The following is a 922,746-nucleotide window of genomic DNA, read 5'->3' as shown; positions in this document are numbered from 1 at the left end:
GACACCGATCGAACGCGAGCGCTGCAAGTGGTGGCTGACGCCATCGAACAGGGGCTGACTCCTGAAGATATTGTGTTTAAGGTTGTGATTCCGGGCATGGACTTGATGGTTAAGGCGCTGAGCGAAGGATTTGATACCAATCTGGCACAGCATTTTATGACATCGCAGATTGCGGCCGATGTGACCGAAAAAATGCTGCTGTTGTTCAAGGTTCCCCCGGAGATTACCGGTCGTGTCGTGATCGGTACGGCAGCGGGAGATTTGCATACGCTGGGTAAACGCATTGTGATCGGGTGTTTAAAAGCGCAGATGATCGAGGTGACCGATCTTGGCGTCAATGTGCCAGCAGAGCGTTTCGTGGATGAGGCCGTGGCGCGTGGCGCACAGGTCATCGGGGTATCGGCGATGATGGTGCATACGGCGCGCGGCGAGAACGGCGCGCTCAAAGTGCGCAAGATACTCAAGGCGCGCGGGCTGGAGCGCAAAATCAAGCTGGTGGTGGGAGGTGCGCCGTTCCGCTACGATGCTGACCTGTATAAACTGGTGCAGGCGGACGCTTGGGCTGAAAATGGCGTATCGGCCTTGAAAGTGATTATGGATTGCATTGCGGAGGTGAAGGCGATTACGAGTATGGACAGATTGCTTGCCGCTGCGAACGGCAAAATACTCGACCATATTCCGGTGTTCTGCAACCTGCTCGATCAGGGCGCACGTGAACTTGGCCTGTCCATCGAGGAATATTTCTCCAAAGGGGAACATGTCGCCGAAGCGCAGTTGAAAATGCTGGAAAAATTCGGACACGATAACGTCTGGAGTCTGTTTTACGTGGGGCGGGAAGCCGAACTTTTCGGTTGTAAAAAAATTCGCTACGCAACCGATGGCCCGCCTAATGTTGAGGATTACATCATCCAGTCGTACGAGGATATCGCCAATTTGCAGGTGCCTGACGACATCAGTACACACCCTGCATTTGCCGAGACGGCTAAGTGTCTGGAAATTTTAAAGCGCGAAGTCGGCGGTAAGGTGCCGATCTGCGCCTATCTGACCGCTTCGATGTCGCTTCCCGCCATTTTGATGAGCATGGAGAAATGGATGGAGTTGCTGATGATAGGCGACCCTGCCGTGCGCGACATGCTGCTGGAAAAATGTTCCGATTTTTTCCGTAAGGAAATCGAGGCCTATCGCCGGGCGGGTGCCGATGTGTTGGTGTATGCCGACCCTTATGGTTCGACCGACATTATTCCGATGAAGCTGTTCAAGGAACTCTCGCTCAAATGGATCAAGCGTGATCTGGAACCCGGCGGCTTGGATGGTGTGGTGTATTACGTGGGGGGCGCGCGGTTAAATTCCGTGGTGGATGAAGTCATTCGCGAAGTCGGTATCACGACTTATTATCCCGGTCCTCTGGATAATATTACCGATTCGATGCGTCTGATCGGTGACCGGGCACTTTGCGCTGGGGTGATCAATGATATCAAGTTGCTGGACTGGACGCCGGACGAGGTGCGAAGCGAGGTAAAGCGCATTGTGCAGGGCGGATTGGCGGAGGGGAAAAAATTATTCTTCGGCACGGTGGTGATGCCGTATGGTATCCCTGAGGAAAATATTAAAGCCATGATCGCGGCTGCCAAGGAATACGGGCGGATTTGATGTCGGATAAGGCTACGCCCGATTGCATGCTGCTGGGCTGTGGCATTTTGCAGGCTGAAGTGAGGTGGCTGATTAAAAAAAATGGCTGGCAGCTGGACACGGATTTTCTGGATTCGTCGCTGCATGTCAATTTCGAAAAATTAGCACATGCTTTGCAAAGCGGTATTTTGCGCAACAGAGGCCGCGATGTGATTGTTTTTTACGGATGTTGCCATCCCCGTATGGAAAAAATACTGGAAACGGCGCATATTTTTAGAACTGCAGGGCAAAACTGTGTGGAGATGTTACTGGGGCCGGAGCGATTTATGGCAGAACTGAGCGACGGCGCTTTTTTTCTGCTCGAAGACTGGGCCTTGCGCTGGGATGAGGCGATAGGCAAAACGTTCGGGGATAACCCCGATGTGACACGCGAGATATTTCAGTTGTCCAATAAATCGCTGCTGTGTCTGCGCACTCCCTGTTCAGGTGATTTTGAAGCCGAAGCAATCGCGATTGGCGAAAAAATCGGCTTGCCGCTGCGCTGGATGGATGTAGACCTGCAGCAACTTGATAGGGTGCTGCGCGAAGCGATGTCGCATCGGCAACTGATTGAGGATAGTAAAAATCAAGGGATGACAGCATGATCGACAATTTAACGCCAGCGGTTTCAATTGCACACGGTTCTTGGATATCGTGGCAGCCTGAATTGGCGACGGTGCTGATCATTGGTAATCTTCTGATTGCACTGTCTTGTTTTGCCGCTCCTCTGATGGTTCTAAAATTTATACGCGATCGCACCGATATCGATTTTAAATATCTGCATTGGCTGTTTGCCGGTTTTATTGTGACGTGCGGGTTCACGCATCTGTTGCATGTCATTGAGTTGTGGTACCCGGTGTACTACCTCGAAGTGTTGATGGACATGCTGACGGCATTTGTCATTATGCTGGCGCTCATTTTGTTGTGGAAATTAAAGCCTCTCGTCATGACTCTGCCAAGCAGAGCTCAGTTGCGAGCAGCCAGTGAAGCGCTTAAAAAACTCACCGACGACATCAAGGACAGGGAAATACAGTTGCTGAATCTGGGGAATAGTTTGCCCGACAGCTTTTTGTATCAGTACACTCTAAATGAGGGGTTTCCCGTATTCCTGTTTCTGAGTTCAGGGGTTGAGCGCACCAATGGCGTTAAGGTTGATCAGGTATTGCAGGATGCAATGGTTCTGTTGGCACAGATTGCGCCTGCACAGCGCGAGACTTACGCTGCGGCACAGGCGGTAAGTTTGCAGTGTTTGAACAATTTTTCGATGGAATTGCAAATGCAGCGACCTGATGGCGAGTGGCGCTGGCTGCAGTTTAAGTCTCATCCGCGCAAGAATAACGAAGGGTTAGTTGTTTGGGATGGTATTGCGACAGATATTACGGACCGGCACTTGTTCGAGATGGAAATCAATCGTCTGGCGCAGGCGATTGAGCAAAATCCGACCGGTGTTGTGATCACCGATACAAACGGCGTGCTCGAATATATGAATGCAGCGTGCAGTCGTATCAGTGGATATCAGTTTGCAGATTTTTATATCGAGCATCGTACCCCGCGTGAAATTATTTCTTCGGAATTGACAGAGGCTGAATATGGCGATGTGCAGAGCCAATTGATGGCAGGAAAGCTCTGGAGCGGCGTCATCCGCAATCGACATAAGAGCGGTAGATTGTACTGGGAGCAGATCAATGTTTCGCCTATTTACAACAATGAGGGGAAGGTGGCCAGCTATTTGTATCTGAGATCCGATGTCACGGAGCAGATCAATGCAGACACTGATCTTAAGTTGCGCAGCGCAGAGCTGGAGCGCGCGAATGCCGACCTGACGCGATTTTCCGATGTTTCCGCCCATCATTTTATGGAGCCGACGCGCCGACTGATCAGTTATGCGCAAAAATTGCGTACGCGGGTAAACGAAATGCCAGATACGTGTCAGGATCATGAGGTTATGGAGTCGCTGAACTACATCGAACGGGATGCTTTTCGTTTGCGTACCTTGATACGCGATGTGCAGCTTTTTCTCGCGGCAGGAATGCCGCGCGGTGAAATTCAGCTGGAAGATCCGAATGAATTGCTCGCTTCCCATCTGCACAAAATGCCACCTAATATGAAGGTGGAAATGACGACGTTGCCGCAGGTGATGCTCGATCGCGCGCGACTTAACGATCTATTCGGTGTGTTACTCGATAATGCGCTCAAGCACGGTCAGCCGGCAGATCCTGATGTGTTACCTGTTATTTGCATTAGCGGGGAGCGTGAAGGCGCATTGAGCCGATTTCGTATTAGCGATAACGGGTGCGGTATTCCAAGCGAATATCTGGAGCGCGTCTTTGAAATCTTTGAACGTTTAAGTCATGGAAGCGATGGGGGCGCGGGTATCGGTTTGTCTATCGCGCGCCGCATTGTCGAGAGCCGGCACGGGAAAATATGGATCGAGAATCTTCCCGCCGGGGGTGCGATGGTTGTATTTGAATTACCCGATGGAGTCGCGTCATGATGAACAATGCACCGTGCCGGATTTTGCTGGTGGAGGATGAAGAGAGCGATGCGAGCTTGTTGCGTCAGTCTATGAAGAGTGCGCCAACGTTCACGATAGACTGGGTGACCAGTATGGCCGAGGCACAGCTGTATTTGCAGAAAAATGTACCCGATGTGGTGTTGCTTGATTTGACCCTGCCTGATTCGAGTGGTCTTCAGACGGTGCAGGATGGACGGCGCGCGGCAGGTGCCTTGCCCTTGATCGTGCTGACCGGGCACAACGATCCGGAATTTGCCTTGCAGACGCTGGAATCAGGCGCGCAGGACTATCTGGTTAAAGGAGAATTTTGTGCCGACGATCTGATCCGTTCGATACGCTATGCAATGAGTCGCGCAAAACTTGAACAGCGTCTGATAGAAGCTGAGGAACGCTGGCGTTTCGCGCTGGAAGGGGCCGGTGACGGTGTCTGGGACTGGAACGTTCAGACCAATGAGGTCAAATTTTCTGTGCGACTTAAAGAGATGCTGGGATATGCCGACGACGAGATAGCGGATCATCTGGATGAATGGATGCGCCGTATTCATCCGGAAGATTTGCCAAAAGTGCAGGCGGATGTAGCGGCCTATTTTGCCGGTGCGTTGCCAGCCTATTTCAACGAGCATCGCTTGCTGTGTAAAGATGGCAGGTGGAAGTGGATACTCGATCGGGGGCGGGTGGTGAGTTTTGATGCGGCAGGCGAGCCGTTGCGCATGATCGGGACGCATACTGATATCGATATGCTCAAACAAGCGGAAGAAATGCTCAACCTGTCCAGTACGGTATTTAATACCGTAGATGAGGCCATACTGGTGTGCGATGCAGATAATCGTATCGTCATGGTCAATCCCGCGTTCACCCGGGTGACGGGGTATCAGGCTGAAGAGGTGATCGGAAAAAATCCTCATCTGTTGTCGAGCGGTAAGCACGATGCGGATTTTTACCGGCAGCTGTGGGCGCAATTAACCTGTACTGGGAGCTGGTGCGGTGAGCTATGGAATCGCCGGAAAAATGGCGAACTTTACGTCGAGTGGTCGACTATCAAGCAGGTGCGCGATCCGCATGGAAAACTGACGCATTACGTTGCCGCCTTCTCTGATATTACGCTGCGTAAGGCGGATGAGGAAAATATCCGTCATCAGGCGCAACACGATGCACTGACTGACTTGCCCAATCGCGTGTTGTTAATCGACCGTCTGCGTCAGGCGTTGTCTTTGGCAAAACGCGACAAAATGCACTTGGCGCTGATGTATCTTGATCTGGATCAGTTTAAACCTGTTAACGATACCTTGGGGCATGCGGTGGGAGATTTGCTGCTGCAGGAAGTTGCCGCTCGAATCAGGTCTTGTGTGCGTGAAGCCGATACGGTGGCACGAATGGGCGGTGACGAATTTGTCGTGTTGTTGACCAGCAGTGAGGATCAGCGTGATGCATTGACCGTGGCTGAGAAAATACGCATCGCACTCGAGCAGGTTTTTCAGATTAGCGGTGCACGTTTGCAAATTTCCAGCAGCCTTGGCGTTGCTGTTTATCCTGAGCACGGTGCGAGTGAGCATGAATTACTCGAGCATGCAGATATTGCGATGTACTACGCCAAACAGAGCGGACGTAATCAGGTCCGTTTGTATGAACCCGAGATGATGCCCGTGCAGGATAAATAAAATCGGATTGGTTTTAAACCAGATGAAATATCTATTTGGTGCGAAAGGAGAGACTCGAACTCTCACGCCGCGAGGCGCTGGAACCTAAATCCAGTGCGTCTACCAATTCCGCCACTTTCGCATAGCTGCGCATTATAGCATTGCTCAGCCCGGTATGTAGAATAATAATCTCGTGTGTCGAGAGGGCGCGTGCTGTGTCGGTGCGCTGGTATTCTGTTACAATCTGCCGGATGCGAGCAATGGACAGGTGTGATATCCGCAACATTAAATTGTGTTGTTGTTAATTTCAAATTGATTCAATTGCTTGTAAATTGGCTTTCACATTGCCCAGCATCCCATTTAAATTATTTCTAAGGAACACAGTATGCCAAGCGTAGAAACCGTGAGCGCGTTAGAACGTCGCCTGAACGCAACTATCCCCCAGCAAGCATTGCGCACTCAGGTAGCCAATCGCTTGAAGCACATCGGTCGTACGGCTAAGATCGCCGGCTTCCGTCCAGGCAAGATTCCAGCAAAAGTGCTCGAGCAGCATTATGGTATGGAAGCACGTCAGGAAGCGCTGGGACATGCTTTGCAACAGTCGTTTGCAACTGCGGTTGCTGCCGAAGCACTGCGCGTCGCAGGCGATCCTGAATTCACCGTCAAAACCAGCGACTGGAATGCTGAAGAAATCGAATACAGCGCAACGTTTGAAGTTTATCCCGAAGTTGTGCTGGGCGATGTGGCGGCTGAATCGGTTGAACGCGCAACGTACGAACTGAGCCAGGCTGATGTGGATAACACCATCGCAACGCTGCGTAAACAGCGCGCGACTTTCGAGTCCGTTGATCGTGCCGCAGCCAGTGATGACAAGGTGGTCATCGATTTCGTCGGTACCTTGGATGGCGTTGTGTTTCAGGGTGGTGAAGCGAAGGAATATCCGGTCGAGTTGGGTTCAGGACGCATGCTGCCTGAATTTGAAGCTGCGATCGCCGGTATGAAAGTCGGCGAGACAAAGTCTTTTGATATGACTTTCCCGGAAAATTACCACGGCAAGGATGTCGCAGGTAAACAGGTTACTTTCGCCATCACGCTAAATAGCGTTGAAGGTCGTGTATTGCCGGAAGTGAATGCCGAATTCGCGATGTCGGTCGGCATCGTAGATGGCGATGTTGCAAAGCTGGCTGACGAAATTCGCAGCAATCTGGATCGCGAAGTCACGCGCCGTCTCAAGGGACGCAACAAGGATGCGGCGATGGACGTGCTGGTTAAGGTCGCTCAGTTTGAGTTGCCGATTGCACTCGTGCAATGGGAGTCGCAGCGTTTGATGGAACAAACCGTGCAGGACATGGAAAAGCGCGGTATGGCCATGAAGGGCATGCAATTGCCGGCAGAATTGTTCAAGGAGCGTGCTGAAAAGCGCGTCAAGCTGGGCTTGATACTGGCGGATCTGGTTGAGAAATTCGATCTGAAGGCGCAGCCTGAAAAGGTTCGTACACTGGTTGAAGATTATGCGCAGAGCTTCGAGCATCCTGAAGAAGTTGTACGCTGGTACTATGCAGATCCAGCCCGTTTCCAGGAAATTGAAAATCTGGTTCTGGAAGAAAACGTGGTTGAGTGGGTCTTGTCCCGCGCCAAGGTTGCTGACAAAGCGATCGCGTTCGCTGAATTGATGGGGAACTAAGATGTTTAACCTGGAGCCGCAAAATATCGGCATGATTCCGATGGTTGTTGAAACCAGCGGGCGCGGTGAACGGGCCTATGATATTTACTCTCGCCTGCTCAAGGAACGCGTTGTGTTCCTGGTAGGGGAGGTGAACGATCACAGTGCGAATCTGATCGTCGCGCAGATGTTGTTTCTGGAATCTGAAAATCCTGACAAGGATATTCATTTCTATATCAATTCACCCGGCGGGTCGGTGACGGCCGGTATGGCGATCTACGACACGATGCAATTCATCAAACCTGCCGTGAGCACCCTGTGCATCGGTCAGGCGGCCAGCATGGGCGCCTTCTTGTTGACGGCCGGCGAAAAGGGCAAGCGTTTCGCTTTGCCGAACTCGCGGGTGATGATACATCAGCCCTTGGGCGGCTTCCGCGGTCAGGCGTCCGATATCGAAATTCATGCCCGCGAAATACTGTATTTGAAACAAAAGCTGAATCAAATGCTGGCGGATCACACCGGTCAGACGGTTGAGGCGATTGAGCGCGACACCGATCGCGACAACTTCCTCAGTGCGGCTGATGCAGTCGCTTACGGTCTGGTTGATCAGGTGCTGGAAAAGCGTGTTTAACGATAACAAAGGTTGCTAAAGATGGCTATCGATAAAAAGACAGGCGAAAAGTTGTTGTATTGTTCTTTTTGCGGCAAGAGTCAGCATGAAGTGAAAAAGCTGATCGCAGGACCTTCCGTGTTCGTATGCGATGAGTGCATCACCTTGTGTAATGACATCATGCGCGAAGAGATTCAGGGCGAAGCGGCTAAAGGTGATAAGACCGAACTGCCGGTGCCCAAGGATATTTGCGCAACACTGGATGAATACGTAATCGGACAGGAGCGCGCCAAGCGTATTTTGTCGGTTGCGGTATATAACCATTACAAGCGCCTCAAGTGCAATACCGACGACGGGGTGGAACTGGCCAAGAGCAATATTTTGCTGGTCGGGCCGACCGGTTCAGGTAAGACGCTGCTGGCTCAAACGCTTGCACGCATGCTGGATGTGCCGTTCGTGATGGCGGATGCGACGACATTAACCGAAGCCGGTTACGTTGGCGAGGACGTCGAGAACATCATTCAGAAGCTGTTGCAGGCGTGTGACTACAACGTCGAAAAGGCACAGCGCGGCATTATCTATGTGGATGAAATCGATAAGATTTCCAGAAAATCGGACAATCCGTCGATCACGCGTGACGTCTCAGGGGAAGGTGTGCAGCAGGCGTTATTGAAGCTGATTGAGGGCACTAAAGCCTCGATTCCACCGCAAGGCGGGCGTAAGCATCCTAACACTGAGTTCTTGCAAGTCGATACGACGAACATTTTGTTCATTTGCGGCGGCGCGTTTGACGGGCTGGAGAAGGTCATTCGCAATCGTTCCTCTAAAGCCAGTATCGGTTTTGGGGCCACGATCCGTTCGGTGGATGAGCGCAAGACCGGCGAAACTTTAAGGGATGTGGAGCCGGAAGATCTGGTCAAATTCGGTCTGATTCCTGAGTTTGTCGGTCGTTTGCCGGTGATTGCCACGCTTGAAGAACTGGATGAGGCTGCGATGAAGCAGATTCTCACTGAGCCTAAGAACGCACTGACCAAACAGTATAAGAAACTGTTTGAGATGGAAGGCGTTGAGCTTGAGTTCCGTGAAGATGCGTTGCTGGCAATCGCCAAAAAGGCATTGGCACGCAAGACCGGAGCGCGCGGTTTGCGCTCGATTCTGGAGCAGGCGTTATTGGATGTGATGTTTGATCTTCCCTCAATGGATAATGTCAGCAAAGTTGTGCTGGATGATTCGGGTGTCGAGGGTGAAATTAAACCTATTATTGTTTACGCCGATACGCCGATCGCGGCATAAACGCTTTTTGGTCATGCACGTCGACTCAAAAAACCGGTTTTTCCCGGTTTTTTGAGTTTTTCTTGTCCCCATAGGGATTGTATTCGCGTAAGCTATCCCCATTTAGCAATCCTGACAACGAATAGGTAATTGCCATGTCTGCACAAGATACCCCGATTGAACTTTACCCGCTATTGCCGCTACGAGACGTAGTGGTGTTTCCGCATATGGTGATTCCGCTGTTTGTCGGCCGTGCCAAGTCGATCAAAGCGCTGGAACTCGCCATGGAAGCCGGACGTCCTATCGTGCTGGTCGCACAGAAAGCGGCTTCTAAGGATGATCCGGGTACTGACGATCTGTTTTCGATAGGAAGCCTGGCGAATGTGCTGCAAATGCTCAAGCTGCCGGATGGTACCGTCAAAGTACTGGTGGAAGGAACTCAGCGCGTTAATGTGTTGAGCGTTCAGGATATCGATAGTCATTTTGTGGCGGAAGTCGATATTTTGCACTCCATCGAAGGTGACGGCAGCGAGACTGAGGCGATGCGTCGCGCACTGATCGCACAGTTTGAGCAGTTCGTTAAACTGAATAAAAAAATTCCGCCTGAAATTTTGTCCTCTCTGGCTGGTATAGATGATGCAGGCCGGTTGGCCGATATCGTCGCGGCCCATTTGCCGCTCAAGCTTGAACAGAAGCAGGAAGTGCTGGAAATTGAGGCTGTCAGACGGCGTCTGGAGCATTTGCTGGGATTACTCGAAGGTGAAATTGATATCCTGCAGGTTGAAAAACGCATCCGCGGCCGCGTCAAGCGGCAGATGGAGAAGAGTCAGCGCGAGTACTATCTGAACGAGCAAGTTAAAGCGATTCAGAAGGAATTGGGCGAAGAAGAAGACGGTGCTGACTTTGACGGGCTGGACAAGAAGATTAAGGCCGCCAGCATGCCTAAAGAGGCGCGCGTTAAGGCTGAAGCTGAATTGAAGAAGCTGCGCATGATGTCGCCCATGTCAGCGGAAGCGACTGTGGTGCGTAACTATATTGATGTGTTGATCGGACTGCCCTGGAAGAAGAAGACCAAGATCAGTGCTGATCTCAAACAGGCTGAAGTGGTGCTCGAAGAAGATCATTACGGTCTGGACAAAGTTAAAGAGCGCATTTTGGAATATCTGGCTGTGCAGCAGCGTGTCGATAAGCTTAAAGCGCCGATCCTTTGCCTGGTCGGTCCTCCAGGCGTGGGTAAGACGTCGCTCGGTCAGTCCATTGCGCGCGCCACGAATCGTAAGTTTGTGCGCATGTCGCTGGGCGGCGTACGCGATGAGTCTGAGATTCGCGGACACCGGCGCACCTATATCGGCTCTATGCCGGGTAAAATCTTGCAGAATATGAGCAAGGTCGCCGTGAAAAACCCGCTGTTTTTGCTCGATGAGGTCGACAAAATGGGGCAGGATATGCGGGGCGATCCGTCAGCGGCGTTGCTTGAAGTGCTCGATCCCGAACAAAATTCCACCTTCGTCGATCACTATGTCGAGGTGGAGTACGATCTGTCTGACGTGATGTTCGTGGCTACTGCGAACACCTTGAATATCCCTGATGCTTTGCTCGACCGCATGGAGATTATTCATGTCTCAAGTTACATGGAGGACGAGAAGATCAATATTGCGACCCGCTATCTGGTGCCTAAGGCGATCAAGAATAACGGTCTGAAGCCGGATGAAATCAGCATCGCAGAAACGGCCTTGCGCGATATCGTGCGTTATTACGTTCGTGAGGCGGGTGTGCGCGGTTTGGAGCGGGAAATTTCCAAAATTTGCCGCAAAGTCGTCAAGGCGTTGCTGCTTAAAACGCGCGACAGCAAAGTGACGGTGAATTCGCGCAATCTGGATAAATATCTGGGTGTGCGCCGTTATTCCTACGGTGTGGCTGAAAAGCATAATCAGGTAGGTCAGGTGACCGGGCTTGCCTGGACCGAAGTGGGCGGTGAGCTGCTGACCATAGAAACCGTGGTGTTGCCGGGTAAAGGCAAGACGACGACGACGGGTAAGTTGGGTGAAGTCATGCAAGAATCGATACAGGCCGCCTTGAGTGTGGTGCGCAGCCGTACCAAGCGCCTGGGGATTGATGATGATTTTTATCAGAAGACGGATTTGCATATCCACTTGCCCGAAGGCGCGATCCCCAAGGATGGCCCGAGTGCAGGCGTCGGCATGTGCACCGCGATGGTGTCGGCGCTCACCGGTATTCCTGTGCGAGCGGACGTTGCGATGACGGGCGAGATCACGTTGCGCGGCGAGGTGTTGCCGATCGGCGGTCTGAAGGAAAAATTGATTGCGGCGCAGCGAGGCGGTATCAAGACGGTGTTGATCCCTGAAGAAAACGTCAAGGATCTGGCTGAGATTTCAGATAATGTGAAAAACAAGCTCGATATTCATCCTGTTAAATGGATAGAGCAGGTGCTGGACATGGCGCTGGAACGCAAGCCGGTACCCCGTGAGGATGAAGTGCCGGCGGTCGAATTGGTTGCCGACACTGCACTGACTAAACCGGTTGCTGCGACTAAGCATTAAATTTTATCCGCTGTTGCGCATAATCTCTTGACCTGTGTATCGCGGGTTTGATATAAAGCGCAACTTAGTTGCTGTCAAAAATTTAATTACAATAACAGGGGATTAACGTGAACAAATCTGACTTAGTTGATGCAATTGCAACATCTGCTGATATTTCAAAGGCTGCCGCCGGGCGTGCACTTGACGGTGCGCTCAACGCGATTAAGACTGCGCTGAAAAATGGTGAGGAAGTCAGTTTGGTGGGTTTTGGCGCATTTACCGTGGGTGAACGCGCGGGTCGTGTGGGGCGCAATCCGCAAACGGGTGCAGCGATTACGATCAAAGCAGCGAAAGTTCCTAAATTTCGTGCTGGTAAAGGTTTGAAAGATGCTGTAAACTAGCGTTCTTTAGTCGGGTGCTTAGCTCAGCTGGTAGAGCACCGCCCTTACAAGGCGATTGTCGGCGGTTCGAACCCGTCAGCACCCACCAATTTGCAGTAAGTAACAATCAGTAGCGAGTGGTAAGTGACCTGTAGTACAAGTTTTGGAGTGGTAGTTCAGTTGGTTAGAATACCGGCCTGTCACGCCGGGGGTCGCGGGTTCGAGTCCCGTCCACTCCGCCAAATTAAGGCGAACGTAAAGTTCGCCTTTTTTCATATCTGTCGTTCATAAATTTCGCCTGGGGTTGCTATGTTTGATTTTGTTCATGAAAAAAGAAGGTTTGTGCAAATCGTCCTGCTATTGATTATTTTGCCATTTGCATTCTTTGGTGTGGATTCATACCGTCATTCAGGCGACACGGATGCGCCGGCTACGGTGAACGGTGAAAAAATCACCAAGCAAGAATTCGATACTGCGATGCGGCAGCAGCAAGACAAGATGCGTCAGGTGCTGGGGGAAAATTTCGATCCTGCTCTGTTCGAAAAAGCGGAGATGAAGCGCGCGATTCTGGATAATCTGGTTGCGCAGCGCTTACTGCTTGAGCGCGCTAAGGCGGCGGGACTCACGGTGACGGACGAGCAGATCGCCCAGGTGATCGGCGGGATTGATGCCTTTAAGGACGGCGGTAAATTCGACAAGGCGCGTTACACCAGCGCGTTGGCAGCGCAAAACATGACGCCTGCGATATTCGAGGCGCGCGTCAAGGATGAGTTAACCGGTCAGCAGATGCGCGATGCCTATACTCAGAATGGTTATGTATCGAACGCCGTTGCTGATAACATTATTGCAATCAATGAGCAGCAGCGCATCGTGAGTATTGCTCCGATTTTGAGCCGGTCATTTATGGCTCAGGCTAAGGTGGACGATGCAGCGATCAAGACGTATTTTGACGCTAATCAAAAAGAATTTCAGGTGCCGGAGCAGGTTAAAGTCGAATACGTTAAATTTTCGATTGCTGATCTGATTGCGAAAGCGGATATCAAGGCTGAAGAGGTGCGTCAATATTATGACGAACATCAGTCCGAATTTGCCAGTGCCGAGCAGCGTCAGGCCTCGCATATCCTGCTGGTGGTCGCAGCGACTGCACCGCAGGCTGAACAGGATGCGGTAAAAGCAAAGGCTGAAAAGCTGCTGGCGCAGGTGAAGCAGGAACCCGGTAAATTCGCCGATTTAGCACGCCAGAATTCTCAGGATCCGGGGTCGGCGGTTAACGGCGGCGACTTAGGAATGTTCGGGCGCGGTATGATGGTTAAGCCGTTTGACGAGGCGGTATTCTCGCTGAAGGCAGGTGAGATCAGCGGGCTGGTGAAATCTGATTTTGGTTATCACATTATTAAATTAACGGCGATCAAAGCGTCCCGCGCCACACCGTTCAATGAAGTTCAGGCAGAAATTGCCGGCAAACTGCGTCAGCAAAAGGCGGCAGATTCGTTCGCAGAGCTGGCTGATAAGTTCAGCAATACGGTGTATGAGCAAAGCGATACCCTGAAACCTGCGGCCGTACTGGCAGGGGTCAAAGTAGAGCAGAGCGGGTGGCTGTCCAAGGGGGCTGCTGCGGGCGAGATCTGGACGGCTAAGATGATGCAGGCGATTTTTAGCGATGATGTGATCAAGAATCATCGCAATACTGCGGCTGTCGAAGTTGCGGGCAGTACTTTGGTTGCGGCGCGCCTGTTGGAGCACAAGCCAGCGGCGGTTCGCGGGCTTGCTGACGTTGCTGATTCGATCAAACAGAAACTATTATTGAAAATAGCACTGGACATGTCTGTAAAACAAGGTACAATGCTGCTCGGTCAATTGCAGCAGGGTGGTAAAGCTGCTCTGGATTGGTCGGTTGCTCAGCCGGTTACTCATGGTCAGCATAGTGCACTCGATGCAGCAATGGTGCGTAAGTTGTTCCAGGCGGATGGCTCTAAACTGCCACAGTATGTGGGTTCGGAAACCGCTGATGGTTACACGATCGTTCGTATTGATGCGGTAAAAGAAGGTGCTAAGCCCGATGAGGTCAAGCGTAGCCGGTATGCACAGCAGTTGCGTCAGATGGCAGGTGATGAGCTGTTTCAGGCCTACATCGCTGATGCGAAGAAGGATGCAAAGATTAAGTTAAAGTTGCCGGAAGCGGCAGCTGAAACAGAAAAACCCTAGGGTTTTTGTAGTAGATACGGGTGCTTAGCTCAGCTGGTAGAGCACCGCCCTTACAAGGCGATTGTCGGCGGTTCGAACCCGTCAGCACCCACCAAATAGCTGCTGAAAAGTAGCAAGAAGTAAGTAGTCTGTCGTATTGGAGTGGTAGTTCAGTTGGTTAGAATACCGGCCTGTCACGCCGGGGGTCGCGGGTTCGAGTCCCGTCCACTCCGCCAACATTAAAAAGCCGCTGAGAAATCAGCGGCTTTTTTTATGCGTCTTGCAATCGTCGCCGCAATGGTGCGCTTCGGTGTAAGCCTGCATCGAAGCGCCAAATGACTGCGCAGCAGCTCAGAGCAGATTTATTTCGGATGCTAAGGAGCTGGTGGTGATTTTGAAGTCGCCCATGATTGTCTGCCAGTCGTAGCCGTGATGGGTGCCTATGTAGTCGAGGAATGATGCGTCAGGATCGTTGAGCAGGATAGCGATTGCGCAACCGTCAATATTGTCCTGAAGTTTCATTAGGACATCATATTTAGTGCTGCTCGCCAAAATATCGTCAACGACAACGGGCGCGTCATCAAAAAACAGGCGGGGAATTTCATGGCGCAGGCTTACGGTAAAATCTGACGGAATGGCTGATTTTGCTTCCGTGAACGTACGAAAATTTGAAAAATATCCGCAGGGCTGAATTTCGAAGAACTGCTGTACGGGGGGCATTTTCTCCTGTTCGAAGGTTAATTCGAAGGCGGTTTCAATTTCTGTTCGACTGCCCGCTTTTTTGCGTATCTGAATAATGAAGGCTTCGGTGATGCCGGCAAAGCCGTTCGCCTGGAAATGTTGGACGATGCGTTCGGCAGCCGCATCAGCCTGAAGTGAGGACCTGTTTTTCATTGCAACCAGCTTTCAAAAAAATGACGTAGTTTACCCAAATGAGGTGGGGTGTGCACCGCCTCTTTGCGCCACTACCGTGTATTCATCGCTTGACGATAAAACGCCGGATGAGTTCTACTTCCCATTCACTATAAAACAGTCTCATCTAACAGTGCAAAGCGATATCGATACCATTCAAATCTATCTGACCCATCCTCTGGGCTTGCTTATCGTGTTTGTTGCGGCAAGTTTTATGATGATTTGGCGTCTGCACGCGATGGAGAGCAAGGGCTTTGAAGGCACGGTGCTGGGTACGCTCATCATGCCTTACTGCTCTGGATTTGCCAATCTGGTGTTCGCCTATGTGATGAGCAAGTCGGCCGGTAATGGCGGGTTGGTCATCGAGAATTGCCTGGTCAACAATGCCACTAACCTTACTTTGCTGCTCGGCCTTTCCGCGCTGTTTGGCTCTGCTGCGGTGGTCAAAAAAAGTGCTGCAAAACGACATGCTGAATTTTTCCGTATCAACCGGCTGAATTTGCTGTTTACCCTGATCGCACTATTCCTGTTTACCGGTACGTTGTGGGCGCTGGCCCGTGATGGCGTACTCGATTTTTATGACGGGCTGGTATTGATTGGACTTTTTCTGTTCTGGCAGATCTTGCATGTTTTTGAAGTCTTGAAAGATAAAATCCGAAAGAATCAGGCGTTTCACTGGTCTATCGCAACCGATGTCATGCTGCTCGCTGCCAGCGCCTATTGCATCTATTTTGCCGTCGATCACCTTGTGACCTGGGTGAGCCATACCGAAAATCCGCTGTTCAGCTTTGCCAGGCTGGGGTGGTTTAGCGGCTTATTGATGGTGGTGCCTAATGCGTTTCTTGCCTTGTACTATACGCGTATCGGCCGGCAGGACATCGTGATGAGTTCGCAAATCGGTGACGGGCACATTTGCATTCCCATGTGCATCGGTCTGTTCTCGGTGTTCAATCCCATACAGGTGCCGGCTTTTTTGTCTATGGGGGTCTATGTCATCCTGAGTGCCGGGGTGGTCCACTTTCTGTCTATCGCGACTCTCGGGCGTGTTCCACGTGTATTGGGCGTTGGCCTGATCGGCGGGTATGCATTCTTCCTGTACCAGGGGCTTATTCCGTGATGTCGTGCTCGCTGAGCGTGATTCGATTGCGGCCGGCGGCTTTGGACTGATATAGCGCAGCGTCAGCCAGTGATAAGATCGCTTTGCCGTTTTTCAGCGGGTGTTGGTTTAGTCTTGCAACGCCAAAAGACAGGGTCACCTGTAACCATTCATCCTCCAGCGCATGACCTGTCGGCCCGATTTTTGCAAATCGATGCCCGGCAATGGTGAGTCTTAGGCGCTCAACGATCGCTAGCACCTGATTGATTTCGGTATCTTCGTAAATCAGCAAGAACTCTTCACCGCCATAGCGGCCTGCGACATCTAAATGCTTGCGTATCGCAGCATTAAAGAGTGCCCCCACTTCTTGCAGCACCGAGTCGCCTTGAATATGTCCGTATTCATCGTTTATTTTTTTGAAGAAATCGATGTCCGCGAGCACCACCGCACCGGATGTATGGCCTTTTCGCATTTGGCGCTGGACGGATTTTTCCAGTTCTTCCCGGATGGCGCGGCTGTTCATCAGACCGGTTAAGCTGTCATAGCTTGCCAGCGCTTCAAATTGGGTTTTCATCAGCACGGCGCTGAGCATATTGCACATGATTTCGCACATGCGTACTTCATGCTCTTTAATGTCGGACTCGTCGCCGAAAAAATCTCCCGCCAGCAAATAACCGTAGCCTAAATTTTCCGGCAGATAAATGCTGCCCACCATATCGCACCCCCAGCCGGGGATATTGATGGCCGAGACATTCCGGTTCTTGAAAGCCAATACTTCATTGGTAAATTCCAGCGGCGGGTGCTCAATATTAAGGCACAGCTTAGTGCCTTCGAGCAAATCGGGCCTGATGTGATCAGGATTGCAAACGGTCATTACTTCTAAAATCAGATCCTGTTCAATCACATTAGTGATTTTGTACAGCACACCGATATGAAATCCCAGTGTGTTATTGATGATTTGCAGCGGTTTCTCAAAATAACTACGATCACGATGAGGAACGTTGCTTAGGTGATAACTTAATTCGCCCAACTGATTCAGAAGATATTCTGCCGAATTGACAACTTTGCTCATACTAAGCATCCTTAAAAAATACTCAAGTGCGGGGGGGGGCTGCATCAGCGGCGTGCTATTTCGCCGGCTGGTGAAAGCGGTGGCAGCTGTCGCAACCGCTGGTCACCATCCCCTTTGCAGGTCGGTTACCGCTATGGCATTCGCGGCATTTTGTAATCGCAGGTATCGCGATGTCTGCGCTGAATTTTGAATTTAGCTTGTCGTGGCAATCCGTGCACTTCATCGTTTCGTGTTTGGCATGGTTAAACACAGCGCCGGGCTGCCAGTCACGATTGATGCGTACGGGCGTGACTTTCCACGGGACTTCCTTTTCGCCGCTGGGTTTGATTTCATGACATTCGCCGCATTCCAGCCGGTCCTTTTTGGAGACGGGGCGGGTTCTGAACAGGGTTGCGGCTGCATTTCTATCAGCCAGTTCATTTGCACAGGACAGCATCGATGGTGTGTCGGCGTTATTCTGACATGCAGACTGATTTTCAGGTGTGCTGGCCAGCCAGTTGATATAAAACTCGCGTAACCTGTCCATGACGGCATGTTCAGAGCCGTGCGGCGCCAATCCTTCCACAGGCTCTGTGAAATCAAGCGCATGACACCCCGATTGCTGGCAGGTGTTTTTCATCGTCATCGCCGAAAAATGTCGCCCGGACTCTTCCAGTTTGTGGCAATCCTGACAGCGCATCACGGTATCTCCCTCCGGCGTCGAAATGCCTTCCTTGGCCAGATGAACCTGATGTGAATATTTCAATCCGGATTGTTCGGTTAAGCCGGCTTTATTATCCTGACGCAGGCGGATTAGGCCGTCTCCCTTGAATAGGGACAGTCGAAAGGGCGGATGACCTGCTGCAAAATCGCTGACGTTGCCCAGTTGCGTGTCGGCAAGCTTGTGTTTGATATTATCGTGGCAGCTCACACACTTCGATGAGTCATGCAGCAGCAGGCGTTCGGCGCCTTTGTGGTCGATATGGCAATTGGTACAGCGCATCGTATGGAAGGTTTTATCCTGCAACGCTTCTTTTTCAAGGTGGCGACCTACTTGCGTGTGACACACGGTACAGGTTTCATCGGAAATCGCAGTGAACGGCTTTTGATGGCAGGACGAACATTGCGCATCCAGCATGCGGTGTCCGCCGGCGAGCGAACCCGGACTCCAGGCGCCCGTTAAGGTGAGGGGGAGACTTACCTGCCACTTGTCCAATGCGGCCGAAAAATGCGGCAGCATAGGCAAAAACAGGAACAAAAACAAAATGCCAGCGGCAAGGCTAAACCCGAACTTTCGTTTGCTCAACCCGAGTGCTGCAACGGTGAGCGGGGTGTCCGGTTTTGCTGCCTCGGTATGATTGAGCGGATGAATCAGTTCGATAGATAAAATCAGGTCATACCCGCCGGCTAGCGGTTCGACGATGAGCAAATAGGGGCCAATTTCTATCTGTGTTCCAGGTGTCAGTTCCGCGTGCTGAGCGATATAACCATTGATTTTCAGCGTGACATTTTTCTCGCCGTTGATGAACAGCGCGCCGTTTTCAGATCTGACGATGGATGCATGCAGCTGGTTGACGCGGTGATCGAGCAGGTGGATTTTGCATGCGGCTCCGCGGCCAATTTCGATCGTCGCACCCGAAATGAAGCTGTCCTTGCAAACAGGCAGTCCCTGCGGGTTACGCGAGACATGAATTAACAGGCAGGAAATCATTCTGGTTACCAGTAAAAAAAGATGGAAACGATGTGTGCCGTCAGTGCGGCCAGCAGGGCAATCCCTAGCGGTGCGTGCAGGTAGAGCCAGCATTCCATGCGTGCTTTGAGCATGACTTCCGTTCTTGCCCGCAAAACCATTTTTTCTTTACGCAGCAACAGAGAATAGAGATCCCGCATGATTTTTGGCTGCTCATCCCGATTGTATTTTTCGCTCAATATGCGCAGTTGTTCGACGCCCTGGCTCGTCGGGCAATTATATTGCTTGCCGCTCAATTGTTGTAAGAGCGTGCCGCCTATACGCGTTTCATTGCGCACTTTTGCAATCAGGGAATTGATTTCGTCGGGTAATCCCAGTGCGCGGGTACGGGCTAGTTCATCCAGTTCATTGATTTTTAGCATCAGATCTTCCAGCGTTTCCTCCCCCATGTTGAGAGTGATCAATCTGGGATAATTCAGGTAGACGGTCAGCCCGTATAAACCGCTGCTAATGACGAGCAGCATCAGCGCATAGGCCAGCGTATGCACATTCAGACCGAAATGAAATCCGGTATGCAGTGTGACCAGTACGACAAGCGATGCCCCTAGATAGACATGCGCCGAGAGCCATTCCTGAAGCGTGGCGCCGTTGCGCGATTTTGTCTGGGATCTGCGGCGCTCCTGACCTGAGGGCGCGGATTGCCGGCGAGCATCGCGTCTGTCCGGTGCGCCCGTGATGCGTCGTTTGGTCACGCCATACCACATCAGGAGCAGCATGATCAGGGTGGAGAGGGTCCCTAAGGTGTAGCCTAACCATGTGCCGCCGTAGGATTCGCCACCGGCGGGATTGATCAGCGCGTAGGCGGTGATGGCGACCAGTATCAATGCACTGGTGGCTTTGAGGTAGCGGAAATTCTTGTATTTGAGCAGCGTAGCGCCTTGCATCTTGTTCATTCTCGACTCCGGTAGTGTGCAGGCGATCTACTTGACATATTCCATGAAATTTTCCGGGCTGACGCGAAACGCAGCACCCGTTGGACAGGCCCGTACGCAGACGGGGCCGCCGATGATGTCTTTACACATATCGCATTTGACGGCGACTTTAGGCAGTGCATCGCTTGCTGCTGGTTTCGCCTGCGACGGGGAAATACCCAGCATGACTTGCCAGATGCTGCGCTTTTGATAATCCTGTTTTACCGCCATTTGAATCACGCCATAGGGGCAATTAGTCTGGCAGTTTCCGCAGCCTATGCAATTGTCGCTGATGAATACCTCGCCGTTGATCGAGCGGTGTATTGCGTCGGGCGGGCAGTCCTTCATGCAATGGGGATGCTCGCAGTGCCGGCAGGATGTGGGAACGTGAATTTGCGCAAAGGTTGAACCCGCTTCCCGGTCGAGACGGGAAGTGCCGTCATGCGCATCCGCACAGGAGGTTTCGCAGTTGTTGCAGCGTATGCAGCGTGCATAGTCGATCAGCAGCACATCGGTGGCTTCACCGACACCCTGACCCATCAGGAAATTGATCAGTTCGCTCGACTCGCTCGACAGCGCGTGTTCATCGGAGCGCATCTGTTCCATATAACGGCTGTCGACCTTACGGCGCATCGATGTGTTTCTGCCCAGCACTTCGGCGACGCGGACCGATTCTAATAAGACGATTTCGGTCGGGGAGGCTGCCCGTACCGTCGCTGAACGCGGCTGACTCGACATCAGCGCCATCTCTCCTACATAATTTCCCGCTGACACATAGGCTAGCACCACCTCTTTGCCCGCCACGATGCGCGATACGGTGACCGAGCCGCGCCGTATCATATACAGGCCGTCCGCCTTGTCCCCTTCTTTAAACAGCACATCCCCCACCGCATAGCGTCTGGGTTGCGCACCCTGCACCAGATAGCTGAGTTCACTTTCAGGCAGTGAGGTGTCAAGGCAGCTGCTCACGGCGCGTTTGAGGGATACCTCGTCGAGTTTGCGTTGAACACCGGCAGCAGAATAGAGTAGTTTGAGCATTGAGCGGCGCGGCGTTTCGACCAGTACGCAGTCTTCGCTGGCGACAACGGTGCCTGAGCGGCGGCGGCCGGACAACAGTCCCATTTCACCAAAGAAGTTGCCAGCTCCCAGGGCAAAAACGGCTTCGTTGCCGTTTTGGTCTTCCGTTTGCACCGCCACGCGGCCTTCCAGGATCGAAAAGAAGCTGTTGCTGTAATCGTTGCGGCTGAAAATAACCTCGCCGCGTGCCGGGATGCGCACGCTGCTGTCGAGCATGAATTCACGTAATTGCAAGGTCGTGAGCGGCGCGAGCAGGGGTTGGTTGATGCGCAGCAGCGCAATTCCCTCGCTGACCGTGTGTATGTCGGGTACGCCGGCAAATTTTTGTTTCAGCAGCGCTTCGTCGGCCGGTTCGACCGGATTGCCCAGAATATATTCGACGACCTCGTAGCCTTGATTCATCGCCTGCTTGATGAGCGGGTAACCTGCCAGCGCACCAACGATATATAAACCCGGCAGGTTTGATTCATATTGTTCGGTCAACTGGGGAACGGACGTCGAGTCGCTGTTCGGGAAGGTGACACCGAAACTTTCCACCAGTTGGCGGGGGGGCTTTGCCCCCAGACGCGCGATGACGCGGTGACATTCGATTTGCTCGTGACCTTCAGGCGTTTGCGCGAGATAGCTCAGCTTGAAATTGCCGGTGTTGGACGCTTCAATGCGTTCGGTCAGCGTGCTGACGCGGGTTTCGATTTTTCCCTGTGCAATAGCCGCCGTCAGCTGATCAAAGTTGGCCTCCTTGCAGTTGCTGAATTCTTCCTGACGGTTAATTAAAATCACGCGGTTTTGCGCAGACAGCGCCAGTGCATTTTCTACGCCGGCATCGCCGCCGCCAACGACGACTATGGTTTCATCGCGGAATGCTTCCGGGTCGTCCAGATGGTACTGCACCTCGGGCAGGTCTTCCCCCGGTACGGCCAGTTTGCGAATATTGCCCTGCACGCCGATGGCAAGCACGACGAATTCGGCGCTGAATGACTCGCCCGATGCCAGTGTGATTTCGAAGGCGCCCGCTTCTCCTGTAATGGCGGTAACGGCTGAACCGACACGAAAATTGACCCCAAGCCCGCCGAGTTCGTTGTGCCAGGTAGTTAGAATGTGTTCGCGTATGCCGGCGCCGAAGCTGATAGTACTGCGTAGCGGTAGCACGGAGGGTTCCGCCATTACCGACTTTCCTTTTTGAAAGTGGTGGATGGTATTGGCCAGCTGTGGTGCGGCTTCGAGCAGCAGGTGGCTGATGCCATGTTCCGCTGCGCGGGCAGCGGCTGACAGGCCGCCGGGCCCGGATCCAACGATTACTATTTTGAACTTTTCACTTGTCATTAGGGCCGTGCTCAAAATCGGTTAGCGTTGCCGCGATGTGTATTCACAATCCATTATTTTACATGGCAGGCAGGATGCAGACGGATATTTTAATCAGTTTGGAGCATAACAGCTTTGGCGGTAACTTTATAAGCGGATCGCTCGTCCATTTAAGCTTTGAGCCGGATTAAAGCTCGCTGTTAACAACGGATTCCGCCTCAGAATACAGTGTATTAAGCTGTGCCTCGTCAAGTTCTAAAATACGCAGGCTGACATCCCCCAGCTTGCTCCATTCGTGCGTCATGCTAAGGCCGAGCTGCTTTTGCACGATGTGCTCGGCCAGTTGTGCGGTGGCAATCAGTCTGCGGCTGAGTAGCGGGATTTGAGAACTCAGCGATTCTAACGCAGTGAGGTCATGGTGATTGCGTATCGCCAGACAAATCTCCTCAGGCAGCCACCAGCTTTGCGCGAGTATGCAACCGATCATCGCGTGGTTGGTGGACAGGCCGTTATTTTCGATTTCGGTAAAGCTTTGTTCCGTGCTTGCATTGGCTTCATTGAGAATTTTTTCATACTGCGGGAAACGTCCGAGCAACACCGGGATGCCGCAGTCGCGGAACAGGCCGAAGGTATAGGTGTCTTCAGCGCGCAGGCCGCGGATATTTAAGTGTTGGGCTAGCCAGCCTGACAAATATGCAATACGGGCGGAGGCGTCCCAGAAACGCTCCATATTCGGCACGTTAGGAAAAGCCTTGCGCAGAATAATGCCTGCTACCGCACGACTGGCTGGTTTGAGTCCCAGTATGGTGAGCGCTTCATTGACGGATCGCACGCGTTGACGCAAACCGAAGTAGGGCGAGTTGGCTGTTTTGATCAGTCCGGCTGACAGGCCGACATCGCTGCCGATAATACTGGCCAGCCGGTTAAAGTCAGGTTCCTCCAGACGCGCCTCATTCATAAAACGATCCAAGATCAGCGGGCAGGGGGGGATGCCGACGTCGAGTATGGAACGTTCGATCAGGTTGTCAACGGCTGACGGGGAGGTATCGTGCAGGGTTTGCGTCATTGTGTATTCCTGTTCTGAAGCCAGTGAAGCAGGGCTTCTTCGGGCATCGGTTTTGCGTAGAAAAATCCCTGGATTGCATCGACGCCTGCATCGAACAAGGCGTCGATTTCCTTCTGGTGTTCACAGCCTTCGGCGACCACCGTCATTCCCAGTTCGTGCCCGAGTTGCGTCATCGCACGGACCACGGCAAGGGCGCGGCGATCTTCCGGCAGTACCGTCACGAAAGCGCGATCGAGTTTGAGTTTTTTGGCCGGAATGTCTTTCAGGTTAGCCAGGCATGAATAGCCCGTGCCGAAATCGTCAATCGATAAACTCACGCCCGCAGCAATGGCATTTTTAAGATTGTTCTGCACCGTATCGGAGATGTCCATGAACAGCGATTCGGTCAGCTCCAGTTCGATCAATTCCGGTTTTACGTTGGAGCAGATCAGCGCCGCATGCAGCGCCTGCGTGAACTTGGAAGAAACGAGTTGAGCGCGTGAGACGTTGATGGCCACCTTGGTGTGATATCCGGCATCCTGAAGCTGGCGCGCTTGCAATGCGCCTTGCAATAAACTCCATTCGCCGAGTCGGACGATCAGTCCGGTCTTTTCGGCAACCGGGATAAATTTTCCCGGCGGCAGGTTGATGCCGTTAACGGTGCAGCGCATTAAAGCTTCGACGGCTTCAATTTTTCCATTGGCAAGAATGATAGGCTGATAGTGCAGGCACAGACCACCCGTTTCCAGCGCATCGTGCAGCATGCTTTCAATTGAAATTTCTTCTCGCGCCAGCGTGATGCCCAGTCTGCCCGGAATGGGTTCGTCGCCGGAAAAAACGATACAGTTTCCTCCTTTGTCCTTGGCCGCATACATGGCACGGTCTGCGCGCTCGAGTAAGGCGAGGGAGCTTTCATCCGTGTCGCAAATTGCGATGCCGATACTGGCGGTAGGGCAGAGTGTCAGATTGCCGATATTGATGATTTCACTGATGGTACTGGCAAGTTCACGGGCAAAATTTTCCGCGCTTGTCCGGTTGCAGCGAGGCACGAGGAAGACAAACTCATCTCCTCCCATGCGGGCAATTTCGGCGCGGCCGCTGGCACGATTGCGCAGCCGGACAGCGAGATCCTTGATCACTTCGTCGCCTCCGGGGTGTCCGAAGGATTCATTGATGCGTTTGAAACGGTCCAGATCAATCCAGATAGCCGCGTAAGGCTGGGATTGTGATGTCGCGGCAAATCGTCCTGCCGCCGCTAAGCAGCCGAAGCGCCCCAGAAGTCCTGTGAGTGGGTCTGTGCTATTCATAGGCTCAGCTGCTGCGATTGTCGGTTGGAAATAAGGCCATCTTCATCAAGGGCGGATAAATTGTCTGTGTAATTTCCTGTCACGCCTTTGCTCCCCTGAGTTGTTCATTGATTATTTGACATCTGTACGTGTCATTTTCTGAGCGCAAATTTACGCGCAACGGGGTTTAAACTCAAGTCCGTTCGGACATAATTAAACTAATTGCCTCAACGGCGCGCCTGCCCTGATGAGCGGTATTAATTCGGGTGTGAACGGTATATTTTGGCCTCGTTGCATGTAGCCTGTCTGTGCCCGTGTAGAAAATGTGCAGGGCGTGTTGAGCAAAGTCGCGGCTTTAGCTGTGCTGGCGCGCTTGTTTGTAGCGCAGGCATTTAATCCTGCAGGCATCAATTTACTTAAGCAGGGCGCATGCAAAGCTCGTAAAATGTGCCCCCTTTTGTTTAATTGTTAGGCCGTTATGACGACTCGTACCCGTTTTGCTCCCAGTCCAACCGGTTATCTGCATATAGGCGGCGCGCGCACCGCGCTGTTTTCATGGGCCTATGCCAGAAAGCTCGGCGGGACATTCATCTTGCGCATTGAAGATACGGATCTCGAGCGCTCGAGCCAGGCTTCGGTGCAGGCAATTCTGGACGGGATGTCGTGGCTGAACCTGGATTACGATGAGGGTCCTTTTTATCAGATGCAGCGCATGGACCGTTACAAGGAAGTGCTCGCCGGGCTGATCGCACAAGGCCATGCCTATTATTGTTACACCACGCCCGATGAACTCGAAGCCATGCGTGAAGCCATGCGTGCACGCGGCGAGAAGCCTCGCTATGACGGATGCTGGCGTCCTGAGGCGGGCAAGGTGCTGCCGGTGCCGCCGGAGGGTGTGAAGCCCGTGGTACGCTTTAAAAATCCGTTGACGGGCGTTGCCGCCTGGGACGACATGGTCAAGGGGCGGATTGTTTTCGAAAACAGCGAACTGGACGATCTGATCATTGCCCGTCCGGATGGCACGCCGACCTATAATTTCTGTGTGGTGGTAGATGATCTGGATATGGGGATCACGCAGGTAATACGCGGCGATGATCACGTCAATAACACGCCGCGTCAGATCAATATTTTGAAGGCGCTGGGCGCGACCCTGCCGCAGTATGCGCACGTGCCGATGATACTGGGCAGCGATGGCGAGCGGCTGTCGAAGCGCCACGGGGCGGTGAGTGTGATGCAATATGCCGAAGACGGCTTTCTGCCTGAGGCGCTGATCAATTACCTGACGCGTCTGGGCTGGTCGCATGGCGATGAAGAAGTCTTTTCGGTCGAACAATTCGTCGAATGGTTTGATCTGGAGCACATCAGCAAATCGGCGGCACAGTTCAATCCGGAAAAGCTGCGCTGGCTTAATCAGCATTACATCAAGCTGGCGGACAACACCCGTCTGGCGGAGCTGGTAGGCGGGCACCTGCTGGCGCGCGGCATTGTAGCGAGCAATGCGCCGAAACTGGAAGACGTGATCGCGCTCTATAAGGGGCGTGTTGCGACGCTGCTCGAACTGGCGGATGAGGCTGAAGTGTTTTATGCCGATGTGCATCCTGATCAGGCCCTGCTCGATGAACAATTGGTTGAGGAAGTAAAGCCTGCGTTGCGTGAACTGGCCGAACGGTTTGCCGATGTCGAGTGGCAGGCACCGGCGCTGGCGCTGCTGATCAAGGAATTGCTGGCTAAGCATACGCTTAAGATGCCTAAGCTTGCGATGCCTTTGCGCGTGATGCTGGTAGGTCAGACGCATACGCCATCGGTTGACGCCGTGCTGGCGTTGTTTCCGCGCGAGACCGTCTTGGTGCGTATGGCCCGTTATTTATAGAAAAAAGACTTTACAGATTCTGGGCATATCCCTATAATGCGCGCTCTTCGAAACGGGGGTATAGCTCAGCTGGGAGAGCGCTTGCATGGCATGCAAGAGGTCAGCAGTTCGATCCTGCTTATCTCCACCAAAGAAGAAAAGTTTTAGATTACGTCCCTATCGTCTAGAGGCCTAGGACATCGCCCTTTCACGGCGGTAACACGAGTTCGAATCTCGTTGGGGACGCCAGATTTGCAGTAGAAGTAAAAGTTTCAACGTCCCTATCGTCTAGAGGCCTAGGACATCGCCCTTTCACGGCGGTAACACGAGTTCGAATCTCGTTGGGGACGCCAGATTTTTTAAGAGGCAGCTTGATTATTCAAGCTGCCTTTTTTGCATTCTGTCCGCCAAAACCGGCTAGCTGCCGCTGCTGCGCGCCGTTTTAACCTCCACCACGATTTTATTCACCCGTGCTTGTGTGGCCAGTTCAGCGTTATCAACGCTTTCCTGAATTCCTGAACGTCCTTGTTCCAGCGATTCAATTTTGCGCAGCCGCGTTGCGATTGCTGTGCAGATTGTTGAGGCCGACTGAATAGTGACACAGCGATAACTACCAGATTGCCGCAGAATAATATTTGGCGATGTTTTGGTCTGCTGTGAGTAGGGGGGATTCGCGGTGTGCGGCTTGGGCGACGATGATCCGGTCAAACGGGTCCCGTGTCCAGTCGAGTTTAAGTGCTGCGCCGATCACGGCGGCAAAGGGTTGCTGGCAAGTTTGCAGGCCAATATCGCGCTGCAAACAGTCGAGAATTGTCGCTGCGGGGCAATTGATACGGGAGATTTCTTGCAGGTAGGCCAATTCCAGTTCTACCATGGGTGAAATGAGCAGTTGTTCTGCAAAATCAATCGCGCGGATTCCTTGTGGGGTCAGGCGCGCCCCGCCATCTTGATAAAGCCAGATCAGAATGTGGGTGTCGAGATAAAGCCGTTTCATAGTGTGGGTTTCCATTCCTGTTCCCAGGAAAGGCTGGCCAGATCATCGGCGTTGCCATTGATTATGCCGGGATGTGGTTTAAGCGCAGCGAGGCGCCGGGTTGACTGGTCGCGGACGATGCGCAGCGAACCGTTGGGTCGTTTGATTTGCACGGCTTCACCGGTGGCGAGAATGTTATCCAGTGTGCTGAAAAGCTCGGCGCGCAGGCGAGTGGCGGTAAGGCATGTTGGCATGGTTAGACTCCGTGTTTAGCATGTGTACAGGTTATACCAAAATATGTACCTATTCAATAGGGGAGCGACGATGTGAGTCACAGGCGCTTTTTTTCAAAAGTAATCCTGCTGCCGCTACCAGCGCTTAGAAACGGGGCTGCTACTTGACCTGTGCATACCGCGCGGGTAAATCATTCCAGCTCTTAGTAGTGAGTACATCGGCCGCACTGGTCAGCCTGAATTTGAAATGCGGGAACACAGGAAAAATTAAAGCTGTCGGCAGTGGCTGTGCATAGCCCAATTCAAACAGCCAATATTTAGTATTCTTCTCACTGTCCATCCTGCCGGTTTGTTCAATACTCAAATCACAGCGGTTTTTTAATTTCACCGATTTAACCGGATACAAATGTGTAATGTGTCTCCCGTCAGCATCGCCGTGCGCGATTGCGCAATAACGAACTTCACGCATTGCATTTCGTTCGACGGAGAACTTATTGGTTGTACTGAGAGGGATGTGATACCAGCGCGCACTTCCGTCACAATAGTGCTCTGAATAGACTTTGCTTCGATCCGGACCCAATGGCGCTGTCAAGGTCAAATCCGTGTAGCGGGAAAGAGAAGTGCCGGACTGTGCAATGCGCCCTGAGTCTTCCGCAAAAAACTGATCCGGATGAGGAATGAAATAGGTTAATTCCTTCGATGCATCATTTTCGTATTGTAAGATTCCAAAACAGTTGGTTAGGAATCCCTGCAACCATTTGTTATTTTGCCCCGGTAACAGTGGAAAGCCGCCAATTCCCACAGAGTCGATGGCATCCTTATACGGATTGGCACCTGCATCCTCCTCAAACCAGCCGGGATACAGCACAAAGGCCCCCAGAACCGGGCGGCTTTTCTCATGCCCGCCGTCATCGGCCTGATGAATATGTATCAGCGCATCACGATAGCGGTGCATTTGATTAATCGCATCGTCCGGTGCGCAATCTACGCCGTTTTTATCTTCTGCGATGCGGTATTTTGCATCGAATATCCACTGAATTTTTTCGCCGTTAGCAAACGTAGCTTCAAGAAAAATATCGGGTTTTTGTACCGTCGTCCAGGAATAAATTTTGCCGAAAGCGGGGTCTTTGCTGCGCGAAAATACGGGTTCGTGTGCCAGTCTGATTTTGATGCCGTCAGCTCTTGAGAAATGAAATGCTGCGCCCATACCATCGGTCAGCGTCTTCTCCAGACCTTTGTTATTGAGCAGTGCCCGGCTGGTTGCAGTCTCGACAAATCCTAGCGCAAGCAGCATTCCCCGTACTTCCAGTAAGCACCAGACTTCATACAGTTCCGCGACGGACTTCATAGAAACGGCTGCGTGCCGGCCGAACAAATCCAGGTAAAGTTTAAGTTCCTGCCAGATTCTATACACGGCGGCATAACCTGCGCGCTGCTGCAATACCAGTGACTCTGCGCTCATGCCTTCAAACGCGCCCACGTCAGCAAAGAAAGGGCGATTCAATAATTGTTCCAGCGGTTTTTTCCAGCCGCTTAATTCGTTCAAAAACGAGACGGAAATACGTCCCTGTTCAGGCACTTTATCTTCACGTTCAACGCGATCCTTAAAACGCATGAGTTCTAAAATACTTTTGTTCAGCACCATTTTCACAAACTGATTTTCCGGTGTATTCACCGAAAGACGCTTTGCATTGATTTGATAGCGGTGCTGATATTCACCGTTGCGTAAATCTCCGGTGACACGCTCTTCCAATTTAGCCGAAAGCCTTCCGCGTAACCGTTCCGCGCTGACATTTTTCGCATAAGGCATTAAACGGGTATGGGGCGTGCGGCAGATTTGTTGCACGCCGCTTTCCAATGCACTTCGTAACGACTCGAAATGCGCCAGCCATAACAACGGAAACCGTTCATGCGGCTTATTCGACTTTGCCAGCTCTTGATCGGTTTTTTGCGCCAGTGAGAAACGCCACAGCGGGTACAAGGCATCTACATCGCTGTGAATTTTTTCAAGGTCTTTTGCCATCGCCATCTTGGTCGGCAACACCTCAAAAGACAGGTACTGTTCGATCAGCGTCTCGTTCACGTAATAACGAACACCCAGCCGAAACCATCCGATATCGTTGCCGAAATTGACACTGCCACTCAACCTGCACGGCTTGTAATGAAAAACCTCTTCTATACCGCGCAAACGATGAATAATGACCGGTTCGATGCGAGTGCTTACCGCATCGCTGAAAATGAATTCAAAAGTATATTGTTTGTTTTCAAAGAATAAGGCTTCGGGCAAAACAAGCCCGGGTTGCGACTTCGCCAATTGCGCATCTTGCGGCTGTGTAAGCAGCAGGGCAGGACTAAAGCGTATCGAAGTAACTGGCAGGTCTGCATTTCGCGCATGGTGTGTTTTCTTCAGTAAGTCTTGCGCCTTGTCTATTTCCTTCGTCCAGACCGACAATTCAAAGTGCGAGGTTGAAAGTGTCAAGATTTCAGGCATGGTCTGTCCTTATAGGCATCCATACCGTCATTCCCGCGCAGGCGGGAATCCAGCCCGCCATGCAGTTCGACAGAAGATACGGGTTACGGGAACGCATTACGGCCAGAATGTCGTAAAACCATTTTCGTCTAAACGCTTTTGCATCCAAGACAACTTGGCAGATGCGCGCCAGGCCACGGTGCACTCGCCACCGGATTTTTCGCGCAGCAAATCAGGTCGATCAGCTTTCTTATCTTTGAATTGTGTGGAGATTTCATCCTGTAGTCGCGTGAGCAAACTGACCGTGCCGTTTGAATTTAATTTTTCCGCATCACCATCAATACGCGGCAACACCTTGCTCATCAAAAAATCATCCCACACCGCATACAACCCGGCATCATCTTTCGGGTTAAAGCACACCACCGCCAGCAGCAACTCGTTCAGCGCGCGATAGGCCAGCTCAAACGGCGAACCGCTTAATACCTTATTGATCGCAGCCAGAAATTGAATGCTGTTCTCACCGCCTTTATCCGCCTCAACCTCTGCCAAATCAGCCCGCGAGGCTTTTGATATCAGCGGAAAGCTCAGTGTTTTAGCCTGGCTGATTTTATCTTCGTCAAAAAACTCAGCAAAATCATTAGGATAGAAGACGCCAAAATCGATAGTAAAAGCGCGGTCGATCACCTTGCGCGAAAATCCGTGCGTGGTCTCATCCATGTTCACCGTACCGGCGACAATCAGATTGGGCGGTAACGGCACGCCCTTCTCAAGGAAGTATGCCCACAGCCCGTCATATTGCGGATCCTCTATATTCAATTCTTTGCGCAGTGCGCTGCGTCCGTCATCATCTAACTGTTTAATTGTCGCGCCCTTCAGCAGCGGATCACAGGTATAACATCCTGCATCCCACTTGCGCGTTTCCACCACCGACAAATAGTCGGCAAAATACTGCTCCACCGGAGCCAGGTTCATCTCATCCAGACACAACCAATATGGCGTCATCTCTTCCGGCGATATACACGGCAGCTTTGCATCAGAAGCATCCTCTAAGGCCACCGCATCCAGCCAGGCACGTACCACGAAGCGTAATAGCTCGGTTACCACATAACGTGCTGAACCATTTGAACCGATGCGCGACACATAGCCCAGCAAGTCTGAGGGCTCATGCCAGTCTGGACGCACGGAAATCAGACAGTAATTGGTCAAATTTCCATTACGGTGCACGGCTGCTTGTTCGCGCACAAAACGGGTTTTACCTGTGCCGGAGATACCCGCAAGGAGAAGAAAGGGCTTAGGGATTGGCGTTCCAATTTTTTTAAGTGCCAGAGTTGATGAATTCAATTCATCATGGTTTTGTGCTGCTCGCCAGATGGGTTCAATTTCATCGTAAAACTTCATAGAATCCAATAAATCAACTTTAAGTTCATCGTTAGATGGTAGGGAATTTAGCTTGTAAAAACGAGCAGCAATATTTGCCTTTTCATAAGATTTCCCCAGTGAAGTACTTGCACCTAGTTCAACTTGCTGTTGACCCCATTTGCTTAGTTCTGGCATTTTTTCTCTGATTTTGGATACGATCAAGTCGGCTTGCTTATCAGCTTGTACTTTTCCATATAGTTTTTGTGGGTTTGTAGATCCGCGCCCAATTGATAAATAAACACCTAATCCATCAGGACGAAACAAATACCCAGGATAAATTCCATCTTGTGTGGTTTTAGTAATTTCAGGATTCAGGATTGAAAGCCAAGGAACATTTGCCCAATTCCCTGCTCCAGCACTACCAGAAACAATATAATTTGGATATTTTTCATCAATAATTGAGATAACTTCATCTCGAAGTTCCTGACGAATCGCGTGAGCAAGTGGATGATTTGTAAAGGGCTCAGTTGTAGCTTTAGGCCATTCAGTCAATATACGTTTAAGGATTTCTCTAAGCATAACTTTTCCTAATTTGGCAATTACGAGTATTTGGTTTCTTGCGCTTGAGCGGCATTACAGAGGAATCCGTAAGTTGGCGCGTGAGTCTATAATCGACAATTACTACAAATCCATTCTTTAATGTGATTGTTTGAATTAAGCCTGATTATTCTCATCACGTTTAATCGTGTCTGTAAATTTCTTCACCCAAAACTCTGTACGACTTTTCGGTAATATTGCACCAGAACAATGAGGATGACTGTGCCAGAAACAATCATGCTCGAATATGACGGTTTTATCTTTCGGCGGAACAATGTCAGGCTTACCGGGCAATATGGTGTAACTGTAAACGAAATCTCTGCCTGTGCAACAGACTCAGCTCCGGCACGGTATTTTTACTGCGAACCCGGCTCATATTCCAGCTTCGCCGCTCCTTTGTCAGCTTATCTGCCATTCAATTTATTTAGCATTGCTCAGGATCCCCAGCGGGTACCCAGAAGAGCATACATTCGGCGAATTGTACGTCTCACACTGATCAGGCAAAGCAGGTCACGCGGTTTCTACCTTCTTGTTTTGCGTGATACATCGCCTGATCTGCATCGCGCTGGATATCCTCGATTGCATGATGGTGCGGCAGATTAGGTGCGACGCCGATGCTGGCAGTGATTTTCAGTTACGTTTCGCCGGTTGTGGGCATCAGGCTTTCAATGTCCAGACGCAGCTTTTCTGCCAGCGTCAATGCGCCTTGCAAATCCGTGTTGGGGAGGAACATGGAAAATTCCTCTCCGCCGATACGCCCCAGCGCGTCGCTTAGACGGGTATTGCGCAGCAGGCAGGCGGCGGTGTCACGCAAGACCGTATCCCCGGCTTCGTGTCCGTAGGTGTCATTCACGCGTTTGAAGTGGTCCAGGTCGATAAACAGCACGGCGAACGGAGCACCCGTGCGCAATGCGCCGCTGATCAGTTGCTCGCACGTAGCATAATAAGCGCGGGCATTCATCAGTCCCGTGAGTGGATCGGTTGCCGCTCGGATCGTCCGGCACCAGAATCAGTGCGGAAAGGTAGATCAGCAGGCTGGCCGTTTCGGTGAGTATCGCGATGACAAAAAAGCGCTCCTTGTGTCCGTATAGTGCCGCGGTCAGCACAATGCACGTGGCAAAATAGGCGATGTTGTTGCGCACATGCAGGCCGGAGAGGTGGTTCACTTGCAGGCGGTCAGCCAGAATGAACAGGCCTGAAAAGAAAATTCCCATCAGCAGCAGCGCATACAACAGGCGGAACTGGAAGCGCTGATATTCTTCGTCTTCCGGAAAATTGACGCCGCCAAAGAGGAGGGATTCGATATTAGTCATCAGCAGCTTCGCATTATTGAATGTCCTGAAGCCTATGACGATCGCCGGATTATTGCAAGCAATCCAGGCATGTTCGACGTTAACCTGCGCCCATGCTCTGAATTCATGTCCCATGGTGCTGCGATCAAAGCACTACGAGCAAACGGAAGTTTTTTGCAGTGCGGGAGCACGATAGAGCCTGTGCTACAGAAATCTGTCCAGCAGCTTTCGGCTATGCGCATCCAGATTTTCGGTATTGCGGATCAGGAATGACACGCCGTGACCATCGGTGATCAGCAGCGCACTGGCGGATAGCCGGCGGATATGATCTTCGGCTTTGAGCAACAGTTCCGTGTCGCCGCGATCCGTTTCAACCTGCCAGCTGCTTGGGGTGGCAAAGCTCGATACGCTGCAGATGCGGCGTATTACGGGCGTGAATTCCCGGTGCGCCAATTCCTCCCGTATCAAGGTTTGGATGTCGCCTGATACATCGGTGAGTTTTTCTATCCAGACGTGTTCATGGCCTTCTATGCCCATCAGCGAGATGCACTCGTCGGGGGCTGCGATGGGGAAGGCGCGTACGGGTACGACGCCAGCATGACTTTCGCCGTTCCGGGTGAGCACCAGCTGACCTGCTGCGTTGCGTATTAACTGGAAGCTGTTCATGCGCTCACCTTGTTGTCTGTCTGGATGGCGGGGACATCGTTTAAGTCCGTATCGACGTTGCGGGCCTGTGCCTGATACAGGCGGTAATAAGCCCCTTGAGTTGCCATCAGTTCGTCGTGGCTGCCGATTTCAACGACTTCGCCCTTGTCCAGTACCACCAGGCGGTTCGCCTTGTGCAGGGTGGAGAGGCGATGGGCGATGGCGATCGTGGTGCGGCCGTGCACCAGATTGTCCAGCGCCTTCTGGATTTCTTTTTCGGTTTCAGTATCGACCGATGCAGTTGCTTCATCGAGGATCAGAATGCGCGGGTCGATCAATAGCGCGCGGGCAATCGAGATGCGCTGGCGCTCACCGCCGGACAAGCCGTGACCGCGCTCACCGACCAGAGAGTCGTAGCCGTGCGGCAGGCGCAGTATGAATTCATGCGCATGAGCCGCGTGGGCTGCGGCAACGATTTCGGCGCGGGTTGCATCCGGTTTTCCGTAGGCGATGTTTTCGGCAATGGAGCCGAAGAACAGGAACGGGTCTTGCAATACCAGCCCGATATGGCGGCGATATTCGGAAACGGGCAGCGATTTGATGTTAACGCCGTCGATGCTGATGGAACCTTCCGAGACATCGTAGAAGCGGCACATCAGATTGACCAGCGTGCTCTTGCCCGAGCCGCTGTGGCCGACAAGCCCGATCATTTCGCCGGGTTGTATGGTCAGATTCAGGTCCTTGATCACGGCGCGGTTGCCATAGCGGAATCCGGCACCCTTGAGATCAATGCGGCCTTCAATCTGGCCCAGATGAACCGGATTCGCTGGTTCGGGTACGCTAGAGACATGGTCGAGGATGTCGAAGATGCGCTTGGCACCCGCTGCGGCCTTTTGCGTCACCGAGACGATGCGGCTCATCGAATCCAGTCGCGCATAAAAACGGCTGATGTAGGCTAAAAAGGCCGTCAGTACACCGACGGTGATTTCGTTGTTGGAGACCTGCCAGATGCCGAATGCCCAGACGACCAAGAGGCCGATTTCGGTCAGCAGCGAGACGCTCGGGGTAAACAGCGACCAGATTTTGTTGATGCGGTCGTTGACTTGCAGGTTGTGCGCGTTGGCGACGTGAAAGCGCTCGGCCTCGCGCTTTTCCTGAGCGAAGGCCTTGACCACGCGGATGCCGGGGATGGTGTCGGCCAGTACGTTGCTCACTTCAGACCAGACGCGATCAATTTTTTCAAAGCCGGTACGCAAGCGGTCGCGCACGTTGTGGATCATCCAGGCGATGAAGGGCAGCGGTACCAGCGTGACCAGTGCCAGCCACGGATTGATCGAGAACAGGATAGCCGCGGTCATCACGATCATCAGCACATCGGTTGCAAAGTCGAGCAGATGCAGCGATAAAAATACGCAGATACGATCCGATTCCGAACCGATGCGCGACATCAGATCCCCGGTGCGTTTGCCGCCGAAATATTCAAGTGAGAGGCGCAGCAGGTGTTCGTAAGTGATGGTGCGCAGATCGGCACCGATGCGCTCGCTCACCAGCGCCAGGATATAAGTCTTCGCCCAGCCCAGTCCCCATGCCAGCAAGGCCGAGCCTAAAAGCCCTGCCAGCAGCCAGCCGACGATGACGAAATCGATCGGCGTGCCGTTCTGGTACGGAATCAGTACCTTGTCCATCAGCGGCATGGTCAGATAAGGCGGCACCAGTGTGGCAGCGGTCGAGGCGAGCATCAGCAGGAATCCTGACAGCAGTTGCCACTGATAGGGTCTGGCAAAGCGCCACAGGCGCAGCAGCGTCCAGGCCCGTGGCGGCGCATTGAGAGTGATGCTGCAATGCGGGCATTCGCCCTGATCAAGCGGTGTCAGGCAATCCGGACAGAGTTCGGGTGCGTCAGGCGTGGCGGGTATGCCGGAGCACGCGCTGGTTTGTTGCTGCTTGTACTGTTTGATGAAGCGGACAGCCGATGCGTTGTGAGCCAGTGTGTAAAACCAGCAGACTAAACGAGTGGCGCCGTCGAACAGTTCGATGCGTCCGACGCCGCCGTGATCCCGGTGCTGCAGGGTCAGTGTGTCGCGATACGGGTAATCGCAATCTGAACCCAGATCGATCAGCCGGCAATCGGTGATGAGCAGCAGGTTGTGCGTAAAATTAAGCTGCGCATCGAGGTTGAGTTCCAGATGGCCGGTGATAGTTTCGCCGTCAGTCAAACATGACTGGGCTTTGATGCGCCATGCATCGGGTATAGATAGGGTCACGGGGAAGGGTGTTTGAGTATTCACTGGCTGCGATATTACTACAATAAAACGCACGGACAAACAGTTTTGCCGCGCCCTCTGGTAAACTTGTATTGCGGTCAGGTAAACCGATGTGGAGTGGTCTGCGTTAACCGCTTCGTGCCCTAATTTTACATTCGCCAGGAAAGTCTGATGGAGTTTCTCAAAATATTGTCTCTGCGTGGCCCGAACATCTGGACTTATCGCCCCGTACTAGAGGTGTGGCTGGATATCGGTGTATTGGAGGATTCCCCTTCCAATACCATTCCCGGTTTTTACGAACGACTGACTGCCTGGTTGCCGACGCTGATCGAGCACCGTTGCGGCATCGGTGAGCGAGGCGGTTTTCTGCAGCGTTTGCGTGAAGGTACCTGGCCCGGCCACATACTCGAACACGTCACCCTCGAATTGCAGAATCTGGCCGGTATGCAAAGTGGCTTTGGCAAGGCGCGCGAAACCTCCGTGCGCGGCGTCTACAAGGTTGTCGTGCGTTCGCGCAATGAGGCCGTTACACGTGCGGCGCTGGCAGCCGCCCGCGATCTGATTCTGGCTGCGATGCAGGACAAACCCTTTGAAGTGGCGCCCGTCGTTGCAAAACTCAACGACATGGTCGATTCCTTGTGTCTTGGGCCTAGCACCGCCTGTATCGTCGATGCGGCAAGCGACCGGGGCATTCCGTCTATCCGCCTGACGGAAGGAAATCTAGTGCAGCTGGGTTACGGCGTGAGCCAGCACCGCATCTGGACTGCCGAGACCGATCAGACCAGCGCGATTGCCGAGAGTATTTCCCGCGATAAAGATTTGACCAAGACCTTGTTGTCGGCTTGCGGCGTACCCGTTCCTGAAGGGCGCATCGTCGATAATCCGGCGGATGCATGGGAAGCTGCAGAAGATATCGGTTTGCCGGTGGTGGTAAAACCCACCGACGGCAATCACGGGCGTGGCGTTTCCACTGAACTGATGACGCAGGAAGAAGTCGAGGCCGCTTTTGTGCTGGCCGATGCCCAGGGCAGCGAAGTGATCGTCGAGCGTTATATTCGCGGCAATGAGCACCGTCTGCTGGTGGTCGGCGGGCGTCTGGCGGCAGCGGCACGCGGCGAGACGGTATCGCTGGTTGCGGACGGAAAATCCACGATCCGAAGCCTGATCGCAGAACAGATCAATACCGACCCGCGACGCGGGGAAGCCGAAGAATTTCCGATGGATAGGGTCGAGATCGATACCGATGCCGCCGCGCAGTTTGAACTCAAACGGCAGGGATATGCTGCTGATTCGGTGCCTGAAGCGGGCACTGAAGTGCTGATTCAGCGCAACGGCAATGTCGCCTTCGATGTCACGGATCTCGTGCATCCCGAGGTGGCTGCGACGGTTTCGCTGGCTGCGCGCATCGTGGGGCTTGATATCGCCGGCATCGATCTGGTCGCCGAAGATATTTCCCGGCCGCTTGCAGAACAGGGCGGGGCGATTGTCGAAATTAATGCGGGCCCGGGTCTTTTGATGCATTTGAAACCCGCCTCAGGCGAGCCGCGTCCTGTCGGGCGCGCAATCGTCGATAGTCTGTTTACAGCGGAGGAGACCGGGCGAATTCCGGTGGTGGGAATTTGCGGCACGCAAGGCAAGGCGCAGGTCGCCCGCATTGTGACCCGGTTGCTTAAACTCGCAGGCTATTACGTCGGGCTGGCAAGCCGGGACGGGCTGTCGTTTGATAAGCGCATTGTGGATAAAAGGGATAGTTCGAACTGGTCGTCTGCGCAAAAAGTGCTGCTGAATCGATCGGTTAACGCCGCTGTCATCGAAAACAGCATCGAAACGATTTTGTCCGAAGGCTTAGGCTACGACCGCTGTCAGGTGGGTATTATCACCAACCTGGAACCGGCGAAGCATTTCGGTGCGTATTACATCGAAACCGCTGAGCAGGTCTGTAATGTCGTGCGCACACAAATCGATGTCGTGCTCTCCAACGGTGTGGCGGTGCTCAATGGTGCCGATCCGCTGGTGGCAGCGATGGCTGACTATTGCGACGGTGAAGTGATTTATTTCGCACGCGAGGGCGAGTTGCCGGCTGTCACTGAACATTTGCAGGCAGGCGGGCGGGCCGTGCTGGTCAGAGGCGATAAAATTGTGTTTTGCACCGGATCAGATGAGGTCTTGCTGCTGACGCTGTGCGCGGTGCCGATGTCCGCTGATGAATGTAATTTGTCGCAACTGGAGAATGTGCTGGCCGCCGTCGCTGCAGCCTGGGCGTTGGGCGTTTCGCCTAGTTTGATTCGTGCCGGCATTGCTTCGTTTGAAGTAGCTGAAATTTCAGCCCGTTAAATAAAGGGAAGTTTTTAATGAAAGTGTCACGCATACGCGCCCTGCGCGGACCTAATCTCTGGAGTCGGCATACCGCCATTGAAGCCATCGTGTCCTGTACTGACACCGAGTGCGACATTGCTAAAATGAGTGGTTTCGAGGGGCGGCTTCGTGCACGCTTCCCGGAAATCGGCCTGTTGCGATTGCCGGGGCACGCGGAGGCAGTCACCATCGCCCATGTGCTCGAAGTCGCGGCCTTAGGATTGCAAGCGCAGGCCGGTTGTCCGGTTACTTTTTGCCGCACCTCGGCGACGATGGAAGCGGGCGTCTATCAAGTTGTCTTCGAGTACAGCGAAGAGGCGGTGGGGCGGTTAGCGTTTAAGCTGGCTCGCGACCTGTGTGCCTCGGCGCTGGAAGATACCCCGTTTGATCTGCCAGGTGCACTCGCGCAATTGCGTGAACTCGATGAGGATGTGCGCTTGGGGCCCAGTACGGGTTCGATCGTCGAGGCCGCTGTCAAACGCAATATCCCCTATCGTCGTCTGACTGAGGGTAGTCTGGTTCAATTCGGCTGGGGCAGTCGTCAGCGCCGCATTCAGGCTGCTGAAACGGATTTGTCCAGCGCAATCGGTGAAGCGATTGCACAAGATAAGGAGCTGACTAAAAAGCTGCTTGAAGCGGCCGGTGTGCCGGTGCCTCAGGGGCGACCCGTTGCGGATATCGAAGATGCGTGGGTGGCGATGTGCGAAATCGCAGGGCCGGTGGTGGTCAAACCGCTCGATGGCAATCAGGGCAAAGGCGTGACGGTCAATATTGTGACACGCGAGCATCTGGAAATTGCTTACGCCGCAGCGGCAAAAATCAGTTCTGAAGTTTTACTCGAACGCTTTATTCCCGGCAGCGATTTTCGCATGCTGGTGGTCGGTGACCAGCTGGTGGCGGCAGCGCGTCGCGAACCGCCGATGGTGATTGGCGATGGCGTGCATTCGGTGCGTGAACTGGTCGATCAGGTCAATAGCGATCCCCGGCGCGGCGACGGACATGCAACCTCACTGACGAAGATGCGTATCGACAGCATTGCGCTGGCGCGTCTCGAAGTGCAGGGGCTGACGGTGGATTCGATTCCCGATAAAGGGCGCTATGTGATATTGCGTAACAACGCCAATCTGAGTACCGGCGGGTCGGCTACCGATGTCACCGATGATGTGCATCCTGAGATGGCAGCCAGCGCGGTTGCGGCTGCGCAAATGGTGGGGCTCGATATCTGCGGCGTGGACGTGGTGTGCGATTCTGTATTGCGTCCGCTGGACGAGCAGGGCGGTGGCGTGGTCGAAGTGAATGCCGCACCCGGTTTGCGCATGCATTTGCAGCCTTCGTTCGGCAAGGGGCGTGCGGTGGGAGACGCCATCGTCTCGATGATGTTTGAGGCGGGTAACGACGGACGCATTCCGCTGGTCGCGGTGGCAGGAACCAATGGCAAAACCACCACGGTGCGGCTGATTTCTCATATTTTAGGCTGTCAGGGGTTGCGGGTCGGGATGACGAATTCCGATGGCGTGTATATTCAGGGCAAACGCATTGATACAGGCGATTGTAGCGGGCCTAAGAGTGCACGAAATGTGTTGTTGCATCCTGATGTCGACGCGGCGGTATTCGAGACTGCGCGCGGCGGCGTACTGCGTGAAGGGTTGGCCTTTGACCGCTGCAACGTGGCGGTTGTCACCAACATCGGCATGGGTGATCACTTAGGGCTCAATTACATCAGTACGGTCGAGGATTTGAGCGTCGTTAAACGCGTCGTGGTGCAGAACGTTGCACTCAGCGGTGTGGCGGTACTCAATGCGGCCGATCCGATGTCTGCTGCGATGGCCGATATCTGTCCGGGTTCAGTGACCTTTTTTGCACAAGATCGCTCCCATCCGGTGATGGCGGCGCATCGCGCGCAGGGCAAACGGGTGGTGTATGTCGAGGGTAATCAAGTCGTGGCCTGCGAGAACACATTCGAGCAGCGCGTCGAATTGAGCCATATTCCCATTACCCGCAACGGCGTCATCGGCTTCCAGATCGAAAATGCGATGGCATCCATCGCGGCAGTCTGGGCCCTCGGTGTCGACTGGGACACTATACGTCGCGGGCTGGCGTCCTTTGTCAACGATGCGGCCACGGCACCGGGGCGTTTCAACTTCTTTGACTATCGCGGTGCGTCCGTGATTGCCGATTACGGCCACAACCCTGACGCCATCCTGGCGCTCATTTCCGCTGTGCAAAATATGCCTGCCAAAAAGCGCATGGTAGTGATCAGCGGGGCCGGAGATCGCCGCGACGAAGACATTCGCCTGCAGACTGAAATATTGGGCGATGTTTTTGATGAGGTCATTCTGTATCAGGATCAGTGTCAGCGAGGCCGTGCGGACGGTGAAGTGTTGAGCCTGTTAAGAGCGGGACTGATCAATGCGAAGCGCGCGAAAATTACCGACGAGATCAACGGGGAGTTTCTCGCCATCGATACGGCTTTGGCGCGCCTGATGCCGGGTGATTTATGTCTGATACTGATCGATCAGGTTGATGAAGCGCTGGCTCATATCGAAAAAACGATAGCGCAATCCTGATTGCGCCTTAAAACAGGATAAGGTCGGGTGACATCAGACCTTATCTGCTTTGAGTTTAGCGTTAAACACCACGCATGTTGACTGACGGCACGCCGGGCGGCAATGCCCGTCAATCGCTATTCACCTTTAATGTTAGCGCGGAACATACATGAACTTTATCAGGGGCGGAGTCGAAGCAGGCGGCCATGCGGAGAAAATTATCTCAGGCATCGGTGGCTTTATCGGCATCTTGCTGGCCATGTGGGTTAGCCAGCATTATTTAGGCACACAGGGGGCGGCGCTGCTGGTTGCGTCCATGGGCGCATCCGCCGTGCTGCTGTTTGCCGTGCCCAATGGCGCATTATCGCAACCCTGGCCGCTGATGGGCGGACATGTGTTCTCCGCGTTGATCGGTGTTTCTTGTGCACAACTTGTTCCGGATATGCTGATCGCGGCGCCTCTGGCAGTAGCGCTGGCGATCGCGTTGATGTATTACCTGCGCTGCATTCATCCGCCCGGCGGTGCAACAGCCATTACTGCGGTGATTGGCGGTGCACAGGTGCATGATCTGGGGTTTCAATTTGTTCTCACGCCAGTGCTGATCAATGCGCTCATCCTGTTGCTTGCCGCCATTGCGGTGAACTATGCATTTCCGTGGCGTCGCTATCCTGCACGCTTGCAAAAGACCGTTAAAGCGGTGCAGAGCAACAGCAATGATCATCCTCTGGGGCAGGCCGATTTTAGGTATGCGCTCGATGAGATTGGCACTTATGTCGATATTCGCGAAGAAGATTTGCTCAGGCTATACCGGTTAGCCTGCAAGCATGCGTGGCAGTTGTCGGACCTGCCGGACGTAATTACGCCGGGTTTTTATTACAGCAACGGTGAGACGGGCGATAGTTTGTCTGTGCGTCGTGTCATCGAATGTTCAGGCACCGGCACTGATGCCCTCATCACTTTTACCGTGGTGGCAGGAGAAGGCGTGGGGGCGGTAAAAACGATGACCCTTGCAGAATTCACTGGCTGGCAGCGCTATGAAGTGATCTTCAAAAATGGCGAGTGGCACCGGATCAGGCAGGCCTCAATGCCTAATCTGCATTAGACTGTGTCGATGAAACTGACTCACTATTCAATCTGCATTAGAAGTTGCAAGTTAAGCAGCGCGCGGGCGGAACGGGTTGTAAGTGGTGGGACGAGCAAGCTCCGTTAAGATCGCATCCTTCAAGAGTAATCAATAAGCGTTTTACAAAGGTTTTAGATGGATTTTCTCCCCGTTTTTATGAAGGTTAAAGGGCGCACTTGTCTGGTGGTCGGTGCCGGTGAGGTCGCGTTGCGCAAGGCGTCGGTCCTGCTCAGTGCCGGTGCTTCGGTCAGGGTCGTGGCGCCGGCGTTCTGCGCTGAATTCGCCGCTCTGACGGGTGTTGAATGTATCCACGCACGTTTTGCAGCCGTGCACCTTGACGGCGTCGTGCTGGTGATTGCGGCGACGGATGACCGCGCGGTCAATTTTGACGTCTCGCAACAGGCACGCCTGCTGAACATTCCGGTGAATGTGGTCGATAGTCCGGAGCTGTGCAGTTTTATCATGCCCTCGATACTGGATCGCTCGCCGCTGGTGGTGGCTTTTTCCAGCGGCGGGGCATCCCCGGTGCTGGCTCGCATGTTGCGCGCGACGCTTGAGACGATGATCCCGGCGCGTTATGGCCATCTGGCTCAATTTTGCGCCGATATGCGCGACACCGTTAAGGCGCGTATCTCCACCGCTGCCAGTCGGCGTATCTTTTGGGAAAATGCGCTGGACGGCGTGATTGCTGAAAAGGTGCTGGCAGGTGATGCGGCCGGTGCAAAGGCTCAGTTGATGGCTCAACTGGAGGATGCGGGGTTGCGGCCGCAAGGTGAGGTCTATCTGGTGGGTGCCGGGCCGGGCGATCCTGATTTATTGACATTTCGCGCGCTGCGCCTGATGCAAAAGGCCGATGTGGTGGTGTACGACAATCTAGTGTCCGCGCAGATTCTGGATATGACGCGCCGCGATGCTGCGCGAATTTTTGTCGGCAAGCAGCGTGACAATCACACGCTGCCTCAGCAGGAGATCAATGCGCTGCTGGTTAAATTGGCCATGGAGGGCCGCCGCGTTGTGCGACTGAAGGGCGGCGATCCGTTTATCTTCGGGCGCGGTGGCGAAGAAATCGAAACACTCTCAGAACACGGCATTCCTTTTCAGGTGGTGCCCGGGATTACCGCTGCATCCGGTGTTTCAGCGTATGCCGGCATTCCGCTCACCCATCGAGACTATGCGCAGTCGGTAATTTTTACCACCGGACACCTCAAGGAAGGCGTGCTTGATCTGGACTGGGAGGCCTTGTGCAGGCCGGGACAGACGGTCGTTATCTACATGGGCTTGGGTGCGCTGGCCGAGATTTGCCGTCAAATGATGGCCCACGGTCTCATACCAGACTGGCCTGCTGCGGTTGTCATGAACGGCACCCAACCCGATCAGGTCGTGGTGGTGGGCACGTTGCAGACGCTGGCAGACAAGGTGGCTAGCGCGGGGCTGAAATCTCCCTGTCTGATTATCATCGGCGAAGTGGTCAAGCTGCGTGACACGCTGTCGTGGTGCTAGCGCTGCGTATCCCTGCTGTTGCTGCACGGACCCGGTGTATTACTCTCCCAGATTCAGGCGTCTGATGTAGTGGCAGGTGTAGCCGCCGGGGTGTTTGATTAGATATTGCTGGTGGTATTCCTCTGCCCGGTAAAATTCGCGGAACGGCACCACTTCGGTGACGATTTTACTTTTTAATTCGCCAGAGGCCTCTGCGGTTTTAATGACCTCCATCGCGGTATGCTGCTGCGCCTCATCCAGATAAAAAATGGCCGAGCGGTACTGGCTGCCGATGTCGTTTCCCTGCTGGTTGCGCGTGGTCGGGTTGTGCATGCGGAAAAACTCGAACAAAAGATGCCGGTAGCTGAGTTTTTCGGGATTAAAAACAATTTTGAGCGATTCGGCATGCCCGGTGCGTCCGGTCTTGACCTGTTCATACACGGCGTTGGGGGTTGTGCCGCCGGTATAGCCGACCTCGGTCGCAATCACCCCCGGCATTTGCCGGACCAGATCGGCCAGTCCCCAGAAGCAACCGCCGGCAAGATAAGCTGTTTGTGTGTTGTTAGTCATGGCAACTCCAGTCAGGGGTAGCAGGGTGGCAAGCATAAAAATGAATCGTTTCATCCGGCATGCTCCATAAATTCGTTAGCGCCGCTCTTTTTTCATCGCCTGAGCGACTTCGCGTTTTGAGTCTTTCTCTTTTTCCGTAGCGCGCTTGTCATGAAGCTTTTTGCCTTTGGCAAGGCCGATGGCCAGTTTGACGCGCCCGCCCTTGTAATGCATGTCCAGCGGCATCACGGTGTAACCCGCCCGCTGCACTTTGATCAGGATTTTTGAAATCTCTGCTGCATGCAGCAGCAGTTTTCGGGTGCGCACCGGATCAGGGTGGATGTGCGTGGAAGCATTGAGTAGCGGGCTGATATGCGAGCCGAACAGGTACAGCGCGCCGTCCTTTGCGGTGACGTAGGCTTCCTTCAATTGGGCGCGCCCGGCACGAATGGCTTTGACTTCCCATCCCTCCAGCATCAGCCCCGCCTCGTATTTGTCTTCGACGAAGTATTCGTGAAATGCTTTTTTATTCTGAATAATGCTCATGATAGGTGAATTTTGCTGTGTGTTCGGCTATTCTACCAGCCTTTGGAATTGTATCTAGATTGCTAATGGCGACGGTTGAGAAAACAGTATTGGTTGCACACAGTGCGGAACAGATGTTTCAGCTGGTGGATTGCGTCGAAGACTATCCCGATTTTCTGCCCTGGTGCGGCGGATCGAGCGTGGTAGATAAGTCGGATAATGTTGTTCACGCGACGGTGCATATAAATTATCATCATATTAAACAAAGTTTTACGACTGAAAACAACCGAACGCCGCCCAGTCAAATCGACATTACCTTGCAGGACGGGCCGTTCCGCCATTTGGATGGCTGCTGGCGATTTATTCCGCTCAACGATTCTGCCTGTAAAATAGAATTCCGTCTCCACTACGAGTTTTCCAGTAAATTGCTGGAAAAGCTGGTCGGGCCGGTGTTTCATTACATCGCCAACAGCTTCGTGGATGCCTTTATACACCGGGCCGAGAAAGTTTATCCGAACACATGACTGACAAAATAAATATCGAAATAGTGTATGCCCTGCGAGACGAACAAACGCTGCTAAAAAAAGCGGTTCCTGAGGGCACGACCGTGTTGGAGGGCATACAAGCCAGCGGCCTGTTGGAAAAGTATCCCGAACTCGATCTGGCCGCTCACAAGCTGGGAATTTTTGGCAAACTGACGAAAGCGGACGCCGTGCTGCGGGAAATGGATCGCATCGAGATTTATCGTCCGCTGATCGCAGACCCTAAAGAAGTGCGCCGTCGCCGTGCCGAAGAAGGCAAGGTCATGAAAAAAGGCGGTGGTGACGCGTGAGCGGTTTTGCTGAGCGCAGGAGGCGTGGGAATGCTTGATTACGACCTGCATTGCCACTCTAATATTTCCGACGGAACCTTGACGCCGACCGAAGTGGTCGAGCGCGCGTTCGGGCGCGGTGTCAAAATGCTGGCGCTGACCGATCACGACGATACGGATGGACTCGATGAGGCGCGCGCGGTAGCAAGCGGGCACGGCATGATCTTTATCAACGGCGTCGAAATTTCGGTGACCTGGCGTAAGCACACCTTGCACATCGTGGGGCTTGCCATTGATCCCGCTTTTCCTGCCTTGCAGGAGGGCTTGCGCAGCGTGCGCAGCGGACGGGGCGAGCGTGCCCGTAAAATGGGCGATGAACTGGCCCGCGCCGGTATCGGCGGGGTTTATCATGGCGCTCTGAAGTTTGCCAGTAACCCGAACATGATAGGCCGCACGCATTTCGCCCGCTATCTGGTCGAGGCCGGGCATTGCAAGGATGTTAAAAGCGTATTCAACCGTTACCTTGCGACCGGAAAACCGGGTTACGTGCCGCATCAGTGGGCTGAGTTGGGCGATGCGATCGCATGGATTAAGGGCAGCGGGGGAATTGCGGTGCTCGCGCACCCGGGCCGCTATATGGTGGGTCGTCACAGCATGGGGCGGCAAACCATGCACACGCTGCTCACTGAGTTTGCGGCGCTTGGCGGCGAGGCGCTGGAAGTCGTCACCGGCAGCCATACGCCAGAGCAATACGCCGAATTTTCACGTTATGCCGATGAATTCAAGCTGATGTCTTCATGCGGTTCCGATTTTCACGGGCCGGCTGAGAGCTATCGCGATCTGGGGCGTCTGCCTGATCTGCCGATGATCTGCCGTCCGGTCTGGGAAGCATTCCAGTAATTTAAATGGACACGACTATGTCACAGTTTTTTACCATCTATCCGAACAACATCAACATGCGCCTGATCAAACAGGCCGTGTCGATACTTAAAGACGGCGGTATCGTGGTCTATCCGACCGATTCCTGCTACGCATTAGGATGCCTGCTGGACGACAAGAACGCGGTAAGTCGCATACGCGAGATCCGTCAATTGGATGATGAGCATTACCTGACGCTGATGTGCCGGGATTTGTCGGAGATTTCCAATTATGCGCGGGTGGATAACGCGCAATTCAGGCTGCTCAAAGCGAATACGCCGGGCAGTTACACCTTTATTCTGGAAGCGACCCGCGAGGTGCCCAAGCGGCTGCAACATCCCAAACGCAGCACCATCGGTATCCGCATCCCTGATCATCCGGTGGCGCTGGCCTTGCTCGAAGAGCTGGGTGAGCCGATGTCCAGTTCCACATTGATTTTGCCTGACGAAGTCTGGCCTTTGAATGACGCCGAGCGGATACGCGAATTGCTGGAAAAGAAGGTGGATGCCGTGATCGACGGCGGCGCTGCCGGCGTGGATTTCACGACCGTGATTGACCTGACAGGAGAGCACCCTGTGCTGTTGCGGCAGGGGATAGGCGACATCGCGCCGTTCGGAATTACGCAATGATGCAAATCGATCAGCTAGTCCAGACGATCACGCTCGCCGCGATTCCTATTTTATTCGCCATTACGCTGCACGAAGCGGCGCACGGCTATGCGGCGCGACATTTTGGCGATAATACCGCCTATTTGCAGGGGCGCATCAGTCTAAATCCGCTGCGTCATATTGATCCGGTCGGTACTGTGCTCTTGCCGCTGTTGACGCTGGTGCTGGGCGGCGTGCTGTTCGGTTGGGCTAAACCCGTGCCGGTTAATTTTGGCGGGCTGCGCCATCCGAAAAAGGACATGCTGTGGGTGGCGCTTGCAGGCCCTCTATCTAATCTGGTCATGGCACTCGGCTGGGCACTGCTGTTCAAGTTTTCAGCGGCATTCCCTGAGAATTATTTTGCCGAGCCGTTGATGGGTATGGCCGGAATAGGTATCAAGATCAATGTCGTGCTGCTGGTGTTGAATTTGTTGCCGCTGCCGCCGCTCGACGGCGGGCGCGTTGCGGTGAGTCTGCTGCCGCATCGTGAGGCGTATCAGCTGAGCCGGATTGAGCCTTATGGCATGTTTATCCTGATTTTTATGGCAATGACGCCGGTGCTGAGCTGGGTGCTGTTTCCCCTGGTCAAGTTTGTTGAGAATCTTCTTTTTATTATGGTTGGAATTTAAATGTTTGCTGATCGCATCGTATCGGGAATGCGTCCCACGGGAAGTTTGCATCTGGGGCATTATCATGGCGTGTTAAAAAACTGGGTCAAGATGCAGCATGAGTTTGAATGCCTGTTTTTTGTTGCAGACTGGCATGCGCTGACCACGCATTATGAATCGCCGCAAGTGATCGAGCAGAGCGTCTGGGATATGGTGGTCGACTGGCTGGCGGCCGGCATCGATCCAGCTCACGCGACGCTGTTCATTCAGTCTAAAGTGCCGGAACACGCCGAGTTGCACTTGCTGTTGTCGATGATTACCCCGTTAGGTTGGCTCGAACGCATGCCGACCTATAAGGACCAGCAATTGCATCTGGCCGATAAGGACCTTTCTACCTACGGGTTTTTGGGCTATCCGCTGTTGATGAGTTCCGACATCTTGATTTACCGCGCCACGCAAGTGCCGGTCGGCGAAGATCAGGTGCCGCATGTTGAGTTCACGCGGGAAATTGCGCGCCGCTTCAATCACTTGTACGGGCGCGATCCGGGCTTTGCCGAAAAAGCTGAATCGGCCATCAAAAAACTGGGCAGCAAAAAAGCGCGTTTATACAATGAGCTGCGCAATCGGTTTCAGGAGCAGGGCGATGGAGATGCGCTCGAATCCGCCAAGGCGCTGCTCGATGAGCAACAGAGTCTGAGTCTGGGCGATCGCGAACGGCTGTTTGGTTATCTCGAGGGCGGCGGCAAGATGATTTTGTCAGAGCCGCAGGCGATGCTGACGGTTGCCTCGAAAATGCCGGGGCTGGACGGGCGCAAAATGTCCAAGTCCTACAACAACACGATCACCTTGCGCGAAGACGAGGCGACGGTCGCTAAAAAAATTCGCACCATGCCGACGGATCCGGCGCGTGCGCGGCGCACTGACCCGGGTGATCCAGAAAAATGTCCGGTCTGGCAGTTACATCTGGTGTATTCCAGCGAGCAAACGAAACAGGGCGTGATTCAGGGCTGTAAGAGCGCTGGCATCGGCTGTATCGAATGCAAACAGCCGGTGATCGACGCGGTGCTGCTCGAACAGCGTCCGATGAGAGAACGTGCGCAGCTGTACCTGGATGACCCGTCGCTGGTGCGCAACATCATCGCCGACGGCAACGAAAAGGCGCGCAAACTCGCCGGTGAGACCTTGCGCGATGTGAGAGAAGCGATGGGGCTCAGTTACTCCTGATCCATGGTTGAAGTTCAAATCCTGCCGGTCGCACGTCTGCATGGCGAGCCTATGCTGCAGCTGCCGCTGGATTTGTATATTCCGCCGGATGCGCTGGAACTGGTGCTGGAAAATTTCCAGGGGCCGCTGGATTTGCTGTTGTATTTGATCCGAAAGCATAATTTAGATGTGCTGGACATTCCGATGGCGGAGTTGACCCGGCAATATTTAAGCTATATCGAGTTGTTGAAGCAGCACAAGCTGGAACTGGCCGCCGAATATCTGTTGATGGCGGCCGTGCTGATCGAAATCAAGTCGCGCCTGTTGCTGCCAAAATCAGTCAGGGTCGCCGACGATGAGGCAGAAGACCCCCGTATCGAACTGATGCGTCGTCTCAAAGAATATGAGCAAATGAAACTGGCCGCACAAAAGCTTGATGAATTGCCGCAGGCCGGGCGGGATTTTGAGGTGGTTGCGGTGCTCATCGAGCGGACGGTGGAGGCGTGTCAGCCGGGAATCAGTGTGGAAGATCTGAAGCTGGCATGGATGGGCTTGCTGGCACGCGCCAGAGTGAATACGCATCATACCGTGCGTCGCGAACAACTCTCCGTCCGGGAACAGATGGCGCATATTCTGCGCTGTCTGAAAGGCGGCGAGTATGTCGCTTTCGACAGCTTTTTCGATCTGTCGGATGGCCGTGCAAGACTCGTGGTTACGTTTATCGCCATGCTGGAACTTGCTAAAGAATATCTGATTGAAATACAGCAGGTTGCAACGTTTGGAGTCATCTATGTCCGCAGCGCTCAAGCCTGAAAAAAAACGGTTTAATAATATTCACAGCGAACAAGGCGAGTGGTCGTTAAAACTTATCTTTGAAACCGCGTTGCTGACGAGTACTGAGCCTTTGCCTTTGAGTGAACTGAAACGGCTTGCGGATGTGCCGCTGAGTCATACCCAGATCGAGGCGATTTTAGAGGAGTTGGTGCAGGACTGGCAGGGGCGGGGTATTGAGCTGACCCGGGTGGCCAGCGGCTGGCGTTTTCGTGCCCGGCCTGCGATGCAGGTTTATCTGGATAGGCTCAATCCGCAAAAGCCGCCGCGTTATTCGCGTGCCGTGCTCGAGACGCTGGCGATCATCGCTTATCATCAGCCGGTAACCCGCGGCGACATCGAGGAGATACGCGGGGTTTCGGTCGCATCCGCTATTCTTAAAACGCTGGAGGCGCGCGGCTGGATTGAAGTGGTGGGGACGCGCGATACACCGGGCCGTCCTGAATTATTTGCCACAACCCGTCAGTTGCTGGACGACTTGAACCTGCGCACGCTGCAGGAGTTGCCCTCACTGCAGGAAATGGGGGCAATGCTGGATCAGGATACAGGCAGATAATGCACTGATTTTATTGACATGGTTGATGTATAGGCGTAGGTTTATACGAAATTCTCGTTGAGTTACGAGAGGGCGCAGTTACCGGGCGTGCAATCATGGAAATTTCTGCTGTCACATCGTCAACCAATCCGGTCAATAGCATTTTTGCGACGACCGGTTCGCAGCGCGTCGAATTTTCAATTGTTACGCCGGTCACGACAAGTTCGATCAGCGTCGATATCTCAACGCTAGGGCAGTTGCTCTCTGCCACTTCGATTCTGAATAATACGCTAGGTGCAAGCGGTTCTACCGTCAGTTTTGGTACGGTGGTGGCGGTCACGCAGCAGCTTGTCAATGCCTTCAATGATTTTTTGCAAAGCCAGCAAAGCACGTCAGGCGTCTCCATCGGTAGCCTGTTTGAGCAGATGCTCAACACGTCAGGGAACGCAGGAACCTCGATTTTCAGCAATTTGTCGGCTGTAGGTGTTAATTTTCAGGCCGCAACAAGCCAGGATGTGCCGGCACAGATGACGATTGATTTTCAACAGTTGCAATCCGCTTACACTGCCGATCAGGCGGGCACTGTCGCAACCTTGCTGGCCGCGAGCCAGTCTATCGGACAGTTTGCTGCACAGCTGGCGGGTGCAGTCACGCAAGCGGATATGCTGACGCAACTCGGTACGTTGCAGACTGAGGCGACCAATGCGGCGGGAGCTGTGTCGGGCACCGCTGCATCAGGTGCAGCGGTATCAGGTGCAACAGGTGCAACAGGTGCAACAGGTACAACGGGTACAACGGGTACAACAGGTACAACGGGTACAACAGGTACAACAGGTACAACAGGTACAACAGGTACAACAGGTACAACAGTTACAACAGGTACAACAGGTACAACAGGTACAACAGGTACAACAGGTACAACAGGTACAACAGGTACAACAGGTACAACAGGTACAACGGGTACGACAGGTACGACAGGTACGACAGGTACGACAGGTACAACAGGTACAACAGGTACAACAGGTACAACAGGTACAACAGGTACGACAACAGCTACAACAGGTACAACAGGTACAACAACAGGTACAACAGGTACAACAGGTACAACAGGTACAACAGGTACAACAGGTACAACAGGTACAACAGGTACAACAGGTACAACAGGTACAACGGGTACAACGGGTACAACAGCTACAACAGCTACAACAGCTACAACAGGGACAACAGGGACAACAGGGACAACAGGGACAATAGGTGCAATCGTGTCTGGTACGGCAGGGATTTCAGGTGCAGAGGCTGTTGTTGGTACAACGGTTTTGGGCACTACTGCGGCTGGCACCACTGTTTTGAGTGCTGCTGTTCCCGGCACAGTGGCAACTGCCACAAGCGCGACGCTTGATGCCGCACTCATTGCCGGCACGCTACCTGTTTTTCTGACTTCTCCGGCGCTAGCCGAAACGCCCGGCCTGCCGGCAGGTTCGGTGCTATCAGCAACACAAGCCGCGTTCGCGCAGTCAGCCGTGGCGAACATCGTACGCAATTCAGTCTTGATCAACCCGTTGATCGATTCGAGCAATCCGGCCATTGCCGCCGCCATCGCTGCTTATCATATGGTCGATGGCATTTTCGATACGGCCTGGCCGCACGATGGCGGTGCACCTCCTGAGATTGACTACAAGGAAATTCGGGCTATTTCCGGAATGGGGCGCATCAAACTGGATTTGACTGCATAAGCATTCTATTATTTTACATCCTTGGGTTCGGGGCGATCGTGTATGATACCGCTCGGGATTTTCTGAATTTCACTGAGAATCAGACATCCCTAAATTCAGGCGGGCTCCAGCGTTGAGCACCCCATATAGACTCAGGGAATAAGATGTTACACACGCGCAATCTATTAACAACATTGTTTTCTTGTCTGTTTTCGCAAGCGCTTTACGCGGAAAATTCTGCCAGTGAAACTGATTATTTTCAGGATTTTCCGGTAGTTTTGAGCGCCTCACGCCTGTCGCAGCCCTTATCTGAAGCACCCAATGCGATGTCGGTGATCGATCGTAAAATGATCACGGCGTCCGGATTCAGAAGTATCCCCGATTTGTTCAAGCTGGTGCCCGGTATGTATGTCAGCTACTACAAAGGCGGCCAGGCCATTGTTTCGTATCACGGCTCGTCTGACCAGTATGCACGGCGCATGCAGGTGTTGATCGACGGCCGCAGCGTCTATATGGCACCGGCCAGTACGGTGGATTGGGCTAATTTGCCGATCACCATCGATGATATCGAACGCATCGAAGTGATCCGCGGGCCGGCCGCTGCATCGCATGGCGCAAATTCAACGCAGGGCGTGATCAGTATCACCACGCGCGATGCAGGCGCGATTCACGGTCGTCAGCTCTCCCTTACGCGCGGTGCCAAAGGCATCAACGATGTCGCCGCCCGTTTTGGCCATCACGGTGAGCAGCTCGATTACCGTATGACTGTGGCGTACAGTGCGGACAACGGTTACGACAACCTGACTGCGCCGCCTAATAGTTTGACTCTCGCTCAGGCAACGGCAGGAGGTTTGCTCAACAACAGCAACGATAGTAATCAGGCGCGCATGCTCAATTACCGTGCGGATTACCATCCCAACGGTATTGATCGCTTCGATATTCAGTTCGGTTTTAATCGCGATGTGCAGACTGCCGGCTGGACTGACAGCTTTGGGAATCCTAATCATGATCTGATCTCGAATTCAAACTATGCGCAGCTGGGATGGATACGAGCGCTTGACAACAGCGACGAATTCAGTGCGCGCTACTACCATATGGGGCAGCAGCAATCAGAGCTATTCACTGTGCTAACGCCAGCCACAAATACCACTCAGACAAGTCGCGATGAAATCGAGTTACAGCACACGGTGCATCTGACCGAATCGAATCGTCTGGTGTATGGTGGCGCATGGCGGCGGGATCAGGTGGCCGGACAAGGCTATTCCCCCGCCTTGTTTTTTATTTACGGCGCATCGCCAACTTATTCGTCTTCATTAAGCACCAATGAATATCGATTGTTTGCCCACGATGAATGGCGTATCAATCAGCAACTGCTGCTCAATACCGGTGCGATGCTCGAGCGCGATGGCTTGGGCCATGAGAATTTGTCTCCGCGCGTTGCCGTCAATTATCACCTAACCCCGCAACACACTCTGCGTATGGGCGCGTCTGTTGCTTATCGCACACCCGCGCTTGCAGAGTTACACTACAGACAGCTCAATCCAGGTGTTTTGCTGGTGCCAAGTCAGACGATTACTTCACCCGGATTGGTGCCTGAAAAAGTATTGTCGCGGGAAATCGGTTATCTCGGAGAATTTTCGGCGCTGGCCACTTCACTCGATCTGCGTGTATTCAGTGATCAGTTGGGACAGGGGGTGTATGTTGGGGCGACAAAATTTGAGAATGGATATACAGCTGCCTATCAGGGTATTGAAGCGACTATCAAACACTCGATGGGTGACAACAGCGATCTGACAGCTAATTTTGCGCACGAATTGGCACATAGCAATGCGGCCGCACTGACGATAGGCCCCGGCTTGCTCTCAACGACGGATGTGCAGGCTACCAGTACGCCGAGAAACAGCGCAAGTTTGTTGTATTCGCGTCGTTTTTCTCATGATGTGAGCTTCAGCACTGCTTACTATTATCAAGATGCCTTGCAAGCTTATATGCGCAATACGGTCGATCATCAGTCGATGCAGCGGCGTACCGATATACGACTGGCAAAAGTCTTTAATCAGGGTAATGGCGTCAAAGGGGAGGTCGCCCTCGTGCTGCAAAATGTATTCGATATGAAGTACTCAGAATATGTCGCCAATAACGTTTTTAATCGCCGCAGCTATGTGACGCTGACGCTGAACTGGTAAATTCCTATGTCTGCAATAAAACCACCCGTGACGCCGCCTTATCTTACCGATGAAGAAATGGATGAGTTAGGCAATTTCCTGATTTCCGATGCAACCTCGGATGAAACCATGATGCTCGATCGTCTGGACGGTTTTTTGACCGCGCTCGCGAGTGGCCCCTTCATGCCGGCAAACAACGTCTGGTTGCCGCAAGTTTGGGGCCCCGCGGTGCAGGATGAGCCGACATTCGCAAGTTATGCGCAGATGGAGCGGATTACCGCGCTGATCATGAAAAATCGCAGCAGTATCGTGCTGCGTCTGCGCGAGAATCTGGATACGTTTGATCCTGTCTTTGACAGCGCAGTCTATCCTGACAGTGAGCGCGAGTTTGTCGATGGCGAAATGTGGGCTTACGGTTACATGACCGGGATCCATTTACAGCGCGAGGCGTGGCAGCGCTTTTTTGATGACTCGCAAAGCGCCGAATTGCTGCGTCCGATTTATCTGTTGGGCACCGAAGAATTAGATGCGGACGCCGAAGCGCTGGTTGAATCGCCCGCTCAGCGCGAAGCGTTATCCATGCAAATTCCCGAGAGCATTGCGGCAATCTACCGGTTCTGGCAGCCCTATCGCGTTGCAACCCCTGTGCCTGTCAGCCATTTTCAACGCGAACAACCCAAAATTGGCCGTAATGAAAAGTGCCCTTGCGGCAGCGGGAGAAAATTCAAAAAATGCTGTGGCGTCAGCAACGAGTCTGAATAACGCCATGCGTCCAGATCGCCTGTAGTTAACTGTAATCGCCGGGAGTCGTCATTTTGCGCCGAATATTTTTATCTTTTTTGCTGGCCGGGGCTGCGCAGGCCGATGAAATGGCGGCCCCGCCGCCCGTTGCGGCTCAGGATGCGCAAATAAAGGTTCAGGCTGCAACAAATCCTCCTGCGTCCTTGTTTGAAGCGGATACCTTGCGCAAACAACGTGCGCCGCTGGAAATAGCGCTGTTGCGCGCGATGGTGCGCGATTCGAAGGTGGAAAAGGGGTTTTTTAACAGCCTTTTTTCATCCAAGGTCAATCAGTCGGATATCGATTTGCTGACGGAGATGGATAGTTTCATCGATCGATTTGCAGAGCTTGCCGAGACGGCTGAAATTTATCAGTTGAAGTCGCAAATTAATTTGCGCATGAATGCCTATCCTCAGGCCGCCATTAACGAACTGATGCTGCTGGCCGCCTACCCTGATTCCTCTTTTGTCCTCGAGGCTCAAAAGGAATTGCATGCACTCTCCGATGACAAGCTGAAAAAGCATGAGTTGATACTCAAGGTAATGAGCGACACCGCAAAATCTCTGAGCGGCGATCAGGAGCAGCGGGTCGCGACCTATCTGATTTTTTTGGGCAGTTTGCGCGAAGCGGATTTCGCCGCAGCGATTGCCGCTGAATGCGCGTTGTTTTTGGCGCGCAATCAGACTTTTCTCGATGAAGATAAGATCGAACATGCGCTGGCGCATCAGAAGATGTTGTACAGCCCTGAAATGGCCGTCTTTCATTTTAAAAAATTGCTGGCACTCTATCCGGCAAGCCCCCTTCGGGCTGACAGCCAGTTATCTGTCGGGCTCATCGAGCGGGAAGCGCTGAAACGTTATGCGGAAGCCGTCGCGAGTTTTAAAACGGTGATAGCGGATTTTCCCGACGCGGACGAAGCGCGGCAGGCTCATGAGTCGCTCGCCAACACCTATGATGAGAACTTGCGCGATTACGTTAATGCGATTGCCGCCTATGAAGCGATTGCCTCCCGCTACAAAAATGACGCCGTGGTGCTGCGCAGTTTGCAGTCGCTTGCGCGCCTTTATCAGGATAAGACGCATCAGCCGGCACAGGCTTTAGCAACCTACCGGCGCGTGTATGATATTTTCAAAGGGCGCGAAGGATTGGCGGCACTGGTCAAGGCGCAAAAGATCGCGGTCAGTCATTTGAGTGATTGGAATCAAGCCATCGAGATCAACGATCTGATCATGCGCGCGTACCCTGATAGCGATGAAGCGGTCACGGCGCTGTACGGCAATGGCGTCATTTATGAAGAGAACAAGAAAGAGATTGAGCATGCCACGCGGCTCTATCAGGATCTGATCAACCGTTACCCGCAGCATGAACTGAGCAAGGATGCCAAGCGGCGCATCAATACGTTAACGCAAAAAAAGTAAGCCGGTATTGCGCCGGTTGCCGTGTCGTCAGATATTAAAGGGGCGTCACAAGGCTGTCCCAGACCGATATGTCGGGATTTATCAGCAATCTGCGGGTAAATTCAAGTGCTTCTGTGAGATTGCAAAGCGACTCAGCCGTGGGTGCTTCGCCCAATTCGAAGGCGTGGCCGCGTATGCATAAGATAAATGATGCGGGGGGCGCTTCGTTGTAGAACTGCCCGTAGACTTTGAGCAGTGCTTCGGGTGCCAGCGCGTGGCTATAGAGTACCGCGTCATTATTTTCATGCGCACGGCTAAAGCGGAAGGGCGCTGGCGTATCCATGCCGGCATCGATAAACAGTACGATTTTCCGATCCTTCATATCCATCGCGTGTTCAATCTGCAACTGAAAGTCTTCCAGACGTTCGATTTGCGCCGTGTCCTGTAGTTGACGCAACAGCAACGGGCCTAAGGCATCGTCGCCGCGCGACTCGTTGCCGACGGCAAAAATTAGAACGGGCGCGGTCATTATGCGCAAAAGCGCCCGTCGCCTGAACGCGACAGATAGGACAGGCGCGCACCCGACTCATCGAGCACTTCGATTTCCAGCGGCATTTTCCCCAGCGCGTGCGTTGCGCAGGACAGGCAAGGATCGAATGCGCGGATGGCCACTTCGATGTGATTGAGCAGCCCTTCGGTGATCTCGTGGCCGTGCAGATATTGCTGGGCCACCCGGCGCACCGCTTCATTCATCGCCTGATTGTTGTGGGTAGTGGAGACGATCAGGTTGCACATGGTGATCAGATCGTTTTCATCGACCCGGTAGTGATGGATCAGCGTGCCGCGCGGTGCCTCGATGACCCCCACGCCCTCGAAGCCACGCTCGCCGGTGACCATCAAATCGCTGCCGGTGATGTCATCGTCGTGCAGCAGATCCTTGATCATTTCGGCTGCATGCAGCATCTCGATCATGCGCGCCCAGTGGTAGCCTAACGGCGCATGCATCGGCATCACGCCGCTATAGGCCATGAACTCCCTGCGTTCTATTTCAGCCAGCGGCGTTGAAATAAAGTCGCAATTTTGCACGCGCGACAGCGGGCCTACCCTATACCAGCCTTTTTCAGCGCCCATTGATTTTAAGTAGGGGAACTTCATGTAGCTCCAGTTTTTCACCTCTTCGGCAATCAACTCGCTGTAGTGATTGTAGTCGACGCCATCAAACAAAATATTGCCGTTGTCGTCCCGCGCGCGCAGTCTGCCGTGATACAGATCCAGCGATCCGTCCATCCCGACCATGGACATATAGTTAGCGCGAAACGCCCCGAAACTGTTGTAGAGTTCGGGATTTTTATGGTGCAACTCCTTGACCAGATGAACCGCTTCGCGGCTCCACGACACCATCTGGTAGATGTCTTTGAGTAACTCATCCCGTTCGGCAATCGACAGCGATTTATTGACTCCGCCCGGTACTGAGCCCGTCCCGTGGATGCGTTTTCCCGCCGCGTGACGAATCACCTCCTGACCAAATTTGCGCAGCAGGATGCCGCGTTTTGCGGTCTCAGGATATTTTTCTGCAATGCCGAGGATGTTGCGTTTGGAGATGTCGCTGTCAAAACCGAACAACAGATCGGGTGAGCACAGATGGAAGAAGTGCAGGGCGTGAGATTGCAGTATCTGGCCGTAGTGCATCAGGCGGCGCATTTTTTCGGCTGTCGGTGTCGGATGTTTTGCGCCGACAATGGCGTCCAGCGCCTTGCTCGCCGCTAGTTGATGGCTGACCGGGCAGATGCCGCACAGCCTTTGCACCATTACCGGCACTTCCCAGTAGGGGCGACCCTGAATGAATTTTTCGAAGCCGCGAAACTCGACGATGTGCAGGCGAACCTGATGAATCTTGTTCTTGTCGTCGAGCAGGATGGTCACCTTGCCGTGGCCTTCGACGCGTGATACCGGATCGATGGCGATGCGGCGCAGATTTTCCGGATTTGCAGCAGTTTCTAAAGAAGTCATCGTGATTCCCTTAATCGTAATGAATCAGGCCATGGCCCAGTTCAGGCTCACGACCTGCCAGCAGGTCGGTCAGCACTTTCCAGATCGCATCTCCCGATGGCGGGCAGCCGGGAATGAAATAATCGATCTTGACCACCTCGTGTATCGGATGCACCTGATTGAGTGGCAGCGGAAGTTCCGGGTCGTTCGGGATGAATCCGTCCACCAGGCCATGCTGCGCGTGATAGACCTCTTCGAGGATGGTTGAGAGGGCAAGATGATTTCGCTGTGCCGGTAACCCCCCGTTAATGGCGCAGGCGCCCAGTGCTATCAGGGTGGTGCAGTTGGCGCGAAATTCGCGCAGCACGTGAACGTTTTCAGCATTGCACAGGCCGCCTTCAATAATGCCGATGTCGCACGGGCCGCAGGTCTTGATATCGGTCAGCGGGGAACGGTCAAATTCAATCAGCTCCACCAGATGCAGCAGGCGCTCGTCGATATCCAGAAAGGACATGTGGCAGCCGAAGCAGCCTGCCAAGGAAGTGGTGGCGACCCTTAATTTTTTTACCGGTGCACTCATTTTATTTCCCCTTAGGGTGTGGCGTTGCACTGATCGGCTGCTCGTCAAAACTGCGTTCGCCGATCGGGATTGCGAATCCCACCCGTTTTTTGAGGATGACGCCCACCGGACAGACCTTTGCCGCTTTGTCATTGCCGCTAAACTCGGTATCTGCCAGTTCCCCTGATTTCGAATTGACGATGAGATGGCTGTTGATGCCGCGTCCTGCCAGAGCGAACACGTTCTTGCCATCCACATCACGACTGGCGCTCACGCAAATCGAGCACAGAATGCAGCGGTTGAAGTCGAGCAGATAGTCCGGGTGTGAGGCGTCTATCGGCCGGTCCGGATAAAAATGATCGAAGTGTGACGACATCATATCCAGCTCGTAGGCAGTGGCCTGCAACTGACAGTCGCCGCTCTTCTCGCAAGACGGGCAAAAGTGATTACCTTCGACAAACAGCATTTGCAGCAGGCTGCGCCGCTCATCGTTCAATTCTTTGCAATCGCTTTCTACCACCATACCCGCTTGCGGCTTTTCGGTGCAGGACGCCACTTGCCGGCCCTTTATTTTCACGGTGCATAGTTTGCACGAGCCATGCGGCTTGAATTCCGGGTTGTAGCACAGATGGGGGATATACACGCCGGCGGCCATCGCAGCCTGAATGATGGTTTGTTCATTCGTGTAGGGTATCGTTGCGCCGTCCAGAATAAAGGTATTACTTTGCGTCATGATTTTTCTCCAGATGAGCGCCTGCATCGTCGCGCCCCGTCATTTGGCGCGCCTGCGACAGGGCGGTGTCCAGATCGAAAGCCGGCACAAATTCCTGATGGCTCAAACGACACTCGTAAGCCGGGCGGAATTTGGCAAGCGTATGCAGAACTGGGTTGCATGCGGTGCGACCTAGTCCGCAATGACTCGTCGATTGCAACAGCGAGTCGAGTTTCTCAATCTCGGCCAGATCATAGGGCGAGCCTTGTCCCTCATTGAGCTTATCCATCAGGTTGGAGAGCAAGGCGGTACCAACGCGGCAGGGTGTGCAGAAGCCGCAACTCTCATGGGCGAAGAAGTGCACGAAATTGCGCGCCACTTCGAACATATCGCGGCGCTGATCGAACACCATAAAAGCGCCGGCTGTCGGAATGTCGTCAAACGAGATGCGCCTGTCAAACTCATGGGCTGCGATGCACATCCCGGACGGCCCGCTAATCTGCACCGCCTGGGTGTTTTTCGCCCCGCAATCTGCCAGCACTTGAGCGACGGTTACGCCAAAGGGATATTCGTAAATACCCGGGTAGTCGCAGTCACCCGACACCGAGAATAGTTTGCTACCGCTGGAATTTTCAGCGCCTATCCCCGCGTACCAGGCGCCGCCGTGCAGCGAGATCAGACTGGTTGATGCAAACGTTTCAACGTTGCTCACGACAGTCGGCTGGTTCAAGTAGCCTGCGGTAACAGGGTAAGGAGGCCGGTTGCGCGGCGTACCGCGTTTTCCCTCCAGAGATTCGATCAGCGCAGATTCTTCGCCGCAGATATAGGCGCCGGCACCCAGATGAATCTCGATATCAAAGTCGAACGCGGCTTGACCCAAGATGCGGCTGCCCAACAGATTTTGTTCGCGACGCCGTTGTAACACCGCCTGTAAAGGTGCCAGCAGGTAGCGGTATTCACCGCGCAAATACAGGAAACCCTTTTTAGCGCCGATGACGTAGGCGCACAGCGTCATGCCTTCAAACACCAGGTCGGCATAACTGTTGAGCAGTACGCGATCTTTGAAGGTGCCAGGCTCGCCTTCATCGGCATTGCACACGACATAATGTGCATCCCCTTTTGCATTGCGGCAAAACTCCCACTTCATGCCGGTGGAAAAACCGGCACCGCCGCGTCCGCGCAATTTTGAAATTTTGATTTCCTGTAACGTGGCATCGGCCGCGCGGTCAAGACCCGCAGGATCAATCATGTGGGCAATATAGCCTTGAGAGGCCTGTGCCGTGGCGGCCTCTCCCCGGATCAGCGCGGCCTTGAGTGCCGAGCCTGCCTGAAAATTACTGTTAAGCAAAATGTCGCGGCGGCGGATGTTGTCTTCGATGGCAAAAAATTCTGCCGGCCAGTCCGATACGGGCACCCGCTCGCGTATCAGTTCGCAGATACGATCTACCTTGTCCTGTGTCAGGCGGTTGATGGCGATATTGTTGACCAGCATCGCCGGCCCCTGATCGCACATGCCCGTGCAAGACGTGGTATTGACCCAGAGCAGACCGTCTTCGGAGGCTTTGCCAGGTTCTACCCACAGCTGGCTGCACAGGCGCTGCATCAGATTCTGATTGCCCGCCATGCGATCGGTGATGTTGTCTGAGAACAGTACGCGGTATTCACCGTGCGGACTCAGATACAAAAAAGAATAGAAGCTGGCAACGCCTTCAATCATCGCGCGCGGCAATTTGAGTGCGGAGCTTAGATAATCGATGGCGTCCGCATGAATAAAACCATGGATTTCCTGAGCACCGATCAGTATTTGCAGCAGGCTGTTCGGGTTGTGACTGTGGTGTCGTAGTATCGGATCAAGATACTGTTCATGCATATTGAGTGAGCTGACCATGAGTTTGCTTCCTATGGTGACTAGCGGGTGAAAAATATTTTTCAGCACGGGCGATTTTACGCGCTTGAAAACTGATTTGATAGTGTCGATTTATCATCATACAATCACACGCTTCTGTTACCTCATTTTAAGGAACTGTCATGACACTATCGTTGCGTATGCAATCGATCATCTTTTTTCCGCTACTGCTGGTGATGCCTGAGTTAGCTCAGGCTCATACGGGTATTGGAGAATTTTCCGGTCTGGCACATGGCATGCTTCATCCATTTTTAGGTCTGGACCACCTCGTGGCGATGATGGCGGTCGGGTTGTGGGCAACGCAGTTAGGCGGGCGTGCACTCTGGTTAGCGCCGAGTGTTTTTGTGCTGGTCATGGCGCTGGGCGGGATGTTTGGGGTGGCCGTTAATCCGCCGCACTTGATTGAGGGTGGCATCCTGGCCTCTTTACTTGTACTGGGGGTACTGATCGCGGCATCAATCCGCTTGCCTTTGTACGCCAGTTTGGCATTAGTCGCCCTGTTTGCACTCTTTCACGGTTACGCGCATGGTGCTGAATTACCGCATAGCGTGTCAGCGATGAATTATGTGCTGGGTTTTATGTTGTCGACCGCCATACTGCATTTGTCAGGTATTTTAATGGCAACATGGCTGGTGAAAAACGGAGCTGCTTATTGGTTGCGACTGGCAGGGCTGTCGATTGCCGTGTTTGGCGGCGCACTGTGCATCGCAAATTAAGATGCACGAAATGTCGCTGGCAGAAAATGTGTTGCGACTGATTGAAGAGTCTGCGCGCACCCAGCAATTTAAACGCGTCCGTTCTGTGGTGCTGGAAATCGGGAAATTATCGTCTGTCGAACCCGATGCGATGCGCTTTTGTTTCGATGCGGTGGTCGCTGATAGCATCGCACAGGGGGCGAGGCTGGAGATTATCGAAACCCGGGGGGAGGGGTGGTGCACGTCGTGTGCATGTACTGTGCCGGTGGCGGCGCGCTATGAGCCTTGCCCCCTGTGCGGCGCCTATCAAATCAGTATCACACAAGGCGATGCGATGCGGGTTAAGGAACTGGAAGTCGAGTAGGGCAGGCTTGTAAGCCTGTTCGCGTTCACTTGGATGAATGGCGCCTAGGCCGGAATGCATAGATATTTAGGCATATTGTTATTAGGTATCAGAAGGATATAAAGTTAGACATCCGTTGCGGCAGGTAAGGCCTGCAAGATTTAAATGACGGGAAATGGTCTATATTTTAATTTATATCTGGAGATAGTCATGAAAACTTCAAATACCTTAAGACTGCTGACGGCGCTTGCATTAACCGTTGGTTTTACCACGGCGCAAGCGGCTACCCTCACCGCTACGCTGAACAATACCACCACAGTAAGCAGCAGTTGTGCCATGGCGTCAGGCGGTGGGCTGGCCTTTGGTGCCTATACCAGCAATCAGCTGACGCCCTTAAATGCGACGACGACGGTGACGGCCAATTGCTCGTTGAGTACCCCTTACAGCATCTCGATGGATGGGGGGTTGCATACGGGCACGGCATTTCCTAATGTACGCGCATTGACGAGCGGCGCACTGGCGCTGGCCTATTTTATTCGCATGGATAGTCAGGTCGGTACGTTATGGGGTAACAACGATGTTCACGGCGGGGTAAAGAGTGGTACCGGCACCGGTGTCGATCAGGCCTATACGGTGGCAGGCAGTATTTCAGCTTCACAGCCCGCCTCGTCAGGGACTTATACTGATACGGTGGTTGCTACAATAACTTATTGATATATGTAATATTTCCTATATATCATGAGATCTAATTTTGAACAGTACAATTCAGCGGCCAAGTTTGGAATTTTGGCCGCATTTTTTTTCTCCACCTGTGTTGAAGCTGCACAATTTAGTGTCAATCCGGTGCGCGTCTATCTGGACGGTAAGTCGAAATCAGGTTCTCTGGTTGTTGAAAATTCCAGCGATGAAGTGGTGACGATACAGGCGATGCTCAATTCCTGGTCCCAAGAGAATGGCCTCGATAAAATTCAGCCTACCGAGGACTTACTGGTTTCTCCGCCCATTTTTAAGGTTCAACCCAAGTCCAGGCAAGTGGTGCGAATCGGCTTTTTAAAAACGCCAGATGCGACCCGTGAGGGGAGCTATCGCCTGTTTCTTCAGGAAGTACCGCCACCCAGAAAACCCGACGAACAGGGGTTGGGTGTCTCGCTCAGGATGTCGTTGCCTATTTTTGTGGCGCCTCATGCGGGCAATCACCAGGCTGTGCTCAAATGGACGGCCCAACCCGTTGATGATCACAATCTCAAGCTCTCTTTAGCCAATTCGGGCAATGCACATATTCAAATCACAGCCATTAGCGTCAGCTTGCCGGACGGTTCCTATTTGGCAGGTAGCCCGTCGATGATGACTTATATTCTTCCCGGTCAATTTCATACTTGGGACTTTAAAACAGATAAGCCGTGGAAAACAGGTGCACTGCGTGTGATGGTGAAGTCAGATGCAGCAGCACCCGGGGTGGAGACAGAAGTAAAATCCGAGTGAACGTTTCATATGCTGCTGCTCCGTAGATCAGGCAGGGCATTTTGGTGTGGTATTTTTTTTTCGCTGCTCGGTGCAAGCTGTGCGATAGCTGATGAGTTTCCTTTCACGCTACAACTTTATTCAATTAAAGTTAACGGTCAAGACATGGGGATGGGAACGATCCTCTATTCGCAATCGGCTGGGTATTTTGCGCGGGCAGAGGTTCTTGAACAATGGGGATTGAATCCAGTTGATTCAACACCGGTCAAATCGATGAATGTAGATTATTACCCGCTAAGCTTCGCCCAAGGGTATCGATTTAAACTCGACGAGGCCAATCAGGAGCTGGCGCTTGAATTTGACCCTGCCGCATTTAAGCCCAACATCTTTGCGAGTCAGCAGGAGCGCACAGTGTCTAGCCTGCAGGAGACGGGTGGCTTTTTAAACTATGATTTTTATGGCACAAACAACCGTTCGAGTAACTTGAATCAAACGCAAATTAACGGTCAATTTGAACTGGGTCTGTTTAACCGTTGGGGCGCGGGGCTGAGTAATTTTGTCGGTCAGAATTTATACAGTAATTTGAATCAGGTAAATCTATCGCCTAGGCTAATCAGGCTCGAAACCAACTGGACCCGGGATTTTTCGGAAGAGCGCAGGAGTCTCGTGTTGGGCGATGCCAATGGCAGAAGCAGCATTTGGGGGCGGCCTGTCAAATTTGCCGGGATTCAGTTCGGCACCAATTTTGCAACACAACCGGGCTTTGTGACGATTCCGCTGCCGGCCTTTACAGGAGAGGCGGCGCTCCCTAGCATGGCCGAGGTGTATATCAACGGTAATCGTCAGATGAGTCAGGCCATCACCCCGGGCCCTTTTCAGATCAATAATTTTCCCGTTATCACAGGATCCGGTGAGGCAAAAATCGTCGTCAAAGATATGCTGGGGAAGGAGCAGGTGATTACTCAACCATTCTATCTGACACCTAATTTATTGCGTCCCGGCGTCGAGGATTACACGGTTGAACTGGGCTTAATACGCAATAACTTTGGACTCGAGAATGCGAATTATGGCAGGCCGATGCTAGTCGGAACGCAAAGGCGAGGGCTGAGCGATAAACTGACTACAGAGTGGCGCCTAGAAGTGTTGCCGGATCAAAAAACGGCGGGATTAGCGGCGACCTATATTCCCCCGGTATCGCTGGCGCTCACCGCCGCCGCCGCAGTCAGTAACAGCCAGATTGGCAATGGCAATTATTTTTTGCTGGGTGTGGATCATCAGGCGTTTGGCGGAATCAACTTTGGTGTGCGTGCGCAGTCAGCCAGTAATCACTTTACTCAGTTAGGTCTTAGCGTGCCGGGTCAGATGCAGCGACTGACGGCGAATATGGGGTTTTATACGGGACTAGGGTCCTTTGGTATTAGCTATACCTACCAGAAAACCGGCGTGTTGCCGATAGGCGAATACATAACGACGAGCTATTCAAAATCGATAGGTGGCAAGGCCTCCGTTTCGTTGTCCTTGTTTAGTGCGCTCAGCGGGCCTGCCAATCAAATGGTCAGCTTGTTTTTAGCGTATCCGCTGGATAATGGCATTTTTGCCAGCACTAACTTCATTTCGCAGCAGGGCGCGCAAAATACGACGGTGCAGATGCAAAAAAGTGCCCCCTTCGGTGCCGGTATCGGTTTTAGAGCACTGGCAGGCGGCGGTCAGGTCGAACGCGAGGAGGCCGGCATAACCCTGCAGACCGACTATGGTAGCTATATTTTTGATGTCGGGCGCATGGGGCGCCTGAACAGTTATCGCTTCACCGCTAACGGCAGCGTCACATTTTTGCAAGGGAATGTGTTGATGTCACGTCGGTCATACGATAGCTTTGTGTTAGCTCAAGTGCCGGGATTTGCAAACGTACCGGTTTATTTGAATGGACAACTTGCCGCGCACACCGATCGTGACGGGAATGCCATTTTGCCCGGACTGCCTTCCTATCAAAAAAGCAGGATTACCATCGACACGAAGGATTTGCCGATTGAGGCGCAAATCGAAACAAGCGAGGCGTACGCGACGCCGCATTACCGCAGCGGCGTCAGCCTGAAGTTTTCAGTCCAGCTCTCTATAGGCGCGCTGGTCAGATTCGTTGCCGAGAATGGTCAGCCCTTGCCCAATGGCACGGTCATCACCATAGAGGGCAGCACGGATGAATTTCAGGTCGCTTTACTGGGCGAGGCCTATCTGACCGGGTTGGCGAAGAAGAGTCGGATCAAGGCCAGTTGGAACAACCAGCAGTGCGACCTTGAAATCAATCTGCCGGAAAATCCGGGGCCCTTGCCGCATATCGGTCCCTTGTTATGTAAAGGAATACAGCCGTGAGATTCATTCTTTCTGTGTTGCTTGCGTGTACGTCCTGCGGTGCGGAAGCGGTCTGCAATATATCCGTCACCAATGTGGCTTACGGCGCTTATACCCCGGCGAGTTACGCACCCCTTGATGGGATGGGAAATATATCGGTCGCGTGCGATGCGGCGCAGGGGCAGGCTATTGCGTATACCATTGTGCTGAACAGCGGAAGCAGCGGCGCGTATGGCGCCCGGAAAATGGGCTATGTCGGGTATGTCATTAATTACAACAACTATCTTGATGCCGCGCGTACGAAAATTTGGGGCGATGGCAATGCGGGAAGTCATATTTTATCTGACAGTTACAGCGGGGTTGGCGGCCTGAATGTCAGAAACTATACGGTTTACGGGCGAATTTTTGGCAATCAGGCAATTCCTGCGGGAAACTATAGCGATTCGATCATCGTGACGCTGAGCTATTGAATTTTTCGCTGAATCATTTGCGAGTGGAGTACACTCAACAGCGCTCTTTTAGCGTCATTAAGCTGCAATGTGGCTAAGGTAGCTTCGGTTTACAAGTGTCCGGTGACAGAATTGCAAAGGAAAGTTTTTATGTGTGTAACGTGTGGTTGTGGCGTCGGTCAGACGCTGATTGGCGGTCATGTGCTTCGTCAGTCCAAAAAATCGGGCGCGACATTGAAATTTCGCGCGCCTCAGGCAATTGAACCTTTGCCGGCAGTTGAACCCGCAGAGATTCAACCCTCGCGCATGATTAAAATCGAGCGCGATATTCTTGCCAAGAACAACGATTATGCCGCTGAGAATCGGCGGATGTTGGCCGATCATGGCATCTTCGCACTCAATCTGGTATCGAGTCCCGGATCTGGCAAAACGACTCTGCTGGTTAAAAGCATTACGGCGCTCAATGGCGGGCTCCCCCTTGCCGTGATCGAGGGCGACCAGCAGACCGAAAATGATGCCGAGCGAATTCGTGCCGCAGGGGCGCCGGCGATTCAGATCAATACCGGACGCGGCTGTCACCTGGATGCACTGATGGTGGGGCAGGCGATGCATCAACTGAACCTGTCTGATAACAGTCTGCTGTTGATTGAAAATGTTGGGAATCTGGTGTGTCCTGCCAGTTTTGATCTGGGCGAGGCGCACAAAGTGGTGATCTTGTCGGTGACCGAAGGGGAAGACAAACCACTCAAGTATCCTGATATGTTTCGCGCTGCCGATCTGATGATCTTGAACAAGTGTGATTTGCTGCCCTACCTTGAGTTTGATGCGGATCTGGCCATCGACTATGCGCGTCGCATCAATCCTGAGTTGCACGTGATACGTCTGTCTGCAACTACTGGCGAGGGAATGGCTGAGTGGCTCGACTGGATCAGAGCCGGATGCAAAAGGATGAGCCGGCAGGCATGACGGTTTGCGCTAAAATTCGCGTGTCAGGTCAGGTGCAGGGCGTGGGTTTTCGCCCCTTTGTCTACCGTCTGGCGCATGAATTGGCGTTGGCAGGTTGGGTGCGCAATGACAGTTGCGGGGTTGAAATTTGCGTTGAAGGCGAACGAGAACGCATTTTAAACCTGATCGCGCGCCTGCAAAGTGAGCCACCTAAGCTTGCCCGCATCGAGCAGGTCAGCTACGAACTGACGCCACAGGTATTTGATGTGCAGGGCTTTAGCATTCTGGCCAGTCGGGGCGGAGTGATGCAAACCAGCATTGCGCCCGACATGGCGATTTGCCCTGATTGCCTCGCCGAATTATTCAATCCCGCCGACCGGCGTTACCGTCATGCGTTTATCAACTGCATTCATTGCGGGCCGCGCTACACGCTGACCCGGCGTATGCCCTATGACCGCGCCAACACCAGCATGGACAAATTCGTGCAGTGTCCGGCGTGTCAGCGCGAATATGATGATCCCGAAACGCGTCGCTTTCACGCGCAGCCTAATGCATGTCCTGCTTGCGGTCCTACGCTGCAATTGTACGATGCTGATTTTCAGCCGGTTGAGACGGCGGATCCGCTTGTCCAAACAGCAAGCTTGCTGCGCGCCGGGCAGATTGTCGCCCTCAAAGGGGTGGGCGGATTTCATCTGGTCTGTATGGCAGATAATCAGGCGGCGGTTAACCGGCTGCGCGCTTTAAAGCAGCGCGACGAAAAGCCGTTTGCGGTGATGGTGCTCAACACACGCTCGGCACAACACTATGGGGTGGTCTCGGCGGATGAGGCGTTCCTGCTCGAGACAGGGGAGCGTCCTATCGTGCTGCTCGGTAAACACCCCGCCTGCGATGAAGATTTGCCTTGTGTGGCGCCTGATTTGTCTCATATCGGACTGCTGTTGCCTTATACGCCGTTGCACTACCTGTTGTTTCATGAATTGCTGGGGCACCCCGACGGGATTAACTGGCTACAACAGGCTACGAAGATTGCGCTTGTGATGACCAGCGCCAATGCGGGCGGCGAGCCGCTGGTGATCAATGATGACGAGGCACGAGCCTCCCGTCTGGCGGACGGGTATCTGACCCATGATCGCGATATCCTGCATCGCTGCGACGACAGCGTGATGCGGGTGGTGCCACAGGCGCCAAAATTTCAATTCATTCGCCGGGCACGCGGTTATACGCCGCGCCGGATTCTGTTGCCCTTCGCGGCACCGTCCGTGCTGGCGCTGGGTGGCGGGCTTAAAAATACCGTCTGCGTGACACGGGGGAATGAAGCTTTTGTCTCGCAACACATCGGCGATCTGGATCATGCCGGTGCGCGCGCCATGCTGGATGAAACCGTCACGCACTTGTGCGACATCTTCGATGTTGAGCCACAGTGCGTGGCGCACGACCTGCATCCTGATTGCTATACCAGCCAATATGCGGCAAGGTTTGCCGCCGCGCGCGGTGTGCCGATGATTGCGGTGCAACATCATCATGCGCACATCAATGCGATCTGTGCCGAGTACGCTGTCACTCAGCCCGTCTTGGGATTGGCCTTGGATGGCGCGGGCTGGGGGACAGATGGGACATCTTGGGGCGGTGAGTTGCTGCGGGTATCGGGGGCCCAGTTTGAACGGTTGGGGCATCTGGCCGCTGTGGCGCTGCCGGGCGGGGATCGTGCCGCGTGCGAGCCTTGGCGCATGGCGTCAGCGGCGTTATTTGAGATGGGTAAGGGCGCGGAAATCCTTCAGCGTTTTTCGAATCAGCCGGCAGCCCCCACGGTTGCGGCGATGCTGGCTCGGGGGCTTCATTGTCCTCAAAGTTCCAGCATGGGGCGACTGTTCGATATCGCTGCCGGATTGCTCGGCGTGAGTCAGATTCAGCACTATGAGGGGCAGGCGGCGATGCATCTCGAAGCGCTGGCCGTCAGACAAGGCGAAGTTAAGCCTTTGGACGGCGGCTACAGGCTGGCAGAGAATGGGGTGCTGGATTTTCAGTCCCTCCTTCGCCAGCTCGCCAGCTGCAACGATCCGTCTTTCGGCGCGGCTTTGTTTCATGCGACTATCTCCGGCGGCCTAATCGCCTGGGTATCCGATGCGGCGCAAAAAACGGGTATCGGTTGCGTGGCGCTGGGCGGCGGCTGCTTGCTCAACAGCCTGTTGTCGGAAGCCTTGACAAGTGGTTTGTCGAAACAAGGCTTGCAGGTGTTGAGCGCGCAATTGCTGCCGCCTAATGACGGCGGAATTTCACTTGGACAGGCCTGGGTTGCGATCAATCAGCGCTAAGCCTGCGGAAATTAAGCGCTGTACAAGCGATTTTTTTACTCTGTCTTGTGTCAACGACGTTGACCTGACCGGGTTGATGGTTGATTATGGCGACTCAACATCAATTAAGAGTGCAAGTCGTGGCAAAATATATTGGAATTTTAACGGCTGGTGGCGACAGTCCCGGTCTGAACGCCGCAATCCGCGGTGTTGGCAAGGCCGCGCTTAATCATTACGGTATGCAAATGATTGGTTTTCGCGATGGCTTTCGCGGACTGATGGAAAACCGCACAATGCGGCTCGAAGCTGCTGATCTGTCTGATATTCTGACACGGGGTGGTACGTTGCTCGGCACCAGTCGTGATAAGCCCCACCGCATGCCAATCGGTGGAAAACAGATGGATATGACCGATGTGATCGTTGGAAATTACTACGACAACCATCTGGATGTGCTGGTTTGTCTGGGCGGTGGCGGCACACAGAAAAATGCCTTGCGTCTGAAAGAGCGCGGTCTGAACGTGATTACCCTGCCCAAGACCATAGACAACGATATCGCGATGACCGATATCACCTTTGGTTTTGACACGGCCTTGGGTATTGCCACCGATGCGATTGATCGCCTGCACAGTACGGCGCACAGCCATCACCGCATCATCGTGGTGGAAATCATGGGGCATCGTGCCGGCTGGCTCGCGCTGGGTGCCGGTATTGCCGGCGGTGCTGATGTGATCCTGATTCCGGAAGTCCCTTATGCTGTGGAAAGCGTGGCCGAAGCGATTCGTGAGCGCAGCCGTCGGGGAAAAAGCTTTAGTATCGTCGCGATTGCTGAAGGTGCGCTGTCTTTGCAGGAACATGCGACGCTGGCAGAGGTTGTGAAAAAGAGAAATGCCAGCAAACATAAAGAGGGCAAAAAAGCCGTCGTCGAGTCTGCGCCAGAACTGCAGTACGCGGAGAAAACGGTGCGTCTGGCCAAGCAACTCGAATTACTGACCGGACTCGAGTCAAGGATTACCATCCTGGGGCACTTGCAGCGTGGCGGTATTCCTTCTGCTGCAGATCGGTTGTTGTCGACGCGACTCGGAACTGCCTGTGCCGATCTGATTGATCAGGGACAATTCGGCGTGATGGTGGCGGCAAGGGGCGATGCGACGCAAGCTGTGCTGCTGGAGGAGGTGGCCGGAAAAGTTAAAACAGTGCCGCAAGATCACCCCTGGATACAGAGCGCCCGTCATTTAGGTATCAGCATGGGAGATTGATTTTAAACAATCGCTAGGAGAGTAAACATGACCATTCCACCCGATTCGATTACAGCCTTTAAGGCTCAGGCTTTAAGTTTCGTGATAAATTCCAGCGCGAGCGCACGGAATGATGGTGCATGGGATGGCTTGTTTCAGATGCTGGTTGCAGCTGGTAGCTCGGACGCGACCTTGTTGACGCCGTCAGTGGGGGCGAGTTCGAGTGTGGTGAATGTAAAAGGCTTATCCGCGACAGGGCGCAATACTGCGCTGGCTGACGCCGATTCTGCTTACAGAATGATGTCTACTATCAATAACATGGAGATTGTTTTTAAAGCACAGTATTGGGAGTTGAGCCAGATGAAAGCGGATGTCTCTCAGCTGCAGGACGCGGGTAAAAATCTGGCCGGCATTAGCAGTTCGACCGGCAATGACAGCACCAAGCTTCGTCTATTGGGTTTTGTCGGGCAATACAATAACTGGGTCAGGCGATTTGCTCCCGATACGCAGCAGGGCGGATTGCTTGCCGGCACGCAGGCGGCAGAGGCTTCCCAATATGAGCTGGAACAGAACCTCAAGAATCGATTTTTTGGCGCAGGCGATGGCGTGCAGGGGATGGGGGATCTGGGGTTGATGATAGATCCTGTGACGCATCTTGCATCGCTCGATACGGCCAGACTTGAATCCATGCAGGCTAGCAACCGGCAAGGGGTCGTGAATACGGTGCAAACGTTCGGTGAAAATTTTGCCAAGTCGGCCGGTTTGCTGGTATCCGACGGCAATTTTTTCTCAAAACAGCTAGGCAATCTGGACCGGGGTATTCATTACATCGAGGACAATACCGCCGCGTTGCAGCAGGAGTTTGGTACCGGTGATGCTGCCCATCCGGGCGGGCAGGTGGCCGCAGCATGGGCTGACTACAATCGCATGAAAAAGACCTGAGCCGCATTATAATTTTGCCCCGTATATTAAGGATAGACTATGTGTCTTGCCATACCCGCCCGCGTCGAACAACTCACCGCTGAGCACAGTGCCATCGTCAACCTGGGCGGGGTGCGCAAACAAATCTCACTGGCGCTGCTCGACGAGGTGGCGGTAGGCGACTATGTGATCGTGCATGTCGGCTACGCATTGCAAAGACTCGACGTTGAGGAAGCAGAACGCACGCTGGCGCTGTTCGCTGAATTTAATGCGATGACGGATGCGCCGGACTCATCGCTCGCATGAAATACATCGACGAATTTCGCGACGGCACCTTGGCCGGGCGTATTGCTGACAACATTGCGGCAACAGTGAACCCCGCGCGCGACTATCGCCTGATGGAGTTCTGCGGCGGACATACACATGCCATATCCCGTTATGGACTAGCGGATTTGCTGCCATCCTGTGTGCAACTGATCCATGGTCCCGGATGCCCTGTGTGCGTGTTGCCGATCGGTCGGGTGGATCAGGCGATCCGCTTGGCGTGCGAGGCGGGTGTCATCCTGTGCACTTACGCCGATCTGATGCGGGTACCTGCCTCAGATCATCTGACGCTGATGCGTGCCCGTGCTCAGGGCGCCGACGTGCGTATGATCTATTCGACTCAGGATGCACTTACGATTGCGCGCGAGCATCCGGATCGGGAAGTTGTGTTTCTGGCGATCGGTTTTGAGACCACCACGCCTGCGACTGCCGTTGCGATTGTTGAGGCGGCAGCTCAGAAGCTTAAAAATTTCAGTATTCTGTGCAATCATGTGTTGACCCCGGCGGCAATGCACGCGATTGTTGCGGGCGGCGTGGCGCTGGACGGTTTTATTGGCCCGGCACACGTATCCACCGTGATTGGCAGCCAGCCCTACGAGGTATTCGCCGATGTCTATGCCAAGCCTGTGGTGATCGCCGGATTCGAGCCGCTGGACGTAATGCAGGCCATTTTGATGCTGGTTCGTCAGATCAACGAAGGACGTGCCAGTGTTGAAAATGAATTTACCCGCGCGGTCAGCCGGGCAGGTAACCTGAAGGCGCAGGCGCTGGTGGCGCAGGTGTTCGAATTGCGCGATACGTTCGACTGGCGCGGTCTGGGGTCTTTGCCGCACAGCGCGTTAAAGCTGCGTGCGGAATTTTCGGCCTATGACGCGGAAGTGAAATTTTCCGCAGCCTATCGTCCCGTGTCAGATCATAAGGCCTGCGAATGCGCCGCCATTTTACGCGGTGAAAAAACGCCGTCGCAATGCCGGATTTTCGGCACGGTCTGTACGCCGGAAAATCCGGTCGGCTCATGCATGGTGTCCAGTGAAGGGGCGTGCGCGGCATATTATTCCTACGGGCGATTTCGCGGGGAGGCAACTTGAGCATCGCTAAACAGTATGCGCGACCGCTGGATTTGAAAAATGGCCGCATTGAAATGTCGCATGGCGCCGGCGGCCGTGCGATGGCGCACTTGATCGCGGAATTGATCGCTCCTGCGTTCGATAATGTCTTTCTTGCGCAAGGCAATGATGGTGCGGTGATGCCCGCCGTATCAGGGCGACTGGTGATGTCCACCGACAGCCATGTGGTCTCGCCGTTATTTTTTTCGGGGGGCGATATCGGCTGTCTGTCGGTACACGGCACGATCAATGACGTGGCGATGATGGGTGCGCAGCCTTTGTATCTGTCAGCGGCATTTATCCTCGAAGAAGGGCTGTTGCTTGCCGATTTGAAACGCATCGTCGATTCGATGGCGCAGGCGGCCATGCAGGCGGGCGTGCCCATTGTCACAGGTGACACCAAGGTGGTTGAGCGGGGCAAGGGGGATGGTATTTATATTACCACCACCGCGGTCGGTATCGTCAGAGACGGCATTAACCTGTCAGGCAACCTTGCGATTGCGGGCGACAAAATCCTACTGTCGGGCACGATAGGCGATCACGGCATGGCGGTGCTCTCGCAGCGCGAGAATTTGAGCTTTGATGCGCCCATCGTATCGGATACGGCGGCGTTGCATACGCTGGTTGAGACGATGCTGGCGTCGGGTGCAAACTTGCGCGTGCTGCGCGACCCGACCCGCGGCGGGTTGGCAACTACACTCAACGAGATTGCCGGTCAATCGGGCGTCGGCATGCTGATAGACGAAGCGTCGATCCCGGTCAATACAACGGTCGCGGCGGCCTGCGAATTTTTGGGCTTAGATCCTTTATACGTGGCGAACGAAGGGAAGCTGGTGGCGATTTGCGCGCCCGGGGATGCTGACAAGTTGCTCTCGGTGATGCGCGCGCACCCGCAGGCCCGTCAGGCTGCGATCATCGGGGAGGTGAGTGCGGAGCGATTTGTGCAGATGACAACGAAGCTGGGCGGTCGGCGCATCGTCGACTGGCTGGCAGGTGAACAGTTACCCAGAATTTGTTAGTGTTTTTTAAGTAAGGGCTCATAGCCCAGCACGACTTTTAATTTAACGGCCTGGTTTTTTGCCTCATTCAGGCTGAGATAGGGACCCAGCTGGGTGCGCACCCAACCATCGGTTGAGAAAATGCTGAGCGTATGTCCTGTTGGGTTTAATTGAGCCCTCATTTTTTCGATATATTTTTCAGCCTCTTTGTTTGATTTAAAGGCGGCAAGTTGCAGGTAATAATGCGTTAGATTATCTGTCTCGCCGCCTGCATCGATAGGGCGTTCGATGGATTTTTCAGACTTGAGCCGGTTGTTTAAATCCAGCATCAGCGCGCGGGCATTTTCATGGCCTTGCGCCGCCGCCCGTGAGGCCCAGCGGTTTGCCTCGGCATAATTTTTGTCCACGCCCTGACCATTGATGTACATCACGCCCAGATTGAACTGGGCTTGTGTCTCGCCCTTCTCAGCTGCAAGTCTTATCCAGCGGGCCGCTTCAGCCTCGTTACGTGCGACACCGAGCCCCGAGATATAGGCTACGCCCAGATTGGTTTGGGCTAGTACTAGGCCCTGTTCGGCCGCCATCCGGTACCATTTCACCGCTTCGGCTGGGTTTTGTGCAACGCCTTGCCCCACCGCATACATCATTCCCAGATTGAATTGGGCCTGCGGGAGTCCTTGTTGTGCGGCCAGACGAAACCACTTCGCGCCCTCTGCAAGATCCTGTTCTACTTCCTGGCCCTTGCAAAAGATCCCGCCCATATTTAATTGCGCTTCGGCATTTCCCGCCGCCGCGCGGGCATGTAGTTCACGCAACTGAGACAGGTTTTTTACATTGCCCGTATCAGACAGGTCGGCCTCAAAGTCCGCAAAGGAGACAGGCGGCCAGGCGGCAAGCAGAAAGGCGAAAATATAATGACTGATTTTGACCATACTGATGCGCCTTAGGCTCGCGAAGCTAGTCGTGTTTGCGCACTTTGGGCTGGTAGCCCAGTTTGACTTTGAGCGCATCGGCACTTTGTTGCGCTTCACTTTGGCTGGCGTAGGGGCCGACATGGATACGTTCCCAGCCCTCGTTGCTGAACAGACTGTAGGGTTTATCCAGTTCGCCTTGTTTGGCGCGCGTTTTTTCCATAAAGTCGGCAGCTTGTTTTTTGGACTTGAACGCGCCAATTTGTACGTAATAGTTAGCTGTTTCCGAAGACTGCGCGGATACAGCGGCTATTGCGACTGGTTTTACAGCTTCTTCGGCCGCAGGCTGTGTTGCGACTGGTTTTACAGCTTCTTCGACCGCAGGCTGTGTTGCAACGGGTTGCGTTGCAGCGGCTTGTTGGACAGGCGCAACTTCGCTTACTTCAGTGGCCTTGTTGTCTGCCTGTTGGGGGGGGCTTTGCTTTGATGCCTGCTGCGATTTTTCAGGGGTTACTACAGCCGGCTTCTTTTTGATCGGCTTGTTGGCACTGGCGATTTGTTTGGCCGTCATTTTTCGAGTGAGATCGCTAATCAACTGGTTGGCTGTCTCATGTCCCTGTGCCGCTGCGAGTTTCGACAGGCGATAGGATTCGATCAGGTTTTGCGCTGTCCCTTGCCCATTGGCGTACATCACGCCCAGATTGAACTGTGCCTGCGCATCGTTCTGCTCGGCTGCAAGACGAAACCATTTGACCGCCTCAGTATCATTTTTTTGTACGCCCTCGCCATTGGCATAAGCGACACCCAGATTAAGCTGTGCTAACACAAAGCCGCCTTCGGCGGATCGTTGGTACCATTTTGCAGCAGCGGCATAATCGACCGCGACACCCTGTCCTGAGCTATACATCATCGCAAGGTTATAGGCGGCAAGGACGTGGCCCTGTTCTGCCGCCAGTTGCATCCATTTAGCTGCTTCGACGTAATCCTGTTCTACTTGCTGCCCCTTGAAATACAGCGAACTCAGGTTGAACTGTGCTTCGGCATCGTTTTGGTCTGCGCGTATGCGCAGCTCGCGCAATGAGGCGTCCGTTTTTGCAGTGGCCGTCAGATCGCTTTCAAAGTCTGCAAAAGCCATGGGAGAGAGCTGAGTCATCAAGATAAACAGCAGGATTTTGATCATGTTAGCGCTCCATCAGTGAAAAAAATAATTCGTTTAATTAATACAGGGCAGAGTGTACCAATAAATGCAATCTGCTATCACTTTTCAGATTATTCGGTGACAATCCGTCTGTGCAATTTCGTTACAAAAAAATTATGTCGACATGCCTTTTAACACCCGATCAATTGCGTATATCCATTGATCCTGCAGACCTTGGGTTTGCAGATACAACCGAATTATTGGATTACTCATTGCCGTGGATAGGTCAGGAACGTGCAGAAGCTGCGGCCCGATTCGGTTTATCTATGGATCAGCCTGATTATAATTTATTCGTTCTGGGTGAGACAGGTAGCGGGCGTTCATCACTCCTTAAACAGGCGATGCATACCGTCGCATCGACCCGGAAGGTGCCTCCTGATTTATGTTATCTGCATAATTTTGATGTGCCTGAGCGTCCGCGTGCTTTGCGCCTGCCTGCCGGTTACGGGCGCGTGTTGCGCCAGTTCATGGTGCAACTGTGTAAAACACTGCAAACCGAAATTCCCCGGCGTCTGGGAGGTCAGGATTTTAAGTCTGAAAGCGCGCGGATTGAAAATATTTACAAGGCCGATGAGGCCAAAGCCTATGCGGAGCTGGATGCCTTTGCCGAGGCGCACCACTTTATTTTGCATCGGGAATCAGGTCATCTGGTGTTTACCCTGATGGGAGATAAGCGGCATGCCATCACCGAGCATGAGGTTTATGCTTTGCCAAAAGAGCGCAGGGCTGAAATCGATAAGGCTGAGCAGGCTTTGCGGGTGGAAATCGCGCGATTCCTCGAGAAGACGCGTCCCATGGAGCGTGCCATGAACGAGGCATTGGCCGCGTTGCGACGCCAACTGATCAAACCCCTGCTCGAACAGGAATTGCAGACAATCCGCCATCAGCTCAAGAAACAGATGGTTGACTCTATCAAACTCTCGAGCTTTTTCGAGCAGCTCTCGCAGGATGTGCTCGATAACATTGAGTTGTTTGAGGAGTCCGATAGCGACGACGAGATCAAGATGGCAGCTTTGTCGCGTACTTTGTCCCGCTATCGGGTCAATCTGGTGGTTGATAACGAGGGGCTGAAAGGGGCACCTGTGATCATTGATGATAATCCGCTGTTCCGTTCACTGTTCGGCAGCATCGAATATCAGGCCGAAAATGACGTACTGGCAACGGATTTTACCCGGATACGGGCAGGCACTTTGCTGCGGGCGCATGGCGGTTTTTTGATGTTGCATTTGCGCGACTTGCTGGCAGATGGGCTGGTGTGGGAAAAACTACAGCGCTTTTTGCGCAGCGGAAAGTTACAAATCGAGGAACCGGGGACGACTTTTGCACCGATTGCGGCGGTCTCGCTCGAGCCTGAAGCGGTCGATATTGAAGTCAAAATTATATTGGTAGCATCACGCGAACAGTACTACGAATTGCAGGAGGAGGATCCTGAGTTTGCACGCCGCTTCAGGGTCAAGGTGGATTTTGCCGAAAGCTTTTCAACGAATCAGGAAACGCGCCGCGCTTTTGCGATATTTGTCGCTCACAGCTGCAGAAAACTAGGCTTGCCGCATTTTTCACCCGCGGCGGTAGCCTTGCTGCTGGAAGATATGCACCGCGAAGTAGATGATCAGGCGCGTCAGAGTGCTAATTTTTCCAGAGCAGAGGCACAGGTAATGGAGAGTGCAGCACATTGCCTTGAGCGTGCAGCCTCGTTAGTTGAGCGCATTGACGTTGAAACGGCGCTAGCCTGCCGGATCCGCCGTCACGATTACCCGGCCCGACGCATGCAGGAATCAATCCGTGACGGCGAGGTGCTGATCAGTGTGCAGGGCGAGGCACTAGGGCAGATCAATGCTTTAACTGTGATGGATCTGGGGGACTACCGTTTCGGTTTTCCGGTCAGGGTAACTGCGCGCACGTTTGCCGGTAACGACGGTCTGCTCAATATCGAACGCGAAGTTGAGATGTCAGGTCCGATACACGATAAGGGGGTGTTCATATTGCACCATTATCTTTCGGCGCTCTTTGCGCATATTGCACCGCTGGCGCTTAACGCATCACTCGTATTTGAGCAGGAGTATTTTGGTGTCGAAGGCGATTCAGCTTCCTGTGCCGAACTGTATGCGCTGCTCTCCTCATTGTCGGGTGTGCCGCTCAAGCAGGGAATTGCCGTGACAGGTGCGATCAATCAGCATGGCGAAGTATTACCAGTAGGCGGGGTCAATGAAAAAATTGAAGGGTATTTCAATATTTGTGAAGCCTCGGGGCTGGATGGGCAGCAAGGCGTGCTGATTCCATCGCGTAATTGCCGTCACCTGATGGTGGCGCCGCGGGTCATCGAGGCGGTCCGGCAAGGTCTGTTTCATATTTATTCAGCCAGTCATGTCCGCGAGGGGATGGAGCGAGTGATGGGAGTGCCGGCCGGTGTCGCCGATAGCGAAGGAGATTATCCGCATGGCACCCTGCTTGGCCGTGCGCAGAGAAACTTGCAATCCTATCGTCGTGCCTGTCTTGCATCCGAGCATCCGAAAGCGGGTCGCAAGCATTTGCGTTAAACGTTATGATTACGCACTGCGGCATCTTGCCGGTTTATGTAACTCCTGTGCCTGAACGCTTTAAGCTGGCAGGGCAGGAAAAATGAAAAGAATACGATGCCCATTGAAACCGAAAAAGCCATCAAGCAACTGGTGATAAAAGGGATAAAACTCCCCCCTCAACCCAAAGTGTTAATTGCGCTTGACGCGGCCCTTTCATCGGGGAATTACAGCATGAAAACGCTGGCGAAGGTGATTTCGACCGATCCCGGAATTACCGCGATGCTGTTTAAAATCGTTGGCTCGCCGGTCTTTGGCAATAAAAAATTCGACTCGCTTGAACAGGTATTGATGCTCGTAGGTGTCAAGCAAACCTATAATCTGGTGCAGGCGATTTGTCTGTCTACCCATATTTCAGATTCGACGCGCAAGTCTTTCGAAATATTCTGGACTCGTTCAGATGAAATCGCCAAACTGGCCGCACTGATTGCCGGTGAACGCGTCTCCGTTTGCAATATTTTCCCCGATCAGGCCTACATGGCGGGTATCTTTCACGAATGCGGGGTGCCGGTGTTAATGCTGCGTTTCCCCGAGTACTGCAGCACGCTTAATCTGGATACGAATTTATGCGGGCCTAGTTTGAGTCTGGAGGATAAACATTTCAATGTGGATCATTGCAGTATCGGTTATTTGATCGCGCGCCATTGGAAATTGCCGGATTTTATTTGTAAGTCTATCCTGTATCACTATGAATTGCCGCGCGAAGAACCCGGGGTCGTGCGTACACTGGTGGCAATTTTGCAACTGGCGATCCATTTTCACCATCGTATTTCTCATAGCGAAAATCCGGTTTGGCGGCAGATAGGCGCTGAGGTGTTAGAGGAACTCGGGATTGCTTCGGACGGGGAGCAGGCATATTACGAAGAAATTTCTGAACATTTTCTGGCTTGATCGTGTCCGTTCAGTCGATGGGCGTGAATTGATGCGATTTGCGCGCGGTCATTTTGTGGCCTGAATGATTTAGCGGTTTGCGACATCCTCGATCACTTTCAAAAAATCATCGCCGTAGCGAGCAAGTTTACCCTGACCTATGCCGCTGATATGTCCCATGTCAGTCAGACTACCGGGGCGCTGATCGTGCATTTCCAGCAGCGTGCTGTCGTGAAAAATCACATAGGGCGGCACACCTTGTTCACGCGCCAGTTCCATGCGTTTTGCCTTGAGTGCGAGCCATAATCTATCCTCATTTGCGCCTGAAAACGGCTCGCGCGACTTACTCTCTGTCCCCGATTTAACCGATTTGCGTTTGGCAGGTTCCGTATCGCGGCGCAGCGATACGGGTTGTTCGCCTCTGAGTACGGGGCGGGCCGTTGCGGTCAGCATCAGTCCGCCATAGGCTTCGATATCCGCTTCGAGATATCCGCCTGCGATGAGCTGACGATACACGCTGCTCCATTGCTGGGCCGTGTGCTCTACACCGATGCCGAACGTGGACAGTTGCTTGTGGCCGAATTTGGTCACGCGCTCGGTCTCTTTGCCCAGCAGCACATCGACCAGATGGCCGACGCCGAAGCGTTGACCTGTGCGATATACGCAGGACAGCGCCATCTGCGCTTCGCGCGTTGCCTCCCACACTTGTACGGGATTCAGACAGTTATCGCACTCCTGACAATTTCCCGGATGCGACTCGCCGAAGTAGCGCAGCAGGGTCTGGTGGCGGCAGGCGGTCGATTCGCAAAAACCGAGCAGTGCGTCGAGCTTTTGCAGTTCCACCCGTTTTCGTTCTTCCGGTGCATCGCCCGATAACAGCATCTGCCGCATCGACACCACATCGCCCAGACCATAGGCCATCCATGCATCGGCGGGTAGGCCATCCCGGCCGGCACGGCCCGTTTCCTGATAATATCCCTCCATGCTCTTGGGCAGATCGATGTGGGCGACAAAGCGCACGTTAGGCTTGTCGATGCCCATGCCGAATGCAACGGTCGCCACCATGATCACGCCTTCTTCGCGCAGAAAGCGGCTCTGATTGGCGGCCCGCGTTGCCGCGTCCAGCCCTGCATGATAAGGCAGCGCATCCCAGCCTAGCGCTTTTAATTTTGCGGCGGTTTCATCTACTCGTCGACGCGACAGGCAGTATACGATGCCCGCCTCATCTGGATGCTCTTTGTTAATAAAGTATTGCAGCTGATTGATTACACTGTCTTTGTTTGTTATTTTGTAGCGGATATTCGGCCGGTCGAAGCTGGAGACAAACTCGCGTGCCTGTTCGAGCGAGAGCCGTTCTACGATTTCGCGCCGGGTAGGTGCATCGGCGGTCGCGGTCAGTGCGATGCGCGGCACAGCGGGGAAGCGATCCCGCAAAATCGTCAGTTCACGGTATTCAGGACGGAAGTCGTGCCCCCATTGCGAGACGCAATGCGCCTCGTCGATGGCAAACAGCGCAAGTCCATGTCTCGTCTGCACCTGTTCGAGCAGGCCCAGAAAATTCGCATTCATCAGCCGCTCAGGCGCGACGTACAACAGGTCGAGTTCGCCTCGCATCAACTGGCCTTGCACCTCGCGTGCGGTATCCGTCGACAGGCTGGAATTGAGATAGGCCGCTCTGACGCCCAGTTGTTGCAGTGCTTCAACCTGATCCTGCATCAGTGCGATCAGCGGTGAAATGACGATGCCCGTGCCGGCCCGCAGCAGCGAAGGAATCTGATAGCACAGCGATTTTCCACCGCCGGTCGGCATGAGTACCAGCGCGTCACCACCAGTGGCGATGTGTTCAACGATGGCCTGCTGTTCACCGCGAAAGGTGGTATATCCAAAAACGTCGAGAAGGATTTTTTGTGCAGGAATGGTCATGAAGGTCTTGTGAAAAAATGCCGGGCGATCAGGTCAGCGTCCGGCAGCGAATGATAGCATGACCGTTCAGCCAGGCCGCATCGTTCAACTAGGCATCATCGTTCAGCTAGGCATCACCCTGATGCGCTGACGGCCGAATGCCTGCGTATAGGCTTCATAATGTCCGGCAATCCGGGCGTGGCAGTCGGGGCAGTGTCCGTCTGGCGTGAGCCGGTATGCTTTGATTTCGTACCAGTCGCGTACGATCAGCGCAGCCCCGCAGGACGGGCAAAAGGTCGTATCCCCCGTCTGGTCATGCACATTGCCAATATAGACATAAGCTAATCCTGCCTCGATGGCGATTTTTCGCGCACGGGCGAGCGTCGCAGGCGGTGTTTCAGGGAGGTCGGTTAATTTGTAATCCGGATGAAACGCCGTGAAGTGCAGTGGCACGCCGGTGCCCAGATGTGCTGCGATCCAGTCGCACATTCGGGCGATTTCATCGTCGCTATCATTTAGTCCCGGAATCAGCAGCGTGGTCAGTTCAACCCAGACTTGCGTCTCGCGGCACAGGTAGGTGAGCGTGTCGAGTACGGGTTGCAGGCGAGCGCCGCATTGTTTGACATAAAACGCATCGGTAAAGGCCTTCAGGTCTACGTTGGCCGCATCCATTTTGGCAAAAAAATCCCTGCGGGCTTGCGTGTGGATATAGCCGGCTGTGACCGCCACGGTCTTGATGCCTCTTGCATGGCAGGCATCCGCCGTATCCATCGCGTATTCGGCGAAGATCACAGGATCGTTGTAGGTGAAGGCGACGCTCTTGCAACCCAGTTGCACGGCGCTATGAGCGATCGCCTCGGGGCTGGCCTGATCGGCTAGCTTATCGAAGCTGCGTGATTTGGAAATATCCCAGTTCTGGCAGAATTTGCAGGCCAGATTGCAGCCGGCGGTACCGAACGAGAGGATGCTGCTGCCCGGATAAAACTGGTTGAGCGGTTTTTTTTCAATCGGATCGACGCAAAAACCGGACGATCTGCCGTAGGTGGTGAGCACCATCTGATCGTTGACCCGTCCTCGCACGTAGCAGGCGCCGCGCTGACCTTCATGCAATTTGCAGTCACGCGGGCACAAATCGCACTGGATGCGCCCGTCAGGCAGAGCATGCCAGTATTTTGCAGGATAACGTTCTGTCGCGCTGATGGGCTCATCCATTTTAGGCCTCCTTGAATTTGCTGACCGAGTATCTGGACAGCTGGACGCCTTCATCCCAGAAATCTTCAGGCAGGCCAGCCTTGCGTTTGAGGTGCGAGAGAAAGCGCGCAGGTTGCGGCAGTTGTTCCCATACCTGAGGTAAAAACGTGCTGCGATAGCGGCCGTATTCGAAAATCACGCCATCGATGCCGGGGCGCAACTGGGACAAGGCATCTGCTTCATCGCGAAATTCCATCTTTTCGATGGGGGACAGCAAGGATATTTCGATACGCGTGCTGCTGAGTTCCTCCGCTGTCAGCGGCGTGAAACGCGGGTCATGCAAGGCTGCCGAGACGGCATTGCTTTTGAGGTCAGCCAGCAGCGATTGATAGGGGATGAGCGAGCCGATACAGCCGCGCAATTGTTTATCTTGGGTGAGGGTGACGAAACAGGCGCCGTAATCGGTGAGCCAGGGGGCGCTTTCATCGGCGATGCCCGGAATGTGCAGCGCGCGGGAAATTGCGGCGCGTGCGATCGCTAATAAAATAGAGCCTGTCTCAGTCACGGTTGCTATCCTCAGTGAATGCCAGTGCGGCATAACCTACAACCCGGTCGCGATCGCCTGCGGTGTCACCGGAATTTTTAAGTGCCAGCAAATGCGGCCTCAAATGATGGTGTGCCGCGGCGATAATCAGACCGCTGACCGGCGTGCCGCCGCATGCATGCTCATGTGCAATAGGTTGAGTCAGGTTCAGAATGGCTTGAACCGTCTCATAGTCTATGCGCTGCGCCGTTGCATAAGGCAGATAGTGTGACAGATCGGAGCTGATGACAATCAGGGTTTCCTCACCGTCCCATAGGCATTCGAGTACTTCGGCGACTTCTGCTGCGCTGGCGTTACCCACCGCCAGTGGCAGTACTGTGAAATCGGACAACACGCTTTGCAGGAACGGCAGCTGCACCTCGAGTGCGTGCTCCTGCGCGTGCGCGTGAGAGCTTGTGGTGACCTGCGCCAGATGTCTGATGGCGTCGGCCGCTGCCACATCAATCCGTATTCGTCCCAGCGGTGTTGCGAATGCGTCAACCCCGGGCAGGGCGATGCCGCGTATCGCGACGCGATGGGTGGGGCCTAGCAATATCACGCGGCGGATTTTTCGGGCGAGCTTGCGCAGCGTGGCATAGGCGGTTGCTGCGATCGCGCCGGAATAGATGTAGCCTGCGTGAGGAACGATCAGGGCTTTAGGGGATAGGTCGAAAGGCTGTGCAGCGGCGAGATATTCTTGCACTTCCTGTTTCAGCTCGCCGGCATCGGCCGGGTAGAACAGACCTGCGACAGCAGGCGGACGGATGACAGGCATGACGGTCTCCTTTTAATTACGCAAGTAATATGGGGGAGAGTTTGCACTAATCAATCCTGAAAGTCAGGATTTTTAATGCGTCGAGGCGGGAAGCCGTTGCTTTAATGCGGGATGGATATTCGTTTTGGATGAAGCCTTGCTTCATCCAAAACGGGGCGCGAAAATTATTTCGCCATTTGCTTTTCTCTGATTTCATCGAGAGATTTGCAGTCGATGCACTGGGTGGCTGTTGGACGCGCTTCTAAGCGACCGAGACCGATTTCAATCCCGCAGTTTTCGCAATAGCCATATTCGTCGGCATTGATTTTGTTAAGCATTTCATTGATTTTTTTGATCAGCTTGCGTTCGCGGTCGCGGTTACGCAGTTCCAGGCTGATGTCAGATTCTTGTGTCGCGCGGTCGTTAGGATCGGCAAATACGGTTGCTTCGTCCTGCATCGTATGCACAGTGCGATCTATGTCCTCGCCCAGACCCGATTTAATCTGTTGCAGAACATTGCGGAAATGCTCGCGCTGATTCTGATTCATGTAAGGCTCGCCTTCGGTTGCTTGATAGGGAGCGATGGGCTTTAGCGATAGTTGCGACATTGCACTTCTCCAACGTGAAAAAAATAAGTCCGCTTTAATACCAGAGATCAACTCTTCGTGCAATAAAAAATCGCTTTGAGAGTCATTTATTTGTTTGCGAGCAGTAAAAACAGACTGGGGCGCTTATTCAGTTGCGGGGCAGGCTGAGATTTCCATTGCTGTATGGTGCGCGTTTGTATTTGCTCTGACGCGAGGCTGACATCGGTTGCGACGCAGAGCAGGGTGCGCGGCTGACATTTCGCCAGCAGTGCTTGAAACAGCTTGTCGTTCCGATAGGGGGTTTCGATAAACAACTGCGTTTGCCGGCGACTGGCGGATTCAGCTTCCAGTTGCGCGATCGCTTTGCTCCGGTCTGCATCATTGATGGGCAAATAGCCGTGAAAGGCGAAGCACTGTCCATTCATGCCGGAGGCCATCAGGGCGAGCAGGATAGAAGAGGGGCCGACCAGCGGGATGACGCGTATGCCGTTTTTGTGAGCCAGCTCGACAAGGGCGGCACCCGGATCGGCAATGCCGGGGCAGCCCGCTTCAGAGATGATCCCAACGTCATGCCCGGCTAGCAGTGGTGAGAGCAGCGCTGAGAGTTCTGCGGGCGCCGTATGTTCGTTGAGCGTTTCAAAGTGCAGCGACTGAATGGGCTGTTCGTGCTTCAAAGCAGATAAGAACTGCCTTGCCGTTTTGAGTTGCTCTACAACATAGTATTGCAGGCTGCGCGCAACGTTGATGACGTGTTGGGGGAGAACCTGTTCGGCGGGGGTGTCGCCCAGCGTGCAGGGGATAAGAAAGAGTGTGCCCGGTGTAGGTGTCATATTAGAATGGCTTTATGTTTTCGCGGCGCAGCATGTCAAGCAGCAATATTAACGGCAGGCCAATCAGTGCATTGGGGTCATCGCCTCTCATGCTGCTCATCAGCGCGATGCCCAGCCCCTCTGATTTTGCGCTGCCGGCGCACTGATAGGGCTGCTCTTTTAGTAAATAGCCTTCAATTTCCTCGTCGCTTAAGTCGCGCAGCGTGACAAAATTTTCCGCAACGGCGGTCTGCATCTGTCCCGTGCGGCTGTTGAGCAGGGTGAGCGCAGTATAAAAGGTAGTGGTTTTACCGCTCATGCTGCGCAATTGTCGGGTTGCATTTTCGTGCGTGAGCGGTTTGCCGATTTGCCTGCCCTCCAGCAAGGCCACCTGATCCGAGCCGATGATGAGTGCATCAGGGTAATTGGCAGCTACCGCTTGAGCCTTCTCTTGTGAGAGTCGCTCTGAAGTGGCGCGCGCGGATTCCCCCTGTCGCGGTGTTTCATCGATATCCGGAGAGGCTGTGACGAAAGGGAGTTGCAGGCGCTTTAACAGTTCGCTGCGATAAGGCGAGGTGGAGGCTAGGACAAGCAAATCGATTCCTTGGAAAAAATAACGTAAATATTAGGTGCACGCAGGCCGAAAAATCCTGTGTCCGATTGAAAAGACAGCTATTTTCAATATTTTTGGCAGGATTTTTGACACAGAGGCCCGAAAAATATATCATGCGCGGCTCATGTACGCACGACCTTTTATCGATAGCTTGGATTTCGCCGAAAACGGCAAGCAAATAGACGCGCAAGTGCCTGTTGCTGAGTTGCCGCGTTTGCTCGATGTGCTGGATAATCCGCAAGGAACTTTGCATTTTATCCTGAAGGGCGGCGTAGATAGTCAGAGGCGTCCGATTTTGGATGTCAGTATCGAAGGCGGTTGTCAGTTGCGTTGCCAGCGTTGTCTGCATGGTCTTGATTATGCGGTGCAGCATGAAGCGCGCTTGTTGTTGTGCGATCAGGCTAGTCTGGATGAATTGGACGACGAGGAAGAAGAGTTTGAAGGTATTCTGGCAGAGGCGCATCTGGATGTGCTGGCGCTGCTGGAAGACGAGATTCTGTTAGGCTTGCCAATTGCACCGAGACACGAGCTTGGCGATTGTCAGATGGCAGAGGAAGAAGAAAAGCAAATGGATGAAACCCATCCTTTTGCAGCTTTAATGAAATTGAAACGTAAATAATCAGGTTTATCCAAGGAGTAATAGCATGGCAGTTCAGCAGAATAAAAAATCCCCATCCAAGCGTGGTATGCATCGCGCCCATGATTTTTTGACAACACCGGCGCTGGCAATTGAGCCTACCACCGGCGAAAATCATTTGCGTCACCACATCAGCCCGACTGGTTTTTATCGCGGCAGAAAAGTAGTAAAGACTAAGGCTGACTAAGTCCTAATGTCTACAGCGCAGCCGATTCGTCGGCTGCGTTTTCATTTCTATCGGATTTAGATTTGTCTGAATTCATCGCCAAGGACACTTTAGTGGATGTCACATTAGCTATAGATGCGATGGGGGGCGACCACGGTGCCTCAGTTACTATCCCAGCCGCCGTTAAATATCTGAAGCAGTATCCTCGCGATACCATCATTCTGGTAGGCAATCCCGACGCAATACATACCCAGTTGCAAGCTATCGGGGTCAAAACCGCTCAATTCGGCGATCGTCTGCGTGTACATGCAGCAACTCAGGTCGTCGGTATGGATGAGCAGCCGCAATCGGCGCTGCGCGGTAAAAAGGACTCGTCGATGCGCGTTGCCATTAATCTGGTCAAGGACGGAACGGCGTCCGCCTGCATTAGCGCCGGCAATACGGGGGCGCTGATGGCAACGGCACGCTATGTGCTCAAGACGATTCCCGGCATCGATCGTCCGGCGATCGCCTCCTATCTGCCGACTAAAAATGGTCAGGTCTGTATGCTTGATCTGGGTGCGAATACCGATTGCAGCGCGGAACATCTGCTGCAATTTGCCATGATGGGGGCAACCCTGGTCACCGCGCTCGAGCACAAACCCAATCCTACAGTCGGCCTGCTCAATATCGGTTCTGAAGATATCAAGGGTAACGAGATCGTCAAACAGGCGGCGTTGTTGCTGCGCGAGAGCGATCTTAACTTTTACGGTAACGTCGAAGGCAATGATATTTTCAACGGGGTGACGGATCTCGTTGTCTGCGATGGTTTCGTCGGCAATGTCGCCCTCAAAACGGCCGAAGGGGTCGCCAAGATGATGGGCGGTTTCCTCAAAGAAGGCTTTACCCAGAATCTTTATACCAAATTTGCCGCGCTGGTTTCCATGCCCGTACTCCGTGCTTTCAAGCACAGACTGGATCACCGGCGTTACAATGGCGCAAGTTTATTGGGCCTGCGCGGCATTGTGGTGAAGAGCCACGGTTCGGCGGATGTATTCGCCTTTGGCTGTGCGATTGAAAAAGCCGCTGAGGAAGCCCGCGAAAATATGTGGCAGCACATCAGCGAACATATCGAAAAGTGGCACAACCAGCGTCAAAATACCCCCCAGGGAGTGTCGTAATGCATGCAAAAATTATCGGTACCGGCAGTTACCTGCCAGTTAAAACGCTGAGCAATTTCGATCTGGAAAAGTTTGTCGATACGACGGATGAATGGATCGTTTCGCGTAGCGGCATTCATGAACGGCATATTGCGGCCGATGATGAGGTGACCAGCGATCTGGCCCTGCATGCGAGTCTGCGCGCGATTGAGATGGCGGGCATCGAGGCGTCAGACATCGATCTGATTATCGTGGCGACGACCTGTCCTGACAAAATTTTCCCCAGTACCGCCTGTATCCTGCAAGATAAGCTTGGCATCAAAAATGGTGGCGCGGCATTCGATATGCAGGCCGTCTGTGGCGGTTTCGTCTACGCACTCAATACCGCCGATCTGTATATCCGTGGCGGACAGGCCAAAACCGTGCTGGTGGTCGGCGCTGAAATCATGTCGCGGATTCTGGACTGGAAAGATCGTACGACCTGCGTTCTGTTCGGCGATGGCGCGGGCGCGGTAATTTTGCAGGCCAGCAGCGAGCCGGGAATTTTGGCCTCCAGACTGCATTCGGATGGTCAACATCACGCCTTGTTGCGCGTGGACGGCACGGTGTCCGATGGCGTAGTGCAAGGCGATCCGTTTATTCGCATGGAAGGGCAGGCGGTATTCAAATTTGCCGTGACTGTGTTGAGCCGTGTGGTTGACGAAGTGCTGACCATCGCGGGCTTAAAGGGCAGCGACATCGACTGGCTGGTGCCGCATCAGGCCAATATCCGCATCATCGAAGCGACCGCTAAAAAGCTGGGCTTGAGTCTCGATAATGTGGTGGTTACGGTGGCCAATCACGGCAATACCTCATCGGCCTCCATTCCGCTGGCACTCGATGCCGCGGTACGCGACGGGCGGATCAAGGCCGGACAACACGTATTGCTCGAAGCGATCGGCGGCGGATTTACCTGGGGTGCGGTTCTGCTCAAATGGTAGATAGATAGTTGGAAGTCGTCAGTTGTTAGTACAAAACAACTATCCACTTCCCACTTCCCACTTCCCACTTACGACTACTAACTTACGTCTATAAACTTACGACTGATTCTAAAATGACTAAATTCGCTTTCGTATTTCCCGGTCAGGGTTCTCAATCGCGCGGCATGATGAACGGCTATGCCGATTTTCCGGTCGTGCGCGACACGTTCGCTGAAGCTTCTGACGTTTTGCAGCAGGACCTTTGGCAGTTGATACAGGAAGGTACGGATGCCGAACTCAATTCGACCGTGAATACGCAGCCGCTGATGCTGACCGCAGGGGTCGCTGTTTATCGCGCCTGGCAGTCTCAGAACGGCGCGACGCCTGCCATGATGGCGGGACACAGTCTGGGCGAATACACCGCACTGGTTGCCGCAGGTGCGCTGAGCTTTGCCGATGCGCTGCCGCTGGTGCGTTACCGTGCAGAATGCATGCAGCACGCCGTGCCTGAAGGCGTGGGCGGTATTGCCGCGATCTTGGGGCTGGACGATGAAGCGGTGCGTGCCGTGTGCCTCGAAGGCGCGCAAGGTGAAGTACTCGAAGCCGTCAATTACAATTCTCCGGGGCAGGTGGTAATCGCGGGCAATCGCGCTGCGGTTGAGCGCGGCATGGAACTGGCCAAGGCGCGCGGCGCCAAACGCGCGATCATGCTGCCGATGAGCGTTCCATCGCATTGCAGTCTGTTGACGGGCGCTGCGAGTCAGTTGCGCGCCTATCTTGCTGACGTTGCGATCGTCTCTCCTGTCATTGCTGTGCTGCATAACGCCGATGTCGCCGCCTACAGCGATGCCGACAAGATCAAAGATGCGCTGGTGCGTCAGTTGTATTCACCGGTACGCTGGGTCGAAACCGTACTGGAATTCGGCAAGCTGGGTATCACACATAATGTCGAGTGCGCGCCGGGTAGGGTATTGGCAGGACTCAATAAGCGTATCGATACCAGTCAGCAGGCATTAGCCATCAACGACGGTGCCGCATTGACACTGGCGCTAACGACTCTCGCATAAAGGAATGAACATGACATTACAAGGACAAATCGCGCTGGTTACCGGTGCTTCTCGCGGCATCGGTCAGGCTATTGCGCTGGAATTGGGGCGTCAGGGTGCGATCGTGATTGGTACCGCCACCTCGGATAAGGGCGCGGCTTCAATCAGCGATTATCTGGCAGCTGCCGGGATTAAAGGTCAGGGCTATGCGCTGAACGTTAACGATGTACCTCAGACCGAGCAGGTTTTGGGTGAACTGCGCAAACAGTATGGTGAAATCTCCATACTGGTGAATAACGCCGGCATCACCCGCGACAATCTGCTCGCGCGCATGACCGATGACGAGTGGGATGATGTCATCGCGACCAACTTAAAGTCTGTCTTCCGTCTGTCACGTGCGGTGCTGCGCGCGATGATGAAGGCGCGGACAGGGCGCATCATCAGTATCTCGTCGGTAGTGGGCAGCATGGGTAATCCCGGACAGGCTAATTACGCAGCGTCCAAGGCCGGCATGATCGGCTTTACCAAGTCACTGGCGCAGGAAATCGGCAGCCGCAACATTACCGTGAATTGCGTCGCGCCGGGCTTTATCGATACCGATATGACGCATGCCTTGGGCGATGAGCAGCGCGCAAAGCTGGTCGAGCATGTGCCGTTGAAACGCCTGGGGCAGCCTGCCGATATTGCCGCCGCCGTTGGCTTTCTCGCAGGTCCCACAGCTGCTTACATTACCGGCGTCACGCTGCATGTAAACGGTGGTATGTACATGGAATAGGGTGTGCGTGGATTTTCAGGATTGCGCATCGATTTTAAATGCACTGAAATCGATGCGCAGTCGCTGGTTGGCCGAAATCGGCGCTTAAATTAATTCAAAAACTCACCTGTTATCATTCTGTTGCAAAAACAGAAGGCATATCCCAAATCCAGATAACGCTCTTAGCGAAAAACTAGCTTCACAAACGCCAAACTTATTTTGAATAACTTCTCCGTGCTGTCATGGTGAAGATTAAACGCATCCTCACTATCGTTCCTGCCCGCAACAATGATGCCGAAAGTTTCAGCATCGATTTTAAATCAGGATGGAAGCTGATATCCCTTCTCGCGTAGCATCTTTAGCAACGCGTCTACGACGGAAGCATCATATGAGGTTTCGCGATGGTCAAAGATTTCCTTAAGTGCCCATAGACCAACTCAAAATTGATCAGTCGTTCGTTCGCGACATCGAAACCGATAGTAGCGATCTGACTATCGTGCATACCATCATCGCGATGGCGCAAAGTCTGGGATTAGAGGTGATCGCGGAAGGCGTCGAAACGGAAAACCAGCACAGGTTGCTGCAGGACAAAGGTTGTATGCAATATCAGGGCTATCTGTTTGGCAAGCCCGTGCCGATTGAATTGTTCGAAATGCAATTGACGCAAGGCGGGTAGAATGAAAAACGGCAAGTGCTCCCGTTAATGTCGGCAAACCGCATCATGCCCGCCACTCGACTGAGCATTTTCACGGACCCGTAGTGGCCGGCCCCTCAATTTATCGTTGAACTTCCAGCATGTCTCGATTGCTCGCATTCACGAATAACTGGTTCGAAGTGGCCAAAATATTGGGCTGCGAAAAATCCGCTTACAGGCGGTGTATCAATGAAACCGTACTGCGACTGTATTAGTTTCAAGAAAACAGTTGTACGTGGCGTGTAATCATGTGATGTTTCCAATTTGTAGATTGTAATTACTCGCCACAAAACTGCCCATCATCTGTCTTCAAAATGGTGATGCAGCGTAATTTTTGAAATATTTTGGCTTAGCTCTGGAAAAATCCTTGTGGAAGGTTCAGAATAGAGTCGTTAAGGCAACGTTAGATTGTCTAGCGCACAGGGGAGAGGGTGATGAGAGCGTACCCATTTCTGGGGGTTTGTTTGTGTTCATTGTTTTTGGTGGCATGCGGTGAATCTACGCACTCGGTGACTAGTGTGGTGGCTACAGTGGATGCAGATAAACATACGCCTGCCAGTCCGTCGCAAATCCGTATCGCCTTGATCATGAAGACGCTGACCAATCCATTTTTTATCGAAATGGAAAAGGGTGCGCGCAAGGCGCAGCAGGAAACCGGCATTGATTTGCAAGTCATGACGGCGACTCAGGAAACCTCCATCGAGCAGCAAATCCAACTGGTTGAAAATCAGATTGAAGCTAAAGTTAACGCGATCGTGATCGCGCCGGGGGACTCTTTAAGGCTAGTAGCAGTTCTCAAAAAGGCTCAGGACGCTGGTATCAAAGTCGTCAATATCGATAATCGATTGCAACCCGATGCAGTCAAAGCGGCTGGCATGAAACCGATCCCCTTTATCAGTGTGGACAACGAGCAGGCGGCTTATCTCTCGGCCAAGTTTGTGGTGGATAAAATAACTCAGCCGATGGAAGTTGCAATCTTTGAAGGCATACGCACGGCGGACAATGCCAATCAGCGCAAGCGCGGTGCCGAGCGTGCATTCCGGGAAAATCCCAAGTTGCACATCGTCTCGCAGGAAACCGCGAACTGGAAAATCGATGAGGCTTATGAGGTGGCAAAGCATGTCTTTGCCGACCATCCGAATATAGGCGCGGTGTTTTGTGCCAACGACATGATGGCCATCGGGGTTGTCAAATACCTTCAGGAGAGCGGCAAGACTAAGGTTCTGGTCGCAGGGTTTGATGCGCTTGAGGAGGCCAAACTTGCGATTCATCAGGGCAAGATGACCTCGACGATGGATCAGCAGGCTGCGGAGCAGGGCTATCAGGGGGTTCAGACCGCTATCCGACTGGTGAACGCTGATGTCGTTCCAGAACAGGTGCTGGTTGATGCTAGGCTGATCACGGCAGAGATGTTGAAATAACGTTGCGTTGGTTGTAATGAAACCATTCAAGTCAAGTTTCGCATTGAAATTGACGGGCTTTATGCTCGCTATCAGTGTGTTGCCTCTGTTGGTATTCCAGCTGTTTTCGTATGGCTCGGTCAGGCACACGGTGTTTGATGAGGCTGTGCGCAACAATTTACTGTTGCTTTCAAACCAGAGGGACTATCTGAATCTGCAAATGGAGCAGATCAACGGACTGGCAACCAATCTGGGCTCGGTAGACGCGATCAATCAGGTTCTGTCCGCATCGGGCAATCAGTCTAGTTATGATCTGTTGGCGACCAAGGCGCGTATCGGGTATGTATTGAGCGGCTACAGCAACCTAAAAGGATTGGTTTCCATTGATCTGTTTACCCTCAACGGCACACAATACCATGTAGGAGATACACTCAATATCGACAGTGTGCGTTCTGAGTTGCGCGATCAGCTAATGCAAAAAACACTCGGCGCAACCCAGCAACTGATGTGGCATGGTGTTGAGGATAATGTGAACGCATCGTCCAGCAACAAAAAAGTGATTGTTGCAACCAAAACAATCAACCGCGCTGATGCCAGATCCGCTGAGCATGTAGGAATGCTGGTGATCAATTTTTCGACCGATTATCTGTATCGTCATTTCAGTCAGCTTGATCTGGGTAAAGGTGCCTATTTGATGGTCATCGATGCGCAGAACCGCTTAATTTACCATCCGACGAAAAACTTTATCGGTCAGTTTGTCGAAAAGGATTTAGGCAATTTTCTGAAGGGTGACACCGGATCGTTAGAAATGCGTCTGGATAATCGCGATGTGGTTTTCAGTTACAGTCACATTCCGGATAAAAACTGGTATGTCGTCAGTGTGGTTCCCTATGGTACGTTGATGAGCTCTATTCAATCCGTTGAACGGATTGGTATTGCGCTGCTAAGTCTAATTTTTTTGCTCATTGCACTGTTTATTCGCGCGTACTTGCAGCGTGTTGTTATGCCGATACGTGCAATTTCTGAGGGGTTCAGGCTGTTTCAGAGCAATGGTCTGGACGAACACTGGCGGCTCGGGAAATTCAGAACGCTGCAGGAAATAAGTGATCTGGTTAACTGGTTTAATTCATTTTTGGACATGATGGCCGTCCACCACAGGGCGCAGACCGATTTGCGAATTGCCGCCACAGCATTTGAATCTCAGGAAGGTATGCTGATCACCGACGCGGATTGTGTGATATTGCGCGTTAACCATGCCTTTTCCGCGATTACCGGCTATTCTGCGGAAGAGGTGGTCGGGAAAAAAGTCAGTATTCTCAAATCGGAACGTCACAACAGAGAATTCTATGCCGCGATATGGGAATCAATCAATCAGAATGGCGGATGGCAGGGCGAAATTTGGAACCGCCGCAAGAATGGCGAAATGTATCCAGAATGGCTGACCATCACGGCAGTCAAGGATAATGAGGGGGGTGTAACCCACTATGTCGGCACCAAGACCGACATATCGCCGCGCAAGGCTGCGGAGGAGGAGATCAGACACCTTGCTTTTTACGATACCCTCACCCATCTTCCCAACCGACGCCTGCTGCATGACCGCCTTCTTCGCACCATCGCATCAAATCATCGCAGCGGAAATTATAGTGCGCTGATGTTCTTGGATATGGACAACTTCAAGCCACTTAACGACCAGTACGGGCACGATGTTGGCGATCTGCTGCTGATTGAAGTCGCCCGGCGGATTGAGAGTTGCATACGCGATACGGACACAGTGGCGCGCTTTGGTGGAGACGAATTTGTGGTGATGATTGGCGAGCTTGTCGCAGAAAAGACTGCGGCTTTGATGCAAGTCGAAATCGTGGCGGAAAAGATACGCATCTCTCTGGCTGAAACGTATCGGCTGGGCCGTCCGGTGCAGGGGAGCGAAAATACGATAGTGGAGCATCACTGCTCCTCGAGTATCGGAGTGGTCCTGTTTCTTGACAACAGTCTGGATGAAATACTCAAGTGTGCAGATATTGCGATGTACCGAGCCAAGGACGCCGGGCGAAACATGATCAGTTATTACGATAAGGGGAATGAAAATGGCAATCTCATCATGGCTGAACCGCCTGTTATTGGTCCTGTTGCTGCCGAGTCTGTCGCCGGCTAATGCTGTCGAATTCGCCGGATTCGATATTACCGGTTACGGACGGGGTGGTGTGTATTCAAGCCCGGCTGGAACGCCGCGCGGTGCTTATACGTTGGGCGGCGACATGCAGAAATTTCGTCTGGGCAATGAGGGGGACAACGGAATCGAGGTGGGGATAGGCAAGTCACTGGAGGTCGGAAACAATTTCAAGTTGGGGCTGATGTATATGCCGGCAATGTGGAACGGGCAATCTTCCAATGCGCAGGGTTACACCTCCATATCCGGATTGTCACTGGCACCGGAGGCTAAATTCTGGGTCGGACAAAGGCGCTTGCGTATTCAAGACGTGCACATCGTCGACCGATTCCTAATGGATTATGGCGATAATATCGGCGCTGGCATGACCGATATGAGTCTTGGGTTCGCCAAACTGGGTATGGGGGTATTTTCCAGCAGTACGCTGGATAAAAGCAGTTCATCGCCCAATGGTGCCAGCCGCATCAATCTCGACCTGTCAGAGATAAGCGTCAATCAGGGTGGTGCGTTACGCCTGCTGGCAACCGCGGTGCGCGGCAATTTTCAGATGGGTTCGCAAGGTGTAGGACTTTCCCTGTTGCATAATCAGTCCGATTTTTTAACCGCAGGACTTAACAACAGTCTGTTTTTGCAGAGTTCGACTGGACACGCCGGACTGAGCGGGCAATTTCAAGGGCTGGGCGATGTGGCAACAGGCACTGCCGAGCAACCCGGTCAGCGCAGCATGCGCATTGCTGATGCACTCAATTGGCAGCGCGGAGCCTTTGGCGGGCAGGCGGTGGCAGCTTGGCAGACGGCCAAAACAGACGGCGGGGTTAACAACGGAAAAAGCACGCGGGATATCGCCATCGGTGCTCGTGTATCTTATGCATTCTCCGCGAACTTCAAGTTGCTGACCGAAGTTGGCAGTACGTCTCGCAGCATGGACGGACAAAACCGGCAGCAGTTGAATAAGATCACCATCGCGCCCACGCTGGCACTCGCTGCGGACTTCTGGTCGCGTCCTGAGTTGAGATTTTACGTCACGCATATCAGCTGGAATGCTGCCGCTGCTGCGGCGAATGCGGGTGGTTTCGGTGCCGGAGGGCGTATGGCGAATACCGTTGCCGGCGCGCAAGTAGAGGCTTGGTGGTAGGCTGCGGGGAGGATGAAATGAATACGATACGGATGTTGCGGGTACTGCTGCTGGCGTTCTGTCTGCCGGCTGTTGCCGCTGAAAACAAGGTTATTGCCTTTGCGCAGGACACCATGGCGAATGATTTTCGCCGGGCGCAGGTCTATGAAGTGCGCGACGAAGTGGCCAGATATCCGCAGCTGTCCTTTGTCTATTCTGATGCACAGGGGCAGACATCGCTGCTGATACGCCAGATTGAGCAGTTTATCGAGCAGAAGGTGGATTTGCTGGTGCTGGGTACCAACGATGAGCAGGCTGTCGTACCTGTTGTAACTAAGGCGTATCAGGCGGGCATTCCGGTGATCGTGCTCGATCGGGGTATCAACGGCAAGCAGTTCACGTCCTTTATCAACTCCGATAACATCAGGATAGGTGAAATCGGTGCCGAATACATCGCCAGCCGTTTGAATGGAAAAGGGCTGGTTCTTCTTTTTGAGGGTTTGCAAAAAGCCGATGTGACCCAGTTGCGCAGCAAGGGATTTCTGACTGAAATAGGTAAACACAGCGGCATCAGGGTCATCAGACGGACCGGTAACTATTTGCGTAAGGACGCGGTCGTTGAAATGGAGAAACTGGTGTCTGATGGGATTCGTGTGGATGCGATCTTCTCGGAGAGCGACAGCATGTTGAGCGGAGTACGCATGGTGCTGAGTAAAAGCAACATCGACCCCCGTTCAGTTGTGATGGTGGGTTGCGACTACACCAGTGAAGCCCGGCAGGCGATTCGCGACGGCACGCAGAGCGGTTCGGTGCTGTTCCCACTGGGCGGAAAAAAGGCGGTCGAAATCGCCCTGAAAATTTTTGCCGGAGAATCTGTTCCCAAACACATTTATAACCCGGTGAAGCTGGTGACCAAGGACAATGTAGAACAAGTACCACCAATTTTCTGAGGGTGCCATTAAGCTTCAATTCATGAATAAATACTTAAACTTATTGCGAAATGGCAGAAAATTCAACCTGCTGACCAAGCTGTCTTTGCTGGTGACTTCAGCCGTGTTACTTGTCGTGGTTGCTTTGGGATTTTATTTTAACGATTTTCTGAAGGATCGTTTTTTAGATGACACCCAGCAGCGCATGCAGCGCGGTTTTGTGCGGCTGGCATACAACCTCAAGGAAATCGAGCACGAACTGCGCGATGGAATCGCCTTCATCGGAAATGACGAGAAGACGATTGCCTCAGTCGATCTGATCAACAAATATCAGGACAAGAGCAATTACAATCTATTTCTGATCGACGAGGAGAAAAAGAGTGTCGTGTCGGAGTTGCTCAGCCGCGTCAAGCTCTCGTTTAACAGCGATATCTCCATTTATGACCAGAACGGCGAACTGATCGCTTTTGTATCCAAAGACGATGAGGGCTATCAGCTCAATTTTTTCTCGTATGAAGCTGGGCAAAGAAAGCTGTTCCGCCGTTATGAGCAACACGCCGTTTACAGTCCTGCGCAGGCGCTCCCTAAAGGGATTGCGTTCACTCACAAGGATTACTATACGGCAGAAGAACAGTTGCTGCACGGCAGCAGCATCACCTACCACAGGCAGGGTGACGATGTGGTCATCAGGTCGCATCAGAGCATTTTTCAGGGAGACACCGGAAAGGTTATCGCACACATCGAGATGTCGCGAATTCTGGATAAACAATACTTTGCAAATTTTTCTAGGGACATCGATCTGGATATCAGCTTGTCGTTTGATGTTATGAAGGCGAATGCGGTGCTGGGCGAAAATCTGAGTGTGCAACATATCGACATTACGCAAAGCGATCAGGAGTACTTGGGTGTTCTGAAAAAAGAGATTGTCTCGGGTGTCGTGTACTTCGTTGCCAGACTGGATAAGGCGGCACTGAATGCGATGCTGAATGCGAGTCGCAGCCAGTTTTTGCTGCTGCTGGTCGCCGTTGCTGTGACCACGCTGCTGCTGATGCGCTATTTGATCCGCCGCCGGCTGGAGCTCCCGTTAAATTCACTGATGGAGCAGATCAGGAAAATTGAGCGGCAGGATTATTCTGCGTCTGACGAAGTGCGCACCGGTGATGAACTTGAGGATATTTCAGCCAGCGTCAATCAGCTGGCGCTCGCCGTACATGACCGGGAGAGTCAGTTGCAGCAAGCCAGAAAAGAGCAGGAGTATCTCTCCGATCACGATGCCTTGACCGGCTTGCCAAATCGCCGCCATTTTTCCAAGCGTCTGGAACATGCGCTCGATTCGACAAGAGAGAATCGAGCCCAGTTCGCCGTGATGTTTCTAGATCTGGATCAATTCAAGCTGGTCAACGATACGTTGGGGCATCACATCGGCGATGAACTGCTGGTGCAGGTGGCAAACCGGCTGGTGCAGCAGCCGGGCTCAGGACAGACACTGGCTCGCATCGGCGGCGATGAATTCAATATTTTGATTGAAGGGGTGGGGGATATTCAGCAGCTCAAGGAAATAGTCGGCCAGTACCTGGCACAGTTTCACGAGCCATTTTTGTGCGCGGGCCTTGAGATCGACATCTCAGCCAGTATCGGCGTCGCAACTTTCCCGAGGGACGGCGAGGACAGCGTTTCGCTGATAAAACACGCTGATCTCGCGATGTATAAGTCGAAAGATAAAGGGCGCAACAACTACAGCTTTTATTCGGATGATCTGGCTGAATACGCACAGAAGCGCGCTGATATGACGGCTGCGCTGAAGCTGGCAATCGAGGCCGGCGATCAGTTCGAGCTATATTACCAGCCTAAAACTTCTGTTCTCACGCATAAGATCGATGCAGTTGAAGCACTGATACGTTGGCGCTCGCCAAACTTCGGCATGGTGCCGCCCGGTCAGTTTATTGCGCTGGCAGAGGAGACAGGCCTGATCGTGCCTATTGGACTGTGGGTTTTAAAGCAGGGACTGCGTGATTTTCTGGAATTGCAGCGCGAGGGCATACAGCTTGAACATATTAGTCTGAATGTATCCAACGTCCAGTTGCGCAATGACGAAACCGTGGCGGCTCTCAAGGACGTGATTGCCGCCAGCGGGGTGGCACCCGATCACATCGAACTTGAGATCACCGAGAGTTATATTGCCGACGACGTCAATCATGCGATCGGGGTATTGCAATCGTTCCGGGATATGGGCGTGGGTTTGGCAATCGATGATTTCGGAACGGGCTATTCGTCGATGAGTTATCTTAAAAAACTGCCTGTCACCCGCATCAAAATCGACAAGTCATTTGTGGACGGTTTGCCGGGCAGCGAGGACAGCATCACGTTGACGAATTCGGTGATTGCCTTGGCAAAGAATTTTGGCCTCGCGATCACCGCAGAAGGCGTGGAGCTCGAATCACAGCTGGTTTTCCTCGAGCAACAGTGCTGTGACCAGATTCAGGGTTACTACTTTTCAAAGCCGCTGCCCTTCAATGAACTGAAGGACTATTGCCGTTCTTCGCTGAAGCACTCGTCAAAAAACAGTAACGTCATCCAGTTGCAGTCAGTGAAATCGCAATAAATTTCTACCATTTATGCGTTCCGATAGTGAGCTTATCAGGTCAGGTAGCGAAGTTGAATGTCAGGTAGCGGCCGTTCGTGATCAGAATAGAGATACCAACGAGGATGAAATGCGAATATTGAATATCGGTTCAATCAACATTGACCACGTCTACAAGGTCGATCACTTTGTGCGTGCCGGTGAGACCATCGGCGGCCTGAGTTACAGTATCTTCGCAGGTGGTAAGGGATTCAATCAATCCATCGCGCTAGCCCGTGCAGGAGCGTCCACTCTTCATGCGGGAAGGGTTGGAGAGGGCGCCTCATGGTTGCTCCAGCGCCTTGCACAAGAAGGGGTTGATACGACCCATGTGACCGTGGGAGAAGCAGCGACAGGGCACGCCATCATTCAGGTCACTCCGGACGGGGAAAACGCAATTGTGCTGTATGGCGGAGCGAATCAACTACTCTCCGAAGTAGACGTCGAATCGGCTCTTTCATCCTGTTCTCCAGGAGACTACCTGCTGGTCCAGAACGAAACCAGTTGTGTGGCGCAAGCGATTCAAAAAGCCCACGATAATGGCTTGCGAATTGTATTCAATCCTGCCCCGATGACCGCCGATGTCCTTAGCTACCCGCTGGAATGTGTGGATATTTTCATCCTCAATGAGACTGAGGCAGAAGGACTTACCGGAAAAACCGATCTTGCGGATATCATCGCCAGTATGCGCGACCGATTTCCCAGTTCTGCAGCGGTACTAACGCTAGGAAGCAAAGGCGCAATCTATTTTGACGCCAGTTCGGTGCATCAGAAATCCGCTCTTCTCGTAGATGCAGTTGATACAACTGCGGCAGGCGACACGTTCATCGGTTTTTTTCTTGGCGAGCTGATGCTGACCGGTGATCCGGTTAAGGCACTCACTCAGGGCTGTCATGCCGCAGCAATCTGCGTTACCAGAGCCGGCGCATCGGATTCCATCCCACTACGAAAAGAGCTGGAAACCATTGCCGTCCACCAAGATAGCAAGGCGATTATAAGTGTCATCATCAATATGAACAGCAGTCCTAGTATTCATAGTATCGCCTAAGGAATGGGGACGTGCGGTCAACGGACATTCCTACATCTCTAGGTGAGGGAAGATATGCAGTGTTATGACTTCAGAAATCCGCTGCCAGCCTGACAGTTCAAGCAGTTCGTGAAACAAGAAATGGACGTTCCATCATTCGAAATGCAATGATTATTTTAGGTGGTCAGTTTCTGCTAAGGGGTGTTGTGAATGGTCAGGTTGATACCACCATAGCACTTGAATTACATGCCTGGTAGCAGTCACTCGCGACCGACCATCGTGTCTCGTAGGGACATTGCTGATTGGCGGCTATAGAGCAAGAAAAACCTGCTGACTGTATTTCAGCAGGTTCGATTTTCACCTCAGCCTGCATAACCCCTTACTTTCCCATTTTTGTAAAATTACCTAGGCCATCTGGTCTATAGGAATTTTTGCGATGCCTTTTATAATGCGCGTGCGTAAAACCACATCAACCATAGACACTTAATTCGAACAGCAAGCACCGGGGGGTGTCCGAATGACTCATTTTATTAATTTAACCGGAAGTTCAACGCTGCCCGTTGAATCATCCACTCGTATTTGTCCAAATTGCAAGTCCACTTACCTCAATCGCATGCAGCGTCGTCTAATCGACCGGGGCGTCAGTATTTTTATCCCGCTCAAGCGTTATTCCTGTGACTCATGCGGCTGGGTGGGAAATCTGAAATCAGATCGTAAGTAAAATTATTGTGCCGTGTATTTGCATCAGCCCTTTGTGATGTGAACGCGGGCGTGGCACAATTGCGTCCCGCACACGATCTAATCCGCTCTATGTTGAGTTACCGTCACGCCTTTCACGCCGGCAACCATGCCGATGTGCTCAAGCACTTTATCGAGGTGCAATTACTGACCTATCTGGCCCAAAAAGACAAACCTTTCTGGTATATCGATACGCATGCGGGGGCCGGGTGCTATTCCTTGGATCGCGGCTATGCGGTGCAGAATGCAGAGTATGAAAGCGGCATCGCCAGACTTTGGGATCGTGACGATTTGCCCGAAGCACTCGCAGGCTATGTGAATCTGGTCAAAGGAATTAATCCGGACGGACTGATGAAGCTCTATCCCGGCTCGCCGCTGGTTGCCGCCGAGCTGTTGCGCGACGGCGACAAGATGCGCCTGTTTGAATTGCACCCGTCCGATACCGAACTTCTGAAAGATAATTTTGCCGACTACCGATCCGATGTGCTGGTGCAGACATCGGATGGTTTCGGTGCGCTCAAAGCCTTGCTGCCGCCCCCGCCGCGTCGCGCGCTGATGTTGATCGATCCCCCTTATGAAGAGAAGCAGGATTATCAGCGTGTGGTGACCGCGCTCAATGAAGGTCTCAAGCGATTTGCCGGCGGTGTATATGCGGTGTGGTATCCCCAGTTGCAGCGTAACGATGCGCGTGAATTGCCTGAACAGCTCAAAAAGCTCCCGGTGAAGAGTTGGTTGCATGTCGCCCTGAGTGTAAAAGGTCCCGGTGAAGATGGTTTCGGTATGCACGGCAGCGGTATGTTCGTGCTCAATCCGCCTTGGAATCTGCACGGCACCCTTCAGCAGGTGATGCCGTATCTGGTCAGCGTGCTGGGGCAAGACAAGCTGGCATCCTATACACTGGAATACCGGGAAAATTAGCGTTATCCGGTTTGTATAACAAAAAATTAACGATGGAATAAACATGACTAAAGCTCATACATGGAATTTTTTTCGCGCAGGCGGTTTCGATCAGGTCAGGCTGGATACGGGTGCTGATCTGATCGCACTCAAGGATTTGGATCAAAAGCTTTGGGTGGCATTGAGTTGCCCGACGCGCGGCATCGAATTCGATACCCGCACGCTTGATTTGATCGACAGCGATGCGGATGGCCGTGTGCGAGCGAACGAAGTGCTGACCGCGATCGAATGGGCGGCAGCCTTACTGAAAAATCCGGATTTGCTGGTGTCAGGCACCGATGAGTTAGCGCTCACAGATATCGACGACAGCCGCGAAGAGGGGCAGCAGATTTTGCGTTCCGCGCAGCATATTCTGAAAAATATGGGCAGGCTGGAGGCGGGCGTCATTTGCATGTCGGATATGACCGATATCGCCCAACTGGTCGCAGGCTTGCAGTTTAACGGCGACGGCGTGATTACCTCTGCGCAGATCAGCGATGAAGGATTGCGCGCGACGATCGAAGATATCAGCAAATGTGCCGGGACGGTGGCTGACTTGAGCGGCGAGGCCGGTATCAATCAGGAAATTACCGAGCGGTTTTTTGCCGAAGCGACCGCCTTTTCGGGCTGGTACGCAAGGGGAGAGTCGGATGCAGAGATTTTGCCGCTGGGTGAGCAGACTCAGGCGGCGGCGTATGCTTTTCATGCGCTACGCGACAAGATCGACGATTACTTTACCCGCTGTCAGTTAGCCGCTTTTGATCCGCGTGCTGCGGCAGCTTTGAATCGATCAATAGAGGATTATCAGCAGATTTCCGTGCAGAGTCTGTCCTCACAAAGCGCGGATGTAGCGAGTTTCCCTTTGTCCGGTATCGCTGCGGGCAAGCCGTTGTCGCTGGTCGCTGGCATTAATCCGGCGTGGCAAGCCCGTGTGGCTGAACTGACGGCGCAGGTTGTTACCCCGATTCTGGGCGAACGGGGAGTATTGGATGCGGCTGAATGGGCACTGCTTTGCGGAAAGTTCGCCGCATTCGATGCCTGGCAGGCGGAAAAGCCGCTGTGCTGTGCCGAGTCGCTGGGTATGACACGCCTGCGCGAACTGATCGCGGGCGCACACAAGGCTCAGATTGATGCGTTGATTGCCGAGGACAAGGCGGTTGAAGCCGAGGTGAAAGCGATTCATGCTGTCGAACGCCTGTTGCGTTACAAGCGCGACCTGTTTGTTCTGGTGAATAATTTTGTCTCTTTCCGCAATTTTTATACCGGCCGCGAAAAAGCGATCTTTCAGGTCGGCACCCTGTATCTTGACGGGCGTAGTTGCGAGCTGACCGTCAAGGTGGACGATGTGGGCAAGCACGCCGTATCGGCGACCCTGAGCGGCGTATGTCTGGTGTATTGCGATTGTGTACGCGGATCGGAAAAAATGAGCATTGCCGCCGCCTTCACGGCCGGTGACTCGGACTTTTTGACGGTCGGCCGCAACGGTATTTTCTACGACAGGAAAGGGCGTGACTGGGATGCGACCATCGTGCGCATCATCGATCACCCCATCGGTATCCGGCAGGCCTTCTGGTCTCCCTATAAGAAACTATCCAAATCGATCAGCGAACAGTTGCAGAAAATAGCCAGTGCCAAGGCCAGCACCGCCGAGTCCGGCATGATCAAGGCTGTGGTCGATAACGGCAAGGCGGTCTCAGGCCCTGTTGTACCGAAACCCGCTTTCGATGTGGGCAAGTTTGCCGGTATTTTTGCGGCCATCGGTCTTGCGATCGGCGCGATCGGCGGAATACTCGCTCATATCGTCGGCGGCGTATTGGGTTTGAAGCTCTGGCAAATTCCGCTGGCGCTGGCAGGCTTGATGCTGGCAATCTCGGGTCCTGCGATGGTGTTGGCCTGGTTTAAACTCAAGCGCCGTAATCTGGCGCCCATTTTGGATGCGAATGGCTGGGCCGTGAATGCGCGTGCAAGAATCAATATTCCATTCGGCACATCGCTGACGGGTGTCGCAAGTCTGCCGTCGGGCGCAAACCGTTCGCTGTTTGATCCCTTCGCCGAGAAAAAATCCGTCTGGCCGTATTATGTGCTGCTGATCGCGCTAGTGGCGACGCTTGCCGCCTTATGGTATTTCGGCTTCTTCGGGCACCGCTAAGCGTCCTTTGGCTACGGAAAAATTTGATCCCAAGCCTATCCTGGCCAGCCTGCCGCTGCTGCCGGGCGTCTATCGCTATTACGATGACAAGGGTGCGCTGCTCTATGTTGGTAAGGCTGTTCAGCTGAAAAAACGCGTCTCATCGTATTTTCAGAAGACCAATGTGTCGCCGCGCATCCGTTTGATGGTCTCGCATATTGCGCGCATCGAAACCACGGTGACGCGCTCTGAAGCCGAGGCCTTGCTGCTTGAAAACAATCTGATCAAATCCCTAAAGCCGCGTTACAACATCCTGTTTCGCGATGACAAGTCCTATCCGTATATCGTACTGACGGGGGATGAGTTTCCCCGTTTGACCTATTATCGCGGCACGCCGAACAAGCAGCATCAGTATTTCGGCCCGTATCCGAATTCTTATGCCGCGCGCGAGACGATACAGTTGCTGCAACGGATATTTCGCATCCGCACCTGCGAGGACAGCGTGTATAACAATCGCACGCGTCCCTGTTTGCAGCATCAGATCAATCGCTGCACCGCGCCCTGTGTGAATCTGATCTCGGCACTAGACTATCAGGCCGATATACATCGTGCCGTACTACTGTTGCAGGGTAAACATCAGGAAGTCGAGCGCACTTTGCGCGATGCGATGGATCAGGCGGCTGAAAATCAGCATTACGAGCAGGCCGCCGTGCTGCGCGACCAGTTGCGTGCGCTGCATACCGTCCAGCAAAAACAATTCGTAGAGTCGACCGGCGGGACGACGGATGCCGATATCATCGCACTGGCGCAATCAGGCGGTTTGGTCTGCCTGAATCTTGCGATGGTGCGTGGCGGACGTCATCTGGGAGATAAGAGTTTTTTCCCTGAGCATGCGGAAGGTCTGGCCTCAGATGAAATTGTCGTAGCCTTTATCGCGCAGCATTATCTTGATCTCGCCGTGCCACCGATACTGTTGCTCGCGTCTGACTGCACCGATAAAACCCTGGCGCAACTGTTGAGCGAGCAGGCGGGACATGCAGTGAAAATTAGCACCGCTACGACAGGCGAGCGCCGGCAATGGCTTGAGATGGCGCAACGCAATGCCGAGTTGGCGCTGGGGCAGCGCGTGATGCAGCAAGGCGGGCAGCAACAGCGTCTGGACAGGTTGCGTGAATGGCTGGAAATGCCCACTGTGCAGCGCATCGAGTGTTTTGATATCAGTCATATCATGGGCGAGGCCACAGTCGCCTCCTGTGTGGTCTACGAAAATCTGGATATGCGTTCTTCGCAATACCGGCGCTACAACATCAGTGGCATTACGCCGGGGGATGACTATGCGGCGATGCGTCAGGCATTGACCCGTCGCTATCAGAAAATCCGCACGGGGGAGGGCGCACGGCCGGATCTGGTTTTGATCGACGGCGGTCTGGGGCAGTTGCATGTCGCGATGGAAGTCATGGCGGAGCTGGCGCTTGATCTGGCGCTGGTGGGGGTGGCGAAGGGCGTTGAGCGTAAGCCTGGCATGGAGCAGCTGATTTTCCCCGACGGTACGGCACGGCAGTTGCCAGCGGATGATCCCGCGCTGCATTTGATACAACAGATCCGTGACGAGGCGCACCGTTTTGCGGTAGCCGGCCACCGCGCACGGCGCGGCAAAACGCGCACCGCATCGAGTTTGGAGGAAATCGCGGGGGTTGGCGACAAACGCCGCCGCAGCCTGCTGACCCACTTTGGCGGGCTGCGTGAAGTCGCGCAGGCCTCCGTCGAGCAACTCTGTCAGGTTGAAGGAATCAGTAAATCGCTTGCCCAAGTGATTTACCAGCGGCTACACTAACGACCATGAATATAAACATCCCAAATCTGCTCACATGGCTGAGGATTCTGCTCATCCCTGTGTTTGTGACGGCTTTTTACCTGTCTGATACTACGCTAAGTCCGCATCTGAAGAATTTAATTGCGACTGGTGTTTTTTTGCTCGCTGCAGTGACAGACTGGTTGGACGGTTATCTCGCGCGTCGCCTGAATCAATCCTCTGCGTTTGGTGCCTTCCTCGATCCGGTCGCTGACAAGTTGATGGTCGCCGCCGCCTTAATTTTGCTGGTCAAGCTGGGACGCGCCGATGCAATTATTGCGTTTATCATCATCGGCCGCGAAATTACCATTTCCGCCTTGCGTGAATGGATGGCGAAAGTCGGTGAGAGTAAGAGTATGGCAGTTTCGATGCTGGGTAAAATTAAGACGACTTTTCAGATGGTTGCCATTGCGCTGCTGCTTTATCACGAGGAGTTTGCCGGATTGGATTGTCAGGTGCTAGGTTCAATGCTGCTTTATATGGCGGCGCTGCTGACCTTGTGGTCTATGGGCTATTACCTGATGATGGCGATGCAAAGATTGAAAGAAATTTGAATAACGCCGTTGCATTATCGGGGCGCGTCTGTATAATGCGCAGCCTTCGGGGTGTAGCGTAGCCTGGTAGCGCGCCTGGTTTGGGACCAGGATGTCGGGAGTTCGAATCTCTCCACCCCGACCAGGTTTTAGTTGATTTTTGTTGTAAGTTGCAATGCTTTTGCTGTATAATGCACGAAATTCGGGGTGTAGCGTAGCCTGGTAGCGCGCCTGGTTTGGGACCAGGATGTCGGGAGTTCGAATCTCTCCACCCCGACCATTTAAGTAGTGTTCTGATCTCTATAGATCGAACAAGAATTTGTGCCCATAGCTCAACCGGATAGAGCACCAGCCTTCTAAGCTGGGGGTTACAGGTTCGATTCCTGTTGGGCACACCAGTGTCTGTCGGGCGCCAAGACGGAAAGTCTGGCAAGTTTAATGGTGGCTGTAGCTCAGTTGGTAGAGTCCAGGATTGTGATTCCTGTTGTCGTGGGTTCGAGCCCCATCAGCCACCCCAAATTAAAGCCGCTAATTCAATGAGTTAGCGGCTTTTTTCTTTTGTTGGATTTAGTCTGGTTTAGCTGTATTTGGCGTTTCTACCACACCGACTGTGGTAGAAATGTGGTGGGAATAGGGAGCAAGTGTGGTAAAAAATAACCTATTACAGAATTAATTTTGCCAGGCTTGGTTTTATTTGGCTCCGTTTGGTGCTGTAGGCGTGGTAGACGTGTGGTGGGGATCATTTTCAATGTGGTAGAAAACTATAGGAATTGCGATATCCTTTTGCCCTATCATGTCGAAGTCCAGTTGTCGGCCTTAGTAGACGATTAGGGGCCGATTGCTTATCGGCACCAACGGCCCATAAGCCGACATTCAGGCCTGCTGAATCTTAAGATCACCGCTCAGGATTTATTCGACTGACTATTCAGTTACCCATCACCCAACTGCGAAAATGGGAAACTCACATTGTTATCCTGTTTATGTCAAAATCGCACAATGACTTAAATCTGTATTTGGAGTATGCATGACAACCAACATAGTCAACGAAATACAAACTGACGAGGAAGTGCAAAAAACCCTAGAGGGATATGAGCCCCCCGAGCCTGGTGGTTGGGAGGGCTATCCCCTAGACGAGCTGGCAATCCGGGATGAACGTCGAACAGCATCTGACGTGATTCGGCGGATTAGGAATGCTAGATTCGTCCTCGATCCAGATTTTCAGCGAGAGTTCGTTTGGGATAAGGATAAACAAAGCCGCTTGATCGAATCGATCCTTCTGCGAATACCATTGCCGGTATTCTATGTGGCGGAAGACAACGAAGGGCGGTTGATCGTAGTGGATGGGCGACAGCGTCTTACCACGCTCTTGCGTTTTCTAGACAACGACCTTGCCCTCCATCTCATTGATCGACCAGAACTTAACGGTAAGCGTTTCGATGGTTTGGACGTTCGCTTGCAGAATCGAGTGGAGGATTGCCAATTACTTTTCTACATCATTGATCGTTCAGTGCCCGAGCGAGCGCGCCTAGACATCTTTGAGCGTGTTAACGGTGGAGAAGTGCTGACCCGTCAGCAAATGCGCAATGCCATTTACAACGGCCCCGCAACTCAGTTCCTGCGTGATGAAGCCCTATCCCTGGCTTTCCAGAAAGCAACCGGCGGCAGCCTCAATGTCGGAAAAATGCAGGATCGCGAGATGATCAACCGATTCTGTTCTTTCCGGCTGATGGATATAGATGACTATCGTGGCGATATGGATGATTGGCTAGCCAAGGGATTGGAGGCGATAAACAAATCCAGCCTGGAAGAAATGGAACAGCTAAGTCATCGATTCCGGCGAGCCATGAATAACAACTTTATCGTATTCGGTCGGCAAGCATTCAGAAAGCATACTTTTTCAGAACAGAGGCGGAGTATCCTCAACGCCTCCTTGTTTGATGTCATGAGTACGGGACTTGCCCGGTATACCGAAGCTAGTGTGGAAGCGAACGCTAATCTGCTTCGGGAGAAATTTTACGCCTTGATGGAAGATGAGGATTTCATTCGCGCCATCACTTATGGATCCAATGCCACAAGGGCAGTTCGCACCCGCTTTCAGATTGCCAAGGCCATGTTCAACGAGGTGTTCAATGCTGCGTGAAATCCATCTTTCCAGTTTCAAATGTTTCGACACCCTGAACCTGCGGTTGGGGCCTCTGACCCTGCTAACGGGAGTGAATGGCGGCGGAAAGTCTTCGGTTATGCAGGCCCTAGTGCTGCTATCCCAGACTTTCAGACAGCAGGAATGGGGGCGCTCCTTGCTGCTCGAAGGCCCCGAATTGGCTTTAGGCAATGCTGCCGATGTACTCAACCAAGACTCGGCGCGACGTGATCTGGCTTTGGGTGTTACCACCGATGAACAGAAGGTTAAATGGTCGTTCAGAGCCGAGGACCGGAGGGCGTTATCCATCGAACTGGAACACGTAGAGCTAGACGGAATCCCTGTTCCCCTTGGAGTCTCCACACGCTGGCTGATGCCGCCCGCCTGTGCAGAGACCTCACAGGCGGTCACCGCTCTGCGAAATCTAAGCTGGATAACTGCTGAGCGTACCGGCCCCAGAGAATTGCTTCCCTTGCGCGTGGCGGATGGACATGCACGCGTTGGACATCACGGCGAAATGGCGGCGGGTCTGCTTTATTGGCGGGGCGAAGATGAAGTGAATCCGGCCTTATGTTTGCCAGACACCCCACCCACCTTGTTCCATCAAGTTCGGGGATATATGCAACGCTTTTTCCCCGGCTGCGACCTGCGGGTCTCGCCCATTGAGGGTGTAAGCGCTATTAGCCTGCGCCTGCGCTCCGATTCCCGGTCGGATTTTCAGCGACCGCAAAATGTTGGCTTTGGCCTGACACAGCTTTTTCCGATCATTGTTTCTTTGTTGGCTGCTCGCGTCGGAGATGTATTGCTTATCGAAAATCCCGAAGTTCATCTCCACCCGCGTGCGCAGCAAAACATCGGCATATTATTGGCGGAAACCGCTGCCACGGGTATACAAGTGGTTCTGGAAACCCATTCAGACCATGTTCTCAATGGTGTTCGGTTGGCCGTTAAGCAGAAAAAACTCCCCGCATCTGATGCCCTAATACACTTCTTCGCCCATCGCCCAGGTCAGGCTGCCGTCCCTGAATCCCCCACCATGGATGATGATGGGCGACTTAATTCATGGCCTGAAGGTTTTTTCGATCAATTGGATTTCGCACTTGCTGAATTAATGTAGCCCACCCATGGACGTGATCTTAGACGAATCCACTCTCGCGCCCTGTGGTAGCTGGAATCCTGCCCGACGAATTCTGGCACTAGCATCGACTATTAGCGCATTGGACGAGTTGGGATGTGCGCGGGTATTACGCTCCGTTCGCACCGCCGCCGATCAGGATATCGGTCAAGGGTGCGGCTTGCGCCGATGGTGTTTCGACCCCGGAACAAATCGTGACGCAGGAATACTCATCGCTCAGCGCCTAGGCAAACAGCCGTTCATTGATGGCGCTGAAGGATTGTTCGCCATGGTCGAAGGAGCACGTGCCATTGAAGGACACTTAGGCAATGTAAGCGTTATTGGTCTGGCATTCGCTGCGCTGACCAACCAGCCTGCCGTGGCACTGGGCAGCGCGAATTTTCACAATAGTACCGAGCTCGCCATTGACCTTGCCACACTAGATGGTGATGACGAGTTCTGGGAGACGATCCAAGTCTGCCGCTTGGTGACTAAAGAAGATGCCTGCCAACGAAGCGAATCCATCACGCGAGGCATTGAGGATTCCGTTGCGAACGGCAAGCAATTGATTGAACGCGCCAGCGATCTGTTTCCACAATTACGCTTCGGTCCAAGAGCCTTACAGCAAATTACTGGGCTCACTGGCAATGAACCCGTTTTCCATCAATTGTTCCGCCATCTTCGTGCCTTGGATCAAGGAGTGTCATCTTGGCAACCGGATACTCAATATTCCCCTGCCAGTGCAATCTCATGGAGCCGAGAATCCAATGCAACTCTACAGCATGCAAGCCATGGCCCATTGCGCGATTTCCCTATGCCCCAAGGCTTCACGTCGCGCCGCTGGAGCGATCACACAAAACCGAGTGGTGGAAATGGGGCTCGGCTCTATTTTCATGCAGAAAGGGCAGGAGACGAAGCCTTGGTTCTGATCGGTTACTTCGGCGAGCATCTGCCTACCGTCCGGTTTTGACTGGTGCCACGATTTGCTCATGGCAGTTTAAGAAATACAGTGGCAGAACTAGATATCAATGACTGTTTCGGGTTGGTAGCGGCCTTAGTTTGTGAATCAATCCAGCGACCGCAATGGCCGAAATGCAGGAATTGGCTGGAAGTATCACCTGGAACGAAAAAGATGTGAACGGTTATTGATATCTGCGTAAATCTGGCAGCAAAGCAGAATTTTGATTAAGCGAGGATGTCGATTCTTGACATTACAAATATAATGTCAATAATTTATATATATAAATCAATATGTTGTGATTATTATTTTGTTGATATTTTAAAAGGCATGGGTATAATCCCTGCATGGCAAATCAAAGCAAATACTGGCATGAGTTAAAGATTGGTACGGGGCCACTGCGTTTTGTGTTTGTTATTGTCTATTCCTTTGCAGCCAGTTTTCTTCTGTTGGTTACGGCTCTCGTGGTTATGCAGTTCATGCAGTTATCTGCTCATATGGTAGAAATTATCGGTATGTCGTTTGGCCTTATATTGGTCACAATGCCGGCCTGGGCAACTTCAATATTTGTGAAACTTGCTGATTTTGTCATTCCAAAATCTAAATCAATCATTATTACTTCGGCAATACCTCCAGTTACGCAGTTCGAAACCCAGATAACTATAAAACAGTTATCCGAACTCCCATATACCCCTCCGCGTCCACACCTGATTTGATGTTATTTCCATGCTGCCTCTTGGCGCGTGGTTCAAATTAGGTGGCCTCTGATTCATGCCACCCCATATAGTCTTTGTATCGGGAGTTGAAGCATGCAACAAAATAAATTATCCGCTGCCCTTCAAATTTCACCTTCTTTTGATGTTGTTGAAGCCTCACATAGTTTTGGTAACGCGTTTGTTAATATTGATCAGCTTGCGCGAATTATTTGTCGATCACCTGCAACGATTAGAACGCAGGTAACCCGAGAACCAAATAAGCTGCCACCGCGTGTGAAGTTTAAAGATGGCACCACGTCTGTAGTTTGGAGTTTGAAAACTGTCTGGAGTTGGCTTGATCAGCTAGAAAATAACGAAATCAACGTGTTATCCGATGCCGCGCCAGCATACCCAAAATCGAAAAGAGGCAAGCCAACTAACGTTGAGAAAAATGCTGCTCAATCGGTCGGTATGTCGGTAATCGAATACCGGAAATCGCTTTCAACTAAGACGGGGGTGTAACTATGTCACTTCCCTTTAATCCAAAAATTTCCATTGATACTGAGATCGATGCAATTGATTATTTACGTTTTCTGCTTACTTTTTTACGAAGACGGCACGGGCAAAAAAGGCATAACGAGATTGAGGTATTCGTCGAGTCAAAACTATTTTTATTCATATGTGAATTAACAGGTGCATGCCCTCATGTTATTCGAAATGCATTTCGCGGTCATATCAAATACGCGAAAGTTTATTTGATAAATAAAGGTAAAAATAAAGGAGAGTTGAAATGAAAAAATTTCATTCCTCAGCGTTACTTGCCAAACCGGCAAAGCCAATTAGTTATATCGTCGATAGGTTAATGCCAGCAGGGGGCATACTTGATGTTTCAGGACCACCAGGTGAAGGTAAAAGCACGATTATTTTATCGCTTGCATCGTCAATATCTACTGGATCAAGCTGGTTCGGTCTTGCGGTAAAAAAGTCCAAAGCAGCATGGATATCCGGAGAGTCAAGTGATGGTGATGCGATTAATCGCGACCTGACTAGACTAAATGTATCTGAAAAATCGGACATTACATTCTTTCTTCCTGAACGCGAACTTTTCAAATTCGATACGCGTAGTCAATGTTGGATAACGACGACTGAAGGGCGGGCGGTGCTGGATGAAGTAAAATCGGCAGGTATAGAGTTTCTTGTTTTTGATACTGTCGGTAGTGTAATTTCTGGGAGCAAAGAAATCGACAATGACCAACAGCGCCAGTTGGCTAGGCATATCCGTTCTGAGACTTTGGGAATAACAACGGCGACGCTCGGGCATACTAACCAAGCTTCGGCTAGAGAAGAAATCAACTTGCGACTTCACTATCTGTCAAAAGCAGGAGGGAGCGGTTTTCCAGGGGCTGTGCGATGGGCTTCTGGTGTCTCACAGGTGCAACATCAAGACGCAACTACGCTCGGAATTAGCGAAGAGGTTATAGGCACAAAGAAACTGGTTGGTTTTGGTGTCAGCAAGCACAACGAAATTCCATCACCCGTATGGACGAATCGGCGGCCAGCGGTGTTCGAAATAAAGCCTGATGGTGCATTAGTGCTTTTTAAAGATGGTCGCGAGATACAGCCTGTTAAAAAGTCCAAGGATATGAAATGTAAGGAGGTGCGCAGTGCTGCCTGCTCATTTTAATCAACGCGCAACAACCCCTACCAACCTCTGTCGAATCCCAATTTTTGCGCCAACAAGAAGGCCGCATGCTGTAACTGCCTGTCGTTTTGATACGCCCTGGGGTTGGGCTCAAATTACAGGAAGACTCGGACAACAACATCGAGATTTACACGATGCCGCAAGATTGGTCGCAGTAGCTGAAGAATGGACGTCTAATGGGTGTATGCATTTGAAAGTTGATCCTGCAAAACTGCGTGCGGCAATGGGCGGTGATACCGTGAACAACGCACTTATAACAAAGTGGATGAGAGATATGCGTGCGGCTGAAATCATAATATATGTAAAGGAGCTCGATAGAATCGTGACTGGCGGAATAATTAGCGAGTTTGATGAGTCTGCTGACAAGTCCAACCTCACTAGTAGGCCTGGAGCTTTTACAGGTGACAAGCCGCGCCGATTTATTCGTATTTCATTTTCATCCGGTTGGTCAAAATTAATCGAGTCTGATAGATCCACAAAATATTGCTTAGATCAAGTCGTGGCACTTAAGCATGGTTTCAGTCAAGCGGTAGCGAGGTTTTGCTTATCTCACGCGAATGTAAACGAAACTGTGATTGGGCTGATAAAAAAGCTAAATGCGGAAGGGCGGATGAGAGTCAGACGAGCTGATCTTGCAGAGGATGCGGAAAGATTGGCGCGAATGGGGATTTACGTCAACGGTGACCAAATAAAATACAGGTCGCCAGCAAAGTCCGGTAAAGCGCCAGCAAAATCCGGTGCCCGCCCGCCAAGTCCGGTCAAAACAGTGTTTTCTCAATAGATCAATAGATCAACGGCGGGGCATCTGACGATAGCCCGCCTACAGACCAAATTCAAAAACATGAAACCACACCCCCCATGGGGGGAAGAAGGAGAATGAAGATGAAACCCGAACAGCAGCGCCAGGCAATGCTTGATTGGCTGATGGCAACGTCACGGCTCGGCACTGATACCAGGTTTGATATTGGTATCGGCGATGCAAACAAAGCCTTGTATTTTCGTCGGAGCGGTTTGTCCAGGCTCCGCTCATTAGACCTGCAGATGCGTATTCCATTTTTCAAGGCCGCCAACATCTCAGGCGTAGGACAAGTTAGCCGACCACTTAATATATACGTTTGTGCCGCTGTGACCGAACCTCAGAGCTGGTTGATGATGGATGACTTAACGTTAAATCAAAGTAGGCGAGTGGCCGGTGAGCGTACACATATGATAATTCAAACTTCGCCGGGATTGCATCATCTGTGGCTTGCCACCTCACGATTAATTTCCATCGCTGAACGTAAAGCTTGCCAACAAGTTTTACAGCAGCGATATGGCGGCGATGCCGCAAGCGTCAGTGGTGATCACTTTGGTCGTTTGCCAGGCTTTAAAAACATCAAGCGGGGCAAGTGGGTGAATTTCGTTGACAGTAAAATCGTAGATCGGAGAGCTGACGTCGATGTGTTGCTTGAACTCGCTGAAAAGCAGGGATTTATTCTCCCCCCCTTGGGGGGTGTGGTCTCGGCCCAGCCGCAGGCGAATCTGCATAACGCATTCGCATCGAGAGTTAGATCCATCGCAAAGCCTTTCATTGCCACTGGACGCAATGAGTCAAGCTTTGAGTATGCTTATGCTCGAGCGCATTATGAAAAAAATCTTACCATCGAAGATGGCATTGCAAATCTTGCCCAGCGGGCGCTTGATCGAGGGAAGAGAAAAACTTATGCAGCAGCCGAAAATTATGCAAGACTGACTTTTGCACACGCCGCAACCAGGTGTTCAGTAAAAGTCAGTTAACGTGAACTTTTTGCTGATTGAATTGTGGCATATCGTGCGCTCGAACTTGCAGAAAACGAAAACTGTTGATTGCGGCGTACCAAACGGGCGCATTTCTTTTCTTTTGTACTCTCGTTTTGTTGTCTGTTTTTAAATCGTCCTTGCTTGTTTCAGGTATTGGAAAATGTGTCTCACATATCAGAATCCCATCGACATATTTGTGCTCATATGTCGGTTGCGTATGTGAAAGATTGCAATTAAATCAACGGTAATCCCTATGGGCGGGGGTGGGATTCCCCCCTTCTCACTGGCGTTCGACCCGGGCAAGTCAACTTCAGGCCAAGTCTTTCATCCTTGCAAGCAAGGAGTGAAGTTGTGAGTCGACGGTGAACACGTCTAAATTCATTGCTTCGCACTGTAATTTACTCACAACTTCACTCCTTGTCCGCCGAAGAGCTGGCAGCCAAGGGCTTCATATTTATCTGGACGATAATTATTTCGGGCCAGGATAAATCCCTGACCTTCAAGACTTGGCGGGCTGTGCCCCCACTTCTGTTTTTGGTCTCGGTGCGCCGGTAAAGCTGGCTTACTCAACGCAAAAACTGAAGCGGCTCCCCCGGGTATCTACGCTTGCGCTGCGATAGGTTTCGCTATTGCTCACCCCAAATATGACGATGTAACTGTCAGATTCGGCGCCCCTCCGTGAACAGTAAACTGTTCACTCCGCGCACGATAAGTCCGTGCTTGTCCTCCGATGCGATGAGTCTGCATCTGCGCATAAAATCAATCTCGCTTGATGGCGCGATTGATTTTATTTTGCCGGGGGTGGCGCAGAATACTAGCGCATTATCAAATCATAAAAGTCAATTTAAGCATATGTGCCATGCTCTTGTCGTTATCAATCCGGGGAGAAATATGCCATGTTAGTCTCGACTTTAAATTTATATATTCTTGCATTTTTGATGTACGTCGCTCATGCATTTTCTTTTGCAGGAGCAACATCTGCATTTGCAGTTTTTTGGTTGAATCGGAAATGTGCCGAAGATAAAGCAACAACTATGCGCGAGCGTATTTTTGCGATTTTGTCAGTGCCGGCGTTGATTATTTCACTTGTTTATATGCTGATTCCTGTAGTTTCAAAGATTGAATTCGGGGTTTTTATTACGCCATCTTTTTATGATCTTGCATGTTTCATCGGACCCTTACTCATTGGTGTGCTCACTGCAATTTTCATGTTGCGCTCTGGCGTGCAGATGCTTGAAAAAGCAAAGTCTAACCTGACAAAGAGTAGTGAGCTTGAACGAAATACTAAAACTGACGTTCGTGATTTATCAAAAAGTATCCCTGCAAAAGCGGTGAAATTCGATCCCTTGTCCTTCATCTTGAAGAAGGGTGATGGCGTGTTTTTAGGACTTGATGAAAAGTCACAGCCAGTTAACATTGAATTCGGTGGCGGCACTTCGGCTCCTCATGTTCAAGTAATTGGAACAACTGGGGCAGGGAAGGGGGTTTCAATCGGCCTGATGGCAAGTCAATTTTTGGAGCTTGGCGAAGCAGTTTTTTTCTGTGACCCAAAAAATGATGAGTGGGCGCCGAGTGTTTTATATGCGGCGGCTCAGCGTACCGGTAAACCATACTATTTTATTGACCTTAATCGACCAGCAGGACCTCAATTCAATATTTTTGAAGGCGCGACTGAGGTGGAGGCGTTTGAATTGTTCCAGGCCGGGTTCAATCTTGTAGAACGCGGTGATGCGAGTGATTTTTATGGTATCGCCGATAGGCGTGAGGCAGGTGTCGTTGCACGACTGATGTCTCGCGATAATGTCACAATTGCTGAAGCTTACGCTGCACAACAAGACGTAATTTTACAATCGGGTGCAGAAAAGTTCTACGGCAGGCTGCGCGAGATGGCTGAAACTCCATCCATCAATGCCAAGTCTGATGGCATTGATCTTGCTAAAGTGATTGAGGAGGGTGGCTGCGTTTATATTGTTGGTTCGATGCGTAGTGATATTGTCAAAACCGCTCAGAGAATGCTTCTGGTTAGGCTCATACAACTTGCCGAACGTCGCGACCGCATGCGTGCTGGAGAGTTACGCAAAATCTGTATTGTTCTTGATGAAGTTAAATATCACCTTTCGCGGCCCGCGCTTGAGGGGCTTGGCGCTGCACGCGACAAAGGTGTTCATTTCATCCTGGCTCACCAAAGCTTGGGAGATCTGAAGGACTGTACTAAAGACTTGAATCCTGATGCTGTGGTTGACGCAGTTGTTGAAAATTGTCGGTTAAAGCTGTGTTACAGGGTGCAGTCACCCGTGACTGCTCAGTGGCTGGCCAGTATGAGCGGTAAAGTGCAGGTCGACGACGAAGCGCGGACTGTTAAACGCAATGCGGTTTTGTCTGAAACGGTTCACGATCAGCGCACGATTCGTCAGACCGAAACATATTTTGTGGATGAAAATATGCTGCTGAATTTGCCTCCGCAGGTTGCGGTCCTTTACGGTGCAGGGCTGCCAAAATTTGTTTCAATTCAGCCTCTAAAAGTTCTTAAATCACCGGAGGCCATCAAAATCAAGATTGTTGCTGGCACTACCGTGCAATCCTCGATTGACATGCTTGATATCGCCTCGCCTGCGCGTGCTTCACACTCTGAGAACGGTGCACGCGAGAATTCACTGTTGTAAATTTTGGCATGGTAAGGCTTGCGGAGATGCAGATTTGCCACTGTCTGCGCAATAAAAGTCAATTTTTAGCGGTGTGCTAATGTGGTTTTATTGTATCCATAGGAGCGTATATATGCAGAACCCACTTCCCGTCATGAGCTACGTTCAACGACAAGCGCGTGCTGCTCAAAAGGCTGATATTCTGCTCAAATTTTTAGGGAGCGGTGATGTTTTTACAACATCGGATATTGCCGCTGAATTGCTCTGTATTGACCGTCGTCGCGCCAGCGCACTGCTCCAAAAGCTTGAGCAGAATGGTGCGCTTAAATCTGAGACGCATCTTGTTAGTCAGATTGAAAGTCGTGATTCAGCTAAAAAACTATCAGTTAAAGATGTTATGGCGCTGCTGAAACGCGCTGCCGGAGATCAAGCCGTTGCGCTTACTGCTCTTCAATCTATGAGTGAGAAACGTATTTCGACAGCGCGCACAGTTCGTATCTATGGCATTTCTCCTCATGGAATTGCACTGGCGGATTGCTATGGTAATCCTCATTTCGAACTGGGCAGGACAAATGCAGCCTGGATCAACCACCGACTGGACACACAGCGCATGCGCATTCGCGCTGCTGCTGCGGGCTGGACTGGTTGGACTCCTGAGCGCATTCTGCGCTTAACACCTGGCATGAAGAAAATTCCAGATGCAATTTCAATTAATAAATTAGGCCAGAGAATATCAATTGAGATCGAGCGATCATGCAAGACTTCAAAACGGTATAGCGAGTTAATCGTCATCTACTTGCAGGAAATTAAAGCTGGAAAAATTGATGAAGTTCATTATGTTTGTCCGGCTGGCGTATCAAAATTGGTAAAGAAATGCTTTGAAAGCATTGATACTGTGAAATTTCACGGTGACATTGTAAAGCTGGAACAGAAGCACCGTGACCGCTTCAAATTTTTTGATTTCGACGAATGGGCAAAGGATTAAAATGGCTAACCAACAAAATCATCAGGGCTCTTTTATATCGAGGATTTTAACTCGTGCAGTGCTTAGTTTCGCGTTGTGCTATGGCGTGGCGTGGGGGTGTGATCAATATTTACTGGCATCTCTGCCATATTCAATTCACCTGAAAATTGTTGGGGTTAGGGACACCGCGTACAATTACTTGGTGTCCACGTTAACGGTCAATGAAGCAAAGCTTTGGAAGTGAGTATTAAAGGTGTCCTTTAAGCCCACTGGAATTCCCATTTTGATTTGAGAATTCCAGTGGCTTGTAATTTAATCCACCAGCGCCTTCAACAACGCATCCTTGGCATCCTGATAAAACTCAATATCTAGCTTGGTGGCCATATCATCGGACAGGTCAAATAGCTGTCTGCGGCAAGCAACTGGAAGCAGCAACGACTTCGCTCCTTTTTCGACGGCCAGTTCTGCCAGGCTCACTGCATTATGAATAGGCTCTATCGTGCCGCCGAGTGTGACTTCTCCGACCACGATCAACCCGCCGCGTACAGACTTGCGGAGCAATGCGCTGCATAGCGCAATTAACGAAGCTACGCCGGTTTTGGCACCAGTTTTGGCTGAATCAAAGCCACGGAGTTGGGCTGAAAATTCATGAGAGCGTGGATCACGATCACCTACTAACTGTAATGCACGCGCATAGAGATTCTGTTCGGCACAGCGGATGGATTCCTGGAACGCTTGTGGTACTGGCTTGTTGAGAATGCGCACACCGCTGCCTGGGCCTTCAGTGACTTCCAGCCGGAATAACCCAGGATGCTCATCCTGACCACCAGGCGACAGCACCCAAATCTGCCCAGCCTCCAGTGGTTCATCACCAATCCCGTTCTGGCCTTGCAGTTCGGGCGTCGATACAAATTTTTCAACGCCTTCTGCACCAATCGTGTAGCCGAAATGCGTGTTGCGAAATTCGGCCGCGCCAATGCGTTTCTGCTGCTCTTTCACGCGGCGGCGAACTTCCAATCCCAGACGGACAGCCCACTCCAAATCTTCATCGCTGATTTCAGCATCCTGGTTTGGGGATATCAGTTTTAACAAGCCGCTGATGGTTTTATTAACGCCATTGATGTCGCGACCTGACAGAGCACCACCGAAGAATACGCGGTTTTGCAGTGTGGCTAAACGACTTTGAGACCGCAGTTGCGTCAAGCATTCAGAAAGAAAATCGCTAACTAAGCCAAAGTGATTCGTGAAAATATCCGGTTTTAGTTTTGGAACATCCCATCCTGGCAAGTAACAATGGATACGATCCATGAAAGCTGTGTCATCACGCATTTCTGGCGGCAGCGGTTGGAATAAATGACCGATGCGTTGTTGATGTTCCACATCCACATCAAAGTTGCCTACCATGACGATGGAACCATCGGCACGAATGCTCTCCTTGCCGCGTGAGAACTCCCCGGATTCCATGTAGCCCTTCATGATGTTCACGCCGTCCTTCTGATCGAAGGAAATGCCGGACACTTCATCAAAGCAAACCACATCGTACTGACATACCAAACCGCGCTGGCCATTGGCATTGTTCACAAACATGCGTGCCACAGTGGCTTTTCCGCCAGAAACTAGGTGTGCATAGGGTGACACCTGTTGGAATAGATGTGACTTGCCCGTTCCGCGAGGGCCAATCTCAACCATGTTGTAGTTGCGTTCCACGAAAGGCACCATGCGCAGCAGCATGGCATCCTTTGCTCGGTCGAGCATGCCCGCAGGTTCGATACCAATGGAGCGAAGCAGAAAATCTTTCCATTCCGCCGTGGTGAATTTAGCACGAGCCTGTGACAGCTTATCCAGTACGTCGCGCTGTGAAAGCTGAATCGCGCGCAATCCATCTACGGAAAATGGTCGTCCGCCTTTTTCCAACGCAATGCTCGCGTCGTATCCTAAAGTTACCTCGGCATAAAATCCACCGGTCAGCATGCGTTGGTGCTGATTAACCAGTTCGGAGGAAACACGCACGTCACGTAATTTGAGCGAAGGCAGTTCCACCAGGTATGAGTCTGTCTTGGCATCTAGGCGCGCCGCGATGATGTCGATAATGCGCACTTGCCCCTTTTCTTTGGCCGTGGACTTAATCAGTTCCTCGTTACCGGCACGCACAGTACGTTCGGAAAGTTGGCGCTGCACAATGCCCAAACCTTCCTGAATTTCATTTTCATCAATTGTCGCGCAATACCGTCCGAGCATGAATTCGACCACATAGGTTGGTACCGGAAATTGGCGCGAAAACTGCCGCACCAGGTCTTTGCGCACAATATAGCCATCAAAGGCATCAGCTGCCTTGCGATCCAAGTCATCAAGCTGCATGCCAAACCTCCCCAAAATTAAATTTTTCCTCACAAACCTTTTGTCCGTCGCGGCGTAAAACCAACGAAACTTGCTCGCCTAAGAGGTCATCCACTTCCTCGAATATCACACGTCCCTTGCCGTCTTTGTCGATGGCGTTACCTTCGCCAATAGGGAAGGCCAGTCGTTCCAAACTTAAGTCTAATTCAGCGGCATCGCTTGCTATCACCGAACAAATCGTTTTGCGGGAATTCCATGAAATGGAAGTAAGCTTTGGCTGACCTTCAACGGGGCCTGGTCGGCTCACTCGCAATAGCGGGATGATGGATTCCTGCGGACTCAATCCGCCGTGATCATATTCACGTCCGCTGGAAAATGCCGAAATGCCGCGCGCCAAAGCGATGCGAACTGTGGCGTCGTAGCTCCACGGCAGTACCAACCAGTCCTGGTCATCCACTGAGTCCTTCAATATCGCACAGCGTCCCCATTTTGTTTCGGCAATTTTGGCTGGTAGTTCTGCTTTGGGTAATCCGCCTGGCAACAATATCCATCCATGGTCGGTAACAACCCAGACCTCTTTCCATCCCGCAGCGAATAAGCGCCGAATGGTGCGTTTTAGATCGTCCAGATGCGCGGGTGCAGCACGAGCCAGACGTAACCCTTTTTTATGACCATCGCTGTCGATATCACCTGGGAACTCTCCCCAGCCTTGGCCGTTAGCAATGCTGGGGTTTTCAGTATCAACAATACAAAAGCCATTCGCTTCAATCGCCTTGCGCAGTTTTTCGGCGGTGTAATCGCCTTTTGGCAGCTTGGGATCGAATCCGCCAGAGGAGCCGCCTTCGGCTAGTTCGCCAACGGGTGAAACCCATACTTTTCCGCTGCTGGTCACTGACGGTATGCTGGTAAACCCATGTTCCAATTGTGCGGCAAGTCCCTCGTCAACCAGTTTTTCTTTTAATTCTCTGGCCAGGTCAAAACGCAGGCCATCGACGAACACCACCACCGTGCCATCGGGTACGTCAGGTAGGCTCCAATGTGGGTAGCCATCTCGTTGCACCAGCTGCTGGAATGACTCTGCTGCCTTTTCCAGCCAGCGGCGATAGAGGGTTTCCAGCACAGCATAGATCGGTTTTTCAAGGTCGGCAGTCTGAGCAATCGCAATAGATTCGCGCGCTGCTGCGTCAATGCGCCAGCCAGTTTCAGCATAATGCTGAGAAAAGTCAGCTACCGTTCCGCCATTCAGTGGTGACAAAAATGCTCGGGAAATTTCAGCCAAATACTGCATCGCAGTTGCCAGCGGTGCATGTTCCATTTGCGCCCACAATGTTTCACGCCGTGACTGATGTTTTTGCTCCAGCTCTAATACTTTGTTTGCGGCTGCATTGGGTTCTAAGGTAACGGCCTGCAACAGTGCGTCTGCCAATTTTCTTTCGTCGGCTTCATTTTCACTTGGATAGCGTTCCGCGCCTTGCAACAGATCCGGTGGTGATATGTGCTTAAACACCTCATAGATATCCGGGTAACTATGCCAATGTGCGCAGTACTTTTCCCACAAGGGATATGCGGCATCGCCGGTTTGGCAGGCTAGAATCTTCTGTGCTACTTCTACTGGCCCTTTGCTCATATCGACGCCAAAGCGTGTATGACTTGTTGCAACAAAGGTATCCCAGGCATTAGCTTTTTCTTGCTGTATCTCGTCCGGTGCAGTTAACCAGCGGAGTACATCTTCATCAGGGTTTGGATTCATCAACTGATCAAGGAATCTTTCGTCGATGTTCTGTCCGATCAATGCAGGTAAGTTTCGATTGAGTAATTTGCCGAATGCGGCAGCCAATGCCCTTGCGGTTTCGTGATTCCCCGCCACAGTGAGCCCCATCCCGTTGCGTTTGCTTTCCAGAAAAGCTCGTAGCGTCCAGTCCTTACTGTTTTCCTGTCGCCAGAACAAACCGCGAAATTGTAATTCAGCTAAAGGCGCGAGTTGTGGGTCTTCCTTCACTCCGCGTAAATCAGTGCGCAGGCTGCCGTTGCTGACCCCCGGCAAATACAGAATCGGTATTCCTTCTAACTTGCCAACTTGTCGGTCGGCCACCATGCGTAGCCACACCCCGGGGCCAATCCGTTGATCTGGCGCGTATGCGCCAAGCGAGAATAATTCGGGCAATTGCTGTTTGATTTGCGGCAGCACAGCTTCCCATTCTCGCTTTTCATCCGTCCAGAGAACGGCGATAGGGGCGGATTCCAAGGCGGGGTTATAGCGCTTGGCCTGCTCATGCAGTTTGCCTATTAGCGCTGCAAGCACTGTGGTCGGTATTGCTTTCATTTGCTCCCCGCTTTGTTTCTTGCCGCTTGCTTTTCAGTCAGCGTGGTGTGGTGATCGTTGATGCGGGTGCCTTCCGGCTCGCCGTATTGCGGGCCGAGTTTGTACCAGGGCGCACTGGGCACATCCTTGCCCCGGTCGGCTTCCCATTTGATGCCGAGTTTGGCGCGTGGGATACGTAATACTTCTGCTGCAACGAAGGGACGGATATTCATGCGCACACCGTCGTTGATATCTGGCTCCCAACCGAGTGGCAGTAGATGTTCCTGCTTCCAGCGCACGAAAATGTCATAAGGCGGTTCGCCGGTGAGGATGGCTTCCAGTTTCACTTTCAGCGCTTCGGCCTTTGCCAGCTTGAGCACGGCATCGGTAATCCCAGCATCAACGGCGCGTTTCTGCTGAGTGATCCAGTCGCCCAAGTAAAGGTGAATCAGCGTAGTGAGCTTTTCATGGGTGAGTTGGTGGTAATTGATCAGCGCCGAGAAACCTTCCTTGTGACCATCCCACACATGCCAGATGAACGGACGTTTGCCAAAACGGGCAATGTGCTGTTCAAAGTATTTATCGCGCAGCCATTGCACCAGCGGCATACCGTCGCATCCCGCATCCGTGAGCAATTGCGCTTCACGGGCGGCAGACCAGTCGGCACCGAAAGCACGGGCCAGCAAGGCGCGTAAGCGATCAATTGCCGCAGGCTCGCCACGCACGGCGGGTAGACAGACGATGCCATCATCGTCGGTGAGATCATAGAATTCGGCACAACGGCTAATCCAATTACGCGCTTCGTCCGAAAGTTCCATTTCAGCATCGAATTCTGCTGGCCAGCGATAACCGAGTAGACGGGCAATTGCGACTTGCAGCGGGGCAGTCGCGGGCTTGGGATGGCCGTGGAAAATCCACTGGGTTGGGTCGTCGGAATAAGGTTTAGGTAAGCCTTTTGGATAACGCTCGGCGGCGACTTTTTGCCAGTGGACGATGTCAAAGGGAACTTTTGCAAATGTGGCCGCTGTTACGTTGATCTTTTGGTCAATCTTCCTAACTTCAGTTGAAAATTGTGATGAAGAACAGAATGCCCAAATCGCAGCTAGGTGTGAGGGATTAGTTGGAGTAATTACGCCAACATTGTTATCGAACCTGTCGCCAGAATAAAGGGTGCATTCCAAGCTTCCCATTGAGCTTACGACAACCCCTTTTTTTCCCCATACCTGCTGACCACTTCTCCACCGCTGTACGGCCGTATTGAGATGCTTAACGCTGTCAGCATATTTGAATAGCTGTCCGGATCCGTTCTCCCATAAAACAACTTGCGACCGTCCGCCATGAGGTGTCGTTTTACTAACAGTGCTTTGCATTAATTCCCAATCTGGGTGGACGCTCTTTGGTTCCCAGAAATAACGACAGAAATAATTTCCGTCACCAGTGAGCATGCCAGCGTTGGATGAAGCTATCGTTTGTAGCAAATCACTATTCGCACTCGATCCGATTACTATTCGGAAATCTGGATTGTTAAATTGTGATTGCTGGTCAACAGATATACCTGTTGTGCTGATCAGCAATCCAGATTTATCTTCAGGCGTTTTCCCTTCGCTAGCATCCAGTCCATAAAAGGAATGGTTAGCGGGTGGCGTCGAGTGCGTTAGCGTAACCAACTGGACATTGAAATCCCACATCGGGGTATCAAAGCCCTTAGGGCCTAGCAAGGCAGCCATGTTCCAGGTTTCGAGTCTAAGTAGATACTCGCGTTGCGCCTTGTAGGTCTTGAGAAACAGCCAGTTTTGCGGCATGACGAATTGCACCACGCCACCGGGGAGGCAGAGCTTCAGGCAGCGGTCAAGAAACACATTGGCGAGATCGCCCTTGGCTGCTTTGTAGTGCTCCTCGCAAAAATCCTTGAGTACCGGCCCGTGCTGTCCCGATCCAAGATACGGCGGATTGGTAATGACCAGATGGTAGCGCCGACTGAGGATGCGGGTGGTGAACGCCATGCCTTGTGCGGCAACGCGGGCTTCAACTTCCGCTTCATCGCCGCTTGAGTTGGCAAGCGCTTTTTCCATCAAGACTTGCAGTTCATCCCAGTTGGCATCCACCAAATCTCCGCGTGTCACCGCCGAAGGATCGATCAGGCTGCCCAGTTCAGGCGCTTTTTGATACAGCGCATACAGCGCTTCCATGCCATGTTCGAGCTGCCTATCTCCATTGGCCAGCTTGAGCCACGTCGCTTTTGGTGTGCGTGGGGCAACACCGCAACAGGCAATATTGAGGCGCGGCAATGGTCGATGACCCAGCGGTTTGCCAGTTTCATCAGGGTAACGCCAGGCGGCCAGTGCCAGCGCGAAAGCGGCGATTTCTACACAACGGGCGTCAAGTTCCAGTCCGTGCAGATTGTCAGCTAGCACTTTGTCCACAGCATCACGCACACTGATTGTTTCGCTCGCCACGCGTAGTGGCACCAAGTAATACAGCGCCGAAACCGTAAAATGGCCGGAGCCGCAGCTTGGGTCAAGCAATTTAAAATCGGCCAGGGTGTCAGGCCATGCGGCGAACGTACCGGCAGCGGGAGTGCCATCTTCTATGGTGCGCAGGTAGGGCATTTCAATCGGCAGCGGTTTGCCGGGGTGCCGACCCCGCCACCAGCCGCCGAGGGAATTCTCCAGCAAAAAGGCCACCATGTACTGCTCGGTAAATAATTGGGTGACGGCGGGCAATTCATCCGCCCCAACCTTGGTGCCTGCCTGCTTCATTTGCCGCTGCACTTCTTCTTTTTTCGGCGCTTGCCAGAACTGGTAGCTCCAACCCAAGCTGTCATCGGCCTGGAATACGGTAGCGGGCAATTTGTTTAACAGTGCTTCCAGCGCCTGTTCGGTTTCCAAAGGAAGTTCCAGCGCCAGCGTAGGTGTATCAGGACGAAATACGTTGGGAAGCATGGCCGAGGCATAGCGACCGGCGACTTCCCATTCACTGCGTGCCGGTGGTTCCATGGTGGCCGCATCTTCCTTGCAATCTTGCAGGGAGACCGGATAGCCATGCGGGTGCATGAGCAAATTGCTCTCCGCCAGAAAGCGGGCGAACAGCATGCGGTGCCAGTGTTCGTAGGCAACTTCGGTGATGAGATGATCAACGGCTTGAGTGTCATCCGGGCGCAGCACATCGCCCAATTGCCGACCGTGCGCACGCAATCGCACACGTAACTTTTTCTGTGTATCAGTAAAATGCGATGGCACTTCCTTCGCACCGACCGCAAGCGCTTGTAGCGCTTTGATAGCACCTGACTCGGCAGCTACACGCGCCTGGCCGATCACGGTTTCCAATGTTTTACGGTGTTCGCGTGCGAGGGCTATTTTCATTGTTTAGATTCGATTTCAAATTAGTTCAAAGTCAGCAGCAATGGCGTTTGCAGTTGAGGTGTTCAAACCCGCTTCAATGGCAAATTTCTGCCAGCTATCCAGGGCTGCACGCACATCATTCAGCAAATCCTGAGCGCGACGGACACCAAAGCGTTCGGCTTCAATCAGCAAATCTGCGCGCGTAATCCCGCTAAATTTACCGTTGACACTCATCAGATGTTGGTAAGTCCATTCGCCATGTGGGTTGTAGGCATGGGTTACGTCGTAGGCCGGGGCAAGCTCCCATGATTCACCTTGCTTTAAGCGGAAAGCGAAATTTTTGGTGTGATCGTCGCAGTTTTTTGCCATCACGTTAAAGGCCATACGGCGGAAAGCCTGACGGATGGCTTCATCACCGAGCTTCAGTCTGGCGATGACCATGAATAGCTGTGCATATGCATGGGTGGCTCGTTGCTTGTAGTCGAGGTGATCCATGGCGCAGAGCGTCTGTATATGATGTTTGATGGTGCTGTTTTCATTTGCTTCCCGGTCGAAGCGGTGTGTCATGAAGTGAGCACGGCCATTTTCTTCCAATAACCGGCTGGGAGACATTGTGATGCCGGCAGCTTTCGCCATCAAATAGTAGGCGTATTCAATGCGTCCATAATCTGCGCTTCCACCCAGTTCAGAATCCTTGCCAATCCCATCAAATTTGAGCAGCCAGTGCTCGAAACCGGGAGCAGCATCAAACTGGCCGCTGCGAATTTGGTTGCTCTTCGGATTCCAGGTGACGACCGCTTTTGCGCGCGCGCCACCAGCAGAAGTACCAACCCGAATAATATTGGCAAGTGCGGCCTGTGCTTCTACGTCGCCTGATAGATCGCCATTTATGACCATGCGAGCTGCTTCCACCAGACTTTTCATCTCCAGGGGTTCAGCACTTTCGCGGTGAGCGCCGCGTGCAGGTTTGAATTCCAGTGCACCCATGCCACGCTTGCCCATATAGGCTAAACGGTCGAGCGTGGTGATGGCACGTTTTTCAATACCTTTGTTTGTCATCCATGCATCGATGAGTGCATTTCCGAAGTCATCAGGTAGTGCGTCAGCGAGCAATCCTGGGAGTCGCTTGTAGCTTGGTTCGGCGAGATTAGGGAATGCAAAAGTGGATTGAGTGTCCGCTAACGGCATGGTGATTGGCGCCAATTCGATTCCGCGACGTCGCCAGCTGGGGTCGTAAGCAAATACGTAGCAACCCAGGCGTGGGTCTGGTGCCACCGCGCCAACACGCTTGCCCCAAATACGTACTTCGATGACCGGGGTGCTCATTGACTTTCCTTCGGAGGCTTAATTGAACGCCGTGCACGTTGCGGCGCTTTGGGTTGGCGCAATAAGTCGAGGGGGTTGACGCTAATTTCAGGCGCGAGCATGTCAATTCCCTGAAGATATTCGAGCGCCTTCAATACACGCAACAAGGTGGCGACCGTTGAGCCGCGACCAGACTCAAGGTTGCGCAGGGCTTTTTCAGAGATCCCCGCCTTTTCAGCTGTGGTGCACTGATCCAGGTTACGATTAAGGCGTAACCGACGTAACCGTTCCCCAAGTACGATTTGGAGTTCTTCTGGTGTATTAAAGATTAGTTCGCTCATGCGGTCATTATGTACCAGTTAATTAGTCTTGATACCGTTAAGCGGTCATTATATGCCGAAACACTCTGTAGTGATAATTTATTGATTAATTAAGCGGCTATTTCGTGCTGGTTAATGTAATTAATCAATAGTAATCGGCAATTATGTGCTGGTTATATAATTAAATTTGAACAGGTCCACCCGGCAGCTTTTCCAGAACGCTTTTCCTTACTTCGGCCAGCCAGGTATCGAGATCTGCCTCGGAACGTAAGATTCGTCGAGGTGCTGCAATTGGCTGGACAGTGGGCTCCAGTTTTTGTGCTGCCAATGTTAGTGCGCGGCTCAGCTGACCACGCGAGGCATCTCGTCTTTCTGCCCAGCGTTGTGGAGAGCATTTATTGAGTGATTCCAAAAGTTCAAAAAGCGTACCGACTCTGGGTGCCTGTTCAGGTGTTGAAAGTTGAGCCTCGCGTAAAATTGCTGCACGGTCTTCGGGGGCCAATCTTGCCCACTCGGCTGCATTTTCAATTTCTTTGGTGCAGGCTGTATATTCGCTGTGATAAACAGCATAAGCAGTATTGAGTGCGCCTCGCAGCACATCAGCCGCACGATTAACTAAGGGTTCAACTTTATCTGGATCATCAAGTAGTAGGCGAGCATCTCGTATAGCATCGCGTTCAGTGGCAATCACGCTATGCTCTGGCATACCCGGCAGATGCCGGATTAAGTCATTAAGTTGCAGCCAGGCCGGTTCTCGCTTGGTGATTTTGGCGGCTTGAGCTTCAAGCGCATTAAGCAGTTCGGACGCTGCTGTTTCTTCTTCTGCGAGACGTTTGACGAGATCACGGCCCGAGATGGTGGAAAGCTCGTCGATGAGCGCATTGGGTTTTGCTTCCGGGCGAGGAGCGGCACCGGTGGCTCGAACCTGCGTATCTTTTAGCTTGCTGACAAATTCCGGTGCGCGTATCTCCGCCTCATCCGGCCTGCATTTCACCAGGCGGGCAATGGCACGTTTTTCTTCGTTGGAAATAGGCGCATTTTCACGCGAGAAATTGCTGGTGGAGACATCACGGCTAATAAACTTACCAGCAGGCCAAAGGGATCCTCCCGCATTTACGACTCTTAACTGGCCGCAGGCAAACAACACAGCCAATAGTGTATCCACAGCATCTTTTGACCAACCATAAGGAGCGCCCATAAATTCTGTACGAATTTTGCTGCCATTGAGAGTGGCGGAGCCAATTCGAGTCATAATTTCCTGTGCTGCGGGATGATTCTCCGCAGCACCAGAGTGACCGATACTTTCCAATGCGTTGACCAATCCTTTATCCGCTGCAATATAAGCTTTATCCCAGCCAGTAAAATCTGCCAGATTGAAGTTTCGATAGAGGCGTGCAGCACCGTCACTACCAGCTTTTCTCAGTCGATCATCTAGGCCAGCACCATCTTCGATAATTTGCCCGCCACCTTGAATGATTTGAGCTTGAGAAAGTGCTTCCTTAATCAGATCATTGACGCGACCATCGGCATCATTTTTTTGTTTCAACAGCGCATTACGGGCTTCTTGACCTTCTGGCGTCTGGGGTTCGCCAAAATGGCCCAGCGTGCGCTCGGCAGCTTCGCGACTGATGATGGCACGTACTAGCTCATCTTTTTTAGGTAACGCTACATGGCCAAACACGATGGCGGAGTCAAGGCCGGCGCGCGCAGCGTCCGTCAATACCTCCTTTGCCTGCGTGCCATCTAGGTCGGAACGTAACCAAACGGGAACGCCATCGTCTTCTTTGGGTGCGGTGATGGGATCGGTATGTAGTTTCAGGCGGCGGATTTCGCGGCTGACGCCTTGCGGAATGGGTTGCTTGCGAACTTGTTCGCTGGCTAGTTGCATTAATTGTTCGCGAATTTTACTTTCATATGCAGAAGGATCACTCCGCAATGCATCTTCTTCGCCGCGTTGATATGCAAACCAGTCTGCGCTCTCTTTTGTTTGCAGTCTGAATTCTTGAATTGCACCGGTAGATATGCGCATCAACAAGTGGTCTTTTTCAACTAGCTCATCAAGTGCCGTGCGAACGTCACTTCGTAATGTCGAACTGGGAGTGGTTAGGTTGTCGACCAATACGTCTGCAACGGTTTGAGCGTCGGTAAGAAGGCCTGTGTCTTGCGCGGAGTTGTTGGTAATTCGGGTCAGTAAAAAAACCGCTTTGAGCACGCGTGCTTTTAGCTTGGCGTGAGGGGCATTTTTTCCATCAAGGTTGTCGATTGCATTTGCAGTCTCAGTGCTGATTTGGCTGGATTGACGAAGCCTCATACGAATTTCGTCGTAAATAAAATCGCCGCCGACAATATGGCCCAGCGGCGCATCTTTACTTTTACGCACTGCATCAAATGCAAGACGCAGTTGTGATCTCAACTGCACGCCTGTTCCAGTGGTGTCAGTTGTGGCCAGCACCCTTTCCCACAAGCGCTGGCGGGTGGGGAGTAGGGGGTAGCTTGATGCGAGAATTGCTTCATCTTCTCGGCGATGCGCGAAGAGACTGCTGTGAAGATGTGCTGACACTTCGCCCAAGCAGCCGCCGGAGCTAAACAGTGCTGACAACGGAGCGCTTGCAGATGCCTTCTTTTTGAGAACCGTTTCACGCAGCACCTCTTCAACGTCGGAATCCGATAGTTGAACGGGAATTGGAAAACGTCCTAATAGCTTGGATAAAGTATTTAGGCCAGACAGAGCACTTTGTCCTGTTGCAATCACTAAGACACGGCCATTTACATTGGCCGATAGACTTTGCAAAACTTCCTGCACTCGTAATGCGCGATCATTACCTGCGGCATCCGTGCCGATATATTGCTGAAGTTCATCAAGAACTAGCAGAAATACTGGAAATTCGTCATTGCCACAAATTGCTTCACGGAAGTATTTGAGAAAGTGATTTTGGTCGATGTCTCCCTTGGAAGAAAACTGATTTTCTAGCTTGTCCCCTAAGTCAAAGGCGTCACGCGCCAAAGAAGGTTTCGCAGTCAGAATTGCATCATGCAGGTGTGATGAAACATAAAGGTCTTGAAGTTCTCGTTCCAGGCCACGGCCTTTGCCATGCAAAGTGTCACGCACTGCCTGCTCAATTCCTTCGTTTCGTAACCATAGTAGTGTGCGAGCCTCGTCATATTTTGCTGGCAGCCCCATGGCTTTGAACACAATTCCAAGTACGGCTTTTCGGATGCTATCGCCTTCACCTTGGCTCAAAGTGCCGGAAGCAGCACGCATGGTGGTTTTACGCTGACGCGCCAGCGTATCAAGCTCTTTGAGGGCATCGGCTACAGAAACCGGTAGATGGGCAATATCGCGCGGGGTGCGACCATCATCAAACGGTTCATTGGTCCATAAGGCACGGGCCATTTTGACTAGGTGCGATTTACCACTACCAAAGAAGCCAGATACCCACGCGGCAGGCGCTTCTTGCCCTTTGCGCAACGTTTCGACAAAGGACTCTAAGATGCGGCGCAGTCCTTCTTCGTAATGCCCCTTGCAAACAAATGTTTCTAACTCAAAGCGGAGTGTCTGGCGTTGCTGATCGTCTAACGCTTCATCAACTTTGGCAACGCCCTGGTTTTCCAGTGAAAAAGCATCAACATCCTTGTCGAAAATTTCGCGGTTTTTCATGTTATTCATGCATGTCCTCAGCAGGTAATGGGAACGGCAAGATAACCCCAGCCGTCTTTTGCTCCGAGGAGCCGGTAACTGTTATTTTTTGCATCATGCTCACCGGGGAAGAAAATCACCAAGCGACCAGGAATGTGGCTTTCAATTTGCTCAACCAAAGATGACACGCTAAATAATCCAAACAAACTGCCACCGCCGACTAGAGCCAGTACATCGTTGGAGGTCATCGCTTTGCATTTTTCGGCAACTTGGTGAATAAGGTGTTCTCTAAGGCCTCTAATGTTGCCTGAGTCATCCCAAAGTCTTTCTGGGCGCTGCAGATATCGTTCGGCATATTCACTTCCCGCCAGCCACTTGGAAAATTCTGGACCAAGGTCAAGCTCAGTCCACCCATGGTCGGTGGTGGCAATTTCCCTTGAAAATTCGCCAGACTCCAGTAAGCGTCTTAATTTTCGCTCATCGTTTGGCGGATATACAACCATCACAACTCGCTCACGAGCAGAGACATTCTGCGGCCAGGGAAGAGTAAGGTATTCCTTAAGTTTTTCTAAAATTGTCTGTGCCAAGCTCATAGGGCTAGTCTCGATTCTGAATTTTTCATAAAACCAGGAAAAGCTAAATCCAGCACGCTGCCTGAATAGGCTACTTTCAGTAATCCTTGCCGTCCGGCCGACTGCAACAATGCCAGGTGCTCATCAGTTGAAATGTTCAACGCCCTTGAGTACGTACCCTGTAGCAAGGCAATTCCGCTGCGGCCTTCCAGCCAATCAAGAAAAGCGGCGTAAGTCGCAGATGCTATACCAGAAACAGGCCGCACGCGCGTTCGTGCTTTGCCTATTGATTCGCCAAGATATCCAAATTGATAAAATGATGCATAAAGGTTATGGCTAAAGCTGACATACATTGATTCAGAATAGCGCCCCGGTACATGTGCTCTGATCCATTCCTCGAACTCAGGACGGCCCAGACTTTTTCCCACTGGCTGGGCTAATACCATCGTCAAACACTCTCGCAAAATTGACTCACGAGCCATTGATAATAGCCCCATGAGGAGCTTTTTATCAGTTCCCGCGTACTGTTTGAGTCGGCGCATTTCTCGAAACAAGCATACATCGGGATCAAGCGCGTAAAGGCTGCGTAGATATTTAAAAGTCTTTAGGCGGTTCGAGGCAGTAGATTTTTCAAGGACGTTATGTTCAAGAATCGCATGCCTGTAATTATCAGATGAGGCATTGATGGATTCCGATGCCAGCAATATAGAAAATTCGTCTTGCATCACGGTTCGCGAGCTAATCGCGCCACCAGCGGAAAATCCGAGTTGTGTCTGAGCTTTTGAGAGTTTGTCTTGCTGCATAACAATTTTAGGCCGCTGTGGTCGTGGCTTTTAATAAAATACAAGGACGGCGATGTTACTTCACAAGCATCAGTTTTGGCGAACAGTAGGCAAATAATGATTCAGTAACCAAAAATTCGCCAATCGCTTAGTTTTATTTTATTGAGTATTCTTGTCTGGTCAGTTATTGGGATGTAGTCTCAATAAATCAATAATATAGATATCACGGCGAGAACGGAAAACTAAATTTATACGGCATTGTCCGGCTTGTTGTTTGTCCCATGCAGGTTGCTTCACATTTCTTTCGTCGTTAATCAAAATGCAGAAGCCGCGTTAATTCACCTTTTTTCGTGCGTCACTTAATTCAAGCCGGCCTCCGGCTTCGGCAGCGAACCGTGGCAGTGCTCGCAAGCTCCGCGCTGACCGCACCACTTCTTGCCTTCGGGCTTTCCTTTCGATCCTTGCACTCAATCAGGACGCTGCGCGACGCGGCTCCAGATAGCATTTTTTAACAAACGACGAAAAGGAAAAATCATGAACGCAATCAGCACAAATAATCAATCCGTACAACAACAGCAAATCAACGGCGACGCTCACCAGACAGCATGTGAGAGCAGCCAAACCTACTATGCACAACCGTACAGTCTCGATGCAAGCGGCTTTTACTTTAGCAATTTTGACGACTACACAACTAAAGTTGAGGCGTTACGTGACTGTAACGGAAACCAAGTTGAAGAGTTTGAAATTCAATTTATCGACGGCAGTCATGCGGAATCTGATTTATTTCAGGCGGCAAATGTTAATCAGTGCAATTTAGGGCAGTTTCTCGCTATTGTCGATGAAGTGTCGGATTTTTCGTTGCCTGCTATATTTTACCTTCTCGATCAAGGTAGAACTATTGAAGATGCATTCAATAATTTTGACGAAGTATGCTTGTTTTCTGGGTGTTTGGAGGATGCCGCAGAAGAGTTATTTGACGAAATCTATGCACATGAAATACCTGAAAATTTGCGTATTTACATAGACTATTGCGCTTTTGCGCGAGATTGCCAATACGGTGGCGACATGGTGGAGTTTGAGTTCGGTGGCGAAACATACACATGTACCAATGCAAGTGGGCTGTGATTAAAATATAGATTAACGGTCGAAACCGACACGACCGTGAAATCCGGTCGTGTCGGTTTAATCCTGCTCTGTGTTCAGAATAGTGCGTGGCGCCCAGGCAGGGAAAGTCATTTGTTATTGAACCGGCTAATCGGATTAGTCATTTAAATCATGCTGCAATCGTATTGAGCTTATGGACTTCCGCCATCTTTGTCGCGATCAGCGCGACATCATCTTCATCTGGATTTACATATCGCATCAATGATCGAATATCTTTGTGACCTGTTACCATCTTAAGTTGCTTAATATCGAAATCCCGTGACCATCGGCTTGCTGCTTCATGTCTATTGTCATGGAATCTGAAGTCGACAAGAAAATCTGGATCCATGCCACCATCAACTTTGTACTGATCCTGTGCGCGTTTTTTGGCTCGCTGCCACGCTTGCTTGATGGCTGAATTCGTAGTTGGGAATACTTGCCCTCGTAACACTGGATTCAGCTTACGTGCCTGCTCAAGACATTCAATAGCGGCGGGGGATAGGGGGGCAAAACGATTCTCACCATTTTTTGTGTCAATGAATTTGACGATACACTTTTCAATATTCACGTTTTCCCAGATCAAGCCTGGCGTGGCTGTACTGATAACTACTTCGTCTTTATCAATGATTCGATCTTTTCCTATAATCTCAGAAATCCGAGCGGCCGTTTCAATTGCAAAACGTGTAACCAGTGGTATCCATTTGTTGGCACGTTTTGGATCAGAGCACTGAGTGTTGTCCAGCTGGGCCATTAAGTATTTTTGTTCAAGGGCTGATAGGCGGCGACTGCGTTTCGCAGCCAGAGCCAGCGTCTTGACTGTCTTTGCAGTTGGATTCGATACGCCATAATCGAAGTGTTTGAATATGGCAGCAATGACAGCTAGATCGTTTCGGATTGTTGCATCGCTAATGCCATCTGTGCGACGCTGATCCCGATATTCGTCAAAATCTTTTGAACGCAATGTTGAGATGGCGCGCTTGGCAAGCTTGCCGCGCTTCCATACCTCAATGCGCACTTTTTCCATTGAGTACCCCTTGTTTTTCTTTGCTACTTCTTCATAGCGGGTGAGGGCGTCAGATAGGGTTGTTTCCGAAGCTTCTTTGTCGTCGCGAAATACCGACCGGATCATTTCGGATTCAATCAGCGTTGCCCACTTCTCGGCATCGAATTTTGTCAGATGCATTTTGTACTGCGTCGGATAGCCCTTTTTCCTGACAATAGCCTGCCATTTTCCGCTGTCTTCATAATATTTGAATGACGCCATTATAAAACCTAAGTGTGGTAGAAGTGTGGTAGAGTCTACCATAATTTACTGATTAATTAGCTGCATGTACCATAAACACTGGGTTTTAATTGACCACAAATTTCGGATTGTGATTCCTGTTGTCGTGGGTTCGAGCCCCATCAGCCACCCCAAATTAAAGCCGCTAATTCAATGAGTTAGCGGCTTTTTTCTTTTGGTGTATTTTTCACTGTTGTCTAATAAAACACTACTTGTCTAATACTTTTTGCGAAGTGGTTCAACTTTGCTAGTGCCTCGCTCGTAGTGGCGTTTTGTAACAGCATCACTAGAGTGCCCAAGTATTTTGGTAGCGTTCTGTCCAAGCTCTCTGGCCTCGGTGGCTACTTTCGCACGCAAGTCGTTTTCCGCAAAAGTTTCGGTCAGGCTTCCAGCCTCTATTGCCCTTTTCATTGCACGAGCCCACGCGCTCTTGAATCCGCTGGTAGTGAGCTTGGTACCATCCCGATCTGAGTTGATTAGATGCAGGCTAGTAACGCGATGTCGAAGCGATTTGATTGTCTCGACGATGGTGCGTAGATTATCGCTCCAACTAAACAACAATTTCTTGCCCCGTTTCCAAGTTTGGACGAACAGACCATCTTCCCGCAACTGGTCAAGACGGATGCTGAGCATGTCACCCTGACGCAGGCCTGTGAGTAATTTCAGCCTTATATAAGCCTGCAGCCATTCGGGACAATGTGGTAAAAACGCCACAATCTCACTATCCAACACTTCTCTAGTGCGTGGATTTTCAACATTTCTACGCACTTGTTTGCAGGGGTTGGTGTTGATCAAACCCATTTTGATTGCTTGATTCATTACATTGCTTAATACAGCCACATCACGATTTGAACGCACTGGTGCGTTACGCATTCGCATAAATGCGTAAATGTTTTTGGGTTCTACGTCTTCAGGGAACATGTCTCCAAATACCGGGCGGAGGATGGCTAGGCTGGCAAGGTAGTCCGTCTGTGTTAACGGTTTTCGTAAAGGAAGTTCCTCCTTGATATAGGTATCCATGACTGAGGACAATCGTTGTTTTCCAATCACGGGTTGAAGCATCGCAGCCCATTTTTGCATGGCAATGCAGTACTCTTTTCCAAGCGGAATCCATTTATTGTCAGTGTTGACGAAGTAATACGCACAGTGCTTGAAATAAACACGCTGCGGTAAATCTTTACGAGTTTTTCTTGGTTTTCCCATGATTATGATGATACAGATTTCACTTTTTTTCCAAAGTACTAAAATCAGGTGAGGTTTTGGCTCGTGAAGATTTTTCTGTAATGCCATCCATCTGCTTCAGGTAGTGGCTTCTATCTACTCTTGCTCGACCATCCGCTGCCACCCTAAATATGAACCCTTGATGTCGTAACCACTCATTTTGCTTTTTGGGCTGTAAATACCCTGTGAGTTCTGTGAGTTCATTTGTTGTCAGAGTTATGCTCATGAATTTGATTGCTTTAAAAATGGAGGTTGTAAACAATTTCATGGCATGGAATATAAGGCTGTTTCAACGGTACGTTGACTTGAGAAAGGGTGTTTTTTCTTCTTCCTCGTACTTTATGGAGTTTTTAGTGTTGTCAGGGGTGTATGTCGTTGATCGAGTTTCCTTTCATATAAATTTTAGTATTGGATGGCTATATTAATTGGGGGGGGCTGCTAGCCTCTAACACTTGATATACAACAAATTTCTCAGAAAAATTGCACATATCGTCGGCAACGGGGTTTGTTATTCCCGATGAAGATGATCGAATCACTTTTAAGGACATCGATACCTATTTGTCCCTCTTCCGTAACACGCTTGTCCGCAACTCTGGCTCAACCCACGAACTTGCAATCGCGAAAAGGTTTGCCACCGATGATAAACGTTGCTGTTAAGTCGTGTCCAAAGGGAGGGCACAATCCCCATGGCTGTCGCATTAAAGTGGCTCACGACTTGAGTTGCATAAAACAAAAGATGGTGTCCAATCAAAGCCGTGCTGAACTCCGGTTTCGATCTTCGGCTAGCCGCCTTCGGCTCAAAGCTTTGTTTCCCCTCGAAAGGCTGCTGCTCACATAGAATGTAATAACAGGCTCGAGCCAGTTTATGCGCAACTGACTTGAGCGCTACGATGCGATTAGTACGATTAGCTAGAAATACAGAGTGGCCTAGTATATGAAGTACAAATAATTGAATTAACGGTCATTGCAAAATGACATAAAGGTTTTTCATGTTGTGCCGATTCGTAAAAATATGATCTGTCACTCCTTTGCCTAAGTTGCTTACGTATTTACCATGGCTCAAGCCTAAAAGAAACTCGCGACTTACATGAGGTCAGAATTTGGATGTTGACAAAATGGTGTGTGACTATTATTGTCATCACCCATGAAATCTTTTTGCCGAAATATGCGACGTATTGCCAGTGCCCGACACGAATCGGGTATGCCGTGCTGCGTTTGCGATATTTCAATTGAAAGACTGGTACAAATTCCAGACTGATACAGAATATTTCCCTGACAAGGCCACGGCTAACCCCCGTGGCCTTTTTGTTTTTATTTCACGAAAGAATCCTATGAATACTGAGCTTGCGCACACAAAAAACTACCTGATGACTACCACTTCTCGTCCGGATATTGCATTCGTGCGCGGGGAAGGTTCATATCTGTTCGATCAGAACAATCACCGCTATCTGGACTGGGTGCAGGGATGGGCGGTGAATTGTCTGGGTCATTCGCCAGATGTTGTCGTGCAGGCGCTTTGCAAGCAGGCTTCAAAGCTGATCAATCCGGGGCCGGCTTTTTACAATGGGCCGGCGCTCGAACTTGCAGGTCTTCTGACTTCGAACAGTTGCTTTGATCAGGTGTTCTTTGGCAGCTCCGGCGCAGAAGCCAACGAAGGCGCCATTAAGCTGGCGAGAAAGTGGGGGCAGAAATTCAAAAATGGCGCTTTCGAGATCATCACCTTCACCAACGGTTTTCATGGGAGAACCCTGGCGACCATGTCGGCAAGCGGTAAGGCTGGCTGGGATACGATTTTTTCACCTCAGGTGGATGGATTTCCAAAGGCGCTGTTGAATGATCTTGATTCTGTCCGGTCGCTTATCAGCACGAACACCGTAGCCATTATGCTGGAGCCAGTTCAGGGAGAGGCTGGTGTCATACCTGCGAGTCCAGACTTTCTTATGGGGCTTAGAACGCTTTGCGAAGAGAACGACCTGTTGCTGATTGCGGATGAAGTTCAGACGGGTTGCGGCCGGACAGGGACACTGTTTGCTTATGAACAATATGGCATTGAACCGGACATCATGACGCTCGGCAAAGGGCTGGGCGGCGGTGTGCCAATCTCGGCGCTTTTGGCCAAACAGTCTTGTGCCTGCTTTGAGTACGGTGATCAGGGGGGAACATTTTCTGGTACCCCGCTCATCACGGCCGCAGGTGTCGCCGTAATACAGGCTTTGCTGTCTGATGGTTTTTTACATGCTGCCCGTCAGGCAGGCTTGCAACTGGCAGAGGGGCTGTCTGCTATCTCATCGGAATTTAGTCTGGGTGAGGTTCGTGGGAAGGGCTTGCTGCTTGCATTGGAGCTGGGTAACAACACCGGGCCCGAGATCGTTTCTCTGGCGAGGGAGTACGGTTTGTTGCTGAATGCGCTACGGTCGCACTGTCTGCGTTTTATGCCGGCATTAAACAGCACTCCGGCAGAGATAGATGAAGGGTTGTCTTTGCTAAAACGGGTGCTGAGTGAGGTGAAATAATGGTTGTTGAAACAACGCAATTGAGCGTCGGGGCATTTTTGTCGGATAGCGAGTACATTGACTGGAAACATCCCTCGATCCTGAATAAGGCAGCAGAACTGGCTGTTGGCAACTCTGGCGATGAAGCTATCGCCAGGCGTTGCTTTGAGTTTGTTCGCGATACTGTCAAGCATAGCTGGGACTATCGGATGAATCCGGTTACTTGTAAGGCTTCTGATGTACTGATGTACAGCACCGGATATTGCTATGCGAAAAGTCATTTGCTGGCAGCACTGCTAAGAGCGAATGGTATTCCGGCCGGACTTTGTTATCAGCGACTTGCCGTTGGCACAGAGGGGCCGCCATTTTGTCTGCACGGTCTGAATGCGGTATACCTCGAACAGCATGGCTGGTACCGGATCGACGCGCGGGGTAATAAACCTGGCATGTCGGCTGAGTTTATTCCTCCGGTTGAGCAACTGGCATTTTCGCTCATATCCGCTTCGGAAATGGATATTCCCGGTATATGGCTTGATCCGTTACCCGAGGTCATTCATGCGCTGACTCAAAATTCCACCGTCGAGCAGGTTTATGTGAACCTGCCAGATATCAATGAAGTGCTGCAAGCTGGACTAACCGTGTCGCTCTGAAAGGATCAGAAAGATTATGTACATCCCAAAACAATTCGAAGAAACAGACGTTGATGTTTTACACGAGCTGATTCGGATAAAACCACTGGCAACACTTGTTACACTCAATGCCGGTGGTATCGACGCCAACCATATTCCGCTGATACTGTCGGCGGAAACTAAGCCTTATGGAACGCTAAGCGGGCACGTGGCGAGATCCAATCCGCTCTGGCAGAATCATCCTGCTGATACCGACGTGCTGGTAATTTTCCACGGCGCTGAAAGTTATATCACGCCTTCGTGGTACGCCTCCAAGGCGGAATCCGGCAAAGTGGTGCCTACCTGGAACTATGTGAGTGTGCAGGCCAAGGGCAGATTGCGCGTCATTCATGAGCCGGACTGGATACTGTCCCAGCTGGAGTCTCTCACGGCACATAATGAAGCTGGCTTTGAACATCCGTGGGCTGTGGCGGACGCACCACACGAATTCACCCGTAAACTGCTGGATGTGATTGTGGGGATTGAAATAGAGATCACAGAGCTTAAAGGTAAGTGGAAAGTCAGTCAGAATCGTTCGGATCAGGATCGCGCATCTGTCGTCAGCGGGCTGACCAACACAGGCCAGCCTGAAATGGCCGCGCTCGTTAAGCGCTGCGCAAAAGACGGTGCAATATGAAAATCAGACAATTTCAAGTGGATGCGTTTGCGGAGCGGGTTTTTGAGGGTAACCCGGCAGCGGTGTGTCCGCTCGATCACTGGCTTGAGGACAATTTGTTGCAATCCATCGCTGAGGAAAATAATCTGTCTGAAACGGCATTCTTCGTCCCTTCAGCAAAAGGCTACCAATTGCGATGGTTTACACCCGTTACGGAAGTTGATCTGTGTGGTCATGCAACGCTTGCAGCAGCTCATGTCTTATTTGAAGAGCTTGGTTACCCCAGACAGCGCATCACCTTTGAAACACGCAGCGGTGATCTGTTCGTAGAAAGGGATGGCATTCGCCTGAAGATGGATTTTCCTGCGTGCCCAGCCGTTCCGTGCGCAATGTCGGAGTTACTAACCAGGGGGCTGGGGCGACGTCCTGTTGAAGTACTGGCCGCAGACGACTACATGGCGGTATTCGAAAGTGAAGATATTGTGCGAGCCATCAGACCGGATCAGGCTTTACTGGCTCAGCTTGATTTACGCGGTGTCATCATTACAGCTCCCGGCGTTGAGGTGGATTTTGTCAGCAGGTTCTTTGCACCGAAGTTTGGCATACCGGAAGACCCTGTAACCGGGTCTGCTCACTGTGCGCTGACGCCGTACTGGGCGACAAAACTGGGGAAATCCCATTTGATAGCACGACAAGTTTCCAAGCGCGGAGGGCGCCTAAGCTGTGAGATAAATGATGGGCGAGTGATGCTTTCTGGAGGTGCAATTACTTTCATGAGTGCGAATATTACAGTTTGAGGTTGTTGCGATTTAAATTGTTCAAGCGTAAGTATTTAGTATCTATCTTGCTGCATAAAAAACGTTGGTAGCCTAAATCAAAAATTGAGAAAGAAGTAAAAACCGTCTTTCTTGGATGAAATGCCACTTTTAACATGTGTAGGATGACACTTGAAACGTGTGTTCAACTTTAAAGTGGGGTGGCAAGGTGGTGGATTCAAATTCTGAAAAAGACGATGAGAAAAGCGTATCCGGGGCGAATGCAAAAGTTAGTCAGAGGAAGCCTGGGCGCGTCGAGGGGAAGAACAGCCAGTATAAATCTGGCGGTGTATTTCTTTACAAAAAATTAGTATATGAGATAAACACTGTTCTTCAGGCTAACCGTGACAAGGGGGCTACCAAGGACAAAAAAGTAGGTTATGAGACTCAGGAAAAACGCAAAACTGTCGTGCTTGGTTTTTTTAGCGATCTATTTAAATTGAAATACAAAATTGAGAGTGTTCATAACCTTAGGCAAAAGCACTTGGTAGCGGTTTTTAATTACCTGGAAAAAATGAATCAGTCGCCCTCCACGATCCAAAATAAGATATCAATTATGCGTCTTTTTTGTAATTGGATTGGCAAAAATGGCATGGTCGGGGATTCGTCAAAATACGTGAGAAATAAGGCTTCCGTTCGCCGTTCGACGGTCGTGCAAGAAGATAAGTCTTGGGTCGGAAATGGCGTGTCTGTAAAGGATAAGATCGCAGAAGTTGCCGTCGAAGATCCGAAAATTTCCTTGCGCCTCGAGTTGTGCTTGGCATTTGGCTTACGCGTTAAGGAGGCTATGTCTCTTAGACCTGCATTGGCGACTGAAGAGAATTTTAAAGGTGCTGGCGTCCATATTCGCGAAGGGACGAAGGGGGGAAGGTCAAGAATTGTGCCTATTGAGAACGATGTTCAATTGGAGGTTTTGACAAGGGCGATAGCGGCTTCTGATAAAACCTCTGGTTTTTTGATGAGCACAGGCAGGGATGATGAGGCTCGAATACAGCATTTTTATTACGTGGTCCGTAAATGTGGTTTGTCTTTTGCTGACTCAGGGGTAACGGCTCACGGTTTGAGGCATCAGTATATGCATGAGTCGTTTAAGCGCTTGTTGGGAGTTGAACCTCCTGTGCGCGGTGGTGATCTGAGTGTTTTGGATAAGGATGAACTTCATTTGGCGAGTCAGAAGTTGATGGAACGGGCAGGGCACTCAAGGGTGAAGATTGGCTCAGCGTACTATGGCAGCCGGCGCATTCCTAAGCTACATTCTTCAAAGAGTTAGCCCCGGCTAAATGGGCTGATTGCTGTCTGTGATGTTGGTCTCCGGACGGATGAAATGGTGATCCCCCCTGAAATTAGTTGCTTCTAGTCGTGCTGGTCGTCGCGGATGTCCGCTTATCGGCCAAACCGGACCGTGACGGCTTGTCGAAAATGCGCTCAAATTTGCTTGCGGGAATGTCCGCTTCCGAAAATTTCGAATGTGTACTGTCGAGACTAAGGCGACGTTCAGGTAGCGCAGAGAATCATTTTTTTTGGGTCGGTGTCGTACCGCCTCTTTTAAGCATCATCGCGGCGACACGAAAAAGATCCGGTATATCAATACGGCTATCCGCGCGATATGAAAACAATCCAATCCGTTCCATCGCGGTTGCCAGCAACTCATCGTTGTCACCCTTAGATTGAGGTGGAAAGGGGGGTAAGAAAGCAGTATCCGGGCTGGCCGCAGCATCCATAATTAGTTTGATAGTGTTAGTTTCTGTCCATCTATCAGCAATTGCTTCCAAGGTGCACGGGACAGTCAGCCCAGCCAATGGTGCCAATGCCCGTTTTACCCATTGGTATTCGATGCCCAGTTGATCGACTCGAACTTTAGATGCTTCTCGCAGGCCTTGACGTATGCCTTCAGCCGAAATTACCTGCCCCACTGGAGCTTGCCTGAATTTGGCAGCCTCAACGAAAAGCTTGATAAAACTCCTGGGCGTAACCTTCCCGTTCGCATCTGCTAAATGCTTGTATGGCCAGTCATAAGTGCCGCCCTTCCTCTTGTTGCTCCCCATGTATGTGCCAGCCATGAGTATCATCGCATTTCTTTGTACATCTGAATCAACAACTAAAGACCATCTTCGAGGATTTGTAGCAAACTCAGCTGAAATGGGCGCACCTATTTGCGATGCAAAATTACTGAAACTTTGCACATCATTACCGGAAACTACTGAGAGACGCCGGAACAATAACCCATATAATTCTACTTGCGTCCAGTCAAGTTCGACACGACCGCTACGCAATTTTGGCAACTCGACAAAACGCAATGAATCGTCGCTCAACTGTTCAGGCCGAATAAAGATTTTTGCACGAATAGAGCGCCTCGCTCGTAGCGACCAGATGACTTCAAAGAGTGCGTCTAATAACAGGCCCGACCTTTTCCATTCGCGTGAGATCGTATCCAAGGCATCAAAGGTGATGAGGAGCGTTTTTCCGGTTTTTGTCAGTCTTTCATCAAGGGATTTTATTTCTTTGTACCAATCCTCTGGATCGGCATATTGCTCCATAAGCGCACGGATTGTTGATTTTTCATCGTTTGGGTTAAGTGCTGATTTGGTGGATCGCATGATAACGGCCAGCCAAAAATCAGAAGCTGTCTCGTTCTCTTTGCCTGCAGGAACACGGGCGTCGATTGTCTTAGATGTCACATCTCCATCAAATCCAGTATAGCCAGGTTGAACGATAAGACGATCCAAACCCAGATTGGGATATGCTAAAGCAGCTACTGCTCGTGTGTCATCATGCTCAAGCACCCCGGCCCAAAAACTCTTTCCTGTTCCGCGAGCACCAACAACTACCGGTGTATTAGGGTCCAAAGCATTTGCATGTTGTTCAGGCGTAAAAATTTCGTCAACAGTAGGTCTATTTTGGCCTGACGCATCGTGGTCTGATGGCAAAGCGGCGAGGTTTCTGCGAATAACGAGAAAATCAGACGGAATCATGGATTTAAACCTTTTACTACAGAAGCATCGACTATTTCTGTAGCTTCAACCAGAAAATCGCCGAAACAAGAAGAATATACTCGCTCTACTAGCGAATCGCGGTCAATCGATGGATCGAAAGAACTGAACCGATTGTTATCCAGGATTGCGATAATTGGCACTGGTTTATCATCGTCGTCCACAGGCACAATTTCAGATTGCGCATCTTCAATCCATTCAACCTCGAAGGTATCTTTAAGAGGCGTGAGATCAATCTGGTTGACGACTGAAGGAACGGAAGGCCAAAGATGCTTCCGCAAAAGCCCCCCCATCTCCTGAGAAAATTTATCGCGCATAGCAGGGCTTTCTGGTGCCTTTGCTTGGATAAACCGCAACCGGTTGCGCCAATCATCATTCGAGTCGACTGGAAGTGTAGCCAGGTGAGCAAATAACAGTTCATAACCGGCGAAGGTCTGCGGCTGATCTAAGCCAAAGAACAAAACTTCAGCACCCAAGCCTACAACTGCCGCAGCCGTCGTTTCATGCAGACCAGCCCTAGCATCTACCAATATTACGTCGTAGCGTAATGGGTCTGCGAGGCGGTCAATCAAAACCCGTATGTGATCCATAAAACTAGGTGGCTCCATGCTCCCCCCCCCGCCCGATTCGCCTCCGTCCAAATAGGCACGCGCGATTTTAGCAAGTACATTTGCAGGATTACTGAGGGAACACTGACCAATGGCAGGGATAACATCAACGCGCCCACGACCACCGCCCAGCCATGATGAGCCAACCATATCAGCGTAAAACTGGTCATCAAGGGGACCGAAACTCTGTTCCACAAGGTAATCGAGCAGTCCGAATGTTGGCAAAGTTCCTCCAGGTAGCAGCATATTACCGAGTCCCGGAGCCTCAAGATCCATATCGATTGCAAGTACTCTGCGACCCTGCGCGGCAAGATGTGCGGCTAAAACACACAATGCGGTTGAGCGGCCAACCCCGCCCTTGATGCTGGCAAAGACGAGGCGGAGCGGTGGCGCTGCAGTGGGTGCAACATCACGAAGCCAGTCAGCGCCAACCATTCGCCTATCAACAAGCAAGACTTCGCCTGAAAAAATACTACTGTTCAAGTGAATTTTTCGAGCCTTCGTTATGTTCTTCAGGCGATCATCGAACAGTTCATCAGGGGTGGCAACGGCAAATCCATCACCGTCAACATAGACACCAAGTGCTGCGGATGCCTTTGAGGCAAGAGTCGTTCGTGCCTCTGTCGAATAATTCTCATTAAGCACTACAAAGGTGAGCCGTCCGGTCACATCACGCAGGAAAATATTTTCAGCAATAGCCGCTCCCCCCCACTCGCGCTGTAGCAAAGCAGCAAAAGCTGGAAGTGCATCATCAAAGCGTATATACGTGTTCATTGGCGCACCTTAAGTCCAGCAGTTGCGAACAAGCGTTTTGCCACATCAAACCAAGCGTCAAGCTCGGTCAGTGTAGTGTTTCCTGTTTGGTAATAACGCCGGTTAACGTGCCACCCGCTGAAAGCATCTGCTTTTAGAATATTAAACATGCCGTTATAGTTTGCCCGTGAACCAAGGTGTTTGCGAGCGACAATAAGAAATTCGGGCAAATGACCATGGGGATTTGGTTGCCCCGGTTTAAGAGACAATATTTGATGTTTGATCGCACATTCCGCAGCAAAACCCACTAAGTGTCCTGCATTGTCTATTTTTCCAGCAGCCATTAATAACTGAGCATCTTCAAAATGACGAATTGCAGCACTATCGTACTTTTCCACTAAGGTGTTCTCCATCTGGATGTTAAGTCGCCGTTATTTCATTATATAAAACATGCTCTGGCAAGTGTCGGTAATTTAAGTGCTGAGTTGCATTACTCGATAATTATGGCAATGATTCATGCAACAGCGTTAACAATGTCAGTGACTTATCAATATTACAGGATAGCGCCATTGACCATTTTTGCTATGGTAGCTTTTACATTCCTCTGTCCAGCCTTCTGTTTAAGGAGCCAGCGCACCGCGACATCATACGAATGAAGAGGGGGGCGATCGACCGCAATTGGCACAGAGTGAACTCAGGCCCGTAGCGACTCACAGCGGACATCGACATGCTAGCTGAATTAACCATGTAATGCCTGCTAAATTTCAACTGCGGACGATTGTCTTGAAATAATTGTCAAAGGGACTCCTATAACTACATAAGGAGTCTGACATGAACAGCTCTCAACATCCAGAGCCTTGGAACAAGGGCAAACTGATTGGCCAGAAGTCACCGTTAAAATTAAAGGACATCTGGGCGATTCGCTTCCAGCTTCAGTTGGGCAAGCGCGTCAGAGACCTCGCGTTATTCAATCTAGCCATAGACAGTAAGCTACGCGGTTGCGATTTGGTTAGACTTCGCGTGCGCGATATCGCCCATGGCCACCAGATCATGTCCAGGGCAATTGTCATGCAGCAAAAAACTCATCGACCAGTCCAGTTCGAATTGACGGAGCAAACACGTGATGCAGTAGCGGCATGGATTGCAAAGGCCGGCCTAGGTTCTGAACAACATCTCTTTCAAAGCCGGCTGAAAAACTCACCCCATATCACCACTCGGCAGTACGCCAGAATCGTGCATCAGTGGGTTAGCGCTATCGGTCTTGACCCTGCTGCTTACGGTACCCACACGATGCGACGTACAAAAGCGACCTTGATATACCGAAGAACCAAGAATCTGCGGGCAGTCCAACTTTTGCTCGGTCACAGTCGTCTGGAGAGCACGGTTCGATATTTGGGAATTGAGGTCGACGATGCTTTGGAGATCTCTGAGCAGACTGAAATATAGCGGTTTTCAGAAGTTCGGCTAGCAACGCAGCTAGCCGAACTTTATCTTAAGTATGGAAATCAGTCTGCTGTAACCCATGAAGCGGGCATACATGGTATATTTAACCGGTGTTCTTATGTCCGCTGTGTGGTGCTGCGGTCTGGTGTTCACTCTGTGCCATTTGCCGACATTCGGGTGATGTGCTGAGTATACAGGATGGCTTGATGTATAAATCCATTGCTATCATTTAGAATCAACTGGTTATCCTATCTTGTGACATCTTATACAGAACCCATGACTTCCTTAATACAGAAGAAGTTCGGTACATTTTACGTTAGAGCCATCAGGAGAAATTATGGCATTCAAAGTTTTCGTCAGCTATTCATCACACGACTTGGAGCATGTTGAACAGCTTCAACAGCAACTATCGGACAGTCCCGTCGAAGTATTTGTCGCTGAAAACTCTGTAGCCCCAAGTCAAGAACTCGGCTCAACGATTTCCCAAGCTATCGAACAATGTGACCTATTCATTCTCGTTTGGAGCAAAAACGCACAAGAGTCTGCTTGGGTGTCGCAGGAAGTTGGTCGAGCTGGCGCGTTGAAGAAAAAAATCTTACCGTTGGTACTCACTGAAGGTATGCAGTTACCCGGATTCATCCAAAACCTAAAGTATTTGTCAGTGCATAAAGAGCCTGAAAAAGCTCTAGCTCAGGCGCGTCAAATAGTTGTTGGGGCATACGAGGAAAAGGTCAAATTGGAATCCGCTCATGCACAAGCAGAGAAAGACAAACTAGCTTTGCTTGCCATCGGAGCTTTACTGTTTTGGGCGTTCAGCAAATAATGGCTCTAACCTCACGTTTGAGCGGGACTGCCGCGAAGCAGCCCGCATCAGCCCCTCAACTTAACGTTAGGCAAATATGGCTACTGATCCCATTCTTATAAAGCTCGCTGAATCGTCCAAGGATTGGACCGATTACCTTGCGCTGACCGCAAACCTACTTGGCCCAATAATCACGGCCATATTGGGAATTTGGATACTTCGCATCACAAAGAAAATTGAGCACTCTCAATGGCGCAATCAGAAGCTCATCGAGAAACGTATTGCTGTATGGGATGAGGTTGCACCGAAAATTAATGATATTTTCTGCTACTGCACGCGAGTAGGTAACTGGAAGAACCAATCACCCAAAGATGTCATTGGTTGGAAACGTGAGGTTGATAAAAATATTCACACCTATCGCCCATACTTTTCTCCGGCATTCTTCAATCGCTTTATGGAACTCATGGATGTATGTTTTGCTACATATCAGGGGCATGGTGTTGATGCAAAGATCAAAACGCCGCTATCAGAACATGAGTCCGCACATAACAACTGGGAGCAGGAATGGGGCAACTACTTCTATGAAACGCCATCCTCAACCAAAGAAATCCGCGCTAAATATCTTGCTTTTCAGCAACAGCTATCTGCCGAATTGAATGTTGAACAAAAATAAAAAAACGCCTAACCCTACGGTCAAGCTCGCTCCGCTTCGCTGGGACTGCGATAAAGCGCAGCCCCTTACCTCCACGTTAGCAGGAGAAATAATGAACGAACAAAATGACAGCCACTGGTGGGAATTTTATGGTGTGCGATATGCTCAAGGCACAGTCGTAGGTGCCATGATTATCTTTTTTCTCTTCACTCAGAACGAAGCACTAAAAAAACTTCTTTTCATTCCACCAGAGCCAAAAGATTTTGGGATGCCTCACTTAATCCTTCTGGCGGTTTATGGTCTTGCTTATTGTTATATTGCTAGCGCACCCATCCTAATTATGCATGCAGGGCGAGGGCTAATGTTTAAAAGCCCAACGAATCCAAACCCTAATAGCGGAATGCTTTCCCGTATATTGTGGCTGCTCATCCCATCTTTTCTGACAACCGTAATCTATTTCCTTAACTCCAGCTCAGACAAAACAATGGGAAGTTTGGCCGTTTTTTTATTTTCATTTTTGCTCGCATTTCAAATTCAAATACTAGTATCAATATTCAAAACCTCTTGGCAGAAAACCATCGATTATTACTCCGCCATCGTCAAAAAACGCAAAGAACATGAGGGCTCTAGCTACATTGAGTCATACAAGCATATACGAGAGCACGGAAATTCATTTTTGATTGTAGCGTTTCAGTTCTTTCTAGCGATTCCTATTTTTGTATTTGTATCGCAGCCCACCATCACGAGCGATGATTCAATCAGGCATCTTCTGATTATTGTTCTTCTTTGGGTGCTTCCTGCAGCCACTATCTGGGCATTTGGCAACAAGTTAGAAAACAACCTGCAGTCAATGTAGCCATATGCTAACCCGACATTCAACCCGGACTCCGCAAAAGCGCGGAGCCGGTTAATTTCACGTTGAGCTTCCGGTTCGTCTCGGTAGTACACATCCAAAATTTCAAGAAGCGGACGCTCCAGCAAGCTGATTCGACCACTTTTTCAGCAAACCGCCTGCGTCCGGTCTGGCCGATAAGCGGACATCCGCGACGACCAGCACAACTAGAAGCAACTAATTTCAGGGGGGATTACCCCAGATCGACAAGGAAGAATATCGTATTCTGAGTATGCAATTGATGGAGAGGGCAGGGCATTCTCGGGTTTCAATCGGGTCTGCATACAACGGTAGTCGTCGTGTGACAAAGCCAAAATCTGAGTCGGAAAAATAGGCTGGTGAAACAGTCGGTAAAATGTGTTTTTTACCGACTGTCTAATTTCCATCCAACCTAACCGCGTGGCTTAAGTCAATTTTTTATAGCCCACCGACCACTTTTTCCAGGAAAGTTTTCGGCTACTCTTAACAGAGATGGCGGTCAAGTCACAGTAAAACGGAGTTTTTTGCGCCAGTATTACCATTGTCGCCTCCCACGCCTCAAAGTTAAATTTTTGAGGCGACGACTAGTCTGACACTGGGTGGCGTACAAGTGGCGTGTACCTTTGGCTGAATGCAACCCGATTTCCGTACAAATAGGTCGTGATAGTAAATCCTACCAAATCTTGAAATGCTACGTAGTCAGGTACGCCAAGTTTTCAGTTACGCTCGGTAACTGAGACACCGCAGCCAACGGAATCAGATAACTTGGCACCACCCGCTTTGTTCGACAACAAGGTCGTCAGGTTATCGGTTAATACTGACGATCAAGCACGTCTTTGCTCAATTATCTTTGAGCGACGGCTTAGGGGCTGGCAATTCGAGATGCAGGCCGAAACAATTGCCACCAATGGATGGTCACATGGAGTCGTTTGAGCGGCTAGTTTTTGTAGCGCAGCGGACGATGACGATTAGATTGCCTGCTAGGCAACAGTCGGTAAAATGAGTAAATTATCACATCGTTTTTTTGCCTGGTGCAACTTTGGGTATATGCCCAACCAATCGACAGGTGATCCCCTCAATTTTCTCACCCTCTACAAACCGGGTGATATGGCAGGACATTACTTTTCCGTTGGCGGTAAGCAATTTCAGATGTTGGTGCGCTATGCTCAGTGGTATCCCCACGGCGTGTGCAATTTCTGAATCGAGTCGTTCACCGTGTTTTGTCAGGTGCTGGATGATTTGATTTGTTGGCATATTTAGTGTGCAACTGCATTGGCAGTCGCATTGTTATTTGAATGCTTATTTTGAATCGTTGACGGCAGATTTGAGTGTTGCGCCAGGCTTGAATGCGGGTGATTTTGACGCTGCGATTTTTAGTTCAGCACCTGTTGCTGGATTGCGACCAGTGCGAGCAGCTCGTTCGCGCACTTCAAATGAGCCAAAGCCTACCAATGATATGTCATCGCCCGCAGTGAGTGTTTCTGTCACCACATCGATAAATGCTGCGAAATTTCGTGCAGCATCAGCCTTGGTGCTACCAGTTTTTGTCGCCAGTGCGTCGATCAGTTCTTTGCGGTTAATTTTTTAATCCTTGTTTGTATGGTTAAAAGCGGTGTTGATTGTTGCGGATATTGGCCTAAGTGGCAAGTGCTCTGTATTAACAAATTAAAAACTGACTTTTGAACTGCGGAAATATGATGAGCACACAGATGAAGTGGTGGTTGTAGAATGATCCGCTGTTCATCCGCAACTTATTGTACAAGTATTGCCGTCGGCGAATGGGGGAACAAACTGGATCGACTTAAGGAAGTTGTCGCCACCATGGGACGGATACTTGCCTACGACCAGTTGCGCGCCGCGGGGCGTTCGGGTGCGGCCAGTTCTGATGAACTGATTGACTTCGCTAGGCGTGATGATTGGCAGGCATGCTGGCAGCAATGAATACCACAATGAGGCTCAGCTTTCCTGTCCGGTTACGGGCAGTTTTGTCTCGACAGCGTTACTTGGTGAATAGCAGGTTTGGAGCAGGCTGAAAAATTGATAGTTCGGAAAGCGCCAATGGCAGGTTTCCGGCTTACAATATTGAACCGTCACGATCAGCAAGGCGCCAATTACGGAACTTCGAGGTTGTAAGATGGCGGCCAGAGGTGTTTCAATAAAAAAAAGAAAATAAGCTCGTCTCTAAGAATTTTCCAATATCTATGCTGATGGTTAACTGTTAATCTCTAGCAGATATTTTTCACAATATTGCGACAGTGAATCCCTGTTATGTCTCGGCAATAATCAGTCGCGACGATCAGCAATCAGCAGGCTAAATTTTGAACCGAGAAAAATTTTCAAGGGCAGGTTTCAGGCGCTGCTTTATCGAAGCCCTTCATCGGCTGAGTGCCATTTTCCGACATTCGGGTGTTGTGCTGAGTATGCGGGATAGCTTGATGTATAAATCCATTGCTATCATTTATAATCAATTGGTTATCCTAGATAGGGCATCTTATACAGAACCCACTAATTTCTTATACAGAAGAAGTTCGGTACATTTAACGTTAGGGTAGGTATCCCCATGAAGATTTTACTTACGTTGTTTATAGCGCTTTCTGTAATGTTGTCATCCCCGCGTGGAGCAATGGCGGAAGAGTTGAACTGCGACCAATTTTTAGAAGGTAGCACCCCATGGGCTTCCTGCAACAATTACAACGCATCAGTGGACGCCGACAAAGACTTGAATGATGCCTATCGAAATCTTATGACTGTAATGAACAAACCTGCTTGGCGAGAAGCCAAGAAGAAGCTAATTGCAGCTCAACGAGCGTGGATAATTTTTAGAGATAGGGAGTGTGAATTTTCGCAGGAACTTATTGGTGGCTCTAATCATGTAAATCAAAGCGAATGTATAGCGGATATGACAGAGAAGCGCGCTGAATATATCAAAAGCCTATATGAAAGTTATAAATAAGAACACCCTAACCCTGCGCTCAAGTTCGCTCCCTCCGGTCGCTGGGACGCGCCTTCGGCGCGCCCCTTAGCTTTACGTTAGGTGCTTAATACGCCCAGTACCTAGCGATACCACCAACTAGGGCGTGAAGGCAATTTTATGAAGACATTGATCGTTGCATTAACGCTGGTATTTGCTAGTAGCGTGGCACTTGCTCATGGTGGTGGTTGTCGTAAAAGCTCACCCCCTGGGCAGTGCTGCCATATGGATAACAGCACTGGTATTGTCCACTGTCATTAAACTTGAGTGAGAAAGTTCTCACCTAACATGGCGTTCGAGAGGGACGCGCCAAAAAGCGGCGCGCCCCTCAACTTTACGTTAGGAAGCAAACATGCCAATGCACGAAACATTCTTTGCAACCATCTTCGCCATCCTCGCTTGCATGGTGCTCGTCTGGTTTGTTCTCGTAAAAATACTGTTTAGCCGCCTTGAGTCATCTCACCCAGCAAAGTACGAAGCAATGGGAAGCCCCTCTCTTTTCCTGCGCAACAGCCCCGCAGGTACTTTTGCCTTGCTCAAGTTCCTTGTGGCTCGTGAGCACAAAATCCTCAACGATGGCTCTCTATCCAAGCTGTCCGATGCCATGCTTGCATTCCTTCTCATATATTTGGTGCTTTTCTTGGCGCTGTTTTTCAGCATTATTAGTCAGGTTGCTCCTCATGCTTCCTAACCCTGCGGTCAAGTTCGCCCTTCGGGCTGGGACTGCGCTAAAGCGCAGCCCCTTACCTTCACGTTAGGGCAAACCTCATGCATCTGGTGCTCCACGGATGATTGATCTCGGATCTACTGACTTCTTCATTGATGTTCCCAGTCTTCCTCGGGCCGAGTTCGAGGAGTATTCGACGCGACTTTTTGATGAGTGGGTTGCATACGTTGATAAGTACTTAGACTTCCCCGATTACTCGCTTTCCCTTGAGATCGAAGAAGGCTCGGTAAAAGGCAAGGGAAAAGTAGCGCTTCTTCTTGGCACCTTGTACTTTGGCATTGGAAATTACGGGGATTTTATCTCTGGACTTCAAACAATCAGAAGTCAAGTTGGTGCGGTTGGTGATTTCCTAGCAGCACAAGCAGTCAAACCATTTGAGTCGCAAGGCCATGCAGTAAAAGTAAAAAGGCATGGCGGAGCGCTAGGCCAGTTACAACGTCTGTTTAATAAAGTCCAAAGTCGAGAATTTACCGCGGAAGAAGCGATGCAAGAGGCAACACTACTGCTCGGAGAAGAGGCGAAAACCAATCCAGAGTTTATGCGCGAACTAGAAGAGGCATTGAGTAAAGCCCCAAAATTCCACGAACAATTGCCGCTGATAGATACAACTGAGCAAGATTCAGAATTACAACTTGATGAAAAGAAAGAGAAACCGAGTCGCTCACCACGCCCAATACCAATTGCCCCACCAAGGAATCAATTTCGCGTAGAGGTTTGGCGTGAATCAAAAAATAGTCAGAGGAAAATGCGCATTGTGCAACTATAGACCGGTTTGCCCTAACCTTTCAGTCAACCTGACTGCCCAAAGCTGCGCTTTGGATCCCCTCCGTTGCTGCGCAACTCCGGCAGCAGGTTACTTCCAACGTTAGCCCTAGAAGGAGTTCTGCCCTTGAGTAGCATATTTCTCAGTCATTCGCATGCCGATAAACCTTTCGCACGAAAGCTTGCTGCTGATCTACGCAAGGCTGGACACGCTGTGTGGATTGACGAGGCTGAAATAAATATCGGAGACTCTTTGATAGAGAAAATCCGCGATGGTCTTGATGAAGTAGATTATGTTGCGGCTATTCTCTCATCGGCCTCGATTGCAAGTCCGTGGATTACACGAGAACTCGATATTGCATCCAACCGAGAAATCGAAGAAAAGAGAGTTGTAGTGCTGCCACTTCTCTTGGAGCAAGTCGAACTACCCGGCTTTCTCAAAGGCAAGTTCTATGGTGACTTCACTGACTCTTCACGCTACGACGAAATGCTTGCATTACTTGTTCGGAAACTTGGGCCCGCGCCGGTGCCGTTTACGCCGTCGAGTGAAGAGTTAGCGCAGCTTCGTGCCCAACTGGCTGCGGCACAAGCATCCGCTGCGCTGCACGAAACTGCATTGCAAGCCCATCAAAAAATAGCACTTCGTGGCAAGAGTGCAAAGCTAGTTGAAGCAATAGTAGCAGCCAACAAAAAATTCCCGTCTCATGCTCCGATCAACACTACAAACGCTTTTGAGGTATGCAACACGCCAGTAACCCTTGACTACTTGCTGTGGGCAATTGCGAAAGCGGAACGACGAGGTGCGCATCCTCTTGAGGCACTTCTCAGCATGGATAACAAGTGGCCTGCCGTTAATGCGATGCTTAGCGCCTATGATGATTTACTTTCATCCACAAAGGGCTAACCTAACGTTCGAGCGGGACTGCCGCGAAGCAGCCCGCGTCAGCCCTTCAACTTAACGTTAGATTTTTCACTCACCTATATGAGCATTTACGACGACGCTAAAACACACCCCAGTCTTGTTGCTGCTGTTGCCATCGCATCCTTTAGCATTGCGTGGGCCGCATTCGAGGCTTATGGGAAGCTCTCGGGAATTGATCGTGTCTCGGCTAACACGTACGTACTCCTTAAAGATTTACGGGATACTCATGTACCTAGAACAGAGCATGACAAAGCAATTGAAGCGCTGCAAAACCAAGTCGCTGGCACAAGAGAATCGTCAACGCGGTTTGAACGCTGCTCCACAGATTTACAGAACTGGAAAACAGGGCTTGGGCAATGGAAGCAGGCGTCGGAGGACTGCCAGGCCACACTGGCGGCTACGATAGCTAACTGCTCAATTCTCCGCGAGGTAAGGCGCCTTGAGCAGCAAAAGGAATTCCTAGATCGGGATGCGGGGACATTGAGTTCTTCCGGTGTAAATGGAAACCCGAGCGATGGCATTTCGAAGAATAACCAGATCAAACTAGAAAATGTCCAGCAATCAATCCATGGCTTGGAGGCTCGAATTCTTGAAGTTACGAAACTCCTCTCTTGCGAACGAAAAATCTAACACTGCGGTCAAGGCCGCTCCCTCCGGTCGCTGGACGCTGCGCGATAAAGCTCCGCGCAGCGCCCCTTACCTACAACGTTAGGAACCCACAATGCATGCTCGCGTAGTCCTGTTGCTGATTGCAGTCATCTCCCCATGCAGCGCATTTGCGCAGGAGCAAGAAAGCGTAAAAATGGAGGCTCCATCCGCATGGGGAGGATGGAAAAAGGCAAAGGAACAAAAGGGAAGCGGAGTGGACTTTACAGCTTGGGTTCCTCTAGACCAGAAGGGGGCCGCATGGAAAGAATCGATCACAGTAGTTGTTCTGGAGCCGTCTCCTTCGGGAGATGCTGTAACGAATGCCATTCGCCTTACTCTTGCGTCACAAGCCAAGTCTTGTCCCAGCTCCAATGTTGTTCCGCCTAAACCGCGAAGTGAAGGAATCTTCAGCGTTGCCTATGCACAGTTTTACTGCGCTCGGTTGCAGGGGAGCGAGGTAGGTGAACTTACGTTCGTAAAAGCCATTTCTTCCGCTCGACGCACCTACGTCATATCAATGGCGAGAAGAATAAAGCCTTTTGAAATTCGTGCCCCCGGAGCTTTTGTTTTCTCTCCCGAGGAAGAAAAGGATCCAATTGACTGGCTTTCAGCGGCAGGAAAGTATCTTTCGGGTAGCGTTAACGTCTGTGTCGGTCCCGCAGAAAAGCCTGACGTATGTTCGCCCTAAAGTTCCTAACCCGGCAGTCCACACGGACGCTGCGCGATAAAGCCGCGCAGCGCCGGTGACTTCTACGTTAGAGGGCAATTCAACATGCGTGTAACACGGCTGACGCGCTGGAAAAAAATCTCATATTGATTGGCCCGGTCTTCGGCGAGACATTACAAGAGGAAATGGATTGGCATACTTTGTCTTGTTCATTATCGCTCTCGCATCAATGATTAGTTTTCCATTTACTGGGCTGGTCGTTCTATGTTGCGGGTACACCCACTTCGGTCCACGTGTTGTTCACACATTGGATGCTAATTTTTATTTGGCTTGCGCTACGGTCATTGGAATATTACTGAGTTCAGGGTGTCAGCTCTGGGTAATCTGTAAGCGTCACATTTGGCTACCACCGGCCCCATACACACGCGCAACGATTAGAAAATGATTTATAAAATATCGCCCTCTAACCTCACATTCGAGAGAGATAGGCAAGAAGCGGCCTGCCTCTCAATTTTACGTTAGGGCTTTCCCATGCGAACATTTTTAGTCGTGCTGTGTTTATCTTCTTTCCCTTTTCAATGCCATGCAGAAGCTTGGGTTTGTCCTCCTGACATCGCTTCTAGTGACAACGGTGATTTTTGTGGCGCAGCTCATGCCGAATTTAATGCCAATCAAGCTGACAAGCGCTTGAATGAGGTTTATCGGCAATTGCTCAGTGAGTTTCCAACAAAAGAGGAGCGCCAACCTTGGATAACCGCTCAGCGCGCTTGGCTAAAGTTCTCTGATGCTCATTGTGTTGCGGCATTAAGTAAATTCATTGGCGCGCCTTTTACAATGGCGGAAATGGAGCACTCTTGTCGCGCTGAACAAATTTTAAATCGCACGAAAGAATTGGAGCGTTACTGTGAGTCTTGCAGCAGCCATAAGCCCTAACCTTGCGCTCAAGTTCGCTCCCTCCGGTCGCTGGGACGCGCCTTCGGCGCGCCCCTTAGCTTTACGTTGGGCCTCATGAATAGCCGACACGCTGGCCCGCATCGGCGACAAGTGGACGGTGATGGTGGTGGCTGCTCTATCTTGCCGCCTGCGGCATGCACGCGATCGGTCACTCGCTTCCAGCCCTGTATTTGTTCATCCGAAAACAGGCCGGGCATGCGCGCATACCCCAAGCCGTTTGGCGAAGGCGAAGTCCCCTCGGCAATGATGAGTCCGGCTTCGGCGCGCAACGAATAATACTTTTCCATCAATTCGTTCGGCACATTACCGATTGCACGACAACGCGTTAACGGAGCCATGACAACGCGATTTTGCAGTTGCAGCTTGCCGAGTGTGGTCGGGGTGAATAGGGCTTGTGACATGCGGTATTCCTTAAATTGAAAATCAAAAACATAGTTAGCGTGAGTACGTTCTTGTACCCACGCTGAGTTCAAGCGAGCGCATTACAAGTTACAGTTTCACCGACTCAACCGGAATCGTCAGCGTCACTTCGTCACCCACGTAAGGTGCGTACTTGCCCATGTTGAAATCGGAGCGTTTAACTTGGGTTGTCGCGGTCACGCCGCAGGCCTCTTTCTTCACCATCGGATGCGGCATGCACAGGAAGGAATTGACAGTCAGTGTCACCGGCTTGGTGATGCCCTTAACCGTTAAGTCGCCCTCCACAGCTGCCACTTTATCGCCATCAAACTTCACCTTGCTCGACTTGAAAGTGATAGCGGGATATTTGGCGGTGTCGAAAAAATCTTCGCCCTGAATATGACTGTTAAACAAAGTCGAGCCTGTGTTCACTGACTTCGCATCGATCGTCACATCCACTGAGCCTGACTTTTCAGCGCGATCAATCGTGATTTTTCCGGTAATCGTATCAAAACGGCTGAGTTGCAAAGAATAGCCAAAGTGGCTGTATTCGAAGCGAGGCATGGAATGCGAAGAATCGATTACATAAGTTTCCGGGGCGGCATAAGCAGTGGAAGACAACAGGGAGGTGAGTGTCAGGGCAATGATTTTTTTCATGGTGTTCTCTTAGTGGTGGTTTAAAGAAAAATTACTTCTTGCTGAGTGCTGCATTTACGACAAGATGAAACTTGATTTGAATTTCGTTGGCGACCGTGCCGATATCCGTCCACTCGCCTTCGCCTATCGCAAAGTCGAGCCGCTTGAGGGTGAAGCTGCCGTCGAATGCGCCGCGATTACCCGCAGCTTGAAACGTGACGGGCGCCTTCATTTCCAACGTGCGGCCTTTGATACTGAGTTTACCCGTAGCCTCATAGCGGTTGCCGCCCAGGGCTTTCAGCCCGGTGGATACAAAGCTGGCCGCAGGGTATGTCTTGGCGTTAAACCATAACTTGCCCACTACTTCATCGTTAGCCTCCATCGAGCCGGTGTCGATACTGGCAACGTTGATGTCGATACGTGCCTGCGCAGCGGCAACCTTGGCGGGATCAAATGCAAGCTGTGCGGTAAACTTGTTGAACTTGCCCTCCATCGGCACGCCCATTTGCTTGTAGCTAAAGGTCACCGAGCTTTCGTTCGCCTGCACTTGCTTGAACTCAAGCGCAAGGACGTCGCTGCATGCCAGTATCAGCCCGCACACAGGGATGTATTTCAAAATATTCATTTACGGTCTCCTATTGGCAACATCCGGGTCATCACATCATCCCGGTCAATCAAACGATGCTTCAGCACGGCAGCAATATGTAACACCACCAGCGCCAGCAACAGATAATTCAAACTTGCATGCACGTTGCTGAGCAACTCGCCCAACGTCTTATTTTTACTGACCAGATCGGGCAGCTGCAATATGCCTAACCATACCGTCTTGTAGCCCTTGGCCGAACTCATTAACCAGCCGGACAGCGGTACCACAAAGAGCAGCACATACAAAAGTTGATGCGTGGCATGGCTGGCAATTTTCTGCCAGCGCGGCAAATTGTCCGGCAACGCTGGCGGCGTATGCGTAGCGCGCCATACCACCCGCTGCACCGCCAGCAGCAACACCGTGATGCCGATCCATTTGTGATAGCTATAAAGCTGCAACTTGGTCGGCGACAAAGACAATTCGTGCATATACACACCCAGTGGAAACGCCGCGAAAATCAGCAGCGCCACTAGCCAGTGCAAGGTGATGGCAGTGTTGTTATAGCGTGTTATGTTCGGTAAATTCATTCATAACTCCTTGTGCAGGAAAAACGTACGGCGCAAAAATAGTCCTGCGCCCGATGTGTCGGCGGCGTTCTTGCCGAGAAAAGTCGACAACAATGCGAAGATGCCGACGGTCAAAGGTCAGCTCATTTTTTAACCAACTCACGATGGGATCATTTTCAAGTGCGTTGAGATGACTGCTACTACACAGTCTTGCTAACAGCGGCTTGTTGCAAATGCATTCAGTGTCTGATCAGTTAATTTCGAAATCAGCACCCATGGCGCGGCCATCACCCTTGCGATGGCCACGCTTGTTACCGTTAGATTTTGACGAAATTGCTCATCGAGAGTGCGCCGAAAGGTAACTGCATTAATGGGCCGCCAACGTCGAGCGGGCCAAGGTCAACAGGGAAATACCCGATGGCTTCGAGTAACTTTCGAACGTCGGCTTTCGCGGCGGCATCGTCGCCAGAATAGAACATGGTGCGTTGCCCACCGGCAACTTCCGGCTGCGCCAGCACTCTGGCATCCGCATGGTTGAACGCCTTGACGACGCGTGCGCCCGGAACCAGATCTCGGAACACGGCGCTCGAATACTTGCCGCCAAGATCAATCGCCTTGATGCCGTAGGCAGCCAGCGGGTTGCTTGGATCCTTGGCATCCGGAGAATTCGGATCCAGGAAGAGCACAGGATTGGCACCGTCGATCACGATGCGATTATTCCAGGCAGGCAGGCTGCTCAGTAATTGCTGGAGGGCGACCCAAGGCACGGCAACCACCACGATGTCTGCACTTGCCGCCTGTTCGACCGTACCAGCAGTAATCGAAGCCCCCAATTCTGCGACCAGCGCCGACAGGGAGGCGGGCCCCTCTTTGTTGGCGATAGTTGCTGAAATGCCTTTGTTTGCAAGTGCGCGGGCAATGTTAGAACCAAGACCGCCAGAACCGATAATACCTATTTTCATGATGCTTCCTTTTAATGAGTTGGGAGATAAGTGTGTTGCTGGTTCGCATTTTAAGTGCCTCAAGCTTATAGCAGTAGTGGTGATCTGATAGAATCAGTTTCTATTATTAGTAGAAGGTGAAATAATGGAAACGCTCGCCAATCTGGAATCTTTTGTACGCAGCGCCGAGAGTGGTAGTTTTTCGGCAGCCGCGCGCCGACTGTCGCTGACACCGGGTGCAATCAGCCGCAATGTCGCATATCTGGAGCGCAACCTAGGTGTTCAGCTATTTCAGCGCAGCACGCGCGGACTGGCGTTAACAGAATCAGGCGAGCGTTTCTTGCAGTCAGTACAAGGCGGTCTCGACAGTATTCAAGGCGCAATTGCCGATGTCATGGTGAATGCCGGGCAACCAGCCGGGATGCTCAAAGTGAGCGCCCCTTTGAGCTTTGGGATGGAGTTTTTGTTGCCACTGATGCCGGCTTTTCTCGAACGTTATCCGGCGGTGACGACGGACTGGCATTTTGATAACCGTCCGGTGGACTTCATTGCCGACGGTTATGATGCGGCATTCGGTGCCGGTTTCGAACTCCCTCCCGGCATGAAGGCACGCGAGTTGGCGCGGGTACATCTGATTGCGGTGGCGACACCGGCCTTTTTGCACGGCAAGCGCCGCCCCAAGGATCCGTCAGAGCTTGCCGAACTTGCCGGCGTGGTGATGCGTTCGGCAGACAACAACCGCGCGATCACATGGGTCATGCGCAACCGTTCCGGCACCGAAGTAGCCGCCGTTCAGAAACCCGTAATGATCGTCAACGCCCCGGACGCGGTTTGCTGCGCAACACTTCAGGGACTTGGCGTAGGTCTGGTTGCCGTGCCGCATGCCGCCCCCCATTTGGAAAGCGGCGCGTTGGAGCGGTTGCTGCCGGACTGGCATAGTGATGTCGGGCCGATTTCGCTATACTTTTCCAGCCAGAAACTGCTACCGCCTAAAACACGCGCTTTTGTCGATTTTATTATCGAGGGGCTTCGCGCACAGAAGTTGGCGGAAGTCTTGGCTGTCAAGCAGAGTACAGACTGATGTTCGCATGAGGGCTCAGCAAAATTGCTGCGTATCACATGAAATTAACAAATCAATTTTTATCCCAATCCGGCACACCCGCGTAGCGTTGCACCAGAAAATCGATCAGGGTACGCAGCGTAGCGGGCATATGGCGGCGTGAAACGTACACGCCGCAGATACCCAGTTCCGGCGGCTCCCATTCCGGCAATACCGCCGATAACTGACCGCTGCGAATCAGTGGCCCGGCAAGATAGGTCGGCTGCAAAGCCAATCCCGCACCGGCCAACGCCGCCTGAGTCAACACGGTCGCCTCATTCGCACTCAGGTTGCCGCTCACCGGCACTTCGATTTCCTGCCCCGCGCGCGCAAAGCGCCATTGGCCTTTGCCAAAATTCGAATAGGTTAAACAGTTGTGCCGCGTCAGGTCAGCGGGCGATGCGGGCGTGCCGTAGCGACGCAAATAGTCAGGCGAGGCGCAGACCACCGAGCGGCACGGTGCAAGGCGTCTTGTCACCAGATTTGGATCCAGTTCGCCGGAAATCCGGATAGCCAGATCAATGCGTTCTTCGATCAGGTTCACACTGCGATCAACCATCAGCATATCTACCGATACTTGCGGATACAGTTTTAAATAATCCGTCACCGCCGCCGCCAGATGCGCCATGCCGAACGACATGCTGGTGGTTATCCGCAAAGGCCCTTTAGGGGCGGAGTTGTCCCGCCCCGAAACATCCGTCATCTCGCCGCTCAATTCCAGTATCTGCCTGCACTGGAGCAAGCAGCGCTCCCCCGCCTCGGTGAGCGAGAGACGACGGGTGGAGCGTTGCAGCAGACGCGCATTCAGCCACTGTTCCAGTTCGCTCACGTAGCGCGTTGCCATGGCGCGCGAAATATCCAGACTATCAGCGGCCGCCGTAAAGCTGCCCCGCTGTGCCACTTCAACAAACACCCGCATCGCCGTCAACCGGTCCATATGTTTACTCTACGCAACAAAGATGTGCAGATTAACGGGTTTGTCTGTACTGAACAAGCTGCTAAAGTCTGCAAACACCCATACACAAGGACACAACAATGAAACAGGCACTAGACCAACGATCGCTGGATCAACTTTTTTTCAACGCGCACAGCTACAACAGCTTCACCGATCAAGCGGTAAGTGAAGATACGATTCGCGAACTCTATGAAATGATGAAATGGACACCCACGTCGATGAATACACAGCCTGCACGCTTCGTGTTCATCCGCAACCCCGAAGCGCGTGAACGCCTATTGCCTGCCATGCTTGCTTCTAATGTGGAGAAAACGCGCCAGGCACCGCTGACCGTGATCATCGCCGCAGACAGCGCGTTCTACGAACATCTGCCAAGCCAGTTCAAAGCCTATGACGCGGCCCCGATGTTTGCCAACAATGCTGCGTTGGCTGAAAGCACCGCGTTCCGCAATTCCACATTGCAGGGGGCTTATCTGATTATGGCGGCACGTGCACTAGGACTGGATGCCGGGCCGATGAGCGGCTTCGATGCAGCCAAAGTGAACGCCGAGTTTTTCCCCGATGGGCGCTGGAGTGCTAACTTCATCGTCAATCTCGGTCATGGCGCAATGGAAGGCGGCCACTACCCGCGCGGCCCGCGTCTGGCATTTGAACAAGTCGCCCGCATCGAATAAGGAATGTTGAAATGACCACCCCTGTCTTACATTACATCTTCGATCCGTTCTGCGGCTGGTGTTATGCCGCGGCACCGCTGGTCGCTACAACCCGCAGCATCGAAGGCCTGCAACTGGTGTTGCATGGCGGCGGCTTGATGAGCGGCTCCGCCCGTCGCAAGGTTGCACCCGCTCTGCGCAGTCAGATTATGGGATATGATCGTCGCATCGCCGAAGTTAGTGGCCAGCCGTTCGGCGATGCCTATTTCAACGGACTGTTGTGCAATGAGGATGCCGTTATGGATTCCACACCTCCCATCGCCGCAATACTCGCCACAGAGGACTGCGGTCGATCCGGCCTCGACATGCTGACCGCCTTGCAACAAGCACACTACATAGAAGGCAAAGTGGTTTCAAACCTCGATTGTCTGCACTCGCTGGCAAGCACTCTGGGAATTGATGCAAAAGAATTTTCCGAAAAAATGGAACGACAACTTGGTGGTGCAGTGGATGATCACATCCAGACAAGCCGTCAGTTGATGCAGCGAATCGGCGGAAACGGTTTTCCAACGATGGTGCTGGAGACTGAAAAAGGATTCCAACGGCTCGATATCGGAAACTATTTCGGTCACCCAGAACAGTGGCGAGTTTTTTTGCAATCGCAATTGCCAGGATAAGCAGCAATAGTCGAGGACAGCTATTCAGATAACAAGTTTATACAAACCAGATGCGATTTACTAAATTCAAGGCAGTTCACGACCTTGTATTTTTGCTGACCTGAGTCAACAGGGCCAATACAGTAAATATAGCTTTGTAGCATGAAGTCGACTTTCGATAAGGTCGCGCCGACAGCTTTTTTTAAATACACCTCTGTTCGCTTAGACCAAAAAGTTGGCGTTCATGTCAATTTTTTGACCGCCCTATTTTGGACAGTGGTTCCTATCAGACACTCACCTTGCGACCATCCGCATTACCACCCATAACAGTCGCTCAAACTTTAATCTGTGAAGTGCAGGTAATGGCACGATGCGGATCATCACCATGCAATATATAACGTCATATAGCCGCCCTTCAGTATAAGAACTAACGCAGCGGTAACATCATGCGCTGATATTCATCGAGATTACTCTGACACACCGCACGCTGCGTTATTTTATATTCTGATGACCCTCAATGTATTTCAGGGCTTATGCTTGGGACTTACGAGCAGAATCCTCAATTCGCAAGCCAGTGCGCTTAATACGCGATATGGCCTTAATTACTTCAGAAACTGAAATTTCATTTTGCAAAGATGCATTTTCAATCGCTGAAATTGCTTCAGAAATACCTGGACTGTCCTTCGATATTTTTACTTCTTTCTGGGCCGTTGTACGTTCTTTTAGTTTAAGAATTTTTGCTTCCAACTCTTTTATTATTTCTTCTTTTGATCTACGAGGTGCCATTTTTTCTCCGTGTATAAAAATAATTTTTTAAATAAAGATTCCTCAAACTTACCGTCAATTATACCGATTTAACTAATTCTCTTCTAAAAATTTCATTTCAGAGTTGAGTTAGCATCACTATCTTTGACGAAGTTGATAAAACCCGGATTTTTCGAGTCTGCGGCCTCTGAGTAATTTCGTAACTTTTGGCCGGATCGTGCCGCATGCCGGGAAATTTCGTCCCCGCTTATAAATATAACATTTCGTCTGTTTTTTCAAGTAAAACTCGGGATGACAATGCCATGATGCAAAGTCCATTTCTTCCATATTAAAGGAAATAAATTGTCATCTTTTACACGAGAATTGTAGCCGTAGTGTTAATAACCCGTTTTCTTGAAGAACACTAAATTGAGGGCGTGCATCCGATGGTGAAAATCGGCCGTTGTGATATGCCCAAGTTGAAGCAGGGACAGCAGGATGCCGAAGGCAGTGTTCTGATAGCCAGAAAGCATGGCTGTTTCATCCTTTTTGTCACTAAATTCAAACTGGTCATCGTAATCATTAATGGCTTCCACAAGGTCGTCAAAATCTTCAAGCAGATGCTCGATCCGTTTGTCTTCGTACTTGAACTTCCTCATCAACTGATTGATTGAATTACTCATAATTTACTTCTCCTGATTTTATAAATTTATATTGAAATATTTGTTTGTGGTTTTAACCGCAGCAATCGATCTGATTGCCGATCTGATAGGGGGAGGGCATCCAAAATGGCCTGCTATGAACCCCAGTCATCTCGCTGGGATGAGCAACGCGGTATTAAATCCGCCGTGCCAAGCAGCATGCTCATGCCGGAAAGTAGAATGGCTTTCAGCATGGCAGGCTCCCTAATGACTTGCCCGTCTGGCGTACTACGCCTGTCAAACCGCCTCGCGAATCGTTTGTGTGAGCCACGCGTCTGTCCGCATCAGGTGGGTAGACTCATCTGATTGTCCACCACGCATCTCTTTCAATGCCTGCTGCAGTTGAGCCTCCATCTCCTGACCGGTTACCACTTCCGGCAACTTTCTGATTAAGTCGCGACCGAGTTTTGTCGAACGGAGGGTGCGCGCCTGCGTTGATGGCAGGCCCTCATGGTCTGTTTGCGGCGTGACATCAATGAGTTTTTCTTTGATTAGATTGGTAATGGCCGCGACCCGAGTGGATTCTGTACCGATCCCTTTTTCAGCCATCATCCGCAGCAGTGAAGACTCGGTAAAATACGTTGGCTTCCCGTAATTTTCGCGCGTCAGTCGAACCGTGACCGGAAACTCATCGCCCGTTTTGTAGATGGCCAGTTTTTTCTGGTTGGCCAGAATGTTTTGATTTTTCAGCAGAGCACGATCGGGTGAATCAAATGAAATGGTCTTCCACTCTTCACGTGAAGAAAAATATTCTCCACCGATCTCAATCGTTTGTGTGCGGTCAATGGTGATCAACTGATTTCTTTGATACAACTCGTTCAAACGAATCAACTCAAAGATGCGCGTGGCTTCCTCTGTCATGCCAGTGGGTAAATCATCCCTCATTGTGACGATAGCGTGATGTACGGCAAAGTCATCAGACGATGTGCCCGGCAGCTTTGTTGAGTTAGTACGGGGATAGCTGATTGCGCCGGACTCATAAAGCTTTTGAACCGCTTTGTAACCTTCATCCAGTGGGATCCCGATGTCTGCGGAGTCTGCGAGCAATGCAGTGAGTGTGTAGGGGAGAGGTCTGGGTGTCACTAGGGGGACTCCCATCTCATCGGTGTAGTTGCAACTTTTATCATTTCGATAAATTCCGCATTGCGCTCCTGCGAGTTTTTTGAAATTCACGATATGGTCACACGGCTGATCAGCTTGTATTAATTCCAGCAGGGTGTCACCCAGCATCACATAGGCCGTCTCATATCCGTCTTGTATAACATTTTCAGCTTGCTGGTCGTTGGTGACGATTTCATTAAGCAAGCGCGTTTTGACGCGACCGATGTTGGCCTTAGATTTGAGGAGGACGGAGAATGCACGGCTTAAATTCATACCAAACAGCCAGTCCATTTCATGGCGCACACGTCCAGCCTGGTAAAAATGATCGGTCTCTGACAGCGGACGCAAGTTTTGCAGGGATTTTTTAAGTGACTCTGTTTCCAGCGCAGACATCCACAGTCGCAAAACTTCTCCAGAATAATTATGGGCCTGTAATATCTGACGACCGATGACTTCGCCTTCCTCATCAGGATCGGTGGCGAGAACAACCAGATCGGCCTGACTCAGGTATTTGCCGAGATTGTCGAAATGCTCGCGATGTTCATCCTTGACCTGCCATAGCCAAGTTTTTGGCAGGATAGGCAGGTTGTCCAGGCACCATGGGCCAGTACCGATATATGTCTCCGGTTTTGCCAAGTTCAGCATGTGCCCATACGCATGTCCGATAACAACGCCTTCTGCGAAATGCATCTGGTCACGGCCTTTTTCAGCACCAAGCACCTTTGCCAGCGTACGTGCTTGCGATGGTTTTTCGCACAAATAAAAAGTGTTACGTGCGGAATGGTTTGTTGTGACTTTTACGGCTTGTTTCATTTTTGAAGCTCCTTTATGTGTAGGAGTTCATTCTGCCTAAGTCAAATATTTTCCAAAGCTAAATTTTTATGCAAAGAAAATTACGAGATTTTGGTGAATATAAAATGGTGATTTCGGCCGCGTATTGCTGTGGTGAGAAGTATCGAAAATCGTTAATCTGGATCAATTACGGAGAATTTAAATTTGAATCGCGATTTTTGTTCAATAGAGAGTGATTGAGCGATACTGCTGCGCAAAGGGTTTCTTGCTAAAATTCAAGAGTGATGTGGCAGAGAGCGGTACTTTAAAATTTTGCACAGAAGTTTTTTGAGTCGCCGTACTGTCTGGTTAAGACCTATATGATGGCTTGTGCTCAGGCATGAAATTCATCTGTACAGATTGAACAGCTCTCTACAATTTCACGCGCATTTTAAGGTGCATACATTCCGATTTTCAGTGATTGGCGAGCCGTTACTGATTCAGCACAAGCCTTGTGAATGTGGGGAGGGAAATATAGGCAGTCGGTAAAAGGGGCACAAACCGGAAAGTTCGATACCACCAGTAAAAAGGTCACTTTGAATGAAAACTGTTATTATCTGACAACCTCTTAATTTTGCGGATGAAAGGTGATAATCCTTCTGATGTACGTTAGGGAATTCAATATGTTAGGGATCTTTAATGGCAGAAAATACAAAACGTAACCCTCTGGCGGCGGATACTGAACCTACGGATGATGAGTTAGGTGATGTGATGCGTGAGGCGCGTGATTTAGCGATGCTGCGAAAAGGGCAATCGGATAGCTGGATGCGTAGCATGCTTGTGCAAGCAGTTGCGGATGCTCGTGCCAGAGATACGGTTGTTGTGCATGATGCAGCTTGAACAGCCTCGATTATTACTTGTCGCGGGGCCCAATGGGGCTGGCAAAACAACAGTGACCGAGCGCGGTCTGGCGCATGAATGGTTTTCCGGTTGCGAGTATATAAACCCGGATTTCATCGCTCGTGATCAGTTTGGCGACTGGAACTCTCAGTCTGCTGTAATACAGGCGGCTAATTTTGCCAGTGAACTGCGTGAAAACTGTCTTGCCTCGCAGCGTAGCATTGCTTTTGAAAGTGTATTCTCCGCGCCGGACAAGGTTGATTTTGTCCGACGGGCGAAAGCAGCCGGTTTTTTTACTCGTGTATTTTTCGTGGCTACAGGCGATCCTTCCATCAATGCCGCACGGGTTGCGCGTCGTGTGATGCAGGGCGGGCACGATGTGCCGATACAAAAAATCATCACGCGTTATTTCAGGTCTATCGCCAATTGTGCATTGGTGGCAAGGGAAGTGGATCGGCTTTACTTGTATGACAATTCTGTCGATGGCGAACAGGCCAAGCTGGTGTTGCGGGCAAGTAACGGCGTCATTATCAAACAGTATTGCACCGTGCCGGAGTGGATGGAGCCAATTGCCAGTCTTCTGGATCCAGCTGAGAATTAATCAGTGTTCGGCTGATCGGAATAGTCATATATTATCCTTCCTGTATTTTTCTTAGCTTAAACTTTCCAGATAAGGGCGTATGACATTGGCCACGCGGCATATTTTGGCATAGTGCCAAATTTCGTCACTGCTCATGCGTTTTTCATGCCATGCCTCTCGCAGTGCTTCGAGCGCCACATCAATGCCAATTTTATTGCGATACTTGAAACAGTCGGCCACCGTCTTTGCAACGCTGGTCACCCGTATCGTTACACCATCGACGACATGCTCTTCTACTCCATCGGTGAATGCCGTCCCGGAGAATCGGACAATGCGCAGTGGCGGGTAATCAAGCTTCGGTGCAACGGATTTGTTTTCAATTGCCAGCCATGCCTCAAATGGTGCCTGCGTTGTCAGACCATGAAAACGCAGTGCTGACAGTAGGCAAACTACCCCTTTCGGCACCCTGCATGCAACTTCTGCCAATGAACCGTGAGCAGATATGCTTCGTCCAGGAAGACCATATATCCCACGTCCGATGCGCTCAAGTTGTCCTTGACGGACGGCACGAGTCAGGGAAACGCGCGGAATCCCTTGCTGTGCCAGATCGCATGAGCGAATCAGCCCTTGGGATCGTGCGAAATCGATAAGCCTCTCAGCGTTGTTGTTCATCAAGGTTATGATGTTTCAAAACATCGGTAGATGTCAATATTTATTTGTTTGTTGAAACAAATAGTCGGCGTTGTGTCTTTTTATTCCGGAGGCGATTGTTTTTTTTATACATATCATCAATAGATTGGCATCACTAAAGTCAGGCATTTCTGAGTGATGTTGATTATGAAAAAATTGTTCTTTGGAAAGTTGCCCATTTCTGTAGATTAGAAATCCCTAACTACAAAAGGATAAATTATCATGGGTAATGGTTCTAAAATAATCGCTGATTATGTGGCCAAGCTATCGCCAGAGCAGCAAGTAGAGTTCAAAGAGCGTACTGCAAGAATGATCCGCGAAGGTCTGCCGAGACGTGACGGATTTGCACATTATGTGATGTATACCGATGATCAGGGCGAGACGGTGACGATCTGTCTTTATATCGGTATCGCTCGCAAGGATAATGTGGCGGCGGCCATTGCACACATTCGCAATGATCTTGATCTTTTTGCGACATATCCCCCGGAATCTGAGTGGCAACTTGAACCCGATGAAGCAACTCAGGAGCGTTGTATTGAGGAATGGAAACGGGCAAATCCCGACAAGGTTTGTCAGTTTGGTGTGATGGGGTTTATTTCGGCATGAGTCACGAAGTGATAAACGATGCGGAAATCCATGCCTTAGTAAAAAGGGCAGAGAAATGCCTATTACCTTTGGCGGCACACGTGAAATCATCGGGCTTCCTGCTTTTTATCAGGTTGCCCGATGGCCGGGATTTTGAATTGCACTTTCCACAGGAAGAGGAGGTGGATAGCACGCTATAGGAGGGGGCACGCCCGAACGTTCAAGTTCAGGTCCTTCCCTTCCAAAACGCATAGCGATACGCGCGCGACGCACAACTGGTAAACCAGCGCCAGTTGTGCTGCGGGCCCGTGATGCCGGCAATCACCGTGGAAACGGCTGATAAACCTGTTACGAATTATTTTTGCTGTGCCAATAGGCAATAAGATTTCAAATGTTAATTTCTGTGCACTTCATAACTAAATCAAGTTCAACGGGGGCCTTATCGGGATACTCCGGCTGATACGCGAATATATTAAATTCTACGGTTGGGCTCAGACGCATTGTCACTTGAAACTCATGGGTGATACGCAATGCGCCGATAATTTTAGTTTTTTCGAATCGATCGTCGTGCTAGTGAAATCCATCTAAAAAAATCTTGAGTAAGCTTGCGCTGATCAGGCCGTGTTGCACGACTATATCTAGCTTCATTTTTCCAAAATCGGCGGTCCAGTTTAGATGCATATTTCGACCGTCACCGGCCATGTGTTTAACGATCATTTTATTGTCCATCATGAACTCATTTATAAAATATTACGGGGGATAGGCTTAGCGCGTGACGACATAACGGTCGCCTTATTATTAATCACCCTTTCTGCTCTTTCCAATGCGGCCTGTACGACAAACTGATTCACGCTTGTGCCCGTTATCTCAGCGGCCATTGGTAACGTTTTATGTGCGTGGTCGGTGACTCGCGTGGTGAATCGATTTCTGGTATGTGCAGGCATGATTGCTCCTAAATTTGCATGAGTTAGTCGTTTAAGTGATGAGTTTGCGGTGAATGTTTTTGAACCATGGAACGAGATTTGAGAAGTGACGTAATAGATTTCATCTCACTGTAAATCTCAGTTTTCACGTCCTCCCCCGCCAAAACGCATAGCGATACACGACGCGCAGCTGTTGAAAATAGTGCCAGTTGCGTTTTTTACTCAACCTGCAGCCCGCAATGACCGGCGCAAAATAGGCAACAAAACTGCGGCGAATGAATCGCGGTCCAGTGATCGTCTGCATAAATCCAGCTCGAAGCTGCCCCATGCCTTCCGCTAACTGGCTGGCAATCCCGTCTGCCTTATTGTCCGATTTGTCCTTCATTCTCAACCTCCTGATATAATTAAACTTGTTAGATTCTATTTTCTGCCCGCGCAGTCACTCTAAAAAACCTTCATGACCCGATCAGAACTCATCGCGCAGCTCGCTGCAAAATTTCCACAGCTCACCAACAGCGATATCGATATGGCGGTGCGTACCATTCTGGATGAGATGTCACGCACACTCGCGCGGGGAAATCGCATCGAAATACGCGGTTTTGGCAGTTTCGGTCTCAATCACCGCCCACCGCGCAAAGGTCGCAACCCAAAGTCAGGTGTGAACGTGATGGTGCCCGCCAAATATGTGCCGCACTTCAAAACAGGTAAGGAACTCCGTGAGCGCGTTGATGCCACTGCGGGCTCAGTGTAGATAGCCTCGATTTGTCGCCGCGCCGCCCATCAGTTCTTTTACCGATTCGACCACCGCATTGAGCAAGTTAAAGAAATCGATCGCTACGGCATTGAGCTGACTGATCAGCAACGGTTTGAATTGAGCACCGCACTCGTAATTCACTTGGGCATTAGCTTCATCGATTGCCTTCAAGGCATTGTCTGAATCAACTTCTAAGCGGCAGTACTGATTGCTGTCTGTAAAACCGATTACTGAAAAGGCATTGCTGTTCCTGCGGGGGGTAGATGAACCCTTAGGTTTGGCTTGCACTGGGCGGGCTTCATCAACCAGTGCCGGATTCTGCATCATCAAGTTTTCGATGAAGATCACCGAGATGTCATGTGCCGAGGTAATCCAGTCGTAATTGAGCAGCTCGAGATATTCGGCTGCGATGCCACTCAAAAACGCATCGTGGTTATCCGCCAGAATCAGCGCATGGTGATACCGCTCGCCATACGCAGAGTCAATCCGGAAGCCGACAAAATAAAAATTCTCCCATGCAAGCTCCGCAGCACGATTACGGCGTGCGTCTCTGGGCATGTTCGATGTATTGCTGATGTGTTCAAAATGCAATTGCGGTGAGGTGTTCAATGCGGTGTTCACGTGGGTTCTCCTTGTTTGTGATTGGGGTGTTTGTCGACAGCCGATGTCTTACTCTTTGCAGTCTTGCTGGCAGGCAGCTCGGCCGGCGACATGAGCGCGTTGTATTGTTTGTAGAGGGCGTGCAGCGAGGCCATTTCAGCCTCGTCCGCTTCCGTGCTGGCTCTGGGGTGAATGATGATCCCGAGCATGCGCGATTCGATTGCCGTTCTGCCCACTTCGATGCACTTACACATTTTTTTATGGCTGATAAACATGTTCTGTCACGTCCTATATATATGTATCTGTCGTGGCGTGGCTTGAGGTGATCAGGCCGCCAACGCCTGAAACTGGCTTGTGGCTGGGTAGGTGGTCACCAGCCGTTTTCCCTCGCGCGGGTTGTCGGTGACAACCAGCACCAGATTGCGCTTGGCATTCAGAAAATATCGACCTTCCTGCCGACCTTCGCGCATATATTTGGCCGCATTCCACAGACTGTTGCGTACTACCTCACGTACCGATCCGTCGGCTGCGATCTGGTTGAGTTTTTTCCAGGCGGCTTGAGCTGCTTTATCAGGGGACGTGGCGGCAAGAAAGCGATCGGTGAAACGTGCCAGCACATGCTGCGTGATCTCGACCTCACCGACGCCCGCGATATTCAACGTTTCGCGCACCGGCCCGCTGACCAGCAGATCTTCAACTACTTCCTGCTGAGTGCCTGTAAACCAGCGGGTGTCTTTGTCTACCGTAAGAGCGCAGCCCGCAAAGCGCGTGGTTAAAAACTTGGCGTAGCAGGCCAGATGCGCTTTGTCTGATTGTGAGCGGTGCAATTTGCGAATGGCGCCAAGCGATACAATCAATTGCGTGCCGGCATTACCAATCAGCTTGTTGCCCAAGACGCCTTTGACTTCCAGCAGGTGCCGCATTGCGGCCAGCTCTGCGGCAATATGCTTATCTTCGATTGGTGCGTTGATACGAACTTTCAGGACGCCACCGACACGGTGGCTGCTGTTGCTCCAGTACACTCGATAAGTATCGGCTTGCGCTGTCGCGACAGTGTGGGTTTTAAGTATATTCATGATCTGGTCTCCTCTCTACAGTAAGCAAAAAATTGCCCAAGCGATCGCGGCAAAGAGCAACGCTGAGGTGACGCACAACCACACAATCATCCGTCTTTGTGAATCGCTATAAGGGAGGTTGTCGAGTTTTTCTGTTGCAACAATTTGATTCTCGGCAATCTTGAGTTCGCGGTCTTGCAATTTGAATATGCCGCCATTGCCGATCAGGTTGCTGCGAAACGAGGTGGTCGCAACACACATGCCGGTGGCCTCGTCATACGGTTGGGTAGCGATCTGTTGATGGTGCATGTAGGTACAGCCGTCTCTTTTTAAAATCACCCTTGTTGGCTTCATTTCTAGTGCCCGAGAATGTAAGAGCCGCTGGTCAACCACAGCATCAAGATGAAGGATAAAGACAGGGTGCTAATGGCCTGTGATTTGTACCAGGGGGTTGGATCAGTTGTGTCTTCATCGTCTTCTTCCCCATCAGCTTGTGATTCAGGGATAGGGTGTTCTCCGCCAAGTTGAAGGACGGCAGGGTTTACGGTTTCGGGTGTTGCTGGTGTTGGTGTGTTTTGCATGTTTATCTCCTTTTGTGTATGCAAATAGAATGATGCCTATCTCGACTATTTTCCAAAGAACAATTTTGTAATTAATTGAATAATCAATGTTTTGTTGGAATTAGAAATTCACGACCATAAAAATGAAGATGCCCAGATACACCAGCGTGCCGATCGCAACATAGGTGAAATCACGACGCCTTGCAGGGGGCCATGGGCGATCCGGCAGTGCCTCAACCGCCACAATCTGACTGCCATGTACAAACACGGTGCTTTCATCCTCAGCCCAAATAAGGCCGTTATCGCTAAATGGCAGGTACTTGAAAGGTACTTCTGCTACACAGGTGTTGGTAATGGGGTACGTGTGTGTTTGAAAGTGATGAATTTGCAGATAGGCGCAGCCTTCACTACGCAGGATGAGCCGCTTGGTTTCAAAATTGATCGTATTAAGTGTCCGCATTGAGCAGGCAAACCAGACTGCGATGGAGAACAGCATGATGCCAATCGAAAAGAGTGGGCTTTTGTACCAGGGAGTTGCTTTGTCGCGGACGAAATACTGTTTGCCGCCTTTTTTGCTTTGCATCTGAATCTCCTTTTTGTAATGGGAGATTTCATTCTGCCTATCTCGAAAATTTTCCAAAGAACAATTTTGTGATTTGCGCACTGCGCCTTGGACGCTTGATGTTCTTCGGAATTTACGGACAAAGAACGCCAGAAATAGGGCGCTTTGTCCGTTTATCCTTTTGTTCACCGGAAGGTTTAATCATTGAAAATTAGTGCTTTGGAAAAAAGTGTGATTCTGTAGAGTGAATGAACAGCTGAATGCGAACAGATTTTTTTGTCGTGTTCACGCGATTAATTTAAGGAGGAGTTCATCACAATGCATAACCGTAATAACGCGATTTCGTCATCGCCTGTTTTACCACCCGTCATGAGGAATTTGCCAACTTCAGGTTTGCGCACGGTTCCGCAGCGACTTAAAAACCTGGACTACCGCAGCCGTGAATATCTGACGGAACATGAAGTTGATCAGCTTATTTCCGCTGCCGGAAAAGTGGGGCGGCATGGACATCGCGATGCGACGTTGATCATGCTGACCTATCGTCACGGTCTGCGCGTCAGCGAATTGGTCAGTCTGCGCTGGGATCAGGTTGATCTGCGTCAGGGGTTGATGCACATCAACCGATTGAAGCAGGGCAATCCCAGTGTGCATCCAATACGCGGCCCAGAATTGCGCGCGTTGCGACGACTGCAGCGTGATTATCCGGTGCTGCCTTATATTTTCAGCAGCGAGCGGAAGGCGCCGCTTACTGATGATGCGATTCGGAAAATTGTTGGTCGGGCAGGGGTGGAGGCCCGCTTGCCGTTTACGGTTCATCCCCACATGTTGCGGCATGCCTGTGGCTATAAGCTTGCGCAGGCAGGTCAAGATACCCGTGCCATCCAGCATTATCTGGGGCACAGAAATATTCAGCACACCGTGCGATATACCCAGCTGTCATCAGACAGATTCAAAAATTTTTGGAAGGACTAAGAAAATGAAACTAGACGATAGAGAGGTGCTGAGGCGGATTGATACATTGCTCCCCCTGCGCGCCAGACTGGTGACGCGGCATAACGGTGATAAAGGGCGATTTGAACTGACTGATGTAAATGGCAAGGCGGTGCTGATCGAAGGCGTTTCGGCCTTAAGGATCATCGCATTGCTCAGGTTACACAATTACTCAGAGGCGTTTGAAGAAATAGCGGCTTTTGATGGCGAACTCGTATTCAGTAAACCCGTAACGCGTGCTGAGAGGTCAACCAAGCGACCTTACAATGAAATGGACGATCAGCCGCCATTTTCATATTTCTTTTGATCTGGTGTTTGTGGTCATGGGTATGTGTTCAGGCTGGGCTGCTTTTGGCGGCTCCCGCCAGGTGAGCGCACAATTGTTTCAGCGTATTCATTGCGAATTCCCGATCTTTCGGCGTCAGTTCGGACATCCATTCCTCAAGAATGAACGACTGGTCGTCATGTCTCGGAGAAGACGCTGCCACCAGTTTATACAATGGGATTTTTAGTGCCTCGGCCAGTTTTTCAAGTCGATGAAGTGAGGGAAGATTGCTGCCGCGTTCAAAACGCGAAACGGTTTCGGTATCTACGCCGATGCGTTCGGCAAGTTCGGCCTGCGTCCAGTTCAGTTTTTTGCGGCGTTCAGCAATGTTCGCGCCAAGTATCAAACCTAACGAACTTCCGAGAGTCTTGATTTCGCTTGTCATATATGTCGGATTAAAAAGTATCGACAAATATTGTTGTGCTTCTACAACTAATGAAGAATGATATTATTTGTTGTGACTCGTAGTTATATGTAGAATGTCGACCGAAAATGATGGGCGTGCCAACGCGCAGGCACAATTTATCCAAATAAATACTCAATATGAAATTAAAACCGATTCTGAGCGCAGCACTCATTGTTTGCGGGACCTACACGCCGTTGGCTTCAGCGGGTCTTTTCGATAGCATCACCAGCGGGATTGCCAATGCCTTTGATTTCTCAAAGCAAAAATTGGAGACATACAAACAAACCACCGACAAGCAACTGCTGGATCAATTTTATTACCTGTCGGAGGATGGTAAGGAAGAGGGATTGAGCAAGGAGCTAGCCGGAAAGACAAAATCGTTTGAGTTCCAGAAGCTCACGCCGTCTTCGCTCACCGTTCGGCAACTCATGTATCGGGAAGGAAACATGCAGTCCGTTATGCAGGCCATGAGCCGTTATACCTATTCGCCGATGAGCGACGAATATGGTCAGCGTTATGTTGCCTTTGCCCAGTCGCGTGGCAATGTAGTCAAGTTGTATAAGCCTGCGCTGGGTAGTCTGTTAAACCAGATGTTTGCTCAGAATTTCTATTTGCGACATGACGATAGAAATACGGCTGAATGGATTGGGGTGGATAACGCACTGGTAGAATATTCGCCATCTGGGCAGATTGTCTCGGTGATGACCCGCTCGCATCAGGCTACGATCAGTATTGGTGTTCAATCCTACCAATACATAAATCTCTATTTCGGCGCTGGCAACGCGCAGATTATTGAGAATCGAATTGCCAATCAAAATTTTGAAAATAATTTCATTCGTGTAATTGCCTCGCCCTCAATTCCTGCATTGGTTGCTCAAGAAACAAAATCTCCTGAATCCGCCAATCTTACGGCTTCTTCTGTTCGATCCGGCGTGGCGAAAATAGCTCCACTAACGTCTACCCCCTCTACGCCGCCAGCTACCTCACCAGAGCAGCGCATGCAAATGTTGAAAAATTTGGCTGAGTTAAAACAATCCGGGATTTTGACTGAACAGGAATTTCAGGCCGAAAAACGAAAAATACTGGCTAACTAAATATTACAGTTGTTACTCGGCTTGACCTAGGCATACATCTTTTGAGCAATTGCTAAAGACTTGAAGCATCCAAACTGAATTTAAGGGATTAAATAGTGAAAAAATTATGTTTCTTATTGGCGTTATTTCCAATGGTCGCATCAGCTTCGGACACGGGAAATAATCCTGAAGTCACCACAAAAAATAGATTGGAGTATTCCGTTTCTTCTGGAATTGGAAAAGAACCGCCATCGAAGCTATATTACTTGATAAAAACCGGCGATACATGGAAAGCATCAGAATCTGGCGATATAACACAGGATAACGTGGAGCGAGTCGGCGTTAACCTGAAGACTGGGGTGATTACTTTAGATGTCCTAAGAGGCTCCAGAGAAACTGGTACTGTCTCGGGGAGTGTTTATGAGTGGGAGTGCTTTCAGGGATTAGCTGGTTCAGGTTTTCGAAATGCCCAAAATTATTCGATATGTTCATCAAACTTAGCGAAAGGCGTTACAAGTCCAGGTCAGGCAGCACTCGGTTCTTTAAACTTATTATTCGGTAAAGTACGACGTATCATGGCTGTCGATCGGGAACAAATTCTATCCATCGCTGATACGAGCGGTCTTATCGATATGGTGGAGCAGGATAGGCAAGCTGCAATAGGAGAGGAATATCATGCTCATTTTGCTGGCGCCACAACGCCGAATTCGATAAAGAGTTTTGTTGCCACATATCAAGCCAATGATCCGGAAGGGCTTGTTCCGCAAGCGCTAGCTCGGATGCCTCAAGCTTTAGCTCGCGTCCAACAAGCTGAAATCGAGGAATGCCGGAGCAATTATCTCTCAGCGACAACACCGGCGAAACTTAATAGTTTTATTGCCAAATATCAGGGAAATGATCCGGAAAATATTGTACCTAGAGCCCGAAAACGCCTTCAGGATATGGAACAGGCAGCTGCTAAAAATGAGGCCGATCGGCTGCATCGTCTGGAAAACAAACAGATTGGCGATCAAGTGTGTTCATCTGGAGATGGTTCGGTAGATCAATCTACCGGAATTGCGGTGATGGGTGTGCTGCAATATCGAAAAATTACTGGACGAAACCGTGTTGTTGGATTTGTCGAAGGTACGTCAGGAAAAAAGGTTCAAATACGTATTTCTGGAATTAACTTTACGGGTGGTGGCATCAACCAGTCCTTAGATAGTCTGTCAGGTTGGAAAGGCGGTTCGACCTTGAAAATTAATAGCATTATTTGGGACAGCACATACGATTGGGAAGGGTGCTGATTTTGTCTTTAAATGTTGTCTTGCAAGGCCATTATTTCTTTGATGATTTCAATTATGTGCCAAGTGTACATAATTGACAGGAAGAAATAATGAAACTGATTCGCAGGTTTGTCCTTATTGCGGGTGTAGAGAAGATTAAGGGGTAATTGACCAGCTTTCAGGTGAAATTTAAACGAGTCTGTAATCCATCTTTTTACCAAATTTAGAGTATTTAGAACATCCAGTTTTATTGGGTGTTAGGGGGAAATATGTTCAGAAATATACTGTGTGTTCTATTGTTTTTTATGGCTATCCCAGCATTTGCTGGATTTGATGAAGGTCTTACTGCATATAACAAAAATGACTATTTGTCGGCGTTACAAGAATTTAAACCTCTTGCAGAGCAGGGTAGTGCGGACGCTCAAAATGCATTAGGGGTGATGTATGAAAAGGGCTTCGGTGTAGAGAAAAATGATGGGCAAGCTATTCGTTGGTATCGTCAGGCTGCGGAGCAGGGTAATGAAAATGCTCAGTTTAATTTAGGCGTTTTGTTTGATAATCGCCAAGACTATACGGAGGCGGTTCGGTGGTATCGCAAGGCTGCTGAACAGGGTAATAAAAGTGGACAGGCAAGATTAGGATCATTGTATGTCCTAGGTCAAGGCGTGGCTGCAGATAAAGTTCAGGCAATTCAGTGGTTCCGTAAAGCTGCCGAACAGGGGCAGGCAGGTGCTCAATATTTTTTAGGTTTTGCCTATTCAGGTGGCTACGGTCTGTCAAAAGATGAGGTGCAAGCCGTTTATTGGTACCGTAAGGCAGTAGAGCAGGGTCATGCAGATGCACAGTTTAACCTCGGCGTGATGTATGCCAGTGGGCTTGGTGTAACCAAGGATTTGGAAAAGGCTATGCAGCTTTATGCGCTCTCCGCTAAGCAAGGGAATGAGCCCGCCAAAAATAATTTGGCCGATTTGCAGAAAAAATTACTATGTTCACATAAAGCAAGCACTCTGTTATTTGGGGAGGCGCTGAACTGTACAGATAAAACTGCCATGCGACTGGCAGGAAAACAAGCCGGGGCTACTGCGACTCGTGAAGATAATGGCTATTGGTATGATCTGTACGACAGTAGTGCCTTGCTGGATGGTACAAGTGAACTCGCAATTGCTTACATCGGTGAAAAATTTGCTAAGGCTTACTACAAATTTGACGCCATGGTTGATGCACACAAGGTCGTAGAAGTACGCAATATGGTTGTCAGTAAATACGGCAAGCCAGCAACGAGCGAAGGTAATCCATCTCTTGGCCCGGTCAGCTACACATGGAAATTAAAAGATGGGATCAGGCTTGTGGTTAAGCGTGACTGGCCGGACACCACTGTATATTTGGAATACATACACCTAGCCAATTATGCGGCAATGGAGGCTGAGCAGGAGCGACAAAAACGAGTTGAAGAAGAAGGGAAACGCAGCAAGCAAAGTAAGGCGTTTTAAGTAAAACTTTTGATAATTTTGGGGAAATAAATGAGTTGGATGAATAAGGTATTGATTTTATCGCTGGCATTAATTGTGGTGGCTTGTGGGAAAACGACTGCAACTGAAAAGGGCGGTCAAATATCCTCTGATGGTACTGCTGGAAAGCCTGTTCAAACAGAGACGGCTGCAGGGCCTCGTCTTAGTCGTGACCCAGCTGTGAATGCTTCTCCGTTGGGGGTTGAAATTGGCTATGCGAATCTTTCCGGTGTTAAGCAAAAGCTGGGCAGCATGACTTCGCTTAGCGAGGCGGGTACAAGTGAGCATACGGGCGGCAAAATATTAATGTCTGATGGTCAAGGTTTAGGCGTGGATGGATTGACTAAATTCATTGCGGTTTTTGATAAATCTGAAACGCTTGTGGCCGTCATTATGACCATGCCAAAGAATGTAAATTCGACATATTCAAAACTGTCTGAAAAATACAAACCGGTCAGTAAGAATGTTGATGAGTTTATGGGTTTTGGCACCGCCAAGCTTGAAAAGGGTGACTCTTTCATCGTATTAGAAGCGCCTCACCTCTCTTTTGCAATGGATGTGGTGTATGCAACCAAAGAATTTATGGCAACGTCTGAGCGTAACGCGGCTGAAACTCGGGCCAAGAATGAACAAGAGCAGAAAGATAAGCTGTAATTGGCGGCGATGCGATGAAATACACATTCCAGAAGATCTTCATTGTTCTTTTTTGTTCGGTGTTCGTGATGATCGGTGCACCTTCACTGATTAATGCAATTCAAGGCGGTGGGAATTTGTTCGGTCTGGTTTGGGGTGGCATGTTTGTATTTATTCCACTCAGTATTGCGATTTTTTGGTTAAGGCAACTATCCAGATTCCAGAAGATGACGTACGTGTGGTACAAAACTGTTTATGCCGATAATGTGCAGGGTAATAAGGTCTCATGTTTCGTGTGCGGCAATGACAGCATTCACGTTCGGGCACTGATGAACAAAACTTTTCATCGTGAACATTTTTGTACTCAATGTGGCAAAACGCTTTATTACTCACCTGAGCAAGGCTGATTAATTACGTAAGAACCGTGAATCCCTTCCGCAGTAAAGTGAGCGTTAGTACTGTCTCTGTGCTGAGGCAGTACTATGGCGGGGGGCTCTAGCTGGATCGGTGTAGCGTTGTCCTAGTAAGCGCAATGTTACTCGGCGACTTATCAACCTAAACTGCCGCAGTCGGGAATCTCTGACGAAACATGAGGTTCAGCTTATTTTCACTGTCGGCGTAGTGGTGCAGCGATGGGCATCGCGATGCGACGTTGATCATGTTGACCTATCGTCATGGTCAGCGCGTCAGCGCATTGGTCAGTCTGCGCTGGGATCAGGTTGATCAGCGGCAGGGGGTGATGCACATCAACCGATTGAAGCAGGGTAACTCCAGTGTGCATCCGATACGTGGTTCAGAACTGCGCGCCACGCCGACTGCAGCGTGACTATCCGGTGCTACCTTATATTTTTAGCAGCGAGCGCAAGGCGCCGCTCACCGATGACGCCATCCAAAAACTTGTCGGCCGGGCAGGATACTTGTGCAATCCAGCATTATCTGGGGCATAGAAATATCCTGCACACGGTCCGTTATACTCAGTTGACGTCGGAGCGATTTAAAAATTTCTGGAACGATTAGGGGTAAATTGTTGGACGGGAAATTTGAGTTTACAGGCGAGGTGAGTGAATGAAAAATACAAAGCAGGAGCTATTACGACGTCTTCAGCGCCAATATCATCGGTACAATCCATGGCGTTTAGCGCGAGGGGGATTGTATATTCCGCATTCCTACGCTGAAACAAAGCCGGACAGTCTGTCATGGTGGGACGATGTGGGCTTTATTTTGAACGGTCGACGAGTCATTGTCTGGTGGCAGCATCCACGTCAGATATATGCAGACGCAATTGATGAGCAATCGTACCGGTCTGCGGGTGATGATCCGCAAGACGATTGGCTGACGCAAGGCAGTACCAAAAATTACCGGCAGGTAGGTGCATCACGCAAGAAGATTGTGAGCTACACCAGCCGCCAACCTTCTGAGGCGAAAAGATTGTATTACGAACGGCTGGAAGAGATCAAAAATCGTCTGACAAAGGAGGGCGTTGATGTCGAGGTTTCACTTTCATGGAAGCTGGAGCGTTTGACGTGGGCATTGGGCGTAAGTCTGATCGCGCCATTAGAGGTGCGCAACGAAAGTGAGGCGGCATCGTTGGCCCGACTGGCTCGTCGCTTGATTCTGGGTGAAACGGCGTTGGATATTGAATTTCCCGAGTATCGTTACAACCAAGCCGATTGGCTTCGTGAAAATTAGAAACCGCGAGCATTAATGTCTTTAAATCATAGGGGTTTTTCGTAACGGATAGATATCACCAGTCTCTTCATTTTCCATGATTTTGTGTTGCGTTTGTCGTGGCATATTGTGTTTTCGTGTTCATATCCGCTGCGGGTTTGAATGCGTTGCACTCGATATCGAGTAACTCCTGATGTCAGCGATCTGAAAATCAAGATTAAAAACACCTGTTAATTGCGCAAACCTTAAAGCGATATTAGACGCAATCTCAGCCCCTGCTTTCAATGAGCTTACTAACGCTTTACATTACTAACGCATAGGGATAGTATTCTGCGCATGATTACTGATTTCAAATGCAAAGAAACTGAGGCTCTGTTTCATGGGAAGCGGATAGCGCGGTTCGCCAACATATCCAGCGTGGCGATGCGCAAGTTGCAACAGGTCAACGCAGCCGTGGCCTTGGACTTTCTGCGCGTGCCGCCAGGTAATCGGCTGGAGTCATTGAGCGGAGATCGGGTTGGACAGCACAGCATCCGCATTAACGAACAATGGCGAATTTGTTTTATATGGCAGTCTGGTCATGCTGTCGCAGTTGAAATTGTGGACTACCACTAGGAGATAAAAATGAAACGTGAAATTCCATTAACGCACCCAGGTGTGATCTTGCTGGAAGATTTTTTAAAACCGATGGGCATTTCGCAATATCGCCTGGCAAAGGAAATTGGTGTACCCCAAAGACGAATCGGGCAGATTTGCAGTGGACAACGCGCGATTACGCCAGATACAGCGCTACGGCTAGGCGTGTTTTTTGGAGTGGAAGCGCAGAGCTGGGTTAATCTGCAAGCGCATTATGATATCGAACTGGCGCGGGAGGCCATGGTGGAGGTTTTGGCACAAATCCATCATTACGAGCCTATCGCTGCGTGATTCGTGAATTATCGCTAATGCGGCGCTATGGGATAAGCATGGATATCTTATTGGAGTCGTTAAGGTCAAGACTAGTCTAGATTACAGGCTGCATCTTGAGTTTGAGAACGGCGAAAATCGTATTTTTGACATGTCCCCATACTTGGAGAAAAAGCCTTTTTCTCCTTTGAAAGTGTTGTCGCTGTTCGCCATGGCTTCGGTTGATTACGGAACCGTAGTATGGCCTGGGAATATTGATATGGCTCCAGAAACGCTTTATGCTCGCTCTGTTCCGGCATAAATCATTCTGTTGCCTCCAGAGACTCTTTGATACCAGTGTTTTTTAATTTTGTGGCTAGCTTTATGGACGTAAATATTCTGAATCTGTCAGGATTTTAAGCAGACCAGCACCGAGTCCTGAGGATGTAATATGTCCGATGAGAGTAGGGATGTTTCGGGAATGGCTCGTCATACTTGGTTGAGGTGACTTTCAGCTATTCATCCGATACCAGATACTCGTATGACATGCACAAGGGCTTTTTGAACAGCAGTAAGGTGCAGTCGTTCTGGTGACTAATTTTAGATGAAATATTATTGTCTCAACGCGCTATTTCAGAAGACTAAATAGCCCTATAAGCTAATAGCATCCCTGCCTAAACAGACGTACCCTCTCAGCATCTATCAACATTCAGCATACTCCGAGCTAACGCCAGCCTGGCGCCAAAATTCGGCAGTCTCAATATGGCAAAACGACCTGGCTCAGGCCGAAAAGAATCGCTCATCACTACTGCTATTCGCGCTGAATGGCAGTTTTCGGCTGTCTTGTCGGTTTTATTTTTTGTAGTCACGTTCATTTTTTTGCCAGCCTTTAGCGACAACAACATGATTATCCGTTTGCTACTGCCAACGGTGAAACCATTTCTGTTTTTAATCGGTGCAGCTTTTGCACTGATTGCCGCAGTCAATTATTTTCGTAAATCCGCATTCGGTTCAGCCACTTCATTTCGATCCGGATCAAGCGTTGCCCGGGATACCCCTGTGGCGCCAGGAGGCAATGCTGCGCCAATTCGCGAGCATCAAGTCGTTTATGGCTGGTCCAAGGATAACGCTCAGTGGGGAAATCTCGGTGTGTACAGTCATAAATCTTCACCGCAGCGCCCTTCGTCGTGGTCGATCGAATTGCTGCGGGCAATCGAGTGGAAACTCTTTGAGGAGATCTGCGCCGCTTATTACAGGGAGAAGAGGATTCGTGCCGAACTCACTAAGCTAGGTGCAGACGGTGGTATCGATATCAAGTTGTTTCAGGACGAGTCAGGATTGGCCACGTCGCTGGTGCAATGCAAGGCTTGGAACAGTCAGTTAGTTGGAGTAAAGCCGATCCGTGAATTCCTTGGCGTCATGAGTCACGAGAAGATTTCGAAGGGATTTTTCATGGCATCCGGCGGATTTTCCAGCGATGCCATTGAAATTGCCAGAGCCAATGGAATTACGCTGATTGATGGAAAGTTGTTCTTAAGTATGATCCTGCGATTGCCTGCAGAAGCGCAGCAGCGCTTATTGAACATCGCGACAGCGGGTGAATATACAACCCCTTCGTGCTCGTCGTGCGGTATAAAAATGGTACGCAGGACTGGTAAACGGGGAGATTTCTGGGGTTGCGCTAATTTCCCTAAATGTCGGCAGATGTTAAATGTCACGCTGGCTCAGAGGCAGGGGATTTAATTGCTACTACGAAATCAGCGCATTGATCATCCAGACGTTTCGGGTATGGGTGCAAAGCCGCAAAAGAAGATACGGCGGGATAACGCAGACCAAGCGGAGTTTTTCAATATCCATGACCGGTATGAAAAATTGCTTGATGAAATATCGAGCGATCCCAATTCGGGTTGCAAGTATCGAGCCCAATATTTGCAGTATAAAAAATATCGTGGAAAGAAGGCCGAGCCGATGGCCTCTGCTACCGATGTGAGTCGAACCAATGTCGGCGGTGATTTTTGGCATTTCAAGAAATTATCGCCTATCCAGAAGTGTTTGCTCGTTTTTGCCTGCTTGTTTTTGGGCTACGCAACGATTAAATTGCTGATGACGTTAACATCGGCATGACAAAAAGTGGGCAAACCATTGGATTATGAAAGGCTGCGGTGATTTTATTCCTAATTCAAAACTGGGTCTGAATGCAATAGTAGTCGCGCGCTCATGTTGGTCAGACTCTACAAGAAAATGAGAAAACTCTGAGTTAATGGCCCACAGACATGCGTATCGGCTAGCTGCCTGTTGGGACCGATGGCAGTGTCTCGCTTGTGATCCTTCGTCACCGACTGGTTCGGAGTAGACCAAATAGTTGACTTGGAAAAATCACGACGTGCAGGTTTCATGCGGTGTATCATCGAATCCGTCCAGCGGTTTTGTGCCATCAGTCGACATTCGGGTAGTGCGCTCAATATGTAGGATGGTTTGATGTATAAAATCCTCTCAATAAAACGGTTACAATAGATCAGGCTAGGCTGCACTGCATATGTTTAAATAATTCTGTCTACTTCACGTCAGACATCGTCAACATGGAGCCATATTTCTTTCAGGGGGTTGTGCTGCCAGAACGAGCCAAACTATCGCTGCAATTTACGCTTGCCTTCTCCTCATTACAGCAGGTGGTGCAGGTATCGCAAAGGTTAGCGTTGTACTAAATCAAGTCGCCGTTTGGATAGAGAGCTCCTTCGATTCCCGCGTTCGCGGGAATGACGAAGTTTATTAATGTGCGCTAAGAATCAGCACATCTTCGGATTTATGCTGCTTCACGCAATTTGCCGAACAGCGCTGCGTGTGTTTGTTCACCGATATCGAAGTCCAGCGCCACAGCATTTTCAACGCCTATTTTTATGGATGGTCCAAAACGGGTAACTGCCAGACCTGCGCGCCGCATCATGCGTTCAATCGATGTGGTCGTTACAGTCACGAAGCGCTCAATGCCCATCTTGTCGCCGAATGCAACGATCTCGCGTGTTACATCCATGGTCAACTCGGAAAAACCGAATCCATATACGTCATCTACTTCAATGGCAAACCGGCTTAACTCCCAAACTTTTGGATCTGCCGGAGCCTGTTGACCGTGCAATAATTCAGGGAATGTGTCTTTGAGCATATATGGGCCTTCTGTCGGAAGCACTCTCATACAGCCACGCAGTCCTTTCTCATACTCACGAACCATCAGGTAATAAGGATCCAGCGCATCATAACCGTCGATTTCCATGCCGCTCATGATGGGAATTTCCCATCCCATCCTGTCGTTGAATACTTTTGCGCGCAACCGATGCATTTCCCATAAATCTTTGCTGGCGAACTCTTTTCGTGATGCAACTTTGATGTGATGTGACATATGCGACCCTCCAAGTGAATTGCCTGGAATACCCAGGACGCATATAAATTATGCTCAATGCATAAAGTTCGTAACTATCAACTCTGATAGGTGCGGAATTGCAAATTATGTTGCAAAATTGGCTACGCGCTGGAGTCGGGTGTGTTTTGGACGTTGATGTAAAACTATTTGGAGGATGTGAATGGGACAGGCTCAACAGATCACGCAACAGGATGCGTTAGCTCCTGATGTACTGCGTACGTTCCGGAAGAAACAGCGCGAAAGTCAGTCCCGTTTTTGGTCGCGCTTTGGGGTGACACAGTCGCGAGGAAGTCGTTTCGAAATGGGAACGGAGATGCCGCCCACAGTTGCCATCCTGATAAAACTCTATTTTGCAGGCGTGATCACCGATCGCGACCTGGGCGGTATTCACTGGCAGGTAATTCAGGGCGACTAATTTGGATGGATGAGACCAAGGCTGATTGCCTTGACGATCGCCTGCTGGCGGGAGGTGGTGCTGAATTTGCGACGAATGTTGCTGAAATGAAAATTAACCGTAGCCTCGGTGCAGTTCAGGATATGCCCAATCTCCCACGAACTTTTTCCGGATGCACTCCATTTGAGACATTCCAGTTCCCGATGCGTGACAGAAATGGGATTTTCTACCTGACGAGAGGGTTTCATAAACTGAAGCGAAGATTCCAAGATGAAATCGCGAAAACAAGCAAGTTCAGGGAGGTGGTGATTCGCATCCCGGTGAAATCGCTTGTCCGGTTTTGTATCGCTGACGAAACACACGATGCCCAATTCACCTTTTGCTCCATGAATGGGCAGGGTGACGCCCGATTTAACTCCATATCCGCAGGCCTCTTCATACATTTCTTTTTGCTTCTGTGCGGAAAATATCTTCGGCGACCAGATCAGGGGCGTTGATTTGCTGATGCAATGAGAAAAGGTCGGATCGACGTGATGCAGTTTCTCAGCGGTGTACTTGTTTAACCAATCCGCAGAATAGTTGCTCTGCTGAAAAGCATGCTCGGCCTCAATCGGCGCACGCGGGTCGGGAAGAATCGCCAACCGAGTCTGTTCATAACCAAGGTCGCATCCCAGTTTGAAAACCCGGTTACGCCAGATTTCCTGACTGCTGCAGCTGATGAGATCGGAAAAGCGTTCGATAAATTTCATGTGTAATGTAGGCAGCAGCTGAAAACGGAAACAATTTTTAATGTTCGGATTGGTTGCAATTGCATGCCTATGCTGCTTCTTGCGGTGAGCTTGGCGAAGTAGAACTCATTTGCTGCATCTGCGTCAAGCGACGGGCCATTTACGTAATTTTGGCTGGTTGAATACTGAAAAATAATTCTGGAAATCCGTCAATAACCTATCAGTTTGGATAGCTCCCCGTTTAAAAAAATTTTAGTAATATGATCGGAGTTGCTCGGTGTGGTCAAAACCGAGTGTAGTTGGGTAATTGGTCTAAAACAGCGCCACCTGGAGTGGTGGGGGCGAAAGGCATAGTTTGGTACATGCTGCATAGTCATAAAAATCGGTTAATTCGGTTATACACCGCCTGTGGTTGTGCGCTGATTTATCTAGTATTTATTCGGTGTTTTTTAGGCTGCAATCGTGCAAATATTCGTCTCAGCACCTGCGCCATGCTTACCCATAATTTACAACAAGGAGATGCTCATGGGCAATGACATGCCTCATTTGAAAAAAATTGAACAAGATGCACCGGATCACGTTATCGCCGAGCAAGCCAATCAGACGCTTGAATCTGCGCAGATAGCCCTTTCCAAATTGCCAATTTTGGGGCCGGTGTTATGGCTGTATGCCCGCGACCCGCTCAAGAAATTCACCTTCATCGCCGACCTCGACTGGGCGCTCTTGCCCGCCGTCATTCTCGATCAATGTCGCCTTTATACCAAAAATAATATTCCTTTTGCATTTTTTACCTGGGCCAAAGTTAATGACGAGATTGACCAGCGCCTGCGTTCAGGCGTGCTGCGCATCGCGCCGCACGAATGGCAAAGCGGTGAACACGTCTGGTTGATCGATGCAGTCGCGCCGTTCGGACAGATTGAGAAAATGCTGGAAGAATTGCGCAAGGAGCAGCTTGCCGGACAAAAAATCAGCGCACTGCTGCCCGACCCGCTGAACGCCAATCAGCTCAAATTGCATGAGTGGGCTGCACAGTGATCGTGTGACCCCGGTATTTACCCTCTGAATCCAGCGACCCAAACAAACTTATGAAAATTCGTTTTGCCACTTTGGACGATATTCCGTCCTTCGTAGAACTTGCGCGTACCTTTCAAGCACGTACGCGCTTCAAGGATTACGCTTTCAATGCGGAACGCGTCGCTGACAACCTGCGCGCCGCCGTCGAAAACCCGCGCGGCACGTATTGTTTTTTTGTTGCAGTGGATAGCAATGAACAATCCATAGGCTGCCTGATCGGGTGTGCAGAAAGGCACTTCTTCTCGGATCAGGTAGTCGCCAGCGTCATTCAGTACAACTTATTGCCAGACAAACGTATGAGTGGTGCTGGCCTCAAGCTGCTTACCGCTTTCAAAAAGTGGGCGGAGAACCGGGGGGCTTATGAGTTATCGGTCGGTATCAACAGCGGAACAGACCTTCAGCAAATGGACCGTTTTCTGCGCAAGCTCGGATTTCAGATAACAGGCGGAAATTACTCGATGATATTGGGAACGGCATGAACATGGGCAGGCAGGTTTCGCTTTGAATTTGAATAATCCGGCGTAGCCGCGAGCAAGTAGGGAGAGAGAGTAATGAAAATGGGAATTAGCCGGTTGAGACTGGCGCTTTGTGCATGTGCATTAATGCTGCCTTTGGCCGCGTGCGCCGGCGATGTGAATCTGGAAAAACCGGTGGAAATACAGCCCGGCAAAGGGGTGGCGGTTTTCTCGATCACCCTTCATGGCGCCATACAAACCTCATCGTCTGTCAAATGGCGCGAGATCAAGGATGACAAACGCATGCCCGTCAACTGGAACGGGAGCATCTCCTTGGCCCGAGGGAGCCTCTTCGGCACGGAAGAGTTGTCAAGGTCGCCTCGCCAAGTCTGGGGGCGGCTTGCCGCGCTGATGTTGCCGCCCGGAATTTACGAATTCTATGACTTCAATTCAGAACAACTGGAAGGGCAAGCTGGAGGGGGCCAGCGGTTGACGCTCTTCCATGCGAGGCGGCCATTTTCGCGGAAATTTAATGTGGAGGCTGGCAAAATACAGTATGTAGGCAACCTGGATATTCACGAGGGGCCAATCTTCTCCACGACGGGCGGCCTTATGGCCGGGGTGTTCTTGGGTATGTTCGGCGCTCAGGTCGAAGTCTTTCCATCCTTGCTCGACATGGGCGATGCCGACATCCCCTTGATCATAGCCAAGGGAAACGGCCTGAACGCTGCCGACATAGCACACAATGTTGCGGCCGATGAGGATGATCGGCATACGCAGGCCCTGTTCGACGACTTGCGAAACAAGGTCAAACAGGGAGATATCCATGCCCAGAGGCGATTGCTGCTTGGCTTGCAGAAAGGTCTGGTCATGACCGAATCGGGTGAAGAATTCAAGGTACATAAGGATAGGGAACTGCAACGCGAAATTGCCGGAAAACTGTCGGCGAAGCAGGTCAGCGGCGGGGACTATGCCTTGGCTATCCTGAAGGAACCCTTGCTGCTAAACGGCCAAATGGACACGCTGCCGACGGATGAGGACGGGCAGAAACTACTGGACGATGTGCTGGACGATGCGAGGCGCTATTACAGCCCAGCCATGTACCTAGCATCGAATATGTATGGCCGAGGCTTGCCCGGCGTGCAAGAAGACAGGAAGCAGTCATCACTATGGTGGGAACGCTATCGGTCGATGACCGAGAGGTCTTCCAATTTTGTGCCTTACCTCGACGAAGCGGGCAAGGCCGAATACAGGAAGTTCGATCGTGCTTCCAATCCCCGCTACTTCGCCCTGACCACCAGCGGAGCATACGGTCTGAGCACCGGGGAGGACGCTTCGGTCCAAGCGGCAATTGCCGCGTGCGAAGCGCGCAATGGCGGATCGGCGGAGCATTGCAGCCTGTATGCCAGAAACGGCCTGATGGAATGGGAAGCATGCCCTGCTGGTTACGAGGGCTCCATGGCCAACACCTTTCCCCCGGTAACCGGCATAGGTGATATCGACGATATTGCACACCTTCCACTGAGCGTGGGCGATAACGGAAAGACAGTCTACCGTGAATTCCTGAAGGCCATGATGCCGCGAGCGTTCGCGGTGGCAGACAGTGGTGAAACGGCGATGGCGAGCGGAGATTGCCATGCAGCCTATAAAGCGCTGCAAGCGTGCAGCGAACGCACAGGCAAGAACTGTAAGCTCTATGCGCTGGATGACCAGATTGTGCTGGGCGCGACGGACCCGAAACTGGCAGAACAGGAACAGCGGCTCACCTCACTGGTGGAACGTGTATCGCAAGGTAAAGCCAAATTGGCTAGTCACACTGTTCCCGTCGCCGAATCGGAGAAGAATTGAATTCCGTGGAAAACGAACCTGCGTTGAGTGAGGGAAACGAAATGCAAAAACATAAGGCGAAGCTAACCCCTTTGGTTATGAAAGAACTCCTGGTGTGGCAAGACGCCAACGGCGACGGCGTGGCCGACAACAACAACGGCAAATTCGACGCCATCGAACTCAAGACCCTCGCCCAGCTCGGCATCACCGAACTCAACTATGCCATGGGTAACGGCCAGCTAAAACAACTGGCTAGCCCCGACGTTGCTGCCGATACTCAGGGCACGCGCACCCATGTGGTTCCGGAAGGCATCATCCTCCAAAGCAGCAACGGCAGTACCAGCCTGCTGGTCACCCGTGTCGACGACAAGAGTCTGCTCGAAGCGAATCGCGATGGCGTGACCGGTTACGAGAATACCGAAACCCTTATCAGCGCCGCCGACCTGCTGGCCAACGATACATTGGCGGGGTTGTCCGAGCAGAACATCAGCATCACCGGCGTCTCCGGATTTACGCACGGCACAGGTTTTCTGGATGGAAACGGCTATATTCACTACACCCCGGAGGCTAATTACTTCGGGGCGGCTAGCTTCGACTACACCCTCAAGGCCAGCACTGGCACAGAGGGCAAAGACCTGCTGCTGGGCCACTACGGCAACACCATCATCAACGCGCTGGGCGACGATGACCTGCTTGCAGGCAGGGGCAATGCTGCTAATGAGGTGCGCGAGGAAAGGAGGGCAGCATGAGCACAAGAGTGAGATTCAACAGGGCATGGTGTACGTTGCTGGTGATGGGTACGTTAATATTGTCGGTGCATGCAGGGGCGGAAGAGCCTGCGGTTGTTGGGGCAAGCAATGTGGGTGCATCGAGCGCTGTAGTGCCTGCTCAACCGGCGGCATTTGAAATCATCCCAGAAGACCCGCTGGCGGCGAAACTCAGGATTTCCGACAAGACGAAAAGTTACAAGAAAACGTTTTATCTGCGGGGGTATTCTTTAAGCGAACCTGCATGGATGGACGAGCATCGATACATAGCAGAGATGCATGCGGGCGATGGGTTCGAGGCGAAATTTGGCGAGATCCCGCCTAAGGTGGTAATTGTCGATACTCTGACCGGGAAGGTCGAGGATACCGGAGTTGTAGGCGATCTAATGTGCTATAGCGAGGGCAGAATAGCTACAAGCGTACGAAATGGCCTTAGCTGGACTATGTACTTCGGAAAACTCGGCGAGCCATTGCAGGCCTATCCAAAGAATTTTCCGCAAGAGCTGGAGTTGAATGTTCAGTCTTGTCAACTCGTGCCCGTATGGAGACGTCCGAAAGCCGCGCCTGAGGAGCCTCAGTTTGTGGCGCGATTTCCGCTCAAGGTAGAGCACGGTACTATTTTCGAATGGAAACCTGCCAGTTATCCAGCGCTAAAAATTGGCAGGGACGAGTATGGTCGCCCCGGATTTTATCGCGACGGCCCGGCGGAGATGCCGCCGTTCCATGTGTATTGGGAGCAACCCTCCGGCAAGCGCATCGATATCCAATTTAATCCGGGAGAGAAAATATCTTACGTTTCGTATCTCCCATACGAGAAGGCCTATCTAATCTGGATAGATCTGAGTGGAACGCAACCCATTGAGGGGACGTCCCCACGCTTTGAGCGTTTGCTATATCTGGATGGCACGGTTAAACGATTTGGAGTTCCTCCCGTCATTATGGATTTGGTGCAGGTTCGTAAAGTCCACGGTCTTGCAAAATATTCCAAGAAAGGCTTTGAGTGGGGCGCGCATTGGAAGAGCCGCGAAACAGATAGTCAGCATATTGGCGGTTTTTATGAAGTGATGAATGGGGCGTTGGTAAAGATCGAATCACGGGGGGGAGGGACTGGGCCCGATGGTTGCAGGGAGTATGGGAAAGAACAGCAGCTTTTTTCGAAGCGCTTAGACTTTTTTTACATTGACGTTTGCAAAGGGGAATAAGGCATGGCTAATCTGAATCTGGACGCACAGCAACTGCAAAACAGCAATCTCGGCATCACTTTTTCCAATCTGGTCTATGACCTGAACAATGCCGCGCAGAAGAATATTCCCAGCGTCATTCAGGTGGGGCAGTTTTTGCCATCCGGTGTGACCGATGTGGCGGGTAGTCAAGCGGGTTATGTCCCGTTACCCAATATTAACCTGAGCAGCTTCGAAACAAGGCATGTATTGAATAGCCCAACAGGCCTGAACGCTTTCATCGCTCTGGATACTGCCAATAATACCGTTGGGCTTGGGGTTGCCGGCTTGAATGGCGCATTCGGCACCAATCCCGGCTCCGCCGCCGATACGACACAAGCCGCACAATTCATGCAGGATCAGTTCAAGGATTTTGTGCTGGACGGTGGCTTGCAGACATTGCGCGAAGCATTCCTGAACAATCCGACAATGAGCTTGACGGCAGGCGGCCAAAGCGCAGGGGCGGCGGTGTTGGATGCCATCATTGTGGCGGCGAAACACGGCGTGCCACAGGCGACCATCGACAGTTGGGCGAATGATCGGCGCTTAGCAGGTAAGTCACTTGACGACGTGAGGAGTCTGACCTCAGCTATCAGCGGGTTCGATTTGTCTAACCTGACCGCCACCAAGGTGAACGGCCTTAATTCTGAATATTTGCTGACAAAGCTAGGCTTTACCCCAGCAGATATTGCTGCTGTAAATCTATCCGGCGCAACGATTACAGCGATACGGATGGTCGATCCGTTGACCGGTTATGGCGATGTGGTGACCTATATTGGTGGTAAAACTTTAGGGACGATGTGTGAAATAGGGGTGAACTACGATCCCGCTGCGGGAAATGTTCCCGGCAACTATCTTGGTTGGTATCACAGGCTCGAAGGCGCGCTGGCAAAAGCATTGGCTACGAATGACCTGAATTCTTGCAGTATTATTGATCAGAACCCACTGCCTTTAAAAACTACGGAAGCTATTCTGTCGATTTTTGATGGGTTGTCTTTTGACGATAACGCTGCCTCTTACGGGGGGCTTGCTGCGATGGCCTTGTTTACCACTGCATTTTCTGCGCCTAGCGAGTCTGCTCAGTTCTTTGGGAAGTTGACTTCGTCGGTGATGGGAGGGGGAAACGAAGCCCTCTACAATATGGTCGGCGGCGTAATTGAAGGCGCAATCAAACTTGCGGCGTTAAGCAATCCAGTTGGTTTTATTATGAATGTTGGCACACTGCTGTTCGGCTCCAAGCTGCTAAATGCCGCAATTGGCGCATCCACATTACCCAATACTGATTTATTGCCATCGTTTGCATCTGGGGTGAACCCTATCATATACCCGAGTGCGACTAACCCGAGTGTTGCCGAACTCAAAGAGTATCGCTTTGCGGATCACACGGATTATTACCGTCCATCTGATGGCGTCAGTATGCGCATGTACAACAACGGCGACTACGGCGTGAGTTATGGAGATGGCACCGGTTTTGGTATGCGCACAGACGGTAGTGGGTATGTTAGTGTCGCTCAGGCTGGCAGCACACCCCTGTATGTTCCGTTCGTGAATGGCGATGCGATACGTCCTGGGCAGAATGGCGGGATTGATATTGTTAAATATTTGCCTGATGGCCTCGAACAAATCCGAACAGTCAATGCGGACGGCACGATTACATCATACAAAGCAAAGCCCGATGGTACGATGGAAGCAATGGTCGCACCGATACCACGTGACGGTGCCCAAACCCTCTACAACGCGCTTGCCGGTGTTGGAAATGCCGTCGCTACTTACGCTCCGCCATTGATCGATGCGCTGAGCCTCATCAAAGCTATCCAGACTGGTCAGCCGTTGCCGATTGTGGCTTCCGGACTGCGGATTGCCAACGACTTTACTTCGATCCGTGTGCCGGTTGACCCGAATAACCCCACCGGCGCCACCTACCTGAAACCCACCAACGCCAGCATCAACGGGGCATCCAACGTGGCGGGCGGCGTATTGAGCCTGATGAGTCTGGATGCGGCGTTGAAGCGCGGCGATTCCATGGCCGCGATCACGGCGGGCGCGCAGGCGATCAGCTACAGTGCCAGCGCATATGCCAGTTTTGGCGGTACTTTCAGTAGTACTACGGCTAGCAGCATCAACAGCTTGAACACGGCATTGCCTTACCTCAATATCGTCAACAGCATCGTCCACGGCGACGCCGTCGGTGCGGCGATGGGGGCGATCGCGATGACGCCGGCAGCGCCGGTCGCCTGGGCCTATTACGCCTTCAATATGATCGACTCCCTGTTCAGTAGCAGCGAGGCCCCGCCGGAAGCGTGGGGCAGCGCCCATGCACAGTGGAGCGGGTTCACCGCCACCAGCAGTGCGGTGGGCGAATTCGGCGGACTGGAAGCGGCTAACCAAACTTACGGCAGCATGTTGTCCTATCTGGATCAGCTGGCGGCACAGCAACAAACCCTCAACCCCGGCAGCAGCATCGGCGTGATCGCCAACCGCCTGCCGGGTTTGAGCTACCGTAACTACAGCGGCTACCAGATCACCGATATCGACCCGCTGACCGGCGTGCAAGTCAACCCGGACATCAAGTACGACCTGACCGGCCGCCCCTACAACGCTCCGGCAGGCTCGGTACAAGCCTCGCAGAGCCTGACCGAACGAATGATTCGCGTGGCATTGGCGCGCGGCGCGATTGCCCCGACCTGGGAAATTCAAACTGCGGCATTGCAAACACTGGCAGGCGACCCGATGGCCGGACTGACCGAGGAGGAACGGGCAGGACGGGCAGGACTGCTGGCATCCCAACTCGCAGCAGGTGCCAGTACACAAACCTTCCGGGCGGTGGCACTCGATCTGAACGGCGACGGCGTGCAGACCACCGGAGCCAATAAGACGGTCGCTTTCGATGTGGACAACAGCGGCTACCTCAAGAATACCGCCTGGCTTTCCAACGCCGACGGCTTCCTGTTCCTCGACCGCAACCTGAACGGCCAGATCGATGCGGGGAACGAACTGTTCAGTAACAGCGCCGTATCGCTCACTGCGCGCGGCTTGAACGGCATGCGCTGGGTGGACAGCAACTACGATGGCAAACTCAGTGCCCTCGACCCGGTGTGGAACGAACTCAAGGTGTGGCAGGACGCCAACGGCAACGGCGCAGCCGACGCAGGGGAAGTGCAGACGCTCGGCACACTGGGCATCAGCGCGCTCGACTATGCCATGGGTACTTTTACGCAGAACGGCCAGCTCAAACAACTGGCCAGCCCCGACCTGGCAGCCGACACCTCCGGCACGCGCACCCATGTCGTGCCGGAAGGCATCATCATCCAGAGCAGTCAGGGCCAAACCAGCCTGCTAGTCACCCGCGTTGACGACAAGAGCCTGCTCGAAGCCAACCGCGACGGCATCACCAGCTACGAGGACACCGAAACCCTCATCAGCGCCGCCGACCTGTTGGCCAACGATACATTGGCGGGGTTGTCCGGGCAGAACATCAGCCTCACCGGCGTCTCCGGATTTACGCACGGCACAGGTTTTCTGGATGGAAACGGCTATATTCACTACACCCCGGAGGCTAATTACTTCGGGGCGGCACAGTTCAATTACACCCTGCAGGCCGGCACCGGCCAGACAGCCACCGCCACGGTGAATATGAATATCCAGAATGTCAACGACGCGCCGACAGTGACGATAGATCAGCATGTGAGGGCGCTTTACGGATATGCATCACGAGCCTATGTTGTTGGAACGGGGTATATCCCGGCTAGTCCGCAATATGCACCGTATACTGGTTATAACTACACTCGTGTTACCGCACCGGTTTACGGAGTTCATAACACGATCCTGACTTATGTGGATACAGACGGGACGAATAATGCCACTCTCATCGTCAGCGATGTGGACAATGCGCCCGGAACCTTTACTTTTGATGTGGTAGCGCAGGCACAGAAAGGCCAGGGCAGCGTAGATGCCAGCGGAAATGTCGGTTATACCAACTGGGTCGGACCAAATACCCCGGGTGCTGCATACGATTCCTCGGTGCATGTGCCCGGTACTGATGGTGGAACTTTCATCCGTACATATACTACTCAAGCCGACCCGTTTACCGTTCGCGTGACCGACGCGGGTGGCGCCAGCGCCACGATCAGGGTTAATACTGTTCATTCAGGAGCGTATAACCCTGCCCTTGGCAGCGGTGGCGGCGGCGGTAAAAAACCGATTTCTATCGATCTTGGCAACGACGGTTTCGGCTTCACCAACGTCAACGACTCCAATATTTTCTTCGATATCAACAGCGATGGTTTCAAACACCGCACCGCTTGGCCCACTGCGGACGACGGTCTACTGGCGTTAGATGCCAACGGCAATGGCACAATCGACAACGGCAGCGAGATCAGTTTTGCCGCCTATCTGGACGGTGCGCAAACCGATCTGCAAGGGCTGGCTGCGTTCGACACCAACAACGACGGCGTATTCTCCGCACTGGATGCGAAGTGGAACCAATTCGGCGTATGGCAGGATGTGAACCAGAACGGCATTACCGATGCAGGCGAATTCAAATCGCTGGATCAAATGGGTATCTCCGCCGTAGGTCTTTCCAGTGATGGTCAGTTCTCCATCATCAACGGCCAGTCCGTACATGGAATGGGTCAAGTCACCAAAGTGGATGGCAGCACGCTCGCCTTGGCGGACGTGACACTGGCCTACAGCGAGGAAGTGCAAATCACCAATGCCGACGGCACAACCAGCGTCACCCTTAAATCGGCGTTCGCGCCTTCCGGCGAAACCGTCACCGGCACGGCGGACAAAGACCTGCTGCTGGGTAACAATGGCAACACCATTATCGAAGCTATGGCGGGCGACGATGTGGTGATGTCAGATATCGGCAATGACATGATCGATGGCGGCGCAGGCAGTGACTTGCTCTACGCCGGAGACGGCAACGACCTGGTGATCGGCGGCACGGGCGACGATGTGGTATTCGCCGGACTGGGCGACGATGTGGTGCTAGGCGGAGATGGCCACGATGCGTTGCTGGGCGAAGGCGGCAACGATGTGATGTTTGGCGGAGCGGGTAACGATATGCTATCCGGTGGCGATGGCAATAACGTCCTTTCCGGTGATGCCGGTGACGATCAGGTTTATGGCGGTACTGCCAATGACGCATTGTTTGGCGGCACAGGCACTGATGAATTGTCCGGCATGGAAGGCTATGACCGACTGGATGGCGGTGCGGGCAACGATCTGCTGGACGGCGGCGCACAGGATGACGCCCTATTTGGCGGGGCGGGCGACGACACGCTGATCGGTGGTGCTGGCAATGACACGCTGGATGGCGGTGCGGGCAACGACACCTACAGGGTGGATAGTCAGGGCGATGTTGTGACCGAGAATATCAACGAAGGCGTGGACACCGTGCAAAGCGTCATCAACTACACGCTGGGAGACAATATCGAGAATCTGACGCTGACGGATCCTTCCTCAGGTTCGGGACAGGCACTTGCCGACATCAATGGTACGGGCAATGCGCTGGATAACATCATCACGGGGAATTCCGGCAACAATCTGCTCAATGGCGGACGGGGTGCAGATACGCTGAACGGAGGTGCAGGCAACGATACCTATCTGTTCAATTTGGGTGACGGAGCCGATACGATTATAGACTCGGCCATGTCCGCAGCGGGGGCCGGGATCAATACCTTGGTGCTGGGGGCGGGCATTACTGCTGCCATGAGTACGCCGCTGGTCGGTCCGAACGGCGAAGTTACCCTCGACTTTGGCAGGGGTGATAGCATCCGCATCAACCAAGTGGGTAATCTTTCGGTGCAGAACATTCAGTATGCCGATGGCAGCATCGTCTCGGTGGAGTCATTGTTGAATGTCGCGCCAGTAGCTCATCCCGATGCGATCAGTATAAGCGAAGATAGCGCTCAAACCCGCATTGCGATCGCCTCGCTGCTGGCCAACGATACCGATGCCAATGCGCTCGATACCCTGAGCCTGACTGGTTTTGACGCTATTTCGGTTCAGGGAAACGCCGTTGCTCAGGATGTATCGGGTAATCTGGTTCTGAATATGGGGCTCCGTTATCAATCATTGGCTGCCGGGCAGACGGTGCTGGATACCTTCAGCTACACCATAGCCGACAGCGCGGGAGCGGCATCCGCTACAAGCGTTACTGCAACCATCGTCGGCGCAAACGATGCGCCGGTAGCGGCAAGTCCGATCGTCGATCAGGCAACATGGCAGGCGGCGGCGTTCGGCTTCACCGTCCCGGTCGGCACTTTCACTGACATCGACCAAGGCGACGTGTTGAACTATTCCGCAGTTCTATCCGATGGTTCAACGCTGCCGGGCTGGCTCAGCTTCGACGCTGTCAGATTAAGCTTTACGGGCTCACCGGGTAACGCGGATGTGGGCAGTCTCAGTATTGTGCTGACAGCCACCGATACTGGGGGACTGAGCGCATCCAGTGCGTTCCATCTCAACGTGGCGAACGTCAACGATGCACCGGTTGTTACCATGAAGATTGCAGATCAGCTTGTCGCGCAAGGCAAGGCCGTGAATCTTTCGTTGCCCGCAATCCTGTTTACCGATCTGGATTTTATCCACGGCGATCGTTTGACCTATAGCGCATCGCTTGCCGATGGTTCTGCGTTGCCTGCATGGCTGAGTATTGACCCGGCAACCGGCCGATTGAATGGCACTGCTGGTATGGGCGATTTGGGTGCGCTGGCGATCCGGCTGACGGCAACCGATACCGGCGGACTCTCGGCAACGACCGATTTCAACATGACCGTTGCCTCTATGATTACCGGCACGTCTGGCAATGACACGCTGTTTGGCAGTTATGGAGACGATGTCTATCTGTTTAGTGCAGGCTCAGGCCAGGACACGATTTACGACTTCGGCGGCATCGACACGATCAGGCTGGCGGGTCTGAATCCATCGCAGGTATCGTATGCGCGGGAACTCGGCAACAACGGCTGGCCGACCTACGATCTGGTCATCAAAGTCAACGGAACAAGTGATTCGTTGCGCATCGTCAACTACTACATCAATCCGGTGTTCCAGATTGAAAAGTTTGTATTCGATGACGGCACGGTGCTGGGCACTGCCGAGATGAATGTGTCCGTATTCAATTTGCGTGCATCGTCCAACGATTCGGTTGTTCGCGGCGGCAACAACGGCAATAGCAACGATACTTACTTGTTCGGTATAGGCTCAGGGCAGGACAAGATACTCGACTTCGACAACGGTATTGATACCGTAAAACTGGTCGGACTTAATCCGTCTCAGGTATCGTATGCGCGGGAACTCGACAATAACGGCTGGCCGACCTACGATCTGGTCATCAAAGTCAACGGAACAAGTGATTCGTTGCGCATCGTCAACTACTACATCAATCCGGTGTATCAAATCGAAAAGCTGGTGTTCGACGATGGCACGGTGCTGGGCACTGCCGAGATGAATGCGGCCGCGATTGACTTGCGCGGATCAGGCAATAGTTCCGTCCTGCGTGGTGGCGGGAACGGCAGCATCAACGATACCTATTTGTTCGGCATGGGTTCAGGTCAGGACAGGATACTTGACTTCGACAACGGTATCGATACCGTAAAACTGGTCGGACTTAATCCGTCTCAGGTATCGTATGCGCGGGAACTCGACAATAACGGCTGGCCGACCTACGATTTGGTCATCAAAGTCAACGGAACAAGTGATTCGTTGCGCATCGTCAACTACTACATCAATCCGGTGTATCAAATCGAGAAGCTGGTGTTCGACGACGGCACGGTGCTGGGTAGCTTTGCATTCGGTTATGCGGGCTACGATATTCTGCAAGGTGGCAACGGCAACGATGCGCTGACCGATAGCGGTGGGAACAATCTGCTGATTGGTGGAGCGGGGGCGGATACATTAACCGGCAGTACCGGCAACGAATTGTTCGCAGGCGGCGCGGGTAATGACACGATCACGACAGGTAGCGGGGCTGACGTCATCGCCTTCAACCGTGGCGACGGTATGGATGTAGTCAACGGCGGCGTCGGTACCGACAATGTCGTTAGTCTGGGACGTGGCATCAATTACGCCGATCTGGCGCTGTCCAAGGTCAGTAATAACTTGATTTTAGAAGTGGGCAACGGAGAGCAGATCACATTCGCGAACTGGTACGACACCACGGCCAATAACAAGAGCGTGCTCGATCTGCAAGTGATGGCGGATGCGATGGCGGGTTTCAATGCCACCTCGACCGACCCGTTGTTGAATCAGGCGGTGCAGAACTTCAATTTCACTGCGGTAGCCAATGCCTTCGATCAGGCTCGCGGGACCAGTGCGACCTTCATGCACTGGAGTGCGACCAACAGTTTGCTGGCGGCACGTTTGTCCGGTACTGATACGGCAGCCTTGGGCGGCGATCTTGCGCATCAGTACGGCACGAGCGGCAGTTTTACCGGCATGAATCTCACCGCCGCTCAAACCACACTGAACGACCCGTTGTTCGGTGCGCAGGCGCAAACCTTGCATGCTTTGCAGGGCTTGCAAGGCGGAGCGGTCGCGTTGCAATAAATGAGCGTAGCTCTCTTTAAGAGTACGGTGAACAGGTACTTTCTACTGGCCAAAGCAGTAGGATATTAACTATTTGTCCGTAATGGTGGCCGGTAAATCTTTGAATTATTGAGGTTTACCGGCCAACCTATTAGTTTTAACAGGTTTCAAGAAAAATCTGATCTGCCACAATAGAGTCAATACACATACAAAACCAGATGCAATATTTGGTTCGATGTTTGACGCTCGCAATAACAGCCAGTTTTAAATCAAAATTTAACTGAATAAATTTAAGTAAAGGGACGGATTGTGTAAAAGGTGGTGCATTGATTCGGGAGGCGGCATCAAAGGGTAGTCCGGTTTGTTCGAAGTTGAAGTTATAGCGCGTAATTCAAGAAAATTAAAAATATTGGGTGAGACACAATGAATCAAAGCCGCGTACTAATTCTTTTGGTCAGAGTTGGCATTGCATGCTTAGGCATTGCAACCCTGCTTTTCATTATTTTGCCGACAACCCTTAATTCACTTTCTGACACATTCACTCTGCGCCAAGTACTCATTAGCCAAATTGAGAACTATCCTGGTTACAGCCGGGATTGGGTGTCAGTCGCTAGCCTTATTACAGTATCGGTCTATCTATATTGCTATCTGGCTATAACGCTAGTTACAGCAAGTCTATTGCGTCAGTTCAATGCAGGGATATTTCATGGTGCAGAGGGGCGGGGCCAATGGAACCTATTGTCTTATGTGATTGTTGGGAGAGCTGATTCTGAATTGCAAATATCAAGAAGCGCGGATTATCGGAGCATAGCTTCTGTCATTCGCGATTACTCGAAGAGCCGTGAAGGTATAGGGTCGGTTGTACTTGATATGGTCTCTGTTATCGCGGTGTCTTACATAGGTTACACATCATTGCAAGAACTTCCATCTCATGGTGGTTTGGTTGTGCGAGTTATTGACGCTGCAATGATCTGGCTTTGGTGTCATTGTATTTTTTCGATTTTGATGTGGTTCATTTTTGTTTTGACAGCATGGTTCCAATCTCTTCGTCACGGCGTATAGAAAAGGGATTTTGGTTTGTTTGAAGTTGAAATTTTAGGAATCTAAATTCAAAGTTTGCTTGGTTAGATATGGCTCAAATTGGTTTATTGGCAAGAGGATAAGTAATGAGGGAGTTTTTCTATTTAGGCGGTGCCGCGGCAATTCTGTTGTTGCTACTACACATTTATCTGGATGTATGGATTTATAGGGAAACGAAAAGTGTAGATGCTGTATTGAGTGCGTGGGCCAGCAGATATTCCAAGAATAATGAGGAATTATCACAAGGGCAGTTGAAGCTTCAGAGGGGAATTATTTTTTTAGAAAAAGTGCTGGTTGTTTTTTGCATATTGCTGCTACTGAGGAAGATATTTTAAAACTGATTACTAAAGGAGACGGATATGAGCGCGGCAACTGAAGTCGGAGCTTGGGTGGGTCAAGGTATACAGGGCGTGCAAGGTTTAATTACATTGCCGCAGGATGCACGTTATCGGTCGCCAACCGCCCCCAATAAATCCCGATGGCAGCCCCCCTTTTTTTTCCTTGTTAAAAAAAGGACGCGATCCCAGCAGGCGACAAATGAAGGGGGGTTAGTAAAGCGGGGAATGGGATGCCGATAATTAAATATCTATTATGGGCATTCTTATTTGGCGTTTTTATTTGCTCGTGGATTGTGCCTGTTGTTTCGATGACATACCTTTACTTAAAAGAGGGGAGAATAAGTTATTTGAAATTAGTGTCTTGGAAGCAAGAGCAAGGTGTCTCTGAGTTGGAAAATAAATTGATCCGAATTTGCCATTTTTTCGAAGAAATTTCGAAATGGTGCATTGGGAGCTTGGCAATACTCGTTCTAATAATTGTGATCATGAAATTTTACTAAGTTAACAAGGAGAAGAAAATGCCTGGACCTTTAGAAACGCTGGAGACCCTTGTTGTAAATGTATTCACCCCTATAGATGGAATAAACCAAGCTCAAACCAGTGAAGAATTGAATTCGGCCATAATGCAAACTGTCGCAGGCATAGCGGCCATGGCGCTAAATCCACAAACTGCATTGCTGGCTGCTGGAACTAACCTAGAGGCAGCAGCTGTAACCGCTTTGAAAATTAAGGCTGATATTGAAAATGGTAAAAACCCGGACTTGGCAGATCTTGCATCAATAGCTGGAAACGCTGTGGTCGTCGCGGGCTCCTTAGCTTTAATGATTAGTCCTCAGTCTAAAGCGGTGCAAGTAGCTGCAAACATCTCCAGAGGGATTGGTTTACTTGGGACTGCATTAGCTATATCGAACAAAGGACTTGCGGAAGAATTTTCTTCTGACCTCGGCTCCAAGATAAACCAACTCGAATCTGCCCTCCAGAACAGCAGCACTTACCGAATCGTGTATTACTACTACGATCCCTTGGTGCTAGACCTCGACGGCGATGGTATCGAGACGGTGGCGGCGAGCGGTTCGAGTGGGGCCATGTTCGATCAGAACGGAGACGGCATCCGCACGGCCACCGGCTGGGTTAACCGCGACGACGGTCTGCTCGTGCGCGACATTGATGGCAACGGAACCATAGATAACGGCACCGAGCTATTCGGGGACAGCACCGCGTTGGGTGCCGGGGGCAAGGCCGCCAACGGCTTCGCGGCCTTGGCCGACATGGACAGCAACGGCGACGGGATTGTAGATGCTGCCGATGCCAACTTCGCCCAACTGCAAGTTTGGCGCGACCTCAACCAGAACGGCATTTCGGAAGCGGGCGAGCTTTTCTCTCTCGGGCAAACCGGTATTCAAAGTTTCAACACCGCAGTCAGCAATACCGCGTCCACTGTCGTCGCTGGCGGCACTCAAGCCGAAACCGGCAGTTACACACGTACCGATGGCACTGTCAGTACCATGGCGGATGTTAACTTCACCCAAGATACCTTCCACTCCAGTTACACAACACAGATAACTGTGCCAGTGGCGTTGCAAAGCCTGCCCGATGTAGGTGGGACAGGGCGGTTGAGAAATTTGCAGCAGGCGGCAGCGCTGTCGCCTGCTCTGGCGGAGGCGTTGGGACAATATTCCGCAGCGACGACTTTAACGGCGCGAAAGGCATTGCTTACCCAAGTACTGGTTGAGTGGTCCAAGACCGATCCGCTCTATAGTTCAAGCCCCGTATATCTCCATACTCACTATCAGACTTACAGCGCGAGTTCATCGAATGTCGTTTACGTGAGAGCCGGAAGTACTTTTACACTTTCAAGCGATGCTGGCGTCATGGCTAGCCAAGAGATTACCGATATGGTTCGGGTGCTTGATGCCATACGAGGGAGCACTCCGACCACTGACGTATTTGGCGGAACCGCTAATCCAGCGCAAGCCTATGTGGATGCATTCAATGCCGTTGCGGACTCGTTTTCCAATAGTTTGGAAAGCATCCGCCTGCAACCGTTGTTTGACCAGATTGGCATCAAAGTGGATAGCAACGGATTTACGTTTGATTTAAGCGCCGTGCAGACGGCTCTCAAGAGCAGGATTTTTCTGGATGCTGCGAGTGGACTCTCGGATCTGCTGAGCTTCAACAAAATTGCTGGGGAGCAGGGATGGTTGGCGGATACGGATTGGACATCGCGTTCGCTGAGATTATTTGAAGGTGCGGTTACGTCGGTTGCAATGACACCTGAATTATTGGCTGTGTTGAATGATTCGTACAGCAATGTTGTGGTAACGCAAAGTGGAGTTAATACAGCGGGAACTACGCAGACTGAATTGATTATCGGAACGGCTCAAAATGACGTTTTGAGTAGTGGAGGAGGGAATGACACGTTATTCGCAGGCGGAGGCGATGACACGATCAACGCGGGAACTGGGAATGACACGATCAACGGAGGTGACGGCAACGACACGATCACTGACACGGGCGGCACGAACGTGATTGATGCGGGCTCGGGCGATGACGTAGTGACGGCGAGCGGGAACAACACCATTTACGGAGGGGACGGAAACGACGCGGTGACGGTGAACTACGTGGGCGCGAACCGGCTGGAAGGTGGCGCGGGAGACGATCTTCTCAAGGTCACGCACAACGGCGCGAACGGCTACGACGCAGGCTACTACGGTGAGAGCACTACGTTTGTTGGCGGCGTTGGCAATGACCGGCTGGAAGGCTCATCGGGAGCGGACACCTACGTGTTCAACCGAGGCGATGGGTCGGACACCATTCTGGATATCGGCACCAATGCTTATTGGAGCTATCTGGTTAAAGCGGATACTGTGCAGTTTGGAGCGGGGATCAGTGCGTCGGACATTAGTGCGAGCCGGAGCGGGAACAACCTGCTGATTAAAATCAATGACCCGTTGAACCCGGCGGGTGGGGATCAGATCACCGTTGAGAACTGGTGGAGCAGCGACGCGTACCGCATCGAGACCTTCACGTTTTCGGACGGGACGAGCCTGAGCAAAGCGCAGATACACACGATGGCGCAAACGCTGAATGGTACGTCTGGAGCAGATGTCATTGCTGGCTGGGACGAGAATAACATCATCAATGCGGGATCGGGCAACGATACGATCAGCGACACGGGCGGCACGAACGTGATTGATGCGGGCTCGGGCGATGACGTAGTGACGGCGAGCGGGAACAACACCATTTACGGAGGGGACGGAAACGACGCGGTGACGGTGAACTACGTGGGCGCGAACCGGCTGGAAGGTGGCGCGGGAGACGATCTTCTCAAGGTCACGCACAACGGCGCGAACGGCTACGACGCAGGCTACTACGGTGAGAGCACTACGTTTGTTGGCGGCGTTGGCAATGACCGGCTGGAAGGCTCATCGGGAGCGGACACCTACGTGTTCAACCGAGGCGATGGGTCGGACACCATTCTGGATATCGGCACCAATGCTTATTGGAGCTATCTGGTTAAAGCGGATACTGTGCAGTTTGGAGCGGGGATCAGTGCGTCGGACATTAGTGCGAGCCGGAGCGGGAACAACCTGCTGATTAAAATCAATGACCCGTTGAACCCGGCGGGTGGGGATCAGATCACCGTTGAGAACTGGTGGAGCAGCGACGCGTACCGCATCGAGACCTTCACGTTTTCGGACGGGACGGGCCTGAGCAAAGCGCAGATACACACGATGGTTGGAACCGCAGGTGACGATAATCTTGTTGGAACGGTTTATAGCGACACATTGGCTGGTCTCGATGGTAATGATGTGTTGAATGGAAATTTGGGTAACGACATCCTGCAAGGCGGTGCTGGCAACGATACCCTCACCGATACTGCCGGGGCCAATTTGCTGGACGGTGGAGCGGGGGCGGATACATTAACCGGCAGTACCGGCAACGAATTGTTCGCAGGCGGCGTTGGTAATGACACGATCACGACAGGTAGCGGGGCTGACATCATCGCCTTCAACCGTGGCGACGGTATGGATGTAGTCAACGGCGGCGTCGGTACCGACAATGTCGTCAGTCTGGGGTGCGGCATCAATTACGCCGATCTGGCGCTGTCCAAGGTCAGTAATAACTTGATTTTAGAAGTGGGCAACGGAGAGCAGATCACATTCGCGAACTGGTACGACACCACGGCCAATAACAAGAGCGTGCTCGATCTGCAAGTGATGGCGGATGCGATGGCGGGTTTCAATGCCACCTCGACCGACCCGTTGTTGAATCAGGCGGTGCAGAACTTCAATTTCACTGCGGTAGCCAATGCCTTCGATCAGGCTCGCGGGACCAGTGCGACCTTCATGCACTGGAGTGCGACCAACAGTTTGCTGGCGGCACGCTTATCCGGCAGCGATACCGTGGCGCTGGGCGGCGATCTTGCGCATCAGTACGGCACGAGCGGCAGTTTTACCGGCATGAATCTCACCGCCGCTCAAACCACACTGAACGACCCGTTGTTCGGTGCGCAGGCGCAAACCTTGCATGCTTTGCAGGGATTGCAAGGCGGAGCGGTCGCGTTGCAATAAATGAGCGTAGCTCTCTTTAAGAGTACGGTGAACAGGTACTTTCTACTGGCCAAAGCAGTAGGATATTAACTATTTGTCCGTAATAGTGGCCGGTAAATCTTTGAATTATTGAGGTTTACCGGCCAACCTATTAGTTTTAATAGGTTTCAAGAAAAATCTGATCTGCCACAATAGAGTCAATACACATACAAAACCAGATGCAATATTTGGTTCGATGTTTGACGCTCGCAATAACAGCCAGTTTTAAATCAAAATTTAACTGAATAAATTTAAGTAAAGGGAAGTGATGCACTATTCAGGGCAAGACATGCTATGGCTGATCGGTAGCTTGTCTAACGTATTTCGTATTCCATTCGATGCGCATCTGGTTCGGCAGCAATTTCCGCCGCCATATTCGCGCACCACGTTGCTCAATGCCTTGCAGACACTGGATTTCAAGGTTGGCGAAATTAAGTTAGATGAACAGGGTATTGCTGCACTGGAGCGTATTCCCTTTCCTGTGGTCGCTTTTGTATGTGGACGTGATGATGAGTCGAAAATACTGACCGCCGCTGAGAAGATCCAAGAGGCGGAATCCCAAGCTATTTCATCTGTTGAAACTGGGGAGGTAGACGCAACGCCCCCACCCAAACCGGCTACCCCTGTGTTATTAATTAAAGCAGATGCTGAGCGCGTTATGTTCTTCCGGGCGGGTGCTCAACAACCGGAAACAATTTTACTGACAGAATTTAGCCAGCATTTCCGAAATGATATTTTATTGGTGGCGCGTGACACCACTAACTCGACGGCGGATTTAGAGGCCGAACAGTCCGCATCTAAAGAGTCAGCAGAAAAAAAGGCACATACGCCGTTCGGTTTTCGCTGGTTTATACCCGAGCTGCTGAAGCACAAACGCATTTGGCGCGACATTTTGATTGCATCGCTCGCCATTCAACTTGTCGGACTGATCACTCCGCTGTTCACACAAGTCATTATAGACAAAGTGATCGTCCACCAAACACAAAGCACACTGATTGCCGTCGCCGTCGGGCTGGTAATATTTATGCTGTTCAATAGTGCAATGACCTGGTTGCGTCAGTATTTTGTCCTGCACACCGGTAACCGGATCGATGCCGTGCTGGGCAGTCAGGTGTTTCGTCATTTGTTGCACTTGCCGTTACCCTATTTTGAACACCGTCCGACCGGCACGCTGGTGGCGAGATTACACGGGGTAGAAACCGTGCGTGAATTCATTTCTGGTGCGGCTGTCACGTTATTGCTTGACCTGCCATTTTTACTCATCTTCGTCGCAGTCATGTTCTGGTATAGCTGGCAACTGACTCTGGTGGCGCTTTTTTTGCTGTTGCTAATTACCGCATTAAGTTTTGCGGTCACTCCTGCTTTCCGCGAAAAACTCAATCACCAATTTTTGCTGGGTGCCAAAAATCAGGCCTTCGTGACCGAATACGTGGCGGGGATGGAAACTGTTAAGTCCTTGCAAATGGAACCGGTGCTGGAACAGAAATATGGCGAGTACCTTGCTCAATATTTGGCTGCCGGATTTGCCACGCGCCAACTATCCAATAGCTACAACGTTGCCGCCAATGCGCTCGAACAGATCATGACGCTGTCCATCCTCGTGGTAGGTGCAATTCTGGTCATGAAAAATGATGGCTTTACCATCGGGATGCTGGTCGCCTTTCAGATGTTCGCCGGACGCATGAGCCAACCTATGTTACGACTGGCCGGGCTATGGCAGGAATTTCAACAGGCCGATATTGCCGTCAAGCGTCTGGGGGACTTAATGGATACGCCTGCTGAGCCGCATGCGCTGGTACCCGCCCGTGCGCAGGGCGGGGCTGGTGGCAAGGTCGAATTGAGGGAAGTTAGCTTTCGCTATAACGATAAACTTCCCTACCTGTACCGAAATCTCAATCTGACGCTGCCGTCGGGAAAACTCACCGTACTGATGGGGCCATCCGGCTGCGGAAAGAGTACGCTGGCCAAGATGCTGCAAGGTTTTTACTGGCCGGATGACGGCAGCATCCTGCTTGACGGCTACGACATTCGTCATCTTGCGGCCAACGAACTGCGAGCTAACTTCGGCGTTGTTCCGCAAGAGACGCGTCTGTTCTCAGGTACGCTCTATGAGAATCTGCAATTGGCCAATCCTCATGCCAACTTTGAGGAAATTGTTAGCGCCTGCCAGATGGCGGAGATTCACGCCGTCATCGAGCAACTGCCGCAGGGTTATCAGACTGAAGTTGGCGAGAATGGTATCGGCCTGTCCGGCGGACAACGTCAACGTATTGCCATTGCGCGTGCGCTGCTCAAGCGCCCGCGTGTGCTGATCTTCGACGAGGCCGTCAGCAGTCTGGATCAGGCCACCGCCGAGCACTTCGCCGGCACCGTCAATAAGCTCAAAGGTCGTGTCACCATGTTGTTCATCACCCATCAGCTCCCGAAAGCGTTGCTGGTGGATGAAGTGTTGACTTTCGGTCAGCCTGAATCGGGCGCAACCCATTCGTGATCAATATGCCGAATAAGCCACAGACAAAACGCATCCGTCGGATGATAAAGTGTGCCTCACGTTTGTTGCTGCAGGGTTTCATCTGCGCTGCTGCATTGACTAATGCTACTCATGCACTGACGCTCAATGATGCCATCGAGCAGGCGTTGCACAACGATCCGATTTATCTTGCGGCAGAAGCCAATCTAGCGGTGAACCGGGCGCGCTCCTCGCAGGCATTCGCCAGACTGATGCCGCAACTCACTGCCAGCGCCAATACCAATGCCAATCGTCGCGATTATGCCATGCTGAACAATCGGGGCAACAGCATTCCCGAGCGCTACAACAGTCATGGGGTGCAAGTAAATCTGACCCAGCCGCTGTTGCACGCCGAGAAATACTTTGCACTCAATCAAGCGGTGTTGCTGGTGAATCAGGCCGACTACCAATTATTGGCCGCCGAACAGGAACTGCTGATACGGATGATTCAGGCCTGGCTGGACATCCGGCAAGGGCGTGACGCCGTTTTTGCAACTGACATCAAACTTGCGGCAGCTCAAAAGGAATTGGACTTGTCACAACGCGCGCTGGAAAAGGGCGTTATGTCCAGAACGGAGCTTGAAGCCGCGCAAGCCAGACGGGATCAGGCTCAATCCGAGCAAGTCACGGCGCAGACCGAATATAGCTTCAAACTGGCGGTGCTTGAGCAAATCATCGGTCAAGAGGTACTGCCGGCGGATATACCTGCAAACACCGTGCTGTCGGAGGGTTACGCGTCCCTTATTCCCGAGCAGAGCTCAGCCGAACTTTGGATTTCTCAGGCAGAAAACGGTAGTCCTACGATACTGGCAGCAAGCCGTGCACTGGAAGTAGCGAATGAAGAAGTGAGTAAACAGCGTGCCGGACATTTGCCCACGCTGGATATGGTGGCGTCATATAACAACGCGGTTCAGGGATCTGGATTGACGGGTGGTCAAGCCGGATTTCGCAACACCATCAACAGTCTAGGCCTGCAACTCAACGTGCCGCTGTTCAGTGGCGGCGAACAGAGTGCCAAAGTCGGTGAAGCACTTGCCATGCGGGACAAGGCCCGTTATGAGCTAGAAGCCGCACGGCGCAACACGCACCTCAAAATCAAGCAAGCATGGCTGGCCTGGAAATCCAGTTATACACGCCAACAGTTCGGTAAACAGGCGGTCAGATCAGCCACTATCGCCCTTAAATCAGCCGAATCGCAACGCGCGCACGGACTCAAGGCCGACCTCGATGTGTTGCAAGCCCGGCAACAGCGTGACGAAGTGATACGCGACCTGAACAAGGCGCACAACGATCTCATTCTAAATTACCTCAAGCTTAGCGCAGAAACCGGTCAGCTCTCAAAAAATGAGGTGTCAGGCGTGGAGCATAACGCGATTGGGTTACCCAAATGAAGGCTGTAAAAATGGATATACTGTCGAAGAAACAAAAAATTCCTCAAAATATTTCCGGCAAGAAACACTGGAAGCAACAGTTAACCGGCGTCGATCCGCTAGACTTCTCACCCGGGTTGTTGCGCATTCAGGCACAGCCGCCCCGGCCGTTCGCCCGCGCGGTATTGTATGGCCTGCTGATACTGTTTGGACTGCTGCTGATCTGGGCTGCTTTCGGTAAACTTGATGTGGTGGCCAGTGCCGAAGGCAAGCTGTTGCCGCAAAGTTATCTCAAAATCGTACAGCCCTCCGAGCAAGGCGTTATCCGTGAAATTCTGGTCAACGAGGGCCAGCATGTCCAGGCCGGGCAGACGCTGATGCGCATGGATACCACCTTGACGGATGCGGATGGTAGTGAAATCAAGTCTGACTATCTTGGTAAAAAAATTACCCTGCGGCGCATTGATGCGGAACTGACGAATCAGCTTTTTGAACGGCTGCCGAGCGAAGCGCTTGAACTGTTTAATCCTGTGCTTAACCAATATATCGCTAACCGAAAAGCGCTGGAAACGGCGTTGGCGGAAGAACATGCACTGCATGACAAAGCACAAAGCGAACTCGCTTCGGCACAAACAGTCAGCAGCAAACTGATGCAAGTTTTACCGCACTACCGTGCGCAGGACGATGCCTATCGTGATCTGGTCAAAGACGGCTATGTCAGCCAACTCTCTGCGACCGACAAAGCCCGCGAGCGTATTGAAAAGGAACAAGATCTCCAGTCGCAGCAACACATCATCACGGCTGCACGTGCCACGCTGCAACAAAGCCGAGAGCGTATCGGCAAGATCACCGCCGACTACCGTCGCCAGTTGCAAGCCGAACGTGCCGATATCAGCGACAAATTCGAGAAGCTGGAACAGGAACTGGCTAAGCAGCAATACCGGCGCGGTCTGCACGAACTCAAGGCGCCGCAGGATGGTGTAGTCAAAGACCTCGCCACGCATACCGCTGGCACGGTTATTAGTCCGGGTACGATTTTGATGACGTTGGTTCCTAATGAAGAAATTCTGCGGGCCGAAGTATGGGTTGCGAATCAGGACGTGGGTTTCATTCATACGGGCGAAAACGTCAAACTCAAACTGGCGTCGTACCAGTTTCAGAAATACGGCATGATTGACGGAAAAGTCGTCAATCTGAGTGCAGATGCCAGTGACACGCCGCAACAAAGTGCAGGACAAACCGGCACGCCAAACAATAAACCCGGCAATGGACAGCCTTCCAGTTATCGTGCGCTGATTGACCTCAAAACGCAGGAACTCGTTGTGGATGGCGTACGCCATAGCCTGACGCCGGGTATGCAAGTGACGGCAGAAATCCATCTGGGCAGACGTTCCATCTTTGAATATCTGCTGTCGCCTGTATTGGGCGCTTTTCAGGAGGCGGGGAGAGAGCGCTGAGGGGGATATTAATTTTGAGTCAGCGAAAGAGTAAATATGACTCTCTAAATCGTTGATCAAAACAGGATGCAAAAATAGGAACTGCAAAACATTATTGCTCTGGAATCGGTAGCAGAACGCCTAATACTGCACGGTGCATTACGGCTTACTGAGCTGCTATCTGTTTGAGTCTATTGGCAAGGTGCAGGGGTAAGCAACAACGTGGCTTTACAATCACGAACGCCCGCATATGGCGCTCGACGGGATAACCCCGAAACAGAAGCTGAATTGCTTAACCGACTCTACTTCTGACGCAAACTAGAGAAGGGGTATTGCCATGCAAACGATAGTGGTTGAGGAAATCGGATTTCATCCCAAGTCACTTTGTATTGATTTGGAAACATCGGTCGAGACAGAAGCCGTTATTTATAAAATTGCTGCCTGGAGGGCGGATACTGAGCAAAGTGAAGTATTCAAAGGACGGTTTCAAACTGCAGAGGTAACGCCTAAGCTAGATATGCTGACAGTTGGTGCATCGTTTCTGCTGGGACACAATGTAGTCGAGCATGACTTGCGTCTCTTGAAGCGAAATTATCCCGATTTGGCATTATTGACCCTGCCTGTCATTGATACGCTGCAATTATCTCCTATTGCCTTTCCGCAGAACCCATACCACAGCCTTATTAAGGATTATAAGCTGGTAAGAGATTCTATCAATGACCCATTAAAGGACGCACAGCTTTCCTTTAAGTTATTTAATGATCAGCGCGATGCACTTAATGCGCTCAATGTATCCGCGCCCGATGAACTGGTTTGCTATTATTTTTTGATGACGTCAGCTGAGGGCAATGGATTATCTAGCCTGTTCAGGAGTATTCTTCATGCGGCACGCCCGGAACTGGACTTGGTCAAAGAACTATACAAATCGGCGGTGCAGGGTAAGGTGTGTAACACACGGTTGGAAAAACTGGTTCAGGAGGACATAAATAACGTCACTCTGCACATGCCGCTAGCCTATGCACTCGCTTGGTTACGCGTGTCCGGTGGAAATTCCGTTCTCCCGCCCTGGGTCGGCATGCAGTTTCCCGAAACTAAAGTCCTGCTCAAGGAATTGCGTGACCAGCGGTGTAATCAGGCAGATTGCGCTTATTGCAACACAGTCCATGATCCTATCTCAGAGTTAAAACGCTATTTCGGTTTTGATGAGTTTAGGGCCGAGCCAGCTAATTTACAGGGCGGGTCGCTACAAGAAGATATTGTTTCAACTGGTATGCGTGCTGAACATCTGCTGGCTATATTGCCAACCGGCGGTGGAAAGTCTCTTTGTTATCAATTGCCTGCACTTAATCGCTATTGGCGTAATGGCAGTCTGACGGTAATTATTTCACCATTGCAGTCGTTGATGAAGGATCAGGTCGATAATCTTGTAAAACAAGGACTTTTCTGCGGGGCAGCGCTTAATGGCATGTTGAGTGTGCCTGAGAGACGCGATGTGCTTGAAAAAGTTAGGCTAGGAGATATTGGTATTTTATTGGTTTCACCTGAGCAACTACGCAATAAAAGCTTTATTGATGCGATTCGACATCGTGAAATCGGAGCTTGGGTATTTGATGAAGCACATTGCCTGTCAAAGTGGGGGCAGGATTTTCGGCCTGATTATATTTACGCCTCCAGATTTATTAAGGAACATATTCGTGATGAGTTGCCGCAAATCGCATGTTTTACGGCTACAGCCAAGGTCGAGGTGATTGAAGACTTACGCGCGCATTTTAAGGAGATTCTTGGGGTTGAACTGAAACTCTTTGCCGGTGGTCATGAGCGTAACAATCTTCACTATGAGGTAATAAACACGACGAGTCATGAAAAATTTGGCCTGATACATAAGATTCTCGGGGCAGAACTTAATGATTTTGAAGGTGGTGCGATTGTGTTCGCGGCAAAGCGCAAGAGCGCTGAAGATATTTCCGCTTTCCTGAAAGAGATGGGATGGAATTGCGCATTTTTTCATGCTGGCTTGCAGCCGGATGAGAAAAATGACGTGCAGCAAAACTTTATTAGCGGGGGGCTGCGCGTAATTGTTGCCACCAATGCTTTTGGCATGGGCGTGGACAAGCCTGATGTGCGCGCCGTGATTCACGCCGAGATTCCCGGATCACTTGAAAACTATCTTCAAGAAGCTGGACGGGCGGGGCGTGATCGTAACCAGTCGCGCTGCATATTGCTCTATGACGAAGAGGATGTAGAGGTTCAATTTGGTCTGGCGGCACGCTCTCGGCTCAGTCGTAAGGACATCGGAGAGATATTGCGGTCATTACGAAAACGATCGAATAAGGCCAAAGACAACAAAATTGTAATTACCTCAGGTGAAATATTGGCTGATGAGGATCAAGATTCAGAAATCGATGCTGAAAGCCGGGATGCAGAAACACGTGTCAAAACGGCTGTGTCATGGCTGGAGCGTGCTAGATTGTTGCAGCGCAATGAAAATGAAACCCGGGTGTTTCCTGCGAGCCTGAAGATTGGAAGTCTGCAGTTGGCAGGAGAGAAGTTGAAGGCGGCAAATTTAACCGTGGACAATCAAGCCAAATATTTGAAAATTGTCCAACTGCTGATTAATGCAGATGCAACAGACGGCATTAGTACGGATGAATTAATGCTGCAAACAGGTATGCATAGCGACGAGTGCATGCGAGTACTTCAACAAATGGAGTTGCTGGGAATTTTGAGTAATGACATCGGTATCACGGTGAGATTGCGTAAGGGGATTGCGAACTCATCACAGGATAGGTTTGTTCAGATTGCGACAATTGAGCAGGCCTTACTAGACTTGTTGGCAGAGCGTACCCCTGATTCTGAGGCCAACGAATGGCAAGAATTGAATCTTCGTAATCTTTGCCAAGGTGTCAAAGATCGCATTGGTGCCGAGGTGATCACAGATGACTTGTTGTCTTTGTTACGCGCTATGAGTCAGCCGTTCGGTAATACGCAGGCTGAACGTCCAAGTTTTGAGATCAAGAAGATTACGCGTGATCACTTCAGGGTTAAGTTGCGGCGCTCTTGGCAACAAATTAGAGAGATTAGTGACAAACGTCGCGCTATATCTCAAGTATTGCTGAGTTTCTTTTTGGGGAAATTACCTGCCGAAACGCGCGGTGCTGACCTGTTAGTGGAAAGCACTGCGGGCAAATTATGTGAAGTCCTGCGCGAAGACCTTGGCATGATTGGACAGATTCGGGATGAGGCAAAGGCACTTGAGCAGGGACTGATGTACCTTGATCGTATCAAGTCCATTCATTTGGATCGCGGACGTACAGTGTTCAGATCGGCCATGACGATTCATGTATTTGCTGATGAGGCCAAGCGTGGTTTCAGACAAAGCGATTATGTCGGTCTTCAAGAGTATTATGAGGAGCGAAATTTTCAGATTCATGTGGTGCAGGAGTACGCGCGTCTCGGGCTGGAGAAGCTCAATGATGCGATGGTTTTCATCGCTGCTTATTTTCGCTGGTCTAAAAGTGATTTCATTAAACGTTACTTTGCTAGTCGCAAAGAGTTGCTAGAGCTTGCAACAACGGGCGAGTCTTTAAATAGAATTGTTGATAATCTGAAACATCCATTACAACAGTCTTTAGTGGCCGACAAAAGTGATACGAACCGTTTGATTCTTGCGGGGCCTGGATCGGGTAAGACGCGTGTGATCGTACATCGCGTTGCATATTTACTGCGGGTTTTGCGTACGCCTGCGGATGGCATCATAGTGCTGACATTTAATCGTTTGGCTGCTTTTGAAGTGAGAAAACGGTTGATTGATTTGGTCGGGCAGGATGCTTATGGGGTTACTGTGCTGACTTACCATGCTATGGCTATGCGTCTCACGGGAACATCTTTGCGCGGTATGGCAGAGAAAAATGATACGCCTAATTTTGATGAGATCATTAGGAATGCAATAAATTTATTGCAGGGTAATGGACGACTGGGAGAAGATGACTCTGATGAGTTGAGAGATAAATTGCTGCAAGGTTACCGCTATATTCTGGTTGATGAGTATCAGGATATCGACGCAGATCAGTATGATTTAATTAGTGCGCTTACTGGCAGAGTACAGGCAGATCGTGATTCGAAGCTTACCATCATGGCGGTAGGGGACGATGACCAGAATATTTATGAATTTCGTAAGACCAGCAATGAATTCATCAAGCGTTTTCAAGAGGACTATCAGGCAAAAATTGAATATCTCATTGAAAATTACCGGTCAAGTTCACACATCATTGCGGCTGCGAATCAAATAATCTCGGATAACCCTGAGCGCCTTAAACAAGAACATCCAATTCGCATAAATTTTAGACGTCAAACTGATTTTTATGGTGGGCGATGGGAAAAGCTTGATAGCCTTGTCAAGGGCAGGGTGCACGTCGTTCGTTGTTCATCTGATGCCAACATTCAGGCGCAAATGGCGATGGCCGAGGTTCGCAGGCTTTTTGAGTTATTACCATCTGCTAATTGGGGGGATTTTGCGATACTTGCAAGGAGTCATAAGCTGCTTACCCCCATTCGTGCATATTGTGAGTTGAATGGTATTCCGTGCGTTCAAATTGAGAATGGTCGCACCGCTGAAAATCTTAAGCTGAATCAGCTAAGAGAAGGACAATTGTTGATTCGTCTGTTACTGAACTCAAGGCGAAAACTTGTTGCCAAGAGAACTCTGGTGCGCTGGATCAACAATCATGTCGCCAAACAACCTGCGAATCATTGGTTGAAATTGTTGCAGCAGTGTATCGAAGAATTTTGCGTTGCATGGAGTATGGATGAAATTCCGTCCAGCCAGTTGTTAGAGTGGATATTTGAGTTCAGTAATGAACAACGTAGTTCCATTGCAGGAAAACTGACTATTTCAACTGTCCATGCATCAAAAGGTCGTGAATTCAACCATGTCATTGTGCTCGACGGCGACTGGCTGTCGCAATCGACTCCAGAGGAAAGACGCTTGTATTACGTTGGAATGACGCGAGCCAAACAAACGCTGACATTGTTTGAGTTTTTCGATTCCCCCAATCCTTTTAGTATCACCATACGCAATCAGCGATATGCTCTATTAAGTGACTTAGGTTTTTATCCTCAGGCTGATCCAGCCCTAGACATAAAATTTATCGAATTGGGTTTGGCTGATGTGGATATGGATTTCGCAGGCCGCCTGCCTGCCGATGCTGCGATTCATCGCGCGATTGCCTCGCTGGTTGTAGGTGCTGAACTTCGACTGACAGGACGGGAACTTCAGACTATGGCGGGGATTGTTGTTGGGCGGTTGTCGAAAAACTGTAGCATTTCTGAGGTAGATGTTATTTCAATCAGCGTTTTTGCGATCGCATCACGTCATGAAGAGGCAGTTTCAGATGCGGGATGGCGCGATCGTCTTAAAGTGAAGTCATGGGAGACAATATTGTGCTTAATTAAGAAACGCTAAGCATGCTGGTGACTTGGTTGCGCTTAATTACAGACTGGGAGCTATTAGTTCTGATAGGTGTGCCATGCAATTATATCCGGCATAATAACAAATGTTTAAACGAAATCTATGGCTTACTAGGCGTTTTTTAAAGTACTTCGAGGGGAAAATTTATGAGCATGCGTCATAAGGTTTTTGTAAGTTACCACCACGCTAACGATCAGGTTGATCGAAACAAATTCGAAAATTTGTTTGCGGGAAAGCACGAAATAATGATTTCTAAATCAGTTCAGATTGGAGACATTGAACCCTCACTCGCAACTGAAACAATTCGCCAGAAGGTCCGTGACGAATATCTCAGGGAATCAACGGTGACCGTTGTGCTAATCGGTGCTCAGACTTGGCAACGAAAACACGTTGATTGGGAAATCGCATCCAGTATTCGAGATACAAAGCTAAACCCTCGGTCGGGATTGCTGGGTATATTCCTGCCTAGTTATCCTCTGTCTTCAGAGCATACCTATGACCCTCATACAATTCCGCCGCGTCTTTATGACAACGTTAATTGTGGCTTTGCTAGTCTTTATAAATGGAGTTCGAATCCTGACGATGTGCAGAAATGGATACATGACGCGTTTCTTCGGCGAAACAAGATAATTCCAGTCAATTCCTTCCCGAGTTTTGAGAGAAACCGCTCTGGCAACGGCTGGCAGCGCTAGAATCGCAGTGGCATCTTATTTTGAGCGGTATGTTGCTAAGGCGAGGGCTCGTAGCGCGTGGTTAATCACCAACACCCCTGATTGTCGTTTAGGGAATGCCTGATGCCAGATTTCACACGCCCACTTTTCGTTCTCTATGTTGCTTGGCACCCAGACTATCTTGAGGGTGCTGTTATTGCTGAAGCATTGCGTGAGCATTTCCGCCGTAAGCTTTATGAGAATATTGCCGGTGGCGCAGGTCTAAGTGTGATCTTTCGGTCGGTGCCTGCGACTGGCTCCACAACGCCCATGCTTATTGATCTCAAAGAGGCGGAAACAACCGCTGTTGTGGTACTTTTTGATCCAATGCTCGCAGCGGACCTTAGCTGGGCTGGATACGTTCGTGACCTCGTTGAGCGTACCGAAATTGATGGGCTAGGTACGCGTGTGTTTCCTGTCACTATCGATCAGTCAGCGTTGGCGCTAGGTATCGAAGAGCAGGCGCTTCGGTGGGACCACTGGACTGGCTCGCTGAAGGAGCGCAGTCGACAACTTATCAACGAACTCACCTATGAGTTCTGCCGGATGCTCAGACACTACCTTGAACACCTAAAGCACCCCGCCGAGGAAGATGCGGCCCTGGAGGCATATTTAAAGAAGGTTCAGATTTTCCTCAGTCACTCCAAGCATGATGAGGACGGTGAACGTATTGCTCGCCTGATACGCGACAGACTTAATGAAGGTCATGGGCTATCGAGCTTTTTCGATGTTCACGATATTCCACCGGCTCTTCGTTTTCACAAGGTTCTGCGCCTCCAAGTTAAAGTGAGCGCTATGGTTGCGATTCACACCGACTCATACTCTTCACGGGAGTGGTGCCGTCGCGAAATTATCGAGGCGAAGCGCTGGAGTGTGCCGCTCGTAGTGGCGAACTGCATAAGCGACATTGATGAACGCGGCTTCCCATATATGGGCAACGTTCCCGTTGTGCGCTTGGATTCGCAAGGTGCCGCAAACCGAATCGATTTTGTGATTGGTCGCTTGCTCGATGAAGTTCTTAAAGATTTTCTGTGGCGTTGTCGATTGGAACTGATTCGTGGTATGGCCGATCCTGCTGTGGTGTTTCTTCCTCGGCCCCCCGAGCTTATCTCGCTCGCATCTATTCCATTTACCGCAGATACTCCTGAACTGACTATTGTTTATCCTGATCCGCCGCTCAGTGCTGAAGAGGAATTGCTGTTCGCAGATGTGGCACCACGAGTGCGATTGCGGAGCGTCACCGTATGGTTGGCGGGAGGAGGGCGATGAGCTATCACGGGGTACTAGGTGCGCACGCTATTGCCATTTCGACATCTGAGAGTCCCGATATGCCAGTGCTGGGTTTGAGTAATGAGCACTTGCGCGATGCTATGGCAGAAATTGCGCGCCATATGCTTGCACTTGGTGCTCACCTTGTTTACGGGGGCGACTTGCGCGCTCATGGCTTCAGCGAGTTATTGTTCGAGTTAGTCGCCCGCCACTATCGTGATGCCGACGAGGGGGGTAATCGGACAGGAGTTGTCAACTATTTGGCTTGGCCTGTGCATATTCGAATGGACGTTGCCGACATTGCGAAAGCCTCATCCGATCTTAGCGGCGCAGCCGAACTCGTCTGCCTGACCATCGAAGGAGTACGTCAGACGACGGAAGAGCGGAGGCTGCTCGAACAGCAAGAGCCTACTGACGATGAGTGGTCGGCTGGCCTGACCACAATGCGACATGTAATTTTGTCGCAATCGCATGCTCGTATTGTCCTCGGCGGACGAGTCGACCAATACAAAGGGGTAATGCCTGGCATCGCGGAAGAGGCATTGTTATCGCTAAAAGCGCGACAACCACTGTTCCTTTTGGGCGGTTTTGGCGGGTGTGCACGTGACATAGCTGAGATGCTAGGCATAATTGAGCCATGGGCGGTATCTCGCTCAGGGTGGCCGGGGCGGAACGAGTTTAAGAACTTTACTGTGGCCGACCTTAATAATGGACTCACTCGGGAAGAGAACATGACGCTTGCCAGAACGCCGCACATTGATCAATCAATAGCTCTTATCATGCGCGGACTGCTGAATTCCAGTGGTACTGGTGCGTAAACAATAAATATTTTTTCGGGGTGCCATTTTATACTCGGAAAACTTTGCAATGACCTAGATGCACTTACAAAACGTTACTATCCCGACGGCAAGGCTATCACTTGCCGATTTGATATTAAGCGAGTAACTTAACTTCTTTGATGATAACTAGGAATTATGATTCATTCAAATACGGTATTCCCCTTTCGAGATGTCGTTCTTATTGCCGACAAACTAGGCGAGAGCGAAAAACTTACGCCAATTCATAAAAGACGTGATTTGGAAATGACGGACGCGCAGACGCTCGACACTTTGCGTTCCACGATCAATAGTCTCGGGTTGCGCGTCCATACATACAATGGACCGGATGATTTAGCCAAAAACGCCGCACTTCACAGTAACGATATCGTGTTATCCATTTACGGTGGGCGCGCATCCCGCAACCGAATGGCGCTTGTTCCTGCGATTTGTGAAACTTTTGGGCTGCGCTTTATCGGCCCAGATGTATATGGCAGAATCGTCGCTCAGGATAAAGAAGTCACCAAACGACTTGCATCCGATTGCGGCATCATCACGCCAGCGTGGCGCATCGTGCGCAGCGTCGAGGATCTAAGATATATCAGTGGTCTGCGCTTACCCGTAGTGATTAAGCCTTTAATGGAGGGGAGCTCTATAGGCATTGCCCAACGTAATCGCGTTGTCGATGTGGCCGACGTACTGCCGTTGGCAAAGGAATTACTCGAGACTTTCAATCAGCCGGTTCTGATCGAAGAATTTGTAGCCGGGCGTGAGGTTGCATATTCTAAAATTCAACATGCAGGTGCAGAATCCTGGGCTTTCAGTGAAGTTGTCATTGAAGGCAATGACGACTATTTTACAAACCACCTATTCGACGCCGATGAAAAATTGATACCAACAGTCGGGCGCACAATTCGCAATATCGATCATGAACTTCATGCCAATGACCGCGCGGCTATTGATACCTTTCTAACAATGTTTGGTGCATATGGTTATTGTCGCGTCGATGGGCGCTTGGCTGACGGAAACTTCCATTTTCTTGAGTTGACTCCAGATGCGTGGATAGCTCCCCGCGGACAATTCGCGCGAGGATTCACGGAAAAGGGGTGGAGCTACGCCGAAGTTATTGCAGCGGTTCTTGCTTCAGTAGACTAAGCCCGTCTGACTCAATCAGCCAAGTGCTAAGGTAGAGCGGATGATAGGGACGGCTGGCAAGAAAACAATATTGATTTTCTAACAAGACGTTTTCACCATAGCGAAAAGCCCAATATTCTTGATTCATTTTGGGCAGTTGCACTCGTTCGCTAGGCAGTTTCAGTAACTCCTGAGCCCGCGCGGGAAATCCCGCGTCTTTGATCACCAGCGCGGCATTAAAGCAGAGGGGCCAATAAATTTCTTGATCGGCGAAATCGTGATCGCCAAGGATTTGTAATATTTTTTCAACGCAATCCTGCGCTTGCTCAAACTCATTCGCCACCCAATGGGCCAGAGACAGATTCGATAGGATAGTGACTTCGCTAAAATCATCCCGTACGTAGCGTAATGCTTCACCCAGCAGTTGCTTGCAAGTATCAGGTTCCGGTTCGTCTGACAGCAGATCCACCGCAGCCATGTTGTTCAACAACAGATGACGGCTCGATGGCTTTGCTTCAAGAATCTGGGCTGCTTCTCCGATCATCAATCGTGCTTCTGCAATCTTGCCCATGCGTGCAGTCAGTACGGCCGTCGCAGCTTGTGATAAAGCTTTCGACCTTTGTAGGCCGAACTTGCCAAACCATGCAATACTTCGATTGAGATAGTCAATACAACCAGCATATCCCTCGATGGATTCGAAGAACCGGTATGCATAACCAAGAAGAGGGCTGTTTGCATAAGATGGATTATTGATAGCCGTTAAGAGACGAAAGCGCGCATGCTCTTGGTCACCGCGGCACCCTGCTATCAGCCCCTCGAGAAGATCCGCAACTAAACGTGTATCATCTTGAGTTGCACGCTGGCGCAGTTCTTCTGCGATCTGCAATGCTTGGTCATGCCCACCGGTTTCCGACAAGGCACAAGCGTGCATTGCAAGACTCATAGCGTCTGGAGAAAGCACTCGAGACAATAGTTTATCTGTCTGAACAAAGTTCCCCACGTCATATGCAAGCAACGCCGCCCATCGAAGTAATCCGTCATTACTCTCAGCGTAGAGGTTCGAATCAGCGATCACTGCAGAGCTGATAACTTCGACATACAAGCATGGATCTTGAGCACCCGCTATCTCCTTCGACAGCGCCTCAGTTGCGCGAAACAGGCCAACAACATCTTTAGTACGAGCGCATAAGCGAAAGAATTGACGTACCGCAGCAGCCATCCCAATACCTTCGAACTTGGAGTCAAATACGAGCTTAGAGTAATATTCGCGTAGCGCCTTCTCGGCAGCAGCGAGAAGCGGTTGAATCTCAGCTACTCCGTGTAATGCATCGGCTACTGTTTCGTTGTGGATTCTGTAAGTGCCATCTCGAACGATGATGAACCTATGCGTTTCTATCAACTCGCTTAGAGCTCTTTCCAAGAGTAGTGGTGAAGTCGCTGGCGAAATGGAAACTACCGTATCGACCAACACCGATCCGGCGATTGATTCGACGTGTGCTGAACAAGTCGCCAATATGATCCGAAGTAACGGCGACAATGAGGCAATATGTGTTTCGAGCGTCTTTGTCAGGTCACAAAGGACCTCCCCAACCTGCTGCGGACTTGCGATTTTGTGTCCGACCAAGACTTGGAACTGCATTTCTATAAGAGACCGCAAATTGCCGTTCCATGACATGTATGTCTTAGCTTCGATGGCAAAATCCGAACGCACGTTCATACGGATGAGGTGTTCCAGATGGCCCGCGTCCAAGCGTACTAAATCGAGCACGTAAAAATACCTACCCAAAGCCGTTAGTGGATAGAGTAGCTTCTGGTGCCCGTGCTCAAACTCGCAGTTATGGGAAGTATATTCGATCAGGAGATCAAGCCTGTGAACCGACTCCGTCCAACGAACCAAAGCACGTAAGCTACGATGGTCGCAGTATTGAGCCTCACGTATGACAAGTGCAATGGAATAAGACTCTAGAATTGACTCCGCATATTCCTCACAAATTCTGACTGCATCACTGCTGTCACTCGAAAGTAGTTTTTCAGATGAAAAATTTCCAAAAGAAAAGAGCCGAGATGCATAGTCGAGTGCGATCTTGTATACACTCCGCGGGCTCGGCAACTCGTCAATCAAGTCAGATCGCTTCTTTTCCCGTGCTGTCTTGAGCTTTCTTGATTTCAGGAATTTCTTTAACGTAGCCCACGGGACATCCGCAGAAGCTGCCATACTGTCCAGACGCTCCGCGCACCGTTGAATGAAGAAGCCGTCATGCAGACGCGCCGATCCGGTATTCCCTTGAATCTCCGGATCGACGATACAAAATGCCAAGTCAGCCACACCGGAACTAAGACTTAGTTGGTCGGTGAGGCGAGACTTCCCAACGCCGGGTGGAGAACGGATGATAATGGCAGCTGGCATTGCGCCACGTTCGCGCAGCAAATAGTTTTTGAGCAAGGCAAGCTCTGTGCCTCGATTGATGAATTCCAAGTCGTTTATCGAAATCATAATTCCTAGTTATCATCACCTAATCTCGGTATGTCCTTTTTAGTGCCGTGCGTAGACCATGATCTGTAACATGGGTGTAAATTTCTGTCGTCGAAATGCTTTGATGTCCCAGCAGTTTTTGTACGTAGCGGATGTCTAACCCCGCTTCTAACAACTGGGTTGCCGTTGTATGACGCAACATGTGTGGGGTGATGCGTCGCTCAATTCCCGCTTTGCTAGCGAGATCGCCAAGTAATATTCTCGTTTTTTGTGTGGTAAACGGGATTCCAGCTTCGGTAATGAATAGCTTTTTGGTTTCTGTGGCTCGGGTTAGGCGTATGGTAAGATACCGTGCTATGGCTTGATTCAGCTTAGGTTCAAACAAGTACACTAGTCGTTGTCTATTCCCCTTGCCTTGAATTTTTAGGCTGCAGTCTGGAAGGACAAGATCCTCAATATCAATTTTTACCAGCTCTCCGACGCGTATGCCTGTGGTCAGAAGTAATTTTGTTGCAATTCCAGTTACAAACTCTTGAAACTCTTTGTCGGTTGCTTCCAGATTAATCGCTCCTGTTAGTAGTTTTATTTCTTCGCTACCCAAAGCACGAGGTAAGCGTTTGGGAAGACGGATGCGTTCATTTAGGTTGTCGAACGGATTGATGGAAATCATGTTTTCTTGTTGCACCCAACGGAAAAGCAGCTTCAAACAGGCAATACGACGTTTGATAGTGATTTCCTTTAGTTTCCGCTCTTCACGTAGGTGTCGAATAAATTTTCGTAGATCGTCTTTATTGAGAAGTGATAGATTTGTTTCGTGCTGAGCATGATTTTGAAAATCTTCCAAATCAAAAGTGTAGGCTCTAAGTGTGTGTTCAGAGAGGCTGACGGCAGAGCGGCAGTGAGATAAGAAAGATTGGCAGGCATCTTGTAAGGTCACGGTATTTTCCTATGGGTTGTAAATTTGGTGAAAAACTATGATGGTATAGACGTGCGACCCGCTTGTGACTCCATGAGTCGCCATTTATGTTTCTCAAGTACCAAAAATACAGCCCAAATTCCCGGTTCCTTTGATTGTGGGGGAGGCGGATCAGGTACTCGGCAATCGCCACATTCTCGGCGGACAGATTCGGCTAGCGGTAAAAAGGTCTGGGTGAGTCACTAACTGTTTGAATCGATTCAGTTCGATTTGCAAGAAATATCCGCACAAGCCACCTGCCGAGATTCTGAATGATCTGGTGGTCAGTACGCTCGGTCGGGAAGGGAAGTGGTTTGCCGCTCGAAGATGTACGATATGGCGATAGAACTGGCAAAGCAATCTCTAGTGGATCATCGAACATTAAATCGTGCTGCGTAAGAATATATTGAGACCGCATTCGTAATGCAGGCGGAGTGTTTCTGTAATCTTGCTCATGGATAACCTGTTGTTGGCCATGTGGCTCCCCGGTAAAAATCGCCGAGGTTGCCACGGTTATCCCGCGTACCGCTACATCTCTATTTGATTGTCCAGTTTGCCGTGGAATCGCTGTCCAGTTTGCCGTGGAATGCGTGTCCAGGTTGCTCCGGAATTCGCACATAGTTCGCATCTACACATAGGTGCCAATTGCAGTCCGTCAAAGTGCGGAGCTTGTGCGACTGGTTTCTGTAGCACAGCAGACGTTCGTACTTAGAATGTTTGGCTTCTCCAAGTCGGCCATAGCCGACAAATAGTGCTGTACTGTTAAACGACCGCAATGGTGCACATTCCAGACTATTTGGCTGTAAAGTGTCCACTGAATTAGGGGGCTATTCAAAATACGAATGCTGGATATAACATCGCATGGACTTATAAGTGACAAAACAAAATCACGACTGGCCTCGTTTCTGGGTTCCTCTGGGAGCGCTTTTACCGCTTGATGATTCCGGTTTCCTGCATGACCCGGACGACAAGCATTCCTACTATTACTACTCTGGCTACCAGCCCAAGCGGCTCCAGCAACTGATTGAACTTCCGGTAGCTATTCTCTTGGGCGAGCCGGGTATTGGCAAATCTACCGCGTTGAAGGTCGAGTCGGATCGCTTGAAGGCTGAGGGCGAGGCATGCCTATACAGGGAATTGAACCAGTATCACACCGACACGCGTCTTATCAATGATCTTTTTGAATCGGCAGAGTTTCTGGCTTGGCAGCACGGCCATCATCATTTGACCTTGTTGCTGGACAGCTTGGACGAATGCAGCTTGACCATACCTGCCGTTGCCAGAATTCTGGCAGCGCAATTGGAGAGTATTCCAACACATCGCCTGTCCTTGCGATTGACCTGCCGCACCTTCGATTGGCCTGAGTATTTAACGAAAACATTGCGTAAGCTTTGGCCCGGCAAAGAGGGCGAGGCAGATCGCATGAGCGTATTCGAGTTGGCTCCGTTGCGCAAAATGGACATCCAAAAGGCCGCTGCCGACCGCGGTTTGAATGGAGATATATTTCTCGAAGAAGTCCTGTCCAAGGAAATTCAGCCTCTCGCTAGCCACCCAATCACATTGAATATGCTGCTCGGTTTATTTGGGCGGCCTAACGGCCTGCCGAAACAACGCGCCGAGTTGTATCGGCAGGGCTGCGAAACGCTTGCGGAAGAGCACAGCTCATTCCGAAATGATGCCGGTCATGCCGGTAAGCTCAACAAGCGTCAACGCATGGCGGTTGCTGGGCGCATTGCGGCACAAATGATATTCGGCCAGCGCTCATCAATCTGGCTGAGTAACGAATGGGAAGCCGATGTCGGCGACCTCATCGAAAGCGAAATGATCGGTGATGTTGAGCATGCAGACGGACATGACTTTCCCCTTGACTCTCGTACACTCAAGGAAACCGTCGAATGCACCGCCCTTTTTTCCGGACGTGGCGAAAACAGGACAGGCTTTGCCCACCAGTCCTATGTCGAGTTCCTGGCGGCCTGGCATCTGTACTCACGCGGATTGGATGCACGGCACACCCTGCCGTTGTTGCTTCACCCGGACGATAAACGCATCCCGCCGCAGCATACCGAAACGGCCATCTGGCTAGCGGCGCTTGATGGCGAGATTTTCGACGCCTTGGTGAAAAAAGAACCGCTGCTTTTATTGCGCACCGATTTATCAGACACGACGGATGTGCAGAAAGCTCTGTTGGCGGAAACTTTGCTGCAAGCCTACGCTGCCGGAGCCGAATTTGACCAAGATTGGGGGCTTCGCAAGCATTACCGAAAACTGAAGCACCCCGACTTGGCAGGGCAACTACGCCCCTATATTGCCGGGCTAGGGGTAAGTCTTGTCGCACGCAGGGCTGCCATGGAAATGGCTGCATCATGCGAAGCCAAGGAGCTGACTGAAGAATTGCTGTCTGTTGCCTTAAATCCTGATGAGCAGTCTCACTTTAGAGAAGAGGCTGCTTATGCGGCTATCAAGCTTGCTAACGACAATCAACTCGCGCGGCTGCGCCCCATTGCCTTGGGGGAGGCTGGCGACGATCCAGAGGATAGGCTCAAATCGGTTGTCATTCCCGCACTGTGGCCAGCACATGTTTCTGCTAGGGAAATCTTCGGTTTATTTATTAAAACGCGGAGTGAGCGCTGCTTGGGCGTTTTTCGCTACAAACCAGAAGAGTTTGTAGCGAAATTCACTAACAATGACTTGTTGGTAGCGTTGCAATGGATTGCTGATGATCAGTGGAATTACGAAGCTTTTTATGCCAATCGCCTTAAAGATGCCGTCATGAAGCAGGCGTGGAGCAAGTTTGATGACCCTCATGTACTTGAACTCTTTACCAACACCGCCTGGATTTGCATTGACCGTTATGAGAATTTGTTCAATCGGCGCGGCGAGCGCGAAGAAAGCTGGCTGGAGCAAGACGACCCAACAAGAAGAATAGCTATCATGGCCTTGCTGAATGCCGAAGCACGAGCAAACAACGAGCGCGATCCAGTAAACCTGATTTACGGGGAACGGAAAATCATCCTGCCCAAGGATGCTGGTTGGCTGTTGGAAACCTACAAACAGAACGAACATCCTGATTTGAGGGACAAACTGACAAAGTGTATTGATGCATTCATGCGGTGGGATTCCGATACATCGTGGCTTGATGCAGTTGTTTCTGCAGCTGCTGAAGATGTCTGTCAGCCTGAATCACCTCTGGCGGATATTGTCGCCAAGTATATGGAGCCAATATGGCTGGATTCAGAAGATGCGCGGGTATCTAAAGAGCTACACCTACGGAAAATTAATAGGAAGAGCAATATTCCATTGCCACTCGACCCTCCACCTCCTGTGCGCATTGAAGAAGCATTGCGGGAATTTGAGTCGGGCCGAAATGATTCATGGATGGAACTGTGGCAGGAGCTTTTTCTATCTGATGATGCAATCAATTATTCATGGGATTTTGACAATGTTTCGAAATCCCGAGGTTGGCAGCGTGCAACGTCACGAGATCGTTCACGTATTTTGGCCTGTGCAAAAGCATGGCTTGAAGATGAACGGATCACTTCGCAAGATATTTTCCCGCATGATCGTTCGGTCAATAATTTGTATGCTGCAACTTATCTGGCATTGCGACTGTTGTTCGATGAAAGTACCTCAACGCTCTTGAGTGCAACATCTGATGGTTGGAATCGGTGGGCAACTTTCCTGGTTGCATACCCGCTAGACCAAGATCGTGAACAGCGCGAAAAATTAATGCAATTGGCTTACATGAAAGCGCCAGAAGTCGTGCTGAAAACCTTTCGGAAATTAATCGATACGGAAATTACGGCTTCACAACCTCCGCATAGAGCTAGAGAGTTGGCATGTATATGGGCTGAGCCAGTGGCATCTATGATTGGTGAGTATCTGCTTGTGCCTGATTTGAAGTCTGAGCAAATCTCCACCTTACTAGAAATATTATTGGAGCATGGTGATGAAACCGCTTACGAGTTTGCGTGTGGCTTGGTCAGGGCGACCGATAAGCAGCCTATGGCGTTAACTGCTGCGAGGATACTGCTCGCTTATCAAACGCAGCGTTGCTGGAAACTGATTTGGGAAACCATGTCCAGAAACGCTTCATTTGGCGAAGAATTGATGATGGGGCTTGCCAACTACTCACATAGGAACGGCAGTATTTTGACTCGCCTCACAGAACCGGAAATTGCCGAACTGTATTTTTGGCTCGAAGAACATTTTCCTGCCGCGGGTGATACTCACTATCCCTCTGGAGAAGCTCACACGGTAACAGCTCGCGACCAAGTGGGGCGTATGCGCGACAACTGCCCGAGCTATTTATCCAGCTTGGGTACGACGGAGGCCATAGAGGCTTTGGATTTGATTTGTTCGCGCCTTCCTAAAATGGACTGGCTGAAATTCCAGCTTAACGAAGCCAGACGGGCATTGCGTAAGCAAACCCTGCAAGAGCTCACGCCCTCAGAATTGATTTCCTATACGCATCGCAGCGATGCACGGCTTGCCCGAAGCAGCGCCGAGCTCATGGATGCTGTGCTGATATCCTTGCAGCGATTACAGCAAAGGCTGCACGGGCAACCCCTTATGGCGCCTTTCTTGTGGAACCTGTCCGGAAACGGTGATGTTGGACGCCCCAAAACCGAAGATCGCATTACCGACTTTATTCAGGACCATCTGCAAAGAGATTTACCGACTTTCGTGATTGACCGCGAAGTCCAGGTCAGAAACCTCAAAGAGCGTGGTATAGGTGAACGCACCGATCTGAAGATAGAAACCAAAGATCAGGATGGACGATCCATCTCTGTCATTATCGAAAACAAGGGATGCTGGAACAAGGAGCTCATGACCGCGATGCAAAGCCAGCTCTATGACCGATATTTGAAGTTGGCCGGAGAGGCGTGTGGAATTTATCTGGTCGGGTGGTTTATGTGTGGCCGCTGGGATAGCAAAAGTGATTGCGTTTTCAAGGATACGAAAGAAGCGCTTCTTGCCGAACTCAATGAACAAGCCAACTCTATTTCTAGCGACAAAGAGCGGCTGACCGCTTTTGTGCTTGATGCCACCTACTAATAAATGACCAACTCCATCCGCTAAGCCACCATAGATTTCGTAGACACTTTTGAATGCATGCTCAGGGATAGCCTCAGGTCGGCTTTGTATCGGAAGCGGACTTAATCGACGGCGTGCGTCATCGGCAGCTATGGCCGATTGCCCGACGACCCATTTTCGGCCTTTGCTGACGTTCGACTTTATTAAAGACAGCGACCTCTTTGGGTATGCAAAGCAGTCCTCTGTGGTGTCCAAGAGGTTGGGGCGATTCATTGAATTGTCAGTCGTGGAGACCGATATCTAGCTTCGTTCAACAAGATCGATAAGGCGTAAATAGCGCGAATCTGATGTCAGGTCAGGTTCGGTTTCCGCAATCAGTGCTAGCACCTTCGGTAACTCATACGGCGGACGGGTGAGGACCTGAGGTGTAGTTCTGTTCATCAAATCCAGCGTCGCTTCAGGGAATAGAACAGTAATCGGCTTTTCATCATTGATCTCTCGGGTGAACCGGTAGAACGGGTGGTCATCTGTCTCCACCGGCACCAAGAACTTCTTCACTGTTTCGTAGACAGCCGGGAAGCTATCGCCGGTGTCATCAAGCAGACCGATCCACGCCCTTATCGATGCAGAGGTCCTGTATCGGCTTTCTCTCGGCCAGTCCTCGTTGATGATCGGGATGACGTGTTTGGCCCAGCCATTCTCGTTACTCTGTCCAACCTGGCACAACCAGAAAATGAACTGGTTCCGAGTCTCATCAGACATCGCTCGAAGAACCGAACGCATTTCACCTCGTGTAAGACCGCTTGGCTCATCCGGGTGAAACACTCGCATGAAGCCTAGCCATTGGGCGGCAACCTTTAAGAGGTCGTGATCCCAAGAATATCCTTCGATCCTTGGTAAGAGGTCAAGCAGATGCGGTTTGATGATCTCTGACAACGGCGGCCAAGGCACTCGCCCACAATGAAGAAACCCGTTCCATGCAGGTTCAGAAGCTGGATGCTCGAAGGTCAACATTGGAATAAGGCGTTCCTTAGTCCAGGCAGGATCGACGAACATGAGCCAGTTCAGCTTGCTGCTCGCTATCGACACGGCATGATCCGAACCCTCACCTGGTGCAGAAAATAGGCGCTCGACACGAGACTTGATGTGATCTGGGATTAGTGACTCCGCCTCCTGCTTCACTCCGGGTACTGCACGAAAAAGAGCCCCTGCACACATGCCGACGGGGCCGTTGATCGCATGATTGAGGGTGCGCCGGGACCGTTGAATGACTTTTTCACCTTGGCGGACCTCACCAATACCGCTCTTCGCGGCATCTGTTCCACCGTTCAGGATGCCATCGACGATGTGATCGTAGACCGTCCAACCGAGATCATTGTCAAACTCAAGTACCGCAGCCAAGTTCTGTTCGAGCCATCTGCCCAAGGTATGGCGCAGTTCGTCGATAACCGCATGTGGGAGTCGCGCTACTCGGTTCAGGAATACTCGTCTCAGCCTGGGCGTGATGTCTGCGGAAAGCTCATTGATCATGGATGTCCAGAACGCCTCTGGGTAGTCGTCAGCCCTTCCTGCAATCGTCAGCGCAGACAACGCCTTGCGCGGATTTGCTTTCACCAAGCCAGTGAAGGGGCGCTTCTCAGTGAGGCTGCCAAAATCCCGCTTGGACTCTTCCTTTGCCCTGGTGACTAACTCGTTTACGGGAAGACCCAGGATTGCATCCGGTTTTTCGTCCGTAACGATCATACCCCCGTACGACCCTGATTCGATCACCGTAGAGGTCGCCCAACTGTCGCTCCAACCAACAATACCTCTGATCATCGCGGCAAGCCAATCAGTGCAATCTGCCGACAGCTCACAACCCTGTAGTTCGAGATATCGGGCGTATCTGGTGGCGAACTCATCCCGCAGCCCTGAGAACTCCTCGTCAGTCCAGCGGGAAAGCTGATCGGGGCCTGTCAAGATGCGGTCGGTGAGTTGATTTCGTTTCTCCTGAGAGAACTCTCCCCATCGATCCACCAGTAGGAAAAGGAGCTCTCGGACCACATCGGTGTCCCAGAATATCTCCTGATCTAAGGACAAGACTTCTTCGGCAACATGGTTGGCCTCAAAGGCGTATTTCTTGTTGAACGCATACAGTTTGAGCTTCCGGAAGAAGAACGACTCTGTCGTAGACCAAGTCGTAGCATGTGCATTCGCCAGTTCTGGCCACTTGGCAGCTATTCGGTCAAAAAGTTGGACGAACCAAGTCACAACCTTCGCAGCTTCCGTGATGTACTCTTTCCCATCGACCTCACGGTCCGGATAACAGGTCGGTGTCTGGAAGTAGACGGTCTCGATATCCCCCAGCAGCCCTGAAGCGACGGTTAGCTGTTCCTCCAAGGCACCAAATACCTGCGGTAATAGATCGTCGGGGACGTCTAAGTCTTCGTTGTGCCGTTCGAGGAACACAACTTCCCACTGCCCTAGGTCGCCGAGATGAATTTTCTCCCAAGGCACACTCGGCGGTCTGGACTGCCCCAAGCCAAACGGTGGCTTGATCCCCAATCGCGGCGTCACAACCCTCCGGAATTCTCGTAGAGCACTGGCCGTCCAACCCTCCGCATTGATTCGTTTCTTCAAGTCGAACCATCCGCCATTCCATTGACGATTGCGAGGGTCTCGATGGTGTTCGAGGATGAGGCTCCAGATATGACGAGCACGCTCGTTAAGTGTCTTCGAATGCTCCACTTGCCACTCGAACTGTTGCAGCAGTCGCGGATGCAGTCCGTTCTGCCGAATGGCCCACCAGGCCAGCACAGGGCTGTCGATGGATTTGCTGATCCAGGTGATGAGATGGCCAAGCCTTATCGGGGTCGCCTCGAAGCCGTCGGCCTGTCGCCCACCCAACCGATGAAACTCATGTGGATTGTCGTCTTCGTCGCGCCAGGCAAGCAGGTCGTCATTGCTGACACCCTGTCTGCGATCATCCTCAGAGATATCTCTCAGATCGTCATCGAGTCCATAAGCGACCCCAGGATCGAATACTTCAGAATCGTCACCATAGCCGCTGTTCTGTTTGGCTGACCGGATATTTGCATCCATTACACACACCCATTCCGGATGAGGTGCCGGATCAGCCTCCGAGAATAATTTCGCCCCCTGCACTGTGCGAAGGACATGAGCAACTTGGCCACGCTCATGAGTGGCCAGACCCTTCGGGTCATGCTGGCTTTTTGCGATTATGGATGCACGCCACCTGCGCGGATCGTCGGCCCGGTCTGCCCAGGCTTCCATGCTCTTCCACAACACCGGATGATCGGAATAGGCTATGGCTGTGACGCCTCGGTCACGCCACTTGGCCTCGATCTCCTCAGGAAGCCCAAGGTCAAAGGCATAGAGTCTAGACCGGTCATACTGGCCGTCATGGTTGAGACCTTGAAGCAGATATTTGATTGGCGGGTCTTCCGCCTGATAGCCGACCAACACGACAGTATATCGTTCGAGGAGATGCCTGATGAAGTTGGTGGCCCATCCTTCTGAGAGGTAGGCACGTCCGAAGTCCGCGCTGCTCAGTACGTAGGAATGATTTTCAGAGGCGGCATCCACCAGTCGCCCGTGTAGATACGTGATCCCCTCTATCTTCGATCCGAAGTGCAGATCGGGAAAAGCAGGCGGCACGTGCTTGTCCAGATCCCCTCCCTTCGGCCCCACCTCGAACAACCGGTCGAAGTTGGTCGTGACAATCTGTGGTACGCCGCCCTGGCTCGAAGAAATTCGCTTGATCAGACCGTGCTCACGTCCAAAATTTGTAGTTTCTAGAGGAACATTCAGCCGCTCTGTGACCAGAGCGTTAACTTCATCCTTACCGTATTCAAGGTGGAGGAGGTTGAAGATTTGGTCGAGTGGGACATTCGCTGCAGATTGATCAACCAACCATGGCCGAAACGCGACCATAATTTCGGAATCGGCTGGCGGGTCAAAGAATTCTATTACGTACCGAGTGAGGTCGACAAAGTTCGGCATTCCAGAGGGCACGGAAACCCCGGCGCCGCACAAAAACACAACGCGACCAGCATCACAGCGATCTAGAAGAATATCTGGTATGGAAGGGCTATCGTGATGGAATCTCATGTGCTCAATATATCATCAATCCCGTAGCGACAAGGAGCATGAGAGCCATCAGCCAGTGCTGGATCAAACGCGGCAGAAGGTCGTACTGAAATACTGGCGAGACGCAGCTATGGGTCTAGTCCGGCTGTAACCTGTCCGACGAAGCTGCCATTGGGGACAATGACCGCTGACAGACACGTTGCAGCCGTTGGTGGCGGTATACCCAAATGGCTGCAAAGGCCGAACTAGAGTCATTCAATTTCACAAATTCGCATTAGGTTGACGGCCTGCTGTCAGCAGTAAAGCGGCCAATCAGTTGTTTGACCTTGATGGTCTGGTTAGTCTCTGGAACTGCACCTCACGCCACTTCGGGAAGAGTATCTGCTGTACTAAATATAGCAGATATTCAAGGAATGATGATTAAATTGGCCGAACAGTTTTCAGCCACTAATCGCGAGCTGGCTGCAGATGATTCTTATAGATCGAAAATGTTTGGTAAATCACGACCACCGTAAACTATGCGTTCAATCCTGATGACCTCTCCCATGAGACGGAAGAGAATGGCATAGTTTCCAACGGTTGCCATACGTGCTTCCTCGCCAATGTCGGGACGAAGCTGATAGATTAGCGGGTTACGCTGGATGTCGAAAAATTTCGCACGAATGTCCTGAATGAATGTAACGGCTCGACGTGGATTATCCTGGGCAATATAGTATGAGATGTTATCCAGATCACCTTCAATATAGCGTGATAGTTCCAGTTTCATCATTTTTCGATACTTGTACTCTCGGCGATAGCCTGATACTTGCATTCAAGGCGATCTAGCACGTCGTCCGGAGAAATGCCTGGAGTTTTGTCATTTACGGCTTCTTGCCAGACACGACGCAATTCGGTAACGCCTTGCTGGCGCAAGTTGCGTTTGTATGTCCAGTCGCGTAGCGCATCACGAATGACTTCGCTGCTTGATGCATATTCGCCGGTAGCAACGGCACCACGGACGATATGAACCATTTCAGGTGGCAAGGCAATACTGATTTTTTCGGCGGTAGCCATTGGTGTTCCTTTGAGCTTATGGTAGGAATAATTCATACCATAATAGCAAATCTGAAGAAGGTGACAATAGAAAACGTTACAAAGAATTTAGCTCATGTCACTAATCACTTGCCGGACTTTTGCCGGATTTGGTTATGCGTCGTTGTGCGATGTAGTGCATGGTTGTAACGGAAGACCGCAACGTATAACTAATTAAATCGACATGTTACAAATTGAATGCTATTTCGACATCCAAGGGGTAATCTGCTCGTTCCTTCAAAAAACAACGGGTTAGAGAAAAAATGTTCTAGTCCGTTTGTAATTTTGTGGTGGCCTTCAGGCGCTTTAAAGAGAATTTTTATTTGAAAGTCATCTTTTCAGTAAATAGAGAGTGATTGAGAGATATTGCGCGAAAAAGGATTCGTTGATGAAAAACAAGAGTGATATAGCAGAGACAGGTACTTGAAAATTTGACACCTCAAGTTTTTTCATGATTTAATTCGCGCACTTTCACTTAAGTGTGGAGTACGACTGGCCAACGGTAAATTGGCTGCGACGGCGTACTGTTGCCCTATTTAGGTTTAGGATAAGTGTACGAATCTCGACGTTTCACATTGGTTAGTCACCAATTCTCATGTAGCTTCTCGCTACAAATCCGTCCTGAATTCCTACGGGATTTATGGATATCACAACTAAAGTTAGTAGCGGACAACGTCCAGCGAACCCTTGATCTGCCTTTGTCTAGGCAGGACATTCAATCTGTAATAAATCAAAAGAAAGTAAAGCAATAAGTACCCTCGATGCGGGCGCACTACATCCAGAACCTACATGCACGAAGCCCGATGGGCTTTTTAGCAGTTGGGTTGGTGGCATGTTGGTCAGCGCTGTATTGCTGTTCGTCGTTCTGTCTGATCTATGGTCAGGACAAACAGACGTAGAGTGGGAAATTTGTATTGAAATCTGGAGGATGAAGTTACATGGATGTTCATTAGGACTAAGTAGTTTGTTGTATTGCAGTTGTTTCATGCTTCACGTTTCATAGCTTCACATGCACCCCTCTGTCACTTCAAAAGTGCCAGATTGTGCTCGAATATCATTAGCGGAGCCAGCAGAGCTGGTGAGGATGCGGTATCGGGATTGGGGAAAAAAGGGGGTCGTGATTTTATGCGATTGTGTTTAGTGGTGGTAGCTAGATGCACCAAGAGTGACCCGGCGTGTGTTGTAAAAGGTTGTTGAATTAACCCTTTGGGAAGGCCGTTCGTAGCGGCATAAGGTTTTAGTGATGATGTTTATCATGTTGTGCAGATTTGGCAGAAATGTGGTCTGTGCCATACCTACCCGAGTAACTTACGTACAAGCCAGGCTTATGCCAAACGAACTCTTAGTGATGACTACAATTTCATCCCGTGGCGATGCGGATATCGCTGCTGATTAGACTGATCGGCGAAAAAAACTTTGGTTGTACCGATTTGATACTTAGGCTATTGATTATCAAAAGGTGAGGTGAATAAATGAATGAGGAAAAGCTGTCCGCCGAAAATGTGGAGATTGCCGATCACCTGATTCGCCTCACCCATAATCAGCGCAACAGGGGATTCTGCCTGTGTTGTTTTTTATCTGCGCAACGTAAAAGCTAAGCACACCACTATTCTCCCCCCCCCGAATTTTTCCCCCATTTCGGCAACTCTCTTGGTTATTCCCAATTTAATGGCTTGTCATTTGGTAGCTTATAAGCTACATTTATTTCCATGATTGAAATTTTCCGATACAAAACTGAGGATGGTAAAGAGCCTTTAACCGAATGGCTTCAGTCGCTGCGCGACAAGCAGGCGCAAGCCAAGTTTCGAATGCGGCTTAAACGTCTGGAGTTGGGGAATTTCGGTGACTGCGACCCCGTTGGTGAAGGCGTACAGGAATTACGGGAACATCTTGGTGCGGGTTATCGGGTTTACTTTGGTCGTCATGGTCAGACGGTTGTTATTTTGCTGTGTGGAGGATCCAAGAAAACACAGCCAGCCGACATCAAGACTGCCAAGCTGTATTGGGAAGATTGGAAACGGAGACAAGAATGAGTAAAAAAATTAGCGCGGCGGTATCACATCATGAGCGCGAAATTGCAGAGTTGCGTGCGGATCGCGAACTGGCCGTCGAATACATGAAAGCCGCCATGGAGTCGCTCGATAATCCTGATGATCGCGCTGCCGGACTGCTTGCATTACGCACGGTCGCAGAAGCTTACGGCGGACTGGGTGCGGTTGCTGCTGAAGCAGGCATCAGCCGAGAGACGCTTTATCGCACGCTGTCAGCTAAAGGTAATCCGACCCTGAAAACATTGCTGGCTGTATTGAAGGCCGTCGGCATGAAACTTTCAGTTGAATCGGAACATCCTGCCACGGCATAAGTTACCCGCTATTTTCGCACTGGTGTAAATCAGCACATAACGACCGTAAAGGGGTGACAATTGTTTTCCTTTCAAGACAAGGAGAACGACCTGAACACCGATATCCACATCAACTCCCACCGCGTGCAGTGGAACAAAGGTAAGCAGGTTGGTCAGAAGATGTCGCTGAAGCTGAAGATGATATGGGCAATTCGCATCCGGCTTCAGTTGGCGCATCAGGTTCGGGAGCTTGCTCTATTCAATCTGGCCATTGACAGTAAATTGCGCGGCTGTGATTTGGTTTAGTTGCAAGTGCGTGACATTTCACAAGGCGGGCAGGTTTTACAACGCGCTATCGTCATGCAGCGAAAACGCATCGGCCTGTGTAGTTTAAAATATCCGAACAAAAACGCGATGCGGTCACCGCATGGATTGCCCAGGCGCAGCTTAAATCAGAACAGTTTTTGTTCCCAAGCCGCATATATGACTCGCCACACATTTCGACTCGGCAATATGCCATAATTGTTGAGCAGTGGGTGACTTCCATCGGCCTCGACCGCAATTCCTATCCGTCAGGAGATGTTGATCGCCTCAATTGAATTGGTTGATTTGTTACCGTTAGGACGTACTTGATTTGATTTAAGCAGCTGGTTTGATGGGCTGTAATTCGTCGATGTGGCGCATAGCTAAGACGGATATTTTTTCAGTGTATCTTTGAGTCAGTCGGCTGATTTGATGTCTAATACCGATTGTCGACTTGAGTATTTAAATGGGCTTTATTAACCTTGGTTCATGGATTTATTAGACAATTATTATATAATAAATTCTTATAAAACAACGCGCTAGGTTTGTTTGAATTTTGGATTGTGATTCCTGTTGTCGTGGGTTCGAGCCCCATCAGCCACCCCAAATTAAAGCCGCTAATTCAATGAGTTAGCGGCTTTTTTCTTGTGCAAATTTTTGCAAAATTGTCTAATTTATACCTAAATCAAATATCTCACTGCGATGGAATTGCTTGCCCTGTCGGATGCTGGCGGGGTCATTCTGAAGTTATTGGATGACTGTCGTGTTTTTGTGCGTGTTTCGCTTTATCATGCCGCACTCACAAACCATCCTATATGCCATGTCAGAAGAACAGCGCCGTCAGTTACAGCAACAGCTATGGAATATCGCCAATACCCTGCGCGGCAAGATGGGGGCAGATGAATTCAGGGATTACATTCTGGGCTTCATCTTCTACAAATACCTGTCCGAGAAAATCCAACGCTTTGCCGATGCCGAGCTGGCGCAGGAAAATCTGCACTTCGCTGCGCTCAAGGAATCCACCGAAGAAGGCCGTGCCTATATCGCCGCGCTGGAAGAAGCTGCTCTGGGTGAACTTGGGTATTTCCTGAAGCCATCCGAGCTGTTCCATGCCATCGCCATGAAGGGCAGCAATCAGGAAGATGAACACAAGCTGGGCGACAGTCACAATTTCATTCTCGCTGACCTGACCCGGATACTGAAGAACATCGAGCAAAGCACCTTGGGTACGGAGAGCGCCGACGACTTCGTGAACCTGTTTGAAGACTTGGATTTGACATCATCTAAGCTGGGTAACAGCGAGAAGGAGAAGAATGCGCTGGTCGCGAAGGTGCTGACCCATCTGGACAAGATCGACTTCAATCTGTCGGATTCAACTGCCGACGTGCTGGGCGATGCCTACGAATACCTGATCGGTGAGTTTGCCAGTGGCGCAGGTAAAAAGGCGGGGGAGTTCTACACCCCTCAGCCTGTTTCAACCTTGCTTGCCAAGCTGGTTACAGCACAAAAGCAAACGCTCAAGAGTGTGTACGACCCGACCTGTGGCAGCGGATCGCTGTTGCTGCGCGTCAAACGCGAGGCCAAGCAGGTCGATAAAATTTACGGCCAAGAGCTGAACCGCACCACCTACAACTTGGCGCGGATGAACATGATTCTGCATGATGTTCATTACGCTGATTTCGATATCAAGCAGGAAGACACGCTGGAGCGCCCTCAACATCGTGAGTTGCGCTTCGATGCCATCGTCGCTAATCCGCCGTTTTCCGCCCAGTGGAGCGCCAGCCAGTTGCACATGAGCGATGACCGCTTTTCGGTATATGGCAAACTCGCGCCTGCCAGCAAAGCCGATATGGCCTTTGTGCAGCACATGGTCTATCAACTGGCCGAAGAAGGCACGATGGCGGTGGTGTTGCCCCATGGCGTGCTGTTTCGTGGCGCTGCTGAAGGGCATATCCGCCAATACCTGATTGAGCAGTTGAACTGTCTCGATGCGGTGATTGGCCTGCCTGCCAATATCTTCTACGGCACATCCATTCCGACCTGCGTGCTGGTATTCAAGAAATGCCGCAAGAATCCTGACAACATTCTGTTCATTGATGCCAGCCAGCACTTTGACAAGGTCAAAACGACCAATGTGATGCGTCCTGAGCATATCCAAAAAATCGTTGATACTTACAAGGCGCGGAGCAACGAAGAGAAGTATAGTCATGTGGCGAGTATCGAGAGCATCAAGGCCAACGACTACAACCTGAACATTCCGCGTTATGTGGACACCTTCGAGGCAGAAGAAGCGATTGATCTGGCAGTTATCTCTGCCCAATTGATCGAACTAGACAAAGCCAGCCTGACGACCGATGCCACCATTGCAGCGTTCTGCAAAGAATTAGGCATTGCACCGCCTTTTGCTCAGGTTTAATCCGATGCCTAGCCAAGCCAATCAACAAAACCTCATCATTTACCACACCGCTGACGGTCAAGCGGCCGTCTCGCTGTATGCACGCGATGGCAATATATGGATGAACCAGAACCAGCTGGCAGAACTTTTTTCCACCTCTAAGCAAAATGTTAGCCTTCACATCAATAACATATTGAAAGAAAAGGAACTACAGTCAGATTCAGTTATCAAGGATTACTTGACAACTGCCGCCGATGGCAAGGATTACCGCGTCACCTTTTATGCGCTGGACATGATCCTGGCAATCGGTTTTAGAGTGCGCAGTCCACGCGGCACTGAATTCAGAAAATGGGCGAATGCCCATCTCAAGCAATACCTGATTAAAGGTTTTGTGATGGATGACGAACGGCTCAAGAATCCAGATGGCAGAGCCGACTACTTTGATGAGCTGCTCGAACGCATCCGCGAGATCCGCACCTCCGAACTGCGCTTCTACCAAAAGGTGCGTGACCTGCTCGCCTTATCCAGTGATTACGATGCCAGCGACAAAGCCACGCAGATGTTTTTTGCCGAAACGCAAAACAAACTGCTGTACGCCGTTACCCAACACACTGCCGCCGAGATCATCGTGCAGCGCGCCGATGCCAGCGCGCCCAATATGAACCTGCAATCATTCAAGGGGAGCGTAGTGCGCAAGGGCGACATCACCGTTGCCAAGAACTATCTGAATGCTGACGAGGTGGACAGTCTGAACCGGCTGACCGTCATCTTTCTGGAAACAGCAGAGCTGCGTGTGAAAGAGCGTAAAGACCTTACCTTGCCCTACTGGCGCGATAACGTAGATAAACTGCTCACCTTTAACGACAAACCTGTGCTATCCAGTGCAGGACGCATCAGCCACGCGCAAATGGAAAAACAGGTGAATAGCCAGTACGCGAAATTCGATGCACGACGCAAAACCGAACAAGCCCTTGCCGCTGACGCTCAAGAACTGGAAGAGTTGAATGCAGTGGCTGAAGTCGTGAAGAAGCGAGGTGGTAAATGAGTGCGCCAGCTTTGAGGTTTGATAAGGGACAAGCTGCATGGAGCGAAGAAAGTCTAATAAATCTAAGTGAGTCAGGCTTTACCAATGGCGTGTTTAATGACCCAAAGAAAACTGGGCGAGGCTACAAGCTAATCAATGTGCTGGATATGTACATCGAGACAACCATTGATGAAAATAGATTGTCTCTGGTCGAACTGAGTGATGCTGAATTCAAGAAAAACAAGGTTGAGCATGGTGAAATCTTTTTTACCCGTTCGTCGTTAGTTAAAGAGGGAATCGCATTCTCAAACATCTATCTCGGACACTCTCAAGATATAACCTTTGATGGGCATCTGATAAGGATGCGTCCAAGGAAGGACGTGCTAAATTCGGTATTCGCTAACTACCTATTACGCACATCGAAGGCAAGAAAACAGTTGGTAGCGAGAGGTAAAACTGCCACGATGACTACAATTGGTCAGGCAGACATCGCCGCTGTAATGGTTATGTTTCCGTCGCTTGCAGAGCAAACCAAAATCGCCAATTTCCTCACCGCTGTCGATCAAAAGCTTACCCAGCTCACCCGCAAGCACGACCTGCTTACCCAATACAAAAAAGGCGTGATGCAGCAGATTTTCAGCCAGGAGCTGAGATTTAAGGATGACGATGGGTGTGATTTTCCAGAGTGGGATGTGGTTGAGCTTGAGAAAATCGCAGCCAAGGTAAATAAGAAGAATAAAGACTCGGCAATCAACAATGTTTTGACCAATTCAGCTACGCAAGGGATTGTCAGTCAATCAGACTATTTTGAAAGAGACATTGCTAATCAAAACAACTTGGGTGGCTATTACATCGTTGAGATTGATGATTTTGTGTACAACCCAAGAATTTCTGCTAATGCTTTGGTCGGCCCAATCAAGAGGAATAACTTGGCTGTTGGTGTTATGTCACCTCTCTATAACGTATTCAGATTCAAAGCAGGAAATTTGAATTTTATAGAGCAATACTTTCACACAACCCATTGGCATGACTACATGAAGAGCGTTTCAAATTCTGGCGCTCGTCATGATCGTATGAATATCACAAACGAGAGCTTTTTAGGATTGCCTATTCCTTACCCATGTTTGAAAGAGCAAACTAAAATCGCCAATTTCCTGACCGCTATTGACGAGAAGATTACTACCGCTAAAACCCAGCTTGAAGCCGTGAAGCAGTACAAGCAAGGCTTATTACAGCAGATGTTCGTGTAGTTCAACAGAAAGGCAGATCACCTTGAGTACGCAATCCGAATACGCTTTAGAAGCCGCGCTGATCGCTCAACTCAAGGGCATGGAGTACGACAGCGTGACGCTGGACGATGAAACCGCGATGCTGGCGAACCTCAAGCAGCAGTTGCAGATCCACAACAAGGACATCCAGTTCACGCCGACCGAGTTTGACCGCATCCTCAATCACCTGAACACTGGCAGTGTATTTGAACGTGCCAAAATTCTGCGTGATAAGTTTGCCCTCAAGCGCGACAACGACGAGACCGCCTATATCAGTTTCCTGAATTGCGATGACTGGTGCATGAATGAGTTTCAGGTCACGAATCAGGTCTCGATGCAGGGCAAACGCAAGAACCGCTATGACGTCACGCTCATCATCAATGGCCTGCCGCTGGTGCAGATCGAGCTGAAACGCAGAGGCGCAGAACTCAAGGTCGCATTCCACCAGATCAACCGCTACCAGCATGATTCCTACGATGCAGGCTTTGGCTTGTTCCAGTACGTGCAACTGTTCATCATCAGCAACGGCGTAAATACCAAGTATTTCTCCAACAACAAACAGCAGTCATTCAAGCAAACCTTCTATTGGACGGATAAGGAAAACAAACGCCTGTCCGACCTGCTTGAGTTCAGCGCCGAATTCCTGAAGCCTTGCCACATCGCCAAGATGATGACGCACTACATGGTGATGACGGAGGAGCAGGTCATCAAGGTACTGCGTCCGTATCAGTTCTATGCCACGGAAGCCCTGGTGGATCGGGTGAAGAACAGCAACGAATTCGCCTCTCGCAGGCATTTGAGCGACGCTCAAAGCTCGCACAATGCCTATATTTGGCATACGACAGGTTCCGGTAAAACGCTCACCTCATTCAAGGCTGCCCAGATTATCCAGCGTATGCCCAAGGTGCATAAGGTCGTGTTCTGTGTGGATCGCAAAGACCTCGATTATCAGACTGCCAAGGAGTTTAACGGCTTCTGCAAAGGCAGCGTGGACGAAACCACCAATACGCATACGCTGGTCAAGCAACTGAATGATGACAGCACCAAGCTGATCCTCACCACCATCCAGAAGCTCAACAACGCCATCGTCAAAGAGCATTACCTGAGCCGCGTCACCCATCTGCAAGACAAGAAATTCGTGTTCATCTTCGACGAATGCCATCGCAGCCAGTTTGGCGACACCCACCAGAACATCAAACAGTTTTTCCGAAACGCGCAAATGTTCGGTTTTACCGGTACACCGATCTTTGCCGATAACGCGACCGGCAGTATCGGACAGCAGAAAACCACCAAGGATTTATTCGGTGAGTGCCTGCACAAATATGTCATCGTGGATGCCATCAAGGATGAGAACGTGCTGCGCTTTGCCGTCGAGTACGTGGGAAAATACAAACGTGTGGACAACGCCAACGAGATAGATATTGACGTTGAAGCCATAGACACCAAGGAATTGCTGGATAGTCCGATACGGCTTGGCAAGATTACCGATTACATCCTGGCCTATCATCCCCAGAAAACCAAGTCACCGGACTTCACCGCGATGTTCTGTGTGAGCAGCGTTGAAACACTCATCAAGTATTACGACCTGTTCAAACAGAAGCAGGTCGGCGCTGCCAAACCGCTCAAGATCGCCACCATCTTCAGCTATGCAGCCAACGAAGAAGACCCGAATGCCAACGGCCTGACCAGTGGACTGATCCCTGAAGAGAATCCCATACCGGAAGGAAAAATCAACCAGCGCAGCCGCGACAAACTGGATGAGTTCATCGAAGACTACAACGGGATGTTTGGCACGAAGTATTCCACTCGCGATAGCCAGTCCTACTACAACTATTATCAGGACATCGCCAAGCGCGTAAGAGCCGGACAGGTGGATATTCTGCTGGTCGTGAACATGTTCCTGACAGGCTTCGATAGCCCACGTCTGAATACGCTGTACGTGGACAAAAATCTCAAGTTTCACGGGCTGGTACAAGCATTCTCGCGCACCAATCGCATCCTCAACGACAAGAAATCGCAGGGAAACATCATCTGCTTCCGCAATTTGAAGGAAGCCACGGATGAAGCCATTGCGCTTTTCTCCAACAAGGATGCCAAGGAAACCGTACTGCTGGAGCCGTATGAGGATTACGTGACGCAGTTCAACGAGGCAACCGAAGCACTACTAGCGCTGACACCGACCGTCGCCAGTGTAGATGCATTGCCTGATGAAAAAGCCGAGCTGGAATTCGTCACCAAATTCCGCGCCCTCCTGCGCCTGAAAAACATTATCACCAGCTTTGCCGAATTCAGCGAGACTGACCTGGCAATGGCAGAACAGTTATTTGAGGATTTCAAGAGCAAATATCTCGACATCCACGACAAGGTGAAGAAGCAAACCGATCCTGAAAAGGTCTCTGTGCTGGAAGAGGTGGATTTTGAATTGAGCCTGATTCACCGTGATGAAATCAATGTGGCGTATATTCTGAATCTCTTGGTCAACCTGAAAAATCTGCCGCCCGAGGAGGCCAGGAAGCGACAGAAGGCGATTCTCGACATGCTGGCAGGCGAGGTGCAGCTGCGCAGCAAGCGCAAACTGATCGAAGCGTTCATCGAGGACAACCTGCCGAAACTTAAACCGGATGACAATGTGATTGCCGAGTTTGAAAGTTACTGGATGCGGCAAAGACAAAGCGCATTCGTGCAGCTATGTCGCGACGAGCAGATCGAACCTGCTCAATTTGAAAAGCTGCTACAGAACTATGTGTTTGCCAATCGCCTGCCCAGAGATCAGGAGATCGTGGAGTCGCTGAGTTTCAAGCCGAAGATACTGGAAAGGAAAAGCATTCTGGAGCGTATCGGGGACAAGATTCAGGAATTCATCCATACGTATGTTGAAGGCATGGGCGGGAGCGTTTAAGAGGCGTGTGTCATTCATCTGGTGGCAGTGCTTAGGTCACCTATATCTATCGCTATACCATGAGTTGCTGCTTGCATAAAATCAGGTGAAAGTAAGACGTGAAGAGCCGCCCAGACGCTACCTGCATCCGGGAAAACCAGATGCAAGTAGAGGCTTTACGGTACGGACTTATTAAGACCTAATCTTAGAAGATTACTCAAGATCGAAGCGGTCGAGGCTCATCACCTTGTGCCATGCCGCCACGAAGTCACGCACGAACCCTTGCTGCGAATCGCTGTACGCGTAGACTTCTGCGAGCGCACGGAGCTGGGAGTTTGAACCGAAAATCAGATCGACGCGGGTGCCGGTCCACTTCTTTTCGCCGGTCTTGCGATCGGTCCCTTCGAACAGTTCTTCATCCTGCGACACTGGCTTCCACACCGTGCCCATGTCGAGCAGGTTAACGAAGAAGTCGTTGGTGAGCGCTCCTGGCTGTTTGGTAAAGACACCATGCTGGGACTGTCCGACATTTGCATTTAGAGCACGCATGCCGCCCACCAGAACCGTCATCTCTGGCGCGGAGAGCTTCAGCAGCTGTGCCTTGTCGAGCAGCAGTTCTTCAGACAAGACAGCGTACTTGCCCTTCTGGTAGTTGCGGAATCCGTCGGCGATCGGTTCGAGCACGGAGAACGAGTCCACGTCGGTCTGTTCCTGCGAGGCATCCATGCGGCCCGGCGTGAACGGTACCGTCACAGCCTGACCAGCTTTGCTGGCAGCCTCTTCGACAGCGGTGCAGCCCGCCAGCACGATCAGATCGGCCATTGAGACCTTCTTGCCGCCGGCGTTGAACGCACTCTGGATGCCTTCGAGTTTGCCGAGCACTTTGGCCAGTTGCTGCGGCTGGTTGGCCTCCCAATCCTTCTGCGGCGCGAGGCGGATGCGCGCGCCGTTGGCGCCGCCGCGCTTGTCGGAGCCGCGGAACGTCGAGGCTGATGCCCAGGCAGTCAAGACCAGCTCGGCGACGCTTAGCCCGGACTCCAGTACTTTGGCCTTGAGGGCGGCAACGTCCTGATCGTCGATCAGGGGGTGATCGACGGCGGGGATGGGGTCTTGCCAGACCAGCGCTTCCTCGGGCACTTCGGGGCCAAGGTAGCGTGCGCGGGGGCCCATGTCGCGGTGGGTCAGCTTGAACCAGGCGCGGGCGAAGGCGTCGGCGAAGGCGTCAGGGTTGTCGCGGAAGCGCCGCGCAATCTTTTCATAGGCCGGGTCCATGCGCATCGCCATGTCGGCGGTAGTCATGATGATCGGTACCTTTTTCGCGGCATTGTGCGCCGCTGGTGCCATATTGCTGTCGGTCGCCTGTTTCGGCGTCCACTGCCAGGCGCCCGCCGGGCTCTTGGTCAGCACCCAGTCGTTGTCGAACAGCATGTTGAGATAGCTCATGTCCCACTTCGTCGGGGTCGGCGTCCAAGAGCCTTCCAGGCCGCTGCCGATCTGGTCGCCGCCCTTGCCGCTGCCGAAGCTGCTCTTCCAGCCTAGGCCCATCTGCTCGATGGGCGCGGCTTCGGGTTCCGGCCCCACATGTGTGGCCGGAGCGGCGCCGTGGCATTTGCCGAAGGTGTGCCCGCCGCAGGTAAGCGCCACCGTCTCTTTGTCGTTCATCGCCATGCGCGCGAAGGTTTCGCGCACGTCGCGTGCGGATGCGAGCGGATCCGGGTTGCCGCCCGGGCCTTCCGGGTTAACGTAGATCAGGCCCATCTGCACGGCGGCGAGTGGATTTTCGAGGTCGTGTTCGCCGGAATAGCGCGCCTTGTCGTCCAGCCACTTTTCTTCATTGCCCCAGTAGACGTCGATCTCCGGCGACCAGATGTCCTCGCGTCCGCCGCCGAATCCGAAGGTCTTGAACCCCATCGATTCCATGGCGACGTTGCCCGCGAGAATGATGAGGTCGGCCCAGGAAATTTTCCTGCCGTATTTCTGCTTGATCGGCCACAGCAGCCGGCGCGCCTTGTCGAGGTTGACGTTATCGGGCCAGCTGTTGAGGGGGGCGAAACGCTGGTTGCCCTGACCCGCGCCGCCGCGTCCATCGCCGGTACGATAGGTACCTGCACTGTGCCAGGCCATACGAATGAAGAAAGGGCCGTAGTGGCCGTAATCCGCGGGCCACCATGCTTGCGAGTCGGTCATCAGGGCGGTGAGGTCCTTCTTCACGGTCGCAAGGTCGAGCGTCTTGAATGCCTCGGCGTAGTTGAAATCCTCGCCCATCGGGCTGGACTCGGGGGTATGCTGGTGCAGGATTTCGAGGTGCAACTGATTCGGCCACCAGTCATGGTTTGACCTACTACTACCGGCTTTGTGTACAAACGGACATTTGCTCTCAGACATGGTTTATTACTCCTCGTGGTTATCAGTAAAGTGCACGGTCAGCATCGGGCGTGAATAGCGATTTGTACAATATATTTTTTACACTGCCGATGAATTGTATCCATCGCGCGGCTTCACCTTCTTGAACTCATCGTGGCGGCCCCACTACTTGTTGATAGCAGCAGCCAGTTCACCGGAAGGAGCACCGCAGCCGTTCGGCTTCATGCAGTTCCAGAAAAGGTGTGGCTCTACACTTGCGCGGAATTATTATAAATGCCGCCGGAAGATTTCCTGATAATGTCGTCCAGTGCAGCACGCTCGCATGATCAGATGATTGAGATTGGTCACGTGATGATGCTTGCCGTAGTGCTACTTGAACATTTCCTTGGATATGTGGGTTGCAGCGCGTCCATCGCATAAGGCAGCGGGGGCAGGGTATGCTTCATCTATTTTCTCCTCGGTAAAAACCTAAAGGGGGCGTGAAGTGCGGCCATATCTACAGTAGAACAGCCCCCTGTTTGTTAAGCGGCTATTGGCAGCCCGTGCGCTGATGCTCGAAGGCTAGGCCGCAACAAACGTCATGCATTTCCCATGATCTTGCTCAGAGCCAACCCGGATACTCTCCATACTACACTCAAGATTGTTGTTATGACGACATATAAAAACCTTGCACGCCCCAACCCCCGCTATGCTATTTAATTCGCCATGTCTTGACGACTTAAAGAAGGTGTCGCACATAGGGCGATTACCGTCGCCTATCGTTATAGCGATGGCATGGCAGGACTTGTTTGAGTTGTAAGCGCATTCGGCAATAGCGCATTCTGAAACGACAGGCATTTTAATCGTTTGCAACATATAAACCTCCATTGAGCTTATGAGAAAAGATATTTGCGCGACACGGCTACCTGTAGCGATTATCGCGATGTGATTTTGATGGGATGGCCGTTTTTAAACTATCGGTGTTTTGCTCGATATGCATTAAGTAAAATCAGTAAAAACCCATCGGTATTTGTCCTATATCATCAGAGCATAAAACGCTGTAGCCTTTAAGAGGCAATGAACAAAAAAACAGTGGCTGCTTTTAATTGCTCAACAGAAACGGATGAATAGAATTTTTAACGGTCCATCTGAGCCGCTGTAGTAATTTTTGTTAGCGAATACAAATAGATGGAATGCAATCAACATGTATCTCGAACCAACCTTTACTAGTTTAAGTGAGGACATCATGGACAACGTTTTCGACCTAACCCACAAGCAATGCAAGCCCTGCGAGGTCGGTACACCTCCGCTAACGCAGGATGAAATTATCACGCTGATGAAGCAACTCGACGACTGGGTTCAATATAACCAGCTGATCGGTAAAACTTTCGAATTCAAAAACTATTACCAGACCATGGCCTTCGTTAATGTGGTGGCCTGGATATCCCATCGAGAAGATCATCATCCCGATCTGAAGGTGAGTTACAACAGGTGCCAGATTGAATACTCCACTCATGCCATCAATGGCTTGTCAGAAAACGATTTCATTTGCGCCGCCAAGGTGGACGCATTCTTCAAGATTTGAATTTTGCAGTGAAGACAGGGGAATGATAAATGTATGTTCGTTATTATCCCAGAATGCATCTCATCAACCAGTACGTGGCGCAGACGCCCCTACGTGCCCGCTCACATTTTCTACAGTCGACACCAGCATTTGTACGCTACGCCGTGAAACTGACAAATGCCTCGGATCACCACATGCTTGTGGCGGAGTTCGAGTTTTTGGATTAAATCGTCAGACTAGGCTGAAGAACTGCACGCTATTGGCGCGCCGGCGAGATTGAATATTGACCTGTAAATTCAAAGTGCAGCTCAGTCTCGGGAACTGAATTTCAGGGCTTGGCAAGGTGAGTAGCGTATGACTATGTGTCATAACCAAAACTCTAGGTGCTTGATTAATTTATCGTAGATGTAAAGTTATATCCATAAATCTATTGTTTTGGTTGGCCACTGATACGCATATTCAATCATCCCGCAAAAATCCCTACGCCTGCCAGACCCCAAATCCTGCGCTACGCAAATCAATACCAATTTCGATTTCTGTGTCACACGCTTCCCCGTATCCCATCGGATTGAACCCTTCGTAAAGATCCGGTAGCAAACGCAGCCCGTATTGCTTCACGTACCTATTTGATTGAATGCCGGCCTTGTGCTTGTCAAAACGGACATCTGGATCAAGGCCTGTCATGCCGACATAGACACAGAGCTTGCCTGTGACGTAACCGGGATTGCATTTTTTAAATTTAGCCTCGAAGAGTACGTCTTTGGACAACTCTATGACGTAAACGTGGTAGTGATTTCGGAGAACCATAGTGCATCAAATCAAGGAATATTATTTGGGGGCAGTTTACATCAGCAGGCTCAGTTGTAAATCGGGGCAACCCCCTCATTTTTGTTGTGGCTAAAAGTAGTGTCGCGAATAAGCGCAGGGCTGTCTGAGCGCTAATCTGGGTTAAAATCGCGCCCATGAAAAAAGTACATCTGGTTATTACCGATTTATGCCTGCCTAAAGAGTTTGCCGCCGAGGTGTGTGCGGGACTGCAACTGCCAGCACTGGAAAAGCTGCTGGCGCGCGGGGTGTCCACGGGTCAACCGCGCGCAGATAGCTTATCACTGGACGCGTGTGTTTGCGGCTTGTTTTCCGTATCCTCTGGAATCGCATCGCTTTCTGCTGCATTCGACGGTTTGCCCGCGGGCGTCTGGCTGCGTGCGGATCCAGTCCATGTACGACTGCAGCGCGAGCAGGTGGTGTTGCTGCCCGATGTCGCTGTCAGTCCCGACGAGGCGATGCAATTTTGCATCAGTCTGAACGCCCATTTTTCAGAGCAGGGCGTGACATTTTTTGCGCCTCACCCCAATCGCTGGTATGTGTGTCTGAACGAACATCCTGATATTCAAACGATGCCGCTGTCACAGGCTGCCGGGCGCAATATTCACGGCAATCTGCCTGAAGGCACTGAAGCGCGCCGCTGGCATCAACTGTTCAATGAGATTCAGATGCTGTTGTTTGCTAATCCGCTCAACGCGGTACGGGAAGCACGCGGCGATGTCCCCGTCAACAGCGTGTGGTTCTGGGGGAATGGCCCCCAATCAGCGCCTGTGCAGGGCGAATATGATCATGTCAGCTCTGATGAGGTGTTGCTCGAAATGCTCGCATCTGCAGCGGACATCCCTTATTCGGCTTGGCCGTCCGAGTGGCAGGCAAGTGAGGACAGGCAGCTGCTGGTCTGGACAGGGTTGCGCCGTGCGTTACAGCGCGGCGATCTGGCCGGGTGGCGCGATGCGTTGCAGTCGTTTGAGACGGGATATGCAAAGCCTTTGTGGCAGGCCTTGCGCAGCGGGAAAATAGAGCAATTAACAGTCGATCTGGTGGGGGGGGGCAGCCTGCAACAGCTGAGTCTTACGCGCTTTGATACGTGGGCATTCTGGCGGCGCAGCAAAACGTTAGCCGGTTATTCTGAAGCATCGGCATCCTAATGAATAGCGGAGAAATCATGGTTTTTTGGCAGACGGCGATACAATATTTTTGGCGCGACGAATCGCTGGTCGTGTTTATATCGGTGCTACTGCTGTCATTCTGGTTGATTTATTTCATCAAGGATGATCGCAAGAGCGTCACCAATACGCTGATTTTCTTTGCGGCCTGTCAGGTGATCGCGCTATTGAGCGGGCTGGTCCACGCCATGAACTACACCTTCGCCGCAGCACTTTTTCATGAGGCGGCGGTGATTGGTTCCGGTATTGCGATCATCCGATTGTGCGGTTTAATGGCATTCCGCATTATATTGCCTTCGGTGAGGCTGCAACCGCCGCGCATCACCGAAGATATTTTTGTCATCATCGCTTATCTCGCCTGGTGTCTGGTCAGGTTGAGTTATGCAGGTCTCGATCTTGGCAGTATTGTCGCGACATCGGCCATGATCACGGCTGTGGTGGCTTTTTCCATGCAAGACACGCTAGGTAATATTTTAGGTGGTCTGGCGCTGCAACTAGATAACTCGATTGAGATCGGCGACTGGATCAAGGTGGATGATCTGGTCGGACGTGTGGTGGATATTCGCTGGCGCTCTACGCTGGTCGAGACGCGTAACTGGGAGACGGTGGTATTTCCCAATAGTCAGTTAATGAAAAATAAATTTCTGGTGCTGGGGCGGCGCAGCGGGCATCCGTCTCAGTGGCGCCGTTGTATCTGGTTTAATGTAGGCTTAAACACCACGCCGCGTCAGGTAACGCGTGCGGTTGAAGAAACCATTTCGCAGGCGGATATCAGCAATGTTGCCAAATCGCCAGCCCCTAATTGCGTGCTGATGGAAATTGACAAGGGGGTCGCGCGTTATGCATTGCGTTACTGGCTGACCGATATGGCGCTGGATGATCCGACCGATGCAGCGGTACGCTGGCATGTGTATACCTCGCTCGAACGTGCCGGCATACCGCTGGCAGTGGAAATGCAGAACATTCACTACGTTAAAGAAAACGAAAAATACGAAGGGGCAATCCATCAGCGGGAAGCCCAGCAACGCCTTAAAACGCTCAAGAATGTTGAGCTGTTCGCCAATATGACCAACGACGAATTGATTGCGCTGGCCGAGCGGCTTAAATACGCGCAGTTTGCCAAAGGCAACATTATTTCAAGGCAAGGTGCCGTTGCACACTGGTTATATATCATCATCAACGGCGAGGCCGAAGTGTATCTTGAAACACCCGATGGGGGGCGGCGCACAGTGAATGTGCTCGGGCGCGGCAGCTTTTTCGGCGAAATGGGGATGATGACCGGCGCACCGCGTTCAGCGTCTGTCATTGCGACGACCGATGTGGAATGCTACCGGCTCGATAAGGAGGCATTTGCAGGCATCATGCAGGCAAGACCCGGTTTGGCTGATGAAATCACCCATATTCTGATTGAACGGCGAGTGCAGTTAGATAGCGTGTTGCATCATCTGGATGAGCAAACCCGGCGGCAGGAAAAAAGCTCTCAACGCAACGAATTGCTGGTGAATATCAAACGTTTCTTCGGTTTGTAGTATCATCGCGCCGCAGCCGGTCGGGTTTACGCCGGAAGAATTAATCAAAAGCCACCGCGGGCCCTAAGTTGCCAGCGGCTGGATGTTAAGCTAAGAGCCTGGAACAATATGAAAATTACCTTTTTAGACTTTGAAAGCCCTATCGCGGAACTGGAAGATAAAATCGAGCAATTGCGCGATGTGCATGACGATACGGCGGCATTGGATATCACCGATGAGATCGATCAGTTATCGAAAAAAAGCGAAGCCTTGACCCGCGATATCTACGCAAAACTCACGCCTTGGCAAATATCCAAGGTGTCGCGTCATCCGCAGCGCCCGTATACGCTCGATTACATCGAGCATTTGTTTACCGATTTTGAGGAATTGCACGGCGACCGCAATTTCGCCGACGACCGTGCGATTGTCGGTGGATTAGCACGTTTCAACGGTCAGAGCGTCATGGTGATCGGTCATCAGAAGGGGCGCGATACCAAAGAAAAAATTGCGCGCAATTTCGGCATGCCGCGTCCTGAAGGCTATCGCAAGGCGATGCGCCTGATGCGTCTGGCTGAAAAATTCGGCATTCCCGTGATGACTTTTGTCGACACCCCGGGCGCCTACCCCGGCGTGAATGCGGAGGAGCGCGGTCAGTCTGAGGCGATCGGCCGTAATCTGTATGAAATGAGCGAATTGCGTGTACCGGTCATCTGCACCATCATCGGTGAAGGCGGTTCGGGCGGTGCGCTGGCGATTGCGGTAGGAGATGCGATGCTGATGCTGCAATACAGCACCTATTCTGTGATTTCTCCTGAAGGCTGTGCGTCTATTTTATGGAAGAGCGCTGACAAAGCCGAGGATGCAGCGGAAACGCTCGGTATCACGGCAACACGACTCAAATCGCTCGGCATCGTCGATAAAATCATCAGCGAACCACTGGGCGGCGCGCATCGCGATTATCCGGCGACTATGCAAAGCGTAAAAAAGGCGCTGCAAGATGCATTGAAAATCGCACAGGAAAAACCAACCAACGACTTGTTGCGTGACCGCTTCAATCGCCTGATGAGTTATGGCAAGTTCAAGGAAGTCGAGCTTACTTAATCTCACGGAGCGGCTGGCTATCAGTCTCGGGCCGCAGCTGCCCGAGGGTAGTTCCATCCTGCTTGGTCTGAGCGGCGGCGTAGATTCTGTCGTGCTGCTGCATCTGCTGCATCACCTCGCCCCGCGTTTCTCTTGGAAACTTTCCGCACTGCATGTTCATCACGGGATCAGCCGCAATGCAGATTCCTGGGCGGAGTTCTGTAGGCTGCTGTGCGAACGCCATCAGATTCCGCTCTGCATCGAACGGGTGGATATCGCCCCGTTACGCTCGCAGGGGATAGAAGCTGCCGCACGTCGTTTGCGCCATGCCGCGTTTGACGCGCAGCGCTGCGATTTTGTCGCACTGGCCCACCATGCGGATGATCAGGTTGAAACCCTGTTTTTGCAGCTGCTACGCGGTGCGGGCGTGAAGGGTGCAAGCGCAATGCCGGTCTTGAGTCAGCCCAAAAAAACGCAGCGGACTCACCGGCTGGTGCGTCCGCTGCTGCAGTTTACCCGTGATGAAATCTTAACTTATGCGGCTGAGCAGCGTCTGGAATGGGTAGAAGACGAAAGCAACGCGGATGAACGCTATCCACGCAATTTTTTGCGCCATCGCTTGCTGCCGGAACTCGCCACTCAATTTCCCTCCTACCGGGAGACCCTAACGCGCAGCACGAGTCATTTTGCAGAAGCCGCTAGCTTGCTCGACGAGCTGGCGCGTATCGATGCGGCCGGTGCGCTGATCGATGCGTGCCTGAGTGTCACGGCACTACAGGCGTTGAGTCATGCGCGGGCCAAAAATCTGCTGCGCTATTTTTTCGATCAGCAAGGTGCCCCCATGCCGCACGCGGCGAAACTCGATGACCTGTTGCAACAGCTCTGTTCCGCGCGTGAGGATGCCGCGCTCTGCATCGATTTTGGCGGCTGGCAGGTGCGGCGCCATCAGGGACGCGTCTATGTCTTGCAGGCTTTTGCTTCGTTTGACGGGGTGCTGCAGTGGCAGGGCGAGGCGATATTGCCATGGCCCGCATTAAACGCCTCAGTCGTATTTCAATACACCGAAGGGCAGGGTATCAGTCTTGCGACGTTACAGGGCGCTGAGGTGACGTTGCGGCAGCGTCAGGGCGGTGAGTCGTTGCGACCTCAAGCGGCAGGTTCAACGCGCACCTTGAAAAACTTGTTTCAGGAATGTGGCATCCCGCCCTGGCAGCGCGAGCGCTTACCCTTGCTGTACTGCGGTGACGACCTCGTTTGTGTGCCCGGTGTTGCAATTGCGGCGGCGTTTCAAGCGACAGGGATCGAGGCGGCTGTTTCGATCTCTTTGACGCCGCGCTAAGATCACACCTTACGGCGTGGCGGGTTTTTTGGACCATTCGATTTTTTTGACGGGTGTTTTGACAGGTTCGCCACCCTCCGCCTTTTGCGGTTCATGCACCCCTAATTCTTCGTCGGTCAGTTCAATTCTCGCAGGGTAGCGAGGCTTGGTTTTTACATCTGCTTTCTTAATGTTTTTAACAGGCGTGTCGCGCAACTTAGGCTCGGGTTTTTGTACTGCTGCTTGCGGAACAGGTTCCGCCTCGGCAGGTTTGCGGCTGGCGTCGCTTTGTGGTTCTGGCGTTGCCGCGTGTCTGGCGGGTTTTTTGGCCGCAGCCGCTTTAATGAGCGGCTTTTCCTCGTTCAATAGCGGGTGGTCCGGATCCTCATCTTTTTTGGCCGTCTTGCGTGTTGCCATGCTGTCGCTGGGCTTTTTGTGCCGGGCAATATCTTCTGCACGGTGTCTGGCCACTTCCGCGTTGATTTCGGCGCGGCGTTGATCTTCACGCGCCTTGATGCTGTTGGCGTAATTGTTTTTTTGATTCGCGCGTGCCGCATCGCGTTCAGCGCGGGCTTGCTGCAGCGCTTTAATTTTTTCAGCTTTGGCTTCCTGCTGAGCAAGCAGTTTGGCGGCTTTTTCTTCAGCTGCGGCTTGTTTATAGGCGGCAATTTGCACTTCTAACGCCGCGTCAGCGACGGCCTTCTGTCTTGCCTGTTCCGCCGCCTGTGCGATCGCCGCATTTTCGGCAGCAACCCGTTCAGCTTCAGCGCGAAGCGCTTCTGCTGCTTTGACGCGGTCTGCTTCTTCGCGTGCCAGTTTTTGTTCGATTGCCAGCTTACGGCTGTCAATCAACTGGGCGATTTCATCGCGGCGGGCAATATAGGCTTTGCGCTGGTTCATGTCCGGTGCGCTAGTGATGGCCGTGTTGAGCCAGTCAATCGCAACACGGCTGTTTTGCGCGCTGCCTAAGCCTTTTTCATAACACTCGGCTAATCTGGCATGGGCGACTGAGTCTCCCTGTTTTGCAGCTAACTGATACCATTTAAAGACTTCACGGTAATCCTGCGGCACGCCCTGTCCTTCGGCGTACATGTCGCCAATATGCAGTTGGGCTGTTGCATTGTCCTGTTTTGCCGACAATAAAAACCAGTTCATGGCCTTTTTGAAATCTTGCGCCACACCTTTGCCTGACACATAGAGTTCACCCAATTTGTTTTGCGCCTCAGGGTGGCCTTGTTCAGCCGCTGCCAGATACCACTGCAATGCAATCCGGTAATCTTGCAAAATGACCCGACCTTGCGCATACAGCAGCCCCAGATTGAACTGGGCGATGGCATCTCCCTTTTCTGCTAACGGCAAAAAAAGGGTCGCAGCCCGGGCATAATCCCCGGCTTCTTGAGCCCGTTGTGCCTCCGCGCGTTTCGCTAAGGCCGGATTGTCTGTTGCCGCCTGCGACGAGCAGGCAATCAGCAGCATCAATACAAACAAGATAGGCATAAGTGTGTGAGTTGAATTATGTAGTTAAGTATTCCGGTTGCCGCACTTCGATTTTACCGTCAGAACGAGGCAGGTGTTGCATTCATTGGCGATATTTATCGGTATTGCTAATAATATCGGCAGCAGTCGAACAAACTTTACTTCGTTCGGGGGAGTTCTCTGGCGCGTGCGGCGCTTAATCCCGGATGACGAGCGGCGCGGATAGCGGAGTTCGACGAGCGACAGCAGGGGCAAACTCTGCTAGAATGAGCGGTCGTAATTTTATCAATCCCAGTTTGGAGAATTTAGCATGGCTGTTGAACGTACTCTGTCAATTATCAAACCTGATGCTGTTGCAAAAAATGTAATCGGTCAAATCTACTCGCGTTTTGAAGGTGCGGGCCTCAAGGTTATCGCTGCACGCATGACGCAATTGTCTCGCAAAGAAGCTGAAGGCTTTTACGCTGTGCACGCTGCACGTCCTTTCTTCAATGATCTGGTTGAATTCATGATCTCAGGTCCTGTGATGATCCAGGCTTTGGAAGGCGAAGGCGCCATTTTGAAGAATCGTGACCTGATGGGCGCGACAGATCCTAAAAAGGCTGACAAAGGTACGATCCGTGCTGATTTCGCTGACAGTATCGATGCGAATGCGGTACACGGTTCTGATGCAGCTGAAACAGCCGCAGTTGAAATCGCGTATTTCTTCCCTGCATTGAACGTTTACTCGCGTTAATCGTTTTAAAGATGCAAAATCTCCTCGATCTGGATGCACATGCGCTGACCGCTTATTTCACGGAAATGGGCGAAAAGCCGTTTCGTGCCAAGCAGTTGCTGCGCTGGATTTATCAGGTCGGGGAGTCTGACTTTGCTGCGATGACGGATATCGCAGCTGTATTACGCAACAAGCTGGCGCAAAGCGCCTGTATTACCGTACCCGATATTGTTCGGGAAGAATTATCCGATGACGGCACACGTAAGTGGCTGCTGAGCGTCGGTAGCGGCAACGCGGTGGAGGCGGTGTATATCCCCGAATCCGCGCGTGGCACGCTGTGTATTTCATCTCAGGCTGGCTGTGCACTCGATTGCTCGTTTTGTTCGACCGGCAAACAGGGGTTTAACCGTAACCTGACGGTCGCAGAGATCATTGGTCAGCTTTGGTGGGCCAATCATCAGCTGGGCAAGAACAGTGAGGGTAACTGGCCGGTGAGCAATGTGGTGATGATGGGGATGGGCGAGCCGCTGCTCAATTTCGACAATACCGTGAGCGCGTTGCGACTGATGCTGGATGATCAGGCTTATGGCCTGTCACGCCGTCGTGTGACGGTTTCCACTTCAGGTATCGTGCCGGCCATGGACAGATTGCGCGAAGAATGTCCGGTCGCGCTGGCGGTCTCCTTGCATGCACCGAATGACGCCTTGCGCGATAAATTAGTGCCTGTCAATCAAAAATATCCGCTTAAAGAATTGCTGGGCGCCTGTCAGCGTTATCTGGAAAAAGCGCCGCGCGATTTCATCACCTTCGAATACGTCATGCTCGATGGCGTGAACGATACGGTGCAGCATGCACATGAGCTGGTGCGACTGGTGAAAGATACGCCGTGCAAATTTAACCTGATTCCGTTCAATCCGTTTCCGCTATCGCCCTATAAGCGTTCGAGACCGGACGCAATCCAGCGCTTTCGCGATGTGCTGATGCAGGCAGATATCATCACGACCACGCGCAAGACGCGCGGCGACGATATCGCTGCGGCCTGCGGCCAACTGGCCGGTCAAGTGCTGGACAAAACCCGTCGCACGGGGACGCGTCCGGTAGTATTTCATGAGGCAGCACGATGAAACGCCTCGCATTGGTACTGGCGTTGCTGCTGGCAGGCTGTGGCGGCGCTGCGGTAAAACAGCAAAGCAACGAGCGTGCGCAAAACAGCGCTAAGATCCACACTGAGCTGGCGGGTATGTATTTTGAGCGCATCCAGATGGGAATCGCGCTATCCGAAATCGATCTGGCGTTGCGGGCCGATCAAAATTATGCGCCAGCCTACAATGTGCGCGGGCTGATCCACATGTCGCTGCGCGAGGACACGGAGGCCGAGGCTGATTTTGTACAAAGCTTACGTCTGGATAAAACGGATTCAGAAGCGCACAACAATTACGGCTGGTTTTTATGCCAGCGCGGGCGTGAATCCGAATCGATCACACATTTTATGGCGGCGGTTAAAAATCCGTTGTATACCACCCCTGAGCGTGCTTATTTAAATGCGGGCCTGTGTTTTCAAAAAGCGGGCAAGACACAGGATGCTGAAGAATTTTTACAGCGCGCATTGCGCCTGCAGCCTGAATTGAATCAGGCGCTGCTGGCCATGGCAGAACTTAAATTTGCAGGTGGCGAGTATTCGTCCGCCAGCCAATATTTTGCCGGGCTTAAGAAAGAAAATTTGACGGCAGCACAGCTATTGCTTGCCGTACGTATCGAACGCCGTACCGGGAACGTCAATGCAGAGGCGAGTTATGCCATGCATTTGCGTCAACGTTACCCCGATTCGCGTGAAACTCAATTATTGATTCAGGGTGAATGATGGAACCGTTAGCAAAGAATGAACCCGAGCAGACCGGAGTCCCGGAACAAGCGCTGGCATCGGGCACAGAATCTCAAGAGGCCGCCGTTGTAGAACAGGCTTCACCATCCGTGGGCTGTATTTTGCGGACTGCGCGCGAAAGTATGGGGATGAGCATAGACGATGTCGTGGTCAAGATTAAGCTTGCACCGCGTCAAATCATTGCACTCGAAGCCGATGATTTTCAGGTGCTGCCGGAGACGGCTTTTTTGCGCGGATTTGTGCGTAGCTATGCCAAATTGTTACAACTGGACGCGCAGCCGCTGCTCGATGCACTGCCCGGTGCGGTCGTTGTTAACACAGTTCAGGCAAAAGTAGAAGAACCGCTTCCGACTGAAAAAACCAGTCGTCGTCAAAATATCAATTTGCTAAGTGCAGCTTTACTCGTTACGGTACTGATTGCAGTCTTCGCAGCTTGGCAAAACAGCACGCCCCAACAGCCGGTCGCAACGATTGATCTTGCCGCATCCGATGTCGCATCGCTGCCGATGCCGGATCAAGTTGAAATGCTGGTCGCCTCGGAAGTGTCGGAGGTTATCGATGTGGCGGCTTCGTCGCCTGTCGTCGCTCCTGTATCGATGGTCATGTCGGCGTCGACCGTAGCTGCTGCCAAAACAGTATCGGCGTTGCGTCTGGTTTTTGATAAGGAATCCTGGGCGGAAATCAAGGATCAATCCGGAAAAGTACTGGCCAGACAGGTCAATGCGCCCGGCAGTGAATTGCGGGTTGAAGGCGTTGCGCCCTATACCATGGTGATCGGCCATGCCTCAGCGGTACATTTGTTTTATGGCGAAAAACCGGTCGATCTGTCGTCCTATGTTAATGCCGGCAGCGATGTGGCGCGTGTGACGCTGGAGTAAGTGTATGAATGTCATTTTGCGTCGCCCGTCGCAACGGGTTGTGGTCGGAAGTGTGTTGCTGGGCGGCGGAGCGCCTATCGTGGTGCAATCCATGACCAACACCGACACTGCCGATATCGATGGTACGACTAAACAAGTTTTTGAGTTGGCCAAAGCGGGATCTGAACTGGTACGCATCACGGTTAATACGCCGGAAGCTGCCGCCGCGGTGGTGCATATTCGTCGCAGGCTGGATGCGCTGGGTTGTTTCGTACCCTTAGTGGGCGACTTTCACTACAACGGCCATCGTCTGCTGACAGAGTTTCCCGATTGCGCGCAATCGCTTGCTAAGTATCGTATCAATCCGGGCAATGTCGGACGCAATCGCGCTGAAGAAGATCCTTTTACCATCATGATTCAAACCGCGATCAAGTATGACAAGCCGGTGCGCATCGGGGTGAACTGGGGTAGCCTGGATCAAAAATTAGTGGTGCGCATGATGGATGAAAATGCGCGTCTGGCAGAACCAAAAGATGTAAAAGAAGTGACGCGCGCCGCGCTGATTGCGTCTGCTATCGAGAGTGCGCAGCGTGCCGAACAATTGGGCATGGCGCATAACCGTATTGTGCTGTCCTGTAAGGTCAGCGAAGTACAGGATTTAATTGCCGTTTATCGTTCCCTGACGCAGCAGTGCGACTACGCATTGCATCTGGGGTTGACCGAAGCCGGCATGGGTTCCAAAGGGATTGTGGCCTCGACCGCGGCTCTGGCCGTGCTGTTGCAAGAGGGCATAGGCGATACGATACGCATATCCTTAACGCCTGAACCGGGCGGTGATCGTACCAGGGAAGTGCTGGTAGGTCAGGAGATATTGCAGACCATGGGAATGCGCGCCTTCGCACCGATGGTGACAGCCTGTCCCGGTTGCGGACGCACCACCAGCAGCTTCTTTCAAGAGCTGGCGCAAAGCATACAATCCCATTTGCGCACGCAAATGCCGCTTTGGCGCGAACAGTATAACGGTGTCGAGAACATGACTGTCGCAGTCATGGGATGTGTGGTGAATGGTCCCGGCGAGAGCAAATTAGCGAATATCGGCATCAGCCTGCCGGGTACTGGTGAGACGCCGGCCGCACCGATTTATATCGATGGCGAAAAGGCAATGACGCTGCGTGGCGACAATATCGCCGAAGAATTCACCGCGATCGTGGATGAATATGTCGCTAGAAAATACATTAAACGGGAAGTGGAAAGTGAGAAGTAGTAAGTCGGGTTTTCCCACTTCCTACTTACTATTGCCTACTCGCCAGGATTGAACATGAGCAACGAAACATTACAAGCCGTACGCGGCATGAACGACATTCTGCCCGATGAGGCCGAACTCTGGTTGTGGTTTGAAGGCGTGGTGCGCGATTGGCTGGCAAGTTACGGTTATCGCAATATCCGCATGCCGCTGGTTGAACCCACGTCACTTTTCTGTCGTGCGATCGGCGAGGTCACCGATATCGTCGAAAAAGAGATGTACAGTTTCGAAGATAGCCTGAATGGCGATCAACTCACGCTGCGTCCTGAAGGCACTGCGTCCTGTGTACGTGCGGTCTTGCAGCACAATTTGCTGTATAACGCGCCGCAGCGTTTATATTACAGCGGGCCGATGTTCCGTCACGAACGCCCGCAAAAGGGGCGTTATCGTCAGTTCCATCAGGTAGGCGTGGAAGCGCTGGGTTTTGCGGGACCCGATATCGATGCCGAGCAGATTTTGATGTGCGCGAGACTTTGGAAGAAGCTGGGGCTGACCGATGTGACGCTGCAACTGAATACGCTGGGCGATGTCGAATCGCGTCAGCGCCATCGCGCCAAATTGATTGCCTATTTTGAACAGAACAAGGAATTGATGGACGCGGAAGCTGTGCGCCGTCTGCACAGCAATCCGTTGCGCATACTGGACAGTAAAAATCCTGCGATGCAGGAATTGATCGAGGCTGCGCCTCGCTTGATGGATGAACTCGATGAGGCGGCGCTTAGCCACTTTGCGGCCGTGCAGGCGATTTTGACGCAGCACGGCGTTGCTTTTGAGATCAACCCTCGCCTGGTGCGCGGGCTCGACTATTACAATCGCACTGTGTTCGAATGGGTGACGACGCGACTAGGCGCGCAGGGCACGATTTGCGCCGGTGGCCGTTACGATGGTTTAGTCGAACAAATCGGCGGTAAGCCTGCACCTGCGATGGGTTTTGCGATGGGCATCGAGCGCCTACTGGTGTTATTGCAGGAAGCGGGTATGGCGTTGCCCAAACCGCAAGTTGATGTGTATGTCGTGCATCAGGGCGAGTTGGCTGCGAGATTAGCCAGTAGCGTAGCGGAACAATTGCGCGATTACGGACTACGCGTTGTGATGCATTGCGGCGGAGGAAGCTTCAAGTCGCAAATGAAAAAGGCGGATGCCAGTGGTGCATGCGTTGCCGTGGTGATAGGCGACGATGAAGCGCAATCGAATGAGGTGAGTGTCAAACCCATGCAGGGCGGTGCGCAGGAGCGGGTGAGCGTACAAAATTTAGCCACCACCATTAACAAACTTATCAAGCAGGAGTAAAACATGGCAGCTTTGGATTTGCAGGAACAGGAACAGCTCGATACGCTCAAATCTTGGTGGAAAGACAACGGCAACTGGATAGTCGGCATTGTGCTGATTGCGACCCTCGCGATGGCAGGCGTGCGCGGCTATCATTATTACCAGAACAAGCAAACGACAGAGGCGGCAACGTTGTATCAGCAATTCACTGAACAATTGGCCAGCAATGACGTTAAGCGTGTCAATGATGCGGCCGCTGCGGTGATGGATAAATATGCCAGTACACCCTATGCTGCGCGCGCGGCCCTAATTGCAGCGCAGGTCAATGAATCAGGTAAAGAGCCGCTGCGTGCCAAGACGCAACTGCAATGGGTGATTGAACATGCGTCTGAAGACGGCCTAAAAAGCGTTGCCAGTCTGCGCATGGCGTCGCTATTGCTCGATGAAAAGAACTACGCCGGCGCACTCAAATTGCTCGAAGCGAAGCATGCAGCCTCATTCGATGCACTTTATGCCGATTTAAAAGGGGATGTGCTGACCGCGCAAGGCAAGCCTGGCGATGCCAAACAAGCTTATAAGCTCGCCTATGACAAGCTGGACGAGAAAAGCGCCTATCGCAACTTGGTACAAATGAAGCTCGATGCGGCAGGGGATGCAAAATGAAAAAACTACCGCTGTTAATACTGCTGGCTTTGGGCGGATGCGGTACGGTCGATACGGTCAAGGGCTGGATGGGTAAAACGCACGGTGTGGATGAACCTGCAGCCTTGGTCGCTTTCAACGAATCAGCCAAATTTACCGAACGCTGGCATGCAAGTGTCGGCGATCCCGGGCAAAATCCGTTACATGCAGCGCTAACCGCCGATGCCGTATACGGCGTCTCCGGCAAGGGGACGCTGACCCGTTTACAGCGCGATACCGGCCGTCAGGTCTGGAGCATAGAGAGCAAAATTCAAGTATCCGCCGGGGTCGGCGCGGGCGAGGGGCTGGTGCTGATCGGCAGTGACAAGGGCGAGCTGCATGCCTTTGGCGAAGATGGAAAACTGCGCTGGAAGCAGACGGTGTCAAGTGAAGTGTTAGGCGTGCCGCAGGCGAGTGAGGGCGTCGTCATCGTTCGCAGCGGCGATGGCCACATTGCGGGATTGAGTGTTGCCGACGGTCACCGTCTGTGGGTGTATGAGCGCAGCACACCCGCGCTGGTAGTCAGAAGCCATGCCAGCGTCACACTGCGTCGCGGCATTGCCTACGCGGGTTTTGCCGGCGGCAAGCTTGTTGCGATTAAAATTTCGGACGGCTCTCTGCTTTGGGAAAATAGCGTTTCGCAACCGCGCGGTAACACGGAACTGGAGCGCATCAGCGATATCACCAGCAATCCCGTCGTAAGCGATGCGCAAGTGTGCGCGATCGCCTTTCAGGGGCGTCTGGCCTGCTATGAAGCCGTGCAAGGGAATCCGCTGTGGAATCGTGAGATCAGCAGCGATAAGGGATTGTCAATTCTGCGCAAACAGCTTTATCTGAGCGATTCTACAGGCGGCGTCATGGCGCTTGATAAAGACAGCGGCAGTACCGTCTGGAAGAACGATCAGTTACAGCTCAGGGACACCTCGACCCCCTGCGCTCAGGATCAGTATGTCATCGTCGGTGATTATCAGGGGGTGCTGCATGCCCTGAGCCGTGAAGACGGCCGTTTTGCAGCACGCATCAAACTCGATGGCAGCCCGATTCAAACGCCTCCGGTTGAAATGGATAGCGGTTTTCTGGTCCAAACTCGCAGCGGCGGAATCTATTCGTTATCTATACACTAGATAACCGTTATCAATTATTCATTATTAATTATCAATAAAAAATGTTACCCACACTTGTATTAGTTGGTCGTCCGAATGTGGGTAAGTCCACTTTGTTCAATCGTCTCACCCGCAGTCGCGATGCACTGGTCGCCGATCAACCGGGGCTGACCCGTGATCGCCATTATGGCCGCGGTCGTGTCGGTGAACGCCCTTATCTGGTGGTCGACACCGGCGGTCTTGAGCCCGTTGCCAAAGACGGCATCATGTTTGAGATGGCAAGGCAGAGTCGTCAGGCCGTCGATGAAGCCGATGTGGTGTTGTTTCTGGTCGACGGACGCGCCGGATGCACGCCACAGGATCTGATTATCGCGACCCAGTTGCGCAAAACCGGCAAACCAATTCTGTTGCTGGTTAACAAGGCTGAGGGCATGGCGCGCGCGCGCGTGACCGCCGAGTTTTTTGAACTTGGCTTGGGAGAGCCGTATCCGATTTCCTCTGCACATGGCGACAATGTCGTCGAAGTCATTGAAATCGCACTGGAAAACTTCCCTGAAGAAATCGTTGAAGAGGATGCGGTTGTCGAGGATAAGCCGCCTAAACTGGCGATTGTGGGACGCCCCAACGTGGGTAAATCCACCCTGGTGAATGCCATTCTGGGCGAGCAGCGCGTGATTGCGTTCGACCAGCCTGGCACGACCCGCGACAGTATTTATATCGACTTCGAGCGCGATGGCAAGCAGTACACCATCATCGACACGGCCGGTGTGCGTCGCCGTGGCAAGGTCGAAGAAGCGATTGAAAAGTTCAGTGTAATCAAGACAATGCAGGCAATCGAAGACGCCAATGTAGTCGTGCTGGTCGTCGATGCGCGTGATCAGATCACCGAACAGGATGCGCATGTGGCCGATTTCGTCTTGCAGGCAGGGCGCGCACTGGTGCTGGCGGTCAATAAATGGGATGGTCTGGATAATCACCAGCGTGAGATGGTCAAGAGCGATATCGAGCGTAAATTGCATTTCTTAGGCTTTGCTAAGCGCCACTACATTTCTGCGCTGAACGGCAACGGTATCAGCAACGTGTTGAAATCTGCGGATGACGCGTATGCAGCGGCGATGTCGAAGATGTCTACGCCTAAGCTGACTCGTGCGCTGCTTGGCGCGACCGAAAAGCAAGCGCCGCCTAAGGTCGGGCGCTTCCTGCCCAAGATGCGTTACGCCCATCAAGGCGGCAGCAATCCGCCGCTGATCGTGATTCACGGCAGCGGTCTGGACAATATTCCTGCCAGCTATGCACGTTATCTGGAGCGCTCTTTTGCCGAAATTTTCAAGCTGGAAGGCACACCGTTAAAGATCCAGTTTAATTCCAGTAAAAATCCGTTCGAGGGCAAGAAGCCGCGTGCGTTAACGGAGGCCGAGCAGCGTTCGGCTCACCGTGCGCGTATTCGCGGGCGTAAAATGTACGGCAAACAGTAATTTTCCATGAAGTAATGGTGGCGGCGAGGGAGGAGGCGGAGGGTGTTTGGCTTTTCTCATAAAAAGGATAGTCCTGAGCTGCTGGCCGTCATTGACTATGCGGTAGACAAGGTCGAACCGCTGCTCAGGCAAACGTCAGGCTATCCGGGGGACTTTCGCATCCCGGTAGTCAATGCGCTGCAATATGCACAGGAACTGGCCTCGAAAGTCTCAGGTCCGGTCACCCTCAATCCCGATGCATATGCGATGGACGCTTACGTGCATGCCATTTTCCCCTCGCTTGATTACCTCGCTGAAGCACTCAAAAGTAGCCGCGCCATGCAGGACTATTTTCACAATGATTATTCGGGTCGTGACGTGTATGCGTTACTGGGCATGCGGCGCATGGAAAAAATCGGGCTGGGAATGGAGTTGTCCGGCCAGTTATTACAGCAGGATGTGATGCAAAAATTTGTGTATTTCAGCAGTCACACGCTGGAAAATCCGGCCTCTAGTGAGGCCTTGTCACGCAAAAAAATGGCATGGACTTTTTTGGATAGCTTGCTGGCCCGGGTTGAAAAACGCGTGTCGGTGCGCAAACAGAAAATTCAGGTCCAGCGACAAGAAAGGGATTTGCTGGTTGCGAAGTTGCGTGTCGCGGAGCATGATCAACGCGCAGGGCTCCAAGCCCAATTAGCGGCATTGATGGAGGACATGGAGGACACGGCGCGCTCGCTCGACCTGAGGAAGTATTCCGATGATTTTGAGGCTGTGCTGTGCAATCCGGAACAAGCTTTGCGCCTGACGCCGTCTGCTATAAAACTGGATAATATGGGCGTCGTGTTGCCCCTTGATGCTGCGATAGCCGGCAATACACTGGTCTTTGACGAATTAACCGGTTTTGACCGTCGCGACTGGACGGTTACCATGGTGCATTTTCACGCGGTACAAAGCGAAAAATTTGCCGCACGACTCGATGCCAGCTACCGGATGTTGACCTGTTAAAGCGGGTAGCTGCCCGCTGATTATCCTTTGATTTTGCCTAGTACCCGCTGCACAAGTTGCATCGCACGCGCTTCACTCCCGGCTTCACAGTAGCAGCGCAATTCAGGTGCATTGCCTGAGGGGCGCAGGTGCACGATCTCGCCGTTGTTAAAGCGTATGCGCAATCCGTCCGTGGTGTCGCAATCGACGGGCTGTGCATCCTCGGGTGCAAGATAGCGCAGCAGCGCTTCAGGATCGCTGGTGAGTGTCTCAATCAACTGGCGGCTACTTGCTACCGGGAATTCCTGCAGCCTGTCACTGGCGGTAAAACGCGCCGGCAGACCCTGCATTAAATCGGATACGCGGCCACTGCCTGCTGCAGCCAGCACAGTCAGTGCGGGCAAAATCGAATCCCGAGTCGGTAGCGGCGCCAGATAGCTCCCGTCACGCGAAAAACGGGAGCCGACTAAAAATCCGCCGTTGGCTTCGAAACCTACGATCGCATCGGCTTCACCGCTTGCAACCTGCTGCATCCCTGCGATCACATAAGGTGAACCAATTTTTGTGCGCAGCACCGTTGCAAATTCGCCGCACAACTCGATCGCGGTGTTGCAACTGACAGGTACTACGACCTTGTTGGCCTTCAGATAACGGGCGCAGATCAGCCCCACGATATCGCCGCGCAGCCAGTTTCCGGTTTCATCCGAGATCAGCGGACGGTCGCCGTCGCCGTCGGTCGAAATGATGGCATCGAAATGATATTGTTGAGACCAGTCTTTGCCGCGCTGAATATCGATCTCCGCCACAGCCTCGGTGTCGATCGGCACGAATTGCTCGGTCCGTCCTAGCGAGGTAACCTCGGCGCCTAAGCCCTCCAGTATGGTACGCAACACATCGCGTGCAACGCTCGAATGTTCATAGACGCCAAGACGCAGCCCCTTGAAAGCGTCTTTAGGGAAAAAGTCGAGATAGCGCTGCACGAACTGGTTGAGTGCAGCGGGATTCACCGCCGGTAAATCACCGCTCACTTGGCCGATTTGCACCACCGCTTCGCTAATGGCCAGTTCATCCGCCTTGGTGATTTCGCCGTCGGGCCGGTAGAATTTGATGCCGTTGCGATCAAAAGGAATGTGACTGCCGGTTACGACGATAGCAGCAATGCCTTCGTTCTGCGCATAAAGGGCGAGGGCCGGTGTGGGCAGCGCGCCGCAAAAATCAACCTGAACGCCCTGTTCTTTGAGTGCTGCGGCACAGGCGGCCACGATGCGCGGACTGCTGGGGCGCAGATCCATGCCAAGCGCAATGCGCGTCACCTTGAATGACGGCCTGATCACGTTGAGGAAAGCCGCCGCGTAGGCTGCGCAAACCTCATCTGTCATCGCACTGACCAGACCGCGCGCACCGCTGGTACCGAAGGTCACGCCGCTATGCTGCATTACATCAAGAATGACAACGGTTTTCAATTGCGAAACTCCTTATAAAAATTGGCAAATACCGCGAGCTGGCGTAGGTAGCTTATTCAGCGTCTGGGCTGCCGGATAAAATGATTCAGGCATTTTAACTTGCCTGAAAATTTCCTTGATCTTTTTTGAGTGCAACTGGCGGGGTAACGGGGGCCCGCCCCGGTCTGTACCGGGGCGGGTGATGCGGGTGATCAGTAGTCTGAATAGCCCTTTTCGCCCGGTGTGTAGAACGTGGAAAAATCAGCTGCGGTCAGCTCAGCACCGCTGCGCAGTTTTCCAACCAGATCCGGGTTCGAGATGAACGGACGACCGAAGGCCACCAGATCGCCGCGTCCCGCATCAAGATCGCTGTTCGCACGCGCCAGATCGTAGCCGCCAGACAAGATATAGCGTCCCTTAAAGTTTGCGCGTATCGCCGCTTTTAAAGACGGACTCACTTCCGGCGCGCCCATCGCGCTGTGATCGACGATGTGGATGTACACCAGACCGATTCGGTTCAATTCTTCAATCAGCGCAAGATACATCGCATCCATCTCAGCATCGGGGGCTGTGCCGTTGAATACGCCGTAGGGTGAGATGCGCATGCCGACGCGATCCGCGCCAATGGCGGCTGCCGTGCCTTTGGCGATTTCGACGGCGAAACGGATGCGGTTTGCGATGCTGCCCCCCCAGTTATCGGTACGCTGATTGGTTGCCGTATTTAAAAACTGGTCGATCATATAGCCGTTGGCCGCATGAATTTCTACGCCATCGAAGCCCGCTTCACGCGCATTTTTTGCGCCCTGCACATACTCTGCAATCGTCTGTTCGATTTCAGCTTCCGTCATGGCAGACGGGACAGGGTAGGGCTGCATGCCGCTGCTATCGGTCCACATTTCACCGGGGGCGGCGAGCGCTGAGGGTGCGAGTATTTTACTGCCGGACTGCATGTTGGCCGGATGGCTGACGCGACCGGTGTGCATCAGCTGAACGAAAATGTGGCCGCCCGCCTGATGTACGCCCTGATTGACGCGCTGCCAGCCTGAAATTTGTTCAGCGTTGAACAGGCCGGGTTGACGCGCGTAACCCAAACCGTTGACTGAGGGTGAAATTCCTTCGCTAATGAGAAGTCCGGCATCCGCACGATTGCGGTAATACGCTTCCATCAGCGCATTCGGTACCGAGCCGATGGCACGGCAGCGCGTCATCGGCGCCATCGCGATGCGATTGGGCAGTTGCAGCGGTCCCAGCGTGATCGGGGTGAATAGGGTGGTTGTCATTGTTTGCTCCAAAAAAGTTAACCCTCCGCGAGGCGGAGGGGATGATGCAAAAATTACTGTTTGATCGATTCGACCGGAATTGTCAGTGTGACCTCATCACCAACCAACGGGGCATATTTGCCCATGTTGAAATCAGAGCGCTTGATGTGCGCGGTTGCATCCGCACCGCAGGCATCCTTTTTCATCATCGGGTGGGGCATACACTTGAGCGCCGTCACCGTCAGGGTGACAGGTTTAGTCACGCCCTTGATGGTCAGATTGCCCTCGATGCTGACCAGTTTGTCGCCGTCAAACTTGAACTTATCAGACTGGTAGGTAATGGTCGGATATTTTTCAGTGTTGAAAAAATCTTCACCCTGAATGTGGGCATTGAACGGTGTCGAGCCGGTATTGACCGATTTGGCATCGATCGTGACATCGACTGAACCTGTGTGAGCGGCGCGATCGATGATGATTTTTCCGGTCACGGTGTCAAAGCGGCTTTGCTGGGTCGAGTAGCCCATGTGACTGTATTCGAAGCGCGGCTTAGTGTGGTTTTGCTCCAGCACATAGGTTTCAGGTGCGGCGTAGGCAGCTGTGGCGAAAGTAGTTGCGAGGGTCAATGCGATCAGTTTTTTCATGATGTATTTCCTTTTAAGTTGGATGAGTTGGGCTTACTTTTTTGCAGGTGAGGCTAAAACAACTAAGTGAAATTTGATCTGAATCTCGTCGGCGACGGTGCCTAAATCGGCCCATTCGTCGGTACCGATGCCATAGGCTAAGCGTTTAAGGGTGAAACTGCCGTCGAAGGCGCGACCATCAAAGGTGAGAGGCGCTGTCACATCCAGCGTTTTACCTTTAATGGTGAGTTTTCCCGTGGCCTGATAGCGATTTCCACCGATAGATTTGACGCCGCTGGAGACAAAACTGGCCAGCGGATACGTTTTGGCATTGAACCATTTTTTGCCGGCAACTTCCTCATCCGCGTCAGTGGAACCCGTGTCTATGCTGGCCAGATTCACATCAATGCTGGCGCGGGCGCTCGTCAATTTGGCCGGATCAAACGCGAGTTGTGCGGAAAACTTGGTAAATTTCCCCTCCATAGCAACGCCCATCTGCCGGTAGCCAAAGCTCAGGGCACTTTGGGCGGGTACCACTTGATTGTATTCGACGGCCTGTGCCGTGCTGACACTGAGCAGCAGGCCGATTACGGAAAATTTAGCGAGCTTCATTTTGCAATCCCTCCGGGTAACATGCGGGCCATGAGGCCGTCGCGGTCGATCAATTGATGTTTTAAGGCGGCCGCCACGTGCAGCAGTACCAGCACCAGCAGCAGATAATTGAGGTTTTCGTGTACCGAGGTGAACAGCACCCCCAGCGACTTATCTTTGCCGACCAAATCCGGCAGCGGCAAAACGCCGAACAGCACGGTCTGAAAACCCTTGGCCGAACTCATCAGCCAGCCGGTGAGCGGGATGGCGATGAACAGCACATACAGCATACCGTGGACGCTGCTACTTGCGCGTTGCTGCCAGCGCGGCAAGACAATTGCAGGCGGCCTGTGGGTGAGCCGCCAGAGCACACGAAATACCGCCAGTGCCAGCAGCGTGATGCCTATCCATTTATGGTAACTGTAGAGCTGCAACTTAGTAGGCGATAATTTCAAGTCGCTCATATAAAGCCCCAGCACAAACGTTCCCGTCAGCAGTAGCGCCATCAGCCAGTGCAGCACCATTGCGGTGGGGGTATAGCGTGTCGTCATGATATTCGTTCCCATAGCGCATTCAGGCAAAACGGCCGGAGCGAAAGTCATCCAGCGCCTGATGAATTTCTTCCTGCGTGTTCATCACGAACGGCCCGTATTGCACGATGGGTTCATTCAACGGTTTGCCGGCAATCAGTATCAGGCGCGTATCGCTTGCCGCATCCAGCGCCACGCCCTGACCGCTATTGTTCAATATCCCCATCCGCTGCGCTTTGATTTCGGTATCATTGACGCTCGCAGCCCCCCGGTAGACATAGACAAACGCGTTGTGCGTAACCGGAATCTCCGCCTCAAAACGGGCACCTGCCGGCAAATGGATATCCAGATACAAGGGCTCGGTGACTTCCCGACTGATAAGCCCCTGTGTGGTGCCGCTAAGCCCTGCAATCACGCGCACCGTCACGCCCTCAGCGGTCTGATATTCAGGAATTTGATGACTGGCATAGTCCTGATACCAGGGGGCAGCCATTTTTTGACCAGCGGGCAGGTTGAGCCATAACTGGAAGCCTTCCATGACACCGTCTTCCTGCTCGGGCATTTCCGAATGAATCACGCCGCGCCCGGCATTCATCCACTGCACGCCGCCGTTTTCCAGCAAGCCTTGATGACCTGCACTGTCACGGTGACGCATGCGACCTGACAACATATAGGTCACGGTTTCGAAGCCGCGATGCGGGTGATCGGGAAATCCTGCAATATAGTCGCCCGGGATGTCGCTGCCGAAGGCGTCCAGCATCAAAAAGGGATCGAGACGCCGCTGGAGTTTCCCGGTCAGCACGCGGGTGAGTTTGACGCCTGCGCCGTCCGAGGTTAATACGCCTTCGATGACTTGTTCTACGCTGCGCGATGTTAGGGTATTCATGATGGCCTCTGTTTGATAGTCATCGCATGATAGGGTAAGCAAAACGATAGATAAAGCCGTTAATTCGGGATAGACTATCCCGTAAATGAAACAACTCTCCGCTGATGACTATATTCTGTTCGCTACTATCGCTGAATTTCACAGCATGGTTCGTGCGGCAGAACACCTTGTTATGCCTAAGGCAACCGTTTCGCGCCGTCTGGCCAATATGGAGGCGGCCTTAGGTCAGCGCCTGCTCATCCGCACTACGCGTCGTTTAACCCTCACTGAGTTTGGACTTGAGTTTCTCGATCACTGCCGGCGGGTGAGCGATGAGGTTGCTGCTGTACAGGATTTTGTCCGCAGTCAGGATGCACAGCCGCATGGTCGTTTGCGGGTCTCGATGCCGGGTGATTATGCGCGGCATCATTTTTCGCGCGCGATTGCCACTTTTATCGACGCCTATGCCGAGATTCAACTCGATCTTGATTTGTCCTCAAGGCGCGTCGATCTGATTGGCGAGCGCTACGATCTGGCGATACGCATGGGAGATCTGACGGATGATGCGACGCTGGTGGCCAGAAAAATCGACGAACAGCATTTTGCGCTGTATGCGAGTCCGATCTATCTTGCGCTGCATCCGGCACCCAACCACCCCGATGAACTGGCGCAACATACGGCGGTGCGCCTGCTATCCGACCGGGGCAATGCCGTGCCGTGGAATTTACAGTCAGATAAAACGTTATGGGAGGCCATACCGCCCGGACGGCTGACGCTCAACTCACCTGACATGATTCAGCAATTGCTGTTGGATGGCGCAGGGATCGCCGCCTTGCCTTGCAGCTTTGCCCGGGCGGATTTACAGCAAGGGCGCCTGGTACAGGTGCTGCCTGACTGGTCGTTGCCGACCGTTCCCGCATGGGCGGTAATGCCGATGCGCCGCTATTTGCCGGCCAAGACGCGTGCCTTTATCAGTCATCTTGAACGGTATATGCAAAAGGGCTGACAGGCAGGCAAAAAAAGATGGAAGTATCGCTGCGCTGCGAGGATAATTAAGCCATTCATGCAACTGGCTAATCAGTTTGTAATATGTCTACCATAAAATGTCCTCTACGACCGTGCACACTTCCCGGTTCCTAATTCCAGAATTCAATTTATAAAAATTTAAATATCATGTCAAAACACTATCTTACATCACTTTTCTCACCTAGTTCCGTAGCTGTATTCGGCGCCAGCGATCGGGTCGACTCCGTCGGACAAATCGTCTTTCACAATATGCTTGAGGGGGGCTTTAAGGGCGGGCTCTATCCGATTAATTCGCGCGTTGCAGAAGTACAGGGTTGCAAAGCGTATGCTGCGATCAGCGAGATCGAAGCTGAGGTTGAACTGGTGGTGATCGCAACCCCGCCGAAAACAGTGCCGGACATCATCGAAGAGTGCGGAAAGCACGGGGTTAAAGCGGCAGTGATTATCACCGCAGGCTTTGGCGAAATCGGCGCGGAAGGACAGGAACTGGAGCGTCAGGTGCTGGTCAATGCAGCGCGCTACGGGATACGCTTAATCGGCCCTAATTGTCTTGGCGTCATGCGGCCATCGATTGGCCTGAATGCGACGTTCAACAACGGCGGGGCGAATGCCGGCAATCTGGCCTTAGTCTCTCAGTCGGGCGCGTTATGTACCGCGATTTTAGACTGGGCGCAGATCAACGATGTCGGTTTTTCCAGCGTCGTATCGATGGGTTCATCTGCCGACGTCGATTTTGGCGAGACGCTGGACTATCTGGTGTCCGATTCGAATACTCAGAGCATTTTGCTGTACATCGAAGGAATCAGGGAGTCGCGCCGTTTCATGAGTTCGTTGCGTGCCGCGGCGCGGGTCAAACCTGTGATTCTGATCAAGGTCGGTCGCCACGAGGCAGGTTCGAAAGCCGCGATGTCACATACCGCATCGCTGGTGGGTTCTGACGATGCGTTTGACGCCGCCGTGCGCCGTGCCGGTGTAGTGCGGGTTGAGACCGTCACGCAACTATTTTCAGCAGCTAAAGCGCTATCCTGCGGCTTTCATCCGTCCGGCAACCGCTTAGCGATCGTCACGAATGGCGGAGGGCCGGGTGTCATGGCGACCGATCGCGCATCCGATTTAGGACTCGTCATGGCTAACTTGTCGGACACGACGATCACGCGCCTCAATGAAGTGCTGCCGCCTAACTGGTCGCACGGCAATCCAGTGGATATCATAGGCGATGCGCAGGCCGATCGTTATCAGCATGCGGTGGCCGCCTGCCTGGAAGATCCCAATGTCGATGGCGTGCTGACCATCCTGACGCCGCAGGCGATGACCAAACCGTTGGAAGCGGCCCAGGTCGTGATTGAACTGGCCAATAAATACAGCAAGCCGCTCTTGACCTGCTGGATGGGCGAGACACAGGTGGCCGAATCGCGCAAGTTGTTCGCCCACTCGAAAAAACCTAACTTCCGCACCCCTGAGCCTGCGGTCGAAGTGTTCTCCTACCTGTCCGATTACTACAGCAACCAGAAGCTGCTGATGCAGATGCCAGAGCCTTTGTCACACCATGTCGCACCGGACGTCGAGGGCGCGCGCATGGTGATTGAAGGCGCGCTGATGGATAAGCGTAAGGTATTAAGCGAGATGGAATCCAAGGCCGTGCTGGCCGCGTTCCATATTCCGGTCGCTCAAACCATGGTTGCCCGTTCGCCGAATGAGGCTTTGCTGATCGCACAACAACTGGGTTTCCCGGTCGCAATGAAGGTCAATTCCCGTGACATCACGCATAAAAGCGATGCCGGCGGCGTCAAGCTCAATCTGGGCAACGCGCAGGCGGTGCGGGCGGCGTATCACGAGATCACTGAGAATATCAAGAAAAACCGTCCCGGCGCGCATATGGACGGCATTTCGATTCAACCGATGATCGTCAAGGCTAATGGTCGCGAACTGATGGTCGGCGTCATCTGCGACCCGGTGTTCGGTCCTGTGATTACCTTCGGCGCAGGAGGTACGATGGTCGAGGTGATGGGCGATGCACAAGTGACGCTGCCGCCTTTAAATTCCTTCTTAGCGCGCGATTTAATTAATCGCACCAATGTGTCGCGTTTGCTGGGCGCCTTCCGTCATATGCCGCCTGTGAACATGGAAGCGCTCGAATCGGTGCTGCTGCGCGTCTCCGAGATGGTGTGCGAGTTGCCGATGCTGACCGAAATGGACATCAATCCGTTGATTCTGGACGAGCACGGTGTACTGGCAGCCGATGCGCGCGTGGTGGTCGAATTTAAGCAACCGAGTGCGGATCGTTATTCGCATATGGCCATTTATCCGTACCCGACTCACCTGGTCAACCACTGGCAGTTGGCGGACGGCATGGACATCACCATCCGCCCGATTCGCCCCGAAGATGCAGAGCTGGTGCAGGAGTTCGTCCGCAACCTCTCCGAGCAATCGCGTTTCTTCCGTTTCATGAACAGCGTGCAGGAACTCAGTCAGGCGATGCTGGTGCGTTTCACGCAGATCGACTACAGCCGCGAAATGGCGCTGATTGCGGTGACCGAGATACAGGGTAAGGAAGTGGAGCTGGGGGTCGCGCGCTTCGCAATCAATCCCGATGGCGAGAGTTGCGAATTTGCGCTGGCGATCGCGGATAATATGCACGGCAAAGGATTAGGTCAGCGCCTGATGACAACCCTGATGGAGTCGGCCAAAGCCAAGGGCTTGAAGGTCATTGAAGGCGAAGTGCTCAAAAACAACACCGACATGTTGCATCTGATGGACAGAATGGGCTTTGATGTCTGCACCAGCGAAGACGATGACAGCATCAAGGCGGTAAGGAAGGTACTGTAAAAACAGGATGATTCAAAGCTAAAGAGAAAAAACACTTTAAATTTAATGAATTAGATCACAACCCTAATGTGTTAAATTGTTATTTAAAGGTTTTTTCTCCGCATTCTCTGCGTGAGAATATTTTTAGTGTGTTTTTAACTTCGCTATTTTTATTATGCAAACTGCCTATTTGACGCATCCGGTCTGCTTGAAACACGACATGGGAGCCGAACATCCGGAGTGTCCTGCACGCATCCACGCCATTGAGGATCAGTTGATCGCGTCAGGCTTGTTTCACTATCTGGCGCATTTTGATGCCCCCAAAGTGACCCGCGAGCAGTTGTTGCGGGTGCACCAGGCAAGTTACGTCGACAGCGTATTTGAACGCGCACCCGAAACGGGCCGCGTTGAGCTCGACGGCGATACGCTGATGAATCCCTATACACTGGATGCGGCACTGCATGCTGCGGGTGCAGCGGTGCGCGCGGTTGACCTTGTGATGAGCGGACAGGCAGAAAATGCCTTTTGCAATATTCGCCCGCCCGGCCATCATGCGGGACCCGCGAGTGCCGCAGGATTTTGCATCTTCAACAATGTCGCCATCGCGGCAGCCCATGCGCTCGAACAGCATGGGCTGCAACGCGTGGCGATCGTTGACTTCGATGTGCATCACGGCGACGGGACAGAAGCTATTTTTCGCAACGAGCCGCGCGTGATGCTGTGCTCGACGTTTCGTCACCCCTATTATCCCTATTGCGGTGCGGACAGCAGTAATTCGCACATCATCAACGTGCCGCTCGCAGCGGGCAGTTCGGGCGTTGATTTTCAAGCTGCGGTTACGCAACACTGGCTGCCGGCGCTCGCCGCCTTTTCGCCGCAACTGCTTATTATTTCGGCAGGATTTGACGCACACCGGGAAGACGATATGGGCGGACTGGCACTGCGCGAAGCCGATTACGCATGGGTTACCGGGCAGTTAAAAACGCTCGCAGAGCAACACGCCGCACAGCGCATCGTCTCGGTACTTGAAGGCGGCTATTCCTTGAGTGCGCTAGGACGCAGCGTTACCGCGCACATCAGAGAATTGAGTGGACTTTAAACCGGCGCGACATCTGCCGTCATTTTAATGGCGGGGTCGGATTATCTCAATTGAGAATGGGGATTGTCCGATGGACACAGGGCAACAACGGTTGTATCTTGCGATATTACTCAAATTTTTATTAAGGATATTGCGTGGACGCTGATCCAATTGAACCACCTGTTCCGGTGAGTCCGATCATCCCCTTTAATGTTGTAGGTATGGGGGCGTCAGCGGGTGGACTGGAAGCGTTCGAGGTGTTCTTTCACCATATGCCGCCGGACAGCGGTATGACGTTCGTCGTCATATCGCATTTATATCCGGGACACGCGAGCATCCTCACGGAAATTTTGCAGCGCACCACCTCCATGCGGGTCGTTGAAATTGAAGATCAGACTCAAGTTGAACCCAATACGGTTTACGTGATTCCTCCCAACCGGGATCTGGCCATTTTTCATGGTATCTTGCAGTTGTCCGTGCCGGTTCAGCCGCACGCACAGCGTTTGCCCATTGATACTTTTTTCCGCTCGCTGGCCGATGATATGGGCGCTCGGGCGGTCGGCATCATATTGTCCGGTACCGGCACGGATGGAACGCTGGGCCTACGCGCCATTCTGGGGGCGGGCGGCGTTTCACTGGTACAGGAACCGGCGTCTGCGAAATACGACGGTATGCCGCAGAGTGCAATTAAGTCAGGTTTCGCCAGCCGTGTACTGACGGTTGAGAGCATGCCGGCAGCGCTGATCAAAGGCATCAGTATCGGCACGGTAGTCGAACCTGTTGCGAGAACAGGTGAATTAAACCGCATCCTGATGCAGTTGCGCAGCGTCACCGGCCATGATTTCTCCCAGTATAAAAAAAGTACCATAGGACGACGCATCGAACGGCGTATGAGTATGCATGACATCGACAGCCTTGAAGTGTACGGACGCTATTTGAAGGAACATCCTGAAGAGACGGGCAAACTATTTAAGGAACTCCTGATCAACGTCACCAGTTTTTTCCGCGATGCAGAGGCGTTTGATGTGCTGCAAAATGAGGTACTGCCGCAGTTGCTGGTCGATAAGCCGGATGATTATGTACTTCGTATCTGGGTTGCCGGTTGTGCAACCGGTGAGGAAGCCTATTCCATCGCGATGCTGCTCAGCGAATATATGGAAAATTCGCACCAGGTGTTCAAAGTGCTTTTGTTTGCGACCGATCTGGACGACGATGCGATTGCCGTGGCACGCACGGGTTTGTATCCGCTTAATATCGCGCAAGATGTGAGTGCAGAACGCTTGCGTCGATTTTTCCTCAAGGAGGAGTCCGGCTTCCGGGTTAAAAAATCGATCCGCGAAATGGTGGTATTCGCAATTCAGAACGTGATTAAAGACCCGCCGTTTACACGACTAGACCTGCTCAGTTGCCGCAACCTGATGATCTATCTGGAAACGGAGGTGCAAAATCGTTTGATTCCTGCATTTCACTATGCTTTAAAGCCGGGCGGTGTGTTGTTCCTGTCCCCGTCGGAGAGCATAGGCAATTATCCTGAACTGTTTGCCCCGTTAAATCGCAAGTGGAAATTTTATCGCGCGAGCGGCATCGTGTCTTCAACCACGGCCGTGATGTCCGGCGGACTGGTCTGGGCACGCAATACCAATTTCAAAGAACCTGAAGAGATGATTATCAAACCGCGCGAAACTAATTTTTCTGAACTGACCCGCAGCATGCTGTTGCAATCGTACGCGCCGGCGTCTGTGGTGACAGATGAGAAAGGCACGATACTGTATGTGCACGGAGATACCGGACACTACTTGCGACCCGCACCCGGACAGGCCACATTGAATATCATCGAAATGGCACGCGATGGATTGCAAATGCACTTGCGCAATGCGCTCAGCGCAGCGGTCAGTCACGCTCAACTCACTTTGAATCATGAAGTGTCGATCAAGAGAGACGGTGAAATGCAGCACATGAATCTCAGTGTGCGCCAGATGCACGGCCCTAATCGAGAGCAAAGGCTGTTTCTGGTTAGTTTTCAGGATATTGCACCCCTAGCGGGAAAACGGCACAAGGGGGCGCAACCCGGCATGCTGGAACTTGCACGCGTCCACGAACTGGAACGAGAGTTAGCATATACCAAGGAAAATTTACAAGGGACGATCGAACAGCAGCAATCGTCAAATGAAGAACTAAAATCGACTAACGAAGAGTTACAGTCAACCAACGAGGAGTTGCAGTCAACCAACGAGGAGCTGGAAACTTCTAAGGAGGAGTTGCAGTCGGTCAACGAAGAGCTGGTCACCGTCAATGCCGAATTGCAGTCGAAAATAGAGCTGCTGGCCCTGATGCAGAATGACATGAAAAATCTGCTCGATAACATCAACATCGGTACGCTGTTTCTGGATAACCAGTTGCATATCAAACGCATCACCCGCGATGCGATGAAGCTGTTTCGTCTGGTATCCACCGATGTTGGCCGTCCGCTCTCAGACATTAAATCGAATATTCAGAATGTCGAATTGCTGACGGATGCCCAGAGTGTGCTGGATACGCTGGTGCCCTTCGAGCGTGAAGTGACCACGAACAACGGCGCCTGTTATCTGGCGCGCATACAGCCCTACCGTACGCTGGACAATGTGATCGACGGGGTGGTGTTAACTTTCACCGACATTACGCAGCGTAAACAGGTAGAACAGGCCGTTATCGAAGCACGTGAAATGGCGGAGGGTATCGTCAATACCATCCGAGAACCGTTGCTGGTGCTAGATAGCCAGTTGAACATCGTGTCGGCCAGTCGTTCTTTTTATCAATTTTTTCATACCACGGAAAAAGCTACCCTCGGCAGTTCGATTTATCTGCTGGGTAATAATCAATGGGATATTCCTGAACTGAGAAATCTGCTGGATACGCTCGTGTCAGGCAATCAGGTCATCGAGAATTTTGTTGTTGAGCATCAATTCCCCCTGATCGGTCAGCGCAAATTGTTGCTTAATGCCCGCAGCATCACCGATGGCAACAATACGAGGGGGTTGATCCTGCTGGCGATGGAGGAGGTCGCATGAGCGATCAGCCCAACGCTGAGCAACTTCGGCGCGCCGCGGAAGCTAAGCTGGCACGCAAGCCCCCTGCAGCCATTGAGATGCCACTTGAAACTTTGCTGCACGAACTTCAGGTGCATCAAATCGAGCTTGAAATGCAAAATGAAAATTTGCGTCAGTCGCAGTTTGAGCTGGAAAAGTCGCGTGACCGCTACATGGATTTTTATGACTTCGCGCCGGTAGGTTATCTCACCCTCAGCGAATCAGGGCTGATACTAGAAATCAATCTGACCGGTGCCGGTATGCTGGGGGTGGAACGCAGCAAATTGCGCTACCGCCGTCTGACCCCTTTTGTTTCGACCGACTATCACGACCGCTGGCTGCGCCATTTTATGACGGTGTTGGGCTCTCGTGAACCGCAAGCCTGTGATCTGGCGATGATGCATGACAACGGTTCAACTTTTTTTGCCCGCATGGATTGTATGCGCCAGCACAAGGCGGGCAGCGAGCCCGAAGTGCGCGTTGTGATGACCGATATCACCGACCGTATTCGCAATGAGGAAGAAATTCGCAAGCTGGCTTTTTACGATGCGCTCACTCAACTGCCTAACCGCCGCCTGCTCAATGACCGGCTGGATCAGGCCATGGCCGGCAGTCGCCGCAGCCTGCGCTTTGGCGCGCTGATGTTTATCGATCTGGATAATTTTAAACCGCTCAACGATCAATACGGTCACGATACCGGCGATTTACTGCTGATCGAGGTAGCGCGTCGTATTACGCGCTGTTTGCGGGAAATGGATACCGTGGCGCGTTTTGGCGGTGATGAATTCGTGGTGCTGCTCAATGAGCTCGATACCGGAAAAGAGGCCTCAGTCACACAGGCACGCCACATCGCCGAAAAAATCCGCTACGCGCTGGCCGAGCCCTACAAACTCAAATCGCACGAGAAACTGGAACTTGAATATCATTGCAGTTCGAGTATCGGCGTGGTGCTGTTTATCAATCATGAAACGCGGCCGGATGATATTTTAAAATGGGCTGATATGGCGATGTATCAGGCCAAGGCGGCCGGACGCAACCGGGTCATTTTTTTTGAGCAGGAAAAGCCATCCGGTTTACGCACGGCAAGCAGGGAGACACCGTGAGCGGTCAAGATCTGCGCGATAAAGCGGAAGCGCAGCTTAAGGGGATTAAATCCGATCAACCCCTTGATTCCTTGCTGCATGAATTACAGGTGTATCAGATTGAACTTGAAATGCAGAATGAAACCCTGCGCCAGAACCAGATTCAGCTTGAAGAATCGCGTGACCGCTATCTGGATTTGTATGATTTTGCCCCGGTCGCCTACCTGACAGTTAACGCAGTAGGCATGATTATTGAAATCAATCATACCGGCGCATTATTGCTTGGGATGGAACGAAAAAAAATCCTGCGGCGGCGTTTATCGCAATTTGTTACTGCGGAAGACAACGAACGCTGGTGCCGTTGTTTTTTAAAGATGATGAATCATGACAGCGCGTGTCACGATGAGTTTAGTTTCAAGCGTCTAAACGGCACGACCTTTTACGCCGGGGTGGACAGTCGTTTTATTCACGGCGTTGAGAAAACCGTGCGGATCACCCTGACCGATGTGACAGAACGACGTTTAGCGGAGCAGATGCTGCGGGTGAAAGAGCAAAAATTACACGGGCTGTTCGAGCTGTGCCCGCTGGGTATTGCGCTGACGGACATGACGGGCCGGTATATCTAATTTAATCAGTCCTTTGTAGATATCACCGGCTATTCTAAAGAGGCGCTGATGGCGCTCGATTACTGGGCACTGACGCCTGAACGCTATGCGGTACAGGAGGCTTGTCAGCTCGAGTCCCTGCAATCCACCGGACGATACGGTCCTTATGAAAAGGAATACATCCGCGAGGATGGCAGCCTGATTCCCATACGATTGAACGGCATGCTGATGACAGGAGCGGATGGCCAGCAATACATCTGGTCTATCGTGGAAGACATCTCAGCACAGATCGAAGCGGCGGCGGCATTGCGGATGAGCGAAGCGCGATTCCACGAGATGGCACAGGCCGTCGATGAGGTGTTCTGGATGATGCCGCCGGATGGTAAATCCATCCAGTACATCAGTCCGGCCTTTGAAAGCATCTGGGGGGTCCGCTGCGAGCAATTGTATGCTCAACCCGAACTTTGTACCCAGATGGCGCATCCGGATGACAGGGAGAGGGTCGGCCGTGCCATTGCCAATCTGGCCCTGGGTGTTAATTTCGACATCGAATATCGCATCATCAGACCCGATGGCGAATTGCGCTGGATCAGTGACCGCGGCTATGCAATCCGCGACGCGTCAGGGCAGGTCATCAACACCACGGGGGTTTCCTCAGACATTACGCAAAAAAAACTGATCGAGTCCAATCTAAAGATTGCAAATGAAAAATTTCGCAGCTCGGCTCAGATGCTCGAAGCGATCGTTGAACATATTCCCGTGATGGTGTTTGTCAAACGCGCCAGCGATTTGACTTTCGAGTTGTTCAATCGCGCAGGTGAAGCGTTGCTGGGCTATGAGCGCAGCGCGCTGTTAGGTCTGGGAGATCGTGATTTTTGGCCGCATGATCAGGCCGATGGCTTTATTGAGGCTGATCGTGAGGTGTTAGCTTCCAATCAAGTTAAGGAAATCGCCAAAGAGCAGATTACCGTCGCAGGGGGCGAAATACGCTATCTGCACACGTGGAAAATCGCCTTGCGCGACGAATGCGGACAAGCTACCCATTTACTGGGTATTTCAATGGATATCACCGAACGCGAACGTGCGGAAAAGCGGCTGCGCGAATCGGAAGAGAAAATGCGCGCCATTGTCGACGGGGCACTCGATGGCATCGTGCTGCTGGATCCGGAAACATTGCAGTTCGCCAGCGCCAATCCGGCATTTTGCACCATGACCGGATACACTCGGCAGGAAATTGACCGACTGAACGTGCATGATATACATCCCGCGGAGGGGTTTTCACGGGTAGCCGAGCAACTTGCCCTGCATATTCAGGGCGAGCAGTTTCTCAGCACCGATATTCCCGTCAAACGCTCGGATGGTTCGATCTTTTTTGTCGATATCAAATCGGCGCGGGTGATGTTGAGCGGCAAGCGCTATCTGGTCGGCATCTTCCGCGATATCACCCAGCGCCGTCTGGCCGATGCCCAGCTGAAAATGAGTGCGCGCCGCTATCAGTTGTTGTTCGACCATTCGCGCGATGCCTTGATGACGCTGTCCGTGCCCGCTTATCAGTTTACCAGCGCCAATGCGCAAACGCTGACCCTGTTTGCGGCTGACCGTCTGGCGGATTTTATTGCGCTAAGGCCCTGGGATGTCTCGCCGGAATGCCAACCGGACGGCACGCTGTCAAGCGAGAAGGCCTTGGACAACATACAGCAGGCGCTCGAATCGGGGCTGTGCAGCTTTGAATGGCAACACCGGCGGCTGGACGGCACGTTGTTTAGCGCCGATGTCTTGTTGACCCGTATGAAACTCGGCGATGAGTTGTTTTTGCAAGCCACCGTCAGAGATATCACACTGGCCAGATTGCGTGAACTTGAGCTGAAAGAATTCCAGCAACTGCTGCGCGATCTGGCAGCGCAGGGGGTCGCCTCGCGCGAAGCTGAACTCAAACATATCGCGCGTGAAGTGCACGATGAGCTCGGCCAGTTACTGACCGCATTGCGTATGGATATCTCGCTGCTACGTATTCAGTTCGCAAATCATATTCCACTTTTGATGCCAAAAATTAAGGATATGCTGACACTGGTTGACAAGGCGATACAGGGCGCACGCGATGTCACCCGTAATTTGCATCCACCCGCGCTCGATATGGGGATTGTGCCTGCGACAATCTGGCTTCAGGATGAGTTGACCTCGCGCAGCAACATCAAGTGCACTTTACATGTGATCAAAGAGCCGCCGGTTATTGAAGACGCGCTGACGCTGACACTATTCCGGATTTTGCAAGAATCAACGACCAACATCATGCGTCATGCCAACGCAAGCTGTATGGAAATTACGATAGATTGCAACCATGAATTCATTTTTCTCCGCGTTTCCGACAACGGCACAGGGTTTGATGAAACCCTGCTGCCGTCCAAAAAATCCTTTGGCCTGATGGGCATGAAGGAGCGTGCGCTGGCGGTCAGCGGCAAGGTTGAAATCAACAGTCAACCCGGACTGGGTACCGTTGTATCCGTTCATATTCCTTTATTTAAAACCCATACGCGGAGAAGAGAGAATGATTAGACTGTTAATTGCCGACGATCACGCCATCGTGCGCGAAGGCATCAAAAAAATACTGGCGCTGGCCCAAGACATTCAAGTCGAAGCGGAGGCTGTTGATGCCATTGAAGTGATGAAACACTTAGATGACGGCGTCACCTTCGATGTGCTGCTGCTCGATCTTAGTATGCCGGGCGTAACAGGAATGTCGTTGATTACGCAGATCAAGGCGCAATATCCGGCGTTCCCGATACTGATATTCAGTATGCACAACGAAGCTCAAATTGCCTCCCGTGCGATCAAAGCAGGTGCAGCGGGTTTTATCGCCAAGGACAGCGATCCGGAAATCCTGCTCGAAGCGATACGCAGGGTCGCGGCTGGCCGAAACTATATTGATCCGGCGCTGGCCGAACAGATGGCATTCGATGCCTTAATGCCACCCAAGTCTGCGCCGCACGCGATACTGTCTAGCCGGGAACTGGAAATTTTTGCGCTGCTGGTAGCGGGAAAACGCGTCAATGATATCGCCTATATCCTCAATATCAGCAACAAAACCGTCAGCACCCACAAACTGAATCTGATAACGAAAATGAAGCTGCACAGCACGGCCGATCTGGTTCACTATGCCCTAGAGCACAAGTTGTTTGCATAATTTTTACCTGCTTGCCGCGTACCCCCTGTCTTCTACCCCCTCTCCTAGTTAAATTCCACCCTATCCATAGGGATTTTCTGTCCCATTCTCAGGTTCATCGGATGCCAAAATCAGCATCGCCCGATGGTGGATGAGGGGGACACTGGGCATAATCCCCTCTGCCAAAACAGTCATATATCAGTTGGAGCAGCAATTGATCCGGGGGGACAGCTTGATGAAAAAATATAAAAGAACAAATACGACACTGTTTGTTTTGAAGGTCATGCGACGCATGAAACAGATGCAGTCGGAACTTGAAGAACACCGTTATTACTTAGAACGCAATGTTGATCTTAAAACCTTACATCTAACACGGCGTATCGATTTACTCGAATCTTGCAATACCAACTTGTGCGGGAAGCTTGCGATCACCAAGAAAGAATTGGCGGCGCTGACTGAGAAAGGGAGCCCGATCAAACTTCAGCTATTCAACAACGATGTGCAGCGCGTTGCCTGATGCGCTGCAAATTAACACCGGGGGGATGCGATGAAACTAGAAGAAATCCGCACGTTTGCAAAAGCACAGGGCCTATCGACCGCAAGGCGTTCAAAGAGCGCGCTGATTAAATCCATCCAATCTAACGAAGGCAATTTTTCCTGCTATGCAACGGCCACACGCGCTGTCTGCGATCAGGGAAACTGCCTGTGGCGTGACGACTGTTTTATCGACGCAGCTAAACTAGGAGAATGAAATGAATCTAGTCAAATGGAATCCGTTCAGAGAACTCGAAGACGTCAGCAACCGGCTCAATACGCTATTCGGCAGATTACCGTCTGAACAAGGACAGTTAACGCTGGCCGACTGGCAACCGGTCGTCGATATCAGCGAAACCGATAACGCCTACCTGATCAAGGCGGAAATTCCCGAGGTTGAAAAAAAGGATGTCAAAGTCTCACTTCATGGCGACATGCTCACGCTGTCCGGTGAACGGCATCAGGAAAAAGAAGAAACGAACAAGAAGTTCCATCGTATAGAACGCGCGTACGGCAGTTTTTCACGCAGTTTTCGGCTGCCGCCGGATACCGATGGCAGTACGATCAGCGCTGAATTTAAAAACGGCATGCTGAATCTCACGCTGCCTAAATCCAAGCAAATCGCGAGCCGTTCTATCGATATCAGCATCGCTTAGCGATACCTTGCCTCCTTCCGCTGCCGGGGGGCTGTGGAGGGGGGAGCATCAAGGTCCGTAGGTCGTAGTAACTTTCATTTTTTTAATCGCAATAGGAGCTGCAAATGGCAACAGGTACGGTGAAATGGTTTAACGACGAGAAGGGTTTTGGTTTTATTTCTCCTGATGATGGTGGCGACGATCTATTCGCGCATTTCTCTGCCATCAATATCAGCGGTTTTAAGTCGCTTAAAGAAGGACAAAAAATCAGCTTTGATGTGGCGCAGGGCCCAAAGGGACGCCAAGCGTCCAACATTCAAATCGTTCACTGATGAGATACTGATTTCCCCTGCATAATGCAGGGGGAAAAGCTACCATGATAGAAAGACAAGAACGTGCACTGGTCAGACGTCGAACCGATGGCGCTCTACTCGAACTGCGTGAGGAAAAAGCGCAGGCCGAGCGCGCCAATCATGAGAAAAGTCGCTTTTTAGCGGTAGCAAGTCACGACCTGCGCCAACCCATTCATGCACTCGGTCTGTATATAGACGAGCTGCGTCGCAAAATTTTGGATCAGGAGCAACAACAACTGGTCGGTAAAGTTGAACGCTCCATTGATTCCATCACTCAGCTGGTGAATTCCTTGCTGGATATCTCACGGCTAGATGCCGGTGTCGTCGTCGCTCAAAAACACCCCTGTAATCTAGCGGAACTGTTGACGCGCATCGCGGCGGGTTTTCAACAGGAGGCGGACTGCCGGAACATCCGTCTGGTAGTGCATCCTATCGAAGGCTATGTGAACAGCGATCCTGTGCTGCTCGACCGCATCATCACGAATCTACTGAGCAATGCGCTGCGCTACACGCCCGAAAATGGCACGGTGCTGCTTGCCTGCCGTCTGCGCGGCGGGCAGATTTTGCTCGAAATAAGGGATAACGGCATCGGTATCGACAAAGCATTCCAGTCAAAAATATTTCGTGAGTTCATACAGTTAAATCAGAATACTCAAGTAAACAAGCAAGGAATGGGGCTGGGATTGGCGATTGTTAAACGGTTGGCTGATTTACTGGAACACCCCTTGACGTTGCGTTCGGTTCGCAATCGGGGGGCGAATTTTAGCATCTTGTTGGAACGCGCCCATCGTCCTGAACAGGCTGCAGAGCCTGCACCGGGTCATCTGAATGGCAAGCGACTTTTGATTGTCGATCACGATGCGCAACTGCTGGCGAGTACCGAGATGATGCTTAAATCCTGGGGGGGGGAGGTGACCGCTGCATCCTCGATGAAAGCGGTGCAGCGCCATTTAATGGCCGGTTCGCGCTGGGATTTGGTGATCAGCGACGATCAGAGCGAAGGCAAGGGCGGCGGGCTCACTGTCATTCAAACTGTACGGCGTTATCAGGGGAAATCGACGCCGTACATCCGGATTAGCACCGATAGCCTCGAGCAGGATGAAGATACGCAGGTTTTACTCAAACCGGTCAAACCCGCGAAGCTCAGATCGCTGATACAGTTTTTGCTGCAGCGCGAGGCCGCGGCGCATACCGTCGCGAACAACCGCTAGCCAAATCACGGCCGCTTGTAGTACCCTTGAGACAAGTTTGGCCTGTTGCGCCGGACGTGTTTAATGAAGGGTAGAGATTGAAGCAAATATCGGAAAATCTGGTCGAAGTCAGCAATCTGCATTTCGCTTATGGCAACAACAAGGTGCTAAGAGGGATCAATCTTAATATTCATCGCGGTAAAGTGGTGGCTATCTTAGGCGTAAGCGGTTGCGGCAAGAGCACGCTGCTGCATCATTTCGGCGGGCAACTCAAACCCGACAGTGGCAGTGTTAAATTTCAGGGGCAGATCATCCACGAACTGGATAATACCGACCTGTATGCGGTACGCCGCGAGATGGGCATGATGTTTCAGGTCAGCGGCCTGTTCAGTGACTTGACGGTATATGACAATCTGGCATTTCCGATGCGCGAGCATACCGACCTGTCGGAGGAAATGATCCACGATCTGGTACTGATGAAGTTACAGGCGGTCGGATTGCGTAATGCGCATGGTCTGATGCCCAAGGATCTTTCCGGTGGCATGGAGCGGCGTGTGGCGCTCGCGCGGGCGATTGCACTCGATCCTACGCTGATTATTTACGATGAACCTTTTGCCGGCCTCGATCCGATCTCCCTCAGCACCATCGCCAATTTGATCCGTAAACTCAACGATGCGCTGGGGATCACCTCGGTGGTGGTCACCTACGATATGTCAGAATCCCTGAAAATTGCCGACTACGTGTACTTTATTCACGATGGCGTGGTGGTAGCAGAAGGGGAGGCGGCAGATATGCTGGCGTCAAATGATCCGATTGTTTATCAGTTCATCCATGCGAAGCCTGACGGCCCGGTCGCATTCCACTATCCGGCTCCCCCCTATGCGGAAGATTTTTTGTAAGAACAATTGATAATTGATCGTTATCAATTATCAATTATCAATCATTACCTATCTACCTGTTTTTACGATAGTATTCAATCAGGTGGCGCGTAGAATCATCGTGTTGCGTGCCGATTTTGCCATCTTGCAATTCAGGCAGAATTTTACTGGCTAGTTGTTTGCCCAGTTCCACACCCCACTGATCGAATGAGTTGATATTCCACACAATGCCCTGCACAAAGACCTTTTGCTCATAGAGTGCAATCAACATTCCCAGCGTGTGCGGATCAAGGCGATCAAACAGCAGGGTATTGGTCGGTTTGTTGCCGGAAAAAACCTTGTGCGGCAGTAACGCTTCAAGTTCAGCACCCGACAGTCCCTGCGCGACCAGTTCGGTGCGCGCCTCGTCTGACGTTTTGCCTATCATCAGCGCTTCGGTTTGCGCAAAGCAATTAGCCAGCAAGATCGCGTGATGCTCACCTAATGGATTCTGGCTGTGTACGGGCGCTAGAAAGTCTGCCGGGATCATGCGTGTTCCCTGATGGATCAGCTGGTAGAAGGCGTGCTGGCCATTGGTACCCGCCTCGCCCCATACTGCCATGCCGGTATCGTAATCGACTGGCTGCCCGTCGCGGTCTACGCCCTTGCCGTTGCTCTCCATGTCCAGTTGTTGCAAGTAGGCGGCAAAGCGATGCAAGTACTGATCGTAAGGCAGCACGGCATTTGAACTGGTCGCAAAAAAGTTGCCGTACCAGATACCTAACATCCCCATCAATACCGGCATGTTCTCTTCTAAAGGCGCGCTGCGGAAATGTTCATCCATCGCGTGCGCACCGGCCAGCAATTCTTCGAACCTGTCCATGCCGATAAACAGTGCGATGGGCAAACCGATCGCCGACCATAGTGAGTAACGTCCGCCCACCCAGTCCCAGAATTCGAACACGTTGTCCGGATTGATGCCAAACGAGGCGGTCGCCGCAAGATTGGTCGAGACAGCGGCAAAGTGGCTGGCAACGGCATCCTCCGAACCTAGTTTTTCAACCAGCCATGCGCGCGCAGAACGGGCGTTGGTCAGAGTCTCTTGAGTGGTAAAGGTTTTTGAACTGACAATGAATAGGGTGGTTTCGGCGTCTAGTTTTTTGAGCGTCTCGGTAAGTTGGCTGGCATCGACGTTAGAGACGAAATGCGCGCGCAGCGCAGGACTTGCGTAACACTTCAAGGCCTCGCAGACCATTAGCGGGCCCAAATCCGAGCCGCCGATGCCGATATTGACGATGTCGGTGATCGCGCGGCCTGTGTAACCGGTATGCGCACCACTGCGAACCTGGTCGGAAAATACCCGCATCAGCGAGAGCACTCGCCGCACGTCAGGCATCACATCGACCCCGTTGAACAGCACCGGACGATCTGAACGGTTGCGCAGTGCGGTGTGCAATACAGCGCGCTGTTCAGTGTTGTTAATTTTTTCGCCGTTAAACTGGCGTTCAATACTGGCGGGTAAGCCGGCGTGAACGGCCAGATCAATCAACAGTTTTCGGGTGTGTTCGGTGATGCGGTTTTTCGAGTAGTCCAGCAGTAAACTGCCAAATTTCAGCGACAAAGTGTCAAAGCGGGCTGGATCAGCGGCAAACAGCTCGCGCATGTGCAGCGGCTCAATTTCGGCGTAATGTGCACTCAGCGCTTGCCAGGCAGTGGAGAGGGTAAGTTTTGACATGGTAATGATCTTTGTTCAAAGTTCAACTAACGGACATATTAAGTGATGCCCCCTCCCGTATCGGGGAGAGGTAAGCACCTTATGCCTCGGGTACCAGAATCACACCGGCCAACGGTGGCAGGGAGATTTCCGCCGAATAAGGCAGCCCCATCCAGGGAATGGCCTCTGCCGTGATCAGGCCGGCATTGCCCAGATTGCTACCCGCATAATATGCGGAATCGCTGTTCAATACTTCGCGATACTCTACCAATGCCGGCAAACCGATACGATAGTGCTGGCGCGGCAACGGGGTCAGATTCAACGCAACGACGACGCTGGAACCATTGCGTGCACTGCGCTGGAACGACAGCACAGATTTTTCGGCATCGTTGCAGTCTATCCAGGAAAAACCCGCCGATTCGAAGTCCAGTTCATGCAGCGCGGGAAGTGAACTGTAGAGCTTGTTCAAATCGTGCGTCAGGTTCTGCATACCGCGATGCAACTCTTCGCCCAGCTGCCACCATTCGAGTTCCCATTTTGACTGCCATTCGCGTCCCTGAGCGATTTCATTGCCCATGAAGTTGAGTTTTTTACCGGGGCTGGTCATCTGGTAAGTCAGCAGCAGACGCAAGTTGGCGAATTTCTGCCACGCATCGCCCGGCATTTTGGAGAGCAACGAGCCTTTGCCGTGTACGACTTCATCGTGCGAGAAAGGCATGATAAAGTTTTCGCTGTAGGCGTAGATCTGGCCGAAGGTCAGCTGGTTGTGGTGGTATCTGCGATGCACCGATTCGTGTTCGAAATAGCCCAGCGTGTCGTTCATCCAGCCCATGTTCCACTTCATCGAGAAGCCTAAGCCGCCCAGATATACGGGGCGAGAGACGCCGGGCCATGCGGTGGATTCTTCAGCCATGGTCAGGGCGCCGGGGAATTCCTCGTGGACCATGATATTCATTTCGCGCAAAAACTCAACCGCATCAAGGTTTTCGCGGCCACCGTACTTATTCGGGATCCATTCGCCGGCTTTGCGCGAATAATCAAGGTACAGCATTGATGCGACCGCATCGACACGCAGGCCGTCGAAGTGGAATTCGGATAACCAGTAGTGCGCGCTGGAGAGCAAAAAGGTTTTAACTTCGTTACGGCCGAAATTGAATATATGGGTGCCCCAGTCCTGATGAAAACCCAGTCGCGGGTCTTCGTGCTCAAACAGGGCGGTGCCGTCAAAACGCGCCAGCGCCCAGCTGTCCTGCGGAAAGTGAGCAGGGACCCAGTCGAGGATCACGCCGATGTCAGCCTGATGGCATGCGTCGATCAACTGACGCAGTTCGTCAGGAGAACCGAAGCGGCTCGACGGTGCGAAATAGCCCGTGCACTGATAACCCCACGATTCATCGAGCGGATGCTCGGTGACCGGCATGAATTCGATGTGCGTGTAGCCCATGTTTTTAACATAAGGCACCAGATCGCGAGCCAGCTCGCTATAGCTGTAAAAGCGACCGTCCGGATGGCGCTTCCAGGATCCCGGATGCACTTCATAGATATTCACCGCAGCGTGCAACCAGTCCCACTGACCGCGCTTGGCCATCCATGCATCATCTTGCCAGCTATGTGAATTCGCAGGTGCGGCTAAGGCGGCCGTTCCCGGACGCAATTCGAAGCCTTGTGCATAGGGGTCGGTCTTGGTCAGGATATTGCCGGTATCACGATTGCGGATTTCATAGCGATACAGCGCGTGCTGCTTAATTTCCGGGATGAAAATTTCCCAAACGCCGGACGAGCCGTGCAGGCGCATCGGATACATGCGGCCATCCCAGTTATTAAATTCGCCGACAACGCTCACGCGTTCCGCGTTAGGGGCCCAGACGGCGAAACGCACGCCTGTGACACCGCTGATTTGCACCGGATGCGAGCCCAGCATGCGGTAGCCTTGACGCAGCTTGCCTTCACCGAATAAATGCAAGTCCTGTGCAGAGATGTCAGACGGGAACTGATAAGGATCGTAGATATCGCGGGACGTCAGCCCTTCGCTAACTTTCAAGCGGTAGGGGAGTTTAGGTTCACATAGGCCGCGCCATTCGAACAGGCCGTCGGAATGGATTTTGGTAAATTCTTCCTGAGTGTAGATCAGGGTGACTTGCGTGGCATGAGGTTCATAGTAGCGAATAACCCACTCAGCGCCATCGCGGTGCAGACCAAGTAAGGCAAAAGGATCGTGGAGGCGTGCTTGCAACAAAGATTCGATTAACATATTCACTATATTTCCTCATTAGTTCTTGTGTCGTGCGGTAATTGTAAACGATAATGCCTTGGTCAATTAAGGTAAATGTGACCATGAGGGGGTAAAGATGAATGTCGAGTTGGGTTATCTGAAAAAAAATTACCACGCAGCTTCTGGCGATCCTGAACCGCGTTTTGTTAGTCGTCTAACTAAAAACACTTATGCGATGGTTCTGGCAGGTGGCCGGGGCAGTCGCCTGCATGAACTGACCAACTGGCGAGCGAAGCCCGCCGTCCCTTTTGGCGGAAAATTCCGCATCATCGATTTTGTCCTCTCCAACTGTGTTAACTCTGGAATACGCCGTATCGGCGTCGCCACACAATACAAATCTCACAGCCTGATTCAGCATATTCAGCGCGGATGGTCATTCTTGAACGGTCAGTTCGGCGAATATCTCGATTTGCTGCCCGCACAACAGCGCATTAGTGAAGATCAGTGGTATCAAGGGACCGCCGATGCCGTGTTCCAGAATCTGGATATCATCCGCGCCTCAAAATGCGAATTTATCGTGATTCTGGCAGGCGATCATATCTACAAGATGGACTACGGCAAATTACTGGCCTTCCATGTCGAAAAGAAAGCCGATATGACGGTTGCCTGTCTGGAAGTGCCGATTGCTGAAGCGTTTGCGTTTGGCGTGATGGGCATCGATGAAAACTCCCGCGTGGTTGAGTTTGTCGAAAAGCCGGCAAATCCGCCTTCCATACCGGACAATCCGGAAAAATCGCTGGCCAGCATGGGTATCTATGTATTCAATACTCAGTTTCTGATCGAACAGTTGATCCGTGACGCCGACAGCCCGAATTCGTCACATGATTTCGGCAAAGATCTGATTCCGCACATGGTTGAGAAATACCGCGTTTTTGCGCAGAGTTTTGAGCAAAGCTGTGTCGGGATGGGCGATGACAATACGCCCTACTGGCGCGATGTAGGAACCATCGATTCCTACTGGGAAGCCAGCATGGAGATGACCAAGGTGATCCCCGATCTGAATATGTACGATCAGGAATGGCCAATCTGGACCTATCAGGAGCAATTACCGCCTGCCAAATTTGTTTTCGATGAAGAAGAGCGTCGCGGTTACGCGGTTGATTCGCTGGTATCAGGCGGTTGTATTGTCAGCGGTTCGACGGTTAAGCGCTCGCTGTTGTTTTCTGATGTGCGCGTAAACAGCTATTCTTCGATCGAAGATTCCGTATTGCTGCCGAATGTCGATGTCGGACGTCATGTGGTATTGAAGCGAGTCATCGTCGATAAAAACTGCAAGATTCCAGATGGAATGGAAGTGGGTGTCAATATCGAGGAAGATCGCAAGCGTTTCCATGTCAGCGAGAATGGTATCACCCTGATCACCCCCGAAATGCTGGGGCAGATCGTTCACAGTATCCGTTAAGATTAAACTCAATCACCCCGCTGCTAAACAGCGGGGCTTTTAGCTATGAAAAAATCCCTAGACTTAGTATTTCTCTGGCACATGCATCAGCCGGACTACCGTGATTATGCAAGCGGCGATTTCGTATTGCCGTGGGTCTATTTGCACGCCATCAAAGATTACACCGATATGGCCTATCATCTGGAGCGCCATCCCGGGATGCACGTGGTACTCAATTTTGTGCCGATCTTACTCGATCAACTGGAGGACTACACCGATCAGTTTGCTACTGGAAAAATTCGCGATCCACTGCTGCGCCTTCTGGTACACAAAGACACGTTATCCATTGCGGAACGTCAATTAGTGCTCGACTCGTGCTTCCGCAGCAGCCACACCAAGATGATTACACCGTACCCGGTTTATAAGCGTCTGTGGGATTTATTCCAGATGTTGCAAACCGAGGGTGAAAACGCGTTATCTTATCTGTCCGGTCAGTATATGGACGATCTGCTGGTCTGGTATCACTTAGCCTGGTGCGGTGAAAGCGTGCGTCGCGAGAACGAGCTGGTTGCGCAACTGATGACGAAAGCAGAGGGCTTTACGCTCAATGAACGAAAACAATTATTCGATCTGATTGGCGAACTAACCAGCGACATTATTCCTCGCTACCGCAAGCTTGCCGAATCCGGTCAGATCGAGATTTCGGCCACACCGCATTATCATCCGTTAGCGCCCCTGCTGATCGATTTTGCCAGTGCCAAGGAAGCGATGCCTGATGCACCGATGCCCAAAGCGCCGCATTATCCTAAGGGGCGTTTGCGCGTATCCAAGCATATTCAGCTGGCTAAAGCGAGCCACAAGGCACGTTTTGGTTCTGAGCCTGCCGGTATGTGGCCTGCGGAAGGCTCAATTTCTGTAGAAACGCTGGAAGTGTTTGCCGAAGAAGGCTGCGGCTGGGCTGCCAGCGGTGAAGGCGTACTGGTTAACAGCATACGCCGCTCGAATCAGTCCGTGCCTGAACGTAACCAGTATCTATATCGTCCCTATACGCTGGAAAAAGGTGCCGAAGGCGTACAGTGTTTCTTCCGCGACGATCATCTATCGGATCTGATCGGTTTCGAATACTCCCGCTGGCACGGCAAAGATGCGGCGACACATTTTATCGACCAGCTGGACAACATCTCGCGCCACGCACCTGAAGGCGAGACACCGGTCGTCAGCGTGATCCTCGATGGCGAAAATGCATGGGAATACTACCCGTACAACGGCTTTTACTTCCTTGACGAGCTATATGGGCTACTGGAAAATCATGCCAGAATTCGTACGACGACCTACGAAAACTTCATTAAGCTCAGTACGATACGCACCGATAGTGCACGCGCAGTCAGTTTGCCGACGATATCGGCAGGCAGCTGGGTGTACGGAAATTTCTCAACATGGATAGGCTGTGAAGACAAAAACCGTGCTTGGGATTTGCTGTGTGCTGCTAAACAAAGTTATGACATGGTCATGTCCAGCGGACGACTGAGTAAAGCAGAGCAGGCGGCCGCAGATAAGCAATTATGTTCTTGCGAGAGCTCGGACTGGTTCTGGTGGTTCGGCGACTACAATCCGGCCAACTCGGTTGCCAGTTTCGACCGTCTGTACCGTCACAATTTGACTGAATTGTATCGGCTGCTCAAATTACCGGCACCGCTGTCACTGGCAGATCCCGTCAGCCGAGGCTGCCTTGGGGAAACAGAAGTTGACGGAGCGATGCGCCGCGCAACTGAGTAGATGAAAATCAGCCTTTAGACTGTTTTTAGAGAATGAATCGCTTATGATAAAAGATCGAGCCAGCGGTATTCTGTTGCACCCAACCTCTTTACCGGGGCCATTTGGCGCCGGAGATCTGGGCGCGAATGCCTACCTTTTTGTTGACTGGCTAAAAGGGGCAGGGCAGACGTATTGGCAGGTCTTGCCGCTGGGAGAAATCGGGCCGGGCAATTCACCTTACATGAGCAGTTCCGCTTTTGCGGGCAACGTGCTGCTGATCGACCTGCAGGATCTGGCAACGCAAGGATGGCTGACAGCAGAAGACTTGATTCCCGATCCGGGATTTTGTGCAGATCGGGTCGATTTCTCCTTGCAAGCCCCTTTCAGGCTCGAGCGCTTGCGTCGTGCCGCCCGACAATTTTTTGCAAGCAGTCAGAGCAGCATGCACGAAGCCTATGCCGACTTTTGTCTGGCGGAGTGCGAATGGCTGGAAGACTATGCCCGTTTCATGACGATACTGGAACAACAAGAAGGTCGCGGGTGGAATGAATGGCCGGAAGTCTATGCGCGTCGCTCACCGCATGCCCTGGCGGTGCTGGACGAAGTTTCTCAGGTCAAGATCAGTTTCTGGAAATTCTGTCAGTGGTGTTTTTCGCGTCAGTGGGCTCAATTGAAAAGCTACGCGAACGGACGCGGCATTAAGCTGGTTGGTGATGTGCCCATTTTTGTGGCGTTTCAAAGTGCGGACGTATGGGCGCATCCTGAGTTATTCGAGCTCGATGAATCAGGCTGCCCCTCGGTTGTCGCGGGTGTACCACCGGATTATTTTAGCGAGACCGGGCAACTGTGGGGAAATCCGCTCTATCGATGGGACGTGCATGAACGTACCGGTTATGCCTGGTGGATCAAGCGCCTAGCATCTGCGTTGTCCAGTTTTGATCAGGTGCGTATCGATCACTTCAGGGGCTTTGCGGCCTACTGGGAAGTGCCAGCGAGTGAATCCACCGCAATTAATGGCCGGTGGGTGCAAGGTCCGGGCGCTAAACTGTTCGATGCCTTTGCCAAAGCCTTTACGGAATTGCCGATTATTGCTGAAGATCTGGGGGTAATTACACCGGATGTCGCCCAATTGCGCGACCAGTTTAATCTGCCCGGCATGCGCATTTTGCAATTCGCTTTTGGTGATGACAGCCGTAATGCGTTTTTGCCGCATAACTATATCGCCAACACGATTGCCTATACCGGCACGCATGACAATGACACGACCCTTGGGTGGTGGAATACCGCCTCGGCGCACGAGCGCCAATTCGCCCATGCCTATTTTGACAAAGCGTCGATTGATGTGCCGTGGGACATGATGAGTGCTCTGTCGGCATCGGTCGCCAATACGGTTATTTTTCCAATGCAGGATGTACTTTGCCTGTCAGGCGAACATCGCATGAACTATCCGGGACGTGCTGAGGGAAATTGGGAGTGGCGTTTTACCTGGGAGCAGGTACAGCCATGGCAGACGATCAGATTTGCAAATATAACGGCTTGCAACAAGCGGAATCCACCGTGTATTGATGCAGGTTGCGAGTGTCTTGAGACGTTAGGTTAAAACATACGCCAGTTCTCTGCGAGAACTGGCGTATAAAACGAATGCTTATTTGTTTACGGCTGACTTCAGTGTTGCACCTGGCTTGAAAGCAGGCACTTTGGACGCAGCGATTTTCAATTCAGCGCCAGTCTTTGGATTACGACCGGTGCGTGCAGCGCGCTCGCGCACTTCAAAAGTACCGAAACCGACCAGAGAAATGCTGTCGCCCTTAGCCAGTGTTTCACCAATCACTTCAATCAAGGCAGCGATGTTTTGTTCCGCAACAATTTTGGTGCTTCCGGTTTTAGTGGCCAAAGCATCGATAAGTTCTTTTCTGTTCATGTGTATCTCTCCGTGAGTAGCGTCGTGAATGTTAAGGGCTGCGCATTGCTGCGGACAAAGTCTAACACTCTCCCGAGACAAACTGAACATCTTGGCGTGATTCTGTTCAAATTTTCTTAAAATAAATTGTTTTTTTATCGCTCTGCAGTCATTTTTTGACGAGCAGAGACATTTTTTACTGAGTGGCAGTGGCATTTCGATGCAAATTTCGCCCGTTTTTTAATGATGGCTTAATCATTAAAAATGCCTTCCAACGCTAAAGTGCTGCAGGTGCTGACCAAGCAGATCGACTGGCTCATTTTCACCCCGAACAGTATGGCTGCCGGCTGTGTGTCGCACACATTGCCGCAAGGTCTCATTTATGATGCCAGATTAAAATATCAACCCGCTGGGGTCAGCTCCCCGTATCATCCTGCCGTTTTTGCGTACTGACTGCAAATATTAAACAAGGATCCCAAATGAAGTGGCTCGATTTTAAACGTGACTATCTGGTGCAATTCTGGTCGCCCATCCCCTCTGTCATTGCAGCGGGTGTACTCGCCGCCTATTATTTTGGCATTACCGGCACTTTTTGGGCTGTCACCGGTGAATTCACCCGCTGGGGAGGACATCTCCTGCAATGGTTCGGTTTTCATCCGGAAACATGGGGCTATTTTAAAGTGATTCATCTGGAAGGATCGCCCTTGAGCCGGGTGGATGGCGTGATGATTATCGGGATGTTTGCAGGTTGCCTGTCTGCCGCACTGTGGTCCAACAACGTCAGGCTGCGCCAGCCGCAACACCGTATCCGTATTTTCCAGGCGCTGGCCGGGGGAATTATCGCAGGCTTCGGCGCTCGTCTGGCAATGGGGTGTAATTTGGCGGCATTTTTTACCGGCATCCCGCAATTTTCTCTGCACGCCTGGTTTTTTGCCTTGTCGACGGTTGCAGGGACCTGGTTTGGCGCGCGGTTTGTCATGTTACCGATGTTCCGGGTTGCTGTGAAAATGCAAAAAGTCTCAGCTGCTCAATCGCTGGTTCAAACGCCAGAACGCGCAGCGCGCCGTTTTCGTCTGGGTATGCTCATATTTGCAGGATGTGTGCTGTGGGCGATTGCCAAAACATTCGATGCGCCAAAACTAGGGTTAGCTGCGCTGTTCGGGCTGGCTTTCGGTATCCTCATTGAACGCGGACAGGTGTGCTTTACCTCAGCATTCCGTGATCTGTGGCTCACCGGTCGCACCCAGATGGCCAAGGCGATCATCCTCGGCATGGCGGTTAGCACGATTGGTGTTTACAGTTATATTCAGCTCGGCGTACCGGCGAAAATCATGTGGGCCGGCCCCAATGCTGTAATTGGCGGGCTGCTGTTCGGCTTCGGTATCGTGCTGGCCGGCAGTTGCGAGACGGGCTGGATGTATCGCGCGGTCGAAGGTCAGGTGCATTACTGGTGGGTGGGACTGGGCAATATTATCGGTGCGACCTTGCTCGCACTGTGCTGGGATGACATCGCGCCTGTGCTGGCGACTCGTTACGATAAAGTCGATCTTCTGGTGGTGTTCGGCAAGACCGGCGGGCTGATGGTCACCTATGCCATGCTCGCGCTGGCTCTGCTTGCCGTATTGTGGTGGGAAAAACGCTTTTTCGCCGCTAAAACCGTCGCGCAGGAGGTTGTATGAGCGAACAGAACGATATCCCTGACTATCATCTGGATCTGATGGGCGAGACCTGTCCTTATGTTGCAATCGCAACGCTGGAGGCGATGGCGCAACTTCAACCCGGTGAGATTCTGGAGATCGTGACCCGTTGTTCGCAATCGATCAACAACGTCCCGCCGGATGCGGTGAATCACGGCTTTCAGGTGCTGGAAGTGCAGCAGGATGGACCCAATATCCGCTACCTGATTCGTCGCTGAGCGGCAGTTTGCATAAACAGAGTGCGGGAGCGGGGGCTTTTTTCGTTAGTTAAAATTTGTGCCGCTGATTGTGTTAGAATGCGCCCCCCTACATTTAGCAAGGCTGTATCCATGTCACGCCAACTTCGCAATATCGCCATTATCGCCCACGTCGATCACGGTAAAACTACTCTGGTTGATAAGCTGCTGTCACAGGCAGGTTCTTTCTCAGCTCACCAACACGTTGCCGAACGTGTTATGGACAACAACGATCTGGAAAAGGAACGCGGGATCACGATTCTGGCGAAGAATTGCGCGGTTGAATTCAAAGGCGTGCACATCAATATCGTCGACACACCGGGTCACGCCGACTTCGGCGGCGAAGTTGAACGCGTGCTGGGCATGGTCGACGGCGTGTTGCTGCTGGTTGATGCAGTTGACGGCCCGATGCCGCAAACGCGTTTCGTGACTAAAAAGGCGCTGGCATTAGGCCTGCGTCCTATCGTTGTGATCAACAAGGTGGACCGTCCGGGCGCGCGTCCTGACTGGGTTGTGGATCAAACTTTCGATCTGTTCGATAAGCTGGGTGCAACCGACGAACAGTTGGATTTCCCGGTTGTTTACGCCTCTGCACTGAACGGCTACGCGAAGACGGAACTGGAAGCGGTTACCGACAATATGTTTGCCCTGCTGGACGTGGTATTGAGCCACGTTCATGCACCGACTGTTGCTGCGACTGAAGAGCCGTTGCAATTGCAAATTTCTGCCCTTGATTATTCGAGCTTCGTCGGTCGTATCGGCGTAGGTCGTGTGACCCGCGGCAAGATCCGTCCTGGCCAGGAAGTCATGGTCATGAATGGCGATAAGTCATCCAAGCGTGCCCGTGTGAATCAAGTACTGGGTTTCCGTGGAATCGAGCGCGTGCTGCTCGAAGAAGCCATGGCCGGCGACATCGTGCTGATTAACGGTATCGACGAGATCGGTATCGGCGTAACCATCGCGGACATGAGCAAACCTGAAGCGCTGCCACTGCCTAAGATTGACGAACCTACCCTGAGCATGAACCTGATGGTGAATACTTCGCCACTGTGCGGACAGGAAGGCAAGCTGATCACCAGCCGTCAAATTCGCGATCGCCTGAACAAGGAATTGCTGGTCAACGTAGCGTTGCGCGTCGAAGAGACCGATAACACCGACGTGTTTCTGTTGTCAGGTCGCGGCGAATTGCATTTGACGATTTTGCTGGAAAACATGCGCCGTGAAGGTTTCGAGATGGGCGTGGGTAAGCCGCGTGTCGTGTACCGTGAAATCAACGGCGAAAAATGCGAACCGTTCGAAATGCTGACCGTGGACGTCGAAGACGCAAACCAAGGCGCTGTCATGGAAGAATTGGGACGTCGTCGTGGCGATCTGCAAGATATGCAACCGGATGGTCACGGCCGTGTACGTCTGGAATACCGTGTGCCTGCGCGCGGCCTGATCGGCTTCCAGTCTGAATTTATGACGCTGACACGCGGCACCGGTATCATGGCACACGTGTTTGATGATTACGCACCGGTTAAAGCCGATATGCCGGGTCGTCGTAACGGCGTGCTGATTTCATCCGAACAAGGCGATGCAGTTGCATACGCCTTGTGGAAGCTGGAAGATCGCGGTCGCATGATCGTGGTGCCAGGCGACAAGCTGTATGAAGGCATGATCATCGGTATTCACAGTCGCGATAACGATCTGATCGTCAATCCGATCAAGGGTAAACAATTGACCAACGTGCGCTCCTCGGGTACCGATGAAGCGGTTCGTCTGACACCGCCTGTACGCTTGACGCTGGAATCCGCCGTTGAGTTTATCGACGACGATGAACTGGTTGAAATCACACCGGTTTCGATTCGTGTTCGCAAACGCTTCCTGACTGAAAACGAACGCAAGCGTAACGTGCGCGGTCTGTAATTAGTCAGTATCGTTTGTAAAAAAGCCGCCAGATCATTCTGGCGGCTTTTTTATTGATTAAAATTGACAAGGCAGCGTAATTTTGCCAAGCTGCGCCCATGTCCTACCGCGCCCGAAAATTGATCGCTGTTTTGCTTGCCATCTGGTTGCCGCTATTTAGCGGCAGTGCGCTGGCCGCCAGCGTGATGATGCAACTGCCGTCCGATTCCTGTCAGGAGATGGAGATGGACGGGCACGACATGAAGCCTGCCTCTGCGCAGTGCGATACCTGTGATGTCTGCCATCTGGCCTGCGGCAGTTATCTCGCCGTACAAGCGATTTCTCATCCTGACGCACTGCCCGCGGTTGCGACAGTCACACCCTATTTGTTCTCGTTTAACTCCATCACCAGCCTTCCTCTGCTGCCTCCGCCCTTAGCGCTCGTCTGATACAGGACGAGTCCGCCTGTCGGTATCGATTTATCCCGTCCTGAAACAGGGTAGCGATTTAGCTATCTATCTGATTACACACGAGGATTGGCAACATGAAACGAATCATTTATATTTTTCTTGCTTGCTGGCTGCTGCCCGCCGCAGCTCAGCCTTTGGGCCATGATGTGACAAGCCTGCTCGCTTATGCGAAGAAACACAGTCAGGAACTGGCAGCGATGCGTTTTGACGCGGATGCGGCCTCCCAACGCGTGCAGCCGGCAGGCAGCCTGCCTGACCCTGTGCTGCGTACCGAACTGATGGACTTTACCAATCAGGGCAGCAACAGACCGGCCAGCCTGCTGCCGGGCAATACGGGCGCTACGCGATATTTACTCACGCAAAGCGTGCCCTGGTATGGCCGTCGCGAGTTGCAAAGCGATGTCGCCCGTGCGCAGGAGAGCAGCGCGCGCGGACAAACGGCGGCACTTTGGTCGGATTTGAGCAGCAAAATTAAATCGGCCTATGCGATGCATTACTTCCTGACCGTCAGCATCAGGCTCACGCGTGAGATGGCTGATCTGACGCAGCGCCTTGAGAAACTGACGAAAACCCGTTATGCCAACGGGCTGGGGACGCAGCAGGAAGTGATACGCGCACAACTGGAACAAACCGATTTGCAAAGCACACTGATCGCGTTGGAGAACGAACAACATCATGCGCATACCCAACTGAACAATCTGTTGTCGCGGCCATCCGAAGCACCGCTTGCCGATCCTGAAACGCTGCGCCCCCTGCCGGATGCGGCAAGGCTAGCGGCGCTGGATGCATTGGTGCGCACCAACAATCCCCAGTTGCAGATTGCAGCATCCGCTATGGATGAGGCAAGAATCAACCGTGAGCTGAGCTATAAAAATCGTTATCCTGGATTCACGCTGGGCATAGCCCCCACCCAGAGCGGCAACACGATCAAAAGCTGGGATCTGATGGTTGAATTCAATATCCCATTGCAGCAGGAGTCGCGCCGCTCGCAGGAACGCGAGGCGGAAGCCCGTGTTGCCGCCGCAACCGCCCGGCAGGAGGCGCTGCTCAATGGCGTCCTGTCAGCCTTAGCCCAGAGTGTGTCGGGGCTCACGAGCGCGCAGCGCACCGAAACGCTGATTGCAACGCAATTGCTGCCGCAGACGGCGCTGTCATTTGAATCGGCGCTGAACGGCTATGAGAATGGCAAAGTTGATTTTGCAACCTTGCTCGATGCGCAGCGATCCATTCTTAAAGCACGCTCGCAGCAGATCAAGGCGCAGTATGAGGCGCAACTGAGACTGGCTGAAATTGAACGCCTGACAGGAGAATAATCATGAATAAAATCAAATTAATAACACTGTTTGCTGTAGTAGTTTGTATCGTTGCATCAGGCGGATATTGGCTGGGTAGCCATGCCAGATCCAGAACTCAGGATTCAGGACTCGGGATGCAGGGGGCGGGTGCTAAACCTAGCGAGCCGCGAAAAATTTTGTATTACCGCAATCCGATGGGTTTGCCCGACACGTCCCCCACGCCTAAAAAAGACAGCATGGGCATGGACTACGTAGCAGTGTATCAAGGCGATGTGACTGAGGAAAATGCGGTCAGCATCAGCGTCGAAAAGGTGCAGAAATTAGGCGTCCAGCGCGAAGCGGCCACACCGCGCGATGTGAATAAAATGCTGCATGCCAGCGGGCGGATTGAAATCGATGAGCGTCGCACCTATGCGATTGCACCAAAATTTGAAGGCTGGATCGAGCATCTGTACGTCAGCAGCATAGGGCAGAGCGTGACGCGCGGCGAGCCTTTATTCGATGTGTACAGTCCGGAACTGGTATCCGCTCAGCGTGAATACCGTATTGCCAGACAAGGTGAGGAGACGTTAAAGAATGCAGGTTCCGAGGCCTCGCTCGGGATGCGCCAACTGGCTGAGGCGGCGAGCGCGCGGCTTAAAAATTGGGATATCGCTGCGAGTCAACTTAATCAATCGGGCAGTTCCCGCCGTACATTGACCTATTACGCACCGGCCAGTGGCATCGTGATGGAGAAAAAAGCCGTGCAGGGAATGCGCTTTTTACCCGGGGAGACGCTGTATCAGATCGCCGATTTATCAAAGGTGTGGGTGATTGCGGAGATTAATGAGCAGGATATCGGTCAGCTCAGCGTAGGGGGCGTGGCACAGATTCATATCGCGGCATATCCCGATCAAACTTTCGAGGGAAAAATCGCGTTTATCTATCCGATCCTCAATGCCGCGAGTCGCACGGTTCAGGTGCGTGTGGAACTGGACAATCAGGCAGGGCAACTCAAGCCCGCGATGTATGCCAGCGTCACCTTGCAGGCGGCTCACCATCCTGAGGTGCTGAGCGTGCCTGTGTCAGCCGTGATCGACAGCGGCAAGCGCACGATCGTGATCGTTGAACGCGCCCCAGGGCTGTTTGCGCCACGCACCGTGACCGTCGGCCAGCGCGGCGATGAGTATGTCGAGATACGGGCGGGGCTGACGAAGGGCGAACAGGTCGTCACCTCAGCGCTGTTCCTGATCGATGCGGAAAGCAATCTTAAAGCCGCACTGAGCGGACTCGGCGGGGTGGATCGCGCGATCCCTGTACCCGCCATTCCTGTATTAGCACCGGATACCGCCAAGCCGGTTGCGCCCGCCGCAGTTAAACGACCTGTTGCCAAGACGGTCGGTCATCAGGCGGTGGGTGTCTTTAATTCGATCAATCCGGATGGCTCGGTGAGCATCACTCACGAGGCGATTAAATCGTTGGGCTGGCCCGGTATGACGATGGATTTTACACTCGCGAATGCCTCCCTTTCATCTGGCATCAAGCAGGGGAGCGCAATTAGCTTCGAGATCGTCGAGCGAAAACCAGACGAATGGGTGATTACCCGTCTGCACGTCAAGGCTGACGTTTCCCACGAGGGGCACTGAGATGCTACAAAACATCATCGTCTGGTCGGCGCGCAACCGGTTTTTAGTGCTGCTGGCGACCTTATTCATCGTGCTGGCGGGCATTTATGCGATGTTCAAGACACCGCTGGATGCCTTGCCCGATTTATCCGACGTACAGGTGATTGTTTATACCGAATATTCAGGTCAGGCGCCGCAGGTAGTCGAGGATCAGGTGACCTATCCGCTCACCACGGCGATGCTGGCGGTGCCCAAATCCCGCGTAGTGCGGGGCTTTTCCTTCTTTGGCGCCTCTTTTGTGTATGTGATTTTCGAGGACGGGACCGACATCTACTGGGCCCGATCCCGCGTGCTGGAGTCGCTGGGCAGTATTGCCGGACGGATGCCGGCCGGCGTCTCGCCGCAACTGGGGCCGGATGCGACGGGTGTAGGCTGGGTGTACCAGTATGCAGTGCTGAGTGAAAATCACAACCTTGCCCAGTTGCGCACCATGCAGGACTGGTATTTGCGCTATCAGTTGACCAAGGCGCATGGCGTCTCGGAAGTCGCCTCGATAGGCGGCTTTGTGCAGCAGTATCAGGTGAGCGTTGATCCGGTCAAACTGCGCGCCTACGGCATTGCACTCAAGACTGTATCGCAGGTCATCCGGGATTCAAACCGCGATGTCGGCGGGCGTGTCGTAGAAATGGGCGAGACCGAATACATGGTCAGAGGGCGCGGCTATCTGCGCGGTAAAACGGATATCGAGACGCTGGTGGTGAAAGCGGATCGTGGCACGCCGGTGCTGCTGCGCGACATTGCGCGCGTCGACCTTGGGCCCGATGAGCGGCGCGGCCTCACCGAACTCGACGGAGAGGGCGAGGTTGTGGCGGGGATTGCGATGGCGCGGTTTGGTGAAAATGCGCTGGAGGTCATTGAAAACATCAAGCATAAGCTCACTGATGTCTCGGCAGGACTACCCGAGGGCGTAACGATCCGTGCCGTGTACGACCGCTCAGAACTGATCAAGCGTGCGATCGATACCCTCAAACACACCCTGTTCGAAGAAGGCGTGATCGTAGCCTTAGTTTGCATGGTGTTTTTGCTGCATGTCAGAAGCGCACTGGTGGCGATTTTAATGCTGCCGGCGGGTGTGCTGATTGCGTTTATCGCCATGCATGCCTTGGGGATGAACTCAAACATCATGAGTCTGGGCGGGATTGCCATTGCCATCGGTGCGATGGTGGATGCGGCGATCGTGATGATCGAAAATGCGCATAAACACATCGAACGACTGGGGGAGGGCGAGTCGCGCAGTGATGCGATTATTGCCGCCTGCCGCGAGGTCGGACCGTCGCTGTTTTTCTCCCTATTGATTATTACGGTGTCATTTTTGCCGGTATTCACGCTCGAGTCCCAAGAAGGGCGCCTGTTCTCGCCGCTTGCCTATACCAAGACGTTTTCGATGGCGGGCGCGGCGTTGCTGTCGGTGACGCTGGTGCCGGTGCTGATGCTGCTGTTTATTCGCGGGCCGATTAGGCCTGAGCAAAAAAATCCGCTCAATCGCTGGATGATCAGTCTCTACCGGCCCTTGATTGCCGCCGCTCTGTCGAGGAAGAAAACCACCGTTGCGATCGCGCTGCTGGTGCTGCTGATCTCTATTTATCCAGCGATGCGGCTGGGCAGCGAGTTCATGCCGACCTTGAATGAAGGCTCACTGCTGTATATGCCAGCCTCGCTGCCGGGCATGTCGGTCACCCGTGCGGCCGAGTTGCTGCAAACGCAGGACAAAATCATCAAGTCGTTTCCGGAAGTGGCTTCCGTCTTCGGTAAAGCGGGCAGGGCACAGACGGCAACTGATCCTGCGCCACTGGAAATGTTCGAGACGGTCATCAATCTCAAACCTCAGGATCAGTGGCGCGCCGGCATGACGACAGACAAGCTGATCGCCCAGATGGATCAGGCACTGCAATTTCCCGGTGTGGCCAATTCCTGGACGATGCCGATCAAAGCGCGCATCGATATGCTCTCGACTGGAATAAGAACACCGATAGGAATCAAGGTGTTCGGCAATAATCTTGAGGAAATGGAGCGGCTTGCCAAGCAGATCGAAAGCGTGGTGCGCGAGGTTCCGGGTACATCTAGCGCCTATGCGGAACGCTTGACGGGCGGCTCGTATCTCGATATCGAGCCCGATCGCATGTCGCTGGCGCGGTACGGCCTGACTGTCGGCGATGTACAGGACGTGATTGCGAGCGCCTTAGGCGGCGAGACGGTCACCACCACCGTGGAAGGACGGGAGCGCTTTGGTGTCAACGTGCGCTATCCGCGTGAGTTACGCGGCACGCCGGAGGATATTGCCCGCGAGGTGCTTATAGCGACTCAGGACGGCGCGATGATTCCGTTAGGGCAGGTGGCTCGCATCGTTATCCGTCGCGGCGCATCGTCGATCCGTACCGAAAACGCGCTGCTCTCGGCCTATATTTATGTGGATATCAGAGACCGCGACATCGGCTCATTTGTCGCTGATGCGCGCCGGGCGGTCAACGAACAGGTCAAATTTCCAGCGGGCTATTACGCGACCTGGAGCGGTCAGTTCGAATATATGGAACGCGCCTATGCGCGCATGAAGATCGTGATTCCGATCACCTTGCTGCTGATCCTCCTGCTGCTGTATCTGAATTTCAAACGCGTGACGGATACGCTAATCGTGATGCTGTCGGTGCCGTTCGCACTGGTTGGCGGTTTATGGCTACTGTGGCTGCTCGATTACAACGTATCGGTCGCCGTTGCGGTGGGGTTCATCGCGCTTTCAGGTGTGGCGGCTGAAACGGGTGTCGTGATGCTAATCTATCTGGAGCAGTCGTGGCAGGCGGTGCTGGCGCGCTGCAAGGATGAGGGCCGCGTTGTCACGACTGATGATCTGCACGCTGCCATCATGCATGGCGCAGTCGAGCGGGTACGCCCCAAGATGATGACGGTGGTCGCGATCATGGCAGGCCTGTTGCCGATTCTGTGGAGCACAGGTACGGGGTCTGAAGTGATGCGGCGCATCGCAGCACCGATGGTGGGCGGCATGGTTTCATCGGCTATTCTGACGCTGCTGGTCATTCCGGTGCTGTTTGCACTGGTTAAAGGGAAAAAATGACAGCCTTATTCGCACGTTGATCAATTAAACACATGGGCCTTAGACAGACCTGATAAATTCAGGGTTAACGCGATTAATTATGTGCGCCAGCGCACTGTTTTGTTTAGCTTCATCGTTCACCATTCCATCAGGTAATCCCATCGTTCAGCCGGATGAGGGCATACGATTCAGGATGAAGATAATTTTCGTTTTGCGTGTGTTTCCGGACGGCTATTCTTGTCCAGAAAAAATGACAGGCAATGCGATAGAGCTTGCTGAAATACAGGAGATGGATCATGAACATTGCAGACGAACTCGAGGCCACTATCGTGCAGATGGTGCCGGAAATTGAAGTATTGCTAGCATTACTTCCACCAAGAGCGGAACCTAAGCCAAGTCCGGCAACAATGACCGGGTAGGTAAAGTCATCATCACCGGTATGGGTGAGGGTGATCGGATTGGAGCCTGATGCAGTCACATTGACAGCCCCATTACCCGTGTTGTTTACCGTCACTGCAGCTGTCGCCGTGCTGTTAATCGTCATCAACCCGTTACCATTGTTAGTCGCCGTAACGCCCGCACCCGTATTGACAATAACAATCCCTGCCGGTGCCGTAACGGTTAACGGTGCAGCAATGGTCCCCAGAGAGGTTGTTACAGTCGCTGTATCAAACCCGGTGCCATTGTTCCGCAATAAAAAAACATCCGCTTTCTCAACGTTTGCAAAAGCTGCCGCCTGATAAACGAGAGTATTTTTTCAGGCGTTTCGAGGCATGCGGTGCATTTGATCGGTGCGCAGCATGAGGGTTTTGATTTTATGTTTTTTGATATCAGGGTGCGCAGCACCTCACGAGCATCAACATGCTTGGTGGTCTTGCACTGAGATTCATCACGTCAAAGATTGCTGATCTATATTTACCGATCGCATCTCTAGGGCGCGTCTTTATTGGTTTTACAAAAAAAAGAAGGGGGCTTTTGCCCCCTTTTTTTACTGGCCATTCGCGCTCGATCACGCTGTTGCATACCGCCTTACATCCAATTCAACACCATGCTGTGCTGCCTGATTTGCCTGCTCTAACAATGATCGGGTGATTTTCGCATCGTGGTAAGCCTCTCCGCAATTTTCGCAAACTTCTGCGGGTACGTTTTTAAACATCATTGTCGAGCTACCGCGCTCGAGCGTAATGCTTGCAACGCCTTGATGTGTGTTTCCGTGTTTGCAAATTGGGCATTTCATTTCTATCTCCTTGTTTTCAGGTCTTCGAACCAGATTTCTGGGTTTGGCTCGTACACCGTGATTATGATTCTGAGGTCTTCGTCGACGGAGTCGGCGTATACAACATGAACGGCCTTGTTACCTGCGTTTCCTAGTAATAGTGCGCTAGGGTAGGGCGTGTCATTCGGGTATGCCTCAATAATTGTCCCTGATTCTATTGCTTGTTCTACGTCAATTTCCGATATGCAACGCTCATGCATTCTCTTGATCGCGTGTTGTCTGTAAATTATCCGCATACTTTTCCTTCTGTTGATGGTCAAGACTAAATGATTTTCACTGCATTAGCAATTTAGTCGCCACTGCGGGCGCTCTTCTGGAGGTAAACAAGAATCTTTAAGATCCTATGCTCAGTCGTCCCGCTTTTTGCCCGATAGGGAAAAAGGGTTTCGGGCGGCGTTGATCTGCTGGATGCGGCCCGAAGCCCGTAGGGTTCGGCGGTCGTCCCGCCGAAGGTTATCCAGTCAGCGCTCAGGCCGTTTTTTAATCGCGGAGTGTTTCGCCTTTGTTTTGCGTGGTTGCGGTGTTATCCCAAAAAAATGATATTTCACGCATACCCGAATTGGTCAGGCCAGATTTTGAACTATTACTGGTCTCTTCGTTATTTCCGTTCGTTCAATGAGGCTCGTCGGAGTAAACAATACCGCCTGATTGCAGCTGAAAAAAAACGCCTGCATGAAGCAGGCGTTGATAGTGGGTTGGTGCGGTTGCTATGCCGGCATGCGGCAAACCTTCGGAATCCCCATGCTGAAAAGCGCTTTTGGGACGCTTTGCACAATCCTGCTCAGCCTTCTTAATTTGCTTATCAATTTGACATAATATACATTATGCGTATTTCAGAATAGGCCGACTCGGAACGGTTGGCGGCATAGTTTCGCCTTTTACTTACCCACTGTTCGGCGTTTTTGTGAGCTGACAAGGAAGACAGGCGCAGCCTGTTTCTTGTCGCGAACAATTTCGCGAATAAATAATTCTTTTTCTGGGGTAACACGTAGCCATTCAGTCTCAAATTGCGACTGTGGAACACTACGCCAAAACGGCGCAAACCCACGCCGCCTGTGGCTTACAGGCCGATCAACTGCGAAAAAAATACTGTTCCACCTTTTCAACTACACGGCAAAACACCCGCAAACCCTTACGGCTGTTGGGATTGAGCCGATTTTGGCTGGAGCTGTCGGCCAGCTCAACGGCGAAGTTGACCGCAGGTCAACCAGCCAGAGCGCAGCGGACACGGAATTGACCGTTTTTAACGTTCCGCTTGACCAGACTTCCCAAATATCTGGGGCGGCTTCGCGGCCGACCCGCGAAGGGTTTTCCGGCTCAGATTTTGGTCAGTGCGCGCTGAACGTCAAACCCGAAGGGATTCACCCTTCTGAAAAACCGCTTTTGACTTTGACGTTGACCGAAGAGCAGCTGAAGCACCTGGCGTTTGCGGTGTACTGCCAGACCGTTGAGCTTCAAGACAGCTTCGAGGCGAACGAGCCGGAAGTGATCGCAGCGATCGAAGCCCTGAACGAGATCTCACGGCTGTGCATCGAGTTGGAAAACGGGGCGCAATCATGAGCCGCCGCAAAGCTGCATACCGCTGGATCAATCCGCAGGACTTCGCCGATCTGCGCAAGCAAGCCAGCATGACCCGCAAGGAAGCCGCTCAGGCCTTGGACGTAACGGCACGGACGATTCAGAACTGGGAAACGGGCGGCGCTCGTATCCCTTGGATGGCCTACCGGATGCTGCGCATCCTGCGGGGTTATGCGTTGCCTGGTGTTGCTTGGCAAGGCTGGACGGTACGCAATCATGAGTTGTTCAACCCTGCGGGGCGGTCGTTCGATGCGGTCTGGTTGGAGAACACTGAGCACGTGTTCGCACAGGCTCGACTATGGCGGCAGATGTACGCCCGTTCGGGGATTCAGAAAACCGCGTCAACGGTGCTGCCGTTCCCTGATCGCAGCCGCAAACCAGTTGCAACCCCCCTGCCCCTTGAGGCTCAACCTAAACGAATTGGAGAAAGATCATGACAGGAAAACGCGGCACCTCGATAGCCAGAACGATACGGGAGAGCGTTGCAGTCCAGCTGCCTGAGTGCGCGACGACCGACACCCCGAAGGCGCTTAATCCTCGTCATTTCGTGCCTGTGTCGTTCGTGGCGAAGGATTGGGCTGTGACGCCTAGGCGGATTCGTTCTCTGCTGGCTGAAGAGCGTTTAGAGGGGCGCAGGCAGGACAACGGCTATTGGGAGGTCGCCTACCCCTACCACTTCATCATCGGGACGCGTGGGCCAGCCTTGAGGCGTTCCCAGCCGCCCAAACGAGGCCGACCAAAGCTGGTACGGGTGGCGGTATGAATCACAAATTAACTTTGACAGGACGGGAGAAAATCATGAACATGGCAAAACTCGGTACAGTTTCGGGCGCTGGAAACGAATTTAACGGACAAGAATTTTTAAGTAAAATCAATAGGATGCGTCAGCCATTTTATACATTATGCGTATTTTGTAATGGGTCGACTCGGAACGGTTGGCGGCATAGTTTCGCCTTTTACTTACCCACTGTTCGGTTTTCTATTGAATAAAGCAATTGCAGAATCACGAATGATAGTGAATCCCAACCCATTTTTTTCGGTTAGACTTATGCATGGTATTAATGCCGATTTAAAAAGGAATACATGTAATGAATACACCAAACCGGCGTGCGCTGTTTGAGCACTACTGCGCCTCGATGTCGTCATTTCATCACACCCCCACATTTGCGGACTATTCAGCAGGTATCGATGCCGGAATGGCCTATATGCAGGCTGAAATGGATGAACTCAAACGCCAGCTCGTGAGCTTAAGATATAGCCAGAAAACGAACGATGACGGCGGCAACAGACTGGCAACGCTGGAGGCTCTGAACAAGGCACTCATCCATACGCTCAGCGAGATCAACGTGGGAAAATAGACTGCGCTGCGCTATCTGGCCGTTGTCGTTACAGCCAGCCTGCACGCTTGAAACGGAAATACAGTAATCCGCAAACCGTAATGATCACCAGCAGCGCCAGCGGATAGCCATATTCCAGTTTCAGTTCCGGCATATGCTGAAAATTCATACCCCAGATGCCCACAAACGCCGTTGCAACGGCAAAAATCGCCGCCCATGCAGCCAGACGCTTGTTGACCTCATTCTGCTCGATCGATACGGTCGACTGGCTGACCAGAATCGCCGTGGTGATCGTGTCACGCATCATGTCTATCGTCGTATTGATGCGCGTTAAGTGATCGTACACATCGCGCAAATATTCCTGTGTGTTGACGCAAATCGGCGGCACGCGTCCACCGTAGAGTTTGCTGGTAGCCTCCATCAGCGGCATCACGGCATGTTTGAGCACGGAAATTTTTCGTTTCAGGCCGTAGAGCTGCGCGATGGTCGCGAGCGAATATCCCTTATCGAACAGATGTTCTTCAATTGCTTCCAACTGCAATTCAAGCTTATCGATCAGCGGAAAATAGCGATCGACAACCGCATCCATCAGCGCGTAAAGCACAAAGCCCGAGCCCAGTTTCAGCAGTTCCGGCTCCCGCTCGCAGCGCTCGCGTACCCCGAGCAAATTATGAGAACTTCGACTGCGTATCGAGAGGATGAAATTTCGCCCGACGAAGACATTGACCTCACCTACGGATAATTCAGCGTCGATATATTCCGGTAAATGCATCGCAACGAACAGCGTATCGCCATATTCCTCGACTTTGGGACGCTGATGGCCGTGACGCGCATCTTCAACTGCCAGATCGTGCAGGCCGAACTCCTCCTGCATGGTGTTGAGTTCGGCTTCAGTCGCATCGCGCATCGCGACCCAGACAAAGCAGTCAGTACGCGCCAGATAATCGCTGATTTCCTCCACGGTGGGTTCGGCGATTTTGACGCCATGTCGATATGCGACGCAATTGAGCAGCATGGCTGTTACAGGTCATCCGGGCGGCGTTTGATCTCTTCGATCGAGACCACTTTGCGGATCACTTCGCCCTCGATGATGTCGCCTGTAAATTCATCCGCATGAAAGGCTTCCGCATCGTTTGCCGCACTCGCTCTGAATTGCTTGTGTACACGCAACTGGCGGCGCAGTGCGCGGGTTTTCCACCAGATCCAGCCAAAGATAATCAGTCCCGCGCTCAGAAGAAACACCAGCAACACGGCGAAAAACATCCACCCGACGATAAGCAGCGTCGCGGTTGCGATCAGCGCGAAGAGTTTGCTTATCAGTGAGCCTTGTTTCAAGATTTAGACCGCCTGCCCTGCAGCGAAACCGGATGCCCAGGCCCACTGGAAGTTGTAACCGCCCAGTTGTCCTGTGACGTCCACGACTTCACCGATGAAATACAAGCCGGGGACGTCGTTGCATTCCATCGTCTTGGACGACAGCGCCTGTGTGTCGATGCCGCCGCAGGTGACTTCCGCCTTGGCATAGCCCTGTGTGCCTGAAGGCACCACCTGCCAGTCGTGCAACTGTTCGGCAATGACTTTGCGTTGTTTGTCATTATACTGATTCAAAGGCTTGTTTTCGAACGGCTTTTTATCTGAACACCATACATCTGAAAAACTCTTCGGGAACCATTGTGTCAGGAAATTGGCCAGCTGTTTCTTGCTGGTTTTATGTTCATCTAACACGCTTGCCATATCAAGATCAGGCAACAGGTTAATGTGCAATACTTCACCCGGCTGCCAGTAAGAGGAAGCCTGCAAAATGACCGGACCACTCAAACCGCGATGCGTGACCAGCAGATCTTCGCGGAATGACTGTTTCGCGGTGGTGACGATCGCCGGGAATGAGACGCCCGTCAGATCCGCATAAGGCTTCCATTCATCCGGCGCAAAGGTCAAAGGTACCAGCCCTGCCCTCAATTTAGTGATCGGCACGCCGAACTGCTCGGCGACGTGATAACCATAGGGCGTCGCACCCGTCTTAGGAATAGACAGACCGCCGGTGGCAATCACCAGCGAAACCGCTTCGAATTCGCCGCGCGAGGTCGACACATAGTATTTGGCCTTTTTGCCGATACCCGCATCCGCATCATAGGGCGTATGTTTGATCTCTTCGATTTCGCAGTTCATGAAGCGCTTGACGCCTGCCGCATCGCATTCCGTGCGCAGCATGGCGATGATGACTTCGGATTCGTCATCGCAAAACAGCTGGCCCAGCGTCTTTTCATGGAATTTGATATTGTGCTTTTGCAACAGCTCGATAAAGTCATTCGGCGTGTAGCGAGCCAGCGCGGAGCGGCAGAAATGCGGATTGCTGGAGATATAATTTTCAGGTTTCGCGTTGATATTGGTGAAGTTGCAATGCCCGCCGCCTGAAATGCGGATTTTTTCCGCCAGCTTCTTGGCGTGATCGAGCAATACCACGGAACGACCGCGCAGACCGGCTTGGAGTGCGCACATCAGGCCTGCTGCGCCTGAACCGATAATGATGACATCTGATTTCATATTTGTTCCGTAATCCCTGAAACGGGATTTTATAGTGTTGAGTTAGTGTGCCACGCCGCGTTTTATCTGGCGTAATGTGCGGATTATATGGTGTTTTTAATTAATGCGTATTTTTCCTGACGAAAGCGGTCACCGCATCGCGGTATTCTACCCAGCCTATCGTCCCGCTGTTGTTGTGTTCGCCGCCTTCGATCAGCAGCAATGACTTAGGCTCGCCTGCCGCCGCATACAACTGCTTAGCCATTTCAACCGGCACTTTTTTATCCCAGGTACCGTGAATAAACAGCACGGGAATTTTTAAAGCGGGCACTTTTTCAATCGAGGTAAAACGCTGATTCAGCAATAAGCCGATGGGCAGAAAACCATAATTGATTTGTCCCATCGCCTGCATCGAGGTAAACGTGCCCTCGGTGATCAGCCCCGCCGCCTCTGGATGGTGGACCGCCAGATCGATGGCAATCGCACCCCCCAGCGAATGACCGTAAATGACGGTTTGTGCAGGCCGTCGACCTCGCTGCCCGATGGCATATTGCCAAACGGCCTCGGCATCTTCAAAGACCTTGGCTTCGCTGGGCTTGCCGCCGCTGCTTTTGCCAAAACCCCGATAGTCCGCCAGCAGCACGTTGTAACCCAGTTGATGCAGGTGTCGGGTATGCGCAAGATTGTTGCCGATATTACGGTAATTGCCGTGAAAATAAACCAGCGTCGGCGCATCGGGCAGCTCACTTGGCACCCACCACGCGTCCAACTCTCCCTTATCGGCTCCCGAACCCACAGGGATGCGCAGCGCCTCATAGTTCATCCCCATGCGAGCCGGCGTCGTCTGCCACTCCATTGTCGGTTCGAAGACCTGTTGCATCTGGGTCGACCACATATAGAAGCAAGCTCCCATATACAGCACGGCTAACAACGCAGCAAACCCCGTCAAACGCCGCTTCATGCCGCACTCTCCAGCTTCGTCCAAAGGCAGGCGCCTTTGCTGGCTTTGTCGATGTCGAGCAGTTGCTGGGCATGGACAGCCAGCTCATCGGGGCTTGGCAACAGCACCCGTACGGTCGGCCGCGAGGCATCGGTACTTAACACGGCAATTTCTCGCGCAGCGGGCGGTTCATCCTCACCTAACAGGCTCTCCTGACCGCGCGTCATCGCGAAATACACTTCAGCCAGCAATTCCGTATCGAGCAACGCGCCGTGCAGGGTGCGATGGGTATTGTCGATCTCGTAGCGACTGCACAAGGCATCCAGACCGTTCTTCTTGCCCGGATGCATTTCGCGGGCCATTTTCAGGGTGTCGACAACCGGATTCTCAAGCGGCGGTAATCCCAGCAGTCGCAGCTCGTTGTTGATGAAGCTCATATCGAACGGTGCGTTATGCGCCATCAGTTCGGCGCCGTCCACAAATTCTAAAAAGCTGGTCGCGATGTCGGCAAATTTAGCGCGACCTTTGAGCATATCCCAGGTGAAGCCGTGCACGCGTGCCGCATCCTCGTCGACTTCGCGTTCAGGGTCCAGATAATGGTGAAAATGCCGCTTGGAGACTTTACGTCCTTCCAGAGCTATCGCTGCTATTTCTATGATTCTATGACCTTTTTTAGGATCAAGCCCCGTGGTCTCGGTATCCAGTACAATTTTTCGCATTAAAGCATTCCGTTCGCTTGTTCTTGTATCATCGCAACCCCGCGATTAGCCAGTTCATCCGCGTGTTCGTTCCCCGCATGACCGGAATGCCCTTTGACCCACACCCACTCGATCTCGTGCTGGATCACCAGCGCATCGAGGCGACGCCACAAATCTTCATTTTTGACAGGTTGCCGGCTGGAGGTCTTCCACCCTGCGCGCTTCCAGCCTGCCAGCCAGGTTGTAATGCCCTGCAGCACGTATTTGGAATCAGTATGCAATTTCACCTGACAGCGCCGCGTCAACGCTTCGAGCGCCGAGATGGCGCCCATCAATTCCATCCGGTTGTTCGTGGTATGGGCTTCGCCGCCAAACAGTTCGCGCTGCACGCCTTTGCTGCGCAGCAATGCGCCCCAGCCGCCGACGCCCGGATTCCCCTTGCAGGCCCCGTCGGTAAAAATTTCTACAATTTCACTATTCATGATCTAACCTGTTCACATTATTGTCGCAGCTGGCCGTGTCGCCGCGCTGCGGATTATTCAGTTTGGGTGCCACCGGCAGCAGTTTTTTAACCAATCCTGCATTCCAGCTAGGCTTGAGCAGACGCATGCCCGGTACGCGTTTGATGGCGTGCACAAAATACACCCCGCCGCTTGCCGGCCACCAGCGCTTGCCTGCCGACTCGATCAAATCCGTACGCGACAGCCATTGCTGAAACGGCGGCGCATACGCATCGAAGCTGATTTCTGCCACTTCAAAGCCCAGCAAAGACAGCCAGTCGCGTAGCCTGTGCAGCGCGATAAAATGGCCGCACCAAGGATAACCCTGACGCCTGACCATCGTGCGGTGCAGCCCCCATAAACTGTGCGGATTAAAACCACTGATAATCAGGCTGCCCTCGGCTCTGAGTACCCGCTCAACCTCGCGCAAAATGGCATGAGGCAGTGCTGAAAATTCCAGCAGGTGTGGCAGCAGCACCAGATCGAGACTCCCGCAGGCGATCGGTAATTCGTCTGCGCATAGCCTGAGGGCCGCGCCTGTTTTGTCTTCGCCGCTAAAGCGCAAAGGGATGCGACTATTGCGCAAAAAATCGTGTCCGGACAATCCCAGTTGCAGCGCGTTGTAGCCAAAGATATCGTTTACAGAACGGTCAAACCAGGCCTGTTCATAGTCGAGCACATAGCCGCCCGGCGTGGTGGCAAACCACTCGCTCAAACTTCGCGCAGTTGACTTACAATCTGTCATCTCTCAACTTTCAAATACCCATGTATAAAATCACCGCACTCCCCGCCTTTCAGGACAATTATATCTGGGCTATCCACAACGACAGCGAGGCGGTTGTGGTCGATCCCGGTGATGCCGTACCGGTACTGGCCTATTTAGCGGAAAACAATCTCAAGCTTACAGGCATTTTCTGCACCCATCGCCACCACGACCATGTCGGCGGGATCGAAAAATTGCGCGCAGTATACAACGTGGCGGTCTATGGTCGTCGACATGAAAAAAATCCTCATATCACCCACGCACTTCTGGAAGGGGAACAGGTCAGGCTGGATGCATTCGGTCTGGTGTTTGACATCATGGAAATCCCGGGCCACTTGGACGATCATATCGCTTTTTTTGCCCAAAACGCGGTGCCCCCCCTCCTGTTTTGTGGCGATGTCCTGTTCGGTGCTGGTTGCGGCAAGAGCTTCGAAGGCAGCGTTGCGCAACTTCACCATTCGCTGCAACGCATATCCATGCTGCCAGAGGCGACGCTTGCGTACTGTGCACACGAATACACCGCGTCCAATCTGCGCTTCGCCGCTGTTTGCGAGCCGGACAATGCCGCCTTAAAAATTCGCATCGCCGACACAGCGAGACTGCGTGCTGCGAACTTATCGACCGTGCCATCTACCCTCGCACTCGAAAAAGCCACCAATCCATTTTTGCGCTGCACGGAAACGGCCATCATACGATCACTGCAACAACGGGGGTTGACTGATACATCTGAAGCAGCCGTCTTCGCGGCGCTCAGGCAGTGGCGGGACAGTTTTTAAGCGGGCCCGCGCTGCGCTGGATGCGTTATTTCAAGGCATTCTAAAATTGAATCACCGTGCGCCCGACCCCTTTGCCTTGCAGCAAGGGATCAAAAGCCTCCGCTAAGCGCTCGAAGGGCAACGTGTGCGCCACTTGCGCGAGTTTTTTAGGATAAAGATCGCTTGCCAGACGCTGCCAGACACGCTGACGCAGTGGCATCGGGGTTGCGGCAGAATCGACACCGATCAGCGTAACGCCGCGCAAGATGAAGGGCAACACGGTGGTATGAAATTCAACCCCGCCGGCATTGCCGAAGCTTGCAATCACGCCGTTTTGCGCCATGGTGCGCGTGAGCCACGCGAGTGTTTCGCCGCCGACTGAATCGACAGCGCCCGCCCACAGGGCCTTTTCCATCGGACGCGTGCCCATCACCAGATCGTGACGCGAGATAATCTCACTCACCCCCAGCGAACTCAAATAGTCGTGCTCATTCGCCTTGCCGGTTAACGCTGTGACCGTATAGCCTAACTGCGAGAGCATCACGATGGACAGACTCGCCACCCCGCCTGTCGCACCTGTCACGATCACGCGCCCCTGCTCGGGGCTCAGGCCGTTTTGCTCCATCCTGTGGATCGCTAACGCGGCGGTATAGCCTGCCGTTCCCAGCGCCATCGCATCAAACAAACTCAGTCCCGCAGGCAGCGGCACGACCCAGTCAGCTGGTACGCGCACGGTTTCAGAAAAACCGCCGTCATGCGACACCCCGAGGTTGTAACCGGTCACCAGCACCTCGTCGCCTGCCTTAAAGCGTGCATCCGATGAGCTTTCGACCACACCCGATACATCGATACCGCCCACACAGGGAAAACGGCGTATGACTTTACCCGTACCGGTTGCCGCCAGTGCATCCTTGTAATTCACGCTGGAGTAATGCGAGCGGATCACCACGTCGCCGGAATCGAGATCATCCAGCGTCAAATCAACAAAGCGCCCCGCGGACGCGCCGTTTTCCTCAAAAATGCGATAGGCCTGAAAGGTCATTACAGATCCAGCAGCATGCGTTCAGGGGATTCGAGCGCTTCCTTGATGGCGACCAGAAACTGCACCGCCTCACGACCATCGATGATGCGATGATCGTAGGACACGGCCAGATAGTTGATCGGGCGGATCACGATCTGACCGTTTTCGACCACGGCACGGTCTTTGGTCGCGTGTATCCCCAAGATCGCTGCCTGCGGTGGATTGATGATCGGTGTGGACAGCATGGAACCGAAGGTGCCGCCGTTGGAAATGGAGAACGTGCCGCCGGTCAACTCTTCCATCGTGAGCTTACCCGTTTTAGCCCTTGCGCCGAAATCCACAATTTGCTTTTCGATATCGGCAAAACTCAGTTTGTCCACATCGCGCAGAATAGGCACCGTGAGTCCGCGCTCGCTGCCGATCGCGATGCCGATGTCGAAATAGCCGTGATAGATGATGTCGGTGCCATCCACCGACGCATTGACGATAGGGAACTTTTGCAGCGCATACACGGCCGCCTTAGCGAAGAAGCTCGAGAACCCGAGCTTTACACCGTGTTTCTTTTCGAACGCATCTTTGTATTTCGTACGCAGATCGATCACCGGCTGCATATTCACCTCATTAAAGGTGGTGAGGATGGCGGCCGTCTGTTGCGATTGCACCAGACGCTCGGCGATGCGCTGACGAATACGCGTCATCGGGACGCGCTGCTCGGGACGGCCGCCGGCTGGAGCTGCGGCTGACGGTAAAATGGGGGCTGCTTTCGGTGTTGCAGCACTCAGCACATCCTCTTTGGTCACGCGACCTGCGCGCCCGCTGCCCTCTAAGCTGGCCGCATCGATGTCGAGCTCATGCGCCAGTTTGCGTACCGAAGGCGGTACGGGTGCATCGATTTTTGCAGCGGCGGGCGCAGCCGTTGCGACCGCCGTCGTGTCGATCAGCGCAATCAGCTCTTCACTGCCGACCTTATCGCCGTCCGCCTTTATGATTTTTTTCAGCACGCCGCTCTTAGAAGCAGGCAGTTCCATCACCACTTTGTCGGTTTCAACGTCGATCAGATTTTCACCTTCGAGCACCGCATCGCCCACCTTTTTGTGCCAGGTCAGCAGCGTTGCTTCTGAAACGGATTCGGATAATTGCGGTACTTTAACTTCAATGATGCTCATGACCTGCTCCTGGAATATTCTTGATATCGAGATCGGGACGGAAGGCGGCTTCGATCACCGCTTTCTGCTGTTCGTTGTGTACCGCGAGATAACCTGCTGCCGGTGCTGCAGAGGACGGTCGCAGCGCGTATTCGAGTCGCATACCCTGACGTAAGTGGCGCGACAAATAGTGCTGAATGCGATGCCATGCACCTTGATTGCCCGGCTCTTCCTGACACCAGACCATTTCGGTTGCATTCGGGTAGGCTGCGACCTGTGCTGCAAACGCTTCATGCGGGAAGGGATAGAGCTGTTCAATACGGATGATCGCCATATCCTCTATACCCTTGGCGCGGCGTGCATTAAGCAGATCGTAGTAGACCTTGCCGCTACACGCGATAATGCGGCGCACCTTGTCAACGGCGAGCGCTTCGACTTCCCCGATGACGGCTCGGAAACTGCCGTCCGTGAAATCGGTCAAGGGAGATGCGGCGTCCTTGCTGCGCAGCAAACTCTTAGGCGTAAACACAATCAGCGGCCGGCGCGTTGGGCGCAACATCTGACGACGCAGAAGATGGAACATCTGCGCCGGTGTCGACGGTACGCACACCTGAATGTTGTAATCGGCACACAATTGCAAATAGCGTTCGATGCGGCCCGACGAGTGTTCGGCCCCCTGCCCTTCGTAGCCGTGCGGCAGCAGCATCACCAGTCCGCATAAACGGCCCCATTTGACTTCGCCTGAGGCGATAAACTGATCAATCACGACCTGAGCGCCGTTGGCAAAATCACCGAACTGCGCTTCCCACAACACGAGGGTGTTAGGCTCGGCCGTTGCATAGCCGTATTCAAAACCGAGTACCGCCTCTTCGGACAAGAGTGAATCGATCACAACGAAATCGGACTGATTCTGTGCCAGATGCTGCAACGGAATGTGTATGCCTTCGTGCCAGACCACGCGATTCTGGTCGTGCCAGGTCGCATGACGGTGGAAAAAGGTGCCGCGACCGGAATCCTGACCTGACAGACGCACCGGATACCCTTCGGTAAGCAAGGTCGCGTAAGCCAGATTTTCCGCCATACCCCAATCGAGCGACAATTCGCCGCGCGCCATGGCCGAGCGATCCTCAACGATTTTCTGTACCCGGGATTGCAGGATAAAGTTATCCGGTATGGTCGTCAGCACGCGCCCCAGTTGCTGCAGTCGCGCTAAGGATACGGTGGTATCGACCGGCGTATTCCACTTCGTGCCGGTTTTAAGACCGGACCAGCTGGAAACGGGTTTTTCAGCTTTTTCAATTGCCGGCTGGATCGAGTTGCGCCCTTCATCCATCGCCTGGCGGTAGCTTGCGATCATCGCCTCACCCTCGCCTGCCTCAATCACGCCTTCTTTAACCAGACGCTCGGCATATACCGCACGAGTGCCCGGATGCTGGCGGATAAATCGATACATAAAGGGCTGCGTGACTAACGGCTCGTCCTGCTCGTTGTGCCCCAGTTTACGGAAGCACACCATGTCGATCACTACATCGCGGCCAAATTGCATGCGGTAATCGAGTGCAATCTCGGTAATCAGCATCACCGCATCCGGATCGTCGCCGTTAACATGAAAAATCGGCGCATCGATCATCTTCGCCACATCGCTGCAATACTGGCTGGAACGCACATCGCGCGAGTCAGATGCCGTAAAACCGATCTGGTTGTTGATGATGATGTGTACGGTACCGCCAGTGCGATAGCCACGCGTCTGCGACATGGCCAGTGTTTCCATCACGACGCCTTGCCCCGCAAACGCCGCATCACCGTGCAACAGAATCGGGATAACCTTTTTGCCTTCGAGATCCTTTAAGCGATGCTGGCGGGCGCGGACCGAACCTTCTACGACCGGATTGACGATTTCAAGGTGCGACGGATTAAAGGCCAGCGCCACGTGCAACTTGCCACCTGCGGTTTCGATGTCGGCCGAAAATCCCTGATGGTATTTCACGTCACCTGAGGTCAGATGTTCGGCATGTATGCCCTCGAACTCAGCGAATAACATCGAGGGCTGCTTGCCCAGAATATTTACCAGCACATTCAGTCGTCCGCGATGCGCCATACCGATGACGGCTTCCTTAACACCCTGACCGCCGGCCCTCTGCAGCAGATGGTCGAGCAATGGCACCAGCGTATCGCCGCCTTCGAGCGAAAAGCGCTTTTGTCCGACAAATTTGGTGTGCAGATAGCGCTCCAGCGTCTCGGCGGCGGTAAGGCGCCCTAAGATTCGGCGGCGTTGTGCAGCATCATAACCCGCCAGTCCGCGTACGCCTTCCAGACGATTCTGTATCCAGCGCTTTTGCGGCACATCGCTGATATACATGTATTCTGCACCGATGCTGCCGCAGTATGTCTGACGCAGCAGCTGCAGGATTTCCCGCAACGTCAAACGTGCCGCTGCAACCAGCGAGCCCGTCTCAAAGATGGTATTCATGTCAGACTCGAGCAGTCCGTAATGCGCAGGGTCAAGCTCAGGCACGACAGGCTTGGCATGACGTGCAAGCGGATCCAGGTTGGCGACGCGCAGCCCCAAAAAACGATGCGCGTTGATCAGCTGCAGCACCTTAACCTGTTTGCGCTCATGCTCCATATCAGGCGCTGCGGCCACCGAGGCGTGCATCAGTTCAAACGCATTCTGAACCGGGCTGTGCGGCTGCTCACTCCCCGCTTTGTTCCAGGGCGGCAATGCGTCAAAGTAGCCGCGCCACTCGTCCGTCACGCTGTCAGGATCGATCAGATACTGTTCATACAATTCTTCGACGAAGGGCGCCGCAAACAGCAGCGAACTATCCTGCATCATCTGGTTAAAATGTGTGCTCACCGTTCATCCACAGGTAAAAAATCGCGCCGTGTCGCGCCGATATAGAGTTGACGGGGGCGGCCGATCTTGCGATCGCTGGCCGCCATCATTTCGTTCCACTGCGACACCCAGCCGATGGTTCTGCCTACTGCAAAAATAACGGTAAACATATTGGTCGGAATACCCAATGCGCGCAGCACGATGCCTGAATAAAAGTCGACGTTCGGATACAATTTTCGTTCGATAAAATACGGATCGCTCAGTGCAATTTTCTCAAGCTCCATCGCCAGCTTGAACAATTTGTCGTTTTCCAGCCCCTGCTCTTTTAACACCTCGTAGCAAGTTTCGCGCATCACCGAGGCGCGCGGGTCCATATTCTTGTAAACGCGATGACCAAAACCCATCAACAGGCGCTTTTTGTCTTTGACATCCTGCACGAACTGCGCAACCTTGGAGGTGTCGCCAATTTCTTCCAGCATGGTCAGTGCCGCTTCATTCGCCCCGCCGTGCGCCGGCCCCCAGAGTGCTGCAATACCCGAAGCCATACAGGCAAACGGATTGGCACCACTCGAACCTGCCAACCGTACGGTCGAGGTCGATGCGTTCTGTTCGTGATCCGCATGCAAAATGAAGATACGTTCGAGCGCTTTGACCAGTACGGGATTGGGCACATACTCTTCGGCAGGGGTCGCGAACATCATGTACAGAAAGTTTTCGACATAGCTGTACTTGTTCTTCGGGTACATAAACGGATAACCGTTATGATATTTGTACGCCATGGCCGCGATGGTCGGCACTTTGCCCAACAGGCGCATGGCGGCCAGATCCCGGTGTTCCGGATTATTGATATCGAGCGAATCGTGATAAAAAGCGGACAAGGCACCGACCACGCCGACCATCACCGCCATCGGGTGCGCATCGCGCCTGAAACCGTTGAAAAACTTCATCAATTGGTCATGCACAATGGTGTGCGTGGTGACCTTGTGTACAAATTCAGCTTTTTGCGTCGCATCGGGCAACGCCCCGTTGAGTAGCAGATAGCACACTTCGAGGAAGTCCGACTTTTCGGCCAGTTGCTCGATTGGATAACCACGGTAGTACAACAAGCCCGCATCACCATCAATATAGGTGATTTCCGAGGTACAACTCGCCGTGGAAAAAAAGGCCGGGTCGTAGGTAAAAATCCCCAATTTAACAAGATTGTGGATATCGATCACATCGGGTCCCAGCGTGCCAGACATCATAGGCAACTCAATCTGGCGGCCGTCATCCAGCGTTAGGGTTGCGACACGTTTTTTCATGCTAACTTCCTGGCCCAGTTCTTTTTCCATCCGATTTCCAATCTTAAAATTACACCGATTTAATTTTTGCAAGCAAGGCGGCTTGTGATTCCGTTTCAGTTTCTTTTCTTCCCGAGATCATATCCCATAGCGGATTGTCGGGCATGTCCAATAACTCATCAAATGTCTGCCGCTCGGATGCGGTTAATCCACTATAGTGCGTATCGACAAAGCGTCCGAATACGATATCGAGTTCTAGCAGGCCGCGGCGGCAGCGCCAGCGCACGCGCTGCAAAGCAGCAGGATCGAGCATGGAGGACTGAGGACTGAGCGAACTGATCTCTCCTCTTCCAGCATCTTGTACTTGATCCTCAATCCTCAATCCACGATCCTTAGTTCTCATACCATGCGCTTAATCATCAAGTCCTTGATATGACCGATGGCCTCAGTCGGGTTCAGTTCTTTGGGGCAAACGTCCACGCAATTCATGATGGTGTGGCAACGGAATAAACGGTAAGGATCTTCCAGATCATCCAGCCGTTCACTGGTCGCCTGATCGCGCGTGTCGGCGATGAAACGGTACGCCTGCAACAAGCCGGCCGGACCTACAAACTTATCCGGATTCCACCAGAACGACGGACACGCCGTGGTGCAGCAACCGCACAAGATACACTCATACAGCCCGTTCAGATGTTCACGCTGCGCCGGTGATTGCAGGCGTTCGGTTTCAGGCGGCGGGTCATTATTGATCAGATACGGCTTGATCGAATGATATTGTTTGAAAAACTGCGTCATATCGACGATCAGATCGCGGATCACCGGCAATCCGGGGAGCGGACGCAATTCCACCGGCTCTTTGAGCGAGGACAGCGGCGTGATACACGCCAGACCATTGCGGCCGTTGATGTTCATCGCATCCGAACCGCACACGCCTTCGCGGCAGGATTTGCGCAAAGATAAACTGTCGTCCTGCTCTTTTAACAGCACCAGCGCATCGAGCAGCATCTTGCCACCTGATTCAATGTTTAAATCATAGGTCTGCATGCGCGGCGCAGCATCCGTTTCAGGGTTGTAACGATAGATTCTGAATTTCATAACGTTCCTTAAGCGATGAGCTTAGTAAACTCTCGGTTTGAGCGGGAAAGAATCCACAGTCAGCGGTTTTAGGCGCACCGGCTTGTAATCGAGGCGGTTTCCTTCCGAAAAATACAGACTGTGTTTCAACCAGTTCACATCGTCCCGTTCCTGGAAGTCGTCGCGCGCATGCGCGCCGCGGCTCTCTTTACGAGCCTCTGCCGCGATCATCGTTGCCTGCGCCACTTCGATCAGGTTATCCAGTTCCAGCGCCTCGATACGCGCCGTATTGAATACGCGACTCTTATCGCCGATCTCGGTGTGCGCCACGCGCTCTGCGATTTCCTTGATATTGACCACACCCGCTTTGAGCAACTCAGGGAAACGGAACACACCGCAATGCTTTTGCATGTTTCTGCGCATCGCATCGCCTACTTCTGCAACGCGCTCGCCATTCTTTTGATTTTCCAGACGATCCAGGCGCGCCAACGGGCGATCTGCCGCGTCGCTTGGCAACGGTTTCGGATGCGGATTGCTCTTCAAATCTTCAATGATCTGACGACCGGCCTCACGACCGAACACCAGCAAATCGAGCAGCGAGTTGCAGCCCAAACGGTTTGCACCATGCACCGACACGCAGGCGCACTCACCCACCGCATACAGGCCGTGCACCACTTCATCAGGCCCCGTCTTGTAAGGTGCGACCACTTGCCCGTGATAATTGGTCGGAATGCCGCCCATCATATAGTGTGCGGTCGGCACAACAGGAATCGGGCTCTTGGCAGGATCGACGTGTGCGAATTTCAGTGCGATTTCGCGGATGCCCGGCAGGCGCTGACGGATCACGTCATCACCCAGATGGTCGAGCTTCAACATCACATGATCGCCGTGCGGGCCGCAGCCGCGCCCTTCGTTGATTTCGATGGTCATGGCGCGCGACACTACGTCGCGACTGGCCAGATCCTTAGCGTTCGGCGCATATTTTGGCATGAAGCGTTCGCCATCCTTGTTTACCAGATAACCGCCTTCGCCTCTGACGCCCTCAGTGATCAGCACCCCCGCGCCGTACACACCGGTCGGGTGAAACTGAAAGAATTCCATGTCTTCTAACGGGATGCCGGCGCGTGCTGCCATCCCTAAGCCATCGCCGGTATTGATAAAGGCGTTGGTGCTGGAATGAAAAATGCGCCCTGCCCCGCCCGTGGCAAACAAGGTCGCGCGCGCCTGAAACATCATCACGTCCCCGGTCTCGATTTCCATGGCCGTCACGCCCAGCACATCGCCGTCTTCGTCGCGGATTAAATCCAGCGCCATCCATTCGATGAAAAAGTTGGTGTTGGCTTTGACGTTTTGCTGATACAGGGTATGCAGCAGTGCGTGACCGGTACGATCGGCCGCAGCACAGGCGCGCTGCACCGGATTTTTACCGTAATCCTGCATATGTCCGCCGAAGGGGCGCTGATATATCTTGCCGCTATCCAAGCGGTCAAACGGCATGCCGTAATGTTCAAGTTCGTAAACGACTTCGGGCGCTGCGCGGCACATGAATTCGATCGCATCCTGATCCCCCAGATAGTCCGAACCCTTGACCGTGTCATACATATGCCAGTGCCAGTTGTCTTCATTGACGTTACCTAGGGAAGCCGCGATGCCGCCTTGCGCTGCAACCGTATGAGACCTCGTCGGAAACACCTTGGAGAGCACCGCAACTTTGAGTCCTGCCTGAGCCAGTTGCAAAGCGGCGCGCATTCCTGAACCCCCTGCACCGACCACCACCACATCAAACGTCCGTTTAGCAATTGCCATTTTTTACATACCCCACAAAATTTGCACGGACCAAATCGAATACATAATCAGCGCCAATACGACTAATATGTGTATCGCCAGTCGCACAGCGGCAGGCTTCACATAATCCATCACGATATCTCTGATACCGACCCAGGCATGGAAAAATAGACTGATCAAAAACAGCAGCGCAAAGGCCCGCACCGGTTGGCTGGAAAACAACCCCGTCCAACGATCATAGTCCATGTCCGATTGCCACAACAGATAAGCTGCCAGCGTTACGCTGCTGATCGCCATCACCACCGCTGTGACACGTTGAAACAGCCAGTCGCGCAGACCGTAGTGAGCGCCCACCACCACGCGATTTACCATAATTTCACCCCGATCAATACGGTTAACAGCAAACTTACTACCATCACGATCTTGCTGCTGCTGCGTGCCTCGGCAAGATTGCTGATGTAATGCAGATCAATCGCCAGATAACGAATGCCGGCACAAAAGTGATGCAAAAAAGACCACAACAAACCCAGTAATACGAGTTTGGCTAACGGATGTGATAACACGTCCATCAACGATGTATAAGTCTCAACAGAGCGTAAGCTGTATTGCAACATGAGCAGAAACAAGGGGAGTGCGAGAAAAAGTGCCAGACCGCTTATACGGTGAAGTATCGACACAAAGCCTGGAAGCGGTAATTTAATGAGATGCAGCGCAAGATGTTTCGGACGTTTTTTTAGCATTGCGAACCTTTTGCGTGATGAAAATTCCGGATGCAATGTTACACCTTTTGCATGGCATGAGAATACTAAAAGATCTATCATGTGCCCACTTCATCACACAAGGAGCAACTCCATGAAAGCACCTATCCGTGTCACTATCACCGGCGCCGCCGGACAAATCGGTTATGCCGCATTGTTTCGCATCGCAAACGGCGATATGCTGGGGCGTGAGCAACCGGTCATCCTGCAATTACTGGATCTTCCGCAGGCGCAAGGCGCACTGCGCGGGGTGATGATGGAACTGGAAGACTGTGCATTCCCGCTGTTGCAACAGGTCATCATCACCGATGATCCGAAGGTCGCTTTCAAAGATACCGAAATCGCACTGCTGATCGGCGCGCGTCCGCGCAGCAAAGGCATGGAGCGTAAAGATCTGCTCGAAGCGAACGGCGCGATTTTTTCAGCGCAGGGCAAATTGCTCAACGAATATGCAGCCCGTCACGTCAAGGTGCTGGTGGTCGGCAATCCTGCCAATACGAATGCGCTGATTGCGATGAAAAATGCGCCGGATCTCGATCCGCGCAACTTTTCCGCGATGATGCGGCTCGATCACAACCGCGCAATCGCTCAGATTGCACAGAAATTATTCCAGCCGATACGCGATATCAAAAAGATGATTATCTGGGGAAATCATTCCGGCACACAGTATCCTGATCTTGATCACGCCGAAATTCGCGGCCGTCTGGTACGCGATATTCTGCCGGATCAGGACTGGGTCGAAAACACGTTTATTCCTTCGGTGCAAAAACGCGGTGCGGCCGTCATTGAGGCGCGCGGACTGTCCAGCGCTGCGAGTGCGGCCAACGCGGCTGTCGGTCATATCCACGACTGGATGTTAAGCTCCCATCACAACGACTGGGTCACCATGAGCGTGCCCTCTGACGGTAGTTATGACATTCCCGAAGGCGTGCTGTATGGCTTTCCCGTCACCTGCAAGAACGGCCACTTCAAGATCGTACAGGATTTGCCCATCAGCGAATTAGGACGCAAACACATGCTGGACTCTCACCGTGAATTGATGGAAGAACGCGAACTGGTAAAACATTTATTTGCGTAAAGCGACTATCAGTCCCAGTGTTAAAAAATGAATTAAGCGCCCCGTTTCACTGCGGGGCGCTCTTTTTTATATCGAAAAATGGTCCGGCCTGACGCCGATCCAGATATTGTGCCGATTACCGCGTTTAGAGGCGTGAGAGCCGACACGCTGCTCGCTGACATTAAAACCTGTCTTGATCATCCGCTGAGTAAATGCTGGATCCGTGCTAGCTGACCAGACCGTGAATACACCACCGGGTTTTAACGCATCATAAATCAGCTTTAATCCGCGCAAACTGTAGAGCGCATCGTTGTCCTCATGGGTGAAGGAACTCGGGCCGTTATCGACATCGAGCATGATGGCGTCGAAACTGTTTTTGCCTTGCCGCATCACTTGCCCTACGTCGAGTTCCATCACATGGACACGTGCGTCTGCAAGCGGAGCGCCTGCCAGCTGCCCGATAAATTCGCGGTTCCAGCGCACCACGGCAGGAATCAGTTCGGCTACGGTCACGCGTGCCTCCGGCACCGTGTGGGATAACACCGCCGCCAGCGTAAATCCCATGCCCAGCCCTCCCACCAGCAGATGAGGTTTTTGACGATTCGCGATCATCCGGCACGCCACTTCTGCGAGCACCTCTTCTGAGTGATGTGCCCGGCTGTTCATCAGTTCGCCCGCCTTATCCACACGAATGGAAAATTCGTCACCCCGCTGATACAGCCGCAGAGCGACACCGGCCTCAAAGGCCGTGTCGACTAATTTGAAGGGGATCATTTTATCCTTGCCTCAATTCATACGCGGCAAGACGGATACGATAGACGACGGTCAAGTGCGACCCAGCACTTTCCGATAGACTGATTGGTATGATTTTGCGCTGGTCTGCCAGGTAAAGTCTTTGCTCATGCAGTTCTTACGCAGCGCTTTCCATTTTCGCTCATCGCGGTACACTTCAATCGCGCGTTGTATCGTGGCAAATAAGTTCTCAGTCGTCATTCCGCTGAACACAAAACCGCTGGCCGTACCGTCCCGCAAGGTATCGGCGTTGCAGTCGACCACCGAGTCGGCAAGCCCGCCTGTGCGATGGACTATCGGCGGCGTGCCATAGCGCTGACTGTAGAACTGATTCAATCCGCAAGGCTCAAAACGCGACGGCATCACAAACATATCGATCCCCGCCTCGATTTGATGAGACAGCGCCTCGTCAAACCCGATCATCACGGCAATTTTACCCGGGTAGCTTTGCGCCAGATCGCTGGCAATTTTTTGCATGGAAGCTTCGCCGCTGCCCAAGATCACCAGTTGTACCGGCAATTCGAGCAGACGCGGGGCAATCTCAAGCAGTAAATCCAGCCCCTTTTGATGTGTCAGGCGGCTAACCACCCCCAGCAGCGGCACATCAGAATTGACTTCCAGCCCCATGCGCCTTTGCAAGGCCTCCTTGTTTTGCCCCTTTCCCGCCATCCGCGCAACGCTAAAATGGCTGGGCAAATGCCGGTCCGTTTCGGGATTCCATTCGTCCGTATCTATGCCGTTGAGTATGCCGGTCACATCCTCGCTGCGTGAGCGCAACAGCCCTTGCAGACCGAAACCCAGTTCATCCCCTTGGATTTCCTGCGCATAATTCGGACTGACGGTCGTGATGTGATACGCGTAATACAAGCCGCCCTTGAGGAAGGACATATTGCCATACAGTTCAACCCCGTTGACATTAAAACAGGCCTCGGGCAAGTGCAGCAACTCTACCTTTTTGGGTCGGAAATTACCTTGAAACGCCAGATTGTGTATGGTGATGATATTGGGCACTGCCCCCGCAGCTTCGCTTAGATACACGCCGGTCAGCCCGGTTTGCCAGTCGTTGCCATGAACCAGATCAGGATGCCAGGACAGCGGGTTATCGTGGCTGCCCAACATCGCTGCAATTTTCGACAGCAGGCCGAAACGAATCGGATTGTCGATCCAGTCATGACCTGTTACAGGATCCATATAGGGCCCACCATCACGACGATACAATGCAGGGCAATCGAGCACCAGCAACGGAACACCGTTATTCATGACCGTAAACAACAGCCGCGAGGGCGGAAATCCCGGTAAATTATCGAACGTCGCGACCACTTCACTGGGGCCCATCTTTGCCATGACCTGAGGGTAGCCGGGCAGCAGCACACGCACATCTACATTTAATTCGCGCAGGGCTGCAGGCAGCGCTCCGCTGACGTCAGCCAAACCGCCCGTCTTGATTAATGGCGCCATCTCGGATGTTACGAATAAAACTTTAATATTAGCCATTTGAATCCCTTTTAAGCCCGAACAGTTCAAAATACGAATTACAGCCAGCGCATCATCCCTAACTCAAACGGATGCGTCAGCAACTCATGAAACGGATAAACGCGGATGCGGTATTCCAGATTGCCACATTGCTCCGGTTGCAACTCAGTGACAAACACGTGCTCGCCGGATTCATTGATCCGGTCGGTCGACTCAAATCGATAATGACGAACAGAAACCAGTTGATCGTTTTTAGTGTTGTAACCTAACAGAATTTCAACCACGACATCAACCGGGGTAAGCCGGTTCAAGTTTACCGCCACTTCAAAATAGAGACGATCGCCATAGTTAATCTGCGCAACCGGCAATTGCGTACGGTTCAGTGAAACCTCAGACCACGCAGCCTTGATACGCAATTTCCAATCGGCAAGAAGATGGGAATTTTCGTATTCATTTTGCGTATACAGCACATGCTGCCGGCTAGCCGGTAAATAGCACTTAGCCAGATACTCGCTGACCATGCGTTTTGAATTAAAGCGGGGAATAATGGAAGCCATCGAACGCTTGGCCATTTTTACCCAGGCAGGCGAAAATCCCATTTTTCCGTAAGCATAGTAGCTGGGTACCACCTGATCCTGTAATAACTCATAGAGCGTACGCGTTTCCTCGCGCGTTCGAATATCCTCGCTCAATGTTTCTGAGACCGGCTTGATTGCCCAACCGTTACGTCCGTCATAACTCTCCCCCCACCATCCATCCAGCACAGATAAATTAATGCAGCCATTCATACCCGCCTTCATGCCCGAGGTGCCGCTCGCCTCCAGCGGATACAGAGGATTATTCAGCCAGACGTCGACGCCTGACACCAGTTTGCGAGACAAGGCCAGATCATAACCTTCCACCAGCAAAATTTTACCGGTGAATTCGGTCATTTTAGAAATATGGGTGATGTGGCGAATCAGATCCTGTCCCGGAATATCGGCCGGATGCGCCTTGCCGGCAAAAATAAACACCACCGGACGGTCGGGGTTGTGAAGAATTTCGCGCAACCAGTCCAGATTACTGAACAGCATGGTAGCGCGCTTATAGGTGGCAAAACGTCGCGCAAAACCGACGGTCAGAATATTGGGGTTTTCCGGGTTAACGTATTTGAGCAGTCGGTCAAGATGCGCCTCTGAGCCGCGATTGCGAAAATGCTGCGCGGTGATGCGTTCGCTGACGGCATTGAGCATTTTAACTTTCAGGGTTTGATGCACGCTCCAGAAGACATGATCAGGAATGTCGTCCACCCCCTCCCACAATTTCAAATCATTCATGCGGGCATTCCATTCCGACCCCAGATAACGCTCCAGCACTTCTATCCATTCGGTTGCCAGAAAAGTCGGTGCATGAACGCCGTTGGTGACATAAGTCATCGGATTTTCAGCCGGTTCGATTTCAGGCCACATCTCGCGGCAAATCTCAGAGGACACGCTGCCGTGAATACGCGAGACACCGTTGTGAAAACGCGAGCCGCGCAGCGCCAGCGCAGTCATGTTGAAATCCGGGCTGCTACCGGTTCGCCCCAGCATCATAAATCTTGCGTGATTGAGTTTGAGTTCGGCGTAATAGTGCTCAAAGTAATGCTGTATCATCCCCTCGCTGAAATGATCGTGTCCTGCTGGCACCGGTGTATGGGTCGTGAAGATCGTATTAGCCGCCACCGCTTCGAGTGCGGTTTCAAAATAAAAACCTTCGGCACTGGTCTTCTGTCTGACGCGCTCCAGCATCATAAAGGCAGCATGACCTTCGTTGATATGCCAGACGGTGGGTTTCAGCCCCAACGCCTGCAACGCGCGCACGCCACCGATACCCAGCACGATTTCCTGCTCGATGCGCATCGCCGTGTCTCCGCCATACAAACGATGGGTGATATCCCGGTCGCGGGCGATATTACTGTCCAAATCGGTATCCAGCAGGTAGAGCGTGATATGACCGACACGGGCCTGCCATATCTTGATGTGCACGACGCTGCCGGGCAATTCGATTTGCGTATAGGCCTCCGAGCCGTCAGGGCGCAATGCGGGCGAGACGGGCAGATCATCGAAATTAGAATCGGTGTTGCTGGCAATCTGATTGCCTTCGCCGTCTATATTCTGGTGAAAATATCCCTGACGATATAAGAGTCCGACACCTGCAAAGGGCAGGCGCAGATCGCTGGCCGCCTTGCAGTGATCACCCGCCAGTATCCCTAAGCCACCGGAATAGATCGGAAAACTCTCATGCAAACCGAATTCAGCGCAAAAATAAGCGATCAGATCATCAGGGCCTAACCAGTCGGCACCACCGGACGGTAACCGGTGATCGTGATACGTATCGTAATCGGCCAGCACGCGGTTAAAGTTGCCGATGAAAACTTGATCTTCGGCCGCATCGAGCAGTAACTGTTCATCGACGCGCTTCAAAAAGGCTTTGGGGCTATGGCCGGTCGCCTTCCATAACCCCGGATGCAGCCTCGCGAACAGGCGACGCGTTGACCGATCCCATCCGTACCAAAGATTATTGGCTAACTCTTCCAGACGCGCCAGACGCGCCGGAACTTTAGGACGGACTTGCAGAAAATATGAAGTGCTCTTTTTCACCGTCAATTCCTCTGATGCATAAGAATGAGACTGAGTGTAACGGGTAGGATTATAGCGCAGCTATGTTGGGTAACGAACAGACTATCAACGGGTTTTTATGACAAAAAAATGGCCACCTTTGATTAAGGTGGCCATTAATCTAATACCGCGTTGAAATATCCGGTTTAGCTTTGCTTTAAGCTCTTCACATTCCAGACATTATCAGCATACTCCATGATCGTGCGATCGCTGGAAAACTTGCCCATATTAGCGACATTGAGAATGGCGCGACGCGTCCACTCTTCCTTGTCCTGATAGAGCAAACTGACCTTATCCTGCGTCGAAATGTAGCTTGCGTAATCGGCCAGCAACAGGTAGTGGTCGCCATGATGAGTCAGATTATCAAAAATCTGGCGGTAACGATCCGGCTCTTCAACAGAGAAGAAACCATTGCCTATCATGTCCAGCACTTGTCTTAACTCTTCATTGCCATAATAGTGATCCCACGCGCTGTAACCCTTGGTGCGCAGATCGGCTACTTGTGGCGTAGTCAGGCCGAAGATGAAGATATTGTTGTCGCCAACTTCCTCTAAGATTTCGACGTTAGCGCCATCGAGCGTACCGATAGTCAGCGCACCATTCAACGCCATCTTCATATTGCCGGTACCTGAAGCTTCAGTACCCGCGGTGGAAATCTGTTCGGACAGATCACTGGCCGGGAACAGCTTTTCAGCCGATGACACGTCGTAGTTTGGCAAAAACACCACTTTGAGCAGACCGTGTACGGCAGGATCCTCATTCACGATGCTGGCAACATCGTTGATCAGGCGAATAATCATCTTGGCAAGCTTGTAGCCGGGAGCCGCTTTACCTGCAAAAATGATGGTGCGCGGCGTAATCGTGTGTGCGTTGCCGCTGCGGATGCGGTTATACAGTGTAATCACATGCAGTACATTGAGCAGTTGACGTTTGTATTCGTGTATACGCTTGATCTGCACGTCAAACATCGAATTGATGTCGACGGTAATACCGACCTTTTCCTTGATGTACTCGGCCAGACGCGCCTTATTCTCCTGCTTGACGGCACGGAATTGCTTGCGGAATTCAGCATCTTCTGCATGCGGAATCAGCCCCTTGAGCTGATCGAGATTGCGCACGAAGCCATTGCCGATACGCGATGAAATCAGCTGAGCCAGATTGTGATTACACTGATTCAACCAGCGACGCGGCGTGATGCCATTGGTCACGTTAATGAATTTTTCCGGATAAATGCGATGGAAATCTGCAAACAGGGTCGTTTGCAGCAAGCCGCTATGAATTGCGGCCACGCCGTTGACGGTATGACTGCCCACCACAGCCAGATGCGCCATGCGCACGCGACGGCCATGACTTTCATTGATGATGGAAACACGACTGAGCAACTCGGTGTCGCCGGGGAACAAGTGGTTCACCTGGGCTAAGAATCGATGATTGATTTCGTAGATGATTTCCAGATGACGCGGCAATACGCGTTCAAACTTTTCCACCGCCCAAGTTTCCAGCGCTTCAGGCATCAGGGTATGGTTGGTGTAGGCAAAGATCTTGGTGACCAAACCCCAGGCATGATCCCATTTCAGACCATGCACATCGATCAATTGATACATCAGTTCGGCAACGCCAACCGCCGGATGTGTGTCATTGAGTTGAATCGCCACTTTTTCCGGCAGCTGATTCCAGTCGCTGTGCTTTTGCAAGAAGTGATACAAGATATCCTGTATGGAAGCTGAGACGAAGAAATACTCCTGTCTTAAGCGCAATTCCTTACCCACGGCAGAGCTGTCATTCGGGTACAGCACCTTAGAGAGGCTCTCGGAGATATTTTTGTCCTGAACCGCGCTGAGATAATCGCCGGCGTTGAACGATTCGAGATTGAATTCGCGCGCAGCTTTAGCCGCCCACAGACGCAGATTGTTTACCGTACCCGTGTTGTAACCCGGGATAGGCACATCGTAGGCCATCGCCATAACCGTATCCGAATCGACCCAGTGATGTTCGATACCGCCATCGCCATCGGAAAACTGCACAACGCGACCAAAGAACTTGACCGGATACATGCGTTCAGGACGTTGAAATTCCCAGGGGTTACCAAAACGCAGCCAGTTATCCGGACGCTCGACCTGCTGACCATTCTTGATGCGCTGATTAAACATGCCGTATTCGTAACGGATGCCGTAGCCCTGCCCCGGCAGATCCAACGTCGCCATGGAATCAAGGAAACACGCAGCCAGTCGGCCCAGACCGCCGTTACCCAGCGCAGCATCGATTTCTGTTTCTTCGACTTCTTCCAGATCATGGCCCAGCGCTTTCAGACTGTCGCGCAATGCAGGCTCAAGCCCCATATTGAGCGCCGCATTCGACAAGGTGCGACCGATCAAAAATTCCAAAGACAGATAATACAGCCGTTTAGGATCCTGATCCACGCAGGCCTCGGTGGTTTTCAGGTGTTTTTCGATCATCTGGTCGCGCACGGCATGGGCGGACGCCTCAAACCAGTCACGTTCAGTCGCCGTGGCAACGGACTTGCCTTCGGTATAAATTAAGTGATTCGACAACATCCTTTGCAACACTTCAGGATTTGATCTGTCAAGCTGAGCAGAATTTGGTTTTTTCGAAGAACTCATAACAACCACCTGTATTTAATAAAGAATTAGTTTTTGCGACACATATAAGGGATAACAAAACGTGTTTTTCACCGTATTCAATCGCACAATAGCGCGGCATTATAGCACTACCCCGTGTAATGGCTGATTTACGCCCTATCCGCGTGCACGGAAAAACGCTGCAAAAGTTTATTTTTTCGCTGCGGCGCGTAAAGCAGGTCCGTATAACGCAGCCCTGTCATTGAGTATTACTTTTACCGGCATGGCCTCCAGCAACGGGCGCATGCGGCCTTTATTCAACAAGGCTTCCATAAATTCACCGCTTTGCAGCAACGGCAATATTTTGGGTGCGATGCCGCCGCCGATATAGAGCCCGCCGCGACTCATGATTTTGAGCGCCAGATTACCGGCTTCAGCGCCGTACAGACGCACAAACAATTGCATGGTCTCGGCACAAATTTCATCACGCAAGGCCGCATTTGAAATTGCGGCCGCCGCATCTCCTGCCGCCATCTCGACCTGCAACCAGTCAGGTGCTGCGATACTCCGATACTGGCGCAAAAACGCATGCAGATCGACTATCCCCATCCCCGATACCACGCGCTCCCAGCTGACGTGCTGATACTGCTGCTGCAAAGTCCGCAGCAGCGCAAATTCCAGCGTGTTCGAAGGCGCGAAACTCGTGTGCCCGCCTTCGGTGGCGAACGGCTGATGCAGTTTGCCATTCCAGAATAAACCCGCCTCCCCTAAGCCCGTCCCCGCCGCGATCACCGCCCTGTTGCCCGCAGCATCCGGCGATCCGGCCTGCAAGGTCAGCAAGTCCTCATCGCCTAAGGCTGGCAAGCCGCAGGCAGTCGCCTCAAGATCGTTGAGCAAGGCGCAGTGCGTCAAGCCAAAACGGCGTTGCAGTGCGTCAGCATCGATAAACCAGGGCAGATTCGTCGTCTGCACAACCCGTCCCTGAACGGGGCCTGCGACACCGAAGGCCGAAAACTCCGGCACGTCTAAACCGGTTAAGAATTCGCCCAGCAGCGCGTCGAACGTGTCGTACGACTGACTGGGGAAACTCGCTTCATGCTCGATCTCTACCCGCGTGCCCGTTACGCTCGCAATCGCCAGTCGCGTCTTGGTGCCGCCGATATCCCCGCTCAATACTTTGATCATGATGTCCTGTCCTCAACTTCATCGAGTGCCGCATCAAGCAATTTCTGCGGCAATTGTTTGGTGGGTTTGACCCCAAGTTCTTTTAGCATCTGTGCCTGACGGATCACATTGCCGCGCCCGCCGGTAAATTTACTGTAGGCGCCGTCATAGGCTTTCTGTGCCTGTTGCAGTCTGGCACCTAAGCCATCTAAATCCTCCACAAAGCCCGCCAGTTTGTCGTACAGCTCAGCACCCCGACTGGCAATTTCCTGCGCGTTGCGGTTTTGCTGCTCCTGACGCCACAAATGCGCAACGGTACGCACGACAAACAACAAGGTGCTAGGACTGACCAGCAACACATTGCGCCGCCACGCTTCATGCCACAATTCGCTGTCATTGGCGATGGCCAGCATGAAGGCCGGTTCCACCGGAATGAACATCAGCACAAAATCGAGCGATTTCAAGCCGTATAGTTGCTGGTAATTTTTCTCGGACAATTCTTTGATGTGCGTCTTAACTGAATCCAGATGGCGCTTCATCGCCGCATCGCGCAGCAGTTCGGTCTCGGCATTGGCATATTCTTCATACGCGTTGAGCGATACTTTCGCATCGATAATCAGATGCTTGTCTTCCGGCAAATGCACAACCACATCCGGCTGCGCACGCGTGCCATCGCTGCGAGTATGACTCTCCTGCACATCATATTCATGACCCCGGCGCAAGCCTGAGGCCTCCAGTACCTTTTCGAGGATCAACTCCCCCCAGTTCCCCTGCGTCTTGGCCTGCCCCTTGAGCGCGGACGTCAGGTTATGCGCATCTTTGGATAACTGGTTATTGAGCGACATCAGTTGCTTGACTTGCTCTGCCAGCGCCGAGCGGTCCTTGCCCTCCTGAACATAGACCTGCTGCACCTGCCCTTGAAACTCGGTGATCTTGACCTTTAACGGTTCGAGCAACTGGTTCAGATTGGTCTGGTTCTGCTCGGTAAAGCGTTTAGTTTTATCCTCGAGTATCTCATTGGCCAGCAACTTGAACTGATTGGCAAGCTCCTCCCTTGCGCTGTTTAAGATCGCCAGATTCTCGCCTGCCTTCTCGCGTTCGGCGACGAGCTGGGTGTTAAGCTCAGTCACCTGATTGCTCAGACGCTGCTGCGCACCCGTCAATTGGTCGCGTAAATCGGCCAGCTCATCCTTCTCGCGCTGCAACGCGATCAGTTGATCCCGCTGACTGCTGACAGTGGCGTCTGACGCACCGGTTTTTTCGCGTAAATCGCCCAGTTCCTGCTCAAGTTTCTCATTGAGAACATCAGCACTGCCAGATGCCAATTTCAGCCGACTCATCTCCTCGTGCGCCGCACTTAAGCGTTCATTGAGTCTTGCTAATTCAAGCTGTGTTTCGCCATTGCAGCTTTGCCTGACTGCGGCAAGTTTTTCGCGAAACAGCAGCCAGATGAAAGCGACCCCGATCAAGAGCCCGGTTAAAAACGCCACTAAGAGATATGGTTGAAAATTCATGCTGTCCTTGGGTAAAAATACGACCGCTTGCTTCAATCGCTGAGTTTAACCTGCGTAATAAAGGTTTTTGCCTTCACAGGCAGCATACGGCCCATACGGGCGCGTTTACCGAAGTGCGTCAATAGTTCCGCTTCCGACAAACGAATCGCCTGTTCGCGACCACTAGCCGTTTGCGAGATGACCGTAATTTTTGACTTTTCCGCCACCATCAGCGAGGCCAGCACATCGCCCTCCTCAAGTCCCATCACAATCAGCCCGCGACCGCCTGAGCTGAGCCGTTTCATTTCAGGCAAAGCAAAAGACAGCAGCCGGCCTGAACGGCTCACTGAAATCACCTGCGCCTGCTCACTCGGGGTATACAGCACAGGCGGGAGTATCAGCTCGTCACCCTCAATGGTGATGAATTGCTTGCCGGCCTTATTGCGTCCGATCATATCGGATAATTGGCAGACGAAGCCGTAACTGGCCGAGGTCGCCAGCAGCACGTTTTGTTCTGCCGCACCGCAAAACACGCGGACGATTTTAGCGCCGGCGGCTAACTCAACCAGCGTGGTCAGCGGTACCCCGTCACCGCGCCCGCCCGGCAGCACAGAGACGGGTATGCTGCACACCCGGCCGTTGCTTGAAATAACGATGCACTGATCGGTGCTACGGCACTCGAATGCGGCGAGCAAACTGTCGCCTTCTTTGAAGGCCACCGCCGACAAATCCAGCCCATGACCGATACGAGTGCGCCCCCAGTACTTTTGGGATATCAACACCGTGACAGGTTCATCAACCACGGTAGCGGTGAGCGACACCCGTTCGGCCTGTTCAATCAGTGTGCGCCTGTCATCGCCATAGGCCTTGATATCTTCATCGATTTCACGGGCAACACGGCGGCGCAGCAGGGATTCTGAGGCGAGCATTTTGTTCAGATCTGCGCCTTCCTCCTGCAAGCCTTTGAGCTCACGTTCGATCTTAATGCCTTCCATTCGGGCCAGCTGGCGCAGACGAATTTCCAGAATGTCTTCGGCCTGACGGTCGGACAGCTCAAAGCGGGCAATCAGCGCCACCTTAGGATCATCCGATTCGCGGATGATACGAATGACCTCGTCCAGATTGAGAAACACCGTCATACGCCCTTCGAGCACATGGATGCGGTCGTTGATCTGTGACAATCGATAAGTACAGCGGCGATGCACCGTTGCAAGCCTGAATTGCGCCCATTCGCGAATGATGTCGGTGATGGCTTTTTGCTTGGGGCGGCCGTCGATCCCGATCATCACCATATTGATGGACAGGCCGCACTCTAAACTGGTGTGCGCCAGTAAAATCGCCATCAATTCCTCGACCGACTGGCGGCCTGATTTCGGTTCAAACACCAGACGCACCGCCTGATCTTTGTCCGATTCATCGGCGACTTTATCCAGCACAGACAGGATCAACTGTTTGTTGTGGATTTGTTCCGTGGTCAGGGTCTTTTTTCCCAGCCTGAATTTAGGATTGGTTAGTTCCTCAATTTCCTCCATGATTTTCTTGGAGGAAACGCCGTGCGGCAGTTCGAACACCGCCACACGCCACTGGCCGCGCGCCAGCTCTTCGACACTCCAGCGCGCGCGCATCTTCAAAGAACCACGTCCGGTACGGTAACACTCGCGAATTTCTGCAGGAGAAGAAATAATCTGCGCGCCACTGGGTAAGTCAGGGCCTGTAATCCCGCTTAATATTTCTTCATCGGAGCAGTCCGGATTGCGCACGCACAAGGCGGCAGCGCCGCCTATTTCGCGCAGATTATGCGACGGAATTTCGGTCGCCATGCCGACGGCAATGCCTGATGCGCCGTTGAGCAGCACCATCGGCAGCCGTGCCGGCAGCATGGCAGGCTCCTGAAAATGCCCGTCGTAATTGGGGATCAAATCGACCGTACCCATATCCAGTTCGGAGAGCAGCACCGCCGCGATCGGCGTTAAACGCGCTTCCGTATAGCGCATGGCGGCCGAGTTATCGCCGTCCCGCGAACCGAAATTGCCTTGCCCATCGACCAGCGGATAGCGCAAGGAGAAGTTTTGCGCCAAACGCACCATCGCATCATAGGCGGACGAATCGCCGTGCGGGTGAAATTTACCCAGCACCTCGCCGACCACGCGGGCGGATTTGACGAAGGTGCTGTTGTGCGTCAGTCCCATTTCGCGCATCGCATACAAGATGCGCCGCTGCACCGGTTTTTGTCCGTCGCACACATCTGGTAGCGCCCGCCCCTTGACGACCGAGACCGCATATTCCAGATAGGCGCGCTCGGCGTACTGCGCGAGTGGCACCGTATCGCCGTCCGGCAGTGCGGGCAGCGGAGAAAACTCGCGTGCCACTTTGACTGCAACGACCGGCAGTGTTTCTACCGGCATAACCGGTACCCCTGCATCAAATAACTCTTCCTGAATCTCAGACATCGCCCGTTACCTCATTGCCGTGATATTCCAGCCATTCACGTCTGGAACCGGATTCCTTTTTTGCCATCAGCATCGTCATGGTTTGCTCTGCCGAATCGAAGGATGCGGCATCCAGTTGCACGCATAGCGCCCGCCTCGTATCCGGGCACATGGTAGTCTCCCACAGCTGCAGCGGATTCATCTCCCCCAGTCCTTTGAAGCGCGAGATGCTCCATGAGCCTGCCCTGACTTTTTCCTTGCTCAGCCTATCCTCAATCGAAGTTAACTCATCGGCATTGAGCGCGTACAGTTTGCGCAGCGGCTTTTTACCCTGAGCCGGCACATCGATGCGGAATAACGGCGGTTGCGCCAGATAAATATGCCCGGCTGCAATCAGCTTCGGGAAGTGTCTGAAAAACAAGGTCAGCAGCAAGGTCGCGATGTGCGAGCCATCGACGTCCGCATCGGCCATGATGTAAATGCTGTGATAGCGTAGTCCTGACAGGTCGGCGTTGTCGTTCATGCTGTGCGGATCGACACCGATCGCCACCGCAATATCGTGTACTTCGGCGTTGGAGAACAGCCGGTCGCGATCGACTTCAAAGGTATTGAGCACCTTGCCGCGCAACGGCAAAATCGCCTGAAACTCCTTATTGCGCCCCTGTTTGGCCGAACCGCCCGCCGAATCGCCCTCGACCAGAAACAGTTCGTTGCGCGCCGGATTGTATTCGGCCGCATCCGTCAGTTTTCCGGGCAGTACCGCGACCGACGAGCCTTTTTTCTTTTCGATTTTCTGCGTCGATTTCATCCGGCTTTGCGCCTGCCGGATGGAAATTTCTGCAATTTTTTTTCCGTACTCGGTATGCTCGTTCAGCCACAGCAGCAAAGGGTCGCTGACCATGGTAGAGACCAGTTTTAGCGCGTTGCGCGACACCAGTTTTTCCTTGGTCTGCCCCTGAAAAGAGGGATCGAGCAGTTTGGCGGATAGAATAAAACTCACGCGGCAGAATACATCGTCGGAGGCGAGTTTAACGCCCTTGGGCAACATGCCGTGCAGGTCGATGAAACTTTTGACTGCGTTAAAGATGCCGTCGCGCATCCCCGCGTCATGCGTTCCACCCGACCAGGTCGGAATCAGATTGACATAGGATTCACGGGTGATCGTGCCTTCCTCGGCCCAGGCGAAAGCCCATGCAGCCCCCTCTCCTTCGACAAAAGCCTCATCTCCCTTTGCGATATAGCGCTCGCCGGTAAAAATGGGAGCGGCCAGTTCCACGTCCGCTAGCGCCTCCATCAAATAGCCGCGCAAACCGTCAGGATACGACCAGGATTTGCTCTCGCGCGTCTTTTCAATGGTAAGCGTGATCGTGACGCCCGGCAGCAAGACCGCCTTGGCGCGCAGCGCGCGTTCCAGTTGGGCGAGATTGACTAAAGGGCTGTCAAAATATTTAACATCCGGCCAGGCGCGCACCGTAGTGCCCGATTTGCGTTTGCCGCAGGTGGCAACTTGCGCCAGAGGCGATGTGGCGACACCGTTTTCAAAGCGCAGGCGATGCTCACCACCATCGCGAAACACCGTGACTTCAACCGCCGTTGAGAGCGCATTGGTGACCGCAACCCCTACGCCATGCAAACCGCCTGCGAAGCGGTAGGCACCGCCCCCCGATTCCTTGTCGAATTTACCGCCTGAATGCAGCACGGTAAACGCGACTTCGACGACAGATACCCCCTCTTCAGGGTGGATGCCGACCGGAATGCCGCGCCCCTCATCCTGCACCGATACCGAGCCATCACTGTGCGCGATCACGTTGATATTTTTGCTATAGCCTGCCAGCGCCTCATCGCATGCGTTATCCACCACTTCGGTGATGATGTGATTCGGGTTATCCAGCGTGGTGTACATGCCGGGGCGCTGCCGCACCGGCTCCAACCCCCGCAATACCTTGAATGACGACTCGTCGTACGTAGTACTCACTCGCACTTCTCCATTTTCAAACCGATTACTCAATCAACCTGACATGATAGCCTATTGCGCCGGCTACGCGCATCACTTAGCCCAGTGCGCGCGCCACAATCTCTAATACATCGCGGGACAGGCCCGCATGATCATGGATCATGTTAAGCGCTGCACGGGCATGAGCCTGACGCGCGGCGTCAAATTTACGCCAGCGGTCGAAACAGCGTGCAAGTCGCGAGGCAACCTGCGGATTGATTGCATCAAGTGCGCAGATTTGCGCGGCCAGGAAACGGTAACCGCTGCCGTCTGCGGCATGAAAACGCACGTGATTGCCGCCGAAAGCGCGCAGCAGCGCATACACCTTGTTCGGATTGCGCAACTCGAAGGCCGGATGACGGGTCAACGCCTCAACGCGCGCCAGCGTCTCGGCACACCGGCTGGCGGCCTGCACTTGCAGCCATTTGTCGACCACCAGCGGTTCATCGTGCCAGCGCCGGTAAAATTCCGCCAGTGCAAGACGAGATTCATCGCTCGATCCTTGCGCGAGCACGGCTAAAGCGGCAAATTGATCGGTCATGTTATCCGCGTGTTCAAACTGCTGCAAAGCGGCCGCGCGATATGACACCGTATCAATTTCACACAAGTATCCTAAACAGACCGTGCGCAGTGCACGACGGCCGGCAGAGGTTGAGTCGGGCGCATAAGCCCCCAGTGGCGCAAGTCTTTCGTAACAGGCGCGAAACTCCGCCTCCAGTTGACAGGCCAAATAGCGGCGCAGACTGTTGCGTGCCGCGTGCAGCGCATCCGGATCGACCACCTCCAGTTGCTCGGCCAGTGTCGCCTCGCCCGGCAAAGACAAGATCTCGGCGGCAAAAGCGGCCGTTTCATCAGAACAGGCGAGCATGCCCGATACAATGGCGACTAAACGCTCAGGCCAGACAGGTTCAAGACCTGCACTGATCGCTTCTGTTGCCTGAAGTATCAGGCGCCCTGCCAGACGCTGCCCCGCTTCCCATCGGTTAAAAGGATCGGTGTCATGCGCTAACAGGTGCGCTAACGCCTCATCGCTGTAATCGAACTCAAGCACGACAGGCGCTGAAAAGTCGCGCAACAGCGACGGGATGGGAGGAACTGCTATGTTTTCAAAGGTAAATTGTTGCGACGATTCAGACAGCGACAACACACACTGAGAGTCTATGGACCCCTCAAACGGCAAGGGCAGCCCGTCAGGGCCGATCAGCGCAACCGTCACGGGAATCAGCAAATTGCCGCATACACCGGCTGACTGGGCAAGTGTGAGCACATAGCGCTGGGCTGCCGGATCGTAAACGCCTGATGCCTTGACATGCGGCGTGCCGGATTGCTGATACCAGCGCATAAATTGTGTCAGATCATGGCCTGAGGCATCGGCCATCGCAGCGACAAATTCATCGCAGGTCACCGCCTGACCGTCGTGACGTTCGAAATACAGATCCATGCCGCGCCTGAACGCCGCGCGACCTATCAGCGTCTGGATCATGCGCACGACTTCCGCGCCCTTGTTATAGATGGTCGCCGTATAAAAGTTATTGATTTCAATATAGGACGCGGGGCGCACCGGATGCGCCATCGGGCCTGCATCCTCAGGGAACTGGCCGGCGCGCAGCCCCCTGACTTCGTGTATGCGGGCAACCTGCCGGTTGTGGACATCGGCGCCGAATTCCTGATCGCGAAATACCGTCAACCCTTCCTTCAGCGAGAGTTGAAACCAGTCACGACAGGTCACGCGATTACCGGTCCAGTTGTGAAAATACTCGTGCGCGACAACGCGGTCGATATTTTCAAAATCAAGATCAGTGGCAATATCCGCGCGGGCCAGCACATATTTGGTATTGAAGATGTTGAGGCCCTTGTTTTCCATCGCCCCCATGTTGAAGTCGCCCACCGCGACGATCATATAGTGATCCAGATCGCATTCCAGACCATAGGTCTGTTCATCCCAATGCATCGATTTTTTCAGTGCCGCCATCGCGTGATCGCATTGATCGAGCCTGCCGGGTTCAACGTAAATACCTAACTGCACCTCACGGCCCGACGTGGTGCGGTAGCTGTCACGCAATACATCGAGTTTAGCTGCGACCACAGCAAACAAATAGCATGGTTTGGGATGCGGATCCTGCCAGCTCGCCCAGTGGCGCCCGGCAGCCTCGACACCGCTCGCGACCGGATTGCCGTTGGATAGCAGACAAGGCAGCAACGCCTGATCCGCATGCAGCGTCACGCTGTAGCGGGACATCACGTCAGGACGATCGGTAAACCAGCTGATGCGGCGAAACCCTTCGGCTTCGCACTGGGTAAAGTAGCCGTTCGCCGAACGGTACAGGCCGGACAGGCGCGTATTGAGATCGGGGCGGATACGCACCACAGTGCTCAGACGAAACACATCGGGCACATGGCTCAATACAAGGGTATTTTCCCCCAGCGTGTAGCGATCGGTCACGACGCCATCGATACTGACCGACAGCAATTCCAGCTCCTCTCCGTCGAGTACCAGCGATGCCGCGGCCACGGCCGGATTGCGACGCACAGCCAGATGCGCGGTAACTTCGGCGTAATCCGGCTGAAAATTGATATCGACATCCACCGTGTCGATCAAAAACGCGGGCGGCGTGTAGTCGGCCAGATAGATTGTTTTCGGAGTAGATGTAGTCATGTTTAACCGATATCAGAAAAATTTTAGGAACGTGAACAACTGACACAAAAAATCAAAACAGCCGCTCCGGATTAAGGATACGGCTGTTTTTTTGCGCGTAAGACGTGGTAAGACTGCTTGTACCACAGCACTGCGACAGGTCTTATGCTTTCAAAGCAGCGAGTACTTCTTCCAGCATTTTCTTTGCATCGCCAAACAGCATGCGGTTGTTGTCTTTGTAGAACAAAGGATTGTCAACGCCGGCATAGCCTGACGCCATGCTGCGCTTCATCACGATAGAGGTCTTCGCACGCCAGACTTCCAGCACCGGCATGCCGGCAATGGGACTAGTCGGATCGTCCTGTGCTGCCGGATTGACGATGTCGTTGGCACCGATCACCATCGCCACATCCGTATCGGGGAAGTCTGCATTGAGCTCGTCCATTTCCATCACGATGTCGTAAGGCACACGGGCCTCGGCCAGCAGCACGTTCATGTGACCCGGCATCCGTCCGGCAACGGGATGAATACCGAAACGCACGTTAACGCCTTTTTCGCGCAGCAATTTGGTAATCTCATTCACCGTATGCTGCGCCTGCGCCACCGCCATGCCATATCCCGGCACGATGATCACACTCTTGGCGTCTTTGAGTAATTCAGCCGTCTCGACTGCACTGATGGAAACCACTTCGCCGGCAGGTTGCGCATCCCCCTCCGCCTTTTTGACAGGTTTACCGCCACCGAAACCCCCTGCGATCACGCTGATGAAGTTGCGGTTCATCGCGCGACACATGATGTAGGACAGAATCGCACCGGACGAGCCCACTAGGGCACCCACGACGATCAGCAGGTCGTTGTTCAACATAAAGCCGGTGGCCGCTGCCGCCCAGCCTGAGTAACTGTTGAGCATAGAGACCACCACCGGCATATCCGCGCCCCCGATGGCCATCACCATGTGAATGCCGAACAGCAGCGAGATGACGGTCATCACGGTCAAAGCGGTCATGCCTGAACTGATCGAATCGCTATGCATGAATTGCCAGCCAAACGCGATCACAACCAGCAGTCCCGCCAGATTCATGAAGTGACGGCCCGGCAGCAGCAGCGGCTTGCCGCCGATCTTGCCGGACAGTTTACCAAACGCAATCAGAGAACCGGCAAGGGTCACCGCACCGATCAAAATACCCAGATACACTTCGACTTCGTGGATGGCCTTTTCAGCACCGGACAGATTTAAGGCCGCCATCGGATCGATGTAATTGGCAAAACCCACCAGCATGGCAGCAAGACCGACCATGCTGTGCATCAATGCAACGAGTTCCGGCATCTGGGTCATTTGGACTTTGCGCGCAGCGTAAAGGCCGATACTCCCGCCCACCACCATTGCACCGATAATCCATGGCAGGCCAGCCATGGTGACGCGCGGGCCAAACACGGTAGCCAGCACGGCGATGGTCATGCCTATCATGCCGTAGAGATTACCGCGCCTTGATGACTCCGGATTGGACAGGCCGCCCAAACTCAAGATGAAGAGAATGATCGCACCAATATATGAAACGGTTGCCAAGCTTGCAGACATCATAATTTATCCTTATTTGCGGAACATCGCCAGCATGCGCCGGGTAACGGCAAAGCCGCCGAACATATTGACCGCCGTGAGTGCAATCCCCGCCACCGCCAGCGCGCGTATCCAGTCATCCGGGCGAGTCATATCCAACATCATTGGTGGTGAAACCTGCACCAGCGCACCGATTGCGATGATGCTGGAAATTGCGTTAGTCACGCTCATCAACGGCGTATGCAGGGCGGGCGTGACGTTCCACACCACCATGTAACCTACGAAACAGGCGAGCACGAATACGGTAAAGTGGCCTAAGAATGCGGGAGGCGCGTAAGCACCGATGAGCAGAAACAGCAATGCGGCGACAGCAAAAAATGCAGCCGTTTTTCCTGCCGAGGCCGGCGCACCGCTACTACCGTGCGCGGCAGGCGCAGGTTTGGCAGCAACGGCCGGTTTAGGTGGCGGCATTTTTATCGCGGGTGCAGGCCAGGTGATCTCGCCGTCCTTGATGACGGTCAGGCCGCGAATGGCATCGTCTTCCATGTTGACGTTGATAACGCCGTCTTTAGTCTTGCATAGTTCCTCAGTCAGACGGAACAGATTGGTTGCATACAGCGTGGAGGACTGGCGTGCCAAACGGCTGTTAAGATCGGTGTAACCTACGATGGTCACGCCGTGCTTCACCACGGCTTTTCCCGCTTCGGTCAATTCACAATTGCCACCGCGCTCGGCCGCCATATCGACGATGACACTGCCGGGGCGCATCGACTTCACCATCTCGGCGGTGATCAGCATGGGCGCAGGTCGTCCCGGGATCAGGGCCGTAGTGATAATGATGTCCACTTCACGCGCCTGTTTGGCGTACATTTCGCGTTGCGCCTGCAAGAAGCCTTCAGACATTACCTTGGCGTAACCACCGCCGCCACCGCCCTCTTCTTCATACTCGACTTTAACGAATTCACCGCCCAGCGATTTGACCTGATCGGCCACTTCTGCACGGGTATCATTGGCGCGCACCACAGCGCCTAAACCTGCCGCCGTGCCGATAGCCGCTAAGCCTGCGACGCCAGCACCGGCGATAAAGACTTTAGCAGGCGGCACTTTGCCGGCCGCCGTGATCTGGCCGTTAAAGAAGCGCCCGAATACATTAGCGGCCTCGATAACAGCCCGGTAACCGGCAACCCCAGCCTGGGAGGTCAGCGCGTCCATCTTTTGTGCGCGGGAGAGTTGGCGCGGCAGTGCGTCGATGGCCAGCACCGTCGCCTTTTTGGCGGCCAGTTGCTGCATCAGTTCGGGATTTTGCGCAGGCCAGATAAAGCCGATCAGGGTGATGCCTACCCGCATCAGGTTGACTTCGCTACTGGTCGGTACCGTTACCTTGAATACGATGTCGGATTCTGCCCACAGCGCAGCTTTATCATTCACGATTTCAGCACCCGCCGTGCGGTAAGCTTCATCGCTGAAATTCGCCCCGTCACCTGCACCCGATTCGACCGCGACATTGAAACCCTGCTTGATGAGTTTCTCGACGATCTCAGGTACTGTCGCGACGCGCTTCTCGCCTGCATGCGTTTCCGCAGGAATGCCTATACGCATCTGATTCTCCTCTGGTGTAAGTCGTGCATCTATGCACTTGTGATTAAGCCCGCGATTATACCGATTCTCGCGGAACATAAAACCCCACGTATAATCTCATCCTGTCGAATTAATTTCCGCGCCTATCTTTCATGCCTTCATACATCCGCGTATTGCCCGAACTCCTGATCAACCAGATCGCTGCAGGCGAGGTGATCGAACGTCCGGCGGCCGCACTCAAGGAACTGCTGGAAAACAGTCTGGATGCAGGCGCCACCGATATCACGGTCCAACTGGATAATGGCGGCATCAAACTGCTGCGTATACGCGACAACGGGCGCGGCATCGTGCGCGATGAACTCGCGCTCGCACTCATGCGCCATGCCACGAGCAAAATCGCGTCACTGGACGATCTGCAAAGCGTTGAAAGCATGGGCTTTCGCGGTGAGGCGCTGGCCAGTATGGCCGCTGTGGCACAGCTCACCTTATCGAGCCGCACTGCACATGACACTCACGGCTGGATGGTTGAGGCAATCGATGGACGTATCAGCGAGGCCGCGCCTGCAAGCCATCCGCCGGGCACCACGATCGAGTTGCGCGAGTTGTATTTCAACACCCCCGCGCGCCGTAAATTTTTAAAATCCGAGGCGACCGAATTCGCCCACTGCGAAGAAGCCTTCAAGCGCATCGCGCTCTCGCGTCCCGATGTCGGATTTTCGCTGCAACACAACGGCCGTACCGTCTGGCAACTCAATCCAGGATTGAGGATTGAGGATCGAGGATTGAGGGGCGAAGACGATGGCGGTTGGATGCAAAATGCCGCATTAAAGCGCGTTGCAGCGCTGCTCGGTGCTGAATTCGGCAATGCGGCCGTTCCCGTATCGGGCAGCGCGGCCAACCTGACCTTGCATGGACTTGCCGCCCTGCCCGCCTATTCGCGCGGCAATCGCGATGCACAATACTTTTTCGTTAACGGCCGCTTCGTGCGCGACAAAGTGGCCAGTCACGCGCTACGTCAGGCTTATCAGGACATCCTGCACCACCAGCGGCACCCCGCCTTTGTCTTGTTTCTTGAGCTACCGGCGGAGCAAGTGGACGTAAACGTGCATCCTGCTAAGTCTGAGGTGCGCTTTCGCGAGGGGCAAGGCATACACCAGTTCATTTTCCATACCCTGCAACAGGCACTCGCCGCCCCTGCCCTGTCGGGCGCTGCGACCCAGGAGAGGGCAATTCAGGCACCCATTCCGACTCAGCAACGCATACCGCTCGCTGCGGCGCAACTCAATGCAACCTATCAGGTGTGGGAAGCACAAACGGGGAGTGGAAAGTGGGGAGTAAAGAGTGGAGAAGCGGCAAGTGGTGAGTGGAAAGTGGAAAGCGGGCAAACTGCTCCCGCTGAGAGCTCCTCACTGCCCGCTATCCAATCACCAACGACTTCCCACTATCCACTCTCCACTGACCATCCTTTAGGTTTTGCCTTAGCCCAGTTGTCCGGCGTGTATATCCTCGCGCAAAATGAGCAGGGGCTGATCGTCGTGGACATGCACGCAGCTCACGAGCGTATCGTTTATGAAAAGCTCAAGGCTTCTATGGATCATGAAGCCATCGCCACGCAGCCTTTGCTGATTCCGGTGTGTTTTCAAACCGATGCGCACGATGTCGCAACGGTAGAAGCCGAGCAGGACGCACTGCATAAGCTGGGATTTGACATTAAACCGCTCTCGCCCACCCAGATTGCGATCCGTGCCATGCCGGTGCTGCTCAAACAGGCGGAAGCGGAAGCGGCTGCGCGCGACATCTTGAACGAGCTGCGCAAATACGGTGGCAGCAGGATGCTCACTGAGCGCCGCAATGAGCTGCTGGCAAGCTTAGCCTGCCATGGTGCGGTGCGTGCCAACCGGATTTTGAGCGTACCTGAGATGAACGCGCTGCTGCGCGAAATGGAACAGACCGAACGGTCAGGCCAGTGCAACCACGGTCGCCCGACCTGGTTTGCGCTGACGATGAACGAACTCGACAAGATGTTTATGCGCGGACAGTAATGATACAAACCTGCAAGCACGACAACTCATCACGTACAACTTAATGACGACTACTTATCCTTCCATCTTGCGTATCGCCTTTGCCAGTTTCATCGGCACCGCAATTGAATTCTACGACTTTTACATCTACGGTCTGGCTGTGGCGATGGTGATAGGTCCTGTGTTTTTCCCTGCCAGCGATCCTGCCACGCAAGCTCTGAATGCATTTTTAACCTTCGGTATCGCCTTTGTCGCACGCCCCATCGGCGCGCTGTTATTCGGCCATTTTGGCGACAAAATCGGCAGAAAAACCACGCTAGCCGCCTCCTTGCTGGTCATGGGCAGTTGCACCACGCTGATCGGTTTTCTGCCAGGCTACGCGCTGATTGGTTGGAGCGCGCCCGCCCTGCTCTGCCTGTTGCGCTTTGGTCAGGGAATCGGATTGGGAGGCGAATGGGGCGGTGCCGCACTGCTGGCTGCTGAACATGCGCCTAAGGGACGACGCGGCTGGTTTGGCATGTTCCCGCAACTTGGGCCGCCGGTCGGTTTTTTGCTGGCAGTCGGCAGTTTTTTGCTGCTCTCACAACTGCTAGATGACGCACAGTTTCGCGAGTGGGGATGGCGCATCCCGTTTCTCGCCAGCGCAATCCTGGTGATCATCGGTCTTTACGTGCGGCTCAAGCTGACCGAAACACCCGTGTTCGCGCAAAGCGCCCAACAGGCCGTCAAACTACCGGCCGCCGAATTGTTCCGTCATCATGCAAAGCCACTGGTACTGGGCGCGCTAGTGATGGTGGTGTGCTATGCCTTGTTTTATATCTCGACGGTGTTTAGCTTGAGTTACGGCACAACGACGCTTGGCATTCCCCGACCGCAATTTTTGCTGATGCTGTGCGTCGCCGTGCTATTTATGGCGGCCGCTACACCGCTCTCGGCATGGTTAGGGGACCGGTTCGGCCGCCGTCCTGTCCTCATCACGGCAGGCTTAGCGGCCCTACTGTCAGGATTTCTACTCGCCCCCGCACTCGAGAGCGGCTCACTTTTTCAAATTACAGGCTTTCTGTGTCTGGAATTATTTTTGATGGGGGCCACCTTCGCGCCTATGGGCGCCCTGCTGCCGGAGCTCTTTCCGACCCGAGTGCGCTATACCGGCGCGGGTGCGGCCTACAATCTGGGCGGCATTCTAGGCGCATCGCTTGCCCCCTATATCGCACAGCAATTGGTGCTGGCAGGGGGGCTCACCTGGGTGGGCGGCTATATTTCAGTGGCTGCCGCCATCAGCGTGAGCGCGGCGCTCTTCATCACGGATGCACGCGACAAGGAACTGACATGACCCAATCCACAATCCTCGATCCAGAATCCTCGCATCTGCCACCCGCCCTGTTTTTAATGGGCCCGACCGCCAGCGGCAAGACCGGCGTCGCGGTTGAACTGGCACAGACGCTGCCGGTTGAGCTCATCAGCGTGGATTCCGCGCTGGTGTATCGCGACATGGATATAGGCACGGCTAAACCCGATGCAGCAACACTTGCTCTGGCCCCTCATCACCTGATCAATGTGATCGATCCGACAGAAGCGTATTCCGCCGCGGCCTTCAGGCTAGCTGCACTGGCCCTGATGGCGGACATCACCGCGCGCGGGAAAATTCCGCTGCTCGTTGGCGGCACCATGCTGTATTTCAAAGCCTTGCGCGAGGGGCTGAGTGCATTACCGGTCGCGAACCCTTCGGTGCGAGCTGAACTTGACGCGGTGATTGCCCAACACGGCATTAGCCACCTGCATCAACAACTGGCCATCGTCGATCCCGAGACAGCGGCGCGCCTCTCGCCCAACGACACCCAGCGCATCCAGCGTGCGATGGAGATTTACCGGATCACAGGAACCGCGATGTCTGCGCTCTTCAAGCTTCAAACCGAAAACGCCGCGTTACCCTACCAGATCACCTCGATCGCGCTCGTTCCATCAGATCGCAGCGTGCTGCATCAGCGCATCGAAACGCGTTTTCATCAGATGATCGAACAGGGATTGCTAACAGAGTTGCAGGATTTGCGAAAGAAATACGCATTAGATCCCGAACTGCCATCGATGCGCTGCGTCGGCTACCGGCAGGCCTGGCAGTATAGTGAAGGGGAAATCACTCAAGCACAGTTTGTCGAGACCGGCATCATCGCCACACGCCAGCTCGCCAAACGCCAGTTAACCTGGCTGCGCTCCATGCCGGAAAATGTACAAATCGACTGTCTGACAGATAACCTAACTAACAAAGTGCGCGGCGCATTACGCTTTTAGCCTAGGTGTTCATAAACAGATTCCAAACCTGAACAAAATCTTCTAACGCTTCAGAGGGTGATTGACCTGCATTGAGCTTAGCCTCTAATGTGGCTATCACCGCACAAATCCGGTCAGCGCCGAGATTACCGGCCACGCCTTTGAGCGCGTGTAATTTACTTTTCGCCTCCTCCATTTGATTTGAATCGATCAACCGTGTGACCTGCTCGACGATTTCCGCGAACTCCAGACGCATGGAGGCAATCAATTCGAACAGCAAATCGTGATCGCCCAGCAAGGCAACGACCTCGGCGAGTCGCTCGTCATCAAAGCCCTCTATGTGCAACACGCCTGAATTGGATAAAACAGGGCTATCCGGCCGCAATGACTCCTTATCCACATCGACACACAGCTTAATGAGCATTTGAGTCAGCAGTTCCGAATCGATCGGCTTACCGATAAAATCAGTCATTCCGACTTCCGAACACTTCTCCTGCTCATCCAGCGTAACGCCGGCGCTCATCGCTACAATCGGCAGACTGGCAAAGCGGCTATCCTGACGAATCAAGCGGGTTGCCTCCAAGCCATCCATCACAGGCATCTGGATATCCATCAGCACCACGTCGTACTGCTGATGCTCAACACACTCAATGGCCTCTACACCGTGATTGGCAATATCGAGCAGCATCCCGAGCTTTTTAATGACGTGGGTCGCGAGCAACTGGTTCACCTTGTTGTCTTCCACCAGGAGCGCTCGCTTACCGTATAACGCCTGCGTCATATCCTGCACAGGTGGTACATCCTTGACATGCGATGCCAACTGCATTGCATTAGCTATTGGCAGCGTCACCTCAAAATGAAACTCACTGCCTGTACCCGCTACGCTGTCAACCCGGATATCACCATCCATCAATCGCGCCAGATTCCGGCTGATCGTCAATCCCAACCCCGTTCCGCCAAAACGGCGTGTGATTGAATTATCCGCCTGCACAAAGGGCTGAAACAGACTTGCCAACTGCGCTGCACTCATGCCAATACCACTGTCTTTAACGCAAAAATCGAGTGTGACATTCTCGCTATTCGTCTGAATTGCCCGCACATTAAGACTGACTGCCCCCTGGTTAGTGAATTTAATCGCATTCCCCAGCAGATTAGTCAAAATCTGTCTCAGACGCAGCGGGTCTCCTGTCAGTATATTCGGCACCCCAGCCTCTCTTGCCACAACAAGATCCAGCGTCCTTTCCTTAGCCTGCATGACAAACATACGGCGCACCTGGCCTAGCAACTCATCGAGATTGAGCACCTCCATCTCCAGCGTCATCTGCCGTGATTCAATCTTGGAGAAATCGAGGATATCGTTGAGTATGCCGAGCAAGGAGCGCGAAGACTCAATGATCTGTTGCAAATGCGCGCGCTGTGATACCGGATTAGGGTCATCAAGCGCAAGTTCCGAAAATCCGATCACCGCATTCATCGGTGTGCGGATTTCGTGAGACATATTGGCCAGAAAATCACTTTTGGCACGATTAGCCGACTCTGCCTTCTCACGCGCGGCCTCAAGTAATTTTGCCTGCTGTTTACGCTCGGTGATGTCTTTCACAAAACAGAACAGACGTCCGCCCGCAATCGGCGCGTAGGAGACGGCAACCGATACATCCCAGATTCGCCCCGCTTTGGTGCGGTGGCGCGACTCGAATTCATCACTTCCCTCACGCCTTATTTTCTCGATGCGCGTCTCTACATCGGCCTCCGAATCGATTACTTCAAGCTGACTGACTCGCATACTTAGCAACTCATCCCGCGTATAGCCTGATGCTTGCACATAGGCATCATTGACTTCAAGAAGATAGCCCTCCAGATCTACCGTCCAAAATCCATCGACCGATGTTTTAATGGCAGCGCTATAAACGGCATCCCTTTCTTGCATCTGCCGTTCCATGCGCTGACGCTCGGTGATATCTTCAAACACCACCACAGTACCTTCAATGCGGCCATCCCGATACATCGGATGTGTTGAATACTCGACAGCTATACTCGTACCATCGCGACGCCACAATACTTCGTTATTGATCTTACGAGGTATTCCGTCGAGGGACGTTGCATGCATCGGACATATCTCTGCCTCATAATGTGCACCATCCGGATAAGTATGGTGCACAAGGCTGTGCAGCGATTGGCCTAATAACTCATCCGGCTGATAACCCAGCATTTTCGCTCCAGCAGCATTGATAAAGGTGCAAATACCGCCATTGAGCGATTGCCCCCATATTCCGCCATTCACGGACTCTAACAACAAACGCAGGCGGGACTCACTCTCCTCCACGGTATGCTTTGCATCGCGCACCGATCGAAAATAATAAATCAAACCGCCACCGATCAAAATCAGCGTACAGCCTAACAAACTGATCAGAAAGAACATGTTACGCCGATCTCGCTCCAGCACCGCAATGCCCGGCAAATCACTTTCCGCATAGACAGTCATCCCGTATTCGGGCAGTGAGGTTGCTGCTAGCACATGTGGGAAATTTTCACCATTGATGCGTTTTAACCGGTCAGAACCTTTCCAAGACTCAATTTTTAGTGACGCAAATTCCGTACGCTGATAGAGTTGCTGCTTGTCCTGACGGCTCAATTTATTTACCGTGGCATCCGGAATCGTCAACATGACCATTTCAGGATCATGTGCCATGATGATAACGCCGTTGCTATCGACGATATAGGCATCCGCCCGTTGCGTTAAAAACCCCAGCGTAGGCAGATCAATCTTGGCCACTACCGCCCCCTGAAACTTACCGTCGAGCACGATAGGCGTGGAAAAATAGAGTCCGGGAACATGCGTAGTTTTACCCACAGCATATTGCATGCCGCGAAACCAGGTTTTCGCATCCTGAAACCACTGACGGTCAGAAAAGTTGGTACCGATGCTGACGCCAGGCTGGCCCCAGTTACTCGCCGAAATGCAGTCACCTGCGGCATTGACCAGAAAAACCAGATCAACCCCGAGCGAACGCTGGGTTAATTCAAAATATTTATTTATATCCTCCAGCACGGGATTAGCGGTCCATTTTTTTACCGCATCGGTTTTACTCAGCGTTGTCGGCTGAACATCAGGGGGAAATTCTCCCAGCGCTTTTCTGGCACGCATGGCATTTTGAAAAGTATCCGGTATCCCTGCGACAAAATGCAAACTGCGTTTAATGCTGTCTGCAACATCGGTCGACGTGGTTTCTGCACTGTGCTGCTCTCTCTCTACAAGCTCAAAAAGCTCACCGTCAAAATTCCGTGCCGCCATCACCCATGCCAGCATTACCCAACACAGCAGCAAAACGATGACCCATAGCACGAGATTGCGTTGCACTTTTTCTAACATATGCTGGATTTTCACTGTGTTCTTGCCTTCTTAACGGGATAGTTAAGCGCTCCCTTTTCTCCGAAAGAAAAAGCGCTCATTTCATAGGGCGGAAGACTACCAATAATCCCTCACTGTCACAATACGAATATTAAACAGGCGTTAATAATCTAGCCTTTTTTCTCCGTGCGAGCTAAGTGCGCCGCCGTAAAAAAACCCCGGGCATGCCCGGGGTTTTCTGGTGACTGAAATTCAGTTTATTTAAGCAGCTTTGGTGCATTGGTGCCCGTCACCCTGGCCTGCAATGCCTTAATAGAGCGGATAGTCTGGTTAGATAACTGGAAGAACTCACCGCCCAGTTTCTTAGTCGCTTCATCCAGTTGTTTGTCGTGCACACACTGCACAATTACGCCGACACTGCGATGAAATTCGGCGTGCGAATGCTTGAGATCCCTGTATTCCTGCATCTGCGCATAGGAGGTCGCCGGTCCATACAGCCATTTACCCAAATCACATTTATCGTCACAGGATACCTTGGCAACCTCCAGTTCTTCCTGACTGTTCCCCTTGATGTAATCGACCAATCGGGTTTTCCACTTGATGTGCGCGTTGATTCCATCACCAAAAGAGAAGGCTGACGGACTTACCAGACGCGGCGCAGAAGTCACTAAGGACTTTTTCGGATTGCCCAGTTTAAAGGTTGCCATCATGACCGTCAGTTGCTCGGCCTGTTCCTCCATGGATTCTGCAGCGGCCGCGGCCTGTTCTACCAGCGCGGCATTTTGCTGCGTCATATTATCCATCTGCGTGATCGCCAGATTAACCTGATCAATCCCGGTGCTCTGCTCGGCCGAGGCCGCACTGATTTCTGCCATGATGTCGGTGACCCGTTTAACGGCACCCTGCACTTCCTCCATCGTTTTACCTGCCTGATCGACAAGCTCAGTACCCGCCTGTACCTTATGCACCGAATCACCGATCAAATCCTTAATTTCTTTGGCGGCGACCGCGCTGCGTTTAGCCAGATTGCGCACCTCTGTTGCGACGACCGCAAAACCTCGTCCCTGCTCACCGGCACGCGCGGCTTCCACGGCGGCATTCAAGGCCAAAATATTGGTCTGAAAGGCGATACCATCGATCACGCTGATAATATCGACGATGCGCTTTGAACTCTCACTGATCGAACTCATCGTGTGCACGACCTGCCCCACCACCTCACCGCCGCGAACAGCGATGGCTGAAGCACCTACTGCCAGCTGATTTGCCTGACGCGCATTAGCGGCATTCTGCCTGACGGTCGAGGTCAACTCTTCCATACTGGAAGCCGTCTCCTGCAAACTGGATGCCTGCTCTTCAGTGCGCTGAGACAAATCGGTGTTACCAACCGCAATTTCACCTGCCGCCACGTTGATCGTTTCAGCGGCTTCCTTGATACGACTTATAATTTCGGTTAATTGACCGACTGTGGCATTAGAATCGTCCTTAAGCTGAGCAAAAGTACCCTGATAATCTCCGTCTATGGTTTCATTCAGATCGTACTGCGCTAATGCCCCCAACACGCGCACCACCTCATTCAAACCGACTTCACTGGTTTGCATCAGTCCATTGATGGATTCAGCCAGTTGCAAAAAGAAACCCACCTTTCCTTCGACAGTAATACGACCTGAGAAGTCGCCTTTAGCTGCTGCCTCGACGATAGCGGAGACTTCCACTTCGGCTTTGATCTGATCGGTCAGATCCAGCCACTGTCCCACCGTACCCAGACGTTCTCCATCGGAGGATACAACCGGCGTTGTCACCACATCATACTGCCGTCCGCCCAGCTTCAGACGTGTATGGACGGTGGATCTGAGATTTCGCAAACGCTCGATCGCAGCTTGCGGGTCAGCGTAAAACACGCCGATGCTGCCGCCTAATACCTTGTCGGCGATAAACGATGAGTTTTCCTGCTGGAACGCCTCTTCATAACGATGCAGCGTGTCATTGAGTGCGTTGTTGATATAAATCACCTTGCCGTCGTTGTCCGCCACGCGTACACACATGCTGACATTGTCAAGCGCACACTTGAGTCGCGACATCTCATGCGCACTGCGCTGCTCGGCTTCAAAGCGCTCGAGCAACTTAATTTGCATGGTACTGAGCGAGCGCAACAAGTCCGTAATTTCATCTTTGCCGTCCGCAATGATGCTATTGTCGTAACGGCCATGAGAGACTTCGTTGGCCAGCGCTGCCGCAATCGAAATACGCCGCGTGATATTGCGCGCCATCAGGCTTGATGCAGCGGTCATCGCGCCGCCAATCAAAAACACGATCAGCGCCAGTTGCCATGCATGCGTAGTCACGGCCGCATCAATGTCATCCACATATACGCCGGAACCGATCACCCAGTTCCAGGGCTGATAGCCTTTGACATAAGAAATCTTGGGGACAGGTTTTTCGCTGCCGGGACGCGGCCACTCGTAATTGACAAAACCCGCCCCATCCTTCTTGACCACCGAAATCATGTCCAGGAATAAAAATTTTCCGTTCGGATCCTTGGACGCAGATAAATCTTTACCATCGAGTTCGGGTTTAGTCGGATGCATCACCATGCGCGGTTGCATGTCGTTGACCCAGAAATATTCTTTCCCGTCATAACGCATCGCCTTTAGCTGGGCGATGGCGCGACTTTGTGCCTGCTCGATTGAAATTTCACCCGATGCAGCCGACTTCCCCAGCGTCTCGACCATTCCCCAGGCCGTTTCAACTGCGTAACGTGTGGCACGTTGTCGATCATCGGTGAGCGTATTTCGCTCTGAAAGCAGTGCTACCATTGCCACCAATAGCAAAGCCAATATGGCTAATCCGTTCATTAACCAAAGTTTTTTACTTACCGTCACCGTAGTTCCCCTTATACCCAATCGAAAGTTGCCACACTCAAAACGCCCGTCACATTGCTACACTCTAGATCACAATACCACCGGATTATCGGCCCCGCTCAGAATACAACCAGATTCTTTCAAATATATTTATGCCTGTCCAACAGTATCCCCTTTTATCAACAACTCAAATGCTTCGACGGGAACAGGTTTACTAAACAAATACCCCTGAAAACGCGAGCATCCGCACTGTTTAAGCAAGCCCAGTTGCACCTCCGATTCCACTCCCTCTGCAATCACGTCCATCTCGAAGTTAACCCCGAGATCAACGATCGTTTTCACCATCACCAGATCTGTTTTGTCGGTCGCGATATCGCGCACGAATGACTGGTCAATTTTGATCTGATCGAGCGGGAGCTGCTTCAAATAAGACAGAGAAGAGTAGCCTGTACCAAAGTCATCCATTGAAAAACTCACACCAAACGCTTTTAGCACCTTCATTTTGTCGATAGTGTCTTGTATATTATCAAGAACCAGACTTTCGGTCAGTTCCAGTTTAAGCAAGGCAGGTGAGACTTGATGACGCTGGATGATCTGTTGCACGAGTTCTACAAAATTACTCTGGCGAAATTGCTTGGCGCTGACGTTGACCGCGATCACCAAATTGCGCTGTTCACCTTGCCACTTGGCGATCTGCGCACAAACCGTATCGAGTACCCATTCGCCAATCGGCACAATCAGTCCGGTATCTTCGGCCAAGGGAATAAATTGTGCAGGAGACACCAGACCGCGCTGCGGGTGACGCCAGCGCAGCAAAACTTCAGCGCCTTCTGCACGCCCGTCCCTGTCCACCTGAATCTGGTAAAAAAGCTCGAATTGACGCTCTTCTAATGCCGTATGCAAATCGTTCTCAAGCGCAGCTCTATTTTCAATTGCGGTCTGCATGACAGGATCGAAAAAACGGATGACGTTGCGCCCGGCATCCTTAGCGTGATACATCGCCATGTCGGTCCATTTGAGCAACTGTTCAAGATTTTCTTCATGATCGCGAAACAGCGTCACACCGATACTGGATGAGCAGTGATGCGAGATCACTTCTTCACCGCGTTTAAGCAAATAAGGTGCGGCCAGTGCACAGCGAATTTTTTCCGCTACCGAGTCCGCCTGATTAACTGCATCGCTCAAATTTTCCGACAGATCCTCGATCATCACGACAAATTCATCTCCGCCAAAGCGTGCCGCACTGTCCTGTTCACGTATACAGCCCAAAATACGGTTTGCCACTTCGACCAAAAGCTGATCCCCGATATCGTGCCCATGCAAATCGTTGAGCACCTTGAAATGGTCCAGATCGAGAAACATCAACGCACTGTGATGCCGGCTGCGTGTGCCGGACAGTAGCGCCTTTTCCAGACGATCAAGCAACAAACGACGATTAGGGAGCTTAGTTAACAAATCATAAAATGCAAGATCGTGCATTTTTTCCTCGAGATGACGCCGCTCTGTGATGTCATGCACAATAAAAAACAACAGTGGACGGCTATCCACCTCAACGGGCGAAGAATGCACCTCAACCAACCTTACCTCGCCCGATGCCAGCTGATGGGAGAAAAAGAAGCAATTACCCTTAGTCTGCTGCGGACGGCAGTCTTCTTCGGTTTGTAAATTGATCTGTGCAATATTCATCGCCTGCATCTCAGCGATACGATAACCATAGAATTCCGCCGCCGCCTGATTGACATCCACAACCGCCCCGCCCAGCGGATCAATCAACATCATCGGGGACGCGTGGTGCTCGAACATCTGACGGAAACGCGCCTCACTAATCTGCAGTTCGCGGGTACGCGTAGCCACTTTCTCCTCTAGCGTGGCATTGGCGCTCTGTAACTGGTGATCGAGCCGTTCACGCTCACGATAACTGCTTTGCAAACGGCGGTTGTTTCGAGCCAAATAAATCGCTGCAGCAAGCAAAATCAGCAAAACCAGCAGACCGCCGCCCACTAGTTCCAGCACATATTTACGTGCAACGTCTCGCAGGCTGAATTCATGTGCTAATTCAGGATTTACTGCTAAACGCTGCATCATCGCTTCGACGGTTGCATAATTTCCCGGCGGAGAAAAGCCGAAATAATTACCCCTTTGAGCGGCAATATCCTGTGGCTGAATATTGAGCAGCGCTAATGTCACTTGCTTTAGCAATACATCCGGCACGTCAGGCATCGCGGCAAAGGGCCACTCGGGATAAAGATCGGTGGAGAGTAGCTGAGGGAATTTTCCAGACGGCTGACGATTAAGAACCTTAAACTGATCGGGGCGTATTTTCCCCTCGCGCTCCATACTCTCCAGTATCCCGGTACGCACAAACGCCGCATCAGCAGCGCCTGACGTCACTTCGAGCAAAGCCTTGTCATGCGGCATACCTGTAAAATGAACACGGGACACCTCACGGATACCTATCCCCTGTTTATATAAAGTCCAGCGCTGCATCAGATAGCCGCCCAGTGACTGCTCCGCAGGAGAGGCAATAATTTTTCCGCGCAAATCCTGCAGGGTGTTGATATCCGACCTGTCAGCCCGCGTCAAAATAACGCCGCCAAACATCGTGATCGGATGCCCTTCAACCATGGGCATGAGGGTAGCAATCGCTGACAATCCGTGATCACGACGAACCGACACATAATGTTCTGGATTGGTGACGATGAAGTCAAACTCGTGGCGATTGGCTGCCAGATCGAGATCATTGTAATACAGGGCTTTGATACTGAAGTGAAAGCCCGGCACATGATTATTAAGAAAATCAGCGGTGGGCTGCCATTGCATACGGGTCTGCTCCAGCGGCCGGAACGACAGTACGCCGATGCGCATTTCCTGATTATTCGCGTATGCACCGTGCGCGATCACCAGCAAGAGGGCTGTAATAAAAATACGAATCATGGCAGTCAGGGAGCTTCGCACCGGGATATCCCGTAGCAACGAATTAAATGATAGCGAACATCATACAACACTCAGCGTTCACGGCGTAGCCTGTCGAGGCGAGCTTTGAGCTCAGGCAGAATAACAGCGACTGCCTTTTCCCCTTCCAGAATCGCCAAATGACGGTCATCCAGATTGCCCTGAGCAATGTTCCGGGTAACCGGGCGTATCACCACGTCGGCATTGACCAGCTCATAACGATTGATGGTCTGGCTCATAATATCAAAAGTCTGCATCAGCACGTCGACAGTCGACTCTGTCTTATTATTCTGCGGCTGATTGGAGATATTCACCGCGATGACGAAATCTGCGCCCAACGCGCGGGCCTCAGCAGCGGGCACGGGCCTGACCAGCCCCCCATCGACATAGCTTCGTCCATTGATTACCACCGGCTGAAATACGCCCGGTACGGCGCAGGATGCACTAACGGCAACACCGGTATTTCCAGTACGAAAAACAACTTTCTCGCCCGTCGCCAAATCGGTCGCAACCACCGCAAAAGTGCGGCGCAGTTTCTCAAGCGGCACTTGTTTGATCGACTGATTGATGTAAGTCTGCAACGGTTTTCCGGTGAACAGGCCGCGATTAGGCCAGGACCAGTCAACCACCCGCTCCTCCTTCATCGGAATGGACATTTCCTGCAACTGAAAGCCGTTATAGCCTGCCGCATATAACGCGCCAATTGCAGAACCTACGCTGGTGCCCACAATAATGTCTGGAACAATACCCTGCGCTTCGAGCGCCTTGATCACGCCGACATGCGCAAAGCCGCGCGTCCCGCCACCGCCCAGCACCAGCGCGATTTTAGGTGCGGCACGAACTACAGCAGGTGCGACCGATTTTGGCTCAGACACCGTGCTGCAGGCAGACAACTGCAATCCACCTGCGGTCAGCGCAAGTGCCAAGATCAAACGTTGGAAATTAATCCTCCGCATCAACGGGCTTGCGTCGCATAAACAACGCAGGAATCTGCCCGGCCGGCCGGGCGGGTTGAATAGCGGGCGGCGCTTCAACCCGCTGGCTTAGCGAGGGTTCATAAGGTTTATTGAACCATGCATCGTGCACCGGTCGTTTAACCTGCGGCGTATGCGGCGCGCGAATATGCATATGATGCTCAGCGCGCGGCTCGTGCGCCGACTCCGCGCGTGGCGCGCGAGCAAGCGGTTTTTCACTGGCAGGAAGCTCGACACGCTGGATAGTGCACTTAATCAGCTTCTCAATTTCAAGCAGATATTTTTCTTCTTCGGGCGCCACCAACGAAATCGCGACCCCAAAGGCTCCTGCCCGTCCGGTACGGCCGATGCGATGCACATAATCCTCCGCCGCGGAGGGAATTTCATAGTTGATTACCACCGGTAACTGGTCAATATCAAGACCGCGGGCAGCAACGTCTGTTGCAATTAACACGGTGATCTTGCCTGACTTGAATGCATCGAGTGCCTGCATGCGTTCCAACTGGCTTTTATCTCCGTGTATCGCATCAGAGGCAAATCCTTCGCGCTGTAACTGACGTGCGATGCGGCTAGCCGTCAGCTTGGTTTTGGTAAACACCAGCGTCTGAACCGCCCCGGTACCCCGCAGCAAATGCGCCAGCAGCGCATGCTTTTCTTCATGGCCGACCAGATACACCTTTTGCGTGACATTTTCAGAGGTAGCATTACTGCGCGCCACTTCAATCAACTTAGGGTTAACCAAAAACTCGGCCGAGAGTTTCTTGATTTCGGCCGAAAACGTCGCCGAGAACATCAGATTTTGGCGCTGACGGGGCAATAGCGCCAAAATGCGTTTTAAATCAGGCATAAATCCCATATCCAGCATGCGATCTGCCTCATCGAGTACCAGCATTTGTACCTGATTGAGCTGCACGGATTTTTGCTCAATATGATCAAGCAGGCGTCCGGGTGTTGCGACCAAAATTTCAATCCCCGCTCTCAAATGCGGTGTTTGCGTCTTGATATCGACACCGCCGAACACAACCAGTGAACGTAAATGACTATATTTGGCGTATGCCTTAACACTGGCTTCGACTTGTATCGCCAGCTCACGCGTAGGCACCAGAATCAGCGCACGCACCGCATGGCGGGCAGGAGACGGACTGGAACTGGCAAAGGGCATCAGCTTTTGCAGCACCGGCAACGCGAAGGCTGCGGTTTTTCCCGTTCCGGTCTGTGCGCCGGCCATTAAATCACTCCCCTCGAGCACCAGAGGAATAGCCTGAGCCTGTATCGGTGTCGGCTTGGTATATCCGGATTCAATTAGCGCCCTTAAAATTTCAGGAGCCAGATTTAAGTCTGCGAAATTATTCAATATGTTATCTCTTTACATTGCCGGATACGGAAAATAGACCGCATTATACGCTGCCCCAAACAAACCTCACAGACATGCAGACATCGCAAGATCAGAATTAAGCCTTAAAGTGAAAGTCCTGTTCACGAAACACCCGTACGCAGGCATCGACCACCACTGCATCGAACAGGCTGCCCTTATTATTTTCAATTTCCGCAAGCGCCGCTTCCAGCCCAAGCCCCGCACGATAGGGGCGATGTGAAATCATCGATTCCACCACATCGGCCACCGTGACAATTCTCGACTCAAGTAAAATTTGTTCGCCAGACAAACCGCGCGGATAACCTGAGCCATTCATGCGCTCATGGTGCTGCAAAACGATTTGTGCAATCGACCAGGGAAATTCGATCGTTTTAAGAATTTCAAAACCATTCTGGGCATGCTCCTTGATCAATCCGAATTCAAGCTCAGTGAGTCTGCCGGGCTTGCTCAAAATTTCAGCCGGCACACGTATCTTGCCCACATCATGCACCACACTGGCCAGATGTATCCCTTCGATCATTTCATCAGACAACTTCATTTCACGGGCAATCGCAACGGCCAGTTCAGCTACCCGGCGATGCTTTCAAGCGCCGACAAACCTCAAAACCATCCATTTCCGGCATGCGAATATCGAGCAAAACCAACTCGGGCGGATTGAGTATCGCCGCACGCAGCGCCAGCTCGCCGCTGATGGCCGCACGCACCTCGTATCCTTCATCCTTGAGAATATCAGTGAGCAGCCTCAACGAGGCCGGCGTGTCATCGACTGCGAGTATTTTTCCAGTATTTCTCATGTCACTTTTCCATTGTGTCCGAGCGCAACGCCTTCAAAATAGCCGGATAATCAAAATTCTCCGCCAGTTGCCTCAGTGTAGTTTTCAGCTTTGCATCATGGACCTGACCTATCGCCGCATCAACCCGATCGATTTCGAGACTTTCCAGTGCCTCTTGCAACACGCGACGCAGTTCATCCGGGAGCGACGCGAGCATATTATCAGTCAATACTGCACCGGTTGCAGATTCTTCGTCAACAACGGTACTGGCATAGCGGTACTGCACCCCCAGCATTCGGGACAGACATTCGTAAATTTCATTGAACCGATAGGGTTTTCGAACAAATTCATCCATACCGGAATCCAACATTTCGGCACGCTGTTCCATAAAAGCCGATGCCGTCACGGCAACGATTTTTACCTCACGCCCCCCAGGCAACCCGCGTATCAGGCGAGTTGCCTCTATCCCATCCATAACCGGCATACGCCTATCCATCCAGATCAAATCCGGATGCCAGCGGCTAAATATTTCTACACCCAACCTGCCATTTTCGGCAACTCTGACTTCAAACCCCAACTGCTCCATCAGCCGGCTCATTAACAACTGATTTTCCAGCTGATCTTCAACGATCAAAATGCGGTACACGGGCTGACCTTCGAGTAAACCGATGATTTCGCCCTGTACTATTTTTTTTGTCTTTGCAACCTCTGCCGGGGATACCTTTTCAATGGGTAACTCGACGCTAAACACGGCACCGACACCGGGTGTACTTTCAAGCGTAATCACCCCTCCCATCAGTTGTACAAACTGACGGGTAATGGTCAACCCAAGGCCCGTACCCTTTTGTGCAGATAAATCGCCGATCTGCACAAAAGCATCAAAGATACGTTGCTGATCTTCAGGTTTAATACCGATACCCGAATCTTCCACCTCAATGAGCAATCTTTCAGGAAGTAAATTCGGCTTAATACCAAAACGCATGGTAATCCCGCCATGCTGGGTAAATTTCACAGCATTGCCGACCAGATTGATCAATACCTGCCGCAAGCGCGCCTCGTCCCCCATGATGTAGCGAGGAAAATCAGACGACTGGTCAACCAGCAACTGCAACCCCTTTTCCTGAGCGCGTACCGCCATCATGTCACTCACATCGCGTACCAGCGCCCCCAAATCAAAAGCTTCATGAAGCACCTGCACACGCCCTGCCTCTATCTTCGCCATTTCAAGCACATCGTTAATCAAGCTTAACAAGTGTTCGCCACTACGATTAATGATATTTAAGTTTTCACGCTGTATATGCGACAACATCGTATCGCGACTCATTAACGCGGAAAATCCTAGAATGGCATTCAGTGGTGTGCGCAGTTCATGGCTCATGCTCGACAAAAATACACTCTTGGCTCGATTGGCTGCTTCCGCAGCATCCCTTGCCAGCACCAGATCAGCGGTACGTTGCTGCACCTCCTCTTCCAGATGATCCTTGTAACGTTTGAGCTCATTTTCTGCCTGCTTTCGTTCGCTAAGATCAAGCACTGCACTGATTAAATACAGGGGATCACCGCGGCTGTCTCTTTGTAAATAAACAGAAAGGTTGACCCATACGAGCCCCCCATCCCTGCGAATATAACGCTTTTCCAGCATGTAGCTTTGTCTATCCCCTGCCAGAAGCTGCCGGATATACTCATGATCAACCGCGATATCATCTGGATGAGTGATACGTTCGAAAGTAAAGTTCTGAGACAAAATCTCTTCCTGCGTATAGCCGATGATCTTGCAAAATTCCTGATTGATCTGGATAAATTGTCCGGAAATTGCAATCTGCGCCAACCCGACCGCGGCATTATTGAATACCACGCTATAACGCGCTTCACTGTCCAGACGGCCTTTTTCCTCTTCGGCTTTTGCATCAAGCATTTTGTATATATGGCGTGCCAGAATACCCAACTCATCCTGTCGTTCACTGTCATCGCGTGCAAAACTGCGACCATGCTCCGCATTATCCGCAACGGCCGATAATCGCTGCAAACCACGTGTAAACCTGTCCGCCAGCCATGTAGCGATCAAAACGATCATCAGTACCAGTAACAATGTAATTGCAAACCCTGCTGCGGCAATTTTGCTCAGGTTGGCGTTCGCTCTGTCACGCGACATTTCAACCCGCACCCAGCCTATCAAGCGCGTTCCTGCCAGCACCGGCACCGCCACATCGATCAGCTCCTGATTGTTTTTCAGAATCTTTGTTTGAACGACTTTCCCAAGCATGCGCTGACTCACCGGATCGCTAAAATGCCGGTTAATGTATTCAGAGCGTGTAGAGGCCTGCACTTCACCGTCCGGTGAAATTACTGCTGCAAATTTAATATCGGTGACTTGAGCTGCCCCGCTGAGCACCTCCTGCAAACCTGCCAGATCGTTGGACAACACCCAGGAACTACTGCTAGACGACAAGGCCTGCGCCAGTTCAAGCGCACTTTGGGTGCCCAGATCGTATTGAAAATTCCGCTGATAGGCGTAAAGCAAATAACCAAAACTTAATGAAACCAGCAAAGAGGCCAAAGAAAATGACCAGATTAGCTGACGGCGAATGGACCGCCCCCATTCATGCTGCAGTTTATGTATAAAAGTCATGAACAAATTCATATTCACTCGACCTGTCTGACCGTGCTAGAAAATTTTTTCAAGAATTCACGTACCGGACGGTAGGTTTCGTCACTGGCCGGTTCAAAATTTGATATGGGTAATTTTGCCAGCATTGTCCTTCCCTGCTCGCTTTGATGCAGCGTGAAAAGCACCTGTGCAAAGTTGTCGGCCAGCGATTTTGGAAGATCCGTGCGCACAACCCAGCCATTATTTGGCAGACTTCCGGTTTCCCATTTTGACTCAAGTTGCATGGCTAAATCGGGATGTTCTGCGATGAAGGCACGCCAGGGAACAGGCCAGGTCGCGCCTGCAGCCACATCGCCACGCAATACATTCATGATCGAAGATTCCTGTGATCCGACATAACGATTTTCAATATCATGATTCACATTAATCCCGTGCGTATGCAGATAATATTGCGGCATCAGGGTCGCAGCCAGCGCCGTGGCGGCCGGGTAGGCGATAGCACGCCCTTTCAAATCCTTCACCACTTTAATACCGCTGTCACGACGAATTAAAATGATGCCGCGAAAATCGGCATCATCGCCCATTTTTCCGAAAATGCGATAACCATGCTCAACCGACTTAATAGTTTGATAGGGATTGGGCATGGCAAAAGCAAACTGTCCGGCATACAGCTTTTTCTCAAATTCTTCATAATTACGCGAGGCCTCAAGTTTAAAATGGGCCTCCGGTATGCTGCTATTCAAATAATCAACGATAGGTCCGTAGAGTTCCATCAGTCTCTGAGGATTGTGCAAGGGATGAATGCCGACGACATACTCTGTCAGAGGCTGCAGCGGCGGCGCACCCAGTTCCGGCTGATAGTTGCTATGCTCAGACGGACCACAACCGGCCAGCAGCATCAACAAACACAGCATTTGGCCTAGCCTGCTATTTAACAATGGCATCAAATCGCTCTCAATCCATCTTAAAATTGATCATTAGGATACAGCACGCCGCTCATCACATTCATTGCTAATTTAAATCCGGCCGCTCAGGTTGCACGGGCCGCTTACACAGCAGACGCTTGCAACAACTTTAATATCACAGGGTAATCGAAGTTAGCTACCAGCGCAGTGAGGGTTTCCCGTAATGCCTCGTCGGGTACTTGCAGGATCGCATGATTGATTCGATCAACCTCCAGACTTTCCAGCGCATCGTTCAACTCACTGCGCAACATCTCCGGCAGACCCATCAGCATCTCATCGGTCAAAACAACCTCACTGACACTTGCATCGGGCGTATCGGCATACACGTATTGCAAACCCAATTGCATGCTGAGGGCGTCATATATTTCGTTGAAACGATAGGGCTTGCGAACAAAATCATTCATTCCCGCTGCCAGCATTTCAGTACGCTGTTCCATAAAAGCTGACGCTGTCACGGCAATAATTTTTGTCGCCTCGCCACCGGGTAAAGCTCGAATGCGCCGGGCGGCCTCAATTCCATCCATCACCGGCATACGTCGATCCATCCAGATCAGATCAGGATGCCAGCTATTAAACAATTCAAGTGCCTCTACGCCATCACTGGCGACTTTGACAGGGAGCCCGAGCCGCTCCATCAATTGACGCAACAATAACTGGTTTTCCTGCTGGTCCTCCACAATCAGAATCCGGTATGCGGGCTGGCCGGGTTTGATGCCAATAATTTCGCCTTGTAGCGTGCTCTTCGCTTCTATCATATCCTGGGCTCTGACCATATTGATCGGCAGTTCAACCCTGAACAGCGATCCGCTGCCCGGCTTGCTGTTGAGCGTCACCGATCCGCCCATCAACTGAACAAACTGGCGGGTAATAGTCAGCCCTAAGCCGGTACCCTTTTGCATAGCGACTTCCCCCACCTGCACAAAGGGTTCAAATATTTTTTCCTGATCTTCAGCCGCAATACCGGATCCGGTGTCCTCAACTTCAATGAGCAAATGGGCCGGTGTCGTATTGGGCTTTAGACCAAAGCGCACCGTCACACCACCTTGCTGAGTGAACTTCACCGCATTGCCCACCAGATTGATCAGTATCTGGCGCAGACGAGCCTCATCGCCCCTTATATAGCGAGGAAACTCGGAAGACTGATCAATCAGCAACTGCAACCCCTTCTCTTGCGCCCTCACCTGCATCATATCGGTCACATCGCGCACCAGCATACCCAAATCAAGCGGCGCACTGTCCAACTGAACCCATCCCGCCTCAATCTTGGCCATTTCCAGTACATCATTGATCAACGCCAGCAGGTATTCTCCGCTGCGGTTGATGATATTAAGATTCGTGCGCTGCTCCTTCGATAAAAGCGGATCTTTACGTAAAAGGCTGGAAAAGCCCAGCACCGCATTCAGCGGCGTACGTAACTCATGGCTCATATTCGCTAAAAACACACTCTTAGCGAGATTGGCGGTTTCAGCCGCATTGCGTGCCAGTACCAGTTCGCTGGTGCGCGACTGCACTTCCTCTTCCAGATGATCCTTGTATTTACGTAACTCCTCTTCGATGCGTTTGAGGTCGGTGATATCAAAATTGGTACCTACCATACGAGTAGGACTTCCCGACTCATCACGGTAAACCTTGGCAAAAGCCTTGATTTTCCGGATTTCACCGTCAGGGCGAATCACGCGAAATTCAGGTGAAAACTCACGCTCGCCGCGCAATGCGGCCTGAATTTCCGCATCGCTAAGCGCGCGGTCATCAGGATGCAACGTACTGAGCCAGGCATCATAGGCACCGCCAAAATCCCCGGCACAAAGGCCGTAAAGCAAATACATGCTGTCATCCCAAGTCAGCACGTTGGCCGCGACATCCCAATCCCAGATACCAATTCCGCCCGCACGGGTGGCAAGCTTTAAGCGTTCCTCATTGACTCTCAATGCCTCCTCTATTCTTTTACGCTCGGTAATATCGACCGATATTCCGCACAAAGCGTAGATGCTGCCGTCTTCACGATACAGTGGCAACTTGGTCGACTGATAGTAGACCGTCTTACCTGTGGCAGCAATCGTATTGACTTCCTCACTGTGTAAGGTTTCCCCCCCTCTTAAAACACGGCTGTCAGTTTGCCTGAGCGTGACAACCGATTCGGCATTAAAAAACTTTTCATCGCCAAACCCGATTAAGTCATTCATCTCTACCTGCCACAACTCGCGTAGCGGCCGGTTGGCAAACAAATAATGCCCTTCAGTATCTTTCAGGTATATATAAGCATCCACTCCTTCGAGTATGCTGAGCATTTTTTGCTCGCTGGCACGCAAACTGGCTTCACGACTGGCGACGGCATCCGACATCGTTTTGAAACCGGAAATAATCGGCGCAAACTCCGTATAAGTTTGTGCCAGCGCGATAAGCGGATAGCGCCCCTCCACCACCTGCGCGATCGCCCCAACCAGATTATCAACCGGTTTTTTAAGCAAACGCGCCAGCATCCAGCGCATGGCCCCGAGCAAACTGATGATCAACAGGGCCGCAGTACCCAAACTGGTCAATAACAACCAATGGTTTTTTTCTTCAAAAGCGCGTAAAGACAAACTAATTTCAACCGATCCGATGTATTTTCCTTCGTGTTCGACAGAAAACTCACGAAGGATCAGCCGGCCATCCCGATGACGATGCTGATAAATCACGCGCTGTTGATCATCGCGTATCGTAAGTTCAGCAATTTCAGCATTGGCCACAAAAGCTCGGCCAATTTTACTGATCAGTTCATCATCGACATTCCAAAGTGGCCACTCCAGTGATTCACGTAAATTATCGGTATATGCGGATATTTTGCTTGCCAGCATCACATCGGCTTCACGAGAGGAATAGGCGTAATTAAGCAGACTGACGGCAATAGAGACCAATGAGACCAGCAGTGCCAGCGAAATCGTCAGTTCACGATAAAGCGATTTTTCATTCACGACAGGGTTATCGTTTTTCATCACTGACTCCAAGTGCCCGCGTAAAACTGGACAAAGCGATTCAGGTCGTCCGTGTTATATTCCATAATCATACTTTTGCCATAAAAATGCTCCAGTATGTCGCGGTATTTCTGGCTGCGCAGTGTCTTTTCCAATACGTTCCGGTAACGCTTTGCCATAATCTCGCCATCGCGAGTTTCAAGGTCTATCATGATGGCAATCGGGCGATTGAGTCCGGGTATCATTTGTTGCACAAAATGGTCCCGCTCATCAGGAAACAGTTGCTCGAGGGTGTATCTACCGGTGTCCGCTACCGTAATGCAAAAATCAATTCTGCCGCGTTTTAACTTTCTGAGTAACGACTCCACCGAATCGCTCTCCTCAACTCTGATGCCATTTTTGGCAAAGCGGCTCTTGTCTTCCAGCGTGCCCCGCAATACCCCCATCGAGTGCCCCTTCAAATCGTGCAAAGAACGATATTCGATTGCATCATGATTGGGTTTGTAATAAAAAAAAGCCGAGCGAAACACACCGATGGGAAAGATGGCGCGGCGCTTTTGATTGATCAGAATATCTGGGTCACCCACAATATACGGGGCATCCGACCTGCGATAGCGCGCTACCGGCAAATAGTCAATGGTGTAGGAGATACCCGCCGCTTCGGACACGAGCTTCAAAATAGCGCCTCCCACTCCGTTGTCTGGCAGTTCTGCAGACCAGTAGGGCGGCGTATCCGTTGACTGAAAGACAATCTGTTCCGCATAAGATGGCAGTACCCACAACGATACTCCCCAGATCAAAGCGCATCGAATCAGGGTGCAAGTTCTCATTTCCAGCCCGGATTCTGTCGTTTCAAGCGCAGGATAAAGCCAGCTGGCAGCTTGTCATGATATTTTTCAAAGAGCTGCTGGTATTTACCACTGCTGATAATTTTCTGCATTCCGTTCACGAAGGCTTTATGCAACGCTAAACCCCGCTGATTGCTAAATATCAGTGCAACGGGCTGCTCATCGACCCCAGCCAAATAGAAGGTCACCATGCGATACTGTTTCTTCACCTTGCCGGCCAAATCATCCTGATTGCCGATTAGCCCCGCGACATCATTGTTAAAAAATGTATACACGGCAAGTTGCTTAGAAGGAAGTACATCCACCACAGGCGATTTTCCCACGGCCTTAAAAGCCTCATTTACAATTTCCAGCACCAGAAGATTATCCGCGTGAGCCCCTGCCGGCTGATAGCTGACAATATCAGACTGTCTTTCCTCGCCAAACAATTGCGCGGTAATGCGCGGTGCGGTGGCATAAGCCGAAAATGAACAGCTCAACAGAAAAATGACTAAAAATTGCCGTATACAAGGGAAAAATAAATAATCACTATTTTTTTTCATGATGAACTCCGATCAGTCTGCAATGCTGGCACTTGACATGACCAGCAGCTTATCCCATAAGTCGAAATGATGATGAAATGGATGCGTTTGCGATAAAAATATCGTGATTTTCTCCTCTTTAGGGTTGACGCTAAATCGCGTCGAGTAAAGGCCCGCCCATTCGAAAGTACCGGCATCACCCGCATCCACATTGTGCTCACGATCAACTTGTATCCCGAGCCCTAAACCGAATTTCCATCCTTCGTCATGCAGGGTCGTTTCTGAAAGTTTGCCGATTTGATTACTGGTCATCAGTTCAACGCTTTTGCGGCTGATCAGCCGTACACCGTCCAGCGTCCCCTTGTTCAGCAACATCTGGGCAAAGCGAAAATAGTCGTAAGGGGTCGTGACTATGCCAACCCCGCCTGAGAGAAAAGTCTTAGGCCCCTGTGTCTGAAAGGTCGGCGAATACACATAATCACCTTCCCTGTGCGGGCCGGGCGTGACCTTGTCGAGCTGACCGTGCCAGTCGCTCTTCCAGACCGCTGAAAGCCTACCCTGCTTACTCTCAGGCACGAAGAAATAGGAGTCATTCATTTTTAACGGCGCGAATATATGGGTGCTGATGTAATCATCGAGCTTCTGTCCTGAAACAACCTCGACCAGATACCCTTGCACGTCTGCGGCCATGCCATAGATGAATGCATCCCCCGGCTGACTGGCGATCGGCAGACGGGCCAGTCGTTTGACCATATCCCCTATCGTGCCCTCCGTTTCATACATGCCGCTGCTAATTCCGGCCTCCTCGTACATGACATGCATCTGATGCAGCAAGCGGTCTTGCGGATACCACTCGGATGCAAAAGGATAAGGCATCCCTGCTGTGTGCGTGAGCAGATCCTTGATCGTAATATCCCGTTTGGCAGGAACCAGCCTGAAGGCAGGATTAGCGCCTTCGGGCAGCATTTCGATCACTTTGGTGTGGGAAAATTCGGGGATATATTTGGCAACAGGATCGGACAAGAGCAACTTGCCCTCTTCGTACAACTGAAGCACGGCCAACGTGACCACCGGCTTGGTCATCGAGCAGATGCGGAACATCGTGTCCCGCTGCATCGGCCTGTCCGTATCGGCGCGACCAAAGGTTTCGAAATAGGCAATTTTTCCGTGCCGCGCGACCAACACCACCGCGCCTGCCATTTTATTCTGGTCAATTTCGCCCTGTATCATACTGCTGATATTACCTAGGCGCGCCGATGACAAGCCGACCTCCTCGGGTTTGACCATTCGGATTTCTTCTGCTGGGGCGCTACTGACAAATATGGCAAGTATCAAAAAAATAAATTTCATGACCGCACTCCCTAAGATAAAGCAGAAATTGCACGCAGGCGCATATCGTATGCCCTTTTTTATTGACTGAATAGTCTGTTTCAAGGCGATGAACCGAAATGTCTACGCAGGATAATTTGGCGGTTGGTGGAAGTTTTGCTAGAGTCTCGCACTAGCCATCAAATACACACTCGCCATGAGCAACGCTGATCCTGTAGAAATCGAAAAATTCTCCCAAGTAGCCCACAAATGGTGGGATCCATTGAGCGAATTCAAACCCCTGCACGAAATCAATCCGCTGCGTCTGAACTACATCAACAGACATGCAAGTCTTGCCGGAAAATCCGTACTGGATGTCGGTTGCGGCGGCGGAATTTTGTCCGAGAGCATGGCAGCCTTAAATGCAAACGTGACCGGCATCGACCTGTCCGATAAAGCCTTGCAAGTTGCCAAACTGCATCTGCTGGAGAGCGGACGCCAGGTCACCTACCGTAAAATTGCCGTTGAAGACATGGCTGCCGAATGCCCCGACACCTTCGATATCGTCACCTGCATGGAGATGCTCGAACATGTGCCCGATCCGGACAGCGTGATCGCTTCCTGTGCGAAACTCGTCAAACCGGGGGGATGGGTATTTTTCTCGACGCTCAATCGCAATCCAAAATCCTATCTGTTGGCAATTTTGGGCGCGGAATATGTGCTTAACATGCTGCCGCGCGGCACCCATGACTACGCAAAGTTCCTGAAACCCTCCGAGCTTGCACAATCATGCCGCAATGCTAACCTGACAGTGTCTGATTTGTCCGGCATGAGCTATAACCCGTTCTCGAAGATATATTCACTGGGGACGGATACCAGCGTCAATTACCTGATTGCCTGCCGTCGTGATTGATCAGGATTTTGGATTCAGGACTGAGGATTGGGAAGCAGCTACAGTCAAAGCCGTTTTGTTCGACCTAGACGGTACCTTTGCGGACACCGCACCCGATCTTGCTGCCGCGTTGAATCAGGTACGCTTTACCCGCAACCTCACGCCCCTGCCTCTGGAAGTATTGCGCCCGCAGGCGTCCCACGGATCGGCAGGACTGCTCAAGGTCGGCATGAACGTTACGCCTGACTCGCCGGACTTTATTGAACTGCGCGATATCTTCCTGAATCACTATGCGAACAATATCTGCGTGCATACGGCGCTTTTCGAGGGCATGAGCGACCTGATCAATGAACTGGAATTGCGCAGCCTCCCCTGGGGTATCGTTACCAACAAGCCGCATATTTACACGCTGCCATTAATGCAAGCATTAGGTTATGCGGATCGCGCTGCGTGTCTCATCAGTGGCGACACCTGTTCCAACGCAAAACCGCACCCTGACCCAATGAACAAGGCCTGCGAGATCATCAATATTGCCCCCGAAAACTGCCTGTATCTGGGTGACGATGTACGCGACATGCAGGCTGCTAATGCGGTCAACATGCGCGGCGTCATCGCTCGCTACGGTTACATCAGCGCGGATGCTAAGCTGGAGAACTGGGCTGCACACGCAATGATCGACACCCCACTTGAACTTCTGAAACTGATTCCTCTCTGAGTCTGTTATAATCGCCAGCGTTTTGTATCAACAACGGGGACGACTTGGCTTCGACGTGGGTTGCAAAGCAGAGTAGGGCATACCGAGGACCCGCAACCTCGTAAATCAGCTGGAAAAAACTAGTCGCAAACGACGAAAACTACGCTTTAGCCGCTTAGTCGGCTAGACCTCACACCATGCTGTCTGTGGAGTGGCTCAAAGTCGCAAGACTGAGATGAGTGAGGTAAATTACACAGAATCGTGTCGTGCAGGGTTACTTTGTACGAAGCTAAAATTAAGGTAACTAGTCCCGTACCAGCCCGCCAGTTGGCGTGTCCGGGATTAAATTAAATAGCATGGCTAAGTATGTAGAACTGCCTGTAGAGTGCTTGCGGACGCGGGTTCAATTCCCGCCGTCTCCACCAATTTAAATGTCCAACTGTTTTCAGTTGGACATTTTTCTTTGTGCAAACCCCACACGTTCCCCTTTATTTTCAATATGTTGCGGACTTCTCAATTTCAGGCCATCGCGCTCATCGGCAGTATTTTTCTCTCTCACTGCCATTTTTCTCTCCTGCCCTGCCCCGTTTCATTTTTTGAAGTCCGCGAGATGAAAATTTTATTTCACATAAAATCAATAAATTACGCGCGGACTAATCAGCACGGTTTGATGAAAGAATTGGTAGGCAAGAGGGAACACCCCTAGTTCCAGCGAGTGGAGAATGCAGTAAAGACCCCGATAAACTGCGCTCACTCAACAAAATGTGACGGGCAATTTCAGTCAATTTTCGTCGCGACCGAACTTGAATATTAGTTACCTATACGTTACTATCTGCGCATGAAAATCAAGGTCGAAGAATATATTTGCCAGGATGGCTCGAACCCCTATAAAACGTGGTTCGACGACCTTGATCCGCAAGCCGCCGCTAAAATTGTTACTGCCAAGCTGCGCCTAGAGCTTGGCAACACATCCAGCGTTAAGTGGTTTGATGGGATTGGTGAATATGTTATCGACTGGGGTCCGGGTTACCGGGTTTACCTTGCCAAGGATGGTGACACACTCATTATTTTATTTGGCGGTGGCACTAAACGCGGTCAGCAGAAAGATATCGATAAGGCAAAAGCATTGCACCATGAATACAAGTTGCGAAAAAAAGCCAAGTCTGCCGCCAGCAAAACTGAGAAAACAAAGAGGTGATCACATGGCACTAACTCGAAATTTCAAGCAAACAGTCATCGAGCGCGTTGAACGCGATCCCGCATTTGCCAAAGCACTGCTTGATGAAGCAGCCACTTTATTTTTGAGTGACGAACCGGAAACGGCACGCCTGATTCTGCGTGACCTCGTGAATGCTACCGTGGGATTTGAGCAGTTGGCCGTGCTGACTGACAAACCCAGCAAGAGCCTACACCGCATGTTGTCGCCCAAAGGTAATCCAAGCATGGATAACCTCGCTGCTATTTTTGGTGCGGTTCGTGCGCGTCTGAAAGTTGGAATTGAAGTTCGCACGGTTGAATTAGCCTAGCGGGTTGGTTGGCGTTTGTTAGCAAAAATCCTCACGAACCCGAATCTTTCCTCACTTGTTAGCATCCTTGCGTACCTGTACTCAATTCCCCTGGTAATCTCCACCAATAAAATAAAAAGCTCACCCTTGCGGTGGGCTTTTTTTTTCTGCGTTACGACAAATTGAATCCACGTCCGGTACCATCTTCCTTAGCTCAAGGGGATACAGGTTCTGGCATCAGAATAGAAAGATCAATCCCCATATCACGACGGCATTCACAATGCTCATCAACACTGCCGCACTGGCAATGTCTTTCGCGCGCTTTGCCAACGGATTAAGTTCCAGAGAAGTGTGATCAACTGCGGCCTCCAGTGCCGAGTTAAGCAACTCCACGATCAGCACCAGAATAATACTGCTCACCAGCAACGCTTTGCCCACCACACTGGCACCTGACAACAGCGCGACCGGGATCGCGATCGCAGCTACTAGCACTTCCTGACGAAATGCATCTTCATACTGCCATGTGGCGCGCAGGCCTTGCAACGCAATGCCCATTGCACGCCATACATGCCCCAATCCGGGCTGATGTTTATGTGGATTTGTCATCACATACGCGGCCCGCGTTCAGGCCTTTGATCTTGCATTACAGCGGAAATACACAGCGAGCCGTTTGCTTCTTGTCGAGCGTGATTTGCTCCGCCATCACAATGCAGGTTTGTTTTGAGTCATTTCCGGCGTTCACCAAGATGCGCAACGTACCTGAATGCACCACGTAAGTCTTGATCGGCTGCCCCGCCAGCGCTGATTGCCAGGCGAGATTAATCTGCCTTGCGCAACTATTCCTTAGTTGGCACTGGCTGCAATTTTTACCGATTGCCCCGGCCACCTTGTTATTGGCATCGCGGCATTTTTGCTCACTTGTCCACGGCACATCGATAAAGACCAGTTCACTGTGATCCGGAAACGCGACATTGACCTGCGGATAATAACGCTCCGAGCCAATCCATAACATGGCTGCGCTGACGAGGATAAGAATAGCAACGGCTGAGACCAGGTAGATACGGTATCGATTCATTACCACACCCCGGGAATCAGACGCGCTTTACGACTGGCATAATCCCGGTATTCAGGGAAAGAAGCGGTGAGAATGCGCTCTTCGTTTAACATGCGGCGAACCTGGAAGAAAAAATGCACCAACAGTATCAGCGCCGCCTGCCACGACATAAATTGCAGGAAAATGCCGACGATCGCAACCTGTTCTGCCAGGTATAAGGGGTGGCGAATCAATCTGTATGGACCGCTTGTGACAAGCTTGCGCGCCTCCGCCATGATGCTGATCGAACGACCGAGATGCAGCAGCACCACCACGCATAAATAATTGCCCGCCAGCAGCAACGTGGTTGAAACAAGGTCCAGCATCGGCGACGGGGTTGAACGGTCCAGCAGCAACAGCACATTACCCAGAGTCAAACCCAGCAAGGCCGAAATCTTGGATTCCCAGCCGACGGCCTGATTGACCGGGCGCGAACGTATCGTGTGAAAGAAAATCAACAGGCCCAGAAAAACCAGCAAAGAAATACGCGCAGCGAGCGTACATATAAAGTTCCAGTCCAACCCCATCGGCGGGCGGGCCAGAAAATCATTCAGCCCGAGCAGCTCGCGGACGAAGAAAAAACTCGTGAATAACACGACAGGCAAACGCATCAGCCTGTCGTAAGTTACGGAATGCTCATTTTTACTGTTCATGCTTCTTACCAACCGATCGTTAATCCATTTTCCAGTAGGCAGCAACGCCATTCGGCGATATCTGCCATTCCATGCCCCGCTTTTCGGTATTTTTATGCGACTGATACACGAAGTCGCCTATCGCATAGCCGAACATCGAGCCTGCCACCGTGTCCGAGAACCAGTGGTTACGTCCGCCGATACGGGCCAGATTGGTCACCGCCGCCAGACCGTACAGCCACGGCGCATCGTACTCCTTGGCATAGGGTGTAATGGCCGCCCACATGATCGTGGTATGCCCTGACGGCATCGAGGCGTTTCCGTTGTTGGCGTTCATGAAGTTAAAGCTGGCAGGCCCCGTGCCGACCAGAGGCCGGTCGCGGCCGATCACGTATTTCATGCCCAAAGTGCTGACCAGCCCAATGCCGCCCGCTGCCAGCGAACTGTACGCCGTCGTGCTCAGCTTGCTGTCGGGCTCGCCGCCGAAGAAAGCCATGCCCGATGCGCCCAGCGCCAAGAAAGGCAGCATATTGCCGATTGATTCAAACGTCTTCGCAGCGGGTCGCGCGCCGTAGTTCACGGCCAGCCTGTCCGCCGGCTTGTCCGCGATCGATGAAGCCAGCGTGATGCCGCCCATCCACAACATCGACTCCCAGAATTGCGACGTCATCGTCAGCCTTCCGGCATTGACCAGATCGCCGGTCGCCATCGAGAAAACCGATTTTCGTCGCCCGACACCGGCACCTGTATCGGACGCATCGCCAAACTGTGACGTTCTTTCATCGCTCCACGGGCTCAGTTTGAGCAAATCGCCACCCTGCCCTTTGGTCAGATCGAACAGCTGGAATTCGCGGTTGAGCATCGCACCGCCGTCGCGGGTAAGCGGGTGCCACACAATACTTGCGATATTGGTGCTCGAGCGCGTGAGCAATGCATCGAACGGGATCGTCAGATAGACGCCCTTGTCGAAACTGCCTTCGCCGAACTGCACCGCAGAAACATTGGTCTTGGTGGCGAATGCACCCATCTTTACGCCGTTTTTAAACGAACGGGATAGGTCGAGTGTCGCCCCCACATCGCCGGCAAGATAACGTCCGGCATGCACGGTCGCGTTGATGTCCTGAAAGCCGGTATCCCAGTACAGGCTGGCGTGTCCGGTCAAGGTCTTGTAGGGCAGGAATGTGAAGTCCTGTCCGAAGCCGCGCTGCTGAACCGCATTCAGATCTAAACCCACCGCCACCGGGCTGTGCCAGGGACGGTACAGCCACTCGCCGCCGATACCGCCATACATGGTCTCCAGCATGCCGCCGTACAGGCTGAAAAAGTTTTCGCTACCCAGCTTACCTACATGTGTGAACTGGAATACCGGTATCGCCACCGGCGTTTTTACATAGCGCTGTATCTGTGTGCGCACCTGCGGCAATGTGCTCAGTGAGGCAGGATAGACGAACTTGTTATAGTTATCAATCAGTCCGTATTGGAGCGTGCCGGTCCACCAGGTGTCATCCCTGAAATTGTAATTGCCGCGCGCGCCCACTCCCATCTTGTACAGCAAGCCTTCCGGGCCGCCGAACGAATGATCCAGATAAATTCCGGCATTCCCAGAAAATCTGTCGGGCAATCTGTCCACCAGTGTCTCCGATTGAGGATAATCGAAGCCGTCGAAGGCGGCGCGCTCAAATACCGCGCTTTGCTTGCGGTGAGCCGGCACAAAGGCTGTTTTCGCGTTGACCCAGGCGCTGCGATCGACCTGGAATTCATGCATCCCCAGACCGTATTCGCTGGACTGGATGCGAAACACCAGCACTTTCTTGTTAGGCACATAGCGGTGTAACACCGATATCACGCGATCGACATAGCCGTTCCAGTTTTTGGCATCGGCGTTCTGGAACTTCACGATCACCTCGCTGCCCGCGCGCCTGATCTGCAACACATGCCAGGAAGTTTTCTCTTCCAGCGTCCGACTGACCCGATCCCAGTCAGGCTCCTGGTCGGGGTAAATTGCGCTGACCGGTTCGGTTTCCGGATCGCTGAGTTTGGGCATATAGAATTTGCTCAGATCGCCGTGAAAACTGAAATTCATCGCCAGCGTATTGCCCCGCTCCAGATTCAGCGCCAGATCGACACCCGGATTGACGCGATAGACGGCGCCGACATTGAACGGGCTGCGCTGTTTCAGCGGATTATTTAATGGCTCGTTCAGATAATTGTTGCCGTCGTATTCCAGTTTCAGAATCACAGAATCCCAAGGCGTCTGATACTGCACGCCGCCGAACAGCGATGTCTTGCCTCTGAAAATCGCCGAGCTGTTCACCGTACCGGTTGTGAAATTTCCAACTGGACGGGTACCTAATTGAGGGCTCAGAACCGACAGCGGATTGCCCAGATTGCCGCGCGCGCCCAGATAGCCCCAGCCCAGCCCGAGCGACCAATCCAGATTGCCGGTGCGCTTGCTCGACACCAGATACTCGCTGGAAAACAGCCCGGTTCCGCCCACGTCGAGCAGCCCCACCGCCAACTGGGGCAGCATAGCGGTCTCATCCAGCAGCTTCAGCTTGAAATCGACGCTTTTGTCCTTCGTCGCCTGACCACCCGAAAAATTGGCAGGCCCGTACAAGCGGTTGGAAATACTGGTCCAGCGCACCGCCAGTTCGAGCCAGTCCATCAGCTGCATGCTGCCGGTCATCCGCGTGTACGGATAGACGCGACTGGCGTTCAGCGCCGCATTACCCGCGCTCTGCATGCGCGCTGAGGGAGTCTGTATCAGCCCCGTCATCCCCCAGTCGTTGTAGGTCAGCGCAAGATCGCGTGGACGGGATCCGAAAAAACCATTATCAGGCGGTGATTCAACGCTAAACTCGCGCCGCGAATGGTATGCCCCCTCGCCCGCTGAGCGGGGATGAGCAGTTTTATCATCAGGCCTCTCGTCTTTCGCATACCCGTCCGCCGCCACACCTTGCGTAGCCAGCAATCTGGCAACTTGTGCAAGTATTTCGTCGGGCCAGGGAAGGTCAGCGTCGCTCACGACTATCCACGCACCGGGAGCCGGCGTGTTTTGTTCACTCTCGTTCCAGGCGGCCACACCGCCGCGCCTGATCAACCCGTCCGGCTGCACCACCCAGGCAACTTGCGGATCCCCTGCTGGGTTGCACTTACCAATATAATCTTTCGCATACAAACTAACCGAATGCGTCACCTGACAAGCGCTGCCATCCCCTTGTACCACCGTCACGGTAGTCGGTCGCGACGGGATAGATACTTTCTGGCCTTTTTTCAGTTGCGGGTCGTGCTGCGGATTGACTTCCAGCCAGCGCGGATCAGTTTTTTCGACGACTACACGGCCTGTCACAGGAAGCGACTCGACAAATCCGGCAAGGCCGCTTGCAGCCGTACGGGTAACTTCAGGAGCGATCTCCACAGAGCGGATCTGATCCAGCAACGCTGCCTTGATACGCTCCTGAACCTGCGCCTCTTCCGGCACCTGCCAGACCAGCCCTGGCAGATAGGCGGCTTGCGGCGTTTCGGTCAGCCACCGGCTCAGGCGCATTTGCGCCTCAACCTCAGCTGCCGCCGCCTGCGTGCCTGACAAGGTCGCCAGCAACAAAGAACTGAGCAGATTGCGTGAAAACCTGTGATGTGTCTTTGAACTCAATGCGTACCTTTGCTGGAATTCGGCCAATCTTGCCATGAAAAGCAATACTCACTGGACAGACACTGTTCCGCATAAATGACTCGTTGCGTACCCGGGCTAGCCAGCCTGACTGCGTAACGCGCCGGACGATCACTGCCACCCTGCACGGTTTCTTCAAACCAGACAAGTGAAGATGCAGAAATATTTTTCAGCTGCGTATCTGTAGGCGGCTCGATGAGGCGGATTAGCATCTTTTCATGGATGCCATATCGATAGCCGGGACTGACATCGCGAATACGTTCGAATTGCGCCTGATGACCTACCGCGTCCCAGCGCGGAAGATCCGAAAACGACACAGTAAGCCAGTTCGTACCCGTTTTCATGATCGCCCCCGCCACCCGCCCGTCGCGCAGACGCAACACATCGGCCTCGGCGCTGTACCAGACATCGACCGGTCCATCCGGCGTGGCGTCGATATAGCCCAAGGCCATGAACACCTCTCGCCCGCCTGTCTGCACGCGCAAATAGCTCAGCTTCGGATTCAGTTCGTGCTGCGCAGCTGATCCTTCGGAATGGATCAATCGATAGGCATCCACTACGGCCTGTGAAGCGGATTCGACCGCACAACCGCCCAACAGAGTGAACACGCCGAACAGGGCAGTCATTCTGAATATCGTGGATTCAATCATATTTGAGTTGCCATCGCCGATGAAATCACGGAAGCGAAACGAAGAGGGAAAACTTGGGAAGCTGCGAACGCCTCACAAAAGAAAAGTCCCCGAGGAGACTTTTCTTAAACCGACTGAACGACTGAAGTTACTGAGTAACGGTTACGACAGTTGTGTTGTTGTTGGTTGCGACCACAGCCACGGCAGCCACGGCAGCAACCGTACCGACAACAGCCATAGTGCTCAAGCCGGCAACCGCGCCTCCTACTGCTGCTGCGCCACCTGCTGCTGCACCTGCTGCACCTGCTGCACCTGCTGCACCTGCTGCACCTGCTGCACCTGCTGCACCTGCTGCACCTGCACCACCCGCGCCACCCGCTGCACCTGCGCCACCCGCTGCACCTGCGCCACCCGCTGCACCTGCGCCACCCGCTGCACCACCTGAAGCGCCACCACTTGCTGTTGCACCTGCTGCACCTGCTGCCGCGAATACATTACCGGAAACAGCCAATACCAACGCCAACGCCAACGCACTTAATTTATTCATTGTCATTCCCCTAATTAAAATTTTCGAAATTCGTTATTTAATATCTAAAGCTGTTCGCGATTATCCTGTTTTCTATAATATATGCAAACTATTTTCTGCCTGCACCGTAATAGTCCGTCATTGCGAGGAGGCGCAGCCGACGCGGCAATCCAGTTATTGCAAGGCGCAGCCTTTAGCCGCGACTGCGTATTCGGTCACGCAAACCGAAATACGCCAGTAACTCAGTGGCTGGTACCTTGCTCATGAATTCGTACTAATAAACATTCCTTCCGGTAAATCCACGCAGCACGGTCAGCAGCACGATCTTCAAATCAAGCCACAACGACCAAGTTTGAATGTATTCCAGGTCGCATTCCACTCGCGACTGCATCTTCTCTAAAGTGTCCGTCTCGCCGCGCCAGCCGTTTACTTGCGCCAGGCCGGTAATACCCGGCTTGACCTTGTGACGCAACATGTATCCCTTGATCAGCTTCCGGTACTGCTCGTTGTGCGCTACAGCATGGGGACGAGGACCAACCACAGACATTGTGCCCTGCAGCACATTGAAGAACTGCGGCAATTCATCCAGCGACGTCTTGCGCAGAAACGCCCCTAACGGCGTAATTCGCGCATCATCCTTCTTTGCCTGCACCACATGCGCACCATCATCGCTCGCCGTCATGGAGCGAAACTTCCATATCTCAACCCCGACCCCGTTTAAACCATAACGCTTTTGCCTGAATATAACAGAACCTTGCGAGGTAACCTTAATTGCCACCGCAATTCCCAACATCAAAGGCCAAATTATCATCAAAATCAGAGTAGCAAGAACAACATCTTCCAGCCGCTTCAGCCAGCCATGAAGGCCAAAAAAAGGCGTTTCATAAACACTCACTAGCGGCATACCACCAAAGTTTGTCCAGCGCGAATGCATCAACTCAGAAACGAATACGTCGGGCACAACATATACAGATGCAGTAGTATCAGCAAGCTGATTAACCAGATCCTCAATACGCCTTTCTTTTGTCAGCGGTAGAGCCACATAAACAGAATCAATTTCACCTGCCTTTACCAGGCGTAACAACTCACTCATGGTATCAAGAGTATAACTGGCATTCCCAATTACAATAGGTGCACTTTCTCGCTGACGATAATCGAAAAAACCCTTTACAACCAGTCCGACCCATGGCATTGCATTGACGTGCTGGACCAGTCGATGTCCAGCCGGAGTATTACCCACCACAGCGACAGTGCGTATATTAGCACCATGCCTGCGCACATACCTTAATGCCCAGCGCACAACCAATCGCACCGCCAACAGCCCCACTGGCACAGAAATAAACCAGCTCAACATAGCCGACCTGTAAAGCACGTCTAGCATATTGGTCATGAATGCCAATATGAGCAGTGCAGCTACAACCGTCAACCAAATGAGCAACAGTTCGCGAATCTCGTCACTCAACTGGCTGGTACGCCATGAATTATAAAATCCCCTCATCTCGGCGAAGATAGAAAACAACATTACTGCCAGCATTACGAGCAATACTCGCCTGGCATCCCAATGTGCATCGAAGCGAACCAAATCAACCCCGTAAATTGAGCATATCAGCACGGCATCCAGCAGGCGCTGAACAAACGAAATGCGTGAAGCATGCGGGCGCAGAAATCCACTATGCATGAAAAGCCCCGCCTCTCTCTTGTTCAATTTGTCTCAACACGCCCCCATTTTTTAATTTTATTTACTACAATCTACCTGCCATACCAAAATTCACTGACATATATCGCAATGCTCCCGGTCTAGAACAGGTAGTTTTCCTGCCATGGTAATTTTTATGCACTCGATGCGAAACCATCAGTCGGCGCGGCCCCTGCTGTAGTCAACAGCCCTGCTTTTCCCGGCATTCACCACTTTTTTCAGCTCCGCCTCAAACCTGCCCAGCACCGCATCTCGATCTAAATGCGCCACAGCGTAAGAACGCCCTGCGGCACCCAGGCGATCACGCAGCGCAGCATCACGAGCCAAAGTATTGATCGCATCGAAAAAAGCTTGCGGCTGCTCTGGTTCCACCACCAGCCCGCAACCTGCCACCACATTCGCCAGCTCTGCGTCCATATTTGCCGTTGCGACAACCGGACGCCCACTGGCCAGCATCCCGGTCAACTTGGACGGCATCACCAGATCCGCCGCATCGGCGCGTTGCGGCAATAAATGAATATCCGCAAAAGAAAGCAACTCACCTAGACGCTCCAGCGGCTGCAAATCCATGAAGCGCACATTCGGTAAACCTTTACACTGTAAAACCAAATCAGTCCGCCCCGCTCCGTTGCCGCAGAACACGAAAACGATATCAGGTGAAAATGACAAGTTGCAAGGTTCAGGGTTCAGGTTACAAGGTTCAAGTTCCGCGTCGGACGTCGTTTGACAACTCAATTCTCGCTCCTCGCCCCTCGATCCTAGCTCAGCCGCCTGCGCCAATATTTCCAGTCCTTGCTTGCCCCCCATATTCCCCGAATACAACGCCACCACAGCATCCGCCGCAATCCCCAATTCCACCCGGTAACCACTCAGTCCTGAATCCTCAGCCCTCACACCTGTTTTAATAAATCCTGAATCCTGAATTCTGAATCCTGACAAATCCACCCAATTTGGAAACAATACCGCTCGATCCGCAGCTACACCCTTCGCTAATGCGCGATCCAGCATGCGCGGCGAAATCGTCGAGACACGGTCAAAGCGGCGCATCAGCCATCGCTCGCCCATCGCCACCATACCGCGTAAGGCTGCACCTTTCAGCAAGCCCAGATCGAATGCCGCATCTACCTCATAATCTTGGATGTGCAACCAAGATTTCGCGCTGGATAATCGCGCTACCAGCCAGGCCTGCGGTGCACAAAACAACGGAGGCTCCACAACCCACACCACATCGGGCCGCCACAAAATTTGCCACAGCATGATCGGAAAGCTGGAAAGTGCAAAACTTGCCAAATGCAGCACACGCTTCAAACCAGAAGGTTTGGCAGGCACCCACAGCGGACACCGGTATACCGCCAAACTTCCACCCTTCACCTCGCAGCTTTTAGATTTATCCTCAGTCCTCACGTTGTCTTTACACCAACCATTCGGGTAACCATCGGCAATGCGCCACTGTGGATAATAAGGCGGTGCAGTAACAACCCTTACCTCATACCCGCGCGCGACCAGCCACTCCGCAATCTCGCCGGAATATTTACCGATGCCAGTCTGTTCTGGAAAAAAGTTGATACCGTGGATTAAAATTCTCATGAAAACTTATTTTACAAAAGGAGATTCCATCTCGCGTGTCTTCAGCACAATGAAGTACTCATAGATTGATTGCAGCATCGCATAGGTGAAACCAGCACGGCCATCCAAGAATCCACGCTTACCAACATACAAGATCAAAAATTTGATCAATGGTCGAAACGGCAACCGATAGAACAACTCCTTTTGATGAAAACGGCATTCATTAAAATCTTTTGCTGCGAAAGCCTTTTTAAAACTGAAAAACGCAAGCTTCTTTCTGTTCTCCACGATCTGTTGCGCCTCTGCTCGACTATAGGAGTTATGCCGCTCCACCCAAAAGCCAATACCCTTGCTGAAAGGAAAATGATCGAGAAAGCCCGAAACCAGCCCCACAGGACCATCCGCAATCGAAACCGGATTGATCAATCTATCGTACCGCAACTTCTGGTGCATGAACAAACGCATGTAGTACGGTGAAGCCTGAACATGCTTGAGCCAGGTTCCTAAGAAATAATCACGCCGCTGAATCCGAAACGCAACGAAACCCTTAGGCGCACACACTACCTCAGTCATCGCCGTAACCAAATCCTGCGTAGCGCGTTCATCCGCATCAATCACAAACACCCATTCATATTTGAACGGAATATTTTGCAGCCCCCAATTCCGGTGCGCAGACTCGTCCCCGCCAAACGACAACTTGCATGCGCCATAGTCACGCTGAGTTACGTGCGCACCAAAACCCTCAGCGATAGCAACAGTATCATCTGTACTCATCGAATCAAAGACGTGAATATCATCTGACCATGCAACACTTTCGAGGCACCCCGGCAGGTCTTGCTGTTCGTTTTTCGTAAGGATTAGTACCGAAATATTTGCCATAGAATTCGAGACCATCACATTGCCAGTGCAACCAGAATCATACTTTTCCAGAGATAAGGGAAGCGGCCCGCTCCATAAAACCCAACCACTTTGAAACCGTTCTCTTCCAATAATTGTGTCAAAGTATCCCGGCTCCAAAATTTAATATGGCCACCGTGCCAAAGCACAGTGTGGTGTTTATCCCATTTGTTAAAGATCGAAAGTGCAAGATTTTTCAGATAGCCGTGATAAGGCGTAGAAATAACGAGGTAACCATCTTTTTTCACAAGCCTACGTGCAAAATTTGGCAGCAGGTGGGGCGAAAAAAGATGCTCCACCACCTCTGTTGAAACTACAACATCAAACGGCTGCCCCTCGGAAACGAGCATTGAAGTTGGATCGTCCTGCACCCCCAAATTATAAAAAGTTATTCCGGGATAGTTCTTTTGTGAAAGCGCCACGCCTTGTTGATCATATTCAACGCCTGCGGCGTAATAACCTTCCTTCCGAAGCATGGCAGCCAGTGCGCCATTTCCAGAGCCCAAATCACAAACTCGCCTCACTTTTAGTCGGCCTAGTATTTTCAATATTTCTGGCGCAATATAGTCGCAGGATTCTGGGCCAGTTGCCGTTTTCCAACCATACGATTCAACAACATTTGTCATAATCAAACCTTTCTACTTTTCTAAATGCTTCCGTGTGGCAACTTGTCGGCAAGGATTGCCCGCATAAACCGCCCATGGCACAGATAAACTCTTCGAAACAACTGCCCGCGCACCAACAACAACACCCTCAGGAACCACGACACCGGGATGAATAAATGCTTCTGCGCATACCCATGCATGAATGCCAATCAGAATTGGCTTAGCGATCAACTGAAAATTTTCACTGTTGTAGTCATGCGTACCGCAACATAAATGGGCACCCTGCGAGATAACGGCAAAATCACCTACGCGGATTTTGTCCATGCAATAAAGAGTAACGCCATCAGCTATACCAACATGTTTGCCCAATGACAAATTCCAAGGTGCCCACACCTTCACGCTCGGATAGATATGACAACCCCGCCCGATTTTCGCGCCAAATGCCCGCAATAACAAAACACGCCAAGCATGAAATGTCCTCGGGCTAATTTTAAAAAGGAGTAAGTACACTATACCCCACAAAGCGCGAAGCACTCGATTGCCGAATGAAAACGAAGGGCCGCGATAAGGGTCATTGCCTTGCAGGATCATTTGCGCTCCTGAATGATTTGCAGCATCTGCTGCCGCACACAAAAGCGATTCGCATAATAGACTGTGAGTTGCGCTCTCATCACCTTAAACTCTTGCAGGCACATTGCTAGCCAACGCGCCCCTGCTTCTAATCATAGCAAGCAGTGGTACTTCCACATATTGATATAACAATGATCCGATGACAACGCTGGACAGCACCAATAAAACCAGATCTAACCAAAGCGGAAAATGCAAAGGTACCAGCAACTTCACTACTGCCGACAGCACTGCAAAATGAATCAGATAAATTGAATAAGAAGCTCTGCCTAAAAATGTCCCCATACCCACCCAATAATTTTTCAAATCTGCTTCCAAGCGGATCAAACCGCCAATCATTAGTACCGCACCCACACCATAAAGTAGGTGGTAATGCCCATGCTCAGGATAATTACCCACATGGATAAGCGATTCGTTTAATCCTGATGCAATAAAAATAGCCGCCCCACCAAGGAACAAGAATGAGGGTTTAATCAACAACACCTGATTGGATTTGGCATATTGAGCAATCCCAATCCCCAACAAAAACTCAAGATTGTGATCGTTAAAATATAACGAAGCGAAAGGTGAAGCAAAATCCAAAGAGAACAGGCCACACAATACGATGGCCACCCCCCACAATAAAAAATATACCCAAGCTAAAGTGACATTCAGGAAAAACAACATGAAGGAAACATAGAACAACATCTCATGCCGCAACGTCCATGCGACTGGTACAAACGGATAACCCTCGCGCGGCACCAGCAAAAAATCCATCACCGCATTCACTACGCCGACCCGATGCCCCATCAGATAAGTTAATGGCAGTAGTATAAAACCAACAACCCAATAAATCGGATAAATGCGAATCAGACGATGTTTGATATAAGAAAAAATCTCACTTGAATTAGCGTGATTTGTTGCGGTGCTGTAGAAAATAATAAAACCGCTCAATACAAAGAAAAAATCAACACCCGCATAGCCGAAAGAAAATAGTCCGCCCAAAGGAGCCATCCCAAAATACTTTGTCAATCCGCTAATGCCCGTAGCGTGAAAACAAACCACCAATAGCGCGGCAATGCCCCTGCTGATTTCTATATATTCAAAACGATTGCCAGTTGCACTCATTGACACGCCAAAAATGGTATTTTATTGATAATCATTTACTCTCCCGAATTATTTCCAGCAACCGTTCAGCCGCGCGCTGCACATGAAAGCGACTCGCAAAACACGTTGCGGTTCGTGCCGTCATGGTCTGAAACTCTGCCTGACTCATTGCCAGCCATCGCTCGAAATTAGTTACTGTACCCGCCAGCGTGTCATCCTCCACCAAGCCCGCGCCATCAGCTTCGATCTCGCGCCAGATATTCACCTTGTTACTAATCAACACCGGCTTACCGCAGGCCAACGCCTCAGCAACCACGATGCCAAAATTTTCATGATGCGAGGGCAAGCAAAAAACTTCCGTCGCATAAATGGCACCCCACTTCATATCGGCCTGCAACATGCCCGGCCAAGTGATGCGGTGCGCGAGCCCCGAAGATTCGGCTTGTGCTTTGAGTTTGGCCGCCCATCCAATTTGGTCCGGCCCGGCTATTAACAAATGCAGCTGCTCATCATGATGCGATATCTTGGCGAAGGCTTCGATCAAAAGATCGCACCCCTTCACTTCATGAATGCGCCCCAAAAATAAAATAATTCGCTTACCTCGCAGGTGCGGGTATCCCGCCAAGAACCGGGCTGCCAACTCTTCTCCATTCGCAGGTGGGTTCGCCACGCCAAATCCTGACACAGCCTCATTCACTTTGTATAACCAGAAAGATTCTCTGGCCAACAAACGCTCAGAATCACACGTGAAGATCACTTTCCGCGCATCGCGTAACACTCGATATTCCGCCCACGACCAATAAAACCATTTCTTGAAATGCTTGAGCGGATAAGTATGCTTGAACCAAGGACCAAGCATTCCGTGGGGGAATACAAAATATGGCGTTGAACTCTTCGCCAAAACTCTCCAAACGGCGAAGCCTACGTACTGCCACAGACCATTGACGATCACCGCATCATATTCGTGGGAATGCATTTTCAGCCAAGGCACCAAGCTACGGCTATACCAATAACTACCTACTGCGGGGCCAAGCGCATGTATTAGGGCTTGACTGTTACGCACGCACGCTGCATCCGGCGCGTCCAGGCTGCAAATTTCCACCTCGACACCCAAGTCACGACACACCACACTCAACTGGGTCACTCCCTCAATGGGGCCTCCATATTTTGGATCAACGCTGGGAATGACGTGAAGAATTTTCACAAGCACTCCATGACGAATAACTGTGGCCTAGCAATTTCTCTAATTCGAAAACATCCTCTCGGAACCAATCGCATAAAATATTCCTGTCCCCATCCAGCATTTTTTGTTTAACTCCTGATATGTAATAAGATTCCTTCAGTTTGTCTTTAAACTTACGAGGAAACCAATTGCCAAAGAAGCGCTTAATGGAATATCTGGTAAGCAGAAAATTAATTCTGGCAAATCTTGCTTCTTTTCCAGCGAATTCATGCGTGATATGAAAATCAATTTTTGGAATCCCCAGAAAAGTGCAAATAGCAGACATTGTGTCCTGATTTTTCCCTATCAAATCCTCGAAACGTATCACGAGAATTTGTTCTTTAGGAAATTCATCAAAATATCGTTTAAGCTGTTTACAATACAGGCCTCGCTCCAAGTAACCATTTGAATTGATGTTAACCATTGGTGAGTCTTCGGTCATCTCCTCACGAATCGCTGTGGAGAAATCTCGATTCTCAACTCCCATCATGACGGACATTGCATATTGCGAGTAAGCGCGATCCACAGGATTGCGTAATACAGCGATAATTCGAGCAGTAGGACACACCTTTTTTATCTCGGCTGCAGCTTTCTCTGAATATAAATAATTGACTGAAAAGTCACCCTTGAGCATGCCGGGCTTAGCTGCCATAAACAAATCCAAATACAAATCTTCACGCAACACATGTGCAGTCAAGACATCACATTTGAGCAAGGACTCAAGCTGTTTTTTATTTTCAACCACAGAAAACCTTGATTTGACTGTTGCAGAAAGTTTTAATACTTGCCGGCTGATATCTGAGCAAAAATAATTAGGCTCCTTAATAGGCGGCACAAACACGGCAGGATGCTGACTCAATGCCTGGTAGAGCGTCGTCGTAGCTGACTTCTGCGCACCAACAACAAAGAAATCGGGATAACCTACAGTTTTTGGTACCTCATTCATAGCCACAAACCACCATTTAAAATTGCAAATTAATCAGGCACTAGATCAAAAGATCAAAGTTCGCGTCCAACGGAGCAATGTCGTTTCTCAAACGCTACTTGCGGCATTGGCAATCCGATACTTACGCGCCTCTCTAAGCCGACTCACAACCTCGTCAATATTTCTCACATACAGCGTGTTTCCAGAATTACTTTTCTCCCCGTTCAGCGAAACAAGCTGGCGCTCAAATGGCGAATAGGTATAGCTCAAAAAACCAAACGACAGCATTTTTTCATGCAATGGGGCTTCATCAAACCCATACCGTTCTCCACTGCCGTTCAACTCCATAATCACGGCCAACAATGACGGCGTGGAAAATACCTTATCTGCACCAGCAATGACATTGGTCTCAAAACCTTCAACATCAATTTTTATAAGCAGCGGTTCCTGATTTTCAAGCAGATCATTCAAAGAGACGATGGGTACTTCGACAACGTCATCCACTTGCTCAGAGTCGGCCACCACATGATTCACCGTATCCAGCCCGGCAGTGAATCTGAGTACCCCTTTCTCTTTGCCTATACCCATGTTCAATGCTTGGACATTTTCTGACAACCGATTCAAATTGATATTTTCTTCAAGGAGATGAAAAGTACTTTTGATCGGCTCGACCGAAAAACATCGGGCACCCACCGCTCCACCCGCCAGGATGGTATAGGAACCGATATTCGCTCCGACATCGACGAATAGCTCATTCTCCCGTAGCAGATGTAACAAAAATGCCATGTCCTCAAATTCATGCAGCCCCGCGTAGATGTTGCCCGTTGCCCCCGTCATTCCCGTGCGAACGCGCAAAAAAGTTTTATCCACAAATGGAACCAGCACATCACCCGTAACCAGGCGAGAACCAAACTGCCAACGGAAATATCGCATCAACGCAGCCCATTTATTCGCTCGATTTAGTGGGTGAGCCAATAGGAATTGGAAGAATTTTATTTTTAGTATTAGTGATCGAAACATAATAATTTTGGCCTCTTGCCTGTCTGGTAAAAATAAAACCTCAGTACGTCATACATATACTTGGCCGCTACCTCAGGCTCGATCAGCACCCTGACCGTAGCGGCATTGTCACGCCACAAAGTTAACACATTCGGATCAGCGGATAGCTGCTGGAGTATTTTTTGCAATCCTGCTATATCCTCATTACGGAAGATCGCCCCCGCCCCGCTCGCCTCGACCAGACAGCGCGCACCCACATTTTCACTAGCTATAACCGGCACGCCTTGCAACAACGCCTCATTCACTACCACTCCCCAACCATCATGACGACTTGGTAAAATAAGCACATCGTATTTCGCAATGACTGCCTGTGCTTGACCAAAAGGAATCTTTCCTAGATAAGTCGTCCCTATTGTTTTATCAGTAATATATTTCGCTGCATCACCCGCACCATAAATAGCCAAAGTGACCGGTATGCTTTGCTCCTGACAGCGTGTAACCGCTGCAATTGCAACATCCAACCCCTTTCTTGGCAACAATGAGCCAACAAAGATCAGTCTAACTTCCTGCTCTGATATTTGACTCGGTTGGACTGCCACGGGGATAGGTGGAATAAAATATCCGAAAGGAAATACTTGGGAATTGCGCAATCCAGCTTGTTTGAATTGCTCAACGGCACGCATTGAAATCGCCAATAGTGCAGGCTTTGAACCACGTGCAGCTAACATCAACAAAACTGTAGCTGTGCGATATAGTAAAGGGCGCAAGGTCGCTTTAATTCTATTCAGTAGCCGCCCGCCTTCGACCAAATAGCCCACGCTTTCGCTTGAGAAAGACTCATTGATGATTAGCACTTTGGCCTTATGCCAAAGCGCATAAACAATCAGCGGAAAATAACGGCGCTCTGCCCAATAGCCACAAAAAACATGTACGGCTTCCGGGTTGGCACGAATAATTGCCACGCCACGCTGCCACCAATCCTTACCATCGAGATACACCACGTCGAGGCCTGATAAATCCGCACCTTTCCAACCTTGCTTGGCGCGTGTTTCACTGGCCGCCGTGCCAACAACATGAGTGATAGGTTCGATTATTAATGCTTGCAGAGCGCGCCATGTATATAGTTGGTGGTCGGTAAACAAGGGCTGCCAATTGACAATTTTCATTAAAATATCCCGACTCGCTTCATCAGCTTGCTAATCAAAGGTACGCGTCGGAGGAAGTACTTAGGATCGACCAAACCCTTCGCCACCCTGGCCGCAACATCCTGCACTGCATCAAAACAATTCCGCTGGCGACCTGCGGCCTTAATGAACAGCCGTGCCGTATCTTTGCGAAATTTATCTTCTAGCCTTCCGCTGCCTGTGATTCCACCTGCGTGCAGACGGAAGTGTGCGAGATCATCACCTATAGTTGCGAACCTCGCACCAGCAAGCGCCATGTCGAGAAACAATTCACCATCCCAACATGTTTTGTTCTCAATATTAAACCCACCAATCTCCCTAAATTTGGAAGCACGGAAGAAAGTCCCTTGTTGAAAAAGCGATACACCACCATGCACATAAAGCCATGGAGTAACCTTAGAAGACACAATGCGACGCAACTGGGCACCCTCACTATTTGTAAAATACCCGCAACCTGCGACTATATCCACCCTTGGGTTGGCATTAAAGAATGTCGCGATTTTAGACAGCGCATTGGGCAACAGTTCATCATCCGAGTTAAGAAAACCGAAAACGTCTCCTGTTGCATACGCGAAGCCCTTGTTTAATCCATCGGCAGCACCGGCATCTTTTTCCAGCACCAGCTTACTGATTCGATTTCGATACATTTCGATGATATCGCGACTACCATCCGTAGAGCCAGGATCAACCACGATGTATTCGATATTCGAGTAATCCTGATTGATGACAGAAAGAATGGCTTGCTCAAGGAATTGAGCTTGATTATATGAAATTGTTACAATTGAAACTTTCATGGTTTTGCTACCCCTGCATGCGTCACACTTTCTGACGCCTCCTTTGCCACCAAAATCACCACTAGCTTTATTGCCCAAATCAGCCTCATCGTCGCGCCAAAAGGGGAAAATAAAACATCCCAAATCGCTGAAATGCTGAAAAAAATAACGACCGTTTGCAATCCACTTGGATATTTAATCGCATGAAATAGCGACCCAATAATAAATTTAAGAATATAAAACCAAAATAACGCGCCCATAATACCGGCCCAAACCCATGCCTGCATTAAATGAGAATGTGCTGGAATCAGATCAGACTGATTTGCCCCAAACTCAAGTTCAGCCATTTCTCGCTCAGTACCAAACACATCGTTGACTTGAAGAAGTAACAATGAATATTTTCGATCCTCCGCCCAAGAACCATGTCCAATAATTGGAGAATCTAGGACAGCCTGTGCGGAAGCTAAAATTTCTATTCGACCTCCAAAAATTAAACCCAATAAACCCAAACTAGATGAACGCGTCTGTTCATATTTTTTCGTCACATTTTCAGGCAAAAAACCTGCCTCCATAATAGACTGATAACCAAGCAGCAATAAGCTGATCAAGACAAAACTTATTCCAGTTAAAAATAATTTTTTCCCCCAACCTACCCGCCCTTTAAAGATTGCATTAAGTCTTGGTTGGCGACACAAGTAAACGATTAAACCAGCAAGGATAGTCATCCCGCCCATTGAGCGGGCATTTAAGTATATGTCAATCATGCCTAGTATTACAAGCGTCAGCAATACGAGACCAGCTGACTTATTCTTAGCATCTAAAAAAAGTAAAACCAACAATGTGACAGGCCCAGCCAATGCCCATTTCCAAGGGTCGAATAAACCGAATTCTGTTGGCGCGACAAAAAATTGAAATATTCCACCCAACGCGAAACCAAGAACGGACATCTTAGCTCGTTTTACACTGTTTCCAACAATCAAATAAAGCGCAGCAAAATCGATGAGAAAGAAAATGATTGCAGCCCAACCCTTCATCAAATTCATCACAGGAGAAGCTTGCACTAAGTCAGTTAATATTTGTGAACACAACCACAAGAAGCCTAATATTAAAATCAGTTTTGGAGTTGACTCAAACAGTTTACCTCGCTTTTTAGCCAGCAAAATCAAGCTAAAACCAAGCACCAATTCCGAAATATAGAGTTCCCCAATCGCACTAATGTGGACAAAGGAAAAAAATGAAACAAGGAATGCTATAATCACGCTTTAATAACCTTTATTTGTAGCTAACTTCGATTGTAGAGGCGCATCAACTTTTCCCCTTTCAAACAAATCTTGGTATATACCCAATGTTTCCTGTGCGCATTTATCCCAAGAAAAAAAAGCCAGTCTCTCAGTACCTAGAGTCCTTAAGCACTCAACTCGACTTTCAGAATATACCACCGACTCGATGGCACGCCGCATGTCACTTTCATCGGATGGATCAAAAAACTCTGCGGCTTCACCAACAACCTCTGGTACGGAACTGACATTACTACAAGCCACTGGACAACCGAAGTTCATCGCTTCTAAGGGAGGGATACCGAAACCTTCATACATAGATGGATAGACAAAAATTGCCGCGCCTTTGTAGTACGCGCAAAGTTCCGCGTCATTACCTCCGACCTGATGTACATTGTTCTGTATACCCAACTTATCGAGCATTTGACGCTCACTTAAGGTAAATCCGCCCCCGCCAAAAGCCACAATATCAAAATCACTCATCAATTGCGCAGAGGTTGAATAGGCACGGCAAAAACCCATAAAATTTTTATAGTCCGGTTGGCGCATTCCAACATACAGCAAATACGGCTTACCAGACGCTAACCTGGCAACACGAATTCCAGAATCCGCACTCAAGCTATAGCCTAGATGCACTACGCTGGTTTTGTGCTCATCAACACCAAATATCCGTATCAAATCACGGCGCGTAGATTCCGAAATGCAAATAATGTGATCAGCCCGCGCTACCGCGGCACGTTTTATACTTGCGGCCTCGGATATTCCGATAAATTGCTCAGGGTACAGTTCGCTGATCATGTCATAAACTGTCAACACACGACAATTAGCACTTCCATAAGCCGTTTTTGAAAAATATGTTTCGTGAATAATATCAAAACGTTCTCCCACCCAATACGCGGGTAGCAGTAATTGATTGACAGTATTCACTGTCCGCCTAAATCCACGAAAGGCCCACGGAAACAATTTGCCATGAACAAAGGCGCTATTGCTCTTTGCAGATAGATATTGGTTTACATACAAAGGAGCTATAACCGAAACTTCACATTCTTTATGGTTATCCAGACGGCTAGCCAATTCGAAAAAATAACGAGAAATACCGCCATACTGTTGCGTGGCAAATATTTGATGGTCGTAAGCAAGTCGAATCATCTTAATCTATTCATTTCTGACACAATCATTTTTTGAATCAGACCGGTCATATCCGTCTCCGCTTTCCAGCCAAGCTGTTTAATTGCCTTGCTAACATCTCCTCGTCCCTCTTGAATATCAGTTGGTCGCAATAATGTTTGATCTATATCAGTATGCCGCAACCAATCCAACCCCAAAACGCCAAACGCAGTTTCAGCAAATTCAGCCAAAGAATGACTGACACCTGTAGCAATCACATAATCATCCGCATAATCGGACTGAAGCATCCGCCACATGGCATCAACATATTCCGGGGCCCAACCCCAATCGCGCTTGATAGCAGTATTGCCTAATCGCAACCACTCATTGCTTCCGTTGGCGATTCTGCAGGCTGACGCAATGATTTTTCGGGTGACGAACCGCTCCGGCCGCAACGGTGATTCATGATTAAACAAAATCCCCGTGCAAGCAAATAACTTATAGGCCTCACGATAGTTGGCGACTTGCCAGAATGCCGCCGACTTAGCGACTGCATAAGGACTGCGGGGACAAAAAGGAGTTAGCTCATTCGCAGCTAGTCCACCAGTGTCACCGAAACATTCGCTGGAACCCGCGTTATAAAAACGGATGGGTGCTTCCACAAAGCGGATAGCCTCCAGCAAATTGATTGTGCCAATGGCAATGCTTTCAAGTGTTTCAACCGGCTGATCAAACGACAAACCAACAGAACTCTGCCCTGCCAGATTGTAAATTTCGTCGGGAGCAATACGCTTGATCACCTGCAAAACACTGCGAAAATCATTCAGTGCCATTGATTCAAGGTGAACCTTGTCGCGAATCCCTAACCCCACCAATCCTGCAAAACTACCAACTTGTGCATCGCGTGACGTACCGACGACTTCATAGCCTTTTTGAAGCAGAAGCTGCGCAAGATAGGAACCGTCTTGACCGGAAATACCGCAGATGAGGGCTTTCATATAACTCGTACGTTGCAATAGGGCAAAGAAGAACAAAATGATTTAAAATTAAATGTGAAGTGCAATGCGTATGCCCCAGTTAATTTTTTTTCCATATCAAGCAGCTTGACTTAGCCTATCGTCCTTAAGAGCAGTTACAAAATATTCAACTTCCGACTCATAAAAATCAGCGACAAAGCTATCTCGCATTAGCAGAAAATCGTAGTAATAAGCCTTTTTGGTTAGCATGTAAAATAGCAGTTGTTTGATAATGGTTACGTCACTGGTCTGAAAAAGACCTATTAGACTTCCAAAATTATCATAAACAAATATTTTGCTGTATCCAACTTCTCGTAAATATGACAAAGTACTCAAACAGTCTTTAATAAAATTAGGATTTGAAAATGAATCAACTTCAAAATAAAGAAAAGGTAATGATTTTTTTATAAATCCTTTAGCGCCTGCAATAACTTCAAAATCATGCCCATCCGTATCTGTTTTTAGCAAATTAAAATCACCATGCGCAATGAACTGTTGGACTATTGAATCAATTGTCTTCTTCTCGAATATGTCTTGATCCTTTGAATCAACATGTTCTAGGGTTAAATTTGCTGTGCCATTCAATTCATTAATACTAGCCTTGGTTGCTCCATCTGTAGATGAGCAAATATACGGAAGAATGATGACACTTTTATCCCCCTTCCAATTTATACCCAAATATCTCCTGAACCTTGGGTTAGGTTCAACAGCCAAAAACGTATCTTCACTTGCATTTCTTTCAACACCAACAGACTCTTTAAAAGCAGCGATAGTATCTCCAACATTCGCGCCTACATCAATACACTTGATTGTTCCTAACTTGCACCGGATAAATTTGGATAAACGAGCTGGTAGTCGGTCATAAAACGGAAGATCATTTAAGTACATTGGCAAAGCATGAGACAACGGCATTCCCAATTCACGTCCATGCACCTGCATTACACATGGTGTATCTTCTTTCAAATTGATAACAATGCGTCGAACTATTCCCCATATTTTTTTTGTCAGGCGATTACCACCTAAAACTTGCCGATAAATAAAACTTGAAATCAAAATTGCTCTCCTAATAACCAAATTTGTTTAAATAAGTCAGGCTATATGCGCCCCCTCCACTCGGGAGAATACAGCTCACCACAATTTGCTAATGCCATGGTTTCCTTTCTTTCAATATTAAAAACCGGCAAGTGGCCTATAGACTCCGCACGCATTGAACCGCTAACTAATGTCAAGTTACCGTCTTGGTCGCGCGCTGAGCGAAAGCATGATGAATAAATTTTCACGTTATCTATTGCTTCCAGCACCACCCCCGCATAATCATCACGAACAAAAAAAGCATTGCAGCCATTCGAATTTGTTCCGACGAGTTGATAACCCTTTCTTTTACCGAGCTCAATGACAGCTTGAATGGAGGCTCCAAAATACAAATTGGTATAGTGTGCTTGTGTTACATAAAAGGCCGGATCGTATGGAATAGTAAGGGCGTTTAGATCACCGAACACAGCGTTGTATTCACAAACGACAATTGCCGGACTAACAGTATTTATCGCATCCCACACCCAATAATCGTTACCATCAATATCAACACTAAGAATACCAATCTCACCGTGCAAGCCAGTGGATGTGATTAAACTGTTAATATTATCCCGGTCAATAAAGGCACAAATAGATTGCAAGTCAAACCGCCATGAAACATCTTGCTTGCGAATGTCCTGAATATTATTTTCCGAGCCATCAATCACCACCCCTCGCCAATTTCTTAACCAAAGCAACAATCGCGTATTTGATTCTCGATAATTTTCAACTCCAAATTCAATGAATGAAGGTGAAATATTGGGAATTTTTCCAACCAGCCAATTCAAGATTCCATCCTCACCCCACTGAGAAAATCCTCGAAACTCTACTTCTGACAAATTTTTAATTCTCTTTAGCTCTTTGTTTGCACGAACATGGAGAAGACTTTGAGCAATAATCACTTTGTCGAGATTTACTTGGCTAGCAACTCTCAATGCAATTTTATCTACATATTTTTCTAACATTTTATTACCCATTGCCATCCTCATACTTTCAATGAACACTCAGTAAAAATCAACAAAATTCAGATAGTCAACGCATGACTTTTCGTAGGTATAGCCAGTATATGGGCACCACGCAAAAAACGTACGATATTAACGTCCCATAGACTGCGCCCTCTGCTCCCACATGCGGGATTAACCAAATTGTAAGTACAATATTGACAACCCCTGAAAGAAATGCAGCAATTATTTGAGGTGTCATTATCTGTAGTGCATTAACGACTACGGCGGCAGCACTTCCTAAAGACAAAGCAACCATCCAACACCCACAACCAATTAGCAAACCAGTTGATGGAACCACGCCATGGTTTACCCACAAGGCGATAATCTGACTACCGAATAGTACCAACAAAATGGCACTAGGGAGGCTGATCAATAGAGCTGCGCGCATAGATTTAATAAATATTTGTTTTACCCATTGCATGTCACCACTGCCAACGGCTTCACGATAAGCCGGCCAAAGCGGCGTTAGCATCAATCCGAACAGCATGGGGGGTATTAGAAATAATTTCATGCAAATTGAATAATCGGCTACGGCTGCCGGACCCAGCATGTTAGCAATGATAACGTTATCAGCTTGCCCCTGTAAGACACCGGCTATCTGCAGCACAAAGAACATCCCTCCCACGGCAAAGAGATTTTTTGCGATTACACGATCAAACCTGCCCAGCTGCGGGCGCAAATCTCTCCTGCGGATAAAATAATAGTGAATATTGCTGGTCATATACGCCAGCAAAGGGCCTACTAAAAAGGCAATGACAAATCCCAGCAAGCTGGCACTATTTTGAATAGCCACATAAACAAAGATCAGCGATAGTATTGATGCCAACGCAGCCCAAAAATTATCCAGACTCCCTTCTTGCAATCCTCTTTGTATTTTTCCGACCAAAGTGGTAAATATGCTGACAAAGAAGAAAATACCTACAATGATTACAACCGCATTCAGTTCTGTTAAAGGTGACGAATCAGGCACGCCAAGCAACCAGCCCCAAGACACAAAAGGGAATGCAGCGAGAAATAAAAGACAACCAATCAATGCCAACGCTGCCAAGCTAAAAAAAGCAGTGGAAATAATTTTGACGAGATTATTATCATTTGCACCAGCGGAATGAGCAATCAAATTGATGACAGCATTGCCGGCGCCACCATCCATAAAGCTCAGCATCGCCACCATTGATGAAACAGTCACCCACAAGCCATATTGCTCTTTACCCAGGTAGTAGACAGACAACGGCACCATTACCAACGACACAGATACCGTGATGATTTTCGCAGCAAGTCCTGACCATGCTGTTTTAATGATTTTTTGATTACGTTCTTGGGCGCGGATTTGCGATGTCATCAAACTCTGCTCAGCATATCTTCGTAGGCCAACGCGATGCCAGCTTCTAAAGCTATCTCCGGCTTCCATCCCAAGTTGCGCATTTTTGAAACATCCATGATCTTGCGCATTGTACCATCCGGCTTACTGGTGTCTTGCACAAATCCCCCCTGGTAGCCCACAACTTCGGAGACAGTTTCAGCTAGCTCCCGGATGTTCAAATCCTCCCCTGAGCCTACGTTAATCAACGGGCATTGTGCAGAATCGACAAGAATGTTGTAGCACTCATCTTCAAGAGTAGCCAAAAATACCAACGCATTCGCCAAATCATCCACATACAGAAATTCGCGGCGCGGCGTGCCAGAACCCCACAGAACAACTGGTGAGTGGTGAGTGGTGAGACCGCAAGGGTCTTCGCCTAAAAACATAGTCGCTCTTTGCGCTCCTTGTTTTGAGCGAAGTGGTGAGTTTTCAGCAGAAGCTATGAGAGATGCTTTTAAGTCTGCGGGAATAGAGCCGTGAGCGGCTTCGTCGAGATTGATACCCTCAATATCCCCGGCATGGGCAAGTTTCGCCAGATGAAGTTTGCGGATCAGCGCGGGCAGGACGTGGGAGTTGTTCAGGTCGTAGTTGTCGCCCGGACCGTACAGATTGGTCGGCATCGCGGCCAGCCACTTCGTGCCGTACTGCCGGTTGTACGCCCAGCACATCTCGACGCCAGCGATCTTAGCCAGTGCGTAAGGTCGATTGGTCGCCTCCAAAGGTCCGGTCAGCAAATATTCTTCCTTGATCGGCTGCGGACAGTCACGCGGATAGATGCAGGAGCTGCCCAGAAAAATCAGGCGCGCCACACCGTTCGCATGTGCCGCACGGCAGATGTTCGCTTCGATCAGCAGATTGCTCATCAAAAAATCGACCGGATACACGTTGTTGGCATGAATCCCGCCGACCCGAGCTGCGGCTAAAAATACCAGTTCCGGCTGCTCCTGTTCGAAGAACTGCTGCGTTGCAGCCGCATCTTCCAGATCCAGCTCGGCGTGCGTGCGCGTCACCAGATTACGGTAACCCCGGCGCTGCAGCTCGCGCACGATCGCACTGCCGGCAAGGCCGCGGTGACCGGCGACGTATATCTTAGATTCAAGGTTCAAGATGCAAGGGGCAAGGGTCATAAGTTAAAAGTTAAAAGTTAAAAGTTAAAAGTTAAAAGTTAAAAGTTAAAAGTTAAAAGTTAAAAGTTAAAAGTTAAAAGTTAAAAGTTAAAAGTTAAAAGTTAAAAGTTAAAACATCACTTGCTTGCAATTCCATTTTTACCTTACGAATTAATCCGTACAGCATTTTCGAAATTTCTTCGCACTCAAGCAACCAAGCATCTCCGACCGCACGTTCGATATAGCCGACTTCTATGCCTATATAAATCTGAGTTCTTAGCTCACCAGCAGATCCCTTGGCGTAATTCAAAAAATTAGCCAGCTCCTTGCTTGAATTTCTCTCATAACCTTCCGCAATATTGGAGGGTATTGAAAGGCCTGCCCTAGTAATTTGATCGCGAAAGCCAAAATCCTTGAGCCCAGCAAGCTCTTTATACAGATTAGCACTCAAGCTCACCGCTCTTTGCCAAACAACAAGGTCTTCGAATCTGGACATATATCAACAGTTACAAGTCTAAAGTTGCAAGTTAAAAGTCGAAAGCTACACCTTGCGTCTTGCGTCTTGTGCCTTTTAACTGTTTTTAACGTTCCGTACTGACCGGCAAGCCGTAGCCGTGTTTTTTGAGCAAGGCATGACGGCGCGCATCTTCCAGATCATGGGCGGCCATTTCAGCGCACATTTGCTGCACGGTGATTTCCGGCACCCAGCCCAGCTTTTCTTTCGCCTTGGTCGGATCGCCCAGCAGGGTTTCTACTTCGGCAGGGCGGAAGTAATGCGGATCGATGCGCATAATCACGTCGCCCGCCTTTAACGCCGGCGCTTTATCGCCTTCTATCGCGACCACCGTCGCCATCTCCTCGACACCTGTGCCGGTAAATGCGAGGGTAAGGCCCAACTCCGTGGCCGACCAGGTAATAAACTGGCGCACCGAATACTGCACGCCGGTCGCGATCACGAAGTCTTCCGGCGTCTCCTGCTGCAACATCATCCACTGCATGCGCACGTAATCCTTGGCGTGCCCCCAGTCGCGCAAGGAATCGATATTGCCCATGTAAAGGCAAGATTCCAGCCCCTGCGCAATATTCGCCAGACCGCGCGTGATTTTTCGCGTCACAAACGTTTCGCCACGGCGCGGCGATTCGTGGTTAAACAGAATGCCGTTACAGGCGTACATGCCATACGCTTCGCGGTAGTTCACCGTGATCCAGTAAGCATACAATTTCGCCACCGCATACGGGCTGCGCGGGTAAAACGGCGTGGTTTCCTTTTGCGGGATTTCCTGCACCAAACCGTACAATTCGGAGGTGGACGCCTGATAAAAACGCGTCTTCTTCTCCAGACCCAGCAGGCGGATCGCTTCCAGTATGCGCAAGGTGCCCATGCCATCGACATCGGCCGTGTATTCGGGAGACTCGAAACTCACCGCCACATGGGATTGCGCGCCCAGATTGTAAACCTCATCGGGCTGCACTTCCTGCAGGATGCGGGTGAGATTAGAGCTGTCGGAAAGATCCCCGTAATGCAATTTGAAGCGGGCGTTTTCGATATGAGGATCTTCGTAAATATGATCGACGCGCTGGGTGTTGAACGACGAGGCACGGCGCTTGATCCCGTGAACCTCGTAGCCTTTTTCAAGGAGAAATTCAGCCAGATACGATCCGTCCTGACCGGTAACCCCGGTAATCAATGCAACCTTAGCTGAAGCAGGACTGAGGGCTGAGGTATTGGAAGTGTGTGAGGTCATTTTTAGTCTTTTATAGTTCAAGTTACAGGTAACAGGTAACAAACAGGTACAAGCTTTATTTTTCAAGTTCTACGGCGACCACCTTGGCGAACTCTGAAAAATCCGCAAGGTGGAATTTCACAATACTATACACAATCTCCCAGTTGATGCTTTCATAGTTGTGCACCGCAATATTGCGAAAACCTACAGCCTTTCTAAGCCTACTTGCCAACGCGTTATTCAACACACCCGCTTGCGCCAACAAATCAAAAGTCTGCCCCATGGTATCGGGTGGAGGCACCTCCATACCAGCAATCAGATGCGCACCAATATCAACCGATATTTGCACCGCACGACTGAGGTTAAGCGAGATGATATCTTGAAGGTCAATGTCCGCCACTAAAGCGGCGGCATCGACCGGGCATTTTGAATGCATGCGCCGCAAGCAATGACGCAACGATTCCAGTTTTTGCTCGACTACTTCCCTATCCATGCCTTACGCCTTTCCGCAAGCAGCCTGGTCCGATACGGCATGAAGTCTGCCTGCTCAAACAAATGACGGCTAATCAGCTCACCATACAAAGTGTCGCTACCCAACACTCTTCTGCCATGACGCACTATTTGCCCCAGCAAAGGTTCTGATACGCCGTTCAAATCGATCAAATCGACGGGCCGTCCGGCAAGTTCAGCAAATGCGCCGATCAGCGCCATTTTTTCATGGGCAGCCAGCGCCTTTTTAGCGTAAACCGCTATATCCAAATCACTATCTGCACGCTGACGACCCGAAGCAACTGAACCAAACAACACCGCCAAAACGATATCAGGAAAGTACGCCAACACCTCCCTAAGCTGGGTATCAATAGTCGCCTGAAGTTGAATTACTGCTGCCATTACTTATCCCTGTCCAAATAACACATAAAGCATTACGAATTGAAATCAGCGCGCTACATTCAAGGGTACAAGAAATACCGAGAAGCCGATTATTTTACTTGAATAACAACCGTACTTCGTAAAGCTGCTATTTTTGCGTCCTGCCGTATATGTCTTCAAATCTGACAATGTCGTCCTCGCCGAGGTATTCGCCGCTCTGCACTTCGATCATCACTAATGTAAGGAGTCCGGGATTTTCCAGGCGGTGTTTGTGCCCTGCGGGGATGTAGGTCGATTCGTTGGTATTGACAAATAACTCATGCTCACCATTGACGACGCGCGCCATGCCGCTGACGACGATCCAGTGTTCACTGCGGTGATGGTGCATCTGCAAGCTGAGACTGGCTCCAGGTTTGACTTCGATGCGTTTGATCTTGAAGTGGGTCCCGCTTTCCAGCACAGTGTAAGTACCCCACGGGCGATGTACGGTGCTATGCAGACGATGTGCTTCGTGGCCATCGGCTTTGAGGCGGCTGTAGAGGTATTTGACGTCCTGGGCGCGGCTGCGGTCGGCGATCAACACCGCATCGGGGGTATCGATGATCACCAAGTCTTTGACGCCTACAGCACCGACGATGCGTTGCTTGCTCTGAATGTAGCAGTTACTGACATCATGCAAGATGACTTCGCCTTCGATACGGTTGCCTTGTGCATCCGGTGCGGCTAGGTCTCCCAGCGCAGTCCATGAACCGATGTCGCTCCAGCCTATGCAGCATGGCACGACAGCAACGTTACTGGACTTTTCCATGACAGCGTAGTCGATGGAGTCGTCCGGCACTAGCTCGAAAGTTGCGGCATCAAGATCGAGCTGACTAAACCCTTTACCTTCTGCGATGCGTGATTGCGCTATGCATGCTCGCGTTGCCTCTAGGATGGATGGGCAGTGCTGTTCCATTTCGCGCAGCATACTGCCGGCCTGAAAGCAGAACATGCCGGAATTCCATAAATACCGCCCTGACGCGAGGTATTCCTCAGCCTTTTCAAGGGTCGGCTTTTCAACAAACCGCAGAACAGGATACCCCCCCGTTTTCGTGAGATGGGAATCAATATCGGCTTCAATGTAGCCGTAGCCCGTTTCAGGCGCATCAGGTTTGATGCCGAAAGTCACCAGTTTCCCTTGCAAAGCCAGTTGAGTTGCCTGCTTCACAGCATGAGCGAAAGCAGGCTGATCGGCGATAAGATGGTCGGCAGCCAGCACCAGCATGCAGGCATCTTCGCCATAGCTTTCGGCGACGTGCAGTGCTGCGGCCGCGATGGCCGGAGCGGTATTGCGGCCAAACGGCTCAAGAATGAAATGATTGGTTCGATTTCCGGAAATAACGGACACTGCACGATATTCGTCTTCAGTTTTGAAGAGCAGTTCGCGGTTGGTGACGGTGAGCATCTCGGCAACATCCGGCAAAATTGCCCCGCGCAGCCACGCTTTTTGCAGCAGGCTTTGCCCGTCAGCGAGGCGAATGAACGGTTTGGGATGCAATTCACGAGAAACCGGCCAGAGCCGGGAACCTGCTCCGCCGCACAAAATAGTTGGAATCAATTTCATAAACTGCTAACTCATTCAGGCCGTAATGATTAATTCGGCGCGCAGTATACAAGGGGCAAGGGGCAAGGGGCAAGGCCGCAGGGGTCTTCCCCGCACAACTAAGGGACTAGGCCCAAGTTGTTGCGTGAAGGGGCAAGGTTCAAGGCGCTTGCTCAGTAAATTCATTTGAGACTTCTTCCCCTGCAAGATAAAGAGTGTCGGGAGACATATCGATTTCATCAGACCATGCAACCGTGCCGTTCGATACATGAGCAAGACCGAATTTGCCTGGCTGCGTCAAGCCTTGATAGGCAGGATAATGAAGATAAGGCAACATTGAGAAGCGGCGCTTGCCACCATCTGCAAAGGAAACCAGCAATTCGTAGCTTGCCAAGGTTTGAACATGAGTTACATCGGGTGTCATCATGAGGACACCTCAACGAAGTGGTTCGATTTTGTAGGGCGACTCACCGGATGAAGCAAGTTCCCAGTCGGCCATGAGTTCATCTGCATGCAAAACAATCCAAGCTTGGACAAGCTTCATCTGTTTGCTCGGCAGCGACCCTTCCAGAATTTCCCCGGACGGTATCTCGATTGAAACATTGAATTCCGTATAACGAACATGGATATGCGGTGAATGATGTTTTTTGTGTCGAGCAAATACATCGACACCAGAATCCCGTAAAACATACTTATGGTCGGCATAACTTGATCCAATAATTAACTTGCTGCATTTTACCCCAAGTGATTGCATTAACTGCAATTGCTTGACCTTGACCAAAAAAGCAGTACGAATTATCCATAGGCATGGAGATTGACCTCCTCAATGGGTAAATTCACACACGTAGCTGCAAGGGGCACCCGCCATACTCCCGCTGCTGTGCATCGACCACGGCGCGGAAAATAGGCAGGCTATGCGGTTCCAATAGCTGAAACACCGGTGCAACGTGCAAGTTAAAAGCAGAAGCGACTCACAAAATTCAGGTGCAAGCCAGATTCAGCTACAAGACTAAATACTCAAGTAAAACACTGCGACTCCCAGTTGTCACCTTGCACCTTGCCTCTATTACCTTGTACCTTATTTACCCTGCCTGAAATAACGGCGCAGCATATTCATGCGTTCGTTCTGCTCAGGGTTTTGTCCGGAACGCTCGCCGGCTTCCCGAACAAACGCCCAGATAATGCCGATAAAGAACGCCAGGATCGTCGCCAACATCACGATCATTGCACGCTTGGGTTTTGATTTCTTCTCAGGAACCAAAGCCTTGTCCAGTACCTGAAGGGTCGGCAAATTTTTCGCAGCATCGATGGTCGCAGAAGTGACCTGCTGAGCCATCGCAGCCAGCAACATCTCGTTGTATTTTACATCGCGTGCGATACGCACATATTCCAGTTCAGCCTTCGGTATACCGCCCGACGCGCCGAGCGCAACTCCCGCACCACCGCCCAGCTGAAACACCCTGTTCTGATCCTGAAACACTTTCATCTCAAGCTCGGCACGACCCAGACCCGCGCGAACATCGGCCAGCTGCTTCTCATAAAACTGTTTCCGGCCCAGCGCCTCTCTGGCAGCTTGAGTGCGCACCAGGCTATCGAGCTCTTCAACATACGCATTAGCAATCGCGGCCGCAAGCTTAGGATCTTTATCCGAATACTCGACGGTGATGAAGCCATCCTTGCCTGCCGCAACCACAGTTGAACCTTCCAAGGCAGCGCGAACAGGTTCCATCGTTTTCGCTTGATACAACTCCATCAGCTTGAAGCGCTTTATCAGTGCGTCCTCAATCATATGACTTTTCAGCATGCCGGCATACAGATCACTGGGATTTTTGACGCCCAGCGCGCCGCCTGCCATGCCCGCCAGGCCGCCCAACTGTCCGAGCAATACGCTGGTCGACGAAGAGGGTTGTTGTGGTGGCATGAGGACCGTCTTTGCCGTGTAAATATTCGGCTGCATCAGCGCATAAATCACCGCAAGCACCGCCGCACCCAGCGTCAACTTGATAATAAAACGGTTGTGTTTAGCGATGACCAGCAACAAGTCCATCAGATTGATTTCATCGTCCTGCACCGCTTGTTGTACGGCTGTTTGATTAGCTTGCATGCTCATTACCACATCTTGGCGGCTTTGCCGCCGGCCACACCCAGAGCAAATTGATAGAAAATCTGCGTCCAGTCTCTGATTTCTTTGGTGAAGTTAAAGCGCTCCAGCTTTTCTCCCACGACTATCGTGTCGCCCGGCATCGCCTCGCGACCCGCGAAACCGCTGAATATCGAGCCGCCCTGACGCTTGCTCAGCACCGAACCGTCGGCACGAATCAGATAAATATCATCTTCGTCGCCGTCGCGCGTCGGACCGCCCGATTTGCCCAGATAATCGCCGACACTCTGCCCCTGCCTGTAGAGAAACGAATTCTGGTTATAAACCATGCCCATCACGCTGACGGTTGAACTGGGCGCAGGTACATAAAAACGGTCGCCGTCTTCCAGCGCGATGTCCGGCAAATCCTTGACCCGGGAACTTTGCTCCGGAATTTCCATCACGATACGCCCGGTCGCCTTGACTTGTCGCATCTTGGCAATCAACGCCTGCTGCGATAACACCTTCACCTTAGCAGCCTCAACATCCTGAGCGGAAAGCGCACCAGAAACCGTCTTGCCGGCACTGCGCTGAACATTTTCTTCCATGCGATCGACCATTTCATTCAAACGCTTTTGCTGCATCTGGCGTGTAGCCTCACGCGTGAATTCACTGCTGAACAGATCGGCCTGCGCTGACACGCCACCCTCACGAGCTATCAATTGCCGCAATGTCTCGCCCGGCTGCACCTGATAAATACCGGGATTAGCCAACTCACCTTCCAGCACCACGTATTTCGTGCGCTTGGCTGTCGGCACCTGAATGTCATCCTTGGAAAAAATGGTGATCACATCGCCTGCCTGCAACAACAGATCCTGCGCCGGATCATGGTCGATGACGGCCTTACCAAGATTGAACGGGATAAGACTGGTGGTTAAGTCTTTCGTATTAAGCCGCTCGATTACCGCGTAATCCCAGTTAACCTCGGCTAGACTGTGTTTAACCTCATTACGCAATTTGTCTGCACCGCCCGTCTCCGAACGCGAGGTCTTATTTTTCTTTTCCCAGTAATTCTCGACGATCAGCGCGACCTTGTCGGGAATTATGTCGCTGATGCGCACCCCCTCTTTCCACTGATGACGTCCGGGACTGGCGATATTGCCGCGCAAAGTGACCGCATTATCGAAGCGCGACGAAATTGTGTCCACCTTCACTAGGTCGCCGTCATGCATAGCCTTTGCAAGACCGGCCTTGTCCAGCATGAACTCATCCACTTTACGCATTTCATGATCAAAAATGCGTTCTACAGCAACCTTTTTCCCTGCTGCAACATTGGTCAAACCACCCGCGAGTTCGAGCAGATCAGACAGGGATTCACCGCCCTTCAGTTCAAAAATTGCAGGCGTATTTACGCTGCCGGATACGGCTGCCATCGCTCCGACGGGAGGAATATAGATCACGTCGCCGGGCAACAATTTCACATCTCTGGATTTATCGCCATTGAGCAGAAGATCATACAGATCAAAATCGGTAATCACTTTATTCCCGCGCTTGAGTTGTATGTGTCGCATCGAGCCTTTTGCCGACGGACCGCCGGAAGCAAACACCGCATTTATCAAGGTACTCAATGAACTGACTGTGTAGTTACCCGGGCGCGCTGCCTGACCGACCACAAGAATCTGAATGGAACGCAACTTACCCATCGAAACATCGATTTCGAAATTACTGAATTTACGACTGATCGCATCCCCTATATGCTCGGAGAGTTTCTGGTAACTCACCCCGGCAACGCTGATCGAACCTATTTTTGGCAAGTTGATCAGCCCGTTGCGATCGACCAGCAGGCTTTGATTCGCTTCTACCTGCCCCCATACACGAACGATCAGCTCATCCCCGGGCCCCACTACATAGTCGGGCGTAACCGGAACATTATCAACAGGAGCAAAGGTGGTTGGTGCATTCTGGAACAAACCGAACCCGTACATCGGCAAGTTATTACCTACCGATTGCGCAACGAAAGCCTGAAATTCGCTTTTGTATACGGCGGGGTCAATTTTCGCCAGTTGCTCCCGGGTATCAGACTGATACTGATTCTTCGCATTATTTGCAATTTCGCCAGCCTGCTTCGCGTTGCTTTCGGACGAATTGACAGCAGCATCCGCGCGACCGTCACTTGCAAGCACAGGCGACGGCATCATCGAACCTAACATACCGGAATAATCAGATGCCACACCTGCAGCCGCGCCGATGCCCAATCCTACCGACCAAACATTCGAAAGACTTAATGACAACAAGAGACCAAATGCAAAACGCAATCCATTTTTACTGATGAACATTAAGAACCCTGTCTGACTATGAAATATACAGGGAGAAGTTTATCACAAGCATGCCCCCTATCCACTCAAATTTATCTTTCCAAACCCTAAGTTTTCAATCTACACGATTGGACTGCCGCATGCCTTTTCCGTTACTCTGCTGAAAGAACTTGGCGCAAACTTAAATTGACTCGGGGTTGCACCCCACCACCAACAAAAATAGTAACCGCCCCCGGTACGGGCGCGAAGCGCACCCGCCTCCCTAAATAAAAAACCCGCCGAAGCGGGTTTTTTATTTACATCAAATGGCTAATTACTCGGCAATCGAAGCACCGTTGGCGACAGGCGCATCCAGCAACGCCTTCATCGACAACTTCATACGACCGCGGTCATCCATTTCAAGCAGTTTGACGCGCACGACCTGACCTTCTTTGAGGTAATCACCCACGCTGTTGACGCGTTCGTGTGCGATTTGCGAGATGTGCAACAGACCATCCTTGCCCGGCAGAATGTTGATCAATGCACCGAAATCCAGCAACTTGACCACAGGGCCTTCGTAGATTTTGCCCACTTCAACGTCCATGGCGATGTCTTCGATGCGCTTCTTGGCCAACTCACCGGCTTCTCCGTTGACGCTGGAGATGGTGATATTACCTGCATCGTCGATATCGATGGTTGTGCCGGTTTCTTCAGTCAGCGCACGGATAACCGCACCGCCCTTACCGATCACATCACGAATTTTTTCAGGATTGATCTTCATCTTGATCATACGCGGTGCGAATTCAGACAACTCACTGCGCACGCCCGACATCGATTCCTTCATGATGCCCAAAATGTGCAAACGACCTTCCTTAGCCTGACTCAATGCAGCCTGCATGATTTCACGGGTAATGCCGTTAATCTTGATGTCCATCTGCAACGCGGTGATGCCGTTCTCAGAACCTGCCACCTTGAAGTCCATATCGCCCAGATGATCTTCATCACCCAGAATATCGCTCAACACGGCAAAGCGGTTACCTTCTTTAATCAGACCCATCGCGATACCTGCAACATGGGCTTTCAGAGGAACACCTGCATCGAGCATCGACAAGCAACCACCGCAAACCGACGCCATAGAGCTTGAACCGTTAGATTCAGTGATCTCTGACACAATACGAACGGCATAGCCGAAGTCTTCTTCGCTAGGCAACACGGCAACCAGTGCGCGCTTGGCCAGACGGCCGTGACCGATTTCACGACGCTTAGGCGAACCTACGCGGCCTGTTTCGCCGGTTGCGAACGGAGGGAAGTTGTAATGCAACATAAAACGGTCGGTAAACTCGCCTTGCAGCGCATCAACCTTCTGCGCATCGCGCATACTGCCCAAGGTTGCCACGACAACAGCCTGAGTCTCACCGCGGGTAAACAAGGCTGAACCATGGGTACGAGCCAATACGCCATTGCGGATTGTGATCTGACGCACGGTGCGGGTATCGCGACCGTCGATGCGAGGCTCACCGGAGAGAATCTGACCGCGAACGATCTTAGCTTCTAACGCGCCGAATAATTCGTTGACTGCATTCTTTTCCAGATCAGGCGAAACGGACGCCAATACTTTGGAATGAATCGCTGAAATTGCATCGGTACGTTCCTGCTTGGAGCGAATTGCGTAAGCCGCTTGCAGCTCGGCTTCAGCCAGTTCCGCAATCTGAGCGATCAGTGCTTCGTTCTTGGCAGGAGGCGTCCAGTCCCACATCGGCTTGCCGACGGCTTCAGCCATTTCGTTAATCGCATTGATCACGATCTGGAACTGCTCGTGACCGAACATCACCGCACCCAACATCACTTCTTCGGACAATTGTTGCGCTTCAGACTCGACCATCAGCACGGCACGGTCAGTCCCTGCGACAACCAGATCCATCTGGGACGTGACAAGCTCGGTCTTAGTCGGATTCAGTAGATACTGACCGTTAGCATAACCCACACGGGCAGCCGCAATCGGGCCTTCGAACGGAATACCGGAAATTGCCAAGGCAGCAGAGGCACCGATCAGCGATGGAATATCCGAATCGATCTCGCTATCGGACGACATCACGGTCGCGATGATCTGCACTTCGTTATAAAAACTTTCAGGAAACAGTGGACGCAACGGACGATCGATCAGGCGCGAGGTCAGAATTTCCTTTTCGCTGGCACGGCCTTCGCGCTTGAAGAAACTGCCGGGAATTTTCCCTGCCGCATAAGTCTTTTCCTGATAATCGACGGTCAACGGGAAAAAGTCCTGTTCAGGCTTGGCGTCTTTGCGGCCAACCACGGTGACCAGCACCACGGTATCATCGAGACTTACCAGAACGGCACCACTTGCCTGACGGGCGATTTCGCCGGTCTCGATGGTCAGCTGATGTTTACCGAACGCGATTGTTTTTTTGAAATGACTCAAGATAGACCTCTTATGGCATGCATGGCGCGCCATCGCGCCACGTTAAAATAGACGGGACTAAACGACACGGGCCGCAATTGCGACCCGCTTGTAAAACTACTTACGAATTGCCAAACGCTTAATCAGAATTTGGTAGCTCGCCTCATTCTTGCTTCTCAGGTAGTCGAGCAGCTTACGACGACGGCTAACCAGACGCAGCAGACCGCGACGGGAATGGTGATCCTTGGCATGATCCTTGAAGTGATCAGTCAGGTAAGTGATACGTGCAGTGATCAGAGCCACTTGCACTTCCGGGGATCCGGTATCGGCCGTTGCACGTTGAAAGTCTGTAACGATTTGCGCTTTTTGCGCGGCGGTAATTGCCATTGGTTTTGCTCTCCTAAAAAAAGTGCTACATTGTACTCTTGAATGCGGTTACTGCTCAACCACTTCCGTCAATTCCGTGCGCGCAGCCAATTTAGCCACGCCGGAAATCAAACGCAAGGGTGCGATACGACGTCCTTGTTTGATGCCAACCCCTACAAATCCACCCGTCCCGTACAGACTGACATTGCCATCGGCAAGATCACAGTCCAGCCCCAAACGTTGTCCTTGAGCCATCCGCCTGATCTGCACATCATCCAAAACCAGCTGCGGCATATCCGGCATCAAGGATACCAGCGGCAACACACAAGCATCGCGCTCAGCCTCGCTCATTTCACTCAACTGCGCCAGCGTATAGCCGTTACCGAGCTTAAAATGCGCAATCGCTGTACGCCGCAAGCCGATCAGGTGTGCGCCACACCCCAGCGCCTCACCAATATCCTCGGCCAGCGTGCGAACGTAAGTCCCCTTGCTGCAACGAACGGAAATTTCCATCTCCAAATCATGTCTGCGATTCACGACCAGTTCATGAATGATCACCTCCCGCACCGCGCGTTCTATGGTAATCCCTTCGCGAATATATTCGTAGAGCGGACGTCCCTGATGCTTCAACGCACTGTGCATCGGCGGCAACTGATTAATGGGGCCGCGAAACTGTTCCAAGACAGCGGCAAGCTCCGCATCAGTAAAGCACACCGGACGCTCGGCGAGAATTTCACCTTCCGCATCCCCCGTCGTCGTCGTCTGCCCGAGACGCAACAGCGCCGTATAAGACTTATCCGCGTCCAGCAAACAGTTCGAATACTTAGTCGCCTCACCGAAGCAAACCGGCAACAGCCCTGTCGCTAAGGGATCGAGCGTACCGGTGTGCCCCGCCTTTTCGGCCTGAAACAAACGGCGTATCTTCTGCAACGCATCGTTGGAACTCAACTCCAGCGGCTTATCGAACAGCAAAACGCCATCGATGGCACGCCATTTATTCCGAAATTGCGGCTTACGTGTTGTCGTCAAGATTAAAATCGCTGGCAACGGCTTTGTCGATGAGTTGCGACAGATGACTGCCCCGCTCTACCGATGAATCAAACACAAAATGCAACTGAGGCATGATGCGCAGCTTGATGCTGCGCGCCAGGCGGCTGCGTAAGAAACCGGCCGCGCGATCTAAGCCTTCCTGCGCCTCTGCCTGCTTGCCATCTAAGCGCGTAAAGAAGATTTTGGCGTGAGAATAATCACCCGCCACCTCAACACCGGTAATCGTCACCAGTTTTACGCGTGGGTCGTTGATTTCAAGGCGCACCAGTTGCGCGATTTCCCGCTGCATCTGCTGCCCGACCCGGTCTGTTCTCGCAAAATTAGCCATTACAGAGTACGCGCGACCTCAACGATTTCATAGACTTCCAGCTTATCGCCCACTTCCAGATCGTTGAACCCCTTGATCGACAAACCGCATTCAAAGTTAGCACGCACTTCCTTCGCATCATCCTTAAAGCGCTTCAACGAATCGAGCTCACCTTCATGAATCATCTCATTGCCACGCATTACACGAACACGGCAACCGCGTTTCACAACACCTTCGAGGACCATACAACCGGCGATCGTACCGATCTTGGATACAACGAAGACCTGACGCACTTCGACCATACCCAATATGCTTTCGCGCTTCTCAGGAGCCAACATGCCGGACAGCGCTGTCTTGATGTCATCCGCCATTGCATAGATGATGCTGTAATTGCGGATCTGAACGCCACAGGATTCGGCAAGTTTTCTAGCCGGTGCATCGGTGCGGGTGTTAAAGCCGATCAAAATTGCCTTAGAGGCCAGCGCCAGATTAATATCTGACTCATTGATCGAACCCACACCGCTGTGGATCAGGTTAACCTTAACTTCATCCGTCGAGAGCTTTTGCAGCGTCTGCGCGATCGCTTCGGCAGAACCCTGCACGTCTGACTTCACAATCAAAGACAGGGTACGAACTTCACCTTCAGCCATCTGTTCAAACATATTTTCAAGCTTGGCTGCCTGTTGCTGCGCCAATTTCACGCCGCGATACTTGCCCTGACGGAACAAGGCGATTTCACGGGCACGCTTCTCATCAGTCAGCACCATCAACGACTCGCCAGCATCAGGCACTTCGGACAGCCCTTGAATTTCCACCGGAATCGAAGGACCTGCCTCAGCAATGCTCTTGCCGTTTTCATCCAGCATCGCACGTACACGACCGAAAACAGAACCGATCAACACCGCGTCACCGCGCTTCATCGTACCCGACTGGATCAGTACCGTTGCAACCGGACCCTTGCCCTTATCCAGACGCGCTTCAATGACCAACCCCTTGGCATTGCAATCGCGAGGCGCCTTCAATTCCATCAACTCAGCCTGCAACAGAATGGATTCGAGCAACTGATCGATACCCAGACCTGATTTGGAAGATACTTCGACAAACATTGTATCGCCGCCCCAGTCTTCCGGCACGACGCCTTCAGCGACCAGCTCTTGCTTGACGCGCTCAATATTCGCATCGGTCTTATCGACCTTGGTGATCGCAACCACAATCGGCACACTGCCGGCCTTAGCATGGGCGATCGCTTCTTTAGTTTGCGGCATCACGCCGTCATCTGCGGCGACAACCAGAATAACGATATCGGTCGCCTTGGCACCACGGGCACGCATCGCGGTAAACGCTTCGTGACCCGGCGTATCCAGGAAAGAGACCATACCGCGCGGCGTTTCAACGTGATATGCGCCGATATGCTGCGTAATCCCGCCCGCTTCACCCGACACCACACGGGTGCGGCGAATATAATCGAGCAAGGAGGTCTTACCGTGATCGACGTGACCCATGACGGTGACAACCGGCGCACGCGGCAGTGATTCAACATCGTGATGCACTTCGTCATCCATCAAATAGGCATCCGGATCATCGAGTTTGGCAGCCTTAGCCACATGACCCAATTCTTCAACGACGATCATCGCCGTTTCCTGATCCAACACCTGATTGATCGTCACCATCATGCCCATCTTCATCAGCACTTTGATCACTTCTACCGCTTTGACGGACAACTTCTGTGCCAACTCGGCCACAACAATCGTTTCAGGAACAGCCACTTCGCGCACAACCGCTTCGGTCGGCAACGTAAAGGCATGAGCCGCTTCATCGACCACCTGTTTACCATGACGGCCATGCTTAGGCGCACGAACCGGCATCGCCCATGACTTTTCTTTAGTCGTCGTTTTCGGCGGCACACGCGTTGTCGTCTTGGCAGGCACACGCTTACCCGGCTTATCTTCGCGAGCGGCAGGTGCCGCAGCAGCCACTTCAACCTTAGGCTTTCTGTCCGGCCTGATCACCTTATCGCCGGGGCGCATGGTTGGTTTATGCAACGTGCCCTGTGCGACTTCAGCCGCTTGAGGCTTGATGGGCTGAGACGCAACCGGCTCGATGTCAGCGACCACCGCTGCGGGCACTTCCGCTGCGACGTCTTCTTTAACCGGAGCTTGCAAGGCAGCCTTTACAACGGGCGCTTCGACTTGCGCCAGTTTTTCAGCGCGACGCTTATTGAACGCCTGGCGCGCAATTAATTCCGCCTCCTGCCGTGCGGCTAGCTCCGCCTGTAACTTCGCTTCCTGTTCACGCGAATCGAGTTCAGCCGTGCCGAGCACTTTAATTTGCTCCGCGCTGGTTAGCACCACAGGTGCGGCAGCTTGTACGGACTCAATAGACATGGGCGCCACGATGCGGCGCTTGCGCACTTCTACCTGGATCGTACGTGCGCGTCCGGACTTATCCGAACTCTGAATTTCTGTCGTCTCACGGCGAGTCAGCGTGATCTTTTTGGCAGCATTGTCCGCACCATGTGCGTGACGAAGATGTTCGAGCAATTTAGCCTTATCTTGTTCAGAAACCAAATCCGCCGCATCCGATTGCTTGCCGCCTGCGGCATGCAACTGTTCCAACAACAAAGCCACCGGCAGACCCAGCTCAACCGCAAATTGTGTTACGTCTAATTTTCCCATTACCATCCTTTAAACCAACGGGCATCTCTGCCCCGGTGATGCAAACAATCCGTACATTAACCAGCAAAGTTATGCAAAAAACACAACATGCTGCGCGACGAAACTGTTCGCCGCACCTTTGAAACTTTAATTACGCGAACCAGGGCGCACGTGCCGCCATGATCAGCGCATTGGCAACATCCGCATCCAGACCGGACAACTCCACCAATTCATCCACATCCAGATCGGCCAACTGCTCCTGAGTCGTAACGCCCTTAACGGCCAATTCGCGCGCCAACTCATCGTTCATACCATCCAACTTGAGCAAACCGTCAATTCCGTGCTCTACCTTTTCTTCACTGACCAGCGCGGCATTCAACAGCGCATTGCGCGCACGACTGCGCAACTCGTTGACCGTATCTTCGTCAAAAGTCTCGATCTCCAGCATCTCTTCAACCGGCACATAAGCAACCTCTTCCAGGGTCGCAAAACCTTCCTGCACCAGAATATCGGCAACTTCCTCATCGACATCCAGCTTTTCCATGAAAATCGCACGTGTTTTGACAAATTCCTGATCGTGCTTTTCCTGAGCCTGCTCAACGGTCATAATATTGAGCTCCCAACCCGTCATCTCACTGGCCAGTCGAACATTCTGACCGCCACGACCGATCGCCTGCGCCAGATTTTCTTCTTCAACCACAACGTCCATACTATGACGGTCTTCATCGACGACGATGCTGGACACTTCAGCAGGTGCGAGCGAATTGATCACATAAGTTGCCGGATCTTCGGACCACAAGATGATATCGACGCGCTCACCCGCCAATTCATTGGTCACGCTTTGCACACGCGAGCCGCGCATACCGACACAGGTACCGATAGGATCGATGCGCTGATCATGCGATTGCACCGCAATCTTTGCGCGGGAACCCGGATCGCGGGCAGCACCGACGATTTCAAGCAAGTTTTCTTCGATTTCAGGCACTTCTAATTCGAACAGCTTGACCAGCAAATCCGTCGAAGTGCGCGACAGAATCACCTGAGGACCGCGCGGACCGCGATCAACGCGCAACAGATGCGCTCTGACGCGATCGCCGATGCGCATATTTTCCTTAGGAATCATCTGATCGCGTGGCAACAAGGCCTCGATTTTGCCAAATTCGACAATCGCACTGCCGCGTTCCAGACGCTTAACCGTGCCGGACACCAGATGTTCCTTACGATCCATAAAGTCAGCCAGAATCTGCTCACGCTCCGCATCGCGTATCTTCTGAAAAATCACTTGTTTGGCAGCCTGCGCACCGATACGGCCAAAATCAACCGACTCCAACGGCTCTTCAATAAAACCGCCCAGCGCAATAGCCGGGTCGCGCTTTAACGCCTCTTCGAGCTTGATATGCAGATCTGGCGTCTCAAACGTTTCATCGTCCATTACCTCCCAGCAACGGAAGGACTCGAATTCACCCGTATTGCGGTCGATTGCAACCCGCACATCGGCCTCATCTTCAAATCGCTTCTTGGTAGCGGACGCCAACGCTGATTCCAGCGCAGAAAAAACAACTTCCTTGTCCACGTTCTTTTCACGTGACAACGCATCTACCAGCAACAAAACTTCACGACTCATACCATCTCTCCGGCTATACGCTCAAGCTGCGAGCATTAAATTCTAAAATGTCGGCACTAAACGTGCCTTGTCTACATTGGTCAACTCGATTGCGACCGGAACACCCTCTACATCCAACTGCAACACACCGTCGTTAATCTCACCGATCACACCGATAAAGTTTTTGCGTGCTGCAATCGGCATACGCAACTTAATTTGCGCTTTTTGCCCGACAAAGCGAATAAAATCCGCCTCTTTTTTCAATGCACGATCAAGACCGGGCGAAGAGACTTCAAGCCGGTCGTAATCAATATTCTCAACCGTAAACAAGCGCGTCAACTGATTGCTGACGACCTGACAATCTTCCACAGCAATACCGTCAGGCTTGTCGATAAACACGCGCAACAAACCACGACCTGCGCGTTCAACATCGACCAACTCGTACCCCAAGCCACTTACCGTAACTTCTATTAGCTTCACAACATCCATGTTCGCAACCCACAAATAAAAAACGGGCACAAAGCCCATCAATAAACCGCGCGGATTATACCAAAAAATACCGCACAAAGGAACTACCATTCAGGCGTTTTTTTGTATCCATACCGCCGGTAGAAGTTTTACGGAAAAATCCCCTGCCAGCGGCGCACTGAACAACTCAGAATTGATCCTGATATCGCACCGTAATCGGGTAACGCCAGTCTTTTCCGTAGCCCCGCTCAGTAATTCTGACACCGGTAGCTGACTGACGACGCTTGTATTCGCTGCTTTGTATCAAACGCACAACCCGACGCACATCAGCCTCCTGATAACCCGCTGCGATCACCTCAGGAATGGAGAGATTTTTTTCAACATAGCATGCCATAATGCCATCCAGCACCTCATAAGGCGGCAAATTATCCTGATCTGTCTGATCGTGACGCAATTCGGCGCTAGGCGCCCGGGTAATAATGCGCTCGGGTATCACCTGCCCTTGCGTATTGCGATAGCGCGCCAGACGATACACCAGCAATTTACCCACATCCTTCAGCACCGAGAAACCACCGGCCATATCACCATACAGCGTCGCATAGCCCACACTCATCTCAGATTTATTACCTGTCGTCAGCACCAGAGCCCCCAGCTTATTGGACAAGGCCATCAGTAAATTGCCACGGATACGCGCCTGCAGATTCTCCTCAGTCGTATCCTCAGGCCGCCCCGCAAAACTCGCCCTAAGCACGGACAAATAACTTTCCATGACAGGCTCGATACTAAATTCGTCGTATCTGACACCCAGTATCCGGATCATTTCGCGCGAATCATCCAGGCTGATCTGCGCGGTATAGGGCGACGGCATCATTACCGCATGAACCCTATCCGCCCCCAAGGCATCGACTGCAACCGCCAGCGTCAATGCAGAATCGATACCGCCTGACAAGCCAAGCAACACGCCGGGAAAACGATTTTTTCCGACATAATCTCGCAAACCCAACACCATCGCCTGATAAACAGCCGCTTCCTGCATAGGCAATACCGCGATCTCACCGCTCGGGACACCATGCGCATCAAGAGACACATAAGACAGCGTCTCTTCGAAAATCGCGCTTTGCGCTATCAGACGCCCCGAACGGTCCATTGCAAAAGAGCCACCATCGAACACCAACTCATCCTGACCACCCACCATATTGGCATACACGACCGCCATATCCGTTTCAGCGACACGCTGCCGCACGACTTCATGACGCGACGCCAGCTTCTCAACAGAGTAAGGAGAGGCATTCAAAACCAGCAATACATCAGCGCCCGCTTGCGCGGCCACCCTCGCGGCCTCTGACCCCCATACATCCTCACAGATATTGACCCCGAAGTGAACCCCGCTCATTTCGAACACCATAGGCGCGTTCCCGCAGGAAAAATATCGCTCCTCATCGAACACGGCGTAATTGGGCAGAAAATGCTTAAAGTAGGTCGCTTCAACACGGCCGTCCCGCAACAGGGATGCCGCGTTGTAGCGCTTACCATCCTGCTCGTGCGGATGCCCGACGATCACGGCAATATCCGAAATATTCCGGGCAAGTTCTGACAAGCTGGCGGCACAAGACTTATAAAACCCATTGCGCAGCAACAAATCCTCCGGAGGATATCCGCACAAACTCAGTTCAGGTGTGAGCATCAATTGCGCACCTGCCTGACAGGCGCGCTGTGCCGCATGCAAAATTTTCGCGGAATTTCCCGCCAGATCACCTAAAACACAGTTGATTTGCGCAATAGCCAGTTTCATAACTTCTCAGTCATACATTAGGGGTTCACATCTTATTCCATTTGCCCGCCAAAAAGAACGCGGTTTACTAATCCAGAACGCAAAAAAGCGGGCTGTCACCAGCCCGCTTTTAACTTTAACTGAAAATATTACTCAGTTACGCGTACTTGCTTTGACTCTCTAACGACCGAGTTGATTTCAACACGGCGGTTCTGAGCGCGACCTGCTTTGGTCTTGTTGTCAGCAACAGGACGAGTTGAAGCTTCACCCTTAGTTGTGATACGAGCTGCAGAAACACCCTTCTTAACCAAATAAGCCTTAACTGATTCTGCGCGTGACAGAGACAGTTTTTGATTTAATTTTTCTGAACCACGGCTGTCTGTGTGGCCTGAAATAGCCAGATTCGACTCTTTGTACTTAGCTGCGAAATCAACCACTTCATTCAATTTCTTGTCAGCAGCAGGCTTAATCTTAGCAGAGCTGGTATCGAAATTCGCACCTTCGATCGTCACTGGCTTGTCGGTGAAAATGGTCTTTTCAACAATTTTTGGCGCAACAGCAACAGGCTTAGCCGCTTCCTTAACCAGTACTGGCGCGACGATCGCAGCAGCTACGGCAGCAGGCGCTACGCTGTCGAAGTAGTAATTCAAACCAATCGTGAAATTGTTGTTATTGAGTTTCTGTGTGTTATTGTTGAAGTTGTCAGATACGGTTGTGTACTCACCCGCAACACTCCAGTGAGGCGCAAACTTATATTCAACGCCCAGACCCAGATGTGCACCTGAACCGGTACCTGTCACAGCAACGCCTTTAGCGGCTACAGAAGCGTAACCCACTTTAGCGTACGGCAACCAGTTGCCTGATGGCAGACCCAGCTTCACATCCAGACCGAGCGCATCGCTACCGTAATTGCTAACAACACCAGGAGTTGCCGTTGCATGGTCAACTTTTTGGTTGAAGTCTGCAAAACCGTTTACACCCAACAACAAACCACCCATATCCCAGTTGTAACCACCTTCCAGACCGTATGTGCTAGCGTTCTTTGCAGATGCAGCAGCAACCAAAGAAGTGACATCAGAATTGTTGTTACCGGCTTTCAGGCCGATCCAGCCGCCGGTGAATTCACCCGCTTGTGCAACAGAAATACTCAACAGCGCAGCGGCCAGAGCAATACTCATTGTGCTTTTTTTCATTTTTTATCCTTCTGGTGTAATTAAAATTTTTAATCGGCATCTAACCGATACTGGTCGGCATTGTATCTCAACAACCCCTAAACTCGATGACTGTTGCATAAATACAACAGAGTATTTTGCTAAAGTTTAAGCCAACACCGACCGCTGCCGCCTTGCTTCAAACAGACAGATTCCAGTACTCACAGAGACATTCAGGCTTTCCACGCTACCCAGCATCGGGATGCGCACCAACTCGTCGCAGGTCTCCATCGTCAGACGCCGCAACCCTTCACCCTCCGCCCCCAGCACGATCGCAAGCGGCCCCGTATGTTTAAAACTGTGTAGATCCTGCTTGGCTTCCCCTGCCGCACCCACCACCCAGATTCCCTGATCTTTGAGTTCTCGCAAGGTACGAGCAAGATTGGTCACCGTGATATAAGGCACGGTTTCAGCAGCACCGCACGCCACTTTTTCCACCGTCGCCGTAATACCTACAGCACGGTCTTTGGGTGCAATCACCGCATGCACGCCAAACGCATCTGCACTGCGCAGACAAGCGCCCAGATTATGCGGATCCTGTATACCATCCAATACCAGCAACAAGGGTGGCTCAGTCAGTGTCTCCAGCACATCGGAGAGATGCTGTACGCGCCTGGCCGCATCAACCCTCGCGGCGACGCCCTGATGACGTGCACCACCCGCCATACCATCGAGTCGCGCGCTATCCACAGGAATCACCCGCACGCCGCTGAGTTCAGCCAGCGCGATCAAATCGCGCATACGCTGATCCTGACGCTGTGACTGCAAATAAATTTCCATCACCCCTTCCGGATTCTGACGAATCCGTGAAGTTACCGCGTGAAAACCGTATATCAATCTTAAATCAGCCATGCTTCTTTTTCCCTTTTGCTTTCTTTGCAGGTTTACCTGCCGCCGCATCCTCAGCTACCTCAGAGTGCAACACAAAGTCGATTTTGGTGCTTTCCATATCAACCTTGACCACACGCACTTCGACGCGATCGCCTAAACGATAGCTCTGACCGGTGCGCTCACCCAGCAAATGATGCTTGGCGGCATCAAAATGAAAATAGTCCTTACCCAACTCGGAGATGTGCACCAGACCTTCAACATACAAATCATCAAGCGATACAAACATACCGAAACTTGTCACCGAAGAAACCGTACCGGTGAAGACGCTGCCCAGATGATCGCGCATATAAAAACATTTGAGCCACGCTTCCACATCGCGCGTCGCATCATCGGCACGGCGTTCTGTCATCGAGCAATGGATCCCGAGCTCTGCCCATTTTTGCGCAGGCTTGTATTGTTTACCCTGCAATACCGCCTTGATGGCACGATGCACCAGCAAATCCGGATAACGGCGTATCGGAGAAGTAAAATGCGCATAGGCCTCATAACCCAGTCCGAAGTGACCAATATTTTCCGGCTCATACTTTGCCTGACGCAAGGAGCGCAACATCACGGTTTGCAGCAAAGCGGCATCCGGCCGACCCTTGATGCGCTTTAACAATTTTGAGTAGTCGGCCGCTTGCGGCTCGTCATCCCCGGTCAGACCAAGACCAAACTCCTTCATAAATTCGCGCAAAGCCTCCAGCTTTTCAGGTGTCGGTCCCTGATGGACGCGATACAGCACAGGATGCTGATGATCATGCAAGAATCCAGCCGCACACACGTTCGCCGCTAGCATGCACTCTTCAATCAGCTTATGCGCATCGTTGCGCACCACCGGCACGATGCGCTCGATCTTGCCCTGATCGGTAAAGATCATCTGCGTCTCAACCGTTTCGAAGTCGATCGCACCGCGTTTTTCGCGCGCTTTGAGCAGCTTTTGGAACAGTTCATACAAATGCTGCAGATGCGGCACGATCGCAGCGTTTTGCTTTGCCATCTCGCCATCGGGTTGCGCGAGCATCTCGGCGACCTGATTGTAGGTCAGACGCGCATTCGAATACATCACCGAAGGGTAGAAACGGTACTCGCCAATTTCCCCCTTAGCGCTGATATGCATGTCACACACCATGCACAGGCGATCAACCTGTGGATTCAAAGAACACAGACCGTTAGACAGCTCCTCGGGCAGCATCGGAATCACGCGGCGCGGAAAATACACCGAATTGCCGCGCAAAATCGCCTCACGATCGAGTGCATCATTGGTATTCACATAGTGACTGACGTCAGCGATGGCAACCACCAGACGGTAACCGCCTTTCTCGGGCGAGCAATACACCGCATCATCAAAATCCCGCGCCGTTTCTCCGTCGATCGTTACCAGCGGCAAATTGCGGATATCCTCGCGCCCCGCCCAGTCCTCAGCTGAAACCACAGGCGAAATCGCTTTGGCTTGACGTGCCGCATCCTGTGGAAACTCATAGGGCAGATCGTGCTTGCGCAATGCGATCTCAATTTCCATACCCGGATCAGCATAATTACCCAACACCTGCACGATGCGACCAATCGGCTGCGCATGCTTATCAGGATGTTTGATGATTTCAAGCACCACCACTTGCCCTGCACGAGCACCCGCCGTGCCGCCCGCCGCCACCAGAATATCCTGCGTAATACGGCGATTTTCTGCCACCACGAACTGGATGCCGTGCTCTTCATACAAGCGACCGACCAGCTTGTTGTTTGCGCGCTCTAGCACTTCGACGATTTTGGCTTCAGGCCGTCCGCGGCGATCAACACCTGCCTGACGCACCATCACCACATCCCCGTTGAGCACTTGATGCATTTCCTTCTCGGACAGGAACATATCAGCACTGCCGTCTTCAGGGATCAAGAAGCCAAAGCCGTCAGGATGGCCCTGCACACGCCCCTTGACCAGATCGAGCTTATCCATCACACAGATAGCGCGCTTGCGATTGCGCATGATCTGGCCGTCGCGTTCCATTGCGCGCAAACGACGCGAGAACAAGTCTTCTTCGTCGCGCTCAATGAGCAACAAATCGAGAAGATCGTCATCGTGCATCGGTGCACCATGCTCAGTCAAAATCTGCAAAATGAACTCGCGGCTCGGCAGCGGATGTTCGTATTGTTCGCGCTCGCGTTCTAAGAACGGATCCTGCAAACGTAAATTATTTTTCTTTTTCATTGACAAATTTTCCTTTAGCTATAAAATGCGCGCCTTCAGCAAGAAACATTGCTTGCCCAGATGGCGGAATTGGTAGACGCGCACGGTTCAGGTCCGTGTGCCGTAAGGTGTGGAGGTTCGAGTCCTCTTCTGGGCACCAGAAACTAGAAATAGTCAGCGAAAGCTGGCTATTTTTTTTCGTGCAGAATAAACACAACGACCAAAAAATACGCACTACGGTTACCCATAAAACAAAAACGTGGCGCACTCGCGCCACGTTTTTTTCGTTGCCTGTCAGACTTAGCTGTTTAACAGCCAAAGTCGGACGAGGCGTTAATCCGCGTAACGTGCTAACCAGACGACTCGCCGAGTCACACGCCTGCGGTAATACAAACTGCATCATTAAAAACGGATTATTCAAATGGATGACGCAGTACGATCGTTTCATCGCGATCAGGACCGGTTGATACCATGTCCACAGGGACGCCGCACACCTCTGCGATACGCGCCAGATAGTTGCGGGCTGCCACAGGCAATGCATCGTACTGCTGCACACCCAGCGTGCTCTCGCTCCAGCCCGGCATCTCCTCGTACACGACCTGACAGTCAAGCAAGGCATCCGCACCCACCGGCAGGATATCGCTATCGACGCCATTGATACGATAAGCCACGCCCAGACGCACCGTTTCCATGCCGTCCATCACATCGAGCTTAGTAATACACAAGCCCGACACACCGTTGATTTGAATCGAGCGTTTGAGGGCTGCCGCATCAAACCAACCGCAGCGGCGCGCACGGCCCGTTGTTGAACCAAATTCGTGTCCGCGACGCGCTAAGCCTTCACCGACCGGATCGCACTTATCGACCGCATCATACAATTCCGTCGGGAAAGGACCGGAACCCACGCGCGTGGTATAGGCCTTGGTAATCCCCAACACGTAGTTGAGCATCTGAGGTCCGACGCCAGCCCCGGCACAGGCAGCCCCTGAGACGCAGTTACTGCTGGTTACGAACGGATAAGTGCCGTGGTCAATATCCAGCAACGCGCCCTGCGCACCCTCAAACAACAATCCCTTGCCAGCCTTATTGGCTTCATAGAGCGCGCGCGGCACATCCATCACCAAGGGCTTGATGCGCTCGGCCAACGCCAGCGTATCGTCCAGCGTCTTCTGAAAATCGACCGTCGGCGCGTTGAAATAATTCTTCAGCACGAAGTTGTGATAATCGAGCACCTCGCCTAATTTCGCCGCAAAACGTTCGCGGTAAAAGATATCCTGCAATCGAATCGCGCGACGGGCGACCTTGTCTTCGTAGGCAGGACCGATGCCGCGACCGGTGGTACCGATCTTCGCATCGCCCTTGGCAAGCTCGCGCGCCTTATCGATCGCTTCGTGATATGGCAGGATCAAAGGGCAAGCTTCCGAGACTTTCAGACGCCCGTAAACATCGATACCCGCTGCCTGCAACTCGTCCATCTCTTTGAGCAAAGCCTGAGGCGAGAGCACCACACCATTGCCGATGTAGCACATCACATGATCTCGCAGAATACCGGAGGGAATCAGGTGCAGCACCGTTTTCTTGCCGTTGATGACCAGCGTATGTCCCGCGTTGTGGCCGCCCTGAAAACGCACGACACCCTGCGCGTGATCCGTCAGCCAGTCGACGATCTTACCCTTGCCTTCATCACCCCATTGGGTACCAATTACTACGACGTTATTAGCCATTACGAAGCTTTCAATAAAAATAATTCAAAATTGATAATTAATAACTGTTAATTGACCATCGTGACAACTTGCCAGCGAGTGCCTTGCAAAACAAGTTCACGATTGCACAACGACTCGTCCGGATAATCAACACTTCCGGGCAAACTGACGACAACTACCTCGCCCGCCGCACGCAATGTTGCAATCTCACACGCCAGATCGGCATCATCAAGATACGGCGCACGGATACCCGGCTGTGCCGCACATGCCGGCAGCAGGCGATACAGCAGACGCAAATCCATACTAAACCCGGTTGCCGCCCGCGCACGGCCAAAACTCTTGCCCAGATCGTCGTAACGTCCACCCAGCGCAATCGCATCGTGACTGCCCGCATGATAGGCCGCAAAAACCATACCGCTGTGATAATGATAACCGCGCAGATCAGCCAGATCGATGCCTACACTGGCAACGGCTCCGTGTAATTTAACCGATACCGTTTGCAAATCGCTGAGCGCAGCACACACCTCAGGATAATCCGGCAAGGACTTGCGCGCCCGCGCCAGCACCTCGTCGCAACTGCCGTAAAGCGTTGGCAACACTCGCAGCGCACTGCGCAACACACTGTCCAGTTGTTCCGTCAACGCCTGTAAACTGGTACTGTCCTTGCTCTGCAAAGCGGCGAACAACTCATTTTCGAGCGCTTTGCTCAACTGTGCGTGTTGAACCAGCGCACGGAACACGCCCACATGCCCGAGATCGAGATGCACCTGCTCAACACCGATCAGCGCTAACGCCTGCAACATCAGCTGCTGAATTTCCAGATCGCTCTCAATGCCGCCGTGACCATAAAGTTCGGCACCGATCTGCAACAATTCGCGGGTACGATTTAAACCCGCAGGAATGGTATGCAGCACACTGCCTGCATAGCACAGACGCGCCACGCCCTGACGATTGAGCAGATGCGCATCGATGCGCGCCACTTGCGGCGTGATATCGGCACGCAATGCCAGTGTACGACCGCTTAACTGATCCACCAGCTTGAATGTGCGCAGATCCATATCGGCGCTATCGGCAATCAATAGCGACTCTTCATATTCCAGCAAGGGCGGCGCCACCAGCTGATAACCTGATTTTTTCAGCAAATCAAGAACTTGCGCACGCATTTTTTCGACACGCCAGGCTTCGACCGGCAGCATGTCTTGTATATATTCAGGTAGTAACCAATTTTGCATTATTTAATAAACTCGCTATTTAATCTGATCCGATGCCAACACCGCAAACTTACTTTCCCGCTTTACCCGAACTCTTCAGGTACTTGAAAAATGCGGAACTCGGATCCATCACCATCACATCGCTCTTGTTCTTAAAGCTTTGCTTGTAGGCTTCTAGGCTGCGATAAAAAGAGTAGAACTCTGCATTCCGGCCAAAGGCCGCAGCGTAAATTGAAGAAGCCTTCGCATCGCCCTCACCCTTGGTGCTTTGCGCATCACGATACGCTTCAGCCAGAATCACTTCACGCTGCTTGTCCGCATCAGCCTTGATCTTTTCGCCATCAGCAGCACCGGAAGCGCGCAATTCATTGGCCACGCGCTTACGCTCGGCATCCATGCGGCGATACACGGAATCGCTGATTTCTGACGGAAAATCGACGCGTTTTAATCGCACATCGAGTACCTGAACACCGATTTTACGGGCATCAAGATCGGCCTTGGTGCGCAGCACGTTCATGATTTCCTCGCGCTCACCAGACACCACTTCGTGTATGGTGCGCTTACCGAATTCTTCACGCATACTCGAATTGACGGTCTGCTTCAAACGGGTATTGGCGCGCACTTCATCACCGCCCACGCTGATGTAGTACTGCTTCACATCGACAATGCGCCATTTGACGAATGAATCGACCATCACGTTTTTCTTTTCAGCCGTGATGAAACGCTCAGGCTCCCCCGTATCCAGCGTCAGGATGCGCGAATCGAAATAACGCACATTCTGTACCAGCGGAAGCTTGAAGTGCAGACCGGGTTCGGTCTTGACGCTGACCATTTCACCCAACTGGAACACGATGACCGTCTGGCGCTGATCGACGATAAACAGGCTCAGGCTCAATACGATCAGGACGAGTACCGCACCGATCAGGATATTAGCGACATTAGTTTTCATTAGCGGGCCTCCCGGTCGCGACTCAACAGAGAATCGCGTGCACGCTGTGCGGCATTGTTGTCATTTCCCTGCGATGTCACAGGATCAATCTTAGGTACAGCCGGCGCGTCGACGGCAGCCCCCGAAGTACGGCTCGATTCGATCAGCTTGTCGAGCGGCAGATACAGCAGACTATTGCCGTTCTTCTGGTCAACCATCACCTTACTGATATTGCCCATCACTTGCGACATCATGTCCAGATACATCCGGTCTCGTGTCACCGCCGGCGCTTTCTCGTATTCCACCAGAATCTGCTTGAAGCGACTCGCATCACCCTCGGCATTGGCAATCACGCTTTGCTTATAGCCTTCGGACTCCTGTATCAGACGCGCAGCCGTTCCTTTTGCACGCGGCACGACGTCATTGGCATAAGCCTGACCTTCATTTTTTTGCCGCTCGCGATCCTGGCCCGCTTTGACCGCATCATCGAAAGCCGCCTGCACTTGTTCGGGCGGCTGCGCATTTTGCATCGTCAGTTTACTGATCACGATACCCGACTTATAACGATCCAAAATTTCCTGAATCAGTTTAGTCGCGTTTGCCGCCACCGCCTCACGTCCTTCATACAAAACAAAGTCCATCTTGTTTTTGCCGACTACTTCGCGTATTGCCGTTTCTGCCGCCTGACGCACGTTTTCATCTGAGTTCCGGTTATTGAACAGATATTCGGCCGGATCACGCAGGAAATATTGCACCGCGAACTGAATGTCGATGATATTTTCATCATCGGTCAGCATCAGCGACTCTTTAGCAACCTTATTTTTGACGTTTTCGCGATAGCCGACTTCAACCGTACGCACCTGACTCAAATTGACCAGTTCGACCGTTTCTACCGGATACGGCATATGCCAGCGCGGGCCGGCCATCGTGACATCGACCTGCTTACCGAAGCGTAAGACAACGCCACGCTGACTCGCGTCCACGATGTAAAAGCCGCTACCCAGCCAGATCAGCACGGCAATCACAGCCAGCAGCCCTAGCCCCCCGCTCCCCAGCTTCGGCATATTACCGCCCCCGCCTTTATTGCCACCGCCCTTGTCGCCGAGCAAAATAGCAACCTGCGCTTTGAGCTTGCGCAACAACTCCTCAAGATCGGGAGGTCCGCTGTTGTTCTTATTGTTACCCCATTGCGGGTCATTCAATCCCATGGCAAATTTCTCGCTTGTCTAATTTGATTTTCATTTTGTTCCACAACCAGCTTCGCATCTTTGGCCGCCGTCAACGCAAGACGTAAATCGTCCATACCCGCGCCGCTTACCGCGCTCAGAAAAACGCGGGCGATTCTATCACAGTCGTCCCGTTCCGCACCCGCCGCCATCTCAGTTAGATCGACTTTGTTATACACCATCAACTGCGGAATATCCCCCGCATCGATTTCCTTCAGCACCTTGTTAACCTCGGCAATCTGATCGTCGCGGTTGGGATTGCTCGCATCAACCACATGCAGCAGCAAGTCGGCCTGTATCGTCTCCTCCAGCGTACTGCGAAACGCCGCCACCAGACCGTGCGGCAGATGCCTGATAAATCCGACCGTATCGGACACCACAATTTCGCCTGCGCCTTCGGAATACATGCGGCGTGAGGTGGTATCGAGCGTTGCAAACAACTGATTGGCCACATACACATTAGCCTTGGTCAGGCGATTAAACAACGTCGACTTGCCGGCATTGGTGTAGCCGACTATCGACACCGAAAATACGCCCGAGCGATTGCGCGAACGACGCATCACATCACGCTGGGCTTTGAGTTTTTCCAGCCGCTCTTTGAGCAGATGCACCCGTTTGTCGAGTTTACGTCTATCCAGCTCCAACTGAGTCTCACCGGGCCCGCGCGCGCCCACTGCAAATTTTTGCTGTCCCATGTCGGTGTTGAGTCCCACCAGACGGGTCGCCATGTATTTAAGTTGAGCCAGCTCCACCTGCACCTTGCCTTCATGGCTTTGCGCGCGCTGCGCAAAAATATCCAGAATCAGCATCGTGCGGTCAATCACACGCGTACCCAGCCTTGCGGTTAGATTACGCATTTGCGCAGGCGACAGGTCGTGATTGAAAATTACCAGCGGCACTTCTTTTAATTCCACCATCTCGGCGATTTCGGCCACTTTCCCGCTGCCGGCAAATAATGCAGCATCCGGACGCATGCGTTTAGCTTCAAACGTTGCCAGCGTGCGCACACCGGCCGTTTCGGCCAGGAGACGCAATTCCGCCAGACTTTCACGATAATCGGCGCCACCCAAGTCGATGCTGACCAGTATCGCCGCCTGGGTACCTTCAGATGTTTGCTGCATACTTACGCGTCAGTATCGTCAAAAGCGATATTCACTGAGCGTGCCGGCACGATCGTCGAGATAGCATGCTTATAGACCATCTGGACAACGGAGTTATTTTTAAGAAGCACCACGTATTGATCAAAGGACTCAACCTGACCTTGCAGCTTGATGCCGTTAACCAGATAAATTGCGACCTGTACGTGTTCGCGACGCAGGGCGTTAAGAAAGGGATCTTGCAACTGCTGGCCTTTTGCACTCATGTTATTGCTCTTTTTGTTAAGGTTAGGAACTGCACTTTACTGGATTCAGCCCCTGATGACCAGACGCACGTAAAAATTTGAAGTTTATCCGGCTAAACTAAATCCACCGGCAAGCAGCGGAATCTGGCAATTTCAACTTATTGCCCCATTAGCCACCTACACCAGAATGCTAAGAATTCGCCTAACCGCCCCCGCATCGAAACGGGCTATTCATCCTGAGGCCCTCCATCAACAACGACGCCTTTCATACTTCTGTCATATTTCTGGCCTAGGATGGAATTTATGACTCAGTTTGCAAACAGTGAACGAATGGTAATTTTTGACGCCGACGGCACGACTATCGACGCATTTCATGCTATTGAACTGGCTTTTTTACAGCACGGCATGGATATTGGCGACATCGACCGATTTCAAAAGCGTCGCAAATTGTTCAAATTCCTTGGCGGGTTGCGTGAGTTTCCCACCAATTTGCGTCAGCAGTTTGGCGAACAGAGTCGCAAACGATTGCTGGAGACACTGACCGACATCTACCGCAAGGAGGCGTGTTTATATCCGGGGATCGCCGCCCTGTTACGCACGCTGCTGGACAGATCCGATATTCGAGTGGGCTTGGTGACACGCAATGTAACGAATGAACCCGAACAAACACTGCGCTGCCTGTTCAATCGGCATGACATTGATATTGACGAGTTCGATTACTTCGCCTGCATCCCACTTAAAAAGGACAAAGCGGGCTATCTAAAACAGGCGAGACAGTCCTTTGCCATCAATCCCGCGCGTACATTTGCCTGCGGGGATGAGTATAGCGATTATCTGGCTGCCGTTGGTGCGGCAATGCACCCCTTTGTGGTGTCTTATGGTTTTGAGGACCATTCGCGTCTGAGCAAAAAGTTTGGCGTGCCGGAAGAAATTATTTCAAGCACTCCGGCTGAATTGATTGACCGCCTAGGACATGCACTGGATTTAAAGGGAACAAGGTAACTTAACAAAAAATTTCGGTTATTTTGAGAAATCAAATTACTATTTGAAAGGATTATCGTGGCTCATTACCTCACTCAGCCGGAAGAAATTGATCGTATTTTAAGTTCAATATGTCACGACGAAGTTGAGCTAACGAATCCTTATGGATATCAAACTGAGCAGAACAACCTGAATTCCTGGCAAGATAATTTCCCCCAACGCAGCGCAGAGATCGTCAGCAAGGATTTGAATGTCAACTGAACACGCAAACAACACCGCTGTGACGGTAGAATATCTGCTAAAAAACATTCCGGCAGTCAATGAGGACGCCAGCTGCATCAAGGTTTTGGAGTTATTTCACAGCGATAAAAAACTCTATGCACTCCCTGTCGTGAACGATAAGGACAGGCCCGTTGGTATTATTGTCCGGCAAAATCTTACCGAATTCTTCAGTAAACCCTACGTCAAAGAGCTAAAAGGCAAGAAACCCATTTCCACCTTGATGGATGAAAAGCCGATTATCGTCGACAGAAATACCAGCATTGATGATATCGCCCGCATCATTTTGGATGCCGGAATTGAGCACATGGTGAGTGGCTTTATCGTAACCCGTGAAAAAAAATATTTCGGCATGGCCAACGGCTATGACTTACTCAAGGAAATAACGCACCGCAGGCAAAAACATCTCTTTGGACTAGCGCATTTTGACCAACTGACAGGCCTGCCTAATCGAACGCTACTGCTGGATCGACTAAGTCAGGGGATTTCCGTCGCCAACCGGACTGAGCGAGCCATATCGTTGTTATTTATTGATTTGGATGGCTTCAAATACGTCAATGACAGCTATGGTCACGCCATCGGCGATTCCCTGTTGAAAGAAGTGGCAACAAGATTGCTCTCCTGCCTGAGAGAAGGGGATACCGCGGCGCGTATGGGAGGAGATGAATTCGTCGTGATTCTGCTTGAATCTAATATTGAGCGAGCTGTCAGTGTTGCGAACCGGATACTGAATATACTTCGCTCACACTATGAATTGGGTAAAAAAGATATCTCCTGTATTTCGGCCAGCATCGGTATCGCCGAACATCCTGATCATGCCGATGATGTGAATGCACTGTTAACCGCTGCTGACAAGGCGATGTATCAAGCGAAAAATAGCGGCAAGGATCAAATTTCCATTTATACGCCGCCCGATTAACAACTTATCGTAACCGCATCATTGTGTTCAGAAGAAATCGTATCGCCTTGCCTGCGGTGAGTAAGAAATTCAGCGCTAACGCGGGCTGGATAAAATCAAGACTGACCAGTCAGACAAGTTGAGCGCCGCTCATATTACAATAGCCTACGAAGATTCCGGCCATTAGAATTCGCCATTAAATCAATTAAGGTAATCAAAAAATGTTGTTTTTTGACTTGTTTCGTCATGACCCAGAGTTTATTGAAATTCAACAAGGTGGGGCACTGTTCAATGAAGGAGATCAAGGTCAGCAAATGTACGTGCTCATCGAAGGGAGAGCCCATATTTCAATCAAAGGCGTTCATTTCGAAGAGTGTAGAGCTGGAACTTTTGTGGGTGAAATGGCTGTTATTGATGGCTCACCACGTTATGCGACCGTCTCGGCTATTACCAATTGTAAGTTTGTCGTGATCGATGCTAAACGCTTTCATTACCTAGTTGATGAGTCACCCGGATTTGCAATCGATGTCATGAGAGTGATGGCGCAGCGCTTAAAAAATTGCGATCTGCGTATTATTGAGCAAGCACACTTGGGCTTGGGCGTTCAGGCCGCTCATTAAATCCGATACGTTTTAATTTTACAATGATTGATGCGGCGTGCAGCAAGCAGCGAAATATTAGGACTTGCTTAACAACCGAGGCTCGCAGCTAATCCACCCCTGCAGCCTTAAGCGCCCCGATCAGCCTGTTCGATTTAGACTGGAAATTTAGAGGATGCGACATATCCAGTACATTCGCATGCTGCCTGATGAAAGAGATGTCCGGCGGAAATACCCCATTTTTCACGGCAAGTACAATTTTATTAAACTCATCATCGGAATCAACCACCACGATGCGTCCCGCAAAACTGTTACTGATGCGCGCCAGATAGTCCTCGTAATGCGGGTATCCCCCCCACAGGTTCACCGCCAGAATACCGCTATCTGCTAAAGCGGCAAAGCAATCATCGTAAAAACGCTGGCTACTCAAGGCCGCAGGCAAACCCTCCATATCAAATCCATCGACAATCAACACCTCAGGCTGAAAGGTCGTATCCGCGACCCAGCGCGCCCCGTCATTCGCCAGCACACAAAATCGCGCATCATCCTCAGGAATAGCAAAGTCGTTGCGCAATGCGATCACGTCAGGACTGATTTCAATGACTTGGATTTCGGCAGAGGTCACATTTCGGTAGCAATATTTGGCAATAGAGCCGCCGCCCAGGCCTATCATCGCGATGCGTTCGGGCGCAGGATTGAGCAGCAGAAAACTCATCATCGCCCGGGTATACGAAATCACCAGTTCATCAGGCCGGTCGACATACATCTCGCTTTGCACCGACATGGCATCAAAATTAAGCGCAAGGACCCCGTCTCGCTCCGTCAAATAAGGCTTTGCCGCCCCCGCACAAAACCGGTCGAACTCGCGGCAAACGGTACGTGCAATATTTTTTACATGTTTATTTTTAAACTTCATGCCCGCACAGCTTAAAACTTGCGGCGTGCAGGCATAGGCTTGCGGCGCAATGGACGCTTGGCATCGACAACGGGCTTGGGCTTTGGAACCAGCAGATTTTTTCCTGTCAGCGCTTTAGACGCCTCATGTTCATGCATGGCAGCAGCCATCTGCTCATCTGTCAGCTGAATAACAGGATGATCGCTCTTCAGCTTGTATGCAGAAATGGCCGCTTTGAGGCCGTGCAGTCGCTCCTCGTTATCGGCTTTTTTACGCCCGGTTGACATCAGCGTCAGCCCGACCGGTGTCAGCGTATAGCCGTTATCCACCTGCACGATCAGACCATGCGAGGAAAGGTTTTTAAATCCCGCGGTCAATTCCGACTTTAAAGAAACAGAGCCGTGTATCAAATCGTTCGCAGCAATAATCTCTGCAAGTTCCGCCGGGCGTCTTTTTGAGGAGATCGCTATGGCAAGTAAAAGTAGTGCATCAACATCATGAACAGCGTACATCGAGTGACTTTCAAATAGTAAATTTTGGGAAAAAAAACAGGCCGCCGACAGTGTAATGGTTTATACCGAAAAACCAAAGAATTGAAACATACCGGAACGAATGGATGTGTAAAGAGTTCAATCATGCGGTGTTATGCACTCACGCTGACATGCTCAACCATATCGTCCTCGCGCAAATTTCGACAACGGCGGTGCACCCCGGAGCGAAAATCGACCAGCACGGGTTTGTGCAAAATCCGCTGACAAATTTTTCGCCTGTCGCCGGCGAGCGCTAGTCTGCCGTTCGCTTGAACCTCTGCGGTTCGTGTTTCGATTGACTTCGGAGTCACCTCAACAAAATGATTAGGGTATCGCTGCTGACGACCTAGTCTGACGTCTGCGGCCTCTTGCAAGCTCCGCTCGCCACTAAAGCGCAATTCACGCGGCAAATTCGACAAATAAGACATAGCTCCTCCTTAACAATACTCCTGATTGTTATCGGCTGAACCTGCTAAAAATGAAGTAGCAAAACCACGCGTATTGAATTGAGCGCCTCAAAGATTGTCTTTCGCCGCCTCCTGGGCATCTAATTTCGCAATAAAACTCGCCAGTTCCGGGGGCAGCGGCGCACTGATGTGCATAGGCTCCCCGGTCAGCGGATGCGAAAACGAAATGCTGTGCGCATGCAAAAACATGCGTTTTAGGCCCTGCTTCATTAGCTCGCGGTTGCGCGCGAAATCACCGTATTTATCGTCTCCTGCGATCGGAAACCCCAAATGCGACAGATGCACGCGAATCTGGTGGGTACGACCCGTCTTTAACTGCGCTTCTAACAGACTGTATCCCGGCCAGTTTTTTTGCAGGGAAAAAATGGTGTGCGATGCTTGTCCGCCCTCACGCACCATGACGCGCTTCTCCCCCTGAGGGGTATCGAACTTGAACAACGGCAATTTGACATGCTGACGGGCGTTATTCCACTGTCCCAGCACCAGCGTCAAATAACGCTTGTCGCTCACCCCTTCGCGCATAATTTCGTGCATCGCCGTCAAGGCTGAGCGTTTTTTCGCCAGCAGCAGGACGCCCGAGGTCTCCCGATCCAGACGGTGCACCAGTTCGAGAAATTTGGCCTGAGGGCGCGCACGGCGCATCTGTTCGATCACGCCGAAACTCACGCCACTGCCACCGTGTACGGCAAGCCCTGAGGGCTTATTGATGATCACCAGTGCATCGTCCTCATAAATGACCGGCAATTCCAGCGCAGGAATATAGACTTCATCGACTTCCTGTTTTTGCGCGACGCGCACTGGAGGAATGCGCAACAAGTCGCCCAGTTTGAGGCGATACGTCTGATCCACGCGTTTCTTGTTCACACGAACTTCACCGCGCAAAATGCGATAGACGTGGCTTTTCGGTACACCTTTTAAGTGACGAAACAGGAAGTTATCGATGCGCTGCTCTTCGCCGCTTTCGTCGATCGTGAGGAATGTGACAGATTCTTTGCTTAAACTATTCATTATGCTTATACTTCGCCGTTCGCGCGTTTTGGATCGGGTAAGTTTGGGATACATTCCCGCCGATAATTCCTGAATTTTTCCTGCGAAAAATATCAGATTGTTGGTACAGGCGCCCTGCGCCCCCCGCCAACCGCAACCCGGTTAATATCGCTCACCGGAACCAGCAGCGATAGTAATTGATTTACGCGCTCAAAGCACCTGTGAATTCCGCAACGGGGCAGACGAGTTGTAATACGTAGCTGGTTGAGCCAGATTTTGCAAGTGCCGCATGCCGCACTGCAACAGTCCAGGAATCCTCCCCAACGCGTTACAGCGAATGCCACGCGGCCCAAAACATTTTTGACCAAACTATTACAGAGAATCCATTTGACCCACCGTTTGTGTAACCAACGCCGTCAGCTGTTCCTCTCTCACGCTTAATTTGCGCGAGTTTGAGTCTTGCCCGTGTTCGAGCGCGGGAGAAAAATAAAAATGAAACGCATGTTATTCAATGCGACACAACCGGAAGAACTCCGTGTCGCCATTGTGGACGGTCAAAAGTTAATTGACCTCGACATTGAAATCGCCGGCAAAGAACAACGCAAGAGCAACATCTATCAAGCTGTTATCACCCGCATTGAGCCCAGTTTAGAGGCTTGCTTCGTCGAGTACGGCGGCAACCGTCACGGCTTTTTGCCTTTCAAAGAAGTCGCACCTCAATTCCACCAACCCGGATGCGGCCCCCGCCCTTCCATCAAGGAAGCGCTGCGCGAAGGCCAGGAATTACTGGTTCAGATTGAAAAAGATGAGCGCGGCAATAAGGGTGCAGCCCTGACCACCTACATCAGCTTGGCGGGTCGTTACATCGTTTTGATGCCTAACAATCCTAATGGCGGCGGCGTATCGCGCCGTATTGAAGGCGACGAGCGCGCCGAATTGCGTGAAGTGCTATCCAATCTGGAAGTACCGGATGGCATGAGCATCATCGCGCGCACCGCCGGCATCGGTCGCAACGAAGAAGAGCTGCAGTGGGACTTAAACTACTTAAATCAGCTGTGGACCGCGATTGCCGATGCGGCAAAATCTGAAAAAGCACCGTCACTGATTTATCTGGAAAGTTCTTTAGTCGTGCGCGCCATCCGCGACTACTTCAATCCGGAAATCGGCGAAATCCTGATCGACACCGACGAAGTGTATCAACAGGCACATGCCTTCATGAGCACCGTAATGCCGGACAACGTCAATCGCATCAAGCGCTATGTGGATGACGTGCCGCTGTTTTCACGCTTCCAGATCGAACATCAGATCGAGTCCGCCCATTCTCGCGAAGTGCGTCTACCCTCGGGCGGCGCGATCGTGATCGATCACACCGAAGCGCTCACCGCCATCGACATCAACTCCGCACGCGCAACCAAAGGGTCGGACATTGAAGCGACTGCGTTCAATACCAATCTGGAAGCGGCCGAAGAAATCGCCCGCCAGATGCGCCTGCGCGATTTGGGCGGTCTGATCGTGATCGACTTTATCGACATGGAAAACAGCAAGAATCAGCGCGACGTGGAAAACCGCCTGCGTGACTCGCTGCGCTTTGACCGTGCCCGCGTGCAGACAGCAAAAATCTCGCGCTTCGGCCTGCTGGAATTATCCCGTCAGCGCCTGCAACCCTCGCTTGGCGAGAGTAACTACATCACCTGTCCGCGTTGCAGCGGCATCGGCCATATCCGCGGCACCGAATCCTCCGCCTTGCACATCCTGCGCATCATTCAGGAAGAGGCGATGAAGGACAGCAGCGCGGCCATTCACGCTCAGGTACCGGTCGATGTGGCAACCTTCCTGCTCAATGAGAAGCGCGGCGACCTGCACCGCATCGAATCGCGCCTGCGCGTGCCGATCACGCTGATCCCGAATCCACACTTAGAAACGCCAAACTACACCATCAACCGTCTGCGTCAGGACGAATTGACGGGGGACGCGCAGCCTAGCTATACACTGGTCGAAAAACCGGAAGAAAACAAAGCTGATCAAGAACCGCAAAAAGGGGTACGCGTACAGGCCGCTGTCAAAGGCATCACGCCCGTCGCACCGGCGCCGACCGCACCTGTAAAAACGGAACCTGCAGCGACTCCCGGCCTGCTCAGCCAAATCGGCGGCTGGTTCAAATCACTGGTTGCAGCAGAACCTGAAAAAGAAACGCCAGCGGTGAGCCGTCCTCCGCGCGGCCGCAATGATAGACCTGAACGCTCTGAGCGCGGTGATCGCCCGGATCGCAACGAAGGCCGCAAGCGTCGCGACCGCAATCCTGAACGCAACGCAGCTCAGGCGATTGAAAAGTCGGCGGAAAAGTCGACAGAAAAATCGACGGTAACGGCGGAAGTCAGACAGCCTAGACCTCCGCGTCCACCACGTCCGCCCAAAGTTGCGAATGAACAGCGCCCAACAGAAGAAAAGCCGGTCATCGAATCCATCGCAGCTGAGGGTGAAACAGAAGCTGAGAAGACTGAGAAGAGCAGCGCCCGTCGCAGAGGACGTCGTGGCGGTCGTCGCGAACGTGAAAAACGTGAAGTGACACCCGGGTCTGAAAACGCGGGTGCTGCTGATAATCAGGAAAGCGCATCGACAGCCGTTCAGCCGCAGACCAAAGTCAAACCGACGGAATACATCGCGATGCCAAGCAATATGGCGGTCGCACCCGTCGCAACACCTGTCGTGACGGAAACAGTTGCAGCGTCTGTTGTAGCTGAAGTGGTTGCGCCAGTCGTAGCTGAAGCGGTTGCCGCACCTGTTGCAGCTGAAATGGTTGCGGCCCCCGTCGTCAATGTTGCCGTTGAAACCAAATCAGCAGGTCTGGTACAAATTGAAACCGCACCGAACAAGGTTTCAACTGAGACGCCCGTCGAACGTCCCCAGCCGGTAATTCGTCGCCGTGCTCGCCCGCTTGAAGTTTACGTTGAGAACGAACCACTGGTTCAAATCGAAACGCAAAACCCCAAGTCCTAAGCCGCACCCGTCAATAAAAAAGCCTCGCAATTGCGAGGCTTTTTTATTTTCAACGACAAAATCTAGGTCAGCTCATTCGATCGGATGTGCTGCAACAAGCCTTGTGCAGCATCCTCCACCATATCCAACACACACTCAAACCCCTGCGTGCCGCCGTAATAAGGATCAGGCACTTCACGTTCGCTGTGATAACGCGAAAATTCCAGGAACAAACCGACCTGTTTCTTGCATCCGCGCGGCGCCAGATAGTGCAGTATGGCAAGATTGGCTTTATCCATCGCCAGCACGTAATCAAAGCGCTCAAAATCAAGCGTTTCAACCTGCCGCCCGCGCAGTCCGCTCATGTCGTAGCCGCGCTGCTCTGCTGCCTGCTGTGAACGCTGATCGGGCGCATGACCGATATGGTAATCGTGCGTTCCTGCCGAATCGATCAGAATTGATTCCGACAGCCCGGCACTCTCAACGTAATGACGAAATACCGCCTCCGCGGTCGGAGATCGACAGATATTGCCCATGCAGACAAATAAAACGGATACTTGCTTGTTCATTTTTTCACGCTCAATTCTGACTCATAAAAAAACCGGCACAGGGCCGGCTTTTTTAATGTAAAAAATTAATTACAGACGGCCGATTTTCGGCAACTCACCCACCAGCGGCGCGACATAGTCGAGCCACGCCTGCGTCACGTCGTTGCCCGCAGCGTTGATGTACTCATCCTTCATTTCGGTCGCTTCACGCGCAACAGAGGACAGCGGCGTAATAAAGCATTCGCTCTGATACGGCACGCTCGACAAACGGCGTATCGACACGGAACCTGGAGCCCCCGTTGTCGCCGCATGGTTCACCGCGAAATCGCCGACCTGACGCGCCTCCTTAGCATCAATCGGTGAAATAATCGTCGGGAAAGAACGCTGTAAATACCCGAAGGTATCGGCACGTACGCGCACTTTTTCGCCCGGGAAAGCGGCTTTTACCAGGGCTGCCAGCGTATCGCCCAGTGCACCGCTGCCGGAGAGCTGGATATTGCCATGTGAATCGCGTTCGCCGCTCGTTGAAATCGGATTGCCATCCTTATCGGTGATCCCTTCGGACACCGCAATCACGCAACGGCCATATTTAGCCACCGCATCGCGCACGTCCTGCTGGAAGGATGCCACATTAAACACGCGTTCCGGCAGATAGATCAGATGCGGGCCATCGGTTTCAGACTGGCGCGCGAGCGCGGCGGCGGCGGTCAAGAATCCGGCGCTACGCCCCATCACCACGTTAACCTTGATACCGGGCAAGGCATTGTTGTCACGATCGTCACCCATGAAGGCCAGCGCAACAAAGCGCGCAGCTGACGCAAATCCCGGACAGTGATCGGTGACTTTCAGATCGTTATCGATAGTCTTGGGGATATGCACGGTACAAAAATCGTAATTCGCCTCTTTTGCCATCTCGGCGATGATATGGGCTGTCTCAGCCGAATCATTGCCGCCCACATAGAAAAAGTAACGCACGTCATGTTTTTTGAACACTTCAAAGACCTTTTCGCATTCGGCACGACCGGGTTTCAAGCGCACCGAACCCAATGCAGCCGCAGGCGTTGCCGCAACCAACTCTAATTGCTCAACGCTTTGCGTGGTCAGATCGATAAAATCTTCCTTCATGATACCGGCGATGCCATGGTGCGCACCGAGAATACCGGTAATACAAGCATGTTTTCGTGCCGCCAGAATCGCGCCTACCAGTGACTGATTGATCACTGCCGTAGGACCGCCTGATTGACCGATAACCATCTTGCCGATAAGTTGCTTAGCCATAACATCGTCTCCTTAGAATAATAGTGCCTGCATTTTAACCGAATACGACACGACTGCGCCGCATCGCTTATAATTGTGTCGTCTTTTCATTACAACTTACACCAAGGAGATGCCATGAGCTTGCTGAACGTCCGCCCCGGAAACAAATTACCCCACGAATGCAATGTCATCATTGAAATCCCGAAACACGCAGACCCTGTCAAATATGAAGTAGATAAGGCATCCGGCGTGCTGGTCGTCGATCGTTTCATCGGCTCCTTGATGCGCTATCCCTGTAACTACGGCTTCATCCCTGAAACCATCGCAGACGATGGCGATCCGGTCGATGTGCTGGTCATCACCCCGTTCCCTATCGTCCACGGCGCCATCATCCCCTGCCGCCCTGTTGGCGTATTGATGATGAGCGACGAAGGCGGCGACGATGCAAAGATTATCGCCGTCCCGACCGACAAACTGACTCCGCTGTATCACGAAATCAAGACCTACGAAGATCTGCCTAAGATCACGCTCGAACAGATCAAACACTTCTTCGAACTGTACAAGGCGCTCGAACCCGGCAAATGGGTCAAAATCCGCGGCTGGGAAGGCGTTGATGCCGCACACAATGAAATTTTGAACGGCTTGGCAGCCTACAAAAAAGAAGTTGCGGGCAAATAATGACAGCACAAATCATTGACGGCAAGGCCATTGCAGCTCAGGTGCGTGCCGAGTGGAAAGTCCGTGCGGACACCTTGATCGCACGCGGCATCACGCCCGGCATGGCGGTGATCATCGTAGGAAATGACCCGGCCTCCAAGGTATATGTCGCCAACAAAGTACGCGCCTGTGCAGAACTGGGACTTTATTCGATACACGTCGAACTGCCGGCCGACACGACCGAAGCAGCACTGCTTACCGAGGTCGAGAAGTTAAATCGCGATCCGCTGATACACGGCATTCTGGTGCAACTGCCGCTGCCTAAGCATCTGGATGCGCATAAAGTCATCGAAGCGATCAATCCCGACAAGGATGTAGACGGTTTCCATGAGAAAAATGTCGGCGCACTGGTGACCGGCGAGACGCCCTTCCCTTCCTGCACGCCTTATGGCGTAATGGTAATGTTGGAAAAAACCGGTATCAGTATCGAGGGCAAGCACGCGGTGATCGTCGGGCGCAGCAATATCGTCGGCAAGCCGATGGCGCTGCTATTGCTGCATAAAAATGCGACTGTCACCATCTGTACCTCAAAAACAGTTGATCTGGCCAAGCACACCCGGGATGCGGACATTCTGGTCGCTGCCGTCGGTCGCCCCAACTTCATCACAGGCGATATGGTAAAGCCGGGCGCTGTCGTCATTGACGTGGGCATCAACCGCAACGCCGAGGGTAAATTATGCGGCGACGTGGATTTTGCCAGCGTAAAACCCGTGGCAGGCTACATCACCCCGGTACCCGGCGGCGTGGGTCCGATGACCATCACGATGCTAGTTGCCAATACGGTTAGAGCTGCAGAAAGACTGTCGGCAGTGAGCAAGTAATGTTAAGAAATAATAAAGTTCTTTCCTAAGTAATAAAGTTCTTTCCTGGATAATAAAGTTCTTTCCTGAAAATAACTGATTATCAATTTAGACAGCCCGCCTTCGGACTTCTCCATTGTTAGTATGTAATTTTGACGATGAATGTTAGTGTGGCACGCTGAACTTTGTAGGACGTAAACTGATATATAAATACATCGGAATGCATATAGACTCAAAAAGGCCAATTACGTATTGGCCTTTTTTTCAGTTAATTTGGAGTGGTTTGTAGCGGGCGAAAGATACCGGCGACGATTTTCTTTCTAACATTCCAGCCTATTTTGAAAGCATTTCGACTCCGGCAGGTTTGGCACCCTTGACGCAGGTCGGCTAATGGGTACCCCGTTAGCATTTTCATCTAATTAGAGTTAGCCAGGCACCGTTCGGGTCATACGTATTAAGCTGTGCGTTGAGAGCAGCAAGTTCTTGTTCGTACTTGATCCTTTGGTCATCATTTACGACACCATTAAGAATTCCATCTATTGCATCACGACGCATTGCTAAATATATCTGTGATTTATTTCCGATATTTTCCAAGATAGACAACGCTCGCGGGAAGTGTTTGCGCTCAATTTCAATTCTGCACTCAAGACCAGCTCGAATGTCTGGTCGCTGATTGGAGTATATACGTGATAAGCGACTTAAAGTGTTCTCTGCTTCGGAATATTGTCCAGTGCGGGTGTAACAATTTATTAATTGCGCCAACATTCCAAACTTTGGTTTTTTATTTTCAGAATCCGCCAAATTTACAGAATCTATAGCGGCATTGAGCGCATTTTTTAGTGTGCCAAAGCTAAGCTCTATTGTTGATAATCTGTGTTTTACGAACGAAGGCGTATCGAACGCGGATAGTCTCTCAAGTAAAGTTCGAGCTGTCTGTTCATCTCCCTCTCGGACGGCGATTTGAATAGCAATATCTAGTACAAATCGGTTGTCACTATTCCTTGATAGAGCTTCATGCACATAACGCTTAGCCTCAGGAAGTTGATCGTTATGGAAATAGCAGCTTGCGATCTCTCGCTTAAGGGCTGCGCCTGTCCGACCCAGCTTTTCCGCCTTAAGAAAGTTATCAATGGCAGTAACAAAATTTCCTTTTTTTCGATTAAGAAAACCTGTTAGAAAATATATATCCCTGCTTTGGGAAAACTTTTCAAGATTTCTTATCTCGGTCTCTGCAGCCTGCCATTCTTCTTCTTGGACAAGACTGCGAATAAGGTAGTCATGGGCAGTAAAACTCTGTGCATCTTCATTAATGGCTAGCTTTGCAACTGCTATGCACGGCTTATATTCTCCAGCATGGTAATAATCTTCGACTAGTTTGATTAAATCATTTGTCATATGAAAGGCTGCGCCATCTTTGGCATTGCTTCGGATCGATGCCTTAAAGAAAAGCCTATACAAATCCAATCTAGGCAATTCCTGACTTTCATCTGACAATAGTGCCTTTAGTGATTCATAGACCTTTTTGTGGTCAACCTCAAAAGCTCTAAACTCGCTTGACACTGCATCAACAATTGGCCCGGCAATTGAGTAAAGACCAGTCTCATTTGGAATGACAAGTGAGTGGTCCACCAGTTGCATTATGTCTCCAGCAAGTTCTGAAGGACTGCGATTCTGCGTGTCTACCAAAATTTGCATTGGTATGGGGCTATATTGAGCCAGCATTACAAGTATGGATTTTTGGTGCTCAGTGAGCAGACGACTAGCTAAATATTTAACGAAGATTGTTGCTTTGAACTGTACAAGTCTATGCTTGTCTGCAAGAACGGCATTAATCCCATAAGCCTTTACAAGTTCAATCGCATAATATGCGGAGGGCGGGTAGCCGTTTACGTATTCGGCCAGCTCAGATATTTGTGGCGGTGTTAAAGATTGTGAGGCTGAGATTTGACCAATGAGCCTCTTTACATCATCAATTTCTAACGGTTTAAGTTGAAGGGATGGTAGAGTATCGACGGGCTTTCTTGTTGAAACTAAAAATGTATATAGGTCGTCTTGCCCTTTAATGGCGTCGATTATCGTCTTTGCTGTTTCGGTAAAATAACCTTCTTGCGTAAATACCCCACCGTCATCAATAAGAACCGGTATTTCCTTATTCGAAACCGCAACTCTCAAGTCAGATAACAATCTATTTACTAGTTGATCTTTAGATTCGGACCTAATGCGTGACACTATATTGTCAAAGCCCGCCTTGGTTGCGAAAGGTTCAAGAATATTTGCCGCTTTTATTGCGATATCTTGAAGCTTGTCACTTTCGCCTATCTGAATCGTGATTGCCCGATTAAACGAAAGCATCAATTGTGCTGCTTTTTTTATAAAAGTCTTTCTGCCAATACTAGGTAAACCATAAATGGCTAATACTCGCGGAGCTGGCTCGGCTATCGGGCGCATCAACTTTTGCAAACGACCAAGGTCTTCTGTGCGACCTTCAAAGTATGGATGTTGCTCAACTCTAAGCATCTCTTCTAGGTGCTGCCTGATCTCACGAGCGACTATCTTGGCAACATTCACTCTTGAAACCTTTGCTCTCTTTAGCCAAGGCGGGAGGTCATCGTGAGATATGGATGTGTCAGTTATGAACACCAGTGTTTGTGAAAGTCGACCTTCAAGTCGACGATACCACGCTTCTTCGATTTCAAAATCTACCCAGATGCTTTTCAATGAGGCCGTACTGGCGAACAAAACAAAAATTGAAGAATCGTCCAAGTGTTTTTCAATTGATTGTTTGAATGACTCGCCAGTATCAAAAACTTGCTCATCAAATAAGCAAAATTGCCGCCCCAAATCGAGGGCAACTGCACGAACAAACTCTTTGTCTAGGAATGAGTGGGAAAGAAAGGCTCTTTTCATGGTGGATCCTTAAGTTTCAACTAAATCAGCAGAAATATTTAACTTCAAAATATTAGTTGGTGCAATATACCGAAAAGCCGATTATGAGGGTGTAAATAGTTTTGTGTAAACGGTCATTTGGCAGGAAACTGCCAGCATAAAGGAGCAACAATGACCGAACCGAAACGTAACAAACGAGTTAAACCCGATCTTGAACTATTAAAACTGGCCGATGCGCTTCTGGCCAACTACCAGAAACCCGAAGACCTGATTGGTGAGAATGGCCTGCTCAAGCAGTTGACCAAGATGCTGGTTGAGCGGGCACTCGAAACCGAGATGACCGAACACCTCGGCCATGGTAGGAGCGGCGCTGTTAGCAACAGCACCGGCAACACCCGCAACGGTCACAGTGCCAAGACCTTGCAGGGCGATTTTGGTGAATTGCCACTGGATATTCCCCGCGACCGCCAAGGCGCATTCGAGCCGCAACTGGTTGCCAAGCATCAGACCCGATGGTCAGGTTTTGACGACAAGATCATCTCGCTGTACGCCCGAGGCCTGAGCGTGCGTGAGATCCAGGGTCACCTGAAAGAGATGTATGGCACCGAGGTATCACCAAGCCTCATCTCGGCGGTCACGGACGCCGTGAGCGAGGATTTGAAGGTCTGGCAGGCACGCCCGCTCGATCCGCTGTACCCGATTCTTTATCTGGACTGCATCCACGTCAAAGTGCGTGACGCCGGTGCGGTGCGGACCAAAGCAGTGTATTTGGCGATCGGTGTGAACATGGATGGGCACAAGGAAGTATTGGGGCTGTGGATCGCCCAAACCGAGGGTGCCAAGTTCTGGCTGCAGGTGGTCACTGAACTGAAGACGCGGGGCGTGCAAGACATTTTTATTGCCTGTGTCGATGGACTCAAAGGCTTCCCGGAAGCCATCGAGGCAGTCTATCCGAAAGCGGCGGTGCAACTGTGCATCGTGCACATGGTCCGCAACAGCCTGAACTTTGTGCCGTGGAAAATGCAGAAGGAAGTCGCCGCTGATCTGAAGTTGATTTACACCTCGTCGACCGTCGAACTCGCCGAACAAATGCTGACCGACTTCGAGAAAAAATGGGACAAGGATTACCAGTCTATTGGGCTGAGCTGGCGGCGGAACTGGGCACGGATCATCCCATTTTTTGACTATCCGCCTGAAATCAGAAAAGTAATCTATACGACAAACGCTATCGAATCGATTAACATGAGCCTGCGCAAAGTCATCAAAACTCGCAGTTCATTCCCGACCGACGAGGCTGTGACCAAGCTGTTTTACCTGGCGCTGAGAAACATCAGCAAGAAGTGGACAATGCCAATCCGGGACTGGAAAGCCGCTCTGAACCGCTTCTCCATCCAGTTTGAAGAACGGATTTTATCGAGTAATTGAAAACCCGTTTACACAAAATTCAGGACACCCCCCCGATTATCGTTTCCAATAGATATTCACTCCCCAACCACACTTCCGAAGTCAACGCTCTTTGTAGAGTAGGCAGTGTCACTTCCAGCCAAGCCATCGCACACTTTTCCTTCTCGCGCCACAACTCATCACCCAGTCCCTTCATCATCATCCGAATCGGAAAGATGCCCTTGACCATGCCATGCGACTTTGTTGCCTCCTTCCGCTGCCACGTATGCCTTCAGCCTCCCGCCATACGTGTGGTGAGAGGCGTTGTGAGCAGTTCTGCAAGTGAGTGAACTGTCATGAGCGCGGTGATGTATGTCAATACGCCGCTAACCCATGGAGCATGGCTAAATTATGTGTATTTTATGAATGGCACTTTGATGCACATAGCGACCTTCCCCTTAATCCTTGGATATTCTACACCCCTTGACCACATTTTCTATTTTGCCATCATAGGCATTTCGCTCTTCAATTCTTTATTTCACAAACTGTGGCATCATATTTCAAGGTGGGTCAACATTGGATTGCATAAATCAACATAATTCCAAAATACAGGCCTAACTACACTTCCTCAAAATTTACTTAGCCCAAAATTATCAATACAGTGCGATTATTACTTGCAAAATAACTCTAGCCAGCTAGAATACAGATATGAGTCAATATTTTTCATTATCAGAAACACAACAAGAACTGACCGCCATCCTACGTGGTGATTCCCGCACTTGGGCTGAAACTGCCCTCTTGTTGGATTCAGTAGAATTGCATGAAATATGGCGCGAGGACTCCGGATCGTTCACTGAATGGCTAAACCAGTGTGCAGCGCAACTAAAAAAGACAAAAAGTATTTTATGGCGCTACCTTACTGCAGGGCGCTACTACTCTGGTTTGCAGAAAAAAATGTTGGCACTCAATATTCAGTTACCTGATTTGAAAAATCTGCCCGATCAAATAAGTCCTGAGAATCTTGAGCTATTATCCAAAATTGAAAGAGTTGCGCCATATGAGATGGTACAAAATCTTTCTAAACGCGTAGTTTCAGGAGAAGCTACACGAGCGGAACTACGCGCCGCATGGACAATATTTAGACCCGTACTTGCTGGGCAAACAGCAAGAGGAAAACGGGATGCGCCCAAGTATGATTCCACAGTCCATTCCCAACGTCACACTTTAATGGAGGCGGAAATTTTTAGTGCGCTTTCCAATAAACGCGGAGATTTGATCCATTCCGGCACTAATGACTTCTATAAGGTTTTTACTCATTTTGAGCCGACCTTAAGAGGAAGCGGAAATAAGTTCGTTATGTTTGATGCAGTTGTTGCCACAGGTCATAAGCTAAAATCTCAACTTACATTACATGGCATAGTGGTCATTGGCACCCCCATGTATTCTCAAACTTGCGAAACGTTAGAAACACTCATGCAATATTGTGACTTTATGTGGGTTGTAACGCGTGATACGCTTTTAAATGAAGTTATCGCAAACATCCCTAAAGGAATAGGTGTTTCAGTCATACACAATTCGGCGTACCTCCAAGTAGTCTGCCCACCCAGCAGAAGTATCAATAGCGGGATTAAATGCTGCGAGCTTTACAAAAGTCTTTTATTAAAAGCATTGAATGAATGAATTTATTTTCTTTAACCGGCTTACTCTAGCCAGCTAGTCTACAAAAACAGGGAAGCATACGTGAAAATTACTGCCCTTCGGCTTTCTCATTTCAGCTTGATGATTCAGCCAGATTAGACGGGCTATACATAATTTATAGGGAAATACCTTTTCATGGCAAAGCGAAGATACGGCATTGATGAAGACAAAATTATCCGCTTTACAAAGGAAGGTCGCGGGCAAGGCTGCGGCCCGGAATACCGCCCATGGTTGACTGTTCAGGACGTATCCTCGCGCGGCAGATCTAGTCGTATTCATGGTGTTAAGACTGGACGAGAGCATCACTTGCTGTCGGATATGGAAACGGCAACGTTCTTGTTGCTTGACTGGTCGAACGCCGTCACAGACATCCGCGAACAGTTTCCACTGGAGAGAGATGTAACCCGGCGAATCGCGACAGAGATGGGAGTGCGTCATCCGATCGACTCGCAGAGTCAAACCGACGTTGTGATGACTACCGATTTTCTGGTTAATTTCCAAACAAGTAATGGCGCCTTACTGTTAGCGCGATCAGTAAAGCCATACGGGGAACTGGACAATGACCGCACTCTGGAAAAACAGGAAATAGAACGCCGCTACTGGGAAATTAAAAAAGTCGACTGGGGTTTGATCACTGAGAAAGACCTTCCGGCTCAACGCATCAAAAATCTTCACTGGCTACACGAGATGAATTCACTGGAGCATATGGTGGTTCCATACCCTGGATATTGGGAGGATCGGTGTACACGATTCGCCGCCTGCTGCAAGCAGGCTGGCGACATGACGATTAAACAATTCATTCATCAATTGGAAGGGACACAGGGGTTTTCAGTTGGAGAAGGGTTGATGGTGCTACGGCATTTAGTCGCAATCAAACATATCGTGATGAATCTCGATGCAAAATTCGACATGAACGCACCGCTCAACGTGCTCGACATAGTTACTTCGGCGGGTGTCGCTGATTCAGCTAGGAGGTTCGCCTAATGCTATTACAAAACGACATTCTGGATTACGCGGAGCCTGAAGCGAAGACAATCAGGATTTTATGGATACACCCAGAGATGCCTGTGGCATTCGTAATTGATGTGAATGCGAAGTATGCCGTACCAGAACTCATCCAGCAACAGGCGCTCGAAAGCGACCTTAATTCTGGCAGAGCCAGGGTATTTACTGCAGATCCTTATTTGTTAGTACTCGAAGAAAGTGCCATTCCGGAAAATCGTAAGCAAAGACGTGACCTTGCATGGAAAGCAATTGCTGACTTGGTTCGTGCCGAGCCGAGCATTTACTCCGCAACATATCGAGCAAAGCAGGTTGCTAAATGCGTCGCAGCGGGCTTGGCAACAAGACCGACTCTATATCTGTACCTGCGCCGATACTGGCAGCGGGGCCAGACACCTAATGCGCTGTTGCCGGACTATGCCAACTCTGGCGGCAAGGGTAAATCCCACCAATCCAAATCTGATGTAAAACGTGGACGTCCGCGCAAATTTGGCGATCAAATAGGTCTCAACATCACCGAAGAAATCCGAAAGGTGTTTCGTGTCGCTGTGGCACGCTATTACACAATAAATGCCAAATTTACCCTGCGAGGCTCGTACGATCAGATGATCAAGGAGTTCTTTTGTGAACGTTCAATAAACCCTGAAACCCTGTGTGTCACGCACAGCCCTAAGGCTAATATGGCTACGACAGGATTTCCAACATTCAACCAGTTCAATTACTGGCTGGAACAGGACAATGATCGTCTTGACATTAAACGCAAGCGACTGAAACCGAGAATCTACGACAAAGATCTGCGCGGTCTGCTGGGTACATCAACAGCGGAAGTATGGGGACCTGGCGCTCGGTATCAGATTGATGCAACGATTGCAGACGTGTACCTGGTTTCGCGAATGGATCGTCACAGAATCATTGGCAGACCAGTGTTGTATGTCGTCATCGACGTATTCAGCCGGATGATTACTGGCATTTACATCGGTCTGGAAGGACCGTCTTGGGTCGGCGCAATGATGGCACTAGCAAACACGGCGTCTGACAAACAAGCATTCTGTAAAAAATTCGGGCGCAGCATTGAACCCGATGAATGGCCGTGTCGCCATTTGCCAGCCAGCCTGTTAGGTGATCGTGGTGAAATCGAAAGCCGCATGATCGAAACACTGATCAACAACTTCAATGTCACTGTTGAAACGGCGGCGGCATTCCGGGCTGACTGGAAAGGTATCGTGGAGCAACGCTTTAAATTATTGCCCGCCAAGTTCAAACCCTATGTTCCAGGTTACATTGATGTTGATTTCCGTGCGCGTGGCGGCAAGGACTATCGGTTGGATGCCGTGCTTGATTTGGATCAGTTCACTCAAATCATCATCGAGGTCGTGCTGTATTACAACAACCACCACGAGCTAAAGCGCTATGACAAGGATCGCGATCTCGCCGCCGACAACATACCTGCCGTACCGATTGACTTGTGGGAATGGGGCATCGCCAATCGTAGCGGTAGCCTGCGCCAGTATCCGGAAAACTTGGTACGGTTTAGCCTTCTGCCGGTAGATGAGGCAACGGTTACGGTAAACGGTATCCGATTTCATGGTGATTTTTACACCTGCCAAAAAACGATTGAGGAGCGGTGGTTTGATCGCGCCCGTCAAAGAGGGAATTGGAAAGTGAAGATTTCCTACGATCCACGCAACATGGATGAAATCTATCTGCATGATAACCAAGTGTCGATGCAGTTTCAGACCTGCACAATGACAGAACGAAGCCGTGCGCACCAACAGATGTCGATTTGGGAAATAGCACAGCAGCAACAAGCCGAACAACAGGTGTCAGCTAAACGCCAGCCCCGGCAGCAACTTGCAGCAGTCGGCTTGTCCGCAGATATCGAAAATATTGTAGACGATGCGGTCAAGAAAAAAGGCGAGCCGAGCACCGCAAGTGCTGCCAGCCGCACTAAAAATATACATAAGCATCGTGCTGATGAGAAACAATCCAACCGTGGATCAGAAACATTCCGTTTCGATACTGATAAACCGGCACCAGCTAAGAGCGCCGATATTCTGTCGTTTCCCCGAGTAGTGACTGATGACTACAGCGAACCTGACATTATGGAAATAATGGGTGCTAAGGGGGATGACGATGCAAAGCGCTGATATTCCCGTGTTACGCGAATACCAAGACAATCCATTCATTGCCAAGTTACCGCCATTGTTATTGCAACGTGAAATGTTGATGGCACTTGCAAACCATCCAGAGTTCAATGAAAAGGAACGTACTTATCCAGCGCAGTTGCGCAAACACTGCATCATGCGATTGGGTCGATATTTCGAGCCACTAGAGCGACAACTTCAATTGGCTGAAAGGTTTGGCATGCTTTTGCGGCAAGGTTATGTCGGACGCAATCCACTAACTCACGATTACATTCGCCATTTGCAAAATGGTGCTGAGCGCATTGAAGCGAATTCGCTACACGTTGCGACGCTTCATCCTGTGGAGAACACTGCTGCCAGCTTCGCACTTGTAGGCTGTTCTGGTATTGGCAAGTCGAAGTCAATTGAGAAAGTCCTGCTTCAATATCCACAACGCATCCAACATTCTGCGCCTTTTACTCTGGTGCAGATCGTATGGCTAAAGCTCGACTGCCCACATCAGGGATCACCAAAACAGTTGTGCATCAACTTCTTTTCAGCCGTAGATCGGCTCGTCGGAACTAACTATTTCAACGCGTATGGTAGCCGGCGTGCCAGTGTAGACGAGATGATGGTACACATGGCGCATGTAGCCAACTTGCATGCACTTGGCGTGCTGGTAATTGATGAAATTCAGCACCTGAATAAAACCAAGATCGGGCCTGATGCGCTGCTGAATTTCTTAGTTACCCTGGTCAATACGATCAGTGTGCCGGTGATCCTCATCGGTACGCTTAGCGCGGTTCCAATGCTGCAGGAGAATTTCCGCCAAGCACGAAGAGCAAGCGGCCTAGGCTCATTGGTTTGGGATCGTATGCAGAAAAACAAAGCATGGGACTATTTTATCGAAAAACTATGGAAACATCAGTGGACTCGCGACCACACACCAATTAGTCAAGAAGTTCGTGATGTATTGTACGACGAAAGTCAAGGCATCTTGGATATTGTCGTCAAACTTTTCATGCTCGCTCAATTACGGGTAGTCGGTATAGGTGATGTGCGCGGCACACAGGAAATTCTGACACCACAACTTCTGCGCAAGGTTGCACGTGAAGACTTCCGTATCGTACGGCCAATGATTGACGCTCTTCGAATGAATGACAGCAATGCACTGCTAAAGTACGATGACCTGCTGCCCCTACAAGCGCATGTTGAGCAAATAATAGCAGATGCAATCCAATCGCAAGGCGCAGATGTTTTGCAACACTCCACTAAGGCGAATAAAGTACAGACACCTACACAAAATTCAGAGGATCTTGATCCAATCCTGGTGGCTTTACGCTCACTCAATGTCGCCGACGATGTTGCGAAAGTATTACTCAACGAAGCGCGGGCTCAACATTCCTCTGCCGATCCACTACTACTGATGGCAGCAATAGCGGAAAAGCTGGCTGCTAAGCCCATCAAAATAAAAAAACCTAAATCACCTAAAAAGGATGAGCTCCCAGCACAACCAGAGCATGACTTACGTCGCATAGTCACTCAAGGCAAACAAGCTGGACATTCTGGATACGAAGCGTTGCTTGTGGCTGGAATGGTCAAACCACCATTACTAGATATTGCGGCATAGGAATTAGTGATGTTGTCGTATTTTCCTGCTGTCTATCCTGGAGAGTTGTTATATAGCGTACTGGCACGCTATCACCGACACACGGGTTTGCCAGGATCAATGCACACGATGGAGACTCTTTTTGGCAAGCAGCAGGTAATTGCATCGATAGACCTACAGGGAAACCTCCAGGAATTGGCGGATCGTATTCCAACCGAACGAAACTTAACGGCTAATCATCTGATAGACACGCTAACGCTTTTTCCATATGTCGCTGCGTTCGAGCCACCATCGTTGCAAGCCAAGGTGCGGCAAGCAATGATGCGAGGAATAGTTAAAAACCTACACATTCGTTTGGGGTTAACTGCATCCAGAGTTGGGCGAATTGAGAGTTTTCGCTTCTGTTTGGAATGCACACAAAAAATGATCGCCAGCCACGGCGAAATGTATTGGCGCAGAGATCACCAATTGTCCAGCGTATTGGTTTGTCCAGAGCATGGATGCCTATTATTGGAAAGCAATCTTTCCTTCGTGCAGCACAGTCGGCATGAATTTATCGCGGCGACGCGCGCGAATTGTCCGCAACATGCGCGACCAGTTATCCCGATGGTGGATAATAAAACACTCTCTCACCTACAGAGTTTGGCGCGATTAAGCACCGAACTGCTAGAGAGTCCGCCGACGCCACGCACTTTCGCCGGTTGGACAGTTTTCTATCGTGACAGGATGATAGAAACTGGGTTGGCACTTTCCGATTGCCGAATGGACCAGCAGCGCTTCTCTCAAGAATTTAGGAATTTCTATGGACGCACTCTGGAGTTATTTAAAAATCTGTTGGATGGCAACGGATTTTCAGGGAACTGGCTCAAGATTATGGTGCGCAAGCATCGCAAGGCAAGCCACCCGATCTACCACCTGCTAGTGCAGAATTTTCTAGCACTACGCGAAAGGCATGTTTCTCGGTTTGGCACTGGGCCTTGGGCATGCCTTAACCCACTGGCTCAGCATCGAACCGCTACACCAATTAAAGAGGTTACAGAACATAACAATCACGGAAAAATTACTGGGGTGTTCACATGCAATTGTGGCTACGTTTATACACGCAGCTTCAATTCGGCAACAAGTGAAGTGGGTCCACCGCGTTTTCAGCAATACGGGCCACTGCTAAAACCAGCATTAAGAAAACTCATAGATGATGGCGTCAGCCGACGAAAAATTGGGCAGATTCTTCAACTCGACCCGAAGACAGTATTTCGCCTAACGCGCGCGTTGGATATTGAGAAACAATCCAAGCAGTGCAAGTCTCCATCAAAGGATGCCCCCCTAAAAATACCGGCGAAAAATACAAGTATTAAAAAACAATTAGCATCATCACCTGGAAAAAATATATCGGCTTCCTTCAGGCGTGATTGGGTTGAAGTAGACGAAGCCTGTATCGCCAAACTAAGCTCATTGCCAGCTCTTATTTATAAAGAATCCCCTCCTGTGCGCATAACGTTTGCAGAACTCAATCGCCGCATCGGAAAACGCGACTGGCTGCTCACGCACCAGCACCTTTTGCCCCAGACAAAAGCATTCCTTGATCGCACATTGGAAAATCTTGAGAACTTCCAGCTTCGTCGGATTCGCTGGGCGATTCAGGAACTAGAGTCAGCCGGCAGGCCTGTGAAAGCGTGGCAAGTATTGAGAAAAACAGGGCTACGCTCGACTGACTACCGTGAAAAAATCAATGTAGAGCTGGAATCAGCACCCGCCCTATGGCGCCATGCGGTATGAACACAGCAAGATTACTTGCTGCGGTGCTCAAATTAAACAGATTTATGTTATTGGCAGTGGAGACGAAATAATAATGTTTAAACCTATGTCGGACGAAATTGCTTTAGGACATGGTCACAGGATTGCAATATTCAATGGCCTTGGAAAATTTGACAAGCTAATAAAAAATTTGCGTACTAATCAGTTGCAGCAAGGAAAAAAAGTTCAGGACCTATCCACTCTGGATATCTTGGCCAAGGCAGCTAGAATTCCGACTCAAGACTATGCACTTAATCACTCGATGCTTCCAGTGATGCGAGTGGCCGCAAAATATGGAAATGAATTTGTACATGGCTCCCCTGAAGCTATGTCTATTAATCGGCGGCTAGGAATGCTCATCCCACGAAAATTCGCTTGTGTGTGTTTAAGCTGTATTCAAGAGGATTTTGATCAGCACGGCTTTAGTTATTTTAGGAGAAGCCATCATCTCAATGGAGTTGATTGGTGTCCAAATCATGGAGAAGTGTTAAATCGGGTTAATTCTGACAATCCATTTTCAAAACTGCCCCATTTTTGGCGTCAACAAAAAATGATTACACCCCTACCTTCCTTTTGTTTACATATCAATGAAACACCAGAATTCGTTCAAAAATATTCAGCTAATGCTATCGCGTTATTGAAACAAGCTAAACCACTGACGGTCGCTATCGTAAATGGCAGGATAAATTTACGAGTTAAAGCATTGTGTTTTCCTGTCGGAGAATATGGTCGGAAAATTCTGCTTTCTGACCATGTAATAAAAATGGCTCCAACTGACTGGTTCAACAACAGCGTCTATGCAAGTAGTAACCAGAAAAAGCATATAAATCAGAATTTTTTTTGTATCGATGGGATAGTAAAATCAATGGGGTATGTTGCTAGTTATGAGAGTTATTCATTGGTTTTGGCTGCAACGTACAATTCAACTGAAATCGCATTAGGTGCCTTTACCGCTCCGCCCATTGATCCAAGTAAAGAAAAGGCAAAGTATCCATCGCCAAAGCGCTTGGGCCAGAGCTTTTGGAATGGACATACTTTGTATTCCGCATACATTGAATGTCATGGAATTTATTCAGATGTTGCGGACAGATTTAATTTAGATCGAAAAAATACTCGCGAAAAAATGATAAGCATGGGGTTTCCAAGCTTGAAACATTACGAATCTAGTGCGTTGTTACACGCATTTAGGGATTTCAGCCAAGGTACAACTATTCTGGAGGCATGTTCACAACATGGCGTAATGGTTGCCGATCTTGAGGAGTTTTTAAGGATTTCATCATGTCGAATATCAAATGCAATAGATCATATCGAACAGCTAAAGCGCGCACATACATAATTCGGATACTTTTATTTTTCGTACCAACCAACCAACCAACAATCAATCGCTAATGCTACTCTGCACATAGCATAAACCGGTCAAACAGCGTACAACACCTTCCAGATTAAGGGTGGAAACAGCGTCCGATTGTTTCCACCTCAGCATGTATCTGGACGGTGACCTTATGACTGCAGCAATGCCCGACGCAGTGACGGCGATATCTGCCAAACCTGCGACTGACCCCCTATATATTTCGACATTTTGATGTGGTTGTTACTCTCCATGAGATTCAGCACAAAATCCACGAACCCGACCGGCCTGTCAATTCGAGACGCCAATTCTTCGTTCCGGCAGACGTTCTCGTTGACGAGTAGCGCAGCAATCCGGGCGACCACCTCGTTATAGTCTGGAACGTATGCCTCTGCAAACTGCTGAAAACCAAAATCCGTGAGCACAACGTGCGAGAGGGGCGCGCCAAGCACATAGGAGATTTTGATCAGATATTTCTGTCCGAGGATTTCCAGCGAATCAAGTAACTCCTGCTGAGGTACGTCCGAAAGTGCTGGCTCAGCACGGAGCTGATCAAACATCACCAGCCCATTGTTCTCCGTGATTTGTAGACGAGCGATCTCACGTAAGACCAAATCGTCGATGCGCGTCAAGCCAGAAATCAGGGGCTCCGCACCTGAAAATCGCGCGGGGGGATTACCGATAGGTGGCTTGTCGCTGACATCAAAAATCGCAGACAAGATGCGCTGCAGACTCTGACTGTAGTCGTCGAGGCAGTCCACTTTCTGCCAGACAGTAGATCGGAGGCTCTCTGGTACGTCACATTCGTCAATGACGACCGGGATCAGCTTTGTTCCACGACTGATCCGATTTACAACAGAAGCGTTCAGCTCCTCTCGTACCCACGACTTTTGAACGCTGGTGGTCGAGAGCACAATAATCACTGCGCTTGCCTCTTTCAGCCCCTCCTCGAATATCTTGTCCACCAAACTATCGCCCGGTTTCATCTCCCACTGGTCAAGCCAAACATCAACGCCGTTTTCCCGCAGCTGTCGCGCGAAATCCAGCACGAAGCGTTCTTTGTCTTCGCTTGCGTGGCTCAGAAATACTTTTGGTGAGGTCATGAGGACAGCTTAGTGACATCTACTAACTTGTACATGCTCACCAATTCATCTTGGATGGCGCGCATGATCGCTCGAACATCGCTCCATTGAGAAATCATGTCGTTTAGTTTCGGATATGCTTTTTGCCGCTCGAAAGGCGGTAGTGTCTTGTCACTGGTGCTCTCCCACCAGAACCGATAGTCGGCTTGCCAAGTCTCAAGAAATGGCCGGAGCACATCACGCATTGCGCGATGAATCAACGCACCCAGATGATTTTCTATACCCGCACCAGTACGAATTCCAAAAAGTTTTCTCGGCTTCACATAGGTCGAGCAGACTGGGAACTGGCGCATGATCTTTCTCGCCTCGCCGAAAAACGTGTGCAACGACGTAAGGCTTTCGGCATAGACCTCCCCTGAAAAATCCGTGCAGTCGCGATCTTTGGATTTTCCGGTAACTGCAATTCTCGTCGCCAGCTCGGTATACAGTTCCCACGCACATTGCCGGTCACTTTCCTCAAAATCGGCCCCCAGCTTGAGAAACCCAATATCTATCGAAAAGTTGCCCTTCTTCATTACGGCCATAGCTATCTCCTATCCGTTTCGCTGACGCATCGGTCGTGAGTTGTCGATCTGCCACTGCGGCTTCGCGATAGCGGTGTCGATCAATTGGGTCAATGATTGAGCCGTAAGTTCACTCCAGTGTGCCCAAGCCGCGTACCCGCTCTTGCAGTTATCAAGAAAGCGATCCGGCACAACGATCTCGCCAGCAGGGTTCTTGGTATGTGTGGGTAAAACGATCCCAATCAAGCCGTGGCATTTGTCTAGGGTAGCCTTGATCTCCCAATCCAGATACTTGCGCTGGTGGCTCTCCGCGCCAATCATAATAATGGTGCAGGATGTGCCGGCAATGTATTTCTCCCGGATCTGTTGCATCACGTACTCGGTGTTATCGCTCTGGATCATGCGCTCCAACGAGTTATCCCGAATCGCCTCATACTGATCGTGAAAGAAGCGAGAGAATTCGTCGTAATACGCTTGATCGCCACCGTGGTGATAACTGACGAACACCTTCCGCCGTGCTGGCTTCATCAGCGCAGCCAACAAGCCGTTCATATTCGGATCGCTGTAAAAACCGGTCATATCATTTCCCGAAGGCAACCAATCCAGCCACCAACAAGCCGAGAATGACCAACCCCTTTTGCTTTTCGGACTTAATGGTCTCCGCAATTCGACCAAATGCAGCCACTGCATCCTGCTGGCTGGCTCCAGCCAGATTTACAGCTTGGAATTGTTTCATCCATCCCGGGAGTGCTTCTGCAGGCTGGTCCCAAATAATCGGGATCAACTTCTTGTTTCCGACAATCGCCGCGCCCATTTCCTGCATCACCCAAGGTGACGCGCACGCCGTTCGGCTTGCGAGGCAGAGTACCCAAGTCGAACTTCGCAAACTTTCCATAATGTGCGGCATCCAGCGTTCACCTGGCTGCATCGATACCGAGGCCAAATAGACCTCCAAGCCTTCCTGCGTCAAGTGCCTGTGAAGGAATTCGGCAAGTGGTAAGTCAACCTGCGAGTGAGAAATGAATACATCAGCCATGGCCATCTCCTCTGCCAGGTCTCGGCATGCTCCACGTCGACGACAATGCCTCGGCCTGCTGCAGTACCGTTTGCACGGCCGCGTCCTGCAGATCAGGCGGGTAACCATACTTGCGCAGAATGCGCTTCACCAGCACTCGCATCCGTGCGCGGGCAGAATCACGATGCGCCCAATCCACAGATACGTTCTCGCGCAGGCTGACTAACAACTCGTGTGCGATAAGTTTCAGTTTGTCGTCACCCATCATTTGAATCGCGCTCTCGTTCTCGGCCAGCGCGTCGTAGAAAGCAATTTCATCCTCGGACAAACCTTGCTCTTCACCACGCTGACGAGCTGCCCGAATATCCTTAGCGAGATCAATCAACTCCTGCAAGACCTCAGCGGTGGTGATCGCATTGGCGTGATACCGCGCGACAGCATCTTCCAACCGCTCTGAGAAAGCCTTGGTCTGCACGACGTTGGATTTGCTGCGGGAGCGGATGCCATCGTTGATCAATTTCCGCAACGCTTCGAGAGCGAGGTTCTTGCGCTCCATCTGCTGAACTTCGGCCAGGAACTCGTCTGACAAGATCGAGATGTCCGGGCTCTTGATCCCGGCGGCAGCGAGGATGTCGACAATCTCGGTGGAAACTACGGCGCGACTCACGATCTGCTGGATTGCCAGTTCACGCTCTTGCTGAGTCACGCCCGACCCGGTACTGCTCTTTACCAGCGCCGCGCGAATTGCCTGGAAGAAGCCCACTTCCTCTCGGATTTCGCGGGCCTCGTCGGATGCCGATGCAAGGGAGAACGCCTTGGACAACGCAAGCACGGCATCCTGATAGCGGCGATGCGCATCCTTTTTGCCGTCCTTGGTTTTCTCCTTCGCCGCCAACTTTTGCTGCATGTCGAGAATCCACTCAATTGCACCGGCCATCATTGCCAAGCGTTCTTGAGGTGTTCCGCCCATTGCTGAGGCGTAGTCGAAGCCGTGGTACATGTCGCGCACGACTTCGTACTTTTCCATCAGCACGGCGATGGCCTGCGACTCGTCGACGCCGGTGTTTTCCTGGTCGTTCTTCGAGTATTGCTGAAGCGCCGATTTCAGGTTCTGGGCGATACCGATGTAGTCGACGATCAACCCGGCAGGCTTGTCGCGGAACACACGATTCACCCGCGCAATCGCCTGCATCAAGCCGTGCCCCTGCATCGGCTTGTCCACGTACATCGTGTGCATGCAGGGCGCATCAAACCCGGTAAGCCACATATCTCGCACGATCACCAGCTTGAGCGGGTCTTTGGCGTCGCGAGCGCGCTTGGCCAGCAGATCGCGGCGGGCCTTGTTGCCGATGTGCTGCTGCCAGTCTTCGGGGTCGCTGGCAGCGCCCGTCATCACAATTTTGACCGCCCCCGCGTTGTCATCGGCACTGTGCCAGTCTGGACGGAGCTTCACGATCTCGTCATACAGCTTCACGCAGATGCGACGGCTCATGCAAACAACCATCGCTTTTCCGTCCAGCGCAGCAACGCGATCCTCGAAGTGGGTAACCATGTCTTGCGCAACCAGCGCGAGGCGCTTATCGCTGCCCACCAAGGCTTCTACTGTTGACCATTTGCGCTTGAAGCGTTCTTGCTCAACCTCCGGATCGTCTTCTGTGAGTTCGTTGACCTCGGCATCGATCTTGGGTTTCTCGTCCTCATCAAGTTCAATGCGAGCGAGCCGCGACTCGTAGTAGATCGGCACTGTCGCGCCGTCCTCGACTGCTCGGCTGATATCGTAAACGTCGATGTAATTGCCGAACACCGCCGGGGTGTTCACATCGTCGGCCTCAATGGGCGTTCCGGTAAAACCAATGAACGACGCGTTGGGCAGCGCGTCGCGCAGGTACTTGGCGAACCCGTAGGAAATCTCACCCGTTTTGGCATCCACCTTGGCCCGAAAGCCATATTGGCTACGGTGCGCTTCATCAGCGATCACAACCACATTGCGACGGTCTGTCAGCGCCTGACTTGTCTCGCCAAACTTTTGCAAGGTTGTAAAAATCACGCCGCCAGATGCCCGCGCCAAAAGTTTAGTCAAGTCTTCGCGGCTGTCAGCCTGTACCGGTGTTTGCCGAATCAGGTCGCGGCACATCGAGAAGGTGGCGAACAACTGGTCATCGAGATCGTTACGGTCGGTCAGTACTACGAGCGTTGGATTGGCCATCGCCGGATGTTTGACCAGCTGCCCAGCGTAGAACGCCATCAACAGACTTTTGCCGGAGCCTTGTGTGTGCCAGATTACCCCAGCTCTTCTGTCACCTTTGGCTTGGGTCTTGACGCTGGGTAAGCCGTAGTCGCGCGGATCTTCTTGCACGCCCTGCCATTGGCTTGATGCGCGAAGGGTCGAATCGACCGCGCGGATGACTGCGTGAAACTGGTGATAGCCCGCGATGATCTTCGCCAAGCCCGAGCCCGTCTCACCGAAGACCGTAAAGTGGCACAGCATGTCGAGCAAGCGGCGCTGCTCGAAAACGCCTTCGATCAATGTCGAGAGTTCGGGCGCACCTTTCGGTGCAACGTCTTTGCCGTCGGTCGTGCGCCATGGCATGAACCGCTCCAGGTCGGCAGACAGCGAGCCGACGCGCGCGGTAATCCCATCCGATGTCACTAGCAGTGCGTTGGTATTGAATAGCGCCGGGATCTGCTTCTTGTAGGTCTGCAGCTGGTTGAAAGCCCCGACCAATGTTGCGTTCCCGCTGCCGGGAGCCTTCAGCTCGATCACGCCCAGCGGCAGGCCATTAACGAACACCACCACGTCTGGGCGGCGGTTGTATTGCCCGGCGATCACCACGAACTGGCTCACCACCAGCCAATCGTTCTGCTCTGGCCGCTCGAAGTTGATGAGGGAAACCTTGCCTGCGGTCAGTGTTCCGTCGTCGGCGTAATACTCGACGTCGACGCCCTCAGTCATCAGTTTGTGGATACGGCGGTTCTCTTCAAGCATTAATGGCAGCTCGGACTGCATCACCTTGCGGATCGCATCCTGACGCGCATCCAATGGCATTCCGGGATTGAGCAACGCAACGGCGTCCTCCAATCGCTTCTTCAGCACGACCACGTCGTGACTGTCACGCTCAGGGCGATGTCCATCTGGGCCGATGTTTTCTTCTTGCTCGATGCTGTAGCCCAGCCCTCGCAGTTGCTCTAGTAGTGCCAGCTCAACGGCTGCCTCCGACAAAAACGCCATCATTCTTCCCCTTGTAATTCGTCTTGCTCCACCACCGCAGCAGGAGCCCCTCGCGCAGCGTTCAACGCCTCGACAAAGGCGTCACGATCCAGTTGGTAAAGCAAGCGACTTGCTTCAACCCGCAAAGGCAAGACATCACCGGAAGGCAGGGTCACGTCTATCGTGAGAAAACCTTCTTCATCGACGTCTGCTTGCAATGAAACGTGCGCATCTATCAGCTCGTGCAGGTGGCCGAACCGCTCATAAGGTTCGCGTGTTCGCACCAAGTCCAGCTCCGCTTCCAGATAGGCCTGATGCAGGAAGGTGACGATGGCATCCGCCGACAACACCGCCGCGCGTCGATGATGAACCGACAGGCGTTGCAAGAACCCCTCACGCCCGTGGCTCGCCGTTCCAGCGTCGTTGCGCAGGTCGCCCAATGCGTCCGTGAGCTTCCTGTGCTGTGACACCAGCTTCTGGAAACCGTTATGCCTGATGTCCCCGAGCTTCAACGCCCGGACGGCTGCACTCATCCATGCACCAAAGGTCGGAAGTGCCTCGACTGGGCGCACTGGGTTTGACGGCGAGTCCAACTCCTGCAGGATGATCTGGCAAATCACCTCGACGATGGCCTTTGCTGAGTCGATGCAGGCGTCGTTATCTTCGGCCAGCGCCCGCTCTAATTCCTCGAAAGTCTGCTGCAGCATTGGCGCGTCGCGCCAGTGCGAGCAAGCCTCGCGGATGCCGGGGCACCAGTCGAAGTTCATGGGAGCACCCCAAGTAACTCGACCGAGCCCTTAAGCTGCAGATCACCCGCAATCAGCATTGGTAGTAGAAGATCACGAAGCTTGATGAGATCGCGCGACTCCTTTTCGTTTCTTTCGGCCATCTCCCAAAGTGGTCTTACGGTCGCTGTGAATTTTTCGACGATATCTTGAGGCGGCAGCGAGAACGTCGAGTCTTGCAGGCCACTGATTGCCAACATATTTACGGTCGAACCGTTGGTGGAGCCGATTATTTGATCTCTAACATGGCCTGCCATCAGTAGGTAATAGATAAATTCTCGGCCTAGGTAACTTGAATCCAACGGAACAATGCGATAGATGTGCTGCGAAAAAATCCCATTGTCCCCAAAGATTGATGGCACGACAGCGGGGAAACCGATCAAGCGATGTTCATGGCCTTGCTCGGTATTGGTCACGATAATGTCTCCAGGCTTCAAAACGTGGCGCTCCTTGAACTCGCCTTTGTAATATTTGATTCCTGGGTACTTGTATCCGCCGCCCTCATATACCGAGTTGAGGTTATGCATCGGAACTCCCTCTCCCGATTCGCAAAGCCCCGCTCCCTTGTAACTCAACCCTCGATGCGCTGTTAGGTGCTGATCAAGGCGTGCCGTTGGCCAGTCTTCGCTGTTCCCCGCACCAAACCACTCCCGGAAGAGGGTGCGCGCAAAGACATCAATATCCTCGCTGATCCGTCGAAGTAAATTTAATCGCTTGTCGATGGCGTACAGGAACGCAGACGCACTTTTCTGTGCGTCGCGCGAAATTAGTGGGATTTCAAGTTCTCCGAGCTTCGCTCTGGATAATTCTGTCTGTCCGGTGCTTCCCTCTCCTAGTCTCTCGATTTCGGGCTCATAGGCTTTCAGCACGTATCCGAGAAACAAGGGATCGACTTTTTGCGGGTCAGGTCGAACGATGGTCAGATGACTGTCTGCCGTCGCCGGCTCATCTAGCCCAAAGATCTGTCCAACTCGCCCTAGGGTGCCCACGCCTGTCGAATTGATAAGAACGTCAAACAGACGCAGTTCTTTATCCACTTGGCTAAGGCGTGCGCTGGCTTGCGTCCTACGGGACGGCCCGTCAGAAACTCGCTGACCGCGAATGCATTTCTGGTTGTAAACACGAATTCCACCGGTCTCAACGTACTTGGGTGCGACACCGCGATTCAGGTATGTCACGAGATCGCTTAACAGCGCCGTATCAGCACTCATAACCAATCTCCGTCAAGGCATTCTTAATCGCTTGCTCGAGTTGAGCATTCTCAGAAAAATGCGTGCGAAGCTGCGATGACAACCGAGAGAGCTTCTCTGACGTCGGTTCTTCATCGTCATCGGTTTCAGCTGCGCCAACGTAGCGACCAGGTGCGACAACGTGTCCCTGCTTGCGAATGTCGTCTAGAGATGCGGACTTGCAGAAGCCAGAAATGTCCTCGTATGCACCAGCGTTCGGCTCACCCCGCCACGCATGGTATGTGTCAGCGATTTTCTGGACATCCGCGTCGGACAACTCACGTCGCGTCCGATCAACGAGAACCCCAAGCTTGCGCGCATCAATGAAAAGCACCTCGCCGCGCCGGTCACGCCACCCGTTGCCCGGATTCTTGTTGCGGGCCAGGAACCACAGGCAAGCGGGGATCTGGGTCGAGTAGAAGAGCTGGCCCGGCAGGGCTACCATGCAATCCAAGATGTCTTTCTCGACCATCTCGCGGCGAATGTCACCCTCGCCGGACTGCGTCGAGGACATCGAGCCGTTGGCCAGCACCACGCCAGCCGTGCCATTCGGCGCAAGGTGATGAACGATGTGCTGCAGCCAGGCATAGTTGGCGTTGCCCACCGGGGGCGCGCCGAACTTCCAGCGCACGTCCTCCCGCAGACGGTCGCCACCCCAGTCCGAAATATTGAACGGTGGATTGGCGAGGATGTAGTCGGCCTTGAGGTCGCGCAGCTCGTCCTTGTGAAAACTACCTTCGTTATTCCAGCGAATATCCGAATCAATCCCGCGCACCGCAAGGTTCATCTTGGCTAGCCGCCAAGTGACATAGTTCGACTCCTGGCCGTAGATCGCGATGTCGCCAATACGGCCGCCGTGCTCTTGCACGAACTTCTCAGACTGAACGAACATCCCGCCCGAGCCACAGCACGGGTCGTAGATGCGTCCTTGGTACGGCTCCAGCATCTCTACGAGGACGCGCACAACGGAGCGCGGTGTGTAGAACTCGCCGCCGCGCTTGCCTTCGGCACCTGCGAACTGGCCAAGGAAGTATTCGTAGACGCGACCGAGGATGTCGCGGGAGGCGTGCCCCTCTTCATTGAGGGCAATGCCAGAAATCAAGTCGATCAACTCGCCGAGCATGACCTTGTTGAGCGCAGGTCGGGCGTAATCCTTCGGCAGCACGCCTTTCAGTGACTCGTTGTCCTTTTCGATGGCGCGCATTGCGTCATCGATCAGCGTGCCAATGGTGGGAAGCTTGGCGTTGGCTTGCAGGTGCGACCAACGCGCATCCTTCGGCACCCAGAAAACATTGTCGGCCAGGTATTCGTCCTTGTCCTCGGCCGCCTGTGGGTCTTCTTCCAGCAGCGCTTTGTGCCTCGCCTCGAAGGCATCCGAGATGTACTTAAGGAAGATGAGCCCGAGCGCGACGTGCTTATAGTCGGACGGCTCCATGTTGCCGCGCAGCTTGTCGGCAGCCTTAAACATCTCCGCCTCGAAGCCGAGGTTGCCGCCGTTCTTGTTCGTGTCGTTCTGTGCCATATTCTTATCCCTGTGCGCTTGCAGTAACGGCGGCTTGTAGGCTATCGGAATCAGCACCAGCAGCATCGAGCACCCAGTGCTTTTCAAGAACACCGACGAGTCGTTTCTGCCGATCGATAAGCATTGCAGGCATCCACGAATCTTCCGACCTGACTTCCTGTGTCAGGATGAAAGGCGATGCCGTCCCCTTACCCTTGAAGTAGACATTTTTCTTGGTAGCGAAATCGTAGTTGCTTGCAGCCGGATTTTTGCGGGCATGCAGGGGCACCAGATTGGCAAGCCGGTGTGTCCACGAGTCTCGCTCATCTTCGTCGGGGAACCATTTGATCCAGTCAGAAGCGGCCGGCGGGGTTTGTGGCAGAACGTGCTCCAGCGACAGGTGTTCAAACGCCTGCTTCTTGCTGCCGTCACTGACCAGGGCTTCGAGGCGCAGCATCAGCGCCATACGGGCTTTGGGCAGCCTGCGATAGATATCACCGTCGATCGCGGCGACGAACTCCCGCTTTTGCTTGTCAGTGAGATTGAGCGTATTCAACGCAGCCAACTCGCCATCAAAAGCATCCGGCTCGATCTCTTTGGTGAGGTCGGCGTAGGTCTCGATGCGTTCGTTGATGCCGACCTTCGTAACGAGCAGAAAGTAGGTCAAGCGTTCCAGCGACTTGAAAAAGTCGGCCAGCAACTGAGGCTGCTGGCGAAAGCGCTTGAAATAGACCAGCGCGGGCGGCACCCAATCTTTGAAGTCGACGCGATTGAGCCAGGATAAATAGTCATTGATCGTCTCGGCATGCTCGGTGGCTTCAAAGTCGGCCTCCCGCACAAAGTCCCAGACCTCGGCGTAAGGCTTGATGACCTTGTCGACTAGGTCAATCGGCATTTTGTATTCGGTGACGTAATCTTGGAACTCCTTAACCAGCGTCGCCCGCTGCTTCTGCTTGGCGTAAATAGTGCGGATGTGTACAAACAGGTCACCAAAGGCATCTCGCCCGAGTGCGCTTTCTATCCGGCTCCACTCCTTGGCATAAACACGGCTCTTCGCGTCGCCGGCAATGGTGCGGATCGAACCCAGCACTGCGGCCTTGATGATATCGATGGGGGCAAGGTCGAGCCCACGGTTGTTCAGAACAGAGAAGATGCGATATGCCGCCTCAAGGTCAGGCGTCGAGATGACGACCAGCGAGCAGTCGTTGGCCAGAAATTTCCATAGCGCTTCACGATCTGAGATCGAAAGTGCTCCAGCTTTCTCCAGCATCAGGGTAGCGTTTTCACGGAAGCGCAGTCGGCTATCTTCAAGCTTGTCGGTGCTAGCTACCAGCCGAGTAATGCCTCCTGGTTCTTGAATGTAAGTGCGGAAAAAATCGGCATCTTCCTCTCTGGCAATCAAACGGTATTCGTTAGTTTCGCCGAGGCTGATTTTTCCCTTCTTATAGAGGAAATCGGTAATGTCGTCGGCCGCATCTGGCATCATGGCACGCAGTACAGAGAACAGCATCGTGAGTGTGCTGAGTCGCTGTTGACCATCGACCACCGACGACTTCGGCTCCCTGTCATTCTTAATGAGAACGATGCTGCCAAGGAAGTATTGGCTTGACGCTCCGGACGTGCGCGCATCCTGCATCGCCGACACGAGATCGTTAAATAACTCCTCAGCCTGCTCCGTCGTCCACGCATAAGGGCGTTGGTAATCTGGGATTTCAAACTGATAGCTGCCCTCGAATATTTCGCGGATCAGCTTGTCGTGTGCCTCAAGTGTTTTTGCCATTATTCATTACTCTTTCAATTTATCCAGTTACTGAGTCGTTTGGATCACGATATCCAGGGGCTAGTAAAGCGTTTTTTACACCATACAGTGATAATGAATCACGAAGCCATAGCCGATATTCAGGGCCACGCAAGCTATGATCTGGCGAACAATCCACGCTCCATTTTCGGAGGATATAACCCGCTGTCGCGGCACGCAGATTTACTTTCAACACGCCTTGATCCATGTTGTAGTCCATCAATGTAATCTCTGGATACGGTTGGTCAGGATGTGGCACCAGCTCAAGCTCAACGATGCGTGTCCACTGGATATCCTGATCGCTTTTCTCATGCGGCAGCAGATCAGCATCTTTCATTACGACTGGATGTGTAATCCGTGTGATGACAAAGTCACGAAATTCTTGGCTTTTGCGATCGAATGCCCTGACGTGCCAGCGAAGGCCGTTGTCGATCAGCGCGAATGGAACGAGCTCACGCTCCGATTTACCACTCGAAATTGAGTGGTACTCAACTTTCAGAGGGCATTGTTGATGTATGGCCCGACTCACGCTTGCAAGCGTATCAAGTGCGGGCTGAGTCAAGCGGATGGGGATGTCACTGGTGATCCATGATTTAAGCTGTGATGGCTCCCCATCGCCAAATCCCTGCGACAACCAGGACAACACTCGCTCCGGAGGGAAATCGAACACCGGATGAAAATCGCTTCCAAATACATATGATTTTCCCTTGGAATCGTAATCAATGTTATTCGGGGCTAATTCCTTATAGAGTGCAAGGTCACGGGTGGCCGCTGCCGACTGAATGCCGAAACGCAACACTAAGTCATTACGACGGATCTCCCCAATGAAACGAACGCGCAACTCAATAAAAGCGAGTCTGTCACGCTGTGGCTGGGTCAGGTCTATAAGTTGTTCGTTTGACATTCTGTCCGGTTAATTAAAATCAATGATGGATTTTGAGTGTTGTTGCGCATAGTATATGCGTCGTAATAGAATGCCGCAATCATTCCAATATAATCCGACATCATAATCATATTGATGATGACAATAACTAAGGCAAGCATACTTTCGAGGCTTCGTACTCAATGAAAGCAGATAAGACCATCGCAACCTACCGCCGCATGCGGACGCAGCCGCTATGGCGATTGATTGCCTCGAATAATGGGCCGACCGTGATTGGTCTACTCCAATCACATCTGTACGAAAGTGACCGGAGCCTTCCCGCCTCAATATTCCACGAACGGATCGGGCGCGATCTGGAAGAACTTCGTGCCCAAGGCGAAGATTTCCCGCAAACAGCGCAGGCGTATGTGGCCAGTTGGTTAGCCGAGGGATATCTGGAGCGGCGGTTTCTTCCTGGCGCAAAAGAAGAGGAATATGAACTTTCCACCGCCGCTGTCGAGGCCATTCGATATGTATCCGGTCTGGCCAAACCCCACTCGGCCGCAACCGAAAGCCGATTAACACTGGTGATCGATGCCTTGGCACGACTTGCTGAGGATACCGATACCGACAAATTCCGCCGGATCGACCGACTGATGGCCGAGCAGGCGCGCATCGACAAGGAAATAGATGCTATCCAAAAAGGTCAGATGCGAGTGCTTCCCCATACGAAGGCATTGGAGCGCACACGGGAAATCATCTCCTTGGCAGATGATCTGGCGGGTGATTTTCGCCGCGTCCGCGATCAGTTCGACCAACTGAACCGGGATTTGAGAGAGCGGATCATGGACAACGACGGCAGTCGGGGCGACGTGCTGGATTCGCTCTTTGCCGGGATCGATCTCATTACGGAAAGCGAGGCAGGAAGGACGTTCTCGGCGTTCTGGCGTTTGCTGACCGATCCCGAGCAGGCTGCCACCCTGGATCAAGCACTGGACAGAGTCATGTCACGCGAGTTTGTGGCGCAACTGGATGCCAAAGACAGGCGTTTTCTCCTCCGACTGACACGAACACTGCTGGAACAGGGCGGGATGGTTCACGAGGTGTTGCAGTCGTTTGCGCGTAGCCTCAAGCATTTTGTTCAGAGCCGCGAATACCTTGAGCAACGGCGGCTCAACCAACTCCTCAAAGATGCACAACGCGCGGCACTCGTTCTGAAGGATGAAGTTAGGGCAACAGAAGCTCTCCAATACACGCTGGAGCTCACTAGCAGTCGCCTACAGTCGCTATCTCAATGGGTATTGCACGATCCATCGCTTCAGGCGTTGCCAAGCCAGATGACAGATGGAGATGCGGCACCGATTGACCTGGAATCGGTCGGTGAATTGGTCGCACAGTCGGAAATTGACTTCCGCAACTTGAAAGCCAACGTTCGCGCCATACTTGAACAACGATCACAAGCATCTATTGCCGATGTGCTGGATTTGTTCCCCGCCAAACAGGGGCTGGGCAGTGTTATAGGACTACTGGCATTGGGCAGTCGGCACGGCTTAAAGGTTGACCTCAATGAGACAGTTGCATGGGTTGGCGACGACGATCAGCGACGCAGTGCGAAAATTCCGAAAATCTTTTTCTTGAGGGAGCGAGCCAATGAGCTGGTCTGAAAACGCATCGGGACAGGAGATGGCCGCCTCGCCAACCGAAGTTGAGCTGCCTGTCACAGCAGAGATTCCTACAAATACACTGTTCATTGGAGATAGTGGCGAGTTGCAGCTGGACACTCGCCGTGCCTTGGTTCAACTTCTCCAGGGACCATCTCTGGATGGTCGACGCCACCCCAAACTATGGCCGATGCTGATACGCGACGAAGGAATAATACGTCGTCGCTTGGCCGAGTTATTTCTTGAATTGGTGATCGATCTGGATGTGCAGGTCGCCTTCACCCGTCAGGCAGAAACCGGGGACCTGGAAGTCCCATTGCTGTTGCGTCGTGCTCAACTGACTTTTATCGACTCGATTCTGCTGCTCCATCTTCGCCAACGATTAACCCAAGCCGATACGCAAGGAGAGCGTGCCGTCGTGTCCATCGAAGAGATTGTGGAATACCTTATTCCCTATGAACGCACAGCAAACACCGATCGGTCTGGTTTCACCAAACGCGTTCATGCATCAATTGAGAAAATCAAAAAACACAGCATCCTTCAGAAGATACGATCCAGCGACGACCGGCTCGAAATTTCGCCCACATTAAAACTACTTTTCTCGGCAGAGGAGATACAAGCGCTCACCCATCTATATCAGCGTATGGCAGCCGGTGAGACGCCTGCACCGGCAATCCAGTCCGAGCATGATGAAGAGGCAGAACAATGAATTCAGAATCTCAAACCGGTTTGCTATTCGCCCGAGAACAATTTCGAATGTCTCGGTTACAGGTGTTTAACTGGGGAACGTTCTCAGATCTGCATGACGTCCCGATTTCAGAACGCGGCTTCCTATTTGTCGGCCGATCTGGCGCTGGAAAGTCAACGTTGTTGGATGCATTCTCGGCATTATTGGTGCCACCACGCTGGGTAGATTTCAATGCGGCCGCACGCGAAGCGGATCGCAGTGGTCGCGACCGAAATGTTGTGAGCTACATACGCGGGGCATGGGCGGAACAGAAAGATGGCGAATCGGGCGAAATCGCGACACGCTATTTGCGTCCAGGAACGACTTGGTCGGCGCTGTCATTGAGTTATCAGAACTCCATTGGGGTGCATGTCACTCTTGTCCAGGTATTCTGGATACGGGGTAATGCAAACGGCAATACGGACGTCAAACGGCACTACCTGATCTTTGAACGAGCATTTGATCTGCGCGAACTTGAGGATTTTGGTCAATCCAATTTTGATATTCGGAAGCTCAAGCTGTCCTTCCCCGAGGCCTTTAGCCGCGATGAATTCAGACCGTACTGCGAGCGATTTAGTCGCTTGCTCGGCATTGAAAGTGAGATGGCGCTCCGTCTATTGCACAAGACTCAGTCAGCAAAAAACTTGGGGGATCTGAATACCTTTCTCCGAGATTTCATGCTCGACAAGCCAGAAACATTCGATGTCGCGGATCGGCTGGTTAGTGAATTTGGCGAGCTCAATGCCGCACATAAAGCGGTTGTCACAGCACGTGAACAAGTTCAGACCCTAGTTCCGGCACGTGAGCAACACCAACATATGCAATCTCTGCAACGCAAACGAAACGAACTCCAAGAGCTGCAGATGGGAGTTAATAGTTACCGTGATACCCGTCGCATTGCATTACTTAAGCAAAATATCTTTGACCTCGATATTTCGGCTAGTGGAGCTGCAGGTGAGATAGTCAAAAAGAAAGGAATTCGAGAAAATCATGCTGCCACGTTGCGCGATCTGGAAGGACAACACCGCGAAATGGGTGGCGATCAGATCGAGCAATGGGAAGCCGAAAAGAAAGGTCTGGAGACCCAACGTGATGAGCGCCTGCGCAAACGCTCCCAAGCAGAGGATGCCTGCAAAAAACTGGGCTGGGCACTATCTGACTCACCTCAAGGTTTTGCGGAACTGGTCGGAAGCGCCAGACAGGAAGTCGAGAACTGTGAGCAGCGTAATAACGAGACGCGCGAAAATCAGTTCAAGTTATCCAACAAGAAAAACACAACTGAGAGCGAATTTTCTCAAGCAGTGAGGGAGGTACAGGCGCTCCAGCGTCAGCCATCGAATATCCCTGCGAATATGCTCGAACTTCGCCGAAACATAGCCGACGCAATTGGGATATCCGAAGAGGCGTTACCATTTGTTGGTGAGCTAGTAGAAGTGAAGTCCGATGAGACTGAATGGCAAGGCCCTATCGAGCGCGTCTTGCATGGCTTTGCGCTATCACTGTTGGTGGATGAGCGCCACTATGCGGCACTGGCCAATCACATCAACGGCACCAATTTGGGACGGCGTCTGGTGTATTACCGAACCGGTCGAGCCGAATCCTCACAGGCTAAGCCCATCGGTGCCAATTCCCTCGTCCTTAAACTGAATGTTAAACAGTGCAATCACGCTGATTGGCTACAGGCTGAATTACGGCAACGATTCGATTATGCCTGCGTCGACTCTATTCAAACTCTCAGGAGCACAGATCGTGCGCTTACTAGAGAGGGGCAGGTCAAACACAACAAGAATCGCCACGAAAAAGATGATCGTAGTCGTGTCGATGATCGGCGGAATTGGGTGCTAGGCTTCGACAACCGCGAAAAACTTGCGATTTTCGAGAAGCAGGCACAAGACCTGGCAGAAGCAATTTCTCTTCTCACAGAAGAGTTAAAGACACTTTTAGATCAGGACAACAAGCGAGCTTCCAGAGCTATCCAATGCCAGACGCTGATCAACCTTCAGTGGCAAGAAATCGATGTCACCCCCTTGCTGGTACGCATTTCCAATATCGAACGGCAACTTAAAAAAGTTCGGGAAGGAAATACGGCATTACTACAGATTAGTGAACGTATTGAACATCAGACAGTTCAGGTTAAGGAGGCAGACGAAGCGCTTCGAAAAGCTGAGATCAGGCACGACAAAATTCTCGATCACATTCAAGAAAGCAATCAAAAACTCGAGTCTCTCCTACAAAACCTGACGATTATTCCTCTGACGCCATATCAGACTCAAGAACTTGATGAACGCTTTGCCAAGCTGCCAGATGCCGTTCATCTTGAAAATATTGATCGCCTCACCACCTCTGTCGTGCAGGCATTGAGCAAAGAAATCGAGGAACATAACCAGGGGATAAGCGGCTGCGAGAAAATTATTGAAAATCGATTCGCCGACTTCAAGCGGCAATGGCCAATGGATGCGGGCGATATGGACAGCAGCCTGTCCAGCGCATCAGATTTCTTTGCCAAGCTGGTTCGTTTGGAGGCGGATGGACTGCCAGCTTACGAGCAGCGATTCTTTGATCTTCTCCAGAATCAAAGCCACCAGAATCTTGCTGCACTATCAACCTATCTGAACGATGCCAGAAAGGCGATTCTGGAACGGATGGAGCTGGTCAATGACAGTTTAGGCCAGGTTCCATTCAATCAGAGTGCAAACCAACAAACTTATCTCCACATAGATGCCACCGACCGGCAATTGCCTGAGGTCAAAGAGTTCAAGCAGGATATTCAACAGGCGCTCAGCCATGCCTGGAGTGAGGACCGCGAATTCGCCGAGTCACGTTTTATTGCACTGCGTCGACTCGTCGAACGACTATCAAGCCAAGACCCGGAACTGAAACGCTGGCGCGACTCAGTGCTGGATGTGCGCCAGCATGTTGAATTCATCGGCTGCGAGATTGATGAGAGTGGCGTGGAAGTAGAGATTTATCGGAGTGGCGCAGGCAAGTCGGGAGGTCAACGGCAAAAATTGGCAACAACCTGCCTTGCTGCAGCCCTGCGGTATCAGTTGGGTGGTAATGAACATGGCGTCCCGATGTACGCGCCAGTTGTGCTTGATGAGGCTTTCGACAAAGCTGACAACGAATTCACTACCCTTGCCATGAACATCTTTACCAACTTTGGTTTCCAGATGATTGTTGCCACCCCACTGAAATCTGTGATGACCCTAGAGCCTTTCATCGGCGGAGCTTGTTTCGTCGATATCAGTGATCGTCGCGTTTCAGGTGTCTTGCTCATTGAGTATGACCATGATCGACAAAGGCTAAAACTTCCAGAGCATGCGCACGAGGGGTCAACAATTGAAGCTTCCTGACGAGGTCCGACAGGAGCTTATTCGCCGCTTCCAAAACAAGCACCGCGAATGGCTGGTTCCCGGTCCCTCCAATGAAACCGAGAACACACGTTGGCCATTGGAAATCAATCTCGGTATTCCAACTGAGGTGGCTGCCCTTAAGCAACCTGAAGGCGTGCGCGCTTGGGTCACTACATGGCAAAACTGGCGAGGTGTCGGCACGCTCATTTGGAATGATCGGCGTTGGCGTTCACTGGGCGCCCAACGTCTGCCCGATAAGCTAGTGTTGCAGGGACCTGCCGACGTAGCCTCGTGGACTGGTGAGACCGCGCGCTGGGAGTGCGCCTGCATTCGACACGCTGAAATCACGACACGCTGGCCATCACTGGCGTTAGGTATAACTCGATATTTTGATGTCCTTGCCGACTATAGCGATGCTGATTACAAGCGGATCTACGCAATGCTGGACTGGGTTATTGCCAATCCGAATTCCAATCTCTACCCACGCCAATTACCCATCGCCGGCCTTGACAGCAAATGGCTTGAGGGACGCAAGGGGCTATTGTCTGACCTCGTCGCCACGATCAAGGGATACACCAGTGAACGAGATTTCTTCCAGCTCTGCGGACTGAAACCTCTGCCATATCCAATACGAATGAGGGTTCTAGATCAGGAAATCAGAAATAAAATTGGTGGCCTCGGTGACCTCTCTGCCCCATTGGATGAACTTGCCGCCTTAAATCTTTCGGTATCCAGAGTTTTCATTGTCGAGAACCTTCAAACCGGATTGGCCTTTCCTGACATGCTCGGCACGGTCGTCATTATGCGACTGGGTTACAACGTCGATGTTCTCGCTCGATTGCCATGGATTGCTAAAGCAAGGTGCATCTACTGGGGAGATTTGGATACACACGGATTCGCAATTTTGAATCGCGCTAGGTCCTACTTGCCGAATCTTCAATCCGTACTCATGGACGAGGAAACATTACTCAGTCACAGAACATTGTGGGTCAAAGAAAAACAACAACATGCTGCAGAAGCGCATCCGCTCCTGACCGATGCCGAGCAAGCGGTGTACGGAGGCATAAAACAACATCAGTGGGGCCAGAACATTCGACTTGAGCAAGAGCGTATTGCATGGGACTACGTGTGGAATTCATTAATTACCTGACTAATACTTGCGACTACGGAAAATAGCGCAGCCCCTCACTTTTACTACAAGGAAACTCATGGAACTCGACAATAACGCTCTCATCGCAGCCTGCTATGAAGTGGCCCGCTCAATTCGTTGGAAAGACAATCAAGTTGATGAAGTCATCGCTAAAGCATATGTTGAGCTTTACTTTAAGGTGGCTATCCAACACGTGGAATTCCTCACCGGTCAAGGTCAAGATCCCAATATCATTGTTCGTGCAGTTCACTACATTGCGCACACGCATTCTATTCCACCAATGGAGGGTGATATTAAGGGGTTCTCTACCATGCTTGAGGTTCTGATAGAACTCGCTTGCCCAAACTCAGTTTTCTATCAAGACTATGAAAATTTCTTCAAGGACATTGAGGAAGGTATTCGAATAGCGCGGCGCGACTATGCCAACGAGTAAGGTTAGGTCATGATCGCGAAGTGAGCCTCGATCAGTACCGGTTGTTGGACGAGCCCGGCTATGCTGCTATGAATCTTGTTATGGAAATATCTCTCATAGCTTGGTGGCAAACCTAGCAGGCTGCTGAAAAACCCCGACGCTAGGCCGGTTTGGTAAAATAGCGCCATTGTGAAACGGGATGATGGCAATGCGTGTCACATTGTACTGCCCACCTCTAGGAAAGAACTTTATTATGTGTCTTTGTTGCATATCTCGTATTATTTCACGGCTCAGGAAAGAACTCTATTTTTTTGACCGTAAAGCCTGACAACTATTAATCAATCAGATACGCTCGTTTCAGGAAAGAACTTTATTATCAATCAACAAGTAATTCAACCCGACAGATGACAAAATGACCGCTTGCGGTCATTTTGTTTTTCATCCACAAAACGACACGATTGTTTCCAGCATAAAGCACGTGTAGAGTCCGGCATCATTCTTCCGCAGAGAAGAAAATTGGGGGGAGAAACTAATGAGTGCAACGAAACAAAAACTGCCTGCTTTGCTGCTGGGCGCAATCGGTGTGGTCTATGGCGACATCGGCACCAGTCCGCTGTATGCCTTAAAAGAGACCTTTTCAGGCCACCATGCGCTGCCGGTAATAGAAGTGAATATACTCGGCGTGCTGTCGGTCATGTTCTGGACCATCATGCTGCTGGTCTCGCTAAAATACGTGATCGTCATCATGCGCGCGGACAATCGCGGCGAAGGCGGATCTCTGGCCTTGCTGGCACTGGTCAGCGAACTCACCTCCAAACGACCTAAAACCCGTTGGACGATCACCGTACTCGGGGTATTTGCGGCCACTTTGTTTTATGGCGACAGCATGATCACCCCGGCCATCTCGGTCTTGTCCGCAGTGGAAGGTATGACGGTCATCTCGCCTCAGCTCACGACCTTCGTCCTGCCCATTACCCTGATTGTGTTGACGGCACTGTTCTTTATCCAGAAACACGGCACCGGCATCGTAGGTCTGGCCTTCGGCCCGATCATGATCTGCTGGTTCGCCTGTCTGGCGACCTTCGGCATCCACTCCATCGCGCAGACGCCCCATGTACTGTGGGCGCTCAACCCGGCCTATGCCTGGCATTTTTTAAGCATAGACCCCTGGGTATCCTTTCTGGCATTAGGTGCCATGGTACTCGCCGTCACCGGCGGCGAAGCGCTGTATACGGACATGGGACACTTCGGAAAATTCCCGATCCGGCTTACCTGGTTTTCCTTCGTCCTCCCGGCACTGGTGTTAAATTATTTTGGTCAGGGCGCACTGCTGCTGCAAAATCCGCACGCCATTGAAAATCCGTTCTATCTGTTAGCACCCGCCTGGGCACTGATACCGATGGTACTGCTTGCGACCGCCGCCACCGTGATTGCATCGCAGGCCGTTATTTCAGGCGCGTTTTCGGTGGCCAGCCAGTCGGTGCAAATGGGCTTTTTGCCCCGCATGGAGATCCGGCAAACCTCAGATAAAGCACAGGGTCAAATTTATGTCCCGCTGACCAACTGGACGCTGTATCTGTCGGTGGTATTTCTGGTTCTGACCTTCCAGAGCTCCAGTCATCTGGCAGCCGCTTACGGCATCGCCGTCACCGGCACGATGATGATCGACACCATACTGATCGCCTTCGTACTGGTCGCCTGGCGCTGGTCTCCACCGCTGGTGTTTATCTTGATCGGCACTTTTCTTTGCGTCGATATGGCCTATTTTGCCGCCAATGCGATAAAAATCCCACAAGGCGGCTGGTTTCCGCTAGGAATGGCAGTCATTTCCTTCACCGTACTCACGACCTGGAAGCGCGGACGCCAATTATTATTTGCTGAAATTGCCCGCAAAGCGGTTCCTATCCAAGTCGTGCTGGACAGCTCCGACTCCGTCAGCCGGGTGCACGGCACGGCGGTCTTCCTGACTGGCACCGGCGATGGCGCACCCTCCTCCTTGCTGCACAATCTCAAACACAATCAGGTGCTGCACGAACGCAACATCCTGCTGACCGTGATCGTCGAGGACAAGCCCTACGTCACAAAAGGCAACCGCATCCTGGTTAATGATTTGGGGCATAATTTTTACCGCGTGAGAGTCTTCTACGGTTTCATGGAAAGACCGGACCTGCCCGCCGCCCTTGAACTGTGTTCATCATGGGGACTGCCGTTCGACATGACGACGACCTCGTTCTTCATTTCCCGCGCGATGATCGTGTCCGCCCCCAACCCCGGCATGATGAAATGGCGTGAACGCTTATTCATGGCGCTGTCCAGAAATGCGATGAATGCGGCCGATTTCTTCAAAATTCCAACTAATCGTGTCATCGAGATGGGCACGCGTGTAGAAATCTGACCGATAGCCGCCTATAATCGCGCCAAGTTACTATTCGTTCACCTCAAAGGAGAAACATCATGGCTAAAGGTCAACAGCGCAAGAACAAGGAAGTAAAAAAACCCAAGAAGGAAGCGCCACCGGTCAAATAGCCCGGGTTTAACCCGGCGGCTAATTGCGCCGGCAAAAATTCAGTCTGCCTGCAATCTATAATCCCCACTTCATCTCGCGTATCCGGAGCCTTTGCCATGTCGCATAATTTGTTCAACACCCGAACTTCTTTCAACCTTGCCAGCGGTGCAACCGGCACGCTGTACTCGCTGCCCGCGCTGGAAGCGGCCGGCATCGGCAAAATATCACGCCTGCCGGTATCCATCCGCATCGTGTTAGAAGCGGTGCTGCGCAATTACGACGACAAGAAAATCGCTGAATCCCATATCCGCGAACTGGCTAACTGGCAGCCTAATGCCCCGCGCACGGAAGAAATCCCCTTCGTGGTCGCCCGTATCGTGCTGCAGGACTTCACCGGCGTGCCGCTGCTGGCCGATTTGGCCGCGATGCGCGATGCCGCCGCAGCCCAAGGATGTGACCCCAAGATCATCGAGCCGCTGGTTCCGGTCAATCTGGTCGTCGATCACTCGGTGCAAATTGACAGCTACAACAATCCGGATGCGCTCAAGATCAACATGGAGATGGAGTTCGAGCGTAACACCGAACGCTATAAATTCATGAAATGGGGTATGCAGGCATTCGATACCTTTAAGGTCGTGCCCCCGGGCATCGGCATCGTGCATCAGGTCAATCTCGAATATCTGGCGCGCGGCGTAATACAAAAAGATGGCGTAACGTATCCCGATACGCTGGTCGGCACGGATTCACACACGACCATGATCAACGGCATCGGCGTCGTCGGCTGGGGCGTGGGCGGCATCGAGGCGGAGGCCGGCATGCTGGGCCAACCGGTTTATTTCCTGACGCCTGACGTGGTCGGCGTAAACCTCACCAGCACTTTGCGCGAAGGCGTAACCGCGACCGATCTCGTGCTGACCGTCACCGAACTGCTGCGCAGCCAGAAGGTCGTCGGCAAGTTCGTCGAATTCTTCGGCACGGGCACAAAATCATTGACGCTGCCTGATCGCGCCACGATCGCTAACATGGCACCGGAATACGGCGCGACCATGGGCTTCTTCCCGGTCGATGACGTCACCGTTAATTTTATGCGCAACACAGGACGCACCGAAGCTGAACTCGACGCCTTCGAGTCCTACTTCAAGGCACAGGGCCTGTTCGGTATCCCAGAGGCGGGACAAATCGACTACAGCAACGTCGTCGAACTTGACCTGTCTACAATCTCGCCCTCGCTTGCAGGACCTAAACGCCCGCAAGATCGCATCGCACTGTCGTCCATGGCAGACACGTTCAACACGCTGTTTTCAAAACCGACCGCACAAAACGGCTTCAATCAGCCGGCTGAAAAACTGTCGCAACGCTTCGCCACCGGCCACGATGACATTGCCATTGGCAACGGCGACGTCTTGATCGCAGCGATCACGTCCTGCACCAACACCTCCAATCCGAGCGTGTTGTTAGCCGCAGGGTTGCTCGCGAAAAAAGCCGTTGAAAAGGGCTTGTCGGTCAAAAAGCATATCAAAACGACCTTAGCACCCGGTTCGCGCGTCGTGACGGCGTATCTGACCAATGCCGGCCTGCTGCCTTACCTGGAACAACTGGGTTTTAGCGTCGCAGCCTATGGCTGCACCACCTGCATCGGCAATTCAGGCCCGCTGGAGCCCCACATCGAAGAGACCATCGTCAAAAATGATCTGATCGCAGCGGCCGTGTTGTCGGGCAACCGCAATTTTGAGGCACGCATACACGCCAACATCAAGGCCAATTTCCTGGCCTCCCCGCCGCTGGTAGTCGCCTATGCGATCGCCGGAAAGATGAACATTGATCTCGATAGCGAAGCGCTGGGCACGGACAAAGATGGCCAGCCTGTCTTCTTGAAAGACATCTGGCCCACCAATGACGAAATTCAGGCCGTAAGCCACTTTGCCGCCGATCCTGCCGTCTACCGCGCACTGTATTCCGATCTGACCCGCGACCTGCCGCTGTGGAATGCGATTACCGCACCGACCGGAGAATTGTACCAATGGGATGATTCAACCTATATCGCCCGTCCGCCGTTCTTCGATGCCGCCGTACCGGTCGCCTCCGACATCACCGGCGCACGCGCACTGGCGATTTTCGGCGATTCGGTCACCACCGACCACATCAGCCCGGCGGGCAGTTTCAGGCCTTCGACGCCGGCCGGCAAATATTTGCAGGAACACGGCGTAAGCGTGCGGGACTTCAACAGCTATGGCTCACGACGCGGCAATCACGAGGTCATGATGCGCGGCACCTTCGCCAACGTGCGCGTCAAAAATCTGATGCTGCCGGCAAACAGCGACGGCAGCCGCATTGAGGGCGGCTATACTCTGTACGAGGGTCATCAGACCGCCATCTACGATGCGGCGATGAGCTACATCAACGAGGGTACGGCCACCGTGATCTTCGCCGGCGAAGAGTACGGCACGGGTTCTTCTCGCGACTGGGCGGCCAAAGGCACGCAACTCCTCGGGGTGAAGGCCGTGATTGCCAAATCCTACGAGCGCATCCACCGCAGCAATCTGGTCGGCATGGGCGTGTTGCCGCTGCAATTTAAGGGTGATGCCTCGGTTGCCAGTCTTGCACTGACAGGCGATGAATGTTTCGACATCAGCGGCATTGCAGGGGTGTTGCAACCACAACAGGACGTGACGCTGACCATTACCCGTAAAGATGGCACGACCCTGCAAGTCCCTTTGCTACTGCGTATCGATACACCGATCGAAGTCGACTACTACCGAGCCGGCGGCATCCTGCCGTTTGTTTTGAAAGAACTGGTAAGCCGTTAACGCTTGCATGACAGGGGCAGGTGCTATGCCTGCCCCGAATCCATTCCAGCGTAGAATGCGCGCTTAACAGGAGGCCTGCATTGGAAAATCTGTACAATATCCTAGGCGTATCACCAACCGCCTCAGGCGAGGAAATAAAGAAGGCTTATCGCTCGCTGGCCATGCGGCATCATCCGGACAGAAACGAACATCCGAATTCGGTAAATCGATTCAACGCCATTCAGGCCGCTTACGATTTGCTGTCAGATCCTGCCAAAAGAGCTGAATACAATCAGAGTATCAACAACAAAATTATCATTGACCCTGAGGAAGCGGCATCCGCTTTGTGGCATACGCTGTATCAACAAGCCGCCTCAGGATCAGCCAATTAAGTTTAAAAAATTATGAAAAAAATACACGCTGAATTCGCCTACCAGTCCCGGGAACTAGGCATACAAATCGAAGATACGCTGGGCGACCCGCCTGATCGGAAGACCTATGCCAAAGTCGTCAAGTCCCTGATCGACGAATTCGCCAACGGCTCGGAAATTGATGACGTGAATTTGCTGGCCTTTGCGCTGGTGGATCATCTGCGCTTTATCGATATCCCCGGCCTGTTCAGCCAATGCGAGCAATATGATCAGGGAGATACGGCTAAGGTGCTCAGCATGGTGGCCTGCAACGACGATGCAGCAGGTCGTGCTGTCATCGCGGTCGCTGCGAGCCGCCCCGAATTAGCACGCCGCGCGATTATCACGGCCTTTTTGTACAAGAACCCGAAACGCTGGAGCGAAGAAGACCATTCGTTAGAGTCGCTGCAAAAAAGTGACGAAGGCGACGATGAAGAGGAAGATCAACTCAGTTCAGGTCACGGTATCGACCATTTATTCGATGGAGAGCAAAATGCCGGATAAAATCAACTACCCGGCGCTTAGCCGACAAGTCACTGAAATGGTGCTCTCCGGTGCGACCGAGCACGCCGAAGAAGCCTTCAACGACACTGCCGAACAGTTTGGCGATCTGGCGGTGTCTGAAGTGCTCGAAGCCATGGCACCCGAAGTTGCATCGATGCACCTCGCAGCCTTCGATGGCGGAAAGTTGTCGCTGGCCACCTTGCTGATTTCGCCCAAAGCCTGGGCTCAGAGTCTGGCCTATTTCCCGGCGGTATGGAATATAGAGCAGATCGAAGATGAACCCGAAATGCTGGCGGAATCGCTGTTCGCGCATATTCACGGCGTCCTGTTCGCAAGCGACGATCTGGATCGCCGCACCGCACTGATCCATGAAGCACTCTCAACTGATTGGGGGACCACGGCCTTTGCCACCCTGCTCTCGACCGCCATCGATGACATCATCGAACTTGCCAACGATATCGAAGCACGCGGCCCGCATATGGCCGGACAAACCACCTCGGATCACGACATCATTCCGCTCGCGCAGGCCATCGCCAGAAGCGATACCGATGCCTGGGATCGCGTACTCTTTGAACTCTTCCCCGACTGGCAGCCCGGTGAAAACCAGTTACACGTACAACCTGACGAAGGTGATGACCCCTACGGCTACGGATATGGCTACGAATATGCAACACCGCGCAGCACACAAGCCCTGCTGATCCGCCTGCGCAAACAAGTTCCCGTTACAGGAAAACAACGCAACCGTCCGAGCATGGGCGAAGATATTTTTGCATAAGCGGATGCAACGCTGATGAAACTCGCAAGCTTCACCAAACGCCAGCCGAATTTACTGGCGGCCTTAGTAACCTTAGCGCAGCGGATACGTTCCGACGCACAAGCCGATGCACTTATCGAGGATTTATCCGGCATCACGGTACTGGTCGCTAAAAAATTCACCAATGAACGTACGGCGGAAGGACTGCAGGAGGCCTTATATTTAACGATGGGCTGTATTTCGCTGGGGCTCAGTCAGGCGGAGATTCCACACAATGCGGAATCGGAACTGAATTTCCTGCTGGAGCAGGGTGCAGAACAGGTGTTTCAGGCGGGATTCCGGCATATCAAAACGCTGGCGCTGATGCCCTCGCAGACCATGGTCACTGATTTTGACAACGATCCGTATATCCAGCAGCGCAACATCAAGGCACTGTTCTCGGAACTGTGCCGCGCAGAGCCCAATAGCCACTGGAGGGGCGATGAAGACTATCGCCGTGAGCTACAGGTAAGAAGCGAGAACCAAAGCATTATCGATTGCGCAAAATGGCTGCGTAAAAATCATTTCGCAGGCCCGGTCAAAGACCAGGAGCTCGATGCCAACGCCGTGATCTCCATTTCGGTCATTTTTGCCATCGCAGGGGATGGCCGGATAGTCGCGCGCACCGGACAAAAAGAGATCGAAAACCTGATCCAGCGCGCCCGAAAATCAATGCCTGATGTAAATGCCAACTGGGAGAAATTTTTGGAACAAATTCCGGTAGCGCATCAACCCTGGCTGTCTGCGCGCATGAACGAGTATCGCGATACCCTAGTCAAAAAAATTCTGTCGAAAACCCGAATCAAAACAATGGTCACCGAAATTCAAAACTATCATGCGGGTCTGGAGCAAGACGTCGATTACGACTGACACGCCTAAAAAATCATTCAGAACTTGCAGAAATTTCGCGGCTATATGGAAAAATCGCCCCGAATCAATTGCTCAAGCCGCGTGCGGCCTTGCGGCGTGGTCATCACCATCAACACATCCCCCTGTTGCAGATGGTAACTCGATGTAGGATTGTACTGCCAGACGCCGTTACGCTGAATGGCCAGCACCATGCAATCCTTATTTTCATGATACAAAACATGCAGAGTCTGATTTGCCAGATTCTCAGGAATCAGTATCTCCTCCATGCGTAACTTACTATCCGATTTGAACATATCGTCCAGAAAATTCATCACATTGGGTCGTACCATCGCAGAGACGAGGCTCAGTCCGCCGCTGTAATCCGGTGAGATAACTTCATCAGCGCCTACCCTGCGGGTCTTTTCCGCATTTTTCATGTCGTGGCAGCGCGCCACGACGCGCAAACCGGGGTTGAGCTGTTTAGCGCTCAAACTGATCACCAGATTCGCGCTATCATCGTGCGCCACGGCAAATACGCCTTTGGCATCCATCACGCCAGCCTCGAGCAGCACATCGTTGTCGGTCGCATCTCCTTGCAAATAGAGTTGTTCCGGGTGCGTATCCAGATAACGCTGGATCACTTTCATGTCACTTTCAATCACGACAAAAGGCCTGCCGGTCAGCTCAAGCTCATGCGCGACATTCCGCCCCACAAGACCTACACCGCAGACGATATAGTGATTCTTCAATTGTGCGATTTTTTTTTGCATCTTCTTTCTCCGCCAGGCAATATTAATATCACTTTCGAGCATAAAGGCCGTAAAAGTAGACAGCACGTAACCCAACACACCGATACCTGACATGCCGATCACTACGGTAAACAGCCGTCCGTAGTGGTATTGAGACACATCGACAATCTCACCGAAACCGATGGTTGAGATCGTGATAAAGGTCATATAAAAGCAATCCACCCAGGAGTGCTGCCAGCCACCCAGAATATGATAACCGACCGTACCGATCACAAACACCGCGACCAATAAAAGCAGTGCAATCAAAAGATTGTGAATCACACGGGATTGCTGATGTGCCACCATACTATTCGTCCTGCTGCAAAGAGTCGGGGAACAACACATCCTTATAGCCAAAGTGGCGCAGGTCAGTCATGCGCATCGGATATAAAACGCCATCGAGATGATCGCATTCGTGTTGAACCACCCGTGCGTGAAAACCGCTGACGCTGCGGTCTATCGGAGCGCCCTTCGCATCAACGCCCTGATAACGAATCGCGTGGTAGCGGGCAACACGACCTCTGAGCCCGGGTACACTCAAACAGCCTTCCCAGTCATCTTCCATCAGGTCATCGATCGGCGTCACAACGGGGTTAATCAACACAGTATAGGGTACCGATTCCGCATCCGGATAACGTGAATTTTCCTCAACACCGAAAATAACCACACGTAATCCCACCCCGATCTGTGGCGCGGCAAGTCCCGCCCCGTTCAAGGCATGCATGGTATCTTGCATGTCGTTTAACACATCCTGTAGTGCAGAAAAATCTGTCACCGGCTTTGCAACTTCCAGCAAACGCGCATCACCCATGCGTAATACAGGCTTAATCGCCATAACACCCCTCATCCGTACAAACGCGTTCCAAAATTGTGCGCACCCGCACCATTGCACTCCGGGCCGTCGCATTAACCGACTCCATATTAATCGCGAACTGACTGTCGCCCCGCCCTGCCGCATAATTGACGACCACCGCAATCGAGGCATAGGCCATATCAAGCTCCCTTGCCAGCGCAGCCTCTGGCATGCCGGTCATCCCGACCATATCGGCACCATCGCGCTCATAGCGATTCACCTCAGCAACACTATCCAGACGCGGCCCCTGCGTCGCGGCATAGGTACCGCCATCCAGACAAGGTTGTTGAACCTGCCGTGCACTGTGCAAAATGCGTGCACGCATCACCGCATCATAGGGTTGGGTAAAATCGATGTTCTTGTAACTGGTGTTACGGGAGTTGAAAAACGTGCAATCGCGTCCATGCGTGTAATCGATCACCTGATCCGGCACTACCAGCAATCCGGGAGTCAGATCGCCGCGAATACCGCCAACGGTCGTCACCGAAATCACTTCATTCACCCCCTGTTCGCGCAATGCCCACAGGTTAGCGCGGTAATTCACCAGATGCGGCGGGATGGTATAACCGTAACCGTGACGCGCGAGAAAAATCACCTCATGTTCATTGAGCGTACCGAACAAAAAGGCACAAGACGGCTCGCCAAACGGCGTGCGCATCACCTGCCGGTGGGTGATTTTCAGATTGGCCAGTTCCGTCAAGCCGCGACCACCTATGATTGCCAACATATAAACACCCTTTAGGATTTAGGATTCAGGATCTCATTCCTGACCGCATACACTGCAGGCAAATTTCGCCACAGCCCTTCAATGTCCATGCCATAACCGAATACAAAGCGATCTGGTAGCACAAGTCCTACAAAGTCAGCCGCGACGGGTTTAGGTCTGCCGTGTTGCTTATCGGCGAACACCGCGCTATAACAGGCCTTAGCCCCCAGCGCCATGACGCGTTCTTTCAAGGCGGCCAGAGTATGCCCCTCATCCAGAATATCGTCTACCAGCAAGACGACACGCCCCTTCACCGACTCATGCGGTGCCACCTTCCAGTGCATCGCGCCACCGGTCCGCGCATCCCCGTATCGGGACACGTGAACATAATCAAAATCAAGCGGAAAATTCAGCAGCGGCAATAACTGTCCGGAAAATACGACCGCCCCCCCCATCACCGACAACACCAGCGGAAAATGCCCTGCCAGCACCGCATTGATTTCCTGCGCGACCTTGTGCAGTGCAGCTTGCACTTGCGCTTCCGGACACAGCAGCTGAGCCTGCTGCAAAATTTCACGGGCACGCAAATCAAGCATCATTCAGGGTACTTTCAGATTTTTCAGATACTCGGCAAATTCTGCTTTTACTTCCGGATGTTCGAGTCCCATCGCGACAGTCGCCTGCAAAAATCCAATTTTCGAGCCACAATCGTAACGCGTACCCTTATAACGGTAGGCCAGAACACGTTCCTCCTCTATTAGCGCGGCGATACCATCGGTCAGCTGAATTTCGCCCCCCGTTCCTTTGCCAACTCTGTGCAAGTGATGAAAAATACGCGGCGTGAGCACATAGCGCCCCACCACCGCCAAGGTCGTCGGCGCATCCTCAGGGCGCGGTTTTTCGACGATCCCTGTCACTTGTTCGAGTTCATGATTCACACGTGCGCTGCTGACAATACCGTACTGGCGCGTCAATTCACGCGGCACATCCTGCACACCCAGTACCGAGCTGTGGTGGCGATCAAACACATCGACCATTTGACGCGTTACGGAGACATCGCTGACCATAAAGTCGTCCGCCAGAATCACCACAAACGGCTCGTTCTTGATGACCGGTTGCGCGCAGAGCACGGCGTGCCCCAACCCCAGAGGCTCTGACTGACGGATGTAAATACAATTAACGCCTTCGGGAATCACTTCCCGCGTCAGGCGCAGCAGTTCGAGCTTGCCCTTTTTCTCCAGCTCCGCTTCTAATTCATAAGCGGTATCAAAATGATCCTCGATCGAACGCTTACTGCGCCCGGTCACAAATATCATGTCCGTCACACCCGCGGCAACCGCCTCTTCAACGGCATATTGAATCAGTGGCTTATCCACAATCGCCATCATTTCCTTGGGGCTGGCCTTGGTCGCCGGCAAAAATCTCGTCCCCATACCTGCCACGGGAAAAACCGCCTTGCGGATGATTTTTAACGGTCTTGTCATTATTCCCCCTCGATCAATAATAAAAATTCACTTTCACTGAGCACTGCAACGCCCAATTCCATCGCACGTTCGAGCTTACTGCCGCTATCTGAACCTGCCACAACAAAATCTGTTTTTTTCGATACACTGCCGCTGACCTTAGCCCCTAAGGCTTCGAGGCGCTCTTTTGCCTGCTGACGGGACAAACTCGCGAGCGTACCCGTGAGTACAAAGGTTTTTCCGGTATAAATCCGGTCTTCCTGCGGCGCTGGACTATGCTCATCCCAATGCACACCCGCCTCGCGCAGTTGTGCTATCACAGCCAAATTATGAGCCTCGGCGAAAAAATCAACCATGCTTTGTGCAACCACCGGCCCCACATCGCGCACCTGCTGGAGTCGTTCGGCATCCGCCTGCATTATCGCATCCAAGGCACCAAAATGTTGCGCGAGATCCCGGGCCGTTGTTTCACCGACATTGCGTATCCCTAACGCGAAGAGGAAGCGGGCAAGCGTAGTCTTACGGCTGGCCTCAATGGCATCAAGCAAATTAAGCGCCGATTTCTCCCCCATACGCTCTAGCGAAACAAGGCCGGACATGCCCAATTTGTACAGATCCGCCGGCGTGCTGACCTGTTGCGCATCCACCAACTGCTCAACCAGCTTGTCACCCAGCCCGTCGATATTCATCGCGCGGCGTCCTGCGAAATGCAGCAACGCCTGTTTGCGCTGTGCGGGACAAAACAAACCGCCCGTGCACCGCCATGCCGCAGCATCTTCTTCACGCACGACATGAGAGCCGCACACAGGGCAAGCCTGCGGCATCGAAAACACCCGGGCATCGGATGGGCGGCGTTCTAACACCACGCGCGCAACTTCAGGAATTACATCGCCTGCACGGCGCACGATGACCGTATCGCCGATACGCACATCCTTACGGCGTATCTCGTCCTCGTTGTGCAGCGTCGCATTGGTCACCGTCACACCGCCCACAAAGACCGGCGTAAGCCTGGCAACAGGCGTCAGCGCACCGGTACGGCCTACCTGCACATCGATATCCAGCAGCGTCGTCATCGCCTCTTCAGCGGGAAATTTATGCGCGATGGCAAAACGCGGTGCACGCGAGACAAACCCCAACATCTGCTGTTGCGCAATGTCGTTAACCTTGTACACCACCCCGTCGATGGCAAACGGCAGCGCGGCGCGCAACGCGCCCATTTCTTTGTAATAGTCAAGCAAACCGGCGACGCCTTGTACTGTGCTGCGCTGCGTAGCAACCGGCACACCCCAATCGGCCAGCTGCGCCATTTGCAAATCATGCTTACCAGACAAATTAACGCCATCGCACAATCCAACACCGTAGGCATAAAAACTCAGATGACGGGTCGCTGTGACGGCAGAATCGAGCTGACGCAAAGAGCCGGCTGCTGCATTGCGCGGATTAACAAATTCTTTTTCGCCGTTCAAACGCTGCTGTTCATTCAACAAATCGAAATCGCGGGTAAACATCAACACTTCACCGCGCACCTCGACGTCAGCGCACAACACCTCGCCATTCGCCTCTTTAAGTCGCAGAGGAATGCTGCGCACCGTACGCAAATTTTCCGTGACGTCCTCGCCGGTGCTGCCGTCGCCGCGGGTCGCCCCCTGTACAAAAATGCCGTTGCGATAACTGAGATTAATGGCCAGCCCGTCAAATTTCAGTTCGACCGCGTATTCCACCTCGTCAATACCCAGCGCATCGCGAACGCGCGCATCGAAAGCAATGACCTCATCGGCGCTAAAGGCATTGTTAAGCGAGAGCATCGGCGTGCGATGCGGCACCTCGGCAAAATATTTAAGCGGCGCGGCGCCCACCCGCTGGGTGGGCGAATCTGACGTTAAAAACTCGGGGTGTTGTGCTTCAAGCCGTTGCAGTTCACGAAACAACGTGTCGTAACCGGCATCGGGTACCGTAGGGGCATCCAGCACGTAATACTGATAATTATGCGCTTCGATTTCGCTGCGCAACGCCTTAATGCGTTGCTGTACAACCGCTGACACCATCAGGAAAATAACCGGAGCGCCTGAGTGCTGCCAGGAGTCAGGTTGTTATCGCACATTTTCGTTTCAACCTCGACGATCTGAGCGCGTATCTTGGCCAATCCCGCATCGGTCAACTGCACGCGGTGATCGTCAACCAGATTGACTTGCAAATCGCGCGCCAGATCGCGGGCGATCTGCACCATTAAATCAAAGCTTGCGGCAGGATTTTCCACCCGAGGCACATCCAGCATCAGCGTAATCCCGCCCGTGGTGAACTGCGCCAGACTATGGTGCTGGAAGGGTTTAGTATCCTTGTTAATCAGTGTGAGCTGACTATTTCCCGAACTGTTCGACAAATGGAAAGCGCCATCCGATTCAAGCGTCATGCCATGCAGTGCGACCGCATCGGCAATTTTTTCGCCATTGAGCAAGCGCTCGCCCGGCGGCAACAGATTAATGCCGACCATCTGATCAAGTTCGGCACACAGCGCATCCAAACCCTGCGCGGCGCAATGCGTCTCCAGTATATCCGGCACGGTCGTATCTGCTCCGATGGACTTTGCAATACCCAACACCAGATCACGAAAATCGCCCAGTTTAGCGACGCTGATGACCCCGCTCCGGTCTACCAGTTGCAGCGCGATATTGAACTGCACATACAGCATCGGACTCTCAGCGATGACGCGCTCCCACTGCCCCGTACGCGCACTCAACCCGACGACCTGCAGCGGCTTACGAAAATCAAATTTTCTTTGCCACAGCCCGTCCAGAATCGCCGCAAACGAAGGTTCGGCGGGTCGCAAACTAATAATAAAATCACTGCGCCCGTCGAGCAGGGGACAAGGTTCATTCAGCTTTGGCGTGACCTCAGGGGGCAACTCAACCGCGACGGGTGCGACGGCTTCGTCAGGAATCGCATCGTCGTTGATCATAACGAGTTCATCCAGTGCCTCGGGTGTCGGTTGAGGGGCATTAGTCTGATACAGCGCATCGTCGTGACTTTGCCGGAAAGCCGCCCCGAATTTGCGGTTGTACTGGCGCTGTTTCCACCAGCCAAACAGATACACCGCGACCACGACACCCACACCGATTGCCAGCAACGCTGCTTGTAATTCACTCATGTTATCTATACCTGAATGCTATGACGAATTTCGGGCGCTCATTATCTCAAGCACCATGGTAAAAAGCTATGCCAATGGCAATTCGGGGGAACTGACCCCGATGCTGGCGACTTCCTGCAACGCTTTTAAGAACTCGGGATGCTCGTGCAGTCCGGCCATCGGCGCAGGATGGTGACCGCCGCGCATATGGGTGATGCGAGCACGACTGACAGCCGGCATATCCCAATGCAAGCCGGCTAGCAGCTCATCGGCTGATTCTGGCTTATTGCATACCACCACCATATCGCAGCCTGCATTTAAAGCCGCCGACGCGCGCTGCACGATACCGCCTGCAACCGTTGCGCCTTCCATCGACAAATCATCGCTGAAAATGCAGCCCTCAAACCCCAGCTGTCCGCGTAAAATTTCCTTTAGCCAGACAGGCGAAAATCCCGCGGGACGTGCATCGACTTTAGGATAGATGACATGGGCCGGCATCACTGCGGTCAGACCGAAATTGATCATTTGCCTGAAAGGCACAAGATCACACAGTTCGATATCGACAAACTCACGCTCATCGACTGGAATGGCCAGATGCGAGTCGGCCGCCACGAACCCGTGTCCCGGAAAATGTTTACCGACGGTGTGCATTCCGCCTTGTTTGAGCCCCAGCAGCAAGTGATGCGCCAATTCAGCAATCGCCTGTGGATCACTGTGAAACGCGCGATCGCCGATGACGCCGCTTTGTTCATAATCTACGTCCAGCACCGGCGTAAAACTGAAATCAACCCCACAGCCGCGCAATTCGGACGACATCACAAAGCCTGCCTGTTGCGCCAGATGGCGCGCGCGCTGCGGATGCCGGTCCCAAATCCGGCCCAGCTCGCGCATCGCCGGTATGCGGGTAAACCCTTCCCTGAAACGCTGCACCCGCCCGCCTTCATGATCCACCGCAATTAACAAAGGTGTTGAGCGCAGCGCGCGTATCGATGAGGTTAACTCAATCAGTTGCGCAGGCGACTCATAATTGCGCTTGAACAAAATCACCCCGCCGACCAGAGGATGCAACAGGCGGACTCTATCGTCATCCGTCAGTTGCGTACCCAACACATCCAGCATTACCGGCCCTAAACCCATGACGACTCCAATATTTAAATAGTTTCCAGCACAACAAAGGCGACGATGGTGTTGCGCTCATCGCTGATGGACAGATGATGGGCACAAATGCCCAATTGCGCGAGATAAGCACGCAGCAGCGCATCGAATTGCAGCACCGGCTTGCCCATTCCGTCGTGCGTCACCGAGATGCGGCTCAAGCTCACCGGATGCCGCAACCCGCTGCCCGCAGCCTTAGCAAAGGCTTCTTTGGCTGCAAATCGTTTGGCCAAAAATCGGGCGGGATGCGCATGCGCATGAAACGCCGGCATTTCAGCCTCGCTGAGCAAACGCTGCGCCAGTCGCTCGCCGTGCCGCTGCCACATCGCAGCGATACGGTCGTATTCGACTATGTCCGTTCCGATACCAAAAATCATAACGGCCTGATTAAATCCTTCATTTTCCGCACTGCGGCATCCAGGCCGATAAACACGGATTCGGCGATAATCGCATGACCGATATTGAGCTCAACGATATTGGGAATGGCCGCGATGGCCTGCACATTGTGGTAATGCAAGCCGTGGCCGGCATTGACCTGCAGCCCTTGACCATGGGCATATTCAACCGCAGCACGGATGCGTTCAAGTTCATACGCCCGCGCCGGCACACTGTCCGCATCGGCGTATTTTCCGGTATGCAATTCAATCACTGGAGCGCCAGCACGCACCGCCGCGTCGATCTGCGCGTTATCCGCATCGATGAACAACGACACACGGATACCGGCATCGGCACAGCGCTCACAGGCTGACTTTACCGCGTCGAAATAGCGCAGCACATTTAAACCGCCTTCGGTCGTCAGCTCCTCGCGACGTTCCGGCACCAGACACAGATCGTGCGGCTTAATGCGCAGGGCATTAGCGATCATTTCCTCCGTCACGGCGCATTCGAGATTCATGCGGGTTTGCAGCATGCCGCGCAATACCTCAACATCCGCATCCTGAATGTGACGGCGGTCTTCGCGCAGATGAATGGTAATCGCATCCGCGCCCGCTTCCTCGCAAATCAGCGCTGCACGCACCAGATTCGGATAGCGCGCCCCTCTTGCCTGACGCAAGGTAGCAACGTGATCGATATTCAGTCCTAATTTGATCATAATTTTTGCAAATCCTTAATTAATTCCCGCGTATGCAACTGCTTCCCACCCAAATGGTGACCCAGCAGCATGCGCATCAACTGCTTACTCTGTTGCGCCACCACAGGGTCGCTGTAATCATCCGAGGCCATAGCCAGCAACGTAACGCCTGCAATTTTCATCCCACCGTGATTGTCAGGCGTATCGGCCAGCGCGCCCCGCTCAACAAAATAGCGATAATTACAGCCCACCTGCACCGGACTACCACTCGCGGCCTCAGTTTCAAGATTCAGCGCGTAACCCAATTCCTGCAGCAAATGCTTTTCAAAACAGCGCAACGTTGCCGCATGATCCGTCTCGTGTGCCAATCGATACAGCGTCGCACGGTAGTAGTCAAATAACTGCTCATGTGCATCGTCGCGCGCGAGCAGGTTAATCAGCAATTCGTTCAGATAAAATCCGCACATCAACGCCGTGCCTTGTAAATACGGCTGACCTCCCTGCCACTCCGCGCTGTGCAGCGTGCGCACCTCACCCTTACCGAACCAGGACAACCGCAGCGGCTGAAAACTCATCAGCACGCCACGCAATGCAGACCTTGGACGTCTGGCGCCGCGCGCGACAATCGCCATCCTGCCGTATTCGCGGCTATACACATCGAGCAGCAGGCTGGTTTCCCGGAACGGGTGACAGTGCAAAACAAACGCCAACTCATCCTGATGCCTGTTTTGCCGGGTCGTCATATCAAACAATTAACAATTGAAAATTATCAATTAATAATTGAAGTTATTCATATCCCAGCGTTTGCAGGATGCGCGAGTCATCGGCCCACCCGCTGCGCACTTTGATGAACACTTCGAGGAATACCTTGCCATCGAACAGTTTTTCCATATCAAGGCGCGCCTGAGTTGCGATTTCTTTGATTTTCTCGCCTTTCTTGCCCAGCAGCATCGCCTTGTGCGCTTCCTTGTCCACTAAAATGGCGGCGCTGATGCGGCGCAATTTCTTATCCATCTCAAACTTTTCGATCACAACGCTCACAGAGTAGGGCAACTCTTCACCCGTGAAGCGAAATACTTTTTCGCGCAGAATTTCTGAGGCCAAAAATCGTTCACTGCGGTCGGTGACATCATCCGCATCGTAGATGAGCCCGCCTTCAGGCAGGAAGCTGCGCAAGGTATCGCGTAATTCTTCGATCTTTTTGCCAAACTTCGCGCTAACGGGCACGATATCAGCGAATTTGAAATCTTTTGCGATGCGCTCGGCAAAATCAAACAGCTGGCCCTTGTCCGCTACTTCGTCGATCTTGTTGATCACCAGCAACACAGGACGATTATCCGGCAACAGTTTCAAGACCTCCTGATCGCGCTCATCGTAACGCAACGCTTCCAGCACATACATTACGACCTGAACATCACGCAGACTGCTGGTCACCACACGATTCATTCCGCGATTGAGCGCATTGAGATGCTTGAGCTGAAAGCCCGGCGTATCGACAAACACGAATTGCGAATGATCATCGGTGTAAATCCCGTTGATCCGGTGACGTGTAGTTTGCGCCTTGCGCGAGGTGATGCTGATTTTCTGCCCGATCAGGTGATTGAGCAGCGTGGATTTACCGACATTCGGGCGACCTACGATGGCAATATAGCCGCTGCGATAGGAATCATCCGGCGCGTTTGTTGTTTCTTCAGTCATTGTTTTTTCCAATTAATTGATAGGCAGCAAGTGCCGCCTGTTGTTCGGCATTTCGGCGGCTCGTGCCCGCACCCCGTGTAGATATTTTGAGCGATGGAATCGTGCATTCCACCTGAAACAACTGCTCATGTGCGACCCCCAGCGTATCGACCACGCTGTAGACAGGTAAAAGCTGCCGCCTGCCCTGCAGATATTCCTGTAACAATGTCTTTGCATCCTTGCCCAGCGTCTTCATATCCACCTTTGCAAGGTAGGGCACAAACAAATTTAACACTGCTGCCTCAGCCGCGACATAACCACCGTCGATAAAAATGGCGCCGAACAGGGCTTCGACGGCATCGGCCAGGATGGACGGACGTTTATGGCCGCCGCTTTTGAGCTCCCCTTCGCCCAGTTTCAACTGCGCGCCCAGATTGAGTTGCTGTGCAAATAACACCAGGGTGGATTCCTTGACCAGATTGGATCTTAAACGCGACAAATCCCCCTCGGTCAAATCCGGATGTTGGCTGTACAGATGTTTGGCGATCACGCAGCCCAAAATGCTGTCGCCCAGAAACTCCAGCCGTTCGTTATGATCGGGCGCAAAACTACGGTGCGTCAGTGCGCGCTGCAGCAATTGAGGCTGTATAAATACATACCCCAACTGGCGGCACAGCTCTGTGTAGCCCTTATCTGGACGCACTGTTAAAGTCAATTAAGAGACTGATATTAGCGGCCAGCGGAATTTTTACCGTATAACTCGCGCTCAAGACTGGGCGTCCCGAACTGGTATCGATTTCAATATCCTCAGCCTTGATCGCAGTAATATTATCAATCGAAGCACGCCGGCTAAAAGACAGTCGAATCTCCCGCATCGAAGCCTTTTGCATCTCCGGATCGTTGGCTATCGTGACAAACAGCTTGTTGATTTCACCGTTTTGCATATACACCGGAATCAACTTAAGGCCAATTGTGCTCACTAGCACCAGCAAAAAAGCGCCAAAAATAAATCCAGAAAAACTCAGACCGCGCTGACGCTGCAAAGTATTCATAGCATGCTCTCCTGTTAGTTAAATGGGCGAACCGATACGCTTCAAATCCGAAAAATTCATCCACACCAAAAAGGCGCGGCCGACAATCTGATTATCGGGCACAAAGCCCCAATAGCGACTATCGCGGCTGTTATCGCGATTATCACCCATCATGAAATAATTTCCCGCAGGCACTGTACAGCGCACCGTTGATTCGCTGTAAGTACAGTTTTCATGCCCCTTGAATTCAGCGACCGAATTCAAGTGCACATTCGGCATGCTCGGATTGACCAGCAAGGCGTGACGGCGTTCACCCAGCGTCTCGTCGCGTCGTTCGGTATGCACGAAATTCAGACCGCTTTCGACGTAATTGTAGTCACCGTCAGCGACTTGGACCTGTTCAACCCCGTTAATCGACAGATGCTTGTCGCGGTATTCGACCACATCACCGGGCAGACCAACCACGCGTTTGATGTAATCGATCGATGGATTTTCCGGATAATGAAATACCATTACATCGCCGCGTGCAGGATTATTCAACTGCACGATTTTCTGGTTGATGATCGGCAGCCGAATGCCATAGGTGAACTTATTCACCAGAATAAAATCCCCCACCTGCAAAGTCGGAATCATCGAACCGGACGGGATTTTGAACGGTTCAGCCAGAAAAGAGCGGATACAGAAGACGATCAAGATGACCGGAAAGAAACTCTTGGCATACTCAACCCACCACGGCTCGGCAACCCCGGCAGCACGGCTATTCGCCAGCGAGTAACGGTCCAGCAACGAGATACTGCCCGACACCAGCAGCAGCACAAACATGATTAACGCAAAATCCATTTTTATCCTTTAAATACTACAAAGCGTTTTAGTCATCCACGCGCAAAATTGCCAGAAACGCTTCCTGCGGAATTTCCACATTACCCACCTGCTTCATGCGTTTTTTACCGGCCTTTTGTTTCTCCAGCAGCTTTTTCTTGCGGGAGATATCGCCGCCGTAACACTTGGCCAGCACGTTCTTGCGCATGGCCTTAACGTTCTCGCGCGCAATGATGTTTGCACCGATTGTCGCCTGTATCGCCACGTCGTACATCTGGCGCGGGATCAATTCGCGCATTTTCGCCGCGACTTCCCGCCCGCGATACTGACTGTTTGCACGATGCACAATGATCGCCAGTGCATCGACCTTCTCGCCGTTGATCAACATATCCACCTTGACCACGTCAGCGGGACGATATTCCTTAAACTCATAATCCATCGATGCATAGCCGCGCGACACCGATTTGAGCCGGTCGAAAAAGTCCATCACGATTTCCGCCATCGGCATCTCGTAGATCAGTTTCACCTGTTTGCCGTGATAGCTGATGTTGATCTGCTGACCGCGCTTTTGAGTACACAAGGTAATCACCGCACCCACATACTCGTTCGGCATGTATAAATTAACGCTTACAACCGGTTCTCTGATCTGATCGATTTTCGACGGATCCGGCATCTTGGACGGATTATCGACCGTGACGACCGAACCATCGCGCAGCACCACCTCGTAAATCACGGTAGGTGCCGTGGTGATCAGGTCCATATCGAACTCGCGCTCCAGTCGTTCCTGCACGATCTCCATGTGCAACAAGCCCAGAAAACCGCAACGGAAGCCGAAACCCAACGCCTGCGAGACTTCAGGTTCATAATGCAGCGCCGCATCATTCAACTTGAGTTTTTCCAGCGAATCGCGCAGCGCTTCGTATTGATTCGACTCCACCGGGAACAAGCCTGAGAATACCTGCGACTGCACTTCTTTAAAGCCCGGCAACGCCTCGGCGGCGGGTCTTGCCTGATGCGTAATCGTGTCGCCTACACGCGCAGATTTGAGTTCCTTGATCCCTGCGATCACAAAACCCACCTGCCCCGCGCTCAGGGTTTCACGCGGCTGCGACTTAGGCGTAAACACACCGATATGTTCAGTCAGATGATGCGCGCCGGTCGCCATGAAGAGGATTTTTTCCTTAGGCTTTAACGTGCCATTCATCACACGCACCAGCATCACCACGCCGACATAATTATCGAACCACGAATCGACAATCAAGGCCTGCAACGGTGCGTTCACATCGCCCTTGGGCGGCGGCACTTTGACGATCAGCGATTCGAGCACATCTTCTATGCCCACCCCCGTCTTAGCCGAACAGTGCACCGCATCGTGTGCTTCGATACCGATGACCTCTTCGATTTCTTCGATGGCATTATCAGGGTCTGCGGAAGGCAAATCGATTTTATTCAACACCGGCACCACTTCAACGCCCAGATCCAGCGCGGTATAACAGTTGGCTACCGTCTGCGCTTCGACCCCTTGCGATGCATCGACCACCAGCAGCGCACCCTCACAGGCGGATAAGGAGCGCGACACTTCGTAGGAGAAGTCGACGTGTCCCGGGGTGTCGATCAGGTTCAGGTTATAGACCTGCCCGTCGCGCGCCTTGTAGCTTAAGGCTGCCGTCTGTGCCTTGATCGTGATACCGCGCTCGCGCTCGATATCCATAGAATCAAGAACTTGAGCGTCCATCTCGCGATCGGACAAGCCGCCGCACAAATGTATGATCCGATCAGCCAGCGTGGATTTGCCGTGATCGATGTGAGCAATGATAGAAAAATTACGGATTAGCTGCATGAAATTCCAAATAGAAACCGCCGACTCCGACAGCCTGAGCACATCAGGAAGCCCGCAGTATTTTGCAAAAGGCGAATTCTAGCCGATTTAGGCATTAAACGCAGGACTGTGATAGATGAGCCTCAAAAAATTTAACGATTTGAGGCTCCGTGTTGATTATTTTTCGTCCAGACGGATCGCAACATAGGAGGCTGCGTCCCCACGGCGCACCAGCAGCGCAACATTGCGCCCTGCCGGTACGCGTTTAATGATCTCAATCAGCTGATTCAGCGAGCGCAACGGCGTATTGCCGACCGCCAGCAGCACATCACCTGCCTGTATACCGGCGGCCTTAGCTGCGGTGCCCGCTACCTCCACCACCTGCAAACCACTGCGCGACTCAGCGCGACCTGAATCAGTCAAAACAAGCCCAAGGCGTTCGACCCACCCCTCGCCGGCATGACCTCCCGCCACCTCTACCACACGCCCGCCCTCTTCCGGCATTCTGGCGACTTCAACCGTGACTTGTTTGACAGCGCCCTTGCGCCACAACTCGACTAATACTTTGCCGCCCGGCTTACAAGCTGCCACAATACGCGGCAAATCAGCAGAACTCGCAACCGGCTTGCCGTCAAACTTAAGGATCACATCGCTCGCTGCTATGCCTGCCTTGTCGGCCGGACCACCCTTCTCAACGCTGCTGATCAAAGCGCCTTCAGGCTGGCTCAAGCCGAATGACTCGGCCAACTCGCGCGTCATTTCCTGTATCGTCACGCCGATTCGTCCGCGCGCCACACTGCCCGTGCTGCGCAATTGATCCGCCACTTGCGTGGCCACGTCAATCGGGATCGCGAAAGACAAGCCCATCGAACCGCCGGAGCGGGTGTAGATTTGCGAATTGATACCGACCACTTCGCCGCTCATATTGAACAGCGGCCCGCCCGAGTTACCCGGGTTAATCGCGACATCGGTCTGAATGAAGGGAACAAAATTATCCTGCGGCAGCGAGCGCCCTTTGGCACTGACGATACCGGCAGTCACGCTGCTGTCAAAACCGAATGGCGAACCAATGGCGATCACCCATTCACCGACTTTGAGCTTACCCGGATCGCCCTGCACCACTTTGGGCAGGCCGGCCGCCGCAATTTTCAGCAGCGCCACATCAGAGCGTTTGTCAGCGCCGATCACCTTTGCACTGTATTCGCGCTTGTCGGTGAGCCTAACAGTAATTTTATCGGCGTGATCCACCACATGCGCATTGGTCATGATGTAACCGTCTGCGCTGATGATAAAGCCGGAACCTAACGACTGAGACTCTTGCGCACGCGGCATCTGCGGCGCAAAACGCTTGAAAAATTCGAAGAAAGGATCGCCTGCAGAAAAGTCAGGCTGGGCGATACGCTGCGTGGTGCTGATATTGACGACTGCGCCGGATTGCTTTTCAACCAGCGCCGTAAAATCGGGAAAACCGTTCGCATAAACCGGAGCAACACACAAAACACAAGCAAGCAACACCAGCCGATTAAATAACTCTTTTAGCATGCGCAACTCCTCACAATAAAAAAATCAAAAATGACACCACTCACTCGATAAATAAACGGGTGATATAAGGCTGCTGACGCGACGGACGAATTGAAATCCATTTGGCAATCGCAAACCCCGCGACCACCCCAGACAAGGCACCCGCTGCGACATAACCATCCTGCCCGCCCGACCAGACACTGGCAAGCGTTGCAGCAGCAAACATCAAGGCCAATGGCAGCAGATATACGAGACTGATGCCACGCAAAACCGTACCGTCAACCGTGGCGACAATCACCTCGTCACCGACCGCGGCATTAATCCGGTTCTCTACTTGAAATTCACGGGGTTTATTGCAAAACAGCTGCGTCACCTTGCTCGAGCCGCACCCTTTCCCCTCGCATACCGAACACCCGCTGGCACCGTCGGCCCGCACCAGCGTCACCCCAGCCTCTTTTCGCACCACCACAGCCCGGGTTTCCAGCATTATTTATTACCGTTAAAACGAATAGAGTCCAGCACCTGCATCACCGCACGGGGGGGCACTTCGCCCACCACATTGTACAAATGCTTATCCACGACCTTGTGATACAGGTTGACCGCGCCCCGACTGGTGAGGCCCTCGTTATCATCCTCGTCGGCATCGGCAGGCTCAATAAACACCGAAATCGCACTCAGCCCATCCGAAAAGACCAGCTGCGACACCGGCGCATGCTTACCCCGCATCGGGCGCATGATTTCCATCGTCTTCTTAAAACCGCCCGGCAGCGCATCGACAACCCAACCGCTGTTAACGACGGGCTTGCTCTGCACGGGTTTATTGCGACCAAATCCCGGCAGCGCAGCACTGCTGACCACCCAACTTCGGTCAATGTCACCGCCGATTTTCAGCTCGGTAAATGCGTATTGTTCGACAACCTGATTTTTTTCATTCAACACAGCCGATTTGAGCAGCAATCCGGACTCGGTATGTACCCAAATCTTATGGGCGTAACGCAGACTATCCCGAGGCTGATACAAGACGACCTGCGCGTTGTAACCCGCCACCCGGTCCGTGCCGAGCTCTTTAGCCTGATAATTTTCATTCAGTGCCGCTAATTGATCCGGCAGCAGAAACGGAAAACGCCCGGCCTGCTGACTATCTACCTGTACCATTTTATGATTTTGATAACACCAGACTTGCCCGTGATGGCGAATAATTTCGCGCTTGGGACCATCCAGACTCTCCAGCTTTTCATACTCGCTGTCGGTTTCTACGACATGCGATATTCGAGATGTCTCAACATGGTTACCATATTGATAAACGAACACACCGCTGTAATTGGTCTGATGACCTGCAAAAGCAGCCGTTTTCAACCACTCGGGAATAGATGCGGCATCAGCCATTCCGGCTGCCAGACACAGACCTAACAAGCCTGCCCATACTTTCATTGCGACTTTTCCTCAGGACTAAAAGTAACCGTGCGTATATACGACGCACCGCCATTCATGTCGTTACTGGGAGAGAACTCCTGATGCGCCATCAGATAATCATTAGACTTGGGTTGGATCTGCATATTGACAGGGCGGATATTTGACTGTTGCATCGCCATCTGCGGCGCAGTTTCAGGACTGATTTGCAAAGACATCCATGACACAACGCCGACAGCCAGCAAGGAAGCGGCCGCCGACAGCGCAAACACGCGCGCCTTTTGCTTGAGCGCCCGACTGCGCGGCGCCAAAATGGTGGGTTCATTCTGCAAGCGTTCACGCACGATGGCGCTGATGTCGCGATGAACATATTCCGGCTGACGCAGCACATCACCGATCATATGATAAACAGCCCAATCGCTTTGAGCCGCAGGCTCGCGTTTAATCTGTCCCAACACGCTATCTGCTTCGTCTTCGAACAACTCGCCATCCATCAGAGCCGAAATTTCATGTTTCATCATTACCACCTATTATCTTGACTGGTTTCCAACAACGGGCGCAGCTTCTCAGCAACCGCTTCACGTGCTCTGAAAATTCTTGATCGCACCGTGCCGACAGGGCAGTTCATCACGCCAGCTATTTCTTCGTAGCTCAACCCCTCGATTTCTCTTAAGGTGAGCGCACTGCGCAGATCTTCCGGCAACTGTTGCAACGCTGCTTGCACGACACTGACAACCTGTTTGCTCATGAGTTCATTTTCAGGCGTACTTATTTCATGCAACAGTCCGGCATCCTCAAATGATTCGGCTTCTTCAGCATCGAAAGGCGTACTGGTGGGGGCGCGGCGCTTATTCGCCAGCAGATAATTTTTAGCCGTGTTGATACCGATGCGATACAGCCAGGTGTAAAACGCGCTGTCGCCGCGAAACCCGGGCAACGCACGATAGGCCTTAATAAAAGCCTCCTGCGTGACATCCTCCGCCTCGCCGGTATCACGCACAAAGCGCAAAATAAGGCGCCCCAGTTTGCGCTGATATTTTGCAACCAACAGATCGAAGGCGTGCTTATCCCCGCGCTGCACGCGCTCGACCAACTGCTGATCAACTTCCCGATCACCCATCCCTGACAATTCCGATTGAAATAGCACAAAGCATGCCACAGCGCACAGTATAACCGCTCTAGGGCACACTCGTCAGCCTGCCACACAATCGCAGCAATTCGGCCGGCAAAAATAAATCATATTCTTTCTATGCGACAGTTTGCTATAGTTCGTCAATTGAAATGGACGAGAACCCAATTGCTTCAATTTGACACTCTGATTATCGGCAGCGGCCTCGCGGGTCTGACTCTGGCACTCAAACTTGCCGACAGGCAAAAAATCGGTCTGATTACCAAAAGAGCACTGCTTGACGGCGCGAGCGGCTGGGCGCAAGGCGGAATTGCCGCCGTTTTATCAGGGGAAGACACTCAGGAAGCGCACACTCAGGACACCTTGCTGGCCGGCGCCGGCCTGTGCGACGAAGCCGCGACCCGTTACGTCGTCGAACACGGCAAGCGTTCAATCGAATGGCTGATACAGCAGGGCGTGCCTTTTACCCGTGACAACACGAGCGATACGGGCTATCACCTGACGCGCGAAGGCGGACACGACAGGCGGCGCATCTTCCATGCTGCTGACGCAACCGGACATGCCGTACAAAAAACGCTGATCGAAAAAGTCCTCAAACACCCCAATATCACCGTGCTCGAAGCGTATATGTCGGTGGATCTTATCACCGGAAAAAAGCTGGGATTATCAGATAACCGCTGCTACGGCGCCTATGCGCTGAACACGGCAACGGACGAAATTGTCACCATCAGCGCCCAAAATACCATCCTGGCCACCGGCGGCAGCGGCAAGGTGTATCTCTACACCACAAACCCGGATACCGCGACTGGCGATGGCATCGCCATGGCATGGCGCGCCGGTTGCCGCATTGCCAATATGGAGTTTATCCAGTTTCATCCCACCTGCTTGTATCATCCGCACGCCAAGTCATTCCTGATCAGCGAGGCGGTACGCGGCGAAGGCGGCATCCTCAAGCTGCCCGACGGTACCCGCTTCATGCCCAAACACGACACGCGCGCAGAACTGGCACCGCGCGACATCGTAGCGCGCGCGATAGACTACGAAATGAAAAAAGGCGGCTTCGATTGCGTCTATCTGGACATTTCGCATCAATCGGTCGAATTTTTGCAGGAACACTTCCCCAATATCTTCGCCCGCTGCCTGAAACTCGGCATCAACATCAGTCAGGAGCCGATTCCCGTCGTGCCCGCAGCCCATTACACCTGCGGCGGCATCGTGACCGACCTCAGCGCGCGCACCGATGTCAGCAATCTGTATGCGATCGGCGAAACGGCTTACAGCGGACTGCACGGCGCAAACCGGCTGGCGAGCAACTCGCTGCTCGAATGCCTGGTGTTTGCCGATGCCGCCGCACAAGATATTTTAAGCCGCGCGCAACAGTCGGCACCCTTACTACCCGAATGGGATGACAGTCAGGTGAGAGACGCGGACGAACATATCGTGATTTCACACAACTGGGCGGAATTGCGCCACTTCATGTGGGACTATGTCGGCATCGTACGCACCAACAAACGCCTGCAGCGCGCGCAGCATCGCGTCCAGTTGCTGCAAAAAGAGATCGATGAGTACTATGCAAACTTTCACATCAGCGCGGATTTGCTGGAGCTGCGCAATCTAGTCACCAACGCCGACCTAATCGTCCAGAGCGCATTGTCTCGTCACGAGAGCCGTGGACTGCATTACAGCCGCGATTACCCTGAAACGCTAGCTGTCCCGAGCCCGACCATCCTGACCCCCCGCTAACGGTCCAGCCTCAAGCGCACGCGCAGATCACGAAAATCGTCAGCAACCATTGCATCAGCAAAGATCACCTGACAAACCGGCAATCTGCGCCCGACCTGCCTCACGCACAACACGACACACAAAGGTATCACCAGCGTACAAGCACACAGCTCGCCCGCTAGGGCATCACCTGAAGTATCGCTCACGAGCAGCTGTGTTTTATCCAGCGTAAAACTGCGCCAGCGCTGCGCGTTGCGCTGCTGCCAAATAAGATTGGCCGTTACCGCAAGGGTAAGCCCGGCGCACGCCCAAACGGGTAAATTCGTCAAAATAATCGACACGACGGCCAGCACATGAATCGCCGTCAAAAGCAGGGAGTAGGTTCGGGACGGTTTAAGGGAAAACGACTTGAGCACGGGCGCTCTGAGCACTACCGTTGGAGATAAATCAGCACAAGCAATACCAGCACGATCAGCAGCATGACCAGCAGCTTAAAACTAGCACCGGATTCAGGCTTACGGGATTTTATCACCGGCCGGGCTTTATTTAAGGGCGCAACAGGTGCCCTCATCTTCAGCGTTTTCGACAACTCGTCCAGATCCTCGGCGTTCGTGGTCAAAGCAGCCAGTCGCATCGTCGCTTCATTCGAATCAAATGCCCGTGACAATCCGAGTGTGGCGACAGCCGGCTCTAGCTGCTCGGTATCCTGACGCAGCTCATTGACCATAACCCCCGCGAGTTTTCTGGCCTGCGGTATCTCGACAGGCTGCTCAGAGCGCGGTAAGGTATCGCGACAGGCACGCAAATCCGTCGCAAAATCCTTCGCATTCTGGTAACGGTCATCGAGTTCTTTAGCCAGCGCTTTCGCCACGATGAAATTTAGCATATCCGGCACACGCGGATTGAGTTTGCCGGGGGCCAGGGGCACCGAATTGAGGGTCTGGAACATGATGGCGTTCACGTTCTCACCCATGAAGGGTGACTCACCGGTCAGCATCTCGTACAACATCACGCCCAGAGAAAAAATATCGGAACGCTGATCGAGGGTTTTACCCAAAACTTGCTCAGGCGACATGTATTTTGGCGAGCCCAGCACCATACCTGTCTGAGTACGGACGGCGGAGGACGCCATACGCGCAATGCCGAAATCGGTGATTTTCACATGTCCGTCGCGTATCACCATGATGTTGGATGGTTTGATATCACGATGCACAATTTCGTGCTCGTGAGCATAAGCCAAACCTGCGGCAACTTGCGCGACGATATCCAGCACCTGATCTACCGGCAACATGCCGTTGTCGCGCATCAGATCGCGCAACTCGCACCCTTCGAGGAACTCCATGGCGATATAGGCGATATCGCCGCTTTTGCCCACATCGTAAATGGTCACGATATTCGGATGATTCAGACGACCGGCGGCACGCGCCTCCTGATAGAAACGCCCCTCGTACTCGTCCTTTTCTTCCTGAGCCAGCCCGAGATTGATCGTCTTGATCGCGACAATGCGGTCAATCAGCGGGTCGCGCGCCCGGTAAACCACGCCCATCGCCCCCTGCCCCAGCTCTGAGAGCACTTCATAGCGTCCCAACTGGCGTATCATCTCAGCCACCTGCAAGTCGAGATTTTATGTGTCAGGCTAAGCATTGCTAATTGCACACCTTAGGCTTAAAACTGTGAGTCTTACCGGGCTCGATAGTCACTTCCTCACTATAAATACCGAAGCTCGTATGTGTCAGGATAATTTTATGCTTGCCGGGTTTGACCGTAACCGACAAACGGCCCGAAGAAATTTTCCCCTTGTTAGCGCTGTCCACAAAAAGCTGCACATCATCCTTATCTTTGCACACAACGGAAATCGTAGCTTCCGCAACCGAATCGAGCTTTCCGTCGAGGGCATCGTCGCTCTTCTTAGCCGGCCCGCGCTCAGCGCTCCGTTCAACGGCAATCTGCTTTTTAAGGGCGGCCAGATCAGACTTTTGCTTTTCCAGCACCTTAGAACTGGATTTGTCGTTTGCGGCAAGCTTAACATCGTGCGTCTTGGGCGGTGCGACGGCTACTTTAACCGCACTAGCCATCAACGGCGTCGCGGCAACCACCTCGGATGCTTTTACCGGCGCAGGCTGAACCTCAACAACAGGACTCTCAGACGGCATGATTTCGACCTCTGCGGGAGGGGGCGCTACCTTTTTATCGGGTATTAGCACGAACATCCCGACCAGAAGCAGCAAAGGCACAGCGACCAAACCGATATAAATCCGCCGTTGCCGGGCATCCGACTTTTCAGTCAAGACGGTAGGCTTAACCGCGACCGTACGCCCCATCGCACGAACCTTGTCCAGCAGCGCGCCAACGCGACTGCTGGCGGCGGGAGGAGTAAAATGCTCTGCCTTGCCGGTCTGATCGCCCGGATAGCCGATGGCATAAATCTCATGCTCACGTACATGTTTGTCGGTACGCGACCCCTGATAATGGAACATCCCGGTGTATTGATCGGAAAGTCGGGATACGGCATCGAAATACGAACGAGTCACCAGAATTTGACTGGGATCTGCAAAAGCCATCACGCGTTGCGCGACATTGATGCCATCGCCGACGATATTGGGCTGACCATTGATATCCCGCACCAGACGGACCGGGCCTAAGTTGATGCCGATACGCACCAGCAAAGGAGGATCGATCGCAATATCTTCGGCAAGCAAGCTGGCGCGCAGGCGTAGCGCAGCAGTCAGCGCAGACTCGACATCGCCTAAAAAATTCACCGCAGCCCCATCACCCGTATCAAGAATGATGCGATCACTGACGGGAACGTCATGGATCGCCTCTGAAAGATAGGTATTGAACCTGTCCTTCAGAGAAATTTGCCCGGATACCGCCTTTTTTGAATATTCAACGATATCCAAAAACAGCACGCTGCAAATGATGGTTTTATTGCTGCGATCTTCCATTCAGCTTTTATTCACTAATAGTAACTGGGTTAATTCGTTAACCGGACGTTCAACGCTTAACACCACGACTCCCGCTGCTACGGCTGCCGCTACGACGATTTCCGCCACCTGGATTACGGGTTCTCCCCGGCACAGACGGCTTAGGCGCGACAAATTTAGGTGCGGGCGGCTCGACTTCATCGGTGCTAATACCGACCCAGTCCAGCACTTGTGCGATTTCGCCCTCGCCCAGTTCGGCACTCATGCCGCGCTTCAAACGCGGCGGCAGATTGATTATACCGAAGCGCACCCGTATCAGTCGACTCACCGGCAAAGCCAGCGCATCGAAAGTACGCCGCACGATACGATTGCGCCCTTCTTTCAACATCACCTTGTACCAGTGATTGAAGCCTTCACCGCCGTTATCTTCCAGCTTGTCAAACGTGACCGGCCCGTCTTCGAGCATGACACCTTCTTTTAACACTTGCGTGATCTGATCCTCGGTCATGGAGCCCTGCACGCGGACTGCATATTCGCGCTCGACCTCAAATCGGGGATGCATCAGCCGGTTAGCCAATTCACCTGAGGTGGTAAAAATCAGCAGCCCGCTGGTATTGAAGTCCAGTCGCCCAACCGCGATCCATTTCTGGCCGCGCAATTTAGGCAATTTATCGAACACGCTCGCGCGCTTTTCCGGATCATCGCGGCTGACGATTTCGCCTTCCGGCTTGTGGTACAACAACACGCGCGCGGTGTGGTCGCGCTCACCGACGCGGATGGTGCGGCGCTCGGTTTTCACCAGATCGCCCGGCACAACGCGCATACCCAGCGTCGCAGGCTCGCCGTTCACGCTGACGCGCCCCGCAGCAATCCACTCTTCCATGTTACGGCGCGAACCGAATCCTGCCTGAGCTAATACCTTTTGCAACTTCTCGCCGGCTTCCGGTTGGTATTCCGCTTCAATTTCCTGTTCAATCATAACTCACGTCTTTCTAGCACGGCTTGCGCCAATGTCCCACTATCCACCTGCTCCAGTTCGCCGCCAACCGGCAAACCACGCGCAATACGCGACACTTTAACACCTAAGGACTGCAAAAGGGTTGCCAAATAATGCGCAGTCGCATCGCCCTCCACGGTAAAATTGGTCGCCAGTATCACTTCACAAGGGTGTTGCTGCACACGCCTGACCAGATTATCCAGTTGCAACTCCTTCGCGCCGATCCCATCGAGGGGCGACAACCTGCCCATCAGCACGTAATACATGCCGCGAAAACACTGCGTCTGCTCTATCATCAACTGGTCAGCCGGCATCTCCACAACGCACAACAAACTCTCGTCGCGCGCGGCGGAGGCACACAAACCGCACACCGGCAACTCGGAGAAATTATTGCAGCGCGAGCAATGCTGGACATTTTCCGCGGCACGTTCCAGTGAGGTAGCCAAATGCAACGCCCCCTTGCGGTCGCGCTGCAGCAGATGATAGGCCATGCGCTGAGCCGATTTCGGTCCTACGCCCGGCAGACAGCGCAACGCGGAAATCAGCTCATCGAGATACGAAAGCGCCATTAAAAGGGCAGCTTCATCCCGGGCGGCAGGCCCATGCCTGCACCAAAACCGCTCATGCGCTGCTCTGTCGTCGCGGCGACTTGTTTAACCGCATCGTTAAGCGCCAGTACGATCAGATCTTCGAGCATTTCCTTATCCGCCAGCACGCTGTCATCGAGAGCTACGCGGCGCACTTCATGCGCACAACTCATGGTGACTTTGACCAGCCCTGAAGCCGCTTGACCGACAACCTCGATGGTCGCCAATTCGGCCTGCGCCTGCTGCATATTTTTCTGCATTTGCTGCGCCTGTTTCATCAAGCCGCCCAATCCGCCCTTCATCATACGAAACTCCTATTGATTAACATATTTGATTGATTCGGGTACCACCGTGGCACCCAGCTCAGTGACCGCACCTGAAACGAAGGCATCCGAGGCGACCGAGTCGAGCGCCTGCTGCTGCCTCGTCTCACGCGTTTGATGCTCGATCTTGGCCGGCGTCGCCGCTTCCACTTTTCCCAACACAACGGATAGTTTTAAAGGGCGCGCAAAATAATCGCTTAACGCCGTTTGCAAATTATCCGTCGCCATCTTGGTCTGCAGATGTTTATGCTCCTGCGCCAGCCGCAACACAACCTGCTGCTCGGACACCGAATCCAGCACGCAGTGCTTGGCCAACTGCTGCGCCATCGCCTGCACATTCAACCTGCCCAGCAAATAATTCCAGTCGGGCGGCGCATCATCCGCATGCCGGACGGGTGCCACAGTTGAAACGGGTACGGCAATCTGTGCATCCACCACAGGCACGGCGACAGCGGCCGGCACGACTGGCGCCGGGGGCGTTGCGACAGGCGCTGCAACATGAGCCGCACGAGGCTGAACGGGTTGGGCTGCTTGAACCACCTGAACGGGTTGGGCTGCTTGAACCACTGGAGCGGTCTGAACGGCAGCTTGCGTAAAGCCTTTTACGGGCAGCGCTACACGCGAAGGTGCAAACGCCAGCATGCGCAACAGCGTCATGCTGAATCCGGCATATTCATCCGGAGCCAGTTCGATTTCGGCGCGCCCGTGTATTGCAATTTGATAAAACAGCTGCACTTCTTCGGGCGTAAAATTCGCGGCAAGTTCAAGCACCCGGCCCCGCTCGGGGTCGTCCTCTGCAATCGCCTGCGGCACGGTCTGCGCCAGCGCGATGCGGTGCAGCAACGAGGCCAGTTCCTGCAAGGCGGCATCGAACGCAATGCTGCGAGTCGCCATCGATTCGGCAACGCCGAGCAAGTCGGCACCATTTTGCCGGTGCAGTGCATGCAGCAATTCGAAAAGATATCCCTGATCGATCGCGCCCAGCATGCTGCGCATCGCGGATTCTTCGAGCTTACCGGAGGAAAAAGCAATCGCCTGATCGGTCAGACTCAACGCATCGCGCATACTCCCTTGCGCTGCGCGCGCCACCAGATTCAGCGCAGCCGGCTCAAATTCAATGTGTTCCTCCGTCAGCACGTGCTGCAAATGCGCGACGATCAGTGCGGGCGGCAACTGCTTCAAGTTGAACTGCAGACAGCGCGACAGCACGGTGACCGGAATTTTCTGCGGATCGGTCGTCGCCAGTATGAATTTCACATGCGCGGGCGGCTCTTCGAGCGTTTTCAACATCGCATTGAAGGCAGATTTCGACAGCATGTGCACTTCGTCGATGATATACACCTTGAAGCGCGCCGAGGTCGGCGCATACAACGCGCTCTCCAGCAACTCGCGCATGTTGTCGACCTGCGTATTGGACGCCGCATCAAGCTCAATCAGATCGACAAAGCGCCCGCTGTCGATTTCCGTGCAGGCACTGCACACGCCGCACGGCGTCGCCGTGATGCCGGTCAGACAATTGAGGGATTTGGCAAAAATACGCGCAATCGTGGTTTTCCCCACCCCGCGCGTACCCGTGAACAGATAGGCGTGATGCAGGCGATTTTGCGACAACGCGTTGCCCAGCGCCCTGACGACGTGCTCCTGGCCTGCCAGTTGCGCGAAATTTTTAGGGCGCCATTTACGGGCTAGGACAGAGGTATCGGACAAGTTATGCCACGTCAGAAAAGATTAACACCTGATTCAAATTAATACGCACATTTAACCCTGAACTGCCGCGCATCAACTGAAGACGACCGGCCTGCGCGAGGACTATCGCAGCCCGCGTCACACGCCAAAACACGACCACTGAAAACCTTTGCGTAAAGAAATCCACCTGCCTTCTTCATCGCGCCCTCCAATGGCCATACATAAGGAGGCGAGCCTTACCCCCGGCACTTGCAGTAATTAGCTGTGGCTGCTTCCTTCCGGACCTGACCAGATTCACTACCCTGCAATGCGGGGAGACCCGCCAATTCGTTACCAAGCGGGCTTGCGCCGCACTTTATTAAACCTTGCTTTCCCGCACCGGTATCATACCGATGCGCATCTTCCATTCTGCCGGACCCGTCGTATGCACCGAACGCCCTTGCGTATCGACCGCCACCGTCACCGGCATATCCACCACATCAAATTCGTAGATCGCTTCCATCCCCAAGTCGGCAAAGGCGACAACACGGGCACTGCGTATCGCTTTCGACACCAAATAAGCTGCGCCGCCTACCGCAATCAAAGACACAGCGGCATGCTTTTTGATCGCCTCAATTGCCACCGGACCACGTTCTGCCTTACCCACCATCCCCATCAAGCCGGTTTGTGCCAGCATGGTTTCGGTGAATTTATCCATCCGCGTCGCTGTGGTAGGACCCGCAGGACCCACCGCTTCACCGGCGACAGGATCAACCGGCCCGACATAATAAATGAAGCGACCATTAAAATCCACGCCCTCGGGCAATTTTTCTCCGCGAGCCAGCATTTCGACGATGCGTTTGTGCGCAGCATCGCGTCCTGTCAGCAACTTTCCGGAGAGTAACACGGTATCGCCCGGCTGCCACAGACTAATTTGCTCGCGCGTCACGGTGTCGAGATTCACGCGCAGCGCATCCTTTGCCGGCTGCCAGTGCACATCGGGATAATCAGACAGGGCTGGCGGCGTAAATTCTGCACGCCCCGTCCCATCGAGCTCGAAATGGATGTGCCGCGTGGCCGCACAATTGGGGATGATGGCAATCGGTTTAGAGGCCGCATGAGTCGGATAGTCGAGAATTTTGACATCCATCACCGTACTTAAGCCGCCCAATCCCTGCGCGCCGATGCCGAGCGCATTAACTTTGTCGTACAACTCGATGCGCAGCGCTTCGATGCTGTTTTGCGCACCGCGCGCCTTAAGTTCATGCATGTCCATCGGCTCCATCAGGGATTCCTTGGCCAGCAGCACCGCCTTTTCTGCCGTGCCGCCGATACCGATCCCCAGCATACCCGGCGGACACCAGCCCGCCCCCATGCTTTCCACGCTCTTCAAAACCCATTCGACGATATCATCGCCCGGATTGAGCATCTTCATCACCGCCTTGTTTTCAGAGCCGCCGCCCTTAGCCGCGATGCGCACCTCGACTTTATCGCCCTGCACCAGCTCGACGTGCACCACCGCCGGGGTATTGTCATGGGTATTTTTGCGACTCCCTGCAGGATCCGACACGATGGAGGCGCGCAGCACATTGTCCGGATTCAGGTAGGCGCGCCGCACCCCCTCGTTGACCATGCCGACGATATCAAGCTCTGCCTCCCAGCGCACCTGCATACCGATGCGCACAAATGCGACGACGATACCGGTATCCTGACAAATGGGGCGATGACCTGCCGCGCACATGCGCGAATTAGTCAGTATCTGCGCCATCGCATCTTTGGCCGCGACCGATTCCTCGGCGTTATACGCGCGTGCCAGCGACTGAATAAAATCTGCGGGATGGTAATAAGAGATGAATTGCAACGCATCAGCGATGCTGTCGATGAAATCCTGCTGGCGAATGATAGTCATGGCAAATCCTTTTGAATACAACAGTCCGATTATAGCGTGCTAACTGGCAATACCGACATGCACTTTCGTACTTCGGGATCGCAACGATGTTGTGACGCGCGCCAAAAACGGCTCTCCCCCATTGAGTTAATTTATACTGCGGTCAATCATGTACTTCTATCCTAAAGAGGATATTGCCGCGCTGGCCGATGTACTGGAACGCAAACTGGGCAACCCCTCATGAAGGTTGAATCGCTGCATTTGCCACCCGCCTATCTGAAGATGGTGCAGGACATATTGCACACGCATCTGCCGGAAGCGGAAGTATGGGCATACGGCAGCCGCGTGAACGGCGATTTTTATGAGGCCAGCGATCTCGATCTGGTGGCGCGCCAGCCGGATGATTTAACGCACAGACAAACACATCTACACGATGTAATCGAAGCGTTTTCAGAAAGCAACCTGCCCGTCATCGTACAAATTGTCGATTGGGCACTCATTCCAGCGGCATTCAAGGAGGAAATCCTGGCAAGCCATCTTGTCCTTGCCGTACCGCAAATATCGCGTACTGAGTAAACAATATTGCTGCTTGCGGAGCATGAACCACCCGCCCTTCACCGCACGTAACAAATCACATGTCCAGAACCCGGCTTTCAGCCCGAAACCTGTTCGCAGCATTTTTAACTTGCCAGACGCAAGCATCCAACTTACACTTGGTCAACTTATTGATCAAGTAAGAACATCATGAAAGTTGTTACCTATTCGTATGCGCGTAATTCACTCAAATCCGTTTTGGATGGTGTTGTTCAGGATGCGGACGTAACCATAATCAGCCGGAGGGATGCCGAAGGGGATGCGGTGGTCATGTCACTGGATAGTTACAACAGCATGATGGAAACATTGCACCTGACAAGCAACCCGGCAAATTCTGCCGCATTGGCCAAGGCAATAGCGCAAGACAAAGCAGGCCAGGCACAGAAACGTCAACTGCTTGAAATTGAATAGTCATGCGCGCCATCCAGTTTGTGCCGGACGCATGGGAGGCTTACCTGTATTGGCATGGGCAGGACAAGAAAACACTGAAGCGGGTTAATACGCTGATTACCGCTGCTGCGCGCGATCCATTCGCCGGCATAGGCAAGCCGGAACCACTTCGTGGCGATTTATCTGGTTACTGGTCGCGGCGTATAGACGATGCGAATCGCCTGGTCTATCGCGCCACTGATTCCGAGCTGGTCATCGTGGCCTGTCGTTTCCACTACGATAGTTAGTTGATTATAGCCCTACGCGACATGGCAAACTCCAGCAGCCAGAAACAAATTCACACATCGACTACTGCCACTCCGTCATACCGCCGTTCACATAGCCCTGATACCCTTCGATCCCCAGTTCCTGCAGCAATGGCAGCACGCTGACATCCTCGACGCCCAGCGCGAACACGCGAATATCGAGCGAGCGGGTAATATTGACCACCGACGAGATGAAGAACTGATTCTCAAGGTTGCCATGCAGATTGCGGATATAGGCAGGACTCAGCTTCACATACAGCGGCTTTAGTCGCTGCAGGTACTCAAAAGCCGAATGATGCAGACCGAAATTATCCACCGCGAACTGGCCGCCTAATTTACGCATATCGGCGACGAAGTTCTCGATACCGACCCGGTCCTGCACGATGCCGAATTCGGTAAACTCGAATACCAGACGGCGCGCTACCGCAGGATGCGCGTGCATCGCCGTGCTCAACCAGCTGAGCAGCTCCACATCATGGATCGAATGGATAGAGAAATTGATCGCCACCAGCTCATCGCCGCCCGACGCCTGCATGCGCCCGAACAGTCGCTTCAATACCGACAGATCGAAGGCCGGCGTCAACTGATAGCGATTGGCCATTGGAATGAAATGCTCGGCGAGCACCATCTCGCCTTCCGGGTTGATCAGACGCCCGACCACTTCCGATTGCAGCTTGAGCTCGCCGCCGAAATACATCACGGGTTGTGCCAGCAACATCACGCGCTCGGCCGCAATCGCATCCAGAATCAATTCCTTCCAGTATTGCGAGCCTTTGACTTTTTCCTCGTCGCGCAGATTTTGCAGCTGACTCAAACCCGCGCCTTGCGAGATGGATTGCAGCAATTCCATGTCGCACTGCGACAGCAAGGCATTGAGCGTGACCTTTTGCCCGGCGAAATACACCCCGCCGCAACCATAATTCAGGCGCGGTTCAGATCCGATATTGCCCACCGCCGTACCCAGCGCCACACACAGCGCATCGCCCAACTGTACCGCCTGATCGCGCGTGATATTGAACGCCATCACGGCAAAAGTCGGGCCATTGATGCGGCAACGCAACAACTCGCTATCAGGCCAGACCCCGCGCAGCCCGGCGGCAACATCTTTGAGCAACGCATCGCCGTCCTTGTAACCGTTTTTGACGTTGTAGGCGTTGAAATCAGCCACCTGCAACAGGAACATAGAACCTGACACCATGTCGGCACCGTTTTCCAGCAGGGCGTGCACGTGCTGCTCGAAGCCGCGCCGGTTATCCAAACCGGTCAGCAGATCGCGCCTGGACTCATCGCGATAACGCGTCGCCTGACGCACTTCGTGCTCGATGATGGCGAACAGCTTGACCGACATCGAATTGATCGCTTTGACCACGCGGCTCAACTCGCGCGCAGCGGGCATGGTCTTGATCTGCTGAAAATCGCGCTCGCTGATGGCGTGCGCTACGCGCTCGATCTCATGCAGCGGCCGCAATATTCTCGATAAAAAGGCGTGCACCGCCAATAGAGACAGTACATACAGCAGCAGCATGCCCAAAGTGGCCTCTACCGTGGTGCGCCACAACTGTTTGTAGGCAAAATTTGGATGGCTGGTGACGACTACCCGCCCCAACTGCTGCCAGCCCTTGCTGATCAAGGACTCGGCAAACGGCGCATTCAAGGCAAACACGCGCGTGAACCAGACCGGCACACCGACGGGTGCCGGCGCCAGCGTCTTTTCGATCAGCTTGTCGCCCTTAGCGTTCACCACCACGATGGACTGATAAAATCCGCGATCAAACACCGCATTGACGGTAATTTCGGCGCGCAATTCGTCCTTGTCCGCTAAAGCCGGCGGCAGCACCAGCCCGAGAGAGGTGGCCACATCCTGTGCATGCGAGGTCAGCTGCTCCTGCATATACACGCGCGCATTGACCAGATAGACGCTCTCCACGAGGGTCAGCAACACTAAAAATGCGATGGACGTGCCAATAAACTGATAGATAATTTAAAATATGCCTAAATACATAGACCTAAATGCATATATCTAAATGCATATATCAAAATACATAACGATAAACACATAGCGGAGCTAGCAATATTGATGGTGGGGTTCAGTGCGTGAGCAGCACGGAAAAACAGCTGCGCGCAGCTCCCGCCGGCTAAAATAGAGCAGACAAAGGCTACGGACCGGGGACAGGAGGAGAATATTGCGGAAGGTGCAGATGCACCTGTTGATAGCGAAACAACATCAAAACACCCGAGCTATCGCCCGGGGGCGATAGCGCTGCAAAAAAATTTCGGGGTGGGTTTACAGCCCTGCGCGCAAAGCAACAGCTCTGGTTGAGTCGGCAAACCTACTCGAAACACATATCTGTCGCTACGCGAGAAAACTTATAGACCGGCATCTGCACGGAGTGCAGCCGCCTTATCTGTGTTTTCCCAAGTAAACTCAGGCTCCTCACGGCCGAAGTGACCGTAAGCGGCGGTCTTCTCGTAGATTGGACGCAGCAGATCCAGCATCTGCACGATGCCTTTTGGGCGCAGGTCGAAATGACGCAACACCAGTTCGGTCAATTTGTCATCGGCGATTTTTCCGGTACCGTAGGTGTCCACCATCACGCTGGTCGGTTTTGCCACACCAATCGCGTAGGAGACTTGCACCAGACATTTGCTGGCCAATCCTGCCGCAACGATATTCTTCGCAACGTAACGACCGGCATAGGCGGCCGAGCGATCGACCTTAGAAGGGTCTTTGCCGGAGAATGCACCGCCACCGTGAGGCGCTGCGCCACCGTAGGTATCCACGATGATCTTGCGGCCGGTCAGGCCGCAATCGCCTTGCGGGCCGCCGACCACGAAACGCCCGGTCGGATTCACCAGGAAGTTGATGTTGCCCTTGATAAATTCTTTCGGCAGCATCGGCATGATGATGTCTTCAATGGCCGCTTCGCGGATCGCTTCCAGCGTCATATCCGGTGCGTGCTGAGTCGAGAGCACCACGGTGTCGATGGAATGCGGTTTGCCGTCCACGTAGCGGATGGTCACTTGAGATTTTGCATCCGGACGCAACCACGGCAGACGACCGTCGTGGCGCAATTGCGCCTGACGTTGCACAACCTGATGCGCCAGATAAATCGCCAGCGGCATTAAAGTCGGTGTTTCATCGCAAGCGTAACCGAACATCAGGCCTTGATCGCCCGCGCCTTGATTCAAGAAGTCGTCGGACGCACGATCCACGCCTTGCGCGATGTCCGGGCTTTGCTTGTCATAAGCGACCAGTACCGCACAACCCTTGTAGTCAATGCCGTATTCGGTGTTGTCGTAGCCGATGCGCTTGATGGTGTTGCGCGCAACTTGAATGTAATCGACATTGGCGGTGGTGGTGATTTCGCCTGCCAGAACCACGAGGCCGGTGTTGGTCAGCGTTTCAGCGGCTACCCGCGCATAGGGGTCTTGCGCTAGAATCGCATCCAGAATGGCATCGGAGATCTGATCTGACACTTTGTCAGGATGGCCTTCGGATACAGATTCGGAAGTAAACAGAAATTCGCTCATGGTTGTTTATACTTTAGGCCTTGCGGCGTTATTTTAAAGTTGCTGTACCCCTGTGGAATACAAAAAATCGCTTCGATAAATGAAGCTAGTGATTGCGATGTGCCAACATAAGCCTAAATCCATTTAATTTAGCGGGATTTTAGCGCACATATTTCTAACAACGGAACAGTTTACAGACAAAGGAAATTGATTCATATATGCCAAAATGCCTATATATCTGACGATTCTGTAGAACCGAGAATATCAAGGAATTGTGACTAGACATAATGATGAATTGCCGGGCCACAGTCCGGCTCGCAATGCCCCCTAGTTATCGCGTTGCCGAAAGGCAGTTGCGATCCAGAAATATAACCGGACACTTTTCAACTGTAAGGCCACGCCGCAGTGCGGCGCACAATAAAGTGCTGGATTGCTTCCCGCCTCACATTGACATCCCAGCAACCGAAGTAGACATACTCTGCATTTTTTATAACCCGAGTATAAAATGCGCCGGGCAAGGTGGATAAAAAATTAATTTCAAGGCTCATTGCCTGAACAAATTGAATTGCTATACATAATTTTTTTGTACAGTAACTCCATTCAAGTTTGCGTACTTATATGCAGCTCAGATTCAATCTGATGAAGCCACCCGTGAAATAAAATACTTTTAACCGAAAGATATAATTAAAAATATATATTAATCAACCAGTTATTCCAACCCTCATCAAATCATCGATCACCTGATTCACACATACTTGAAGGTCAGTGGTACCTGTATTCAAAGCCAATTCAGGCATTTCCGGCGCTTCGTACGGCGAAGAGATACCAGTGAATTCCTTTATTTGACCCGCACGCGCCTTTTTGTACAGCCCCTTCACATCGCGCGATTCGCACACCTCTATCGGGGTATCACAATAAATCTCGATGAAATCGCCTTCCTTAACCATGCTGCGCACGCGTTCACGATCCGCCCGGTAAGGTGAAATGAAAGCCGTCAGAACGATAATGCCAGCTTCCATAAACAGCTTGGCAACCTCACCTACACGACGGATATTTTCCACCCGCCCTGCATCTGAAAATCCCAAATCGCCACACAAACCGTGACGCACATTATCCCCATCCAGCACGAAGGTTCGGCAGCCCTTTTGGTGCAGCGCCTCTTCAACGGCATGCGCCAGGGTGGATTTACCCGAGCCGGACAGACCGGTGAACCAGATGATCGCGCCGCGATGCGCGTTTTGCAGCTCACGACGCTGACGCGTCACGGTAGCCTGATGCCAAACCACGTTGGATGAAACAGGAGTAGTCGTCATAATTTTTCTACGCAATAAGTTTGGCGAGTAATTTGGTATCTTGTTCGGCGATGACCAGAAATTCCGGGTTATGTAAATCTGGCTTGTTATAGCTCAATTCTGCTCCCGTCCAATCACACACTCGGCCGCCCGCACAGGCAACCACCGCATGAGCCGCGGCTGTGTCCCACTCCATGGTAGGCCCGAGGCGCGGATACAGATGCGCGGCACCTTCGGCGACCAGACACAGTTTCAGCGAACTGCCCATGCTGATGCACTCGTACTCCCCCAACTTCACAAGTAGTGCGGCAGTGCGCTCGTCGGCATGCGAGCGGCTGGCGACGATCTTAAGCACCTCGCCCGGCAATGCGGCTTTAGCGCCGACCGGCTGCGAGGCCTGCGCACCGCGTTTAATGAACGCCCCCACGCCGCGAGCCGCGAAATAGCAGACATCCAACACGGGTGCATACACCACGCCCAGCACCGGTTCGCCGTTTTCAATCAGCGCAATATTGACGGTAAACTCACCGTTACGCTTGATAAATTCTTTAGTGCCATCCAGCGGATCAACCAGCCAGAAGCACGGCCAGTTTTTACGCGTTTCATAAGGTATTTCGGCAGACTCTTCAGACAAGACAGGCCAGCCCAACTGCAAATTCTCCAGCCCCGCTTTAATGACCTTATCTGCGGCCAAATCGGCCTGCGTCAACGGCGAATCATCCGCCTTAGTCATCACGACATTTGCAGGATCGGCGTAAATTTCCATGATGGCCTGCCCGGCTTTGACAGCAATAGCGACAACCTGGGGAAGCAATTTCTCAAACATCGTTACGTTACCGATTGAATAAGTTCAAATGCGAAGCACCTCATGGACTAGGTACCTGCTACGCCGCCGGACAGCGTAGCGCCGCGCGAAAATCAATCGCTGCCGAACAAGTCGCGGGTATAAACCTTAGCCTCCACATCCGACAAATCGGTGCTCATACGGTTAGCGACGATCACATCGGCTTCTTTTTTAAATTGCGCCAGATCATTCACGACACGCGAATGGAAAAACTGTGATTCGTGCAACGCGGGCTCATAGACGATGACTTCAATTCCCTTAGCCTTGATGCGCTTCATGATGCCTTGTATGCTCGATGCCCTGAAGTTATCTGAGCCGGCTTTCATGATCAGGCGGTGGATGCCGACGATATTCGGCTTGCGTTTGATGATATCGAAGGCAATGAAGTCTTTGCGGGTGGTGTTGCTATCCACAATGGCTTGCATGATGTTTTGTGGCACGTCGTTGTAGTTAGCCAGCAGTTGCTTGGTGTCTTTAGGCAGGCAGTAGCCACCGTAACCAAATGATGGATTGTTGTAATGGTCACCTATGCGCGGGTCAAGACAGACGCCATCAATGACTTGTTTGCTATCCAATCCGTGTGTGGCCGCATAGGTATCGAGTTCATTGAAATAGGCTACGCGCATCGCAAGAAAGGTATTAGCAAACAGCTTGATGGCTTCTGCTTCAGTAGAGTCGGTGAACAGCGTGTCGATATTCTGTTTGACGGCGCCCTGCTTGAGCAAACCGGCGAAAATTTCGGCGCGCTTCGAACGCTCGCCGATGACGATGCGCGACGGATACAGGTTGTCGTGAAGCGCACGGCCTTCACGCAAGAACTCGGGCGAAAAGATCAGGTTTTCGCAACCGGTCGTTTGTTTTAGCTTGGCGGTGTACCCCACCGGTACCGTGGACTTGATGATCATCACGGCCTGCGGATTGATCGCGGTCACGTCTTTGATGACCGACTCGATCGATTTTGTATTGAAATAGTTAGTTTCCGGATCGTAATCTGTGGGCGTCGCGATGATCACATAATCGGCACCAGTATAGGCGTCCACTTTGTCGAGCGTCGCCCTGAAGTTGAGTGTCCTGTGCTGCAAGTAATCCTCGATTTCGACATCTTCGATAGGCGACTGCTTGCGGTTGAGCATCGCAACCTTTTCGGGGATGATGTCGATGGCCACCACTTCATTGTGTTGGGAAAGCAAAATCGCGTTGGAAAGTCCAACGTAACCTGTACCGGCGATAGCAATTTTCATAGATATAATTTCAAAGTTTAAGCCTGCGAGAGGCTTGCCAGAGACCGCGGAGATCCATTTCCTGCACCTGAACAAAGCCACCTATTGCTGCCTGCCGGTGCAAGATAAACATCCACTCAAGGCCGGATTCTGATTCGAAGCGACATTTTAGTCAATGAATTAACCCAAATGAGCGCACCACTCAGTGCCCTCACCGTCCGGCACCAACCCTCAGGTACAACGCCGTCCCCGCGCATCGCCCCAGCGCAAATCCGTGCCTTCATCGCCCAGATAGTAAGTCTCGCCGCTGCAATGGTCGAAATAGTATGTTGGCGACACGATGGTCTGATCAAAAATCATGCCGGCGCTGATGCGGGTGTAATTGAGCAGAATACTACGTATCACCTGCGCATCCCGGCAAATATGGGAACCATGCGAAATCCACGCCGGGCCGGCGATTTTTGCACCCGCCTCGATGCAGACACCCGAATCGATATACACAGGGCCGGAAATTTCCACGTTATCCCAGTCGATACGGGTGTTGATACCCACCCAGACCCCCGGCTTGACCTGGGTACCCGGCATTTGCATGTGCGGCAATTCTCCCCGGAGCACGCGCTGCAGCACCGTCCAGTAATCCGACACCTGACCGATATCGATCCAGTTAAAGAAGCGCTTTTGCGCATAAAACGGCATGCCCTTTTCGACCAGCATCGGGAACAGCTGACTGCCGATATCGAAGACCTCGCCCTGCGGAATCAGATTGATCGCCTCGGGCTCGAAAATATAGATCCCGGTACTGGCAAAATTTGAACGGGCTTGCTCGGGTGCAGGCTTTTCCTGAAAGGAGATGATGCGACCATCCTCATCTGTTTCAACCACACCGTAGTTGCCGACCTCGCTGTTCGGCACTTCGAGGGTCACTACGCTGACCATGGCCTTTTTGGCCTTGTGTTCGAAAACTGCCGCACCGATATCCAGATCAATCAGCGCATCGCCGCAAATCACGATAGTTGTGGTATCGAAAAATCCGCCAAAATCCTGAATCTTGCGCATACCGCCGGCAGAGCCTAACGGTTGCGGGGTAATCTCGCCGTGATCGTATACCCCTTCGTATGAATAGCCGATCTGCACCCCCCAGCGACTGCCATTGTCGAAATAATTTTCGATTTTCCAGTGCTTGTGGGCCACATTGACCATAATTTCATCGACGTTATACTTCGCCAGATGTTCGATCAGATATTCCATCACCGGCTTGCCGAGAATTGGAATCATCGGCTTGGGCAGATCCTGAGTTAACGGTCGAACACGGGTGCCCTTGCCCGCTGCAAGGATCATGCCTTTAATTTTCATAAAACAACACGGTGATGAGAGTGGCGCCGATTATACATTTCTCAAGACGCATATCTATAGCGCAAAGTAGCTAGATAATTGCGTGAACAGGCCGCAAGGCATCTGATTGAAAGGGCTCAGGCTTGCAACAGGCGATCAGACAAATGCATAGAGGGTGTGATTTGGTATTATGATGTGGCATCACAGACAATAAAAAAGCCTTGCATCGATGCAAGGCTTAGTTTATTTGGTGGGTCGTGCGGGGATCGAACCTGCGACAAACGGATTAAGAGTCCGCTGCTCTACCAGCTGAGCTAACGACCCGTTTTGACTTAATAAATCATCAAAATGGTTAGTACTTAGTGCTGCTTTACACAAAAGCCCTCTTTCGAGGGCTTAGTGTTTATAAGGAGTCTGACGATGACCTACTTTCACATGGGTAATCCACACTATCATTGGCGCGGAGTCGTTTCACTGTCCTGTTCGGGATGGGAAGGAGTGGGACCAACTCGCTATGGTCGTCAGACAAACTGGTAAGTCGTTTGCGATGTTCTGCAAACCACTATGTTTGTTGTTTCTTGCCGCCATTATACATGGTTTCAAGAAATATTATCTGGAAGAAGTAAAGTAAGTCTTTGATTGTACTTGCGTTACATATATAAGACCGTTTTATCAGCCCTACTTAATGTTATAGGATCAAGCCTCACGAGCAATTAGTATTGGTTAGCTTAACGCATTACTGCGCTTCCACACCCAACCTATCAACGTCCTGGTCTCGAACGACTCTTTAGAAGGCTTAAAGCCTAGGGAAATCTTATCTCAAGGCGAGTTTCCCGCTTAGATGCTTTCAGCGGTTATCTCTTCCAGATTTAGCTACCCGGCAATACCACTGGCGTGATAACCGGTACACCAGAGATCTGTCCACTCCGGTCCTCTCGTACTAGGAGCAGGTCCCTTCAAATTTCCAACGCCCAAGGCAGATAGGGACCAAACTGTCTCACGACGTTTTAAACCCAGCTCACGTACCACTTTAAATGGCGAACAGCCATACCCTTGGGACCGGCTACAGCCCCAGGATGTGATGAGCCGACATCGAGGTGCCAAACTCCCCCGTCGATATGAACTCTTGGGAGGAATCAGCCTGTTATCCCCAGAGTACCTTTTATCCGTTGAGCGATGGCCCTTCCATACAGAACCACCGGATCACTATGACCTACTTTCGTATCTGCTCGACTTGTCAGTCTCGCAGTTAAGCATCCTTTTGCCATTGCACTATCAGTACGATGTCCGACCGTACCTAGGATACCTTCGTACTCCTCCGTTACAATTTGGGAGGAGACCGCCCCAGTCAAACTGCCTACCATGCACGGTCCCCAACCCCGATAAGGGGTCTAGGTTAGAATCTCAAACACACCAGGCTGGTATTTCAAGGTTGGCTCCATAAGAACTGGCGTCCCTACTTCACAGCCTCCCAGCTATCCTACACAGGTCTATTCAAAATCCAATGCAAAGCTACAGTAAAGGTTCATGGGGTCTTTCCGTCTAGCCTCGGGTAGATTGCATCTTCACAAACATTTCAACTTCGCTGAGTCTCGGGTGGAGACAGTGTGGCCATCGTTACGCCATTCGTGCAGGTCGGAACTTACCCGACAAGGAATTTCGCTACCTTAGGACCGTTATAGTTACGGCCGCCGTTTACTGGGACTTCAATCAAGAGCTTGCACCCCATCATTTAATCTTCCAGCACCGGGCAGGCGTCACACTCTATACGTCCACTTTCGTGTTTGCAGAGTGCTGTGTTTTTAATAAACAGTCGCAGCCACCATTTCACTGCAACCCCATCGAGCTTCGGACGCGAAGTCCTACACTCTACCGGGGCGCACCTTCTCCCGAAGTTACGGTGCAAATTTGCCGAGTTCCTTCACCCGAGTTCTCTCAAGCACCTTAGAATTCTCATCCTGCCCACCTGTGTCGGTTTGCGGTACGGTCCCAATATAACTGAAGCTTAGTGGCTTTTCTTGGAAGCTTGGTATCAGCAACTTCTCGCTCAAAGAGCAATCGTTATCACGCCTCAGAATTGACCTCCCGGATTTGCCTAAGAGATCTCCCTACACGCTTGAACAGCCTATTCCAACAGACTGCTTGCCTAACCTTCTCCGTCCCCACATCGCATTATATTGAGGTACAGGAATATTAACCTGTTTCCCATCGACTACGCATTTCTGCCTCGCCTTAGGGGCCGACTCACCCTGCGCCGATGAACGTTGCGCAGGAAACCTTGGGCTTTCGGTGAGGGAGCCTTTCACTCCCTTTATCGCTACTCATGTCAGCATTCGCACTTCTGATACCTCCAGCATCCCTCACAGGACACCTTCGCAGGCCTACAGAACGCTCTCCTACCATATCAACACCCATATAGAGTGTTCAATATCCGCGATTTCGGTGCATAGTTTGAGCCCCGTTACATCTTCCGCGCAGGACGACTCGATCAGTGAGCTATTACGCTTTCTTTAAATGATGGCTGCTTCTAAGCCAACATCCTGACTGTTTTAGCCTTCCCACTTCGTTTTCCACTTAACTATGTCTTGGGGACCTTAATCGGCGGTCTGGGTTGTTTCCCTCTTGACACCGGACGTTAGCACCCGATGTCTGTCTCCCACGCTCGCACTTCTCGGTATTCGGAGTTTGCAATGGTTTGGTAATCAGCAATAGACCCCTAGCCATGACAGTGCTCTACCCCCGAGAGTGATACGTGAGGCACTACCTAAATAGTTTTCGGAGAGAACCAGCTATTTCCAAGTTTGTTTAGCCTTTCACCCCTATCCACAGCTCATCCCCTAATTTTTCAACATTAGTGGGTTCGGACCTCCAGTTGGTTTTACCCAACCTTCATCCTGGCCATGGATAGATCACTTGGTTTCGGGTCTACGCCCAGCAACTATCGCCCTTATCAGACTCGGTTTCCCTACGCCTCCCCTATTCGGTTAAGCTCGCTACTGAACGTAAGTCGCTGACCCATTATACAAAAGGTACGCAGTCACGGAACAAGTCCGCTCCCACTGTTTGTATGCATGCGGTTTCAGGATCTATTTCACTCCCCTTCCGGGGTTCTTTTCGCCTTTCCCTCACGGTACTGGTTCACTATCGGTCGATTACGAGTATTTAGCCTTGGAGGATGGTCCCCCCATATTCAGACAAGGTTTCTCGTGCCCCGCCCTACTTGTCGTAACCCTAGTTCCACACCACTGTTTTTACCTACGGGACTATCACCCACTATGGTCAGACTTTCCAGACTGTTTGGTTAACAATGATGCTAAAAGTTACAGGCTGCTCCGTGTTCGCTCGCCACTACTTACGGAATCTCGGTTGATTTCTTTTCCTTCAGGTACTTAGATGTTTCAGTTCCCTGAGTTCGCTTCACGAAGCCTATGTATTCAGCTTCGGATGACCCCGAAGGGCCGGGTCTCCCCATTCAGATATCTACGGATCAAAGCTTATTGCCAGCTCCCCGTAGCTTTTCGCAGGCTATCACGTCTTTCATCGCCTGTAATCGCCAAGGCATCCACCACATGCACTTATTCGCTTGACCCTATAACGTTAAGTCCTCAGTGTTGCCACTAAGGCGTTATATATGTTTCGCAATTTAAATCTTCGTTACATCAGATTGATTTAAGGATCTGATTTCGCAAAGGTTTGTGTACAAACCATGATGACTAATCACGGAATGTCTTGATACAATCAAAAACCCATTTAAGTTAAACATGTAATCATAAGAATGGAGTTAACCAACCTGACTCATACATGAATCACTTCTTTACTTCTTCCAAATTTTTAAAGAACATCTTATCGGCAAAAGCCAATATCGAAACCCTAAAGGTTTAAATATGGGTTCTTGCAACTTCTTACTACCACCACTACTTCTCAGTTAATGGTGGAGGTTAACGGGATCGAACCGTTGACCCCCTGCTTGCAAAGCAGGTGCTCTCCCAGCTGAGCTAAACCCCCGGCAAAACTATTTCTAACTGGTGGGTCTAGTTGGACTCGAACCAACGACCCCTGCGTTATCAACACAGTGCTCTAACCAGCTGAGCTACAGACCCAGGTAATACTCTTAAATTAAACAATCGATGAGTGTAGGCACTCAATTTCCGGATTCTCTAGAAAGGAGGTGATCCAGCCGCACCTTCCGATACGGCTACCTTGTTACGACTTCACCCCAGTCATGAAACCCACCGTGGTAAGCGCCCTCCTTACGGTTAGGCTACCTACTTCTGGCAGATTCCACTCCCATGGTGTGACGGGCGGTGTGTACAAGACCCGGGAACGTATTCACCGCGACATGCTGATCCGCGATTACTAGCGATTCCGACTTCATGGAGTCGAGTTGCAGACTCCAATCCGGACTACGACGCGCTTTCTGAGATTAGCTCCCCCTCGCGGGTTGGCAACCCTCTGTACGCGCCATTGTATTACGTGTGAAGCCCTACCCATAAGGGCCATGAGGACTTGACGTCATCCCCACCTTCCTCCGGTTTATCACCGGCAGTCTCATTAAAGTGCCCAACTAAATGATGGCAATTAATGACAAGGGTTGCGCTCGTTGCGGGACTTAACCCAACATCTCACGACACGAGCTGACGACAGCCATGCAGCACCTGTGTTCAGATTCTCTTTCGAGCACAATCACATCTCTGCGATCTTTCTGACATGTCAAGGGTAGGTAAGGTTTTTCGCGTTGCATCGAATTAATCCACATAATCCACCGCTTGTGCGGGTCCCCGTCAATTCCTTTGAGTTTTAATCTTGCGACCGTACTCCCCAGGCGGTCAACTTCACGCGTTAGCTACGGTACTAAGGAAGTCTCCTCCCCCAACACCTAGTTGACATCGTTTAGGGCGTGGACTACCAGGGTATCTAATCCTGTTTGCTCCCCACGCTTTCGTGCATGAGCGTCAGTATTAACCCAGGGGGCTGCCTTCGCCATTGGTATTCCTCCACATATCTACGCATTTCACTGCTACACGTGGAATTCTACCCCCCTCTGCTATACTCTAGTCTTCCAGTTTCAAATGCAGTTCCCAGGTTGAGCCCGGGGATTTCACATCTGACTTAAAAAACCGCCTGCGCACGCTTTACGCCCAGTAATTCCGATTAACGCTCGCACCCTACGTATTACCGCGGCTGCTGGCACGTAGTTAGCCGGTGCTTCTTCTTCCGGTACCGTCATCTACTCCTAGTATTAATAGAAGCAATTTCTTTCCGGCTGAAAGAGCTTTACAACCCGAAGGCCTTCTTCACTCACGCGGTATGGCTGGATCAGGCTTTCGCCCATTGTCCAAAATTCCCCACTGCTGCCTCCCGTAGGAGTCTGGACCGTGTCTCAGTTCCAGTGTGGCTGGTCGTCCTCTCAGACCAGCTACGGATCGTCGCCTAGGTGAGCCTTTACCTCACCTACTAGCTAATCCGATATCGGCCACTCCGAAAGCGAGAGGTCTTGCGATCCCCCCCTTTCCCCCTCAGGGCATATGCGGTATTAGCGTAACTTTCGCTACGTTATCCCCCACTTCCGGATATGTTCCGATATATTACTCACCCGTTCGCCACTAACTAAAGAGCAAGCTCTTTAATCCGTTCGACTTGCATGTGTAAAGCATACCGCCAGCGTTCAATCTGAGCCAGGATCAAACTCTTAAGTTCAATACCTGTTTTGGTTCACTGCTGAACCGATCTTACTCAAAGAAAATCACATAACATGATTTTTTTCGACTTTGCGTAAGCACTACTATATTTTAAAGTCGTTATCTTTTTAAGCTCCATAAGAAGCCGATAACTACCAAAAATCAAGCACCTACACTCGTCGATTGTTTAATTTATGTTTTTAAAGAGCGTTCGCTTTGCAGCGAAGAGGTCAGCATTATAGAGACTTAAAACTTATTGTCAACTACATTTTGAAATCTTTTATTTCTAATCGCAGCGTTTATTCTACGACTCTTAAAACTGGTTGCGGGGACAGGATTTGAACCTATGACCTTCGGGTTATGAGCCCGACGAGCTACCGAGCTGCTCCACCCCGCGTCAGAAAACGAACTATAGCAAAGCCTACCCATCACGTCAAACAATATTTACTTTATTTATCAAATATCGCAATTGAGTGAACTATTCACACCCGCGATAGGACTACTGCAGCGTAATACATTAAGGTTTGCGGCATCGTACGCGCTAATCTACTATCATTTCATCTTGCAACCAGTAATATATGCGTACGCTATCGCGCGCAACGGAGTTATATATGTATAAGTCATCGTTATTGCTTGGAATCGTATTCCTGTCGACCATCCAAACCGCCAGTGCAGCAATTGATGACATTGCAATCAATGCCAAGCAAATTGCCTCGTTAGGTATTGCGATTAGCCCCTTACCCGCTAAGCAATCCGGCGAAGTTTCAGGGCTCCCCGGACAAGTCATCGTTCCGGGCAATCAACTGTATGTTGTGAGCACCCCGCTCCCCGCACTGATCGAGCAGATTCTGGTCGGTGTCGGCGATAGCGTCAAAAGGGGTCAGGCCATCGCCCTGCTGCAAAGTCCGGCGCTCGCTGAAGTGCAGCGCGGATTGCTGCAGTCTGCCGCGCAAAAGCAGCTCAGCCGTGACAATTTAGCCCGCGATCAGTCCTTATATAAGGATGGAATAATTTCCGAGAGCCGGCTACGCAATTCACAGGCCTTAGCCCTCGAAGCTCAGGCCGCATTTTCCGAGCGTCGTCAGATGCTGCGCATCTCAGGCATGTCTGATAGCGCCATCACCCAACTGCAATCGAGCAGCAATTTAAGCAGCCAACTTACCGTCTCCTCGCCTATCGATGGTGTCGTACTTGAAAAGACGGCCGGCGCAGGTCAGCGTCTCGATGCGGCCGTGCCTATTTTCAAGATCGCCCGCGTCGACTCGCTCTCACTGGAAATTCAGGCCCCGCTCGCGATGGTGCGTGATCTTAAGGTGGGCGCGCCCATTACCATCCCTGCCTATAACGCCAGCGGCAAACTCACGGCAATCGGCCACAGCCTGACCGGCACCAATCAAACAGTATTGCTGCGCGGCGTCATACTGCAAGGCATGAAAAATTTGCGTCCCGGGCAGTTCGTCGAAACATCCGTCGGCACATCGAATGGCAGCGGCGCTCAATGGGAAGTATCCAACGGTGCGATTGCCCGTCTAGATGGTCGCGCCGTGGTCTTTGTCAGAACACCGCAGGGATTTCATGCCGTAACAGTCAAAATCCTTAACGAAGGCGCGCAAAACAGCGTCATCAGCGGCACGCTCAAAGGGGTCGAGCAAATTGCAACGCACGGCGTCTCGGCGCTCAAATCCAGCATGATGGGCATCGGGGATAAATAATGCTATCTAAACTCGTTGAATTCGCGCTCACCCAGCGTCTCCTAGTTGCGGCAATGACGCTGCTGCTGATCGGCGCGGGCATCGCCTCGTTCCGCGACCTGCCGATTGATGCCTTCCCGGACGTCTCATCCACACAGGTCAAACTGATCATGAAGGCGCCCGGCATGACGCCCGAGGAAGTTGAAGCGCGCATCGTTACGCCGATCGAGCTTGAAATGCTGGGCATTCCCAATCAGCGCATCATGCGCTCGATTTCTAAATATGCGATCGCCGACATCACGATCGATTTTAATGAGGGCACCGATATCTATTGGGCCAGACAACAGGTTGCCGAGCGCCTCAACAATGCGCAACGCGACTTACCGGCCTCCGCATCGGGAGGACTGGCCCCGATTACAACGCCGCTGGGCGAAATGTTCATGTTCACCGTGGAAGGCGATGGCGTGTCTCTTGAAGACCGACGCACGATACTCGACTGGATTATCCGCCCGGCGCTGCGCACCCTGCCTGGCGTTGCCGACGTCAATTCGTTAGGCGGCCTGGCACGCAGCTTCGAAGTGGTCCCCGATCACAACGCCTTAGCCTCTCACGGCATCTCGTTTGCCATGCTGCAACAGGCTATACAAGCCAATAACCGCAACGACGGTGCAGGCCGCATCAATGACGGAGATGAAGCCTTGCTGGTGCGCGCCGAAGGCAGTGTTAAGAACCTTCAAGACGTCCGCAACATTGTGATCGCCAGCCCTGCCGGCAATCCGATCCGTGTCGGAGATGTGGCTCAAGTGCGCATCGGCAGCATGACGCGCTACGGCGTGGTGACCAAAGACGGTCGCGGCGAAGCGGTTGAAGGCTTAGTCTTAGGGCTGCGCGGTGCGAATGCACAAAAAGTCGTTGCGGGTGTGCAGGCCAAATTACTGGAACTCGCGCCAACGTTACCCAAAGGCGTCACGACTAAAGTATTTTATGATCGCGGCAGCTTGGTGAATCGCGCCATCGGCACCGTTTCAAAGGCGCTCACCGAAGCCATCGTGCTGGTGGTGATCCTGCTGGTGCTGTTTCTGGGCAACCTGCGCGCCGCTGTCGTGGTCGCGATCACGCTGCCGCTGGCCGTATTGATCACCTTCATTCTGATGCAGCAGTTCGGCATGTCTGCCAACCTGATGAGTCTGGGGGGACTGGCCATCGCTATCGGTATGCTGGTCGACGGCTCCGTTGTCGTGATGGAAAACATCATCAATCATCTGGCAGGCCGTCGCGCACATATCCCGCATCTGCACGTGATCTACCGCGCGGTTAAAGAGGTCATCACGCCGGTCGCCGCAGGGGTGGCCATCATCATCATCGTGTTCCTGCCCCTGATGACGCTGCAAGGACTCGAAGGCAAGCTGTTCATCCCTGTCGCCCTCACCATCGTGTTTGCGCTGGCAGGCTCTTTGATTCTGTCGCTCACCGTTGTGCCTATGCTGTCCTCGCTGCTGATCAAGACCGCCAGTCACGACGAACCCTGGCTGGTACGCAAAGCGATGGCAATCTACACCCCCCTGCTGGAGAAGGCGCTAAAAAAAGAGCGTGTCGTGATTGCGTCGGCGCTACTCGTGCTCGCAATCAGCGGTGGCGTCTATACCCTGATCGGCAAAGCCTTCATGCCGGAAATGGACGAAGGCGACCTGATCATGCAGGTTTCAAAACTGCCCTCCATCAACATCGCACAAACAGCAGCTATGGATGAGCGCATCCAAAGAGCGATACTGGACGCGGTACCTGAAGTCAAAGGCATCGTCTCGCGCGCCGGCGCCGATGAACTGGGGCTGGATCCGATGGGACTCAATGAAACGGATAACTTTCTGGTATTGAAACCGCAAGCCGAGTGGCGCAATCCGGACAAAAACGCCATCGTCGATCACGTGCGTAGTGTAATGAGCGATTTTCCCGGCGTCGAATACAGTTTTACGCAACCGATTGCCATGCGCGTATCTGAAATGCTCACCGGTGCGCGCGGCGACATCGCAATCAAAATTTTCGGTACCGATCTCAACAAACTCAATGAGGCTGCCGAACACATGGTCAAGGTATTGCAGGGCATACGCGGCAGCGAAGATGTCTTCACCGTTAAAAACAGCGGCGTGCAGTATTTCCGCGTTGTCATCGACCGCTTAGCGGCCGGCCGTCTGGGCCTCAGCGTAGACGACATCGGCAATGCCCTGCGCAGCCAGATTGAAGGACAAAATCTGGGCACAGTCATCGAGAATGGCCGCCGCACCCCGCTTATCATGCGGGGGGAAATCGACATACAACAATCCCCGGCACTCTTTGCAGCGCTGACCCTGCCACTGCCCAACGGACACAGCGTGCCGCTCTCGGTCGTCGCTAAACTCGAACGCGTCGACGGCCCCGTGAAAGTCGATCGCGAAAACGGCATGCGCATGGTGGTCGTGCAAAGCAATGTACGCGACCGCGATTTGGTGGGGTTTGTTGAAGAGGCCAAATCGGCTGTAGCGGACCAGATCAAACTGCCGCAAGGGTATCGCCTGACCTGGGGCGGACAATTTGAAAACCAGCAGCGTGCAGCAGCGCGTCTGGCCGTGGTCGTACCCGTCGCGCTTGGCATGATCTTTATGCTGCTATTCGCCACCTTCGGCTCGGTGAAACAAGCCGTCCTGGTGCTGACCAACATTCCCTTTGCACTGATAGGCGGCATCTTTGCGTTATGGATTAGCGGAGAATACATGTCAGTGCCCGCCTCCGTCGGTTTTATCGCGCTGCTGGGGATTGCCGTGCTCAACGGCGTGGTGATGGTCTCGTACTTCAATCAGTTGGTAGCCCAAGGCATGGACATCACGCAGGTGGTCTTCGAAGGCGCCAAACGCCGCCTGCGCCCGGTATTGATGACCGCCAGCATTACCGCCTTTGGTCTGCTGCCGGTGCTGTTTGCGACCGGCCCCGGATCTGAAATCCAGAAACCGCTCGCCATCGTGGTCACAGGAGGACTCATTAGTTCAACGCTGTTGACGCTGATCATGCTGCCTATCCTATATCGCCGCTTCGGTCTTGACTCTGCCAGGAAATCCAAATGAAAGAAATGAATTGCTGTCTGACGCTGGTGTGTCACAAATCGCAGGAAGAGCGTCTGGTCGACCATCTGCTCGAACACCCGGACTGGGTACGCGGCTTTTCGCTGACCCGCATCGAAGGCGGCAGCCAGAAGGAAAAGCTGCCCAGCATGCTCGAACAGGTACGCGGCCGCTCGCAACGCGTGCAAATCGTCTCCGTCATGAACTGCGATGATGCGCACGAACTGATCGCACACCTCAAACGCCACGAAGCCAATCCGGAAATAGCCTACTGGATGACCCCGGTGATCGAATTCGGGAGGCTGGCATGATAAAAACAGTCGTAAGTCGTACACCCGCAAGGGGTAGGCCGTGCGGTTCCCGCAGCTCAAGCTGCGACCGCTACGCTCAGGCGTTAGTCGTAAGTTATTTCGTTAGCGCGTCATTACTCACGGGATTCACCAATGCGGCAGAGATTAACCGGCCTGATCTGCCGCCGCCGGCGCAAGTTGAGCGCGCGCTGAACGAACACCTGCTGGTGCTCAATGCGGCCAGCGGACTCAAGATGGAGCAGGCCAATCAGCGCAAATGGAACAGCGGCAGCTATGAATTCAACCTGCGCGCTGGCTCCTCGCAGCGCAATATCGTCAATACCGGGCAAAAGCTCAAGGAATGGGATGTCGCTTTAGAGCGCCCGTTGCGTCTGATCAACAAGGTCGGTATAGATGAAGATATTGGTGCCGCCGGCGTGTCACGTGCCGAATATGCCTTAGGCGACGCACACCATGAAGCCGGACGACTGCTGTTAAAACTTTGGTTTAACTGGCAACGCGAACAGGCGAGTGCGCTACTTTGGCAAAAGCAACGGGATATCCTCAATCAGCAGTCTCAGATGACCGAAAAGCGCGTAAAAGCGGGGGACGCACCCAAACTTGAGCTCAATCTGGCCCAAGCTGCCGCGGCACAGGCCGGCGTTGCCTGGCATCAGGCGCAATTGCGCGCGCAACTTGCCGGCAACGATCTGGCGCGCCCCTTCCCGGCCGTTCAATTACCGGAAAAGCCAAACACCGTAACGCCGGTGGCGATCGAGCATGATTTCGCATTCTGGAAATCACGCATCTTAGATGACAATCACGAACTCGCCATGGTGCAGGCGCACACGCACGTCCAGCAGCTGCTCGCCGATCGCAGCCGCGCCGACCGGATTCCCGATCCGACGGTCGGTCTGCGCTATTCAAATGAGATGGGTGGCAATGAAAAAGTGGCCGGCGTATATCTCACCGTACCGATCTCCTTCGGACATCGCAGCGCGACCGCTGAAGGGGTTGCGCAACAAGCAGCCATTGCTATCGATCAGGAAACCTACGTCAAACGACGCCTGGAAGGCGATATTTTTGCCGCCCATTTGCAGGCGGTACAGAGTTTTGCTAGCTGGCAGCAGGCGCGTGATGCCGCACAATTCATCCGCAGCAACGCCGAACTGGTTGCGCGCGCCTACACCTTAGGTGAGGCGTCCCTGTCCGACAGTCTGAACGCCCGCCGCGTTGCGCTGGAATCCTCCATGGCCGAAAATCTCGCGCAACTGGATGCCAACGAGGCGCATTACCGTCTGCTGCTCGATGCGCACCTGTTGTGGGCGCAAGAGGAAGCGCACCTGCCATGATCAGCGCAGAGATCATCGGCAGCCTCGCCGCCACGCTGACCACCACGGCCTTTATCCCGCAAGCCTGGCAGGTGTGGCGCACGCGCCATACGGCCGACATATCGCTCGGCATGTACGCACTGTTCACCACAGGTGTTGCACTTTGGCTGGGATATGGCATGCTGTTGAACGCTTGGCCTATCATCATCGCCAATTTCATCACACTGCTGCTGGCAGGAATTGTCCTGCTGATGAAACTTAAATTTGGATAACTGATGTCACACATACCTGAAATTAAAGCCGAACAATCGATCGAACTGCTCAAAGAACTGCACATCCTGACGCGCGACGGCAAGCTCAATCAGGATAGCCGCCGAAAACTCAAGCAGGTCTACCATCTCTACCACTTTATCGAACCGCTACTCAAGGAACTGCTCGCCGTTAAACCCGGGCTCACGCTGGCCGATCACGGCGCGGGCAAGTCCTATCTGGGTTTCATCCTCTACGATTTATTCCTAAAATCGCTCGAATCCGGCCACGTTTACGGCATCGAAACCCGCGAAGCGCTGGTCGCCAAATCTCAGGAATTAGCCGACAAACTACAGTTTTCGCGCATGACTTTCCTGAATTTATCCGTGGAAGAATCCATCCATTCGACCGAACTGCCAGAGCAGATCGACATCGTCACCGCACTGCACGCCTGCAACACCGCCACCGATGACGCCATCAAATTCGCCCTGCACAAGCGCGCAAAATATATCGTACTGGTCCCCTGCTGCCAGGCTGAAGTCTCAAGCGTGCTAAATAAACATAAAAATCAATCCTTTGCAAAAACCCCGCTCTCCGAAATCTGGCGCCACCCTATCCATAGTCGCGAATTCGGCAGCCACCTGACTAACGTGCTGCGCTGCCTGCTGCTCGAATCCCGCGGTTATCAGGTGACCGTCACTGAACTGGTGGGCTGGGAACACTCAATGAAAAATGAGCTCATCATTGCGAAACATCAGGGTCAACCGCGCAAAGATGCGCAACAACGCCTATCGAGCATTCTTGAGGAATTGAATCTGGAAGCACTGCGCGACCGTTTTATTTACTAAATTGAACAGACTTTTCTGACGACACCACGCACGAATACCCTATAATCCGGCCCCTTCTGAGCAAGTGTGAACCCTTGCTGAAAACTGACCTGCCACCTGTCACAGGGGCCTAGTCATCAGACGCGACGTAAATACAGGCCAAATGAATGGATACAGTTAAATTAGTTGGCGGCGAACACGCGGTGTTGCTGGTGCATGGACTGCAAGGCGGCCCGACAGAAATGCTCCCGCTGGCAAAGCGCTTAAATCAGGCAGGCTACTCGGTGTACGTACCGCACTTTGCCGGCTACGGTTACCACGATGGCGATACCACGCATTCCGTCACACCCTGGCAGGACTGGCACAAACTGGTCTTAGATGAAGTGGCGATCCTGAAGCAAACGCACACCACCGTATCACTCGGCGGTCTATGTATCGGTGCGGTCTTAGCGCTGAGCGTTGCGGCAGACTCGGGCAGCGACGTCGCGGCCTTGTCTTTACTGAGCACGACCCTGTATTACGACGGCTGGAGCATCCCCTGGTACCGCTTCGTGCTGCCGATCGGCTACTACACGCCGTTTCGCTATTTTTACAGCTATTCCGGCCGCCCGCCTTTTGGCATCAAAAACGAACAATTGCGCAAATGGGTGATTCGCGAAATGAATCACAAAGAATCCTCAATTGCCGCCGTCTCGAATCTATGCCTGCCCGCCATACACGAGGCCGAATTGCTGATTAAAGCCGTCAAAGCACGCCTGCCTGCAATCGAAACCCCGACGTTGGTCATCCACGCGACAGAAGACGATGTCTGTTCGCCGCGCAGCGCGGAATATGTGATGCAGCATATCGGATCAAAACAACGGGAGTGCGTCATGTTGGGCAATAGCTATCACATGATCACCGTGGATAACGACAGAGAACAGGTTGCCAGCGAAACCATACGATTTTTTAACTCGACACAAGCTGAAAAAGTCAGCTCCCTGCCCTGAAATCAGCAAGCACCAGCTCATGCTGCTAGCTAATCCTTGCAAAAACGTCTCAATTTTAGGACTGTTTCAGTTATAATTCGCCGCAAATAATTTAACAAGACACTAAGCTATGAGTTCACTACCAACCATACAGCGCATGATGGTCGAACAATTCGACCTGAAAATTGAAAGCCTGACACCCGATGCAACGCTGGAGAGTCTGGGACTCGATTCCCTCTCCGTCATCGAATTCATGTTCAATCTTGAAGATGAGCTAAAAATCAAATTACCCGATGAACGGGTCGAAATCAAAACACTGCAGGACGTGACCGATCTGGTCGACAGAATTGTCGCCGAACAAGCGGCTTAATCACACGGCATGAGCAGACGCGTTGTCATCACAGGATTAGGGATCGTATCCCCTGCGGGCTCATCACCTGAGGAGTTTTTCAACAATCTGATGGCAGGGCGATCCGGCATCAAGCCACTCACCTGCAGCTTTGTTGATCAGCTCTCCATCAAGATCGCAGCCTCCGTCGATGACTTCAATCCTGCCGCACATTTTTCAAAAATCCAGCTCACCGGCATCGAACGATTCAGCCAGATGGCGCTGGTCGCGGCTGAACAAGCCGTGCAGGATGCACAACTCGTGCTTGACGAGACAGAATACTCTCGCGCAGGCGTCTATATGGGTTCGTGTCTGGGCGGTGCCGGTACACTCGAAGACGGTTATGTCGAAGTTTTCAAACGCAACAACCCGCGCATCAAACCGCTGAGCGTACTGCTTAGCATGAACAATGCAGCCGCCTCACACCTGTCGATCAAATACCATCTGCAAGGCCCGAACATCACCTACTCGACCGCATGCTCATCATCTGCGATTGCCGTGGGCGAAGCTTACCGGCAGATCAAGCACGGTTACGCGGATGTCATGTTAGCCGGCGGTGCTGAAGCCATGCTGACGCTGGGCGCTATGAAAGCATGGGAAGCCCTGCGCACGCTGGCGCATGAAGATCCGGAAGATCCCGGCGCATCCTGCAAACCCTTCTCGAAAAATCGCAACGGACTGGTTTTAGGCGAAGGCGCTGCGGTGCTGGTGCTCGAAGACGCGGAACGTGCGATCCAACGCGGCGCTAAAATTTACGGCGAACTGGCAGGCTACGATTGCTCGTCCGATTCGAGCCACATTACCAAGCCTGACTCAGCGGGCCAGACACGCACAATATTGAGCGCGCTGCGCGATGCAAAGTTACAGCCGTCCGACATCGGTTACATCAACGCACACGGCACCGCCACACTAGCGGGCGACATCGAGGAAACCAAGGCCTTAAAACTGGCTTTTGGGGCTGAGGCCTACAAAATTCCGGTGAGCTCCACCAAATCCATGCACGGCCACCTGATGGGCGCAACAGGTGCGGTAGAATTTATGGCGGCCGTCTTAGCACTGCAACATCAGGCAGTCCCCCCAACCATCAATCTGCAACAACCCGACCCTGAGTGTGACCTCGACTATGTAGCGAATCAAGGCCGTACTAATGTACCGCTCAATGCGGTGATGTCCAATTCATTCGCGTTCGGCGGCACCAATGCCGTGCTGATTGCGCAGCGTTTTGTGGCTTAATCTTCACCTGACGCCCCCACACCGATGAAAGATTTCAATCTTTCGGCCTGGGCTCTAAAACATCAGGCGCTGCTCATGTATGCGCTCTCGGCACTCTTGCTGGCAGGCCTATTTTCCTACACACAACTGGCCAAAAAAGAAGATCCTGACTTCACGTTCAAGGTCATGACCGTCACGCTGGCATGGCCCGGCGCCAGCGCACGCGAAATAGAACAGCAAGTCACCGACCGCGTGGAGCGTAAGCTGCAGGAAACGCACTGGCTGGACAATGTCAGCAGCTATTCCAAAGCGGGTGAAGCGGTCATCTTCGTCACACTGCGCGATTCGATGCCTCCTGCCGAGCTGGAACACTCATGGAATCAGGTCAGAAAAGCGCTCTCCGACCTGCGCCGCGATCTACCCGATGGTGTAGGCGATCCCGTTATCAATGACAATTTCGGCGAAACTTACGCCTCGATCTATGCGTTCACCTCGAATTCGCTGAGTAATGCCCAGTTAGCCGCCGAAGCCGGTAAAGTGCGCGAGGAGCTGCTCAGAATCAAAAACGTCAGCAAGATCAAACTGCTGGGCGTCCAGCAGGAGAAGATTTACATCGAATTTTCCAGCAAAAAAATGGCTGCACTTGGCATCGATCCTCTGCTGATCGCCACGGCACTCACAGCGCAAAATGCGATGGAGCCGGCAGGCGAGCTGCTCGCTCACGACAACATCACTCGCCTGCGCGTGAGCGGCGACTTCAGCTCGGTCAAAAGCATACAGGACATCGGCATTAAGGCCGGCGGCAAAATACACCGGCTGGGCGATGTATGCCACGTCTATCGTTCGTACGCCGACCCCGCTGAGTTCAAGATGCGTACACAGGGGCGGGACGCCATCAGCCTTGCCATTTCAATGGCACCTGAGGGCAACGTAACCTCGCTTGGATTGGCACTGGACAGCGAATTTATCCGCATCAAAAAACTGCTGCCGGCCGACGTGACGGTACATCAGATCTCCAATCAACCCGCCGTCGTCAAAAAATCCATCAGCGAATTCATGAGCGCACTGCTGGAGGCGCTCGCGATCGTACTGGCGGTGAGTTTTCTGAGTCTGGGGCTGCGGGCAGGACTGGTGGTGGGGCTCTCGATTCCGCTGGTGTTAGCCGGCACTTTCCTGTTAATGGAATTATTCGGCATCGACTTGCAGCGCGTGTCATTAGGCGCGCTGATCATCGCGCTGGGCCTCTTGGTTGACGACGCCATGATCGCCGTTGAAATGATGAAGGTCAAACTCGAACAAGGTTACAGCAAACTGCATGCGGCCAGTTTTGCCTACACCAGTACCGCCTTTCCGATGCTCACCGGCACGCTGATTACCGCTGCGGCCTTTTTACCGGTCGGCCTTGCCAAGTCGTCCGCCGGCGAATACACCTTTTCCATTTGCGCCGTCGTCACCATCGCCCTGCTCGTCTCGTGGCTGGTCGCAGTGGTTTTCACCCCGTTTATCGGTTACCGGCTGCTGAAAGCGGCCGACGCACCAACGGCAGACCATTACCGCGAAGGCTTTTACGCCCGTTTTCGCGTGCTGGTTGAAGGGTGTCTGGATCACAGAAAAAGCGTGCTTGCATTGACGACACTGCTGTTCGTGATGGCTGTAGCGGGATTTTCAAAAGTAGAACAAGAGTTTTTCCCGCCGTCAGAAAGGCCTGAGCTGCTGATGGATATCTGGCTACCGGAAGGAACCCCTTTTTCCACCACCGAACGCATTGCGCTTGCCGTTGAAAAAGAACTGCAGAATGACGTCAACATCATTAACTACACGAGCTATCTGGGCGGCAGCACCCCCAGATTTTATCTGCCGCTGGATTTACCACTGCCCAGCGTCAATTACGCGCAGATTGTGATTACCAGCAAAGATAGCTCCGCTCGCGAGATCGTACTCAAACGCCTGCGAAAAATGATCGATACCGACTATCCCGATTCAGGATTACGCATCTCACGTCTCGAAAATGGACCTCCTGTCGGCTATCCCGTGCAATTCAGAGTGGTCGGGACCGATCCTGAAAAATTGCGCGAAATCGCGCAACAAGTCGCAGGCGTCGTGAAAAAAAATCCCGATACCAAAAACGTAATACTCGATTCAAACGAAAAGATCCACATTCTCAACGTCGAGGTAGATCAGGAAAAAGGACGTTCCCACGGTTTGTCTTCTCAGGAAATCTCCAGAAATCTGCAGGCTTTTCTTTCCGGATTATCGGTCACCAGCCTGCGCGAAGCCGAAAAACGCATTGAAATTATTGCGCGCGCCGAATCTGCCGAGCGTGGCGATCCGGCATCGCTAAGCCAGCTCAACCTCTACAGCGAACACGGCAAATCCGTGCCCCTCAACCAGATCGCCAAAATCAGCGAAAAGGAAGAGGACGGCATCATCTGGCGCATGAACCGGCGTCCCGTGGTCACCGTGCGCGCCGATGTTCCCGATGACGTGCGCGCACCGGATGTGAGCGCCGCCATCGACAGCCAGCTTGCCGGCATCCGCGCCACCCTGCCGGCGGGCTATCGGATTGAGGCTGGCGGCGCGATGGAGGACAGCAGCAAGGCACAGGATTCGATCATCGAAATTTTGCCACTGATGGGATTTTTGATCATCACACTGCTGATGCTTCAACTCAAGCAATACAAACAGGTCACGCTGGCCCTGCTGACCGCGCCGCTCGGGATTATCGGTGTGACGGCCTCGCTGCTGGCCTTTAATGTACCGTTTGGCTTCGTTGCCATGCTGGGCATGATTTCACTCTCAGGCATGATCATGCGCAACTCAGTCATCCTGCTCAATCAAATCACTCAGGATCTGGATGAAGGTATGGAGCACTGGGATGCGATCGTCGAATCCACCGTGCGCCGCTTCCGCCCGATTATGCTCACGGCCGCCGCGGCGATACTGGCGATGATTCCGCTCACTCGCAGCGTATTCTGGGGACCCATGGCAATTGTTATCATGGGCGGACTGCTGGTTGCGACACTGCTAACACTATTTTATCTGCCAGCGCTATATGCGACCTGGTTCAAGGTTCAGCGTCCCCGCTGACCTAACCGACCTGCAATAGCAACGGCACCCGGCTGCATCTCCTGCGGAGATAAATTACGCAACACCTGATAGAATTAAGCCATGACTACCTCCCCACCGCTCACCCCGACCCAGCGTAAAGTGGTCATTTCAGCCTGCTTCGGAACCTTCCTTGAGTGGTATGACTTTCTGACCTTCGCGTCCCTGGCGACCTATTTCAGCTTACTGTTTTTCCCGCCGGACAATCCTGTCGCTGCCCTGCTCGCGAGCCTTGCCACTTTCGGCGTTGGCATGCTGGTGCGTCCGTTGGGTGCCGCTCTATTCGGATCTTTGGCTGACAAGCACGGACGGCGCCCGATCTTCATCGCAACCATCATGCTGATGGGCACCACGACCTTTGCCGTAGGACTGCTGCCGACTTACGCGCAGGCCGGCATGCTGGCGCCCGTCTTACTGCTGCTATTGCGCCTGCTGCAAGGGTTTGCCGTCGGCGGTGAAATCGGCGGTGCGGCGGTCTATCTTACCGAACATTCCCCCGTCAACCGGCGCGGATTTTATACCAGCGTACTGCAATTGATGGGCCCGCTGGGCATACTCGCCTCGACACTGCAAGTTGTCGTGCTGCAATCAGCACTAAGCGAAGCGGATTTTAACAACTGGGGCTGGCGCGTCCCTTTTTTGCTGTCAATTGTACTACTGGCAATTTCGCTTAAAAGCCGCATGAATATGATTGAATCGCCGGTATTTCTGGAAATGCAATCGAACGGCACCTTATCGAAAGCGCCGTTGCGCGAATGTTTATCGGACAGACATACGCTGGGACGCATGGCATTGTTATTTTTCTGCATTTCCGCCGGTGGCTCCCTGCTGTTCTTTTCCTCTCAGGTGTACACCAGCGTATTCCTTAAAAACGTCGTCAAATTAGAGCCCCAGCTCGCCGGCATGCTGGTGATGCTCAGCACGCTGGTATTATTTCCGCTTACGGTATTTTCCGGCTGGCTCTCAGACAAAGTGGGGCGCAGGCCGGTGTTATTAGCCGGACTGCTGCTCGGGGCGCTTACGCTCTACCCCGTATTCACGGGACTGCTTCACTATGGTAATCCGGCACTGGAGCGCTTTAACCGCAATGTGCCTGTTACGCTCTATGGTACAGCGTGCGCATACGGCCCTTTTACCGACGTACGCAACGATTGCGAACGCAATCAGGAATTGCTCTCCAAACTGGGCGTGTCCTATACGCTATACAGCGCGATGCAAAGCCGCGTCCAGATTGCGCAGACAGACATCGCGGGCTTTTCCCCCGAGCAGCTCAAACACGCCCTGATCGAAGCGGGATGGCCAGAAAAAGCCGACAATACGCAAATCAACCGCTGGATGATCTTTTTGCTGTTGTTGATTCCGGTGACGGCAGTCGGACTGATCACCGGTCCGCAAACCGTGACACTGGCAGAACTCTTTCCGGCTAGAACGCGCTATACCGCGGTTGCCCTGCCGCACAACCTGAGTGCCGGTTGGATAGGCGGTTTATCGCCGTTTATGGTCACGCTCGTCAGCGTAAAAGCCGGCGATACGCTGGCCGGTGTCGGTTATCCGGCCGTCTTGCTCGGCATGGCGTTTGTGATCGGATATTTTTTCCTGCCTGAAACACGCAACACGCCACTTGAAAACTAACTCTGGCGATTAAAATATTAGCGTGCAAGTATGGCATCGAGCTGTTCGATCGGCATCGGCTTACCAAATAAATAACCCTGATAATAATTGCAACCGATATCCTGCAAAAGCGTGTGCTGCTCCTCGGTCTCAACCCCTTCAGCAATAACGTTCAGGTTCAGGCTTTCCGCCATCGCAACAATCGTACGTACGATCGCCCTGTCGCTACTACTCGAGGACAATTCCCGCACAAAGGACTGATCGATTTTAAGCTGATTGAGCGGCAGCCTCTTGAGGTACTGCAAGGATGAATAACCCGTACCGAAATCATCCAAAGAAAACTGGATACCCATTTCCCTCAACGCATTCATGGTAACAATGATGTCTTCAATATTTTCGACCAGCATGCTCTCAGTGAGCTCGAGCTTGAGTAATTTCGGGTTAATTGCATGACGCTGTACCGTCTCTTTGACGAGGGCCACGAAATTTTTTTGATGGAACTGTTTAGCGCTGACATTGACCGCCAGCGTCAGGTCTTGCGTAAAACGCTCATCCTGCCATGAGTGAAGTTGCGCGCAGGCCGTATCCAGAACCCACTGACCTATGGGCAATATCAGCCCGGTGTCTTCTGCCAGCGGAATAAAATGCGCGGGAGAGATCAATCCACGCACCGGATGCACCCAGCGAATCAATGCTTCTGCACTTAAGGGCGTACCCACACTGTTCAATTGAATCTGATAATGCAAATGCAGCTGTTTTTTATCAACCGCTTTACGCAATTCAATTTCAAGTTCGGCGCGCTCATTGATTATTTTTTGCGTATCCAGATCGAAGAACCTCAAGGTATTCCGACCCGATTTCTTAGACTGATACATCGCAATATCGGCCTGTTTCATCAGTTCATCAATGGATAATGCGTGTCCGGCAAACAAAGTCACCCCGATGCTTGCAGCCCCATGGTATTCCTGCGAGGCCAGCGGATATACCTGATTCAGCGCAGCTAAAATTTTTTCGCCAATGAGTTCGGCTTTAGTGGCGGCATCCATTGCAAGTTCGCTCAAATTTTCGAGTATCACAACAAACTCGTCCCCCCCCAAACGCGCTAGCGTATCGTCTTCCCGTATGCAGGATTTTAATCGGAGCGCGACCTGTTTTAGCAGCGCATCCCCCATATCGTGGCCCAGGGTATCGTTCAAGGTTTTAAAATTGTCCAAGTCGATAAAGAGCAAAGCGCCGATATTTCGGTTGCGCGCACTCGATGCCAGGGCATGATTTAATCTGTCGGTTAACAACCTGCGATTGGGCAACAGGGTGAGCGGGTCATAGAACGCCAGTTTTTTAATCTCACTTTCAGCCGCTTTGTTAGCCGTAATATCTCTAAAGGTAGCCACATAATTTGCGACCTCGTTCTTGATATCCTTCACTGCGGATATCAGCAAATATTCAGGATATATTTCACCGTCTTTGCGCCGGTTCCATACCTCGCCCTCCCACTTGCCTTTCTCATTCAGCCCCTCCCACATCGACTGATAAAAGCCGGCATCATGACGGCCTGAAGCAAGAAAACAGGGATTTTTCCCCAGCACTTCCTCTGCCAGATAACCTGTAATACTGGTAAAGGCCTGATTCACACGCATGATCACATTATGACGGTCCGTAATCAGCATACCCTCCTGAGCTTCAAACGCCGCTGCCGCGATGCGCAATTCGGATTCAACTTTTTGTCGCTCGGTAATATCCGCTGCGAGTCCGATCAAACCGGTAACGTTATTTGCCGAGTCATGTAGTCTTACCCGGGTCATTTCGAGCAAATGCGCACGTCCATCGGTGAAGGGTAGCCATTCCGTCGAATAGTGAGGTTCACCCTGCATAAAACACGCCCGATCAGATTCCTTGCATTTGTCTGCGATGGACAAGGGCAGCAAATCAGAATAATGGCCGGCATCAAAAAAATCGTGTGCCGCAATCCCCAAAGCATTGCAAAAAGTCTCATTGACGAATTTTATTTTTCCGTCCACGCCCAGCATCCACATTCCCAAAGGTAAATTATCCAAAATGGTTTGAAATAATTTCCGCTCTTCATCGTGTTTTTGATTGGATAACGCGAGTGCCATTTCTGCCATTTTTCGCTCATGAATACTCTCTACAATCGCAATACCTCCGATGACATTGCCCCTCGCATCACAAGAAGCAGCGCACGTCATCGCAATCCAGCCATCGTTAAAAACAGCCTGGTATTGGCCTTCAAAATAGCCTCTGTCACCTGCCAGTGCCGCCGTCAACGCTGGAAGCACTGCATTATCGGATAGGTTGTATAAATCCAAACCGTTTACCTGCGCAACAGGGCAACCGATAAGTTCTGCAAAACGCGCATTACAATAGGTAATCACGAAGTTTAAATCGTAGTGAAAAATACCGACGGGTGAATGAGCCAGCAATAAACGATAGCGCTCTTTGCTGACGTTCATTGCAGCCTCGCGCAGCTCCCCCTCGTGACGCATGCGGATATTTTCAATCAAATTACGATTGATCAAGCGCAAGCTGACCATCAAGAAACCGAGGTAGAGCAGAACGGCAATCGCCATCGCCATCGCTAACTCATCGGAAACGATCAACAAACGGGCAATAAGCGGTGTTACGATCGACAGGGCGAAAATAACCGCACTCACCAAATCCGCCGAATAAGACACAACGCTGGCCGTCGTTAATCCAGCCAGCATAAAAATCAGGAACATCTGATGCGGCAAATTTTCCTGCGGGAATAAAAGAAATGACGCGCCCCCCCAAATCACCCCGGATACCAGAACGCCGAAGCGGAATCTCATCAGCCGGGCACTGATCACTTCTTCGGCAACTGTCGCATTACGCTGGTAGCGAACCACCAAAGCCATTCTGGCCAGCTGTACTGCTTCGAGTAGGATCAGCCATCCGACCAGAACATCATGAGAGACAACATCCCATTGTATATAAACAAGAATGATAGCCAGCAGCATACTTGCCGTCAGTGAAGGAATATGCGTTGCAAACAGATTCCGGGTTTGTTCTGACTTTAGGATCGATGTATCGTACTTGACATGCATGCGTTATGCTCTTCGATTGAATATCTGCCGGGAGCAGATGCCTTGAATACTTAAAAATCATTAACAACCAATGTGCTAAAAATAAATTCGCAGTGCCAAAACCGCATTGGCCAGACTATTTTAGGGTTGGGATATTATTGAAAATCTGCGGATAGCTATATCGGCAAAGGCTCACATCAGATAAGCCCTTGCCAGCCATTTCTAATTCATCTACCTGAATCAACCTTGTGTAGCGCTCAACATCTGACCGACATAACGCCCCACGCCCTCTTCCACAGACAAAAACGGCTCCGTATAGCCTGTGCCGCGCAGTGCTGTAATATCGGCTTGCGTAAAACTCTGATACTTACCGCGCAGCGCATCCGGAAACGGAATGTAGCTGATCAAGCCTTGCTCATGCAGCGCTTCAAGGCTCAGCACGGGCGCACCTGTAGCTGCACGCAAGGTGTTAATAGTGGCGACTGCCACATCATTGAAGCTCTGCGCCTGTCCGGTTCCCAGATTATAAATACCGGATTTTTCCGGATGGTCGAGGAAATACATATTCACCTTGACCACGTCTTCGATTGAGACAAAATCGCGCAACTGCCCGCCATTCCCATAGCCGTCACAGCCCTCAAACAGTTTCACCCGTCCTTCTGCGCGATATTGATTAACGAAGTGAAACGCAACCGACGCCATCCGCCCCTTATGCTGTTCACGTGCACCATAGACGTTGAAATAGCGCAGACCGACCACTTGCGCCGTGCTCTTAGCCAAGCGGCGACGTAGAATCTGATCGAACAAAAATTTTGAATACGCGTAGACGTTTAACGGCGATTCAAATTCCCGACTTTCGCGAAACACGCTCCCGCCCCCGTAAACCGAAGCGGATGATGCATACAGGAAGGGAATTTCCTCCGCCTGGCAGTAATTCAACAACTCCAGCGTGTACTGGTAATTATTGTCCATCATGTAGCGGCCGTCGGATTCCATGGTATCGGAACACGCCCCTTGATGAAGAACGGCTTTTACCAGCCCGTCAAAAAAGCCTTCCTGAATTTTTTTCCGGAAGGTTTCCTTATCCATAAAGTCGGCGATCTCGCAATCGACCAGATTTCTGAATTTATCCGCTTTCGCCAGATTATCCACCGCGATGATGTTGCGCTCACCACGTTCATTCAGCGCTTTGACGAGATTCGAACCGATAAAACCGGCGGCGCCTGTGACGATGTAATACATAGCTTCTCCTTATTTAGGATCGAGGAATTAGGATTGAGGATTGAGTGAGGAACAGGGCCGTGCGGTTTTACTCAATCCTGCATCCTTCATCCCCAATCCTAGCCTTCCATGTCTTTAACAATTTCTTCACGGCTCACCACCGCCGTACCCAGCTTGCCGACGACAATACCCGCGGCACGGTTAGCGATGCGCATCGCATCGGGGAGATCCGCACCGGCCGCCAGCATCACCGCCAGTGTCGCGATCACCGTGTCTCCTGCGCCGCTCACATCGAAGACTTCCCGCGTGTGTGTCGGTTCATGCTGGACATCATCCGCCCGGTACAAGCTCATACCGTCTTCACTGCGCGTGACCAGCAGGGCATCGAGCTGCAAATTAGCGCGTAACGACTGAGCTTTCACATTTAACTCAGCCTCATCGCGCCAGCCGCCCGCCACCTGACGAAATTCGCTGCGATTGGGCGTGAGCAAGGTAGCGCCCTGATAACGCGCATAATCCTCGCCCTTAGGATCGACCAGCACGGGTTTGCCTGCATCCCGCGCCATTTGGATCATTTGTGCGATATGCGCCAGCCCGCCTTTGCCGTAATCGGACAAAATCACGACATCCGCCAGCGGCAACTGGACGCGATAATCCTCCAGCGCGGCATTCAACACTTCATGGCTGGGCGGCGTTTCAAAATCGATGCGCAGCAACTGCTGCTGCTGAGCAATGGCACGCAGTTTGATGATGGTCGAAACGCTGGGATCACGATGCAACAGCGCGGTCAAATTGCCATGCTGACCTAGCAGCTTTTCAAGACATAAACCGGCTTCATCGTTCCCAACCACAGATAACAGCGTCGCCTCGGCCCCCAAGGCTGCAATATTACGGGCGACGTTGGCCGCACCACCAGGACGTTCATCGACACGATTGACTTTCAGCACCGGCACCGGCGCCTCGGGCGAGATGCGATGCACATCCCCGAACCAGTAGCGATCGAGCATCACATCGCCTACCACCAGAATGCGACAACCTGCAAATACGGGCAGCGCGCTCATCACAGCCCTCTGATCTGACTGTTAATATCGAGCAGTGCCTGCAATGGATCAACCGCACGCGTAATAGGACGCCCGATGACCAGATAGCTGGATCCCGCCATCAACGCCTCTTCCGGCGTCATCACACGCGACTGATCGTCCAAACTCGCCTCCAGCGGACGTATGCCCGGGGTCACCAGCGAAAATTTACTGCCGCAGTGACGCCGCAGCAGCGCCGTTTCCATGGCGGAACACACCACCCCGTCCAAGCCCGAATCCTGAGCCAGCTTGGCCAGTCTCAACACCATTTCGCCCGGTGTCGCATTGATGCCAAGATCGCTGATATCCTGCTGATTCATGCTGGTCAACAGCGTGACGGCAATCAGTTTTGGCGGCTGAGCACAGGTCGATACGGCAAGCTGCGCCGCCTCCAGCATTTTTCGCCCTCCTAACGCATGCACATTGATCATCCAGACACCCAGAGAGGCCGCCGCCTTACACGCCTGCGCCGTCGTGTTCGGAATATCGTGAAATTTCAGATCGAGAAATATCTCGAACCCGCTTTTCATCAATTTCTCAAGCAGCGCGGGGCCTGTTGCGGTAAATAGCTCTTTACCGACCTTAAGCCGGCATAATTCAGGGGACAAACGGTGCGCCAGTGCCAGGGCCGGTGCCGCGCCCGGATAATCCAGGGCTACAATAATTTTTGGATCGCTCATAACGGTTTACCACTTTCCTCATCGCGCCTAGGCGCATAACTATCCCAAGCCTGACAGGCCGGGCAATGCCAATAAAATTTTCTGGCTTTAAAACCGCAATGACCGCAATGGTACATCGCCAGATTTCGGGTGCGTTTATGCACCAGATCCTTGATCATCTCGACGTCAGCACGTCGATCCAGCGGCACTTCCAGCAAGCGCGCCTCCAGCAGTTTATCGAGCCCCAACAGGGTCGGGTTACGCTCCAGCTCATCGCGCACTAATTGATAAGCCGACGCTGCCGTTTCATACTTGAGCATGCCATCGAAGACCACATTCAGCATATCGATAGAATGGTATTTAGTCAGATACTCGCGCAAGACACGTATGCCCTCGGCTTCGCGATCAATCGTGGCGTAGGCGTTTAGCAGCCGTTCGGCGACCAGTTGCAGATACTGCGCGTCCTGCGACTCGATTCCCTGCCAGATCGCAATGGCCTGTTCCACATGCCCCTCTGCACTGACCATATCGCCCAGCATGATCGTTGCCCGCACGCTGACAGGACACACCTCAAGGGCCAGCCGCAAATGGTCGCGCGCAGCGGTCAGATTGCCGGCTGTAATTTCATCGTTTGCCAGCTCGCAATAAAAGAAAGCCGATAGTTTGCTGTAGGAAGTACCGGACACGACGGACAATTGTTGAGCTGCCGTAATCGCTTTGAGCCAGTCGTGCTCCTTCTGAAAAAGCTCAAGCAAAAATTCCAGCGCAGGTTTTGCATAGGAAGTCTTTTTCAGTTCGCCGAACAGACGTTCAGCGCGGTCCAGTATTCCGGCCTTAAGATAATCCTGCGCGAGTTCAAACACAGCCTGCTGGCGCTTGTCGTCATCCAGATCGGCGCGGTCAACCAGATTGTGATGCATCCGCAAGGCGCGATCGACTTCACCGCGACGGCGGAACAGACTACCTAGCGCGAAGTGCAATTCAACCGTGTGCGGATCGATTTTGACCACTTCGATAAAGGACTCAATGGCCTTATCCTGCTGCTCGTTGAGCAGAAAATTCAAGCCCTGAAAATACGATTCCGGCAGCGCCGTTGACTCGGAGAGCAGGTCCTTAATATCCAGACGCGCCGCCCACCATCCCATGCCAAAAAACAGCGGGAAAATGAGCAGCATCCACGGTTCAAATTCCATTAAACACTCACAAAAATTCGATTAAATACAGCAAAGAAAAATATCTGTTTACAACGAACTACTATTCAATTTTTTCAAATCGCTGATCTCGCGCTTCAGCCGTAAAAGTTCTCGCCGCTGACGAAACCAGATACCCAGCGTCGCGAGTATGCCCAACGCCGCGCCTACCGCAAAAAACAACAACAATACGATGACCAGCGTTGACTGCCACAGATAGCCAAAAAAATAATGCAGGGTCACCGGCTGACTGTTCTTAAGCGCAAATCCCAGCAGAACCATGAATAAAAAAATCTGAAAAAGCCAGCTTATATAACGCATTTGGTTGACCTCGAAGAATCTGGCTAAAGATAGCATAAAAAAGGCGGTGATATCTCATCACCGCCTCTTTAAAATCCACCTTTATGATCAGGCTTTGCCTACACGCTCTCTAAGATCCTTACCTGCCTTAAAGTGCGGCACATACTTAGCCGGCACCCCTACCTTATCGCCTGTCTTGGGATTTCTCCCCTGACGCGGCGGCCGGTAGTTCAGACCGAAGCTGCCGAAGCCGCGAATCTCAACACGCCCGCCACGCGACAGCGTAGAGGACAGTGCATCGAGTATCACTTTAACGGCCATCTCGGCATCCTTGGCTAACAGCTGCGGATGCAGTTCGGCAAGCCTTGCGATCAAATCAGAACGAGTCATGCAATTCTCCCGAACTTAGGCTTCAGTCTTGCCACTCATCTTGGCTTTGAGCAACGCGCCGAGATTGGTTGTACCGGCATTAGCGCTGCTGTCAGCTGACAGTTTTTGCATTGCAGCTGAATCTTCTGCCTTGCTCAACGCCTTAACCGACAAACTGATTCCACGATTCTTGCGGTCAACGCTGATGATCATCGCCTTAACGGTATCGCCTTCTTTCAGATGTGTGCGGATGTCTTCAACACGGTCAACTGAAACTTCAGAGGCCTTCAGGTAAGCTTCAACATCGCCAGGCAATGTCACAACAGCACCCTTAGCATCAACGGATTTAACCACGCCGTTAACGATAGCACCCTTTTCATTGGTCGCTGCGAAACCGCCGAATGGATCACCTTCCATTTGCTTGATGCCCAAGGAAATGCGCTCACGCTCAACATCGATCGCCAGAACAACGGCTTCAACTTCATCACCCTTCTTGAAGTTGCGTACCATTTCTTCGCCAGGCTGAGACCATGACAAATCAGACAGATGTACCAGACCGTCGATGTCGCCATCCAGACCGATAAACACGCCGAAGTCAGTGATCGACTTGATCTGGCCGCGAACTTTGTCACCCTTCTTGTGGTTGATCGCGAAATCATCCCAAGGATTTGAATGACATTGCTTCATGCCTAAAGAGATACGACGACGCTGTTCGTCGATTTCCAGGATCATCACTTCAACTTCGTCGCCAACTTGAACGACCTTAGAAGGATGAACGTTCTTGTTCGTCCAATCCATTTCGGAAACGTGTACCAGACCTTCGATACCTTGTTCGATTTCAACGAATGAACCGTAGTCGGTCAGGTTAGTCACCTTACCGAACAGACGCGTACCTTGAGGGTAGCGACGTGCCAGACCATTCCATGGATCGTCGCCCATTTGCTTGATACCCAATGAAACGCGATTCTTTTCTTGATCGAATTTCAGGATCTTCGCTTCGATTTCATCGCCAACCGTCAAGACTTCTGAAGGATGCTTAACACGACGCCATGCCAGATCGGTGATATGCAACAGACCATCGATACCACCCAGATCAACGAATGCGCCGTAGTCCGTGATATTCTTAACCACGCCCTTAACGATTGCGCCTTCTTTCAGATTTTCCATCACGGATTCACGGTCAGCGCCCATCGTTGCTTCCAGCACAGCGCGGCGGGAAACCACCACGTTGTTGCGGCGACGATCCAGCTTGATAACCTTGAATTCCATGGTCTTGTTTTCGTACGGTGTCGTATCCTTGACCGGACGGATGTCAACCAGCGAGCCCGGCAGGAACGCGCGGATGCCGTTAACCATAGCGGTGAGACCGCCCTTAACCTTACCGCTGACGAAGCCTTCAACGATCTTGCCTTCTTCCATGGCGATCTCAAGATCGTGCCATGCAGCCAGACGCTTCGCTTTTTCGCGTGACAGCTTTGTTTCGCCGTAGCCGTTTTCCAGTGATTCGATTGCAACGGTAACGAAGTCACCGGCAGCCACTTCCATTTCGCCCTTGTCGTTCAGGAATTCCTCAACAGGAATCCAGCTCTCGGACTTAAGGCCTGCGTTTACAACCACAACGTTGTGGTCAATACGCACAACTTGTGCGGTAATCAGTTCGCCTGCGCGCATTTCTTTGCGCGTCAAACTTTCTTCAAACATTGCGGCGAAACTATCGGGGTTCATTGCTGCGTCTGCGGTTGCGTTCATCGAATACACCTAAAGATTTTTCTGTTTGCACAGAGGTTAGTTAAAAACCCTAAGAACGGAGAGTCCTAAGGGGCCTTGCATTGGTAACCATTCAGCACAAACTTAACCGCCTGATCAACATCAAGCGTCGTGGTATCGAGCAGACTGGCGTCCGGGTACTGTTGCAGGGGAGCCGCACTACGCTGCGTATCGCGTTCGTCGCGCGCCCTTATATCCTGCAAGAGATCCGCGATTTTAGCATCCATCCCTTTCTCTTTCAACTGCTTATAACGTCTTTCGGCACGAATCTGGGCGGAAGCCGTCAAAAATATTTTGAGTGTCGCATCCGGAAACACCACCGAGCCCATGTCGCGACCATCGGTCACCAGCCCCGGCGCTTTCCTGAAATCACGCTGCTTGGCAAGTAGTGCAGCGCGAACCTGATGCAATGCGGCCACTTTAGACGCACCCGCCGCACAGGCTTCGCCACGCAACTCATCACCTACCGGCGCGCCGTCGAGCCAGATTTGCTCACCCTTAAAAACAATGTCCATGCGGGATGCCAACCCGGCCAGCGCGACTTCATCGTCGAGCGCCACGCCGTCACGCATGGCCGCGGTTGCAAGCAAACGGTACAGCGCACCACTATCGAGATAATGAAAGCCGAGTTCGTTTGCAACACGCTGCGCGACCGTCCCCTTGCCTGAGGCGGAAGGTCCGTCGATGGCAATCACAGGGACGCTCTGCGTAACCTTAGCAAACTCCGTGAAATAATCCGGAAAGGTCTTGGCGACACAGCGAGGATCGTTGATCCGTATCGCATTACCAAATGCCGCCAGCGAAAAACACATCGCCATGCGGTGATCGTCATAAGTATCTATGCCTGCGGCAGGATTGAGAATCGAGGATTGAGGATTGAGGATTGAAGCAGCACTGCGGTTTTCACTCACTCCTAGCTCCTCGCTGCTCAATCCTGTAATTCTGATGTAGTCCGCGCCCTCTTCGACCAGCGCGCCCACTTTGCGCAGCTCGGTTGCCATCGCATGAATGCGGTCCGTTTCTTTCACACGCCAGCTGGCGATATTGCGCAACGTCGTCGTGCCGTTGGCAAACAAGGCGGCCACCGCCAGCGTCATCGCCGCATCGGGAATATGATTGCAGTCAAGATCAATCGCCTGCAACTTGCCGTTAACCGGTGCACGCGCCTCGATCCAGTTATCCCCCATTTCAATTTGCGCGCCCATCTTCGCCAATTCACCGGCAAAACGCACATCGCCCTGAATACTGCCGCGACCAACGCCTTCCACGCGTACCGGCCCGCCGCCGATCGCACCGGCAGCCAGAAAATAGGAAGCACTCGAGGCGTCCCCTTCCACATAGATCTCGCCGGGCGCGACATAGCGACTGCCGGCCGCAACGGTAAAACTTTTCCAGCCGTCGCGCAGCACCACAATGCCAAAGCGCGCCATCATCGCCAGTGTAATTTCAATGTAGGGTTTCGAGATCAATTCGCCGATCACTTCAACCGTCACCGTTCGGCCTAACAATGGCAGCGCCATCAGCAGCGCCGTCAAAAACTGACTCGACACATCCCCGCGCACTGATACGCTTGCCGCACCAGAAAGCGTTGCGGGTTTAATCTGCAACGGTGGAAAACCGTCATTAGCCAGATAGGCGATGTCAGCACCCAAGCCGCGCAGCGCATCCACCAGATCACCGATCGGGCGTTCATGCATACGCGCGACCCCTGACAAAGTGTAACTGCCGCCCGAGAGTGCAAGTGCTGCGGTCAGCGGACGAAACGCCGTACCGGCATTCCCCAGAAACAACTCAGCGTTTTTAACCGGAAAGTCTCCCCCGCAACCGGTCACTTTATAGGCGTTATTGCCCAGCGATTCAACCGTTACGCCCAGCGTCTGCAAACCTTCCAGCATCCGATCCGTGTCGTCCGAACGCAACAAGTCGCGCACAATCGTGGTGCCACCCGATAGCGCTGCGAGCAACAAGACACGGTTGGAAATACTCTTTGAACCCGGCAGGCGCACGCTACCACGGGCTGACAACAAAGGAGGAAGATTAATAAATTCGCTAGGGTTCATGTTGCGCTTTCAAGATGGGAGCCTTGCCGCTAGTAGCAAGGACAGATATTTATTGCTGCGTCCAGTTACCGCGCACTTCGCGAGCGAGGCTAAAAATTTCCTGCAGTTGATTCGCATCCCCTGCTGCCAGCGCCTGATGAATGACATCCAACTCCTGCATATAGCTAGCCAGTTCACCCAGCAGCGCATCTCGATTGGCAATGCAGATGTCGCGCCACATTTCAGGAGAACTGGCCGCGATACGGGTAAAGTCACGAAAACCGCTGGCCGCAAAAGATAACAACTGGTCGCGGTTGTCGCGTTGCGCCAGATCGTGCACCAGCGCAAACGACAGCAGATGCGGCAGATGACTCACCGCCGCGAACACCTCGTCGTGTTGCTGCGCCGTCAGACTGCTCACCACGGCACCGCACAATTCCCATGCATGACGCACGCGGGCGATCGCTTCCGGAGAATTTTCAGGGAGCGGAGTCAGAACGACTTTTTTTCCGATATATAAATCGGCCTTTGCCGCCGCAGCACCGCTTTGTTCAGCACCCGCAATCGGATGCGCGGGAACAAACTGCGAGGCCCTATCACCCATATTTGCATAAGCTGCCGCGACCACGTCGCCTTTGGTGCTGCCGCCATCGGTGACCCGCGTATAAACCCCCAGATGCGGCGCAATCTGCGCCATCAATGCCGCCATTTGTCCGACTGGCGTTGCCAGCAGCACCAAATCCGCATCAGACACGTCAGCTGCAACGTCCTGCCCGATCCGGTCGATAATACCCAACTGGCGAGCCTGCTCAAGAGTTGCCTGACTACGCCCGAAACCGACCACCTCGCCCACGACACCTGCGCGCCGCAACGCCAGCGCAAACGAGCCGCCGATCAGTCCAACCCCAAAAATCACCACCTTGTTGTATTTCATCGTTGTTCTACCGAAACCGAGCGGGCCAACCGTCATCACGGACAGTTCACCACTTAGGCTTAATAAATGCGCCCGTTAAATCCAGCGACTTTATTTCACTGAGCGTAGCAGGAGAAATCGCCTCTTGCCGGTCAGGAGCTCCCCTCGGACTGAGATTCAACTGTTTCATTTTCATGAACATCCAGACGATCGCGGCCGCAAGCACACCGACCACAGCCAGCAGTATCCAGGTGAGCATACCGGGCACATTGGCAGATACCGGCGCTGTAACCTGCACAACGGCAGGAACCGCACTCACCGGCGCTGCGCCCGCCTGACTCTTCAAGCGGATGACCTCTTTTAACAAGCCGATATGCTTTTCAAGCAAAATAATTTGCGCCTCGATTTCACCGTTTTCCTTTTGCAGCGCATGAATATCGTCCGCGTATTCGCCCAGCTTTTTGATTTGCAGGCGATTCTCAACCGGCTTGGGTGAAGCAGGGATTGCCTTAACGACTACATCAGACAGCGGTTTAGCTGGCGATTTGACTTTGAGCGGTTCAGCCTTAACGAGCTTAACGGGTTTTACCACTTCAACCGCTTGAATGCCCGTCTCAATGACTTTTCCGCCGACAATGCCATACTGACCGCGCGACAACCCCGCATCGACATCCGCAGTAGGCGGCACATCCGGACTTACACCAAATTCAGGCAAAAATTCAAAGCTGTTGTAAACAGCGCCGCCGGCATTCGATGTCGTCTTGATCAAAATATGATAAAACAACTCATCGCTACGCCCCCCGCTGACCTTCAGATAATACTGCCCGTCAGACTGCCGCTTGACTGTAAAATTCAGCTTCGCTTCATATAACGACTCGCAGCCATTTGGACTGCTGCCGATAATTGAGGCACGGCATTCCGTCCCCTTCACCTGTGAAAAACTAACGTCGGGGCTATATTCGCCGATCAGCGCAACACGGGCAGAAAACGGTTCGCCGATGCGATTCAAAATCTGCCCTTCGCCCAGCGACAGGGCTGACGCTGACGTCGATGCCAGCATAACTAATAACGCACAGCCCAATTTTCTCAGTTGCATAATTCCTCTTTGTTGTTAAACGTGATGACATACGTACAAGCCAGCTACGATAACATCACTCGTTTACATGAGGCTGTCAGCGCGGGGGAACGATTAAAGTGTGCGTCCGATTGCACCGGCAATCGCACCCAGCGTTCCCATCAGCTTCTTCAGTTCATCCGGGGTCAATGCCTGATCGGCATCGCACCATGCATCGCATGGACTCGGATGCATCTCTACCAGTAATCCATCGGCACCGGCTGCAATCGCCGCTTGCGACAACGCCGCCACCATCCATGCCTTACCGCCTGCATGAGAAGGATCGACGATGACCGGCAAGTGGGTTTCCTTCTTCAAAACAGGAATCGCTGTCACATCGAGCACATTGCGGTAGTAGGTTTCAAAGGTACGAATGCCGCGTTCGCAGAAGATAATATTGTGATTACCGCCCGCCGCAATGTATTCCGCCGCCATCAACCATTCGGAAATGGTCGCCGACATGCCGCGCTTCAGAATAACTGGCTTATTGATACGACCGACTTCTTTGAGCAGATCAAAGTTCTGCATATTGCGCGTGCCAATCTGAATCACGTCCACATCGTATTCCATAAAGGTATCGAGCTGACGCGCATCCATCAATTCGGTGACGATAGGCAATTTATACTGACTTGCCGCTTTGCGGAACATGTCCAGACCTTCCGCGCCATGCCCCTGAAACGCATAAGGGCTGGTACGCGGCTTGAACGCGCCGCCGCGCATCAGACGGCAACCAGCTTCGGCCACATATTTGGCGGACAAATCCATCTGCTCCTGCGTTTCGACCGAACACGGGCCTGCGATCACCTGAATCTGGTTGCCGCCCAATTGAACGCCGCCGATATCGACGATGGTATTTTCGCGATGCGACTCGCGGGAAACGATTTTGTACTGCTTTGTCACGTGCATCGCCGATTCAACGCCCGGCAACGGGGTGAACATTTCTTCATTGAGCTTGCGCTCGTCACCGATTGCACCAATCACAGTGCGCTCAATACCGCGCGAAATATTGGCCTTCAGCCCTGCTGTTTCAAGCCGTTTTACAACGGTGCCGATTTGTTCGTCAGTAACATCCCTACCCATTACGATGATCATGCTGTTTCTCCGAGTATCTGCTTCAATGCAGATAAAAATTTACAATTTTGTGATTCAAGACCGATGCTCACACGCAAATAGTCCTTCATTCCGTAATTACCGATGGGGCGCACAATGACACCCAACTCCAGTAAGCGTCGGTAAATCCATGCGGCATTGACGATATGAAAACTGATGAAATTGCCAAAGGAAGGAATATAGTCCAGCCCCAGCTTGCTCAACCCCTCTGAGAGCTGCGCCATGCCGCGCAGGTTCAGATCAAAGGTGCGCCTGACAAACTCGGCATCCTCTAAAGCCGCCACAGCGGCAGCCTGCGCCATACTGCTGACATTGAACGGCTGACGCACGCGATTGAGCATGTCGATCACTTGCGGATTGCCCAGCGCATAGCCGACGCGCAAACTTGCCAGCCCATAAGCCTTTGAAAAAGTTCTTGAAATCAAAAGATTAGGGAATTCAGCCAGCCAGCTTACACTGTCGTAGCGGCAATTTTCAGGCAGATATTCGTTATAAGCTTCATCGAGCACCACTAAAATAGTTGCCGGCAAGGCACGCATAAACGTCAGCAATTCGTCGCCCGCGAGGAACGTGCCGGTGGGATTATTCGGATTGGCGATAAAGATCAGCTTAGCGCCCTGCGCAACCGCCGCCCTGCGCATGGCATCAAGATCATGCCCGTACGCTTTAGCCGCCACGCTGATACCGGTCGCACCCACGGCCTGCGTCGCCAGCGGATAAACAGCAAAGGCGTGATCCGAATAAACAGCCTTATCACCCACGGCAAGAAATGCGCACGCGGCCAACTCCAGCAGGTCATTGGAACCGTTACCCAGCACGAGCTGATCTAACGTCACGCCGTAGCGCGCAACCAGTGCGGCTTTGACCGCATAACCGTTGCCATCGGGATACAGACTGATTTCCTCAAGCGCCGCACGCGCTGCAGCCACCGCTTTAGGACTCGCGCCCAGCGGATTCTCGTTGGAAGCCAGCTTAACGATGTCCGTCACGCCCAATTCGCGCTCCAGCTCGGAAATGGGTTTGCCGGGCTGATAGGGCGCAATGGCGCGTATATAACTTGGTGCCAGTTCAGAATAGTTCATACCAACCATCTTCTATATTGTTCTCAACTTTAGACTCTCAGCCCTCATCCTTGCGTCACCGGAGCGGTGGCACAATTGAGGCTGAATTGGTTAAGACGCTTGCTGTCTGCTGCTGACAGCGGTGCTACACCCGCAATCTTGGGTCGCCGCGCTGTTCCGGGAAGGTGAATATCCCGGACTTCCGGTTGAATCCATCTCTGAAAGCAAGTCCGGTAAATTCCATCCGTAGCCACTGCGCCACCAAGCCGCCCGTTAGCGGTTGTTTGTCGCGCCACGGTGCCACAACGTTGATCGGGAAGGACTCTTCCGCGACCAAGCTCAATAACTGAACCAGCGTCCACGCCGTCGAACGAATCTGCATCCATAGTTCCAATACGGTGCGTTTTTGCTGCCACAGATTGTTCACGCCCCACCAGCGTTTCAGGTTGTGAAACAACGGTTCGATGCCCCAGCGCCGTGCGTACAATCGCAAGACTTCTTCGGCACTTAACTCGGTTTCGCTTGCCAACAGCAAACGCGCTTTTGACCAACTCTGTTTGTCCGTATCGTAGAACGAACACCACACGGCGCGCACCGGTGCGCCTTTGAGGAAGCGCGCCAGCGCGACCACGGAGCGCAGACGAATCAACTGCTCCTTGCCATACAACGTCAGTTTCACTTCGCTTACCGGCAAAGCCAGGATCGCATCGGGCGTCATTTTTATCCCGTACTTTCTGGGTCGTCCACGTCCCGCCTTGTCCAATACGACGGGCGGCAAGAATAGCGCTGTGTCGCGACGTGCCTGACCGATGACTCGCATCCTTCGGGCCAGCAGCGGCAATACCAGTCGCGCACGCATGAACCAGGCATCGAATAATATTCGCACAGGCTTGCCCTTCATCACCGGAGCCAGTCCGCGCACCAAGGACAACGCGATGGTGAGCTTGTTGCGGTTCCCGCTGACCGGCACTAGACGTGACACGATGGGCAACACATATTTGTGTCCCGCACTGCCCAAAACACTGACACCCAAAGTCACCCAACATTGCGCCAGTACATATTGCGTCTGATTGGCCTTCTTGGCGTGATCGTGCCGAATCGTGCTGCCCGGTGCGTTTTCTGATTGGCGCAGAATCAGCGTGTCGTCGATCACTAGATTGAGTATTTCCATCGGCAGCGCCTGCGCGACCACCTCGAACAACGCGTGAGCCAAACGCAGCGTCCTCAGACTGCCGCGCTCCAGCAGCTTGTAATACGTCGTCCAATGTTTGCGACGGGTAATGGCGCTGATCGCGCGCGTCACCCAGCCTTCCGGGGAAATCAGGCAACCGCACAGCAGTTCGACGAAGGTGGCGCGTGAACGCAATGGAACGGCGGTGAGTAGATGAGTAATCCAATTCGACAGGCAAAGACGAACAGTTTGAGCGTAGGGCATGGGGAACAAAACGAGGAGTAAAAAACGCCTCATTGGTCGCCGCCCTACACACGACAAACACCCTCGCGTGTAGGGCGGCGACCGCGCGAACCGTTCTTTCTGTCAAGTGTTCTTTGCTCATTTTATGAATATTTTTACGTCCAAAATCTCTGTTTTGCTACCGCTTTAATGCCCGCTGTTCTGATGCTGAATGTCTAAACTTGAGTATATTGTTAAAAACAGCGAAAACTCAAACAGCGAGCGGATAAGAGCCCAGTATCTTCATAAACGCGGCGGATTGTTTGAGTTCAGCCAATGCCAATACGACTTTTTCATCGGTCTGATGCCCTTCAATATCCACATAAAATACATATTCCCACAAACCCGAACGCGACGGGCGCGACTCGAATTTGGTCATACTGACGTCATATTTTGCAAGCGAGGCGAGCAGATCGTGCACCGCACCAGGCCGGTTGGTAGCGGACAGCACCATCGAGGTCTTATCCTCACCCGATGCGGCTACCTGCTGCTTTCCCAGCACCAAAAAACGTGTGGTATTGCGTGCATCGTCCTCGATGTTTTCCACACAGACATTCAGACCGAAATGGCCCGCGGCCTGAGCACCGGCAATCGCCGCGCAATTGACATGCCCCGCAGCCAGTCTTGCCGCTTCGGCATTGCTGGACACCGGGATGCGCGCTGCAGCGGGAAGATTCACATTCAGCCACCCCTGACACTGACCAAGAGACTGCGGGTGCGAATACACGCTTTGAATCTGGCTCACGTCACACTGCTGTGCCAGCAAGCATTGATGTATCGGCAACATCACTTCACCGCAAACTTGCAGGGTACTTTGCAGCAGCAAATCCAGCGTGCGACCGATAGCGCCTTCGGTTGAATTTTCTACCGGCACGACACCGTATTGAACCTCACCGCTCTCCACCGCACGAAACACGTCATCAATTGTGGCGCACGACACACCTTGCACCGCGCTGCCAAAACGTTTCAAAGCCGCCGCCTCGGTAAATGTGCCCTCAGGCCCCAGATACGCCACAGACAACGGCGCTTCCAGCGCACGGCATTGCGACATCACTTCGGTAAACAGGGCCGCAATCGCTACGTTGCTCAGCGGCCCCTGATTTGCATCCTGCAACCGGCGCAGCACCTGTGCCTCGCGCTCGGGGCGCAACACCACACCGCCTTCTTTGAGATGCCCGATCTGCTGCGCTAAGGCTGCGCGCTGATTTACAATCTTTAACAACGCTTCATCCAGCGCGTCAATCTGCTCACGACATTGTTTTAATTTATCACTCATATTTTTATTCTGACAAAGGCAAACAACGCACCATCAAGACCCCTTGAATAGCTTCAATTTGTGCGATCAGCTGGGGCGGCACCGGCGAGTCGGTATCGACCAACGTGTACGCCATTTCACCGCGCGATTTATTCATCATCGTGTGGATATTGATCCCCGCCCCCGCCAGCGCGGAAGAAATCTGCCCCAGCATATTCGGCACATTGGCATTGGCAACCGCCAGTCGGTGTGCTGATTCACGCGGCATAATCAGCGTTGGAAAATTAACCGTATTGGCAATATTGCCGTGCTCCAGATAGTCGCGCACCTGATCCACCACCATCACGGCACAGTTCTCTTCCGCCTCTTCGGTCGAGGCGCCAAGATGCGGCAGTGTTACCACCCCCGCCTGTCCCTGCAAGGTTTGCGACGGAAAATCGCAGACATAACCGCGCAAGTGTTTCTCATGCAACCCTGCCAGCACAGCATCGCTATCCACAATCGCATCGCGCGAAAAGTTCAGCAGCACGCTGCCCGACTTCATCGCTTTGACCCGCGATGCATCGATTAAACCCCTTGTTGCATCAAGCAGCGGCACATGCAGCGTGACGAAATCGCTATGACGCAGCAACTCTTCTATGCTTTGCGCCTTTTTGACTTGTGACGACAGACTCCATGCCCCTTCCACGGTGATCTCCGGATCGTAACCCTGTACCCGCATCCCCAGCGCCAGTGCCGTATCGGCCACCTGCCGGCCAATCGCACCCAACCCTATAACACCGAGGGTACGACCGCGCAATTCAATCCCGGCAAAATGCTTCTTGCCGTCTTCGACCAGTTTGTGAACAGTCGCATCGTCACCTGCCAACCCTGCGACAAACTGCAATGCCGGCACAATATTGCGGGCGGACAACAACATACCCGCGATCACCAATTCCTTGACCGCATTAGCGTTAGCCCCGGCCGCATTAAACACCGGAATGCCGCGCGCGCTCATCTTTGCAACCGGCACATTGTTGGTACCGGCACCGGCTCGTGCAATCGCCTTCACACTGGCAGGAATCTCCATGTCGTGCATGACTTGCGAGCGCACCAGTATTGCATCGGGCAGATCCACGTCACTCGCAACTTGATAGGACTCGGCAGGAAAACGCTTAAGCCCTTGAGCCGATATCTTGTTGAGGGTCAGAATACGGTATGGATTAGCCATTTTAATTAACCGTTATTTGCGGCAAACTCATTCATGAACTCAACCAGCGCAGCTACCCCTGCCAGCGGCATCGCATTGTAGATCGAGGCGCGCATCCCGCCTACCGAGCGATGGCCCTTCAGTTGCAGCAGTCCGCGCGCTTCGGCCTGTTTCACAAACGCGCCATCCAGCGCTGCATCTTTCAGCGTGAAAGGAATATTCATACGCGAACGATTATCAATGGCGACCGGACAGTTATAAAAACCGTTGCTGGCATCAATGGCTGCGTACAAGAGATTCGCCTTGGCAATATTGGTCTGCTCCATCGCCGCAATCCCGCCGTTACGCTTGAGCATCTTGAACACCAGTCCTGCGATGTAAATGCCATAGGTCGGCGGCGTGTTGTACATCGAGTCATTGTCCGCATGCGTTTTGTAATCGAGCATGGTCGGCGTACCCGCCACGACTTCCCCGATCAAATCTTCCCGCACGATGACGATCGTCAAACCGGCAGGGCCGATATTCTTTTGCGCACCGGCGTAGATCAGGCCGTATTTCGACACATCGATAGGACGCGACAGGATGCAGGATGACATATCAGCGACCAGCGGCACGGAACCCGCGTCAGGCAGCCAGTTGAATTCGACGCCGCCGATCGTTTCATTCGGGGTGAAGTGCAGGTAAGCCGCATCCGCATCGCAGCGCCATGCCGAGAAATCAGGCACGTAGGAAAAATTTTTATCGGCGCTCGTGGCAACCACATTCACCGCGCCATATTTTTTGGCTTCGGAAATCGCCTTTTTAGACCATTCGCCGGTATTGAGATAATCCGCTGATGCCTTGCCGCGCAACAGATTCATCGGAATCATCGCAAACTGCTGTGATGCACCGCCTTGCAAAAACAACACTTTGTAGTTAGCCGGAATCGCCATCAACTCGCGCAAGTCGGCTTCGGCTTCAGCCGCAATGCCCATAAACTCTTTGCCGCGATGCGACATTTCCATCACCGACATCCCGCTTCCATGCCAGTCAAGCATTTCGGCCTGAGCCTGTTGCAACACTTCTTTCGGCAATACTGCGGGACCTGCGCTAAAGTTGTAGATAGTCATTGCTGTGATCACTCCAAAGTATTTAGTAAAAAAGCAAAAGGATCGAGAAGTCAGGATCGAGAAAAACCAGTGCGCCGCTTTTACCTCAATCTTTCGCGCAATAACTTGGGGCATAGCCCCTTAGTTATGCGGAGAAGACCCTTGCGGTCTTGATCCTAACGGTTATACCTCAATCCTCAGTTCCTGATTCCTGTTCTTCCTGCCCGTCAATCACATTACCAGAATCTTCAATCCCGGATCCTGAATCCAACTCTTCCAGTTCTTCTTCGTCAGATTCTGCAATCCGGCTCAAACCCGCCAGTCGTTCGCCTTTTTCCAGATTCATCAGCGTCACGCCCTGGGTCGTGCGTCCCATTTCACGAATCTCCCGAACTCGGGTACGAATCAGCACACCATTTGTGCCTATCATCATAATTTCGTCTTCAGGATTCACTAAAGTTGCCGCAACGACTTTGCCATTCCGTTCGGATGTCTGAATCGCAATCATGCCTTGCGTACCGCGTCCGTGGCGGGTGTATTCACCCACCGGTGTGCGCTTACCATAACCGTTCTCGGTTGCAGTCAATACGCTCTGCTGTTCATTCTCAGCCACCAACATAGAAATAACCTGTTGATTTTCATGCAGCTTCATTCCTCTAACACCGCGAGAAGCACGACCTGTTTCACGCACATCAGCCTCGTCGAAACGCACCGCCTTACCACTATTGGAGAACAGCATCACATCGTGATGACCATCCGTAATCGCGACACCGATCAGGTAATCGTCTTCATCCAGATTGATCGCGATAATACCGCGCTTCATCGGACGCGAGAAATCCGTCAGCGTCGTCTTCTTCACCGTGCCATTGGCCGTTGCGAAGAACACATACTTGTCTTCGGCAAACTCAGTCACCGGCAAGATCGCATTGATTTTTTCGCCCTCTTCCAGCGGCAGCAGGTTCACGATCGGCTTGCCGCGCGCACCGGAACTGCCCTGAGGCACGTCATAGACTTTCATCCAATAGACGCGCCCCTTGTTGGAGAAGCACAGAATGAAATTATGGGTATTGGCAACGAACAGGTTATCGATAAAGTCATCATCCTTGTTTCGTGTCGCCTGACGACCACGACCACCGCGCTTCTGCGCCTGATAGTCATCCATCTTCTGCGCCTTCATGTAGCCACCATGCGACAGCGTGACCACCACGTCCTCCGGCGGAATCAAATCTTCCATGCTCATGTCATGGGTGTGCGTGACAATCTCACTGCGGCGCTTGTCGCCGAACTGCGTTTTCACCGCCACCAGCTCATCGCCGATGATGGCCGTGACGCGCTCTGGTTTCGCCAGAATATCGAGCAGATCGGCAATCTTATCCATCACCTCGCGATATTCGCCGATGATTTTGTCCTGTTCCATACCGGTCAGACGTTGCAAACGCAATTCCAGAATCGCCTGAGCCTGCGCATCCGACAAATGATAGAAACGCGCATTGTCCGCCACAATCAAGCCGAACTGGGGCGCCAGCCCGTCAGGACGAGATGCGTCGCTCACACGACTTAACATATCTTCGACCAGTTCTGAGCGCCAGCTCTTCGCCATCAGTTCACGCTTGGCGTCACTGGGTGCGGGAGCCGCCTTGATCAGCGCGATAATCTCATCGACATTAGAGAGCGCGACAGCAAGTCCTTCGAGCACATGACCACGCTCGCGCGCCTTGCGCAATTCAAAAATCGTGCGGCGCGTGACCACTTCACGGCGATGGCGCAAAAAGGCGTCCATCACCTGTTTCAGATTCAGCAGCCTTGGCTGCCCATCGACAATCGCTACCATATTGATGCCGAAGCTGTCCTGCATCTGCGTGTCTTTGTACAGCTTATTGAGCAGCACATCGGCATTCTCGCCGCGTTTGAGTTCAATCACCGCACGCATACCAGACTTATCGGACTCGTCGCGAATTTCGGAGATTCCTTCCAGACGCTTCTCGCGCACCATCTCACCGATTTTCATCAGCAGATTGGCCTTGTTCACCTGATACGGCAGCTCATCGATAATAATCGCCTGACGCTCACCTTTGCCGATATCCTCAAAGTGACAGCGCGCACGCATAATCACGCGACCGCGGCCGGTGCGATAACCTTCTTTAACGCCTGCCAAACCGTAGATAAAACCCGCCGTCGGAAAATCCGGCGCCGGAACATATTCGATCAGTTCCTCGATATCCATTTCAGGATTTTTGAGCAATGCAAGACACGCATCGATCACTTCGGTCATGTTGTGCGGCGGAATATTGGTCGCCATGCCCACCGCAATACCGGAAGAACCATTGACCAGCAGATTCGGAAAACGCGCGGGGAACACCAGCGGCTCATGTTCAGAACCATCATAGTTAGGCCCGAAATCGACGGTCTCTTTATCCAGATCAGCGAGCAGCTCATGCGCGATCTTGGCCATACGAATTTCGGTGTAACGCATCGCCGCCGCGTTATCACCGTCCACAGACCCGAAGTTACCCTGACCGTCCACCAGCATATAGCGCAAGGAGAACGGCTGAGCCATACGAACGATGGTGTCATATACGGCGGTGTCGCCGTGTGGATGATACTTACCGATCACGTCACCGACGATACGCGCCGACTTCTTGTAGGCACGATTCCAGTCGTTCGACAACTCGTGCATCGCAAACAGCACGCGGCGATGCACAGGCTTCAAGCCATCGCGCACATCAGGCAGCGCGCGTCCGACAATGACGCTCATCGCATAGTCCAGATAGGACTTGCGCATTTCTTCTTCGAGACTGACCGGCAGGGTTTCTTTAGCGAATTGTTCCATGTGTATTTGTGTGATTATGAATGCTAAAAAACAGCTCGCAAGTTTACCACAGCAGGCGCGTCACTATCCAGCTTTCCATTGCCAACTTACCCGATACATCCCTATCTTACGCACGTAAAAAAGGCACGTTTCCGTGCCTTTTTTATTATGTTGCTGCCTGACGAATCAGTCGCGCCGATCACCTCGATCACCTCGATCACCTCGATCACCTCGATCACCTCGATCCGACCGATAGTCATCACTGCCTGAATTCCGCTCACGCTCAGCCGGTCGATCAGCGCGACTGGCATCGCTACCGAGAATAACCCCCGCAGCAGATCCTAGCGCACCACCAATAACTGAACCCGCACGACCACCCAGATCATATCCAACCGTCGCGCCCGCAGCGCCACCGATCGCACCGCCCACAACAGCGCCACCTTGCGGATTATTCGCACAGGCGGTCAACGACAGCAACAAAACAACGACGTTCAATCTCATCATTTTTGACGAACCAGCTTAGTCATCACGACCGCGACCTCTGTCACCCCGATCGCCCCTGTCGCCCCTGTCGCCCCGATCACCATGATGCTCGTGATGTTCATGACGCTCACGCTTATACTCCGACTCACCGCGACGCGGCGGAGCCTGATGCTGCACGGCATTCGAATTGCTACTACCCACAGCAGCCCCCGTACCACCGCCAATGGCAGCGCCCAGAATAGCGCCGTTCTTGCCGCCAATATTTTGACCGACTGCCGCGCCCGCTGCGCCACCCAGTGCACCACCCAAAACCGCCCCCGCATCAACCGCCATGGCAGTGCCGCTGACAGCAAGCAACAAAAGAACTGCTAATGATTTTTTCATATTGCCTCTAAATATTGAGAACTATCCAAATTAACGCGCTGCCCGTCGAACTCGACAAACAGCGCTTTTCGAAACAGGCGCAAGTTTAAATCCTAATGGCATTTGTCGGGAATCTTTTTCTCATGCTATCCTCATGCACCTTTAAAATCCTAAATCAACATGTCAGTTTCCATTAAAACGCCACAGGAAATCGAAAAAATGCGCATCGCCGGTCGCCTGACCAGCGAAGTGCTCGATTACATCGCCCCCTTCGTCAAGGCTGGCGTCACAACAAACGAGCTGGACAAGTTGTGCCACGACCTGATCGTCAATGTGCAGCAGGCCATACCCGCCCCGCTCAACTATGCACCCGGCGGCCACAGCCCTTACCCTAAATCTATCTGTACCTCCATCAATCACCAGATCTGCCACGGCGTACCGAGCGACAAGGTGCTGAAAAACGGCGACATCGTCAACCTCGACATCACGGTCATCAAAGACGGCTACCACGGCGACAGCAGCCGCATGTTTTATATCGGCGAACCCTCTATTCAGGCGCGTCGCCTGTGCGAGACCACCTATGCCTCGATGTGGCGCGGCATCCGTGTCGTCAAAGCAGGCGCCTATCTGGGCGATATCGGACACGCCATCCAGAGCTATGTGGAACCGCTGGGCTACAGCGTGGTACGTGAATTCTGCGGCCACGGCATCGGTGCCAAATTTCATGAAGACCCGCAAGTATTGCATTACGGCCGCCCAAAAAGCGGACTGAAGCTGGAAGCGGGCATGGTATTCACCATCGAACCGATGATCAATGCGGGCAAAAAGGACATCAAACAACTGGGAGACGGCTGGACCGTCGTTACCCGCGATCACAGCCTCTCAGCCCAGTTTGAACACACCATACTGGTCACTGAAACAGGGTTCGAAGTACTCACCGTATCTGATGGTTGCCCGGCCCCGACGCCGCTGTAAATGAAAGTTGCAGCACCCCAACCCGACATCAGTGCACTGCGCGAATCCCTGCGCCGTGACCGCGGCCTGCTTGAGCAGGATTTTTTAGCGCAGGGCAAAGCCGCACGTCTGCTCAGCGCACACAGCAAACTCATTGATCATTACTTGCGCATGATCTGGCAACAATTAGCCATGCCGCCCACGCATACACTGATTGCCGTCGGCGGCTACGGCAGAGGCGAGCTGTACCCGAAATCCGATATTGATCTGCTGATACTGCTCGATCAAGAGCCTGATGACGCACTGCAACAGCAACTGCACGAACTGATCGCACTGCTGTGGGATATTGGACTCGAGGTCGGTCACAGCATACGCACTATCGCACAATGCCTCGTCGAATCAGGCGACATTACGGTACAAACGAATTTGCTCGAAGCACGCCTTTTATGCGGCAATGCACTGCTGTTCGACAGTCTGTGCAACAAGGTACAACAGCATCTCGACCCGCTGGCGTTTTTTACCGCCAAGTTACATGAACAAAAGCTGCGTCACGTACGCTTTGACGATACCGACTTCAATCTGGAACCCAATCTCAAGGAGAGTCCGGGCGGCTTGCGAGATTTGCAAACGGTGACATGGATCAGCCGCGCTGCCGGACTTGGCACGCACTGGCCTGAACTGGCCGAAGCCGGACTGATCAGCAAGTCCGAAGCACGCCAGATTGCACGCCATGATGCACTGCTGCAAACCCTACGCACCCGACTGCACTATCTCGCCCGCCGCCGAGAAGATCGGCTGTTGTTCGACTTTCAAACATCACTGGCAAGTCAGATGGGCATTGAAACGTCGCTGAACCGACGCGCCAGCGAACACCTGATGCAGCGCTACTATCGCACCAAACTGGCGGTGCGCCAATTCAATACCATCGTGCTGCAAAATCTGCACGATCACCTGTTCCGTGTAACCCCCCCGCGTCACGCACTCAACGAGCGGTTTCGCATCATCGGCGATCTGCTGGAAATACGGGACGAGCAGCTGTTTGAACATACGCCCGAGGCCATTTTCGAGCTATTTTTAATCCTGCAAAAAAATCCTGAACTAACTGACATTACGGCAACAACGCTGCGCGCTTTGTGGCGTGCGCAATTTCATATCGATGCAAAATTTCGCCGCGATCCGCTGAACCGCGCACGTTTCATGGAAATCTTACGCCAACCCGAAGGCGTTAACCACGCACTGCGCCGCATGCGACAATACGGCATACTGGGGCGCTACCTTCCCGCTTTCGGTCGCATCATCGGCCAGATGCAACATGACTTGTTTCACGTCTACACCGTCGATGAGCACATCCTGATGGTGGTGCGCAACCTGCGCCGCTTCGCGCTGCCCAAGCACCAGCAGGAGTTGCCGCTGTGCAATAAGCTGATGGGGGAATTTGCCCGTCCTGAAGTGCTGTATATCGCAGGCCTGTTCCACGACATTGCCAAGGGACGCGGGGGCGATCATGCCCAACTGGGGAAAAAGGATGCACGGCTGTTTTGCAGCCATCATCAGCTCAGCCGCGATGATAGCGATTTGATCGTCTGGCTGGTGGCTCAACATCTCACCTTATCCGCTGTCGCGCAAAAACAGGATTTAGCTGACCCCGAAGTCATCGCAGCTTTTGCCGAACAGATCAAAAATGACCGCTATCTGGTCGCGCTGTATCTGCTGACGGTTGCCGACGTAAAAGGGACCAGCCCCAAGGTCTGGAACGCATGGAAAGCAAAGCTGATGGAAGACCTGTTCCAGCTGACACGGCGCTACATGAAAGAAGGGGCTGCGACCAATCACTTAGATGCAATACGCGAACAGGCGGCCGCAACGCTGAATTTATACGCGCTCACCCCCGCTTCCTACCAACTGCTTTGGGCGCAACTGGACGACAGCTATTTTCTCGATCACGAAGCACAGGAAATCGCCTGGCACAGCCGCTTGCTGGCCTTTCGGGCCAACACCACCACCCCGATCGTTAAAACCCGGCTGAGCCGCGCAGGAACAGGCTTGCAGGTTATGGTGTACTGTCCCGATCAACGCTGGCTGTTCGCGCGCATTTGCGCGTTTTTCTCACGACTGAATTACACCATCGTAGAAGCAAAAATACACACCACTCAGCATGGCTACGCGCTCAATAGCTTTCAGATTATGGAAGTCTGTCGCAGCGACCTGAACTACCGCGACCTGATGCACTACATCGAATTCGAACTGACTGAAAAAATCGTACAGGGAAAACCGGTTGAGACTATTGCAAGCGGACGAATGAGTCGTCAGCTTAAACACTTCCCCATCCATACGAAAGTAAATCTTGAGCAGGACAAACGTGGCATGCATATCCTGTCCCTGATCGCAGGAGACAGGCCGGGGTTGCTTGCGCGCATCGCCCAAATTTTGGACCGGCACGACCTGCGACTGCACCGTGCCAAGATCAACACACTAGGCAGCCGGGCAGAAGACGTGTTCTGGATCAGCGGTCAAATGCTGGATGATCCTGTCATCAGCAGCGCTTTTCTTAACGAACTCCTGGAAAAAATATAACGCGGCCTGTGGTCGCCGTTATTTCTGCTGTAATTGTTTGGAGAGTTTAAGTGAGCCTAATTGAAGCGATGCTTCATCAGCCTCAAACGCTTTGGGTGGCACAGCTTTGACAAGCCTGGCTGGCGTCGCATTGCGAGTATTCAATAACTGCCAGCCCAGCAGTGCTGCAAGCAAGCCCCCTCCGGCCAACACACCCACCTTAACAAACAGCCTTCTTTTTTGTAACTGAGCCTTTGAGTAGTATGGCTCCAACTCGATGCGAGTTTGCTCGACATAGCTGCGCAAGGCCATATTTTTTTGTTCATCATATTCGGCTAACTGCTGCGCATGGACGGCTGCCTGTTTTTCAAGCGCGATCTTTTCCTGCGCTTCAACCGTTGCACGCTGCTCAGCCGTCATGTGCACTGCCACCGCCTCAAACGCCTCGCGTTCCGCCGCCACTCGCTGCGCTGTCTCCGACAAGAGCAGCGCTTCAGCCTCAAGGCGCGACTGCTGCTCTAGCCGCAACTGCTGCTGCTCCTGTTGCCGTTGCTGAGCAATTTGCGCTGCCTGCTCAATTAACGCCAGTCGCTCAGCATCCTCTTGCAGCGCCTGCTGTTCAGCCTGAGCTTTAGCCCGCTCCGCCTCCACTGCCCGCTGCTGCAGCGCCTCACGCTGTGCGCTGATTTGCGCAGCGATCTCGGCCGCTTCCTCCGCCTGCATGCGCAATAAGTTCAGACGCTCCTCCGCATCCATCATTGCCTGCCGCTCAACCTCTGCTTTGTGCTGCTCGCCCGCGATCAAACGCTGCTCGGCGTCAATGCGATCCTGCCGTGACTTAGCAACATTTTCCGCCATGGTTTGTTTATAGGCCAAACGCTCCTCCAGCATCCGGTCACGCTCGATTTGCAACTGAGCTTCACGCGCGAGCTGGTTCTCTATCTGCTCGCGCGCCTTCACCGATTCAATGGCAGCCTCTGCAATCTTCGCTCTCTCTTCAACAGCAGCCATCAAAGCAGACTCGCAACGAACCTGCTCCTGTTCAACGAGAAGCGCCTCACGCTCATGTGCAACACGCGTCTGCGCCAACTGTACAGCCTGATTGAGCGTTTCAATTTTCTCCTGCTCGGCAGCACAAGCCAATTGCAGCGCCAATTGTTCAGCACGTACGGCCTCTGCAGCGGCGGCTTCCTTCTCAATATGCTCAGCGAGCAATACCTGCAACTCACGCTCATGAGCCAGTCGCAGCGACTCTTTCTCCTGCAACTGCTGCGCCTGTTGCTCACGCTCGATGGCCGCCTGCGTAATCGTCTGGATCAACTGCTCATGTTCACCGACCGCCCGTATGGCCAATTCCTCACGGCGATTTTTTTCCTGCTCAGCCGCGACCAAGCGACGCCTGACCTGCTCATGCGCATGGGCCAAGCGCAGCGCCTCCTGCTCGGCTGCAATTTTGCTCTGCTCAATCTCGTTCGCCCGCTGCAGCGCCTCAATTCTGGCCGCTGATTCGCACTCAAGTGCGAGTGCCAGTGCTCGCTGCTGCGCGATACCCGCTTGCAAATCCTGTTCGAGCGCCAGCTGACGTGCGACATCCGCTGCCAGCTGTTGTTCCAGCGCTTCGCGTTCAACGCCCGCAAGTCTAGCCTGCTCTGTCATTTCAATGCGCTGCTGTGTTGCGGTCAAAGCGAGTGCGTCAGCAACCATTTTCTGCTGCTCCGCAGCCAATGCCTGCTGCAATGCGGCTTCCTGTTCGCAGGCAACTTGCTGTGCCTGCTGCTCAGCGGCGATTTTGTGCCGTTCTGCATCAGCTGCTCTCTGTTCTGCATCGATCCTGCTCTCAGTCTCGCGCGCTGCGGCCTCAGCCAGTGACAAACTGAGTTCCTGTTGAGCCTGCAGATTACGCTCTAGTTCGAGTTGTTGCGCTGCCTGCCCGGCAAGCTTATTTTCCAACTCCGCACGCGCAAGACTAGCCAAACGTGCCTGCTCTGCAATCTCAATGCGCTGCTGCTCAGCTGTCAAAGCGAGCGCCAGACTGGCGATTTTTTGCTGTTCGGAATCCGCCGCATGACGCATGACTGCATCATGTTCGAGCGCCATCTGTTGCGCCTGCTGCTGGACCGCAATTTGGAGCTGTTGCGCCTCGCATGCACGCTGCTCCGCGTCAATCCGGACCTGCGTCTCACGCTCGGCAGCATCAGCCAAAGACGCCTGCAATGCAGCCCGCTCCTGCAAAATGCGTTCGAGCTCTAACTGGCGTGCGGCTTGCTCGGCCAGCTGATGCTCCAGCTGTTCGCGATCGATCGCCGCAAGCCTGGCCTGTTCCGATATCTGAATATGTTGCTGCGTGGCGGCTAAAGCCGCTGCTTCACGATTGATTTTCTCCTGTTCCAAATCCGCCGCATGGCGCAATGCCGCTTCATTATCGCGTGCCAATTGCTGCGCCTGTTGCTCTAACACGACCTTGAGCTGTTCAGCTTCACAGGCCAGGGTTTGCGCCGCCAGTCGCGCCTGCAGCGCTTCAAAAGCTACAACTTCAAGCGCCGCATGCTGCTCCAGTTGCGCCTGCAACTGCTGCTCATGGGATAAGCGCTGCTGTTCCTGCTCGCGCAATTGCAATGCCAATTGTTCGCGTTCATACGCGACTTGTCTGGCCTGCTCGGCCAGTTCACGCTGCTGCTGGGCTGCGACGATCGCAGATGCTTCAATACGGATTGCATCCTGCTCAACGGCAATAGCCTGACGCTCTGCCGCTTCACGCGCCACAGCCAGTTGGTGCGCCTGCTGCTGTGCATTAATTTTTTCCTGCTCCAGCTCACCCGCACGCTGCTCGGATGCAAGGCGCGCTTGCAAGGCCGCAACCGCTTCCACCTCCAACGCAAGACACTGCGCGACTTCCGTCTGCAGTTGTTGCTCAGCCTGCAGATGCAGCAGCTCCTGCTCCTGCATCTGCAACGCTAGCTGCTCGCGCGCACGAGCGCTCAGCGCGGCCTCTTCTGCTGTCTGAACATGTAACTTAGCTGCGGCAAGCGCCAAATCCTCGCAGCGCATCTGTTCCTGTTCAGCATCGATTGCCCGCGCATGCGCCGCTTCAGCTTCCAGTGCACGATTGCGCGCCAGCTGGGCTATCGAAATTTTCTCCCGTTCGAGCTCACAGGCCTTTTCTTCGGCAGCCAAGCGTGCCAATACGGCAGAAGCGGCAGCGGCCTCCAGCGCAACACGCAGCTCACCTTGTTCCTGCAATTGAAGTTCACCTGCCAGTCGTGCGGCCTCCTGCTCATTCAACTGCTGAGCTTGGGACACCTGCCCATTGATAGCCGCAACGACTTGCTCTTCCAGACGCATCTTTTCCTGCGCGGCCTCAATCAGCAGCCCCTGTGCCGCTTCATGCTCCAATGCCAATGCGCGTACCTGATGCTCGGCAAGAATTTTGAGCTGTTCGGCATCGGTTGCCTGCTCTTCAGCTGCCAGTCGCGCCGCCACTGCAACAGCCACTTCCGCTTCCAGTGCTGCACGCCGTTCGACTTCAGCCTGCAATCTAAGCTCGTCAGCCAGCCGCTGTTGTTCCTGCTCAACCAGAAGCTGCGCAGCCAGCTCACGTTGCTGTGCCGCAACCCGGGCTTCTTCTGCCACGCGGGTGCGCTCCTGCATGATCTGCACAGCCGATTCTTCGCTGCGCAGTAACGCCTGCTCAACCGCCAGCAGTTCACGCTCAGAAGCCTCACGCGCAGCCGCTAACTCGCGCGCCTGCTGCTCCGCCTTAATTTTTTCCTGCTGTACCTCGCAGGCCAACTGCTCAGTGGCAAGGCGCACCTTGACAGACTCGGCGGCCTCCATTTCAAGGTCAACCCGTTTTTCCAGTTGCACACTTAATTCGCGCTCTTCGGCCAGTCGCTGCTGTTCGCGCTCGGCCAAACGCTGCGCCATCTGCTCGCGCTCTTGGGCCACCTGCCTTGCCGTAGCCGCCAACGCCTCCAGATGATTCATAGCCGCAACGGCGGCCGCTTCACTGCTGTTTTTTTCCTGCTGAGCCAACGCCAACTGACGCTGTGCCGCTTCATGCGCTAAAGCAATTGACGTCGCCTGTTGCGCTGCCGCTATTTTTTCCTGCTCAGCCTCGCACGCCTGTTGCTCGGCGGCGAGCCTTGCCTGCAAGGCGGCAACCGCTTCAGCCTCTAAGGTCGCACGTAACACCATCTGTGACTGCAACTGACGCTCTTCGGCCTCGCGCAACTGTTCCTGCCCGACCAGTTGCAGCGCGATCTGCTCGCGCTCGATGGCCGCCTCAACAGCCGCACGCTCGGCGCGGGCATGTTGCGCTGCGGCGACAGACGCACGAGCTTCGCTGCGAATACGCTCTTCTTCAAGCGCTGTGGCACGCTGCTCTTCCTGAATACGACGCGCCACCATATGCTCGGCGCGCTGCACAGTTTCCTCATGCAGCAACTGTGCATCATCCATCTGCTTCTTCAACGCCGCCGTCGCCATTGCCTCCGCGCGAATCAGATCTTCTTTGAGCTTCAACGCCCGCGCTTCCGTTTCAGCGCGCAACCGGGCAATATTCAGGGCGCGCACCGCAGCCAGTTCCTGCGCCCCGGCATCGCGATTCGCCTGTTCGTTCAATTCCAGCGTCGTCAGGGCGGCCGATTGTGCACGCGCCTCCATTTCGATGCGCAGATTGTCCGCTTCAGTTGCCTGCAACTGCGCGGCCATCGTCGCTTCGATTTGAGCAATCGCTCGCGTTTCTGTTTCCAACTGAATCTTCGCCGTATGCAGCGCTTCGAGTTCAATTTGTGCGCGCCGCACGGCCGCTTCATTCGCAAGTTCCGCGGCCTGCGCTTTTTCCGCCGCAGTTTCAATCAGCTTATGCTCGGCCTGTAAGTTTTGCTCGACCAGCAATTTTTCGCGCGCCAGCGCTTCTGCGCGCAATTGAGCCGCCTGCAATGCCGCATTCTGTAACTGATATTTTTCGCGCAACTGCTGTTCAGCCAAGCGTTCAGCCTGCTCACACTGCCGTGCTGTTTCCAGCAACTCGCTCTCAATGCGTGCTTTTTCTTCTGCGGCCTGTTGCGCCTTTTCTGCGGCGAGCAGCCGTTCGCTGGCAATCGCAATGGCAGCCGCTTCGGTTTGCAACTGCAATTCAAGCGCCTGAGCCGCCTCGATTTCGGTTTCGGCGCGTTGCTGGGCAAATACCAGCTGATCACGGCCCGTGGCGAGCTTTTGTGCCGCAGCCTGTGAGGCTAAACTTTCACTATTGAGCCTTTCATTCGCATCGCGCACCGCCTGCAACAGACTTGCCTGCGTTTGCTCCTGCTGGTCGGCCAGCTTTTTATCGACGTCTGCTTGTTCCTGCAGCAAACGGGCTACCTCTTCCTCAGCCCGCAGTTTGCGTTCCGCTTCGCTGCGAGCATCGAGTTCCGCCTGTGTATGCTGGCGAGCGGCCTTATACGCCTGACGCTCGGTTTGTACGCGGGCTTCCGCTTCCAGACGCATTTGCTCTTCAGCCTGTTTGCGCTGATTCGCCGCGACAATCGCTAATTGTTCAGTACTGGCGCGCAGCAGCGCCGCCTGTTCTGCATCGCGTTCGGCTTTGAGCTTAGCTTCGACCTCCGCCAGCGCCAGCGACTCGGCACTGACTCTGGCCTGCAAAGCTTCCTTGGCAATCTGTTCGGTATCGAGCTTGGCGGCAAGCAGCGTGACAACCTTCTGCTCCTGACTGACTTTCTCCTGCAGCACGCGTGCAATCGTGTGGTCGGTGGTGATTTTTTCCTGTGCAAGCGTTGCGGCCTGCTGCTCCAGTCTGCTGCGGTTTTCTGCCGCTTTTGCCGCACCCCGCTCGGCGTCGAGACGCTTGGCAATCAGCGCCATTTCATGCTGATCGATATCGGCGCGTACCCGTGCCAGTCGCAGCTCCTCTGCTTCGTTTTCAACGCGTAAGCGAGCAGCCTCATTCAAGCGCGTTTCAATTTCCAGCTTTTCAGCCGCCTGCGCATGTTGCAACTGCTCAGCGCGCATGCGTTCACCGACTTCTTGCTCAACTTGAGCCTCAAGCTTTTCGGTCTCCACCCGAAGCGCGCGAATTTCCGCCTCGGCACGCTGCAAGGAATTCTGTTCCGCCTGATATTGCCTGGAAATTAAAGCCTGCAACTCCTTTTCGGCGCGAATTTTATTTTCTGCGGCCGCACGGGCGATTTGTTCGGATTCGACGCGTTGCGACAACGCTTCCTGCGCCTGAATTTCAGCGCGCAATCTGGCCTGATTTTCTTCCTGCAAACGCATTTCAGCGAGCAGTTTTTCGCGCAATTCATGGGATAACTGCTTTTCAACTTCGAGCCGTTCCTGCGCGACTTCCGACAAACGGGTCTCATCCTGGCACTTCGCTTCGAGCTGAGCAATCAACTCCATTTCCATACGAACGCGCGCCTGAGCGATGGCGCGTCCATGTGCTTCGGCGCGTGCTCGCGCTTGGGCCGTAAAACCCGCCTGCATCTCGGCTTCCTGATGCGCGCGGGCTTCCTGTATCGCCTGAGACTGAGCGAGATATTCTTCGCTGTCGTTGTCGACCAAACGAAATTTAAAAGTGGATGACATGCAGTACCTTATGAAGCGGATTAATACGCGCAGGCGCTATCCTAGAATACCCGCGACAATAGCAAGATTGAGGCACTACTGACAAGTCAAAGCTGCCGGTATTGCGAAAATTCAGGGAATTTCAGCGTGTCCGAGCACAAACGCCTCGAACAAAGCAACTGTAAGCGGCCGACTGAAATAATACCCCTGAACCTCATTACAGCCTTGCAAACGCAAAAATGCCAACTGCCCGGCCGTCTCCACCCCTTCGGCGATGGTCTGAAATCCCATACTGCTGGCCAGTGTAATAATGGCGGTCACAATGGCCCGGCTTTCGATATCGTCAGCCAAATCGCGCACAAAGGACTGGTCAATCTTGAGCTTGTTGACCTTGAATTTTCTAAGGTAACTCAAGCTGGAATAGCCGGTACCAAAATCATCAATCGACATGCGAATACCGCACCCGTGCAAATCATTCATCACCCCGATGGCGACCAACGGGTTGTCCATCGCAACACTCTCGGTCAGTTCCAGCTCAATCCAATGCGGCGCCAAATTAGCCTCATGGAGTATCTGCATGACAAGTTCAGACAAGCGTGCCTGACGAAACTGCACCGCAGACAAATTGATGGCAACCGTAACCGGTGGATGCCCCGCATCCTGCCAGCGCTTAACCTGCTGCACCGCGGTGCGCAATACCCACTCTCCTATGCTCAGAATTAAACCGCTTTCCTCAGCGACAGGAATAAATTCGGCCGGAGAAATGCTCCCCAGCTCCGGGTGATACCAGCGCAACAAGGCTTCAGCACCGACAATTTTTCCGTCCTGCATGGAAATCTGCGGCTGATAGTGCAATTCAAACTGATTACGCGATAAAGCTTGTCGCAAGGCATTTTCCAGCAGCAATCTTCTGGCCGAACGCGCCTGCATCTCAGAGGTAAAGAATCTGAAATTGTTGCGCCCGTCCTGCTTGGCGCGATACATGGCCACATCGGCGCTTTGGTACAGTTTATCGAAATCCATGCCATCACTAGGGTACATGGCAATACCGATTGAGGGGGTTACAACCAGCTCGTGCTGCTCGATGTAACAGGTCTTCGCAACGGTCTCGAGTATTTTTTCGGCCACATGCGCCGCACCATCCGCATCCGTATCCGGCAACACCAGAATAAATTCATCGCCGCCAAAACGGGACAACGTATCCTCATCCCGCAACAGCAGTTTCATCCGTTTTGCCAGATGAACCAGCAACTCATCGCCAATACGGTGCCCCAGCGTATCGTTGATATTTTTGAAATGATCAATATCCAAAAACAAGACAGCCAGATGATGAGCGCTGCGCTGTGCCATTTGCATCGCAAATCCTGCCCTGTCCTTTAACAGCGTCTGATTAGGCAAACCGGTCAGCAAGTCAAAATGCGCGAGTTGCCTGATGCGCGCCTCGACCTGCTTTTGCTCGGTGATATCTTCCTTGATGGACAGGTAATTCGTCACGCGCCCGTCAGTGTGACGCAACGGTGAAATTCGCGCCAGCTCAACGTATTCAGTACCGTCCTTGCGACGGTTAATCAGTTCTCCCCGCCACATCTGACCAGAATTTAACTGGGTCCACATCGCAGCGTAAGTCTCAACCGTGGTTTTTCCAGAATGCAGGATGCGTGGATTCTTGCCCATCACCTCGGGCAGGGTGTAACCCGTCGTTTTAACAAACGCATCATTGGCATATTCGATGTTGGCATTCAAGTCGGTGATCACAATACTATTCGGGCTTTGCTCTACCGCCTGCGAGAGTTTGTTCAACCAGGCACCGGTTTGCGCACGTTCGATCGCAAGACTCGCCAGATGTGCTCCGCGCTCCAACGCCGCCAGTTCGTCAGCCATCGGACTGCGCGACTTCGAATAATAAAGCGCAAAAGTCCCCAGCACCTGCCCCTTGGTTGAGAGTATCGGCACCGACCAGCAGGCGGCAAGATTGTGAGCGAGCGCCAGTGCCTTGTAGTCCTGCCAGAGCGGATCGGTTGCGATGTCAGACACCACTGTCGTTTTGCAGGTAAAAGCGGCCGTACCGCACGAGCCTACCTTTTCACCGATAAGCGCACCGTTAATCGCCTCACAATATGCATCAGGCAAACTGGCTGCAGCACCATGTAGCAGGCGTTTCCCGTCAGCACTTAACAACAGCACCGAACAATACATACCCGGATAGATCGCCTCAAAGCTCAAAACCAGTTGTTTGAGCACTGCAGGCAAGGACTCACCGCGAGCCAGAGATTCGAGCACGGAACGCTCGCTCTCGATTTGCAATTCGAGGCGCTTGCGCAAAGTCTCACGCTCAAAATTATCCAGCGCAAAACTGATGTCCGTTGCCATCTCGGTGAGCAAGGTGCGCGACTCATCGTCAAAACCGTTGATGTCCGAGTTATACAGTGTAAAAGCACCTATCGCCACCCCGTTGCGACGTAAAGGCAAGGCTGCCGAAGCGCCCCATCCGTAGGACGCACCAATCTGATGCCAGGGCCGCGTGGCCGTATCATGCTGATAGTCCTGACACCATACAGGACGATTTTCACGTATCGCCGTACCCGTCGGTCCGCGCCCCAAGGGACTCGCCTCATCAACCGACATCTGTGCGCCCTGCAGATAATCCATACCATCGCCATAACTCGCGACAGGACGTATCCACCCCGTATCATGATCCACAACACCCACCCAGGCCATTTTTAAACCACCGAACCGCACGGCATCTTGACATATCTGCGCAAACAGTTCCGCCTCTGAACTGGAATGTACGATCGCCTGATTGCACTGACTGAGGGCATTATAAAGCTGGGTCAGCCGTTCAATTTTTTTAGCCGCTGCCAAACGTTCGGTAATGTCATGCGCAATACCCAGCACGCCGATCAGTTGACCCACCGCATTAAACATCGGTGATTTGGTTGTCTCTAAGCACGCACGGTGCCCGTCATCGGCGAAGGTCACCCACTCTTCGTTGATGCTGGGTTTATCGGCCAGCATCGCCGCTCGGTCATGCGCCCTGAAAAAATCAGCCTGCTCACGGCTGACAAAATCGTAATCTGTTTTGCCGACGATATCCGCCTCAATCGCACCGAAAAAACGCTCAAACATCGGGTTGCAACTTAAGTAAACGCCCTCTACATCCTTGAGCCAGATCAGATCGGGAATAGTCTTAACGATCAATCTCAATTGCGATTCGGCATGATGCATAGAGTGCTCAAGCGACTCTTGACGACGCAAAGTCTCCTCATTCATCACAGTCGCCGCGATACGCGCCATCAGCTTGTGCAGCGTTACCATTCCCAGCACGAGTCCGGCATCATCGACGACGACGAGGTGGCGATAGCGACTCGCCTGCATCAGTCCTGCCATTTCAAACACAGGGGTTTGATGCGACACGGTGAGCACAGGCGAATGCATCACCTCGCGCAAGCTCACTCCCTCAACAGGGGCGCCATTGACAAACAAGCCGGCCATATCCCGCTCGGTCAAAATTCCCAGCGGCAGGCCATTTTCGACCACCAGCGCATAAGAAGTACGGTCCTGCAACATCATGGCGACCGCATCACTGAGTTTATCTTCAGGGCGCAACTGGGGAAGTTTGTGATCCATGACGGCCTGCAAATCGTCGAGTTTACGCAGTAAATCTGCGCCCAGATGATTTCTAAAATCAGTTTCGCTGGCAAGACCGATGACGCCCCCCTTGCCATCCACCACAACCAGATGGCGAACATGGTGGTTGAGAACCTGAGAATAGGCCGCGGTAAAACCGGTATCCGGCGCAGCTGTCAGCACAGGATGACTCATGATCTCTGAGACCGGAGTTTGACGACTGGTATGTGCACTCAAGTGGCGCAATAAATCACGCTCGGTAATAATCCCAAGCGGCGTATTATCTGACATAACCAGCAATGAAGACATGCGCGCATCATTCATCTGTTTTGCCGCATCGCCTATCGTGCAATCAGGCAACACATGGCGCACCTGCCGGTTCATGATGTCAGCCAGCGTCAATTCCATCATCGGGTTCATGCCTTAAAAATCTCAAACAAGTTGTAAGCGGTCAAAATGACCCTGCCGATTCTACTGTAATTATTGATAATCTGCAGGACTTCTAAAACCCCGCGCCGAGTATCCGCAGCACAGGTCACAACCAGAAAAAATCGTTTAAAGTTCTGCGTGCAGGCGCAGCGCATAGACCTGCATCGGCCCGCGATCGGCGTTGTAGGCGGGATTCTGTATCTGCTGATAATCGGCGGTCAACCAGGTAGTTTTGGTGAGTCCAAAGCTGTAATAACCTTCAAAAATTTTCTCTGGACGATAACTCAGCTTGCCATCACCAAGAAAATACGACGTGCCGCCTGCAGCCAGAAAATTGCGCCTATCGGCAGACAAGGTGTTTTGCAACAGTGACACACCGATGCAGTCATCGGGCTTCCCCCATGCATTCCCCTTAACGAGCATACCGGTTGACAGCGAGCCGTCGACTTCGGTAAACGCATAAGTTTCCGTGCGTCCGTCAGCCTGCATGGCGCGCAGGAAAAAACCCGTGTTTTGGTTAATTTCCTGCTCCACATTCACACCCAGACCGTATTTTATTTTTTCCGAATTGCGCACGGCAAACAGCGCATCCGGACCTGCATAAGCCCCAGGATGTGCATTCAGCCACGCGAGCGCATCGGCAAAGGAGGCCGTGACCGCACGATTACGCCAGCCCAGCACCCTCACCTTACCGGGATGACCGCCCAAGCTGTGTTCATGTTCGATTTCGATCTGATCGCCATAGTGTTTGCCGATGGCCCAGTCGACGGGTAATTCATTGGGACGGCGCGGGCCTGTCATGCGGCCAAATCGCACCACCCATTCATCCTGATACCATTCCCCCGCAAAGCCCCAGCCGAAGCCGCGCGCATCGGCCGCATAGTCATAAGCCGCATAGGTCCAGTTACCCCAGTTCATAAACTGGGTACGCGCATCCTTGGCATAACTATTCGGGTCAAATACGTCCAGTGTCGAGAAATTGCCCAGCGTCAAAACAAAACGATTGTTATCAACCCAACCTGCCATCTGATTATTCAAACCGGATTCGACACGCTCAGACTCACCACCCTGATTCCAGGTCTGGCGCAAAAAAAATCTCTGCCGGTACGGAACGGGATTCGTGCCACCGGCACGGGTAATTTCACCGTTGGTAAATCCGCCCAACCCCACCAGATTGGTCGAAAACGGCACGCCCTGCGCGACTTCCGGATTAAAGTACAGCTCGCCGCCTTGCCAGGGACGAAATCCGAAAAAACCGGTCATGGAAAGCGTGTACATTTTTTCTGATGCCGCCATAATGCTGTTCGGACCGGAGTACGTAGCACGATAGGCCGGATGATACTGCCAGTTATAGGTAAACTGCACATGCGCCGAAGCCTGTTCCTCACCGGTCGTCTCAGCATGAGCCACCATCGTCAAATCACAGAGGTGTAATAATGCACAGACCAATACAAACCGGCTTGGTTTTTCAAAATGCATATAATTAACTTTCAGATAAAAACAACACCGGCAGCCGGACGAACTCACCTGATGCACGATGACACTCGAACCTCAATGAATCCCCACATGTGAATCATCAATACAATATGTCAGACAGGTTGCATTTTAATGTCAGATCAACACTAAATAACGCGCAAGACGCTCCCTTGATAATGATATCGAAAAACATAAGCGCTCTATGAAGCACGACCTGTACAGTTGACTATTTCGCGGGTTAAACCCATGACATGAGAATACCTCGGCAATGCAGACTTCACAGGGATACTATCAATTTCCCATGCAACATTTTTCTCTGAATAATGTTGCACTTGTTTTTGAATACCCCTCCTGAAAATCACCGTCAGAACGCGGCTAACTCCGCTTCACTAAAGCCCGCTGCACGCCGGGCCGGCAAATTAAACGGGCCGCGCAGCACGGGGGCGGCGTGCTCTATCGCCAGCGCCTTGTAAGCCGCCAGAGGATCAAGACCGCGCGCCGAGCAAAGGTAGGCGTACCAGCGGTTGCCTATCGCGACATGGCCTATTTCGTCCCGCAAAATAATATCCATAATCGCGGCAGCGGCAGCATCGCCTGCCTGCGCCAGTTTGTCGCGCAACGAGGGCACCACATCCAACCCGCGCGCCTCCATGGTGCGCGGCACCAGCGCCATACGGGCCAGCACATCGAACCTCGTTTTATCGGCCATTTCCCACAAGCTGCCGTGACCGGGAAAATCGCCGTAGACATGCCCTTGCGTCTTCAAATGGCCGGACAACAGCGAAAAATGCAGCGCCTCCTCATCGGCGACCTGCAACCAGTCGGTATAGTAATCAGGCGGCATGCCAGCGAAGCGCCAGATCGCGTCGAGCGCAAGATTGATCGCGGTAAATTCGATATGCACCAGTGCATGAATTAAAATCGCGCGCCCCTCCAGCGTCGTCATCGAGCGGTGTTTAACCAGCCTGGGTGCCACCAGTTCAGGTTTCACCGGCATCCCCGGCACAGGCAAAGTCGCAGTCAATGCCGCCTCGCGATTGAGTTGTAGCGCGCCCGACGCCCAATTAACCGCCAGCGCCCGCACACCCGCCGCCTTGCGCTGTGCATCCGGCTCTGACAGCCAGAAAAGCGCTGCCTGCCGCAATTCAGTCGGCGTGTTCATGATTCGGCTACCGGTTTCGCCAGCATCGCTTTTAATCTGGCGAGTTTATCCATGCCTTCATCCTTCGTCACCACCTGAACCGCCTCCGCATGACCGCCCGCAAAAACCAGTTCGCTCTGGGGCATTTCCTCTAAAAACCGGCTCGGCTCACACAGCGCCCAGTCCTTGCCGCGCCGGCGGCGCTTGCAGTAACTGATCTGCAACGTGCGCTCGGCACGGGTCACGCCGACATACATCAGGCGGCGCTCCTCCTCAATGCCTTTTGCATCGCTGTCGCGGAACGGCAGGATATCCTCCTCGGCACCGATGATGAACACATGGGGAAACTCCAGCCCCTTGGCCGCATGCAAGGTCGAGAGCGAGACCGCCTCCTGCTCCTTATCCTTGCCCTCCAGCATATTGATCAGCGCGATCGTCTGCACCATGGCAATCAGGGATTTTTCATCCGCTTCGGATTTACGCTTGAGCCAGCCGATAAAATCCTCGACGTTCTTCCACTTACTCTCGGCTTGACGCGCATCGGACGAGTCGTACAGCCAGGTTTCGTAGTTGATCGCGCGCAAGAGTTCATCGAGCAGTTCGCCACAAGGGTCGGATTCGGCCCTATCCTCCAGCCGGTTGATAAACCTGCAAAAAACCATCAAATCTTCATACTGACGAGGGGGCAGCAACTGCTCGATCTGCACGTCGAACGCCGCCTCGAAAAGGCTGATGTGACGCAGGCCCGCATGGCTGCCCAGCTTCTCCAGCGTGGCATTGCCGATGCCGCGTTTAGGGGTGGTGATGGCGCGGATGAAAGCCGGATCGTCGTCCGGGTTGGCGATCAAACGAAGATAAGCGGTAATGTCCTTGATCTCGGGCTTGTCGAAAAACGAGGTACCGCCGCTGACGGTATAGGGCACGCGCTGCGCGCGCAACTGCTCCTCGAACGCCCGCGACAGATAGTTGCTGCGATACAAAATCGCATAATCGGAAAACTTGGCCTGATTCTCAAACTTGTGCGTGACCAGCTTCATCACCACGCTCTCGGCTTCATGCTCGTCGTCACGCGCGGCATAAACGCGGATCGGATCGCCGATGCCGTGATCGCTCCACAGCTTTTTCTCGAACACCTTGGTGTTGTGGTTGATCAGCGCGTTGGCCACTTTCAAAATGCGCTGCGAGGAGCGGTAATTCTGCTCTAACTTGATCACGCGCAACTGGCTGTAATCGGTGCGCAAATTGTGCAGATTCTCGATGCTCGCCCCGCGCCACGCATAGATCGCCTGATCATCATCGCCCACGGCGGTAAAGGCCGCACGCGTGCCCGCAAGCAAGCGGGTCAACTGATACTGGCAATCGTTGGTGTCCTGATATTCGTCGATCAATAAATAGCGCAACTTATGCTGCCAGCGCAGCAAAGCCTCGGGATGATCTTTGAACAACAGCACAGGCAGATGGATCAGGTCGTCAAAATCCACCGCCTGATAGGCGCGCAGTGTTTCCTGATAGCGCATATAAATCCGCGCGTAGGCTTCCGCGTCTGCGCTGTCTGCTACCACCACGGCCTGCTCCGGCGCGACAAAGGCCGATTTCCAGTTCGAAATCTGTGTCTGTATATCGCGTATTTCCTGCTTGTCGCCCGAATTGGTCAGTTCGCTGATGATTTTGAAGGTATCGCTCGAATCGAAAATCGAGAACTGCGGCTTGTATCCCAGCAGTTTCGCCTCGGCGCGCAGTATCGTCATCCCTAGCGAGTGAAAGGTGCTGACCACCAGCCCTTTGGCGCTTTTCCCCGGCAGCAGCAGCGATACGCGCTCCCGCATTTCATTGGCCGCTTTGTTGGTAAAAGTGATCGCCGCAATATTGCGCGCCGCATAGCCGCATTCCTCCACCAGATAGGCGATCTTATGGGTGATGACACGCGTCTTGCCGCTGCCCGCCCCCGCCAGCACCAGCAGCGGGCCGTCGAGGTACATGGCCGCTTCGCGCTGCTCGGTATTGAGTTTGCTTAACATGATGCGGGGGCTGACCTTCCGGATACCGTCATTTTTTCAGCAGGCCCTGCAAGGCTGAGAAAGGATTGTGCGTCGCCAGCTTTTGCTGGTCGGCGGAACGGTGTCGCCCTGCCTCCTCCAGCACGCGCGAATGTTCGTTATCGTGGCAATACAGACAGAGCAACTCCCAGTTACTGCCATCGGCCGGGTTGTTGTCGTGATTGTGATCCTTGTGGTGCACCGTCAACTCGCGCAGGCGCACCCCGGAGAATTCGCGTGCACACCGCCCGCAGATCCAGGGATAGAGTTTGAGTGCGCGCTCGCGATACCCCGCCTCGCGCAGTTCGCTTTGTTTACGCGCCTCCGCGACGACGCGGTCGAGTCGGGCGTGATCAGGTTTAGTCATGAATAGTGGCCCCCAAATCAGCGCGACTTGACGATGTTCATCGCAGCGGCCACCATGGAACCCATATCAGCCAAATTCCCCGGCAGAATCAGTGTGTTACCCGCTTTTGCCACATTACCAAACGCCGCCACATATTGCTCGGCCACCTTCAGATTGACTGCATCCATGCCCCCTGGCGACTGTATCGCTAACGCTACCTGCTCGATCGCCTGCGCGGTCGCTGACGCCACCGTCTTGATCGCTTCAGCCTGCCCTTGTGCGGTATTGATGGCGGCCTGCTTCTCGCCTTCCGAGCGCTGAATAAAGGCTTCGCGCTCCCCTGTGGCGATATTGATCTGCTCCTGCTTGCGGCCTTCGGAGGCGGCGATCAGCGCGCGCTTTTCACGTTCGGCGGTGATCTGCGCCTGCATGGCGTGGAGGATTTCCTTAGGGGGTGTTAAATCCTTGATCTCGTAGCGCAGCACTTTGACACCCCAGCTGGTCGCGGCCTCGTCGAGCGCCGCCACCACCGCGCGATTGATGTCATCGCGCTCCTCGAAGGTTTTGTCGAGCTCCATCTTACCGATCACCGAACGCAAGGTCGTCTGAGCTAACTGCGTGATCGCCATGATGTAATTGCTGGTGCCGTAGGAGGCAAGCTTAGGATCGGTCACCTGAAAATACAAAATACCATCCACGGTCAGCTGGGTATTGTCGCGGGTAATGCAAACTTGACTTGGCACATCAAGCGGCACTTCCTTGAGCATATGCTTGTAAGCCACGCGATCGACAAACGGAATCACAATATTCAGCCCCGGCAGCAACGCCGCATGAAAACGTCCCAGCCGCTCGACGACCCAGGAGTTTTGCTGCGGCACGACTTTGAGCGCTTTGACTAAAAAAATAACGGCTGCGACCAGTACTAACAATGAGATTTCCATATTTCCTCCGTTACGGTTTTTGATGCGTCAAAATCAGTGTGGCGCCGTGCACCGCGCTGATATAAAAAGTACCCTGATGCGGCAGATCAGCCGATTCCAACTCGGCATCCCATTCAGCCCCCCGATAGACAACCCGCGCCGACCCGTTGTCGTGCCAGATTAAAACCTCAACCGGCTGCCCGACATCCAGACTCGATTGATCGGGCCTAAAAGGCATTTTCAAAATGCGCAATATCCCCAGCCCCAACATTACCGCCAGCGCACAGAGCGCGAACTGCCAGGCCAAACCGACGGATAGCATGGTAGCGAACCCTGCCACCGCCATCGCGACCGACAACACCAGCATATAAAAAGTCCCCGTTGCCATTTCCAGCCCCAGCAAGACTAACGCCAGCAAAAACCAGTAATTAAAATTTTCCATCATCCCTCCAGCCTTAACTTACAACCGTCACTCGCCCAGAATGCGCGGGCGCGAAACACCGAAGCCCTGCGCAAAGTCGATACCGATCTCACCGAGTTTTTCGATGAGATCGTCATTTTCAACCAGTTCTGCGACCGTTCTGACACCGATTTTTTTGGCAACCCGATCGATCGATACCACTTTAGCCAGGTCAACCGGATTGCTGAGCAGATTGAAAATCAGGCTGCCGTCAATTTTAATAAAATCCACCTGAAATCCGCGGATCTGATCGAACGATACCGAGTCGCGACCAAAGCCGCTTAACGCAACCCGGCAACCGCACAGCTTAACCTGGCGGGCGAATTCGGCCACACTCTCGTTGCGTATCGCAAGATCAGTCTGAGCCACCTCAAAACACAGCACGCTGCCCGGCATTCCCGTCTCGCTAAGCGCACCTTGCAAAAAGTCAGAGAAATCCGGATCGCCTATGGTCGCAGCGCCCACATTGATAAAAAAGATGGCTTCCTTATCTACATTTTGCTGGTGCGAAATCCAACTCAACACATGTTCTACCACCCAGCGATCCAGATAGGGCATCAATCCATTTTTTTCAGCCAGCGGGAAAAATGCCCCCGGAGGAATCATGCCGCCTTCCTCTTCGAGCAGGCGTATCAGTATTTCATAATGCGCGCTCCTGCCCGAATCAACGGGGAGCGGCGCGATCAACTGACAGTACAGGCGAAACTCGCCCCCCTGTATGGCCGCGATAAACTGCTTACCCGCGTCCGGCCTGCCGCTGACCTGCTCGGAAAAAACGTCCAAGTACATTTGCTGGTCGACATCCCGCTCTGCAACTGATGACTTCTTAGCACCGGTTACACCCGACACGTCACCGCGCTGCGTAATGTCTTCAGCCAGAAAATAAAATCCGGCAATTTTTCCATCCGCTTCAAACAGGGGAATATGGTCCACCAGCAACCGGTATAAGGCGCCGCCCGGCATTTCTTGAAAAAACTCATAATGCAGCGACTGTCCGTCCAGAGATTGCCGCACCGCCGTCGCGATACCGGCATATGCGTGCGACCCGAACAACTCGCGGATAGGCCGGCCTTCGATCGATTCTGCCTTCAAATGCAGCCACTCGCGAAAAGCCCTGTTGTGATAACCGCAACGCCCTTCGGTATCGATGAGCACGATCATAGTAGAAATTTTTTCGTCCATCAGGCGTAAACGCAGTAGTGACGCAGCGTATTTCTCCTCCAGGCTGCGACGAAGCGCCGATTCCTGCTCCAGTTTTTCTTTGAATGACGACAACTGCGCAGTACGCCGCATCAAAACCCATTCAGAGCGCGATGCGCGCGCCGCTTCAGCCAGCACGGACGCCACCAGTATGCCGGTCAAAAAGGCGGTCCAGGGCAAATTGTCCAGTGTAAAAAAAATGGCTGACACCAGCGCCAGTGCTGCGCCGAGTAGGGCTGCCGCCACCAGATAAGCCCGAACATTTCGAAAAATTCCGTGATGCATCGTTTACTCCTCACAGGCATTATAGCCATTCGTGGATGATAACCTGCCAGCAACCACCCGGGCGGCGATCAGCGTTTTCGCAGCGGATCGAGCAAGGAGGACAAGCCGTTGTGATCCAATTCCTGCATCAGTGCGAGCAAGCTCCCCAGCTCACCGGATGGAAAGCCCTCGCGCGCAAACCAGTTGAGGTAATGCCCCGGCAGATCGGCAATGATACGCCCTTTGTATTTTCCATAGGGCATGACCCGGGTGACCAGAAGTTGCAAGGATTCGGGTTTCATCGCTGCCTGCCAGGCCGAAAATACGCGGTATTGTCGTAATACGACTCGGACTCGTTATCCGCCGACCAGCCCGGTATGCCCAGCAGCGGCACCGGCGAGAGTTCGCGCGTCGTGCGGCAGCTACCTGCCAAAAAATCTGCCAGCCTGCAATCTAAATGCGCCCGCTGCTGCTCTGCTGTCCAGCTGAAAAATTCCTGAGTAACCGGCAGCAGCAACCCCTGACCGGTCATGCCGATATAAGGTTGCAGGGCCTTTTCGTACAGTCCATGACCAAAAATATAAAACCCCATCCGCTCGCGCACCGCCTGACGACGCTGCCAGAACAATTCATGCCAGCGAAAATTTTGCAGCAAACCGGCCAGTTCCTCGTCGGCACAGGCCACGATGACGCCGGATTCATCGAACAGGGTACTGGCATCGCGCACAGCGCCGCGCTGACTGGTTGACTCGTCAGTTAAGCCAGTCAGCGCCTGAAAGTGGCGCGCATTGATCGCGGCTTTCGCATTGGGATAGGTCAGCCATACCAGCGCGTTGAGCAAATCGTGCCAGTTTTCCTGCCGGGTCTGCACCTCGCCTGTCAGATAGCAACGGGGTTCGTATTGCGACTCAAATGCCAGCCGGCCCGCGCCTTGCGCAACAAAGCTGAGTTTGCGGCCGGACGCGACCGACGGTTGATGCACGGCCAGCATGCGGTTTAAATCCGCTAGCAATGGAAAACCGTCCTGCTCTATAGTGCCGATCACCGGATGCAGCGGCGCGAACAGCTTCGATTGCAGCAGCGCATCCCATCTTGGAAGGTGATTCATGCCAGCATCCTCAGACACTGATTTTGACAGGCAAACCCAGCTGCGTGATGCGATCAGCGAAGGCCTGCATCAATTCTGTCGGCAAGGCCGATAAACGCTCAGATTCAGCCTGCATCGAAGGCCGGGCCAAACCGTAGAGCAACACGCCCTGCAGCGGATACCCCGCCCGCACAAGTTCACCGACGAATGCCAGATAATCCTCTTCGTCCTGCAGGGAAGGCGGCGCGCCGTCCATTGCGAACCAGCAGGTTTGCAGCCAGGTCGGGCAACACGACATCGCGGCAATCAAATTCATGCGAACCTGATCCTGCCGCAGGTGCGTATCGTTCACCTGCAATCTTGCCGCCACACTCGCGCGATCGAGTTTGAACCAGACCTCACCGTGAATTTGAGCCATCTCGCGCAAACCCGCCTGAACATCGACCCGATGCAGCAAGCTACCGTTGGTGATCAGCACCGTCTTGACCTCATCCGGCACCGCCAACTCCCTGCGCACTCGACTGATCAATGAGATGACCTCCGCAAACGCAATCGCACTGGTCGGTTCACCATTGCCGGATAGCGCAATGTCATTGATACGCCGCGCCTCGACAGGCACACGTTTTTGCATAAAGTCGCCGTGCAGCAGTTCGGTTAAAAAACTGCGCAGTTCTGTGTCGAGCAATTGCAAATCGACCGGCGGCGCTGTCCCGCGTGTCAATTCAGGCACCTGACAGTAAACACAGCGCCAGTTGCAGGCGTTATTCGGGTTGAGATTGATCCCGACTGACACACCACCTGCACGGCGCGAGATCACGGGATAGACATAATGCAGCGCTGCGCTGTTTCTATCGTGATTGACGACATTCAGCACACCACCCGACTTTGCCGAAGAATTAGTCAAGGTTTGTTGAGTGCCAGATAACCTGCCGGATCGACAGGCTTTCCCAGACGGCGCACTTCGAAGTGCAATTTGACCTGATCGCTGTCGGAATTGCCCATCTCGGCGATTTTCTGACCACGTGTCACCGTTTCGCCTTCCTTGACCAGCAACTGATCGTTGTGCGCATAGGCGCTAAGATAGGTCTTATTATGTTTTATAATCAAAAGCTTACCATACCCGCGCAAGCCGCTTCCGCTGTACACGACTTTGCCCGGCGCACTGGCAAAAACTGACTGACCCAGCTTACCGGAAAAATCGACGCCCTTGCGGTTATCCGCTTCGGAAAAGCCTGCGATGATTTTGCCCTGCGCCGGCATACTCCATTCGAGCGCGTCATCAGTCTCCGCCACCGCTTCAGCCTTGTTATCCGGCTTTACTTCAGATTTTGACTCCGCTTTAGTATCCGCTTTCGGCTTGGCTTCAGCCTTGGCCGCGCCGCCTTCGGCCTGACTCACCGCGCTCTCGCTGTAGGCATATTTCACGGCTTTGGGTTGATCTTTGACCAGCGATATTTTGGACTCAACCACTGCACGCGGCGCGACTGCACCTGCACCTGCACCTGCACCTGCACCTGCACCTGCACCTGCACCTGCAAACAAATTGATCTGCTGCCCCACTTTAATCAAGTTGGCATCCTGAATGCCGTTCTGCTCTGCCAGTTCGCGCGGGTCCAGTCCGTAATTGAACGCGATGGCGTACAGCGTATCGCCTTTTTGCACAACATGCACACGCGGACGCCAGTCCTTTTCAGTCGATTTAACGGTGACCGGCGCAGCTTTAGGCGCAACTCCGCGCTTAACCACCGGTGCGCGCGGCCCGCTGGAGGCGCACCCTGCCAATACACTCAAGACGAACAACCCGACGACGATACGGCTCATGCTTTTCCCATCAAAAGAGGTACAAATTTTACCGGCTCGAGACGAGATTCGCGGAATCCCTGCGCCTCGCGCTCGACCAGATACAACCACTGCTCCTGCCGGCCGACCGGCAGCACCATACGCCCGCCCACTGCCAGCTGCTCGCGCAAGGCCGCCAGCATCACGGGCGCGGCTGCGGCCATGATGATGCCATCGAAAAGCGCCGCATCAGGCAGACCCGCCGAGCCGTCCGCATAGCTCAACTTCACATTGTTGATCGCAAGATCGTGCAATTTACTTTTAGCGCGCTGATACAAAGGCTCGATGCGCTCCATGCTGTACACCTCGGGAAACACATGCGCCAGTACAGCCGCCTGATACCCGCAACCGGTGCCGATTTCCAGCACTTTTTTAATCGGACGCGTCGTTGAGGCGCGCAGCACTTCTATCATGCGCGCGACGATATAAGGCTGTGAAATCGTTTGTTCATAGTTGATCGGCAAAGACACATCGTCATAGGCACGGCTTGCCAGCGCCTCATCGACAAACAGGTGTCGCGGCACTTCATACATCGCCGCCAGCACGGCCTCATCGACGATCCCCTGATCCCGCAGACGGTCTATCATGCGCTGCCGTGTTCGTGCAGAGGTCATCCCGATACCGCTATGCCGCATAGTCATGCCAAGTCCTGTCCCAGCCAGTTGCGCACGGCATCTATCTGGCTGTATTGAGTAAGATCGATCTGTAGCGGCGTGAGCGATGCACGCTGTAAATTCAGGGCATTGAAATCCGTCCCCTCGCCCGCATCCTGCGCGCGTCCTGCGGCACCGACCCAGTACACGGTCTCCCCTGACGGGCTCAGTGCTTTGATGACGGGTTCCGCCTTGTGACGTTTACCCAGCCTCGTGACTTCGATCCCCTGCAACTGATCATAGGGCACATCGGGCACATTGACATTGAGCAGCCAAGGCGCATGATGGGTCTGAGCGCCAAAGCGCAGCACAAGATCAGAGGCGACTCTGGCCGCCGTCTCGAAATGCACCAGATTGCTTCCCACTAATGAAATGGCAATAGAGGGGATACCCAGCAAATAGCCTTCGGTCGCGGCCGCCACGGTGCCCGAATAAATCGTATCGTCACCCATGTTCGCACCGGCGTTAATCCCGGACACCACCATATCCGGCTGATAATCGAGCATGCCGGTCACGGCCAGATGCACGCAATCAGTGGGCGTACCGTTAACGTAATAATAACCACTGGCCGCTTTGCGCAACTTCAACGGACGGTCCAGTGTCAGCGAATTGCTCGCACCGCTGCGATCCCGCTCGGGCGCCACCACGACCACTTCGGCGATTTTAGCCAGATGCTGCGCCAGACACGCCAGTCCCGGTGCAAAATAACCATCGTCATTGCTGATCAGAATACGCATCGGGAACTCAGTGTTTTAAGGTAGGGCGGCATATTTTGAGTGATTCAGATTGAACCCGTGCATGATAACAAATTGGCACTGAATATTCTAAACTGCCCGCCTGATAAATAAAGTGAACAGGCGACATCTTGCCAGAAACACATGAACACAAAATTTAAAAATTAAAAAGGAGTCAGGCTATAAACCTAACTCCTTGATTTTTTTGGTCAGCGTGAGAAGATTCGAACTTCCGACCCCTACCACCCCAAGGTAGTGCGCTACCAGGCTGCGCTACACGCTGAAGCTCGGCATTATAACAGAGCTACGCACAAAATAAATCTTCTTAAGCACTCAGCAGCGCAATGATTTCGTGGATTTCACGTTTTAATGCGACCACATCAACAACCTGCGCCACCGAAAGATCGGCTGCCGGCACTTGAACAGACTCAGGCGTACTCGCTGCGCCGCGCACGCCATCGAGCTTGTTACGCGCACCGCTGATGGTAAATCCCTGCTCGTAGAGCAACTCGCGAATACGGCGGATCAACACCACTTCATGATGCTGATAATAGCGGCGATTTCCGCTGCGCTTCACCGGATTGAGCTGAGTAAACTCCTGCTCCCAGTAACGTAAAACGTGCGCCTTCACGCCGCACAATTCGCTTACTTCACCGATCGTGAAGTAGCGCTTGGCGGGAATGGGAGGCAGCACTGAATTAGAGGTGTGGAGTTCCATGATACGATTTTTCTACCAGCGTCTTTAACTTCTGACTCGGATGAAATGTCACCACCCGGCGTGCAGAAATGGGGATTTCTTTGCCTGTCTTGGGATTACGCCCGGGACGTTGCGGCTTGTCACGCAATTGAAAGTTGCCGAAACCGGAGAGTTTTACGCTCTCACCTTGCTCCAGCTGCACGCGAATTTCCTCGAAAAAGGTTTCGACCATATCCTTGGCCTCGCGTTTATTCAGGCCAACTTTAGCAAACAATAAGTCCGCCAGTTCAGCTTTTGTTAGTGTTGTTATCATATTTTTCCCTTACATACGCAATTGCGCACCTAGCTTGTTCAACGCTTCCACCAGCAATCCCATGCCGGGTTCGATTTCTGCATCCGTGAGTGTCTTTTGAGTATCTTGTAACGACACGCGGAATGCAAGACTTTTTTTGCCGGTTTCGACACCGGGCCCGCGATATACATCAAATAAAACAACTTCCTGCACATAATCCGCCTTTGCAGCGAGCATCGCATCGGTCAGCGTTTGCGCGCTGACCGACTCATCCACCAGCACGGCCAGATCGCGGCGCACCGGCAAAAACTTCGAAATCTCACTCATGCGCGGAACACGGCTCTGCATCAACGCTTGCAACTCGACCTCGAACCAGACCGCCGCCTGCGTCATGTCGCGCTGCCACTTCGGATGCAACTCGCCTAGCCAACCGACGAGGTTTTCACCGGCAAAAATCTGCGCGGAACGCCCCGGATGCAAGGCCGGATGCATCGCCGCCGCAAAACGCAGCGTCAACGGCGCAAACAACGCCTCGATATCCGCCTTCACATCGTAAAAATCAACCGCTTTGGTGGCAGAACCCCACTGCTCCGGCAGGCATGCGCCGTAGGCGATACCCGACAGTCTCTGGGTCTGCACATACTGCCCATCTGATTTGGCAAAGCACGCGCCGACTTCGAACAGACGCACGCGCGACTGACGACGATTGAGATTGAAGCGCAATACGCCCACTAAGCCGCCTATCAGACTGCTGCGCATCACCGACATATTGCTGGCAATCGGATTTTTCAGGGCAACAGGATGGTCGTTACCGCACAACTCGCTCTCAGTCTGCGCGTCGACAAAAGCGTAACTGACGATTTCCTGATAGTCGCGTGCGACCAGTACTTGCTGAATGCGACTGAGCGGGCGCTGCAATTCGCTATCGGGCAGCATGGTCAGCGCAGCATGAGGCGCCAGCGCCGGAATGGCATCGTAACCATACAGACGGGCAACCTCTTCGATCAGATCCGATTCGATCGACAGATCGAAACGAAAACTCGGCGGCGTCACACTAAAACTGTCGCCAGACATGACAAATTCAAATTGCAAACGCGTCAGCAATTGAGCGATCTGGCTGCATTCGAACGAAATCCCCAGCACACGCGCCACGCGGGACGTGCGCAATACGATGGCGGCACGAGCTGGCAACTCACCGCGAACTTCGGTGATTTCAGCAATGCTACCGCCGCAAATTTCAAGCTGCAATTGGGTCGCACGCTCCAGCGCCTCGCGGGTTGCCGAAAAATCGATGCCCCGCTCGAAGCGGAAGGATGAATCAGTGGCCAGGCCAAAGCGGCGCGCACGCCCCGCAATCGCATCAGGATGGAAAAAGGCGGCTTCCAGAAATACATCCTGCGTCGATGTCTCGACGCCGCTCCCCGCTCCACCCATGATGCCCGCCAAAGCCAGCACGCGCGCATCATCGGCGATCACCAGCACGTTTTCATCCAGCACCACAGCCTGATCGTTCAGCAGCGTCAGCGCTTCATCTTTGCCAGCACGGCGCACGGTAATGCCACCGGACAAAGTCGCGGCATCGAAGGCGTGCATGGGCTGGCCTAATTCCATCATCACATAATTGGTGATATCAACAACCGCGTTGATACAGCGCAGGCCACTGCGCTCAAGCCGTCGCTGCATCCATACTGGCGTAACTGCTGCTGCATTCACGCCTTTAACAAGACGACCGCAATATAACGGACACGACGTTTTGTCTTCAACCGTCACCACAAGCTGATCGCTCAGCGCAACAGACTGAGCCACGATCGCAACGGGCGAAAGTTCACTACCGGTTAATGCCGCAACCTCGCGCGCAATCCCCTTCATACCGGAACAGTCGCTACGATTAGGCGTGAGTTTGAGGGTAAACAACTGATCGTCCAGATCCAGATACTCGCGCATCAATTGCCCGACGTGTGCATCAGACGGCAAAACCCAAAGACCATCGCTTTCGGTCGCCAGCCCCAACTCGACGGCAGAACACAGCATACCGAATGAGGGAATGCCGCGCACCTTCGCCTGTTTGATCTTGAAGTCACCCGGCAATACCGCGCCGATGCGCGCACAAGGGACTTTTAAACCGACGGCCACATTGGCCGCACCGCACACGATCGTCAACGGCGCCTCTTCACCGACATTCACCTGACACACATTCAGACGATCCGCATCGGGGTGTTTCTCAACCGACAACACCTGGGCGACAACCACGTTATTGAATGCCGGCGCAACAGCCGCCCTCTCCTCAACTTCGAGACCCGCCATCGTCAGCAGATGGCCCAATTCCTCGCTTGTAAGTTTCGGGTTGACCCAGCTTCTTAACCAGTTTTCTGAAAATTTCATCGCGGTATTCTTTAGTTAAATTGCTTCAAAAAGCGCAGGTCGCTCTCGTAGAACTGGCGCAGATCGTTGACGCCATAGCGCAACATCGCCAAGCGTTCCACGCCCAGACCGAAGGCAAATCCCAGATATTTCTCGCTGTCGATATTCACGTGCTTCAACACATTAGGATGCACCATGCCGCAGCCGCCGATTTCCAACCAGCCACCGCGCCAGCTCATATCCATCTCAGCAGAGGGTTCGGTAAACGGGAAGAAGGAGGGACGAAAACGCACCTGCAAGTCGTCCTGTTCGAAGAAGCGTTGCAAAAAGTCCTGCACCACGCCTTTAAGATTGGCAAAACTCACATGTTCATCGACCCACAAGCCTTCGACCTGATGAAACATCGGCGAGTGCGTGGCATCGGAATCAACGCGATACACGCGCCCCGGCGAGATGATTTTTAAAGGCGGCTGATTGTTTTCCATATAGCGCACCTGCACAGGCGAGGTATGCGTTCTGAGCACATGCTCAGAATCGATGTAAAACGTGTCGTGCATCGCGCGCGCCGGATGATTCTCAGGAATATTCAACGCGGTGAAATTGTAAAAATCGTGTTCGATCTCGGGGCCGGAAGATACGGCAAACCCTAAGCTGTGAAACAGCTGTTCGATGCGCGCCAAGGTGCGCGTGACCGGATGCAAACCACCGCAACCGATGCCGCGTCCGGGCAGCGTCACGTCCAGCGATTCGGCGGCCAGCTTTGCGTCGAGCTTCGCCTGCGCCAAGGTATCGCGACGCTGTTGCAGCGCGGCTTCAATCACCTGTTTGACCTGATTGATGCGCGCACCGGCTGCGGGACGCTCCTCGTTCGAGAGCTTTCCCAGCCCTTTGAGCAAGGCGGTCAACGCCCCGTCACGGCCCAGATATTTTGCTTTAACCTGCTCCAATTCAGCCTCATCGCTGATAAGCCCGAACTGATTTAAAGCCTGTTCCTGAATTTGTTGGAGTTGTTCCATAAATGCACCATTACACAACAAAAAAAGGGGGCTCATCGCCCCCCTTTTAATGACGCAGTCAGAATTCGACTGCGAGGCAATACTTATACTGCGAGGCTCGCTTTAGCCTGAACAACGAATTGTTCAAAAGCAGCCTTGTCGAAAATTGCGATATCAGACAGAACTTTACGATCGATCTGGATATCCGCTTTTTTCAGGCCGTTCATGAATACGCTGTACGGCATTCCGAATTCACGCGCTGCTGCATTGATACGCGCAATCCACAGAGTGCGGAACTGGCGCTTTTTCTGACGACGATCGCGGTAGGCATATTGCCCGGCTTTCATCACAGCTTGTTTGGCTACACGGTATACATTCTTGCGGCGACCACGGTAACCCTTAGCCTTAGCTAACAGTTTCTTGTGCGTTGCACGGGCTACGACTCCACGTTTTACTCTTGGCATGCTCTACTCCTTACGCGTATGGCAGCATGCGACGAACCGCTGCTGTATTGGTTGAGTGAACTTCCGCAGTACCACGCAGTTGACGCTTAGTCTTGGTCGTCTTCGAGGTCAGAATGTGACGCTTGAACGCACATGCGCGCTTGATACTGCCGCCCGCACGCACGACGAAGCGTTTTTTTGCTCCGCTTTTGGTTTTCATCTTAGGCATAACTACTCCTTGATTTATGGTGGGAGGTGTTTTCCACTGTGGAAAAGCTTGATTACCCATACACCACTTATTGTTCGGGGATCTTTGCACCGCTTCATTCTGACCGGCCCCTGCTGTCAGAAAAACTACCACTACCTACATACTGCTTATTTTTTCAGCGCCGCTTTAGGCGACAGTACCATCACCATCTGACGGCCTTCCATCTTGGGAAACTGTTCGACGACTGCATATTCTTCCAGATCGTTCCTGACGCGCTCAATTAAGCGCATACCAATTTCCTGATGGGCCATTTCACGACCGCGGAAACGCAAGGTAATCTTGGTCTTATCGCCATCCAACAGAAATTTGGTCAGATTACGCAACTTAATGTTGTAATCGCCATCATCGGTACCCGGACGAAACTTGATTTCCTTGACCTGAACCTGCTTTTGTTTGAGCTTGGCTTCATGCTGCTTCTTGCTCTCGGCGTATTTAAATTTACCGAAGTCCATGATGCGGCAAACAGGCGGATCGGCCATCGGTGAGATTTCCACCAGATCCAACTCGGCTTCACCTGCCAGACGCAAGGCTTCTGCGCTGGACACGATCCCCAGGGGTTCTTTATCTGCTCCAATGAGCCGCACCTGTGGTGCAGTAATCATTTCATTGAGGCGCTGTAATTTATTCTGTGCTATTGGAATGTCTCCGTATGAAAAATTAAACCGTGCTGCCCGATTTGATTTCAGCCTTGAAACGTTCGATTAACGCATCGATCGTCATCTGTCCGAGATCTTCACCACTACGGGTACGCACGGCAATCAGCCTTCCAGACACCTCCTTATCGCCCACAATCAGCTGATAAGGTAATTTCTGCAAGCTATGTTCGCGGATTTTATAGGTAATCTTCTCATTGCGCAAATCCAATTGCACTCTGATGCCGGCACGCGCCAATATTTGGCCGATTTCCTTCGCATATTCCTCCTGCGCCTGCGAAATATTCATCAGCACGGTCTGCACGGGCGAGAGCCACATCGGAAAGGCGCCTGCGTGATGTTCGATCAAAATCCCGATAAAACGCTCCATCGAACCTAAGATCGCGCGATGCAGCATAACAGGAGGTTTGCGCGTATTGTCCTCGTCAACAAATTCGGCACTCAGGCGCACAGGCAGATTGAAGTCCAGCTGTATCGTGCCGCACTGCCACATGCGATCCAAACTATCCTTCAAAGTGAATTCGACCTTAGGGCCGTAGAACGCACCCTCTCCGGGCTGCACCTCATAGTCCAGCCTATTTTGTTTCAGGGCAGCGGCCAGGCCCGCTTCCGCCTTATCCCAGGTTTCATCGGAACCCACGCGCTTTTCAGGCCGGGTTGATAGCTTGACAATCACGTTGTCAAAACCGAAATCGCGATACACCTCGTTAAGCATGACAATGAAATTGGACACTTCAGATTCGACCTGCGCCTCGGTACAGAAGATATGCGCATCGTCCTGAGTAAAGCCACGTACGCGCATCAGGCCGTGCAAGGAACCAGAGGATTCATTGCGGTGACAGGAACCAAACTCGGCCAGACGCAGCGGCAAATCGCGGTAGCTGTGCAAGCCGTGATTATAAATCTGCACGTGCCCCGGGCAGTTCATCGGTTTCACCGCGTAATCCCGATTCTCAGAGGCCGTGGTGAACATATTGTCGCGGTAGTTCTCCCAGTGGCCAGACTTCTCCCAAAGCGTCTTGTCCATGATCGCCGGCGTGCGCACTTCCTGGTAGTCGTGTTCGCGAAACTTAGCCCGCATGTATTGCTCGATTTCCTGCCACAGCGTCCAGCCTTTAGGATGCCAGAACACCATCCCGGGCATCGTCTCTTGCATATGAAACAGATCCAACTGACGCCCCAGCTTGCGGTGATCGCGCTTCTCAGCCTCTTCCAGACGATGCAGGTAAGACTCCAGCTCCTCCTTCTTAGCCCAGGCCGTACCGTAAATGCGCTGCAGCATCTCGTTCTTCGAGTCGCCGCGCCAGTAAGCACCGGCGAGCTTCATCAGCTTAAATACCTTGAGTTTTCCGGTCGATGGCACGTGAGGCCCGCGGCACAGATCGGTAAATTCGCCCTGCGTGTAGAGCGACACATCCTGATCGGCAGGAATCGATTCGATGATTTCGGCCTTGTAGTTTTCACCGATCCCTTTAAAGTAGGCGACGGCCTCATCGCGCGGTACGACGCTGCGTACAACCTTCAAGTCGCGTTTGACGATCTCGGCCATGCGTTTTTCGATCGCCAGCAAATCTTCAGGGGTAAACGGGCGCTGATACGAAAAATCGTAAAAGAAACCATTTTCGATTACAGGGCCGATAGTCACCTGCACATCGGAAAACAGCTCCTTGACCGCATGCGCCATCAAATGCGCCATGGAGTGGCGGATCACTTCAAGGCCGGCCTCATCCTTATCGGTAATGATCGCAAGCTGCGCATCCGTCTCGATCAGGAAGCTGCTATCAACCACGCTGCCGTCCACGCGTCCGGCCAAGGTCGCGCGCGCCAACCCCGCTCCGATGCTCGCTGCCACATCAGCAACGGTCACCGACTGATCAAAACTGCGCTGTGAACCATCCGGCAAAGTAATAATAGGCATTGAACTTCTTTCAAATAAACGTAAATGACAACCTGACCCGATTCGGGCAACTGTGAATTGTCCCACAGTCACGCCCTCCCGGGCAAGATAGCGCAATTTGTTTGCAGCGCTACACGCCCTATAGTAAGCTCGTACGCTCCTCATTCGCCCCCCCTACCCATGCCGGCAAACAGCTTACATATTAAACAAGCGAGAAAACGTAATACATCCCGCGCCCCATCTGCTCACCACGAAGCAGCGGTGACAGTTGCACGACACAAACAAGACCCGCTCAAAACGATTGAAGAGACACCGGATCACACGCCCTATTCTTTTCTGGACAGTTTGCCCGGCATGGCTTGTCAGATACGACTAGACACACAGGGTGCGCTGCACCTCCCCTACGTCAGCGAAGGGTGCTTAGACCTGTTAGGACTCAGCGCCACCGAGCTAAAACAACACCCCGAACGGCTGATTAAGTACCTGCATGCCGACGATGCGGCCTCGTTTCACCAGAGCATGCAACACTCAGCCCGACACGCCACACCATGGAATTGGGAGGGCCGCACCCTCCTCCCGCCCGATGGCGAAATCAAGTGGGTTAACCTGCGTGCTAAATACCGAAAAACAGATCTACTCGGTACACACTGGAAAGGTTTGGTCGTCAATATCACGCAAAACAAACAGGCGGAGATTGAGCTCGTACATTCAAGACAGCAACTGCGCGAATTATCGTCCCATATTGAAAACATTAAGGAAGAAGAACGCACACGCATTGCCCGGGAAATTCACGATGAAATAGGCGTGCTACTGACCGCATTAAAAATGGATCTAGCGTGGATGCGACAACGTTTTCCGTCCGATGACGGTGCGCTGCAGGAAAAATCACAGGTCATGGCCAACCTGCTCGACACAGCAGGAATCGCGGCCAACAATCTGGTACACAGTTTACGCCCAGGATCTCTGGATTGCTTTGGCATCGTCGCGGCAATCGAAATCGAAGCTACCGAATTTACCAAACGCACCGCCACCCCCTGCAAAATAATTAAATCAAGCGACAATCTCGATGTATCAGACGAGCAATCTATTACGCTGTTCCGGGTATTTCAGGAAACGTTGAACAACATCATGAAACACGCACAAGCCAGACGCGTGCAAGTAAAAATAAGCCAATCCGCGACAGATCAAATCGACAAATACGTTGAGCTGATCGTCTCAGACGATGGCTGTGGATTTGATGAGGCAGCGCGCAACAAACCGCGCTCGTTTGGTTTACGCGGCATTCAGGAACGCATCAGACAACTCGACGGGACGCTATCAATTACCAGCCGCCCCGGCAAAGGAACAAAAATTGCCGTACGCCTGCCGAAAAACGGACAGCGATAGTTCGCCACCTCAACCGAGCTTAGGATAGGTCAGTCGATACCACATCTTTTGTTCTGCCGAGAAGTCATACCCCCACCCCTTCAACACTGACCACACCTCAATACCATACCGCTCACAATCCGCGGGACGGATACACTGACTGCCCTCAGTGCCGCGCCTGTCCTCATACTCACACTGATACTTGATACAGAACGCCCGCAGTGCATTCTCGGTCTCTCCCAACTCCGCGGCGAAACACGCCTCCCAAGTCGAAAGTTTAGTATCTTCATGCCGCAACGGTTTGGATGTCCGGGCAATATCCGCCCCTTTTTCGATAGCCGTGACGCTGATTGCACCGATATCGACCCATCCCTTAGCAAAGTAGAACGAAGGCGTACCCTGACGAACATCATAAAAATACGCGATATTTTTTTCGCGATTGAATTCAACCACGTGATGATGTGAGAACTGCATGATGCAAGTATGCACACCGTGCTTCTCTTCAGTGAGCTTAGCGATCAGCCCTTTTGCCAGATGCCTGAATTTATAAAGTCGCATATTCCCCTGCACATAAGCATCTTTGCCCAGCGCGAAATACATGCCCGTCAAATCTTCGCTATACAGATCCCAAAAATTAAAACGTCGCGACAACGCTTTATCATCGTTCGACAGCAAACTGAAAAATTCACTGAGCAACTGCCGCTTAAGCCAGTGCGCGAGCATCACGCGGGCCTTGTCGCTGCATAACCACTGCTGCTGCGCCCGCCACGGATTACCCCAAAGTCCGACGGCATAATCTCTCATCTGTGCATGCATCGGCCTGTCCTTGCACTGCACATAACGCTCGAGCAACAGCGGAAGTGCGGCACTGGCATACAACGGATAATCATTCAGCAACAGCAACAGGCTCGCCAGATGATCCTTAAACTCAGCATCCGGCATACGTCCAATGGCAACAAACGGCGACATCACCAGTCGCCGCACCAGCCATGAACCCCCATCCACACCTAGCCGCTCGCGAATTTCTTCGAGCATTGAGTAATCGCCTTGCAGCAAGGACGACTCAACCGCCTGACCCGGATTTTCCCCGAGCAAATCAGGATACTTGGCCAGCGCGGCAAGCCAGTCCGGCGTAAAATCCCCAATCACAAACGTTGCCAGATGATCGCTTAAAAAGAGGCTCAACGCGTCCCGGCTGACGCCACCTCGCATATCAGCCGAATCGGGATCGTAGGAAAAATAACTGCTCAGCAGACCGCGATACAGCTTGCGAAAGGTGCGCCGGCGCGACTTGTAACCGTCGACATAAGTGAGCAATTTATTGAACGCATCGCGCTCTTCAATCAGACAATATGAATTGAGCCGCTGGGTACAGCCGTAACAAATCAATCTGGCCTGACGCAACCCCTTTAAATAACTGTTCTTTTGATAGAAAAGCAAAGCCGCCTCTATCGTCGCCAGAGGCACCTCCTCACGCCGCGACGCGCCTTTAACCCAGTCTTTCATCATCGACAATTCATGCTGCATTTGCAACGAATCGCCTGGACGCAGCCGTGACAGCGAAGTGGTATTTATCGCCAGCAGCTTGCCCTGCAATTTCTCAAGCGCATCCATTTTAGATTCTGCAACTACCGAAATTCCCGCGGGTAATATCGTTCATAGCGGGATGTTCCTCATCCTGACCGAAGAACTCCAGACGTAATTCAATACGACGACTCTCCTCCAAGGATTTTTTGGCCGAATTGAATGAATAGCCACCCACCAGAAAATAATCGCGCACACGCTCTTTTTCCTCAGCGGTCAGTATGAATGTCTGATTAACGGGTGGTGACAGCAGTGCGCACAGCACGCGCTGGCTGCGCTGCAAACTTAAATTCAGGTTCAATAGATAATCGCCCCGCTGATCGGCATAGCCCTCGGCAATAATGCGCTTGAGCCATTTGCGGCCTAGCTCATCCTTGGCCACGACCAGCATCTCGGATACAAAAAGACTCAGATACTGCGCCTGTTCAGCCGACAAGGTTGAACTACCGGTATCAAAGCGGGCGCGGTCGCCAAAATCGATCACCGCGCGATTTTTATCGACAAAAATTCCAGGATATTTTTCAGCCGCTTTGGCAATTTTCCCCAGCAGCTGATCAATTTCCTGCTCACGCTGAATTTTATTGCGATCAGCCGAGGAAACCTGATCGGTGACAGCCAACAGCGCGACGCTCATGACCAGCAAAAACATCACCATCAGCGCCGTCATCAGATCAGCGAATGAAATCCAGAACGGTTTTTCGCCCTCTTCCTTGTTGCGTCGCCCCAAAAGCAGGTATTTATTGATCATGACATCGCCGTATTAAACATTGGTGGCCGCATCGAGCGTACTCTCCAACTCATGAATCCCCTCACGCAACAACTTGACTGAGTCTGACAAAGCCTGATGAAACTCACGGTTCGCCTCACCGACCGCACGGGTCATCCCATCGCTGAATGACTGATGAGCGACGCCGATCACGTCCGATATCCTCGACAGGTATTGGTCCGCATCCATTTGCGCCGCCACCAGTTTACCTGTGGCCAGCTCAATCTTCTCAAACACCTCGCCTGACATAGCAGCATCGCGTCGCACCTGCTCTGCCAGCAATTGCAAGGCGTTCATCTGCGCAATCATCGCGTCGCGCGACGTCTTGTAATCGGTAAATAAATCCCCCAAGCCGCTGGCGGCGCCCGACACCGTGCCTGCGGCCTGAAGCAGCTGATTCGCCACAGAGGCTGATTTTTCCATCGTTGCGTTCACCAACTGACCCGCACGGGCAAAATCCTGACTCGCCAAATAAAGGGTATCCGCGCTGCTACCCAGCGCCGTCATGGCATCTTTCGTCGTCGCCTGCATCGCCGTCACGGCCGACTTCATTTCGGCAACGGCCTCGGCAACACCCTCAACCACCGCTTCGATTTGCCCGCCGAACTGACTGACCATCTGCTTGCCCTGCTGCTCCATCTCAAGCTGGTTCTGACGACTGACATCGGTTGCTGAGCGCACCTGCGTACCCAACCCGTCTATCAACGCACCCATACGCACTGACAGCTCGTTCAATGACTGCTGCAATTGCCCCTGAGATTCTGACTGCGTCTGGCTGGTAGCCTCGCGCATTTGTCCGATAAACTCAGCCAACTTTTCATTCATCAAAGCCTGACGTGATTCAGCGGCGGCGTTCGATCGTCCAAGTTGCTCGGCAATCGCCTCCATGCTGCGTTGACCTGCAGCCCCCGTTTCCGCCGCCATCACCTCCAGTCTTGCAACCGTTGCGCCCAGTGCTTCTAGCGTCTGCTTTTGCAAGCTGTTCATATCATTGGCCTGAGCGCTGAATAACGTCTTCATTTGCAGGTTAAAATTATCAAACATGCCACTGAGCATCGTCTGCAGCGAGGGGCCCTCATCCTCGCGCGTCGCTTTTAGCGCAAGGGCAATTTCAGACAAGGGGCCCTTCAAACCCACCTCAATGCTATGAGAAATCCGCTCGCCCAATGCCGCAACACCTGCGTTGTTTGCCGCGATTTGCTTTTCACTGAGTTCAGTGAGCATCTCTTTGAGATCGCCCTTGAGCAATCCTGCCGATTGCGCAGCGGAAGCTTCAGAGGCGCGCACAAGGCGCGCAAGATATTCTTCGCCAGCCCCCCCTTCGAATAATCCATCGAGCAACTGGATCAGTTTTTCGACTTTCGCATTCAGGCTCGACACCACTAATTTTTCAACAAAGGTGACCATCATGGCCAGCGTAATGGCCGATGCGGAAACCAAAAATGCTTCGGAGACGCCATGCAACAGGCGCGTCAAACTAGCGCGCACCACAACCGGATTTTCGGAAACCACGAAGGACTGCATGCCGATCAACAGACCGTAAAAAGTCCCGATGATTCCGACCCCGGTGAACAACCCCGGCAAATGCTTGAAAAAATCCGAACGCAACGGTATATCCACAACAATATCCGGTCTGAACACAACGCTTGCGGGCAACGTGGAACGAAAACGTATCGCCTGCGGCTGTTTTTCATCGAGCTGCTGATGCAATGAATCTGAATACTCGTGCCACAAATGCTCAAGCACCCCCGTTTTTTGAAATATTTTCTCCAGGCTACCATCAGGTTTGCCATCTAACTCGCGCAGCTTTTTAATGACTCCGGACAAGCGTCGCGAAACGATAAAAGCGGGAAGCATGGAAAAAAACACGAATGAAATCAGCAGCACACCAAGTATGGCGGCAAAAATATAAATATGCTGGGGAAGCGCGGTGAATGTCATCATTTTAATTTACAGAAAAACCCGCCTGCCGGGCCCGAGAATTATGACGGAAGTTCTATCATCTGGGTATGCGATTTGCTTAAATTCACACCATTCATTTTCATCAACAACCTTTATAATGCGAAGCTTGATTCAATCGGAATTGCAATAGTGAATACAACCCAACAGGAGAATGCCGTACTGTTTGCCGACGTGAGCGGCAGTACGCGCTTGTACGAAGTTCTCGGGGATGCACGCGCATTCGCAGCCATAGACCGCTGTCTGAGCGTGTTGCGCAGCCTCACGCTGGCGCATGCCGGCCGTGTCGTCAAAACGATAGGCGACGAAGTCATGGTGGTCTTCCCCGATCCGGTTTCGGCAGCACAGGCCGCCTGCGAAATGCAGATGGTAGTGAGCGCAAAGCCGCCTATCGACGGAATTCACGTTTTCATTCGCATCGGCTTTCACTACGGTCCTGTGCTGGAGAACGACGGGGATATCTTCGGTGACACAGTCAACATCGCCGCTCGCATGGCAGAAATTGCTCAGGCACAGCAAATCATCACAACCGGTGCTACCGTTGCGCTGTTTCCGCCTATCATGCGCACCGGCACCCGCACACTTAACAGCTTATCAATCAAGGGCAAGGCCGATGAGATCGAAGTACGCGAAGTTATCTGGCACGAGAGTGAAGATCTGACCATGATGGTCGGCAATACCTATACTAGTCAGAACAGCGAACCCCTTTTACAACTGACCCATCTGGGCGAAGAATTTATCGTCGACGCCACCCATCCCTCCATCACCATCGGACGCGATGAGACCGCCAATATCGCCACGAAAAATCGCAGCGCATCTCGTATGCATGCGAAGATTGAACGGCGGCGCGACAAATTTATTCTGGTCGATCTAAGCTCAAACGGAACCTATGTAACCATCAAGGGTGAAAGTGAAATTCAATTGCGTCGTGAAGAAATGGTGCTGCGCGAGTCAGGCACCATCAGCCTGGGTCATCCCTACAAAAAAAATCCCAGCGAATTTATCGCCTTTTCGATTAGAAACGACCTGTAGAGCACGCCTCACTTTGATGAAGGCAACATGCCGAAGATAATTCCAATCAGCATCAACACCAAAAAAATACCGATAATCAGCATTTTGATCCCTGTTCTCTTCTGCTCCAAAGCAGCCTTCTCCTCCACTTCCTGCCTAAGTCGATTAGCCGTTTCCGCTAGCGCCCTTGCCTCTTCCACCTCGCGGTTACGCGCCATCAACTCTGCCGCAGTACGCTCACGCTGAACAGCCGCATCCACCTCGGCTTTATTTTCAGCCGACTCGCGTGCAGACAGCATCTGCTGACGCGCCTGACGTCTGCGCCGCACCTCTTCTTCTAAGCGCCGTTTTTCCTCATTTTTCATTTGGCGTTCAGCATCACCGCTAGCCTCCCGACTTAACACGACTCCGGCACGTTTTTCTGCATGCAAGGATAGCGTAGCGGACAGTGTACGTGCCCGCTCGGCCTGCTCTGCAGCTGCTTTTTCGCGTCTAATCGCGTCTTCCGCACGCGACGCTTCCGCTTCGTTTTTAATCTGAGCAATTTTTAGCGCCAACAGCGCCTTGGTCTCCGCATCCTGTTTTTGACGGGCTTCAAGTTCGGCCTGTGCCTCGGCGCGCGCTTTTAACTCTGCGGCCTGCGCCTCCTGTCTGGCACGTAGCGCTGCCTTCTCCAACACCGCAATGCGCGACATCGCAAGAGCAACGAAGCCACCATCAGCAAACTCCTTTAAGTAATCCCTGAAGTCATCAGGATTTTTACTATGCGAAATACTCTGCCAAGCGGCAATATCGGCTTCTCGCCAGGTGCCTGTGGAGTGCCCCCCCCCGGGTAGTTCAAGCGTCTCATCGGGCGAAAAGACCTCAGATGAGTCTACTGCTGAACTATCCGGCTCCTGTTCAATCTCAGACAGGCTCAAGGCCGCCACCTTGAGGGCTTTCACAAACTGGTTCGCGCTCTGATAGCGATCTTCCGCGCGCTTCGCCATCGCTCGACTCACCACCCCATCGAGCTGTTTTGTCACCAGCGGATTGAGCTGGGAGGGCGGCGTCGCATCGCGATGCACCGCCTGATGCATGATGGCAATGACACTCCCCACAAAGGGACGTTCACCTGTGAGCATCAGATACAGAATGACTCCCGCCGCATACAGATCGGCGCGATGATCGACGTCATACCCCATAAATTGCTCGGGAGCCATATAAGTGGGCGTTCCCAGCACGACACCCACCTGAGTATGTCCAGATGCATCAATTTTGGCGATACCAAAATCCGCAATCTTGACATCTCCCTCCGCCGTTATCATGATATTCGCAGGTTTGATATCACGATGCACAATACCGTGGGCATGCAAATATTCAAGCGCATCGAGTAATTGCACCACAATGCGCAGTCCGGCACCTAGCGACATCCGCCTGCCATGATCGAAGTAATCGCTTAATTCCCGGCCGCGAACCAGTTCCATGACGATATACGCCATTTCCTCATTTTCGCCATACTCATAAATGGAGATGATTTTTGGATGAGCCAGACGGCCCGCAGCCCTCGCTTCGCTGCGAAAACGGTTAAAGACATCCTCCGCCTCGTCAGCCTGTATGCCGGATTTCAGTATCGTTTTGATGGCGACCGTACGCTCAATCAGCGTATCAAAGGCCTCATAGACAATACCCATCGCCCCCCTACCGAGCTCCCCGACGATGCGATATTTACCCAACATTTCTAGATTATTCATAACACAAGCTTAACCGATACGGCCTTACGTAAACAATGTGCAATGTAGCCAGCATACGAATAATCCGCAATTCACCGGCATAAAACTGCACAAATAACCTAAAACGCGAAATTATAAATTGTTTTGCAGTAGAATCCTCAAAATACAGCAAACGTGTTTAACATATCGGCTCTCAAGCGGTGTACATCCCATTCCACAAACCATCCGGCTTAAGGAAAATCAAGATTGAAAGTCTGTCCGCCACACTCAAAACTACAGCAAATGCTACTTTGCTCGATAGCCCTATGATCCAGATTCTTGTCGTAGATGATCACGCCTTGATCCGCAAGGGGCTCAAGCAACTGTTGGAGGATACGCCGGACCTGAAAATAACGGGAGAGGCCTCCAGCGGAACAGAAGCCATCAGCATGCTGCGTGCAGCACCTTTTGATTTAATGTTGCTGGACATCAATCTGCCTGACAAGCACGGCATCGAAGTGCTCAAACAGTTTAAGTCTGAACAACCTCAGCTCAAAATTATCATTTTAAGCATGTATCCCGAGGACCAGTATGGTGTGCGCGCACTCAAGGCGGGCGCGATGGGTTACATCAACAAGCAAAGTGCATCGGATGTACTGATCAAAGCGATTCGCCATGTACTGAGCGGGAAAAAATATATCAGCGAAATACTGGCCGAACAACTGCTGAACAATTTGATTGGCGAATCACAAGAACTGATGCACCAAAACTTGTCAAACCGCGAATACCAAACGCTGTGCCTGATGGCTTCGGGTAAAACATTGAGTGAAATCTCACAGATTATGGCGCTCAGCCCCAAAACGGTCAGCGTGTATCGCAGTAGGATGCTGGCAAAAATGACGTTCACCAACAATGCCGAAGCGATCCACTATGCGATTACGCATCGCTTAGTCGAGCTTCAAGATTAGCAAGGGGCGATTAATTTACCTTGTCTTTTATCGCAAATATATCAGACAATCACAAACGCCTAATCTACTTATCTAAGATTGATCCATGAATAAGCCAAACCCGTCAGAAGTTGCCCGCGAAACCCTAAAAATGCTGGCTCAACGCAGGCTCATACCGACCCCTGACAATTATGCAAAAATTTTTACTGAGATCAGCGGCGGGCCTGCCATCGAGACGAATGGTGCCGCAAAAGTTTTGCGCAATGTGGTCGAACATCTACTGCAAACCGACAAAGCCGCCGGTACCGGACTCGCCTTAAAAAAAATGTTGGGCGAGGAAAACTGGGACAAATGCTTTAAAGAAATTGAAAAGGTACTCCCCAAAACCCATAAGAGCGATGCGCCCGAGCAGACTTGGCCGGTTTTAATCCGGGATTTATTGCGACAAATTGACCTGCCGCACAAAGGCCTGACCGTTTCACGCAAAAAGGAAAGTCTAGAAACCGTATTAGCACGCTTTGCATCCGATCCTGACATCCTGTTTGAAAAGCTAGGCAAACTGATCCGCTCATGGTCAGAATCTGCGACCACCGACAGTCTAATTGAGCATCCAGAATTAAACGTGGCACATCCCGCATTGCCACCGGCAACTACCCCAGCGACAGAACCGAAATCCGCTGCCTCAGACGCCTCGACTATCAAAAGTCAAGCAGCAGAAATGCTTGAAAAACTCAAAGAGCTGCTCGCACACGCGCTGGAGGGTACGCTCAGCGCACAACCGGAACTCGCAGAGGAAATCGGCCAGCTCACCGCACAAGTTCGCCAGATCAAAACCTGCGATGAGGTTACAGAGCTTGCCAAACAATTACACAATTTCTGGCTGAAGGTTGAGTTACGCAGCAGTGACAAATCCAGAATTCAAGATGGCCTGGTGCGTCTGCTGCGTCTTTTAGTTGAAAACGTCGGCGAAATGATCGAGGATGAAGAATGGCTGCACGGTCAGGTGAACACGCTGCACACCATTATTGAAAATCCGATCGATAAATACGTGATCGCAGATGCCGAGCGCAGCCTGCGTGAAGCCATCATTAAACAAGGATTACTCAAAAAGAGTCTGGTTGACGCAAAATCAACGCTCAAGAGTTTAATGACCACCTTCATTGACCGACTGGGCATCATCACGGTCAGCACGGGCGACTATCACCAGAAAATATCAGGTTACAGTGAAAAGATCGCTCAATCGAGCAACCTGAATGATCTTGGTCACTTGCTCGACGACATCATGCAAGATACCCGGGTAATACAAGCTAGCGCGCTTAAATCGCATGAGGAATTGCTCGATTCACGCAAACAGGTCGAAAGTGCGGAAGAAAAAATTTCTAAACTGGAAAAGGAACTCTCCGAAGTGAGCGAACTGGTTCATCAGGATCAGCTGACCGGCGCATTGAACCGGCGCGGCTTAGATGCGGCCTTTGATCGCGAAAGCCGCCGCGTGGACCGCAGCCACGAATCGCTGTGCATTGCGCTGCTGGACATCGACAACTTCAAACGACTGAACGACACCATGGGTCATCAAGTAGGTGACAAAGCACTGATTCATCTGTGCCACGTCATCAAGGAAGCACTGCGCCCCTCTGACTCGGTCGCCCGTTACGGCGGCGAGGAATTCGTTCTGATACTCCCCGATGTCACTCTGGCAGAAGCGGCGTTAACAGTGGAACGCCTACAAAGGGAACTCACCAAACAGTTCTTCATGCATGAAAACGACCGTATCCTCGTCACCTTCAGTGCAGGGGTCGCACAACTGGCTCCGAATGAATCGCAGGAAGAACTGATTGGACGCGCAGATAAAGCGATGTATCAGGCAAAACAGACCGGAAAAAACCGCGTCGTCGTTGCCAACTAAACGACTAGGATAGGTCCTGTACTATCCGCGCGTTTGGCCGCCTTGCACACCACTCCCGCCATAACAGGCGGTATTCACGTTCTACACAACGCACATAGGCCGCCTGATTGCCGATCACAGAAGACATAAAGCGCCCGCGCAATTGCCCGCGTAATACGGACAACGACTGAAGATCCGCTGCTTTTTGAATCGCAAGTTTTACATATTCGTCCTGTGACTCTGCAATCCAGTCCGGCATTCCCAGTGTCGTCAGAATCGATGCCGACACACGCCCCGTCAATGTCGGCCAGCGCAACGTTACAACCGGCACCCCCATCACCAGACCTTCCAGCGTGGTCATACCACCGCCATGAGGGAACGTATCGAGAGCGATATCAACACGATTAAAAGCCGCAAGTTGGGCTTCGCGCGACGTTTTTCCAAGCAAGATAATCCGCGCGGGATCGATGCCTGCGCGAATAAAATGCTCGCTTACACGCTCCCTCGTCCCGGCATCATCCAGCGCATGTGTTTTAAGAATCAGCCTGCTGTCCGGCAGCGCCCGCAATATCTTTGCCCATGCAAGATACGTTTGCTCCGATATTTTCACCAAGCGGTTAAATGAACCAAATGTAATCCCGCCGCCCGACAGTGCAGGCAGAGCACACGGATCCGGCACATCGGCAGATATAAACATACTGACCGCACAAGGCAAGTACCTCACGCGTTCCGCATACACCGGCACTTCATCCCGGGGAACGAATATCTCGTCAGCGAAGAGCACATCCATCGCGTCCATACCCGTGCCGGCAGCATAGCCGAACGCCGTGATCTGAATGGGTGCTGGTTTTCTGGCGAACACCAGTAACCGGTTGCCAGCCGTATGTCCTGAGAGATCGACCAGAATATCGACACCCTCTTGCCGGATCAAGTCGTCAACCTCGTCGTCCGGCAAACCGACGATATCCCGCCATAACGTCACACTTTTCTTAAACGTTTCGGTCAGTTTGTCTTCAATTTTTGAATTCGAATAAGCGATCACCTCAAACTGCTCGCGATCGAAATCAAGCAGCATCGCTGTAAACGCATAGGCGGCTGAATGCATTCTAAAATCAGCAGAGACATAGCCGATGCGTAACCTTCGCTCAGGACTTGGTAGATTGCGATGCAACTTGTAGCTTGGCAAATGAGCCGCATGCACGTCATTCCATAGCCTGCGCTCCTTTTGCAGCGAAGCGGTACTTTCCCCTGTCATCAAATCCAGCGTAAAAATAAGATTGCTATGCAACGTTGCATCGTCAGGTCTGAGTTGCAACGCGCGCCTAAGACTTGCTTCCGCCTCGACACTTTTACCGGACTCAAGCAGGGTAGCGGCGAGATTGCAATGCGCTTCTACACAAGTTGAATTGATCGACAGCGCCTGCTGAATACTCGCTTCTGCTTCATCCAAGCGCCATTGCTCTTTGAGTATAAATCCTAAATTACTGAACGCCTCAGCAAAGCCCGGGTTGATTTGCAGTGCACGCCGGCAAGCCCCCTCTGCCTCGACGAGCCGTCCTAGCCCCTTGAGTGTGATCGATAAATTATTATAAGCATCGGGAAAATCGGGCTTAATCCGTATGGCACGCTGGTAACTGTCTTCCGCGTCAGACAATCTGCCGAGGGCATGCAGTGTATTGCCTAAATTGCCATAGGCCTCAGCAAAATCCGGATTCATCGCCAAAGCACGTCTAAACGTTGCCTCCGCCTCAAGCAAACGCCCGACATCATGCAATGCGAGTCCTAAATTATTTATGGCAGCCGCGTCATCCGGCAACAGCACAGCCGCCTTTTGCATTGCAGCGAGTGCATCAATAGATTGCCCTCGTTGCCTTAATATAGCCCCCGTCACCAACCAACCTAAACCATACGACGGAAAATTTTTCGTCATTTCCTGTGCAAGCAACCATGCGTCATCCTGCGAAGCTTCAGAAAAATGACGCAGCAAGAGCTGCACTGCCTGATCAGAGGGGTGTGATATATCTGCGGATACACTTGCAATAGATAAGGCATCAGGTAAGCCACCGGCTTCATCTACATTCAGATTGCTTTTTTTTTCTGCCAAGTCCACCGGATGAGTAACGCACCACTCGCGCCATAACTGGCGGTACTCACGCTCAACATATCGTACATAAGCTGTCTGATCACCGATCACAGACGTCATAAATCGCCCGCGCAGTTGACCGCGCAACACTGACAACGAAGGAATGTCCGTCGCTTTTTGAATCGCAAGCTGCACATATTCCTCCTCTGAGCCTGCAATCCAGTCCGGCATCGCAAGCGTCGTCATGATCGAGGCTGAAATGCGCCCGGCCAAACTCGGCCAGTTCAGCGTTACCACCGGCACGCCCATCAATAAGCCTTCGAGAGCTGATACCCCTCCGCCGTGGGGAAAAGGATCCAACGAAATATCGATCTGATTAAACGCGGCCATATGTTCGTCGTGAGGCGACTTCCCCAGCAGGATGATGCGCTCAGCCGCCACACCGGCACTAGTAAAATACGCCCTCACCTGATCTTGCACTGCCGCATCATCGAGTACAGGCGTTTTAAAGATCATCCGGCTATCCGGCACCGCTCGCAATATCTTCGCCCAGGCGCGGTAAGCTGCTTCAGAATTTTTGGCCAGCCGGTTGTATGAGCCGAAAGTGACCCCGTGACCGGACAAGGCGGGTAAGCAACTCACATCCGGTGCGATATCCGGGGCAAAATAACTGATTGCACAGGGCAAATACCTGACCTGCTCTGCGTATAAATGTGTCTCTTCGGGAGGCACAAAGACCGTATCTGAAAAAAACACATCCATTGCCCGCAGCCCAGTCCCCGATGCATACCCCCAGGCCGTAATCTGTATGGGCGCTGGCTTTCGGGCAAACACGAGCAAACGGTTGCCCGATGAGTGGCCTGACAAATCAACCAGAATATCGATACCATCCGCGAGAATCATATCGACAACCGCCTGATCCGACATGCCGATAATCTTGCGCCACAACGTCACATGCTGCTGGAACCTCTGCGTCATCGCATCTTCACGATTCGAATTTGAATAGGCAACAATCTCAAAGTCATCTGGAGAAAATTTCGTTAGCATCGCACCAAACGCATAGGCGGCAGAATGCACCCTGAAGTCAGCGGAAACATAGCCGATGCGCAACCGTTTATCCGGATCACGGGCATTCGAAAAATTTCGCTGTTGATACAAATGCGCCGCGTGCGCAGCATGCCAGTTTTTTCGTTCTTGCTGCTGCATAGCGGTATCACTGCCTACCGCCAGATCCATCGTAAAAATCAGATTGCTGTGCGCCTCGGCGAAATCAGGATCACACTGCAATGCGCGTCTGTAACTGGCCTGCGCCTCCGCCTGACGCCCTAAACCCAGCAGGACATTACCTAGATTGCAATGCGCTTCAGCCAGCATTGGGCTGATCAGCAATGCTTGATTGATACTCCGCACCGCGTCAGATGAGCGCCCCAATTCGTGCAGGGTAATTCCCAGATTGCTGTGCGCCTCGGCATAATCAGGCTGGATGCGTATCGCCTCAAGGTAACTGGCCTCCGCCTCGGCCGGGCGCCCCAGCGCTCTGAGCACAATACCCAAATTGTTATGCGCTTCGGCAAAATCAGGCTTCAACCGGATAGCCTCGCGATAACCTGACTCCGCTTCCGTTAAACGGGATTGACTGAGCAGAACGTTCGCCACATTGTAATAGGCATAAACGAAGTCCGGATTGAACCGCAGTGCCTGCCGGTAGCTGTTTTCCGCCTCATCCGGACGCCCCTGTTCTTTGAGCAGCGTCGCAAGATTGTAATGCGCATCGGCATAGTCGGGTTTGAACTGCAGCGCACGGCGATAGCAAATATCCGCTTCATCCAGACGCCCCTGCGCTTTAAGCACGCTGCCCAGATGACTGAGATCAGCGGCAGAATCAGGATTAATTTGCAACGCTCGTCGGAAACTGGCTTCCGCCGCAGCCAAATCCCCCTGTTTTTCGAAGATATGCCCAAGCGTACTGTGCGCATCTGCCGCCCCCGGATTAATCTCAAGCGCTCGCCGGCAGCATTTTTCCGCCTCGGCGAGCTCAGCCGAAGCCATCAGCGTATTCGCAAGATTGCTGTAGGCCGCCGCATAACGCGGATTAATCTGTATCGCCCGCCGGTAACAAGCCTCAGCCTCGCTCGCTCGCCCTAATTCCTGCAGAACCACGCCAAGATTGCAATGGGCATCCGCGTAAGCTGCGTTAAGTGCGACTGCCCTGCGGTAACTCTGTTCCGCCTCGTCTAACCTGCCCGCCTCCTGAAGCACAACGCCCAGATTGTAGTTAACTTCAACATCATCAGGCGATAGTTCAACGGAGCGCTGCATGGCAGCTAGCGCCTCTTCGGTACGCCCCAGCTGTTTCAAAGCGGCGCCCAGTGCCTTCCAGCCAAATTCGTGTGCCGGATAACGCAGTGTCATCTTCCGGGCCAGCTCAGCAGACTCGGCATACTGACGTTTGCCAAATAGCTCAACCAGATGATCGATCTGTGCACGACTCGGATGCGCCGATGACGCGCTCACCTCATCCTGCACAACGCTGCCCAGCCTCTGCGTCAGTTCGTTGACCTCGTGACCTTGCAACCCCTGCTGAATCGCAAGCGATAGCACCTGCTGCGCCTCGTCCATTTGCCCTGACTGCAACAGCGCATCGATGTAACTTATCCAGTATCGCGCGCGACCGGGATCAGCCTCCAGTGCGGTCAGTAAATAAGGCAGCCCGAGCGCGGGTTGCTTCATCTGCACGGCCATGACACCCGCGTTGTGATTCGCTTCAGGGTGATGAGGATCCGCCTGCAAAATCGCCAGATAGTAACGTTCGGCGTCCTGATACTCCCCTGCCTGCTGGTGTGCCACGGCCCGCTGCAACATCTGCTCTGATGTAAGTTGCATTTAATACGACCAGACTTAAATAAAATTTATATGACTAACAGTTTCGTTGACGACTCTGTCAAGGTAGCGATTGACTTCGTCCATACGGCAGTTAAGCCGGCATTCCTTAATATCAAGTTCATCGCGAACAAAACGGAAATTTTTGCGGCGCGCCTCGCCTTCCCAGATATCCACGAATGAGGAATCATTGATATTACCGTAGTCAAAGCGGGTATCCAGTAGATAAGCGCTACATCCGTACACGGCCCCGGTCGACATGATATAACCCCAAAACGCGGGGGTAGCGTGGCAGCGACGGTAGCGATTTTCCGCATTTTCATCGTGTTTTTTCATGGTATTTTGGCGATACACTACGCTGAATCGATCAGTGTTGAGCGCTGCCAGCTGTGCGCTCAGCCCGGCATACCCCTGATAATTGATATCTTGATAAATCTGCGTCACGCTCGACGTGTGCTGCGAATACGGCTTGACGACCAGATAATCTAAACCAATTTCATCACGGCAAAGGCGAGCGAGCGTCTCGACTTCGGCCGCATTTTCAGGCAACAGGACGATTTGCGCCCCTAATACACAGGAATACCCGTGGCGATTACGCGCCTCTACCAGTCGTTTCAGATTTGCAACCACCTGATCAAAATCGCGTTCCTTGGTGCCGTGAATGCGGGCATAGGTCGGCGCGGTACCCGCATTGAAAGAGGCTTTTATCCAGGACATCAATGGCAGGGCGTTTTCAACGAACGCATCCGACAGCACAGAGGCATTGGTCGTCATCGCGGTATCAATGCCGGCAGCGTGTGCCGCTATCACCATTTTATCGATATCCTTGTGCAGCATGGGTTCGCCCTCCCCTGCAAACATCACGCTCTTAACTCCCCGCGCCCCCATTTGCACGAGCGTGCGCTCAATCGCCGGCAGCGATAGCCGAACCGGTTTGTAGCCAATGTAATCGACGGCGCAAAACGTACAGCGGTGATTACAGGCACCGACAGGAGAAATTTCAACATAAAGCGGATAAACCGTTTTCATCTTCTCCCATTCGTCACCGGCATCGAGAAACTGCGCCACCCGCTTGGGATGATAAATGAGCTTGTGACTGTCAATAGCGTAACGATCAGACATAACATATTCCTTCAAAAGGCGGCAAAATCTTCCCGACTGGGAAAATCAGCGCGGTAATTTGGTACGAATTCAGGATTTTTCCAGCAGCCCGGCAACCGCTTTTGCGACACTGTCGACCGTGATATGTGCAATACAAGGATCTCCCCGATGACAGACTGTTTCCATACAGGGGATACAGTCCCAATCAAGCGGCGGTGCGATTTTAATCAGCGATTCGCCTGCGACCTCGGTGGCGATGGTAGGGCCAAAAAGTGCAACGACCGGTTTGCCGAGCGCAAGTGCGATATGCAACCCCAGAGAATCGTTGGTGACCAGCACGCGGCAACTCGCAATCCACTCAATATAATCATTGATGTCGTTATCACCCTGCTGCCAGCACACAGAATAACGCTGCGACAACGTCTCGTTCAGTTGTTGCCAGTGCGCCTCAGGCCAGCGTTTGAGCGGAAATTTTTTACCGATCAGGTGATTCATACCAACGTCATAGTGAATTTCAGATTTTGGCTGGTAACCCAACAGATACGGCTGGCCAGTATATTTATGCCCCAGCATCTCGTAGAGTATCTCCGACCAGGATTTTGCTTTTTTTCGTTTGGCCGTTGAATCGTTAGTAAAGCTCAACGCCTCATCGGAGTGATCATAGGCGACCGCAGCGTGAGACTGCGGATCAAGCCGAAAGCCAAACCGACGCCATGCCGGAATACGGTCAGACACCGCACAGATTCCCGGCTCCTTCTCGAAATTCACAACGATGTCGAACCACTCTGAGAGCAACAAATGCGGCGTAAAGGGATTCACCGCCAGCAGGCGGTGGATATGCGTGTTGCCTTTGAGGAGCGGAATGCCCCTTTTATCGACCAGCCAGGTCACATGATACTGATCGGACGGAAACAGATGCAGTATCACGGTGGTGCGCAGAATGTCGCCCAGACTTACGATGCCGCTCTCGTCAGGGTCCAGCGTCTCGCTATAACCCGGCTTGATGATTAGGACACGCTTACGCTTTTCGTCCGGTATATGTGGTGTAGTGTGCATGGTTTTAACCGGCAATAGGTTTGAGGAATGGCCGCGCCTGCTCCAGATTGTCGATTTTATCAAACAGACTCGCAGGCATCTGAATATTGCGAATCTTAACTGACGTGTGAGCAACGCCCTGATCATAGTAGCTCTGGAAACGGTTATTCTTGATCTTGGTATCGCAACCGATACAGCGGCCGTAATCGTGGCAAGTGCGGTAAACTTCAAGTGCTGCCATCGAAAACTCAGGATCCAGCATATGACCTATCGGCACCCGCTTTTGTCCTGCAAAAATGGCAGCGCCCAGTTCGGTGAAACGAAAATCTTGAGCCTCCAGCGCAGCAAAAGCCTTGAGCGGCCCCCCTTCAACCCAGCTCTGATACAGGTAATAGTGACATCCCCAGACAAAGCCTAACGGGTCAAGCAGCAATTCGGTCGTGTGACATTCGCAGGACAGCGTATGAGGATGAATCCCTGAGGCAATCAGATCGGTCGAAAAGGGATACAGATAATGCCCGTGCAACTTCCCTTCGTCGACACCTAAAAACTCCTTGGTCTCGAAAGGCACGCGCCCTCTATAGACCGCCTCCATTTCGGCCGTCACCCGGTTTTGCGGATGCGCTACCATGTAAATACCCACATCGCTGTCAGCCTTGTTGGGCGAAACCCTAAACCCGTGCTCACTCAACGCCGCGCAACGCTCAACCAGCTCTTCAATACCTCTGCCCTGCCAGGTGCGATTCATCTCTTCCGCATGATAGCTGATGCGAATCGATGGATAGGGCGCATCGCGCTGCAGTTTGGCCTGCTGCCCGTTCAGACTGGCGGCGAACACTTCCGGCTTCAAGGCGAAGTTGGTCAGTAAATCGTAATAATGCGGCGTCTCGGACAATACCAGCCCCAAGCCCTTACCCTTCCAGTACAACATCGGCTCTCCACCTTGCAGCGTAATGGGCAGGTCGACACGGAAAGGAATCCGGTTCAGGGCCAATACCCATTCGTCAGGCGTTAAGCTGTTGCGCAACGTTTTGGCCTGCGACTTAATTGGAAACAGGATAGTTCGCTGTCCGCTTTGCTCCGGGTCGTTAATGCAATAACTGCAGCTCAAATTACATTCAAGCGTCAGGAACACACCGACATAGTTCAACTCTTCAGGCAATTCCAGCTGCGACAACGTCACGATACGACCTCCTTTTTTTGTTCAATCGCTGCGTTATGTTCGCAGCTTTGAAATTGTCTGAACATACGGTTCATCTTATTATTCTGGATAAATCGTCCAAGCCCCGATACGGAGGTACCGTATATTCTAGAGGCTTTTTTGATCGCAACAGACTGTTTTTCGTCATGAAAAAACATCAGCGACGTGGGCGATCGCTCCAGCTGCTGCGGATCGATTCTGAAATGCGCCTGCGCAATCTGCCGAAAATCGAAATTAAACGGTTCACGCAAAGTCTGCCCGACATCAATGACATTGTCTTTCCGGCATAAAATGAATTTTTGCAGGTCCGCCAGATAAAGTGACAACGTGTCATCCTCACGCTTTACGGAAGACAGGAATATCGTCGCCATTTCAAAAATAAACTGCGTCGTTTGTCTGAAATTCAAGTAGCACAACGCCTTGTGATCGAGTATCTCGTTGTTGCCCAGCTCGCCAGTCACGTGTTTTTCCAGTACGCCTGCGCCTGCAATGTAGGCTTCGATTGCCTGCTTTTCAACGAACAGGTCTTTACAGGTATCGTGGACGAAACTGTCGAATATTTTCGCCATTCTGTCGGGAAATCCGCTACGTTTTTCTTTGATAAACAGTAAGAAATCGAACAATTCAAATCCGTAAATTTTAATCAGTTCAAACAATTCGACATACCAGTCATTATTGACGAACAGCTCAATGATAAAATCCATCACGCGGCACTCGACATAGTCCGCGAAACTCAGGGTGCTGTTAGCAACGACGATTTCCTCTATTTCAGCCACTCTCAATTCTGTACCAAAAAAACGGTAGACACCGGCACAGTTGGGCATTACCCGCCAGCGAGTCTGCATCTGGTAAATTTCACGGCTGGCCTGACTATTCATCGTCGAACCTGTCAGCAGCATCAGCTGATACATCCTGATATTGGTCATCCCAAGCGCCACGCCTTCACGCAACGACTGATAGTGTTTCGCCATTGAATCGCCCGGCAGCGCTAAGATCAACTCGGTAAAATCGACAGCTTCGCGCAAACCCACTTCTTCGGCCGCCAGAATCAATTTAGGGGTCTGGATATTTTTGCGTTTGATATTTTTCAGCACCTCGACATCCGTCGACTGCAGACTCAGACCGATATGCAAACTGCCGTCCAGAATCTTAACGGCCTCCATGATATTTTCCGGACGGCTTTTGCCAAGCGCTGTGCCGACACTCAAGGGATAACCTGTCGCAATTTTTTGCCTTGCGATGATTTCAGCGGTCTCGATATCCTCGTTGTACATTCCGAAATTCAGATCGGCCAGTATCAACGTATCGCTGTGTTGTACTTTTTGTGCAATATAAGCGATTGATTCTTCTATATTCTCGTGAGACTTCCTGAATATTTTCGATTTCTCGCTGATGCCGTCGGTGCAAAACGTACACGAAAACGGGCATCCTCGCGTTGTCTCATAGAGCGGAATCAGCGGCAATTCAAAGAATTTGTCCATCAAACCGTCTGTGTAGGGACAGGGGAACTGATCCAGCTCAACCGTCCGGGTCCACTCACCCGAGATAACGCCCTCGGCACTGAGGTATGAACAATTGATCAGCGGCAAACGCGCGGCCTTAATCGCTGCGACTTCAAAGTTGTGTCCGATAATCTCACGGAACAAATTGGCCAGCGCGGTCTCACCCTCGCCGAAAACATAAAAATCGATGCAGTCATTTTCGGTCAGAAACGCCTGCCTCTCGTCTTCCTTTAAAGGGAAATTCGGACCGCCGAAAATGACGATCAGCTGCGGATTGATCTTTTTTACCAGACGCGCAAATGCGACGGTCAACCTCAAATTCCAGGCGTAATTAGACAAACACAGGATGTCCGGACACTGTTTTATAACGGCGGCTTCCAGATCTTCTGGCAACTTGTACAAGCTGACATCAATACTGTCGGGAAACTCCCTTTTGATATAAGAAGCGACCAGCGCAGCCCCCAGCGGCATACACTTTGCATGGATGCCTTGCGCAGTATGAGTCAAATCAGCAAAGTAAGTGGTCTTCATATCGGGTAACACATAGAAAATTGTAAATCACAGATGCCTTATCGGCACGATTAGAGTGAACCTTGAGCGGTCAGGTCGGCAATGCAGTCACCCAGTGCCTGCGGTGAAATTTGTGCCATCGCCTCGGTATGACTCATGCCAAGCGATGGGTATCTCGGCGCATACGGCAGGTGCGCCGATAAGTCCCGTGATGTGGATGGACAAACCAGGCACGACGAAAGCCCCCATTTTGACGCCAGCAGTGCGGCGAAATTTGAATAACTCACATCCGAGGCACCGGAAAGATGAAATAGGCCGCATTGCTCCAGCAAAGCAATTTTGATCAGACCGGCGATCACATAACGAAGCGATACCGGACTTAGCCGCAAATCAGACAACGGCGTTATGATTTCCCCGCGTAACAGAGCGTGCCGCCACCCCTCGATCAGCGGCATTGCAGACGACATGACTTTGGACAAACGGATGATCTTGACGCGTCCTCCCTGCCGCATGCTTTCAGTTAAAGCACGTTCGACCCGATACTTTTGCATTCCGTAGCGTGTACCCGGGACTGCAGCAGCATCCTCGGCAGAATAAGGCCGCTCTCCGTCAAAAACGGCGGCGGTGGAAATAAACACCACTGTACAGCTCGCAGCCAGCAGGCGCTCACATAAGCACATCGTGTTGGTCACGTTAACCTGCTCGCTGAGCTCACAATTCAACTCGATTTCCGCATACCGAGACCATCCGGCGCAGATATACGCAACGTCATATCCCGAGACATCAAGCGATGAAATCGTATCCCTATTCTGTAAATCCAGAAAGACATCCGCACCTAGTCGTCGTGACGTACAGGTCACAACTCCTCCCTGCAGCCGGATAGCCTCGTTCAGCGCGACACCAATCAGCCCGTCGCCGCCAACAATCAAAAAACGACGTCCGCTCATATTCGTTCCCGACCACGGGATGCACTATACGTGCCGCACATGCTCATCCGACAAGGTGGCACATTATCCCCGTGCATCAAAACGAGCCGGCGTCACATCGGCGATCAAAGAGAGATAGACGGTTTCACGACCGAAGAGCCGGCTAAAGGGACTGTCGGCAGCCACTTTTTGCAAGTCACGCTCCTCATCTGACAACAGTTTTAGACCGGCCTCAAGCCCTGCTTTGACCTGCTCCGGAAAATCCTTGAGCTGCCCGATAATATTCGTCAAGCAGGCTATCACCTCGGAAAAGCTGTCTGTTAGATCCATGCCCGCCAGCGCCGCTGATTCATAGTCACGTACCGTATCGAGAAACACCAGACAGGATGTTTCAATAGCACAATTTAACTCGACATCGGGCTGAGAAAATTCCAGCTGATAATCAAAAAAATTGTGCAGTTCGGCCTGATAAGCGCCTGTCATATGCCGGTTGAATTCCCGCCCCTCACCACACAGCGCCTTGAACCAGCGCCAGTCGGTGGAAAACGACGGGTTAGTGCCCAGCGCATTGAGTCCATTTCCCACTTCCTGCAACACATCCGGTATCGTCAGACAGATATCGAAATACGCCGGGTTCATCATGTTGTCCTGCACCCAGTCGGTCGCCGAACGTGTCATCGCGCTCATGGTAGCCAGATGCGGCGCAAACATCGTCACCAGCTGTTCAGTACGGTCCGCAAATGGCAGGCGCGGATCGCAATACCTGACTGACAGTGCGCGCCGGATCAGATTCGGCAAAAAACCGGTTGGCGTGAGCGTCGTCACCACCATCACGCCTTGAGGCGCAAGAAAACCAGCCAGTTTTCGCAACAAAGCACGCTCATGCGGTACCCGCCCCAGCCAGTTTTCACACAGCACGATATCGAACGTGTGTTCGGGCATGTAATCCTGCAGCGTCATTTCAACCAGCGAAGGTTTGGTGTGTGCCACCTTTGTGTTTGCATACAGCTCGCGAATCTCGCGTATCGCGGTGGGATTAGGTTCAACCAGCGTCAGTGATGCCGGCATCAGCGAGGCGACATACAGACTGTTCTGTCCCGAGCCGACAGCGACCTCCAGCACGCGCGCACCGCGACAAGCCAGTGAAATTAAACCTAAGCTGCGATACAACGATGCACGTCGCTCGAAGTGCTGCTGCGTATCGCCGACAACATAGTGCACCGGCGAAATGCCGTGTGCATCATAAAATTCCAGATGGGTCTTAGGCATCATTATTCCTGTTCTGCTTTAACGCGGGAGGGTTCCATCTATGATCTTCCAGATCCGGATTAAAAATACTGGCAGCAAGGCGCGCCAGCGATGCCGACTCATGCAAGGATAAACCGCCATCCACGCCTAAAATTTGCCCGGTGACAAAGGACGCCTGATCGCTGCTCAAGAACAGCGCTGCATTCGCAATATCGACCGGCCGCCCCATTCTGCCTAACGGCGTGACACGATTAAACAGCGTCACCAGCTCCGGATTTTGATCATAAAATGCTTGCGCGCGCGGTTTGATCACAATGGCAGGTTTAATGCCATTTACCCGGATGCCATTGCTGCCTAAAGCGACAGCGTAGTAACGCACCATTTGCGACAAGCCCGCCTTAACGGCATGGTAGGCGGCGGATTGCTCCAGCACGACGGCGCTGTCGGCAGGGGAGCTGACAATCACAACCGAACGATCCTGATCTGTTACCGGTTGGAGCTTGAACTGCTCGATGATCTGACTGGTCGCGCGCAGGCTGACGGCATATTCACCATCCCAGGGATGCTCAGCACCGTCACGGTAACGCTGAAAGAAACAAATTCTTGTTACAGGACCTGCGTCATCAACGATACGTTGAAACAGGGCCGGGATGGCCGCCAGATCATTCAGATCAAATGAAAACACCGAGGCGTATTCGCCCAGTGCCAGAAGTTCCTGATTGTCCGCACCATTCCGGCTGATCAGACTAACCCGCTCCCCACGGGCAATAAACGCACGGGCAGCCTCGGTTGCCAAAGGGGAGGTACTACCCACGATCATTACATGCTCGTTTGCCATAGGACTAGACGATCTGAAGCTCAGGCAGCGGAATGATCCACTGCGTGCCGTTCATCAATGGATGTTTTGCCATGATGCTGTGCCGGTGTTGCCAGCCTAGCATAATCACGTAATCCGGCTGATCCGCTATGAGCTTATCGGCTGAAAAAACCGGCAGGTGAAAACCGGGAGAATATCGCCCCTGCTTGACCGGGTTATCGTCGACCAGATAATCGATGAACGGCGCAAGGCCAAAATGGCAGATCAGTGTCGTGGTACTGTGGGAGGCGCCAAATCCTGCAATTTTTTTGCCGGCGGCTTTAAATCCCATAAGCAGGCTCAGCAACTGATGTTTCGCATCCGCAATCTCGCGTGCGAATTTCCGGTAGGTTTCCGCATCCCGCATCCCGCTGGCATGCTCTTCCCCGATCAGTTCCCCGACACTCGGATCGACGGATCTGCGCGCCGACTTGAGCTGCGCGACCAGCCGGACCGATCCGCCCTTAGGCGCTGTCTTCTCAGCATGAATCAATTCAAGCCCCGAGGCGGCAAAAAGATGCTGCAGCACCTCGACCGTAAAATAAGAAAAATGCTCGTGATAGATGTAATCGAACATCCTGATTTTCATCTGTTCCGGGTGGTAGCCCGTTTCGACGACAAAAATGCCATCAGGCCCCAAAAGCCGGGCAACCGAACGGGTGAATTCGGTCACATCGTCGATATTGGCATACATGTAGTTTGCCGTGACGATGCTGGCCTTACCATACTTTCCGGTAATGTTCGCCGCAACCTCCGCGGTGAAAAAATCGTTGACCGTTTCAAGTCCGGCCTGATTGGCCCGCGCGGCAATACTAGCGGCAGGCTCCACGCCTACCACCTGCATGCCCTGCCGCTTAAAAGACGCCAGCATAGAGCCATCGTTGCTGCCCAGATCGACAACCAGCGCAGAGGCCGGCACAGCCCAATCGTTAATTATTTTCTGCGCATACTGATCGTAATGGTGCGTGAGTCCGACCGTGAGGCTGCTGACGTAAACGTAATCGGTATAACTCGCCTCAGGACTGACGATATGGGGCAGATGCAGATAACCGCAATCCTCGCATAACGCCAGTTCAAGCGGGAAAAAGGGCTGTTCGAGCGGGCCGATGACAAACTGATCTTCCATCGGCGTGTCGGCAAGCTTAAAAACCGTTGCAATCCGATTGCCGCCACATAAACGGCAGTGTGTATCGTGCCGGATCAACTGATCGCTCATAGTTATTGTTCCTTGCTTTGAATTAACGCATCAATCCGTGCTCTGAATTCTGCAGGTGCATCCTCCACCGGCGCCCACGCGGGGAACACGGTGTTATCACGGATAAACGGACCTTCGATCACTTCGTTGAACACCAGAAATTCCGTGCGAATCAACAGACAGTGATAAACCGAACTGGACAGACGCTGATAAAAAATCTTGCCCGTACCGGGCGCGCCCATCTGTATGATCTGGCGCAATGAGCCGTCTTCATGAAACAGCACCACATCCACTTCGCCTTCGAGTATCAACATCGATTCAGCTTTGTCCAGATGCTTATGCGGCCGGACATAACATTCCCGCATATGTACGATCACCATTTCATGCAAGCGATCATCAGGCGAACGATGCGCGCAAAGCCTGATCCGCCGGCGCGGATTCAACGAAGCCCGCCGCTTGAGCTCATCCAGATCCTGTGCGCTGACAAGAACCAGATCGTCTTCCGGATACAGCACTTCATCGTTCTCTTTGCGGACTTTTATCATCACCTTAACTCCAAATCCAACGCACTACCGGGAAAAATCGACGCGAATATCCCGCCCTGATCGACAAACTGCGCCTGCTTAACAATCACACGATCCTGATTGAGCGGATTCAATCCCAGTAGACAGACGCCCATCCTGCCCGAATTCAACACCTCGGAACCTGCAATGTGCAATCCGCCGACAGGCATCTGCAAGCCCTTCTTATTGGGATTGTCATCGATCACACAATAAATAAGCGGCGACACCTCCATCAGCGACAAAAAAGCACAGGACAAGTGCCCTGCACCAAACAGGGCGATCTCTCCTCGCGTACGTCGCCAATATTCGAGTTTATTGTGTACCGCGATAGAACGTGCGTGTACTTTTTGCACAAAATATTGGGCACGCTCGATTTCTGCTGCAACGGCCACCGAATCGTCTGAACGGGCGGGTTCTCGCCCCTCCTGAACAATCGCCACCAGCGAATTTTCCAGCACATAAGGCACCGAGGCATAGTCCACAACCTTGAATCCGGCATCAAGCAGCACACGTTTGAAGGTATAACTTGTAAAGTAGTACTGATGTTCCTCCCAGACGGTCGTGCAGTCGCCCATCATCAGTACCCGCTCGCAATCGGGCACTTCCCAGACGATATAACCACGAGGCTTCACCATCACTCTGATGGCATCGATAAAGGCGGGCAAATCATGCGCATGCTCCGCGACATGCCGCACAATCATCACGTCACACCGCCCGCGCCGCGCCACGATGTCGAGGGCACGCGCGGTGGTTAACTCACGCTGATAGGTCTCAACGTTTGCACAGGGGTCACTGAGCGCCAGATCCTGTGCCGGGTCGATCCGCCAGGTATTTGCATATCCTAGCCGCTCCAGGCGACGCAGCATGGAATCATCCTTAAAACTGTAAGCGCCAAAGACCGAATCCCGTGTAATCCCCGGCAACGCAACCAGCTGACATGCCAGATCATCCAGATGATCCTCGGGCTCAAAACAGGTCAGCCAGTCGTAGCGCGGCTTCAGCGCCTCAACGGGAAACGGCGTACCCAGATGGATCAGGCCGGTATCGGCGTCAATACGCAATTGCAGCGAAAAATGCGGCACAACATCAACGCTTTCCGGATGCAAAAAACGGTTGGAAACAGGCTGAAGACCGAAATCGATCAGCAATTCGCCGGATAACGGTTCAGTCCTCATGCACGCATCTCCAGCATGGCGAGCACGCCTGTTTCCAGCGAAGTAAACCTGAAATCAGCAGGCAGCAACGCGCGTATCTTTTGATGATCGAATGCATTATCGGCCTTTTGCTTGCTGCGCGGACGTGAGGCCACCGCAAGCGTCGGCAGGCTTTTTTTCAGGATGGCGATCACATCGGCAAAGCAATACGGCATCCCGCTGACGACATTGAGTTCGCCCATAAAGGGGTGATCCACCAGATGCTCGATCAGACGGCAGATGTCATCGATGTAGATAAATTCTCGTAACTCTGTGCCATCGCCCCACAAGGTCACAGGCTGTGACTCAATCGCAGCAGCGACAAACCCAGCAGGGCCGTAAGTTTTTCCGGAATCCCCCGGCCCGTAAATCAGCGGCGGTCGCAGACAAACCAGCGACATTTTGTCTGCACAGACTTTTTTTAACAGGCATTCGGCGGTGTATTTGTTGATGCCGTAATACGAGGTCGGATTCACCCGCGTCTGCTCACTGATGCACCTGTTTTCGGTCTCCTCGCCATAAACGGCGGCAGAACTCATGAAAATCACCCGTCCAACGGGGTTCAAGGCCAACAGACGGCAGACATTTTCGACGATAGCCATGTTCTGCCGAAAAACCTCCAGCGTATCGCCGAACTGCCGCTTGACGGCCGCGGCCAGCACCAGCGTCGCATCGGGCGTCATATAGGGCACCAGCTGCAATACCTGCACCGGATCCGTCAGATCAATTTCGGGCAGCGAGCGTCCGATCACCTCCCAGCGACCCGATACGGACAACATCTGCTCAAGACGCGAGCCGATAAACCCTGAATGCCCCAGTATGATTATTTTTTTTGGCATCGAAGAACCGCTCATTCGAAGTAGATAAACTCGTAATCGCCGCGATAACCGAACTCGCCGTATAGCCAGACCCACTCATCAAAATCAAACAGCGATTCCGCAGTCAGCGCCCAACACTCCAGATTGAACAGCTCCTGCTCGTTGCGGTAACTCTCGACCATCACATAAGCATTTTTACCTACCCGCTCAACTTCCGTCAGTGCCGCTTTCAAATCGAACAGCTGCAGGTTGTGCAGCGTACCCAGCGAAATTACCAGATCGAACTGCTGATCCGCAAACGGATAAGGCTGCTGCGCCTGATGTAAGAACAAATGAGGTTTCACCTCGACGCTCGCGCATTCGATGCCATAAGAGGACACATCAAAACCGCAGATTTTGAGTTCCGGCTCTAACAAAAGCATCTCGTGCAACAAAAACCCCTTGCCGCAGCCCACGTCCAGCACCGATGACCCGGGCCCCAGACCATAGGTTTTAATCAAAGCTTGGGCGACCGGCTTCCAGCGCCCTGGCATGTATTTATAACCGCCATAGCCATAGCGCCTGTCGCCGTCCCAGTAGTCCTGTCCGTATTGTTTGGCCATTTTCATGCAGGCAACCTTGTCGTCTGTCATCCGCGCCAGATAGTCACGGCGCGTCAGCTGGTGCAGCGGCGTGACGATATTGAGCAGGCGGCCCGTGGCTTTGTTAACGCGGGACATCAGACAAAAGCACCGTGATCAGGATCGATCGAAAGCAAATCGGCGATCGCCAGATTTTTGCCGTGCGAGACGCAGTGATGCGTACACTCTTTGGACGGGTTGAGTTCAAAGATACGGCGACGGTTTTCTTCGGAAAACCAGAAGTCGCGAAAACTGCGTTCGGCAATCGAACCTAAGGTGCCCGAAACGGTAAACGCCTTATCCTGACAGGTATACACCTTACAATCTGCACCGATCACCGTCAGGAACATCAGATAAGGACAGGTCGTGTAAGCTTTCTCGAAACGATCGTCAAGATCGTGATAATGATTGATGACAGAGAATTTTTCGTCCGCCAGCGTGCGGGCGCGCTCGATTTGTTCGGTCACAACGTCCCTGATCCGCGCGTGATAGACATTGTTCTGCTCACCGGAATTACTCACCACCACACCGGAAAACTTCACATGATTCACACCGGCATTTTTGAGCAGCAGGCAGGCGTCATATAAATGGGTACAGTTGGTTTCATCGACAATGAAACTCACCCCCAGCACGCATTTGGATCCGCGCGCCGAAAAACGGCTAAGGTTCTCCAGCAACTGGGTGAACTCCCCTTCTTTAATGCCGCGCGATTTGGCGAAACTGGCATCATCCCACGCATCGGTGGACACCCGAACCCAGGTACCGTACTCGGCGAACGCATCAGCCACCCGCCCCTTCAAATTAGAGCCGTTAGTCAGCGTCGCCACCCGCACCCCGCCTTCGGCCAGCCGTTTGACGACCTCGGGCAGCGGTTTGTAGAGCAGCGGCTCCCCCCCTCCTGAAAACGTGACGGCTTTAACGCCCATCGCGATCACGTCCTCGACGATCTCGAACATCTTGGCCTTGGGGATCGTGTCTTTGTAATCGATATCCTCGCCCAGCTGCAGATTGCTGACCCGGTACGCGCAATACCAGCAGTCGTGGTTGCAGTGATTCATCGGCTTGATGCGAATGTGGACGGGGGCGACAACGCGCTGATCGTGCAACGCGGCAATGTGATCGGCATAGCGTAAAAACTTCAGATTGCTGTATAGCTGGCTCACCGGCGAGCTCCTTCAATAATCGCATTAAATAACCGCGCAGTGGTGTCCGCAATCTGAACCGGCATCAGTCCGCTCGCTTCGAGCACATCGTTCTGACTGCCGTAAATACTGGCAAATTCATCCGACAGTCCCAATCGCTTAACCGGCGGCATGTTGAGCAACTGATCGCTCAAGGCCTCAAGAATCGCAGAACCGAAGCCGCCGATGAGCGAATGTTCCTCGACCGTCACGACCGCACACGCCTCTTTTGCATGTTCGAGCAACGCATCCACATCAAGCGGCTTTACGGTATGAAAATGCAGCACCGTGCTGTCTATCCCGAGCGCGGCCAGACTCTCCGCCGCCGCCAGCGCATGAGTCGTCATCACCCCGGTGGTGGCGAACAGTATGTGACCTGACGTCGCGGCACGACGCCGCACGATCGCTTTGCCGATCGCAAAACCGTCATCCTCGCAACTGACGATTTTATCCCCGCCTTTAGCCAGACGAATATAGATCGGATCCGGCCAGTCGAGTGATGCTTCCATCAAACGGCGCATCTCGTCAGCATCGCTGACCGCGACCACCGTCATATTGGGCAGCACCCGCATCAGCGCGAAATCATCGACCGCCAGATGGGTAGGTCCGAGCGGCGCGTACACCACGCCCCCGCCGTTGCCGATCAGACGCACGGGCAGCCTGTGCAGACACAAGTCGAGCGCGACCTGCTCGAACGCGCGTCGGGTCAGGAAGGTCGCGATGGTATTCACGTAAGGAATGAAGCCATCCATCGCCATCCCGGCCGCCATGCCGACGACATTGGCCTCGTAAATCCCTTCCATGAAAAATCGCCCGGGGAGCGATTGCTTCATTTCATCCATCACGCCGGCGCCCAAATCAGAGCCGATGAACACCACGCGCGGATCGCGGTGAGCCAGACTGTGTATCGTATCGAGACAGACTTTACGCATGATAACTATCCAGTGCAGACAACATATCGAACACGTCCTTCTCGCCTATCTTGGCCTTGTGATGCCAGTCGGGATTGTTCTCGGCAAAAGAGACGCCCTTGCCCTTGACCGTATGGCAGATCACCACATTAGGCTTGCCAGCAGGCAGCGAGGTCAAGGTTCTGCGCAAGGCCACAACATCGTGCCCGTTGACCTCGGTCACGGCAAAACCGAAACTGCGCCACTTGTCGGTTAAAGGTTCCAGATCCTGAATATCAGCCGTCGGCCCGCTCGCCTGTATCTTGTTGTAATCGATCAGCACGGTGTAATTGTCCAGCGCGTGCTTGCCGGCACACAGTGCAGCCTCCCAGACCGAGCCTTCGTTGATTTCGCCATCGCCTACGACGACAAAAACTTTACTGCCTCGTCCCGCCATGCGTGCGGCCAACGCCATACCCAGCCCGATGGGCATACCGTGCCCGAGAGAACCTGTGGAGGCTTCCACCCCGGGGATTTTTCCGGCTTCAGGGTGACCGCCCAGCATCGCATTGCGCTTGCAAAAATCATCCAGAGCCTCGGTAGGGAAATAGCCCTGATCGGCCAGCAACGCGTAAAGCGCAAGACAGCCGTGGCCTTTGCTCAGGATGCAGCGGTCGCGTTCAGGCCAGCGCGGATTGTCAGGCTGATGGCGTAGCACATCGTCGTAGAGCACGCGCAATATTTCTATCAGTGACAGCGCCGGTCCCAAATGCCCGCGCCCGCCGCCCGCCAGACCGCGCACGACCAGTTTTCTCAAATTTATTGCACGTTCATCAAGAGGCATGTTTTTCTCAGGGTAGTTTAAGGCTATCAACAGCCTTATCGGCAGCAAGCCGGGCTTTCTTGAGCTGCTGCGCTTTTATTTCTGCATGGGACGCGGTCTCGCCTGCAAAAACCCTTGCATCCCAGCGTTCTGGCAGAAATTCGTTCAGCAGGATCAAAACCCAGCGTATCGCATACAGCGGCAGCAAGTTTAACAGACGGGATTCGAAATATTCATCTGTTTGGAACAGGGAGATCATTGCCGAACGGAATTGATTCGCGCACTGCGCGTCCAGTGCGCGCCCCGGGTGCAGCAAAAAATCCGCCGTGAGTCTGACCGGATCGTCCCAGCCAAAATATTCAAAATCGATAAAACGCAGCCGCCCGTTCTCCGTCCTGATCGCGTTATGAAAACCGAAATCGGCAGGGATCAGACTTTGTTTCGATTTGGGGAGTGCCGCCGTAAATGCCGCATGTTCGGCATGCCTCCGTGCGCGTTCGAGCAAGGGGAGGATTTCAGAGCTAAGGTAGCACTTCAATTCCGGCAACACGATGAGTTTTTCAAGTCGCACTGAAATATGCCGGTACAGATCCGCACCAGACAGACAGGGTTCTGAGGCCAACCCGAACACCTCGCCACCCTTGTTCACTGCGGCATGCGTGAGACGAATGAAATCGATCGCCTGATCGATGTCTTTTGCATCGGGGGCGATAACAAGACGCCCCTCTATCCACTCCATCAGCGCGCAGGAATCGCCCAGCGCCAGCAGCTTCGGCGTATACGGATTGTCGTTGTCCTGATAAAAATTGAGCGCACGAATTTCGGTGCCGAACCTGTCTCGAGGATCGGAATTTTTAGGCGGATAGCTCTTCAGGGCATACACATCATCACCGCAGACCACCTTATAGACACGGCTATTCCTACCGCTCTTGCACAGCAGCAGCTGCTCGACGCGTCGCCCGCTTAAGGCTTCCGCAATTTTTATAAATTCAGCTTCCAAAGATCACCGCCCTAATCTCCCGCCAACTGGCGCACGTTGTCACATCCGCGGCAGCCGCATTGCTGTTAAACAAGATTTTTTTAATGGAGTGCGCCAACTCGGGGTGATGCAAAATTTCCGGCAGATCATCGATAAAAAAATCGCACTGCAAACTGTTGATACGCGCAATCTTGTCAGACTGAGTTGATTCAAAATACAGATTTTCTTCGAGGATGGCATAGCGGTCGAAAAATCCCTGATGACGCATCCATAAGCGGGCCGCCTCACGCAAGTCGGTCTGAGTCTCATCAAAATGCCCGAGGCGCGTCTTGTGGCTGACGATGTACACATCAACCCGATTCGCCGCACAGTGGGACAAAAATTCAGCCGCACCCGAAAACAGCTCGGCCTGTTGCATGCGCTGCCCGTAAACCATCCCCTGCATGCGCTGCCACAACCGTTCGTCGCGCAACCTGGCCTGCGCCCTGATCTCTTGCTTAGTTTTAACTTCAGACAGGTCGATGAGATTCAGTTCGCGCGCCAAAGCAGTAAAAACCTGATCGTAACAGGCCAGCGTATTATCAAAGTCGATGCCGATGCGCAGGGTCAATTCGATTCACCGTTAGATGCACACCATTCACGCCACAGCGCGCGGTATTCCTGCTCGACAACCCGCGTGTAAGCCCCCTGATCACCGATAATTGATGCGCTAAACAGACCGCGCAATGTCTGGCGCAACGCAGAGAGTTGCCGCAACTGAGCGGATTTTTTGATGGCTAACTCCAGATACTGATCCTCACTTTGTACTATCCAATCTTGCAGCCCCAGCGTCGTCATCAACGATGAAGACAGCCTGCCCGTCAGTATCGGCCAGTTCAAGGTAATGACAGGCACCCCCATCATCAGACCTTCCATCGCGGTCATGCCACCGCCGTGCGGAAACGGATCAAGCGCGATATCGACCTGCTGGTAGGCCCGCATATGTTCAAACCACGATGAGCGCCCCAACATGACAATCCGGTCGGCGGTCAGCCCCGCATTTTCAAAATACCTTAAAATTCGTTCGCGATTAGAACGTTCATTCAACTCCGGCGTCTTGAGTATCAAGCAACTTCCCGGAACCTGCAGCAAAATCTGAGCCCATATACGGTAAGTCTGCCCTGAGATTTTTGCCAGACGGTTAAAGGAACCAAAGGTAATGCTCCCGAGGTTCAAGGCGGGCAATTCATTTAGATCGGGAAAAGGGTCGATGAAAAAAGATCCCAGCGCGCTGGGTAAATATCTGATTTCTTCGCTGTAAAACCTTTGTTCCTCTGGCGGCACGATCACTTTATCGGTAAAAAAAACATCCATCGCACGCATTCCTGTGCCTGCGGCATAGCCCCAGGCGGTAATCTGCACGGGAGCGGGTTTACGCGCAAAAATCAGCAAGCGGTTGCCCGCGGAATGTCCGGACAGATCCACCAGAATATCGATCAAGTCATCCCGGATCAGCTGCGTCGCCGCCTCATCAGACATCGCCGAAATATTTCGCCAGCCGGTTACGTTCTCCCTGAACAACCGGGTGTATCGGTCGTCCTCACCCTTGTAATTCGAATAAGCAAATACTTCAAACTGCCTCCTGTCATACCGCGTCAGCATTGCGCCAAAGGCCTTGGATGCGGAATGATTTCTAAAGTCCGCCGATACATAGCCAATTCGAAGCAAGCGATCCGGGGAACGCGTATTGCTATGAGGAGCTGCCTGCAAAAAACGGGCTGCATGCCGCTCATCCCAGCGCTTTCTTTCCTGTAGAAGTTCAGACAGATCGGCGCTCGACGCCATATCCAGACAAAAAATCAGATTGCTGTGCGCCACAACAAAATCGGGTTTGAGTTGCAGTGCGCGACGAAAGCATTTTACGGCCTCATCATTTTTCCCCAAACTCAGTAGAACGATACCAAGATTGCAATGCGCTTCGGGGTAATCGGGATTGAGTTGCAATATTTTTCTGTGAATGGCTTCAGCCTCATCGAAACGACTGAGGCACTGCAGCACGATACCCAAATTGTGATACGCATTGAGGTAATCCGGCTTGATCAAAACGGCACGCCGGTAACTGGCTTCCGCCTCTTCGAACTTCCCCAGTTCTTGCAGCGTGACGCCCAGATTGTTATAACCCTGAGCATAATCAGGATTCAACTGCAATGCCCGCCGATAGCTGGCGGCAGCCTCATCTAACTGTCCTAACGCCTGAAGTATCAAGCCAAGATTGTAATGCGCCTCAAAATCATCGGGACAAAGCAATGCGGCCTGCTGCATAGGGATAAGCGCCTCTTTATCGCTCACCGTCACGGCACCCAGCACTTTCCAGCCCACGCCGAACGAAGGATAAGCGAGCGTCATCCGACGAGCGAGCACGGCAGCCTCCGACTGCTGCCCTGCATTGAACAGCGCCAGCAGCGTCTGCTGTTCCTGAGACGATGGTACACCCGCAGACACGGGTGAATACGGCGCGATCTCCTGCGCCTGAAAACACAGCGCGTCGACTTCTTCGCCCTGCAGCCCTTGTTGTACGGCAAGTTCCAGAACCTGCTGCGCCGCTTCCCTCTGCCCTGCCTTAAACAGCGCATCGATATAGCTGATCCAGTATTGTCCGCGCGAAGGCTCTATTTCCAGTGCCGCCAGTAAATACAGCAGTGCATCGTCCGACGCCCCCCGATTGAGCAGCAGCACCCCCATATTGTGCTGAGCCTCCGAATGCTGCGGATCTAGCCGCAATATCTCAAGATAGCTGCGTTCGGCCGCATCAAACTCGCCAGCTAATTGCTGTGCGACGGCTTGATTCAGATAGTGCACTGTGCTCGGTGTGGTAGACATAGATGATAAACTTAAAAGTTACTGACCCGCCGATTGGTGTACACACCATTCACGCCATAACCGCCGGTACTCCTGTTCAACACAACGAACATAAGCTTGCTGGTCACCGATTATGGATGTTGAAAAAATACCCCGCAAGCGCCCCCTGAGCGCCGACAACGATTGCAAATTGGCCGCCTTCTGAACGGCCATATCAACATACTCCTGCGGCGTTTGCGCGATCCAGTCCGTCAAACCCAGTGTCGTCATGATTGATGCTGAGACACGCCCTACCATCGTTGGCCAGCGAAGCGTAATAACAGGCACCCCCATCATCAGCCCTTCGATCGCCGTCATCCCCCCCCCATGAGGAAAAGGATCCAGCGCAATATCGATCTGGTTAAATGCGGCCAAATGCGCCTCTCTTGACGTCTTGCCCTGTAACACGATACGCCCAACCTCAACCCCTGCCCGCACAAAATATCCCGCGACCCGGGCACTCACCACGGCATCATCCAGTTCATGCGTTTTTAATATCATCCTGCTGCCCGGAACCGCCAGCAGTATCTTCGCCCACGCCGCGTACACCGCCTCAGAGCTTTTGACTAAACGGTTAAACGAACCAAACGTGACCGTACCGGCCGATAACGCAGGCAGTTCATTCACCGCAGGATAATTAAACGGCATAAAGGAACAAATCAAGCTGGGTAAGTAGCTGATTTTTTCGCTATACAATGCCTGCTCCGCGGGCGGAATCACCACGCGGTCTGAGAATAAAACATCCATCGCAGACAACCCCGTACCCGCTGCATACCCCCACGCTGAAATCTGAATGGGCGCCGGCTTGCGAGCAAACACCAATAAACGATTTCCCGCCGTATGTCCTGACAAATCGACCAGAATATCGATCTGATCTTCGCGTATCCTGCAGGCAACCGCTTCGTCAGACAGTCCGACAATGTTTCTCCAGCCCGTTACCGCACGCTGAAAAACCAAACTTAAGTCATCCTCTACCAGCGTATTAGAATAGGCGATGACATCAAAGCACCCCGCATCAAAATTAACCAGCATATTTCCAAACGCATAAGCGGCAGAATGCGCTTTGAAGTCCGCTGACACATAGCCTATCCGCAAGCGTCGTTCAGCGTCTGCAACATTCAAGTGAGGCCGACTAGGATCTAAATGGGCCGCATGTACGGCATTCCATCGTTTTCGCTCTTCATACAAGGTCGCCGGCGTCAATTCACCCGACAGGTCCAACGCAAAAATCAAATTACTGTGTGCCACCACAAAGTCCGGCTTAAGTTCGATCGCATGACGGAAACAGGCAACCGCCTCATCGAGCCTGTCCAATTTCATATACACATTACCTAGCGCGCTGTGAGCCTCGGCGTTATCAGGCGCACTTTGCAATACCTGCCGGTAACACGTTTCGGCATCCAAGAATCGACCGTTCTCCAGAAAAAGATGCCCCAGATTGCTGCGCGCCTCCAACAGATCCGGCTTCAATTGCAAAGCCTGCACAAAACAGGTTTCCGCATCAGCCCAGCGCCCCGACGCCTGCAGCACAATCCCGAGATTGCTGTACGCTTCAGCGTAATCGGGCGCCAATTGCAAGGCTTTGCGGTAACTGGCCTCGGCATCGGCAGGTCGGTTGAGCGCCTTGAGCGTCGCCCCCAAATTGCAATGCGCCTGCGCATAATCAGGATTAATCTGCAACGCCTGCCGAAAACTCGCCACGGCCTCTTCAAACCGCCCCAAATCCTTGAATGCAACACCCAAATTGCCCTGCGCCTGCGCATCAAACGGCGACAGCACCACCGAGGTTTGCATCGCCGTCAGCGCCGCTTCATGCCACCCCGTCAGCTTTAACACCGCCCCCAGCATCTTCCAGCCCAAGGCGAATAGCGGATAGTCAGCCGTCATTTTTCCGGCAACAAGCAGCACGTCAGCGTATTTTTTTTCGGAGAATAGCGTCAGCAATTCAGTGATCTGATCCGAAGGTGGTTCAACCTTAACATTCGAATCGGCGAGTGGCGTCAGCGCATCAAGCGGGTGTGCACGACCGTCCAATCTCAACATCAAGGCGTCAAGCGCCGCCCCGTGCATCCCCTGCTGCACAGCCAGCGCCAGCACTTCGCGCGCGGCGTCCAACTGACCGAGTTGTAACAAGGTCTCGATGTAATTGATCCAGTATTGGCTGCAAACCGGATCCGACTCGAGGGCTGCCATAAAAAATCCCAGTGCGGCAGCCGGATTGCCAAGCGCCAGCTCAACGCCCCCCATCCCGTCATTCGCTTGGGCATGAGTCGGATCCGCCTGCAATACAATAAGATAAAGACGCTTGGCCTCTGCAAATTGTCCTGCCTGCCGGAGTCGCTTTGCCCTGAGCGTATCCTGCTGTATCGAAGCGATCGTCATGCGTAAAAGCCGTGCTGTGACAAAATAATCAACATCAATTAAACAACCTTTTCCTGTGTAAGACACCACGCTTGCCAAAGCGCCAAATATTCCTGTTCAACCAGCTTTGAGTAAGCCACAGGATTCCCGATAATCGACGAGGTTAAACGGGTTCGCAACTGTGCGCGCAATTGGGCCAAAGCAGGAATATCCTGCGCCTTCTGCTTCGCGATCTTGACGTACTGTTCCGGCGTTTCTGCGACCCAGTCTACAAGTCCTAATGCCGTCAATATCGAAACCCCGGTTCTTCCGACAAAGGTTGGGGAATGCAACGTAATCACGGGAACACCCATCATCAGGCCTTCCAATGTGGTAACTCCACCCCCTTGCGGAAACGTATCAAGACAAATATCGACCTGATTAAAGACAGCCATATGATCATTCCAAGCTGTCCTGCCATGGAAAATAAGTCGATCGAGTGCAACACCGGCACGTTGAAAATATCCCGCCACCCGCGCACGGGCGACCGCATGATCCATCTCGGCATTTTTGATTAACATACAACTATCCGGAACGGACAATACTACGTCAGCCCATGTTTGCCAGGTTTGCTCAGTCACCTTTTCCAGTCGGGAGAAGGTTCCAAAAGTAATCGTTTTTTTCGTCAACGCTGGCAACAAAGCGACAGCCGGCGGCTCCTGGCAGGGAAAATAACTGAAAAAAGCCGGCAAATATCTGATTGCTTCAGCATATAAAAAACGCTCTTCAGAAGGAATCAGCGTGATATCAGAAAATAAGACATCCATCGCATCCATTCCGGTACCCGTCGCATAGGCCCATGCACTGATCTGAACAGGCGCAGGTTTTCGTGCAAAAACGAGTAACCGGTTTCGACCGGAATGTCCGGACAAGTCGACCAGAATATCAATTTTATCGGCGCGAATCAGATCGGCAACGGCATCATCGGACATTCTGAAAATATTTCTCCACACCGTGACACTTTGCTGAAAACGTCGTGTTAATGGCGTCGAGATCGTGCGGCTTTCATTTGCATAGGTAAACACTTCAAAACGGGAGTGATCAAAATTGAACAGCATACCGCCAAAAAAAGCCGGCGCAGAATTGCTCGAAAAATCGCTGGAAACATAACCTATGCGCAATCGCCGGTCAGGATCTGGGGTTGTGTCGTACGAAATACGCTGCCGCAAATGCGCCGCGTGCATTTGACACCATTTTTTTCGCTCATCCTGCATCGCGGAGACACTTAAATCAGCAACCAGATCGAGTGCAAAAATCAAATCACTATGCACCGCGGCATCGCGCGGATCAAGCTCCAGAGCACGACGATAGCACTGCACAGCCTGATCGTGCAGCCCTGAATCTCTGAGCCCGTTGCCAAGATCGTTATAAGCTGATGCCTCATTCGGTCTCAGATGCACAACATCACGAAAGCTCGCCACCCCCTCGTGGAGGCGCCCCATCGACATCAGCGTAAGGCCGAGAAGGCGGTGCGCGATGGCATGATCAGGATTGAGCAGCAGTACATGCCGATAACAGCTTTCGGCCTCAGACAGACGCGCAGCTCCCAGTAACACATTTCCAAGGTTACAATGCGCCTCCAGCAAATCCGGACTGAACTGCAAAGCCTGCCTGAAACTCGCTTCCGCATCAGTCAACCGCCCGAGCTCCTGCTGGACGATCCCCAGATTACTGTGAGCATCCGCGTAGTCCGGCGCCAACTGCAGCGCAGTGAGATAACACCGCTCAGCCTCATCCAGCCGATCCAGCTCCTTGAACATCACCCCCAGATTGCAATGGGCCTGCGCATAATCAGGATTAATCCGCAGTGCTTGCCTGAAACTAGACTCTGCTTCCTCAAAACGCCCCAGTTCCTTCAACGTAATCCCCAGATTGCCATGGATCTGAACTGAATCGGGATTAAACCGCAACGCGACACGGTAACTGGCTTCAGCCTCCGCCAGTTGACCCAGGCGTTTGAGGATATTGGCAAGATTAAACAAGACATCAGCTGAATCCGGGCTGCTTTTCAAAATCGTTCGACAGCAAGCCGCCGCTTCATCTAATCGTCCAAGCATCTGTAACAGGTTAGCCAGATTACTGAGCGCAGCCCCGTAGCCCGGCTTGATTTGCAAGGCACGTCGATAACACTGCTCCGCCTCTTCCCTATCACCCAAACCCTGCAAAATGACACCGAGATTGCTATGCGCTTCAGCATAATGCGGATTGATCTGCACGGCCTGCCGGTAACAGTGGCACGCTTCATCCAGCCGCCCGAGATCCTGATAGGTGATCCCCAAATTGTAGTGTGCCTCGACATCCCCGGGTGACAGCGACGCGGCGGTTTCCATGGGCACTAATGCCGCTTCAATATTGCCATGCTGTTGATATACGGCACCCAAGGCTTTCCAGCCAAACGCATGCAGCGGATAATCCACAGTCATCGCACGTGCGCGTTTTTCCGCCTCTTCGAGCTGGCCGCGATTGAATAAGGCCACCAAGGCATCGATCTGATCAATATCCGGATGCGCTGCCCGTGCTGCGGGCAGGCCTGCATCCGCCTGACTGACTGCACGATTCAAGCGCAGCGCCAACTCCTCCACATCATCCCCTTGCAGTCCCTGCTGCCGTGCCAAAGCAAGCATTTGGCGCGCCTCTTCGAGCTGCCCTGCCTGATACAGCGCATCAATATAGCTTGTCCAATATTGCCCGCACGCAGGATCCGCCTCCAGCGCTGCAATTAAATAGGGCAACCCGAGCGCGGCCTGTTGCATCTGGACTGATAGCACACCCATATTGTGATTTGCCTCAGGATGATAGGGCGCTGCCTGTAAAATTGCACGGTACTGGCGTGCGGCATCCTCAAAACGGCCAACCCGCTGGTGAAATACAGCAGACTGAAGTTGTTCGGTATAAGCAGCGGTCATAGTTCACATTGAAAATTGGGTTGAGGAAAATTAAAACGGCACATAAAAACCTTACTGACTCGCACACCACTCCTGCCATAACAACCGGTATTCCCGCTCAACGCAACTGACATAACGCGCCTGATCGCCGATCATCGAATTAGCCCAAATAACGGGCAACGCTTTACGAAGTGCTGCCAGAGACTGTACTTCACCCGCCTTTTGAATGGCAAGTTCAATATACTGCTGCTGAGTTTCAGCAATCCAGTCCGTCAAACCAAGTGTAGTCAGAATTGAGGCCGACAGCCTGCCTGCTATCGTCGGCCAGCGCAACGTAACGACAGGCACGCCCATCATCAGCCCTTCCATCGCCGTCACACCACCACCATGGGGAAACGGATCCAGCGCAATATCGATCTGATTGAACGCCGCCAGATGCTGATCACGCGCAGTCTTCCCCTGCAATAATATCCGATCCGCTGCGATACCTGCCCGCACAAAACAAGCAATGACCCGCTCACGCGTTACGGGATCATCCAGCGCTTCGGTTTTGATAATCATCCGACTCTCTGGCAATGCGCGCAATATTTTCGCCCATGCCGCATAGGTCGCATCCGAATTTTTGACCAGCCTGTTAAAAGAGCCAAAAGTAATTCCCGCGCCCGACAAAGCTGGCAACGCATTGATAACAGCGCTGTCATGCGTAAAGAAAGTCCCCAGCGCACAGGGCAAGTACCTCACTTGTTCAACATACAGCTCTTTTTCCGCCGGCGGTACAAATACCGGGTCAGAAAAAAACACGTCCATCGCGCTCATCCCGGTACCGGTAGCGTAACCCCAGGCAGTAATCTGAACCGGCGCAGGTTTACGCGCAAAAGCCAAAAGACGGTTACCGGCCGAGTGTCCTGACAAATCAACCAGAATATCAATTTTATCCTCCCTGACAAGATCGGCAACGGCATCATCTGAGAGCCCGAAAATATTGCGCCAGACCGAGACCCCTTGCCGAAAGACCTCGGTCATCGCATCCTGTTTTGCCGAATTTGAATACGCGATCACATCGAATGATTCACCGTCAAAATGGACCAGCATCGCCCCGAAGGCATATGCTGCCGAATGCCCCCTGAAGTCAGCCGAGACGTAACCGACACGCAGACGGCGTTCAGGATCGCGACCGTTCAGATGCGCCCTGTGCTGATGCAAAGAGGCCGCATGTGCGACATTCCACTGCCGCCGCACAGCCTGTAAGGCGGCGATATCGGAACTGTCTGTCATATCCAGTGCAAAGATCAGATTGCTGTGCGCGTCACAAAAATCGGGCCTGAGCTGCAATGCGCGGTTGAAACTGTCCGCAGCATCTGCAAGTCGTCCCATCCCCATGACGATGATGCCAAGATTGCTGTGCGCCACTGCGAAATCGGGCTTGAGCGCAATCGCACGCTGGCAACTCGCCTCAGCCTCCGCTAACAAGCCCAGCTCCATAAGCGTAATACCCAGATTACAGTGTGCATCAGCCAAACGATCATTGATTTTTAACGCACAATTGAGCGCAGCGCGCGCTTCATCCAACCGGCCCTGCACCAGCCGTGTAAAACCAAGATTAGAGTATGCCTGCGCAAATTCCGGCTGAATTTGCAACGCACGCAAGTAGCAATCCGCAGCGTCAGCCAACCGCCCCATTCCGTGCAGCGTATGACCCAAGTTATTGTGCGCATCGGCACGGTCAGGATGAAGCTGCACCGCCTGAATCAAAGAGGCCGCAGCTTCATCTGCTCTCCCAAGCGATTGCAATACGACGCCGAGATTAGAATAGGCCTGTGCATAATCAGGCCTGATTACCAGCGCCTGCCGGTAACAAGACTCCGACTCGGCTAATTGCCCCCTATCCTGTAGCGTGATACCCAAATTACATAGCGCCTCAACGTAATCCGGGCAAAGTTCGAGAGCACGCCGGTAACTGGCCTCAGCCTCCGTTAACAGTCCCTGCGCTCTTTGTACATTCCCCAGATTGCTATGCACCTGAAAAAGGTTAGGGTTGATTGCCAACGCACGGCGATAACTTGCCTGCGCTTCCTGCAACACCCCCAAGTCATCCAACACCAGCCCCAGATTATTGTGCGCATCCGCGTAGTCCGGACTCAACTGCAAAGCACGCCGCAGACTTTTTGCAGCCTCCTCCGGCCTTTGCAAATCTTTGAGCGTAGCGCCCAGATTGCAATGTGCCTGTGCATAATCGGGCTTGATTTTTATCGCACGGCGCAGACTGGCCAAAGCCTCCTGCAGCCGCCCCATATCTTTCAATACGACGCCCAAGTTGCCATGCGCCTGCGCATCATTGGGCGATAACGCGGCCGTTTTTTGCATCGCGGGCAGCGCATCCTCATCGCGCCCCGCTTGTTTGAAGGCCAGACCTAACACTTTCCAGGCAAACGGATGCCGTGGGAAATGTGCCGTCATCAACCGCGCCAGCGCGATCGCTTCCGCCAGTTTTCCTTGACCAAACAAAGACGTCAGTGTGGCTATATCCTGAGCCGCAGGCTGCTGCCCAACCGTCTGCGAAAGCGCAGGCACCGAATTAAACGCAGGATGCACAACACGGCCTTCAAGACGCGTGGCCAGCACATCGACCTCCTCGCCTTGCAACCCCTGCTGGCGAGCCAGCGCCAACACTTCTTTAGCAGCGTCATGCTGACCGGCATAAAACAACGCCTCTATGTAACTCAACCAGTATTGAGCGCGCTGCGGGTCGGCCTCCAGGGCGCGCAACAAATAGGGCAATCCACGCACTGCCTCGTTCATCTCAACAGCCAGCACACCCAGATGGAAATTCGCCTCCGGATGGCAAGGCTCCATTTGCAGCACCCCCTGATAATGCTGTTCAGCCTCCTGCAAGCGCCCCTGATTGCCTGCCTCAAAGGCCATACGTAGCAACGATAATAAATTTTCTTGACGGGACTCACTCATAACAGCGCTCATAATTATTTCCATTACAGAAGTTTATTCGATTTTGGAGTAGGATAGCGATCAGTCTCGGAACACGTGCCTGCCCTGTTGACTGGCTGATGCCAATCAACAGCGTGAATCACAAAATCCGGCCTATGCAACATTCGGCAATTGAATTGAAAAAGTTTTAAAAAAAGTCCTAAAGTTTTTCCAGCATGCACCGATAACTGGAATAACGGCGGTTGATTAAGCTAGCAGCAAACGGCAAACCAACGTAAACGGCAATGATGCCGATAACCAAACCCAAGGAGAGCTAAAATGGCACAAGTCATCAACACAAACGTATCGTCCCTGTTTACTTCACAAGCATTGAACAAGTCCAATCTTGGTTTGCAAACTGCAATGCAGCGTCTGTCCTCAGGCTTGCGTATCAACAGCGCCAAGGATGATGCAACCGGTCTGGTGATCGCTACAGGTTATGACAGTCAGATTCGCGGCTCCAATCAGGCTATTCGCAACGCAAACGATGGTATTTCAACTGCGCAAACCAACGAAGGTTATGCAGCACAGATCACCGCTAACGTACAACGCCTGCGTGAAATCGCAGTTCAATTGGGCGGCACAGCAACCGGTGTTGAAACAACGGCGCTGCTGGCAGAAAATTCACGTATCGCCGGTCTGAGCGCAGCAACAGGTTCTGTGGTGGTCAACTCAAGTGGCGGTACCGTAACCGGCGTGGGTACAGCGATTGCGGTTCCAACCGGCGTTACGATTACCAATATCGATTTGAACCTGACCACATTGGCCGCAGCACGTGCGAACTTTGGTGCGGATATGGCGACATTCAGCTCCGCTATTGCTAACCTGCAGACAACCTCGGTCAACCTGTCTGCCGCTTACAGCCGTATTATGGATACCGATTATGCCGCAGAAACAGCGAACATGACCCGCAACAACATTCTGCAACAGGCAGGTACGGCGATGTTGGCTCAAGCCAATCAGCAACCTAACCAAGTCATGACACTGCTGCGTTAATAGTTAGCTGGTCATCTTACCTGCATAGGGTAGGATGACCAGTACAGCCAACTACAACTCCAGCTGATTTAGCAGCTGGATTTAACTTGAGGGAGAGGTAAAATGCTCATCCAACCATCCAACAGCCCGATTCAGGCGCCTGTAGCACGGCCTAGCGGCGATACACCACGCATCGCAGTTCAAACGCCACAGGTTTACGATACGCCTTCGCAGGCTTCTGTACAGCAGCCCTCGCAAGAGCAGATAAAGTCAGCCGTCACGAGCATCAATCAGGCTATGCTGCAATCGAACCAGAGCCTTGAATTTAGTATCGACAGCTCGACAAAGATTCCTGTCATGCGCATGAAAGATTCAAACACCGGTGAAACAATACGCCAATATCCGACCGAACAGGCACTGGCTATCGCGCGTTCAATTGACCAGTTTCAGCCGGGCTTGCTGTTTACACAAAAAGCTTAATCCGGGAGACATATCATGGTTACGGCAACAACCACATCCACGTCAGGTTCGAGCATTGATGTCAACACCATCGTCTCGAGCCTGATGGCTGTTGAGCGATTACCTGTCAACCGTCTTAACACGCAGCAAACAAGCTATCAGGCCAAAATATCCACTTATGGCACGATGCAAAGTCAAATGGCCAGCTTTCAAACAGCGGCGGCGGCATTAGGCAGCTCCAGTTCCAGCAGTCTGCTTGCATTTAAAACCAGCTCTTCCGACACCGGCGTATTGACTGCATCAGCGAGCAGCACAGCTGTTGCCGGGACCTATGCATTGAATGTCACCAGCCTCGCGCAATCGCAAAATCTGGTTTCAGCGGGACAAGCCAGCAGCACAACTGCGATCAGCGATGGTACCAGCACCACGATCAATTTCGATTTCGGCACACTCAGCGGCGGCACATTGACAGGCGGCGTATACACATCGCCTGCCACGTTTACCAGCAATGGCACCGCAACCCAAAGCATCACCATCGATTCAAGCAATAACACGCTGCAAGGTATCAGTGACGCCATCAATGCAGCAAACATAGGGATGACAGCGACAATCGTAAATGACGGCAGCAGCAGCCCGTATCGGCTGACACTGACTTCAACAGCGACGGGCATTAGCAACAGCGTAAAAATTTCCACCTCCGGCGGTGACGGCACACTCGACACCCTGCTGGCGAATGATCCGACAGGACTGCCTGCAGCTCAACATATGAACCAGACGGTTGCTGCGCAAAATTCAAACTTCACGGTAAACGGTATCGCGATAACCAACACATCGAATACAGTAACCAATGCAATGCAAGGCGTCACACTGAATCTCAACACCATCAGTGCCGCCCCGGTCACGCTGACAATTGCGCGCGACACCACAGCGGTTAGCACTGCAGTATCTAATTTTGTATCCGCATACAATTCAATGTACTCCATGCTGCAGACCGCGTCAGCCTACAAATCTGGCTCTCCGCTAGCCGGCGATCCAACCCTGCGCGATTTGCAAACGCAAATGCGCGGCATTGCAGCAGGTGCAGTGACAGGCGGTACGCTCAGCGCCATAGGGGATGCAGGCATCAGTTTTACCGCCGCCGGTGTAATGCAACTGGATAGTGCAAAATTATCAACTGCGTTGTCGAATAATTACAGCGCCGTTGCCAACCTGTTCAATTCTTCCACAGGCTTCGCAACTAGCTTTGAAAACATGGCAAAAAACACACTCGCGTTTGACGGCGCTTTTGCCAATAGAACGGCAAGTTTGAATCAAGCCGTCAAATCAAACAACGACCGAATTGGCGTGATGGAAGCGAATTTGGCAAATATTGAAAAACGCTATCGCGCACAATACAGCTCACTGAATGTTATGCTAGCGGAAATGGGAAAAACCAGCAGTTATTTGACCCAACAACTCTCAAGGCTATAGGGCACTATTATGAACATGACAGCCGCAATTAGCGCGTATAACAAGGTCGGCATCGAATCCGGCGTCACGGCAGCCGATCCGCACAAACTGATCTCCATGCTCTATCAGGGCGCTCTATTGGCAATCGCCAATGCGAAAAACGGCGTTTTGCGCGGAGACATCCCCGCTAAAGGAAAGGCCATTTCTCATGCAATGCTGATCATAGGCGACGGCCTCAATGCCAGCCTTAACAAAGACGTAGGCGGTGAACTGGCGCATAACCTATCCTCCTTGTATGACTATATGATCAAACGGTTGCTCGCAGCGAATCTGAACAACGATATGGAAGCATTGGATGAAGTCGCCGTTTTGCTCGGCGGCTTAAAGGAAGCGTGGGACAGCATCCGCCAGGTGGCAATCGCGCCCCCGCCTGCACCAAATGGACAACCTGAGCAAAGGTTATACGCCAGAGGCTGATATCATGAAAGCGAGTGACCTTGTCAGCGATTACGAATCACTGTCACATTTAACAGGTGAAATGCGTGTAGCGGCAAATGCAGGCGAGTGGGATAAATTAATCTCGCTGGAACAACTGTCTGGCCAGTACCTTGTGCGCATCCAATCTGCCGAAGCGTCCGCCCCTCTCAACGATTCCAGCCGGCAACGCATCGTCGGACTAATCAGAAAAATTCTTGATGATGACACGGAAATCAGCAAACTCACTCAAGCTTGGATGGGACAGCTACAAACCAGCCTGAACAGCAACCGCCAGGAGCTGCGTCTGAATCAAGTTTACGGAGCTGGCTGATCACTGACGAGCAAAGCGGGCCCCAACAGCCTTTAGGACTTTATGCAACCGGCTAACTTGACTCAAACCCTGCAAGCGCTGTACAGGCAATCCAAGCCGCTGATCATTGCAGAAAAACTCCCGGCGACAACCGCTCAGACGGAAAGGACAGGCATCAGTGTCGACAAACTGACACCCGGTCAAGAAGTAACAGCTACCGTACAAGAACAGGTCAGTCCCGGTCTTTTCAAAGTACAAATTGCCGGACAAGTCATGCAAATGCGACTACCCGGACAGTTACAAGCCGGCACGACAATGACCCTAAAAGTTGAATCGATCAGCCCGCATCTGATGTTCAGCATTTTCGCATCCAGCGCACCCATCGCCACACAGGAACAAATCAGCTCCGCATCCCGCCTGCTCTCCAATCTTGCCGAATTGCCGCTGGGCAGAACACTGATCGAATCGAGTTCCGGCCATCCAGTTTGGCCAACTGCGGGCGCTGCGCCTGACAGCAAGCAGTTGGCCGCCGGACTCAAAGACGCATTGGCTAACAGCGGACTCTTTTATGAATCCCATCAGGCACAATGGGTACGCGGGGAGCGCAGCACCGCACAGTTGCTCATCGAGCCGCAAAACCAGTCCAGCCCGCAATCCGATTATCCAGTCGCCGCAGTACCGGACAAATCCACCGCTCAATCGGCGCTACCGATTTCAAAGGAGCTGTTACCGCTTGTGCAGCAGCAACTTCATACCCTGGAGACGCACCAGCTAACCTGGACAGGTCAAATCTGGCCTGAGCAAACGATGCAATGGGAAATCCAGGGGCAACCCGAACGCCACTCCATGCAGCCGGAAGACCGTCAATGGAGTACAGAAATGGAGCTGGCATTGCCCAATCTGGGGGACGTGCACGCAAGGCTCGTCTACAATCAAGGCGGGATACGACTGACACTGCAAGGCGCAGATGCCGCATCCGTTGCACTTTTTAACCGCCGTTTACAGGGACTGGCGGCCACACTCGCCGACGCAGGCGTACCTCTCACCGGCGCTTTGATTGAAAAAACTTAATGCGCCCTAACTCCCAGCAAGCCGCCGTTGCCCTCGCCTATGGACAAACCAGCGGCGCACCTAAAGTCGTTGCCAGAGGACGCGGGTTGATCGCTCAGGCCATCATTGAACGCGCAAAACAAAATGGCGTGTATGTACACGAGTCCGCTGACTTAGTGGGCTTATTGATGCAAGTTGAACTCGACGAACAAATTCCGCCTCAACTCTATCTGGCGGTTGCAGAACTGCTAGCCTGGCTATATCGTCTGGAGCATGAGGAAAGCGTGCCTTTTCCGCCGATATCAAGGCTTTAATTTTGTTATCATGCGCAACAATCTTGAAAAGTGCTCGTTACAACATGGAAAAAGACATTCCTCTGAAAATCGAAATTCTGACCAGCGGCAAAGATGACGAATACCGCATCACCTCCCCGCGTGAAATCGAATTCGTTTTGCTCAATATCGTCAAGCACGCTTCACGCATCGCACTGTATTTTTCCGAAGAAAACGATTTTATCCTGACAAAACTTCTGGCTGTGGACTCAACCGGATTATGGCTTGATCTACGACAGACAGAAAAAGAAAACAATGCGATACTCAACGCTGACAAGTTGATTTTCGTGAGTTCACATTCTCAGGTTAAGGTGCAATTTACGGCGGATAGTGTGACAATGACCACTTTTGAAGGTCAACCCGCATTTTTCCTGAAACTACCCGCAAGCATCTACCGCCTGCAACGACGCGAGTATTTCCGTTTGTCCACCCCTGTTTCAAATCCGCTGCTCTGCGTGATCCCCAATGAACAAAAGACCGAATATCATGAACATGAAGTGACAATCATGGACATCAGCGGTGGCGGTGTGGGCCTGACCTGCGCAGAGCAGGATGCAGTACTGATTCCCGGCCATACTTACCAGAATTGCAAAATAGACTTGCTCGACATCGGTGAATTTACCGGCACGATTGAAGTAAAAAATCTGGTCGTCTTGTCAACTAAAACGGGCCAAGTTGTGCGGCGCGCAGGTTGCGAATTTAAGAATCTCGACGGCGCCTCCACCATTTTGCTGCAACGCTACGTCACGGCAATGCAGCGCGCAAAAGCATAAGCCCGCTCACTAATCACGCTTCCTTGACCGTGTTAATGCTGAGTTTCAGCCATAAAAACACCAGGTAACTGAAAATTGATTAAACAATCCTCTTCAACGCCGAACGCTACGCAGATCTTGCAAAGCGCAGTGCAAAAACATCAGGCAGGGGATGTGGGTACAGCTCAAGCACTGTACTTATCAATTTTACAAAGCCAGCCCGACCACCCTGAAGCAAACCATAACTTGGGTGTTCTGGCGCTTCAAGACAATCAGCACCAGATATCCCTTGCGTATTTTATGACCGCGCTCAATGCGGATCCTGCACAAAGGCAATACTGGATAAGTTACATTGACGCCCTGATTTTGGCCGACCTGCGCGAAGAGGCACAATCCATACTCACTTTTGCAAGACAACAAGGACTGCAAGGCAATGAAGTTGATGCGCTGGATGCACGCATCAATCAGGCCGTTGAATTACCATCGCCCCATACATCTAGGCTGACCAGCAAAAAAACAGGTGCCAAAAAATTAAAAACTCCGTCGACTCAGGAGATAAATTCGCTCGTCTCTCTTTTTAGTTCAGGAAATTTCACTGAAGCCGAAAACAGGGCAAGAAGCATGACCGAGCACTACCCTGCTCACTGGGTTGGCTGGAAAATGCTAGGCGTCATTTTTCAGCAGCAGGGAAAAAATAGCGAAGCACTGATGCCTGCGCTCACAGCCAGCAAACTATCGCCTAACGACGCGGAAACCCACAACAACCTCGGCATCATCCTCGATAGTCTGGGACGACCAACGGAGGCGTGCGTCAGCTACCGTAAAGCGCTTACCCTCAACCCAAACTATATACAGGCGCACAGTAATCTCGGTGCCACGCTACAGAAATCAGGGCACATGAAAGAGGCGGCAACCAGTTATCAAAAAGCGCTCGCTCTTAATCCCGGTTACGCAAAAGCCCACAACAATCTGGGCGCCGTTCTCAGCGAGATGGGGGAATTTCAGCTCGCAGCAGCAAGCTTCAAACGCGCCTTGCACATTCAACCGGATAATGCACAAGCGCATTACAACCTGAGTATCGTCCAGAAAAAAATGGGCGCCGCATCTGATGCAATCGATAGCTGCCGCGCAGCATTACAAATCAACCCGGATGATGCGGATGCCCATTACAACATGGGCACTATACTCTTTGACCTAAATCACCTCTCCGAGGCAGAGGCGGCTTTCCGACAGGCTTTACGCTGTCAACCTGAGTCCACCGATACACTCAACCATCTTGCATTGCTGCTTAATGCACAGAAAAATCCGATCGCTGCGCTCGAAGTTATCAGCCGCTCCCTGAAGATTCAAGAAACCATTGAAGCTAAAAGTATTTATATCACCTGTGTCAAAGATCTCCCCCCTTCACAAGCCGACGCGACCATTCGTGCCAACCTAGTGCGCGCTTTGACTGAACCTTGGGGAAATACGAGCGAAATGGCAATGGTTTGCATCCGTCATGCAAAGTACACTCGCTATTTATCAAACCTCATCGTGCGCGCAAAAAACGCTGAGGCGCTATCAATAGTACGGCGGATCGATTCGGAGGATCTAGCCGCGCTTGAGAAGGACAGCTTACTGACCGCCTTACTCTGTTCAGCCCCCATATGTGATACCGACCTTGAGCGACTGATGACCCTCGTGCGCCGCGACTTGCTCACTGCTGCCGTCGAAATGACTACGCCAAGTTCAGATGACACCCTGCGCTTTTACAGCGCATTGGCGCGCCAATGCTTCATCAACGAATATGTTTTCTCCTATTCGGACGCTGAAATCCAAACGGCGCAACGCTTACGCGCTTCACTTGCCGAGTCGCTTAAAGAAAATATACCAACAGATGCACTTTGCATCCTCGCGGTCGCGGCCTATTTCCCGCTTCACACGATCGACGGCAACAGTCAACTGCTTAACCGATGCTGGCCCGTAGAAGTCTGCGCCGTATTAATCCAGCAGATACAAGAACCTAAAGTCGAATTACAACTGCGTAACACACTAGCCAAACTCGGACGCATCGAAAACACCGTGTCCCTGCAAGTGCAAAATCAATACGAAGAAAACCCCTATCCTCGCTGGATAAAAGTCCCCCCGCCGGGAGACGAAAAAAACATCAAGCAAGCTATTTTGCAGAAGTTTCCGCAAACCCATTTTTCCCGTCAAAAAGCAAATAGCGCAGACCGCATTTTGATCGCAGGTTGCGGAACAGGGCAACATTCAATCAGTTTGGCACAAAGAACCCGTGACGCTCAGATATTAGCCATTGACTTGAGTACAAGCAGCTTAGCTTATGCAAAGCGAAAGACACTAGAACTGGGCATCTCCTCAATTGAATATGCGCAGGCTGACCTGCTTGAAATTGCCCACGACAAACGTCGCTTCGAAATGATCCAATCGAGCGGCGTACTGCATCACATGAAAGATCCTTGGGCAGGATGGCAAGCCTTACTAACGGTACTCAAGCCTGGCGGATTCATGAAACTCGGCTTATACAGTGAGCTTGCACGCACAGATGTCGTCCGGATTCGCGACTTTATTGCACAACAAGGTTATGGATCGACAGCGGATGAAATCCGGCGCTGCCGACAAGAACTGATAAACATCAATGAGCAGGAAAATTTTGGCGCTATACTTAATTCACCCGATTTTTACAGCATCAGCGCCTGCCGTGACTTACTTTTTCACGTACAGGAGCATCGAATGACTTTGAGCGGTATCGGCGCATTCATTCGTTCGAACAAACTGAAATTTTTGGGATTTGAAATCGACAGTGAGGTGCTGCGAGCCTACAAACAGCGCTTCCCGAATGATCCGGAGGCGATCCATCTTGAGCAATGGCATATTTTTGAGACCGAAAATCCGCATATATTTGCCAGCATGTATCAATTCTGGATTCAAAAACCGGAACATTGACCTCCGTTTGATAAAAACAGATCCAAAGTTTAGTGCTAAACCTGCATATTCATGATGTCGTTGTAGGCTAGGATCACTTTGTTACGCACCTGTATCGTCGCCTGAAAATTGATGCCGGATTTTTGCATGGCAATCATCGTATCGCTCAGGCTGACTTTGTCATCGCCCATCACAAAGGCTTTTTGCAGGGCTTCAGATTTCTCATGCGATTGCGCCACACCATCGAGTGCATTTTTCAACACACTCGAAAAATCCACCTTACCAGATGAGGCCGCCGGTGCCGATTCACGCAAACCCGCCGCCGCTGCCGCCACACGCATATTTGCCAACAACCCTTCTACCGCAGATATATTGCTCATCTTCCCCCCTCTTTTAATCTCTCAGCCACCTGCTGCCAGCGACAAATTTTACGCAGTAAAACACACCGCACAAGTACCCGACACCCGTAGCTTATAACAGACTTTTACAGTAATCGCACAATACAAGAACAAACGCGTGTAACATTAGCGAAACAGGCATGGGTTTTTCCCTTTATTCCCACCTTAACAACGACAATTGAAATAGATAATGCAGTTACTGTCCCCAGCGGCATCCAGGTATAGCCCGTTATAGCCATGTCCGAACAAGCAAACAGAGTCAACACCGGCGTAAGCGCATTCAGTCGCTTCGAACAACTTAGCGCCCAGCAAAAAATGGGGTTGGGAGTAGGTATTGCCGCCCTCATCGCACTGATCGTCGGCGCATGGATGTGGGGACAAACACCCGACTACCGCATTCTGTACAGCAATCTGTCTGACCGCGATGGCGGTGCAATCATTGAATCACTACAGCAGCTCAACATCCCCTACAAATTTGCAGACGGGGGCGGCGCATTGATGATCCCGGCAGACCAAGTCCATGAAGCCCGTTTAAAACTGGCGTCGCAAGGCTTACCCAAGGGCGGCACCGTGGGATTCGAATTAATGGAAAACCAGAAATTCGGCATCACCCAGTTTGCCGAGCAGGTCAATTATCAGCGCGCGCTCGAAGGTGAATTAGCTCGTTCGGTACAAAGCATAGGCGCTGTCGCCTCGGCGCGCGTTCATCTGGCGATCCCCAAACCCAGCGTTTTCATTAAAGAGCAGCAAAAACCCAGTGCCTCAGTCGTTCTGACCCTGCATGGCGGTCGCCTGCTCGATTCGGCTCAGGTCACCGCAATCGTACACTTAATTTCCAGCAGCGTACCTGACATGTCAGCCAAAAATGTCACTATCGTCGATCAGGATGGCTCACTTCTGAGCTCGCTGCAAGATAGCAACGGCCTGGGACTCGATGCCAACCAGCTCAAATACGTGCAGCAAATCGAGCAAAATTACATCAAGCGTATCGAAGATATTCTCACCCCCCTGCTGGGTGCAAACAACGTTCACGCACAGGTGACGGCGAACATCGATTTTGCACGCACCGAGCAAACCGCCGAAACCTACAAGCCCAACCAGAACCCTGCCGATTCGAGCGTACGCAGCCTGCAAAACTCCGAAACACTCAATGGTTCAGGCCTCAACGCCAGCGGCGTACCCGGTGCATTGAGCAACCAACCCCCGGTTCCTGCGACTGCACCGATCGTGTCCGCACCTCCTGGTGCAACGGATCCTGCAAACGCGCCTAAAATCGACAATCTTCACAAAGAAAACACCATTAATTACGAAGTAGACCGCACAATCAGTCACACCATCTTGCCCGTTGGCATGATTAAACGACTCTCAGTCGCTGTCGTCGTCAACAATCGTAAAGCTACTGATCCAAAAGGCAAAGTCAGTTCGAAGCCACTGACCGATGCTGAAAAAGCCCAGATCGACAATCTGGTCAAAGATGCGGTGGGATTTGATAAAAATCGCGGCGACAGTCTGAATATTCAGAATGCTGCATTCAATGATGAAAAGGAAGCCTTGAGCGAATTGCCATGGTGGAAGCAGGCGGACATTATTGAACTTGCAAAACTACTCGCAAAATATTTGATTATCGCCGCCGTCATGCTGATCGTTGTGTTTAAGATCATCAAGCCCGCCTTCCGTCCTCTGGAGCCTTTTCACGCCGAAACGGACGATGAAGAACACGTAGCCACAGTAGATCATACACCGGGCGAAGGCGAAGGCGAAGGCGAAATCGCGACCGGCGCAGCAGGTACGCAGCATGCGAATGAACCGGGCTCTGAACACTACACCCCCCCTGTCGAACCCTATGAAAAGAATCTCAATATCGCAAGACAAATCACTCAGCAAGATCCTAAAATCGTTGCAAGCGTCATTAAGGACTGGGTGAACGGCAATGAGTGATGGCGTTCAAAATAGCGCGATTTTTCTGATGACGCTGGGCGAAAATGAAGCCGCAGAAGTCCTCAAATATCTAGGGCCTAAGGAAGTACAAAAAATCAGCACCGCGATGGTTGCGCTGAGCAATCTGACTCGCGACCAAATTTCACAGGTTTTCCACGAATTTTTGGTCGCTGCTGCCGAAAAAACCACCATCGGGATGGATTCGAACGACTATATCCGCAGCATGCTGACCAAGGCGCTGGGTGATGACAAAGCAGCCGGCCTGCTCGACCGTATCATGCACAGCAGCGACACGAGCGGCATTGAAAGCCTCAAATGGATGGATCCTGGCGCCGTTGCCGAAATGATAGGCAATGAGCACCCGCAAATCATTGCGACCATTCTGGTGCATCTGGAACCGGATCAGGCCGCCTCCATCATGAAAATGCTCACAGATCGCACGCGCAACGACGTATTGCTGCGTATCTCCACGCTCGATGGCGTACAGCCGGTTGCGCTGCGCGAACTCAATGACGTATTGAGCAAATTGATGAGTGGAGGCTCAACGGGCAAGAAGTCACTTAAGGGCGGCGTATCGACAGCGGCAGAAATCCTAAACTTCATGGGCGGCACACTGGAAGCCGAGATGATGGAGAAGGTGCGCAGCTTCGACCCTGATCTTGCACAAAAAATCGAAGACAAAATGTTCGTCTTCGAAAATATATTGGAAGTGGATGACCGTGGTATCCAGCTGATCCTGCGTGAAGTTCAGTCCGAAGCGCTGATCATCGCACTCAAAGGGGCGGGCGAAGAGCTCCGCGAAAAGATTTTCAAGAACATGTCCTCTCGCGCGGCAGAAATGATGCGAGAAGATCTAGAATCCAAGGGACCGGTTAAGCTCAGCGAAGTCGAAGCGAACCAGAAGGAAATTCTCAAAGTTGTCAAACGCCTGTCCGATGAAGGACAAATAGCCCTAGGCGGCAAGGGAGATGAGGATGCCTATGTCTGACCCTCTACTGCAACGCCCAAAGGAACAGCTCACCGCATTTCAGCGCTGGGAGCTAAACTCATTTGACGAAGCAGAAAAGCCCGGCACAGAAAATATCGCGGCCGAAGCATTGCTTGCGTCCAAAGAGTCGGCAGCCATTCAGTTGCAAAACCTGGAAAAAAAAACCTATGACGAAAGCTATGCCGCCGGGTTGGCTGCAGGTCATGCGGCAGGGATGCAACAGGCACAGAGCGAAATTGCCAAGCTGCAAACATTAATGAGCAATTTACAAATTGCACTCACTCAAGTGGACGAACAATTAGCACAATCACTGCTCGATCTGTCGCTTGAAATTGCGCAAAAGATGGTCGTCGGTGTCTTGCATATCGAACCGGAAATCATTTTAAAAATTATTAGCACTGCCATCAGCAGCCTACCTCACTTCAACCAGAATGCACACTTAATTCTGCACCCGACTGATGCGGACCTCGTGCGCCGGCAAATGGGCGATGAACTAGCACATGCAGGATGGAAAATTTTTACCGACCCAAAAATTGAATCCGGTGGCTGCCGTGTTGAAACATCCCACAGCAACATCGATGCAACCAACCCGGCTCGCTGGCAGAGCATTGTGGAATCCATCGGGCAGGACAAATCATGGTTGAAGACACCGAACTGACGCTCCGGACTGAACCGTTCGCCGCGCCCCAGATCCTGCCCCCGATCTACGATCGGCCCAGCCCCCAGCCATCTCTCCCCAGCGGCGAGCACAGTCTGCGCTGGCAAGCGCTGCTAACAGAGGGGCGCGAATATGTGGCCGACTGCAATCCTATGCCCCCTAGCGGTCATCTGACCAAGGTGACAGGCTTGATTATGGAAGCGGTTGGCTTGCAAATGCCTGTTGGCAGCACCTGTCAAATCCGCCTGCCCAATACCACCGTCGAAGCAGAAGTAGTTGGTTTTTCCGGCGAGAAACTCTTTTTAATGCCGGAGAATGACGTTTATGGCCTGGTTCCCGGCGCCCGTGTGATGCCAATTACACCCTTACACACACTAAGCCTTGCCGGCAAACGAAAACCGCTGCGCCGCCGCATGTCGGATCATGCCAAACACCTTCCCGTCGGCAACATGCTGCTCGGTCGTGTTTTGGATGGTGCGGGAAAACCGCTCGATCAACTGGGCCCGTTGCTGGAAACGGCTTCTGCGCCGTTGCAAAGCCGCCCTTTCAACCCTTTGGAACGCGCTTCTATCGATACGCCGCTGGATGTCGGCGTGCGCGCCATTAACGCACTCCTGAGCGTTGGACGCGGTCAGCGCATGGGACTGTTTGCCGGCAGCGGCGTGGGTAAAAGCGTTTTACTTGGCATGATGGCGCGCTACACCAGCGCGGATGTCACCGTAGTCGGCCTGATAGGCGAACGTGGACGCGAAGTAAAAGAGTTCATCAACGACATTTTGGGTCCTGAAGGCATGGCGCGTTCAGTGGTGGTTGCCACCCCCGCCGACACGTCCCCCCTGATGCGATTGCAGGGCACGGCCTATGCGACAACCATCGCAGAATATTTTCGCGATCAGGGAAAAAACGTGCTGCTGATCATGGACTCGCTGACGCGTTTTGCAATGGCGCAACGCGAAATCGCGCTGGCAGTCGGCGAACCGCCAGCCACCAAAGGATACCCGCCATCCGTATTTGCCAAACTTCCCCAACTGGTCGAGCGCGCTGGAAACGGGCTAGAGGGCGGCGGGTCAATCACAGCTTTTTACACCGTACTAACTGAAGGAGATGATCAACAGGATCCGATTGCCGACAGCGCACGGGCCATTTTGGACGGACATATTGTATTGTCGCGCCGGCTGGTGGAGCAGGGACACTACCCGGCGATCGATATCGAAGCCTCGATCAGCCGCGTAATGTCACGCCTGGCGACGCCTGAGCACGCAGCACTAGTACAACGCTTCAAGCAACTGTATGCTCACTACCAGCGCAACAGAGATCTGATCAGCGTCGGTGCCTATATTAACGGGAGCGATCCGCTGCTCGATGAGGCGATCAAACTATACCCGAAAATGGAACAATTTTTGAAACAAGGCATGCATCAGTGCGAAACTTACACGAGCAGTATCGCGCAGTTAACCGCGCTGTTTGAAGTCGGATATTGACGATTATGAGCAATCCATTCCGCCTGCAACCGCTGTTGAACCTAGCGCAGATTAAAAATGAATCAGCGACAAAAAGACTGGGAGAACTGAATAAACTGCAGCATGATTCGGAGGTACAACTGGAAACACTGCGGCAATATCGCCGTGATTATCAGGAGCGCATGCAAACAGCCAGCCAGCAGGGTGTTGATCCGATTGTACTGCGAAATTTTCAGCAATTTATTTATAAGCTGGATGCAGCTATCGTGCAACAACTCAAAGCTGTCGAGCAAAGCCGCTTATCCACTCAGGCCGGGTTAAACGATTACGGCGGAACACAACGCAAGCTCAAATCGTTTGATACCTTGCAACAGCGACATATTGAAAGCGAACTTAAAATTGAGGCAAAGCAGGAACAAAAGGCCATGGACGAACATACCGGTCGTGTCACAGCGTACAAGATGCTCAATACTGAAAAATAGCACAGGAGAAGCATTATGATTAATCCGCTCATCAACAAAATCATCGCGCCGACCCCAAGCAGCGCCTCTGCCAATCCCGCGAAATCCCCGGCAGAAGGTGCAAGTGCCGAAAAATTCGGCGCAGTGCTGGCAAAGCAAATAGGCGAAAAGCCCTCTGCCGATTCAAAACGCTCGACTCATCCCTCGGATAAAAAATCGCCTCAAACAGGCCCTTCCGTAGCAGACCAACAAATCCAGCTCGATCAACCCGCGATGCTCACCACAGCCGATCCGCTGGCTGGTTTTTTAAAAGGCAATCTGACGATTAAAGTAGACAGACCGACCGACACTCAGGCCGATCAAACAACACAGCCTGCCGATGCGCAGATCACGCCTTTCGTACTGCCGGTCAATCCCGAGCTCAGACCCCCTGTATTGACAACAGTTGATCCTGCCACCGGGCAATCGGCACGTCAGGCGGCTGAGCCACTAGGTGCAGCACGTGAAAAAATGACCGGCGTGACACAAGTGGCCAGTGAACAAACACCGATTGCAACGAAAACACTCACACTTACCGACAAAGAAGCATTCAAATTGGCTGAGCCTGCCAACAGCCTGCCGGCTGTCAATGCACAGGCGATGGCTCAATCGGCAAGTTCAGCAATCACACCGACACCGATGGCACCGACCACTCAGGCCACTATTGCCGCACCACTGGGCAGTCCCGCCTGGCCTGCTGAATTCACCCAAAAGATCAACTGGGTAAGCACTCAACAAAATCAGGTGGCAGAACTACATTTAAACCCGCCTGATCTGGGCCCCATGAGCGTGACAATCACGATCAACGACAATCAGGCTACCGCGTTATTTAGTTCGCCCCACAGCGCCGTGCGCGAAGCGATCGAAAACGCCATGCCAAAACTACGCGAAAGCCTAGCCGACAACGGCATCATGCTGGGCAATGCTACCGTGAACGATCAAGCACCGAGAGACAGTGGCGCGTCAGGCTTCACAAATCAGCGCACACCGTCACCCCAGACTCACACAACAACGGAAACTGTAATCAACCCCGTACCCGTTGTACAGGTCAGCCGTCATAACGGCCTGGTTGACACGTTCGCTTAAGCCGCCTTGTGCATTAATATATTCACTTTATAGTTAAATATTAAAAAAAATTAATTTTGCGGTGGAAACAGACGATATTTGTGTCATCATCCGCCGCGTTTATTTTTCTTAATTCAAACATCAATAAGGAATCGCAACATGTCGAAGCCAGCCAAGCCAGCCGCCCCCGCCGCAGGCGATCAACCTCCCAAGAGCAAAAAGATGCTCGTGATTATTATCGCCGTGGTTGTCCTTTTGGCCGCAGCGGGCGCAGGCTACTATTTTTTAGTGATGAAACCGCATTCCGAAAAACATGCAAAACCTGCCGTAACTGAAGAAGCTGCCGATGAAGGTGATGAAGAAGATGAAGCGAAACCAAAAGTTCCGCCAAAATTTGTTGAAATCGGCACCTTTACGGCCAATCTGATGCACGAAGATGCGGATCGTTATTTGCAGGTTGCCATCACAATCAAGTTGAATAAGCCAGAACTTGAAGAGAAGGTAAAAGAAAGCAACCCTGAAATACAACATAGAATCAACATGTTGCTTCAAAGCAAACGACCATCCGAACTCGCAACGCCTGAAGGAAAAGAAATTCTGGCCAGCGATATCAAGGCAAATGTCGAGTATGTTCTGGGACTGCGCAAGACACCACCTGCCCTGCATCAGGCTCAGCCGGCCGCTGAAGGTGAAACACATCATGCCGCTGCAGAGGAGAAGCCAAGCAAAAAGGGCGTAGCAGAAGTGCTGTTTACCTCGTTTATTATCCAGTAACAACATGAGCGAATTTCTCTCTCAGGACGAAGTTGACTCCCTGCTCAAAGGGGTCAACGGCGAAACAGAGGATGAAAAAGCACATCCGGAAGCGGATGTCGGAGAGATTCGCCCATATAATTTAGCGTCACAGGAACGCATCGTGCGTGGGCGTATGCCCACGATGGAAATTATCAACGAGCGTTTTGCACGCCTGTTCCGCATTGGCTTATTCAATTTTATTCGCCGCACGCCTGAAATATCGGTGGGCCCCGTTCGTGTACTCAAGTTCGGAGAGTTTGTTCGCAATCTGGCCGTCCCCACCAATCTGAACATCATCCAGCCCAAACCGCTGCGCGGCAATGGGCTGTTTATTTTCGACCCGAATCTAGTATTTCTGGTCGTTGACAACATGTTCGGCGGTGACGGTCGTTTTCATACTCGGGTCGAAGGGCGAGAATTTACCCAGACGGAGCAACGCATCATCCAAAAAATGCTGGCCGTGGTATTTGAAACCTATGCAAAAGCATGGGAAACCGTCTATCCGCTAGAATTTGAATTTGTGCGTTCGGAGATGAACCCGCAATTCGCCAACATTGCGACGCCCAACGAGGTCGTCATTGTGACCACCTTCGACATTGAATTAGGCGGAAACGGCGGGGCATTTCACATCTGCATGCCTTACTCAACGCTAGAACCTGTCAAGGACTTACTGTTCAACAATATTCAGGGCGAACATCTTGCGGTAGATAAACGCTGGTTGCAACTGCTATCACGTCAGGTTCAATGTGCTGAAATCGAACTGGCCGCCACGCTAGGCCAGGCCAATATCACGCTGGAAAGAGTATTGAAAATGCGCGTGGGTGATGTGATACCACTGAATGTCGATGAAAACATTACTGCTTCAATTGATGGTGTTCCTATCATGGAATGCAAGTATGGCGTATTCAATAATCAATACGCACTCAAAATTGTAAAAATGCTGACTACCAACGAAGGAGAACAACATGCCTGATGAAACTGCCATCACCGCGGATGATTGGGGCGCAGCCATGTCAGAGCAGGCGACAGCCGAAGCCTCTACTGGTACGGACGACTGGGCCGCTGCAATGGCTGAACAGGAAGCGCCTCCTGCCGCTGGCAAAGCCCATGTATTCGAAAAATTTGGCGCAGCCGGTTCGGCGGCCACCCCCAATGATCTGGACATGATTCTGGACATTCCGGTGCAACTGACCGTTGAACTGGGTCGCACCAAAATGCCCATCAAAAATCTGTTACAACTGGCGCAAGGTTCGGTCGTCGAATTATCCGGTATGGCCGGCGAACCGCTGGATGTCATGATCAATGGATTTTTGATCGCACAAGGCGAGGTTGTGGTTGTCAACGACAAGCTCGGCATCCGTCTGACCGATATCACGACCCCCTCCGAGCGTCTGCGACGCATCAATCGTTAACTTGATATGCCAGCCCTCCTATCCATTCTCGTCGCGCTGATCTACTCGAATGCCGCCATCGCAGCGGAAATTGCACGACCTGCCTACACGCCGCCCGTTCCCAGCAGTTCCGGGAGTCTGCTGCAAATTAGCTTTAGCCTGCTGCTGGTACTGGCCGTCATCATGACCATCGCATGGTTGCTCAAACGCATGAATATTGCGCAGCACGGCACCGGCAACCTACTCAAAGTCGTCGGCAGCATCGCGATTGGGCAACGCGAACGTGTCGTCATGATCGAAGTAGACGACACTTGGGTGCTGATCGGTGTAGGCCCGGGCCAGATACGCACGTTGCACACGCTGCCAAAAACAGACGAACTGCAGGACTTAACAACATCAGGTTCAACAGGAACACCGGATAACAAATTTGCCAGCCTGCTCTCATCCATCATTAAACCGCGCAACGGAAATGGCAATGCGCCGTAGTCTGTTACTGTTACTCGGTGCGGCAGGACTCGTATTAAGCCACGGCATATGGGCTGCTGATCTGGCGGTGCCTGCAATCACCAGCAAGGCTGCGGCAGGCGGCGGCCAATCCTACAGCCTAAGCCTGCAAACGCTGCTAATACTCACCTCCTTGAGTTTCTTGCCGGCGATGCTGCTGATGATGACCTCCTTCACACGCATTATCATTGTGCTCAGCATGTTGCGCTCCGCGCTGGGCACTCAGGCCTCGCCCCCCAATCAGGTACTGATCGGCCTGTCGCTGTTCCTGACATTTTTCATCATGTCGCCGGTATTCGATAAAATTTACACCGACGCTTATTTACCCTACAGCGAAAATCGGATTGAACTGCAAGAGGCTGTTGAAAAAGGCGTCATTCCACTCAAGACCTTCATGTTACGCCAGACACGTCAGGCCGATTTAGCACTGTTCGTTAAAATCTCCAACAGCGACGAGTTACAAAGTGCAGAAGAAGTCCCGATGCGACTCCTAGTCCCGGCCTACGTAACCAGCGAATTAAAAACCGCCTTTCAGATCGGCTTCGTCGTATTTATTCCATTTCTGATCATCGATATGGTGGTGGCAAGCATCCTGATGTCGATGGGAATGATGATGCTCTCCCCCTCTATCATCTCGCTCCCCTTCAAGATTATGTTGTTCGTTTTAGCTGATGGATGGAACCTGCTCATCGGCTCACTGGCGCAAAGCTTTTACACCTAGGAGAACCTCCAATGACACCCGAATCAGTCATGACGCTAGGTCAGCAGGCCATCGAACTCACCCTGCTGTTATCAGCCCCGCTGTTGCTCAGTGCGCTCGCGATTGGCCTTGTGGTGAGCATCTTTCAGGCAGCCACTCAAATCAATGAGCAAACCCTGTCATTCATTCCGAAACTGGTAGGAATCTTCGTCGTCCTAGTCATTGCAGGCCCCTGGATGGTGACGATGATGGTTGATTTCATCCGGCGCCTGTATGGCAACATTCCATGGATGGTAGGATGATGTCAGGATTCAGGATTCGGGATACAGGGCTGATTCGTGCTTAGCGTCACCAGCGCACAACTCGACATCTGGCTCTCTACCCTGCTCTATCCAATGGTACGATTGCTGGCGATGATATCCAGCGCGCCGATTCTAGGCAACAAACAAGTTCCGGCACGTGTCAAAATAGGCCTGTCCGTGCTCATGGCGATCGTCATCGCACCAACGCTGGCCCCGATGCCGGACATCCCATTAGGTTCGCCGCAAAGCCTGCTAATTATGGTTCAGCAGATCATTATCGGTGTATCCATGGGATTTACCATGCGCATCGTGTTTACTGCGGTAGAAATGGCTGGGGAATTTTCAGGTCTGCAAATGGGATTGGGATTTGCGAGTTTTTATAATCCGCAAAGTGCCAGTTCTTCCACCGTCACCGCGCAATTCATGGGCATTATCGCCACGCTCGCCTTCCTGTCGATGAACGGACACTTGATGCTGCTCGCCCTCGTCACAGAAAGTTTTCATACCCTGCCCGTGGGGCAAATGATGGCAACTAAAAGTTTTTATACTGCAGCTCAATGGGGCGCGACGATATTCGCATACGGCTTACAACTATCCATGCCGCTGCTGGCCGCACTGCTGATCACCAACCTAGCCCTCGGCATCATGACGCGTGCCGCGCAACAGTTAAATCCGTTTGCAATCGGTTTCCCGATTACGCTTACAGTCGGGTTCTTTGTACTGAGCCTATCGCTGCCCTATCTTGCGCCTATGCTCGACAGAATGACCACAGAAGGCTTAGCGACCGCCCTCAAACTGGTTAAATTACCGCCTCCCTGAGAGCGAGACCTATCAGACTCGACTGTTGATCTTGTCAGGCAGAGTGATGTTCAGTTCCAGCACATCGTATTGATCGTGCTTTTCGAGCTGAACTTTGAATGAGTCGCGATCGATATGGATATATTTGGCAATCACCGCCATCAATTCCTCTTGAAGCGCGGGCAAATAATCTGGCGTTGCAGTACCGCGTCCGGCACGCTCATGAGCCAAAATAATTTGCAGTCGCTCCTTGGCAACGACCGCAGATTTTTTCTCGTTACCGCGCAGGTAGTCAATCAGACCAGCAATCATTGACATGTTAATGACCTCCCAGCAGACGTTTAAAGAACCCGGCTTTTTCGTTGATAAAACGCATAGGCAGATCTTCGCCCATAAAGCGCCCCACGACATCCCGGTACGCTTCGGCCACATCGCTCTTATCCAAATGGATGGCAGGTGTACCCGCATTGGATGCTTGCAAAACAGACTCCGATTCAGGAATCACGCCCAGCAGAGGGATACGCAAAATTTCCTGGATATCAACTACCGACAACATGGCGCCTGTATTAACCCGTTTCGGATCGTAGCGCGTCACCAGCAAATGCTCTTTAACCGGTTCCAAACCCTCTACCGCGCGTTTTGATTTCGCAGCGAGTATCCCTAAAATACGGTCTGAATCGCGCACTGAAGAGACTTCAGGATTCGTGACCACCAGCGCTTCATCTGCAAAATACATCGCTGTGAAGGCACCGGACTCGATACCTGCGGGTGAATCGCAGACGATAAAATCAAAGCTTTCCTTAAGCTCATCCAGAATACGTTCAACGCCTTCCAAATTCAGTGCATCCTTGTCGCGCGTCTGAGAAGCGGGCAGGATATACAGGTTATCGCAATTTTTATCTTTGATCAGCGCCTGCTTGAGGGTCACCTCACCGTTGATGACATTGATGATGTCATACACGACACGACGCTCACAGCCCATGATCAGATCGAGATTACGTAAGCCTACGTCAAAATCGATTACGACGGTTCTATTGCCGCGCATTGCCAGACCGCTTGAGAAACTGGCACTGGTCGTCGTTTTTCCCACGCCACCTTTGCCCGAAGTAACCACAATAACTTTAGCCACGTTTCATTTTCCTGAACAATTTATATTAAGTCGCTCATTTTACGCGAAAAGCGCGAAAACCAATACCTTCGCGTCAGTAATTGAGCGGTTGAATCACTAAACGCGACCCGTCAAGGTGTACACGAGCCGGTTTCGCGCTGACATTTTCCGGCACGCCGTCTTCAAAAACCTTAAAACAACCGGCAATCGACAACAACTCCGCCTCCATGCTGTTAACAAAAATCCGCGCAGCTTCATTGCCTTGTGCGCCGGCGATCGCTTTACCGCGCATCGGCGCATAAACGTGAATATCGCCATCCGCAATTAACTCGGCACCGGCGTTTACGATAGCCAGCACAACCAGATTAGCGCCTTCCGCATAGATACGCTGCCCGGTGCGGACGGGTTTATCGATCACCATGGTTGGCATAGGTTTTACTGACGCTGTCGACACCTCACTGACAGCCTCAAGAGTCGGTTCAAACCCAGGCAGTTCGGGTTGCAAAGGAGAGGCAACTGGCGCTGGCGTTGCAGCGACATAGACACCCGTAACCGAGAACGGATCATCGGTAGCTCTGCGCATCGGGTTTCTGACAACCACATCGGGGAAAATGCCGAGACCTGCCTGAATGGCATCCTCACGCTGCCCAACGGAACCGCCTACGATACCTGCCGCACACATGCCATGACTTTGCATAAACGATACCAGATTTACAAAATCCAGCCCCTGCTCCAGTTCAGCAATGCCCGATAGTTCAAGCACAATAGGCGTGCTAACAAAGAAGTCTGGCGTTTGTGCCAGCCGTACTGACAATTCGCGTTTCAGGTCGGACAGATTGGTGGTCAGAATGTGCAACTGCAACACAGACAGATTGCCTGTTTTAATTTTGAATACGGGCTCTTCACGCATAGCGAATAATTCTCTGGATTTAAAGCGAATTTAAAAGGATGGACAGATTTCAGGCGAGAGTTTAACCCGAATAGCAGCTTTTCAACGAAAGAAATATCGCCAGAAGGGATGCCCTCTGGCGAGACTACATCAAATTACATGTAGGTAAACATGGACAAATTGGACACCTGAGCAAAAGATTTTTGTGCTGCCTGCAAGGTAGTCTGCTGCTGGTTCAAATCGCTGATCGCTTTGTTGTAATCGGTATCTTGCAGGGCAGATAAACTCTGCTTTAACTGCACACCGATGCTGTCACCTGATGCCTGCAAAGAATCAATTTCATTGAGACGTGCACCGATAGAGGATCGCGTGTTCAACACATTGCTCAGCGCATTATCAACATTCACAATCCCGCTCGCGAGACCATTGGACACATTCGCACCTGATAATGGCGTACTCAGGGTGGTGATTAAATCAGAGAGCGTTTTAAATACACTCTGATTTGCACTGGGTTTAACCGTAAAACTGTCACCGTTAGCCGGAGCACCCTGCATATTAAACTGCAACCCGTCAAAAGAGATGGCCTGACCGGACGTGTAGGGCTGCGCCGTCATACCCGCCACCGGCACCCCAGTCGTTGTGTTGGTCACACTGTAAGTTGTTGCTCCAGCCGCCACCGCAAAACTTACACTGTAAGCATTTCCCGTCAACGCGGCAGGATTTAGAACCGATCCGGCACTGATGATACCGCCACCGGTATTCGTCGCTAAAGCCTGAGTCGCAAATGTCCCGTTTCCGTCCTTAATGCGCATGAACACATCAGCACCGCTGTCATTTGCCGCAATCTGCCGTCCGGGATCCACCTGCACCAGACGCTGCCCGTCATCCCCCTGATAACTCACCACACCAGCGGTTGATGCAACAAAGGGCGTTGTTTTGGACTGAAACCCCGCATACAAGGCGTTACCGCTGCCATCCGTGCTATTAGCAAGCCCGATCAATTCTTGCAAGCGCCCATTCAGGTTTTTTCCTATCGTTGCCCTGTCGGTGTTTGTTAGCGTAGCATTTCCGGCAGCTACGGCGGCGGTTCTGACATCCTGTAGCAGCAAGGTGACGCTCGCCAGTGTGCTCTCCGAAATTGACAAAGGGTCTTTAACAGTACCGCGATTCGCTGTTTGCTGGGTATTAATCGCATCGGCCTGCGTGACATCCAAGGCACGAGTCGCCGCGACAGGATCGCTGGCCGCCGTCAGAAGTCGCCTACCACTGGCGATTTGCTGCTGCGTCTGCACAAGCCGCGCCTGCTGCGCACCCAAGGTGGCCACGTTATTGTCGAATATTGTATTAGAGCTGATACGCATCACACACCTACCTTCCTAAAGTCAACAGCGAGTCAAACATGGTATTAGCAATTTGCATCGCCTTAGCCGCTGCCTGATAAGCGCGCTGGTAACGCAACAAATTGGCCGCCTCCTCATCCAGATTCACACCGGAAACCGACTGCTGGGTCGCTACGGTCTGAGTCACCATGGCATCCTGCGCCGTACTGGTCACCAATAACTCCTGAGTCTTAGCACCGATTGAACCTACAAACTGGCTATAGGCGCCTTGCAAATTGGTCGTCGCATTAGCCCCCACCCCGCCACTGCTTGCCAGCAGGTTTTGCGTTTGCAATGCAGCCATCAGCAATGCGTTGCGATTATCCCCCGTCGCGGTCGTATTGGACTTCACGTTAAACACATCACCTGCGGCAGGCGTACCGGTAATCGTTGCTGTCCATCCGTTATAGGTAATCGGCACACCTTCCGTGTAAGCGACTGCACCTGCCACAGCGGGCAAAGCCCCCGTAACGGTGTAAGACGTTGCACTGGTAAAGGTAATGGTCACCGGCACCTGTAAATTGGCATTCAGCGGCAGAGGTGTATTCACAGAACCCGCCGTAATCACACCGGTACCCGTATTAGTTGTCGCCGTCGTACTGATCATGGGTGCCGCGGTTGCTAATTTAGTCGGATCAGTGGTCAGCACCCCCATATCACGCGCTGCATTAGCCACAGGACGAATCAAAAAACTATCACCGGCGAACATGCCGGCAGGAATAACAACGCTCACGCCATCCACGACCTGAGTGAGCGGCATAACGGATGCTGCAGTTCCCAAATTAGTGAGCTGATTATCAGCCATCCGCGTCATCGTATAATTCGCGCCATCGAATTTAAGCTGATAATCGCTGGTGGTCACCGCTGCCATATTTGAAATGGTTGCTGTCAAAACACCTGCACCGGCATTATTCAAGCCTTTATCCACACGCGGCAGAACATCTTTAAAGATACTCGCACCTAATGCGCCGTTCAAATCCAGGCCCATTTGATTCTGCTGATTGATATTAGTTGCCAAACCCAGCGCCACGCGTCCGAGCGCATTACGCGCAGGCTCCAGACTCTGATCCCGAAAAGTCAGATAAGCACCGAGATTGCCACCCTGCAAACTGCTTTGCTGCATGGTGACCGATTTACCGTTATTCAAGTAGGCTACATCCACCTTGGAGGGATCTGCCGGATTTTGCACCACCTGCAATGCCATTGCCTGATCGCCGACGACTAAAGCCTGCCCGTTACCAACGAAGACACTCATCGACCCATCCGTTTGCTGCTGGGTCGAGACTTTAATTTCTTTATTCAGCAGATTAACCAGCTGGTCACGCTGATCGAGCAAGTCATTTGGTTGTTGCCCTTGCGCCGTAGCAATCGCACTTTTTATACTGTTATTAAGCGTTGCGATTTGCGTGGCATAGGTATTCACCGTTTGTACGCTGCTGGCGATCTGCGTAGTCAAACTATTAGAAATATCTGTCAGTCGCTGATCCATCGCCTGAAAACGGTTTACCGTTGCCTCAGCGGTACTCAGCACCGTCTGCCTGGCAGGAATAGATTCAGGATTACTGGCTAACGCATTGGTAGCATTAAAGAAATTCTGTATCGCAGGCGAGACGCCAGCGGCCGGATCAGCCACCATATTATCAATCTGCTTCATCGATGTGAGATAAGTAGATAGGTAGCTTGCCTGTGTCTGCTCCTGGCGAACCTGAGTGGTCAAAAATTGATCGTAATTTCGCACCACACCGGTCACGTCGACCCCTTGACCTACAAAACCGGCGCCCGTCGCCTGCGCTGCACGAGAGTTGACCAGCATAGTCTGCCGTGAATAACCGGGCGTATTGGCGTTGGCGATGTTGTGCTGTGTCGTGCTCAAAGCAAACTGGGCGGCATTCATCCCGCTCAGTGACGCGCTATATATATTGCTTCCCATGATATTCCCCTTGGCAACCTACCGACTCGTACATTCAGTATATCGGCACAGCCTGCAAAACCTTTAGGAGATTAGCCCAAATTCATCTGCTTCATCACGCTAACCAGCTTTTCGGCATATTTTGGATCCGTTGCATAACCTGACTTTTGCAACGCCTGCGCCATCCCTGCCGGACTATTTGATTGCTGCATCACACCGGCATAACGCGGATTGTTGCTCATCATGCCTGCATAATCATTAAAGGCTTCCGTGTAAGAGGAATAGGCGCGAAACTTCTCGACTTGATGTATCGCGACGCCATTTTTATACTCGGTGGTCATCACGTCAGCCACTTTCCCGTGCCAGGCGCCATTGGCTTTAATACCGAACAGATTGTAGCTGCTGCTGCCATCGGGCATCGCAATCTCACGTTTTCCCCAGCCGCTCTCCAGCGCTGCCTGCCCCATAATCAATTGCGGCGGGACTCCACTCGACTGACTGGCCTGTATGGCATGCGGCAGCATCTTACTGACAAACTCCTGCTGCGTACTCGCATTGAATGCGGATGGTACAGCAGCGGGTGCGAGAGGAGCAATTGCCGGCTGAGACTTTGGCGCCTGCGCTGATGGCTGAGTACCCGGTGTGATAGTCTGGGGCATCGTTAAACCTGTCCGGCTCAACTGCTTGACCAGCATATCGGCCAAACCAATCCCTTTGCTTGACATGCTCTGCGACAATTGCTGATCGAGCATGCCGGTAAACATCCGCGTCTGATCGCTGTCCATCATGCCGTCCTGCGGCGTGGCATCGCGCATGCTTTTGAGCATCATGTTCATGAATACCGACTCAAACTGCTGCGCGGCGACTTTGAGTGCCTGATCCGGTGAACTTTTCGCCTGCGCCTTTAATTGTGCGAGCGATTGTCCATCGATTGCCAGACTCGCAGCGGCATTGACTTGGCTTGCCATTTAGATCACCTCCAACTCGGCATGCAGCGCGCCTGATGACTTCATCGCCTGCAAAATGGCCAGCAAATCCTGCGGCGTTGCACCAATGGCATTCAACGCCTTGACCACCTCGCTTAAAGATACACCTTTGGACAGCTCCACCAGCCCCCCCTTATCGCTTTTGACATCAATCGTGGTTTTATCGGTAACTACCGTTCTGCCGTCTGAACGCGCGTTAGGCTGACTGGCTGTACTGTCGGTATTGATCACCACCGTCAGATTGCCGTGCGCGACCGCACAAGCATCGAGCGTGACCGCCTGATTCATCACAATCGAACCCGTGCGCGCATTGATGATCACTTTGGCAATCCCTTGCGCTTGGTTAATTTCAAGGTTCTCAATTCTGGAAATAAAGGCGACCAGGCCATTCCCCTGCGGTGCACGCACCTCTATCATCCGCCCATCCTGTGCTACGGCGATATCGGGGGCTATTTGACTGTTAATCACATCAACGATGCGTGTCGCAGTTGTAAAATCATTGCTGCGCAATTCAAGGTGAATAAACTCGCCCTGCCCTAATAACGTCGGCACAGCTCGCTCAACCGTCGCACCGGCCGGCACACGCCCCACACTCAAATGATTGACCTGTACGGAGGCCCCGCCCGCAGAAGCTCCCACGCCGCCCACCAGCACATTGCCCTGCGCCATCGCATAGACTTGACCATCGGCACCTTTGAGCGGCGTCATCAATAACGTCCCGCCGCGCAAACTTTTGGCGTTACCCATGGAGGAAGCGGTCACATCGATCGTTTGACCTGGTTTTGAAAATGGCGGCAAACTAGCCGTCACCATTACGGCCGCGACGTTTTTGAGCTGCAAACTCGTCCCCTGCGGTAGATTCACGCCCATTTGCGAGAGCATGCTGATGATGCTCTGCACCGTAAAAGGCGTTTGCGTCGTCTGATCGCCGCTGCCATCCAACCCCACGACCAAACCATAGCCTAGCAATTGGTTGTCCCGTACGCCCTGAATGCTCGCCACATCTTTAATGCGATCTGCGAAGGCTGTAAATGGCAACAGCAACAAAAGCACAGCAATAATTTTTTTCATCCGTTAAACCTCTATCCTGCTTCTAGAACGGCAGCACCGACATGAAGAAGCGCCCGAGAAATCCCAGCGAACTCGCATCATTCATAAACTGGTTCATGGCGCCTGCATTTTTATACTCGATATGCGCATCGGCAACTTGGCTGGACTGCACCACATTCAAGTTGGAAATGCTCACCGGATTGATCACACCGGAAAAACGGATGAACTCTTCGTTTTGATTTAACGCCACTTGCTTTTCACCGCTCACCAGCAAGTTACCGTTGGCCAGCACTTCAATTACCGTGACCGCAATCGTCCCGGTCAGCGTCTCACTCGCAGCGCCGTTACCCGAGCTTGCCGTCTTATTACTGCTGCTGCTGTTAATTGAGATCGGATTGATAAGCGAAGTGAGTGCTGCCGCAGCCCCCCCGTTCGCCGCATAATTACGCCCCACACTCGGCGTCCCTGCCGCAATGGAATTGGCGCTGGTGGAACCATCGCTGGCTTTGCGGCTCCCCGAGGTCGTTTCAGCAATATTGATGGTCAGAATATCACCGACATTGCGCGCACGTTTATCCTCAAACAAAGGACGTTCATTAATACCGGCATGAAAAATCGCACCGTCTGCGGGTACTACAACCACCGGCCTGACAGGTTTCACCGTCATCGGCTGCTGAATGCGGGTTGGTGGCGTGCTAATGCTGCAACCTGCGATCGAGATGGCGATACAGAACAGACCACACACCCGGCTAATGACATCCATTTTTTTATTGCTCCACTGCTCTGCCATGACGCTCATTCCCGATAAATGCGACAAACCCATTACATTTGTGATAATTTTTGCAGCATCTGATCAGAGGTGGTGATCGATTTTGAATTGATTTCATACGCGCGTTGCGTCTGTATCATATTCACCATCTCTTCGACCACATTGACGTTAGAAGTTTCAACGTAATTCTGACTCAGCAAACCACTGCCGTTCGTGCCGGGCACATTGGTGCTGGGCGTGCCGGAGGACGCCGTTTCCTGATAAAGATTTTCACCCTGAGCCATTAAACCGGCCGGATTGATAAAAGTCGTCACTTGCATGCTGCCCACCTGTACGGGCGCTGCAACACCGGGCTGCGTGACCGACACCACGCCATCCCGTCCTATCGTCACGGTAATGGCATTAGCCGGCAGCGAAATCGCAGGTTGCACGGGAAAACCGCTTGCTGTGACCATTTGTCCCTGAGCATCGCGCTGAAATGAACCGTCGCGTGTATAGCCGGTTGAACCGTCCGGCATCAACACCTGAAAAAATCCACTGCCGTTAATTGCCACATCCAGCTGATTACCGGTCTGCTGCAAATTACCCTGCGTATGTATCCGCTCAGCAGCGACGGGCCTGACACCAGTACCAATCTGCAAACCAGAGGGAATCTGAGTCTGCTGAGATGACTGAGCGCCCGGCTGACGAATCGTCTGATACAGCAAATCTTCGAATACCGCGCGCGAACGTTTGAACCCATTGGTACTGACGTTGGCCAAGTTATTGGCGATTGTATCCATCTGGGTTTGCTGCGCATCCAGCCCGGTTTTTGAAATCCACAAAGAACGTATCATGACTTTTTCCTTTAAATATTGATAGCAGCGAAAAAATTACAACTGGCTACTTATCCTGCAATACTCATTATCGAACTTGCCTGCTTGGCATTGTTATCCGCCGTCTGCAGCATTTTCATCTGCATATCAAATTTACGTGCCAGTGAAATCATATTGACCATCATCTCGACTGTGCTCACGTTGCTCCCCTCAAGATTGCCCGGAGCAATTTCCGTCTTAGCATCGGCAGGTGCTGTCGAACCATCCTTCATGCGAAACATACCATCCCCGCTACGCTCCAACTTAGCGACATCAGGATTCACCAGCTTTAAGCGCCCGACCACCACCACCGACGTCGCCTGATTTCCTTCAGGAACCGTCGAAATCGTGCCATCCTTAGCAAATGTGAGCTGAGTACCGGGCGGAATGGTGATCGGACCCGAATCGCTCAACACATTAAGCCCGTTACGCGTTTGCAACACACCACTGGAACTGATCTGGAAACTGCCATTGCGCGTGTAGGCCTCCTTACCGTCAGGCCCCTGAACAGCCAACCAACCAGTGCCGTTGACCGCGACATCAAGAGAGCGCCCGGTCGGCTGAAAAGCGGCAGGCGTAAAATCGAACCCCGCCGTTGAATCGACCACAAAGGCGCGCGTTGGCAATCCTTCACCGACCAGAGGCACGGCGCGAAATGTATTGAGCGTCGCGCGAAATCCCGGCGTGTTGGTATTTGCCAGATTCTCAGATACCGCAGCTTGCTGCTGCAGCACATGAGATGCACCGGTCATCGCGGTATAGATTAACTTATCCATTTCTAACCCCTTTTATCTGCCGAGCAGCACACGGACCGACTACCACTTACCACTCACCTGTTTATCTTAAGCTTGTGATTGTTTGCAGCAGTGAATCCTGCGTCTTAATGGTCTGCGCATTAGCCTGATACACGCGTTGTGCCGTGATCATATTGACCAGTTCAGCCGTCAGATCGACGTTGGAATCCTCTGTTGCTGATGCTTGCAACATCCCCAAACTACTCGAGCCCGGCGTACCCGTCGTAGGGCTACCTGAAGCGGATGTTTCCACCCACTCGTTGTTACCAACCGGTTGTAAACCTTGCGGATTGATAAAATTGGTCAGCGTAATTTGCCCGAGCGCACGGGACTGACCGTTCGAATAACGTCCCAGTATCGTGCCGTCGGTACCGGTACTGGTTGAATTGAGCTGGCCCGAAGTATAACCATTCTGTGTCAGCGTATTCACACCAAAATTACCACCAAACTGAGTCGTACCGGCAGCTAACGAATTAAAATCAAACGTAATGGTTTGAGGGGACGTCGTGATCGTTGAAACAGGATTAAATGAAGGCGTGGTCACTTTACCCAGCGTTGCGCCCGCCGTCGAGCCCGCACCCGCTGTCAATGTACTTAAAGTACCCGTAGGACTAAAACCCAAGGTGGCAAATGGTGTAGCAGTTGTCGCAGGCGCCACAATAGGCGGCACCAGCACATTGTCTATCGTCAGATAAGTATTCCACAAATTGGAAGGCGCATTGGTTGTTGCCGCTGCGGCTGCCACAACACCCGCAGCGGCCGGCGTCACAGCAAGCGTAGTTGCATTGGTCACACCGGTTATTGTATAAGTCGTACCAGCCAGCGTCACCGTGTTACCAACAGCCAGCCCCACCGTCGATCCCACCGTCATCACGGTATCCGCAGCGGCAAATGAGCCATTCCCCACAGTTGCAATCGGCTGGCGCGCAAAATACATGGTTCCCACGTGACTTGCGCCCAGGCTGTCAAATACCGATAGGGACGTCGAACTGGTATATGAAGTCGGATCTATCGTGCTGAAAGCCGCCGTCGCGGGTACCGCGGCGCGAGAATCCAGATTGGCACCCACCGTCGTAGTGGTAGTCATGACCGGCGCGAGATTGGTCGAGGTAATTTTTAGCGGCACGGTCTGTTTCACGATTGTACCTGCCGCATCAGCCAGATAACCTGAAACGATATGCCCCTGATTATTGACTACATTACCGGTCTTATCGACCTGAAACTGACCGTTGCGACTGTATAAAACAGCGCCTGCCGCATCAGTTAGACGAAAAAATCCCTGTCCGCTAATAGCCGTATCCAGAGGATTATTGGTATTCGTAATATTGCCCTGAGTAAACTGCTGAGCGACAGCCACAAGCTTCGTGCCGGTCCCAATCGGCATCGCGCCTGAACCTGACAGGGACGCTGCAAACATGTCTGCGAATTGCGCCTGCGACTGTTTAAAGCCGACCGTACTGGCATTAGCAACGTTATTTCCGATGGTGTCCAGATGCCTAGACGCCCCATTTAATCCGCTCAATCCTTGTTGAAAACTCATGTTTTTCTCCCGACCTTAAAGAATTTGTTTAACTTGAGCCAACGCGACCTTCTGCATCTGCCCTACGCTCAATTCCACGCCCTGCGAACCCTGCGTCACACTTCCCACAATACCGTATTCCAGCCCGGTCGCAGCAACCGTGTTGCTCGCCTGAGTCGACGTGACTGCAAACGTGTATTGTCCATCAGGCATCACATTTCCGGCACTATCTTTACCGTCCCATTGAAACTTAACGATCCCCGCGGGCTGCGCACCCAGATCAATTGTGCTAATCAGTACGCCTGACGCATCCGTCACGGAGACTTTGTTACTTTCGGCGGCCGAGGCAAGCTCGAAGCCCCCCAACCCGACACCCGCTTTCAAATCCATGCCATTACCCGTCACCAGCACGCCACGCCCGATCATCGTCGCAGCCTGCAAAGTCTGGTTAGGTGTCATACTGGCACTCAATGCCTGAAGCGTAGCATTAAGTTTATCAATCCCGCTGACCGTACTGATTTGCGCCATCTGGGACGTCATCTGAGCATTGTCCATCGGATTGAGCGGATCCTGATTTTTCAACTGAGTCACAAGCAGCTTCATAAACCGATCCTGAGACGCCGCCGCTGACGTCGCAGACGCTGTCGAAGTACTCGAAGTTCCATTGAGTGCGGCAAAAACGGCACTGGTGTTGCTTGCATTCGTAGTGGCAGTAACCATGATTTTTCCTATCAGTCGTTAATCTTCAATCGTTAATCCAATTCGCTATTGCCCGATCGTCAGCGTCTTTAACAACAGTGTTTTAGAGGTGTTGAGCACATCCACATTATTCTGATAAGCGCGCGAAGCGGAAATCATATTGACCATCTCATCGACCACGTTCACATTAGGCATCGAAACATACCCCTTAGCATCCGCCATCGGATGTTTGGGATCATAGACAATTTTCATAGGAGAAGTGTCTTCAGCAACCCGCACCACCTTAACGCCCTGCACATCCGTGCTACCCATCGGTGTTGCAGAAAACACTACCTGCTTGGCGCGATAAGGCTTGCCGTCCGCTCCCGTGGTACTGTCCGCATTTGCGAGATTACTCGCAACCACGTTCAAGCGCTGGGACTGCGCAGCCATACCAGAACCTGCGACATTAAAAATATTAAACAAAGACATTGTCTTCCCCCTCGTTTAGATTAACCTTGCAGCGCAGCGAGCATATCTTTCAACTTATCGCCGGTAAATTTCACACTGGCTTCATAGCGCAATGCATTGTCTGCAAACTGCGCGCGTTCCACATCCATATTAACCGTATTACCATCAGCACTAGGCTGGTCCGGGCGACGATACTGCACGGGAGCGCCCATAATCTGTCCGCCAGCATTACCTTCTAAATGCATCGCCGAACTCGTCGCCATCGGCAATTTCACGGAAGTACCAGCCAGCGCGTTTTGCAAAGCACTGGCGAAATTAATATCTCGCGCTTTGTAACCCGGAGTATCGGCATTGGCAATATTAGACGCCAGCAACTCCTGACGCGCACCACGCAAACTCAACGCCGTCTGATTAAAATGCAGCGACTCATCTAATTTACTGATCAATTACCCCTCCTGTTCGGCAGTTACAACTTGCATGGCTTGCATACTACGCCGAAATTAAAAATTAGTAACAAATGATTAACGGCAACTTTCCCCCTCAATTCTTTGCCAACATGCCCTTCCCTTATCCGTCCGCTGCAAGCACAATGTCGCCATGAAAACTTTACTGCTTATCATCTACCTGCTGTGCTACTCGTTAGCTTCAGCCGCACCGCAACAGGATCACGCTCAGCTTCGAGCCGCAGCTGCGGCTTTAGTTCAACAGCAAACAGCGTACCTGCCCGGAAAAGTCACCTTTATGGTCGATGAAATCGACAAGCGCATCAGTCTGCGCCCCTGCAGCAAGATCGAAGCCTTTTTGCCGCCCGGCACACAATTGACCGGCCGCGTTTCAATCGGCGTACGCTGCACTGAAACGGGCGGATGGAGCACACTCATCCCAGTACAAATCAAAATCACCCGCGAACTGCTGGTAAGCGCACACGCGCTCACACTCGGCCAGATCGTACGTGAAACAGATTTAGCCCGCTTACAAACCGAAACCACCCTCAATTCAGGCATCACCGATGCGAGCCTTATCGTCGGAAAAGTACTTCGCTACAGCGTCGCCGCAGGCTATATTTTGCGCGAAGACATGCTGCGCCCACCTTACAGCATCAAACAGGGGCAAACCGTTAATCTCTCCATTCAAGCCAACGGCTTTACCCTCAGCAGTTCAGGCGTTGCGCTAAACAATGCCAGCGAAGGTGAAACCGTTCAGGCACGCACCAGCTCGGGACGCGTAATCAGCGGCACAGCCAGTGCAGACGGCGTAATTCTGATCAATCCTTAACTAGGATCGCCGCAACCCCCATTAAATCAGCCCGGCGGCGCAATCCAATGCCGATAACGCATCTGCAATCAGGTGGGAAATCGAATGTTGTGCAGCCGCATCGCTGATCTGCCGCGCACTAAGACAAAGTCGCAACGCGCTCACAGGTGTGCCATCGCGCGTGCCGCAGGAAACCGGCTGACCGAACTGACAGCGCGGCGCACCCGTCTTGAGCGTTTGCAACTGACGATACACCAGCCGCGTTTGTTCGCGATCAAGCCACCCGGCCTTAGCCTTGAGCAAAAAGGGAAAGATCGTCGGCAGATGGTCCCAGTTCGGCACGAGCTGCAGGCCCGTGCGATCCGGCAAGATAACGGCTAAGGGTTCAAAACGTTCATCCTGTGCCAGTCTCGCCCCGATGGCGTCTTTAAAATCGGTCAAAAATTCGACGATCACGGCCTGTGGCACCGCATGAAAACGGCGTAACTCGACTAAAGCGGCTTCCCAGCGCAGCAACAACCCTACGCCCAAAAATTCCGGCTCGACAGCCTCATTGGTATGAAATGCCGCAGGCAGCAACAAAGCCGCCGAAAAAGAGGGGCCGGTAAAAAATTTCGACCCGGTAATCGCCACCATAAACCCCTGCTGCAGATAAGCGCGCAAGGTTATCGGCGAGAGTCTGAGCTGACAGGCATCGACCAGTACCGAAACACGGTCGGCATACGCTTGCGCTAAGCGCATCAGACAAGCAATACCCGGCGCGACGAGCCCCGTTTTGGATTGATCCACCATCACCAGCAACACGCGTTCCCCCCGATCGACCGCTGCAGCGACCCGCGCGCTCACCTCTTCGTCAATTGCGTCCAGCAGGCGCGGCGCACCGTCATTTTCCCGCAAGGCCACCAGATCAATCGCGCAAGCTGTGGCCAGCAAGGCGGCTTTTACACCGCTGCCCGTCTCCTCCTCCTCGACCATCACGACCCTGAGCGGCTGTGCGCCACGGGCATAACCCGCCGCAAGACAATGCGCGTCGGTACCGGATGCGGCGAACTGCAATTGCACATTCGAATCCGCTAGCTGCAATAGCAACGCCTCCCGCATGCGCTGCATCTGAGATAAACAGCAGGCGTCAAATTCTCCGTTTTTTCTCGCCGCCAGGAGCGCATTCCGCACCCGTGAGGCGGCAATAAATCCGTCCTGCGAGATCGTCGAGGCAGTAGAAGAACCAAACGAAAGCAACCCAGGGTCAGGATAGGTGCGACAGCCGTATTTATTCAGCCCCGTCACAGGATCGAGCGCAATGCGTGCGTCTCCTCCGGACACCAGCAACTGCGTCACATCGGGAAACGCAGCGGGGTAAATATCGTACTTTTCTAATTTCACGTTAATGTTTGCCCGCCGCATGCAGCAGCATCTGGCGAAACGCCGCAAACACCTTGTGCATCTGAGGCTGCTTATAGGGAAATGTATCGACAGGATCAATCGCGTGCACAATCATGCAACTGTCGATTTCAAAGATCAGCAAACGGCCATCCGCCGTCTCGGCGCAATCAACGCCTAGGTAATCAAGCCCTGCCCGCTCGTTGATCGCACCAAATGCGCCGGCGTGCCGCAGCGCGAACTCGTCATCGAACTGAGCCATAAACCGTGCCTCTTCAGCGCGTTTTTCGGCACTCTCGGCCATGCCCGCATTAAGATAATGGATCATCCAGTGATCCGAAATCCCCATGTGACACACATAGGGCGCGCCCTCGATCAGGACTATCCGGTATTTACGATACTGACCGTCTATGCTGCGATAATCGACGAAACGGGACACATAAAACTCATCCTGCGCCATCTGGGCCAGATAGCCGCCCAACGCTGCTGCATCATCGAGCTTTTCCAGCCCCTTCCCCGCGTGAGAGTCAACAGGACGCACGATGACCGGAAAATCGCCATCGCCCAACACGCCAGGCATCATAAGTTCACCGCAACTGATACGCTGCAATACGTCACGACTGAGGATCAGCGTAGCGGGCATTTCCACGCCCGAAATTCCGCTTAGCAGTGCGCTATTTTGATCGCGAGACAGGCGTGCAATACGCTCGGGACGATTGAGGACAGGACACGGCCAATGCTCAACCGCCCGGCGAATTTTCTCCAGCAATATCAGGTTTTGCCGCGACTCGGCAATGGCAATAAACAGCACATCATGGGGCGGCAAGACAGCCGGAAAATCAAGTTCCGGCGTCACATAGACCAGATTGAGTTCGACATCCAGCTCTTCTAGCAACAGCTCCAGTGGTGAGTTAGCCATCAAATCGCCTAACCCCATCACCGCCAGCAGCCTGATACACGCAGGCCGCGTATCCCGTGAAGAAACTGAATACACCTGCTGCTGCAAGACGGCCTGAAACTGCATTTCCAGCGCCAACTCGCGGTTTCCGCGCAACTGCAATACGGTGGATAAATCCATCAGCGCATAGGCATTAGCCGTACGAGGGTCAACCCCTGCGCGCGCAATCAGCGCCGTCCCCAGAGGGCCTAAATCCTCCCCTGACGTTGCCATGCGCATCAGGTGAGCCAGACCGATGAGCTGTTCATCCTTGTTCAATCTATCCGGCATAGTTATTCTCTTTCCAATGGCAAGTCGGCAGCAAATTTTAAGGTCGCCTCTATCAGTGCATCGATGTCGCACACCTGCGTGCGATGATTGACGATTGCCGCACGAATGGCGAGTTGCCCGTTAAGGGTGGTCGATGAGGGGGCGGCGATGCCGGATTCTTGCAGCGCCAGTACAATCTGTGCGTTATGCAGATCCGTGCTGCGATAACGGAAACACACGATATTTAAAGCCACCGGCGCTAACAATTCAAGCGTCGGCTCGGCCTCGATGCGCGTTCGCAAATACTGCGCCAGCGCACAGGTTTTTGAAATTACCCGTCCTAGCTTCTCAGCACCATAGACCTGCAAGGTAAACCAGGTTTTCAGTGCACGAAAGCCGCGCGACAAATCAGGACCGTAATCGCAAGGCCACGGGGAACCGGCTGCCATGCCGCGCACCTCGCGTTGCAAATAGGCCGCGGGGGAAGCAAAGGTATCGTGATGCAGCGTACCATCCCTGACCAGCACAAAGCCCGCATCATAGGGCACCTGCCCCCACTTATGAAAATCGAAAGCGATTGAGTCGGCGCGTTCTATCCCTTTCAATTGCTCGGCAATATCGGATGCCAGCATCCCCAGCGCGCCATACGCGCCATCGACGTGAAACCAGAGCCCGCAGCCCTTAGCAATCGAGGCAATCTCGTCCAGCGTGTCGATGGCTCCGACATCCACGGTGCCGGCGGTCGCTGCAATTAAAAAGGGCGTCATCCCGGCCGCAATATCGGCCGCAATCGCCCGTTCAAGCGCCACTGTATCCATCTGGAAATTCGCGTTCAGCGGAATTTTACGCAGCGCCAGCGTCCCGATCCCGGCCATATCCATGGCCTGAGCGATGCTGACATGCGCACTGGCCGACGTATAGGCGGTCAGATGACACGCAGCCGATAAACCCTCTACGCGCACAGCACGCCCCAGCATCGCTGTTCTTGCGACTAACACACTGATTAAATTGGCCATCGAGGTGCCAGTCACGAACAATCCGCTGGCTTCTGCCGGAAATGAGAATAAATCGCGCACCCAGCGCACTAACTGACGCTCCACTTCGACGGGAATTTGCTCTCTGCCACCCAAATTGGCGTTCAGTCCGGCGGCGAGCATCTCCGCCAACATGCCAACAGACGTCCCTCCGCCGTGCACCCAGCCCATGAATCCCGGATGCGCGTTCCCGATCGCATAGGGCAAGATATCCTGCATAAAGGTCTGATGGGCAGCGGATAATTCGCCAGCTTGAGACGGCATCGGCTGATAAAAAACGTCGCGCACTTCGGGTGGAATCGGCTGCCAGACCGGCCGATCGCGCAAATTTTCCAGATAATCGAACATATCATCGAGCATGCGATGACCTTGACGGCGAAAATCCTGCCAATCCTCCGGCTCCAGCGTTTCATCAGATATATTTAACATGCCTCTCCCAAGCCGCCTCTCGCGCGCAGCCAGCCCTCGCCGCAAGGCCAACATTATACACAGGCTAGCTTTTCTGAAAAAAACCGATAATCACTGACTGTTCGTCTACAATTATTGGATTATTTTTCAGGCGCAATTAAAAATTTTCTAACAATTGTAAATTTTGCTAAAGTTTTACGGGTATCATCCGATAAAGAGGACATCGCGTACAAACTTAGTAGCGTCAGATTGAGAGGATTACCGTGAAAATTGACAAACCAAGCAATTCGCCACCTGCGGGACTGATGAATGAAACTAGCGCGCGAACACCCAGCGCTAAGAGCAGTCCGGCAGCACAGGAACCCGGCACCAGCGTATCACTAGGCTCGACAGCGTCTCAGCTCTCCAAAATGGAAGCGTCCATGTCGAACACCCCGGTGATCGATGCAAACAAAGTCGCACAGATCAAACAGGCCATCAGTGAAGGTCGCTTTCAGGTCAATTCCGGCGTCATCGCAGACCGACTGATTCAGTCTGTTCGCGATCTGATCAGCAGTCAGGCGTAAATCTTGTCGCACGCCGACCACACAACGTTAATGACCGCCTTCTCGGACGAGCGGTTGGCTGTTCGCGGTTTTGTCGACCTGCTGCTGCAAGAGCAAAGTCTGCTCACCGAGAACAGCATCGATCCGCTGCTGATCCTTGCCGAGAAAAAATCAGCGGAGGCCGTGCGCCTGAATGAACTGGCTGAATCCCGCCGGCGGCTGCTGGAAAAATACGTGGGCGTCCTCAGCAGCGCAGCGATTCAGTCCTGGCTTGAAGCACATAATCACGAGTGTCTACTGATCTGGCAGGAAATCTGCACGCTGGCCGCGCAGGCAGGTCAACTCAACAACGTTAATGGCGAATTGATACAAATGAAATTGCGCCACAATCAACAGTCACTCACTGCACTTACACGGGCAGTGAGTCAGGCGAACCTGTACGGACCGGACGGCCAAACCAATTTTTCCGCAGGCACAGGCCGCTCGCTCGGCAGCGTTTAGTTTTTCACCGTTGGCGCCGCTTTATCAACCGGCTTTTCCTGAGCCGGTGACTTAGCAGGCTCTGAAGGCTTAGCCGGCTCTACGGCAGGCGAGCTTTCCGCACTATCGGTCAGACGGTCAAACTCCGGTGACAAAATCGTAATTGATACCCGCCTGTTTTTAGCACGGTTCTCAGGCGTGTCATTAGCTACAACGGGCTGGTTAGCCGCCATACCGACAGCTGCCAGACGCTTTTCTGGAACACCATACGTGACCAGCGTTCTGACAACACTGCTAGCGCGCCCTGAAGACAACTCCCAATTGGACGGAAACTGCGTCGTCTTAATCGGCACATCGTCGGTATGCCCTTCAACCTCGACCGATTGGTTCTCACGGCTTAGCACCACCGCGACTTGCTGCAACGTTTCCTGAGCGCCTGGTTGAAGTTTCTCCTCACCCTCGCGAAACAGCGTGCTCGCACTGATGTCAACCACTACACCGCGCTTAGTCTGATGCACCCCGACCAACCCCTGCGCAATCAACGGTCCCATCACCTCTCTCAAACTCGCATCGACCGCCTTCATCTGCGCTTGTATCTTGCGCTGCTGCTCGAGCATCCGCGCATCTCGCTTATCCACCAGCACCTTAAACAACTGCCCCTGAGTGCTAGGGACCACGGTAGCAGATGATTCTGAAAAAGCCGAATTCAGCGAATCACTGAAGGTTTTGTATTTGCCTTCATTGACGGATGAAATCGAATACATCACGACAAAAAAAGCGAACAGCAGGGTGACAAAGTCTGCATACGAAATCAGCCAGCGTTCGTGATTATCGTGCTCGGCACGTTTGCGACGGCGCGCCATATCAGTTCAGATAACTCTGCAGTTTAAGTTCGATATAACGCGGATTTTCCCCGTTGGCGATTGCCCCCAGACCATCGATCACCATGTCGCGCATATGCGTCTGCTGCATAATGATCGCTTTTAATTTATTGGCGACCGGCAAAAAAAGCAAATTAGCAAACGCCACACCGTATATAGTTGCGACAAAGGCGACCGCTATTCCGCTTCCCAGCTTGGATGGCTCTGATAAATTCTGCATCACGTGCATCAACCCCAGCACCGCACCGATAATCCCCACCGTCGGAGAATAGCCGGCCGCCGCTTCCCATACCCGCGCCGATTGCCAGCGCAACTGCTCCCAGGATTGAATATCCGTCTCCAGCACATCGCGAATTTTTTCGGCACTGTGCCCGTCAACTAGCAACTGCACACCCTTCTTCATAAAGGGATCCGCAATACCCGGAATGCGCGCCTCTAGCGCCAGCATCCCCTCCTTACGCGCCAGCGTCCCCCAACTGGTCAGTTGTAAAATCAAATCAGGGCCGGCGGATTTCGGTGTCGAGAAAGCCCATGCCCCCATTTTGATTGCCGTCAGAAATACCTTGGCGGAGCTTTGTACCATCACAGCCCCCAGCGTGCCGCAAAACACGATCAAAAAGGCGCTGCCTTGAAACAACACGCTAAGATTACTCCCTTCCAGAATCTGGCCGGACAGAATACCGACAATCGCGACCAGCAAACCCAGCAGTGTCAACTTATCCATCAATACCCTTTCAGCGAACCGCGCAGACGCAGCACCGCCTGACTATGCAATTGCGAGATACGGGATTCGCTGACACCGAATACTTCACCCACCTCACGCAAATTCAATTCCTGCTCATAAATCAACGCCATCAGCAGACGCTCACGCTCAGGCAGGACGTCGATCGCACGTGCCAACTCAGACTTAAAACGATCATCCTGCAGTAATGCCAGTGGATCCGTATCATTGGCGAATTCAAAACGCTCGAAAAAGTCCTCATGATCCTCATCTTGAAAATCTTCATAATAAATTAACTGTGCACCGCGCGATTCCTGCAGCATCTGCTGATATTCAACCAAAGATACCTCGAGCTCTTTAGCGATTTCCGTTTCATTGGGCGCGCGCCCCAACTTTTGCTGCAATCGACTGACGCCTTGTTCGATGCGCCGCATATCCCGACGCAAACTGCGCGGCAACCAGTCCGCACTGCGCAGTTCATCGAGCATGGCACCACGGATGCGTTGCGTCGCATACGTTTCAAACTGCGCACCGTGAATTTCGTCGTAGCGAGTTGCAGCATCGAGCAACCCCATCATGCCCGCTTGAATGATATCGTCTATCTGCACACTGTAGGGCAACTTGCTCATCATCTGATGGGCAATGCGCTTAACCAGAGGCGCATAATCCCGCAAACACTGATTTTTGTCCTGCAATCCAGAAGCGTTATACATAGGCCTTTAATATTAGTTAATCATTGTTTCCGGCGATCTGTCGTGCTGACGCGACAGCTGCCTAATCAGATTTTTCATCATCTGGGAAATGCCGCCTTCCATTTCATCCTGCCGCATCGTCTTTTGTAACACACTTTGTGACAGTGCAATGCACGATTTCGCAGAACTCGACGCTGGATAGGACTCCACCACCGAACGTGACAACTGGGTAGAACGCTTAAGCCTGTCATCTTGCGGAATGTAACCCAAATACTCTAACCGCGCCGCAAGTTTAGTTCTGGCAACTTTCTCCATATTGCCAAACACGAGCCTTGCCATTTCTTCATTAGCCACCTTGTTCACCACCACTTCAAAACGCAGACGTGCATTCTCCAGCGCCAGACGCTTGATCAGCGAATAACTCTCGGTGATACCGCTGGCCGTCGCATCCATCACCACAAGCACCCGGACGCCTGAGGCAAGACTGGCAGACACCGCACCTTGAGCCGAGAGCATCGCCGCATCCACCAGCATCACATCAACCCCTGCGCTGACTTCAGACAACACTTTTTCCATCCGCTTCTGCTCGACAGGCTTTAATTTTTCCAGCGCACGCATCAAACGGGATACCGGCAAAATCGCAAACCCCTTACCCGGCAGCAACACGTCCTGCAACTGACACTTACCTTGCACCACATCCAACAGGTCGTGCCGGGCAAACAGGCCTAAACTATCGGTTAAATTATTCGGTGCAGGATTTTCGTCCAGCACAAGCACATCGCGCCCGGCCGATGCCAGTGCGGTTGCCAGATTGAGCGTGACGCTGGTACGCCCCATGCCGGATTTACCCGCAACGAGCGTGATTACCTGCATTCGATTGCCCACCAACAGCCGCCGCAAGCCTTCGGCCTGATCATCCTCGCCCAGACGTTGCGTGCTGGTAAACTGCGCCAAAGACAATTCACCGGACTGCGCTAATTCCTCGGCATCCACATCAAAGTGCATAGGTCACCTCACCGGATGGGACAGCCGTATTACCCGAATCTGCCATAATCGTCGGAAATTCCAGCGCCTCAAGCGTGAAAGGCGTTTTCTCCTCCGCAGGCTTGAAAGCACGATGCAGCAATATGTCGATATTGACCAAATGCAAGTCTTCGGGCACCCGCTGACCGTTGGCCATAAAATACATCACCAGACGATGCCGTACCACGACATCGAGTATCGCGCCCAGATTAGCTGCTTCATCAAGCTTGGTGGCAATACAGCCAATGACCTTATTGCTGTAATACATGCGCACCACGTCTTCCAGCGTATCACCGCCGCTGGTGGAATTGAGCACCAGCAAACGCTGCACCCCGGCCGCATCGAACATGTCGCCCTGTTCGACGACCCGCTCATCGCGCTGCCCCATCCCGACGGTATCAATCAGCACCAGATGCTTATGGCGCAAAGCGGCCAGCGTCAGGCGCAAATCGTCCGCCCCTTTCACCGCGTGGACCGCGACACCGAGAATTTTTCCATAGATTTTGAGCTGTTCGTAGGCGCCGATCCGGTAACTGTCAGTGGTAAGCAGGGCCACTTTATCCGCACCATAGCGCACGACAGCACGCGCGGCGAGCTTCGCCGTCGTGGTGGTCTTTCCCACGCCGGTAGGACCGATCAGCGCATACACACCACCTCTGACCACGATATCATCGTCGATGCCCGCAACACGAAGATTTCGCTTCAATACCTGCTTAATCCAGGATTCGCCCTTTTCGTTCCCGGCGGGCATTTTATCGAGCAACTGACGCGCGAGCAGCGTACTGAACCCTGCATTGAGCATACGGCGCAACATCCCGGCGCGTTGCGGATCGCGCTGCTGCACATTGTTCCACGACAAGGTTTCAATCTGCTTTTGCAGCATGCTGTGCATGGACTTGATCTCGCCCAGAATCGCAGCTTCCCCGGCCGGCGTGGAAATAAAGGGTTGAGGAGGCTTGCTGATCAACGCCTCCTCAACGGGCTCAGCTGACTGCACTGCGGGCTGAACAACAGGCTGAGCCGGCGGCATGACGGGCTGCGGTTTGGCCTTATTACCCAGCTTGAGAAAAGGCTCATCATCGGCCTCCTCGGCTTCATACGCCTGATATACGCTGGCAATATCGACCGTCTTAGGCTTTGCCGGATGTTTCAATACAGGCGTACTCGCCGAAGACAAGCGCACCATTTCATCGTTCGCCATGGCGTGAATTTCCACGCCATGCTCGGTCTTGCGATTGGATAAAATGACAGCTTCTTCACCCAATTCGCTGCGTATCTCTTTGAGTGCCTCGCGAGCCGATGCGGCCGTGAATTTTCTGATATTCATGCGTTTCCTCCTACCAGTGACGTAACCCGGATCGTTTTAAAGTCCGGCACTTCATCATGTGAAATAACTCTTAAATTGGGTACGGTGCGCTTCAAGAAGCGCGCCAGCAGATCTCGCAACTGCGCGGGAACCAGCATCACCGTCGGCAACCCCATCTGCTCCTGACGTTGCACCGCTGCACGTGACTCATTGAGCACCGTGTCGGCCAGCCCCGGCTCTATCCCCATGCCGTTCTGACTTGCCTGCATCGCTTGCATCAGAATATGCTCCAACTCCTTATCCATACCGATCACCTGCAACTCCTGCGCTGACGGATAGTACTGCTGCACGATGGCAGGACCTAGCGCCACGCGCACCAGTACAGTGAGCTGATAAGGATCTTGTGTCCTTGACGCATTATCAGCCAATGTCTCGGCAATCGTTCGCATATCGCGGATATGCATCCCATCATCGAGCAGATTTTGCAGCACTTTTTGTACTGTGCCTAACGGCAATGACTTGGGCACCAGGTCTTCAACCAATTTTGGCGCAAATTTCCCCAGATGATCGAGCAACTGTTGCACCTCCTGACGGCCCAGCAATTCGGCAGAACGCGTACTGAGCAAATTGCTCAGGTGAGTCGCCACCACCGTACCCGGATCCACCACGGTATAACCCATAATCTGCGCCTGATCACGCAAAGCTGCCTCAATCCAGATCGCCGGCAATCCAAAAGCCGGATCCCGCGTCGGCGTACCAATCAATTCCCCCGTCACACTCCCCGGATTGATCGCCAGCAACTGGTGAGGATAGGCATCGCCACTGCCGATTTCAACCCCCTTGAGGGTGATGCGATAGGCATTCGGACGCAGATCGAGATTGTCACGAATATGCACCGAGGGCGGCAAAAAACCGATATCCTGCGTAAATTTTTTACGTATTCCTTTGATCCGGCGCAACAAATCACCGTCCTGCGCCTTATCCACCAGTGTGATCAGCCGGTAGCCGACCTCCAGCCCCAGTACATCGACTTGTGCGACGTCTTCCCAACTGGCGTCAGTCGCCTCAGTGATAATCGGGGTCGCGGCAACCTCGGCTTTTTCCTTCTCCACCCCTTTTTCTGATTTTTTCGACAAATTGTAGGCCAGCCACATCATGCCGCCTGCCAACAATAAAAAAGAGAAATGCGGCATGCCAGGGATCATTCCCATCATGCCGATGATAGCCGCCGTTAACATAATCAACTGCGGCTGCTTGAACAACTGCCCCATCATTTGTTCGCCGATGTTCTCTTCGGTGGACACCCGACTGACCACCACACCGGCTGCGGTCGAAATCACCAACGCTGGAATTTGCGCAACCAGACCGTCACCGATCGCGAGCAAAGTATAACGACTGGCAGCAGTTGAAATATCCATATTGTGCTGCAACACACCGACGATCAAACCGCCGATGAGATTGATGAACAAAATTAAGATACCGGCGACGGCATCACCTCGTACGAATTTACTCGCACCGTCCATCGCACCGTAAAAGTCCGCCTCCTGACCGATTTCAGCACGCCGCTTGCGGGCTACATCCTCACCGATCAAGCCGGCATTCAAATCCGCATCGATCGCCATTTGCTTACCCGGCATCGCATCCAGCGTAAAGCGCGCACCCACTTCGGCAATACGTCCGGCACCCTTGGTGATAACCATAAAGTTGATCACAACCAAAATCGCAAAAACGACGATACCGACGGCATAATTTCCGCCTACTAGGAACAGGCCGAACGACTCGATCACCTTACCGGCGGCATCGCCCCCCTTGTGACCTTCAAGCAGCACCACGCGCGTAGATGCCACGTTCAGCGACAAACGCAACAGGGTCGTGATCAGCAAGATGGTCGGGAAGGACAGAAAATCCAGCGCTTTAGTCGTATTCATGCTGATGAGCAGCACCATCACCGCGATCGCGATGTTAAAAGTGAACAGCACATCGAGCAGCATCGGCGGCAGGGGCAGCACCATCATCGCTAATATCAGGATGATCAGAATGGGGCCTGCCATGCTGCGCAGTTTTATGCTGGCTTTCAAAAAGGCAGCGATAGCGGTCATATTCATGCGACAGCCCCGGGATCTAACTCAACCGGCACCGGCAGACTACCCGGCTGATCAGGCCGCACACCACCGTCTGTGTTGTAGCGCTTTAACTGATACACATAGGCCAACACCTCGGCCACTGCTGTGTACAACGCTTCAGGAATAGCATCACCGATTTCGGTATGCTTGTGCAGCGCACGGGCCAACGGCGGCGCTTCGAGTATCGGCACATTATTTTCCTGAGCGATTTCACGAATGCGATGAGCGATCAGATGAGAGCCCTTAGCTACCACGACAGGTGCACTCATACCCTTGTCGCTGTACTTCAAGGCCACCGAGTAGTGAGTTGGGTTAGTCACCACCACATCGGCAGTCGGAATGGCTGACATCATGCGACGGCGCGCCGCTTCTCGCTGCATGCTGCGAATACGCCCCTTGACCTCAGGATTACCATCGGTTTCCTTAGACTCCTGACGAATTTCTTCTTTGGTCATCATCAGCTTTTTGTTGTGGCTCCACAACTGGAATGGCACATCAATCGCCACGATCAACAGCATGCCGCTCACAATCGCCAAAAAACTGCCGCAGACCAGATAGCCCGTCTGCGAGATGGCGGTTGTCACCGATAAGCTCGCCAGTTGTATCACATCATCACGATGATGCCAGATAACCCAGGTTGCCACCCCCCCCACAATCGTCGCCTTGCCGAGTGCTTTTACCAGCTCAACCAGAGAATTGGTCGAAATAATGCGACCAATACCGGTAATCGGATTCATACGGGAAAATTGCGGCACCAGCGCTTCGGTACTGAACAGCCAGCCGTTCAAAATCAGCGGCGCGCCGAGTGCCGTGATCAACATCATCAGCAACACCGGCGCAAAGGTAATCAGCATATCCATGGAAAGGTCATACAGGCGCGGAATCATCAATTCCGGCTTAAAAACAACATCTTGGTTAAAGATTAAGGCGTCATGCAACAGCCGAACCATATGCGCATTGAGCGACGCTCCCATAAACCACAGCGTAGCACCGCCTGCCAATAAGATTGAAAATGTCGATAACTCAGTCGAACGCGCGACTTGACCTTTTTCCTTCGCCTGGTCAAGTCGCCGCTGTGAGGGCTGTTCTGTTTTTTCTAGATCGCTGTCTTCTGCCATGTTGGGCTCCGCTGGTAGTGCGGATTATACGCAAAACAGCAGTACTTAAGCAGAAGAATAAGCAGGGAATCAGCTTGCTTTTCAATACGTTCAGTGCAGAACGTAAAGTAGATATGCAAGACTCGTGACCTCTAAAGGTGGCCTGCAGTCCGCAAAAAGCGGACCGCGACCTGCAATCAGTTCAATATAATGCGATTTCGCCCGCTCTCCTTAGCTTTATAGAGATTATCATCAGCAAGCTTCAGCATATGATCAAGGCTTTGTGAAACCAGCCTTGTAATGCCAATACTGACCGTATAGTTGACCGCTGTTTTCCCGAACATTGCCGCTGATTGTTCAACCTTGACGCGAAAGGCCTCACAGCGGGCGTACGCCTCGTCCGCATTGACAAAGAGTATAAAAAATTCCTCACCGCCCACACGAGCCACCAGCTCGACATTGAAATGCGCACTCAGCAGCGTAGCAAAATGCTTGAGTACGACGTCTCCACCATCATGCCCGTACACGTCATTAATTTTCTTGAAAAAATCGATGTCCATCACCGCAGCCGCCAAGGGCGTACCCGCACTGACCGCTGCTTCGAACAATACGCTTCCCTGCTCGAAAAATGCGCGGCGATTAAACAGGGCCGTCAGATAATCGTGATAAGCAATATAGCGAACCGACTCCAGACTTTCCTGCATCTCCAGGTTTTGATTGACGCGGCATGCCAGCTCCTCATAACCAAAGGGCTTGCAAATAAAATCATTCGCACCCAGTTTGAGAAACTGTGCGGACATACGCGGATTATTGCTGCCCGACATGCCGATAATAGCCAACCTGTCTTTCGCTATCTTGCGACGTACTGCGAGTAAAAAATTAAATCCGTCCATCACCGGCATTTCGTGATCAAGCAATACCAGCTTGATATCTTTATGCTCAAATAATACAGCCAGCGCTTCTTCGCCATCACACGCCGTTAACACATCAAAGCCCTGCGTATTGAGCATCCCGGTTACGATCGCGCGCATGCTTTGCGAATCATCAACGACCAGCACTCGTCTCCCGCGGTTTTTGAACAGCCGCCCCACCAACTCGACAATATACTCATACGAATTAATGCTATTTTTGAGGACATAATCGATGACACCGCAATTCATAATCCGTTCGTGCAGCTGCGCATCAAACATACCGGTCATCGCAATAACAGGAATTTTGGCATTCACCAGTGCATCAATCACCTCACCGCGAGGCGCATCCGGCAGATTCAAATCACTCACCGCGACAAAAAACGGATATTTGTTTTCCGCGATAATCGCATTCACCTGAGCCAGATTCATCGCAATCAGGACATGGCATCCCCAGCGATCAAAGAGCATTTTGGCGGCCATTTGAGCCAGCGCGCGCTGATCTTCGACCAGCAGCACATGAAAACCTGAACTACCAGCGGGCAGCGATGGGCGGGACGTCGTACGTGTCTTAGTCATAAAATAGTATTAAATTTGGAAACTTACACGGCGGCGGAATTGACGACACCAACGTAAGCTGCGACTTCCGATCCATTACCCGAGTATTGCAGAGCGCTACACATATTATCGAGCAAAGCGATGCCACGCCCGTGCCGCTGTACATTGCGTTTAATATCCGCCAATTCCAAGAAATTAAAGCCGTCACCGCTATCCTTCATGGAAACCTTCAGGCATCCACAACTCAATTTATCCAGACGAATAAAAATCTGCCCCTGCTCGAGCTCTGCTAAACGTGCCGCACGCTCCACGAAATAGGTTTCCATGCCGTCAATTTCATTTTTTAGCGTTGAGTCGAGTTTGAGCAAACCATGATCGAGTGCATTATTGAACAGCTCTGACAAAACTAAAAATAGCTTACCATCGGCGCGCCCCCCCTCAATTTGCCCCGCGATATTAAGCAAAAATGGCACCACATCCAGATGTTTTAATTGCTGCGCTGTAAGCATCAAAGAAAATTTCCATAGCGATTGCTCAATGCCATGCCCACAACCGGCGACACGCTCTCCCGGCAAACTCTCCTTCGTACGCGACAAAACAACCTCGGAGACAAGCTGATCGATAACAGGCACATCTACCATGATCAACGCGATATCATCTAAAGGCGGCCCGCCCCCCAAATGACCGTTGATGACATCCTGCACGCGATCAAACAGTGTCTCCCCTGATGAAGACTGCGCTCCGGCCAGCAACCCGGCTTGCCCCAACCCCGCTCCGCTGCCCGTGTCGATTTCGGTCGCGCCATCCGAACACATCAGTAAACTGGCAGCCTGATCAACCACTTTGAAATATTCGAGTCCCGCATCAAACTCGTCGGCTGCGACCACCCCAAGCGGCAGATGTCTGGAATTAAAGCGATGTAAAATATCAGCCCCTTCGCCCAGCAATAGTACAGGCGGACAGCCGCCGTTCCACACCTGAACGATCCCTGTCGCTGGATCTAACGACAACACGGAGGCGGCAACAAAACGCGGCAGGGGCAAATACTCGCGCACACGGCGATTAAGTTCGCGCACGATAGCGGGCAGCGCAAACCCCTTGGCTGTCATCTGATAAAACGGCTGAGTGATGGGAATCACCGCAAGCGCTGCCGTCAGTCCATGTCCTGCACTGTCGGCCAGCAACACATGCAGACAATTGTCAGGACCCCGCGCGACAGAAATCAGATCCCCACTGAAGTTCTCGGCCGGCTTTAAAAAGAAGCGCACCAGTGGATCATGAATTTTATCGAGGGCAGTGAACTGCTTGATAAAGTCGCGCGCCGTATCGGTTTCCTCTTCGATGCGCGCGTGATATTCAAGCAAGCTTAAATTCTGCTCTATTCGGATCTGAAAATTATGGATCTTGGCCTGCAGAATTTCGTAATTTACCGGTTTGAACAGGTAATCATCACCGCCCGCATGCAAGCCTTCGAGCACTTCGTGATTACTGGTTTGTGCCGACAAAAACAGAATAGGGAACCAGCCAGCATAGCGCCTGCGCATTTCACGCACGGTATCAAATCCGCTCAAAACCGGCATCGATACATCCATCAGTACCAAATCAGGGCGACACTCATCGCACAAGGCAAGCGCATGCACGCCATCTTCGGCCAGTGTGACGCGATGCCCCATTTTTTTGAGCATCGCTAATATCAATTGTCGATTGGTATTCGAATCATCGACCGCCAATACATTCAGTGAACCAACTGAGCTCATTTGATGCACCTTTGATATCACTTTGTAATCGTAAATAGCTTGCTGAAGTTAGCAATATCGAGAACTTGCGCAACCGTACTGCTGGGTTTACTGAGCACCACCGTCTTACCCACTGCTTGTGAGCGCTCGCGCAACAGCATCATCATCCCTAATGCAGAGCTGTCCAGATACTCGATGCCTTCCATATCGATTTCCAGTGTTTTAACCGTTGCCAGCAGCAACAAGGGCTCATAATTCATCTTAAAAGTTCGGTGATCATTAAAATCGAAGCGCCCTGCAAGCCTGATGATCGCCTTATCTCCTGCCGTCGAGGTGTTGATCTGCATTGCCATATTCCCACTCCCTTAAAACCACATTAATTAAACCCACAACAGCACGCTACATTAAATCCTGTTTCTCACGCCACCGCTCATCACGCGCGCGAGTACCCGGCGCGCCATCTCGCCAATCGGCACGGCTTCATGCGATGCGCCATTTTCAACTGCCGCGCGCGGCATTCCGTATACCACACAGGTCGATTCATCCTGCGTAAAGTTATAAGCCCCCGCCTCGCGCATCTCCAGCATCCCCACCGCGCCATCCTTGCCCATCCCCGTGAGCATGACACCGATTGCATTCGCCCCGACACAGACGGCTGCAGAGCGAAACAGCACCTCCACCGAGGGGCGGTGATGATTGACAGGAGACGTCTGATTCAATTCAATCACGTAATTCGAACCACTGCGCTTGATCAGCATATGCGAATGTCCCGGCGCAATATACACGTGCCCCGGCAATACCCGTTCGTTATTCACGGCCTCCGTCACCGTCATCTTGCACAGGCTATTGAGCCTATCTGCAAAAGACTTCGTAAAGGCTTCCGGCATATGCTGAGCGACCAGAATGGCAGGCGCATCGGCCGGCATAGGCACCAGGAATTCCTTCAGTGCTTCGGTACCCCCTGTCGAGGAACCGACAATAATTAGTTTTTCGGTACTGGTGATGCGACAACCTAGTGTCGGCAAACTACTTTCAACAACCGGTGCAATGACTCGATTTTTAACCTTCGCCCTTGATGCAATACGGATCTTTCCTGCAATTTCATTGGCGTAGGCATTCATACCCTCGACCACGCCCAATTTAGGTTTAGCCAGAAAATCGACGGCCCCCAGTTCCAGAGCGCGTAATGCAGCCTGAGATCCCCGTTCGGTCAATGTCGAAATCATCAACACCGGCATAGGGCGCAAACGCATCAATTTTTCCAGAAACACCAGACCGTCCATTTCCGGCATTTCCACGTCAAGCGTCAATACATCCGGATTTAACGTTTTGATCATTTCGCGCGCCTGCAACGGATTCGCTGCGGCACCAACCGCCTCCATGTCAGGTTGACTATTGACGACTTCCTTTAAAATACTGCGTATGAGTGCTGAGTCATCAACAATCAGTACTTTAATTTTTCTACCACCGACTTCATTTTGCATCATATAACCCTGTACTGGCAGTGTTCCAAACGCCAGTTAATCCTGTTTAAAATAGCTCAACATCACCCTGAATTTCGGATGAACGGATACGAGAAATGTACTGCTGTTCACGCTGAACGATGGTGTCGTTATGCACGCTGCGCAATTTTTTGACTAGCGTTCGACCCGTTGCAGGAAAGTAATAGACTTTACGCGGATAGATATCCAGCAAATCCTGTGCTTTGAGTTCAATTTTCTCAGCCAGCAGGTAATCGACGACAAATTCGGAATTGCGCTGACCTACATTGGCCACGGTAAAACCGCGCAGCACATTCCCCCCCCCGAATACTTTAGCTTCCAGATTACTACGCCGGGCCCCCGATTTGAGCATCTGATTAATCATCAGCTCCATCGCATAGGTACCATAGCGCCCCGCAAGTCCGACAGGGCTTCCGCCGTCATTCTTATTGTCCGGCAACATGAAATGATTCATCCCGCCGATGCCTGTGACCTTATCGCGTATGCAGGCAGCAACGCATGATCCCAGTACGGTGACTAAAACCATATCTCGGCCGGTTACAAAATATTCGCCCGGCAGAATTTTAACCGCCTCGACATCGAAATTCCGGTCGTAATAGATATTCGGTGAGACAACTTCTTCGTAGTCGTGATCTGACATGAATCGTGCCCGTTAAGATTTGTCAGCTTGCGCTGCCTTGAGTTGCGGAGACAACTCGTACACCGTCTTACCGCGCAGCCTGAAATACGCTTCAGCCTGATAAAAATTCTCCGAATGACCCGCATACAGCAAGCCCTCAGGCCGCATGATGGGAGCCATTTTTTTCAATATCGCTAACTGCGTTTCTTTATCAAAATAAATCATGACATTGCGACAAAAAATGACATCAACCTTATCTCGTATTGGCCAGGTCGCATCGAGCAAATTCAATTTGCGAAAGGTAATCATGTTCTGCAGTTCCGGACGCACTTTGACAAAACCTTCCTGCGCCCCCGTTCCCTTGAAGAAAAATCGCTTAATCAGCGCATCATTCATTTTTTCCACCCGGTCCATCGCGTACACTCCGCGACGCGCCGTATCGAGCACATTGGTATCGAGATCAGTGGCAATAATTTTCACCGGAGGCGTAAAACTATTGAACGCGTCAACTGCGGTCATGGCAATGGAATACGGTTCTTCACCGGTGGAACTGGCAGAGCACCAGATCACGATCGGGTGAGAATTGCCGATCTTTTTCAGTTGCTCGGCCAGCAAGGAAAAGTGATGGTGTTCACGAAAAAATGACGTCAGGTTAGTTGTCAGAGAATTCGCGAAAGCCTCCCACTCAGCCACGTCATTCTGCTCCAGCAACTTGAGATATTCGGCAAACGTCTTAATGCCTGTCGCACGTAACCTGCGCGACAGCCGACTATAAACCAACTCCTGCTTACTGGCACTCAGCGAAATACCCGCGTGATCATAGATCAGCTTACACACGCGCTGAAAATCCTGCGACGTAAAATGGAACTCGCGCAGCGATGGGTCTTTCATTTCGGCCATATCAAATACCTTTAAGATAGAGGAGTACGGATTAAGTTAAAACCGGGAGTATTAACTCCCTCTCTCCTCAATCCTGTTTCTTAAAACTCTTGCCAGTCACCGTCCTCAGTATCGGGCATTTTAACCGGACGTGAACGGCTGGCTGCAGTCGTTTTTTGTGCGGAGGGTCGAGGTTCAGGCAACCTGCGTACTGGCGCAGCAACTTTTGCACGCGCACTCAGCACAATCGGCTTGGTCTGTCCTGACAATTTGAAAGTACTCATCAAGGCGGCCAATTCCTGCGCCTGCTCTTCGAGCGACTCTGCTGCCGCCGCCTGCTCTACCAGTGCCGCATTTTGCTGCGTCACATCATCCATTTGCGTGATCGCGGTATTGACTTGCTCAATCCCCTGACTTTGCTCACTCGATGCCGCGGTAATCTCGGCCATGATGTCTGTCACGCGTTTAACCGAGTTGACAACTTCATCCATCGTTTTGCCGGCTTCGTCTACCAAACGTGTCCCCGCGCCTACCTTCTCGACCGAGTCGCTGATTAATTCCTTAATTTCCTTAGCCGCCGCAGCACTGCGCTGCGCCAGATTGCGCACTTCGGACGCCACCACGGCAAAGCCACGTCCCTGCTCACCCGCACGCGCGGCTTCCACGGCCGCATTGAGCGCGAGAATATTGGTCTGGAACGCGATACCATCGATTACACTGATAATATCGACGATCTTCTTCGAGCTCTCGCTGATCGAGGACATGGTACCCACAACCTGCCCAACCACACGCCCACCCTTAACGGCAATGTCCGAAGCTGACAGCGCCAGCTGATTTGCCTGCTTAGCATTTTCAGCATTTTGTTTAACGGTCGAGGTCAACTCTTCCATGCTGGCGGCTGTCTCTTCAAGACTGGATGCCTGCTCTTCGGTACGCTGCGACAAATCCGTGTTGCCACTGGCAATTTCTTTGGACGCCGTTCTAATGGTATCTGCCGATTCAATCACGCGACTAATCAGTTGCGTCAACTGGGAAACCGTTGCATTAGAATCGTCTTTGAGCTGACCAAACGTACCGTAGTACTCATTAGTAATTGATTCCGTCAAATCGCCCCGCGACAACGCATTCAATATGCGCACCACTTCATCGAGCCCCACTGAACTGGTTTGCATCAAGCCGTTGATGCTCTGTCCAACTTGCAGGAAAAATCCCTCCTTGCCATCCAGTATGATGCGCTGCGTAAAGTCGCCCTGATTTGCAGCTTCAATGATATTTTCAATTTCATTTTCGACCGCCACTTCGATGGTGCGATCGATCCACTCGGCCACCACGCCCAGACGCTCCCCTGTTTCAGTGATCACAGGATTAGCGGTCACAACCAGTGAGTGACCCGCTATCAGCACTGGCGTAGTATATGAAGCCTGCAAACGCGCCAGCATGCCCGCCTGATGGGCCGGATTTTTATGGAAAGTATCGATATTGGTACCGACCAGACTGGCGACGCTAAAACCCGGCAACTGTTTGCGGATATCCGCTTCCGCATCATTCAGCATTTTAACCACGGCCTTGTTAACATAAATGATGTTTCTGTCGTTGTCGGCGATCATGCAACCTGTGCTGACGTTGTCCAGCGCAATCTTAATGCGTAGATTTTCATCGGCAATGCGTTTAGCTTCTGCCACATCAAAGCCCATGCGGGTGGCCAGCGCGCGATAGGCCAAAAACACTGCATTGATTTCATCGCGCCGCGGGTGACTATCGACATGCTGATTCGATTCGCCGTGTGCGGCACGTTCGATCTGTTCGGCCACCCGACGGATGCGCGGCACCACGTTGCGGAACAACATAATGCCGAAGATCACGACCAGCGTCATTCCAATGATGAACACAAACGACATAAAATTGGAGGTTATGCGAAACTCTTCCTTCGACTTAACGACATCCTTTTCCATTGAGACATTCTGATGATTGATGATTTCAGTCGCACGGCCGTTGGCAATTGTAAACAGAGGACCGAGCGTTTTAACCATCATGACATTGGCATCTGCATACTTACCCTCCATGAGCAAGGCGATTTCAGGCTTGATCCCTTCACTGACGAAGGCCCCCTGCTCTTTGCTAAAAGCCTCAGCCAGCTCGGTCCCCTTTGTGCTGTGCGGCGTTGAGTTGTAGTCTTTCCAGATCGCATTGATTTCGTCCGAATGAACTGCAATAGCATCCAGATGTTTAGTAATCGGATGGTCGTGCAGCTTGCTCTCCGGCAGACGTGGATCGTGCATCCCGGCTAGTTGCAACTGACGCATGTTCTCGCTCATCAGCGCATCTATGCGTGAAATTTGCGTCGCGGATTTAACTTTGTGATTGACCACATAGTCGAACTTCTCGTTCTCCATTTTCAGCTCGTAGTAGCCTAACCCGGAGATACCACCCAACAACACCGCGACCACTGCGATTGTCATAATGATCTGCTGCTTAACGCTGATATGCCTGAGTCCTTGTAGCAATCCATTAATTCCGGCGTTAGGATTTTTTCCGGCTTTTAACAACGCATAGGTTTTGACGGCGTCGTTAATTTGTTCCTGAGCGGGTTTACGGCGTACCGAAACATACCCCGTCACCTGACCATTTTCACTTATCGGCGTCACATTCGCATCGACCCAGTAATAGTCGCCGTTCTTGCAGCGATTTTTGACGATTCCGTTCCAGCTCGTACCGCTTTTAACCGTCTTCCACAAATCGGCAAAGGCCTCAACCGGCATGTCCGGGTGGCGTACGAGGTTGTGAGATTGACCGAGCAATTCCGATTCTGCAAAACCGCTGATCTCGACAAAATCCTTATTGGCATAGGTGATGATGCCCTTCAGATCCGTCTTAGTGACGATCATCGAGCCTTCCATCATCTGCTTCTCGTTGTTGGTAACCGGGGTATTGATACGCATTTTTTCTCCTCTTTGCGCTATTTTTAGTTTTTATATTTATAAAAAATCAACTTATGCCAGCACTTCATCAACCAGCGCCATTTCCTGACCCAACATCAACTGCTCGATATCAACCAGAATCAGCATACGCTCATCAACCGTACCCAATCCCAAGATATAACGGGTATCGAGCTTGGCTGACAGTTCAGGCACAGCCCGGATTTGATCGGCTTTGAGCGTCAGTACATCAGAGACGCTATCAACGACAATCCCTACCACACGCGTGCCAAGATTCAGAATGATGACCACGGTAAAAGCATCATAAGTCACATCCGGCAAGCCGAATTTGATACGCAAATCAACAATCGGCACAATAATGCCGCGCAAGTTGATCACCCCCTTGATAAATTCAGGCATATTGGCGATGCCGGTCACCGCATCGTAACCGCGTATCTCCTGCACCTTGAGTATATCGATACCGTATTCCTCCTGACCCAGAATAAAAGTCAGGAATTCATTATTGGACATACCGGATGCTACATTATCATTTGCCATACTCACCTCACCCTTTACTGATTTCAAGCCAGATGACAGCCTGACTTGGTAATGTAATACAGACCTTAGCCCTCTAGCTTATTTTGCCTGGACGGCGCAAGGCAGATCACCGACACATCGAGAATCAAGGCAACTTTACCGTCGCCCATAATCGTCGCACCGGAAATGCCGGGCAATTTACGGAAATTAGACTCCAGACTCTTGATCACCACCTGATGCTGACCGATCAATTCATCCACCAGTAACGCGACCTTTTTACCGTCCGATTCGACGATGACAACAATGCGCGAATCAATGGTGTCATTGCGCGGCAATTTAAACAGCTCGTGTAACGCTACGACCGGCAAGTATTCGCCGCGCACGTGAACCAGATGTCCACCGCCACTGACCGTCCGTAAATCGCTATCCGCCATTTGTAGCGACTCGATAATATAGGCTAGAGGAATAATATAAGTCTGCTCTCCCACAGCCACTGACAAGCCGTCGAGTATCGCCAGCGTCAATGGCAGGCGTATCGAGATACGCGAACCCATACCCTCGACCGAATCGATATCGACCCGACCGCCCATTGCGGCAATATTGCGCTTGACTACATCCATGCCAACACCGCGGCCCGATACATCGCTCACTACATCTGCGGTCGAAAATCCCGCTTCGAAAATCAACATCCACACTTCCGAGTCCGTCATGTCATCACGCAGCGCCATGCCGCGTTCGCGCGCCTTGGAAAGTATCTTGCTGCGGTTTAACCCCCCACCATCATCTGAGACATCGATCACAATATTGCCGCCCTGATGCGACGCTTTTAGCGTGATGGTGCCTTTAGCAGGCTTGCCCTTACTGGTACGAACGTCAGGCGACTCGATACCGTGATCCAGACTGTTACGCACCAGATGCGTGAGCGGATCGGCAATTTTTTCGATCAGTCCTTTATCAAGCTCAGTTCCTTCACCCAGCGTCTTCAACTCAACCTGCTTGCCCAATTTTGCGGCCAGATCGCGTACCACGCGAGGAAAACGACTGAACACAAAAGAAATCGGCAGCATGCGCACCGACATGATCACTTCCTGTAAATCACGAGTATTGCGCTCCAACTGGTGCAAACCGGCTTGCAGTTTTTCAGATAGCGCACCATCAATACCAGCGGCAGATTCAGCCAGCATGGCCTGAGTAATCACCAATTCGCCCACTAAGTTAATCAGCTGATCCACCTTCTCGACATTGACGCGAATGGAGGTATCACCAGACGCGCTGGCAGCGGCCTTATCACTGGCTTTGCGGACAACAACGGATTCAGCGGGTACCGCCGGTTTAGAGTCAACAACCGGCAGAATTTTCTTGAAGAAGCCATAGCCCTGCTGCGCTTCCTGCTGGGACTGTTGAGGCGTAGACGGGAACTGCGTTGGCTCGTCCACAAACATACCGTAACCCTGCGCAGCCTCCTGTGCGACAGCGACATCTGCCATGGCTAATTCAGCAGCACCCGACAGTACGGCCTCTTCATCAAAAAAACCGTACCCGGCATCCACTGCGGGGTTCACCGGCTCTTCATCAAAAAAGCCATAGCCCGCTTCCGCCACTGGCTCATCGGTAAAGAAACCATAGGAGTCGTCTTGGCTTGCTAACGGGGTGGGCGGCGGGACGTCATCGAAAAATCCTGAATCGGAACTGTCTTCAACCGGACTCACCGTTTGTGCGGCATGCGGCATATCCGCTGTCAGGTTTGCCAGCTTTTCGCAAACCGCGGTGACACGGCTTTGATCGACAACGCCGTCCCCGCGATGGGCATCCAGCTGCATATGTATGACATCACCCGCATCTAGAAATACATTGACCATTTCGTCAGTCAGCTTCATTTCCTGTTTGCGCAGGCGATCAAGCAAATTTTCCAGAATGTGGGTGACCTGCGTCATGTCATCGAAGCCAAAGGTTCCGCTACCCCCCTTAATCGAATGTGCGGAACGAAAAATGGCATTCAACTCATCCAGACTCGGATCCGATACGTCCAGACCTAGCAGCAACGACTCCATGGTAGCCAGATGTTCTGCGGCTTCCTCGAAAAATACCTGATAAAACTGAGTAATATCAATGCTCACGGAGTGCTTTCAGAAATTAGCCGATAACTTTTTTGACCACTTCCAGCAACTTCTGCGGATCAAATGGTTTGACGATCCAGCCCGTCGCGCCCGCCGCTTTACCCTGCGCCTTCATTGCATCGCCCGATTCAGTGGTTAGCATCAAAATGGGCACACTGCGATAACTCGGCATGGCGCGCAACGATTTGATCAAAGTCAATCCATCCATGCGCGGCATATTCTGATCGGTCAATACTAAATCTACCGTTTTCTGTTTTGCCTTATCCAAGCCATCCTGACCGTCGACCGCTTCGATGACGGTATACCCGGCACTTTTCAAGGTAAATGAAACCATCTGACGAATGGAGCCAGAATCGTCGACACTAAGAACCGTTTTTGCCATGTTACCTCTCCAAAAAATTAAATTTACTGCGCAAACAACTTCTGATGCGGTTATTACGAGGGGGCGCTATACAACGGACAGCGAATTAAAATAATTCAATTTCATCGCTTACCATTTTATCCTGACGTACCGGATTGCGTGAGCTTACTTGCCCCGCCTTAGCAAACAATTCTGAAATTCTTTGAGTGGCCTGTTCAAGCTCGTCTGGGGTCACCCGCACACCGGACTGCTCACGTTTGGCCATTTCTTCTATCTGCTGCCAGACTTCCTGCATCGTATCCAGCCGAAGTCGAGAATGGCCCAGCAGCTGACCGGCAATATCCTGAAACTGAAGCGAGGTTACCGCTGAACCTACCACGGTATCAACCCGACCGGAAATTTCGTTCTGCTTGATAATCACCTCGGACATTTTATGGTTCAACTGCTGCACATACGTGAGACTGTTATCCAGTTTATTTTTCGATTCAAGCGCAAAACCCATATCGAGAGAAGCCATACGGCTGATATACACTTCAGTTTCTTCAACTGCTTGATGTACATTTTTAATATTGCCGCGGATCTGATTGCTAAAATGTGCCGCACGATCCGACAACTTGCGCACTTCATCCGCCACCACCGCAAAACCGCGTCCGGATTCACCCGCACGGGCCGCCTCAATCGCCGCATTCAAAGATAACAAGTTCGTCTGCTTTGAAATCGCATCGATTTCACCCAGCACGTCGAGTATCCCCTTGATCTGCTCGCCCACAGCCTCCATTTTTTCAATCAGCTCTACACCGGCCTTGCTGTTGCTGATGATACTGCCCACCAGCATTTTCAATGTTTCCGCCGTCTCATTCAACTGATCAGCCATCGCCGAATCCCGACTACTATCAGTTCCTGCCGTCACCGCACGGCCAATTTCCCGCTGTTCCTCGATCAATTGATGCATACCCGAAAAGCTCGACATCAACTTTTCGATCGCATCTCCGATCAAATTTTGCACCTGATACAGATCTTGATTCGCGCCGTTAAATTGTGCTGAGAACTGTGCGTGGGTATTTAACAGCAGTCCATCGACAGCCATATTGCCAATCGAGACTGATTCGGTGCAGACAACTTGCTGAACGCTGTCGCGACGCTGAAAAATAAACAGCGATACTAGCGCCGCCAGCGTAATCACACCGTGCAGCAGCAATGTCCAATTCCCTGACATAAAAAAAACTGTCGCTGAATGTAATAGCGCAGCAATAACGACAATGACAATAACAACCGGCATCTCACAAACCCCCAGTGAAAGTCAAATAGCGGGTGAGCACTTACAACAGGCTCACCACTGAAGACTTACTATTTACTACATTTAATTTCCGCGCACATCACTGAGCAACTCTTTGATATCTAAAATCAGCACGATATCACCTTCGCTGGACATCGTCACACCGGCGACCCCTTTGGGACGGAAGGTATCAAGCGACTTGATCACCACATCATCGTGACCCGCGAACCCGTCAGCAGATAAAATGAAGCTGCTACTGCCAAACTGCATCAACACACCGACTTCCGGTTCGCGGTCCGACGCATCCCAGCCAATCAACTGCGCCAGCGGCAACACCGGCAACACTTCGCCACGCACGACCATGGTGGCGCGTCCTGAAATTTTTTGCAATTGACCCGGTGTCACCGACAAAATCTCGCGCACCATAGACAACGGCACAGCAAATGACTGATCACCCAGACGCAGTATCAACACCGGCAGGATAGCCAGTGTCAACGGTAATGAAATGGTGAATACGCTCCCCTTGCCGGGTATCGAATCGATATTGATCGAACCGTTAAGCTTCTGAATGTTAGTTTTCACCACATCCATACCGACACCGCGCCCGGATACGCTGGAAATCTCATCCTTGGTCGAAAATCCTGGCAGGAAGATCAGTTCCAGACATTGATTTTCATCTAGCGTATTGGCCACCTCGTTGGTCAGCAGTCCCTTTTCGATCGCCTTGTTGCGGATGACTTCTGGACGCATACCACGACCATCATCCGCAATCGTGATCAAAATATGATCGCCCTCATGACGCGCACTCAGTTCGACCTGACTTAATTCCGGCTTGCCGGCGGCAATACGGCCTTCGATGGTTTCCACCCCGTGATCTACCGCATTGCGCACCAGATGGACCAGCGGATCGTTCAAATCTTCGATCATCGTCTTGTCCATTTCGGTGTCCTCACCGGTCAGTACCAGTTCGACATCCTTGCCCAGCGAACGAGCCAAATCACGCGCCAGACGCGGATATTTTTTGAATAAACGCCCGATAGGCTGCATACGCGTTTTCATTACTGCGTTTTGCAAATTGACCACCAGCATATCCAGTTGCGTAACCGACTGATCCAATTCACGCAGCGTATCGACATCATGGCGTCCCTGCAAAATATCCGATCGCAGGTGATTCAAACGGTTCTTAGTCAGGCCGATTTCACCTGACAAATTCAACACCTGATCGAGACGCTCAGTATCAACGCGTATGGTGGTTTCCTTCGCCTCCTTTACCATCACATCACCATCGCGGCGGCCCACCGTTGCACCCGGCACATCATTGGTACGACGGCCAAACGCCTTGCGGGTCGATTCCTCTTCCGAAATCGCCTCAGCAATTTTTACCTCATCGCGCGTCACACCCACCGTCGCAACAATATCAGTTCCCGTCAAGGCCGTGTAGAGCGCGTTCCAGTCTACATTGGACGCAGGCTGAGCCGGTGCAAACATATCCGATGAAGGTGCCGTTGCAACCGGCGGTGCATTGACTTCGGCCATGACAGAGCGTCCTTCAAGTGCAGCCTTGAGATTTTCAAGAATATGCCCGGGCGCTCCCTGCGGCTGCTGACTCTGTTGTAGGGCACCGAACATTTTTTTGACTTCCGCGGTCGCAGCGAAAATAACATCCATCAGTTCTGCGCTCAGGGTCAATTCGCGATTTCGCAGCTTGTCGAACAAATTTTCGGTCAGGTGACACAACGTCACAAGTTCGGTGGCGTTAAGAAAACCCGCCCCGCCCTTAATGGTGTGAAATCCCCTAAAAACCTCGTTGAGCAGATTGCTGTCGTTAGGTCGCTTTTCCAGCTCCATCAGTTTGCTATCTACATCGGAGAGCATTTCGCCCGCTTCAAGCAAAAAATCGCTCAACAGTTCTTCCATGCCTGCAAAATCGTTCATGTTACTTCTCCTATGGGGAGTGGTGAGTGGTGAGCAGGAAAATAGTTAGCTACTTTCCGGTGCGGCATCGATGCGCCACTGACTACTGAGGCACGACGTGCCGTTCTACTTACCAGAATTAATTAAAAGCCCAAACTCTCTAATAAATCATCCACTTGATCTTGACTGGTAACAACGTTAGTACGCAAATGCGGATTGATGACCGGACCATTCAATAAGCCTGCATCATATTCGGCCTTAACCGCTGCCGGTGCATTCTCCAGCAGCAACGCCAGCAGTTGCTGCTCCATACTCTGCGTGAGCTCAATAATTTTTTTGATCACCTGACCGGTCAAATCTTGAAAGTCCTGCGCCATCATGATTTCCATCAGATAGGCGTTAGTTAACTTAGTCTGCTTAGGCACGTTTTCTAAAAATGCCTGAGTTTCCATTACCAGGGCTTTGAATTGATCAACATTCAATTGCTTATTAAACAACATCTGCCACTGCCCGCCTAACCGATGCGCCTCCAGCTCCATATTCTGCACCAGTGGTTGCGCAGCTTCCGTTGCGTTCAATACGCGCTCGGCAGCCTGCTGCGTCAACGTAGCAACATAATTTAAGCGATCTCGCGCATCAGGAATTGAAGAAGTCGCTTTTTCAATTTCCTTGTTTAACCCTAGCTCGCGCAGGGTATCGTGCAATGTCCGCGTCATCTGCCCTAACTGATTGAGCACATTACCCGAAGCGACCACTCCCTTTTCAGAAGTAACTGGAACGAACGGCTCTTCAAGCGCATTTGCTGCAACGATGCTGTCAAACAGCGATTCTAAATCGTCACATTCATCGACTGCATTTTGGGTGGCCATATCAGCTCTCACTTATTCATATTTTGAAATATTTTTTTCAACTTTTCATCCAGCGTGGCAGCCGTAAACGGCTTAACTACATAACCGGACGCCCCCGCCTGAGCCGCTTCGATAATATTTTCGCGCTTGGCTTCCGCCGTAACCATCAAGACCGGCAAATGTTTGAGTTTGGCATCCGCACGAATCTCACGCAACAACTCAATCCCCGTCATATTGGGCATATTCCAGTCAGACACCACAAAATCGTAGGTCTCAGCGCGTAATTTCTTTAATGCCTCAACACCGTCTTCAGCCTCCTGAACATTGACGAAGCCCAACTCTTTGAGCAAATTTCTGACGATGCGGCGCATCGTAGAAAAATCGTCTACCACCAAAAACCGCGTACTTTCAATTCCCATGAAAACCTCCTAAATACAGGATTAAGGACTCAAGATTGAGGTGCAATAATCGAGAAAAATCTCTGACCTGCTTTTAGCTCAATCTACGATCCTCGATCCTCGACCTAAGTCAACAACGGTCTGAGCGTTGAAGACAAAACCATTGAATCAAATTTAGACACATAATAATCAACCCCCACCCGTTTTCCCATTGCGCGATTGGCATCCGATGACAAGGATGAGTGCATCACGACCGGGATGCCGTCGAATCGGTGATCAGATTTAATATTCTGGGTTAAGACATAGCCATCCATTTCAGGCATTTCCGCATCAGTGAGGATCACCTGCATCTGATCGCGCAGCGGAGTCCCCGAACTGTAAGCCGCATCAGCCATGGTTTTAAGCCTTTCCCACGCTTCACGACCGCTATTAGCCTGAATATGCTTGACCCCCATCTTATCGAGCACTTCGGCGATCTTGCGGCGTGCGACCATCGAATCGTCAGCGAAGAAAACGCACAAATCATGCCCCGAATCGATAGGCTCAACATTGCCCACAATCGCCTCACCAAAGGCATTAGCCAGAATCTGTTCGACATCAAGCAAGGACACCAGCGAACCGTCAGGCAACTCTGTGATTGCGGTGATCAAGGCACCTTTATCAGACAGCATGCCCTCGGCTGCACGCACCTTGTCCCAGTCAACCCGAATAATCCGGTCTACGCCTTCGACCAGAAACCCCAAGATATGCGTATTGTACTCAGCCACCATCATCGTCTGATGCTTAGTTGCCGGTGACATCCCCATAAATTCAGCCAAGTTCAGCACCGGCATCACATGCCCGCGCAAGGATACAATGCCATCGACTCCGCGCGGCATATTAGGTGTACGGGTAATTTTTCCCGCCTGACTAACTTCCTTTACCTTAAATACATTGATGCCAAATTTCTCATCGCTGCCGAGACTAAACAACAGGATTTCCATCTTGTTGGTCCCGGCCAAATTAGTTCTGGCATCGACACTATCGAGCAAACCATCTTCGCTGCTCATCATTTCATCTGAATATGACATATGTCTCTCCTAGGCCAGCAATCTCGCCAGCGCTTGTGCCAGTTTTTGCGGTTCAAACTTCGGAATATATTCGTCTACCCCAACGGTCTTTCCCAACTGCTGGTTAGACGAACTGGACAACGAGGAATGCATCAATACCGGAATACCGATAAAGCGCTTATCTTCCTTGATTTTTCGCGTCAGCATATAGCCGTCCATTTCAGGCATTTCAACATCGGTCAGAATCACCTGAATGAAGTCTTTCAACGGTGTATTGTTGCTTTCGGCATAGGTTGCCATTTTAGACAGTTCCATCCAAGCCTGACGACCGTTGATGGATGATATGTACTTAACCCCCATCGCGTCGAGCGTACGTGCGATTTGATTGCGCGCAACAGACGAATCATCCGCAAAAAACACGGTGCGATTTTCACGCCCCAAAGGTTTGACGGCATTGAAAATCATCTCATCAGTCCCGAAATGTCCCGTTTCCGCCAGTACTTTCTCAACGTCTATCATCATCACCAAACGCTTATCCTTGAGTTCAGTAATAGCCGTGACAAGTCCGCCGAGCTCCGCGACCAGCATCGCTGGTGGCACACGCATGGCCGACCAGTCCAGACGCAAAATATTGTCAACGCCCTTAACCAGAAAGCCTTGCGTATGGCCATTGTATTCGGTCACGATCATGATTTCAGGTTTGGTTTCAGTCACAAGACCAATATACTTAGCCAAATCGATCACCGGCACCAGTGCGCCGCGCAAACTCACCATCCCCTCAACCGAGGGAGGCATTTCAGGCGCGCGGGTGATAGGAGGAATCCGCATCACTTCGCGCACCTTGAAGACGTTGATACCAAATGTTTCTTCCCGGTCAGTGCGTAAATCACGGCCCAGCGAAAACATCAGAATCTCGAGTTTATTGGTTCCCGCCAGCTTAGTTCTGGCATCAATGTTTTTGAGCAACTCAGACATTTAATTCTCCTATTGGGACAGAGGATTGAAGATTCAGGATAAGCTAACAACAGCCCAGCGGTTTCCTCAACACTGCCTCCTTATTCCTTGTTAAACTTTGAACCTGTTCACCGCACTTTGTAATTCTCTGGCCAATTGTTCCAGTCGTACAATTTCATGCGTATTCGATTCCACCGCCGCATAGTTTTCTTCTGACATCTGCGCAATCCTTTCCACGTTCCGGGCGATCTCTGAACTGGCGATACTTTGCTCATTGACCGAAGCGGCAATATCACTCACCCCGTGACTGGATTGCTCCACCAGTACACCGGCTTCTGTCAGCACCGAGGAAACCCGTTCGACCTGCTCCTGCGTTGCCAGTAACGAGCGCAATCCGCTTTGTACCGTTGCTTCAACTTGCGTTGATTTTTGATTCAATGAGTTCGTCACACGATCAATTTCGTTAGCCGATTGCGCCGATTTTTCAGCCAATTTACGCACCTCATCCGCAACGACAGCAAATCCACGCCCCTGCTCACCTGCTCGCGCGGCTTCGATCGCCGCATTTAACGCCAGCAAATTAGTCTGATCGGCGATATCCTTAACTTGCTGCGTCATGCCGGCAATCGCACGCGTGCTATCGACAAACTCGGATACTGAACCTGCAATCAGTTTAACCGCATTCTGAACACGCTCGATCTCACTGATCATCCCAGTGATATTCTGGTTGCCCAGTTGGGTTTGCTGCAAACTTTTTTCAGAAAGCTTGCGGACATCATCTGTATTGCTAGCGACCGAACTGATACTCACGGTAATTTGCTCCACTGCTGCCGCCGTTGATGCGGCAGCCTCAGTTTGCGCCTGCGAGCCCTGGGATATTTGCAGCGAAGCCGCAGACAAATTGGCTGCTGTGCTGGATACTGTTCCTGCACTGCTGCCTACCTGACGAATAATCATAGAAAACCCGTCGATCAAGCCGTTATAAGCCAGTGCCGCCTGCGCAACCTCGTCCGTGCCGTAAACGGTGACACGACGCGACAAATCGCCATCTGACGCGGTGCGACTCATTTGATCGCGCATATTGCCGGTAGAGCGCGACACCCCGGAAATAATCGAATATCCCAGACCGCCCGCCGTCAGCAGCATAAAAAGCACACCGCCTATCAACAGCATTTCATAAGTGTGTGCAGCAGACATTGCCGCTTGAAAGTCGGCATTGGCAGCATGATTCTCACGGTCGGCAATGGCATGCCCCTTAACCAGCGCTGCGTCCAGCAGCGGATGAACCTTTTTCGACAGAATTACCCCTGCCTCATTGTACTGGCCGTCCTTGACAGCCTGCACCCCGGGTTGCAAACCCTCATTAGCAACACCGGCACGCGCCGCTTTCAATTCTTCCAGAGCTCGTTTGCCTTCTTCGCTATGGGTATTCCGTTCCATATCGGAGAAATACTCTTCGATTTTAGTATTATTTTCAGTAATCGCATCGAGATGGCGACTCACGGGATGATCATGCAATTTGGAGGCCGGATTAGCCGGGTCGTGCTGCATCGCCCGCATCAAGTGAGCCCGGTTATCCGCCATTGCATACATCAGTTTATTCACTGAACGAATCAAGTGGATGCGTCTAACTGCGATGTCTTCCGTCGCAGTTTGCAAATTAGACATGCCAATATAGGCAAACGCAGCGACGACCACCGAGATCACCATAATTACACTGACCAGCATCGTTAACCGTGCTTTGATCGTCATATTGTTCAACATTGAATATCCTAACTATAGTATGTGAGAAATTGACAGCAACCAGTTGAAAACATCACAACTTGCGACTCCCGATTCGCCGTTATTAAACCCGGAATCTGCTTACTGCTTCCTGCAACGTTTTAGCCAACTGCGCCAAGCGCAATATCTCCTGCGTATTGAGCTCAACAGCGGTGTGATTTTCTTCTGACATTTGGGCAATCTTCTCGACATTTCGCGCAATTTCACTGCTGGCCTGACTTTGTTCATTGACCGATGAAGCAATATCGCTCACACCCTGACTGGACTGCTCAACCGATTCACGCGCTTCAGTTAACACGACAGAGACATGCTCCACATGCTCCTGCGTCACCTGCAATGACCGTAAACCGGTCTGCACAGTTGACTCAACATCACACGACTTTTGATTCAATGAATTCGTTACACGGTCGATTTCATTAGCCGACTGTGCCGATTTTTCCGCCAATTTTCTAACCTCGTCTGCGACAACAGCAAACCCCCTGCCCTGTTCACCCGCGCGTGCAGCTTCAATCGCCGCATTCAGTGCAAGTAAATTGGTCTGATCCGCAATATCTTTAACCTGCTGGGTCATTCCGGCAATTGAACGGGTACTCTCGACAAACTCCTTAACTGAATCCGCAATCAGTTTTACGGCATCCTGTATGCGTTCAATTTCTCCGATCAATTCGGTTACGCTTTGATTACCTTGTCGCGTCTGGGTTAAGCTAATTTCAGCCAGACGCCGCACGTCGTCGGTGTTAGCCGCGACAGAACTGATGCTCGCCGTAATTTCTTCAACGGCAGCGGCTGTCGTCGTTGCAGACTCTGTCTGACTCCGTGAACTCTGTGAAATTCGCACTGAGGAGGCGGACAAATTTTCTACTGAGCCGGATACGGTTCTGGCGCTCGCATTCACCTGACTGATGATCGATGCAAAGCCATCAATCAACGTATTAAATGCAACTGCAGCCACCCCCACCTCATCCCGACCATATACGCGAGCACGCGTAGTCAGATCGCCATTTTGCGACATTTTCACCATAACCCCTTGCAATTCGCCTACTGAGCGATTAACGCCGCGTATGATCGAACTGCCCAAAATCCCGCCTGACAACGCGCCTAACACAATCAGAAAAATTGACAGCATGCGCACTGTTTTATAGGTGCTGTCGGTTTCCTTATACAATTTTTCAGCTTCATGCTCCTGCAATAAAATCAGCGCATCCAGCGCATCCTTCATCGGCACATACAAAGTACGAATATGTTGTACCTGAATTTGCTTAATCAGTTCGACATTATTGGCTTGCATTGCGGCAACAGCAGGCTTCAAGCCTTCATTTACAAAGGCCTCACGGGCTTCGTTAAATTTGCTTGCCAGCAATTTTTCCTCATCCGTCATTGAAGTTGCGCTATAGGCACTCCACTGCTTCGCAATGGCAATACGATTCTCTTCAATTTCCTTGATGTATTCGGCCATATGTTCCGGCTGAATAACGCCATTAGCAACCGCAATACGATTTCTGAGATTTTTGCGCGCGATATCGTTGATCTGCGCGATCGGCAGCAATCGGTCGTCATACACCGACTTCAGTGCGTTATTCGCATGTGAAGAAGCATACAAACCGACGCCGCCAATAACTACTGACAACATCAACAAACAGGCCAACAAAAAAACCAAGCGGCTGCTAATTTTTATATCATTCAACATAATATCCTCTGGCGAGTCATAATTTAAGTGCACACTTTGTCAACGGATAACCCGCCCGGCTCAATTCACCAGCCGACTTTGACAATTCTCGCGACGCGATGCCGGCATCCTCCACCGACTGCACATTACTGTTAACCAGGCTGGCAATCTGCTCGAGACTTTGCGCAGCACCTTCTCCCGCAGTAGATTGTTCTTCCGATGCGGTGGCGATATGTTCAACACATTGAGCTACGTTGACTGCCGCCACCATAATCTCCTTTAAGCCATCCCCGTTTTTACGAATCAGAGAAATACCTGTCTCGACTTCGCCGACCGCACTTTGCATCGAATGGATCGCCGCATTGGAAATTTCTGTAATTTCATTGATTGTGGTGGAGATATCACGCGTACTGGTCGCCGTGCGCTCAGCCAGCTTGCGCACTTCATCCGCGACAACAGCAAACCCACGCCCCTGTTCTCCCGCGCGTGCCGCCTCGATTGCCGCATTCAAAGCCAGCAAATTCGTCTGCTCGGCAATCTCCTTGATCACATTGGTAATGCTGCCAATCTTTTGAATTGAAGCGCCAAGATCAGCGATCGTCTGACTCGACATTTCTACTGTACTGGCGACTTTACCCGTCGCTGAAATACTCAGCTCCATATTACAGTTATTTTCCTCAACGATGCTTTGCATATCGCGTGCATCCTTGAGTGAATCGGCTGCCATCCGCGCAACATCTGCAACGGAGCGGCTAAATTCCGCCATGGTCACCGAAATAGCCTGCAGATGCTCCTGCTCGGCCAGCGCATTTTGCGCAACACCGGCAACGCGTCCGTCGAGATCCTTAATACACCCCTGAATATAGGCAACCGGCGTGACAATTTCGTCCACCATGGTGCGCAAATAACACTGCATCGACTGAATTTCGCACAGCAACCTGCCCATTTCATCTTGAGTAGTCACATCGAGTTCAGTATCGAGGTTACCCTCCATGATGTTGCGAAATTCTCGGTCGACATCAGACAGCGGTCTGCGTATGAATTTATCGACGCAAAAACCGATGAAAAAATACAAGAACAGCTGCAACAGCAACTGCCCGATCACCATATGCAGCTCCATCTTCTCGATGCGCGCAAAATCCGGCGTGAGATCAATGACAAGATCTGAGGCACCCACAACCGCATTTTCCGGCACGCTGTGGCAGGAGGTACAATCAGTGCCATGAAAATCACGACTGGCCAGATAAGGCGTCACCACTCGCAAAACCGGATTACCTGCGGCATCATCTGAAATTAACACCTGCTGTTTTTTGCTCTCCATCACTTGCCGCGGCAGATCGTCTTTGGCTTGCTCTCCCGGCAAACCGGCACCGAACTGCTCCGAGACCTGCTGCGTGCGTAACACTTGCGCTGATTTAACATTTCCAGATGAGGTCACCTTTTTGATCAGCAGATTGCGGTTAGCCACATCGCCTATCTGTCCAGTCACCATCAGCATGTTGGAACTGTCGATGATCTGATTCGCGATCAGCTCGCCCTTTTCTGTTGCACCCGCCAAAGCATCTTCTTTTAATGAGCCTGTGACGTACAACTGCGCAAAGGTCAATATCACCAGGAGCGGGATTTGAATCGCCGTTTGCAGCTTGCCCTTCATCGACCAGTTTTTAACTTTAAGTCGCTCATACTTGGAGACGACCTGCGCGCCCGTCTGCTTCAACTTCCCGTACATCGCCTCTGCTTCAGCGATCTGTGCCCGTGTGGGTGCTTTACGCACCGAGACATAACCGATAATTTTGTCGCCCTCAATGACAGGCGCTATGGTTGCCCTCACCCAGTAATGATCGCCATTTTTGCAACGGTTTTTGACCATACCGCGCCAAGGGCGCTCAGCTTTGAGTGTATCCCAAAGCCATTTAAATGTCTGAGGCGGCATATCGGGGTGTCGCACAACATTGTGGCTCTTGCCAAGCAACTCGGCTCGCGTAAAACCTGACACCTCAACGAATGCATCATTTGTATAAGTAATGATGCCGCGGGTGTCCGTTTTAGTGATCAACACCGTGCTGGACGGGAAAGTGATCTCCTTTTGCGTTACCTGTGCGTCCTTGTTTTGCATGACCGCTACCTATCTATAAATAACTGCGAATTACTGACTCTAGTCCAAAGCAGCACAACGATTCATACGCTCAATCAGACCTTGAATCGGCCAACAGTTTTTGAAAGATTCTCAGAAATCAGTTCCATCTTTGCCGTTTCCTCTACCGAACGCTTGATGACCTGATTACTATTATTGGTCATATGAGCAATCCGTTCCACATTACGGGCAATTTCTTCGCTGGCATCGCGCTGCTGATTAATTGAACCAACAATTTCTTCAAGCCCGGCATTAACGCCATCTACTGAGTCGCTGGAAGCGTTGAGCACCCCGGTGACTTCATTAATGTGCGTCTTACTGCTCTGCAAAGCCCCGATGCCGCGCTGTATCGTTTTATCAACCTGAACAGACTGCGTGCCTATGGTTTGCGTGACCTCGTCAATCTGAGACGCGGATAACGCCGATTTTTCAGCCAACTTGCGAACTTCATCGGCTACGACGGCAAATCCGCGCCCCTGCTCACCAGCACGCGCAGCTTCAATGGCCGCATTGAGCGCAAGTAAATTAGTCTGTTCAGCAATATCGCGCACCTGTTGCGTCATATTAGTGATGCTTTGCGTATTGCTGACAAAGGCACTGACAGAACTCGCAATTTCATTGACGGCACGCTCGACCAGCTCAAGTTCTACCATCATATCCTGCAAGCTGCGTTGCCCCTGATGTGCCCGCTGTGCGCTTTCCTCGGATAGTCGCGCAACTTGACCGGCACTCTCAGCTACCCGGTTGATACTGACACTCACCTGACTCACGGAAGTTGAAGTGCTAGCCGCAGCATCCGTCTGCTGTTGTAATCCCTGAGCAATTTCAGTGGCATTTTCCGCCAGTCGATGAGCGGAGCTCACAACCTGCCCTGCGTGTCCTTCAACCTGAGAAACAATCACCTGAAAACTTTGTGCAAGATCATTGAATGCCTGAGCTGTTTTACCGATTTCGTCCTGACTGCGAACCGTAGCGCGTCTGGACAGATCACCGCTGCTCTGCATAGCTTGCATCGTCAGTTGCAACTCACGAGCAGGCCGCGTCATGAAACCGATCAGCCAACCGATCACGAAATACAAAAAAATCTGTACAACAAGTTGCACAGACCACATGGCAAGATTTGCCTTTTTAATCAAGCTAAACTCATCAGACAAATCCAGTGTGATACTCGCAGCCCCGTTCACGGTCCCCTCTGGCACATTGTGACACATCAGGCAATTGGTTCCGCGAAATGAGGATTGGGCAATAAAAGGAACCACGACGCGCAAGGATTGCTTATCCCCATGCTCGGAGAGTTTGGTCTGAATTTTTGCGCTGTCGAGCGCGGCATGATCCATCGCATCGACGGGTTGCTCGGAGGGCAGCCCCGGACCGAACTGATCCTGAACCGGCTTATTGCGAATCACGCGTAACTCATCTACCCGATCCGAAGCACCCATTTTCTGAACATACAATGCACGTTGCTCCGAATTACTGATAATGCCGTTGATCATCAACATATTCAGCCCGTTCAGCACACCATCAGCCGAGACCAGCGCTTTGGACCTGGCCTCCTCCAGCACATTATCTTCAAACTTGTCGAGCGCAACGCGTTGCGCGACCAGCATGACGACCAGCAAAATAAGTTGTATTGGAAGTTGTAACTTATTCTTTAAGGAGAGACCGCTCCACCATGTATTCATTTTTTTGCTCCCCTGATCGTAATTTTTAATGGTATTAGCACTGTAACGGCAATGAATAAAACTTCTTTAGACAAACAGAGAAAATAAACCCTACCAATTCACACGTTTAAAGCTCTCGCAAACACAATATACAACGGGATAATCTCATTCAACATCCCGCTCAACGCTTAATGTCCGGGGCGCACAGCCGGTAAGACCGGCAGAGACTGCACGCCATCTTTGATGGTTTCTTGAATATTCTTGTCATCAAGCTCTGCATCAACCCCGACAGTCCCACCGTCATGCGTCGCGGCCTCCTCAGCTTTTTTATTCATAATAATCAAACTAATACGCCGATTAGTCGGGCTCAAAGGGTCTTCTTTTTTGAACAGGACAGCGGATGACAGACCAACGACGCGCACGATTTTTTCATCCGCCATGCCGCCTGCAATCAGCTCGCGACGAGAGGCATTGGCACGGTCGGCAGATAACTCCCAGTTGCTATAACCTATTCCTCCGCCGCCATATACAGATGCATCTGTATGACCGGAAATGCTGACTTTATTAGGAACATCATTTAACGTCTGACCGATTGCATGCAAGATTTCCCGGGTGTACGGCTCAAGTTGCGCACGTCCGCTCTGGAACATCGGGCGATTTTTTTCATCAACAATTTGAATACGCAAGCCTTCACTGGTGATATCGAGCAAAATCTGGCTCTTGAACTGCTTTAGTTTTTCGCTGTTGTCGATGGCCTTTTCAATACTTTCCTTCAACTCCTTGAGCTTGGTCATCTCTTTTTCACGTTCGGCACGCAAATATTCCTGCTGAGATTCCTTAACATTGATAATTCGTTTATCGGATGCCACATCACCCGCCTTAACCTGCCCCGTGGTCCGGGTCAGATCCTTACCTCCGCCCTTAATGATACTGGAACTGTCACCACTACCCGAGCCACCTGCCAACGCCACCTTGAGCGGCGTCTTGAAATACTGCGAAATCCCTGCCAAATCACCTTTAGCTGTCGAGCCCAACAACCACATCAACAGGAAAAACGCCATCATCGCGGTCACAAAGTCGGCATAAGCAATCTTCCACGCCCCACCGTGGTGCCCCGCGGCCACCTTCTTGATACGCTTGATAACGATCGGTCGTTTATTTTTATCTTCAGCCATGTCTTTTTGTCGCGAGTAGTTAGTCGTGAGTAGCTGCTAGCTACTACCTGCCACTCACTGCCTTTAGCGTTTTTGTTTTACGTGCTCTTCGAGCTCAGTAAAGTTAGGCCTGTCGCCAGAGCTTAACGCCTTACGACCGAACTCGACGGCCATAGCCGGCGCATACCCGTTAAGGTTAGCCAGCAAGGTCACCTTGATCGTCTGAAAAATTTTCCCGCCCTCTTCGGCTTTTTGCTCAAGCAAACTAGCCAGCGGACCGACAAAACCGTAGGCTAACAAAATACCCAAAAATGTTCCGACCAGCGCATGCGCAATCAACATACCCAGTTCGGCTGGCGGCATACCTACCGATTCCATGGTATGCACCACACCCATGACGGCTGCGACAATACCGAAGGCCGGCATACCATCAGCGAGTTTTGCGATTACGTGCGAGGAAACCAGCGCCTCGTGATGGTGCGTTTCCAACTCGACGTCCATCAGATTTTCAATCTCCATCGCATTGAGATTACCGCTCACCATGATGCGAAGATAATCAGTGATAAATTCCACCACATGATGGTCAGAGAGAATTTTGGGATATTTGGAGAATACAGGACTTTCTTCAGGTTTTTCGACATCGCCTTCGATCGACATCAAGCCTTCCTTGCGCACTTTGGTCAGCAATTCGTACATCAAAGCCATCAATTCCATGTAAGTGTCTTTGGAATATTTGGAGCCTTTAAATAGCGAGGGTAAATCCTTAACAGTCGCTTTAATGGCGGTCATATTATTACCGACACAGAATGCGCCCATCGCTCCGCCAAAAATCATCAGCAATTCCAAAGGCTGCCACAATGCACCAAGGTGACCGCCAGCCATCGCAAACCCACCGAACACCGAACCACAAACAACCACATAGCCTACGATAACTAACATGCAGCACTCCTAAGTATTATTTCTGCCTCTGCATTCTAAAACAAATCCGCCAAACGAGTGATGGCAGATTGCACTATGCGCTTATTTTTTTTAGTTTTACGGGTAGCGCGCGACCAGAGTATGCTTAGTCGGCCTGAAAAAACAAAGGAAATTGCTATTCTGCATGCCCGGCTAGCAAGCGAGCTTTAGCATTGGTCTTCCCGGCGCGTGCCGGAGGATGGCAAATTCCGCACACATAATTATTGTGCAGTTCATTGGTATGAGTGACAAACTTCCCAGAACACTCGCGACAGGTAATCAACTGCATCATCCCTGCTTTAAAAAAACGCACTAAAAACCAGGCGCGCGTAATGCTTAAAACAACCTCGCCGCCTTCAATGCCCTGAACCTGATCGAGATATAGACGGTATGCCGAAATCAACGCATGCACACCATCGACACCCGCGTTTTTAATCATAAACTGGTAGATTCCCATGAACAGGGATGAATGGATATTGGGTTGCCAGCTGATAAACCAATCGGTAGAGTACGGCAGCATCCCTTTGGATGGTGACTCGCCCCTGACCTCTTTGTAGAGTTTGAGCAAGCGCTCACGGCTTAAGCTGGTTTCTTCCTGCAGCACTTGCAAACGAGCACCCAACACAATCAGATCGGTTGCGATTTTGATCTGCTGCGCCTCACCCAATACTGTTTTGATTGCCACAGGCTAGTGTCTATACGGTTTCTTCAACGGATTGCGATGACATCAAAATAGCCGCGTGCATTTGCGCCATCATCCGGCTCTTGCTGTAATCGGTCACCATATTCAACAAAGTGTTTTCGTCGAAGCGAAAACTGCACAGAAGCATGTTGCAACTTGCCATCTTTATAATCTGCGCAGGGGTCAGACCACCGATCAGGTCCACCAGCTCCTGACTTAGGCCCAGACGAAAAATTGCAGCGGGCTTGTCTTCTTTGACCATTTGCTGAACCAGCATCAGATAAGTCAAATTGATGTCGCGAATCCCTTCTTGCAATTGCATGGTGTCCATGATCCCCCCTCGTGCTTGATTCAATAAACGCTAACCTAGTTATTTAACAACTGCGGGTAACGCCATGAAAATAAACGTCCAATTCAGACACGCGTATTCTGCGCGAACAGCGAAAAAAAATCAAATAGGAAATCGACTGAATTTAATGTAAGAATTTCGCTTACACAGCAAAAAACTCCAGACCGATTGGACTGGAGTTTAATTGCAGAATGCCGTTTGCGGGGGGTCAAAGTGGCACTCTTGATCCATTATCGGCATTAAAAGTATAAACTTTAGCCGTTTTATTAGGATATTTTTTATATTTAAAAAATATCCAGCTAAACTATTTCAAGCAAACCGTCCGGTTTCTTCCCGCCTGTTTAGCGGCATACAAACACTTATCAGCGCCAACGAGCAACGCCTCGACCTTGTCCATTTCAGGCTTACTGACGGCGATACCAATACTGATCGTCAGCCTCAGCTCCGCAGCAACGCCAGCGACCTTCATCGTCGCGACCTGCAAACGCAAACGTTCCGCACATTGAAATGCCGCATCAACATCCGTATCGGGGCAAATCACTAAAAATTCCTCGCCGCCAAAACGACATACAAAATCCTGTGCCCGTGCCGCCGCACGCAGCGCTTGCGCAATGCCTGACAAAGCAGCGTCTCCTGCCGGATGACCGTATTTATCATTGATCGCCTTGAAATGATCCACATCAAGCACCATGCAGGCGAATGAACGTTGGCTGCGCCGCATGCTAGACCACTCCTGCTCCAAGCGATCCATCGCTGCGCGGCGATTAGGTAATCCTGTCAACACATCGGTAAGCGCCAATTGTTGCAACCTGTGATTCGCTGCGGTCAATTCATTGGCGAGTCGCTGCAATTGCTCGCGATCATCAGCGAGTTCGGCCTGCATTTGTATCACCCGATGCGCGGCACGCAGACGCGCTAAGAATATCTTTGGTGAAATAGGTTTGAGCAAATAGTCATCGGCTCCGGCCTCAAACGCCTGAATCAAGCGTTCCGGACTTTCCTGCGCGGTCAGGATAACCGTATAAATATTGCGCCAGGCATCGCTTTCACGCAATTTACGGCACAAACTCAGCCCATCCATTTCAGGCATCATCCAGTCACTGACAATCAGCTGAGGTACCTGCTGCCGGATCATCCGCAACGCCTCAAGCCCATTCGCAGCTAACGCCACGGTATGACCGGCAGATTTCAACATCGCATCAAGCAGCTTGAGTGTAGCAGGATCATCCTCTACCACCAGTACCCGCAACGTCTGAATGACCGGCACATTTCCAGCCGCGACAGCCTCCTCTTCACCTGCCGACTGCAGCAACTGAGAAAAAGGCGGGATATTCAAATTATTATTCATGCCCAGCAAAACTGACCATTCCAGCCAGTCACGCACACACGCATCACCGATTTCAATTAAATCATTAAGTTCAATCGACAGGTGCTTCGCCTGCTGCCTGATTTTGACCAACAACTGACTGCTAACCGATGAATTTGCCATAAACAAATCAGCGATCAGCGTCGAGAAATGCATCAGATGCAACAAGCGCCACTCACGAGTAGCCGCCAGCAGCTGGGTATCTTCCGGCTGATCGCAGTGCCTCACCAGCATCTGGAATATTTTTGGGAAATTCATGTCGGCGAGTATTGCTTCGCTCAATTGGGCTTCATTGAAGCCAAATTTTTCCATCTGCCCCGCAAGCTTTGACGAGAATACCTGCCCCTTACCGGCGAAGAGCAACGCGCCATACTCTTCCGTAAACACAGTCGCCAGCGCCAACTGACCGATATGACAGAACAACCCCGCCACAAAAATCTCATCGACCGAGGCTAATCGAGTGTGCTGCGCCAGATGCTTGGCTGCAATGCCTGTCAGCAGCGAATGCGTCCAAAAATGAGGGTAATCAAATTGCTTACAAGGTCCGTGGCGATAATCAACAATCAAGGCGATGCCCAGCACCAACTGGCGTAAACCACGCGCACCCAGCACCATCACCGCATCAGATATTGTCACCACAGGTCGCGAGGAGTTAGCAAGCAACACATTAGCCGCCTTAATGACGCGGACACTCAATGCCGGATCGGCACCAATCAAATGCGCGATTTCCTGATTCGATGCATCTGCCTGCTGCGTTAGCTTAATTACCTGTAGCGCAATGCCCTTGGGCGTTGGCAACCGTCCGCTGATTTTTAGCTGGGTAAATTTTGGATCGTCGACGAGGTTCATAAAAAACACAACATTAGTTTGAGTACAAAACCACTGACACAAGCAGCCCGCATAGTTTATGCCTAAACCACGCTGACAGGAATAGCTTACCTCTCACTTTTTCAAGACTGTAACACGCTGACCACCACCTACGAAAAGATCATAAGTGAAATATCAGAGCCTCCTCGTTAATCATCGCTACTAACGGCTCGACAAAAAAGGGGGCTCGCAACCCGATACGCCGCGCCGAAACGATGACTCCACTGACTGCCGAGCCTCAAGTCATAGCGCCCCTGCTGCAACCGCCTACCGTAAAAGCCCCATGAATTGCCTGCAAGGTTTAACAGCCGATAACCCGACAATGCCAGAGAAAAAAAGCCCCGCGCTGACAGGGCTTTTTGATGTACTCGTCGCGGCCAGCCATTGCCAGCCGCTAAATCATTCCCACTCAATTGTAAACAACACATCCATCGCCTTGATTATATTATATATTTTATGAATAAAAATTAACAATGCCATCACTGATACCATAATTAGAAAATATTGTTCTACATTGTCATAAGATACAGAAACAAAATAGTTGAATCAACCGAATAGCTCGCTATGTGAGCCAAAATGCGCCAACCGCAAAGTGTCTAAATCTGGTTTGAGGTAGATTAACAGAATATCTGGCTTGACATGACACTCTCTATATCCGGTCCAATCACCGCTCAACGCGTGATCACGATTATTATCTGGCAAAGGTTGATCGACAAGCAGAAATTCAAGATCTCCGGCAACAACGACCCCACGTCTTTATTATGTTGTGGAGTTGCCATCACACGTTTGTAATCACGTTTGAAGGCAGTTGAACGATCAAACGTCCGCATTCAAATCAGCCATCAGTACATCAACGCTGTCGAAACGTTTTCCCTTGCCTGATTCAAGCTCGACAATAGCCTTACGGGTAGTCGCGTTCGGCACTTTTACATCAAATGGCAAACGACGCTCATCGGCGACACGCAGCATCAGCAAGCGAATAGCATCCGATATTGACAGACCCATTGCTGCCAGTGCGTCAGTGGCCCGTTCTTTAGTAACCTTATCGATGCGAGCACGAACATAGGTATCGGCAATACTCATGGCGGCGCTCCTGCAATCTGGATTTATAGGCGGCGTTTAATTCTAGTCGCAACGGAACTGCACATCAAGCTCGTTTGACCTCCTACTTCCCGCCACCATTCCGCGCCATGATCGCATCAAATTCACACCGCACTAGCCGCAACCTCGTAGCTCCTGCCCGCGAGTATCCAACGCAAAGACCGCAATCCAACTCCGATTGCCAAATAGAGCACCCTCTCAATTAAGTAATTTTCTTGGTGCAGGCAATTACGACCACATGATTTCTAACCTCGTCAATCAAGTTCTATAAATCTTCACCTTTGCTTCAGTTTCGCCGCGACCTCCTTGATCACGACGTGGATAATCGTCCGTAAACAACGAGATTCTCCCGCGAGAATGGGTGCAAGGTCAGCGCGCTGCTTGAGGGATGCGTTCTCTGCCTCGAATTCCTTATAGATTTCTTCCGCCTTGCCCATGATGTGATTGCACAGGTTATCCAACAGACGCTCTGCAGTTGCCTTCCTGATGTTGAGGGCATCAGCAGCTTCGATGAGCAGCGCCCGGTCGACGTCTGCGATGAACTGTTTGCCCAATATGGGCCACGCCATCTCTGTCAGGTTTGGCCAGCTTTTCTTGTCGTAGGCCAGTGTCTCATAGCAGGCCGTGCTCAGGATGTCGTAGTGTGGAGCCAGTTCGACACCCTCTTCACTTACCAGAAAGCTCAGGTTCTTCAGGTGCGCGTCGGTATTGCCGACCAGCACGTTGAACACCAGCCAGCTGAAAAGCCGGGTGCGCGCAGCAATATTGCCTCGACATTGGTCTGCCAAGGCCGCCAGGCTGGCCATACTACCCTGGCTGTATTTGAAGCTGCGATCAAGCCCCAGCAACTGGCAGGCATCGATGACATGCCGGCGTTGCCAGCCACGCGCATCTCGAACGCGGTCGAAGCGGTCGATGATATACACGGGCGCAGGAACATAGCGGCGATGAACATCAGGAACGTTCAACCCGGCTCGCTTGGCCAACCGCATCACGAACCACTCATTGACAGCAGAATGTGGATAGTCGGCATCCGGGTGATCAGGCTTGATAATATGCGTCGAGGGTGTTGCACCTGCAGGCTCGAAAAGCGCCCCATCCTGCAATACGACTGCCAGCTTATGTTGTGCACCCGCCAGCGACATGCGCTTTTTTGCACCGTGCGTGAGCGGCACACGGGGTAGTGCGAGTATCCGTTCGTTAAGCTCGACATCCGACAAGGGGAGCAGTGCTTCCTCTATTTGATTCTGAGCATCAGGTGCAAGCAGGGTGAGCGAGCCGGCAGACTCGGCACCGTAGTAGCCCAGCAACCCAAATGAATCAGCAACATCGATGCGGGCATCACCGGCCAGCAATCTTCTTTGATGCTCTTCGGGCAGGAGGTTATCGAAATACCACTGCACGGGTCGCTTCGATGACAGATCCAGCAGCGGCGCGTGTTGCAACGGCAGGGATGGACTCAGGCCGAAGTGTTGTTGGTCGTTGAGCCAGGCGCTGTCGTACTTGAAAGACCAGATCCCGTTTTCGTCCCGCAACGTGCCGATCGGACCGCTATTGAGGGAAACCAGCAAGGTACGCTCGCTCATGGTTTATTCTTTTGGTTCTGCTCATTATTTTGCAGCGCGATGCCGTCCGGCACATCAAGATAGACGCGAATACCCAAACCTTTCATGGCTTGGAAGAGCTTACCCCATTGCACAGACTCGTTCCCTTTCTCGACCTTGCCGAGAAAGTTTTCGCTAAGACCGATACTGCCGGCCGTGTCGTCCTGACGAAGCCCTTGAGCCTTTCGGGTAGCACGGACAATCTTGCCGACATCAGATGCACTGTTGAGTGGTATCTTCATTGCAATCCCCTTGTTCATGAGGATTATTGCATATCTTGAGAGTTTTGCGTGAAAATCCGCAAGATCGCGCAGATTTATTCGTTCGCGCAGGAATAAAATATGAAATCCTTACGGATGAAAGGATTCTAATTCCCTGAGAAAGTCATCAATAAAGCTTGAGCCGCAGGTGAGGTAACCGGATTGCGCCATGTTATTTGGCGCGCAACAGCCAAATTACGCCACGCAGCAGCTTTATATGGCGCGATATATAGAAATCGCGCCATCTCGTTACACTTTATCGAAAGTTTAGTTCGAAATCTGGCGTGAATGCGTGTTGATCATGTCAGATGCCACTTGATTACCCCATCTGAACGGGTTACTCAACACTTCACTCACAGCAACCTCGCCAACGCCCCGCGTACAAAACTGTCTTGCGGATAAGCATCCAGCAACTTCCGAACTCGCAATAAAGTTTGATCGACACTTCCCGCCACCCTCGCCCCACGCATGCTCGCATCAAATGCAGTCATCACCTCACCTGCCGTAACCTCGTATCCCCTGCCCGCGAGTATCCAGCGTAACGACAGCAATCCAGCTTCAATCGCGAATAGCGGCTGGGTTTCAATGAAATCCAACGCCGCGCGGTTCAAGGTACGGTGATCAACCGGCGACTGCCTGGCCAGCTTGATCGCCAAATCATACAACCCCGCATCCTTGGCAGCGGCGAACCACTTACCTTCCTGGCCGGGCGTACTGGCCACCAGATCGTTGAGAATATCGGCTGGTGATTTGTGCGGATATTTTTTGCAAATAGCACGGAACGTGGACAGGTAGGTCGTTCCTTGATTGGCTGCTATCGCATAGCGCTGATAGGCTTCATCCGCCATACCTGATGAGAGCAATATCTCCTCACAGGCTTGAGCGATGCTTTCCGGATTGTTGTTCAGGCCATGCGACGTTTCCGCATAGCGCAAGGCTTCGGCTTTCTTGCCTTGGGCAATCAGTGCCTTGACACCCCATTGCCGGTCATACCACCAAACAAACGGTGCCTTTTCGAGCAAAGCCAGCAACTGATCGTAGCGCCCGGCCCGAAGCAGCGCGGAGAAACACATATACGTTCCATGGAAAAAGCCGGAACTTTCCTTACTGCCAGACCAGACTTGTTCTACAACACTCATTAAACGATCTGCCCATACGGCTGCCAGCTCAGGTGTGGCGCATAGCTCACCCCAGTACCCACCCAGACTTTCGATGTAAGGAACCTGGTCAGCGGCATGGGCTTCATACAAGCGCTCCAGCCATTTTGCACGTAGATTTTTTTCGACATTCGCGCGGGCGATAATGGGTACCAGATCAGCGATGGCCCGATTGACGGCACTACCGATGGCACCCGAGGAACTATCGACATTCTGCAAGGCTGGGGAGACTTTTTCCAAAAACAGCACAGCGCCCTCGGCTGCCAGCACAGGCTCTTTCCGGGCGACTTTTTTAATCTCGGCAACCGCTTCCTTGATGCGGGTAATGGCAGGTTGAGAACGCCAACCGAAAGCACCACGACGAAATCGTGGCGTGAATTCCCAGCTATGCTTTTCGGTAGTAATTTTCATGATTTTTTCCATAAGCCTGCCTCCACCAGTCGCCGCACCAAGGCACCGCGCTTGATGTGTCGCGCCATGAAGCACTGCATGGCATGGTTCCACTCAATTCCTGAAGAACAGAGTTTGTAAGCCTCGGCCAGATCAACGACAGCCCGGCTGACCTCGTCATAGGCCGAGGCAATACCTCGTTCCGCTTTCTTATCCAGCATCTGCCAGCAGCGGTCGAAGTTCGCAGCCAGTGTGCGCAGATACGCATCGCGTTGGGCTTGCTGTTCTGCCTTGAGCTTGATGTGTTGCTCGGCTTCCCATTGCCGACGTACCTTTTCAGCGGACTCGGCGAGTTCCCGCAGATTCGCGACGGTGCGCAGGACAGGGGCTGTCACGCGCGTTGCGGAATTTTCCTTCTGCCACGTCAAAAAACGGGATTTCAATTGACGCTCGGCCCGATTAGATTGGCCGGAAAGCAGCAGCTTGAGTACCTGGCGGCTGTCATCGGCAGACAGGCCTGCAATCCACACATCCATTTGCCTGTCGGTATCATCCGATTCCGCATCTATTCCGACATCACCATTGGCGGCTGCGGCAATCAGGTCAGGATCAATCTCCAAAAGTTCGACCAAAGCCTGCTGGGCTGGCGTCAGTCGTGACAACCCCGGAGGCGGAAGTGGTTCGCTCTCGCCCTCTTCTACTTCGCCCGCCGTTACTCCGGCCAACCAGCCCAAATATAATGAACGCAAATCGCCACGCAACAATTCGTCCCGCAACGCGATCAGTCGCCCCATCCAGCCCCGGCCATCGTCCTCGCAGAAGCGGTCATAATTTTCACTTTCGTTGAGGTTCCACGAGATAATCCAGTGCGATTCACTGTGATTGATGTAGATCGAAGACTCGGTCGCAAAGGCATTGAGTGTTGCGCCATCAAAAATTTCACGCGGCACACGCACCATAAAACAGCAGACACACATATCGGTAACATAGACATGCGCATCGAAATAGCGCCGCATCCAGTCATCCGGATCACCCTTGAGGCCACTCCAGTGGTACTCATTAACAAAGCTGGTCGGTGTAATGGATGCCCGCGAGGAACAGGCACGCAATTCGGCCATTTGCCTCGGCGTTAACGGCTGATCAATGGCGACAAATTCGTAATATTGATATTCACTCATCCCGGCTCACTTTATCTCCAATGGTGTGACATCAAGCTCAAGCACATTCTGCTCAATCGTGTCTGTATCCATCACGCGATGCAGATAGGCGTAAGCCACTCGCCATTGCTGCTGCCCGCAGAGCAAGGTGACCGTCTTGTCGTTGAGACGAATGATACGGCCACTGCGTTGCTGCTGGTTTCGATCAACAAAACCCACCGCATCGCCGATGGCCACCTCGTTGCGACCCAGACCTTGTCGCGGTTGTTCACGAATTTGTACATCCGTGCCATCCAGATTGATGGCAGCATAAGCAATCAGCCAGCGTCGCCCATCATTCTGATCCAGAATAACAGCCTGTTTCCGACGAAGTTCAAGAACTTTTCCACGACGCAAGGTATTGGCTTGAGAATCAAAATATTCAATGGCGAGCCCAATCTGCAACCGAGCATGAATCGCCTGCACCCAGCGCGGCTCATCCAGCACCCTGTCGATGGCAGCCCGCATACGGTAAAGTTCAAAGGCAGAGGCCTGATTCAGCGCTTTAAGGACATCTGAAAAATTCATGGCAATACGATCATGTGATTAAAAAGTAGTCGTTCTGATCAATGAATACTTCCACTGCTAGCTGCAGCTTAAATACCCACAATCCAGCTTTATGCATCAATTTCCATCAATGTAAAATTGTCGGCATCTCGTCATCGTCCTTCCTGGGCAGCAGATGCGAAAGTCGGCCTTTCACTTCCGAGTAATAGCGGAATTCAACCACGCCAATTGTCCGCTTCTTCTTGGAAATTCCCTTGGGCTTGATTTGCGGTTGCGCGACCCACACACCGCGCCTTGTTTCCAACGTAAGCATGCACACGTCTATCGCGTAAGGCGAGGCGCCGATACTGCCGTACTTATCAAGGATCGCGTTCATCTGCCGTATTTTATCTGACCGCAGTGACCATGCTTCCGTGATGGTGAACACAAAATCAGCATCCAAGGCCAACGCCGCTGACTGTATCGCCAGCGCAGAGTGATCTTTGTCCTTGATGCTTCCCGACTGAATCATCACTGGGATGATTTGCTTGCTGGTCAGATTGCCAACGAAGGCGAGCGCTTGAAGCTTTTCGCCGACCTCCAGAAAGTCGCGCGCTTTGTCGATCAGCGAACCAATAATATCCATGTACGCTTGCGGTGGAGTGCTGATGGGTGCCTCAATCATTTTTTCCTCAATATTTGCCACCGGTCGCGAAAACTGGCTCTTCACTACACATCACGAAAGCTTGGACAACCGCGCCAGTACTGACGGATCAAATTCCCGACTGTTCAATAATTCATTGATCGAAGACGGTCGAGACTTGAGTGCATCAGCTACGAACCCTCTTCGCTCATCAATAACGGTGAGCACTTTTTCTCGCAAAAATACTCGCTCCTCATTGGTCAGTCGTTCATCACCGATTACCCTGGAGATCGCTTCCGGTAAATCCGCACTCATTCGCGATAAGACACTACGAACAAGTCGAGGCGCGACACCCGTCTCATAGGCCATTGCATCCCAATGCGCCCCTTCCACCCATCCCGGCTTATTCTCTCCTGCGATAGACATCGCCATCGTCTGCCTTGGCAGATAGGCCTCCACGCAAAGCATGTCGTAGAACGGCGCTACTGCCGCTTTTTGTCCACGCATCAGGAAAGCAATATTTTTTGCGTGTGCATCCAGATTACCGATTAAATAATTAAAGGCAATCCAATGAACAACGGCATTGGCCGCTACGATTGGACGTTCGATGAAGGTGCCTCTGAGAACCTCGAACAGGTGATGCAGCCCCAAGCCACCTTCACTCTCATATTTTTTCGACGGTGGCACACCCAATGTTTGGCACAGGTCTATCTGGTGGAGCCGCCTGAATACCCTGCCAAGGCCTTTCTCAGCACTCAATGGCTCACGGTCAAACCGCTCAATGACATAAAGTGGTTCGGGAAGATGCAGCAAGCCGACGTTGGGAACTGAAACTTTCAGCTCATGAGCCAGGCGCATGCAAAAAAATTCGTTGGCCGGGCAATACGGGAAGTCCGCACTGGCATTCTCCGGTTTGACGATATGGGTCGAGGGTGCCGAACCTTCAGGCAGGAACAGCGCACCATCGGTGTCAATACGCAGCCCGAGTTTTTCCTGAGCACCTGCCAGGGACATGTGGATTTCATCCCATGAGGCCATCAGAGGGAGATTGCGCGCCCTGGAAGCCTTAATTTTTTCCTGAAGTGCCTCTTGTGAAAGTGGAATCAGAATTTCCTCTGTCGCGGCAGTGTATCCTTCTGGCGTCAGCGAAAGCGCCCCCGCAGTGTCCTGTCCATGTCGGATCAGTAGCGCCCACGTATCCCGAGGATCGATTCTGTCCCGTAAGGCGATCAGGTCTCGCAGCCGACCTTCGGGCAACAGGTTCTCGAAGAACCACTCGACCGTCCTGGCATTCGCGGTATCTTCGAACGCTCGGGTGGAGATCGGAAAAATCGGCGAAAGTGCATAATCTTTCCACTCAGTCGAGTAGTCAAATTTCCACTGTCCCTGCTTAATTTCAAGGGTTCCAACCGGTATCCCATTGGCCGAGACGATCAAAGCACTCATGTAGTGTCACCCGGCAGCCTCAGCCTGACATCAATGCCAAAACGACTACAAACGGACAAAACTTTCCCGATCTGTGCAGTTGATTTCCCTTGCTCCAGACCGTTAAGAAATGGCAGACTAACATTACACAGCGCAGCAGCATCACGCTGAGTCAGGCCAGACTCCTTGCGAACAGCCCGAAGGATATCCCCTAATTCGCTGACAGAAGAAATGCTAACTTCCCTGTGCGCCATAGCCACCACCATAAAGATAAACGATCGTTGAATTTTACTTTGCACTAACCCTCAATGCAATAAAAAATCAACGATCGTTTATTATAGATGGCGCTATCTGACTCTTGGCGGGTTTTACAGGAAACCATTTTTCGATCTCCCTCAAACTCTTTTTCCCGAAATTGCGAATACGAAAAAGCTCGTTTCTTCGATAAAGCTCGACAACTTTCTCTACTGTCGCCAACCCTTCTTCATGGAGAAGGCGCAATGTTCTCGGAGTAAGCTTGACGAACGGGTCAATGCTTTCATGCATTCGTTTGTTTCGGTGGAATCGCTCTATTCTATCTTTGACATTGTCACCCGACATTTGAAACGCGCGACCGATGGCAGCATAGGATTGGCCCGTTTCCCGAGCCGCGACGATTTCCTGATCCCGTTTGCGGCGAACCTCTCGTTCCGTCGTTATTTGATCGCACAGACCAGACATGACTGCGACTTCCTCCAAGCACTCCAACCCAAATTAGACAAACTCAAAAAAACAATCATCATTATTTCGTGAGCTGTCTGCCGATCATCGACACCACGTTCGAGCCCTGATATGCCTTGTGAGCTTCTGTCAGTCCAACGGAACGTTTAATCAGATCACCAAACGATCCAGACTTCTGTTCTGCCACCACAAGCCTTGCGATGTCATCCCTGATGTATTCAGGTTGTTGAGCGATGATGTTTGCCATCCGCTCAGGGCGTTCCAATCCATCCAGTAGTTTGTCCATGTTTTCTTCTTGCTTAGTTGGTATGCCATGCTATCGGGTCAACAGTACGTGTCCTGATGAAAACCATCTTCATTATGCTCGTGCAAAGTTCCTTCAGGAATTAACGGAATCCGGTTAAGAGCTACGGATGTCGTTTATCAACTGAGCCGATACATCCATCCAGAAACCCGTCATTCGGTGTAGTTTGTATTTCTGTTGCACGATGAGAATTATAGACCGATGAAACCGGTTGCTCCATCAAATCGGCATTCGACGAATCAATCCCTCAAACTCTCCGATCGACACGGGTTTGCTAAACAAATAACCTTGGTACGCGTGACAGCCATTACGTTCGAGGAAGTCACGCTGCGCCTCGGTTTCTACTCCTTCCGCAATCACTTCCATTCCCAGGCTGTTGCCCATGCTGATGATGGTCTGTACGATCACTGCATCAGTGGGTTTTATGCCAATATTATACACGAAAGACAGATCAATTTTCAGTTGGTCAAGCGGAAGTTGTGTCAAGTAAGATAGTGATGAATAGCCTGTGCCAAAGTCGTCCATGGAGAAACGCACGCCGACCTCCTTGAGGTCGCTCATCTTGATGACAGCATCATTGATGTTGTTCAGCACCACGCTCTCGGTCAGTTCGAGCTTGAGCCGGGCCGGATCGGCACCGGTCTTTTCAAGGGCTGCACGCACTTGTTCGACGAAGTCCGGTTGGTGGAATTGCCGCGCGCTCACGTTGACGGCGAGTTGCAGTTCGCATGCCAACGGGTTTGCTTCCCAAGCCTTGATCTGGGTGCAAGCGGTTTCCAACACCCATTGCCCGATGGGCAGAATCAGCCCGGTATCTTCCGCCAGGGAGATGAAGTCCAGCGGCGAGACCAGACCGCGTTTGGGATGCAGCCAGCGCAGCAATGCTTCAGCACCGATGGGCTGATTAGCGGCATTCATCTGTATCTGGAAGAAAAGCTTGAATTGCTGCAGGGAAAGTGCGTGGCGCAAGTCGATTTCAAGCACAGCACGGGCTTCGAGCGATGCCTGCATGTCCGGATCGAAGAAACGAAGGGTGTTGCGGCCAGAGGTCTTAGCCTGATACATTGCGGTATCGGCGTGCTTGAACACGTCATCCATGCCGATCTCGTTGTCACGGAACAAACTGATGCCAATACTGGCGGAGCTGTAGTGTTCAAACCCCTGAAGATTGAAGGGCCGGTTAAGGGAGGCAAGAACCGTCTCTCCAATATCCTGGGCTTGTGCTACCGCTTGCTGGGTATCTTCGTTCAGTTCCTCAAGCACGACGACGAACTCGTCGCCACCCATTCGGGCGACCGTATCACTGTTGCGCACGCAATCCTGGAGACGTTTGGCGACCTCAATCAGCAGCAGATCACCGATGTTGTGACCCTTGGTATCGTTAAGTGCCTTGAAGTTGTCCAGATCAATAAACAGGATTGCACCATGGTTCTTGTGGCGTGCGCTGTGGGCCAGCACACGCTGCACGCGATCCCGCAACAGGCTACGGTTGGGCAGGCCGGTTAGAGAATCATAAAAGGCGAGTTGCTCAATATGAACCGCCTGCGCTTTAAGCTTAGTGATGTCCTCCACTATGACCAGCAGATCTTCTTCTTCTTCTTCTTCTGCAAGCCGGATTCCAGTGATGGTGAGGCGCAGCCATTTTTCGCCCAGCGCAGCGTCAATGCCACGCAAGGCAATCCCGCTGGTGAGGACAACTTGCGCCTGTTGGTGCAGATTGAGTAGCGGCAGGATGTCTTCGAGTTCGCGCCCGGAAACATCTTCTCCGTTCTTCAGTCCGAACATCTCGCGGAAGGAGCGGTTAACACTCCGCACCTTGAGGGTATCGTTCACCACGATCAGCCCCGCAGGAAGGCTCGCGATGATATCCTCGGCGTAGCGCTTGAGGCCAAGAATAGTATCCCGGTCAGTCTGCATATAGGTGTCGAGGGCAAGCCCCATATCCAGCATGACGATCTTGATCAGAGACTGGCAGGTGGCGACAAAAGCCTCTGGTTCTTTCCCTAGCTGCTGCCAGAGTTCAGGGAGCAATCCTGCCAGGTACTTGCTGTAAGCGCCGAGGTACCACTTGGGTTCGAGCCCGATGTGCTGATGAACAACGCCTACCCGCAAGCGGTGAAGAATGTATTCGGAGCCGTAGTCGCCCGCAGTCAGGCTGTCAAAATATGACATCTGGGTTCGCTTCAGACGCTCAAGGGAGGGAGCATCCGGAATGAAACGACGGGTTTCCTCAAACTTGAGCATGTGGGCGTAAAAGTCCTCCACGAAGCGCCGCGACACATTTTGCAGACGCGCGTGCAGCCCCGTGAGCAAGCTGACATCGGTTTCGTCGAACTTCAGGAACTCCTTGCGCCGAGCGATTTCTTGCGCGTCTATCCTGACCGCCCGGGCCAGCGCGGCGACGGCCTCGTCCGAGAGATTCATAGTCCGACTCCCGCTATAGAGCCGCAGACGGTGAGATGGACGTCAGGCTTGCTTGCTTGCTTGCTTGCTTGCTTGCGCAATATTTTTTCCACGATATGTCCCAACTTTTATTTATTCTTGTTCACGTTTTGCGCCAGACTCTGATATGACATCTTCTTCTCTGGCGGTTCTCTTTCTCACGGGCTCATGCGATTGCACAACGGCGGCGTGCCGAAGGTTTCGCAAAACACCCGGTACAAATCCCGTTCCGCCCAGCGCCATCCTTCGCTGATCAGGCGAAACCGCACCCGTGCAGCACCATCTGCAAGATGATTATAAAGTAACACATTATCGCTACTGCCGCGCAGGTGATCCCCCAGTCGCTTGCGCAAATCCCCAGTCGAGCCAATATACACTACGCTATGCGGCCCCGGCGGCGCGCCTTTCTCAAACCATCCCGCTTTTGCTTCACTCGCGGGCGAGACCAACGCCGCCCGGATTTCGTACACACCCGGCTGTGCCGGAACCGCAGTCCGCAGCGCTTGATGGGTCAACGGTAGCAGTGCGGTAAACCCCTCGGTCGCCGCCAGATAATTCATGCGCTGGCTACGACTCCGGTAATCGGGAATCGCCAAATCGTGCCGGATGTTGGCCACCGTGCGCCGCAACAAACGAAGGCCATATTCACACTCAAGGATGGCGACGATGGCACCATCCGTCAGCGGCTCCCGCAATTCCTCTTGGAGCATCCATACTTTTTCCATTTTAATCACATGATCCACGAAATGGCAATGAACCTGCCGAGGCTTCGGAAAAAGTCCGCCCATCGGCACCGTTTCGCCGTTCGGCAGTGCGATGGACAATACGCGCACCAATCGGGAAATCCGGCCCGGATCTGCCACCACGGAAAGATTCGACTCCAATCGCAGCCGGGCGGAAATCTCCGCCTGGGTCATGGGCAAGAGCGCCAAAGCCTGCCCAGAACGCAGATATGCCGCTTGCGATACCAGCACTGCCTGCATCAGTGCGTGGGTGAGCCGGTTTCGGGTATTGATGAGGCGCAACCTGCGCAATACGCCCGCTAGTTCCGCAGGGAAGTCCGGGCGAGACATCATGAGGCTCACACCCTCTTCATCGAACCGGTATTCCCGCACGTAACTGTCGCAGTGGTAGAGAAACATCAGCCCCCTGCTCGCCCCAGTGCCGGGATACAAGTTTTTCATATCGTGTATCTTCCCCAGAACCGGGGAGGCTTGGGTTTGAGGGGCTTCGCCCGCATCATGCTCCACCTGCGCGCCTTCCAATTGACTCACGGTCACCCAGGGGCGCAGGGCGTCGAACCCGGTGGATAACTCCACTTGGGTTACGAGACGGTCGAAAGTCCGTAGCGGCAACTCCAGAAAGCGGGCGAGTACGATTTTGCCGAGCAGTCCGGCATCAATTTTTTTATTGTTATAGTGCTGCAATCGTTATTACGCCGATAAGTGTTTTTTAACATATCGCGGATTCACAACGAAATGCACTAAATTAAGTTACCTCTGGTAAAGTTTTTCACCTTCCGCGATTGCCGAGAAAACATCTTCCAAGCCCTCTCTTACCATTTCAGCCAATTTGATGATTTCTTCCGGTGCAGATTGACTGGCAATATTGCAAATCAACAGAAGTAATTCCTTCATCATTTTCAAGTTCTTCACAAACTCCAAACTCATCGCCTCATCAATGTAAAACAGGAGTGTGTCTGAATTTGGGAAGCTAAAATCATTGACGACAGCGTCTCTCAATACAGCCCATGCACTTTGCAGGTCTGAAAGCGCAGTTTTGTTATAGTCAGTAGGTTCTTTGGAAAATCCCATATTAGCTAACCGTTCGAAGGCGAAAGAATCAGAATATCGATTATGGCCGCCAAAAATCAGGCAATTGTTATCCCATGATAATTTTTCTCAACCAAGTTTTTTAGTTTCGCGCTGGGATGAAAAGTGACCACGCGCCGCGCAGAGATGGGAATTTCTTCGCCAGTCTTGGGATTGCGACCGGGGCGTTGCTGTTTGTCGCGCAACTGAAAGTTACCAAAGCCGGATAATTTAACCTCTTCACTCTGTTCAAGCTTGACGCGAATCTCCTCGAAAAACGCTTCCACCATATCCTTGGCTTCACGCTTGTTCAGGCCAACTTTTTCAAATAACAAATCCGCGAGTTCTGCTTTAGTCAATGTCATGCTTTTCCCTATATATACAAATCACCCACCAAATCAAGCTGGCCAGACAGCGGGAGGTCTTCGTCGTCACCGGCGGCGGCCAACAGGAATTTCATCAGGTTCGTCATACGTGTGTAGCTTTGCGCCATTGTATCAAATGCATGCCAGGAAGATTGAATGGCTAGCATATCGTCGAACAGAGTGTGTGATGCGTGCATGACTAGCCTTTTATTTTTCGATAAAGCTTGTTCCATTCATCGTATTCCCGATGCGTCATCACCTTATTCACGAAGACTTTTTAAACCTGCACCTTACGATAGCCAATAAGCACTGGCACTCACAAAAGCAGTTTACTTTGGTGGTGAGCATCGCTCAAGAATGCGTTTCCAGCCATTTCTGGCGGCGACGGCCTCCCGAAGTATATCGACATACTCATCACCTTGAACCCGTTTGTCGGGCGGCATCGATGCTTCGGCAAGTTCTGACAACAGCCTGATACGCGCTAAACGGGTTTCGCCCAACTCAAGAATTCGGCTGTAAGCTTCGCAGGCATACGCGAAGGTTTCACGTTTTGCATAATCAATCTCGAGCAACCACTCACGACGACGGCTTTCAGACAGTCCGACCATTTCTCGTTTGCAGTTATGGAAGATGTGGGCCGCTTCGTGAATCACGTAATCGTCGAACGGATCATTGTTGCCAAAATACTTCATGGACACATAGCAGGTCGTCTCTTCGCTCAAGCCAAGAAGTCCTGACGCGGTGTCACTGAGCAGTTTTGCATCCAAACTTGCAAGGTAGAGGTTCGCCAGCTCCCATGCTGTATGGAGCCATCTCGTCTTTTCAAGGGTGGCAATTATCGTTATCGGCGTGAGAAATACGACCGAATGCTCAAGCATATCGAGAATGATCATTTGCTCGACCTGTGGAAACAGCCCTCTCACCATAGGCGCAAATTTCGCACGCGCATTTATGTCCAAACCAGAATGATGACATTCAGGCACAGAAACCCGGTCGGTCAGTGTGGAAACTTCCGAAATAAGCGCACCCCGGAGTGCGGCACTGCCACTTTTCGCCCGAGCTACGAACGTGCAGCCAGACCATATCTCAAATGAGTTGTCGTACTCGCCACTGGTGAGAAAACGTTCAATTTCAGTTCGTTGCAGTATATTCATTGTTTTGATGCTGGACTAAACGATACGTTGTTGTCAGTTCTTAAGGGCGGAATGGTGATACCGCCGACACTTTATCCATTTGTCTTTGCACGTCTGTGCTAATGAAGTCGGCAAACGGCTTGATATTTTCATTCACACTGGCTTGTTCAAGCGCGGTCATGTAACCGTCTCGATCTTCGACATGGATGACCGTCCACGGGTATCCGCCAGATGCGAGCATAGCATTCATCAAAAACCGCGCCATGCGTCCATTGCCATCCCCATAAGGGTGAATATAGACGAAGATAAAATGGCCTAGCACTGCGCGGACTGCCGCTTGTGGCTCCTTCGAGATCAAGTCGAAAAAAACCGGCATGGCATCTCGCACTGATTCATAGGAGGGCGGAACATGCCGGGCATAGCGAATGAATACCGGCCAGGAACGATAGCCGGCGAGATGTTTAGCTTCGAGGATACCGCTCATGACGGAAGGCTCGAAGAGTTTTCGATACCAGTCATGATGGTCGCGCCGAATCACCTCGCCAGGCTCACTCCGTTCCAGAATACTCGACAAACTCTTGCGAACCTCAACAAATGCCTGATGGTAGCCTTTGGCTGCCAGCGCGTTGCGGTCATTCTTGTCGTCGCTATTTTCTTCAGGATTCCATTTGCCGGATGCAATCTTGGCGATCAGCGCTTCCGTCACACGATAGCCCTCGATTGACAATGAATGATAGGCATCTTCGATATGCCGGTCATCGACATCCGCGATGTAGGACTCGACATCATCCGGCACTCCCGGTGCTGGCGGGAATGCGCTAATCACCTCCCCCCGCATCGATTCCCACATCAGCCTGATTCGAATCGCACACGCTGATTCCGCTCGCGCCAGAGTCAATAATGATGTCAGCGTAACCTGAAAGGGATCGCTCTCAGTGACCGCATAACCCGCATCACGCATGGTTCGGACGATACGATCACTCTCATTGGCGCGACCCATTGCGCGCATCGCACCGGCGATTCGCCCGGCGACGACCGAATTGCCACCTTCGAGTAGCTTGACCAGAATCTCGGATGCATCCGCGATCTGCGATAGCGCGATCTGCGCATCAATCGGGTTCGTCGCGAAGAAGGTCGGTGACACACGTACCAGCGATGCCGGCAACGAGAGCAGACGAATTCCCTCCTTGACGACGATATCCGCCCCGGAGGCGAAGTCCTTTGAACGGTAATCAAAAAGACCTGTCTCGAATTTGAGTGTGAGATTGTTGTTCGATCCGGTTTTGGTGTGGATCATCAGCTGACGAGGGATTGTTGTGTTGCCGGCGTGCCTTTGTAGAGAGGCTTCGGGCGACAGGTACCAGTCGTTGCCGAACCGGACGTTGCAGTATCCGGTAACGAATTCATGGAAAGACGCATACCACGCCGTTGACTCCCCTGTCTTCTCTGCCGGATTGGAAATGATATACCAACCCTTGATGACTTCCTTCATGAAGCCTGCCGCAACCAGTCGATCACGATGAACACGACTGAAGTCTTTACTCTGAAATACGTGCAGCCCCCGATCTTGCTCGATTTTCAAGAGTTTCAACGAAACTGCCAGCTTTTCATTTGGGGTGGACATAATATTCCTTGGCAAGTTTATTGCGCATTACTATAGCACGTTTAATCCGCTTCTCTATGGCAAGTTTATTGTGTTTTTCCACTTAGTTGAATTTTGCTGAACGGCATCTAGCGACATGCGATCCGTCAAATTCTCAGTTTATCCATACAAAGTCAGCGTAATTGGGTTATGTGAAATAAAATAGGTTTTTACACTCAACGACCACGTCGTCCGCGATAAATAAACAAATTATTACCCTTATACACACCAAAGGTAGCGCGTGCGGATGGATTGCTCACACCTGCACCGCTCCAAGCAAATTGCAACCATGGCATTACCGTCGCAACGACATCAACATACCCGGTTACGTTAGGCATGAACAGTAAGAGATTCCCATTGCCACCCACAAAAGGTGAATTTACACTTTTGCTTACAACAACCCCACTCGGCTGTAACGTCAATATGGGTAAAGTAGTGATCGTGCAGCTATCGGACGCGTTAAGCATCCATCCGTGTGTTGAAGTGTAATACTCCGCAGTAAATGGCACTGCCATGTTGAGCAACTCCGAACCGTAGGCATTCAGCAGCTTAACTCTACCGCTGCGAATTTCCGTTGTGCCTTCGATATGGCCCGAAGAGCTGACTTGAGCTGTATCAGCATCAGTGGCGCGAAGGGTAAGCGTAAGCGGTGCGGTTTGCGGGGTAGCCACAGCATACGTCACATTTGCACTGCCGACGCCATTGGCAAAGCCAGCAGCCCCAATCGTGTTGCTTGTAAATCCAGTCGTTGCACCCGCGTTCGACAGAGTAGTGAAGTAAGCATTCCAGCCCGTATAATTCGCCGTAATGCCACCGCCTGCAGCCTTTGCTGTAACGGTGGTCGTGAACGGCTGGCCAGCCTTGATCGGAGCTGTTGAACCCGCATAGGTGAATGCTCCGCAGGCGGGTGTGACTGCCGTGTCGAAATAGGCCGGATGGAAACGCCCGACAGAAGCTTGCGTGCCAGCCACTGCCGTGGGCAGCGCCCATCCCAAATAAGTACTCATGCCGGCATTTAAATCTACCGTGCCAACTTCATTCCAGGTCAGATTGGTACTCACCACACCGCCGACGAAACCTGTCAGCGCTGTGTTGATTACAGTGGCATTGCCGATGCCTGGCAAATGGTTGCTGGAAGTGATCGTCAACATGCTATTGAAGTTCGGCGTTGGTGAGGGCGTGGCGCAGGCATTCTTCGCCGTCACGGTCGCGTTGAATGCCAGCCCTGCGGTCAGCGGAGCAACGGGAATCGCACTGAACGCAAACGATGCGGGCGCAACGATGAATGTGCCACTGCCGGTCATGGCGGCACCGCTAGGTGCAGTGCCCGTAGTGGTCAGCGTAAGTTGACCTGCATCAGGGTAACTCAGCGTAATCGTCGCCTTACCCGTCGCATCGAACAACAAGTTATGTGCTGTACCAGGCGCGGCAGTACTCACCACACCAGTGGACGCTGTTACCCTCAGCGTACCCGTAGCTGGATTGGTATAGCTAGTATAGAGTTGCACCGCGCGGGTCACGCTCTGGTAAGCAGGTATGCAACGTCCTGTAGCCGGTGCGGTCTGCACCGCCTCAATCGTGGCCGATACATTGATGCAGGAAAACTGATTCGGCACTGTTACCAGAAAGCCGGAATTATTAAATGTCATGGCGCAGCTTGCCGCTCCCGTAACGGTATTCAAACAGGTCGTCGCCGCAGCCGAAGCAGGATTGGATGTCGCACCCAGCGTGACACCCCCTGCTGTTGCTTGCTGCACGGTGGCAATTGCAGCACCAGTCGCCCCAATCACCACAGGCACACCGCCCGGAGTGGGCGTAACCGTCAATCCGCCACCGGTATAAAGCGTGGCGCAAGCCGCATCGGCACAAGCGCGCAGAGTGATAGTCTGCGGCGAACAAGTCAGTCCCGTACCACCATGCTGAATCTCGATGTGATCCTGAACGGCCGCACCGGGACAGACCACCCCGTTGATTTGTGCCTGAACAACAGAATTAAAATTAATCCCGACGTTATTGCCAAGCTGAACTTCCCCCGTAGTAATGATCGCACCCGTAATCACTGCATTGTTATCGAACTGTACTTGTGAATTAGCGAACGGACTGTAGAGCAAACCAGTGAAGGATGTATTGTTTTTGCCAGCATCAAACTGCGCGCCACTATACAAACTAACTTGCAGATTTCCCGCATTACCACCCCCATTCAGCGAAATGCCTTTGTTTTTCAGATCAATCTGGTTGCCTATATACAACTTCACCGCACCCGTCACGATCAGATTACCGCTCAGTTTCAGACTGTTAATGTAGTAGGTTCCTGCCGCCAATTGGATTGAGCCAGTCGTATTGAGGCTTTTAATATAGTAAGTACCGCCGCTAAAAACGGTCGGATTGCCCGTTGCGTTAATAGTGCCATAAGTACCCGCAGCTACCAAGGCCGCATTATTGACGGTTGCACCACCCGCCAGCGGGAATGGTGTTGGCGGCAAGGCGTACATAGTCGGCGCAGGTAGCACGGTCCCCCCGCTAACGGGAATAGCGTTATTCGACCCTGTAACCACGACAGCACCCGCACCTCCGTTAACTGTTGTGCCATTACCGTATGTCAGGTTATTTGCGCCCGCCATGATCGGGGTAGGGCCTGCTGCCGTGGCAGTCAGATTACAGCTCGTAGCTGCGCCGCCTCCACCGCCCGCACCACCGCCTGCACAACTTTGACTAACAACCGTGCCTGCGCCATTTGTTATCGAAAAATTCGCTGGACATGTAGAAGCAATGCTTGCCTGTGTCAGATTAGTCGTTCCGTTAACAATGATATTGCCCGTCAATGTCAATTGAGTAGATGCTGCCACGGTAAGATTGGCAAACGTAACATTTCCGGTAATCGTCTGATTTGTTCCGGTCAGTGAAACCGTGCTATTCACCGGTGCAGTGAACGTGCCGTTATTGGTAAAATTGCCGCTCAAGCTGATGGTCTTGCCCGACTTGATTGCCAGTGTTCCGCCCGCTTGCACAGTGACGTTGGTCACATTCAGCGTATTTGCATCAGCCAAAATATTCGTACCATTGGCAATAATGACCGTCGCTCCAACAGGTGGCTGACCACCACACGCTGCATTCCATGCCGCCGTTTTATTCCAATCCGTCTGACTAGCGGCTACGCTGGTACAGGCCACCGCCAGCGTCTCTATTGAGAGCATCAAGCCTGCCACCCACATAAAACAATAATGACTTTTTTCATATTCATGCTCATAATTTTTATTTTTGAGAGGCGACTAATTGCCCCGAACGTCGCTCAGCAGTTCCTTGATGTCGAGTATCAACACAATGTCGCCCTCGCTGGACATGGTGACCCCTGCCACGCCTTTGGGGCGGAAGGTATCCAGCGACTTGATGACCACATCGTCGTGACCGGCAAAACCGTCGGCGGACAAGATAAAGCTGCTGTTGCCGAATTGCATCAGCACACCCACTTCAGGTTCCTTGTCGGAAGCATCCCAACCGATCAACTGAGCCAGCGGCAACACCGGCAACACCTCGCCGCGCACCACCATGGTGGCACGACCCGAGATTCTTTGTAATTGCCCCGGTGTCACGGAGAGGATTTCGCGCACCATGGACAGCGGCACGGCAAAAGACTGGTCGCCCAGACGCAAAATCAACACCGGCAGGATCGCCAGGGTCAGCGGCAGCGAAATCGTAAACACGCTGCCTTTGCCTGGAATCGAGTCGATATTGATCGAGCCGTTGAGTTTCTGAATATTGGTCTTCACCACATCCATGCCCACACCGCGCCCGGACACACTGGAAATTTCATCCTTGGTGGAGAAGCCCGGCAGAAAGATCAGTTCCAGACATTGGTTCTCATCCAGGGTATTGGCCACCTCGGAGGTGAGCAAGCCCTTTTCGATGGCTTTGCCGCGAATCACTTCCGGCCGCATGCCGCGACCATCGTCGGCGATGGTAATCAGGATATGGTCGCCCTCATGGCGCGCACTCAATTCCACCATACTTTTCTCAGGCTTGCCCGCAGCGATGCGCCCTTCGACGGTTTCGACACCGTGATCGACCGCGTTGCGCACCAGATGGACCAGCGGATCGTTCAGATCCTCGATCATGGTTTTATCCATCTCGGTCTCTTCACCGGTCAACACCAGCTCGACATCCTTGCCCAGCGAGCGCGCCAGATCGCGTGCCAGACGGGGATATTTCTTGAACAGTCGCCCGATCGGTTGCATGCGCGTCTTCATCACCGCATTTTGCAGATTCACCACCAGCATATCCAATTGCGTGACGGATTGGTCCAGTTCCCGCAAGGTATCCGCATCGTGCCGCCCCTGCAAAATGTCGGAGCGCAGATGATTGAGCCGGTTCTTGGTCAAGCCGATTTCGCCGGACAAGTTCAACACCTGATCCAGACGTTCGGTATCGACCCGGATGGTGGTCTCTTTTGCTTCCTTGACCATCACATCGCCATCGCGGCGGCCGACCGTCGCCCCCGGCACATCGTTGGTACGACGACCAAACGCCTTCCTGGTCGATTCTTCTTCCGACAAGGCCTCGGCAATTTGTTCCGGATCGCGGGTCGCTCCCACCGTAGTAACGATGTCCGTACCTGTCAACTCAGTAAATAACGCTTCCCAATTCACACTTTCCCGTGCGTGAGCGGCGTTTGTCTGGTCAGACCGGCTCTCTGAATCCGGACTGCTGCGCGCCACATTCTGAGCAACCATCGCAGCATTAAAATCATCAAATATCCGTTCCACACCGCATGCAAAATCGCTCATTTTGTAACCTCAGCCCTGAGTTAATAGTTGTTAACTATTTTAAAATCCCAAACTACCCAACAGGTCATCAACCTCATCCTGACTAGTCACTACATTCCGTCCGTTCGAGTTGATAACAGGCCCGTTCAGCAAGCAAGCATCAAGTTCAGCCTTCACATCAACGGGCGCTTGTTCCAGCAACAACGCCAGCAACTGCTTTTCCATATTTTGTGTCAGATCAATTATTTTTTTGATAACTTGGCCCGTCAAATCCTGAAAATCCTGCGCCATCATGATTTCCATCAAATATCCATTCGCCATCGTAGTTTTGTTGGGTATATTCTGAAGAAACACCTTATTGCGCATGATCAATGATTTAAAAGCGTCACTACTTAATTCACCCGCAAACATCTTTTGCCACTGCGCATCCAAATGCAGTGCTTCAATTTCCAAATTCTGTACCAGCGGCTGCGCAGCTTCTGTCGCATTCAGTACCCGCTCTGCGGCTTGCTGCGTCAGCGTCGCCACATAATTCAACCGGTCACGCGCATCGGGAATGGAAGAGGTGACCCGCTCAATCTGCTTATTTAAGCCCAACTCGCGCAGGGTGTCGTGCAACGTTCGCGTTATTTTCCCCAGCTGATTTATCATGCGATCCTGGTCTGCGATTTCCTTGCCTACCATGTTGCAAGCGACTATTTCTGAACCATCAACCGATTTCTCCGGGGTGTTCTTTGCAAGAATACTTTCAAAAAGCAACTCAAGATCATCATCTGATTCTTTCTTCGTCGTCATCTCAGTGCTCACTTATTTATATTCTGGAATATTTTTTTCAGCTTCTCGTCCAGCGTGGCTGCCGTAAAAGGCTTGACCACATAGCCGGAAGCGCCCGCCTGCGCGGCCTCGATGATGTTTTCGCGCTTCGCCTCAGCCGTTACCATCAACACCGGCAAATGACGGAGCTTGGCATCCGCGCGAATCGCCCGCAGCAACTCGATCCCCGACATATTTGGCATATTCCAGTCTGTCACCACGAAGTCAAACGTATCCGCACGCAGCTTTCTCAACGCCTCAACGCCATCCTCAGCCTCTTGCATATGGACAAATCCCAACTCCTTGAGCAGATTCCGCACGATGCGTCGCATCGTCGAAAAATCATCCACCACCAAAAATCGCGTACTTTCTATTCCCATTTCAATCTCCTAATTGCAGGATTCAGGATGCAGGATACAGAAAAATCCTCGAAGCTGCTTTTAGCTGAATCCTTGATCCCGAATCCTAAATCCTGTATTTACGTCAGCAACGGCCTGAGCGTCGTTGACAAAATCATTGAATCAAATTTCGGTACATAGTAATCGACCCCCACACGTTTGCCCATCGCCCGATTGGCATCGGAGGACAGCGACGAGTGCATCACTACCGGAATACCATCGAAACGATGGTCTGCCTTGATATGCTGTGTCAACACATAGCCGTCCATCTCGGGCATCTCCGCATCGGTGAGGATGGCCTGCACCTGATCATGCAAGGGCACGCCCGTACTTTGGGCTGCATCCGCCATCGTCTTGAGCCTGTCCCAGGCTTCGCGACCACTATTCGCCTGTATGTGCTTTACGCCCATCTTGTCGAGCACTTCGGCAATTTTGCGGCGCGCCACCATCGAATCGTCGGCGAAAAACACACACAAGTCGTGACCCGACTCTACCCGCTCCACGTTGCCGACGATCGCCTCACCGAACGCATTGGATAAAATCTGCTCGACATCCAGCAAGGACACCAGCGAACCGTCAGGCAGTTCCGTGATCGCCGTAATCAGCGCCCCCTTATCGGACAACATGCCTTCGGCAGCCCTGACCTTATCCCAATCCACGCGGATAATTCGATCTACACCTTCCACCAAAAAGCCCAGAATATGCGTGTTGTACTCCGCTACCATCATGGTTTGATGGGGACTGGCAGGCTTCATCCCCATAAATTCGGCCAGATTCAACACCGGCATCACGTGGCCGCGCAAGGACACAATGCTATCCACCCCGCGCGGCATATTCGGCGTGCGGGTGATCTTGCCGGCCTGGCTGACCTCCTTGACCTTGAACACATTGATACCGAATTTCTCTTCGCTGCCCAGACTGAACAACAAGATTTCCATCTTGTTGGTCCCGGCCAGATTGGTTCTGGCATCAATATTGTCGAGCAAACCATCTTCACTGCTGCCCATCATTTCATCTGAATATGACATTTATTTCTCTTAGGCCAACAATCTCGCCAGTGTTTGCGACAGTTTTTGCGGCTCAAACTTCGGCACATATTCATCCACGCCGACAGTCTTGCCCAATTGCTGGTTCGAGGTACTGGACAATGAAGAGTGCATCAAAACCGGAATGCCGTTAAAGCGTTTGTCTTCCTTGATCTTGCGCGTCAGCATGTAGCCGTCCATCTCGGGCATTTCCACGTCAGTCAGGATCACCTGCACAAAATCCTTCAATGGCGTGCCGGCACTTTCGGCGTAGGTGGCCATTTTTGACAATTCGAGCCATGCCTGACGACCATTGATCGCCGAGATGTGCTTCACGCCCATCGCATCCAGTGTGCGGGCGATCTGATTGCGTGCCACCGAAGAATCGTCGGCAAAAAATACCGTGCGATTTTCACGACCCAGTGGCTGCACTGCGTTAAAAATCATCTCATCGGTACCGAAGTGACCGGTCTCCGCCAGCACTTTTTCCACGTCGATCATCATCACCAGACGCTTATCCTTGAGTTCGGTGATCGCCGTGACCAGTCCGCCCAGCTCCGCCACCAGCATGGCAGGCGGCACGCGCATGGCAGACCAGTCCAGACGCAGAATGTTATCCACCGCCTTGACCAGAAAGCCCTGGGTGTGGGCGTTGTATTCGGTCACGATCATGATCTCCGGCTTGGTTTCCGTGACCAGACCGATGTATTTCGCCAGATCGATCACCGGCACCAGCGCACCGCGCAAACTCACCATCCCTTCGACCGAAGGCGGCATCTCTGGCGCGCGGGTGATAGCAGGGATACGCATCACCTCGCGCACCTTGAACACGTTAATGCCACAGGTTTCTTCGCGATCGGTGCGCAAATCTTTGCCCAGCGAGAACATCAGGATCTCAAGCTTGTTCGTTCCAGCCAGCTTGGTTCTGGCATCAATGTTTTTTAACAGATCTGACATTTATTGCTCCCTAAATTTGGCAAGTAGTGAGTAGGAAGTGAAAACCGTTTCCACTCACCACTCAACACTTGTCTGCCAGTCCTCTTGGGCGAATATTCACACAGGTGATGGCGCCTTGAATATCACCGTTTGAACTACAATGAACTACAAGGGGGTGGTTACACCCCCTCCCTGCCTCCTCGGTCACACAGGAATGGGGGGGGTTGCCTTTTGCTTGTCGATCACAGGCAAAAGGCAAGACCCATCACTGGCCAGTAAGTCAACGTCAACATCCACAAATCAAGATACGCAAAAGTTGCACTTCAGAATTAAATCCGCCGGGTTTAATTTCTGTTTCAGAGACGCCCCCAGCTAGCCGATAATCGTGCAATTTCGTCCAGCCGCCTTTGCGGCATACAGTCGCAAATCCGCCTGGTGCATCATCGCTTCAGGGCTTGCCAAACCTGCGTTATCGGCCAGGCCAATGCTGACCGTGAGACGCAGTGATTTCCCTGATGCCAGCACGGGCTGAAAAGCCACGTGCTGGCGCAAACGTTCAGCGTAGATAAAGCCGGCTTTATTATCGCTATCCGGACAGATCACCATAAACTCCTCTCCACCCACGCGACATAGCACATCCTGTTTACGCATCGCCTGTTGCAGGCTGGATGCCACTAACTTGAGTGCCTCATCGCCCAGTTGATGCCCATAGGTATCATTGATCATTTTAAAATGGTCAATATCCACCATCATGCAGCAAACCGGACGTCCGGCCCGAGTCGCCAGTGCCCACTCCTGCTCCAGTCTCTCCATCATGTAGCGGCGATTCGGCAAGCCGGTCAACGCATCGGTCACCGCCAGTGCTTGCAGGCGTTTGTTGGATAGAGCCAGCTCATCGGCAAACTGACGCAGTTGCAAACGATCTTCTTCCTGAGCTTCCTGCATCTGGACGATGCGTTGCGCAGAACGCAACCTGGCTGCCAAAACTTTGGGATTGATTGGTTTGGAAAGGTAATCATTGGCACCCGCTTCAAAAGCCTCAATCAACTTCTCGGTGCTTTCTTGTGCGGTAACGATAAATACATAAATTCTGTGCCAATCCGGGTTCTTGCGCAGCTCACGGCAAAACTCGATACCATCCATTTCGGGCATCATCCAGTCACTGATGATGAGCTGGGGAGGGCTCGCTTTAACGCTTTCCAATGCTTCTCGCCCGTTATTGGCAGTCGTCACGCTGTGCCCGGATTTTTCCAGCAACGCCTTGTAGAGTAACCGAATGGCACGGTCGTCATCTACTAATAAAATGTGTAATTTGAAGATGGCGGGTTGTACGCTGGGTTGTGCGTCAACACTCATCAATTCCGATGCAATGGAAGCGGAATTCAACATTTCATCGAAGGGTGGAATATCCGGAATCTCAATATTGAGTAAATCAGCCCATTCTCGCAAGCCACGAATGACAGAATCACCAATCTCGATGAGTGCGCTGGTTTCAATGCCGACACGGGTAGCCACCAGCATGAGCTTGGGTATCTGCCGGTAACGCTCCGAAGGTGCCAACATGCAGACTGAAGCCAGGCGATCCGAAAAATGGAACAGGTGCAGCAAGCGCCAGTTACGTTCACCTTCGTGAAATTCGCTACTCTCGGGTTGTTCAATATGCAAGGCGATGTCCTGGAAGAGCGCAGGCATCCCCCAGTCGGACAACATCAATGCCGTTATCTGATTGTGATTGATACCAAAGGCATTACTTTCCAATTCGGAGAGGTTATCAGTGGTGGCATGCTCCAATACCTGTGAATACTCCTCGGCGAAGAGAGTGGACAAGGCAAGGCGGCCGATCTGGGACAGTAAACCCAGCAAAAATGCTTCATCCGCAACGCCGACGTGCATTTTGGCCGCGATCTGTTGCGCAGCAATGCCGGTACAAACCGAATGAGCCCAGAATTTTTGATAATCAAAACCGCAGCACGCACCCGAACGAAAGTCAGCTACCAAGGAGAGGCTCAGGGCCAATTGACGTACCGACTTGATGCCCTGCACCGTCACCGCATCCATGATGGATGCGATTGGTCGCCCCTCTCGATGGACAAGTAAATTAGCCACTTTGATGATACGCCCGGCCAACGCAGGATCACTACTGATCAGACGTGCAATTTGTTGCGTAGTGGTATTTTCTTTATCGGCTAACTGAATGATTTGCAGCGCCACGCCACGCGGAGACGGCAAATTACCATTCGCTTTAAGGTCTGCAAATTTCTGATTTACGAACTGATTCATGGTGTCGCTGTTGTAACACGTGTTGCAACAAAATTACGTAACCGATCAGACTTTTTCATATTTACACGCCTTGAAAATAAAATTCAAATAACCTGAAGTACGCGTCCTAATGAAGCCATTTGCTGGCTTGACGCCTTAGTCGAATGGCCAGTTATTTCATCAATCGCTCTTACACACTGAACACATCCACTGCCTGCCGGACTTCGCGTGCCCCGCCTTCCAGATCCTTCGCCAGACTCAACAGACTTTGCGCCGCGTTGGCATTTTCTTCGGACATCGCGGCGACGCGTTCCGTGCTTTGCGCCAAATTCGCAGCCGCTATATTTTGTTCCGCAAGCGCATTGGAAATCTCGTCGATGGCGCCGCCCACTTCAGAAAATGATTGCTGGATCAGAGTAATCGAACTTTGTGCCGTCTCGGCATCCGATACCCCCTGGCGAGTGGTCGCCACCACTTTGCCCATACCATTCAAGGCATGCGCCGCCACTTCACCGATCTTGCCGGACATCTGGTTGATTTCAGTCGTGGCATTGGCCGTACGCTCGGCCAGCTTGCGCACCTCATCCGCCACCACGGCAAATCCGCGCCCCTGCTCACCGGCGCGCGCCGCTTCAATGGCGGCATTCAACGCCAGCAAATTGGTCTGATCGGCGATTTCCTTGATGACTTTTACCACTTCGCTGATGTGCGAGGCATCTTCACCCAGACGCGACACCTCAGACGATGCCGATTCAATTTCTTGCGCTGAGGCCAGCAAACCGGTCACCGTTTTATGCACCACTTGCGCACCTTGCTCGGCATTACTGCGCGAACTGGTGGCAATACGCCGTGCACCACTACCCTGCTCGCTGATATGACCACTGGATACGCTCAACTCTTCAATTAACGCCGCCATGCTGGAGACCGCATCTGACTCATGATTGACGTTTTCGGCAATCTGCTGTGCCGCACTCGCCAGGCTGTGCGCCATGTCGCCAACGTTGTTAGCCTGCACCTTGATTTTGGCAATCATGTCGCGGATGTTGCTCTGCATAGAGCAAAGATGATCTAGCACGCTGTCATCAGCCGGTTTTTTGTGCAAGTGTACCAACAGGTTGCCGGAAGCCATTTTTTCAATAACCTCCAGCACGTCTTGCGGGTCGCCCCCCAATTGCCTGGCGACTGAGCGCACGACCACTGTGGACATTGCAAACAGCAGCGCAACGGAAAGCAGCGCAACCACAGCAAGGGTGTTGCGGCGAGCATTGAAACGCTCGTCCACCAAAGCTATTTCCTGCGCGCCTTTTGCTTCGACTATTTTGACCAGGGTGCTACGCAATTCCTGAATCTGTCTGAACAATGCTCTTTCGATACCTTTTACCTTTGCATCGGAATCGGCTGCATTTAGATGATCAATGATCTGTGCCAAATATTTTTCGCTTATTTTTTTATGTTCGACCGAAACCTTGCTCAATGCTTCAATTAAGGGGAGGAAAGAAGAATCTTCATCGGATAACTTGTTCAATATTTCGGCGGTGGTTGCCTCGCCCGAATTGAAAATATCGACCTGATCGGTAAATTCCATTTTGTATTTTTCTTTTTCGTCTGGATCGTTGCCACGCAACCAAACATCTTTGGCCGCTTTCGCCTCTCTAATCACCGCGATGTTCATATTGTCCAGCTTGATCATCACCGAAAGCGTGTCATGCGCATTCAGAATTTCGGCTTTATTTTGATCGGAAAGATCGGCCAATTGAAACAGGCAAAATGCCAGTGCGCCGATCAGCACGATGATGGAAACACTTTGCATCACAATGAGTTTGCGATTGAGCGTTATATTCTTTAACATGGCACTCTCCTCCGGTTTGATACGAGCCCCCTTGCACCATCTATGGATGGCACAAAGGGGGGCGATTATTATTATGTTGCCGACTGCTTTGTATTACATGCCGCACTTGTCAAATTCCACTGCACGTTCCGCATAGTCCGCGCAATGATCCGCACCGCCCGCCTTATTCGTAACGGATTTGCCATTGAACGTTGCCGTAATCACCTTACTCTTGGTGATATCGAGGCGGTCATTGGCACAGGCGGCAACCGCCTTGACGCGACAGGCTTCCGCTGTATCCGCAGCTCCCGTTTTGACACAAGAAGCCTTGCCATCGCATTTCTTAAAACTGATAGCTTCTTTTCCCGGACACGCTGTGCGCGTGTAATTGATGTCGCACGTTCCTGCGAATACTGAAGCACAGGAAAAAACAAAAACAATGCTGCCTAAAGACAATGAAATATTTTTCATTTTTTGCGCGTGAAACATCAGCACTATGCTGGTGAGGTAGAGCGAGGATTGCGAACAATCCATGCTTTGTGGCTTACCTGCTCACGCATTTCCTTTCTCGTCTGCCACGGTTAAATTATGCTCAAGAATGTTCTATATTTCTTGTCCAGTTCATGCTTCACCCGCTGCCGCGCTGCAACAATCGGCTGAACTCCTCCGCCGGAACGGGGCGGCTGTAGTGGTAGCCTTGCCCGACCCGGCAACCTTGCATCGCGAGCAGCGCGCGGTGCGCTTCAGTCTCTATGCCTTCCGCGACGACGCTCATGCGCAGATTGTGCGCCATGCCGATGATGGTCTTGACCATCTCCGCATCGTCCGGGTTGTTGTCGGCATCGCTGACGAACGACTGGTCTATCTTGAGAATATTGATCGGGAAGCGGCGCAAATAGGACAGGCTGGAATAGCCGGTGCCGAAATCGTCCAGCGCCAGCTGGATACCCAGCGCGCGAATCTCGTGCAGCACCTCGCCCATCCCCTGCGGGTCGAGCAACAGGCTTTCGGTCAATTCCACTTCCATGCGCGTCGCATCCACACCGCTTTCCGCCAGCGCAGCCTTCAGCGATTGCATCAACTCCGCAGGACGCATGAACTGGCGTGCAGAAACGTTGAAACTGACCTTGATGTCCCGGCCCTGATCGTGCCAGCGTTTGGGCTGACGGCACGCTTCCTGCATCACCCAGTTACCGATGTCGATGATCAGACCGCTGTGTTCGGCAATCGGGATGAAGCGTCCCGGCGATACTTGTCCCATACCGGGGTGATTCCAGCGTATCAGCGCTTCGCAACCGATAATACGCCCGTCGCGCAAATCCACTTGAGGCTGGTAATACAGCTCAAATTCGTGGCGCTCCAGTGCATGGCGCAGCAACCGTTCCAGCTGTACGCGCTCCACCGACTGGTCATGCAACGCTTGCGTGTAAAAACGGTACGTGGCGCGCCCCTGTTGTTTGGCCTGATACAGCGCCGCATCGGCATATTTAAGCAATTCATCCGCATCGCGCCCGTCTCCCGGACACAGGCTGATGCCCAGACTGGGGGTGATGCGCAATTCGTCGCCACCGATGCATACCGGCCGCGACAGTTCGTGCATGATTTTTTCTGCGGCGGTGGAGGCGGAATCCGCATCATTCAGGTCGTTCAACATCAGCACGAACTCATCTCCGCCCATGCGCGCCAGCGTGTCATCGGCGCGGATACAGCCCAGCAAGCGTTCCGCAACCACTTGCAGCAAGGCGTCTCCCGTGCCGTGACCCAGGCTGTCGTTCACGTCCTTGAAGTGATCCAGGTCGAGATAGATCACCGCAAGTTGCGCATCGCGGCGCACCGCACTGCTGATCGCATGACTCAGACGGTCGTGCAACAGGCGACGGTTGGGCAGGCCGGTGAGCTGGTCGTGATAGGCCAGATGCTCGATTTGCAGTGCGGCCTGTTTTTGCTCGGTGATGTCGCGGAACAGGGTCTGGAAGGCAATCCGGCCATCGGGCAATTGCACGACCTGCACCGACACATCCACCTCCAGCAGACGACCGCTGCGGGTGCGATAACGCGATTCAAAATCATCGCGCCCCGTTTGCTGCAATTTTTCCCTGCGCGCCACGATGGCGGCCTGGTCGTCCATCGCCTCGATGTCGAACACCCGCAACTGAAGCGTCTCTTTACTGCTGTATTCCAGCAAACGCGCCGCCTCGCGGTTATGCATGATGACAGCCAGATTTTCATCGAACAGCAGCACGCCTTCCGGCAATTGTTCAAACAACGTTTCAAATTGCGCGCGGGCGGCACGCAATTCGGCCAGCAGGGCGTAACGTTTCGATACGTCATGAAACACCATCACCACGCCCACTGCCTGGCCATGCTCATCACGCACCGGCGCTGCGGAATCTTCCACCGCCAGCTCGCTGCCGTCGCGGCGGCGCAGCATCATGCCGTTCGACATCGGAATCGGGCAGCCATCGCGCAGCACGCTCTCCGCCGGGGACTCGACGCGCTGTTGATGGTGTACATCATAAAGTTCGAACACCTCGCTGATCAGCCTGCCGCGCGCCTCGCCCTCGCGCCAGCCCAGCAGTTTTTGCGCGGTGGCGTTGATGGATTCCACCCTGCCCTGCATGTCCGCGACCAGCACCGCATCGCCGATGGCTTGATAAATGGCGCGGATGCGCGCATCGCTTAACACGATCTCGCGCAAGGCGCGATAAACCTGCCAGAAAAACCACAGCGACAGCAGCGGCAGAAACGCCGCCAGCGCGCCCAGCTTCAACCATTGCTGCCCCAGCACGCCGCGTTCACTCAGCCTTTGTTCGCGCGCGGCGATCTGCACCTCCAGTTTTTCCCGCTCGCGGCGCAAGCCATCGCGCAACAGCCGGTCACGGCCTTGCACACGCTGATCTACCAGGCGGAAAGAGAGCGGATTTTTCGGGTCAAACAGGGTGAGTGCGGCGCGATAATCCGTCATCAGCGCCTGGTGCTGGCGGGAAAATTCGGCGATATCGTCGGTATCCAGCCCCAGCTCGCGCGCAGCGTGTTGCACACTGACCAATTCTGCCCCCAACGACAGCGCATGCGCCTCGAAGGCGTGTTGATGTTTCTCGCGCAGCACGGGGTCGTGGCCACGCAACAGGATATCCTTCCACTCCTGGGTCTGCTCGGACAACTCCGCCATCGCCTCGCCCACAGCCGCTTCCAGCGCCAGCAATTGCACCCGTTCCTGCCGCGCCGCCGTGCCCAGCTGCGCCACCACCTGAGTAAACCAATAGCCGCCCAGCGCCACCGTCAGCAACACCGAACCCACAACGCCCCACATCAGGCGGTGAATACGCCCTATCTGCCCACTCCTGCGATCCATCACTACCCCCCCCCCCGCCAAACTACGGGAGGGCTATCGAACCATCTAACTCATTTAACGGGCATTTGGCGAAGATCCACACACACTATGTCGGTCACGCAGCAAGCGAACTGTCTCAATCGGCTTTTTTGCATGACCTGTAGTGTTATTATTACACAGGTAGCAATGCCTTGTATATCATCGTTTGCACTACAAAAACAAGAAAATACCGAGGCAACTGCTTACACTCCAATGAGGTCGTATCGCCGAAACAGCAGCATCCCTGGCATTAGCAAAAAAATTTGTGGGCAAAAATGAAAAAGTAGGGGGTCTGAGACGAGGCATGCTGAATTTCCTTGTGTGTCGGAGTAAAGACACAAATTGCATGTTTTCAGGCACTTTGACCTGTTTTTGCACCAAGCTTAAATGCAGACTGCCGACTTAAACGCAAAAAGTATCATTCCTGATAATAGGAGTTATCAGGAATGATACTTGGCTTTGCGTGGCTCAATACGGATAAAGCAACAGCACGTCACATAGTATCAAGCTCAACTTCTGCAACGGGTATTCACGTAATGATTAAATTGCTGGTTTCTGTATCAGGTGTGTGTCAACCGCGAACAGTAGCCAACTTGATGCAATGCTTTTTCATTCCACTGAAAATCGCCTCTGCGAGATCCTTAGGAAAGTTGCCGGGCAACAGTCTGCTCACGTCAGCAATCACAGCCTCTGTTGACTCAATGATTTCTTCAATCAATTGTTCTGCCGCAGCAGCACCAAACCCGACTTGTTGCGCCTGGGCAATCCAGTGCCGACGCTGGATTTTCTCGATCAGGTAGTAATTAGTACTTCCCCGCACCGCCATGGCGAGTTCGGCTTTCTGCGGCGGGATTTGATTCTTTCCTTTTCCTATGACGGGATGAGCAGAAAGTACGTCATAGATGGGTGTGGCGCGGTAGCGGCCCCTTGCCAGATGAGCAATGCTGAAGTTTTTTCCGTGGCCATCAGTGGCGGCAAGCACCCAAAAAATGAGCTGAGTCTTGAAGAAGTTCCTGCGGTCCTGTTCGGCATGGTCAGATCCGAGCAGCAGCTCCATGATCTGAGCGATGCCAGGTCCGCCGTCTGACTGGTATTTGCGTAGCGGTGACGCGCCCGTTGCCTGACACATATCTTCCTGCGGAAGACGGATAATCCAACTTCCATCGCTGGATGGTGTTCGGTCGAATCGCTCGACAACAAGCGTTTTCTGCTCCTCGAAGTGTTCAATTTCGCACCGCGTTATGGGAATTCCGTAGGCACTCACAATTTTCGAGCACAGCCATTCGTTTTCAACCGAGGTGCGCATATCGGCCTGCATATGGCCGATCAGACCTAAGGGCAGTTTGAAAATGTGCGTTGTCGGGGTACTTCCATGAGGCCGGCACCATTGCCCCTTATGGCGCAACAAGGCGGTTTTTTCCTGCGCGCCCGCGATGGAAAGCCTCAGGTCCTCGTCGTGATCATGTTGCCCCAAGGCTTGAGCCGACGTGGTATTGCGTAGTCGTTGAGCAATCCGCGCTGTGTTCAACACCTCGCCCCTGATTTCATACACATCCGACGGTGTCTCCTCTTCGGGAAGAAGTTGTATTGCGCCAACGCAGTCACGGCCTAGCTTCGCCAGCAATTGGAAGGGATCAATGCCACCTGTTTGATGACGCATAGCCAAGCGACGGCGAATGGCGTCGTTGTCGGGTAAGAGATTGTCGAAATAGTCAGTAACGATCTGCCCCTTGTAAGGCGCATTGCCCGGCAGGAAGGGCAGCGATAACGATAAAGGGCGGGCTTGCTCATCCGTTAGCCAATCATCGAAGTAGCGCAGTCGTTCGCCTTGTCGGGTGGTCTCCCAATATCCTACCGGGATGCCGTTCATCCAGACGTTCAACTTTTTTGTCGTTGAGCGGCGTCCCATGATTACCAATTTTCCTGTGTGATGGAAATAATGCGCTCCGGTTTTATAGCCGCTGACGGTTTCTTTTTCTGAATCGTTTCTGCGCTGGCTGTTTGGCCGATCTTCTGATTCGAGGGTTTATAAGCAGGAATATTCTCGCCGACGGCAACAGGTGGGGGGAAACTCTTGCTCGTAACGGAAGCGGCCTGATCTAGAGAGATTTCAACACCCAATATGCGCAGCACCATAAAAAGCCTGTCAAGCGTGGCTGTCGCCGCATTGGCTTCAAAGTAGGCATAACTTTGCTGAGTGATTCCCAACTTTTCGGCCATGACAGCCTGAGTGAGCCCTCGCGCCTTGCGAAACCCCTTGAGCATTAAGGGCAGCTGGCTGAGGGGCTTAATGGAATAGTTCACTTTTTCCTCCGTTATGAACTTTGCAAAAATACAAATCGGGGGCTGCAAAGATAATTTACAGCCCTGTATTTGTATATTACATTTACATAGTGGCGCTTGTAAACAATATTTACAGTCTGTGCTTGGTGTTTTTTGGAAAAATTGGCCGGTTTCGATTTAAACAGCTGGAGTATTTGGGGGGCGGGTTTAATACGCGGTTGATCGAAAAAGCCAGCGCAACAACAAATGCGCTGGTTTTGAATGGTTGGCTGTCAAACAGCATCCACTATACGGGGGATTGCAGACTAAGGTGTCTAGTGACTCGGGGCGACTCAAATTCTATCTCTTCCGCAAAGGTCGCCGGACCTGTTGGACACTTCGAAATATTGTGAGGATTACTGCGCCTGAGCTGCCTGACTCGAAAAAGCCTACCAGCGTTCGAAATTTCGTTACAAAAGTGTCGATCAGACGCTAGACCATCAAATTATCGTTATGCTCAGTCTCGCTGCCAAATGCATCCCGAGTTATAGCTTCGATACAGTCAAGAACATCGTTAGGCAGGTGAAAGAACTGCTTGCGCCTGTTCTCCGAGAGTTTGCCCTGATTGGACTGAATCATGCGAATAAGGGCTGAGATGTCCTTGTTCGGCAGGTCGAATTGGGCCTCAATCTGCTGAAAAGCAATGTCATAGCCGACGAGCCACGCCAGCTCACGCGGGATTTCCTCCTGCACTGCTTTCTGGATCATGGTATGGAGGAATGTCACCTCGCGATCGAAGTTGATGTAGCGGTAGCTCCGGCCATTCGCCGCTTCCGTGACGATTGGAGTGATGTCGCCGCGTGTATAGCTCCACAGACGCGTGACTGGTTTGGAGAAGCCAGACAGCACGGAGAGGTAGTCCGGAATGTTCTTGAGCATCACAGCAGACACCGGCACTACAACCCCGTTCTCTCTTGCGTGTGCTCGGGCCAGGGCATGGTGTATCAGGAAGCGGTGCAGCCTGCCGTTGCCATCCATGAATGGATGCAGGTACACGAAGCCAAAGCCACTCGCAGCCGCTTTTAGTAGCGGGTTCCGGCAACGGGTCCCGTTGATGAAAGCTTCCAATCCCTTCATGGCTATCCGCATGTCATCCGGTGCCGGCGGAAAAAACGTTACGCGCCCCGTGCTATCTTCGAGCCAGTTCTGCCGGGTTCGATATGAGGCTTCCTGGCTATATACATCGCGAACCACAAGGTTTTGCAGTTCAACCAGCCAATCTTCAGTGACGAGTTCGGTATCGCTGGCGTGCTGCAGAAGCTGTACGAAGCGCTCCTGCTTATCGGCGTTAGGAGTTTCCCGCTCAATGGCGAAGTTGCTCCTGGTCTCAGACAGGTAAAGGTAGCTCAGCGCGCGTTCGTACAGTGCAGGGTCAGTGACCGATGCCAAGGCACGGTCAGCTTCGGCAAGCAGGTCTGCGAATGGTGGGGTAGTCGGTACGGATGCGAGTTGCACGGTCGGACAGAAGTCGCGCGTACCCAGGGCGTTGTCCCGCACCCTGAACTTGGGACTGTTCACAGGCTCATCGGCCACAACATAATGATCGGCAGGAAATAGGTCGACGTAGCCACCCGTCGATACTGCGTCGACTGGCAGGGATTGACCCGTCAGCCATTCCCACAGGAAACAGATGCGCCGGATGTGTGCACCGGTTGGCGTGGCCGCGAGCCGTTCTACCAGCTCGTTCGGAGCAAGATGCTCGAACACGGCATCAATTACTTCCAGGTTGACACCCTCGTGCCGTAGCGCGAACTCAAGATGACCGGTGATACTGTCATCAATGGCAACACCGCGAGGGAAGAGTACTCGCGTCGCTGAGTCAATTCGCTTGTTGACAGCACCGGTAATCGCGGCTGGGCGTTCGAGCTGGCGAACCTGTAGACCAAGCAGTTGGATTAGGTAGGCGTATCCGACGGGAATCATGCGACCTCGAAATTTTGTTACTCGTATCGAAATGTTATCACAAAGCAAGGCCTTTTCTCTGCATCATTCGAAAATTTGTTACTTCGTTGACGAGTAAATAGTGTTCCCACTTTATGCTGGGCGAAGTAAAAGCTTGAATCACCCCTGATTGACTAGAAACCTTCGTCTGCTATCCGCCATATATAATGGAATGGACGCCCACTTCCTAAACCGGCATCGAAGTGCCAAAGTGGTGGTGGCTTTACTTACCACTAAATTAGAAAGGGGCATCCGAAATGAAGATTACGACAATTGGCATTGATTTGGCAAAGTTGGTTTTTCAAATTCACGGTGTGGATGAGCGCGGCAAGGTAGCGATACGCAAGCAACTGAAGCGTGCCGAGATGTCAGTTTACTTTGCCAACCTGGAACCGTGTTTGATCGGCATGGAAGCTTGTGGCAGTGCGCATCACTGGGCGAGGAAGCTGGAAGGATACGGGCACACGGTCAAGTTGATGGCACCGCAATTCGTCAAACCCTATGTCAAAACCAATAAGAACGATATGGCCGATGCGGAAGCGATCTGTGAAGCAGTCAGCAGACCGAACATGCGCTTTGTAGCCATGAAGACGGTAGAACAACAGGCGATTCTGTCGGTGCACCGGGCACGGCAGGGATTCGTGAAAGCCAGAACGGCGCAGGGTAACCAGATACGAGGCCTGCTCTCGGAATTCGGGATCATCATCCCGCAGGGCATCCGCTCGATCATGAAGCAGATACCGGAGATTCTGGAAGATGGCGAGAACGGATTGCCTGGCACCATGCGCAATTTGCTCGAACGGCTGACGGAGAACCTGAAGGAGATGGATCGTCAGGCCAAAGAACTGGAAGCGCAAATACAGTTGTGGCACCGCGAGAATGCAGCGAGCCGCAAGCTGGCAGAAATTCCGGGGCTGGGGCCGATCACGGCGAGTGCGATCGTGGCGACCGTGGGCGAAGCACGAGAATTCAAGAATGGTCGTCAGCTGGCTGCTTGGATGGGATTGGTGCCCCGGCAGCACTCCAGTGGTGGCAAGCAGAATCTGTTGGGCATCAGCAAGCGTGGCGACACTTACCTGCGCACCTTGATGATTCACGGTGCGCGAGCGGTGATCCGCTTTGCCGAGAACAAGGCAGAGTCGGAGAGCTGGTTGAGAAAGTTGATGGCCAGGCGCAACAAGAACGTAGCGGCGGTAGCCCTGGCGAACAAGAATGCACGGATCGTGTGGGCGCTCTTGGCCCATGATCGAATATTCCGTCCCGATTACACCCCGGCAGCTGTCGCTGTCGGAATGTGATCGAGGCGGTTGAGTAAAACCAATTTTAACGAGTTGAAGGAGCAATACCACCGATTGCATAGGCAATCATGAAGTGATGGCGAGACTGGTCAGACCGTGAGTGGCAAAACCTACGAGGTCCACAGTGCGTGAAGCACGCTATAGTGATCAGGAGCTACTCAGCGTATTCCATCAGGGATAGAGGCGATTGCCTCATTAAAAATCCGGATGTATGGCTGCAATCTTTACCTTCTCAAAATCATCGATTGAAAGCTTGGCAAAAGTGGGCGTCCATGTATGGACGCTGACGATAGAACCTGAATACTTCCGCTTAGGCCGATTAGACGGTCACAAAGCCTCCGGCGAATGGCCGTTCCGTCTCGCTTGATGGATGCCAATCACTGCACAATCTGACCTCTATCAGTTAACGGTCGTTCACATAACGACACTACTTGTAATACTTCAGGTAGCTGTTTTCAGTTGAATTCAGTGGCAGGTTTGTATTCGTAACAGATGGTGTGTTTGGTTTCGTAGTGGGTGGCGGAGTTCGTTGGAATCGGCATAAAAAGTGCAAAAAAAACCAGCGCAACAACAAATGCGCTGGTTTTGAATTATTGACACTGCGACCTACGATCAGGCTGCAAGACGCAGCGCTTGCGGCACCTTGTTTCGCACATCTGGCGTTACTTCTTTGCCAGTCAAAAAAACATGGTACACGTCACAGGCCAGACTAAAATTTGCTGGCCACTTTTTCAAAAAATACTTTTATTTCGACAGATAGCGACATGATGAATCTCCTTACAGACCAAGCATCCGAATGATTGGACGACTAAGGGTGTAACCGGTGATGCAGCAAGCCAAAAATACGACTAACATAATGATCTCCTTGGGTTAATTGATAAGGAAGCCAAAAAGAGGCTTCACCAAGTCTGCAAAAAACTTGGTGAAGCCCCCTCTTGGCTATTAACCAACAAGGGGATTCATCGTGACCCTATCCTCAAAATCGAGGATGGGACTCGTTGCTACCTGTCCTGCGCCACCCTCACCTCTGCGACCTTACTGCACCGCTTTGGTTTGAGCTTTGCTTCAAACCCAAAACGTTTCCACGTTTCGGGGTCAATTGCCAGCGGCGTTACACGCCCTGACCTGATATTGACGAATTGGCCGTGATGCGTGAGCTGCCCGTAACGGAACAGTTCCCACAACAAATTGCATGCCGCATTCGCCATCGTGTCGTTGATGAACAAGGACTGCTTTTCCAACGCCTCAGCCAAACTGCAACTGGGCGTATCGTCCGTATCGTCTCGCGACCCATCAATAATGTCTGGATAGAGGTCGGCAACGTGAGGCAAACGATTTTCCCGTTTGCAGCTCGCCCCGAAGACCTCGCCCAATACCACCTGTCCATCATGCTCACGATTGCCAATATCCAGGTAGTAGGCTGATGAATACACACTGCGTTTGAGCGCCTTGAGTATCCCAGCCCTGCCCTTCCTGTTATCGACGCAACCGATCACGATGTCCGGATTGGAAAACTGCGTATCGTCAGTGACTTTCGCGGCTTCAGCTACCCATCCCGTTTGCATCAACATATTGCAGCGGTTGACCAGTATTTCAGCCTTCGACTGCCCGACATCGGAGGGCCAGAAATTCTGCCGCCCCACGTTGGTTTTAGACACCGTGTCTGGATCGATAACAATGACATCCAAACCTGCCGGATGCCCTAGCTCGACCATAGCGAGGTGAATGTTGGCCAGCCGTCGCAAGACGTGCGAGCCAGTACCACCCGCTCCGACCAACACCACCTTTACTGCCCGCGTGAGCAGGCGTGAATCTATGTTATGGATCATGTGTTTCCTTTCCGCCCTTACGGGCTTTCAAATGGAAGCGGCAGAAACACCCCGTTCGCACAGAGGCGAAAAGATGCTGTCACCTCTGGCTTATCTAAATTTCCAATGACTCCGGCGATTTTTGTCTCGCCTCGGTCATCCTGGTTGTCTTCCCTGGAAAAGAAAGCATCGTGCAGTCCATGTGAGTGCAGATCCATCACCCTATGTTCGCCCTCCTCCAGTGTGGGCAGGTTGACTTCGATATGATCGGTTCCGACTGAACGCTCTTCGAGCATCAGCAGCTTCCACGAGTCCGTCCGTTGATTCCAGACACCCCATGCCGCACACTCATTTGGACTACGAACTCTGGCTTGCTCGATGAACTGAGCGACCATCGCCTTGGGCAGTTTGCCAAAACCGAATCGCAACTCCTCGTAAATCACCCCGTATGGAACCGGGATGCGCAAAGGGAGTGAAACCGGAATGCGCGCATACAGCCACGCGTGGCAAACTTCCAGCCAGACACCGTTTTCGGCCATCAAAATTCGATTGCCCGGCGTGTCCAGTTCTTCCAGTTCAGCGTAGCGTGGCACCATCACCGTGGGCATCACGCTTTGCAGCGCAACATCACGGCTATCCACGCTTCACCGTCCTTTCAAATACCTGACCAAGCGTCTCGCCTGACGACACCAATGATTTAGTCGGAAATGCTCGACCTTTCATCAACGCACGCCAGAGAGCGAATATCCCGCCGCGATACTTGGTCAGCGCACCTTTTTCATGCTGGTTAGGATGGGTGAAGTAGCTCCTGAAAAACGCTTCTTCCCACGCCTCCGTACTGAACTTCATCGCGCCTTTCGGCGTTTCGATATTCCCGGTACAGATATGCCCACCCTTCCATACGTTGAGATATGGAGAAACAAAAAGTGGTGTGCCCGATGTTGGGCGCTCGTTGCCTTTTACGGCGAACACATACCAATGCCCCTTGCCAATGATGAACACCAGCCCTGGATGATCGGTTGTTGCGCTTACATCTTGCCCAAGCTCATCGTTTTTGAACCACACCTGTCGCTTTTGAGGTTTGCAATACCACGCGAGGTGGTCGCTCCCTTTGGCAAGGATGTGATCCCCCAACAACTGTGCCGGCGCGCAATCCTCCGGCACGAGCGTTTGCATCATCTTCATGAGGCCAGTCTTGGAAACCGGCGTGCCCGCTTCGATGGTTGCAGCGCCCTCTTTGCTTACTTTCACGTCATGCACCGAAGCAAATACGGTCTGTCCGTGGCGTTCCCTGTACAACAAGATCGCACTGGACATCTCGTACACCTTCTGTGTGCTTGATATACATGCTGCTGGAACTTGCATGATGTCTTCCTCCTATTGAACATCGCCGATGCAACGCATCAGGCGATCCAGTTGTGTGTAGAGCGCAAAGCCTTTCTCCATTTCGGTTTTCCATTTCAGAAATGACCGCTTGTCGAGTTTGACTTCTGCAATTCCGTACATGTCGGTGTATTCGCCATCGCCGGTGCTTTGATAAAAATCATCCAGCACACGTCCAAGCATGTCGTCCCCGGCTCCCATATAACAGGAGAAAAAGGCAGACTCACCGCAGTAGTTGTTGGAATAAGGCAATCTGACATCCTGGTCTATCAAGTCCATGATGGACAAGATGACCTTAGCCGTTTCACCCGCTTCGTCCGTGCCGGACGCGATGCGTTGAATCACATCGCGTTCCAATACTTCTCCATTTAAGAGGTAGTCTGGAAATGAAGCTAAAAACTGACTGGGCATCAAGCTGCCTTCATCAATCTCGTCCTCATCACCAAACGCGCCCCGCTCTTGCTCGAAATCTTCATCACTGTCCGTCCCATACCAATACAGGTATGAGGCGTGATGAAATGCCACTTGCGGCGTAAACGCCGTGAACGTCCGGTATCCGGCCAACTCTGCATAATTGATCGCAGTTCGACCGAGCCCCGGATACTCCGCTTCCAACCTCTCGACTTTCGCTTTGACGTTGATGTATGGCGTTGCTTGCTGTGACTGAATTCCGATTAACAGAAGATCCTTTTCAGGCTTCTGTTCGTAGTCCAGATCGAACGCATCATGATCCAGCGCAGCCAGAAGCTCGAAGCTGTCCAACACCTGAATATCTGCGCAGTGCCTGGAAGCCCATACAGATAATGATTGACTGATGATGTCGCGCGCTGTCGTTTTGCTGTTGATAACAAGTTCATCATCCCCAACCAGCTCGGCACACAACTTGGCAGCCTGCAACCATTTCCTGTCATTCTCTTCATGCACCGAGCGAAATGGTACGTTCTGAGAAATGAAGGGCAGCGTCAGAAAACAAGTGGCAACGCCCCCGGAGGAGGCAGCAACAGGTCTTCCTTTCGTGCATTTTTTGACGAATGCACGAGTTGAACCAATGCTATTACGCATGCTTGCTCCTCTTGAGAAGCAGGCGGGACTATCACTAGCCCTGCCCGCCTGATTGGGGAGTCACCCTTTGATAAGGCTTTTAACCTTGCTCTCACTGATGACTCCATGATTTACCCCTTCGTTCCCACGCCCTTTTTGAACGTGTAGATCAGGTTGTCGCCCCTCTTTTCCGGCCCCTCAATGGAAGCAGAGACCAGTTCAGGGTAAGCGGCTGCATAAACATCGCGGACGTCTTCAAGCGACAAACTTTTCCCAGGATCAGGAAGCGTCATGCCGCCATACGAAAATGAGCGAGTCAGGGTTGTAGTTTGGATAGCCATTTCGTCATCCTCCCCTTAATCCCACAAGGCTTTGGCATCTGGTGCCGCCGCAGGTGTGCAAGCTTCTGTAGAAATCGGTGATGTGGGCGCGGTGCAGCTTGCGCCCCCTTCATCATCATCGTCCTCGTCACCCGAACCTGCTTCCTCATCAGTGATCGGTGCGGATGTTTTATTGGCCGGCTTGGCGATGGACTTCTTCGCTTTGTCAGCAGCTTCCTTTTGTGCAGCTTCCAGAATCGCTTCTGTCGCAGCTAGTTGCTCGGACAAGTTTTGACGCTTGTTCGCATAGCTGGTCAAGATGCCAGCGAATCCCTCATCCAACTCAGCGGCAGTGCCGGTGAGTGTCAGCGGTGTATCGAGAATGTTGCCTTCTTTGCCACCTTTCGGGATGACAGTCACCGTAATGGTGCCATCCGTGTTTGCGGCCAGAGAGACAGTCAAGCTAGCCAAGGTGGCCAGCAAAGTTTGAAGTACAGTAAACATGGTAAATCTCCTTTTTGGAAAAACAAAAAAGGGACACCATGCCCTTGCGGGGAAGTGTCCCCGGTTGGGTTGTTAAGCAGTGAACTGCAAAGCCTTTGGAATCTTGCCTTCGTAAACGAAGCCTTTGACCGCCAAGAGTGCTTTAATCATCTCGTCCTTTTTGCCGCCGATTGCTTTAGCGTATTTCTCGCCAAGCGCGGCCCTCAGTCCGAGTTCTTCCGCAATGACCTCTATCTCGCTTTTGGTGAGCAATTCAAGGAACTCTGCGTTCAGTTTCCAGTGTTTTACCAAATCCACCTGCATGAATTTGAGCATTTCCGGCAGATGCGATTTCTCGATGCTGTCCGTGATTGAAATTACGATCCCAGACAGCATTTGAGCGCGCACTGTGTCGTTCGCATTCGCAACCATCGCAGCCGCATCACCGACATTACTGACGGGTGGCTTTTGCGATGTTAGCGATTCAAAACCGGTTGCCAGTTTTGTAGATGACACATTCGTCCCTCCGCGCGTCATCATTACACCGATGAGCACGCACAAGTTCTTATGTGGATCTGCGAATAATTCTTTCTTCAACGCCTTACGCCAGATGCCGATCCGATACTCCACGACACGCTGAGTGTCCTGAACAGAGGTCATGGCAGATTTTGGTGTGGTTGTGGATTTCTCCGCCCCCTTCCCAGTCACAACCTTCAAATTAGCCGATTTAGCCGTTGTTGGAACAGTCGTCGGATTTTCAGCCGATTTCTTTTCCGCCAACAAATGTTCACCGACTTTCCTTGTGTGACATGAGGAATCGAAGCATTGCGATTCATATACGTTACCCACTTTGCCGGGTACCGCACTGATTGCCGCGCCGTATGACTTACAACTACGGCAAGCTGCTGCTTGTTCTGCACCAACGCCTGTCGCACCTTCTGCGACCAACTTGATGACTGTGTTGTTCTCGCCCGGGCGGACGATGACAACGCAAGGATAGTTTTCTGCCAGGGATTTCTTCTTGGCCTCCAACACGTCCTCGGTCTTCTTGTTGAAACACTCGCTATTTGTGCAATGCCCCGCAGATACCGCCTCGGCAAACAATGCTTGTTGGTTCCCACTGTTGTGATGACAGCTTGCACAGTCTGTTTTATCGAAAATTGCTAAGGACATCGCTTGGGAAATTTCTTCCAAACCCGCTTTGAATATAGCGACAGTCGGAAGCGATGGCCGTGAAAGCAGATTGGCAATCACCTTCTCCTGTCTATCCTTCGGTGTGGCCGCCAGCAATTCGGCATGACCTAGTTGGATCTTGCGTTCATTCAGGGCAGTCATCACAGACAGACTACAGTTCATCAGCGCAAGACGCTTATCCAGCGTTTTGCGTGTCCAACCCAGACGATTGGCTGCTTCGTCACGGTTACCTTCACAACGACCAAGAATTCTGGCTGCTGCTGCGGCTTCTTCGGTTGGACTCATGTTGGCGCGCTGAATGTTCTCAATCAGAGCCAGCTCATCGGCCTCTTCCGAGGTGATGTTTTTCACAAGGACGGGGATTTCGTAATTGTCACCATGCACATTCTTAGCTGCACGCCAACGACGCTCACCGGCAACAATTTCAAACCAGTCTTCAACCGGACGAATCAAGATTGGTTGAATCACTCCCTTTGCAGAGACTGACGCTTCCATTTCGGCCATTTCGACTGGATCAAAATAAGCACGGGGATTTCTCCCCTGGCGGATGTTGCTCACACGCATGTGTGAAATGTTTTGTTGCTGCATGTTGTGTCTCCTTAAAAAAATTAAGGGGACACAAACCCTGACGGGGAAGTGTCCCCGTGTGGGTTAGTTAATTAGCTGCTACACCCAACATTGGGAGTAGTAACGATCAGAGCGAGCTTTGATTTCCTTCCATCGCTCTTGCTGCATTCGATGTGCTTCTTCTTTGTCGCCTTTGTACATCCAAACACCACCCGTTAAGCGGGCATCACCATGTCCATCGCACAAAACCTTCCATCCGGTCGGCGTTAAAAAACGAACGCCTTCGGAGAACGCGTGCATGATTTCTGTTTTGACTTCATTGCTCATCGCACACCTCCCCGGCTTTCACAGCTTCCGTGCCTGCTTTGAGTATCTTGTTAGCCGCAGAAAACACCCGTGCCGCGCTCTTCTTGCCGAACTCATCGGATCGCTCCTTTGAACCCAGCCAGCCCTGAATATAGCCGCGACTTTCATCCAACCCCGGCAATCCAAGTGTTGCGCAACACAAATACGCCACCGATTCAGCCTCGGCCTCTTTGATGTCTCGTGGCAACACGTTGCCGTCTGCCATCTGCGCCTCTTTCGAGTGCATCAGGCAGTGAGCCATTTCGTGAAACAACGTCTTCCACGGCATTGCGGCAAGCGGGTTGATCGCCAGGCGCTTCTCGTTCGGGACTGCGTACCCTTGGGTATTGCCATCCGTTAAATTGAAGTGCCCTTCCGTGATTTCCAGTACAGACAGGGCTAGCGCCTTGTCCCATTCAGGAATTACGACTTCGTGCGCATACTCCGCGCCTTCTGTCTGGCTTAACGCAAACCAGTTATTTTTCAGGATGAAAATGGTGCGTCCCGAACCCTTGGCTTGCGTGTTGGCATCTACTTCTGCGTTAGCTGCACCGCGTTCATCCTCGTCTTTCGACTTGGCTTTGACGGTAACTGGCATCACCAAAGCGATTGCCTTCTGGCCTTTTTGAACGCACCGCCCTAATTGCTTCCATTTATTGAAGGAGGCTATGGGCGATAGCTGCAAACCTCTGGCTGTTAATTGAAGCGCAGCAAGAATTGCATTGCCAAGGCTGTACTCATGGAATACCGAGTACGCCTCAGAAATCTTTCCTGGGCAGGAAAGAGCGTCCAAAAACAGCTTGCCCCAATCGGGGCGATTTGATATTTCTTGCATGGCATTCTCCTTTTGATGAAACAAAAAAGGGACACCATGCCCCAATGGGGAGGTGTCCCCAGTTGGGTTGGAGTCGGATCAACCGACTAATTACTTATTTCAAGATGCGTGACAGCATTCAATCCGCTTCACAGTCTTTGGGATCATTACGACCTCTTCGACAACCTTACAGGTGCTAATAAGCCCAATGAAATTATCCCGAATTTCGTCACACGCTTGATCGAACCGGCGAACCAGTTCAACGCGATTACGAAGTTCAGGCAACGACCATTCAGAAAAATCTTCATTCTGGTCAACATTCTTTCCTGACACTGACAAGCGTTTTTGTGGTCGCGTGTAATTAACACGGCCATGTTCGCCTTCAGTGCCACATGCACCACACTTATTGCCGATTGTCGCGTCTTTGCAAGCAAGTTTCGCTGATTGAACCATGGAAAGTTTCTCCTCATCCGACAGTTCGATTGCTGCGATGGCGGGTTCTGCCAGGTAAATTGCATCTACCCAACACCCGCCATTGCGAAACACATACGCCTCAATAAAGGCATGATCCGCTGACTTCGCAGCATCATGCACCAGCTTGAAGTTTCGTTGCCCACAGGTGCGGCAATAAGATTTGAATCCAGTCAATTCATACTCGCTTTTATAGAGAACGAGGTAGCCGTTGGATCGTCCGTTAGTTCCAATCGTGTAGCTCCCACTCATTTCTGAGGTGAAATCTGCAATTGGTTCGTCAATTTCATTCCAAAAATCTGTTTGCAGCATGTCGTATGCCGCATTCGATTGTTCGGAAGTCAGGCCAAGTTTATTGACCTTTATGCAGTGCGCATAGCTTGTTGAGTGATTCCAGCCGTTCATGGTGTTGTATCTATAATGACCAGCCAAAAAATCAATCATCGCTTTTTTGCTGCGCTTGTCTATCGTCGTTTCAAAAAACATGGTGATCTCCTCTTAATGAAAAAAATGGAGACATCACGCCCCAAGGGGAACGAAGTCCCCAGTTGGGTGGTTAATGAAACGCTTTTGTCAGACTATCAACTGCCTCGTTTGTAACGTCCTGTATGACACATGCAATGTGATTCACGGAGGAATTTTCGCAGTGCATCTCAAACAGCGCGTAATTACATCCGTCTGATAACCCAGAATGTAGCGAGGCAAATTGCTTGGACAGTCGAGACATTTTCTTCAAGCGTTTTAAATCGCCCTTGGTAACCGGACAACTCCCAACATAGGCGATACTGTTCATATCAGCCCCCTTTCGGCGAATGACAATGCGCTTTCGTCACCAATAATGAAGTGATCCAGCGCACGCACATCTACCAGTGCCAATGCCTGTTTCAGCGCATTGGTCAATAGTTGATCGGCCTGACTTGGTTCGGCCAGACCGGAAGGATGGTTGTGAGCCAATAGGACTGCCGCCGCGTTGTGCATCAGCGCACGTTTTACAACCTCGCGCGGATACACACTGGTTTGCGTCAGCGTGCCGTGAAATAACTCTTCGGCGGCGATCAATCGGTGTTGCGTGTCGAGAAACAACACCACAAATACCTCTTGCTGCCGCCCACCCAACAACAACTTCAGATATTTCTTAACTTCAACTGGATTATTGAGGTTGATTGGGTTTTGTGTGATGTCCTCGGATAGCGCACGCATAACCAGCTCTTTTGCTGCTGAGATGATTGCTGCTGGAGCGTAGTGAGGTTGCTTTTCGCAGACAACCGTAGTTTGGCGGCTGGCGCGCATTCCAAACAACACGGAAAGCGAAGTATGCGAAAGTGCTTGAGCCTTATCTTTCCCGACCAACATAGTCAGCAAGTCGGGGGTACTGAGGCTTTGTGCTGCGATGGTTTGGTAAGTCATTTCGTATCTCCTTTTTAACAAAAAAAGGGGACACGAACCCATACGGGGAAGTGTCCCCGTGTGGGTTGATTGGATATTGCTTCGGTGCTTCATTGACGATTGCTCGTCTTCTGTTTATTTGGATTGGCCAGCCACCAATATCAACTCAAGGCATTACGCGATGAGCATGAATTCTCTTTTTGTGACGTACTCGTTGAGTGCGCCATAAAAAACCACCCCAATCAAGGGGTGGAAGAACTTTAGACGACTTCCGCCGTTTCTTCAACAGCGGTGTTTTCGCCCTTGTTCAAGTCAAGCTCGGCTTCGATTTCTCGTTGCCGTTGTTTCAGCCACTCCAACCGCGCAGCCTTATCAAACGGCTTTGCGGCTTCGGCATGAATATCAGCCATGCGTTTTTCGGTTCTGGCCAAATACTCCAGTTCTTCCTGAAGTACCATTTCCATCCGGTTGAGCGTATTTTCGAGTACACGCACAAAACCTTGTGCTGATTCCGCGTGGTTGCAGCGATACTCAATACCACCCAGGATCACCAGCACCATTCCTTCAAGCACTGTCACTTTCGCAGCAATAGGGAATCCGGCAATCTGGCCAATGTTCCGATCACGTTTAGCTTTGTTTCCGTACACGGCTTGGAGTATTGCCTTGCCCGCCTCAACGCGGTCTGTATAGCGATTCCCTTCAACTTCCATCAGGAATTTGCCACCAGATACATCTTGTCGAGCAGCCATGTCGGATTCAATGCCGGTAATTCTGGCTTGGACACGTTCGATACGACCTGGCAACGTCGCCAGCTCCTGCTTGTTGCGCCATTGTTGCTGATCCCATTGAGAGCGGAGCAACGACAGCTTGGCAAGCTCGGTATCAACACCTGCTTTTTCCAACACCAGCGGATTTCCTGATGCCAAGGCTTTCACCTCGGCATACGACAGCGCGGCCAATTCAACGTCCTCTGCACTACGCATCCCGGTATCCCCTTGCATGACCTGAGCAATGAATCTTGCCTTGGTTTCAAGTGTTTGCCAGATGTAGGCATCGAACGAGCCTTCTGTGACATAGCGGTAGATGCGCACGCTTTCGTTCAGGTTGCCCTGGCGAACAATGCGCCCTTCCCGCTGTTCTACGTCCGAGGGTCTCCACGGCGCGTCCAGATGATGCAACGCGGCTAGTCGAGTCTGAATGTTGGTTCCAACCCCCATCTTCTGCGTGCTGCCCAGAAGAATGCGGATACGCCCATCACGCGCGGCTTTGAACAGATCGTCCTTGGCGGAGTCACTCTCGTAGTCGTGAATGAAGGCAATTTCCTCGATTGGAACCCCTCGTTCAACTAAATTACCTCTCAAAGCCTGATATACACTGAAACGCCCGTTTTCAAGCGGTGTGGACAAATCGCAAAACACGACTTGTGTCCCACGGAACAGCTTGGTTTCCCCCCAGATACCGAAAACTCTCTCGGCACAATGGTTCACCTTGCCATCCTCGACTTCAGCGAATGAATCAATCAAACGCATATCCAACGCAGCCTTGCGACCCTCGTTGGTGATCGCCAACATGTTATCCACGGAAGGACTAACGTTGCCGTTTCTGATCGCTTCTGCCCGCGCCACAAGGGTTTGGACAAACGCTTTCAAATCCGCTGTCGGCTTGATTGTGACCGTTTCCTTGTGCGTGGTCGGCACAGGCAATTTCAACATCTCCGCCGTGCGAATATCCGCCACCTCGCCGAACATAGACATCAGTTCAGGTAAATTGACGAATCGCGCAAAGCGGGTGTGCATCCGATACCCCCTACCATCTGGAGCAAGCTCCAGAGCCGTTACTGACTCCCCAAAGTTTCCCGCCCAAGTGTCAAACATCCCCACCTGGTAGGCTTCCATCGTCTTCGGTTGCAGGTATCGCTGCATCACCCACATCTCGGCCATGCTGTTGGATACCGGCGTGCCAGTTGCGAACACAACGCCAGCCCTGCCCTTGTGTTTTTCCATGACGTGACGAGTTTTGACGAACATGTCGAATGCCCGCTCCGAATTGCTGTTAGGCAATCCGGCGACCCGTGTCATCTTGCTGAATCTCCACAAGTTTTTGTGCATGTGCGCCTCATCTACAAACAGCCAATCAATACCAAGCTGTTCAAAGGACAGAATGTCATCCTTTTTATTTGCCCCTGACAGTTTCGCCAGTTTTGCTTCCCATGATTTTTTCGCACGGGCTAGTTCTTTGATGATGCGATTGCCGCGATCCTGCTTTTCGGTACACATAGCATCTTCAATCTGGTCGATTTCATTCTGGATATATTCTTCCATGAACTCATCGCTCATTTTGATACGCTCGAATGAAGCATGTGTAATCAGCACACCGTCCCAATCGCCGGTAGCGATACGAGATAGAAGCTGACGACGCTTGTCGCCCTGAAGATCATCTTTCGACGCAATCAGAATATTCGCACCGGGATACGCGCGCAGGAACTCGGCTGCAAACTGGTGAAGCATGTGGTTGTCGGGTAGAGACAGTGCATTACTGCACCATCCCCCCCTAAGAACTGTACGTGCGAGTTTCCCCGCATACAGCTCAAGCCTCTGCAAAGCCCTGTTTAACCAGAGCCAGCCCACTACTTCCTTTCTTGGCTGTGATGCTGCCTATGGCAGTTCGGATGCAGCAATTCCAAGTTAGTCATTTTGTCGTCACCGCCTTGAGCTTTTGGAAGGACGTGATGAAGATTCCATCCCGTTTCTTTCGTTATTTTCTCTTCGCATTTCGGACATAAACCGTCTTGTGCATACCACAGAACTTTCAACCTGTTATTTCCCCTGAGACTTTCCTTCATAGATAGGCCGAGCCTTTCTTCAAAGTATGTCTCAAATTCAGGGTCATAAGGGTTTGCTGTTCCTTTGATTTTGACGTGGCGTTTAATCGGTGTGTCACTGGCTTTCACCAGCTTCACATTTCTCTCTTCGCCTTTATCATCCTCAACCGTTGTACCAAACACCCAATTTCTCAAGCCATCACGCATGAAGTATTTCGACTTCACCCATGCCGCTGATTTGTTGGGATGTCTTCTGCAAGCCCACTGCCAAAGCTGTTTCCAAATAGCGTGATCCACCTTGGAAAAGGTTTCTTTCGCCACTTGGTTCTGGTGATAATTCGCCCAACCCCTGATTACTGGATTGAGCATTTTCACCAGATTTTCTTGCTTCACTGTCTTGGATTCTTTGATTATCCCTCGGACTTTACGCATAAACGTTTGCACGTTTTTCTTCGCAGGCTTGATGAGCAATTTTCCATCGTACTTGCGCACGTTCCATCCGAGAAAGTCAAAGCCCTCTTCGATATGCACGATTTTGGTTTTCTCTTCGGACAGCGTTAATCCTCTGACCTTCAAAAATTCCGCCATCAATTCCCTCACCTCTTCCAATACTTCTTTCGTTGTACCAGTTATTACGAGGTCGTCTGCATATCGAATCAGGTTGACCTTGTACTTTGCGGCTTCTCTGCTCCCCGTTGCGCCGAAGCGTTTCTGGAGCATTTCTGCCATTCCGTCCAAAGTCATGTTCGCTAACGTTGGCGAAATAATTCCGCCTTGCGGCGTTCCTGCCTCCGTATTGAACAACTGTCCATTCCATTTGAAGCCAGATTTCAACCATTTCTGAAGCGTTACTTTATCCATAGGGATGTTGTTCAGCAGCCAGTCGTGGTTGATGTTGTCGAAGCAGCCGGATATATCAGCATCTAACACCCATTTTGCAGCGTATTTCTGCGCCAGCGAGTTGAAGCATTGTGCTGCCGCATCTCTGCTCGCTCTCATGGGTCTAAATCCATAAGAATTTGGATCTGCTTTGGTTTCCGAGACGGGTTCTAGTGCTTGCAAATACAACGCTTGCATAGCTCTGTCTTTCATCGTCGGAATCCCTAGCGGACGCATCTTTCCGTTTGCTTTGGGTATAAATACCCTTCTCAAAGGTTGAGGCTGATAGCCTTTTCTCTTGAGTGACATAACAGCTTCAGCTTTTAGTTCCGGTGTGTCCCATACAACCTTGTCCACGCCCGGTGTCTTTTTGCCTTGATTTTCAGTAACTCGTTTTACAGCTAATGCTCTGCCGCTGAACGAGTGAGTCAGAATCCACTGCAAGGCTTTTACCCTGCCGTATTTTCCTTCCCGTGTTGCTTTTGCAATACGCGTTTGCAGCCTCTTTACGATTTGATGAATCTTCGCCCAGTCGAAACTGTGCCAATCCACTTCCTCGTTAGAGATCGCTCCAACTACAAGATTCATAGTCGTCATTTGCTTTACCTCCATTTAAAAGGTTCTTCAAACTCTCTTGCAAAGAGAGACCAACCAGAAGTCTGCACCCTTTCGGGTAGGATAATGTTAGCTTTCGCCTCAATCCCTATTCAACCCATTACAGGCCGACATTCGCTTTTTCTGGCATCCTATACCCGCACATCCATCAGTCTTCCTTGCGGTTGACTTGCCCTTGCGGGCGGATATACGGGCTTATCGTGTTCCATGTAAATAACACTGGAAGGTTAGGTGGTGGCTATTTTCCGGGGAGACTTTGTTTCCGCTTGAGAAGTACCAAATCTCAAGACCACTCCCTTACCATTTTGGTTACTGCCTGTCAGCATTTTTGGCAGATCGTATGTTACGGAATTTATTACCACTTCACTTACGTTCACCATACTTCCAAGCCTAGTTCCCTACCACGTAATGCTCGCAGTTACACATCCACCTCACGGCTTCAGCTTAATCCTTTCGGAATGGGCTACATTGTCAGAGGGGCTTCAGACCCAGCCGTTACCAGCTACGCCTGCCCTCTTAGGCTACTGCCGGGAAAACGACAGGTTTATATAGCAAATTTATGCTAATAAACAATTACTTACACGACATCACGTCGCACTGGAACCACATACATCGGTTTACTGGCTCTGCCCAAACGACGCAACTCCATACCCGCACAGATACAAGTCAGTGTCTTGCCAGCCCCTACAACATGGGCAAGCAGGGTGTTACGTTGACTTGCAACAATACGCCAGATCGCGTTTTTCTGATGATCGTGCAAACGGTATATCCGAGAGAATCCCGGCAATACCAAATGCTGGCCATCGTACTGACGTGACACAACACAATTGAAGGTGTCGTTGTAAAGTCTTGCCAATCTTGTTGCCCGTTCCTGATCCTTCCACAACCACTCCTGAAATGTATCCTTGAGCAATTGCTGTTTCTCCCGTGCTGCGATGGTCTCCTTTTGGTTGACCACACGCTTGTCGGGATTAACTTTGTCAGGGTCATACACGGTCGGCACGGTTTGATTCAACGCCTGGTCGAACAGATCTGCTGCATTGACCCGTTCAGTGCCAAACTTTTGCGTGGCTGGTATCGAATATTTGGTGCTGTAGTGCGTTTCAATATTCCACGCGCCGGCTGCCTGGTTGAACGTCACGGCGTTTCCGTTGCACTCCAAAGTTTCATCAAGGAAGGCTTCGTAATCACCGGTTGGTATCCACGTTGAACCGATGCGCGCACCGATCTCGCCGGGTGTTAAATCGTCTGGAATCACGGCCTCTAACGCTTGCGCATTTCGGCAGTAACGCTCACCCGACACCCTAGCGGCAGAGAGTTTTTTACGGACATCACCTGACAAATAACTGTCCTTGGTTTCCCAATGGTCAGTTTCTGGATCAAGGAACACTGCGCCCCTCTCTTCGAGTTCCTTCATGGCTGCGCAACTCGGTTTCCCAAGCAATTCAGCAATCCGATTCTCGACGATGCTGCCACACTCGGACAGACTAACCAGCAACGCATCTTGCGATGTTTCGCAATGATCAACCCGTTTGAACACCCCCACCGTGCGCTGAGTAAATATGTCTGCTTTCTCGGCGCTTTGAGTTTCCTCATCCCAGCGTTCCAGCGACATCAGCAACGGCAGATCGGGATCGCTTTTGAAAGCTCTCCGGTTTGCCTTCTCGGAAATATTTCCGTATTGGGCAACAAAGTTGTCATACTCAATGTTCAGCATCAACCGATAAGTGGCAAGAATCGCCTCATTCTCCGTTTCTACTTGTGACCGAATAATCTTGCGTGCCGCATCACGAATACTGCACATTCCCATGATGCGTTCCAAGGTCTTCTGCGGCGCGATGAACTGCAACGCTTCCAACCCGTCTGTTGTTTCATACACCTGTCCGTTAATCACCCGAAAACCTGGGCGACCTTGTTCGTTGTACCCCAGGAGTGTGGGTTTTAGCTCTTTCGGCTGTTCGCTGTTTTGAATTGCCGTGTAAATATTCTCCGGTAACAAGGACACCTTTTGAGCCAGTGTTTCTTCAAAGTCTCCCTCGAATACACACCCTGTTGATTTGCTGTAGCCGTTTTCTGTCAGCGTTAGCTTGCCGATAACCCATTGAGGGTTCGCGGCAAAATACTGGTTGCAGGCGATTGACTGCCTTCTCCAGTATTCCTTGCATGGCTCGTAGATCGGGGACGATTCAGGCAGGGTGATAATTTCCATCCAGCCTTTTTTACTGCTGCGTCCCTCCATCGGTTTTTGCAATACCAGTATGTCGGTGGTGACTTCGGTGTTGGCGATTTTCTTGAAAGCGGTATTGGGTAAGCGAACTGCGGCCACCAAATTAGCCTTGCTGCCAAGATACTGCCTCACCTTATCGTCATGCTTGTCCATTGTCCCGGAGGACGTAATGAACACCACCAACCCACCCGGCCTGACAACTTCCATCGCTTTCGCAAAGAAATAGTCATGAATCAGGAAATTGGCGTAAGGCACATTACGCAATTCCGGTACTTGGTAATTCCCGAATGGCACATTGCTGATCGCCAGATCGTAAAACCCCGCTGGCAGCTTTGTGGCCTCAAACCCGTCTTGTATGACGTTTACCCCAAAATCCCCGTATAGAGTTTTCAGGATACGCGCCGACAGTTGATCGAGTTCAATCGCTGTGACAGTGCTTTTTTGGGCAATTTCTTGCGGCATCGCGCCGAGGAAGTATCCAGTTCCCGCAGAGGGTTCAAGAACGCGGCCACCCTTGAAACCCAGCCGTTCCACCATGCGCCACATCGCTTCGATAACTTCTGGTGCGGTGTAGTGCGCATTCGGTGTGCTGGCTTCAGCGGATTTGTGTTCGCTTTCGTTCAATAGCGCCTTGATGCGTGCAGCACGAGTAACCCATGCTTGATCCTTTTGGTCATCATTGAACGCTTGCGGAATACCGCCCCACCCTGTGTAACGGTTGAGAATGTCCCGTTCTTCCGTGGTGGGTTGCCTTTTTTCGTCTTCCAGCTTGCGCAGGAGTTCGATTGCGGCAATGTTCGCGTCGAATTTTGAAACGTTGCCCGATAGACTGGACAAGGTAACGGCATTAAGACACGGCCACACTGCCTTGATTTTTTCAACTACGGCAGCTACCGACTTGGGAAACCGGATGATTTCAGCTTCTTGATGCGGAACATCTGGCCCTTGCAATACAACAGGCATATTGTCTGCCGGCTCAAAACCCGGCAGCCACATGAGGGCTGCGCTAATTTTTTTCAATCTCATTGGTTTCACTTGCGTCTCCTTTTTAAACAAAAAAAGGGGACACAAGCCCCTGGCAGGGATGTGTCCCCGCTAGGGTTTAGAAAAAACCTCGTCGAACGCTGTGCATGTAAAACCACTCATGCTCAGCGTTTATTTGTTACACGTTATAGCGACGTGCAACCTCAACCAACCACTCTCTGCGCTTTGTTCGACGAATCGAAGAAACGCCAATCAACAGATGTCCGCAACAATCATGCTCGCAACGACAATGCCGAGTGAATGCGCCTTGCAGAACGTTAATAACGTCCGCTTTGGATACATCCTTTGGAGCTGCTACGGTATAGATACGCCCTTCCGCTTCTCCGTTAGCCGTGTCAATTTCAGCGATGCGCCTGATTTTGAGAATTCGGAATTTCCCGACATACTCATGCACATCGTCGTCCTTCCAACCTTCGTTGAAGCTGAAGGTTGTGCGCTTGTAGCCATCAAAAGTTTTAAGGGTTGGCATTGCGGCCTCCCTTTGTGGCCTTTGAAATGGCTGCACGTATCTGAAGCAGTTTGTTGGAAATACCTTTTTGCGTTTCGTCATCCTCAAAACCGAGTATAAAAAGCTCGGCCATGATGAGTGCTTCCAGCAAATCAGGTGCGGCAGCGATGAGTCTTGCATTCGCTGCTGATTCTGATTCCCCGTTAGCCCAGACCGTTGCGATGTGATCGCCATTCTGGCTTGCGAAACGCGCTCTGATTTCGGTGTTGGCGACGTTATGCCAAGGGCCTTGTGTGTGCCTCATTGGACGCCTCCATACGGAGGGAAGTCGTAGAGAGCTTCACCAGACACCGTGTTGTACACCGTTGTCCAGTAACCATCATTCGCCCACCTTCTTGCTTGAATCAAGGCAATGTCGCGCGACTCGTTGTAATACCCCATTGTCGGTACATCCTTCATGCCTTCGTTGGTACGCGGATCATGGACAATGGCGACCACATGGTATTGAGCAGAATCCAGAAGTTTCGCCGCCAGACACAATGTTCTGCCGTTTGCGACGAAAACACCCGTCATGGTTTGCGCCTGAAATTTTCCTTTAATGCCGAAGACCTCGCCGATACGCTCATTTTTTTCGTTGCGTACCAGCCAAAGACCCTCGGATACTTTTTCGATCTTGCACATGCCCGTATCTTGGCAACGATACGAGTTATATCCGCGAATTCTGGATTGACGATCAGTGTGATGCGATCTGATGTCTGCTTCGATGTCAGCCTCCTTGAGTGCAGCCAGGAAAATCGACAAGTCGCAATCCTCTTCAAGGTAGGCCGTATCGCCACGTTGGTAGCTGTATGGCGTGATTTGAGAAGCGATGCCAAAACAATGCAGATAATGCTTCTTGACGGCAAGCCAGCCGTGTCCGGGGTCGGCATAAAAATGAAAAACCTGTTTCACGGTGATCTCCTTTTTGAAATAAAAAGGGACACCATGCCCCAAGGGGGAGAGTGTCCCCGGTTGGGTTAAATTAAATGCTTCTTGTGCTGCTATTGGTAATTCCTTAGTGACGCTTGCGCGTCTTCTGTTTATTTCGATTGGCCAGCCACCAATATCAACTCAAGGCATTACGCGATGAGCATGAATTTTCTTTTTGTGACGCACTCGTGGAGTGCGCCATAAAAAGCCCCGCAAGCGGGGTAAAACGGCCATCGGTTTACTTGGCCAATGCGAGATTGGTTGCGCCTACCGTGTAGCGGTTTTTTCGGCGGGTGCTTGAGGCACATTGCCGTTGACCACATCAAGCCAATCAACCGATTTCATCCCTTGCGGAATCTCGTTGCCGGGTAGCTTGATGCTTGCCTTGATACCCTCTTTCCATAAGCGTTTGAGCAGCAACTTCGCCGCACTCAAGCCGTGTCCATCCGGATGCTGCCTGGATGGCCGGTCTTTGTCGGCATAGATCACCACATCAACCCCTTGGGGTGGCACAAAGTTTTCCAGCAAGTAGGCGTTACCAGCTGCCCATACCGGTACGTTAAAAACGCCCATGACAGCCAGTGCTGTTTCGATGCCTTCTGTAACTGCCAACACCTTGCTGTTACCCTGTACCGCTATCCTCATCGCGCCAAATAAATTGTCGGCACAGTGCCGCATCATTTTCTTTGGCGACGGGATAGGTGCTTTTGTCCCGCTGTCAGTGATGTAGGTGCGATGAACCGTCGAAGGACGACCGTCTGAATCGCATACCATCGTGACAATAGCGGGATACTTGTTGAGCAGCTTCCCCTCTTCGTAATATTCAAGAAGCGGAGCAAAGCGGATCATGTTGCTATCAATTTTCCGATAGTCAATTTGCCTGATGCCTCGGTTCGCCAAATACATTCTTGCTGGCCGTGCTTCTGAGGATGACAAGGGAATGCTGTGCTTCCATACATGATTCAGTGAATCGCGTATGGATTGAACATTCACTTCCACTTCTTTTTTGACGACTTGTGGCGGTGCTACTGGTGGTCGATATTGGTTCGCCCTGTCGCCCAACAACATGTCGTGTATCGCTCTATGAGTGGTCTTGAAATCCCATCCATTTACCCACATCAGCGTCGCGTATCCGTCATTCTGGATACCGCATGTATTGCATACGCTGCCGCCTGTTTCATCAAAATCCTTGAACAGGCGAAAACCATCTACGCCGCCATGCACTGGACATGAAACGTGGTGCGGTAATCGCTCTATGGCTAGTCCTAACTGCGGGGCGAGCGATGTCACAATGCTTTTCCAGCGTCCAGATGCCAATTGCTTCAACTCTTTCGCTTCCATGATGCCTCCTTGGTTAAATCCCGCATGGGACACACCAAAGCACCCGACGGGATGTTTTGGTGTGTCCCGTGTGGGCGGGTAGTTTTTAAGCCACCAGCAAGGAAGCATCCCCAAGGGGAATGTTTCCCCCCGGGGTGAGTGCTTCAATTAAAAAGGTTCTGGCCCCGCCTGTTTTGCGGATTTTCCAGCACCATTATTGCCGTTGCGAGCGCTTGTTTTCGCTACGGGTTCAGCAACCTGATGTTCGTCTGACACCTTGTTGCCACCGAGCATTTTCATCTCGGAGACAACAATTTTTGTGATGTAACGATCCTCTCCGTCTTTTTGATACTTTTCGGTTGTGAGCTTGCCTTCAATGTAGATGAGCGCACCTTTTTTGAGGTGTTCACCCACCACTTCGGCAAGACGGCGGTAAAAAACCAGATTGTGCCACTCTGTTTTCTCTTGTTTTCCGCCGGCTTTGTCTTTCCAGCTTTCGGTCGTTGCTATCGAAACATTGGCAACTGCTTCGCCTTCGGTGGTGTAACGAACTTCCGGGTCTTTGCCCAGACGACCGATGAGTTGTACCTTGTTCAGCATGGTGTTTCTCCTTTTTGATTTGCATTAAAAAACGTTTGCACCATGCCCCAACCGGGATATGGTGATCCCGCGTTGGGTTTTGATCGTGTTAGACTGGACGCATGAACGAATCACGAAAACCATCCTTCACGGTTATTACTGGAGGCAAAGAAGAACTGGAATGCAAAAAACACATCCTGTTTTCCACGCCTGAAGTTCTCGATCAACAAGAATTTGAAAGCCTTTGCGATTCGCTAGACCTTCGACTTGCAGATGTTGAACCGTTGATTGCCAGACGACTACGTTGCAATGCCAAAGATGCTTTGGAACGCAATTTAGTGTTGGCGATCATTGACGGTGACACCGACGAATACAACCGCCTGAGCGATGTAATTGGTCGACGCAACTCGCTTTCGTTGAAGCTTATCTCATCGTCCTAGCCAGCATTTCTTGCTCGATTTCCTTGAGCAAATACCTGGCATCGGCAATTACACCGCCCTCGGTAAGTTTGTGGTTGATCGCGTATTGCAACTGATCCCTGCGTTGCAGAAGCTCATGTTCACCTGCGCTTTCAAGCCATGCAAAAAATGATTTCATATCAAACAATGCGCCCATTTTGTGCCTCCAAAATTAAAATAAAAAGGAGACACAACCCCTACGGGAAATGCCCCCGTAAGGTGGATGTTGCTTGTTAAATCAGGCTATCGCTAATCGCATCTTTGCATTTGCGATACTCGCGCAAGACAACTTCCAGCTCTGCGTCTTCCAACTCACCTTCAGCGCGGACATAAACCTCGTCCAGCGCCTCGATGGAACTGGCCGTTCTCAAAGCGGCTGCAACCTTTTCGAGTTTTTCGAGTTTGGTTACTGCTTTCGGAGCTGTTTGAATTTTGGTGGATTTGGAATCACCCTCGCCCTCCAATTCTTTGATCTCGCCTGTGTCTTCATCAACAACCGGCGTGTAGCTGCCGTTGATAACGTCGTCGAGGTTAAGATTTTGTCGCCCAGCTTGTTCGTCCATCGCCAATGCTGTTGCCAACTCGGGGGATTTCGGTAAGAACTTACAGATGCGGCGAATTGCCGTTTTCAGCCCCATTGCGACAAAGTCGGTATCCCAAGTGGATTCCTTCTTGTATTTCTTGGCTGCCTGGTAGCCACGACTGCCATCACGGATGCGCTCTACTTCTTTGCGCCCCATTGCGACAAATGTGCGACTACCATCTTTCAAAACGCCGACCGCATAGAAACCGACCACATCCCCACGCTCTTCATCGGACGCGGGAAAGCCGCCCGGTGCGGTTAGTGGTTCGTGTTCCAAATTTCTTTCCATACCAAGCTTGAGCGCGAACTTGTCGTTTATACGCACCGCTTCGGCGTAGATATCAATGACCAATCCGCTCTGCCGAGCCAACTTCATCAATCCGGTATAGCCTGGAATTAACTGACACTGGCCGCCAAATGGAACAAGGTGAGCTTCGCCCATCAACCCTACTTCCAGTCCAAGCTGCGAGGATTGGATCACGGCAGCAAACACGCTGCGCGGGTCGCAGTCTGCCAACTTCGGCGTCATGCGAAACGCGGTAAGCGCAATGCGCACCATGCGGTCAGGGTTAATGTGCTTGGGCAGCGCGCGGGTAATTTCACCTTTGAACTGTTCGAGCATCGCAGGAAAGCCTTGCTGTTGCTCGGATTTACCTGCGTTGTTGTTGGTGTTGCGGATGTTTTTGAGTGCTTGTAACGACATGGTGATCTCCTTTGGAAAAAACAAAAAAAGGACACCATGCCCCAACCGGGAATAGTGTCCCGTTGGGGTGATACAGCGACTACAGTTACCTCAGCGACAATTTGCCGGTTGGCGAGGTTGTCGAATTATTTTGAAGAACGGTTTGTACGATCTGCTCGTCATCCATGCCCGCTTGTAAATGGGTCACGATTTCTGAGAAGAGCGATTTGGCCTGGCGCGAACCCAATGATGGGTCAGCAAGAAAAGCCGTCATCGCAATCCTGAGTGCTTTGGATTTTATCCGTTCGAGTTTGGTGATTTTCCTGTTCATAGTGTCCTCCATAAAAAACGGGGAGATTCACCTTCCCTTGCAGGAGGCAAATCGCCCTGCAAGGATTAAATTACGCAGCAGCAAAAACCGGCTTTGCTTTGCGCGTGCGACCGTGTTTCTTTTCGGTGAGCGTCGGATACTGAATGCCGCGCCGAATGAAAGCAGGCTTATCAAAACCGTCCCAGCCTGGCTCAATCGGTATTGCCACTGATTGAGAAGTGCTTCGAGCGGATTTTGCTTTGGTGCGTTTGATGCGCGGGGCGATGAATGCAACCATCCACTTGATGATTGTAAAAATGCCCATTGCTAATATTACGAGGATAAGAATGCCCATTTTGCGTCTCCTTTAAGTAAAAAAATGGACACAAACCCTGACGGGGACGTGTCCCCAGTGGGTTGCTACTGTCTTAGGCTTCGAGTTCGAAGCTTGCTGCCCAGCGCGGAAGATCAATTGACTCAATCTCACCACTGGGTTGATAGCCGGGGAAACGACTGTTTTCCTGACACCATTTCAGCAACTCAAGCGCGCCGCGATACTTGGCACGCCCGACTTCGACCATTTCCTGACTGGCCATGTAGCAGGCCGTCGAGAACGGTGCGGATTTTTCAACGGCGATGAAGTAGAAATTGACCGTTTTCCCAGTCACTGCTTTCATGCCATCAATATAAAACGCCGCTTGAACGTCATAACCAAGGTTTGCAACTGCTTTCGAGAAGCCGTCCTTGCTGGCGGTGATGCAGCTTTTGAGGTCTGCAATACCGCGATCAAACATCCAGTCTGGGCGAATCCTGCATTGCAAGCCAGTGTATTCGTCCGTCCAAAACAAGGATGTTTCGGCCTCACCTGCGGACAAGATTTTGGCTGTCCCAGTGTGATTGAAAACGCTCACCCGCATTGCGGCAAGCGCGTCTATCTGCTCGGCAGCCAATGGGATTTTTCCTACATTTTCCTCATCCCATTTTGCAGCAGCTTCTTTGCCATCTTTAGTGCGCTTGTCGAACTTCGGCGCAAGCACGTATTCCTTGGCAAACAGCTCTGGTTCAAGGATGAATGAGTGGCACGCAGAACCAAACTCCATTGCAGGTGTGGGCTCGACGATTCCTTCCTTGTAGTTTTTGTAGTGCTCCGGCGACTTGAGCAATTGCACGATACCACTGTGCGAAATCGCGTCACTGGAGTGGTAAATTTTTATTGGTAAATCTCTGACGATGCGCTTCATTTGTGTCTCCTTGAAATAAAAAGGGGACACAAGCCCTATGCGGGGAAGTGTCCCCGATAGGGTTGATTACAAACCAAATGCCCGAACTACTGGACGGCTGATGGCGTAACCGGTGATGCAGCAAGCGATAATGATCAGGAACATGGTGTTCTCCTTTTGTTAAAAACAAAAAAAGGGGACACCATGCCCCCAGCGGAGAAGTGTCCCCGCGTGGGTGGTTGGGTGTTGCTTTGGGTGCTTCATTGACGATTGCTCGTCTTCTGTTTGTTTGGATTGGTCAGCCGCCAATATCAATTCCGAGCAATAAGCATACGGACTAGATGCTTTAAAAATACCGCAATTGAAAATGGCTGTCAATTTTCCCCGCGCGGCAACTCACTACACTTTTCGAGGGACGGCAGCCCGTTAAAAACCCCAGCACGTCCCCAGCACAGCTGTGGAACAGGTGGGAATTTTAGGGCGATGAAAAGCCAGCAAATCCTTGAAATTCCTTGCAAATTTGCAAGGAATTTCAAGGATTATTATTTTCAGTTGCACCAAAATTGTTGGTATGAAAAATACGAAGCCCCTCGAAATTTGGCTGTGGTTCGTATCGCGTCTTGATGCAACATACGCTCACTTGTTGAGCCATTATTTACTGTATATCGCATTGGTTCTGAGCTATGCGGTATTCGCATCGCGCTACGAGTTCTCGGTAAACGTCAGCGTCAGCTTACCTGGCACGCTCTACCTTGTAGAAAAGGGAACGCTGCCGACCCGCGATGAATACGCCTCGTTCTACTACCCGAGTGACTTTATTTATCCGAAAGGCACGCGATTCTTGAAAATAGTGGCGGGTGTTCCGGGCGATGTAGTTCAATCGAAAAATCATCATTTTTTTGTGAACGGCAAGCCAGTTGGTGTGGCAATGTCCACTACGTCTACTGGCAAACACATCCAGGAAAATGACTTTGAGGGCGTAATTCCTGCCGGGCATTACTATGTAATGGGTGAGCATCCCTTAAGCCTCGACTCCAGATACAAGGTGGTAGGTTTACTGTCGAACCAGGCAATGGTTGGTCGTGGATTCAGGTTGTTCTAAATGACAACACTGGTTGATCGCTTGCTGAGAAAGTTCAACTTGCTACCCAAGGTTGTGGTGGCTGCTTCGGCTTCCTCCGCGCTGGCTCAGGTAAAACGAATCGAAGATTTGCGCAATATACCGCGCTACCCCCCATTCATGGAGGGTCTGCCTGTCCACGCGCCCTGGGTACTGCTTACGACGCAAAAAGAGCTTACCGGCGGGATTCAACAACTGATTGCCAATCAAGAACTGCTGGAGACGCACTACAACCCCGCGATGTTGCGCCTTGCCACGCTCGTGCAACTGTTACCAGCTTCTCAAGCGCATCACCATCGCGGTGCGGGCGGCATGTTGCGTCACTCTCTCGAAGTTGGGTTGTGGTCATTGCAACAAACCGAGGGAAAACTGATACGTGGTGTGGTCACGCCACAACAAAGACGGGTTATTGAACCGCGTTGGCGGCTCACTGTGTTCCTGGCAGGCTTGTGTCACGATCTGGGCAAGGTGGTGACTGACTTAACCGTTACCGACCGAGAAAACTCGCAAAAGTGGCGACCTTACAACCAAAGCCTGTATGACTGGGCTATATCCCACGGTATTGAAAACTATTTTTTGCACTGGCAAGAAGGTAGAGGCAAAAAGCACACCCATGTTTCCAGCACCTTGATTGATGCGGTAATCAGCAAGGAGACACTCGATTGGATCAGTGATGGCAGCACCGATGCGTTGATCTGGCTGACGGAATCGCTGAACAACAACCCCGGCTCAAGTAATCAAATACATAATTTTGTTGTAAGGGCTGACCAGTTAAGCGTTGAGCGTGACCTGAAATCCATGGGGGCAGCAATGGCAGGCTACGAGATCGGCGTGCCAATTGAGCGGTATTTGACCGACATCATGCGCCGTCTGGTTCAAGAAGGTATTTGGCGCATCAACGAGCCGTCTGCCCGCGTTTGGAATATCGAAGGCATAACCTACCTTGTTTGGCCGATGGCAGGTGAAGAAATCGCACGACGAACCAGGGATGAAGATATACCGGGCTTGCCCAAGACCCCAGACGGCATCCTGGACATGATGATCGAAAGGGAAATTGCATTTTTGCGCGAAGCTGAAGGTGATCCTTTCTTCTACATCGCACCAGACGTGATTACCGAAAAAATACCCGACATGCGACTCAAAGCGATCAGGCTGCGCGACCAGGCTCTGATTAGCTCGATGCCCATCCCGCCAATTTCAGGCCAAATCCACTCAAGCAAAGCGTCATCCCAGAATGTCCCCAGCACGTCTGTGGAACATGTTGAGCGCGCAGAGGAAATGCCACCCCAACCCCAACACGTCTCCAGCACGTCTGTGGAACGCTTGTCGGAAAAATGCCTCAGCCTGGATTCTCTTGAGGGCGCTATGGGTGAGTTGCTTCGCGTTTTAATCGGAGAATTCAACTTAGGCAAGAAGTCATTTGCTGATCTGGGCGTTAAGGATCCCAATGGTTGCGTGTATTTGAAATGGCCGGATACGTTTGCGGGCTACGGTTTTACGCCAAAACAGATTTTGACTGAGTTGTCCAATATGGGCTGGATGATCCCGGCCAGCGAGGTTGCCAAGATTGGCGATGCAGTTTTTTCGAGTGGGGTTGCTAAGGCGATCAAGCTAACCGCTGATGTTGGTAGATTGTTTGTTGTTGACGACCAGCCTGTTAGCGAAGCGACAGAAAAAACCGCAATAGATACCGTCCAGCCTTCCTCTTCCCTATCCGCTGACTCTATTGCTGAGCCTGTTGCAGCAGAGGTATCCACAAGCGCAATTCGGAAACCAGCCCAAAAAGCCAGGACGAAGGCAAATCCAAGTGATGCCGTGGTGACAAAACCCAAACTCCCTGTAATCAGCTCCCATTCAGGCAACCCCAATGCGTCTGTGAGTACACCAATCAAAACAAGAAAAGGTAAACCAATTGAAAAAACAGATTGAGGTTTTTACTGGCCAATACCACAACGGAATGTGGCACGCCTCATCCTGTGAAGTTCCTTGGCTTGCGGCAGAATGGGGTAGTTATGTCGAGGTAGTGAGGGTGATCGGACAGATTGCACCCGTTATTGCGGCGGATGCGGGTATTGGCTCATTCAAGTTGGTATGGCGCATCGCGACAAGGCAATCATGAGACGTTTTATTGTTACAACACTGCTTATCTTACTGGCGGCACCTCCCGCCATGTCTGATGATCTTGGTGTGATCGGTAAAACATACGACATCACCGAGCGCGACTTGATTGAAATCATCCAGAACAAGTTAAAGCGCATGGAAAAAACCGGCGAACTCGCAAAATTCCAGAACGACTACAAAAATCGCGTCATTGATGGCATTGAGCACCCCAAACCCATCCCAGGCATTCAAGCGACCGCGACGGCCAATACCCACTACTACGACCCCTCGATGGTAACCGACAAGGATATTGCCGACGCGACCGGCAAAATCCTTTATCCCCGTGGCACACGCGTCAATCCGCTGGATTACATCGGCTGGAACAAATACCTGTTGTTCGTGGATGGGCGTGATGCCAAACAGTTGGAATTCAGCAAAAAAATCACTGCGGCCTCTGATCGTCCCGTCAAATTGGTACTGATAGCGGGTGAACCGCTTGAACTCATGCGCAAATGGAAGATGACTATTTATTTCGATCAAGGCGGCAAACTGACCAAACGTTTTGCCATCACCCAAGTACCCGCCATCGTGAGGCAAGAAGGAAAGAGGTTGAGGATAGATGAGCTACGCTATTAGAACATTGGTATGTGCGCTGGCATTACTGGCATGCGCACAAAATGCGAATGCATCGCTGGATTGCCAGGGACGATTCCCGAATCTGATTACCGATATTTGCTGGAGTTGTATTTTTCCGATCAAGTTCGGTGCGGGCGCGCTATCGCTACCTATTTCACTTGGACAAGAGGACACACCAAATCCGGGTGGACTGCCGATTTGCATGTGCGGCATCAACCCCGGTTTAAAAATCAGTTTTTGGGAACCGGTGCGACACGTTGATGTGGTGCGCAAGCCCTTCTGCATGACATCGTTGGGCGGTATTGACATGAACCCCGGCTTTAACGCACCGCACGGCACACAAGAGATTAAAGATAATTCCAGCATGAGTTCTTTTTACCAAGCCCATTGGTATATTGATCCGGTGTTGGTATTACTGGAACTGGTGATAGATAGCCCGTGTCTTGAGCAAAAGGTGTTTGACGTAGCTTACCTGACCGAACTCGATCCGCTGTGGAATGACGACGAAATGACCAGCATCATCAACCCGGATTCGTTTTTATTTGGCAACCTTGTCGCCAAGATTGCTTGTGGTGCGGACTGTGTGATGTCATCAATGGGATTTGGCAGTAACACACTGTTCTGGTGTGCGGGTTGTCAGGGGTCGATGTATCCATTGAATGGGCATGTGGCTGCGCACATTGGCGGGGTTCAGGCATCCAGCCTGATCGTATCGCGCCTGATCGCCAAGATGCACAGAGAGGGATTGATGTGGGCAGCATCGGGTAGTTCAGGGATGTGTGGTTACTACCCGCAACTGCTGATGGACAAGACCAACTACAAATACCAAATGCACTTCCCGGTCGCTCAGAACAAAATCAACGGTAGATGTTGTCAGCCGTTAGGCCGTACAACCGTTATTTGGGGGGCGAGTAAGGAGATACCAGCTGTTGGCGAGGACTTTGCCTACATGATTTTCCGCAAACGGAATTGTTGTCAGGGGGCATTTTGATGAGAAACCTTGCCTCGCGCGCCCTACTTTCTTCAGCACTTATTTTGTTGGTGCAGCAAGTTGGCGCAGAAACAGATATGGAACGCTCAAACAGAATACTTAAAGAGGTTACCGAGCGTGTCGTTAATCAATATCGCGCCCCTGCACCCAGGCTCGACAACATGCCGCAACCGGCAGTAAAAGCGAGTCCAGCGGACATGGCTGAACAATTCCGCCAGTCACCCATTGCAAAACAACCACCCGTCGCGCCAGAACTGATGGTCTTTGTATCATTCTCGATGCCGCGCGAAAACCTGTTGCGCATCGTGGAACAGTCGGAAAGGACGGGCGCGCGGCTGATTTTTCGTGGCTTCACTGGTGACAAGCTTACCGATATGTCGAAGCGCATCGCTGATCTATTGGGAAGTCATCGTGTTGAGGCCGTCGTTCATCCACCCGCATTTACCCAGTTCAAGGTTAATCAAGTACCCGCACTGGTCATATCTCAATCCGACGCTGGTAATCAACTGGATAACGGCTGCGCGCAGGCGGAACGTTATGTGAAGGTCACGGGTGATGTCAGCCAAGACTACGCGCTGGATTACATTGAGCGCACCTCACCGAAATGGTCAACGGTCGCGGCCACGTTCAATAGCAAGCTGCAAAGGAGCCGCAATTGAAAAATATATACGGTGGTTTTGCAGGGGCGTTGCTGTACTTTCAGTCTGCCGCAATCTTTGCGGTTACGCCCGCCCAGCAAGCCTTTATAGATGGGCAAGCGGCGGCACTAGCGGCGACTACGGGCGCGTCCACCAACATTACCAATGGCACGGTTGCTACTACCGTGAATAGCTTCAACCCGGCCTACTACTCATACAGCCCCACCGCACCACAAGCCAGCTATTTCGTGGGAGGGAACGGCAATACATCCGCGCCTGCCGCAAGCAAAATAACTGTTTGTCAAACAGGCCCGACCAATCCAGATGCGTTCCGTCAGCAAGATTGTACTGCTGTGAACCTCATGGTACACAATCCGCAGAATCGCCCTCAGTTCACCCTTAGTCCGACAAATCCCAATGTTGCTGCAAGCCGCCTCATCGAAGCCAACCCTGGTACGCTGGCCGCGCGTTCCCTTGGATATGCCAATCCATCTGCAATCGGGGCGTTCACTGGCTGCACCAATCGGACAGTGACAACACCCGCTACTTACGCTACAGAGATTTGCGATGAGTATGGGGCGGGACTAACCAACTGGTGTGCATTGGGTACATCCATCAACGTTAATCCGAACACGAATTATCAGTGCAATCAAACTAATAATGCGTTCCAGATCCAAACTTGCAGCAAAACCACCATCCCGGTCGTTACGCCAACGCCCTACTGTGATGTGACGGGCAGTGCATCAGGGATAGGTTCATATACAACAACTAAAACTGCCTATAACGCCAAATTAAAAAAATGGGTAACGACTACGACCGTCACGCCTTATGGTCTGTTCAATGTGGTGTTTGCCTGTGCCGGTGATGCGTTAGCCAAAGTTACGGTGACCATTGCCGTTGGTGCGCAGTGCCACTGGGGAGGCTGTAATTCTGATTACTATCCGCTAACGCTCAATTTCATACCAGGCAGAAACACCGCAACATCAGGGTATCAGGCGCGTGTCTATGATGGGACTTTGTGGCACTTAACCTCGATAACGTATAACGGCACAACTAACACTGTGTCGCTTAGCGACATTTCCAACCCCACACAAAAAACCGTCACCGCCACCACGACACCAACAGGTACAGTCGGTATTCGCAATGTAATTAGCTGGACGCTTAACAACGGGTGTGCGGTACAGGAGGCGGCAGCATTATGATTCGCTTACTTTTCCTGACTGTTTCTTTGTTTTTTGCTGGCGCATCCATTGCAGCTTCTTGCGTTAAAACGGGTTCGGTTTGTGTTGATTCCACCCCATGCAAGACGGTATCTGGCGTACAGGTGTGTCTGACCGATCCTGCAATCAACAAGACTTGCTGGCAATACGACGACACCTACAAATGCATGAAGCCTAATTCTGTAGATTATTGCAGGGGCATTAGCCAAGTGCGCGGCTGTTGGCAGACTGATTCTGCGTGCGCTGTGCCCGGGCCAACACCGACCGCGCCGTGCGACACCTGGCGCAATACCTATAGATGCGGCTCTTCAAGTTTACCTGTGCCGAGCACAACCACGATTATCAATTCGTCACACACACTGGTCGCGGATACCGCAATACATCCCGTTTGCGCAACTTATGCAGACAACCCATCTTGTAGCATCGTCTCGCACAAGCAAGTTACAACCGGCACGCCGACTGCGGTGTGGCAAGATGAGTACACCTGTATGAGTGCGCCGGCAACCTCCTGCTCTGATCTGGTGGTTCGTGGTTGCACAATGGTTGGGCCAAGGAGATGTATCGCAACAAACCCAAACACAAGCGCTTGCACCCTCTTTGAAAAAACCTACAGTTGCATAAAAACACCCGCGAGCACCTCCACTGTTGCGGACTGCGCCGGCAACCAATATTGCATGGGGGGGAACTGTTTCAACACCGGACATGTGCCAGATGCCGATATGGCGCAAACAGCCGCCATGATGGAGGCGATGCGGCAGGCAGGCAATTACATGGATGGCAGTATGAAAATCTTCAGCGGGCAAGGCAGTAGTTGCACCAACACGCTGTTTGGTTTGTTCAATTGCTGCAAGGGAAGCGGGGGTGGCAGTGGGATGAATAATTCAAGCATCATGAGTTCAGCGATGAGCGCAGGTGGTCAAGTGCTGAAAGCTGGCAGCGGCTATATGTACGACATGATGTTCGACAGCTCTTATGTCATACGTGGAATTGACTCAGCGCTTGCCTCAACTCCGATTGGATCACTTACAAGTGGGCCCTTCAGCCCCTCCTTTTCAATGTACGGTTTTACGGCTTCATGGTCTGCTTCTGGCGGTTTCGTTCTTGCATTCGATCCAACCACATTAGCAATCCAAGTGGCAATTATGATCATCGTGGAAATAGCATCCTGCGACCCACCAGAAAAAATGCTCGCCCTGAAAAAAGGTCAGAACTTGTGTCGTTTCACCGGCAGTTTTTGCTCAGTCGAGATTCCCATTGTCGGTATTTGTTTGCAGAAAACGGAAACATATTGCTGCTTCAATTCCCGTTTGGCCAGGATTATCAACACGGCTGGCGGTACACAAATTGGCCGTCCGGCGACCGATTGCTCCGGTTTTACGCCTGACCAATTTGCGGCATTGGACTTTTCTCGAATTGATCTATCGGAATTTATCGCCGAGATCATGGCAAATGTTCATATGCCTAATACGTCAGCGATCAACACCGATAGCACCGCCGCCATGCAGCGCAAGCTCAACAACTACTACACACGAGGTCGTCAATGATCACACCGAAACACATCATCGCTACTGCGGTATTTGGCCTTTTTGCAACTACGGCAAGCGCAGCGGAAAGCTACAGCGTCAAGGCATTGCTTATGCAGGCATTGAGTGCGCCAGATGGCAAAGCCCGTGGAGTCGTGGCGGGCAAAGAAGCGGATGCCATTCACTCGGCAACAGGCGCATCCGAACCGGTCAGGGCTGAGGTATCAACGCTCAAGCGGTTCAAACAGGAGGGGTGTAGCCGCCTTGCTGTTAAGTTGATTCAGCCTAATACGCCAACAAAATCAGGGGCGAAAACCGACTTTGCGCTGAACTACGAGCTGAATCTATGCCAAAACGGAATGCCGCCGACAGAAGGTATGGATTTGGGTGAGGTTTCCAAGATTATGGGTGGACATAACTGAAATCCAGATAGCGGAGAGCGGAGAGCGGAGAGCGGAGACGAGTGTAGAGCAGCTCTCTTCAGTCCGTTAGCACTACAATATTGCTACTTTTGTAGCAAAGATTATTGGGAGAGCGATGATGGGAATACCGATCAGGATTGATGACACTTTGTACGAGCAAGCGCGCACCGAAGCGCAGATTGAACACCGCACCATTGCCGGACAGATTGAGTATTGGGCGATGGTTGGTCGTGTGTCACTCGACAATCCGGATCTGCCGGTTAGTTTTGTGGCGGAATCACTGGCTTCGATGCGAGAACCGCGCGATCAGGCTACACCCTTTGTGCCACGCAGCCGCCGTGCATGAGTTACGCGGTTGAGCAGACGAGGCGATTTTCCCGTCAGTACAAAAAACTGCACGACAACGTTGCGACTGATGTCGATGATGCGGTCGACCTGATCGCGGGACAACCTTCTATCGGCGAACGTAAAAAGGGTGATCTGGCTGATTTGTTTGTCTACAATTTTTGCAGCCAAGGGCAGCTCTATCTGCTGGGTTACACCCTCGACGAGGGTGTGCAGCTGGTTTATCTGGAAACCATCGGTCCACACGAAAATTTTGATCGCGACTCAAACCCTAATCAGCGTTGGGCTGCGCATCGGTCAACAAATCCAGTTTTTTGAGTTGGTTTTACTGCCCATAGAACGATGCTGACGAGATATTCTCCAACACGCAGTTTTTGCCATTTTTCCTGTATTCCAATGAATTTCAATGAATTCCACCACTCACAATTCAAACCCGCCATAGATTCCAACGCCACAAAAAATGGTGTCAAAGTTGTCAGTATCTGTATGAAGATTTGTGAATAAGCGCTTCAGATCGCATAGCAACCATTGGTCTCAATGTGACTTATCTGGCGGCAATTGAGACTAATTGCATCCTGAGTGTCTGCAACATGGTAGGAAACCGACATATAACCAGCTGAAAATCTGTCAGCATGAATGTCCATCGACCAAAACCTGATGACCACTCAAAAAACGTAAACGTCAGCAAACCGACCCCCACCTCCTTCAACTCGAAGTCAAACCAAAGCAGGAGTTGACAGGAGATCAAAGCACATGAGAGGCCAACAGGATGAATATCGCTTTGATTGAGGGACACCGATATTGATGCGCAGAAAAAATTGGACACCGGATTATTTTTATCCGGTGTCATGCCACTCAATGGGAATGCTGGTGATGAGTATCCGGGAAATGCGGATGTGAATGTCTAATCGGTGCATGCCGGTGATGATGGCTATGTTGCGTTCCTGAAGGTGCTGGCTGGTCATGCACATGATTATGGTGATCATCGCCTTCACCGTGAACATGCTTGTGGATATGTTCAATTTCCTCATGTGTATGCTCATGCTCGTGCTTTTCTGTCAGATGTAGCCAGACCCCAGTCACCATCAGCAGGCTCGCAGCTATCAATTGCGGCGTGATCGGTTCGTCCAGCAGCACAATGGCTAGCACCGCGCCAAAAAACGGCGCTACCGAAAAATAGGCCCCTGTGCGTGCCGTACCAAGATGGCGCAGCGCGATCACAAACAAGGTCAGGCTCATGCCGTAACTGGCAAATCCTAATAGTGCGGCTCCTGCGATGATTCCAATGTCCGGCAATGACGCATGCATGAGGAGTGCCAGCACCAGATTGCTTGCACCCGCCACCACGCCCTTGATCATCGCAATAAATGACGCATCGGAAAGAGAGACTTTACGAGTGAGATTGTTATCAATAGCCCAAGCAAGGCAGGCTCCCAACAAGGCCAACGCAGGCCACAATCCAGAAAATCTCGCCTCCTGCGGCCAACTCAACACCAAGGCCCCTGCAACGATGGCAAGCATGCCAAGCGCAATGCGGCGATCAAAGTTTTCTTTAAAAACGAACCATGCCAGCAAGGCTGTCAGCACTCCTTCGGCATTGAGCAACAGGGATGCGCCCGATGCGGGCATCCCCGTCAATCCAAACATCAACAACACCGGTCCGATCATACCTCCGGTCACAATCGCCCCTGCCAGCCAGCGCCAGTCAGCTGCGCCAAGATGCACTGCCGGTGCGCGGCAAATACGGCGCACAATCCACAAACCGATGCCCGAACCAAGATAAAGCATGGCGGCAAGCAGCCAAGGGCTGGTATGCGCGAGCAATAACTTGGCAAGCGGCGTACCCGCACCAAATAGCACGGCAGCGAGCAGCGCTTGGTAGATGCCTGTTTGCACAAAAGTGTTTGAAGTCTCACGTTTCATCATACGGGTACCGGACGGTCATTTTCAACAATAGGAGAGCGAAAGTTCAGCAACCTCAGTGCGTTAATGACCACGACGAAGGTCGAGCCTTCGTGGAGCAACACCGCCAGGCCGATGCCGGCCCAGCCAAATAATGTAGCGGGAATCAGCAGTACCACTACGCCCAGCGATATCCACAGGTTCTGGCGGATTACACGTCTTGATGCGCGACTCAAAGCCACAGCAAACGGCAGTTTGGATAGATCGTCCGCCATCAGTGCCACATCGGCAGTTTCCAGTGCCACATCGGTACCCGCGCCGCCCATGGCGATGCCGACTGTGGCGTGCGCCATGGCCGGGGCATCGTTGACGCCGTCGCCAACCATGGCCACCAGGCCGTAGCGCTGTGCGAGTGCCCCCATGGCTTTGACCTTGTCTTCCGGCAACAGGCCCGCTTTCACTTCGTTCAGGCCAACTGCGTCGGCGATGGCGCGGCCCACACGTTCGTTGTCGCCGGTGAGCATGATGGTCTTGGTAATGCCGAGTTGGTGCAGTCGTTCGAGTACCTGCCTAACACCTTCGCGCGGGGTATCAGCCAAGGCCAGGATACCCAGGAACTGCCCGTCCGCCTGGATCAGCATGGTGGTTTTGCCTTCTGCCTCCAGGCGCATCGCCTGCTGCTGAATCCCGTCTGGGATAGGCTTGCCGTCAAATAACTTGGCGTTACCGATGGCTACTTTTTGCCCATCAAATTCGGCGCGCAATCCTTTTCCGGTAACGGCTTCGACTTCCCCGGCTTCACTCCAGATTAAACCGCGCCCCTTCGCCTCCGCCACAACCGCCTGCGCCAGGGGATGGGCGCTGCGGCTTTCCACGGCGGCGGCAATGGTCAGCAGGCTTTCCTCGTTTCCGCTGATGGCGACGACATCGGTCACCCTGGGCTTGCCTATGGTCAAGGTGCCGGTCTTGTCGAAGGCGATGGCCGTCAGCACACCGAGATTTTCCAGGTGCGCGCCGCCCTTGATCAGCACGCCGCCGCGCGCGGCGCGGGCGATGCCGGACAGCACCGCCGACGGGGTGGCGATGGCCAGCGCGCAGGGGGAGGCCGCCACCAGCACCGCCAGCGCGCGGTAAAAGGATTCGGCAAAGGGGAAACCAAACAGCGGCGGCAGCGCGATGAGCAGCGCGGCGCCTGCCAGCACGATGGGTACGAAAATGCACTCGAAGCGGTCGGTGAATCTCTGTGTGGGGGATTTCTGTGTCTGCGCCTCGGCCACCATCTCCACCATGCGCGCCATGGTGCTCTCCCGCGCCAGCTTGGTCACCTCGATCACCAGCGCGCCCTCGCCGTTGACCGTGGCGGCGAACACCTTGTCGCCCGGCTGCTTGTCCACCGGCATGGATTCTCCGGTGACCGGCGACTGGCCCACCGCCGAATTGCCCGACGCCACCTGGCCGTCGGCGGGAATGCGCTGGCCGGGCTTGACGATCACGCGGTCGCCGCGCTGCAAATCTTCCACCCGCACCTCGATCTCCACGCCGTCGCGTTGCACGACGGCGGTCTTGGGCGCCAGTTCCGCCAGCGCTTCGATGGCCTTGCGCGCGCGATCCATGGCCATGTGCTCCAGCGCATGCCCCAGGCTGAACAGGAACAGCAGCAGCGCGCCTTCTTCCCACGCTCCAAGCGCCGCCGCCCCTGCCGCCGCGACGATCATCAGGGTGTCGATGTCGAAGCGGCGGCTCTTCACACTCTGCCAGGCGTCGCGCAGGGTATAGAAGCCGCCCGCCGCGTAGGCGCCCAGCAACAGGCCAAGCGATAGATTGCGCGGCGCGCCGGCGAGACCCGCCAGCCAGCCAGCCAGCAACAGCAAGCCGGCAACGCCGCTGAAAATAAGCTCGCGATGCTCGGCGAACCATCCGGCCTCGCGGCCCTCCTCCAGCACGGCATAGCCCAGCGCCTGGATGCGCCGGAGGATCGCCGGGCGCCCGATTTTCTCGCTGTCATACTCCAGGCGCAGGCGTTCGGCGGCGTAGCTCACCGAAGCTTCCAGCACGCCGTCCGTGCGTTGCAGGGCATGCTCGATCACGGTGGCGCAGGTGGGGCAGTCCATGCCGTCGATACGCAGGCTCTCGTGACGATAGTGGTTGCCGAGCTTGGCCCCGGCCGCCTGCGCCAGTTCGCGCACCCGGCTCACGCTGAACAGCTGCGGATCGTAATGCAGGCACAGGCGCGCGCCGCCGTCTTCGCGGACCAGGTGCACCTTTTCCAAGCCTTCGGCCTGCAGCAATCTAGTCAGCCGCCCTGCGCAGGCGTCGCGCTCGTCGGGGACATCCGGCAGGATCAGCGACAGGTCAAGCGTGAGTTTTTCGGGCATGATGCTGCTCCTTATATCGTTGATTTAATGATGACAAAAGTTGCCCCTGCCAATTGACGATATCCGCTTACTCAGGATGGTCTTGGTTGGCATTTGTTTCGCTAAGCCGCTTCCAGCCGGGTAGGTGGTGAAGCGCGAGGGTTGCAAAAATCAGCCCTCCCGTGACGATCGCCAACACGTACATCCCGAAAGCGCTGGCCATGCCCACCGCCGCTGTGGCCCAGAGCGTTGCGGCGGTCGTTAGCCCCACCACGCCCCCCTTACCCTGGAAAATGACGCCCGCGCCGATAAAGCCTATGCCGGTGACGACTTGCGCTGCGATACGGGTTGAATCATTGGCCACGTGGACAGAGACCAAACTAAATGCGCAAGCCCCTATTGCGATCCCCATATAAGTTCGAATGCCCGCATCGCTCGCATGGAGCTCCCTTTCCCAGCCGATCAGGCCCCCTATCAGCGCAGCGAGAATCATGCGCGACGCATAAAGAAGTTCAGTTCCGATATCCATTTTTTTCGTTCATCTCCTCTTGCCTATACAACGGCCACAAGGGCCAGCGCTGCGCCATACCCTGCCAAAAAACTTGTGGCCAAGGCACGCGGCTCACTGCCCTTGCCCAAACCGGCAAGCAGCGGGCGGGCAGCCACATATCGTCACACCACGGTGTTTCTGGCAACTGCCACGCCTTGGAACCGATTGATTACAGCGGGTATGTGCTGCGTTACTGCTGGGGTTTGCCGCACTGGCTGCAAAACCTGGTGCCCGCCGCCAGCTCCGCGCCACAGCCGGAACATTTACCAGCCGACAGGGAAGTGCCGCATTTCTGGCAGAAGCGCGCATCGCTCGCATTGGCGCTGCCGCACTTGGGGCAGGGATTGCCGGGATTGCCGCCGCCTGGGCCCGTGCCCTGCGGATAGCCTGGATTACCACCGTAGCCGCCATGTTTGGAACCGCCGTGATGACCGCCTTGATAGCCGCCGTGGTGGCCTCCGAATCTGCCGCCCATCAAATTACCCAGCATCCGTTCAAAGAATCCCATGATTTACTCCTTTACTGTTCGATCTTAAAATTGGCTTGACCAGACATCCCTAGCCTGTCGGCCGGGGGCGTTCCGGTCAGGCTTGATTTGCCTGTAGCCTGCTGCTTGCGTCAACGCCAGCGTCTTCCTCTTCTTCTTTACGGTGTGCCAGCCGATACAGGATCGGCAGAACCAGCAGGGTCAGTGCGGTTGATGACAAGATGCCACCGATGACAACGGTGGCCAGCGGACGCTGCACCTCCGCGCCGGTGCCGGTGGCGATTGCCATCGGAATGAAGCCGAGCGATGCGACGAGAGCGGTCATCAGCACCGGGCGCAGCCGTGTCAGCGCGCCTTCGTGAATCGCCGTATCCAGCGACTTGCCTTCCTCGCGCAGGGTACGGATGAAGGCGATCATTACCAAGCCGTTGAGTACCGCTACGCCCGACAACGCGATAAAGCCGACCCCCGCCGAAATGGAAAGCGGGATATCGCGCAGCCAGAGCGCCAGGATACCGCCGGTCAGCGCAAACGGTACGCCGGTGAACACCAGCAGCCCGTCCTTCACGTTGTTGAACATCGCGAACAGCAGCATGAACACCAGCAACAGCGCTACCGGAACCACGATCTGCAGACGCTTTGCCGCCGACTGTAACTGCTCGAAGGTACCACCCCAGGTGGTCCAGTAGCCGGCTGGCACCTTGACCGCCTGCTGAATCTTCTGTTCAGCCTCGGCGACAAAAGACCCGATATCCCGTCCGCGCACGTTGGCCGTCACCACCACCCGCCGCTTGCCGTTCTCGCGGCTGATCTGGTTCGGGCCCGGCGCGACTTCGAAGGTCGCCACGTCGCCCAGTTGCAGATAGGAGCGGCGTGTTTGGCCGCCCGCTTCGTCCATGGGCAAATTGATGGGCAGTTGTTTCATCGCCTCCATGTCGCTGCGCAGCCGCTCGGGCAAACGGACGATGATGTTGAAGCGTCGGTCGCCTTGAAACAACACCCCGGCTTCCCTGCCGCCCACTGCTATTGCGATCGCTTCCTGCACGTCTCCGACATTCACGCCCAGGCGCGCGATCTTCTCCCGGTCAATGTGGATGGTCAGCATCGGTAAGCCGGTGGTTTGTTCGACCTTGACGGCGGTCGCACCGGGCACTTTCTCCAGCACTTCCGCAATCTCCCCGGCGGTGCGGTTCATCGTGTCCATGTCGTCGCCGAACACCTTGACCGCCACGTCGCTGCGCACGCCGGAAAGCAGCTCGTTGAAGCGCATCTGGATCGGCTGGGTAAATTCGTAATTGTTGCCGGGCACCTTGGTCACCGCTTCCTGCATGGCATTGACCAGATCGGCCTTGCTGCGCTTCGGATCGGGCCATTCCGATTGCGGCTTCAGCATGACGAAATTGTCGGCGGCGTTGGGCGGCATCGGGTCGGTCGCGATCTCCGCCGTGCCTAGCTTGGCGAAAATCCGGTCGACCTCCGGAAACTGCTTGATGGTTCGCTCCAGCTCGGTTTGCATCTCAAGAGCCTGCGTCAGACTGGTGCCAGGAATGCGTAAAGCTTGGAGCGCGATATCGCCTTCGTTGAGGCTGGGCACGAATTCGCTGCCCATGCGGGTCGCCAGCAACGCGGAGAGTATGACGGCGACAGCCGCGATCGTCAGAACGATGGGCTTGTTGAGCATGACCCGGTTGAGCATGGGCGCGTAGCCGCGCTTGGCCCATTCCATCAATCGGCTTTCCTTTTCGCTGACCTTGTCGCCAATCAACAGCGCCACGGCGGCGGGGATGAAAGAAACCGACAGGATCATGGCGCCCAGCAAGGCGGTCACCACGGTGAAGGCCATCGGATGGAACATCTTGCCCTCCACGCCGGTGAGCGCGAAGATCGGCAAGTACACCACCATGATGATGAGCTGGCCATACAGCAGCGGCCGGCGCGCTTCCCTGGCGGCCGCGAACACTTCGTGAAAGCGCTCGTTGCGGGTCAAGGCCCGGCCTGCTTTGGATTGCGCATGGGCCAACCGCCGCACGCAGTTCTCCACGATCACTACGGCGCCGTCGATGATGATGCCGAAGTCCAGCGCCCCCAGGCTCATCAGGTTGGCGCTGACCTTGTTGCTGACCATGCCGGTGAATGTGAACAGCATCGCCAGTGGAATGACCAGGGCGGTGATGATCGCCGCCCGGATATTGCCGAGAAACAGGAACAGGATCGCGACCACCAGCAGGGCGCCCTCGACCAGATTCTTCTTGACGGTATTGATCGCCTTGTCCACCAGGATCGTGCGGTCATAGACCGTCTGGGCCACCACGCCTTGCGGCAACGTGCGGTTAATCTCTTCCAGGCGCTTGGCGACGGCCTGGGAGACCGTGCGGCTGTTTTCGCCGATCAGCATGAACACCGTGCCGAGCACCACTTCGCGGCCGTTCTCGGTCGCGGCGCCGGTGCGCAATTCCTTGCCGATGCCGACTTCGGCCACGTCCCGGATGCGGATCGGGACGCCCTGCCGGCTGCCGACGATGATGTTGCCGATGTCTTCGATAGTGGCGACCTGGCCCGGCGCGCGGATCAGATACTGCTCGCCGCGCTTTTCGATGTATCCGGCGCCGACGTTGGCATTGTTGCGCTCGATCGCGGCAACCATATCCTGCAAGGTCAGGCCGTGGGCCACCAGTTTGTCGGGCAGGGGCGCGACCTGGAACTCCTTGGCGTAGCCGCCGATGGTGTTGATCTCGGTCACGCCGGGCACGTTGCGCAATTGCGGCTTGATGATCCAGTCCTGGATCTCGCGCAGGTCGGTGGGGGTGTAGGGCGTGCCGTCGGCCTTCTTCGCGCCTTCCCCGGCCTCGACCGTCCACATGAAAATCTCCCCCAGGCCGGTGGAGATAGGCCCCATGCCGGGCTCGACGCCCGCCGGCAGTTTGCCCTTGGCCTGCTGGATGCGCTCGTTGACGAGCTGGCGCGCGAAGTAGATGTCGGTGCCGTCCTTGAAGATCACCGTCACCTGCGACAGGCCGTAGCGCGACAGCGACCGGGTCTGTTGCAGTCCGGGCAGGCCGGCCATGACGGTTTCGATGGGGTAGGTAATGCGCTGCTCGGCTTCAAGCGGCGAATATCCGGGCGCAGCCGTGTTGATCTGCACCTGTACATTGGTGATGTCGGGTACGGCATCGATCGGCAACTTCTGGTAGTTATAAACGCCCAGTGCTGCCATGCCGAACACCATCAGCAGCACCAGCCAGCGCTGCTCAGTGGCGAAACGTATAATTTTTTCGAACATGTTGTGCCTTTATTCTAGAGGGCGGCGTTGCCGCGTTCGCCGGAGCGGATACGCAGTACGTCTTCCAGATCAGAAACTGCAATCAATCCGTCGCCAGGATTGCCCGTGTGGGCTGCTGCGCGGATTGCCTCAACCACACTCTGTGCCAGCTCATCGGCACAAAACATCATCAACACCAGCCGGTCGTGGGCATCCGGGTTCCACTCGGCAGGAACGAAGGCATGGTGCGAGCCTCGTCCGCGCGAGTTACCGCGCGTCGAAAAGATCGTGAATCCCGGCAAATGCTCCAGTCCATGCAACGCTTGTTCAATATTTTCAAGTCGATGCGGCTGCACAATGGCGATAATCTGTTTCATGGCGATCTCCTAGTGGTCGTGGCTGGCGCCGGACTTACCCAAGTCGGCCTTGATGAGGAAGCTGTTCTTCGCGGCGTACTGCTCGCCCGCGTTGAGTCCGTTGATTACTTCGGTGAATTTGCCGTCGCTGCGTCCCAGTTTTACAGGCCGCGCTTCGAGGTTGTCGCCATAGCGGCCGAACACGGCCGTCCAGTCGCGCACAGTCTGGATAGACTCCGCTGAGACCGCCACAGCCACTTCGACCTCATCAGCCACCAACTCGATGTTGACCGGCAGACCGGGGCGCCAGACACCTTTCGGGTTGGGTAGTACGATGCGCGCCTTCGCCGTGCGACTCTGCTCGCCCACCAGCGCACCTACATAGGACACGACTCCACTGCTCTGAGACTCGAACGCGGTTGCCTTGACGGTGGCTTGCTGACCCACTTTCACAGTATTCATGTCTTTGGCATAAATCGTCAATTCCGCCCACACCGTTGACAAGTCGGCGACGATGAAAATTTTGTCATCGTCCTTCACAGCCTCACCCAAGGATATGTGCTTCTCGACGATTATGCCGTCAATAGGCGAACGAATTTCATAGCGCGTGAGGTTGCCGCCCTCCCGCAGTCCACCACCGAGCGAGGCCAGTTTTTGTTGTGCGTTTTGGACGGCGATTTCCGCTTCCTGCATCGCGTTGTGCGCTTGCAGGTAATCCTGTTCAGCGGAGATCTTGTCTTCCCATAGCTTTTTCTCACGCTCGAAGGTCGTGCGCGCCAGCACCAGTCGCTTCTGTGCAGCCAATAGTTGGCTGCGTTGGTCGGCCAGCGTCTGGCTGGAAATCACTGCAAGCACTTGACCCTTGCGTACCCGGTCGCCCGCATTGGCCGCTGCCGCTTCGACGACACCGATCAAGCGAGGCACGACGTGTACCATACGATCCTCATTGAAGCGGATTTCACCGATCAATTGCAGGGAATTTTTGATGCGTGCCGGTCCGGCGGTCAGAACCTCGACGTTGTTCTGCTTGAGCTGCTCATCGCTCATGGTAACTCTAGCCTCGATCTGTTCGTAGGCGAAACGATAAGGCTTATTGCCGTATTGCGCAGCAATCGTCACCTTGAACGAATGCGGCTCTTTGACCACTGCATCACCTTTGAGATAGTCCTTTTCCTTCACGAATCTGAACGCCTGCGGCGGACGACCCAAGCGGTCGAGCGTGAGGGCAACCTGACTGACCGCAGGATCGAGCGGTTTCCCGCCCTGATAGGTATAGACGCGAAACTCCGGTTCCACGCCCTGTTCGAAGATAGCGACTTCAACCCCAAAACCATCCTGCGTAAACAGCTTTCCGCCGTGCGGGCCTTTTTGTGGTGCGGTTCCCTCGTTGCCATGGCTGACTGTTTCCGTGGGGCTGCCATGCGTCTCTCCCTCTCCTTGCGGCTTGTTTGTACCTAGTATCAGCCAGGCAAGTACCATACCGACCGCCAGAACGAGGGCAATGAAAATGGCTTGTTTTTTGTTCAAATTGATTTTCATGTCGGGTTCCTAGTGTTGGGTGGTGGCTGGAGCCGAATTGGGCAATATTTCACCGAGAATGCGTTCGATCTCGGCAGCGGACCGATACGCCTCGGCCAGCGCGCGCAGGTATTGGGATTTAGCCTGAAATGAGGTGCGTTGGGCATCCAGTACCTCAAGGAAACTGAACTTGCCCAGCTCGAAGCCCTTGGTTGCAGCGTCATAGGCGCTTTGCGCACCCGGCAGAATGTCCCGCTGTAGCGACCTCACCTCCTGGCGTGCTGTATTCAGGCGTTCGTGCGTTTGCGCCAGTTCATTGGATAGACGTATCTCGGTGACGGAGAGTTCATCCCGCGACTTGTCGGTACGGCGCAGTGCTTCCAACAGATTGCCCTGATTACGATCGAACATCGGGATTGGGATCGAAACACCGACAATCGCCTGGTCGAGACCCACCTGCTCGTTGCGCATCGCACCCAGACTCACGGTCACGTTCGGAATGCGTCGGCTGCGTTCCACCTCCTCCAGTGCTTGACGACGATCAACCTCGATCCTGGCTCGCAGCAGCTTGGGCGAGGTGGCAAGACGGCTGTTCAGATCGGCCAGCGCGGGTAGTGACGGCAGAGCTTCCAGATCACCCTCGACACGCTCGAAACGGGGCATCGCGTTACCCCAAGTACCGGCGAGACGTTTGCGTGCAGTCGCCAGCTCACTGCCAGCCAGCGTCCATTCAACCCGGACACCGGCTTCGGCCACGCGCGCTCTGGTTTCTTCGACCGGCGATACCTTGCCGGCGGTGACCCGACGCGATGCGGCACTGGTTGCACGTTGCGCGAGTTCGACCGATGCCTGCGCAAGCCGCAAACGCTCCTGCGCAACGAGTACGTCATAAAAGGCTGCCACCACGATTGCATGTATCTCGGCGCGCTTGATGTCCAGTTCCGCCGACGCGGCATCGCGTCCTCGCTCGGCGGCATCGATCCTGGCCGCACGTTTACCGCCAAGCTCGATCGGCTGGTTCAGCTGTAGTCTCGTGATCCGCGTCGCTCTGCGCGTATCCTCAATGGAAGTTGCAAGCTCCGGGTTCGGCCGTACTTGCGCCTGGATGATCGTTGCTTCGATTGCCTCCAATTCGCGCCCGGCGGCCGACAGCTCCGCGTTGGCACCAAGCGCTAGTTTCAGCGCCGCCTTTAGGGTGAGTGGGTCAGTCGGTTCGGTCGCACGCGGCGCGCTGACATTGCTTGTCTCAATAGCGCCATCGCGCACGGTATCGGTAGTTTGTGCAAAAGATGGGTTGAAAAACAGCGCCGCCAACCCAAGCGGCAATAGACGTCTTCGCATCGAATTCTCCAAAAATAAAAGGATGAATCCGGCAAAACGGACAACACAAGCTAAAAAGCCTGTACTAGTTTGAATAGTGGCATCCGTCCCGCCGTGTCAGGCGAGCATGTGCCACTTGGGACGTTCTGGTCTAGCCAGAGCGAGAGAAGAACGAATCCGTTCGTCGCAATGCAACGAGGACTGCGAGGATAGAGCAGGGGTGTGAGCAACAAACACGTTCGGAACAGCCAAGAAGCTAGACATATGACAGTGATCATGCCCAAGGTCTAGCTTCCCGGACTGCTTATCTGAGTGGTTCTTCTCAAGAAAATCCGTATGTTCGTCATCGTGATGACCAAAGTGCTGTGCGGCTTTCCCCTGCTCGTGCCCACAATAGCCAGCCACCGCAGCCCAAGAAGCCTGGAGCGGAAGTACGCATAGCATGAACACCAAGAAAAATCGCATGGGGCGATAGTAACTACTGCGAACTTCTCCTGTCAATGACAATCGACAACCCCATCTGCTCCGGGATAATCGGCTTGATTCCTGGGCCATTAAGTTTCCCGGCATCTGCCGCCTTTACCCAGTTACGCAATGTCTGCTCGACCATCCCTAATTCCTTGCAAACCCCGCAGACCGATCCAACTTCCTTGAATCGCTTTACAGCAAGTTTACTGAACTCAGTCGTGTATTCCTGCTTCGGTATTTTCATCATTTGCCTTTCCAAAAGTAACGTGTGTTTACGTCACCCTTGGAAGACTATTTTTCGGGGGAACCTCGCCTCAAATTTATCCAAAAAGACCTTTTGGGCAATCTAGATAATTGCGGCAATCCTCACCAACACCCGATCATTGTGTTACGCAAAAATTACCTCTTATGTCATACTCATGGCCATGCGATGAACAGCACGCCTGAGATAATCAGAATACCGCCTATTGCCAGCTTTACAGTCAGCGCTTCGCCAAGAAATATCACACCAAGCACGATCGCAAATACTACGCTCAGTTTATCGATAGGTGCCACTTGAGAAGCGGGTGCCAATTGCAATGCACGGTAATAGAGGAGCCATGAAAGTCCCGTTGCCACCCCTGACAGTACAAGAAACAGGACAGGACGTAATTCCCATGTTCGTGGTAATTGCCACTCGCCGCGAAAAGCCACGATAGCAACCGTCATTGCAAAAATGATTGCCGTCCGTATTAACGTCGCCAGATTTGAGTTCATGCCTTCGACGCCAAGCTTGCCAAAAATGGCTGTTAGGCCCGCAAAAAACGCGGAGCCCAGCGCAAATATTTTCCACGACATAGCCTTCCCCTTACTGAGTATTTGAATGATCGCGCACAGCTGTTGTGTCTGTCAGAACATTATTCACAAGCTTGTTGGTAACGAAAAACAAGACCGCCCCCTTCCTGTCGCTCATGTACGCTCACTGTGCCGCCCAAACGGTTTGCGGCTTCCCTGGCAATTGCCAGCCCGAGTCCGCTGCCTTCACCCGATGCGCCTGATATCCGGTAAAACGAATCAAATACACGCTCGCGTTCCGAGACGGGAATACCCTGACCGTTATCAACAACTTCAATGACGTCATCCTTGTCACCGGGCAAGAGTCGAAGCGTGACTTCACCGCCTTCCGGCGTGTACTTCAGAGCATTTTCCAGCGCGTTCTTGAGAATCAGTCGCAGCGCATCGGACTCGGCACGCAGGGAAAGCGGCTCAATTTCATCCAGCCCCAGATCGATGCGGCGGGCTTCAGCCAGCGGCAGATATTCGGCGATCAGTTCGCGCGCCATTGTCGAGACGTTGACCGTCGAATCACCATCTGATCCGGCTTGCGTTCTGGCAAGGTTCAGTAACTGTTCGGTTAATTGTCGCGCACGCTCAATACCACTCTGTAACGGAACCACCCGCTCACGCATGCCCTCCAGCGAATCCACGTGTGTCAGGTTCTGTGCCTGAATTGACAGCGCGGTGAGCGGGCTACGCAGTTCATGTGCCGCATCGGCAATGAAACGCCTCTGTTGCCCCATCAAGTGATTGACCCTTTCCAGTAAGCGGTTGATAGCATAAATAAAAGGAATGATTTCCTGTGGCAGATCATTGCTTTGCAGTTGGCGCGGGTGATGTGCCGACTGTTCGTCCAAACTCTTGGCTAGCTTGGTGATCGGCGCAAGTTCACTGCGCACAATGCGCACAATCAGCCATATCAGCATGGGTAGCAGAAGCAGCAAGGGTATCAGGGTGCGCAGCGCGCTATTGATTGCGATTTCATCGCGCGCTTCAGTGGGTTGTACCACGACCGTTCGCACCAGTCCGCCACGCACAAAAACACGCATCTGTTCAATTCCTGTGTTTAGCGTATGCAGGCCGGGCGGCAAATCACGCTTGAGCCAGGCGGGCGCGGTATCGCCGGGAAAATGAAAAATTGTGACGCGGGATTCCGGGTCAGTAATCCCGTCATTACTCAAGTCCGACTGTTGCGAAGTTGATGCAACGGCACTGTCTCTAAGTGTAAGCAGGGCGATCTGTCGCAGCATGTCGTCCTGAAACTCCTTCGCTTCCAAATACGCGAGGCCAAAGGATGCCGCAACAACCACTAATCCTGCGAGCAAAACGGCACTTCCCAACACCAGTGAAAGCTGCCGCTGTAAAGAACGCTTCATATTGATTTCTCCACCATCCAGCCTGCACCGCGTACATTTTTGATGGCATCTGCTCCGAGTTTTTTTCGTATGCCGTGAATCAGAAAATCCACCGCATTGCTTTCTACTTCTTCGTTCCAGCCATAAATACGCTCCTCCAGCTCAGCACGGGTGAGTATCGCTCCGGGGCGCAGCAGCAGGGCATGTAACAGGGCGAACTCGCGTGCACTCAGCGTGACCAGCGTGTCATCGCATTGTGCTTGATGGCTTGCCGGGTCGAGTGTCACACGCCCGTTGCTGAGCAGCGGCGCGGCCTGTCCGCCCTGACGACGGATGACCGCACGCAGTCGTGCCAGCAATTCATTGACGTCGAAAGGTTTGACCAGATAATCATCCGCGCCGAAATCTAAGCCCTTGATTCGATCTTCCACGCCATCCCGCGCGGTGATGATGATGACCGGCATGGTGTTGCCGCCAAGTCGCAGGCGGCGCAACACGTCCAATCCATCCCGTTTTGGCAAACCCAGATCAAGCAAGACGCACTGGTGTTCACCCTGCTCCAGCACGCTACTGGCAGTTACGCCGTCCTTGACCCAATCCACGCTATAGGCCGCATCCTTGAGGGTAACGGATACAGCAGCACCGATCATGGCATCGTCTTCAACCAATAGAATACGCATCAACGCCTCCTACATTCGCTTACAAAATTTGCACTTCAGAGTTAAATCATCCGAGAACCGGCGACCAGAACACCGCCAGCGGGTGAAACGCTTCTTCCACCACCTCATTAGCACCCTGTTGCTGGAGTCGTTGCGCAGCCTCAGCGGTACTTAAACCGCGAGCTGTGTTCCCATGTACTATGTCATTGTCGGTCATGTGCGCACCTCATAATGATCCAGTCAGCCTACCCGAATCTGTCCCGGAATATTCCGATCAAGCCTAGAAAAAATGTTTTCTGACCAACTGGTTCAGCAATGCCTCCAGCGTGCTGTCCCCGGCATGGCTGGCCTCCTGGTAAAGGGAATAGGCAATGCCGCTGAAGGCGAGCAGCAATTCGGGATCGAAGTGACTGCCGCTGTCGCGCTGCAGGATATCCATTGCCTCCTCGAAACCGAAGGGTTCCTTGTAGGGACGCTTCGAGGTGAGCGCGTCGAACACGTCGACAATCGCGAAGATTCGCGCGTTCAAGGGAATTTCCGCGCACTTCAGCCCCTTCATGTAACCGCTTCCATCAAATTTTTCGTGGTGGAACTCCACCACCTCCCGCGCCCCCGCCAGCCATTCTGATTTACTGATGATGTCCACCCCTAGCAGCACGTGGTTGCGCATCAGAGAAAACTCTTCATCGGACAGTTTTCCGGGCTTGAGCAGAATATTGTCGCTGATGCCGATCTTGCCCACGTCGTGCAGAAACGCGCCTGCGATCAGCTTTCGGATCTGCACGCTGGACAGCCCCAGGGTCTCGGCGAGGCGAACCGCATAAATGGTGACCCGGTAATTATGGCTGCCGGTGTCGGAATCCCGCTTGGCGATGGCGCTGCCCAGCACATCCATCAACGTGATATTGCTCTTGACCAAATCGGAGGTGAGCTTGATCAGCCCTCGGTTGAGGGAAATGATAATGGGGTAGAGCACGATGGTCGTGATGAGGATCACCGCTACCACCAGAAGCAGGGTGCGGATGATGTCGGTTTGGATATTGCGCAAGGTTTCGGCATCGACCTGATAGACACCCTCGAAATAACCGATCAACTCCCCGCTGTTATCCTGTAGGGGCAATAGCAACTGCATGAACAACTTCCCGTCGATCCAGAAATTCTTGTGATAGGTGGAGTTCTCCAGCGGGAAAGACTGAGCATACTGTTCGAGCTTTTGCTCGATCGCCTCCTCGCCCTGGCCGACCTCCCGCAGAATTTGCTGCTTGTGTTCATCGTAAAGTTCAAGGACGATGAAATTGCCTTTGAGGAATTCGTCGGCCTTTTGCTTCAGTATTGCCATCTGGCCGACACTGGCCTGGTCAAACTCGACCGTGAAGGAGCGCGATTCCTCTACCGCCAGGCCAAGCATATGCTTGTCGACCTTCACCATTTCCAGAAAGAACACCGCTCCGCCGATAGCCAGAGACAGAAATAACCACCCCAACAGAAGGTGCTTGACGATTTTTTTATGGATGTTTTCACTACTGTCCGGTAGATTTTAAGTTCATTTCGCTGTAGCCCTTTATTGACGTGGCTTTCAGCACGTTTTTGCATTCCGACGATTTCAAATACTATCTGGAATCGCCTTTGGTTAAAAAACCGTATCGTTTGCCCTTTAATCGGCAGACGGAGCGGCAGCATGAATCGGGGCAAAACAGTTTTCGCACAATTGCTGGACTTCGTGCCGTTCAATCATTTCGAATATCTGACCGAGCGCTTTGCCGCCAACCACGGGATCAAGCATTTCTCCGCATGGAGCCAATTCATCTGCATGGCCTATGCACAACTGACCCGGCGCGATGGCTTGCGTGATTTGGTTGCCTGTCTCAATTCTCAGAAGAGCAAGCTTTACCATATCGGTATCCGCAGCAAAGTATCCCGTTCCACACTGGCCGATGCCAACGAACGGCGCGACTGGCGGCTGTTCGAGGCACTCGGCCATCGTTTGATCTCCATAGCGCTCGAACTGTACCGGGACGAGGACATCGGCCTGGGACTCAAAGAACCGCTCTACGCCATGGACTCGACCACCATCGATCTGTGCCTGACGCTGTTCCCCTGGGCGGAATTTCGTTCAACCAAGGCCGCCGTCAAAGCGCACACCATCATTGATCTGCGCGGTTCAATCCCTGTGTTTCTGTCCATTACCACCGGCAAGGTTCACGATGTCAATCTGCTCGACGTGATCCCATTCCCCGCTGGCACCATCGTCGTCATTGATCGGGGCTACCTGCACTTCGCCAGATTGTATGCGCTACACCAGCGCCAAGTTACCTTTGTCATCCGCGCAAAGAACAATCTCCGCTTTACCTGGATTGCGTCGCGCGAAGTGGACAAAGCCACTGGATTACGCTGCGATCAAACCATACTGCTGGCGACACCCAAATCAAAAACCGCTTACCCGGAACGCCTGCGCCGGGTTTCTTTCCGCGACCCGGAAACCGGCAAGCATTTGGTGTTCCTGACCAATCGCTTCGATTTGCCCGCGCTGACCATCGCCAATATCTACAAAAATCGCTGGCAAATCGAACTGTTCTTCAAGTGGCTCAAGCAAAACCTTGCCATCAAACATTTCTATGGCAATTCCCTCAATGCCGTCAAATCCCAAATCTGGATCGCAATATGCGTTTACCTGCTGGTCAGCATTGCCAAAAAACAGCTCAATCTTCCTGCCTCCCAGCAGATTTTACTGAATCTTTTTGAGGTCAATATGTTCGATAAAACCCCAATAAATCAAATGGTTGCAAATGCGATACAGAATCTTGACGAACCGGACATCAGTAAACAATTGAATCTATTCGATTTTTAACCGGACAGTAGTGGGATGTTTTGCATAGATGCGTAATAGCACATCCACCAGAGCCAATCAACTCAACATCAAACACCAGCGCGGCGGCGATAGCGACGCCAGGCCATCATGCCCAGCACCAGCATGGGCACACCTAACGCAACCGGCAGGATGCGTCCCGATTCCACCACGGGCTTGCGCCGTACCTGGAAATCCACGAACGGACTGGTCATCACATGACCCGTTTCCCGCTCCACCGCGCTGATCACCACCCGGTAAGCCCCGGATTGAATAAGGCGCATTGGCCATTCCACGTTTACCTTCTGCCCCGGTGACAGGATGGTTTGGGTCACCGCCTTGTGGGCGCTCCAGTCTTCCATATCCACCGGTTGTTCGTGACCAGGATCCACCTGAACCAGACTGATCCACGCCACGACGCCGTTGGCCGCCTGAGCGCCAGTGTTCTCAATCACACTATGGAATTTGAGCCAGTCTCCCATCTGTGGCGAAACCGGATTAGCCTGATCCGCCGCGAGGGAAATCTTAAGAGAATCGGCTGCCCAGGCATTGCCTACGCTCAGAATGAACAGACTCAAGAATAAACGAACGATAATTTTTTTCATGATTATTTCTCCGTCAAATTTCCATTTTGCGCACGCTGCGGATGGCGAACACCGCAGTCAACACCAGCCAGACCAGCGCGATGGCCAGACGGGTGAGTTGCATCGCAAGCGGTTGTGAATCAATCACCACGCTGTCGAAGGTATTGACGGCGGCAGAGAACGGGTTCACCGCATCGAACAACTGACCGATAGTGCTTTGGCGCAAACTCGGCCCCAGCAACAACGGGCTGGCAAGCAGCATCAGGGTGATCAGCGAGGTCAGCAGTGCTGAACGGACGCTACGCAATCGTGCCGACAGGGCGATGCCAAAAAACCCGAAACCCAACACCACCGGCGTGCCGAACAAGGCCAGATAGGTCACGGCCTGGATGAGATTCTGGCCGCTCGACCCGACTGCCCACACATAGGGCAGACTGAGCAGATACATGACTAGCCAGCCCGCTATCTGCCCGCCCATCTTGCCGAACACGATCTGGGATGGCGTGACCGGCGCCAGCAGTAGCGGCATCAGGCTGCCGCGTTCACGCTCGCCTGCCACAGCATCGCTGCCCAGCACGACTGCAAGGAGCGCGCCCAGGGCAGTGACCGTACCCATCACCATGTAAACAACTTGAGCATTGTCCAGCAGGCTAAGCTCGGTGTTGCTCACCAGCAGCAGACTCAGCACCGACATGATGACGGAGAGTGACAGCAGCCAGGCAAGGCCGCGCCCGCTCATCAGGAGTTCCCCGCCTTCCTTGCGGGCAATCAGGGTGATCGTGTTCATCTTGACACCTCCTTCGCTTCGGTTACTGACAGGTAAAGTTCTTCCAGCCCACCGCCCTCGCGATGGATCTCATCAATCTGTATGCCGGCATCCAGCAGCTTGCGCCACGCGCTGGCGGGCTCGACATGGCTGGCTATTTCCACATGCCACCAGTCGCCCGCGCGTGCCAACAGAGTGATGTCGTCGGGAATACGCTGCGTGATGTCACCGGACTCCACGCGTAGCCGGTAACGCACCGCCGCGCGCTGGGCAGACAGCAGGTCAGCGATGGAACCTTCCAGCAGGGTACGGCCCTCTGCGATGATGCCGATGCGGGTACAGAGCCGCTCCACGTCGTCGAGCAGATGCGTACACAGCAGAATACCCACGCCATGATTTACGCTCAGATCAAGCAGCACGTCGTGGATTTCCCGGCGTCCGCGTGGATCCAGCCCGTTGGTGGGCTCGTCCAGTATCAGCAATTCGGGTTGGTTGATAAGCGCACGCGCCAAGCCGAGCCGCTGACGCATGCCGCGTGAATAGGTGGCTATCGGTGCCGGACTTTGACCCTCCAGGCCGACCCGGCTCAACAGTTGGGCGATTTCGGCCTGATCCGGCTGAATTTTGTAGAGGCTGGCGACCCAGCGCAAGTAGTCGCCGGCGCTCATCCATTCATAGAATCCCGCCTGCTCGGCCAGCACACCGATCCGGCTGTGCAGTTGTAACGAGTCGGCCACAGGGTCGAGACCCAGCACCCTGACCGAGCCGTCCGTAGGCGAGCGCAGACCGGTGATGACCGAAATGGTGGTGCTTTTCCCCGCACCGTTGGGCCCGAGCAGGCCATAGATATGGCCTTTCTCGAGTGTCAGGTTGATGTCCCGCAATACCGCGTGCGTACCGAGATTGAGTTTTAACTTACGTATTTCGATCAGCATCGTTGCCTCCTTATGTCACCTTGAGGTTCACCCCCATTTCCCCGTGCTAAGGGGAGGTGCGTCTTCAGCAGCTTCGACCATCAGTCCGGATGTTTACCTTCAGGCGCATTTTCCAGCACCTTGCCGGTTTGGGCATCCACGCCGACTTCCTGGGTAACCTTGCCGTGTTTGATGTCGAAAGAGTAGCGCAGGCCGCTGCCACCTTTTTCCTTCTCCAGCTCTTCATCGGTGACTTTGCCGGGATGAGCCTTAAGCGCAACTTCGCGCGCCTCCGTCATACTGACTTTGGCTTCGCCCGCCAACTCCTGTCCGGTGTAGGCGGATGCATTCACCGCAAATGCCGTCATCGTGATAGCCATCACGGCTAATAAATTTTGTTTGTATGCAGTGTTGCAAAGGGTAGATGGTTTCATGGTAGTTTGCCTCTTTAAGTTGGATTCGGCAGATGCATCTGCATACACCGTAATCAGCAATCTACGCGCCCATAATTAGCCCAAAACTGAAGCTTCACGCCAAGGGCAGGTAATATCACGAGCTGGCCATGAATTGAACGATTTCACCCTTATCTTCACACCTCTTATGAGCTCATTGCTGCCAATCAAAATCGTAGTCATTGAGATTGGTATTGCTGGCCGACTTGTTGTCGTAACGGGTAGCTGGTTTGCGATTGAAATCAGTGGCGGATTAGGTTGAAATAGGCAGCCCCCCTAAAAACCCGCCTCTATAATAAAACGTGAATCCAATCCATCCTCAATCGAACTGCTGATTTCCAAGCGGTTTCGGGCGCGCGTAATCCCCACATAGAACAATCGCCGCTCTTCTTCTTCGGTGGAATCCGGGTGTGGCAAATTGCCATTTTCCGCGCCAATAATCCACACACTGTCGAACTCCAGACCTTTACTGCCGTGCAAGGTGGATAGCACTACGCCGGTGGCGTTGGTACGATCTGTTGTTCTCGATAGCGTATTTAAGCGTTGCGCCAACGCCCCTTTAAGCCTGGCAATGATGTTGGCCAGTTTTTTCACCAGATTACCTCGATCTTGTTTGACGTGCTGCGCAAGCCAGTTGGCTGCGGCATAGATGGCAAGTGTCGTATTGCCATCCGCTATCTGCCTCCGCCATTCAGCGTATCCACGCCGCGCACTTTCGATGGTCTTTCTGGTACGCACATCGTTTTCTGGTGCGTGGATCAATATACTTTCCAGAATTTGTCCGCAACTTTTGTTGTCGTGATGCAGATTGAGTAATTCCGACTTGATCCCGCAAACCGCCAATGCGTTGGCCATGCCCGTCCAGCCGTCCGATTGTATGCTTTTAAGCAATCCAACCAGGGCGCTGCCCGTTACTCCATCCCAAACAGATTTCCCGCCTGAAAGCGTATAGTCAATGCCGCTTGCCAGCAATTCTGCCTCAACCACTTCCAGCAAACTATTGGTGCGTGCGAGTATTGCCCAACATTGGCCGGCAGATTTCTTTATCGCCTCAACAACAAGGCTGGCTTCGTCGCTTCTGTCTGCGGCGCGATGTGTCTTGACGATGCCGCTTGCGTCGCGGGCGGATTCGATGGCTTTGTTGGCTCGGTTCGGGTTGTTGGCAATCAAACGGGCTGCGTGAGCCAAGATATTAGGTGCGCAGCGGTAATTGATTGGCAGCGTGATTTCCTGGGCAACCAGCGTTTGCGAAACGCGGAGCATCCCCGCGTAGCCCAGCGCATTCCGAAACGAGTATAGGCTTTGATCGTCGTCGCCAACAATCGTGACCTCAATGCCAGCCATGCCATGTTCAATCACCCATTGCGCCTGCACCTCGTCCGCATCCTGAAACTCATCAGCCAACAACCAGCGCACGGCAAGCGGCTTAATGCTCTCGTCTCGAAACCCATTAACGACAGTCAGCAAAATATCGGCGAAATCCATCCCGTGTTCTGTGGCAAGCAGATGCTGGTAGGCATTGAACACATCCTCGATGCCGGGATCGCTGAATATGGTCTGCCCCAACCTTGATTTGGCGCGATCAATGGCGGAAAGCACCTTGTCAAAAGGTACATCACATTTGTATTGTGAGTAACACCGTCTAAGCAACCCCATGCGCTCGCCATCCGATAGCAGCTTCATACCTGACAGGTGTGACACCCGTCGAATCTGTGACAGAGCAACCGAATGAAATGTCCCGACCGCCAGACGCTTTGCTTCACGCTCGCCGCATAAGTGCAGAATGCGCGACTTCAGTTCAGCTGCGGCATCGCGTGTGAACGTAACGGCGCACAACCGCCCGGTTTTGTTTTCACTGAGCAACCGGGCTGCTCGCATGGATAGTACGCGTGTTTTTCCTGACCCTGGACAGGCCAGCACCGAACAATGCCCTAGCGCATTAACCGCTCTGGCTTGTTGCTGGTTGAGTTGCAAATCAGGATACGGACTCAGTGACGGTCAGCGCTTCGTCTTCGGCTGGAAGAGCTTTTGCGGCTTTCGTGGCTTTGGCAGTTTTCTGTTTTGCGACGGGTTCCTCCTCGTTCAAGAGGCTTGTGTTATCCACCTCGCTTGGTGACGCGCCATCAGTTTCTGCCAGTTTTCCAGCTGCACGGAAAGCACGGTTGGTAATGTTTTTTATTTCGGCGGCAACCCCGATCATTTTCCTGCGCCATTGTCTTTCCAGGCTGGCCTTTGCGTCGTCATCAATAAATCCGGCAAACCATGCCGAGTGAACAAGGCAGAGCAACCCATCAAGTTCCGAGATTATTTGAAGATATTGACCGGCTTTATTGCAGGTTAGCTTGGCTTCGACTTGTTTTGTGTTGGTGTAATTCAGTCTGCCAATCTCGATACCATTGTCCTCGGCGATCTTCTTGATCCGCGCGCCTTCATTGCGCAGATTCGTAAGCGCATTGTTAATCAGGTGATCGACGGCACCGTTGATGGCCATCATTTCGCTGGCATTTTTGACCAGTGTCGGCAGCACGGCGCTTAGATTGCGCATTGAGACGGCGCAGTCATCGAATGCCGTCTCATAGACCAATTGGGCTGGCGTCGTATAAATAGTTGTGTCTCGAATGACGAATGGATTACTGAACTCCAGGTATTTTTTTGGTGTTCTGATCGCCCCTTTCGCAGCCTTTTTCTCTTCCATATAACGCTCCATTAGTGAATTGAACGGATTTTGCCACGGGCAATCATGCTTCAAGCATCCATATAAATCCTCGAAATACCTTGCAGATTTGCAAGGTATTTCGAGGATTTATATTTTCAGTTGCCCAATAATTTCCATACGCGCCACAGACGCTCCACAGCGCATGTGGAACTTTTAGGCAGTTCGGCTAGTGGCGCTCAGTCGTACTGGAAACGCGCCACAGTCGCGCTACGGGCGTGCCGGATTTTCGTGGTGGTGCGATGATTTGTTTCACGCCCGTTCTACAGACGCTCTACAGAGCATGTGAAATTTTTAGGAGGAATGATGCTGACAGTTGGATTGGATATTGGTTACTCGAATCTCAAGATTGTTTATGGCGACAACACCGAGGTATCGCCCAAGATGATTAAGCGTCCCGCTGGTGCAGCCCCATTGGATCATCTTGGACAGCGAATTATGGGCAGCGACGATTCGTTGCACGTATTGGTGGATGGCAAGGAGTTTGCGGCGGCGGTGAGTCACGACCGCATCGAGAATTGGCCACGTGAACTGCATAAAGATTACACCGCAACGGAATCTTATCGCGCCTTGTTTAACGCCGGGTTGCTTTTGACGGAAATGAGCGAGATTGATTGTGTGGTAACTGGATTGCCGACTAACCAGTATCTGGATGCTGGATTGCGTGAGCATTTAACAAAAATCATGCGCGGCGAACATCAGATCACGCCCCGGCGCAAGGTGGTGGTACATGAGGTCAAAATCGTACCCCAGCCACTGGGCGGCTTTGTTGACTGGATGCACGGCCTGAATGATCCCAGCCAGATTGAAGATTCCAGTGTGCTGGTGGTTGACCCCGGCTTTTTCTCGGTTGATTGGGTGTTACTGGTTAATGGCGAGTTCAAGCGTGCTTCCTCCGGCACGAGCCTTGATGCCACCTCGGTGGTTTTGGATGAGGCCGCAGCATTGATTGCAAAGGATCACGGCGGTAATCCCGGCAGAAGCAAACTGGAAAACGCCGTCAGGGCAGAACGCTCAACTGTCTCTGTGTTTGGTGAGCGCATTGAGATCGCGCCCTACCTGGCTGACGCATCGGCAAAGGTTGGACATATTGCGTGTTCACAAATACAGGAATCCTTGCGCAAGGAAAATTCCAGCATTGATCAGATCGTCCTTGTCGGGGGTGGTGCGCCATTTTTTGAAGCGTCCATCAAAGAAGCCTTCGCCAAAACACCTATCAACCTGGCAAAGGAGGCTGTGTTTGCAAATGCAAGAGGCTTTTGGCGCGGCGGGGCTGCCTGACATGCGCATCACAGTCAATTATTTTGAGGGGCATTCCGAGCTACAGGCCGATCTGTCTGCGTTGCCACTGCGCGCGCGCGCCGAACGATTACGGATGCTGGCCTCAATGGGGCTGTCTGTTTTGGGCGGCAAGATGGTGCATGTTGATGTTGCAAGGGTTATTCCTGTCGTTGAAGGAGGGCGTGCTGCTCCGGCAGTCAAAACTTCGCTTGAGCCAGTGCCAGAACAACCAGAAACCGAGCGGCCTGCAACCCAAACCATTGTAAAGAGCGTCTTTGGTCAATTTTAGGGGGCGCGGATTATGTTGCTCGAACTTGTTGAGTGGATTGGCTGTGCGACTGGATTGTGTGGCGCGGCTCTGTTGGCATTGAACAATCGCTACTCCGGATGGGGATTTGTGTTGTTTCTGCTATCGAATGTCGCGTGGATATATTTCGGTTTACTCACCCACGCAACGGGCATGGTTGTCATGCAAATCGGCTTCACCGCAACCAGTTTGATGGGTGTTTGGCGGTGGATGATCGTGACCAGATAGTTATCCACAAAAACCGTGGGTATGTCTGTGGGCAGTGCTTCTAACTATGCTTTGCAAAAGGGGAAATCTGCATTGAGTGGAGATTGGGCAATATCCAAAAAATCGGTCGAACGGAAAATCGGCCGCCATCACATTGCCTTTTTCAGGGCTGTCATCCTCGGTATGGATATTGGCGAAATGTCTGATCGCTATCTTGAGACCGGGATGGATTTGCGTCGCGCAAAAACAACACTGACCTGGATTCGGGATACGCTCAGACAGGCTGCGCTGCGAAGCGGGAAGCATCGCGAAGCCCATCTCATCAGGATGCACATTGGTGCGGGCGGCGGGGAATCCGCACTCTCCCCTGCCCCCACCCTTGATGATTACCGCGCTGAGTTTGATCCTGATGGATTCTTTACAGAAAAAGAACTTATTCGCTCTTACCTGGATGCCTACCCACAAGCAGTCGATACCAAGCAAAAGAAAAGGCAACGACTGATCGACAAGCAGTTGCTTGCGCTAAAGTGGATTGAGCCGCTGATTACCACCGATCCGGTGCGTGAGGACTTGATCGCAGCTTGGTTTGACCCGGTGATCTCCAAGCGTTTGGCGTTGGCCGGCTTGCCAACAATAGGACATTTAGTCGACAGGATCGCTGTACGCGGTTATCGCTGGTGGATTGACGTGCCAAGGTTGGGCAACAAGGGCGCGGCGCGAATTGTGGCGTGGCTGCAAGGTTACGAATCATCGCTAGGCGCATTGCCACAACGCTCACTTGTCCCTGCGCGCACGGTAGCACCCTCGTTGCGAACTCAAGAGCGAAACAGGGAAACACGTGTTGTACCACTGGAGGCCTTTGCCGTGCCCGTTGATCTGGATGGTACGGTTGGATCGAATCGTTATCATGGTGTGCCGCGTATTGCTGCCGCAAACGACTATCAAGCCGTGTTCGCCTGGCTTGCCACAAAATCCGGCAATCCAAACACTCAGCGCGCCTATCAAAAGGAAGCAGAAAAGATGCTGTTATGGGCGATTATTGAGCGCGACAAGGCTTTGTCTGATTTGACAGTTGAGGATTGCGCATCCTATCGAGACTGGCTGTCCATGATAGGCAGAACCGAACCCGACAACTGGCCTTTTCGCATCACGCAATCTGAATGGATTAGCGCAAAAAAGAGGGAGCGGCACGATCCGGCATGGAAGCCGTTTGATGGGTCACTATCGCCTGGCAGCGTTCGGTACGCAATAACTGTTGTCGGCAACCTGTTTGAATGGTTGGTGCGCGTGCAGTATTGCTCATTCAATCCGTGGAGCGCGGTATCCAAATCGCTGGTAGCTGCTGATTCCCGGTCAAATCCTGATGTCGAATTCATGCGGGCATTTTCTGCGGGGCAATGGAATTATTTGATGGCTTGTTTGCGTCAACTACCCGCAACCAGCTGTTCGGCGAGATTACGTTTTGTGCTGCCATTCGCCTACGCAACCGGCCTGCGCATATCCGAGCTGGTTGATGCAAAAGTATCGCGCATGTACACGATGCCGCTCTCAAATGAGATCGGTGTACGCTGGATGCTCAAAGTTTGTGGCAAAGGGGGTAAATGGCGCGCTGTGCCACTTTCCAGCGAAGTCATACAGGCGTTACAAACCTATTTCGAGTATCGCGGGTTGAGCCTGGACATCACCAGCAATCCACCAGACACCCCGCTTGTTTCAAGCGAGATCGGGACAGGTTCCGTGACGACCAGCGCGCTATCCAAGTCCTTGCGTTCATTTTTTGGGGAGATTGCACAATCCCTGATGATGGATGGCAAGCATATCGAAGCCAAGGCATTTGATCACGCCACAGCACATTGGTTGCGCCACACTTGTGGAAGTCATTTGGCACTATCTGGTGTGCCGCTCAATATCGTCCAGCGTTTGCTTGGGCATACCAGTCTGCAAACGACCAGCATATACACGGACACCTCCGATGAAAATCTGTGGCGCGCGGTTGAGTTGGCTGGATTTGGGGGAGAAAATGAGACTAGACTTTAGATCATCAGGACGCGGTTATGTGCTGGAACTGAACCAGGATTTGCTGGGCGACTACGTTCTCAGACGACATTGGTTTGGACTGACCAACAGAAAAGGCGGAATGAAACAGCAGGTCTTTGCTGAAGAAGAGGATGCCATGCGTGAGGTTGCTAGAATTGAGCGCAGTCGAATGCGACATGGGTATCAACTGAAATAAATTGCGTATTACACCCCAAACGCGCCAGTGATTCCAATTGAAACCCACCACTCGTTACGATACCAAGTCGGTCACAAAGGATTGACAGAATGACCTCGAATTTGAATAGCTGGTGTTGTCACGTAAGCAGCCGTAGAATGACACGTAAATATACATACACCATGGACGGCTAGGTGTCAACACCTACCCGTTACGGCTCTGAACTTGATCGTCAGGATTCTGCGGCAAAACGGCCACTGGCGTGTAGAATGAGCAGTCGGCAAATTTTTGACGGGCGCGACCGGCAGCATGCGGCAGGCAGTTTATTTCCGAGTGTGTAGAGAAGTGCCAATTGCATATGAATGCATGAACGGTATTGATTTACTGAACAGTGAAAGAACTTAACCGGGGGATTTAATCACCCTTCGGGTGTTCAATTCTTGATATTTATGGAGAAATCAATAAGTTGGCCAGAACTACAAAACTATCCGGTTAATCTGTATTCAGTTATACCAGGCTGGATGATTTATTTTAATGATAATGAGAAAGTTTTCATGCACTATTTGCATGAGCAGTTTAGTCTTAATGGCGTTAAAGTAGTTCCATCTTCTGCATCGTTTGCTGGTCGCGACAGTAAGTTGCAAAGCAGTATGAGTAAGATAACGGAAAATAGGTGAAAAAACACCATCACGCGTACTCTTCCTGAGATTTACCGTATTTTTATAACGCGCAAAAAAGTTCTGGCCATTTTTGAGAATGTACAACTCAACCAAGTTGAGGCATGAACCATTTTTTGGCATATGAGCGTATTGAAAATACCCTATTCGCGTCGCAAGATACGCCAAAGCTTCCGTTAAAATGAGTGCCAAATGATTACTGGCACCACGCGAATGATTGCTCTGACGGATAGTATTCATCAATCCGTTTGAGTAATGCAACAAACTCCACACTACGATGCCCGAAGCTAGCATGACGTCCATCACTTCACCTGAGCATGGCGCGTAGCAGGATTGAGAAGCACCTTGAGGAGATCACCGGGAAAAGGTAGCAGTTGGTGTTCAAAATCCGCAGTCATGATTGCTGTTCTATACCTTGTCGGTCTTGGGGAACGGCTGCCGGGCTTGGCCAATAAAAGCGTTAAGGTAGTCAATATCGAAATCTGCCTCGCGCACGCCCAGAAATATCTGCTTGGAGATGCCCTTTGTTCCGAGGCGAACGGGGATAATTTCAACCTTGTCGGCATACTCTTCCACCAACCAGCGCGGCAAGGCCGCTACGCCTCGTCCGCTTGCCACCATCTGCAACATGATGTCGGTTGTTTCGATGACTTTGTGCCGCTTTGGCATGATGCCGGCGGGCATCAAAAACTGGTTATAAATATCGAGTCGGTCGATAGCAACGGGGTAGGCAATCAGGATTTCATCAGCCAGTTGTTCGGGCTTTACATACGAGATTGCTGCCAGCGGATGCTTGCGCCCCACCACCAATACTTGCTCATAGTCAAATACCGCCTCGAAGCGCAACCCCGGACGGTACAAAGGATCAGGCGTGACAAGCAGGTCAATCTTGTAGCCAAATAACGCAGCGATGCCGCCAAACTGAAACTTCTGTTTGACGTCGACATCCACATCAGGCCAGTCCTCCAGGTACGGTGACACGACCTTGAGCAGCCATTGATAACAGGGGTGACACTCCATGCCTATGCGTAGCGTGCCTCGCTCGCCCTTCGCATACTCCTTCATGCGCTCCTCAGCATAGGCCAGTTGTGGCAGTACCCGATTAGCTACGCCTAGCAGGTATTCGCCAGCCTGGGTCAGTTTGAGGTTTCGGCCTTCCCTAAGCCATATATCTATACCCAGTTGATGTTCCAGCTTCTTGACGGCATGACTCAATGCTGACTGGCTCAGGCACAGCACGTTGGCGGCCGCAGTCAGCGACCCTTGGCGGTCCACCTCCCGCACGATGGACAGATGAATTCTTTCAAACATTGCGATCCATGAATAAAAGTAATCGATAATTGAAATAATATCATTATATTTCATGATTCACTAACCTTATCATGCATACATCTCTTGAACGAAAGTAAAACATGGTTACGACACATAATTTTGGTTTTCCTCGCATCGGCGCCAAGCGCGAACTGAAATTCGCCCTTGAGTCTTACTGGAAAGGCCAGTCCTCCCGTGACGATCTCAAAGTGTTCGGTGCACAACTGCGCCAGCGCCACTGGCAAAACCAGTCGCATCTGGACCTGGTGCCAGTGGGCGATTTCGCCTTCTACGATCAGGTGCTGGATATGAGCTTTACGCTGGGCAACCTGCCCGAGCGCGTACACGGCTACAGCGGCGATCAGTTGGACAATTATTTCCGCGTGGCGCGCGGTCGTTCGGCTGCGACGGCTGGGGGGAGCGATGTCGCCGCAGGCGAGATGACCAAGTGGTTCGATACCAACTACCACTACATTGTCCCGGAATTTACTGCCGCTACCGAGTTCAAGCTGGACGCCTCGCGCCTGCTGGAACAACTGGCCGAAGCCACGGCGCAGGGTGTCAATACCAAGCCCGTGATCATCGGTCCGGTCACTTACTTGTGGCTGGGCAAGGCCAAGGATGACTCCAGCAAGCTGGCTTTGCTGGAGCGCTTGTTGCCGGCGTACGCCGAACTGCTGGAGAAACTGGCTGTACAAGGGGCAGAGTGGGTACAAATTGATGAACCCGTGCTGGTCACCGAACTGGACGCCGACTGGCAACATGCATTTAATTTTGCTTACCATCACCTCAAGAGCAGTCGCGTCAAGTTGCTGCTGGCCACCTATTTCGGCACGCTGCAAGAGAACCTGCATCTAGCATGCAATCTGCCAGTGGCGGGCCTGCACCTGGATGCAATCAATGCCCGTGACGAAATCCAGCCGCTGCTGAATCTGCTGCCGTCGCACAAGGTGCTGTCACTGGGAGTTATCAATGGCCGCAACATCTGGAAAACCGACCTCAATGCCACGCTCGATTGGCTAGAGCCTTTCGCGGCACGGTTGGGTGAACGTCTATGGATTGCACCATCTTGCTCGCTACTGCACGTACCGGTGGATCTTGCCAGTGAACAGAAACTGGATGTTGAAATCAAGTCGTGGCTCGCTTACGCCTTGCAAAAACTGGATGAGCTGAAGACTCTCGCCACTGCTTTGAACAATGGGCGTGCAGCAGTGGCTACCGAACTGGCAGCTAACCAAACCGCCATCGCCGCACGCCGCACATCTCCGCGCGTGACCAACCCGGCGGTCAGAGCGGCCATCGCCAACATCAACCCAGCGTTGGGCCAGCGCAAGGGCCCCTATCCGGTTCGCGCCAGGAAACAGGCCGCTTTGTTGAACTTGCCGCTCTATCCCACCACGACCATCGGTTCTTTCCCGCAGACAGCGGAAATTCGTCAGGCACGCAGCCAATTGAAGGCTGGCGAGCTAAATGAAGCTGGATACAAGGCGGCAATGCGCGCAGAAATCGAGCGCAGTGTGCGCGAGCAGGAAGCCTTGGGCCTGGACGTGCTGGTACATGGCGAAGCCGAGCGCAACGACATGGTGGAGTATTTTGGCGAACAACTCGATGGCTACGCCTTCAGCCAGTTCGGCTGGGTGCAGTCCTACGGCTCGCGTTGTGTCAAGCCGCCCATCCTGTTCGGCGACATCAGTCGCCCGAAGGCAATGACCGTCGACTGGATTAAATACGCACAATCGCTGACCAGCAAGCCCATGAAAGGTATGTTGACCGGCCCGGTGACGATACTGAATTGGTCTTTCGTCCGCGACGATCAGCCGCGCTCTGTTTCTTGTTACCAGCTTGCTTTAGCAATTCGCGAGGAAGTGCAGGATCTGGAGAAAGCAGGGATACGTGTGATCCAGATCGACGAGGCCGCGCTGCGTGAAGGTTTGCCATTGCGCAAATTTCAGTGGAAGCAGTACCTGGACTGGGCGGTGGAGTCCTTCCGCATTACCGCTAATGGCGTGGCAGACGAAACCCAGATACACACCCACATGTGTTACTCGGAGTTTAACGACATCATTGCTTCCATCGCCGATATGGACGCGGACGTGATTACGATTGAGACTTCCCGTTCGGATATGGAATTGCTCGATGTTTTCGACGATTTCAAGTATCCGAACGAAATCGGTCCGGGCGTGTATGACATCCACTCGCCTAACATCCCGACACAGGAGCATATAGTGCGACTGATGAAGAAGGCCGCCGAGCGCATCCCGGCCGAGCGTCTGTGGGTCAATCCGGACTGTGGTCTGAAAACCCGTCAATGGACGGAGGTGATTCCGGCATTGCAGAATATGGTAGCGGCAGCCAAGACTCTGCGCGGCGCAGCCTGAGATTAGCCCATCTACCTTGCGTGGCGTACTGAAGCTTGATGCCGCGCAAGGTATTTCCATCACTATATTCCGAACCCGTATCGAGATTCATTTTTCCACAAGGACAAGCATGTTTGAACGTAATCGCTATACGGTAGACCAGATCGACCCCGAGATATTTGCCGCCATCGAGAAAGAAAATCAGCGTCAGGAAGATCACATCGAGTTGATCGCTTCGGAGAACTACACCTCGCCTGCCGTGATGGCCGTTCAGGGTTCGCAACTGACCAACAAATATGCCGAGGGCTACCCCGGCAAGCGTTACTATGGCGGCTGCGAATATGTCGATATCGTCGAGCAGATCGCCATTGATCGCGTCAAGCAACTGTTCGGCGCAGAGGCCGCCAACGTGCAACCCAACTCCGGCTCCCAAGCCAATCAAGGGGTGTTCTTCGCCGTGCTCAAACCGGGCGACACCATCATGGGCATGAGCTTGGCCGAGGGTGGGCACCTGACCCACGGCATGGCGCTCAACCTGAGCGGCAAGTGGTTCAACGTGGTCAGCTACGGTCTCAACGCCCAGGAAGACATCGACTACGAAGCCCTCGAAAGACTGGCTCTCGAAAAACGGCCTAAGCTGATCATTGCCGGGGCCTCCGCTTTCGCATTGCGCATCGATTTCGAGCGCATCGCCCGCATCGCCAAATCCATCGGTGCCTATTTCATGGTGGACATGGCCCACTACGCCGGGCTGATCGCCGCTGGCGTCTATCCTAACCCCGTGCCACATGCCGATTTCGTGACCACCACCACCCACAAGAGCTTGCGTGGCCCGCGTGGTGGGGTAATTCTGATGAAATCTGAATACGAAAAAGCGATCAATTCGGCGATCTTCCCCGGGTTGCAGGGTGGTCCACTGATGCATGTAATCGCCGGCAAGGCCGTGGCCTTCAAGGAAGCACAGGCTCCCGAGTTTACGGCCTACCAGCAGCAGGTCGTCAGGAACGCCGCCGTGCTGGCCGAAACATTGATCGCGCGTGGTCTGCGCATCGTCTCGGGCCGCACCGAGAGCCATGTCATGCTCGTGGATCTGCGTGCCAAGAAGATCACCGGCAAGGAGGCCGAGAAAATCCTCGGCGAAGCGCACATCACCGTCAACAAGAACGCCATTCCCAATGATCCTGAGAAGCCCTTCGTCACGTCGGGCATCCGACTTGGTTCACCGGCCATGACCACGCGCGGTTTCCGCGAAGAGGAAGCACGCCAAGTCGGCAATCTGATCGCCGACATACTGGATAATCCACTTGAAGCGGACAATATAACCCGTGTACGCGAGCAGGTGGCCGCGTTGACAAAACGCTTTCCTGTCTACGGCTGATGCACAAAGCCATTGCCGACATTCCTGAGGAACGCCTTTTAAACGCTCCCTACCTGCACTGCGAAGACAACCTCACCGTGCAGACTATCGTCGGCGTATATGAATGGGAACGAAAAGCTGAACGACCTCTCATATTGAGCTTGCAATTGGTCAGTGCGCAACCGTTGTACTTAACGCGCACATTGATAGAGAATCAATTAATGATATGGATTTCCCCTTGCCGTTATAGGCTTTTGGAAACATTGGCGGAATACCTGACGCAACGCATGTTTGCCCAATGGAACTGCAGCAGAATTGTGCTGGAGGTTGAAAAACCTGGTGCGATGGGTGATCTGGCACGGGTCGGTATACGCATTACACGCCATATTGACAGGTCGCAAAATGATTAAACAAACCCGGAATTTATTGGATATTTGAATTCGTCTATGTCTCATATCAGGCAACGAGTTCGAGCTGGTTAATAGCGGTACCGGGTTAGCAAGAGTCATTCAAGCTCACAATTTCCATTAAGTTGAGGGCCTGCTATCAGCAGTAAAGCAGTTGCTCAGATGTACCACCTTGAAGGTCGTGTCTGTCGATTCCTGCCCTTCACACCGAATCAAGATGAATGTCAGCAATATGAACCAATGCATGTTCAAATCATGATACTGAACAAATACGTTCAAATAGAATTTTGCAGTTGAAATTGCTGGCGAGTTTGTGATTGGAATGGGTGGCGGGTTTGGCGTTGGAATCGGTGGTGTAAATTCATTGGAATACGCAATAAATGGAATGATGCGCTTGCGGTCTGGTAAAAGATGGACAAAAGAGGCAAGGCGTAACATCGCCAGGTTGTAGTACGTTGCCAGCAGCAGCTCCGCCTCGGCGATCATGTGCTGAATGCTGCCTGTAAGTTTGTGTGCGTGGTGAGCAGTTCTGCGGGAAGCTCCAATTTTTGGATGTACCCCTTCAGTGCCAGTAATTTTAGAAGGTATGCCTTGAAATCCCCCAGCCTTTAATGGCACTAGAAAACCCTTTTATATCAAAAGCACTCAGTACGACGATAGGAACACCAAGCATGGATGCGACATCGTTAGCATGAGCGACCTCCGCATCTTGGTGCGTTTGAATCAACTCGATTGGCAAACTTACTTCATCCCGGTCAAACATTCTCTTGGCTATTTTAGCAGGCTCGTCTATGAAAACCACGATTGCGGCTATCTGAATTTCTCGAAAAACATCGGCTGAAATAGCTTCAATCCCGCCATCCGATTTACGCTGTAACGTAAAATGCCCATCAAGCAACAATCCACTATTTGCCGATAATCTTGAAATACCTTGGAGCAACAAACGCTGGTTTTCTTCCACATCTGTAACTAACTTAGAGGCCGCTGGTATTGCAGATGACCTCTCAGCTCGAATAATTTGACTCGCCGTAAAATGAGGAATATTAAATTCAACAGAAATAGCTTCACAGGCCGTGGATTTCCCAACGGCATGTATACCGGCCACAAAAACAATATTCATAGTTGCTCCCATTACGTCCTCTCAAGAATCCTAACGTAATCATCTGAATCGAGGTAACGAAAAGATTGTGGCGCTAAGAATTTATTAAAGACCATTTTAGGGTCAATAGGGTTATCAAATTTAAGCACATCAGTAATCTCAATGGCATAACCAGACTTTGCCCCTTTGAAGTAATCAAAGATAATCTGACGACTTACCCCTCCACCTTTTTGTTTGGCCAGTTCCCATAACGCAGTCGGTGATCCTTCGGTGACTGAAACGACACTAACTCTTGCTACAATTCTTTGAATGGGTGAAGAGCAATAAATTACAAGAATATCTACCGGATGTGCGGCCCAGCGTCTTCTAAATTCTAATTTTTTTTCGCCAGAAAGTATCTTATTCACAAAATTTGGGCGAATAGAAATCAGTGCAATTTTAAGAGGCTTTTGAGATAAGTTTTTGGAACGCGTGGTCATTAATTTCTCTGATAGATTGTATGCTGCCATTTACAACGTGATTTTCCTGAAGCCAATCAATTGAGGGAGGATGCAAAAAGTGTTTCACTAACCTGAAAAGCATTACTTTGGTTGGCTTACATGCCAACTCTGCAATTTGCTCGATGCTATATACAGTTCGACGACGAACTTGTCTGACTATTTTCCATACATCTTGGTGCGATTCATAGTGTTCAACGATTCCCAAACTAGTGACGGCCTGCTCGTCGATTGAGCGATAGAAAAGCACAATATCACCAGCTTTTATAGACTGGATTTGGGCATTGCATAAATATGCCTGCTTGATGGCATTGCTAACACTGTAAGTTGATTCGAAGAGTGCCATTTGTGAATCAAATGGAGAATCGTAATCAGAAAACAATATACGGTGAAATTCAGGCCTAATTGGAATGATAAACTTGCGAACTGACGAATCTTGTCGAAAGTGAGGAAAATAACGTCTGCAATACTCAAATGGTTCGCATACGTCTTCCGGAATCATTTCAGGCTGTTTTTTTAAATATACAATATCACCTTGATATGTACCCGACTCCACGAACCCAAAGTCGGTCAACAATTCAAAAAGAATGCTCTGTTTTTCTGCATTACCGTGAATAAATATATGCTCCAGTCTATTTGAGGTGGCATAGCGGAATGCCGCTTTTAAAAACAACTCACCTATTTTTTTTCCCCGACATGACGGTGCGACGATGAATGTACATAGTTTTAAGGACGCTCCATTCAGTACCAAATCATTATCACTAATTATTTCATTTTCCTTATGCGCATAGATGCACAATGCGCCTATTTTCCCATCGTCGTTTCTATACAGCCACGCCTTCCTTTGTTCACGCGCTTTTGCACGAAACCATGTACCAAAATCTGGATAATCCAAGCGTAGTCCATCAAAAAAATTGTCCTCTAATTCAGGAGTGAGCGAATGTAAGGGAACCTCCTGTATGTTTGGCAAGTGCACCGACGTCGTTTCATGCAATCGGCGCAATAAATCTTCAGCAGTTTGAATCGCATATACGCGTGCCTCAAGATTCTGTCTTTTCGCTTTATTTTGTATACCTTTGTCTTCTGTAATCAAAGCATCGGCGGCATCGCATGCTAAAGCATAAAGAATTTCATTATCCGCCTTGTCATTTGGCCCCGTCTCCGGTGTGTTCCATGGACAAGTTGGCACCTTTTCGAGGCAGGTGTATTGAGCAAGTCGCTCTAGTGTCTGAAGCCTACGGTCATGATTTTCATCCCGACTTATATCTTCCTTTGAGGCCGGATGAAATACAAGTTGATGTCCATACTCTCTTGCCAATCTTACAAAATTGGCAAGATTTGAACTTAGTGGGAGGCGTGAGTCTTCAAGCGGAATAAGAATATTGGTGTCGAGTAGAAAACGCAAAATAAACTGAGCTCTATTATGACTAGCTACTGTAGGAGGCCGTTAAAACTAAACTCCTTCCTTTGCGGAAGATACAGCCCGTGGTATTCGGCAGAATAGTCATAATCAAGGTACTCAAATATTTTCTCAAATTCAGGTAGTCGGCTTTCAGAAACAGATGCAAGTGGTTTATCAGTATCAAGAAGTCGCATACTTTTCTCAAAAAGACGAACCCCCATTCCCTTTGATTTAAATTCATCGCAGACACTAATTGTGCAAATTTTCTTTTCTTCTGGGGTGTCTTTAAGAATCGCCACGCCTGCCATTTTTCCATCACGCAATTCAATTACGAAGCTTCTTGAGCCGCCTAATATTCCCCTGACAACCTGTGACTCGAACCAATATTGAAAATTCGGATATGACTTTTCAAGATGACGAATGTTTTCAAGAACAACTTTTGACATGCATAACAGTTGTTCAGCCTCGGCACTATCGTTGCTTACAATCAATGTACCGAAATCCACAGAAAACTTTTTCATACGACACCTCTCAAAAGTAACCGACGTTACTTGGGAACACTTTGTTGTTCAGCACAATCGCCTAGATCCTGCTGTGGAGCCATTTTTTCATACGTAAAGGTCGAAAACAAATTAAGAATGACGATGATTACAACATAGAAAAACACGATTAACCAAGATGCCTTTTTTTCACCGAATGTCGCCAATATAGAGAAATGCTCTCCTTTCGAGAGACTCTTTTTCCAATGATAAGCCAAAGTTGCTACCTTATTTTCCTGGCTTAACGCCAAATATTGGACCCATGCTTTGTCTTCCAACTCCCTACATCTTGTATATGGAGGGCTACTCAATGAATTAGTTTCATGAAAGCTCTTGAGTAAGAAAAAATGCAAGTCTTGAATAACTGGAATTTCAACCGCAGTTTTTTTAAAATCAGAGGGTGTTACGGTACGAATTTCGTTTACCCGAAAATCGACGGCCTCAATAGACTCCCTATACGGATTAAGGAAGGAACCTGTGCAGACATGTGTCGTATTAAATACATCATTTCCAAAACCTTTTGCTCTTAAGCGTATATATGAGTCATTAGGCGTTAACTTATCCGGCTCAATTGTTATCTTTGTGTATGCATTGCTGTGTGTCGTGTTATGAAGCACAAATGGTGTTGCCGTAATATCTTTAACTTTGACGACATCGAACACATCTGTTCCACGGGTAACCGTTGTATAACCTAGCCCCGTAGTCTGCGTTACCGTAAGATGCTGATTAAATATCGCATTTAGAACATCTCCATCTTTAAGGGTATCGTACAAATCAGAAATCACTGCATTAATCCAGGGTAGGTATAACTCAATGCGTTGATCTCTGACCATTCGCAACCCCACATCTAGGAAACGTTCATTTCCGACCATCCAGAGGTTAAAATGGGCCTGCTTAATGAGCTGTGCTTGATTTGTTTCATTTAACAGAAAAATACTATTCATATTTTACAGTACGGCCAGATTATTTTTATATTTGCAACCAATTTCGGTTGTGCAGTTTACCCTAAGCGTGAGTTTACTGGCATAAAAATAGCAATTCCGCGCGTAAATGAGCGTGTAAGAAGTTTTGTGTCCTCCTCGAACGGCAGAAAATGGCACCTCCAGTTTTCGTGCTGCATTATTCCGCGCCACAAAGCAATCAGTGAAGCTTTCCGCTCAATAGCACATGAATCGCATAGTACGCTCCTGAAAACAACTTGAGTCGCAGGCAGCATTCCGTTTTACACCCACATTGCGGCAGCCCATTCAACCTCGATCACTCCACCCCCAACGCCTTGAATACCGCGTCCACAGGATCTGAGTAAAAACTGGTCTGGAATTTTGCAAACAGTTCGCCGGGAACCGTTGGAATATCGGTCACGCTCGACATCGGCAGCAGGATACGTTTCGCACCGGCATCAAACGCCACTTGCAAACTTTCCGCCAAGTTACGCGCCTGTGTAATGGTTCCACCCAGACTCATATCGCCCATCACGACCATCTGACTCTGCATCGACTTGCCCAGTGTTGCAGAACACAGCGCGATAAAGTTGGCGAGCGTCAAAGTTTCTGGCGCACCGGAATTTTGCAGCTCGACCAGATGCAAATGGTAATCATAATCACTCGGCTTGATCGCCCCGCTTACCCGTGAAGCGTGGGCTTTAAAGTAGTCGAATGCGACTCTGGATGGCTCTCTGGAATTATTCCCAGAAATCGAAATCTTGCCATTGCCGGCAATAGACTGGATTTCCAGTCGGTACACACCCGGCATGCCGTTTTCACCGATACTGATGGTATGCAATGTTCCGGGGTTGGGTCTGCCATCAGGAATAAGCGAACCACCACCCTGCTCCGGCACTGATATAAACCGCTCCTGCCCATCTTCCAGATCGATATAGCTGAAATGGACATCGTAGAATTCCATGCCGCCGATTTTCTTGAGCTGTTCTTTTATCCTGCGACGCGTTTCAAGTGCATATTCCAACGCACGTCGCACGCTTTCCTTGCCATATTCGCCATGCGGGCAAGTTAGTTTGAGCAGACCAGACACGGTACGGCGCACGGCAATCGTATCGCGCTGATTCAGGTTATTACCCAGTTTGAACCACTTGTCGATGGCATCGGCAAAGCTGCGCTTACGCATCTCGCGCATCCATTCCGCCAGGTAATCCACGATCATGCCGTACTGGTTAGTGAAAAATTCCGGGCGCATCTTGGGGATTTCCCAGCCCGGCACATAGGCATGGAATCGGTCAAAAAATGCCGAATCAATCATCGCGTCCGGGAAGGGCTCCAGCAAATGACTGGTTTTTACCATCTGTTCGACAGACTGATTGATATTGCCGACGAACACCATGGATGCGCTTGCATTGATCGACTCACGCCCGCGCGAGAATGACCCGCTCGCCATATAGTCCTTCATGATCTGAATGCCGTCTTGTTCCTTGAAGTTGATACCTGCCACCTCATCAAACGCGACCACATCCCATAATCCGACCAGACCGATCTTGCGCGATCCCATGTTGTAGAACAGATTGGCGACAGTGGTTTGCCCGCCAGATACAAGAATGCTATTCGGGCTGATTTCCTTGTAAATATGGCTCTTGCCGGTGCCGCGAGGGCCTAACTCGCAGATGTTGTAATTATTTTCCACCAGCGGAATCATGCGTGCCAGCAAATGCCATTTCACCCGCTGATCAAAACAAGTTGGCTCCATGCCCGTCGAACGGATCAAACTGTCGATCCACTGTTCCTCGGTAAAACCTTTGCGCGCATTGAACAATGCCTCCATATCCATGTTGGGCATCTGGATCGGCTTCAAATCAGAAATCGAAAACGGCGAGCCCTTCTGATTTTCCTCAAAGCGGTAGCGCAGCGTCACGATGCACCAGATCCCGCCGACCAGCAGCTTCTCAAAATTACGTACATCGGAATCAGGAATTTCCGCATCCCTGATAGACAAGTTGGAAAGCATCGCCTCGTAAGAGTCTCGCTTCTCGTTCAGCTTGACCGTGACCTTATCGATCACCTTATAGCTGCCACTCTCGCGGATTTTGGACTTTACCTTTTCAGCTTCGTCCGGACGCACGTAGTTTTCCGCCAGCACCCGCTTCACATTGGTTAAGCCTGCCTCAATGGTCGCAGGATCATCCGATGCGCAGTACATGCCGAGCAAATACTCCAGCACATAAACCGGCACATTCGCGCCTTCCTTAATCAGCTTGGTCAGATCCTTGCGCACCACCTTGCCGGGCAGAAATTCGTTCAATAGCACATCAAGGCTTTTTTCCTGATTCGAATCAATCATCGTCTGTTCCTAAAAATCATTTGAAAACGCCAGATCCACTCGCAGCGGCAGGCGCATCACTTCCACCTTGGTTTGCGCGTCACGCGCTATCAGGAAGTAATCTTTATTCCGGTCATAGCTTCCCGATCGAACGGTCAGCATCACTGTGCGTTTACGGCTATCCATCAGATCGGAATCGCTATCGAAGGTCAGCGACTGCTCATCACTGATAAATTCCTCACCATCGCGCAATGAAATCTGCACCATGCGTGGCAGTATGCGTGCTGAAACAGCCTCATCCTGAATAAATTCAAATCGCTGCCTGTTGGTTACCACTTTAATCGACGCACCCAGAATACTGAAATTCACGAAGCGGGTCTTTGCCTTATCCGATTCACTTGCACGCAAGGTAATCACCGGCACAACCACTTCCTGTGGCATCGCACTGCCATGCACAAATCGCGCACCACCGGCGAAATGGAAACGCGCCGCGCCCTTGGGCAACCAGAAGTCCATACTGCCCTCGCCCGCCTCAGTTCCCGCCGTCACTGCCGTATTGCCGCACCAGGCTTTTGGACTAACACCGATTCCCTGTCCAATCAGATAGCGTTTTTTAGCTTTTAACAGACCTGTGGGCTTTTCATCCAGCGTTGATTTATCAGCTACATCAAGGGCCGACTCCTGATACATAAAGCCGTGATCCGCAGTCAGCAAGACAACCGAGCCATTCAGACTGTTGATAATGAAATTGGCCAGCCTTCCCAACTCATCCAGCGCATCATTGACCGCTGCAAAGGTCTTGGTCTCGGATGCTTGTTTATCACCGATCATGTCAATCAGGTCGTGATAGATGTACACCACTTGCTTGTCACGAACGAATTCACGCCCCTTGTCTTTACCCAGCGCCATCAAATCATCGGCTTTGATTGCCACGCCGCCATACTGCTCAAGATGAGTGCTGCGCTGCTCGCTGGTCGAAACCACAGCGCCATCCGCACTCAAGTCGTAATTGCCATTTAGCTTGTACGCCAATTTGGAGTGAGGCAGCAGCGATGCCATACCCAGCGCGGTGTAACTGGGCAAAACGCCGAGCATGGCGGACAAGGATGCCTTCAGACGGTTACGGCTATTGATAATACGCGTCAACTCCTCGGCTGCCTCGTAACGGAATGCATCCGAAATCACCACAAACACCCGTTTTGCGCCGCCATCCAGCACCGGCTTCACATGCTTTATATAGAAATCGGGCTGATTTATTAAGCCATCGACTTTCCACTTTCCCAGTAGACCGCTGTCGCCTTCCAGCACTTTGCTCCATGACGATGTTAATTGCGGGATGAACCAGCCGGAATAGGCACTTTCAACACGCTCAATCAACTCATGCAACACCGCCCAGCCCATCGGTTCAACAGCCGCAGCGGCAAAGTTAAACTGGCGATACAGCTGGTCAAACCGGAATATCTCGGCTTGATACGCAGCTAAACCGTCGGCTGCATTCGCGAAACTAAATCCTGCCTCATGTGCCGCCTTCAATTCAAAGAAGCCGTAAGCCGCCTCCAACGCATCATAGCTCGCAGCCAATGCGCGAGTGACATCATTATCCTGAGCTAGTAAACGGTTTGCCCAATGACCATCGCGACGGCGCGCAATCAACGAGCGTACTGCATTCGATTCAGCACCGGATGCCGCAATGATTTGATCCTTGATCTGTTTGATGATGCGCTGCTCAACGACCGCGAAGGTCATCACCTCAGATAGTGACGCACCGGACAAGCCACCCAACATACCGGCAATATCCAGCTCCTTGGCTATCTGCTCAGACAAGGCGTTGTAACTGGCAAAGTGCGCCATATCTGAACGCCATCGGGCAACAAATACCGCCGCATTCGCCGCCAGCGTTTTATTGGCTAAAATAAAATGGGCGAGTTGACCGGGACAAGTGCCAGTCAGTGAACGTGCAAAATCCGTAACCAGCAAATGAATCAAAAAGTCTGACAACGAAGGCGCTGACTGGGCGTAGCCGAACTCTCGCTCAACATTTTCCCAGAAAGCCGATTCCAATTCATTGCTCTGAATCTCCTGCCATTGCCGGGTCTCGGCATTCAAGTCAGCCATCCCCTCCGCAACCAAACCTGAAAACAGGCGAAATAATACCGCCGTCAATTCTGGCTGATCTGCTCGTGCCAACACCGCCAGCATCTTGCGGTCGATATCCTCTGCCGTATCGGTTGGCACCACCAGTCGTTTCAGTTTTTCAACACGGTCTTTAGCACGCAGGAACTTGGCGCGAAGTTTCAGATGCGCACGCAATGTCTGCGATGTCAGCCCCAAGTCTTCCAGCAGAATGGAGGCGGCATCCGCGCTGAATGACTTGCTGCGCAGGCGAATATCCAGCAGCCAGTCTTGGGCAAGTTCAGGTTCTGGTTTATTGCTGTAGAGCAGCCATTTTTGTTTTGGTGCGCGCTCGATATCCAGCTTAACTTTGAGCGCAGGCATGCTATCTGTGCGCACCACTTGTACATCAGGCAATGGAAGCCCATCTACGACAGATGAAAACTCGGCATCGGCATCATGCCAAAACACGATGGCATGATTGGCATATAGTGAAGATAAGGAATCTACGATTCGTTGATTACTCAAAGGGATGGTCTCATGTATTTTTAGAAAATTTCAACAATTACTCAACGGTGGCAGTAAATTCTGCAAGCATAGACGCAGGAATCAGACCCGTCGTAACGTGACATGGTGACGCATGACCTCTTGGAGTACATTGGCTGTCGTATTCTTCCCACTCACGCAAGCATTCATGCCCTTGACCACATAGTCACCGGGGGTCAGCTGATCTATGCGCAATGAAGCCAATATATTTTCTACCGACTTGCGGCGTACAGCTTGTTTACTAATTTTTTTCATATCCATCCTCAATTCAAAGGCCAACAATTCCCGTCCAGGCTTATGGAAACTTGCTCAACCATCACCAGTCCCACCGGTCGCGACCTTCACTTCCGCCAACATAAGATCATGCGCATTTACCGTAAGTCGATACTTCTGCAACCGGCTATTGGGTTTGTCTGGCAAAGTCATTTCGATCATTTCGAGCACTAACAACCTTTTGATTTGTTTGTGCAACTCCCCAGAAACTGATTTATGCCCAAGCAGCTTTGCCAATTTTGCTTTACCTGCCTCATCTTCGCCAAGCAGGATCATCACTTTAGCCGCAAGATTTGACTCTAGCCGTGACTCTAGCCGTGACTCTAGCCGTGACTCTAGCCGTTCTGGTGTTATTTTCTCAATCTGGCCATGAATATCCTGAATCTCCAATACTTCAGCCAGATGCACCACAACACGAACCCGCATACCCACTTCGATAATTTGCGGCTCTGGCAACCCCAGTTGTTCGGCTTCCTTGAAAATTCGGCGCACGCCACTGCCCCACTGTTCAATCAGGTTAAGTTCACGGAACACGCGGGCAATCACATGGTTGCGAATTTTTGACACACCCTGACGCATGTCCTCAATGGTCATGCCGGGCAGCAAAATTCCGGGATTTTCGATTTCGATACGGTCATCAAAAAAGGAAATACGAATCGGCGCGCCGCGTTGTGAATAGTCGGCATGTACCAGCGCGTTGATAACGGCCTCACGCAACAAGGTGAGCGGAATACTCCAGACATCTTTGCGACGCACCTCCGAAAAATCGGCACCCCGCATGGCGTGCTTTTTAAGGAATAGCATGATACTGTCCACCGCTTGCGGCAGAGGGTCATGAATATCAATATGATCAAAGATAGCGGCCTTGTCAGTGCCGATAAAACGACCACACTGCACCCATGCATCTGAAAAATGCTGGGCACGCTCTTTCCCAAACAGCAGCACCGCACCTTTGGTAGGCACCAATCGACCCTGATAGCTCGTGACCAATTTGAGCGTACGCAACGCCTGATCGTCAAGCGCACTTATTCCCTGAAAAAGTTTTGTCGCGCTGACCAGATCTAAATCTTCAACGCTCAAATCAGGCATAGGCAACTCATCAAAGGCCACGCCCTCAGCCGTACGGCGCAGTTCATCAATCAACGCCTGATCGGCTTGCCGACTGGTCGAACCCAGGCGAACATAGACACCGTGTTCAGGCCCCTCGGCCTTGAGCCAATGAGGACGCGAGCCGCTGACAAATACTTCCACTACCAGCAGCGTTTTACCCTCGACGGTAATCAACTCAACATTTGGCATCAAACGCGGTGCAATACTGTCAGCAATCAGGTTGCACAGGCGCTCCTCATCATCCAGCGGATGCACGACGCCAACAACCTTGCGCTGGTCATCCACTCCAACGAACAACCGCCCGCCCGCCGTATTGGCAAAGGCTACCAGCGTTTTGAGCAATGGCTTGGGCGAGGACAGGTCGCGCTTAAACTCCAGCGTTTTGCCTTCGGGTTGGGCTATCAGTTGCTCGATAGATGTCATCCTTACCTCGTCAATCATCGCTTTTCCCACCCCACAGTAGATAGCTTACGAATAGGATGGATCAATGTGCTACCTCCATCAATGCCCGCTCCAACTCCAGTTTGAATGCCTTAAAACTGGGCATAGATGATGCTCTCTCTTCATCTATCGGGTTCTCGTCCAACCACTCACAGAGTTCATTCGCGGATTTATGTGCGCCGAATGCCGCATCAAGTTTCTTCTTGGGGTGATTCGCGGACTCTACGTTGCCCGGCAACTCTTCGAGTTTGTGGCAGTTTTGATAGGGCTGATTTTGCGCCAGACACAATAACCAAGCTTCCGAAGTCGATTTTGGGAGCATAGGCACACCTCTGGAAAATTCAGCCCTGTTAAATCCATTCACCATAGCGTCCCACTTCGTCGCCCAAATTCCAGACATGGTAGATCGCGTTCCATCGCAGTCACGAAACAGCACGGCAAGAACCTGATCTTCACGTTCAGATTCAATTTGCAAGGCAATATCCGCAAGCATCCATGCATTGATGAAAAAATATCCAGTTTCTTGAGCTCGTTTTTTACCGACGAAGGAAACACTTCGATGCTCTTTCTTGCGAGCTTCCTCTCGCTCTTCTAATGCGGCCTTACCAACATATTGATATCCACCCGGTATAGAACGCAACGAGTAATCCAATCGAGATTCCAGCATTTGATCCAGCAGTATAGTCATTGGGCCTATCTGGAAATCTGTATCTTCGCAGCGCCCCTGAGCATTGCCGCACTGTCCAAGATCGGTCGGGCCTTCTCCGCTCAACACTACAATCATGCTTTAGCCTCTGCTTTGGCCACCGCCTCGTCACGTAGCCTTTCGGCTAAATCATCTTCCTCATCCAGCGCGATACATTCCTCGGTAAGCTGTACCAGGTCAGTATCAACAAACGCCTCACCTGCACCCATAAATTCGAGTTTCTTCCCGATGTTCGGAATTTCAAAGAATCGGCGTGCGCGGGTTAAACCACCTGCATTCTTGTAGATGTACTGCACTGATTTCCGCGCCACATCATCCTCCAGATAATTCAAAATCATCGGGCTATGTGTTGTGACAATAATTTGTTGAGGCGATTTCACCAGTGTATCAACCAGTTTTTCGATGATCTCAGGGTTGATGCCATTTTCGATTTCGTCCAGCATAATCAGTGGATGATCTGACTCTGCCTGAGCCAAAACCGCCAAAATTCGAAGCAACCCATCGCTCAAATGCGTTGCTTCCGTTTCCAGCTTATGCTCTCCGAACTGCTCAACCACCATGAGCTTTTTCCAACCTGCCCGCAAGCTGGCAACCCTAAAATCAATCAGGTCGGGGTAAAACATCTTTAGTAACGCCAGCAGGTGTTCTTTAGCATCGCCTTTGATGTTGTGCAAGTAACCAGAAAGTTTCTCACCTCCCGCACCAATGTCCTTATCTTCTGTTCTCGCACGCTTGCGCAGCAAATGAGGAGAAAGCAACTCCAGCGAACGAATGCGGCGAAGTGCGTTGCGAAATTCCAGAATTATCGACGGAAGCTCACTATCCTTAAGTTGAGAAAGAATTGAGCCTTGAAAAGTAAATGAAATGGGTTGTTTCCGTCCTTCAGTCTGATACTCGTGCCCACGGGAAATAAAAATCACGTCTTCATCCAACTTGATTCTTTCCCACGAACAACGCAAGTCGTAACGATTGAAACCCGCATACCAAATCAGAAGCTGGCCTGCTTGAGTACGATATTCAACCGATATGAGTATGTTGCTGTCCTTGAGAAGTTTGCAGTTCAACTCCTGTACTGTCCAGCCACGAGAAATTAGCCAATTCTGTACATTTCCCGTCATAAGCTGGGAAATAAAATCTATCGCTTGAAGGATCGTGCTTTTACCCACCCCATTCATCCCGATAAAGCAGTTGAATTTACTGAGGGGCAAAGTCAGACTTCCTGCCGACTTGAAATTTCTTATGAATATTTTTTCAATCATTATTTTTGTACTCCAGCAGAAATAGGCGTTAATCCATTAAATAGATGCAAATAGTTTTCCGGTATTTCCCATCCGCAAAATGACTTCCGAGCTGTCTGTTCAAATGCGTCTGCCATTTGATTAAATTTAGCCCGCATCCAATCTTGCTTCTCTTTCAACTTATCGTCCTTGAGTAATAAAAAACTCCCAACCATTTTTTTAAATCCAAGGTATTGCGTTGCAATAGCAACCCAGTTTTCATTGACTTCATATCCCTCGAACTGATGCTCAGGATGGAGATTAAAATAATCTACATAGTAACGCCCATCCACATCCTTAACGATCATCGATTTTGTGGTTCTATCAGGAACCTGATCCGCACAATCTCGAATACCCTGTCGCGATTCCAATTGAATTATCAATTTCTCAGCAATGACAACGCGAGGGAACTTCGCCTCTTTTTCTAGTTCGACTGCTTCATTCATTGCTGGACCAAATACGAAGTTGTCACTATGAAATAGTAAACCCTCTGTAATACTGCCGCGAAGCAAAATGCCATAAGAAGCCATTTTCAAATGAAGCCGCTGGACATCGAAAATGATACTCAATAGACCACCGTTGCCCATATCGTGCCGAGGATATGAAATAACCACCGAGTCAGAAAACTGCGTCACCTTTCTTTTCGTAGGTCGTGTTATTTCTCCATCCACTTCATTTCCAGCAATAACAACTTGCTGCGGATAAGCTGTGAAGCGTTGAATCTCTTGAAGCGCACCCAACAAGCGTGGAAATGATATTGGATGTTTTACCTTAGACGTTGACTGATCTATCGTTTCGCAAATCTTCGACTTAAACCCAAGAATATCCAAGAACAGGCAATAGCAGTGCTCATAGCCATCGGTGTAATCAGTCATCTATGTCTCTCCTGTCTCCATTTGGAGCTGACACATTTCGTTTCATCATGACAATGATGTTTTTTAGTCTGCTCAGCAGGTCATCGTAGGTCATGATGTCGATCATGTTGGCGTACTTTCTGCGGATGATCTCGAAATCAAATCGCTGCTCCCCGGTGAAGTCGTTATCACGCCCCAGCAAAATCAATGCCTTCGGATTGGTGATCTTCAGCTCGATGCCATCGGGAAGCTCGCTTTTACGCTTTTCGTATATTTCCCGTTCTCCGGCCTGACCCCACTTGTTCAAGTGAAACAGGTATTTCTCGGCTTGCATCACTGCCCCAGCAAGTTCGATGCGCGGCGTATGGTTTCCCCGGTATGTGTTACGTGACAGCAGCGCATTGTCGAAAGGCCTCTTGACCTCAATGATGTCAATATTTCCATTGGCATCCACCAACATCAAATCTATTTTTCGAGGCGTTGTTTTATCGGGTTTTGAGTAAAAGTCCTTAATATGTACTTCTTCGAGCACGGCGATGTACTTCGGGAAGAAAAATAACAGAAGTTCCAGAATCTTCTTTTGCCAGTCCCGCTCTGAATAACCATCGACATCCTTGAGCATTCCTTCCAGCTCACTGTGGATGTATTCGAACTTCTGTAGCTCGAAATTTCCCAGGATGCTGTTTCTTGATGTTGCAACCAGGCGCTTCTTCTTTGCCAAATAACTGTTAAGTTGGCTTTCCGCGTCTGATAGCGTTCCAAAGTAATCTTTGAGAACCCGTGAAATGCGTGATCTGGCGTAGTGGGTCAGCTCAGTGGATGTCGGGAAGGTTTGAACGAGCAGTTCAAAATCGATCAGCGGAATCGCACCTTCGTTTTCACCGCCGACAATGATCTGTTCATCGATCAATTCATCGATTTTTCGAAAGATAGAAATATCTCTGTTCGCAACGAATATCCGAGGTTCAAGTTTCATGGCCTTCTCAAGCAACAGGTCGTGCTTCAGTCCAAGAATGGTTTTGTTGACCCTGTAATAGCCATCTTGGGTTGTACCCAATTTGAAAATGCGCTCTGCACCATCCTCGTCGTCAGCCTGCTGGGCCTGTGAAACGAGATCGCCAGTGGTGAAGGTAAACGTCCGACGCAGGGTAACTTCGCCGTCCTGTCTGAGCTTTTCATCAAGCCACTGCACACTGTTGAACCGATCGGGCACATAGGCCAATAACAGACTACCAGCCTGTTTTGTAATCTTGATCATTGACGGCCACCGTTGCTATTGCCGCCTTCCACTTCTTGCAATTGCTGCAAGTCATTCTCGATTTCCTCCACTGTGGGCAATGCACCCTTCAGGTTGTCAGGCAAGGCTTCCACCAGGGTGTATTCGCTCACGCCCATCGGTTTGTTCATATCGCGCAGCGCAAATTCCACCTCGACGTTGTTTTTGTCGCGGCACAGCAGCAGTCCGATGGTGGGCTGGTCATCGCTGCGTTTGAGCAGGCTATCCACGGCGGACAGGTAAAAATTAAGTTTGCCTGCGTACTCGGGGATAAATTTGCGGTTTTTGAGCTCCACAACCACGTAGCATTTCAGCGTGACGTGGTAGAACAACAGGTCGATGTAGTAATCGTTACCCGCCACTTCCAGCTGGTACTGTCGGCCAATGAAGGCAAAGCCTTTACCCAATTCCAGCAAAAACTGGGTGATGTGCTGTGTGAGCTGGCGCTCTACATCCCGCTCGTTGAAAGGCGCCGTCATCGCCATAAAATCGAAGGTGTAAGGATCTTTGAGGGTTTGCTGAGCCAGGTCAGACTGTGGCAATGGCAAGGTGCGGGAAAAGTTGGTCACCGCTTTGCCTGCGCGGGCATACAAGTTTGACTTGAGTTGCAGCGCCAGCACATCGCGGCTCCAGCCTTGCTCTAGGGTTTGCTCGATGTAAAAGCGGGCTTCGGTCACGCTGCCGCATTTAGTGAAAATCTGGATGTTGTGTCCCCAAGGGATGTTTGACAGCAACGCAGATAATTCCGTTTCAGCGCCTGCCCACACGGCATCGCGTAATTTGGCAACAGCCTGTTGCCAAATTGCAGGATCGCAGTAAAAGCGAAAGAAAGCCCGGCAATACCGCAGGTTCTTGGATGAAAAGCCGCCGACCTCCGGGAAGGCTTGTCTCAAGTCGTGACTGAAGGCGTCGATGAATCCGCTGCCCCACTGGGCATGAGACTCCCGATCAACAATTTGTGCCCCAATTTCGTAGTAGAGGGAAATCAACTCCCCATTGGCGGCCAACGCGACTTTCATCCGTGTCGCATGGATTCTCTGCTTGATGGTCTTGAGCCAGTCCTGGTAGTCGGCCAGCACATCGGGCGGCAGCGCCAGAGGGTGTGTCATGGTGGAGTCACTCATCTCCACTCCCACCTGTCACCGCTTTCACTTCTGCAAGCAGATCGCCAAACTTACCGTAATTCACCTTCACGCCGTCATCAAGATCGAGCTGGATACGCATATCGGCATAGTGGCGGAGTTTTTCGTCATAGGCGAGCAGCTCGACATGTTTCTTGCGCAGCACTTCGACTTCCTTGTTGATCTTGTTGCGGACTGAGGTAACGGTTGCGACTTCGGCATCCTTGATCAGCATCTCGATACGAGACTGGATCTTACTGGTCAGCGGCACGACATATTCGGCGCGCATCCGGGCAAGGGTGCCTTCGTGGTAACGGTGTAGATAAACCAGTGCCTGAAATGCACCCTGTTTTCCGCTGGAGAACAGCCAGTAGATCGGGCGTTTCTTGTAGGTTTGCAGGTGATTCTTGAAAAAGCTGGACGCGAGATAACGGCGAATAGTTTCTTCCGATGTTTCGTTGCCCTTCATGCCGAGGCTTTCCGCCAGCCAAGCCATATTCTCGTTCAGTGTTTCAGCTCCCCACACGGCCAGCAGGAATTCGCGGATGCGGTTAGCGGCATCATCCTCAAACCAGAACTCGTCGGTAAGCGGCACAATGCCGTCTGCGTCTGCGGGGAAAGTCTGACAGCGGGTGGCATCGAAGCCGATATTACCGGCATGCGCATAAATCAGACCAGGCTCGTCCAGACTGTAACGGCCCATTATGCAGCCGATGACATAGGAGATCAGGCGTTGGCTGTCTTTTTCGCGGTCGGCGCGGGTGAGAGTGATCTGTTCTTCGGGTACTTCGGGGGAGAGTTCGTCTTGTAGGCCATAGGCAGTGATGAAGAGGCGATTGTTTAATTCTTCAAGGGCTTTGGTTTTCAAGACTCTTTCCACACAAGCTATTTGCCATTGATCCCACGTTTTCTTTAACGTATTTCCTCTTTTCGCTGCCAATGGTGATTCTTCAAATTCCCAAGAATACTCAGACGCGTTCCAGTCTTGTCTTGCCATCCTGACAAGATCATTGACATGCGAGGTGTCATCAATATTAGTAAAGGGTAATCTTTGTATCTGTCCAACTTCGAAGTGGATAGTGGGGCAGATGAATTCAGTATTTTTGTAAGTTACAACGTTGTTCAAATTTGCAAGAAACAACATCGGATTTTCGGAAAAAACCGTCGGGCCTGACGCATTAAACAAGAAACCATCTGGAACGTATCGAGCACTAATTTTTCCAGTTGATACGTCCGTCCAACTCACCCCCTCCAAAAAGTAGTAACTTTCATTACGAATAACAGAGCGGAGTGCGCCAGATGAAGTTTTGAAATTTTTGATCTCGAACCCACTATTTCCCCAGTTAATTATAAATTCAAGGTTTCCATACCACTTCTTGAACTCCCCCCCTTTTTGAGAAGGAAACCATTTATTGCCTCCAAGCATTGATAGCTTTTCAATAGAAACCTCAAACCAATATCTTAGAAATTTTTCATTGTCACCAGTTGTAATCCCTTTTTTTGCCCTCGATCCAATCAATTGATTTTTCGAAAAAGCATCAATTATTTTTTTTCCTACCCAATAAGCCACTGGACTACCCGGAATTTTCTTGAAAGCATCCTGAATAGTCAGATCATGGCGGTTAAGTCCCGCCAATAGCGTGGCTTCCTTCTCAGCTTCCAAGCCATCCACAAGTCGGAAAAACACAGGCTTAAAGCCACTAAAATGCTTGCCTTGGAGAATGAACGCTGTCGTCTGCACGACTTCGCCGGAAATCTCGCTGAATGCCCGTGCGCCAAGATGCGCCATCGTCATAATAGTGCGATCTGTCAGCAACTTTTCCCGCATCGCCTCGTAAGACGACAGGAACATCCAGCTCTGCATCGTGACCATGCTGTTGAAGCCGGTAGGCTTGCACCAACCAAAGCCTCGCTCGATAAACATGGCGAACAGGTCGGACTTGCTATCCGGGAATGTCGCCTTTGCGTAATCCTTCAATACTGGGTTCATCCCCTTACCACCCATGTACGGCGGATTCGCCACCACCGCATCAAACTGCATCCCCAACACTTTCGCCTGCTCAACCAGCGGCAACAATTGTTGCGCTGCCGACTCGGAAAGAAGATCGCCGCTCTTGATAGCCTGCTGCAAACTCTCCGCCATCGTCGCCAGTTTCATATTCAGCGACGGCGGAATCTGAATCAACGAGCCAAAGGTTTTGGCATATTCAAAAACAGTGATCAGTGAACAAACATCCGTGCTTAGTTGTTGCTTGCTGCCCACTGCCCACTGTCCACTACCCACTAACGCAGCGGAAAGCTGCACTGCATCCAGCCCCTTGCTCTCCTGCAAAGCCAGCACGTTGAGAGTTGGTGGATTATCGAACAGACGGCGATCATCGGCGCGAGCCTTCATCAGCAAAGCAAATCCAGCCAGTTGCGCGGCACGGTCATCGATATCAAGACCAAAAAGGTTCTTTTCCAGAATCAGACGGGGTATATCGCGTAAGCGGTAGCCGCGTTCCAAATAGATGCCCTTCAGCACCTCGTAGGCTTCCACCAAAATATGACCAGAGCCGCAAGCGGGGTCGAGCATCTTAATAGTTTCAGGACTCAGGCTGCCGCCGTCTTCAATCATGCGGGTCTGAATCAAGGCATCCAACTGAGCCTGAACTTCCGGCGTCTGCTCAGCAGGTTCGATGTAATAAGCCCATTCACTTTTTAGCGTTGAAGCAGGATTCGCCATCAACCACAGGCGACCGACGCTGTTTTGCACCAGATATTTAACAATCCAGTTTGGGGTAAAAAGCTGGGTGGCAGCGGGAATATCCTCGCTCTTAACCACTTTGCCGATCACTTCATCCTTCTTCTCACTGATGTAAAACTGGTACAGCCAGCCGATGATCTCTACCTCCTGCCAGTCTTCTTCAGGAATAGCTGCGACTAACTTGGCGATGACAGAATCGGTGCGCAACAGATTGTCCGGCAACAGCAGTTCGGTTTCATCGTCTATATGCTCAAACAGGAAAGGCATGGAGCGGGAAAGCGTGTTGCACTGAGCGACCAGCAGCATCTTGTAGAGTTCACCGTCCTTGTCACCAGCGAGTTTAAGCTCAACCGCCCTGTCTTTATTCAAGCCCGGCAGATCCAGTTCGGTCGCATGATTCAGGATTTCCGGCATGCCGCCTTCACGATTGGATAGCGCACGGTAGCCGTGATCCAGATAGTCGTGAATTTCCATGTAACGCAGCGCAGCAAAACGGTTAAACCAGGTGTAGGCAATCGCATCAACGGTATGGCTGAAACCCTCGGTTGTCATACGCTTGATCAGCCGTTCGCGGAGTTCATATACCTTGGCAGGCCATTCCTGACCGGCAATGATGGCGATATCCCCTTTTCTCTCACCGATTGCCACCTCAAGCTTACCGCCAGAATCAGACAAGCCAAGCAAATTGGCGCGAGCTGTTACCGCTGCAATGAAATCACGGCGTGCTTGCGGAGCGTAGGATTTGAGTTTGGATTTGTTCATTGTTTTTATAGTTGTTCGATATGCTGATGGATACGAGCAAGAATGTCGCCAAACGGGATTTGCCCGGTGTAATACAGTGCGGCGGTTTCGCGATACTTGGCGTCATACAGACTGCGCACTTTTGGATCGGACAGCAGAAAGGCTTCGTTACTGGCGATATGCTGATTATCGGCTTTGGGGAAACGAGCTTGCTTGTGTGTAATATATTCAGGCGTTCCGATGAAAGCCAGCACTTCCGCGATCCCCAGCAAGCGGTAGATGTCGTAATAATGCCGCAGGAAGTTCTTGGGGAAGGTTGAGGCTTCCTGTTGCTTGCGGAACTTGGTCGATACGGTTTGCAGTTTTTCCACAAAGGTATAGGCGGGACTGTAGCAGGCAACATCCACTGCCCGATTGTCGATCACATCCACTTTTGCCTTTAAGGCGGCATCCAATGCCCATGAGCTAATGGTGCGTGGTGCGTTCGGCGCAGTGACATCAAAACCCACTTCCAGCAGGATGCCTTCTTTCACGCCAGACAGCTGATCGATCACCGATGGGTAGTCAAGAATGATGCCGCCATTACGAAATTTGTCATCATCATAGTCGGCATCACGCTTCACCTCGATCAGATCGGGTATCGCAATCTGTTTTGCCAGACTATCGAAAAAATCTTTGCGTGCGGCAATGTGTGCCGGTTTGTCGTGATTTTTACCTGTTTTGAGATCCAGCTCGCCGAGTGGCTCAAAGCGTATGTCGATGTCCTCAGAAAACCGGTCAATAATGCCGTAAGCCTTGGAAAGCGACGTTCCACCCTTAAGTTCAAATTTCCAGCCCTGCTGCTGCAATGCCCACAGGCTATGCATCAGCCAATAATCTTTTTCAACCAGATAGGGTGAGATTTGCAGTGATCGTGCGAGTTGTGCAATAAGCGTGGGGAAATCTTTGTGGCGGTGTAAAAATATATTGGTTCCGCTCATTTAAAGGACTCCCGGCTTGCTTAAGCCTTGCGACAACCATGCATTGACCAACCGCTTGGTCGCGACTGATCCAAAATCAACCAGCGCTTTATTCAACTTCTTGGCATCAAACTGATTGAGCTTCTTTTTCGCCCGCTCAAGCACCTCATCTTCATCCTCTGCCAAATCAGACAGATTATTCAGCATATCAACCAGCAGATATTCAGTCGTCACTTGGCTGGGCTTAGGGAAATTGTGTTTCAGGCGAAAATCGTATTCGCGCTGATCCAGCTTGAACATGCCGTGGCGCTTGTGGTTGTAAACGATATTTTTGTTGTAAAGCTGGGTTGTCCCCAGACGCAGTGAGTTATATACACTGGGATTGAAGCTGAGGAAATTTTTATCTTTTAAAAAAACCGCAAGCAAATCACTCTCGTTGGGTGGCACTTCACCGAACACGTTTTTCTTGGGCTTGTAATACATACCTTGAGCCAGCTTCTGCAACAGGCCCTGGGCAACCAGTTGCTGAAGCTCACGATCAACACTCGTCGAATAGGGTACAAGATCCTCGCGGCGATAAACCTTACCGGCACGAACATGCTGGACAAGAGAGGTTGATTTACTCGACGAAGATTGCGACAGGGTCATGGCTGTATTTTAATTAACGTTTCATGCAGAATCATACCCCTTGAAACTCAATACTCCAAGTGTTGAACGTTTACTGTATCCGCGCCCGCTGCCCCGCCCTGATCGCCGCCAGCAGCTCGGCTTTGAGCTTACCTAAATAGTCATCCACTTCGTCTTCCGTCTCAAGATAAGACTTGCTGGAGTAATCCGCTGCACGAATGACCCTGGCAGGTTTCGGCGTAACGGTCTGAGTTATCGGGACTGAGCCAACATTGATAACCGTCGCATGATCACCCGGCGACTTTACGGCGAGCGGTTGCGCTTTAGGTACTGCACTCAGCGCGGCGGCAATCATATCCATCGCGCCATCCAGCGCACTGCCGGATTGATCCTGCAAATAATGGATTTGAGGGATGCTGGATTGAGCCGCAATATCCAATTTTATTTTCTGTAGCGAAGACAAGGCACGATTGCGCAATTCAGGCTGTGCATGCGCCTGATCCAATGCGCCTCCAACCTCAGCAATTTTCTTTTCCAGCAAGAGCAAGGCGTGTTCACGCTTGGCATCTACGAGTTTGACATTCACCGCATCTACCGATTGGATCAAGGTCTCAATCTGATTGATTTGCTGGTAAGGCATGGAGTTGTCGCGTATAGCTTCCAATTGTTGCAATGCAGTCGCCGCCGCGACCTCTTTAAGGAGTGCAGGACGATTGGGTTCAAATCGTTGCAACGCGTCAAGCATCCTGCGCCAGGTTGCAATCTGCGTCGTATAGAAGCTGATCAGGTCGTGAATATCATCGGCAGCATCCAGCCATTCATCCTTATTCGCCAGTATGGCCTCGACAAATTCAAACGAGTCGCGGATCGCCAGTTGTTTGGAGATGCTCAACACGTTTTGCTCAATGACCGCCTTGCCAGGGTGATGTCTGGTGGTGGACAGGTGAGAATATTCCTTCAGCTTGGATTGCCATTGAGTCAGACTTTCGCGGAAATCGGCAACCAGCCCGTCTTCGTCATCACGACCCAGCTTGGAGAACAGGTCTTTATGTAGTTCACGCGCGCGTTTGAGCTGAACTGCATCGGCAGTTTTACGTTTGAGAATGGAGACTTGCTTGAAGCGCACCGACTTGGTGAGTGCATCCACGGCAGAACCGGGTTCGAGATCGGAGTTGTCAGACACAAGTTTGATTTCACCCGCCATGAACAGGCGAGCAATCAGCAGCACGATTTCCCATTCCGGCTTCCATCCCCACGGCGCGCCGCTGAAGCGATCAACCACATCCGACAACATCACCCGACTTTGGGAGGCTTTGAGCTGTAGATATTCCCGCATTTCATTCAGCGCGAGCGGATTACCCTCCTCCCCGCCTAACGACAAGGCATGTTGACCAATGCTGTCAGCCATCAAGACAGCCTTGATCTCGGCAATCGGATCAAGCTGGCGTATCTTGAGATATTTCAGTTTGGTGTAGGTATTGGAGATGAGGTAGTTAACCAACTCATCCACTTGCGTCGAAGGCGCTGCTGCCTTGCTCGGCAACTTTTGACCCAACGCATAACAGTCACCATTGACCAGTGCCGTACTGAGCTGCTCGATCAAGCGTGCTTTACGCTCACGGTTTTCATCCTTACGGTCGGCGAGGATACGTTTGAGCGGTGCAGCAGCTGAGCTGGCTTTAGGACTGTCGATATATTTTTCGATCTGCTGATAGAGGTTCAGCTCAATATCGAGCCTGTTACTCTCTGCCATACGGATCAGGGCACGATCAGCGCTACGCAAAATCGCCTTGGCATCACTCAATGACTCGTAGTCATCGCTCAACGGCGTGACAATTTCAAAAGAGAGCTGATGGCTGGCATTTTTCCACGGCGCACCATCCAACAGACGGTTGATTTCATAATCGCCCTTGGTATCGCGATGGCGAATTTTGGTCATGCCACCGAGAATTTCCTCAAAAATTAACTCGCCCAGCAAACGGGATTTTTCAACCGAAGACACATCGACATGCCCGATTTCCCGTGCGACATCGCGCTCTTCGTTGGTCAGGAAAAACCATAGGTCGCCATTGCGACTAACCAGACGTTGCTGTTCCAGTCGAGTCAGGCTTTCCTGTATCTTGCGTTTTAGCGCCAGCTTGTCAGCATCAATCTGATCCACACAGAGCGTTGCCAGATTATCAACATTGGGTTTAACGATATCCGGTATGTAACGAATCAGGAACAGCGCCTTGAGCAGCAGTACGTCGTAGGTTTCCAGCGATGGATTCGAGGGCGCTTCATCAATCGAGCGCTTGGCGCTGGTATCGATAAAGCTTTCGATGGAGGGATAAAAATCATACATCGGCACGAGGGCATCAATATTCCGATCCGCATTACGCACCGCAGCAGACTGGAACGCATCCAGTAATGAGCGCTCGCCTTTGGATAAGTGCTTACCCGTTGCCCCTACCTTGCGGATAGACTCGAAGACCTTTTGCAGCAAGGTAAACTGGTATGGCGCAAAAGGATAACAGGCGACAAATTCAGCCGCATCCTTGTAGCTGCGCATCGAGACTGAGTTACCGACAAAGGCGAGCTGGTTATTGATGATGTCGCCCTTCTGGGCGAAGCAATCCCGCAACTCGACGTGCGCCGCTTCAGTCTTGGACAGCAGACGCTCGCTGATCACATCATCGGTATTTGAACTCGCCAGTGACAGCCGTGTGTGAAAACGCCCCTGAATCTTGGAGAAGTCTTGCGACTTGGCCTTATTGGTTTCACCGATAGCCGCGTCAATGTCTTCCTGACTGGTCACAATCACCCACGCCCTGCCCTGACACAAGCCACCCAGCTGCTCAATGATGGTTTGCAGGGTGAGCATCATCTGCGTGTTGTCGCCAATAAACTGCCCCACCTCATCCACCAGGAAGATAACGCGATGACCGGCTGGCTTGGTCGCCAGGTAATCCCGAATAATTTTTGCCAGACCTTCGATGTTGATTTTGTAATCGTCGCGAGAATTGTCGAACCAAAGCCCGGCAGACTCCTCGGTCATATTCAGTGATTTTGCCAGGGCATAGACCACGTCATCCCGCAGAAAATCCACGGCATCCCGCTCTTTGTCCCAGTTCGAGCCATTCTTTTCCTGAAAAGCCACCTTGAACGCTTCAAAATCGCCCTTACTAACCAGATGGCGCTCCATGTCGGCGATATGTGGCGCATCGCCTGAGTAGCCGAGCTTTTCATTAAAGACGCGCAGGAACACCTGCAAGATGACATCACGGTCTGATTTACTGTCAGCCTTGGCATCGATATTAAACAGGATGACATCGGAACTACCCTTTACCGCACGCTGAATATCCGCCAGCAGGAGTGCATCCTTGATTTTGTGCTCATCAAAAAATGCAGCCGCGCGTTTAGGGATGCCTGTTGCAGGATCAATTGCCTCGATATTTTCCAGCAGATAGGAAAGGATTTTGATGAAGTGAGATTTACCCGATCCAAAGAAGCCAGAAACCCAAACCCCCATACGCGAGGTGACGACCGGATCTTTAGGACTATCAGCAGCTGCTAGGAACGCATCGAAAAAACGTCGAAAATACTCGGTCAGCTGCTTGGTGACGACGTACTCATCCAGTTCTTGCCAAATACTCTCGGCATCGCGTTGATCCGCTTTGATCACACCGTTGATTGGTCGGTCGATAGGTTTGGTAAACAGCTCTCTGATTTTCATATGTTTTGCCTATTTGCGATGTGCGTCAGGATACCAAGCGGAATGCGCGGTAGTAGTGATCTTCGGAAAGTTTGTTGAATAGCCGGAAGGAGTAGCCGTCATATTTACCTGGATACAGCATCAGCAAGGGCGTGTCTTTCATCAACGGATGCAGAGCTGATAACAAAGTGTGCGTGCGCAATATAGGATAGGCAGATCCGACACCCGTCAGAATAACCAAGTCTTGATTATCGACATCTATCTGGGACACGAGGCGTTCAGCCAACTTGTCCTCTTTCAGGACGCGCCGCAACGATTCAAGTGCTTTGTCATCACCTTGTGCCTGCTGCATATCGAATGCCTTATCGAGCAACTTGCGCTCTTCCAGCAAGCCGATAGCCAGATCAAAAACATTGACCGTGGCAAAGCGTATCGGCGGATGATGTTTGGCAAGTGCAGGTTCGATGACGTCAGCCAGAAATGAACGCATTTCCAGCTCGAACTCAGGAGGGTAATCAAAGACCCAGAAGCCAATTTCATTGCTGAGGCCTTCGTTGTTCAACAGCTCTTTCGAGGTAAGACGCGGCAGGATTTGGTTAAGACGCTCTTCAAATACGCTCATCGGGACACTTTCATTGCAGCGATAACATCAAATTCACCATGCCGTTTTAGAAAAGAAATGACCGTCGGATGCAGACTGGGCGGCGTCATATTCTTTTTTCTGCTTGAGTCGAGATATTTGGCCTCGACCAATATTCGAACGATGACCTCAAAAAGTTTTTTCCTGGTGGATGCAGACCATTGCTCAATGTCGCCATCACGATGCACGCACTCCACCCAAAACGCATCCCACAAGTGACTATTCAGAGCCAGCTCCATCCGACTGAGTTGCCTAGCGTACACGTCTCGCAAGAAATCCCCCAACAAGTAGCTGTGCTTGATTGCAGCTGCCAATAAAAGCTGAGACGACACTTCCATATCCCCTTCGGCAATCAGCTTCCAGCCCTCCTCGTCTAACGTAACCAAACGGTTCCGAATCAGCTTCGCTTGCCTGAATGCGGTTGCCGGCGTGTTTTTTTGCAGGATATTTTCAATCCTTAAGGCGTGATCCCATTCGGCATCAGATGGGTGGGTGAGCAACAACGCGGCAATCCGCCTGCTTTCAGCAAGCATAAGCGATCCAGCAGATATTTCGGCGTTATAGCGGGGCATGGTTAAACAGCTGGATTATCCAAAAAATACATTGCGGCTGATTTTACCTTATATGTGATGGCAATCAGGGTTTGCGTGCAGCTCGAACATTCAAAGTTGAGCACTATCAAAAATTGATAGCCGACATTCTTTCACGTACATACGACATTTTGAGTCGCGATAACGATGAGTTTACCGGAATCAATCGTATTTCAGCCCGACAAAACATTCGCAGTTCGACTGAGTGCATCCCCCCACTTGCCACCCAGCCCAATATCCGCAACAATCCACATTGCTTTTAACCACACCCACAGGAATGAATAAATGAACCGCAAAGAACTGATTGACGCACTGGCAGCAAAAACCGGCAGCACCAAGACTGAAGCTGAACGAAATATCGCAGCATTCATCGAAGTAGTGACAGAAACTTTGGCTGCTGGGGATGACATTGCCTTGGTTGGCTTTGGCACATTTGAAGTACGCGAACGTGCTGCTCGTACCGGCCGCAATCCAGCCACAGGTGCTGAACTGAAGATTGCGGCATCCAAGCAGGCCGCATTCAAGGCTGGTGCAACGCTGAAGGCTGCCGTCAACGGTTCAAAATAAGAATTACAACTGCAAAAGCGACCGCCAGTGACCTGGTGGTCGCACACTACAACTATGCCAACAGATCAAATCATCCAACACCTGACCAAGCACGGTGAACGTCTCGATACGGAAATTGCTCACGCGATAGGTATTCCACTACCTGTGGCACATCTACATCTGAAACAACTTACCGCAAATGGAAAAGTGATGTCCTGCCATGTCACCCGGTTTGTGGAAGGCATAAAAACGGAGGGTATCACCTGCCGGTTGGTTGGGCATATACCAAAGGTGGCACCAGGAAAAAAGACGATGTGATAAGTCGAATTGAATCCACCATCCACAAAATCAATCACTTGGTCTTCGCACAAAACACTGCCGCTGTTATCCTGCAACATCAATATTACACACTACCGGCGGCGGGACTGGACCACTGACTTCCCGGGTACAGCGAATGTATCCCCACGCTGGAACATAGCCGCCATAATCATATCCGCCACCGCAGCCCGGTAATGCCGCTTGTCGTAGTACCAGGACGTGTCCTGGGCAATATCTCGCGCCACCGAGAAATCTACAATATCTGGCCGTATTTTCAACAATCGAGCCTTGAATTCAAGGTAGGACTGCTCGGAGATAGTCGCAAGCGTATCCCGATAAAACGGGTGGATGAATAATTTTGCTTCGATCTGGTTCTCATCCAGCCATTTACACAATTCCGCGAATTCGACAAAACGCTCCTCCACCCAGCGGATATCCGCCCCGTTCCATGCGTTTGGCTGGAAATGATCGCGGTTGTATTGTTCGGGGTTGGATGCCCGAGTGCGGTCGTATTCGTACAAGTGATACATCCCCGTGCCATCGACATCAAAAAAGATGGAAGGTTGGCTCTGTAAATGATGTGCAATGCGCGTCAGTCCTTGCCACTGCCCTGATGCAAACAGGTATGAGCTGTAAAACGACAGCCAAGATTCGCCACTCACGGCGGGATGCGGACGGTTGGTTGGCATTATGCGTGGACGCTCATAGAACTGGTAGAAATCAATGCCAATCAACACCTCTTTGATCGGTTTTCCGGATCGTTTAAGCGCGCGCAGCGTGTCAAATGCCTCTTGTGGCGTGCCGGCCAGGAAAGACAGGTTGTAAAACGAATGGCCGGTGATTCGGCTAGCCTCGTCCGGGTCGAAAACACCCATAACCGATGAGCCAAGGATATACGAATCGTTCTGTACATCACCGCGAAGCAGGTGATTCACTTTGCGGAATCGCTCGTTTACCGCGTAGCCACTGCGCAAATAATGGTGTCCAAACACCTCGTATGGATCGACAAGGTAGTTGAATATCACCACGACCAGTCCGCCAAACAGGAAGGCGGCGGCAACCCAACAATTCCACGCGCGGTTGCTCATCATCAGAACTGAAAATACAGGAACGTGGTGGGGCGCCCCAAAGCCAGAACGCACACCACAATCATCGCGGATACGTAGAAGGCGGAACGGCGACTTGGCGCGGTACTGGTAAATATGGCGAGTGCTTCGTGAGTGTTTTTGGCATACATCGCAAACGCGAGCAGGCACGCCATACCCCAAACCTCGATGCCATTGATAAACGACGATTGTTGGAACTTCAAGCCGCTCCCATCCAGCCATGCCAAATAAGTGGATGGCAACATAACGCCGTTCATACCCAGCATGGTTTTCCAGATCGTGATTGCGTCGGCTACCGACGCGGCGCGAAACATCACCCACGCGAACAGCACCACAAGGAAGGTGATTGCCATGCCCAACGGTTGTGGCAGCGTGAATCGCCCACTCCATTTCCAAACTCGATGAGCCGCCAAATACACGCCATGCATCGCGCCCCAGACTACGAACGTCCAGCCCGCACCATGCCACAGGCCGCCCAACACCATGACCGTCAAAGCCGCCAAGACCGCCCTGCTCTGCCCGTGCTTGTTACCACCCAGCGGGATATACAGATAATCACGCAAAAACCGCCCCAGCGTGATGTGCCAGCGCCGCCAGAATTCCGCGATGCTGGCAGCTTTGTAGGGCGAATTGAAGTTGACCGGCAGTACGATGCCAAACAGCAAGGCCAATCCCATCGCCATTTCCGAATAAGCAGAGAAATCGAAATACAGTTGGAGCGAGTAAGCCAGTGCCGCCGTCCAGGCATCAAGAATTTGAAGCTCCGCGACATGCGCAAACGGCTCGTTCACATACTCACCCAGCCAGTCGGCAATCACCACCTTCTTGAACAGCCCGACTGCCAGCAGGAACAACCCGGCGGACACCCGGCGCACATCGGGCAGCAGCCGATCTTTCCGCAGCTGAGGGATGATCTGGGCGTGATGCACAATCGGCCCGGCGATCAGTTGCGGAAAAAACATCACGAAGATAGCGAAGCGCAACGGATCACGGTCAGTCACCACCCCTTTGTGACAATCCACCAAGTAGGCAATCTTCTGGAAGATAAAAAAGGATATGCCGAGCGGCAAAATCACACGCAGCAGCGGGTATTGCGTCCCAGCCACCGCATTCAAATTGCCAATGAAAAAATCGGCATACTTGAAATAACCGAGTACCAGCAGGTTAAGGGCAATCCCACCAGACAGCCAAGCCACAGATGGGCGACGTGCCAGCAATCCACCCAGATGGAAGTTGATGGACAACAGTAGCAACAGCATGACAAGGTAACGCCAGTCCCATGCGCCATAAAACACGCAGGACGCCACCAACAAGACCCATTGCGCCGCACGCAAGCTATATCGTTGGTGAGCGATAACGAAAGCCAGTAGCACACAGGGCAAAAAGCCATACAAAAAGATCGCCGAGTTGAAGAGCATACGCTAAACGTGGCCTAATTCACGCAGCGCAAAAAACAACGCGAGCGCGATAACAATTGCTGGCATGGCAACAAACCAGTCCTGTTTCGATGGCAGGCTGGCGGCCAGCACGGTACTGGCAATCCATACATGAGCCAGATACCACCATCCCGCTGCCGAGGTCATGACAAAAACGGCATACCAGATGCCCACCGGAAACAAGACGAATGGAGCTAAGGCAATTGGAATGAGGGTGATGAGATTGGGTGATGATCGGACTGAGCCAAGCCGCCAGGCATTGCCGTCGCGTGCTGGAATGAGGTTTGGCAATGAAGGCTTCGCGCCTAACAACAGCGCAACCAGCCAGTGGCAAAATTCATGCGCCGCCGTGCCAGGCAAGGAGAACAAGCTGTACACCCACATCCCCAGCCTTGGTGCTGCGACAAGATCGAATACCAAAACGATTCCGATCAGCAGATGATCCACGATTGGCAACGCGACAAATTGTTTTGCAATACCTATCATGGCGCAAACACCCTCGTACACTCAAAAATCACCCACCCATACATCGCAAACGCCAATAGGTACTCGCGCAGATCACCCGTGCATAGCTTCAGCGGCGACACGAAACGCCTTTTGCTTGGCCACAGCAGCGGGACACCTGAGTTGGTTAGCCAGTCGCCGGCAAGATGCGATAAGTAGCCCGTTGCGACGCCTGCCACCACCGGCACGGCATAGCCTTGATGCCAGTGCAAATGATACAGCGACCACCAGATCAACCACGACATACCCGCAACAGCGAGCAGGCTGTGCGTAATACCACGATGACCAAACACGGTTGAGATCGGGATAGAGAGCGGAAGAATGCGGCTTCCGAATGCGCTTTTAGGGTGGTCGATGTCGGGCAAGTGGCTGCCAATGATTCCGCCAGCCATAATCAGTATGGTTTGCACGGGTGTCGCATGCATATATTCGGCGACGAGCAACGAAGATGCACAGCCTGCGGCCACATGGGTAAAGGCGAGCATCTTCTGCTAAATCCGCTTTTGCATATTACTCAGCCACATCCAGGTCGCAAAGCCGATGGCAACAATCGCCAAAGGTGCAACGACCGAAGGAATCGGTATTGGCAATACCACCCAGACGCACACGCTTACAAGTGTCATTGTGGAAATGAGTACACCAAACCTGTGCCGTATCGGTGACTGCGAGGAAAAACGAAAGGTGCTGATCTCCCTTACCCAAAATCCGTCTGTGGTCGCCGCAATCGTGAAGGGCATCAGGATAAACCAGTACAGAACGAGCATGTTGGCGCGATAAACAATCAGCGAACCCCACAACCACGTGGTAATAATGCGCTCTTGCGCCCAGTTCTTTAGCATGGTCGGCATGGTTTTCGTTTCCTTGATGGAGGATGCAATGCCCTTTACCTGACCAATGCTGGTAGAAAGCATCTTGCTGTATATCCACTGGTCAGCAGCATGTCCGCCGAGCTGCGATGAGAACTCGCGCTCCGCCGTCAGCGCCTTCATAAGATAGCCTGGGGAAATTACCATCCATGTACCCAGTGCCGCCACAATGGCAATGACAGCCAGTAACGTGCCAAAGCCGCCCTCTTCTTTTTTGCTTGCCATGCCTTAATCCTTGAGTATCGGAATTCTGCCTTTGATGATTCGCCCGCCAGACATCTTTGCGATGAAGTGCAGTGGCGGAAGACGCCCCAGCATGGCCGCTGGAAAAATTTCAGCCTCCTCTTCGATAACTGATTCCTGGTACGAGGCTTGGTATTCATCTTGCACATGCGCGTCAACGCCGTGACCGTAGCGCAGGTTGAGTGACTTCGCTTTGATTTTTGGCAGGCTGTCAGCGATGTACTGTTGTGTCTCTGCGTCGATTACTCGCAAAATAATTTGATTGTTGACGTTGGCGAGTACCTGGCGCGCCTTGTTCTCATCACCGAGCCGCGCAGGAAAGTCCGCGAAGGTCTGTGTTGCAATCGTCACTCGAAACAGCGCTCCGCCCCCTTTGTTCATAAGCTGGATGGTGGGTTGATTGATGACCTCTGCGGCTTCGTCGATGAAGAGATTAACCGGCTTGTTTGAGTTGATGCCGTAGTTATAGCGATCACCGGCCACGGCGGTCAGGTCAGCCAGCATAATTGAACCTATAGAACTCCCGACAGTGCCATCCGCCAAACTATCGAGGCCGAGATAAAGCACTTGGTTGTTGTTGATGATCTTCGCCATGTCGGTCGCGTGTTTCTGATCGCCAATTTTGGCTTCGGGCGACAAAAGCTCGGACAGCGGATCCGATGTCAGCATGGACAGAATCGGAATGAGCGATGCAACCATCTTTTGGAAGTGGTCACGGTTATGTTCAAAGGTGGAAATCAGGCCATCCAAGTCTGATGACTGCGCTTCATGGATGACGATCTGCTTGTAAAATTCGATATAGGCTTCCAGTATCCGGTCACGATTTTTTTTCACAAACCCGCTGGAGCGCGATTCCCAATCCGCCACCTTGTCGATGAAGTGATGGCGCAATGTGTTTAGCAACAGGTTGTCCGCGCCACCTTCTATGTAACGCTTCAAGTGCACCAGATTGGGGCTTTCGCCGGTTGCCACCAGACCATTCACAATATCGTTCAGTACTTTCCAGCCAAACGCCGCAAACGGGTCTGCGCCCGTTTCCGATGGAATCAGGGCAGCAACCCGGCTGGCAAGTTCAGTTCGGCGATTCCAGTTGCGCATCGGGTCGATGGGCGTGGACTTCTCCGGGTGGGCGGGATGGAAATACACGAAACGCTCCGGGCATCCCATTGCTGCACATATCTTCCTGGCATTTTCCGCCAAGGCATGATCCCCTTTCGGGTCGATGATGATGACGGTTTCGCCACGCATGATCGCCTGACCAATCAGTAGCTCCATCATTCTGGTTTTACCCACCCGCGTCGTTCCGACCAGCAAGGTATGTCCGACCAGATTAGCTACCTCCATAAACCGATCAGTCTCTTTATCCAGCCCGTGTATCCAGTATTCACCGTTCAAGTGATGCTCGTTGGTGATCTTGCCAATAGTCTGAGCAACGCCTTGGGCAAGCATCGCGTGCATCTTTTGTGCTTCGACATCCGTCCAGTCAAAACCCGTACCAAGCCACACGGATGATTTTTTGGTCGCCAACGCTGTCTTGTCCATCAACTCAGGAATGGTGATGAACTCTATGCCGTAATTTCCCATGCGTGTCTTATCAACATAGCGATGCCAAGCCTGCGTCCCACGATACACAGCCATCGCCGTGCATACAGACATGGCAATGGCACTGAATTTTGACGGGAGCGGCACCGGCATGTATTTCCCGACAACCAAAGTTGCCGTTGCTGCCAGCCCCCAGGATGCCGCCATCTTTGCTTCTATGTTGGGTCGCCACGGTGATTCCCACTCGTAAAAGGCTTTCATTGATTACGCTCTCGCTTTGAGCGTTAACATGGCTGCCGACATATACATCCCCATTGTCACTTCGAGGAATTCGTGACCGCTACCGAACATCACCAGGAGAAGCCCCATTGGAATAGCAAGCAGAGACAGGGCCGATAAAAGTCGCTTGTTGATTTGCCATGAACCCTCCTCGGCTGCAAACAACCAGACCGCCGATAGCCATACCACAGGAATCGCAAACGCCATTTCGATGTTGTACTCAACGTAGATTGCAAGGGTGCAGCTTGAAAACGACAGGATGCTCAAGGTGAGGCATAGCCCAGTCGCTTCCGGCATATCCGTCCATTTACCGCGAAAAGTGTTGTAGCGGAATGACTGCACTGCCAAGGCGCCCACCAATGTTTTGAATTCGTTCATTTGCATTCTTTGACAAGGTGATTGAGAAGTCCGATTGCTTTACTTATGAAGGCCACCTCTCTGCGGATGTCTCTTAGCGCCTGCTCAACCTCCCGCACCATGTCTTCCTCCCACGGCTGGGTTAACTTGAATAGCACTGCCAAGTTATAGCCGTAATCACTTTTTTGTTTCCTGATAAGTTTTTTGGTCATGCGGCGGGTTTTTGCTGCTTTTGAGCCATACCATTGGATTTCATACCAGTTCGCCGTCAGGCTGTTATCCCGCATTCTGGCCTGAGCAAACAAGACGCTCTTTTGCGCCCAGTCTCTGCTTTTGTTTCCCGCCATGACAAAAGTAAAGTGCTGCCTGCACATATCTGTTGCTTGCGCTTCGAGTGTACTGAGTCGCCCGTACAGAAGCTCGATTGCGGGTGTAACGCTGGTTATTTCGGTAAATGCAGTCAAATCTGCCCTCGCTGTAAATGAAAAACACCGTTAATTTGCCCAGCGCGGAATCTATCGATTCAGCGCAACTTTACATCTACGCGGACAGACTGAATTCGCGCGGTAAAACACATCCTGCAAAACCATCTAAATACATGCAATCGGAACGGTTGGCAGACAAAAACGGAACATTTGGCTTCAATATAATCATATAGTTACAGGAGGAACGTTTGGCAACATTCGGGGGAAATGTTTGACGGGCGATTCGGCGAGCGGAATGTTTGGCAACGATGCTTTTCACTCTACCCGACATACCTGGCCTCTACATCGACATCCCTTCTCTGCGTAAAAGTTACTGTCTCGTCTGCCTCGTTAATCTCAAACGAGTGACCGGGGATAGGGTTGTCCATTAAATCGCGTAGGGTTTGTTTGAGTTTTCTGAGAGGCGACGTTGTGCCAGTCATTTGATGCAACTTGGCAAAGGATAAGTTTACTGGCGAGAACAATTCATCTTTGTGGCACATGGCGACCATGTAGATCGCCCTGCGTATTGGTGAGAGGCGCAAGAAGTCTGGATGGTAGTAGTCAAAAATGTCATTTTGGATAAGGTAAAAAATGCGGTACGTTATCTTGAGCGTAACCGTTTTTATTTTCCCGTTTGCATCGCGCCCCAATCGATATTTCGGAATGTAACTGAATGACGTGCTGTAATTCTGTCCAAAAGGAATGGTGTTGGTGGTAATTTTGCTGCCAGCAAGGCGGTCAAGCGCTTGAATCAATCTGTCGTCTCGATCACCCCCCATGCTGCGCCCTGAGAATTCCAGAAAATCCTCCACTTCAAACTGAAACACACGGTAGATGTCATTGTCTCTGTCTTCGATCGGAGCGTTGCCGATCCACGATTCACAATACAGCAGAATGTCGAGATCACGCAGGGTGGGAAGCCCAGTGGGGCTTGGGAAAATCTCAAGAAACTTGCCCTTGTACTCTATTCGCCGGGCATTCATATCGCCTGGGTTTAAAGCGAAAGTGGTGCGGTATGGCAGGTTTGCGATAAGCTCCTTCCGTTTTTCCCGATACACTGCTTTCGCGTCTTCCGTCATATCCTCATCCGTGCAGAACAAATCCACGTCCCTGAGAAATGACTCGATGCAGATGTCCAAAAAAATGAGGTGGTTGAATGCAGCGCTATTGATCCTGGTAATTCTGTGATCTTCCATGTGTTCCCATGGTGGTTGATTAGATGTTCTGCAAAGTCTAGTTTTGTTCCCAAGAAAAATCTGCGAACTACTCGTCCAATTTGCAGAGTATTTCGCAGTGGGTTTTATATGAAAATTTATAGGCGTGCCACAGAGCGTGTAGGAGTTTTTCGCGGTGCATCCTGAATTCCTAGACGTGCCACAGACGTACTCGGCTTTTTGAGCTGTGCGACTGAAATTCCCAGACGTGCTGGAGACGTACTACAGAGCGTGAAGGTTTTTTTGTTGCTTCGTTGAATTCCTAGACGCGCGGCATATTTCAACTAAATTTGCCAGTCATTACAATGCCAAACCCGCTGCAATTACTGAGCCAACTGCAAATATCCATCCGGAATGTCGCAGTGCGAACGACTGCTGTTGAACGTATAGCGGTCGAATTGCACGGTGGTTGTCATCCATCCGGTTTCGAGACAAAGCGTTCTGTGACAAATCGGCTAGATTAGCGCGAAATGAGAGCGTCCGTTCACAGTAGTGGTATCCATACCTGCTCTCCTAAAAACTCAGCACTTGGTCCAATCCTGCATTCTATAGATACCGGAAGTATTTCTAATGCTTATGCTGATGATGTGCATCCGGAAAATGTCGATGAGCATGTGTCAGTGGTTCATGATGATGCAAATGGCGATGTTGGCTACCCGGTGTTGTCTGGGAATCGTGTTCATGCTGGTGATGTTCGTCGTGAGTATGCTCATGGTCATGCATCAACTCCGCATGTATATGCGGGTGTTCATGGTGCTCGGTGAGATGCAGCCAAGCACCTAGTGCCATGAGCGCTCCAGCCAAGAGCAGTGGTGGCGTGGCCGGCTCACCCATCAGCACAGCAAGCAAAGCACCGAAGAACGGCGCAATTGAAAAATAGGCACCCGTGCGCGCCGTACCCAGATGACGTAGCCCCACTACAAACAGTGTCAAACTTACGCCATAAGCCAGCAAGCCAACCAGCATTGCGCCTGCCAGTTGCGGGAGTGCCGGTATTGAAGCACCCAACCATAAGGCTAACGTCAGGTTGACACCTCCAGACACCAAACCTTTTACCGAAGCAATCCATGTGGCATCTGTGAGCGATACTTTACGCGTCAGGTTGTTGTCTATTCCCCATGCTAGGCATGCGCCCAGAATTGCCAGCATCGGCCATAACCCAGATGAATGTGCGTCTACCGACCAGCTCAATACGACCGCACCAGCCACAATAGCAAGCATGCCTAACGCGATGCGCCGATCAAAGTTTTCTCGGAAAACGAACCATGCCAGTAGCGCGTTAAATACACTTTCAGCATTTAGCAAGAGAGAGGCGGCAGATGCTTGCATACCGGTCAGGCCGATCATTAGCAGCACAGGCCCGACGATGCCGCCAGCAAGAATTGATCCGGCAAACCACGACACCTCATTCTTTGGTAATCGAACGGCAGGAGCATGAATCAAATAACGATACAGTAGCAGACCAATACCTGAACCCGAATAGAGCAATCCCGCCAACAGCCACGGATCAACAGACTCAAGCAGCCACTTCGCTAAAGGTGTTCCCGTGCCAAATAACAAAGCTGCCCCTATTGCTGCGGGTATGCCCGGTTGGCAAACTGCTTCTTTCCAGTTCATCTTTTCCGCTTTCAGATAATGTAGCGTTTAGCACATGGGTTGGCGAGGATAATTCTGTTTAAACAGTAATATAGCGGGTTCATGAGTAAGAATTGATGCCTGAAATTCCATACAGTTTCCGCTGCCTTGATAACCAGCCTCTTGGTTGCCGTGATCCGGATGCCGTACCAAATATTCATCTCGTATGGCCAGATTTTATGTGGTCGCGTTCAATACCGCCCTTAATACGGAGCAAGCGCATGCCATTAAATATCACAATCAGGCTGGCACCCATATCTGCAAAAACCGCCATCCAGAGCGTGGCTTTCCCCGCGAGTGCCAAGGCAAAGAACACGACCTTGATGCCGATGGCCAGCGTGATGTTCTGCCGTAAGACACGGGAAGTATAACGGCTCAGCGCGATAAACCGGGCCAGTTTGCGCAAATCATCATCCATCAAGGCTACGTCGGCGGTCTCAATGGCGGTATCGGTTCCGGCGCTACCCATGGCAAAACCGATGGATGCCCTGGCCAGCGCCGGCGCATCATTGATACCGTCCCCCACCATGCCAACCTTGCCATATCGGGCAATCAAATCATCAATAACCGCCAATTTGTCCTCTGGCAGCAGATTTCCACGCGCATCGTCAATACCCACTTCAGCAGCGATCACATTGGCAGTCGTTTGATTGTCGCCAGTCAGCATCACCGAAGCCACGCCGAGTGCATGAAGCTGTTTGATGGCCTCGACACTATGACCGCGCAACGTATCGGCAACGCCGATGATGCACAGTGGCGCATTTTCGGTGGTCAACACCACGGCTGTCTTGCCTTCCTCTTCCAATCGCCTTAGCACTTCTTCGACATGCGGCCCGCAAATACCCAGTTCCTCTACTTGGCGATGGTTGCCGACATAATAGAGTTGGTCTTCAATTACCGCTTTCGCGCCGCGACCAGTGAGGGACTCGAATGAAGCAACCGGTAACAGCAAACGCGCACTCCCATCGGCAGATGTCTGCCAGGCCGACACGATGGCGGCCGCGACTGGATGCCCGGAATGTGCATCCACACTAGCAGCGAGTTGGAGCAAAACGTCCACAGCTTGATCAACGAGCGGAATCACATCGGTCACAACAGGCCTGCCGTGGGTGAGCGTGCCGGTCTTGTCCAGTGCCACGATTTTGATCAGTCGGCCATTCTCCAGATGCAGGCCGCCCTTAACCAGAATGCCCTGCCTTGCGGCTGAGGCCAAACCGCTCACCACAGTGACCGGTGTGGAGATTACCAGCGCGCACGGGCAGGCGATCACCAGCATGACCAGCGCCTTGTAAAACCAGAGTTCGAACGCCGCGCCGAACAACAGCGGCGGCACGACTGCCACCAGAACCGCAAAAGCCACAACAGCAGGTGTGTAGTAACGCGCAAATTGGTCAACGAAGCGTTGTGTCGGCGCGCGCTGACCCTGCGCCTCCTGAACCGAGCGGATAATGCGGTCAAGCGTGGTGTGCCCCTTGGTTGCCGTCACGCGGAATTCCAGCACCCCGCGCTCGTTCAGCGTACCAGCGAAAACCGGGTCGCCCGCAGTCTTCGCCACAGGAATACTTTCCCCGGTAATCGGTGCCTGATTCACCGAACTGCCGCCCGCCGTGACCACACCGTCCAGCGGAATACGCTCACCCGGCCTGACTCGGACGATTTGCTCTACCTGCACATCAGCCGCCCCTTTCTCGACCCATTCGCCACCGTCGATGCGTACCGTGGCCGTTTCGGGCGTCATCGCCATGAGACCGCGAATCGCATGCTTGGCACGTTCCAGTGAAAATGTTTCGATCAACTCGGACAACGCAAACAAAAAGATTACCACCGCCGCTTCCGGCCACTGCCCGATGGAAATTGCGCCTATCGTGGCGATGCTCATCAGGAAGTTCATGTTGAGCGTGAAATTTTTGAGCGCGATCCAGCCTTTTTTCAGGGTGCCAAGACCGCCGGTCACAATGGACAACAAGGCCAGAGCGATCACAGCCAATGACTGCTCGTCAGCACCGCTCCATACGATGATTTCCGAGGTGATGGCGGTAATACCGGACACTGTCATGAAAATCCAAGTCCGGCGAGATACGACGTGCGTAACGGCTTCAGATTTTGAAACGGTATCCGCCTCCGTTACAGGAACCGCATTCATGCCTATTTCACGCAAGGCATCAAGGATAGGTTGCTCATCGGCCAGCGTGTGTTCAACGCCAAGGCGACGATCCATGAGATTGAAGGTGAGTTCGCTTATGCCCGTCACAGCCCCGAGACGCTTGCGGATCAACGCCTCCTCAGTTGGACAGTCCATGTTACGAATATTGAACATTGAGTGTTTCATGATCTACCTTGGCTTCACTAGGTTTCTGTGGCTTGAAAAATTCTGAGTTTCTTTAGAACTCGTACTCAATCTGCATCCTGAAGGTGTGATTGGGCGCTGTCTTGCTTGTCACTGATAGGTCAAATTGGTACCGTATGGCACACCACTTTTATCGGTCTTTTCAAATGCGCGTTCAAAAAGCAAATTGCCATTCATCTGGAGCTTGCCGGAGTCTGTCTGAAGCAATGACCCCAGCCTGAGCTCCCACGGCGCATCGCCTCTTAACGGGGCTTCCGTTTCGATGACAAAGCCAAGATCAAGCGGATATTACTAGTCTCGGTGAGCTGGAACTTGTTCTCCCATTCAGCCAGCGTGACCTCTGTGTTTCCGCTACGAACCTGTTTTAAATATATCTCTGTGAACCAATATTCCTTTGCGCCGAAACCTAATCCGATGCTGGCAACTTTTGCGGGATTTCCGGCTTGTGACGAGGCTGTGCCGTACTTGATATCAATTTCCCGCTCACCATATTCGACTGCGGGGTATAGACATAATCCGCAGCACCGGCAAAAGCATCCTGCGCTCCAACAATTCCGCATAGCAGGATGCCCAGAGAAAATAAATTAGCAAACGAAAACGCGAAAGAATTTTTCACGATGATTATTTTCGTACCGTGGTTGGCTGCGAACGAGCAGCCCATTTCATGCCGATGAAAATGACAATCAGTGCAGTAAGGTAAAAAATGATCTGCATTCCTGCCGGACGTGAGTCATAGCCAATCAGACTGTGCAGTAATATGCCGGTTAGTCCACTTTCCGGCAGTAGCGCAGACGTGTCCCATAGCGGCGAGGCGAGGCTGGGCAACAAATCGGCTTGAATCAGGAAATGCGCAGCCTGCGAGGCCATGCCTGCTGCTAATAGCAACACCAATATGCCAGTAGCAGCAAAGAACCAGCGCATCGGCACGCGCAGCAGCCCGGCAAATATTGTGTAACCAACCACAATACCGAGCAGCATGCCAACCATGCCGCCGAGCAGCATTGAAGACTGTCCGCCCTCACCAGATGTTGCGATGCCATAAAGAAACAGCACAGTTTCTGAACCTTCTCTGAGCACAGCCAGCCCGACGATAACAAATAGCACCGAACACTCGCTGTTTCCGTCACGAATGGCACTACCCACTAAACGAGCGTTGGTCGCCAGCGCAGCACCGTGAGACGCCATCCAAATGTTGTGCCATGCCAGCATCAGCACCGCGATGCCGAGTACGATGGTGTTGAAAATTTCTTGACCGATGCCGCTGGCCAGCGATCCGATCACGTCGGTTGAAGCGGCGACCAATCCCGAACCCACTAATCCAGCCACCAGTCCAGCGGCCAACCAGCGTTTGCTGCCGTGAATGCTGCGCGTCGCGGCAGTGAGAATCCCGATGATGATGGAAGCTTCCAATACTTCCCGGAAAACAATGATGGCAGTTGCGAACATGATATTTTCCTATTTTGCGACGATTGAACCTTGGGCGGTTGCTGCGTGAAATTCGCCGGTGAAGGCGTAGCGTCCGGGCGTAAGTGGGCCGATGTAAATCGTCGCGGCGCCGCGTCCGGCAATCACTTTTTCCCGGTTTAGATCGTGGCTGTCGAATTCCTCGGGGGTGGCATCCTGATTCTCAACCAAGAGCTTGATTTTCTTGCCTGACGGGATGGTTAACTCAGACGGCTGGAAGCTGTGATCCTTGATGATCAGCGTATAGTCGGCATCGGCTGCATAGGCAGCGAATGGTAGTAGCAGGAAAATAAGTGAAAGACGTTTCATGGCGAACCCCGTAGTTAACTGGCCATGAATGATAATCATTCTTATTTGCAATTACAAGTATTTCCTGACATGATGACTCAGAAATCTAAAAGGTCTTGATATGCACCAACCTGATCACCTAAAAACTGTCGGTCTAAAATCCACCTTGCCACGGCTCAAGGTGTTGAGCCTGTTCGAAGCTAGCAAGCAACGCCATCTGAGCGCGGAGGAGGTATACAAGCTGCTGCTCGCCAGCGGTGACGATGTCGGCCTAGCGACCATTTATCGCGTGCTCACCCAGTTCGAGCAGGCTGGTCTGCTGATGCGGCACCATTTCGAGGGCGGCAAATCGGTGTTCGAACTTAATCAGGGCGAACACCATGATCACATCGTGTGTATGCAATGCGGCCATGTCGAAGAGTTTTACGACGCAACTATTGAGGCACGCCAGAAAAAAGCCGCCACCGATCGCGGATTTACCATTCACGACCACTCTCTCTATATCTACGCAGACTGTAACAAGCCAAAATGCCCCAATAAAATACAAAGCTGAAAATTCCCTCGTCAAATGTTTCATTGCCTGAATCTCCCTGCCCTACGGGTTTGAAAAAACTGCAAAGTTCTTTATTTCCAGTTGTCAAGCATCATTTTTGAGCTGGCTGAGGCTGACCCATCCAGCAACAGCACTGGACACAGGCATATTCCTAAAGATTAAGGCAAAGCAGCCAATACCCGCTCCAGCCGCTGACGTACCTCAATCGCCAGCAGGCTGATCTCAGGTTTGTTTACCAAATCCAGTACGGCGGCTGGATCAATGAATTCCACATGCACCGAGCCTTCCTCATCCTGGCGCACGACCACGTTACAGGGGAGCAGCAGACCGATAGACGGCTCAGCCTGCAATGCACGATGAGCCAGCGGGGGATTGCAAGCACCGAGAATGCGGTAAGGTGGCATCTCAGCATTGAGTTTCTTTTTCATCGTGGCAGCCACATCGATATCGGTCAACACACCAAAACCCTCGGACTGCAAAGCACGTACCACTTGTTCCAAAGCACTGTCAAAATCTAGTACAGCTTTCTTGCCAAATCCATAACGAATTTCCATGTTGTTCTCCTTGAATTGCATTTATAACCAAGCCATGCCGCACAAACGCCCTAGCGGCCAGAAACTTCCTGCTAAATCCCCTTCATATCATCCCGCCTTTTCAGATACTCATCACGACCGATTTCGCCTCGGGCATACCGCTCATCCAGCATCTCTAGCGCTTTGGCGGGTTCACTACCGCCCCCGTTCTTACCAGCAAGATATTTGACCACCGCCAAAACCAGAAAAATCAGCAGCAGCCAGAACAACGCCATGCCCAGCCATCCACAGCCCATCCCGTATTCCCACATCATAATTTCCTCCTTTTTGCGTTAATTACGTACACACCTGCTTCGTTCGTAAGGTGACAAGCGCAATGTATAAACACAAGAATTCCGGCTAATTGGCGCATTACGTTCAAGTTTTGGATTGCCAACCAGCTATCGGAACTGCCTGGATGATGTCGCTGATGTAAATCCAGCCAGCCTCGGCTTGGCCGGTGCGGGCGGCGTGCCCGATGATGGCCACCAGCTCGTCCACCTGGCGATCCTCGCAAACCAGTTCCAGCTTCGATTCGTTGATAACTGTCTCGGCCAATTCGATGGAATAGTGTTGCTCCTTGGCGTCCACCGCCTTCAGTAGGCTTTGCACCGGGATGACGGCAAGATTGCGGCAGCCAGGCGTTCCGTCCGTGTTGCACAGCCCTGATTCTTTTACGGCGCGAATCACATCGGCGATGCGGTGGTTGTGGATATAAGCCTTGATTTCTTTCATGCGGATTCTCCTGATTTAGTGATTGCGTGCGGCCCGGTCATGCCGCACGCTACTGGTTTACTTCGCTTGTTTGCGTTCGCGGCGTGTCTCCACCCACTCGTACATCAACGGCAAAAGCAGCAACGTCAACGCCGTAGAGGTAAACAATCCGCCCACCACGACCGTCGCCAGCGGGCGCTGAGTTTCCGCGCCCACACCCGAAGACAAGAGCATCGGCACCAGACCGAAGATGGCGATGGAAGCCGTCATCAAAACTGGTCTTAATCGCAATGCGGCACCTTGCTTAACAGCTGCACGCACCGACAAGCCCCGTTCACGTTGATCATTTAAAAAAGTCACCAGCACGATGCCGTTCAGCATCGCAACACCAAATACGGCAATAAATCCGATGGCCGATGGTACAGACAGGTATTGTCCGGTAATGAATAGCCCGATCACACCGCCGATAGTGGCGAACGGCACGTTGGCAATGATCAGCGTGGCGTAGGTAAGCGAATTAAATGCCGTATACAACAGGATGAAGATCAGTCCGATGGTGAGTGGCACGATCAGTGTCAGTTTGGCCATGGCGCGTTGCTGGTTCTCGAACGCACCACCCCACTCGATCCAGTAGCCGCTCGGCAATTTCACTTCGCGTTTGATTTTCGCCTCGGCTTCTTTCACGAAGCTGTCAACATCGCGCCCCTTCACATCCATTTGTATGACCGCATAACGTTGCAACTGCTCGCGTCGCACAAAGGAATAACCTTCATCCAAGTCCACTGTGGCGATTTTCGAAAGCGGTATCAGAGCACCATTCTGAGTACGGATCGGGATATTGTTGATAGCTTCCACGCTGTTGCGGAACTCAGGGGCGAGCCACACCTGGATGTCGAAACGCTTAACCCCATCTATCAGCGTACTCACTGCCTTGCCGCCGATGCCAGCTTGCACCAACTCAAGAATTTCGTCAGCGTTGATACCATAACGCGCAGCTTCATCCCTTTTTACCCTGACCACCATCTGCGGCTTGCCTTTGTTGGCTTCCAGCGACAGATCCGCAACACCGTGCACTTTGCCAAGCACCCTTTGGAGTTCCCCAGACAGACGATCCAGGGTGGCAAGATCCTCACCATAAAGCTTTAGCGCGAGCGTGGCACGCACCCCGGAAATCAACTCCTCGACGCGCATTTGTATAGGCTGGGTAGCCGCAAACACAGCAGTCGGAACGGCTTGCTCCAACTTATCCTGCATCTCTCTGGAGAGATCCGGGAAAGAAATGGCCTTGGGCCACTGGTCGCGCGGTTTGAGATTCACCAGAATCTCCATATAATTCACATCGGAAGTCTCGCCCTTTTCCGCCCGCCCAATCATCGCTATGGCAGAATCGGTTTGCGGGAAAGTTTTTAACTCGGCTTCGATACGCTTGGAGAGACGAATAGATTCTTCGAGGGAAGTAGAAGGAATGCTGGTCACCCGAAACATAATGCCACCCTCCTGCAAGGTGGGCATGAATTCCTTACCAAGAAAAGGAATCAACGCGAGAGATGCCACCAGCAATAACAACGCCCCGGAAACCACTTTTCTCTTATTTTCCAGCGCCCAATCCAGCAACGGAAGATAGAGTCTTTTGGCCCACTTAACGATAAAAGTGTCTTTCTCTTCCTTGGGCTTCAAGATCAGTGCCGACATGACCGGCACCAGCGTCAAGGTCAACACCAGCGAACCTACCATTGCAAAGGTGATGGTAAGCGCCATCGGCTTGAACAACTTACCTTCCAGGCCTGTAAGGGCAAACAATGGCAAAAACACCACGATAATGATTAGAATCGCAAACGCAGTCGGATTGATTACTTCCCGCGCCGCTTCCAGAATGACATGCGTCTTGTTCACCGTCTTGCCTGTCTGATGTGAAAGTAAACGGAATCCATTTTCCACCATCACCACGGCACCATCTACCATCATGCCGATGCCTACGGCCAGTCCCGCAAGCGACATCAGATTGGCCGACAATCCCCACCGCTGCATCATGATGAAGCTGATCATCATGGCTAGCGGCAATGCGATGATAACCACCACGGCGGAACGTATCTCTCCCAGAAACAGGAACAGGATAATGGCCACCAGGATAGAACCTTCGATAAGCGCGTTTTCCGCCGTCTTGACTGCCTTATCTACCAGTTCGGTGCGATCGTAAACAGTATTAATGGCAACGCCAGCCGGGAGGGCCTGCTGCACTGTATTGAGTTTCTTTTTCACCGCGTCCACCACGTTCTTGGCATTTTCTCCAATGCGCTGCAACGCCATACCCAATACGACTTCTTTACCGTCCTTGGTGACAGCGCCGGAGCGCAGTGCTGGCCCTTCTTTGACTTCGGCTACGTCGCGCACATAGACTGGTGTCCCTTCACGAGTGGCCAATACCACATTGCCAATGTCCTGCACGTTGCTAACCAAACCGAGCCCACGCACCAGATACTGCTCCTGACCAATATCGAGATATTGCCCTCCGACCTGACGGTTATTAGCCGCGAGTGTCTCCATCACAGTCTTGAAGTTTAGGCCGTATTTAATTAGCTTTTGGGGATTGATCAGCACCTGATATTGCTTTTCCTGCCCACCCCATGACATCACGTCATCGACGCCCGATGCAGTGCGCAGCACTAGACGAACATTCCAATCCTGCAACGTGCGCAGATCCATTTCCGATAACTTTTTATCTGCCGCTTCAATGGTGTACCAGAACACCTGTCCCAGCCCCGAGGTATTCGGGCCCAATCCCGGCTCTCCATACCCTTGAGGAATGCGGTTTTTGGCTTCGATCAGCTTTTCGCCGACCAGCCGACGGGCAAAGTAGATGTCAACATTATCCTTGAAATAAACGCTCACATAGGAAAGGCCGAACAACGATACCGAACGGATTTCTTCCACGTCAGCAAGACCGGCCATGGCGGTTTCCACCGGAAAGGTCAGCAACTTTTCCACGTCTTCGGCAGCCAGACCCGGTGACTCTGTATAGATGCTTACCTGCACTGGCGTCACATCAGGAAAAGCATCCACCGGCACTTCACGCCAGGCTTTCACGCCCAGCAACACCACCAACACAAACGCTACCAACACCAACACCTTGTAGCGCAACGAGAGGTCCACAATATAGTTCAGCATGATCTCTCCCTATTCCGCACTGATTTGCGATTTGAGCAGGCGTGCCTTAAGGGCATAAGCACCGCTTACCACCACGCTGTCGCCCGTCGCTACGCCAGATTTAAGCACGATGTAATCTTGAGCTCGTTCACCCACTTCCACAGCGCGGGGTTCAAACCCGCCTTTTTCAGCGACGAAAACGGTCGGTATTCCTTGCAGTAGCAACACTGCGTCAACAGGCACGATGAACACCTTAGCACCCGCCCCTTCGGTGTTTATCGCGACACTGGCAAACATTTCAGGTTTCAGTCTGCCGTCAAGATTCGGCACTTCCACACGCGCTTTAATCGTGCGTGTTTCCTTATTCATCATGCTGCTAATGTAGGTAAGTTGCCCCTTGAACACTACGCCTGGATAAGCGGATACTGTGACATCAGCTTTGGCACCGAGCTTGATCTTGCCGATGTCCTTGTCAAACAAATCACTTTCTATCCATAGCTTGGATAAATCAGCCACTGTAAACAAGGATGAATCCGGCTGAGCAAGTTCTCCTAGCACCGCCTTTTTTTCGATGATGATTCCCGCAATAGGAGCAGTCAGCGGAAATGCCGATCCTTGAAGTTTTTCAGGGACAACGCCCATCATGCGTAACTTGTCACCTGCGGCGCGCAAGGCAGCACGGGCTTTCTCATACTCGGCTCGGGTGCGCAGAAAATCCTTTTCAGGAATGATATTGTCAGCGTTCAATCGCTGCGCACGCTCGAATCCAGCCTGTGCGACTTCTGATTCACTTACCGCTTGCAGGTAGCTGGAACGCGCATCGCCCAACTCAATGCTGTCAAGCACCGCGAGTGCCTGCCCCAGTTTCACCTTGTCTCCAAGGTTGGCACTAACCTTGATAATGCGACCTGCCATGCGAGGTGCAACGTGGGCGAGTCTGTCCTGATTCGCCTGGATTGTGGCGGTAACCACCACCTGCACAGCTTGCGCTTGCAATTCCAACTTCTCTACCTTGATTGCAGCTCTTTCGACCTCCTCGGCGCTTAAAACAAGCAACATTTCGGCATCTTTCTCGCCCTGTTTTTCAGGTTTAGATGCTGCCACGGCATCGTTGGCAGGTTCAGTTTGCATAGCTTTGTCGCCGCATCCTGCAAGAAGGGTGATACACAAACCACCTGCCAGTAACCAATAGATTAATCGCCTTGGGTCTAGCTTTTGTTCGCTGCGTAAATTTTTCATGTCATGCGTTCCTTAACTTTAATTTTTTTGTTCAATGGTTATTGCGCGCAGGCTGCCAGCCTGCTGCCGATTCCAAGTTAACCTGGGTCAGGCGAAGTTCAGTCCGTGCGTCGAGCAAATCCCGCTGCCCGTCCAGCACTTGGCGATTCACAATCAATAATTGCAGTAAGCCAATCTCACCGACACGAAAAGAAACTGAAGACAGGCGCTGATTTTCTGCCAGACTTGGCAGTGCCGATTCGCTCAGCCTTTTGACGCGCGTTTTCAGATGTACCCAGCGCTCCCACAGAGCCAACACCTGGGCGCGTGCATCGCGTTGCGCGGATTGTCGCTGCACCTGCATCTGGGTCAATTCGGTCGTCGCGCGCCCGATTCCTGTGCCGTTGCGGCGAAACAGTGGCAGCGGTACGGATAAGCTTAACGCCGTGACATTCAATCCGGAGTTATCAGGGGTTCCACGTCCTGTACCCAAACCCACCGTCACGTCCGGGTAAACCGACGCGCGCTCCAGATCAAGCCGACTTCTGGCGGCGGATCACTGGCATCGAACCAGGGACGACGATGGACGCCCTTACGATTTTGTATCGGTAGAACAGCTGCTCGAGGACTTCTTTACGGAGGCAGAACGCACATTGCAGGAACAGGATGTCGCCTTCGATTTTGTAGAGGACAAGGAGGATTGAAGATGGAACTGAAAATTCAATCAATGAAAGACCTGAAAGCCGAAATGATCTCTGTGGCTCGTGGCGAACAACAAGCACCACGCGATGCAGGGCAGATTTCGTTCGAGTCTATTGAGGCCGTCGTTCGCCTTCTGACTCCGGAAAATCGACAATTGTTGGCGACCATCGACGAGAAGAAGCCCGCTTCGGTGGCCGATCTGGCTCGCCTGGTGGGTCGAGCCGAGCCGAACGTGAGTCGCACATTGGGGAAGTTGGTGGCCAGTGGTTTTGTCAGACTGCATCAAGGACTGGGAAAAGCCAAGGTTCCCGAAGTCGTCATTCACCACCTCACAGTCGACATTGACGTTTGCCGTCAGGCAGATCGGGTTACTGTTGCCTGAATAGGCGACGGCATTCCCTCACCCAAAAAATACCCGCTGTAGTTTGGTGGCGGGTATTTTTCATTGGGTCAGATCAGTCCCCTTCTCCAGCCAGGTTTCCAGCACAGGCTGGAGCGTGCCCAGTTTGAGAACCGGTTGCCGCTCTCGCAGATAAATAGGATCCACCTCAGTATTCAAGGTATTTCTTGACGGTATTGCGGGATAGATTGAGGTCGCGGTCGCGGGCTATCGCGCTGATGCTCTCGCCCTTGGGGTTTGTCAGCGATCTGAGGCGGGCATAAAGCCCGCCTCCGCCAGAGTAATAACTGGATGTTCAGTCCTTGATCGGTTTGAAGCCGGGATCATCGAAATAGGTGCCGTACTTCTCCAGCGCACCTATTACTTTCACCGCGCCATCCTGGCGCTTCACCTTCTTGACCTTGCCTTCCATCGCCTCGACACCCTCGAGAATATCGGCAATGACCAAGTGCAGTTGCGCATCGGCCTTAGGTTCGAGCTTGCAATTGCTCACCATGTAGCCCACCTCATCATTCACCTTCCCGGCCAGTGCGCTGTACTTGGCAGAGGACAGCTTGCCTTCGTGGATGTCGTGCAGCGAGGCGTCCATGGCATTGCGGATATTCGACATCGCCTTGCGCAGGGACTCGTCGGCCGCCCACTTCTTGCCGTTATTGAGCGAGAGCTTGGCGCGGGCGTCGGCTTGGTCGTGATCATGCTTGTGTGTTGCGGTTTCGGCAGCCCAGACGCTGGTTGCGACGAGGCCGAGAGTCAGGCCGAAAACGGCCAGAAGCTTCGATAGTTGCTGCTTGTCAGACATAAATCCTCCGTGATTAAGGTTGCGCCTTTCTGATTGGCGTAGAGGCAGTATCCACGACACACCTTAAGGCAAGCTTAAGGGATGAAGAAACAGAGGGCTGCCGTTTCGGAGGGAATTCAGCCCGCCCAGGCCGGAAACCTCACCGACACCGCGAGACCTCGCCCGCCTAGCCCGTCGGCGAGCTCGATGGAAGCCCGATGCAGGTCGGCAATGCGCTTGACGATGGAAAGCCCGAGACCGCTGCCTTCCTCGCCGCTGCCGAGCACGCGGTAGAAACGCTCGAATACGCGGCTACGCTCGACCTCAGGAATACCCGTACCTTTGTCGGTCACGCACAGAAGCACTGACCCCTCTTCGCGGCCGATGCTCACCTCGATCTCGCCGCCGGCGGGGCTGTAGCGAACGGCATTGTCGACCAGGTTGCGCAGCAGTACCGCCAGCAGCGTGCTGTCGCCGGCGACCAGGCCTTCGTCATCCGCGGCGAGCCCCATCTCGACGTTCTTCTGAGCCGCGGCGGGCGCTTGCGCGGCGACGCATTCCGCCGCCAGGGCACGCAGACTTGCCGGACGGGCATGGGCCAGGGCCGTCTGCGGATCGAGGCGTGCCAGCATGAGCAGTTGCTCGACCAGGTGCGCCGTGCGGTCGGTGCCGGTGACGACTTGCGCAAGCGCATGCGCACGCTCCTCCGCATCGACCGCGCCGAGCGCCACTTGGGCCTGGACCTTCATGGCGGCGAGCGGCGTGCGCAGTTCGTGCGTGGCGTCCGCCGTGAAGCGGCGCTCCTGCTCGAGCGAGGCCCGCAGCCGCTCGAACAGATCGTTGAGCGCCCCAAGCAGCGGCCGCACCTCGCGCGGCGTGCGCGACTCCTCCAGCGGAGCCAGATTGTCCGGCGCCCTGCGGCCGACCTCGGCGGCCAGGCGTCCGAGCGGCGCCAGCCCGGCCCCTACGGCAAACCAGATGAGAAGCGCCAGCACGGGTAAGGCTATGACCAACGGATGCATCAGATGGCCGGCAACGCTCTCGGCCAGCTCGTCGCGCAGTTCGTAGCGTTCGCCTACCTGCACCACGTAGCGGCCATCCTCGTCCCAGCGGCTGAAGACGCGCCAGCGCTTGCCTCCGATCACGGCATCGGCGAAGCCGTCGTCACGCTCGCTCAAACGCGTCTCCGGTGCACTGGCCGAGCGCAGCCGCAGCGAATCGCTCCTGTCCCAGACCTGGAAGGCGATCTTGCGCTCCTGTTTGTACTGGCGCGGTACCATGCCGCCCTTGTCGTCGTCGATTTCATGCTCCAGCTGGGCGGCAATCAGGCCAGCGGATTGCGCCAGATGCGAGTCAAGCATCTCGCCGATCTCGTGGCGCGCATCGAGATAGCTGAAAATCGCGGTCGCCGCCCAAGCCAGCAGCACCGTGCCCGAGAGGAGTACCAGCAGCCGGCGGCGCAGGGAAGGCGTCACGCCGGCTCCTTTGCGATCATGTAGCCGACGCCGCGCACGGTGCGGATCAGATCCGGCGCGAGCTTGCGCCGCAGGTGGTGCACGAAGACTTCGACGGCGTTGCTCTCGATCTCCTCGCCCCAGCCGTAGAGTTTTTCCTCGAGCTGGGCCTTGGACAGCACGCGGCCGGCATTGAGCAGAAGCTCATGCAGGATGGCGAACTCGCGCGCCGACAATTCCACCGACCGCCCCGCCAGAGTCACGCTGCGCCCCGCCGGATCGAGATACAGCGCGCCATGCGCAATCACCGGCTCTATCTGGCTCTTGGCGCGGCGAACCAGGGCGCGCAGTCGTGCCTGAAGTTCGCCGAGGTCGAACGGCTTGATGAGATAGTCGTCGGCGCCGGCATCCAGTCCGGCGACACGGTCGGCGACCGAGTCGCGCGCCGTCAGAATAAGGATTGGCACAGGGTTCTTCGACGTGCGCGTCCGGCGCAGCATGTCCATGCCAGGCAGGCGGGGCAAGCCGAGGTCAAGCACTACCGCATCATAAGGCTCGCCGGAAACGGCCAATTCCGCCTCGCGACCGTCCTTCGCCCAATCGACGGCAAACCCGGCCTGCATCAATCCGGCACGAATGCCATCGCCGAGCAACGGGTCGTCTTCGACGAGAAGGACTCTCATGTTGGAATATTAGCGCGCAGGGACATCATGGACAGCCTCCTATTTCGCGACAGGCGCCGCGTTTCGCAGGTATCTCGGCTGAAGTGCCGGTTAGTTCTACTTCGTTAGATTGATTTTCAATCATCTTCCGTTGTCATATACATATAACTCAACTTTAGACTCTCAGCCCTCATCCTTGCGTCACCGGAGCGGTGGCACAATTGAGGCTGAATTGGTTAAGACGCTTGCTGTCTGCTGCTGACAGCGGTGCTACACCCGCAATCTTGGGTCGCCGCGCTGTTCCGGGAAGGTGAATATCCCGGACTTCCGGTTGAATCCATCTCTGAAAGCAAGTCCGGTAAATTCCATCCGTAGCCACTGCGCCACCAAGCCGCCCGTTAGCGGTTGTTTGTCGCGCCACGGTGCCACAACGTTGATCGGGAAGGACTCTTCCGCGACCAAGCTCAATAACTGAACCAGCGTCCACGCCGTCGAACGAATCTGCATCCATAGTTCCAATACGGTGCGTTTTTGCTGCCACAGATTGTTCACGCCCCACCAGCGTTTCAGGTTGTGAAACAACGGTTCGATGCCCCAGCGCCGTGCGTACAATCGCAAGACTTCTTCGGCACTTAACTCGGTTTCGCTTGCCAACAGCAAACGCGCTTTTGACCAACTCTGTTTGTCCGTATCGTAGAACGAACACCACACGGCGCGCACCGGTGCGCCTTTGAGGAAGCGCGCCAGCGCGACCACGGAGCGCAGACGAATCAACTGCTCCTTGCCATACAACGTCAGTTTCACTTCGCTTACCGGCAAAGCCAGGATCGCATCGGGCGTCATTTTTATCCCGTACTTTCTGGGTCGTCCACGTCCCGCCTTGTCCAATACGACGGGCGGCAAGAATAGCGCTGTGTCGCGACGTGCCTGACCGATGACTCGCATCCTTCGGGCCAGCAGCGGCAATACCAGTCGCGCACGCATGAACCAGGCATCGAATAATATTCGCACAGGCTTGCCCTTCATCACCGGAGCCAGTCCGCGCACCAAGGACAACGCGATGGTGAGCTTGTTGCGGTTCCCGCTGACCGGCACTAGACGTGACACGATGGGCAACACATATTTGTGTCCCGCACTGCCCAAAACACTGACACCCAAAGTCACCCAACATTGCGCCAGTACATATTGCGTCTGATTGGCCTTCTTGGCGTGATCGTGCCGAATCGTGCTGCCCGGTGCGTTTTCTGATTGGCGCAGAATCAGCGTGTCGTCGATCACTAGATTGAGTATTTCCATCGGCAGCGCCTGCGCGACCACCTCGAACAACGCGTGAGCCAAACGCAGCGTCCTCAGACTGCCGCGCTCCAGCAGCTTGTAATACGTCGTCCAATGTTTGCGACGGGTAATGGCGCTGATCGCGCGCGTCACCCAGCCTTCCGGGGAAATCAGGCAACCGCACAGCAGTTCGACGAAGGTGGCGCGTGAACGCAATGGAACGGCGGTGAGTAGATGAGTAATCCAATTCGACAGGCAAAGACGAACAGTTTGAGCGTAGGGCATGGGGAACAAAACGAGGAGTAAAAAACGCCTCATTGGTCGCCGCCCTACACACGACAAACACCCTCGCGTGTAGGGCGGCGACCGCGCGAACCGTTCTTTCTGTCAAGTGTTCTTTGCTCATTTTATGAATATTTTTACGTCCAAAATCTCTGTTTTGCTACCGCTTTAATGCCCGCTGTTCTGATGCTGAATGTCTAAACTTGAGTACATATAATACAACATCTTGTTTATATGAAATGGTATGGAGTAAATAACCATGCCAACATAAAATATGTCAATTGCATTCGCACGCTGGTGGCGAATGTTCAGTCCAATCTGGACGGCCATTTCACCCCCTACAACCTCCTGTCTTGAACCCACGGCGCGCTCAGTCGCCGGGGCGGCCAAATCTTACCTGCATGGTCTCTACCAATCCACTCGGGCCAACATGGAACGCATGGTGGATGTTGTCGCGGGTAGTTGTCCGCAGCGGTTGCATCACATGCTGAGCGAGTCCGCCTGGGATCGCGCCGGCGTACTCCGACAACTGGTGGCTGATGCCAATGCGCACTTCGAGCGAGGCGGCACGGCGCTGGTGATTGACGAGAGCGGCTTTGCCAAGAAGGGAGAACACTCGGCGGGTGTTGCCCGGCAGTGGAATGGCCGACTGGGCAAGACGGACAACAGCCAGGTGGGCGTATTTGCCGCCCTGACCTCTCGGCCAATTCAACTCGAACACCCCGTTTGCGGAGTGGTTGTTTTACTGCAAAAAAAAATTGAACAATGACGCTCGAATAATCGCATTTCTCATGAATCCCTGCTCAGTGCCACGCCCAATCAGAGAGATTGACGAGAATGACCGGTTCTTTTCAGATTGCAGACCGTCAACGATCAACTCACAGATTGCCTCAGCCCTTCGGTATTCCAATATGATCAAGCCGTGCCGCAAGCCCACCATCCGGAGCAGATGCTTCGACGCTGGCTATCTGCGCAAGCCGGCCCACTGTATCCTCAAGCGGCTTGAGAGATACGTCTTCACTAGAAGTGCGCTCATAGTAACCGAACGGATTGTCAAGATCCCGGATGAGCATGAGGAGAAAAATCATCAGATACGATATAACACTTACGAAGAACAACGACTCGTAAAATGGCTCGATCTTTACCAATACAAGCCCAATGCAAAGAAGAATAGTGATGAGATCGGCGAGTAGATACCCAGAGGAAACAAAGGATGTTTCTCGAATCGTGTGAATGCGTATGAGCGTGCGCCGGAGATTGCTCTGCTCCTGCTTCAATCGAGCCACCAGTGTCGCTTGAGACCATTGTTCCATCGCAGCGAACTGGGGTGTTAGATCATTCAAGTGTTCCATCAATTCCGATGTGCGGTGTTTCTTATGAAACCAGCTCAGAATATCCTGACTCAATTGCGATAGCAGGATCAGACAAGGTCCCACTTTTGCTTCAGGTCTTGCGAATCGGATCCCGGATACTTCTTGCGCCAGATTCTCTAGGCATGCGCTCAGCTCGCCCGGAAGACGCTCACTTTCCTTGAAATCTGACAAGACGCCACTCAAAAGAAACCCCATTAGGAAGACGTTGGCAGCAACAATCCCTGAGAACAATGGGTTGATCGAGAGCGCTTCCCACCCTAAAAAGTGCACGACGAGTTTTGCGCACACGACCATACTAACCACGGCGCTTACTCGCAGCAGAAGACGATGTCGGTTTTTGATGGTCATTGTTATTTTTCTCGGTGAGATTGAGCCAAATAGTTAATCAAGATGCCTATGGTTCAGGATTTTTTGGCTCTTCGCCGGATCATGTGTTTTTTCGCCTGGTAGCGTTGGTGCCAAACACGGTCAATCATCGCGCTTATTGAGACCACCATTACCTTCACGCTCATTCTCGCCACCACGAATGTCATCCTCATCGGCACTGCGGTGGCACTCGACACAATTGTTGAAATCGCGGATACCTTCCTCGATGTGTTCGCGGCGAATGTTGGTCGGTGTGTGCTCGTGGCAACCATAGCAGGTGTAGCGTCGGTAGTCGCTGCCTACATGGCATGTCACGCAGCGGGCATTGTGGTCGCGGTCGAGCACGAAATATTTGTCGTGGTCAAAAGTAGCAGGTGTCCACCTTTCCATGTTGTGGCACTGGTTGCAATTGCCGGAGATCTGCTTATGCAGAGGGTCTGCCGGTGATTTGTGGCAGGTGTGGCATTGATCCAACATCGCCTTCTGCAACAAGGCGTGGTTGAAATGCCCTTGCGGCCGGAAGCGTTTCACGCCCGCATGATCGCTGTGACAGGCCACGCAGTCCTGGCTGGTCAATTTCTGGTGAAAAGGAGTTGATGTAAGCGGTTTCGCAATGGACTTGCCTGCCGTTGTCAGACGGCCGATCTCGGCAGGCTTGTGGCAGCTGACACAGCGTTCGGAGTCAGCCCCTCTGAGCGGCGTGTGGCAAGCAAAACAATCGGCCTCCAAATGCTTGTGGCCGGAAATCAGCTTGCCCGGCCCGACCATCAGGTGCGGATAGATAAAAGTCAGCATCGCAATCACGATCAGATTGGCGACCAGAATGATCTTGAAGATACGGCTCATATCCAGCCCCAGAACAGGAAGATGCTGATGATGTGCCCCAGCGCAAGCACCGAGAAAACAATGAAGATCGGGATATGCACTTTCCGCCATTTGGCCATGGCGTCAATCATTAGCGCATCCCAGAACATCGCCTGCTCCATATCCTGTCGCGACAAGCCGCGCTGCTGGAAATGTTCGCGCTGATCCTGCACATGGCGGCGTGAGCGATCCAGGAGCAGTTTGCCGACCATGCCGCTAACTGCATTCACCCCCATCGCTACCGTGGCCAGCCAAGGAAGGATCGCATTGAAATGTATGCCGGCATGTATCAGCACGAGCGATGCGCCTATCCAGGTGCCGAATTCATGCAGGGTCAGCAGTGTTTTAAGATTTCCCGATTTGATATGTTTGCGTTTGCGCAGCGAATAGATCAGAGAAGCAATAATCAGAAGCGTGCCCGGTATACCCAGATAGCGGCCGACCCACACCAGGTTCAGCCGATGCAGCAGGTAGTCACCGGCCAGCGTGGCTGCAGCCAGCAGGCCGACCAGCAAGGTGAAGGGCAGTACATGTTGGCGCCAGAGCGAGGTCGTCATTTACGCCTCCACGGTTATGCTAGTTTTTGGCGTGCAGACACAGAGCAGGCATTTGCCAAGCTCGGGGTCGTAATCCGGCGGATGATTGTAGTTCACCTCGCCTGCCCGGATCGTCGTCTGGCAGGTGCCGCAGCTCCCGGCGCGACAGCCGAAATCGACAGAAATGCCATTGGATTCGGCGAATTCGAGCAAGTTGCCAGCGGCGGGCTGCCACGGCAATTGTTTGCCTGACTTGGCAAAGGTCACGACGATACTGGTTTCCATTGCCCCGATGTCCAGCATCTTGGTAACCGCTGTTGTTGCGGGCCGTTTGCGCTTGATGGACGACGGGCCGAACGCCTCGAAGTGGATATGCGTGTCCGGCACACCCCAGTCTTCCAGCGCCGGCACGATGCTTTCCAGCATCGGCGTGGGGCCGCAAATGTAGAAATGATAAGGTTTGAGTGGCAACTGTATACGCAACAGGCTCACATCGACGCGCCCCCGATGTGAATGTTTGCCCATATCTTCAGGCTGCGGGTCGCTGAAGCACAGCCGCAAATGGAAATTCGAATACGCCGCCGCCAGTGCTTCCAGATGCGATTTCATCACCAGTTCACGACCATGGCGCACACCGTAAAACAGCCAGATTTCGCGCCCAGGTTGCTCTGTCAGACACCAATTCAGCATGCTCAGCATCGGCGTGATACCGATGCCGCCAGCGATCAATACAACCGGGTCATCGCTGCGGTCGATATGAAAATGTCCAATGGGGGCGCGCATCTGCAACAGGCTACCCACTACCACTTGATCGTGAAAGAAATTGGACGAACGCCCCGGCGGAAAGTTGCTGTTTATGGGTGGCAGCACCCTCTTGATCGAGACGCGGTAGCAATCCGGGCGAGGTGCATCCGATAGCGAATAGCAGCGGGTGATTTGTTCGGTGTTTCCCGTCGCAGCCGGGACGTCGAGGCGAAAGGTCAGAAACTGCCCGGGCAGGAATGGCGGCAGCGGTTGCCCATCTTCCGGTACAAGGTAAAAGGAGCAGACCGACTGTACGGCATCCTCAATGACTTTGCGGTCGACCCTGAATGTCCGAAAGCCTTGCCAGGCAGCAATGACAGCGTTTGCTGTGTCTTCCGGCACATCGTGCTTAAGCGGAATATTCAACTCCGCCACACTGCTGCGCAAGGCATGATAGTCCAGCCAATGACGCCAGAAGCTGACGCCGAGAAAGATCGCCAGTTGCAGCGCGATTCCCGACACAATCCAGAGCAGTAAAGAGAGTGAAGTCATGAATCCATACTAACCTGAAAAAATTCAGCAAAATCAAACTGAAAAATAACGATGCCATCCACAAACCGATACCAATCTTCTGCTGCAAGTAAGCGACATTGCTGATGTAGTAATCGGCGCGAAACTCCTCGTTCATTTCCTCCGCTGGAAGACTATCTCTTTGGAATGTGTGCGCATTCCTTATTTGATGGTGACGTCCCTGAGGGATGAGCAATCACCCAAGAGTAGAACGAATGCATAGCGCCCTCTGGCGATTGCGTGTCAGCTTGCACAGGCTGGGCAAGAATCAGAACCAAAAGGGAAGTGGCGATTAATCGCGCAAACAAGCCGTTAGGGAGAGGGCCGGCAACTCCTTTGAATGGAACAACCATTCCGCGTCGTTGCGCCTTGCCCTGCCCCCCCCAAACGGGGTAAGCAGGCATTTCGCCGTCAGGCGAAAGCTCGCAAAAACCACACACCCCACCCCGTCCAACTGAGGTTTAACGACCAGCCAAACCATAATTATCTCTTTGCCAGACCCATAATAAATTTTGCTAACTCATTGAATTCATCATACATATTGTCAGGGTCCATTTTGATGCTATCTAGCAAGGTTATATATCTATATTCCAACGCAGGCATAAGCCTCATGCCCCAATTTCCCTGGCCACCATGGGATATCTTGAACAACAACCATTCCTCTGCTGTCCTGCTTTTAAGCACGTCAGAAGCTTTTAAGCCATCATGAGGGCTGGCGATGCTGTTATTGTAGAATTTGGAAATATCCATCCAGGACGGGCCGATATTCTTCTTATCCATGGAGTGGCAACTTTTGCAACCGTGAAGGTTTGACAATTTAACAAACTCTTCTTTCGGCGTGCGGCCCTTGGATAGCCCCATAATGCCTGTCACCAGTCTATCTATGTCACCTTGCCCAATTTTGGCTGGATCAGAAGGCGGCATCATCACCATTCCCCACGTACCAGCGCCACCGCCAGCTATCCTCATCTTCAGAAATTCCTCGGCCGTTTTTTTTCGGAGAATTTCGGAAATGGGTATGCCTGTGCTGGTCTTGGTATTGTCATTATAGGCTTTGGAAATTTCCATCCAGGAAGGGCCTATCATCTTTTTGTCAATGGTGTGGCAAGCGACGCATCCGTATCTCATTGCAAAGGGAGGCATGTCGGTTGCCAATGCACTACCGGTGGTCAATAGCGCCACTATTGCAATGATGTTTATAACGACGGATTTCATAATATTCCCCCATTGGATAGCTGAAGTGGGAGTATTGCACGCAAATCTTAAGATATTCTTAAGAAAATTTCGTTGAGCGGCTATTCGAGATGCCAAGGGTGCGCGTGGGATGGCAGACTATCATGTTCGAGGCAGGCAGGCGTGGCATCACCATATGGCGCTGACCATGGTGGCGCTGATGTTTCTGGTAGAGCGGATGGCGTGTCGCGAGTCGGCAGACCTGTTGTCCAGCAACGATCTGGTGGAAATCATGCACCACAAATTGCCGTGCAAGATCGAAACTGATGCCGATCTCGTCGCATCCATCGAGGCGCGACATCGACGACGACGGGGTAAGAATTTTGCCTATGGAAAACAGTATGTTATCCTATCGATGTCAAAGCATAATGGAATCTGACAAAGTAGAATTAGGAGCTTGTCGGACTTAATGTTGAATCGGCTTCACCCTCCTGGGCGGTCCATATTTTGCCGCTTTTTTGATCAATAGAATGGCTATTGACCTGCAAAACCAGCAAAAGCCATCCTCACCTAGCCGAATTTAGCGAGCATCCGCTGCGCGGTTTGCCTGCTGGACCCTCTTCACCTCGATCCCCATTAGTCCGACATGCTCTCGCCCATCCGGATTTTCCTTGCCCTGATACCGTCAGCCCGAAAAATTTGGTTGACGGTATCGCGTTTGGCGCTTGTTGACCTTTCCTCAATACCGTCACGGATACCGTCAACAGAAGAACGCTGGACCAAATTACCCTTCAAAATCAGTCTGCCATTTTTCTGTTGATGATTGATTTTTCGACGGTTATCAATAGTCTTCAATAGACGTTAATAGTCCCTGTCACTCCCACTCAATGGTGGCTGGCGGCTTGCCGGAAATATCGTAAACCACGCGATTGATACCGCGTACTTCATTGATAATGCGGTTGGAGACACGGCCCAGCAATTCATAAGGCAGGTGTGCCCAGTGAGCCGTCATAAAGTCTTGCGTCTGTACCGCACGCAGTGAGACCACCCACTCGTAGGTACGGCCATCACCCATTACGCCGACACTCTTCACCGGCAGGAAAACCACGAAAGCCTGAGAAGTCTTGGCGTACCAGGACTTACCGGCCTCATCGACCGTGGCGTTCAACTCTTCCATGAAAATGGCATCGGCACGGCGGAGTAAATCCGCATATTCCTTTTTGACTTCGCCCAAAATACGCACACCCAGACCAGGGCCCGGGAATGGATGACGGTAAACCATCGCAGGCGGCAATCCTAATTGGACGCCCAGTTCACGCACCTCGTCTTTAAACAACTCGCGTAACGGCTCGAGCAGTTTCAGATGCATGGTGTCAGGCAAGCCGCCCACATTGTGATGCGACTTGATGGTGTGTGCCTTTTTGTTCTTGCCGCCCGCTGACTCGATCACGTCAGGATAGATGGTGCCCTGCGCCAGCCATTTGGCTTGCGACAACTTGGCCGACTCGCGCTGGAACACCTCGACAAACTCGCGACCGATAATTTTGCGCTTTTGCTCGGGGTCCGTCACGCCGGCCAAATGATGCAAAAATTCTGCACTAGCATCGACGTGGATGACTTTGACGCCCAGATTCTGCGCAAAAGTCTCCATCACTTGCTCAGCTTCATTCAGGCGCAACAATCCGTTATCGACAAACACACACGTCAGCTGTGTGCCGATCGCGCGATGCAGCAAGGCTGCCGCGACGGATGAATCGACCCCGCCGGACAAGCCCAGAATCACTTCATCGCCACCTACCTGCGCGCGGATCTTTTCGACCGCCTCGCTGATGTAATCCGGCATATTCCAGTCGTGACCGCAGCCGCAAATGTCGTGCACGAAACGCGCAAGCATCGCGGTGCCCTGATGGGTATGCGTGACTTCCGGATGGAATTGCAAGGCATAAAAACGACGCGCTTCATCTGCCATACCGGCGATGGGCGTAGTTGGATTGCTGGCAATCACCGAGAATCCAGCTGGCAACGCAGTGACCTTGTCGCCGTGACTCATCCACACATCGATCAGACCGTGACCTTGATCACTGACGCGATCCTGAATATCTTTAAGCAGCGAGGAATGCCCCTGCGCGCGGATCTCGGCGTAGCCGAATTCTCTGACCAGCCCGTTCTCCACCGCCCCACCCAGTTGCGCCGCCATGGTTTGCATACCGTAGCAAATACCCAGCACCGGCACACCTAACTCAAATACAACCTGGGGGGCACGCGGCGTATCGCCCTCCGTCACCGAATTCGGCCCGCCTGACAAAATAATGCCCGACGGATTCATCGCGCGAATGTCCGCTTCCGACATATCCCACGGATGCAGTTCGCAATAAACATTGGTTTCACGTACACGACGTGCGATGAGTTGTGTGTATTGAGAACCGAAATCGAGGATGAGGATTTTTTTATGGGACATAGCGATAGGATAGAGGAACGAGGATTGAGGATCCATTAAAAACCCAGGAATAAGGAGTGGGCTGATTTAACTCATTCCCAACTCCTCAATCCTGCAATTTAATCTATATGGTAGTTCGGTGCTTCTTTGGTGATCTGTACATCGTGCACATGCGATTCGCGGATGCCGGAAGAGCTGATTTCGACAAATTCGGCCTTGGCATGCATGATATCGATATCGGCACAGCCAAGATAACCCATGCTGGCGCGCAGCCCGCCCATCAGCTGATGGATCACCGCCAGTACGCTGCCCTTGTAAGGCACGCGACCTTCGACGCCTTCAGGCACCAACTTATCCTGATTGGCTTCGCCTTCCTGGAAATAACGATCGCTCGAGCCTTGTTGCATTGCGCCTAAACTTCCCATGCCGCGATACGACTTGTAGGAACGGCCCTGGAACAATTCGATTTCGCCCGGCGCTTCTTCAGTACCGGCAAACAAACCGCCCAGCATCACGGTGTTCGCACCCGCTGCAATGGCTTTAGCGATATCACCGGAGAAACGAATTCCGCCGTCGGCGATCATCGGCACGCCTGTGCCGCGCAACGCATCGGCGACATTCTGAATCGCAGCGATCTGCGGCACACCCACACCGGCAACGATACGCGTCGTGCAGATAGACCCGGGGCCGATACCGACTTTTACTGCATCTGCGCCGTGATCCAACAACGCCATGGCAGCAGAACCCGTTGCGATATTGCCGCCGATAACTTCAACATGAGGAAAATGAGTCTTGACCCACTTGACGCGATCAAGCACGCCTTGCGAATGGCCGTGCGCGGTATCGACCACAATCACGTCCACACCCGCTTCAGCCAGCAACGTCACGCGTTCTTCAGTTCCTTCACCCACGCCGACCGCAGCACCGGCACGCAGACGCCCTTGGCTGTCTTTGCTGGCCAACGGATGCTCACTGGATTTTAAAATATCCTTAACCGTCATCAGACCGCACAATTCGAATGCATCGTTGACGACCAGCACGCGTTCAATGCGGTGTTTGTGCATTAAATTACGCGCATCTTCAAGACTGGTGTTTTCCTTAACCGTAATCAGACGCTCACGCGGGGTCATGATGTTCTGTATCGGCTGATCCAGATTATTTTCAAAACGCAGATCGCGGTTCGTGACGATACCGACAACCTGCTTGCCCTGCACAACGGGAAGACCGGAAATTTTGTACTGCCGCGTCAGACTCAGCACATGACGCACTGACATGTCGGGCGTAATGGTGATCGGATCCTTGACCACGCCGCTCTCGAAGCGTTTGACCTTAGCGACTTTTGCCGCCTGCTCGCGCGAGCTCATGTTTTTGTGAATGATACCGATGCCGCCCTCCTGCGCCAGCGCTATCGCCAGACGTGCACCGGTCACCGTATCCATCGCGGCGGACAGCAGCGGGATATTCAGACTGATATTGCGCGTCAGTTGCGTGCGCAGACTGACATCGCGCGGCATGACGTTGGAGTAAGCAGGAACGAGCAAAACGTCGTCAAAGGTTAGGGCTTTTTGAATGATGCGCATGGGAAACTGACCTCGGCAAAACGCGCATTATACGCATCTGGTGCCAACGGGTAAATCAACCCGTGGCACACGAACAAAATTAAATGGAAGTAAAACTAAAATTACAGCGCAGATTCGTTGATTTCACCGGTACGAATGCGGATTACCTGCTCGACCGTGGATACGAAAATTTTTCCGTCACCGATCTTGCCGGTATGAGCCGCCTTGATAATCGCTTCCACCGCAGTATCGAGCATTTCACTGGAAACCACGATTTCAACCTTTATTTTAGGAAGGAAATCGACCACGTATTCCGCACCGCGATAAAGCTCGGTATGACCCTTTTGTCGGCCAAATCCTTTAACCTCGGTCACGGTTAATCCGCTGATATTCAATTCCGACAAGGCCTCACGGACTTCGTCCAGTTTAAATGGCTTAATGACAGCTTCAATTTTTTTCATGGCGAACTTCCCTGATAGTTTGGATGTGTCTGACAACCCGGCATACCGGGCAACCGTAAATCTTGACTTTGCGCATTGTATCAAGAGTGTCGTCACAAAGCGCACATCAGATAAGAAACTATTCCAACGACAAATAACAAACCCTAAGCACTTCGAGTTCGACAATGCCGGCTGGCGTCATCAGCCTTGCGACATCGCCTTCATGTAATTTAAGCAGCGTGCGCGCCAGCGGCGAGACCCAACTGATGTGACCGCGCGTCAAATCAGCCTCATCTACACCGACAATCGCATAGGTCGCCTCACTGCCGTCTTCATGGCCGACAGTAACGGTTGCACCAAAAAAAACCTGTTCGCACGCACCGCGTTTCGCAGGATCAACCACTTCAGCCTGTTCCAGTCGCTTATGCAAAAAACGCACGCGCCTATCTATTTCACGCAAGCGCCGCTTACCATAAATATAGTCGCCATTTTCTGAACGATCGCCATTAGAGGCCGCCCAGGTAATCGTATTGACCAGCACAGGTCGTTCGACTTTCCAGAGCTGCTCTAACTCAGTCTGCAGTTTTTGATGACCGCCAGGCGTGATGTAATTCTTGACGCCGTGCGGCAAAGGCGCAAGTGCCGGCAACTCTTCGTCTTCGTCCTCGTCGCGCATTTGACTTAAATGTGAATTTTGAATTTTACAATCCCAAAGGCTGACGAATGCTTCATTCTATACTGTTTTGGGTAGCCAAATATGCATGACGGATCCCTTGCCGAGTTCGCTTTTCACCTCAATACGGCCGTTATGCTTTTGAATAATGCCGTAAGAGAGTGAAAGACCAAGCCCTGTACCTTCGCCGACAGGTTTAGTCGTATAAAAGGGTTCGAAAATTCGCCTCATCTGCTCAGATGTCATTCCCTGACCTGTATCGGCGATTTCGACCCACACGCCATCGGGCTCAGCGCCGGTACGAATCGTGATCACGCCGGAATTTTGTATCGCCTGCCCGGCATTGACCAACAGATTCAAGAATACCTGATTGATCTGTGATGCCATGCAATACACTTGCGGAAGCGTCCCGTACTCCTTGACGATTCGGCATTTATATTTAAGCTCATTCCAGACAATGTTAAGCGTTGAATCCAGCCCCTTGTGCAAATCAGCCCATTGCCAGCCTTCTTCGCCAACATGAGAAAAATCCTTTAAATCCTGCACGATTTTGCGCATTCTGGCCAATCCGTCTTTCGATTGCGACATCAACTGAAAGATATCCTGTTTGATATAGTCGTAATCAACCGTGCGTTTGAGCTGACGCACCTGCTCGAGCGCCTTTGAATCAGTGTCAGACTCCAACTCTAGCGCCTCATAAGCTGAATTGATGGAAAAAATATCGTTCAAATAGACTTCAAGCGCCCCCATATTCGAGTAAACAAAACCAATCGGATTGTTCAGTTCATGTGCAACCCCTGCGGAGAGCTGCCCCAATGACGCCATTTTTTCCGATTGCAGCAAATGACTCTGCGCCTCTTCCAGTTTTTTGTTCAATGCGCGTTGGTGCTCAAGGTTGGAAGTCAGCTCGGCCTCCAGACGTTGACGACGGATAATCCGCCACATATCGTTGCCGAACAGACGGGCGATTTCCACGTCTTCGCTATCGTAGTCAGTTTCTTTGTTACCGACTCCCAGAATGACCCGCACTTTCTCACCTTCTACCACCGGAACACTGATCAGCCTGAACAGTGCGGAATGCCCTTCCGGCAATCCGTGCTTATCAGAATAATTAGCGTAGTCATTGAAGATGACCGCCTGACGCTGGCGCAGCGAATCAGCCCAGATGCCAGCCTGAGCCGCCGGATAATGTGTGTCATATTCTGCCGTGCAATACTGTTCGCGTGTTGCTTTTGACCATGCCACTAATTCGATGCTTTCCTGATCGTCATTGACGAAATGAATAAAGGCAATTTTGCTACTCGTTAGCGTCTCAACCCACTCCAAACCGAACTGCATAAACTCCTTTTCAGGCATTTCGCTCGCCGCCTCGTTGAGTTTCAACAATCCTTCAAAACGCTTCGCATCGCGCGCCAGGCGACTCTGCATTTTTTCGCGCTGCGTGATGTCGCGCACGATGCATTGCTGATAGGTTCGCCCCTCGTGCTCGAACAATCTGCGGCTCACTTCGACAGGAAAAGTCGACCCGTCACGCCGCATATGGCGCGTTTCAAACAACACCCCCGCGGCCTTGCAACCCGGTACTGGCGCGGCAGGATCTTGCAGATCGCGGATATTACGGCTCAGTAACTCTTCCAGTGACCACCCGTAACTTTGCACCGATGCATCGTTGGCCTCCAGAATACAGCCTTCGTCATCCATCAAAAATATGATGTCATTGGCAAAGCGCAACAAAAAATTAAACTGATTCTCCAGTTTTACCAAGGCATCAAAGGATTCGTCCATCTGGTTAATCCACCTGATGTTTAAAGGGCAACCAGACGCGCATCGCTGTCCCCTTCCCCGGCGCACTCTGCACTTCGATCCGTCCGCCGTGCTTTTGCACAATACCGTAGGAGACCGACAGTCCCAGCCCCGTTCCCTGCCCCACCGGTTTGGTTGTAAAAAACGGATCGAATATCTGATGCAAGTTCTCAGAGGGAATCCCTTTGCCGGTATCGACCACTTCAAACCACGCATCGGTACCACTGGCACCGGTACGAATCGTGATCGTGCCACGATGCTCAATGGATTGTGCCGCATTTACCAGCAGATTCATAAAGACCTGATTGATCTGTGATGGCATGCATTCAACCTCCGGCAGTCCGGCATATTCCTTGACCACCTCCGCTTTATATTTAATCTCATTCCAGGCAACATTGAGCGTGCTGTCCATACACTGCTCGAGATTAACACTCTGCCAGACGGTTTCGTCCATATGCGAGAAATTGCGCAAGTCCTGAATAATGCGTTTCACCCGCGCCAGACCGTCTTGTGACTCATGCAGTAATTTGGGAATATCCTCCAGCAGATAGGGCAGATCGACGCCCTGCTTGGCGCCCTGCACTTTGACGAGTGCCGCGGGCGTCAGCGCTGGCTCTGCTAACTCATAGACTTGCAACACGCGTGCGATATCGCCCACATACTGATCCAGCGTGTTTAAATTGGAATTGACAAAACCGATAGGGTTATTGATCTCGTGCGCAACGCCCGCCGCAAGCTGACCTACCGATGCCATTTTTTCAGCTTGCAGCAATTGATTCTGTGCACTTTCAAGTTTTTGATTCAGGCGTTTCAATTCCAGATTATTGTGCAGCAATTGCGTGTTTGCACTCTCCAGTGCAGCGGTTCGCTGCTGAACACGTAACTCCAACTGCTCGTTCAAATCACGCAAGGCTTCGCGTTCTTTTTCCAGCGCCTGATTGGTTTGCATGACCTCGACGGTCTTCTCGCCGATTTTACTGTAAAGCGTATTTAGCGCTTCGAGCATGACGTCGCCCGAACGGGATACCGTGGCCGCCGCCTGACTCGCGGCAGACTCAGGCGTAGCGCCGTTCTGCAACGCCTGAATTTCACGTGCTAGACGCAAGTCCACGACCATGATGTGTTGCAACAACCAGCGCGTCAAATATTCAAGCAACTGGGCCAGCAAACTCATCGAATTTTGCGGGGAAGTTTCAATGATACCTACGGCCAGCGTAACTTGTTTACGAAACGCGTTATGCGCTTTGAGATGATTTTCCTGATGAGCGGCACTGACCGCGTACTGCTGCATCAATTGTTCTTCCGTGGCGAAGTGATGCTGGGCGTATCCCACTAACTCGTTCAGCACAGGCTTGATCTGAGCGCTATCAGCCGCTACCGAACACAGACTACCAATTTCATTGATTAATTTAACCAGATGCCGATGCTGATCATCGACCTCATCAATGCCGGTCACGAGTTTATCGCTCCAGACAAATGCCTCAACCTTTGGAAAATCCTGCATACCGGCGTCCTTCATTCTTGCGACTTAACCCAGTAGGTCAGTGCATATTTTTCCGCATGCTCAAACCTGATCATCTGTTCAATCAGCATATCGTCCAGCACATGATCCTGACTCAGCAGCAGCAGTCCCTCTCGCGTAACGATATCTTTGGCCAGCACCATGCCCTTTTTCAGCTGGGCTGAGTGTATCTTTACCACGACTTCCTGTGTCGCAAGCGTTCCGCTAAACAGGTCTTTGAACGCCTGCACAACGGTCGGATCATATCGCTTGCCGCCCGATTCGATGATAAATTTAAACGCTTTGGTCTGCGTAATCCGCGCACTGAGTATATTGCCGTGCTGCAACCCATCGTAATCATTGGCAACCTGTAAAATACGCGCTCCCAGTGGAATCGCAAAGCCGGCAAGCCCGTCGGGAAAACCCAATCCATCGAATCGCTCGTGATGCGCGCGAATAATAAGCGCTGCGCCCTTGAGCTTATCCAGCGGCATCAGCGCCGTCTGTGCAATAACCGGGTGACGCATCACTTCCTGCTGTTCCGCATGGCTCAGCGAAGGGAACGGCTTATCCAGCAAGGCATCAGGCAAACCGATTTTTCCGATGTCATGCAACAGGCCTGCCAGCACAACATCCTGCACCTCCTCAGGCGCGAGTCCCATCTGCGTTGCAAGTTTGCGAGCCAGATCGGCAACACGTCGGGAATGTCCTCCTATGCTGCCTGCACGCAACTCCATTAGATTGGAGAATATCGCCACGGAAGTGAGGAAATTTCGTCGGAGTTGCTCATTGGAGCCCTCAAGTGCCTGCAGTGCGCGCTGCAGCGATAAAGTGCGTTCTTGCACTTTGACCTCAAGACTGGCATTAAGCGTCTTCAAGGCTTCATTTTGCTGGAAGGTCAACAATTCCAGCCGCTGCTTTTCCTGCAACAGCAATTTTCGCTCCATCGCGTGTTTCAACAGCAACAGCACGTCGTTGTCATCCCAGGGCTTGGCAATATAACGATAAATTTCGCCCTTATTGATCGCCGCCATAGTCGATTCAACATCGGCATAGCCCGTCAGCAGCACACGCACCGTGTCAGGATAGTGCTGCCGTACCTGCTCAAGAAATTGCGCGCCATCCATTTGCGGCATACGCATATCTGAAATAACCAGATCGACAGTGTGCTGAGTCAACAACGAAAGGCCTTCTGCGCCACTCTCCGCCGTCAGCACTTGATAGCCGTTGCGTCGCAATAGACGTTGCAATGCACTCAAAATATTGGGTTCATCATCCACACAGAGGATCAACGCAGGGACTGCTGCGGACGAGATGGCAGAAGAATTCATCGAAGAAAAAATACGAATGGAAGGCGTAGTGGTATTCTGCGACCGAATTGATGTCCAATCAACAAGAAATTGATACCATAACCGGCAATGACGGTGAAGCGACAAACTGACATCTGAACTCCGGAGGCTACTTGAAATGACCATCGCCAATATCATGACGCGCAACGTGGCCCAAATTGATCTTAGGCAACCGATGTCCGTCGCCACCGAAATGATGCAACGCATGCAGATAAGCTGCCTGCTGGTGATCGAAAACAACCTGCCTGTCGGCATACTCACCGAACGTGATGTCGTCCGTGGCACAGCCAGCGGATTCACAACCGCACAACCGGTCGCCGAACTGATGAGCACCCCGCTGCGCTCGATTGAACAAACCGCCAGCAAATCAGAAGCCTACCACACGCTGATCAAACACGGCATCCGGCATTTACGGGTCATTGACGAACACGGCAACACCACAGGCATCGTCAGCGAAACCGATTTTCGCAATCAGGCCAGTATCGAACATTTTCTGCAATTGCGCGATGTCGGCAGCGCGATGAGTGCAGACATACTCATGTTAAGCGAACAGGCCAGCGTAGCCGATGCGGCAAATGCGATGACGAAAAGCAGGACGGACTATGTGCTGGTCGGTGAAAATCGCTGTACTACAGGCATCCTCACCGAGCGCGATATCGTACGCCTGTTTGGGCAAGACGATCCCCGACGCGTTTTGCGCGAGGTGATGTCCAAGCCGGTCGCGAAGGTGGCACGGCAAACTCAGCTCAAAGATGCTGCAAAAAAAATGCAGGATGAGGGCATCAGACGGTTAGTCGTCGAAGATGACGCAGGGCAAGTGATCGGCGTACTGACCGAACACGATGTCGTCAAACCGCTTGAAGAAGACTATGTCGATATTCTGCAGGCGATCATCGACAGCCAGTCAATCAAGCTGAATCAATTGCAAGCCGACATGCTCAATCGTCAGCTGGCCGAATCCATCATGGCATGGAAACGTCCCTTTCTGGATCTGCTCGACAACTTACCACTGAAGGTATTTATCAAGGACACCCGCTCCAACTACATCGCCTGCAACAAATCCTATGCCGATGATTTAGGGATCCAGCAGTCGGAGATAGCGGGCAAGTCGGATTTGGATTTCTACCCTGCCAGCCTTGCACAGCATTACCGCGAAGACGATGCCCGCGTCATTGAGTCGGACCAGACCATCACGATGGTCGGCCCCTATCTTGCGGGCAGTCGTCAGACGTGGGTACAAATCAGCAAATCCCCGTGGCACGATGGGAGAGGAGACATCGGCGGCGTGATCGGGATATTTCAGGATGTCACGCACGAGTATCAGATGAATAAGGCATTGCAGCGCAAAGCTCAGCTCTACGAGGTGTCAAGCCAAGTCAATTCGGCCATCATCCACCTGCAGGACACCCAATCACTGTTAGATAAAGTTTGCGACATCATTCTGAGCTTTAGCGGTTTTCGTCTGGCATGGATAGGCCGTGAAAATAGCGAACAACAGGTTGTGCCCGTCGCGATTGCAGGTCAGGCACGCGATTACGTGAGCGATCTCTCGCTCAGCACCCAAACCGGCTTACCCGGCGCGCAAGGACCTGCGGCCACTGCTATCAATGAGAATCGTATCGTGGTCGTCGATGATTTTCTAAACGATCCTATGTCTCTCGCATGGCATGAAGCTGCGGCTCAATACGCCCTGCACGGCAATATTTCTTTACCGATCAATGCGCCCGATTTTCGCGGTGCTCTGATGGTCTATGCAGATACCGTCAATTTTTTCGATCACGAAGTCATCCTATTGCTGAAGGAATTGAGTGAAGATATTTCTTTTGCACTCAAGCAAATCCACATCAACACCATAAAACGACAGCAGGAGACTGAGCTAAAACTGGCAGAACAGGTATTTTCCCGCAGCGCAGATGCAATGATCATCACCAACCCTGACAACAATATCGTCCGCGTCAATCAGGCTTTCTGTGAAATTACCGGTTACACCAGCGAAGAAGTGATCGGCAAAAATCCGCGCATCCTGAAATCTGAAAAGCAGGATCATGATTTTTTTCGTTCGCTGTGGCGCAGCCTTGAGTTACAAGGGAGCTGGCAGGGCGAAATCTGGAATCGTCGCAAAAACGGCGAAATTTATCCCGAATGGAGCAGCATTAATGCCGTCAAGGATGCCTCAGGCCGGGTGGTCAATTATTTCGCGGTATTTAGCGATCTGCTGCAAAAAAAGGCACTGGCTGAACTCGACCACCTCAAGCACTACGATGCGCTGACCGACTTGCCTAATCGCGCCTTGCTGGAAGATCGCATTGAAAGTTCGATCACCCATGCCAGACAATATGAGCGTTTCATCGGTGTCATCTTCCTCAATCTGGATCACTTTCACACCGTGAACGATATGCTCAGCCATGCAGGCGGCGATCAAGTTCTGATTGCCACTGCAAAACGGTTGATGGATGCGGCACCGGCACAAGCCAGCATTTCACGACTGTCGGCTGACACCTTTGTCATCGCACTACCCGACCTCAATACCAGCGAGGAAATTAACCGCACAGCCGAACTCATTGCGCAAAAGATTTATCAACCGCTGACCGTTGCAGACCAATCCGTACAACTGTCTGCACGAATGGGTATTTCGGTATATCCGATCGACGGCAACGATGCCACGACGCTGATGAAACATGCTGATGCCGCCTTAGCGGACGCAAAACAGTGCGGCGTCAGAAATAGCTTTAGATTCTATTCGTCAAGCATGAACGAACATGCGCACAAACTGCTGACCATGGGAGCCGAGTTGCGCAATGCCATCTCACAGAACAGACTGGTGCTGCATTATCAACCGCAGGTCGACATTATTACGGGGCAAATTATCGGTGCAGAAGCGCTGATCCGCATCAATCATCCCGAACGCGGCATCATCTCTCCGGGCGAATTTATTTCAGTCGCCGAAGAAACCGGTCTGATCATTCCGATGGGCACCTGGGTCATCCGTGAAGCCTGCCGGCAGATGCAGCAGTGGCATCTGGACAAGAATATTGAGCTGACCATCGCGATCAATCTCTCCCCCTTGCAACTGCATCAGTCCGATTTACCGGAAATAGTCAGTCTGGCCTTACACGACTCAGGTCTTAATGCCCGCTATCTGGAACTCGAATTTACCGAGAGCGCGATCATGAAAAATGTACGCGAAACGGTTGCCATCATGAATAAGTTCAAAGCAATGGGACTGCACTTATCGATCGATGATTTTGGCACGGGATACTCCAGCCTGTCCTATCTCAAACAATTCCCGGTAGATAAACTAAAAATCGATCAGTCATTTGTCAGCAACATCACACAGGATCCAAACGATGCGGCGATCGTACAGGCGATCATCGCACTGGGCAGAACGCTGGGCATGACCACCATCGCCGAAGGCGTCGAAACAGAGGCGCAATTAGGCTATTTGCGCTCGGTAAACTGCAAAGAGATGCAAGGATATTTGTATAGCGCCCCTCTGCCGGCTGAGGAATTCGCAGCATTGCTGGTGCGCGGAAAAATGATGGCTGATAACAAGTCGGAGAAAATTCTGCTGCTGGTCGATGACGAAGAAAACGTACTGTTATCACTCAAGCGCATCCTGCGGCGCGAGGGCTATCAGATTCTAACAGCAACCAGTGCAGAGGAAGGTCTGGAGATCATGGCTAAACATCAGGTCAACGTCGTACTCTCGGATCAACGCATGCCCGGGATGAGCGGCGTCGAGTTTCTGCGCCGTGTAAAGACGATGCACCCTAATGTGGTGCGGATGATATTGTCTGGTTACACCGAAATCGGCACGTTAACCGATGCGATTAACAAAGGTGAAATTTACCAGTTCATCACCAAGCCATGGGAAAACGAAGCACTCACTGCCATGATCCGTGAAGCCTTTGTCCGCTATGAAATATTAAAACGCCCTGTGGAGTAACGTTAGCACGGGCTTAGCCGATCCAACTTGCGCGGAAATGCGATGAAACGGAGGGGGTACGCACAGATGCTTCCCTCGAAAAATAATCTTCCAAGGGTGACGTAAAATTAACGTTACTTTTGGAAAGGCAAATGATGAAAATACCGAAGCAGGAATACACGACGGAGTTCAGGGAGCTGGCCGTCAAGCGACATAAGGAAGTTGGATCGATCAGCGGGGTCGCCAAGGAGTTAGGACTGGTCGAGCAGACATTGCGTAACTGGGTCAAGGCGGCAGAGGCTGGCAAGCTCAATGGTCCTGGCACAAAGCCGATTACGCCGGAGCAGATGGAATTATCGCGGTTACGCGCCGAAAATATCCGTTTGAAACGAGAGTGTGAAATATTAAAAAGCGATGGCGTACTTCGCGAGAGAAACTCGGTGAAGTCCAGAGAGCATCTTTATCCGGCATGAGAAATTTGCTCACGTTCAAAAACTCTACGCCATATAAGCAGGATCGGTCGCAAAGCGTAATAAGCCAGAAATAAACGATCAGGCAGCCGTACAACCCTTAAATCATTTGGCGACAAAAAATAATGTGCCAGCTCCCCCCATAGAAAACTATAACTCTCAATTAAGCTCATCCGATACACCAGATGTGCCGCAAAGTGAAATGCAGTCGGGCTTGCCAAGGCGCGTTCAGGTTTGTTTAAATTTTGGTACACCATTTTAACTTGCCAATTTAACAGTCGCTGTTTCTCCATCACTTCAGCGACTACATCAGGTGGCACCCAGCCAAACATGAGTTGAGCCAGTTTCAAACCAAGGAGTAAAGCAGAAAAACAATTTGCACGTTTGGCGTCTACGAGTACCTGCAACCAATCCCAGTCTCGACTTTCCAGCACCTGCGGCAAGTCCATTAACCATTTCAAGCGATACCAGCCGTGCCTTGCGCCATGATCGCAAAGATACAGAAGCAGAGAAATCGGCTCAATTATCTTTATGGAGTCACCAGCCACCACAATTGACTCTGCGGATAAAAGCAAGTCAGTGGGATTGAGACGCAAGCCTGCTAAATTTTTCACAATTCGCCAATGCAACTCCAGATGTTCGCCATCTGGATGAATCAGCACATCATGATGAAAAATCCTGCGCAAAAATCTGGAGTGTCGCTCTCCCCTTGCCTCAATATCCTGAAAATCATGTCCGCTGTCCTGTGTACACCCCTGCTTTAACAACAAAGCGCGAACCTTTGTTACTGATCGTTCCGGCACATAGAAATCAATATCATTGGCATGGCGCAAACTTATTTCACCGTAATACTGCTGTGCCAAGGTCACGCCTTTGAGTGGCAGGTACGGAATGTCGTGAGTGCGCATCAGTCGGGTAAGTTGCAGATTGATGCGAAGCGCATTCAAGGATTTGACCGCATTTTGTTGAACTCGTACCGCAAGCTTGTCCAGAATCTCACTGGAAAAAACACCAACAGCATGTTGCTTCAGATTGTGATAAAGCAACGGCTCTATACGATGCCGAATTGCCAGCCAGATCAACGCATCAGCGTGAATGAGAGGAGCCAACTTAGCCTGTAATTTTAAATCTGCATCAGTTGGCTTAACACGACAGCAAGCGCACAAAATCTGAATTTCCGATGACTGCTTTTTTGGGTAGTGGATATGCCAATCCATAGAAGTATCCGAATTCATTGATCGATTTGTGAAATGGCATGCGCCAAGCAGGGCGAGACGAAACAACCCAGCACTGTGAATTGACCAAAGCTCTCCCCTCCGGTGACACGTACTCTTCCTGCGGTCACCCAAGCATGGGCTTTAAGTGTTGATCCTGTCGGATCTCGAGTGACGCCGAAAAACAGGCAGTATGGGACACAATAAATCCCGAGTAATATTCTTGCAACCACTGCCTGAGGAAAACAGTTTGAAACCCACGGCGTATAGCTGGCTGCTGTTTGTACCACGCGGGCGATGGATAAGGCTCTTGCCTCGCGACCTGAATCGACAAGCGCCACCCAAGGTAGAATACCTGTACGCACCCCAAGACGGGGAGCTAAATGCCGAAATGGAATGATGAGAACGAGCGAACGGCTTACCCCCAGCAAAAACCATACAGGGAGAAACCAGGTTTTTACAAACCAGGATAGGTGTGCAAAATTACGCACCTTGCGTAAAAGAGTTGAAAAAATCATCGCTGCCGTGAAAAAAATGCGTAGCCATCCGAGCTTTGCTGCGTCATAAGTGGCCTTATATACTTGATAAGGCATGTATTATTGCACACTCATCTGTTTGTCACGATCCCAATGGCCATATGCAGGCCGTATTATTTTAAGCAACATCAAATGAAATGCGAATAAAACTCACGTGGATGGCGGGCCGCTTATGGCAAGAAATTGCCCGTCGACGCCTGCCTCATGGCCTGCTTAGTTTGCGCTATCTGCTGCCTATCCGTGATGACCGTATCAAGTTGCACCGCACGATGTGGTGGCAAAGCCGCGCGGGTAAGCCCTTGCCGCTTTGGTTGTTGCTCGAAATCTGGTTATGGGTGCGATGGCTAGGATTTGGTGCATGGCGCTCTACCTGGATCGCGGTGCGGCATTATGGGCCGGCAATCCGTCAGAGCGAGGGGATACCCTTGCGTCGTCAGGCAAGTCAGGCGATAGCGATTGCCTTGGGTTGGTGTATTCCAGCATCGTATCTGTACCGCTATGCACTCTATAAACATCCCGGCTCGACGCTTGATTACGTGTTCGATCACGAAACGGCAAGCTATCATCGCTGGCGCAGCCGCGCTCTGGGCTTCGGCAAAGCGTCTCTTGCACTGTTGCAGGACAAATGGCAACAAACGGAAACGCTCGCCCGACTCGGGGTACCCATGGCCCCCATACTGGCGAAAGTGCACAGAAACGATAGCGACAAGCTCTACCCTTGGCTGCGATCAGATACCCGCCTGTTCTGCAAGACGCGCTCGGGAAATCGCGGGATAGGCGCTTTTTCTGTCGGGTGCCGACAAGGTGAGATAGCTGGCCGCACACTGGAAGGGCGTCAGTTAAAGAGCTTAACGGAGGTGGAATCCGCCTGGCGCGAACTGCTCGCACTCGATGACGCACTCATACAACCCTTCCTAGACAATCACCCGGAACTGGCGCGCTTGTCCGATGGAGACGATGCCATTACGCTACGCTTCATCAGTCATCGGCATGAAGGTCGACTAACCTGCCTGAACGCCACCCTGGAATTGCCGGCGGGGTGGGACGAGCAAACGGGATGCCCGCATTATGTCGTTTTGCCGCTGGACGAGGATGGGAAAATCCTGCCATTTCCTCAAGAGAAATTACTGCCGCCGGCACAGGAAACCTACCGCCGCATTCATGCCCGTTTAAGTGGCAACGATGTCGTACCTCAATGGAAAACAGTGGGAGCGGGCAGCTTTCTTGCCCATAGCCAGTTCCCCGATATTTGCGACATCGCCTGGGACTGGGTGATCACCCCTGCTGGACCATTGTTGCTCGAAGGAAACTCGGGGTGGAATACAGAAGTGATGCAATTGCTCAACGGTGGATTGTTGCGGCAATAAGGCCGTATTATTTCGAGTCGCCGCACTTTTCTGAAGATGAAAAAATTTTATTTACTTAAAACATCGCCTTGTGTTATAAAATTCAACGGTAAAAATATCATCCATTTTAGAGGAAATAAACGTGAATTCGATTATAAAAGTAACAGCCGAAAGCCGCACCCCAGAGCTTGACACGCGTAAAGTTTATCAGGCACCCACGCTGCTCGAGTTGCAGATAGGCAAAGGCACTGAAGGCAATAAGGGGCAGATGGGGCCAGAATCTTCTGCTTCCTCGCCGAGCTGATCGCGCGTGCCGGTGACACACCGGAGTTTTGTTGCCGCAATAGCGGCGCTTACCGCAGCAAAGTGACTCTTCAGTCAGCTCATAAAGATCAGTTCCTATGTTTGCTGGAATGATGATTCTTGCCCCCGGGCTGCAAGTGCAGGAAATTGTCGAGCCTCGGGCATGGCATCGCGCGCTGTCGCCTTACCGTTGCGCGGATGCAGAGGCGGCCTGGGAGAGCGGTCCCGCCATGCTGGTGCAGGCGCGGGTGTTCAATACGCCGGAATCCCACGCTGAAACCTTGCCCTGTGTCTGCCCGGAATCGGGCGTCGCCGTGACTTTCTGGGGGCGGCTGGATAATCGCGAGAATCTTGCCGCACGCCTGAATCTTGAACCTTCGCTAGCCGATTCACAGATAGTGCTGGCCGCCTGGCGGCGCTGGGGCGAGGCGCTACCGGAACAGCTGCTGGGGGATTTTTCCCTCGTCGTGCTGGATCCAGTGCATCGGCAGGTGTTCATAGCGCGCGATCCCTTCGGAGCCAAGCCGCTGTATTACCGGTTGAACAATAAGGCATTGATCTTCGCCACCACGCTGGCAGCCTTTCGTGTGCTTAAAACCGGATCGCCCGCTCCCGACAAAGACTGGATGGGGCGCTTCCTGGTTAATCTCAGCCAGCATGACAATCGGCAAACCTGTTTTGACGATGTCGTTAAGCTGCCGCCCGGACATTGTCTGACGGTGGGTTCTGACGGTAAGGAGCAACTGCGGCGCTGGTTCGTTTGGCGCGACGACCCGCCGGCAGCCAAACGACGCGATCCGCGCTGGGTGGATGAGTACCGCGCCGCGCTGGAACAGGCGATACGCTGTCGCATGCGCAGCAGCTACCCGTTAGGCACCGAAAACAGCGGCGGCATCGATTCAGCCGCCATCACAGCCTATCTCGCCCATTTTTTGGGTGAGCCCGGCGACCGATTGCACAGTTTCGGCCTGGCTCTGTGCGAGCAGGAACCTGCTTTTATTTTGGAGACCAGCCAGCAACGCCGTATCGTCCACAACTACATCCTTACAGCCTTGCCGGAACGGGGAGATGACGACATCGAACGCGTTCTGACAGTGCTTGGACATCCCGAAGAATATCGCATGGGTTCCGCCCATTTGCCTTTTTACCGGGAATGTGAGTTGCGGGACGTGCGTACCCTATTTTCCGGTTTTGGCGGGGATGAGGCCGTCACCAACCCAGGCCACCATCTGCGCTATGAACTTCTGAATGCGGGGCAGTATGCTCAACTCTGGAATATTCTGCCCGGCAATCCGCTGATGCGCACGCTCAGACTCGCCAAGGCTATAACGATTAACCACGATCCACAACCGTATAGTTCGCTTTACATCGATGCCTGGAAAAACAAGCGCCCTCATCTGCTGTTACGCGAGGAATTGCTTCAGCGCTTGAATATCGATGATCTCTATCTAGAAACGGCGCGATACGATGCCCCCTATAGGCGCATCAACGATTTTGTGCTGAATAGCCTGGCACCCTACGTCACAAACCGCCTGGAAAACTGCACGCTGATCGCAGCCTCTTTCGGCGTGGAATATAGCTGGCCACTGCTCGATGTGCGCCTGGTACAACAATATTTATCCACCCCCAGTATCGAAAAGTTCGGGCCGCAAGGCATGGGGCGCTACCTCCACCGTTGCGCTATTAACAGGATCGTGTCGTCACGGATAGCATGGAAACCGACCAAGGACATGGGTTCTGACCGTTTGGCCCGGGAACGTAACTCTACCGCAGGCTTACAGAGTGTTATCAAACAGGCGCAACGCCAGGCCGCGCATCTGCATCCCGCGCTGGAAGAGCTGATAGATATTAAAAAACTCTGCGGCCAGATCGAGCGCGTCACACGGGGCGAAGTTGATCAGTGGATTGCCAATACATTTCGGAAAAACGTGGAGGCGCTACGTCTGCTCAACCATTGGCTGCACGGTGGGCCGGTGGATTGATGGTGTGCCTGCTGAGCTTTGCCATTTTTCGAATGATCCAATTCAGACTGGTTCGCCTCGCTCGTCCAGATAGCCGAAACGGCGCATGACTTCCCCATGCTCGGCAACGATTCTGGCCACCTGCTCCGCTGTCAGTTGCTCGCGCCAACCGCCGCTTTTGCCTTGCTGAAAAAAACGCGCAGTATGCTGCGGTCGTTCATAAAAACCCTTTTCCGCTTCCTGGCGGGACAGTTCACTGAACGCACTGAAGCGAATGGCTTTTTCGATCCGCTGTGGGTCTTTGGGCATTTGTAGAAAAGCTGCCGCACGGGAAAAAGTGTTCAGCGGATCTTGCAGCATATCTTCGTAGCGGATGGTCAGGCAGTTTAATCCGGGCGCGTCCGCCCAACTTAGCACATGACCAGACCAGTTAAGCAGGCGCTGCTCAAGCTGGGCAGCCATTTTTTTTCGCGAGCGTGCAAAGCGAGTATCGGGATTGCCCATATTGACGATGGCGTGGTCTATGCTGCAATTCCAGTGATTGGCGGCGGAGGACGCCACATCCAGTGGGTTGCGAAGGATGTAGAGAGCGCCCAACGTTGCCTCCATGCTTACCAGTGGCTCGTTTGCTGTGGTGTAGGTATAGGCGTCGTGAATCTTGTGGTAGCTGATTTTTTTTTCATGCAGGGCTGCCCAGCGATATATTTCCGGGCGAAGGTACTCTATTTCGGCAGAGTCAAGATCGGCGGTATCAAAACCCAGCACTTCATCCAACCAGTTGCGCGAACTGGCAATGGCGGAGGTAAAGTCATCACGATCATTGATATCAACGGGCATGTCCTGATCTTTCTGCAGATTACACAGAAAAATGCGCAGCCAAGTATTGCCCGATTTAGGATAGGAGGCCAGCCAGTAGATGCCGTTGACGGGGTTCATGAATGTCCGGTTGTGTCGGCGAGGATGCGTTCGACAAGGGCGTCGACGGTAAAGCCTTGTTCGGGTCTTGTTAGTCGCGCCAAATGTATGCGCCCGGCCAATTGGCCGCACAACTTCAAGTGATTGGCCTTGAGCGCCATTCCTTCCAGAAAGCGCACGCGGTATGTATTGTCGTGCAGAGCGGCAAATCGAGCCATGCCCTGTATCGGCTCGAACAGGATTTCTGTCTTTTGGTGGCGATCCAGAATGTAAACCCAACGCACCGGCAGGGGCTGCTCTGCAAATTGCTGCAAGGCCGGAAAATTGAATTTTTGCATCTCCGGCCGAATGCGTCGTAATTTTTCAGTATTAACTTTCAGATGATCGGCAGCATCCTGCCATAACTTGATACGTGGGAATCCGGGTACGGCCCTGCATTGGCTATCTACAGGCACGACATCATCGGCCAATATCTGATAACCACGTTGCATAAACGCGGCGGCCAGCGTTGATTTTCCGGCACCGGAATCCCCTACGCATACCATGCAACTGTCGCCGATCCGTATCGCATTGCCGTGCAGCACCAGGAACTTTCGCTGAAATAGGATTGCTCCAAAAACAGAGCCGAGTAAAAACACCCTGATGCTATCCTCATCCACGCCGTGTTCTGGATCGATGCGAATTTCATTTCCGTCACTCGCCAGAAACCGGGCCACCCCAGGCACTTTTAACCACAATGCACTCTCGCTCGTCCACAGGTAAGGGCCAAGCTGTTGCCCCGCCACCAATCCGTCATGCGATACTTCAGCGATGACTATGCGCACATCGACGTCGTCGCACCCGCAAGCAGCATCGGCAGTCATCAACTCTGGCAGAGAAAGTTCGCTTGATATGGTCAGGCTATAGCATTTGTAGTTCATGGATGTAAAACTAGTTAGCAGGAAGTTGCATTTTAATGGGTGGAGCCGTTTTATAATAGACTCATTAGGCAGATGACGATATTAGCAAAGAATATAGGCGGGTAGCGTTCGGTCGAATTTTAATATGGGAGAAAATTTATGATAGTAGAACTTTCGAGCATTATCAGTCAGGGCACTGACCCGATCTGCACCGAAGTAGATGGTGAAACGGTGATGATGAGCATTGAAAAAGGTAACTATTATGGGATGAATGGAGTCGGAAGCCGCATTTGGCAACTAATCGCAGAGCCCATGAGCGTCTCGGTATTGTGCGGAATACTTCTGGATGAGTTCTGCATTGATAAGAAAACCTGTGAAGTCGATGCGCTGATATTTCTAAATAAGCTTGAAGAGCAAAACCTGATTCAGGTTCGATCCTAAAACTCGCAGCATGAATGCGAATGAAATAGCATCCCAGTCGCTATGCATGGCCTGTGGCTTTGCTGTGATGGGACTTTGTTCGGCTTCGTTTGGGCTACGCATGAGGATGATCACGCGTTCCTGGAATCCAAAAGCATCAAATTTAGTCGAGATCATAGCAAATTCTTTCCAAAATCGTGTTTGCAGCTTATATACTGCACGTCCACATAGCTGCAAAAAATTTAATTGCGGACTTATAAACCAATTTTTAGGGAATGAGATTTCTTGCGACGCAGCACAACGGATCATCAGAGAGACATCGGCTCACGCGAGTGAAGTGAGAAAGTCATTGATTGAGGTTGCAGGGGAAAGCGATGCCTGCCTAAAAGACCTCTATTTCCTAGTAAAAAATTCAGGCAAACCTGCGCACCACAGGCTGCTGCTTAACTATGTTGCCTTACAGCTTCGCATCAATAAATATTTCATAGTCAAGCCAATCACTGAGGCTTTGCCGGCTTGAAACGACCACATCACATGACGGGCATGTCCGCCTATCTGCGCACATTTCATAGTTTTGATCCCCCCGGGATATGGCGCGCGGTATTGCTTAATTTCGCTGCTGCGTTCGCCGAAGGAGCGGGGCTGTTGATGCTGCTGCCGATACTTTCACTTGCAGGCGTGCTTGGACAAGATAGCGGGCAGAAGAGTTGGCTACCAATGCTGGATCGGCTTTTTGTCTCGCTCGGGATAAGTTGGAGCATCGAATTTGCGCTGCTAGTCTTTGTCGTGTTGATCTATATTCAGTCGCAATTGACGCTACACAGGGACCGTGTATCTCAATCATTGCAATTACGGTTCGGCGACCATTTGCGAAAAACACTATATGCCGCGATTGTCCGCGCTAACTGGAGCTTCCTAACCGGAAAATACAGCGCAGAATTGCTGAACACACTCACCACCGAAGTTCAACGCATCACTACGGGCACTTATTTTTTGCTGCGTTTCTTTACTATCTCGATTCTTTCGATTGCCTATTTTTCCGTAGCATTATGGCTTTCAACATGGCTGACATTGTTAGCCCTTGCGATAGGCTTGGTTCTCTGGATGTTACTGCGAGGAGCGGATGATGCAGCGAAACAAGGAGGAATGATGCTGAGTCAGGCAAACCGAAAAATGTTCGCTCAGATACAGGAATTTTTGTCTGCAATGAAACTTGTGAAGATACATGGCGAAGAACTTAGCAGCTTGTACAGGTTCAATCGCGAGGTGGATCAGGTCAGTAATCACTCAATGGAATTTCAATGGATCAGGACGAGGGTGCAGGCGGTATACCGTGTAGGCGGAGCTATCGCACTTGCCGTTGTCAGCTATATAGCACTGGTCTGGTTTAAATTGCCCGCGACGCATTTTCTGCTGTTGGTCGCGATCTTTGCGCGTATGTTGCCCCAACTTGCCGAGTTTCAAAGCGGAAGGCAACAATTGCTACACATGTTGCCTGCTTTTTCTTCTTGGCGCAGGCTGATGGAAGCTTGCGAGGCGAATCAGAATCCTGAGGGGGCTGCATGCGGCAATGTTAAGTTGATGCAGGGTATTACATTTGAACGGCTAGGCTTCAGTTATCCGGAATCCCACCACAGGATCATCATTAGAAATTTGGCGATACCTGCCAGAAAAACCACTGCGATTATCGGTGTTTCTGGCTCCGGGAAAACGACCCTGCTTGATCTTTTGAGCGGTTTGCTCACACCCGATACAGGTACTATCCTGATTGACGGCGCCCCCTTACATTTGCTGCCGGGTTGGCAAAAAAGTATCGCATATATTCCACAGGAAACACAGATACAAAACGGCACCATTCGTGACAACCTGAACTGGAAAAACCTCGAACCGACCGACGCCGAGATTAAGCAAGCCATTTTGCAATCTGCACTAACCGAGTTTGTGCAGGGGTTGCCAAAAGGTCTTGAAACCGAAGTCGGCGAAAGGGGAGTAAAGCTCTCTGGTGGGGAAAAGCAGCGCCTAGCACTCGCCCGCGCATTGCTCAGGAAACCACAGCTTTTAATACTGGATGAAGCTACCAATGCACTCGATCCAGAAAATCATAGGCTTGTGATTGATTCGATCCGCGCCTTACATGGCAACTTGACAGTACTTATTGTCACCCACAAAACTGATGAGCTATCCGGTCTGATTGATGGCATGGTGCAGGTGGAACAGGGTGCTGTAGGTAAATGGATTCCCTTCGCACATAAAAAATCGACAACCGCTGACAAAAAGAATTGGAGCCCGTTGGCACTGAAGTGTTTTTAAGCTCGATTCTGGATAACTCTTTTTTGGTTGACTCATTGCAGATCGAATAGCAACTTCTATCACCTTGTTGCTGGTCTCGACCGTCAGCTTTCTTGCGATCCATTCTACACCTCGACAGGCCGCAATTGGCTCGCTCCAGTCAATGAGGTCGCATTATTGCACGGGAAATAACGGACATTGGCGTTAGCGGCTCAAATTATTTGCCAGTCCGTAGGTTTTTTGATCGTCGCGTGGCTAATTTGCCGAACAGATACCGCTTGAACTGGTGATAGTTAGGCGGTTTTTGTTGCCCACTTCAAATGAGATGCTTACTTTTCGCTTACTTTTATTTTTTTGCAGACTTTGACTTGAAGAGGAACAACGCTGTAGGTCATTGATTATTTGGTGCCAGAACCGGAATCGAACCGGTACGAAAGTTTCCTTTCGACGGATTTTAAGTCCGTCAACTATCCCTGTATTTACAAGCTTTATATACTTTAATATTAGTTTATGTCACACTATTGTCACAGTGACATGTAAATCAGGGGTAAATTATGGCGACAATACGGGTTCGTGGTGACGGTCAATTTCAAGCGCAAATTCGCTTAAAAGGACATCCGGCGACAAGCAAGACTTTTCCAAATCGTCGCATGGCTGAACAATGGGTGACGATCACAGAATCGGAAATAATGAGGGGCGAATTCATACAGCGCAAAGCCGTTGAAGTGATAACGCTTGAAAAATTCCTGACGAAATACTCTGAAGAACGCAGCGCTGGGAAAAAGGGTGAAAAGCAGGAGCTTGTCAGAATCAATAAATTGAAGCTGCACCCTCTGGCGAAAAAGGCCGTCTCGCAGATCACGGTTGATGATATTGAAGACTATGTATATCAGAGAAGGCAAGACAAGAGCCGGCGCAACCCAGAAAACAATGTAAGCGAAGCAACGATCAGGCTTGAAGTCATGCTCTTGTCTGCTGTCTTTGAAGCCGCAAAATCTAAGCGATGGAACTACTGCCGCACAAACCCAGTGCGCGACATCGATCAAGATGCGCGGCCCGGCAAATCGTCAGAGCGAGTACGCAGACTTGTCGGAGAAGAAGAGTCAAGATTGCTTGCTGCACTTGATAAGCGATGCAGAAATGCAGATATTCCTTTAGTCGTCCGTTTAGCTATTGCCACGGCAGCGAGGCAGTCGGAAATAATAGGTAAGGACAGCACCAGCACACGCCCTGCATCCCCAGGATTGTGCTGGGAGAATGTTAATCTGGCGCAACGGTCGGCAAAGCTGATCGATACGAAAAACGGGAAAGATCGAATTATTCCGATTGGCGATAGCGCGCTGGCACTTCTGTCAGCCCTCCCCCGCCCAATTACTGGCGGTCGAGTTTTCAAAGTGACTCAGGACGGGTTGATTCGGTCGTTCGCTGCTGCCTGTGTTGATGCAAAGATTGAGGATTTGACTTTTCACGACCTAAGGCACGAAGCGACAAGCAGGATGGTTGAAGCCGGTTTGTCACTGCTGGAGGTTCAAAGCGTGACAGGTCACAGTAACGCGGAGATGGTAAAGAGATACACGCACTTGGACACTCTAAGGCTGGCAAAAAAACTGGGGTGACACACAGCGGCCACCAACAATCACTCAACTAATGAGACAATACCAGCAGTCACCGATTGATGGGATTTAAATTAACCAGCGCTTCATGAATAATACTGTCGAAAATATTGAAGCTTCTGAAGAAAATCAGTTGATGGGTCAGCATCATGATGCGGTTGAACCTCATCACCGATTTGGCATTATCCAATATAAAGCCGACACATGGGATTTGTCGCATCTTGAAGCGTTTGCCATTCGAATTGACCCGAACCTAGGATTTGAAATTCATGTCATTATTTTGTTTTCTTGCCATTGCTTTTCGCACTCAATAAAACATGACGATCGAGTAGAAAGCCAAATTCCCGCTGAAGAAATTTTCGATAATGGCCGCGAACGCCGCGTTCTAAATGAACAAAGATATCGCCTATCCATACAATATTTACCAAAAATTATTCACGAATTACAGCAGCGAAAAATTCAAATTGCCGGCTCTGACGTCCAGAATTTCGTTACTTTTGAAATTCCAGACTCAGATTCAAGCCAGACTGCGGCACGGTATGCCATTTTCTTTGAGGTAGAAAAATCCAAGTCTCGGAAAAAACACGTTCTTCTACGAGTTCAATCAGCTTATATTCTTGAAAAAATAACAGACCGGCAACGAAAATCAGGTAAGGTAAGTTTTAACGCACTGTTAAAAGCAGTTTATGAAGGACGAAAAATCAAAGGCTAGAAAGACAACGACCACCTTTCGGTGGTCATCGCGTGCGAGGTTCTCTATCACATTTCTGTGAATTTCCACTCCAGGTGGAACCCGATTTCTCGGGCGGCGCTGCCTTTTGCGCTCGCTCAGGGCAGGTCTTACTGATGCGTATTATAGTATCGCAGCGATAATTGTCAAATTATTTTAGCTTTTATCTATACACTGCCGCCAGCCTCAGCCCTTCTTCTTTATTGATCGAGTACAAATGTGCCATCAGCACATCAGCAGCCAGTGCCGTTTGACGATTGGCGAGCAGCGCATTTTTAATACCGCCTGCGTCTGCTATTGCTTCCTGCCCCAAAAGAATCGATAACGGTATGTCTTTCATTTTAGATCTCCTTGTAATTTAAAAAATCTTTCCTGCGCGGCCAGTTCTTCCGAGGCTCGGGCGAATATGGCTTTAAGTATTCATCTTCGATCACACCAGCAATTTCCAGTGCATCGGCTAGCCTGACAACCGCAGCCCAAACATCCGGCTCTTTTAAGATGCGCTCTGTAAAAGCCATTAAAAACGAGTATTCATTGATATAAGGCAAGGCCTGCGACAACCCTTTTGCCAAGGTTACCCTCGGCAGAATATGTACTCCTCCCGCCGCCCATTGCCCTGCGGATTCTGTATGGATCGATAACAACTTCTAAGCGACCGTCTTTAATGCGATGTTGCTCAGAATGAAACATCACACACTCCATCAAGTCGGCATGGGCTTGTCCGAGACGTCCGTCAACAGTGACACAACCAAACGCCGTTTGAATTGTTTTGATCAGCTGTTTAGGCCTGCGTGTCGCCTGGAACGCGCACAGCCGCACCGGCGTTGCTGTAGTGGTCGGCAGTCGCTTAATACCACTCATCATCGCCTCCTGATGCTTTCGCGTAACTTTGATCCTTTGGCCTCGCTTCCTTCTTCGCCTTGTCCGCCCATCCCAACACGCCGCCTTTAAGCCGATTCAGCCATGACGCCGCGCCTGTGTCCCCGTAATTGCTCTTGACCGTTGCCACGCGCACCCAGCTTTTGCGCATTTCGTCGTCAATGCCGCACTCCTCCATCTCCTTTTTATTTGGCGGAGTCATGTTGACCTGCCACCGGACAGACGTCGTCAATGCTGATGCGCCACGAGCAGACGCCCAGTCTTCTCGATCGCCGTTCGACTTGCCTACATGATGTAAAAGAATGATTGTGCAGCCGGTCTCGCGGCAAATTGTATAAAGGCAAGAAATTAAGACTGCCGCCGCCCCGTTATCGTTTTCATCCCCGCCGCCATTTAAAAATAATAGAGGATCGATAATTGCGAGCCGCTGCCCGGCGCAGTAATGTTTGAGCGTCGCAAGGAAAGGGCCAGGCCGGTATCCCCCGCCTGTCTTCTCGACGATCCGCATGTCGTAGCCCTTGGCAGAATGAACGAAAAGGAACCGGTCTGCCGCTGCCGCCTGCTCTGCTGTCAGCTGTTCTCCGCTTCGCAGCCAATACAGTCGCTCTTGCAGAATTTTTTGGTCGTCTTCACCCATGATGATTGTCGTCGGGCCGATTTTTGGCACATCCCAGAGGCCGCCAGCAACCGGCTTGCCGGTAGCCATGGCAAAGCCGATATGCAGAGCTAAAAACGATTTACCGATGGCTCCCTGGCCGACGATCATGCCGACGGACTGCGCAAGCAATCCGGGCAAAATGAAGTCGAGCTGCGGGCGGACTGCAGCGTCGGTGAGCGTGATGCGAGGTAGCTGGATGATTTCACTCATGACCAGCTCCTTCCGACTTGCCCGTCCGTGGCTTGTAAGTTTTCCCCTTTACATTGATGAGCCCCCGCCGTTTCGACCAATCCAGCAGATCTACGAAGAAAACAGCTATGTCCCAAGTGTCAACAAAGGCCTCATTGCACGTAGTTACAAACTCGCGGGCGAATGTTCTGACCATGTGCGCGATCTCGTCATGTTTTTCCTGGGAATGCTGATGGCGTAGGTTCGATTCCCAATCCTCCAGTTTTTTTCTCGCCTGACACATGCGAGCGCATCGCTCGTTGTGTTCTTTCTCCTTCTCGGTTAGCGGGCCGTTCCTTTTCCACGGCTTGTCCCATCTGTTGAACTCTGCGTGATCCATAGCTTCATCATCGCCCCAGCTATCGCACTGACACAGTCTAATCATGATTAGACTCCAGCAATCTTGGACTGAGCGCGAAGCTCACGCACGGATATGCTTCTGCGAGCCGCCTCAATGCTCTCCATTTTGCTCGGGCGACCTGGCTTGACCTCGACTATTTTTTAAGCGCGGGAACGCTCAAATGAGCTTGTGACTCGCCGGTGTGCAGGTATTCTTGGATATCTGTTTCGAAGCAAATAAGTTTGCCGCCAATTTGGCGTACACGAACAGGGAAAATTTCGCGGCCACGCGCGACGTATGCTGCGGCAGGTGTAAAACCGAGGCGCACAGCAGTGGTTTGAAATGAATTTACATCTTGGTGTGTTGCGAGAGTCGAACTCATGAAGCAAATTTCCTTTCAGAAATTTACTTCCCGCTGTGACCCCTCGCACGAGTCACGCTACACGGCACTTGATCAGCATGGGCAATTGCGCTGTCCTCAAGTCTCTGTACTTCCAGCCGTGCTTTGTCGTTTATCTAACCGCTGCGCGTACTTCGAATACCGCGCCACAGAAGCCTGTTCCTTATTTACCGAGTGGATGCAAGATAATCGTCTCGTTTGTTTATTAGAATAATTCTACAGCCTTGATTGCCTCAAGTCAAATTCAGACAGGACTTTTTTAAATCCGTCAAGACTATATAAATCAACATGTACTAAATTTTGGAAAACCTCAGCTTACCGTTCGTCACAAACGACAGGCGGCAATATCCTGTTAGAAATTGTCTAATGATTGGATTTTGAAGTGGGTTTAATGTGCTGTGGCGGCGCTGCGATGAATTTGTCACACTCTTGTCACAGCGAAGTGTGACAGAAGGTAGAAATACGCTGTAATGTCTTGTAATATTAAAACAGGCAAAAAGCGCTTAAAGCCACGCATTCATTAGAAATTTTGGTGCCCAGAACCGGAATCGAACCGGTACGCCCTTTTCAAGGCGACGGATTTTAAGTCCGTTGTGTCTACCAATTTCACCACCCGGGCGGATGTTTGGAGGTGCGTCCCAGAGTCGAACTGGGCTAACCGGATTTGCAATCCGGGGCATAACCGATTTGCTAACGCACCCTACAGTAAAACCTGAACTGAAATAAATAAGGGAAAGCATGATGCTTTCCCTTGAATTTGGAGCGGGAAAAGAGGCTCGAACTCTCGACCTATACCTTGGCAAGGTATCGCTCTACCAACTGAGCTATTCCCGCAGTGAAGCATCGCAAAACTTGAAAAACCAAACCCCAAAATAACTGGAGCGGGAGAAGAGGCTCGAACTCTCGACCTATACCTTGGCAAGGTATCGCTCTACCAACTGAGCTACTCCCGCATTGCGAGGGCCGAATTATAAGGATTTCTGAAACCGTGTCAACTTTATTCTGCGTATTTTTACAATTTAAATAAGCGTGCAAAATTTTCACTGGTTTGCCGCCCCACCTCCGCCACACCGACACCTCGCAGCAACGCAATTTCTTCAGCCACATGTTTCACGTAGGCTGGTTGATTGAGCTTACCCCTGAACGGCACCGGTGCCAGATACGGCGAATCGGTTTCAATTAAGATGCGCTCGAGCGGCACACGCTGCGCGACCTCCTTGATCTGCAGCGCATTTTTGAACGTCACAATCCCGGAAAATGAGATATAAAAACCCATATCCAGCGCGGCTTGCGCCACCTCCCAGTTTTCAGTAAAGCAATGCATGACACCGCCGATGCTACCGGCGCCCTCTTCTGCCATCAGGCGCAGCGTATCCTCTGCCGCACTGCGAGTATGAATAATCAAGGGTTTGCCGCTAAGCCGCGCTGCGCGAATGTGGTTACGAAAGCGTTCGCGCTGCCACTCAAGATCGCCGGTCAGCCGGTAATAATCCAGCCCCGTCTCGCCTATCGCAATGATTTTAGGGTGCTGTGCCAGCTCAACCAGGCGCGCGACCGTCGGCTCTTCGACATCCTCGTAATCCGGATGCACGCCGACCGAGGCATAGATGTTCTGATATTCGGATGCCAATGCCAGCACCGATGGAAAATCGCGCAGATTGACTGAAACGCACAGCGCCGCCAGCACCTCGTTTTGTTGCATTTTTGCGAGCACGTCGTCAATGTTTTCAGCCAACTCATGAAAATTGATATGGCAATGGGAGTCTATGAATGACATAAGTTCGTTAGGATGATTGACGGGTAAGCTGACAATAGGTGAACAGCAGGGATTCAAAAAATAATTTCGGATTGAGCGTATGTTGCGATTCGCGCTTCGCCGTTTGCAGATAGCTTTGCAGGCGCGCAAGATTAATCGCATCCAGATTGGACACCAGAGCGGAAATGGCCGCCTGTTCCGACGGGTGATAACGCAATGAACCTGCCATCTTTTGCGCAATCAAATCGTAACACCACTGCTGCAACCACTGCACGACCAACACCTGTTCGGTTTTCTGCAAGGCATCCGCCATCGCGAACACATCCATGGCTCCCGGCTGCCGTAACGCGCGCAACAACTTCTCACGCACATCCATGCCGCCCTCATTTGCCGCCAGTTTAGCCTGCAGCGGCGAGAATCCCGCGTAAGCTAACACCTCAGCGGGATTTTTCACTCTCTGAGCTGCCAGCCATGCCGTGGCCGTCGCCGCATCCGGTGCTGCCACGCTAAACGACAGGCAACGGCTCAGCAGTGTCGGTAACAGCACTTCCGGTTTGTGGGTTACCAGAATGAACAGCAGACCCGGTGGCGGCTCTTCCAGATTTTTCAACAGTGCATTGGCAGCGTTCGTGTTCATCGCTTCCGCCGGATGAATAATCACCACGCGCCGCCCGCCCTGGTGCGCGGTCATACCCATAAAATCGGACAGCGCACGGATCTGATCGACTGAAATCTGCCGGCTGGGCTTCTTACCGGCTTCCACTTCCTCAGTTTCAGACTCCGGCTGCACCATGCGAAAATCGGGGTGAGAACCCTGAATAAACCAATGGCACGAAGGACACACGCCGCATGAAAACCCGTTGCCCGACGGATGCTGACACAGCAAAGCACGGGCATAACTGATCGCCAGATCGAGTTTGCCTATCCCCTTCATGCCCTGAAACAGCAACCCTTGCGAGGCGCGTTCGCGCAAAGCCTGCAAACGCGTCCAGTCGTCTTTTTGCCAGGGATAGAGCGTGCTCATAGGCCTAAATTTGCGACGATAGACTGCAACTGCTGCTGCACAAGCGCGATCGATTGCGCCGCATCGATCACCGCATAGCGCGGTGGATTTTCTGCCACGCGCCGGTGATATCCTGCGCGCACCCGCTCGAAAAATTCGCCCTGTTCCTGCTCAAAACGATCGAGCGAGACGTTATTCGACAGCCGCGCTCTGGCCACTTCCACAGGCACATCGAAAAACAGCGTCAAATCAGGTCTCAAATCCACCCACTGCTCCAGCTGCCTGAGCTTATCCCAGTCCATGCCACGCCCGCCGCCCTGATAAGCAAAACTCGCGTCCGAAAAACGATCCGAAATCACCCATTTACCGGCAAGCAAGGCAGGCTTGATGATCTGTTCGACGTGTTCTACCCGCGCGGCAAACATCAGCATCGCTTCCGTGCCGA

786 protein-coding genes, 22 tRNA genes, 3 rRNA genes, 2 other RNA genes and 9 pseudogenes (2 of these 822 running past the window's edge) are annotated in these 922,746 nt (G+C 52.1%); 310 read left to right on the top strand and 512 right to left on the bottom strand.

Translation table 11 applies throughout. The features are described from left to right. The 4 genes in view from GALF_RS15935 to GALF_RS08165 are tightly spaced (each overlapping or abutting the next) and all read left to right on the top strand, a layout consistent with a single transcriptional unit that may run on beyond the window. A protein-coding gene (locus GALF_RS15935) for a uroporphyrinogen decarboxylase family protein (protein ID WP_013293587.1) crosses the window boundary here: on the top strand, positions 1-1,650 show its 3' portion. The gene continues 42 nt to the left of window position 1, outside the view; the window shows 1,650 of its 1,692 coding nt (coding positions 43-1,692); its start codon lies off the left edge, out of view; its stop codon occupies positions 1,648-1,650. Further along, complete coding sequence (locus GALF_RS08175; RefSeq protein WP_013293586.1) at positions 1,650-2,273, top strand: DUF1638 domain-containing protein; 624 nt, start codon at positions 1,650-1,652, stop codon at positions 2,271-2,273. The genes GALF_RS15935 and GALF_RS08175 overlap by 1 nt, the downstream gene beginning before the upstream one ends. Then, entirely contained in the window at positions 2,270-4,162 is a 1,893-nt protein-coding gene (locus GALF_RS14990) for a PAS domain-containing sensor histidine kinase (protein ID WP_013293585.1), read from the top strand. Before GALF_RS08175 ends, GALF_RS14990 begins: the two co-directional genes overlap by 4 nt. Continuing rightward, positions 4,159-5,841 carry a diguanylate cyclase domain-containing protein gene (locus GALF_RS08165; RefSeq protein ID WP_013293584.1) on the top strand — a complete coding sequence of 561 codons (1,683 nt, stop codon included), beginning with the start codon at positions 4,159-4,161 and terminating at the stop codon, positions 5,839-5,841. Before GALF_RS14990 ends, GALF_RS08165 begins: the two co-directional genes overlap by 4 nt. A gap of 36 nt (positions 5,842-5,877) precedes the next feature. On the opposite strand, the gene GALF_RS08160 is transcribed toward GALF_RS08165, so the two are convergent. Continuing rightward, a tRNA-Leu gene (locus GALF_RS08160) sits at positions 5,878-5,962 on the bottom strand. Positions 5,963-6,205: 243 nt separating this feature from the next. Between GALF_RS08160 and tig the strand changes: the two genes are divergently transcribed. The 10 genes from tig (at position 6,206) to GALF_RS08110 (ending at position 14,705) form a co-directional block, all read left to right on the top strand. Further along, positions 6,206-7,504 (top strand): trigger factor, encoded by a 1,299-nt coding sequence (gene tig / locus GALF_RS08155; protein WP_013293583.1) that lies wholly within the window; start codon positions 6,206-6,208, stop codon positions 7,502-7,504. Position 7,505: 1 nt separating this feature from the next. Further along, a complete protein-coding gene (gene clpP, locus GALF_RS08150) occupies positions 7,506-8,114 on the top strand; it encodes an ATP-dependent Clp endopeptidase proteolytic subunit ClpP (protein ID WP_013293582.1) in 609 nt (202 codons plus the stop codon). 21 nt (positions 8,115-8,135) lie between these two features. Beyond that, the gene (gene clpX / locus GALF_RS08145) at positions 8,136-9,386 is read left to right on the top strand and encodes an ATP-dependent Clp protease ATP-binding subunit ClpX (protein ID WP_013293581.1); all 1,251 of its coding nucleotides are present in this window, start codon (positions 8,136-8,138) and stop codon (positions 9,384-9,386) included. 134 nt (positions 9,387-9,520) lie between these two features. Continuing rightward, the gene (gene lon / locus GALF_RS08140; protein WP_013293580.1) at positions 9,521-11,926 is read left to right on the top strand and encodes an endopeptidase La; all 2,406 of its coding nucleotides are present in this window, start codon (positions 9,521-9,523) and stop codon (positions 11,924-11,926) included. Positions 11,927-12,033: 107 nt separating this feature from the next. Then, complete coding sequence (locus tag GALF_RS08135) at positions 12,034-12,306, top strand: HU family DNA-binding protein (RefSeq protein WP_013293579.1); 273 nt, start codon at positions 12,034-12,036, stop codon at positions 12,304-12,306. A 12-nt stretch (positions 12,307-12,318) separates the two neighbouring features. Continuing rightward, positions 12,319-12,394 (top strand) — tRNA-Val (locus GALF_RS08130). Positions 12,395-12,450: 56 nt separating this feature from the next. Further along, positions 12,451-12,527, top strand: a tRNA-Asp gene (locus GALF_RS08125). Between the two features lie 67 nt (positions 12,528-12,594). After that, positions 12,595-14,490, top strand: coding sequence for a SurA N-terminal domain-containing protein (locus tag GALF_RS08120; protein WP_013293578.1), 1,896 nt, complete (start codon positions 12,595-12,597; stop codon positions 14,488-14,490). Between the two features lie 18 nt (positions 14,491-14,508). Further along, a tRNA-Val gene (locus tag GALF_RS08115) sits at positions 14,509-14,584 on the top strand. Positions 14,585-14,628: 44 nt separating this feature from the next. Continuing rightward, a tRNA-Asp gene (locus GALF_RS08110) sits at positions 14,629-14,705 on the top strand. A 115-nt stretch (positions 14,706-14,820) separates the two neighbouring features. Here GALF_RS08110 and GALF_RS08105 read toward each other — a convergent pair. Continuing rightward, entirely contained in the window at positions 14,821-15,363 is a 543-nt protein-coding gene (locus tag GALF_RS08105) for a hypothetical protein (protein WP_013293577.1), read from the bottom strand. Between the two features lie 76 nt (positions 15,364-15,439). Here GALF_RS08105 and GALF_RS08100 point away from each other — a divergent pair, with 76 nt between their 5' ends. After that, positions 15,440-16,498, top strand: coding sequence for a sodium/calcium exchanger membrane region (locus GALF_RS08100; RefSeq protein WP_013293576.1), 1,059 nt, complete (start codon positions 15,440-15,442; stop codon positions 16,496-16,498). Here GALF_RS08100 and GALF_RS14985 read toward each other — a convergent pair. The 6 genes from GALF_RS14985 to GALF_RS08070 all read right to left on the bottom strand — a co-directional run bounded on the left by GALF_RS14985 (position 16,488) and on the right by GALF_RS08070 (position 24,920). Then, positions 16,488-17,549, bottom strand: coding sequence for a GGDEF domain-containing protein (locus GALF_RS14985; RefSeq protein WP_013293575.1), 1,062 nt, complete (start codon positions 17,547-17,549; stop codon positions 16,488-16,490). The two genes, GALF_RS08100 and GALF_RS14985, sit on opposite strands and share 11 nt — an antisense overlap. Positions 17,550-17,604: 55 nt before the next feature. Continuing rightward, positions 17,605-19,239: an FHA domain-containing protein gene (locus GALF_RS08090; RefSeq protein WP_013293574.1), complete on the bottom strand. Its 1,635-nt coding sequence runs from the start codon at positions 19,237-19,239 to the stop codon at positions 17,605-17,607. Positions 19,240-19,244: 5 nt separating this feature from the next. Then, positions 19,245-20,171: a hypothetical protein gene (locus GALF_RS08085; RefSeq protein ID WP_013293573.1), complete on the bottom strand. Its 927-nt coding sequence runs from the start codon at positions 20,169-20,171 to the stop codon at positions 19,245-19,247. A 27-nt stretch (positions 20,172-20,198) separates the two neighbouring features. Then, on the bottom strand, positions 20,199-22,589 hold the full coding sequence (locus GALF_RS08080; RefSeq protein ID WP_013293572.1) for a cyclic nucleotide-binding domain-containing protein: 2,391 nt from the start codon (positions 22,587-22,589) through the stop codon (positions 20,199-20,201). Positions 22,590-22,755: 166 nt separating this feature from the next. Further along, positions 22,756-23,634, bottom strand: coding sequence for an HDOD domain-containing protein (locus GALF_RS08075; protein ID WP_013293571.1), 879 nt, complete (start codon positions 23,632-23,634; stop codon positions 22,756-22,758). Then, a complete protein-coding gene (locus GALF_RS08070) occupies positions 23,631-24,920 on the bottom strand; it encodes a putative bifunctional diguanylate cyclase/phosphodiesterase (protein ID WP_013293570.1) in 1,290 nt (429 codons plus the stop codon). Before GALF_RS08070 ends, GALF_RS08075 begins: the two co-directional genes overlap by 4 nt. Positions 24,921-25,377: 457 nt before the next feature. Between GALF_RS08070 and gltX the strand changes: the two genes are divergently transcribed. From gltX to GALF_RS08050, 4 genes are all read left to right on the top strand, one after another. Continuing rightward, a complete protein-coding gene (gltX, locus tag GALF_RS08065; RefSeq protein WP_013293569.1) occupies positions 25,378-26,769 on the top strand; it encodes a glutamate--tRNA ligase in 1,392 nt (463 codons plus the stop codon). 54 nt (positions 26,770-26,823) lie between these two features. Beyond that, positions 26,824-26,899 (top strand) — tRNA-Ala (locus tag GALF_RS08060). A gap of 22 nt (positions 26,900-26,921) precedes the next feature. After that, positions 26,922-26,997 (top strand) — tRNA-Glu (locus GALF_RS08055). 28 nt (positions 26,998-27,025) lie between these two features. After that, a tRNA-Glu gene (locus GALF_RS08050) sits at positions 27,026-27,101 on the top strand. 257 nt (positions 27,102-27,358) lie between these two features. On the opposite strand, the gene GALF_RS08045 is transcribed toward GALF_RS08050, so the two are convergent. From GALF_RS08045 to GALF_RS08010, 9 genes and pseudogenes are all read right to left on the bottom strand, one after another. Further along, positions 27,359-27,742 (bottom strand): type II toxin-antitoxin system VapC family toxin, encoded by a 384-nt coding sequence (locus GALF_RS08045; RefSeq protein WP_041938032.1) that lies wholly within the window; start codon positions 27,740-27,742, stop codon positions 27,359-27,361. Beyond that, complete coding sequence (locus GALF_RS08040) at positions 27,739-27,975, bottom strand: hypothetical protein (RefSeq protein WP_013293567.1); 237 nt, start codon at positions 27,973-27,975, stop codon at positions 27,739-27,741. The genes GALF_RS08045 and GALF_RS08040 overlap by 4 nt, the downstream gene beginning before the upstream one ends. A gap of 139 nt (positions 27,976-28,114) precedes the next feature. Continuing rightward, a complete protein-coding gene (locus GALF_RS08035; RefSeq protein ID WP_013293566.1) occupies positions 28,115-30,445 on the bottom strand; it encodes a restriction endonuclease-like protein in 2,331 nt (776 codons plus the stop codon). Between the two features lie 96 nt (positions 30,446-30,541). Continuing rightward, positions 30,542-32,362 carry an MrcB family domain-containing protein gene (locus GALF_RS08030; RefSeq protein ID WP_013293565.1) on the bottom strand — a complete coding sequence of 607 codons (1,821 nt, stop codon included), beginning with the start codon at positions 32,360-32,362 and terminating at the stop codon, positions 30,542-30,544. 135 nt (positions 32,363-32,497) lie between these two features. After that, positions 32,498-32,674 (bottom strand): hypothetical protein, encoded by a 177-nt coding sequence (locus GALF_RS16150; RefSeq protein ID WP_396230339.1) that lies wholly within the window; start codon positions 32,672-32,674, stop codon positions 32,498-32,500. A gap of 202 nt (positions 32,675-32,876) precedes the next feature. Next, positions 32,877-33,341: pseudogene (locus GALF_RS14980) on the bottom strand (GGDEF domain-containing protein). After that, a complete protein-coding gene (locus GALF_RS15550; protein ID WP_041938031.1) occupies positions 33,226-33,807 on the bottom strand; it encodes a hypothetical protein in 582 nt (193 codons plus the stop codon). The pseudogene GALF_RS14980 and the gene GALF_RS15550 overlap by 116 nt, the downstream one beginning before the upstream one ends. Before the next feature lie 69 nt (positions 33,808-33,876). Continuing rightward, positions 33,877-34,338 carry a cyanophycin metabolism-associated DUF1854 family protein gene (locus GALF_RS08015; protein WP_013293564.1) on the bottom strand — a complete coding sequence of 154 codons (462 nt, stop codon included), beginning with the start codon at positions 34,336-34,338 and terminating at the stop codon, positions 33,877-33,879. After that, positions 34,335-36,605, bottom strand: a complete 2,271-nt coding sequence (locus GALF_RS08010) for a cyanophycin metabolism-associated ABC transporter (protein WP_013293563.1) — start codon at positions 36,603-36,605, stop codon at positions 34,335-34,337. The genes GALF_RS08015 and GALF_RS08010 overlap by 4 nt, the downstream gene beginning before the upstream one ends. A gap of 147 nt (positions 36,606-36,752) precedes the next feature. Here GALF_RS08010 and GALF_RS08005 point away from each other — a divergent pair, with 147 nt between their 5' ends. The 4 genes from GALF_RS08005 to cysG all read left to right on the top strand — a co-directional run bounded on the left by GALF_RS08005 (position 36,753) and on the right by cysG (position 44,105). Next, positions 36,753-38,915, top strand: coding sequence for a cyanophycin synthetase (locus GALF_RS08005; RefSeq protein WP_013293562.1), 2,163 nt, complete (start codon positions 36,753-36,755; stop codon positions 38,913-38,915). A gap of 17 nt (positions 38,916-38,932) precedes the next feature. Further along, complete coding sequence (gene cphA, locus GALF_RS08000; protein ID WP_013293561.1) at positions 38,933-41,503, top strand: cyanophycin synthetase; 2,571 nt, start codon at positions 38,933-38,935, stop codon at positions 41,501-41,503. A 148-nt stretch (positions 41,504-41,651) separates the two neighbouring features. Further along, positions 41,652-42,584, top strand: coding sequence for an HPP family protein (locus GALF_RS07995; RefSeq protein ID WP_013293560.1), 933 nt, complete (start codon positions 41,652-41,654; stop codon positions 42,582-42,584). A gap of 156 nt (positions 42,585-42,740) precedes the next feature. After that, positions 42,741-44,105, top strand: coding sequence for a siroheme synthase CysG (cysG, locus tag GALF_RS07990; protein WP_013293559.1), 1,365 nt, complete (start codon positions 42,741-42,743; stop codon positions 44,103-44,105). A 39-nt stretch (positions 44,106-44,144) separates the two neighbouring features. Here cysG and msrA read toward each other — a convergent pair whose 3' ends face one another. Next, on the bottom strand, positions 44,145-44,654 hold the full coding sequence (msrA, locus tag GALF_RS07985) for a peptide-methionine (S)-S-oxide reductase MsrA (protein WP_041938381.1): 510 nt from the start codon (positions 44,652-44,654) through the stop codon (positions 44,145-44,147). A gap of 75 nt (positions 44,655-44,729) precedes the next feature. Beyond that, positions 44,730-45,185: pseudogene (gene smpB / locus GALF_RS07980) on the bottom strand (SsrA-binding protein SmpB); the annotation flags it as partial. Positions 45,186-45,244: 59 nt separating this feature from the next. On the opposite strand from smpB, the gene GALF_RS07975 reads away from it, so the two are divergent. The 12 genes from GALF_RS07975 (at position 45,245) to GALF_RS07905 (ending at position 56,786) form a co-directional block, all read left to right on the top strand. Beyond that, a complete protein-coding gene (locus GALF_RS07975; protein ID WP_013293556.1) occupies positions 45,245-45,682 on the top strand; it encodes a type II toxin-antitoxin system RatA family toxin in 438 nt (145 codons plus the stop codon). After that, positions 45,679-45,990, top strand: coding sequence for an RnfH family protein (locus GALF_RS07970; protein ID WP_013293555.1), 312 nt, complete (start codon positions 45,679-45,681; stop codon positions 45,988-45,990). The genes GALF_RS07975 and GALF_RS07970 overlap by 4 nt, the downstream gene beginning before the upstream one ends. Before the next feature lie 30 nt (positions 45,991-46,020). Continuing rightward, a complete protein-coding gene (locus GALF_RS07965; protein WP_013293554.1) occupies positions 46,021-46,869 on the top strand; it encodes a 3',5'-nucleoside bisphosphate phosphatase in 849 nt (282 codons plus the stop codon). A 17-nt stretch (positions 46,870-46,886) separates the two neighbouring features. After that, positions 46,887-47,516 carry an L-threonylcarbamoyladenylate synthase gene (locus GALF_RS07960; RefSeq protein WP_013293553.1) on the top strand — a complete coding sequence of 210 codons (630 nt, stop codon included), beginning with the start codon at positions 46,887-46,889 and terminating at the stop codon, positions 47,514-47,516. Beyond that, positions 47,513-48,163, top strand: coding sequence for a site-2 protease family protein (locus tag GALF_RS07955; protein WP_013293552.1), 651 nt, complete (start codon positions 47,513-47,515; stop codon positions 48,161-48,163). Before GALF_RS07960 ends, GALF_RS07955 begins: the two co-directional genes overlap by 4 nt. After that, positions 48,164-49,366 carry a tryptophan--tRNA ligase gene (locus tag GALF_RS07950; RefSeq protein ID WP_013293551.1) on the top strand — a complete coding sequence of 401 codons (1,203 nt, stop codon included), beginning with the start codon at positions 48,164-48,166 and terminating at the stop codon, positions 49,364-49,366. 3 nt (positions 49,367-49,369) lie between these two features. Beyond that, complete coding sequence (locus tag GALF_RS07945; RefSeq protein WP_013293550.1) at positions 49,370-50,158, top strand: segregation and condensation protein A; 789 nt, start codon at positions 49,370-49,372, stop codon at positions 50,156-50,158. Next, entirely contained in the window at positions 50,136-50,732 is a 597-nt protein-coding gene (gene scpB, locus GALF_RS07940) for an SMC-Scp complex subunit ScpB (RefSeq protein WP_013293549.1), read from the top strand. The genes GALF_RS07945 and scpB overlap by 23 nt, the downstream gene beginning before the upstream one ends. Before the next feature lie 95 nt (positions 50,733-50,827). Further along, the gene (locus tag GALF_RS15320) at positions 50,828-52,444 is read left to right on the top strand and encodes a hypothetical protein (RefSeq protein WP_190274060.1); all 1,617 of its coding nucleotides are present in this window, start codon (positions 50,828-50,830) and stop codon (positions 52,442-52,444) included. 143 nt (positions 52,445-52,587) lie between these two features. Next, positions 52,588-54,609 (top strand): TonB-dependent receptor plug domain-containing protein, encoded by a 2,022-nt coding sequence (locus GALF_RS07915; RefSeq protein WP_013293545.1) that lies wholly within the window; start codon positions 52,588-52,590, stop codon positions 54,607-54,609. Between the two features lie 6 nt (positions 54,610-54,615). Then, complete coding sequence (locus tag GALF_RS07910; protein ID WP_013293544.1) at positions 54,616-55,350, top strand: YecA/YgfB family protein; 735 nt, start codon at positions 54,616-54,618, stop codon at positions 55,348-55,350. Positions 55,351-55,403: 53 nt separating this feature from the next. After that, positions 55,404-56,786 carry a tetratricopeptide repeat protein gene (locus GALF_RS07905; protein WP_013293543.1) on the top strand — a complete coding sequence of 461 codons (1,383 nt, stop codon included), beginning with the start codon at positions 55,404-55,406 and terminating at the stop codon, positions 56,784-56,786. A 34-nt stretch (positions 56,787-56,820) separates the two neighbouring features. Here the strand turns inward: GALF_RS07905 and GALF_RS07900 are convergent, their stop codons facing one another. Genes GALF_RS07900 through GALF_RS07880 form a run of 5 tightly spaced genes read right to left on the bottom strand, consistent with a single transcriptional unit; the run spans position 56,821 to position 61,913 of the window. Further along, the gene (locus GALF_RS07900) at positions 56,821-57,294 is read right to left on the bottom strand and encodes a HoxW protein (protein WP_013293542.1); all 474 of its coding nucleotides are present in this window, start codon (positions 57,292-57,294) and stop codon (positions 56,821-56,823) included. Further along, positions 57,294-58,775, bottom strand: coding sequence for a Ni/Fe hydrogenase subunit alpha (locus GALF_RS07895; protein ID WP_013293541.1), 1,482 nt, complete (start codon positions 58,773-58,775; stop codon positions 57,294-57,296). Before GALF_RS07895 ends, GALF_RS07900 begins: the two co-directional genes overlap by 1 nt. A gap of 10 nt (positions 58,776-58,785) precedes the next feature. Continuing rightward, positions 58,786-59,334 (bottom strand): NADH-quinone oxidoreductase subunit B family protein, encoded by a 549-nt coding sequence (locus GALF_RS07890; protein WP_013293540.1) that lies wholly within the window; start codon positions 59,332-59,334, stop codon positions 58,786-58,788. Position 59,335: 1 nt separating this feature from the next. Further along, positions 59,336-60,046 carry a 2Fe-2S iron-sulfur cluster-binding protein gene (locus tag GALF_RS07885; RefSeq protein ID WP_013293539.1) on the bottom strand — a complete coding sequence of 237 codons (711 nt, stop codon included), beginning with the start codon at positions 60,044-60,046 and terminating at the stop codon, positions 59,336-59,338. Continuing rightward, positions 60,033-61,913 (bottom strand): NAD(P)H-dependent oxidoreductase subunit E, encoded by a 1,881-nt coding sequence (locus GALF_RS07880; RefSeq protein ID WP_013293538.1) that lies wholly within the window; start codon positions 61,911-61,913, stop codon positions 60,033-60,035. Before GALF_RS07880 ends, GALF_RS07885 begins: the two co-directional genes overlap by 14 nt. A gap of 140 nt (positions 61,914-62,053) precedes the next feature. On the opposite strand from GALF_RS07880, the gene GALF_RS07875 reads away from it, so the two are divergent. From GALF_RS07875 to hypE, 13 genes are all read left to right on the top strand, one after another. After that, positions 62,054-62,647 (top strand): HupE/UreJ family protein, encoded by a 594-nt coding sequence (locus GALF_RS07875; RefSeq protein ID WP_013293537.1) that lies wholly within the window; start codon positions 62,054-62,056, stop codon positions 62,645-62,647. Between the two features lies 1 nt (position 62,648). Next, complete coding sequence (hypA, locus tag GALF_RS07870; protein ID WP_013293536.1) at positions 62,649-62,990, top strand: hydrogenase maturation nickel metallochaperone HypA; 342 nt, start codon at positions 62,649-62,651, stop codon at positions 62,988-62,990. Positions 62,991-63,179: 189 nt separating this feature from the next. Further along, positions 63,180-63,683, top strand: a complete 504-nt coding sequence (locus tag GALF_RS07865) for a Csu type fimbrial protein (protein ID WP_013293535.1) — start codon at positions 63,180-63,182, stop codon at positions 63,681-63,683. Positions 63,684-63,707: 24 nt separating this feature from the next. Then, on the top strand, positions 63,708-64,451 hold the full coding sequence (locus GALF_RS07860; protein ID WP_013293534.1) for a fimbrial biogenesis chaperone: 744 nt from the start codon (positions 63,708-63,710) through the stop codon (positions 64,449-64,451). Positions 64,452-64,601: 150 nt separating this feature from the next. Further along, positions 64,602-66,797 (top strand): fimbria/pilus outer membrane usher protein, encoded by a 2,196-nt coding sequence (locus tag GALF_RS07855; RefSeq protein ID WP_190274059.1) that lies wholly within the window; start codon positions 64,602-64,604, stop codon positions 66,795-66,797. Then, positions 66,794-67,246 carry a Csu type fimbrial protein gene (locus GALF_RS07850; RefSeq protein WP_013293532.1) on the top strand — a complete coding sequence of 151 codons (453 nt, stop codon included), beginning with the start codon at positions 66,794-66,796 and terminating at the stop codon, positions 67,244-67,246. Before GALF_RS07855 ends, GALF_RS07850 begins: the two co-directional genes overlap by 4 nt. Before the next feature lie 129 nt (positions 67,247-67,375). Beyond that, complete coding sequence (hypB, locus tag GALF_RS07845) at positions 67,376-68,191, top strand: hydrogenase nickel incorporation protein HypB (protein ID WP_013293531.1); 816 nt, start codon at positions 67,376-67,378, stop codon at positions 68,189-68,191. Next, positions 68,140-70,482 (top strand): carbamoyltransferase HypF, encoded by a 2,343-nt coding sequence (gene hypF / locus GALF_RS07840; RefSeq protein ID WP_223293683.1) that lies wholly within the window; start codon positions 68,140-68,142, stop codon positions 70,480-70,482. The genes hypB and hypF overlap by 52 nt, the downstream gene beginning before the upstream one ends. A gap of 119 nt (positions 70,483-70,601) precedes the next feature. Next, a complete protein-coding gene (locus GALF_RS07835) occupies positions 70,602-71,717 on the top strand; it encodes an ATP-dependent 6-phosphofructokinase (protein WP_041938374.1) in 1,116 nt (371 codons plus the stop codon). Positions 71,718-71,744: 27 nt separating this feature from the next. Further along, positions 71,745-72,638, top strand: a complete 894-nt coding sequence (locus tag GALF_RS07830; protein ID WP_013293528.1) for a hypothetical protein — start codon at positions 71,745-71,747, stop codon at positions 72,636-72,638. 39 nt (positions 72,639-72,677) lie between these two features. Then, a complete protein-coding gene (locus GALF_RS07825; protein ID WP_013293527.1) occupies positions 72,678-72,923 on the top strand; it encodes a HypC/HybG/HupF family hydrogenase formation chaperone in 246 nt (81 codons plus the stop codon). Beyond that, positions 72,920-74,029: a hydrogenase formation protein HypD gene (hypD, locus tag GALF_RS07820; RefSeq protein WP_013293526.1), complete on the top strand. Its 1,110-nt coding sequence runs from the start codon at positions 72,920-72,922 to the stop codon at positions 74,027-74,029. The genes GALF_RS07825 and hypD overlap by 4 nt, the downstream gene beginning before the upstream one ends. Beyond that, positions 74,026-75,066, top strand: coding sequence for a hydrogenase expression/formation protein HypE (gene hypE / locus GALF_RS07815; protein WP_013293525.1), 1,041 nt, complete (start codon positions 74,026-74,028; stop codon positions 75,064-75,066). The genes hypD and hypE overlap by 4 nt, the downstream gene beginning before the upstream one ends. On the opposite strand, the gene GALF_RS14975 is transcribed toward hypE, so the two are convergent. Together GALF_RS14975 and GALF_RS14970 are read right to left on the bottom strand one after the other, a co-directional pair. Continuing rightward, on the bottom strand, positions 75,063-75,977 hold the full coding sequence (locus GALF_RS14975; RefSeq protein WP_013293524.1) for an SPOR domain-containing protein: 915 nt from the start codon (positions 75,975-75,977) through the stop codon (positions 75,063-75,065). The genes hypE and GALF_RS14975 overlap by 4 nt on opposite strands. 25 nt (positions 75,978-76,002) lie before the next feature. Further along, positions 76,003-77,136, bottom strand: coding sequence for an SPOR domain-containing protein (locus tag GALF_RS14970; RefSeq protein ID WP_013293523.1), 1,134 nt, complete (start codon positions 77,134-77,136; stop codon positions 76,003-76,005). Positions 77,137-77,270: 134 nt separating this feature from the next. On the opposite strand from GALF_RS14970, the gene GALF_RS07800 reads away from it, so the two are divergent. After that, complete coding sequence (locus GALF_RS07800; RefSeq protein ID WP_013293522.1) at positions 77,271-79,691, top strand: Lon protease family protein; 2,421 nt, start codon at positions 77,271-77,273, stop codon at positions 79,689-79,691. A 96-nt stretch (positions 79,692-79,787) separates the two neighbouring features. Continuing rightward, the gene (locus GALF_RS07795; RefSeq protein ID WP_013293521.1) at positions 79,788-80,621 is read left to right on the top strand and encodes an HDOD domain-containing protein; all 834 of its coding nucleotides are present in this window, start codon (positions 79,788-79,790) and stop codon (positions 80,619-80,621) included. 69 nt (positions 80,622-80,690) lie between these two features. Here GALF_RS07795 and recQ read toward each other — a convergent pair whose 3' ends face one another. The 7 genes from recQ to GALF_RS07760 form a co-directional block, all read right to left on the bottom strand. Beyond that, entirely contained in the window at positions 80,691-82,523 is a 1,833-nt protein-coding gene (gene recQ / locus GALF_RS07790; protein ID WP_013293520.1) for a DNA helicase RecQ, read from the bottom strand. 102 nt (positions 82,524-82,625) lie between these two features. Continuing rightward, positions 82,626-83,714 (bottom strand): AmmeMemoRadiSam system radical SAM enzyme, encoded by a 1,089-nt coding sequence (gene amrS, locus GALF_RS07785; protein ID WP_013293519.1) that lies wholly within the window; start codon positions 83,712-83,714, stop codon positions 82,626-82,628. Between the two features lies 1 nt (position 83,715). After that, entirely contained in the window at positions 83,716-84,258 is a 543-nt protein-coding gene (gene amrA, locus GALF_RS07780) for an AmmeMemoRadiSam system protein A (RefSeq protein ID WP_013293518.1), read from the bottom strand. Further along, complete coding sequence (gene amrB, locus GALF_RS07775; RefSeq protein WP_013293517.1) at positions 84,251-85,051, bottom strand: AmmeMemoRadiSam system protein B; 801 nt, start codon at positions 85,049-85,051, stop codon at positions 84,251-84,253. Before amrB ends, amrA begins: the two co-directional genes overlap by 8 nt. 164 nt (positions 85,052-85,215) lie before the next feature. Then, positions 85,216-85,638, bottom strand: coding sequence for an RNA polymerase-binding protein DksA (gene dksA, locus GALF_RS07770; protein ID WP_013293516.1), 423 nt, complete (start codon positions 85,636-85,638; stop codon positions 85,216-85,218). An 86-nt stretch (positions 85,639-85,724) separates the two neighbouring features. After that, complete coding sequence (locus GALF_RS07765) at positions 85,725-86,447, bottom strand: SAM-dependent methyltransferase (protein ID WP_013293515.1); 723 nt, start codon at positions 86,445-86,447, stop codon at positions 85,725-85,727. Between the two features lies 1 nt (position 86,448). Continuing rightward, a complete protein-coding gene (locus tag GALF_RS07760) occupies positions 86,449-87,021 on the bottom strand; it encodes a Maf family protein (RefSeq protein ID WP_013293514.1) in 573 nt (190 codons plus the stop codon). 142 nt (positions 87,022-87,163) lie between these two features. Between GALF_RS07760 and GALF_RS07755 the strand changes: the two genes are divergently transcribed. From GALF_RS07755 to GALF_RS07600, 31 genes and pseudogenes are all read left to right on the top strand, one after another. Then, positions 87,164-87,658, top strand: a complete 495-nt coding sequence (locus GALF_RS07755) for a YceD family protein (RefSeq protein ID WP_013293513.1) — start codon at positions 87,164-87,166, stop codon at positions 87,656-87,658. Between the two features lie 25 nt (positions 87,659-87,683). After that, positions 87,684-87,863, top strand: a complete 180-nt coding sequence (gene rpmF / locus GALF_RS07750) for a 50S ribosomal protein L32 (protein ID WP_013293512.1) — start codon at positions 87,684-87,686, stop codon at positions 87,861-87,863. Between the two features lie 92 nt (positions 87,864-87,955). Continuing rightward, complete coding sequence (gene plsX / locus GALF_RS07745) at positions 87,956-89,002, top strand: phosphate acyltransferase PlsX (RefSeq protein ID WP_013293511.1); 1,047 nt, start codon at positions 87,956-87,958, stop codon at positions 89,000-89,002. Next, positions 89,002-89,961 carry a beta-ketoacyl-ACP synthase III gene (locus GALF_RS07740; protein ID WP_013293510.1) on the top strand — a complete coding sequence of 320 codons (960 nt, stop codon included), beginning with the start codon at positions 89,002-89,004 and terminating at the stop codon, positions 89,959-89,961. Before plsX ends, GALF_RS07740 begins: the two co-directional genes overlap by 1 nt. 113 nt (positions 89,962-90,074) lie before the next feature. After that, positions 90,075-91,007, top strand: a complete 933-nt coding sequence (fabD, locus tag GALF_RS07735; protein WP_013293509.1) for an ACP S-malonyltransferase — start codon at positions 90,075-90,077, stop codon at positions 91,005-91,007. A 10-nt stretch (positions 91,008-91,017) separates the two neighbouring features. Next, the gene (gene fabG, locus GALF_RS07730) at positions 91,018-91,761 is read left to right on the top strand and encodes a 3-oxoacyl-ACP reductase FabG (RefSeq protein ID WP_013293508.1); all 744 of its coding nucleotides are present in this window, start codon (positions 91,018-91,020) and stop codon (positions 91,759-91,761) included. 400 nt (positions 91,762-92,161) lie between these two features. Next, positions 92,162-92,416: pseudogene (locus GALF_RS07725) on the top strand (EAL domain-containing protein); the annotation flags it as partial. A gap of 548 nt (positions 92,417-92,964) precedes the next feature. After that, on the top strand, positions 92,965-93,855 hold the full coding sequence (locus GALF_RS07720; RefSeq protein ID WP_223293682.1) for a substrate-binding domain-containing protein: 891 nt from the start codon (positions 92,965-92,967) through the stop codon (positions 93,853-93,855). A gap of 61 nt (positions 93,856-93,916) precedes the next feature. Next, positions 93,917-95,986: a diguanylate cyclase domain-containing protein gene (locus GALF_RS15930; RefSeq protein WP_223293681.1), complete on the top strand. Its 2,070-nt coding sequence runs from the start codon at positions 93,917-93,919 to the stop codon at positions 95,984-95,986. After that, complete coding sequence (locus tag GALF_RS07710; RefSeq protein WP_150102588.1) at positions 95,919-97,136, top strand: carbohydrate porin; 1,218 nt, start codon at positions 95,919-95,921, stop codon at positions 97,134-97,136. Before GALF_RS15930 ends, GALF_RS07710 begins: the two co-directional genes overlap by 68 nt. A gap of 17 nt (positions 97,137-97,153) precedes the next feature. Beyond that, entirely contained in the window at positions 97,154-98,065 is a 912-nt protein-coding gene (locus GALF_RS07705; protein WP_013293504.1) for a substrate-binding domain-containing protein, read from the top strand. Positions 98,066-98,087: 22 nt separating this feature from the next. After that, on the top strand, positions 98,088-100,646 hold the full coding sequence (locus GALF_RS14960) for a putative bifunctional diguanylate cyclase/phosphodiesterase (RefSeq protein WP_013293503.1): 2,559 nt from the start codon (positions 98,088-98,090) through the stop codon (positions 100,644-100,646). 13 nt (positions 100,647-100,659) lie between these two features. Beyond that, positions 100,660-101,712: a ribokinase gene (locus GALF_RS07695; protein ID WP_013293502.1), complete on the top strand. Its 1,053-nt coding sequence runs from the start codon at positions 100,660-100,662 to the stop codon at positions 101,710-101,712. A 789-nt stretch (positions 101,713-102,501) separates the two neighbouring features. After that, entirely contained in the window at positions 102,502-103,347 is an 846-nt protein-coding gene (locus GALF_RS07690) for a 23S rRNA (adenine(2030)-N(6))-methyltransferase RlmJ (protein ID WP_013293501.1), read from the top strand. Positions 103,348-103,390: 43 nt separating this feature from the next. Beyond that, complete coding sequence (locus GALF_RS07685; protein WP_013293500.1) at positions 103,391-105,514, top strand: hypothetical protein; 2,124 nt, start codon at positions 103,391-103,393, stop codon at positions 105,512-105,514. Positions 105,515-105,521: 7 nt separating this feature from the next. Next, entirely contained in the window at positions 105,522-107,327 is a 1,806-nt protein-coding gene (uvrC, locus tag GALF_RS07680) for an excinuclease ABC subunit UvrC (protein WP_013293499.1), read from the top strand. 5 nt (positions 107,328-107,332) lie between these two features. Then, positions 107,333-107,899, top strand: a complete 567-nt coding sequence (gene pgsA, locus GALF_RS07675) for a CDP-diacylglycerol--glycerol-3-phosphate 3-phosphatidyltransferase (protein WP_013293498.1) — start codon at positions 107,333-107,335, stop codon at positions 107,897-107,899. 47 nt (positions 107,900-107,946) lie between these two features. Further along, a tRNA-Pro gene (locus tag GALF_RS07670) sits at positions 107,947-108,023 on the top strand. A gap of 58 nt (positions 108,024-108,081) precedes the next feature. Further along, a tRNA-Pro gene (locus GALF_RS07665) sits at positions 108,082-108,158 on the top strand. A gap of 41 nt (positions 108,159-108,199) precedes the next feature. Continuing rightward, positions 108,200-108,276: transfer RNA gene (locus GALF_RS07660), tRNA-Arg, on the top strand. A gap of 43 nt (positions 108,277-108,319) precedes the next feature. Further along, positions 108,320-108,395, top strand: a tRNA-His gene (locus tag GALF_RS07655). A gap of 507 nt (positions 108,396-108,902) precedes the next feature. After that, positions 108,903-110,018 (top strand): DUF262 domain-containing protein, encoded by a 1,116-nt coding sequence (locus tag GALF_RS07650; protein ID WP_013293497.1) that lies wholly within the window; start codon positions 108,903-108,905, stop codon positions 110,016-110,018. Continuing rightward, positions 110,008-111,135 (top strand): DUF3696 domain-containing protein, encoded by a 1,128-nt coding sequence (locus tag GALF_RS07645; RefSeq protein ID WP_013293496.1) that lies wholly within the window; start codon positions 110,008-110,010, stop codon positions 111,133-111,135. Before GALF_RS07650 ends, GALF_RS07645 begins: the two co-directional genes overlap by 11 nt. A gap of 7 nt (positions 111,136-111,142) precedes the next feature. After that, positions 111,143-112,102 (top strand): hypothetical protein, encoded by a 960-nt coding sequence (locus tag GALF_RS07640; RefSeq protein WP_013293495.1) that lies wholly within the window; start codon positions 111,143-111,145, stop codon positions 112,100-112,102. Between the two features lie 335 nt (positions 112,103-112,437). Beyond that, a complete protein-coding gene (locus GALF_RS07635) occupies positions 112,438-112,806 on the top strand; it encodes a hypothetical protein (protein WP_013293494.1) in 369 nt (122 codons plus the stop codon). Positions 112,807-112,899: 93 nt separating this feature from the next. Next, positions 112,900-113,307 carry a hypothetical protein gene (locus GALF_RS07630; RefSeq protein WP_013293493.1) on the top strand — a complete coding sequence of 136 codons (408 nt, stop codon included), beginning with the start codon at positions 112,900-112,902 and terminating at the stop codon, positions 113,305-113,307. 268 nt (positions 113,308-113,575) lie between these two features. Then, complete coding sequence (locus GALF_RS07620) at positions 113,576-114,469, top strand: AAA family ATPase (RefSeq protein ID WP_013293491.1); 894 nt, start codon at positions 113,576-113,578, stop codon at positions 114,467-114,469. After that, positions 114,450-115,268, top strand: a complete 819-nt coding sequence (locus tag GALF_RS07615; RefSeq protein ID WP_013293490.1) for a hypothetical protein — start codon at positions 114,450-114,452, stop codon at positions 115,266-115,268. Before GALF_RS07620 ends, GALF_RS07615 begins: the two co-directional genes overlap by 20 nt. Before the next feature lie 101 nt (positions 115,269-115,369). Beyond that, a complete protein-coding gene (locus GALF_RS07610) occupies positions 115,370-116,263 on the top strand; it encodes a RepB family DNA primase (RefSeq protein WP_013293489.1) in 894 nt (297 codons plus the stop codon). Between the two features lie 899 nt (positions 116,264-117,162). Then, positions 117,163-118,929 (top strand): type IV secretory system conjugative DNA transfer family protein, encoded by a 1,767-nt coding sequence (locus GALF_RS07605; RefSeq protein WP_013293488.1) that lies wholly within the window; start codon positions 117,163-117,165, stop codon positions 118,927-118,929. Positions 118,930-119,041: 112 nt separating this feature from the next. Further along, positions 119,042-119,893 (top strand): hypothetical protein, encoded by an 852-nt coding sequence (locus GALF_RS07600; RefSeq protein ID WP_013293487.1) that lies wholly within the window; start codon positions 119,042-119,044, stop codon positions 119,891-119,893. 291 nt (positions 119,894-120,184) lie between these two features. On the opposite strand, the gene brxL (GALF_RS07590) is transcribed toward GALF_RS07600, so the two are convergent. From brxL (GALF_RS07590) to GALF_RS07555, 8 genes are all read right to left on the bottom strand, one after another. Then, positions 120,185-122,230 (bottom strand): protease Lon-related BREX system protein BrxL, encoded by a 2,046-nt coding sequence (gene brxL, locus GALF_RS07590; RefSeq protein WP_013293485.1) that lies wholly within the window; start codon positions 122,228-122,230, stop codon positions 120,185-120,187. Continuing rightward, the gene (gene pglZ / locus GALF_RS07585; RefSeq protein ID WP_013293484.1) at positions 122,220-124,532 is read right to left on the bottom strand and encodes a BREX-1 system phosphatase PglZ type B; all 2,313 of its coding nucleotides are present in this window, start codon (positions 124,530-124,532) and stop codon (positions 122,220-122,222) included. Before pglZ (GALF_RS07585) ends, brxL (GALF_RS07590) begins: the two co-directional genes overlap by 11 nt. Further along, on the bottom strand, positions 124,529-127,873 hold the full coding sequence (locus tag GALF_RS07580) for an Eco57I restriction-modification methylase domain-containing protein (RefSeq protein ID WP_013293483.1): 3,345 nt from the start codon (positions 127,871-127,873) through the stop codon (positions 124,529-124,531). The genes pglZ (GALF_RS07585) and GALF_RS07580 overlap by 4 nt, the downstream gene beginning before the upstream one ends. A 15-nt stretch (positions 127,874-127,888) precedes the next feature. Continuing rightward, positions 127,889-129,178 (bottom strand): type II toxin-antitoxin system HipA family toxin, encoded by a 1,290-nt coding sequence (locus tag GALF_RS07575; RefSeq protein ID WP_013293482.1) that lies wholly within the window; start codon positions 129,176-129,178, stop codon positions 127,889-127,891. Then, a complete protein-coding gene (locus GALF_RS07570; protein WP_013293481.1) occupies positions 129,175-129,498 on the bottom strand; it encodes a helix-turn-helix domain-containing protein in 324 nt (107 codons plus the stop codon). The genes GALF_RS07575 and GALF_RS07570 overlap by 4 nt, the downstream gene beginning before the upstream one ends. Positions 129,499-129,658: 160 nt before the next feature. Continuing rightward, entirely contained in the window at positions 129,659-133,144 is a 3,486-nt protein-coding gene (brxC, locus tag GALF_RS07565) for a BREX system P-loop protein BrxC (RefSeq protein ID WP_013293480.1), read from the bottom strand. Between the two features lie 8 nt (positions 133,145-133,152). Continuing rightward, entirely contained in the window at positions 133,153-133,707 is a 555-nt protein-coding gene (locus GALF_RS07560) for a BREX protein BrxB domain-containing protein (protein WP_013293479.1), read from the bottom strand. Continuing rightward, entirely contained in the window at positions 133,704-134,489 is a 786-nt protein-coding gene (locus GALF_RS07555; protein ID WP_013293478.1) for a hypothetical protein, read from the bottom strand. Before GALF_RS07555 ends, GALF_RS07560 begins: the two co-directional genes overlap by 4 nt. 513 nt (positions 134,490-135,002) lie before the next feature. Between GALF_RS07555 and GALF_RS14955 the strand changes: the two genes are divergently transcribed. Further along, positions 135,003-135,593: an antirestriction protein ArdA gene (locus GALF_RS14955; RefSeq protein WP_013293477.1), complete on the top strand. Its 591-nt coding sequence runs from the start codon at positions 135,003-135,005 to the stop codon at positions 135,591-135,593. A gap of 148 nt (positions 135,594-135,741) precedes the next feature. Here the strand turns inward: GALF_RS14955 and GALF_RS07545 are convergent, their stop codons facing one another. From GALF_RS07545 to GALF_RS16145, 3 genes are all read right to left on the bottom strand, one after another. Continuing rightward, positions 135,742-136,875 carry a tyrosine-type recombinase/integrase gene (locus GALF_RS07545; protein WP_013293476.1) on the bottom strand — a complete coding sequence of 378 codons (1,134 nt, stop codon included), beginning with the start codon at positions 136,873-136,875 and terminating at the stop codon, positions 135,742-135,744. Positions 136,876-137,109: 234 nt separating this feature from the next. Continuing rightward, positions 137,110-138,183, bottom strand: coding sequence for a tyrosine-type recombinase/integrase (locus GALF_RS07540; protein ID WP_050752502.1), 1,074 nt, complete (start codon positions 138,181-138,183; stop codon positions 137,110-137,112). Continuing rightward, positions 138,116-138,340 carry a DUF4224 domain-containing protein gene (locus GALF_RS16145; protein ID WP_083777174.1) on the bottom strand — a complete coding sequence of 75 codons (225 nt, stop codon included), beginning with the start codon at positions 138,338-138,340 and terminating at the stop codon, positions 138,116-138,118. Before GALF_RS16145 ends, GALF_RS07540 begins: the two co-directional genes overlap by 68 nt. Positions 138,341-139,445: 1,105 nt before the next feature. Between GALF_RS16145 and GALF_RS07530 the strand changes: the two genes are divergently transcribed. The 5 genes from GALF_RS07530 (at position 139,446) to GALF_RS07510 (ending at position 143,975) form a co-directional block, all read left to right on the top strand. Continuing rightward, the gene (locus GALF_RS07530) at positions 139,446-140,627 is read left to right on the top strand and encodes an acetylornithine transaminase (RefSeq protein ID WP_013293473.1); all 1,182 of its coding nucleotides are present in this window, start codon (positions 139,446-139,448) and stop codon (positions 140,625-140,627) included. Further along, entirely contained in the window at positions 140,627-141,256 is a 630-nt protein-coding gene (locus GALF_RS07525; RefSeq protein ID WP_013293472.1) for a transglutaminase-like domain-containing protein, read from the top strand. Before GALF_RS07530 ends, GALF_RS07525 begins: the two co-directional genes overlap by 1 nt. A 16-nt stretch (positions 141,257-141,272) precedes the next feature. Continuing rightward, positions 141,273-141,911 carry an FMN-binding negative transcriptional regulator gene (locus GALF_RS07520; RefSeq protein ID WP_013293471.1) on the top strand — a complete coding sequence of 213 codons (639 nt, stop codon included), beginning with the start codon at positions 141,273-141,275 and terminating at the stop codon, positions 141,909-141,911. After that, positions 141,908-142,687, top strand: a complete 780-nt coding sequence (locus GALF_RS07515; protein ID WP_013293470.1) for a PhzF family phenazine biosynthesis protein — start codon at positions 141,908-141,910, stop codon at positions 142,685-142,687. The genes GALF_RS07520 and GALF_RS07515 overlap by 4 nt, the downstream gene beginning before the upstream one ends. A 187-nt stretch (positions 142,688-142,874) precedes the next feature. Then, positions 142,875-143,975 carry a tyrosine-type recombinase/integrase gene (locus tag GALF_RS07510; RefSeq protein ID WP_013293469.1) on the top strand — a complete coding sequence of 367 codons (1,101 nt, stop codon included), beginning with the start codon at positions 142,875-142,877 and terminating at the stop codon, positions 143,973-143,975. A 241-nt stretch (positions 143,976-144,216) separates the two neighbouring features. Here the strand turns inward: GALF_RS07510 and GALF_RS07505 are convergent, their stop codons facing one another. Genes GALF_RS07505 through GALF_RS07495 form a run of 3 tightly spaced genes read right to left on the bottom strand, consistent with a single transcriptional unit; the run spans position 144,217 to position 147,454 of the window. Next, a complete protein-coding gene (locus GALF_RS07505) occupies positions 144,217-145,677 on the bottom strand; it encodes a hypothetical protein (RefSeq protein ID WP_013293468.1) in 1,461 nt (486 codons plus the stop codon). Then, positions 145,674-147,077, bottom strand: coding sequence for a ParA family protein (locus GALF_RS14950; RefSeq protein ID WP_013293467.1), 1,404 nt, complete (start codon positions 147,075-147,077; stop codon positions 145,674-145,676). The genes GALF_RS07505 and GALF_RS14950 overlap by 4 nt, the downstream gene beginning before the upstream one ends. Further along, the gene (locus tag GALF_RS07495) at positions 147,074-147,454 is read right to left on the bottom strand and encodes a hypothetical protein (protein ID WP_013293466.1); all 381 of its coding nucleotides are present in this window, start codon (positions 147,452-147,454) and stop codon (positions 147,074-147,076) included. Before GALF_RS07495 ends, GALF_RS14950 begins: the two co-directional genes overlap by 4 nt. 433 nt (positions 147,455-147,887) lie before the next feature. On the opposite strand from GALF_RS07495, the gene GALF_RS07490 reads away from it, so the two are divergent. The 5 genes from GALF_RS07490 to GALF_RS15690 all read left to right on the top strand — a co-directional run bounded on the left by GALF_RS07490 (position 147,888) and on the right by GALF_RS15690 (position 152,024). Next, positions 147,888-148,502: a tyrosine-type recombinase/integrase gene (locus tag GALF_RS07490; protein ID WP_013293465.1), complete on the top strand. Its 615-nt coding sequence runs from the start codon at positions 147,888-147,890 to the stop codon at positions 148,500-148,502. 334 nt (positions 148,503-148,836) lie between these two features. Beyond that, a complete protein-coding gene (locus tag GALF_RS07485; protein ID WP_013293464.1) occupies positions 148,837-149,322 on the top strand; it encodes a toll/interleukin-1 receptor domain-containing protein in 486 nt (161 codons plus the stop codon). Between the two features lie 76 nt (positions 149,323-149,398). After that, positions 149,399-149,974 (top strand): hypothetical protein, encoded by a 576-nt coding sequence (locus GALF_RS07480; RefSeq protein WP_013293463.1) that lies wholly within the window; start codon positions 149,399-149,401, stop codon positions 149,972-149,974. Then, positions 149,958-150,809: a hypothetical protein gene (locus tag GALF_RS07475; protein WP_041938020.1), complete on the top strand. Its 852-nt coding sequence runs from the start codon at positions 149,958-149,960 to the stop codon at positions 150,807-150,809. The genes GALF_RS07480 and GALF_RS07475 overlap by 17 nt, the downstream gene beginning before the upstream one ends. A gap of 1,014 nt (positions 150,810-151,823) precedes the next feature. Beyond that, positions 151,824-152,024, top strand: coding sequence for a hypothetical protein (locus GALF_RS15690; RefSeq protein WP_190274057.1), 201 nt, complete (start codon positions 151,824-151,826; stop codon positions 152,022-152,024). A 99-nt stretch (positions 152,025-152,123) separates the two neighbouring features. Here the strand turns inward: GALF_RS15690 and GALF_RS15305 are convergent, their stop codons facing one another. Then, positions 152,124-152,405, bottom strand: a complete 282-nt coding sequence (locus GALF_RS15305; protein ID WP_013293459.1) for an HU family DNA-binding protein — start codon at positions 152,403-152,405, stop codon at positions 152,124-152,126. Between the two features lie 147 nt (positions 152,406-152,552). On the opposite strand from GALF_RS15305, the gene GALF_RS07460 reads away from it, so the two are divergent. From GALF_RS07460 to GALF_RS15300, 8 genes are all read left to right on the top strand, one after another. Beyond that, on the top strand, positions 152,553-152,765 hold the full coding sequence (locus GALF_RS07460) for a hypothetical protein (RefSeq protein ID WP_013293458.1): 213 nt from the start codon (positions 152,553-152,555) through the stop codon (positions 152,763-152,765). Positions 152,766-153,384: 619 nt separating this feature from the next. Continuing rightward, positions 153,385-153,777, top strand: coding sequence for a lysozyme inhibitor LprI family protein (locus GALF_RS07455; RefSeq protein WP_013293457.1), 393 nt, complete (start codon positions 153,385-153,387; stop codon positions 153,775-153,777). Between the two features lie 370 nt (positions 153,778-154,147). Beyond that, positions 154,148-154,486 carry a hypothetical protein gene (locus GALF_RS07450; protein ID WP_013293456.1) on the top strand — a complete coding sequence of 113 codons (339 nt, stop codon included), beginning with the start codon at positions 154,148-154,150 and terminating at the stop codon, positions 154,484-154,486. Positions 154,487-154,583: 97 nt separating this feature from the next. Next, the gene (locus GALF_RS07445; protein WP_013293455.1) at positions 154,584-155,288 is read left to right on the top strand and encodes a hypothetical protein; all 705 of its coding nucleotides are present in this window, start codon (positions 154,584-154,586) and stop codon (positions 155,286-155,288) included. A 123-nt stretch (positions 155,289-155,411) separates the two neighbouring features. Then, positions 155,412-156,188, top strand: a complete 777-nt coding sequence (locus tag GALF_RS07440) for a toll/interleukin-1 receptor domain-containing protein (protein WP_013293454.1) — start codon at positions 155,412-155,414, stop codon at positions 156,186-156,188. A gap of 78 nt (positions 156,189-156,266) precedes the next feature. Then, positions 156,267-156,836, top strand: coding sequence for a hypothetical protein (locus GALF_RS07435; protein ID WP_013293453.1), 570 nt, complete (start codon positions 156,267-156,269; stop codon positions 156,834-156,836). 91 nt (positions 156,837-156,927) lie between these two features. Next, positions 156,928-157,542, top strand: a complete 615-nt coding sequence (locus GALF_RS07430; RefSeq protein ID WP_013293452.1) for a hypothetical protein — start codon at positions 156,928-156,930, stop codon at positions 157,540-157,542. 510 nt (positions 157,543-158,052) lie between these two features. Beyond that, a complete protein-coding gene (locus GALF_RS15300) occupies positions 158,053-158,454 on the top strand; it encodes a lysozyme inhibitor LprI family protein (protein ID WP_013293451.1) in 402 nt (133 codons plus the stop codon). 8 nt (positions 158,455-158,462) lie between these two features. Here GALF_RS15300 and GALF_RS07425 read toward each other — a convergent pair whose 3' ends face one another. From GALF_RS07425 to GALF_RS07405, 5 genes are all read right to left on the bottom strand, one after another. Further along, positions 158,463-158,876 carry an oxidoreductase gene (locus tag GALF_RS07425; protein ID WP_013293450.1) on the bottom strand — a complete coding sequence of 138 codons (414 nt, stop codon included), beginning with the start codon at positions 158,874-158,876 and terminating at the stop codon, positions 158,463-158,465. Between the two features lie 88 nt (positions 158,877-158,964). Continuing rightward, positions 158,965-159,531: a YceI family protein gene (locus GALF_RS07420; protein ID WP_013293449.1), complete on the bottom strand. Its 567-nt coding sequence runs from the start codon at positions 159,529-159,531 to the stop codon at positions 158,965-158,967. A gap of 31 nt (positions 159,532-159,562) precedes the next feature. After that, positions 159,563-160,135, bottom strand: a complete 573-nt coding sequence (locus GALF_RS07415) for a YceI family protein (protein WP_013293448.1) — start codon at positions 160,133-160,135, stop codon at positions 159,563-159,565. Beyond that, the gene (locus GALF_RS07410; RefSeq protein WP_013293447.1) at positions 160,132-160,683 is read right to left on the bottom strand and encodes a cytochrome b; all 552 of its coding nucleotides are present in this window, start codon (positions 160,681-160,683) and stop codon (positions 160,132-160,134) included. The genes GALF_RS07415 and GALF_RS07410 overlap by 4 nt, the downstream gene beginning before the upstream one ends. Positions 160,684-160,979: 296 nt before the next feature. Beyond that, positions 160,980-161,624, bottom strand: coding sequence for an NADPH-dependent F420 reductase (locus GALF_RS07405; protein ID WP_013293446.1), 645 nt, complete (start codon positions 161,622-161,624; stop codon positions 160,980-160,982). A gap of 124 nt (positions 161,625-161,748) precedes the next feature. Between GALF_RS07405 and GALF_RS07400 the strand changes: the two genes are divergently transcribed. After that, the gene (locus GALF_RS07400; protein ID WP_013293445.1) at positions 161,749-162,684 is read left to right on the top strand and encodes a LysR family transcriptional regulator; all 936 of its coding nucleotides are present in this window, start codon (positions 161,749-161,751) and stop codon (positions 162,682-162,684) included. A 52-nt stretch (positions 162,685-162,736) separates the two neighbouring features. Here the strand turns inward: GALF_RS07400 and GALF_RS07395 are convergent, their stop codons facing one another. After that, positions 162,737-163,639, bottom strand: a complete 903-nt coding sequence (locus GALF_RS07395) for a LysR family transcriptional regulator (protein WP_013293444.1) — start codon at positions 163,637-163,639, stop codon at positions 162,737-162,739. 98 nt (positions 163,640-163,737) lie between these two features. Between GALF_RS07395 and GALF_RS07390 the strand changes: the two genes are divergently transcribed. Together GALF_RS07390 and GALF_RS07385 are read left to right on the top strand one after the other, a co-directional pair. Beyond that, the gene (locus GALF_RS07390) at positions 163,738-164,331 is read left to right on the top strand and encodes a malonic semialdehyde reductase (protein WP_013293443.1); all 594 of its coding nucleotides are present in this window, start codon (positions 163,738-163,740) and stop codon (positions 164,329-164,331) included. Positions 164,332-164,342: 11 nt separating this feature from the next. After that, complete coding sequence (locus tag GALF_RS07385; protein WP_013293442.1) at positions 164,343-164,987, top strand: DsbA family protein; 645 nt, start codon at positions 164,343-164,345, stop codon at positions 164,985-164,987. A gap of 510 nt (positions 164,988-165,497) precedes the next feature. On the opposite strand, the gene GALF_RS07380 is transcribed toward GALF_RS07385, so the two are convergent. The 3 genes from GALF_RS07380 to GALF_RS07370 form a co-directional block, all read right to left on the bottom strand. Then, on the bottom strand, positions 165,498-165,752 hold the full coding sequence (locus GALF_RS07380; RefSeq protein WP_013293441.1) for a hypothetical protein: 255 nt from the start codon (positions 165,750-165,752) through the stop codon (positions 165,498-165,500). A 356-nt stretch (positions 165,753-166,108) separates the two neighbouring features. Beyond that, a complete protein-coding gene (locus GALF_RS07375; protein ID WP_013293440.1) occupies positions 166,109-166,393 on the bottom strand; it encodes a hypothetical protein in 285 nt (94 codons plus the stop codon). A gap of 255 nt (positions 166,394-166,648) precedes the next feature. After that, positions 166,649-168,325, bottom strand: a complete 1,677-nt coding sequence (locus GALF_RS07370; RefSeq protein WP_013293439.1) for a DNA topoisomerase — start codon at positions 168,323-168,325, stop codon at positions 166,649-166,651. 657 nt (positions 168,326-168,982) lie between these two features. On the opposite strand from GALF_RS07370, the gene GALF_RS07365 reads away from it, so the two are divergent. Together GALF_RS07365 and GALF_RS07360 are read left to right on the top strand one after the other, a co-directional pair. After that, entirely contained in the window at positions 168,983-169,183 is a 201-nt protein-coding gene (locus GALF_RS07365; RefSeq protein ID WP_013293438.1) for a hypothetical protein, read from the top strand. After that, positions 169,170-169,784, top strand: coding sequence for a zeta toxin family protein (locus GALF_RS07360; RefSeq protein WP_223293680.1), 615 nt, complete (start codon positions 169,170-169,172; stop codon positions 169,782-169,784). Before GALF_RS07365 ends, GALF_RS07360 begins: the two co-directional genes overlap by 14 nt. 51 nt (positions 169,785-169,835) lie before the next feature. Here the strand turns inward: GALF_RS07360 and GALF_RS07355 are convergent, their stop codons facing one another. Beyond that, the gene (locus tag GALF_RS07355; protein ID WP_013293436.1) at positions 169,836-170,435 is read right to left on the bottom strand and encodes a type IV toxin-antitoxin system AbiEi family antitoxin domain-containing protein; all 600 of its coding nucleotides are present in this window, start codon (positions 170,433-170,435) and stop codon (positions 169,836-169,838) included. A 240-nt stretch (positions 170,436-170,675) separates the two neighbouring features. On the opposite strand from GALF_RS07355, the gene GALF_RS07350 reads away from it, so the two are divergent. After that, complete coding sequence (locus GALF_RS07350) at positions 170,676-171,059, top strand: hypothetical protein (RefSeq protein ID WP_013293435.1); 384 nt, start codon at positions 170,676-170,678, stop codon at positions 171,057-171,059. A 719-nt stretch (positions 171,060-171,778) separates the two neighbouring features. Here GALF_RS07350 and GALF_RS16140 read toward each other — a convergent pair. Together GALF_RS16140 and GALF_RS07335 are read right to left on the bottom strand one after the other, a co-directional pair. Continuing rightward, a complete protein-coding gene (locus GALF_RS16140; RefSeq protein WP_013293432.1) occupies positions 171,779-171,982 on the bottom strand; it encodes a type II toxin-antitoxin system TacA family antitoxin in 204 nt (67 codons plus the stop codon). Positions 171,983-172,106: 124 nt separating this feature from the next. Beyond that, entirely contained in the window at positions 172,107-172,346 is a 240-nt protein-coding gene (locus tag GALF_RS07335; RefSeq protein ID WP_013293431.1) for a hypothetical protein, read from the bottom strand. 72 nt (positions 172,347-172,418) lie between these two features. On the opposite strand from GALF_RS07335, the gene GALF_RS07330 reads away from it, so the two are divergent. Further along, on the top strand, positions 172,419-172,712 hold the full coding sequence (locus GALF_RS07330; RefSeq protein ID WP_013293430.1) for an integration host factor subunit beta: 294 nt from the start codon (positions 172,419-172,421) through the stop codon (positions 172,710-172,712). Here GALF_RS07330 and GALF_RS07325 read toward each other — a convergent pair. From GALF_RS07325 to GALF_RS07300, 6 genes are all read right to left on the bottom strand, one after another. Then, complete coding sequence (locus tag GALF_RS07325) at positions 172,704-173,336, bottom strand: hypothetical protein (RefSeq protein ID WP_013293429.1); 633 nt, start codon at positions 173,334-173,336, stop codon at positions 172,704-172,706. The two genes, GALF_RS07330 and GALF_RS07325, sit on opposite strands and share 9 nt — an antisense overlap. Then, complete coding sequence (locus GALF_RS07320) at positions 173,333-173,590, bottom strand: hypothetical protein (protein WP_013293428.1); 258 nt, start codon at positions 173,588-173,590, stop codon at positions 173,333-173,335. Before GALF_RS07320 ends, GALF_RS07325 begins: the two co-directional genes overlap by 4 nt. A 51-nt stretch (positions 173,591-173,641) precedes the next feature. Continuing rightward, positions 173,642-174,391, bottom strand: a complete 750-nt coding sequence (locus GALF_RS07315; protein WP_013293427.1) for a hypothetical protein — start codon at positions 174,389-174,391, stop codon at positions 173,642-173,644. A 15-nt stretch (positions 174,392-174,406) separates the two neighbouring features. Further along, a complete protein-coding gene (locus GALF_RS15925) occupies positions 174,407-174,724 on the bottom strand; it encodes a hypothetical protein (RefSeq protein WP_013293426.1) in 318 nt (105 codons plus the stop codon). A 2-nt stretch (positions 174,725-174,726) separates the two neighbouring features. Then, positions 174,727-174,951 carry a hypothetical protein gene (locus GALF_RS15920; protein WP_013293425.1) on the bottom strand — a complete coding sequence of 75 codons (225 nt, stop codon included), beginning with the start codon at positions 174,949-174,951 and terminating at the stop codon, positions 174,727-174,729. 100 nt (positions 174,952-175,051) lie between these two features. Next, positions 175,052-175,513, bottom strand: coding sequence for a hypothetical protein (locus GALF_RS07300; RefSeq protein WP_013293424.1), 462 nt, complete (start codon positions 175,511-175,513; stop codon positions 175,052-175,054). A 297-nt stretch (positions 175,514-175,810) separates the two neighbouring features. On the opposite strand from GALF_RS07300, the gene GALF_RS07295 reads away from it, so the two are divergent. Together GALF_RS07295 and GALF_RS07290 are read left to right on the top strand one after the other, a co-directional pair. After that, positions 175,811-176,464 (top strand): tyrosine-type recombinase/integrase, encoded by a 654-nt coding sequence (locus tag GALF_RS07295; protein ID WP_013293423.1) that lies wholly within the window; start codon positions 175,811-175,813, stop codon positions 176,462-176,464. A 4-nt stretch (positions 176,465-176,468) separates the two neighbouring features. Continuing rightward, positions 176,469-176,789, top strand: coding sequence for a hypothetical protein (locus GALF_RS07290; protein WP_013293422.1), 321 nt, complete (start codon positions 176,469-176,471; stop codon positions 176,787-176,789). Positions 176,790-176,817: 28 nt separating this feature from the next. Here the strand turns inward: GALF_RS07290 and GALF_RS07285 are convergent, their stop codons facing one another. Further along, positions 176,818-177,192, bottom strand: a complete 375-nt coding sequence (locus GALF_RS07285) for a helix-turn-helix domain-containing protein (RefSeq protein ID WP_013293421.1) — start codon at positions 177,190-177,192, stop codon at positions 176,818-176,820. A gap of 158 nt (positions 177,193-177,350) precedes the next feature. On the opposite strand from GALF_RS07285, the gene GALF_RS15915 reads away from it, so the two are divergent. The 12 genes from GALF_RS15915 (at position 177,351) to GALF_RS07225 (ending at position 186,369) form a co-directional block, all read left to right on the top strand. Beyond that, positions 177,351-178,307 (top strand): SHOCT domain-containing protein, encoded by a 957-nt coding sequence (locus GALF_RS15915; protein ID WP_013293420.1) that lies wholly within the window; start codon positions 177,351-177,353, stop codon positions 178,305-178,307. Positions 178,308-178,402: 95 nt separating this feature from the next. Further along, positions 178,403-179,572 carry a hypothetical protein gene (locus GALF_RS07275; protein WP_150102587.1) on the top strand — a complete coding sequence of 390 codons (1,170 nt, stop codon included), beginning with the start codon at positions 178,403-178,405 and terminating at the stop codon, positions 179,570-179,572. 248 nt (positions 179,573-179,820) lie between these two features. After that, a complete protein-coding gene (locus tag GALF_RS14940) occupies positions 179,821-181,041 on the top strand; it encodes a tetratricopeptide repeat protein (RefSeq protein WP_013293418.1) in 1,221 nt (406 codons plus the stop codon). Between the two features lie 30 nt (positions 181,042-181,071). Then, on the top strand, positions 181,072-181,713 hold the full coding sequence (locus GALF_RS07260; RefSeq protein ID WP_013293417.1) for a hypothetical protein: 642 nt from the start codon (positions 181,072-181,074) through the stop codon (positions 181,711-181,713). 14 nt (positions 181,714-181,727) lie between these two features. Beyond that, complete coding sequence (locus GALF_RS07255; protein ID WP_013293416.1) at positions 181,728-182,099, top strand: hypothetical protein; 372 nt, start codon at positions 181,728-181,730, stop codon at positions 182,097-182,099. A gap of 251 nt (positions 182,100-182,350) precedes the next feature. Continuing rightward, positions 182,351-182,518 carry a tyrosine-type recombinase/integrase gene (locus GALF_RS15905; protein ID WP_263053273.1) on the top strand — a complete coding sequence of 56 codons (168 nt, stop codon included), beginning with the start codon at positions 182,351-182,353 and terminating at the stop codon, positions 182,516-182,518. Between the two features lie 239 nt (positions 182,519-182,757). Next, positions 182,758-183,381 (top strand): hypothetical protein, encoded by a 624-nt coding sequence (locus GALF_RS07245; RefSeq protein WP_013293415.1) that lies wholly within the window; start codon positions 182,758-182,760, stop codon positions 183,379-183,381. A 315-nt stretch (positions 183,382-183,696) separates the two neighbouring features. Then, the gene (locus tag GALF_RS15540; protein ID WP_013293414.1) at positions 183,697-183,975 is read left to right on the top strand and encodes a type II toxin-antitoxin system RelE/ParE family toxin; all 279 of its coding nucleotides are present in this window, start codon (positions 183,697-183,699) and stop codon (positions 183,973-183,975) included. A 9-nt stretch (positions 183,976-183,984) separates the two neighbouring features. Beyond that, positions 183,985-184,287, top strand: a complete 303-nt coding sequence (locus tag GALF_RS15535; protein WP_013293413.1) for a HigA family addiction module antitoxin — start codon at positions 183,985-183,987, stop codon at positions 184,285-184,287. Positions 184,288-184,294: 7 nt separating this feature from the next. Further along, entirely contained in the window at positions 184,295-184,567 is a 273-nt protein-coding gene (locus tag GALF_RS15275) for a DUF2442 domain-containing protein (RefSeq protein WP_013293412.1), read from the top strand. 440 nt (positions 184,568-185,007) lie between these two features. Beyond that, positions 185,008-185,988 carry a restriction endonuclease gene (locus GALF_RS07230; protein WP_013293411.1) on the top strand — a complete coding sequence of 327 codons (981 nt, stop codon included), beginning with the start codon at positions 185,008-185,010 and terminating at the stop codon, positions 185,986-185,988. After that, the gene (locus GALF_RS07225) at positions 185,989-186,369 is read left to right on the top strand and encodes a hypothetical protein (protein WP_150102586.1); all 381 of its coding nucleotides are present in this window, start codon (positions 185,989-185,991) and stop codon (positions 186,367-186,369) included. It abuts the gene before it with no gap. Between the two features lie 679 nt (positions 186,370-187,048). Here GALF_RS07225 and GALF_RS07220 read toward each other — a convergent pair. Beyond that, on the bottom strand, positions 187,049-187,639 hold the full coding sequence (locus tag GALF_RS07220; RefSeq protein ID WP_013293409.1) for an acyl-homoserine-lactone synthase: 591 nt from the start codon (positions 187,637-187,639) through the stop codon (positions 187,049-187,051). Positions 187,640-187,820: 181 nt separating this feature from the next. Here GALF_RS07220 and GALF_RS07215 point away from each other — a divergent pair, with 181 nt between their 5' ends. After that, positions 187,821-188,075, top strand: coding sequence for a helix-turn-helix domain-containing protein (locus tag GALF_RS07215; protein WP_013293408.1), 255 nt, complete (start codon positions 187,821-187,823; stop codon positions 188,073-188,075). Here GALF_RS07215 and GALF_RS07210 read toward each other — a convergent pair. After that, the gene (locus GALF_RS07210) at positions 188,072-188,803 is read right to left on the bottom strand and encodes a helix-turn-helix transcriptional regulator (RefSeq protein WP_013293407.1); all 732 of its coding nucleotides are present in this window, start codon (positions 188,801-188,803) and stop codon (positions 188,072-188,074) included. The genes GALF_RS07215 and GALF_RS07210 overlap by 4 nt on opposite strands. Positions 188,804-189,307: 504 nt before the next feature. Here GALF_RS07210 and GALF_RS07205 point away from each other — a divergent pair. The 17 genes from GALF_RS07205 to GALF_RS07125 all read left to right on the top strand — a co-directional run bounded on the left by GALF_RS07205 (position 189,308) and on the right by GALF_RS07125 (position 223,395). Beyond that, entirely contained in the window at positions 189,308-189,817 is a 510-nt protein-coding gene (locus tag GALF_RS07205; RefSeq protein ID WP_013293406.1) for a protein-lysine palmitoyltransferase, read from the top strand. A 50-nt stretch (positions 189,818-189,867) separates the two neighbouring features. Beyond that, complete coding sequence (locus GALF_RS07200) at positions 189,868-190,335, top strand: GNAT family N-acetyltransferase (protein ID WP_013293405.1); 468 nt, start codon at positions 189,868-189,870, stop codon at positions 190,333-190,335. A 72-nt stretch (positions 190,336-190,407) separates the two neighbouring features. Next, positions 190,408-192,159 (top strand): hypothetical protein, encoded by a 1,752-nt coding sequence (locus GALF_RS07195; RefSeq protein ID WP_013293404.1) that lies wholly within the window; start codon positions 190,408-190,410, stop codon positions 192,157-192,159. Positions 192,160-192,200: 41 nt separating this feature from the next. Beyond that, on the top strand, positions 192,201-192,887 hold the full coding sequence (locus tag GALF_RS07190; protein ID WP_013293403.1) for an Ig-like domain-containing protein: 687 nt from the start codon (positions 192,201-192,203) through the stop codon (positions 192,885-192,887). Further along, entirely contained in the window at positions 192,884-194,107 is a 1,224-nt protein-coding gene (locus GALF_RS07185; protein ID WP_013293402.1) for a hypothetical protein, read from the top strand. The genes GALF_RS07190 and GALF_RS07185 overlap by 4 nt, the downstream gene beginning before the upstream one ends. Before the next feature lie 3 nt (positions 194,108-194,110). After that, entirely contained in the window at positions 194,111-202,675 is an 8,565-nt protein-coding gene (locus tag GALF_RS07180; protein WP_013293401.1) for a calcium-binding protein, read from the top strand. 402 nt (positions 202,676-203,077) lie between these two features. Further along, positions 203,078-203,716, top strand: a complete 639-nt coding sequence (locus GALF_RS15530; RefSeq protein WP_013293400.1) for a hypothetical protein — start codon at positions 203,078-203,080, stop codon at positions 203,714-203,716. 104 nt (positions 203,717-203,820) lie between these two features. Beyond that, positions 203,821-204,069 carry a hypothetical protein gene (locus GALF_RS15685; RefSeq protein WP_013293399.1) on the top strand — a complete coding sequence of 83 codons (249 nt, stop codon included), beginning with the start codon at positions 203,821-203,823 and terminating at the stop codon, positions 204,067-204,069. Positions 204,070-204,695: 626 nt separating this feature from the next. After that, on the top strand, positions 204,696-208,646 hold the full coding sequence (locus GALF_RS07165) for a beta strand repeat-containing protein (RefSeq protein ID WP_190274105.1): 3,951 nt from the start codon (positions 204,696-204,698) through the stop codon (positions 208,644-208,646). A 286-nt stretch (positions 208,647-208,932) separates the two neighbouring features. Next, positions 208,933-211,155, top strand: a complete 2,223-nt coding sequence (locus GALF_RS07160) for a peptidase domain-containing ABC transporter (protein WP_013293395.1) — start codon at positions 208,933-208,935, stop codon at positions 211,153-211,155. A 95-nt stretch (positions 211,156-211,250) separates the two neighbouring features. Continuing rightward, positions 211,251-212,564 (top strand): TolC family outer membrane protein, encoded by a 1,314-nt coding sequence (locus tag GALF_RS07155; protein ID WP_190274104.1) that lies wholly within the window; start codon positions 211,251-211,253, stop codon positions 212,562-212,564. Between the two features lie 11 nt (positions 212,565-212,575). Beyond that, positions 212,576-214,000, top strand: a complete 1,425-nt coding sequence (locus GALF_RS07150) for an HlyD family type I secretion periplasmic adaptor subunit (RefSeq protein WP_013293393.1) — start codon at positions 212,576-212,578, stop codon at positions 213,998-214,000. A 316-nt stretch (positions 214,001-214,316) separates the two neighbouring features. Next, on the top strand, positions 214,317-219,440 hold the full coding sequence (locus tag GALF_RS07145; protein ID WP_013293392.1) for a RecQ family ATP-dependent DNA helicase: 5,124 nt from the start codon (positions 214,317-214,319) through the stop codon (positions 219,438-219,440). Between the two features lie 152 nt (positions 219,441-219,592). Next, positions 219,593-220,138 carry a TIR domain-containing protein gene (locus tag GALF_RS07140; RefSeq protein WP_013293391.1) on the top strand — a complete coding sequence of 182 codons (546 nt, stop codon included), beginning with the start codon at positions 219,593-219,595 and terminating at the stop codon, positions 220,136-220,138. A gap of 102 nt (positions 220,139-220,240) precedes the next feature. Beyond that, entirely contained in the window at positions 220,241-221,425 is a 1,185-nt protein-coding gene (locus GALF_RS07135) for a toll/interleukin-1 receptor domain-containing protein (protein ID WP_041938013.1), read from the top strand. Further along, positions 221,422-222,243: a hypothetical protein gene (locus GALF_RS07130; protein WP_041938012.1), complete on the top strand. Its 822-nt coding sequence runs from the start codon at positions 221,422-221,424 to the stop codon at positions 222,241-222,243. The genes GALF_RS07135 and GALF_RS07130 overlap by 4 nt, the downstream gene beginning before the upstream one ends. Before the next feature lie 156 nt (positions 222,244-222,399). Then, positions 222,400-223,395, top strand: coding sequence for a D-alanine--D-alanine ligase family protein (locus GALF_RS07125; protein WP_013293390.1), 996 nt, complete (start codon positions 222,400-222,402; stop codon positions 223,393-223,395). Here GALF_RS07125 and GALF_RS07120 read toward each other — a convergent pair. Beyond that, positions 223,364-225,850 carry a hypothetical protein gene (locus GALF_RS07120; protein ID WP_150102584.1) on the bottom strand — a complete coding sequence of 829 codons (2,487 nt, stop codon included), beginning with the start codon at positions 225,848-225,850 and terminating at the stop codon, positions 223,364-223,366. The genes GALF_RS07125 and GALF_RS07120 overlap by 32 nt on opposite strands. A gap of 37 nt (positions 225,851-225,887) precedes the next feature. Continuing rightward, complete coding sequence (locus GALF_RS07115) at positions 225,888-226,784, bottom strand: tyrosine-type recombinase/integrase (RefSeq protein ID WP_013293388.1); 897 nt, start codon at positions 226,782-226,784, stop codon at positions 225,888-225,890. A gap of 891 nt (positions 226,785-227,675) precedes the next feature. Here GALF_RS07115 and GALF_RS07110 point away from each other — a divergent pair. Continuing rightward, positions 227,676-231,857, top strand: a complete 4,182-nt coding sequence (locus tag GALF_RS07110) for an NACHT domain-containing protein (protein ID WP_013293386.1) — start codon at positions 227,676-227,678, stop codon at positions 231,855-231,857. 279 nt (positions 231,858-232,136) lie between these two features. On the opposite strand, the gene GALF_RS07105 is transcribed toward GALF_RS07110, so the two are convergent. The 3 genes from GALF_RS07105 to GALF_RS07095 form a co-directional block, all read right to left on the bottom strand. After that, on the bottom strand, positions 232,137-235,838 hold the full coding sequence (locus GALF_RS07105) for an SIR2 family protein (RefSeq protein WP_223293742.1): 3,702 nt from the start codon (positions 235,836-235,838) through the stop codon (positions 232,137-232,139). Positions 235,839-236,400: 562 nt separating this feature from the next. Then, entirely contained in the window at positions 236,401-236,694 is a 294-nt protein-coding gene (locus GALF_RS07100) for a type II toxin-antitoxin system RelE/ParE family toxin (protein ID WP_013293384.1), read from the bottom strand. After that, complete coding sequence (locus GALF_RS07095) at positions 236,691-236,978, bottom strand: ribbon-helix-helix domain-containing protein (protein ID WP_013293383.1); 288 nt, start codon at positions 236,976-236,978, stop codon at positions 236,691-236,693. Before GALF_RS07095 ends, GALF_RS07100 begins: the two co-directional genes overlap by 4 nt. A 1,727-nt stretch (positions 236,979-238,705) precedes the next feature. Between GALF_RS07095 and GALF_RS07090 the strand changes: the two genes are divergently transcribed. The 7 genes from GALF_RS07090 to GALF_RS07060 all read left to right on the top strand — a co-directional run bounded on the left by GALF_RS07090 (position 238,706) and on the right by GALF_RS07060 (position 247,226). Beyond that, positions 238,706-239,029 carry a type II toxin-antitoxin system RelE/ParE family toxin gene (locus tag GALF_RS07090; protein WP_013293381.1) on the top strand — a complete coding sequence of 108 codons (324 nt, stop codon included), beginning with the start codon at positions 238,706-238,708 and terminating at the stop codon, positions 239,027-239,029. After that, positions 239,026-239,358, top strand: a complete 333-nt coding sequence (locus GALF_RS07085) for an addiction module antidote protein (RefSeq protein WP_013293380.1) — start codon at positions 239,026-239,028, stop codon at positions 239,356-239,358. The genes GALF_RS07090 and GALF_RS07085 overlap by 4 nt, the downstream gene beginning before the upstream one ends. A 60-nt stretch (positions 239,359-239,418) precedes the next feature. Further along, on the top strand, positions 239,419-239,643 hold the full coding sequence (locus GALF_RS15890; RefSeq protein WP_050752488.1) for a site-specific integrase: 225 nt from the start codon (positions 239,419-239,421) through the stop codon (positions 239,641-239,643). 751 nt (positions 239,644-240,394) lie between these two features. Next, positions 240,395-242,056 carry a type I restriction-modification system subunit M gene (locus GALF_RS07075; protein WP_013293379.1) on the top strand — a complete coding sequence of 554 codons (1,662 nt, stop codon included), beginning with the start codon at positions 240,395-240,397 and terminating at the stop codon, positions 242,054-242,056. Between the two features lie 4 nt (positions 242,057-242,060). Next, the gene (locus GALF_RS07070) at positions 242,061-243,080 is read left to right on the top strand and encodes a virulence RhuM family protein (RefSeq protein ID WP_013293378.1); all 1,020 of its coding nucleotides are present in this window, start codon (positions 242,061-242,063) and stop codon (positions 243,078-243,080) included. Next, positions 243,077-244,309 (top strand): restriction endonuclease subunit S, encoded by a 1,233-nt coding sequence (locus tag GALF_RS07065; protein ID WP_013293377.1) that lies wholly within the window; start codon positions 243,077-243,079, stop codon positions 244,307-244,309. Before GALF_RS07070 ends, GALF_RS07065 begins: the two co-directional genes overlap by 4 nt. A gap of 22 nt (positions 244,310-244,331) precedes the next feature. Continuing rightward, positions 244,332-247,226: a type I restriction endonuclease subunit R gene (locus tag GALF_RS07060; protein WP_013293376.1), complete on the top strand. Its 2,895-nt coding sequence runs from the start codon at positions 244,332-244,334 to the stop codon at positions 247,224-247,226. A gap of 192 nt (positions 247,227-247,418) precedes the next feature. Here the strand turns inward: GALF_RS07060 and katG are convergent, their stop codons facing one another. Together katG and GALF_RS07050 are read right to left on the bottom strand one after the other, a co-directional pair. Further along, positions 247,419-249,590, bottom strand: coding sequence for a catalase/peroxidase HPI (gene katG / locus GALF_RS07055; RefSeq protein ID WP_013293375.1), 2,172 nt, complete (start codon positions 249,588-249,590; stop codon positions 247,419-247,421). 540 nt (positions 249,591-250,130) lie between these two features. Continuing rightward, positions 250,131-250,406, bottom strand: a complete 276-nt coding sequence (locus tag GALF_RS07050) for a DUF1540 domain-containing protein (RefSeq protein WP_223293753.1) — start codon at positions 250,404-250,406, stop codon at positions 250,131-250,133. A gap of 388 nt (positions 250,407-250,794) precedes the next feature. On the opposite strand from GALF_RS07050, the gene GALF_RS07045 reads away from it, so the two are divergent. Next, a complete protein-coding gene (locus tag GALF_RS07045; protein ID WP_041938010.1) occupies positions 250,795-251,133 on the top strand; it encodes a 4a-hydroxytetrahydrobiopterin dehydratase in 339 nt (112 codons plus the stop codon). 459 nt (positions 251,134-251,592) lie between these two features. On the opposite strand, the gene GALF_RS07040 is transcribed toward GALF_RS07045, so the two are convergent. Then, positions 251,593-251,919, bottom strand: coding sequence for a hypothetical protein (locus GALF_RS07040; protein WP_013293369.1), 327 nt, complete (start codon positions 251,917-251,919; stop codon positions 251,593-251,595). 155 nt (positions 251,920-252,074) lie between these two features. Between GALF_RS07040 and GALF_RS07035 the strand changes: the two genes are divergently transcribed. The 4 genes from GALF_RS07035 (at position 252,075) to tilS (ending at position 257,030) form a co-directional block, all read left to right on the top strand. Beyond that, complete coding sequence (locus GALF_RS07035) at positions 252,075-253,085, top strand: 2,3-bisphosphoglycerate-independent phosphoglycerate mutase (RefSeq protein WP_013293368.1); 1,011 nt, start codon at positions 252,075-252,077, stop codon at positions 253,083-253,085. 17 nt (positions 253,086-253,102) lie between these two features. After that, on the top strand, positions 253,103-254,632 hold the full coding sequence (locus GALF_RS07030) for a mechanosensitive ion channel family protein (protein WP_013293367.1): 1,530 nt from the start codon (positions 253,103-253,105) through the stop codon (positions 254,630-254,632). A 108-nt stretch (positions 254,633-254,740) separates the two neighbouring features. After that, positions 254,741-255,712 carry an acetyl-CoA carboxylase carboxyltransferase subunit alpha gene (locus GALF_RS07025; RefSeq protein WP_013293366.1) on the top strand — a complete coding sequence of 324 codons (972 nt, stop codon included), beginning with the start codon at positions 254,741-254,743 and terminating at the stop codon, positions 255,710-255,712. Continuing rightward, on the top strand, positions 255,681-257,030 hold the full coding sequence (gene tilS, locus GALF_RS07020) for a tRNA lysidine(34) synthetase TilS (RefSeq protein WP_013293365.1): 1,350 nt from the start codon (positions 255,681-255,683) through the stop codon (positions 257,028-257,030). The genes GALF_RS07025 and tilS overlap by 32 nt, the downstream gene beginning before the upstream one ends. Before the next feature lie 9 nt (positions 257,031-257,039). On the opposite strand, the gene GALF_RS14925 is transcribed toward tilS, so the two are convergent. Beyond that, positions 257,040-258,506 carry a tetratricopeptide repeat protein gene (locus GALF_RS14925; RefSeq protein WP_013293364.1) on the bottom strand — a complete coding sequence of 489 codons (1,467 nt, stop codon included), beginning with the start codon at positions 258,504-258,506 and terminating at the stop codon, positions 257,040-257,042. A 289-nt stretch (positions 258,507-258,795) separates the two neighbouring features. Here GALF_RS14925 and ndk point away from each other — a divergent pair, with 289 nt between their 5' ends. The 10 genes from ndk to GALF_RS06965 are packed head-to-tail and all read left to right on the top strand — an operon-like array spanning position 258,796 to position 268,754. Beyond that, complete coding sequence (gene ndk / locus GALF_RS07010; RefSeq protein WP_013293363.1) at positions 258,796-259,221, top strand: nucleoside-diphosphate kinase; 426 nt, start codon at positions 258,796-258,798, stop codon at positions 259,219-259,221. Positions 259,222-259,232: 11 nt separating this feature from the next. Then, positions 259,233-260,324, top strand: coding sequence for a 23S rRNA (adenine(2503)-C(2))-methyltransferase RlmN (gene rlmN, locus GALF_RS07005; RefSeq protein ID WP_013293362.1), 1,092 nt, complete (start codon positions 259,233-259,235; stop codon positions 260,322-260,324). Then, positions 260,321-261,061: a type IV pilus biogenesis/stability protein PilW gene (gene pilW / locus GALF_RS07000; protein ID WP_013293361.1), complete on the top strand. Its 741-nt coding sequence runs from the start codon at positions 260,321-260,323 to the stop codon at positions 261,059-261,061. The genes rlmN and pilW overlap by 4 nt, the downstream gene beginning before the upstream one ends. Next, positions 261,058-261,960: a RodZ domain-containing protein gene (locus GALF_RS06995; protein ID WP_041938009.1), complete on the top strand. Its 903-nt coding sequence runs from the start codon at positions 261,058-261,060 to the stop codon at positions 261,958-261,960. Before pilW ends, GALF_RS06995 begins: the two co-directional genes overlap by 4 nt. A gap of 4 nt (positions 261,961-261,964) precedes the next feature. After that, complete coding sequence (ispG, locus tag GALF_RS06990) at positions 261,965-263,203, top strand: flavodoxin-dependent (E)-4-hydroxy-3-methylbut-2-enyl-diphosphate synthase (RefSeq protein ID WP_013293359.1); 1,239 nt, start codon at positions 261,965-261,967, stop codon at positions 263,201-263,203. A 54-nt stretch (positions 263,204-263,257) separates the two neighbouring features. Then, on the top strand, positions 263,258-264,532 hold the full coding sequence (gene hisS, locus GALF_RS06985) for a histidine--tRNA ligase (RefSeq protein WP_013293358.1): 1,275 nt from the start codon (positions 263,258-263,260) through the stop codon (positions 264,530-264,532). A gap of 3 nt (positions 264,533-264,535) precedes the next feature. After that, entirely contained in the window at positions 264,536-265,174 is a 639-nt protein-coding gene (locus GALF_RS06980; protein ID WP_013293357.1) for a tetratricopeptide repeat protein, read from the top strand. After that, complete coding sequence (gene bamB, locus GALF_RS06975; protein WP_013293356.1) at positions 265,171-266,316, top strand: outer membrane protein assembly factor BamB; 1,146 nt, start codon at positions 265,171-265,173, stop codon at positions 266,314-266,316. Before GALF_RS06980 ends, bamB begins: the two co-directional genes overlap by 4 nt. 41 nt (positions 266,317-266,357) lie before the next feature. Beyond that, complete coding sequence (gene der / locus GALF_RS06970; protein ID WP_013293355.1) at positions 266,358-267,770, top strand: ribosome biogenesis GTPase Der; 1,413 nt, start codon at positions 266,358-266,360, stop codon at positions 267,768-267,770. Between the two features lie 42 nt (positions 267,771-267,812). Beyond that, positions 267,813-268,754 carry a hypothetical protein gene (locus GALF_RS06965; protein ID WP_013293354.1) on the top strand — a complete coding sequence of 314 codons (942 nt, stop codon included), beginning with the start codon at positions 267,813-267,815 and terminating at the stop codon, positions 268,752-268,754. 20 nt (positions 268,755-268,774) lie between these two features. Here GALF_RS06965 and GALF_RS06960 read toward each other — a convergent pair whose 3' ends face one another. The 6 genes from GALF_RS06960 to GALF_RS06935 all read right to left on the bottom strand — a co-directional run bounded on the left by GALF_RS06960 (position 268,775) and on the right by GALF_RS06935 (position 274,061). Continuing rightward, positions 268,775-270,196: a phosphomannomutase gene (locus tag GALF_RS06960; RefSeq protein WP_013293353.1), complete on the bottom strand. Its 1,422-nt coding sequence runs from the start codon at positions 270,194-270,196 to the stop codon at positions 268,775-268,777. A gap of 191 nt (positions 270,197-270,387) precedes the next feature. Next, entirely contained in the window at positions 270,388-271,455 is a 1,068-nt protein-coding gene (locus GALF_RS06955) for an alkene reductase (protein WP_013293352.1), read from the bottom strand. A gap of 53 nt (positions 271,456-271,508) precedes the next feature. Then, positions 271,509-272,075, bottom strand: a complete 567-nt coding sequence (locus GALF_RS06950; RefSeq protein ID WP_013293351.1) for a YceI family protein — start codon at positions 272,073-272,075, stop codon at positions 271,509-271,511. A gap of 33 nt (positions 272,076-272,108) precedes the next feature. Next, complete coding sequence (locus GALF_RS06945) at positions 272,109-272,666, bottom strand: YceI family protein (RefSeq protein ID WP_013293350.1); 558 nt, start codon at positions 272,664-272,666, stop codon at positions 272,109-272,111. Then, positions 272,663-273,211, bottom strand: coding sequence for a cytochrome b (locus GALF_RS06940; RefSeq protein WP_223293741.1), 549 nt, complete (start codon positions 273,209-273,211; stop codon positions 272,663-272,665). Before GALF_RS06940 ends, GALF_RS06945 begins: the two co-directional genes overlap by 4 nt. 7 nt (positions 273,212-273,218) lie before the next feature. Further along, entirely contained in the window at positions 273,219-274,061 is an 843-nt protein-coding gene (locus GALF_RS06935) for a pirin family protein (RefSeq protein ID WP_013293348.1), read from the bottom strand. 85 nt (positions 274,062-274,146) lie between these two features. Between GALF_RS06935 and GALF_RS06930 the strand changes: the two genes are divergently transcribed. From GALF_RS06930 to GALF_RS06865, 15 genes and pseudogenes are all read left to right on the top strand, one after another. Beyond that, positions 274,147-275,046, top strand: a complete 900-nt coding sequence (locus tag GALF_RS06930) for a LysR family transcriptional regulator (RefSeq protein ID WP_013293347.1) — start codon at positions 274,147-274,149, stop codon at positions 275,044-275,046. Positions 275,047-275,213: 167 nt separating this feature from the next. Further along, positions 275,214-277,892 (top strand): bifunctional acetate--CoA ligase family protein/GNAT family N-acetyltransferase, encoded by a 2,679-nt coding sequence (locus GALF_RS06925; protein WP_013293346.1) that lies wholly within the window; start codon positions 275,214-275,216, stop codon positions 277,890-277,892. Between the two features lie 154 nt (positions 277,893-278,046). Beyond that, positions 278,047-278,970 carry a histone deacetylase family protein gene (locus GALF_RS06920; RefSeq protein ID WP_013293345.1) on the top strand — a complete coding sequence of 308 codons (924 nt, stop codon included), beginning with the start codon at positions 278,047-278,049 and terminating at the stop codon, positions 278,968-278,970. A gap of 134 nt (positions 278,971-279,104) precedes the next feature. Further along, positions 279,105-281,996 (top strand): chemotaxis protein CheB, encoded by a 2,892-nt coding sequence (locus GALF_RS06915; protein ID WP_013293344.1) that lies wholly within the window; start codon positions 279,105-279,107, stop codon positions 281,994-281,996. Beyond that, the gene (locus GALF_RS06910; protein WP_013293343.1) at positions 281,993-283,117 is read left to right on the top strand and encodes a sensor domain-containing diguanylate cyclase; all 1,125 of its coding nucleotides are present in this window, start codon (positions 281,993-281,995) and stop codon (positions 283,115-283,117) included. Before GALF_RS06915 ends, GALF_RS06910 begins: the two co-directional genes overlap by 4 nt. Next, positions 283,114-283,722: a PAS domain-containing protein gene (locus GALF_RS06905; RefSeq protein WP_013293342.1), complete on the top strand. Its 609-nt coding sequence runs from the start codon at positions 283,114-283,116 to the stop codon at positions 283,720-283,722. Before GALF_RS06910 ends, GALF_RS06905 begins: the two co-directional genes overlap by 4 nt. Before the next feature lie 12 nt (positions 283,723-283,734). Continuing rightward, positions 283,735-283,998 (top strand): annotated as a pseudogene (locus GALF_RS16020) (PAS domain S-box protein); the annotation flags it as partial. A gap of 15 nt (positions 283,999-284,013) precedes the next feature. Further along, on the top strand, positions 284,014-286,254 hold the full coding sequence (locus tag GALF_RS06900; RefSeq protein WP_263053281.1) for a PAS domain S-box protein: 2,241 nt from the start codon (positions 284,014-284,016) through the stop codon (positions 286,252-286,254). Then, complete coding sequence (locus GALF_RS06895; protein WP_013293340.1) at positions 286,247-286,882, top strand: response regulator; 636 nt, start codon at positions 286,247-286,249, stop codon at positions 286,880-286,882. Before GALF_RS06900 ends, GALF_RS06895 begins: the two co-directional genes overlap by 8 nt. Positions 286,883-287,096: 214 nt before the next feature. Next, positions 287,097-287,378 (top strand): hypothetical protein, encoded by a 282-nt coding sequence (locus GALF_RS06890; RefSeq protein WP_041938008.1) that lies wholly within the window; start codon positions 287,097-287,099, stop codon positions 287,376-287,378. A 30-nt stretch (positions 287,379-287,408) separates the two neighbouring features. Beyond that, a complete protein-coding gene (locus GALF_RS06885) occupies positions 287,409-287,612 on the top strand; it encodes a hypothetical protein (protein ID WP_013293338.1) in 204 nt (67 codons plus the stop codon). Between the two features lies 1 nt (position 287,613). Continuing rightward, a complete protein-coding gene (locus GALF_RS06880; protein ID WP_013293337.1) occupies positions 287,614-288,051 on the top strand; it encodes an Hsp20/alpha crystallin family protein in 438 nt (145 codons plus the stop codon). Between the two features lie 104 nt (positions 288,052-288,155). Next, on the top strand, positions 288,156-288,362 hold the full coding sequence (locus GALF_RS06875) for a cold-shock protein (RefSeq protein WP_013293336.1): 207 nt from the start codon (positions 288,156-288,158) through the stop codon (positions 288,360-288,362). Between the two features lie 44 nt (positions 288,363-288,406). Beyond that, positions 288,407-289,594, top strand: coding sequence for a hybrid sensor histidine kinase/response regulator (locus tag GALF_RS06870; RefSeq protein ID WP_013293335.1), 1,188 nt, complete (start codon positions 288,407-288,409; stop codon positions 289,592-289,594). 77 nt (positions 289,595-289,671) lie between these two features. Beyond that, positions 289,672-290,472, top strand: a complete 801-nt coding sequence (locus tag GALF_RS06865) for an ABC transporter ATP-binding protein (RefSeq protein ID WP_013293334.1) — start codon at positions 289,672-289,674, stop codon at positions 290,470-290,472. 52 nt (positions 290,473-290,524) lie between these two features. Here GALF_RS06865 and pgi read toward each other — a convergent pair whose 3' ends face one another. Further along, positions 290,525-292,165 carry a glucose-6-phosphate isomerase gene (pgi, locus tag GALF_RS06860; RefSeq protein ID WP_013293333.1) on the bottom strand — a complete coding sequence of 547 codons (1,641 nt, stop codon included), beginning with the start codon at positions 292,163-292,165 and terminating at the stop codon, positions 290,525-290,527. A gap of 79 nt (positions 292,166-292,244) precedes the next feature. Then, the gene (gene glgB / locus GALF_RS06855) at positions 292,245-294,395 is read right to left on the bottom strand and encodes a 1,4-alpha-glucan branching protein GlgB (RefSeq protein ID WP_013293332.1); all 2,151 of its coding nucleotides are present in this window, start codon (positions 294,393-294,395) and stop codon (positions 292,245-292,247) included. A 97-nt stretch (positions 294,396-294,492) separates the two neighbouring features. Here glgB and glgC point away from each other — a divergent pair, with 97 nt between their 5' ends. The 3 genes from glgC to malQ are packed head-to-tail and all read left to right on the top strand — an operon-like array spanning position 294,493 to position 299,152. Beyond that, entirely contained in the window at positions 294,493-295,818 is a 1,326-nt protein-coding gene (glgC, locus tag GALF_RS06850; RefSeq protein ID WP_013293331.1) for a glucose-1-phosphate adenylyltransferase, read from the top strand. Between the two features lie 45 nt (positions 295,819-295,863). Then, positions 295,864-297,573, top strand: coding sequence for a glycoside hydrolase family 57 protein (locus tag GALF_RS06845; RefSeq protein ID WP_013293330.1), 1,710 nt, complete (start codon positions 295,864-295,866; stop codon positions 297,571-297,573). 19 nt (positions 297,574-297,592) lie between these two features. Then, positions 297,593-299,152 carry a 4-alpha-glucanotransferase gene (gene malQ, locus GALF_RS06840; protein WP_317623718.1) on the top strand — a complete coding sequence of 520 codons (1,560 nt, stop codon included), beginning with the start codon at positions 297,593-297,595 and terminating at the stop codon, positions 299,150-299,152. A 45-nt stretch (positions 299,153-299,197) separates the two neighbouring features. Here malQ and GALF_RS06835 read toward each other — a convergent pair whose 3' ends face one another. After that, positions 299,198-299,473, bottom strand: coding sequence for an HU family DNA-binding protein (locus tag GALF_RS06835; RefSeq protein WP_013293328.1), 276 nt, complete (start codon positions 299,471-299,473; stop codon positions 299,198-299,200). Positions 299,474-299,931: 458 nt separating this feature from the next. On the opposite strand from GALF_RS06835, the gene yedE reads away from it, so the two are divergent. The 7 genes from yedE to GALF_RS06795 all read left to right on the top strand — a co-directional run bounded on the left by yedE (position 299,932) and on the right by GALF_RS06795 (position 309,768). Continuing rightward, the gene (gene yedE / locus GALF_RS06825) at positions 299,932-301,131 is read left to right on the top strand and encodes a selenium metabolism membrane protein YedE/FdhT (protein WP_013293326.1); all 1,200 of its coding nucleotides are present in this window, start codon (positions 299,932-299,934) and stop codon (positions 301,129-301,131) included. After that, complete coding sequence (gene yedF, locus GALF_RS06820; RefSeq protein WP_013293325.1) at positions 301,128-301,367, top strand: sulfurtransferase-like selenium metabolism protein YedF; 240 nt, start codon at positions 301,128-301,130, stop codon at positions 301,365-301,367. The genes yedE and yedF overlap by 4 nt, the downstream gene beginning before the upstream one ends. 111 nt (positions 301,368-301,478) lie before the next feature. Next, positions 301,479-303,293 carry a translational GTPase TypA gene (typA, locus tag GALF_RS06815; RefSeq protein WP_013293324.1) on the top strand — a complete coding sequence of 605 codons (1,815 nt, stop codon included), beginning with the start codon at positions 301,479-301,481 and terminating at the stop codon, positions 303,291-303,293. Positions 303,294-303,391: 98 nt separating this feature from the next. Then, positions 303,392-303,721, top strand: coding sequence for a DUF2946 family protein (locus GALF_RS06810; protein WP_013293323.1), 330 nt, complete (start codon positions 303,392-303,394; stop codon positions 303,719-303,721). Between the two features lie 95 nt (positions 303,722-303,816). Continuing rightward, positions 303,817-305,055 (top strand): TolC family protein, encoded by a 1,239-nt coding sequence (locus tag GALF_RS06805; protein WP_013293322.1) that lies wholly within the window; start codon positions 303,817-303,819, stop codon positions 305,053-305,055. 2 nt (positions 305,056-305,057) lie between these two features. Next, entirely contained in the window at positions 305,058-306,662 is a 1,605-nt protein-coding gene (locus GALF_RS06800; RefSeq protein WP_013293321.1) for an efflux RND transporter periplasmic adaptor subunit, read from the top strand. A 1-nt stretch (position 306,663) separates the two neighbouring features. After that, complete coding sequence (locus GALF_RS06795) at positions 306,664-309,768, top strand: efflux RND transporter permease subunit (RefSeq protein WP_013293320.1); 3,105 nt, start codon at positions 306,664-306,666, stop codon at positions 309,766-309,768. 127 nt (positions 309,769-309,895) lie between these two features. Here GALF_RS06795 and GALF_RS06790 read toward each other — a convergent pair whose 3' ends face one another. From GALF_RS06790 to GALF_RS16130, 3 genes are all read right to left on the bottom strand, one after another. After that, positions 309,896-310,441: a hypothetical protein gene (locus GALF_RS06790; protein ID WP_013293319.1), complete on the bottom strand. Its 546-nt coding sequence runs from the start codon at positions 310,439-310,441 to the stop codon at positions 309,896-309,898. Between the two features lie 315 nt (positions 310,442-310,756). After that, on the bottom strand, positions 310,757-310,984 hold the full coding sequence (locus GALF_RS16135) for a type II toxin-antitoxin system MqsA family antitoxin (RefSeq protein ID WP_013293318.1): 228 nt from the start codon (positions 310,982-310,984) through the stop codon (positions 310,757-310,759). Positions 310,985-310,986: 2 nt separating this feature from the next. Further along, positions 310,987-311,259, bottom strand: coding sequence for a DUF4258 domain-containing protein (locus GALF_RS16130; RefSeq protein WP_013293317.1), 273 nt, complete (start codon positions 311,257-311,259; stop codon positions 310,987-310,989). A 922-nt stretch (positions 311,260-312,181) separates the two neighbouring features. Here GALF_RS16130 and GALF_RS06775 point away from each other — a divergent pair. From GALF_RS06775 to GALF_RS06760, 4 genes are all read left to right on the top strand, one after another. Beyond that, positions 312,182-312,583 carry a hypothetical protein gene (locus tag GALF_RS06775; RefSeq protein ID WP_013293316.1) on the top strand — a complete coding sequence of 134 codons (402 nt, stop codon included), beginning with the start codon at positions 312,182-312,184 and terminating at the stop codon, positions 312,581-312,583. Further along, positions 312,580-313,038, top strand: a complete 459-nt coding sequence (locus GALF_RS06770; protein WP_013293315.1) for a VC1465 family Xer recombination activation factor — start codon at positions 312,580-312,582, stop codon at positions 313,036-313,038. The genes GALF_RS06775 and GALF_RS06770 overlap by 4 nt, the downstream gene beginning before the upstream one ends. Beyond that, positions 313,035-313,364 carry a hypothetical protein gene (locus GALF_RS06765; protein WP_013293314.1) on the top strand — a complete coding sequence of 110 codons (330 nt, stop codon included), beginning with the start codon at positions 313,035-313,037 and terminating at the stop codon, positions 313,362-313,364. Before GALF_RS06770 ends, GALF_RS06765 begins: the two co-directional genes overlap by 4 nt. A gap of 325 nt (positions 313,365-313,689) precedes the next feature. Continuing rightward, positions 313,690-313,959, top strand: a complete 270-nt coding sequence (locus GALF_RS06760; RefSeq protein ID WP_013293313.1) for a hypothetical protein — start codon at positions 313,690-313,692, stop codon at positions 313,957-313,959. A gap of 28 nt (positions 313,960-313,987) precedes the next feature. Here GALF_RS06760 and corA read toward each other — a convergent pair whose 3' ends face one another. The 7 genes from corA to GALF_RS06720 all read right to left on the bottom strand — a co-directional run bounded on the left by corA (position 313,988) and on the right by GALF_RS06720 (position 319,314). After that, the gene (gene corA / locus GALF_RS06755) at positions 313,988-314,953 is read right to left on the bottom strand and encodes a magnesium/cobalt transporter CorA (protein WP_013293312.1); all 966 of its coding nucleotides are present in this window, start codon (positions 314,951-314,953) and stop codon (positions 313,988-313,990) included. 5 nt (positions 314,954-314,958) lie between these two features. Next, positions 314,959-315,273, bottom strand: coding sequence for a hypothetical protein (locus GALF_RS06750; RefSeq protein ID WP_013293311.1), 315 nt, complete (start codon positions 315,271-315,273; stop codon positions 314,959-314,961). Between the two features lie 3 nt (positions 315,274-315,276). Further along, positions 315,277-316,482, bottom strand: coding sequence for a BaiN/RdsA family NAD(P)/FAD-dependent oxidoreductase (locus GALF_RS06740; protein ID WP_013293310.1), 1,206 nt, complete (start codon positions 316,480-316,482; stop codon positions 315,277-315,279). A gap of 100 nt (positions 316,483-316,582) precedes the next feature. Continuing rightward, a complete protein-coding gene (locus tag GALF_RS06735) occupies positions 316,583-317,422 on the bottom strand; it encodes an alpha/beta hydrolase (protein WP_013293309.1) in 840 nt (279 codons plus the stop codon). Then, positions 317,419-318,120, bottom strand: a complete 702-nt coding sequence (dnaQ, locus tag GALF_RS06730; RefSeq protein WP_013293308.1) for a DNA polymerase III subunit epsilon — start codon at positions 318,118-318,120, stop codon at positions 317,419-317,421. Before dnaQ ends, GALF_RS06735 begins: the two co-directional genes overlap by 4 nt. Continuing rightward, positions 318,120-318,581, bottom strand: coding sequence for a ribonuclease HI (gene rnhA / locus GALF_RS06725; RefSeq protein ID WP_013293307.1), 462 nt, complete (start codon positions 318,579-318,581; stop codon positions 318,120-318,122). Before rnhA ends, dnaQ begins: the two co-directional genes overlap by 1 nt. Beyond that, the gene (locus tag GALF_RS06720) at positions 318,574-319,314 is read right to left on the bottom strand and encodes a methyltransferase domain-containing protein (RefSeq protein ID WP_223293740.1); all 741 of its coding nucleotides are present in this window, start codon (positions 319,312-319,314) and stop codon (positions 318,574-318,576) included. The genes rnhA and GALF_RS06720 overlap by 8 nt, the downstream gene beginning before the upstream one ends. A gap of 50 nt (positions 319,315-319,364) precedes the next feature. On the opposite strand from GALF_RS06720, the gene gloB reads away from it, so the two are divergent. Beyond that, positions 319,365-320,138 (top strand): hydroxyacylglutathione hydrolase, encoded by a 774-nt coding sequence (gene gloB / locus GALF_RS06715; RefSeq protein ID WP_013293305.1) that lies wholly within the window; start codon positions 319,365-319,367, stop codon positions 320,136-320,138. Between the two features lie 40 nt (positions 320,139-320,178). Here gloB and GALF_RS06710 read toward each other — a convergent pair whose 3' ends face one another. From GALF_RS06710 to sdhC, 9 genes are read right to left on the bottom strand one after another with little or no spacing between them, the layout of a single operon-like run. Further along, a complete protein-coding gene (locus GALF_RS06710; protein ID WP_013293304.1) occupies positions 320,179-321,159 on the bottom strand; it encodes a YhdH/YhfP family quinone oxidoreductase in 981 nt (326 codons plus the stop codon). Then, positions 321,159-322,304: a 2-oxoglutarate dehydrogenase complex dihydrolipoyllysine-residue succinyltransferase gene (gene odhB, locus GALF_RS06705; RefSeq protein ID WP_013293303.1), complete on the bottom strand. Its 1,146-nt coding sequence runs from the start codon at positions 322,302-322,304 to the stop codon at positions 321,159-321,161. Before odhB ends, GALF_RS06710 begins: the two co-directional genes overlap by 1 nt. Further along, complete coding sequence (locus tag GALF_RS06700) at positions 322,291-325,119, bottom strand: 2-oxoglutarate dehydrogenase E1 component (RefSeq protein WP_041938007.1); 2,829 nt, start codon at positions 325,117-325,119, stop codon at positions 322,291-322,293. Before GALF_RS06700 ends, odhB begins: the two co-directional genes overlap by 14 nt. Before the next feature lie 17 nt (positions 325,120-325,136). Next, positions 325,137-326,420, bottom strand: coding sequence for a citrate synthase (gltA, locus tag GALF_RS06695; RefSeq protein WP_041938340.1), 1,284 nt, complete (start codon positions 326,418-326,420; stop codon positions 325,137-325,139). Positions 326,421-326,469: 49 nt separating this feature from the next. Continuing rightward, positions 326,470-326,802, bottom strand: a complete 333-nt coding sequence (locus GALF_RS06690; protein WP_013293300.1) for an FAD assembly factor SdhE — start codon at positions 326,800-326,802, stop codon at positions 326,470-326,472. Then, on the bottom strand, positions 326,799-327,494 hold the full coding sequence (locus tag GALF_RS06685) for a succinate dehydrogenase iron-sulfur subunit (RefSeq protein ID WP_013293299.1): 696 nt from the start codon (positions 327,492-327,494) through the stop codon (positions 326,799-326,801). Before GALF_RS06685 ends, GALF_RS06690 begins: the two co-directional genes overlap by 4 nt. 21 nt (positions 327,495-327,515) lie before the next feature. Further along, on the bottom strand, positions 327,516-329,279 hold the full coding sequence (gene sdhA, locus GALF_RS06680; protein WP_013293298.1) for a succinate dehydrogenase flavoprotein subunit: 1,764 nt from the start codon (positions 329,277-329,279) through the stop codon (positions 327,516-327,518). 3 nt (positions 329,280-329,282) lie between these two features. Next, the gene (gene sdhD, locus GALF_RS06675) at positions 329,283-329,630 is read right to left on the bottom strand and encodes a succinate dehydrogenase, hydrophobic membrane anchor protein (protein WP_013293297.1); all 348 of its coding nucleotides are present in this window, start codon (positions 329,628-329,630) and stop codon (positions 329,283-329,285) included. Further along, positions 329,624-329,998, bottom strand: a complete 375-nt coding sequence (gene sdhC / locus GALF_RS06670; protein WP_013293296.1) for a succinate dehydrogenase, cytochrome b556 subunit — start codon at positions 329,996-329,998, stop codon at positions 329,624-329,626. The genes sdhD and sdhC overlap by 7 nt, the downstream gene beginning before the upstream one ends. Before the next feature lie 112 nt (positions 329,999-330,110). Here sdhC and GALF_RS06665 point away from each other — a divergent pair, with 112 nt between their 5' ends. After that, a complete protein-coding gene (locus tag GALF_RS06665) occupies positions 330,111-331,094 on the top strand; it encodes a malate dehydrogenase (RefSeq protein WP_013293295.1) in 984 nt (327 codons plus the stop codon). A 66-nt stretch (positions 331,095-331,160) separates the two neighbouring features. Here the strand turns inward: GALF_RS06665 and GALF_RS06660 are convergent, their stop codons facing one another. The 11 genes from GALF_RS06660 to GALF_RS06610 all read right to left on the bottom strand — a co-directional run bounded on the left by GALF_RS06660 (position 331,161) and on the right by GALF_RS06610 (position 351,427). Then, positions 331,161-331,847 (bottom strand): spermidine synthase, encoded by a 687-nt coding sequence (locus GALF_RS06660; RefSeq protein ID WP_013293294.1) that lies wholly within the window; start codon positions 331,845-331,847, stop codon positions 331,161-331,163. A gap of 51 nt (positions 331,848-331,898) precedes the next feature. Then, entirely contained in the window at positions 331,899-333,359 is a 1,461-nt protein-coding gene (glgA, locus tag GALF_RS06655; RefSeq protein ID WP_013293293.1) for a glycogen synthase GlgA, read from the bottom strand. A gap of 38 nt (positions 333,360-333,397) precedes the next feature. After that, complete coding sequence (gene glgP, locus GALF_RS06650) at positions 333,398-335,959, bottom strand: alpha-glucan family phosphorylase (RefSeq protein WP_013293292.1); 2,562 nt, start codon at positions 335,957-335,959, stop codon at positions 333,398-333,400. A 164-nt stretch (positions 335,960-336,123) separates the two neighbouring features. Then, complete coding sequence (locus GALF_RS06645; RefSeq protein ID WP_013293291.1) at positions 336,124-338,598, bottom strand: glycogen/starch/alpha-glucan phosphorylase; 2,475 nt, start codon at positions 338,596-338,598, stop codon at positions 336,124-336,126. Between the two features lie 168 nt (positions 338,599-338,766). After that, positions 338,767-339,741, bottom strand: coding sequence for a glucokinase (gene glk, locus GALF_RS06640; protein ID WP_013293290.1), 975 nt, complete (start codon positions 339,739-339,741; stop codon positions 338,767-338,769). Then, a complete protein-coding gene (rmuC, locus tag GALF_RS06635) occupies positions 339,738-341,234 on the bottom strand; it encodes a DNA recombination protein RmuC (RefSeq protein WP_013293289.1) in 1,497 nt (498 codons plus the stop codon). The genes glk and rmuC overlap by 4 nt, the downstream gene beginning before the upstream one ends. A gap of 32 nt (positions 341,235-341,266) precedes the next feature. Further along, positions 341,267-343,663 carry a DNA topoisomerase IV subunit A gene (gene parC / locus GALF_RS06630; RefSeq protein ID WP_013293288.1) on the bottom strand — a complete coding sequence of 799 codons (2,397 nt, stop codon included), beginning with the start codon at positions 343,661-343,663 and terminating at the stop codon, positions 341,267-341,269. Next, positions 343,656-345,617, bottom strand: a complete 1,962-nt coding sequence (locus GALF_RS06625) for a DNA topoisomerase IV subunit B (protein WP_013293287.1) — start codon at positions 345,615-345,617, stop codon at positions 343,656-343,658. The genes parC and GALF_RS06625 overlap by 8 nt, the downstream gene beginning before the upstream one ends. Positions 345,618-345,693: 76 nt before the next feature. After that, positions 345,694-348,291: an aminopeptidase N gene (gene pepN / locus GALF_RS06620; RefSeq protein ID WP_013293286.1), complete on the bottom strand. Its 2,598-nt coding sequence runs from the start codon at positions 348,289-348,291 to the stop codon at positions 345,694-345,696. Between the two features lie 142 nt (positions 348,292-348,433). Further along, complete coding sequence (gene pntB, locus GALF_RS06615; protein ID WP_041938337.1) at positions 348,434-349,849, bottom strand: Re/Si-specific NAD(P)(+) transhydrogenase subunit beta; 1,416 nt, start codon at positions 349,847-349,849, stop codon at positions 348,434-348,436. Positions 349,850-349,861: 12 nt separating this feature from the next. After that, positions 349,862-351,427 carry a Re/Si-specific NAD(P)(+) transhydrogenase subunit alpha gene (locus GALF_RS06610; protein ID WP_013293284.1) on the bottom strand — a complete coding sequence of 522 codons (1,566 nt, stop codon included), beginning with the start codon at positions 351,425-351,427 and terminating at the stop codon, positions 349,862-349,864. A gap of 131 nt (positions 351,428-351,558) precedes the next feature. On the opposite strand from GALF_RS06610, the gene mutL reads away from it, so the two are divergent. Genes mutL through miaA form a run of 3 tightly spaced genes read left to right on the top strand, consistent with a single transcriptional unit; the run spans position 351,559 to position 355,716 of the window. After that, complete coding sequence (mutL, locus tag GALF_RS06605; RefSeq protein ID WP_013293283.1) at positions 351,559-353,448, top strand: DNA mismatch repair endonuclease MutL; 1,890 nt, start codon at positions 351,559-351,561, stop codon at positions 353,446-353,448. 43 nt (positions 353,449-353,491) lie between these two features. Next, on the top strand, positions 353,492-354,760 hold the full coding sequence (locus tag GALF_RS06600; protein ID WP_013293282.1) for an MFS transporter: 1,269 nt from the start codon (positions 353,492-353,494) through the stop codon (positions 354,758-354,760). After that, positions 354,757-355,716, top strand: a complete 960-nt coding sequence (gene miaA, locus GALF_RS06595; RefSeq protein ID WP_013293281.1) for a tRNA (adenosine(37)-N6)-dimethylallyltransferase MiaA — start codon at positions 354,757-354,759, stop codon at positions 355,714-355,716. The genes GALF_RS06600 and miaA overlap by 4 nt, the downstream gene beginning before the upstream one ends. A gap of 1 nt (position 355,717) precedes the next feature. Here the strand turns inward: miaA and GALF_RS14920 are convergent, their stop codons facing one another. The 13 genes from GALF_RS14920 to GALF_RS06530 all read right to left on the bottom strand — a co-directional run bounded on the left by GALF_RS14920 (position 355,718) and on the right by GALF_RS06530 (position 377,222). Continuing rightward, the gene (locus GALF_RS14920) at positions 355,718-359,080 is read right to left on the bottom strand and encodes a PAS domain S-box protein (RefSeq protein WP_150102582.1); all 3,363 of its coding nucleotides are present in this window, start codon (positions 359,078-359,080) and stop codon (positions 355,718-355,720) included. 221 nt (positions 359,081-359,301) lie between these two features. Beyond that, positions 359,302-361,896, bottom strand: coding sequence for a methyl-accepting chemotaxis protein (locus tag GALF_RS16080; RefSeq protein WP_013293279.1), 2,595 nt, complete (start codon positions 361,894-361,896; stop codon positions 359,302-359,304). A gap of 156 nt (positions 361,897-362,052) precedes the next feature. Further along, positions 362,053-364,836, bottom strand: a complete 2,784-nt coding sequence (locus tag GALF_RS14915) for an EAL domain-containing protein (protein WP_013293278.1) — start codon at positions 364,834-364,836, stop codon at positions 362,053-362,055. A gap of 71 nt (positions 364,837-364,907) precedes the next feature. Next, a complete protein-coding gene (locus GALF_RS06575) occupies positions 364,908-365,780 on the bottom strand; it encodes a patatin-like phospholipase family protein (RefSeq protein WP_223293739.1) in 873 nt (290 codons plus the stop codon). Positions 365,781-365,796: 16 nt separating this feature from the next. Then, complete coding sequence (locus tag GALF_RS06570) at positions 365,797-367,182, bottom strand: DEAD/DEAH box helicase (RefSeq protein WP_013293276.1); 1,386 nt, start codon at positions 367,180-367,182, stop codon at positions 365,797-365,799. Positions 367,183-367,279: 97 nt separating this feature from the next. After that, complete coding sequence (locus GALF_RS06565; protein ID WP_050752484.1) at positions 367,280-367,741, bottom strand: HD-GYP domain-containing protein; 462 nt, start codon at positions 367,739-367,741, stop codon at positions 367,280-367,282. 25 nt (positions 367,742-367,766) lie between these two features. Then, positions 367,767-367,997: a response regulator gene (locus GALF_RS06560; protein WP_041938005.1), complete on the bottom strand. Its 231-nt coding sequence runs from the start codon at positions 367,995-367,997 to the stop codon at positions 367,767-367,769. 1 nt (position 367,998) lies between these two features. Next, positions 367,999-370,605, bottom strand: coding sequence for an ATP-binding protein (locus tag GALF_RS14910; protein ID WP_190274103.1), 2,607 nt, complete (start codon positions 370,603-370,605; stop codon positions 367,999-368,001). A 14-nt stretch (positions 370,606-370,619) separates the two neighbouring features. Next, entirely contained in the window at positions 370,620-371,498 is an 879-nt protein-coding gene (locus GALF_RS06550; RefSeq protein ID WP_013293274.1) for a phosphate/phosphite/phosphonate ABC transporter substrate-binding protein, read from the bottom strand. Positions 371,499-371,632: 134 nt separating this feature from the next. Further along, positions 371,633-374,524 carry an ATP-binding protein gene (locus GALF_RS06545; protein ID WP_013293273.1) on the bottom strand — a complete coding sequence of 964 codons (2,892 nt, stop codon included), beginning with the start codon at positions 374,522-374,524 and terminating at the stop codon, positions 371,633-371,635. Then, positions 374,524-375,333 carry a substrate-binding periplasmic protein gene (locus tag GALF_RS06540; RefSeq protein ID WP_013293272.1) on the bottom strand — a complete coding sequence of 270 codons (810 nt, stop codon included), beginning with the start codon at positions 375,331-375,333 and terminating at the stop codon, positions 374,524-374,526. The genes GALF_RS06545 and GALF_RS06540 overlap by 1 nt, the downstream gene beginning before the upstream one ends. After that, positions 375,330-375,893 carry a type 2 periplasmic-binding domain-containing protein gene (locus GALF_RS06535; RefSeq protein WP_013293271.1) on the bottom strand — a complete coding sequence of 188 codons (564 nt, stop codon included), beginning with the start codon at positions 375,891-375,893 and terminating at the stop codon, positions 375,330-375,332. The genes GALF_RS06540 and GALF_RS06535 overlap by 4 nt, the downstream gene beginning before the upstream one ends. Before the next feature lie 12 nt (positions 375,894-375,905). After that, positions 375,906-377,222 carry a serine hydrolase domain-containing protein gene (locus GALF_RS06530; RefSeq protein ID WP_013293270.1) on the bottom strand — a complete coding sequence of 439 codons (1,317 nt, stop codon included), beginning with the start codon at positions 377,220-377,222 and terminating at the stop codon, positions 375,906-375,908. Positions 377,223-377,397: 175 nt separating this feature from the next. Here GALF_RS06530 and ubiG point away from each other — a divergent pair, with 175 nt between their 5' ends. From ubiG to GALF_RS06510, 5 genes are all read left to right on the top strand, one after another. Then, a complete protein-coding gene (ubiG, locus tag GALF_RS06525; protein WP_013293269.1) occupies positions 377,398-378,093 on the top strand; it encodes a bifunctional 2-polyprenyl-6-hydroxyphenol methylase/3-demethylubiquinol 3-O-methyltransferase UbiG in 696 nt (231 codons plus the stop codon). After that, positions 378,086-378,787 (top strand): HAD family hydrolase, encoded by a 702-nt coding sequence (locus GALF_RS06520; protein WP_013293268.1) that lies wholly within the window; start codon positions 378,086-378,088, stop codon positions 378,785-378,787. Before ubiG ends, GALF_RS06520 begins: the two co-directional genes overlap by 8 nt. A 35-nt stretch (positions 378,788-378,822) precedes the next feature. Beyond that, positions 378,823-379,191: a transfer-messenger RNA gene (gene ssrA, locus GALF_RS15265) on the top strand. Between the two features lie 413 nt (positions 379,192-379,604). After that, a complete protein-coding gene (locus GALF_RS06515; protein WP_013293266.1) occupies positions 379,605-379,964 on the top strand; it encodes a type II toxin-antitoxin system RelE/ParE family toxin in 360 nt (119 codons plus the stop codon). A gap of 4 nt (positions 379,965-379,968) precedes the next feature. Further along, the gene (locus tag GALF_RS06510; RefSeq protein ID WP_013293265.1) at positions 379,969-380,292 is read left to right on the top strand and encodes a helix-turn-helix domain-containing transcriptional regulator; all 324 of its coding nucleotides are present in this window, start codon (positions 379,969-379,971) and stop codon (positions 380,290-380,292) included. Positions 380,293-380,508: 216 nt separating this feature from the next. Here the strand turns inward: GALF_RS06510 and GALF_RS06505 are convergent, their stop codons facing one another. The 44 genes from GALF_RS06505 to rnr form a co-directional block, all read right to left on the bottom strand. Continuing rightward, entirely contained in the window at positions 380,509-380,877 is a 369-nt protein-coding gene (locus GALF_RS06505; RefSeq protein WP_013293264.1) for a diacylglycerol kinase, read from the bottom strand. Between the two features lie 37 nt (positions 380,878-380,914). After that, the gene (locus GALF_RS06500) at positions 380,915-381,346 is read right to left on the bottom strand and encodes a hypothetical protein (protein WP_013293263.1); all 432 of its coding nucleotides are present in this window, start codon (positions 381,344-381,346) and stop codon (positions 380,915-380,917) included. After that, the gene (locus tag GALF_RS06495; RefSeq protein ID WP_013293262.1) at positions 381,346-382,017 is read right to left on the bottom strand and encodes a methyltransferase family protein; all 672 of its coding nucleotides are present in this window, start codon (positions 382,015-382,017) and stop codon (positions 381,346-381,348) included. Before GALF_RS06495 ends, GALF_RS06500 begins: the two co-directional genes overlap by 1 nt. Positions 382,018-382,036: 19 nt before the next feature. After that, positions 382,037-385,648 (bottom strand): YjbH domain-containing protein, encoded by a 3,612-nt coding sequence (locus GALF_RS06490; RefSeq protein WP_050752482.1) that lies wholly within the window; start codon positions 385,646-385,648, stop codon positions 382,037-382,039. Then, entirely contained in the window at positions 385,645-386,292 is a 648-nt protein-coding gene (locus GALF_RS06485; RefSeq protein ID WP_013293260.1) for a lipoprotein, read from the bottom strand. The genes GALF_RS06490 and GALF_RS06485 overlap by 4 nt, the downstream gene beginning before the upstream one ends. Before the next feature lie 151 nt (positions 386,293-386,443). Continuing rightward, positions 386,444-386,842: a hypothetical protein gene (locus GALF_RS15680; RefSeq protein WP_190274102.1), complete on the bottom strand. Its 399-nt coding sequence runs from the start codon at positions 386,840-386,842 to the stop codon at positions 386,444-386,446. Between the two features lie 253 nt (positions 386,843-387,095). Continuing rightward, positions 387,096-388,526, bottom strand: coding sequence for an undecaprenyl-phosphate glucose phosphotransferase (locus tag GALF_RS06475; RefSeq protein ID WP_013293258.1), 1,431 nt, complete (start codon positions 388,524-388,526; stop codon positions 387,096-387,098). Between the two features lie 147 nt (positions 388,527-388,673). Then, complete coding sequence (locus tag GALF_RS06470) at positions 388,674-390,104, bottom strand: glycosyltransferase WbuB (RefSeq protein ID WP_013293257.1); 1,431 nt, start codon at positions 390,102-390,104, stop codon at positions 388,674-388,676. 6 nt (positions 390,105-390,110) lie between these two features. Continuing rightward, the gene (locus GALF_RS06465) at positions 390,111-390,962 is read right to left on the bottom strand and encodes a glycosyltransferase family 2 protein (protein ID WP_041938326.1); all 852 of its coding nucleotides are present in this window, start codon (positions 390,960-390,962) and stop codon (positions 390,111-390,113) included. Between the two features lie 14 nt (positions 390,963-390,976). Beyond that, the gene (locus GALF_RS06460) at positions 390,977-391,606 is read right to left on the bottom strand and encodes a class I SAM-dependent methyltransferase (protein WP_013293255.1); all 630 of its coding nucleotides are present in this window, start codon (positions 391,604-391,606) and stop codon (positions 390,977-390,979) included. A gap of 12 nt (positions 391,607-391,618) precedes the next feature. Continuing rightward, entirely contained in the window at positions 391,619-392,176 is a 558-nt protein-coding gene (locus tag GALF_RS06455; RefSeq protein ID WP_013293254.1) for an LbetaH domain-containing protein, read from the bottom strand. 84 nt (positions 392,177-392,260) lie between these two features. Further along, a complete protein-coding gene (locus GALF_RS06450; protein WP_013293253.1) occupies positions 392,261-393,319 on the bottom strand; it encodes an acyltransferase family protein in 1,059 nt (352 codons plus the stop codon). 31 nt (positions 393,320-393,350) lie between these two features. Further along, a complete protein-coding gene (locus GALF_RS06445; RefSeq protein ID WP_013293252.1) occupies positions 393,351-394,502 on the bottom strand; it encodes a glycosyltransferase in 1,152 nt (383 codons plus the stop codon). Next, on the bottom strand, positions 394,471-395,466 hold the full coding sequence (locus GALF_RS06440; protein ID WP_013293251.1) for a sulfotransferase family protein: 996 nt from the start codon (positions 395,464-395,466) through the stop codon (positions 394,471-394,473). The genes GALF_RS06445 and GALF_RS06440 overlap by 32 nt, the downstream gene beginning before the upstream one ends. 87 nt (positions 395,467-395,553) lie before the next feature. Continuing rightward, on the bottom strand, positions 395,554-396,378 hold the full coding sequence (locus GALF_RS06435) for an FkbM family methyltransferase (protein WP_223293749.1): 825 nt from the start codon (positions 396,376-396,378) through the stop codon (positions 395,554-395,556). A gap of 71 nt (positions 396,379-396,449) precedes the next feature. Next, the gene (locus GALF_RS06430; protein ID WP_013293249.1) at positions 396,450-397,610 is read right to left on the bottom strand and encodes a glycosyltransferase; all 1,161 of its coding nucleotides are present in this window, start codon (positions 397,608-397,610) and stop codon (positions 396,450-396,452) included. Beyond that, positions 397,610-398,422 carry a glycosyltransferase family 2 protein gene (locus GALF_RS06425; protein ID WP_013293248.1) on the bottom strand — a complete coding sequence of 271 codons (813 nt, stop codon included), beginning with the start codon at positions 398,420-398,422 and terminating at the stop codon, positions 397,610-397,612. Before GALF_RS06425 ends, GALF_RS06430 begins: the two co-directional genes overlap by 1 nt. Continuing rightward, positions 398,419-399,660 carry a hypothetical protein gene (locus GALF_RS06420; protein ID WP_013293247.1) on the bottom strand — a complete coding sequence of 414 codons (1,242 nt, stop codon included), beginning with the start codon at positions 399,658-399,660 and terminating at the stop codon, positions 398,419-398,421. The genes GALF_RS06425 and GALF_RS06420 overlap by 4 nt, the downstream gene beginning before the upstream one ends. 3 nt (positions 399,661-399,663) lie before the next feature. Further along, positions 399,664-400,827, bottom strand: coding sequence for a glycosyltransferase family 4 protein (locus GALF_RS06415; RefSeq protein ID WP_013293246.1), 1,164 nt, complete (start codon positions 400,825-400,827; stop codon positions 399,664-399,666). Continuing rightward, the gene (locus GALF_RS06410) at positions 400,824-401,783 is read right to left on the bottom strand and encodes a GDP-mannose 4,6-dehydratase (protein ID WP_013293245.1); all 960 of its coding nucleotides are present in this window, start codon (positions 401,781-401,783) and stop codon (positions 400,824-400,826) included. Before GALF_RS06410 ends, GALF_RS06415 begins: the two co-directional genes overlap by 4 nt. Before the next feature lie 96 nt (positions 401,784-401,879). After that, entirely contained in the window at positions 401,880-402,854 is a 975-nt protein-coding gene (locus GALF_RS06405) for an FkbM family methyltransferase (RefSeq protein ID WP_013293244.1), read from the bottom strand. A 41-nt stretch (positions 402,855-402,895) separates the two neighbouring features. Further along, positions 402,896-403,849 (bottom strand): hypothetical protein, encoded by a 954-nt coding sequence (locus tag GALF_RS06400; RefSeq protein WP_013293243.1) that lies wholly within the window; start codon positions 403,847-403,849, stop codon positions 402,896-402,898. Positions 403,850-403,904: 55 nt separating this feature from the next. After that, complete coding sequence (locus GALF_RS06395; RefSeq protein ID WP_013293242.1) at positions 403,905-405,215, bottom strand: oligosaccharide flippase family protein; 1,311 nt, start codon at positions 405,213-405,215, stop codon at positions 403,905-403,907. Then, on the bottom strand, positions 405,215-406,342 hold the full coding sequence (locus GALF_RS06390; protein WP_223293738.1) for a GDP-L-fucose synthase family protein: 1,128 nt from the start codon (positions 406,340-406,342) through the stop codon (positions 405,215-405,217). Before GALF_RS06390 ends, GALF_RS06395 begins: the two co-directional genes overlap by 1 nt. 115 nt (positions 406,343-406,457) lie before the next feature. Next, positions 406,458-406,838: a four helix bundle protein gene (locus GALF_RS06385; protein ID WP_013293240.1), complete on the bottom strand. Its 381-nt coding sequence runs from the start codon at positions 406,836-406,838 to the stop codon at positions 406,458-406,460. An 85-nt stretch (positions 406,839-406,923) separates the two neighbouring features. After that, the gene (gmd, locus tag GALF_RS06380; RefSeq protein ID WP_013293239.1) at positions 406,924-408,087 is read right to left on the bottom strand and encodes a GDP-mannose 4,6-dehydratase; all 1,164 of its coding nucleotides are present in this window, start codon (positions 408,085-408,087) and stop codon (positions 406,924-406,926) included. 55 nt (positions 408,088-408,142) lie between these two features. Then, entirely contained in the window at positions 408,143-408,559 is a 417-nt protein-coding gene (gene hepT / locus GALF_RS06375; protein WP_013293238.1) for a type VII toxin-antitoxin system HepT family RNase toxin, read from the bottom strand. Beyond that, positions 408,544-408,957, bottom strand: a complete 414-nt coding sequence (mntA, locus tag GALF_RS06370; protein WP_013293237.1) for a type VII toxin-antitoxin system MntA family adenylyltransferase antitoxin — start codon at positions 408,955-408,957, stop codon at positions 408,544-408,546. The genes hepT and mntA overlap by 16 nt, the downstream gene beginning before the upstream one ends. Before the next feature lie 127 nt (positions 408,958-409,084). Beyond that, positions 409,085-410,539 (bottom strand): mannose-1-phosphate guanylyltransferase/mannose-6-phosphate isomerase, encoded by a 1,455-nt coding sequence (locus GALF_RS06365; protein WP_013293236.1) that lies wholly within the window; start codon positions 410,537-410,539, stop codon positions 409,085-409,087. A 139-nt stretch (positions 410,540-410,678) separates the two neighbouring features. Continuing rightward, entirely contained in the window at positions 410,679-410,945 is a 267-nt protein-coding gene (locus GALF_RS06360) for a DUF2442 domain-containing protein (RefSeq protein WP_013293235.1), read from the bottom strand. 9 nt (positions 410,946-410,954) lie between these two features. Further along, the gene (locus GALF_RS06355) at positions 410,955-411,272 is read right to left on the bottom strand and encodes a DUF4160 domain-containing protein (RefSeq protein WP_223293748.1); all 318 of its coding nucleotides are present in this window, start codon (positions 411,270-411,272) and stop codon (positions 410,955-410,957) included. A gap of 324 nt (positions 411,273-411,596) precedes the next feature. Further along, on the bottom strand, positions 411,597-412,622 hold the full coding sequence (locus tag GALF_RS06350; RefSeq protein WP_190274101.1) for a GNVR domain-containing protein: 1,026 nt from the start codon (positions 412,620-412,622) through the stop codon (positions 411,597-411,599). Positions 412,623-412,627: 5 nt separating this feature from the next. Next, positions 412,628-414,934 carry an SLBB domain-containing protein gene (locus tag GALF_RS06345; RefSeq protein ID WP_013293233.1) on the bottom strand — a complete coding sequence of 769 codons (2,307 nt, stop codon included), beginning with the start codon at positions 414,932-414,934 and terminating at the stop codon, positions 412,628-412,630. 292 nt (positions 414,935-415,226) lie between these two features. Next, positions 415,227-417,332: a polyribonucleotide nucleotidyltransferase gene (gene pnp / locus GALF_RS06340; RefSeq protein WP_013293232.1), complete on the bottom strand. Its 2,106-nt coding sequence runs from the start codon at positions 417,330-417,332 to the stop codon at positions 415,227-415,229. Between the two features lie 96 nt (positions 417,333-417,428). Then, on the bottom strand, positions 417,429-417,698 hold the full coding sequence (gene rpsO / locus GALF_RS06335; RefSeq protein ID WP_013293231.1) for a 30S ribosomal protein S15: 270 nt from the start codon (positions 417,696-417,698) through the stop codon (positions 417,429-417,431). A 48-nt stretch (positions 417,699-417,746) separates the two neighbouring features. Further along, the gene (gene truB / locus GALF_RS06330; RefSeq protein WP_013293230.1) at positions 417,747-418,706 is read right to left on the bottom strand and encodes a tRNA pseudouridine(55) synthase TruB; all 960 of its coding nucleotides are present in this window, start codon (positions 418,704-418,706) and stop codon (positions 417,747-417,749) included. Beyond that, complete coding sequence (gene rbfA / locus GALF_RS06325) at positions 418,690-419,055, bottom strand: 30S ribosome-binding factor RbfA (RefSeq protein ID WP_013293229.1); 366 nt, start codon at positions 419,053-419,055, stop codon at positions 418,690-418,692. Before rbfA ends, truB begins: the two co-directional genes overlap by 17 nt. Next, positions 419,055-421,709 carry a translation initiation factor IF-2 gene (gene infB, locus GALF_RS06320; RefSeq protein WP_013293228.1) on the bottom strand — a complete coding sequence of 885 codons (2,655 nt, stop codon included), beginning with the start codon at positions 421,707-421,709 and terminating at the stop codon, positions 419,055-419,057. The genes rbfA and infB overlap by 1 nt, the downstream gene beginning before the upstream one ends. A 130-nt stretch (positions 421,710-421,839) precedes the next feature. Then, complete coding sequence (gene nusA / locus GALF_RS06315) at positions 421,840-423,312, bottom strand: transcription termination factor NusA (RefSeq protein WP_013293227.1); 1,473 nt, start codon at positions 423,310-423,312, stop codon at positions 421,840-421,842. A 42-nt stretch (positions 423,313-423,354) separates the two neighbouring features. Further along, positions 423,355-423,780: a ribosome maturation factor RimP gene (gene rimP / locus GALF_RS06310; RefSeq protein ID WP_013293226.1), complete on the bottom strand. Its 426-nt coding sequence runs from the start codon at positions 423,778-423,780 to the stop codon at positions 423,355-423,357. Between the two features lie 166 nt (positions 423,781-423,946). Beyond that, positions 423,947-425,551, bottom strand: a complete 1,605-nt coding sequence (locus GALF_RS06305; RefSeq protein WP_013293225.1) for an NAD+ synthase — start codon at positions 425,549-425,551, stop codon at positions 423,947-423,949. A gap of 128 nt (positions 425,552-425,679) precedes the next feature. Next, positions 425,680-426,723 carry an OmpA family protein gene (locus GALF_RS06300; protein WP_013293224.1) on the bottom strand — a complete coding sequence of 348 codons (1,044 nt, stop codon included), beginning with the start codon at positions 426,721-426,723 and terminating at the stop codon, positions 425,680-425,682. A 126-nt stretch (positions 426,724-426,849) separates the two neighbouring features. After that, complete coding sequence (gene rlmB / locus GALF_RS06295) at positions 426,850-427,593, bottom strand: 23S rRNA (guanosine(2251)-2'-O)-methyltransferase RlmB (protein WP_013293223.1); 744 nt, start codon at positions 427,591-427,593, stop codon at positions 426,850-426,852. After that, the gene (rnr, locus tag GALF_RS06290) at positions 427,586-429,814 is read right to left on the bottom strand and encodes a ribonuclease R (protein ID WP_013293222.1); all 2,229 of its coding nucleotides are present in this window, start codon (positions 429,812-429,814) and stop codon (positions 427,586-427,588) included. Before rnr ends, rlmB begins: the two co-directional genes overlap by 8 nt. 54 nt (positions 429,815-429,868) lie before the next feature. Here rnr and GALF_RS06285 point away from each other — a divergent pair. After that, positions 429,869-429,953: transfer RNA gene (locus GALF_RS06285), tRNA-Leu, on the top strand. Positions 429,954-430,206: 253 nt separating this feature from the next. Here the strand turns inward: GALF_RS06285 and GALF_RS06280 are convergent. The 6 genes from GALF_RS06280 to hfq are packed head-to-tail and all read right to left on the bottom strand — an operon-like array spanning position 430,207 to position 436,224. Next, positions 430,207-431,517, bottom strand: a complete 1,311-nt coding sequence (locus GALF_RS06280) for an adenylosuccinate synthase (protein ID WP_013293221.1) — start codon at positions 431,515-431,517, stop codon at positions 430,207-430,209. A 47-nt stretch (positions 431,518-431,564) separates the two neighbouring features. Continuing rightward, the gene (locus GALF_RS06275; protein ID WP_013293220.1) at positions 431,565-432,728 is read right to left on the bottom strand and encodes an ATP phosphoribosyltransferase regulatory subunit; all 1,164 of its coding nucleotides are present in this window, start codon (positions 432,726-432,728) and stop codon (positions 431,565-431,567) included. Between the two features lie 49 nt (positions 432,729-432,777). After that, positions 432,778-433,656 carry a protease modulator HflC gene (hflC, locus tag GALF_RS06270; protein ID WP_013293219.1) on the bottom strand — a complete coding sequence of 293 codons (879 nt, stop codon included), beginning with the start codon at positions 433,654-433,656 and terminating at the stop codon, positions 432,778-432,780. Beyond that, positions 433,656-434,843, bottom strand: a complete 1,188-nt coding sequence (gene hflK, locus GALF_RS06265; RefSeq protein WP_013293218.1) for an FtsH protease activity modulator HflK — start codon at positions 434,841-434,843, stop codon at positions 433,656-433,658. The genes hflC and hflK overlap by 1 nt, the downstream gene beginning before the upstream one ends. Continuing rightward, complete coding sequence (gene hflX / locus GALF_RS06260; protein WP_013293217.1) at positions 434,834-435,982, bottom strand: GTPase HflX; 1,149 nt, start codon at positions 435,980-435,982, stop codon at positions 434,834-434,836. Before hflX ends, hflK begins: the two co-directional genes overlap by 10 nt. Before the next feature lie 2 nt (positions 435,983-435,984). After that, a complete protein-coding gene (hfq, locus tag GALF_RS06255; protein ID WP_013293216.1) occupies positions 435,985-436,224 on the bottom strand; it encodes an RNA chaperone Hfq in 240 nt (79 codons plus the stop codon). 282 nt (positions 436,225-436,506) lie between these two features. On the opposite strand from hfq, the gene GALF_RS06250 reads away from it, so the two are divergent. From GALF_RS06250 to GALF_RS06240, 4 genes are all read left to right on the top strand, one after another. Next, complete coding sequence (locus tag GALF_RS06250; protein WP_013293215.1) at positions 436,507-437,205, top strand: HAD family hydrolase; 699 nt, start codon at positions 436,507-436,509, stop codon at positions 437,203-437,205. A 57-nt stretch (positions 437,206-437,262) separates the two neighbouring features. After that, a complete protein-coding gene (locus GALF_RS15520) occupies positions 437,263-437,445 on the top strand; it encodes a hypothetical protein (protein ID WP_013293214.1) in 183 nt (60 codons plus the stop codon). Further along, positions 437,435-438,382, top strand: a complete 948-nt coding sequence (locus tag GALF_RS06245) for a GGDEF domain-containing protein (RefSeq protein ID WP_013293213.1) — start codon at positions 437,435-437,437, stop codon at positions 438,380-438,382. The genes GALF_RS15520 and GALF_RS06245 overlap by 11 nt, the downstream gene beginning before the upstream one ends. Before the next feature lie 200 nt (positions 438,383-438,582). Further along, positions 438,583-438,981: a Crp/Fnr family transcriptional regulator gene (locus tag GALF_RS06240; protein ID WP_013293212.1), complete on the top strand. Its 399-nt coding sequence runs from the start codon at positions 438,583-438,585 to the stop codon at positions 438,979-438,981. Between the two features lie 88 nt (positions 438,982-439,069). On the opposite strand, the gene GALF_RS06235 is transcribed toward GALF_RS06240, so the two are convergent. The 4 genes from GALF_RS06235 to GALF_RS06220 form a co-directional block, all read right to left on the bottom strand. Then, positions 439,070-439,876: a spermine/spermidine synthase domain-containing protein gene (locus GALF_RS06235; protein ID WP_013293211.1), complete on the bottom strand. Its 807-nt coding sequence runs from the start codon at positions 439,874-439,876 to the stop codon at positions 439,070-439,072. Positions 439,877-439,887: 11 nt separating this feature from the next. Next, a complete protein-coding gene (locus GALF_RS06230) occupies positions 439,888-440,367 on the bottom strand; it encodes a hypothetical protein (RefSeq protein ID WP_013293210.1) in 480 nt (159 codons plus the stop codon). A gap of 131 nt (positions 440,368-440,498) precedes the next feature. Next, positions 440,499-440,813 (bottom strand): hypothetical protein, encoded by a 315-nt coding sequence (locus GALF_RS06225; RefSeq protein ID WP_013293209.1) that lies wholly within the window; start codon positions 440,811-440,813, stop codon positions 440,499-440,501. A gap of 87 nt (positions 440,814-440,900) precedes the next feature. Next, positions 440,901-441,860 (bottom strand): RluA family pseudouridine synthase, encoded by a 960-nt coding sequence (locus tag GALF_RS06220; RefSeq protein WP_013293208.1) that lies wholly within the window; start codon positions 441,858-441,860, stop codon positions 440,901-440,903. A gap of 471 nt (positions 441,861-442,331) precedes the next feature. Between GALF_RS06220 and GALF_RS06215 the strand changes: the two genes are divergently transcribed. Further along, positions 442,332-444,836 (top strand): Rne/Rng family ribonuclease, encoded by a 2,505-nt coding sequence (locus GALF_RS06215; RefSeq protein WP_013293207.1) that lies wholly within the window; start codon positions 442,332-442,334, stop codon positions 444,834-444,836. A gap of 62 nt (positions 444,837-444,898) precedes the next feature. Here the strand turns inward: GALF_RS06215 and GALF_RS06210 are convergent, their stop codons facing one another. After that, entirely contained in the window at positions 444,899-445,384 is a 486-nt protein-coding gene (locus GALF_RS06210) for a low molecular weight protein-tyrosine-phosphatase (protein ID WP_013293206.1), read from the bottom strand. Positions 445,385-445,453: 69 nt separating this feature from the next. Beyond that, positions 445,454-446,641, bottom strand: a complete 1,188-nt coding sequence (locus GALF_RS06205) for a 6-phosphofructokinase (RefSeq protein ID WP_013293205.1) — start codon at positions 446,639-446,641, stop codon at positions 445,454-445,456. Positions 446,642-446,755: 114 nt separating this feature from the next. Here GALF_RS06205 and ppa point away from each other — a divergent pair, with 114 nt between their 5' ends. Continuing rightward, positions 446,756-447,298: an inorganic diphosphatase gene (ppa, locus tag GALF_RS06200; protein ID WP_013293204.1), complete on the top strand. Its 543-nt coding sequence runs from the start codon at positions 446,756-446,758 to the stop codon at positions 447,296-447,298. Next, entirely contained in the window at positions 447,298-448,158 is an 861-nt protein-coding gene (folD, locus tag GALF_RS06195) for a bifunctional methylenetetrahydrofolate dehydrogenase/methenyltetrahydrofolate cyclohydrolase FolD (RefSeq protein ID WP_013293203.1), read from the top strand. Before ppa ends, folD begins: the two co-directional genes overlap by 1 nt. A 390-nt stretch (positions 448,159-448,548) precedes the next feature. On the opposite strand, the gene GALF_RS06190 is transcribed toward folD, so the two are convergent. Next, positions 448,549-451,044 (bottom strand): toll/interleukin-1 receptor domain-containing protein, encoded by a 2,496-nt coding sequence (locus tag GALF_RS06190; protein ID WP_013293202.1) that lies wholly within the window; start codon positions 451,042-451,044, stop codon positions 448,549-448,551. A gap of 150 nt (positions 451,045-451,194) precedes the next feature. Between GALF_RS06190 and GALF_RS06185 the strand changes: the two genes are divergently transcribed. Next, complete coding sequence (locus GALF_RS06185) at positions 451,195-452,448, top strand: IS256 family transposase (protein WP_013293201.1); 1,254 nt, start codon at positions 451,195-451,197, stop codon at positions 452,446-452,448. A 19-nt stretch (positions 452,449-452,467) separates the two neighbouring features. On the opposite strand, the gene GALF_RS06180 is transcribed toward GALF_RS06185, so the two are convergent. Further along, complete coding sequence (locus GALF_RS06180) at positions 452,468-452,656, bottom strand: hypothetical protein (RefSeq protein ID WP_041937999.1); 189 nt, start codon at positions 452,654-452,656, stop codon at positions 452,468-452,470. Positions 452,657-453,114: 458 nt separating this feature from the next. Between GALF_RS06180 and GALF_RS06175 the strand changes: the two genes are divergently transcribed. The 6 genes from GALF_RS06175 (at position 453,115) to GALF_RS06150 (ending at position 461,968) form a co-directional block, all read left to right on the top strand. After that, positions 453,115-454,086, top strand: coding sequence for a hypothetical protein (locus GALF_RS06175; RefSeq protein ID WP_013293198.1), 972 nt, complete (start codon positions 453,115-453,117; stop codon positions 454,084-454,086). 153 nt (positions 454,087-454,239) lie between these two features. After that, positions 454,240-455,088, top strand: a complete 849-nt coding sequence (locus GALF_RS06170; protein ID WP_013293197.1) for a heteromeric transposase endonuclease subunit TnsA — start codon at positions 454,240-454,242, stop codon at positions 455,086-455,088. Further along, entirely contained in the window at positions 455,088-457,253 is a 2,166-nt protein-coding gene (locus GALF_RS06165) for a Mu transposase C-terminal domain-containing protein (protein WP_013293196.1), read from the top strand. Before GALF_RS06170 ends, GALF_RS06165 begins: the two co-directional genes overlap by 1 nt. Continuing rightward, on the top strand, positions 457,240-458,859 hold the full coding sequence (locus GALF_RS06160) for an ATP-binding protein (RefSeq protein ID WP_013293195.1): 1,620 nt from the start codon (positions 457,240-457,242) through the stop codon (positions 458,857-458,859). Before GALF_RS06165 ends, GALF_RS06160 begins: the two co-directional genes overlap by 14 nt. A 9-nt stretch (positions 458,860-458,868) precedes the next feature. After that, on the top strand, positions 458,869-460,614 hold the full coding sequence (locus tag GALF_RS06155; RefSeq protein ID WP_013293194.1) for a TnsD family Tn7-like transposition protein: 1,746 nt from the start codon (positions 458,869-458,871) through the stop codon (positions 460,612-460,614). Positions 460,615-460,687: 73 nt separating this feature from the next. Continuing rightward, positions 460,688-461,968 (top strand): TniQ family protein, encoded by a 1,281-nt coding sequence (locus tag GALF_RS06150; RefSeq protein WP_013293193.1) that lies wholly within the window; start codon positions 460,688-460,690, stop codon positions 461,966-461,968. Between the two features lie 164 nt (positions 461,969-462,132). Here the strand turns inward: GALF_RS06150 and GALF_RS06145 are convergent, their stop codons facing one another. From GALF_RS06145 to GALF_RS06100, 10 genes are read right to left on the bottom strand one after another with little or no spacing between them, the layout of a single operon-like run. Then, on the bottom strand, positions 462,133-463,083 hold the full coding sequence (locus tag GALF_RS06145; protein WP_013293192.1) for a toll/interleukin-1 receptor domain-containing protein: 951 nt from the start codon (positions 463,081-463,083) through the stop codon (positions 462,133-462,135). Further along, positions 463,080-463,646, bottom strand: coding sequence for a hypothetical protein (locus GALF_RS06140; protein WP_013293191.1), 567 nt, complete (start codon positions 463,644-463,646; stop codon positions 463,080-463,082). The genes GALF_RS06145 and GALF_RS06140 overlap by 4 nt, the downstream gene beginning before the upstream one ends. Before the next feature lie 9 nt (positions 463,647-463,655). Then, complete coding sequence (locus tag GALF_RS06135; RefSeq protein WP_013293190.1) at positions 463,656-464,204, bottom strand: TIR domain-containing protein; 549 nt, start codon at positions 464,202-464,204, stop codon at positions 463,656-463,658. Between the two features lies 1 nt (position 464,205). After that, positions 464,206-464,661 (bottom strand): toll/interleukin-1 receptor domain-containing protein, encoded by a 456-nt coding sequence (locus tag GALF_RS06130; protein WP_013293189.1) that lies wholly within the window; start codon positions 464,659-464,661, stop codon positions 464,206-464,208. Then, positions 464,654-467,869 (bottom strand): type I restriction endonuclease subunit R, encoded by a 3,216-nt coding sequence (locus tag GALF_RS06125; RefSeq protein ID WP_041937995.1) that lies wholly within the window; start codon positions 467,867-467,869, stop codon positions 464,654-464,656. Before GALF_RS06125 ends, GALF_RS06130 begins: the two co-directional genes overlap by 8 nt. Then, a complete protein-coding gene (locus GALF_RS06120) occupies positions 467,869-468,615 on the bottom strand; it encodes an abortive infection family protein (RefSeq protein ID WP_013293187.1) in 747 nt (248 codons plus the stop codon). The genes GALF_RS06125 and GALF_RS06120 overlap by 1 nt, the downstream gene beginning before the upstream one ends. Beyond that, positions 468,612-469,844, bottom strand: coding sequence for a restriction endonuclease subunit S (locus GALF_RS14900; protein WP_013293186.1), 1,233 nt, complete (start codon positions 469,842-469,844; stop codon positions 468,612-468,614). Before GALF_RS14900 ends, GALF_RS06120 begins: the two co-directional genes overlap by 4 nt. After that, entirely contained in the window at positions 469,834-471,384 is a 1,551-nt protein-coding gene (locus tag GALF_RS06110; protein WP_013293185.1) for a class I SAM-dependent DNA methyltransferase, read from the bottom strand. The genes GALF_RS14900 and GALF_RS06110 overlap by 11 nt, the downstream gene beginning before the upstream one ends. A gap of 4 nt (positions 471,385-471,388) precedes the next feature. After that, positions 471,389-473,143, bottom strand: a complete 1,755-nt coding sequence (locus tag GALF_RS06105) for a DUF262 domain-containing protein (RefSeq protein WP_013293184.1) — start codon at positions 473,141-473,143, stop codon at positions 471,389-471,391. Positions 473,144-473,162: 19 nt separating this feature from the next. Next, positions 473,163-474,065 carry a WYL domain-containing protein gene (locus tag GALF_RS06100; protein WP_013293183.1) on the bottom strand — a complete coding sequence of 301 codons (903 nt, stop codon included), beginning with the start codon at positions 474,063-474,065 and terminating at the stop codon, positions 473,163-473,165. Positions 474,066-474,226: 161 nt separating this feature from the next. Here GALF_RS06100 and GALF_RS06095 point away from each other — a divergent pair, with 161 nt between their 5' ends. The 11 genes from GALF_RS06095 (at position 474,227) to GALF_RS06045 (ending at position 489,195) form a co-directional block, all read left to right on the top strand. Further along, positions 474,227-475,687: a DUF3375 domain-containing protein gene (locus tag GALF_RS06095; RefSeq protein WP_013293182.1), complete on the top strand. Its 1,461-nt coding sequence runs from the start codon at positions 474,227-474,229 to the stop codon at positions 475,685-475,687. Continuing rightward, a complete protein-coding gene (locus tag GALF_RS06090) occupies positions 475,674-476,393 on the top strand; it encodes a DUF4194 domain-containing protein (RefSeq protein ID WP_013293181.1) in 720 nt (239 codons plus the stop codon). Before GALF_RS06095 ends, GALF_RS06090 begins: the two co-directional genes overlap by 14 nt. After that, on the top strand, positions 476,390-479,764 hold the full coding sequence (locus GALF_RS06085; protein WP_013293180.1) for an ATP-binding protein: 3,375 nt from the start codon (positions 476,390-476,392) through the stop codon (positions 479,762-479,764). Before GALF_RS06090 ends, GALF_RS06085 begins: the two co-directional genes overlap by 4 nt. Next, positions 479,751-480,914: a Wadjet anti-phage system protein JetD domain-containing protein gene (locus GALF_RS06080; protein WP_013293179.1), complete on the top strand. Its 1,164-nt coding sequence runs from the start codon at positions 479,751-479,753 to the stop codon at positions 480,912-480,914. The genes GALF_RS06085 and GALF_RS06080 overlap by 14 nt, the downstream gene beginning before the upstream one ends. A 58-nt stretch (positions 480,915-480,972) precedes the next feature. Further along, positions 480,973-481,347, top strand: a complete 375-nt coding sequence (locus GALF_RS06075; protein WP_013293178.1) for a hypothetical protein — start codon at positions 480,973-480,975, stop codon at positions 481,345-481,347. Between the two features lie 511 nt (positions 481,348-481,858). Then, positions 481,859-483,721, top strand: a complete 1,863-nt coding sequence (locus tag GALF_RS06070; RefSeq protein ID WP_013293177.1) for a potassium transporter Kup — start codon at positions 481,859-481,861, stop codon at positions 483,719-483,721. Between the two features lie 227 nt (positions 483,722-483,948). After that, the gene (gene acnA, locus GALF_RS06065) at positions 483,949-486,639 is read left to right on the top strand and encodes an aconitate hydratase AcnA (protein ID WP_013293176.1); all 2,691 of its coding nucleotides are present in this window, start codon (positions 483,949-483,951) and stop codon (positions 486,637-486,639) included. An 80-nt stretch (positions 486,640-486,719) separates the two neighbouring features. After that, positions 486,720-487,010 carry a DnaJ domain-containing protein gene (locus tag GALF_RS06060; protein ID WP_013293175.1) on the top strand — a complete coding sequence of 97 codons (291 nt, stop codon included), beginning with the start codon at positions 486,720-486,722 and terminating at the stop codon, positions 487,008-487,010. Positions 487,011-487,022: 12 nt separating this feature from the next. Next, on the top strand, positions 487,023-487,532 hold the full coding sequence (locus GALF_RS06055; protein WP_013293174.1) for a hypothetical protein: 510 nt from the start codon (positions 487,023-487,025) through the stop codon (positions 487,530-487,532). Beyond that, positions 487,522-488,307, top strand: coding sequence for a hypothetical protein (locus GALF_RS06050; protein ID WP_013293173.1), 786 nt, complete (start codon positions 487,522-487,524; stop codon positions 488,305-488,307). Before GALF_RS06055 ends, GALF_RS06050 begins: the two co-directional genes overlap by 11 nt. Positions 488,308-488,322: 15 nt before the next feature. Then, positions 488,323-489,195, top strand: a complete 873-nt coding sequence (locus tag GALF_RS06045) for a hypothetical protein (RefSeq protein ID WP_013293172.1) — start codon at positions 488,323-488,325, stop codon at positions 489,193-489,195. Between the two features lie 41 nt (positions 489,196-489,236). Here GALF_RS06045 and GALF_RS06040 read toward each other — a convergent pair whose 3' ends face one another. The 21 genes from GALF_RS06040 to rpoE form a co-directional block, all read right to left on the bottom strand. After that, the gene (locus GALF_RS06040; protein ID WP_223293737.1) at positions 489,237-490,244 is read right to left on the bottom strand and encodes a potassium channel family protein; all 1,008 of its coding nucleotides are present in this window, start codon (positions 490,242-490,244) and stop codon (positions 489,237-489,239) included. A gap of 25 nt (positions 490,245-490,269) precedes the next feature. Continuing rightward, complete coding sequence (def, locus tag GALF_RS06035; protein ID WP_013293170.1) at positions 490,270-490,797, bottom strand: peptide deformylase; 528 nt, start codon at positions 490,795-490,797, stop codon at positions 490,270-490,272. Continuing rightward, positions 490,787-491,542: an S-methyl-5'-thioinosine phosphorylase gene (locus GALF_RS06030; protein ID WP_013293169.1), complete on the bottom strand. Its 756-nt coding sequence runs from the start codon at positions 491,540-491,542 to the stop codon at positions 490,787-490,789. Before GALF_RS06030 ends, def begins: the two co-directional genes overlap by 11 nt. A gap of 11 nt (positions 491,543-491,553) precedes the next feature. Continuing rightward, a complete protein-coding gene (locus GALF_RS06025) occupies positions 491,554-492,120 on the bottom strand; it encodes a hypoxanthine-guanine phosphoribosyltransferase (protein WP_013293168.1) in 567 nt (188 codons plus the stop codon). Next, positions 492,121-493,005 (bottom strand): UTP--glucose-1-phosphate uridylyltransferase GalU, encoded by an 885-nt coding sequence (gene galU, locus GALF_RS06020; protein WP_013293167.1) that lies wholly within the window; start codon positions 493,003-493,005, stop codon positions 492,121-492,123. Continuing rightward, the gene (ligA, locus tag GALF_RS06015) at positions 493,005-495,029 is read right to left on the bottom strand and encodes an NAD-dependent DNA ligase LigA (RefSeq protein WP_013293166.1); all 2,025 of its coding nucleotides are present in this window, start codon (positions 495,027-495,029) and stop codon (positions 493,005-493,007) included. The genes galU and ligA overlap by 1 nt, the downstream gene beginning before the upstream one ends. Then, positions 495,029-496,129, bottom strand: a complete 1,101-nt coding sequence (locus tag GALF_RS06010; RefSeq protein WP_013293165.1) for a cell division protein ZipA C-terminal FtsZ-binding domain-containing protein — start codon at positions 496,127-496,129, stop codon at positions 495,029-495,031. Before GALF_RS06010 ends, ligA begins: the two co-directional genes overlap by 1 nt. A gap of 66 nt (positions 496,130-496,195) precedes the next feature. Next, complete coding sequence (nagZ, locus tag GALF_RS06005) at positions 496,196-497,245, bottom strand: beta-N-acetylhexosaminidase (protein WP_013293164.1); 1,050 nt, start codon at positions 497,243-497,245, stop codon at positions 496,196-496,198. A 14-nt stretch (positions 497,246-497,259) separates the two neighbouring features. Then, positions 497,260-497,640, bottom strand: coding sequence for a holo-ACP synthase (gene acpS / locus GALF_RS06000; RefSeq protein WP_013293163.1), 381 nt, complete (start codon positions 497,638-497,640; stop codon positions 497,260-497,262). Next, a complete protein-coding gene (gene pdxJ, locus GALF_RS05995; RefSeq protein WP_013293162.1) occupies positions 497,637-498,356 on the bottom strand; it encodes a pyridoxine 5'-phosphate synthase in 720 nt (239 codons plus the stop codon). Before pdxJ ends, acpS begins: the two co-directional genes overlap by 4 nt. Beyond that, positions 498,353-499,078, bottom strand: a complete 726-nt coding sequence (gene recO / locus GALF_RS05990) for a DNA repair protein RecO (protein ID WP_013293161.1) — start codon at positions 499,076-499,078, stop codon at positions 498,353-498,355. The genes pdxJ and recO overlap by 4 nt, the downstream gene beginning before the upstream one ends. Positions 499,079-499,121: 43 nt before the next feature. Further along, a complete protein-coding gene (era, locus tag GALF_RS05985; protein ID WP_013293160.1) occupies positions 499,122-500,033 on the bottom strand; it encodes a GTPase Era in 912 nt (303 codons plus the stop codon). After that, a complete protein-coding gene (gene rnc / locus GALF_RS05980) occupies positions 500,026-500,727 on the bottom strand; it encodes a ribonuclease III (protein WP_223293736.1) in 702 nt (233 codons plus the stop codon). The genes era and rnc overlap by 8 nt, the downstream gene beginning before the upstream one ends. Then, positions 500,702-501,064 (bottom strand): DUF4845 domain-containing protein, encoded by a 363-nt coding sequence (locus GALF_RS05975; RefSeq protein ID WP_013293158.1) that lies wholly within the window; start codon positions 501,062-501,064, stop codon positions 500,702-500,704. The genes rnc and GALF_RS05975 overlap by 26 nt, the downstream gene beginning before the upstream one ends. An 18-nt stretch (positions 501,065-501,082) precedes the next feature. Beyond that, complete coding sequence (lepB, locus tag GALF_RS05970; RefSeq protein ID WP_013293157.1) at positions 501,083-501,883, bottom strand: signal peptidase I; 801 nt, start codon at positions 501,881-501,883, stop codon at positions 501,083-501,085. Positions 501,884-501,911: 28 nt separating this feature from the next. After that, the gene (gene lepA, locus GALF_RS05965) at positions 501,912-503,702 is read right to left on the bottom strand and encodes a translation elongation factor 4 (RefSeq protein WP_013293156.1); all 1,791 of its coding nucleotides are present in this window, start codon (positions 503,700-503,702) and stop codon (positions 501,912-501,914) included. Positions 503,703-503,858: 156 nt separating this feature from the next. Then, on the bottom strand, positions 503,859-505,223 hold the full coding sequence (locus tag GALF_RS05960) for a DegQ family serine endoprotease (protein WP_013293155.1): 1,365 nt from the start codon (positions 505,221-505,223) through the stop codon (positions 503,859-503,861). A 40-nt stretch (positions 505,224-505,263) separates the two neighbouring features. Then, complete coding sequence (locus GALF_RS14895; protein WP_013293154.1) at positions 505,264-505,689, bottom strand: SoxR reducing system RseC family protein; 426 nt, start codon at positions 505,687-505,689, stop codon at positions 505,264-505,266. After that, positions 505,689-506,633 (bottom strand): MucB/RseB C-terminal domain-containing protein, encoded by a 945-nt coding sequence (locus GALF_RS05950; protein WP_013293153.1) that lies wholly within the window; start codon positions 506,631-506,633, stop codon positions 505,689-505,691. The genes GALF_RS14895 and GALF_RS05950 overlap by 1 nt, the downstream gene beginning before the upstream one ends. Beyond that, a complete protein-coding gene (locus tag GALF_RS05945; protein ID WP_013293152.1) occupies positions 506,630-507,133 on the bottom strand; it encodes a sigma-E factor negative regulatory protein in 504 nt (167 codons plus the stop codon). The genes GALF_RS05950 and GALF_RS05945 overlap by 4 nt, the downstream gene beginning before the upstream one ends. Further along, complete coding sequence (gene rpoE / locus GALF_RS05940; RefSeq protein ID WP_013293151.1) at positions 507,133-507,732, bottom strand: RNA polymerase sigma factor RpoE; 600 nt, start codon at positions 507,730-507,732, stop codon at positions 507,133-507,135. The genes GALF_RS05945 and rpoE overlap by 1 nt, the downstream gene beginning before the upstream one ends. Positions 507,733-507,909: 177 nt before the next feature. Here rpoE and nadB point away from each other — a divergent pair, with 177 nt between their 5' ends. Continuing rightward, on the top strand, positions 507,910-509,484 hold the full coding sequence (gene nadB, locus GALF_RS05935) for an L-aspartate oxidase (protein WP_013293150.1): 1,575 nt from the start codon (positions 507,910-507,912) through the stop codon (positions 509,482-509,484). On the opposite strand, the gene GALF_RS05930 is transcribed toward nadB, so the two are convergent. The 9 genes from GALF_RS05930 to GALF_RS05895 form a co-directional block, all read right to left on the bottom strand. Beyond that, positions 509,481-509,879: a protein YgfX gene (locus GALF_RS05930; protein ID WP_013293149.1), complete on the bottom strand. Its 399-nt coding sequence runs from the start codon at positions 509,877-509,879 to the stop codon at positions 509,481-509,483. The two genes, nadB and GALF_RS05930, sit on opposite strands and share 4 nt — an antisense overlap. A 14-nt stretch (positions 509,880-509,893) precedes the next feature. Then, positions 509,894-511,063 (bottom strand): serine/threonine-protein kinase, encoded by a 1,170-nt coding sequence (locus tag GALF_RS05925; protein ID WP_013293148.1) that lies wholly within the window; start codon positions 511,061-511,063, stop codon positions 509,894-509,896. Positions 511,064-511,109: 46 nt separating this feature from the next. Then, positions 511,110-512,408 (bottom strand): adenylate/guanylate cyclase domain-containing protein, encoded by a 1,299-nt coding sequence (locus tag GALF_RS05920; protein WP_013293147.1) that lies wholly within the window; start codon positions 512,406-512,408, stop codon positions 511,110-511,112. Positions 512,409-512,457: 49 nt separating this feature from the next. Then, positions 512,458-513,366 (bottom strand): 23S rRNA pseudouridine(2605) synthase RluB, encoded by a 909-nt coding sequence (gene rluB, locus GALF_RS05915; RefSeq protein ID WP_013293146.1) that lies wholly within the window; start codon positions 513,364-513,366, stop codon positions 512,458-512,460. Next, complete coding sequence (gene recR, locus GALF_RS05910; protein ID WP_013293145.1) at positions 513,363-513,953, bottom strand: recombination mediator RecR; 591 nt, start codon at positions 513,951-513,953, stop codon at positions 513,363-513,365. The genes rluB and recR overlap by 4 nt, the downstream gene beginning before the upstream one ends. Further along, positions 513,953-514,276: a YbaB/EbfC family nucleoid-associated protein gene (locus GALF_RS05905; RefSeq protein WP_041937993.1), complete on the bottom strand. Its 324-nt coding sequence runs from the start codon at positions 514,274-514,276 to the stop codon at positions 513,953-513,955. Before GALF_RS05905 ends, recR begins: the two co-directional genes overlap by 1 nt. A 9-nt stretch (positions 514,277-514,285) precedes the next feature. Continuing rightward, complete coding sequence (gene dnaX, locus GALF_RS05900) at positions 514,286-516,001, bottom strand: DNA polymerase III subunit gamma/tau (RefSeq protein WP_013293143.1); 1,716 nt, start codon at positions 515,999-516,001, stop codon at positions 514,286-514,288. Positions 516,002-516,205: 204 nt separating this feature from the next. Further along, positions 516,206-516,304: signal recognition particle sRNA small type (gene ffs, locus GALF_RS15180), an RNA gene on the bottom strand. A gap of 34 nt (positions 516,305-516,338) precedes the next feature. Then, entirely contained in the window at positions 516,339-517,868 is a 1,530-nt protein-coding gene (locus GALF_RS05895) for a fumarate hydratase (protein ID WP_013293142.1), read from the bottom strand. A gap of 219 nt (positions 517,869-518,087) precedes the next feature. Here GALF_RS05895 and GALF_RS05890 point away from each other — a divergent pair, with 219 nt between their 5' ends. The 3 genes from GALF_RS05890 (at position 518,088) to GALF_RS05880 (ending at position 519,118) form a co-directional block, all read left to right on the top strand. Continuing rightward, positions 518,088-518,423 (top strand): nucleotidyltransferase family protein, encoded by a 336-nt coding sequence (locus GALF_RS05890; RefSeq protein ID WP_013293141.1) that lies wholly within the window; start codon positions 518,088-518,090, stop codon positions 518,421-518,423. 168 nt (positions 518,424-518,591) lie between these two features. Next, the gene (locus GALF_RS05885) at positions 518,592-518,852 is read left to right on the top strand and encodes a type II toxin-antitoxin system Phd/YefM family antitoxin (RefSeq protein WP_013293140.1); all 261 of its coding nucleotides are present in this window, start codon (positions 518,592-518,594) and stop codon (positions 518,850-518,852) included. Between the two features lie 2 nt (positions 518,853-518,854). Further along, positions 518,855-519,118 (top strand): Txe/YoeB family addiction module toxin, encoded by a 264-nt coding sequence (locus tag GALF_RS05880; RefSeq protein WP_013293139.1) that lies wholly within the window; start codon positions 518,855-518,857, stop codon positions 519,116-519,118. A 61-nt stretch (positions 519,119-519,179) separates the two neighbouring features. On the opposite strand, the gene GALF_RS05875 is transcribed toward GALF_RS05880, so the two are convergent. The 13 genes from GALF_RS05875 to GALF_RS05815 all read right to left on the bottom strand — a co-directional run bounded on the left by GALF_RS05875 (position 519,180) and on the right by GALF_RS05815 (position 533,409). After that, a complete protein-coding gene (locus GALF_RS05875) occupies positions 519,180-521,078 on the bottom strand; it encodes a bifunctional diguanylate cyclase/phosphodiesterase (RefSeq protein WP_013293138.1) in 1,899 nt (632 codons plus the stop codon). A 425-nt stretch (positions 521,079-521,503) separates the two neighbouring features. Beyond that, a complete protein-coding gene (metK, locus tag GALF_RS05870) occupies positions 521,504-522,667 on the bottom strand; it encodes a methionine adenosyltransferase (RefSeq protein WP_013293137.1) in 1,164 nt (387 codons plus the stop codon). Between the two features lie 680 nt (positions 522,668-523,347). Then, positions 523,348-523,959 carry an adenylyl-sulfate kinase gene (cysC, locus tag GALF_RS05865; RefSeq protein WP_013293135.1) on the bottom strand — a complete coding sequence of 204 codons (612 nt, stop codon included), beginning with the start codon at positions 523,957-523,959 and terminating at the stop codon, positions 523,348-523,350. Positions 523,960-523,966: 7 nt separating this feature from the next. Then, on the bottom strand, positions 523,967-524,764 hold the full coding sequence (gene cysQ, locus GALF_RS05860) for a 3'(2'),5'-bisphosphate nucleotidase CysQ (protein WP_013293134.1): 798 nt from the start codon (positions 524,762-524,764) through the stop codon (positions 523,967-523,969). 92 nt (positions 524,765-524,856) lie between these two features. Continuing rightward, positions 524,857-526,023, bottom strand: a complete 1,167-nt coding sequence (locus GALF_RS05855; protein ID WP_013293133.1) for a nucleotide sugar dehydrogenase — start codon at positions 526,021-526,023, stop codon at positions 524,857-524,859. Between the two features lie 210 nt (positions 526,024-526,233). Further along, positions 526,234-527,355, bottom strand: coding sequence for a sugar phosphate nucleotidyltransferase (locus tag GALF_RS05850; RefSeq protein ID WP_013293132.1), 1,122 nt, complete (start codon positions 527,353-527,355; stop codon positions 526,234-526,236). Between the two features lie 227 nt (positions 527,356-527,582). Beyond that, positions 527,583-527,658, bottom strand: a tRNA-Lys gene (locus tag GALF_RS05845). An 88-nt stretch (positions 527,659-527,746) separates the two neighbouring features. Then, positions 527,747-527,860 (bottom strand): 5S ribosomal RNA (rrf, locus tag GALF_RS05840). A gap of 166 nt (positions 527,861-528,026) precedes the next feature. Next, positions 528,027-530,923, bottom strand: a 23S ribosomal RNA gene (locus GALF_RS05835). Between the two features lie 340 nt (positions 530,924-531,263). After that, a tRNA-Ala gene (locus tag GALF_RS05830) sits at positions 531,264-531,339 on the bottom strand. Between the two features lie 18 nt (positions 531,340-531,357). Beyond that, positions 531,358-531,434: transfer RNA gene (locus GALF_RS05825), tRNA-Ile, on the bottom strand. Between the two features lie 61 nt (positions 531,435-531,495). Then, positions 531,496-533,031, bottom strand: a 16S ribosomal RNA gene (locus GALF_RS05820). The 16S, 23S and 5S rRNA genes sit together here with 4 tRNA genes alongside, the layout of an rRNA operon. Before the next feature lie 301 nt (positions 533,032-533,332). Then, positions 533,333-533,409 (bottom strand) — tRNA-Met (locus GALF_RS05815). A gap of 214 nt (positions 533,410-533,623) precedes the next feature. Between GALF_RS05815 and GALF_RS05810 the strand changes: the two genes are divergently transcribed. The 11 genes from GALF_RS05810 to GALF_RS05760 all read left to right on the top strand — a co-directional run bounded on the left by GALF_RS05810 (position 533,624) and on the right by GALF_RS05760 (position 547,797). Continuing rightward, positions 533,624-534,724, top strand: a complete 1,101-nt coding sequence (locus GALF_RS05810) for an efflux RND transporter periplasmic adaptor subunit (protein WP_013293131.1) — start codon at positions 533,624-533,626, stop codon at positions 534,722-534,724. Next, complete coding sequence (locus GALF_RS05805; protein ID WP_013293130.1) at positions 534,724-537,798, top strand: efflux RND transporter permease subunit; 3,075 nt, start codon at positions 534,724-534,726, stop codon at positions 537,796-537,798. The genes GALF_RS05810 and GALF_RS05805 overlap by 1 nt, the downstream gene beginning before the upstream one ends. Then, complete coding sequence (locus tag GALF_RS05800; RefSeq protein WP_013293129.1) at positions 537,795-538,106, top strand: DUF3240 family protein; 312 nt, start codon at positions 537,795-537,797, stop codon at positions 538,104-538,106. Before GALF_RS05805 ends, GALF_RS05800 begins: the two co-directional genes overlap by 4 nt. Further along, entirely contained in the window at positions 538,103-539,437 is a 1,335-nt protein-coding gene (locus tag GALF_RS05795) for a TolC family protein (protein ID WP_013293128.1), read from the top strand. Before GALF_RS05800 ends, GALF_RS05795 begins: the two co-directional genes overlap by 4 nt. Beyond that, positions 539,434-539,688, top strand: coding sequence for a SemiSWEET transporter (locus tag GALF_RS05790; RefSeq protein ID WP_013293127.1), 255 nt, complete (start codon positions 539,434-539,436; stop codon positions 539,686-539,688). The genes GALF_RS05795 and GALF_RS05790 overlap by 4 nt, the downstream gene beginning before the upstream one ends. Positions 539,689-539,691: 3 nt before the next feature. Next, entirely contained in the window at positions 539,692-540,513 is an 822-nt protein-coding gene (locus GALF_RS05785; protein ID WP_013293126.1) for a class I SAM-dependent methyltransferase, read from the top strand. A gap of 146 nt (positions 540,514-540,659) precedes the next feature. Beyond that, the gene (locus GALF_RS05780; protein WP_013293125.1) at positions 540,660-541,481 is read left to right on the top strand and encodes an alpha/beta hydrolase; all 822 of its coding nucleotides are present in this window, start codon (positions 540,660-540,662) and stop codon (positions 541,479-541,481) included. Positions 541,482-541,590: 109 nt separating this feature from the next. Then, positions 541,591-541,830, top strand: a complete 240-nt coding sequence (locus GALF_RS05775; protein WP_013293124.1) for an acyl carrier protein — start codon at positions 541,591-541,593, stop codon at positions 541,828-541,830. A gap of 9 nt (positions 541,831-541,839) precedes the next feature. Next, entirely contained in the window at positions 541,840-543,081 is a 1,242-nt protein-coding gene (locus GALF_RS05770) for a beta-ketoacyl-[acyl-carrier-protein] synthase family protein (protein WP_013293123.1), read from the top strand. Positions 543,082-543,105: 24 nt separating this feature from the next. Beyond that, the gene (locus GALF_RS05765) at positions 543,106-546,147 is read left to right on the top strand and encodes an efflux RND transporter permease subunit (protein WP_013293122.1); all 3,042 of its coding nucleotides are present in this window, start codon (positions 543,106-543,108) and stop codon (positions 546,145-546,147) included. Positions 546,148-546,228: 81 nt separating this feature from the next. Further along, positions 546,229-547,797: an MFS transporter gene (locus tag GALF_RS05760; RefSeq protein ID WP_013293121.1), complete on the top strand. Its 1,569-nt coding sequence runs from the start codon at positions 546,229-546,231 to the stop codon at positions 547,795-547,797. 17 nt (positions 547,798-547,814) lie between these two features. On the opposite strand, the gene GALF_RS14890 is transcribed toward GALF_RS05760, so the two are convergent. The 20 genes from GALF_RS14890 to GALF_RS05660 all read right to left on the bottom strand — a co-directional run bounded on the left by GALF_RS14890 (position 547,815) and on the right by GALF_RS05660 (position 572,318). Next, positions 547,815-550,856 (bottom strand): sensor domain-containing protein, encoded by a 3,042-nt coding sequence (locus GALF_RS14890; RefSeq protein WP_013293120.1) that lies wholly within the window; start codon positions 550,854-550,856, stop codon positions 547,815-547,817. 219 nt (positions 550,857-551,075) lie between these two features. Next, positions 551,076-552,077: an ADP-glyceromanno-heptose 6-epimerase gene (gene rfaD, locus GALF_RS05750; protein ID WP_013293119.1), complete on the bottom strand. Its 1,002-nt coding sequence runs from the start codon at positions 552,075-552,077 to the stop codon at positions 551,076-551,078. Positions 552,078-552,175: 98 nt separating this feature from the next. Continuing rightward, complete coding sequence (gene rfaE1 / locus GALF_RS05745; RefSeq protein ID WP_013293118.1) at positions 552,176-553,117, bottom strand: D-glycero-beta-D-manno-heptose-7-phosphate kinase; 942 nt, start codon at positions 553,115-553,117, stop codon at positions 552,176-552,178. After that, a complete protein-coding gene (pyrF, locus tag GALF_RS05740) occupies positions 553,117-553,815 on the bottom strand; it encodes an orotidine-5'-phosphate decarboxylase (RefSeq protein ID WP_013293117.1) in 699 nt (232 codons plus the stop codon). The genes rfaE1 and pyrF overlap by 1 nt, the downstream gene beginning before the upstream one ends. Continuing rightward, positions 553,812-554,987 (bottom strand): lipopolysaccharide assembly protein LapB, encoded by a 1,176-nt coding sequence (lapB, locus tag GALF_RS05735; RefSeq protein ID WP_013293116.1) that lies wholly within the window; start codon positions 554,985-554,987, stop codon positions 553,812-553,814. Before lapB ends, pyrF begins: the two co-directional genes overlap by 4 nt. 48 nt (positions 554,988-555,035) lie before the next feature. After that, on the bottom strand, positions 555,036-555,305 hold the full coding sequence (locus tag GALF_RS05730) for a LapA family protein (RefSeq protein WP_013293115.1): 270 nt from the start codon (positions 555,303-555,305) through the stop codon (positions 555,036-555,038). Between the two features lie 87 nt (positions 555,306-555,392). Then, positions 555,393-555,674: an integration host factor subunit beta gene (locus GALF_RS05725; RefSeq protein ID WP_013293114.1), complete on the bottom strand. Its 282-nt coding sequence runs from the start codon at positions 555,672-555,674 to the stop codon at positions 555,393-555,395. Positions 555,675-555,689: 15 nt separating this feature from the next. Continuing rightward, on the bottom strand, positions 555,690-557,402 hold the full coding sequence (gene rpsA, locus GALF_RS05720) for a 30S ribosomal protein S1 (RefSeq protein ID WP_013293113.1): 1,713 nt from the start codon (positions 557,400-557,402) through the stop codon (positions 555,690-555,692). Positions 557,403-557,467: 65 nt separating this feature from the next. Further along, entirely contained in the window at positions 557,468-559,480 is a 2,013-nt protein-coding gene (locus GALF_RS05715) for a bifunctional 3-phosphoshikimate 1-carboxyvinyltransferase/cytidylate kinase (RefSeq protein WP_013293112.1), read from the bottom strand. A 49-nt stretch (positions 559,481-559,529) separates the two neighbouring features. After that, positions 559,530-560,393 (bottom strand): prephenate dehydrogenase, encoded by an 864-nt coding sequence (locus GALF_RS05710; protein ID WP_041938303.1) that lies wholly within the window; start codon positions 560,391-560,393, stop codon positions 559,530-559,532. A 46-nt stretch (positions 560,394-560,439) separates the two neighbouring features. Beyond that, positions 560,440-561,468: a type IV pilus assembly protein FimV gene (locus GALF_RS05705; RefSeq protein ID WP_013293110.1), complete on the bottom strand. Its 1,029-nt coding sequence runs from the start codon at positions 561,466-561,468 to the stop codon at positions 560,440-560,442. 93 nt (positions 561,469-561,561) lie between these two features. Next, the gene (aroF, locus tag GALF_RS05700) at positions 561,562-562,578 is read right to left on the bottom strand and encodes a 3-deoxy-7-phosphoheptulonate synthase (protein WP_013293109.1); all 1,017 of its coding nucleotides are present in this window, start codon (positions 562,576-562,578) and stop codon (positions 561,562-561,564) included. Continuing rightward, positions 562,575-563,678 (bottom strand): histidinol-phosphate transaminase, encoded by a 1,104-nt coding sequence (hisC, locus tag GALF_RS05695; RefSeq protein ID WP_013293108.1) that lies wholly within the window; start codon positions 563,676-563,678, stop codon positions 562,575-562,577. The genes aroF and hisC overlap by 4 nt, the downstream gene beginning before the upstream one ends. 124 nt (positions 563,679-563,802) lie before the next feature. Further along, positions 563,803-565,125: an IS701 family transposase gene (locus GALF_RS05690; RefSeq protein WP_013292826.1), complete on the bottom strand. Its 1,323-nt coding sequence runs from the start codon at positions 565,123-565,125 to the stop codon at positions 563,803-563,805. A gap of 196 nt (positions 565,126-565,321) precedes the next feature. Beyond that, positions 565,322-566,386 carry a prephenate dehydratase gene (pheA, locus tag GALF_RS05685; protein ID WP_013293107.1) on the bottom strand — a complete coding sequence of 355 codons (1,065 nt, stop codon included), beginning with the start codon at positions 566,384-566,386 and terminating at the stop codon, positions 565,322-565,324. A 4-nt stretch (positions 566,387-566,390) separates the two neighbouring features. Beyond that, positions 566,391-567,575: a phosphoglycerate dehydrogenase gene (locus tag GALF_RS05680; RefSeq protein ID WP_013293106.1), complete on the bottom strand. Its 1,185-nt coding sequence runs from the start codon at positions 567,573-567,575 to the stop codon at positions 566,391-566,393. 5 nt (positions 567,576-567,580) lie between these two features. Next, a complete protein-coding gene (gene serC, locus GALF_RS05675; protein ID WP_013293105.1) occupies positions 567,581-568,663 on the bottom strand; it encodes a 3-phosphoserine/phosphohydroxythreonine transaminase in 1,083 nt (360 codons plus the stop codon). A gap of 169 nt (positions 568,664-568,832) precedes the next feature. Then, the gene (gyrA, locus tag GALF_RS05670) at positions 568,833-571,472 is read right to left on the bottom strand and encodes a DNA gyrase subunit A (RefSeq protein WP_013293104.1); all 2,640 of its coding nucleotides are present in this window, start codon (positions 571,470-571,472) and stop codon (positions 568,833-568,835) included. 165 nt (positions 571,473-571,637) lie between these two features. Beyond that, positions 571,638-571,955, bottom strand: coding sequence for a hypothetical protein (locus GALF_RS15515; RefSeq protein WP_150102579.1), 318 nt, complete (start codon positions 571,953-571,955; stop codon positions 571,638-571,640). A gap of 15 nt (positions 571,956-571,970) precedes the next feature. Then, a complete protein-coding gene (locus GALF_RS05660) occupies positions 571,971-572,318 on the bottom strand; it encodes a hypothetical protein (protein WP_013293103.1) in 348 nt (115 codons plus the stop codon). Positions 572,319-572,477: 159 nt separating this feature from the next. On the opposite strand from GALF_RS05660, the gene map reads away from it, so the two are divergent. Together map and GALF_RS05650 are read left to right on the top strand one after the other, a co-directional pair. Then, positions 572,478-573,272: a type I methionyl aminopeptidase gene (gene map / locus GALF_RS05655; RefSeq protein ID WP_013293102.1), complete on the top strand. Its 795-nt coding sequence runs from the start codon at positions 572,478-572,480 to the stop codon at positions 573,270-573,272. Beyond that, positions 573,273-575,825, top strand: coding sequence for a [protein-PII] uridylyltransferase (locus GALF_RS05650; RefSeq protein ID WP_013293101.1), 2,553 nt, complete (start codon positions 573,273-573,275; stop codon positions 575,823-575,825). Positions 575,826-575,843: 18 nt separating this feature from the next. Here the strand turns inward: GALF_RS05650 and GALF_RS05645 are convergent, their stop codons facing one another. The 24 genes from GALF_RS05645 to thrS all read right to left on the bottom strand — a co-directional run bounded on the left by GALF_RS05645 (position 575,844) and on the right by thrS (position 606,210). Further along, a complete protein-coding gene (locus GALF_RS05645; RefSeq protein ID WP_013293100.1) occupies positions 575,844-582,392 on the bottom strand; it encodes a coiled-coil domain-containing protein in 6,549 nt (2,182 codons plus the stop codon). A gap of 111 nt (positions 582,393-582,503) precedes the next feature. Further along, positions 582,504-586,418 carry an EAL domain-containing protein gene (locus GALF_RS14885; protein ID WP_050752476.1) on the bottom strand — a complete coding sequence of 1,305 codons (3,915 nt, stop codon included), beginning with the start codon at positions 586,416-586,418 and terminating at the stop codon, positions 582,504-582,506. A gap of 135 nt (positions 586,419-586,553) precedes the next feature. Then, positions 586,554-587,840: a carbohydrate porin gene (locus tag GALF_RS05635; RefSeq protein WP_150102578.1), complete on the bottom strand. Its 1,287-nt coding sequence runs from the start codon at positions 587,838-587,840 to the stop codon at positions 586,554-586,556. Positions 587,841-588,267: 427 nt separating this feature from the next. After that, positions 588,268-589,065, bottom strand: a complete 798-nt coding sequence (locus tag GALF_RS05630) for a ferritin-like domain-containing protein (protein ID WP_013293097.1) — start codon at positions 589,063-589,065, stop codon at positions 588,268-588,270. After that, positions 589,062-591,062, bottom strand: a complete 2,001-nt coding sequence (locus GALF_RS05625) for a UvrD-helicase domain-containing protein (RefSeq protein ID WP_013293096.1) — start codon at positions 591,060-591,062, stop codon at positions 589,062-589,064. The genes GALF_RS05630 and GALF_RS05625 overlap by 4 nt, the downstream gene beginning before the upstream one ends. 28 nt (positions 591,063-591,090) lie before the next feature. Next, positions 591,091-591,447, bottom strand: a complete 357-nt coding sequence (locus GALF_RS05620) for a YajD family HNH nuclease (protein WP_013293095.1) — start codon at positions 591,445-591,447, stop codon at positions 591,091-591,093. Positions 591,448-591,464: 17 nt separating this feature from the next. Next, positions 591,465-592,367, bottom strand: a complete 903-nt coding sequence (locus GALF_RS05615; protein ID WP_013293094.1) for an SPFH domain-containing protein — start codon at positions 592,365-592,367, stop codon at positions 591,465-591,467. 10 nt (positions 592,368-592,377) lie between these two features. Further along, complete coding sequence (locus GALF_RS05610) at positions 592,378-592,791, bottom strand: NfeD family protein (protein WP_223293735.1); 414 nt, start codon at positions 592,789-592,791, stop codon at positions 592,378-592,380. A 24-nt stretch (positions 592,792-592,815) separates the two neighbouring features. Next, the gene (locus GALF_RS05605) at positions 592,816-594,291 is read right to left on the bottom strand and encodes an EAL domain-containing protein (protein WP_013293092.1); all 1,476 of its coding nucleotides are present in this window, start codon (positions 594,289-594,291) and stop codon (positions 592,816-592,818) included. Positions 594,292-594,359: 68 nt separating this feature from the next. Further along, positions 594,360-594,572, bottom strand: a complete 213-nt coding sequence (locus GALF_RS05600) for a DUF3820 family protein (protein ID WP_013293091.1) — start codon at positions 594,570-594,572, stop codon at positions 594,360-594,362. Then, the gene (locus GALF_RS05595) at positions 594,569-595,378 is read right to left on the bottom strand and encodes a DUF3025 domain-containing protein (RefSeq protein WP_013293090.1); all 810 of its coding nucleotides are present in this window, start codon (positions 595,376-595,378) and stop codon (positions 594,569-594,571) included. The genes GALF_RS05600 and GALF_RS05595 overlap by 4 nt, the downstream gene beginning before the upstream one ends. Before the next feature lie 10 nt (positions 595,379-595,388). Further along, on the bottom strand, positions 595,389-596,261 hold the full coding sequence (locus tag GALF_RS05590) for a radical SAM protein (protein ID WP_013293089.1): 873 nt from the start codon (positions 596,259-596,261) through the stop codon (positions 595,389-595,391). Continuing rightward, positions 596,258-597,178 carry a peptidoglycan DD-metalloendopeptidase family protein gene (locus GALF_RS05585; RefSeq protein WP_013293088.1) on the bottom strand — a complete coding sequence of 307 codons (921 nt, stop codon included), beginning with the start codon at positions 597,176-597,178 and terminating at the stop codon, positions 596,258-596,260. The genes GALF_RS05590 and GALF_RS05585 overlap by 4 nt, the downstream gene beginning before the upstream one ends. Continuing rightward, positions 597,175-597,837 carry a protein-L-isoaspartate(D-aspartate) O-methyltransferase gene (locus tag GALF_RS05580; protein ID WP_013293087.1) on the bottom strand — a complete coding sequence of 221 codons (663 nt, stop codon included), beginning with the start codon at positions 597,835-597,837 and terminating at the stop codon, positions 597,175-597,177. The genes GALF_RS05585 and GALF_RS05580 overlap by 4 nt, the downstream gene beginning before the upstream one ends. Further along, positions 597,834-598,586, bottom strand: coding sequence for a 5'/3'-nucleotidase SurE (surE, locus tag GALF_RS05575; RefSeq protein ID WP_013293086.1), 753 nt, complete (start codon positions 598,584-598,586; stop codon positions 597,834-597,836). The genes GALF_RS05580 and surE overlap by 4 nt, the downstream gene beginning before the upstream one ends. Positions 598,587-598,789: 203 nt before the next feature. After that, positions 598,790-598,866 (bottom strand) — tRNA-Pro (locus GALF_RS05570). Positions 598,867-598,908: 42 nt separating this feature from the next. Further along, positions 598,909-599,301 carry a MerR family transcriptional regulator gene (locus tag GALF_RS05565; protein ID WP_013293085.1) on the bottom strand — a complete coding sequence of 131 codons (393 nt, stop codon included), beginning with the start codon at positions 599,299-599,301 and terminating at the stop codon, positions 598,909-598,911. Beyond that, positions 599,282-599,593, bottom strand: coding sequence for an integration host factor subunit alpha (locus GALF_RS05560; protein ID WP_013293084.1), 312 nt, complete (start codon positions 599,591-599,593; stop codon positions 599,282-599,284). Before GALF_RS05560 ends, GALF_RS05565 begins: the two co-directional genes overlap by 20 nt. Before the next feature lie 9 nt (positions 599,594-599,602). Next, the gene (gene pheT, locus GALF_RS05555) at positions 599,603-601,954 is read right to left on the bottom strand and encodes a phenylalanine--tRNA ligase subunit beta (RefSeq protein WP_013293083.1); all 2,352 of its coding nucleotides are present in this window, start codon (positions 601,952-601,954) and stop codon (positions 599,603-599,605) included. 11 nt (positions 601,955-601,965) lie between these two features. Next, a complete protein-coding gene (gene pheS, locus GALF_RS05550; protein ID WP_041937989.1) occupies positions 601,966-602,949 on the bottom strand; it encodes a phenylalanine--tRNA ligase subunit alpha in 984 nt (327 codons plus the stop codon). 83 nt (positions 602,950-603,032) lie between these two features. Beyond that, positions 603,033-603,392 (bottom strand): 50S ribosomal protein L20, encoded by a 360-nt coding sequence (gene rplT, locus GALF_RS05545; RefSeq protein WP_013293081.1) that lies wholly within the window; start codon positions 603,390-603,392, stop codon positions 603,033-603,035. A 10-nt stretch (positions 603,393-603,402) separates the two neighbouring features. Next, entirely contained in the window at positions 603,403-603,600 is a 198-nt protein-coding gene (gene rpmI / locus GALF_RS05540; RefSeq protein ID WP_013293080.1) for a 50S ribosomal protein L35, read from the bottom strand. A 146-nt stretch (positions 603,601-603,746) separates the two neighbouring features. Then, on the bottom strand, positions 603,747-604,274 hold the full coding sequence (infC, locus tag GALF_RS05535) for a translation initiation factor IF-3 (RefSeq protein WP_083777089.1): 528 nt from the start codon (positions 604,272-604,274) through the stop codon (positions 603,747-603,749). A 22-nt stretch (positions 604,275-604,296) separates the two neighbouring features. Then, positions 604,297-606,210 (bottom strand): threonine--tRNA ligase, encoded by a 1,914-nt coding sequence (thrS, locus tag GALF_RS05530; RefSeq protein ID WP_013293078.1) that lies wholly within the window; start codon positions 606,208-606,210, stop codon positions 604,297-604,299. 240 nt (positions 606,211-606,450) lie between these two features. On the opposite strand from thrS, the gene GALF_RS05525 reads away from it, so the two are divergent. Then, positions 606,451-607,575, top strand: coding sequence for a sensor histidine kinase (locus GALF_RS05525; protein ID WP_050752474.1), 1,125 nt, complete (start codon positions 606,451-606,453; stop codon positions 607,573-607,575). A gap of 9 nt (positions 607,576-607,584) precedes the next feature. Here the strand turns inward: GALF_RS05525 and GALF_RS05520 are convergent, their stop codons facing one another. From GALF_RS05520 to GALF_RS05510, 3 genes are read right to left on the bottom strand one after another with little or no spacing between them, the layout of a single operon-like run. After that, positions 607,585-609,168, bottom strand: coding sequence for an EH signature domain-containing protein (locus tag GALF_RS05520; protein WP_013293076.1), 1,584 nt, complete (start codon positions 609,166-609,168; stop codon positions 607,585-607,587). A 1-nt stretch (position 609,169) separates the two neighbouring features. Next, on the bottom strand, positions 609,170-609,886 hold the full coding sequence (locus GALF_RS05515; protein ID WP_013293075.1) for a flagellar motor protein MotB: 717 nt from the start codon (positions 609,884-609,886) through the stop codon (positions 609,170-609,172). A gap of 12 nt (positions 609,887-609,898) precedes the next feature. Continuing rightward, entirely contained in the window at positions 609,899-611,848 is a 1,950-nt protein-coding gene (locus tag GALF_RS05510; RefSeq protein ID WP_150102577.1) for a hypothetical protein, read from the bottom strand. 147 nt (positions 611,849-611,995) lie between these two features. Between GALF_RS05510 and GALF_RS05505 the strand changes: the two genes are divergently transcribed. Continuing rightward, positions 611,996-612,895: an adenylate/guanylate cyclase domain-containing protein gene (locus tag GALF_RS05505; protein ID WP_013293073.1), complete on the top strand. Its 900-nt coding sequence runs from the start codon at positions 611,996-611,998 to the stop codon at positions 612,893-612,895. Positions 612,896-612,903: 8 nt separating this feature from the next. On the opposite strand, the gene GALF_RS14880 is transcribed toward GALF_RS05505, so the two are convergent. Beyond that, positions 612,904-614,607 (bottom strand): serine/threonine-protein kinase, encoded by a 1,704-nt coding sequence (locus GALF_RS14880; protein ID WP_013293072.1) that lies wholly within the window; start codon positions 614,605-614,607, stop codon positions 612,904-612,906. A 284-nt stretch (positions 614,608-614,891) separates the two neighbouring features. Between GALF_RS14880 and GALF_RS05495 the strand changes: the two genes are divergently transcribed. Both GALF_RS05495 and GALF_RS05490 read left to right on the top strand, forming a co-directional pair. Further along, positions 614,892-615,533, top strand: a complete 642-nt coding sequence (locus GALF_RS05495; protein WP_013293071.1) for a response regulator — start codon at positions 614,892-614,894, stop codon at positions 615,531-615,533. Between the two features lie 85 nt (positions 615,534-615,618). Further along, entirely contained in the window at positions 615,619-617,418 is a 1,800-nt protein-coding gene (locus GALF_RS05490; protein WP_013293070.1) for a GGDEF domain-containing protein, read from the top strand. Positions 617,419-617,422: 4 nt separating this feature from the next. On the opposite strand, the gene GALF_RS15865 is transcribed toward GALF_RS05490, so the two are convergent. The 22 genes from GALF_RS15865 to GALF_RS05380 all read right to left on the bottom strand — a co-directional run bounded on the left by GALF_RS15865 (position 617,423) and on the right by GALF_RS05380 (position 650,127). Further along, positions 617,423-622,363 (bottom strand): tetratricopeptide repeat protein, encoded by a 4,941-nt coding sequence (locus GALF_RS15865; RefSeq protein ID WP_013293069.1) that lies wholly within the window; start codon positions 622,361-622,363, stop codon positions 617,423-617,425. A gap of 15 nt (positions 622,364-622,378) precedes the next feature. After that, on the bottom strand, positions 622,379-623,482 hold the full coding sequence (locus GALF_RS05480; RefSeq protein ID WP_013293068.1) for a radical SAM protein: 1,104 nt from the start codon (positions 623,480-623,482) through the stop codon (positions 622,379-622,381). 69 nt (positions 623,483-623,551) lie between these two features. Next, positions 623,552-624,517, bottom strand: a complete 966-nt coding sequence (locus GALF_RS05475; protein ID WP_013293067.1) for a glycosyltransferase family 9 protein — start codon at positions 624,515-624,517, stop codon at positions 623,552-623,554. Between the two features lie 4 nt (positions 624,518-624,521). Further along, complete coding sequence (locus GALF_RS15675) at positions 624,522-625,679, bottom strand: radical SAM protein (RefSeq protein ID WP_013293066.1); 1,158 nt, start codon at positions 625,677-625,679, stop codon at positions 624,522-624,524. Then, positions 625,676-627,730 (bottom strand): B12-binding domain-containing radical SAM protein, encoded by a 2,055-nt coding sequence (locus GALF_RS05465; RefSeq protein WP_013293065.1) that lies wholly within the window; start codon positions 627,728-627,730, stop codon positions 625,676-625,678. Before GALF_RS05465 ends, GALF_RS15675 begins: the two co-directional genes overlap by 4 nt. A 50-nt stretch (positions 627,731-627,780) precedes the next feature. Then, on the bottom strand, positions 627,781-628,656 hold the full coding sequence (locus tag GALF_RS05460; RefSeq protein ID WP_013293064.1) for an SDR family oxidoreductase: 876 nt from the start codon (positions 628,654-628,656) through the stop codon (positions 627,781-627,783). Positions 628,657-628,719: 63 nt separating this feature from the next. Next, complete coding sequence (locus GALF_RS05455; protein WP_083777085.1) at positions 628,720-629,907, bottom strand: class I SAM-dependent methyltransferase; 1,188 nt, start codon at positions 629,905-629,907, stop codon at positions 628,720-628,722. Then, entirely contained in the window at positions 629,897-630,703 is an 807-nt protein-coding gene (locus GALF_RS05450) for an SDR family NAD(P)-dependent oxidoreductase (protein WP_013293062.1), read from the bottom strand. Before GALF_RS05450 ends, GALF_RS05455 begins: the two co-directional genes overlap by 11 nt. A gap of 22 nt (positions 630,704-630,725) precedes the next feature. Further along, entirely contained in the window at positions 630,726-631,955 is a 1,230-nt protein-coding gene (locus tag GALF_RS05445; RefSeq protein ID WP_013293061.1) for a class I SAM-dependent methyltransferase, read from the bottom strand. 2 nt (positions 631,956-631,957) lie between these two features. Continuing rightward, the gene (locus GALF_RS05440; protein WP_013293060.1) at positions 631,958-632,479 is read right to left on the bottom strand and encodes a WbuC family cupin fold metalloprotein; all 522 of its coding nucleotides are present in this window, start codon (positions 632,477-632,479) and stop codon (positions 631,958-631,960) included. Continuing rightward, positions 632,479-633,672: a methyltransferase domain-containing protein gene (locus tag GALF_RS05435; RefSeq protein WP_013293059.1), complete on the bottom strand. Its 1,194-nt coding sequence runs from the start codon at positions 633,670-633,672 to the stop codon at positions 632,479-632,481. Before GALF_RS05435 ends, GALF_RS05440 begins: the two co-directional genes overlap by 1 nt. Continuing rightward, positions 633,669-634,529 (bottom strand): NAD-dependent epimerase/dehydratase family protein, encoded by an 861-nt coding sequence (locus GALF_RS05430; protein WP_013293058.1) that lies wholly within the window; start codon positions 634,527-634,529, stop codon positions 633,669-633,671. Before GALF_RS05430 ends, GALF_RS05435 begins: the two co-directional genes overlap by 4 nt. A gap of 11 nt (positions 634,530-634,540) precedes the next feature. Then, positions 634,541-635,227, bottom strand: a complete 687-nt coding sequence (locus tag GALF_RS05425) for a class I SAM-dependent methyltransferase (RefSeq protein WP_013293057.1) — start codon at positions 635,225-635,227, stop codon at positions 634,541-634,543. Further along, a complete protein-coding gene (locus tag GALF_RS05420) occupies positions 635,227-636,291 on the bottom strand; it encodes a radical SAM protein (protein ID WP_013293056.1) in 1,065 nt (354 codons plus the stop codon). The genes GALF_RS05425 and GALF_RS05420 overlap by 1 nt, the downstream gene beginning before the upstream one ends. After that, the gene (locus tag GALF_RS05415) at positions 636,288-637,241 is read right to left on the bottom strand and encodes a transketolase family protein (protein WP_013293055.1); all 954 of its coding nucleotides are present in this window, start codon (positions 637,239-637,241) and stop codon (positions 636,288-636,290) included. The genes GALF_RS05420 and GALF_RS05415 overlap by 4 nt, the downstream gene beginning before the upstream one ends. Continuing rightward, on the bottom strand, positions 637,234-638,043 hold the full coding sequence (locus GALF_RS05410; protein WP_013293054.1) for a transketolase: 810 nt from the start codon (positions 638,041-638,043) through the stop codon (positions 637,234-637,236). Before GALF_RS05410 ends, GALF_RS05415 begins: the two co-directional genes overlap by 8 nt. A gap of 7 nt (positions 638,044-638,050) precedes the next feature. After that, the gene (locus GALF_RS05405) at positions 638,051-639,022 is read right to left on the bottom strand and encodes an aminoglycoside phosphotransferase family protein (protein ID WP_041937986.1); all 972 of its coding nucleotides are present in this window, start codon (positions 639,020-639,022) and stop codon (positions 638,051-638,053) included. Next, positions 639,012-639,611 carry an HAD family hydrolase gene (locus tag GALF_RS05400; RefSeq protein WP_041937985.1) on the bottom strand — a complete coding sequence of 200 codons (600 nt, stop codon included), beginning with the start codon at positions 639,609-639,611 and terminating at the stop codon, positions 639,012-639,014. The genes GALF_RS05405 and GALF_RS05400 overlap by 11 nt, the downstream gene beginning before the upstream one ends. Next, complete coding sequence (locus tag GALF_RS05395; RefSeq protein ID WP_013293053.1) at positions 639,608-641,860, bottom strand: O-linked N-acetylglucosamine transferase family protein; 2,253 nt, start codon at positions 641,858-641,860, stop codon at positions 639,608-639,610. Before GALF_RS05395 ends, GALF_RS05400 begins: the two co-directional genes overlap by 4 nt. Positions 641,861-641,878: 18 nt before the next feature. Next, entirely contained in the window at positions 641,879-644,260 is a 2,382-nt protein-coding gene (locus GALF_RS05390) for a tetratricopeptide repeat protein (RefSeq protein WP_013293052.1), read from the bottom strand. Positions 644,261-644,298: 38 nt separating this feature from the next. Further along, the gene (locus GALF_RS14870; protein WP_013293051.1) at positions 644,299-647,184 is read right to left on the bottom strand and encodes a tetratricopeptide repeat protein; all 2,886 of its coding nucleotides are present in this window, start codon (positions 647,182-647,184) and stop codon (positions 644,299-644,301) included. Positions 647,185-647,235: 51 nt separating this feature from the next. Further along, complete coding sequence (locus tag GALF_RS05380) at positions 647,236-650,127, bottom strand: tetratricopeptide repeat protein (RefSeq protein WP_013293050.1); 2,892 nt, start codon at positions 650,125-650,127, stop codon at positions 647,236-647,238. Positions 650,128-650,424: 297 nt separating this feature from the next. Here GALF_RS05380 and GALF_RS05375 point away from each other — a divergent pair, with 297 nt between their 5' ends. The 9 genes from GALF_RS05375 to GALF_RS05335 all read left to right on the top strand — a co-directional run bounded on the left by GALF_RS05375 (position 650,425) and on the right by GALF_RS05335 (position 658,895). Further along, positions 650,425-651,141 (top strand): flagellin N-terminal helical domain-containing protein, encoded by a 717-nt coding sequence (locus GALF_RS05375; RefSeq protein ID WP_013293049.1) that lies wholly within the window; start codon positions 650,425-650,427, stop codon positions 651,139-651,141. Between the two features lie 102 nt (positions 651,142-651,243). Then, positions 651,244-651,600, top strand: coding sequence for a flagellar protein FlaG (locus GALF_RS05370; RefSeq protein WP_013293048.1), 357 nt, complete (start codon positions 651,244-651,246; stop codon positions 651,598-651,600). A 15-nt stretch (positions 651,601-651,615) separates the two neighbouring features. After that, positions 651,616-653,049, top strand: coding sequence for a flagellar filament capping protein FliD (gene fliD, locus GALF_RS05365; protein WP_013293047.1), 1,434 nt, complete (start codon positions 651,616-651,618; stop codon positions 653,047-653,049). Positions 653,050-653,058: 9 nt separating this feature from the next. Beyond that, a complete protein-coding gene (fliS, locus tag GALF_RS05360; RefSeq protein WP_013293046.1) occupies positions 653,059-653,505 on the top strand; it encodes a flagellar export chaperone FliS in 447 nt (148 codons plus the stop codon). After that, positions 653,468-653,836 carry a flagellar protein FliT gene (locus GALF_RS05355; protein WP_083777083.1) on the top strand — a complete coding sequence of 123 codons (369 nt, stop codon included), beginning with the start codon at positions 653,468-653,470 and terminating at the stop codon, positions 653,834-653,836. Before fliS ends, GALF_RS05355 begins: the two co-directional genes overlap by 38 nt. Before the next feature lie 42 nt (positions 653,837-653,878). Next, a complete protein-coding gene (gene fliK, locus GALF_RS05350; protein ID WP_013293044.1) occupies positions 653,879-654,886 on the top strand; it encodes a flagellar hook-length control protein FliK in 1,008 nt (335 codons plus the stop codon). Continuing rightward, entirely contained in the window at positions 654,886-655,179 is a 294-nt protein-coding gene (locus GALF_RS05345) for an EscU/YscU/HrcU family type III secretion system export apparatus switch protein (RefSeq protein ID WP_013293043.1), read from the top strand. Before fliK ends, GALF_RS05345 begins: the two co-directional genes overlap by 1 nt. Before the next feature lie 23 nt (positions 655,180-655,202). Then, entirely contained in the window at positions 655,203-655,970 is a 768-nt protein-coding gene (locus GALF_RS05340; protein WP_150102575.1) for a flagellar brake protein, read from the top strand. Positions 655,971-656,045: 75 nt separating this feature from the next. After that, positions 656,046-658,895: a class I SAM-dependent methyltransferase gene (locus GALF_RS05335; RefSeq protein ID WP_013293041.1), complete on the top strand. Its 2,850-nt coding sequence runs from the start codon at positions 656,046-656,048 to the stop codon at positions 658,893-658,895. Positions 658,896-658,930: 35 nt separating this feature from the next. Here GALF_RS05335 and fliE read toward each other — a convergent pair whose 3' ends face one another. Then, positions 658,931-659,254, bottom strand: a complete 324-nt coding sequence (fliE, locus tag GALF_RS05330; protein ID WP_013293040.1) for a flagellar hook-basal body complex protein FliE — start codon at positions 659,252-659,254, stop codon at positions 658,931-658,933. A 255-nt stretch (positions 659,255-659,509) separates the two neighbouring features. On the opposite strand from fliE, the gene fliF reads away from it, so the two are divergent. From fliF to fliR, 13 genes are all read left to right on the top strand, one after another. Then, positions 659,510-661,210, top strand: coding sequence for a flagellar basal-body MS-ring/collar protein FliF (gene fliF / locus GALF_RS05325; RefSeq protein WP_013293039.1), 1,701 nt, complete (start codon positions 659,510-659,512; stop codon positions 661,208-661,210). Then, the gene (gene fliG / locus GALF_RS05320) at positions 661,203-662,198 is read left to right on the top strand and encodes a flagellar motor switch protein FliG (protein ID WP_013293038.1); all 996 of its coding nucleotides are present in this window, start codon (positions 661,203-661,205) and stop codon (positions 662,196-662,198) included. Before fliF ends, fliG begins: the two co-directional genes overlap by 8 nt. After that, positions 662,191-662,856 (top strand): flagellar assembly protein FliH, encoded by a 666-nt coding sequence (locus GALF_RS05315; RefSeq protein ID WP_013293037.1) that lies wholly within the window; start codon positions 662,191-662,193, stop codon positions 662,854-662,856. The genes fliG and GALF_RS05315 overlap by 8 nt, the downstream gene beginning before the upstream one ends. Further along, a complete protein-coding gene (gene fliI / locus GALF_RS05310; protein WP_013293036.1) occupies positions 662,835-664,337 on the top strand; it encodes a flagellar protein export ATPase FliI in 1,503 nt (500 codons plus the stop codon). Before GALF_RS05315 ends, fliI begins: the two co-directional genes overlap by 22 nt. 5 nt (positions 664,338-664,342) lie before the next feature. Beyond that, positions 664,343-664,798 (top strand): flagellar export protein FliJ, encoded by a 456-nt coding sequence (gene fliJ / locus GALF_RS05305; RefSeq protein ID WP_013293035.1) that lies wholly within the window; start codon positions 664,343-664,345, stop codon positions 664,796-664,798. A gap of 15 nt (positions 664,799-664,813) precedes the next feature. Next, positions 664,814-665,902 carry a flagellar hook-length control protein FliK gene (locus tag GALF_RS14865; RefSeq protein ID WP_013293034.1) on the top strand — a complete coding sequence of 363 codons (1,089 nt, stop codon included), beginning with the start codon at positions 664,814-664,816 and terminating at the stop codon, positions 665,900-665,902. 138 nt (positions 665,903-666,040) lie between these two features. Further along, positions 666,041-666,655, top strand: coding sequence for a flagellar basal body-associated FliL family protein (locus GALF_RS05295; protein WP_013293033.1), 615 nt, complete (start codon positions 666,041-666,043; stop codon positions 666,653-666,655). A 4-nt stretch (positions 666,656-666,659) separates the two neighbouring features. After that, on the top strand, positions 666,660-667,649 hold the full coding sequence (gene fliM / locus GALF_RS05290; RefSeq protein WP_013293032.1) for a flagellar motor switch protein FliM: 990 nt from the start codon (positions 666,660-666,662) through the stop codon (positions 667,647-667,649). After that, positions 667,642-668,088, top strand: coding sequence for a flagellar motor switch protein FliN (gene fliN, locus GALF_RS05285; RefSeq protein WP_013293031.1), 447 nt, complete (start codon positions 667,642-667,644; stop codon positions 668,086-668,088). The genes fliM and fliN overlap by 8 nt, the downstream gene beginning before the upstream one ends. 6 nt (positions 668,089-668,094) lie before the next feature. Further along, on the top strand, positions 668,095-668,553 hold the full coding sequence (gene fliO / locus GALF_RS05280; RefSeq protein WP_013293030.1) for a flagellar biosynthetic protein FliO: 459 nt from the start codon (positions 668,095-668,097) through the stop codon (positions 668,551-668,553). After that, positions 668,543-669,292: a flagellar type III secretion system pore protein FliP gene (gene fliP, locus GALF_RS05275; protein ID WP_013293029.1), complete on the top strand. Its 750-nt coding sequence runs from the start codon at positions 668,543-668,545 to the stop codon at positions 669,290-669,292. Before fliO ends, fliP begins: the two co-directional genes overlap by 11 nt. An 11-nt stretch (positions 669,293-669,303) precedes the next feature. Next, complete coding sequence (gene fliQ / locus GALF_RS05270) at positions 669,304-669,573, top strand: flagellar biosynthesis protein FliQ (protein WP_013293028.1); 270 nt, start codon at positions 669,304-669,306, stop codon at positions 669,571-669,573. 36 nt (positions 669,574-669,609) lie between these two features. Continuing rightward, a complete protein-coding gene (fliR, locus tag GALF_RS05265) occupies positions 669,610-670,392 on the top strand; it encodes a flagellar biosynthetic protein FliR (protein ID WP_013293027.1) in 783 nt (260 codons plus the stop codon). A 12-nt stretch (positions 670,393-670,404) separates the two neighbouring features. Here the strand turns inward: fliR and minE are convergent, their stop codons facing one another. From minE to flgB, 14 genes are all read right to left on the bottom strand, one after another. Beyond that, complete coding sequence (minE, locus tag GALF_RS05260; RefSeq protein ID WP_013293026.1) at positions 670,405-670,689, bottom strand: cell division topological specificity factor MinE; 285 nt, start codon at positions 670,687-670,689, stop codon at positions 670,405-670,407. A gap of 1 nt (position 670,690) precedes the next feature. Beyond that, positions 670,691-671,500 carry a septum site-determining protein MinD gene (gene minD / locus GALF_RS05255; RefSeq protein ID WP_013293025.1) on the bottom strand — a complete coding sequence of 270 codons (810 nt, stop codon included), beginning with the start codon at positions 671,498-671,500 and terminating at the stop codon, positions 670,691-670,693. Positions 671,501-671,573: 73 nt separating this feature from the next. Beyond that, on the bottom strand, positions 671,574-672,389 hold the full coding sequence (minC, locus tag GALF_RS05250) for a septum site-determining protein MinC (RefSeq protein WP_013293024.1): 816 nt from the start codon (positions 672,387-672,389) through the stop codon (positions 671,574-671,576). Positions 672,390-672,523: 134 nt separating this feature from the next. Beyond that, the gene (gene flgL / locus GALF_RS05245; RefSeq protein WP_013293023.1) at positions 672,524-673,729 is read right to left on the bottom strand and encodes a flagellar hook-associated protein FlgL; all 1,206 of its coding nucleotides are present in this window, start codon (positions 673,727-673,729) and stop codon (positions 672,524-672,526) included. A 7-nt stretch (positions 673,730-673,736) separates the two neighbouring features. Continuing rightward, the gene (gene flgK / locus GALF_RS05240; protein ID WP_013293022.1) at positions 673,737-675,677 is read right to left on the bottom strand and encodes a flagellar hook-associated protein FlgK; all 1,941 of its coding nucleotides are present in this window, start codon (positions 675,675-675,677) and stop codon (positions 673,737-673,739) included. Between the two features lie 71 nt (positions 675,678-675,748). Further along, positions 675,749-676,624: a flagellar assembly peptidoglycan hydrolase FlgJ gene (flgJ, locus tag GALF_RS05235; RefSeq protein ID WP_013293021.1), complete on the bottom strand. Its 876-nt coding sequence runs from the start codon at positions 676,622-676,624 to the stop codon at positions 675,749-675,751. After that, positions 676,625-677,713 (bottom strand): flagellar basal body P-ring protein FlgI, encoded by a 1,089-nt coding sequence (locus GALF_RS05230; protein ID WP_013293020.1) that lies wholly within the window; start codon positions 677,711-677,713, stop codon positions 676,625-676,627. It lies immediately after the preceding gene. Positions 677,714-677,735: 22 nt separating this feature from the next. After that, entirely contained in the window at positions 677,736-678,482 is a 747-nt protein-coding gene (locus GALF_RS05225; protein ID WP_223293734.1) for a flagellar basal body L-ring protein FlgH, read from the bottom strand. Positions 678,483-678,514: 32 nt separating this feature from the next. Then, complete coding sequence (gene flgG / locus GALF_RS05220; protein ID WP_013293018.1) at positions 678,515-679,297, bottom strand: flagellar basal-body rod protein FlgG; 783 nt, start codon at positions 679,295-679,297, stop codon at positions 678,515-678,517. Between the two features lie 50 nt (positions 679,298-679,347). After that, complete coding sequence (gene flgF, locus GALF_RS05215) at positions 679,348-680,091, bottom strand: flagellar basal-body rod protein FlgF (RefSeq protein WP_013293017.1); 744 nt, start codon at positions 680,089-680,091, stop codon at positions 679,348-679,350. 61 nt (positions 680,092-680,152) lie between these two features. Further along, on the bottom strand, positions 680,153-681,649 hold the full coding sequence (gene flgE, locus GALF_RS05210) for a flagellar hook protein FlgE (RefSeq protein WP_013293016.1): 1,497 nt from the start codon (positions 681,647-681,649) through the stop codon (positions 680,153-680,155). Positions 681,650-681,664: 15 nt separating this feature from the next. After that, positions 681,665-682,348 carry a flagellar hook assembly protein FlgD gene (locus GALF_RS05205; RefSeq protein ID WP_013293015.1) on the bottom strand — a complete coding sequence of 228 codons (684 nt, stop codon included), beginning with the start codon at positions 682,346-682,348 and terminating at the stop codon, positions 681,665-681,667. A 45-nt stretch (positions 682,349-682,393) separates the two neighbouring features. Continuing rightward, positions 682,394-682,798 (bottom strand): flagellar basal body rod protein FlgC, encoded by a 405-nt coding sequence (flgC, locus tag GALF_RS05200; protein ID WP_013293014.1) that lies wholly within the window; start codon positions 682,796-682,798, stop codon positions 682,394-682,396. A gap of 20 nt (positions 682,799-682,818) precedes the next feature. Beyond that, the gene (flgB, locus tag GALF_RS05195; RefSeq protein WP_013293013.1) at positions 682,819-683,223 is read right to left on the bottom strand and encodes a flagellar basal body rod protein FlgB; all 405 of its coding nucleotides are present in this window, start codon (positions 683,221-683,223) and stop codon (positions 682,819-682,821) included. Positions 683,224-683,374: 151 nt separating this feature from the next. On the opposite strand from flgB, the gene flgA reads away from it, so the two are divergent. After that, complete coding sequence (gene flgA, locus GALF_RS05190) at positions 683,375-684,052, top strand: flagellar basal body P-ring formation chaperone FlgA (protein ID WP_013293012.1); 678 nt, start codon at positions 683,375-683,377, stop codon at positions 684,050-684,052. A gap of 21 nt (positions 684,053-684,073) precedes the next feature. Here flgA and GALF_RS05185 read toward each other — a convergent pair whose 3' ends face one another. The 3 genes from GALF_RS05185 to GALF_RS05175 are packed head-to-tail and all read right to left on the bottom strand — an operon-like array spanning position 684,074 to position 688,081. Then, entirely contained in the window at positions 684,074-685,414 is a 1,341-nt protein-coding gene (locus tag GALF_RS05185) for a hypothetical protein (protein ID WP_041937982.1), read from the bottom strand. 1 nt (position 685,415) lies between these two features. After that, positions 685,416-686,639 carry an ATP-grasp domain-containing protein gene (locus GALF_RS05180; protein ID WP_013293010.1) on the bottom strand — a complete coding sequence of 408 codons (1,224 nt, stop codon included), beginning with the start codon at positions 686,637-686,639 and terminating at the stop codon, positions 685,416-685,418. 2 nt (positions 686,640-686,641) lie between these two features. Next, a complete protein-coding gene (locus GALF_RS05175) occupies positions 686,642-688,081 on the bottom strand; it encodes a pyridoxal phosphate-dependent decarboxylase family protein (protein ID WP_050752460.1) in 1,440 nt (479 codons plus the stop codon). Positions 688,082-688,323: 242 nt separating this feature from the next. Here GALF_RS05175 and flgM point away from each other — a divergent pair, with 242 nt between their 5' ends. Continuing rightward, a complete protein-coding gene (gene flgM / locus GALF_RS05170; protein ID WP_013293008.1) occupies positions 688,324-688,626 on the top strand; it encodes a flagellar biosynthesis anti-sigma factor FlgM in 303 nt (100 codons plus the stop codon). A 3-nt stretch (positions 688,627-688,629) separates the two neighbouring features. Beyond that, positions 688,630-689,106 (top strand): flagella synthesis protein FlgN, encoded by a 477-nt coding sequence (locus tag GALF_RS05165; protein ID WP_013293007.1) that lies wholly within the window; start codon positions 688,630-688,632, stop codon positions 689,104-689,106. Here GALF_RS05165 and motD read toward each other — a convergent pair. From motD to GALF_RS04850, 64 genes are all read right to left on the bottom strand, one after another. Beyond that, a complete protein-coding gene (gene motD / locus GALF_RS05160) occupies positions 689,103-689,948 on the bottom strand; it encodes a flagellar motor protein MotD (RefSeq protein WP_013293006.1) in 846 nt (281 codons plus the stop codon). The two genes, GALF_RS05165 and motD, sit on opposite strands and share 4 nt — an antisense overlap. 1 nt (position 689,949) lies before the next feature. After that, positions 689,950-690,690, bottom strand: a complete 741-nt coding sequence (locus GALF_RS05155; RefSeq protein ID WP_013293005.1) for a flagellar motor protein — start codon at positions 690,688-690,690, stop codon at positions 689,950-689,952. Further along, complete coding sequence (locus tag GALF_RS05150) at positions 690,690-691,400, bottom strand: RNA polymerase sigma factor FliA (RefSeq protein WP_013293004.1); 711 nt, start codon at positions 691,398-691,400, stop codon at positions 690,690-690,692. The genes GALF_RS05155 and GALF_RS05150 overlap by 1 nt, the downstream gene beginning before the upstream one ends. A 12-nt stretch (positions 691,401-691,412) precedes the next feature. After that, positions 691,413-692,384 carry a MinD/ParA family ATP-binding protein gene (locus tag GALF_RS05145; protein ID WP_013293003.1) on the bottom strand — a complete coding sequence of 324 codons (972 nt, stop codon included), beginning with the start codon at positions 692,382-692,384 and terminating at the stop codon, positions 691,413-691,415. Then, positions 692,374-693,729, bottom strand: a complete 1,356-nt coding sequence (gene flhF / locus GALF_RS05140) for a flagellar biosynthesis protein FlhF (RefSeq protein ID WP_013293002.1) — start codon at positions 693,727-693,729, stop codon at positions 692,374-692,376. The genes GALF_RS05145 and flhF overlap by 11 nt, the downstream gene beginning before the upstream one ends. Further along, positions 693,726-695,813, bottom strand: coding sequence for a flagellar biosynthesis protein FlhA (gene flhA, locus GALF_RS05135; RefSeq protein WP_013293001.1), 2,088 nt, complete (start codon positions 695,811-695,813; stop codon positions 693,726-693,728). The genes flhF and flhA overlap by 4 nt, the downstream gene beginning before the upstream one ends. Then, a complete protein-coding gene (gene flhB, locus GALF_RS05130) occupies positions 695,810-696,949 on the bottom strand; it encodes a flagellar biosynthesis protein FlhB (RefSeq protein ID WP_013293000.1) in 1,140 nt (379 codons plus the stop codon). Before flhB ends, flhA begins: the two co-directional genes overlap by 4 nt. A gap of 176 nt (positions 696,950-697,125) precedes the next feature. Beyond that, on the bottom strand, positions 697,126-698,415 hold the full coding sequence (locus GALF_RS05125) for a GGDEF domain-containing response regulator (protein WP_013292999.1): 1,290 nt from the start codon (positions 698,413-698,415) through the stop codon (positions 697,126-697,128). A 23-nt stretch (positions 698,416-698,438) separates the two neighbouring features. Beyond that, positions 698,439-700,151 carry a fused response regulator/phosphatase gene (locus GALF_RS05120; RefSeq protein ID WP_013292998.1) on the bottom strand — a complete coding sequence of 571 codons (1,713 nt, stop codon included), beginning with the start codon at positions 700,149-700,151 and terminating at the stop codon, positions 698,439-698,441. 17 nt (positions 700,152-700,168) lie between these two features. Beyond that, positions 700,169-700,483, bottom strand: a complete 315-nt coding sequence (locus GALF_RS05115; RefSeq protein ID WP_013292997.1) for an STAS domain-containing protein — start codon at positions 700,481-700,483, stop codon at positions 700,169-700,171. Positions 700,484-700,534: 51 nt separating this feature from the next. Beyond that, complete coding sequence (locus GALF_RS05110) at positions 700,535-701,617, bottom strand: protein-glutamate methylesterase/protein-glutamine glutaminase (RefSeq protein WP_013292996.1); 1,083 nt, start codon at positions 701,615-701,617, stop codon at positions 700,535-700,537. A 43-nt stretch (positions 701,618-701,660) separates the two neighbouring features. Continuing rightward, complete coding sequence (gene cheD, locus GALF_RS05105) at positions 701,661-702,272, bottom strand: chemoreceptor glutamine deamidase CheD (RefSeq protein ID WP_013292995.1); 612 nt, start codon at positions 702,270-702,272, stop codon at positions 701,661-701,663. A gap of 12 nt (positions 702,273-702,284) precedes the next feature. Beyond that, positions 702,285-703,151 carry a CheR family methyltransferase gene (locus GALF_RS05100; RefSeq protein WP_013292994.1) on the bottom strand — a complete coding sequence of 289 codons (867 nt, stop codon included), beginning with the start codon at positions 703,149-703,151 and terminating at the stop codon, positions 702,285-702,287. Between the two features lie 80 nt (positions 703,152-703,231). Beyond that, positions 703,232-706,069, bottom strand: a complete 2,838-nt coding sequence (locus GALF_RS16075; RefSeq protein WP_013292993.1) for a methyl-accepting chemotaxis protein — start codon at positions 706,067-706,069, stop codon at positions 703,232-703,234. A gap of 51 nt (positions 706,070-706,120) precedes the next feature. Next, complete coding sequence (locus GALF_RS05090; RefSeq protein WP_013292992.1) at positions 706,121-706,603, bottom strand: chemotaxis protein CheW; 483 nt, start codon at positions 706,601-706,603, stop codon at positions 706,121-706,123. Between the two features lie 65 nt (positions 706,604-706,668). Next, positions 706,669-708,699: a chemotaxis protein CheW gene (locus GALF_RS05085; RefSeq protein WP_013292991.1), complete on the bottom strand. Its 2,031-nt coding sequence runs from the start codon at positions 708,697-708,699 to the stop codon at positions 706,669-706,671. 16 nt (positions 708,700-708,715) lie between these two features. Further along, positions 708,716-709,081: a response regulator gene (locus GALF_RS05080; protein ID WP_013292990.1), complete on the bottom strand. Its 366-nt coding sequence runs from the start codon at positions 709,079-709,081 to the stop codon at positions 708,716-708,718. A gap of 85 nt (positions 709,082-709,166) precedes the next feature. Further along, positions 709,167-710,276: a methyl-accepting chemotaxis protein gene (locus GALF_RS05075; protein ID WP_190274099.1), complete on the bottom strand. Its 1,110-nt coding sequence runs from the start codon at positions 710,274-710,276 to the stop codon at positions 709,167-709,169. Positions 710,277-710,420: 144 nt separating this feature from the next. Beyond that, positions 710,421-712,271 (bottom strand): chemotaxis protein CheA, encoded by a 1,851-nt coding sequence (locus tag GALF_RS05070; protein ID WP_013292988.1) that lies wholly within the window; start codon positions 712,269-712,271, stop codon positions 710,421-710,423. A 122-nt stretch (positions 712,272-712,393) separates the two neighbouring features. Further along, complete coding sequence (gene cheZ / locus GALF_RS05065) at positions 712,394-713,119, bottom strand: protein phosphatase CheZ (RefSeq protein WP_013292987.1); 726 nt, start codon at positions 713,117-713,119, stop codon at positions 712,394-712,396. An 8-nt stretch (positions 713,120-713,127) separates the two neighbouring features. Beyond that, a complete protein-coding gene (gene cheY / locus GALF_RS05060; RefSeq protein ID WP_013292986.1) occupies positions 713,128-713,517 on the bottom strand; it encodes a chemotaxis response regulator CheY in 390 nt (129 codons plus the stop codon). A 104-nt stretch (positions 713,518-713,621) separates the two neighbouring features. Beyond that, a complete protein-coding gene (locus GALF_RS05055) occupies positions 713,622-714,566 on the bottom strand; it encodes a chemotaxis protein (protein WP_013292985.1) in 945 nt (314 codons plus the stop codon). Positions 714,567-714,575: 9 nt separating this feature from the next. After that, entirely contained in the window at positions 714,576-715,520 is a 945-nt protein-coding gene (locus tag GALF_RS05050; protein ID WP_013292984.1) for a chemotaxis protein, read from the bottom strand. 90 nt (positions 715,521-715,610) lie between these two features. Further along, entirely contained in the window at positions 715,611-717,263 is a 1,653-nt protein-coding gene (locus tag GALF_RS05045; protein ID WP_013292983.1) for a methyl-accepting chemotaxis protein, read from the bottom strand. 82 nt (positions 717,264-717,345) lie between these two features. After that, on the bottom strand, positions 717,346-718,968 hold the full coding sequence (locus GALF_RS05040; protein ID WP_013292982.1) for a methyl-accepting chemotaxis protein: 1,623 nt from the start codon (positions 718,966-718,968) through the stop codon (positions 717,346-717,348). Between the two features lie 16 nt (positions 718,969-718,984). Beyond that, positions 718,985-721,063, bottom strand: a complete 2,079-nt coding sequence (locus GALF_RS05035; protein WP_013292981.1) for a methyl-accepting chemotaxis protein — start codon at positions 721,061-721,063, stop codon at positions 718,985-718,987. Between the two features lie 74 nt (positions 721,064-721,137). Beyond that, positions 721,138-722,763: a methyl-accepting chemotaxis protein gene (locus tag GALF_RS05030; protein WP_013292980.1), complete on the bottom strand. Its 1,626-nt coding sequence runs from the start codon at positions 722,761-722,763 to the stop codon at positions 721,138-721,140. A gap of 167 nt (positions 722,764-722,930) precedes the next feature. Continuing rightward, positions 722,931-723,917 carry a flagellar motor protein MotB gene (motB, locus tag GALF_RS05025; protein WP_013292979.1) on the bottom strand — a complete coding sequence of 329 codons (987 nt, stop codon included), beginning with the start codon at positions 723,915-723,917 and terminating at the stop codon, positions 722,931-722,933. A 63-nt stretch (positions 723,918-723,980) separates the two neighbouring features. Next, a complete protein-coding gene (gene motA, locus GALF_RS05020) occupies positions 723,981-724,835 on the bottom strand; it encodes a flagellar motor stator protein MotA (RefSeq protein WP_013292978.1) in 855 nt (284 codons plus the stop codon). A gap of 154 nt (positions 724,836-724,989) precedes the next feature. Next, positions 724,990-725,538 (bottom strand): flagellar transcriptional regulator FlhC, encoded by a 549-nt coding sequence (gene flhC, locus GALF_RS05015; RefSeq protein WP_013292977.1) that lies wholly within the window; start codon positions 725,536-725,538, stop codon positions 724,990-724,992. A gap of 10 nt (positions 725,539-725,548) precedes the next feature. Then, positions 725,549-725,866 (bottom strand): flagellar transcriptional regulator FlhD, encoded by a 318-nt coding sequence (gene flhD, locus GALF_RS05010; RefSeq protein WP_013292976.1) that lies wholly within the window; start codon positions 725,864-725,866, stop codon positions 725,549-725,551. Between the two features lie 322 nt (positions 725,867-726,188). After that, complete coding sequence (locus GALF_RS05005) at positions 726,189-728,099, bottom strand: diguanylate cyclase (protein ID WP_013292975.1); 1,911 nt, start codon at positions 728,097-728,099, stop codon at positions 726,189-726,191. Positions 728,100-728,663: 564 nt separating this feature from the next. Next, complete coding sequence (locus GALF_RS16190; protein ID WP_150102655.1) at positions 728,664-728,837, bottom strand: type II toxin-antitoxin system YafQ family toxin; 174 nt, start codon at positions 728,835-728,837, stop codon at positions 728,664-728,666. Positions 728,838-728,933: 96 nt separating this feature from the next. Further along, entirely contained in the window at positions 728,934-729,200 is a 267-nt protein-coding gene (locus tag GALF_RS05000; RefSeq protein WP_013292974.1) for a type II toxin-antitoxin system RelB/DinJ family antitoxin, read from the bottom strand. A 293-nt stretch (positions 729,201-729,493) separates the two neighbouring features. Beyond that, entirely contained in the window at positions 729,494-730,804 is a 1,311-nt protein-coding gene (locus GALF_RS04995; protein ID WP_013292973.1) for a HipA domain-containing protein, read from the bottom strand. After that, on the bottom strand, positions 730,801-731,064 hold the full coding sequence (locus GALF_RS04990; protein ID WP_041938278.1) for a helix-turn-helix domain-containing protein: 264 nt from the start codon (positions 731,062-731,064) through the stop codon (positions 730,801-730,803). Before GALF_RS04990 ends, GALF_RS04995 begins: the two co-directional genes overlap by 4 nt. 371 nt (positions 731,065-731,435) lie before the next feature. Then, positions 731,436-732,650 (bottom strand): hypothetical protein, encoded by a 1,215-nt coding sequence (locus tag GALF_RS04985; RefSeq protein ID WP_041937978.1) that lies wholly within the window; start codon positions 732,648-732,650, stop codon positions 731,436-731,438. Then, on the bottom strand, positions 732,647-733,807 hold the full coding sequence (locus GALF_RS04980) for a hypothetical protein (RefSeq protein ID WP_013292970.1): 1,161 nt from the start codon (positions 733,805-733,807) through the stop codon (positions 732,647-732,649). Before GALF_RS04980 ends, GALF_RS04985 begins: the two co-directional genes overlap by 4 nt. A 6-nt stretch (positions 733,808-733,813) precedes the next feature. Beyond that, positions 733,814-734,353: a hypothetical protein gene (locus tag GALF_RS04975; protein ID WP_013292969.1), complete on the bottom strand. Its 540-nt coding sequence runs from the start codon at positions 734,351-734,353 to the stop codon at positions 733,814-733,816. A gap of 106 nt (positions 734,354-734,459) precedes the next feature. Beyond that, a complete protein-coding gene (locus tag GALF_RS04970; RefSeq protein WP_013292968.1) occupies positions 734,460-734,996 on the bottom strand; it encodes a hypothetical protein in 537 nt (178 codons plus the stop codon). A gap of 51 nt (positions 734,997-735,047) precedes the next feature. After that, positions 735,048-736,400, bottom strand: a complete 1,353-nt coding sequence (locus GALF_RS04965; protein ID WP_013292967.1) for a HipA domain-containing protein — start codon at positions 736,398-736,400, stop codon at positions 735,048-735,050. Beyond that, positions 736,397-736,633, bottom strand: a complete 237-nt coding sequence (locus GALF_RS16125) for a helix-turn-helix domain-containing protein (protein ID WP_041938276.1) — start codon at positions 736,631-736,633, stop codon at positions 736,397-736,399. The genes GALF_RS04965 and GALF_RS16125 overlap by 4 nt, the downstream gene beginning before the upstream one ends. A gap of 67 nt (positions 736,634-736,700) precedes the next feature. Beyond that, the gene (locus tag GALF_RS04955) at positions 736,701-737,099 is read right to left on the bottom strand and encodes a DNA-directed RNA polymerase subunit alpha C-terminal domain-containing protein (protein ID WP_041937977.1); all 399 of its coding nucleotides are present in this window, start codon (positions 737,097-737,099) and stop codon (positions 736,701-736,703) included. A 61-nt stretch (positions 737,100-737,160) separates the two neighbouring features. After that, positions 737,161-737,385 carry a hypothetical protein gene (locus GALF_RS04950; RefSeq protein ID WP_013292964.1) on the bottom strand — a complete coding sequence of 75 codons (225 nt, stop codon included), beginning with the start codon at positions 737,383-737,385 and terminating at the stop codon, positions 737,161-737,163. 237 nt (positions 737,386-737,622) lie between these two features. After that, positions 737,623-739,827 carry an EAL domain-containing protein gene (locus tag GALF_RS14860; protein ID WP_013292963.1) on the bottom strand — a complete coding sequence of 735 codons (2,205 nt, stop codon included), beginning with the start codon at positions 739,825-739,827 and terminating at the stop codon, positions 737,623-737,625. Between the two features lie 176 nt (positions 739,828-740,003). Beyond that, a complete protein-coding gene (locus GALF_RS04940) occupies positions 740,004-741,272 on the bottom strand; it encodes an RNA polymerase factor sigma-54 (RefSeq protein WP_013292962.1) in 1,269 nt (422 codons plus the stop codon). A gap of 66 nt (positions 741,273-741,338) precedes the next feature. Beyond that, positions 741,339-741,659 carry a hypothetical protein gene (locus GALF_RS04935; RefSeq protein WP_013292961.1) on the bottom strand — a complete coding sequence of 107 codons (321 nt, stop codon included), beginning with the start codon at positions 741,657-741,659 and terminating at the stop codon, positions 741,339-741,341. A gap of 56 nt (positions 741,660-741,715) precedes the next feature. After that, the gene (locus GALF_RS04930) at positions 741,716-742,021 is read right to left on the bottom strand and encodes an integration host factor subunit alpha (protein WP_013292960.1); all 306 of its coding nucleotides are present in this window, start codon (positions 742,019-742,021) and stop codon (positions 741,716-741,718) included. Between the two features lie 8 nt (positions 742,022-742,029). After that, complete coding sequence (locus tag GALF_RS04925; RefSeq protein ID WP_041937976.1) at positions 742,030-742,254, bottom strand: hypothetical protein; 225 nt, start codon at positions 742,252-742,254, stop codon at positions 742,030-742,032. 96 nt (positions 742,255-742,350) lie between these two features. Further along, complete coding sequence (locus tag GALF_RS04920; RefSeq protein ID WP_013292958.1) at positions 742,351-743,175, bottom strand: hypothetical protein; 825 nt, start codon at positions 743,173-743,175, stop codon at positions 742,351-742,353. A gap of 40 nt (positions 743,176-743,215) precedes the next feature. Continuing rightward, the gene (locus GALF_RS04915) at positions 743,216-744,778 is read right to left on the bottom strand and encodes a Fic family protein (protein WP_013292957.1); all 1,563 of its coding nucleotides are present in this window, start codon (positions 744,776-744,778) and stop codon (positions 743,216-743,218) included. A gap of 194 nt (positions 744,779-744,972) precedes the next feature. After that, positions 744,973-747,990 carry a DUF6701 domain-containing protein gene (locus tag GALF_RS04910; RefSeq protein WP_317623716.1) on the bottom strand — a complete coding sequence of 1,006 codons (3,018 nt, stop codon included), beginning with the start codon at positions 747,988-747,990 and terminating at the stop codon, positions 744,973-744,975. Positions 747,991-748,065: 75 nt separating this feature from the next. Further along, positions 748,066-749,577, bottom strand: a complete 1,512-nt coding sequence (locus tag GALF_RS04905) for a chemotaxis protein CheA (RefSeq protein ID WP_013292955.1) — start codon at positions 749,575-749,577, stop codon at positions 748,066-748,068. A gap of 39 nt (positions 749,578-749,616) precedes the next feature. Then, positions 749,617-750,351: a protein phosphatase CheZ gene (cheZ, locus tag GALF_RS04900; protein ID WP_013292954.1), complete on the bottom strand. Its 735-nt coding sequence runs from the start codon at positions 750,349-750,351 to the stop codon at positions 749,617-749,619. 8 nt (positions 750,352-750,359) lie between these two features. After that, positions 750,360-750,749 carry a chemotaxis response regulator CheY gene (gene cheY, locus GALF_RS04895; protein ID WP_013292953.1) on the bottom strand — a complete coding sequence of 130 codons (390 nt, stop codon included), beginning with the start codon at positions 750,747-750,749 and terminating at the stop codon, positions 750,360-750,362. 98 nt (positions 750,750-750,847) lie between these two features. Next, entirely contained in the window at positions 750,848-751,795 is a 948-nt protein-coding gene (locus GALF_RS04890) for a chemotaxis protein (protein WP_013292951.1), read from the bottom strand. A 9-nt stretch (positions 751,796-751,804) separates the two neighbouring features. Then, on the bottom strand, positions 751,805-752,749 hold the full coding sequence (locus GALF_RS04885; RefSeq protein WP_013292950.1) for a chemotaxis protein: 945 nt from the start codon (positions 752,747-752,749) through the stop codon (positions 751,805-751,807). 351 nt (positions 752,750-753,100) lie between these two features. Beyond that, entirely contained in the window at positions 753,101-755,008 is a 1,908-nt protein-coding gene (locus tag GALF_RS04880; RefSeq protein WP_013292949.1) for a diguanylate cyclase, read from the bottom strand. A 169-nt stretch (positions 755,009-755,177) separates the two neighbouring features. Beyond that, the gene (locus GALF_RS14855) at positions 755,178-756,836 is read right to left on the bottom strand and encodes a methyl-accepting chemotaxis protein (protein ID WP_013292948.1); all 1,659 of its coding nucleotides are present in this window, start codon (positions 756,834-756,836) and stop codon (positions 755,178-755,180) included. Positions 756,837-756,929: 93 nt separating this feature from the next. After that, positions 756,930-757,286: a hypothetical protein gene (locus tag GALF_RS04870; RefSeq protein ID WP_150102573.1), complete on the bottom strand. Its 357-nt coding sequence runs from the start codon at positions 757,284-757,286 to the stop codon at positions 756,930-756,932. 157 nt (positions 757,287-757,443) lie between these two features. Continuing rightward, a complete protein-coding gene (locus GALF_RS04865) occupies positions 757,444-760,170 on the bottom strand; it encodes a putative bifunctional diguanylate cyclase/phosphodiesterase (protein ID WP_013292946.1) in 2,727 nt (908 codons plus the stop codon). Positions 760,171-760,759: 589 nt separating this feature from the next. Next, positions 760,760-762,097, bottom strand: coding sequence for a type II toxin-antitoxin system HipA family toxin (locus tag GALF_RS04860; protein ID WP_013292945.1), 1,338 nt, complete (start codon positions 762,095-762,097; stop codon positions 760,760-760,762). 2 nt (positions 762,098-762,099) lie between these two features. Further along, positions 762,100-762,540, bottom strand: coding sequence for a helix-turn-helix domain-containing protein (locus GALF_RS04855; protein ID WP_223293733.1), 441 nt, complete (start codon positions 762,538-762,540; stop codon positions 762,100-762,102). 402 nt (positions 762,541-762,942) lie between these two features. Then, on the bottom strand, positions 762,943-764,433 hold the full coding sequence (locus GALF_RS04850; protein ID WP_013292943.1) for a Fic family protein: 1,491 nt from the start codon (positions 764,431-764,433) through the stop codon (positions 762,943-762,945). 275 nt (positions 764,434-764,708) lie between these two features. Between GALF_RS04850 and GALF_RS04845 the strand changes: the two genes are divergently transcribed. Continuing rightward, positions 764,709-765,749: an IS110 family RNA-guided transposase gene (locus tag GALF_RS04845; protein WP_013292942.1), complete on the top strand. Its 1,041-nt coding sequence runs from the start codon at positions 764,709-764,711 to the stop codon at positions 765,747-765,749. 1,001 nt (positions 765,750-766,750) lie between these two features. Here GALF_RS04845 and GALF_RS04840 read toward each other — a convergent pair. The 19 genes and pseudogenes from GALF_RS04840 to GALF_RS04750 form a co-directional block, all read right to left on the bottom strand. Next, entirely contained in the window at positions 766,751-767,578 is an 828-nt protein-coding gene (locus GALF_RS04840; protein ID WP_013292941.1) for a PRTRC system ThiF family protein, read from the bottom strand. A 17-nt stretch (positions 767,579-767,595) separates the two neighbouring features. Further along, the gene (locus GALF_RS04835; RefSeq protein WP_013292940.1) at positions 767,596-768,198 is read right to left on the bottom strand and encodes a PRTRC system protein A; all 603 of its coding nucleotides are present in this window, start codon (positions 768,196-768,198) and stop codon (positions 767,596-767,598) included. Further along, positions 768,191-768,874, bottom strand: a complete 684-nt coding sequence (locus GALF_RS04830) for a PRTRC system protein B (protein ID WP_190274098.1) — start codon at positions 768,872-768,874, stop codon at positions 768,191-768,193. Before GALF_RS04830 ends, GALF_RS04835 begins: the two co-directional genes overlap by 8 nt. Positions 768,875-768,934: 60 nt before the next feature. Then, positions 768,935-770,002 carry a PRTRC system protein F gene (locus tag GALF_RS04825; protein ID WP_013292938.1) on the bottom strand — a complete coding sequence of 356 codons (1,068 nt, stop codon included), beginning with the start codon at positions 770,000-770,002 and terminating at the stop codon, positions 768,935-768,937. Between the two features lie 110 nt (positions 770,003-770,112). Beyond that, complete coding sequence (locus GALF_RS04820; RefSeq protein WP_013292937.1) at positions 770,113-770,322, bottom strand: PRTRC system protein C; 210 nt, start codon at positions 770,320-770,322, stop codon at positions 770,113-770,115. Positions 770,323-770,337: 15 nt separating this feature from the next. Continuing rightward, on the bottom strand, positions 770,338-770,805 hold the full coding sequence (locus GALF_RS04815) for a PRTRC system protein E (protein WP_013292936.1): 468 nt from the start codon (positions 770,803-770,805) through the stop codon (positions 770,338-770,340). 72 nt (positions 770,806-770,877) lie between these two features. Next, entirely contained in the window at positions 770,878-772,566 is a 1,689-nt protein-coding gene (locus GALF_RS04810) for a PRTRC system ParB family protein (protein ID WP_013292935.1), read from the bottom strand. A gap of 78 nt (positions 772,567-772,644) precedes the next feature. After that, complete coding sequence (locus GALF_RS04805) at positions 772,645-772,872, bottom strand: hypothetical protein (RefSeq protein ID WP_013292934.1); 228 nt, start codon at positions 772,870-772,872, stop codon at positions 772,645-772,647. After that, on the bottom strand, positions 772,862-773,725 hold the full coding sequence (locus GALF_RS04800; RefSeq protein ID WP_150102572.1) for an ArdC-like ssDNA-binding domain-containing protein: 864 nt from the start codon (positions 773,723-773,725) through the stop codon (positions 772,862-772,864). The genes GALF_RS04805 and GALF_RS04800 overlap by 11 nt, the downstream gene beginning before the upstream one ends. 99 nt (positions 773,726-773,824) lie before the next feature. Then, positions 773,825-774,661 carry a hypothetical protein gene (locus GALF_RS04795; protein WP_013292932.1) on the bottom strand — a complete coding sequence of 279 codons (837 nt, stop codon included), beginning with the start codon at positions 774,659-774,661 and terminating at the stop codon, positions 773,825-773,827. Positions 774,662-774,964: 303 nt separating this feature from the next. After that, positions 774,965-775,423: pseudogene (radC, locus tag GALF_RS15850) on the bottom strand (RadC family protein); the annotation flags it as partial. A gap of 398 nt (positions 775,424-775,821) precedes the next feature. Next, on the bottom strand, positions 775,822-778,068 hold the full coding sequence (locus GALF_RS04785) for a helicase-related protein (protein WP_050752452.1): 2,247 nt from the start codon (positions 778,066-778,068) through the stop codon (positions 775,822-775,824). Positions 778,069-778,187: 119 nt separating this feature from the next. Beyond that, positions 778,188-779,858: a group II intron reverse transcriptase/maturase gene (gene ltrA / locus GALF_RS04780; RefSeq protein WP_013292929.1), complete on the bottom strand. Its 1,671-nt coding sequence runs from the start codon at positions 779,856-779,858 to the stop codon at positions 778,188-778,190. Positions 779,859-780,453: 595 nt separating this feature from the next. Continuing rightward, on the bottom strand, positions 780,454-783,138 hold the full coding sequence (locus tag GALF_RS04775) for a hypothetical protein (RefSeq protein ID WP_150102570.1): 2,685 nt from the start codon (positions 783,136-783,138) through the stop codon (positions 780,454-780,456). 127 nt (positions 783,139-783,265) lie between these two features. Next, a complete protein-coding gene (locus tag GALF_RS04770; protein ID WP_013292928.1) occupies positions 783,266-783,616 on the bottom strand; it encodes a hypothetical protein in 351 nt (116 codons plus the stop codon). Beyond that, positions 783,603-783,899, bottom strand: coding sequence for a hypothetical protein (locus tag GALF_RS14850; protein WP_013292927.1), 297 nt, complete (start codon positions 783,897-783,899; stop codon positions 783,603-783,605). Before GALF_RS14850 ends, GALF_RS04770 begins: the two co-directional genes overlap by 14 nt. Next, positions 783,896-784,546, bottom strand: coding sequence for a hypothetical protein (locus GALF_RS04760; protein WP_013292926.1), 651 nt, complete (start codon positions 784,544-784,546; stop codon positions 783,896-783,898). Before GALF_RS04760 ends, GALF_RS14850 begins: the two co-directional genes overlap by 4 nt. Positions 784,547-784,831: 285 nt before the next feature. After that, on the bottom strand, positions 784,832-785,905 hold the full coding sequence (locus tag GALF_RS04755) for a DUF7146 domain-containing protein (RefSeq protein WP_013292925.1): 1,074 nt from the start codon (positions 785,903-785,905) through the stop codon (positions 784,832-784,834). Between the two features lie 147 nt (positions 785,906-786,052). Further along, the gene (locus GALF_RS04750) at positions 786,053-786,484 is read right to left on the bottom strand and encodes a single-stranded DNA-binding protein (RefSeq protein ID WP_013292924.1); all 432 of its coding nucleotides are present in this window, start codon (positions 786,482-786,484) and stop codon (positions 786,053-786,055) included. A 101-nt stretch (positions 786,485-786,585) separates the two neighbouring features. On the opposite strand from GALF_RS04750, the gene GALF_RS04745 reads away from it, so the two are divergent. Then, positions 786,586-786,903, top strand: coding sequence for a hypothetical protein (locus tag GALF_RS04745; protein ID WP_013292923.1), 318 nt, complete (start codon positions 786,586-786,588; stop codon positions 786,901-786,903). Here GALF_RS04745 and GALF_RS04740 read toward each other — a convergent pair. The 5 genes from GALF_RS04740 to GALF_RS04720 all read right to left on the bottom strand — a co-directional run bounded on the left by GALF_RS04740 (position 786,887) and on the right by GALF_RS04720 (position 789,737). After that, the gene (locus tag GALF_RS04740; protein ID WP_013292922.1) at positions 786,887-787,078 is read right to left on the bottom strand and encodes a hypothetical protein; all 192 of its coding nucleotides are present in this window, start codon (positions 787,076-787,078) and stop codon (positions 786,887-786,889) included. The genes GALF_RS04745 and GALF_RS04740 overlap by 17 nt on opposite strands. Before the next feature lie 76 nt (positions 787,079-787,154). Next, positions 787,155-788,207, bottom strand: coding sequence for a recombinase RecT (locus tag GALF_RS04735; protein WP_013292921.1), 1,053 nt, complete (start codon positions 788,205-788,207; stop codon positions 787,155-787,157). Between the two features lie 85 nt (positions 788,208-788,292). Next, complete coding sequence (locus tag GALF_RS04730; RefSeq protein WP_013292920.1) at positions 788,293-788,517, bottom strand: hypothetical protein; 225 nt, start codon at positions 788,515-788,517, stop codon at positions 788,293-788,295. 70 nt (positions 788,518-788,587) lie between these two features. Continuing rightward, positions 788,588-788,851: a hypothetical protein gene (locus GALF_RS04725; protein WP_013292919.1), complete on the bottom strand. Its 264-nt coding sequence runs from the start codon at positions 788,849-788,851 to the stop codon at positions 788,588-788,590. Positions 788,852-788,924: 73 nt separating this feature from the next. After that, positions 788,925-789,737, bottom strand: a complete 813-nt coding sequence (locus GALF_RS04720; protein ID WP_013292918.1) for a PD-(D/E)XK nuclease-like domain-containing protein — start codon at positions 789,735-789,737, stop codon at positions 788,925-788,927. Between the two features lie 481 nt (positions 789,738-790,218). On the opposite strand from GALF_RS04720, the gene lepB (GALF_RS04715) reads away from it, so the two are divergent. The 11 genes from lepB (GALF_RS04715) to GALF_RS04670 all read left to right on the top strand — a co-directional run bounded on the left by lepB (GALF_RS04715) (position 790,219) and on the right by GALF_RS04670 (position 799,029). Then, positions 790,219-790,818: a signal peptidase I gene (lepB, locus tag GALF_RS04715; protein WP_041937974.1), complete on the top strand. Its 600-nt coding sequence runs from the start codon at positions 790,219-790,221 to the stop codon at positions 790,816-790,818. Continuing rightward, positions 790,819-792,765 carry a MobH family relaxase gene (mobH, locus tag GALF_RS04710; RefSeq protein ID WP_013292916.1) on the top strand — a complete coding sequence of 649 codons (1,947 nt, stop codon included), beginning with the start codon at positions 790,819-790,821 and terminating at the stop codon, positions 792,763-792,765. After that, the gene (locus GALF_RS15495) at positions 792,749-792,955 is read left to right on the top strand and encodes a hypothetical protein (RefSeq protein ID WP_150102569.1); all 207 of its coding nucleotides are present in this window, start codon (positions 792,749-792,751) and stop codon (positions 792,953-792,955) included. Before mobH ends, GALF_RS15495 begins: the two co-directional genes overlap by 17 nt. After that, positions 792,952-793,572, top strand: coding sequence for a type-F conjugative transfer system protein TraW (traW, locus tag GALF_RS04705; RefSeq protein ID WP_013292915.1), 621 nt, complete (start codon positions 792,952-792,954; stop codon positions 793,570-793,572). The genes GALF_RS15495 and traW overlap by 4 nt, the downstream gene beginning before the upstream one ends. Continuing rightward, on the top strand, positions 793,556-794,563 hold the full coding sequence (locus GALF_RS04700; protein ID WP_013292914.1) for a TraU family protein: 1,008 nt from the start codon (positions 793,556-793,558) through the stop codon (positions 794,561-794,563). The genes traW and GALF_RS04700 overlap by 17 nt, the downstream gene beginning before the upstream one ends. After that, positions 794,563-795,222, top strand: coding sequence for a type-F conjugative transfer system pilin assembly protein TrbC (gene trbC / locus GALF_RS14845; RefSeq protein ID WP_013292913.1), 660 nt, complete (start codon positions 794,563-794,565; stop codon positions 795,220-795,222). Before GALF_RS04700 ends, trbC begins: the two co-directional genes overlap by 1 nt. Beyond that, on the top strand, positions 795,219-796,403 hold the full coding sequence (locus GALF_RS04690; protein ID WP_013292912.1) for a hypothetical protein: 1,185 nt from the start codon (positions 795,219-795,221) through the stop codon (positions 796,401-796,403). The genes trbC and GALF_RS04690 overlap by 4 nt, the downstream gene beginning before the upstream one ends. Next, positions 796,400-797,965, top strand: a complete 1,566-nt coding sequence (gene traN / locus GALF_RS15250; protein WP_013292911.1) for a conjugal transfer protein TraN — start codon at positions 796,400-796,402, stop codon at positions 797,963-797,965. The genes GALF_RS04690 and traN overlap by 4 nt, the downstream gene beginning before the upstream one ends. Next, positions 797,962-798,366 carry a hypothetical protein gene (locus GALF_RS04680; RefSeq protein ID WP_013292910.1) on the top strand — a complete coding sequence of 135 codons (405 nt, stop codon included), beginning with the start codon at positions 797,962-797,964 and terminating at the stop codon, positions 798,364-798,366. The genes traN and GALF_RS04680 overlap by 4 nt, the downstream gene beginning before the upstream one ends. 118 nt (positions 798,367-798,484) lie before the next feature. Then, positions 798,485-798,712, top strand: coding sequence for a ParD-like family protein (locus GALF_RS04675; protein WP_013292909.1), 228 nt, complete (start codon positions 798,485-798,487; stop codon positions 798,710-798,712). Continuing rightward, entirely contained in the window at positions 798,709-799,029 is a 321-nt protein-coding gene (locus GALF_RS04670; protein ID WP_013292908.1) for a type II toxin-antitoxin system RelE/ParE family toxin, read from the top strand. The genes GALF_RS04675 and GALF_RS04670 overlap by 4 nt, the downstream gene beginning before the upstream one ends. A 537-nt stretch (positions 799,030-799,566) precedes the next feature. Here the strand turns inward: GALF_RS04670 and GALF_RS04660 are convergent. From GALF_RS04660 to GALF_RS04595, 14 genes and pseudogenes are all read right to left on the bottom strand, one after another. Next, a complete protein-coding gene (locus GALF_RS04660) occupies positions 799,567-800,637 on the bottom strand; it encodes a DMT family transporter (RefSeq protein WP_013292906.1) in 1,071 nt (356 codons plus the stop codon). Next, positions 800,634-802,988, bottom strand: coding sequence for a heavy metal translocating P-type ATPase (locus tag GALF_RS04655; protein ID WP_013292905.1), 2,355 nt, complete (start codon positions 802,986-802,988; stop codon positions 800,634-800,636). The genes GALF_RS04660 and GALF_RS04655 overlap by 4 nt, the downstream gene beginning before the upstream one ends. A 67-nt stretch (positions 802,989-803,055) precedes the next feature. Further along, complete coding sequence (locus tag GALF_RS04650) at positions 803,056-803,496, bottom strand: MgtC/SapB family protein (protein WP_013292904.1); 441 nt, start codon at positions 803,494-803,496, stop codon at positions 803,056-803,058. 211 nt (positions 803,497-803,707) lie between these two features. Next, the gene (locus GALF_RS04645; protein WP_013292903.1) at positions 803,708-804,025 is read right to left on the bottom strand and encodes a zinc ribbon domain-containing protein; all 318 of its coding nucleotides are present in this window, start codon (positions 804,023-804,025) and stop codon (positions 803,708-803,710) included. A gap of 76 nt (positions 804,026-804,101) precedes the next feature. Further along, complete coding sequence (locus tag GALF_RS04640) at positions 804,102-807,284, bottom strand: efflux RND transporter permease subunit (protein WP_013292902.1); 3,183 nt, start codon at positions 807,282-807,284, stop codon at positions 804,102-804,104. Positions 807,285-807,298: 14 nt separating this feature from the next. Beyond that, a complete protein-coding gene (locus GALF_RS04635) occupies positions 807,299-807,640 on the bottom strand; it encodes a P-II family nitrogen regulator (protein ID WP_013292901.1) in 342 nt (113 codons plus the stop codon). A 9-nt stretch (positions 807,641-807,649) separates the two neighbouring features. After that, positions 807,650-809,158 carry an efflux RND transporter periplasmic adaptor subunit gene (locus GALF_RS04630; RefSeq protein WP_013292900.1) on the bottom strand — a complete coding sequence of 503 codons (1,509 nt, stop codon included), beginning with the start codon at positions 809,156-809,158 and terminating at the stop codon, positions 807,650-807,652. A 9-nt stretch (positions 809,159-809,167) separates the two neighbouring features. Continuing rightward, complete coding sequence (locus GALF_RS04625) at positions 809,168-810,478, bottom strand: TolC family protein (RefSeq protein ID WP_013292899.1); 1,311 nt, start codon at positions 810,476-810,478, stop codon at positions 809,168-809,170. A 487-nt stretch (positions 810,479-810,965) separates the two neighbouring features. Continuing rightward, positions 810,966-811,172, bottom strand: a pseudogene (locus GALF_RS04615) (transposase); the annotation flags it as partial. Positions 811,173-811,342: 170 nt separating this feature from the next. Beyond that, positions 811,343-811,762 carry an EamA family transporter gene (locus GALF_RS04610; RefSeq protein ID WP_013292896.1) on the bottom strand — a complete coding sequence of 140 codons (420 nt, stop codon included), beginning with the start codon at positions 811,760-811,762 and terminating at the stop codon, positions 811,343-811,345. 59 nt (positions 811,763-811,821) lie between these two features. Further along, positions 811,822-813,117: a sensor histidine kinase gene (locus GALF_RS04605; protein WP_013292895.1), complete on the bottom strand. Its 1,296-nt coding sequence runs from the start codon at positions 813,115-813,117 to the stop codon at positions 811,822-811,824. After that, the gene (locus GALF_RS04600) at positions 813,114-813,776 is read right to left on the bottom strand and encodes a response regulator (protein ID WP_013292894.1); all 663 of its coding nucleotides are present in this window, start codon (positions 813,774-813,776) and stop codon (positions 813,114-813,116) included. Before GALF_RS04600 ends, GALF_RS04605 begins: the two co-directional genes overlap by 4 nt. Before the next feature lie 46 nt (positions 813,777-813,822). Next, on the bottom strand, positions 813,823-813,972 hold the full coding sequence (locus tag GALF_RS16120; RefSeq protein ID WP_013292893.1) for a cation-transporting P-type ATPase: 150 nt from the start codon (positions 813,970-813,972) through the stop codon (positions 813,823-813,825). Positions 813,973-814,035: 63 nt separating this feature from the next. Beyond that, a complete protein-coding gene (locus GALF_RS04595; protein ID WP_013292892.1) occupies positions 814,036-815,238 on the bottom strand; it encodes an HD-GYP domain-containing protein in 1,203 nt (400 codons plus the stop codon). Positions 815,239-815,433: 195 nt separating this feature from the next. Here GALF_RS04595 and GALF_RS04590 point away from each other — a divergent pair, with 195 nt between their 5' ends. Further along, the gene (locus GALF_RS04590; protein WP_013292311.1) at positions 815,434-816,603 is read left to right on the top strand and encodes an IS4 family transposase; all 1,170 of its coding nucleotides are present in this window, start codon (positions 815,434-815,436) and stop codon (positions 816,601-816,603) included. Between the two features lie 68 nt (positions 816,604-816,671). Here the strand turns inward: GALF_RS04590 and GALF_RS04585 are convergent, their stop codons facing one another. From GALF_RS04585 to GALF_RS04560, 6 genes are all read right to left on the bottom strand, one after another. After that, a complete protein-coding gene (locus GALF_RS04585) occupies positions 816,672-817,205 on the bottom strand; it encodes a hypothetical protein (RefSeq protein ID WP_013292891.1) in 534 nt (177 codons plus the stop codon). Between the two features lie 13 nt (positions 817,206-817,218). Further along, complete coding sequence (locus GALF_RS04580) at positions 817,219-817,971, bottom strand: ABC transporter permease (RefSeq protein ID WP_013292890.1); 753 nt, start codon at positions 817,969-817,971, stop codon at positions 817,219-817,221. Beyond that, positions 817,968-818,885: an ABC transporter ATP-binding protein gene (locus tag GALF_RS04575; RefSeq protein ID WP_013292889.1), complete on the bottom strand. Its 918-nt coding sequence runs from the start codon at positions 818,883-818,885 to the stop codon at positions 817,968-817,970. The genes GALF_RS04580 and GALF_RS04575 overlap by 4 nt, the downstream gene beginning before the upstream one ends. A gap of 80 nt (positions 818,886-818,965) precedes the next feature. Next, positions 818,966-819,298, bottom strand: a complete 333-nt coding sequence (locus GALF_RS04570) for a PepSY domain-containing protein (protein ID WP_013292888.1) — start codon at positions 819,296-819,298, stop codon at positions 818,966-818,968. Positions 819,299-819,592: 294 nt separating this feature from the next. Further along, complete coding sequence (locus tag GALF_RS04565; protein ID WP_013292887.1) at positions 819,593-821,290, bottom strand: ATP-dependent helicase; 1,698 nt, start codon at positions 821,288-821,290, stop codon at positions 819,593-819,595. Position 821,291: 1 nt separating this feature from the next. Then, the gene (locus GALF_RS04560; protein ID WP_013292886.1) at positions 821,292-822,011 is read right to left on the bottom strand and encodes a hypothetical protein; all 720 of its coding nucleotides are present in this window, start codon (positions 822,009-822,011) and stop codon (positions 821,292-821,294) included. Positions 822,012-822,332: 321 nt separating this feature from the next. On the opposite strand from GALF_RS04560, the gene GALF_RS04555 reads away from it, so the two are divergent. The 5 genes from GALF_RS04555 (at position 822,333) to GALF_RS04535 (ending at position 826,057) form a co-directional block, all read left to right on the top strand. After that, complete coding sequence (locus GALF_RS04555; RefSeq protein ID WP_223293731.1) at positions 822,333-823,310, top strand: ParM/StbA family protein; 978 nt, start codon at positions 822,333-822,335, stop codon at positions 823,308-823,310. Continuing rightward, positions 823,276-823,599, top strand: coding sequence for a hypothetical protein (locus tag GALF_RS04550; protein WP_013292884.1), 324 nt, complete (start codon positions 823,276-823,278; stop codon positions 823,597-823,599). Before GALF_RS04555 ends, GALF_RS04550 begins: the two co-directional genes overlap by 35 nt. A 12-nt stretch (positions 823,600-823,611) precedes the next feature. Further along, the gene (locus tag GALF_RS04545; RefSeq protein ID WP_013292883.1) at positions 823,612-823,845 is read left to right on the top strand and encodes a hypothetical protein; all 234 of its coding nucleotides are present in this window, start codon (positions 823,612-823,614) and stop codon (positions 823,843-823,845) included. Between the two features lie 72 nt (positions 823,846-823,917). Continuing rightward, positions 823,918-825,861, top strand: a complete 1,944-nt coding sequence (locus tag GALF_RS04540; protein ID WP_190274097.1) for a tyrosine-type recombinase/integrase — start codon at positions 823,918-823,920, stop codon at positions 825,859-825,861. Continuing rightward, positions 825,845-826,057, top strand: coding sequence for a WGR domain-containing protein (locus GALF_RS04535; RefSeq protein WP_041937970.1), 213 nt, complete (start codon positions 825,845-825,847; stop codon positions 826,055-826,057). Before GALF_RS04540 ends, GALF_RS04535 begins: the two co-directional genes overlap by 17 nt. A 694-nt stretch (positions 826,058-826,751) precedes the next feature. Here GALF_RS04535 and GALF_RS15845 read toward each other — a convergent pair. Beyond that, positions 826,752-826,993, bottom strand: a pseudogene (locus tag GALF_RS15845) (IS630-like element ISCARN21 family transposase); the annotation flags it as partial. 128 nt (positions 826,994-827,121) lie between these two features. Further along, positions 827,122-828,024, bottom strand: a complete 903-nt coding sequence (locus GALF_RS04525) for a LysR family transcriptional regulator (RefSeq protein ID WP_013292879.1) — start codon at positions 828,022-828,024, stop codon at positions 827,122-827,124. 101 nt (positions 828,025-828,125) lie between these two features. Between GALF_RS04525 and metE the strand changes: the two genes are divergently transcribed. The 3 genes from metE to GALF_RS04510 all read left to right on the top strand — a co-directional run bounded on the left by metE (position 828,126) and on the right by GALF_RS04510 (position 832,148). Continuing rightward, the gene (metE, locus tag GALF_RS04520; RefSeq protein WP_013292878.1) at positions 828,126-830,402 is read left to right on the top strand and encodes a 5-methyltetrahydropteroyltriglutamate--homocysteine S-methyltransferase; all 2,277 of its coding nucleotides are present in this window, start codon (positions 828,126-828,128) and stop codon (positions 830,400-830,402) included. Positions 830,403-830,511: 109 nt separating this feature from the next. Further along, positions 830,512-831,759, top strand: coding sequence for a serine hydroxymethyltransferase (gene glyA, locus GALF_RS04515; RefSeq protein ID WP_013292877.1), 1,248 nt, complete (start codon positions 830,512-830,514; stop codon positions 831,757-831,759). Continuing rightward, on the top strand, positions 831,759-832,148 hold the full coding sequence (locus GALF_RS04510) for a dihydroneopterin aldolase (protein ID WP_013292876.1): 390 nt from the start codon (positions 831,759-831,761) through the stop codon (positions 832,146-832,148). Before glyA ends, GALF_RS04510 begins: the two co-directional genes overlap by 1 nt. A gap of 117 nt (positions 832,149-832,265) precedes the next feature. On the opposite strand, the gene GALF_RS04505 is transcribed toward GALF_RS04510, so the two are convergent. The 21 genes from GALF_RS04505 to GALF_RS04405 all read right to left on the bottom strand — a co-directional run bounded on the left by GALF_RS04505 (position 832,266) and on the right by GALF_RS04405 (position 858,644). Continuing rightward, a complete protein-coding gene (locus GALF_RS04505) occupies positions 832,266-832,631 on the bottom strand; it encodes a hypothetical protein (protein ID WP_041937969.1) in 366 nt (121 codons plus the stop codon). Positions 832,632-832,722: 91 nt separating this feature from the next. Further along, positions 832,723-833,265 (bottom strand): ATP-binding protein, encoded by a 543-nt coding sequence (locus tag GALF_RS04500; RefSeq protein ID WP_150102568.1) that lies wholly within the window; start codon positions 833,263-833,265, stop codon positions 832,723-832,725. An 11-nt stretch (positions 833,266-833,276) separates the two neighbouring features. Then, complete coding sequence (locus GALF_RS04495) at positions 833,277-833,723, bottom strand: hypothetical protein (RefSeq protein ID WP_013292873.1); 447 nt, start codon at positions 833,721-833,723, stop codon at positions 833,277-833,279. Next, positions 833,683-835,146: a GNAT family N-acetyltransferase gene (locus tag GALF_RS04490; protein ID WP_013292872.1), complete on the bottom strand. Its 1,464-nt coding sequence runs from the start codon at positions 835,144-835,146 to the stop codon at positions 833,683-833,685. The genes GALF_RS04495 and GALF_RS04490 overlap by 41 nt, the downstream gene beginning before the upstream one ends. Before the next feature lie 26 nt (positions 835,147-835,172). Then, positions 835,173-835,664: a hypothetical protein gene (locus GALF_RS04485; protein ID WP_013292871.1), complete on the bottom strand. Its 492-nt coding sequence runs from the start codon at positions 835,662-835,664 to the stop codon at positions 835,173-835,175. 26 nt (positions 835,665-835,690) lie between these two features. Continuing rightward, complete coding sequence (locus tag GALF_RS04480) at positions 835,691-836,626, bottom strand: hypothetical protein (protein WP_013292870.1); 936 nt, start codon at positions 836,624-836,626, stop codon at positions 835,691-835,693. A gap of 313 nt (positions 836,627-836,939) precedes the next feature. Next, positions 836,940-838,970 (bottom strand): protease Lon-related BREX system protein BrxL, encoded by a 2,031-nt coding sequence (gene brxL / locus GALF_RS04475; protein WP_013292869.1) that lies wholly within the window; start codon positions 838,968-838,970, stop codon positions 836,940-836,942. Between the two features lie 9 nt (positions 838,971-838,979). Further along, positions 838,980-841,589 carry a BREX-1 system phosphatase PglZ type A gene (gene pglZ / locus GALF_RS04470; RefSeq protein ID WP_013292868.1) on the bottom strand — a complete coding sequence of 870 codons (2,610 nt, stop codon included), beginning with the start codon at positions 841,587-841,589 and terminating at the stop codon, positions 838,980-838,982. Between the two features lie 81 nt (positions 841,590-841,670). Continuing rightward, positions 841,671-841,862, bottom strand: a complete 192-nt coding sequence (locus GALF_RS04465; protein WP_013292867.1) for an antitoxin VbhA family protein — start codon at positions 841,860-841,862, stop codon at positions 841,671-841,673. Positions 841,863-841,916: 54 nt separating this feature from the next. Beyond that, positions 841,917-843,431 carry an AlbA family DNA-binding domain-containing protein gene (locus tag GALF_RS04460; protein WP_223293730.1) on the bottom strand — a complete coding sequence of 505 codons (1,515 nt, stop codon included), beginning with the start codon at positions 843,429-843,431 and terminating at the stop codon, positions 841,917-841,919. A 43-nt stretch (positions 843,432-843,474) separates the two neighbouring features. Beyond that, positions 843,475-844,215, bottom strand: coding sequence for a hypothetical protein (locus tag GALF_RS04455; RefSeq protein ID WP_013292865.1), 741 nt, complete (start codon positions 844,213-844,215; stop codon positions 843,475-843,477). Next, positions 844,212-845,396, bottom strand: a complete 1,185-nt coding sequence (locus tag GALF_RS04450) for an AAA family ATPase (RefSeq protein ID WP_013292864.1) — start codon at positions 845,394-845,396, stop codon at positions 844,212-844,214. Before GALF_RS04450 ends, GALF_RS04455 begins: the two co-directional genes overlap by 4 nt. Beyond that, positions 845,396-846,289, bottom strand: a complete 894-nt coding sequence (locus tag GALF_RS04445; RefSeq protein WP_013292863.1) for a hypothetical protein — start codon at positions 846,287-846,289, stop codon at positions 845,396-845,398. The genes GALF_RS04450 and GALF_RS04445 overlap by 1 nt, the downstream gene beginning before the upstream one ends. Then, the gene (locus GALF_RS04440) at positions 846,282-847,526 is read right to left on the bottom strand and encodes a Shedu immune nuclease family protein (RefSeq protein ID WP_013292862.1); all 1,245 of its coding nucleotides are present in this window, start codon (positions 847,524-847,526) and stop codon (positions 846,282-846,284) included. Before GALF_RS04440 ends, GALF_RS04445 begins: the two co-directional genes overlap by 8 nt. After that, a complete protein-coding gene (locus tag GALF_RS04435) occupies positions 847,523-848,668 on the bottom strand; it encodes a PDDEXK nuclease domain-containing protein (RefSeq protein ID WP_013292861.1) in 1,146 nt (381 codons plus the stop codon). Before GALF_RS04435 ends, GALF_RS04440 begins: the two co-directional genes overlap by 4 nt. Beyond that, a complete protein-coding gene (pglX, locus tag GALF_RS04430) occupies positions 848,661-852,173 on the bottom strand; it encodes a BREX-1 system adenine-specific DNA-methyltransferase PglX (RefSeq protein WP_013292860.1) in 3,513 nt (1,170 codons plus the stop codon). Before pglX ends, GALF_RS04435 begins: the two co-directional genes overlap by 8 nt. 5 nt (positions 852,174-852,178) lie before the next feature. Further along, on the bottom strand, positions 852,179-853,132 hold the full coding sequence (locus tag GALF_RS04425) for a nucleotidyl transferase AbiEii/AbiGii toxin family protein (protein ID WP_013292859.1): 954 nt from the start codon (positions 853,130-853,132) through the stop codon (positions 852,179-852,181). After that, the gene (locus GALF_RS04420) at positions 853,133-853,759 is read right to left on the bottom strand and encodes a DUF6088 family protein (RefSeq protein ID WP_013292858.1); all 627 of its coding nucleotides are present in this window, start codon (positions 853,757-853,759) and stop codon (positions 853,133-853,135) included. It abuts the gene before it with no gap. Positions 853,760-853,829: 70 nt separating this feature from the next. Continuing rightward, a complete protein-coding gene (gene brxC / locus GALF_RS04415; protein ID WP_013292857.1) occupies positions 853,830-857,453 on the bottom strand; it encodes a BREX system P-loop protein BrxC in 3,624 nt (1,207 codons plus the stop codon). Positions 857,454-857,478: 25 nt separating this feature from the next. Next, the gene (locus tag GALF_RS04410) at positions 857,479-858,054 is read right to left on the bottom strand and encodes a DUF1788 domain-containing protein (protein ID WP_013292856.1); all 576 of its coding nucleotides are present in this window, start codon (positions 858,052-858,054) and stop codon (positions 857,479-857,481) included. After that, the gene (locus GALF_RS04405; protein ID WP_013292855.1) at positions 858,051-858,644 is read right to left on the bottom strand and encodes a DUF1819 family protein; all 594 of its coding nucleotides are present in this window, start codon (positions 858,642-858,644) and stop codon (positions 858,051-858,053) included. The genes GALF_RS04410 and GALF_RS04405 overlap by 4 nt, the downstream gene beginning before the upstream one ends. Positions 858,645-858,947: 303 nt before the next feature. Between GALF_RS04405 and GALF_RS04400 the strand changes: the two genes are divergently transcribed. Next, positions 858,948-859,229, top strand: a complete 282-nt coding sequence (locus GALF_RS04400) for an HU family DNA-binding protein (protein WP_013292854.1) — start codon at positions 858,948-858,950, stop codon at positions 859,227-859,229. Positions 859,230-859,618: 389 nt separating this feature from the next. Here the strand turns inward: GALF_RS04400 and GALF_RS04395 are convergent, their stop codons facing one another. The 14 genes from GALF_RS04395 to GALF_RS04330 form a co-directional block, all read right to left on the bottom strand. Next, positions 859,619-860,617 carry a hypothetical protein gene (locus tag GALF_RS04395; RefSeq protein ID WP_013292852.1) on the bottom strand — a complete coding sequence of 333 codons (999 nt, stop codon included), beginning with the start codon at positions 860,615-860,617 and terminating at the stop codon, positions 859,619-859,621. Then, entirely contained in the window at positions 860,617-862,050 is a 1,434-nt protein-coding gene (locus tag GALF_RS04390) for an MBOAT family O-acyltransferase (protein WP_013292851.1), read from the bottom strand. Before GALF_RS04390 ends, GALF_RS04395 begins: the two co-directional genes overlap by 1 nt. 3 nt (positions 862,051-862,053) lie before the next feature. Further along, positions 862,054-862,554 (bottom strand): hypothetical protein, encoded by a 501-nt coding sequence (locus GALF_RS04385; RefSeq protein WP_013292850.1) that lies wholly within the window; start codon positions 862,552-862,554, stop codon positions 862,054-862,056. Next, positions 862,551-863,057 carry a metal-dependent hydrolase gene (locus GALF_RS14840; protein WP_013292849.1) on the bottom strand — a complete coding sequence of 169 codons (507 nt, stop codon included), beginning with the start codon at positions 863,055-863,057 and terminating at the stop codon, positions 862,551-862,553. Before GALF_RS14840 ends, GALF_RS04385 begins: the two co-directional genes overlap by 4 nt. A gap of 6 nt (positions 863,058-863,063) precedes the next feature. After that, positions 863,064-863,663 (bottom strand): DUF4400 domain-containing protein, encoded by a 600-nt coding sequence (locus GALF_RS04375; RefSeq protein ID WP_013292848.1) that lies wholly within the window; start codon positions 863,661-863,663, stop codon positions 863,064-863,066. 3 nt (positions 863,664-863,666) lie between these two features. After that, positions 863,667-865,484 carry a conjugative transfer system coupling protein TraD gene (gene traD / locus GALF_RS04370; RefSeq protein WP_013292847.1) on the bottom strand — a complete coding sequence of 606 codons (1,818 nt, stop codon included), beginning with the start codon at positions 865,482-865,484 and terminating at the stop codon, positions 863,667-863,669. Between the two features lie 3 nt (positions 865,485-865,487). Next, complete coding sequence (locus GALF_RS04365; RefSeq protein ID WP_013292846.1) at positions 865,488-865,880, bottom strand: hypothetical protein; 393 nt, start codon at positions 865,878-865,880, stop codon at positions 865,488-865,490. After that, a complete protein-coding gene (mobI, locus tag GALF_RS04360; protein ID WP_013292845.1) occupies positions 865,877-866,323 on the bottom strand; it encodes a conjugative transfer protein MobI(A/C) in 447 nt (148 codons plus the stop codon). The genes GALF_RS04365 and mobI overlap by 4 nt, the downstream gene beginning before the upstream one ends. Before the next feature lie 281 nt (positions 866,324-866,604). Beyond that, a complete protein-coding gene (locus GALF_RS04355) occupies positions 866,605-867,522 on the bottom strand; it encodes a replication initiator protein A (RefSeq protein ID WP_013292843.1) in 918 nt (305 codons plus the stop codon). Between the two features lie 585 nt (positions 867,523-868,107). Beyond that, the gene (locus GALF_RS04350; RefSeq protein WP_013292842.1) at positions 868,108-869,157 is read right to left on the bottom strand and encodes a DMT family transporter; all 1,050 of its coding nucleotides are present in this window, start codon (positions 869,155-869,157) and stop codon (positions 868,108-868,110) included. A gap of 175 nt (positions 869,158-869,332) precedes the next feature. Then, the gene (locus GALF_RS04345; RefSeq protein ID WP_223293729.1) at positions 869,333-871,492 is read right to left on the bottom strand and encodes a heavy metal translocating P-type ATPase; all 2,160 of its coding nucleotides are present in this window, start codon (positions 871,490-871,492) and stop codon (positions 869,333-869,335) included. A gap of 436 nt (positions 871,493-871,928) precedes the next feature. Next, complete coding sequence (locus GALF_RS04340) at positions 871,929-872,138, bottom strand: hypothetical protein (RefSeq protein ID WP_223293728.1); 210 nt, start codon at positions 872,136-872,138, stop codon at positions 871,929-871,931. Positions 872,139-872,143: 5 nt separating this feature from the next. Next, entirely contained in the window at positions 872,144-872,968 is an 825-nt protein-coding gene (locus GALF_RS04335) for an FTR1 family iron permease (RefSeq protein ID WP_013292838.1), read from the bottom strand. A 9-nt stretch (positions 872,969-872,977) separates the two neighbouring features. Continuing rightward, positions 872,978-873,295 carry a cupredoxin domain-containing protein gene (locus GALF_RS04330; RefSeq protein WP_041938251.1) on the bottom strand — a complete coding sequence of 106 codons (318 nt, stop codon included), beginning with the start codon at positions 873,293-873,295 and terminating at the stop codon, positions 872,978-872,980. Positions 873,296-873,395: 100 nt separating this feature from the next. Between GALF_RS04330 and fur the strand changes: the two genes are divergently transcribed. After that, positions 873,396-873,827 (top strand): ferric iron uptake transcriptional regulator, encoded by a 432-nt coding sequence (fur, locus tag GALF_RS04325; protein WP_013292836.1) that lies wholly within the window; start codon positions 873,396-873,398, stop codon positions 873,825-873,827. A 158-nt stretch (positions 873,828-873,985) separates the two neighbouring features. Here fur and GALF_RS04320 read toward each other — a convergent pair whose 3' ends face one another. The 6 genes and pseudogenes from GALF_RS04320 to GALF_RS04295 all read right to left on the bottom strand — a co-directional run. Further along, on the bottom strand, positions 873,986-874,381 hold the full coding sequence (locus tag GALF_RS04320; RefSeq protein ID WP_013292835.1) for a DUF302 domain-containing protein: 396 nt from the start codon (positions 874,379-874,381) through the stop codon (positions 873,986-873,988). A 71-nt stretch (positions 874,382-874,452) separates the two neighbouring features. Next, positions 874,453-874,674, bottom strand: a complete 222-nt coding sequence (locus tag GALF_RS04315; protein ID WP_013292834.1) for an SHOCT domain-containing protein — start codon at positions 874,672-874,674, stop codon at positions 874,453-874,455. A gap of 103 nt (positions 874,675-874,777) precedes the next feature. Further along, on the bottom strand, positions 874,778-875,134 hold the full coding sequence (locus GALF_RS04310; RefSeq protein ID WP_013292833.1) for a P-II family nitrogen regulator: 357 nt from the start codon (positions 875,132-875,134) through the stop codon (positions 874,778-874,780). 57 nt (positions 875,135-875,191) lie between these two features. Then, on the bottom strand, positions 875,192-878,278 hold the full coding sequence (locus GALF_RS04305; protein WP_013292832.1) for an efflux RND transporter permease subunit: 3,087 nt from the start codon (positions 878,276-878,278) through the stop codon (positions 875,192-875,194). Between the two features lie 9 nt (positions 878,279-878,287). Continuing rightward, positions 878,288-879,496, bottom strand: coding sequence for an efflux RND transporter periplasmic adaptor subunit (locus GALF_RS04300; protein ID WP_013292831.1), 1,209 nt, complete (start codon positions 879,494-879,496; stop codon positions 878,288-878,290). 31 nt (positions 879,497-879,527) lie between these two features. Then, positions 879,528-880,016 (bottom strand): annotated as a pseudogene (locus GALF_RS04295) (TolC family protein); the annotation flags it as partial. A gap of 165 nt (positions 880,017-880,181) precedes the next feature. Between GALF_RS04295 and GALF_RS04290 the strand changes: the two are divergent. Continuing rightward, positions 880,182-880,559 (top strand): HVO_A0114 family putative DNA-binding protein, encoded by a 378-nt coding sequence (locus GALF_RS04290; protein WP_013292830.1) that lies wholly within the window; start codon positions 880,182-880,184, stop codon positions 880,557-880,559. 313 nt (positions 880,560-880,872) lie between these two features. Here the strand turns inward: GALF_RS04290 and GALF_RS04285 are convergent, their stop codons facing one another. The 4 genes from GALF_RS04285 to GALF_RS04270 all read right to left on the bottom strand — a co-directional run bounded on the left by GALF_RS04285 (position 880,873) and on the right by GALF_RS04270 (position 885,064). Beyond that, entirely contained in the window at positions 880,873-881,376 is a 504-nt protein-coding gene (locus tag GALF_RS04285; protein ID WP_013292829.1) for a hypothetical protein, read from the bottom strand. Positions 881,377-881,492: 116 nt separating this feature from the next. Beyond that, on the bottom strand, positions 881,493-882,830 hold the full coding sequence (locus GALF_RS04280; RefSeq protein ID WP_013292828.1) for an ATP-binding protein: 1,338 nt from the start codon (positions 882,828-882,830) through the stop codon (positions 881,493-881,495). Next, positions 882,827-883,492, bottom strand: a complete 666-nt coding sequence (locus GALF_RS04275; protein ID WP_013292827.1) for a response regulator — start codon at positions 883,490-883,492, stop codon at positions 882,827-882,829. The genes GALF_RS04280 and GALF_RS04275 overlap by 4 nt, the downstream gene beginning before the upstream one ends. 249 nt (positions 883,493-883,741) lie before the next feature. Beyond that, positions 883,742-885,064: an IS701 family transposase gene (locus tag GALF_RS04270; RefSeq protein ID WP_013292826.1), complete on the bottom strand. Its 1,323-nt coding sequence runs from the start codon at positions 885,062-885,064 to the stop codon at positions 883,742-883,744. A gap of 268 nt (positions 885,065-885,332) precedes the next feature. Between GALF_RS04270 and GALF_RS14835 the strand changes: the two genes are divergently transcribed. Beyond that, the gene (locus GALF_RS14835; RefSeq protein WP_013292825.1) at positions 885,333-885,797 is read left to right on the top strand and encodes a transposase; all 465 of its coding nucleotides are present in this window, start codon (positions 885,333-885,335) and stop codon (positions 885,795-885,797) included. A gap of 121 nt (positions 885,798-885,918) precedes the next feature. Here the strand turns inward: GALF_RS14835 and GALF_RS04255 are convergent, their stop codons facing one another. The 5 genes from GALF_RS04255 to GALF_RS14830 form a co-directional block, all read right to left on the bottom strand. Continuing rightward, complete coding sequence (locus tag GALF_RS04255) at positions 885,919-886,749, bottom strand: hypothetical protein (protein ID WP_013292824.1); 831 nt, start codon at positions 886,747-886,749, stop codon at positions 885,919-885,921. 120 nt (positions 886,750-886,869) lie between these two features. Further along, positions 886,870-887,613, bottom strand: coding sequence for a cytochrome c3 family protein (locus GALF_RS04250; protein WP_013292823.1), 744 nt, complete (start codon positions 887,611-887,613; stop codon positions 886,870-886,872). Continuing rightward, positions 887,610-888,188 carry a hypothetical protein gene (locus tag GALF_RS04245; protein WP_013292822.1) on the bottom strand — a complete coding sequence of 193 codons (579 nt, stop codon included), beginning with the start codon at positions 888,186-888,188 and terminating at the stop codon, positions 887,610-887,612. The genes GALF_RS04250 and GALF_RS04245 overlap by 4 nt, the downstream gene beginning before the upstream one ends. Further along, positions 888,189-889,463, bottom strand: a complete 1,275-nt coding sequence (locus tag GALF_RS04240) for a 2Fe-2S iron-sulfur cluster-binding protein (protein ID WP_013292821.1) — start codon at positions 889,461-889,463, stop codon at positions 888,189-888,191. Positions 889,464-889,964: 501 nt separating this feature from the next. Then, positions 889,965-890,696, bottom strand: coding sequence for a c-type cytochrome (locus GALF_RS14830; protein WP_013292819.1), 732 nt, complete (start codon positions 890,694-890,696; stop codon positions 889,965-889,967). 109 nt (positions 890,697-890,805) lie between these two features. On the opposite strand from GALF_RS14830, the gene GALF_RS04225 reads away from it, so the two are divergent. Continuing rightward, positions 890,806-891,093: a hypothetical protein gene (locus tag GALF_RS04225; protein ID WP_013292818.1), complete on the top strand. Its 288-nt coding sequence runs from the start codon at positions 890,806-890,808 to the stop codon at positions 891,091-891,093. Between the two features lie 435 nt (positions 891,094-891,528). On the opposite strand, the gene guaA is transcribed toward GALF_RS04225, so the two are convergent. The 7 genes from guaA to GALF_RS04185 all read right to left on the bottom strand — a co-directional run bounded on the left by guaA (position 891,529) and on the right by GALF_RS04185 (position 900,398). Next, positions 891,529-893,112: a glutamine-hydrolyzing GMP synthase gene (guaA, locus tag GALF_RS04215; RefSeq protein WP_041938247.1), complete on the bottom strand. Its 1,584-nt coding sequence runs from the start codon at positions 893,110-893,112 to the stop codon at positions 891,529-891,531. A gap of 98 nt (positions 893,113-893,210) precedes the next feature. Beyond that, positions 893,211-894,671, bottom strand: coding sequence for an IMP dehydrogenase (gene guaB, locus GALF_RS04210; protein WP_013292816.1), 1,461 nt, complete (start codon positions 894,669-894,671; stop codon positions 893,211-893,213). 101 nt (positions 894,672-894,772) lie between these two features. After that, positions 894,773-895,111, bottom strand: a complete 339-nt coding sequence (locus GALF_RS04205) for a P-II family nitrogen regulator (protein ID WP_013292815.1) — start codon at positions 895,109-895,111, stop codon at positions 894,773-894,775. Positions 895,112-895,229: 118 nt separating this feature from the next. Further along, the gene (gene greB / locus GALF_RS04200; protein ID WP_013292814.1) at positions 895,230-895,766 is read right to left on the bottom strand and encodes a transcription elongation factor GreB; all 537 of its coding nucleotides are present in this window, start codon (positions 895,764-895,766) and stop codon (positions 895,230-895,232) included. Between the two features lie 57 nt (positions 895,767-895,823). Further along, positions 895,824-897,548, bottom strand: a complete 1,725-nt coding sequence (locus GALF_RS14825; protein ID WP_013292813.1) for a PAS domain-containing sensor histidine kinase — start codon at positions 897,546-897,548, stop codon at positions 895,824-895,826. 4 nt (positions 897,549-897,552) lie between these two features. Further along, positions 897,553-899,070 carry a bacteriohemerythrin gene (locus GALF_RS04190; RefSeq protein WP_013292812.1) on the bottom strand — a complete coding sequence of 506 codons (1,518 nt, stop codon included), beginning with the start codon at positions 899,068-899,070 and terminating at the stop codon, positions 897,553-897,555. Between the two features lie 11 nt (positions 899,071-899,081). After that, a complete protein-coding gene (locus tag GALF_RS04185) occupies positions 899,082-900,398 on the bottom strand; it encodes an HD domain-containing phosphohydrolase (protein WP_013292811.1) in 1,317 nt (438 codons plus the stop codon). A 136-nt stretch (positions 900,399-900,534) separates the two neighbouring features. Between GALF_RS04185 and GALF_RS14820 the strand changes: the two genes are divergently transcribed. Further along, positions 900,535-904,362, top strand: a complete 3,828-nt coding sequence (locus GALF_RS14820; RefSeq protein WP_013292810.1) for an EAL domain-containing protein — start codon at positions 900,535-900,537, stop codon at positions 904,360-904,362. A gap of 131 nt (positions 904,363-904,493) precedes the next feature. Beyond that, positions 904,494-904,787 (top strand): annotated as a pseudogene (locus GALF_RS04175) (transposase); the annotation flags it as partial. A gap of 14 nt (positions 904,788-904,801) precedes the next feature. Here GALF_RS04175 and GALF_RS04170 read toward each other — a convergent pair. Both GALF_RS04170 and GALF_RS15235 read right to left on the bottom strand, forming a co-directional pair. Then, on the bottom strand, positions 904,802-906,028 hold the full coding sequence (locus GALF_RS04170) for a nucleotidyltransferase domain-containing protein (RefSeq protein ID WP_013292808.1): 1,227 nt from the start codon (positions 906,026-906,028) through the stop codon (positions 904,802-904,804). A gap of 14 nt (positions 906,029-906,042) precedes the next feature. Further along, positions 906,043-906,618, bottom strand: coding sequence for a lasso peptide biosynthesis B2 protein (locus GALF_RS15235; RefSeq protein WP_150102567.1), 576 nt, complete (start codon positions 906,616-906,618; stop codon positions 906,043-906,045). A gap of 80 nt (positions 906,619-906,698) precedes the next feature. On the opposite strand from GALF_RS15235, the gene GALF_RS04165 reads away from it, so the two are divergent. The 3 genes from GALF_RS04165 to GALF_RS04160 all read left to right on the top strand — a co-directional run bounded on the left by GALF_RS04165 (position 906,699) and on the right by GALF_RS04160 (position 910,192). Next, positions 906,699-907,928, top strand: a complete 1,230-nt coding sequence (locus GALF_RS04165) for a sugar-transfer associated ATP-grasp domain-containing protein (RefSeq protein ID WP_013292806.1) — start codon at positions 906,699-906,701, stop codon at positions 907,926-907,928. Between the two features lie 121 nt (positions 907,929-908,049). Next, complete coding sequence (locus GALF_RS15670; RefSeq protein WP_190274096.1) at positions 908,050-908,211, top strand: hypothetical protein; 162 nt, start codon at positions 908,050-908,052, stop codon at positions 908,209-908,211. A gap of 109 nt (positions 908,212-908,320) precedes the next feature. Continuing rightward, a complete protein-coding gene (locus tag GALF_RS04160) occupies positions 908,321-910,192 on the top strand; it encodes an asparagine synthase-related protein (protein ID WP_190274095.1) in 1,872 nt (623 codons plus the stop codon). Positions 910,193-910,234: 42 nt separating this feature from the next. Here GALF_RS04160 and GALF_RS04155 read toward each other — a convergent pair whose 3' ends face one another. Further along, on the bottom strand, positions 910,235-911,107 hold the full coding sequence (locus tag GALF_RS04155; RefSeq protein WP_013292804.1) for a sulfotransferase domain-containing protein: 873 nt from the start codon (positions 911,105-911,107) through the stop codon (positions 910,235-910,237). Further along, positions 911,104-912,006: a phosphoenolpyruvate carboxykinase (ATP) gene (locus GALF_RS04150; RefSeq protein WP_013292803.1), complete on the bottom strand. Its 903-nt coding sequence runs from the start codon at positions 912,004-912,006 to the stop codon at positions 911,104-911,106. Before GALF_RS04150 ends, GALF_RS04155 begins: the two co-directional genes overlap by 4 nt. Before the next feature lie 138 nt (positions 912,007-912,144). Here GALF_RS04150 and GALF_RS04145 point away from each other — a divergent pair, with 138 nt between their 5' ends. The 5 genes from GALF_RS04145 (at position 912,145) to GALF_RS04130 (ending at position 917,019) form a co-directional block, all read left to right on the top strand. Further along, positions 912,145-912,426 (top strand): lasso peptide biosynthesis PqqD family chaperone, encoded by a 282-nt coding sequence (locus GALF_RS04145; RefSeq protein ID WP_013292802.1) that lies wholly within the window; start codon positions 912,145-912,147, stop codon positions 912,424-912,426. 10 nt (positions 912,427-912,436) lie between these two features. After that, positions 912,437-912,925, top strand: a complete 489-nt coding sequence (locus tag GALF_RS15485) for a hypothetical protein (RefSeq protein ID WP_013292801.1) — start codon at positions 912,437-912,439, stop codon at positions 912,923-912,925. A 23-nt stretch (positions 912,926-912,948) separates the two neighbouring features. Beyond that, on the top strand, positions 912,949-914,715 hold the full coding sequence (locus GALF_RS04140) for an ATP-binding cassette domain-containing protein (RefSeq protein WP_190274094.1): 1,767 nt from the start codon (positions 912,949-912,951) through the stop codon (positions 914,713-914,715). 533 nt (positions 914,716-915,248) lie between these two features. Next, positions 915,249-916,310, top strand: coding sequence for a site-specific integrase (locus tag GALF_RS04135; protein ID WP_013292799.1), 1,062 nt, complete (start codon positions 915,249-915,251; stop codon positions 916,308-916,310). Between the two features lie 85 nt (positions 916,311-916,395). Continuing rightward, a complete protein-coding gene (locus GALF_RS04130) occupies positions 916,396-917,019 on the top strand; it encodes a hypothetical protein (RefSeq protein WP_013292798.1) in 624 nt (207 codons plus the stop codon). Between the two features lie 181 nt (positions 917,020-917,200). Here the strand turns inward: GALF_RS04130 and GALF_RS15665 are convergent, their stop codons facing one another. The 12 genes from GALF_RS15665 to tmk form a co-directional block, all read right to left on the bottom strand. Next, positions 917,201-917,377: a hypothetical protein gene (locus GALF_RS15665; protein ID WP_013292797.1), complete on the bottom strand. Its 177-nt coding sequence runs from the start codon at positions 917,375-917,377 to the stop codon at positions 917,201-917,203. 1 nt (position 917,378) lies between these two features. Next, positions 917,379-917,609 (bottom strand): hypothetical protein, encoded by a 231-nt coding sequence (locus GALF_RS15480; protein ID WP_013292796.1) that lies wholly within the window; start codon positions 917,607-917,609, stop codon positions 917,379-917,381. A gap of 275 nt (positions 917,610-917,884) precedes the next feature. Beyond that, positions 917,885-918,784, bottom strand: coding sequence for an AAA family ATPase (locus GALF_RS04120; RefSeq protein WP_013292794.1), 900 nt, complete (start codon positions 918,782-918,784; stop codon positions 917,885-917,887). Next, entirely contained in the window at positions 918,777-919,187 is a 411-nt protein-coding gene (locus tag GALF_RS04115) for a hypothetical protein (protein ID WP_013292793.1), read from the bottom strand. The genes GALF_RS04120 and GALF_RS04115 overlap by 8 nt, the downstream gene beginning before the upstream one ends. A gap of 109 nt (positions 919,188-919,296) precedes the next feature. Continuing rightward, positions 919,297-919,524, bottom strand: coding sequence for a hypothetical protein (locus GALF_RS04110; protein WP_013292792.1), 228 nt, complete (start codon positions 919,522-919,524; stop codon positions 919,297-919,299). A gap of 548 nt (positions 919,525-920,072) precedes the next feature. Further along, positions 920,073-920,161, bottom strand: a tRNA-Leu gene (locus GALF_RS04105). Between the two features lie 7 nt (positions 920,162-920,168). Then, positions 920,169-920,242 (bottom strand) — tRNA-Cys (locus GALF_RS04100). A 58-nt stretch (positions 920,243-920,300) separates the two neighbouring features. Next, a tRNA-Gly gene (locus GALF_RS04095) sits at positions 920,301-920,376 on the bottom strand. A 43-nt stretch (positions 920,377-920,419) separates the two neighbouring features. Next, positions 920,420-920,495, bottom strand: a tRNA-Gly gene (locus GALF_RS04090). A gap of 59 nt (positions 920,496-920,554) precedes the next feature. Further along, positions 920,555-921,319 carry a TatD family hydrolase gene (locus GALF_RS04085; RefSeq protein ID WP_013292791.1) on the bottom strand — a complete coding sequence of 255 codons (765 nt, stop codon included), beginning with the start codon at positions 921,317-921,319 and terminating at the stop codon, positions 920,555-920,557. A 7-nt stretch (positions 921,320-921,326) separates the two neighbouring features. Further along, positions 921,327-922,322, bottom strand: a complete 996-nt coding sequence (gene holB / locus GALF_RS04080; RefSeq protein ID WP_013292790.1) for a DNA polymerase III subunit delta' — start codon at positions 922,320-922,322, stop codon at positions 921,327-921,329. Then, positions 922,319-922,746 carry the 3' portion of a dTMP kinase gene (gene tmk / locus GALF_RS04075; RefSeq protein WP_013292789.1) on the bottom strand. 175 nt of this gene lie beyond the right edge of the window, so 428 of the gene's 603 nt are visible here — the last part of the coding sequence; the start codon falls outside the window, past its right edge — the gene reads right to left on this strand; it ends in the stop codon at positions 922,319-922,321. Before tmk ends, holB begins: the two co-directional genes overlap by 4 nt.

This window comes from Gallionella capsiferriformans ES-2 (assembly GCF_000145255.1).
GTDB lineage: Bacteria > Pseudomonadota > Gammaproteobacteria > Burkholderiales > Gallionellaceae > Gallionella > Gallionella capsiferriformans.
This window is presented reverse-complemented; position numbering and strand designations above follow the sequence as displayed.

Bases quoted from the DNA above. Each gene is read 5' to 3' on its own strand.
- GALF_RS07580 (WP_013293483.1), bottom strand. From the start codon at position 127,873: ATGAAAATAGCCCTCGCACGCGAACACCGTAAAACATTGGAAACCGTG.
- GALF_RS05785 (WP_013293126.1), top strand. From the start codon at position 539,692: ATGTCACACATACCTGAAATTAAAGCCGAACAATCGATCGAACTGCTC.
- GALF_RS08090 (WP_013293574.1), bottom strand. From the start codon at position 19,239: ATGATTTCCTGCCTGTTAATTCATGTCTCGCGTAACCCGCAGGGACTG.
- nagZ (WP_013293164.1), bottom strand. From the start codon at position 497,245: ATGGGTTTAGGGCCGGTAATGCTGGATGTGTTGGGTACGCAACTGACG.
- GALF_RS05455 (WP_083777085.1), bottom strand. From the start codon at position 629,907: ATGATGCCTAAGACCCATCTGGAATTTTATGATGCACACGGCATTTCG.
- pdxJ (WP_013293162.1), bottom strand. From the start codon at position 498,356: ATGATCAAATTAGGACTGAATATCGATCACGTTGCTACCTTGCGTCAG.
- GALF_RS04140 (WP_190274094.1), top strand. From the start codon at position 912,949: ATGTCCGCCTATCTGCGCACATTTCATAGTTTTGATCCCCCCGGGATA.
- GALF_RS04305 (WP_013292832.1), bottom strand. From the start codon at position 878,278: ATGCTGAACTATATTGTGGACCTCTCGTTGCGCTACAAGGTGTTGGTG.
- GALF_RS04820 (WP_013292937.1), bottom strand. From the start codon at position 770,322: ATGGCTATCCAAACTACAACCCTGACTCGCTCATTTTCGTATGGCGGC.
- GALF_RS05775 (WP_013293124.1), top strand. From the start codon at position 541,591: ATGAGTTCACTACCAACCATACAGCGCATGATGGTCGAACAATTCGAC.
- GALF_RS06735 (WP_013293309.1), bottom strand. From the start codon at position 317,422: ATGAAGCGGCGTTTGACGGGGTTTGCTGCGTTGTTAGCCGTGCTGTAT.
- GALF_RS04315 (WP_013292834.1), bottom strand. From the start codon at position 874,674: ATGATGTGGGAATACGGGATGGGCTGTGGATGGCTGGGCATGGCGTTG.
- GALF_RS04585 (WP_013292891.1), bottom strand. From the start codon at position 817,205: ATGAAAAAAATTATCGTTCGTTTATTCTTGAGTCTGTTCATTCTGAGC.
- GALF_RS04720 (WP_013292918.1), bottom strand. From the start codon at position 789,737: ATGAAGCGCATCGTCAGAGATTTACCAATAAAAATTTACCACTCCAGT.
- mntA (WP_013293237.1), bottom strand. From the start codon at position 408,957: ATGGCAGCAGTAATTCAACTTCAGGCGACTATTGATACCCAGCTTAGG.
- GALF_RS04440 (WP_013292862.1), bottom strand. From the start codon at position 847,526: ATGATCAAGATTACAAAACAGGCTGGTAGTCTGTTATTGGCCTATGTG.
- pyrF (WP_013293117.1), bottom strand. From the start codon at position 553,815: ATGAGCGATCCAAAAATTATTGTAGCCCTGGATTATCCGGGCGCGGCA.
- pglX (WP_013292860.1), bottom strand. From the start codon at position 852,173: ATGAACAAATCCAAACTCAAATCCTACGCTCCGCAAGCACGCCGTGAT.
- GALF_RS07635 (WP_013293494.1), top strand. From the start codon at position 112,438: ATGGCAAATCAAAGCAAATACTGGCATGAGTTAAAGATTGGTACGGGG.
- GALF_RS07065 (WP_013293377.1), top strand. From the start codon at position 243,077: ATGAGTGCGCCAGCTTTGAGGTTTGATAAGGGACAAGCTGCATGGAGC.
- glgA (WP_013293293.1), bottom strand. From the start codon at position 333,359: ATGGCTAATATTAAAGTTTTATTCGTAACATCCGAGATGGCGCCATTA.
- GALF_RS04570 (WP_013292888.1), bottom strand. From the start codon at position 819,298: ATGAAACCATCTACCCTTTGCAACACTGCATACAAACAAAATTTATTA.
- GALF_RS05145 (WP_013293003.1), bottom strand. From the start codon at position 692,384: ATGCACTTTGATGTGGATGCCGAGGAATTAGCGCAGTCCGGTGAATTG.
- GALF_RS07145 (WP_013293392.1), top strand. From the start codon at position 214,317: ATGCAAACGATAGTGGTTGAGGAAATCGGATTTCATCCCAAGTCACTT.
- GALF_RS04405 (WP_013292855.1), bottom strand. From the start codon at position 858,644: ATGCCCCGCTATAACGCCGAAATATCTGCTGGATCGCTTATGCTTGCT.
- GALF_RS05030 (WP_013292980.1), bottom strand. From the start codon at position 722,763: ATGAATACATGGTGGAGCGGTCTCTCCTTAAAGAATAAGTTACAACTT.
- GALF_RS14970 (WP_013293523.1), bottom strand. From the start codon at position 77,136: ATGATCAAAATCCTGCTGTTTATCTTGATGACTCAGCTCTCTCCCATG.
- GALF_RS06765 (WP_013293314.1), top strand. From the start codon at position 313,035: ATGACAGGAAAACGCGGCACCTCGATAGCCAGAACGATACGGGAGAGC.
- GALF_RS05115 (WP_013292997.1), bottom strand. From the start codon at position 700,483: ATGGCAATGCAGATCAACACCTCGACGGCAGGAGATAAGGCGATCATC.
- GALF_RS06055 (WP_013293174.1), top strand. From the start codon at position 487,023: ATGAAAAAAATACACGCTGAATTCGCCTACCAGTCCCGGGAACTAGGC.
- brxL (WP_013292869.1), bottom strand. From the start codon at position 838,970: ATGATTGATTCGAATCAGGAAAAAAGCCTTGATGTGCTATTGAACGAA.
- tig (WP_013293583.1), top strand. From the start codon at position 6,206: ATGCCAAGCGTAGAAACCGTGAGCGCGTTAGAACGTCGCCTGAACGCA.
- GALF_RS05730 (WP_013293115.1), bottom strand. From the start codon at position 555,305: ATGCGTTATATAAGCTGGCTTTTTCAGATTTTTTTATTCATGGTTCTG.
- GALF_RS08120 (WP_013293578.1), top strand. From the start codon at position 12,595: ATGTTTGATTTTGTTCATGAAAAAAGAAGGTTTGTGCAAATCGTCCTG.
- GALF_RS14925 (WP_013293364.1), bottom strand. From the start codon at position 258,506: ATGCCTATCTTGTTTGTATTGATGCTGCTGATTGCCTGCTCGTCGCAG.
- GALF_RS05110 (WP_013292996.1), bottom strand. From the start codon at position 701,617: ATGATGCAAAATGAAGTCGGTGGTAGAAAAATTAAAGTACTGATTGTT.
- GALF_RS06795 (WP_013293320.1), top strand. From the start codon at position 306,664: ATGCTACAAAACATCATCGTCTGGTCGGCGCGCAACCGGTTTTTAGTG.
- GALF_RS04750 (WP_013292924.1), bottom strand. From the start codon at position 786,484: ATGCTGAACAAGGTACAACTCATCGGTCGTCTGGGCAAAGACCCGGAA.
- era (WP_013293160.1), bottom strand. From the start codon at position 500,033: ATGACTGAAGAAACAACAAACGCGCCGGATGATTCCTATCGCAGCGGC.
- galU (WP_013293167.1), bottom strand. From the start codon at position 493,005: ATGACAAGACCGTTAAAAATCATCCGCAAGGCGGTTTTTCCCGTGGCA.
- GALF_RS04115 (WP_013292793.1), bottom strand. From the start codon at position 919,187: ATGATTAGACTGTGTCAGTGCGATAGCTGGGGCGATGATGAAGCTATG.
- GALF_RS05120 (WP_013292998.1), bottom strand. From the start codon at position 700,151: ATGAGCTCAGTTGGTTCACTGAATGTATTGGCGGTCGATGATTCGAAT.
- GALF_RS04655 (WP_013292905.1), bottom strand. From the start codon at position 802,988: ATGCCCGAAAAACTCACGCTTGACCTGTCGCTGATCCTGCCGGATGTC.
- GALF_RS04600 (WP_013292894.1), bottom strand. From the start codon at position 813,776: ATGCGTATTCTATTGGTTGAAGACGATGCCATGATCGGTGCTGCTGTA.
- amrS (WP_013293519.1), bottom strand. From the start codon at position 83,714: ATGGATGAGCCCATCAGCGCGACAGAACGTTATCCTGCAAAATACTGG.
- GALF_RS06170 (WP_013293197.1), top strand. From the start codon at position 454,240: ATGGCAAAGCGAAGATACGGCATTGATGAAGACAAAATTATCCGCTTT.
- GALF_RS05615 (WP_013293094.1), bottom strand. From the start codon at position 592,367: ATGGAAATCTCATTGTTAGTACTGGTCGCAGCCGTTATTTTTTTAGTC.
- GALF_RS04805 (WP_013292934.1), bottom strand. From the start codon at position 772,872: ATGAGCAATGAAGTCAAAACAGAAATCATGCACGCGTTCTCCGAAGGC.
- GALF_RS16145 (WP_083777174.1), bottom strand. From the start codon at position 138,340: ATGAGCATAACTCTGACAACAAATGAACTCACAGAACTCACAGGGTAT.
- GALF_RS06145 (WP_013293192.1), bottom strand. From the start codon at position 463,083: ATGACCTCACCAAAAGTATTTCTGAGCCACGCAAGCGAAGACAAAGAA.
- GALF_RS05715 (WP_013293112.1), bottom strand. From the start codon at position 559,480: ATGAACCCTAGCGAATTTATTAATCTTCCTCCTTTGTTGTCAGCCCGT.
- GALF_RS07395 (WP_013293444.1), bottom strand. From the start codon at position 163,639: ATGGACCGGTTGACGGCGATGCGGGTGTTTGTTGAAGTGGCACAGCGG.
- GALF_RS05660 (WP_013293103.1), bottom strand. From the start codon at position 572,318: ATGAAAAAATCATTAGCAGTTCTTTTGTTGCTTGCTGTCAGCGGCACT.
- GALF_RS06450 (WP_013293253.1), bottom strand. From the start codon at position 393,319: ATGAGTGCAACTGGCAATCGTTTTGAATATATAGAAATCAGCAGGGGC.
- GALF_RS07955 (WP_013293552.1), top strand. From the start codon at position 47,513: ATGATGCAAATCGATCAGCTAGTCCAGACGATCACGCTCGCCGCGATT.
- GALF_RS04935 (WP_013292961.1), bottom strand. From the start codon at position 741,659: ATGGGATTTTCCAAAGAACCTACTGACTATAACAAAACTGCGCTTTCA.
- GALF_RS06090 (WP_013293181.1), top strand. From the start codon at position 475,674: ATGAGCTGGTCTGAAAACGCATCGGGACAGGAGATGGCCGCCTCGCCA.
- flgK (WP_013293022.1), bottom strand. From the start codon at position 675,677: ATGGGAAGCAATATATATAGCGCGTCACTGAGCGGGATGAATGCCGCC.
- GALF_RS04190 (WP_013292812.1), bottom strand. From the start codon at position 899,070: ATGCAGGATTTTCCAAAGGTTGAGGCATTTGTCTGGAGCGATAAACTC.
- GALF_RS05585 (WP_013293088.1), bottom strand. From the start codon at position 597,178: ATGAGCCGTATCGTCGTCGGGTTGTTCGTCTTGAGTGTATTGGCAGGG.
- GALF_RS05100 (WP_013292994.1), bottom strand. From the start codon at position 703,151: ATGGCCGAAATGAAAGACCCATCGCTGCGCGAGTTCCATTTTACGTCG.
- GALF_RS06085 (WP_013293180.1), top strand. From the start codon at position 476,390: ATGAATTCAGAATCTCAAACCGGTTTGCTATTCGCCCGAGAACAATTT.
- GALF_RS14830 (WP_013292819.1), bottom strand. From the start codon at position 890,696: ATGAAATCCGTCGTTATAAACATCATTGCAATAGTGGCGCTATTGACC.
- rbfA (WP_013293229.1), bottom strand. From the start codon at position 419,055: ATGGCTAATTTTGCGAGAACAGACCGGGTCGGGCAGCAGATGCAGCGG.
- traN (WP_013292911.1), top strand. From the start codon at position 796,400: ATGATTCGCTTACTTTTCCTGACTGTTTCTTTGTTTTTTGCTGGCGCA.
- GALF_RS07460 (WP_013293458.1), top strand. From the start codon at position 152,553: ATGATCCGCTGTTCATCCGCAACTTATTGTACAAGTATTGCCGTCGGC.
- GALF_RS04410 (WP_013292856.1), bottom strand. From the start codon at position 858,054: ATGAGCGTATTTGAAGAGCGTCTTAACCAAATCCTGCCGCGTCTTACC.
- GALF_RS07710 (WP_150102588.1), top strand. From the start codon at position 95,919: ATGGCAATCTCATCATGGCTGAACCGCCTGTTATTGGTCCTGTTGCTG.
- fliJ (WP_013293035.1), top strand. From the start codon at position 664,343: ATGAGCAATCCATTCCGCCTGCAACCGCTGTTGAACCTAGCGCAGATT.
- GALF_RS14975 (WP_013293524.1), bottom strand. From the start codon at position 75,977: ATGGTCAAAATCAGTCATTATATTTTCGCCTTTCTGCTTGCCGCCTGG.
- GALF_RS04950 (WP_013292964.1), bottom strand. From the start codon at position 737,385: ATGGACAAACTACTGGATGGATTGGAACGCCCTGAGCGGATGGCAAAC.
- GALF_RS05205 (WP_013293015.1), bottom strand. From the start codon at position 682,348: ATGGTTACTGCCACTACGAATGCAAGCAACACCAGTGCCGTTTTTGCC.
- scpB (WP_013293549.1), top strand. From the start codon at position 50,136: ATGTCCGCAGCGCTCAAGCCTGAAAAAAAACGGTTTAATAATATTCAC.
- GALF_RS05805 (WP_013293130.1), top strand. From the start codon at position 534,724: ATGCTATCTAAACTCGTTGAATTCGCGCTCACCCAGCGTCTCCTAGTT.
- GALF_RS04625 (WP_013292899.1), bottom strand. From the start codon at position 810,478: ATGCGAAGACGTCTATTGCCGCTTGGGTTGGCGGCGCTGTTTTTCAAC.
- GALF_RS04955 (WP_041937977.1), bottom strand. From the start codon at position 737,099: ATGTCTGGTCTGTGCGATCAAATAACGACGGAACGAGAGGTTCGCCGC.
- pntB (WP_041938337.1), bottom strand. From the start codon at position 349,849: ATGTCTGCAAGCTTGGCAACCGTTTCATATATTGGTGCGATCATTCTC.
- ndk (WP_013293363.1), top strand. From the start codon at position 258,796: ATGGCTGTTGAACGTACTCTGTCAATTATCAAACCTGATGCTGTTGCA.
- GALF_RS06845 (WP_013293330.1), top strand. From the start codon at position 295,864: ATGAAAAAATCCCTAGACTTAGTATTTCTCTGGCACATGCATCAGCCG.
- GALF_RS07330 (WP_013293430.1), top strand. From the start codon at position 172,419: ATGACCCGATCAGAACTCATCGCGCAGCTCGCTGCAAAATTTCCACAG.
- GALF_RS05460 (WP_013293064.1), bottom strand. From the start codon at position 628,656: ATGAGCGGACGTCGTTTTTTGATTGTTGGCGGCGACGGGCTGATTGGT.
- cheY (WP_013292986.1), bottom strand. From the start codon at position 713,517: ATGGGAATTGAAAGTACGCGGTTTTTGGTGGTAGACGATTTTTCTACG.
- GALF_RS04630 (WP_013292900.1), bottom strand. From the start codon at position 809,158: ATGAAAATCAATTTGAACAAAAAACAAGCCATTTTCATTGCCCTCGTT.
- GALF_RS06890 (WP_041938008.1), top strand. From the start codon at position 287,097: ATGAAAAAATATAAAAGAACAAATACGACACTGTTTGTTTTGAAGGTC.
- GALF_RS16125 (WP_041938276.1), bottom strand. From the start codon at position 736,633: ATGGCGCACAGGGAAGTTAGCATTTCTTCTGTCAGCGAATTAGGGGAT.
- minC (WP_013293024.1), bottom strand. From the start codon at position 672,389: ATGCGTGAAGAGCCCGTATTCAAAATTAAAACAGGCAATCTGTCTGTG.
- GALF_RS08040 (WP_013293567.1), bottom strand. From the start codon at position 27,975: ATGCCAACATGCCTTACCGCCACTCGCCTGCGCGCCGAGCTTTTCAGC.
- GALF_RS08175 (WP_013293586.1), top strand. From the start codon at position 1,650: ATGTCGGATAAGGCTACGCCCGATTGCATGCTGCTGGGCTGTGGCATT.
- GALF_RS04350 (WP_013292842.1), bottom strand. From the start codon at position 869,157: ATGAACTGGAAAGAAGCAGTTTGCCAACCGGGCATACCCGCAGCAATA.
- GALF_RS05040 (WP_013292982.1), bottom strand. From the start codon at position 718,968: ATGTTGAATGATATAAAAATTAGCAGCCGCTTGGTTTTTTTGTTGGCC.
- GALF_RS07035 (WP_013293368.1), top strand. From the start codon at position 252,075: ATGAAAAAAGTACATCTGGTTATTACCGATTTATGCCTGCCTAAAGAG.
- GALF_RS06800 (WP_013293321.1), top strand. From the start codon at position 305,058: ATGAATAAAATCAAATTAATAACACTGTTTGCTGTAGTAGTTTGTATC.
- GALF_RS07405 (WP_013293446.1), bottom strand. From the start codon at position 161,624: ATGAAAATAGGTATTATCGGTTCTGGCGGTCTTGGTTCTAACATTGCC.
- GALF_RS07435 (WP_013293453.1), top strand. From the start codon at position 156,267: ATGAGCATTTACGACGACGCTAAAACACACCCCAGTCTTGTTGCTGCT.
- GALF_RS04645 (WP_013292903.1), bottom strand. From the start codon at position 804,025: ATGGGATTCTTTGAACGGATGCTGGGTAATTTGATGGGCGGCAGATTC.
- GALF_RS06885 (WP_013293338.1), top strand. From the start codon at position 287,409: ATGAAACTAGAAGAAATCCGCACGTTTGCAAAAGCACAGGGCCTATCG.
- GALF_RS04660 (WP_013292906.1), bottom strand. From the start codon at position 800,637: ATGATGAAACGTGAGACTTCAAACACTTTTGTGCAAACAGGCATCTAC.
- GALF_RS04450 (WP_013292864.1), bottom strand. From the start codon at position 845,396: ATGATTGAAAAAATATTCATAAGAAATTTCAAGTCGGCAGGAAGTCTG.
- GALF_RS06530 (WP_013293270.1), bottom strand. From the start codon at position 377,222: ATGAAATTTATTTTTTTGATACTTGCCATATTTGTCAGTAGCGCCCCA.
- GALF_RS04165 (WP_013292806.1), top strand. From the start codon at position 906,699: ATGCGAATAAAACTCACGTGGATGGCGGGCCGCTTATGGCAAGAAATT.
- GALF_RS04150 (WP_013292803.1), bottom strand. From the start codon at position 912,006: ATGAACTACAAATGCTATAGCCTGACCATATCAAGCGAACTTTCTCTG.
- GALF_RS07085 (WP_013293380.1), top strand. From the start codon at position 239,026: ATGAGTAAAAAAATTAGCGCGGCGGTATCACATCATGAGCGCGAAATT.
- GALF_RS04810 (WP_013292935.1), bottom strand. From the start codon at position 772,566: ATGCAGCAACAAAACATTTCACACATGCGTGTGAGCAACATCCGCCAG.
- lon (WP_013293580.1), top strand. From the start codon at position 9,521: ATGTCTGCACAAGATACCCCGATTGAACTTTACCCGCTATTGCCGCTA.
- sdhD (WP_013293297.1), bottom strand. From the start codon at position 329,630: ATGGTAAATCGCGTGGTGGTGGGCGCTCACTACGGTCTGCGCGACTGG.
- GALF_RS14835 (WP_013292825.1), top strand. From the start codon at position 885,333: ATGTTCAGTCCAATCTGGACGGCCATTTCACCCCCTACAACCTCCTGT.
- GALF_RS15690 (WP_190274057.1), top strand. From the start codon at position 151,824: ATGAGTAAATTATCACATCGTTTTTTTGCCTGGTGCAACTTTGGGTAT.
- GALF_RS15540 (WP_013293414.1), top strand. From the start codon at position 183,697: ATGATTACTGATTTCAAATGCAAAGAAACTGAGGCTCTGTTTCATGGG.
- clpP (WP_013293582.1), top strand. From the start codon at position 7,506: ATGTTTAACCTGGAGCCGCAAAATATCGGCATGATTCCGATGGTTGTT.
- GALF_RS06305 (WP_013293225.1), bottom strand. From the start codon at position 425,551: ATGAAACTGGCTATTGCGCAAATCAACTGTGTTTTAGGTGATCTGGCG.
- GALF_RS04860 (WP_013292945.1), bottom strand. From the start codon at position 762,097: ATGGGACGCCGCTCAACGACAAAAAAGTTGAACGTCTGGATGAACGGC.
- GALF_RS05630 (WP_013293097.1), bottom strand. From the start codon at position 589,065: ATGAACACGCCGACTGAATTGCGGCAGGCAGCGCTTTTCTGGCTGTCA.
- GALF_RS07385 (WP_013293442.1), top strand. From the start codon at position 164,343: ATGACCACCCCTGTCTTACATTACATCTTCGATCCGTTCTGCGGCTGG.
- GALF_RS04975 (WP_013292969.1), bottom strand. From the start codon at position 734,353: ATGAATTTTTCAGATGTCCTTAAAGCGCTGAATCAGGCCTCTGCCTTT.
- GALF_RS07195 (WP_013293404.1), top strand. From the start codon at position 190,408: ATGAAAATGGGAATTAGCCGGTTGAGACTGGCGCTTTGTGCATGTGCA.
- GALF_RS06880 (WP_013293337.1), top strand. From the start codon at position 287,614: ATGAATCTAGTCAAATGGAATCCGTTCAGAGAACTCGAAGACGTCAGC.
- metK (WP_013293137.1), bottom strand. From the start codon at position 522,667: ATGAGCGAATTTCTGTTTACTTCCGAATCTGTATCCGAAGGCCATCCT.
- hflX (WP_013293217.1), bottom strand. From the start codon at position 435,982: ATGCAGCAAACATCTGAAGGTACCCAGGCGGCGATACTGGTCAGCATC.
- GALF_RS05000 (WP_013292974.1), bottom strand. From the start codon at position 729,200: ATGAGTATTGCCGATACCTATGTTCGTGCTCGCATCGATAAGGTTACT.
- rimP (WP_013293226.1), bottom strand. From the start codon at position 423,780: ATGGATGTTGTGAAGCTAATAGAAGTTACGGTAAGTGGCTTGGGGTAC.
- GALF_RS05295 (WP_013293033.1), top strand. From the start codon at position 666,041: ATGTCGAAGCCAGCCAAGCCAGCCGCCCCCGCCGCAGGCGATCAACCT.
- GALF_RS06945 (WP_013293350.1), bottom strand. From the start codon at position 272,666: ATGAAGCTCGCTAAATTTTCCGTAATCGGCCTGCTGCTCAGTGTCAGC.
- GALF_RS07685 (WP_013293500.1), top strand. From the start codon at position 103,391: ATGACTAAAGCTCATACATGGAATTTTTTTCGCGCAGGCGGTTTCGAT.
- GALF_RS07560 (WP_013293479.1), bottom strand. From the start codon at position 133,707: ATGAGCTTGGCACAGACAATTTTAGAAAAACTTAAGGAATACCTTACT.
- GALF_RS07025 (WP_013293366.1), top strand. From the start codon at position 254,741: ATGAAAATTACCTTTTTAGACTTTGAAAGCCCTATCGCGGAACTGGAA.
- GALF_RS07800 (WP_013293522.1), top strand. From the start codon at position 77,271: ATGTCGACATGCCTTTTAACACCCGATCAATTGCGTATATCCATTGAT.
- GALF_RS05125 (WP_013292999.1), bottom strand. From the start codon at position 698,415: ATGACTAAGACACGTACGACGTCCCGCCCATCGCTGCCCGCTGGTAGT.
- GALF_RS06545 (WP_013293273.1), bottom strand. From the start codon at position 374,524: ATGAAAAACGATAACCCTGTCGTGAATGAAAAATCGCTTTATCGTGAA.
- GALF_RS05050 (WP_013292984.1), bottom strand. From the start codon at position 715,520: ATGTCTGAGTTGCTCAAAAACATTGATGCCAGAACTAAGCTGGCGGGA.
- GALF_RS06165 (WP_013293196.1), top strand. From the start codon at position 455,088: ATGCTATTACAAAACGACATTCTGGATTACGCGGAGCCTGAAGCGAAG.
- GALF_RS07640 (WP_013293495.1), top strand. From the start codon at position 111,143: ATGGACGTGATCTTAGACGAATCCACTCTCGCGCCCTGTGGTAGCTGG.
- GALF_RS04420 (WP_013292858.1), bottom strand. From the start codon at position 853,759: ATGACCCTGTCGCAATCTTCGTCGAGTAAATCAACCTCTCTTGTCCAG.
- GALF_RS05090 (WP_013292992.1), bottom strand. From the start codon at position 706,603: ATGGCAAATGATAATGTAGCATCCGGTATGTCCAATAATGAATTCCTG.
- GALF_RS06835 (WP_013293328.1), bottom strand. From the start codon at position 299,473: ATGAACAGAAAAGAACTTATCGATGCTTTGGCCACTAAAACCGGAAGC.
- GALF_RS07375 (WP_013293440.1), bottom strand. From the start codon at position 166,393: ATGAGTAATTCAATCAATCAGTTGATGAGGAAGTTCAAGTACGAAGAC.
- GALF_RS07095 (WP_013293383.1), bottom strand. From the start codon at position 236,978: ATGGCTACCGCCGAAAAAATCAGTATTGCCTTGCCACCTGAAATGGTT.
- GALF_RS15920 (WP_013293425.1), bottom strand. From the start codon at position 174,951: ATGCAAAACACACCAACACCAGCAACACCCGAAACCGTAAACCCTGCC.
- GALF_RS07165 (WP_190274105.1), top strand. From the start codon at position 204,696: ATGCAAACTGTCGCAGGCATAGCGGCCATGGCGCTAAATCCACAAACT.
- GALF_RS07910 (WP_013293544.1), top strand. From the start codon at position 54,616: ATGTCTGCAATAAAACCACCCGTGACGCCGCCTTATCTTACCGATGAA.
- GALF_RS14855 (WP_013292948.1), bottom strand. From the start codon at position 756,836: ATGTTAAAGAATATAACGCTCAATCGCAAACTCATTGTGATGCAAAGT.
- GALF_RS06430 (WP_013293249.1), bottom strand. From the start codon at position 397,610: ATGAAAATTGTCAATTGGCAGCCCTTGTTTACCGACCACCAACTATAT.
- ltrA (WP_013292929.1), bottom strand. From the start codon at position 779,858: ATGACGACTATGAATCTTGTAGTTGGAGCGATCTCTAACGAGGAAGTG.
- GALF_RS05375 (WP_013293049.1), top strand. From the start codon at position 650,425: ATGGCACAAGTCATCAACACAAACGTATCGTCCCTGTTTACTTCACAA.
- GALF_RS07740 (WP_013293510.1), top strand. From the start codon at position 89,002: ATGCATGCAAAAATTATCGGTACCGGCAGTTACCTGCCAGTTAAAACG.
- GALF_RS05580 (WP_013293087.1), bottom strand. From the start codon at position 597,837: ATGACTATGCGGCATAGCGGTATCGGGATGACCTCTGCACGAACACGG.
- GALF_RS04300 (WP_013292831.1), bottom strand. From the start codon at position 879,496: ATGAAAAATTTACGCAGCGAACAAAAGCTAGACCCAAGGCGATTAATC.
- surE (WP_013293086.1), bottom strand. From the start codon at position 598,586: ATGCGTATTCTGATCAGCAATGACGATGGTTATTTTGCACCGGGACTG.
- GALF_RS04885 (WP_013292950.1), bottom strand. From the start codon at position 752,749: ATGTCAGATCTGTTAAAAAACATTGATGCCAGAACCAAGCTGGCTGGA.
- GALF_RS05975 (WP_013293158.1), bottom strand. From the start codon at position 501,064: ATGAATACTTTGCAGCGTCAGCGCGGTCTGAGTTTTTCTGGATTTATT.
- GALF_RS04365 (WP_013292846.1), bottom strand. From the start codon at position 865,880: ATGAACGAATTCAAAACATTGGTGGGCGCCTTGGCAGTGCAGTCATTC.
- pglZ (WP_013293484.1), bottom strand. From the start codon at position 124,532: ATGAAAGCAATACCGACCACAGTGCTTGCAGCGCTAATAGGCAAACTG.
- GALF_RS04870 (WP_150102573.1), bottom strand. From the start codon at position 757,286: ATGAAAAATATTTCATTGTCTTTAGGCAGCATTGTTTTTGTTTTTTCC.
- GALF_RS07475 (WP_041938020.1), top strand. From the start codon at position 149,958: ATGTTGAACAAAAATAAAAAAACGCCTAACCCTACGGTCAAGCTCGCT.
- flhB (WP_013293000.1), bottom strand. From the start codon at position 696,949: ATGGCAGAAGACAGCGATCTAGAAAAAACAGAACAGCCCTCACAGCGG.
- fliI (WP_013293036.1), top strand. From the start codon at position 662,835: ATGGTTGAAGACACCGAACTGACGCTCCGGACTGAACCGTTCGCCGCG.
- pgsA (WP_013293498.1), top strand. From the start codon at position 107,333: ATGAATATAAACATCCCAAATCTGCTCACATGGCTGAGGATTCTGCTC.
- hypA (WP_013293536.1), top strand. From the start codon at position 62,649: ATGCACGAAATGTCGCTGGCAGAAAATGTGTTGCGACTGATTGAAGAG.
- GALF_RS04455 (WP_013292865.1), bottom strand. From the start codon at position 844,215: ATGATTGTAGTGTTGAGCGGAGAAGGCCCGACCGATCTTGGACAGTGC.
- fliF (WP_013293039.1), top strand. From the start codon at position 659,510: ATGTCCGAACAAGCAAACAGAGTCAACACCGGCGTAAGCGCATTCAGT.
- GALF_RS07445 (WP_013293455.1), top strand. From the start codon at position 154,584: ATGATTGATCTCGGATCTACTGACTTCTTCATTGATGTTCCCAGTCTT.
- GALF_RS14960 (WP_013293503.1), top strand. From the start codon at position 98,088: ATGAATAAATACTTAAACTTATTGCGAAATGGCAGAAAATTCAACCTG.
- GALF_RS06935 (WP_013293348.1), bottom strand. From the start codon at position 274,061: ATGAATACCCTAACATCGCGCAGCGTAGAACAAGTCATCGAAGGCGTA.
- GALF_RS14850 (WP_013292927.1), bottom strand. From the start codon at position 783,899: ATGAGGCACACACAAGGCCCTTGGCATAACGTCGCCAACACCGAAATC.
- cphA (WP_013293561.1), top strand. From the start codon at position 38,933: ATGAAAGTGTCACGCATACGCGCCCTGCGCGGACCTAATCTCTGGAGT.
- GALF_RS06550 (WP_013293274.1), bottom strand. From the start codon at position 371,498: ATGCTGTGTTTGTTGATGCTGCTGGCCGGTTGTGGTCCGTCTGAGCAT.
- GALF_RS04915 (WP_013292957.1), bottom strand. From the start codon at position 744,778: ATGTCCACCCCAAATGAAAAGCTGGCAGTTTCGTTGAAACTCTTGAAA.
- pgi (WP_013293333.1), bottom strand. From the start codon at position 292,165: ATGTCAAAACTTACCCTCTCCACTGCCTGGCAAGCGCTGAGTGCACAT.
- rlmB (WP_013293223.1), bottom strand. From the start codon at position 427,593: ATGGCTGATTTAAGATTGATATACGGTTTTCACGCGGTAACTTCACGG.
- GALF_RS05435 (WP_013293059.1), bottom strand. From the start codon at position 633,672: ATGAGGACTGAACCGTTATCCGGCGAATTGCTGATCGATTTCGGTCTT.
- GALF_RS06700 (WP_041938007.1), bottom strand. From the start codon at position 325,119: ATGATGCAGGATAGTTCGCTGCTGTTTGCGGCGCCCTTCGTCGAAGAA.
- fliD (WP_013293047.1), top strand. From the start codon at position 651,616: ATGGTTACGGCAACAACCACATCCACGTCAGGTTCGAGCATTGATGTC.
- GALF_RS04390 (WP_013292851.1), bottom strand. From the start codon at position 862,050: ATGCTCTTCAACTCGGCGATCTTTTTGTATGGCTTTTTGCCCTGTGTG.
- GALF_RS06045 (WP_013293172.1), top strand. From the start codon at position 488,323: ATGAAACTCGCAAGCTTCACCAAACGCCAGCCGAATTTACTGGCGGCC.
- GALF_RS07825 (WP_013293527.1), top strand. From the start codon at position 72,678: ATGTGTCTTGCCATACCCGCCCGCGTCGAACAACTCACCGCTGAGCAC.
- GALF_RS05180 (WP_013293010.1), bottom strand. From the start codon at position 686,639: ATGCCGGATAGATTGAACAAGGATGAACAGCTCATCGGTCTGGCTCAC.
- GALF_RS07765 (WP_013293515.1), bottom strand. From the start codon at position 86,447: ATGACACCTACACCGGGCACACTCTTTCTTATCCCCTGCACGCTGGGC.
- folD (WP_013293203.1), top strand. From the start codon at position 447,298: ATGACAGCACAAATCATTGACGGCAAGGCCATTGCAGCTCAGGTGCGT.
- GALF_RS07900 (WP_013293542.1), bottom strand. From the start codon at position 57,294: ATGACCGCGCCCGTTCTAATTTTTGCCGTCGGCAACGAGTCGCGCGGC.
- GALF_RS14890 (WP_013293120.1), bottom strand. From the start codon at position 550,856: ATGCATGTCAAGTACGATACATCGATCCTAAAGTCAGAACAAACCCGG.
- ligA (WP_013293166.1), bottom strand. From the start codon at position 495,029: ATGGTGTCAGCGGTTGTACAGCAACGCATTAAGGCGTTGCGCAGCGAA.
- GALF_RS06210 (WP_013293206.1), bottom strand. From the start codon at position 445,384: ATGAACAAGCAAGTATCCGTTTTATTTGTCTGCATGGGCAATATCTGT.
- GALF_RS05725 (WP_013293114.1), bottom strand. From the start codon at position 555,674: ATGACTCGTTCTGATTTGATCGCAAGGCTTGCCGAACTGCATCCGCAG.
- GALF_RS06710 (WP_013293304.1), bottom strand. From the start codon at position 321,159: ATGACCTTTCAGGCCTATCGCATTTTTGAGGAAAACGGCGCGTCCGCG.
- GALF_RS04535 (WP_041937970.1), top strand. From the start codon at position 825,845: ATGAGACTAGACTTTAGATCATCAGGACGCGGTTATGTGCTGGAACTG.
- GALF_RS06760 (WP_013293313.1), top strand. From the start codon at position 313,690: ATGAATACACCAAACCGGCGTGCGCTGTTTGAGCACTACTGCGCCTCG.
- GALF_RS05150 (WP_013293004.1), bottom strand. From the start codon at position 691,400: ATGTATAACGCTTCTGGATTGCAGGACAAAAATCAGTGTTTGCGGGAT.
- GALF_RS06105 (WP_013293184.1), bottom strand. From the start codon at position 473,143: ATGGCAAAAACACTTGAGGCACACGACAAGCTGATCCGCGAAATATTC.
- GALF_RS04880 (WP_013292949.1), bottom strand. From the start codon at position 755,008: ATGAATCAGTTCGTAAATCAGAAATTTGCAGACCTTAAAGCGAATGGT.
- GALF_RS05650 (WP_013293101.1), top strand. From the start codon at position 573,273: ATGAAAGTTGCAGCACCCCAACCCGACATCAGTGCACTGCGCGAATCC.
- GALF_RS06100 (WP_013293183.1), bottom strand. From the start codon at position 474,065: ATGTCAAACGAACAACTTATAGACCTGACCCAGCCACAGCGTGACAGA.
- GALF_RS07205 (WP_013293406.1), top strand. From the start codon at position 189,308: ATGGGCAATGACATGCCTCATTTGAAAAAAATTGAACAAGATGCACCG.
- GALF_RS06240 (WP_013293212.1), top strand. From the start codon at position 438,583: ATGTTGTTTTTTGACTTGTTTCGTCATGACCCAGAGTTTATTGAAATT.
- GALF_RS06300 (WP_013293224.1), bottom strand. From the start codon at position 426,723: ATGAAAAAAAGCACAATGAGTATTGCTCTGGCCGCTGCGCTGTTGAGT.
- GALF_RS04160 (WP_190274095.1), top strand. From the start codon at position 908,321: ATGATGATTCTTGCCCCCGGGCTGCAAGTGCAGGAAATTGTCGAGCCT.
- GALF_RS07045 (WP_041938010.1), top strand. From the start codon at position 250,795: ATGGACAACGTTTTCGACCTAACCCACAAGCAATGCAAGCCCTGCGAG.
- cysG (WP_013293559.1), top strand. From the start codon at position 42,741: ATGGATTTTCTCCCCGTTTTTATGAAGGTTAAAGGGCGCACTTGTCTG.
- GALF_RS07185 (WP_013293402.1), top strand. From the start codon at position 192,884: ATGAGCACAAGAGTGAGATTCAACAGGGCATGGTGTACGTTGCTGGTG.
- GALF_RS04590 (WP_013292311.1), top strand. From the start codon at position 815,434: ATGAATCGGGGCAAAACAGTTTTCGCACAATTGCTGGACTTCGTGCCG.
- GALF_RS07690 (WP_013293501.1), top strand. From the start codon at position 102,502: ATGTTGAGTTACCGTCACGCCTTTCACGCCGGCAACCATGCCGATGTG.
- GALF_RS04170 (WP_013292808.1), bottom strand. From the start codon at position 906,028: ATGGATTGGCATATCCACTACCCAAAAAAGCAGTCATCGGAAATTCAG.
- GALF_RS05855 (WP_013293133.1), bottom strand. From the start codon at position 526,023: ATGAAAATTGCTATCGCCGGTACAGGTTACGTTGGACTTTCCAACGCG.
- GALF_RS04275 (WP_013292827.1), bottom strand. From the start codon at position 883,492: ATGAGAGTCCTTCTCGTCGAAGACGACCCGTTGCTCGGCGATGGCATT.
- GALF_RS06280 (WP_013293221.1), bottom strand. From the start codon at position 431,517: ATGGCTAATAACGTCGTAGTAATTGGTACCCAATGGGGTGATGAAGGC.
- GALF_RS05950 (WP_013293153.1), bottom strand. From the start codon at position 506,633: ATGAAAGTATGGGCAGGCTTGTTAGGTCTGTGTCTGGCAGCCGGAATG.
- GALF_RS07520 (WP_013293471.1), top strand. From the start codon at position 141,273: ATGTACATCCCAAAACAATTCGAAGAAACAGACGTTGATGTTTTACAC.
- aroF (WP_013293109.1), bottom strand. From the start codon at position 562,578: ATGATCATCGTAATGGGTAGGGATGTTACTGACGAACAAATCGGCACC.
- GALF_RS05680 (WP_013293106.1), bottom strand. From the start codon at position 567,575: ATGGCTAATCCATACCGTATTCTGACCCTCAACAAGATATCGGCTCAA.
- GALF_RS07070 (WP_013293378.1), top strand. From the start codon at position 242,061: ATGCCTAGCCAAGCCAATCAACAAAACCTCATCATTTACCACACCGCT.
- GALF_RS04745 (WP_013292923.1), top strand. From the start codon at position 786,586: ATGAACGAATCACGAAAACCATCCTTCACGGTTATTACTGGAGGCAAA.
- fliO (WP_013293030.1), top strand. From the start codon at position 668,095: ATGCCAGCCCTCCTATCCATTCTCGTCGCGCTGATCTACTCGAATGCC.
- GALF_RS06140 (WP_013293191.1), bottom strand. From the start codon at position 463,646: ATGGCCGTAATGAAGAAGGGCAACTTTTCGATAGATATTGGGTTTCTC.
- GALF_RS15865 (WP_013293069.1), bottom strand. From the start codon at position 622,363: ATGCAACTTACATCAGAGCAGATGTTGCAGCGGGCCGTGGCACACCAG.
- GALF_RS04205 (WP_013292815.1), bottom strand. From the start codon at position 895,111: ATGAAAAAAATTGAAGCTGTCATTAAGCCATTTAAACTGGACGAAGTC.
- GALF_RS07125 (WP_013293390.1), top strand. From the start codon at position 222,400: ATGATTCATTCAAATACGGTATTCCCCTTTCGAGATGTCGTTCTTATT.
- GALF_RS04910 (WP_317623716.1), bottom strand. From the start codon at position 747,990: ATGCTCTCAATAGAGACGCTGGCGGTGGCCTGTACCAGCGTAGCCGCT.
- GALF_RS06410 (WP_013293245.1), bottom strand. From the start codon at position 401,783: ATGAAAGCCCTCATCTGCGGTATTTCCGGTCAAGACGGTTCCTATCTT.
- GALF_RS06395 (WP_013293242.1), bottom strand. From the start codon at position 405,215: ATGACATCGCAAATCCGCGCCCAAGAACGTAATCAAAAAATCATTAAA.
- GALF_RS06485 (WP_013293260.1), bottom strand. From the start codon at position 386,292: ATGACTGCCCTGTTCGGCGTGTTCACTCTGTTGGGCGGTTGTGCGGTC.
- GALF_RS04670 (WP_013292908.1), top strand. From the start codon at position 798,709: ATGAGTTACGCGGTTGAGCAGACGAGGCGATTTTCCCGTCAGTACAAA.
- GALF_RS06900 (WP_263053281.1), top strand. From the start codon at position 284,014: ATGAGCGAAGCGCGATTCCACGAGATGGCACAGGCCGTCGATGAGGTG.
- GALF_RS07290 (WP_013293422.1), top strand. From the start codon at position 176,469: ATGAAACTAGACGATAGAGAGGTGCTGAGGCGGATTGATACATTGCTC.
- GALF_RS06910 (WP_013293343.1), top strand. From the start codon at position 281,993: ATGAGCGATCAGCCCAACGCTGAGCAACTTCGGCGCGCCGCGGAAGCT.
- msrA (WP_041938381.1), bottom strand. From the start codon at position 44,654: ATGACTAACAACACACAAACAGCTTATCTTGCCGGCGGTTGCTTCTGG.
- GALF_RS04740 (WP_013292922.1), bottom strand. From the start codon at position 787,078: ATGGGCGCATTGTTTGATATGAAATCATTTTTTGCATGGCTTGAAAGC.
- GALF_RS07865 (WP_013293535.1), top strand. From the start codon at position 63,180: ATGAAAACTTCAAATACCTTAAGACTGCTGACGGCGCTTGCATTAACC.
- rpsO (WP_013293231.1), bottom strand. From the start codon at position 417,698: ATGGCAATTACCGCCGCGCAAAAAGCGCAAATCGTTACAGACTTTCAA.
- GALF_RS04445 (WP_013292863.1), bottom strand. From the start codon at position 846,289: ATGACTGATTACACCGATGGCTATGAGCACTGCTATTGCCTGTTCTTG.
- GALF_RS04525 (WP_013292879.1), bottom strand. From the start codon at position 828,024: ATGTTTGAAAGAATTCATCTGTCCATCGTGCGGGAGGTGGACCGCCAA.
- GALF_RS07945 (WP_013293550.1), top strand. From the start codon at position 49,370: ATGGTTGAAGTTCAAATCCTGCCGGTCGCACGTCTGCATGGCGAGCCT.
- GALF_RS04825 (WP_013292938.1), bottom strand. From the start codon at position 770,002: ATGCGTAATAGCATTGGTTCAACTCGTGCATTCGTCAAAAAATGCACG.
- GALF_RS06460 (WP_013293255.1), bottom strand. From the start codon at position 391,606: ATGACAAATGTTGTTGAATCGTATGGTTGGAAAACGGCAACTGGCCCA.
- GALF_RS06920 (WP_013293345.1), top strand. From the start codon at position 278,047: ATGCAAACTGCCTATTTGACGCATCCGGTCTGCTTGAAACACGACATG.
- hflC (WP_013293219.1), bottom strand. From the start codon at position 433,656: ATGAAAACTAATGTCGCTAATATCCTGATCGGTGCGGTACTCGTCCTG.
- GALF_RS14900 (WP_013293186.1), bottom strand. From the start codon at position 469,844: ATGAGTGCTGATACGGCGCTGTTAAGCGATCTCGTGACATACCTGAAT.
- GALF_RS16075 (WP_013292993.1), bottom strand. From the start codon at position 706,069: ATGCGTATCAATACCCCGGTTACCAACAACGAGAAGCAGATGATGGAA.
- GALF_RS15665 (WP_013292797.1), bottom strand. From the start codon at position 917,377: ATGAAAGACATACCGTTATCGATTCTTTTGGGGCAGGAAGCAATAGCA.
- GALF_RS06385 (WP_013293240.1), bottom strand. From the start codon at position 406,838: ATGTCCAGATTCGAAGACCTTGTTGTTTGGCAAAGAGCGGTGAGCTTG.
- GALF_RS05945 (WP_013293152.1), bottom strand. From the start codon at position 507,133: ATGATGAAACATGAAATTTCGGCTCTGATGGATGGCGAGTTGTTCGAA.
- GALF_RS04290 (WP_013292830.1), top strand. From the start codon at position 880,182: ATGGAACTGAAAATTCAATCAATGAAAGACCTGAAAGCCGAAATGATC.
- GALF_RS05880 (WP_013293139.1), top strand. From the start codon at position 518,855: ATGCGCGCCATCCAGTTTGTGCCGGACGCATGGGAGGCTTACCTGTAT.
- GALF_RS04145 (WP_013292802.1), top strand. From the start codon at position 912,145: ATGATAGTAGAACTTTCGAGCATTATCAGTCAGGGCACTGACCCGATC.
- infB (WP_013293228.1), bottom strand. From the start codon at position 421,709: ATGGGAAAATTAGACGTAACACAATTTGCGGTTGAGCTGGGTCTGCCG.
- rpsA (WP_013293113.1), bottom strand. From the start codon at position 557,402: ATGAACGCAACCGCAGACGCAGCAATGAACCCCGATAGTTTCGCCGCA.
- GALF_RS14950 (WP_013293467.1), bottom strand. From the start codon at position 147,077: ATGAACACGTATATACGCTTTGATGATGCACTTCCAGCTTTTGCTGCT.
- serC (WP_013293105.1), bottom strand. From the start codon at position 568,663: ATGACTATCTACAACTTTAGCGCAGGTCCCGCAGTATTGCCGAAAGAA.
- GALF_RS04270 (WP_013292826.1), bottom strand. From the start codon at position 885,064: ATGAGGCGTTTTTTACTCCTCGTTTTGTTCCCCATGCCCTACGCTCAA.
- GALF_RS05510 (WP_150102577.1), bottom strand. From the start codon at position 611,848: ATGATGACATTCACCGCGCTTCCCCAGCATATTTATATTTTTGCCGCC.
- lepB (WP_013293157.1), bottom strand. From the start codon at position 501,883: ATGGATTTTGCGTTAATCATGTTTGTGCTGCTGCTGGTGTCGGGCAGT.
- GALF_RS07610 (WP_013293489.1), top strand. From the start codon at position 115,370: ATGAAACCCGAACAGCAGCGCCAGGCAATGCTTGATTGGCTGATGGCA.
- GALF_RS16140 (WP_013293432.1), bottom strand. From the start codon at position 171,982: ATGCCTGCACATACCAGAAATCGATTCACCACGCGAGTCACCGACCAC.
- GALF_RS04605 (WP_013292895.1), bottom strand. From the start codon at position 813,117: ATGAAGCGTTCTTTACAGCGGCAGCTTTCACTGGTGTTGGGAAGTGCC.
- pilW (WP_013293361.1), top strand. From the start codon at position 260,321: ATGAAACGCCTCGCATTGGTACTGGCGTTGCTGCTGGCAGGCTGTGGC.
- GALF_RS05430 (WP_013293058.1), bottom strand. From the start codon at position 634,529: ATGCCAAAAAAAATAATCATACTGGGGCATTCAGGGTTTATCGGCTCG.
- GALF_RS05850 (WP_013293132.1), bottom strand. From the start codon at position 527,355: ATGAAAATTAAAGGCATGATCCTTGCAGCGGGCAAGGGCACCCGTGTT.
- GALF_RS04850 (WP_013292943.1), bottom strand. From the start codon at position 764,433: ATGATTCCCGTCGGATACGCCTACCTAATCCAACTGCTTGGTCTACAG.
- GALF_RS04865 (WP_013292946.1), bottom strand. From the start codon at position 760,170: ATGGATCGCAGGAGTGGGCAGATAGGGCGTATTCACCGCCTGATGTGG.
- GALF_RS04785 (WP_050752452.1), bottom strand. From the start codon at position 778,068: ATGCTTCACCAGTTTGCAGCCGAGTTCCTGCGCGCGTATCCCGGTGCG.
- glk (WP_013293290.1), bottom strand. From the start codon at position 339,741: ATGATCAAAGTATTGAGCGGGGATATCGGCGGCACCAAGACGCGACTG.
- GALF_RS05780 (WP_013293125.1), top strand. From the start codon at position 540,660: ATGGATACAGTTAAATTAGTTGGCGGCGAACACGCGGTGTTGCTGGTG.
- cheZ (WP_013292987.1), bottom strand. From the start codon at position 713,119: ATGGCCACCCAAAATGCAGTCGATGAATGTGACGATTTAGAATCGCTG.
- GALF_RS04755 (WP_013292925.1), bottom strand. From the start codon at position 785,905: ATGGAAGCGAAAGAGTTGAAGCAATTGGCATCTGGACGCTGGAAAAGC.
- holB (WP_013292790.1), bottom strand. From the start codon at position 922,322: ATGAGCACGCTCTATCCCTGGCAAAAAGACGACTGGACGCGTTTGCAG.
- GALF_RS04800 (WP_150102572.1), bottom strand. From the start codon at position 773,725: ATGCAAGAAATATCAAATCGCCCCGATTGGGGCAAGCTGTTTTTGGAC.
- GALF_RS04435 (WP_013292861.1), bottom strand. From the start codon at position 848,668: ATGAGTGACTCCACCATGACACACCCTCTGGCGCTGCCGCCCGATGTG.
- hisC (WP_013293108.1), bottom strand. From the start codon at position 563,678: ATGAACTATTCTGAACTGGCACCAAGTTATATACGCGCCATTGCGCCC.
- yedF (WP_013293325.1), top strand. From the start codon at position 301,128: ATGAGCGAACAGAACGATATCCCTGACTATCATCTGGATCTGATGGGC.
- GALF_RS06495 (WP_013293262.1), bottom strand. From the start codon at position 382,017: ATGAACAGTAAAAATGAGCATTCCGTAACTTACGACAGGCTGATGCGT.
- GALF_RS04240 (WP_013292821.1), bottom strand. From the start codon at position 889,463: ATGACTTCACTCTCTTTACTGCTCTGGATTGTGTCGGGAATCGCGCTG.
- glyA (WP_013292877.1), top strand. From the start codon at position 830,512: ATGTTTGAACGTAATCGCTATACGGTAGACCAGATCGACCCCGAGATA.
- GALF_RS14885 (WP_050752476.1), bottom strand. From the start codon at position 586,418: ATGAACCCGATGATGGAATTGACGCTGGCTGACATCATGAACCGGCAG.
- der (WP_013293355.1), top strand. From the start codon at position 266,358: ATGTTACCCACACTTGTATTAGTTGGTCGTCCGAATGTGGGTAAGTCC.
- GALF_RS07245 (WP_013293415.1), top strand. From the start codon at position 182,758: ATGAAAAATACAAAGCAGGAGCTATTACGACGTCTTCAGCGCCAATAT.
- rnr (WP_013293222.1), bottom strand. From the start codon at position 429,814: ATGAAAAAGAAAAATAATTTACGTTTGCAGGATCCGTTCTTAGAACGC.
- GALF_RS04920 (WP_013292958.1), bottom strand. From the start codon at position 743,175: ATGAATATACTGCAACGAACTGAAATTGAACGTTTTCTCACCAGTGGC.
- typA (WP_013293324.1), top strand. From the start codon at position 301,479: ATGTCACGCCAACTTCGCAATATCGCCATTATCGCCCACGTCGATCAC.
- GALF_RS05425 (WP_013293057.1), bottom strand. From the start codon at position 635,227: ATGTCCCGCGTTAACAAAGCCACGGGCCGCCTGCTCAATATCGTCACG.
- hfq (WP_013293216.1), bottom strand. From the start codon at position 436,224: ATGAGTGCAAAAGGCCAGCAGTTGCAAGATCCCTTTCTTAACGCCCTG.
- GALF_RS07650 (WP_013293497.1), top strand. From the start codon at position 108,903: ATGACAACCAACATAGTCAACGAAATACAAACTGACGAGGAAGTGCAA.
- gloB (WP_013293305.1), top strand. From the start codon at position 319,365: ATGTATAAAATCACCGCACTCCCCGCCTTTCAGGACAATTATATCTGG.
- GALF_RS07370 (WP_013293439.1), bottom strand. From the start codon at position 168,325: ATGAAACAAGCCGTAAAAGTCACAACAAACCATTCCGCACGTAACACT.
- brxL (WP_013293485.1), bottom strand. From the start codon at position 122,230: ATGCAGCTTGATGACTTGGATCGCAAGGCAGCTGATGCCTTTGATGGC.
- GALF_RS05055 (WP_013292985.1), bottom strand. From the start codon at position 714,566: ATGTCATATTCAGATGAAATGATGAGCAGCGAAGATGGTTTGCTCGAT.
- GALF_RS14870 (WP_013293051.1), bottom strand. From the start codon at position 647,184: ATGACCGCTGCTTATACCGAACAACTTCAGTCTGCTGTATTTCACCAG.
- gmd (WP_013293239.1), bottom strand. From the start codon at position 408,087: ATGACCTCACACACTTCCAATACCTCAGCCCTCAGTCCTGCTTCAGCT.
- GALF_RS05345 (WP_013293043.1), top strand. From the start codon at position 654,886: ATGCGCCCTAACTCCCAGCAAGCCGCCGTTGCCCTCGCCTATGGACAA.
- GALF_RS04845 (WP_013292942.1), top strand. From the start codon at position 764,709: ATGAAGATTACGACAATTGGCATTGATTTGGCAAAGTTGGTTTTTCAA.
- GALF_RS04550 (WP_013292884.1), top strand. From the start codon at position 823,276: ATGCAAGAGGCTTTTGGCGCGGCGGGGCTGCCTGACATGCGCATCACA.
- cheZ (WP_013292954.1), bottom strand. From the start codon at position 750,351: ATGACGACGAAGAAAGAATCAGATGATGATCTTGAGTTGCTTTTTGAA.
- GALF_RS04225 (WP_013292818.1), top strand. From the start codon at position 890,806: ATGGCAGACTATCATGTTCGAGGCAGGCAGGCGTGGCATCACCATATG.
- GALF_RS07705 (WP_013293504.1), top strand. From the start codon at position 97,154: ATGAATACGATACGGATGTTGCGGGTACTGCTGCTGGCGTTCTGTCTG.
- GALF_RS05890 (WP_013293141.1), top strand. From the start codon at position 518,088: ATGAAGGTTGAATCGCTGCATTTGCCACCCGCCTATCTGAAGATGGTG.
- GALF_RS06535 (WP_013293271.1), bottom strand. From the start codon at position 375,893: ATGAAAAAAAATAGTGATTATTTATTTTTCCCTTGTATACGGCAATTT.
- GALF_RS04795 (WP_013292932.1), bottom strand. From the start codon at position 774,661: ATGTTTTTTGAAACGACGATAGACAAGCGCAGCAAAAAAGCGATGATT.
- GALF_RS04185 (WP_013292811.1), bottom strand. From the start codon at position 900,398: ATGAATTCTTCTGCCATCTCGTCCGCAGCAGTCCCTGCGTTGATCCTC.
- GALF_RS04995 (WP_013292973.1), bottom strand. From the start codon at position 730,804: ATGAGCGAGCGTACCTTGCTGGTTTCCCTCAATAGCGGTCCGATCGGC.
- GALF_RS06940 (WP_223293741.1), bottom strand. From the start codon at position 273,211: ATGGGAACGAATATCATGACGACACGCTATACCCCCACCGCAATGGTG.
- GALF_RS14955 (WP_013293477.1), top strand. From the start codon at position 135,003: ATGAACGCAATCAGCACAAATAATCAATCCGTACAACAACAGCAAATC.
- GALF_RS07090 (WP_013293381.1), top strand. From the start codon at position 238,706: ATGATTGAAATTTTCCGATACAAAACTGAGGATGGTAAAGAGCCTTTA.
- GALF_RS05810 (WP_013293131.1), top strand. From the start codon at position 533,624: ATGTATAAGTCATCGTTATTGCTTGGAATCGTATTCCTGTCGACCATC.
- dnaQ (WP_013293308.1), bottom strand. From the start codon at position 318,120: ATGCGAAAAATTGTACTGGATACCGAGACCACGGGGCTTGATCCTAAA.
- GALF_RS05515 (WP_013293075.1), bottom strand. From the start codon at position 609,886: ATGATCAATAAATACCTGCTTTTGGGGCGACGCAACAAGGAAGAGGGC.
- GALF_RS06505 (WP_013293264.1), bottom strand. From the start codon at position 380,877: ATGACAAATCCACATAAACATCAGCCCGGATTGGGGCATGTATGGCGT.
- GALF_RS07105 (WP_223293742.1), bottom strand. From the start codon at position 235,838: ATGCCGAACTTTGTCGACCTCACTCGGTACGTAATAGAATTCTTTGAC.
- GALF_RS07135 (WP_041938013.1), top strand. From the start codon at position 220,241: ATGCCAGATTTCACACGCCCACTTTTCGTTCTCTATGTTGCTTGGCAC.
- GALF_RS07050 (WP_223293753.1), bottom strand. From the start codon at position 250,406: ATGCCTGTCGTTTCAGAATGCGCTATTGCCGAATGCGCTTACAACTCA.
- pheT (WP_013293083.1), bottom strand. From the start codon at position 601,954: ATGAAATTTTCAGAAAACTGGTTAAGAAGCTGGGTCAACCCGAAACTT.
- clpX (WP_013293581.1), top strand. From the start codon at position 8,136: ATGGCTATCGATAAAAAGACAGGCGAAAAGTTGTTGTATTGTTCTTTT.
- GALF_RS07855 (WP_190274059.1), top strand. From the start codon at position 64,602: ATGGGAACGATCCTCTATTCGCAATCGGCTGGGTATTTTGCGCGGGCA.
- GALF_RS08045 (WP_041938032.1), bottom strand. From the start codon at position 27,742: ATGAAACGGCTTTATCTCGACACCCACATTCTGATCTGGCTTTATCAA.
- GALF_RS07555 (WP_013293478.1), bottom strand. From the start codon at position 134,489: ATGCAGCAAGACAAACTCTCAAAAGCTCAGACACAACTCGGATTTTCC.
- GALF_RS14915 (WP_013293278.1), bottom strand. From the start codon at position 364,836: ATGATTCGTATTTTTATTACAGCCCTCTTGCTGGTGATCGCGCACGGT.
- recR (WP_013293145.1), bottom strand. From the start codon at position 513,953: ATGGCGCTTTCGTATCTCGATGAGCTGATTTCCGCGTTGCGCTGTCTG.
- GALF_RS07150 (WP_013293393.1), top strand. From the start codon at position 212,576: ATGGATATACTGTCGAAGAAACAAAAAATTCCTCAAAATATTTCCGGC.
- GALF_RS07530 (WP_013293473.1), top strand. From the start codon at position 139,446: ATGAATACTGAGCTTGCGCACACAAAAAACTACCTGATGACTACCACT.
- GALF_RS07890 (WP_013293540.1), bottom strand. From the start codon at position 59,334: ATGAGTGCACCGGTAAAAAAATTAAGGGTCGCCACCACTTCCTTGGCA.
- GALF_RS04385 (WP_013292850.1), bottom strand. From the start codon at position 862,554: ATGATAGGTATTGCAAAACAATTTGTCGCGTTGCCAATCGTGGATCAT.
- GALF_RS05560 (WP_013293084.1), bottom strand. From the start codon at position 599,593: ATGATAACAACACTAACAAAAGCTGAACTGGCGGACTTATTGTTTGCT.
- GALF_RS07360 (WP_223293680.1), top strand. From the start codon at position 169,170: ATGATGCAGCTTGAACAGCCTCGATTATTACTTGTCGCGGGGCCCAAT.
- GALF_RS06215 (WP_013293207.1), top strand. From the start codon at position 442,332: ATGAAACGCATGTTATTCAATGCGACACAACCGGAAGAACTCCGTGTC.
- rmuC (WP_013293289.1), bottom strand. From the start codon at position 341,234: ATGAATTTTCAACCATATCTCTTAGTGGCGTTTTTAACCGGGCTCTTG.
- flhA (WP_013293001.1), bottom strand. From the start codon at position 695,813: ATGAATATGACCGCTATCGCTGCCTTTTTGAAAGCCAGCATAAAACTG.
- GALF_RS06275 (WP_013293220.1), bottom strand. From the start codon at position 432,728: ATGCAAAATTGGTTACTACCTGAATATATACAAGACATGCTGCCGGTC.
- brxC (WP_013293480.1), bottom strand. From the start codon at position 133,144: ATGAATAACATGAAAAACCGCGAAATTTTCGACAAGGATGTTGATGCT.
- GALF_RS05475 (WP_013293067.1), bottom strand. From the start codon at position 624,517: ATGCACACTACACCACATATACCGGACGAAAAGCGTAAGCGTGTCCTA.
- GALF_RS05610 (WP_223293735.1), bottom strand. From the start codon at position 592,791: ATGATGGAAAATTTTAATTACTGGTTTTTGCTGGCGTTAGTCTTGCTG.
- dksA (WP_013293516.1), bottom strand. From the start codon at position 85,638: ATGTCGCAACTATCGCTAAAGCCCATCGCTCCCTATCAAGCAACCGAA.
- guaA (WP_041938247.1), bottom strand. From the start codon at position 893,112: ATGTCCCATAAAAAAATCCTCATCCTCGATTTCGGTTCTCAATACACA.
- GALF_RS06135 (WP_013293190.1), bottom strand. From the start codon at position 464,204: ATGACCGGTTTTTACAGCGATCCGAATATGAACGGCTTGTTGGCTGCG.
- GALF_RS05620 (WP_013293095.1), bottom strand. From the start codon at position 591,447: ATGACTAAACCTGATCACGCCCGACTCGACCGCGTCGTCGCGGAGGCG.
- GALF_RS05005 (WP_013292975.1), bottom strand. From the start codon at position 728,099: ATGAACCTCGTCGACGATCCAAAATTTACCCAGCTAAAAATCAGCGGA.
- GALF_RS07075 (WP_013293379.1), top strand. From the start codon at position 240,395: ATGACTGTCGTGTTTTTGTGCGTGTTTCGCTTTATCATGCCGCACTCA.
- GALF_RS08030 (WP_013293565.1), bottom strand. From the start codon at position 32,362: ATGCTTAGAGAAATCCTTAAACGTATATTGACTGAATGGCCTAAAGCT.
- GALF_RS07480 (WP_013293463.1), top strand. From the start codon at position 149,399: ATGGCTACTGATCCCATTCTTATAAAGCTCGCTGAATCGTCCAAGGAT.
- GALF_RS06190 (WP_013293202.1), bottom strand. From the start codon at position 451,044: ATGAAAAGAGCCTTTCTTTCCCACTCATTCCTAGACAAAGAGTTTGTT.
- GALF_RS06125 (WP_041937995.1), bottom strand. From the start codon at position 467,869: ATGGCGTTTTTGTCGGAGGCAGCCGTTGAGCTGGCACTACTAGAGCAA.
- GALF_RS15905 (WP_263053273.1), top strand. From the start codon at position 182,351: ATGTTGACCTATCGTCATGGTCAGCGCGTCAGCGCATTGGTCAGTCTG.
- mutL (WP_013293283.1), top strand. From the start codon at position 351,559: ATGCCTTCATACATCCGCGTATTGCCCGAACTCCTGATCAACCAGATC.
- GALF_RS07630 (WP_013293493.1), top strand. From the start codon at position 112,900: ATGCAACAAAATAAATTATCCGCTGCCCTTCAAATTTCACCTTCTTTT.
- GALF_RS14985 (WP_013293575.1), bottom strand. From the start codon at position 17,549: ATGAGCAAAGTTGTCAATTCGGCAGAATATCTTCTGAATCAGTTGGGC.
- GALF_RS04400 (WP_013292854.1), top strand. From the start codon at position 858,948: ATGAACCGCAAAGAACTGATTGACGCACTGGCAGCAAAAACCGGCAGC.
- amrB (WP_013293517.1), bottom strand. From the start codon at position 85,051: ATGCCTGTCATCCGTCCGCCTGCTGTCGCAGGTCTGTTCTACCCGGCC.
- GALF_RS04505 (WP_041937969.1), bottom strand. From the start codon at position 832,631: ATGATCGCCGAGGCGGAGCTGCTGCTGGCAACGTACTACAACCTGGCG.
- rplT (WP_013293081.1), bottom strand. From the start codon at position 603,392: ATGCCAAGAGTAAAACGTGGAGTCGTAGCCCGTGCAACGCACAAGAAA.
- fliS (WP_013293046.1), top strand. From the start codon at position 653,059: ATGAACATGACAGCCGCAATTAGCGCGTATAACAAGGTCGGCATCGAA.
- GALF_RS06560 (WP_041938005.1), bottom strand. From the start codon at position 367,997: ATGAGAAATACTGGAAAAATACTCGCAGTCGATGACACGCCGGCCTCG.
- GALF_RS07605 (WP_013293488.1), top strand. From the start codon at position 117,163: ATGTTAGTCTCGACTTTAAATTTATATATTCTTGCATTTTTGATGTAC.
- GALF_RS05355 (WP_083777083.1), top strand. From the start codon at position 653,468: ATGGACAACCTGAGCAAAGGTTATACGCCAGAGGCTGATATCATGAAA.
- GALF_RS07960 (WP_013293553.1), top strand. From the start codon at position 46,887: ATGTCACAGTTTTTTACCATCTATCCGAACAACATCAACATGCGCCTG.
- lepA (WP_013293156.1), bottom strand. From the start codon at position 503,702: ATGCAGCTAATCCGTAATTTTTCTATCATTGCTCACATCGATCACGGC.
- brxC (WP_013292857.1), bottom strand. From the start codon at position 857,453: ATGAAAATCAGAGAGCTGTTTACCAAACCTATCGACCGACCAATCAAC.
- rpmF (WP_013293512.1), top strand. From the start codon at position 87,684: ATGGCAGTTCAGCAGAATAAAAAATCCCCATCCAAGCGTGGTATGCAT.
- GALF_RS08035 (WP_013293566.1), bottom strand. From the start codon at position 30,445: ATGCCTGAAATCTTGACACTTTCAACCTCGCACTTTGAATTGTCGGTC.
- GALF_RS06350 (WP_190274101.1), bottom strand. From the start codon at position 412,622: ATGCAAGCTAATCAAACAGCCGTACAACAAGCGGTGCAGGACGATGAA.
- GALF_RS06950 (WP_013293351.1), bottom strand. From the start codon at position 272,075: ATGAAAAAACTGATCGCATTGACCCTCGCAACTACTTTCGCCACAGCT.
- GALF_RS05370 (WP_013293048.1), top strand. From the start codon at position 651,244: ATGCTCATCCAACCATCCAACAGCCCGATTCAGGCGCCTGTAGCACGG.
- sdhC (WP_013293296.1), bottom strand. From the start codon at position 329,998: ATGCTAAAAAAACGTCCGAAACATCTTGCGCTGCATCTCATTAAATTA.
- GALF_RS05440 (WP_013293060.1), bottom strand. From the start codon at position 632,479: ATGATAAAAGTCCGCAAAGAGAACGATGAAGTGCTGTATCCGGAAGAC.
- fliG (WP_013293038.1), top strand. From the start codon at position 661,203: ATGAGTGATGGCGTTCAAAATAGCGCGATTTTTCTGATGACGCTGGGC.
- GALF_RS07575 (WP_013293482.1), bottom strand. From the start codon at position 129,178: ATGAGCACCCCGGTCATCGAAGTACGTATTTGGGGCAAGCGTGTTGGC.
- GALF_RS15550 (WP_041938031.1), bottom strand. From the start codon at position 33,807: ATGGGACATGAATTCAGAGCATGGGCGCAGGTTAACGTCGAACATGCC.
- GALF_RS07570 (WP_013293481.1), bottom strand. From the start codon at position 129,498: ATGAGCGAACTAATCTTTAATACACCAGAAGAACTCCAAATCGTACTT.
- GALF_RS07490 (WP_013293465.1), top strand. From the start codon at position 147,888: ATGAACAGCTCTCAACATCCAGAGCCTTGGAACAAGGGCAAACTGATT.
- GALF_RS05075 (WP_190274099.1), bottom strand. From the start codon at position 710,276: ATGTCAGGGAATTGGACATTGCTGCTGCACGGTGTGATTACGCTGGCG.
- sdhA (WP_013293298.1), bottom strand. From the start codon at position 329,279: ATGGCAATTGCTAAACGGACGTTTGATGTGGTGGTGGTCGGTGCAGGG.
- rfaD (WP_013293119.1), bottom strand. From the start codon at position 552,077: ATGTATTACATCGTCACAGGCGCCGCCGGTTTTATCGGTTCGAATCTC.
- GALF_RS06050 (WP_013293173.1), top strand. From the start codon at position 487,522: ATGCCGGATAAAATCAACTACCCGGCGCTTAGCCGACAAGTCACTGAA.
- GALF_RS08070 (WP_013293570.1), bottom strand. From the start codon at position 24,920: ATGAATAGCACAGACCCACTCACAGGACTTCTGGGGCGCTTCGGCTGC.
- parC (WP_013293288.1), bottom strand. From the start codon at position 343,663: ATGTCTGAGATTCAGGAAGAGTTATTTGATGCAGGGGTACCGGTTATG.
- GALF_RS06870 (WP_013293335.1), top strand. From the start codon at position 288,407: ATGATAGAAAGACAAGAACGTGCACTGGTCAGACGTCGAACCGATGGC.
- pepN (WP_013293286.1), bottom strand. From the start codon at position 348,291: ATGACTACATCTACTCCGAAAACAATCTATCTGGCCGACTACACGCCG.
- GALF_RS04485 (WP_013292871.1), bottom strand. From the start codon at position 835,664: ATGAAAAAGTTTTCTGTGGATTTCGGTACATTGATTGTAAGCAACGAT.
- acpS (WP_013293163.1), bottom strand. From the start codon at position 497,640: ATGATTTTTGGTATCGGAACGGACATAGTCGAATACGACCGTATCGCT.
- GALF_RS04890 (WP_013292951.1), bottom strand. From the start codon at position 751,795: ATGTCATATTCAGATGAAATGATGGGCAGCAGTGAAGATGGTTTGCTC.
- GALF_RS06455 (WP_013293254.1), bottom strand. From the start codon at position 392,176: ATGATCCTGCAAGGCAATGACCCTTATCGCGGCCCTTCGTTTTCATTC.
- GALF_RS04110 (WP_013292792.1), bottom strand. From the start codon at position 919,524: ATGAGTTCGACTCTCGCAACACACCAAGATGTAAATTCATTTCAAACC.
- minE (WP_013293026.1), bottom strand. From the start codon at position 670,689: ATGTCAATGATTGCTGGTCTGATTGACTACCTGCGCGGTAACGAGAAA.
- GALF_RS04905 (WP_013292955.1), bottom strand. From the start codon at position 749,577: ATGAGCGATTTTGCATGCGGTGTGGAACGGATATTTGATGATTTTAAT.
- GALF_RS07215 (WP_013293408.1), top strand. From the start codon at position 187,821: ATGGGACAGGCTCAACAGATCACGCAACAGGATGCGTTAGCTCCTGAT.
- GALF_RS14910 (WP_190274103.1), bottom strand. From the start codon at position 370,605: ATGACTTTTATACATAAACTGCAGCATGAATGGGGGCGGTCCATTCGC.
- GALF_RS05465 (WP_013293065.1), bottom strand. From the start codon at position 627,730: ATGAAGACCACTTACTTTGCTGATTTGACTCATACTGCGCAAGGCATC.
- GALF_RS04675 (WP_013292909.1), top strand. From the start codon at position 798,485: ATGGGAATACCGATCAGGATTGATGACACTTTGTACGAGCAAGCGCGC.
- GALF_RS07600 (WP_013293487.1), top strand. From the start codon at position 119,042: ATGCAGAACCCACTTCCCGTCATGAGCTACGTTCAACGACAAGCGCGT.
- GALF_RS05315 (WP_013293037.1), top strand. From the start codon at position 662,191: ATGTCTGACCCTCTACTGCAACGCCCAAAGGAACAGCTCACCGCATTT.
- nusA (WP_013293227.1), bottom strand. From the start codon at position 423,312: ATGAGTCGTGAAGTTTTGTTGCTGGTAGATGCGTTGTCACGTGAAAAG.
- GALF_RS06805 (WP_013293322.1), top strand. From the start codon at position 303,817: ATGAAACGAATCATTTATATTTTTCTTGCTTGCTGGCTGCTGCCCGCC.
- thrS (WP_013293078.1), bottom strand. From the start codon at position 606,210: ATGCCTATTATTACTTTGCCGGATGGTTCACAGCGCAGTTTTGATCAG.
- GALF_RS08075 (WP_013293571.1), bottom strand. From the start codon at position 23,634: ATGACGCAAACCCTGCACGATACCTCCCCGTCAGCCGTTGACAACCTG.
- GALF_RS05520 (WP_013293076.1), bottom strand. From the start codon at position 609,168: ATGGATGCGCTTGAGAAATTGCAGGGCAAGCTGCTGGCGATAAATACC.
- GALF_RS04770 (WP_013292928.1), bottom strand. From the start codon at position 783,616: ATGCCAACCCTTAAAACTTTTGATGGCTACAAGCGCACAACCTTCAGC.
- GALF_RS07620 (WP_013293491.1), top strand. From the start codon at position 113,576: ATGAAAAAATTTCATTCCTCAGCGTTACTTGCCAAACCGGCAAAGCCA.
- GALF_RS06540 (WP_013293272.1), bottom strand. From the start codon at position 375,333: ATGAGAACTTGCACCCTGATTCGATGCGCTTTGATCTGGGGAGTATCG.
- GALF_RS07335 (WP_013293431.1), bottom strand. From the start codon at position 172,346: ATGAAGGACAAATCGGACAATAAGGCAGACGGGATTGCCAGCCAGTTA.
- GALF_RS07430 (WP_013293452.1), top strand. From the start codon at position 156,928: ATGCATGCTCGCGTAGTCCTGTTGCTGATTGCAGTCATCTCCCCATGC.
- GALF_RS05690 (WP_013292826.1), bottom strand. From the start codon at position 565,125: ATGAGGCGTTTTTTACTCCTCGTTTTGTTCCCCATGCCCTACGCTCAA.
- GALF_RS04330 (WP_041938251.1), bottom strand. From the start codon at position 873,295: ATGAAACGTCTTTCACTTATTTTCCTGCTACTACCATTCGCTGCCTAT.
- GALF_RS06425 (WP_013293248.1), bottom strand. From the start codon at position 398,422: ATGAAAGTTTCAATTGTAACAATTTCATATAATCAAGCTCAATTCCTT.
- GALF_RS05760 (WP_013293121.1), top strand. From the start codon at position 546,229: ATGACTACCTCCCCACCGCTCACCCCGACCCAGCGTAAAGTGGTCATT.
- GALF_RS06440 (WP_013293251.1), bottom strand. From the start codon at position 395,466: ATGAATGAGGTACCAAAAACTGTAGGTTATCCCGATTTCTTTGTTGTT.
- GALF_RS07300 (WP_013293424.1), bottom strand. From the start codon at position 175,513: ATGCAAAGCAAAAAAGGCGGCAAACAGTATTTCGTCCGCGACAAAGCA.
- GALF_RS07645 (WP_013293496.1), top strand. From the start codon at position 110,008: ATGCTGCGTGAAATCCATCTTTCCAGTTTCAAATGTTTCGACACCCTG.
- GALF_RS04840 (WP_013292941.1), bottom strand. From the start codon at position 767,578: ATGATCCATAACATAGATTCACGCCTGCTCACGCGGGCAGTAAAGGTG.
- GALF_RS07030 (WP_013293367.1), top strand. From the start codon at position 253,103: ATGGTTTTTTGGCAGACGGCGATACAATATTTTTGGCGCGACGAATCG.
- GALF_RS15680 (WP_190274102.1), bottom strand. From the start codon at position 386,842: ATGAATAAATTAAGTGCGTTGGCGTTGGCGTTGGTATTGGCTGTTTCC.
- guaB (WP_013292816.1), bottom strand. From the start codon at position 894,671: ATGCGCATCATTCAAAAAGCCCTAACCTTTGACGACGTTTTGCTCGTT.
- GALF_RS07950 (WP_013293551.1), top strand. From the start codon at position 48,164: ATGTTTGCTGATCGCATCGTATCGGGAATGCGTCCCACGGGAAGTTTG.
- GALF_RS06660 (WP_013293294.1), bottom strand. From the start codon at position 331,847: ATGATCCCCTTCAAATTAGTCGACACGGCCTTTGAGGCCGGTGTCGCT.
- GALF_RS05175 (WP_050752460.1), bottom strand. From the start codon at position 688,081: ATGTTAAATATATCTGATGAAACGCTGGAGCCGGAGGATTGGCAGGAT.
- cheY (WP_013292953.1), bottom strand. From the start codon at position 750,749: ATGGGAATAGAAAGTACGCGATTTTTGGTGGTGGATGATTTTTCGACG.
- gyrA (WP_013293104.1), bottom strand. From the start codon at position 571,472: ATGGAACAATTCGCTAAAGAAACCCTGCCGGTCAGTCTCGAAGAAGAA.
- acnA (WP_013293176.1), top strand. From the start codon at position 483,949: ATGTCGCATAATTTGTTCAACACCCGAACTTCTTTCAACCTTGCCAGC.
- GALF_RS07230 (WP_013293411.1), top strand. From the start codon at position 185,008: ATGGCAAAACGACCTGGCTCAGGCCGAAAAGAATCGCTCATCACTACT.
- GALF_RS06205 (WP_013293205.1), bottom strand. From the start codon at position 446,641: ATGGCTAAGCAACTTATCGGCAAGATGGTTATCGGTCAATCAGGCGGT.
- GALF_RS04255 (WP_013292824.1), bottom strand. From the start codon at position 886,749: ATGACCATCAAAAACCGACATCGTCTTCTGCTGCGAGTAAGCGCCGTG.
- GALF_RS14880 (WP_013293072.1), bottom strand. From the start codon at position 614,607: ATGAATAATCTAGAAATGTTGGGTAAATATCGCATCGTCGGGGAGCTC.
- GALF_RS05795 (WP_013293128.1), top strand. From the start codon at position 538,103: ATGATAAAAACAGTCGTAAGTCGTACACCCGCAAGGGGTAGGCCGTGC.
- GALF_RS06130 (WP_013293189.1), bottom strand. From the start codon at position 464,661: ATGGCTGATGTATTCATTTCTCACTCGCAGGTTGACTTACCACTTGCC.
- GALF_RS07695 (WP_013293502.1), top strand. From the start codon at position 100,660: ATGCGTTCCGATAGTGAGCTTATCAGGTCAGGTAGCGAAGTTGAATGT.
- GALF_RS15235 (WP_150102567.1), bottom strand. From the start codon at position 906,618: ATGCCTTATCAAGTATATAAGGCCACTTATGACGCAGCAAAGCTCGGA.
- GALF_RS07260 (WP_013293417.1), top strand. From the start codon at position 181,072: ATGAGTTGGATGAATAAGGTATTGATTTTATCGCTGGCATTAATTGTG.
- GALF_RS08105 (WP_013293577.1), bottom strand. From the start codon at position 15,363: ATGAAAAACAGGTCCTCACTTCAGGCTGATGCGGCTGCCGAACGCATC.
- GALF_RS04555 (WP_223293731.1), top strand. From the start codon at position 822,333: ATGATGCTGACAGTTGGATTGGATATTGGTTACTCGAATCTCAAGATT.
- GALF_RS06415 (WP_013293246.1), bottom strand. From the start codon at position 400,827: ATGATTCGACTTGCTTACGACCATCAAATATTTGCCACGCAACAGTAT.
- GALF_RS07995 (WP_013293560.1), top strand. From the start codon at position 41,652: ATGAACTTTATCAGGGGCGGAGTCGAAGCAGGCGGCCATGCGGAGAAA.
- GALF_RS06995 (WP_041938009.1), top strand. From the start codon at position 261,058: ATGATGGAACCGTTAGCAAAGAATGAACCCGAGCAGACCGGAGTCCCG.
- GALF_RS08165 (WP_013293584.1), top strand. From the start codon at position 4,159: ATGATGAACAATGCACCGTGCCGGATTTTGCTGGTGGAGGATGAAGAG.
- GALF_RS04395 (WP_013292852.1), bottom strand. From the start codon at position 860,617: ATGATGAGCAACCGCGCGTGGAATTGTTGGGTTGCCGCCGCCTTCCTG.
- GALF_RS15925 (WP_013293426.1), bottom strand. From the start codon at position 174,724: ATGAAGCCAACAAGGGTGATTTTAAAAAGAGACGGCTGTACCTACATG.
- fabG (WP_013293508.1), top strand. From the start codon at position 91,018: ATGACATTACAAGGACAAATCGCGCTGGTTACCGGTGCTTCTCGCGGC.
- cysC (WP_013293135.1), bottom strand. From the start codon at position 523,959: ATGACGACTACTCCTGTTTCATCCAACGTGGTTTGGCATCAGGCTACC.
- GALF_RS06470 (WP_013293257.1), bottom strand. From the start codon at position 390,104: ATGAGAATTTTAATCCACGGTATCAACTTTTTTCCAGAACAGACTGGC.
- flgE (WP_013293016.1), bottom strand. From the start codon at position 681,649: ATGAGTTTTCAACAAGGATTGAGCGGATTAAATGGGGCGTCTAGGCAT.
- GALF_RS06155 (WP_013293194.1), top strand. From the start codon at position 458,869: ATGTTGTCGTATTTTCCTGCTGTCTATCCTGGAGAGTTGTTATATAGC.
- GALF_RS06220 (WP_013293208.1), bottom strand. From the start codon at position 441,860: ATGAATAGTTTAAGCAAAGAATCTGTCACATTCCTCACGATCGACGAA.
- GALF_RS07795 (WP_013293521.1), top strand. From the start codon at position 79,788: ATGCCCATTGAAACCGAAAAAGCCATCAAGCAACTGGTGATAAAAGGG.
- GALF_RS05445 (WP_013293061.1), bottom strand. From the start codon at position 631,955: ATGAGCGATCAGTTGATCCGGCACGATACACACTGCCGTTTATGTGGC.
- GALF_RS04285 (WP_013292829.1), bottom strand. From the start codon at position 881,376: ATGTCTGACAAGCAGCAACTATCGAAGCTTCTGGCCGTTTTCGGCCTG.
- GALF_RS06070 (WP_013293177.1), top strand. From the start codon at position 481,859: ATGAGTGCAACGAAACAAAAACTGCCTGCTTTGCTGCTGGGCGCAATC.
- GALF_RS07380 (WP_013293441.1), bottom strand. From the start codon at position 165,752: ATGGCACCTCGTAGATCAAAAGAAGAAATAATAAAAGAGTTGGAAGCA.
- GALF_RS05770 (WP_013293123.1), top strand. From the start codon at position 541,840: ATGAGCAGACGCGTTGTCATCACAGGATTAGGGATCGTATCCCCTGCG.
- GALF_RS04500 (WP_150102568.1), bottom strand. From the start codon at position 833,265: ATGAATATTGTTTTTGTGGCCGGTATACATGCCGTTGGGAAATCCACG.
- hflK (WP_013293218.1), bottom strand. From the start codon at position 434,843: ATGGGATTGAATGACCCGCAATGGGGTAACAATAAGAACAACAGCGGA.
- GALF_RS07915 (WP_013293545.1), top strand. From the start codon at position 52,588: ATGTTACACACGCGCAATCTATTAACAACATTGTTTTCTTGTCTGTTT.
- GALF_RS06120 (WP_013293187.1), bottom strand. From the start codon at position 468,615: ATGAACTTCGACTGGTGCCCCGGCATCCGCGAGGCTTGCTCGCACTGG.
- GALF_RS15535 (WP_013293413.1), top strand. From the start codon at position 183,985: ATGAAACGTGAAATTCCATTAACGCACCCAGGTGTGATCTTGCTGGAA.
- GALF_RS14840 (WP_013292849.1), bottom strand. From the start codon at position 863,057: ATGCTCGCCTTTACCCATGTGGCCGCAGGCTGTGCATCTTCGTTGCTC.
- flgL (WP_013293023.1), bottom strand. From the start codon at position 673,729: ATGCGTATCAGCTCTAATACAATATTCGACAATAACGTGGCCACCTTG.
- GALF_RS05895 (WP_013293142.1), bottom strand. From the start codon at position 517,868: ATGACTATCATTCGCCAGCAGGATTTCATCGACAGCATCGCTGATGCG.
- GALF_RS06465 (WP_041938326.1), bottom strand. From the start codon at position 390,962: ATGGCAAATATTTCGGTACTAATCCTTACGAAAAACGAACAGCAAGAC.
- def (WP_013293170.1), bottom strand. From the start codon at position 490,797: ATGGCGATTAAGCCTGTATTACGCATGGGTGATGCGCGTTTGCTGGAA.
- GALF_RS06365 (WP_013293236.1), bottom strand. From the start codon at position 410,539: ATGAAATTGATTCCAACTATTTTGTGCGGCGGAGCAGGTTCCCGGCTC.
- GALF_RS04135 (WP_013292799.1), top strand. From the start codon at position 915,249: ATGGCGACAATACGGGTTCGTGGTGACGGTCAATTTCAAGCGCAAATT.
- GALF_RS07515 (WP_013293470.1), top strand. From the start codon at position 141,908: ATGAAAATCAGACAATTTCAAGTGGATGCGTTTGCGGAGCGGGTTTTT.
- GALF_RS05800 (WP_013293129.1), top strand. From the start codon at position 537,795: ATGAAAGAAATGAATTGCTGTCTGACGCTGGTGTGTCACAAATCGCAG.
- gltA (WP_041938340.1), bottom strand. From the start codon at position 326,420: ATGAAAAAACGTGTCGCAACCCTAACGCTGGATGACGGCCGCCAGATT.
- GALF_RS06010 (WP_013293165.1), bottom strand. From the start codon at position 496,129: ATGAGTGAATTACAAGCAGCGTTGCTGGCAATCGGTGTGGGTGTCGTG.
- GALF_RS05710 (WP_041938303.1), bottom strand. From the start codon at position 560,393: ATGAAATACAACAAGGTGGTGATTTTTGGGGTTGGACTGATCGGCGGC.
- rlmN (WP_013293362.1), top strand. From the start codon at position 259,233: ATGCAAAATCTCCTCGATCTGGATGCACATGCGCTGACCGCTTATTTC.
- GALF_RS07545 (WP_013293476.1), bottom strand. From the start codon at position 136,875: ATGGCGTCATTCAAATATTATGAAGACAGCGGAAAATGGCAGGCTATT.
- GALF_RS14940 (WP_013293418.1), top strand. From the start codon at position 179,821: ATGTTCAGAAATATACTGTGTGTTCTATTGTTTTTTATGGCTATCCCA.
- GALF_RS07755 (WP_013293513.1), top strand. From the start codon at position 87,164: ATGTACGCACGACCTTTTATCGATAGCTTGGATTTCGCCGAAAACGGC.
- GALF_RS06925 (WP_013293346.1), top strand. From the start codon at position 275,214: ATGTCAAAACACTATCTTACATCACTTTTCTCACCTAGTTCCGTAGCT.
- GALF_RS05885 (WP_013293140.1), top strand. From the start codon at position 518,592: ATGAAAGTTGTTACCTATTCGTATGCGCGTAATTCACTCAAATCCGTT.
- GALF_RS04580 (WP_013292890.1), bottom strand. From the start codon at position 817,971: ATGAACACGATCACCCTGATTGCCCGCAAGGAAGGCGGGGAACTCCTG.
- GALF_RS05605 (WP_013293092.1), bottom strand. From the start codon at position 594,291: ATGCATCACGGAATTTTTCGAAATGTTCGGGCTTATCTGGTGGCGGCA.
- GALF_RS07295 (WP_013293423.1), top strand. From the start codon at position 175,811: ATGCATAACCGTAATAACGCGATTTCGTCATCGCCTGTTTTACCACCC.
- GALF_RS05035 (WP_013292981.1), bottom strand. From the start codon at position 721,063: ATGCAAAACAAGGACGCACAGGTAACGCAAAAGGAGATCACTTTCCCG.
- cysQ (WP_013293134.1), bottom strand. From the start codon at position 524,764: ATGTTTGAGAAATTGCTTCCCCAGGTTGTCGCTATTGCTGTCAAAGCC.
- GALF_RS05905 (WP_041937993.1), bottom strand. From the start codon at position 514,276: ATGATGAAGGGCGGATTGGGCGGCTTGATGAAACAGGCGCAGCAAATG.
- GALF_RS07100 (WP_013293384.1), bottom strand. From the start codon at position 236,694: ATGATGAAACTGGAACTATCACGCTATATTGAAGGTGATCTGGATAAC.
- GALF_RS04130 (WP_013292798.1), top strand. From the start codon at position 916,396: ATGAATAATACTGTCGAAAATATTGAAGCTTCTGAAGAAAATCAGTTG.
- greB (WP_013292814.1), bottom strand. From the start codon at position 895,766: ATGCGCGACGAGGACGAAGACGAAGAGTTGCCGGCACTTGCGCCTTTG.
- GALF_RS07525 (WP_013293472.1), top strand. From the start codon at position 140,627: ATGGTTGTTGAAACAACGCAATTGAGCGTCGGGGCATTTTTGTCGGAT.
- map (WP_013293102.1), top strand. From the start codon at position 572,478: ATGTCAGTTTCCATTAAAACGCCACAGGAAATCGAAAAAATGCGCATC.
- GALF_RS06875 (WP_013293336.1), top strand. From the start codon at position 288,156: ATGGCAACAGGTACGGTGAAATGGTTTAACGACGAGAAGGGTTTTGGT.
- GALF_RS04345 (WP_223293729.1), bottom strand. From the start codon at position 871,492: ATGTTCAATATTCGTAACATGGACTGTCCAACTGAGGAGGCGTTGATC.
- GALF_RS07830 (WP_013293528.1), top strand. From the start codon at position 71,745: ATGACCATTCCACCCGATTCGATTACAGCCTTTAAGGCTCAGGCTTTA.
- GALF_RS07540 (WP_050752502.1), bottom strand. From the start codon at position 138,183: ATGGCATTACAGAAAAATCTTCACGAGCCAAAACCTCACCTGATTTTA.
- GALF_RS04375 (WP_013292848.1), bottom strand. From the start codon at position 863,663: ATGGCAAGCAAAAAAGAAGAGGGCGGCTTTGGCACGTTACTGGCTGTC.
- GALF_RS04680 (WP_013292910.1), top strand. From the start codon at position 797,962: ATGATCACACCGAAACACATCATCGCTACTGCGGTATTTGGCCTTTTT.
- GALF_RS15685 (WP_013293399.1), top strand. From the start codon at position 203,821: ATGAGGGAGTTTTTCTATTTAGGCGGTGCCGCGGCAATTCTGTTGTTG.
- GALF_RS05155 (WP_013293005.1), bottom strand. From the start codon at position 690,690: ATGGATAAGTTGACACTGCTGGGTTTGCTGGTCGCGATTGTCGGTATT.
- GALF_RS07455 (WP_013293457.1), top strand. From the start codon at position 153,385: ATGAAGATTTTACTTACGTTGTTTATAGCGCTTTCTGTAATGTTGTCA.
- pheA (WP_013293107.1), bottom strand. From the start codon at position 566,386: ATGAGTGATAAATTAAAACAATGTCGTGAGCAGATTGACGCGCTGGAT.
- GALF_RS07970 (WP_013293555.1), top strand. From the start codon at position 45,679: ATGACTGACAAAATAAATATCGAAATAGTGTATGCCCTGCGAGACGAA.
- GALF_RS04510 (WP_013292876.1), top strand. From the start codon at position 831,759: ATGCACAAAGCCATTGCCGACATTCCTGAGGAACGCCTTTTAAACGCT.
- GALF_RS05410 (WP_013293054.1), bottom strand. From the start codon at position 638,043: ATGCCTCTTGATGAACGTGCAATAAATTTGAGAAAACTGGTCGTGCGC.
- odhB (WP_013293303.1), bottom strand. From the start codon at position 322,304: ATGAGCATCATTGAAGTTAAAGTACCGCAATTATCCGAATCCGTTTCA.
- GALF_RS07390 (WP_013293443.1), top strand. From the start codon at position 163,738: ATGAAACAGGCACTAGACCAACGATCGCTGGATCAACTTTTTTTCAAC.
- GALF_RS06690 (WP_013293300.1), bottom strand. From the start codon at position 326,802: ATGAGAACTAAGGATCGTGGATTGAGGATTGAGGATCAAGTACAAGAT.
- GALF_RS04700 (WP_013292914.1), top strand. From the start codon at position 793,556: ATGAGCTACGCTATTAGAACATTGGTATGTGCGCTGGCATTACTGGCA.
- GALF_RS05790 (WP_013293127.1), top strand. From the start codon at position 539,434: ATGATCAGCGCAGAGATCATCGGCAGCCTCGCCGCCACGCTGACCACC.
- rfaE1 (WP_013293118.1), bottom strand. From the start codon at position 553,117: ATGAGCGCGCTGCCCGTATTTGCAGGTTGTCGCATTCTGGTGGTAGGC.
- GALF_RS04335 (WP_013292838.1), bottom strand. From the start codon at position 872,968: ATGTTCGCAACTGCCATCATTGTTTTCCGGGAAGTATTGGAAGCTTCC.
- yedE (WP_013293326.1), top strand. From the start codon at position 299,932: ATGAAGTGGCTCGATTTTAAACGTGACTATCTGGTGCAATTCTGGTCG.
- GALF_RS07885 (WP_013293539.1), bottom strand. From the start codon at position 60,046: ATGACGCAAAGTAATACCTTTATTCTGGACGGCGCAACGATACCCTAC.
- mobH (WP_013292916.1), top strand. From the start codon at position 790,819: ATGACAACACTGGTTGATCGCTTGCTGAGAAAGTTCAACTTGCTACCC.
- GALF_RS06245 (WP_013293213.1), top strand. From the start codon at position 437,435: ATGTCAACTGAACACGCAAACAACACCGCTGTGACGGTAGAATATCTG.
- GALF_RS07365 (WP_013293438.1), top strand. From the start codon at position 168,983: ATGGCAGAAAATACAAAACGTAACCCTCTGGCGGCGGATACTGAACCT.
- GALF_RS06665 (WP_013293295.1), top strand. From the start codon at position 330,111: ATGAAAGCACCTATCCGTGTCACTATCACCGGCGCCGCCGGACAAATC.
- GALF_RS04725 (WP_013292919.1), bottom strand. From the start codon at position 788,851: ATGGGCATTCTTATCCTCGTAATATTAGCAATGGGCATTTTTACAATC.
- katG (WP_013293375.1), bottom strand. From the start codon at position 249,590: ATGTCTGAGAGCAAATGTCCGTTTGTACACAAAGCCGGTAGTAGTAGG.
- GALF_RS15300 (WP_013293451.1), top strand. From the start codon at position 158,053: ATGCGAACATTTTTAGTCGTGCTGTGTTTATCTTCTTTCCCTTTTCAA.
- GALF_RS07875 (WP_013293537.1), top strand. From the start codon at position 62,054: ATGACACTATCGTTGCGTATGCAATCGATCATCTTTTTTCCGCTACTG.
- GALF_RS04575 (WP_013292889.1), bottom strand. From the start codon at position 818,885: ATGCTGATCGAAATACGTAAGTTAAAACTCAATCTCGGTACGCACGCG.
- GALF_RS06980 (WP_013293357.1), top strand. From the start codon at position 264,536: ATGGCAGCTTTGGATTTGCAGGAACAGGAACAGCTCGATACGCTCAAA.
- GALF_RS08015 (WP_013293564.1), bottom strand. From the start codon at position 34,338: ATGAACAGCTTCCAGTTAATACGCAACGCAGCAGGTCAGCTGGTGCTC.
- recO (WP_013293161.1), bottom strand. From the start codon at position 499,078: ATGACGACCCGGCAAAACAGGCATCAGGATGAGTTGGCGTTTGTTTTG.
- GALF_RS07975 (WP_013293556.1), top strand. From the start codon at position 45,245: ATGGCGACGGTTGAGAAAACAGTATTGGTTGCACACAGTGCGGAACAG.
- GALF_RS04155 (WP_013292804.1), bottom strand. From the start codon at position 911,107: ATGAACCCCGTCAACGGCATCTACTGGCTGGCCTCCTATCCTAAATCG.
- GALF_RS06150 (WP_013293193.1), top strand. From the start codon at position 460,688: ATGTTTAAACCTATGTCGGACGAAATTGCTTTAGGACATGGTCACAGG.
- motB (WP_013292979.1), bottom strand. From the start codon at position 723,917: ATGGCTGAAGATAAAAATAAACGACCGATCGTTATCAAGCGTATCAAG.
- flgC (WP_013293014.1), bottom strand. From the start codon at position 682,798: ATGTCTTTGTTTAATATTTTTAATGTCGCAGGTTCTGGTATGGCTGCG.
- GALF_RS07485 (WP_013293464.1), top strand. From the start codon at position 148,837: ATGGCATTCAAAGTTTTCGTCAGCTATTCATCACACGACTTGGAGCAT.
- rluB (WP_013293146.1), bottom strand. From the start codon at position 513,366: ATGATTGAACAGGAAATTGAAGCGGAATACCAACCGGAAGCCGGCGAG.
- miaA (WP_013293281.1), top strand. From the start codon at position 354,757: ATGACCCAATCCACAATCCTCGATCCAGAATCCTCGCATCTGCCACCC.
- GALF_RS05395 (WP_013293053.1), bottom strand. From the start codon at position 641,860: ATGTCTACCACACCGAGCACAGTGCACTATCTGAATCAAGCCGTCGCA.
- GALF_RS04985 (WP_041937978.1), bottom strand. From the start codon at position 732,650: ATGAAAATTACTACCGAAAAGCATAGCTGGGAATTCACGCCACGATTT.
- GALF_RS04650 (WP_013292904.1), bottom strand. From the start codon at position 803,496: ATGGATATCGGAACTGAACTTCTTTATGCGTCGCGCATGATTCTCGCT.
- GALF_RS05645 (WP_013293100.1), bottom strand. From the start codon at position 582,392: ATGTCATCCACTTTTAAATTTCGTTTGGTCGACAACGACAGCGAAGAA.
- GALF_RS16080 (WP_013293279.1), bottom strand. From the start codon at position 361,896: ATGAACGGATTAGCCATATTGGCTTTGCTATTGGTGGCAATGGTAGCA.
- GALF_RS06740 (WP_013293310.1), bottom strand. From the start codon at position 316,482: ATGAAATCAGATGTCATCATTATCGGTTCAGGCGCAGCAGGCCTGATG.
- GALF_RS15930 (WP_223293681.1), top strand. From the start codon at position 93,917: ATGCTCGCTATCAGTGTGTTGCCTCTGTTGGTATTCCAGCTGTTTTCG.
- GALF_RS06185 (WP_013293201.1), top strand. From the start codon at position 451,195: ATGACCGAACCGAAACGTAACAAACGAGTTAAACCCGATCTTGAACTA.
- glgC (WP_013293331.1), top strand. From the start codon at position 294,493: ATGAATGTCGAGTTGGGTTATCTGAAAAAAAATTACCACGCAGCTTCT.
- GALF_RS04930 (WP_013292960.1), bottom strand. From the start codon at position 742,021: ATGACATTGACTAAAGCAGAACTCGCGGATTTGTTATTTGAAAAAGTT.
- GALF_RS14860 (WP_013292963.1), bottom strand. From the start codon at position 739,827: ATGAATCTCTCGGACGAGGCCGTCGCCGCGCTGGCCCGGGCGGTCAGG.
- rpmI (WP_013293080.1), bottom strand. From the start codon at position 603,600: ATGCCTAAGATGAAAACCAAAAGCGGAGCAAAAAAACGCTTCGTCGTG.
- GALF_RS05495 (WP_013293071.1), top strand. From the start codon at position 614,892: ATGATCCAGATTCTTGTCGTAGATGATCACGCCTTGATCCGCAAGGGG.
- GALF_RS05080 (WP_013292990.1), bottom strand. From the start codon at position 709,081: ATGGCAAAAACGGTTCTTAGTGTCGACGATTCTGGCTCCATTCGTCAG.
- hypD (WP_013293526.1), top strand. From the start codon at position 72,920: ATGAAATACATCGACGAATTTCGCGACGGCACCTTGGCCGGGCGTATT.
- GALF_RS04980 (WP_013292970.1), bottom strand. From the start codon at position 733,807: ATGAGTGAATATCAATATTACGAATTTGTCGCCATTGATCAGCCGTTA.
- GALF_RS07255 (WP_013293416.1), top strand. From the start codon at position 181,728: ATGAAATACACATTCCAGAAGATCTTCATTGTTCTTTTTTGTTCGGTG.
- GALF_RS14820 (WP_013292810.1), top strand. From the start codon at position 900,535: ATGACCATCGCCAATATCATGACGCGCAACGTGGCCCAAATTGATCTT.
- GALF_RS04310 (WP_013292833.1), bottom strand. From the start codon at position 875,134: ATGAAAGAAATCAAGGCTTATATCCACAACCACCGCATCGCCGATGTG.
- GALF_RS04970 (WP_013292968.1), bottom strand. From the start codon at position 734,996: ATGATTGAGGCACCCATCAGCACTCCACCGCAAGCGTACATGGATATT.
- GALF_RS07200 (WP_013293405.1), top strand. From the start codon at position 189,868: ATGAAAATTCGTTTTGCCACTTTGGACGATATTCCGTCCTTCGTAGAA.
- GALF_RS05225 (WP_223293734.1), bottom strand. From the start codon at position 678,482: ATGGCAGAGCAGTGGAGCAATAAAAAAATGGATGTCATTAGCCGGGTG.
- GALF_RS06345 (WP_013293233.1), bottom strand. From the start codon at position 414,934: ATGTTCATCAGTAAAAATGGATTGCGTTTTGCATTTGGTCTCTTGTTG.
- fabD (WP_013293509.1), top strand. From the start codon at position 90,075: ATGACTAAATTCGCTTTCGTATTTCCCGGTCAGGGTTCTCAATCGCGC.
- fliN (WP_013293031.1), top strand. From the start codon at position 667,642: ATGCCTGATGAAACTGCCATCACCGCGGATGATTGGGGCGCAGCCATG.
- GALF_RS06025 (WP_013293168.1), bottom strand. From the start codon at position 492,120: ATGATGCTTGATTTGCGTGCCCGTGAAATTTTGCAGCAGGCTCAGCTG.
- rpoE (WP_013293151.1), bottom strand. From the start codon at position 507,732: ATGGGTGATCGGGAAGTTGATCAGCAGTTGGTCGAGCGCGTGCAGCGC.
- GALF_RS07450 (WP_013293456.1), top strand. From the start codon at position 154,148: ATGCCAATGCACGAAACATTCTTTGCAACCATCTTCGCCATCCTCGCT.
- GALF_RS07400 (WP_013293445.1), top strand. From the start codon at position 161,749: ATGGAAACGCTCGCCAATCTGGAATCTTTTGTACGCAGCGCCGAGAGT.
- GALF_RS14895 (WP_013293154.1), bottom strand. From the start codon at position 505,689: ATGCTGGAAACCCGGGCTGTGGTGGTGCGAAAAGAGGCTGGGGTGACG.
- motD (WP_013293006.1), bottom strand. From the start codon at position 689,948: ATGGCGCGCCGTCGCAAACGTGCCGAGCACGATAATCACGAACGCTGG.
- GALF_RS04925 (WP_041937976.1), bottom strand. From the start codon at position 742,254: ATGGAACAAGCTTTATCGAAAAATAAAAGGCTAGTCATGCACGCATCA.
- GALF_RS05490 (WP_013293070.1), top strand. From the start codon at position 615,619: ATGAATAAGCCAAACCCGTCAGAAGTTGCCCGCGAAACCCTAAAAATG.
- GALF_RS07285 (WP_013293421.1), bottom strand. From the start codon at position 177,192: ATGACAAGCGAAATCAAGACTCTCGGAAGTTCGTTAGGTTTGATACTT.
- GALF_RS04425 (WP_013292859.1), bottom strand. From the start codon at position 853,132: ATGAGCGGAACCAATATATTTTTACACCGCCACAAAGATTTCCCCACG.
- GALF_RS07220 (WP_013293409.1), bottom strand. From the start codon at position 187,639: ATGTCACATCACATCAAAGTTGCATCACGAAAAGAGTTCGCCAGCAAA.
- GALF_RS05565 (WP_013293085.1), bottom strand. From the start codon at position 599,301: ATGGAACTCCACACCTCTAATTCAGTGCTGCCTCCCATTCCCGCCAAG.
- pheS (WP_041937989.1), bottom strand. From the start codon at position 602,949: ATGGAACAACTCCAACAAATTCAGGAACAGGCTTTAAATCAGTTCGGG.
- GALF_RS07320 (WP_013293428.1), bottom strand. From the start codon at position 173,590: ATGTTTATCAGCCATAAAAAAATGTGTAAGTGCATCGAAGTGGGCAGA.
- hisS (WP_013293358.1), top strand. From the start codon at position 263,258: ATGAGCAACGAAACATTACAAGCCGTACGCGGCATGAACGACATTCTG.
- GALF_RS08005 (WP_013293562.1), top strand. From the start codon at position 36,753: ATGGAGTTTCTCAAAATATTGTCTCTGCGTGGCCCGAACATCTGGACT.
- GALF_RS08080 (WP_013293572.1), bottom strand. From the start codon at position 22,589: ATGACAAGTGAAAAGTTCAAAATAGTAATCGTTGGATCCGGGCCCGGC.
- GALF_RS07965 (WP_013293554.1), top strand. From the start codon at position 46,021: ATGCTTGATTACGACCTGCATTGCCACTCTAATATTTCCGACGGAACC.
- GALF_RS15530 (WP_013293400.1), top strand. From the start codon at position 203,078: ATGAATCAAAGCCGCGTACTAATTCTTTTGGTCAGAGTTGGCATTGCA.
- rnhA (WP_013293307.1), bottom strand. From the start codon at position 318,581: ATGAATAGTGAAATTGTAGAAATTTTTACCGACGGGGCCTGCAAGGGG.
- flhD (WP_013292976.1), bottom strand. From the start codon at position 725,866: ATGGACACCATGCAATTGCAAGAAGGGATTCGCGACATCAATTTGACT.
- GALF_RS07415 (WP_013293448.1), bottom strand. From the start codon at position 160,135: ATGAATATTTTGAAATACATCCCTGTGTGCGGGCTGATACTGGCATGC.
- GALF_RS06160 (WP_013293195.1), top strand. From the start codon at position 457,240: ATGCAAAGCGCTGATATTCCCGTGTTACGCGAATACCAAGACAATCCA.
- GALF_RS05925 (WP_013293148.1), bottom strand. From the start codon at position 511,063: ATGATACGCCAGTTGGGACGCTATGAAGTGCTCTCAGAGCTGGGGCAG.
- GALF_RS04120 (WP_013292794.1), bottom strand. From the start codon at position 918,784: ATGAGTGAAATCATCCAGCTACCTCGCATCACGCTCACCGACGCTGCA.
- GALF_RS05070 (WP_013292988.1), bottom strand. From the start codon at position 712,271: ATGAACGATTTTGCAGGCATGGAAGAACTGTTGAGCGATTTTTTGCTT.
- GALF_RS07040 (WP_013293369.1), bottom strand. From the start codon at position 251,919: ATGGTTCTCCGAAATCACTACCACGTTTACGTCATAGAGTTGTCCAAA.
- ppa (WP_013293204.1), top strand. From the start codon at position 446,756: ATGAGCTTGCTGAACGTCCGCCCCGGAAACAAATTACCCCACGAATGC.
- GALF_RS04640 (WP_013292902.1), bottom strand. From the start codon at position 807,284: ATGTTCGAAAAAATTATACGTTTCGCCACTGAGCAGCGCTGGCTGGTG.
- GALF_RS07315 (WP_013293427.1), bottom strand. From the start codon at position 174,391: ATGAATATACTTAAAACCCACACTGTCGCGACAGCGCAAGCCGATACT.
- GALF_RS06565 (WP_050752484.1), bottom strand. From the start codon at position 367,741: ATGAAGTTGTCTGATGAAATGATCGAAGGGATACATCTGGCCAGTGTG.
- GALF_RS04355 (WP_013292843.1), bottom strand. From the start codon at position 867,522: ATGGAAGATCACAGAATTACCAGGATCAATAGCGCTGCATTCAACCAC.
- GALF_RS04480 (WP_013292870.1), bottom strand. From the start codon at position 836,626: ATGAATAGTATTTTTCTGTTAAATGAAACAAATCAAGCACAGCTCATT.
- GALF_RS14865 (WP_013293034.1), top strand. From the start codon at position 664,814: ATGATTAATCCGCTCATCAACAAAATCATCGCGCCGACCCCAAGCAGC.
- fur (WP_013292836.1), top strand. From the start codon at position 873,396: ATGCACCAACCTGATCACCTAAAAACTGTCGGTCTAAAATCCACCTTG.
- GALF_RS07410 (WP_013293447.1), bottom strand. From the start codon at position 160,683: ATGAATTTACCGAACATAACACGCTATAACAACACTGCCATCACCTTG.
- GALF_RS04460 (WP_223293730.1), bottom strand. From the start codon at position 843,431: ATGATTGACGAGGTAAGGATGACATCTATCGAGCAACTGATAGCCCAA.
- GALF_RS07210 (WP_013293407.1), bottom strand. From the start codon at position 188,803: ATGAAATTTATCGAACGCTTTTCCGATCTCATCAGCTGCAGCAGTCAG.
- GALF_RS04545 (WP_013292883.1), top strand. From the start codon at position 823,612: ATGTTGCTCGAACTTGTTGAGTGGATTGGCTGTGCGACTGGATTGTGT.
- GALF_RS06645 (WP_013293291.1), bottom strand. From the start codon at position 338,598: ATGAGTTCTTCGAAAAAACCAAATTCTGCTCAGCTTGACAGATCAAAT.
- GALF_RS06770 (WP_013293315.1), top strand. From the start codon at position 312,580: ATGAGCCGCCGCAAAGCTGCATACCGCTGGATCAATCCGCAGGACTTC.
- GALF_RS04250 (WP_013292823.1), bottom strand. From the start codon at position 887,613: ATGAGCCGTATCTTCAAGATCATTCTGGTCGCCAATCTGATCGTGATT.
- GALF_RS05600 (WP_013293091.1), bottom strand. From the start codon at position 594,572: ATGAAACCCGAATCCTTGCAACTTCTGGTCACCCGGGTCATGCCCTAT.
- flgJ (WP_013293021.1), bottom strand. From the start codon at position 676,624: ATGGCAAGCCAAGTCAATGCCGCTGCGAGTCTGGCAATCGATGGACAA.
- GALF_RS05635 (WP_150102578.1), bottom strand. From the start codon at position 587,840: ATGGTGGCTCATGCTGAGACGACCGGTGAGGAACAGGCTTCGGCGCAT.
- traW (WP_013292915.1), top strand. From the start codon at position 792,952: ATGAGACGTTTTATTGTTACAACACTGCTTATCTTACTGGCGGCACCT.
- fliQ (WP_013293028.1), top strand. From the start codon at position 669,304: ATGACACCCGAATCAGTCATGACGCTAGGTCAGCAGGCCATCGAACTC.
- GALF_RS06355 (WP_223293748.1), bottom strand. From the start codon at position 411,272: ATGCAATCACTTGGGGTAAAATGCAGCAAGTTAATTATTGGATCAAGT.
- GALF_RS04465 (WP_013292867.1), bottom strand. From the start codon at position 841,862: ATGAAAAAAATTAGTAAACAAGCTGTACGCCGCAAGTCGGTAGAAAAT.
- GALF_RS06095 (WP_013293182.1), top strand. From the start codon at position 474,227: ATGAAAGCAGATAAGACCATCGCAACCTACCGCCGCATGCGGACGCAG.
- GALF_RS07140 (WP_013293391.1), top strand. From the start codon at position 219,593: ATGAGCATGCGTCATAAGGTTTTTGTAAGTTACCACCACGCTAACGAT.
- GALF_RS07880 (WP_013293538.1), bottom strand. From the start codon at position 61,913: ATGGTCAGCTCACTCAATATGCATGAACAGTATCTTGATCCGATACTA.
- GALF_RS04830 (WP_190274098.1), bottom strand. From the start codon at position 768,874: ATGTCCAGTGCGATCTTGTTGTACAGGGAACGCCACGGACAGACCGTA.
- GALF_RS05765 (WP_013293122.1), top strand. From the start codon at position 543,106: ATGAAAGATTTCAATCTTTCGGCCTGGGCTCTAAAACATCAGGCGCTG.
- GALF_RS07420 (WP_013293449.1), bottom strand. From the start codon at position 159,531: ATGAAAAAAATCATTGCCCTGACACTCACCTCCCTGTTGTCTTCCACT.
- GALF_RS04815 (WP_013292936.1), bottom strand. From the start codon at position 770,805: ATGTTTACTGTACTTCAAACTTTGCTGGCCACCTTGGCTAGCTTGACT.
- GALF_RS15320 (WP_190274060.1), top strand. From the start codon at position 50,828: ATGGAAATTTCTGCTGTCACATCGTCAACCAATCCGGTCAATAGCATT.
- metE (WP_013292878.1), top strand. From the start codon at position 828,126: ATGGTTACGACACATAATTTTGGTTTTCCTCGCATCGGCGCCAAGCGC.
- GALF_RS15485 (WP_013292801.1), top strand. From the start codon at position 912,437: ATGAATGCGAATGAAATAGCATCCCAGTCGCTATGCATGGCCTGTGGC.
- GALF_RS06810 (WP_013293323.1), top strand. From the start codon at position 303,392: ATGTCCTACCGCGCCCGAAAATTGATCGCTGTTTTGCTTGCCATCTGG.
- GALF_RS05625 (WP_013293096.1), bottom strand. From the start codon at position 591,062: ATGTTAAGCAAACTCAATACCGAGCAGCGCGAAGCGGCCATGTACCTC.
- traD (WP_013292847.1), bottom strand. From the start codon at position 865,484: ATGAAAGCCTTTTACGAGTGGGAATCACCGTGGCGACCCAACATAGAA.
- GALF_RS04635 (WP_013292901.1), bottom strand. From the start codon at position 807,640: ATGAAACAGATTATCGCCATTGTGCAGCCGCATCGACTTGAAAATATT.
- GALF_RS04560 (WP_013292886.1), bottom strand. From the start codon at position 822,011: ATGGAAGAGAAAAAGGCTGCGAAAGGGGCGATCAGAACACCAAAAAAA.
- GALF_RS04245 (WP_013292822.1), bottom strand. From the start codon at position 888,188: ATGACGACCTCGCTCTGGCGCCAACATGTACTGCCCTTCACCTTGCTG.
- GALF_RS05920 (WP_013293147.1), bottom strand. From the start codon at position 512,408: ATGGAAGATCGCAGCAATAAAACCATCATTTGCAGCGTGCTGTTTTTG.
- hepT (WP_013293238.1), bottom strand. From the start codon at position 408,559: ATGGATAGGGAAGTAGTCGAGCAAAAACTGGAATCGTTGCGTCATTGC.
- bamB (WP_013293356.1), top strand. From the start codon at position 265,171: ATGAAAAAACTACCGCTGTTAATACTGCTGGCTTTGGGCGGATGCGGT.
- GALF_RS04610 (WP_013292896.1), bottom strand. From the start codon at position 811,762: ATGTCGTGGAAAATATTTGCGCTGGGCTCCGCGTTTTTTGCGGGCCTA.
- corA (WP_013293312.1), bottom strand. From the start codon at position 314,953: ATGCTGCTCAATTGCGTCGCATATCGACATGGCGTCAAAATCGCCGAA.
- GALF_RS06685 (WP_013293299.1), bottom strand. From the start codon at position 327,494: ATGAAATTCAGAATCTATCGTTACAACCCTGAAACGGATGCTGCGCCG.
- GALF_RS16120 (WP_013292893.1), bottom strand. From the start codon at position 813,972: ATGACCGACAATGACATAGTACATGGGAACACAGCTCGCGGTTTAAGT.
- GALF_RS04495 (WP_013292873.1), bottom strand. From the start codon at position 833,723: ATGACCACGCGTTCCAAAAACTTATCTCAAAAGCCTCTTAAAATTGCA.
- GALF_RS07190 (WP_013293403.1), top strand. From the start codon at position 192,201: ATGCAAAAACATAAGGCGAAGCTAACCCCTTTGGTTATGAAAGAACTC.
- fliM (WP_013293032.1), top strand. From the start codon at position 666,660: ATGAGCGAATTTCTCTCTCAGGACGAAGTTGACTCCCTGCTCAAAGGG.
- GALF_RS16135 (WP_013293318.1), bottom strand. From the start codon at position 310,984: ATGAAATGCCCAATTTGCAAACACGGAAACACACATCAAGGCGTTGCA.
- GALF_RS05415 (WP_013293055.1), bottom strand. From the start codon at position 637,241: ATGCGTAAAGTCTGTCTCGATACGATACACAGTCTGGCTCACCGCGAT.
- tilS (WP_013293365.1), top strand. From the start codon at position 255,681: ATGGCAAGTTCAAGGAAGTCGAGCTTACTTAATCTCACGGAGCGGCTG.
- GALF_RS04730 (WP_013292920.1), bottom strand. From the start codon at position 788,517: ATGAACAGGAAAATCACCAAACTCGAACGGATAAAATCCAAAGCACTC.
- GALF_RS06510 (WP_013293265.1), top strand. From the start codon at position 379,969: ATGGCACTAACTCGAAATTTCAAGCAAACAGTCATCGAGCGCGTTGAA.
- cheD (WP_013292995.1), bottom strand. From the start codon at position 702,272: ATGTCAGATCACGACTACGAAGAAGTTGTCTCACCGAATATCTATTAC.
- flgA (WP_013293012.1), top strand. From the start codon at position 683,375: ATGAAAACTTTACTGCTTATCATCTACCTGCTGTGCTACTCGTTAGCT.
- flgG (WP_013293018.1), bottom strand. From the start codon at position 679,297: ATGATACGTTCTTTGTGGATTTCAAAAACCGGGCTGGATGCGCAGCAA.
- GALF_RS07350 (WP_013293435.1), top strand. From the start codon at position 170,676: ATGGGTAATGGTTCTAAAATAATCGCTGATTATGTGGCCAAGCTATCG.
- GALF_RS07160 (WP_013293395.1), top strand. From the start codon at position 208,933: ATGCACTATTCAGGGCAAGACATGCTATGGCTGATCGGTAGCTTGTCT.
- GALF_RS06400 (WP_013293243.1), bottom strand. From the start codon at position 403,849: ATGGGTAATAAAATGTTAGAAAAATATGTAGATAAAATTGCATTGAGA.
- GALF_RS08085 (WP_013293573.1), bottom strand. From the start codon at position 20,171: ATGAACAAGATGCAAGGCGCTACGCTGCTCAAATACAAGAATTTCCGC.
- GALF_RS06030 (WP_013293169.1), bottom strand. From the start codon at position 491,542: ATGTTGGCAATCATAGGTGGTCGCGGCTTGACGGAACTGGCCAATCTG.
- GALF_RS06500 (WP_013293263.1), bottom strand. From the start codon at position 381,346: ATGAATCGATACCGTATCTACCTGGTCTCAGCCGTTGCTATTCTTATC.
- gltX (WP_013293569.1), top strand. From the start codon at position 25,378: ATGACGACTCGTACCCGTTTTGCTCCCAGTCCAACCGGTTATCTGCAT.
- GALF_RS15915 (WP_013293420.1), top strand. From the start codon at position 177,351: ATGAAATTAAAACCGATTCTGAGCGCAGCACTCATTGTTTGCGGGACC.
- GALF_RS06435 (WP_223293749.1), bottom strand. From the start codon at position 396,378: ATGCGATATTTCCGTTGGCAGTTTGGTTCTCGCCTGGTTACGGGTGAT.
- GALF_RS07355 (WP_013293436.1), bottom strand. From the start codon at position 170,435: ATGAACAACAACGCTGAGAGGCTTATCGATTTCGCACGATCCCAAGGG.
- glgB (WP_013293332.1), bottom strand. From the start codon at position 294,395: ATGTTAATCGAATCTTTGTTGCAAGCACGCCTCCACGATCCTTTTGCC.
- GALF_RS06225 (WP_013293209.1), bottom strand. From the start codon at position 440,813: ATGTCTTATTTGTCGAATTTGCCGCGTGAATTGCGCTTTAGTGGCGAG.
- GALF_RS05480 (WP_013293068.1), bottom strand. From the start codon at position 623,482: ATGTCTGATCGTTACGCTATTGACAGTCACAAGCTCATTTATCATCCC.
- GALF_RS06515 (WP_013293266.1), top strand. From the start codon at position 379,605: ATGAAAATCAAGGTCGAAGAATATATTTGCCAGGATGGCTCGAACCCC.
- GALF_RS04735 (WP_013292921.1), bottom strand. From the start codon at position 788,207: ATGTCGTTACAAGCACTCAAAAACATCCGCAACACCAACAACAACGCA.
- GALF_RS05960 (WP_013293155.1), bottom strand. From the start codon at position 505,223: ATGCTAAAAGAGTTATTTAATCGGCTGGTGTTGCTTGCTTGTGTTTTG.
- fliK (WP_013293044.1), top strand. From the start codon at position 653,879: ATGCAACCGGCTAACTTGACTCAAACCCTGCAAGCGCTGTACAGGCAA.
- hypB (WP_013293531.1), top strand. From the start codon at position 67,376: ATGTGTGTAACGTGTGGTTGTGGCGTCGGTCAGACGCTGATTGGCGGT.
- GALF_RS15515 (WP_150102579.1), bottom strand. From the start codon at position 571,955: ATGATGAGATTGAACGTCGTTGTTTTGTTGCTGTCGTTGACCGCCTGT.
- GALF_RS05230 (WP_013293020.1), bottom strand. From the start codon at position 677,713: ATGAAAAAAATTATTGCTGTGCTTTTGTTGCTGTTGCCATTTACAGCC.
- GALF_RS06230 (WP_013293210.1), bottom strand. From the start codon at position 440,367: ATGTACGCTGTTCATGATGTTGATGCACTACTTTTACTTGCCATAGCG.
- GALF_RS04990 (WP_041938278.1), bottom strand. From the start codon at position 731,064: ATGAAGATACCACTCAACAGTGCATCTGATGTCGGCAAGATTGTCCGT.
- GALF_RS07180 (WP_013293401.1), top strand. From the start codon at position 194,111: ATGGCTAATCTGAATCTGGACGCACAGCAACTGCAAAACAGCAATCTC.
- fliE (WP_013293040.1), bottom strand. From the start codon at position 659,254: ATGAGCAATATATCTGCGGTAGAAGGGTTGTTGGCAAATATGCGTGTG.
- GALF_RS06600 (WP_013293282.1), top strand. From the start codon at position 353,492: ATGACGACTACTTATCCTTCCATCTTGCGTATCGCCTTTGCCAGTTTC.
- GALF_RS14990 (WP_013293585.1), top strand. From the start codon at position 2,270: ATGATCGACAATTTAACGCCAGCGGTTTCAATTGCACACGGTTCTTGG.
- GALF_RS07860 (WP_013293534.1), top strand. From the start codon at position 63,708: ATGAGATCTAATTTTGAACAGTACAATTCAGCGGCCAAGTTTGGAATT.
- GALF_RS07130 (WP_041938012.1), top strand. From the start codon at position 221,422: ATGAGCTATCACGGGGTACTAGGTGCGCACGCTATTGCCATTTCGACA.
- GALF_RS06180 (WP_041937999.1), bottom strand. From the start codon at position 452,656: ATGGTCAAGGGCATCTTTCCGATTCGGATGATGATGAAGGGACTGGGT.
- GALF_RS14825 (WP_013292813.1), bottom strand. From the start codon at position 897,548: ATGGACGAATCCTTTGATGCCTTGGTAAAACTGGAGAATCAGTTTAAT.
- ispG (WP_013293359.1), top strand. From the start codon at position 261,965: ATGAATGTCATTTTGCGTCGCCCGTCGCAACGGGTTGTGGTCGGAAGT.
- lapB (WP_013293116.1), bottom strand. From the start codon at position 554,987: ATGGAATTTGAACCGTGGATGCTGCTCATTTTCCCGCTGTTTTTTGGC.
- GALF_RS05595 (WP_013293090.1), bottom strand. From the start codon at position 595,378: ATGAATCACCTTCCAAGATGGGATGCGCTGCTGCAATCGAAGCTGTTC.
- GALF_RS04320 (WP_013292835.1), bottom strand. From the start codon at position 874,381: ATGGAAATTCGTTATGGATTTGGCAAGAAAGCTGTACTAGATTTTGAC.
- GALF_RS06360 (WP_013293235.1), bottom strand. From the start codon at position 410,945: ATGATGACACCCGATGTAACTCATGTTCAAACCTTGGCAAGCTACGAA.
- GALF_RS06955 (WP_013293352.1), bottom strand. From the start codon at position 271,455: ATGACAACCACCCTATTCACCCCGATCACGCTGGGACCGCTGCAACTG.
- GALF_RS16130 (WP_013293317.1), bottom strand. From the start codon at position 311,259: ATGCGGATAATTTACAGACAACACGCGATCAAGAGAATGCATGAGCGT.
- trbC (WP_013292913.1), top strand. From the start codon at position 794,563: ATGAGAAACCTTGCCTCGCGCGCCCTACTTTCTTCAGCACTTATTTTG.
- GALF_RS06175 (WP_013293198.1), top strand. From the start codon at position 453,115: ATGAGTCAATATTTTTCATTATCAGAAACACAACAAGAACTGACCGCC.
- GALF_RS06250 (WP_013293215.1), top strand. From the start codon at position 436,507: ATGACTCAGTTTGCAAACAGTGAACGAATGGTAATTTTTGACGCCGAC.
- motA (WP_013292978.1), bottom strand. From the start codon at position 724,835: ATGTTAGTTATCGTAGGCTATGTGGTTGTTTGTGGTTCGGTGTTCGGT.
- GALF_RS07505 (WP_013293468.1), bottom strand. From the start codon at position 145,677: ATGATTCCGTCTGATTTTCTCGTTATTCGCAGAAACCTCGCCGCTTTG.
- GALF_RS07895 (WP_013293541.1), bottom strand. From the start codon at position 58,775: ATGACTTCTTTAGAAACTGCTGCAAATCCGGAAAATCTGCGCCGCATC.
- GALF_RS06610 (WP_013293284.1), bottom strand. From the start codon at position 351,427: ATGCGTATAGGCATTCCTGCGGAAACGCATGCAGGCGAGAAGCGCGTC.
- GALF_RS06930 (WP_013293347.1), top strand. From the start codon at position 274,147: ATGAAACAACTCTCCGCTGATGACTATATTCTGTTCGCTACTATCGCT.
- GALF_RS05705 (WP_013293110.1), bottom strand. From the start codon at position 561,468: ATGCAACTGAGAAAATTGGGCTGTGCGTTATTAGTTATGCTGGCATCG.
- GALF_RS05380 (WP_013293050.1), bottom strand. From the start codon at position 650,127: ATGAGTGAGTCCCGTCAAGAAAATTTATTATCGTTGCTACGTATGGCC.
- flgF (WP_013293017.1), bottom strand. From the start codon at position 680,091: ATGGATAAGTTAATCTATACCGCGATGACCGGTGCATCTCATGTGCTG.
- GALF_RS04085 (WP_013292791.1), bottom strand. From the start codon at position 921,319: ATGTCATTCATAGACTCCCATTGCCATATCAATTTTCATGAGTTGGCT.
- GALF_RS05450 (WP_013293062.1), bottom strand. From the start codon at position 630,703: ATGATCGTGGGTAGTACCTCCCCTTTGGCAACCGAGGCTGCCCGTGCG.
- GALF_RS05045 (WP_013292983.1), bottom strand. From the start codon at position 717,263: ATGTTGAACAATATGACGATCAAAGCACGGTTAACGATGCTGGTCAGT.
- fliP (WP_013293029.1), top strand. From the start codon at position 668,543: ATGCGCCGTAGTCTGTTACTGTTACTCGGTGCGGCAGGACTCGTATTA.
- GALF_RS06235 (WP_013293211.1), bottom strand. From the start codon at position 439,876: ATGAAGTTTAAAAATAAACATGTAAAAAATATTGCACGTACCGTTTGC.
- flhF (WP_013293002.1), bottom strand. From the start codon at position 693,729: ATGAATATCAGAAAATTCACGGCCGCATCGGCTCGCGAGGCACTCAAA.
- GALF_RS06110 (WP_013293185.1), bottom strand. From the start codon at position 471,384: ATGGCACAGAACGACACGAACAAGAACGGCGGCAACCTCGGCTTCGAG.
- GALF_RS05390 (WP_013293052.1), bottom strand. From the start codon at position 644,260: ATGACGATCGCTTCGATACAGCAGGATACGCTCAGGGCAAAGCGACTC.
- GALF_RS06895 (WP_013293340.1), top strand. From the start codon at position 286,247: ATGATTAGACTGTTAATTGCCGACGATCACGCCATCGTGCGCGAAGGC.
- GALF_RS04965 (WP_013292967.1), bottom strand. From the start codon at position 736,400: ATGAGTGCTTTGATCGTCTCGGCCAATGGGATACCGGTTGGAACCCTT.
- ubiG (WP_013293269.1), top strand. From the start codon at position 377,398: ATGAGCAACGCTGATCCTGTAGAAATCGAAAAATTCTCCCAAGTAGCC.
- GALF_RS07425 (WP_013293450.1), bottom strand. From the start codon at position 158,876: ATGTCACAAGCCCTATTCACCCCGACCACACTCGGCAAGCTGCAACTG.
- GALF_RS06075 (WP_013293178.1), top strand. From the start codon at position 480,973: ATGGAACTCGACAATAACGCTCTCATCGCAGCCTGCTATGAAGTGGCC.
- recQ (WP_013293520.1), bottom strand. From the start codon at position 82,523: ATGACCATTCCTGCACAAAAAATCCTTCTCGACGTTTTTGGATATACC.